This is a genomic window from Streptomyces collinus Tu 365 (assembly GCF_000444875.1).
In the GTDB taxonomy this organism is placed as follows: Bacteria; Actinomycetota; Actinomycetes; order Streptomycetales; family Streptomycetaceae; genus Streptomyces; species Streptomyces collinus_A.
The window spans coordinates 287060-1209805 of sequence record NC_021985.1; the positions used below are offsets into that span (position 1 = coordinate 287060).

Annotated in this window: 732 protein-coding genes, 1 tRNA gene, 21 pseudogenes and 1 riboswitch (2 of these 755 only partly in view); of the genes and pseudogenes, 363 read left to right on the forward strand and 391 right to left on the reverse strand. The window is 73.0% G+C overall.

Annotated features, from left to right (window positions below; genetic code table 11):
- Positions 1–174, forward strand: the 3' end of a protein-coding gene (locus tag B446_RS01145) for a TetR/AcrR family transcriptional regulator (protein ID WP_043474470.1). The gene continues 468 nt to the left of window position 1, outside the view; the window shows 174 of its 642 coding nt (coding positions 469–642); its start codon lies off the left edge, out of view; it ends in the stop codon at positions 172–174.
- A gap of 118 nt (positions 175–292) precedes the next feature.
- Here B446_RS01145 and B446_RS01150 read toward each other — a convergent pair.
- Both B446_RS01150 and B446_RS01155 read right to left on the reverse strand, forming a co-directional pair.
- Positions 293–1278: pseudogene (locus B446_RS01150) on the reverse strand (IS701 family transposase); the annotation flags it as partial.
- Between the two features lie 376 nt (positions 1279–1654).
- Positions 1655–2542, reverse strand: coding sequence for a LysR family transcriptional regulator (locus B446_RS01155; RefSeq protein ID WP_020937558.1), 888 nt, complete (start codon positions 2540–2542; stop codon positions 1655–1657).
- A 120-nt stretch (positions 2543–2662) separates the two neighbouring features.
- Here B446_RS01155 and B446_RS01160 point away from each other — a divergent pair, with 120 nt between their 5' ends.
- Positions 2663–2992 (forward strand): carboxymuconolactone decarboxylase family protein, encoded by a 330-nt coding sequence (locus tag B446_RS01160; protein WP_020937559.1) that lies wholly within the window; start codon positions 2663–2665, stop codon positions 2990–2992.
- Here B446_RS01160 and B446_RS01165 read toward each other — a convergent pair.
- Both B446_RS01165 and casB read right to left on the reverse strand, forming a co-directional pair.
- Positions 2989–3219 (reverse strand): hypothetical protein, encoded by a 231-nt coding sequence (locus B446_RS01165; protein ID WP_020937560.1) that lies wholly within the window; start codon positions 3217–3219, stop codon positions 2989–2991. The genes B446_RS01160 and B446_RS01165 overlap by 4 nt on opposite strands.
- Positions 3216–3686: a type I-E CRISPR-associated protein Cse2/CasB gene (gene casB / locus B446_RS01170; protein ID WP_078614595.1), complete on the reverse strand. Its 471-nt coding sequence runs from the start codon at positions 3684–3686 to the stop codon at positions 3216–3218. Before casB ends, B446_RS01165 begins: the two co-directional genes overlap by 4 nt.
- Positions 3687–3963: 277 nt before the next feature.
- Here casB and B446_RS01175 point away from each other — a divergent pair, with 277 nt between their 5' ends.
- Complete coding sequence (locus B446_RS01175) at positions 3964–4824, forward strand: alpha/beta fold hydrolase (protein ID WP_020937562.1); 861 nt, start codon at positions 3964–3966, stop codon at positions 4822–4824.
- Positions 4825–5201: 377 nt separating this feature from the next.
- On the opposite strand, the gene B446_RS01180 is transcribed toward B446_RS01175, so the two are convergent.
- The 6 genes and pseudogenes from B446_RS01180 to B446_RS01195 all read right to left on the reverse strand — a co-directional run bounded on the left by B446_RS01180 (position 5202) and on the right by B446_RS01195 (position 13156).
- Positions 5202–5618 (reverse strand): hypothetical protein, encoded by a 417-nt coding sequence (locus B446_RS01180; protein ID WP_020937563.1) that lies wholly within the window; start codon positions 5616–5618, stop codon positions 5202–5204.
- Between the two features lie 45 nt (positions 5619–5663).
- On the reverse strand, positions 5664–7115 hold the full coding sequence (locus B446_RS01185) for a transcriptional regulator (RefSeq protein WP_052352098.1): 1452 nt from the start codon (positions 7113–7115) through the stop codon (positions 5664–5666).
- A 353-nt stretch (positions 7116–7468) separates the two neighbouring features.
- The gene (locus B446_RS38905) at positions 7469–7660 is read right to left on the reverse strand and encodes a hypothetical protein (RefSeq protein WP_148305711.1); all 192 of its coding nucleotides are present in this window, start codon (positions 7658–7660) and stop codon (positions 7469–7471) included.
- A 218-nt stretch (positions 7661–7878) separates the two neighbouring features.
- Entirely contained in the window at positions 7879–11232 is a 3354-nt protein-coding gene (locus tag B446_RS01190; protein ID WP_237751132.1) for an RHS repeat-associated core domain-containing protein, read from the reverse strand.
- A gap of 537 nt (positions 11233–11769) precedes the next feature.
- Positions 11770–11966, reverse strand: a pseudogene (locus B446_RS39855) (transposase); the annotation flags it as partial.
- 32 nt (positions 11967–11998) lie between these two features.
- Positions 11999–13156, reverse strand: coding sequence for an FAD-dependent monooxygenase (locus B446_RS01195; RefSeq protein ID WP_043474473.1), 1158 nt, complete (start codon positions 13154–13156; stop codon positions 11999–12001).
- A 72-nt stretch (positions 13157–13228) separates the two neighbouring features.
- Between B446_RS01195 and B446_RS01200 the strand changes: the two genes are divergently transcribed.
- The gene (locus B446_RS01200) at positions 13229–13786 is read left to right on the forward strand and encodes a TetR/AcrR family transcriptional regulator (protein ID WP_020937567.1); all 558 of its coding nucleotides are present in this window, start codon (positions 13229–13231) and stop codon (positions 13784–13786) included.
- Positions 13787–13827: 41 nt separating this feature from the next.
- On the opposite strand, the gene B446_RS39475 is transcribed toward B446_RS01200, so the two are convergent.
- From B446_RS39475 to B446_RS01225, 5 genes are all read right to left on the reverse strand, one after another.
- The gene (locus B446_RS39475; RefSeq protein ID WP_162473329.1) at positions 13828–13986 is read right to left on the reverse strand and encodes a hypothetical protein; all 159 of its coding nucleotides are present in this window, start codon (positions 13984–13986) and stop codon (positions 13828–13830) included.
- Between the two features lie 293 nt (positions 13987–14279).
- Entirely contained in the window at positions 14280–14942 is a 663-nt protein-coding gene (locus tag B446_RS01210) for an NADPH-dependent F420 reductase (protein WP_020937569.1), read from the reverse strand.
- Between the two features lie 319 nt (positions 14943–15261).
- Positions 15262–15777, reverse strand: a complete 516-nt coding sequence (locus B446_RS01215) for a hypothetical protein (RefSeq protein WP_020937570.1) — start codon at positions 15775–15777, stop codon at positions 15262–15264.
- A 58-nt stretch (positions 15778–15835) separates the two neighbouring features.
- On the reverse strand, positions 15836–16624 hold the full coding sequence (locus B446_RS01220) for an ArsR/SmtB family transcription factor (protein ID WP_020937571.1): 789 nt from the start codon (positions 16622–16624) through the stop codon (positions 15836–15838).
- A 359-nt stretch (positions 16625–16983) separates the two neighbouring features.
- Positions 16984–19056: a glycosyltransferase family 4 protein gene (locus B446_RS01225; RefSeq protein ID WP_148305712.1), complete on the reverse strand. Its 2073-nt coding sequence runs from the start codon at positions 19054–19056 to the stop codon at positions 16984–16986.
- A gap of 211 nt (positions 19057–19267) precedes the next feature.
- Between B446_RS01225 and B446_RS01230 the strand changes: the two genes are divergently transcribed.
- Entirely contained in the window at positions 19268–20572 is a 1305-nt protein-coding gene (locus B446_RS01230; protein ID WP_237751105.1) for a glycosyltransferase, read from the forward strand.
- Between the two features lie 26 nt (positions 20573–20598).
- On the opposite strand, the gene B446_RS01235 is transcribed toward B446_RS01230, so the two are convergent.
- From B446_RS01235 to B446_RS01245, 3 genes are all read right to left on the reverse strand, one after another.
- Positions 20599–21393, reverse strand: a complete 795-nt coding sequence (locus B446_RS01235) for a YqjF family protein (RefSeq protein ID WP_078614597.1) — start codon at positions 21391–21393, stop codon at positions 20599–20601.
- Positions 21394–21400: 7 nt separating this feature from the next.
- The gene (locus B446_RS01240; RefSeq protein ID WP_020937575.1) at positions 21401–22102 is read right to left on the reverse strand and encodes an SDR family NAD(P)-dependent oxidoreductase; all 702 of its coding nucleotides are present in this window, start codon (positions 22100–22102) and stop codon (positions 21401–21403) included.
- A 211-nt stretch (positions 22103–22313) separates the two neighbouring features.
- Positions 22314–22790 carry a hypothetical protein gene (locus B446_RS01245; RefSeq protein ID WP_020937576.1) on the reverse strand — a complete coding sequence of 159 codons (477 nt, stop codon included), beginning with the start codon at positions 22788–22790 and terminating at the stop codon, positions 22314–22316.
- A 442-nt stretch (positions 22791–23232) separates the two neighbouring features.
- Between B446_RS01245 and B446_RS01250 the strand changes: the two genes are divergently transcribed.
- From B446_RS01250 to B446_RS01260, 3 genes are all read left to right on the forward strand, one after another.
- A complete protein-coding gene (locus tag B446_RS01250; RefSeq protein ID WP_020937577.1) occupies positions 23233–24108 on the forward strand; it encodes a polysaccharide deacetylase family protein in 876 nt (291 codons plus the stop codon).
- Positions 24109–24221: 113 nt separating this feature from the next.
- Positions 24222–25346, forward strand: coding sequence for an alpha/beta hydrolase (locus B446_RS01255; RefSeq protein WP_020937578.1), 1125 nt, complete (start codon positions 24222–24224; stop codon positions 25344–25346).
- 561 nt (positions 25347–25907) lie between these two features.
- A complete protein-coding gene (locus B446_RS01260; protein ID WP_020937579.1) occupies positions 25908–26711 on the forward strand; it encodes a trypsin-like serine peptidase in 804 nt (267 codons plus the stop codon).
- Positions 26712–26832: 121 nt separating this feature from the next.
- On the opposite strand, the gene B446_RS01265 is transcribed toward B446_RS01260, so the two are convergent.
- Together B446_RS01265 and B446_RS01270 are read right to left on the reverse strand one after the other, a co-directional pair.
- Positions 26833–28842 (reverse strand): glycosyltransferase family 39 protein, encoded by a 2010-nt coding sequence (locus B446_RS01265; RefSeq protein WP_020937580.1) that lies wholly within the window; start codon positions 28840–28842, stop codon positions 26833–26835.
- Positions 28843–29292: 450 nt separating this feature from the next.
- On the reverse strand, positions 29293–29871 hold the full coding sequence (locus B446_RS01270; RefSeq protein WP_020937581.1) for a hypothetical protein: 579 nt from the start codon (positions 29869–29871) through the stop codon (positions 29293–29295).
- A gap of 1007 nt (positions 29872–30878) precedes the next feature.
- Between B446_RS01270 and B446_RS35990 the strand changes: the two genes are divergently transcribed.
- Both B446_RS35990 and B446_RS36680 read left to right on the forward strand, forming a co-directional pair.
- Positions 30879–32618 carry a serine/threonine-protein kinase gene (locus B446_RS35990; RefSeq protein ID WP_078614599.1) on the forward strand — a complete coding sequence of 580 codons (1740 nt, stop codon included), beginning with the start codon at positions 30879–30881 and terminating at the stop codon, positions 32616–32618.
- Positions 32619–32719: 101 nt separating this feature from the next.
- Positions 32720–33072: pseudogene (locus B446_RS36680) on the forward strand (DUF3103 family protein).
- A 15-nt stretch (positions 33073–33087) separates the two neighbouring features.
- Here the strand turns inward: B446_RS36680 and B446_RS01280 are convergent.
- The gene (locus B446_RS01280; RefSeq protein WP_043477172.1) at positions 33088–34008 is read right to left on the reverse strand and encodes an MBL fold metallo-hydrolase; all 921 of its coding nucleotides are present in this window, start codon (positions 34006–34008) and stop codon (positions 33088–33090) included.
- 241 nt (positions 34009–34249) lie between these two features.
- Between B446_RS01280 and B446_RS01285 the strand changes: the two genes are divergently transcribed.
- The 3 genes from B446_RS01285 (at position 34250) to B446_RS01295 (ending at position 37724) form a co-directional block, all read left to right on the forward strand.
- A complete protein-coding gene (locus B446_RS01285) occupies positions 34250–34873 on the forward strand; it encodes a histidine phosphatase family protein (protein ID WP_043474483.1) in 624 nt (207 codons plus the stop codon).
- Positions 34874–35096: 223 nt separating this feature from the next.
- Entirely contained in the window at positions 35097–36245 is a 1149-nt protein-coding gene (locus tag B446_RS01290) for a serine hydrolase domain-containing protein (protein WP_020937586.1), read from the forward strand.
- 408 nt (positions 36246–36653) lie between these two features.
- Entirely contained in the window at positions 36654–37724 is a 1071-nt protein-coding gene (locus tag B446_RS01295) for an NADH:flavin oxidoreductase/NADH oxidase (protein WP_020937587.1), read from the forward strand.
- Between the two features lie 54 nt (positions 37725–37778).
- Here the strand turns inward: B446_RS01295 and B446_RS01300 are convergent, their stop codons facing one another.
- Positions 37779–39107: a HAMP domain-containing sensor histidine kinase gene (locus tag B446_RS01300; RefSeq protein WP_020937588.1), complete on the reverse strand. Its 1329-nt coding sequence runs from the start codon at positions 39105–39107 to the stop codon at positions 37779–37781.
- 432 nt (positions 39108–39539) lie between these two features.
- On the opposite strand from B446_RS01300, the gene B446_RS40045 reads away from it, so the two are divergent.
- The 8 genes from B446_RS40045 to B446_RS01340 all read left to right on the forward strand — a co-directional run bounded on the left by B446_RS40045 (position 39540) and on the right by B446_RS01340 (position 51264).
- Complete coding sequence (locus B446_RS40045) at positions 39540–39932, forward strand: hypothetical protein (RefSeq protein ID WP_237751107.1); 393 nt, start codon at positions 39540–39542, stop codon at positions 39930–39932.
- 5 nt (positions 39933–39937) lie between these two features.
- A complete protein-coding gene (locus tag B446_RS01310) occupies positions 39938–40693 on the forward strand; it encodes an ABC transporter ATP-binding protein (RefSeq protein WP_020937590.1) in 756 nt (251 codons plus the stop codon).
- Positions 40680–41342 (forward strand): ABC transporter ATP-binding protein, encoded by a 663-nt coding sequence (locus tag B446_RS01315; protein ID WP_020937591.1) that lies wholly within the window; start codon positions 40680–40682, stop codon positions 41340–41342. The genes B446_RS01310 and B446_RS01315 overlap by 14 nt, the downstream gene beginning before the upstream one ends.
- Complete coding sequence (locus B446_RS01320) at positions 41339–43987, forward strand: FtsX-like permease family protein (protein ID WP_020937592.1); 2649 nt, start codon at positions 41339–41341, stop codon at positions 43985–43987. Before B446_RS01315 ends, B446_RS01320 begins: the two co-directional genes overlap by 4 nt.
- Positions 43988–44043: 56 nt before the next feature.
- Complete coding sequence (locus B446_RS01325; RefSeq protein WP_043474489.1) at positions 44044–44769, forward strand: response regulator transcription factor; 726 nt, start codon at positions 44044–44046, stop codon at positions 44767–44769.
- Between the two features lie 332 nt (positions 44770–45101).
- A complete protein-coding gene (locus B446_RS01330; protein WP_020937594.1) occupies positions 45102–48002 on the forward strand; it encodes a LuxR family transcriptional regulator in 2901 nt (966 codons plus the stop codon).
- A 121-nt stretch (positions 48003–48123) separates the two neighbouring features.
- Positions 48124–49752 (forward strand): S53 family peptidase, encoded by a 1629-nt coding sequence (locus B446_RS01335; RefSeq protein WP_020937595.1) that lies wholly within the window; start codon positions 48124–48126, stop codon positions 49750–49752.
- A 426-nt stretch (positions 49753–50178) separates the two neighbouring features.
- Positions 50179–51264 carry a zinc-dependent alcohol dehydrogenase family protein gene (locus B446_RS01340; RefSeq protein WP_237751108.1) on the forward strand — a complete coding sequence of 362 codons (1086 nt, stop codon included), beginning with the start codon at positions 50179–50181 and terminating at the stop codon, positions 51262–51264.
- 203 nt (positions 51265–51467) lie between these two features.
- On the opposite strand, the gene B446_RS01345 is transcribed toward B446_RS01340, so the two are convergent.
- On the reverse strand, positions 51468–52178 hold the full coding sequence (locus B446_RS01345) for a TetR/AcrR family transcriptional regulator (RefSeq protein WP_020937597.1): 711 nt from the start codon (positions 52176–52178) through the stop codon (positions 51468–51470).
- 115 nt (positions 52179–52293) lie between these two features.
- Between B446_RS01345 and B446_RS01350 the strand changes: the two genes are divergently transcribed.
- The 5 genes from B446_RS01350 (at position 52294) to B446_RS01370 (ending at position 54999) form a co-directional block, all read left to right on the forward strand.
- Positions 52294–52692, forward strand: coding sequence for a VOC family protein (locus B446_RS01350; protein WP_043477183.1), 399 nt, complete (start codon positions 52294–52296; stop codon positions 52690–52692).
- Between the two features lie 96 nt (positions 52693–52788).
- Entirely contained in the window at positions 52789–53268 is a 480-nt protein-coding gene (locus tag B446_RS01355; protein ID WP_020937599.1) for a hypothetical protein, read from the forward strand.
- A gap of 227 nt (positions 53269–53495) precedes the next feature.
- A complete protein-coding gene (locus tag B446_RS01360) occupies positions 53496–53927 on the forward strand; it encodes an Hsp20/alpha crystallin family protein (protein WP_020937600.1) in 432 nt (143 codons plus the stop codon).
- A gap of 106 nt (positions 53928–54033) precedes the next feature.
- The gene (locus B446_RS01365; RefSeq protein ID WP_043477186.1) at positions 54034–54429 is read left to right on the forward strand and encodes a DUF2267 domain-containing protein; all 396 of its coding nucleotides are present in this window, start codon (positions 54034–54036) and stop codon (positions 54427–54429) included.
- Between the two features lie 72 nt (positions 54430–54501).
- A complete protein-coding gene (locus tag B446_RS01370) occupies positions 54502–54999 on the forward strand; it encodes a DUF2267 domain-containing protein (RefSeq protein WP_020937602.1) in 498 nt (165 codons plus the stop codon).
- 73 nt (positions 55000–55072) lie between these two features.
- Here the strand turns inward: B446_RS01370 and B446_RS01375 are convergent, their stop codons facing one another.
- From B446_RS01375 to B446_RS01390, 4 genes are all read right to left on the reverse strand, one after another.
- Entirely contained in the window at positions 55073–56248 is a 1176-nt protein-coding gene (locus tag B446_RS01375) for a zinc-dependent alcohol dehydrogenase (RefSeq protein ID WP_020937603.1), read from the reverse strand.
- Complete coding sequence (locus B446_RS01380; RefSeq protein ID WP_043474493.1) at positions 56245–57183, reverse strand: SRPBCC family protein; 939 nt, start codon at positions 57181–57183, stop codon at positions 56245–56247. Before B446_RS01380 ends, B446_RS01375 begins: the two co-directional genes overlap by 4 nt.
- A gap of 289 nt (positions 57184–57472) precedes the next feature.
- On the reverse strand, positions 57473–58648 hold the full coding sequence (locus tag B446_RS01385) for a glutathione-independent formaldehyde dehydrogenase (RefSeq protein WP_052352100.1): 1176 nt from the start codon (positions 58646–58648) through the stop codon (positions 57473–57475).
- A gap of 286 nt (positions 58649–58934) precedes the next feature.
- A complete protein-coding gene (locus tag B446_RS01390; protein ID WP_020937606.1) occupies positions 58935–60062 on the reverse strand; it encodes a hypothetical protein in 1128 nt (375 codons plus the stop codon).
- Between the two features lie 221 nt (positions 60063–60283).
- Between B446_RS01390 and B446_RS01395 the strand changes: the two are divergent.
- Positions 60284–61483: pseudogene (locus B446_RS01395) on the forward strand (PP2C family protein-serine/threonine phosphatase); the annotation flags it as partial.
- A gap of 210 nt (positions 61484–61693) precedes the next feature.
- On the opposite strand, the gene B446_RS01400 reads toward B446_RS01395, so the two are convergent.
- On the reverse strand, positions 61694–62122 hold the full coding sequence (locus tag B446_RS01400; protein WP_078614601.1) for an STAS domain-containing protein: 429 nt from the start codon (positions 62120–62122) through the stop codon (positions 61694–61696).
- A gap of 128 nt (positions 62123–62250) precedes the next feature.
- Here B446_RS01400 and B446_RS01405 point away from each other — a divergent pair, with 128 nt between their 5' ends.
- Positions 62251–62601 (forward strand): helix-turn-helix transcriptional regulator, encoded by a 351-nt coding sequence (locus B446_RS01405; protein ID WP_020937608.1) that lies wholly within the window; start codon positions 62251–62253, stop codon positions 62599–62601.
- Between the two features lie 139 nt (positions 62602–62740).
- Positions 62741–62968 (forward strand): annotated as a pseudogene (locus tag B446_RS41060) (AraC family transcriptional regulator ligand-binding domain-containing protein); the annotation flags it as partial.
- 302 nt (positions 62969–63270) lie between these two features.
- Here the strand turns inward: B446_RS41060 and B446_RS01410 are convergent.
- The 3 genes from B446_RS01410 to B446_RS01420 form a co-directional block, all read right to left on the reverse strand.
- Positions 63271–63441, reverse strand: coding sequence for a DUF5670 family protein (locus B446_RS01410; RefSeq protein WP_011113206.1), 171 nt, complete (start codon positions 63439–63441; stop codon positions 63271–63273).
- Positions 63442–63701: 260 nt separating this feature from the next.
- Complete coding sequence (locus tag B446_RS01415; protein ID WP_020937609.1) at positions 63702–65306, reverse strand: phospholipase D family protein; 1605 nt, start codon at positions 65304–65306, stop codon at positions 63702–63704.
- A gap of 167 nt (positions 65307–65473) precedes the next feature.
- Positions 65474–69238: a hypothetical protein gene (locus B446_RS01420; RefSeq protein WP_020937610.1), complete on the reverse strand. Its 3765-nt coding sequence runs from the start codon at positions 69236–69238 to the stop codon at positions 65474–65476.
- Between the two features lie 316 nt (positions 69239–69554).
- On the opposite strand from B446_RS01420, the gene B446_RS01425 reads away from it, so the two are divergent.
- On the forward strand, positions 69555–70901 hold the full coding sequence (locus B446_RS01425) for a glycosyltransferase 87 family protein (protein ID WP_020937611.1): 1347 nt from the start codon (positions 69555–69557) through the stop codon (positions 70899–70901).
- Between the two features lie 160 nt (positions 70902–71061).
- Here B446_RS01425 and B446_RS01430 read toward each other — a convergent pair whose 3' ends face one another.
- Positions 71062–71436, reverse strand: coding sequence for a type II toxin-antitoxin system PemK/MazF family toxin (locus tag B446_RS01430; RefSeq protein WP_020937612.1), 375 nt, complete (start codon positions 71434–71436; stop codon positions 71062–71064).
- A gap of 288 nt (positions 71437–71724) precedes the next feature.
- Between B446_RS01430 and B446_RS01435 the strand changes: the two genes are divergently transcribed.
- Both B446_RS01435 and B446_RS01440 read left to right on the forward strand, forming a co-directional pair.
- Positions 71725–71976, forward strand: a complete 252-nt coding sequence (locus tag B446_RS01435) for a hypothetical protein (protein WP_043476952.1) — start codon at positions 71725–71727, stop codon at positions 71974–71976.
- A gap of 10 nt (positions 71977–71986) precedes the next feature.
- Positions 71987–73171: a flotillin family protein gene (locus B446_RS01440; protein WP_020937614.1), complete on the forward strand. Its 1185-nt coding sequence runs from the start codon at positions 71987–71989 to the stop codon at positions 73169–73171.
- Here B446_RS01440 and B446_RS01445 read toward each other — a convergent pair.
- Entirely contained in the window at positions 73168–73389 is a 222-nt protein-coding gene (locus B446_RS01445) for a hypothetical protein (protein ID WP_020937615.1), read from the reverse strand. The genes B446_RS01440 and B446_RS01445 overlap by 4 nt on opposite strands.
- Positions 73390–73958: 569 nt before the next feature.
- Here B446_RS01445 and B446_RS01450 point away from each other — a divergent pair.
- From B446_RS01450 to B446_RS37990, 5 genes are all read left to right on the forward strand, one after another.
- Positions 73959–81893 (forward strand): non-ribosomal peptide synthetase, encoded by a 7935-nt coding sequence (locus B446_RS01450; protein WP_020937616.1) that lies wholly within the window; start codon positions 73959–73961, stop codon positions 81891–81893.
- On the forward strand, positions 81890–92446 hold the full coding sequence (locus tag B446_RS01455; protein WP_020937617.1) for a non-ribosomal peptide synthetase: 10557 nt from the start codon (positions 81890–81892) through the stop codon (positions 92444–92446). The genes B446_RS01450 and B446_RS01455 overlap by 4 nt, the downstream gene beginning before the upstream one ends.
- Before the next feature lie 48 nt (positions 92447–92494).
- A complete protein-coding gene (locus tag B446_RS01460; RefSeq protein ID WP_020937618.1) occupies positions 92495–92695 on the forward strand; it encodes an MbtH family protein in 201 nt (66 codons plus the stop codon).
- Between the two features lie 155 nt (positions 92696–92850).
- Entirely contained in the window at positions 92851–94092 is a 1242-nt protein-coding gene (locus B446_RS01465; RefSeq protein WP_420010335.1) for an MFS transporter, read from the forward strand.
- Positions 94093–94227: 135 nt separating this feature from the next.
- Positions 94228–94440, forward strand: coding sequence for a hypothetical protein (locus B446_RS37990; protein ID WP_020943806.1), 213 nt, complete (start codon positions 94228–94230; stop codon positions 94438–94440).
- 137 nt (positions 94441–94577) lie between these two features.
- Here the strand turns inward: B446_RS37990 and B446_RS01475 are convergent, their stop codons facing one another.
- Both B446_RS01475 and B446_RS01480 read right to left on the reverse strand, forming a co-directional pair.
- Positions 94578–95105 (reverse strand): hypothetical protein, encoded by a 528-nt coding sequence (locus tag B446_RS01475; RefSeq protein ID WP_043474499.1) that lies wholly within the window; start codon positions 95103–95105, stop codon positions 94578–94580.
- Between the two features lie 401 nt (positions 95106–95506).
- Entirely contained in the window at positions 95507–96520 is a 1014-nt protein-coding gene (locus B446_RS01480; protein ID WP_020943805.1) for a helix-turn-helix transcriptional regulator, read from the reverse strand.
- Positions 96521–96795: 275 nt separating this feature from the next.
- Here B446_RS01480 and B446_RS01485 point away from each other — a divergent pair, with 275 nt between their 5' ends.
- On the forward strand, positions 96796–97020 hold the full coding sequence (locus B446_RS01485) for a response regulator transcription factor (RefSeq protein ID WP_020937623.1): 225 nt from the start codon (positions 96796–96798) through the stop codon (positions 97018–97020).
- On the opposite strand, the gene B446_RS01490 is transcribed toward B446_RS01485, so the two are convergent.
- From B446_RS01490 to B446_RS01535, 10 genes are all read right to left on the reverse strand, one after another.
- Positions 97014–98321 (reverse strand): MFS transporter, encoded by a 1308-nt coding sequence (locus B446_RS01490; protein WP_020937624.1) that lies wholly within the window; start codon positions 98319–98321, stop codon positions 97014–97016. The two genes, B446_RS01485 and B446_RS01490, sit on opposite strands and share 7 nt — an antisense overlap.
- Positions 98322–98383: 62 nt before the next feature.
- The gene (locus tag B446_RS01495; protein WP_020937625.1) at positions 98384–99952 is read right to left on the reverse strand and encodes an amino acid adenylation domain-containing protein; all 1569 of its coding nucleotides are present in this window, start codon (positions 99950–99952) and stop codon (positions 98384–98386) included.
- 37 nt (positions 99953–99989) lie between these two features.
- A complete protein-coding gene (locus tag B446_RS01500) occupies positions 99990–103286 on the reverse strand; it encodes a non-ribosomal peptide synthetase (RefSeq protein WP_020937626.1) in 3297 nt (1098 codons plus the stop codon).
- A gap of 302 nt (positions 103287–103588) precedes the next feature.
- The gene (locus tag B446_RS01505) at positions 103589–106810 is read right to left on the reverse strand and encodes a non-ribosomal peptide synthetase (RefSeq protein ID WP_020937627.1); all 3222 of its coding nucleotides are present in this window, start codon (positions 106808–106810) and stop codon (positions 103589–103591) included.
- Positions 106807–108864, reverse strand: a complete 2058-nt coding sequence (locus B446_RS01510) for a condensation domain-containing protein (protein WP_020937628.1) — start codon at positions 108862–108864, stop codon at positions 106807–106809. The genes B446_RS01505 and B446_RS01510 overlap by 4 nt, the downstream gene beginning before the upstream one ends.
- Complete coding sequence (locus tag B446_RS01515) at positions 108857–109081, reverse strand: MbtH family protein (RefSeq protein ID WP_020937629.1); 225 nt, start codon at positions 109079–109081, stop codon at positions 108857–108859. Before B446_RS01515 ends, B446_RS01510 begins: the two co-directional genes overlap by 8 nt.
- Before the next feature lie 92 nt (positions 109082–109173).
- Complete coding sequence (locus B446_RS01520) at positions 109174–111447, reverse strand: pyridoxal-phosphate dependent enzyme (RefSeq protein WP_020937630.1); 2274 nt, start codon at positions 111445–111447, stop codon at positions 109174–109176.
- Positions 111448–111449: 2 nt separating this feature from the next.
- Positions 111450–112433 carry a GHMP kinase gene (locus B446_RS40705; protein WP_020937631.1) on the reverse strand — a complete coding sequence of 328 codons (984 nt, stop codon included), beginning with the start codon at positions 112431–112433 and terminating at the stop codon, positions 111450–111452.
- Entirely contained in the window at positions 112433–113977 is a 1545-nt protein-coding gene (locus B446_RS01530) for an argininosuccinate lyase (protein ID WP_052352101.1), read from the reverse strand. The genes B446_RS40705 and B446_RS01530 overlap by 1 nt, the downstream gene beginning before the upstream one ends.
- Before the next feature lie 71 nt (positions 113978–114048).
- Positions 114049–121518: an amino acid adenylation domain-containing protein gene (locus B446_RS01535; protein WP_148305713.1), complete on the reverse strand. Its 7470-nt coding sequence runs from the start codon at positions 121516–121518 to the stop codon at positions 114049–114051.
- 528 nt (positions 121519–122046) lie between these two features.
- Here B446_RS01535 and B446_RS01540 point away from each other — a divergent pair.
- Together B446_RS01540 and B446_RS01550 are read left to right on the forward strand one after the other, a co-directional pair.
- Positions 122047–122481, forward strand: coding sequence for a hypothetical protein (locus B446_RS01540; protein WP_020937634.1), 435 nt, complete (start codon positions 122047–122049; stop codon positions 122479–122481).
- A gap of 812 nt (positions 122482–123293) precedes the next feature.
- Entirely contained in the window at positions 123294–123803 is a 510-nt protein-coding gene (locus B446_RS01550; RefSeq protein WP_020937636.1) for a GNAT family N-acetyltransferase, read from the forward strand.
- 50 nt (positions 123804–123853) lie between these two features.
- On the opposite strand, the gene B446_RS01555 is transcribed toward B446_RS01550, so the two are convergent.
- From B446_RS01555 to B446_RS01575, 5 genes are read right to left on the reverse strand one after another with little or no spacing between them, the layout of a single operon-like run.
- Positions 123854–124699, reverse strand: a complete 846-nt coding sequence (locus B446_RS01555; RefSeq protein WP_020937637.1) for a phytanoyl-CoA dioxygenase family protein — start codon at positions 124697–124699, stop codon at positions 123854–123856.
- The gene (gene ccrA / locus B446_RS01560) at positions 124696–126063 is read right to left on the reverse strand and encodes a crotonyl-CoA carboxylase/reductase (RefSeq protein WP_020937638.1); all 1368 of its coding nucleotides are present in this window, start codon (positions 126061–126063) and stop codon (positions 124696–124698) included. Before ccrA ends, B446_RS01555 begins: the two co-directional genes overlap by 4 nt.
- A 58-nt stretch (positions 126064–126121) precedes the next feature.
- On the reverse strand, positions 126122–126517 hold the full coding sequence (locus tag B446_RS01565; protein ID WP_020937639.1) for a DUF3037 domain-containing protein: 396 nt from the start codon (positions 126515–126517) through the stop codon (positions 126122–126124).
- Positions 126514–127293 (reverse strand): HipA family kinase, encoded by a 780-nt coding sequence (locus B446_RS01570; protein WP_237751110.1) that lies wholly within the window; start codon positions 127291–127293, stop codon positions 126514–126516. Before B446_RS01570 ends, B446_RS01565 begins: the two co-directional genes overlap by 4 nt.
- Positions 127294–127336: 43 nt before the next feature.
- Entirely contained in the window at positions 127337–128554 is a 1218-nt protein-coding gene (locus B446_RS01575) for a cytochrome P450 family protein (protein ID WP_020937641.1), read from the reverse strand.
- A gap of 119 nt (positions 128555–128673) precedes the next feature.
- Between B446_RS01575 and B446_RS40055 the strand changes: the two genes are divergently transcribed.
- From B446_RS40055 to B446_RS01595, 5 genes are read left to right on the forward strand one after another with little or no spacing between them, the layout of a single operon-like run.
- On the forward strand, positions 128674–129033 hold the full coding sequence (locus B446_RS40055) for a TetR/AcrR family transcriptional regulator (RefSeq protein WP_237751111.1): 360 nt from the start codon (positions 128674–128676) through the stop codon (positions 129031–129033).
- Positions 129034–129051: 18 nt separating this feature from the next.
- A complete protein-coding gene (locus B446_RS40060; RefSeq protein WP_337587803.1) occupies positions 129052–129381 on the forward strand; it encodes a TetR family transcriptional regulator C-terminal domain-containing protein in 330 nt (109 codons plus the stop codon).
- A gap of 57 nt (positions 129382–129438) precedes the next feature.
- Positions 129439–131103 (forward strand): MFS transporter, encoded by a 1665-nt coding sequence (locus B446_RS01585; RefSeq protein ID WP_020937642.1) that lies wholly within the window; start codon positions 129439–129441, stop codon positions 131101–131103.
- Positions 131104–131154: 51 nt separating this feature from the next.
- Positions 131155–131487: a DUF6204 family protein gene (locus B446_RS01590; protein ID WP_020937643.1), complete on the forward strand. Its 333-nt coding sequence runs from the start codon at positions 131155–131157 to the stop codon at positions 131485–131487.
- Positions 131484–132041, forward strand: a complete 558-nt coding sequence (locus B446_RS01595) for a DUF2087 domain-containing protein (protein WP_043474507.1) — start codon at positions 131484–131486, stop codon at positions 132039–132041. The genes B446_RS01590 and B446_RS01595 overlap by 4 nt, the downstream gene beginning before the upstream one ends.
- On the opposite strand, the gene B446_RS01600 is transcribed toward B446_RS01595, so the two are convergent.
- The 13 genes and pseudogenes from B446_RS01600 to B446_RS01660 all read right to left on the reverse strand — a co-directional run bounded on the left by B446_RS01600 (position 132033) and on the right by B446_RS01660 (position 202059).
- Complete coding sequence (locus B446_RS01600; protein ID WP_020937645.1) at positions 132033–133370, reverse strand: acyltransferase domain-containing protein; 1338 nt, start codon at positions 133368–133370, stop codon at positions 132033–132035. The genes B446_RS01595 and B446_RS01600 overlap by 9 nt on opposite strands.
- Before the next feature lie 9 nt (positions 133371–133379).
- Entirely contained in the window at positions 133380–134336 is a 957-nt protein-coding gene (locus B446_RS01605) for a class I SAM-dependent methyltransferase (protein WP_043474510.1), read from the reverse strand.
- Between the two features lie 31 nt (positions 134337–134367).
- Complete coding sequence (panD, locus tag B446_RS01610) at positions 134368–134787, reverse strand: aspartate 1-decarboxylase (protein WP_052352224.1); 420 nt, start codon at positions 134785–134787, stop codon at positions 134368–134370.
- 14 nt (positions 134788–134801) lie between these two features.
- Positions 134802–136001: a cytochrome P450 gene (locus tag B446_RS01615; protein ID WP_020937648.1), complete on the reverse strand. Its 1200-nt coding sequence runs from the start codon at positions 135999–136001 to the stop codon at positions 134802–134804.
- Between the two features lie 14 nt (positions 136002–136015).
- Positions 136016–139252, reverse strand: a complete 3237-nt coding sequence (fabD, locus tag B446_RS01620; protein WP_020937649.1) for an ACP S-malonyltransferase — start codon at positions 139250–139252, stop codon at positions 136016–136018.
- Positions 139253–139275: 23 nt separating this feature from the next.
- The gene (locus B446_RS01625; protein WP_020937650.1) at positions 139276–142377 is read right to left on the reverse strand and encodes a non-ribosomal peptide synthetase; all 3102 of its coding nucleotides are present in this window, start codon (positions 142375–142377) and stop codon (positions 139276–139278) included.
- Positions 142374–143222, reverse strand: a complete 849-nt coding sequence (locus tag B446_RS01630; protein WP_020937651.1) for a hypothetical protein — start codon at positions 143220–143222, stop codon at positions 142374–142376. The genes B446_RS01625 and B446_RS01630 overlap by 4 nt, the downstream gene beginning before the upstream one ends.
- 239 nt (positions 143223–143461) lie before the next feature.
- Positions 143462–152152, reverse strand: a pseudogene (locus B446_RS01635) (SDR family NAD(P)-dependent oxidoreductase); the annotation flags it as partial.
- Positions 152153–152154: 2 nt separating this feature from the next.
- A complete protein-coding gene (locus B446_RS01640; protein ID WP_020937653.1) occupies positions 152155–159015 on the reverse strand; it encodes an SDR family NAD(P)-dependent oxidoreductase in 6861 nt (2286 codons plus the stop codon).
- Positions 159016–159035: 20 nt separating this feature from the next.
- Positions 159036–178232 (reverse strand): SDR family NAD(P)-dependent oxidoreductase, encoded by a 19197-nt coding sequence (locus tag B446_RS01645; protein ID WP_020937654.1) that lies wholly within the window; start codon positions 178230–178232, stop codon positions 159036–159038.
- Positions 178232–182884: a non-ribosomal peptide synthetase gene (locus B446_RS01650; RefSeq protein ID WP_020937655.1), complete on the reverse strand. Its 4653-nt coding sequence runs from the start codon at positions 182882–182884 to the stop codon at positions 178232–178234. The genes B446_RS01645 and B446_RS01650 overlap by 1 nt, the downstream gene beginning before the upstream one ends.
- Positions 182881–196035, reverse strand: a complete 13155-nt coding sequence (locus B446_RS39150) for an SDR family NAD(P)-dependent oxidoreductase (protein WP_020937656.1) — start codon at positions 196033–196035, stop codon at positions 182881–182883. Before B446_RS39150 ends, B446_RS01650 begins: the two co-directional genes overlap by 4 nt.
- A 24-nt stretch (positions 196036–196059) precedes the next feature.
- The gene (locus tag B446_RS01660) at positions 196060–202059 is read right to left on the reverse strand and encodes a beta-ketoacyl synthase N-terminal-like domain-containing protein (RefSeq protein WP_020937657.1); all 6000 of its coding nucleotides are present in this window, start codon (positions 202057–202059) and stop codon (positions 196060–196062) included.
- A gap of 393 nt (positions 202060–202452) precedes the next feature.
- Between B446_RS01660 and B446_RS01665 the strand changes: the two genes are divergently transcribed.
- Positions 202453–203181 (forward strand): 4'-phosphopantetheinyl transferase family protein, encoded by a 729-nt coding sequence (locus B446_RS01665; RefSeq protein ID WP_052352226.1) that lies wholly within the window; start codon positions 202453–202455, stop codon positions 203179–203181.
- Positions 203182–203338: 157 nt separating this feature from the next.
- Positions 203339–203434 (forward strand): annotated as a pseudogene (locus B446_RS38910).
- A 223-nt stretch (positions 203435–203657) separates the two neighbouring features.
- Here the strand turns inward: B446_RS38910 and B446_RS01670 are convergent.
- Complete coding sequence (locus B446_RS01670) at positions 203658–204164, reverse strand: DinB family protein (protein ID WP_020937659.1); 507 nt, start codon at positions 204162–204164, stop codon at positions 203658–203660.
- A 300-nt stretch (positions 204165–204464) separates the two neighbouring features.
- Here B446_RS01670 and B446_RS01675 point away from each other — a divergent pair, with 300 nt between their 5' ends.
- Positions 204465–205007: a DUF4232 domain-containing protein gene (locus B446_RS01675; RefSeq protein ID WP_020937660.1), complete on the forward strand. Its 543-nt coding sequence runs from the start codon at positions 204465–204467 to the stop codon at positions 205005–205007.
- 18 nt (positions 205008–205025) lie between these two features.
- Here B446_RS01675 and B446_RS01680 read toward each other — a convergent pair whose 3' ends face one another.
- A complete protein-coding gene (locus B446_RS01680) occupies positions 205026–205241 on the reverse strand; it encodes an alcohol dehydrogenase (protein WP_020937661.1) in 216 nt (71 codons plus the stop codon).
- 37 nt (positions 205242–205278) lie between these two features.
- A riboswitch (guanidine-III (ykkC-III) riboswitch) is annotated at positions 205279–205346 on the forward strand.
- A gap of 11 nt (positions 205347–205357) precedes the next feature.
- Between B446_RS01680 and B446_RS01685 the strand changes: the two genes are divergently transcribed.
- Entirely contained in the window at positions 205358–206125 is a 768-nt protein-coding gene (locus B446_RS01685; protein ID WP_020937662.1) for an MBL fold metallo-hydrolase, read from the forward strand.
- A 93-nt stretch (positions 206126–206218) separates the two neighbouring features.
- Here B446_RS01685 and B446_RS01690 read toward each other — a convergent pair whose 3' ends face one another.
- The 5 genes from B446_RS01690 to B446_RS01710 all read right to left on the reverse strand — a co-directional run bounded on the left by B446_RS01690 (position 206219) and on the right by B446_RS01710 (position 212426).
- On the reverse strand, positions 206219–207421 hold the full coding sequence (locus tag B446_RS01690; protein ID WP_020937663.1) for a glycosyltransferase family 2 protein: 1203 nt from the start codon (positions 207419–207421) through the stop codon (positions 206219–206221).
- Positions 207418–208551 carry a polysaccharide biosynthesis protein gene (locus B446_RS01695; RefSeq protein ID WP_078614612.1) on the reverse strand — a complete coding sequence of 378 codons (1134 nt, stop codon included), beginning with the start codon at positions 208549–208551 and terminating at the stop codon, positions 207418–207420. The genes B446_RS01690 and B446_RS01695 overlap by 4 nt, the downstream gene beginning before the upstream one ends.
- A 911-nt stretch (positions 208552–209462) precedes the next feature.
- The gene (locus B446_RS01700; RefSeq protein WP_020937665.1) at positions 209463–209669 is read right to left on the reverse strand and encodes a hypothetical protein; all 207 of its coding nucleotides are present in this window, start codon (positions 209667–209669) and stop codon (positions 209463–209465) included.
- Positions 209670–209912: 243 nt separating this feature from the next.
- Positions 209913–210536, reverse strand: a complete 624-nt coding sequence (locus tag B446_RS01705; RefSeq protein ID WP_020937666.1) for a DUF4097 family beta strand repeat-containing protein — start codon at positions 210534–210536, stop codon at positions 209913–209915.
- 255 nt (positions 210537–210791) lie between these two features.
- Positions 210792–212426 (reverse strand): MFS transporter, encoded by a 1635-nt coding sequence (locus tag B446_RS01710; RefSeq protein ID WP_043474523.1) that lies wholly within the window; start codon positions 212424–212426, stop codon positions 210792–210794.
- 319 nt (positions 212427–212745) lie between these two features.
- Here B446_RS01710 and B446_RS01715 point away from each other — a divergent pair, with 319 nt between their 5' ends.
- Positions 212746–213894, forward strand: a complete 1149-nt coding sequence (locus B446_RS01715; protein WP_052352104.1) for a hypothetical protein — start codon at positions 212746–212748, stop codon at positions 213892–213894.
- A 168-nt stretch (positions 213895–214062) separates the two neighbouring features.
- Here the strand turns inward: B446_RS01715 and B446_RS01720 are convergent, their stop codons facing one another.
- Positions 214063–214914, reverse strand: coding sequence for an alpha/beta fold hydrolase (locus tag B446_RS01720; protein ID WP_020937669.1), 852 nt, complete (start codon positions 214912–214914; stop codon positions 214063–214065).
- A 103-nt stretch (positions 214915–215017) separates the two neighbouring features.
- Between B446_RS01720 and B446_RS01725 the strand changes: the two genes are divergently transcribed.
- Positions 215018–215437, forward strand: a complete 420-nt coding sequence (locus B446_RS01725; protein WP_043474526.1) for a winged helix-turn-helix transcriptional regulator — start codon at positions 215018–215020, stop codon at positions 215435–215437.
- Between the two features lie 77 nt (positions 215438–215514).
- On the opposite strand, the gene B446_RS01730 is transcribed toward B446_RS01725, so the two are convergent.
- The 6 genes from B446_RS01730 to B446_RS01755 all read right to left on the reverse strand — a co-directional run bounded on the left by B446_RS01730 (position 215515) and on the right by B446_RS01755 (position 221569).
- Entirely contained in the window at positions 215515–215712 is a 198-nt protein-coding gene (locus B446_RS01730; RefSeq protein WP_020937671.1) for a hypothetical protein, read from the reverse strand.
- Entirely contained in the window at positions 215709–217127 is a 1419-nt protein-coding gene (locus B446_RS01735; RefSeq protein WP_043474529.1) for an MFS transporter, read from the reverse strand. The genes B446_RS01730 and B446_RS01735 overlap by 4 nt, the downstream gene beginning before the upstream one ends.
- A 42-nt stretch (positions 217128–217169) precedes the next feature.
- Positions 217170–218093, reverse strand: a complete 924-nt coding sequence (locus B446_RS01740; protein ID WP_020937673.1) for a TauD/TfdA dioxygenase family protein — start codon at positions 218091–218093, stop codon at positions 217170–217172.
- Positions 218094–218148: 55 nt separating this feature from the next.
- Positions 218149–219123, reverse strand: coding sequence for a quinone oxidoreductase family protein (locus tag B446_RS01745; RefSeq protein WP_020937674.1), 975 nt, complete (start codon positions 219121–219123; stop codon positions 218149–218151).
- A gap of 88 nt (positions 219124–219211) precedes the next feature.
- Complete coding sequence (locus tag B446_RS01750; protein ID WP_020937675.1) at positions 219212–220264, reverse strand: 3-keto-5-aminohexanoate cleavage protein; 1053 nt, start codon at positions 220262–220264, stop codon at positions 219212–219214.
- A 279-nt stretch (positions 220265–220543) separates the two neighbouring features.
- Entirely contained in the window at positions 220544–221569 is a 1026-nt protein-coding gene (locus B446_RS01755) for an AraC family transcriptional regulator (protein ID WP_020937676.1), read from the reverse strand.
- A gap of 159 nt (positions 221570–221728) precedes the next feature.
- Here B446_RS01755 and B446_RS01760 point away from each other — a divergent pair.
- Positions 221729–221875 (forward strand): annotated as a pseudogene (locus B446_RS01760) (IS5/IS1182 family transposase); the annotation flags it as partial.
- Positions 221876–221933: 58 nt separating this feature from the next.
- On the opposite strand, the gene B446_RS01765 reads toward B446_RS01760, so the two are convergent.
- Entirely contained in the window at positions 221934–223535 is a 1602-nt protein-coding gene (locus tag B446_RS01765; protein WP_020937678.1) for a hypothetical protein, read from the reverse strand.
- Positions 223536–224169: 634 nt separating this feature from the next.
- Here B446_RS01765 and B446_RS01775 point away from each other — a divergent pair.
- The 7 genes from B446_RS01775 to B446_RS01805 all read left to right on the forward strand — a co-directional run bounded on the left by B446_RS01775 (position 224170) and on the right by B446_RS01805 (position 232195).
- Positions 224170–224811: a uridine kinase family protein gene (locus B446_RS01775; protein WP_020937680.1), complete on the forward strand. Its 642-nt coding sequence runs from the start codon at positions 224170–224172 to the stop codon at positions 224809–224811.
- Between the two features lie 215 nt (positions 224812–225026).
- Positions 225027–225869, forward strand: coding sequence for a hypothetical protein (locus tag B446_RS35995; RefSeq protein WP_052352106.1), 843 nt, complete (start codon positions 225027–225029; stop codon positions 225867–225869).
- A 15-nt stretch (positions 225870–225884) separates the two neighbouring features.
- Positions 225885–228089, forward strand: coding sequence for a bifunctional polysaccharide deacetylase/glycosyltransferase family 2 protein (locus tag B446_RS01785; RefSeq protein WP_020937682.1), 2205 nt, complete (start codon positions 225885–225887; stop codon positions 228087–228089).
- Between the two features lie 372 nt (positions 228090–228461).
- Positions 228462–228860, forward strand: coding sequence for a PepSY domain-containing protein (locus B446_RS01790; RefSeq protein WP_020937683.1), 399 nt, complete (start codon positions 228462–228464; stop codon positions 228858–228860).
- A 310-nt stretch (positions 228861–229170) separates the two neighbouring features.
- Positions 229171–229905 (forward strand): response regulator transcription factor, encoded by a 735-nt coding sequence (locus B446_RS01795; RefSeq protein WP_020937684.1) that lies wholly within the window; start codon positions 229171–229173, stop codon positions 229903–229905.
- Positions 229902–231356 (forward strand): ATP-binding protein, encoded by a 1455-nt coding sequence (locus B446_RS01800; protein ID WP_020937685.1) that lies wholly within the window; start codon positions 229902–229904, stop codon positions 231354–231356. Before B446_RS01795 ends, B446_RS01800 begins: the two co-directional genes overlap by 4 nt.
- Positions 231357–231394: 38 nt before the next feature.
- The gene (locus tag B446_RS01805; protein WP_043477266.1) at positions 231395–232195 is read left to right on the forward strand and encodes a phosphotransferase; all 801 of its coding nucleotides are present in this window, start codon (positions 231395–231397) and stop codon (positions 232193–232195) included.
- A 114-nt stretch (positions 232196–232309) separates the two neighbouring features.
- Here the strand turns inward: B446_RS01805 and B446_RS01810 are convergent, their stop codons facing one another.
- The 7 genes and pseudogenes from B446_RS01810 to B446_RS01835 form a co-directional block, all read right to left on the reverse strand.
- Complete coding sequence (locus tag B446_RS01810) at positions 232310–233383, reverse strand: HesA/MoeB/ThiF family protein (RefSeq protein WP_078614869.1); 1074 nt, start codon at positions 233381–233383, stop codon at positions 232310–232312.
- Between the two features lie 62 nt (positions 233384–233445).
- A complete protein-coding gene (locus tag B446_RS39155; protein ID WP_158506733.1) occupies positions 233446–233586 on the reverse strand; it encodes a hypothetical protein in 141 nt (46 codons plus the stop codon).
- A gap of 473 nt (positions 233587–234059) precedes the next feature.
- Complete coding sequence (locus B446_RS01815) at positions 234060–236453, reverse strand: glycoside hydrolase family 65 protein (protein WP_020937688.1); 2394 nt, start codon at positions 236451–236453, stop codon at positions 234060–234062.
- A complete protein-coding gene (locus B446_RS01820; protein ID WP_043474535.1) occupies positions 236450–236980 on the reverse strand; it encodes a hypothetical protein in 531 nt (176 codons plus the stop codon). The genes B446_RS01815 and B446_RS01820 overlap by 4 nt, the downstream gene beginning before the upstream one ends.
- 420 nt (positions 236981–237400) lie before the next feature.
- Positions 237401–237451 (reverse strand): annotated as a pseudogene (locus B446_RS41065) (hypothetical protein); the annotation flags it as partial.
- Between the two features lie 178 nt (positions 237452–237629).
- Positions 237630–238346 carry a TetR-like C-terminal domain-containing protein gene (locus tag B446_RS01825; RefSeq protein ID WP_020937690.1) on the reverse strand — a complete coding sequence of 239 codons (717 nt, stop codon included), beginning with the start codon at positions 238344–238346 and terminating at the stop codon, positions 237630–237632.
- 646 nt (positions 238347–238992) lie between these two features.
- Entirely contained in the window at positions 238993–239481 is a 489-nt protein-coding gene (locus tag B446_RS01835; RefSeq protein WP_020937692.1) for a MarR family winged helix-turn-helix transcriptional regulator, read from the reverse strand.
- A 75-nt stretch (positions 239482–239556) separates the two neighbouring features.
- Between B446_RS01835 and B446_RS01840 the strand changes: the two genes are divergently transcribed.
- Entirely contained in the window at positions 239557–240402 is an 846-nt protein-coding gene (locus B446_RS01840) for an alpha/beta fold hydrolase (protein WP_020937693.1), read from the forward strand.
- Positions 240403–240800: 398 nt separating this feature from the next.
- Here the strand turns inward: B446_RS01840 and B446_RS01845 are convergent, their stop codons facing one another.
- The 3 genes from B446_RS01845 to pepN all read right to left on the reverse strand — a co-directional run bounded on the left by B446_RS01845 (position 240801) and on the right by pepN (position 244912).
- Positions 240801–241688 (reverse strand): neutral zinc metallopeptidase, encoded by an 888-nt coding sequence (locus tag B446_RS01845; protein ID WP_020937694.1) that lies wholly within the window; start codon positions 241686–241688, stop codon positions 240801–240803.
- A 172-nt stretch (positions 241689–241860) separates the two neighbouring features.
- The gene (locus B446_RS01850; protein ID WP_020937695.1) at positions 241861–242382 is read right to left on the reverse strand and encodes a GNAT family N-acetyltransferase; all 522 of its coding nucleotides are present in this window, start codon (positions 242380–242382) and stop codon (positions 241861–241863) included.
- Between the two features lie 97 nt (positions 242383–242479).
- A complete protein-coding gene (pepN, locus tag B446_RS01855; RefSeq protein ID WP_043477272.1) occupies positions 242480–244912 on the reverse strand; it encodes an aminopeptidase N in 2433 nt (810 codons plus the stop codon).
- A 152-nt stretch (positions 244913–245064) separates the two neighbouring features.
- Here pepN and B446_RS01860 point away from each other — a divergent pair, with 152 nt between their 5' ends.
- On the forward strand, positions 245065–245790 hold the full coding sequence (locus B446_RS01860; RefSeq protein WP_043474541.1) for a dienelactone hydrolase family protein: 726 nt from the start codon (positions 245065–245067) through the stop codon (positions 245788–245790).
- 64 nt (positions 245791–245854) lie between these two features.
- Here B446_RS01860 and mscL read toward each other — a convergent pair whose 3' ends face one another.
- Positions 245855–246298: a large conductance mechanosensitive channel protein MscL gene (gene mscL / locus B446_RS01865; RefSeq protein ID WP_020937698.1), complete on the reverse strand. Its 444-nt coding sequence runs from the start codon at positions 246296–246298 to the stop codon at positions 245855–245857.
- A 415-nt stretch (positions 246299–246713) separates the two neighbouring features.
- Between mscL and B446_RS39160 the strand changes: the two genes are divergently transcribed.
- Together B446_RS39160 and B446_RS01875 are read left to right on the forward strand one after the other, a co-directional pair.
- Positions 246714–246932 carry a hypothetical protein gene (locus B446_RS39160; protein ID WP_158506735.1) on the forward strand — a complete coding sequence of 73 codons (219 nt, stop codon included), beginning with the start codon at positions 246714–246716 and terminating at the stop codon, positions 246930–246932.
- Positions 246933–247323: 391 nt separating this feature from the next.
- Positions 247324–247710, forward strand: coding sequence for an SRPBCC family protein (locus tag B446_RS01875; protein ID WP_237751113.1), 387 nt, complete (start codon positions 247324–247326; stop codon positions 247708–247710).
- A 268-nt stretch (positions 247711–247978) separates the two neighbouring features.
- Here the strand turns inward: B446_RS01875 and B446_RS01880 are convergent, their stop codons facing one another.
- Positions 247979–248149 carry a DUF5670 family protein gene (locus tag B446_RS01880; protein ID WP_011113206.1) on the reverse strand — a complete coding sequence of 57 codons (171 nt, stop codon included), beginning with the start codon at positions 248147–248149 and terminating at the stop codon, positions 247979–247981.
- A gap of 403 nt (positions 248150–248552) precedes the next feature.
- On the opposite strand from B446_RS01880, the gene B446_RS01885 reads away from it, so the two are divergent.
- From B446_RS01885 to B446_RS01930, 10 genes are all read left to right on the forward strand, one after another.
- Complete coding sequence (locus B446_RS01885) at positions 248553–248789, forward strand: hypothetical protein (protein ID WP_020937701.1); 237 nt, start codon at positions 248553–248555, stop codon at positions 248787–248789.
- A 749-nt stretch (positions 248790–249538) separates the two neighbouring features.
- Positions 249539–251221 carry a hypothetical protein gene (locus tag B446_RS01890; RefSeq protein WP_020937702.1) on the forward strand — a complete coding sequence of 561 codons (1683 nt, stop codon included), beginning with the start codon at positions 249539–249541 and terminating at the stop codon, positions 251219–251221.
- Positions 251214–252320: a hypothetical protein gene (locus tag B446_RS01895; protein WP_020937703.1), complete on the forward strand. Its 1107-nt coding sequence runs from the start codon at positions 251214–251216 to the stop codon at positions 252318–252320. Before B446_RS01890 ends, B446_RS01895 begins: the two co-directional genes overlap by 8 nt.
- A complete protein-coding gene (locus tag B446_RS01900) occupies positions 252317–253444 on the forward strand; it encodes a Gfo/Idh/MocA family protein (RefSeq protein WP_020937704.1) in 1128 nt (375 codons plus the stop codon). The genes B446_RS01895 and B446_RS01900 overlap by 4 nt, the downstream gene beginning before the upstream one ends.
- Entirely contained in the window at positions 253441–254706 is a 1266-nt protein-coding gene (locus tag B446_RS01905) for a B12-binding domain-containing radical SAM protein (protein WP_020937705.1), read from the forward strand. The genes B446_RS01900 and B446_RS01905 overlap by 4 nt, the downstream gene beginning before the upstream one ends.
- 79 nt (positions 254707–254785) lie before the next feature.
- Positions 254786–256000, forward strand: coding sequence for an MDR family MFS transporter (locus tag B446_RS01910; RefSeq protein ID WP_020943802.1), 1215 nt, complete (start codon positions 254786–254788; stop codon positions 255998–256000).
- Between the two features lie 53 nt (positions 256001–256053).
- Positions 256054–257346 (forward strand): hypothetical protein, encoded by a 1293-nt coding sequence (locus B446_RS01915; RefSeq protein WP_020937707.1) that lies wholly within the window; start codon positions 256054–256056, stop codon positions 257344–257346.
- 363 nt (positions 257347–257709) lie between these two features.
- On the forward strand, positions 257710–259116 hold the full coding sequence (locus tag B446_RS01920; protein ID WP_020937708.1) for an FG-GAP-like repeat-containing protein: 1407 nt from the start codon (positions 257710–257712) through the stop codon (positions 259114–259116).
- 195 nt (positions 259117–259311) lie between these two features.
- A complete protein-coding gene (locus tag B446_RS01925) occupies positions 259312–259728 on the forward strand; it encodes a polyketide cyclase/dehydrase (RefSeq protein WP_020937709.1) in 417 nt (138 codons plus the stop codon).
- On the forward strand, positions 259728–260156 hold the full coding sequence (locus B446_RS01930; protein ID WP_020937710.1) for a MarR family winged helix-turn-helix transcriptional regulator: 429 nt from the start codon (positions 259728–259730) through the stop codon (positions 260154–260156). The genes B446_RS01925 and B446_RS01930 overlap by 1 nt, the downstream gene beginning before the upstream one ends.
- Positions 260157–260264: 108 nt before the next feature.
- Here B446_RS01930 and B446_RS01935 read toward each other — a convergent pair whose 3' ends face one another.
- From B446_RS01935 to B446_RS40070, 3 genes and pseudogenes are all read right to left on the reverse strand, one after another.
- Positions 260265–261473, reverse strand: coding sequence for a cytochrome P450 (locus tag B446_RS01935; RefSeq protein ID WP_043474545.1), 1209 nt, complete (start codon positions 261471–261473; stop codon positions 260265–260267).
- 316 nt (positions 261474–261789) lie between these two features.
- A complete protein-coding gene (locus B446_RS01940) occupies positions 261790–262911 on the reverse strand; it encodes a lipid II:glycine glycyltransferase FemX (protein WP_020937712.1) in 1122 nt (373 codons plus the stop codon).
- A 129-nt stretch (positions 262912–263040) separates the two neighbouring features.
- Positions 263041–263394, reverse strand: a pseudogene (locus B446_RS40070) (DUF5959 family protein); the annotation flags it as partial.
- Positions 263395–263610: 216 nt separating this feature from the next.
- Here B446_RS40070 and B446_RS01950 point away from each other — a divergent pair.
- The 4 genes from B446_RS01950 to B446_RS01965 all read left to right on the forward strand — a co-directional run bounded on the left by B446_RS01950 (position 263611) and on the right by B446_RS01965 (position 267967).
- Positions 263611–264801 (forward strand): cysteine desulfurase family protein, encoded by a 1191-nt coding sequence (locus B446_RS01950; RefSeq protein WP_020937714.1) that lies wholly within the window; start codon positions 263611–263613, stop codon positions 264799–264801.
- A 467-nt stretch (positions 264802–265268) separates the two neighbouring features.
- The gene (locus B446_RS40900) at positions 265269–266021 is read left to right on the forward strand and encodes an ASCH domain-containing protein (RefSeq protein WP_020937715.1); all 753 of its coding nucleotides are present in this window, start codon (positions 265269–265271) and stop codon (positions 266019–266021) included.
- A 119-nt stretch (positions 266022–266140) separates the two neighbouring features.
- Positions 266141–267115 carry a GlxA family transcriptional regulator gene (locus B446_RS01960; protein ID WP_020937716.1) on the forward strand — a complete coding sequence of 325 codons (975 nt, stop codon included), beginning with the start codon at positions 266141–266143 and terminating at the stop codon, positions 267113–267115.
- Between the two features lie 105 nt (positions 267116–267220).
- The gene (locus B446_RS01965) at positions 267221–267967 is read left to right on the forward strand and encodes an MBL fold metallo-hydrolase (protein WP_020937717.1); all 747 of its coding nucleotides are present in this window, start codon (positions 267221–267223) and stop codon (positions 267965–267967) included.
- A 337-nt stretch (positions 267968–268304) separates the two neighbouring features.
- Here B446_RS01965 and B446_RS01970 read toward each other — a convergent pair whose 3' ends face one another.
- Positions 268305–268874 carry a GNAT family N-acetyltransferase gene (locus B446_RS01970; RefSeq protein ID WP_237751115.1) on the reverse strand — a complete coding sequence of 190 codons (570 nt, stop codon included), beginning with the start codon at positions 268872–268874 and terminating at the stop codon, positions 268305–268307.
- Positions 268875–268979: 105 nt separating this feature from the next.
- Here B446_RS01970 and B446_RS01975 point away from each other — a divergent pair, with 105 nt between their 5' ends.
- The 3 genes from B446_RS01975 (at position 268980) to B446_RS01980 (ending at position 271173) form a co-directional block, all read left to right on the forward strand.
- Entirely contained in the window at positions 268980–269849 is an 870-nt protein-coding gene (locus tag B446_RS01975; protein ID WP_020937719.1) for a DUF6461 domain-containing protein, read from the forward strand.
- Between the two features lie 13 nt (positions 269850–269862).
- A complete protein-coding gene (locus B446_RS38915; RefSeq protein WP_020937720.1) occupies positions 269863–270075 on the forward strand; it encodes a hypothetical protein in 213 nt (70 codons plus the stop codon).
- Between the two features lie 252 nt (positions 270076–270327).
- Positions 270328–271173: a DUF1206 domain-containing protein gene (locus tag B446_RS01980; RefSeq protein ID WP_193384422.1), complete on the forward strand. Its 846-nt coding sequence runs from the start codon at positions 270328–270330 to the stop codon at positions 271171–271173.
- A 186-nt stretch (positions 271174–271359) separates the two neighbouring features.
- On the opposite strand, the gene B446_RS01985 is transcribed toward B446_RS01980, so the two are convergent.
- Together B446_RS01985 and B446_RS01990 are read right to left on the reverse strand one after the other, a co-directional pair.
- Positions 271360–272121 carry a maleylpyruvate isomerase family mycothiol-dependent enzyme gene (locus B446_RS01985; protein ID WP_020937722.1) on the reverse strand — a complete coding sequence of 254 codons (762 nt, stop codon included), beginning with the start codon at positions 272119–272121 and terminating at the stop codon, positions 271360–271362.
- A gap of 72 nt (positions 272122–272193) precedes the next feature.
- The gene (locus B446_RS01990; RefSeq protein WP_043474548.1) at positions 272194–273636 is read right to left on the reverse strand and encodes a PLP-dependent aminotransferase family protein; all 1443 of its coding nucleotides are present in this window, start codon (positions 273634–273636) and stop codon (positions 272194–272196) included.
- Between the two features lie 47 nt (positions 273637–273683).
- Here B446_RS01990 and B446_RS01995 point away from each other — a divergent pair, with 47 nt between their 5' ends.
- From B446_RS01995 to B446_RS02005, 3 genes are all read left to right on the forward strand, one after another.
- Positions 273684–274892: an MFS transporter gene (locus B446_RS01995; RefSeq protein ID WP_043474551.1), complete on the forward strand. Its 1209-nt coding sequence runs from the start codon at positions 273684–273686 to the stop codon at positions 274890–274892.
- Positions 274889–275677, forward strand: coding sequence for a maleylpyruvate isomerase family mycothiol-dependent enzyme (locus tag B446_RS02000; RefSeq protein ID WP_020937725.1), 789 nt, complete (start codon positions 274889–274891; stop codon positions 275675–275677). Before B446_RS01995 ends, B446_RS02000 begins: the two co-directional genes overlap by 4 nt.
- A gap of 152 nt (positions 275678–275829) precedes the next feature.
- Positions 275830–276303 (forward strand): HIT family protein, encoded by a 474-nt coding sequence (locus B446_RS02005; RefSeq protein WP_020937726.1) that lies wholly within the window; start codon positions 275830–275832, stop codon positions 276301–276303.
- Between the two features lie 107 nt (positions 276304–276410).
- Here the strand turns inward: B446_RS02005 and B446_RS02010 are convergent, their stop codons facing one another.
- From B446_RS02010 to B446_RS02025, 4 genes are all read right to left on the reverse strand, one after another.
- Entirely contained in the window at positions 276411–276896 is a 486-nt protein-coding gene (locus tag B446_RS02010) for a DUF427 domain-containing protein (protein ID WP_020937727.1), read from the reverse strand.
- Positions 276897–277230: 334 nt separating this feature from the next.
- Positions 277231–277638, reverse strand: coding sequence for an STAS domain-containing protein (locus tag B446_RS02015; protein ID WP_020937728.1), 408 nt, complete (start codon positions 277636–277638; stop codon positions 277231–277233).
- Between the two features lie 358 nt (positions 277639–277996).
- On the reverse strand, positions 277997–279226 hold the full coding sequence (locus tag B446_RS02020) for a hypothetical protein (protein ID WP_020937729.1): 1230 nt from the start codon (positions 279224–279226) through the stop codon (positions 277997–277999).
- Between the two features lie 141 nt (positions 279227–279367).
- On the reverse strand, positions 279368–279847 hold the full coding sequence (locus B446_RS02025) for an ATP-binding protein (protein WP_020937730.1): 480 nt from the start codon (positions 279845–279847) through the stop codon (positions 279368–279370).
- A gap of 159 nt (positions 279848–280006) precedes the next feature.
- Here B446_RS02025 and B446_RS02030 point away from each other — a divergent pair, with 159 nt between their 5' ends.
- The 3 genes from B446_RS02030 (at position 280007) to B446_RS02040 (ending at position 282587) form a co-directional block, all read left to right on the forward strand.
- The gene (locus B446_RS02030; protein ID WP_078614615.1) at positions 280007–280384 is read left to right on the forward strand and encodes an STAS domain-containing protein; all 378 of its coding nucleotides are present in this window, start codon (positions 280007–280009) and stop codon (positions 280382–280384) included.
- Positions 280385–280635: 251 nt separating this feature from the next.
- A complete protein-coding gene (gvpJ, locus tag B446_RS02035) occupies positions 280636–281040 on the forward strand; it encodes a gas vesicle protein GvpJ (protein ID WP_020937732.1) in 405 nt (134 codons plus the stop codon).
- Positions 281041–281171: 131 nt separating this feature from the next.
- Positions 281172–282587, forward strand: coding sequence for a hypothetical protein (locus B446_RS02040; RefSeq protein ID WP_020937733.1), 1416 nt, complete (start codon positions 281172–281174; stop codon positions 282585–282587).
- Between the two features lie 255 nt (positions 282588–282842).
- Here the strand turns inward: B446_RS02040 and B446_RS02045 are convergent, their stop codons facing one another.
- Together B446_RS02045 and B446_RS02050 are read right to left on the reverse strand one after the other, a co-directional pair.
- Positions 282843–283280 carry a DUF2267 domain-containing protein gene (locus tag B446_RS02045; RefSeq protein ID WP_020937734.1) on the reverse strand — a complete coding sequence of 146 codons (438 nt, stop codon included), beginning with the start codon at positions 283278–283280 and terminating at the stop codon, positions 282843–282845.
- Positions 283281–283474: 194 nt separating this feature from the next.
- Entirely contained in the window at positions 283475–283906 is a 432-nt protein-coding gene (locus B446_RS02050; RefSeq protein ID WP_020937735.1) for an Hsp20/alpha crystallin family protein, read from the reverse strand.
- 487 nt (positions 283907–284393) lie between these two features.
- Here B446_RS02050 and B446_RS02055 point away from each other — a divergent pair, with 487 nt between their 5' ends.
- The gene (locus B446_RS02055; protein ID WP_020937737.1) at positions 284394–284690 is read left to right on the forward strand and encodes a hypothetical protein; all 297 of its coding nucleotides are present in this window, start codon (positions 284394–284396) and stop codon (positions 284688–284690) included.
- A 117-nt stretch (positions 284691–284807) separates the two neighbouring features.
- Here B446_RS02055 and B446_RS02060 read toward each other — a convergent pair whose 3' ends face one another.
- Complete coding sequence (locus B446_RS02060; protein WP_020937738.1) at positions 284808–285020, reverse strand: DUF4287 domain-containing protein; 213 nt, start codon at positions 285018–285020, stop codon at positions 284808–284810.
- A gap of 33 nt (positions 285021–285053) precedes the next feature.
- On the opposite strand from B446_RS02060, the gene B446_RS38005 reads away from it, so the two are divergent.
- From B446_RS38005 to B446_RS02075, 4 genes are all read left to right on the forward strand, one after another.
- Entirely contained in the window at positions 285054–285260 is a 207-nt protein-coding gene (locus tag B446_RS38005; protein ID WP_106960526.1) for a tryptophan-rich sensory protein, read from the forward strand.
- A 244-nt stretch (positions 285261–285504) separates the two neighbouring features.
- Positions 285505–286098, forward strand: coding sequence for a VOC family protein (locus tag B446_RS02065; RefSeq protein WP_020937739.1), 594 nt, complete (start codon positions 285505–285507; stop codon positions 286096–286098).
- A gap of 174 nt (positions 286099–286272) precedes the next feature.
- Positions 286273–286872 carry an isochorismatase family protein gene (locus tag B446_RS02070; RefSeq protein WP_020937740.1) on the forward strand — a complete coding sequence of 200 codons (600 nt, stop codon included), beginning with the start codon at positions 286273–286275 and terminating at the stop codon, positions 286870–286872.
- A gap of 10 nt (positions 286873–286882) precedes the next feature.
- On the forward strand, positions 286883–287794 hold the full coding sequence (locus B446_RS02075) for a GlxA family transcriptional regulator (RefSeq protein ID WP_020937741.1): 912 nt from the start codon (positions 286883–286885) through the stop codon (positions 287792–287794).
- Between the two features lie 103 nt (positions 287795–287897).
- On the opposite strand, the gene B446_RS02080 is transcribed toward B446_RS02075, so the two are convergent.
- Both B446_RS02080 and B446_RS02085 read right to left on the reverse strand, forming a co-directional pair.
- On the reverse strand, positions 287898–289655 hold the full coding sequence (locus tag B446_RS02080) for a thiamine pyrophosphate-dependent enzyme (RefSeq protein ID WP_020937742.1): 1758 nt from the start codon (positions 289653–289655) through the stop codon (positions 287898–287900).
- A 29-nt stretch (positions 289656–289684) separates the two neighbouring features.
- On the reverse strand, positions 289685–291268 hold the full coding sequence (locus B446_RS02085) for an FMN-binding glutamate synthase family protein (protein WP_020937743.1): 1584 nt from the start codon (positions 291266–291268) through the stop codon (positions 289685–289687).
- A 143-nt stretch (positions 291269–291411) separates the two neighbouring features.
- On the opposite strand from B446_RS02085, the gene B446_RS02090 reads away from it, so the two are divergent.
- Complete coding sequence (locus B446_RS02090; protein ID WP_020937744.1) at positions 291412–292047, forward strand: hypothetical protein; 636 nt, start codon at positions 291412–291414, stop codon at positions 292045–292047.
- A gap of 156 nt (positions 292048–292203) precedes the next feature.
- Here B446_RS02090 and B446_RS02095 read toward each other — a convergent pair whose 3' ends face one another.
- Positions 292204–292413, reverse strand: coding sequence for a hypothetical protein (locus tag B446_RS02095; RefSeq protein WP_020937745.1), 210 nt, complete (start codon positions 292411–292413; stop codon positions 292204–292206).
- Between the two features lie 336 nt (positions 292414–292749).
- Here B446_RS02095 and B446_RS02100 point away from each other — a divergent pair, with 336 nt between their 5' ends.
- Entirely contained in the window at positions 292750–293100 is a 351-nt protein-coding gene (locus B446_RS02100) for a hypothetical protein (RefSeq protein ID WP_020937746.1), read from the forward strand.
- Between the two features lie 17 nt (positions 293101–293117).
- Here B446_RS02100 and B446_RS02105 read toward each other — a convergent pair whose 3' ends face one another.
- The 14 genes from B446_RS02105 to B446_RS02170 form a co-directional block, all read right to left on the reverse strand.
- Positions 293118–295040 (reverse strand): ArnT family glycosyltransferase, encoded by a 1923-nt coding sequence (locus tag B446_RS02105; protein ID WP_020937747.1) that lies wholly within the window; start codon positions 295038–295040, stop codon positions 293118–293120.
- A gap of 99 nt (positions 295041–295139) precedes the next feature.
- Positions 295140–296153 carry an NlpC/P60 family protein gene (locus B446_RS02110; RefSeq protein ID WP_237751116.1) on the reverse strand — a complete coding sequence of 338 codons (1014 nt, stop codon included), beginning with the start codon at positions 296151–296153 and terminating at the stop codon, positions 295140–295142.
- A 123-nt stretch (positions 296154–296276) separates the two neighbouring features.
- A complete protein-coding gene (locus B446_RS02115; protein ID WP_020937749.1) occupies positions 296277–296759 on the reverse strand; it encodes a poly-gamma-glutamate biosynthesis protein PgsC/CapC in 483 nt (160 codons plus the stop codon).
- Positions 296756–298213 carry a poly-gamma-glutamate synthase PgsB gene (gene pgsB, locus B446_RS02120; RefSeq protein WP_020937750.1) on the reverse strand — a complete coding sequence of 486 codons (1458 nt, stop codon included), beginning with the start codon at positions 298211–298213 and terminating at the stop codon, positions 296756–296758. The genes B446_RS02115 and pgsB overlap by 4 nt, the downstream gene beginning before the upstream one ends.
- A 16-nt stretch (positions 298214–298229) precedes the next feature.
- Positions 298230–300494, reverse strand: a complete 2265-nt coding sequence (locus tag B446_RS02125) for a HAMP domain-containing protein (protein ID WP_020937751.1) — start codon at positions 300492–300494, stop codon at positions 298230–298232.
- Between the two features lie 270 nt (positions 300495–300764).
- A complete protein-coding gene (locus B446_RS02130) occupies positions 300765–302105 on the reverse strand; it encodes an alpha/beta hydrolase family protein (protein WP_020937752.1) in 1341 nt (446 codons plus the stop codon).
- 297 nt (positions 302106–302402) lie between these two features.
- A complete protein-coding gene (locus B446_RS02135) occupies positions 302403–304133 on the reverse strand; it encodes a carboxylesterase/lipase family protein (RefSeq protein ID WP_020937753.1) in 1731 nt (576 codons plus the stop codon).
- 31 nt (positions 304134–304164) lie between these two features.
- Positions 304165–304779: a GOLPH3/VPS74 family protein gene (locus B446_RS02140; RefSeq protein WP_420010348.1), complete on the reverse strand. Its 615-nt coding sequence runs from the start codon at positions 304777–304779 to the stop codon at positions 304165–304167.
- A 208-nt stretch (positions 304780–304987) separates the two neighbouring features.
- Positions 304988–305647 (reverse strand): response regulator, encoded by a 660-nt coding sequence (locus B446_RS02145; protein ID WP_020937755.1) that lies wholly within the window; start codon positions 305645–305647, stop codon positions 304988–304990.
- On the reverse strand, positions 305644–307047 hold the full coding sequence (locus B446_RS02150) for a sensor histidine kinase (RefSeq protein WP_020937756.1): 1404 nt from the start codon (positions 307045–307047) through the stop codon (positions 305644–305646). The genes B446_RS02145 and B446_RS02150 overlap by 4 nt, the downstream gene beginning before the upstream one ends.
- 179 nt (positions 307048–307226) lie before the next feature.
- Positions 307227–308648 (reverse strand): MFS transporter, encoded by a 1422-nt coding sequence (locus B446_RS02155; protein ID WP_193384423.1) that lies wholly within the window; start codon positions 308646–308648, stop codon positions 307227–307229.
- Between the two features lie 39 nt (positions 308649–308687).
- Positions 308688–309641, reverse strand: coding sequence for a GNAT family N-acetyltransferase (locus B446_RS02160; RefSeq protein ID WP_052352107.1), 954 nt, complete (start codon positions 309639–309641; stop codon positions 308688–308690).
- Between the two features lie 25 nt (positions 309642–309666).
- Positions 309667–310737 (reverse strand): MBL fold metallo-hydrolase, encoded by a 1071-nt coding sequence (locus tag B446_RS02165; RefSeq protein WP_043474560.1) that lies wholly within the window; start codon positions 310735–310737, stop codon positions 309667–309669.
- A gap of 215 nt (positions 310738–310952) precedes the next feature.
- Positions 310953–312074: a PP2C family protein-serine/threonine phosphatase gene (locus B446_RS02170; RefSeq protein ID WP_020937760.1), complete on the reverse strand. Its 1122-nt coding sequence runs from the start codon at positions 312072–312074 to the stop codon at positions 310953–310955.
- Positions 312075–312304: 230 nt separating this feature from the next.
- On the opposite strand from B446_RS02170, the gene B446_RS02175 reads away from it, so the two are divergent.
- Positions 312305–312817, forward strand: a complete 513-nt coding sequence (locus tag B446_RS02175; protein ID WP_043474564.1) for a GNAT family N-acetyltransferase — start codon at positions 312305–312307, stop codon at positions 312815–312817.
- Positions 312818–312911: 94 nt separating this feature from the next.
- On the opposite strand, the gene B446_RS02180 is transcribed toward B446_RS02175, so the two are convergent.
- Positions 312912–313649 (reverse strand): flavodoxin family protein, encoded by a 738-nt coding sequence (locus tag B446_RS02180; protein ID WP_043477320.1) that lies wholly within the window; start codon positions 313647–313649, stop codon positions 312912–312914.
- 341 nt (positions 313650–313990) lie between these two features.
- Between B446_RS02180 and B446_RS02185 the strand changes: the two genes are divergently transcribed.
- The 7 genes from B446_RS02185 (at position 313991) to B446_RS02215 (ending at position 324113) form a co-directional block, all read left to right on the forward strand.
- A complete protein-coding gene (locus B446_RS02185) occupies positions 313991–315508 on the forward strand; it encodes an MFS transporter (protein WP_020937763.1) in 1518 nt (505 codons plus the stop codon).
- A gap of 399 nt (positions 315509–315907) precedes the next feature.
- Entirely contained in the window at positions 315908–317170 is a 1263-nt protein-coding gene (locus B446_RS02190) for a phenylacetate--CoA ligase family protein (protein WP_020937764.1), read from the forward strand.
- Positions 317167–318459: an MFS transporter gene (locus B446_RS02195; RefSeq protein ID WP_020937765.1), complete on the forward strand. Its 1293-nt coding sequence runs from the start codon at positions 317167–317169 to the stop codon at positions 318457–318459. Before B446_RS02190 ends, B446_RS02195 begins: the two co-directional genes overlap by 4 nt.
- Positions 318456–319655: a GNAT family N-acetyltransferase gene (locus B446_RS02200; RefSeq protein WP_020937766.1), complete on the forward strand. Its 1200-nt coding sequence runs from the start codon at positions 318456–318458 to the stop codon at positions 319653–319655. Before B446_RS02195 ends, B446_RS02200 begins: the two co-directional genes overlap by 4 nt.
- The gene (locus B446_RS02205) at positions 319652–320818 is read left to right on the forward strand and encodes an acyl-protein synthetase LuxE (RefSeq protein ID WP_020937767.1); all 1167 of its coding nucleotides are present in this window, start codon (positions 319652–319654) and stop codon (positions 320816–320818) included. Before B446_RS02200 ends, B446_RS02205 begins: the two co-directional genes overlap by 4 nt.
- Positions 320815–323322: an acyl-CoA reductase gene (locus B446_RS02210; protein ID WP_020937768.1), complete on the forward strand. Its 2508-nt coding sequence runs from the start codon at positions 320815–320817 to the stop codon at positions 323320–323322. The genes B446_RS02205 and B446_RS02210 overlap by 4 nt, the downstream gene beginning before the upstream one ends.
- Positions 323323–323522: 200 nt before the next feature.
- A complete protein-coding gene (locus tag B446_RS02215) occupies positions 323523–324113 on the forward strand; it encodes a DUF4232 domain-containing protein (protein ID WP_020937769.1) in 591 nt (196 codons plus the stop codon).
- A 32-nt stretch (positions 324114–324145) separates the two neighbouring features.
- On the opposite strand, the gene B446_RS40905 is transcribed toward B446_RS02215, so the two are convergent.
- The 3 genes from B446_RS40905 to B446_RS02230 all read right to left on the reverse strand — a co-directional run bounded on the left by B446_RS40905 (position 324146) and on the right by B446_RS02230 (position 326631).
- Positions 324146–324541 carry a restriction endonuclease gene (locus tag B446_RS40905; RefSeq protein ID WP_420010336.1) on the reverse strand — a complete coding sequence of 132 codons (396 nt, stop codon included), beginning with the start codon at positions 324539–324541 and terminating at the stop codon, positions 324146–324148.
- An 808-nt stretch (positions 324542–325349) separates the two neighbouring features.
- The gene (locus B446_RS02225) at positions 325350–325823 is read right to left on the reverse strand and encodes a hypothetical protein (RefSeq protein ID WP_020937771.1); all 474 of its coding nucleotides are present in this window, start codon (positions 325821–325823) and stop codon (positions 325350–325352) included.
- A 184-nt stretch (positions 325824–326007) separates the two neighbouring features.
- Positions 326008–326631, reverse strand: coding sequence for a TetR/AcrR family transcriptional regulator (locus B446_RS02230; RefSeq protein WP_020937772.1), 624 nt, complete (start codon positions 326629–326631; stop codon positions 326008–326010).
- A gap of 148 nt (positions 326632–326779) precedes the next feature.
- Between B446_RS02230 and B446_RS02235 the strand changes: the two genes are divergently transcribed.
- From B446_RS02235 to B446_RS02260, 6 genes are all read left to right on the forward strand, one after another.
- A complete protein-coding gene (locus B446_RS02235) occupies positions 326780–327358 on the forward strand; it encodes a hypothetical protein (protein WP_020937773.1) in 579 nt (192 codons plus the stop codon).
- Positions 327359–327593: 235 nt separating this feature from the next.
- Positions 327594–327740, forward strand: coding sequence for a hypothetical protein (locus B446_RS39165; RefSeq protein ID WP_158506737.1), 147 nt, complete (start codon positions 327594–327596; stop codon positions 327738–327740).
- A gap of 71 nt (positions 327741–327811) precedes the next feature.
- Complete coding sequence (locus B446_RS02245) at positions 327812–328741, forward strand: serine hydrolase (protein ID WP_020937774.1); 930 nt, start codon at positions 327812–327814, stop codon at positions 328739–328741.
- Positions 328742–329026: 285 nt separating this feature from the next.
- Positions 329027–329398: a phage holin family protein gene (locus B446_RS02250; RefSeq protein ID WP_020937775.1), complete on the forward strand. Its 372-nt coding sequence runs from the start codon at positions 329027–329029 to the stop codon at positions 329396–329398.
- Positions 329395–329817 carry a DUF3618 domain-containing protein gene (locus B446_RS02255; RefSeq protein WP_020937776.1) on the forward strand — a complete coding sequence of 141 codons (423 nt, stop codon included), beginning with the start codon at positions 329395–329397 and terminating at the stop codon, positions 329815–329817. Before B446_RS02250 ends, B446_RS02255 begins: the two co-directional genes overlap by 4 nt.
- 568 nt (positions 329818–330385) lie before the next feature.
- Positions 330386–330565: a hypothetical protein gene (locus B446_RS02260; protein WP_020937777.1), complete on the forward strand. Its 180-nt coding sequence runs from the start codon at positions 330386–330388 to the stop codon at positions 330563–330565.
- Positions 330566–330713: 148 nt separating this feature from the next.
- Here B446_RS02260 and B446_RS02265 read toward each other — a convergent pair whose 3' ends face one another.
- Positions 330714–331085 (reverse strand): STAS domain-containing protein, encoded by a 372-nt coding sequence (locus B446_RS02265; protein WP_078614618.1) that lies wholly within the window; start codon positions 331083–331085, stop codon positions 330714–330716.
- A 608-nt stretch (positions 331086–331693) separates the two neighbouring features.
- Between B446_RS02265 and B446_RS02270 the strand changes: the two genes are divergently transcribed.
- The 6 genes from B446_RS02270 (at position 331694) to B446_RS02295 (ending at position 338768) form a co-directional block, all read left to right on the forward strand.
- The gene (locus B446_RS02270; RefSeq protein ID WP_043477329.1) at positions 331694–332581 is read left to right on the forward strand and encodes a Rieske 2Fe-2S domain-containing protein; all 888 of its coding nucleotides are present in this window, start codon (positions 331694–331696) and stop codon (positions 332579–332581) included.
- Between the two features lie 288 nt (positions 332582–332869).
- Positions 332870–333433 carry a hypothetical protein gene (locus B446_RS02275; RefSeq protein ID WP_020937780.1) on the forward strand — a complete coding sequence of 188 codons (564 nt, stop codon included), beginning with the start codon at positions 332870–332872 and terminating at the stop codon, positions 333431–333433.
- Between the two features lie 334 nt (positions 333434–333767).
- Positions 333768–335630: a SpoIIE family protein phosphatase gene (locus B446_RS02280; RefSeq protein ID WP_020937781.1), complete on the forward strand. Its 1863-nt coding sequence runs from the start codon at positions 333768–333770 to the stop codon at positions 335628–335630.
- Positions 335631–335777: 147 nt separating this feature from the next.
- Positions 335778–336467 carry a hypothetical protein gene (locus B446_RS02285; RefSeq protein WP_020937782.1) on the forward strand — a complete coding sequence of 230 codons (690 nt, stop codon included), beginning with the start codon at positions 335778–335780 and terminating at the stop codon, positions 336465–336467.
- A 120-nt stretch (positions 336468–336587) separates the two neighbouring features.
- A complete protein-coding gene (htpG, locus tag B446_RS02290) occupies positions 336588–338540 on the forward strand; it encodes a molecular chaperone HtpG (RefSeq protein WP_020937783.1) in 1953 nt (650 codons plus the stop codon).
- Positions 338541–338582: 42 nt separating this feature from the next.
- Positions 338583–338768 carry a hypothetical protein gene (locus tag B446_RS02295; protein ID WP_020937784.1) on the forward strand — a complete coding sequence of 62 codons (186 nt, stop codon included), beginning with the start codon at positions 338583–338585 and terminating at the stop codon, positions 338766–338768.
- Here the strand turns inward: B446_RS02295 and B446_RS02300 are convergent.
- Together B446_RS02300 and B446_RS02305 are read right to left on the reverse strand one after the other, a co-directional pair.
- Positions 338765–339133, reverse strand: a complete 369-nt coding sequence (locus B446_RS02300; protein WP_020937785.1) for a DoxX family protein — start codon at positions 339131–339133, stop codon at positions 338765–338767. The two genes, B446_RS02295 and B446_RS02300, sit on opposite strands and share 4 nt — an antisense overlap.
- Positions 339134–339153: 20 nt before the next feature.
- On the reverse strand, positions 339154–339714 hold the full coding sequence (locus tag B446_RS02305; RefSeq protein ID WP_420010337.1) for a cupin domain-containing protein: 561 nt from the start codon (positions 339712–339714) through the stop codon (positions 339154–339156).
- 75 nt (positions 339715–339789) lie between these two features.
- Between B446_RS02305 and B446_RS02310 the strand changes: the two genes are divergently transcribed.
- Both B446_RS02310 and B446_RS02315 read left to right on the forward strand, forming a co-directional pair.
- Positions 339790–340641: a LysR family transcriptional regulator gene (locus tag B446_RS02310; protein WP_237751117.1), complete on the forward strand. Its 852-nt coding sequence runs from the start codon at positions 339790–339792 to the stop codon at positions 340639–340641.
- A gap of 66 nt (positions 340642–340707) precedes the next feature.
- Positions 340708–340992: pseudogene (locus B446_RS02315) on the forward strand (alpha/beta fold hydrolase); the annotation flags it as partial.
- Positions 340993–341053: 61 nt separating this feature from the next.
- Here B446_RS02315 and B446_RS02320 read toward each other — a convergent pair.
- From B446_RS02320 to B446_RS02330, 3 genes are all read right to left on the reverse strand, one after another.
- Positions 341054–341431 carry a hypothetical protein gene (locus B446_RS02320; RefSeq protein ID WP_020937789.1) on the reverse strand — a complete coding sequence of 126 codons (378 nt, stop codon included), beginning with the start codon at positions 341429–341431 and terminating at the stop codon, positions 341054–341056.
- Positions 341431–341670, reverse strand: coding sequence for a hypothetical protein (locus B446_RS02325; protein ID WP_043474571.1), 240 nt, complete (start codon positions 341668–341670; stop codon positions 341431–341433). The genes B446_RS02320 and B446_RS02325 overlap by 1 nt, the downstream gene beginning before the upstream one ends.
- A 72-nt stretch (positions 341671–341742) precedes the next feature.
- Positions 341743–342390, reverse strand: coding sequence for a hypothetical protein (locus B446_RS02330; protein WP_020937791.1), 648 nt, complete (start codon positions 342388–342390; stop codon positions 341743–341745).
- Between the two features lie 260 nt (positions 342391–342650).
- Between B446_RS02330 and ctaD the strand changes: the two genes are divergently transcribed.
- Together ctaD and B446_RS02340 are read left to right on the forward strand one after the other, a co-directional pair.
- Positions 342651–344375 (forward strand): cytochrome c oxidase subunit I, encoded by a 1725-nt coding sequence (ctaD, locus tag B446_RS02335; protein WP_020937792.1) that lies wholly within the window; start codon positions 342651–342653, stop codon positions 344373–344375.
- Positions 344372–344779, forward strand: coding sequence for a hypothetical protein (locus B446_RS02340; RefSeq protein WP_020937793.1), 408 nt, complete (start codon positions 344372–344374; stop codon positions 344777–344779). Before ctaD ends, B446_RS02340 begins: the two co-directional genes overlap by 4 nt.
- Positions 344780–344820: 41 nt before the next feature.
- Here the strand turns inward: B446_RS02340 and B446_RS02345 are convergent, their stop codons facing one another.
- Positions 344821–345384: a dihydrofolate reductase family protein gene (locus B446_RS02345; RefSeq protein WP_020937794.1), complete on the reverse strand. Its 564-nt coding sequence runs from the start codon at positions 345382–345384 to the stop codon at positions 344821–344823.
- A gap of 153 nt (positions 345385–345537) precedes the next feature.
- Here B446_RS02345 and B446_RS02350 point away from each other — a divergent pair, with 153 nt between their 5' ends.
- Together B446_RS02350 and B446_RS02355 are read left to right on the forward strand one after the other, a co-directional pair.
- Positions 345538–345741 carry a DUF6207 family protein gene (locus B446_RS02350; protein ID WP_043477338.1) on the forward strand — a complete coding sequence of 68 codons (204 nt, stop codon included), beginning with the start codon at positions 345538–345540 and terminating at the stop codon, positions 345739–345741.
- Positions 345742–346304: 563 nt separating this feature from the next.
- Positions 346305–347285 carry a hypothetical protein gene (locus B446_RS02355; RefSeq protein WP_020937796.1) on the forward strand — a complete coding sequence of 327 codons (981 nt, stop codon included), beginning with the start codon at positions 346305–346307 and terminating at the stop codon, positions 347283–347285.
- Positions 347286–347342: 57 nt separating this feature from the next.
- On the opposite strand, the gene B446_RS02360 is transcribed toward B446_RS02355, so the two are convergent.
- Positions 347343–348821, reverse strand: coding sequence for an aminotransferase class I/II-fold pyridoxal phosphate-dependent enzyme (locus B446_RS02360; RefSeq protein ID WP_020937797.1), 1479 nt, complete (start codon positions 348819–348821; stop codon positions 347343–347345).
- 212 nt (positions 348822–349033) lie between these two features.
- On the opposite strand from B446_RS02360, the gene B446_RS02365 reads away from it, so the two are divergent.
- The 3 genes from B446_RS02365 (at position 349034) to B446_RS02375 (ending at position 350776) form a co-directional block, all read left to right on the forward strand.
- Positions 349034–349237, forward strand: coding sequence for a cold-shock protein (locus B446_RS02365; protein WP_020937798.1), 204 nt, complete (start codon positions 349034–349036; stop codon positions 349235–349237).
- Positions 349238–349460: 223 nt separating this feature from the next.
- Positions 349461–350054 (forward strand): hypothetical protein, encoded by a 594-nt coding sequence (locus B446_RS38925; protein WP_148305714.1) that lies wholly within the window; start codon positions 349461–349463, stop codon positions 350052–350054.
- Between the two features lie 176 nt (positions 350055–350230).
- Entirely contained in the window at positions 350231–350776 is a 546-nt protein-coding gene (locus B446_RS02375; RefSeq protein ID WP_020937800.1) for a GNAT family N-acetyltransferase, read from the forward strand.
- Positions 350777–350839: 63 nt separating this feature from the next.
- Here the strand turns inward: B446_RS02375 and B446_RS02380 are convergent, their stop codons facing one another.
- Entirely contained in the window at positions 350840–351505 is a 666-nt protein-coding gene (locus B446_RS02380) for a hypothetical protein (RefSeq protein ID WP_020937801.1), read from the reverse strand.
- A 305-nt stretch (positions 351506–351810) separates the two neighbouring features.
- Here B446_RS02380 and B446_RS02385 point away from each other — a divergent pair, with 305 nt between their 5' ends.
- Positions 351811–352830: a sodium-dependent transporter gene (locus B446_RS02385; RefSeq protein ID WP_052352232.1), complete on the forward strand. Its 1020-nt coding sequence runs from the start codon at positions 351811–351813 to the stop codon at positions 352828–352830.
- Between the two features lie 389 nt (positions 352831–353219).
- Here the strand turns inward: B446_RS02385 and B446_RS02390 are convergent, their stop codons facing one another.
- Positions 353220–354869 carry a SpoIIE family protein phosphatase gene (locus B446_RS02390; RefSeq protein ID WP_020937803.1) on the reverse strand — a complete coding sequence of 550 codons (1650 nt, stop codon included), beginning with the start codon at positions 354867–354869 and terminating at the stop codon, positions 353220–353222.
- An 89-nt stretch (positions 354870–354958) separates the two neighbouring features.
- Here B446_RS02390 and B446_RS02395 point away from each other — a divergent pair, with 89 nt between their 5' ends.
- Entirely contained in the window at positions 354959–355858 is a 900-nt protein-coding gene (locus B446_RS02395; protein WP_337587804.1) for a DeoR/GlpR family DNA-binding transcription regulator, read from the forward strand.
- 65 nt (positions 355859–355923) lie between these two features.
- Here B446_RS02395 and B446_RS02400 read toward each other — a convergent pair whose 3' ends face one another.
- Positions 355924–356418 (reverse strand): hypothetical protein, encoded by a 495-nt coding sequence (locus B446_RS02400; RefSeq protein WP_020937805.1) that lies wholly within the window; start codon positions 356416–356418, stop codon positions 355924–355926.
- A gap of 147 nt (positions 356419–356565) precedes the next feature.
- Complete coding sequence (locus B446_RS02405) at positions 356566–357576, reverse strand: NAD(P)/FAD-dependent oxidoreductase (protein ID WP_020937806.1); 1011 nt, start codon at positions 357574–357576, stop codon at positions 356566–356568.
- A 97-nt stretch (positions 357577–357673) separates the two neighbouring features.
- Here B446_RS02405 and B446_RS02410 point away from each other — a divergent pair, with 97 nt between their 5' ends.
- From B446_RS02410 to B446_RS02420, 3 genes are all read left to right on the forward strand, one after another.
- Positions 357674–358267 (forward strand): helix-turn-helix domain-containing protein, encoded by a 594-nt coding sequence (locus B446_RS02410; protein ID WP_020937807.1) that lies wholly within the window; start codon positions 357674–357676, stop codon positions 358265–358267.
- Between the two features lie 200 nt (positions 358268–358467).
- The gene (locus B446_RS02415; protein WP_020937808.1) at positions 358468–359403 is read left to right on the forward strand and encodes a class I SAM-dependent methyltransferase; all 936 of its coding nucleotides are present in this window, start codon (positions 358468–358470) and stop codon (positions 359401–359403) included.
- A 360-nt stretch (positions 359404–359763) separates the two neighbouring features.
- Positions 359764–362793, forward strand: coding sequence for a SpoIIE family protein phosphatase (locus B446_RS02420; RefSeq protein ID WP_237751119.1), 3030 nt, complete (start codon positions 359764–359766; stop codon positions 362791–362793).
- Between the two features lie 28 nt (positions 362794–362821).
- On the opposite strand, the gene B446_RS02425 is transcribed toward B446_RS02420, so the two are convergent.
- Positions 362822–363190: a gas vesicle structural protein GvpA gene (locus B446_RS02425; RefSeq protein WP_043477350.1), complete on the reverse strand. Its 369-nt coding sequence runs from the start codon at positions 363188–363190 to the stop codon at positions 362822–362824.
- 215 nt (positions 363191–363405) lie between these two features.
- On the opposite strand from B446_RS02425, the gene B446_RS02430 reads away from it, so the two are divergent.
- Both B446_RS02430 and B446_RS02435 read left to right on the forward strand, forming a co-directional pair.
- Positions 363406–363942 carry a cysteine hydrolase family protein gene (locus B446_RS02430; RefSeq protein ID WP_043474577.1) on the forward strand — a complete coding sequence of 179 codons (537 nt, stop codon included), beginning with the start codon at positions 363406–363408 and terminating at the stop codon, positions 363940–363942.
- A gap of 98 nt (positions 363943–364040) precedes the next feature.
- Positions 364041–364736 (forward strand): DUF899 domain-containing protein, encoded by a 696-nt coding sequence (locus tag B446_RS02435; protein WP_020937812.1) that lies wholly within the window; start codon positions 364041–364043, stop codon positions 364734–364736.
- A 189-nt stretch (positions 364737–364925) separates the two neighbouring features.
- On the opposite strand, the gene B446_RS02440 is transcribed toward B446_RS02435, so the two are convergent.
- A complete protein-coding gene (locus B446_RS02440; RefSeq protein WP_020937813.1) occupies positions 364926–365876 on the reverse strand; it encodes a helix-turn-helix transcriptional regulator in 951 nt (316 codons plus the stop codon).
- Positions 365877–365946: 70 nt separating this feature from the next.
- On the opposite strand from B446_RS02440, the gene B446_RS02445 reads away from it, so the two are divergent.
- The gene (locus B446_RS02445; protein WP_020937814.1) at positions 365947–366333 is read left to right on the forward strand and encodes a VOC family protein; all 387 of its coding nucleotides are present in this window, start codon (positions 365947–365949) and stop codon (positions 366331–366333) included.
- Positions 366334–366458: 125 nt separating this feature from the next.
- On the opposite strand, the gene B446_RS02450 is transcribed toward B446_RS02445, so the two are convergent.
- The gene (locus B446_RS02450) at positions 366459–366830 is read right to left on the reverse strand and encodes a hypothetical protein (RefSeq protein ID WP_020937815.1); all 372 of its coding nucleotides are present in this window, start codon (positions 366828–366830) and stop codon (positions 366459–366461) included.
- A gap of 101 nt (positions 366831–366931) precedes the next feature.
- On the opposite strand from B446_RS02450, the gene sigJ reads away from it, so the two are divergent.
- Entirely contained in the window at positions 366932–367852 is a 921-nt protein-coding gene (gene sigJ / locus B446_RS02455) for an RNA polymerase sigma factor SigJ (RefSeq protein WP_043474580.1), read from the forward strand.
- A 15-nt stretch (positions 367853–367867) separates the two neighbouring features.
- Here sigJ and B446_RS02460 read toward each other — a convergent pair whose 3' ends face one another.
- Positions 367868–368248 (reverse strand): VOC family protein, encoded by a 381-nt coding sequence (locus tag B446_RS02460; RefSeq protein ID WP_020937817.1) that lies wholly within the window; start codon positions 368246–368248, stop codon positions 367868–367870.
- A 451-nt stretch (positions 368249–368699) separates the two neighbouring features.
- On the opposite strand from B446_RS02460, the gene B446_RS02465 reads away from it, so the two are divergent.
- Together B446_RS02465 and B446_RS02470 are read left to right on the forward strand one after the other, a co-directional pair.
- Positions 368700–369158: a hypothetical protein gene (locus B446_RS02465; RefSeq protein ID WP_148305715.1), complete on the forward strand. Its 459-nt coding sequence runs from the start codon at positions 368700–368702 to the stop codon at positions 369156–369158.
- Between the two features lie 37 nt (positions 369159–369195).
- A complete protein-coding gene (locus tag B446_RS02470) occupies positions 369196–369891 on the forward strand; it encodes a hypothetical protein (protein WP_020937819.1) in 696 nt (231 codons plus the stop codon).
- Between the two features lie 43 nt (positions 369892–369934).
- On the opposite strand, the gene B446_RS38020 is transcribed toward B446_RS02470, so the two are convergent.
- The 3 genes from B446_RS38020 to rpmB form a co-directional block, all read right to left on the reverse strand.
- Positions 369935–370150, reverse strand: coding sequence for a hypothetical protein (locus B446_RS38020; RefSeq protein ID WP_237751135.1), 216 nt, complete (start codon positions 370148–370150; stop codon positions 369935–369937).
- Between the two features lie 842 nt (positions 370151–370992).
- Entirely contained in the window at positions 370993–371298 is a 306-nt protein-coding gene (gene rpsN, locus B446_RS02475) for a 30S ribosomal protein S14 (protein ID WP_020937820.1), read from the reverse strand.
- Positions 371298–371534 carry a 50S ribosomal protein L28 gene (gene rpmB / locus B446_RS02480; protein WP_020937821.1) on the reverse strand — a complete coding sequence of 79 codons (237 nt, stop codon included), beginning with the start codon at positions 371532–371534 and terminating at the stop codon, positions 371298–371300. The genes rpsN and rpmB overlap by 1 nt, the downstream gene beginning before the upstream one ends.
- 81 nt (positions 371535–371615) lie before the next feature.
- Here rpmB and rpmG (B446_RS02485) point away from each other — a divergent pair, with 81 nt between their 5' ends.
- The 6 genes and pseudogenes from rpmG (B446_RS02485) to B446_RS02510 form a co-directional block, all read left to right on the forward strand.
- Positions 371616–371780 (forward strand): 50S ribosomal protein L33, encoded by a 165-nt coding sequence (rpmG, locus tag B446_RS02485; protein WP_014150502.1) that lies wholly within the window; start codon positions 371616–371618, stop codon positions 371778–371780.
- Positions 371781–371785: 5 nt separating this feature from the next.
- Complete coding sequence (locus B446_RS02490; protein ID WP_020937822.1) at positions 371786–372043, forward strand: type B 50S ribosomal protein L31; 258 nt, start codon at positions 371786–371788, stop codon at positions 372041–372043.
- Positions 372040–373209 carry a GTP-binding protein gene (locus B446_RS02495; RefSeq protein ID WP_020937823.1) on the forward strand — a complete coding sequence of 390 codons (1170 nt, stop codon included), beginning with the start codon at positions 372040–372042 and terminating at the stop codon, positions 373207–373209. Before B446_RS02490 ends, B446_RS02495 begins: the two co-directional genes overlap by 4 nt.
- A 21-nt stretch (positions 373210–373230) precedes the next feature.
- On the forward strand, positions 373231–373473 hold the full coding sequence (gene rpsR, locus B446_RS02500) for a 30S ribosomal protein S18 (protein WP_020937824.1): 243 nt from the start codon (positions 373231–373233) through the stop codon (positions 373471–373473).
- A gap of 444 nt (positions 373474–373917) precedes the next feature.
- On the forward strand, positions 373918–374862 hold the full coding sequence (locus B446_RS02505) for a permease (protein ID WP_337587799.1): 945 nt from the start codon (positions 373918–373920) through the stop codon (positions 374860–374862).
- A pseudogene (locus B446_RS02510) lies at positions 374859–375575 on the forward strand (TIGR03943 family putative permease subunit); the annotation flags it as partial. The gene B446_RS02505 and the pseudogene B446_RS02510, both read left to right, overlap by 4 nt.
- A 199-nt stretch (positions 375576–375774) precedes the next feature.
- Here B446_RS02510 and B446_RS02515 read toward each other — a convergent pair.
- Together B446_RS02515 and B446_RS02520 are read right to left on the reverse strand one after the other, a co-directional pair.
- Positions 375775–376068 carry a hypothetical protein gene (locus tag B446_RS02515; RefSeq protein ID WP_020937827.1) on the reverse strand — a complete coding sequence of 98 codons (294 nt, stop codon included), beginning with the start codon at positions 376066–376068 and terminating at the stop codon, positions 375775–375777.
- Positions 376069–376413: 345 nt separating this feature from the next.
- Positions 376414–377376 (reverse strand): alpha/beta hydrolase family protein, encoded by a 963-nt coding sequence (locus B446_RS02520; RefSeq protein ID WP_043474583.1) that lies wholly within the window; start codon positions 377374–377376, stop codon positions 376414–376416.
- A gap of 168 nt (positions 377377–377544) precedes the next feature.
- On the opposite strand from B446_RS02520, the gene B446_RS02525 reads away from it, so the two are divergent.
- A complete protein-coding gene (locus B446_RS02525; RefSeq protein WP_020937829.1) occupies positions 377545–378141 on the forward strand; it encodes a TetR/AcrR family transcriptional regulator in 597 nt (198 codons plus the stop codon).
- 373 nt (positions 378142–378514) lie between these two features.
- Here the strand turns inward: B446_RS02525 and B446_RS02530 are convergent, their stop codons facing one another.
- Positions 378515–379657 carry an ROK family transcriptional regulator gene (locus B446_RS02530; protein WP_020937830.1) on the reverse strand — a complete coding sequence of 381 codons (1143 nt, stop codon included), beginning with the start codon at positions 379655–379657 and terminating at the stop codon, positions 378515–378517.
- 88 nt (positions 379658–379745) lie between these two features.
- On the opposite strand from B446_RS02530, the gene B446_RS02535 reads away from it, so the two are divergent.
- Entirely contained in the window at positions 379746–381044 is a 1299-nt protein-coding gene (locus tag B446_RS02535; protein ID WP_020937831.1) for a DUF1479 domain-containing protein, read from the forward strand.
- 130 nt (positions 381045–381174) lie between these two features.
- Here the strand turns inward: B446_RS02535 and B446_RS02540 are convergent, their stop codons facing one another.
- Complete coding sequence (locus B446_RS02540; RefSeq protein WP_020937832.1) at positions 381175–382077, reverse strand: helix-turn-helix transcriptional regulator; 903 nt, start codon at positions 382075–382077, stop codon at positions 381175–381177.
- A 153-nt stretch (positions 382078–382230) separates the two neighbouring features.
- On the opposite strand from B446_RS02540, the gene B446_RS02545 reads away from it, so the two are divergent.
- From B446_RS02545 to B446_RS02555, 3 genes are all read left to right on the forward strand, one after another.
- Positions 382231–383625 carry an MFS transporter gene (locus B446_RS02545; protein ID WP_020937833.1) on the forward strand — a complete coding sequence of 465 codons (1395 nt, stop codon included), beginning with the start codon at positions 382231–382233 and terminating at the stop codon, positions 383623–383625.
- Positions 383626–383713: 88 nt separating this feature from the next.
- The gene (locus B446_RS02550; RefSeq protein WP_020937834.1) at positions 383714–384040 is read left to right on the forward strand and encodes a carboxymuconolactone decarboxylase family protein; all 327 of its coding nucleotides are present in this window, start codon (positions 383714–383716) and stop codon (positions 384038–384040) included.
- A gap of 32 nt (positions 384041–384072) precedes the next feature.
- Positions 384073–384471 carry a cupin domain-containing protein gene (locus B446_RS02555; RefSeq protein WP_020937835.1) on the forward strand — a complete coding sequence of 133 codons (399 nt, stop codon included), beginning with the start codon at positions 384073–384075 and terminating at the stop codon, positions 384469–384471.
- A gap of 435 nt (positions 384472–384906) precedes the next feature.
- Here B446_RS02555 and B446_RS02560 read toward each other — a convergent pair whose 3' ends face one another.
- On the reverse strand, positions 384907–385995 hold the full coding sequence (locus tag B446_RS02560) for an ANTAR domain-containing protein (protein WP_020937836.1): 1089 nt from the start codon (positions 385993–385995) through the stop codon (positions 384907–384909).
- A gap of 284 nt (positions 385996–386279) precedes the next feature.
- Here B446_RS02560 and B446_RS02565 point away from each other — a divergent pair, with 284 nt between their 5' ends.
- On the forward strand, positions 386280–386603 hold the full coding sequence (locus tag B446_RS02565; RefSeq protein WP_020937837.1) for an STAS domain-containing protein: 324 nt from the start codon (positions 386280–386282) through the stop codon (positions 386601–386603).
- Between the two features lie 252 nt (positions 386604–386855).
- Here the strand turns inward: B446_RS02565 and B446_RS02570 are convergent, their stop codons facing one another.
- Positions 386856–387383, reverse strand: a complete 528-nt coding sequence (locus B446_RS02570) for a winged helix-turn-helix transcriptional regulator (protein ID WP_020937838.1) — start codon at positions 387381–387383, stop codon at positions 386856–386858.
- A gap of 102 nt (positions 387384–387485) precedes the next feature.
- Between B446_RS02570 and B446_RS02575 the strand changes: the two genes are divergently transcribed.
- The 6 genes and pseudogenes from B446_RS02575 to B446_RS02600 all read left to right on the forward strand — a co-directional run bounded on the left by B446_RS02575 (position 387486) and on the right by B446_RS02600 (position 392567).
- On the forward strand, positions 387486–388286 hold the full coding sequence (locus B446_RS02575; protein ID WP_043474587.1) for a crotonase/enoyl-CoA hydratase family protein: 801 nt from the start codon (positions 387486–387488) through the stop codon (positions 388284–388286).
- A 33-nt stretch (positions 388287–388319) separates the two neighbouring features.
- Positions 388320–389549 (forward strand): acyl-CoA dehydrogenase family protein, encoded by a 1230-nt coding sequence (locus B446_RS02580; protein WP_020937840.1) that lies wholly within the window; start codon positions 388320–388322, stop codon positions 389547–389549.
- 117 nt (positions 389550–389666) lie between these two features.
- Positions 389667–390443 carry an SDR family oxidoreductase gene (locus tag B446_RS02585; protein ID WP_020937841.1) on the forward strand — a complete coding sequence of 259 codons (777 nt, stop codon included), beginning with the start codon at positions 389667–389669 and terminating at the stop codon, positions 390441–390443.
- A gap of 36 nt (positions 390444–390479) precedes the next feature.
- Positions 390480–390722: pseudogene (locus B446_RS02590) on the forward strand (Tn3 family transposase); the annotation flags it as partial.
- Positions 390723–391119: 397 nt separating this feature from the next.
- The gene (locus tag B446_RS02595) at positions 391120–391692 is read left to right on the forward strand and encodes a hypothetical protein (protein WP_020937843.1); all 573 of its coding nucleotides are present in this window, start codon (positions 391120–391122) and stop codon (positions 391690–391692) included.
- Positions 391693–392003: 311 nt separating this feature from the next.
- Positions 392004–392567 (forward strand): CGNR zinc finger domain-containing protein, encoded by a 564-nt coding sequence (locus tag B446_RS02600; protein WP_043477375.1) that lies wholly within the window; start codon positions 392004–392006, stop codon positions 392565–392567.
- Positions 392568–392652: 85 nt separating this feature from the next.
- Here the strand turns inward: B446_RS02600 and B446_RS02605 are convergent, their stop codons facing one another.
- Positions 392653–392946, reverse strand: coding sequence for a muconolactone Delta-isomerase family protein (locus tag B446_RS02605; RefSeq protein ID WP_020937845.1), 294 nt, complete (start codon positions 392944–392946; stop codon positions 392653–392655).
- 65 nt (positions 392947–393011) lie between these two features.
- On the reverse strand, positions 393012–393224 hold the full coding sequence (locus B446_RS02610; RefSeq protein WP_020937846.1) for a hypothetical protein: 213 nt from the start codon (positions 393222–393224) through the stop codon (positions 393012–393014).
- A 245-nt stretch (positions 393225–393469) separates the two neighbouring features.
- Here B446_RS02610 and B446_RS02615 point away from each other — a divergent pair, with 245 nt between their 5' ends.
- Positions 393470–395155 carry a SpoIIE family protein phosphatase gene (locus tag B446_RS02615; protein ID WP_020937847.1) on the forward strand — a complete coding sequence of 562 codons (1686 nt, stop codon included), beginning with the start codon at positions 393470–393472 and terminating at the stop codon, positions 395153–395155.
- Between the two features lie 112 nt (positions 395156–395267).
- Here the strand turns inward: B446_RS02615 and B446_RS02620 are convergent, their stop codons facing one another.
- From B446_RS02620 to B446_RS02640, 5 genes are all read right to left on the reverse strand, one after another.
- Positions 395268–398015, reverse strand: coding sequence for a bifunctional YncE family protein/alkaline phosphatase family protein (locus B446_RS02620; protein ID WP_020937848.1), 2748 nt, complete (start codon positions 398013–398015; stop codon positions 395268–395270).
- 4 nt (positions 398016–398019) lie between these two features.
- Positions 398020–399375, reverse strand: a complete 1356-nt coding sequence (locus tag B446_RS02625) for an ABC transporter permease (protein WP_020937849.1) — start codon at positions 399373–399375, stop codon at positions 398020–398022.
- Entirely contained in the window at positions 399372–400313 is a 942-nt protein-coding gene (locus B446_RS02630) for an ABC transporter ATP-binding protein (protein ID WP_020937850.1), read from the reverse strand. The genes B446_RS02625 and B446_RS02630 overlap by 4 nt, the downstream gene beginning before the upstream one ends.
- A gap of 209 nt (positions 400314–400522) precedes the next feature.
- Positions 400523–401422 (reverse strand): amidohydrolase family protein, encoded by a 900-nt coding sequence (locus tag B446_RS02635; protein ID WP_020937851.1) that lies wholly within the window; start codon positions 401420–401422, stop codon positions 400523–400525.
- 16 nt (positions 401423–401438) lie between these two features.
- Positions 401439–402569: an ABC transporter substrate-binding protein gene (locus tag B446_RS02640; RefSeq protein ID WP_020937852.1), complete on the reverse strand. Its 1131-nt coding sequence runs from the start codon at positions 402567–402569 to the stop codon at positions 401439–401441.
- A 145-nt stretch (positions 402570–402714) separates the two neighbouring features.
- Here B446_RS02640 and B446_RS02645 point away from each other — a divergent pair, with 145 nt between their 5' ends.
- A complete protein-coding gene (locus B446_RS02645) occupies positions 402715–403266 on the forward strand; it encodes a hypothetical protein (protein WP_020937853.1) in 552 nt (183 codons plus the stop codon).
- A gap of 95 nt (positions 403267–403361) precedes the next feature.
- On the opposite strand, the gene B446_RS02650 is transcribed toward B446_RS02645, so the two are convergent.
- The 3 genes from B446_RS02650 to B446_RS02660 all read right to left on the reverse strand — a co-directional run bounded on the left by B446_RS02650 (position 403362) and on the right by B446_RS02660 (position 406438).
- Positions 403362–403640: a GlsB/YeaQ/YmgE family stress response membrane protein gene (locus tag B446_RS02650; RefSeq protein ID WP_020937854.1), complete on the reverse strand. Its 279-nt coding sequence runs from the start codon at positions 403638–403640 to the stop codon at positions 403362–403364.
- 171 nt (positions 403641–403811) lie between these two features.
- Entirely contained in the window at positions 403812–405983 is a 2172-nt protein-coding gene (locus tag B446_RS02655; RefSeq protein ID WP_020937855.1) for an FUSC family protein, read from the reverse strand.
- Entirely contained in the window at positions 405980–406438 is a 459-nt protein-coding gene (locus tag B446_RS02660; RefSeq protein WP_020937856.1) for a YbhB/YbcL family Raf kinase inhibitor-like protein, read from the reverse strand. The genes B446_RS02655 and B446_RS02660 overlap by 4 nt, the downstream gene beginning before the upstream one ends.
- Before the next feature lie 300 nt (positions 406439–406738).
- On the opposite strand from B446_RS02660, the gene B446_RS02665 reads away from it, so the two are divergent.
- Positions 406739–406936, forward strand: coding sequence for a hypothetical protein (locus B446_RS02665; RefSeq protein WP_020937857.1), 198 nt, complete (start codon positions 406739–406741; stop codon positions 406934–406936).
- A 162-nt stretch (positions 406937–407098) separates the two neighbouring features.
- Here the strand turns inward: B446_RS02665 and B446_RS02670 are convergent, their stop codons facing one another.
- On the reverse strand, positions 407099–408217 hold the full coding sequence (locus B446_RS02670; RefSeq protein WP_020937858.1) for a PP2C family protein-serine/threonine phosphatase: 1119 nt from the start codon (positions 408215–408217) through the stop codon (positions 407099–407101).
- A gap of 300 nt (positions 408218–408517) precedes the next feature.
- Between B446_RS02670 and B446_RS02675 the strand changes: the two genes are divergently transcribed.
- Entirely contained in the window at positions 408518–410002 is a 1485-nt protein-coding gene (locus B446_RS02675; protein WP_020937859.1) for an SLC13 family permease, read from the forward strand.
- 7 nt (positions 410003–410009) lie between these two features.
- Here the strand turns inward: B446_RS02675 and B446_RS02680 are convergent, their stop codons facing one another.
- From B446_RS02680 to B446_RS02695, 4 genes are read right to left on the reverse strand one after another with little or no spacing between them, the layout of a single operon-like run.
- Positions 410010–411029 carry a DUF5914 domain-containing protein gene (locus B446_RS02680; protein ID WP_020937860.1) on the reverse strand — a complete coding sequence of 340 codons (1020 nt, stop codon included), beginning with the start codon at positions 411027–411029 and terminating at the stop codon, positions 410010–410012.
- Complete coding sequence (locus tag B446_RS02685) at positions 411026–412042, reverse strand: phytoene/squalene synthase family protein (protein WP_020937861.1); 1017 nt, start codon at positions 412040–412042, stop codon at positions 411026–411028. The genes B446_RS02680 and B446_RS02685 overlap by 4 nt, the downstream gene beginning before the upstream one ends.
- On the reverse strand, positions 412039–413577 hold the full coding sequence (gene crtI, locus B446_RS02690; protein ID WP_043474595.1) for a phytoene desaturase family protein: 1539 nt from the start codon (positions 413575–413577) through the stop codon (positions 412039–412041). Before crtI ends, B446_RS02685 begins: the two co-directional genes overlap by 4 nt.
- A complete protein-coding gene (locus B446_RS02695; protein ID WP_020937863.1) occupies positions 413574–414845 on the reverse strand; it encodes a polyprenyl synthetase family protein in 1272 nt (423 codons plus the stop codon). Before B446_RS02695 ends, crtI begins: the two co-directional genes overlap by 4 nt.
- A 246-nt stretch (positions 414846–415091) precedes the next feature.
- Here B446_RS02695 and B446_RS02700 point away from each other — a divergent pair, with 246 nt between their 5' ends.
- The 6 genes from B446_RS02700 to B446_RS02725 all read left to right on the forward strand — a co-directional run bounded on the left by B446_RS02700 (position 415092) and on the right by B446_RS02725 (position 421179).
- Entirely contained in the window at positions 415092–416288 is a 1197-nt protein-coding gene (locus tag B446_RS02700; protein WP_020937864.1) for a lycopene cyclase family protein, read from the forward strand.
- 211 nt (positions 416289–416499) lie between these two features.
- On the forward strand, positions 416500–417234 hold the full coding sequence (locus B446_RS02705; protein ID WP_020937865.1) for a methyltransferase domain-containing protein: 735 nt from the start codon (positions 416500–416502) through the stop codon (positions 417232–417234).
- The gene (locus B446_RS02710; RefSeq protein ID WP_020937866.1) at positions 417231–418865 is read left to right on the forward strand and encodes an FAD-dependent oxidoreductase; all 1635 of its coding nucleotides are present in this window, start codon (positions 417231–417233) and stop codon (positions 418863–418865) included. The genes B446_RS02705 and B446_RS02710 overlap by 4 nt, the downstream gene beginning before the upstream one ends.
- A gap of 40 nt (positions 418866–418905) precedes the next feature.
- Positions 418906–419745, forward strand: coding sequence for an MBL fold metallo-hydrolase (locus tag B446_RS02715; protein ID WP_020937867.1), 840 nt, complete (start codon positions 418906–418908; stop codon positions 419743–419745).
- A gap of 106 nt (positions 419746–419851) precedes the next feature.
- Positions 419852–420568 carry a helix-turn-helix transcriptional regulator gene (locus B446_RS02720; protein ID WP_020937868.1) on the forward strand — a complete coding sequence of 239 codons (717 nt, stop codon included), beginning with the start codon at positions 419852–419854 and terminating at the stop codon, positions 420566–420568.
- Between the two features lie 32 nt (positions 420569–420600).
- Positions 420601–421179 (forward strand): DUF3291 domain-containing protein, encoded by a 579-nt coding sequence (locus tag B446_RS02725; RefSeq protein WP_078614621.1) that lies wholly within the window; start codon positions 420601–420603, stop codon positions 421177–421179.
- Here the strand turns inward: B446_RS02725 and B446_RS02730 are convergent.
- From B446_RS02730 to B446_RS02745, 4 genes are all read right to left on the reverse strand, one after another.
- On the reverse strand, positions 421083–422180 hold the full coding sequence (locus B446_RS02730) for a WD40 repeat domain-containing protein (protein ID WP_043474597.1): 1098 nt from the start codon (positions 422178–422180) through the stop codon (positions 421083–421085). The two genes, B446_RS02725 and B446_RS02730, sit on opposite strands and share 97 nt — an antisense overlap.
- A gap of 190 nt (positions 422181–422370) precedes the next feature.
- On the reverse strand, positions 422371–423057 hold the full coding sequence (locus tag B446_RS02735) for a hypothetical protein (protein WP_020937871.1): 687 nt from the start codon (positions 423055–423057) through the stop codon (positions 422371–422373).
- A gap of 235 nt (positions 423058–423292) precedes the next feature.
- Positions 423293–423649 carry a DUF6233 domain-containing protein gene (locus B446_RS02740; RefSeq protein ID WP_043477388.1) on the reverse strand — a complete coding sequence of 119 codons (357 nt, stop codon included), beginning with the start codon at positions 423647–423649 and terminating at the stop codon, positions 423293–423295.
- 115 nt (positions 423650–423764) lie between these two features.
- Complete coding sequence (locus tag B446_RS02745) at positions 423765–425909, reverse strand: MMPL family transporter (protein ID WP_020937873.1); 2145 nt, start codon at positions 425907–425909, stop codon at positions 423765–423767.
- A 98-nt stretch (positions 425910–426007) separates the two neighbouring features.
- Here B446_RS02745 and B446_RS02750 point away from each other — a divergent pair, with 98 nt between their 5' ends.
- The 3 genes from B446_RS02750 to B446_RS02760 all read left to right on the forward strand — a co-directional run bounded on the left by B446_RS02750 (position 426008) and on the right by B446_RS02760 (position 428695).
- Positions 426008–426487, forward strand: coding sequence for a MarR family winged helix-turn-helix transcriptional regulator (locus B446_RS02750; protein ID WP_020937874.1), 480 nt, complete (start codon positions 426008–426010; stop codon positions 426485–426487).
- 110 nt (positions 426488–426597) lie between these two features.
- Positions 426598–427284 (forward strand): GAF and ANTAR domain-containing protein, encoded by a 687-nt coding sequence (locus B446_RS02755; RefSeq protein ID WP_020937875.1) that lies wholly within the window; start codon positions 426598–426600, stop codon positions 427282–427284.
- Positions 427285–427381: 97 nt separating this feature from the next.
- Positions 427382–428695, forward strand: coding sequence for a PP2C family protein-serine/threonine phosphatase (locus B446_RS02760; protein ID WP_052352110.1), 1314 nt, complete (start codon positions 427382–427384; stop codon positions 428693–428695).
- 32 nt (positions 428696–428727) lie between these two features.
- Here the strand turns inward: B446_RS02760 and B446_RS39555 are convergent, their stop codons facing one another.
- Together B446_RS39555 and B446_RS02765 are read right to left on the reverse strand one after the other, a co-directional pair.
- Positions 428728–428901 (reverse strand): hypothetical protein, encoded by a 174-nt coding sequence (locus B446_RS39555; RefSeq protein ID WP_020937877.1) that lies wholly within the window; start codon positions 428899–428901, stop codon positions 428728–428730.
- Positions 428902–429017: 116 nt separating this feature from the next.
- On the reverse strand, positions 429018–429809 hold the full coding sequence (locus tag B446_RS02765; RefSeq protein WP_043474600.1) for a TetR/AcrR family transcriptional regulator: 792 nt from the start codon (positions 429807–429809) through the stop codon (positions 429018–429020).
- 249 nt (positions 429810–430058) lie between these two features.
- Between B446_RS02765 and B446_RS02770 the strand changes: the two genes are divergently transcribed.
- The 3 genes from B446_RS02770 (at position 430059) to B446_RS02780 (ending at position 434757) form a co-directional block, all read left to right on the forward strand.
- Complete coding sequence (locus B446_RS02770; RefSeq protein ID WP_020937879.1) at positions 430059–431771, forward strand: MFS transporter; 1713 nt, start codon at positions 430059–430061, stop codon at positions 431769–431771.
- A 297-nt stretch (positions 431772–432068) separates the two neighbouring features.
- A complete protein-coding gene (locus tag B446_RS02775) occupies positions 432069–433181 on the forward strand; it encodes an aminotransferase class V-fold PLP-dependent enzyme (RefSeq protein WP_020937880.1) in 1113 nt (370 codons plus the stop codon).
- Between the two features lie 241 nt (positions 433182–433422).
- Positions 433423–434757, forward strand: coding sequence for a cytochrome P450 (locus tag B446_RS02780; protein ID WP_020937881.1), 1335 nt, complete (start codon positions 433423–433425; stop codon positions 434755–434757).
- 71 nt (positions 434758–434828) lie between these two features.
- Here the strand turns inward: B446_RS02780 and B446_RS02785 are convergent, their stop codons facing one another.
- Both B446_RS02785 and B446_RS02790 read right to left on the reverse strand, forming a co-directional pair.
- Complete coding sequence (locus B446_RS02785; protein ID WP_020937882.1) at positions 434829–435272, reverse strand: hypothetical protein; 444 nt, start codon at positions 435270–435272, stop codon at positions 434829–434831.
- Complete coding sequence (locus tag B446_RS02790; RefSeq protein WP_043474603.1) at positions 435269–435772, reverse strand: MarR family winged helix-turn-helix transcriptional regulator; 504 nt, start codon at positions 435770–435772, stop codon at positions 435269–435271. The genes B446_RS02785 and B446_RS02790 overlap by 4 nt, the downstream gene beginning before the upstream one ends.
- Before the next feature lie 142 nt (positions 435773–435914).
- Here B446_RS02790 and B446_RS02795 point away from each other — a divergent pair, with 142 nt between their 5' ends.
- Entirely contained in the window at positions 435915–436877 is a 963-nt protein-coding gene (locus tag B446_RS02795; RefSeq protein ID WP_078614874.1) for an alpha/beta fold hydrolase, read from the forward strand.
- 18 nt (positions 436878–436895) lie between these two features.
- Here B446_RS02795 and B446_RS02800 read toward each other — a convergent pair whose 3' ends face one another.
- From B446_RS02800 to B446_RS02810, 3 genes are all read right to left on the reverse strand, one after another.
- The gene (locus B446_RS02800) at positions 436896–437318 is read right to left on the reverse strand and encodes a hypothetical protein (protein WP_020937885.1); all 423 of its coding nucleotides are present in this window, start codon (positions 437316–437318) and stop codon (positions 436896–436898) included.
- 198 nt (positions 437319–437516) lie between these two features.
- Positions 437517–439106: an alpha/beta fold hydrolase gene (locus B446_RS02805; protein ID WP_052352111.1), complete on the reverse strand. Its 1590-nt coding sequence runs from the start codon at positions 439104–439106 to the stop codon at positions 437517–437519.
- Between the two features lie 221 nt (positions 439107–439327).
- Entirely contained in the window at positions 439328–439789 is a 462-nt protein-coding gene (locus B446_RS02810) for a MarR family winged helix-turn-helix transcriptional regulator (protein WP_020937887.1), read from the reverse strand.
- Positions 439790–439875: 86 nt separating this feature from the next.
- Between B446_RS02810 and B446_RS02815 the strand changes: the two genes are divergently transcribed.
- On the forward strand, positions 439876–440724 hold the full coding sequence (locus B446_RS02815) for an SDR family oxidoreductase (protein ID WP_020937888.1): 849 nt from the start codon (positions 439876–439878) through the stop codon (positions 440722–440724).
- A gap of 81 nt (positions 440725–440805) precedes the next feature.
- Here B446_RS02815 and B446_RS02820 read toward each other — a convergent pair whose 3' ends face one another.
- Positions 440806–441453, reverse strand: a complete 648-nt coding sequence (locus B446_RS02820) for a dihydrofolate reductase family protein (RefSeq protein WP_020937889.1) — start codon at positions 441451–441453, stop codon at positions 440806–440808.
- A 346-nt stretch (positions 441454–441799) separates the two neighbouring features.
- Between B446_RS02820 and B446_RS02825 the strand changes: the two genes are divergently transcribed.
- Positions 441800–445588: a family 78 glycoside hydrolase catalytic domain gene (locus tag B446_RS02825; RefSeq protein ID WP_043474609.1), complete on the forward strand. Its 3789-nt coding sequence runs from the start codon at positions 441800–441802 to the stop codon at positions 445586–445588.
- A 70-nt stretch (positions 445589–445658) separates the two neighbouring features.
- Here the strand turns inward: B446_RS02825 and B446_RS02830 are convergent, their stop codons facing one another.
- Positions 445659–446207, reverse strand: a complete 549-nt coding sequence (locus B446_RS02830) for a PaaI family thioesterase (RefSeq protein ID WP_020937891.1) — start codon at positions 446205–446207, stop codon at positions 445659–445661.
- 58 nt (positions 446208–446265) lie between these two features.
- The gene (locus tag B446_RS02835) at positions 446266–446565 is read right to left on the reverse strand and encodes a putative quinol monooxygenase (protein WP_020937892.1); all 300 of its coding nucleotides are present in this window, start codon (positions 446563–446565) and stop codon (positions 446266–446268) included.
- 118 nt (positions 446566–446683) lie between these two features.
- Here B446_RS02835 and B446_RS02840 point away from each other — a divergent pair, with 118 nt between their 5' ends.
- Entirely contained in the window at positions 446684–447643 is a 960-nt protein-coding gene (locus B446_RS02840) for a GlxA family transcriptional regulator (protein ID WP_043474611.1), read from the forward strand.
- A gap of 18 nt (positions 447644–447661) precedes the next feature.
- Here B446_RS02840 and B446_RS02845 read toward each other — a convergent pair whose 3' ends face one another.
- From B446_RS02845 to B446_RS02855, 3 genes are all read right to left on the reverse strand, one after another.
- Complete coding sequence (locus B446_RS02845) at positions 447662–448024, reverse strand: response regulator (RefSeq protein WP_020937894.1); 363 nt, start codon at positions 448022–448024, stop codon at positions 447662–447664.
- Positions 448025–448169: 145 nt separating this feature from the next.
- Positions 448170–449015 carry a maleylpyruvate isomerase family mycothiol-dependent enzyme gene (locus B446_RS02850; protein ID WP_052352112.1) on the reverse strand — a complete coding sequence of 282 codons (846 nt, stop codon included), beginning with the start codon at positions 449013–449015 and terminating at the stop codon, positions 448170–448172.
- A gap of 150 nt (positions 449016–449165) precedes the next feature.
- Entirely contained in the window at positions 449166–449795 is a 630-nt protein-coding gene (locus B446_RS02855; RefSeq protein ID WP_043474614.1) for a hypothetical protein, read from the reverse strand.
- Positions 449796–450075: 280 nt separating this feature from the next.
- Here B446_RS02855 and B446_RS36795 point away from each other — a divergent pair.
- Positions 450076–451170, forward strand: a pseudogene (locus tag B446_RS36795) (low temperature requirement protein A); the annotation flags it as partial.
- 57 nt (positions 451171–451227) lie between these two features.
- Here B446_RS36795 and B446_RS02865 read toward each other — a convergent pair.
- The 5 genes from B446_RS02865 to rpmG (B446_RS02885) all read right to left on the reverse strand — a co-directional run bounded on the left by B446_RS02865 (position 451228) and on the right by rpmG (B446_RS02885) (position 456728).
- Positions 451228–453048, reverse strand: coding sequence for an MOSC and FAD-binding oxidoreductase domain-containing protein (locus tag B446_RS02865; protein WP_020937898.1), 1821 nt, complete (start codon positions 453046–453048; stop codon positions 451228–451230).
- Positions 453049–453137: 89 nt separating this feature from the next.
- Positions 453138–455924: a SpoIIE family protein phosphatase/ATP-binding protein gene (locus B446_RS02870; protein ID WP_167543338.1), complete on the reverse strand. Its 2787-nt coding sequence runs from the start codon at positions 455922–455924 to the stop codon at positions 453138–453140.
- Positions 455925–456096: 172 nt separating this feature from the next.
- On the reverse strand, positions 456097–456219 hold the full coding sequence (gene ykgO / locus B446_RS02875) for a type B 50S ribosomal protein L36 (RefSeq protein ID WP_020937900.1): 123 nt from the start codon (positions 456217–456219) through the stop codon (positions 456097–456099).
- Positions 456220–456253: 34 nt separating this feature from the next.
- The gene (locus tag B446_RS02880) at positions 456254–456514 is read right to left on the reverse strand and encodes a type B 50S ribosomal protein L31 (RefSeq protein ID WP_020937901.1); all 261 of its coding nucleotides are present in this window, start codon (positions 456512–456514) and stop codon (positions 456254–456256) included.
- 49 nt (positions 456515–456563) lie between these two features.
- Positions 456564–456728 (reverse strand): 50S ribosomal protein L33, encoded by a 165-nt coding sequence (rpmG, locus tag B446_RS02885; protein ID WP_020937902.1) that lies wholly within the window; start codon positions 456726–456728, stop codon positions 456564–456566.
- 437 nt (positions 456729–457165) lie between these two features.
- Here rpmG (B446_RS02885) and B446_RS02890 point away from each other — a divergent pair, with 437 nt between their 5' ends.
- Positions 457166–458137 carry an asparaginase gene (locus B446_RS02890; RefSeq protein WP_020937903.1) on the forward strand — a complete coding sequence of 324 codons (972 nt, stop codon included), beginning with the start codon at positions 457166–457168 and terminating at the stop codon, positions 458135–458137.
- Positions 458138–458379: 242 nt separating this feature from the next.
- Here B446_RS02890 and B446_RS02895 read toward each other — a convergent pair whose 3' ends face one another.
- Positions 458380–459297 carry a DUF6891 domain-containing protein gene (locus B446_RS02895; protein ID WP_020937904.1) on the reverse strand — a complete coding sequence of 306 codons (918 nt, stop codon included), beginning with the start codon at positions 459295–459297 and terminating at the stop codon, positions 458380–458382.
- 137 nt (positions 459298–459434) lie between these two features.
- A complete protein-coding gene (locus B446_RS02900; protein ID WP_020937905.1) occupies positions 459435–459605 on the reverse strand; it encodes a hypothetical protein in 171 nt (56 codons plus the stop codon).
- Between the two features lie 181 nt (positions 459606–459786).
- Here B446_RS02900 and B446_RS41070 point away from each other — a divergent pair, with 181 nt between their 5' ends.
- Positions 459787–459957 (forward strand): hypothetical protein, encoded by a 171-nt coding sequence (locus B446_RS41070; RefSeq protein WP_020937906.1) that lies wholly within the window; start codon positions 459787–459789, stop codon positions 459955–459957.
- Between the two features lie 60 nt (positions 459958–460017).
- Here the strand turns inward: B446_RS41070 and msrA are convergent, their stop codons facing one another.
- From msrA to B446_RS02915, 3 genes are all read right to left on the reverse strand, one after another.
- Positions 460018–460539, reverse strand: a complete 522-nt coding sequence (msrA, locus tag B446_RS02905) for a peptide-methionine (S)-S-oxide reductase MsrA (protein ID WP_043474617.1) — start codon at positions 460537–460539, stop codon at positions 460018–460020.
- A gap of 186 nt (positions 460540–460725) precedes the next feature.
- Entirely contained in the window at positions 460726–461445 is a 720-nt protein-coding gene (locus B446_RS02910; RefSeq protein WP_020937908.1) for an LmeA family phospholipid-binding protein, read from the reverse strand.
- 29 nt (positions 461446–461474) lie between these two features.
- Positions 461475–463679, reverse strand: a complete 2205-nt coding sequence (locus B446_RS02915; RefSeq protein WP_020937909.1) for an MMPL family transporter — start codon at positions 463677–463679, stop codon at positions 461475–461477.
- A 144-nt stretch (positions 463680–463823) separates the two neighbouring features.
- Between B446_RS02915 and B446_RS36000 the strand changes: the two genes are divergently transcribed.
- Both B446_RS36000 and B446_RS02925 read left to right on the forward strand, forming a co-directional pair.
- Positions 463824–464447 (forward strand): TetR/AcrR family transcriptional regulator, encoded by a 624-nt coding sequence (locus tag B446_RS36000; protein ID WP_020937910.1) that lies wholly within the window; start codon positions 463824–463826, stop codon positions 464445–464447.
- 85 nt (positions 464448–464532) lie between these two features.
- Entirely contained in the window at positions 464533–465372 is an 840-nt protein-coding gene (locus B446_RS02925; RefSeq protein ID WP_020937911.1) for a class I SAM-dependent methyltransferase, read from the forward strand.
- Between the two features lie 33 nt (positions 465373–465405).
- Here the strand turns inward: B446_RS02925 and B446_RS39560 are convergent, their stop codons facing one another.
- Both B446_RS39560 and B446_RS02930 read right to left on the reverse strand, forming a co-directional pair.
- The gene (locus B446_RS39560; protein ID WP_020937912.1) at positions 465406–465573 is read right to left on the reverse strand and encodes a hypothetical protein; all 168 of its coding nucleotides are present in this window, start codon (positions 465571–465573) and stop codon (positions 465406–465408) included.
- A gap of 121 nt (positions 465574–465694) precedes the next feature.
- Positions 465695–468298: a glycoside hydrolase family 2 gene (locus tag B446_RS02930; protein WP_020937913.1), complete on the reverse strand. Its 2604-nt coding sequence runs from the start codon at positions 468296–468298 to the stop codon at positions 465695–465697.
- Between the two features lie 159 nt (positions 468299–468457).
- On the opposite strand from B446_RS02930, the gene B446_RS02935 reads away from it, so the two are divergent.
- From B446_RS02935 to B446_RS02955, 5 genes are all read left to right on the forward strand, one after another.
- Positions 468458–469471 carry a LacI family DNA-binding transcriptional regulator gene (locus B446_RS02935; RefSeq protein WP_020937914.1) on the forward strand — a complete coding sequence of 338 codons (1014 nt, stop codon included), beginning with the start codon at positions 468458–468460 and terminating at the stop codon, positions 469469–469471.
- A gap of 169 nt (positions 469472–469640) precedes the next feature.
- Entirely contained in the window at positions 469641–470738 is a 1098-nt protein-coding gene (locus B446_RS02940; protein ID WP_020937915.1) for an ABC transporter substrate-binding protein, read from the forward strand.
- A 1-nt stretch (position 470739) separates the two neighbouring features.
- Positions 470740–472350, forward strand: coding sequence for a sugar ABC transporter ATP-binding protein (locus B446_RS02945; RefSeq protein WP_020937916.1), 1611 nt, complete (start codon positions 470740–470742; stop codon positions 472348–472350).
- Positions 472343–473305 (forward strand): ABC transporter permease, encoded by a 963-nt coding sequence (locus tag B446_RS02950; RefSeq protein ID WP_043477409.1) that lies wholly within the window; start codon positions 472343–472345, stop codon positions 473303–473305. Before B446_RS02945 ends, B446_RS02950 begins: the two co-directional genes overlap by 8 nt.
- Before the next feature lie 23 nt (positions 473306–473328).
- The gene (locus B446_RS02955; protein WP_043477412.1) at positions 473329–474354 is read left to right on the forward strand and encodes an ABC transporter permease; all 1026 of its coding nucleotides are present in this window, start codon (positions 473329–473331) and stop codon (positions 474352–474354) included.
- Positions 474355–474576: 222 nt separating this feature from the next.
- Here B446_RS02955 and B446_RS02960 read toward each other — a convergent pair whose 3' ends face one another.
- The gene (locus B446_RS02960; RefSeq protein ID WP_020937919.1) at positions 474577–475599 is read right to left on the reverse strand and encodes a LacI family DNA-binding transcriptional regulator; all 1023 of its coding nucleotides are present in this window, start codon (positions 475597–475599) and stop codon (positions 474577–474579) included.
- A 265-nt stretch (positions 475600–475864) separates the two neighbouring features.
- Between B446_RS02960 and B446_RS02965 the strand changes: the two genes are divergently transcribed.
- From B446_RS02965 to B446_RS02980, 4 genes and pseudogenes are all read left to right on the forward strand, one after another.
- Positions 475865–477691, forward strand: a complete 1827-nt coding sequence (locus B446_RS02965) for a glycoside hydrolase family 2 protein (RefSeq protein ID WP_020937920.1) — start codon at positions 475865–475867, stop codon at positions 477689–477691.
- Positions 477692–477850: 159 nt separating this feature from the next.
- On the forward strand, positions 477851–479194 hold the full coding sequence (locus B446_RS02970) for an extracellular solute-binding protein (RefSeq protein ID WP_020937921.1): 1344 nt from the start codon (positions 477851–477853) through the stop codon (positions 479192–479194).
- Positions 479195–479228: 34 nt separating this feature from the next.
- The gene (locus B446_RS02975; RefSeq protein WP_020937922.1) at positions 479229–480134 is read left to right on the forward strand and encodes a carbohydrate ABC transporter permease; all 906 of its coding nucleotides are present in this window, start codon (positions 479229–479231) and stop codon (positions 480132–480134) included.
- A 1-nt stretch (position 480135) separates the two neighbouring features.
- A pseudogene (locus tag B446_RS02980) lies at positions 480136–481076 on the forward strand (carbohydrate ABC transporter permease).
- A gap of 78 nt (positions 481077–481154) precedes the next feature.
- Here B446_RS02980 and B446_RS02985 read toward each other — a convergent pair.
- Positions 481155–481664 carry a GNAT family N-acetyltransferase gene (locus B446_RS02985; protein ID WP_020937925.1) on the reverse strand — a complete coding sequence of 170 codons (510 nt, stop codon included), beginning with the start codon at positions 481662–481664 and terminating at the stop codon, positions 481155–481157.
- Positions 481665–482174: 510 nt separating this feature from the next.
- Between B446_RS02985 and B446_RS02990 the strand changes: the two genes are divergently transcribed.
- Positions 482175–486041: a Pls/PosA family non-ribosomal peptide synthetase gene (locus tag B446_RS02990; protein ID WP_020937926.1), complete on the forward strand. Its 3867-nt coding sequence runs from the start codon at positions 482175–482177 to the stop codon at positions 486039–486041.
- A 95-nt stretch (positions 486042–486136) separates the two neighbouring features.
- Complete coding sequence (locus tag B446_RS02995) at positions 486137–487480, forward strand: M1 family metallopeptidase (protein ID WP_020937927.1); 1344 nt, start codon at positions 486137–486139, stop codon at positions 487478–487480.
- 229 nt (positions 487481–487709) lie between these two features.
- Here the strand turns inward: B446_RS02995 and B446_RS03000 are convergent, their stop codons facing one another.
- Together B446_RS03000 and B446_RS03005 are read right to left on the reverse strand one after the other, a co-directional pair.
- Entirely contained in the window at positions 487710–488339 is a 630-nt protein-coding gene (locus B446_RS03000) for a lamin tail domain-containing protein (RefSeq protein WP_237751121.1), read from the reverse strand.
- 536 nt (positions 488340–488875) lie between these two features.
- Entirely contained in the window at positions 488876–491713 is a 2838-nt protein-coding gene (locus tag B446_RS03005) for a lectin (RefSeq protein ID WP_020937929.1), read from the reverse strand.
- Between the two features lie 262 nt (positions 491714–491975).
- Here B446_RS03005 and uppS point away from each other — a divergent pair, with 262 nt between their 5' ends.
- Positions 491976–492770, forward strand: coding sequence for a polyprenyl diphosphate synthase (gene uppS, locus B446_RS03010; protein WP_193384425.1), 795 nt, complete (start codon positions 491976–491978; stop codon positions 492768–492770).
- A 2-nt stretch (positions 492771–492772) separates the two neighbouring features.
- Complete coding sequence (locus B446_RS03015) at positions 492773–494275, forward strand: oxygenase MpaB family protein (protein ID WP_052352113.1); 1503 nt, start codon at positions 492773–492775, stop codon at positions 494273–494275.
- A 72-nt stretch (positions 494276–494347) separates the two neighbouring features.
- Here the strand turns inward: B446_RS03015 and B446_RS03020 are convergent, their stop codons facing one another.
- Positions 494348–495475 (reverse strand): LacI family DNA-binding transcriptional regulator, encoded by a 1128-nt coding sequence (locus tag B446_RS03020; protein WP_043474625.1) that lies wholly within the window; start codon positions 495473–495475, stop codon positions 494348–494350.
- 232 nt (positions 495476–495707) lie between these two features.
- Here B446_RS03020 and B446_RS03025 point away from each other — a divergent pair, with 232 nt between their 5' ends.
- The 7 genes from B446_RS03025 (at position 495708) to B446_RS03055 (ending at position 502466) form a co-directional block, all read left to right on the forward strand.
- Positions 495708–496904 (forward strand): ABC transporter ATP-binding protein, encoded by a 1197-nt coding sequence (locus B446_RS03025; RefSeq protein WP_020937933.1) that lies wholly within the window; start codon positions 495708–495710, stop codon positions 496902–496904.
- Positions 496905–496920: 16 nt separating this feature from the next.
- Positions 496921–498192 (forward strand): polyamine ABC transporter substrate-binding protein, encoded by a 1272-nt coding sequence (locus B446_RS03030; RefSeq protein WP_020937934.1) that lies wholly within the window; start codon positions 496921–496923, stop codon positions 498190–498192.
- On the forward strand, positions 498156–499064 hold the full coding sequence (locus tag B446_RS03035) for an ABC transporter permease (protein WP_237751122.1): 909 nt from the start codon (positions 498156–498158) through the stop codon (positions 499062–499064). Before B446_RS03030 ends, B446_RS03035 begins: the two co-directional genes overlap by 37 nt.
- Complete coding sequence (locus B446_RS03040; protein ID WP_020937936.1) at positions 499061–499906, forward strand: ABC transporter permease; 846 nt, start codon at positions 499061–499063, stop codon at positions 499904–499906. Before B446_RS03035 ends, B446_RS03040 begins: the two co-directional genes overlap by 4 nt.
- Positions 499907–499974: 68 nt before the next feature.
- Complete coding sequence (locus tag B446_RS03045) at positions 499975–500976, forward strand: SIS domain-containing protein (RefSeq protein WP_020937937.1); 1002 nt, start codon at positions 499975–499977, stop codon at positions 500974–500976.
- Between the two features lie 115 nt (positions 500977–501091).
- A complete protein-coding gene (locus B446_RS03050; RefSeq protein WP_020937938.1) occupies positions 501092–501976 on the forward strand; it encodes a PfkB family carbohydrate kinase in 885 nt (294 codons plus the stop codon).
- A gap of 136 nt (positions 501977–502112) precedes the next feature.
- Positions 502113–502466, forward strand: a complete 354-nt coding sequence (locus B446_RS03055) for a hypothetical protein (protein ID WP_020937939.1) — start codon at positions 502113–502115, stop codon at positions 502464–502466.
- A gap of 121 nt (positions 502467–502587) precedes the next feature.
- Here the strand turns inward: B446_RS03055 and B446_RS03060 are convergent, their stop codons facing one another.
- On the reverse strand, positions 502588–503763 hold the full coding sequence (locus tag B446_RS03060; RefSeq protein ID WP_043474629.1) for a S1 family peptidase: 1176 nt from the start codon (positions 503761–503763) through the stop codon (positions 502588–502590).
- Positions 503764–504093: 330 nt separating this feature from the next.
- Here B446_RS03060 and B446_RS03065 point away from each other — a divergent pair, with 330 nt between their 5' ends.
- Positions 504094–504906, forward strand: a complete 813-nt coding sequence (locus B446_RS03065; protein ID WP_020937941.1) for an SGNH/GDSL hydrolase family protein — start codon at positions 504094–504096, stop codon at positions 504904–504906.
- Between the two features lie 199 nt (positions 504907–505105).
- On the opposite strand, the gene B446_RS03070 is transcribed toward B446_RS03065, so the two are convergent.
- Together B446_RS03070 and B446_RS03075 are read right to left on the reverse strand one after the other, a co-directional pair.
- Positions 505106–506098 carry an RNA polymerase sigma-70 factor gene (locus tag B446_RS03070; RefSeq protein WP_020937942.1) on the reverse strand — a complete coding sequence of 331 codons (993 nt, stop codon included), beginning with the start codon at positions 506096–506098 and terminating at the stop codon, positions 505106–505108.
- On the reverse strand, positions 506095–507027 hold the full coding sequence (locus tag B446_RS03075; protein ID WP_020937943.1) for an NAD-dependent epimerase/dehydratase family protein: 933 nt from the start codon (positions 507025–507027) through the stop codon (positions 506095–506097). The genes B446_RS03070 and B446_RS03075 overlap by 4 nt, the downstream gene beginning before the upstream one ends.
- Positions 507028–507326: 299 nt before the next feature.
- Here B446_RS03075 and B446_RS03080 point away from each other — a divergent pair, with 299 nt between their 5' ends.
- Positions 507327–508079 carry a CDP-alcohol phosphatidyltransferase family protein gene (locus B446_RS03080; RefSeq protein ID WP_052352114.1) on the forward strand — a complete coding sequence of 251 codons (753 nt, stop codon included), beginning with the start codon at positions 507327–507329 and terminating at the stop codon, positions 508077–508079.
- A gap of 537 nt (positions 508080–508616) precedes the next feature.
- Here B446_RS03080 and B446_RS03085 read toward each other — a convergent pair.
- From B446_RS03085 to B446_RS38930, 9 genes are all read right to left on the reverse strand, one after another.
- Positions 508617–509573 carry a hypothetical protein gene (locus tag B446_RS03085; RefSeq protein WP_043474632.1) on the reverse strand — a complete coding sequence of 319 codons (957 nt, stop codon included), beginning with the start codon at positions 509571–509573 and terminating at the stop codon, positions 508617–508619.
- A 111-nt stretch (positions 509574–509684) separates the two neighbouring features.
- Positions 509685–510296 carry a TetR/AcrR family transcriptional regulator gene (locus tag B446_RS03090; protein WP_043474635.1) on the reverse strand — a complete coding sequence of 204 codons (612 nt, stop codon included), beginning with the start codon at positions 510294–510296 and terminating at the stop codon, positions 509685–509687.
- A 47-nt stretch (positions 510297–510343) separates the two neighbouring features.
- Positions 510344–511246, reverse strand: a complete 903-nt coding sequence (locus tag B446_RS03095; protein ID WP_020937947.1) for a 3-hydroxybutyryl-CoA dehydrogenase — start codon at positions 511244–511246, stop codon at positions 510344–510346.
- A gap of 145 nt (positions 511247–511391) precedes the next feature.
- A complete protein-coding gene (locus B446_RS03100) occupies positions 511392–512564 on the reverse strand; it encodes an acyl-CoA dehydrogenase family protein (RefSeq protein WP_020937948.1) in 1173 nt (390 codons plus the stop codon).
- Positions 512565–512649: 85 nt separating this feature from the next.
- A complete protein-coding gene (locus B446_RS03105) occupies positions 512650–513822 on the reverse strand; it encodes an acyl-CoA dehydrogenase family protein (protein ID WP_020937949.1) in 1173 nt (390 codons plus the stop codon).
- A gap of 31 nt (positions 513823–513853) precedes the next feature.
- The gene (locus tag B446_RS03110) at positions 513854–515908 is read right to left on the reverse strand and encodes an acetate--CoA ligase family protein (protein ID WP_020937950.1); all 2055 of its coding nucleotides are present in this window, start codon (positions 515906–515908) and stop codon (positions 513854–513856) included.
- A 1-nt stretch (position 515909) separates the two neighbouring features.
- Entirely contained in the window at positions 515910–516101 is a 192-nt protein-coding gene (locus tag B446_RS03115) for a ferredoxin (protein WP_020937951.1), read from the reverse strand.
- A gap of 241 nt (positions 516102–516342) precedes the next feature.
- The gene (locus tag B446_RS03120) at positions 516343–517644 is read right to left on the reverse strand and encodes an NADH-ubiquinone oxidoreductase-F iron-sulfur binding region domain-containing protein (protein WP_020937952.1); all 1302 of its coding nucleotides are present in this window, start codon (positions 517642–517644) and stop codon (positions 516343–516345) included.
- Positions 517641–518168, reverse strand: coding sequence for a collagen-like protein (locus B446_RS38930; RefSeq protein ID WP_148305718.1), 528 nt, complete (start codon positions 518166–518168; stop codon positions 517641–517643). Before B446_RS38930 ends, B446_RS03120 begins: the two co-directional genes overlap by 4 nt.
- A gap of 645 nt (positions 518169–518813) precedes the next feature.
- On the opposite strand from B446_RS38930, the gene B446_RS03130 reads away from it, so the two are divergent.
- From B446_RS03130 to B446_RS03160, 7 genes are all read left to right on the forward strand, one after another.
- Positions 518814–520037 (forward strand): aromatic ring-hydroxylating oxygenase subunit alpha, encoded by a 1224-nt coding sequence (locus tag B446_RS03130; protein WP_020937954.1) that lies wholly within the window; start codon positions 518814–518816, stop codon positions 520035–520037.
- A gap of 173 nt (positions 520038–520210) precedes the next feature.
- Positions 520211–521338, forward strand: coding sequence for a polyamine ABC transporter substrate-binding protein (locus B446_RS03135; RefSeq protein WP_020937955.1), 1128 nt, complete (start codon positions 520211–520213; stop codon positions 521336–521338).
- Positions 521339–521341: 3 nt separating this feature from the next.
- Entirely contained in the window at positions 521342–522238 is an 897-nt protein-coding gene (locus B446_RS03140; RefSeq protein WP_020937956.1) for an ABC transporter permease, read from the forward strand.
- Positions 522235–523116: an ABC transporter permease gene (locus B446_RS03145; RefSeq protein ID WP_020937957.1), complete on the forward strand. Its 882-nt coding sequence runs from the start codon at positions 522235–522237 to the stop codon at positions 523114–523116. Before B446_RS03140 ends, B446_RS03145 begins: the two co-directional genes overlap by 4 nt.
- Before the next feature lie 3 nt (positions 523117–523119).
- Positions 523120–524199, forward strand: a complete 1080-nt coding sequence (locus B446_RS03150) for an ABC transporter ATP-binding protein (protein ID WP_020937958.1) — start codon at positions 523120–523122, stop codon at positions 524197–524199.
- A 34-nt stretch (positions 524200–524233) separates the two neighbouring features.
- The gene (locus B446_RS03155; RefSeq protein ID WP_043474640.1) at positions 524234–525553 is read left to right on the forward strand and encodes a flavin monoamine oxidase family protein; all 1320 of its coding nucleotides are present in this window, start codon (positions 524234–524236) and stop codon (positions 525551–525553) included.
- A complete protein-coding gene (locus B446_RS03160; RefSeq protein WP_020937960.1) occupies positions 525546–526979 on the forward strand; it encodes an aminobutyraldehyde dehydrogenase in 1434 nt (477 codons plus the stop codon). The genes B446_RS03155 and B446_RS03160 overlap by 8 nt, the downstream gene beginning before the upstream one ends.
- Before the next feature lie 54 nt (positions 526980–527033).
- On the opposite strand, the gene B446_RS03165 is transcribed toward B446_RS03160, so the two are convergent.
- Entirely contained in the window at positions 527034–528836 is a 1803-nt protein-coding gene (locus tag B446_RS03165; RefSeq protein WP_043474643.1) for a serine/threonine-protein kinase, read from the reverse strand.
- Between B446_RS03165 and B446_RS36010 the strand changes: the two genes are divergently transcribed.
- Positions 528835–529116, forward strand: a complete 282-nt coding sequence (locus tag B446_RS36010; protein WP_052352116.1) for a hypothetical protein — start codon at positions 528835–528837, stop codon at positions 529114–529116. The two genes, B446_RS03165 and B446_RS36010, sit on opposite strands and share 2 nt — an antisense overlap.
- Before the next feature lie 6 nt (positions 529117–529122).
- Here B446_RS36010 and B446_RS03175 read toward each other — a convergent pair whose 3' ends face one another.
- Complete coding sequence (locus B446_RS03175) at positions 529123–530259, reverse strand: PP2C family protein-serine/threonine phosphatase (protein WP_043474649.1); 1137 nt, start codon at positions 530257–530259, stop codon at positions 529123–529125.
- A 189-nt stretch (positions 530260–530448) separates the two neighbouring features.
- On the opposite strand from B446_RS03175, the gene B446_RS03180 reads away from it, so the two are divergent.
- Positions 530449–531168, forward strand: coding sequence for an FAD binding domain-containing protein (locus B446_RS03180; RefSeq protein ID WP_020937964.1), 720 nt, complete (start codon positions 530449–530451; stop codon positions 531166–531168).
- Positions 531169–531216: 48 nt separating this feature from the next.
- Here B446_RS03180 and B446_RS03185 read toward each other — a convergent pair whose 3' ends face one another.
- Complete coding sequence (locus B446_RS03185; RefSeq protein ID WP_020937965.1) at positions 531217–531816, reverse strand: TetR/AcrR family transcriptional regulator; 600 nt, start codon at positions 531814–531816, stop codon at positions 531217–531219.
- 125 nt (positions 531817–531941) lie between these two features.
- On the opposite strand from B446_RS03185, the gene B446_RS03190 reads away from it, so the two are divergent.
- Positions 531942–532733, forward strand: coding sequence for an SDR family NAD(P)-dependent oxidoreductase (locus B446_RS03190; RefSeq protein ID WP_043474652.1), 792 nt, complete (start codon positions 531942–531944; stop codon positions 532731–532733).
- A gap of 39 nt (positions 532734–532772) precedes the next feature.
- On the opposite strand, the gene B446_RS03195 is transcribed toward B446_RS03190, so the two are convergent.
- Positions 532773–532979 (reverse strand): hypothetical protein, encoded by a 207-nt coding sequence (locus tag B446_RS03195; RefSeq protein ID WP_020937967.1) that lies wholly within the window; start codon positions 532977–532979, stop codon positions 532773–532775.
- 111 nt (positions 532980–533090) lie between these two features.
- Between B446_RS03195 and B446_RS03200 the strand changes: the two genes are divergently transcribed.
- Both B446_RS03200 and B446_RS39565 read left to right on the forward strand, forming a co-directional pair.
- Complete coding sequence (locus B446_RS03200; protein ID WP_043474655.1) at positions 533091–533447, forward strand: PRC-barrel domain-containing protein; 357 nt, start codon at positions 533091–533093, stop codon at positions 533445–533447.
- A 26-nt stretch (positions 533448–533473) separates the two neighbouring features.
- A complete protein-coding gene (locus B446_RS39565; RefSeq protein ID WP_020937969.1) occupies positions 533474–533650 on the forward strand; it encodes a hypothetical protein in 177 nt (58 codons plus the stop codon).
- A 70-nt stretch (positions 533651–533720) separates the two neighbouring features.
- Here the strand turns inward: B446_RS39565 and B446_RS03205 are convergent, their stop codons facing one another.
- Positions 533721–534602: an SGNH/GDSL hydrolase family protein gene (locus tag B446_RS03205; RefSeq protein WP_020937970.1), complete on the reverse strand. Its 882-nt coding sequence runs from the start codon at positions 534600–534602 to the stop codon at positions 533721–533723.
- Between the two features lie 293 nt (positions 534603–534895).
- Between B446_RS03205 and B446_RS03210 the strand changes: the two genes are divergently transcribed.
- Together B446_RS03210 and B446_RS40095 are read left to right on the forward strand one after the other, a co-directional pair.
- Positions 534896–535450, forward strand: a complete 555-nt coding sequence (locus B446_RS03210) for a TetR family transcriptional regulator (protein WP_043477459.1) — start codon at positions 534896–534898, stop codon at positions 535448–535450.
- Between the two features lie 115 nt (positions 535451–535565).
- Positions 535566–536006, forward strand: a pseudogene (locus B446_RS40095) (aquaporin); the annotation flags it as partial.
- Between the two features lie 362 nt (positions 536007–536368).
- On the opposite strand, the gene B446_RS03215 reads toward B446_RS40095, so the two are convergent.
- Entirely contained in the window at positions 536369–538192 is a 1824-nt protein-coding gene (locus B446_RS03215) for an arabinofuranosidase catalytic domain-containing protein (protein ID WP_020937973.1), read from the reverse strand.
- A gap of 192 nt (positions 538193–538384) precedes the next feature.
- Entirely contained in the window at positions 538385–539878 is a 1494-nt protein-coding gene (locus B446_RS03220; protein ID WP_020937974.1) for a long-chain-fatty-acid--CoA ligase, read from the reverse strand.
- A 159-nt stretch (positions 539879–540037) separates the two neighbouring features.
- On the opposite strand from B446_RS03220, the gene B446_RS03225 reads away from it, so the two are divergent.
- The 3 genes from B446_RS03225 (at position 540038) to B446_RS03235 (ending at position 542131) form a co-directional block, all read left to right on the forward strand.
- Entirely contained in the window at positions 540038–541237 is a 1200-nt protein-coding gene (locus B446_RS03225; RefSeq protein WP_020937975.1) for a PucR family transcriptional regulator, read from the forward strand.
- 120 nt (positions 541238–541357) lie between these two features.
- Complete coding sequence (locus B446_RS03230) at positions 541358–541513, forward strand: DUF6131 family protein (protein WP_020937976.1); 156 nt, start codon at positions 541358–541360, stop codon at positions 541511–541513.
- A gap of 243 nt (positions 541514–541756) precedes the next feature.
- Positions 541757–542131, forward strand: coding sequence for a VOC family protein (locus B446_RS03235; RefSeq protein ID WP_020937977.1), 375 nt, complete (start codon positions 541757–541759; stop codon positions 542129–542131).
- Between the two features lie 11 nt (positions 542132–542142).
- Here B446_RS03235 and B446_RS03240 read toward each other — a convergent pair whose 3' ends face one another.
- Both B446_RS03240 and B446_RS03245 read right to left on the reverse strand, forming a co-directional pair.
- Positions 542143–543795: a sigma-70 family RNA polymerase sigma factor gene (locus B446_RS03240; protein WP_020937978.1), complete on the reverse strand. Its 1653-nt coding sequence runs from the start codon at positions 543793–543795 to the stop codon at positions 542143–542145.
- 584 nt (positions 543796–544379) lie between these two features.
- A complete protein-coding gene (locus B446_RS03245; protein WP_020937979.1) occupies positions 544380–545312 on the reverse strand; it encodes a LysR family transcriptional regulator in 933 nt (310 codons plus the stop codon).
- A gap of 71 nt (positions 545313–545383) precedes the next feature.
- Between B446_RS03245 and B446_RS03250 the strand changes: the two genes are divergently transcribed.
- On the forward strand, positions 545384–546271 hold the full coding sequence (locus B446_RS03250) for an SDR family NAD(P)-dependent oxidoreductase (protein ID WP_043474661.1): 888 nt from the start codon (positions 545384–545386) through the stop codon (positions 546269–546271).
- A 23-nt stretch (positions 546272–546294) separates the two neighbouring features.
- On the opposite strand, the gene B446_RS03255 is transcribed toward B446_RS03250, so the two are convergent.
- Entirely contained in the window at positions 546295–547746 is a 1452-nt protein-coding gene (locus tag B446_RS03255; protein WP_020937981.1) for a purine-cytosine permease family protein, read from the reverse strand.
- A gap of 174 nt (positions 547747–547920) precedes the next feature.
- Here B446_RS03255 and B446_RS03260 point away from each other — a divergent pair, with 174 nt between their 5' ends.
- Positions 547921–548838, forward strand: a complete 918-nt coding sequence (locus B446_RS03260) for a serine hydrolase (protein WP_020937982.1) — start codon at positions 547921–547923, stop codon at positions 548836–548838.
- Between the two features lie 88 nt (positions 548839–548926).
- On the opposite strand, the gene B446_RS03265 is transcribed toward B446_RS03260, so the two are convergent.
- Complete coding sequence (locus tag B446_RS03265) at positions 548927–549646, reverse strand: DUF4232 domain-containing protein (RefSeq protein ID WP_020937983.1); 720 nt, start codon at positions 549644–549646, stop codon at positions 548927–548929.
- Positions 549647–549922: 276 nt separating this feature from the next.
- On the opposite strand from B446_RS03265, the gene B446_RS03270 reads away from it, so the two are divergent.
- Together B446_RS03270 and B446_RS03275 are read left to right on the forward strand one after the other, a co-directional pair.
- Complete coding sequence (locus B446_RS03270; RefSeq protein WP_020937984.1) at positions 549923–550996, forward strand: NAD(+)/NADH kinase; 1074 nt, start codon at positions 549923–549925, stop codon at positions 550994–550996.
- A 431-nt stretch (positions 550997–551427) separates the two neighbouring features.
- Positions 551428–552270, forward strand: a complete 843-nt coding sequence (locus B446_RS03275) for a CAP domain-containing protein (protein WP_020937985.1) — start codon at positions 551428–551430, stop codon at positions 552268–552270.
- A 241-nt stretch (positions 552271–552511) separates the two neighbouring features.
- Here B446_RS03275 and B446_RS03280 read toward each other — a convergent pair whose 3' ends face one another.
- Complete coding sequence (locus B446_RS03280; RefSeq protein WP_234967607.1) at positions 552512–554221, reverse strand: LCP family protein; 1710 nt, start codon at positions 554219–554221, stop codon at positions 552512–552514.
- Positions 554222–554545: 324 nt separating this feature from the next.
- On the opposite strand from B446_RS03280, the gene B446_RS03285 reads away from it, so the two are divergent.
- Positions 554546–554959 (forward strand): SRPBCC family protein, encoded by a 414-nt coding sequence (locus tag B446_RS03285; RefSeq protein WP_020937987.1) that lies wholly within the window; start codon positions 554546–554548, stop codon positions 554957–554959.
- 40 nt (positions 554960–554999) lie between these two features.
- Here the strand turns inward: B446_RS03285 and B446_RS03290 are convergent, their stop codons facing one another.
- The 6 genes from B446_RS03290 to B446_RS03315 all read right to left on the reverse strand — a co-directional run bounded on the left by B446_RS03290 (position 555000) and on the right by B446_RS03315 (position 559981).
- Positions 555000–555851 (reverse strand): oxygenase MpaB family protein, encoded by an 852-nt coding sequence (locus B446_RS03290; protein ID WP_419184168.1) that lies wholly within the window; start codon positions 555849–555851, stop codon positions 555000–555002.
- 60 nt (positions 555852–555911) lie between these two features.
- Complete coding sequence (locus tag B446_RS03295) at positions 555912–556406, reverse strand: MSMEG_6728 family protein (protein WP_020937989.1); 495 nt, start codon at positions 556404–556406, stop codon at positions 555912–555914.
- Positions 556407–556433: 27 nt separating this feature from the next.
- Positions 556434–557315 carry an SDR family oxidoreductase gene (locus B446_RS03300; protein WP_020937990.1) on the reverse strand — a complete coding sequence of 294 codons (882 nt, stop codon included), beginning with the start codon at positions 557313–557315 and terminating at the stop codon, positions 556434–556436.
- A gap of 27 nt (positions 557316–557342) precedes the next feature.
- A complete protein-coding gene (locus tag B446_RS03305) occupies positions 557343–557780 on the reverse strand; it encodes a hypothetical protein (RefSeq protein ID WP_020937991.1) in 438 nt (145 codons plus the stop codon).
- Between the two features lie 145 nt (positions 557781–557925).
- Positions 557926–559545, reverse strand: a complete 1620-nt coding sequence (locus tag B446_RS03310) for a phytoene desaturase family protein (protein WP_020937992.1) — start codon at positions 559543–559545, stop codon at positions 557926–557928.
- A complete protein-coding gene (locus B446_RS03315) occupies positions 559538–559981 on the reverse strand; it encodes an SRPBCC family protein (protein ID WP_020937993.1) in 444 nt (147 codons plus the stop codon). Before B446_RS03315 ends, B446_RS03310 begins: the two co-directional genes overlap by 8 nt.
- 161 nt (positions 559982–560142) lie before the next feature.
- Here B446_RS03315 and B446_RS03320 point away from each other — a divergent pair, with 161 nt between their 5' ends.
- The gene (locus B446_RS03320; RefSeq protein WP_020937994.1) at positions 560143–560367 is read left to right on the forward strand and encodes a hypothetical protein; all 225 of its coding nucleotides are present in this window, start codon (positions 560143–560145) and stop codon (positions 560365–560367) included.
- A gap of 21 nt (positions 560368–560388) precedes the next feature.
- Here B446_RS03320 and B446_RS03325 read toward each other — a convergent pair whose 3' ends face one another.
- Positions 560389–561318, reverse strand: coding sequence for a YegS/Rv2252/BmrU family lipid kinase (locus B446_RS03325; protein ID WP_020937995.1), 930 nt, complete (start codon positions 561316–561318; stop codon positions 560389–560391).
- A 51-nt stretch (positions 561319–561369) separates the two neighbouring features.
- On the reverse strand, positions 561370–562959 hold the full coding sequence (locus B446_RS03330; protein WP_020937996.1) for an FAD-binding oxidoreductase: 1590 nt from the start codon (positions 562957–562959) through the stop codon (positions 561370–561372).
- Positions 562960–563042: 83 nt separating this feature from the next.
- Here B446_RS03330 and B446_RS03335 point away from each other — a divergent pair, with 83 nt between their 5' ends.
- The gene (locus B446_RS03335; RefSeq protein ID WP_043474666.1) at positions 563043–563651 is read left to right on the forward strand and encodes a TetR/AcrR family transcriptional regulator; all 609 of its coding nucleotides are present in this window, start codon (positions 563043–563045) and stop codon (positions 563649–563651) included.
- Positions 563648–565225, forward strand: coding sequence for a glycerol-3-phosphate dehydrogenase/oxidase (locus B446_RS03340; RefSeq protein WP_020937998.1), 1578 nt, complete (start codon positions 563648–563650; stop codon positions 565223–565225). Before B446_RS03335 ends, B446_RS03340 begins: the two co-directional genes overlap by 4 nt.
- 632 nt (positions 565226–565857) lie before the next feature.
- Here the strand turns inward: B446_RS03340 and B446_RS03345 are convergent.
- A complete protein-coding gene (locus tag B446_RS03345) occupies positions 565858–567219 on the reverse strand; it encodes a tannase/feruloyl esterase family alpha/beta hydrolase (RefSeq protein WP_193384426.1) in 1362 nt (453 codons plus the stop codon).
- A gap of 443 nt (positions 567220–567662) precedes the next feature.
- Here B446_RS03345 and B446_RS03350 point away from each other — a divergent pair, with 443 nt between their 5' ends.
- Positions 567663–568901, forward strand: coding sequence for a cytochrome P450 (locus B446_RS03350; protein WP_020938000.1), 1239 nt, complete (start codon positions 567663–567665; stop codon positions 568899–568901).
- A gap of 33 nt (positions 568902–568934) precedes the next feature.
- Here the strand turns inward: B446_RS03350 and B446_RS03355 are convergent, their stop codons facing one another.
- Positions 568935–569729 (reverse strand): SDR family NAD(P)-dependent oxidoreductase, encoded by a 795-nt coding sequence (locus B446_RS03355; protein WP_020938001.1) that lies wholly within the window; start codon positions 569727–569729, stop codon positions 568935–568937.
- A gap of 137 nt (positions 569730–569866) precedes the next feature.
- Here B446_RS03355 and B446_RS03360 point away from each other — a divergent pair, with 137 nt between their 5' ends.
- The gene (locus B446_RS03360) at positions 569867–572164 is read left to right on the forward strand and encodes an FUSC family protein (RefSeq protein ID WP_020938002.1); all 2298 of its coding nucleotides are present in this window, start codon (positions 569867–569869) and stop codon (positions 572162–572164) included.
- A 46-nt stretch (positions 572165–572210) separates the two neighbouring features.
- Here the strand turns inward: B446_RS03360 and B446_RS03365 are convergent, their stop codons facing one another.
- The 6 genes from B446_RS03365 to B446_RS03390 form a co-directional block, all read right to left on the reverse strand.
- Positions 572211–573281 (reverse strand): YihY/virulence factor BrkB family protein, encoded by a 1071-nt coding sequence (locus B446_RS03365; protein WP_020938003.1) that lies wholly within the window; start codon positions 573279–573281, stop codon positions 572211–572213.
- Positions 573282–573405: 124 nt separating this feature from the next.
- A complete protein-coding gene (locus tag B446_RS03370) occupies positions 573406–574029 on the reverse strand; it encodes a sigma-70 family RNA polymerase sigma factor (RefSeq protein WP_020938004.1) in 624 nt (207 codons plus the stop codon).
- A gap of 371 nt (positions 574030–574400) precedes the next feature.
- Complete coding sequence (locus B446_RS03375) at positions 574401–575087, reverse strand: hypothetical protein (protein ID WP_078614625.1); 687 nt, start codon at positions 575085–575087, stop codon at positions 574401–574403.
- 175 nt (positions 575088–575262) lie between these two features.
- A complete protein-coding gene (locus B446_RS03380; protein WP_020938006.1) occupies positions 575263–575919 on the reverse strand; it encodes a ScbR family autoregulator-binding transcription factor in 657 nt (218 codons plus the stop codon).
- Positions 575920–576193: 274 nt separating this feature from the next.
- Positions 576194–577432 carry a cytochrome P450 family protein gene (locus B446_RS03385; RefSeq protein WP_020938007.1) on the reverse strand — a complete coding sequence of 413 codons (1239 nt, stop codon included), beginning with the start codon at positions 577430–577432 and terminating at the stop codon, positions 576194–576196.
- A 121-nt stretch (positions 577433–577553) separates the two neighbouring features.
- Positions 577554–578237, reverse strand: coding sequence for a ScbR family autoregulator-binding transcription factor (locus tag B446_RS03390; protein ID WP_020938008.1), 684 nt, complete (start codon positions 578235–578237; stop codon positions 577554–577556).
- A gap of 407 nt (positions 578238–578644) precedes the next feature.
- Here B446_RS03390 and B446_RS03395 point away from each other — a divergent pair, with 407 nt between their 5' ends.
- Positions 578645–580642 (forward strand): acyl-CoA dehydrogenase, encoded by a 1998-nt coding sequence (locus tag B446_RS03395; RefSeq protein WP_078614626.1) that lies wholly within the window; start codon positions 578645–578647, stop codon positions 580640–580642.
- 366 nt (positions 580643–581008) lie between these two features.
- Here B446_RS03395 and B446_RS03400 read toward each other — a convergent pair whose 3' ends face one another.
- The gene (locus B446_RS03400; protein WP_234967446.1) at positions 581009–581620 is read right to left on the reverse strand and encodes a TetR/AcrR family transcriptional regulator; all 612 of its coding nucleotides are present in this window, start codon (positions 581618–581620) and stop codon (positions 581009–581011) included.
- Between the two features lie 79 nt (positions 581621–581699).
- Between B446_RS03400 and B446_RS03405 the strand changes: the two genes are divergently transcribed.
- Complete coding sequence (locus tag B446_RS03405; RefSeq protein ID WP_020938011.1) at positions 581700–582521, forward strand: NAD(P)H-binding protein; 822 nt, start codon at positions 581700–581702, stop codon at positions 582519–582521.
- A gap of 45 nt (positions 582522–582566) precedes the next feature.
- Here B446_RS03405 and B446_RS03410 read toward each other — a convergent pair whose 3' ends face one another.
- The gene (locus tag B446_RS03410) at positions 582567–585029 is read right to left on the reverse strand and encodes a SpoIIE family protein phosphatase (protein WP_020938012.1); all 2463 of its coding nucleotides are present in this window, start codon (positions 585027–585029) and stop codon (positions 582567–582569) included.
- Between the two features lie 194 nt (positions 585030–585223).
- Here B446_RS03410 and B446_RS03415 point away from each other — a divergent pair, with 194 nt between their 5' ends.
- Complete coding sequence (locus tag B446_RS03415) at positions 585224–587290, forward strand: SpoIIE family protein phosphatase (protein ID WP_020938013.1); 2067 nt, start codon at positions 585224–585226, stop codon at positions 587288–587290.
- A gap of 91 nt (positions 587291–587381) precedes the next feature.
- Positions 587382–588860 carry a glutamate--cysteine ligase gene (locus B446_RS03420; protein ID WP_020938014.1) on the forward strand — a complete coding sequence of 493 codons (1479 nt, stop codon included), beginning with the start codon at positions 587382–587384 and terminating at the stop codon, positions 588858–588860.
- An 18-nt stretch (positions 588861–588878) separates the two neighbouring features.
- Here the strand turns inward: B446_RS03420 and B446_RS03425 are convergent, their stop codons facing one another.
- From B446_RS03425 to B446_RS03435, 3 genes are all read right to left on the reverse strand, one after another.
- Entirely contained in the window at positions 588879–589700 is an 822-nt protein-coding gene (locus B446_RS03425; protein ID WP_020938015.1) for a family 16 glycosylhydrolase, read from the reverse strand.
- A 99-nt stretch (positions 589701–589799) separates the two neighbouring features.
- Positions 589800–590567, reverse strand: a complete 768-nt coding sequence (locus B446_RS03430; protein ID WP_020938016.1) for a cache domain-containing protein — start codon at positions 590565–590567, stop codon at positions 589800–589802.
- A gap of 40 nt (positions 590568–590607) precedes the next feature.
- On the reverse strand, positions 590608–591333 hold the full coding sequence (locus tag B446_RS03435) for a FadR/GntR family transcriptional regulator (protein WP_193384521.1): 726 nt from the start codon (positions 591331–591333) through the stop codon (positions 590608–590610).
- A gap of 125 nt (positions 591334–591458) precedes the next feature.
- On the opposite strand from B446_RS03435, the gene B446_RS03440 reads away from it, so the two are divergent.
- The 13 genes from B446_RS03440 to B446_RS03500 all read left to right on the forward strand — a co-directional run bounded on the left by B446_RS03440 (position 591459) and on the right by B446_RS03500 (position 604913).
- Entirely contained in the window at positions 591459–592490 is a 1032-nt protein-coding gene (locus tag B446_RS03440; RefSeq protein ID WP_020938018.1) for an ABC transporter ATP-binding protein, read from the forward strand.
- Positions 592491–592557: 67 nt separating this feature from the next.
- Positions 592558–593751, forward strand: coding sequence for an ABC transporter substrate-binding protein (locus B446_RS03445; protein WP_043477476.1), 1194 nt, complete (start codon positions 592558–592560; stop codon positions 593749–593751).
- Between the two features lie 3 nt (positions 593752–593754).
- Positions 593755–594648 carry an ABC transporter permease gene (locus tag B446_RS03450; protein ID WP_020938020.1) on the forward strand — a complete coding sequence of 298 codons (894 nt, stop codon included), beginning with the start codon at positions 593755–593757 and terminating at the stop codon, positions 594646–594648.
- Positions 594649–594660: 12 nt separating this feature from the next.
- Positions 594661–595476: an ABC transporter permease gene (locus B446_RS03455; RefSeq protein ID WP_020938021.1), complete on the forward strand. Its 816-nt coding sequence runs from the start codon at positions 594661–594663 to the stop codon at positions 595474–595476.
- 1042 nt (positions 595477–596518) lie between these two features.
- On the forward strand, positions 596519–597391 hold the full coding sequence (locus B446_RS03460) for a DMT family transporter (RefSeq protein WP_043477478.1): 873 nt from the start codon (positions 596519–596521) through the stop codon (positions 597389–597391).
- A 508-nt stretch (positions 597392–597899) separates the two neighbouring features.
- Entirely contained in the window at positions 597900–599081 is a 1182-nt protein-coding gene (locus B446_RS03465; protein ID WP_020938023.1) for an ATP-binding protein, read from the forward strand.
- Positions 599078–599923: a roadblock/LC7 domain-containing protein gene (locus B446_RS03470; RefSeq protein ID WP_020938024.1), complete on the forward strand. Its 846-nt coding sequence runs from the start codon at positions 599078–599080 to the stop codon at positions 599921–599923. Before B446_RS03465 ends, B446_RS03470 begins: the two co-directional genes overlap by 4 nt.
- Positions 599920–600303 (forward strand): DUF742 domain-containing protein, encoded by a 384-nt coding sequence (locus tag B446_RS03475; protein ID WP_020938025.1) that lies wholly within the window; start codon positions 599920–599922, stop codon positions 600301–600303. The genes B446_RS03470 and B446_RS03475 overlap by 4 nt, the downstream gene beginning before the upstream one ends.
- 3 nt (positions 600304–600306) lie before the next feature.
- Positions 600307–600867: a GTP-binding protein gene (locus B446_RS03480; RefSeq protein WP_043474670.1), complete on the forward strand. Its 561-nt coding sequence runs from the start codon at positions 600307–600309 to the stop codon at positions 600865–600867.
- 12 nt (positions 600868–600879) lie between these two features.
- Positions 600880–602244 carry a cytochrome P450 gene (locus B446_RS03485; RefSeq protein ID WP_020938027.1) on the forward strand — a complete coding sequence of 455 codons (1365 nt, stop codon included), beginning with the start codon at positions 600880–600882 and terminating at the stop codon, positions 602242–602244.
- A gap of 95 nt (positions 602245–602339) precedes the next feature.
- Positions 602340–603587, forward strand: a complete 1248-nt coding sequence (locus B446_RS03490) for a cytochrome P450 (RefSeq protein ID WP_043474673.1) — start codon at positions 602340–602342, stop codon at positions 603585–603587.
- Positions 603584–604360, forward strand: coding sequence for an enoyl-CoA hydratase/isomerase family protein (locus B446_RS03495; RefSeq protein ID WP_020938029.1), 777 nt, complete (start codon positions 603584–603586; stop codon positions 604358–604360). The genes B446_RS03490 and B446_RS03495 overlap by 4 nt, the downstream gene beginning before the upstream one ends.
- Positions 604361–604514: 154 nt before the next feature.
- Positions 604515–604913: a nuclear transport factor 2 family protein gene (locus tag B446_RS03500; RefSeq protein ID WP_020938030.1), complete on the forward strand. Its 399-nt coding sequence runs from the start codon at positions 604515–604517 to the stop codon at positions 604911–604913.
- A gap of 102 nt (positions 604914–605015) precedes the next feature.
- Here the strand turns inward: B446_RS03500 and snpA are convergent, their stop codons facing one another.
- Positions 605016–605699: a snapalysin gene (snpA, locus tag B446_RS03505; RefSeq protein ID WP_020938031.1), complete on the reverse strand. Its 684-nt coding sequence runs from the start codon at positions 605697–605699 to the stop codon at positions 605016–605018.
- A 185-nt stretch (positions 605700–605884) separates the two neighbouring features.
- On the opposite strand from snpA, the gene B446_RS03510 reads away from it, so the two are divergent.
- The 3 genes from B446_RS03510 (at position 605885) to B446_RS03520 (ending at position 609327) form a co-directional block, all read left to right on the forward strand.
- Positions 605885–606883, forward strand: a complete 999-nt coding sequence (locus tag B446_RS03510; protein WP_052352119.1) for a LysR family transcriptional regulator — start codon at positions 605885–605887, stop codon at positions 606881–606883.
- Between the two features lie 118 nt (positions 606884–607001).
- Positions 607002–607877, forward strand: coding sequence for an alpha/beta fold hydrolase (locus B446_RS03515; protein ID WP_202807762.1), 876 nt, complete (start codon positions 607002–607004; stop codon positions 607875–607877).
- A gap of 220 nt (positions 607878–608097) precedes the next feature.
- Positions 608098–609327: a lipoprotein gene (locus B446_RS03520; RefSeq protein WP_043474676.1), complete on the forward strand. Its 1230-nt coding sequence runs from the start codon at positions 608098–608100 to the stop codon at positions 609325–609327.
- Positions 609328–609343: 16 nt separating this feature from the next.
- Here the strand turns inward: B446_RS03520 and B446_RS03525 are convergent, their stop codons facing one another.
- Together B446_RS03525 and B446_RS03530 are read right to left on the reverse strand one after the other, a co-directional pair.
- Positions 609344–610906 (reverse strand): hypothetical protein, encoded by a 1563-nt coding sequence (locus B446_RS03525; RefSeq protein WP_052352120.1) that lies wholly within the window; start codon positions 610904–610906, stop codon positions 609344–609346.
- Positions 610907–611052: 146 nt separating this feature from the next.
- Positions 611053–611580 (reverse strand): annotated as a pseudogene (locus B446_RS03530) (hydrolase TatD); the annotation flags it as partial.
- Between the two features lie 74 nt (positions 611581–611654).
- Here B446_RS03530 and B446_RS03535 point away from each other — a divergent pair.
- A complete protein-coding gene (locus B446_RS03535) occupies positions 611655–612446 on the forward strand; it encodes a DedA family protein (protein ID WP_020938037.1) in 792 nt (263 codons plus the stop codon).
- 18 nt (positions 612447–612464) lie between these two features.
- On the opposite strand, the gene B446_RS03540 is transcribed toward B446_RS03535, so the two are convergent.
- A complete protein-coding gene (locus B446_RS03540; RefSeq protein ID WP_020938038.1) occupies positions 612465–613475 on the reverse strand; it encodes a PHB depolymerase family esterase in 1011 nt (336 codons plus the stop codon).
- A gap of 344 nt (positions 613476–613819) precedes the next feature.
- Here B446_RS03540 and B446_RS03545 point away from each other — a divergent pair, with 344 nt between their 5' ends.
- The 8 genes from B446_RS03545 to B446_RS03580 all read left to right on the forward strand — a co-directional run bounded on the left by B446_RS03545 (position 613820) and on the right by B446_RS03580 (position 620441).
- The gene (locus tag B446_RS03545) at positions 613820–615451 is read left to right on the forward strand and encodes a hypothetical protein (protein ID WP_020938039.1); all 1632 of its coding nucleotides are present in this window, start codon (positions 613820–613822) and stop codon (positions 615449–615451) included.
- Positions 615452–615508: 57 nt separating this feature from the next.
- Positions 615509–616597 carry an NADH ubiquinone oxidoreductase gene (locus B446_RS03550; protein WP_020938040.1) on the forward strand — a complete coding sequence of 363 codons (1089 nt, stop codon included), beginning with the start codon at positions 615509–615511 and terminating at the stop codon, positions 616595–616597.
- A gap of 67 nt (positions 616598–616664) precedes the next feature.
- Entirely contained in the window at positions 616665–618458 is a 1794-nt protein-coding gene (locus tag B446_RS03555; RefSeq protein ID WP_020938041.1) for a nickel-dependent hydrogenase large subunit, read from the forward strand.
- Positions 618451–619029 carry a NifU family protein gene (locus B446_RS03560; protein WP_020938042.1) on the forward strand — a complete coding sequence of 193 codons (579 nt, stop codon included), beginning with the start codon at positions 618451–618453 and terminating at the stop codon, positions 619027–619029. Before B446_RS03555 ends, B446_RS03560 begins: the two co-directional genes overlap by 8 nt.
- A complete protein-coding gene (locus B446_RS03565; RefSeq protein ID WP_020938043.1) occupies positions 619026–619622 on the forward strand; it encodes a DUF5947 family protein in 597 nt (198 codons plus the stop codon). Before B446_RS03560 ends, B446_RS03565 begins: the two co-directional genes overlap by 4 nt.
- Positions 619623–619643: 21 nt before the next feature.
- Complete coding sequence (locus B446_RS03570; RefSeq protein WP_020938044.1) at positions 619644–619850, forward strand: hypothetical protein; 207 nt, start codon at positions 619644–619646, stop codon at positions 619848–619850.
- Positions 619851–619923: 73 nt separating this feature from the next.
- Positions 619924–620076 (forward strand): hypothetical protein, encoded by a 153-nt coding sequence (locus B446_RS39570; protein WP_167543339.1) that lies wholly within the window; start codon positions 619924–619926, stop codon positions 620074–620076.
- 8 nt (positions 620077–620084) lie between these two features.
- Positions 620085–620441, forward strand: coding sequence for a hydrogenase maturation nickel metallochaperone HypA (locus tag B446_RS03580; protein ID WP_020938045.1), 357 nt, complete (start codon positions 620085–620087; stop codon positions 620439–620441).
- Between the two features lie 26 nt (positions 620442–620467).
- Here B446_RS03580 and hypE read toward each other — a convergent pair whose 3' ends face one another.
- The 8 genes from hypE to B446_RS03620 all read right to left on the reverse strand — a co-directional run bounded on the left by hypE (position 620468) and on the right by B446_RS03620 (position 629386).
- Positions 620468–621556, reverse strand: a complete 1089-nt coding sequence (gene hypE / locus B446_RS03585; protein WP_020938046.1) for a hydrogenase expression/formation protein HypE — start codon at positions 621554–621556, stop codon at positions 620468–620470.
- Positions 621549–622694: a hydrogenase formation protein HypD gene (gene hypD, locus B446_RS03590; protein ID WP_020938047.1), complete on the reverse strand. Its 1146-nt coding sequence runs from the start codon at positions 622692–622694 to the stop codon at positions 621549–621551. The genes hypE and hypD overlap by 8 nt, the downstream gene beginning before the upstream one ends.
- Entirely contained in the window at positions 622691–622981 is a 291-nt protein-coding gene (locus B446_RS03595; RefSeq protein ID WP_043474684.1) for a HypC/HybG/HupF family hydrogenase formation chaperone, read from the reverse strand. Before B446_RS03595 ends, hypD begins: the two co-directional genes overlap by 4 nt.
- Before the next feature lie 3 nt (positions 622982–622984).
- Positions 622985–625333 carry a carbamoyltransferase HypF gene (gene hypF, locus B446_RS03600; RefSeq protein ID WP_020938049.1) on the reverse strand — a complete coding sequence of 783 codons (2349 nt, stop codon included), beginning with the start codon at positions 625331–625333 and terminating at the stop codon, positions 622985–622987.
- Positions 625330–626058, reverse strand: a complete 729-nt coding sequence (gene hypB / locus B446_RS03605; protein WP_020938050.1) for a hydrogenase nickel incorporation protein HypB — start codon at positions 626056–626058, stop codon at positions 625330–625332. Before hypB ends, hypF begins: the two co-directional genes overlap by 4 nt.
- 60 nt (positions 626059–626118) lie before the next feature.
- Entirely contained in the window at positions 626119–626709 is a 591-nt protein-coding gene (locus tag B446_RS03610; protein ID WP_020938051.1) for a hydrogenase maturation protease, read from the reverse strand.
- Complete coding sequence (locus B446_RS03615; RefSeq protein ID WP_043474689.1) at positions 626706–628418, reverse strand: hydrogenase maturation protein; 1713 nt, start codon at positions 628416–628418, stop codon at positions 626706–626708. The genes B446_RS03610 and B446_RS03615 overlap by 4 nt, the downstream gene beginning before the upstream one ends.
- A gap of 440 nt (positions 628419–628858) precedes the next feature.
- A complete protein-coding gene (locus B446_RS03620; RefSeq protein WP_020938053.1) occupies positions 628859–629386 on the reverse strand; it encodes a hypothetical protein in 528 nt (175 codons plus the stop codon).
- A gap of 200 nt (positions 629387–629586) precedes the next feature.
- Here B446_RS03620 and B446_RS03625 point away from each other — a divergent pair, with 200 nt between their 5' ends.
- Positions 629587–630078, forward strand: a complete 492-nt coding sequence (locus B446_RS03625; RefSeq protein ID WP_020938054.1) for a DUF1360 domain-containing protein — start codon at positions 629587–629589, stop codon at positions 630076–630078.
- A gap of 115 nt (positions 630079–630193) precedes the next feature.
- Complete coding sequence (locus B446_RS03630) at positions 630194–630628, forward strand: DUF2267 domain-containing protein (protein ID WP_020938055.1); 435 nt, start codon at positions 630194–630196, stop codon at positions 630626–630628.
- 19 nt (positions 630629–630647) lie between these two features.
- On the opposite strand, the gene B446_RS39170 is transcribed toward B446_RS03630, so the two are convergent.
- Positions 630648–630809: a hypothetical protein gene (locus B446_RS39170; protein ID WP_158506741.1), complete on the reverse strand. Its 162-nt coding sequence runs from the start codon at positions 630807–630809 to the stop codon at positions 630648–630650.
- 159 nt (positions 630810–630968) lie between these two features.
- On the opposite strand from B446_RS39170, the gene B446_RS03635 reads away from it, so the two are divergent.
- Together B446_RS03635 and B446_RS03640 are read left to right on the forward strand one after the other, a co-directional pair.
- Entirely contained in the window at positions 630969–632156 is a 1188-nt protein-coding gene (locus B446_RS03635; RefSeq protein ID WP_043474691.1) for an AI-2E family transporter, read from the forward strand.
- A 127-nt stretch (positions 632157–632283) separates the two neighbouring features.
- Positions 632284–633417 carry an FUSC family protein gene (locus B446_RS03640; protein WP_052352121.1) on the forward strand — a complete coding sequence of 378 codons (1134 nt, stop codon included), beginning with the start codon at positions 632284–632286 and terminating at the stop codon, positions 633415–633417.
- Between the two features lie 46 nt (positions 633418–633463).
- Here B446_RS03640 and B446_RS03645 read toward each other — a convergent pair whose 3' ends face one another.
- Positions 633464–633952, reverse strand: coding sequence for a hypothetical protein (locus B446_RS03645; RefSeq protein WP_020938058.1), 489 nt, complete (start codon positions 633950–633952; stop codon positions 633464–633466).
- A gap of 327 nt (positions 633953–634279) precedes the next feature.
- Here B446_RS03645 and B446_RS03650 point away from each other — a divergent pair, with 327 nt between their 5' ends.
- On the forward strand, positions 634280–634999 hold the full coding sequence (locus B446_RS03650) for a hypothetical protein (protein WP_043477499.1): 720 nt from the start codon (positions 634280–634282) through the stop codon (positions 634997–634999).
- A 21-nt stretch (positions 635000–635020) separates the two neighbouring features.
- Here the strand turns inward: B446_RS03650 and B446_RS03655 are convergent, their stop codons facing one another.
- The 3 genes from B446_RS03655 to B446_RS03665 all read right to left on the reverse strand — a co-directional run bounded on the left by B446_RS03655 (position 635021) and on the right by B446_RS03665 (position 639217).
- The gene (locus B446_RS03655; RefSeq protein WP_020938060.1) at positions 635021–636196 is read right to left on the reverse strand and encodes a PP2C family protein-serine/threonine phosphatase; all 1176 of its coding nucleotides are present in this window, start codon (positions 636194–636196) and stop codon (positions 635021–635023) included.
- A 150-nt stretch (positions 636197–636346) separates the two neighbouring features.
- Complete coding sequence (locus B446_RS03660) at positions 636347–637201, reverse strand: lysozyme (RefSeq protein WP_043474694.1); 855 nt, start codon at positions 637199–637201, stop codon at positions 636347–636349.
- 153 nt (positions 637202–637354) lie between these two features.
- Complete coding sequence (locus B446_RS03665; RefSeq protein WP_020938062.1) at positions 637355–639217, reverse strand: M1 family aminopeptidase; 1863 nt, start codon at positions 639215–639217, stop codon at positions 637355–637357.
- A gap of 547 nt (positions 639218–639764) precedes the next feature.
- Here B446_RS03665 and B446_RS03670 point away from each other — a divergent pair.
- Positions 639765–640679, forward strand: coding sequence for an SGNH/GDSL hydrolase family protein (locus tag B446_RS03670; protein WP_193384427.1), 915 nt, complete (start codon positions 639765–639767; stop codon positions 640677–640679).
- Positions 640680–640757: 78 nt separating this feature from the next.
- On the opposite strand, the gene pgm is transcribed toward B446_RS03670, so the two are convergent.
- From pgm to B446_RS03685, 3 genes are all read right to left on the reverse strand, one after another.
- Positions 640758–642398, reverse strand: a complete 1641-nt coding sequence (pgm, locus tag B446_RS03675; RefSeq protein ID WP_020938064.1) for a phosphoglucomutase (alpha-D-glucose-1,6-bisphosphate-dependent) — start codon at positions 642396–642398, stop codon at positions 640758–640760.
- 145 nt (positions 642399–642543) lie between these two features.
- Positions 642544–643392, reverse strand: a complete 849-nt coding sequence (locus tag B446_RS03680; protein WP_020938065.1) for a chitosanase — start codon at positions 643390–643392, stop codon at positions 642544–642546.
- 215 nt (positions 643393–643607) lie between these two features.
- Positions 643608–645176, reverse strand: a complete 1569-nt coding sequence (locus B446_RS03685; RefSeq protein WP_234967448.1) for an MFS transporter — start codon at positions 645174–645176, stop codon at positions 643608–643610.
- A 271-nt stretch (positions 645177–645447) separates the two neighbouring features.
- On the opposite strand from B446_RS03685, the gene mgrA (B446_RS03690) reads away from it, so the two are divergent.
- The 5 genes from mgrA (B446_RS03690) to B446_RS03705 all read left to right on the forward strand — a co-directional run bounded on the left by mgrA (B446_RS03690) (position 645448) and on the right by B446_RS03705 (position 648490).
- Complete coding sequence (gene mgrA, locus B446_RS03690) at positions 645448–646491, forward strand: L-glyceraldehyde 3-phosphate reductase (RefSeq protein WP_020938067.1); 1044 nt, start codon at positions 645448–645450, stop codon at positions 646489–646491.
- Positions 646492–646593: 102 nt separating this feature from the next.
- Complete coding sequence (locus tag B446_RS03695) at positions 646594–646782, forward strand: hypothetical protein (RefSeq protein ID WP_020938068.1); 189 nt, start codon at positions 646594–646596, stop codon at positions 646780–646782.
- Positions 646783–646830: 48 nt separating this feature from the next.
- On the forward strand, positions 646831–647451 hold the full coding sequence (locus tag B446_RS03700) for a DedA family protein (RefSeq protein WP_020938069.1): 621 nt from the start codon (positions 646831–646833) through the stop codon (positions 647449–647451).
- Between the two features lie 290 nt (positions 647452–647741).
- Positions 647742–647915, forward strand: a complete 174-nt coding sequence (locus B446_RS36815) for a CsbD family protein (protein WP_020938070.1) — start codon at positions 647742–647744, stop codon at positions 647913–647915.
- 134 nt (positions 647916–648049) lie between these two features.
- Positions 648050–648490, forward strand: a complete 441-nt coding sequence (locus tag B446_RS03705) for an ATP-binding protein (protein ID WP_020938071.1) — start codon at positions 648050–648052, stop codon at positions 648488–648490.
- Positions 648491–648580: 90 nt separating this feature from the next.
- Here B446_RS03705 and B446_RS03710 read toward each other — a convergent pair whose 3' ends face one another.
- Positions 648581–651151, reverse strand: coding sequence for a SpoIIE family protein phosphatase (locus B446_RS03710; RefSeq protein WP_020938072.1), 2571 nt, complete (start codon positions 651149–651151; stop codon positions 648581–648583).
- A 49-nt stretch (positions 651152–651200) separates the two neighbouring features.
- A complete protein-coding gene (locus tag B446_RS03715) occupies positions 651201–655457 on the reverse strand; it encodes a HAMP domain-containing protein (protein WP_020938073.1) in 4257 nt (1418 codons plus the stop codon).
- A 615-nt stretch (positions 655458–656072) separates the two neighbouring features.
- Between B446_RS03715 and B446_RS03720 the strand changes: the two genes are divergently transcribed.
- Together B446_RS03720 and nrfD are read left to right on the forward strand one after the other, a co-directional pair.
- Complete coding sequence (locus B446_RS03720) at positions 656073–657095, forward strand: 4Fe-4S dicluster domain-containing protein (RefSeq protein ID WP_020938074.1); 1023 nt, start codon at positions 656073–656075, stop codon at positions 657093–657095.
- Positions 657092–658138 (forward strand): NrfD/PsrC family molybdoenzyme membrane anchor subunit, encoded by a 1047-nt coding sequence (nrfD, locus tag B446_RS03725; protein ID WP_020938075.1) that lies wholly within the window; start codon positions 657092–657094, stop codon positions 658136–658138. Before B446_RS03720 ends, nrfD begins: the two co-directional genes overlap by 4 nt.
- Before the next feature lie 86 nt (positions 658139–658224).
- On the opposite strand, the gene B446_RS03730 is transcribed toward nrfD, so the two are convergent.
- Positions 658225–658785, reverse strand: coding sequence for a haloacid dehalogenase type II (locus tag B446_RS03730; RefSeq protein WP_020938076.1), 561 nt, complete (start codon positions 658783–658785; stop codon positions 658225–658227).
- Between the two features lie 139 nt (positions 658786–658924).
- On the reverse strand, positions 658925–659230 hold the full coding sequence (locus B446_RS03735; protein ID WP_020938077.1) for a hypothetical protein: 306 nt from the start codon (positions 659228–659230) through the stop codon (positions 658925–658927).
- A 335-nt stretch (positions 659231–659565) separates the two neighbouring features.
- Between B446_RS03735 and fdh the strand changes: the two genes are divergently transcribed.
- Entirely contained in the window at positions 659566–662835 is a 3270-nt protein-coding gene (fdh, locus tag B446_RS03745; protein WP_234967449.1) for a formate dehydrogenase, read from the forward strand.
- 74 nt (positions 662836–662909) lie between these two features.
- Here the strand turns inward: fdh and selD are convergent, their stop codons facing one another.
- Positions 662910–663947 carry a selenide, water dikinase SelD gene (gene selD, locus B446_RS03750; protein WP_020938080.1) on the reverse strand — a complete coding sequence of 346 codons (1038 nt, stop codon included), beginning with the start codon at positions 663945–663947 and terminating at the stop codon, positions 662910–662912.
- A gap of 35 nt (positions 663948–663982) precedes the next feature.
- Here selD and B446_RS38935 point away from each other — a divergent pair.
- Positions 663983–664075, forward strand: a tRNA-Sec gene (locus B446_RS38935).
- A 35-nt stretch (positions 664076–664110) separates the two neighbouring features.
- On the opposite strand, the pseudogene B446_RS03755 reads toward B446_RS38935, so the two are convergent.
- From B446_RS03755 to B446_RS03785, 7 genes and pseudogenes are all read right to left on the reverse strand, one after another.
- A pseudogene (locus B446_RS03755) lies at positions 664111–665853 on the reverse strand (SelB C-terminal domain-containing protein); the annotation flags it as partial.
- A gap of 5 nt (positions 665854–665858) precedes the next feature.
- Complete coding sequence (selA, locus tag B446_RS03760; RefSeq protein ID WP_268825435.1) at positions 665859–667142, reverse strand: L-seryl-tRNA(Sec) selenium transferase; 1284 nt, start codon at positions 667140–667142, stop codon at positions 665859–665861.
- A 605-nt stretch (positions 667143–667747) separates the two neighbouring features.
- Positions 667748–668779 (reverse strand): MASE1 domain-containing protein, encoded by a 1032-nt coding sequence (locus B446_RS03765; protein WP_193384428.1) that lies wholly within the window; start codon positions 668777–668779, stop codon positions 667748–667750.
- A gap of 50 nt (positions 668780–668829) precedes the next feature.
- Positions 668830–669684, reverse strand: a complete 855-nt coding sequence (locus tag B446_RS03770; RefSeq protein ID WP_020938084.1) for a PP2C family protein-serine/threonine phosphatase — start codon at positions 669682–669684, stop codon at positions 668830–668832.
- A 116-nt stretch (positions 669685–669800) separates the two neighbouring features.
- On the reverse strand, positions 669801–670124 hold the full coding sequence (locus tag B446_RS03775; RefSeq protein ID WP_020938085.1) for a hypothetical protein: 324 nt from the start codon (positions 670122–670124) through the stop codon (positions 669801–669803).
- Positions 670125–670191: 67 nt separating this feature from the next.
- Positions 670192–670884, reverse strand: a complete 693-nt coding sequence (locus tag B446_RS03780) for an alpha/beta fold hydrolase (protein WP_020938086.1) — start codon at positions 670882–670884, stop codon at positions 670192–670194.
- 127 nt (positions 670885–671011) lie between these two features.
- Positions 671012–672220 (reverse strand): hypothetical protein, encoded by a 1209-nt coding sequence (locus B446_RS03785; protein ID WP_020938087.1) that lies wholly within the window; start codon positions 672218–672220, stop codon positions 671012–671014.
- A gap of 218 nt (positions 672221–672438) precedes the next feature.
- Here B446_RS03785 and B446_RS03790 point away from each other — a divergent pair, with 218 nt between their 5' ends.
- Positions 672439–673902, forward strand: a complete 1464-nt coding sequence (locus tag B446_RS03790) for a glyceraldehyde-3-phosphate dehydrogenase (protein WP_043474700.1) — start codon at positions 672439–672441, stop codon at positions 673900–673902.
- 84 nt (positions 673903–673986) lie between these two features.
- Here the strand turns inward: B446_RS03790 and B446_RS03795 are convergent, their stop codons facing one another.
- The 4 genes from B446_RS03795 to B446_RS03810 all read right to left on the reverse strand — a co-directional run bounded on the left by B446_RS03795 (position 673987) and on the right by B446_RS03810 (position 678770).
- Complete coding sequence (locus B446_RS03795) at positions 673987–675924, reverse strand: collagenase (protein WP_020938089.1); 1938 nt, start codon at positions 675922–675924, stop codon at positions 673987–673989.
- A gap of 153 nt (positions 675925–676077) precedes the next feature.
- A complete protein-coding gene (locus B446_RS03800; RefSeq protein WP_020938090.1) occupies positions 676078–677031 on the reverse strand; it encodes a LysR family transcriptional regulator in 954 nt (317 codons plus the stop codon).
- 226 nt (positions 677032–677257) lie between these two features.
- Positions 677258–677935 carry a class F sortase gene (locus B446_RS03805; protein WP_020938091.1) on the reverse strand — a complete coding sequence of 226 codons (678 nt, stop codon included), beginning with the start codon at positions 677933–677935 and terminating at the stop codon, positions 677258–677260.
- Positions 677936–678047: 112 nt separating this feature from the next.
- Entirely contained in the window at positions 678048–678770 is a 723-nt protein-coding gene (locus tag B446_RS03810; RefSeq protein WP_020938092.1) for a hypothetical protein, read from the reverse strand.
- Between the two features lie 527 nt (positions 678771–679297).
- Between B446_RS03810 and B446_RS03815 the strand changes: the two genes are divergently transcribed.
- From B446_RS03815 to B446_RS03845, 7 genes and pseudogenes are all read left to right on the forward strand, one after another.
- Positions 679298–680299: a hypothetical protein gene (locus B446_RS03815; RefSeq protein WP_020938093.1), complete on the forward strand. Its 1002-nt coding sequence runs from the start codon at positions 679298–679300 to the stop codon at positions 680297–680299.
- A 195-nt stretch (positions 680300–680494) separates the two neighbouring features.
- A complete protein-coding gene (locus tag B446_RS03820) occupies positions 680495–681388 on the forward strand; it encodes an SCO6745 family protein (protein ID WP_052352242.1) in 894 nt (297 codons plus the stop codon).
- Between the two features lie 299 nt (positions 681389–681687).
- A pseudogene (locus tag B446_RS03825) lies at positions 681688–682555 on the forward strand (fructosamine kinase family protein).
- A gap of 154 nt (positions 682556–682709) precedes the next feature.
- The gene (tgmA, locus tag B446_RS03830; protein ID WP_020938095.1) at positions 682710–682901 is read left to right on the forward strand and encodes a putative ATP-grasp-modified RiPP; all 192 of its coding nucleotides are present in this window, start codon (positions 682710–682712) and stop codon (positions 682899–682901) included.
- Positions 682902–682917: 16 nt separating this feature from the next.
- Positions 682918–683901, forward strand: coding sequence for an ATP-grasp ribosomal peptide maturase (tgmB, locus tag B446_RS03835; RefSeq protein ID WP_020938096.1), 984 nt, complete (start codon positions 682918–682920; stop codon positions 683899–683901).
- Positions 683902–683936: 35 nt separating this feature from the next.
- The gene (locus B446_RS03840; RefSeq protein WP_020938097.1) at positions 683937–684833 is read left to right on the forward strand and encodes a Gfo/Idh/MocA family protein; all 897 of its coding nucleotides are present in this window, start codon (positions 683937–683939) and stop codon (positions 684831–684833) included.
- Positions 684834–684917: 84 nt separating this feature from the next.
- On the forward strand, positions 684918–686024 hold the full coding sequence (locus tag B446_RS03845) for a PP2C family protein-serine/threonine phosphatase (RefSeq protein WP_043474705.1): 1107 nt from the start codon (positions 684918–684920) through the stop codon (positions 686022–686024).
- A 56-nt stretch (positions 686025–686080) separates the two neighbouring features.
- Here B446_RS03845 and B446_RS03850 read toward each other — a convergent pair whose 3' ends face one another.
- Together B446_RS03850 and B446_RS03855 are read right to left on the reverse strand one after the other, a co-directional pair.
- Entirely contained in the window at positions 686081–686521 is a 441-nt protein-coding gene (locus tag B446_RS03850; RefSeq protein ID WP_020938099.1) for an Lrp/AsnC family transcriptional regulator, read from the reverse strand.
- Positions 686522–686536: 15 nt separating this feature from the next.
- Positions 686537–687886 carry a transaminase gene (locus B446_RS03855; protein WP_020938100.1) on the reverse strand — a complete coding sequence of 450 codons (1350 nt, stop codon included), beginning with the start codon at positions 687884–687886 and terminating at the stop codon, positions 686537–686539.
- A 341-nt stretch (positions 687887–688227) separates the two neighbouring features.
- On the opposite strand from B446_RS03855, the gene B446_RS03860 reads away from it, so the two are divergent.
- Together B446_RS03860 and B446_RS03865 are read left to right on the forward strand one after the other, a co-directional pair.
- Positions 688228–688695: a hypothetical protein gene (locus B446_RS03860; RefSeq protein ID WP_020938101.1), complete on the forward strand. Its 468-nt coding sequence runs from the start codon at positions 688228–688230 to the stop codon at positions 688693–688695.
- Positions 688696–689268: 573 nt separating this feature from the next.
- The gene (locus tag B446_RS03865; RefSeq protein WP_020938102.1) at positions 689269–690519 is read left to right on the forward strand and encodes a serine hydrolase domain-containing protein; all 1251 of its coding nucleotides are present in this window, start codon (positions 689269–689271) and stop codon (positions 690517–690519) included.
- Between the two features lie 229 nt (positions 690520–690748).
- Here B446_RS03865 and B446_RS03870 read toward each other — a convergent pair whose 3' ends face one another.
- Positions 690749–692257, reverse strand: coding sequence for a helix-turn-helix domain-containing protein (locus tag B446_RS03870; RefSeq protein WP_020938103.1), 1509 nt, complete (start codon positions 692255–692257; stop codon positions 690749–690751).
- A 94-nt stretch (positions 692258–692351) separates the two neighbouring features.
- Here B446_RS03870 and B446_RS39575 point away from each other — a divergent pair.
- A pseudogene (locus tag B446_RS39575) lies at positions 692352–692465 on the forward strand (IS5/IS1182 family transposase); the annotation flags it as partial.
- A 4-nt stretch (positions 692466–692469) separates the two neighbouring features.
- On the opposite strand, the gene B446_RS03875 reads toward B446_RS39575, so the two are convergent.
- On the reverse strand, positions 692470–693315 hold the full coding sequence (locus tag B446_RS03875) for a helix-turn-helix domain-containing protein (RefSeq protein WP_043474709.1): 846 nt from the start codon (positions 693313–693315) through the stop codon (positions 692470–692472).
- 221 nt (positions 693316–693536) lie between these two features.
- Between B446_RS03875 and B446_RS03880 the strand changes: the two genes are divergently transcribed.
- Positions 693537–693800, forward strand: coding sequence for a hypothetical protein (locus B446_RS03880; protein WP_148305719.1), 264 nt, complete (start codon positions 693537–693539; stop codon positions 693798–693800).
- Positions 693801–694177: 377 nt separating this feature from the next.
- Here B446_RS03880 and B446_RS03885 read toward each other — a convergent pair whose 3' ends face one another.
- The 4 genes from B446_RS03885 to B446_RS39175 form a co-directional block, all read right to left on the reverse strand.
- Positions 694178–694651: a hypothetical protein gene (locus B446_RS03885; protein ID WP_148305720.1), complete on the reverse strand. Its 474-nt coding sequence runs from the start codon at positions 694649–694651 to the stop codon at positions 694178–694180.
- 39 nt (positions 694652–694690) lie between these two features.
- Positions 694691–695401 carry a transposase gene (locus B446_RS40910; RefSeq protein WP_420010338.1) on the reverse strand — a complete coding sequence of 237 codons (711 nt, stop codon included), beginning with the start codon at positions 695399–695401 and terminating at the stop codon, positions 694691–694693.
- The gene (locus B446_RS41075; RefSeq protein WP_420010339.1) at positions 695344–696291 is read right to left on the reverse strand and encodes a transposase family protein; all 948 of its coding nucleotides are present in this window, start codon (positions 696289–696291) and stop codon (positions 695344–695346) included. Before B446_RS41075 ends, B446_RS40910 begins: the two co-directional genes overlap by 58 nt.
- A 206-nt stretch (positions 696292–696497) precedes the next feature.
- Positions 696498–696644, reverse strand: coding sequence for a hypothetical protein (locus B446_RS39175; RefSeq protein ID WP_158506743.1), 147 nt, complete (start codon positions 696642–696644; stop codon positions 696498–696500).
- 178 nt (positions 696645–696822) lie between these two features.
- On the opposite strand from B446_RS39175, the gene B446_RS03900 reads away from it, so the two are divergent.
- The 3 genes from B446_RS03900 to B446_RS03910 are packed head-to-tail and all read left to right on the forward strand — an operon-like array spanning position 696823 to position 699583.
- The gene (locus tag B446_RS03900) at positions 696823–697209 is read left to right on the forward strand and encodes a hypothetical protein (protein ID WP_020938107.1); all 387 of its coding nucleotides are present in this window, start codon (positions 696823–696825) and stop codon (positions 697207–697209) included.
- A 2-nt stretch (positions 697210–697211) separates the two neighbouring features.
- Positions 697212–699002 (forward strand): alpha/beta hydrolase, encoded by a 1791-nt coding sequence (locus B446_RS03905; RefSeq protein ID WP_020938108.1) that lies wholly within the window; start codon positions 697212–697214, stop codon positions 699000–699002.
- A complete protein-coding gene (locus tag B446_RS03910) occupies positions 698999–699583 on the forward strand; it encodes a hypothetical protein (RefSeq protein ID WP_020938109.1) in 585 nt (194 codons plus the stop codon). Before B446_RS03905 ends, B446_RS03910 begins: the two co-directional genes overlap by 4 nt.
- A 79-nt stretch (positions 699584–699662) precedes the next feature.
- On the opposite strand, the gene B446_RS38940 is transcribed toward B446_RS03910, so the two are convergent.
- Positions 699663–699923 (reverse strand): hypothetical protein, encoded by a 261-nt coding sequence (locus B446_RS38940; protein ID WP_148305721.1) that lies wholly within the window; start codon positions 699921–699923, stop codon positions 699663–699665.
- 413 nt (positions 699924–700336) lie between these two features.
- Between B446_RS38940 and B446_RS03920 the strand changes: the two genes are divergently transcribed.
- The 3 genes from B446_RS03920 to B446_RS03930 all read left to right on the forward strand — a co-directional run bounded on the left by B446_RS03920 (position 700337) and on the right by B446_RS03930 (position 703240).
- Positions 700337–700957, forward strand: coding sequence for an L-threonylcarbamoyladenylate synthase (locus tag B446_RS03920; protein ID WP_020938111.1), 621 nt, complete (start codon positions 700337–700339; stop codon positions 700955–700957).
- 130 nt (positions 700958–701087) lie between these two features.
- Complete coding sequence (locus B446_RS03925; protein WP_020938112.1) at positions 701088–701843, forward strand: dienelactone hydrolase family protein; 756 nt, start codon at positions 701088–701090, stop codon at positions 701841–701843.
- Between the two features lie 197 nt (positions 701844–702040).
- On the forward strand, positions 702041–703240 hold the full coding sequence (locus tag B446_RS03930) for a glycoside hydrolase family 64 protein (protein WP_020938113.1): 1200 nt from the start codon (positions 702041–702043) through the stop codon (positions 703238–703240).
- 74 nt (positions 703241–703314) lie between these two features.
- Here B446_RS03930 and B446_RS03935 read toward each other — a convergent pair whose 3' ends face one another.
- Entirely contained in the window at positions 703315–705681 is a 2367-nt protein-coding gene (locus B446_RS03935; protein WP_020938114.1) for a M4 family metallopeptidase, read from the reverse strand.
- Positions 705682–706092: 411 nt separating this feature from the next.
- On the opposite strand from B446_RS03935, the gene B446_RS03940 reads away from it, so the two are divergent.
- Together B446_RS03940 and B446_RS03945 are read left to right on the forward strand one after the other, a co-directional pair.
- Positions 706093–707595, forward strand: coding sequence for a metallophosphoesterase family protein (locus B446_RS03940; protein WP_052352243.1), 1503 nt, complete (start codon positions 706093–706095; stop codon positions 707593–707595).
- An 86-nt stretch (positions 707596–707681) separates the two neighbouring features.
- Positions 707682–708719 carry an LLM class flavin-dependent oxidoreductase gene (locus tag B446_RS03945; RefSeq protein ID WP_020938116.1) on the forward strand — a complete coding sequence of 346 codons (1038 nt, stop codon included), beginning with the start codon at positions 707682–707684 and terminating at the stop codon, positions 708717–708719.
- A 282-nt stretch (positions 708720–709001) separates the two neighbouring features.
- On the opposite strand, the gene B446_RS03950 is transcribed toward B446_RS03945, so the two are convergent.
- The gene (locus B446_RS03950) at positions 709002–709880 is read right to left on the reverse strand and encodes a helix-turn-helix domain-containing protein (RefSeq protein ID WP_020938117.1); all 879 of its coding nucleotides are present in this window, start codon (positions 709878–709880) and stop codon (positions 709002–709004) included.
- 162 nt (positions 709881–710042) lie between these two features.
- Here B446_RS03950 and B446_RS03955 point away from each other — a divergent pair, with 162 nt between their 5' ends.
- The 3 genes from B446_RS03955 (at position 710043) to B446_RS03965 (ending at position 712204) form a co-directional block, all read left to right on the forward strand.
- A complete protein-coding gene (locus tag B446_RS03955; RefSeq protein ID WP_020938118.1) occupies positions 710043–710906 on the forward strand; it encodes an oxidoreductase in 864 nt (287 codons plus the stop codon).
- Positions 710907–710993: 87 nt separating this feature from the next.
- Positions 710994–711605, forward strand: coding sequence for a DNA polymerase ligase N-terminal domain-containing protein (locus B446_RS03960; RefSeq protein ID WP_020938119.1), 612 nt, complete (start codon positions 710994–710996; stop codon positions 711603–711605).
- A 164-nt stretch (positions 711606–711769) separates the two neighbouring features.
- Positions 711770–712204, forward strand: coding sequence for a hypothetical protein (locus tag B446_RS03965; protein WP_020938120.1), 435 nt, complete (start codon positions 711770–711772; stop codon positions 712202–712204).
- Between the two features lie 6 nt (positions 712205–712210).
- Here the strand turns inward: B446_RS03965 and B446_RS03970 are convergent, their stop codons facing one another.
- Genes B446_RS03970 through B446_RS03980 form a run of 3 tightly spaced genes read right to left on the reverse strand, consistent with a single transcriptional unit; the run spans position 712211 to position 715429 of the window.
- Complete coding sequence (locus B446_RS03970; protein WP_020938121.1) at positions 712211–714532, reverse strand: SpoIIE family protein phosphatase; 2322 nt, start codon at positions 714530–714532, stop codon at positions 712211–712213.
- 52 nt (positions 714533–714584) lie between these two features.
- Positions 714585–715052: a peroxiredoxin gene (locus B446_RS03975; RefSeq protein WP_020938122.1), complete on the reverse strand. Its 468-nt coding sequence runs from the start codon at positions 715050–715052 to the stop codon at positions 714585–714587.
- Positions 715049–715429 carry a hypothetical protein gene (locus tag B446_RS03980; protein WP_020938123.1) on the reverse strand — a complete coding sequence of 127 codons (381 nt, stop codon included), beginning with the start codon at positions 715427–715429 and terminating at the stop codon, positions 715049–715051. The genes B446_RS03975 and B446_RS03980 overlap by 4 nt, the downstream gene beginning before the upstream one ends.
- 255 nt (positions 715430–715684) lie before the next feature.
- Here B446_RS03980 and B446_RS03985 point away from each other — a divergent pair, with 255 nt between their 5' ends.
- Positions 715685–716098, forward strand: a complete 414-nt coding sequence (locus tag B446_RS03985) for an SH3 domain-containing protein (protein ID WP_020938124.1) — start codon at positions 715685–715687, stop codon at positions 716096–716098.
- A 189-nt stretch (positions 716099–716287) separates the two neighbouring features.
- On the forward strand, positions 716288–717049 hold the full coding sequence (locus B446_RS03990) for a helix-turn-helix domain-containing protein (RefSeq protein WP_020938125.1): 762 nt from the start codon (positions 716288–716290) through the stop codon (positions 717047–717049).
- A 115-nt stretch (positions 717050–717164) separates the two neighbouring features.
- Here B446_RS03990 and B446_RS03995 read toward each other — a convergent pair whose 3' ends face one another.
- Complete coding sequence (locus tag B446_RS03995) at positions 717165–718025, reverse strand: LysR family transcriptional regulator (RefSeq protein WP_020938126.1); 861 nt, start codon at positions 718023–718025, stop codon at positions 717165–717167.
- A gap of 167 nt (positions 718026–718192) precedes the next feature.
- Here B446_RS03995 and B446_RS04000 point away from each other — a divergent pair, with 167 nt between their 5' ends.
- From B446_RS04000 to hemC, 3 genes are all read left to right on the forward strand, one after another.
- Positions 718193–719005 (forward strand): EamA family transporter, encoded by an 813-nt coding sequence (locus B446_RS04000; RefSeq protein ID WP_043477535.1) that lies wholly within the window; start codon positions 718193–718195, stop codon positions 719003–719005.
- Positions 719006–719723: 718 nt separating this feature from the next.
- Complete coding sequence (locus tag B446_RS04005; protein ID WP_043474725.1) at positions 719724–720698, forward strand: ATP-dependent DNA ligase; 975 nt, start codon at positions 719724–719726, stop codon at positions 720696–720698.
- Between the two features lie 65 nt (positions 720699–720763).
- Positions 720764–721699, forward strand: coding sequence for a hydroxymethylbilane synthase (gene hemC, locus B446_RS04010; RefSeq protein WP_020938129.1), 936 nt, complete (start codon positions 720764–720766; stop codon positions 721697–721699).
- A gap of 89 nt (positions 721700–721788) precedes the next feature.
- On the opposite strand, the gene B446_RS04015 is transcribed toward hemC, so the two are convergent.
- The 4 genes from B446_RS04015 to B446_RS04030 form a co-directional block, all read right to left on the reverse strand.
- Positions 721789–722313, reverse strand: a complete 525-nt coding sequence (locus B446_RS04015) for a hypothetical protein (RefSeq protein ID WP_020938130.1) — start codon at positions 722311–722313, stop codon at positions 721789–721791.
- A gap of 190 nt (positions 722314–722503) precedes the next feature.
- Positions 722504–723361, reverse strand: coding sequence for an ABC transporter permease (locus B446_RS04020; RefSeq protein ID WP_020938131.1), 858 nt, complete (start codon positions 723359–723361; stop codon positions 722504–722506).
- Positions 723321–724169, reverse strand: a complete 849-nt coding sequence (locus B446_RS04025) for an ABC transporter ATP-binding protein (RefSeq protein ID WP_020938132.1) — start codon at positions 724167–724169, stop codon at positions 723321–723323. Before B446_RS04025 ends, B446_RS04020 begins: the two co-directional genes overlap by 41 nt.
- Positions 724166–724627 (reverse strand): MarR family winged helix-turn-helix transcriptional regulator, encoded by a 462-nt coding sequence (locus tag B446_RS04030; protein ID WP_020938133.1) that lies wholly within the window; start codon positions 724625–724627, stop codon positions 724166–724168. The genes B446_RS04025 and B446_RS04030 overlap by 4 nt, the downstream gene beginning before the upstream one ends.
- A 243-nt stretch (positions 724628–724870) precedes the next feature.
- Between B446_RS04030 and B446_RS04035 the strand changes: the two genes are divergently transcribed.
- Entirely contained in the window at positions 724871–725662 is a 792-nt protein-coding gene (locus B446_RS04035; RefSeq protein WP_020938134.1) for an RNA polymerase sigma factor SigF, read from the forward strand.
- Positions 725663–725831: 169 nt separating this feature from the next.
- Here B446_RS04035 and B446_RS04040 read toward each other — a convergent pair.
- A pseudogene (locus tag B446_RS04040) lies at positions 725832–726140 on the reverse strand (ANTAR domain-containing protein); the annotation flags it as partial.
- 127 nt (positions 726141–726267) lie between these two features.
- Between B446_RS04040 and B446_RS04045 the strand changes: the two are divergent.
- Positions 726268–727077 carry a VOC family protein gene (locus tag B446_RS04045; RefSeq protein ID WP_020938136.1) on the forward strand — a complete coding sequence of 270 codons (810 nt, stop codon included), beginning with the start codon at positions 726268–726270 and terminating at the stop codon, positions 727075–727077.
- 139 nt (positions 727078–727216) lie between these two features.
- Here B446_RS04045 and glgX read toward each other — a convergent pair whose 3' ends face one another.
- Positions 727217–729361: a glycogen debranching protein GlgX gene (gene glgX / locus B446_RS04050; protein WP_106960534.1), complete on the reverse strand. Its 2145-nt coding sequence runs from the start codon at positions 729359–729361 to the stop codon at positions 727217–727219.
- A complete protein-coding gene (locus B446_RS04055; RefSeq protein ID WP_020938138.1) occupies positions 729358–729867 on the reverse strand; it encodes a hypothetical protein in 510 nt (169 codons plus the stop codon). The genes glgX and B446_RS04055 overlap by 4 nt, the downstream gene beginning before the upstream one ends.
- A 302-nt stretch (positions 729868–730169) precedes the next feature.
- On the opposite strand from B446_RS04055, the gene B446_RS04060 reads away from it, so the two are divergent.
- From B446_RS04060 to B446_RS04085, 6 genes are all read left to right on the forward strand, one after another.
- Positions 730170–730469: a DUF5133 domain-containing protein gene (locus B446_RS04060; protein ID WP_020938139.1), complete on the forward strand. Its 300-nt coding sequence runs from the start codon at positions 730170–730172 to the stop codon at positions 730467–730469.
- Between the two features lie 109 nt (positions 730470–730578).
- Entirely contained in the window at positions 730579–732570 is a 1992-nt protein-coding gene (locus tag B446_RS04065) for an alpha-1,4-glucan--maltose-1-phosphate maltosyltransferase (protein WP_020938140.1), read from the forward strand.
- Positions 732567–734285 (forward strand): maltose alpha-D-glucosyltransferase, encoded by a 1719-nt coding sequence (gene treS / locus B446_RS04070; protein WP_020938141.1) that lies wholly within the window; start codon positions 732567–732569, stop codon positions 734283–734285. The genes B446_RS04065 and treS overlap by 4 nt, the downstream gene beginning before the upstream one ends.
- Before the next feature lie 31 nt (positions 734286–734316).
- Positions 734317–735681: a maltokinase N-terminal cap-like domain-containing protein gene (locus B446_RS04075; RefSeq protein WP_020938142.1), complete on the forward strand. Its 1365-nt coding sequence runs from the start codon at positions 734317–734319 to the stop codon at positions 735679–735681.
- A 4-nt stretch (positions 735682–735685) separates the two neighbouring features.
- Complete coding sequence (gene glgB / locus B446_RS04080; protein ID WP_020938143.1) at positions 735686–737890, forward strand: 1,4-alpha-glucan branching enzyme; 2205 nt, start codon at positions 735686–735688, stop codon at positions 737888–737890.
- 92 nt (positions 737891–737982) lie between these two features.
- The gene (locus tag B446_RS04085; protein WP_020938144.1) at positions 737983–739071 is read left to right on the forward strand and encodes a glutamate--cysteine ligase; all 1089 of its coding nucleotides are present in this window, start codon (positions 737983–737985) and stop codon (positions 739069–739071) included.
- Between the two features lie 13 nt (positions 739072–739084).
- Here the strand turns inward: B446_RS04085 and B446_RS04090 are convergent, their stop codons facing one another.
- Positions 739085–739318, reverse strand: a complete 234-nt coding sequence (locus B446_RS04090) for a DUF6480 family protein (protein ID WP_043477541.1) — start codon at positions 739316–739318, stop codon at positions 739085–739087.
- Between the two features lie 151 nt (positions 739319–739469).
- Here B446_RS04090 and B446_RS04095 point away from each other — a divergent pair, with 151 nt between their 5' ends.
- The 4 genes from B446_RS04095 to B446_RS04110 all read left to right on the forward strand — a co-directional run bounded on the left by B446_RS04095 (position 739470) and on the right by B446_RS04110 (position 745886).
- The gene (locus tag B446_RS04095; protein WP_020938146.1) at positions 739470–741374 is read left to right on the forward strand and encodes an AMP-dependent synthetase/ligase; all 1905 of its coding nucleotides are present in this window, start codon (positions 739470–739472) and stop codon (positions 741372–741374) included.
- A 132-nt stretch (positions 741375–741506) separates the two neighbouring features.
- Positions 741507–741941, forward strand: coding sequence for an ATP-binding protein (locus B446_RS04100; RefSeq protein WP_020938147.1), 435 nt, complete (start codon positions 741507–741509; stop codon positions 741939–741941).
- A gap of 249 nt (positions 741942–742190) precedes the next feature.
- Positions 742191–743570: an NAD(P)/FAD-dependent oxidoreductase gene (locus B446_RS04105; RefSeq protein ID WP_020938148.1), complete on the forward strand. Its 1380-nt coding sequence runs from the start codon at positions 742191–742193 to the stop codon at positions 743568–743570.
- Between the two features lie 60 nt (positions 743571–743630).
- A complete protein-coding gene (locus tag B446_RS04110) occupies positions 743631–745886 on the forward strand; it encodes an FUSC family protein (protein WP_020938149.1) in 2256 nt (751 codons plus the stop codon).
- Positions 745887–745931: 45 nt separating this feature from the next.
- Here the strand turns inward: B446_RS04110 and B446_RS04115 are convergent, their stop codons facing one another.
- The 3 genes from B446_RS04115 to B446_RS04125 all read right to left on the reverse strand — a co-directional run bounded on the left by B446_RS04115 (position 745932) and on the right by B446_RS04125 (position 748368).
- A complete protein-coding gene (locus B446_RS04115) occupies positions 745932–746768 on the reverse strand; it encodes a DUF1206 domain-containing protein (RefSeq protein WP_020938150.1) in 837 nt (278 codons plus the stop codon).
- A gap of 78 nt (positions 746769–746846) precedes the next feature.
- Positions 746847–747695: a SigB/SigF/SigG family RNA polymerase sigma factor gene (locus tag B446_RS04120; protein WP_020938151.1), complete on the reverse strand. Its 849-nt coding sequence runs from the start codon at positions 747693–747695 to the stop codon at positions 746847–746849.
- A gap of 238 nt (positions 747696–747933) precedes the next feature.
- On the reverse strand, positions 747934–748368 hold the full coding sequence (locus B446_RS04125; protein ID WP_020938152.1) for an ATP-binding protein: 435 nt from the start codon (positions 748366–748368) through the stop codon (positions 747934–747936).
- Between the two features lie 124 nt (positions 748369–748492).
- Here B446_RS04125 and B446_RS04130 point away from each other — a divergent pair, with 124 nt between their 5' ends.
- Positions 748493–748750: a hypothetical protein gene (locus B446_RS04130; RefSeq protein ID WP_020938153.1), complete on the forward strand. Its 258-nt coding sequence runs from the start codon at positions 748493–748495 to the stop codon at positions 748748–748750.
- 256 nt (positions 748751–749006) lie between these two features.
- The gene (locus tag B446_RS04135; protein ID WP_020938154.1) at positions 749007–749465 is read left to right on the forward strand and encodes a cyclic nucleotide-binding domain-containing protein; all 459 of its coding nucleotides are present in this window, start codon (positions 749007–749009) and stop codon (positions 749463–749465) included.
- A 61-nt stretch (positions 749466–749526) separates the two neighbouring features.
- Here B446_RS04135 and B446_RS04140 read toward each other — a convergent pair whose 3' ends face one another.
- Both B446_RS04140 and B446_RS04145 read right to left on the reverse strand, forming a co-directional pair.
- The gene (locus tag B446_RS04140) at positions 749527–750828 is read right to left on the reverse strand and encodes an MFS transporter (RefSeq protein ID WP_020938155.1); all 1302 of its coding nucleotides are present in this window, start codon (positions 750826–750828) and stop codon (positions 749527–749529) included.
- A gap of 138 nt (positions 750829–750966) precedes the next feature.
- Complete coding sequence (locus B446_RS04145) at positions 750967–751587, reverse strand: LysE/ArgO family amino acid transporter (RefSeq protein ID WP_020938156.1); 621 nt, start codon at positions 751585–751587, stop codon at positions 750967–750969.
- 66 nt (positions 751588–751653) lie between these two features.
- On the opposite strand from B446_RS04145, the gene B446_RS04150 reads away from it, so the two are divergent.
- A complete protein-coding gene (locus B446_RS04150) occupies positions 751654–752538 on the forward strand; it encodes a LysR family transcriptional regulator ArgP (protein WP_020938157.1) in 885 nt (294 codons plus the stop codon).
- A 350-nt stretch (positions 752539–752888) separates the two neighbouring features.
- Positions 752889–753452, forward strand: a complete 564-nt coding sequence (locus B446_RS04155) for a fasciclin domain-containing protein (RefSeq protein WP_234967452.1) — start codon at positions 752889–752891, stop codon at positions 753450–753452.
- A 129-nt stretch (positions 753453–753581) separates the two neighbouring features.
- Here the strand turns inward: B446_RS04155 and B446_RS04160 are convergent, their stop codons facing one another.
- Entirely contained in the window at positions 753582–754856 is a 1275-nt protein-coding gene (locus B446_RS04160; RefSeq protein ID WP_020938159.1) for an esterase/lipase family protein, read from the reverse strand.
- A 361-nt stretch (positions 754857–755217) separates the two neighbouring features.
- Entirely contained in the window at positions 755218–755931 is a 714-nt protein-coding gene (locus B446_RS04165) for a TetR/AcrR family transcriptional regulator (RefSeq protein WP_020938160.1), read from the reverse strand.
- Between the two features lie 147 nt (positions 755932–756078).
- On the opposite strand from B446_RS04165, the gene B446_RS04170 reads away from it, so the two are divergent.
- Positions 756079–757299: a saccharopine dehydrogenase family protein gene (locus tag B446_RS04170; RefSeq protein ID WP_020938161.1), complete on the forward strand. Its 1221-nt coding sequence runs from the start codon at positions 756079–756081 to the stop codon at positions 757297–757299.
- Positions 757300–757420: 121 nt separating this feature from the next.
- Positions 757421–757672 (forward strand): WhiB family transcriptional regulator, encoded by a 252-nt coding sequence (locus B446_RS04175; protein WP_020938162.1) that lies wholly within the window; start codon positions 757421–757423, stop codon positions 757670–757672.
- 148 nt (positions 757673–757820) lie between these two features.
- On the opposite strand, the gene B446_RS04180 is transcribed toward B446_RS04175, so the two are convergent.
- From B446_RS04180 to B446_RS04195, 4 genes are read right to left on the reverse strand one after another with little or no spacing between them, the layout of a single operon-like run.
- Positions 757821–759665 carry a sensor histidine kinase gene (locus tag B446_RS04180; protein ID WP_020938163.1) on the reverse strand — a complete coding sequence of 615 codons (1845 nt, stop codon included), beginning with the start codon at positions 759663–759665 and terminating at the stop codon, positions 757821–757823.
- Complete coding sequence (locus B446_RS04185; protein ID WP_020938164.1) at positions 759662–760369, reverse strand: response regulator transcription factor; 708 nt, start codon at positions 760367–760369, stop codon at positions 759662–759664. Before B446_RS04185 ends, B446_RS04180 begins: the two co-directional genes overlap by 4 nt.
- A 20-nt stretch (positions 760370–760389) precedes the next feature.
- Complete coding sequence (locus B446_RS04190) at positions 760390–761154, reverse strand: lipoprotein (RefSeq protein WP_020938165.1); 765 nt, start codon at positions 761152–761154, stop codon at positions 760390–760392.
- A 40-nt stretch (positions 761155–761194) separates the two neighbouring features.
- Entirely contained in the window at positions 761195–762622 is a 1428-nt protein-coding gene (locus tag B446_RS04195; protein ID WP_052352124.1) for a M1 family metallopeptidase, read from the reverse strand.
- 168 nt (positions 762623–762790) lie between these two features.
- On the opposite strand from B446_RS04195, the gene B446_RS04200 reads away from it, so the two are divergent.
- Complete coding sequence (locus B446_RS04200) at positions 762791–763141, forward strand: DUF488 domain-containing protein (protein WP_043474730.1); 351 nt, start codon at positions 762791–762793, stop codon at positions 763139–763141.
- 60 nt (positions 763142–763201) lie between these two features.
- Here B446_RS04200 and B446_RS04205 read toward each other — a convergent pair whose 3' ends face one another.
- A complete protein-coding gene (locus tag B446_RS04205) occupies positions 763202–764875 on the reverse strand; it encodes an FAD-binding dehydrogenase (protein WP_020938168.1) in 1674 nt (557 codons plus the stop codon).
- A gap of 35 nt (positions 764876–764910) precedes the next feature.
- Positions 764911–765537 (reverse strand): TetR/AcrR family transcriptional regulator, encoded by a 627-nt coding sequence (locus B446_RS04210; protein WP_020938169.1) that lies wholly within the window; start codon positions 765535–765537, stop codon positions 764911–764913.
- A gap of 114 nt (positions 765538–765651) precedes the next feature.
- On the opposite strand from B446_RS04210, the gene B446_RS04215 reads away from it, so the two are divergent.
- Positions 765652–766281 carry an alpha-ketoglutarate-dependent dioxygenase AlkB gene (locus tag B446_RS04215; protein WP_020938170.1) on the forward strand — a complete coding sequence of 210 codons (630 nt, stop codon included), beginning with the start codon at positions 765652–765654 and terminating at the stop codon, positions 766279–766281.
- Between the two features lie 26 nt (positions 766282–766307).
- Positions 766308–767543, forward strand: coding sequence for a DUF4032 domain-containing protein (locus tag B446_RS04220; protein WP_020938171.1), 1236 nt, complete (start codon positions 766308–766310; stop codon positions 767541–767543).
- 22 nt (positions 767544–767565) lie between these two features.
- Here B446_RS04220 and B446_RS04225 read toward each other — a convergent pair whose 3' ends face one another.
- Complete coding sequence (locus B446_RS04225) at positions 767566–768432, reverse strand: universal stress protein (protein ID WP_020938172.1); 867 nt, start codon at positions 768430–768432, stop codon at positions 767566–767568.
- 189 nt (positions 768433–768621) lie between these two features.
- On the opposite strand from B446_RS04225, the gene B446_RS04230 reads away from it, so the two are divergent.
- From B446_RS04230 to B446_RS04240, 3 genes are read left to right on the forward strand one after another with little or no spacing between them, the layout of a single operon-like run.
- Positions 768622–770301 (forward strand): FAD-dependent oxidoreductase, encoded by a 1680-nt coding sequence (locus B446_RS04230; RefSeq protein WP_020938173.1) that lies wholly within the window; start codon positions 768622–768624, stop codon positions 770299–770301.
- Positions 770298–771782, forward strand: a complete 1485-nt coding sequence (locus B446_RS04235) for an ATP-binding protein (RefSeq protein WP_020938174.1) — start codon at positions 770298–770300, stop codon at positions 771780–771782. Before B446_RS04230 ends, B446_RS04235 begins: the two co-directional genes overlap by 4 nt.
- Positions 771779–772129, forward strand: coding sequence for a UBP-type zinc finger domain-containing protein (locus B446_RS04240; RefSeq protein WP_020938175.1), 351 nt, complete (start codon positions 771779–771781; stop codon positions 772127–772129). Before B446_RS04235 ends, B446_RS04240 begins: the two co-directional genes overlap by 4 nt.
- A gap of 158 nt (positions 772130–772287) precedes the next feature.
- Here B446_RS04240 and B446_RS04245 read toward each other — a convergent pair whose 3' ends face one another.
- Positions 772288–773538, reverse strand: coding sequence for an SGNH/GDSL hydrolase family protein (locus B446_RS04245; RefSeq protein WP_020938176.1), 1251 nt, complete (start codon positions 773536–773538; stop codon positions 772288–772290).
- Between the two features lie 200 nt (positions 773539–773738).
- A complete protein-coding gene (locus B446_RS04250) occupies positions 773739–775502 on the reverse strand; it encodes a M4 family metallopeptidase (protein ID WP_020938177.1) in 1764 nt (587 codons plus the stop codon).
- A gap of 336 nt (positions 775503–775838) precedes the next feature.
- Between B446_RS04250 and B446_RS04255 the strand changes: the two genes are divergently transcribed.
- From B446_RS04255 to B446_RS04300, 9 genes are all read left to right on the forward strand, one after another.
- Positions 775839–777038 carry a serine hydrolase domain-containing protein gene (locus tag B446_RS04255; protein WP_052352125.1) on the forward strand — a complete coding sequence of 400 codons (1200 nt, stop codon included), beginning with the start codon at positions 775839–775841 and terminating at the stop codon, positions 777036–777038.
- Positions 777039–777136: 98 nt separating this feature from the next.
- Positions 777137–777814, forward strand: coding sequence for an AIM24 family protein (locus B446_RS04260; RefSeq protein WP_020938179.1), 678 nt, complete (start codon positions 777137–777139; stop codon positions 777812–777814).
- A 169-nt stretch (positions 777815–777983) separates the two neighbouring features.
- Positions 777984–779024 carry a tetratricopeptide repeat protein gene (locus B446_RS04265; RefSeq protein WP_020938180.1) on the forward strand — a complete coding sequence of 347 codons (1041 nt, stop codon included), beginning with the start codon at positions 777984–777986 and terminating at the stop codon, positions 779022–779024.
- A complete protein-coding gene (locus B446_RS04270; protein WP_020938181.1) occupies positions 779021–780052 on the forward strand; it encodes a polyprenyl synthetase family protein in 1032 nt (343 codons plus the stop codon). Before B446_RS04265 ends, B446_RS04270 begins: the two co-directional genes overlap by 4 nt.
- Positions 780053–780134: 82 nt before the next feature.
- A complete protein-coding gene (locus B446_RS04275) occupies positions 780135–781103 on the forward strand; it encodes a threonine/serine dehydratase (RefSeq protein WP_020938182.1) in 969 nt (322 codons plus the stop codon).
- A gap of 203 nt (positions 781104–781306) precedes the next feature.
- Positions 781307–783238, forward strand: a complete 1932-nt coding sequence (locus B446_RS40115) for a serine/threonine protein kinase (protein ID WP_419184146.1) — start codon at positions 781307–781309, stop codon at positions 783236–783238.
- A gap of 69 nt (positions 783239–783307) precedes the next feature.
- Positions 783308–784279 carry an LLM class F420-dependent oxidoreductase gene (locus B446_RS04290; protein WP_020938184.1) on the forward strand — a complete coding sequence of 324 codons (972 nt, stop codon included), beginning with the start codon at positions 783308–783310 and terminating at the stop codon, positions 784277–784279.
- Positions 784280–784392: 113 nt separating this feature from the next.
- Positions 784393–784830 carry an SsgA family sporulation/cell division regulator gene (locus B446_RS04295; protein WP_020938185.1) on the forward strand — a complete coding sequence of 146 codons (438 nt, stop codon included), beginning with the start codon at positions 784393–784395 and terminating at the stop codon, positions 784828–784830.
- Positions 784831–784904: 74 nt separating this feature from the next.
- Positions 784905–785558: a DUF2238 domain-containing protein gene (locus B446_RS04300; protein ID WP_020938186.1), complete on the forward strand. Its 654-nt coding sequence runs from the start codon at positions 784905–784907 to the stop codon at positions 785556–785558.
- A gap of 16 nt (positions 785559–785574) precedes the next feature.
- Here B446_RS04300 and B446_RS04305 read toward each other — a convergent pair whose 3' ends face one another.
- From B446_RS04305 to B446_RS04325, 5 genes are all read right to left on the reverse strand, one after another.
- The gene (locus B446_RS04305; protein ID WP_052352244.1) at positions 785575–786108 is read right to left on the reverse strand and encodes a DUF6328 family protein; all 534 of its coding nucleotides are present in this window, start codon (positions 786106–786108) and stop codon (positions 785575–785577) included.
- Positions 786109–786160: 52 nt separating this feature from the next.
- The gene (locus B446_RS04310; protein WP_020938188.1) at positions 786161–787144 is read right to left on the reverse strand and encodes an aldo/keto reductase; all 984 of its coding nucleotides are present in this window, start codon (positions 787142–787144) and stop codon (positions 786161–786163) included.
- A gap of 129 nt (positions 787145–787273) precedes the next feature.
- Positions 787274–787906, reverse strand: coding sequence for a TetR family transcriptional regulator (locus B446_RS04315; RefSeq protein ID WP_020938189.1), 633 nt, complete (start codon positions 787904–787906; stop codon positions 787274–787276).
- Positions 787903–789399: an MFS transporter gene (locus B446_RS04320; protein ID WP_020938190.1), complete on the reverse strand. Its 1497-nt coding sequence runs from the start codon at positions 789397–789399 to the stop codon at positions 787903–787905. Before B446_RS04320 ends, B446_RS04315 begins: the two co-directional genes overlap by 4 nt.
- 103 nt (positions 789400–789502) lie before the next feature.
- On the reverse strand, positions 789503–790714 hold the full coding sequence (locus B446_RS04325) for an FAD-dependent monooxygenase (protein WP_020938191.1): 1212 nt from the start codon (positions 790712–790714) through the stop codon (positions 789503–789505).
- Between the two features lie 351 nt (positions 790715–791065).
- Here B446_RS04325 and melC1 point away from each other — a divergent pair, with 351 nt between their 5' ends.
- Together melC1 and melC2 are read left to right on the forward strand one after the other, a co-directional pair.
- A complete protein-coding gene (melC1, locus tag B446_RS04330) occupies positions 791066–791449 on the forward strand; it encodes an apotyrosinase chaperone MelC1 (protein WP_020938192.1) in 384 nt (127 codons plus the stop codon).
- Between the two features lie 35 nt (positions 791450–791484).
- Positions 791485–792306, forward strand: a complete 822-nt coding sequence (gene melC2 / locus B446_RS04335) for a tyrosinase MelC2 (RefSeq protein ID WP_020938193.1) — start codon at positions 791485–791487, stop codon at positions 792304–792306.
- Between the two features lie 22 nt (positions 792307–792328).
- On the opposite strand, the gene B446_RS04340 is transcribed toward melC2, so the two are convergent.
- A complete protein-coding gene (locus tag B446_RS04340) occupies positions 792329–793021 on the reverse strand; it encodes a ribonuclease H family protein (protein WP_078614634.1) in 693 nt (230 codons plus the stop codon).
- Positions 793022–793102: 81 nt separating this feature from the next.
- On the reverse strand, positions 793103–793897 hold the full coding sequence (locus tag B446_RS04345) for a VOC family protein (protein WP_043477565.1): 795 nt from the start codon (positions 793895–793897) through the stop codon (positions 793103–793105).
- Positions 793898–794212: 315 nt separating this feature from the next.
- Here B446_RS04345 and B446_RS04350 point away from each other — a divergent pair, with 315 nt between their 5' ends.
- The 3 genes from B446_RS04350 to B446_RS04360 all read left to right on the forward strand — a co-directional run bounded on the left by B446_RS04350 (position 794213) and on the right by B446_RS04360 (position 797668).
- A complete protein-coding gene (locus B446_RS04350; protein WP_020938196.1) occupies positions 794213–795655 on the forward strand; it encodes a family 2B encapsulin nanocompartment shell protein in 1443 nt (480 codons plus the stop codon).
- Positions 795656–795671: 16 nt separating this feature from the next.
- Complete coding sequence (locus tag B446_RS04355; protein WP_020938197.1) at positions 795672–796724, forward strand: family 2 encapsulin nanocompartment cargo protein terpene cyclase; 1053 nt, start codon at positions 795672–795674, stop codon at positions 796722–796724.
- 65 nt (positions 796725–796789) lie between these two features.
- Positions 796790–797668, forward strand: coding sequence for a geranyl diphosphate 2-C-methyltransferase (locus tag B446_RS04360; protein ID WP_020938198.1), 879 nt, complete (start codon positions 796790–796792; stop codon positions 797666–797668).
- Between the two features lie 111 nt (positions 797669–797779).
- Here the strand turns inward: B446_RS04360 and B446_RS04365 are convergent, their stop codons facing one another.
- Positions 797780–798262, reverse strand: a complete 483-nt coding sequence (locus B446_RS04365) for a VOC family protein (RefSeq protein WP_020938199.1) — start codon at positions 798260–798262, stop codon at positions 797780–797782.
- 122 nt (positions 798263–798384) lie between these two features.
- On the opposite strand from B446_RS04365, the gene B446_RS04370 reads away from it, so the two are divergent.
- Positions 798385–799602 carry an epoxide hydrolase family protein gene (locus tag B446_RS04370; RefSeq protein WP_020938200.1) on the forward strand — a complete coding sequence of 406 codons (1218 nt, stop codon included), beginning with the start codon at positions 798385–798387 and terminating at the stop codon, positions 799600–799602.
- A gap of 67 nt (positions 799603–799669) precedes the next feature.
- Here B446_RS04370 and B446_RS04375 read toward each other — a convergent pair whose 3' ends face one another.
- The gene (locus B446_RS04375; protein WP_020938201.1) at positions 799670–800065 is read right to left on the reverse strand and encodes a helix-turn-helix domain-containing protein; all 396 of its coding nucleotides are present in this window, start codon (positions 800063–800065) and stop codon (positions 799670–799672) included.
- 237 nt (positions 800066–800302) lie between these two features.
- On the opposite strand from B446_RS04375, the gene B446_RS04380 reads away from it, so the two are divergent.
- The gene (locus B446_RS04380; RefSeq protein ID WP_043474740.1) at positions 800303–801190 is read left to right on the forward strand and encodes an RNA polymerase sigma factor SigF; all 888 of its coding nucleotides are present in this window, start codon (positions 800303–800305) and stop codon (positions 801188–801190) included.
- Positions 801191–801256: 66 nt separating this feature from the next.
- On the opposite strand, the gene B446_RS04385 is transcribed toward B446_RS04380, so the two are convergent.
- Positions 801257–801706 carry an ATP-binding protein gene (locus B446_RS04385; protein WP_043474743.1) on the reverse strand — a complete coding sequence of 150 codons (450 nt, stop codon included), beginning with the start codon at positions 801704–801706 and terminating at the stop codon, positions 801257–801259.
- A 125-nt stretch (positions 801707–801831) separates the two neighbouring features.
- The gene (locus tag B446_RS04390) at positions 801832–803115 is read right to left on the reverse strand and encodes a DUF6777 domain-containing protein (RefSeq protein WP_020938204.1); all 1284 of its coding nucleotides are present in this window, start codon (positions 803113–803115) and stop codon (positions 801832–801834) included.
- 408 nt (positions 803116–803523) lie between these two features.
- Here B446_RS04390 and B446_RS04395 point away from each other — a divergent pair, with 408 nt between their 5' ends.
- Positions 803524–804804: a streptophobe family protein gene (locus tag B446_RS04395; RefSeq protein ID WP_020938205.1), complete on the forward strand. Its 1281-nt coding sequence runs from the start codon at positions 803524–803526 to the stop codon at positions 804802–804804.
- A gap of 71 nt (positions 804805–804875) precedes the next feature.
- On the opposite strand, the gene B446_RS04400 is transcribed toward B446_RS04395, so the two are convergent.
- The 4 genes from B446_RS04400 to B446_RS04415 all read right to left on the reverse strand — a co-directional run bounded on the left by B446_RS04400 (position 804876) and on the right by B446_RS04415 (position 809359).
- Positions 804876–805910, reverse strand: a complete 1035-nt coding sequence (locus B446_RS04400) for a serine/threonine-protein kinase (RefSeq protein WP_020938206.1) — start codon at positions 805908–805910, stop codon at positions 804876–804878.
- On the reverse strand, positions 805907–806524 hold the full coding sequence (locus B446_RS04405) for a hypothetical protein (RefSeq protein WP_020938207.1): 618 nt from the start codon (positions 806522–806524) through the stop codon (positions 805907–805909). The genes B446_RS04400 and B446_RS04405 overlap by 4 nt, the downstream gene beginning before the upstream one ends.
- An 8-nt stretch (positions 806525–806532) precedes the next feature.
- A complete protein-coding gene (locus B446_RS04410) occupies positions 806533–808869 on the reverse strand; it encodes an FHA domain-containing protein (RefSeq protein ID WP_020938208.1) in 2337 nt (778 codons plus the stop codon).
- Positions 808870–808948: 79 nt separating this feature from the next.
- On the reverse strand, positions 808949–809359 hold the full coding sequence (locus tag B446_RS04415) for a hypothetical protein (protein ID WP_043477575.1): 411 nt from the start codon (positions 809357–809359) through the stop codon (positions 808949–808951).
- Between the two features lie 313 nt (positions 809360–809672).
- On the opposite strand from B446_RS04415, the gene B446_RS04420 reads away from it, so the two are divergent.
- Positions 809673–810056 carry a nuclear transport factor 2 family protein gene (locus tag B446_RS04420; RefSeq protein ID WP_020938210.1) on the forward strand — a complete coding sequence of 128 codons (384 nt, stop codon included), beginning with the start codon at positions 809673–809675 and terminating at the stop codon, positions 810054–810056.
- A gap of 228 nt (positions 810057–810284) precedes the next feature.
- On the opposite strand, the gene mgrA (B446_RS04425) is transcribed toward B446_RS04420, so the two are convergent.
- Entirely contained in the window at positions 810285–811277 is a 993-nt protein-coding gene (gene mgrA / locus B446_RS04425; protein WP_020938211.1) for an L-glyceraldehyde 3-phosphate reductase, read from the reverse strand.
- A gap of 111 nt (positions 811278–811388) precedes the next feature.
- Between mgrA (B446_RS04425) and B446_RS04430 the strand changes: the two genes are divergently transcribed.
- Positions 811389–812288, forward strand: a complete 900-nt coding sequence (locus B446_RS04430; protein WP_020938212.1) for a LysR family transcriptional regulator — start codon at positions 811389–811391, stop codon at positions 812286–812288.
- A gap of 56 nt (positions 812289–812344) precedes the next feature.
- On the forward strand, positions 812345–812860 hold the full coding sequence (locus tag B446_RS04435; RefSeq protein WP_020938213.1) for a mycothiol transferase: 516 nt from the start codon (positions 812345–812347) through the stop codon (positions 812858–812860).
- Here B446_RS04435 and B446_RS04440 read toward each other — a convergent pair.
- The 7 genes from B446_RS04440 to B446_RS04470 form a co-directional block, all read right to left on the reverse strand.
- Positions 812842–813921 (reverse strand): adenosine deaminase, encoded by a 1080-nt coding sequence (locus tag B446_RS04440; RefSeq protein WP_020938214.1) that lies wholly within the window; start codon positions 813919–813921, stop codon positions 812842–812844. The two genes, B446_RS04435 and B446_RS04440, sit on opposite strands and share 19 nt — an antisense overlap.
- A gap of 150 nt (positions 813922–814071) precedes the next feature.
- Entirely contained in the window at positions 814072–814464 is a 393-nt protein-coding gene (locus B446_RS04445; protein ID WP_020938215.1) for a VOC family protein, read from the reverse strand.
- A 97-nt stretch (positions 814465–814561) separates the two neighbouring features.
- Entirely contained in the window at positions 814562–815488 is a 927-nt protein-coding gene (locus B446_RS04450) for a M56 family metallopeptidase (protein WP_020938216.1), read from the reverse strand.
- The gene (locus tag B446_RS04455) at positions 815485–815859 is read right to left on the reverse strand and encodes a BlaI/MecI/CopY family transcriptional regulator (RefSeq protein WP_020938217.1); all 375 of its coding nucleotides are present in this window, start codon (positions 815857–815859) and stop codon (positions 815485–815487) included. The genes B446_RS04450 and B446_RS04455 overlap by 4 nt, the downstream gene beginning before the upstream one ends.
- A 220-nt stretch (positions 815860–816079) precedes the next feature.
- A complete protein-coding gene (locus B446_RS04460; protein ID WP_020938218.1) occupies positions 816080–816985 on the reverse strand; it encodes an aldo/keto reductase in 906 nt (301 codons plus the stop codon).
- Between the two features lie 85 nt (positions 816986–817070).
- Positions 817071–818426 carry an RNA polymerase sigma factor gene (locus tag B446_RS04465; RefSeq protein WP_020938219.1) on the reverse strand — a complete coding sequence of 452 codons (1356 nt, stop codon included), beginning with the start codon at positions 818424–818426 and terminating at the stop codon, positions 817071–817073.
- A complete protein-coding gene (locus tag B446_RS04470) occupies positions 818426–818776 on the reverse strand; it encodes a YciI family protein (RefSeq protein WP_020938220.1) in 351 nt (116 codons plus the stop codon). The genes B446_RS04465 and B446_RS04470 overlap by 1 nt, the downstream gene beginning before the upstream one ends.
- Before the next feature lie 163 nt (positions 818777–818939).
- Between B446_RS04470 and B446_RS04475 the strand changes: the two genes are divergently transcribed.
- Positions 818940–820040, forward strand: coding sequence for an acyl-CoA dehydrogenase family protein (locus B446_RS04475; RefSeq protein WP_020938221.1), 1101 nt, complete (start codon positions 818940–818942; stop codon positions 820038–820040).
- 760 nt (positions 820041–820800) lie between these two features.
- On the opposite strand, the gene B446_RS04480 is transcribed toward B446_RS04475, so the two are convergent.
- Complete coding sequence (locus B446_RS04480; protein ID WP_078614635.1) at positions 820801–821400, reverse strand: HXXEE domain-containing protein; 600 nt, start codon at positions 821398–821400, stop codon at positions 820801–820803.
- 43 nt (positions 821401–821443) lie between these two features.
- Positions 821444–821620: a hypothetical protein gene (locus B446_RS39580; protein WP_020938223.1), complete on the reverse strand. Its 177-nt coding sequence runs from the start codon at positions 821618–821620 to the stop codon at positions 821444–821446.
- 195 nt (positions 821621–821815) lie between these two features.
- Here B446_RS39580 and B446_RS04485 point away from each other — a divergent pair, with 195 nt between their 5' ends.
- Both B446_RS04485 and B446_RS04490 read left to right on the forward strand, forming a co-directional pair.
- Complete coding sequence (locus B446_RS04485) at positions 821816–823339, forward strand: SDR family oxidoreductase (protein WP_020938224.1); 1524 nt, start codon at positions 821816–821818, stop codon at positions 823337–823339.
- Between the two features lie 104 nt (positions 823340–823443).
- The gene (locus B446_RS04490; protein WP_020938225.1) at positions 823444–824820 is read left to right on the forward strand and encodes a cryptochrome/photolyase family protein; all 1377 of its coding nucleotides are present in this window, start codon (positions 823444–823446) and stop codon (positions 824818–824820) included.
- A gap of 40 nt (positions 824821–824860) precedes the next feature.
- Here the strand turns inward: B446_RS04490 and B446_RS36835 are convergent, their stop codons facing one another.
- The gene (locus B446_RS36835) at positions 824861–826024 is read right to left on the reverse strand and encodes a MerR family transcriptional regulator (RefSeq protein ID WP_052352126.1); all 1164 of its coding nucleotides are present in this window, start codon (positions 826022–826024) and stop codon (positions 824861–824863) included.
- A 93-nt stretch (positions 826025–826117) separates the two neighbouring features.
- Here B446_RS36835 and B446_RS04500 point away from each other — a divergent pair, with 93 nt between their 5' ends.
- Positions 826118–826807 (forward strand): sigma-70 family RNA polymerase sigma factor, encoded by a 690-nt coding sequence (locus B446_RS04500; protein WP_020938228.1) that lies wholly within the window; start codon positions 826118–826120, stop codon positions 826805–826807.
- A gap of 309 nt (positions 826808–827116) precedes the next feature.
- Here the strand turns inward: B446_RS04500 and B446_RS04505 are convergent, their stop codons facing one another.
- The gene (locus B446_RS04505) at positions 827117–828574 is read right to left on the reverse strand and encodes an APC family permease (protein ID WP_020938229.1); all 1458 of its coding nucleotides are present in this window, start codon (positions 828572–828574) and stop codon (positions 827117–827119) included.
- Positions 828575–828711: 137 nt separating this feature from the next.
- Here B446_RS04505 and B446_RS04510 point away from each other — a divergent pair, with 137 nt between their 5' ends.
- Entirely contained in the window at positions 828712–829896 is a 1185-nt protein-coding gene (locus B446_RS04510) for an ROK family transcriptional regulator (RefSeq protein ID WP_020938230.1), read from the forward strand.
- 148 nt (positions 829897–830044) lie between these two features.
- Positions 830045–832780: a glycoside hydrolase family 2 protein gene (locus B446_RS04515; RefSeq protein WP_043474749.1), complete on the forward strand. Its 2736-nt coding sequence runs from the start codon at positions 830045–830047 to the stop codon at positions 832778–832780.
- Between the two features lie 38 nt (positions 832781–832818).
- Here B446_RS04515 and B446_RS04520 read toward each other — a convergent pair whose 3' ends face one another.
- From B446_RS04520 to B446_RS04535, 4 genes are all read right to left on the reverse strand, one after another.
- Positions 832819–834273, reverse strand: coding sequence for a hypothetical protein (locus B446_RS04520; protein WP_020938232.1), 1455 nt, complete (start codon positions 834271–834273; stop codon positions 832819–832821).
- 186 nt (positions 834274–834459) lie between these two features.
- Positions 834460–835245, reverse strand: coding sequence for a GNAT family N-acetyltransferase (locus tag B446_RS04525; protein ID WP_020938233.1), 786 nt, complete (start codon positions 835243–835245; stop codon positions 834460–834462).
- A gap of 290 nt (positions 835246–835535) precedes the next feature.
- Positions 835536–836390 carry a GNAT family N-acetyltransferase gene (locus B446_RS04530; RefSeq protein ID WP_020938234.1) on the reverse strand — a complete coding sequence of 285 codons (855 nt, stop codon included), beginning with the start codon at positions 836388–836390 and terminating at the stop codon, positions 835536–835538.
- Between the two features lie 294 nt (positions 836391–836684).
- Positions 836685–837374 carry a chaplin gene (locus B446_RS04535; RefSeq protein ID WP_020938235.1) on the reverse strand — a complete coding sequence of 230 codons (690 nt, stop codon included), beginning with the start codon at positions 837372–837374 and terminating at the stop codon, positions 836685–836687.
- A 307-nt stretch (positions 837375–837681) separates the two neighbouring features.
- On the opposite strand from B446_RS04535, the gene B446_RS04540 reads away from it, so the two are divergent.
- Positions 837682–839328, forward strand: a complete 1647-nt coding sequence (locus tag B446_RS04540; protein WP_020938236.1) for an alpha/beta hydrolase — start codon at positions 837682–837684, stop codon at positions 839326–839328.
- Positions 839329–839457: 129 nt separating this feature from the next.
- Positions 839458–839985 (forward strand): DUF4232 domain-containing protein, encoded by a 528-nt coding sequence (locus tag B446_RS04545; RefSeq protein ID WP_020938237.1) that lies wholly within the window; start codon positions 839458–839460, stop codon positions 839983–839985.
- Here B446_RS04545 and asnB read toward each other — a convergent pair.
- The 6 genes from asnB to B446_RS04575 all read right to left on the reverse strand — a co-directional run bounded on the left by asnB (position 839978) and on the right by B446_RS04575 (position 862433).
- Positions 839978–841819 (reverse strand): asparagine synthase (glutamine-hydrolyzing), encoded by a 1842-nt coding sequence (asnB, locus tag B446_RS04550; protein ID WP_020938238.1) that lies wholly within the window; start codon positions 841817–841819, stop codon positions 839978–839980. The two genes, B446_RS04545 and asnB, sit on opposite strands and share 8 nt — an antisense overlap.
- Positions 841820–842095: 276 nt before the next feature.
- Positions 842096–842875 carry an alpha/beta fold hydrolase gene (locus B446_RS04555; RefSeq protein ID WP_020938239.1) on the reverse strand — a complete coding sequence of 260 codons (780 nt, stop codon included), beginning with the start codon at positions 842873–842875 and terminating at the stop codon, positions 842096–842098.
- Positions 842876–842937: 62 nt separating this feature from the next.
- Entirely contained in the window at positions 842938–844077 is a 1140-nt protein-coding gene (locus B446_RS04560) for an alpha/beta hydrolase (protein ID WP_020938240.1), read from the reverse strand.
- Positions 844074–846686: a thioester reductase domain-containing protein gene (locus B446_RS04565; protein ID WP_020938241.1), complete on the reverse strand. Its 2613-nt coding sequence runs from the start codon at positions 846684–846686 to the stop codon at positions 844074–844076. The genes B446_RS04560 and B446_RS04565 overlap by 4 nt, the downstream gene beginning before the upstream one ends.
- Positions 846687–846719: 33 nt before the next feature.
- On the reverse strand, positions 846720–860522 hold the full coding sequence (locus B446_RS04570; RefSeq protein WP_020938242.1) for a type I polyketide synthase: 13803 nt from the start codon (positions 860520–860522) through the stop codon (positions 846720–846722).
- Between the two features lie 177 nt (positions 860523–860699).
- Positions 860700–862433 carry a fatty acyl-AMP ligase gene (locus B446_RS04575; protein WP_020938243.1) on the reverse strand — a complete coding sequence of 578 codons (1734 nt, stop codon included), beginning with the start codon at positions 862431–862433 and terminating at the stop codon, positions 860700–860702.
- A 356-nt stretch (positions 862434–862789) separates the two neighbouring features.
- On the opposite strand from B446_RS04575, the gene B446_RS04580 reads away from it, so the two are divergent.
- Together B446_RS04580 and B446_RS04585 are read left to right on the forward strand one after the other, a co-directional pair.
- Positions 862790–863884: a hypothetical protein gene (locus tag B446_RS04580; RefSeq protein WP_020938244.1), complete on the forward strand. Its 1095-nt coding sequence runs from the start codon at positions 862790–862792 to the stop codon at positions 863882–863884.
- Between the two features lie 115 nt (positions 863885–863999).
- On the forward strand, positions 864000–865013 hold the full coding sequence (locus tag B446_RS04585) for a Gfo/Idh/MocA family protein (protein WP_020938245.1): 1014 nt from the start codon (positions 864000–864002) through the stop codon (positions 865011–865013).
- Between the two features lie 70 nt (positions 865014–865083).
- Here the strand turns inward: B446_RS04585 and B446_RS04590 are convergent, their stop codons facing one another.
- Entirely contained in the window at positions 865084–865497 is a 414-nt protein-coding gene (locus B446_RS04590; protein WP_020938246.1) for an SsgA family sporulation/cell division regulator, read from the reverse strand.
- A 345-nt stretch (positions 865498–865842) separates the two neighbouring features.
- On the opposite strand from B446_RS04590, the gene B446_RS04595 reads away from it, so the two are divergent.
- Complete coding sequence (locus B446_RS04595; RefSeq protein WP_020938247.1) at positions 865843–867273, forward strand: PP2C family protein-serine/threonine phosphatase; 1431 nt, start codon at positions 865843–865845, stop codon at positions 867271–867273.
- 27 nt (positions 867274–867300) lie between these two features.
- On the opposite strand, the gene B446_RS04600 is transcribed toward B446_RS04595, so the two are convergent.
- On the reverse strand, positions 867301–868794 hold the full coding sequence (locus B446_RS04600; protein WP_020938248.1) for a hypothetical protein: 1494 nt from the start codon (positions 868792–868794) through the stop codon (positions 867301–867303).
- Positions 868795–869087: 293 nt separating this feature from the next.
- On the opposite strand from B446_RS04600, the gene B446_RS04605 reads away from it, so the two are divergent.
- On the forward strand, positions 869088–870233 hold the full coding sequence (locus B446_RS04605) for an aminoglycoside phosphotransferase family protein (protein WP_020938249.1): 1146 nt from the start codon (positions 869088–869090) through the stop codon (positions 870231–870233).
- Positions 870234–870503: 270 nt separating this feature from the next.
- Complete coding sequence (locus B446_RS04610; RefSeq protein ID WP_020938250.1) at positions 870504–872474, forward strand: N-acetylmuramoyl-L-alanine amidase; 1971 nt, start codon at positions 870504–870506, stop codon at positions 872472–872474.
- Positions 872475–872488: 14 nt separating this feature from the next.
- On the opposite strand, the gene B446_RS04615 is transcribed toward B446_RS04610, so the two are convergent.
- The 6 genes from B446_RS04615 to B446_RS04640 all read right to left on the reverse strand — a co-directional run bounded on the left by B446_RS04615 (position 872489) and on the right by B446_RS04640 (position 877517).
- The gene (locus B446_RS04615; protein WP_020938251.1) at positions 872489–872986 is read right to left on the reverse strand and encodes a hypothetical protein; all 498 of its coding nucleotides are present in this window, start codon (positions 872984–872986) and stop codon (positions 872489–872491) included.
- A 223-nt stretch (positions 872987–873209) separates the two neighbouring features.
- Positions 873210–873452 (reverse strand): DUF397 domain-containing protein, encoded by a 243-nt coding sequence (locus B446_RS04620; protein WP_020938252.1) that lies wholly within the window; start codon positions 873450–873452, stop codon positions 873210–873212.
- A 93-nt stretch (positions 873453–873545) separates the two neighbouring features.
- On the reverse strand, positions 873546–874712 hold the full coding sequence (locus B446_RS04625; protein WP_020938253.1) for a thiolase domain-containing protein: 1167 nt from the start codon (positions 874710–874712) through the stop codon (positions 873546–873548).
- Positions 874709–875758 (reverse strand): thiolase domain-containing protein, encoded by a 1050-nt coding sequence (locus B446_RS04630; protein ID WP_020938254.1) that lies wholly within the window; start codon positions 875756–875758, stop codon positions 874709–874711. Before B446_RS04630 ends, B446_RS04625 begins: the two co-directional genes overlap by 4 nt.
- Positions 875755–876696 (reverse strand): Zn-ribbon domain-containing OB-fold protein, encoded by a 942-nt coding sequence (locus tag B446_RS04635; RefSeq protein ID WP_020938255.1) that lies wholly within the window; start codon positions 876694–876696, stop codon positions 875755–875757. Before B446_RS04635 ends, B446_RS04630 begins: the two co-directional genes overlap by 4 nt.
- A 20-nt stretch (positions 876697–876716) precedes the next feature.
- A complete protein-coding gene (locus B446_RS04640) occupies positions 876717–877517 on the reverse strand; it encodes a crotonase/enoyl-CoA hydratase family protein (protein WP_020938256.1) in 801 nt (266 codons plus the stop codon).
- Positions 877518–877705: 188 nt separating this feature from the next.
- On the opposite strand from B446_RS04640, the gene B446_RS04645 reads away from it, so the two are divergent.
- Together B446_RS04645 and B446_RS04650 are read left to right on the forward strand one after the other, a co-directional pair.
- Entirely contained in the window at positions 877706–879325 is a 1620-nt protein-coding gene (locus tag B446_RS04645) for an acyl-CoA synthetase (protein ID WP_020938257.1), read from the forward strand.
- Between the two features lie 154 nt (positions 879326–879479).
- The gene (locus tag B446_RS04650) at positions 879480–881312 is read left to right on the forward strand and encodes a hypothetical protein (protein ID WP_020938258.1); all 1833 of its coding nucleotides are present in this window, start codon (positions 879480–879482) and stop codon (positions 881310–881312) included.
- Here B446_RS04650 and B446_RS04655 read toward each other — a convergent pair.
- The gene (locus B446_RS04655) at positions 881284–882192 is read right to left on the reverse strand and encodes an alpha/beta fold hydrolase (protein WP_063632825.1); all 909 of its coding nucleotides are present in this window, start codon (positions 882190–882192) and stop codon (positions 881284–881286) included. The two genes, B446_RS04650 and B446_RS04655, sit on opposite strands and share 29 nt — an antisense overlap.
- 187 nt (positions 882193–882379) lie before the next feature.
- On the opposite strand from B446_RS04655, the gene paaK reads away from it, so the two are divergent.
- Complete coding sequence (gene paaK / locus B446_RS04660) at positions 882380–883675, forward strand: phenylacetate--CoA ligase PaaK (RefSeq protein ID WP_020938260.1); 1296 nt, start codon at positions 882380–882382, stop codon at positions 883673–883675.
- A 19-nt stretch (positions 883676–883694) separates the two neighbouring features.
- On the opposite strand, the gene B446_RS04665 is transcribed toward paaK, so the two are convergent.
- From B446_RS04665 to B446_RS04715, 11 genes are all read right to left on the reverse strand, one after another.
- Positions 883695–885191 carry an acyl-CoA synthetase gene (locus B446_RS04665; protein ID WP_020938261.1) on the reverse strand — a complete coding sequence of 499 codons (1497 nt, stop codon included), beginning with the start codon at positions 885189–885191 and terminating at the stop codon, positions 883695–883697.
- Positions 885192–885235: 44 nt separating this feature from the next.
- The gene (locus B446_RS04670) at positions 885236–886786 is read right to left on the reverse strand and encodes an acyl-CoA synthetase (protein WP_020938262.1); all 1551 of its coding nucleotides are present in this window, start codon (positions 886784–886786) and stop codon (positions 885236–885238) included.
- The gene (locus B446_RS04675) at positions 886783–887895 is read right to left on the reverse strand and encodes a nitronate monooxygenase (protein ID WP_020938263.1); all 1113 of its coding nucleotides are present in this window, start codon (positions 887893–887895) and stop codon (positions 886783–886785) included. The genes B446_RS04670 and B446_RS04675 overlap by 4 nt, the downstream gene beginning before the upstream one ends.
- A 58-nt stretch (positions 887896–887953) precedes the next feature.
- A complete protein-coding gene (locus tag B446_RS04680; protein ID WP_020938264.1) occupies positions 887954–889534 on the reverse strand; it encodes a phytoene desaturase family protein in 1581 nt (526 codons plus the stop codon).
- Positions 889535–889834: 300 nt separating this feature from the next.
- Entirely contained in the window at positions 889835–892054 is a 2220-nt protein-coding gene (locus tag B446_RS04685; RefSeq protein ID WP_020938265.1) for a serine/threonine-protein kinase, read from the reverse strand.
- Between the two features lie 121 nt (positions 892055–892175).
- Positions 892176–893024 carry an oxygenase MpaB family protein gene (locus B446_RS04690; protein WP_020938266.1) on the reverse strand — a complete coding sequence of 283 codons (849 nt, stop codon included), beginning with the start codon at positions 893022–893024 and terminating at the stop codon, positions 892176–892178.
- Positions 893025–893105: 81 nt separating this feature from the next.
- Entirely contained in the window at positions 893106–894272 is a 1167-nt protein-coding gene (locus tag B446_RS04695) for a cytochrome P450 (protein ID WP_020938267.1), read from the reverse strand.
- On the reverse strand, positions 894265–894768 hold the full coding sequence (locus tag B446_RS04700; RefSeq protein ID WP_148305722.1) for a DUF5825 family protein: 504 nt from the start codon (positions 894766–894768) through the stop codon (positions 894265–894267). Before B446_RS04700 ends, B446_RS04695 begins: the two co-directional genes overlap by 8 nt.
- A 65-nt stretch (positions 894769–894833) precedes the next feature.
- The gene (locus tag B446_RS04705; protein WP_234967611.1) at positions 894834–896747 is read right to left on the reverse strand and encodes a RiPP maturation radical SAM C-methyltransferase; all 1914 of its coding nucleotides are present in this window, start codon (positions 896745–896747) and stop codon (positions 894834–894836) included.
- Between the two features lie 34 nt (positions 896748–896781).
- Positions 896782–898050, reverse strand: coding sequence for an MFS transporter (locus B446_RS04710; RefSeq protein ID WP_020938270.1), 1269 nt, complete (start codon positions 898048–898050; stop codon positions 896782–896784).
- 162 nt (positions 898051–898212) lie between these two features.
- A complete protein-coding gene (locus tag B446_RS04715) occupies positions 898213–899280 on the reverse strand; it encodes a cytochrome P450 (RefSeq protein WP_020938271.1) in 1068 nt (355 codons plus the stop codon).
- 576 nt (positions 899281–899856) lie between these two features.
- Here B446_RS04715 and B446_RS39180 point away from each other — a divergent pair.
- The 4 genes from B446_RS39180 (at position 899857) to B446_RS36020 (ending at position 904303) form a co-directional block, all read left to right on the forward strand.
- Positions 899857–900018, forward strand: coding sequence for a hypothetical protein (locus B446_RS39180; protein WP_158506745.1), 162 nt, complete (start codon positions 899857–899859; stop codon positions 900016–900018).
- Between the two features lie 108 nt (positions 900019–900126).
- Positions 900127–902070: a B12-binding domain-containing radical SAM protein gene (locus B446_RS04720; RefSeq protein WP_020938272.1), complete on the forward strand. Its 1944-nt coding sequence runs from the start codon at positions 900127–900129 to the stop codon at positions 902068–902070.
- Positions 902067–903311 (forward strand): hypothetical protein, encoded by a 1245-nt coding sequence (locus B446_RS04725; protein WP_148305723.1) that lies wholly within the window; start codon positions 902067–902069, stop codon positions 903309–903311. Before B446_RS04720 ends, B446_RS04725 begins: the two co-directional genes overlap by 4 nt.
- 41 nt (positions 903312–903352) lie before the next feature.
- Entirely contained in the window at positions 903353–904303 is a 951-nt protein-coding gene (locus tag B446_RS36020; protein ID WP_020938274.1) for a ThiF family adenylyltransferase, read from the forward strand.
- A gap of 78 nt (positions 904304–904381) precedes the next feature.
- Here B446_RS36020 and B446_RS04735 read toward each other — a convergent pair whose 3' ends face one another.
- Together B446_RS04735 and B446_RS04740 are read right to left on the reverse strand one after the other, a co-directional pair.
- Positions 904382–905560, reverse strand: a complete 1179-nt coding sequence (locus B446_RS04735) for an acyl-CoA dehydrogenase family protein (RefSeq protein WP_020938275.1) — start codon at positions 905558–905560, stop codon at positions 904382–904384.
- 159 nt (positions 905561–905719) lie between these two features.
- Positions 905720–906094 carry a ferredoxin gene (locus tag B446_RS04740; RefSeq protein ID WP_043477618.1) on the reverse strand — a complete coding sequence of 125 codons (375 nt, stop codon included), beginning with the start codon at positions 906092–906094 and terminating at the stop codon, positions 905720–905722.
- A gap of 144 nt (positions 906095–906238) precedes the next feature.
- On the opposite strand from B446_RS04740, the gene B446_RS04745 reads away from it, so the two are divergent.
- Complete coding sequence (locus B446_RS04745; RefSeq protein WP_020938277.1) at positions 906239–906604, forward strand: DUF6479 family protein; 366 nt, start codon at positions 906239–906241, stop codon at positions 906602–906604.
- 92 nt (positions 906605–906696) lie between these two features.
- Here B446_RS04745 and B446_RS04750 read toward each other — a convergent pair whose 3' ends face one another.
- From B446_RS04750 to B446_RS04815, 14 genes are all read right to left on the reverse strand, one after another.
- Positions 906697–907176, reverse strand: a complete 480-nt coding sequence (locus B446_RS04750; RefSeq protein ID WP_020938278.1) for an RpiB/LacA/LacB family sugar-phosphate isomerase — start codon at positions 907174–907176, stop codon at positions 906697–906699.
- Between the two features lie 95 nt (positions 907177–907271).
- Positions 907272–907475: a hypothetical protein gene (locus B446_RS04755; protein WP_020938279.1), complete on the reverse strand. Its 204-nt coding sequence runs from the start codon at positions 907473–907475 to the stop codon at positions 907272–907274.
- A 342-nt stretch (positions 907476–907817) separates the two neighbouring features.
- Positions 907818–909074 (reverse strand): GAF and ANTAR domain-containing protein, encoded by a 1257-nt coding sequence (locus B446_RS04760; RefSeq protein WP_020938280.1) that lies wholly within the window; start codon positions 909072–909074, stop codon positions 907818–907820.
- A 752-nt stretch (positions 909075–909826) separates the two neighbouring features.
- Positions 909827–910756, reverse strand: a complete 930-nt coding sequence (locus B446_RS04765; RefSeq protein ID WP_020938282.1) for a glycosyltransferase family 2 protein — start codon at positions 910754–910756, stop codon at positions 909827–909829.
- Positions 910746–911735: a glycosyltransferase family 9 protein gene (locus B446_RS04770; RefSeq protein ID WP_020938283.1), complete on the reverse strand. Its 990-nt coding sequence runs from the start codon at positions 911733–911735 to the stop codon at positions 910746–910748. The genes B446_RS04765 and B446_RS04770 overlap by 11 nt, the downstream gene beginning before the upstream one ends.
- Entirely contained in the window at positions 911732–913171 is a 1440-nt protein-coding gene (locus tag B446_RS04775; protein ID WP_020938284.1) for a PfkB family carbohydrate kinase, read from the reverse strand. The genes B446_RS04770 and B446_RS04775 overlap by 4 nt, the downstream gene beginning before the upstream one ends.
- Positions 913168–913887 (reverse strand): D-sedoheptulose-7-phosphate isomerase, encoded by a 720-nt coding sequence (locus B446_RS04780; RefSeq protein WP_020938285.1) that lies wholly within the window; start codon positions 913885–913887, stop codon positions 913168–913170. Before B446_RS04780 ends, B446_RS04775 begins: the two co-directional genes overlap by 4 nt.
- Positions 913884–915122, reverse strand: coding sequence for a glycosyltransferase (locus B446_RS04785; RefSeq protein ID WP_020938286.1), 1239 nt, complete (start codon positions 915120–915122; stop codon positions 913884–913886). The genes B446_RS04780 and B446_RS04785 overlap by 4 nt, the downstream gene beginning before the upstream one ends.
- A complete protein-coding gene (locus B446_RS04790; RefSeq protein WP_020938287.1) occupies positions 915119–916081 on the reverse strand; it encodes a glycosyltransferase family 4 protein in 963 nt (320 codons plus the stop codon). The genes B446_RS04785 and B446_RS04790 overlap by 4 nt, the downstream gene beginning before the upstream one ends.
- The gene (locus B446_RS04795) at positions 916078–917088 is read right to left on the reverse strand and encodes a glycosyltransferase family 9 protein (protein ID WP_043477627.1); all 1011 of its coding nucleotides are present in this window, start codon (positions 917086–917088) and stop codon (positions 916078–916080) included. Before B446_RS04795 ends, B446_RS04790 begins: the two co-directional genes overlap by 4 nt.
- On the reverse strand, positions 917085–917699 hold the full coding sequence (locus B446_RS04800) for a D-glycero-alpha-D-manno-heptose-1,7-bisphosphate 7-phosphatase (RefSeq protein ID WP_020938289.1): 615 nt from the start codon (positions 917697–917699) through the stop codon (positions 917085–917087). The genes B446_RS04795 and B446_RS04800 overlap by 4 nt, the downstream gene beginning before the upstream one ends.
- Positions 917696–918691, reverse strand: coding sequence for a glycosyltransferase family 2 protein (locus B446_RS04805; RefSeq protein ID WP_020938290.1), 996 nt, complete (start codon positions 918689–918691; stop codon positions 917696–917698). Before B446_RS04805 ends, B446_RS04800 begins: the two co-directional genes overlap by 4 nt.
- Positions 918688–920340 carry a carbamoyltransferase gene (locus tag B446_RS04810; protein ID WP_020938291.1) on the reverse strand — a complete coding sequence of 551 codons (1653 nt, stop codon included), beginning with the start codon at positions 920338–920340 and terminating at the stop codon, positions 918688–918690. The genes B446_RS04805 and B446_RS04810 overlap by 4 nt, the downstream gene beginning before the upstream one ends.
- Before the next feature lie 32 nt (positions 920341–920372).
- Positions 920373–921368, reverse strand: coding sequence for an NAD-dependent epimerase/dehydratase family protein (locus B446_RS04815; protein ID WP_020938292.1), 996 nt, complete (start codon positions 921366–921368; stop codon positions 920373–920375).
- 1144 nt (positions 921369–922512) lie between these two features.
- Between B446_RS04815 and B446_RS04820 the strand changes: the two genes are divergently transcribed.
- A protein-coding gene (locus B446_RS04820) for a hemerythrin domain-containing protein (protein ID WP_020938293.1) crosses the window boundary here: on the forward strand, positions 922513–922746 show its 5' end (the start). It continues 330 nt past the right edge of the window; only the first 234 of its 564 coding nucleotides appear in the window; it begins with the start codon at positions 922513–922515; its stop codon lies off the right edge, out of view.

The window sequence follows — 922746 nt, forward strand, 5'->3', positions numbered from 1 at the left end:
GAGCGGCTGGCGGCACTGCTGCTGACGGTGGTCCGCGGTATCGAGGCGGTAGGCAAGGCCGGCCTGGATCCGGAGACGCTGCGGAACGTTGCAGACACCGCACTCGCGGTCCTGCCCGTGCCCGAGGGGCAGAAACGCCTCGCAACCGGGCGCAGTGCGGCCCGTGAGAACTAACTTGGTGCCATCACGGCCACATGATCCGCCGCACACGGTCTAGTAGTGCTTCGTTAGGTTCTTCGTCTGCTGGTCGGTAGGGGGCGGCCGCAGGTGGTGCAGGTGCCGGTCCAGCACCTCAGCAGGTCCTGAATGACGTCGAGGACCTGGTAGAGGGTGAGGCCGGCGTCTGGGCTTTTGGGTCGAGTCGCCGGAGGGTGAGGAAGGCCTGGGCGGCGGTGACGAGGGGTGACGTGGTGGTGCCAGCCGCGCCAGGTGCGTCCTTCGAAGTGGTCCAGGCCCAGGCCGTGCTTGAGTTCGCGGTAGTCGTGCTCGATCCGCCAGCGCATCTTCGCCCACCGCACCAGATCGGTGATGGCCGTGGTGGCGGGGAAGTTGGTCATCCAGTAGCCGGTCGGCTCTTCGGCTTCTTCAGGCTGTTCGACCAGCAGGGTCCGCAGCGGCAGCACACCGTCCCACCGGCTGCGGCCACCGGCCTGTTCCTGGGCGGTGCGGCAGGCCTCCTTGCCCGACGGCCTGACCTGCAGAACGGCGAAGTGCGAAGTCATCGTGCCCTTTACTGCCCTGCCGCCACGTGACTTCCTCGAACACCGCGGCCTCTGCAACGAGGCCCGGCAGCGGCCGGGGCACCTCGCGGTATCGGGGCAGAGTCGGTGGGCCCAGCCCGCCATAGGCGGGTTGATACGGCTCCGCGTCGGCAGGCCGAGCGATCTCTTTCGGGTCGACGGCCACGACGTAGGACCAGCCGCGTTCCTCCAGCGCGAGCCGGAAGGAGACGCTGCGGCCATAGCCGGCATCGGCCACGATCACCGGCACGCTCAGGCCCTGTCCGGCCAGGCGGTCCAGCAGTCCCAGCGCAAGACGGGTCTTGGACACATGCCCGACCTCCTCGGGAATGCCGGCCCGCCGGCGCCGACCGTTGTCATGTGTCCATTCCTCGGGCAGGAACAACTCCCACTCCAACGGGCACGATGCCGTGTCGGTGGCCGCGTGGACGCTGACCGCGACCTGGCAGTTCGCCCGTTCCGGTCCTTGCGCTGGTGAACGACGTGGCCGGCCTCCCGAGAGGCCGCATGGTGCCACCCCGCTGATGCCCCTGGTGCAGCACAGTGAGCTGGTGCGACGGCCCGGCAGGACGGGGCCCGACGCGCCGGAACGGCCCGGCGAACCCGCGCCCACGGCCCGACGACAGACGGGCAGAACGGCGGCCGCGGACGGCGGCGACAAGCCTGCCGGCAGCCGCTCACCCGCGCCCCGCCCGGCCGCTGCTCTACCCCGCGGGATCGTGACGGCCGCCCGGCGGCGGCCAGGACGCGACGCGGCAGCGCGACAGTCGGGCGCACGGCCGGCCCGGCGACCGGGCAGGGCGGGCCTGGCGACCAAGGCCGTGGCGCCGTCAGCAGGACGGGCTAGGTCGTCTCTTCCCCGACCCATCGGACGGGCTCTGGTGGGATGCCGCCGGGCCGCTGCAGGAAGCCGCCTACTGCGCGAGGTCGGCGGGCGGGCGGCGGGCGAAGGCTGCGGTGAGGGCCTGCGCGAGAGCCTCGGCCCGGGGGTCGGGCGTGGTGGCGCGGCGGGCGGTGACGATGCGGCTCGGTGCGTGGCCGTCGACCGGGACGAAGGCGATGCCGGGGCGGGCGTGCCGCAGTGCCGCGCCGGCCGGGAGCAGGCCGACCGTGCCCTCCCAGAGGACGGCGTGCAGGCATTCCTCAAGGGAGGACACCACCGGACCCGGCACGTCGTCCGGGGCGCCGAGCCAGTACGCACGCCACCGTGCGTCCGTACCCGGCGGCAGCCGGAAGCGCGGCCGACCGGCGAGTTCGGCGACGTGCAGCCGCGGGCGGCCCGCCAGAGTGTCGTCCGCCGGCAGAGCGGCCACGAGCGGCTCCTCGCCGAGCAGGCGGACCGTCAGGCCAGAGGTGTCGAAGGGCAGGCGGGTCAGCGCCAGGTCCACCCGGGCCTCGCGCAGGCCCGCGCTCGGATCGGTGATCGGCGCCTCGCGCAGCCTCACCCGCAACCCCGGCCGCTCCCGCCGCAGCGCGGACAGCGCCGCCGCGCCGACGTCCAACCCGGCGCCCGCGACCGTACCGAGGACCAGAACCCGCTCGGACTCGGCGCCCCGGACCCGTTCACGGGCGCGCTCGGCGCGCTCCAGCAGGTCCCGCGCCTCCGCGAGTAGCACCTCGCCGGCCGGGGTGAGTCGGGCGCCGGTCGGGATCCGCTCGAACAGCCGGCACCCGAGGTCTGCCTCAAGCTCCCGGATCCGGCGGCTCAGCGGCGGCTGTGCCAGATGCAGGCGCGCCGCGGCCCGGCCGAAGTGGCCCTCCTCGGCCACGGCGACGAAGCAGCGTAGTGCCCGCAGGTCCATGACCGGCCACGATACCGAGTTCGAACCCGTCCCTGCGAAATCGGTCTTGGACGCGGCCGCCCCCGTCGCGGTGGGGTGGATCCACCAACGGATCCACCCCAACCACTCAAGGAGCCCGCCGTGTACACGGACCCCGACGATCTCAAGCGCGCTCGTTCGGTCGGCGCCAATGCCCCGGTGGAGTTCGCGGCCTGGCGCGCCTTCCAGGACGCCGTCGACCGGGAGGACGGTGCGGTCCCGCGGCGCTACCGCGAGCTGATCTCCGTGGCGGTGGCGTTGGTGACCCAGTGCGCGTACTGCCTCGACGTGCACACCGCCGCCGCCCGCCGACACGGGGTGACCGCCGAGGAACTGGCCGAGACCGCCTTCGTCACCGCCGCGGTCCGCGCGGGCGGAACCCTGGCCCATGCACTCATGGCCGACCGCCTCTACGAGGAGCATGGCCACTAGTCGGCGAGCCCCCGGAGACTGCACGGCCCCCGGGGGCTCACGCACACCAGGTTCTTGGCCTGGGGCGCCGGCTCCGGCTCACCGTCCTTGGCGGCGCTCGCCTTGCGCTTGGGCACCTCGGTCTTCAAGCCGGCTGCCTTCACCGTCTCGTCCGCGAGCCGCAGGGCGGTCTCACCCGTGAGCGAGGCGGTCTGCAGGGCGTACACGTCGAGGAAGATGCGGTTCACGAGGCGTCCTTGTCGGTGTACGTGGTGGCGGTGGTGTCCGTGGTGGCGCGGTCGGCGGCAGCGGCAGGGCGGCCGGTGGGCTTGTCGTGCCAGGTGTGGAAGGAGCGGCCCCGTTCCCTGCGGACGGTGTCCGCGCCGCCGGGCCGCTGCCCGGTGTAGAGCTGTCCGGCGGGCAACGCGTGGTCGAGTTCGATGTCTTCGAGGCGCAGCAGGACGACGATGTCGCGCAGCCGCTGGGCGCAGGTGGTCAGGTCGGCGGCGGTGCCGGCGCGGCCCAGGCGTTTGTGGATGGGGGGTGCGATCTCGCCGGGTTTCATCATCCGGCGCACCGCGGCGCCCAGGCCGCGGCGGCGGTCCGGCCGGTCGGCCTGGTACATGCCGGTGCGGCGGGACTGCTGGTGCAGTGCGTAGAGGGTGAGGGCGACATGCAGGGCGTCCTCGGCCCTGGCCAGTTCCTGCTCGATCAGCGGCCGGGCGCCGCACGGGCAACGGCCTCGCCGGCCGGCTTCTTCAACTCCGCCTGGTCATGTTTCCGCTCGCCGTCATCACGGTCACCGCCGCGCTTTCAAGCCCCTGCCGACAACGCCGCCTGTGCCGCCTTTGCCGACCCTCTGGACGCGATACTTGGCGTTTGAGCAAGCTCGTTGGCGACTGAGCGACCCGTAGCGGAGTGTCGGGGCTCATCTTGGGAAGGTGGATCGGTGGGGTAGCGCGGGCCGGGTCTCGGAGCAGGAGGGGCGTTGCGTGTTCGAGGAGTTTTCCACCAGGACGGTGCGCACCAGTGAGGCATCCATTTTCGTTCGATACGGGGGCGAGGGCCCGCCTCTTCTGTTGTTGCATGGCCACCCGCGTACGTCGGCGACATGGCACCGGGTCGCGCCCGTCCTGGTGCGGCGCGGTTTCAGCGTCGTCTGCCCCGACCTGCGTGGGTACGGACGCTCCCGCGGTCCGGCGCCCACTCTGGATCACGTTCCGCACGCCAAGCGCGCCGTTGCCAAGGACATGGTCGAGGTCATGCAAACGCTCGGGCATCAGCGCTTCGGTCTCGTCGGTCACGACCGAGGGGCTGCCGTGGCGCTCCGCCTGGTGCTGGACCACCCGTCCGCGGTGACCCGGGTGGCGTTCCTGGACGGCCTGCCCCTGAGCGAGCACCTGACCCGTGCGGATGCCCGGTTCGCCACCGCATGGTGGCACTGGTTCTTCTTCGCACAGCCAGAGATCCCCGAACGCGTCATCAACGCTGATCCCGACGCCTGGTACCGCGGAGACCCCGAAGCCATGGGGCAGGAGAATCACGACGAGTGGCGAACCGCCACCCGCAATCCAGACGTCGTCCGCGCCATGCTGGAGGACTACCGCGCCGGGCTCACCGTGGACCGCCAACACGAGGAGGCGGACCGCGCCCGAGGGACGCGGATAGACTGCCCCGTCCTGGTCCTGTGGTCCTTGCGAGACGATCTCGAGGACCTGTACGGCGACCCGCGTACCATCTGGCGCGACTGGGCCGACGACGTCCGAGGCCACGGCATCGACGCCGGCCATCATGTGGCCGAGGAAGCCCCCGGCCCCCTCTCCGCCGCCCTGGGCGGCTTCTTCAACGGCTGAGGCTGCTCGCTCCGCCGTCGGAGAGGCGGGCGTCTCCCACGACCGAGCGTGTACGGGAAAAGGTGAACCCACTCGCTCGTGCTTGGGTGCGAGTGGTTCCTGAAGGCAGCCGGCCAAGAGGCGATCTACGCATCAACTAAGCAGAAGCGCAGGGTGCCATCACGCGCTGCAGCCCCCTTCCTGCCGTTATGACATCCATAGCGACTGCTATTTGGAAGTCACGACGCTGCTGTCTGACGTCCTGCCGAGACCGGGGAGCGAAGCCAGCCACGAGAAGAGGGATCAGCCATGTCGGAGATGGCTCCGAGCGTCGACCTGAAGCGTCACCTGCGTGTTGTACGTCCTCCGTGTGGCCATCATGACTTGGCTTCCCCGTCTCACTTCGCAGCTATCCGCTCAAGGCCGTCCTGGAGTAGGCGGACGGCCTCCTCCGCCTCCGTGTACTCCTCTGCACTCGCCAGAACAGTGCCGAACGTGCCACCACTCTCGGCAGTCATGGCCCGCCAGCGCAGGACCGGTTCGAGCGCGTTGAGGGCACCGGAGAGGAACCAGGCCATGCGGCCGTGGGTGCGAGCGAGAGAGATCGCCAGGACGGCGAGCGTTTCCCGCAGGTGTTCCAGCCGGTCGATCTGCGGCAATGCCTCCTGGACGTCCGACGGCCCGACAACCTTCCGCAGCCCGGCCTCGGTCTCAAGCGCAAGAGCCCGGTCGCTCGGAGCCAGCTCCCACACCCGGTCACGGATCTGCTGCTCGGCTTCCTCGGCCAGCATCGCGACGATTCTCCGCATGTCCATGCAGCCCACTCTAGGCTGGTTGGCCCGAGCAGCTCCCAGGTTCCCTCAAGCGTCGGTGGGTACCCACTGACGCACACCGTGGTCGTTCGTGCCGTACCAGTAGTGGGGCAGGCCCTTGATGCTGCTGGTGCGGAAGGGGTGGCCGTGGTCGTCGATGCGGACCGTGCCGGTGCGGCCCTGCGAGGACCAGTCCAGTTCCAGGTACCAGGCGCAGTCGTATGCCTCGGTCGTCGCGGTGACCTGCAGCACCTCCGGGTCCTCGGCGGAGACGCGGTAGGGGAACTGAACCGCGGGGACGGAGTTTCCGCTGTCGTTGCCGGGGCGCGCATGGGCGATCGGGCGGTCGACGTCCAGGTTCACGGAGAAGTTCCGGGGCGGCAGATCACTGCCGCAGCCCTGGCCCATGGCGTACGCGTTGCCCGTGACCGGGGTGCCGCGGCTGACGATACGTACCCGGAGGGCAGCGAGGACCACGGTCGTGGACGACTTCCCCTGTACCGAGATCTGCACCATCGTCTGCCGCCCAGGTACCGCCTGCTGCGTCGCTGCCCACACTCCGGCGTCCTGTTCTACCGGCGGCGGGGGCACCTGGGCCGGCTCCTTGCCGATGACGTAGTCGTGCCCGCAACCGCCGTCCCAGATCTGCGAGTCGGCGGTCCACGCGAGCGGTACACCGGTTGGCACGGGGGCGTCGCTCTTCGTCCCAGCCGACGATCGGTCCTTCGACTCGGGGCTCCCTGAAGCCCGTACTCCTGCGGAGGGCGACTCCGGAGAACGGCTGCGGGAGGGGCTGACCGCAGTGGCCTGCGGGTGGTGTGACGTGCCGGTTCCTGTCGTGCGGGACTGACCGGGGGCCTTGGCGGAGTTGTCGTGAGACCGGTCGGCCGACAGCGCCGACATACTGCCCAGCGTCACCAGCAGTACGGTGGCCGTGGCTGTGCCGGCGACGGTACGACGACGGCGGTACCAGGGCCGTCCAGTTGAGCGGACCGCATCGCACTGGGCCGTCGACTCGCAACTGCCCGGTCCGGAAGCCTCGGGAGCGGCGATGCCGTCGGCGCCGCCACCCAGACTGCGCGTGCTGCCACCCGCACGCGCCGCTGTCCGGCTGTCCGGACCCGAAGCCCGCCCGTCCCCTGTCGGCCCCGGTGCCCCCTCGGTCTTTGTCTGCTCCGCTGCCTCCTCCCCCGCCCTCGGCCTCTGTCGTGCCATCACCGCGAGCAGCCACAGGCGGTGCAGATCGAGGCGTTCCTCCGGTGTTGCTCCGCAGAAGGCAGCCAACCGCTCCACCGGGACGTAGTCCTGCGGGACCGCCTGTCCCGCGCAGTAGCGGTGCAGCGTGGAGGTGTTCATGCCGAGACGGCGGGCCAGTGAGCCGTAGCTCCGGTCCGTGCGGTCCTTCAGCCGGCGCAGCAGCGCCGCGAACTGCTCGACGTCGTCCTCGGTCGACACCGCTCCCCCAACCTCCCACGCGTTCCCGTATCTCAGGCGATCCATATACCTGCACGTCAGATGGGACGGGACGGTTCCACCCTCGCCGAGCAGGCGTCCGGCGTCGCGCGGAGCCATCAGGTCAAGCGACGCATCTGACCGCTGCCTGACACGTACTGAGCCGTCGCCGGCCTCGTCTCCGACCGCACCGTCACCGTCTGAAACAGGCCGCGAGCAGGCCAAACACGACCCGCCCGCTATCGCGCACCAACTCGTAAGTAGGCGTAGGACAGGGAATCAACGAGGCTCCCGCACTGCTGAGTTGAGACGGCGAACACCTCTCTCACCGGCACAGGAGCCTCGTGCGTTGCGGGACACCGGCCGGCCACCCGATCAGTGGTCACACTGAAAGAGCTCAGTCAGCCGACGACTCCGATGACATAGAGCAGCCCCACGAGCGCGAGCATGACACCGATCGCACGAAAGGCCACAGCATTGCTTTGATCGAAACGCCCACTGGCTCTGCTTCCGACAGCTTTGGAGAAGGTGGGTCCGAACACTGCGATAGCCACCCCGAACGCGGTAACCAGCACACCCACAAGAACATGCATGACTGTCCTTACTGGTCAAGACTGTGGGCGCCCACAGAGAGCGCCCACAGAAGAACTCCTCTACTTGCTGCGTCGCCGACTTCTGGCATAGAGACCGATCATCACTATCGCAGCGATGACGAAGAGGCCAACCATCAGGTACGGGGACCAGGAAGGTCCAGCGGGCCTACCATTGGCCAGTTGAAGAAGGCTCTGCATGGGCGTATGCCTCGTTTTCCTTAGAAGGTGTACTTGACCGTTCCTGAACACTTGCCGGTACTTCCACCCGTGCCGACACCTTCCGACCCATCCGTAGCGACAGACAGGTCCGCAGGACCTAGCCCGCACGCCACTTCGCCGGTCCATCCCGGCCCCGCTGAGCCTGAGGCCAGACCCAGGTCACCACTTACTCCGGGGGTGCCAAGTCCTACGGACAGGTACGGGTGGACGCCGCCGTCCTCGTTGATGCTTGCGCCAGCGCCTATGCACACCCAGTAGCAAGCCTCGCCCCCCACGTCGAGCGACAGCAACCCGTTGGGGTCGATGCGGTTGACGGGGTCGCCCTCGGCGTAGAGGTAGGGGTTCTGTTCCTGGCCGGAGGGGTCGGACTGGGTGAAGCGGCTGACGTTGGCGTCGTAGTAGCGGGCCTTGAGGTGGTACAGGCCGGTGGGGTCCTGGTAGTTGCCGGCGAAGCGGTAGGGCTGGGCCACCGGTTCCGTCGACTGGGCGAGCAGACGAACACCGCGGGGGCTGTACGTGTAGGTGTCGACCTTGTTGCCGTCCACGTCCACCAGACCGATCACCGAGCCGATCGCGTCGGTGAGGTAGTAGTACGCCTTGCCCCCGGTCGTCATGGAGTTCAAGGTGCCCCCGGGCTCGCGGTTGAAGCCCATGTCCACGCCGGCGGTCGTCTTGGCGGACAGGCCGAGGGGGCCGTTGTGGAAGTAGGTGTCACCGAGGCGGATACGCTCGCTCTGGTCGGTGGAGCCGTACTGGCCGTCGTAGGTCTTGTTGTTGACCGTGATCGACGACATCTGGGAGTGGTCGGTCCAGGTCTCGCCGGTGCGGGTGTAGTCGTCGGTGGAGGCGCCTGCGGTCTCGTTGCCGATGGCGTCGTAGGACCAGCTTCCGCTGGTGCTGGACTTGGCGGTGAGTTCCTGGGCGTCGTTGTAGGTGTAGGTGGTGCCGCGCGGGCAGCCCTGGTCGGCGCCCTGGGAGGTGAGGTTGCCGGCCAGGTCGTAGCAGTACTGCCAGGAGTCGGCGATCGTGCCGTTCTTCTCCTCCTTGGCGTAGGAGAAGCGGCCCGCGCCGTCGTAGGAGTAGGTGCGCTTCAGCCCGGTGACGTTGTCCGTGCTGGTGCGGATCTTGTTGCCGTCGGTGGCGGCGTTCGTGCCGTAGCCGTAGGTGTAGCCGAGGTCGACCAGGGTGCCCTGGTCGGAGGTCACCTTGATGTTCTTGGGGCGGCTGGAGGCGTCGACGTCGACCTTCTGCACCGTGCCGCCGGGGTAGGTGGTCGTGGTGCGGACGTCGTCGTTGTTGTAATCGTACGTCGTCACCGCACCCTGCGGGTCCTTCAGCTCCTTGAGCTTGTTGACCTCGTTCCAGGTGTAGTCGACCTTCCCCGCGGGGTCCTGGTAGTAGTCCACGTTGCCCGCCGGGGTGTAGGCCAGCAGCGTCTGGGAGCCGTCCTGGAGGTGACGGACCGTCTCGCGCTGCAGCGGGTCGAACTCGTACTTCACCGTCCCCGTGCCGTCCGAGCGCTGGACCAGGTTGCCGTCGCCGTCGTACCAGTACTCGACCTTCACCGAGTTCGGTGCGGAGACGGTGCGGATGCGGTCCATGTTGTCGTACGTGTACGTGAAGGTCACCCCGCGCGCGTCCGTGGCCGACGCCGTGCGGCCCAGGTCGTCGTAGGTGTACGTCGTCTTGTCCAGCGGTGCCGGCGGCTTGGCCCACTCCAGGTTGCCCTTGGCGTCGTAATGGAAGTCGGTCTGCACCGTCTTCGTCGACGTCATCTTCGTCTTCTGCGCGCAGCGCTGGCCCTCGAAGCCGCCGCAGGTCGGGGTGGCGGGGTTGTAGTCGTAGGAGACGCTGCCGCCGCCGGTGCCGGTCTGGGCGACCGAGGTGGTGTTGCCGACCGTGTCGTAGGTGAAGCTCGTCTTCTCGCCGTCGGCGTTGGTGGAGTCCTTCGGTACGTCGCCGCCGGCGATGGTCTGCCAGGAGTTGACCGTCTTGCCGCCGGTGGGCATCGAGACGGTCTCTAGGTTGTTGCGGGAGTTGAATCCGTAGTCGGTGACGTTGCCCGGGGTGGTGCCCGCGCCCATCGCGTCGGTGGCCGTGTCGATGTTGTGGTTGGCGTCGAACTTCGTCGAGCGGTGATGCTGCAGCGCGTCCGTCACGTCGGTGACCTGGCCGTCGCCGTCGTGGTCGTACTTCGTGGCGTGCAGCTCCGGGTCCTTGGCCGTGGTCGTGCCGGCCGCGGTCGCCGACGTGGAGCTGTAGGTGTACGTCCAGGTCGGGCCCGTGCTCCCGGAGGCGTTGAAGCCGGTGGCGCGCAGCATCGAGGTGACGCGGTTGACGTCGTCGTAGGTGAAGACGGTGACCCGGCCTTCGGCGGTGGTGATCTTGGCGACGCGGCCGGAGCCGTCGTAGCCGAAGGTGACGGTCTTGCCCTCGGTGTCGGTGGTGGTGGCCAGGTTGCCGCTCGGGTCGAGGCTGTAGACGGCGGTGCGGCCGGTGTTGTCCTTGGCCTGCCACTGCGAGGGGTAGGTCTTGACGAGGTCAATCCAGCGGCCCGAGCGGGTCTCGGTGAGTTTGAAGCCCTTGTTCTCGCCGGTTTCGTCGTGCTGGGCGACGGTGATGCTGCCGTGGTTGCGGTCGGTGACCTTGCTCAGGCAGCCGTTGGCGTTGTAGGTCTCCTTCGAGCCCGACTTCCACTTCGTCAGCGTGTAGGTGCCGTCCGCGTTCTTCTTCAGGTCCTCCGAGTACCCCTTGGGGGTGGTGAAGGAGCCGTCGCTGTTCTTGGTGAAGCGGACGGTGGCGCCGGAGGCGTCGTAGAGGATCACCTCGCTGCTGGAGATGGACAGGTAGCGCTCGTACTGCTGCCACCAGCGCTGCGAGACGCGCCCGTAGGGGGCATCGAGCGAGTTGTACGTCCGCGCCAGCATCAGGCGCTGCCCCACGCCGGCGATGTCGAAGTCCGTCGCCGTCAGCATCAGGTTGCCGGTCGAGTAGTCGACCTTCGCCTTCAGAGTGTCCGTGATCGCGAAGCTGGTGTAGCGGTGCCAGGGCACGTTGCCCTGGCCCTCCGGGACGAGGCTCATCAGCGACGCCTTCGCCGCGACACCCGAGGACGCGGCCTCCTTCCCGGAGGCTGCGGCCTTGGCGTGCGCCCGCTGCTCACGCCTCCACGGCGCGTACGCGGTCGGGTTCTTCGACGGCTTCGACTTCACCGGCCGGTTCGCACCGACCTTCACCGCCGGCATCCTGAAGTCGGGGCTGCCCTTGCCCCACGCCGATACGGGTTTGCCGTCGGCCGCTGTCGCCGTCGTGGCGGGCAGGACCGCCGCCGCGAGCGCCGCCGCCGTCACCACCGCCACGGCGGCAGCCGCTCCTGATCTCCTCCGCGCATGCCGAAGAGACGTGCCCAAGGCACGTGTGCGCATGACTTTCCCCCATGGAGAGACAGACCCCGACAGCTCCAACAGCCACCGGGCCCACACAAGTTGTCACAGGAATCGCACAAAGATTCTTTCCATTCCCACGGAACCACCCCACATACGGGCCAGAATCAGCCACTCCCTTGCCATAGGGCAAGCAACGTAAAGGGCAATGAAAGGGTCCGTGTTGGGTGCAGTCACGCAGGCAGCACCGCGCGCAGGGCCCGGGCCGAACGGCCTAATAGCGTGGGCGCTTTCCTAGGCCCAGACGAAGGCAAGAAGCATGATCTGCGCGTGCCGACCGAGACCCGCGGATCGGCCCGAGCATGCCTCTGAAGAACATCGCGTCGGGGCTCGCCTCCAAGCAGGGGGCACCTAACGCAGCGCGGCGGCGACGAAGCCGTCGAGAGCCTCGCGCGGTACTCACCGCCGTTCACCAGTCGGTCGAAAAACCAGTCCGTCGATGCAGGTCAGCAACGGGGCGTGCAGGCGCGGCCAGACGCCGGCCTCGGTCCAGTCCCGCAGCGGCGCCAGGCCGTCACACCGGAGCAACCCACGGACTCCGTCGGAACATCGCGCCGGACGACACCGGTTCGCAGCGCGTACATCACGCCGGCGAGTGCCACTCGACCGGGAACTCGCAGGCCCCCAGGGTGGCGACGGCGCCGTTCGGGTCGTGAGGTGGCGGGCACGAACCGGATCAGCTCAGCGACGGCGGAACCCAGGCGTGATGACGCAGGATCATACGTGTGGCGACCCGGGATGGAGTCAGTCGCATCGCCGTGTTCCGCAGGGGGACGGCCAGTGGGTGGGAGAGCTGTTGGCCCATTCTGCCGGCTTGCCGGGCAGCCCGTGCGACGGCCTGGCTGCGGGGCCGACGCTCGGCGTCGTAGCGAGCGAGCGCGGCGTCGACGGTGGACTCGGTGGCGAGGGCGGCGGCGAGGGTTACCGCGTCCTCCAGTGCCTGACAGGCCCCCTGTCCGAGGTTGGGGGTCATCGCATGGGCCGCGTCACCGAGCAGCGCGATCCGACCGACCGCGTATGAGGTGAGCGGCGTACGCAGTTCGTTCACGTCGTGATACAGCACGGCCTCGGGCCGGGTCGCGTCGAGCATGGCGGGGATCGGGTCGTGCCAGGTGTGGAACCGTCGGCGCAGTTCGGCCAGCGGGTCGGCGAACCGCGTGCCGGCGGGGTGGCTGAGGACGGCGTGCCACTCGGCCCGCCTGTCCCGGAAGGCGATGTGCCCGAATTCCGCGCCGCGGCCCCAGGTCAGCTCGAAGTCGGTCCGCAGATCGACCGCGCGCTCGGTGATGGCACGCAGTACCGTCGAGCCGCTGTAGACCGGGCCGGGATGGTGTGGGAAAAGACGGCTGCGAGTTTTGCTGCCGATGCCGTCGGCCGCGACCACCAGACCGGCGTTCAGGACCGTGGTGCGGCAGTCGACTTGAACCGTCTCAGGGCCGGTCTGCTCGACCCCGGCCGCCTCCGAGCCGGTCACCAGTGATTCGGCGGGCAGGCAGTCGCGGAGCAGTCGGTGCAGGTCGGAGCGGGGGATGCCCATGATCGGTGCGCCCACCGCCTTCTCCAGCGTCGAGCCGTCCATCCGGGCCAGCCAGCCGCCCCGGGGCGTCCGGGTGCCGCCGCTGTACTGGCCTCGCGATGCCTCCCGAACCGCGTCGCCGACCCCCAGTTCGTCCAGTGCCCGCAGGCCGTTGGCGGCCAGTGAAATGCCTGCCCCCGCGTCATCGAGCATGGACGCACGCTCGATGACCGTCACGTCCCATCCGATGCGAAACAGACCGATCGCGGCGGCCAGCCCGCCGACGCCCCCTCCGAGCACCACTGCCGTGTTCCCCATGCCGGAGCCCCCATCTTCTACATCTGTAGAAGCGCACCCTATCCCGAGTCTCTACGGGTGTAGAAAGGGGCCATGGCTTCGGATCGGCGCACTCTTCTGGCGGACGCGGCTCTCGACGTGCTCGTCGACGAAGGGATACGCGGCCTGACCCACCGCGCGGTCGATCGGAAGTCCGCCATGCCGCCCGGCACCACCTCGGCCTACTTCCGCACCCGTGCCGCGCTGCTGACCGGACTCGTAACCCGCCTGGTCCATCTCGACCAGGCAGAACTTCAAACGATGGCCGAAGAGCTTCCACCCCTGCGCACCGTCGAGGAACTGGTGGACGGCATGGTGCTGCTCACCCGGCAGCGACTCACCGGCGAGGGCCGCCGCCGCTCGCTCGCCCGCCATGCCTGCGCCGTCGAGAGCGTGCGCGACCCTGAGCTGCGAGCGATACTCGTGCCCCGCGAGAACGCCGGCCGCGAGGCCGTCCGGATGTTCCTCACCACGCACGGCGTCACAGACGTCGAGAACCGCACTCACACTCTGCTGACCTGCATCGACGGACTGGTTTTCGACCGACTGGTGAACGGCGGCGAAGTACCGCGCGAGGCTCTCGACGGCCTGGTCGCCGCCGCGCTGCGTTAGGACCCGGGCGTCCACGGTCCCACTCGAACCGGCCGACGGCCTCAGCTGCCGCCACCGCCTGCGGACCCGCCGAGCTGGGCCGGGCCGCCCTGGCCGCCTACCTCGCCAGCCGGGACAGCCGCGGCGAAGCGTTCCGCGCCGTCGTCCGCACCGACCACGGCAACCACATCGTCATGCCCGCCGACCAACTCATCGACCATGACCGGAAAGCAGACCCAGCCGTCTGCCCGCCACTGCCCGCCTACCTGCGCAACGCCTTCGCTTGACGCCAGGGGCGTAGGGCAGCCGCACCGCACCGACCGCGGCATGGTCCGGCTCGCCATCGGCCTGGCCGACAAGCGTCGGGCGGGGCGCGGAACAGTGCGGTTTGGCACCGGGCGGGGCTCGCTGGATGTCCTCCTGCGCGGAGGCGGGGTGCGGCCCGGGGGTCCGGTCGGGATCAAGTTGCCGGAGAGGCCGCACCGGCCGCTGGAGATCGCCCGAGCCGATCGCGTCAGGCCCGCCACTCCGCCGTACGCTCGGGGCTCGCCGCGGCCAGCGCCTTCGTCACTCCGTCGACGCCCTCGCGCAGGCCGTACACAGGGGTGCCCGGCTGCTGGCGCCAGGAGTCGTCGAGCCCGCCGGCGTCCACGGTGTCGAAGCCGAGCTCGTCGATCAGCGCCCTGACCTTCCGCTTGGCCGCCTCGTCGTCGCCGGCCACCGGCAGGGCCTGCCGGTCGGGGGCGCCCGCCGGGCGCGCACGTTCCAGGATGTCGATGGCGAAGGTGCCGTTGAAGGCCTTGATGACGGGGTGCCCGATCTGCCGCTCGGTCCAGCGGCTCTCGGTCAGGCCCTCGTCCTCGATCCCGGCGATCTTCCCGTCGCGCTGCTGTGGGTAGTAGTTGCCGGTGTCGATCACCACGACGCCTTCGGCGGCCCCGTCGAGCAGGCCGGAGGGCAGGTTCGGGACGGCCTTCAGGGGGACGGTGACGACGACGATCTCCGCGTCACGCGCCGCCTCCTCCACCGGTACCGGCGTCGCTCCGGTCTCCTCGGCCAGTTCGGTGAGGGTCTGCGGGCCACGGGAGTTCGCCACGGAGACGTCGTGACCGAGGGCGGTCAGCCGCCGGGTGAGGTTGCCGCCGATGTTGCCCGCGCCGATGATGCCAATCTTCACGACAGGCCCTGCCTTTCGAGTCGATGCACACGCATACGTCTGGTCGGCGTCAACCCAGGGCCTGTCCGGGCTATTCCGCGAGCCGTCCGGATGGGTGAGCTGGGGGGCGGGTACCCGTCCCGGGCCAACCGTCGAACGGATCCTTCAGCTCCCTCAGAGGTGCTCATCGGCAGAGGTGCTCACCGGCGACCGGGTCGGCAGGCGCTTCGACCTGCCGCCGAGACCGGAGCGGCACGAAGGTCGCCGGAGCATGCGGTGCGCCGGCTGGACGTGGGTCCGCGGCCACGTCCGTCTCCACCGGTGTGGTCATGTGCCGTGGTCAGCGCGTGGCCTCGTTCATGGCTCGCTCGGGGAGGAGGGCGAGGAGCTGTTTCGTGTGGCCGGGCAGTTCTGCCTTCGCCAGGCCAGTGACGATGTCGCGCAGTGGCATGGGCTGATCGACCAGGAGGGTGTCGTTGGACAGGAGCCGGGCAGGCACCAGGGTGCCGAGCTCGGCGTCGCTGAGCGCCGCGCTTCGGGCGAGTGCGCACAGCGCAGCTGCCTGTCCACGGATGCGCTCCCGGAGACCGGCGTTGCCGCCTGCGTGCGCGATGGTGCGCCGGATGGTCCAGACGTCGAGTGCGATCCGGTTGTCGTACGTCGTGTTGGCCCCCGCTTCGATGCCTGCGATGGCGGCGATGGTGGCGGCACTGACGAGAGAGACGTGCGCGAGGATCTCGTCGGCGTTCCACTCGCCGTCCGGTGGGGCGGGGTTGGGGTCGTCGGCGCTGGCCACGGTGGCGGCGGCGTCAAGCAGCGTTCGGTAGGCGTCCTGGAGTGAGCCGGTGTCCAGCATGTATGGCACCTGTCTGTGCGGGCGTAGACGGAATGAACCGCGGGCGAAGCGGCGCGGCTCAGGTGTGGGCGCGGGACATCTCCCAGGGCGCCTGCGGCAGGACCTCGCCCGTCTCCAGCATCGACTTGAGGTTGGCCAGCACGGCCGGCCAGCCGGCGGAGATGCCGCCCAGCATCTCCTGGTTGGGGAGCCTCTCGTGGGTCACGGTGAGGCGGACGATGTCCTCATGCGGCTCGACGAGGAAGGTGACGACCGACGGCTCTCTCGGCGATTCGGCATCGGGGGCGTCGTCGAAGGTGACGACCAGCCGGGTCGGGGGCTCGGTTTCCAGGACGCGGCCCACCACGTCGACCTTGCCCGAGCCGTCGGCTCGCCGGTGCTCCCAGGCCGAGCCCGGCTGCCAGTCGGAGACATTCGCGTGACCCCAGTAGCGCGCCGTCAGGTCGGCATCGGTCAGGGCTTGCCACACCTGCTCCGCACGGGCGCGGATATAGGTGACATATACATAGTCCGGCACTGGTGCAGGTGCTTCGGTCATGGCGTACTCCTCTGCCTGGCGCTTGATGGCGCTGATCGCTTGCAGGCGGGGCTTGTCGAAGCCGGAGATCCAGCGCTCCTCGATCTCGTGGATCGGGGTCGGGTTCAGGTAGTGCAGCCGCTCCCGGCCGCGCCGTACGACGGTGACGAGGTCGGTACGCACGAGGACGTCCAGATGCTGTGTCACCGACTGGCGTGACATGTCGAGGCGTTCACACAGTTCGCGCAGCGTCTGCCCGTTGTGCTCGCGCAACCGGTCGAGCAGGAGTCGCCGAGTGGGATCGGCCAGCGCCTTGAACACCGAGTCCATCGCTATTGCTTCGAGGCTCACGCTCGACATTATGCAGGTATTTACCTGCCTATTGTCAAGCGCGACGACCGGCCCTACCAGCCGGGCGCGGCTGACGTGCGCAAACCTCTGGGGGGGAAGTCTCACTGCCCCGACCGCGATCACAGACCACGAGGCCGCTGCGATCAGTGGGGCGGCCCGTACGCTCAGGAACCGACATGCCCGACACCCCGCCGCTCGCCGATGCTGTCCCTGCAGGCACTGTCCCGCTGTTGCGCCTCGCCGAGCCCGCACACCACGGGGTCGGCGTCGGTGGGTCCCACGGCGGTACCGCAGATCGTGAGGCTGCCGAACAGGTACTCGTCCGGCCCGCCCACTGGTCAGTCGGTGTGCAGGGCGGTGTACTCGGCGGCCAGTTCGTCGGCCATGCGTGTCACGGAGAACCGCTCGGCGACCAGCTTCCTGCCCGCAGCCGCGTAACGGCGCCGGTCGTCGACGGAGGTGGCGGCGACCCGCCGTAGGCCCCGCATCAGGCCCGCCTGGCCGGATGTGTCCATCAGGAGCCCGTTGACCTGGTCGCGGAGGTAGTGCGCGACTCCCCCGCGGCGCGGACCGGCGACGGGAAGGCCGGCGTCCATCGCCTCCAGGACCGCTATCCCGAACTCCTCCTTCGCGCTCGGGCAGACGTACCAGCAGCGGGCGTCGGCCGTGCGCTGTGCCAGGGCACGCTGCAGTCGGCGTACCTCGTTGTTCGGCAGGGCCGGCAGCAGCGCCAGGCGGCGCGCGGCCTGCGGGTACGGGGCGAGGAGGGTGTCGATGCGGCGGCGGACGTCGTCCTCCGCGGCGGTGCCGGCGCCGGGGCTGCCGCCGATGAGGACGAGGGTCGTGGTGTGGTGGGCGCCCGTCGCCAGCCAGGACCGGACCAGGAGGTCCTGCTGCTTGACCGGGTGCAGCCGGCCCACGCACAGCAGCGCGGGCAGTTCGCGGTCGCGGGGGTCGAGGGCGTCGGGGCGCGTCCCGTCCCGGTAGAGCCGCTTCAGCGCCTCGCGCCGCCGGTCGTCCTCGTCGGGTGCGGGCTGGTAGGGGGCGATGCCTTCGGGCGGGGCGCTGGGTCCGCGTCCTGCGTTGAGCTGGGCGAGGCCGGGGAAGTGGCGGACGAGTTCACGGGTGCCGCCGCGTCCGGGGATACCGACGACCGTGTCCGCGCGCTCGACGAGCCGGTCGGCCAGGAAGACCCGGTGCAGATCGTGCCGGAGGCCGTCCGCCGCCGTGGGGTCGGCGGGATCGCTCTCGGCATGGCGTTCGGCGAGTCCGCGGTGCGGGTCGGGCGTGGCCGTGAAGACCAGCGCGGCGCCCAGGCGCTCGGCGGCGTCGGCGAGGGCCAGGCTGCCGTCGTCGGCGTATCTGACGTGCAGGACGTCCAGGGGCCGTGGCATGGCGCCGAGCAGGCGGACCGCCCACCAGGTGAGTGCGGGGCGGTGGCGGTGCATCTCGACCTGGGCCGGGGCCGAGGGGGCGTCCACGGGGAGCCGCAGGACCCAGTGCCCGGGGGCGCGTTCGTAGGCCAGCCGGTCGTCGGCGGCGAGGTCCTCGTGCCCGGCGGTCACGACGGTGATGACGCCGGATATCCCGTCGGTCGTGGCCAGCCGGTCGCCGAGCCCGCCCAGCAGCACCGCCAGTCCACCGCTCATCCCCTGCCCCGGGGTGTCCAGGCCGCCCAGCAGCATGCTCTGGGCGACCAGCCGGCCCGCGGGCCCCCGCCTCTCCGGGCCGAAGGCGGGTACCGGGGGCGCCAGCAGGAGCCGTTCGTAGGCGTCCCCGGCCCGGGAAGGATGGGGCAGATGGGCGGGGCCGCCGGGGAGTTGACGCAGGTACCGCCAGGCGGAGTGGCGTACGGCCCGGTGCGTGGTGGTGCGCGCGAGCGACGCGCTCTCGACCGGGGTGAGGGGATGCAGGCCGGCGCCCACCGCGAGGTCGAGCAGGTGGCCTGCGACCGGTCCGTCGCAGGGCTCGCCGAGCATGGCGCGCAGTACCTCCTCGGCGTGCCGGGGGCCGTGCCGGCGCACGGTCTCCGGCCACAGCTCGGTCAGCACGGCCATGAGGCGGGGGTCGCCCTCCCGGTGGGCGAGCAGGGCCTCCGGCGTCAGCGGTACGCCCAGCCGGGCGGCGCGACGCAGTCCCGCCACGGCCTTGTCCCGGCGGTCCACTCCGGCTCCCTCGCCGGGCGGGACGGCCCGCAGCTCGTACTCGGCTTCCAGTAGTTTCGCCAGTTCGCCCTGGGCGTCCGGAAGACGTCTGTCGTGCCTCGGCCCGTGGAGGTGCGCGGTCCAGCCGGAGCCGTTGAAGAACGCGGTGCGGGCGGCCACCAAGGGGTCGCGGGTCTCGTGGCCCGTTCTTCCCGGCCGTGCGGGGTCGTGAGCCGCCGAGGGGGCTGCGAAAGCGGTGCCGGCCACGGGTTCTCCTGTCTCAGGGACGGCGCTGACCTCTGTGGTTCGCGGGGTGTCGGCCTTCCGGATGCACCTGCCTCCGGTGCTCATTGCCACACCGTCCGACCTGCCCGAACGTGGCTACGATGCGCTGGCCCGGGCCTGCTGGACAGCGGGCGGAAGATGCCTTGGCCGAGGGGTTCGCATGCCGCGTGTCGTTGTCGTAAGTCCCCCGTTCATGTCCCACGCGCGACCGTTGTCGGTCCTGGCCGGGGCTCTGCGCCGGCGCGGTGCGGACGTGTACTTCGCCTGCGCTCCGACCTTCGAGCATCTGGCGCGGGAGGCCGGGGTGGGCTTCGAGCCGCTCTCCGTGACGCGGAATGCCAACACCGGGGTGGCCGAGGCGACCGAACAGGACGCCCGGGAGGCGGCCCGGCTGGCGGAGTTCCTGGACGCCACCAGGAAGGGTGCCGTGTCGACGCTGCTGGTCCAGACCCGCCATCGGCGGGCTGACATGCTGGCCGACCCGGACGGGGTGCTCGACGCGCTGCGCTCGGCCGACCGACGGCTGCGCCCCGACTGGTACGTCGTGGACCAGCTCAGCTACCCGGTCACCCTGGCCCTGCACTGCCTGGGCGTGCCCTACGCGACCTTCTGCCCCGGACATCCCAGCTATGTGCTCTCCGGCCCCGACGCCTACTTCGGCGTCCCCTACGCCTGGCCCGACGCACTGCGGCCCGAACCGGAGCGGCTGCGGGAGCTGAGGGCCGCGGCGCGGCAGAGCGACGAGGCCTTCACCGCCCTGTTCGCGGCCTTCGCCCGGCGGCACGCGCCTTCCCGGCCGGCTCCGGGCCGCGCCTTCGCCCACAGCTCGCCGCACGCAGTCGTCTACGCCTACCCGGCGTTCCGCTGGCTGCCGACGCCTCCGCCGGGACCGGTGCGCCTGTTCGCCGGGCACATGGCCGCACTCCCGGACCCCCTCGACGCGAAGTGGGAGGCGCGCCTGAAACTGCTGCGTTCGAGCGGCGAGAGGCTCGTCCTCGTCGCGCTCGGTACGTTCCTGTCCGCGCGCGACGACGTCCTGCGCACCGTCGTCACCGGGTTGCTCGACGGCATGCCGGACGTGTCGGTCGTCGTCGCGGCCGGAGAACGGGCCGCCGCGCTGGCCGATCTCGCGGGCGAACGGACCGTGGTGGTGCCGTCGGTGCCCCAGCGCGCGCTCCTGGAGCGGGTGGACGCGATGGTGCACCACGGTGGCAGCAACTCCTTCACCGAATGCCTGCGGGCGGGCGTGCCCGCGGTGGTGCTGCCGTTCTCCAGCGACCAGTTCTCCGTGGCCCGGGACGCGGAGCGCGCCGGTGCCGGTGTGGTGCTCGACCCGAACACGCTGTCGCCGGCCGATGTCCCTGCGGCGCTCGGGACGCTGTGGCGGACCGCGAGCCCGCGTATGCCCGGTCTGGCCGCGGCGGTACGGCGGCGGGGGCCCGGGTGGGCGGCTGGAGAGCTGCTGGCCGCCATGGGCCGGCGGACGTCGGCGGACTGATCCCGGCGCCGTCGTGCCGGGGTGGGTCAGCCGGGCCGCGTGGCGTGTGCGGGCAGGGGCACCGGCGGGCCGAAGACCACCGGGAGACCGGGAGCGTACAGAACGCTCACGGGCTCGCCCTGCGGCCTCGACAGCCCGGCCGCCGCGACCAGTTCGTCCTGCCAGCCCAGCAGGGTGCACCTGCGGAAGGACCAGGCGGGGTGTGCGTTGGGGAGGTAGTAGGTGCGCCCGAGGAACCGCTCGTGCAGCCCCCAGCGCTGAGTGAGGAACTCCTCCAGCGGCGTGGCCGCCACCGGCTCGTCCGCCACGTCCAGCCACACCCGTGCGGCGGCTCGCGCACCCTGGCGCCCACCCGTGCGGTACAGCAGCCGGCTGTCGAACCACTGGCTGTGGATGCGGGACCACCGGTAGGGCAGGCCGAACGCGCCGCGGGCCGCCAGTACGGGCAGCAGTCGGTCGCAGTCGAGCGAACGGAACACCACCCCGCGGCGTCCCGTGGCGTCGCGGCTGTACAGGCGGACGTTGACCTCGCCGAAGCTCCCCAGGTAGGGCAGGGCCGGCGCCCGGCCGAAGGCGAGGTCGTCCATGCGGAAGAAGACCAGGCCGACGTACGCCCGGCCCTGGTGGAGGTCGGGCACGGTGCCGGCCGGCAGCAGCCGGGCCACCTCGAACGGGTCGGCGGGCCAGTGCAGGAACACCAGGTCCCGCCAGCGCTGCCGGAACAGCACGCGCCGCACCGTACGCGGAGCCAGCGGGGTCAACGCCTCCGCGGGCCGGGTGCGGTGGTACGAAGGGCCGTACGCGAGACGTCTCCTCGGCATGTCCGCCCTACCGCACCACTTCGAGTGCCGCACCGCTGCCGGGACGCACAAGTCTCGCCCCCTCGGAGAGCGCCCGCACGATCACGTCCACTGCCTCCGGAACGGGCAATCCCCGCGGCAGCGGCGGCGCTTGGCCCGCGACGGCGCGCCCGGCGAAGCCCGTGTCCATGTGGGGCAGGTTGATCTCCAGCACGGTCACGCCCTGGCGTCGCCGCTCCCGGCGGACCGCCGTGAGCCAGGTGGCCAGCGCGGCCTTGGCGGCGGCGTAGTCCGCCATCCGAGCCGGTGCCGCCTCGGCGACGATCCCGGTGACGGCCGCGAGGACGCCGCCCTCGGGCAACCGGTCCCCGGCGGCCCGCAGGAACGCCATGGGGGCCAGCGCGTTCACCGCCATCAGGTGTTCGGACACCGCGTCCTCCACCTCCCCGGCCGACCCGAAGGCCGCGACTCCGACGCATACGACGACGCCGTCCAAGCCGCCCAGTTCCGCCGCCGCCCAGTCGACGGTCTTCGCACAGGAGTCGGCGTCCCAGGCGTCGAAGGTGCGGGCGGGAGCGTGCTCGCACGCCGCCGAGACACGGGTGAGGGCCTCGCGGTCACGTCCGGCCAGTGCCGTGCGCGTACCGAGGGCGCACAGTCGTACGGCGAGCGCCGCCCCGATCTCCCCGGTGGCACCCGGCACCAGAATCCGTGCATCTCTCAGGTCCATGCCCCGCCTCGCCTTCCTTGCCGACGACCTGGCACTACGTGTCTGGTTCGTTGGTCGGCCGTCGGCCGGATGCAGACGCGGGCACACCAGGAACGGCACGTCGGCCCGCCGGCGGCTTACCGGGGTCGACGGCGTTCCCGGTCCGGGTCGGTCTCGCCGCCGCCAGCGACCGTCTCGCGGCCTCGGATGTCGTCCTCTGATCAGGTACGGGTCAGTCCCACATGTTGAAGATCACGTCCCCGACAGATCCAGGACGCCAGTACGTCAGATCCTTCCCCTGGGCCAGCGCCGCCGGCGGCTGGGTGGCCGCCCGCGACCAGTCCATGTCCAGCTCGGCCGCCGTCAGCAGACGAATCCGCGACACGGCCGCGATGGCCGATCCGATGGCGGGGTCGTCGACGAAAGAAAGCGGCCAGAAGGACGACTCGCCGGGAGGAGCTGCCAGGGCGAGCAGCGGCAGGGTCTGATGGCACAGGACCGCCACCCGGCGATCACGGAAAGCGATCACTACGTGGTGAAAGCTGGGCGGGAAGCGACCGTCGGACACCGACTCGACGTGCCCACCTGTTCGGCGAGCGATCTCGTAGCAGACGGCCTTGAAGTCGGCCAGTGCCGGAGCCTCTTCGTCTCCGGGCGGCCACTGCCAATGTGGGTCCGTGGCCTGACTTCGCTGTTCGCCCCGCCCCATGGCGCGATCCTAGCGCCGACGTCAGGCGGGCCGTCCGGAGAAGTCCCCCACGATCACCATCTGCCACGCCCCTCCACGGTTGCCGACGCCGACGTCACCCCGCTGTGCGGGGATCCCCACTACCGGCGACATGTCCGCTATCAACCATTCTGCAACACTCTTCGGTCGGGCGGCTCTGCCGTGCAGGTGCCGGAGGGCGAGAGCGGCGTGCGTTCCGCTGCGGTGGGCCGACGTCGCCTTAGTCGCGCGCGGTGACGAAGACGGGGTTCTCGTCGACGAGGACGACAGCCTGCGCGACGGTGCCGACGGCGGCGTCGTGGGCTCTGGTCATATTCTCACCCTCCGCCGAACTTCACCTTTCACACCGCTGAACTTCGCTTTTCATGCCGCGGTTACCTTCCAGCAGAGTCAAGGTCAGCTTTGCAGGCAGGAGAGCGGTGCGGTGAAGCGACGCAACACAGGCAGCAGGTTCTGCGCCCCGCTGGTCAGCGTGCTCCTGGCTGTGTCCGTAGGCGGCTGCGGCATGAGCGGTGGCAACGCGACCGGCCCGGCGGCCACCTCGTCGACGTCCGCCGGCGTCCGCGGCACCCCCGGGGCCACGTCGCACGTCACGGCTGAGCCCGCCACCTGGCACAAGTGGGGCCTGACACCGCTGCCCGCGACTCCCGAGCCCCCCGCGGACAAACCCCTCAAGCTGTCGGCGACCGGCCCGATCCCGGTCTTCAGCCATGTACCGACATCCCAGAAGGTCGTCTTCATCACCGTCGACGACGGACTGGAAAAGGACCCCAAGTTCATCGAGATGATGCGGGACCTGAAGATCCCGATCACGATGTTCCTGATGAACGACGCCATCAAGTCGGACTATGGGTACTTCAAGCCACTGCAGGCGATGGGCAACCACATCCAGAACCACACCCTGCACCATCCCGCGATGAACACCATCCCTCTGAGCCGCCAGAAGCAAGAGGTGTGCGGCGATCAGAAGATCCTCACTCAGCAGTTCGGCACCGCCCCGTTCCTCTTCCGGCCGCCCTACGGGGCGTACAACAACAACACCAAGACCGCGGTGGGAGATTGCGGGCCGCGAGCGATCGTCTGGTGGCGCGAATCCATGCAGGTACGCAATCTGCAGTACCAAGAGCCACGCAAGAAGTTGCGCCCCGGCGACATCATCCTCGCCCACTTCCGCGGTCCTGCGGAGCTCAAGGGCACCACCATGACGGAGATGTTCGCGAATCTGCTCAAGTGCATCCGGGCACAGGGCTTCGCGGTAGCCCGCCTGGAGGACTACATCCAGCCGCCGACCGGACATTGAACCAACCAGAGATCCCGTGCCCGATCGGACATCCGGCGACAAAGGACCAGAGCAAGCCCTCGCGACGAAGTGCGGGCGGCTGCCGGGCAGAAAGCGCAGACAGGTAACATCCCATGGGTCTCACAAGCGACAAGGTGCTGATGCTGGCGACCGTCCTCGCCGCCGTACTGTTCCTCGGCACGGTATGGCTGTGGCCGCGCCTGGCCCGGCGTAACTGGCGGGCCGTCAGCGGACGGTTCGGGTTGCTGCTCGCCACCCAGGTGGCGGCCCTCGCCACGGTGGGACTCGCCACCAACCAGGCGTTCGGCTTCTACGCCAGTTGGTCCGACCTGTTCGGCCAGGAGACCGACCAGGGAGTGGTCGTCGACCACATGGCGGAAAGCGGCGGCAGCCCCGTCCAAGTGCTCTCCGCCTCCCCTGTCATCGGTGCGAGCAGCGCGCTGCCGCAGATGGCCGGGCAGGTCCAGAAGGTCGACATCATCGGCCGTACGACCCATCTCGCCACGCCGGCGTTCGTGTACCTACCCCCGGAGTACTTCCAGCCGCAGAACCACGCGCGCAGGTTCCCGGTGACCGTCGTTCTCACGGGATACCCGGGCACGGCCCAGGCGCTGGTGGACAAGCTGGACTACCCGAGCACGATCCAGCAGCTGGCCAAAAAGGGGAAGGTGCAGCCGATGATCCTGGTGATGCTACGTCCGACCGTGGCGCCGCCACGGGACACCGAGTGCGTCGACGTTCCCGGGGGCCCGCGGACCGAGACGTTCTTCGCCAAGGATCTGCGCGATTCGGTGATGGCCCACTACCGGGTCGACAAGACGCCCGCCAGCTGGGGCATCGCCGGCGACTCGACCGGCGGCTACTGCGCACTCAAGATCGCCATGCACCACCCGCGCTCGTACGCGGCCGCAGCGGGCCTGTCGCCGTACTACAGGGCGCCGATCGACCCCACCACCGGGGACCTCTTCCATGGCGACAGGAAGCTGCAGCACAGCGCCGACCTCTTCTGGGCGCTCAAGCACCTGGCCGCCCCCGAGACGTCGCTGCTCGTCACCAGCAGCAGGGTCGGTGAGCACAACTTCAAGGACACGCTCAAGTTCATCAAGAGTGTGCAGGGCACGAGCGTGACCAGGATTTCGTCGATCATCCTTCCGAGCGGCGGGCACAACTTCAACACCTGGAAGCGGGAGATCCCGCCGATGCTGCAGTGGATGAGCGGGCGGCTGGTCGCACACTGAGCCGCTTCGGAGTAGCCACTGATCGGGTGACGCCGGGTGTGCGCACCGCACGAGGTTTCCGTGCCCTTGAGGGAAGTGTTCGACGTCTCAACTCATGGGCGCAGCAGCCTCGTTGGTTTCCTGTCCTGCCTGGTGTACCTGCGCCGGCACGACCCTCGCCCACCGGATCATCCGGATCTGTAAGCGCCCGGGCATGCCGGTCATCGCCGACCACGCCTGCACGGGAGCCGGACCATGGGTGACGACAGCCCGTCGAGGACCACCTTGCGGATACCTTCCTGGACCCGTTTCTGAGGAACCGGATCACTCCTCTGGCCCCCTATCGGTCTCTCCTGGAGCGACCGAGACCTGCTTCTGAACCGATCGACCGCTTCCGTCGGTGACCCGGCAACGGGAGCGACCAGGGTGCCGAAGACAGATCCGAACGGCGGATTGTGACGGGAGCCTCTCGGTCAGGCACGTCCCGAACTCCCGGCCCGCGTAGATAATGACCTTGTGCGCTCGCTAGTCAGACATTCCGTCCTGCCTCTGACGCTGGTCATCGTCGGGGCAGCCGCAGTGGTGGGCGACGCCGCGAGGGAAACCCATGCGGCCGGCAGCAGCGGGCGCGGCGGTTTCGGCAAGTCCGGCGAGCCGGGCCAGTCCCAGCTGGGCCAGGACCAGGACCTCCCCGCTACGGGCCCGGCCGAGGACGGCAACGCGTACACGCCCCGCAGGTCCGAGGAGGACGCCCGAATCGGCGCGGTCTTCGAGAAGGACGACCACGGTGCCCACTTCTGCACGGCGAGCGTGGTGCGGAGTCCGGGCCGGAACATGCTGATCACCGCGGCGCACTGCGCCTTCGACGCCGACTCCGGACAGCCGCTGAACGACCTGGTCTTCGCCCCCGGCTACCGCAACGGCGACGAACCCACCGGCCTGTGGAAGGTCAGCAAGGTGGTCGTCGACGACCGCTGGACCAGGTCGCAGGACGAGGACCTCGACGTCGCCTTCCTCGTCCTGGACCAGAAGGACGGCAGGAACATTCAGGATCTCCTGGGCGGCAACACTCTCGGCACAGACCGCGGCTTCGACAACAAGGTAGAGGTCACCGGCTACCCCACCAGCCGCGACACCCCCATCTCATGCCAGAACCGCACCACAAAGTTCAGCGACACCCAGCTGCGCATCCAGTGCACCCACCTCGAGGACGGGACCAGCGGCAGCCCCTGGCTCACCGACTACGACCCCAAGAGCCACACCGGCACCGTCATCGGCGTCCTGGGCGGCCACCAGGGCGGCGGCGACAAGGACGACGTGTCCTACGCCGCATACTTCGACGACGACATCGCCAAGCTCTACCGGCGCGCGCAGGACGAGGACTGAGCCCAGCTCATACTCGGCTGTCCGACCGCTCGGAACGATGAAGGGCAGTCGCGGTCCGGTGACGCTGACTACGAGTAGGACGTCCACCCGCGCACCTGCGGCTCCCAGTGGAACAAAGGTGTCACGGCGATGACAGACCCTCATGTGCTGCTGCCCGGCCCCTCTCCCGATCCGGGCCGCAGTCGTACAGCGTCTCCGCTTGGTCGCCGGAGCCGTAGGCCGCCGAAGGCACGACCGTACAGTGGTCGACGGTCCAGCGCACGATCATGGCAGCGGACGTGACCGCGTGGCGCGGACTCAGGTTCGCCTCGGCACGTGTCAGGACGACATAGCGCAGACGTCCGGTGCCTATGAGCTCGCGGAAGCCACCGGACGTCGGATGCGGGGCCCGGCCGGTGAAGCCGCCGACGGGCAGAACGTGCGCGTTGGCGGAGATGATGTAGGGCGCGGCCTCGTCCCAGCCGGGCACTGCGGCCAGGTACTCGGCGCCGCCTCGGTGCGCGGTCAGGTAGGCCAGCAGGCGTTCCCGGGTCGGGCCGAGCTTCGCCAGCGGGTTGCCCGCCCGATGGCTGGTGGGGCCCACGCGGCCCAGCGAGCCGGGCTGGTTGTAGCGCAGGGACAGCGCCGACGCCGACCAGGCGGCCGGGATGAGCAGGACCGCGGCGAGCCCGGCGGCCAGGCCGGCCGTGACGAGGCGCGGCCGTCGGCGGACGCACGACAGCACCAGGGCGACCAGGCCGAGGGCTGCGGCGGTGGGGACGGACCAGGGGATGAAGTGCGGATACCACCACGTCAGGGTCACGCACCAGGCGAGGTTCAGGGCGATCACGCCGGGCAGCACCCAGGCCCGTCGACCGCCCCTGCGGCACGCCCGCCAGGCCGGCACCGTCCCGGCGCCGCCCATCGCGGCCAGCGCCACGGCGACGACACCCATGTAATAGGTGTGTCCGGTCACGCTGCCGAAGCTGAACAACAGGAAGAACGTGACCAGCCACGACCCCCACAGCACATAGCCTGCCAGCACCCGGTCCGTGCGGGCCGCACGCCGCCGCCACAGCGCCCATGCGCCGCCCGCGACCCCGAGCGCGGCCAGCGGGTACAGCCATCCGGTTTGTGTGGCGATCCCGGGGCTGAACATCTTCCAGACGCTGTCGCCCATGCCGGGCCCGGTGCCGGCCGTCCGCAAACTCTCGTTGGGGGCGACGCTACCGGCGGCGGCCGCGTCGAGCCCGTGGAAGCGGGTCAGGAAGTTGTAGCCGACGACCAGACCATACGCCGAGTTGTCCGTGGTGCCGTCGAGGTAGGGGCGCTCGGACGCCGGGGTCAGCGTGGCCACCACCATCCACGACAGCGACACGCCGCACGCCACCGCGCCGGCCAGCGCGACGTCCAGGAGCCGACGGCGTAGGGCCGTGGGCGCGGCGACGAGGTAGGTCACGGCGAGCGCGGGCAACACCGCCCAGGCCTCCAGCATCTTGCACTGGAAGGCCGCGCCCACCCACACCCCGGCGAGCAGCAGCCGGCGACGCCGGCCTCCCTCGGTCGCCCGCTGGGTGGCCGCGGCGGCGAGAAGCAGCAGAAGGGTGAACGGCGAGTCCTCCGTGACGGACCGCCCAAGGCCGACGAACACGGGAGTGAGCGTCAGAAAGCCCGCCGCCAGCAGACCGGCCGGCACGCCCGCCCAGCGGCGTACCAGGCCATGGAGCAGGACCACGCAGGCCATGCCTTCGATCGCCTGCGGCAGTACCAGCGCCCATGGATGAAAGCCGAAGACCAGCGCCGACAGGGCCTGCGGCCACAGGTAGCCGGGCAGTTTGTCGATCGTGATCGTGTTGCCCGGATCGAAGGATCCGTAGAAGAAAGCGACCGGATTGTCGGTCATGCTGCGCACGCCGGCCGCGTAGAACGCATGGAACGAGCTGTCGTCCAGGCCCCACAGGGCGAGCAGGGCGGCGACCATCACGATGCCCAGCAACACCGGGAGCTCGTAGGCCGGCCGCGCGGTACCCGTGCGGGGCGCGGGTAGCGCCGACCCGTCGTCGCCGGGCCAGCTCAGCACGGCGGAGTTGGCACGCACCGTCGCCGGCTCGGCGCCCCGCTCTTGGGTCGGCTCGCTGTGGGACGTGAACATGAGCGGCCTTTCCAGACTTCCGAAAACTGGATCCGGACTCTGTGGGCAATCCAGATCTTGGGGAGTATCCGTCGGTCGACATGCACGGAATCTGAACGGAGACTTAACTGCGTACCGGTCTCACCGCCCTCTCACTCAAATGGGAAGTAGCGGGCCATCGGATCGCGGCGCGCGGCCGGCCTGAGCGACGCGACAGGTGCAGTAGAAACGGGTAGCGCCTTTGCCCCCGTCAACGGCACCTGGACTGAGCGGTTGGCTTGCCCGCCGACACCCGAGTACTCGACCGTGCGGCCCGCCGTGCCACGCCCGGCACATCCATCGCTCGTCACCTTGCCGGACGGTACCCGGCTCACTCCGCCACCCCGATGATCTCGGTGGACGGCGCCGCAGTGGTGTTCCGGGCAGGAGACGGACGTACGGTCTCTCCGGCCGGTCGGCCGCCGCCGTGGCTCAGGAGTAGGTCATCGGGCAGCCGTGCCGCAGGGAGTGCTGCGCGGCGCGTAGGTAGAGCGCGACGTAGAAGGCTGCGTCCCGGTCCTCGGCCCACGGGCCGGGCCGCACCCGGGCGGTCCGCTCCGCCCCGCCCTCCAGGAACCACAGACTCAATGTGAGGTTCGCGCCCGCCGGCATCGCGTCCTCGGGCAGTTCGACGGCGCCGGCCAGCCGCTCGGCCAGGGCGAGCACCCGCGGGGCCCCGGCGACCGTTGTCTCCTCGCCGGAGTACGCGGTGCCGACGGGGAGCACGATCTCCTCCTCCAGCGCGAACGGCACCAGCACACTCCAGTCGAGGAGAGTCGACAGCTCCGCGTCGGTCAGCAGCGTCCTGCACAGCGCCACGAAGCCGTCCATGGACGGGCTGACCTTCTCCTCGAACCAGCCCGGCGCCTCTCGTACGGCCTGCCGCGGCTCGTAAGGGGGCAGCCCGCGCCGCTCCAGCTCGGTGTTCAGCGCGGCGGCGACGTCCCCGTACCCGTCCTCCCCCGGCCGCGACCACGCCCGCGCGGCGACACTCACCAGATAGACACCCATGATCGCAACGTACTGGCCGCCACCGACAACGTCCCGGCCCCTCCTGACAAACCCCGAACTGACGGCTTGTCGGCGTCGGGCAGCCGCTCCGAGACCACACCTCCCTCCCGGCCGACTCCCTTGACAGCCGCTCGCGCACGTTGGCCGGGTCGGTGGTCGACGGGCACCCATGGGGTGAAAGGCCGCCGGCGCGGGCCGCCGCCGCTGGTATGGCCACCCGGCCGGGTCCGTCCTGGACAACCTCAGCAGATCCACCGCCACGCAGTGAGCTGGCCACTCCTCGGCTGTTCGCGACGCTCCAACGGCTCGGAGAGGGCTGCTGCTTGGCTAGGGGCGGCCGCGTCCTTGGACGCCGTGGACCGTTGGCCGCGCGAAACGGGTGGTCTGCCTGAAGGGCTGCTCGGTACGGTGGCCCGGTGTGCTTCTACGCCATGACCTACTACAAGCTGCACTACGCGTGCGTCTCGTGCCGTGTCAGCTTCAAGCAGCATGCCCATCCGCAACGGGAGCACCTGTGCCCGAACTGTGCTCGGCCCCTCATGTGCGCTGGTCATGACTTCGCCCCTCCGCCCAGGCGTGATGTCCGCGGGTGGTCTGTGGTGGCTGCGGTACTGAAGGAAGGGCTGCGCTACGAGGGGCGATCAGCCTGCGGGTGCGGCAAGGAGCCCAAGTACCGCCCGCGGACGAGAGCCGAACTGCGGGTGCGTCGGTCCGTTGCCACAAGGGACCGGCTTCCGTTGTCCGAGACCATTTCCCGACCGGACCCTCTGACTCCGTCGGCCGGCTGACCCCGCACCTCAACATGTCGGTCGAGGACCTCTCCACGACCTGGGCCGGCACGGCTGCCGATCCGTCCGATCCGGCCCAACTCATCGCGACTGCGTTCGAACACCGCCGAGTCCGGGTGATTCCACCCGGGTCTATGGAAAGCGGAAACCTCGCAAGCGCTTGCTGACGTCATGATGTGATCGCCGCGTGGGGAGACGCGGCAGGCCTTGGGGGGTCACATGGAATCTTTGCGCGCGTTGGGGGCGGGGGATCCGGATCGGGTCGGTCCGTACCGCGTGGTGGGCCGGCTGGGTGCCGGCGGCATGGGACGGGTCTACCTGGCCCGCTCCAAGGGCGGCCGAGCCGTCGCCGTGAAGGTCGTGCGACCGGAACTCGCCGAGGACCGCGAGTTCCGGCAGCGGTTCGCCCGCGAGGTCGCCGCGGCCCGGAGGGTCAACGGCGTCTTCACGGCGGGCGTGGTGGACGCCGACCCGGACGCGGACCCGCCGTGGCTGGCCACCGCCTATGTGCCCGGCATCTCGCTGGACACCGCCGTCGCCCGGCACGGCGCCTGGCAGGCCGACCCGGTGACCACGCTGGCCGCCGGGCTCGCCGAGGCGCTGGAGGCGATCCACGCCGCGGGGCTCGTGCACCGCGACCTCAAGCCCTCCAACGTACTGCTCGCCGCCGACGGTCCGCGCGTCATCGACTTCGGCATTTCGACGGCGACCGAGGCGAGCGCGATCACCCGCACCGGGGTGGTGATCGGGACGCCCGGCTTCATGTCTCCGGAACAGCTCACGGGGGAGCCGGTCGGCCCGGCGAGCGACGTGTTCGCGCTGGGCGCGGTCCTTGCGTTCACCGCGTCGGGCTCCGGCCCCTTCGGCACGGGCTCGGCCCAGGGCCTGATGTACCGCATCGTCCACGGCGACCCCGATCTCGACGCGGTGCCCGGGCCGATCCGCGGTCTGGTCGGACGCTGTCTGGCCAAGCGGCCCGGCGACCGGCCGACCGTGGACGCGCTGCTGTCGGAACTGATCGACGCGGCGGGCACGCCACGCACGGCGCTCCTGTTCACGAACGCGACGTGGCTCCCCCCGACGGTGGCCGCGGAGGTGCGCGGCGCCCGGGACGGCGACCCCGAGTCGACGGTGCCCGAGACGCCGCCCGGGGGCGGCCGTCCGCAGGGGGGCACGCCGCCGGCCCCGGACCCCGCCGGAAGGAACGACCAGGCGCCCACCGTGACCGGGCCGGTGCCGCCGACCCCACCGCCCGCCTACACGCCGACCGCGGTGCTGCCGACCCCCGTTCCCCGGCCGCCCGGGAAACCCTCCCGGGCGTCCACCGGCAGACGGCGAGCGGCCGTGATCGGCTCCGTTATCGCCGGGGTGGTCGCGATCGGGCTCGTGGCGTGGCAGGCCGACGCCGTGCTCGGCGCGGGGGCCGGCTCCGGATCGGGCGCCTCCTCGCCGGGCTCCTCGCCCTACGGCAGCCCGACGCCGCTGGACGGTCCCTCCTCGCCCGCCGCCACACCGACGCCGCTGGACAGCCCGTACACTCCGGCCGGCACGCCCGATGACTCCCCGACCCCGCCCGCGAGCACCCCGCCCGAGGACAGCCCGTCCGCACCCGCCTCCGACGTGACCGACCTTTCCGGTCAGTGGGACGGGAGTTACGTCTGCAACCAGGGCATCACCGGGCTGGTGCTCACTATCGAGGACCACGGCGACGGCACCGTGGACGCCGTGTTCGCGTTCTACCCCGCGCCGTCCAACCCGCAGGTGCCGCGCGGTTCCTTCGCCATGGCGGGCACCCTCCAGAGCGGCGTGCTGACGCTGCGGGCCACACGGTGGATCGAGCAGCCGCCGAACTTCCTGGCCGTCAACCTCCAGGGCACGTACGACACCCGGACACCGGATCACCTGGACGGCCGGGTCTACGGCCCCAACTGCACGACGTTCTCGGCGGACCGTTCCTGACCCGCCGGGCCGGTCCACCGGGGCGAGTCCGCGAGGGACCCCGGTGGCCGGCAACACCCGTGGGCCGCCCGTGTCTCCGCGCACGACTTCCGTCGGTCGACATGCCCTACCTCGACTACGACGGGACGGTGTACTACCCCAACCAGATCCTGGTCAACTGGTCCCACTACAAGTACAACCTGGCCGACGTCGTCATGATGAGGACGACGACGGCACCAACTACAAGTCGCTCGCCCAGGCCCTCACCACGGCCCTGCTGACCGTCACCGGCCAGGGCACCTACATCCCGCTGGTGAACGCGGTGCTGTCGGCGATGCCCGACTCCTGGTTCACCGACGACCCCGACTACGTGGAGTCCTGGTACACCCTGGCCAGGAACTCCACGGGCCGTCTCGACGGAGCCGCCGACAACGGCTGGATGACCGTCGAACCGTACTTCGTCGAGCAGTTCTGACCCTCGGGCCAGGGTTCACCCGAGTCCGGCGAGCGGGGCGGACGACTGCCAGGCGACGGGCATGACGACGTCGACGGCGTCACGACGGGCCAGCGGCAGCAGCCGGCTCATCGTGACGCCGAGGTCGTCCATGGCGTAGGGCATGGGCCGCAGGGGCCGGTGGAGACCGAGGAAGAAGTCGTCCCAGTGCACGAGGACGACACGGCGGGCCCCGGTCGTGACCACGACCTCGTCCCAGTAGACACGCACGAACCCGGCCGGTCGCCTGCCCAGGTTTCCGACACCCAGATAGACGACGTCGGCGTCCACACCACGCAACGCGCCGGGCCGGAAGTTGGCACTGGCGTGCAGCAGCACACGTCCCCGGGGATGGGAGAGGACCACGCTGTAGGCGGTGCCGGTCCGCCAGGCGCCTGCGCGGGCCGGCGGGACGAGGGGCTCGTCGACGGTGCCGGGGAAGCGGTCGCCGGGGCTGTGCACGGAATCCAGGAAGGTCAGCCCGAAGCTCCCGTACGACACCGTGTCCCCGTCCGCGACCACGCGCAGGGACGACTCCGGCACGCCCGAGCCCCGGCCGATGTTCGCGGTGGACGGTGAGCCGATCAGGTCCGCGCCGGTCTCCAGCGCCCACACCGGGGCGTCCAGGGCGTGGTCGTAGTGGGAGTGAGCGCAGAACACCGCCGCGAGGTCCCGCGCCTGGAGCCGGTCGATCGCGGCGCGCACGAGCGCGCGGTCGGGCGAGATCCTGCCCGCCGCCACCCGCAACAGCCCCGGCCGGCTGACGAATCCGTCGCTGAGCACCGAGGTCTCCCCGTCGGAGAACAGCACGGAACTGGTGCCCAGGAAGTGCGCGACCACCCCGTCGTGGCCGGGCGCGGCGGCCTGCTTGTACGGAAGGCACGGGCGCAGACTCGGACGGCCGAAGGGCATTCTCATACGGGCATCCTGGCCCATCACGACCCAGCCGGGCGAGGACGGCGTGCCGGGAGGACCGGACGTCCCGTGCAGGCTGAGGTACATGCCCTTCTCCCTGTACCCATGGTGCGCAGCGGGTGCGGGCGCGGACTTCCCGTCGAGATCGTCGACGGAGGCCCCACTCCAGCCTTCGCGGAACCGGTCGGCACGGGTCGGCGTCCTCCCATGCGCCCGCAAGATCGACTTCAGTGAAGGACGCATCATGACCGGTAGGGCCGCCCGCTACCTCTATCTCGCTCGTCACGGCGAGGCATCGCCGGATGAGAGCGGCTTGACGGATGCCGGCCGCCGCCAGGCTGCCCTGCTGGGGAACCGGCTCCAGGGGGTCCCCTTGGCGGCGATCCACCACGGCCCGCTCACCCGTGCCGAACAGACCGCTCGGCTGGTCGGTGAGCAACTCGACGGAGTCCCCTGCCGTCGCTCCGAAGCGGCTGGCGACTACCTCCCCTACCTGCCGACGCGCGAGGAACTGCCACCGGAGGCAGCCGACGCCTGGACCGAGTTCCTGGCCCGGTTCACGGCCGAGGAACGCGAGCAGGGCCCCGAGCTCGCGGCGGCGGCTCTCGCGGAGTTCACCGGAACCGTTGACGGAGACGAACCGCGGCACGAACTCGTCGTCACCCACAACTTCCTTGTCGGCTGGCTCATCCGCGCCGCCCTTGATGCACCGAAGTGGCGCTGGCTGGGCATCAACCATGCCAACGCGGCTCTGACCGTCATCCGCTACACACCCGACCGCCCCCCGGCGGTCCTCCTCTTCAACGACACCGGACATCTCCCGGCCGAGCTCCGCTGGACCGGCTTCCCACCAGAGCTCCATGTCTGAGCCGGTGATCGAGATCGATGTTGACCCGTCGCGGCCGACGCTCCCCCGGGGACTCCAGGTGTATTGACCCGGAGCGGGTCCTCGTGGGGCCGTAGCCGGTGTCGCACAGAACCGGTTCCAGGTGGCCCGATGTGTCGTCCTCCTCGACGGTCAGGGAACGCCGATGATTCCCGGCCCGTGAGGGAGTCTGTCCTGCGACTGCAATCTTCTCGAAGGCGGCCTCATGACGACCCTGCACGACTTGCTCGAAGCCCACGTCGGTGCCGGTACGCTGCCGGGAGCGGTTGGCCTCGTGGCCCGGGGTGACCAGGTCGAGGTGGTGGCCGTCGGCGCGCAGGACGCCGGTGGCGGCGCCCCGATGGCGAGGGACTCCATCTTCCGGGTCGCCTCGATCACCAAGTCCGTCACCGCCGCCGCACTGCTGATCCTCGTGGAGGAGGGCAGGTTGGCACTGGACGACCCGATCGGGATGTGGCTGCCGGAGCTGGGAAAGCCGGTGGTCGTACGCACGCCGGCCAGCCCGGTGGACGACGTGGTGCCGGCCGACCGGCCCATCACTGTGTTCGACGTGCTGGCCTCCCAGGCCGGGTACGGGTTCCCCTCCGACTTCACACTGCCGGCGGTGCAGGAGTTGTTCACGGTGCAAAAGGACGGCCGGGTGCCGAGCAACTTCCCGCCGGCCGACGAGTGGATGGCGGCGCTCGGCCGCATCCCGCTGCTGTACCAACCGGGCGCTGCCTGGCTGTACGACACCTGCTCCGTCCTGCAGGGGGTGTTGATTTCGCGGGTCACCGGACAGCCGTTGCCGGAGTTCCTCACGGAGCGGATCTTCGGGCCGCTGGGCATGGTGGACACCGGTTTCGAGGTGCCGGCCGCCAAGCGGGGCCGGTTCACCAGCTTCTACAGGCCAGGCGACGACGGCAGTCTGGAGCTCGCCGACGGCCCGGACGGCGAGTGGAGGCGCCTGCCCGCGCTACCGCTCGGCAATGGCGGGCTGGCCTCGACCGCCGACGACTGGCTGGCCTTCTCCCGGATGCTGCTGGCTGGCGGGGTGGCGGCCGACGGCCGCCGGGTGCTGTCGGCCGACTCCGTGCGCATGATGACCACCGACCATACGACTCCGGCGCAGCGCGACATCGGCCGGCTGTTCCTGGACGGCCAGGGCTGGGGCTTCGGCGGCTCGGTCGACATCGACCGCACCAACCCGTGGAATGTGCCCAGCCGTAACGGCCGGGTCGGCGGCACGGGCACAGCGGCGCACGTCATCCCGACCACGGGCGCGGTCACCATCCTGCTGACTCAGGTGGCAGCGATGGGTCCCGCGCCGGCACCGGTGATCAGGGAGTTCTGGCGGTACGCGGCGAATGCCTGACACACGCGTCTCGCGCCCGTAGCCTCAGCGTGGGACCAGCCGTCGACCACGGCCCACTGCCGCGGCCGAGCCGCGAGAGTAGATCAGCGCGGCGCGCGGGCTGCTGTGGTCCATCCGAGTCATCGGCTCCCGCGTGCCGGCCCCGGCCGGGGAGGCCGGCGTGTTGCCCGTGTGCCGCAGATCATGCAAATGATCAGGACGACGCCCCAGGTGCGCACGCGACCATGGCCGGGGACCGCCACGTGCCCGGACATCCGCGGAGGTGAGCACGCCTGGCCGGTGGTGTGTGCCACGGGCGGCCCGGGTACTCGGGGGCACCCACCGTGCGGGGCGTCCCGCAGGAACCCAGGCCGCGGCTCAACGACTGCGGGGCACTCGGCGTCCCACATCCCTCCTGCGAGGCCTACGATGAGCCGTCTCTTCTCGCCGCTCACTCTCCGCGGCACGACGTTCCCGAACCGGGCCTGGGTGGCCCCCATGTGCCAGTACAGCTCGGTCGACGGATATCCGCAGGACTGGCATCTGGTCCATCTCGGCTCCCTGGCACGCGGCGGGGCCGGCCTGGTCATGCAGGAGGCCACGGCAGTGGAACCCGAGGGCCGGATCACCCCTTCCGACGCAGGCATCTGGGATGACGGGCAGGCCGCCGCGTACAAGCGGATCACCGACTTCGTCCACGGGCAGGGAGCCGTTGCCGGCATCCAGATCTCCCATGCCGGCCGCAAGGCGTCGACGGCACCGCCGTGGGAGGGTGACGTGTACGTCGAGCCGGAGGCCGGAGGATGGCAGACGGTCGCACCGTCACCGCTGCCGTTCGGCGACTGGCCGGCCCCGAGGCAGCTCGGCGCGGACGACATCCGCGCTCTGGTACGGGCCTTCGGCGAGGCCGCCGCGCGGGCGCTGTCCGCCGGCTTCGAGGTCCTGGAGATCCACGCCGCGCACGGCTATCTCCTGCACCAGTTCCTGTCACCGCTGTCCAACCACCGCGGCGACGAGTACGGAGGCGATCTCGACGGGCGCAGCCGTTTCCTGGTCCAGGTCACCGATGCCGTGCGGGCCCAGTGGCCGGAGGACCGCCCACTGTTCGTACGCTTCTCGGCCACGGACTGGGCCGACGGCGGCTGGACCCCGGAGGAGACGGTCGAGCTGTCGCGGCACCTGGTGACCCACGGCGTCGATCTGGTGGACATCACCAGCGGCGGGCTCGTCCACAACGCTCGTATCGAAGTGGAGCCCGGCTACCAGGTGCCCTTCGCCCGAACCGTCCGCGAGGGCGCGGCCCTGCCCGTCTCCGCGGTCGGTTTGATCACCGCACCGGAGCAGGCCGACCAGATCCTGGTGGACCGCTCGGCCGACGCGATCATGCTCGCGCGCGAACTGCTGCGCAACCCGACCTGGCCGCTCCGCGCGGCCTACGTGCTCGGTGACGACGTCCCCTGGCCGAAGCAGTACCAGCGTGGCCGCCTACGTCATCGCTGAGGCCGTCGTCATCCGGGCACCCGGGGAATCGACACATTCAGCCAAAGGGATCACCTACTCGTCCGTGCCGGCTTCAGCCTCCTCCTGGGACACCGGCACGAGCAAAGTGAAGGTGGTCGGGTTCCGGCTGGCCAGGGAGAGCCGACCGCTGAGCGAGAGGGCCAGGTCACGGGCGAGGGCGAGGCCGATGCCCGTACCCGCCGCGCTGCCGGTGTGCCCCCGGTCGAAAAGTCGCGCGGTGTCCCCGCACACCTCGCCTTCATCGGTGACGTCGAAGGCCAGCGCGTCGTCGAGGTCGCGCACCCTGACACGGACCGCGCCGCGTCCATGGGCGAGGGCGTTGTCCAGCAGGACGTCGAGGATCTCGGTCAGCGGGCCGCCGGGCACTGCCACGTCCCTCGGCGCGTCGCCGCCGACGTACTGCAGGCGTCTGCCGGCGTCGGCGAAAGCACCGTGCCATCGCTGCTCCGACGCCGTCAGCAGGTCTTCCAGGGGACGGTCCGCGGGATGCGGCCGGGGCAGCCCGCGGGAGCCGGACAGGCGCAGTACCTCTTCCAGGGTGTCGTGGAGGCGACGGGTGGTCGTCAGTGCCTCCTCGACAGCGGGCCGCAGGCGGGCGTCCTCGCGCTGTGCCAGGCCCGTCTCCAGGGTGAGCTGCAGGCCGGTCAGCGGTGTGCGCAGCTGATGGGATGCGTTGGAGGCGAAGTCCTTTTCGTGGCGAAGGAGTTCGGAAAGACTGTGCAGCATCTCGTTGTGGGTGCGGGCGACCTGGTCGATCTCGGCGATGCTGCTCGGGACGGCGCGGGCGGTCAGGTCGCCGGCGGTGACGGCGCGACAGTGACGGGAGAGGTCCTCCAGCGGTGCGGCCAGTGCCCGTGCCTGGCGGCGGGCGACACCGACGGCGACAGCCACCGCGAACGCCGCCACACCCAGCAGGACGCCCCACACGACCAGGACCCGCTCGCGTACCGTGCTGACGGAGGAGGACGCGCGTACCACCCCGATCACCTGCTCGCCCTGCGAGACGGGCACGGCGACAACCAGGTCGCCGCCTGACGGCCTTCTGACGGCCTCCCCCTTCAGGGCCTCGCGGACCGGTGCGTCACCCGGCTGCGAGCCGTCACCGGCCCGCAGCCTGAGCTGCGGGTCGTACAGTCCGAGGCGCGCGCCGGCCGGTGGGGTGGGCAGTTCCACCGAGTCGCCGGTCCGGTAGTCGGGGCTGACACGGACGGCGCCGGCGAGGGCCGCCCGTTCCAGGGTGTCGCGCTGGTCGGTGTAGAGCGCCGACCTGATGGCCCAGGCCAGGGGGACGGCGAGGAGGACGACGGCGACCAGGGCGGCGGTCAGGGCGACTTTCACCACGCGCTGCCTCATGTCCTTCATGATGCGGGCCTCCTTCCTGGGCCGACGGGATGTGGCACCCGCTTTTGCCGTCGTCTAACCGTCACCGTGCCGGGCGCTAACCGGCCGGTTCCTAGTGTGGGTGCCATGGCCGTGCGGTCTCCGGCCGTCCGGCCGAGGGGCTCGTCGCACGCTCTCGGGAGGGCAGTGGCCATGGCAGTACACATACGGGCGACCGCCGTCGTCGCACTGGCGCTGGTCGCGGCGGTGAGCGCCGGCTGTTCCGGTTCAGGGTCGCACGCGGGCCCCGCCCCGACGTCACCCGCTGCGGGTTCCCGTGCCCCTGCAGGTGGCGGGCGGAACAACCCGGCGCCCGCGCCCACCGAGTCCAATCCGCCCGGAGACATCCCCGACAACCAGGCATACGTCCCCTATCACCCAGCCGGTGGCACCTTCACGGGCTACACCGTGAAAGTGCCTGAGGGCTGGGCCCGTACCGTCCAGAAGGACACCACGGTGTTCACGGACAAGCTGAACACCGTCCGGATCACGGCCGCCGCCGCGTCCGCCGCTCCCACGGTCGGCTCGGTCACCCACACGGTGGTCCCGCGGCTGCGCAGCCAGACGGCGAAGTTCGCCTCCCCCAAGGTGTCCGAGGTCAGGCGGCACGCCGGCCGCGTCGTCCTGCTGACCTACCAGGCCGACTCGGCGAAGGACCCGGTCACCGGGAAGGTCGTGCGGGACGCCTTCGAGCGGTACGCCTACTACCGGTCCGGTCATGAGGTGGACGTGACCCTGTCCGGGCCGGTCAACGCCGACAACGTCGACCCGTGGCGGATCATCAGCGACTCCTTCACCTGGCGGTGAGCGGTATGTCCGCCGACTCCCACGACGGCATCGGCGCACGCCGTCCGGCCGAGGACGTTCTGAGCGCGCGCGAGCTGTACCGCTTCTACCGGGCCGGGGAGGAGGAGACGCTTGCCCTGCGGGGGGTGTCCCTGAACGTCCGGCGCGGGGAGACCGTCGCGGTCGTCGGGCCGTCCGGGTCGGGCAAGTCGACCCTGCTGTCCTGCCTGGCCGGGCTGGACGAGCCCTCGGGCGGCGAGGTCCGCGTGAACGGCGTCCGGATCAGTCACCGGCCGGAGACCGAGCGAGCCCGGTTGCGGGCCCGGCACATCGGCGTGCTGCTGCAGACCCGCAACCTGTTGCCGCATCTGAGCGTGCGCGACAACATCCTCCTGGCCCAGCGCGCGGCAGGGCGCCGCTCCGCCGTCTCCTGGCGGGAGCTTGTGGGGCAGGTCGGGCTCGCCGAGCGGGCGCACGCCCTGCCCCGGCAGCTGTCCGGGGGCGAGGTGGCGCGGGCCGGGCTCGCCGTCGCGCTGGCCAACGCGCCCGAGGTGCTGCTCGCGGACGAGCCGACCGGTGAGCTGGACGGCGGCACCGAGCAGTTGGTTCTCACGATGCTGCGGGATCGGGCGGCTGACGGCTGCGCGGTGCTGATCGTCACGCACAGCGCCGAAGCGGTGCGGATCGCCGACCGGGTGATCACGCTGACGGACGGAAGAGCCGGCAGCACCTCCACGGCGGATCACCGTTCGCGACAGGAGGAGCGGCATGCCCGCGGATGAGACGCTCGTGGCCTGCCAGGACGCGGCCCTCACCTTCGGTCGGGGCGCGCAGGCCGTGGTGGCCGTGCACGGGGCGAACCTGGTGATCACGACCGGCGAGAGGCTCGCCGTCGTCGGCCCCTCGGGGTCGGGCAAGAGTTCGCTGCTGCATCTGCTGGCCGGGCTCGAACAGCCCACCAGCGGGAAGGTGATCCGGTCCGCGTCGCTGGGGACGTTCGGCATCGGCCTGGTCTTCCAGGGCGACAGCCTCATCCCCGCCCTGAACGTGCTGGAGAACGCCGCCCTGCCCCTCGTCCTGGCCGGCCGGACCGAGACCGCGGCCCAGGAGGCCGCCCGCGCGGCACTGGATCTGGTGGGGGCCGCCGACCTCGCCGAGCGGCTGCCCGAGGAGATCTCCGGCGGACAGGCCCAGCGTGCGGCTGCCGCCCGCGTCCTGGCCCAGGCTCCGCGACTGATTCTCGCCGACGAGCCCACCGGACGCCTCGACCACGCCACCGGCACACGCGTCCTGGACGCCCTGCTGACGGCGGCCGACCGTACGGGCGCTGCGCTCGTGGTCACCACCCATGACCCGGCCGTCGCCGCCCGGCTCACCGTCCGGCGCAGCATGCGCGACGGCCGTCTGCTCGCACCCGAGGAGATCTCATGATCACCGCATGGGCGCGCGGACTGACCCGGCACCGGGCAGGACGGCTGCTGGCCGCACTGGCCGGGATCGCCCTCGCGGTCGCGCTCATCGCCGCCCTCGGCTCCTTCCTCACCGCGTCGAAAGCGACCATGACCCAGCGCGCGGTGCGCTCCGTCGCCGTCGACTGGCAGGTCCAGGTCCAGCCGGGCGCCGATACGAACCCCGTGCTGTCACTCATCCGCAAGAGCCCCGGGACCCGCGCCGCCCTGCCGGTCGGCTTCGCCCACACCTCCGGCTTCACCGCCCAGGTCCAGGGCAGCACCCAGACCACCGGCCCCGGGATGGCGCTCGGTCTGCCCGACGGCTACCGCGGCCGGTTCCCCGGCGAGATCCGTCCCCTCTCCGGCTCCTCCGACGGTGTGCTGCTGGCCCAGCAGACCGCGTCCAACCTGCACGCCGCCCCCGGCGACACGATCGGCGTCCGCCTGCCCGGCGTCGGCGTGCGCCAGGTGAAGGTCGACGGCGTGATCGACCTGCCCCAGGCCGACTCGCTCTTCCAGACCGTCGGCGCCCCCAGCCAGTCCCAGCCGACCGCACCCCCCGACAACGTCGTCCTGCTGCCCGCGGCACAGTTCGCCTCGCTGACCCGGGGCGCCACCGGCGTCACCACCCAGATCCACGTCGCCCGCGACGACAGCGGGCTGCCCTCCGATCCGGCCGCCGCGTTCACCACGGTCACGGGTGCCGCGCACAACCTCGAAGCCCGCTCATCCGGGGCCGCGCTCGTCGGCAACAACGTCGGCGCCGCCCTGGACTCCGCCCGCCAGGACGCCCTCTACGCGCAGATCCTCTTCCTCTTCCTCGGCGTCCCCGGCGCCGTCCTGGCCGCCGCGCTGACTGCTGCGGTCGCCGCCGCTGGGGGCGAGCGGCGCCGCCAGGAGCAGGGACTGCTGCGGCTGCGCGGCCTTCGCCCCCGCCAGATCACCGCCCTCGCCGTCCTGGAGGCGGCACTGATAGCCGTGGTCGGCGGCCTGGCGGGCGTCGCTCTCGCCGCGCTGACCGGCCGCCTCGCCTTCGGTACCGTGTCGTTCGGGAGCGGGGGCACCTGGGCCCTGTGGTACGCCATCGCTTTCGTTCTCGGTGCCGCCGTCGCCGCCGGCGCCGTCCTCGTGCCCGCCCTGCGCGACCTGCGCACGCTCACCGTGTCCGACACCCGCAAGGAGGGGGGCGCCCGCAGCACCCGCAACCCGTGGTGGATGCGGTACGGCCTGGACTTCCTGCTGCTGATCGGCTCCTGGCTCGTCTTCCGAGCCTCGTCCGGAAACCAGTACGCCCTCGTCCTGGCCCCCGAAGGCGTCCCCAGCATCTCGGTGTCGTACTGGGCCTTCCTCGGCCCGGCCCTGCTGTGGATCGGCTCCGCCCTGCTGTTGTGGCGCCTGACCCTTCTGGCCCTCACCCACGGTCGGCCCCTCCTGGCCCGGCTGGCGCGCCCTCTGACCGCCTCACTCGCCGGGACCACGGCCGCCGTGCTCTCCCGGCGTCGGCGTCCCCTCGCCCGCTCGGTGGTCCTCCTCGCCCTTGCCGTGTCCTTCGCCGTGTCGACCGCCGTCTTCAACTCCACCTACAAGCAGCAGGCCGAGGTCGACGCCCGGCTGACCAACGGCGCCGACGTCACCGTCGTCCAACCCCCCGGCGCACACACCCCGCCCAGCGCCGCAAGCACCCTGAAAATCGCCGGCGTGCGGCACGTCGAGCCGCTCCAGCACCGCTTCGCCTATGTCGGCTCCGACCTGCAGGACCTCTACGGTGTCCGCCCGGACACCATCGCCCGGGCCACCTCCCTGCAGAACGCCTACTTCTCCGGCGGCACCGCGGCCCAGCTGATGCACCAGCTCGCCCAGCGGCCCGACAACCTGCTGGTCAGCGCGGAGACGGTCAACGACTTCCAGCTCCTCCCGGGCGACACGGTCAACCTGCGCATCCAGGACGCCCGCACCCACGCCCTGCGCCCCGTCCCGTTCCACTACGCCGGCATCGTCAAGGAGTTTCCCACCGCCCCCAAGGACAGCTTCTTCGTCGCCAACGCCACCTACATCGCCAAGACCACCGGCAGCGACGCCGTCGGCGCCTTCCTCCTCGACACCGGCGCGACCCACCAACGGCAGATCGCCGCCCGACTGCGCCACCAGCTCGGCACCGCCGCCACCGTCACGGACCTCACCCAGACCCGCGGCACCGTCGGAACCAGCCTCACCTCCGTCGACCTGGCCGGCCTGACCCGCATCGAACTCGCCTTCGCCGTCCTGCTGGCCGCCGGAGCCGGAGGACTCGTCCTCGCCCTCGGCCTCGCCGAACGCCGCCGCACCTTCGCCATCGCCTCCGTTCTCGGTGCGAAGAAGCATCAGCTGCGCGGCATGGTCCTCACCGAAGCCCTCCTGCTGATCATCGGCGGGCTGGCCGGGGGCGCCCTCATCGGCTGGGCCCTGTCCGACATGCTGGTCAAGGTACTGACCGGCGTCTTCGACCCACCCCCCTCGGCTCTTGCGGTCCCCGGCTCCTACCTGGCGCTCACCGCGCTCGCCGCGCTGCTGGCCGTGCTGGCCGCAGCCCTGAACGGCATCCGGCGGGCCAAGCGCCCCGCGGTCGAGGAGCTGCGAGACCTGTGACCGCACCACGGCCGCCGGCCAAGCGGGCCACGACGCACGCTCCTACGCTGTCGGGCATGCGCCCACCCGCCCTGCCGGACCACGACCGCCCCCGCGTCCTCGTCGTCGAGGACGACGACACCATCGGCCGCCACCTGGAAACCGGCCTGCGCAGCAACGGCTACGCATCCCACTGGAGTCGCACCGGCGAGGGTGCCCTCGCCGAAACCGCCCGCACGCCCTACGACGCCCTGCTCCTGGACCTCGGCCTGCCCGACGCGGACGGCATCGACATCGCCCGCACGCTGCGCGCCCGCCTCCCCGACCTGTTGATCATCATCCTCACCGCACGCACCGACGACATCGACGTGATCGCCGGCCTGGACGCCGGAGCCGACGACTACCTCGTCAAACCGTTCAGCCTGACCGTCCTGCTCGCCCGCCTCCGCGCCCACCTGCGCCGCCGCACCCCGACCACGACCGCGATCCCGCTCCGGCTCGGCGACCTCGTCGTCGACACCGTGGCCCGCCGCTGCACCCTGCACGGCGCGGACGTCCCCCTGCGCCCGAAGGAGTTCGAACTGCTCGCCCTTCTCGGGCGCCACGCGGGACAAGCCGTCTCCCGTGAGACGCTGATGGCCGAGGTCTGGGACGAGAACTGGTTCGGCTCCACCAAAACCCTCGACGTCACCATGGCCGGCCTGCGCCGTCGCCTCGCCGAAGCCACCCAAACGGCTTCCCGCCCGGCCCGGTTGCCCCGCATCACCACGCTCAGGGGACACGGCTACCGCCTGGAGTGCTGACACACCCAGCCCACGGCGCCGCGCCGGCCTGTCGAGCGGCCCGGCCGATTTGCGAAGTCGGCGACTCGTTGGCGGTCCTCGCCCAGCACCATGTTGGCGAGCTCGATGTCCCGGTGGATCACTCCGCGTTGATGCGGTGCGGCCAGATTGGCTGTTCACGCTGCTGCCGGTCCTCAAGAGGGCTCCGGGCAGGGTGGCTTCGTCCGCTGCGAGATCGCGAAGGTTCACGACTCGATGCGCGTGAGCCACGGGCGACCGGCCGCGTGACGGCCGTCATTGACAGACGGAATCCGTACAGGTTGTCATGAACACATGATCCAACCTCCACTGCCGTGGGAGCACGGTCGCTGACCGGGCGCCACGAGCTGCTCGACACCGCCCGGGCCGAACTGACGGCCCGTCCCGGAGTGCTCTTCCACGGCCCCCCGGGGATCGGCAAGTCCACGCTCGTGGCGGCCCTCATGGCGTCCCTGACCACGGATGCCCCGTCGGCGGTCACCGTGCTGCACTGCTCCCCGGCCGAGGAGGACGCCCGGCTCCCGTTCGTCGGCCTCGTCGACCTGTTCGCGCCGGTACCGGAGAGCTGCCTCGAACCCCTCGCGCCCGAGCCCCGGGCAGCACTGAGGGCGGCCCTGCTGCACGGCCCGGAACCCGCGGACGGACGCGGCCGTCTCGCGGTACGCCTCGCTGTCCTGGAGGTGCTGCGCGCGCTGGCCGCCACCGGCCCCGTCGTGCTGGTCGTCGACGGTCTGCAGTGGCTCGACGCACCCACCGCCGAGGTACTCGCCTTCGCCGTACGCCGCTTGGGCGGCCTCGACATACGCGTGGTGGCCGCCGAGCGCGTGGCGGACGGTGAACAGCCCGACCGGCTGCGCTGCTGCCCGCCGGGCACCACCGAACTTCCGGTGCATGCGCTGACGGACGACGAGGTCGCCCATCTGGTGCGCACCGGCGTCGGCACCGACCTGCCCCCGGGAGTGCTGCGGTCCGTCCAGGACACGGCCGCCGGAAACCCCCTGTACGCCCTGGAGCTGGGGCGGGCCGCGGCTCTGCGCGGCCCGGCACCCCTGCCCTCGGGCCCGACACCGCCCGTGCCCCGAAGACTGCGCACCCTGGTCCTGGACCAGGTGCGCACACTGCCCGCGCCGGCCCGGCGCACCCTCCTGGTCACGAGCGCCGCCGCCCGCCCCGACCTCGCCCTGCTGCACGCCGCCGGACTCCCCGATCCCGCCACGGATCTGGCCGATGCCGAACGCCTCGGCATCACAACGACCGACGCCCGCGGAACCATACGCTTCCGGCATCCGCTGCTCCGTGCCGCCGTCTATGCCGACGCCCCGGAACCCGGCCGCCGGCAGGCGCACGCGCTGCTGGCCCACGCGCTCACCGAGCCCGTCGAGCAGGCCCGCCATCTCGCCCACGCCCGTCCGCACCAGGACGAGGACACCGCCCGCACCCTGATGTCCGCGGCGGAGTACGCCCGCCGCGACGGCGCGCTCGGTGCCGCCCGCGAGCTGGCCTTGCTCGCCGCCCGCCGCACCCCCGGCGACCGGCCCGCGGACCGGGCCGACCGGCTGCTGGCCGCGGCGGAGTACGCGTGCGACGCCGGGCAGCTGGAGGAGGCGGGTGAGGCCGCCGAGACGGTACTCGCCGAGTCGCGCTCGGCTCGCCGGCGGGTACGGGCCCGGCTGATCCTGCTGCGCAACGCCGGGCAGGCACTGGAGGGTGCCCAAGCCCTGATCGAGGAGGGCCTCCGGGACGCCCACGGCGATCCGGAGGCCGAAGCATGGCTCCACCACTGGGCGGCCGTACGCGGGCTGCTCTGCGGGGAGTTGGCGGAGGCCGGCGGCCACGCACGGCACGCCGCCCGGCAGGCGGCCGTGGCGGGCGACACGGAGACCCGGATCGGGGCGCTCGCCACCCTCGCCCGGGTGCGGTCCCTGGCCGGCGAAGCGGTCGCGGCGGACGCCACGCTGGAGGAGGCGCTCGCCCTGGCCGGTGGCGTCGACGGCGGTCCGCAGAGCTGGCGGCTGGTCCGGATGCGGGCGATTTTGGCCCTCGACTCCGACAGGGTGCCCGAGGCACACGAGCAGGTGACCGAACTCCTGCCCACGGTCGAGGAGTTCGCCGGCGTCGAGGAGGTCATGGCGACCCTGGTGTCGCTGACCCGGATCCAGGTGCGGGCCGGACAGTGCCCCGAGGCGCTGCGGACCGCGGCACGCTGCGCACAGACCATGGCCCGAACGGCCCCGGCCCTGTACGCGTCCGCACTGGCGGCCGTCGCGGGCGGCACCGCGGAGGACGCCCGGCGGCTGGCCGAACAGGCGGTACGGGCCTCGGAGGCCGACGGCGACCGGCTGTTCCTGCTGCGCTCGCTGGCCGTGCTCGGACAGGCCGAACTGCTCACCGGCGACCCCCAGGGAGCGGCGTCCGCGGTCGAGGCGTTGCAGCGCGTCAGGGAACTCGGGGCGGCCATGTGCGCCGCCGACCCGCCCCTGCTGCACTGGTACGGCGACCTGGCCGAAGCCCTCGTCCTCCTGGGCGAGACGGAACAGGGCGGGGCCGTCGTCCGCGAGGCCCGCGCCCGTGTGTCCGGCGATACGCCCGGCAGCGTGCTGGCGGCTCTGGAGCGGGCGGAGGGACTCCGCGAGGCGGGGATCGGCCGGGCGAGAGAGGGGGCGGCGCGGCTGTGTGCCGCCCTTGACCGGCTGCGCCCGCTCCCCCTGCCCCTGGAGGTGGTACGCACCCTGATCGCGCTCGGTGCGGTCGAGCGCCGTGCGCGCCGCAGGAGCGCGGCGCGCACGGCCCTCACCGAGGCGCTGGAGACCGCCACACGGATCGGCGCCGCTCCGCTGGCGGCCCGGGCCAGGGAGGAGCTGGCCCGGCTGGACGCCGGGGACCGCGGCGGTGAGGCGGGCGGGGGCACGCCCGAACTCACGCCCACGGAGGCCAGGATCGCCGAGCTGGTCGGGGGCGGGGCCACCAACCGGGAAGTCGCGGCGGAGCTGTTCATCAGCGTCAAGACGGTGGAGGGGACCCTGTCGCGGGTCTACCGCAAGATCGGAGTGCGTTCGCGTACCGCGCTCGCCCATGCGATGGCGGTCGCCGTCATCGCCTCCGGGGCGGCCGTCGACTCCGTTGACGATGGTCAAGCGGGCTCCTTGGACGCGGCTGTGACGATCAGTCAACCCAGCCGTTCCCAGGCTCGTCGCGCTCTCGACACACGGCGTTGACGTGTCATCGGCCGTTAACACGTAACGCAAGGGTTCCCCCGCTTATGGGGGTGGGGGCGGTCTTCCTACGGTGAAGTCGTTCCGCTTCCGGAACAACTCCCCCACTCCCCGGAGGACTTCGATGAAGTCACGTCTGAAACTGCTCGGTCTGGTGGCCGCGCCGGCCCTGGTCACCGCCGTCGTCCCCGCCGCCCATGCCGCGACCGCCCCGCAGCCGAACTCGACGCGTACCGCCATCGCCGGAGACGTCCTGCCGGGCCTGAAGCAGAACGCGGCCCGCACCGGGAAGGTCGCGGCCGACAAGCGCATATCGGTGGCGATCAGCCTGACGCCCAGAGGCGGCAAGGCACTCGACACCTTCGTCGCCAAGGTCAGTGACCCGCGATCCGGTTCCTACGGCCACTACCTGACGAAGCACCAGTTCGCGGCCCGCTTCGGCCGCACCGACGCCGAGATCGGACAGCTCAAGGACTACCTGCGCGCCCAGGGCCTGACCGTGGGCACCGTCCACTCGGGCAACCTGCTGGTCGACGCCAGTGGCACCGCCGCCCAGCTGGAGAAGGCCTTCGGCACCAAGCTGTCGACCTGGAAGGACGCCAGCACGGGGCGTGCCTTCTACGCCAACGACAGCGCGCCGACGCTGCCGGGCGCCCTCGCCTCCCTCGTCAGCGACGTGGCGGGTCTCAACAACCGCGTCCACCTGCACCACCAGGCGCCCTCCACGGTCACCCCGCACAACGGCCCGGGCGGCGGCTACACCCCGGCCCAGCTCAAGGGCGGCTACAACGTCTCCGGTACCAGCACCGGCAGCGGCCAGAAGGTCGCGCTGATCGAGTTCGACGGCTTCAAGCAGTCCAACATCACCTCCTACGACAACTACTACGGCCTGGGCTCGCCCGCCCCAACCGTGAAGGCCGTGGACGGCGGCTCCGGCGCCCTCGGCGACGGCCAGGTCGAGGTCGAGCTCGACATCGAGGTCCTGCACGCGATCGCCCCGAAGGCGAACGTCACCGTCTTCGAGGGCCCCAACTCCGACGCGGGCGAGGTCGACACCTACCAGGCCATCGTCGACAGTGGCATCCCGACCACCTCGATCAGCTGGGGCGCCGCCGAGAGCGCCCGCACCACCTCCAACCTCAACGCGGTGGACGCCGTCTTCAAGGCGGGCGCGGCCCAGGGCCTCGGCTTCTACGCGGCCTCCGGAGACGACGGCTCCGACGACGCGGGCGACGGCGGCACCTCCGTCGACTTCCCGGCCAGCGACCCGTACGTCACCGGCGTCGGCGGCACCAAGCTGACCGTCACCTCGGCCAACGCCTGGAGCAAGGAGGTGGCCTGGTCCGGCGGCGGTGGCGGCAAGTCCTCCGTGTTCAAGATCCCCAGCTGGCAGACGGCGGTGCAGAAGAGCGCCGGCGGCGGCTACCGCCAGGTGCCGGACGTCTCCGCCCACGCCAACCCCAGCCCCGGCGTCTCCATCTACTCGCAGGGCTCCTGGAGCTCGGTCGGCGGCACCAGCGCCGCCGCGCCCGAGTGGGCGGCGTTCGCCGCCCTGTACAACCAGCAGGCCGCGGCGGCCGGCAAGGCGAACCTCGGATTCGCAAACCCCGCCCTCTACAAGGCGAACGGCACCGGCTTCCACGACGTGACCAGCGGCAGCAACGGCGCCTACTCCGCCGGCACCGGCTGGGACTTCACCACCGGCTGGGGCTCGTACAACGCCGCGACGCTGGCGAGCAAGCTGCTCGGCTGACGACGGGCGGCCGAGGACCGGAGGACCGACCGGCAGGGCGCGGGCCGGGGAGTGATCCCCGGCCCGCGCCGCGGCATGCGGTGCGGGTTCGCCCGGGCCGGTGGCGGGGATCCGGTGCACCCGCAAGCCCTTCGCGGCACGGTCGGTACATCGCATGCCACCAGGAATCATCGCGGCGCGGGGCGTAGCGTGAAATGGCAGATTGCATCCTGAGCTCAGCGTGGTGCGCCGCGGTGAGCGGCCCCGGTACGGATCCTGACAGGACGCACGACAGGGCGCTCACGGGACCGTCCTGAGCGAGTCGGCGAGGGCCGGTGGGGGGCCGAGCCGGACGACGGCTGGTCCACCGACGGCGATGTCGGTGCCGACATCGCCCGGGCCGGAGCGCCCGCTGAGTCTTCCGGACGCCCGGAAAGGAAGGTGCTCATGTCCTCTTCCATGCGTGCGCTCGTGGCCGTGAAGGCCGGTGAGCCCACCGACGTCCTGCGGCTGGAATCCCTGCCCGTTCCCGCCCCGGAAGCCGGGCAGGCACTGATCCGGGTGACCGCGGCCCCGATCCACGCCAGTGATCTGCACGTGCTGCGCGGCCGCTACGGCTTTTCCCTCGACTTCCCCGCTGTCGGCGGTCACATGGAATGCGTGGGCCGGGTCGCGACCCTGGGCCCGGACACCGAGGGGCCAAACGCCGGCGAGCGGGTGGTGGTCGCCGCGATCCCGGCGGTGCCCGGACCCCCCGTCGCAGGCACCTGGCAGGAGTACCTCGTCATCGACGCCCGAAGGCTCCTGCCGGTACCCGACCAGCTGAGCGACTCCACCGCCTGCCAACTCGCCGTCAACCCCTTGACCGCGCTGCTCCTCGTGACGCGGGAACTCGATGCGCAGCCGGGCGAATGGCTGCTGCAGACGGCCGCCGGCTCCACCGTGGGCCGCCTGGTCATTCAGCTGTGCCGGCATCTGGGGATCCGCACGATCAACGTCGTGCGGCGACGCGGCGCCGTCGAGGAGATCACAGCGCTCGGCGGGGACGAGGTCATCTGTACCGAGGACGAAGACCTGGTGCAGCGTGTGGCCGAGATCGCCGGACCGGCCGGCGTGCGCAAGGCCGTCGACTGTGTCGCGGGCCCCGTCGGCGCCCAGGTCTCCCAGGCACTGGCCCCGGGAGGGGAGCTGGTGGTCTACGGCGCGCTCTCCACCCACCGGCAGACCGACCCCGCGGCACTGACCATCCCGCTGCAGGCACGCTCGGTCATCTACGAGACCAAAACAGTCCGCGGCTTCTGGCTGAACCGCTGGTTCGGCACCACCTCACCCGAAATCGCGCTGCGCGCGCTGGCCCGAGTCCGCGACCTCGTCGCCGACGAGGTGCTCAGCATCCCCCAAGGGCGCCCCTTCCCGCTCCAACGATTCGCCGAAGCCGTCACGCTCGCCGAAGCACCCGCACACGGCACCAAGCCCCTGTTCGTCCTCGAAGACGACCGGGCCGAGAACGGAAATCAGAGAGCGGCCGGGTAGTACTGGCCGAGGCCGCCAGGGCGACGTTCGCGTCATCGACGCCGACACCCGTCCAGTCGTCGTGGTCGGCCGGCCCGTGGGCGCCGCTAGTCCGCTGCTGTCGGTTCGAGGTGGCAGCGGCTGACGGTGGTCTCCCGGATGTCGATCCGATCCGTCCCGAGACCCAGAAAGGGCGAAGGCTCCGATCGGCGGCACCTGGCCGGTTATGGCTTCTTCGGTTCCCTGTCGGGCCGCGTGACGGCCCGCGGTGGGCTGCCGGCCGTACCGACCGAGGCGTAGTCGGCGAGCGAGGACTCCAGCAGGCCGAAGGCGCGGTCCGCCTCCGCGATGACGGTGGCGGAGATTCCGGCGTTGTCCTGGCCGGCGAGGGTGAGTTCCTGGATGCGCTGGAACAGGGTGCGGTGTACGGCGCCGAGCAGGGCGGCGGCGGTGCGGGGGGTGATGTCGCCGCGGGGTGTGCCGGTGGTGTCCGCCAAGGCGGCGGCCAAGGCGGCCTCTCGCAGGTCGTGCAGCTCACGCAGGCGGGCCGAGAGGGTGGGGCTGTCGGCGATCATGTGGGCGAAACCGGGGCCGGAGAATCCGGCGACCGGGTCGGCTGCGGCGGCCGCGTCGGCGAAGGCACGGCGCAGGGCGGTCAGGACGGACTCGCCTGCCTGACGGCCGCTCACCGTAGCGGCCAGGGACGCGACGAAGGTGTCCTGGTGGTCCAGGGCCAGGTCCTCTTTGCGCGGGAAGTAGTTGGTCACCGTCTTCTTCGCCACCCGCGCGGCGGCGGCGATCTCGGCGATGGTGGTCTGCTCGAAGCCCTGACTGAGGAACAGGTCGGTGGCGACATCGGAGATGAGCTGCCGGGTCTCTTGCTTCTTCGCTTCTCGCAGCCCTGGGGGCGCGGGCGGGGTGGCGTCGCGCGACATGGAAGGGATCTTACCCTCGTAGCATTTTTATGTTGACACGACCCAGGGCTGGCGGCATAAATTTACGTCGGTACTAACTTTGCCATGAACCGACGAACAGATGTGGGGAAACACCTTGCGGATCACCGCGTCCACCGTCTCGCTCACCGTCGACGACGTCGCCGCCTCGAAGCGGTTCTTCACCACCCACCTCGGCTACGTGGAGCAGGCCGCCGCCGAGGGGTTCGCCTCCCTTTCACGCGACGACGACGCTGTGGACGTCGTCCTCCTCGCCCGCGGCACCGAGGTGCTGCCGGCCGACCAACGCGACCGGCACGCCGGCGGCCTGATCCTCGCCTTCACCACCTCCGGCATCGAGCACGAGGAGAAACGGCTGCGGGCCGAGGGCGTTGAGATCACCATGCCACTGCGGGAGGAGCCCTGGGGTGAACGCCTCTTCCAGATCGCCGACCCCAACGGCGTGATCGTTCAGTTCGTCGAGTGGGCCACCCCGTCCGGCCCCGAGCACGCTTGACAGTGCAAGCTGACGGTCCCCGGCTCGGTAAGCGAGCGAGTGCCAGGCCGTAAAGCCACTGGCGCCGGCCGCACCTGCTTCGACAAGCTGCGGCACATGGATTGGACGCCCCTGCTCTCCACGCTGACCGGTGCCGTCATCGGCATCGCGGCCACTTTGATCGCCGACCGCAACCGGTGGCGGCGGGAGGAAACCAGGCACGCCCTCGAAGTACGGCGCGAGGTCTACACGGAGTACGTGTCCGCCCTCAAAGCCGCGGGTGAGGAGATACGGGCCGTCGCCCTGGGCGACCACATGTCCGAAGCCGCGCGCGACGCGGCGGTGCGGGAAGCCGTGCGCGGCACCGGCATCTACACGGCGAGCGAACGCCTCTGGCTCATGGGCACCCCGCAGGTCGTGGAGGCGGGGAACGAGGCGTTCCACTGCCTGCGCTCGATCCGCGACGCCTACACCCGTGGCGTGGCTGTCGGCTCCGCCGACGACGCGCCCTTGATAGAGCGGCGGCGCAAGGCCATGGCACGGATGCGTCGCGTCATGCGTGAGGACTTGGGTATCGGCCCCCTCGGGATCGAGTGATGCAGCTCGGGCAGCTCGTTCCGGAAGGGGGGTCCAGGTACCGACCGACCACCCCGACCTCGCCACCCAGCCGGCGGGTGGCCTGGACGCGTGTTCGCGGGGTCATGGACACCAGGTGGTCATCCTTTGGACGACCACCTGTTTGTCATCCATTGGATGACATGCTACAACGGTGTCAGTGAGGCGCATTGGCAGCAACTGCCCGAACCCGCTGGAGGTGTTTTCCGATGTTGATGCGCACTGACCCCTTCCGTGAGCTGGACCGGCTGGCCCAGCAGCTGATGAGTCCGGGCACCTGGTCGCGGCCGTCCCCCATGCCGATGGACGCCTACCGCGAGGGTGACCAGTACGTGGTGGCCCTGGACATCCCCGGCGTCAGCGCGGACGCGATCGACATCGACGTCGAACGCAACATGCTGACCGTCAAGGCGGAGCGCCGGCCCGTGACGAAGGCCGACGACGTGCAGATGGAGCTGTCGGAACGGCCGCTGGGTGTCTTCTCCCGCCAGCTCGTGCTCGCCGACACGCTGGACACCGAGCACATCCAGGCCGACTACGACGCAGGTGTGCTCACCCTGCGCATCCCGATCGCCGAGCGCGCCAAGCCCCGCAAGATCGCCATCGGCGTCGGATCCGGCCGCAAGGAGATCTCCGGCTGAGCCGGACTCGAGGAGGGGCGAACAGCGGCGGAGGACGGGCATCCATCTGATCTCCCCCCGCCTGTCCTCCGCGCCCCGTGGGCCTGAGGAAGGGGTGGCAGCCGACGTGACGGTGCGACGGGAAGCGTTCCTCCAGCATGTGAAGGAACGCGGTGAATACGGAACCTTGCAGGAAGCCGAACGCGCGGCCCGCGTGGTGCTCGCCCTGCTGGGCGCTCACTTGGTCGGCGAGGTACGTGCCCAGCTGGCGGCGCGCCTGCCCGAAGGCTTCGCCTTGATCCTTCTCAACCCGCTGCAGAGCGCCGAGCCGCTACCTCCGGAGCGGTTCGTGCGGGCGACCGCGGCCTGGATCGAGGGTGCCACCGAACAGACCGCTGCCTGGGACGTCAGCGCCGTCCTGTCCACGGTTGCCGACGCCACCGGCGACGACCTCCTCGAACAGATCCTGCTCCAGCTCCCCGCAGGCTACGACCTGCTCTTCGGCCGCCCCCAGCCCACCTGACCACCCACCCCGGTGACCCTGTGACCGCACCGGCCACCACGACCTGGTGACAGAAAGGCAACCACCGCAGTGATGTCCGACCCCAGCGCACCGCTCCCGCAGCCCTACGGCAGGGCGTACGAGCAGATGCTGGAAAAGGTCCGCCATGACGGCGCCTACCCCTCCCGGGAGAAGGCCGAGGAAGCCGTCCGTCTCGTACTGTCGGGACTGGGACGACAGCTGGCCGGCGACGAACGCGTCGAACTGGCCGCCCGTCTCCCCGTCGAAGCCGCGCGCATCCTCACCGCCCAGATTCCCGGCACCCAGCCGCTGGGCGGCTGGGCATTCGTCAGGGACCTCGCCGCCCGCACCGGCGCCTCCCTGGCCACCACCCGCTGGGACACGGGATCCGTCCTCTCCGCCGTCGCGGCCCACGCCGGCCCCGACCTGCTGACCCGCATCCTGCACCAACTCCCCTCCGGCTACGCGCTGCTGTTCGGCCGCGCCGAACTCACCCAAGCCGCCGCACACACGGGCGCGTCTTTCCGGCGTCACAGTGTGTCGGCGAGGAGCCTGCTGCGGCACCCGTAACCACCACGACGCCTTCTGCCTCTCACCCAGCGGGCCGCTCAGCGAGACACGGTGCCGCGATCCCTCGCGTTCCTCACGGCTTGAGGACGACCTTCTCGCAGTGGTCCTTCTTGTTCTTGAACAGGTCGTAGCCGGTCGGTGCCTCGGTCAGGGGCAGCCGGTGGGTGATGATCCGGGTGGGGTCGAGCTTGCCCCGTTCGATCAGCCCCAGCAGCGGCTTCATGTACTTGTGCACGTGGCACTGTCCGGTGCGCAAGGTCAGGGACCTGTTCATCCAGGCACCCGCCGGGAACTTGTCGATCACCCCGCCGTAGACGCCGATGACCGACACCACGCCTCCGCTGCGGCAGGACAGGATGGCCTGGCGCAGGGCGTGCGGCCGGTCGGTCTCGGAGCGGACCGCCTGCTTGGCGCGGTCGTAGAGGTGGACGTGGGAGGCGCCGTGTGTGGCCTCCATGCCGACAGCGTCGATGCACTTGTCGGGGCCCCGGCCGCCGGTGAGTTCGAGCAGTGCCGACCGTACGTCGGTGTCCTCGAAGTTGATGGTGGTGTAGCCCTGGGCGGCGGCCATGTCGAGCCGGTAGGGCTCCTTGTCGATCGCGATGACCTTCTCCGCGCCCAGGACCCGGGCGCTGTCCATGGCGAACTGGCCGACCGGGCCGGCGCCCCAGACGGCGACGACGTCACCTTCCTGGATGTCGCACATGTCGGCGCCCATGTACCCGGTCGGCAGGATGTCGGACAGGAACAGCACCTGCTCGTCGGTGAGGTCCGACTCGATCTTCAGCGCGTTGGCGTCGGCGAGCACCACGCGGGCGTACTCGGCCTGGCCGCCGGCGAAGCCGCCGGTGAGGTGGGAGTAGCCGTAGATGCCGGCGGTGGGGTGGCCGAAGAACTTCTCCGAGATGCCGGCGTTGGGGTTGGTGTTCTCGCAACACGAGTACAGCTCCGCGCGGCAGGACGCGCAGGCGCCGCAGGCGATGGGGAAGGGCACGACGACCCGGTCCCCGACGCGCAGTTTGCCGTCGCTGATGCCGGGGCCGACCTCCACGACCTCTCCCATGAACTCGTGGCCCATGATGTCGCCCTTTTCCATGGTGGGGACGTAGCCGTCGAGCAGGTGCAGGTCGGAGCCGCAGATCGCCGTGGACGTGATCTTCACGATGGCGTCACGGTTGTTGAGGATCGACGGGTCGGGGACGTCTTGCACCTCGACCGAGTTGCGTCCCGTCCAGCAGTTCGCCTTCATGCCAGGGCCTCCTTCAGTTCGTCCTCGGTCAGCGGTCGGGCCGGGTGCTGCGGGAACTCGCCTCGGGCCCGCTTGCCGCCGGGTGCGCCCTCGGAGCGGACGACCTCGCCGGTCTCCGCGATCTGCTTGAAGCGGCGCAGGTCGTCGTCCAGTTGCTGGTGCGGTTCCTCGCCGAAGTAGCGTGCCGCTGCCTTTCCCAGCGCCCCGCCGGGCAGGTCGTAGCGCAGGGTCACCCGGATCTCCGTGCCCCGGTTGCCGGGAGCGTGTACGAAGCGGACCTCGCCGGCGTTGTCGATGTCGGCTCCGTCCACCGACTGCCAGGCGATCAGCCGGCCGGGAATGTCCTGCGTGGTCTCGGCGTCCCATTCGACCGTCTTGCCGAACGGCGCGCTCGCCCGCCAGTGGCTGGTGCGCGGGCCGGTGACGCGCACCTCGTCCAAGTGCGCCATGAAGTCGGGCAGTCGCTGCAGATCGCTCCACAGGGCGTAGACGTCGTCCGGGGGTTGGGCGACGGTGGCGGTCGCGGTCAGTTCCATGGGGGTGCTCCTACGGGTGCGGGTCACGGCCGCGTAGACGTCCGTGGCCGTGATGGCGGTGACCGCGGCGGTCGCGGCGGCGGTGCGGCCCAGGCCGCGGCCGTTGTGGTTCTTCAGGGCCCGGGTCAGCATCGTCAGATCCATGAGGTCGCCGCCCACGCGGCCCCAGAGCCAGGCGGGGTGCGGCCGTGCCAGCAGTCCGGTCGCCGCCGCCAGCTCGCGCACACCGACGGCGGTCGTGGCGGAGCGGTGCCGGAAAGCGTCACCCACGCCCAGAGCCCGGGCGAAGCCCGCGGGGGCGAGGACCTGCGGCACGCCAAGGAGCGCGCTGGCCCAGCCCAGGCCCCGGACGAGCGGATCCTGTCGCAGATGTGAGGTGGAGCGGGTAGCTGTCTTCATAGGTGCTCCCAACATGCGGTCAGCCCACTGGAGTGAGAACGAGTGAGAACGTGAACGGCGCACAGCGGACCACGGCGGAGTTTCCGTGTGGCTCGCATCTACTCCTCGGCGTGGCACTCCCGTCACCGACCGCCGCCGCGGCAGTCCGCGCGCGGCGTGGACGCCGCCTCGGACACGGCAGGAACAGGGCGCCGACCGAGCGTCCGGCCCCGGTAGGAGCCGGGGCCGGACGGCGCTCGTCGGTCGGCCCTGTCGTGCGGGGAGCAGGCGGGCGGGAGCCCTGCGCTTGCTACCGCTTGTGGCCGTTGCCGTGTCCGTCGGGGTGCAGGACCACCTTGGTCCAGCCGTCGTCACGGGCGTCGAAGTGCTCGTAGGCGGTGGGGGCCTCGTCCAGGCCGAGTTCGTGGGAGACGACGAAGCTCGGCTTCGCCTTCCCGCCGGCGATCAGGTCCCGCAGGGCCCGGTTGTACCTCTTCACCGGCGCCTGCCCGGTCCCCATGTGCTGGCCCTTGAACCACATCATGCCGAAGTCGATGGGGACCTTGCCCTGCGCCTCCAGCTCGCCCTGGGCCTCCGCGCCGCCGGGGTCCTGGGGCAGGAACACGCCCACCACGCCGATGTGGCCGGTGAACCTGACCGAGTCGATCAGGCCGTTGAGCGTGAGACTGGCGTCCTCGTGGCCCTGGGGGTCGTGGGCCTGGTAACCGACGCATTCGCAGCCGTTGTCGGCGCCCAGACCGAGGGTGGCCTCCTTGACGACCTGCGCCGGGTCCTGCTCGGCGGTGTTGATGGGGATGGCCCCGATCTCCTCCGCCTTGCGCAGCCGGTCGGGCTGGTGATCGGCCGTCCAGACGCGGCCGGCGCCCCGGAGGAGGGCGGAGTACGTCGCCATCAGCCCGACCGGACCGGCCCCGAAGACGATGGTCTGGTCACCCGGCTTGACGTGGGCCATCTCGGTGGCGTGATAGCCGGTGGGGAAGATGTCGGCGAGCATCACGTAGTCGGTCTGCCGCTCGGCGGCGTCCTCACCCAGACGCAGCGCGTTGAAGTCGCCGTAGGGCACGCGCAGCAGCTCCGCCTGGCCGCCCTGGTAGGGGCCCATGTCGGCGAAACCGTAGGCCGCTCCGGCGAGGGCGGGTTCCGGCTGCATGGTCAGGCAGTAGTTGGTCAGGCCCTGCTCGCACTGCTTGCAGAAGCCGCAGGCGATGTTGAAGGGCAGGACCACGTACTCGCCGACCTGCACCTTGCGCACCGCCGAGCCGACCTCCACCACCTGGCCCAGGTTCTCGTGCCCCAGGGTGCGGCCGGACTCGAACGAGGTGCGGCCCTCGTACATGTGCAGGTCCGAACCGCAGATGTTGGTCGTGGTGATCTTGACGATGATGTCGCAGGGATGCTCGATCTTCGCGTCCGGTACGTCCTTCACAGCGACCGTCCGCGGTCCTTCGTATACCGCAGCCTTCATGATGACTTCCCTCGATGTCGCGGCATGGCGGGATGGGGAAGGCGTGAAGGAGCCCGACTCCCGCACAAGCTGCGACGCGGTCCGCGGCCCGGCACGCCTCTGATGGCGTTCACCTCGGTCAGGGGGAACGATGATCCGCCGCCGGCCCGCTCGCCGGAGCGGAGCTTCAGCACTCGACGGCGTGCCGTGCGGGTCCCCGCCCCCCACGACGCGAAACAGCCCCCCACCGATCGATCGGCGGATTCCCCGTATCGGGACGGCCACCGGACCGACGGCGCATTTCCACTCAGGTCCCCCGCTGGTCACCGTCGTCCTCGACCAAGCGGCGGCGTTCCTGTTCCCGCTTGGAGTAGGCGGCTGCCCGGATCGCCTCATCGCTCTCCAGGCCCGATCCCAGCGCGCCGCCCACCGTGGCGGTGGAAGCGACGAACCAGGACAGGGTCCAGTACTCCGTGGCGGTCAGCGGGGTTCGTGTCGTGGAGGCGAAGACCTTGCCGTTGAGGATGAACAGCGCCCACACCAGATTGACGGCCAGAAGACCCGCGTAGCAGACGACCACCCCGATGCCGACGGTCATGATCGTGGACGCGTTGTAGAGAGTCGTCCTCTTCCTCTCCTCCGGGGAGCCGACTGCTGATCGATGCCACAACTCGGCGTCCACGATCAGCCAGCCGATCATGAGCGCAACGGATCCGACCGTGGCAATCACCAGGCGTGGCGTGCTCAGGGAGGTGGCCAGGGTCCAGATGGTGGAGTTCACGGTGGCGACCGCTCCCGTGGCGAGGGCGGCCGCCAGGGCTTTCGACAGGCCCGGTACCAGGCGCCACGGCCGGTTGGCGCGGACCATACCGCCGAGCACCCTCAGGTAACCGCGCGGCCCGCTGACGACGTACCGCAGATCGGCGCTCTCCTCCTCACCGACCTGGCCGGGGCGAATAGGCGCAAGACGACTGGCGAAACGTCCCAGCGGCTGCTGCTGGGGAGGTTCCCCGGCCCCGGTGGCCCGGGGAGTCGCCAGGCTCAACACGACCTTTTCCACCGCCAGCAGGGCCCTTCTCTGAAGACGCAGACCCCCCAGCGACGGAAGGGACAGCAGGGCAACGCCGTCTCCATGACACAGATCCACCACGAGCTTGCGTCCGTGTGAGTGCAGCGGAAGATCGGTGAGGGCCACGACGATGTCCCAGTGCTCCGCACGCCTGCGGTCCATGATCCGGCGCGTCAACGTGGACAGGTCCTCGGTACCCGCGGTGAAGGGCTCACTGACCACCTCGACGTCGAACCGCCGCCCCTGGCCCGACTCGCCGGCGAGCCGATCAGGAAGCACTCGGGCCAGCCGCTGCGCGATCTCCGTCGGCGCGTCCGGATCCGCCAGAAGAGCCACGACCGTCACGTCCTGCGATGACTCCCCCATGACCGGCCCCTTCCCATCGGTTGACCCGGCGCACACCAGTGCCCAGAATGTCCCCGATATAACGCCGACGCCGCGTGACACGCTGGCCCCCGGCGATACCGTCGGGCCTTACCCGGGAGCGCGGCCGAGCAACAGCGCCTCTCGTGCGGTTCCCTGTCGCGCCTCGGGAGGTACGAGAGGACGGTCGATGTGAGACTGAACGGGTAAGGAGTGATCTCCCCGTGCCGGATCTCACGCATGCGAGCGCCGACTCGGACCCCGCCGTCGATGAGAATCGGCTGGAACAGCTGATCACCGAGGCGCGGACGGCCCTGCCGGTGGAACTGCCCGCCCTGGCCGACCGGAGCGCAGCGGCCCTCGGCCTGGACAGCGCGCGGATCTACCTCGCCGACCTGCAACAACGGCTGCTCGTCCCCATCGACGACGCCTTGGATCCGTTGCCGGTGGAGGGCTCATCGGCCGGCTGGGCGTACCGCACGGTTTCCCCACGGGTAGCTGATGCCGGCGACGGCTTGATCGTATGGATGCCGCTGGTCGACGGTGCGGAGCGGTTGGGCGTGCTGGCGGTGCAGACGGCCGTGCTCGACGGCGTGCTGATGCGCCGCAGTCGGATGCTGGCCTCATTCTTCGCGATGGTGATCTCCTCCAAGCGTGCCTACAGCGACTGGCTCGCCACCCGCACCCGCACCGCGGCCATGACATTGCCCGCCGAGATGCTGCGGGCCTTCCTGCCACCGCGCACCATCGGCAGCAGCAGGTGCTTGTCGACTGCTGTCCTGGAACCGGCGTACGGCATCGCCGGCGACGCCTTCGACCACTCGGTGGTCAAGGACGAGCTGCACACCATGATCCTCGACGGCATGGGACATGATCTGCTCGCCGGTGTGACCACAGCGGTCGCCATGGCCGCGGCACGCAACACCCGACGTAGCGGCGGCCACCTGGCCGAGGTCGTCGACTCCATCGACCAGGCGCTCGCGTAGTGGCTGCCAGACCATTTCTGCACCGGTGTGCTGTGCCGGCTCTACGCGGACACCGGGGTGCTGCGCTGGGTCAACTGCGGCCACCCCACACCCCTGCTGATCCGTGACGAGCGGGTGCTCGCCGGGGCGCTGGACAGCCCCCCGCAGCCGCCGCTCGGCCTGGCCGGCCCATTCATCGCAGCACCACGGCAGGTCCACGAGATGAAACTCGAACCGGGTGACTGCGTCCTGCTGTACACCGACGGTGTCGTAGAAGCCCGCGACGCGGACGGCGAGGAGTTCGGCCTCAACCGGTTCAGCGACTTCATCATCCGCTCCGAGGCCGCCGGCGAGCGGCCGCCCGAGGTGCTGCGGCTACTCATCCACGCCATCCTCGACTACCAGCGCAACGAACTGCGTGACGACACAACCATCCTGCTCTTCGAGTGGCGCCCGCAGCACTCCCCCGCGAGCAGTCAGGCCGACAGCACAACAAGACGTGCCGGACACAGCGGCAGCTCGATCGACGGCGTCCGGCCGCGCTGATCAGCAGGAGCCGAGCCGACTGGTGAGGCAACTTCGTCGGGTGACACTGCGCCGACATGCCTGGGCGAGCGCAGGTCCGCGGAACCGCGGCACCTCGGGCTGCCGCCGGCCACGGCACTCGCCTCAGACGGCAGCGTGCATCTGCGAGGGCCGCGAGCAGGAAGGTGAGAAGAGATCTTGCGCTCCGATGAGATGGAGCAGCCTGTCGATCGCGGGGCTGGGGTCCTGGATGACGACGGTCTTGCTCGCGCTCAGGGCCCGCCGGCGCAGTTCCATCAGAACGCTCAGGCCGGCGCAGTCGCAGAAGCTGAGCCCGCTCAGATGCAGGTCGAGACCGCTCGCCGAGGCGGCGAGTGCTTCGCTCAGCCGACCGCGGAGCCGGTTGCCCGAGACGAGGTCGAGTTCGCCGCGCAGGGTGACACGGACCCGGTCGTCGCCCGGCGCGCACGACACCGCCAGCCGGCCCGGTGCAGGTGCCGCAGGTGCACTTCCACGCGGGCAGGGGACGCCCGGCACGGCGGGGAACTGTGCCCGGCGAGAAGGGTGCTGCATGGCTCACTCCCGGTGCGCTCGTCGCGGTCCGATCCAAGGTTCCCCCGAGCGGGAACACGCGTCAATATATACACGAACTTCAGTACGTGCTTTTGAATGCGTGTACAGGTCTTCGCTAGAGTGGAGGCATGGATGAGGTGCCCGAGCCCCACAACGGCTGGACGTTCCTGACGAACCACGCCCGCGTCCTCGCTGCCATCGCGGACAACCACAGCGCCCGCGTCCGCGACATCGCCGCCCGCTGCCGCATCACCGAACGCGCCGTGCAGAAGATCATCGCCGACCTGGAGCAGGCCGGCTACCTCTCGCACACCCGCCAAGGGCGCGGCAACACCTACCAGATCGACCCCGCCAAGATCCTGCGCCACCCGACCGAAGCAGACCAGGGCCTGACGGTGGCCACGCTCCTCGCCCTGCTCGCCCAGGACGAAGCCCACCGCATGACGCCAGACAGCGAACGCACTCACGCGCCTGCCTGACGGGCGGCAGGCCCTCGCACGAGGGCTCACCATCGCCCTGGTCACCGGCCACGGACCACCAGCCGTGCCGCAGGGCACGGGCCTCGCCGGTGAGAAGCAGGTGGTAGCGGCCGGCGCCGCTCACGCGAGCAGGCACTCGATGCGCTGTGGCGGCAGCTGGCGCCGTGCCTGGCGTTCGGTCTTCTGTGCCACATGGGACACGTGCTGTGCCCTCCGGGGCAGTCGCGGCCTCGGACAGCCGGATCGGAGCGGCGTGCACTTCACGCACACCGCGCCTGCAGAACCGAGCGCCCACCACGCCGTGTTCGGCTCAGTCGTGGAGTTCACCAGCAGCTTCAACGGCCTCACCCTGTACGCCGAAGACCTCGAGACGCCGAACACAGCCGCCGACCCCCAGCTTCTCGCTTACGCCACCCGTTCCGGGCCTGAGGGGCACCGTCGAAGCACTCGGCGGCATCCGTGCCGCCTTGGCGTGCGCAGCGGCCCCGCAGGCAGGAGGAGCAGGGTTCCACTGCTGGGCCTGCGGGGCCGGTGCATCACTCACGTACCCCGCGATGCGCCCGATACGCCCGATCCCTCCCAACCGCCCGCACAGCAGGGCTTGTCATGCGAGTGGGGCCCGGCCGTATCAGGCCGGGCCCCACTCACCTCGCACGTGGCGTCTGTCGTCTACCAGCGGTACCAACGGCCCTTGCGGCCGCCACTGTCCGCGGTGCGGACGACGAAGCCCAGCAGCCACACGACCAGCACGATCACCGCGATCCACCACAGCGCCTTCAACGCGAAACCCGCACCGAAGAGGATCAGAGCCAGCAGAAGAACCAGAAGCAGGGGAACCATAGCTATCAACCTCCTGGCCACCGAATGCCCTCACCTGTCGCCCACAAGCCCACAAAGTGGGAGTTAATTCCGCGATACACGGGGCACATTCACAGGCTGCGCGCCATGCAGCGTTCCCCCGGCCCCGCCCCTCACGCACCTTCGCCCTCTTCCGGCCGCCCCAGCACGGCAGCAAGCCACGACTCTGACTACTTGCGCCGCCAGGGGTTCTGGGCTGGGGTATGCCCGGCTGTTCTGCCTGGTCAACCTCCGGGACACGGTCAGTAGGCATCCTGCCGACGCAGGGAGCGCGGGCGGCCGTCGGGGTCGGCGACGACCCGGTAGAGCGGTTCGGTCAGGGCCCGTGTGACGCGGGACAGACGCGGCGGGTGATAGGTGCGCAGCCTTCCCGGCGGTCGTGGACCGTGACGGCCGCCGTCGTGCCACGCGTCCAGAGCGGCGGCCGAGTCGGCGTAGGCCGCAAAGGCGCGGCCCGGGTCGCAGAGAGCAGCCGCTTCCCCGTCCCCGTCGCGGTCGAGGTGTTCGAGATTCAACGACAACCGCAGCTCGCGCGCGAAGACACGGGCGCCGTCACCCAGGCCGCCGGGGTCCATCGGTTCACGGGGATCACGGGTCTCGTCGAGGACAGCGCAGCTGAGTTCCGAATCGTGGGTCCAGGAGCGCCGGTTGACGTTGTCGGAACCGACCGAGGCCCAGACATCGTCGATGACACAGACCTTCGCATGGACGTACACGGGCGTCCCGGCGTGGTTCTCCAGGCTGTAGACGGCCACTCGGTCACCGCCGCCCCGGCGCAGGACTTCCAGGGCGCGGATCCGGCCCAGCAGATTCATCGGTGTGCTGATCCGCCCTTCTTGGTCCGGAAGTGGCGGCAGGACGGCGATCATCCGCAGGCCCGGATGATCTGCGAGAGCCTGAGCGAACGGCCGGCAGGCACTCTCTGACCACAAGTACTGGTCCTCCAGGTAGATCAGCCGGCGTGCCCGCCGCAGAGCCTTCATGTAGGCGCGGGCGATGCTGCGTTCACCGTCGGGAGCGAACGGATAGCCCCTGAGGCGGTTCGGGTAGGTGCGCAGGACCTGGACCGTGTGGGAACCGCGGGGGCCCGGATCGGGTTGCTGTTCGGGGAGCGGATCCGCCTGAGTGTCCTCGCCCCGGAGTGCCGCCCGCAGCCGGCTGCGCGGGCTGCGACTGAGCGGAGCCGGGTCCGTCCACCGCTCACGGAACGTGGCCTCGACATCGCCCACGGCGGGCCCCCGCACCGCCAGCTGGACGTCATGCCAGGGCGGACGGGAACCGTAGGCGTTGGCGATGCGTTGTGCCTGCGGGTCACCTTGATGGGCGGCGTCGTCCCGACGGCTGTGGCACAGATCGATCCCGCCGACGAAGGCGACGTCCCGCTCGGGCCGACCCGGGTGGCGCAGCACCACGAACTTCTGATGGTGCGAGCCGCCCGGCCGCACGCGCATGTCGAGCAGGCACTCCCCTCCCGCCTCCTCGATCTCCTCCCCCAGGTGATAGTTCTCCTGTTCGCTGAACTGGAAACGATCCAGGTGCGAGCGCCACACCAGCCCCTTCACGACGACACCCCTGCGTGCGGCGTCGCGCAACACGTCGCCGATAGCGCTGTTTGGACCGTCCAGCAGCTCGTCGGGGTCACCCCGCCAGTCCGTGAACATCAAGATGTCACCGGCCCGCTGCGCCCGCACGGCCGCGAGCAGCTCGGCGAAGTACACCGCCCCGTGTACCAGGGGGCGGACGTCGTTGCCCGTGGACCACGCCGCACCGTCGGCATGACGGCGGTCCACCCGCGACGCGGGATTCCCGCGCTGAGCGGGGGTGAGCAGCCAGTCGGCGCGTTCCACGTGACAGCCCTTCCAGCCGACGGCCCTTCCGGGATCTCCTGGTAGATCCTTTACCCCCGGAGCGCCTGACCACGCGATTCCCACTCCGACAGTCCCGCGGCTTCGGTGCGTGGTCCAGCGTCTGCGTTCCTGCCCCGAGGCCACGCTCCTGACCCAAGGCCAACCCCTCAGCAGGTGCGCCGGTAGGGGAGATCCGGGAGATACGTCTTCCAGGCGGACTCGGACAGCCCCGAACCGGCGCGCTCGCAGACCTCGGTGAGCAGATGGTGCGGGTTCAGGTCGTACAGCTGTTCGGGGACGTGGGTGCCGGAGGCGTGGAGCGACCCGTCGGCGCCGAACGCGAGGGCGTGTATCTCGTCGCCCGGGGTGGGCAGGGTGGTCCCCAGGAGCCGTTGGGACGCCAGGTCCCACAACTGGAGACCGCCCGCCGAACCGGCGACGGCGAGCGTACGCCCGTCGTGGGAGAAGGCGAGCGCGGTCACCCCGCCGGTGGTGTCCGTGGTCGGGTCGGACGTGGTGCCGTCCAGCACACCGAGGCGCACCCGCGCGGTACCGTCCCAGAGGGTGACCCGGCCCAGGACGTCTCCCACGGCCAGCCGTGAGCCGTCGGGGCCGAAGGCTGCGGTGGTGATCAGGTCCTCGCCGAGCACGCGCGGCTCCATGCGCCTGGCGCGCAGGTCGGCGACCAGGCCCTCCTGGGTGACCAGGGCGGCCCCGTCGTACCGCAGGGCGAGGCCCACGCCCTGCGAGGCGGAGGTGACGACGTCACTGGGACGGACACTGCGCACGGTCTTCACCCGCTTGTCCCGACGCACGTCCCACACCTCCACGGAGGGCCGTTCCAGGGACCGGTAGACCAGCAGGGTGCGGCCATGGGTGTCGAGGGCGAGACCGTCCGCCGCGAGGTGCCTGTCTTCGGCGGCGCCGATGACCACGGCGGCGCGTGCGCGACGGGTCTTGAGGTCCCAGACCGTGATCCGGGCCCGGTCCGGCCGCGTCCTGTCCTCGGAGTGGTAAGGGTTCGGGCCGGTCGCCAGATATCTGCCGTCGCCGCTGAGCGCCATGAGGTCGGCGCAGGAGTCCGTGCCGGGACACGGCCGCGCCGGCGGTTCGAAGACCACCCCTCCCCCTCGGGTGTCGAGCACCTGCACCCGCCGCTTGCCGCCCGTCTCCACAGTGCGGGCCAGGACGCGGCCGTCGTCGGAGAGTTCCGCGCGGTACGCCGCGGGCTGCCGCCGGCGAGCCGTCGCGGCGGCGCCGAGGGCCAGTGAGCGGACGACGGTCGCCGAGCCGCCGAGATAGCGCACCACCCCCGCGGCACGGTCGTAGGCGACGTCGGCCCACTCGTCCGCGATCCGCCGGCTCAGCACGGGCACCTGCGGGCGGTCCGCCCGCGCCACCACGAGCCGGTGGGGTCCGGTGCCCACGAGGAAGGTGCCGCCCGGCCACACCTGGGTCAGTCCCTCACCCTTGTAGGACGGGGTTGCGCGGCCGGTGCGCAGATCCCATCCGTGGATCCCGTCGTCGCCGGCGACGGTGAGCGTGCGGCTGTCGGGGGTGAACGCCAGGGCGTGGTCGCGGCATTGGGCGGCCCGCGCCTTCGCCGTCCACGGCGCCGAGACCTTCCGCAGGTGCGCGAGATCCCAGAGCTTCACCGCGTGAGCGCCCGTGCACAGGGCGAGCCACCGCCCGTCGGGGCTGGCGGCGAGGCCGTCGACGCCCCCGTCCGGTGCGGGAATCCGCAGCGTCGGGCGGCCGCTGCGCGGGTCGTAGGCGTGCACACCGCCGTCGTCCCAGTCGACGGCGACCAGAGCGCGCCCGCTGAAGTCGAACGGGGTCTCCATCGCATCCACTCCGGGGAGCGTCCTGGTGACCCGCCCGGACCGTACGTCCCACAGCTCGATGCGGTCTCCCGCCAGCAGCGCGAGGGTGCGGCCGTCCGGGCCCACGGCGGCCGGGACGCCGTCCATCAGCTTGCCGGGGCCCCGCGCGGACAGCGTGAGCCGACGCGTGCGCAGGTCCCAGATCCGGACCCGGTCCGCCGTCACGGACACCACGGACCTGCCGTCCGCCGTCAGCCGGTGCACGTTGTTGCCCGAGCCGTCGAAACCGGCGTCCGCGCCCGGCACCGGGAACACGTCCTCGTCCCGCTGGGCCATCGCCCCGATCAGCGTCGACCGGGTCTCCGTCGTGTCGGCCAGCCGCGCGGCGGCGACGCTGAGCCGCATCGCGGTGCGCGGATCGGAGAACCGCATGCCGTCCGCGACGGCGGCGACCCGACGGGCTTCGGCCTCCACTCGGCGGCGGTCGCTGGTGCGGTTCTGCTGCCAGGCGGCGGCTCCGGCGACGAGTGCGAGCACGAGAAGCGTGGCGAGGGCGCCGACGAGTCCGCGGCGCCTGCGGCGCTCGCTGAGGCGCGCGGCACCACTGGCCGTCAGGAACACCCGCTCCTGCTGGGTGAGCGCCGCTCCGGCCAGTTGTTCCTGCGCCGTGGCCAGCCGTGTGCCGCGGTACAGGGCACCCGGATCACGGCCGAGCTCCTCCCAGGTGCGGGCCGCCTCGGTCAGCCGTCGGTGCACCCGCAGATGGTCGCGTTCCTCGTCGATCCAGCCGGACAGCCGGGGCCAGCCGGTGATCAGCGCCTCGTGGGCGAGGTCCACGGTGCCGTGGTCGAGCGTCACGAGCCGGGCCCGCGCCAGACGATCGAGGACGAGGGAGACGTCGGCGGGGGCCGGCGGTCCTGCTGACGGGGCGGTGGCGGCGGGGCTCGGCGGGCCGGTGAAGTCGAGTTCGGCGCGGTCGACCGGGCGGCGGGTGTCCTGGGATCCCTCACCCGGGGTGATGAGTCGCAGCAGGACGAGGCGGGCGAGTTCCGCGTGTTCGGGGGACAGGTCCGCCCAGACCTCCTCGGCGCTCTGGGCGATGGCCCCGTGGACACCGCCCGCGGCCTCGTACGCCTCCTCGGTGAGTGCGCGGCCGCGGCGGCGGCGCCAGGTCTCGCGCAGGACGTGCGACAGCAGCGGGAGTCCGCCGGGCTCGTCGGCCATCTCGTCGACCAGGCGGGCGGTCAGGGTCCGTTCGACGATGTGTCCGGCGCTCTGGGCGGGCTTGACGATCACCTCACGCAGCTCGGCCGGGTCCATCGGGCCGACCAGCAGGCCCGTCTCCCCCAACGCCTCGGCCAGACCCCGGTGTTCGGCGCAGCGGCCGTAGAAGTCCGCCCGTACGGCGATGACGACCCGCAGCCTGCTCTCCGGCCGCCGGGCGGCGAGCAGCAGGTCGAGGAACGCCCGGCGTTCGTCCGGATCCCGGCAGAGGGTGAAGACCTCCTCGAACTGGTCGACGACGACGAGGGTTTCGCCCGTCGCCGCCGGTCGAAGCGCGCCCGTGTGGGTGCGGGCCGGATGCGGGCCCGGAGTGAGAACGCGGATCGCGGCCAGTTCGCGCTCGGCACGCAGGGCCGGGATGAGTCCGGCCCGCAGGAGCGAGGACTTGCCGCTGCCGGAGGGGCCGAAGACCGCGGTGAAGCGCCGGTCGCGGACCTGCTGCCGCAGGGCCGTGACAAGACGGTCGCGGCCGAAGTACCGGTCGTGGTCGTCGGGTTCGAAGCGGGCGAGTCCCTGGTAGGGCGGCTCCGTGTCGTCGTCCCGGCCGGCGGCCGCCTCGCGGACCTCCCGGTCGGCCTCCTGCCAGCGGCGCTCCCACTCCCCCGGGTCGCCCCCGCAGGCCGTGGCGTAGGCCAGGGTGACCTGGAGCGAGGGCAGGTGCTCGCCGGCCGCGGCCTGGGAGAGCGCGGTCACGGAGAAGTGCGCCCGGCGGGCGAGTTCGCGGTAGGTGGGGCCGCCGGCCTCCTGGCGGAGCTTGCGCAGGGCGTACGCGAACTTCGGCACCGGCCCGGCGGCCGGATCGACCGGAGTCTCCCGGCGGCCCATGTGTGCTCCGTCTCCCCGTGTCCGCTCGCGCCTCCCTGTCGTGGACGCGTGTCCGCCGCCGACACCCTAAGGAACCCTCCGCTCCTCCCGCAAGGTTCCGCAGCGCCCGCCACCAGGCACTTTGTTTTGTTCACCGTGGCGTGCGGTGGCTGCTGAACAACGTGCCGAGCGCTGGAGTGGTGGTCACGGGCCTCGTTCCAGGGGCCGGTACCGCAGCGCGCGGTCCCTGCGCACAGACGCAACGAGAGACGACATGACCCTCACGAAGGGGGCGGCGACACCGCCCTCACGCACTGCCCGAGGTGTCCTCACGGGGGTGGGACACCTCGGGCAGGCCTCCCCGCCCGCACGGCCCGGGCGACGGCGCTTCTCCCTCGCGCGCCGGGCTCCGGCCCACTGGCTCGGATGCACGGTCTTCGCGGTGATCCTGGCGATGACGACGGGGCTCGGCCCGCACCGGGTCTGGGGTGCCTGCGCGGCGGCCGGATACGGCACGGCGGCGCTGCTCGCCCTGCGCGACTCGCGCACCGGGAAACGGGCCGCGGTGACGGCCGCGCTCCTCGGGGCGGTCGTGGTGCCGCTGGTGGTGCTGGTCGTCTCGGGTGCGGCCCAATCGGAGGTCGGGGTCGTCGAGCGCTCGGGGGCGCTGTTGCTGCACACCGGCAGCCCCTATCTGCCGCATCCGGCCCACACCGTGGACTACAACCCGTATCTCCCGGGGATGGCCCTCTTCGGCGTCCCCCGCGCTCTGTTCGGCGACGGTCCGCTCACCGACGCCCGCGTCTGGTTCTGCCTCACCTTCCTGGTCTGCATGTTCTTCGCCGCGCGGCGCCCCGCCGGGGGGCTCGGCCCGACGCCGGCGGGCGCGGTGTCGCTGCTCGCCGCCTTCCCCGCCGTGGCGCTGCCGCTGGCCGTCGGCGGGGTGGACCTGCCGGTGGTGGGGCTGATGTGCCTGAGTCTGGCGCTGGCCGGCCGTGGCGGCTCGGGCACGGCGGCCGGCGTGGCGATGGGCGTGGCGGCCGCGCTGAAGTGGACGGCGTGGCCGCTGCTGCCGGTGGCGCTGGTCCTGCTGGCGGTCACGGCGGGCCGCCGCACGGCGTTGCGGGCGGCTCTGGCCGCGCTGTCGGTGGCGGCCACGGCCGTCGTGCCCGTCGCTCTCGCCGACCCGCACGCCTTCGCCGAGCACGTGGTGCTCTTCCCGCTCGGTGCGGGCGGGGTCCGCTCGCCGGCGGCCAGCCCACTGCCGGGCCGTCTGCTGGCCGTGTACGTGCCGGGTGGCGCCGCTCTCGCGACGGCCGCGCTGGTGGCCGCCGCGCTGGGGGTGACGTTGTCGCTGCTGATACGGCCGCCCCGTACGGTCCGTGCGGCGGCGGACCGGCTGGCGGTCGGCCTGGGGCTCGCCATCTGCCTGATCCCGGCGACCCGCTTCGGCTATTTCGTCCTGCCGCTGGTCCTCGCGGGCTGGTTCCGGTACACGTCGAAAACCGGTGGCTCTTCCTCCGCGCGCCCGGCCAACCTGCCTCCGTATCCAGTCCCGGGGCGTCCGGACTCCGACCGGCTCTCCGGTGGCCTGGCCGCCTCCGGCGACATCACCCTTCAGGCGATCCGCGCGCAGCCTGCCGCAGGTGCACGAGACGTTCAGCGCGGGACGTTCAGCACGTGACGCGGAGCCTCATGCGTATACCGGCGCCCCTCGACCACAGCAGCGGCAGGGCGGCCCTGCCGGTGGCAGCCTGACGAGGTGCCAGGCGTGCGGCTGCGGAGATGCACACGGGGCAGTTCCAGCGGGCGCAGCCACCCCGGAACAACCACGCCTACGGCTGTCAGAGGGGTCCGCTCCTCCCCCGGCCTCCGGAAAGTGAGACCTGCTCGAGTCCACCGGCACGGAGGGCATCCTCGATCTCGCCGAGCTTCGCTGACGACAAGACTCCCACCTGCTCGGTCAGATCTTCCCGGGCCAGCGTGACCAGCCAAGTGCACGGGACGAGACCGGGACGTGGCAGCGCCACTCGGAGGACGCCCTCGAGAGGCAGCCCATCGGACGCCCCCACGGCCACCTCGACGGCCACACCGCTGATCTCCGTCCCCGCGGGAGCGACGACCTGCATCGCCAGGAACCCGGACGCTTCGTCTCCTGACAGCAGTACTACCGGCCGCCGCTCGTCAAAGTCCGCCAACCAGACCTCGCCGCGCTGCATGTGCCCTCCCGACGCAGGATCGCGGGGGAACCTTGCACGCCCCCGGACCGAACACCTCATTGTCGGCCGTAATCCAACCAGTCCAGCGGTCGCGGCGGCCGGTGAACCCGGTGAACCTTCGCGGTCACAGCACTGGACACGCGTCGGGCGACCTTTGCGTGCGTAGCGCCCGGCCTGACTTGCGCCTGGCGGGGACGGGAACGCCTCACGCCCGCCCACCCGTTGGGTCGCGGCTCCGCTGGGTCTATCGTCTGAATTCTGAGGTCTGGACGAGGAGGACGGCCGGTGATGCCGCAGGACGACGCCGTGATCGGCTGCACGGGAAAGGTGCTCATCGGGACGCGGGGATCCGCGGGCCCCGGAGAGGTACTGGTGCGGGTCCGAGGCGGCTCCGAGACCTTTCTGGCCTGGTCCGAGGACCCCCTGCCCGCGGGCGCGACGGTCCTCGTGATCGAATCGCGGGGATGCCGGAAGGTCGGCGTCATCGAGTGGGTGGATCCATTGGAAGCGCTGGGCGGAGAGGCCGCCGGCGCAAGCTGAGGAGTACAGCATGTTCGGATACCGCGTTCCCGCTCCCGACGAGGCGATGTTGATCTCGGGGGGCCGGCGGGGACTGGGGGGCGCGCCGTTCCGAGTGGTCACGGGGCACGGGAAGTTCGTGCTCCCGGTCTTTCGCAAGGTCCGCTTCCTCACCTTGTCGATGTGCGAGTCCGAGGTCACCGAGACCTGTGTGACCAAGCAGGGCATCTCCCTGCACGTCCGCGCGGTCATCGCCTTCAAGGTCGGCAACGACCCCGAGAGCATCATCAACGCCGGTCAGCGGTTCCTCTCCGACCAGGAGCAGATGTCGGTGCTCACCGGCCGGATCTTCGCCGGGCACCTGCGCGCCATCATCGGCTCCATGACGGTCGAGGAGATCGTCACCGAGCGCCAGAAGCTCGCCGCCGAGGTGCTGGACACCTCCAAGACGGAGATGGCGACGATCGGCCTGATCGTCGACTCCCTGCAGATCCAGTCGATCGACGACGGCGACACCGGTTACATCGACGCGATGTCGGCCCCGCACAAGGCGGCGATCCAGCGGCAGGCCCAGATCGCCCAGGCCCAGGCCACCCAGGCCGCAGTCGAAGCGGAGCAGGCGGCGGCCCGGAAGCAGGCCGAGTACGCCCGACAGACCGCGATCGTCAAGGCTGAGTACTCGGCCGAGGTGGACCGCGCCCAGGCGGAGGCCGCACAGGCGGGGCCGCTGGCCCAGGCCCACGCCCAGCAGGAGGTGCTGGCCGCCCAGACGGAACTGGCCGAGCGCCAGGCGGAGCTGCGTCAGCAGCAGCTGGTCGCCGAGGTCGTCAAGCCGGCCGAGGCCGAGGCCGAGCGGGTGCGGATCCTCGCGGCCGCCGAGGCTCAGCGCATGAAGATCCAGGCGGAGGCGGCGGCCTCGTACGACCGGGTGGCGCTGGACCGGATGCTGATCGACCAGCTGCCGCAGATCGTGAAGGAGGCGGCGGGCGGCCTCGCGGGCGCCCAGGTCAACGTCCTGAACGGCGCGGACGGCCTCGGCGAGATCGCCGCCGGCCTGGTGTCCCAGGGCCTGACGATCCTCGACTCGGTGCGGCAGAACATGAGCGGCCAGGACAAGAACACCAAGGCGGACAGCAACACCGGCTCCCAGGGGCTGCTGCAGCTGCGCTCGGGCAAGGAGCGGCCGTCGGACAACGGTCCGGTGAACGTCGACTAGCTCATCCGGTGGCATGGACGACGGTGAAGTGCCGGTCGGTGGCCGGTCCGCAACACGTCCAGCACCGCCACCGCCAGTTCCTCGGCGCTGATGCGGGACTCCCCGTCGGCGCCGAGGAACAGCGTGCCGGTACCGCGCCCGTAGCGACCGGTGCGCTCACCGGATTCCCGTACGGCCGGGGAGCTCAGGTACTCCCGGTCGCCGCCGGTGCGCAGCATGTTTTCAGTCGGCCGGTCCGCTGTCGGATTTCGCAGCGAGGCGCTGCCGCTCCACCGCCGCGGACCGGATGGCCGGCCCGCCGGCGCCGTCTCCCGGCAGCGGCGGGAACGCGGCGCGCAGCAGTTCCTCGGCCGCCTGCAGGTCTTCCGCGGTGCCGGTGACCGGCCCGCCTGTGGTGAACCGCGGCTGGTAGTGAGACGGCTGGCCGCCTGCTCCTTCTCCGGTTCGGCGACCAGGTGGGCACGGGCGGCGACCACGGCGCTGCGGGAAGGCCCGGCGCTGTCGCCGCCGTTCCAGGACACGTGGCGGTCGACCTCGCGGTGGCCGTGAGGGACGACCGATCGCAGGACCGCGAGGCCGCGGCCGCTTGCCGAACTCCCCGTGCCGCGCCCTCACATCACCTTCGCGGGCGCCGTTGACGCCGTGTCACGGATTCGCGTGACCGGGAACCGCCGTGACCTCCCGCGGGCCTGTCAAGAGGCTATTTCTTGGGACTTTCGGGGCAGTTGATCGTCACGGAAGGTGGTCCTCGCGTCGTCGTCGTACGAAACCGAGGAGAGCCTGCCGCATGTCCACTGATGACCACGGGTCGCTGCCCCTCACCTCGGCGCAGGCCGGTGTCTGGTTCGCGCAGCAACTGGATCCCCTGCGCCGTGACTTCGCCATCGGCGAATACCTCGAGATCCACGGGGCCGTCGACTCCGGGCTCTTCCAGGAGGCGCTGCGCCGGATGCTGGCGGAGACCGAGGCGCTCGGGATGCGCTTCGGGGAGGCGGACGGAAGGGCGCGCCAGTGGCCCGCCGCCCGGGCGCCGTTCGTGCTGGAGACCCTCGATGTCAGCGGTGCGCCCGACCCCCTCGCCGCCGCCGAGACGCGCATGCGGGCCGAGCTGGAACGGCCCATGGACCCGGCCACCGGTGACGTGCACCGGCAGCTGCTGGTGCGCACCGGGCCCGCGTCCTTCTGCTGGATGCAGGGCTATCACCACATCGTCGCCGACGGCGTGAGCGGACTGCTCCTCGCGCGCAGGGTCGCCGCGCACTACTCGGCGCTGGTCGCCGGGGAGTCCGCGCCGCCGTCGGACGCCGCGCCCTGGCGGGACATCGTGGCGGAGGAGGAGGCGTACCGCGCCTCCGATGCCTGGCAGGCCGACCGGGCCTTCTGGCAGGACGCGCTCGCGGACGCGCCCGAGCCGGCCGGTTTCGCGGGACGGCCCGCCGAGGGCGGCCCGGCCGCACCGACGAGCACGGTCGTACGGGTGCGGGGCGACCTGCCCGCCAGCGACGCGCGGCTGCTGCGCGAGGCCGCGCGGACGTACGGGACGCGCTGGTCGGCACTGGTCATGGCGGCGGCCGCCGCCTATCTGCACCGGGTGAACGGCACCGAGGACGTCGTGCTCGGCCTGCCGGTCACCGGGCGCGCGACGGCCGCGGCCCGCCGGACCCCCGGCATGTTCTCGCGGGTGCTGCCCTTGCGCCTGTCCGTGACCGGGACGATGACCCTGGACGACCTGGTGCGCCGTACCTCGGCCGGCATCAAGGAGGTGCTGCGGCACCAGCGGTACCGCTTCGAGGAGGTGCACGCCGGGGGGCGGCTGTGGGACGCCACGGTCAACCTGATGTCCTTCGACTACGGAGTGGACTTCGCCGGGGCCCCGGCCATCGCGCACAACCTCTCGGTCGGCCCTGTGGACCACCTCACCGTCAACGTCTACGACCGCGGCGGCGACAGCCCGCTCACCGTCCAGGTCGAGGGGGACGCCACCGAGGTGGACGAGGCGGAGGCCCACCGGCACCGGGCCCGGTTCACCCGGTTCCTCGCCGCCCTCGCCGCGGCGGGGCCGCAGGCCCGCGTCGACGCGCTGGAGCTGCTCACGCCCGACGACGAGCGGCGCCTCTCCGCGTTCGCGGACGGCGGGACGGCCGAGGTGCCCGCGCACCGCTGTCTGCACGAGCTGTTCGAGGAACAGGCCGCGCGCACCCCGGACGCCGTCGCCGTCGTCTGCGACGGCGAGGAGGTGACGTACGACGCTCTGGACGCGTGGGCCGAGGCCGTGGCGCGGCGGCTGCGGCCGGTGACGGAGCCGGGCCGCCCGGTCGGTGTACGGGTGGGCCGCTCGCCCGCGATGGTCGCGGCGCTGCTCGGCGTCCTCAAGGCGGGCGGCTGCTATGTGCCCCTGGACCCCGCGCTGCCCGCGGCCCGCGTGGCGTACGTGGTGGAGCGGGCCGGGATCCGCGCGGTCGTGGCCGGTGCGGACGCCACCGGGTCGCTACCGGAGCACACCGCGGTGGTGCCGGTGCCGGTGTACGGGCCAGCGGCGCCGTACGCCGACGCCTCTGAGGGGCCGGACAGGACCCCGCTGCCGGCGGCGGCCGCCGCGTATCTGCTGTTCACCTCGGGCAGCACCGGCGAGCCGAAGGGGGTCGTCGTGCCCCATGCGGCCGCGGTGGACTCCGTGCACGCCCATCTGGCCTTGGCCGGCGTGCGGCTCGGGCAGGGCGCGGGCGAGCGGTTCCTGGGGTTCGCGTCGTTGTCCTTCGACGTGTCCGTGCTGGACGTGTTCGGTGCGCTGCTGAGCGGCGGCGCCCTCGTGCTGGCCGCCGACGAGGAGCGCACGGACCTCGACCGGCTGCAGTCGCTGATGGTCCGCCAGGCGGTGACCGTCGCCGATCTGCCGCCCGCGCTGCTTCCGCTGCTGGATCCCGGCGCGGTGCCCGCGCTGCGTTTCCTGTCCACCGGCGGTGAGGCACCCTCGGCCGACGCGGTGGCGCGCTGGGCGGCCGGCGGCCGTGAGGTGTGGAACTGCTACGGCCCGACCGAGGCCACCGTCGAGGTGACGGTGCACCGGTGCGCATCCGCCCCGGACGGCCGGGTGCCGCCGATCGGACGGCCGATGCCCAACCACCGCGCCTACGTGGTGGACTCCCGGTTGCGGCTGCTGCCGCCCGGCGCGGCGGGCGAACTGTGCGTGGCGGGCACCGGGCTGGCGCACGGGTACGCCGGACGGCCGGGCCCGACCGCCGGGAGTTTCGTACCCGACCCGTTCTCGGGCGTTCCCGGGGCGAGGATGTACCGCACGGGCGACCTGGTGCGCTGGTCGCAGGACGGCGTCCTGGAGTACCTGGGCCGGATCGACCAGCAGGTCAAGGTGAACGGCTACCGCGTGGAGCTCGGCGAGATCGAGGCCGTGCTGGGCCGGCATCCCTCGGTGCGCCAGACGGTCGTCGACGTGCGGCCCGCACCGGGCGGCGGGCGCCGTCTGGTCGCCTTCGTCGCTCCGCAGCCCGGCGGTACGGTCGCCGCCGCGGACCTCACCGCCCACCTCGCGCGGTTGCTGCCGCCCTACATGGTGCCGCACACCTTCGTCACCCTGGACTCCCTGCCCCTGACCGCAGGCGGGAAGGTCGACCGCCGGGCGCTGCCCACGCCGGAACCCGCGCCGGAGGCGGGAACGGAGGGTCCGGTACGGGAGGCCGTCGGCCCCGTGGGGACGCTGTGCGGGCTGTTCGCCCAGGTGCTGGGCCGTCCGGTCGCGCCGGACGACAACTTCTTCTCCCTCGGCGGTGACAGCATCGCCGCCCTCACCCTGGTCAGCCGCGCCCGGGGGAAGGGGTTCGCCTTCACCCTGGGTGACGTCTTCACGCACAAGACCCCGGCGGCCCTCGCCACCGCCGGCGCACCGGCCGCGCTACCGGAGCCGGCCGGGCCGGCCGAGGCCTGCGGGGAGTCGGCGGCGACGCCCGTGATGCGGTGGCTGCTCGACGGGCCGGGGCCGGTCGGCCGGTTCAGCCAGTCGATGACCCTCACCCTGCCCGCCGGCGCGGACGACGCCCGGCTGGTCCGCACCCTCCAGACGGTCCTCGACCGCCACGCGGCGCTGCGGATACGGCTGGCCGAGGGCGCCGACGGCCGGCCCGCGCTGGTGATCGGCGCACCGGGTTCGGTCGACGCCGCCGGGGTGCTGCGCCGGGCCACCGGACCGTGTGACGCGCGGACCGCCGCCGACGAGGCGGCGGCGGAGCTGGACCCGTGGCGCGGAGTGCTGGTGCGGGCCGTGCGGTGGGAAGGGCCTGGCGGGCTGCCGGACCGGCTGCTGCTGTGCGTCCACCACCTGGCCGTGGACGGCGTGTCCTGGCGCATCCTGCTCGAGGACCTCGCCTCCGCCTGGGACATGGCGGACGGCGACACGGCCCCGGTGCGGTCCGCGGACGACCCGGGGACGCCGTTCCGTGCCTGGGCCGCCCATCTCCAGGAGCTGGCCGCGTCTCCGGAGGTGCTGGCCGAACTGCCCCACTGGCGCCGGACCCTGGCACCCGAGGACGACGTCACGGCGCGGGGCGGCGGCCGCGCCGCGAGCCGCGTCGGCCTCACGCCGTCCGAGGACGCCGCCCTGCCCGCGGACGAGGGGACACCCGCGCCCTGGGACCGTGTGCCGGACCCGGTGCGTGACACCGTCGGCACCACCCGCAGCCGCACGCTGACCCTTCCGGCGCAGTGCGCCGGACCGTTGCTGACATCGGTGCCGGCGGCCCTGGGCACCGGTCCCGCCGAGGTGCTGCTCACCGCGCTCGCGCTGGCCGCCCACCACCCGCGCGTCATCGCACCCCGCGGTCCCGGTTCCCTGCTGCTGGACCTGGAGGGCCACGGCCGGACCGACCGCACGGGACGGCACGACCTGTCGCGCACGGTGGGCTGGTTCACCACCCAGTACCCGGTGCGGCTGGACCTGCGCGGCCTCGACGTGGCCGCGGCATGGGAGGGCGACGGCGACGCGCTGGCGGCACTGGCGGAGCGGGTGCACGGCTGCCTCGCCGTGGTCCCCGGCCACGGCACCGGATACGGCCTGCTGAGCCGCCTGAACCCGGCGACCGCCGGCGAGCTGGCCGGACTCCCCCAGCCCCGCGTGCTGTTCAACTATCTGGGCCGGTTCGACGGCGCGGGCGACGCACCCTGGACCCCGGCGCCCGGCACCGGCGGACTGGGCGCCCACGCCGACCCGGCCATGCCCGTCGAGCACTGCCTCCAGATCGACGCGCTGGCCGTGGAGGAGCATGCCGGTCCGGTGCTCACCGCCGTGCTGACCTGGCCGGAGGGACTGCTGGCGCAGCGCGAGGCCGACGCGCTGGCCGACGCCTGGCTCGAGGCGTTGCGCCTGCTGGCCGGCTCCCGGGTGCGGGCGGCCGTTCCCGCCCGCACCGACCTCGCGCCGGCGGGCCTGTCCCGCGCGGACGTGGCCCGTCTCGCCGGACACCACCCGGGCCTGACCGACGTCCTGCCCCTGTCGCCCCTGCAGGAGGGCCTGTTCTTCCATGCGGCCTTCGACGCGACGGGCACGGACGCCTACACCGGGCAGATCGTCCTCACCCTGGACGGCCCGCTCGACGCGGACGCCCTGCGGCGGGCGTGCGACGCCCTGCTGGAGCGGCACGACGCGCTGCGGGCGGCCTTCACCGACCGGGGGCTCGACCGGCCCGTGCAGGTGGTGACCGGTGCCGCCAAGGCCCCGTGGACCGCGGTGGACCTCACCGGGCGCCCGGCGCGGGAACGTCACGCCGCCTTCGTGCGGCTGCTCGCCGACGACCGGGCCCGGCGCTTCGACCTGGAGCGACCGCCTCTGGTGCGCTTCACCCTGGTCCGCACCGACGCCGACCGGCACCGGCTGGTGATGACGAACCACCACATCCTGTGGGACGGCTGGTCCTCCGCCGTCCTGCTGCGCGAACTGCTCACGTCCTACGCCGAGTCGAGCGGGGCCGCACCGCGTGCTGTTCCCGCGCCGGCCGTGCCCTACCGCGACCACCTGGCGTGGCTGGCCGGCCAGGACCGGGACGCGGCGACGGCGGCCTGGCGCGAGGCACTGGCCGGCCTGGACGAGCCCGTGCTGCTGGGCTCGGCGGACCCGAACACCCTCGGCGCGTTGCCGGAGCGGACCACGGTGGAGCTGTCCGCGGAGACGACGGCCCGGCTCACCGCACGGGCCCGTTCCGCGGGCATCACCCTCAACACCGTCGTCCAGGGCCTGTGGGCGATTCTGCTGGGCCGTCTGACGGCCCGTACGGACGTGGTCTTCGGGGGCACGGTCTCGGGGCGCACCGCGCCGGTCGCGGGGATCGAGAGCATGGTGGGGCTGCTGATCAACACCCTGCCGGTGCGTTTCCGGGTACGGGACGAGGAGACCCTGCTCGACGCCCTGATCCGCTTCCAGGACGAGCAGGCGCCGCTGATGGACCACCAGCACCTGGGGCTGGCGGACATCCAGCACGCGGCAGGGCTCGGCACCCTGTTCGACACGGCGGTCGTCGTCGAGAACTACCCCCTGGACCTGGCGGGGATGCGCGACCTCGCGGGCCCGGTGCGGCTCGCCGCCGTGGACGGCACCGACGCGACGCACTACACCGTCAACCTCCTCGCCCTGCCCGGTGAGCGGCTGCGGCTGCACCTCGACCACCGGCCGGACGTCCTCGACGCCCGCGCCGCACGGAGCGTCGCGGAAGGACTGGAGCAGCTGCTGACGGCGCTGGCCGAGGAACCCGGCACGCCGGTCGGCGAGGTGGACGTCGTCTCCGGCGGGCAGCACCGGCTGCTCGCCGAGTGGAACGACACGGCCGTACCGGTGCCGCACACCACGCTCGTGGAGCTGTTCGCGCGGCAGGCCGCCCGCACCCCGGACGCCGTGGCGACCGTGTTCACGGGCGAACGCCTGACCTACGCCGAACTCGACGCACGGGCGGAGGAGCTGGCCGCCGTGCTGCGGGCGCGGGGTGCGCGCCCGGAGGAGATCGTCGCGGTCGCGCTGCACCGGTCCACCGAGCTGGTGGTGGCGCTGCTCGCCGTGCTGAAGTCGGGCGCGGCCTACCTGCCGGTCGACCCGTCCCTGCCGGCGGAGCGGATCGCCTTCATGCTGTCCGACGCGGCTCCGGTGCTGCTGCTGACCACCTCGGACGTCGACACGGTCCTCCCGGGCGGCGCACCGGTGCCCCGGCTGCTCCTGGACGCCGCACCCGGGGAGACCGCCGGCCGGGGGACGGGCCTGTCCGCCGGGCCGGCCGGCGTGCTGCCCTCTCACCCCGCCTACGTCATCTACACCTCCGGTTCCACCGGCCGTCCCAAGGCCGTCGTCGTCGAGCACCGGGCGATCGTCAACCGGCTGCTGTGGATGCAGGACCGGTACGGCCTCGGGCCCGACGACCGGGTGCTGCAGAAGACGCCGTTCGGCTTCGACGTGTCGGTGTGGGAGTTCTTCTGGCCGCTGCTGACCGGCGCCGCACTCGTCGTCGCCGAACCCGGCGGCCACAAGGACCCCGCGTACCTCGCGCGCCTGATCCAGGAGGAGTCGGTCACCACCGCACACTTCGTGCCGTCCATGCTCGCCGCCTTCGTGGCCGAACCCACCGCCGCCGGCTGCCGTTCGCTGCGCCGGGTCGTGTGCAGCGGCGAAGCACTGCCGGAGGAACTGAAGAACCGCTTCTGCGATGTGCTCCGCGTACCGCTGCACAACCTGTACGGGCCCACCGAGGCGGCCGTCGACGTCACCCACTGGGAGTGCCGCCGTGCGGACGAGGGACCGGTGCCCATCGGGCGGCCGATCTGGAACACCGCGTTGTACGTGCTCGATCCGCGGGGCCGGCCCGTACCGATCGGATTCCCGGGCGAGCTGTTCCTCGCCGGGTCGGGTCTGGCCCGCGGCTATCTGCGGCGGCCCGCGCTGACCGCGGAACGCTTCCCGCTCGATCCGTTCGGTCCGCCGGGTACGCGCATGTACCGCACCGGTGACATCGCACGGCTGCGGGCGGACGGCGCGGTGGAGTACCTCGGCCGCACCGACGACCAGGTGAAGATCCACGGTTTCCGCATCGAACTCGGCGAGATCGAGACCGCGCTGGCACGGCAGGACGGCGTGCGGCAGGCGGCGGTGGTCGTCCGCGAGGACACCCCGGGCGAGCGCAGGCTCGTCGGCTACGCCGTGCCGGCGCCGGGGGCCGCGCCCGACGCGTCGGCGCTGCGCGCCGGACTGGCGCGAACCCTGCCCGAGTACATGGTGCCGCTGGTGGTCGTCGTGGACGGCCTGCCCGTCACACCCAACGGCAAGCTCGACCGCCGCGCCCTGCCGGCACCCGCCGCCGGGCCCGCCGGACACGAACCGCCGGACGGCGATTTCGAGGAACTGGTCGCCGCCGTGTGGTGTGCGGTGCTCGGCGTCGAGGGCGTCGGACGCCACGACGACTTCTTCGCCCTCGGCGGCCACTCGCTGAGCGCCACCAGGGTCGCGGCGCGGCTGCGCCAGTCGCTGGCGCTGGACCTGCCGCTGCACACCCTGTTCGAACAGCGGACCGTCGCCGCGCTGGCCGCGGCGGTGGAGGCCGCCCTTCTCGCGGACATCGCCGCCTCCACGGCGGACGACGCGCTGCCCCCGGCGGACGGCGCACGTCCCTCCTCGTCCGCCACCGCATCCCCGTCCCCCACGTCCTTCGTGGTCCACGCATCGCAGGGAGAGACCTCGTGACCATCCAGGAGAGCACGCCGGGCGCCGTCGACAGCCGGCTGGCCGCCGCCCGTGAGCTGATGCGCCGCCGGGTGCAGTCGGCCCTGGCCCAGACGTCGGCAGACGTGGACGGGACCACCACGTCCGCCGCCCCCGCGCCGCGCACGGCCGGCACCGGAGCGGCCGCCGAGCCCGTCGCCTCGTTCGCGCAGGAACGCATGTGGCTGGTGGACCGGATGCGGAGCGGCGCCTCCGGCTACGCGATACCGGAGGTCGTGCGGCTGCGCGGGCCGGTGCGCCGTGATCTGCTGCGGCGCAGCCTGACCGGGGTCGTCGGGCGGCACGCGCCGCTGCGGACGGTGTTCGAGGAGCGGGACGGGCAGCCGGTGCCCGTCGTGCTCCCGGCCCCCGACGAGGTGCCGTTGGCCCTGCTCGACCTGGGCGCGGACGGTGACGGCTCCGCGGCACCGGACGCCGAACAGCGGGCCCTGGACCTGGCGCGGGAGGAGGCGCGCCGTCCGTTCGACCTGGCCACCGGGCCGCTGCTGCGCGCCCTGCTGATCCGCCTCGGGGCGCAGGACCACGTCCTGGTGCTGGTGGTCCACCACATCGCGACCGACGGCTGGTCCATGTCACTGCTGTGGAAGGAGCTGTCCGAGGGCTACACGGCGCTGCTGCGGGGCGTGCCGGCGCGTCACCCCGAACTGCCGGTCGCCTACCAGGACCACGCCCGCAGCCAGCGGGAGCGCCTGGCGAGCGGCGCCCTGGACACGGGGCTGCGGCACTGGGAGGAGCGGCTGGCCGGCCTGGAGCCGCTGGAGCTGCCCGCGGACAGGCCGCGGCCGACCCGGCGCAGCGGCGCCGGGCACAGCCTGGAGTTCACCCTCGACCGGGAGCTCACCGACCGGCTGCGGCGGCTGGCCGAGGCGCGTGGGGTGACCCTGTTCATGACGCTGCTCGCCGCCTTCCAGGCGGTCCTGGCCCGGGTGTCGGGCCGTACCGACATCGCGGTCGGCACGCCCGTCGCGGGCCGGGACCGGGTCGAACTGGAGCCGCTGATCGGCTTCTTCGTGAACACGCTGGTGCTGCGCACCGACCTGTCGGGCGACCCCGGTTTCCACGAGCTGCTGGGCCGGGTCCGTCAGGTGACGCTGGACGCCTACGACCACCAGGAGGTGCCGTTCGACCGGCTGGTGGAGCATCTGAACCCGGAACGGTCCGGCGACATGAACCCGCTGGTGCAGGTGATGTTCGCCGCCGCGGGTGAGGAGACGGCGGCGCTGCGGCTGCCGCAGGTGGACGTCGAGCGGATGCCGTGCGACTTCGGCGCGTCCCTGTTCGACGTGAGCGTGTTCGTCTCCGAGGGTGCCGACCGCTGCACCGGCTCGCTGGTGGTGGACACCGACCTGTTCGACCCGGCCGGCGCCGAACTGCTGGTCGGGCACTACCTGGAGCTTCTGGCCGCGGTGGCGGAGGAGCCCGGCCGACCGCTCGGACAGCTGCTGCCGGGCGCCGGGACCGCCGCCCGGATCGTCGCCGGCGGGCACGGCACCGTGCGCGCCGACCTGGCCCCGGCCACGCCCGCCGGGCTCTTCGCCGGCCAGGCGGGCCGCTCCCCCGGTGCCACGGCCGTGGTCTGCGGGACCGACCGGCTCACGTACGCCGAACTCGACGCCCGCACGGACGCGCTGGCGGCGCGGCTGCGGGCCGCCGGGGTGGGCCGGGAGACGCCGGTGGCGCTGCTCATGGAGCGCTCGGTGCACGTGCCCGTCGCGATGCTGGCGGTGCTGAAGGCGGGCGGGGCCTATGTGCCGCTCAACCCGGCCTTCCCGGTGCGGCGGCTGCACTGGATGCTGGAGCACACCGGCGCCCGTCTGCTGCTCACCGATCCGGCCCTGGCCGGGCACGAGGCCGCCACGGCATCGCCCGTACCGGTCCTCGACGCCACCGGGGGCCCGCGCCGGGAGCCTGGGGCACCGGACGAGCACGCGGGGCCGTGCGCGCCGGACGAGGATGCGGGGCCGTGCGCGCCGGACCAGCTCGCCTACATCATGTACACCTCCGGCTCGACGGGCGAACCCAAGGGCATCGGCGTCACTCAGGGCAACATCGCGGCCCTCGCCCGCGACTCCGCGTTCGGCACGGCGCACCGCCGGGTCCTCGCCCACGCCCCGCTGGCCTTCGACGCCTCGACCTACGAGGTGTGGACGCCGCTGCTGACCGGCGGCACGGTGGTGATGGCGCCGCCCGGACGGATCGGCACCGACACCCTCGCCCGGCTGGTGCGCGAGCACCGGATCACCGCGCTGTTCCTCACGGCGGCCCTCTTCGACCTCGTCGTCGAGGAACGGGTGGAGCTGCTCACCGAGGTCCGGGAGGTATGGACCGGCGGTGAGGCCGCGAGCGCCACGTCCTTCCGCCGGGCCCTCGCGGCGGCCCCGGACACCGTGCTGGTCAACGCCTACGGCCCCACGGAGACGACGACGTTCGCCACCGTCCACCGGGTGGACGCCCGCGCCGGCGGCACGGTGGCGGGCCGGGTGCCGATCGGTTCGGCGCTGGACGACACCCGGCTGTACGTGCTCGACGAGCGCGGGCGTCCGGTGCCCGAGGGTGCGGTCGGTGAACTGTGCGTCGGCGGCACCGGGGTCGCCCGCGGCTACCTGGGCCGGCCGGGACTGACCGCCGAGCGGTTCGCCGTCGACCCGTACGGGCCGCCCGGGGCGCGCATGTACCGCACCGGGGACCTGGCCAGGCGGCGCCCCGACGGCACCGTCGACTACCTGGGCCGCGCCGACCAGCAGGTGAAGATCCGCGGCTTCCGCATCGAGCCGGGTGAGGTCGAGGCGGAACTGACCCGGTGCCCGGGGGTGGGCCGTGCCGCCGTCGTCGTGCGTGAGGACACCCCCGGCGAGCCGTGCCTGGTCGCGTACGTCGTGGCCGCGCCCGGCGCCGACCCTGCCCCCGACGTGCTGCACCGGGCTCTGGCGGAGCGGCTGCCGGCCTACATGCTGCCCGCCGCGATCGTGCCGTTGCCCGGCCTGCCGACGACACCCAACGGCAAGCTGGACCGGCGTGCCCTGCCCGCGCCCGGCGAACGAGCGGTGAGCCGGGCCCGGTTCGAGGAGCCGGCCGGCGCCACGGAACGGCTGGTCGCCGAGGTGTGGGGCGAGGTGCTCGGGGCCGGCCGCGTCGGCCGCCACGACGACTTCTTCGCCCTCGGCGGCCACTCCCTGCGGGCCACCCGGGTGGTGTCCCGCCTCGGCGTACGCCTGGGCACCGAGGTGCCGCTGCGGCTGCTGTTCGAACACCCGGTGCTGGAGCGGTTCGCGACCGCGCTGGACGCGCTGCGTGCCGAAGCGCCGGACACCGTCGCGGACCGGGTCGTCCCGCGTCCCGCCGGCACCGCGGCACCGCTGTCCTTCGCGCAGCAGCGCCTGTGGTTCCTGGACCAGCTCCAGCCGGGCCGCCCCGACTACAACATCCCCGTCGCCGTCCGCCTCGAGGGCACGCTCGACGCCGACGCGTTGCTCGACGCCCTGCGCACCGTGGTCGCCCGGCACGAGGTGCTGCGCTCGCGGCTGGCGGAAGGACCGGACGGGCCGGTGCAGTCGGTGGAGCCGGCCGAGGTGTTCGTGCCGGTCGTCACCGACCTTTCCGGGGTGGTGCGCGAGGAGGCCCGCTCCCGGGCCCTCGGCCTGGCCCACGGCGACGCCGCCGCCCCGTTCGACCTGTCCCGGGCGCCCCTGCTGCGGGCCCGCCTGGTCCGCGTGGACGCGCGGGAACACCTGCTCGTCCTCGTCCTGCACCACACGGTGGGCGACGGCTGGTCGATGCCGGTGCTGTGGCGGGAGCTGTCGGACGCCTACGCCGCGCTGCGGCGCGGTGAGCGGCCCGCCCTGCCGGTGCTGCCCGTCCAGTACGGCGACTACGCCCACTGGCAGCAGCGCCGGCTGGCCGAGGGCGCCGTGGACCGCGGCATCGCCCACTGGCGGGAGCGGCTCGCGGCGCTGCCCGCACTGGAGCTGCCCACGGACCGGCCCCGGCCGCTCACCCGGACCGGTTCGGGCGGGTCGCTGACCTTCGAGCTGCCGGCGGAACTCGCCGGACGGCTGGGCGCGCTGGCCCGCGAGCGCGGAGCGACGCTGTTCATGGTGCTGCTCGCCGGCTTCCAGGCGCTGCTCGCCCGGTGGACGGGACAGCACGACCTCGCCGTCGGCTCGCCCGTCGCGGGCCGGGACCGCACCGAACTGGAGCCGCTCGTCGGCTTCTTCGTCAACACGCTGGTGCTGCGCACCGACCTGTCCGGCGACCCGGCGTTCGGCGAGGCGGTACGCCGGGTGCGGGAGACCGCGCTGGCCGCCTTCGAGCACCAGGACGTGCCCTTCGACCGGCTGGTGGAGGAGCTGCGTCCGGAACGCGACCTGAGCCGCAACCCGCTCTTCGACGTCCTCTTCCAGCTGCACCCGGACCAGTTGGACACGCTGCCGCTGGAAGGGATCCGCACGACCTCGCTGGACACGGCGAACGGAACGGCCAAGTTCGACCTGAGTCTGGCCCTCACCGAGCACCCGGACGGTCTCACCGGCACCCTCAGCTACGCCTCCGACCTGTTCGACGACACCACGATGGAGCGCTTCGCCGGTCACTACGCGCGCCTGCTGCGCTCCGCGGCGGCCGACCCGGACACCCCTCTGTCCCGGCTGGAGGTACTGGGGCAGGAGGAGCGCGCGGCGCTGCTCGGCACGGACGCGCCCGGCGAGCGCGAGCTCCCGGCCCGGGCGGCGACGCTGCACGCCCTGGTCGAGGAGCAGGCGCGGCGGCGGCCCGACGCCGTCGCCGTGACCTGCGCGGGGCGGACCACCACGTACGCGGAGCTGGACGCCGCCGCCAACCGGCTCGCCCGGCGGCTGCGGGAGCTGGGCGCCGTCCCGGGTGCGACGGTCGCCGTGGCGACGGGGCGGGGCACCCGCACCGTCGTCGCCGTCCTGGCCGTGCTGAAGGCGGGTGCGGCGTACGTGCCGGTGGACCCCGGCCAGCCGGCCGAGCGCGTCCGGACGGTGCTCGGCGACAGCGCGGCGCGGGTGGTGGTGACCGACGGTTCGCCCCAGCCGGCCCCGACCGGTTCGCCCGGCTCCGTCCCGGGCGGCGTGACGGTGCTGGACCTGGCGCGCGAGCGGCCGCTGATCGACGCGCTGCCGGCCGCACCGCTGGCCGACACGGCCGGACCCGGGGACCTCGCCTACCTGCTGTACACCTCGGGCTCCACCGGGCGCCCCAAGGGCGTCGCGGTGCCGCACGCCGCGATCACCGGGTATCTGGCCGCGCTGTGCGGCGTCTTCGGTCTCGGCGAGGAGGACACCGTCCTCGCGAGGACCGCGCTCACCTTCGACCCGTCGGTGCGCGACCTGTTCGCCCCGCTGTCGACGGGCGGCCGTGTCGTGCTGGCCACCGGCGACGAGGCGGACGACCCGGACGCGCTGGCCCGTCTGCTGCACACCGAACGGGTCACCGCGGTGCTGTCCGTCGTCCCGTCGATGCTCGCCCTGGTCGTGGCCGCCTCCCCCGGCCCGTCCGCCGACCTGCGGCTGGTGCTGACCACCGGCGAGGCCCTCACCGCACCCCTGGCCGGCGCGGCCCGGGCCCTGGGCACCCCGGGACGCCTGCGGCTGGTCAACCAGTACGGGCCGACCGAGTGCACCAACACCACGACGTACCACGTCGTCACGGACGAGGACGTGGCCCGCGGGCGCGTCCCCATCGGCACACCGCTGCCCGGCGCCCGGGTGCGCGTCCTCGGCCCGCGCCTGGAACTCCTTCCGGCGGGCGCGGTCGGTGAGCTGTTCATCGCCGGGCGCGGCGTGGCCCGCGGCTACCTCGGCGATCCCGGCCGCACCGCCGGCGCCTACGTGCCCGACCCGTACGGTCCGCCCGGCAGCCGCATGTACCGGACCGGTGATCTGGCCCGGCTGCGGGCCGACGGGGTGCTGGAGTTCCACGGCCGGCGCGACAACCAGGTGAAGGTGCGCGGGCACCGCGTGGAGCTCGGCGAGGTCGAGGCCGCGGTGCTGCGGCACCCCGCCGTGGCCCGCACGGCGGTGGCCGCGCACGGCGAGGGCGGCGACCGCTCCCTGGTGGCCTACGTGGAGTGGCACGCGGACGGCGCCCCGCAGGGCGGTGGGGCGGAGGTGCTGGACACGGTGCGCGCGGCGCTGCCAGCCGCGCTGGTGCCGTCGGCGGTCGTGGTGCTCGACGCGCTGCCGCTGACACCGAACGGCAAGACGGACCGCAGGGCGCTGCCCGCGCCCGGCCCGGGCGGCTCCGGCCGCGCGTTCGTCGCACCGCGCACGGCGCTGGAGCGGACGGTCGTCCAGGTCTGGGAGGAGGTCCTCGGGGACGGCCCGGTCGGTGTCCGGGACCACTTCTTCGAGCGGGGCGGCCACTCGCTGAAAGCCACCCGGGTGGTGTCCCGGCTGCGCAGGCTCCTCGGGCTGGACGTCCCGATGCAGTCGCTGTTCCGCCATCCGGTCGCCGAGGACCTCGCGCGGACCCTGGCCTCGCTCGGCGCGGACGAGCAGCCCGCCATCCCGGTGCTGCCCGCGGGGCCGTCGCCGCTCTCCTTCGGCCAGCAGCGGCTGTGGCTGCTGGACCGGCTGCAGCCGGGGCGCCCCGACTACAACATGCCCGGGGGCCTGCACCTGTCCGGGGCGCTCGACGCGCGGGCCGCGCTCGGTGCCCTGCGGGACGTCGTCACCCGGCACGGGGTGCTGCGTTCCCGCGTCGAGGAAGGCGGACCCGGTGGAGCCGCGCTGCTGGTGACCGAGCCGGCCGAGGTGTTCGAGCCTGTCTTCACGGACCTGTCCGGCGAGGACTCCGCGAGCGCCGGCCGGCGGGCCCGGGAGCTGGCCGCTGCGGACGCCGCCCGGCCCTTCGACCTGTCCCGCGCTCCCCTGGTGCGCGCCCGGCTGATCCGGACCGCGCCGCACGAGCACCTGCTCGTGGTGGTCGCCCATCACGCCGCGTTCGACGGGTGGTCGGCCGGGGTGTTCTGGCGGGACTTCTTCGCCGCCTACCGTGCGCGGACCGAGGAGGTTGCCGAACCGCTCGCCGAACTCGCCGTCTCCTACCGGGACTTCGCTGCCTGGCAGCGCGAACGGCTGACCGGTGAGGTGCTGGAGCGGCAGCTCGCCCACTGGCGCGAGCGTCTTTCGGGCCTCGTCCCGCTCGACCTGCCCACGGACCGCCCACGCCCCGCCACCGCGTCCGGGCGCGGCGACCGGTACTCCTTCACGGTGCCGGCGCCGCTCGTCGAGGGACTGCGCGCCCTCGGCCGGGACCGCGAGGCGACCCTGTTCATGGTGCTGCTGGCCGGCGTCCAGGCGCTGCTGGGCCGCTGGGCCGGTGCCCACGACGTGGCGGTCGGCTCGCCGGTGGCGGGCCGGGACCGCGGCGAACTGGAGCCGCTGGTCGGCTTCTTCGTCAACAACCTGGTGCTGCGCGCCGACCTGTCCGACGACCCGGCCTTCGGCGACCTCGTGTCCCGGGCCCGGGACACGGCGCTGGAGGCGTACGCCCATCAGGAGGTGCCGTTCGAGCGGCTGGTGGAGGAGCTGCGCCCGGAACGCGATCTGAGCCGTAACCCGCTGTTCCAGGTGATGCTCGTCCTCAACGAGGAGCCGCCCGCGCAGCCCCTGCCGGCGGGGCTGACGGCCGAGGCCCTCGAACTGGACAGCTCCGCGTCGAAGTTCGACCTGTCGTTGTACTTCACGGAGGAGGCGGGTGAGCTGCGCGGCGAGGCGGTGTTCGCGACCGACCTCTTCGGGCCGCCGAGCGTCGCCCGGATGGCGGCGGCCCTGCTGGAGCTGCTGTCCGCGGCCGTCGCCTCGCCCGGTACCCGCGTCGGGGCGCTGCCGCTGCTCCCGGCCGGGCAGGAGAAGGAGGACGCCGCCCGCTGGAACGACACCGCCGAGCCGGTCCCCGCGGCGCCGCTGCACGTACGGATCGGGGAGCAGGCCGCCCGCACCCCGTACGCGCCGGCCGTCGACGACGGCTGCCGCAGGCTCGACTACGCGGGGCTGTGGGAGACGTCGGGCCGGGTGGCCGCACGGCTGGCCGCGCTCGGCGCGGGCCCGGGCACGGCGGTCGCGGTGAGCGTGGACCGGTCGGTGCTGCTGCCGGTCGCCCTGCTGGGCGTCCTGCGCAGCGGCGCCCGGTACGTGCCCGTCGACCCCGCCTATCCGGCCGAGCGGATCGCGCACATGCTGTCGGACAGCGGTGCGCGGCTGCTCGTCACCTCGGACGGCCCGGACGGCCCGCCCGCGGTCGGCGATCAGGTCCAGGTCCTCGACATCGCCGCTCTGGCCGACGACCGTGCACCGGCCGGTACGCCGGCACCGGTCGCGGTCCACCCGCAGGACCTGGCGTACGTCCTGTACACGTCCGGCTCGACCGGGCGGCCCAAGGGCGTCATGGTGCCGCACCAGGCGCTGGCGAACTTCGCCCACGACATGGTGGCCAGGCTGGGGACGGGTCCCGGTGACGTCGTCGCCGCCGTCACCACCGCGTCGTTCGACATCGCCGTCCTGGAACTGCTCGTACCGCTGTCCTGCGGTGCCCGGGTGCGAGTCGTCGACCGTGAGACGGCCCGGGACGGCAGGCTGCTCGCCAAGGAGCTGGACTCGGCCGGGGCCACCGTCGTCCAGGCCACGCCCGCCACCTGGCACCTGCTCATGGAGGCCGGCTGGGAGAACCCCGGGGTGCGCGCCCTGTGCGGCGGCGAGGCCCTGCCGACGGCCCTGGCCGCCCGGATGCGGTCCGCCCTGGGGACCGTGTGGAACGTCTACGGTCCGACCGAGACGACCGTCTGGTCGACCGCGTACCGCCTGCGCCCCGCGGACGCCGGCGGACCGGTGCCGATCGGCCGGGCGCTCGCCAACACCCGGCTGCACGTGCTGGACGAGCGGCTGCGGCCGCTGCCGGTGGGCGTGTTCGGCGAGCTGTACATCGGCGGTGACGGGGTGGCCCGCGGCTACCACGGCCGGCCCGGCCTGACCGCCGAGCGGTTCGTCGCCGACCCGTTCGACGCGGGCGGCAGGCTGTATCGCACCGGTGACCTGGTGCGCAGGCTGCCCGACGGCGGCCTGGAGTACCGGGGCAGGGCGGACAGCCAGGTGAAGGTGCGCGGCCACCGCATCGAGCTGGGCGAGATCGAGGCGGCGCTCGTGCGCCGTCCCGAGGTCGCGGCGGCCGCCGCCGCCGTGCAGGGACAGGGGGTGGACGCGGTCCTCGTCGGCTATGTGGTCTGGCGCGACGGGGACGGCGATACGGCGGCGCTGCGCGACGTCCTGCGCGAGGAGCTCCCGGCCCCGATGGTGCCCGGTGTCCTGCTCCCGCTGGAACGGCTGCCGCTCACCCCGAACGGCAAACTCGACCGCCGGGCACTGCCCGCCGTGGCGCCGGGTGCCGCCCGTGCGGGTGACGTGCCGATGGTGGCCCCGCGCGATGCGTCCGAGCTGCGGATGGCACGGCTGTGGGAGGGCGTGCTCGGCGGCGGACCGGTCGGCGTCCGGGACGACTTCTTCGCCCTGGGCGGCCACTCGCTGAAGGCGCTCGAGCTCATGTCCGCGGTGCGCGCGGAGTTCGGCGTGGACCTCCCGCTGAGCCTGGTCTTCCGCAGGCCGACGGTGGAGCTGCTGTGCGAGGCGCTGCCGGAGGCGGCCGCCGCGTCCGGCCGGCTGCTGATGCCGCTCCGCGACGGAGACGACGGCCGTCCCCCGCTCATCCTGTTCCATCCGCGCGGCGGTGACGTCGTCTGCTACCTGAACCTGGTCCGCGACCTGGCGGCGACCTGCGACGGCTCCCGGCGGGTGCTCGGTGTGACGGCGGTGGGCTGCGACCGGGACGAGACACCGCTCGAAGAGGTCCCCGCCATGGCCGAGCGCTATCTCGCGGAGATCCGCGCGGAGGTGCCGTCCGGCCCCTATCTGCTGGCGGGCTGGTCGTTCGGCGGGACCGTGGCCTTCGAGGTCGCGGCCCGGCTGGAGGCGGCCGGTGAACAGGTCGCCTTCGTCGGCCTGATCGACTCCGCCGCGCCGGGCACGGGTGCCGGGGCGGCACCCGAAGCCGGGGACGACGACCTGCTGCGCCACGGGCTCGCCGCCGGGCTGGACGCCGACCAGGCCCGCGCGCTCGACGAGGACGCCCTGCTCGAGGTCCTGGCCCGCAAGGGCCGTGCCAACGGCATCCTCCCGAGGAACGGCGCCCCGCGGGCGCTGCGCCGGATGCTGCGGGTCGCCACGGCCAACGGCACGGCGGCCGCCCGGTACCGCACCGGGGCCGTCCTGGACACCCCGGTGCACCTGTTCACGGTGTCCGAGGTGCACACCGACCTCACCACCGCACTGGTGGACCCGGCTCCCTGGCGGGCGCACGCGAGCGCCGTGCACCGCGTTCCGATCCCCGGCAACCACCACACGCTGGTGGATCCGCCGCACAGCGCGGTGCTGGCGGACCGGCTCGCACAGGCGCTCGCCGACGCGACGCGACCGACCGATGAACCCGGCCGCGAGCGCTGAAGCCCGACACCGACCGATGAACCGAACCGACGGACGAGGAGAGACACCATGAGCGACGAGACGACCCGTCAGTACCTGGTCGTGGCCAACGACGAGGAGCAGTACTCCCTGTGGGAGGCGGACCGGCCCGTCCCGGCCGGCTGGCACCCGCAGGGCGTGCGCGGCTCCCGTGCGGAGTGCCTGGCCCACATCGAGCGGGTGTGGACCGACATGCGCCCGCTCAGCCTGCGGCTGAGCATGGCCGGCTGACCGACGACCGACGGCACCGTGCCGCCCGGCGCTCCCTCGGATCGGAGCGCCGGGCGGCGTGCGTCTGCCGCGAGGAATGGACCACGATGAACCGACGAATTTCACCGCCTTCCCGGCGCACAGCACCGCTGACGGCCCTCGTGAGCGTCGCCGCCGTGTCGGCGCTGGGAATGGCGGCAACCCTGGTGGCCGTCCCCTGGTTCGTGCTGCACGCCACCGGCAGCGGCACCTGGACCGGGCTGGTCGCGGCGGCCGAAACCGCGGGCCTGCTGTGCTCGGCGGTGCTGGCCGGCCCGGTGGCCGACCGGCTGCCGGCCCGGGCCGTGAGCGCGGGCGCCGACCTGCTCACCGCGTCGGCGCTCGCCCTGATCCCGCTGCTGCACTCCCTGGACGTGCTGGCCCTGCCGGTGCTCGCCGTGCTGGCCTTCGCCGTGGGGGCGGCCCGCGGCCCGGCGGAGACCGCACGACAACTGCTGCTGCCCGACGTCCTGGAGAGGGCCTCGGTCACGGTGGAGGCGGGCACCGGCGCGGTCGAGGCCGCCCGGCGGACCGGCCTGATGGCCGGCGCGCCGCTGGCCGGCCTGCTCATCTCCGCCGTGGGCCCGGTGCGCACGCTGTGCACCGACGTGGGCGCGGCCCTGCTGTGCGGTGCGCTGGTGGTGACGCTGGTGCCGTCCCGGCCGCGTCAGGCCGGCCGGACGGCCCCGGGAGGGGCTGCCGCGTCCTATCTCGCGGACCTGCGGGCGGGTTGGGCGTACCTGGGCGGCGATCGCCCGGTGCGGGCGGTGGCCGCCGTGCTGCTGGTGACGAACGCGCTGGACGGCGCCCTCAACGGGGTGCTCTACCCGGCGTACGGCTCCCGGGTGCTGCACAGCAGCGCGTTGTTCGGGGCCATGGTCACCGCGATCGGGGCGGGTGCCCTGCTGGGAGCGGCCCTGTACGGCCGGCTCGGACGCCGCCTGCCGCGCCGGTCCCTGTTCGTCGGCGCGTTCCTCCTGGTCGGCGCGGTGCGCTGCGGGACGCTCGCCGCCGGACCGCCGCCCTGGGCGCTGCTCTCGCTGCTCGCGCTGACGGGGCTGGGGTCAGGGGTGCTCGGTCCGCTCATGATGTCCGTCGCCTACGAGCGGGTGCCGGAGCAGGTGCGCGGGCGTGTCTTCGGCATGCTCACGGCCTGCGCCCTGGCGGCCACCCCGCTCGGCATGCTGGGGGCCGGCCCGGTGCTGGACGCCTGGGGAGTGACGGCCGCCCTGGTGACGGTCGGTGTGGTGTACCTCGGGGTGACGGTGACGCCTCTGGTGTTTCCCGTGTGGCGGGAGTTGGACATGGTGTCCTCCCCCGAGACGCCGAGCGACGACCGCAATGCCCGGAACAGGGAGGTTTGCCACCCCTCACTTTAGGGCCAGGCAGCTTGATGAGCGGCGGACCGGACCGCTGCGGGGCGGTCGGGGCGGCAGGGTTGGTCCTGCACGACAACGACTGCACGGCCCGGGCAGACCAACCGGGCCGGCCCACCGACCTGCTGGGGGAACAGCATGACGAAGCGACTCGCACCGGCCGTGACCATCGTGGCCGCCGCCTTCACCACCGCCCTGCTGGGGAGCGCGGTGACCGCCTTGTCCGACGGGCCCGCGACCCACGTCACCGCGGGCGACCACCAGGTGGCCATCGTCAAGGTGACGACCGGTGCGGCGATGGGCCTCGGGGAGCGCCCGAAGCCCCCGACGGACACCTCCTGGGGCGGCTGAGAAGACCGGCGTGCGTGCCGACCGGCCGGGTGTCTCACCGGCCGGGCGGCACGCACGCCGGGGCGAACGCACGGAACGAGGCGCCCTCGGGGACGCCTCGTTCCGTGCGTGACGGGCAGGGCCCGGGGCCCTGCCCGTCAGCCTGTTCCGGGTCGCACTGGCTGCTCCGGCCCGTCGGGACACAGGACGACGACCGTCCAGCGGGCCGCGGGGGTGGGCTCGGCGGTGCGGGACCAGCCGTCGGGGACGTAGAGCACCTCACCCGCGCGCAGGCGGTAGCGGAGCGAGGTGTCCCGCCCGTCCTCACCGGTCCCGGCGACGGTCCAGGTGGTCGCGCCCGCGACCTGATGGACCAGCAGGTGCCCGTGCGGGGCGCCGGTGGCCGCCGGGCGGGCCGCGAGACCCGTCGCGGCGGCGACCTGGGCGGCGAGCAGGCCCACGTCCGGGGGTACGGCACGGCCCTCCGCGCCGTCCCCTCCGTCACCGAGGAGCGGATGATCGTGTTCCGGCCACAGAACGCCGGGGGCACGGCTGAAGTGGAGCGCGACGAAGAGGGCCGTCTCCCGCAGGTGGTTCCCGGCCGGGCCGTCGGGCAGACCGGGTGACCGGTCCCCGGAACCACCCTGCGGAAGCCCCGCCACTGGCCCGTCGACCGGCATGTTCATCCTGCGCCCCTCAATCCGTGCACGGCTCAACGGCTGCACCGCGTCCGCCGTGCGCGCCGGGTCGCGCCCGGCGCGACCCCGTCGGGGAAGCATCGTCCATTGCACGCCGTGGATACCAGCCACGGAAACACGTTCCCTGAAACCCGTGACACACGCGGCGTCGCCGCCCGGCACGGGCGCCGGGCCCACGGCACAGGCGCACCGCCCCGGCGGCGGTCTCGGGGGACGTCGGGTCCCGACGGACGCCGGAGCGCGCCCCGTTGCCCGGCCGGCCGGGCAACGGGGCGCGGACGGATGCCGGTCATCCACGGTCCGCGCCCCGCGCGGCGTCCGGCCTCGCCGGCTCCGGGCCGCCGGACCGCCCCGGGCGACCGGCTCGACCGGGGTTCCGTGCGGCGGGTTCAGTCCGTGGTGGCCTGCGCCGCAGGGTCCGCGGGCCGGGAGTCGTCCAGCAGGCCTCGTGCCGCCGCGGCGGCGCCCGCCTGGAAGCGGCTTCCGGCGCCGAGTTCCTCCATGATGTCGGCGATGTGCCGGCGCGCGGTGCGCAGGGACATGCCGAGCCGCCGCGCGATGGCCTCGTCCTTCAGTCCGGCCGCGAGGAGCCGGATGATCGTCTCGTGGATCTCGCGGGCGACCTCCTCCAGCCCCTGCCCGACGGCGTTGGAGAAGGGCGTGGCGCGGTCCCACGTCTGCTCGAAGATGTCGCAGAGATAGGCGACGGTGGCGGGCTCCCGGATCACCACGGCACCCCAACTGCCGTCCGGCACCGGGATGAAGGCGAGTTCGCGGTCGAACGCGATGAGCCGGCCGAAGAGTTCGTGCGCGGTGCGGTACTGCGCGCCGAGCGCGGAGGCGGCGGCGACATAGGCCTGACTGGGGCCGTTGAAGCGGGCGGTGTGGTGGTACAGGCTGCGTATGGAGATGCCCCGACGCAGCATGGCCTCGTCCCGCCGCAGCGCCTCCTGCATCGCCTCGGGCACGCGGCTGCCGCCGCCGGGCTGGCTGGTGAGGACCTCGCGGCGGCAGCGGTCCGAGGCATGGTTCAGCGCACCGCGCACGTCCTCGACGTTCTCCAGGACCTCCAGCGCGTCCCCGACGGAACGGCGCTGGAGGTAGCGGGGCATGAAGCGCCCGAGTTCCTCGCGGATGCCGCTGATCTCCCGCTGGCGTGTGCGGATCTCCTCCTCCAGCGGCGCGGCGAGCCGGGACGCGGCGGTGTCCGGCGCCACCGCGAAGGCCACGGAGTCGTCCTCCGGGCTGCGGTGCAGCAACTGGGCGCCGAGCAGGCGCTCCACGCTGAGCCGGACCTCCTGCGCGGCGCGCCCGGTCCCCCCGGCGACGGCGTCCACCTCGATCGTGCGGTGCTGGAGCACCCAGCTGTAGACGTCGAAATCTACGTCACTGAGATCCGACAACACCTTTGCCCCATTTTGCATACCTTCACCCCGGGTCGCTTTCCTGCCAGGCACCTTGGTGAGGCGCCCTCCCCCTGGCGTCAGCATAAGCAAGCGGAAAGGCTGCTCATGAACAGCTTCGGCGGCGAGTCGGCTCACATGACGCCGCCGTGTACACGTGAAGGAGCAGAGTGAACACCGGACTTTCCTCGAAGGAAACCCTGTCGAGAGCGTTTTCAGCCGTAACAGTTCCCGTCACCCCCCGGAAGCCCTCCCCCACCTCGCCGGAGTCCGCGATGTCCGCGACCGACCCCTCCGCCCTCACGCTCTCGCCCCGCGAGCAGGAGGTCCTGGCCCACCTCGCGCAGGGCTGCACGTACCGCATCATCGCCCGGCGCATGGGACTCAGCCCGCACACGGTCGACACCTATGTGCGCCGGCTGCGCGGCAAGACCGGCTTGGTCAACCGCATCCAGCTGGCGCACCTGGCCTTCCAGTTGGGGTACGGCCCCGGCTACTGAGCCGGGGCAGCGTCGAAGTCCCGCATCCGCCGCAGGGGTGAACACAGCAGGACGAGCGGGGTGGCCGCCAGTCCGGCCGTCAGGATCCACAACGCCGTGCGCACTCCCGCCAGTTCGCCGAGGGCACCGGCCAGCAGGCCGCTCAAGGGCAGCACTCCCCACACCAGGAACCTCATGGTGGCGGTCATCCGGCCGAGCAGGTGCGGCGGGCAGACGGTCTGCCGGTAGGCGACCTGGCAGATGTTGTACGTGGTCACCCCCGCCGACTGCACCAGGACGCCCATGACGAACAGGCCCACCCGCCAGCCCGGTCCGGCCAGCGGCAGCAGCAGACCGAAGGGCATGGTGACCAGCAGGGACAGCCAGGTCAGCCGGGCCGCGCCCACCCTCATGGAGAGCCGGCGCGTGACGAGCGCGGCGAGGACCGAGCCGAGCGAGGCCGTGGTGAGGATCCAGCCGACCGCCGCGGGCGGCAGGCCCACGGTGCGGGTCAGGAAGAGCGTCTCCAGGGCGAAGACGCCGCTGAGGCAGAGGTTGACCGAGGCCGTACCGAGCGCGATGACCCGCAGCACGCGGTGGTGCAGGACGTGCTGCAGCCCCTCCTTGATCTCCTGCCACAGGCCGCCGTGCCCGGACGGCCGCGGGGCGGGCCGTTCCTCCCGTGCCTCGATCCGGCCCAGCAGGGCCACGGAGGTGAGGGAGGTGACGGCCTGCCCGACCAGGGTGCCGGCCGGGCCGAGGAGCTGCACGAAGAAGCCCGCCACCCCGGGGCCCGCCACCTCCGCACCCGACCGGACGCTCTCCAGACGGGAGTTGCCCTGGATCAGCCGGGACTGGCCGACCAGCGTGGGCAGATAACTCTGGTCGGCCACGTCGCCGAACAGCCGCGCGCAGCCGAGCAGCAGGGCGACGGTGTACAGCAGCGGCATGGAGTCGGCGTCCAGCAGCCAGGCCACCGGCACGACCGTGAGCAGCACGGCCCGCGCCAGATCGGCGGCGATCATGACATCGCGGCGGCGCATCCGGTCGACCCAGGCGCCGGCGGGCAGCCCGAGCAGCAGGAACGCCGCGTTCTCGGCGGCGGCGAGCACACCGGCCTCCCAGGCGGAAGCGTGCAGGGTGAGCACGGCCGTCAGGGGCAGCGCCACGTACGTGATGCTGCTGCCGAGTTCGTTGCACACGTGCGAGGCCATGAAGCGGCGGAAGTCGCGCCGCTGCCGCGCGGAGGGTTCGGCACCCTCCGGCGGGGCGGCGATGTCCGCGCCGGCGGCGGGATCGGGGGCGGTGGTGGGCTGGGACACGGGATTCCTTGTCTGGTGGGTGGGCGCGGGCCCGGCGGGACGGACCCGCCCGGGTCGGTGGTTCAGGCGGGTTCGGCGAGCGGCGGTCGTGCGGCGGCCGCCCGCGGCGCGAACGGGTCCGGCAGGCCGCGCACGTCGAGCTTGCCACCCGGGGTGCGCGGCAGACGGGGCAGGACGCACGCCCGGGCCGGGACGAGGTGGCCCGGCACCCGCGCGGCCAGGTCCCGGCGCAACACACCACCGTCCAGGGCCCGTCCGGGGACGGCGGCGACGTAGACCACCACCTGCGGTTCGCCCTGGTGCGGCACGGCGCGGGCGACGACGTCCACCACGTCCGGGTGGGCGGCGACGGCCGCCTCGACCTCCTTGAGCTCCACCCGGTGCCCGCGGATCTTGACCTGGTCGTCGGTGCGGCCCAGGAAGCGCAGGGTGCCGTCGGGCGCCCGCCGTACCCGGTCCCCCGTGCGGTACATGCGCTCCCCCGGTGCGGCGAACGGGTCGGCGACGAACCGCTCGGCGGTCAGGGCGGCCCGGTCGTGGTAGCCGCGTGCCAGGCAGTGCCCGGCGAGGTACAGCTCGCCCGCCGCGTCGTCCGCGGTGGGCTCCAGCGCCTCGTCCAGGACGTAGGCCCGTACGCCGTCGAGCGGCACCCCGAGCGGGATGACCTCGTCGGGGGTGCCGGCCGACGGACCCGGGTGCGTGGCATGGCAGGTGGCCGTGATCGTCGACTCGGTGAGGCCGTAGGCGCTGGTCACGTCCGGCCCGCCGGCCGCGTACCAGCGGACGAGGTCCGCGGTGCGGCCCGCGTCGCTGCCGATCACGACGTGGCGCAGGGCGGGCGGCAGCGGCCGGGGGCGGCGTTCGACGTCCTTGGCCCACTGGGCCCAGTAGGGGGTGGGCAGGTTGACGACGGTGACCTGGCGCCGGGCCAGGAAGGGTTCCAGTTCGGCGGGCGAGGCCAGGTTGTCGTCGACGAACACGGCCGTTCCGCCCGTGCACCAGGTCGGCAGTGCCTCCTCCAGCGACACGTCGAAGGCGGGTGCGGCGAACTGGAGCACGCGGTCCGCCGCGGTCAGGCCGTAGCGCTCGGCGAGTACGGCGGTCTGCCGGGCCAGGCCGGCGTGGCCGACGGCGACCGGTTTGGGCCTGCCGGTCGAGCCGGAGGTGAACAGGACGTAGGCCAGCGAGCCCGGTGCGACGGCGGCCGGGTCCGCGGCGGCGTACGGGGCCTCGCCCCGGGTACCGGCCCAGAACAGCTCCTCGCCGCACCGGCGGCGCAGCGCGGCCGCGGCCACGTGCCCGGTGACGACCGCGTACCGGGTGCGGGCGGCGGCCAGCAGTGCGCGCAGCCGCTCGTCCGGGGCCGCCGGATCGACGAGCAGCGGCGCGGCACCGGCGTACCAGATGCCCAGGACGGCCACCGCCCAGTCGGCGCCCCGGCCCACTGCGACGAGCACGGTGTCCTCCGGGCCCGCGCCGGCCGCGCGCAGTTCCCCGGCCACGGCACGGGCCCTGCGGTCGAACGTGCGGTAGGTCAGCTCGCCCTCGGGGGCGCTCACGGCCGTGGCGTCGGGTGTCCGGGCCGCCTGCCGTGCGATGCGCAGGGGAACCGGGATGTCGTCGGGGTGCACAGGGGTCTGCCTCCAGGTGGGTGGGGCCGGGCGGGGATCAGCCACGGGCACGCGGGCGCAGGGCCGGGCGGGCCGGGGCGGGTGCTGTCGCCAGCCGGGCCGCGATGCCGGCCGGGGTGGGGGTCTCGAAGAGGTCGCGGATGGTGAGCCGGGCGCCCAGTTCGCTGCGCAGCCGCCCGGCCAGCCGGGTGGCGAGGAGGGAGTGCCCGCCGTGCGCGAAGAAGTCGTCGTCGGGTCCGGCTCCGGCGAGGCCGAGGACCGCGGCGAAGAGGGCGCAGACCGCTTCCTCGGTGGCGTTCGCCGGCGGACGCCCCGCCGTGCGGGTGAGGTCCGCGGGGTCGGGCAGGGCCCTGCGGTCGATCTTACCGTTGGTGGTCAGCGGCAGGGCGGGCAGCGCGAACAGCAGCGAGGGCACCATGTAGGCCGGCAGGCTCCGGGTGAGCGCGGCGCGGATGTCGTCGGTGTCCGCCTCGCCGGTGAACCAGCCGACGAGCCGCTGCTGCCCGGCGCCGTCGCGGTCCACGGTCACCACCGCGTCCCCGACGTCCGGCACGGCCCGCAGCGCGGTCTCCACCTCGCCGAGTTCGATGCGGTTGCCGCGGATCTTGACCTGGTGGTCCTGGCGTCCGAGGAAGTCCAGCTGGCCGTCGGCGCGCAGCCGGGCCAGATCGCCGGTGCGGTACATCCGGGCGCCGGGTTCGCCGGCGAACGGGTCGGGGACGTAGCGCTCGCTGCTGCGACGGGGCTCGTTGAGGTAGCCCGGCCCCACACCGGTGCCGGCGATGAAGAGTTCGCCGGGCACGCCGGGCGGCACGGGTGCCAGCGACGGGTCGAGGATGTAGAGCCGGTTGTTGCGCAGCGGCCGGCCGACCGGCAGGCGGCCCTGCTCCAGCAGCCCGTCCACCTCCCGGCCGATGAACGCGTGCGTGTTGTCGTCCGAGCACTCGGTCAGCCCGTAGGCGTTGACGATCGCCGCGCCGGGGTGGCGGTCGTACCAGCGGGTGCACAGGTCCGGCGGCAGCACCTCGCCGTTGACGACGAACCAGCGCAGCGCGGGGAGCGCGGGCTGCGGCACGCCGGAGTCCCACAGGTCGAGGGCGGCGCGCACGAAGGAGGGGACGGTCTCCATGACGGTGATGCCGTGCCGGGCGACGGTCGCGAACAGTGCGTCGGGGTCGCGGGCGGTGTCGCGGGAGACCAGGTGGACGCGGCCGCCGGTGATCAGCGGGGCGAGCATCTGCCACACGGAGATGTCGAAGGTGAGCGGCGCGTTCATCACCACGCCGTCCTCGGCGGTGAGCCGCAGGTCGTCGAGCTTGGCGAGCAGGTGGTTGTTCATGCCGCGCCGGTGCACCATGGCGCCCTTGGGGCGGCCGGTGGATCCGGAGGTGAAGCACACGTAGGCCAGGGCGTCGCGTCCGCCGCCGTCCCGGGACGGCTGCCCGGACGGACGGCCCGCGCCGTCGTCCAGGTCCAGCACGCGCACGGGGTGTGCGGCGGCCGCGGCGATCTCCTCGGCGCGCGCCCGCTGTTCGGGTGCCGTCAGGAGCCACGGCACCGCCCCGGCGGTGAGCAGCCCGGCGGTGCGTACGACCGGGCCGTCCGGGTCGAGCGGCACGTAGGCAGCCCCGGCGCCCAGGACGGCGAGGAGCGCGACCGGTGTGCGGGCCGTCGGTTCGCCGAGGACGGCGACGAGGGCGCCGTCCTCCACTCCTTCCGCCCGCAGCCGCCCGGCCAGGGCGTCGGCCCGGACGACGAGTTCGGCGTACGACAGTTCACGGCCCGACTCGTCGGTGACCGCGACGGCGTTCGGCCGCAGGTGCGCCTGGCGCCGCACGCGGTCCGTCACTTCGGCGTAGTCCTCGTCGCGGCCGGTGTCGTTGAACTCCACCAGCACGCGCTGCCGTTCGGCTGGCGAGAGCAGGTCCACGGCTCCCGCCGGGCGGGCCGGGTCGTCGGCCACGGCCTGAAGGAGGCGGACGAGACGGTCGAGCAGGGCCTGTGCGTCGGCGGCCGTGAAGGCGTCCGGGCGGTAGTCGATCTGCAGGCGCAGCCGGTCGCCGGGGATCGCGGTCAGGGTGAGCGGGTAGTGGGCCGCGTCGTGCGGGTCCACGGCGACGACCCGCAGGTCGCCCGTGGACAGCGCGGCGAGACCGGCGGCGTCCACGGGGTAGTTCTGGAAGGCCACGCAGGAGTCGAACAGTTCACCGGTCCCGGCGGTGCGCTGGATCTCGGTGAGCCCGAGGTGGTGGTGCTCGATCAGCCGGGCCTGCTCGTCCTGGAGCCGGGTGAACAGACCGGCCAGGGGCTCGGTGCGGTCGACGCGGACCCGCACCGGCACGGTGTTGATGCACAGGCCCACGATGTCGGCGACGCCCGCCAGTTCGGCCGGGCGCCCGCTGACGACGGCGCCGAAGACGACGTCGTCGGAGCGCAGCCGGTTGGCGAGCAGCAGCGCCCACGAGCCCTGCAGCAGGGTGCTCGGGGTGATGCGGTGGGCGCGGGCGAAGGCGGTCAGCCGGTCGGTGAGGACGGTGGTGAGGACGGTCTCGACGCGGTGAGGCAGCAGCGCGGAGGGGCCGGAGACCGGCGCTGTGCGGCTGCCGCCGGCCAGCCCCTCCAGGGCCCGGCCCCAGGCGTCGCGGGCCGCGTCCGTGTCACGGTCGCCGAGCCAGCCCAGGAACGACGCGTACGGGGTGACCGGGGGCAGTTCGGCGCCGTCGGGTCCGGCGTCGTGCAGGGCGAGCAGCTCGCGCACGAGCACGGGCCAGGACCAGCCGTCCAGCACGATGTGGTGGTACGTCAACAGCAGCCGGTGGCTGAGCGGTCCGGTGCGCAGCAGGGTGAGGCGGAGCAGCGGCGGCCGCGTCAGGTCGAAACGCCGGGACCGGTCCTCGGCGAGCAGCGTCGCCACGGCGTCGGCCTGACCCTGCGCGTCGAGCGAGGACAGGTCTCGCTCCTCCCACGGCACCGGCGCCTCGCGCCGCACGACCTGTGCGGGCTCGCCGGAGGCGCGGCGCAGGAACCCGGCGCGCAGGGCGGCGTGGCGGGCCAGCACGGCGTCGGCGGCCGCGCGCAGCCGCCCGGCGTCCAGCGGGCCGGACAGGTCGAGCAGGAGCTGCGCCACGTAGACGTCCCGCTCGCGCTCGTCGAAGAGCGCGTGGAAGAGGATGCCCTCCTGCAGGGGCGAGAGCGGCAGCACGTCCTCGACCTTGGGCGCGGCCCCCGCCCCGGTGACCGCCGGCGAGGCTTGCGCGGGGGCCGTGGAGGGGACGGAACGGACGGGCTGCGCGGCGGCGGGCTCGGGCGACGCGGCGGACGGGGTACGGCTCACGGTGGTTCCCTGGGGTCGGTGGGTGCGGGACGGTAGGGGGAGGCAGGGGACGGGGGCGTGCCCGGCGCGTGCCGGGGCTCGGCTCGGCGGGGCTCTCGCGGGCCCGTTCCGGCGCGGTGCGGTGCGGTGCGGATGCTCGGGTGGTGAGCGAGTGCCGGTCGGGCGGCGGGTGGTGGGCCGTCCCGTGTGGGCCGGCGGGTGACGGCCGCCTCGGCCGGTGACCGGACTGTCCTGGGCCGGTGGCCGGACCGCGGCTGCACGGTGGTTCGGTGGTTCGGTGGTTCGGTGGTTCGGTGGTTCGGTCAGACGCGGCCTGCGTGGCCTGCGCGGCGGGCGCGGCGCACGACCGGGGGCTCGTCGTCGGGGGTGGCCACGGCGGCGGTCCTCGCGGCCTCCGCGAGCCGGGCGACCGTGGGCCCCGCGAAGAAGGCCCGGACGGTGACGGCGGCACCGAGGAGGGACCGCACCTGCGCGAGGAGGCGGGTCGCGAGCAGGGAGTGCCCGCCGAGGGCGAAGAAGTCGTCGTGGACGCCGACGTGTTCCACACCGAGCAGCCGCTCCCACAACCCGGCGAGCGCGCGTTCGGTGTCGTCGCGCGGCGCCTGGTAGGGCCGTTCCCCGGCGGCGGGGCCGGGCGCGGGCAGCGCGGCCAGGTCGGTCTTGCCGTTGGGGGTCACCGGGAACCGGTCGAGCACCGTGATCGTCAAGGGGACCATCCAGTCCGGCAGTTCGCCCCGCAGGTGGGCGCGCAGCGCGACCGGGTCGGGACACCTGCCCTCGGCGGCCACCACGTACCCGGCGAGCGACGGACCGGCGGCGCCCGGCACGACGGTGACCGCGGCCCGGCCCACGTCCGGGTGGCCCGCCAGGGCGTTCTCGATCTCGCCCGGCTCGATGCGCAGCCCGCGGATCTTGATCTGGCGGTCGGCGCGCCCCAGGTACTCGACCTGGCCGTCCCGCGTCCAGCGGGCCAGGTCGCCGGTGCGGTACATCCGTGTGCCCGGCGGTCCCGACGGGCAGGCCGTGAAGCGTTCCGCGGTGAGTCCGGGGCGTCCCAGGTAGCCGCGGGCCAGTCCGGCACCCGCGATGTACAGCTCGCCGGTGACACCGGGCGGGACGGGAGCGAGACGGTCGTCGAGGACGTGCAGCCGGGTGCCGTCCAGGGGGCGTCCGATCGGCACCTGGCCGGCCGGGATGTCGTCCCCGGGGCCCAGCGGGAACAGCGCGGCGAACGTGGTGGTCTCCGTCGGCCCGTAGGCGTTGGTCACGATGGTGTCCGGGCAGTGCGCGCGGACCCGGCGTACGGCGGCCGGGGAGGCGGCCTCACCACCGGTCATCACCTCGCGCAGGGTGCCCAGCAGCTGCGGGCAGCGGTCGGCCAGTTCGTTGAAGAGGGTGGCCGTCAGGAAGGTCCCGGTGACCCGCTGGTCGCCGATGAGCCGGGCGATGCCGTCGACGTCCAGGTCGCCGGGCGGAGCCACCACCACGAGGCCGCCGGTGAGCAGTGGCACCCACAGCTCGTAGGTGGAGGCGTCGAAGGCGTGCGGGGAGCGGAACAGGACCCGGTCGTGGGCGCCGCCGCGCCAGCGCCGGTCCAGGGCCAGGGCGACGATGTCGCGGTGGGCCACGGCGACGCCCTTGGGCGTGCCGGTGGAGCCCGAGGTGTACATCACGTAGGCGAGGTCGTCGGGGCGCCCGGTGACCGGGACCGCCCCGGCCGTGTCGTCGTCGCGGCCGTCCGGGGAGGGACGGCCGGCGGCCTCGTCCTCGCCGGGTCGCAGGACGTGCCCGACGCCGAGGCCGTCGGTGTCGGTGCCCGGGTCGGTGAGGAGGACCGACGCCCCCGCCGCGGACACGACCGCCGCGGAACGGGCGCGCGGTGCGCGGGCGTCGAGCGGCAGGTACGCCGCCCCGGCCTTCAGCACGCCGAGACAGCCGGCGATCAGGTCGGTCGACCGCTCCATGAGGAGGGCGACGGTGTCGCCGGGTCGCACCCCCGCGTCCGCGAGGGCCGCCGCCACCCGCTCGGCGAGGGCGTCGAGTTCGCCGTAGCCCGTCTCCCGGTCGCCGCAGACGACGGCGGTGCGCTCGGGGTGGGCCGCGGCCCGCCGCGCGAACAGGGCGTGCACGGTGGTGTCGTGGGCCACGGCCGGCGCGCCCTGCCAGCCCTCGGTGACGGCGGCGCGCTCACCGGGGGTCAGCAGGTCGTGCTCGGCGACCGGAGCGGTGGGGTCGCCGGCGACGGCGTCGAGGAGGCGGACCAGCCGGTCCAGGAGCAGTCGGGCGGTGCCGGCGTCGAACAGGTCGGTGGCGTATTCGAGGATGAGCCCGATGCCCGCGGGCCGGTCGTCCGCGTCGAGGCGCTCGTCGACCTCGAGGGTCAGGTCGAACTTGGCCGTGGCGGTGCGCACGGCCTCCGTCCGTGTCCGCAGGCCCGGCAGGACGGGCGCGCCGCCGGTGTCCCGACGGCCGGCGACCGCGATCTGGAACAGGGGGTGGCGGCCGGGTGTCCGGGGCGGGTTGAGCCGGTCCACGAGGGCGTCGAACGGCACGTCCCGGTGGGCGTGGGCGTCCAGGGCGGCGTCGCGGACCCGGTCGAGCAGCTCGGTGAACGCGGGGCCGCCCGAGGTGTCGGCCCGGACCACGACGGTGTCGACGAAGAGGCCCACGAGGTGTTCAAGCGCCTCGTCGTCGCGGCCGTCGACCGGGCAGCCGAGGGCGAGGTCCGTGCCCGCGCCGAGGCGGGTGAGCAGGGCGGCGAACGCGGCCTGGACGGTCATGAAGACGGTGGCACGGCGGTCGCGGGCGAGGCCGGCGAGGCGGGCGTGGGTGCGGGCGCCGGTCGCGGCGGTGACGACGGCGCCACGGTGGGAGGCCACGGCGGGACGGGGCCGGTCGGTGGGGAGGGTGTGCTCCTCGGGCAGCCCGGCCAGGGCACGGGCACGGTGGTCGAGCTGCCGGGTGTGCTCGGAGTCCGGGTCGGCGGGGTCGCCGAGGACCTCGTGCCGCCACAGGGCGTAGTCCGGGTACTGGACGGGCAGGTCGGGCCAGTCCGGTTCCCGGCCGAGGAGCCGGGCGGTGTAGGCGGCGGACAGGTCGTGCAGGAGGACGTCGAGGGAGGCGCCGTCGCCCGCGATGTGGTGCAGGACCAGCAGCAGGTAGTGGTCTTCGTCGCCGTCGGTGAACAGGTGGGCGCGCAGCGGGAGTCGGGTCGCCAGGTCGAAGGAGGGCACGGCGGCCTCCCGCGCGCGGCGGGGGTGCTCGTCGGCGGGGGCGGCGGTGACCGTCAGGTCCGGGGCGGTGCCGGGGTCGAGGACGTGCTGCCGGGGGACGCCGTCGTCGTGCGGGAAGACGGTGCGCAGCGCTTCGTGCCGGGCGGTCACGTCCGTGAGGGCGATGGTGAGGGCGGCGCGGTCGAGGGCGCCGTGCAGACGCAGCCCGACCGGGATGTTGTACTGGCCGCCGGGGTCGCCGTCGCGGCTGAGGAACCACAGGCGGCGCTGGGCGTGGGACAGCGGGATCACAGCAGTTCTCCGAACTGGGCTTCGAAGGCGTCGAGGTCGGCCTGGCCGAGGCCGGGCAGGGACACGTCGGACGGGGTGAGCCCGACGGCGCCGGGCAGCTCCGCGTACGCCACGAGGGCGCGCAGCACGGCGAACCACTCGTGGGCCAGGGCGTGGGCGCGGTCGTCGGGGCAGGCGTTGCCCGCCCAGGTCCAGGTGGCGCTGAGGGCGGTGCCGCCGGGGCCGTCGTGGGCGGCGGCGTTCACCTCCACCGCGTGGGCCATCGCCAGGCCGTCGTCGGACTCGTCGAGGGCGACGTCGTGTCCGGGCGCGGCGGACCAGTCGGCGCTGTCGCCCATCGGGAAGCGGCCGAGGTAGTTGAACCCGATCTCGGGGACGCCGAGGGCCGCGAGGGCGGGGCGGGTACGGCTGTTGCCGTGGCGCAGCAGGCCGTGGCCGATGCCGTGGTCGGGGACGGCCCGCAAGGTTTCCTTGACCATGCGCAGCACCGCCCCGGCGGCGGGCCCGTCCGTGCGGACGTCGTCCAGGTCGGGCCGGCCGAGGTCGAAGCGGACAGGGTGGACGGTGGTGAACCAGCCGACGGTGCGCGACAGGTCGGGGGCGCCGGCGATGTCCTGGCGGCCGTGGCCCTCGACATCGACCAGCACGGTGCCGCCGTCCGCCGGGCCCGTGACCGGGCGCCGCCAGGCGAGGACCGCGAGGGCCAGCCCGGTGAGCAGGACGTCGTTGACGGTGCCGTTGACGATGCCGGGCACCGCGGTGAGCAGGGGCTCGGCCACCTCCGGGGGCAGGGTGAGGGTGAGCCGGCGGTCCGCGCTCTCCGGGTCGAGGCGGTCCAGCGGGCAGATGCCGCCGAGGGGTTCGGGGGCGGGGCGCAGGGTCTCGGCCCACCGTGTCGCCTCCGCCATCCGGCGGCCGGAGGTGGCGTCGGCGGCGATCAGGTCGGCCCAGTGGGCGAACGGCGTGGGCGCGGGTTCGAGGACGGGGTCCTGCCCCGCGGCGAGCCGTTCCCAGCAGGTACGCAGGTCGTCCTGGAGGATGCGCCAGGACACGCCGTCGACCACGAGGTGGTGGACGACCAGCGCCAGCCGGCCCTGCCGGAGCGGGCCCCGGTCGACGAGGACGGCGCGCACCATGACGCCGTCCGCCGGGGACAGCGAGTGCCGGGCGGCCGCGATCCGTCCGGCGGTGAGGGCCGGCAGCTCGGTGTCGGTGGCGTCGGGCGCGTGGACGTGCTCGACGAGGGTGTGCGCGTCGATCCCGCCCGGCGGCGGCACGAAGCACTCCGCGGCAGCGGCGCCCGCCCCGCCGGGCACGGTGAGCCGCAGCATGTCGTGCGTGTCGAGGAGGCTCTGCACGACGCGGACGGCGTGCTCGGCGCGGAATGCCGCGGGTGTGCGGACGACGAGCGACTGGTGGTAGGTGTCGACGGGGCCGTCGAGTTCGCCGAGCCAGGCCATGATCGGGGTCGCGGCCACGGGCCCGGTGCGCCGCGGTGGTTCCGCCGGGCCCTCGCCCGCGCCGGGGCCGTCCGTCGAGCGGGCGGTGGTGGCGAGCGCGGCGAGGCTGTCGCTGCGCAGGACGTCTCGGGTGGTGAGCAGCAGCCCGGCGGCCCGGGCGCGGCTGACGACCTGGATGGCCTGGATGCTGTCGCCACCGAGTTCGGTGAACCCCTGCCCGGCCCCGACGGCGTCGGCGGCCAGCCCCAGCACCTGGGCGACCAGCCGCCGCAGGGCGTCCACGGAGCCGCACGCGGCCCCGGACGAGCCGCCGTCGTGCGGTGCGGACGCCTCGGGCGCGGCTGCCCCTTGGCGCTCCGGCCCGGACGCCTCGTCGTGCTCCGGCGCGGACGCCGCCCCGGACATCCAGTCGCCGCCCGGCATGCTCGCCCCGTCGCCGCCGTTCCGGGCGGCACGTGTGTCCTGCCCGGCAGGTGGCGCGGTGTCGTCCGGGAGGGCCTCGGCCCCGGCCGAGGCCCGGCCCGCCAGGGCCGTCCCGGCCGCCGGTACGTCAGGTGCGCCGGGGCCGGGCAGCGGACGTACGGGCTCAGCCACGGGCCGTGTCCCCGGCGAGGGCCGCGACCAGGGAAGCGGGCCGCATGTCGGTCCAGTTCCGCTCGACGAAGTCGAGGCAGTCCTGGCGGCCGTCCGGGCCGTGGACCGTGGTCCAGCCGGCGGGCACGGGCAGGTCGGCGGGCCACAGCGAGTGCTGGAGCTCGTCGTTGCGGACGACCAGGTAGACGGCGTCGTCGTTCTCGAAGGGGTTGCTCATGAGGGTTCTCCTGGATGGGTGGGAGGGGAGCGCCGGACGGGTCCGCACGGCGCACGAGAGGGGTCGGGGCGGGCGGGGAGGGCCGGCCGCCGTCAGCGCGCGCCGGCGGGCTCGCCGACCGTGAGCCGGAGCAGGTCCCGCGCCTCGTCCAGCGCCGCCGTCACCTGCTCGGGGCCCGGACGGCAGGCGATGACGTGCCCCACGCGGTCGCCCGCGCTGCGTGCGCGGCGGACCACGGCGCCGGGTGCGACGGTGACGGTCACCGCTTCGACGCCGTCCACGGCCCGCGCCCGTGCCACGCCGTCGACGGCGTCGAGGACCCCGTCGGCGTCGGCGAGCAGGAACTGGATGCCGGCGTGGGCGCCGTGGCCGGGCTTGAGGTCGGGTGCCTGTCCGGTCGCGGCCTTCAGCTGCTGTTCCAGCAGGTCGACGCCGCTGGCCAGCCGGACGAGCTCGGGGATCATGCCGCCCGCGGGGCGCGGGTTGATCTCGATCACGGCCGGTCCGCTCCCGGTCAGCTTCACCTCGGTGTGGGTGGCGCCGAGGCGGATGCCGGCCGCGTCCAGGGCGGCCATCACGGTCTCGGTGATCCGCTCGGCGGTGGCGGCCGGCAGCGGGGCGGGGAAGAGGTGGCGGTGCTCCACGAAGTGGGGGTCGCCCGTGACGGACTTGGCGGTGATGCCGACGCAGACCGCCTCGCCGTCCTGGCTGAACATCTCCACGCTGTACTCGGGGCCGTCCAGGTACTCCTCGACGAGGACGGTCCGCGCGGTCGGCATCCCGCGGACGTTGGTGGTGACGGCGAGGATCCGCTCGGCCTGGGCGCGGGCCTGGGCCTCGTCGGTGCACAGCAGCACGTTGACCGAGCCGGAGTCGTCGGCGGGCTTGACCACGCACGGCAGCCCGGTCCGCGCGACGGCCGCGGCCACCTCTCCGGGCTCGCGCACCACCGCGTACCGGGGCTGGTGCACCCCGGCCCGCCGCAGCAGGGCCCGCAGGGCCGACTTGTCGCGGCAGGCGGTCACCGCCTCGGGCGGGTTGCCCGGCAGGCCGAGCCAGCGGGCCAGGCGCGCGGCGGCGGGGACGTAGAAGTCGCTGGTGGTGGTGACACCGGCGATCTCCTCGCGGCGGAAGCGGTCCTGGAGCGCGGCCCGCAGCGCCGCGTCGGAGTTGGTGTCGCACCGGATCACCTCGGCGCCGGTGGCCTCCAGCCCCCGGTAGCGGCCGGGGTCGCCGGTCAGCAGCACGGGCTCGGTCCCGAGCGTGTCCCGGGCGAGGTCGAGGGCGAGCATGCCGGTGCCGGTGGTGTTGGACTCGACGAACACGAGGTGGCGGCGCAGATCGTCGGGTGCGCGGTAGGTCTGCCGGGACCAGGTGGTGACGGCGGTCCCGGCGGTGACGACGGCGGGACGGTCCGCTGCCGGCAGGGTGTGCAGGGCGTGCTCCTCCCAGTGGTCGTCGCTGTAGACGGTGTCGGCGTAGCGGTCGCCGCGGTCGGGCAGGATGCCGACGATGCGGGAGCCGGGTTCGGCGCGCCGGGCGAGGTCGCCGAGGACGCGGTAGACGGAGCCGGAGGTGTTGCCGCCGAAGATCTGCTGTTCGCGGGCGAGGTCGCGGGTGGCGGCGAACGCCTCGTGGTCGTTGAGCCAGTGGACCTCGTCGACGAGCAGGCGGTCGAGGTTCTTCGGCAGGAGGCTGTTGCCGAGGCCGCTCTGCAGCCGCTGCGGCACGTCCGGCTGCCCGAAGAGGGCGCTGCCGACGCAGTCGACGCCGACGACGCGGACGTCGGGCAGCGTCTCGCGCAGCACGCGGCCCGTCCCGCACAGCGAGCCGCCGCTGCCCACCGCGCCGACCAGGGTGTCGATGTGGCCGAGGCTGTCGAGCAGTTCACGGGCCAGGCCGCGGTAGGCGCCGGGGTTGTCGGGGTTGGTGTACTGCTGGGGCCAGAAGGCGCCGGGCAGTTCCGCCATCAGTTCCGCGAGCCGCTCCAGGCGTGCGGACTGCCAGCCGTGGCTGGTCATCGCCTCGACGACGTGCACGCGGCAGCCCAGGGCGCGCAGCTTCGCCAGGGTGACGGGGTCGATGCGGGGGTCGGTGACGATGTGCACCTCGTGGCCGAGGGAGCGGCCGACGAGGGCGACACCGAGCGCCATGGTGCCGGAGGAGCTCTCCACCACGGGGGCGCCGGGGCGCAGGGTGCCGAGCGCTCTGGCCTCCAGGAGGATGTTGCGCGCGACCCGGTCCTTCATCGCGAACAGGTTCTGGAGTTCCAGCTTGGCGTAGACCTCCACCCCGCGTTCCGCGCCGAGGCGCAGCCGGACGAGCGGCGTGCGGCCGATCGCGTCCGTCAGCGTGTCGAACAGCATGATCAGGTCTCCCGTCGGTGGGTGGTGGAGCCGGCCGGGACGGCCGGGTACGGGCCGGGGCTCCAGGCGTCCCCGGCGCCCAGCGCGCGGTGCACGGTGACCTCGCCGCCGAGCGGTGCGCAGCCGGCACGGATGTGCCGTGCCTTGGCGTCGAGTTCGGGATCGTGGGTGTCGAGGAGGACGCCGAGCAGGGTGCCGCTGTGGGCCAGGACCAGGCCGTGGCCGCCGACGTCGTGGCACAGCGCGCGCAGGACGCCGAATCCGGCGCGGGCGCGTCGGCGGTCGTTGAGTTCGGCGCTGCGGGTGGCGACCTCGCCGACGGCGGGTACGTCACCCGTGGCGACGGCGTCGCCGAGCCGGTCCAGCAGCCGGGCGTACTCGTGGCGTTCGGCAGGCCCGATGGGCGGGGCGGCCCGGTTGTGGGCGACGGTGTCGACCTGTCCGCCCTCGTCGTGGGCGACGACCGTGAGCGGGGGCAGCGTGCCGAGTCTGCGGCCGAGCCGGACGGCCCGGTGGTGGAAGCAGACGATCTCGTCGTACATGACGCCGTCGGCGGGTTCGACGCCGCGCAGGAAGGCCTCGGTCTGCGCGGGGCTGAACGTGCGCCGGTACGCGGCGCCGACGGCCCGCACGGTGGCGACCAGGTCGGCCGAGGAACTGGCCATGCCCTTGCCCTCGGGCAGGTCGCCGCCGAGTTCCAGCAGTCCGCCGTCGTTCTCGCCGAGCGCTGCCAGGACGGCTTCCGCCACCCGCCGGGACTTGCCCTTGTGCGCGGGCGTGACGTGTACGGTCCGTGCGGCCCGGGCCGGGTGGAAGACGGCGGTGGCCCAGCGGGCCAGCGGGAAGGTGACGAGGAAGTCGCCGTCGGGGGCGGGCAGGGCGCCTTGGAGGAGTTCGCCGAAGGTGCCGAAGGCGTACCCGGTGCCGGTGACCGGTGCCGGAGCGGCGGGGGCGGCGGCCGGGCCGCTCAGCGGAGCGGGCGGCATCAGCGCTCCCCCGTTTCCGGCCGGTGGGCGTCCTGCGGTCCGGCCGGGCCGAGTGCGCGGGCCGTCTCGGCGGCTCCCGCGACGACGGCGTCGGACCTCTCCTGCCAGGCGGCGCGCAGTCCCTCGAGGGTGTCCTGCTGGGCGCGCAGTGCCTGCGCCACGGCGTCGGGGTGGGCGGAGCCCTCACAGGCGAGGCGGGCGAGGCCCCGATCGACGTCGAAGGCGTCGGCGAGCAGCCGCGCCGGGTCGGCGAGAGTGAGCGCGTGCTCGGCGGCGGCCCGGGTCAGCAGTGCGGGCGCGCCCGGATGGGGCGGTACGCCGGCCTCGGCGGCGCTCACGATGTACTTGCCGGCGACGACCTGCGCGGTCCGCCACGGCACCCCTTCGGTGAGGGTGAGGGCGTTGGCGAGGCTGAAGCCGCCCAGGTACTCGCGTGTGCACACCGCGCGCATGCGATCGGCCCGGAACGCGACGCGGCGGACCACCTCGGTGAGCAGCCGGACGGTGCCGTGCGCGGAGTCGAACGCGGTCAGGACGTGGGTGCCGGCTTCCTTGGAGACCTCCACCAGGTTGCAGAAGGGGGTGTTGCGCTGCCCGAGGAGGACGTCGGTGTGGAAGGCGCCGAGGTGGGCGGTGCGGCCGCGGATGCGTTCCAGGACGGGGTAGTTCTTCTTCTGCGGCATCGCCGAGGAGATGCCGGACAGGTCGTCGGGCAGTTCGATGAAGCCGTACTCGCTGCCGCCCCAGGTGAGCAGGTCGGTGACGAAGCGGCTCAGGGCGGCGCCGAGCAGGCCGAGTTCGGCGGTGGCCTCGGCACTCCAGCGGCGCGAGGCGACCGCGGTGAGCGCGTTGGGCTGCGGGCGGTCGAAGCCCAGCATGCGGGCCATCCGCGTGCGGTCCCAGGGCAGTTCCTGTCCGGCCATCGCGCCGGCGCCCAGCGGGCAGGTGTTCATCCCGTCGTAGGTGTGCAGCAGCCGCCGCTGGGTGTGCAGCAGCTGCTCCGCGAGAGCGGACAGGTGGAAGCCGGGGGTGATGATCTGCGCGGCCTGGAAGTGCGTGTAGCCGGGCATGGGCAGGCCGCGGGTCTCCTCGGCGCGGGCGAGGACGACGGAGCACAGGTCGAGCAGGGCGGTGGCGAGGCGGACCACCTGCTCGCGGCCGAACATCGTCTGCGCGCAGGCCTGGAGGTCGTTGCGGCTGCGGTCGACGTGCCAGTGGGGCACGGGGGCCGGCAGCCGGGCCGTGACGTGGCGTTCGAGGGCGAAGGCGATGTCCGACATGTTGGCGTCGGGCCGTGCGGTGAGGGCCCCGGGCCCCACCTCGTCCAGCAGGGCGGTGACGGTGCGGGCCTCTGCCTCGGTGAGCAGCGCCATCCGGGCGTACTCGGCCGCCAGGGTCTTCTCGATGGCGATGTAGTGGCCCAGCAGGTGGCGGACCTCGAACCGGAACTGGGGTGCGAGTACCTCGTCGTGCAGCAGGTCGCTCGGCCCGCCGCGGATGCGGCCGCTGAGTTCGGCGGCGGGCGCCGGGGGCTGACTCGTCACGGTGACGGTGTCCGTTCTGTGCGGTGGGGTGGTGGGGCCCGGTGAAGGGGTGACCGGTGCGGCGTCGGGGATCACCGGACGCGGTGCCCGTCCGGCCGGGCGGCCGGGCCGAGAGCGGCGTCGAGGGCGGCGTCGAGGGCGGCGGCGACGGCCCGCACGTGGGGGGCCCTGACCAGTGCGTAGTGGTCGGCGTCGCTGTCGTGGCGCACGAGACCGTCCGGCACTCGTGTCGCCCACCGGTCGGCGGAGTGCAGCGCGGCACCGGTGGTGCTCTGGTGGAAGTGGACGGTGCCCGACGCCACGGGCGGCCGGTAGCGGGAGGCGGCCAGCAGTCCGGTGCGGAACACGGCGTGGTGCCGGGCCAGTGCGGCCGTGTCGAGGGCCGGCACGCGGCCGTCCACGGCGAGGGCTGCGGCGACGGCCCGCAGCTGGGCCGGGGTGCCGTCCGCCGCCTCCAGCGCGGCGCGCAGGGCGTCCCGTGCGGCGGCGCCTGGGTCGGCGCCCGCGGAGCGGGCGAGGTCGTCGTGGAACCACTCCAGAAGTGCGATGCCGTCGGCGGGCACGTCCGTGGTCCCGGGGTAGGCGGTGTCGAGCAGGGTGAGCGTGGCCACTTCCTCGCCGTCGGCGCGGAGCTGGTGGGCCATCTCGTAGGCGAGCAACCCGCCGAGGGACCAGCCGGCCAGGTGGTACGGCCCGTGGGGGCGGACGGTGCGCAGGGCCGCGACGTGGACGGCCGCGAGCTCCTGCACGCCCGCGTCCCCGGCGCCGTCCGGGGCGGCGGTCGTCAGCCCGGGCGCCGACAGGCCGTACACCGGCCGGCCCGGTCGCAGCGCCGTCGCGAGGGAGCGGTAGCACAGGACGTTGCCGCCGACGGGGTGGACGAGGACGAGCGGATCCAGGTCGCCGTCCGGCCGGATGCGGACGACGGTGTCCGCCGTGCCGGATCGCCGGCGGGCGCGCAGGGCCTGCGCCTGCCGGGCGACGGTGGGGTGTTCCATCACGGTGGCCACCGACAGGCGCTCACCGAACGCCTCGTTGATCCGGCCGATGAGGCGCAGGGCGTCGATCGAGTGGCCGCCGGCGGCGAAGAAGTCGTCGTCGGCGCCGACGGGTCCGGTGCGGAGGATCTGTTCCCACAGACCGGCGAGACGGGTCTCGGTGGCGCCGCGTGGCGGGCGGGACGGGGTCCGGCGGACCGCGTGCGCCGGGTCCGGGGCGGGCAGGGCCGCCCGGTCGAGCTTGCCGTTGCGGGTCAGGGGCAGCGCGTCGAGCAGCACCCACGCCGACGGCACCATGTGCCGCGGGAGCCGGGTGCGGGCGTAGGTATCGAGAGCCGCCCCGGCCGCGGCCTCGTCCGCCGCGGTGCCGCCGGTGCCGCCGATGTCAGCGGTGTCACCGGTGTCACCGGTGGGCACGACGTAGCCGGTCAGACGTTCGCCGTGGAGCAGTACGGCGCAGGCGCGGACCTCGGGGTGCTCGGCGAGGGCGGCCTCGATCTCGCCGGGCTCGACGCGGAAGCCGCGGATCTTCATCTGGTGGTCGGTGCGCCCGGCGTACTCCAGGGCGCCGTCCGTCCGGTGCCGGGCGAGGTCGCCGGTGCGGTACAGGCGCCGGGTGACGCCGTCGGCGCCGGTGAGCTGCACGAACCGTTCGGCGGTCAGGTCCGGGCGCCCGTGGTAGCCGAGGGCCAGTCCGACCCCTTCGAGGAACAGCTCGCCCGTGACGCCCGTCGGAACCTCGCGCAGGCGTGCGTCCAGCACATGGGTGCGCATGTTCGCGATGGGCCGGCCGATCGGCACGGTGTCCCCGGCGCCGGGCAGGCAGTGCCACGCGGTGACGTCGACGGCGGCCTCCGTCGGCCCGTACAGATTGTGCAGCTCGACGTGCGGGAGCAGGTCGAGGAAGCGGGTCTGCACCTCGTGGGGCAGGGCCTCGCCGCTGCACAGCACGCGGGTGAGACCGGCGGCGCGCCGGACCGCGAGCGGGTCGTCGAGGAAGACGTCGAGCATGGACGGCACGAAGTGCACGGTGCTGACGCCCTCCTCGGCGACGAGACCGGCCAGGTAGGCGGGGTCGCGTTGGCCGCCGGGGCGGGCAAGGACGAGTACGCCGCCGGTGAGCAGGGGCCAGAAGAACTCCCACACCGACACGTCGAACGTGTACGGCGTCTTCTGCAGGACGCGTTCGCCGGGGTTCAGCCCGTAGGCCTCCTGCATCCACAGCAGGCGGTTGGCGATGGCGCGGTGGGCGACCACCACGCCCTTCGGAGTGCCCGTCGAGCCCGAGGTGAAGATCATGTAGGCGGGGTCGTCCGGACCCGCGGCGGTCACGGGGACGGCGGCGGAGTCCGCTGCGGGGCCCGGTTCGTCGGGGACGACGACGGTCACCGTGGGGGCGTCGGCAGGGCCGGCCGCCCGCAGCGCCCCCGCCCGGCGGCCGTCCGCGACGACCAGGCCGATGCCGGCCTGGCTGAGCAGCGCCCGGGTGCGCGCCTCGGGGTGGTCGGGGTCCAGCGGCACGTACGCGGCACCGGACTTGAGCACCGCGAGCAGCGCGACCGGCAGCAGGAGGGAGCGGTCCATGAGCAGGCCCACGAAGGCACCGGGCCGGGCGCCGAGGGCCCGCAGTCGCGCGGCGAGGCGTTCGGCGGCCTCGTCGAGCTGCCGGTAGCCGAGTGCGGTGCCCTCGAAGCGGACAGCCGGCGCGTCGGGCGTTCGCCGGACCTGCCGTTCGATCAGCCCGGTCAGCGTGTGCGGGGCGTCGTAGTGCCGCGCGGTGTCGTTCCACACGGCGTGCCGGCGGTGGTCCTGCGGCGGCACCAGGTCGGCCTCGGTGCAGTCCAGGTCGGGTGTGTCGGCCAGCGCCCGCAGCGCCGCCGTGTAGGAGTCGTGCAGCGCGGCCATCCGCTCGGCGGTGAACCGTGCCGCGTCGTACCGCAGGCCCAGTTCCAGGGCGCGCCCGTCGGGGGTGCGGGAGAACTCCGCGCCGAACGCCATGTCCGTGGCGGCTTCGCCGGTCTCCTCCAGGACGGTGAACGTCCCGGCGGACGGCCCGTCGTGTTCGACGTGGAAGTGGGTGTAGTTGAAGAAGGTCTCGAACGGTGCCGTCCCGCCGTTGCGGCGGACGATCTCGGCGAGCGGGTAGCGCCGGTGCTCGTGCGCCCGCAGCTCCAGTTCGGCGACGCGGCGCACGAGGTCCCGCCAGCTCTCCCGGGTGACGGTGAGGCGGCAGGGCAGCGTGTTGAGGAAGGCTCCGACGACCTTGTCGCCGTCGGCCTCCTCCGTGCGCCCGTTGACCACGACGCCGGTGGTGATCTCGTCCGCGCCGCCCATCAGGGCCATGACCCGCGTGTGGGCGGCGAGCAGCACGGTGCGCAGCGGCACGCCGAGCGCGGCGGCGAGCGCGGACAGCCGCTCGTGGAGTCCGCCGGGCAGCGGGGCGTGGTGCCAGGTCATACGTGGCGCTCCCCCGGTGGTGGCGCTGCGCGGCAGGCGGGTCACGGGGGCGTCCTGCGTCACCTCGTCCCAGAAGGCGCGCGCAGCGGGGTCGGCGAGCGCGTCCCGCTCCAGTGCGACGAACGAGGCGAAGCGGGAGCGGGGTGCGGGGGCCGACGGTGCCGCGCCGTCCCCGGGGGCGCACAACTCGACGTAGCGGGAGAGGAGTTCGGTGAGCAGGGAGCGCTCGCTCCAGCCGTCCATGACGGCGTGGTGCTCGGCGATGAACAGCTGGAAGGCCGTGTCGGTGCGGCGCTGCACATGGAAGCGGATCAGCGGCGCCTCGTCCCAGGCGAACGGATTGGCGCGTTCGGCTTCGTACCGCGCGGCGACGGCCGCCTGCCGCCCGGCGGCGTCCCGTTCGCGCAGGTCCTCGAAGGTGATGCGGGGGCGGGCGTCGCGGTGGACGAGTTGGAGGGGTTCGCCGAAGCCGTGGGGGTCGAAGGAGGTGCGCAGCATCTCGTGCCGGGCGCCGGCCTCGGCGACCGTGCGCCGCCAGGCGTCCTCGGACCAGGGCGCCTGGATGTGGTACGAGCCGACGTTGTGGTAGACGCGGCCGGTACCGGCGGGCAGATCGCTGTGGAAGAGCATCCCGGCCTGGAGCCGGGTCATCGGGTAGGCGTCTTCCAGTCCCTGCGGCAGGGCGGCCCGGTCGGCGTCGCCCAGCAGGGAGAAGGGCCGGTACGACGGCGGGTCGGCCGGTGCGTCCGGCTCCGCGTCGACAGCCCCGGCGAGCCCGCGCACCGTCTGGTGCCGCATCAGGTCGGCCACGGTGAAGCGCAGTCCGCGGTCGCGGGCGCGGGCGAGCACCTGCAGCGACCGGATGGAGTCGCCGCCGAGGGCGAAGTAGTTGTCGAGCGCGCCGATCCGCGGGTGTCCGAGGACCTCCTGCCAGATCTCGGCGAGGGCCGTCTCGACCGGGCCGCTCACCGGTTCGTGCGCCGCCGCCGACCCCAGCGCGACCGCTCCCTCGGTACCCGGTGCCGGCAGGGCGCGCCGGTCGACCTTGCCGTTGCCGGTGAGCGGCAAGGCGGGGACGGTGAGGAAGGCGCCGGGGATCATGTAGTCGGGCAGCCGCGCGGCGAGGTGCGCGCGCAGGTCGTCGACGCTGAGCGGGCCGGTGCCGTCCGCCCCGGTGTGCGGGGCCGGTACGACGTACCCGGTCAGGACCGGGCTCCCGGTGGCGTCGCGGACGACACGGGCCACGGCGGCGCGGACCCCGGCGTGGGCGGTGAGGGCCGCCTCGATCTCGCCCAGCTCGATGCGGAAACCGCGCAGCTTGACCTGGTCGTCGATGCGGCCCAGGTACTCCAGTTCACCGTCCGCGCGCAGCCGGGCGAGGTCCCCGGTCCGGTAGCGCCGCTCCCCCGAGGCCGTCGTGGGGAAGCGTTCGGCGGTCAGCCGGGCGCGGTTGAGGTAGCCACGGGCGAGGCCCGCCCCGGCGACGTACAGCTCGCCCACGGCTCCGTGAGGCACCGCTCTGCCGCGGTCGTCCAGCAGGTGCAGCCGCAGGTCGGGAATGGGCACGCCGATGACGCTGCCGCGGCCCTCCTCGGCGTCGCGCGCGGTCAGGGGGCGGTAGGTGACGTGCACGGTGGTCTCGGTGATGCCGTACATGTTCACCAGGCGGGGCGCGGTGTCGCCGTGCCGCCGGAACCAGCCGCGCAGGGCGGCGACGTCCAGGGCCTCGCCGCCGAACACCACCTGCCGCAGCGCGAGCCGGTCCTGCCGCGGGCTCAGCTCGTCGGCGCGGTCGAACTGGTGGAAGGCGGACGGCGTCTGGTTGAGGACGGTGACCCGCTCCTCGCACAGCAGCCGGTGGAACTCCTGCGGGGAACGGCTCGTGACGTACGGCACGACGACGAGCCGGCCGCCGTGGGCCAGGGCGCCCCACAGTTCCCACACGGAGAAGTCGAAGGCGATGGAGTGGAAGAGGGTCCACACGTCGTCGGCGCCGAACCCGAACCAGTGGTCCGTGGCGGAGAACAGACGGGTGATGTTGCGGTGCGGCACCAGGGTGCCCTTGGGGCGTCCCGTGGAGCCGGAGGTGTAGATGACGTAGGCGAGGTCGTCGGGGGTGACCCCGCTGCGGGGGGCCGTCGCGGGCAGCCGGTCCAGCCCGTCCGCGTCGGCCTCCAGATCGACGGCGCGCAGGCCGGAAACGTCCCACAGCGGGCGGGTGCCGGTGGTGCCGACGACGTGCGCGAGGCCGGCGTCGCCGACTATGTGGTGCAGCCGCTCCGGCGGGCTGTCCGGGTCGAGCGGCAGGTACGCGCCCCCTGCTTTGAGGATGCCCAGCAGGCCGACGACGAGTTCGGCGGACCGGGGTACGCACAGGCCGACGAGGGTGCCGGGGCCGACGCCGAGGGCGCGCAGGCGGTGGGCCACCTGGTTGGCTCGGCGGTCGAGGTCGCCGTAGCACAGCTGACGGGTGCCGTCGGTGACGGCCACCGCGTCGGGTGTCCGGCCGGCGTGCTCGGCGAAGATCTCGTGGGCGCAGCGCTCGGGAGCCTGCGCGGCGGTGGCGGGCCGCGGGGAGGTCAGGGGCAGTTGTTCGGCGTCCGAGAGCATCGGGAGCGCGGACAGGGGCAGCTGCGGGGCGCTGACGGCGGCGTCCAGCAGCCGCAGATAGTGCCCGGTGAACCGCTCGATGGTCGCGGCTTCGTAGAGGTCGGCCCGGTACTCCAGACGCAGGTGCAGGCCGCCGCGCGACCGCACGACATCGAAGGTCAGGTCGAACTTCGCGGCGGCGGTGGGGCCTTCCAGCAGGCGGACGCGGGGGCCTGGCAGCCCGGCCGTGGTGTCGTCCTCGTCGTGGAAGCCGAAGAGCACGTCGAAGAACGGGGCCCGGTCCGTGGTGCGTCCGGGGTTGAGGTGTTCGACGATCCGCTCGAAGGGCAGGTCCTGGTGGTCCTGAGCGTCCGCGACGGTGTCCCGCACGGCGGCCACGTGATCGCGGAAGCCGGGGTCCGCGGTCAGGTCCGAGCGAATCACGAGGGTGTTGACGAACAGACCGACCGTGTCGGCGAACTGTGTGCGGTTGCGACCTGCGACGGGGGTGCCGACGAGGACGTCCTCACTGCCGGACCAGCGGCCGAGCACCACCTGGAAGGCGGCGAGCAGCGCCATGAAGCGGGTGCTGCCGGTGTCCCGGCAGACCTGGTCGAGCCGTTGCAGCACGGCGTCGGGCAACGGGACTTCGTGCGTGGCGGCGGTGCGGGGGGCGAGGGCGTGGGAGGCGGACCCGACGGCCGGGCGGTGGTCGGCGGGGATCCCGCAGGTCGGCAGTTCGCCGCCCAGCTGTTCCGCCCAGTAGGCGAGCTGTCGCTCGGCGGCGGGACCGCGCAGCCATTCCTCCTGCCATTCGGAGAAATCGGCGTACTGGAATTCCGGCTCTCCGACCCGAACCGGCGCCCCGGATTCGTCCGTGGCGGCGGCGTAGTCCTCCAGCATTTCCCGCAGCAGAATTCCCGCGGACCATCCGTCACCGACGATGTGGTGCATTCCGAGCGCCAGCACGGCGCCTTCGGGGCGGCGCAGCAGGGCGGCCCGGAACAGCGGGCCGGCGGCGAGGTCGAAGGGCCGCCGGTACTGGGCCTCCATCCAGCGCCGCACGGCGCCGTCGCCGGCGCCGTCCGCCGTCTCCACCGACCAGTCGAGCCGCGCGGAGGCGTCGACGCACTGCGTCAGCTCGCCGTCCGCCAGCACGAACCGGGTGCGCAGCGCCTCGTGCCGGTCGACCAGCCGCTGGGCGCAGGCCCGCAGCAGCTCCACCTCGACGTCGACGTCCGCGTCGAACGCGCAGAAGACCGGCATGTGATAAGTGGGCATGCCGCCCTGCAACTCCTGGAGGAAATACATCCGCTGCTGCGCCCGGGAGGCCCGGAAGACATCGACGGGTGGCTCTGCGGATGACGTGGTGAACGGTTCTCCCGGAACCACCGGGGCGACCGAAACGTGAGTGGCCAAGACAACTCCCTCGACCGTCACGCCTTTTCTGACGCACGGCACCTGTTCCCTCTGGGGCGAATGCCACGCTAAATGCATGCCGTGCACCGGAAACAGTCCCGACCTACTGGTCCCCGCAACCCGTGACACGAACGACAGCGCACGCGGTCTCCCGGTGACCAGGTCACCCAAGGCGGCGACGCCCGCCTCTGTGCGTCATCCCCCGCCGTCGCTCGCGGCGTAGTGGAGGATTCGTGATGTCGACCGAAGCAGCAGCACTCGCCCTGCAGGACCGTGCCCTCCTTTGGAGCACGGGCGAGATCCGGGCAACCGATGTCGTCACCGGCGCCTGTGATGCACTCGTTGCCGGACTCGACAGCCCTGCCCTGCGAACCCAGGCCGCGTGCACAGTCGTTCAGGATCAGGCTGGTGGATCAAGGCCGACGGCTGGCAGGGCCAGCTTCCGCTGGTGCTGCACTCGCCGGTGAGTTCCTGTGCGTCGTTGTAGGTGTAGCTGGTGCACGAGAACCGACTCCGGCTTGATTTTCGCGACCTGCGCACGCTGAGACACGGTTCATGGTCGTGTTGGGCTCCTGACGACGATCACCCCCATCGCAGGAGCCGCGCATGTCCAGAAGTGCCGACATCGATCTCGCGTTCGCACGCGCCGTCACGGTAGACGCCGTGGTGCGAGCTCTGGCCGGTGAGGGGTGGTCGCTGCAGGAACCGCTCGGGATCTCCTACGTGGTCGAAGACGACGACCTCTTCGACTGGCAGTCGACTTCCACCGAGCAGGCAGCTGAGGTGCTGGCCTTGGTGGATTCACCGGCCCACGTCGACCACCACGTCGGTGTCTGCATCTATCACTCAACTGCGGAAACCGGTGGCCAACTGCTCTTTTACGCAGGCCGATCGCACTGCTCCTTCATCCCGACGATCGACCGGCGGAGCCTCCCCGCAGCACCAGCCTTCACGGACCTGGCCTGGTATCTGAACGCACTGGTGCCGCCCCTGCTTACCCTGGGGCTGGCCAACTACACAGCGAGAGACCTTGTTGACTGAGACGCGGCAGTGCTTGTGACAGCGGCGCTGCCTCGCATCAGTATCGTCGGTCCAAAGCCTCGACAAGGCTGCGGAGTTCGCGCGACCGGCGGCGGGACATCGCCAGTATCACCGCTTCGAGGAACTCGCGGGCCTGCCGCGGATCACCGCAACAGGCCCACTCCGTACAGCCATCACTCTGGTACTCCAACAACCGTCGGTTCGGCTGGTGGACGAAACTCCGCCAGCGCACCATCGCCGACTCGATCGAGCCTGGCCACAAGTACTTCTTCTGACGTTGGATCCGTCGAACCTCGGCGAGCGCGGCCGAGGAGAGGCCACGGATGGCCGTGGTGTCGTCATGCTTCCGGCGTCGGCGCGGCAACTCGGCCCGGACGCGACCAGGCCGCCTACGCGGCATGGGCCTTTCTGTTGATCGTCATGCCGGCCATCTTTCCATCTGTGGTCGCTACGCGACCAGCCCGGACTGACCGGCTGTCCGCCATCGGGCGCCAGGTTGCCGATGTCCCAGAGCGGCCCCAGCTGCCCCTGCCCGGAGAAGGCGGTCCGACGTCCGCCCTCCTCCGTGCTGAGCAGGCTCAGCCTGGGCCGTCCGCGTGAAGGCATCGTCCACGAAGAGCATCTTCCGATCGAGCGACGGACGGATGGCCCCAGGCGGTCACCGTGCTGCGCTCACCTGCTAAGCTCACCGTCACTAATGAGCCTTCCTGGCCCGGATACGACATCCGTCCAGGAAGGCTTTTTTCATGCCCTGGCGCCGCTCGTCCGGGGACCAGCGCTCATCGAACAGGCCACCTCTGCAAAGGAGTCACGTGCCAGACGTATCCGTTCGTCTCGCGAACACCGCCGACCGCCCCGTGGTGGAGCGGCTCTGGCTGATGTTCCGCCATGACATGTCGGAGTTGGGCAATCTGCTGCCGAACGCTGACGGAACCTTCCGCAGCGACCGGCTCCACATGGCCTTCTCCGAGCCCGACTGGGCGCCGTACCTCCTCACAAGCGGTGACCGACCGGCCGGCTTCGCGTTCGTCCGCGGTCTGACCGCCCCGACACGGGTGCTGAACAGCTTCTTCGTGGTGCGTGGTGCACGGCGGACAGGGATCGGGCTGCACGCTGTTCAGGAGATCGCGGCCAGACACCCAGGCTCGTGGGAAGTCGCGTTCCAGGATGCCAACATCGCCGCTGTGCACTTCTGGCGTCGCGTCGCCACGGAGATCTCCGACGACGCGTGGACCGAGGAACGCCGACCGATCCCAGGGCGGCCCGAACTGCCTCCTGATGTCTGGATCTCGTTCAACGCCCCTGGGGAGACGGACGGCTGAGCATCAGGGCGGTCGATCCGGGCTGTCCCTGACGGCCGACGGGCGGCTCGTCAACCGGCGCGCTCGGCGAGCAGGGTGTGCGGGTTGCTGGATTCGTACCAGCCGAGGAAGGGAGGACAGACGTCGTAGCCCAGCAGCCGCTGCAACTCCTCGGGGTACTCGCGGACCACATCCATCGGCACGGCGAGATACTGATTCTCCTCCTGTCGCATATTGCCGGCGATGTAGGAGAGGGTCAGCCCGGTACGCGGCTCGGTGGACGCGTTACGGCCGCCGCCGTGATACAGACCGCCGAGCCAGATCAGCGCTGATCCGGCCGGCATCTCGGCCGGCACCGCCTCGTCGCGCTGCGGTGCCCGCTCGTCGTCCCAGCGGTGACTTCCCGGGATCGTCATGGTCGCGCCGTTCTCCGCGGTGAAATCGGTCATCGCGACCATGACCTGGACCCGGGTGGTGGGTGCGGGGTAGGGCCGCAGATGCGAGGTGTCGTCGCGGTGCAGCCACTGCGCGCCCTCGCCGGGCCAGATCTGGATCACCTGGGTCGCGCTGACCTGGATGTTGGGTGAGATGTTCACCTGCTGACCGCTGAACCACACCGGCACGGGCTGCTGTATCAGCCGGCGGGCAGCCCCGAGGAACAACGGGTGCAGCGCGACGGCGGCCATGTGCCGGCTACGGGCGAACAGCGAGGACATCCGTTTGGTCTTGTGGCCGGAGAAGTCGTTGTCGCCGTAGCCGAACTTCTCCAGCGCGGGACCCAGGTCGGTCCACAGCGCCTGTCGAGTGTCGGGGTCCAGGAACTCCTCCACGACGACTGCACCATGTTGGTCGAGGAGACTGCAGACCCGGTCGAGATCGGCATCGGAGTGGACCGTGACGAGGTCTTCGTCGGTCATTTGTTTCCCTTCCCTGTAGGCGTGCGGTTCGTCTGCCGGAAGCGGTTGATCGCGTCGAGATGCCGCTCGCGCATCGCGGTGTCACGGACGCCCAGCCCCTCGTGCGGTGCCAGGGCCAGCACGCCGACCTTGCCGAGGTGCCGGTTGCGGTACACGTCGTCGACTGCCTGACCGGCGTGTTCCAGGGTGTACGTGCGGGAGAGGGTGGGGTGGATCCTGCCCTTGGCTATGAGCCGGTTGGACTCCCATGCCTCCCGGTAGTTGGCGAAATGCGATCCGACGATCCGCTTCAGCGACATCCACAGGTAGCGGTTGTCGTACTCGTGGCGGTAGCCGGAGGTGGAGGCACAGGTGACGATGGTGCCGCCCTTGCGGGTGACGTACACCGAGGCGCCGAAGGTGTCCCGGCCGGGATGCTCGAAGACGATGTCGGGATCCTCCCCACCCGTGAGCTCCCGGATCCGGCGGCCGAACCGTTTCCATTCCGCCGGGTCCTGGGTGTACTCGTCCTTCCAGAAGGTGTAGCCCTCGTCGGCACGGTCGATGATCGCGTCGGCGCCCATCGCCCGGCAGATGGCGGCCTTGGCCGGGCTGGACACCACACAGATCGGGTTGGCGCCGCCGGCCAGCGCGAACTGCGTCGCGAACGCCCCCACGCCGCCGGACGCGCCCCAGATGAGCACGTTGTCGCCCTGCTTCAGCCGGGCACCGTTGCGGGAGACCAGTTGCCGGTACGCGGTGGAGGCGACCAGACCGGGTGTGCCGGCCTCCTCCCAGGTCAGGTGCGCCGGTTTGGGCATCAGCTGGTTCGCCTTGACCAGCGCCAGTTGTGCCAGGCCGCCGAAGTTGGTCTCGTACCCCCAGATGCGCTGGTCCGGATCGAGCATCGTGTCGCTGTGCCCGTCGGGCGCCTCCAACTCGGCCGACAGGCAGTGCGCGACGACCTCGTCGCCGGGGTTCCACGCGAACACGCCGGGCCCGGTACGCAGCACGACTCCGGAGAGGTCGGAGCCGATGACGTGGTAGGGGAGGTCGTGCCGCCGGGCCAGGGGCGAGCGGCGGCCGTACCGGGCCAGGAACGTGAACGTCGGCAGCGGTTCGAAGAGCGCGGACCACACGGTGTTGTAGTTGATCGAGCCGGCCATCACCGCCACCAGCGCCTCGCCGGGCCCGACCTGGGGCACGGCGACTTCGTCGAGGTGCATCGACCGGCGCGGATCGCGGTCCTCGGCCGCGACCCGGACGAACATCTCGACCTCGTCCGCGTGCAGGGTCACGGCGCGGTAGCTCTCCGGGACGGGCAGCGCGGCGAAGTCCTCCGGCCGGGTGTCCGGGTCGAGAACGGCGTCGATGATGTCTTGCATCTGTGCTCCTCCGTGTACGCGACTGCGGAAGCGGGGGGACCGGCGGGCCGCCGCCCGGTCAGTGCACGAGCCGTCCCATCAGGCGCTTGAGTTCGGCGGCCGGATCGGTGGTGAGTCCGCCGTGCACGGGACTGGTCTGGATCACGGTGCTGCGGGGTGCGGTGAGCCAGCCGAAGCGCGCCCCGCGCGTGCCGGACCCGGCGGGACCGCCCTCGGGGCCGCCCGCGCACACCGCGCGGATGGTGTCCAGGGCCGCCGTGACCATCTCGATGTCGATGTCGGGGTCCAGCGCGCGAAGCCGGTCGGCGTCGACGTGGATCGCGGCGCCGAGGAAGTCGGCGCCGGGGCAGTAGAGCAGCGCCCCGACGTTGATCCGCTCGCTGCGGTCGACTCGCGGGACGGCGCGCAGCAGGGCGTAGTCGAAGCCGAGGAGGGACGGCGTGGCGGTGGTCATGCGTCCTCCTCCGGCCACCACGCGCGGGGTCCGGCGCATCGGGTGAGCAGATAGTCCACGTAGCGCCGCCGCAGGTCGGCGGGGTCCGCGTCCTGGGGCACGGAGTTCATGCCCAGCAGGAAGCTGTCCGGGACCAGGGCGGTGATCTCGGTCAGCGTCTCGGCGGTCACCGCCTCGGCGAGTTCGGCGTCCAGTTTGGCGAGAACGGCCGGGGCGAGGGTAGCGACCAAGTCGGCGAGCACGTGCTGGGACAGGTCGTAGCGGCGCTCGGCCCAGGCGGCGACGGCCGGCCAGGAGTGCTGGAACAGCAGTGCGGCACCGTGGTCGATGGCCCAGAGCCGGCGGTGCCAGATGATCAGGTTGGGGTTGGACCAGCTGCGGTCGACGTTGGCGGTCAGCGCGTCCAGCCAGTAGATCCTGGCGGCCTCCTCGGCGGGCGGCTCCCATCCGACCCCGTCGTAACCGACCGACCCGGGCAGGAAGTCCATGCCCAGGTTCTCGCCGGCGCTGGCCCGCAGTAGCTCCTGGATCTCCTGGTCGGGGTCGCGGCGCGCCATTTCCGGGTCGATGTCTATGGTGACGAGCTCGGGGACACGGATCCCCAGTCGCCGGCCGAGTTCGCCGACGACGATCTCCGCGACCAGGGCCGCGGTGCCCTGGCCCGCGCCGCGGAACTTCACGACGTAGATGCCGTCGTTGTCGGCCTCCACCAGGCCGGGCAGCGATCCGCCCTCACGCAGGGGCGTCAGGTACTGCGTTCCTAATACTCTTTGCAACAAAACTCATCCTGCTGTTCGTTGTCGGGCATGGAAACGGTGGTCACACGAGCTGGACGGGCAGTCGTGTGACGGCTTTCAGGAAGCGCGGGCCGACCTCGTCGGGGTCGGCGGCCAGGCGCACGTCGGGGTAGCGCGCGAACAGCTTGTTGAGCGCGATCTCGGTCTCCGCCGTGGCCAGCGACGCCCCCGGGCAGAAGTGGTCGCCGGCGGCGAAGCTGAGCTGGGGGTTGTCGGCGCGGGTGACGTCGAGGACGCGCGGGTCGGTGAACCGCTCAGGGTCGTTGTTGGCGGCGCCGACCACGAGCTGGATCTGGCCGTCCTTGGGGATGGTCACCCCGTCGATCTCGATCGGCTCCGCGGCGAAGCGCGGCAGGGCCATCTTGATCGGACCGGAGTAGCGCATCAGCTCGCGGACCGCCTGGACGGTGTTCTCCGGGTGCGACTTGACCAGCTCCAGCTGGTCGGGGTGGACCAGGAGGTTGAAGAAGCTGAGCGAGATCGAGTGCCGGACGGTGTCGAGGCCGGCCTGCACCAGGACCAGGACCAGGGCGACGAGTTCGACCTCGTCGAGCTTCTCGGTCTCGTCGCTGATCTGGACCAGGTCGGAGATCAGGTCGTCGCCGGGCTGGGCGCGGCGCGCGCCTATCAGCCGGATGACCGTGTCGACCATGCCGTGGAGCGCGGGCGGCAGGATCTCCGGGTCGGGGCGGACGAAGGTGGTGAACGCCTCGGACCACTTCAGCCACTGGTCGCGGTACTCGTCGTCGACGCCGAGGAGTTCGCAGATGACCGTGGTGGAGATCGGGTGGGCGTACCCGGCGACGAGGTCCGTCTCGCCTTCGGGGTCCATTTGGTCGAGCAACTGGTCCGCGAGCCGCTCGATCCGGGGGCGCAGGGACTTGACCCGGCGCACCGAGAACGCCCGGTCGATCAGGGAGCGCACGCGCCGGTGGTCCTCCGGCACCATCGTCATGATCGTCGAGTCGAAGTACTTGAGCAGTTCCTCGGGCACGCCGCGACGGCGCATGCTGTCGAGGTGGACGCCCTCCGGCGGGTGGTTGCTGACCCGGCGATCGGCGAAGAGGCTGCGGACCGCCTCGTAACGGGTGACGACGTAGACGTCGGCGCCGTCGGAGAAGCGGCCCGGGCACACCGGCCGGGGCGCGCCTGTCCAGCGCTCCCCCGCCTCGCGGTCGGTCACGAAGTTGACGTCGGACAGGTCGAACTCGACGTCCGTCCAATCGAATGTTCCGGTCACCAAGATCCCCAATCGCTGGCTTCACCACGCTGATCCGAGTGCTCACGGGGGCCGTCGGCGAGCGGTGCGGCACACCCCGGGTTGAACTGTGCGGTTTTCAGATACAGGACTGTATCAGAATGCGGTACTGTATCTGTGTTCTCGGAAGGAGGCCCATCATCGGCAAACGACTCACCCGGCAGGAGAGCCGGGAAATCACGCGCCAGGACCTGCTGCAGGCAGCTGCCGACCTGTTCGCCGAATGCGGTGTCAACGGCACCTCGGTCGAACAGATCGTGGAACGCGCCGGGTACTCCCGGGGCGCCTTCTACGGCAACTTCGACGGCAAGCAACAGCTGATCCTGGCTCTCCTGGAGCAGCGCACCGAGCGTGAACTGGCCGAGGTGCAGGCACTCAGCGCCGACGCCGGCTCGTTCGAGGAGACGATCGAGCACCTGCGCAACTGGCATCGCGGGCGGGACAAGAACTTCGCGAGCTGACTGGCCCTGCGCACCGAACTGTGGCTCTACGGCATGCGCGATCCGGCGGTGTTGTCGGTGCTGGCCGACCGTGAGCGCCGTTCCCGCGAGGCGATGGCCCAGGCCCTCGCGCAGGGTTTCGCCGCACGGTCGGTCACCCCGCCCGCGCCGGTGGAGCTGCTCGCCCTGATCGTGCACGCCCTGGACGACGGGCTCTCCATCCAGCGCGTGCTCTCGGCCGGCGAGAGCCCGGCCGGGGGCGTCATGGACGTGGTGGATCTGCTGATGCGGTCGTGGACCGCGCTGGCCCGCGCCGGAACCCCCGAAGCCACCGATCCGCCCGCCTCTGAGGGCGGCGCCACTCCCTGAGCCGTCGGCCGGTCCCCTCTTCCGGCCGCGCCATACCGAAGAACTGGAGTACCACCCATGAGCGAGGAAGCGAAGTCGACGACGGCGGAAGCGGCTCTCGGACCGCCCGTCGCCGCCGACGGCCCGGACCCCAAGCGCTGGTTGGCGCTGATCGTCCTGCTTGCCGCGACCTTCATGGACCTGCTCGACGTCAACATCGTCACCGTGGCGATCCCGAGCGTTCAGAAGGACCTCGGCGCCTCCTCGGCCGCCGTCCAGGCGCTGAACGTCGGTTACACCCTGTCCTTCGCGGTCACACTGATCACCGGCGGCCGGCTCGGCGACATCTTCGGCCGCAAACGGGCCTTCCTGATCGGCGTCGCCGGCTTCGTCGTGGCGTCGGCCCTGTGTGCCTTCGCCCCCAGCGCCGAAGTCCTGGTGACGTCCCGGGTGCTGCAGGGCATGGCCGCCGCCATCATGGTGCCGCAGGTCCTGGCGGTCATCTACGTGACCTTTCCGGCGGAGGAGATCGGCCGGGTCGTGAGTCTGTACGCCAGCATGATCGGCCTGGCCATCGTCGCCGGACCGCTGCTGGGCGGCGTGCTGATCTCCTGGGACCCGGGCGGCCTGGGCTGGCGGACCGTCTTCTTGGTCAACCTGCCGTTCGGCGTGGCCGCCCTGATCGCCGGCGCGCTGTGGATGCGCGAGTCGAAGTCGCCCCGCGCCACCCGGCTGGACCTGGTCGGCATGGTGCTGGTGACCACCGGCCTGCTGTTGCTGCTGCTGCCCCTGCTGCGCGGCCGCGAACTCGGCTGGCCCGCCTCAAGCATCGGCTCGCTCGTGGCCTCCGTACCGGTCCTCGTGGCGTTCGTGTACTACGAGCGGTACAAGACCGCCAAGGACGGGTCGCCCCTGGTCGTCCTCTCCCTCTTCAGGATCCGGACCTTCGGGGCCGGGGTCGGCGCACAACTGCTCTTCAGCTGCATCCCGGCCGGCTTCTTCCTCAGCTGGACGCTCTACCTGCAGGGCGGTCTGGGCTGGTCGGCGCTGCACACCGGTCTCACCGCGATCCCGTTCTCGTTGGGCGTCCCGATCGCCGGCAACCTCGCCGTCCGCAAACTCTTCCCCCTCTACGGACGCAAGTGCCTGTTCGGCGGGGCGCTGCTGATGATGGCCGGGCTCCTGCTGTACGCGTGGATCGCCGACCGGGCGGGCGACGGGATCACCTCCTGGCACGCCGTCGTCCCGATGCTGCTGCTCGGCTCCGGCATGGGCATGCTGCTGGCCCCGCTGACCGGCATGACCCTGAACGACGTCGAGCCGCGGGAGGCCGGCGCGGCGTCCGGCCTGATCAACGCGGCCGGTCAGCTCGGCGCCGCCCTCGGCGTGGCCATCATCGGCGCGATCTTCTTCTCCGGCCTCGCCGCCAACGCGGGCACGCAGGCCGACCGGGTGCTGCCGAGCGTCCCGGCCGTCGCCTCGCAGCAGGCCGGGATCCGCGCCTGCGCCGTCGACTCCCACGACCAGGCCGACCTCACCGCCGTGCCCGACTCCTGCCGCGCCCTCGGAACCGAGGACCCCGCCCGGCAGAAGGCGATCGGGAACGCCCTGACCGACATCAACTCCAGGACGTTCACGGCCACCTTCAGCGAAGCCCTCTACTGGGCGTCCGCGGGCCTGGCCGCGGTGATCTGCCTGCTGTTCCTGCTGCCGCGGCAACCGCGGCGGCTGGGAGTGTCCTGACCGTCCCCGTCCCCGTCCCCGTCCCCCCGGCACCTGAGAGGCACCTCCACCATGCCCCGCAAGAGTTATCAGGTCATCGTCTACGGCAAGTTCGCGCCGCTCGACGACGACCAGCGCGCCAAGCTGCTGGCCGTGGCCGACCAGCACGACCTGTTCCACTCGAAGTTCACCGAGGAGGGCACGGTCACCTACGAGCGGACCCTGCTCACCTTCACCTTCCGCTGTGCCGTGAAGGCCGACGCCGAGGACAAGACCGAGAAGGTCGTCGCCGGGGTCGAGGAACTGGCCACGGCCGCCGTCCGCGGCCTCGGCGCCGATGTGCGCGATCTGCGGTCCGTCTGCACCGACCTGGAGACCATCAAGATCAAGCGGCGGGGACGATGACGCCCGAGACATTCACCGTTCTCCTTTCCGACTCCGCTGTTCGGCGGGTTTTCTCGGCCGTGGCCCTGGGCTCGTCGACCTCCGCGGAGATCCTCGCCGCGACCGGGCTCGCGGCCCCGGAGGCCGCCCCGGCCATCGGCCGGCTGCTGCGCGAGGGCCTGGTCGTCCCCCGGGGCCGGGGCCGGCTGGCGGTCGACGAGGCCGCCCTGGGTGCCGCGGCCGAGATCGCCGGACGCCGTCTGCGGGAGCAGGCGGAGGCCGAACAGCCCGATCCCGGGCTGCGCGGCTACGTCCGTGGCACGGTGCTGGTCCGGTTGCCGGAGGACGACGACGAGACCCGGCGGGCGGTGCTGGACCATGTGGCGGCGACGACCTTCGAGGCCGGTCGGGAGTACGACGAACGCACCGTGACCGATCTGCTGCGGCCGTGGTGCGAGGGCGCCGCCGTGGACCCGGTCTCGCTGCGGCGGTCCCTGGTCGACGACGGGTTCCTGCACCGCGAGTCCGGGTCCTACCGGCTCGTCTCCCTCGTGGGGCCCGGCTCGTCATCCTGACCCCGCCGCGGCCGGCGAGGGCCGCGGGCGCCGGACGGCCGCCAGGACGGCGGCCTGGTAGGGAGTGAGCGCCGGCGCCGGCGGGGCGGACGTCGGCCAGTGCGGGTCGCGGCCGTAGGTGAACAGCGTGCCGAGCGACGACAGCATGGCCCGGCGTTCGGTCCGCCGGCGGCCGGAGGGCAGCACCTCCCCCGGCCGTCCGGCGCTCTCCAGCGTCTGCCGCAGGCTGGAGAGCAGCACCGGATGGGTGCTCACCTCGACGAAGATCTCATGACCGTCCTCGGCCAGCCGGCCGGTGGCGGCGGCCAGCCGGACCGGCTCCCGGAGGTTGCGCATCCAGTACGCGGGCCCCAGGTCGGTGCCGGGGACCGGCGCCGCGGTCACGGTCGAGTAGAACGGCACCCGTGACGGCACCGGGCTCAGCGGGCGCAGCGCCCCAGCCAGGTCGTCGCGCAGTTCGTCGACGTAGTGGCTGTGCGAGGCGACCGTACCCCGCACCATCCGGCAGTAGACGCCGCGCCGATCGAGGTCCTCGACCAGCGCCGTCAGCGTGGCGGTGTCCCCGGCCAGCACGGTCGAGCGGGGACTGTTCTCCCCGGCGACGCAGATACGGCCTCCGCTGGAGGCGGCCAGGGCGTGCGCGGCCTCGGGCGACAGCTCGGTGGTGGCCAGCGCGCCCCGGCCGGCGATCCGCCGCAGCAGGGCGCTGCGACGGCAGGCGATCAGCAGGGCGTCGTCGAGGGTGAGCGCTCCGGCCGCGTACCCGGCGGAGATCTCGCCCATGCTGTGCCCGGTCACCGCGTCCGGCTCCACCCGCCAACTGCGCCACAGGGCCACCAGGGCGATCTGCAACGACACCATCGTCGGCTGCAGCACGTCGATCTCACCGAGCCGCGACATCGCCGGGCCGGCCCGCAACTGCTGGATCACCGAGAAGCCGGCCAGCTCGCGTACCCGTTCGTCGCAGCGCCGCAGCGCCGCGCCGAACACCGGCTCGGTGTCGAGCAGTTCCAGGCCCATGCCGTCCCACTGGGCGCCCTGGCCGGCGAAGACGAACACCAGTCCCGGCCGCCGGGACGGCGACGGAGGCGGTATCCGGTCGGCCCACTCCCGTACCAGCTTGTCCAGGCCCTCGGCGAGGTCGTCGTAGGAATCGGCGGTGAGAGCGGCCCGGTGGGCCAGACCGGGTGTCCTGGCTGCCGCGTCGTGGCAGTACCGGGCCAGCGTGGGCAGGTCCCGGCCGGCGCGGATCCGGTCCGCGTGCCCGCGGAGGGCGGCGAGCAGGCCCTCCTCGGTCCCGGCGGCGACGGCGAACAGCCGTACGGTCACTTCTCCCCCTCAGACTCGGACGGCGACCTGGTGCCGGTAGCTCTCCATCGGCAGGCCGCTCATCCACGGCACGAGGCCGAGCCGGCTGAGTACCTTGACCGAGGAGGGCGGCCGGTAGCCGGCGAACATGCCGCCGAACATCAGGATCTGACTGTGCGTGGCGATCGTGCGCACCAGCGGGTTCATCCGCTGCCGGTCGAGCGTGCGGCGGAAGCGGCTGCCCGGGGCCATCCGGCGGCGCACCGCGGCGCGGACCTCGGCGGAGACGTCGTGATCGGTGATCCACTTCAGCTGGGGCATCTCCTCGGTGATCCCCCGCATCGTCCGCAGCCGCTGGCGGGTGAACACGTCGATGTGCGACAGCGTCCCGCCCGGCCGCAGCACCCGCGCGGCCTCGTGCAGAAAGCGGCCCAGATCGGGATACGTGTGCGAGCTCTCGATGTTGATCAGCACATCCACCGAGGAGTCCTCGAACGGCAGCTTCTCGGCGTCGCCCTGGACGAAGCGCAGGGTCTCACCCCGCGCCAGCGTGGCCTCGGCCCGGGCGACCGCCTTCGGCGACAGGTCGAGGCCGGTCATCCGGGCGCCGGGGACGAGGCGGGACAGGAAGTTGAGCCCTTCGCCCGTCCCGCAGCCCACCTCCAGAACCGTCCGGTCGGCGCACCCGTCCAGACCGTCGGGCAGGTCGCGCAGGGCCAGGTAGTAGAGCTGCTCGCTGAACCCGTCGGTGCCGAAGTCGGTGAACCCGGGCAGCCGGGCCTCGATCTCGGCCGCCAGACCGGGGTCGTACATCCCCCAGTTCCACAGCTCACCGCGACCGGACAGGGTGGCCGCCATGTCGTAGATGGAGGAACTGGCGGATTTCATCCCGGCGGCCTCGGCCCCCGAGCGGGGTGCTCTGGACTCGTCGAGGTTGATGTCCGCGAGACCGGCGGTGAAGGCGGTCATCACATCGGGTTGGCTCATTGGGGTCTCCGAGTTCGCCGGATCGGTGCGGTCACGCGTCGACGGTGTCGCCGCGTATCAGGTCGTCGGCGCCGTCCGGCGCCTCGGCGGGGTCGGAACCGACGTGCTGCGGTCGGTTGCCGTCGTCGACGAAGACCACGCTCGGCCGGTACGCGCGAGCCTGTTCCTCGGTCATCGCCGCGTAGGAGATGACGATCACCAGGTCGCCGGGACTGATCAGCCGGGCCGCCGCGCCGTTGATGCCCACCACTCCGCTGCCGGCCGGCCCCTCGATGACGTACGTGCTGAGCCGGGCGCCGTTGTCGATGTCGACGACGTCGACCTTCTCCCCGGGCAGCAGGTTCGCGGCGGCCATCAGCGTCGAGTCGAGCGTCAGCGAGCCGACGTAGTGCAGGTCCGCCTGCGTCACGGTGGCGCGGTGGATCTTCGACTTGAGCATCTCTCGGTACACCGGGTGGTCTCCGTTCACCATGTCACCGGCAGCTCGTGGACGCCGTAGATGATCGATTCGGGGTTGGTGCGGACCTGGTCCTCGGGGATCGCCAGCCGCAGCCCGGGCAGCCGCCGGGCCAGCCCCTCGAACGCGATCCGCAGCTCAAGGCGGGCCAGTTGCTGGCCGACGCACTGGTGGATGCCGTAACCGAACGACAGGTGCGCCACCGGCGGCCGGGTGATGTCCAGGCGGTCCGGGTCCTCGCAGAGCGACGGGTCCCGGTTGGCCGCGGCCAGCGACAGGGACACGGCGTCTCCCTCGGTGAAGTGGTGCCCGTCGAAGTCCATGTCGGCGCCGGCCGCGCGGATCGAGCCGGCGTGCATGACCGTCACGTAACGCAGCAGTTCCTCCACCGCGCCCGCGCCCAGGCCCGGGTCCGCGGCCAGCGCCGCGTACTGGTCGGGGTGTGCCAGCAGGGCGAAGGTGCCCAGCGCGATCATGTTCTTGCTGGTGTCGTAGCCGCCCACGAGCAGCACGCTGCCGATGGTCGCCAGCTCCTCGTCGCTGAAAGCGCCGTCGGAGACCAGCGTGCCGAGCAGGTCGTCGGTGGGCTCCTCGCGTTTGGCGCGGATCAGCTCCATCAGCTGCCCGCCCACGTTCTGCCAGCCGGCGATCGCCTCCTCCGCGCTGGAGTGGACGGTCAGCAGCGCCTTGATGCCCTTGACGAACACGTCCCGCCGGTCGGCGGGAACACCGAGCAGCTCGCAGATCACCAGCCCGGCGACCGGCTCGGCGAACGCGGCGACCAGGTCGGTGGGTCCGCCTTCCTCGATCATCCTGCCGAGATACAGGTCGACGTGCTCGGTCAGCCTCGGCTCCATCGTCCGGGTGCGGCGGGCCGAGAACCAGGCGGTCAGCCGGCGCCGGTAGTGGGTGTGCTCCGGCGGGTCCATCGCCGTGAACATCCCCGGCGCCAGTTCGGTCCGGTTCCCGGCCATCGGCAGCGGGATCGGCGTGCGCAGCAGGTCGCCGCGCGAGCTCATGCCCCGGGCGGCGAGGAGCCGGCGGACCTCGTCGTAGCCGGTGATCAGCCAGCCGAGGTGGCCGTCCGGGAAGACCATGCGGGCCACCGGCTGCTCCTCGCGCAGCTCGGCGAGCTCGGGTGCGGGGTCGAACGGGCACGTGCCACGGGTCATGGGCAGGCCGTCGACGGGACGAACGGTCTCGGACACAACGCTCTCCTTTGCTATACGCCGGCGGACCCGACGATCTCGGCGGCTTCGGTGATGAGTCGGTCGGCCAGTTCGTCGGCGTGCCGGTCACGCCAGGCCTCGTACGTGGTGCCGCGCAGCCAGTGGTTGCAGGCGCCCAGCGCCGGCCCGCAGGCCACCTGGTAGTCCGCGACCCGCTCCGGGGTGCCCTCGATCGCCCAGCGCTGTGCCTGGGCGCAGTACCAGCGGAAGACCAGGGCCATCCGGCGCTTGGGGTCGGCCGGCTCGCCGGCGGGGACGACCCGCGACGCCAGCTCCTCGAAGCCGGCGCCGAAGTAGTCGCGTTCCACCCGGGACCGGATCCAGCCGGGCACGGCGTCCCAGGAGTCGTAGGTGCGCCACAGGTCGTAGAGCTTTCCGGCGCGCACATGGAAGAGCACGCCCTTGCGCAGCACCCGGGCCCGGCCGCCGAGTTCGAACAGGGCACCGTGCGGGGCGTACGCGGTGTCGTGCACGTCGAGGTTCGGCAGCAGGTCCTTGGCGGCTTCGCTGAGCCCGCTCTCGGCGGTGCAGAGGTTGATCGACCCGGTGAGGATGAAGTCGGCGCCCAGGACGAACGCGGCGGCGGCCGACTCCGGGGAGCCGATGCCTCCACCGCCCCCGACGCGTACGCCGGAGGCGACCCCGCCGAGCTGTGTGCGCAGCCGTCGCACCGAGGGCAGCAGCGCGGGCAGGGAGCCCTGGTCGGTGTAGTCGGCTCCGTCGCCGATCGCGCAGATGTCGTCGGCCAGGGCGATCCGCTCGCCGGCCGCGGCCTCCTCGGCATTGAGCAGTCCGTCGTCCACCAGCCGTGTCACGAGGGGGCGCGGCGGTGGTGCGAAGAACAGGCGGGCGGTGTCCAGGCGGGTCACCTTGGCGAGCAGCTTGCGCGGGGCGTGCACCGTTCCGTCCGCCAGGATGCGGGCACCGGTCAGACGGTGCCTCACCAGTGCGGGGGTCACCTCGACGTACGTGGCCGCCTCGACGAGACGGACGTTCTCACGGACCAGCAGGTCGACCATGTCGGCCTCGGCGCGCGGGTCGAAGGGGTCGTAGGTGATGTTGACCCCGAACGGCGCGTCGGCCCCGGCGGCCGCCCGGATGCCGCGGATCGCGTCGGCGACGTCCGCGAGCGGGAGCCCGGCCGCCCCGAAGTGGCCGAGCAGGCCGGAGCGGGCCAGCCGGGCGACCAGGGCGACGGAGCTGACGCCGTGGTGCATGCCGCCGGCGACGTAGGCGTGCCGGACCCCGTGGTCGCGCCGGAACGCCGCCGAGCCCAGCTCCGCGCGCCGCGGTGCCGGAGCGTTGACCGGCCCGGTCGGCACCGTGGTCCGTGCCGGTTCGGGCCGCAGTGGGGTGGCCTCGTCCCGGATCCGGGCGATCAGCTTGGTCAGCACCTGTCCCGGGCCCAGTTCGCGGACCCGGAAGTCGCCCCGGCCCATGAGCAGCCGGATGCTGTCGGTCCACCGCACCGGGGAGACGATCTGGCGGCGCAGGGTGGCGGCCACGGCGTCCGGCTCGTACGGCCGGGCGTCGACGTTGCTGATCACCGGGATCTTCGGGGCGGCGAAGGCGGTGGCGTCCAGCAGGCGCCCGAACTCCTCCGCGGCCTGCGCCATGTAGCGGCTGTGGAAGGGGGCGCTGACGTTGAGCGGGGCACAGCGGGCGCCCTTGTCCTTGAACACCGCAAGCGCGCGGTTGACCGCGTCGGCCGGGCCGGCGACGACCGTCTGGGTCGGCGCGTTGTAGTTGGCGATGTCCAGTCCGGACAGCTCGTCGTCGCGCAGCACCTCCCGGACCAGGGACGAGTCGACGGCCGAGACCGCGGCCATGGTGCCGCCGGTGACCTGTCCCATCAGCCGGCCGCGTTCGGCGACCAGGCGCAGGCCGGTTTCGAAGTCGTACACGCCCGCGGCGAACAGGGCGGCGAACTCACCGAGGCTGTGCCCGAGCAGGTAGTCGGGCAGACGGCCGCCCTCCTGTACGGTGGCCAGCCAGGAGAGCGCGCCGACCACGTACAGGGCCGGCTGGGTGTACCGGGTGTCGCGCAGGTTGCGGCCGGGGTCCTCAAGGCACAGTTCACGGATCGAGTACCCGAGGACGGCGTCGGCCCGTTCGACCAGTTCGGGGAACCGGTCGAACAGGTCTCGGCCCATGCCCTTGACCTGAGCGCCCTGACCCGGGAAGACGTAGACGTCGAAGCCGTCGCCCGGGGTGGCGGGGTCGGCCACGGGCGTCGGAGCGGTCATGGTGGTCACCTCGGTTCGTCGAGCCGGGGCGGCGATGACCGAGCGGGTGTCGAGCACCGCCTGGTACAGCACCTCGTCCCGGGCGTACGGGGAGAGCAGCGGCAGCACCCGGGACCGGCTGCCCTCGGGAAGCCGCGCCCGTACCAGGTTGGCCATCGACCCGGACGGTCCGAGGTCCAGGAAGAGCAGGTCGTCGCGGGCCAGCAGCGGTTCGAGGGCGCGTGACAGGTCGAACGGCTCACGGAGGACCTGCCAGAAGTGGTCCGGGCCGGGGTGGCGCACCTCGGCACCGGTGGTTCCGGAGATCAGCGGGATCGACGCGGCTCGGGGCGTGAGACCGCCCACGAGCTTCGTGAAGGCGTCGCGCACGCCGTCGATCAGCGGCGAGTGGAACGGGAACAACACCGGGAGCCGTTGGCAGAGCACACCCGAGGCGGCCAAGTGGCGCTCGATGGCGTCGAGCCGGCCGGCCGTGCCCGCGAGCACGAAGTTGTCCGGCCCGTTGATCGCGGCCAGATGCGCCCCGGCCAGCGCGGGTTCGCGGTCGACGAGGCCGGCGTCGGCGAGGACCGCCAGCATCCCGCCGCGCGGGCACTCAGCCTCGAAGAGCGCCACCTGCTCCAGCAGCGAGCGCAGACATTCCTCGGGGTCGAAGATGCCGGCCACCGCGGCGGCGACGACCTCGCCCAGGCTGGCGCCGAGCACCAGCTCCGGCTCGAAGCCGTGGGCGCGCAGCATGCGGGCCAGAGCGTACTCGACCATGAAGATGGCCGGCTGGGTGAGCGACAGGCGGGTCATCGCCAGCTCGGCGCCGCGGCCGTCGCCGTGGATCGCGTCGATGACCGAGTCGCCGTTGATCTCGCGCACCACCGCGTCCAGAGAATCCAGAGCGTCGCGGAAGAACGGGTCGGCACCGTAGAGCCACCGGCCCATGCCGTGGTACTGGGAGCCCTGCCCGGCGAAGAGGAAGACCGGTTTCAGCATGGTGAGTGGTCCCCTTCGGCCGCTCACCCGAGCCCGCGCAGGCGGCCGGCCAGCGCGGCGGGGGTCGGGTTCTCGAACACGTCGGTGAGTGGCAGCCGGACACCTGTCTCGTCCTTGATGCGCTGGGCGAGGGCGGCGGCGAGCAGCGAGTGGCCACCGCTGGTGAAGAAGTGGGAGTCGGCGTCCAGGTCCGGCTGGTCGAGCAGCTCGGCGAAGAGCTTGGTCAGGGTGGCGGTGAGCGCGTCGCCGCCGACCGGGCCCGCGGCGTCACCGCCGGTCGCGGCCGGCCTGCGCGCGGCGAGGTCCGCCAGCGCCAGGTAGTCGACCTTGTCGCTTCCGGTACGCGGAAACGCCTCCACCGCGAGGAAGCGGTGCGGCACCACCGAGCGCGGCAGCCGCTGCCGGGCGTACTCCCAGAGCTCGCCCATCGCCTCGGGCCGGTGCGGCACCTGGACGAAAGCGGCCAGGCTGCCGTCCGTGCCGGGGTCGCCGACCACCAGCACGGCGGCCGCCTCGACGTCCGGGTGATCGGACAACACCGCCTCGATCTCGCCCAGTTCGATCCGGTTGCCGCGCAGCTTCACCTGCCGGTCCATGCGGCCCAGCAGGTTGATGCGGCCGTCCGGCAGCCAGCGCGCCACGTCTCCGGAGCGGTAGAAGCGTCCCCACCGGGGGTTCGATCCGAACCGCTCGGCGGTGAGGTCGGGCCGCCCGTGGTAGCCGGCGGCGACACCGACCCCGGCGACGCACAATTCGCCGCGCAGGCCGATCGGCAGCGGCTCCCCGTCCGGGCCGGCGATGAAGACCCGGGTGTTGGCGATCGGCGTCCCCACGTCGACCCGGTCGCCGGGGTCCGTCGGCACCCGTCCTGCGGTCGCCCAGATCGTGCTCTCCGTGGGGCCGTAGACGTTCCACAGTTCGGCGCCCGCCCCGGTCAGGGTCGCGGCCAGGCCGCCGGGCAGTGGCTCACCTCCGCTGAGCAGCGTGCGGCCTGCGACCAGAGCGGTGATCCGGTCGGCGACGAGTCGCCAGGTGGTCGGCGTCGCCTGCAGGAATCCGATGTCGTGGACGCGTATCGCCTCGGCCAGCAGGGCTCCGTCGGTGCGCGCCTCGTCGGGCAGCACGACCGTGTGGCCGCCGTGCAGCAGCGGCATCATCAGTTCCAGCGACGAGGTGTCGAAACTGTACGTGCTGAGCCAGCCGGTGGGCCGCGCCGTCGCGGCGACGCCGAAGCGCACCGCGTAGTCGGTGATGTGGTTGGCCAGGCTCCGGTGGGTGATGGGGATGCCCTTGGGCCGTCCCGTCGATCCGGAGGTGTAGATCACGTACGCGAGGGCGTCCGGCCCTGCCGCGCCGGTCCTGTCGCGGTCGACGGGGAGGGTGGGCGCGGCGTCGACGTCGGGGGCGGGGACCGTCCGGCGGTCGCCGGGCGCGGTGAGGCCGTCGCCGGTCACCACCACCCGTGCGCCCGCGTCGTCCAGCTGGTAGGCGATGCGCTCCGCCGGGTGGTGCGGGTCCAGCGGCAGGTACGCCGCACCGGCGAGCCAGGTCCCGAACACCGCGGCGGCCAGTGCCGCACCCCGCGGCACGAGCAGCGCGACGATGTCGCCGGGGCGGACGCCGGCCGCCGTCAGCCGCTCGGCGGTGTGCGCCGCGGCGGACCACAGGCGACCGTAGCTCACTCCACGGTCTCCGTCGCGGACCGCGAGGGCGTCCGGCTCGGCGGCGGCGCGCTCGGCGAATCCGGCGAGCACCGACGTCAGCTCGATCGGGCGGTCGGTGGCGTTGGCGGCGTCGATGACCGCGTGGTCCCGGGGTGACCAGATCGACAGCGAGCCGACCGGCGTGTCCAGGGCGGCGCCGACGGCGACCAGCAGCGCGTCGTAGCGGCGGACCATGAGGTCGACGTCCGCGCGGTCCAGGACCCCGGTGTAGAACGCCGCGCGCACGGTTGCGCTGTCACGGTCGGAGGTCACGAAGAATTCCAGGTCGAACTGGCTGAACCCGTTCTCGACCACGACCAGTTCCGCCGCGGCGCCCGCCACCGTGAAGGTGCGCTGGCCGGCGGTGAACGGCACGTAGTTGAACACGTGCCGGAACAGCACGTTGCGCCAGCCGGAACCGTCGCGCTCGACCACGTCGAGCAGTTCGTCGGCGGGGGTGTCCGCGTGGGTCATCGCCTCCATGAAGACCCGGCGCGCCCGGCCGACCAGCTCGCGGAAACCTGCCGTGCGCTCGGTCAGCAGGCGCAGCGTGACCAGGTTGCTGTGGTAGCCGACCGCCCCGGCCGCTTCCCGGCCGCGCGTGTTGACCGGCGAGCCGATGGTCAGGTCGGGTCCGGCGCCGTGTCCGGCCAGCAGCACCGCGTACGCGGTGAGCAGGACGACCGACTCGGGCGCGCGCAGCTCGCGTTGCAGCCGCCGGACGACCTCGTGCGCCTCGGGCGACAGGACGTGGGTGACCTCGTCACCCTCCAGCGTGGTGGTCGCCGGGGCCGGCTTCTCGCACCACAGCTCCGAGCCGGACGAGCGGAACCCGGCCATGGTGTCGCGCCAGAACGTGAGGCTCCGTTCGGAGGGCGCGGGCTCGTGCCAGGCGGGCACCGGGTCCGGCTCGGGGGTCCGGCCGGCCAGCACCGCCTCGTAGAACTCGACGAGCTGGGCGCGCAGGACGGCGGTGGACTGCACGTCGGCGATGGCGTGGTGCAGCGCGAGACAGAGGATGTCGTCGTCGGGGCCGTGCAGCAGCAGGGCGCGAAGCAGCGGGCTCCCGTCGGCCCGGAAGGGGCGGGCCACGAAAGCGGTCAGGGCGTCGCGCTCGTCACCGTGCCCGGCGCCGTGGTCGTCACCGTGCGCGTCCGCCTGCTCCGGCTCGATGCGGAGGCTGGGCAGGACGGTCCTGGTCAGGGCGTCGTCGCTGCGGTGGAAGACCGTGCGCAGCACCTCGTACCGGCGGGGCAGCAGGTCGAGTGCCGTGGCCAGGGCGGCCGGGTCGAGGCGGCCGGCGACGCGGAAGGCCAGCGACAGGTTGTTGGCGCCGCTGCCGGGCACGAGGTCGTCGAGCAGCCACAGAGCGGTCTCCTTGCGCGAGGCGCGCCCGCGGGCGTCCGCCGCGCCGGCCGTCATCGGCGGGCCTGCGAGCCGGTGCCGAGCAGGCCGGCCACGGTCGTGGCGACCTCCGGGGTGCGCAGCAGATCGCGGTGCTCCACCTCGAACCGGACCTCGTCCGCCACGGCGATCGGTGCCAGGCCGGGGGTGGCGCGCATCCGGTTGAGTCCGCTGGCCGGGCTCGCCGAGGTGACGACGGTGGCCCGGGACCAGCCGGGACGCGGATCGAGTCCGGCGGCGACGCCGAGATAGGTCATGAACGAGCCGACCAGGGCCACCAGTTCACCGGCGTAGCCCTCGTCGAGGCCGGCGCGGCGCAGCGCGGCCGAGCCGATCGGCTCGAAGATCGCATAGAGCTCGGTGGCGAACGCGGCCGGGGTGATCCCGGGCCGGGCGGCCAGGCGCTCCGCGGCGCCGGCCAGCTCGTCGACCTCGGCCGGGGTCAGTACGGCGGTCATGTTGCCGATGACCCGGCCGAACTGCAGGTGCACGGTGGGCACGTCGACGAGTTCGGGGTCGAAGACCACCACCTGCGGGGCGACCGGCTGGCGGTCGGCGATCCTCTCGGCCAGGGCGCCGGCGAAGACCGATCCGGCGCAGTAGCCGAGGACCGCCCGGACCCTGCGTCCGCTCGCGGCGACCTCGGCCAGCCAGGGCGCGAGGTACTCGTCCGGGTCGATGCCGGGGCCGGGGGCCCGGGCCGGTGCGACGGTCTGCCACAGCGCGCAGTCCAGTCCCAGGCTGGGCGTCAGGTCGGCGAAACCGCCCTCGTTGCGGCCCGTCACCGGGAAGTCGGTGGCGAGCACGACGTCGGCGTCCGATGCTGCGTCGAGCACCACATTCCACACGGAAGGGCTTGGCATCTGGCAATTCTCCTGAATATCGAGAGGTCAATCAGGGAGGTCACTACAGGGCAATTTCGCACGCATCGCCGGAGCCGTTCCTCGCCGATGCTATTCACCATCCGAGGCGTTGTCCACCTCGATTTTCCGGGACAATTCCCGGAGCTATTTCGATTTTTTTGACACACCTGATCAGGCAAGGTCCTCTGAGGGCCACGCCGAAATGGATGACTAATTCGCCGGTCGGCTGAGTCGGCTGCCTATTCCCCCTCGCTCATTCGCGTAACCACGAGATCGGCGAGAGCCTGCGGAGTGGGGCATTCATAGAGCACGTCCGCCGGCCATTCCAGACCGGTCAGTGTGCCCAGATGATCACGCAGCTCCAGTGCGGTGACCGAGGAAAGTCCCAGATCGAAGAAGTCGTCGGCGGGGTCGATCCCGGCGCCCGAGTCGTGCCCCAGCACGGCCGCTGCCAGCCCCCGCACTCCGGTCAGGACCTCGGCGTCCCACCGGTCGCGGGGCAGCTCCGCCAGCGCCGCCCGCAGTCCACCGGCCGGAGCGGAACCGGTGGCGTGGCCCGGGGGTTCGACGCGCCGGGCCGGCCCGGGCACCGCCTCGTCCTCGTACTCGGCGACGAAGACCTCGTCCCCGTACTCGGCCACGAACACCCCCTCCGGCCGGATGCGGGCCGCGCTGTACCCCTGTCCGATCACGGCGCACAGCCGGGCCCGGGCCACGGCGTCCGTCTCCGGCGGAAGGTCGACGACATGATCCGCGACCGGCGGCGGCGAGCCGTCCCGGGTGAGAACCCACAACGGCACCCCGGGTGGCACGGCCGGCTCCGCGCCGGGCAGGGCGATCACCAGATCGGGGTGCTGTGCGCCATCGCCCGTCACCCGGGCACCGTGTCTGGCCAGCGCCCCGGCGAGGGCATCGGTCAGATCCGGGTCGCCGTCGGGGGGCGGCACCAGCGCCACGGCCAGGTCCAGGACCGGGGGCGCGGCGTCCGGGACCGGTCGCCACCGCACCGGTCGCCGTGCCGCACCGGCACCGGACCGCAACCGTGCGACGGCGGCGAGAACCTGGAGCGGCGTCTCGTCACCCCGCAGACCGAGCATGCTCAGCGCCGCCTCCGGGTCACTGGAGCCCAGGACCGACCAGAGAGCGTCGCGGGTGGGCTGGGGCGGTGCGGCGGGGGTCGGTGGGAGCGGGGCCGGAGCGGAGGGCTGCGGTACCGGGCCCGAGGGCTGCTGTCGCGGGGTGGGCCAGTAGCGCCGCGGCTGGAACGCGTAGTGCGGCAAGGGGTGGCGTCGTGGTGGGTGGTCCGTGTGTACGGCCTGCCAGTCGACGTGTACGCCGTGCGTGTGCAGGGTGCCGAGCGCGTCGAGGGCGGCCCGGGTGTCGTCGCGGTCCCGCCTGGCCAGGGCCACCGCGGGACCCGGTGCCGCGGGCAGGCAGGGGCGTACGGCCGGGGCGAGCACCGCGTCCGGGCCCAGTTCGAGGAACGTGGTGCCCCCCGTCCGGTCCGCCTCCTGCACCGCGTCGAGGAAGCGGACGGAGCCGCGGAGCTGGTCCACCCAGTACGCCGACGAGATCATCTTCTCCTCGGTCCGCACCGTGGAGACGATCGGGATCCGGGGCTGCTGGAACGTGACCGTCTCGGCGACCGACCGGAACTCGGCGAGCGCCGGTTCCACCCGGGCCGAGTGGAACGCCGTCCCGACCCGCAGCCGGCGGGTGCGATGCCCGCGATCGGACAGCACGCCGGCGACCTCCAGGACGGCGTCCTCGTCCCCGGAGAGCACGACCGCGTCCGGGCCGTTCACCGCGGCGATCGACACCCGGTCGGCGTACCCGGCCAGCAGCGGCAGGACCACCGCCTCGGCGGCCCGTACGGACACCATCGCGCCGCCGGCCGGCAGACCCGCCATGGCCCGGCCACGGGCGGCCACGAGCGTGGCGGCGTCGTCGAGCGTGAGCATGCCTGCCAGGTACGCCGCGGACAGCTCGCCGATCGAGTGGCCGATCAGCATCTCCGGCCGCAGCCCCCAGGCGGTGATCAGCCGGAACTGGGCCACCTGGAGGGCGAAGAGGGCGGGCTGCGTGTACTCCGTGCGGTCGAGCAGGCCGCCGTCGCCCCACACCACGTCGCGCAGCGGGGTGTCCGACGTGAAGTGCGCGCTCACCTCGTCGAAGGCCCGCGCGTACTCGGGGAACGTCTCGTACAGCCCGCGCCCCATCCCGGGCAGCTGGCTGCCCTGACCGGTGAAGAGCAGGACCAGCCGGTGCCGCGCGGCGGTGGCGCGGAGCACGCCCGGCCCGGGGTTCCCCTCGGCGAGGGCGGTGAGCGCTGACCGCAGCGCGGTCTCGTCCCGGCCGGTGACCATGGCCCGGTGCTTGTGGACGGCACGGGCGGTGGCGAGTGCGTACGCCACCGCCGGCGGATCCGCGGCGGCGGTGGCCGTCAAGCGGGCGGCCTGCTCGCGCAACGCCGCCTCGGACCGTGCCGACAGCAGCCACGGCACCCCGTCGAGGACCGGCCGTTCCCCCTCCCGCACGTCCGGCTCCGGGGGCGCCTCCTCGATCACCACGTGCGCGTTGGTGCCGCTGATCCCGAACGAGGACACCCCCATGCGCCGCGGCTCCTCGCGTCGCGGCCAGGGCTGCGCCGAGGCCAGCAGCGCCACGTCGCCCGCGGTCCAGTCCACGTGCGGGGACGGCTCGTCGATGTGCAGACTGCGCGGCAGCACACCGTGCCGCAGCGCCAGCACCGCCTTGATCACCCCGGCCACACCGGCCGCGGCCTGGGTGTGCCCGACGTTGGACTTGACCGAGCCGAGCCACAGCGGGCGCGGGCGGTCGCGGCCGTACACCGCGAGCACCGCCTGCGCCTCGATGGGATCGCCGAGAACGGTGCCCGTGCCGTGCGCCTCCACCGCGTCCACGTCGGCCGGACCCAGCCCGGCGGCGGTCAGCGCCGCCCGGATCACCCGCTCCTGGGCCGGACCGTTCGGGGCGGTGAGTCCGTTGCTGGCCCCGTCGGAGTTGACCGCGCTGCCGCGCAGCACGGCCAGCACCTGGTGACCGTGCTCGCGGGCCCGCGACAGCCGCTCGACCAGGACCACGCCGACGCCCTCGCCCATGCCGGTGCCGTCGGCGGCCGCGGCGAACGGTTTGCACCGGCCGTCCGCGGCGAGCCCGCGCTGGCGGCTGAACTCCACGAACACCGCGGGCGTGGCCAGTACGGTGACCCCGCCGGCGAACGCCAGGTCGCACTCTCCGGCCCGGATCGCCTGTGCGGCCAGGTGCAGGGCGACGAGCGACGACGAGCAGGCGGTGTCCACGGTGACGGCCGGCCCTTGCAGCCCGAAGGTGTACGCCACCCTCCCGGACAGCACACCGCCGCCGACGCCCGGCGCGAGGAACCCCTCGGCAGCGGCTCCCTCCAGCAGCCGGCCGTAGTCCTGGTACATGGCGCCCATGAACACGCCGGTACCGGTGCCGCGCAGCGTGTCCGGGTCGACGCCGGCGTCCTCGCACGTCTCCCAGACGGTCTCCAGCAGCAGCCGCTGCTGCGGGTCCATCGCCACGGCCTCCCGCGGCGACACCCCGAAGAAGGCGGCGTCGAACTCGGCCACGCCGGAGACGAACCCGCCGGACCGGGCGTACGAGGTGCCGGGCGCGTCCGGGTCCGGGTCGTGCAGTTCCGCGAGGGGCCAGCCGCGGTCGTCCGGGAACGGCACGATCGCGTCCCGTTCGCAGACCAGCAGGTCCCACAGGTCGTCCGGGCCGCGGACGCCGCCGGGCAGCCGGCAGCCGATGCCGACCACCACCACCGGGTCGTCCGCGGTGCCGACGGCCACCGGGGCGGCGCTCGGCCGCTCCGCGCCGGCCAGGCGCTCGCCGAGGTGCCGGGCCAGCGCGGCCGGGTTGGGGTGGTCGAACACGAGCGTGGCCGGCAGCCGCATCCCGGCGGCCCCGGCGAGCCGGTTGCGCAGCTGCACCGCGCTGAGCGAGCCGAACCCGGCGTCCTTGAACGCCCGATCCGGGTCGATCATGTCGGGTGAGGCGTACCCCAGCACGGCGGCGGCGTGCCCCAGCACCAAGTCGAGCAGTACCCGGTGCCGGTCGGCCGGGCTCCTGCCGGCGAGCCGGGCCGCCAGCTCGGAGTCAGCGGCGGCGCCACGGGTGGCCGTACGCCGGGCCGGCGCCCCGGCGAGGGCCCGCACGGCCTGCGGCACGGCGTCGCCACCGGCCCGCAGTGCGGCCAGGTCGAGCCGGATCGGCACGAGCACCGGCTCGGCCACGGTCAGGGCGGCGTCCAGCGCGGCGAGAGCGGCGTCGCGTGGCAGCGGCGGGAACCCGGAGCGGCGGAACCGGGCCAGGTCGGCGCCGCCGGTCATGGTGCTCTCGTCGGCCCACAGGCCCCAGGCCAGCGAGACACCGGGCAGCCCGGCGGTCCGGCGTATCCGGGCCAGCGCGTCCAGGGCGGCGTTGGCCGCGGCGTAGTTCGCCTGGCCGAGACCGCCGAGCACGCCCACCGCGGAGGAGAACAGGACGAGCCGGGCCCGGGGCAGCAGTTCGTGCAGGAGCCAGGCCGCGTCGACCTTGGGACGCAGCACCCGGGCCAGCCGCTCCGGTGTGAGGTCGGCGACCAGTCCGTCGTCGAGCACCCCCGCGGCGTGCACCACGGTGTGGATGTCGGTCGTGGCGGATAGCGCGGTCAGCTCCGCCCGGTCCGCGACGTCGCACGCCACCAGGGAGACGTGCGCACCGGCGGCGGTCAGCTCCGCGGCCAGGGCGGCGGCCTGGGGTGCCCGCGGCCCCCGCCGGCTCGCCAGCACCACATCACGGACGCCCAGGTCGTGCACGAGATGCCGGGCGACGATCCCGCCGAGCGTGCCGGAGGCACCGGTCACCAGGACGGTGCCGAGGTCGCCGACCGGCTCACCCGCCGGGGGCACCCGGACCAGCCGGAGCTCCCGCGCGGTGCCGGCGGCGAGGCCCGTCTGCGGCCCGCCCGCGGCCAGCGCGGCCGGCACCGCCGCGACCGTGGCGTCGTCGGCGTCGGCGAGGTCGAGCACCGCGAAGCGGTCCGGGTGTTCCGACTCGGCACAGCGCACCAGCGCCGCGGTCGCGGCCTCACCGGGATCGTCGAGGATCCGCCGGGTCACCACGACCAGGGTGGAGGTGGCCCGGCGTTCGTCGGCCAGCCACTCCTGCACCAGGGCGAGCGCGCGCTCGGCGGCCGCGGCGGGTGGACCGGACGGGGCCGGGACCAGAACGTAGGGCGCGGCGTCGGCACTCGGCGGCACCCGCAGCAAGCGGGCGAGGGCGGGATCGGGGACCGCGTACCCGGCGGCGGGACCGTCCGGCAGCGTCCGCGGCGTCCACTGCGGAAGCAGCAGGTCGCCGCGGTCCGGCAGGCCGAGCGCGCCGTCCGGGAGCGGGCTGAGCACCAGGGACCGCACCGACGCGACCGGCGTCCCCGCCGGGTCGGTCAGCTCGATGCGGACCACGCCGTCCCGGACGCCGGTGAGCGTGGCCCGGACGGTGTCCGCGCCCACGGCGTGCACCTGGACCCCGGTCCACTCGAACGGCAGCGCGGGCCGGTCCCGCGCCCCGGTGGGGAGGTCTCCGAGCGCCAGCGGGTGCAGACAGGCGTCCAGCAGGGCGGGGTGGATGCCGAACCCGCCCGGCTCGGCGCCGGGCAGGGCGACCTCGGCGTACAGGTCCCCGGCCCGGTCGCGCCACAGTCCGCGGACGCCACGGAAGATCGGCCCGTACCGGAGTCCGGCGCCGTCCAGCCGGGCGTACAGCTCGTCCACGTCGAGCGGCTCGGCGCCCGCCGGTGGCCATGCGGTCGCCGCGCGCGGCGGTGGGTCGCCGACGGGTGCGAGGGCGGCGGTGGCGTGCGGCGTCCACGCGCCGGCGCCGACCCGGCCCTGCACGGTCACGTCCCGTGACCCGTCCGTACCGGGCTCGCCGGCCTCGATCCGCAGCCGGACCTCGGCGTCCTCGGGCACCACGACCGGGGCGAGAAGGGTCAGCTGCTCGATCACCGGGCAACCGGCCTCGTCACCGGCCCGGGACACCAGGTCCACCATGGCGGCGCCGGGGAGCACGACATGCTCCTCGACGGTGTGTTCGGACAGCCACGGGTGGGTGGCGGCCGACAGCCGGCCGGTCAGCACGAGCCGGTCGGCCCCGGGCACGGCGGCTCGCAGGACCGGGTGCTCGACGGCGTCCAGGCCCAGGGCGGACGGGTCGCCGCCGCCGGCCGGCAGCCAGTACCGCTCGGTCACGAACGCGGTGGTGGGCAGTTCGACCGGCCGGGCCCCGGGCCACACGGCGGACCAGTCCGGGCGGACGCCCTGCACGTGCAGCTGCGCCAGCGCCCGGACCAGCTGATCGGGTCCGCCCTCGTCACGGCGCAGCGTGTGCAGGACGGCGACCTCGGCGCCGATCTCGTCCAGGGTCTCCTGGGCACCGGTGGTCACCACCGGGTGCGGGCTGACCTCCAGCAGCGTGGTGCAGCCGTGCCCGGCGAGTGCGGTGACCGCCTCGTCGAAACGGACCGGCTCGCGGAGGTTGCGGTACCAGTAGTCGGCGTCGAAGGCGTCGTCGCCGTCGATCCACCGGCCCTCGACCGAGGAGAAGAAAGGGACGGCCGGCGGGCGCGGGGTCACCGGGGCGAGCGCGGTGCGGACCCTGTCCCGTACGCGCTCCACGTGCGCGCTGTGCGACGCGTAGTCCACGTCGACCCGGCGGGCCCGTACGCCCTCGGTCTCCAGCTCGGCGAGCAGCTCGTCCAAGGCGTCGGCGTCACCGGAGACCACGGCCGAGGAGGTGCCGTTGACGGCGGCCAGGGACAGCCGCCCGGTCCAGGCGTGCAGACGTTCGCGGACCTGCTCGGCGGGCAGCGCCACCGACATCATGCCGCCGAGGCCGGACAGCTCCACCAGCGCCTGGCTGCGCAGCGCCACCACCCGGGCGGCGTCCGGCAGGGTCAGCGCACCGGCGACGTGCGCGGCGGCGATCTCCCCCTGGCTGTGGCCGGCGACCGCGGCCGGGGTGACGCCCACCGAACGCCACACCTCGGCCAGAGCCACCATCATCGAGAACAGCACCGGCTGCACGACGTCGACCCGGTCGTGGTCCTGCTCGCCGCGCAGCACGGCGGTCAGCTCGAAGTCGACGTACGGCGCGAGGGCGGCCTCGCACTCGGCGATCCGGTCCCGGAAGACCGGGCTGCTCTGCAGCATCCGTACCGCCATGTTCCGCCACTGCGATCCTTGGCCGGGGAAGAGGAAGGCCACCGGGCCGGGCGCCCCGGTGACGCCCTCCACCACCGCCGGTGACGGCCGTCCGGCGGCGATGTCGGCGAGACCGGCCAGCAGTTCGGCACGGTCGTCGGCGCAGACCACGGCCCGGTACTCGTGCCCGGTCCGCGTCGTGACCAAGGACGACGCGATGTCCCGCCGGTCCTGGTCGGGCCGGGCGCCGAGATCGGCGGCGAGCGCGGCGGCCTGGGCGCGCAGCCCGGCGGGCGACCGGCCGGACACGGCCCAGGCAGCCGGCCACGACGCCGCGGGCTCGCTGCCGGGTGCCGGGGTGGCCGCCGCGGGCTCCTCGAGGATGACGTGCGCGTTGGTGCCGCTGACACCGAAGGACGAGACGGCCGCTCGGCGCGGTTCGTCGCCGGCCGGCCACGGCACCGGCTCGGCGAGCAGCTCGACCGATCCGGCCGACCAGTCCACGTAGGGCGTGGGCCGGTCCATGTGCAGCGTGCGGGGCAGCTCCCCGTGCCGCATGGCCATCACGACCTTGATGATCCCGGCGACGCCGGCCGCGGCCTGGGTGTGCCCGAGGTTGGACTTGATCGAGCCCAGCCGCAGCGGTCGCGGGCGGTCGCCGCCGTACACCGCGAGCACCGCCTGCGCCTCCACCGGGTCACCCAGCGGGGTGCCGGTGCCGTGCGCCTCCACCACGGCGACCTGGGCCGGGGTGAGGCCGGCGTCGACCAGGGCGTCCTGGATCACGCGGCACTGCGCGGGGCCGTTCGGGGCGGTCAGGCCGTTGCTGGCCCCGTCGGAGTTGACGGCGACGCCGCGGACGATCGCCTGGACCCGGCGGCCGGCCGCCTCCGCGGCGGAGCGCCGTTCCAGCACCAGCACGCCGACGCCCTCGGACCAGGCGGTGCCGTCGGCGGCCGCCGCGAACGGCTTGCACCGCCCGTCCGGTGCGAGCCCGCGCTGCCGGCTGAACTCGACGAACGCGCTCGGCGTGGCCATCACGGTGACCCCGCCGACCAGCGCCATGTCGCATTCGCCGCGTTGCAGGGCACGGACCGCCTGGTGCAGCGCGACCAGCGACGACGAGCACGCGGTGTCCACGGTGACGGCCGGGCCGCGCAGCCCGAGCTGGTAGGCGACCCGCCCGGACACGACGCTGCCACCGCCCTGGGCGCCCTGGTAGTCGTGGTGCATCACCCCGGTGAAGACCCCGGTACGGGTGTCCCGCAGCGCCGCCGGGTCGAGACCGGCCCGCTCCACCGCCTCCCACGAGGTCTGCAGGATCAGCCGCTGCTGCGGGTCGGTGTACAGCGCCTCCTTCGGTGAGATACCGAAGAAGCCGGCGTCGAAGGCCGCGGCGTCGTGCAGGAAGCCGCCCTCCCGGACCGTGGATGTTCCGGGGTGGTCGGGGTCGGGGTGGTACAGCCCGTCCACGTCCCAGCCGCGGTCGCGGGGGAACCCGGTGATGCCGTCGCGGCCCTCGGCCACCAGCGACCAGAGGTCCTCGGGCGACTCCACGCCGCCCGGGTAGTGGCAGGCCATGCCGACCACGGCGATCGGCTCACCGGACCGGCTCTCCACCTCGCGCAGCCGCCGACGGGTGACCTGCAGCTCCGCGGTGACACGGCGCAGGTAGTCACGGAGTTTGTCCTCACTGCTCATCGGTCCTCCTGACCCCGTACGGGGCTGCCCAGCTCGGCGTCGATCAGGGCGAACACCTCGTCGTCGGTTGCGGCGGCGAACAGGTCCGGCGGTGCCTCGGGCGTCGCCGGGCTCAGGGCGGTGAGCAGCCCACGCACCCGTTCGACCACCCGGTCGCGGAACACCTCGTCGGTGGCCGCCTCGGTCAGACCGGCGGCCAGGCGGTCGAAGTCGGCGAACAGCGCCGGCAGGTCGTCGGCACCGCCGGTGCCGCCGTCGAACCGCCCGGCGAGGTGCTCCACCAGATCAGCGGGGGTGGGATGGTCGAAGACGAGGGTCGCCTCCAGCGTCAGGCCGAGCGCCGCGCCGAGGCGGTTGCGGAACTCCACCGAGCTCAGCGAGTCGAACCCCAGCTCCTGGAAGGAGCGCCCCGGATCGATCGCGGCGGCACCGGCGTAGCCGAGCACGGCCGCGGCCTCGCCGCGGACCAGGCCCGACAGCCTGGCGCGCAGCTCCGCGGATCCCAGCCCGGCCAGGCCCGCGTCGGATACGACGGCCGGTGCGGCACTCAGCAGGCCGCGCAGTACGGGGGGTACGGCCGCGGGGGTGCCCGGGGCCAACCGCAGCGCGACCACCTCGGGCTCCGTACCGGCCAGCGCGGCGTCCAGCAGGCGCAGTCCCGCCTCGACCGTCAGCCCGGCGAGGCCGGCGCGGGCCAGCCGTTCGCGGTCGGCGGTCATGCCGTCGTCGAGGTCCCATGGCCCCCAGGCCACCGAGACCGCTCGGCCGCCCGCCGCGACCCGGTGCCGGGCCAGCGCGTCGAGATAGGCGTTGGCCGCGGCGTAGTTGCCCTGGCCGGGCCCGCCGAGCACACCGGCCGCCGAGGAGAAGAGCACCAGCTCGGCCTCGGGCAACAGCTCGTGCAGGTGGTGGGCGCCGGCGGCCTTGGCCCGCCACACGGTCTCCAGCCGGTCGGCGTCCAGCGCGGTCACCACACCGTCGTCGAGCACCCCGGCGGCGTGCACCACCATGCTGATCGTCCGGTCGGCGAGCAGCGCGGCCAGCGCATCCCGGTCACCGACGTCGCAGGCGACCGGCTCGATCCGCGCGCTCAGATCGCGGAGCCCGGTGGGGACGCGGCCACTGCGGCTGACCAGGAGCACGTCGGTGAATCCGTGCCGGGCGACCAGGTGACGCACCACCGGGCCGGCGAGGCCACCGCTGCCCCCGGTGACGAGCAGCGTGCCCGGCCGGCGCGGGGGCGGCGCGTCGGTGGCCGGGGCGCGTACGAGGCGGGCCGCCAGCACCCGCCCGTCGCGGACGGTCAGCTGCGGCTCGCCGGTGGCCAGGGCATGCGGCAGGACCTCCACCGCGTCCGCCCCGGACAGCTCGACGAGTGAGAAGCGGCCGGGGTGCTCGGACTGCGCCGAGCGCAGCAGTCCCCATGCGGCGGCCGTGGCCGGGCCCGGGTCCATGGTGACGAAGACCAGGTGGGCGTCGCCGAAGCGGCTCTCGCCGAGCCAGTGCCGCGCCTGTTCAAGGACGTCACGGGTCAGCTCGAACGCGGCGGACGCCGACGTCCCCGTCGCGGCGACCGGCACGATCACCACCTCGGCGGGTCCGGTCAGCGCCGCCGCGGTGTCCGCGCGGGTCACGGTCACGCCCGCGGCGGTGAGCGCGGCGCCGACGCCGTCCCGGTCGGGGCCCACGACGGCGTACCGGCCGGGTGAGCCGGGACGGACGTCGTCGAGGGGCACCCAGTCGACGCGGTACAGGGGGTCTGCCGAGGCTCCGGCGGGGCGCAGGGTCACCGCGTCCACCGAGGCCACCGGCCCGCCGGCGGCATCGGTGAGCCGCACGGACACGACACCGGGGCGGACCGGGGCGACGCAGGCCCGCGCGGCGACCGCGCCGCTCGCCGCGGCCCGGATCCCGGACCAGGCGAACGGCAGGTGAACCCGGCCGTCCGGGACGAATCCGCCGAGCGCCACCGTGTGCAGCGCCGCGTCCAGGAGAACGGGGTGCACGGCGTACGGGCCGGCGTCACCGCCGGGCACGGTGACGTCGGCGTACACGGTGTCGCCGGCCCGCCAGGCGCGGCGCAGCCCCTGGAACGCGGGACCGTAGCCGGGCAACCGGTCGTAGAGGCCGGTGAGGTCGAGCTCCTCGGCGTCGCCGGGCAGCGGGGGCGGTCCGGTCACGGCGCCACCGGCGGGGGCGAGTGCTCCGGTCGCGTGCCGGGTCCAGCCCGGTTCTCCGGCAGCGCGGGCGTGCACCTCGAAGGCGCATCGCCCGTCGTCACCGGGCAGGGCCGCGGTGAGCCGCAGGTCGGTGTCGCCGAACGGCAGCGGCGCCTCGATCACCAGCTCGGCCACGACCGGCCGGCCGAGCCGGGCGCCGGCCCGCAGGGCCAGGTCGGCGAAGAACGTCCCGGGCACCAGCGTGGTCCCGTCGACGGCGTGGTCGGCCAGCCAGCCGTGGCCGTCCCGCGAGATCCTGGCCGGCAGCACATGCCCGCCGGGCAGTTCCATCAGGTCGGCCCGCACCCGGCCCGGGTCCGTGCCGGTGGTCACCCAGTGCCGGTCCCGGGCGAACGGGTATCCGGGCAGCGACAGTCGGCGTGCTCGCGCCGGCATCGGCGGGGTGATCTCGGCCCCGGTGACCCAGGCGGCGGCGAGCGCGTCGAGGTCGTCACCGGTCACCGCCGCGGCCGGTTTCCGCCGGCGGCCGCGATGGCAGCCGACCCCGGTGCGCAACGCCGTCAGCAGTTCGGCGGTGGTCGTGGCCACGACGGCGAGCCGCTCGTCCAGGTGCTCACGCCCGGACCACAACGTGTACGCCAGCGCCGCCGGGTCCACCGCGACGGCCGCCGTGCGCAGGGCGGCGGCCAGGGCATCGGCGGTGGTCTCTCCGTCGATCACGGGGCGGGTCCCGAACACCTCCTGGACGCGGTGGGCGAGGTCGGCCAGTTGCGGGAAGTCCAGGCCCAGTTCGGCGAACGGCTCGTCGGGCCGTGCCGCGGTCGCACCGACCTCGGTCACCAGCGCGGTCACGGTCGCGGCCACGTCCTCGCCGGTGCCCTCCAGGTGGGTCACCAGCCGGGCCACGCTCTCGTCGAGGCGGGCGGTGTCCCGGGCGGACACCACGAACAGCCGCGGCTCGGCCGGTTCCGGCACGGCCGGCGGCGCCGGCCACTCGGCGAGGACGACGTGCGCGTTGGCCCCGCCCGCACCGAAGGAGCTGATCGCCGCGGTCCGCGGCACGTCCGCGCGTCCCGGCCACGGCGCCCGTTCGCGCTGTACCCGGAACCGTGCGGTCTCCCACCGCACCGCGCTGGTCAGCGGGTCGGCGTGCAACGACGGCACGAGTTCCCGATGGCGCAGTTGAAGTACGACCTTGGTGAGCGCCGCGACGCCGGCCGCGGACTCCAGGTGCCCGATGTTCGACTTGACCGATCCGATCGGCCAGGGACCCGGGCCGGCGCCGATCCGGTCGAAGGCCTCCTCCAGCGCGGCGACCTCGATCGGGTCGCCGAGGCTGGTGCCGGTGCCGTGCGCCTCCAGGTAGCCGAGGTGGGCGGGGTCGACCGCGGCCCGGCGCAGCGACCCTGCGATCAGGGCGGCCTGCGATGCCGGGTTCGGCACGGAGAACCCGGCGGTGCGGCCGCCGTGGTTGACCGCGGTACCGCGGATGACGGCGTGGACGTGGTCGCCGTCGCGCAGCGCGTCGCGCAGCGGGCGCAGCAGCACCACGCCGACTCCCTCGCCGGGCACGTAGCCGTCCCCGCCCTCACCGAAGGCGCGGCAACGCCCGTCGGTGGACAGGAAGGAGGACTGGCTCAGCAGCAGGTACTTGTTCGGGTGCACGGCCAGGTTGACGCCACCGGCCAGGGCCGCCTCGCACTCCCCCCGGCGGATGGCCTCGACGGCCAGGTGCAGCGCGGTCAGCGAGGACGAGCACATGCTGTCCAGGGCGATGCTCGGTCCGCGCAGGTCCAGGAAGTACGACACCCGGTTGGCGATGGACGCGCTGAACGACGAGGGCACCGGGCCCGGCTCCGGGCCGACGCCGTAGAGCTGGTACTGGTTGTACATCACCCCGGCGAACACCCCGACGGGCCGGCCGCGCCAGGCCGACGGCGCGTGCCCGGCCTCCTCGAACGCGTGCCACGCCTCCTGCAGGAACAGCCGCTCCTGCGGGTCCAGCACGGCCGCCTCGTTCGGCGAGATGTGGAAGAACTCCGCGTCGAACTCGTCCACCCCCGAGAGGAAGCCACCCCATTTGCCGTAGGAGCGTCCGGGCGTCCGGCGGTCTTCGGAGTAGATCGCCGCGTGATCCCATCGATCGGCGGGCACCGTGCTGACGCAGTCACGGCCGTCGCGCAGGTTCGCCCAGAACTCGTCGAGGTCGCGGGCCATCGGGTAGCGGCCGCTGATGCCCACCACGGCGATCGCGTCGTCGTCGGGTCCGACCGGCTCGGGGTCCGCCTCCGGCGGGGTGAACTCGGCCGTGATCCGGGCCGCGTGGTCCGCCTCCGGCGGGGTGAACTCGGCCGTGATCCGGGCCGCGTCCCCGTTCAGGACCACGACGTGGGAACGGCCGCTGCCCACGGCCGCCAGCAGCACGTCGACGGCGGCCGGGGTCTGCAGGCTTCGCAGGCCCATCCGGCGCAGCGCGGCGTCATCGACCTGCATGCCGCCTTCCGCCCAGGCCGGCCAGCCCACCGACACGATGTCGCGGCGGGTGCCGGCGAACAGGTCCAGGAACGCGTTCGCGCACGCGTAGTCGGCCTGCCCCGGATTGCCCCAGGTGCCGGCGGTCGACGAGCAGAGCACCAGGAAGTCCAGACTCAGGCGCCGGGTGGCCGCTTCGAGGTGCCGGGCACCGTCGACCTTGGGGGCGAGCACGGCCCGAACGTCATCGGCGCGCTTCCCCGCCAGCAATCCGTCACGCAGCACGCCGGCGGCGTGCACCACCCCGTGCAGCACGCCGAAGCGGTCCACCGCGGTGCGCACCGCCCGGTCGACGTCGTCCGCACGGGTCACGTCCGTCACCAGGGTGACCACCTCGGCGCCGAGGGCTGTCAGCTCGGCGGTGACGGACGGATCGGCCGGGGTGCGGCCGACCAGGACGAGCCGGGCGTGTACCGACCGGGCCAGGTGCCGGGCCAGGGCCAGCCCGACCCCGCCGAGCCCTCCGGTGATCAGGTAGACCCCGCGCTCTCGCAGCGACGCCCTGTCCGCCGGTGCCGGCATGGGCCGGGCGAGCCGGATCCGGCGGGTGCCGTGCGCGTAGCACACCTCCACGTCGGGGGCCCCGGCGGCCAGCTCGGCCAGCGCGTCGGCCCGGCGTGGCGAACGGACCACCGCGGCCCGAACGCCCGGGTGCTCCCGCACCGCGGTGCGGAGCAGACCGGCGAGAGCGATCACCGGCGCGTCGTCGTCCTCGACGTGGCAGACCAGCCGCAGGGTGCTGCGTCCCGCGCGGATCGCGGCCGCCAGGAACTCGCTCAGCGCGACCGCTTCACCGGTGAGGTCGGCAGGATCGGCGGGCTGCCACAGCACAGCGGCCGCGGCGGTGTCCGCGAGCGCGGACGGCCAGTCCGCCCGGGTGTGCGCACCGGCCGTGACCCAGTGCGCCGAGGGGGCTCCGGGCGGCAGCGTGGCCGGCTGCCAGGACGTCTCGAACCACACCGTCTCGGCGGGTACCTCGGTCTCGGCGGTCGACGGGGTCCCGGCGGTCGTCTCCGTCACGGCGGTCGCCGCGGTCACCGGTTCCGCCGGCGGGGCCGCCACGACCTCGTACCGTCGCAGGTGTGCGGCCAGCAGGGTGAACGTGTTGTGCTCGAACAGCAGGGTCGGGGAGAAGTCGACGCCGAAGACCCGTTCCAGGTCGGCAGCGATCCCCAGCAGCGCCGTCGAGTCGAGGCCGAGCTCGTAGAACCCGGCCGTCTCGTCGAAGTCGGCGCGGCCGGTCCTCGCCTCGATCAGGTCCCGGACGATCCGGTCGGCGTCCTGCGCCGCCGGGGTGCGTACCTCGAGGCGGGTGATCGCCGCGGCGTCCCGGATCCGTTTGGAGGTCAGGCCGTGCAGCCAGGCGATGACGGTTCCGTCCGGGGCGTGGAACTCCAGGTCACACGTGGTCAGATCGCCGTCGGGCCCGGCCTGGCGCGGCGGGGCGGCGTGCACCAGGGTCCGCGAGCCCAGCGGTCCCGCGGCCCGCACCGATTCGATCAGCATCGGGATGTACGGGCGTGCCCCGTCGCCCGGCACGGCCTCGGCGAACTGGGTGGGCAGCAGCGTCGAGGAGTCCAGCGCCGCCGGATGGAGGTGGAAGTACTCGGCGTACTCGGCGGCCTGGGCGCTCAGCGAGAGGTCCGCGAGCAGTTCGTCCGGTCCGGCGTGCAGGGTGCCGAGGGCCCGCATGAACTCGCCGTGCTCGATACCGGTGGCGCGGACGGTCGTGTACAGGTCGGCCATGTCGACGCTCCGCCGTGCGGTGGCGCGCAGGGCCTCCAGGTCCCGCCGGCGGTGCGGGAACGGCAGGCCCGGGTACAGCCGGCAGTCCAGGACCGGTTCGCTCTGCCCCGAGGGGCGGCGGGTGCCGCTGACCGACACCCGGAAGTGCCCGTCGTCGCGGGCGAAGCGCAGCGTCAGCTCGGTGTCGAAGTCCGGCCCGGCGGCGACGGGGTTGCGGAACAGCACACGGCGCAGCTCGACACCGCCGGGATCCGCCCCCCGGGCTCGCACCACCCGCAGGATGATGTCGAGCAGCGACACCCCGGGCAGGATCCGGGTGCCGTGGACACGGTGGTCGCGCAGCACCGGGTCGCTGCCCCGGATCACGACGGTGCAGGTCAGCCCGTCCAAGGAGTCCATCAGGTTCTCTTCCCCGCGCATCAGAACTGGATCTGGAAGAACGGCGCCGGCGGCGTCGGGCCGTCGTGGCGCCCGTTGGCTCCTGCGGAGGCCGGTACCGGGACGTCGAACCAGAACCGGCGCCGTCGGTAGCGCGGCGGATCCAGCGGTTCACGCAGCGGGACATGGCCGTCCGGGGCCTGGCGCACCACCATGTGGGCGTTGGTGCCGCCGAAGCCGAACGAGCTGACTCCGGCCCGGCGTACGCCGTCCCGCCCGGTCCAGTCCCGCAGCTCACGGACCGGGAACAGCGGCGACCGGTCGAACTCGAAGCGCCGGTTGAGCGTCGCGCAGTGCAAGGTGGGCGGCAGTTGCCCGTGGTGCACCGACAGCACCACCTTGATCAGGCCGGCGATCCCGGCCGCGCTGAGCGTGTGCCCGATGTTGGTCTTCACACTGCCCACACCGCAGAAGCCGACCTCGTCGGTGGCGCCGCGCAGGACCTCGGTGAGCGCCTTCAGCTCCATCGGGTCACCGATCATGGTGCCGGTACCGTGCGCCTCGACGTAGCCGAGCTGCACCGGTGACACCTCGGCCGCGGCGAGTGCGGACTCGACGACCTCGCGCTGCGCCCTCGGGTTCGGCGTGGTGATGCCCATGGTGCGGCCGTCGTTGTTGACGGCGCTGCCCTCGATCACCGCGTACACCCGGTCGCCGTCGCGGATCGCGTCCTCGGCCCGCTTGAGCAGCAGGGCGCCGACGCCCTCGCCGAGGACGATGCCGTCGGCGCGCTCGTCGAAGGTGTGGCACCGGCCGCTCGGTGACAGCGCCCCCGCGCCGCTCATGCCGACGAACGGCACCTCGTCGAGCAGGATCTCGACGCCGCCGGCGATCACCAGGTCGGACTCGCCGGTGCGCAGGCTCTGCGCGGCCAGGTGCACCGCGACCAGCGCCGAGGAGCAGGCGCTGTCGACGACGACGGCGGGGCCGCGCACGTCGAGGTAGTGCGAGAGGTGGGCGGCGATGAAGTTCTGCGCCATGCCGCTGATCGAGTGGGTCGTCGCGGCGGCATGGTGCGCGCCGAAGTTCGCCGCCCGGGCGCCGGCGAAGACCCCGACCCGGCGACCGGCCACTTCGGCGGGCGTCAGGCCCGCGTCGGCCAGGCACTCCGCCCCGGCCTCCAGGAACTGCCGCACCAGCGGGTCGACGTGGGCGGCCCCGGCCGGGTCGAGCCGGAAGTAGTCCGGGTCGAAGTCCTCGATGCCGTCCAGGAATCCGCCCCACTTGCTGACGGTTCTGCCGGGCTGCGGGGCGGGGTGCCAGAAGCGATCGGCATCCCAGCGCGACGGCGGCACCTCGGTCACCGAGTCCACGCCGCCGACGAGGTTGCGCCAGAACGTGGCGTGGTCGGGCGCTCCGGGGAAGTGGGCGGCAATGCCCACCACCGCGATTCCCCGCTCCGGCCCTCTCACCTGGGCGGGTCGCGGCTGCGGCGCGCGCACCGGCTCCGGCTTCCCGGGCGCAGGCTGCTCCGGCAGCCGGTCGTCGAGGGCGGCGGCCAGCCGGGCGATGGTCGGGTTCTCCAGCAGCGCCGAGGGTTCGGCGACCACCCCGAGGTCACGTTCCAGCGCGGCGAGCAGTTGGACGATCATGATGGAGTCCACACCGAGGTCGGCGAAGTCGGCGTCGGGCCGGATCTGGGCGGCGTCCAGCCGCAGCGTCGTCGCGAAGACCTCGGTGAGCCTCCGCACGCCGTCACCGGTCCGCCTCCCGTGAGCCGTGGGCGGGTCCGCGGCGGCGACCGGCGCCAAGGCCCCTGGCGCGGGGTGCCCGGGCACCGAAGTCCCGGGATCGGTGGTTTCGAGCGCGGAAGTCCCGGGCCCGGACGCCCTGGGCGCGGGAGTCCCCGGCGCGGAAGTCCCGGGCCCGGACGCCCCGGGCACGGGAGTCCCCGGCGCGGAAGTCCCGGGCACAGAACTCCCGGGCACGGCAACCTCCAACAAGGCCCGGGCGTCGAACCGGGTGGTGTCCACCAGGCACGGCAGCACGACCGGGTCGGGTCCCGCCAGCGCCGCGTCCAGCAGCGCCACGCCGTCCTGCGGGCGCAGCGTCCGCAGCCCCAGTTCCCGGTAGACAGGGGTGTCCACCTCCGGCATGCCGGCCGCCTGCCAGCTCGGCCACTGCACCGACCGGAAGACCGGCGTGTCGGCGCCGGTGGCGTTCCGGTACTCGGCCACCCGGTCCAGCACCGAGTTGGCCAGCGCGTAGTCGCTCATCCCTGCCGCCAGCGCGGGCACCTGACCGGCGATCGACGAGTACAGCACCACGAAGCGCAGCGGGTCGTCGCCGCACGCGTCCAGGAGCGCCTGCAGGCCCGTGGTCTTCGGTTCCACCACCCGCCGCATGTCGGCGGTGCGTTTGCCGATGAAAGCCGGGTCGGTCATCACGCCGAGACCGGCGCAGTGCACGATCCCGGCGATCGGTCCCCACTCCCGCCGGATCCGGTCCAGTACCTCCCGGGCGCGCTCGAGGGGGATGCTCTCGATCACCAGGCGCACCCCGGCGCGTTCCAGCGCGCTGAGGTCGCGCAGTCGGGCCGCCAGCGCCGGATCGGTGTCGGGTGCGGCCATCAGCTCCGCCCAGTTGTCGCGGGCGGGCAGCGGGGACTGGCCGAGCAGTACCAGCCGGTTTGCTCCCCGCTCGACGAGTTCCGCGGCCAGCAGACGGCCGAGCGCGCCGGTGCCGCCGGTGATCACCACCGGCCGCCCGGCCAGATCGTCCGACCACCGGGCGGGTGCCGTGGCGCAGCCGGTGGGACGCAGCGTCGGCGTGTACCGGACGCCGTCACGCACGCACACCTCGGTGACCGGGTCGGTCGCCGCCAGCTCCGCGCCGGCCACGTCGCGCAGCGCGTCCGGGTCCGTGAAGTCGACGTCGACGGTGCGGGCGAACACCCCGCGGTACTCGGCGGAGAGCATCCGGACCAGTCCCGCGAACGCCGCTCCTCGCAGCGTCGGGCTGTGCGCGCGGAAGGACACCAGTCCTCGGGTCAGGTGCAGATAGGCGAAGCCGGCGGTTCGGTTCGTCGCGATCAGCTCACGGGCCAGCACGATGCGGGCCCAGTCGACGCGTACGTCGGGCACCGGCACCGCGGACAGGTCGACGAGGTCGATCACGACCGGCGCCCGGCCGATCGACGCGGCCGCCCGCAGCCCCGTCTCCTCGTCCGTGTCGTCCAGGCGGACCACTCGGGCCGTGTCACCGAACGCCGCCGTCGCCAGCGCCTCGGTCTCGGCCCGGACCAGGACCACCGGCGCGGTCGGCGCCGGCCCCGACGCCGCCGGCGCCGGTTCCCACTCCTTGGCCAGCAGGCGTCGCGCCTCGTGCTCCGGCGGCGCGGCGGACGGGCTCGCCAGCCAGTGCCGTTCCCGGGCGAACGGGTACGTCGGCATGGACGTCAGGGCGGGCCGATCGGTGCGCAGCGCGGCCCAGTCCACGGCCGCGCCGGCCTGCCAGAGGCGGGCGATCCGATCGAGCCGCCCTTCCCGGGCCAGCCGGCGCAGGTAGCTGACGCCCTCCGGCTCGGTGAGCCAGTCGTGGTCGCCGGTCGCGGTGGTCGCCTCGATGTCACCGGCCAGGAAGGCGGCCAGCCGGTCCCGCAGTTCGGCCACGGACCTGACGACCAGGGCCAGGCGCACCGGCATCGGAACCCGGCCCACCTGCGAGGTGTGGGCGAGAGAGGAGAGCGCGGGCTGCCGGTCGCCGAGGAATGCCAGGTGTGCCCGGGCGTACCGGTGCAGGGCGGCCTCGTCCCGCGCCGACAGCACGAAGATCTCCGGCCCCGTGGAGTCCACGGGCACGGACGTCACGGGCGGCTCTTCCAGGACGACATGGGCGTTGACCCCGCCGAAGCCGAAGGAACTGACCCCGGCGCGCAGTGGCACGGTCGTGCCGTCGGCGTCGCTCGGTGTCCACGGCCGGGTCTCGCGGACCGGCTCGAAGGGAGTGCCGTCCAGGTCGATCAGCGGGTTGAGCCGCGACAGGTGCAGGGTCGGCGGCAGCTGCCGGTGCCGCATCGCCAGCACCACCTTGATCACGCCGGCGATGCCCGCCGCGGGCTCCAGGTGCCCGATGTTGCTCTTGACCGTGCCGATGCCGCAGGTGACCGGCGGCCCGGCGGCCAGCGCGCGATGGGCGCGGACCAGGCCGTCGATCTCGACCGGGTCGCCCAGGGCGGTGCCGGTGCCGTGCAGCTCGACGTAGGACACCGTCTCGATCGGCACGTCCGCGTCCCCGTACGCCTCGACCAGCAGATCCGCCTGCGCGAGCGGGTTCGGCGAGGTGAGCGACGACGCGCGGCCGCCGTGGTTGACGGCGCTGCCGCGGATCACCGCGTGCACCCGGTCGCCGTCGGCGAGGGCCCGCGACAGCGTCTTGAGCACGACGACGCCGACCCCCTCGCCCTTGACGTACCCGTCGGCGCTCTCGTCGAGCGCCTTGCACCGGCCGTCGGGCGCGAGCACGCCGAGCTGGTTGCCGGCGACCACGGTCTGCGGGGACAGCACGAGGCTCACCCCACCGGCGATGGCGAGGTCGCTCTCCCCCGCGCGCAGCGACCGCACGGCACGGTGCAGGGCGACCAGCGAGCTGGAGCAGGCCGTGTCGACGCTCTCGCTCGGGCCCCGCAGGTCGAGCAGGTACGAGATGCGGTTGGCCAGCATGGTGCGGGCCAGACCGGTGCCGGCGTGAGCGTTGACGTGCTCGCCGCGCAGCACCATCGACTCGTAGTCGGCGAACTGCACCCCGGCGAAGACGCACACCCGGCCGCCCGCGAGCCGGTCCGGGCGGCACCCGGCGTCCTCCAGCGCGCCCCAGGTGTGCTCCAGGAAGAGGCGGTGCTGCGGGTCCATGGCCTGCGCCTCGGCCGGTGAGATACGGAAGAACAGCGGGTCGAAGAGGTCCACGCCTGTCAGGAAGCCACCCCAGCGGGCGGTGCCGCCGAAGCGGCGGGCGACCTCCCGCCAGTCCCATCGGTCGGCGGGCGTCTCGGTGATCAGGTCCCGGCCGTCGGCGAGGTGCTGCCAGAACTGTTCGAGGTCGTCCGCGCCGGGCAGCCGCCCGGCCAGGCCGATGATGGCGATCGGCTCATGACCGGCCGGAGCGGCGGACGACGAGCCGCTCGCGGGCGCGGGCACGCCGTGCGGCACGGACACCGGTGCGGGCGCGGGCACGCCGTGCGGCACGGACACCGGTGCGGGCGCGGACTCGGACGACGCGGGGCCGGGCTCGGACGACGCGGGGCCGGGCTCGGTCCGCTTGGCCACCGGGGCCGGAGGCAGCTCGGCCGCCAGGTGCGCGGCGAGCTTGGTGACCGTGTTGGCGCCGAACAGCGTCGTCGTCGGCACGGTCACGTCGTAACGGGCGGCCAGTGCCGCGGCCAGGTTCTGCAGGCCGAAGGAGTCCAGGCCGTACTCGCCGAAGCCGGCGTCGGGGTCGAGAGCGGACGGGGCGATCCCGAGGATCCCGCCGATCAGCTCCCGCAGCTGGGTGGGGAGTTCCGGGGAGACGGCGACGGCCGGCGCGGGGGTCGGCGGCGGCGCCGGGAGGGCCGGTACGCCGTCGTCGCGCAGACGCATCCCGGCGACCAGGTCGCGCATCCGGGCCGGGTCACCGGGCAGGACGGCCACCTGCGGGCGGTCCAGGCGCAGCACCAGGTCGAGCACCTGCTCGCCCTCGGCCGTCTCCAGGTAGCGGAAGCCGGTACCGGCCAGGTAGCGGCGCTCGTCGTCGGTGTCCACGTGCATGCCGCCGGCACGCCACATCGGCCAGTCCACCGACACGGTACGGCCGTGGCGGCGGCCGGCGAGACGCTCCCGCTCCCGGAAGTCCGCGAACCCGTCGAGGTAGCGAGCGCCGACCGCGTAGTCCACCAGGCCGTAGTCACCGAGCTGCCCGGCCAGCGAGGAGTAGAGCACGAACAGGTCCAGCGGCAGGTCGCGGGTGACCTCGTCGAGAACCCTGGTTCCGGTGATCCGGGCGCGCAGGTGCGCCCGCAGCTCGTCGACGTCCTTGCCGGGAAGCGGGTTGCGCGACGCGGTGCCGGCCAGGTGGAACAGCCCGTCGAGGCCGCCCAGGTCGGCGATCACCTCGGCCACCACGCGGGTCATCGCGTCGCGGTCCTCCACGGCCGCCCGGTAGTACGCGACGGTGCCGTGCGCGCGCAGCTCCGCCAGCTGCTCGGCCCGTTCGGCGGCCGGCGAGCGACCGGTCAGCGCCACCCGGGCGCCACGTGACAGCAGCGTTCGGGCCAGCAGCACACCCAGCCCGCCGAGGCCACCGGTGATCAGATAGACGCCGCCGTCACGCAGCGGTGAGGGCAGCACCGGACGGGCGGGTATCTCGCTGAGCACCCGCACCGACCGGCCCGACGGCGACAGCCGCACGGCCGGGCCCGACAGCCGGTGCGCGGCGATCTCGGCGAGCAGCTCGCCGGTGTCGCCCGCACCGTCGACCCGGACGACGCCGAACGTCGTTCCCGGCAGCGCGGCCCGCAACGACGCGTCGAACCCGCCCCACGCCTCGGCGAGCGCGTCCTCCGGCACCAGCGCCTGGATCCGGACCGGGGTGCGGGCGGCGCCGGCCGTCAGCTCCTTCGCGATCCGGAACATCGCCTCGAGTCCCAGGTCGTCGCGGCCGGGCGCGAGCAGCGGCCACTGGTGGACGATCCGGGCGGGCGTCTCGGCGAGCAGCCGCGCGTAGTCGTCCTGCTCGCCGGGCCGGATGGTGATCACCGGGCCCTCGTCGCGGTACTCCGTGCCGGCGCGCACGTGCACGGCGCCGGGCACCGGCAGATCGCCCAGGACCAGTACCCGGCCCGGGTGCTCGCCGGCCGCCGGGACCGGCTCGTCCTGCCAGGTCGCCGTGAAGCAGCTGACCGGACGGGCAGTCGTGCCATCGGTGAACCAGTGCCGTTCCTGCGCGAACGGGTAGGTCGGCAGCGACCGCCGGCGGGGCGGGGCGGCCCAGCGGCGATGCCAGTCCACCTGTGCGCCCCGGGTCCAGGCGGCCGCCGTCTCGTCGTCACCGCGGCCGTCGCAGGGCGTGCGGTCCGCGTCCCGCTCGACCCGACCGGTGTGGATGCCCGCGGTGTCACCGGCGAGGAAACGCCGTAGCGTCGCGACGGCGTGCTCGGCGGAGTCGGTGACGAACGCCAGCCGCTCGGGGTACGCCCCGCGCCCGACCTGCAACGTGTACGCGGTGCTCGCCAGGTCGTGCGCCCAGCGGTCCGGCCGGTCGGCGAAGGACCGCGCGTACGCCCGCAGCCGTTCGGGGTCCCGGGCGGACAGGACGAACACGACCGGTCCCGGCGCCGGAACCGGCTCCTCGGCCGGGTACTCCTCGAGTACGACGTGCGCGTTGGCTCCGCCGTACCCGAAGGCGCTCACCCCGGCCCTGCGTGGCACCCCGGGCGCGGGCGGCGCCCACTCCCGCGGCCCGGTCGCGAGTTCGAACGGGGTGCCCTCCAGGCCCAGATGCGGGTTCGGCCGCGGCCCGTGCGGGTCGCCGGTGATCCGGCCGTGCCGCATCGACAGCAGCACGCGCAGCACCGCGGCGATGCCGGCGGCTGGTTCGAGATGGCCGATGGTGTTCTTCAGCGCGCCGAGCGCGCAGTGCGGCCGGGCCGGCGCGTCGTGTCCCCAGTCCTGGTAGAGGTCGGCGAACGCCTCGCGCAGCCCGTTGGTCTCGGCGGGGTCACCGATGACCGTGCCGGTGCCGTGCGTCTCCAGGTAGCCGATCGTCGCCGGGTCGACCGCCGCCTCCCGGTGCGCCCGCCGGATCACGTCTGCCTGTGCGCGCGGGCTCGGCGCGGTCAGCGAATTGGCTCGGCCGCCGTGGTTGACCGCGGTGCCGCGCAGTACGGCCAGGATCGGGTTGCCGTCGGCGCGCGCCCGGCTGAGCCGCTTGAGGACGACGGCGCCGACCCCCTCGCCGCGTACGTAACCGGACGCGTCGGCGTCGAAGGCCCGGCCCACGCCGTCCTCGCTGAGCATCCCCGCCCGTTCCAGTGAGGCGAAGGTGACCGGGGACAGCATCAGGCTGACGCCGCCGACGATGACCGTGCCGCACCGTCCGAGGCGCAGCGCCTCCGCCGCCCGGTGCAGCGCGACGAGCGAGCTGGAGCAGGCGGTGTCCACGGGTTCGCTGGGACCGTGCAGGTCGAGCTGGTACGAGATGCGGTTGGCCAGCATCGACGGGGCCAGGCCGGTCGACGAGTAGGCGTCGGTGGCGGCGCCGGAGCGCTGGACGAGTTCGGCGTACTCGCCGGAGCCGACGCCGACGAAGAGCCCGGTGTCGCTGCCGGCCAGAGCACCCGGGTCCATACCCGCGTCCTCCAGCGCGGCCCACACCGTACGCATCAGCAGCCGCTGGCGCGGGTCCATCCAGCGGGCTTCGCGCGGGGAGATACCGAAGAACAGCGGGTCGAACCGGTCGATGCCGCCGATGAAGCCGGCCCGGGTCACCCGGGTGCGTTCCGGGTGCGCGGCCGGGTCGCCGTGATGCTCCCGTGCGTCCCACCGGTCGGCCGGTACCTCGGTGAACAGGTCGCCACCGCGTTCCAGGGCGGCCCAGAACTCGTCCAGGTCGGCGGAGCCGGGCAGCGTCCCGGCCATGCCGACGATCACCACCGGGTCGTCCGGTTCCGGCTCCGCGGGTCGCGCGGGCGCGCCCTGCGGGTGTTCGCGGGCGAGCCAGTCGGCCAGGGCCGCGGCCGTCGGCGTGGCCAGCAGCTGGTCCGGGCCGACCGGTAGGTCGAACGCCGCGGAGACGTCACCGGCCAGCCTCAGCAGCGCCAGCGAGTCCAGGCCGTGGTCGTGGAACGAGGCGGCCGGGTCCAGCTCCGTCATCGGGTAGCCGGTGACCCCGCTGACCAGCCGCAGCACGGTGGTCAGCGCGGGGCCGGAGGAGCCGGCCGGCCGGGTGGGCGTCGGCGTGGCGGCCCGCGGGGCCGCGGAACGGATCCAGCAGCGGACCGGCTCGAACGGGTAGCCGGGCAGTGGCAGCGGTTCCGGCGCGCTGCCGGCCGTGCCCGCCCAGTCGATCACCTCGCCCTGCACCCAGCGGCGGGCGTTGTCGCGCGGATCCGCGCTCGGCGCGACCGGGTCGCCCGGCTCCGTGGTCACCACGCCGGTCCAGCCCGCGGGCCGCCCGGCGAGGAAGGCGTCGAGCTGCTCGATCAGCTCGTCCGTCCGGTGGGCGACCACGGCGAGCCGGTGTGCCATCGCCTCCCGCCCGATCTGCAGCGTGTAGGACAGGCGGCCGAGGTCGATGTCCGCCGCGTCCGGCGGGGCCGCGGCGAGCTGTCGCAGCGTCGATCCGCTGTGCACGGCGCCTTGGTGCAGGGCGGTCTCCCGCCCTGCCAGCCGCATGATCGTGGCCGGGTCCAGGCCGAGCTCGTCGAGCGGCTCGTCGACGGCGCCGACCGGCAGCCCGGCGGCCGCGGCGATCTCCGCCAGGCCGGTCGCGCCCGGCTCACCGCGCAGGCCGGTCGCGCCCAGCTCCCGCAGGCGGCTGAGCATCCGCTCGACGATGCGGCGCAGCGCCTGCGCGTCGCGCCCCGAGAACGGGAACACGGCCGGCATCGGCACGACGCCGGGCCGTGGCTCGGCCCGGTACTGCTCGACGACCAGATGGGCGTTGGAGCCACCGGCGCCGAAGGCGCTGACGCCGGCGCGCAACGGTCGCGGGCCCGTCCACGGCGCCGCCTCCCGCTGGACGCGGAACGGGACGTTCGCCCAGTCGACGGCCGGGTTCAGCTGCTCGGCGTGCAGTGACGGCGTCAGCTCCCCGGCGCGCATCTGCAACAGCACCTTGGTCAGGGCGGCGATGCCCGCCGCCGACTCCAGGTGCCCGATGGACGACTTGACGGAGCCGATGGCGATCGAGCCGGCCGGGCGGTCGCCGAACGCCCGGGCCAGTCCGGCGACCTCGGCCGGGTCGCCCAGCGCCGTACCGGTGCCGTGCGCCTCCACGTACGACACGTCGGCCGGTTCGACGCCGGCGGCCCGCAGCGCGCTCGTGACGACCTCGCTCTGGGCGCCGGGACTGGGCACCGCGTACCCGCCGGTCTTGCCGCCGTGGTTGACCGCGCTGCCGAGGATCACGCCGAGGATGCGGTCGCCGTCGCGCTCGGCCGCGGCCAGCGGCTTGAGCAGGACCGCGCCGACCCCCTCGCCGGGGACCATGCCGTCGCCGCCGGCCGCGAAGCTGCGGCACCGGCCGCTCTCGCCGGTGAACCCGCCGGCCGCGAGCTGCCGGTACTTGCGTGGGTGCGGGGTGAGGTTGACGCCGCCTGCGAGCGCGTAGTCCACGCCTCCGGCGGCCAGCGCCTCGCAGGCCAGGTGGATGGCGGTCAGCGACGACGAGCACATGGTGTCGACCGCCAGGCTCGGGCCGTGCAGGTCGAGCGCGTACGAGACCCGGTTGGCGATCGACGCGTAGCCCATCCCGCCGGCCAGGCCGCGCTCGTCCTCGAAGAGCTGGTAGTGGCCGTACATGACGCCGACGTAGACGCCGACGCGGCTGCCCCGGAGCCGGGTCCGGGGGTAGCCGGCGTCCTCGAGGGTGTGCCAGGCGGTCTGCAGGAACAGCCGCTCCTGCGGGTCCGTCAGCTCGGCTTCGTGCATCGACATCTGGAAGAACCGCGGGTCGAACTCGTCGATGCGGTCGAGGAAGCCGCCCCACCGGCTGACCGGTGTGCCGTTCGCCCCGGGCTCCGTCCGCGGATCCCAGCGCTCGGCCGGCACCTCGCGGATGCAGTCCAGCCCGGTTCGCAGATTGGTCCAGAACGCGTCGACGTCGTCGGCGAGCGGGTAGCGGCCGGCCACGCCGATGACGGCGATCCGGGTGTCCGCGGCCGGTGCCGTCTTTGCCGGCCGTCCGGCGGGCTCGGTGACCTGGGCCGGCGCGGGCTCGGTGACCTGGGCCGGCGCGGGCTCGGTGGCCTGGGCCGGCGCGGGCTCGGTGGCCTGGGCCGGCGCGGGCCGGGGCTGGTCGGGCAGCAGGGCCCGCACCCGGTCCGGATACCGCTCGACCAGGTGGTCGGCGACCTCGCGGATGGTGGGGTGTTCGAACAGCAGAGTGGGCGGCAGGTCGCCCATGCGCTCGGCGAGCAGGTCGGCGATGCGGGGCACGGTGAGCGAGTCGACCCCGAAGTTCTCGTACGTCTCGTCCAGCCACAGCCGGTCCCGGGGCACCTCGAGTACCTGCACGAACGCGTCCTTGACGTAGTCGCGGGCGGCTTCGACGAGCCGGCCCCCGCCGCCGGTACGCGGCTCGGGCGCCGGTTCGGCCGCTGGTGGCGGCGCCGGCTGCGCCGTGGGTGCGGTGACGGCAGCCGGCCCGGCCGGCCCGCTCTCCGCGACGACGACGTGCTGCGTGAGCCCCTCGTCGGCGGGCAGAGCCCGGCTGCGGGTGAATCCGGCCAGGTCGAGCGCGGCGCGCCAGCCGCGTCCGGACAGCAGCGGCGAACCGGGCAGACGCAGGCCGGTGTCGCGGTGCAGCCACCAGCCGTCGAGCAGACCGAAGGTGAGCGTGGCGGTGACGACGTTGCTGGTGGCCTCGTTGAGCACCAGGTGCCCACCGGATTTGAGCAGCAGCGCGACCGCGCGCAGGGTGTGCGGCAGGTCCGGGGTGGCGTGCAGGACGTTCGCCGCGACCACGACGTCCGCGCCGCCGGGCGGGAAGCCCTGCGCGAGGGGGTCGCCGGAGATGTCGAGCTGCTGGAAGCGCACCATCGGGTAGCGCTCGGCGAACCGCTGTCGGCCGTGCTGCAGGAAGGCGGGCGAGATGTCGGTGTAGACGTACGTCAGTTCCACGCCGGTGGCGGCCAGCGCGGGCAGCAGGCTCGCGGTGGTGCCGCCGGTTCCGGCGCCGACCTCGACGACCGTCACCGGTCCGCCGAGCCGGCCCACCCGGTCCAGCACGGCGGCGACCACGAGTTCGTTGGCGCGGTCGACCACCGGGCTGCCCCGGTAGGCGCCCTCCACCAGCTCCGTGGATCCGCCGGGGAACATCACCTCGGTCGCGCGGACGGTGCCGCGGAGCACCCCGAACAGCTGGTGCATGCAGGGCCTCAGCAGCCGGTCGATGCGGTTCAGCGCGGGTTGCCCCTCGCAGAGCACGACCAGTTCGTTCTCCGGGTCGGTGGGAGCCCGGCGGTCCGTGGCGATCAGCGCGCTGCCGTCGTCGCGCAGGAAACCGGCGACGGTGAGCACGCGCAGCAGTTCGGCGAAGAGGCGGGACTGCCCGTCGGCGATCCGCAGCCGCCGCCGCAGCTCGTCGGCGCTCCACCGTTCGCCGACCGTCCGGAACACCCCTTCGCCCCGGAACAGTTCCCACAGCCAGCCGAGCACGACCTCGTCCAGACGCGCCTGGTCGGTCTCGGTCAACAGCCGGGCGACCGGCGGCAGCGCCGCCGCCGAGGGGGCCAGCTCGTCGTCGGACCGTTCACCGGCGGGCCGTTCGACTCCGGCGGCGGCGAGCACCTCGGCGGTCGCCTTGATCACGACGACCTGCCGATCGGTGCGGCCCAGCACGTCGTGCACGGCTGCCATGCCCTCGGCCGGGGTGATCGAGTGGATCCCGGTCCGGGCCAGGCGCTCGCGGTGCCGGTCGTCGGCGACGATGCCGACGGTGCCCCAGTAGCCCCAGTTGACGACGGCCGAGCGGGCGGCCAGCACGTCGTCGAGATGGTGTGCGAACGCGTCCTCGAACGTCGATCCGGCGGCGTAGTTGGCCTGCCCGGCGCTGCCCGACAGGGCCACCGCCGAGGAGAAGAACAGGACGAAGTCGAGCCCGTCGGCGGCGACCAGGGCGCGGTGCAGTGCCACCGACGTGCGGGTCTTGGCGTCGAGCACGGCCCGGAAGGTGTCCTCGGTCATCGTGGCGACGGTCTGGTCGCGCAGCACGATGGTGGCGTGCACGACCCCGTGCAGCGTCCCGTGCTCGGCACGGACCGCCGTGACCACCTCGGCCAGCGCCGCGGGGTCGGTGGCGTCGGCCCGCCGGTACGAGACGAGGGCGCCGGCCGGGTCGAGGCGGCGCAGCCGGTCGCGCCGGCCGGCGTCGAGTTCACTGCGCCCCACCAGCACGACCTTGGCCCGGTAGCCGCGCACCAGCCATTCGGTGAGCTCCAGGCCGAGTCCTCCGGCACCGCCGAGAATCAGGTAGACACCGCCGTGGCGTATCGCCTCGCGCGTCGTCGTGGGGGCGGCGGGGACCAGGCTCCGCCGGTGCAGGACGCCGGCGCGCAGGGCGTACGGGCCACCGGCCGGCACGTCGAGGACGTCCGGGGAGATCGGGTCGGCCGAGGAGCGGTCGACCACGGCCACCCGCCAGCGCGGCTGCTCCTGGGCCAGGGACAGAGCCAGTCCGTGCAGGCTCGCCGCGTACGGGTTGCGGACCGGTTCGGTGCCGGTACTCAGCGCGTCCTCGGTGACCACCGTCAGCCGTACGGGTGCGCCGGACCGTTGCAGCGCCTTCGCTGCGCGGAAGAGGGCCAGGACGCCGCGCTCCTGCGCGAGGTCGAGGGCGGCGGGGTCGTCGGTGCGCCCCTGCGCCGGGCCGGACAGCACGATCACGTGGCCGGGACGCCCGGCCGGTGCGACGAAGTGCTCGGGCTCGATCTCGGTGACGGAACCGCCGAGCCGGGTGGCGAGGGCGGCGGCGAGGGGCGCGGCGCAGGACGGACGGATCAGCCAGGTGTCCGAGCCGGGCGCGGTCGACGGCACGGTGAACGGCTCGGCCGCGACCGGGGACCAGCGGGGCAGGTACATCAGGTCATCCACCGGCCGCTCGGTCACGGCGGGCCCGGCGGTCACGGCGGTCACGGCGGGCCCGGCGTCGGACGTCCCCGCTGCGGGAGCCGGGCGCAGGCACAGGTCGCGCAGCAGGACGAGAACGCCGCCGTCCGGGTCGGTCAGGGTCAGGTCGTACCGGTCCGGGCCGACGGTGCGCACATGGGCGTACACATGCTCGGGCAGCGGTCCGACCACCTCGGCGGCGGCGAGCGCGAAGGGCACCATCGGGCCGCCGGCGCGATCGCGCAGCACCGCGAACGTGTGCAGGGCACCGTCGATGAGCGCGGGTGGCAGTGCGCAGTCGGCGAACCGGGCGGCTTCGGCGGGCACGCGCAGACTCGCCAGCGCCTCGTCGGTGCCGGAGGCGATCCACTCGACGGCACGCAGCGCCGGGCCGTAGACCAGGCCGGCTCCGGCCAGGTCGGTGTAGAGGTCCGCGCCGTCGTGCCGGTGCGGCAGGGCGGCCCGGATCCGCTCGACGGGTACCGGCTCCGGCACGTCGTCGGCCCGTGCCTCGACCAGGCCCTGGGCCAGTTGGTCGCCGGTGTCGCCGAGCAGTGTGAAGGCCAGGCCGGCGCCGTCGCGGCGCAGCCGGGTGCGGGCGGAGGCCACGGTCCCGGTGACCACGAGCGGCCGTAGCCACCGAACGTCGCGCAGCCTGACCGGCACGGGGTATCCGGCGTGCGCGGCGGCGGCCCGGGCCATCTCCAGCACCGCGGCGGCGGGGAGCAGGCGCAGGTCGCCGACGCGGTGCCCGTCTATCAGCGGATGCGCGGGGGCGAAGGCGGTGCGGAAGGTCAGGCCGTCCACGCTGTCGGCCGGCACGATCTCGTCCAGCAGCGGATGCGTGGCCGGGCCGGCCGGCGACGGCGCCCACATCCGCTCGGTGAGCCAGCAGCGCAGCTCCTCGAACGGGTAGCCGGGCAACGGCAGCCGTCGCCCGGTGCCGGGCCAGGCGACGGTCGCGCCGGAGGTCCAGGCGGCAGCCAGGCCGGCCGGGTCCGCGGCGGCCGGCGCGGCGGCGCGGGAGGCGGCACGGCCGCGGACGCTGCCCGTCCACACGCCGGTTCCGGTGCCCGCGCGCAGCCGACCGGCCAGCTCGTCCGCCGTGGAGGCGAGCACCACCATGCGGTCGGCCCAGGCCTCGCGGCCGTGCTGCAGCGTGTACGCCACGTCGGCGAGCCGGTCGGCGAGGCCGTTGTCCACCGCGTCGGCCAGCCGCTCGGCCAGCGCGCGCAGGCCCTCCGGGGTGCGGGCGGAGAGCGGGAAGAGCCAGGGGCCCGGTGCGGCAGCCGGCGCCGGCCCGGGAACGTACTCCTCGACGACCAGATGGGCGTTGGCTCCGCCCGCGCCGAACGAACTGATCCCCGCGCGGCGCGGCAGGCCGTCCCGGCGCGGCCACGGGGCCGTCTCGGTCTGCACCCGCAGTGGCGTGGAGGCGAAGTCGATGTTCGGATTGACCGGGTCGGCATGCAGCGACGGCACCAGTTCCCCGTGCCGCATCTGCAGGAGCACCTTGCAGAGCCCGGCCATGCCGGAGGCCGATTCGAGGTGGCCTATGTTGGATTTCACCGAGCCGATCGGCAGGCTGCCCCGGGGCAGGCCGGAGGCGCCCAGCGCGCGGGCCAGGGCCCGGACCTCCACCGGGTCGCCCAGTGCGGTGCCGGTGCCGTGTGCCTCCAGGTAGCCGAGTGCGGCGGCGGAGCACCCGGCCTCGGCCAGGGCACGCTCGACGAGGTCGCTCTGGGCGACCGGGTTGGGCACGGTGAAGCCGTTGGTCCTGCCGCCGTGGTTGACGGAGCTGCCCAGGATGACGCCGTGGATGTGGTCGCCGTCGCGGACGGCGGCCGACAGGGGCTTGAGCAGCACCGCGCCGACGCCCTCGCCGGGCACGTAGCCGTCGCCGTCCGCGCCGAAGCTGCGGCAACGGCCGTCGCTGGAGGTGAAGGTGCCCTGGCCGAGGAACTGGTACTTGTACGGGTGGACGTGCAGGTTGACACCCCCGGCGAGGGCCATTTCGGCCTCGCCGGACCGCAGGTCGCGCACGGCGAGGTGGATGGCCGTCAGCGACGAGGAGCACATGGTGTCCACACCCAGGCTGGGGCCGGTCACGCCCAGGGTGTACGAGACCCGGTTGGCGATGGACGCGTGCGACGACGCGCCGATTCGGCCGTCGGCGGCCTCGTGGAGCTGGTACAGGCCGTACATGGCGCCGGCGTACACACCGACGCGGCGGGCGCGCAGGTCGGCCCGGGTGAGGCCGGCGTCCTCCATGGCGTGCCAGGCGGTCTGCAGGAACAGCCGCTCCTGAGGGTCGATGATCTCCGCCTCTCGGGGGGAGATGCCGAAGAAGAGCGGGTCGAACCGGTCGATACCGCGCAGAAAGCTGCCCCACCGGCTGTACTCGGCGGCGCGGTCCGCCGGGGTGGCCTCGTCGTAGTCGCGCCAGTCCCAGCGGTCCGCCGGAATCTCGGTGATCAGGTCACGGCCGGCTCGCAGGTTCGCCCAGAACTCGTCGAGGGTGTCGGATTCGGCGAACCGGGCCGCGACGCCGATGATCGCGACGGGTTCCGGGGCGTCCGCGGAGGGCGGCGCGGGACGCTCGCCGCTCGGGGCGGCATCCGGTGTGGCCACCACGACCGGCGCCTGCACCGGCACCGGCACCGGAGCCGGTGCCGGTGTGAGTTCGGCGAGGCGGCCGCCGTGGTGCTCGGCGAACCAGCCGGCGAGCCCGCGCAGTTCCTGGTATTCGAAGAAGAGGGTCTTCGGCAGTGATCCGAAGTGGTCCTCGAGCCGCCGGGTCAGATCCATGATCAACAGCGAGTCGATGCCGTACTGCTCGAACGCGGTGTCCGCCTCGATCTCCTCCTGCGGGTACTGGAGGACCTCGGCCAGCACGCCGCGCAGGAACTCCTCGGCGGCCGCGGTGGCCGACCCGGTGGCGGCCCTCGGCGCCGGTTCCGGTGCGGGGGCCGGTTCCGGCGCCGGCGCGTCGAGCAGGGCGCGGATGCGATCCAGCTCACCGTGCGCCACGAGCACGTGATCGCCGTCGTGGCCCAGCGCCCGGTCCCAGGCGCGCAGGGCGTCCGCGGTCGGCAGCGGCCGGAGTCCGGCGCGGCGGGCGATGCGGGCCTGTGTGGTGTCGTCGGCGTCCATCCGGATGCCGCCGTCGGCCCACAGCGACCACAGCACGCTGAGGCTGCGGCCGGGGCGGTCGCTGCCGCGCCGCCAGGCCGCGAACGCGTCGAGGAAACGGTTCGCGTACGCGTAGTCGGCCTGGCCCGGGCTGCCCGCGCCGGACATCGAGGAGAAGCAGACGAAGAAGTCGAGCGGGTCCGCGGCCGTGGCCCGGTCCAGTGCGAGCGTGCCGTCGACCTTCGGCCCCAGCACCGCGGCGATGTCCTCGTCGGTCTTGCGCAGCAGGAACGAGTCACGGGTGACCCCGGCCAGGTGCAGCACCCCGCGCAACGGGCCGAACCTCTGGTGGACGCGCTCGACCAGCCGCTCGGCCGCGCCGGGTGCACCCAGGTCGCAGGGCAGGTAGTGGACGTCGAGCCCGGTGGCGCGCAGGTCGGTCAGGTCGGCGTCGGCGGAACGGCCGGTGAGCACGTACCGGGCCGACGGGCCCAGGTGGCTGACGAGGTGTCGGCCGAGCGCGCCGGCGCCGCCGGTGACCAGCACCGTCCCCTCCGGCGTCAACGGCGCCGGCGCGGGGGCGATCGGCTCCCATCGGGCCACCTGCCGGCCGGCGGCGGTGTATCGGACCCGGAACTCGTGGTCCGCCGCGGCCTCGGCGTCCGCGACCGCTCGCGGGTCGGCGCCGTCGGTCGTGATCACTGCGGCACGGAAGTCCGGGTGCTCGTTGGCGATGCTGCGCGCCATGCCGTCCAGAGCCAGCAGGCGGGCGTCGGTGACGGCGCCGGACGGGCGGAAGACGTGCAGCACGCGGAGGGGCTGCCGGTTCGGCTGCGCGGCCCAGGTCCGGAAGAGCCGGACCAGGCTGGGCAGCGGGTCGTCGTCACCGAGGCGGACCACCACGAGTGGGCCGGAGTCCGGTAAGCACCCGTCCTCACCGGCTTCCAGGATCACCTTGCGGCCGGTGGCGGGGGCGCCGCGGCGGACGGGGGCGTCCTGCCAGCGCTGCGCCAGCAGGTGGGTGTCCACCGGGTCGGCCGGATCCTTGACGGAGCGGGTGACCACGCCGCGCAGACGGACGGCGATGCGGCCGTCGGCGTCGGCGAGTGCGATGTCGTGGCCGGTCCCGGTGGCGACGGCATGGGCGTACCCGTGTTCCGGCAGCGGGCCGAGGATCTCCACCCGGTCGATGGAGAAGGGCAGTTCGCGGGGCCTGGGCGCGGACGGGTCGGCGGCGGTCCAGAGCGCCGCCTGCAGCATGGCGTCCAGCAGGGACGGGTGCAGGGTGAAGTCGTCGAACGGCAGGTCCGCGGCGTCGGGGACGGCGACCTCGGCCAGCGCCTCGCCGGGGACGGAACGCATGGACCGCAGTCCGCGCAGGCTGGGCCCGTACCCGCCGCCGAGCGCGGCGAAGACCGCGTAGCAGTCGTCCGCCGAGGTCGTCCGTGGCAGACGGGCGCGTATCGCGGCCAGGTCGAGGGACGGGGCCGGCTCGGTGGGGCCGAACCGCAGGGTTCCGGTCGAGCACAGCTCACCGTCCGGGGTGTCGTCGAGGCGCCGCAGCTCGTAGGCGACACCGTCGGCGGCCGGCGCGAACCGCAGCCGTACCCGGACCGGTTCGCCGGTGAACAGGACCGGCCGGGCCCAGAGGACGTGGTCGACGCCGGTGGCGCGCCCGTGCCCGGCGCGGGCGGCGGTGTCGACGGCGAACTCCAGGGCCGCGACGGCGGGCAGGACGCGCACCTGCCCCAGCGCGTGGTCACGCAGGAAGAACTCGTCGCCGGTGAGCAGCCGCTCGGCCGGATCGGCGGTGAGGGCGGCGGGCGGTTCGATCCAGTACCGGCGGGTCACCGGCTGCGGCTGCGGCAGTGACAGCCGGGCCGAGCGCCCGCTCGCCTGCTCCGGCCAGCGGACCGGGGTGCCCGTGACCCAGAGTCGGGCGGCCTCGTGGAGATCCGCGGCCTGGACGGGCTCGCCGGTGGCCGGCCCGGCGGTGCCGGTGACCACCCCGGTGCCGTCGCGCAGCCGCTCGGTCAGCTCGGCGACGCCGGTCACGACCACGGCGAGTCGTTCGGCCAGTTCCTCGCGACCGGTGCGCAGGGTGCTCTCGATGCGGTCGAGTGCCGCCTCCGGGTGCGCCTGCAGCCAGCCGACCAGCTCGGCACGGTACCGGTCGAGCTGGTCGCGGCCGCCCGCCGACAGGACGACCAGCCGGGCGGCACGGTCCTCGGTGCTGTTACCCATCAGTGCTTCTCCGCTTCCGCCACGACGACGTGTACGTTGCTGCCACCCATGCCGAAGGAGCTGACGCCGGCGCGTGCCGGCACGCCGTCCGGCGGCTCCCAGGGCTGTGCCTCGGCCTGGAGCCGGAACGGGCTGCCGGCCAGGTCGATCATCGGGTTGGGGGTGCCGAGACCGGCGAGGCCGGGCATCAGGCGGTGCCGCATGCTCAGCAGCACCTTGACCACCCCGGCGACACCGGCGGCGGCCTCGAGATGGCCGATGTTGGACTTGACCGAGCCGAGCCCGGTGCGTCCCTCCACGACCGGCCGCCCCCAGTCGCGGTAGAGCTGCCCGAACGCCTCCCGCAGCGCGTCCACCTCGATCGGGTCGCCGAGCGGCGTCCCGGTGCCGTGCGCCTCGATGTAGCCGATGGTGTCGGGCGGCACCGCCGCCGCCCGATGCGCCGCGAGCAGCACGTCGCGCTGTGCCTGCGGGTTGGGCACGGTGAGCGAGTGGGTGTGGCCGCCGTGGTTCTCGGCCGAACCGATCAGGACGCCGTGCACCGGGTCGCCGTCGGCGACCGCGCGCTCCAGCAGTTTGAGCGCCAGCAGGACCACGCCCTCGCCGCGGCCGTAGCCGTCGGCGCGCTCGTCGAAGGTCTTGCACCGCCCGTCGGCACTGAGCATTCCGGCGCGGCGCAGACCGGTGAAGCCGTGCGGGGACAGGAGCAGGTTCGCGCCGCCGGCCAGGGCGAGATCGCAGTCGCCGAGGTGCAGGGCGCGGGCCGCGCGGTGGATCGCCACCAGGGAGCTGGAGCAGGCGGTGTCGTAGACCGCGCTGGGGCCGTGCAGGTCGTACACGTAGGAGATGCGGTTGGCCGCGATCGAGGCGACGTTGCCGATCAGGAAGTGATCGTCCATCTCCGGCGAGCCCGGGCCCAGCAGGCTCAGATAGTCGGCGCCGCTGAGACCGACGAACACCCCGGTGTGGCTGCCGACCAGCGTCGCGGGCACGAGTCCGGCGTCGAGCAGGGCCTCGTCCGCGGCGTGCAGGAGGAGCCGGTGCTGCGGATCCATCTGGGCCGCCTCGCGCGGCGAGATCCGGAACCGCCCCGCGTCGAAGGCGTCGACGTCGCGCACGAACGAGCCCCGAAAGCGCTCCGGGAACACCCGGGCGGAGAAGCCTCGCTCCAGCGGGTACGGCGCGGTGAGGTCGCGGCCCTCGGCGAGGTGGATCCAGAACTCCTGCAGTGACCCGGAGGCCGGCAGGCGGGCGCCGACGCCGATGATCGCCACGGGCGGGTAGCCGAGGGTCTCGGGAGGTTCCCCGGGCGCGCCGGCCCGGACGGTGGCCGCCGCGCGGGCCGGCTCGGGCTCGGCTTCGGTCTCGGCGAAGGTGTCCGGGACGGCTTCGGTCTCGGTGAAGGCGTCCGGGACGGCTTCGGCCTCGGTGAAGGCGTCCGGGCGGTTCGCGCCCAGGTGCGCCGCGAGCGAGGCGAGCGCGGGGTGCGCGTAGAAGAGCGTGGGGCTGACGGGCACGCCGAAGCGGGTGCGGACCGCCATCGCGAGCCGGGTGAAACCGACCGAGTCGAAGCCCGCCTCGCCGAGCGGCCGGTCCACCGGGATGTCCTCCGGCGCCACCCCGGCGACACCCGCGGTCAGCTCCCGCAGGGTCGCCAGCAACCGGCCGCCGTCGTGCGGCCGGGGCTCCGGCGCTGCCTCGGGGTGACCGAACTCGCGGATCAGTTCGTCCAGGGAGCCGGTGGCGAGCCGGACCGCGTCGATCTTGGCGTTCGGGGTCATCGGCAGGCCGGTCATCGGCACGGTCCGGGACGGGATCATGTACGCCGGAAGCCACTCCTCGATCCGCCTGGCAGCCGCCGCGGCCTCCGCGGGCTCGGCGACGACGAAGGCGACCAGGCGCTGGTGCCCGGGCCGCTCCTCGCGCAGGACCACCCGCGCCTCGCCGCTCACGCCGGTACGCCGGATCGCCGCCTCGATCTCGCCGGGCTCGATCCGGTGCCCGCGCAGCTTGATCTGCCGGTCGGCGCGGCCGAGCAGCAGCATCTCGCCGGTCTCGGTCCACCGGGCCAGGTCTCCGGTGCGGTAGCGCCGCTGCCCGTCCTGCCCGACGAAGCGCTCGGCGCTCAGTTCGGGGCGGCCGCGGTAGCCGCGGGCGACGCCGTCACCGCCGATCAGCAGTTCCCCGGTGGCGCCGAACGGGACCGGGCCACCGTCCGGCCCGGCGAGGTGGAAGGTCGTGTTCGCGATCGGCGTGCCGACCGTGATCGGCCGGTCGCGGCGTACCCGCAGTACCGAGGACCAGATCGTGGTCTCGGTCGGGCCGTACATGTTCCACAACTCACCGGAGCGGTCGATCAGTTCGGCCGCCAGCTCGGCGCTCAGCGCCTCCCCGCCGCACAGCAGCCGGGGTACCCGTCCGCTCCAGCCGGCGGCGAGCAGCATCTGCCAGGTGGCCGGGGTGGCCTGCACGACGGTCGCGCCGCTGCTGTCGAGCAGGCCGGCCAGCGCGAAGCCGTCCCGGGTGGTCTCGGCCGGCGCGATGTGGACGGTCGCGCCCTGGGTGAGCGGGAGCAGCAGTTCGAGCCCTGCGATGTCGAACCCGGCCGTGGTGACGGCGAGCAGCACGTCGTCCTCGGCGCACCCGGGCCGCTCCGCCATCGCGGTGAGGAAGTTGACCAGGTTGCCATGGGTGACCTCGACACCCTTGGGCCGGCCGGTCGATCCGGAGGTGTAGAGCACGTACGCGAGATCGTCGTCGTGGCAGGCGACCGGCGGGCCCGGGGCGGCGTCGCCCGGGTCACCTAGCGGAATCCGGGCGCCCGGTGTCTCGGCCGGCAGGCGGTCGCAGTACGCCGGGTCGACCAGGACCGCGGCGAGGCCGGCGTCGGTGCAGATGTGCGCGAGGCGGGCGGCCGGGAAGTCCGGGTCGAGCGGCACGTAGGCCGCGCCGGCGGTGTGCGCCGCCAGCATCGCCACGATCAGGGCGGCTCGCCGGCCGGACAGCACCCCGACCAGGTCGCCACGGCCCACGCCGGATGCGCGGAGGGTCCGCGCCAGTGCGTGCACCCGCCGGGCCAGCTCGCCGTAACTGGTGGCACCGTCGGCGTCCACCACGGCGACGCGCTCCGGGGCCGACGCCGCGCGGGCCAGCACCAAACCGGCCGCGGTCACGTCGCGGGGCCGGGCGGCACGGGTGTCGTTGGCCCGGTCGACGAGGGCGCGTTCCGCCGCGGTGGTGAGGGGCAGATCGCCGATCGGCCGCCGGGGATCGGCGGCCACGGTCTCCAGCAGCATCCGGTAGTGCTCGGCCAGGCGCTCGGCCGTGGCCGGGTCGAACAGCTCGCGGTCGTACTTGAAATGGACCAACGCCTGGGACCCGCGCACCACCACCTCGACGACCAGCGGGTTCTCACCCTCCTGGGTCAGCTCCAGGGCGTCGTCGAAGACGGTCTGCCCGGCGGCCATGTCCTGATCGCCGCCCACGCCCTGTTGCAGGTAGAAGCCGATGTCGAAGGAGACCGCGGTGCCGCCGGCGCGGCGCAGGTCACCGACCACGGCGGCGAACGGGTAGGAGCTGTGTTCCTCGGCCTGCGCCATGTGGTCGTGCACGGCGTTCATCAGCTCGGCGAGGCTGCGCTGCGGGTCGCAGTCGACCCGCACGACCACCGGGTTGATCAGGTAGCCCACGGTGCGGTCGAAACGCTCGGAGATCCGGCCGTCGGTCGGCACCATGACGTTGATGTCGCGGTGGCCGGAGTGCCGGTGCAGCAGAGCGGCGAAGGCACCCAGCAGCACGCTGAACGGGGTCAGACCGGCCGCGCCGGCGACGTGACGGACAGCCGTCCAGGTCTCCTCCGGCAGCCGGAACTGCACCATCGCGCCGGTGTCGGCGGTGGGCGGGGCGACCCGGTGCCGATCGGTGATCGCGTCGAGGACGGGACCGCTGGAGGCTCCGGCCAGCCGGTCGAGCCACCAGCGGCGGTGCGTCTCGGCCTCCGGCCCGTCGAGCAGTTCCCGCTGTCGACGGACGAACTCGCGGTACGGGGTGGCCTGCTCGACCGGCGGCAGAACACCTCGACGGGCCAGTGCGTCGTGGCAGGCCACGATGTCGCGCAGCAGCAGGTGGCTGGAGATCCCGTCGGTGATCATGTGGTGGAACACCAGGAGCAGCAGGGTCCGGCCACCGGGTGCCGCGATCAGCCACATCCGGTGCAGGGGGTCCTGCTCCAGGTCGAACGGAGTGTGCACCAGCCGCCGGATGCGCGCGGCGAACTCCCCGTCGGTGACGTGCCGGAGGTCCAGCCGGACCACCTCGGCGGGGCGTTCGGTGATCTCCTGCACCGGAGTGGTCCCGTCCAGTCGGACGGCGATCCGCAGACCCGGCTGCCGCTCCACGACGGCGATCAGGGCCCGGGTGAGCACGTCCGGATCGACCGCCTGGTTCAGCCACAGCCCGAGCGGCAGGTTGTAGGAGGTGGTGCCGGGTCGGCTCGCGTGGATCGCCCAGAGCGCCGCCTGGCCGCGACTGAGCGGATACGGCCCCGGCTCCGGCACCGGATCGGACAGGCCCCGCAGCAGCGACTCGGCGATCTCGTCGGGCAGCTCACCGGCGGCGACCGCGGCGAGGACGTCGCGCAGTGCCCGGCTCATCGGACGTTCCCCTGTCGCAGCTCGGCCAGCGCGTCGTCGACCGTGACCGATCCGTCGCGCAGCCCGGCCAGCAGGGCACCGACCGCGTCGGCGGCGACCGGCGCGGGGGGCGGCTCGGGCGCGGCGGCCGAGGAGGCGACCGGCGCGGGCGCGGCGGCCGAAGGGGCGACCGGCGCGGGGATCGGCGCGGGCGCGGCGGCAGAGGAGGCGACCGGCACAGAGGTTGGCTCGGGTGCGGTGGCCGAGGAGGTGACCGGCGCGGGGGGCGGCTCGGGTGTGGCGGTTGCGGGCAGCGGTCCGTACTTGTCGTGCACGGCCCGGGCCAGAGCGCGCACGGTCTGCCCGACGCCGAACATGCGGGCGGGTATGTCGACGCCGTAGGTGGCGCCGAGACGGCGGCTGAGGCGGCGCAGCCCCAGCGAGTCCACACCGACGTCGGACAGCACCCGGTCGGGCGGCAGACGGTCCGGTGCCATGCCCAGGTGCGCGGCGAGCAGGGTGCGGACGTGGTCGCGCACAGCTGACTCCGGGTCGCCTCCGGCGGCCGTCGCGGCCGGTGCCGGCGCCGACTCGGCCGGGGGTGCCGGTACGGCCGCTGCGGGCTCGGGCCACGTCTCGGTGACCTCGTCCTGAGCGGTCCCGGCGAGCCCGGCCGCCTCGGCCTGCGCCTGGTCGAACCGTGGCCCGGGGGTGATCCAGTAGCTCTGCCGGGCGAAGGCGGAGGTCGGCGCCGGTACCCGGCGCATCGGCTCCCCCGGCCACAGCTCGGCCCAGTCGATGTCGACGCCGTCCACCCACAGCCGGGCGATCTTGTCGAGCTTCCCGGCCGCCACCACCGTGCGCAGGTACTGGCGTCCCTCGGGGCCGTCCAGCAGCAGCGCCGTGCCGGTCCCTCGCCCGTCGCCCGCACTGACGCCGTCGGCGGTCGCGCCGGCCAGCCACTCCTCCAGGCGTTTCACCAGGCCGGCGAGGTCGTCCGCGACCACGGCGAGCCGCTCGGCGAAGACCTCCCGGCCGGTCTGCAGCGTGTAGGCGAGGGCGGCCGGGTCCACCTCGTCGGCGTCCCGTGCCCAGCGGACCAGGTGCTCGGCGTTGCCACGCAGCCGCTCGGCGTCGCGGGCGGACAGCACGAACAGGTACGGCCCGCTACGACCGGCGCTCGGCCGGGTGCGGAACTCCTCCAGCACGAGGTGCGCGTTGACACCGCCGAGACCGAACGAGCTCAGTCCGGCACGCAGCGGCGCCTCGGTGCCGTCCGGGCCGGTGACGCGCCGCCACGGCTCACGGTCGCGCAGCACATGCAGCGGGCTGCCGTCGAGACGCAGGTGCGGGTTGAGCTTCTCCAGGTGAGGGTTGCCGGGCAGCTCACGGTGGCGCATGGCGAGCAGCACCTTGATCAGCCCCGTCACACCGGCGGCCGCCTCCAGGTGACCGGTGTTGCTCTTCACCGCGCCGAGCGCGACACGGTGATCGGTGCCGTCGGTGCCGTGATCGGCGTACAGCCGCCGGAAGGCGGTCTTGAGGCCTTCGATCTCGACCGGATCGCCCAGCTCGGTGCCGGTGCCGTGGGTCTCCACGTAGGTCACCGTGCGCGGTTCGGTCCCGGCGCGGCGGTGCGCTGCCACGATGCAGTCGGCCTGCGCGGCCGGGTTCGGCGCGGTGAGCGAGTTGCCGCGCCCACCGTGGTTGACGGCGCTGCCGCGCAGCACGCCGTGGATGACGTCTCCGTCCACGAGGGCCGCGCTGAGCCGCTTGAGCACCACGACACCCGCCCCCTCGGCCCGGGCGATGCCGTTGGCGCGGGCGTCGAAGGCGCGGCAGCGGCCGTCCGGGCTGAGCATGTCGGCCTGGCTCATGTCGACGAACAGCGTCGGCGACGCGATCACGTTGACGCCGCCGGCCAGCGCCACCGTGCACTCCCCGCGCCGGATCGCCTCCGCCGCGTGGTGCACGGCGACCAGCGACGACGAGCAGGCGGTGTCGAGCGTCTCGGACGGGCCGTGCAGGTCCAGCAGGTAGGACACGCGGTTGGACAGGATGGCGTGCGCCCGGCCGACGGTGTTGTAGCCGTCGAGCGGCACCCCCAGCGCGTGTTGCAGTTCGAAGTAGTCGTAGGTGCTGCTGCCGACGAAGACGCCGGTGTCGGTGCCGGCCAGGTCGGAGGGCCGGATGCCGGCGTCCTCGATCGCCGTCCAGGTCGTTTCGAGCACCAGCCGGTGCTGCGGGTCCATCGCGACCGCCTCGGTGGGCGAGATGCCGAAGAAGTCCGCGTCGAACAGGTCCACTCGGCGCAGGAACCCGCCCCAGCGGGCGGTGGTGCGGAATTCCCCCGGCTCGGGGTCGCCGTGGATGCGTCGCCAGTCCCACCGGTCCGCCGGGATCTCGGTGACCAGGTCGTCGCCGGCGGCCAGGTGGGCCCAGAACTCGTCCAGGTCGTCCGAGCCGGGCAGCAGACCGGCCATGCCGACGATGGCGACGTCGTCCGTACCGGCGGGCTGCGCCACCCCGGCGGCTCCGGTGCCCGCGATCGGCCCGGGGGAAGCGACGGGCCCGGGCGGAACGGCCGTGGCCGGAGGGACGGCCGGAGCGGTGGATGCCGCGGGACGATAGTGACGGGCCAGCTCTTCCCCGTACTCCGCGGTGATCTTCGCGACCAGTTCGCCGGCGGTTGCCACGCCGAAGAACGCCGCCGGAGTCGCGTCCAGGTCCCAGCGCACGTTCACCTGGTGGCTGAGCCTGGTGTACATGATGGAGTCGAAGCCGAACCGGCTGAGCTGGTCGTTCTCGGTCAGCTCGGCGGCGCCCAGCCCGGCCACGCCGCGCACCAGAGCCAGCAGGTCGGCGGCCACCGCCGCACGCCACGGTTCGGCACTCGGCGGGACGGGCTGCGCGACAGGCTGCACAACGGCCGACGTGACTGCCGGCGGGGCCGGTTCCGGGTCGGGCGTCGGCACGCCGATTCCGGCCAGGGCCTGCTCGGTACCCGACACGACCGCCACCTGAACCTCCTGTCGGCCGAGCACGCCGGCCAGTGCCTCGATGCCCGTGCGGGGCGGGAGCGGATGAAGACCGGCCGCGGCCAGACGGTCCCGGTGGCGCTCGGTGAGCGCCGAGCCCGACCACGGCCCCCAGTTCAGTACGCGGACGGGGAACGGCGACCGGGCGGCGAGTGCCTGCCCGATCGCGTCCTGGGCGGTGCAGGCGGCGGCGTAGGCGGCCTGGCCCGGATTGCCCAGGAACGACTGCAGCGAGGAGAAGACCGCGAAGAAGTCCAGGTCGCGGCCGCCGATCGCCTCGGCGACCGCGAGCGTGGTCCGGGTCTTCGCGTTCAGCCCCTCGGCGAACCAGTCCTCGTCCAGCGCCGCCAGCGACCGGTCTCGCGCCACCGTCGCCGCGTTGACCACGCCGTGGATCACGCCGACCCGGTCGAACACCGCCCGCAGCCGTTCCGCGTCGCGCGCGTCCGCCTGGTGGAACTCCACGGACGTGCCGGCGGGGTCGAAAGAGGCGATCCGGTCGGCCCGGGCGCCGTCCGGGCGGGTCCGGCCGATCAGCACCACCTTCGCGCGGTGTTCCCGGACCAGGTGCTCGGCCAGGTCGAGGCCGACATCCCCGGCGCCGCCGACCAGCACGTACGTCCCGCCGTCGCGGAACACCGGCCGGGCGCCGGTGTCGTCGAGCGGCCGGAGCACCCGCTGGTGCCAGCGACCCGAGCGCAGCGCGTAGTCGCCGGGCGTGGCGGCGGCGACCGTGGTGTCGTCGCCGGGGCCGACGTCGATCGCGCTGATCCGCCACCTCTCGCACTCCCGGCGGGCCGACTTCACCAGTCCGTGGGCGGCCGCCGCGACGGGGTCCGTGATCGGCCCGTCCACCGCCGCGGCGGCGCGGGTGACCACGGTCAGCGTGAGCTCGCCCGCACCGGCCGGCCGGGTCTGCAGGTGCCGGATCACCCGGAACAGCTCCCGGACCGCGGGCTCGCCGCCGGTGACGACCGCGTGCACGACGGTGGGCGTGGGCAACGCGTCCAGCGACGTGGAGGTGACCCGGTGCACGTCGCTCGCCGGGTAGTCGTCGCCGCCGAGCAGCCAGACCGGTCCGTCGGCCGACGGGCGGGTGCCGGCGTCCGCGATGCGCTGCCAGCGCGGAGCGTAGACGCCCACGGGCGCGCCGGGTGCGTCGGGCTCCTGCGGCCGCGCGCCGATCCAGCACCGGCGTCGCTCGAACGGGTAGGTGGGCAGCGGGATCAGCGTGCCACCGGTGTCCGGCCAGGCAGCCTCTGCTCCGGCCACCCACCGGTCGGCCGGTGTGACGCCCCCGGGGTGGGCCAGTGCGGGGTGTCCGGTGCCGTCGATCGCCGCGCCGAGGGCCGCGAGGAGCGTCGGCCGGTCGACGGCGGTCACCGCCAGCCGCTCGGACATCGCGTCCCGGCCGTGCTGCAGCGTGTGGGCCACGTCCACCAGTTCGACGTCCGAGTCCAGGGCGGCACGCAGCGCGGTCGCGTAGCGGCGCAAGGCCTCGGGGGTCCGGGCCGAGAGCGGGAACACCAGCGGACCGGCCGGCGCCGCCGGGACCGCCGGCTCGGCCGGCTCCTCCACCACGACATGGGCGTTCACTCCTCCGTAGCCGAAGGAGCTGATCCCGGCGCGGCGCCTGCCGCCGCCCGGCGGGCGGTGCCAGGGGGTCGCCCGCCGGATCAGCTGGAACGGGCTGCCCTCGAGCCGCAGGTGCGGGTTGGGCTCGCCCAGCCCGGCCACCGGCGGCAGGATGCCGTGGCGCATCGCCAGCAGGACCTTGAGCAACCCGGCGATGCCCGCGGCGGACTCCAGGTGCCCGATGTTCGCCTTGACCGCGCCCAGGCCGCAGAACGGCGCGCCGGGCAGCCCGGCGTGGCGGCCCGCCAGCTCCTCGAAGGCCAGCCGCAACCCGTTGATCTCGACCGGGTCGCCCAGCTCGGTGCCCGTGCCGTGGGTCTCCAGGTATCCCACGGTCGCCGGGTCGACGCCGGCCTCCGTGTGGGCGCGTACGATCATCGCGGCCTGTCCGGCGGGGTTGGGCGCGGTCAGCGAACGGGCCCGGCCGCCGTGGTTGACCGCGGAGCCGCGCAGCAGCCCCCGTACCCGGTGCCGACCCGCCGCGCCGAACCGGGTCAGCACGACCAGGCCCAGCCCTTCTCCCCGGACGAACCCGTCCGCGCGGGCGTCGAACGCCCGGCACCGCCCGGACGGGCTGAGCATGCCGGTGCGGCTGAGCAGCAGGTGGTTGTGCGGGGACAGGATCAGGTTGATGCCTCCGGCGACCGCGATGTCGCACTCCCCGGAGCGGATCGCGGCGGCGGCGCGGTGGATCGCGACCAGGGAGCTGGAGCAGCCGGTGTTGACCGGCTCGCTCGGCCCGCGCAGGTCCAGCAGGTAGGACACCCGGTTGACCAGGATGGAGTGCGCGGTCGCGGTGGCCGCGTGCGCGTCGACGGGCACGTCCGAGCGGCGCCGGATCTCGTCGTAGTCGCTGGACCCCGCGCCGACGAACAGCCCGACCGGCCAGCCGGCGAGTGTGCCGGGCGGCAGGCCGGCGTCCTCCAGCGCGGTCCACACGCCCTCCAGCAGCAGCCGCTGCTGAGGGTCCATACCGGCGGCTTCCTGCGGCGAGATCCCGAAGAACAGCGGATCGAACATGTCGACGTCGCTGATGAAGCCGCCGCGCCGGGCCAGGACGTCGGGGGGCAGGGACCGCCAGTCCCACCGGTCCGCGGGCACGTCGGTGACCAGGTCGTCCCCGGCGACCAGGTGGTTCCAGAAGTCGTCCAGGTCTCGGCTGCCGGGCAGCCGCGCAGCCATCCCGATCACCGCGATCGGGTCGTCGGGTCCGGTCTGCGGCGCGGAGCGCGGCGGCGCCTCGGCTTCCGTCGCCTCCGGTACGGTCCGTGCATACCGTTCCCGCAGGGTGGCGCCGTAGTCGCGGTCGAGCCGCGCGACCAGTGCGCGCAGGGTGGCGGTCTCGTAGAACAGGGCAGGCGTCACGTCGAGACCGAAGGTGTCGTTGAGCCGCCCGGCGAGCAGACCGTAGCTGACCGAGTCGAAGCCGTAGTCACCGATCTCGGTGTCCAGGTCAAGATCCTCGACGGGGATGCCTGATGCCTCCGAGGTCAGTGCCAGCAGCTCGGCGGTGAACGAGGCGCCGTCGTCCTCCGGGGCCCGCTGTGCCGCGACCCGCCCGGACGCCGTCCCCGGCGCCGGTTCGGTGGCTCGTGCCGCGGCGGTGGCCACGACGACGTGCTGGAAGTTGCGGCTGGTCTCACCGTCCGTGGGCAGGGCCCGGAACCCGTCGTAGCCGGCGCCGGTCAGCACCGCGCTCCAGCCGGCCACGTCCAGCAGCGGCGATCCGGGCAGCCGCAGGTGTGCGTCGGTGTGTGCCCACCAGCCGTCGAACAGTCCGTACGTGACGGTGGCGGCCAGGGTGACCGTGGTCAGCTCGTTGAGCAACAGTCGCCCGCCGGTGCGCAGCACGGTGCGCAGGTGCCGCACGGCGCGGCTCACGTCCGAGGTGGCGTGCAGCACGTTCGCGCCGACAGCGATGTCGAAGGCGTCCGCGGGGAAGCCCTGGGTGACCGGGTCGGTGTCGAGGTCCAGGCGCTTGAACCGCACGAAGGGGTAGCGCGCGCCGAATTCCCGGCGGCCGTGGGCCAGGAACGCCGCCGACAGGTCGGTGTACCAGTACTCCAGGTGCTCGCCGTGGGGAGCCAGGGCACGCAGCAGACCAGCGGTGGTGCCGCCGGTGCCCGAGCCGACCTCGACGATCCGGATCCGCTCGCCGGGGCGCAGCCGGTCCCGGCGCCGGCCGACGTGCTCCAGCAGCCTCGCGGTGAGCACGTCGTTGTAGAGGTCGCTGATCGGGTTGTCCCGGTAGATCCGCTCCATCGCGGAGGTGCCCGAGGCGGGGAACAGCAGGTCGGTGGCGAGCAACTCGCCGCGGAGCAGCATCGGGTAGCGGTCGAGGCAGCGGCGTAGCAGCTCGACGAAGACCGCGGACGCCGGATGGGCCGCGGCCAGTTCGCCGAGGCGCTCGGCGTGCCCGCCGGCGAGGGCCTCGGCGAGCGCGGCCCGATCCGGCCGGAACCTGTTCTGGTGGACGGTGAGCACCCCGTCGTCGGCGAGCATGGTCAGCAGGGTGTGCAGCAGGCGGTCGTAGCGGGGGGTGACCCCCACCCTGCGGGCGACCTCGGCCGCGTCCGGGTCGGGTCCCTGCCAGGCGCCCATCTCGTGCAGCACGGCCAGCAGGGCGCCGCGGGCGATGGCGGACATCTTCTCGTCGACGGCGTGGAAGTCGTCGACGACGCGCAGGTCGGCGCTGGTCAACAGCCCCTCGGCAGGTGTCACGGCCGGTGTCGTCCCTTCGCTGGGGGTCATCCGCTCCCGCAGGGCGGCCGTGCCGGGCACCACCAGGAGCTGCGGAGCCGGCCGGCGCAGCGCCTCGGTCAGCGCGGTGAGGCCGGTGTCGGGGGTGATGGAGTGGAATCCGGCGGCGGTCAGTTCGGCGCGGTGCTTCTCGGTGGCGACCGAGCCGACCGTGCCCCAGAAACCCCAGTCGACGGCCCGGACCGGGTACGGCAGGCGTTCGTCGAGGGTGTGCGCATAGGCGTCGAGGAAGGTCGATCCGGCCGCGTAGCCGGCCAGGCCGGGCTCGCCGAGGAAGGACTGGGCGGAGGAGAAGAAGAGGAGGAAGTCGAGATCCGTCGCGTCGATGGTGTCCACCAGGGCGGCGGCGACACCGGACTTGGCCGTCAGGCTCTCGGCGAGGTCGTCGTCGGAGAGGTCGCGCACCAGGCGGGAGCGTTGCGCCATCGCCGCGTGCATGATCCCGTGCACCGGGCCGGCCTGTTCGAGTACCGCGGTGAGCTGCCCCGCGTCGGAGGCGTCGGCGCGCAGGTAGCGGATCCGGTGCTCGGCCGCGAGGTCGGGACGCTCCCGGCGGCCGACCAGCACGACCTCCGCGTCCCACTCCACCACCAGCTTGCGCGCCAGGGCCAGGCCGATACCGCCGCCGCCACCGACGATCAGGTAGCGGCCGCCCCGGCGCAGCAGCTCGGGGCCGTGCGGCGCGGGCGCCTCGCCCAGCACCTGCCGGTGCGCGGTCGTCCCGGTGCAGGCGATCCGCGTTCCGCGCCGCGCCGGTACCAGCACGTCAGCGGTCAGGTGGGCCGGGTCGAGGTCGACGACGGCGACCGACCACCCGCGGTGCTCGTTCTCCAGCACCCGGGCGAAGCCGTGTACCCCGGCCGCGTACGGGTCGGTGAGCCGCCGTCCGGGCGCGGCGGCCGCCCCTGCGGTGACCACGATCCAGTCGATCTCGGGCAGCCGTGCCCAGCGGCGGGCGTACCCGGCCAGCGCCCGGACTCCGGCCGCTTCCCCGCCGGCGACCCGCGAGGCTTCGCAACCGTCCGTGGGCGCCGGGCCGGTGAGCAGGTAGACCACCCGCGGGTCCACGGTCACCGGGCCACCGATCTCGACGCGCTGCGCGCCGGGATGCCGGGCGGCCAGTTCGGCGGCCAGTCCCGTGCGTTCCGGTGCGTAGAGCACCACGACCGGGCCGTCCGGCGTCACCGGCTCGGGGGCGGGACAGGGCTCCCACCGCGGAACGTCGGCGCCCAGCGACACCTGCGCCGGGCGTGGCGCCGCCGCGGCGGGCGCATCAGCGGTGCCGCGGCCGGTGGCGCCGGTTGCGTCGGTGCCCGTCCCGACCCAGCAGCGCACCCGCTCGAACGGGTAGCCGGGCAGGGAGGTCTTGCGGGGCCGCCGCTCGCGGTGCAGCACGCCCCAGTCCGGGGCGGCGCCCTTCACCCAGGCCGCGGCCAGTGTGTCCGGGTCGGCCGACGCGGGCGTGTCGACCGGCTCCGTGGCGCGTCCGCGGTGGACGCGCGACTCGTCACCGTTCAGGAAGCCCCGCAGAGCCGTGCGGAGTTCCTCGACGTCGGTGGCCACCACGGCCAGCCGCTCGGCCATCGCATCGCGCCCGGCCTGCGTGGTGTGGGCGATGTCCGCCAGCGGGACTGCGCCGTCCAGTGCCGCGGCCAGGGCGGACAGACTCGACTGGGCATCCACCCGGGGCGGCTGTCCTTGGCTTCGGGCGGCCACGGCCCGCATCAGCCGGCGCAGATCGTCCGCGTCCAGACCCAACTCCTCGAAGGGCGCGTCCCGGTCGGCGTCGGGGAACCCGGCCGCGTCGGCCAGGTCCGCCACCTGGTCCCCGGCGGGCAGTTCGGCGTAACGCTCGGCGAGCAGGCGCAGGGCCCGCGGGGTGCGGGCGGACAGCAGCACCACCTGCGGGCCGTCCGTGGTGCCGGGTGCCGGTGTCGAGTACTCCTCGACGACGACGTGGGCGTTGCTGCCCCCGGCGCCGAACGCGCTGATGCCGGCCCGCCGGGGCACGTCGCCGGTGGTGTGCCACGGACCGGCGTCCTGCTGGACGCTGAGCGGGGATCGCTCCCAGTCGATCGCCTCGTTCGCCGGCCGCGCGTGCAGCGAGGGCACCAGAGTGCGATGCCTCAGCTGCAGCAGCACCTTGGTCAGCCCGGCGATGCCGGCCGCGGACTCCAGGTGTCCGATGCCGGACTTCACCGAGCCGAGCCGGGTGTCGCCGGCTGCGAAGACCTGGCTCAGCGCGGAGATCTCCACCGGGTCACCGAGGGCGGTGCCGGTGCCGTGCGCCTCCAGGTAGCTCACCGTGGCCGGGTCCACGCCGGCGCGGTCCAGCGCCTGCCGGATCACGTCCGCCTGCGCCGTCGGGTTCGGGACGTAGAAGCCGCCGGCGCGCCCGCCGTGGTTGACCGCGCTGCCTTTGATCACCCCGAGCACGCGGTCGCCGTCCGCCACGGCGGCTGCCAGGGGTTTGAGGACGACGACACCGACGCCCTCACCTGGAACGTACCCGTCGCCGCCGGCGCCGAAGGCCCGGCACCGCCCGTCCGACGAGACGAACCCGACCTGGCTCAGGTGCAGATATTTGTACGGGTGGACGATCAGGTTCACGCCGCCGGCCAGCGCCAGTTCGCTCTCTCCGGAGCGCAGGCTCTCGCAGGCCAGGTGCAGCGCTGTCAGCGACGACGAGCACATGGTGTCCAGCGCGAGGCTGGGACCGCGCGCGTCGAGGAAGTAGGAGACCCGGTTCGCGACCGCCGAGGTGAAGGACGTCGGCAGCACCGGCAGCCGTTCCTCGGCGCCGAGGCCGAGCATCTGGTATTGGGTGAACATGACGCCGGCGAACACGCCCACGGGCCGGCCGGCGACCGCGGCGCGGGGGATGCCCGCGTCCTCCAACGCGTGCCACGCGGTCTGGAGGAACAGCCGTTCCTGCGGGTCCATGCCCTCGGCCTCGCGTGGGGTGATCCGGAAGAACGCGGGGTCGAACTCGTCGATCCCGTCCAGGAAGGCGCCCCATTTGCTGTACGAGCGCCCGGCGGCCCGCTCCGGCTCGAAGAAGCCGGCCGGCCGCCAGCGCTGTTCCGGGATCTCGGTGACGCAGTCGCGTCCGTCGAGCAGGTTCGCCCAGAACCGGTCCAGGTCGGGAGCCATCGGATACCGGCCCGCCACACCGATCACGGCGATGTCCCGGCCGGAGGGCCGCGGATCGCCCGCGGTCGCCGCGAGAGGTTCCCGAACGGTCGTCGCGGCGGCGTCGCGGACTGCGGTCAGGGACGGTTCCGGTTCCGTTGCCACGGATGGTTCCGGTTCCGTGGCAACGGAACCGGTCTCCGGCTCGCGCAGCTCCAGAGCCCGGCGGGCACGGTCGGGGCGTCCGTGCAGCACGACGACCTCACCGCCCCGCTGGTCCCGGATCGCGTCGAACACCGCGAGGCCCGCGCCGGTCGGAAGCGGAACCTGTCCCTGCCGCCGGAACACCGCCTCGGTCGCCGCGTCGGTGCGCATGCCCCCGTCCGCCCAGAGCGGCCAGGCGACGGAGGTGAACCCGTACTCACGTGCGCACGCGTCGACGAAGGCGTTCGCCGCGGCGTAGTCCGCCTGCCCGACGTTGCCCGCGACACCGGTCACCGACGAGAAGGCGACGAAGAAGTCCAGGCCGAGATGGCGGGTCGCGTCGTGCAGCAGCAAGGTGCCGCGCACCTTGGGCGCCAGCACCGCCGACAGGTCCTCCGGTGACTTTCCGGCCAGCAGGCCGTCCCTGAGGACCCCGGCGGCGTGCACCACCCCGTCGAGGCGGCCGTGCCGGGCGACGACCCCGTCGACCAGGGCCCGCACGTCGGCGGCCATGGTCACGTCGGCGCGTACGAACTCGGCGTTCGGCACCTGCTTGGACGGGGTGCGCCCGGCGAGTACCACCGTGGCGCCCTGTGCGGTGAAGGACGCGGCGAGCGCCCGACCCAGGCCGCCCGCGCCACCGGTGATCAGATAGACACCGCCGGACCGGAGCGGCCGTGCTCCGCCGGGCGCCGCGTCGCGGTAGCGACGCACGAGCCGGCCGCCGTCGTGCCGGACCCAGGTCTCGCCGTGGCCGGACAGTTCGGCGAGAACGGCCCGGGGATCGGGGTCGCCCACGCATTCCACCGCGGTCACGGCCAGCCGCGGCTGCTCCAGACGGATGGTGCGGGCCATTCCGGCCACCGCGGCGGCGACCAGCGGCTGAGCGACGTGCACCACCGGCACCGGGGCGTCCAGCAGTACCCGGGCGAGCGCCAGCATCTCCCGGCACGCGGTCTCCACGCCCTCCGCTGGGTCGGCGTCGGCGCGCGGGGCGAGGTGCACGACCGAGTCGGGGGCGCCGGGCAGGTCGGCCAGCAGGGCTCGCAGGTCGTCCGGTGCGCTGGGACGCAGCTCGTACTCCCGCTCCCCCAGCCGCCGGAAGGCGGGGCCGCGCCGTGCGGTGATCTGATCCGGCCGCAACCGGGCGTCGCCGATGACCAGCAGGGACCCGATCGACGGCGGGTCCGGCCGGGCCGCCGGCTGCCATGTGCCGGTGAGGCAGGCGGTGGTGGCCGGGGTGTCGTCGGGCGGCGGCGCCTCGGCGCGCGGCCGGTCCGGGATCAGGCCGGCCAGGTGCTCCGTGACCGCGTCGACGGTGGGGTACTCGAACAGCAGCGTCGGGTACAGCGTGATGTTCCACCGCTCCTCGAAGGAGCGCACCAGGGCGAGCAGGTCCGTCGACTCCAGACCGAGGTCGTAGAAGCCGCGGTCACCCTCCACCTCCAGCAGGTCCGGGTCGGCCGCGACCTGCCGGACCAGCTCGACGATCTCGGCGCGCAGCGAGGCGCCGGGCGTCGGCGTGGGAGCGGCCACGGGCGCGGGTGCCGCGGCCCTGGAAGCGGTGAGCCGGGTGATCGCCTCGGTGGAGCGGACCCGTTTGAGGACCAGGCCGGTGAATCGGGCGGCCGGCGCGCCCGAGGCGTCGTACAGGTCGATGTCGGCCTTGACGATGTCGGCGGCCGGGCCCGCCGAGGTGAGCCGCATCTCCACCGTGCAGGTGTCGCCGAGCGGCCGCACCGCGCGGAACTCTCCGATGTGCAGGGGGATCAGGGGCCGCTCGTCGGCTCCGTCCCCGGCGAAGGCCAGCGCGTACGCCTGCATGGTCGACCCGTCGAGCAGGGCCGGGTGCAGCATGAAGTCGGTCGACGTGGCCCGCGCCTCGGCACCGAGAGCGAGCCGCGCCCGCACCGTGTCGGCCTCGACCCGCATCGTGCCGTGACAGCGCATGAAGTCGCGGTGTTCGATCCCGGCCGACCTGCCGATCGTGTAGACCTCGCCGATGTCGCGCGGTGGCGCGGCTCCCGCCGGGAGCGGTGATCCGGTCAGGGCCGGCAGGCCGACGCGGAGGACGGCCCGTACATGCGTGGTCCGCCCGTCGTCGGCCGGGGCGCCGTCGCGCACACGCCGGCTGGTCGCGGTGACATGTGTGATGTCGCCGTCGGGCTCCAGCAGGACCGTGACTTCCCGGTCGAAGTCCTCGGTGGTGGTGAGGGGTTCGACGAAGAGGATGTCACTGAGCCCGGCGTCGCCCGGCTCGACACCGCGCTCGCGGAGCAGGCGGTACACGATGTCGAGGAAGGTCACGCCGGGCAGTGTGCGCACCCCGTGCACGCGGTGGTCGTCGACGATCGGGTTGTCCCCGGTCAGCCGGAGAAGGCAGCGAGCAGCCAGACGGTTCACGTGTTGTCTCCCGGTGGTCGCGGCTCAGCGGTGGGAACGGTCGAGCGCGGGGGCCGCGACCGGCGTGACGGTGAGATCGAGGCGCGCCGACCGGACCGGTCTCGCGGCGGGGCGGGCGGGAGTCGTGAGGATCCCGGCGCGGTGGTGCCAGAACCGGCGGCGCCGGTACTCCGGTGAGGGCAGCGGAGCCCGCCCGGTCCCCTCGGGGGCGCCGGGGCCGAGTACGACGTGGGCGTTGGTGCCGCCGAATCCGAAGGCGCTGACCGCGACGCGGCTGCCGGCGGGCAGTTCGGTCGTGGTCCGTGCGGGGAAGAACGGTGACTCGCCGAACGCGAACCGCGGATTGGGTCGCTCGCAGTGCAGGGTCGGGACGATCAGTCCGTGCCGGAGCGTCTGCACGGCCTTGATGAATCCGGCGATCCCGGCGGCGCTGAGCAGGTGGCCCATCGAGCTCTTGACGCTGCCGATCCCGCAGTACTCCCGGTCGCCGGTGTGCTGCCGGTAGACGGTGGTCAGCGCCTGCAGCTCGATCGGGTCGCCGATCATCGTGCCGGTGCCGTGCGCCTCGACGTATCCGATGGTGCGCGCGTCGATGCCGCCGCGGGCGAGCACCTCGCTGATCAGCGCCCGCTGGGCGGCCCCGTTCGGGGTGGTGTGGCCCATGGTGCGGCCGTCGTTGTTGACACCGGACGCTTCGATGACCGCGAGGATGCGGTCGCCGTCGCGTTCGGCGGCGTCGAGACGCTTCAGCAGCACCAGCCCGGCGCCCTCGCCCGGGACGAAGCCGTCGGCGGACTCGTCGAAGGTGCGGCAGCGTCCGGTCGGTGACAGCGCCTTGCCGGCGCTGAGCATCAGGTACGGCTCCTCGTCCAGCAGCAGGTCCACACCGCCGGCCAGTGCCATCTCGGACTCGCCCAGCATCAGGCTCTGCGCGGCCAGGTGCACACTGACCAGCGCCGACGAGCAGGCGCTGTCGATCACGAGGTTCGGCCCGGCGAGGTCGAGGAAGTGCGACACGTGCGCCGCGATGTAGTTCTGGTTGATCCCGACGATCGACTCGCGGGTCAGCGGCCGCAGGTGTGCGCGGTGATTGCCCGTCCGGCCGCCGACGAAGACTCCGACCCGGCGGCCACGTAACTCCTCAGCGGTGTACCCGGCGTCGTGCACGCACTCGACGGCGACCTCGAGCGTCTTGCGTATCAGGGGGTCGAGTTGACGTGCCGTCTCGTCGTCGAAGCCGAAGTAGCCCGGGTCGAACAGGGCGGCGTCGTCGAGGAAGCCGCCCCACCGGCTCTGGCTGAACCCGGGTCCGCCGTCCGGCCGGTAGAGGGCCGTGGTGTCCCAGCGGTCCGCCGGCACGTCGCCGACCAGGTCCCGCCCGGCGAGCAGTGCCTGCCAGAGCTGCTCCGGGTCGGCTGCGCCGGGCAGTCGGCAGCCCATCCCGATGACCGCGATCCGCGTCGCGGCACCGTCCGCGGCGGACGTCCGTGCCGGCGCCGCGGATGCCACCGGGGCGGTGGCCGGGGCACGCTCCGCCGCGGAGGCCACCGGGCCGGTCGCCGGAACACGCTCTGCCGCGGACGCCACCGGGCCGGTGGCCGGGGCACGCGCTCCCGCGGCGGTGAGCGCGGCGGCGAGCCGGGCCAGTGTGGGGTGATCCTGGAGCAGGCTGGGGTCCACGACGTCGCCGAGTGCTGCCTCGAGATCGCGGACCAGCTCGGCCATCAGCAACGAGTCCACACCGAGGTCGACGAGGTGGGTGTCGGGCCGCAGCAGGGACCGTTCGGTGCGGGTTGTCCGGGCCACGACGTCGGCCAGCCAGTCGATCTCGGCCGCGTCCGGCTCGTCCGCCGGGGCGGTGACCGGCTCGGGGGCGGGATCGGGGTCGCGCCGGGGCGCCCGGAACAGTTCGTCGGCCGGCACCGCGGTCCGGCGCGTCAGGCAGGGCAGCAGCACCGGTTCGCCCGGCACCCGCAGCGCCAGGTCGAGCAGTCGCAGCGCGTCGCCCTCCGCCAGGTCGGGGATGCCCAGTTCGGTCCCGGCGCTGGTACGCCGCTCGCCCATTCCGACGTCCCGCCACAGCGGCCACCGCAGCGACCGGACCACGCACCCGGGCTCGTCCGCGTGCGCCTCGGCGAAGTCGTCGAGGACGTTGTTGGCCGCGGCGTAGTCCAGATAGCCCCCGGCCAGCCGGGGCGACCCGGCCGCGATCGAGGAGAACAGGACCATGAGGCGCGGCAGCCGGCTGCCGAACGCAGCCCACAGTGTCTCCACGGCGAGCTTGGGCCGTAGCACGACGGCGATCTCGTCGGCCGTCTTGGCCAGGAACGACCGGGGCTGGTGCATGACCCCCGCGCAGTGGAAGGCCGCCGCGATCCCTCCGGCGCGGCCTCGATGCCGGTTGATCAGCCTGCGCAGCGTGACCGCGTCGTTCAGCGCATGGGTGTGGACCGAGAGCTTCACGCCCCGCTCGGCGAGGGCCAGCAGGGCGGTGAGGCGCGTGCGCAGCAACGGGTCGGTCGACGGCTCGGCGGCCAGGGACGCCCAGCGGTTGCGGGCGGGCAGCTCGGAGCGGCCGATCAGGACGAGGTGCCGCGCACCCCGGTCGGCCAGGTGCTCGGCGAGGCGCAGGCCGATGGCACCGGTGCCCCCGGTGATCAGCACGGCGCCCCGGTCGAGACCGGTCAGCGGATCGACGTCGCCGGGCCGGGCGAACCCGGCCACGCTGCGCCGTCGTCGGGAGCCGGCGTACCGGATCTCGGTCTCCTGGTCGTCGGCCGTGCTCTCGGCCGCGACCGCGGCGGCCAGGTCGGCGAGGTCACCGTCGACCCGGACGGTGCGGGAGACGACCATGGGCAGTTCTCCGGAGACGGCGCGGTAGAAGCCGGCCAGCGCCGAGCGGCGAGCGCCGCTGACGTGCAGGCAGCGCAGGCCGGTGCGCGGATGCCGGCCGAGCACCTCGCGCAGCACCTGGATCCGCTCGGTGACCAGAGCGCCCGGTTCTCCCCAGTCGACCAGATCGGCGACGCCGGCCAGGCCCCGCACGGTGGGCAGCGGATCGCCGGGGCGATGCGCGACGGCGTCGTCGCCGAACAGCGTCGTCGCGAGGCTCGGGTCCGTCGTGAGGACCAGGAAACGGCCGCGCTGCGCCGGCGCGGGTGGCGGCGCGTCCTGCCAGGCCGCGGTGAGGAACTGCGGGGCGGGGCTAGGCGATTGCGGCACGGCGGTGGGCGCCGCCCAGTGCTGGTCCCGCCGGAAGGGGTAGCTCGGCAGCGACACGACGGGGGCGGCAGGCACCGGGCCCTCGGTCCCGGCGTCGCCGGTGAGCGGCTCGGCGTCGACGGCGGCGGCCAGCGCGTCCGCGAGTTCGCCGAGGTCTGCCGCCGTGACGGCGACGCGGCAGGCCAGCCGGGCCCGGCCGGTGCTCATCGTCCGGGCGATCGAGGCGAGTGGGGGCGCTTGCGGTGACCTCACCACGTCCAGCAGCGCGACGAGCGCGTCCCGCAGTGCCTGCGGGGTGCGGGCCGACACGGGCACCGTCACCCGGCCGACCGGCGGTGCCCCGGCTGCCGGCGGTGCCTCCTCCAGGACCACGTGCGCGTTCGTGCCGCCCATGCCGAACGAGCTGACCCCGGCCCGGCGGGGGCCGCCGCCGGGCGGCGGCTCCCACGCGGCCTGTTCCAGCTGGAGCCGCAGCGGCGAACCGGACAGGTTGATCATGCGGTTCGTCCGGCGCACGTTGCGGGTGGCCGGCAGCGTCCGGTGGCGCAGGGCGAGAATGACTTTGATCATGCCGGCGACACCGGCGGCGGCCTCCAGATGACCGATGTTGGTCTTGAGGGATCCGATGCCACAGTGTGGTGCGTCCGGCATCGGATGCCGGCTGTGCGCGTACAGCCGGCGGAACGCCGCCACCATGGCCGACACCTCGATCGGGTCGCCCAGCCGGGTACCGGTGCCGTGCGCCTCGAGGTAGCCGACGGTGGCGGGGTCGACGGCCGCCGTGGTGTAGGCGCTGACCAGCAGGTCGGCCTGGGCCTCGGGGTTGGGCGCGGTGAACGACTGCGCCTGCCCACCGTGGTTGACCGCCACCTCGCGGATGACCGCGTGCACCCGGTCGCCGTCGGCGAGCGCCCGGTCGAGGGGTTTGAGCAGCAACGCGCATGCCCCCTCGCCGCGGACGTAGCCGTCGGCGTCGTCGTCGAAGGTGTGGCAGCGTCCGCGTGGGCTCAGTACGCCGGCGCGCTGGTACGCCGCGTGCCGTCCCGGGTCGCACAGCACGTTGACGCCGCCCGCGAAGGCCTGGTCGCATGCTCCGGCCCGCAGCGCCGCGATGGCCTGGGCCACCGCGACCAGCGACGACGAGCAGAGTGTGTCCACGGTGACGCTCGGGCCGCGCAGGCCCAGGGCGTACGAGACCCGGTTGGCCACCAGCGAAGGAGAGACCGCGACGCTCAGGTGCGGTTCGTCGCGACCGGCGTGCTCGGCCAGCACGGTGGCGTAGTCGGAGTGGCAGACCCCGGTGTACACACCGGTCCGGCTGCCCGACAGCTTGGTGGGGTCCTGTCCCGCGTCCTCGGCGGTCGCCCACGCCACCTCGAGCATGAGCCGCTGCTGGGGATCCATCAGCGCGGCCTCGCGGGGGCTGACGGCGAAGAATTCGTGGTCGAAGCGGCGGATGTCGTCGAGCAGGGCCGCCCGGCCCACCAGATCCGGGTGCGCGGCGGTGTCCCAGCGGTCGATCGGGATGTCGCGGATCGCGTCCTCGTCGCGGCCGAGCAGGTCCCACAGTTCACTCACGCTGGCCGCCCCGGGGAAGCGTCCGGCCATGCCGATCACCGCGATCGGTGCCGAGGCGCCCGGCTTCGGTGCGGCCGTGGCGGTGACCGGTCGGGGTTCGCGGTCCTCGCCGCGTATCACCTGCGCCATGGCCTCGACGGTGAAGGCCTGGAACATGGCGCTGGGATCGATCTGCAAGCCGTGTTCGTCATGGGCCAGCGCCACGATCTCGGCAAGCGCGACGCTGTCCAGGCCGTACCGCCGCAGGTCGTCGTCGGCGGTCAGGGAACCGGCCGGCCGTCCGAGCGCCCGTTCCAGCAGCTGCAGCAGCACCGTTTCCAGGGCGTCGTCGGTCGCGGGCGCGGGTTCCCTCGGGGCCGGCGCGGCGCGGGGCGCGACGGAGTCACCCCAGAGCCCGCCGAACACGCTGGACCCGCGCAGTGCCTTGACCGTCTCGATCCGGGCCAGCGGCCTGTTGTCGGCCTCGCGCAGCAACGTCGAGGTCAGCACCGCCCGGTGACCGTCCTCCAGACGCAGGTCGTCCAGCCGGTACCGCACGGTGTCCTCGGCGCCGCAGTTCGCCAGGTACACGATGTCGCGTCTGACGGTGGTGGCCGCGGTGGCCCACTCGCCGCCTGGTGCCAGCGAGTGCAGGTACCGGCGCTCGCCGTGGTCGTTGATGTGCGGGTAGGAGGCGAAGTAGAGCAGGCCGAGGGCGTTGACGTCGACGACCGGATTGAGCTCGTAACGCTCGGTGTGCAGTCCGGGACCATCCGTGTGGCGACCGCTCTGCTCCTGGAAGTCGTGCAGGAAGGCCAGCTGGTCGGCGTCCGGCTCCCGGGCCGGCAGGCAGCCGGGCAGCTGTGGCACGCCGGGAACCAGCCAGTTGCGGTCCGAGCGGCGGACGAAAACGGTGAGCAGCCGGACGTCGACGTGTGCCGTGCCGGTGGCGAAGCGGATGTCGGACAGGAACCGCCGGTCGTCCAGTCTGGTCAGTTCACCGCTCATCTCGCCTTCGTCGAGCTCGGCGAAGGCGGCGAGCGAGGCGCTCGCGGTGTGGCGGACCCGGACGAAGGCCGGAAGCAACCGGGTGCCGTCGGCGTCGGCGAGTTTGGTGACCGAGGTGCCGAAGTACTCACCGATCAGCGACCAGTGCAGGTCGCCGGACTCGCGTAACAGCCAGTTCTCGGAGAGGCCACCGGTGGCGAGCGTCGGCAGGCCCAGCACGACGTGCCGGGCGGTCACGAGACAGAACCGCAGGGGTGGTGAACGGGGAGCTGCGTGCAGCCGTGCCGCCACCTGTTTGAGCCACATATTCGGTGATATAACGGGCCAGAAATCACACTCGTCTGCACCAGCACACTCCCCCGTGTCATCCGTTGCATGTAGAACGTAACCCGGTGGATCACTCGCGTCTACAGCGTCCTGGGGTCACTTTTCGCCTTACTGAGCGTGACCTTCCTACCCGTCCGGGCAGCGGGCAAGACGGTCACTCGCGCAGCACACACCGGGGATTCCCGGACCCTCACCCCCACCTCGCGAGTCGAATCTGGAGGATGCAGTGGACAGGATTTGCGTCATTCGCCACACGGAGCGAGCGGGCGGTCACTCGTGATCACGGGATCCGTCGGCACCGGATTGCTGAGCGCCCTCCTCCCCTCCGGTGTCGCCGTTGCCGAACTGTTCGCCGATCCACCGCACATCGACCTGCATCCGCAGGAGGCGGCCGTCGTGGCCGGCGCGGTCGACAAGCGCCGCCGCGAGTTCGCCGCCGTCCGTCTGTGCGCCCGCGCGGCGCTGAGACGCATCGGAGCGACACCCGGACCGATCGTGCCGGGCCCCAAGGGTGCACCGCAGTGGCCGGACGGGGTGGTCGGCAGCATGACGCACTGTGACGGCTACCGAGCGGCGGCGGTAGCTCATCGCACTATGTTCGCCTCGATCGGTATCGACGCCGAGCCGCATGCCGCTCTGCCCGAGGGCGTGGAGAAGCTGACCGCGCTGCCCGAGGAGCGAACGGCACTGAGTCGGCTGGCGGTCACCCACCCTCGCGTCCACTGGGACCGGCTGCTGTTCAGCGCCAAGGAGAGCGTTTACAAGGCGTGGTTCCCCCTGACCGGCCGCTGGCTGGACTTCATGGAATGCGCCATCACGCCCGATCCGGAATGTCATACCTTCACGGCCGACTTCACCGTGCCCGGACCGGTCGTCGGCGAAGACCGGATCAACAGGTTCACCGGACGCTGGCACGCCGGGGGTGACGCTCGGCATGTCGTCACCGCTGTCACCGTGCCGTGGCCCGCCGGAAAGTGGGGCGGCGCAAACCGGTCGCCCGAGAGCCTCGGCGTCTACGCAGGAGGACGGTGACGCCTCGCACTGGCCGACCCAGTCACAACTGACGCCGGGCACGAGGCCGATGTCGCGCGGGTGTGCGGCGGACGAGCATGTCAGCGTGCTGTCAGCGCATCTTGCGAGAGTCGGTCTCGTGAACGGCGCAGGGGTAAGTCCCCGGAGCCGGACACGGGGAGAGGTGCCCGGAGTGGTTGATCGGGGACCAGCGAGCTCGCCTCACGGTCGGGCCCCCTCGGGGCCCACGCAGGTTCGAATCCTGCCCTCTCCGCCGTAAACCCCTTCAGGGGGCTGTGCCGGGCCGGCGCATCGGCCCCTGAGCCCGCGGTCACCGTTACTCGGGGACTGAGGTGCCTGGTGATAGTAGAGCCGCCGTCCAGTGTCACCCTCACAGACCGACTGCGCGGCCTGCTGACCCAGATCCACCCGTGGGATCTTTGACGCGTTGGACGAGCGGACCGTGACGGTCCCGGGCACCGTCGCTGCCGCCGGACCTAGATACCGGTCGTGCCGTCGAGCAACTCGCGCAGGATGTCGAGGTGACCGTTGTGGCGGGCTGTCTCCTCGGTGAGGTGCAGCAGGATCCAGCGCAGGTCGACGTGGAGGCCGTTGCGGATGGTTCCCTCAGCCCGCTTGTCCAGGTCGTTCCCGGCGACCAGTTCGCGGTAGCGGGCGCTCTGTTCGGCGTACTCCTCGAGCAACTGCGCCAGCGGGAATTCGACGGCGATACGCATCTCGCGGTCGGGGTCCTCATCCGTCCAGGGGCCCCGGTCCTCCTCCCCGAGGAAGACCACCTGGAACCAGTGGTACTCGACCCAGCGGAGATGGTTGATCACTCCGCTCATGGTCATCAGCGGTGAGCCGGGCAGGAGCGCCTTGCGGGCGTTCTCCGCGGAGACACCCTCGCACTTGGCGCGGGCGGTGTCCCGTGCGTAGTCGAGAAACGTGGTGAGCTGGGAGCGCTCGTCCCACGCGGGCGGTGTGTCGTCGATTCTCGTCATCGCGCGAAGCCTCCCCGATCACCGCGGCCGATGTCCAGGCATTTACCACCGAGTCTGTGCAGACGTAGTGGTCGGCGTCGGCGACATCACCGGCGACGGCGCGAGCGACCTGATCGCCCGCGACACTGCCGGCAACCGCCGCTCGCGCAAGGCAATCGGACGCCGCCCAGCCGGCCAGCACAGGTCCGTCCATGTAGAGGCCACTGGAGACGAACCACAGCCGGGCATCGAGCGTCTACAGGTGCGTGGGTGCGCACTGACCTCGCGCACCGAGTCGTATTCGAGGGGAACCGAACACGCATGAAGACCAAAACGACCACCGTGGCCCTTGCGGCGATCGTCGCTGCCGGCACCGCCGTCGCCGCCGTCCCGGCCTCGGCGGCCACCGCCAAGGCCGCGCCGTCGCGTTGCCACACCGCCGACCTGAAGGCCGGTTTCGCCACCGGGGACGACGCGAAGCCGGAGATGGGGCGGCCCGGGAAGCAGACGCAGGCGTTCGTCTGGTTCACCAACAAGAGCAACCGCACCTGCACCCTGTCCGGCTTCGCCGGTGTCGACATGGTCGGCGCCCAGAGGACCGACGGCACCTGGTCCCTGGTGCGCTCCTCCAAGAGGCCCACGAGGATCACCCTGGGGCGGGGGGACACGACGGACTTCAGCATCAACCTGCTCCCCGTTGCCAGGTCCACGCCGCAGAAGGAGAAGTTCGTCCCCGCGACGTTCCTGGTCACCCCGCCGAACGAGACGAAGCACTTCACCCTGAAGTGGCCCTTCGGCGGCCAGATCCTGAAGCAGGACGGTGCCACCCACCCGGGCACGTACCTCAACCCGGTCGGACAGTAATCCCCCGCGTCCGCGCGGTCAGGGCTCCAGGTGGGCCTTGACCGCGCGGCGCTCGTCCATCGCCCGGTAGCCCTCGGTGACCTGGGCCAGGGGCACGATGAGGTCGAAGACCCTGCCCGGCCGGATCAGGTCGGGCAGGAAGCGGTGGCCGGGTGCCGCGCCGCCGCGCGGGCCGACCTGGGAGAGGAACAGCTCGTGTCCGTCGACGGCCACGACGTGGCGGGGCGCCGACATCGCCGGAGGCGTCGACCGACCGCGTGGTAGCTTCGCGGCGGAGGCTCTCAAGTGCCGGCCCCGGACGAGATGTGCGCCGTACCCGGTCCGCTAAGACGACGCACTCAGGAGACGTCATGTCCGCAGGCACACCCTTCACGGATGTCGACCGCCCGCTTCGCCGGCCTCGCGAGTTGGACGTCCGTTGGATCCACGGCTCACCGTCGTCCAAGCACAACACCGACCCGGACATCCAGGTCTACGCGTACGACGAGCACACCGTCATCCTGCGGCAGAACATGGCGATCGACTACGAGGCACCGTTCCTGTTCCTGCTGTTCGGCGCCACGCAGGCGGTGCTGATCGACACCGGAGCCACCGCGTCCGCCGAGTTCTTCCCCCTGCGCCGGGTGGTTGACGAGCTCGTCGACGGCTGGCTCGCCCGCCACCCCCGACGGGACTACCACCTGCTGGTGCTGCACACCCACGCCCACGCCGATCACATCGCGGGCGACCGCCAGTTCGCCGACCGCCCTCGGACCACGGTGGTCGACGCGGAGCTCACGGCGGCCTGGAGGCACTTCGGATTCGATAAGGACCCCGACGCCGTGGCGCGAGTCGACCTGGGAGGCCGCGTGCTCGAGTGCCTGGCCACCCCCGGGCACCACGAGGCAGCGGTCACGTTCTACGACCCGTGGACCGGGTTCCTGCTCACCGGCGACACGGTCTACCCCGGCAGGCTCTACGTCCAGGACTGGTCCGCCCGCACCACCTACCAGCCCCACGAACCCCCGCTGCAGATGACCACCGGCCACCTGCAGGACATCCGCGCCGCGCTCAACGAGATCGGCGACCGACCCCGCCGACTCCCCTACCCCCTCTTCGTCATCTGCCCAGACGACTGAGCCACTGGCCCGGCCCGGGGCCGGTCATGGAGGCGGGGTCGGTGCCCGTCCTAACACGGGGATGACAAGGCGGGACGCGTCTTCGCGTGCTGCTTACAGGCGCTGGGTCCCGCTCTGGGCCGGCTCCTGTGCTCGGTGCGGGCGCCGTGGGCGGATGATTCCCGCGTTCCGGTCTGCACGAGCCATCTTGACGTACCAGAGGATTCCGAGCGGTGAGATCAGCAGGCTGGAGACCGCTCCGTAGAGCGGCATGAGCCAGATGACCGAATCCCTGGTGTTCCAGTGCACGTAGAAGGCAAGCAGAAGGTAGGCCAGCATCACGACACCGAGGACCGCGGTGGACATGGTGCATCCAAGGTCGTTGACCAGCTCGGCAGCGGTGATCCAGCGCAGGGGGGCCAGAAGGACCGTCGCGGCGCCGTAGGCCCAGACCAGCGGGTGTCTGCGGGCGAACCGGAAGTTCACGATGTAGAGCCGTACTTCACCGCCGGCCCAGGCCAGACGCTGGCGCCACCACGGCTTGAAGTTGTCCGGAACGATGGTGGGCACTTCGAACGGCACATGGCCGACCCGGTAACCCAAGGCGTTGGCCAGGATGCCGAGTTCGACGTCGTTGCCCTGGAAGAACAGGGAGTGGCGCCGCATGATCTGGCGGTGCGCCTCGGTGCGCGCAGCGTGGCAGGCGCCGGACACCAGCCATGGGACGACCCTTCGCAACTGCATGGCGAGGCGATACTCGTGTGCCTGGATGCGTCCGAGGAGCCGGCGGGTGTTCATCGGGACCAGGCGTATGGAGGCCAGGTCGAGTTTGCGGACGGCGAGTGCGCCCACCAGTTCGCTGAGGGGGCGGACGGTGGTGGTGTCGGCATCCAGGCACACCACCCACTCGGCCCGGACCCATTCGAGTGCGTCGCGGACGACGCGGTCCCGGATCGTGCCGCCGGTCTGCCTTTTGCCGGAACGGCCTTCGCTCGGGCGGGAGACCTCGCCTCTGAAGACGCGGAAGCCGTTGGCCTGGGCGATGGCGTCCAGTTCCCGGTTGAATTCGTCCGTCTCCGTCGTGGTGGTGCACAGCAGGACGCGGCTGCCGTATGTGCGCAGGAAGTCCACGTTCTCCAGGTAGCGCACGCTGCCGTAGATGGGGACCAGGACTTCGAAGTCCTCCACGGGTGTGGGCGGTGCGTAGTCGGCGCGGGCGTTTCTGGCCCGCACACTGCCGACCATGTCCACCAGGGTGAAGAGGAGCGGCAGGGTCAGGACCGAGATGGCCAGGCCTATCCAGGGGTTCAGGCTCACGGTCGCGTCTCCAGCGAGGACGCGTCCTCGGACTCGGCGTCGGGCAGGAGATTGCTCATGGCGGCCACGAGCAGTTCGCTCTCCACCGTGCCCACCAGACTGCCCAGTTCCTCGACCCGTCTCAGCAGATCGGGGCGCACCGCCGTGCGCGGGCGGACGCACCAGATACGGGGGTCGGCGGTCGATTCGCGCTGTTCGGTCTTCTCGTCCAGCAGTTCCTCGTGCAGCTTCTCGCCTTCCCGCAGACCGGTGTACGTGATCTCCACACCGGGGGCCTGCACGGCAGCGACGTAACGGTCGACGAGGTCGGCGATTCGCACCGGCTGCCCCATGTCGAGGATGTAGGTCTCGCCCGCGGTGGCCATGGTCGCGGCCTCGATGACGAGGCTGGAGGCCTGCGGAATGGTCATGAAGAAGCGCGTGACGTCGGGGCTGGTCAAAGTGACGGGTCTTCCGTTGCCGACCTGCCAGGCCAGGCTGTGCAGGAAAGACCCGCGACTGCCGATGACGTTACCAAATCGGACAGAGCCCACCCGCATGGATCCGCCTGCGTACGCCTGCACGATCACCTCACCCAGACGCTTGGTCAGGCCCAGGACGGAGGTGGGGCGGGCGGCCTTGTCGGTGGAGACGAAGATGAAGCGGTCGACCCCCGCTTCCGCCGCGGCTCTGACAACGTTGGCCGTGCCGATCACGTTGCTGAGGACACCCTGCGCGGGATAACGCTGCAGCAACGGGAGGTGCTTGTGGGCGGCGGCGTGGAAGACGATGTGGGGTCGCACCCGGGCCATGAGCTCCCGCATGGCATCCGCCTGGCGTATGTCACCCAGAACCACCGTGTCGTCGTCCAGCAGTCCATGACCGTGAAGGTCCAACTGGATTGCGTGCAGGGCCGACTCGTCATGGTCGACCAAGTGGATGCTTGCGGGGGACAGCTGCCACAGCTGGCGCACGAGCTCGCTTCCGATCGATCCGCCCGCGCCGGTCACCAGGATTCGTCGAGCACCGACGAGCAGCCTGGCCTCACGGCTGTGTACAACGTCCGGCCTTCCGCCGAGCAGGTCGCCGGCGTTCACCGACGAGAGCTGCTGAATCGTTCCTGCGGAATTCCGTGGCGCCACCGCGGTCATGGAAGCTCCCTTTCTGGACCGGCGCGCCAGGGCGGCGTCCGGTGACGATCGATGCTGCGAGCGTGCGAAGCCGACCGCGGGAGTGTCTTCGCGGGTGGGAGATGGCGCAGTCGGCGAGGAGCGTCAGCGGGCGACCCGACGAGGGTGCAGCGGCGGCCGTTGTCCCGACCGTGCAAGTGATGAGCACCTGACGCGATCAAGAGAAATACATGAGTCACGCACACATTGCAAGGCGGAAGTGAAGGAAGAGTGATGAAGACGTGAGGGTGGTGTGCACTCTTCGCCCGTATAACCATCGTTAAGCGGACATACGTTGTGGCCGATTGTGAAGAAAATGTGTGCAGCACGCCTCGCCTTGAGCAGTGCACGGGCGAACGACAAGGGGTCGTCGGCAGCAGCCGGCCAGGGCCGCCACACCGATGGTGACGCGCAAAGACATCACGACTGAACCGGTCGGGCCAACTTTGTTGCCTCTCGGGAAAGTTTAATCACGAACTAATCACTTTCGCTTCCCCCAGGGCAACTGCGTGGCTCCTTCACCGGTCACACACCTGCAAGCGCAGCAGAAGCGCACGGGGAGCACCATGAATCAGCAGCAGTACCCCCAGCCTCGGCGGTTCGGACTGGCGTCCAGGACACGGCGACCGTCAGGAACGCTCCGGGCCGTTCCGGCGGCTGGGCCCGGTGACTTCGCGCAGAAGGGAAGTGAGCGGCCGGTGTCCGTCGCGGAAGCAGGGCCTCGCCGAGGCCTTCGGCGGTGACGGCGGCCGGGGTCGGGCCCCGTCCGCGGCGTCCCGGTCGGCCGGGGGCCGAACGGGCAAGGGTCGGGTGCCGACGGGCCCGGGGGCCGCGGACCGGAGGGTGCCGCGGTGTCCGCCGGGCCGGGAGGGAGCCGGGCCGGCCCGGCTCGTCTACCGCCCCGGCTGTCCGGTCAGCGCGGCCAGTGCGGCGATCGCCCGCTCCAGGGGCCGGTCCCGGCCCTGGCCTTCGACGCCGAGGGCGGCTGCCAGAGCGCCGGCGTCACCGCTGCGGACGGCGCCCCACACCAGGTCGGCCGGAGCGGACGGCTCGTCGGCGACCCGGCCGATGCTGATCCACTCTCCCCTGCCATGACGCACACCTTCCTACCTGGCCGCATCGAGGAACGGCCGAACGAGGCCCGCCTGCACGAAGACCCTCGCGGTCCCGCCTGACGCCCGTCTGACCGATGACTGATGCAACGCACCGCGGCCAGGGCTGTCGGCCGACGGACAGCCGTTCCGCTCCGGACGGGGCGGCCGCCGATCCCTCCGGACGCCGCCACGGCCCGTGGCGGGCCCGGCGACCGACGCACCGGTCGACCGCCGCGCCGAACGAAGGTGCTAGCCCGCCGACTTCACGGTCAGGTCACCGTTCGTCGTGGACAGGTCCAAGCGGTACCTGCCCGACGGGTCGTTCTTGAACCCCACCTTCTTGTCGCCGTTGGTGTCGTGCGCCGAGATCGCGTAGTCGGCCGGCGGGGCCGTGACCGTGAGGCCGCCGCTGGTCGTGCGGGCCTTGATGTTCTGCGGAGTGTCCGCCTCGATCGTCACCTCGCCGTTCGACGTCTGCGTGTCCACGCCTCCGCCTTTGGCGTTCTTGACGTGGACGTCGCCGTTGGACGTGCGCAGCTTCACCGGTCCCCTGGCATCGTCCACCGCGATCTCGCCGTTGCTCGAGTGCACGTCGACCGCGCCGACACCCTTCAGCGTGACGCCACCGTTGGTCGTGCCCCCGGTCACCGGAAGTCCCGCGGGCACCTTGACGACGTAATCGACGCCGCAGTCGTCGCCGCAGCCGGCCAGCGTCAGAACGCCGTTCGCGACACTGAACGAGGTGCCGCTCCGCTTGTCACCGCGGTAGTCGACCTTGCGGTGGACGGTAACCGTCGAGACGTCCCCCGAGGCGTCCACCTCCACCCCGCCGTTCCTGCTGTCGATACGGATCGAGGTGATCTTCTGGGACACCTTCGCATCATCCTGGAAAGTCTTCTGATCGACGGCCGAGCACGCGGTGAGCACGCCGACGGTGAGGGCGGTCAGAGCCGCTGCCGCAAGAAGACGTGCCTGTGGGCGTCGCATGAAGTTCCCCCGGTGTAGCGAGTTGGATCGGCGTTCAGTCAACGCGACTCTACGCAGCCACCGTGGCGCCCACGATGGGGAAAACCCCCCAATGCCCGGACCGGGCCGGCATCCACGAGGACCCCGGCCGCGGTGCGGCGATCACCCGACCGACTGCAGGTCTCCACCGGAGCGGGGCTGGGCGGTTGGGAGCCTCGCGGTGAAGTACATCGCCAGGACGGAGGTGAAGGCCAGGATGGCGAGCGCGGCGCGCAGGCCGTCCAACCTGGCGTCGGCGTTGGCCTCCAGCGCTGCCTGGGCCACCTTCTGGCTCGTGCCCGCTTCATCGAGAGCGGTCTTGAGCTGGGCGTCCGACAGAAAGGTCGCCCCACTCTGGAGTTTGATCGCCGCTTCGTTCTTCACCCTGGCCGGGACGGCCGGATTGTCCGCGATGTGGGTCAGGAACGAGGAGGTGAGTACGGCGAGCAGGATCGACCCCGCCAGAGCCGTGCCGATGGAGGAGCCGAGGTTGGTGACGGCGTTCTGCACACCACCGACGTCTGCGCTCTGTTCGTCCGGCACCGCGGAGACGGTGACGGAGCCGAGCTGGGACGCCAGCGCACCCAAGCCGAGCCCGATGAGCAGGAGAGGAACTGTGACGATCTCCGCTCCCGCGCCCGTGTCGAGGGCGGCCATGAGGAGCACCGCGCCGGCGAGGATCGCGACGATCCCGAGCCGGACCACCCGCCTCGGTGAGATGTCGGGGAGGAGACGTGGGATGAGGGTTGCGGCTGCCACCAACGTCAGCGACAGCGGTAGAAGTCGTCCGCCGGTCGCGAGCGCGGACAGGCCCAGAGCGACCGACAGGTACAGCGGTACGACGAAGAACACGCCCATCATGACGAGGTACTGGAAGAAGAACATGGTCAAACCGCCGGTGAGCTGCTTGTTGTGCAGCAGGGCCGGGTCGAGGAGCGGTTCCCGGCGCTGTGCCACGAGGCGGCCCTCCCACGCGGTGAAGAACCAGATCAAGAGCACGCCCGTCAGCATCAGCCACACGACGAGCGAGACTCCCAGCCACGACGGGGCGTCGGCCTTCGGCCTGAACCAGCCCCATTCGTCGGAGCGGAGCACACCGAAGACAAAGGTGCCGAGCCCGAGCGCGGACAGCCCGGTGCCGACGAAGTCGATGTGCGGACGCTCGCCGCTCGGCACGTCGGTGAGACGGCGAGCGAGGAACAGGATGCCGACCACGACCAGGACCTCACCGGCGAACACCCATCGCCAGGAAAGGTAGGTGGTTGCGAAGCCTCCGATGAGCGGCCCGAGCGCGATCGCCACGGCACCCGCGGCCGCGACCAGTCCATAGGCGGCCGCCCGTCGTTCCACGGCGAAGTTGCCGGCTACCAGCGCTACGACCGCGGGCAGGATGAGCACAGCCCCGATTCCTTCGAGGAACGACCAGCCGACCAGCAGCACGCCCAGATTCGGCGCGAGAGCGGTGGTGAGGGAGCCGCATCCGTAGATACAGCAGCCGATCATGAAACCCCGCCTTCGGCCGAGCAACGCTCCGACCTTGCCGCCGGGAATCATGAACATCGCCATCACGAGTGTGTACGCCGTGATGGCGCCTTGAATCCCGGTCACGGTCGTGCCGACGTCTACGGCGACCGCAGCGATTGAAACGTTCATGACGGAACTGTCGAGCGCCATCAGGAACTGGCCGGCAGCAAGTGTCAGCAGAACGACCCGCGCTCCTGCTGCCGAGCTCTTGGTCGTGCCGGCTCCGGGAGTCATGCGCGCAGCATCTCAGCCACCCCGGCGGCACCTCCGGGACCACGCCACGCAGATCAACCGCTTGGCGGGTATGAAGACGATCAGCCCGGCGTATAGCGAGGCCCTATTAGGCGTACAGATCCTCCAGGTCGGCTCGAAGGGGCCAGAGGGCCAACGTCGACCACAGACTGAAACCGTGGCCTCTGCGGTGAAGGCCGCCGCCGACAACGCCGTTGGCGAGCCGCACGCGAGGAACTCGCGGTCCCCGAACCCGCTCTTACCGGGTGGTGCTGTGATGGGCGGGACACGGTGACCGACGTGACGGGAAGGTTGGAGGACGGTGCAATTCGGGCGTTATCCGGTGCGGTGGCACATCGTGCTGCTCACTCTGTGGACGGTCGTCTGGTTCGCGGTGGCCGAACGGCACGCGGCCGTGTCCTGGCACTATCTGCGCCAGGGGGAGCAACTGCTCTTCGGCCAGGCGAACGGCGGCGGACTCGCCCTGTATGCCAACCACCCCGAGCTGCAGATAGGCCCCGTCAGCTTCCTGACCGCCGGACTCTTCGCACCTTTCCCCGCCGATCTCGGTGAGAAACTCGCCGACGCCTTCATGTCCGGCCTCGGCCTCTACATGCTCGTCCTGGTCGGCCGTGCCGCCGCCGACCATTACCTCGGCACGGGCGTCAACCACAAGCGCCTACAACAACGCGTCCTCATCGCCGGCGCCGCATTCATCCCCATGTGGGTGGAGGTCGCGGTCCGTTTCGCCCATCTCGACGACGTCCTCGCCCTGTTCTTCACTACGCTCGCCGTCCGCGCACTGGTCCGGGGCAACGCGACGGCGGTGGGCGCCCTCCTGGCTCTCGCGGTCGACTCCAAGCCCTGGGCCGTCGGATTCCTGTCCCTGCTGCTCGCCCTGCCCCGCCCGGCCCGCCTGCGCGCCGCGGCCTGGACGTTCGGCCTGGTGGCGGTGGCCTGGCTGCCCTTCTACCTGACCCATCTGGAAACCCTGCACGCGGCCCGCTTCACGATCCCCAACCAGCTCGCTTCCTCACTGCGCTGGTTCGGCGTCGACGACCCCCGGACCCCCTGGTGGGACCGCCCCGCCCAGTTGGCCCTCGGCATGGGCCTGGGCGCACTGGCAGTACGACGCGGACGCTGGCCGGCGGTGGTGTTCCTGGCGGCCGACGCCCGCATCGTCCTCGACCCGAGCGTGTACACGTACTACAACGCGTCGGTCCTGCTCGGCACCCTGATCTGGGACTCGATCGGCCAGCGCCGCCTGGTCCCGTGGGTCAGCTGGATCGCCCTGATCTCCCTGTACGGCAGCGCCCTGCTGATCCCGTCGGACGCCGCCCGGGGCTTCATCCGCCTGGCGTTCTGCCTGGGCTCGGCGGCGTACGTCCTTCTGTGGCCCCAGCGCCCCCCGCGCGGCGACCGCCGCCGCCCCGCAGGCGAGCCGGTGCAAGGGGCGCTCGCCAGCAACTGAAACGGGTCGCACGGGCGTGAGGACGCGGTGGAGGACCAGGGACCGGCTCAGTCCGCCGGTCGGATCAGGCGGTGGCCGAAGCGAGGCGTACCGGCACCGCGGTCAGGGCCTCCCGGTGAACATCGGCCCACCGAACAGGACCGCCAGGGCATGTCAGCCCCGCCCCGGTCACGCTGCTTTCGCGTCCTCACCGGCCAGGAACGGATGCAGCAGCGCGAGCAGGGCGTGCGGCCGGTGCAGCGGGATGATGTGGCCGCAGTCATCGATGACGTGTCCGGTGAGATCGTCGGTGACCGGGCGGAGTTGGCGTTCCAGCGCGGCACCGACCGGCCGGGCGCCCAGCGCCATCGTGGGCACCGTCAGGCGGGCAGTGGCGACCGCCTGTTCAATCTGTACCGCGCTCTTGGGCAGGGCCCGGTAGTACGAGAACGCGCAGCTCAACGCCTGGCGGCCGGTGTATGCGCGGACGAACGCGTCCCGGAGGGCCGGGCGCACCCCGTCGCCGAGTGTGCCGGCGCTCAGAAACCAGTCGACGTAGGCGGCCTCGTGGCCCTCCAACACGGTCTCGGCGAGGCTGGGCGCGGCGGAGTGGAAGCCGAACCACCACGGGGGCCCCTCGGCGAGGAAGTCCTCGGCTCCAGGAAGCCTGCCCAGCAGGGACTCCATGACGACCAGGCGCCGGACGAGACCGGGGTGGCGCAGAGCGAGGAGGAAGGCCGGCGCGGTGCCCGCGTCGATGCCCACCACAGTGGCCGAGGACACGCCGAGCGCGGCGAGAAGCGCCGCGGCGTCCTCGGCCAGGGTGCCCGCGTCGTACCCGGAGGCGGCGCGGCCGCTCGCGCCGAACCCTCGCAGGTCCGGAGCGATGACGCGGTAGCGGCCGGACAGATCGGCCATGACGTCCGTCCACAGCTCCCAGGTATGCGGGAAGCCGTGCAGCAGCAGGACAGCCGGGCCCGATCCGCAGAGGGCGACATTCAGTTCGACACCGTTGGCGAGGACGCGTCGCAACTCGGGCATGGAGGGACTCCAGGTGCTCGGTGAGTGATAGTGACCAGGTCACGCTAGGGAACTAACCTGGTCTGCCCAAGACGGCACTTTCCCTTCAGGTGGTGAGTCCCAGGTGACCACGTCGAGGCCCGGCGGACGTGACCAGCGCCCCGGTGAGCGCGGGGACCTGCTGGATCCGCGCTGTCCGACCCGCCGGTTGCTCGACCGTATCGGCACCAAGTGGACGTCGATGGTGGTCAAGGTGCTGGCGGAGGAGGCTCCGGGCGAGCTGCGTTTCGCGGATCTGCGGCGCCGTGTCCCGGGCATCTCACAGAAGATGCTGTCCGTCACCCTGCGGAGTCTGGTCCGCGATGGTCTGGTCGCGCGCCGCGTGGAACCCACCGTGCCGCCCGCCGTCCACTACCGGCTCACCGAGCTCGGCCTGTCCCTCGAAGGACCGCTCTCCGCCCTGCGGGTCTGGGCTGAGACGCACATGCCCGAGATCGACCGCAGCAACCGGCTCGCCGACGAGGCACCCTCATCCCCCACTTAGACCCTGTCCTGTGTGGTGAGGCGGCCGAGTCGCTTGTAGCAGCACAGGGCAGCGGCCAGGCCGAGAAGACGCCAGCCTCAGGGGCGCCACTTCGGGCCGCCTGCGGGCCCCGTGCAACGCAGCGCGGTACCGGCGCGGCCGGCCCCGGCCGGCCGCTCGGCCAGCACGGTCGGCCAGTGCTCTGCAACGCGCTCGCGCAGCCCGCGGACGACGACCAGGTAGGGGCCGGGAGCCGTGACCGCGTCGCCGACGGTGGCTTCGGGAGTGGCGCTCATGAGGGCCTCTCCGCGGGGGGTTCGGACTCCGCCGCCGGTGCCGCGAGGCCGCCGACGCGGAGCAGGTCGCGCTCGTACCAGTGCCGTCCGACCAGGAAGGCCGCCGTCGCCGCGATCGCGACGAGGGGCACCACGCGCAGGGCGCCCAGCAGGCCGACGTGGTCCGCCAGCACGCCGGTCAGCGCCGGTCCGGGCGCCAGGCCGAGCAGGCTGTTGGCCAGGGTGAGGGTGCCGAAGGCGGTCGCGGCGACGGACGCGGGGGTCAGGTTCGCCACCATGGCCGCCGCGGGGCCCGCAGACCCGGCCGACAGCAGCGCGCCGAACGCCAGCGCGCCCAACTGAACCGGTCCGTCGGGGAGTTGAAAAGCCACCGTGAGCAGCACCAGCGAGCCGAGGCTGCACCCGACGGCGACGGCCCACTTGCGGATGGAGACGCCCGCGCTGATCCGGTCGGATACGACACCGCCGAGGATCATGCCTACGCCGATGATCAGCGCGTAGCCGCCGGCCGCGCTGCCCGACTGGGCGGTCGTGAGGTGGTAGTAGCGGTTGAAGTAGCTCGGCAGCCAGGACAGCAGCGTGGCGGCGACGAACAGCTGCAGTCCGCTGCCGACGTAGGCGCTGATGACGGAGACGGAGGAGAACAGCCGCGGCAGGTGCGCGCGCAGCGGCACGTTCGCCGGTGCCGGGGGCGCGTCCCGCGATCCGGCGGCGCTCGCCCCGGCGGCATCCGACGGATCCTCGGCGGAGTCCGCGACCCGCACGAGCCTGCGCTCCTTGACGACGACGCCGTAGACCGCGGCGAGCACCAGGCCGAAGATGCCCATGACGGCGAACGCCCAACGCCAGCCGGCCGCCTGGGCCACAGCGCCACCGATGGAGACGCCGAGCACGGCCCCGAACGCACCGCCCGCGATGAAGGTGCCGGAGAGGGTGGCCCGCAGGGCGACGGGGAAGATGCTCAGCACCACGGCGATCCCGACGCTGCCGTAGGCCGCCTCGCCGATGCCGACGAAGAGACGGGCCACGAACATCTGGCCGTAGTCCGCCGACATCGCGCATCCGACGGTGGCGATGGACCAGAGCGTGGCGGCGAACAGCAGACAGCGCACCCGCCCCCACCGGTCGGCCATGAGGGACATCGGGAAGGTCAGCACGCCGACCGCCAGCGCCACGATGCTGCTGAGCGACCCGAGGGCGGCGTCCGACAACAGCCACTCGGACTTGAGCATCGGGAAGACGGCGTTGAGAACCTGCCGGGACATGTAGTCCGACAGCAGCAGGCCGAAGCTGAGCGCGAAGACCGTCCAGGCGTAGCCCCGGGGAACGGGCCACACCGAGGGGAAGGCCCCTGGGGCCGGGAGGGTCGCCTCCACGGTGGGAGCCGAGGTCTGCGCAGGGGTGTGAAACTCCATTGTCATCACCTCTACTGCTCGAAAGTGCACAGGAGTTGCAGGTCAGAAGGGTTTGTCGCCCACGATCCCGGCGCGCTCCATCTTGCGGACGCCGGGCCAGTAGTCCTGTACGGCGTAGTGCTGGGTCGACCGGTTGTCCCAGATGGCTACGGAACCGGGGGTCCAGCGCCAGCGCACCTGGTACTCGGGGACGGCGGCCTGGCTGATCAGGTAGCTGAGCAAGTGGCTCGCGCCGGGCGCGTAGTCCTGGCCGAACCGGACGTTCGCCGGGGTGTGGAAGTTGGTGAAGTGCGTGGTGAAGGCGTTGACGAAGAGGATCTTCTCCCCGGTCTCGGGGTGCGTCCGCACCACCGGGTGCTCGGCGTCCGGGTACTGCTCGTGGAGCGCGATCCGCTTCTCCTCGGGCATGACCGCGCCGAAGCTGGCCTCGATGCTGTGCCGGGCCCGCAACCCCGCGATCTGCGCCTTCACGTGGGCGGGCAGCCTGTCGTACGCCGCCACCATGTCGACCCAGATGGTGTCGCCGCCTACCGGGGGCGACTCGACGCAGTGCAGCACGGCGCCCATCGACGGGTTCACCCGCCAGGTACCGTCCGTGTGGAGGGCGTTCTCGTAGTGCTCCGGCGCGCTGTCCAGCTCCTTGTAGATGCGGACCAGGCCGGGGTGGTCGGGGTCGCTGCCGGCGACGGGGTGGTCCTCCAGCGCGCCGAAGCGCGACGCGAAGGCGACATGCTCGGCGCGCGAGAGGTCCTGGTCCCGCAGGAACAGCACGCGGTGCTCCAGCAGCAGGCTCTTGATCTCGGCGAACAGGTCGTCGTCACGGACGGCGTCGGCGATGTTCACACCGCGCAGTTCGGCGCCGATGGCGCAGGTCAGCCGCTCGACCTCGATCGAGGTGCATCGGGCGCCCTGGCGCGCCCGCGCCCGCCCCGGGGCGTGGCCGGACGGCGAAAGGATGTCTGTCATGGGTGCTCGCTCCATGGGGTCACTAGGTGGGGGAAGGTCCGGGAAGAGGCGGGGCTCAGAGGACGAAGACGGACGACCCCGTGGTCCGCCCGGACTCCAGGTCGCGATGGGCCTGCTCCGCGTCCTTGAGGTCATAGCGCTGATTGATCTCGATCCTGATGCGGCCGGCGACGACGTGCTCGAACAGCTCGCCCGCGAGCGCGGCACGCTCGGCCGGGTCGGCGATGTAGTCGGCCAGCGCGGGCCTGGTGACGAACACCGACCCCGCCAGGGCGAGTCGCATCGCGTCGATCGGCGGCACCGGGCCCGACGCGGTGCCGAAGCAGACCAGCAGTCCGCGGCGGGCCAGGGAGGCCAGCGAGCCCGCGAAGGTGTCCTTGCCGATGCTGTCGAACACCACCGGGACCCCCGCCCCGCCTGTCAGCTCCCGCACCCGCTCGGCCACGTCCTCGTGCCGGTAGCGGATGACGTGCTCGCATCCGTGTGCCAGGGCGAGTTCGGCCTTCTCCTCGCTGGACACCGTCCCGATCACACGGATGCCGAGCAGTGCGGCCCACTGGCTCAGGATCAGGCCCACCCCGCCCGCCGCCGCGTGCAGCAGCACGGTGTCGCCTGACTTCAGCGTGTGGATCCTGCGCAGCAGATAGGCCGCCGTCAGGCCGCGCATGGTCATCGCGGCCGCCGTCTCGCAACTGATCTGCCGGGGCAGCACGATCAGGTGCGAGGCGGGCATGATCCGCTCCGTGCTGTAGGCACCGAGCGGACTTCCGGTGTACGTGACGCGATCGCCCGCGGCGACGCCGGTGACGCCCTCGCCGACCGCCTCCACCACGCCGGCGGCCTCGACGCCCATGCCCTCGGGCAGCCGGACCGGGTACAGGCCGGTGCGGAAGTAGGTGTCGGCGAAGTTGAGCCCGACGGCCTCGTGCCGCACGCGCACCTCACCGGGGCCGGGCTCGCCGACGGTCACCTCCTCCCAGCTGAGGACGTCGGGGCCACCGGTTTCGTGGAAGCGGACGGCATGTGCCACGGGGTGCTCCAGGGAGGGGTCGTAGGAGGGTCGCAGCCGCAGGTGGGGCCGCGGGCCGGCGAAGGTACGGGCGAGGGACGGGTGGGGATCAGGCGTCGCGCAGCATGAAGCCGCGCTGTCCCGGACGGCGGTTGGGCACCATGCCGAGGCGGGCCAGCGTCTCGTCGGTGTCGGCGTAGTACTCGCCGATCCGGTAGATCCGCTTCGCGTCCGTGCCGGTGGCGATGTCCCGGCCGAGCGCCTCGGAGATCTGCACCATCTGCTCGACCTGCGCCACGGAGGACATCGGCTCGCCCTTGGCACGCCACAGGTTGTCCTCGTTGCCGACGCGCACGTGCTGGCCGAGGGCGATGGCCACCGCGTTCATCGGGGCCACGGCGCGCATGGAACTCTCGACCGTGAGGACGGCGCCGTCCGGTACACGACGGATGAACTCGACCAGGTCCGCCGGGTGCCGACCGGCGAAACCGCCACCTATGGCGACGTAGTTGAGGACCAGCGGGCCGGTGTGGACGCCCGCGCGGATCAGCCGCTCGACGGTCTCCAGCTGCGCCAGGTGCGCGAGCTGGAAGTGCGGCTGGATGCCGCTCGCGCGCAGCCTCTTGAGGTGCTCCAGGTAGAAGTCCGGACCGGCCTCGACGACCATGTCGCGGTAGGCGCGGTAGTAGTCGGGCTTCGCCATCGAGGTGCCCGCCAGGTCGTCGTCGTTCATGATTTCGACGATGTTCATCTGGCTGGTGTTGATCGCGATGGTCACCTGGTCGGGCGCCGGAGTGAGTTCGGCGAGCAGGTGACGGGTGTCGTACGCGAGCCACTTGGCGTCGCCGCCCTCGCCCTCGGGGGCGAAGGAGATCGAACCGCCGATCTGCAGCACCATGTCCGGCACGGCCTCGCGCAGCCGGCCGAGCAGCTCGTTGAACATGGACATCCGCTTGGAGCCCTTGCCGTCGAGCTCACGGACGTGGATGTGCAGCACGGTCGCGCCGGCGTTGTGGCAGTCGACGGCCGCCTGGACGTGCTCGTCCATGGTCAGCGGCAGGTCCTCCGCGTCGCCGGGCAGCCACTCCGGCCCGTACGGCGCGGCCTGGATGACCAACTTCTCCTGGTTCTCCGGGAAGAGAGAGTCGTCGTGGAAGTGCACGGTGCGTCTCCTTGAAGCGGGGTTCGGGGGTACACCTCGGTCGCCGCGGGTACGGCGATGCGGCGTTGGGAAGAGGGGGTTGCGGCTCTGCGGCGGCGCGGGGACGGGCTCTACGGCTCTGGCACTCAGAAGCGGTGAACTCCTTCCGGAGGTCCGCCGACTGTGCGGTGGTGCAAACGTAGGGCGGGCGGCACCGGCTCGCTTCACCTGACGTGACAGGTCACTTGCCAATCGGGGACAGGTGCCCGGCCGAACGGACGCGCAGGACGGGGCGCCGCCTCAGCTCTCGCCGGGCGTCGCCGCTCCGCCGCCCCCGCTCCGGCGCCACTCCCGCGGTCCTACGCCGTAGTGCTCGTGGAACCAGCGGGAGAACGCGCTCAGCGACGAGAACCCAAGCAGCGTGGACACCTCGGTCAGCGACCTGCTCGGGTTGGGCACGAACTGCTCCGCGAGCGCCGAGCGGGTGGACTGCAGCAGCGAGGAGAACGTCTGCCCGGAGCGTGCGAGATGCCGGTGGACGGTGCGCCGGTCGACGCCGAGGCTGCGTGCGACCTGCTCGATGGAGCAGCGCCCGGTCGGCAGCAGCGCCTCGATGAGGTCGCGCACCCGGTCCGCCTCGGTCGCTTCCCGCAGCGCCGCGACGGGCTCGAAGTACTGCCGGGTGTAGCTGCGCAGCTGCGCGTCGGCCATCGCGTTGGCCGCGTCCAGGTCGTCGGCGTAGAACTCGATGCCGTTGAAGCCGCGGTCGAACTCGACCACGGGCCCGAACGCGCGGCGGTGGCTCGCGGTGTCGCGCGGCGCCGGGTGTGCGAAGCGGACCGCCGACGGCCGCCAGTGCGGCCCGAGGAAGCCGCACAGCACCCGGTGGAACGCGGCCACCGCGAGCTCCGTGCCCTGCCGGGCCGGCTGCGGCTCGCCGAGCCGCACGTCGACCTTGAGCGTCGCGACGCCGTTGCCCTCGGAGAGCCGGGCGTGCAGGACCTCGTTGTAGGTGTGCTGGTGGCGGATGAGCAGGGCCAGGGCGCTGCGCACGTCGGGCTCCTCGCGCACCAGGAGGCTGATCGGGCCGAGATTGGAGAAGCGCCGCAGCTCCGCCAGGAGCAGCCCGAAGTCCTCGCGCGCGGAGGCGGCCGCGGACAGCTCCAGCAGCCGGACCACGGCCGTACCCGAGATCCACCGGTCCTGGACGGCGAGGTCGGCGGTGTCGAGCCCGACGCTCTTCATCAGCGCGCGCGGGTCGAGACCCAGGGAACGGCTCAGTTCGACGTAACCGTTCAGCGCGGCGGTACGGACAAGGGGTCTCATGGGCAGGCTCCGGGGGCTGCGGGTCCCCAGAAGCTAGGTTTTCCGTCCCCGTGGGTCAAGCATGCGGACCGGATGATCACTGACATCCCCGTCGACGCGGGACGGCACCCGTGCCGCACGTCCATCGGTGATCTGATCGCGGACGGCGCCTACGCCGAACACCCGCGCGTCCCGGCCCGCGTCGAGCACACCTTTGCGCGCATGAAGACCTGGAAGATCGTCCGTGACCGCCACCAAGGGGGCGACGGCCTCCACCACGCCGTCCAGGCCGTCGCCGCCATGCACAACCTCACCCTGGCAGGGTAGAAACAGCAGCTCAACTGCCACTCAACCCTGTTCACCGCCGACCTTCCGCAGCACCCCTTCAGCCGCGCGTCCGTCGGCGCGACAGCGTGACGCCCGCGACGCCGGCCGCCAGCGCTGCTGCCGCCGACGCCGCGATCCAGGGCAGTGCGCCCGCGCCGGTGGAGGCCATCACACCGCCCTCGGGGCTCGTCCCGCCGGACGTGGCGCCGCCGTTGGAGGCCGAGCCCCCGTTGGAGGCGCCGGCGCTCGGGGACGCCGATGCGGAAGGAGAGGGAGAGGGAGAAGGGGAAGCGGAGGGCGAGGCCGACGGGGTGCCGCCGGTGATCGTCAGGGTCACGGGTGCGGAGTCGTTCTCCGGGTGGTTGTCGCGGTTGGGGAAGTCGGTGCGGCCCGTGGCCTCGATGGAACCGGCCTTCGGATGGGCGACGGCCTCCTGGATCTTCACGTAGAAGGTGAGCTCGCTGGTGTCGCCGGCCGGGAAGATGTCCGGGATCTCGCACTCGTAGGTGCGGGTGCCCTTGATGGGTGCGCCGCAGGCGTGGTCGTCGTCCTCGCCGGGGAAGGGGATCTTCGTGATCACGGTGCCCTCGGGCGGGGTGACGCGATAGGTGCCGGAACCCTGGCCGGGGCGGCTGTAGAGGTTCATCGAACCCGGGCCCTCGTTCTTCACACCGAGGGTCACCGGTACCGTCTGGCCCAGCTTGCCGGTGACCTCGCCGCCGATCGCGCGGTAGTCCGCGTGCTGGGTGGTGGACACCTCGACGAAGCCGCCGAAGTCGGGGAACCCGGAAGCGGACACGGGCTTGAGGCCGAGCTCCGGTCCGCTGCCGGTGACGGTGTAGTCCGCCGGATCGTCGTACTCCCACGGATTGCCGCTGCCCAGGGGCCAGGTGGAGTAGTTGATGGTGGCGTACATCAGGTCGTTCGACGTGGTGAAGTGCCACGGCTTGTCGAAGGCGTAGGCCGTGCCGGGCTCGATCGGGGTGTCGAAGGTGCAGTACGCGGTGGGCTGCGGCATCGGCCGGTAGTGGCAGTTGCTGTACTGCTCGGCGACCTTCAGCCCCTCCTCGCCGAACAGCTTCACGCCGATGCCTCGGGGCGCGGCCAGTGGGCCGACGTTGGCGACGGCGGGCGTGAGGTCGAAGCCGGCGCCGGGTGTGACATCGGCAATCGCCTTTTCCCGCTGGGTGAGCAGCTTGGGGCCGCCGACGACCGCGTGCGTCGTGGCGGTGGCCGTCCCGGCGTCGCTGGACGTCGCGGTGTAGTGGATGTCGCCGGAGGCGCCGGGCTTCGTGCCCTTCGCCCCTTTGATGTAGAACGGCTGGACGCTGGTTTTGCCGTCGATCGAGGTGTAGGCGCAGGTGTAGACGTAGGCCTGGTGCGAGCAGGCACCCCCGGCACCGGTGATGACCGCCTTGCCCTCGAGTTCCGTGGCGTCGATGGTCAGTTTGACGTTCTTGGCCAGGGGCTTGGTGCCCTCCGGGGCGCTGAGGTTGAGTTCGAGGAGGAACAGGCCGCCGTCGCCGGGCGGCCCCTCACCGTACTGGTAGGCGTAGTAGGTGTCCTGCGCCTCGATCGACAGCTTCGTGCCGGCGGCGTTCGCCGTGCCGGGCAGCGCTGCCAGGCCGAGCCCGCTCACCGCCGCCAGCAGTGCCGTCACGCGGCTCCATCGCCTCGTCCCCGCCATGTCCCACTCCCATCTCACCCGCACCATCCGCAACGCCGTACGCACACGTCGTTCGGGATGGCTGACCGGTCACGGGCTCGGATGGTTGCGCTCTGCACGGTTGCGATTTCCGCGTCGGCCGCGCGACCGCGTGCGGGAGGGGGAAAGGCCGGGCAGTGGACCCGCCGGTCGCGGCCGCGGACTCGCGGTCACTGCGGGTGGCGGGCCAACTTCCCCCGCGTAAAACCCGGTTGAGACGGCAGGAAGCTCGAACGGCTGCGACGGGGTTCTTCTCGGTCCGCCCGGCGGTACGGCAGCAGACGGGGCGGTCATGAGGACGGCGACAACAGCGGCCGTCATGTCGAGCGGACGTCGAGTCGCATGCCTGACCACTCGTCCCCGGCCCTCGATGTCCCGCCCGCGTCCAGGAGCCGTCGTGTCACGCTGAAGGTCCGCGGCTTCGCCGAGACCGTGCGCGGGTCGACCACAGAGATCGCGGTCCCGGCCTCGCTGAACCGGGCCGCGCTTCCCTGCTTGCCATCGACGATCCCACCGCCGTACATTCCCTGGACCCGGCTTGTCCGGCCGCTTCGTCCACCCCCCTTTGAGCACATGAGGAGCGCCCGTTATGACGGGTGTACTGGCGGTTGCAGGCGGCACCGCATCCGGCAAGTCCACCCTTGCCGAGGCCCTGTCGCTGCGGTGGCCCGAGACCGTGGCGCTGGTCCACCTGGACGACTACTACGTGCCCGCCCACGACCCCCTGAGGGGTGTGTGGACGGTCAGCGCCGACGGGCACGCCGTCCTCGACTGGAACCATCCGGGATCGATCGACGAGACAGCGGCGGCACACGCCATCGACGCGGCGCTGCGGCGCCCCGGCGTGCTGCTGGTGGTGGTCGAGGGCCTGTTCGCGCTGTCACTGCCGTCCGTGGTGAGGCGGGCGGCGTGGCGGGTGTACGTCGAGACCCCCGACGACATACGACTGGCCCGCAAGATCCTCCGGAAGATCGAGGCGCAGCGCCAGGACCCCCGGCTGTCCCTGCGCAACTATCTGCAGACCGGCAGGGACCGCCACGCAGCCCATGTCGCGCCCTCCCGGGCAGCGGCCGATCTGGTCGTGGACGGGACCGCGAGCGAGGCGGAGATGCTGGCCGCGGTCATGCCGCTGATCGGGCCGGCCCTCACCCCACTGCCCGCGGCACCCTCGCAGGCGCGACAGGTATGCGGTGTGCCCGACACCCCCGGAGCCCCGGCGCTCGCGATGTGACGTGTCTTGGGGGGCGACTCGCCGCGCCGCCGAGCGGCACCGCCGAGAGCACCGGCCGCGGCCTCCTCCCTGAGCTCGCCCCGCGCGTCGTCGACCGATCCACCTCTTGTGCTGAATTGTCCTGCTCTGTGGGGCCGGGGTGTAACAATTCCGGCCGCGTCGGCTCTGTCCAAGCGGACGGCTGTGTCGGTCGGCCAGAAAGAGGAGCACGACTCGTGCAGTGGACGGACCAGAGCAGCGGAGGGTACGGCGCGGATCCGTACGACAGTGCCGGGGACGGGTACGACTACGCCTGCGAGCACGACGGCGGTACCACCACCGGCATGGCCGCCACGCCCCGGGCGTCGGGGCAACTCGCGCAGGGGACGTACCCCGCGGTCGACGCCTACGCACGGGGGACGGATCTCTACGGCGCCGAGGCGCACGTGCACGATGCCGGACCCGGGGCCGCCGCGACCGTGTCGGGCGTCCACGGTGACGTCCTCACCGTGGACGTCCTCACCGCGCCGGCCCCGGGACTCGGCACGCCCGGCGATCCCACGCCGGGAGCGGAGACTCCGTTCGGAAGCGATTCGGTGCGGCCGGTCTTCGTGGACTCCTCGGGCCGCCGCCAGCGCCGCGTGCGGCGCGCGGCCCGGCTGCTGGTGATCCCCGCGGGCGGCTACGTCGCCCTGCTGATCAGCGCCGTGCTCGGCGGCCCCAGACTCAGCGCCCCGTTCGTGCCCCAGCCGGACTCCCCGGACCGCTCCACGCCACGCGCGTCCGTGCCCGACACCTCCGCCGGTACCGGCGACTCCGCGGAGAGCACGCGGTCCGCTGCGGCGCGGAAGAACTCCCGCTCCACGGCGGCGCAGAAGAACGCCAGTCCGACCGAACGGCCGACAGCCCCCGCCACCACCGCGGCCACACCCGTGCCGACCACGGCGCCCACCAGCGCCGCGTCTCCGACCTCTTCCACCTCCGTCTCGGCCCCGGCCCCGGCCGCCACTCCTGCCGTGCCCACCCGTCCGACCCCCAGGGGCCGCGCGCTCGGCACGTCCCACAAGCCCGTGAGATGATCCAAGGCTCCTGACGTGACCCATCACCGCCGCCGCGCCGCCCGGCGCCGCGACCGCACTCGCCGGATCACACCCCGCACCCATTGGCTGCTGCTCAGCGTGTTCGCGGTCACCTTGTCCACGGCCCTGCTGCTCCAGGGCTACACCCACCACATGTTCGGCATCACCTCGGACGCCGTGACCGGCGTCCGGGGCAGGAGCGACATGGTGCCCGCCCGGGTGGCCCACGGCGGCCCCGTGATCGCGGGCGCCGCCACCTCTCCCCACACCGCCCGGGTGCGGCCCCGCACCATCGCGCTGACCTTCGACGACGGCCCGGACCCCACCTGGACGCCACGCATCCTGGAGGTGCTGCGCCGCAACCACGTGCACGCGACCTTCTTCGTCGTCGGGACCCAGGTCGTCGCCCACCCCGAGCTGGTCCGCCGTATCGTCGCCGACGGCCACCAGATCGGCATCCACACCTTCACCCATCCCGACCTGGCCCGTCTCGCCCCGTGGCAACGCTCGCTGGAGTTGCGTGAGACGCAGTTGGCGGTGGCCGGCGCCGCGGGGGTCACCACCGCACTGCTCAGGCCGCCGTACTCCTCGGAGAACGGCGCGCTGGACGACGCCGACTGGTCCGTCCTGAAGCAGGCCGACGCGGCGGGTTACGTCACGGTGCTGTCCACCCAGGACGCCGAGGACTGGCAGCGCCCCGGTGCGCGCCGCATCCTCGCGAACGCGACACCACACGGGCACGGCGGGCAGGTCCTGCTCATGCACGACGCCGGCGGCGACCGCTCCCAGACCGTCGCCGCGCTGGCTGCCCTGGTCCCACGCCTCAAGGCGCAGGGCTTCAGGTTCGCGACGGTCTCCGACGCGGTCGGCATGGCCGCACCCGTACAGCCCGCCGGCCTGGGCGATCACCTGCAAGGACTGGCCCTCGTCAGGGCCCTCCAGGGCGGTGACCGGGTCGTCCGGCTGCTGGGCTGGCTGATGTACGCGGCAGGCGCGATCAGCGTGCTGCGCGCGGCCGTCGTACTGACAGCCGCCCGGCGGCACCGCCGCCTGCGGGCGGGCGGACCCGACCGGTCCTGGGGACCACGGGTCACCGAGCCGGTCAGCGTCATCGTTCCCGCCTACAACGAGAGCGCCGGGATCGAGGCGGCCGTGCGTTCGCTGCTCGCATCCGACCATCCGGTCGAGATCATCGTGGTCGACGACGGGTCGACCGACGGCACCGCCGATCTGGTGGAGGCACTCGGTCTGCCGGTGCGGGTGATCCGCCGGCGGAACGCGGGCAAGCCCGCCGCCCTCAACAGCGGGCTCGCCGCCGCCACCTGCGACCTGGTGGTCATGGTCGACGGCGACACGGTCTTCGAACCCGACACCGTCCGCACCATCGTGCAGCCTTTCGCCGACCCCCGCGTGGGGGCCGTCTCGGGCAACGCCAAGGTCGTCAACCGTGGCGGCCTGCTGGGTCGCTGGCAGCACATCGAGTACGTGGTCGGGTTCAATCTCGACCGCCGCCTGTTCGACCTCGCCGAATGCATGCCGACCGTGCCCGGCGCGGTCGGCGCGTTCCGCCGCCGGGCGCTGCTTGACCTCGGCGGAGTCAGCGACGTCACCCTGGCCGAGGACACCGACCTCACCATGGCCCTGTGCCGGAACGGCTGGCGCGTGGTGTACGAGGAGGGCGCCAAGGCATGGACGGAGGCTCCGGCCTCTTTGAACGCCCTGTGGCGGCAGCGCTACCGCTGGTGCTACGGCACCCTCCAGGCGATGTGGAAGCACCGCGGCGCGCTCGTACAACGCGGCGCCGCCGGGAAACTGGGCCGCAGGGGCCTGATCTACCTGCTTCTCTTCCAGGTGCTGCTGCCCCTGCTCGCACCCGCGGTGGACATCTTCGCCCTCTACGGGCTCGTCTTCCTCGACCCGGTCCGGATCATCGGGCTGTGGCTGACCTTCCTGCTGCTGCAACTCCTGATGGGCCTCTACGCGTTCCGTCTGGACGGCGAACGCCCGGGCCCCCTGTGGAGCCTGCCGCTGCAGCAGTTCGTCTACCGACAGCTGATGTACCTGGTCGTGATCCAGTCCGTGTTCACCGCCGTCTCGGGCTCGCGCCTGCGGTGGCAACGCATGGAACGGTACGGAAGTCTGCAGCCCCCGGTCGGCGCTCAGCCACTCCCCTCCGACCTCACCCGGGAGGAGCCTCCCGCGGCATCCACCCCGCGATGACTCCCGTCAGCAGGGACGGGTCGTGATGGAGGGCCCGGGCGTCGGGACCGAGGCACCTTCCCGGCAGAGGTGCGGGCCGGGGACGATCTCACGGTGACCGGCGCCGATGACACGACCCGTCAGGTGCTCATCCGCTCTCTGAGGCGGCGACGGTTCAGGCTCCGCCCCCGACGGCCTTCCCCGGGGCTCGACAGGTGCTGCCTGTCGTGAACAGCGCCCGGGTGGCGAAAGATTGGCGGTCTGCTGGTCCGCCTCTGTCCATGTGCTGGGCCGTCTCTCAACAACGGGTTCCTAGGGTCGTGGTCATCCCCCGAAGGCCCGGTTCCACCGCCTTCGAAACCGCGAGACTTCCCAGCGTTTGGAGACTCCCTGATGCGTGTTCTGTCCCGCCGTGCCGTGCTCGCCGCTCCCGCTGCCGTGCTGATGTGGGCACTCGTCGCCTGCGGCGGATCCGACTCCGGCTCCGGTTCCAAGGCCGCTGACACCCAGCAGCAGGCGCAGAGCGCCGACGGCGCCGAGGCGGCCGGCGGTGACACCGACGACAGGACGGAGCCGCCGCTGACCGGTGAGGTCAAGCGGAAGGCCGAGGCCGCGGCGCTCGGCGCGTACCCGGGCACCGTCGTGAAGTCCGAGGAGGACGCGGAGAAGCCCGGCATGTACGCGGTGGAGGTGAAGCAGGCCGACGGCTCCTCGATCGAGGTCTACCTCGACAAGTCCTTCAAAGTCACCGACACCAAGAAGGAGGGCACCGAGGAGGCCGACGCCGGCTGACGGGGACGTCCGAGCCGTAGGGCGGGCGACCCGATGTCATTCGAGGTCGCCGACCGCTCAGCCGCTTCCGCCGGACGTCACGACCGGCCCCGCGTCGCCCGGTGGCAGCACGAGCACCGCCGCCGCACCCACGCAGACGAGTTCCCCGTCGGATACCGGCGTGAGCCCGAACACCGGGGAAGAAGACGGACATGAGGAGCAAGGACGCGAGGACGGCGACGATCGCATCGTCCCGTTCGCCTTCTCCGATCCCTGGTGGCTTCCCCTGAACCCCTCAACTCTCCTGACACAGCTGTGCGAGCCTGGCGCCATGCGGCTGCTGCTCATCGAAGACGACGACCGAATCGCAGGCCCTCTCACCGAGGGCCTGGGACGCTACGGGTTCGCTGTGGACCACGTCCGCACCGGCACCGCCGGGCTCGCCGCCACCGCGACCTCGCCGGACCTGGTCCTGCTGGATCTCGGTCTGCCCGACATGGACGGCCTGGACGTCTGCCGCACCCTCAGGGCCCGCTCCGCCGTCCCCATCATCATGATCACCGCGCGGGGCGAGGAGGCCGACCGTGTCGTCGGCCTGGAGCTCGGCGCCGACGACTACCTCGCCAAGCCCTTCGGCGTGCGGGAGCTGATCGCCCGCATCCGCGCCGTCACCCGCCGGGCCGGCGCCCCCGCCTTCACGCCGACCGGACCCGCGCGAACACCCGAATCGCATCGGCCGGCCTCCGGCGCGCAGGTGTTGGGGCCGCTGACCCTCAACCGCCGCACCCGCGAGGTCCATCTCAACAGCCGGCAGGTCGCCCTGACGCCCCGAGAGTTCGACCTGCTCGCCTTCCTCGCCGACGATCCGGGCACGGTGTGCACCCGGCAGCAGATCATGGACACGGTCTGGGACCCCCACTTCTTCGGCCCCACCAAAACCCTCGACGCGCACGTGGCCGCCCTGCGCCGCAAGCTCGGCGACCCCGGATGGGTCACCACCGCCCGCGGCGTCGGCTTCCGTCTCACCGTCCCCCGCGAACCCGGCGCCTCAGAGGCGGCCGAATGACCCGCCGCCTCCTCCTCAGCTACCTCGCCCTGGCCGCACTCGTACTGGCCGGGCTGGAGATCCCCCTCGGCTACATATACGCCCGCGGCGAGACCTCCCGTGCCTCACAGAGCGTGGAACGCGACGCCTCCACGCTCGCCGAGGTCGCTGAGGAGAACATCGAAAAGGGCCGGCTCGACGCGCTGCCGGACGTTGTCGGTGACTACGCCAACCGCACCGGCGCCCACGTCGTCGTCACCGACAGACAGGGCATCGTCCTGGCCGACTCCGATCCCGCCGGCCGCGCTGGGAGGAGCCTTGCCGATCAGCCGGACATCGCCCGCGCCCTGAACAACCAGCCCACCGTCACCACCACGACGGACGGCGCCGGCCGTGACGTGCTGTCCGCGACCATGCCCGGCTCCTCCGGCACCACGATCCGCGGCGCCCTGCGCCTGACGTGCCCCCTGGACCAGGTCAGCACCCGCGTACACCGCATCTGGGGCGCCTTGGCCCTCGCCGCAGCCTGCATCCTTGCCGCGGTCGCTCTGATCGCCTTCAGCCTGGCCCGCTGGATCACCCGCCCCCTGCGCACCCTGGAAGCCGCGACCACCCAACTCGCCCACGGGCACCTGGCCCACCCGCCCGACGCCACCACCGGACCGCCCGAACTGCGCCGACTGGCCACGTCGTTCAACCACACCGCGACCCGGCTCCAGCACCTCCTCGCGTCCCAGCAGGCGTTCGCCTCGGAAGCCTCCCACCAGCTGAAGACTCCGCTGACCGCACTGCGACTGCGGCTGGAGAACTTCGAGCCCCACCTGGACCCGCGCGCGCACGGCAGCCTGGAGGAAGCCGTCGGAGAGGTCGAACGCCTCGGCCGTATGGTGCAGGGACTCCTCGCGCTGGCCCGGCTGGAGAACACCGCGACCACCCCCGAACCCGTCGATCTGGACGCCGTCCTCACCGACCGTGTCGCCATGTGGGAGCCACTGGCGGCCGAACAGTACGTGACCCTCGACATCACCGGCCCGCCCACCGGCCATGTGTGGGCGATCCCCGGCGCCCTGGAACAGATCATCGACAACCTCCTCGCCAACGCTCTGCGTGTCTCCCCACCCGGCACCACCATCACCCTGCACCGCGTCCCCGGCAGCGAACTCCACGTCATCGACCAGGGGCCCGGCATGAACGACACGGACCGCGATCGCGCCTTCGACCGGTTCTGGCGCTCCTCCGACTCTCACCACGACGGCACCGGCCTCGGCCTGCCGATCGTCCGCCACCTCGTCGACGCCTCCGGCGGCACCATCACGCTCCACCCCGCCCCCGGCACCGGCCTCGACGCCCGCATACGGCTGCGCCCCGCCCCTGCCCGCCGGAACAAAGTGTCACCGCCGGGAGAGGACTTCGGCGCGCGCCGCGGCCGCAGCCGTCACACAGAGCCGGCCGGCCGCGGCTTCGATGCGTGAAGAGCACGGTCGGTCGATGTGGCGATAGCTTGCTCCTCATGACGGCTGAGGGCGAGGCGCTGGTCGGCGGGATGGCGAACGCGGGGGCGGTCTTCCGCCGGGGTGAGTCGGTGGAGCGACCGGCACCGCGCAACGCCCGTGCTCTGCATGCCTATCTCCGTGCGTTGAGGGTGCATGGCTTCGACGCGGCGCCGGCCCCTGTCGGTCTCACCGCGGATGGCCGTGAGCGGCTGACGTTCATCCCCGGTGACGTGGCCCTGCCGCCGTTCCAGGACTGGGCGATGGGGAGTTCCGCCCTCGAATCGGTGGGCAGCCTGCTGCGGCGTCTGCATGAGGCCGGCGCGGCCGTCGCGGTGGACAGCCGTGCCGAGTGGCCCTCGGACCTCGCCGACCCGGAGGGGGGAACGATGCTGTGCCACAACGACGTGTGCCCGGAGAACGTCGTCTTCCGCGACGGCCGTGCCGTGGCCCTGATCGATTTCGACTTGGCGGCCCCGGGCCGTGCGCTCTGGGACATCGCCATGACCGCCCGCTATTGGGTGCCCATGCTTGATCCCGAGTCCGCGGCCGCTCTTCATCCCCCCGGGCTTGATGCGGCCGCGCGGCTGCGGATTCTTGCCGACGGCTACGGCCTCCCGGCCGCGGGCCGCGCCGAGTTGTCTGGCGTCATCGAGCAGGCCACGGCGGTCTGCAGGGCCTTCGTCGCCCGCCGCGTCGCCGGCGGAGACTCCGTCTATCTCCAGGCGTTGGCCGAGCGTGGTGGATGGGAACGCTGGGACCGCGTGCAGACCTGGCTGGTGGACCACCGCAAGAGCTTCACGGCCGCCCTGCTGAGCTGACCGGCCCGGACGTCCGAGGACGAACCCCTCGGGTGTCCATCGGCCGGAGTTCGTCCTCGGCGGCGGCCCGGAACCGGGAGGCGGCCTTCGTCCCGTGGCCGTGCAGGGGCGGTCTCAGGAACCGCACAGCGGGCACTCCGGGCGCGCCGGATGTCGTACGTCGACCAGTTGGTCGGGAGCGATCAGGTTGAGGCCCCGCACATACCCCGGTGCGCGCCTGCCCGTTCCCGTGAGCAGCGAGACCACCTCATGGGCGATCAGCTGTCCGGATATTCCCGCGGACGGGGCGAGCACCCCGGTACCCCCCAGGTCCGGGTGCCAGCCGGGCTTGAGCTTCGCCTCCTCCCCCGCACCGACGCATTCGAAGCAGGGACCGGCGGGACCGTACACGCCGACGGTCACCAGCGGGCCGTTGTATCCGGCGGTCACCCAGGGGACGCCCTGTGCGGCACACACCCGGTTGGTCATCTTGGCGATGAGGTCGTTGCGCGGCTCGTCGGCGCACAGAGCGAAGACATCGCAGTCCGAGACGAGTTCTGCCAGCGCCTTCTCGGTGTCCACCATCCGGATGTCGCAGGTGAAGGAGCCCGCCGAGTTGACCGAGCGCAGACGCTCGACCGCGACCTGGGCCTTGGGCCTGCCGAGGTCGGCTTCGCCGTACAGTACCTGCCGGGTCAGATTGGACACCTCGACGCGGTCCGGATCGACGAGGTGCAGGCTGCCGACCCCTACGGCGGCCAGCGCCCATGCGGCGTGGCTGCCCGTGCCGCCGACACCCAGAATCCCCACGCGCGCGTTCTTGAGCCGCCGCTGCGCCGCCCACGGGTCGCTGCCCGGTCGCAGGTCGATACGCCGGAAATAGGCGTGGTTGCGGCTGTATCGCTCCGTCTCATCGCCGGTGAGGCCTTCGGGGTGTCCACCGGCCGCGTCTTCGAGGTAGCCGGTGTCCAGCAGCGCCTTGACCATTCCCCGTGCGCCGCTGTCGCCCAACGACGGGTGCCGTGCGGCCAGTTCCGCCTCGATACGCTCGACCGGGGTGGCTCCGTCCATCAGGCTCAGCGCTTCCCAGACCCAGCCGTGCGGGTCGGTGATCTCCGCTGCGATTCCGTACAGTTCGCCGCCGATCCGGATGGTTCCGTCGTCGAATCGATGGGCTGTGTGCTCGGGTTTCACCCGTGGATGTGTCACGACCACCACGCTCCTTGAGAGCCGTGCCGGTGATCCCGAGGAATCACCGGCACGAACCTTTCCTACCTGACGATCGACTTGTTCTGGATGGTCTCGATCTTGTCGAGCAGACGGATCTCGAGGAGCTCGGTCTGCGCCGTCGCCTCGGCCTCGCCGGGCGCGATCGCTTCCTCGTCCTGTGTGGCGTGGATGTTGTCCTGCACGATCTTTCTCCCTCTTTGTGTTGATCTCTCCCGCGGATGCGGAAGTCCATGGGCGATCGACGCCGTTCCTGCACGTGAGTCGTCACCCCACGGCGGCGAGGCGGGCGCCGGTCATCCCTGCCGCGACCTCGGCGTCGAAGGCGGAACCGGGTTCATTCAGGACAGGTTCAGCAGCAGGTCTGGTACCGGCCCCGGCGCCTCGCGCCGGCTACTGGAAACGATTCGTGACGCCCGCAGCCCGCAACTGCGGTTGTCGGAGGAACGTTCTCTGCATTCAGGGATTCACCTGCCGGACTTCCTACCGGCCCGGCCTGCTCCCACTCTTCACGGCCGTACTTTCCAGGTCCTTTCGGCGTTCTTTCCGCCGACGACGCCCGCGGCCACCCTGTTCAGGGCGGCAAGCAGCCGTCTGTGGAAGCCGGCCACCGAGTCGTCACCAGACACCCTTGCGGATGATGGGCTGAAGACGGGCCTCAGTCCTGTGGCTCCGTCCAGGCGGCCTCCGGGCTGGGCCGTCCTGCCGGGCGGCGGCCGCGCGGCTGCTGTGGTTCGGGCAGCACGGGGGCGGGCGGCAGCGGGCGGTCCACCGGTTCGTCGGCGGTCACGGTCATCGGTTCTCCGTGGTGCAGCACCTGAAGCGGGTCGCCGTCGACCAGTCGGTAGCGTGCTCTGGTCTGATCGATGTCCACGTTCAGCCTGCGTCCGTGCACCGCCACCGTGAACGCCACCCTGGACAACGCCTCGGGCAGGCGCGGAGCGAACCCCAGCAGGTCCGCCCTTCCGTCCTTGAGGTGCCTTTGCAGGCCCCCGAATCCGGCGACCAGCGCGATCCACGTCCCTGCGAGGGAGGCGATGTGCAGTCCGTCGCGGGTGTTGTGCTCCAGGTCGTCCAGGTCCATCAGCGCGGCCTCGCCGAGGTAGGCGTAGGCCAGCCGCAGATGACCCGTCTGCGCGGCGAGCACCGCCTGGCAGGCCGCCGAGAGGGAAGAGTCGCGGACGGTCAGCGCCTCGTAGTAGGCGAAGTTGCGTTCCTTCTCCTGGTCGGTGAACGCATAGGGGCACTCCAACATCGCCAGCACCACGTCGGCTTGCTTGATCACTTGTTTGCGGTACAGATCGAAGTAGGGGTAGTGCAGCATCAGCGGGTAGTTCTCCGGCGGGGTCGCGTCGAAGTCCCAGCGCTGGAAGTGTGTGAACCCGGCCGACTGTTCGTGCACGCCGAGGCTCTCGTTGTACGGCATCGCCATGCGGGCCGCGGCGTCCCGCCAACCGGCGGCCTCCTCGTCGTCGACCCCCAGTTCCTCGGCGCGCTCCCGGTGACGCGTGACCACGTCCGCGGCGGCACGCAGGTTCTGCCGGGCCATCAGATTGGTGTAGAGGTTGTCCCGGGCGATGGCGCTGTACTCGTCCGGTCCGGTGACCCCGTCGATGTGGAACACGCCCTGCGCGTCGTGGTGTCCAAGGGAGCGCCACAAGCGGGCGGTCTCCACGAGCAGGTCGAGTCCCTCGTGGCGCTCGAACTCCTCGTCGCCGGTCATCGCCACGTAGCGGACCGCGGCCATGGCGATGTCGGCGTTGATGTGGAAGGCGGCGGTGCCGGCCGGCCAGTAGGCGGAGCACTCGGCGCCGTCGACCGTCCGCCAGGGGAACACCGCCCCGGCCAGACCCAGTTGGCGGGCGCGTTCCCGGGCCGCCGGGAGCGTGCGGTGGCGCCATCGCAGCGGCGAGGGAACGGTGTCCGGCACGGTGAAGGTCAGCACCGGCAGGACGTAGGACTCGGTGTCCCAGAAGCAGTGTCCGTCGTACCCGGTTCCGGTGAGTCCCTTGGCGGGAATCGCCCGGTTCTCGCCGCGGGCCGCGGCCTGGAGGACGTGGAAGAGGGCGAAGCGTACCGCCTGCTGGATCTGCGCGTCGCCCTCGACCTCGACGTCCGCGCCGGCCCAGAACCGGTCCAGGTAGTCACGCTGGGCCGCGACCAGGCCGTCCCAGCCGGTGCTGATCGCGGCGGCCACCGCGCCGTCCACCTGGTCGTGCACGGCCGGCAGCGACCGCTCCCCCGACCAGCCGTAGGCCACGAACTTGACCAGGCGCAGCGGTCGTCCGGGCACCAGGTCCGCGGTCACCGTCAGACGGCTGACGTCGGGCTCGCACTGCGCGGTCCAACGGGTGCTCTCCGGACCCTCGACGAGGTGGTCGGCCGCAGCCGCGACCCGCAGCCCGCTGACGCCGGTACGGTGCACGAGCCGCAACCGGGTGTCCTGCGCGAAGGACTCCTCGGCCACCAGTGGGGACTCGGTCGCCGCGGCGACGCGCGGATCGCCCTCGACGCGGGGCAGCTGCTCGTTGGCGACCAGCTCGGACTGCACGGCGACCGTGGTCGGACCGTCGAGCGGCTCTACCTCGTACACGATCGCGGCGACCGCGCGCTGGGTGAAGGAGACGAGCCGCTGTGAGGAGATCCGCACCGTACGGCCGTCGGGCGAGACCCATCGCGCCGTCCGGCTGAGGATGCCCGAGCGGAAGTCCAGGGAACGCTCGTGCGCCAGCACTTGCCCGTAGCGCAGGTCGCACGGGTGGTCGTCGACCAGCAGTCGGATGATCTTGCCGTCGGTGACGTTGATCATCGTCTGGCCGGACTCGGGATACCCGAATCCGCCCTCGGCGTAGGGCAACGGGTGCCTCTCGTGGACACCGTTGAGGTACGCACCGGGCAGCCCGTGCGGTTCCCCCTCGTCCAGGTTCCCGCGCCACCCGATGTGCCCATTGGAGAGGGCGAACACCGATTCGCTCTGGGCGAGGACGTCCAGGTTCAGCTCGGTCTCGCGCAGGCTCCACGGCTCGACCGTGAAGCTGGGATGGGTGATCACCGTGCCTCCAGGAGTTCATCCAGGTCGCGGACGACCACATCCGCGCCGTGCGCCCGCAAGTGCTCCGCCTGGCCGACCCCGGCGACCCCCACGACCAGGCCGAACCGTCCCGTCCGCCCCGCTTCGGCACCGGCGAGCGCGTCCTCGAGCACAGCGGCCGCGTCCTCGTCCACCGCCGGCGCACGGCCCGCCGCAACGGTCGCCACCAGGAAGTTGTTCTTCCGGGTGCCGGGCCCGTTCACCGTCTGCGTCCGCGGCTGGCCGTCCGGTGCGCCTTCGGGCAGCCGCACCCCTCGCGCGGCGAGGAAGGTACGCACGCCGTCCTCGCGGGGCCTGCCGTTCACGGACTCGCCGTAGTCGTGAACGGCGTCGAAGGGCACGTACGCCGCCCCCTCGCGTGCCGGGCGCTCGCGGAGACAGTCGTCGAACATCTCCTTCCAGGCAGCCGCGTGCGCCTTCGCAGGCTGGGCGAGCACCCCGTCGGGGTCGAACGGGCAGACACGGACGCGAGCAGGTAGCCCCAGCATGCCGCCGAGGCTAGAAGCCGTCGTCGGACTACGGGACGAAGACACTCCCCCGCACGTGGCAAGGCACCCACTCGGTCCACGCGGCGGTAGTTCGGAGGTGGCGGTGACGGGGGTGCAGGGGGGCCACCGCGGTCCGCTACGGCGACGGCTGGCCCGACCGGGTACGGGCCGGCCGCCCGCCAGGGCGTCGACTTCGTCCTGACGCCTCCGGTGCGCGGTGCAGCTGGCCAGCACACGGGGCATCACCGTCATCGGAACGGCCGGTGAACGCGACATCCGCCGTTGGCGGCAGCTACGGCGAGTACGCCCTGCTCGACGGGCCGGTGGCCAAGCCCGGATCCCTGTCGTGGGAGACGATCCCAGGACCTCCTCCCCCACGACCACGCCGGCGCCCTCGCCGACCGCGTCCACGACACCGGCGGCATCGAGGCCGGGGGTCACGGGAAAGCGGGCCGGGGCGGTGCCGGCCATCAGACCGGCGCGGATCTTCAGGCCGAGTGGGTTGACGGAGGCGGCCCGCACGCCGCCTGGAGCAGGCCGGCTTCGTGCGCCGCCGCCCCTGCGCCACCGCCAAGCGCGCCTCCCTCATCGAACCCACCGCGGCCGGCCACGCCCTGGGCCGGGACAGCACGGCTCGGGGATCACAGGGTCAGCGGGGCAGGCCGATGTACTGGCCCATGGCGGTGGCCGCGTGGGTGAAGAAGGCGGCCGGGTCGGCGGCGACGCCCGCGATATGGCCGTTGACCTCGAAGCCGACCATGCCGTGCAGCTGGGTCCAGACGATCAGCATGCGGGTGATGACCGGGGTGGGCAGGCCGCTCAGCATGCCCTGGGCCAGCGGCTCGATCGTGCGGGCCATGCCCTCGGACAGCTCGGGCGCGGGCACGTGGTCCACGGCGAGTTCGCCTGCCGCCAACGCCTCGCGGACCAGGCCTAGCAGGACCAGGACCGTGCGGGCGCCCGCGGCCATCGTCTCCGGCGGGGCGTCGTAACCGGGCACCGGGCGGCCCCAGATCAGCACGTACTCCTCGGGGTGGGCGAGCGCCCACGCGCGGACGCCCTCGCAGCACGCGACCCAGCGGCCCAGTAAGTCGGCACCGGCCTTCTCCGCCTCGGCCGTGGCCCGCTCCGCGCTGTCGCCCATCGCGTTGTAGGCGGCCAGCACCAGGTCGGTCAACAGGGCGTCCCGATCCGGGAATCGCTCCTCGATCAGGTTCGGGTCGACGCCCGCCGCGCGGGCCAACTCGTCCGGATCCAGGTCGACGCGGTGCCGGGCCGCGAGGCGGCCGCCCGCCTCGGCCTTCAGCCGGGAGACGGCCGCCTCGGGGTTGTCCTTGCGGGGGTCATGGGCTTCGGAAGTCGTCATGATCCAGACCCTGTCAGAGGTTCCGCATCGCGTCGATTACATGGCGGGTAATGCGGCGTGCATGCGGCCAGTTCTGGCCAAGGGGTCACGACACAGGGCCCGTCCTGTCTGACGAGGAATCCTGGGCCGGTTCGCGGTGCCAGCGGCTCAATGCGACGAGGTGGGCTCCGGCCTTCCAGCGAGAGGCGAGTTCGTCGGCCCCGGACCGTTCACGGGACCGGCCGGAGCAGCTGCGCGTGTCACGGTGCCCTACAACCGGCCGGATACGGGATCCGCCGCTGGCGCTTCAGCGAGTGCAGGCACAGGCTCGTGACGCCGTCTTCGCTGTACTCCGGGTAGGCGACGTAGTCCCGCGACGCGCAGGGGCCGTCCGTCGGGTCGACGACGTGGTACTGCGCCTCGGGGTGCGGGGGCGGCGGCGTGCTCAACTGGAGCCTCTCCAGGGGGACAAGTCGGAACGGCACAGCACCCCACTCGGTGAGTTGTGCCGGCATCGGTCCGCACACGCGGCGACCGCATGACCGCCACACCGGCACACGATCACTGGCGTAATGCCGTTCAGGGCTGGAGGAAGGAACAGGTCGGCCGAGGCATCGCCGCGGGCGCCACGAAGACCCGGAAGGCGCAAAAGCCGCCGACGGGGCGATCACGTCCCGCTGGAAGCGGCGGCATTCGTGCGGGCGGTGTCGGTGGCGGTGGTCATCGCACCGAGGAAGCGTTCGACGGTGCCGAGTTCCTCCGGGGTGAAGGCGTCCATGGCGGTGAGCAGTGTGCCGATGGCGGGGCCGAAGAACGACCAGCCCAGGTCGACCGCCCGTGGTTCGACAGTGAGCAGGACCCGCCGGCGGTCGGTGGTGTCGCGTTCGCGGCGGACCAGGCCCAACCGCTCCAGGCGGTCGATGAGGGTGGTGGTACCGGCCGAGTTGAGATGGAGCCGTTCACCGAGCCGGCCGGGTGTCATGGGGCGTTCGGCCCGCGCGGCGTCGAGCAGGGCGATCAGGGCTCGCAGATCGGTGGGATGCAATCCGTGGCGGGCTGCGAACCCCGCGGCCAGCAGGTCGAACTCGACGGTGACCGCGCGCAGTTGATGGACCAGTCGCAGCCGGGGGTCCTGTGGAGTCTCCTCGGTGTTCATTGACGCACCATCCTCTCGCCGGCTTAGTATCTCGCTCAGCGAGAGAATACGTCATCGATCTGCCGAGGAGCCGGCGTGTCCGACACCTATTTCGCCGCCTACGACGCGCTGCTGGCCCGCTGGCCGTCCGGGACCGCAGAGCTGACCGTGCCGACGTCGTACGGCCCGACCCGGGTGCACGCCTACGGCCCGCCGGACGGCCCGCCCCTGGTGTTGCTGCACGGCGGCGGGGCCACCGGCACGGCGTGGTTCGCCAACGCCCCGGCGCTGGGTTCCCGGCACCGGGTCTACGCGGTCGACATCCTCGGTGACGTCGGCCGCAGTGAACGCGCCGGTCTGCCGCTGCGCACGCCCCGGGACCTCACGGCGTGGCTCGACGCCGTGCTCGACGGGCTGAGCCTGCCGGCGGCCGCCCTGTGCGGGCACTCGTACGGCGGCTGGGTGGCCGCCGCATACGCACTGCACGCTCCGCATCGGGTGCAGCGCCTCGCGCTGCTCGACCCGACCCAGGTGTTCGGCGGATACCGGCCGGGCTACCTGCTGCGCGCACTGCGGATGCTGCTGCGGCCCACCGAGCGGCGAGTCGGCGCGTACCTCGACTGGGAAACCGCGGGTACCCGTGTGGACGAGGACTTCAGACGCCTGTACGTACTGGGTGCCACCCTGCGAGGGCGAAGCCGCCCGGTGGTGGGGCGGACGCTGGACCCGGCGCCGCTCACCATGCCGGTGCTGGCGCTGTTCGCCGGGCACAGCCGGGTCCACGACGCCGAAGCGAGGGCCGACCGGGCCCGTCAGCTGCTGCCACAGGCCAAGGTCCACGTGCTGCCGGGGCTGGGGCACCACGCGCTGCCCGTCGCCGGCGCCGCGTCCGTGGACGCGATCGTGCTGGACTTTCTCGGGGCGCCGTCCGCGGAGGGATGAACCTTCCGCGCCGGGCCCGCGTCTTCCTGCGCGACCATCCCCCCACACGCAGGAGAAGAAGCACACCGTGGACGACAAGGCCGCTGAGCGGACCGACGAGCCGAACCACGTCGCGGAGCCCTGGTGGACGGACCTGGGAACATGGGGAGCCGTCGCATTGATCGCTCTCGGAGCCATCGCTACAGCATGGGTCTCTCTCCGGCTGCCCGGCACCCCACGGGAGCCGGCGCTCCGCTACTACGGGGCCGCCAAGCTCATCGCCATCGGGCTGGTAACCGTCGGATGCACCCTGATGAACCGACGCCGTGGCCGGCCCGCGACAAGCGACAGCTCGCACAGGTGCAGAGTGAACGGCACAGGGCGCGCGGAGGGCGGACGACGGCGGTGACGGCGCCGGGTCAGCTGAACGTGTCGCAGTTGGCGACGCGGCCGGAGCGGTAGCCGGTGGAGAACCATTGCCGGCGCTGGCTCGCGGAGCCGTGGGTCCAGGTGTCGGGTGTGACCTTGCCCTGGTAGCGCTGCTGGATACGGTCGTCTCCGACGGCGGCGGCCGCGTCCAGCCCGCGGTTGATGTCGTCCTTCGTCAAGTCGGTGATCAGTGGCTTACCGCTCGTGGGGTCGGGGGTGGTGGTGGCGTGGTGGGCCCACACTCCGGCGTAGCAGTCCGCCTGCAACTCGAGTTTCACCGAGCCGCTGTTCTGGCCCTTTCCGCTGCCGCGGGAGATCGTTCCGCTGAGGTCCTGGATGTGGTGGCCGTATTCGTGCGCGATGACGTAGGCCTCGGCGAACGGGCCGCCCTTGGCGCCGAACTTGCTGCTCAGGTCTTTGAAGAAGTCGAGGTCGAGATAGACCTTGTCGTCGGCTGAGCAGTAGAAGGGGCCGACGTCGGAAGTCGCGTTCCCGCAACCGGTGTTCACACTGCCGGTGAACAGGAACGTGGGGGCCTGCTGGTAGGGCTCGCCGGCGGCCGTCTCCGTCTGCTTCCAGAATGCCTGCACGCTGTCGACCACGGCGACGATCCGGCACTCCTCCTTGCGGTTGGCGTCGACACCGGTCCGGCACTCCGCCGCGAGGTCCGCGGCCGGCTTGCCGGACGAGGACGTGTCGCTGCTGCCCGAGCCGAACATGCCGGGGTCGACACCCAAGAGCACGGACACGACCAGCACCACGAGCCCGACCAGTCCCCCGCCGACGGTCTTCCCGCCGCCCGGGATCCCGCCCAGCGCGCCTCCCCGCCCGTCCGCGACCTCGGACGTGTCCAGAGCAGCATCGTCGTCGAATTGCATACGTTGACCCTCCCTCGAGCAGCGCGCCGGACCACCCCGCGTCGTCCCGCTCGCCTACCCCGTACGAGGGCATCCTCATCCCGTCTTGTTCCTGCTCCGCCTCTTGGAGGAACACGACGGGCGGCCTCCGCAGGTCGGCTGTCGTTCGCGCTCTCCTTCGACGACTTCATCATCACCATTTGCCGTGATGTGGAGATCGGACAGTGTCCAGGCGCTTCGCCATGACCCGCTCCCTGCCCACACCATCGAGCAGGAGGTCGCCGGGCTCACCCGTGTCCGTGAAACCGTGGCGCGCATAGAGCGCGGTCGCCGTGCGGTTGTCCGGCATGACGGACAACCGCAGCGTCTTGGCACCGCGCTCCGCCGCCCACCGCTCGACCGCCTGGATCAGGTGGTCGCCCACGCCCTTGCCGCGAGCCGCGGGATCGACCCACATCGAGATCAACTCCACGTACTCCGCTCCCTCGCCCGGCACTCCGCTGGCCATGCCCACTGGGAGGCCGTCGAGGAGCGCCATGAGATCGTGCGCGCCAGGAATCGACAGACGGGCACGCCAGCGTTCCTCCCGGTCGCCGGCGCCCTGCCACTGAGCCAGCGTCGATCCGAACGCGTAGGGCGCATCAGCGAGCGCGGCCAGTCGCAACTCCCGCCAAAGGGGCCAGTCGTCTGCTTCCAAGGTGCGTAGTTCAAGCATGATTGCGACCCTGCCCGCCCGACGGGGCGCGCGGCAAGGTGATGACGACCTCGCGTTCAGGGTGCGTGAGTGAGCTGTGGACCAGGCTGGAAGGACTTCAGCCGCGTGAGTGCAGTATGCGGCGCATCCGGTCGGCCCGGTCCAGGAGGTTGGTGCGGACGACCGGAACAGCCTGTGCCGCCAGGTCTTCCGCTCGTTCCACGAAGGTCAGGTCGATACCGAACAGCGGGAAGAGGCTTCTGGTGAACACCGTCGCCGGAATGCTCCCGCCGCGGTCGACGGTTGGCAAGAGGTCGAGGTAGGCCTCCCCGTAGGGCCTGAGCATGTCGTCCTGACCGGCGCTCCAGAACAACGTCGCAACTGAGTGGACAAAAGCGAGAGGCACCGCGCGGTCCGTCACCAGCGTCTGCCACACCGTCTCCTTCTCGGCCGCGTCCGGGGTCGCAGCGCTGACCTGAAGCCTGGTGACCCATGCTTCGGGATCCGGGTCGCGGTCGAGCAGAGCGTGTGCCTCGGCTGCGGTCGGACTCCCTAGCTGGGCCTTGCGAACCAGGGCACGCCACTGGAGGTCGATGTCCTCCCCTGCCTCGGTCTGGAGCCACGCGACCTCCTCCGGTTCGGCCGCGGTGCGGGCGAAGCCGCGCAACGCCGCTTTGCGGTAGGCGCCGACGCCGGAGAGGCTGCGGCACACCGCAGCCACTGTTCGCAGCAACTCGTCCCGCTCCGACTCCGGGCTCCACAGATCCGCGGCCTCGACAGCCAAGTTGAGATACGGCTCGACCACCGACGCGGACGTCTCGACAGCGAGTACTCCGGTGAGGCACTGCACGGCTTCGGCTGCTGTCGCTTCGCCGTTGATCAGCATGTCCCAGGCCGTGGTGACGGCGACACCCCGCGCGGTCGCCGTGGGCAGACGGGCGGCGTTGCGAAAGAACGTGTCTCTGGTGGCGGTGTCAGGTCTTGTCGAGGCGAAGGTCAGGTCTTCATCGTTGACCAGGTACAGATCGGCTCCTGCCGGCAGGTCGATCCGGGTTCGCTCCCCTGCTACCTCGACTTCGACGAGTGCCGTGCGCGCGAGACGGTCCCCGGAACGCTCGTAAGCGCCGACGGCAAGCACATGCCGGCGCAGCCGCCCACCCGCACCCTGGGCGATCAGGGCGAACCCGTCTCCGTCGTGGCTGAGAGTCAGCCGGTCGGTGCCCGCTGATTCCAACCATCCCGCGCGCCACTGGTTCAGGTCACGTCCGCTGGCGTCGGCGACCGCGTCGATCAGGTCCTGCAGCGTGGTGTTGCCCCAGGCATGCATGGCGAAGTAGTTGGTCAGCCCCTGGGAGAAGTTCGCCTCGCCGACGTACGTCATCAACTGGTGCAGGACGGACGCGCCCTTGGGGTAGGTGATGGCGTCGAACGTCGCTTCGGCCTCGGCGACGTCGCGGACCTGCTGGCGGATCGGGTGCGTCGCCGGTCCCTGGTCCATGAAATAGGCTTTGAGTTTCTCGCCGGCCAGATGTGCCGTCCAGGCGTCGGTGTACGTCGTCACGCTCACGGCGGCCCAGTTGCTCGCGAACTCCGCGAACGCTTCGTTCAGCCACAGGTCGTCCCACCAGCGCATCGTGACGATGTTGCCGAACCACATGTGCGCGAGTTCGTGCAGCAGGTACCGCGCGAAGATGTCCCACTCCGCTCTGGTCGGCGTGCTCCTGCGCAGGAACCAGTCCATCCAGGTGACGCAGCCGAAGTTCTCCATCGCGCCGGGGTACTCGGGCGTGAAGACCTGGTCGTACTTGTGCTGCGGAAACGGCATGCCGAACTTGTCGGCGAAGAACTCGAGCCCCTGAGTGGTCAGGGTGAACAGTTCCTCGGCGTCCCGGTCCAGGATCGGCGCCAGCGACCGCCGGGCGAAGAGCCCGAGATCATGGCCGGCTCCGCGACGCCGCAACTCGTAGTAAGGACCTGCGTTGATCACCGTGTTGTACGTCGCCAGCGGCGGCGTCGGCGGGAAGGTCCAGCGTCGCACAGAGCCGAGGTCTTCGATCTTCGGGTCACCGCTGTTGCTCAGCACCTGCCAGCCGGCTGGAGCGGTCACCGTGAACGCCCACGGCGCCTTGAGGTCCGGCTGATCGAAACAGGCCCATACGTAGCGGGCATAGTCGGGAGTGAAGTCGGTGTAGAAATACGTCTCGCCGTCGGCGGGATCGACCGCCTTGTGCACGCCCCGGGCATCGGCCGAGCACTCCGCCACGGAGGCCACCGTGAGGACGTTGAGCTCCGCAAGGTCAGTCAGCGTGATCCGGCCCTCGACAGGCGACGCCACCACGACTCCGTTGAGTGTGGCGCTCTCGACCGCCGCCGCACAATCGGCAAAGGTCCCCGCCCCGGGCCGGTGGCACGTGAAGGTGATCGTCGATTCGCACCGGACCCGCGAGCCGGTCATCAGACCCGTGAGGTCGACGGCGACGTCACATCGCTCGACCGTCAGCAGGCTCGCACGCCCCTCGGCCTCGGTCTGGGTCAGACTCCTGCCGCTCATCGCCGTCCCCCTCGAAGATTCGTTCATCGCTACGAACCACCCACCGAACACCAAGAGGCCACCGTGGACCAGGTTCCTTGTCGGTGCGCTTCAAGTCTGCCAGCGGCAGACCACGGCCGATCCGGGCGCGACGATCGCTACATTCCAGTCTCATGGCGACGATTACGACGCGTACGGTCGAGTACCCGGCCGACGGTTTGACGATGATCGGGCACCTCGCGCTCCCGGCCGGTATCGACCGCCGGCCCGCGGTGCTGCTCGGACCGGAGGGCATGGGGCTCAGCGACGTCGAGCGCCGCCGGGCCGATGCTCTCGCCGAGCTGGGATACGCAGTGCTGGCCTTCGACCTCCACGGCGGGCGCTATCTGGGTGACCCCGAGGAGATGCTGTCCCGTTGCATGCCGCTGCTCGCTGATCCCGACCGGATGCGGGGCATCGGCCATGCGGCGCTCGACGTGTTGCGCGCCGAACGGCGGACCGACCCCGACCGGATCGCCGCCGTCGGTTACGGCACCGGGGGCGCCATCGGGCTGGAGCTCGGGCGTGACGGCGTCAGCCTGCGCGCGATCGGGACCGTCAACGCCCTGACCACGGGCCGACCGGGTGAGGCGGCGCGCATCCTCTGCCCGGTGTGGGCCGGGGTCGGGTCGGAAGACCCCATCATGTCAGCCGCGCAACGGAACGCGTTCACCGCTGAGATGCAGGCGGCGGGCGTCGACTGGCGCCTCACGGTGTACGGCGGCGCCTTGCACGCCTTCCACCACCCGCCGGTCGACCACCCCACAGTCCCCGGCGTCGGCTACCACCCACGGCACGCGCGGCGGGCCTGGCGGGATGTCGTCGGCCTGCTCGCCGAGTGCCTGCCCTTGATCCAGTGATCTTGTCAGTCCGAGTTCGGGTGTCCGCCGACCGCCGCGACGCGGCCGGGCCATGGAGGTCGGGTCAGCCGGCGCGCTGCGTCGTCTCTCCGGCCTGAGCGGGTACGGCGGGCAGGGAGATGGTGCAGGAGGCGCAGCGTCGGGCCTGGGCGGGTACCGGGCTGAGGCACTCGGGGCAGTCCCGTTTGGGGGCCTGGACGTCCTGGTGCGGGGCGAGGCGTTCGTGGAGCTTGTTGATCGGGAGCACGACCAGGAAGTACAGGGCGCCGGCGAGGAGGAGGAAGCTGATCGCCGCGTTGACGAAGGCGCCGTAGGGGAACTTGATGGCACCCACGGTGAAGGTCTTGCGACTCATGTCGCCGGTGGCGCCGGTGGCCAGCCCGACGAGCGGTGTCAGGAAGGCGCGGACGAAGCCGTTCACCACGGCGGTGAACGCTGCACCGATGACGATGCCGACGGCCAGGTCGACCACGTTGCCGCGCAGGATGAAACTGCGGAAGCCCTTCACTTTCTGACTCCTAAGAGGCTCTTGACGTCGACGAGCGGCACCGAAAGTGCGGTAAGCCCACTCCTTTTCACCACCTCTGATGCCCTGCCACCCCTCCCCCATGCCGGATCCGCCGCACGGCGCGGTACGTACGGGTTCAGCAAGGGCGTGACGACGGCAGACCATCCTTGACCTGCTGCTCCGGCAGGTGCGCTGCGACCGCTGAGCGTCGAGGTCAGCCGCTGGCGACTGCCGGGCCGGCCGGACCGGGGAGCGTCTGCTGAGCGTGGGGGCAGGGCGTGGCGGAAGTGGTTGTGGGAATGCGCATCCGACGCAGGAGACCACGGGTGGTGCGCTTGTGCAGCGTGCTGCGCCAGGTCAGTCCCGGGTGGCGGGACCGCAGGTGTGACAGCGCGCGGGTGCCCAGACCGGTGCTGTGGAAGCGCTCGTCGATGACGACGGCGGTGATGACGCCCTGGGCGCAGTCGGTGCAGATCCGGTACCGGACGTCGCCGACGACCTGGCGGGTGTGCACGAGGAGCAGGCACTCGTCGCCCGGGCCGGGGTCGTCCGGGATGTGCGTGGACAGGAAATCGATTGCCCGGTACGCGAGGGCGCGGCGGCGCAGGCGGCCGGTGCGCCGACCTCGGTGTGAGTGTTTGGCGCCGCCGTGACCGGGCGGCGATGTCTCGGCTGTGGCGGCCTGGCCGAGGAGACTGCTGCTGGCGGGACGCGCATGTAGTCCGTGCATGACGTCTCGAGTGCCCGAACAGCCGACGGCTACCCCTCCAGCGCGTGGGCGCCCGGCCCGGGCCGTTCTGGCGTGCGAAAACCGCACATACGGCATACGACTGCCGTGAAGGCCCATCGGGCAGCCGCGGCCCGGGACGGCTCGGCGCTGGGCGCCAGCTCGGCTACCGGGACAGCGGTAGCCGCCGTGCCCGTGGGAATGCTGGGATACCACCACGGGCACAACCTTCCCCCCGTGTCAGGAGCAAGCCGATGACTCCTCCTGCTGCACGCCACCCGGCGCTGTCGGCTCGGTCATGGCACACATGACCCTGAGCGCCACAGGCGCGGCCCACCCCGACATGGTCTGGCAGCGCTACGCCGACGTCGACCGGTGGGCGACCTGGTCGCCCCAGATCAAGGCGGTCCACTCTGTGGGCCGCCGCCTCGGTCCCGGCCTGAGCGGTACGGTCCAAGGACTCGGCGGCGTCCGTGCCGCCTTCGTCGTGGAGGCGGTCGACCACGACCGCCGCACCTGGACCTGGCGGGTACGCCTGGGCCGCATCCGGATCCGGCTGCACCACGAGGTGAGGCCACAAGGCCGCGGCAGCACCACGAGCCTGAAGATGCACGGCCCGCGGCTCGTGCTGCTGGCCTACGCGCCCCTCGCCCGTCTCGCTCTCCACCGCCTCGTGCAGCCCTGACCTCACCGCCCGGCTACCGGGGTCCGTCCGGCTGGTACGTCGAGCAGGAGCCATGCGCAGCGGCCCCACAGGCAGGAGGAGCAGGGTTCCACTGCTGGGCCTGCGGGGCCGGTGCATCACTCACCTACCCCGCGGCGCGTCCGATACGCCCGATCTCTCCCCACCATGCGCGCAAGAAACCTTGTTACGCGAGTGGGGCCCGGCCGTATCCGGCCGAGCCCCATCACCTCACGCGCGCGGCGCGCTCTTCGCGCCTTGTGTCTGTCGTCTACCAGCGGTACCAGCGGCCCTTGCGGCCGCCGCTGTCCGCGGTGCGGACGACGAAGCCCAGCAGCCACACGACGAGCACGATCACCGCGATCCACCACAGCGCCTTCAGCGCGAAACCCGCACCGAAGAGGATCAGAGCCAGCAGAAGAACCAGAAGCAGGGGAACCATAGCTATCAACCTCCTGGCCACCGAATGCCCTCACCCGTTGCCCACAAGCCCACAAAGTAGGAGTTACTTCCGCGACACGCGGGGCATATTCACAGGCTGCGCTCCGTGCATCGTTCCCCCCGGCCGCGCACCCGGGGAGGGAAAACGATCATCAACCAGGTTCCGCGCGCTGGGAGGCGGGGCAGGTTCCTGGTACCCATGGCTGCCGGGTGCGACAGGCTGAGGGCAGCTCGTCTCGATCCGGCGGCGGGCCAAGACGACGATGTTCCGTGCCCGTAGTACGGCCGCCGGTCAGAGGCGGCTCATCGTGCGCCGCGAGCGCGGCGCGGCGCTGCCCCTGACACCCACGTGCAGCCGGGCGCGCCGCCCGCGCCCGGCCCCGAGCGCAGACAGGAGGCCGCAAGTGACCGCCCTGCCCCAGGGCCGCGACTGGACCCGGATGAAGCGCGCCGACTTCGACGACTCCGCTCCGCTCAACCTGGTCGACGCGGCCGTATGCCGGCCGGTGCCCGCCGAGCCCGACGAGTGCGGGACCCAACCGCTGTTCGGGAAGGACCCGAAGCCCCCGCGTCCCCGTCGCCCCCGCACGCCGGCCCCAGCACCCACCGAGGTCTCCGAGAACACCGACACCTTGTTCTGAACCGGCCCCCAGGAACCGACACCCTGAGCAGCTTCACGAACTGCCGTGCTTCGTGGCAGTCGCCGACGACGCCAAGTCGTTCGACCTTTAACACCCGACCGTTCGGCGGTTGTTGCCGACTGTTTTCTGAGTATTGGCTCTGCCGGGACCGCCGCATCCTCCACGCGAAGCGTCAGCGTATCCGAGAAACCGGCATTCCGGGCCTGCCGGGTGAGGTTTCCCAGTCAGTGAACTCGCCATGCGATGACACATGGAGGACCGGAACGAGCCAGGGGGAAATGAGAACCGGCCATTCCACGGAACGGAGTACTTCGCTCCCTCGGCGCGGTGAAATCCGGGGTGTGCCGACCCCTTACATCCGGACATACCTGAATTGCCTTCTCCAAACGAACACGAGATCGGTGCAGTCTCGTAGTTGACACGTGTGGCATCGGCTCGTGACCATGCAGTGCGGATCACGGCGCATGATCCACCCGGTCCTGAAACGAGGGGCGTACGAGCGAGTGTTCTCCTCGCCCGCTCCGTCATCCAGATCCGCCCCACCGGAGGAAATTCCAGGCTCAAGGAAGGAATCCGACAGCGCCCCTCGCCCAGCAGCGACTTTCCCGCCGCGGGCTCCTTCTCTGCCCGGCAGAGACGGTGTGCGGGCGACCTGGCCGGAGAGATTCATTTCGCCGTCATATCCGTCACCCAATCAGGACACCCGCGATTCCGTGTGCCCGGACGCGTGGTGACGAAGGAGTGAGTACATGACGTTCAATGCCCTGATGGGCACGTCCCCGAACGGCGACGAACTGCCACGGGCCGGCGCCACCGCACGGCTCCACACCGTGATCAGCGGCCACTGGTCCTCGGACGCCCTGCTGCGCCTGCGCCTGAGGCGATGGCCGGACCCGGCGGAACCGCATCCGGCGGGCCATGAGGTGGTCGCTCTCGACGACGGCGGCTACGCGCACACCGTGGACGCCGGCACCGGCTTCGTCACGGTGCAGTTCACGCCCGAGCCGGACTCCGCGCCGCACGCGCTGGAGCACAGCGATCCGCCGACCCCCCGCTGGCGCGCAGCCGTGCTGACGGAGAGCGTCCGCCCGGACGATCCGGGGCCGGCCGCGGTCGCCCGGGCGCTGGCCGAGGCCCTGCGGAGCGAAGGCGCCGCCTTCAGCGAGACCGAGGTGGCGACGCTGTGGGAGGCGATGCCGCTGCTGCGTCGGTACGCCACCGAGGACAGCGCCCTCGCCGACTGGGCGCTGATATTCCGCGACCACTACGTGGAGAACAGCGTCGGCTTCCTGCTGGCCGCCGAACGGGCGGGGTTCGCACCGCAGTGGATCTACGCGCTGGACAAGGGCGACAAGACGTTACGACGGGACCGCGTGCACGGGTGGTTCCTGTCCCGGGGCTACCGCAGCGCCACCCTCGACAACTCCGTCGTGAACGGCACCGCCACCGACGAGGAAGTGCGCCGGGCGCGCGAGGTGGGCTCCGACGTGGACGCCTTTATCCGCGCGGCGCACGCCGAAGGCCGTCGCGTTCTCATGGTCGACGACGGCGGCATCATCGCGCTCGGCTCCGCACACGAACGCCTGGTCACCGAACAGCCGGACGCGGCGCTGGAGTTGACCGTCAGCGGGCTCAAACGAATATCGGCGGCGACCGACATGCGCCTGCCCGTCCTCAACATGGCGCGCTCCGAGGTCAAGACGCACCTGGCGTACAACGAGATCGCCGACTCGTGCGTGCGGCGACTGCGCGCCATCGTGCCGGGGGCGAAGTTCGTGGGCCGGCGGGTGCTGTCCCTGGGCTTCGGCACCCTCGGCGCCCGGGTCGCGAGGGCCCTGCGCGCCATCGGGTGCCGGGTCACGGTCGTGGACACCGACACACTCGCCCTCGTACGCGCCGCCGAGGAGGGCTTCGACACCAGCCGCTCGGCCCACGAGGCGCTGCGGCACACCCGCCCCTTCCTGATCGTCGGGACCACCGGCGAGGACGCGCTGACCGAGGCCGACCTGGCGCTGCTGCCCGACGGCGTGCTTCTGGCCGGCTTCGCCACCCGGGACTTCAGCCTGCTCAGCGAGCGTCGCGTCGCCACGGCGGCGTCGGACGTCCCCGGCGTGGGGGTGCGCTACACGCTGCCCGGGCGCCGCTCCGCCGTCCTCCTCGGCGACGGCCGGTCCCTGAACCTCTACACCTACGAGGGCATACCCAACCGGGGCTATGACGCCTACCGCGCCGCCACCCTGGTCACCGCCAAACACCTGTGCCGGTCCGCCGCGGACCTCGCGCCCGGCATCCACCTCGGAGTCGTGGACGAAGTCGTGCGCGAAGCGGGGCTGTTCGACGCCTACTACGACACGTATCTCGCCGACACGGTCCAGCCGCCCGAGGGCGTCGTCGAGGGCGGCGTCGAGGACGGTGGGGGCGCACATGAGTGACCTGCCCCGCGTGTGCGTCGTCGGCTACGGAGTGGCCGGCAAACTGCACCACCGCCTGCTGGAGGCCGCCGGTCTGCGCGTGTGCACCGTGGACCCGGCCCTGACCGGCGTACCCGGAGGCTTTTACCGCCACCGACCCGTGGAGCACAGTGCGACGGTGCGGGACACGGCGGGCCCCGTGCACCTGTGGTCGCTCTGCACACCCACCCAGGTGCATGTCGACGTCCTGGCGGAGGTCCTGAAGCGCGACCCGCGGGCCCGCGTCATCATGGAGAAGCCGGCCTGCCGGGCGCAGGACGTGCCCCGTCTCCTGGATCTGCTGGAGCGGCATCCCGGAGCGCGCGTGGTCGTGATGAACCAGTACCGGCACGCCCACGCGCTGCGGCTGCTGGACGACCTGAGGCGGCACCACATGCCGGACCAGCCGGTGACGGCGGTGCGCGTCGCCTTCAGCAAGGACCGGCGAGCCGACATGGAGGCGGGCCGGTTCGTCGACCGTGACCACGGCGTCTTCGGCTACGAGTGGCCGCACATGCTGGCGGTGGCGAGCCGGCTGCTGCCGCCCGACACCTACCGTGACTACGTCGAGAGCCCTGTCGAGGACGTACGCGGCGTCGTTCACGAGGACTACTTCGTCACGGCCGCGCGGGAACGCGCCGTGGTGGCGGACGGCGTGGAGCTGGAACTGTACTCGTCGGTCGTCGGCGACGCGCCCGACGACACCGGTGTGCCCGACTGGGCCCGTCCCTTCGGCCACTCCACCGGCGGCCGACGACGACTCGCCCAACTCCAGGTCGGGCCCGCGCTGTTCACGGCGGAGATGGACCCCGTGGCACTGCCGGACGGTGGCCGGCTGCCCGGCAACACCCACCGGCTGACGGCCCAGCTTCCCGGCGGCTGCCAGGAGACGCTGGTGAACGACTCCCCCATGGACAACGCCCTGCGCACCGCGGTCGCCCGGCTGCTCGGCGACCTCCCCCTGCCTCCGGTCGACCTGCGGCCGGTGCACCGCATCAACGCCCTGGCGGACCAGTTCCGGCACGCCCGCGAGACCGCCACCGCGGCCGCGGCCGGACAGCTGAGCGGAGGCCCCGTATGAGCAGGCTCCGCTTCGGCGTCATCGGCTGCGGTGTGATCGGCGGTCTGCACGCCCGGGTGCTCAGCGGCTACGCGCCGCTCGCCGAACGGGCGCGACTCGTCGCCGTCGCGTCGCCGTCGCCCCAGCGCGCGCGACGGCTGGCCGAGGAGACCGGCAGCGAGGCGACGGACGTCGCCGCCCTGCTCGACCGCTCTGATATCGATGTCATCAGCGTCTGCACCCCCAGTGGCCTGCACGCCGAGCTGGGGCTGCGGGCACTGGCCGCGGGCAAGCACGTCGTCGTGGAGAAACCCGTCGAGGTGACCGCCGAGGCGGCGGACCGGCTGATCGCCGGCGCACGACAGGCCGGACGTGCCCTGGCCGTCATCAGCCAGCGCCGCTTCGACCCCGCCTCCCGCATGCTGCGTTCCGCCCTGGACGCCGGGGAGTTCGGGACGCTGACGTCCGGGCTCGTGGAAGTCCCCTTGTGGCGCGGCCAGTCCTACTACGACTCGGGCGACTGGCGCGGCAGCCGGGCCCTGGACGGAGGAGGTGCGCTACTCAACCAAGGGGTGCACGCCGTCGACCTCGTCCAGTGGCTGATGGGCCCGGTCGTCGAGGTCGCCGCGCACACCGCCCTCAAGGGGCACCATGGCATCGAGGTCGAGGACGTCGTCACCGCGAGCCTGCGGCATGCCGGCGGCGCCCTGACGTCCCTGCTGGCGACGACCGCGGCGTACCCCGGGCGCACCACGCGCCTGACGGTGCACGGCGACCGGGGAAGCGCCGTGATCGACAACGACGAACTCACCTGGTTCCACGCCGCCGGACCCGAGGACGACACCTCCGCCTACGGTGCCTACGGAGCGGGCAACCAGGCCGCCGAGCGCCGTCCGGCCCCTGTCGCCGAGCAGCGGGACGCCAGCGGTCTGCTCCCCTCACCGCACGGCGACCAACTCCTCGACTTCTGCGACGCGGTCACCGAGGGCCGGCCCCCCGCCGTCGACGGCGAGGAGGGCCGCAGGGCCCTGCGGACGGTGCTCGCCGTGTACGAGGCGGCGCGCACCGGCGCCGTCGTACAGGTCGCACCCGCCCCTGAGACGTCACCCGCCCCATCCGCCCCCATGACCCCGGAGCCGGCATGACCAGTGTGAGTTTCGTCGTCGCCGACGACGAGTTCGAGCGTGACTTCCTGCAACTTCCCCTGGACGTGGCCAACGCGGCCGCTCTGCTGGGGCGGGACGGGGTGGACGTCGTCGTCTGGGACCGTCGCCTGAGCGACGAGGCACCCCGCGTCGGCACGGTCGACGTGGCCGTCGTGGTGACGGCGATCGCGGACCGCGCCCAGTGCTACCCCCTCGATCTGGGCCCGGTGCGCACCGCCGTGGAGCAGGTGCGGCGGACCTGGCCGGAGGCCACCGTCCTCGCCGTCGGCCCGCACGCCACCCAACTGCCCACGGCCACGCTGCGCGAGCTGGGCGTGGACCACGTGGCGCGCGGCGAGGCGGACGCGGCGGCGGTGCACGGCGTACGGGACCTGCTGAGCGGCAGGCCGGTGCTGGGCGAGCTGCCGCTGAGCGGGACGTACCCACCGCTGGACTTCGACGGGGCGCCCCTGCCCGCCTACGACCTGCTGGACCTGACCGCCTACACGGCCGAGACGTTCACCGGCGGGCGGGTCAGGCGCGGGCCGTGCGGCATGGTGCTGGGCGTGCGGGGCTGCACCTACGGATGCACCTTCTGCCACCTGCCGTTCGGCACGCGGATGCGCCCCGAGCCCGTGGAGCGCACGCTCGCGGAGATCGAGGCGATGCGCGAACGCGGCGTGGACTCGCTGTTCTTCCTCGACTACGTCTTCGGTCTGCACCCGACTTTCTACAAGGAGCTGTGCACCGGACTCGTCGGAGGCGGCCTGGGCTGGAGCGGGCAGAGCCGGGCGGAGGTGGTTCTGCGCCAGGACGTGGACCTGTGGGCCGCCGCGGGATGCAACGGTATGTGGCTGGGCGCCGAGTCGCCGGCCGTGGCGGAGACCGGCGTCGGCAAACGTGTCCCGGCGGAGAAGATCGACGCGGCGATCCGCCGGCTCTCGACGGCCGGCATCACCCCGTTCGCGTTCATCCTGCTGGGCCTGCCCGGCGACCCGGCCTGCCTGAGCGGCGAAGTGGTCGACTGGGCCGCCTCACTGCCGGGATACTTCGGGCTCAACCAGCTCTTCCTGCGCCCCGGCACCCCGCTCTACGACGAACTGGCGGCCGACTACAACGACGGTACGAAGCCGACGACTTGGGCCGAGGTGGAGGCGGTGACGCGGCGCTATCGGGAGCGCTATCCGGTCAGCCTCGACGACCTGTGGCAGCGGCTCGTCAAGCTGCCGAACTACATCGGCAACGCGATGGCCGCCGTATGAGCACCGGTCGCCTCGTAGCCGGCGACGGCCCGGTGCACCGCGCCGGGCCCCGCGCCGGACGGCAGGAGCCCTTCGTACCGTGACCGCTGATGCCCAGAGTGCGGCGCGCGAGGCGACTGCCGTCGGGCCGGTGCTGCCACGCGCGTTCTGGTGGCTGTGGACCGCCACGCTCGTCAACCGGCTCGGCGGCTTCGTCGTCGTGTTCCTGTCGCTGTACGTCACGCTCGACCGGGGCGGCTCGGCGTCCTTCGCGGGGCTCGTCACCACCTTGTACGGCGTCGGCGGCGCCGTCGGCTCGGTCGTGGGCGGCCTGCTCGCCGACCGCCTCGGCAGGCGGGCGACACTGCTGGGCGCTCAGCTGCTGAGCGCCGTCGGCACGGGGGCGCTGGCGTTCGCCCAGGGGCGGACGGCACTCGCGGTCACCGCGTGCCTGGTCGGCCTGGCGGGCAACGCCTCCCGGCCGGTCGTCCAGGCCGTGGTGGCCGACATGGCCGGCGCGCAGGCACGTGTCAGGGCCTTCTCCCTCCTCTACTGGGCCGTCAACATCGGGGTGGCGGTCTCGGCCGCGCTCGCCGGAGTGCTCGCGCAGCGCGGATACACCCCGCTGTTCCTCGGTGAGGCGGCGGTGACCGTGGTGTGCGCGCTGACCGTCTTCCTGGCGGTGCCCGAGACGCGCCCCGAGCCGGTCCGGCGGGGAGACGCCGCCGCCCCGGACACTCAGGCCGGGGCGGAACCGTCGAACCGGCGCCGCTTCGTGGCCTTCGTGGCCGTGACCTTCCTGGTCGGGCTGCTGATGCAGGAGATCAGTACCGCACTGCCGCTCACCATGACGCGGGCGGGCTTCAGCGCACGCGACTACGGCCTGGTCATCAGTCTCAACGGCCTTCTCGTGGTGGCGCTGCAACTCCCCGCGGGCCGGATCCTCGCGCGCTTCGGTCCGGCGGGCCCCCTGGCCGTCGGGACGCTGCTGCTGGGCGCAGGGCTGGGGACGACGGCCGTGGCGGCCTCCCTCGGGGCGTACGCCCTGAGCGTCGTGGTGTGGACGGTCGGCGAGATCCTGCTCGCTCCGACCGCCATGGCCGCCGTGGCCGACCTCGTGCCGGGCCACGCGCACGGGCGCTACCAGGGGATGTACAGCTTCGCCTGGTCGGCGGCGGCGTGCGTCGCGCCGGTGGTCTCGGGATACGCACTGGACGGCGTGGGCCCGACCGCCCTGTGGGTCGCGAGCGCGGTGCTGGGCGCGCTGGCGGCCGTGGGGTACTTCCTCGTCCTGCGCGGACGGCGCGACGACTGAGGGCCAGGACGACCGAGGAGCAGGATGACCGACGAGCAGGAGGATCCACAGGAATGGCCGATGAGATCGCGTTCTGGGACTTTTCGAGGTCACAGGTGCTCAGCCGCTACAACGGTTCGAGGATCGACGTGCGGGAGATCGCGGAACTGTGCGCTGTCCGCGGGGAGATCGAAGCCGTCGACGCGCGATTCCCGTCCGCGGACGAGATGGCGGGAATCCATCCCCTGGCGCTCAAGCGGCCGCGCCGGTGGGAGGCGGCGATCGCCGCGATGATCTACGCCTCCAGCGGGCAGGTCGCCCTGCGGGAGGAGATCATCAAGGCACGTGAGCTGCTGGACCGGCTTCCCAAGGCCGACCGGAGCGCTCTCACCGTGGCGCGCATGCTCGCGCTGGTCCCCGCCATGATCGCCGGCTTCCGTTTCAGCCGGCAGGGCGAGGCGTTCAACCCGGAGGCGAACCGCTTTCTGGAGGGCGCGCGTTTCCTGTCGGTGCTGCTGGAGGAGCGACCGGCTCTCGACGTGGAGATAGGACTGTGCGCGCACCGGGCCGGCGTGAGCGATCCGGTCCTTCCTGAACACGTCAGCTCCACGGGCGCGAACCGCATGGTGGCGTTCGTGGCCGCACTGCTGGACAACTCGCGGGCGAGGCAGCGCACGGTCAGCGTCTCCCAGCAGACGGCGACCGACCGGGCCGCCGGCACGGTGAACTCCCTTGTCTTCCTGCACTACGCGCACGGCGGGAGGTTGGAAGACTTCCTCCGCGCCCTCGACCAGCACGCGGACGACATACGCGCGGTGCTGGCGCGGCACAACGCCGCCTCGGCGACGCGTTTCCGGTTCACCCCGCTCGATCCGTTCAGCGAGGTGGTGGAGCGGGACATGGAGGAGGTGTTCGGACCGGACTGGACCGGTGCGCCCACCGATCCGCGATGGAGGCCCGGGGGCACGCTGGACTCGGCCGTCGAGGAGGCGAAGGGGAAGATGGCACGGTTCATGCGGAACGAGCCGCTGGACATCGACCGGTTGCTCAGGCTGCACAAGGACTCCGGGGCTCCCAGTGAGCGAGGTGTGTCGGCACTCCACTGGTTCGACCGGCACCAACGGCAGCCGCTCGCTGTCCGGGCCCGTTACGACGTCGCCTTCCACCACCGCCTGGCCTTGACCACTATGGAGAAGGACGGCGTGGGGATCGGCATGGAACGGGGATGGGACGCGTACCAGTGGCTGGCCTGGCGAGCCGCGTACGGTTCCGCCGGAACGGCGATGCCGCTCCTGTACGCCCGGAGCTCGACGGAACCCGCGAGCCACGTCTCCCTGCGGAGCTTCAACCTGCGGCAGTTCTGGTGACGGGTGGGGCGCCGGAGGATGAGGGCGCGGCGGGCCCCTGCATCGCGGCCTGTCCGGATGCGGCACCGAGGCCGGCTCGCGATGCTCACGCAGCGACTCACCCGTAACTCACGAGCAGTGCAGAGGACTTCCGCCCCTCCTCGAAGAGGTCAGCGCACACCGTCAGCCTCTTCCACGAACCTGGGGCCGCGGTACAACCATCGGACGTGGTCGGGAGTCTGTTCTTCGCTGCGCATCGCGTGATCAAACGGGTGGCCCATTGGGGGACACGAAGGTGCGGGCTGTCGTTCTGGGTTCGCGGATGCCGTCCGGGCGTCTGTGGTTGTACAGGGGGTTTTCGTGCGTCATTCAGTGCGTCTCGCCGTGGCAGCGGCCGTAGCCGCTTCTCTGACCGGCAGTCTGACGGCCGTCTCGGCCGACCGTGCCGTAGCGGCTCCGGCCAAGCTGGCGGACGACTTCAACGGTGACGGATACCGGGACCTGGCCGTCGGCATGCCCGGCACGACCGTCAGTGGCAAGGAGGGCGCGGGTGCCGTTCTCCTCACCTTCGGTTCCGCCCGTGGCCTGACCGGCAAGCACGTCTACATCACGCAGAACTCCACAGGCGTGCCCGGCACGGCCGGGTACCAGGACTTCTTCGGCAGCAGCATCGCCAGCGGTGACCTGAACGGCGACGGTTACGCCGACCTGCTGGTCGGCAGCGAAGGGGACACCACCTCCGGCACGTCGGGCAACGGCTCGGTGACCGTGCTGTGGGGCGGCACGTCGCCGTTGCGCAGCGGCCTGGCTCTGCCCGCGGGGGATTCGTATTCCGGGCGGATGTTCGGCGCAGACATCGCCGTGGGTGACTTCACCGGCGACTCCGCCCCCGACATCGCCGTCAGCGGACAGACGTCCCTGTGGCTGTACTCGGGTACGTTCACCCGCACCAAGGCCCCGGCAGGACTCGACGTGGGCGACCCCGATTACACCGGCAGCTGGAACCTCGCGGCCGGCGACTTCAACGGCGACGGCAAGGACGAACTGGCCGTCGTCCAGCAGAAGGCCACCCTCGTCTACGGCCAGAACGACCAGACCACCGACGCCGACTCCTTCACCGTCCAGGCCCACCTCGCCGGCGGAGACCGCGTGGCGGCAGGAGACCTCAACGGCGACGGCCGCGACGACCTCGCCGTCGCCCTGGCCGACCCGCGGCTGAACCCCAACGGGCTGACAGACCCCAGCCACAAATCCGGCTACGTCACCGTCCGCTACGGCGACCGGGCCGTCACCGGCGGCCTCGCCCCCACGGGCCAGGTCTTCCACCAGGACACCGCAGGCATCCCGGGCACCGACGAGTCCGACGACCACTTCGGCGCGTCCCTGGCCATTGCCGACATCACCGGCGACCACCGCGCCGAGCTCGCCATCGGCGTTCCCTACGAGTCGTTCGGCAGGACCGTCAGGGCCGGCGACGTCCTGGTCCTGCGCGGAAGCGCCCACGGGCTGACCACCACGAGCGCGGCACGCTACTCACAGGACACGCCCGGCGTCCCCGGCAGCACCGAGAACAACGACGTGTTCGGCTCCCAGGTGCGCCTGGCCGACTTCAACCGAGACGGCAAGGCGGACCTCGCCGTCACCGCCCCCCACGAAGACCACGGCAACGGCGCCCTCTGGCAGCTACGGGGCACCAGCACCAAAGTGAGCACCAGCAACGTCAGTGTCTTCGGCCCCAAGGACTACAACGTCGCGTCCGGCTCAGGCATCGGCGACACCCTCCTGGGCTGAGGTCCGGTCACGACCGGGGCGGACGACCGCTCCCCGTACAAGGGGGCCGTGCCGGTGACAGTCGTCAACGAATGACTGTCACCAGCACGGTGGCCACGCTGTCAGACCCATGACCGTCACCCACCGTCCACCATTGGACAGATAGTCTTCGCACAGATAATCTATGCGTAGATGATCTAGCCGAGGAGACCACTCATGTGGGAGTACGAGCACAGCATCGAGACCAGCGCCACCCCCCAGGCGATCTGGCGGCTCTGGGCCGACGTCGAGAACTGGGGTACCTGGAACGCCGAGATCGAGAAGATCGAGATGGACGGCCCGTTCGTCGCGGGCACGCAGATCACGATGACGCCGCCCGGGGACGACCCGGTACTGCTGCGCATCGCCGAGGCGGTCGAAGACGAACTCTTCGTCGACGAAGCGCGCTTCGACGGCCTGCTGCTGCGCACCGTCCACCGCATCGACCGGATCGACCGGAACCGGATCCGTGTGACGTACCGGATGGAGATCACCGGCACCGGCGCCGACGAGGTCGGCCCGCAGATCGGCCCGGGCATCACCGCCGACTGGCCCGAGACCATGGCCTCGCTGGCCGAGCTGGCGCTTCGCTGATGCCCCTCAGCCCCGGCGACAGCCCCGGATTCCTGCTGTGGCACGCCACCCTGCGCTGGCAGCGCGACATCGCCGCAGCCCTGGCCCCGCTCGATCTCACCCACGTGCAGTTCGTGCTGCTCGCCTGCACCTGGTGGCTCAACACCCAGGGCGAGCACCCCAACCAGCTGGCCCTCGCCCGCCAAGCCGGCACCGACGTCAAGATGACCTCCCAGGTACTACGCAATCTGGAACACAAAGGACTCATCGAGCGTGAAGTCGACCCGGCCGACGCCCGCGCCAAACGACTGCGCGTCACCGACGCCGGCGCCGAGCTGGCCCCACGCGCGATTGCCGCCGTCGAGCGCGCCGACGCGCGGTTCTTCCAACCGGTGCCCCTCGACGACGCGGTAGCCCTGCTCGGCCCCCTGGCCCATCCCGAAACCTGAAACGCCCTCATGGGCAACTGCGGGCCACCGAGCGCGACTTGTCCGGTCGGTGGCATCTGCAACAGGCCGGCCCCACCGCCCCGCATGGGGCGCAGTGGCGCACGTCGCTCACCAGACGACGGGCAGTTCGGTGAGGGAGTGGAAGACGGGATGTTCGCGAACGCGGAGCTGACCGACCTCGCAGGCCAGACGCAGCGTCGGCAGGGTGGTGAAGAGCGAACCGAGGGCGAGCGTCACCTCCAGGCGCCCCAGTGACGCGCCGAGGCAGAAGTGGGCGCCGTGGCCCCACAGCAGATGATCGGAGGCGTCGCGGTGGATGTCGAGGCGCTCGGGGCGGGGGAAGACCGTGGCGTCATGGTTGGCGGCGAGCAGGCTGATCATCACCGACTCGCCCGCGCCGACCAGGGTCTCGCCGATCCGGACGTCCTCCGTGGCCTGGCGTACGACGTTGTCCTGGATGATCGACCAGAACCTCATCGACTCCTCCACGAACTGCGGCAGCAGGGCCCCGCCGTCGGCGAGGACCTCCGCGCGCAGTCCGTCGTCGGTCAGCAGGCTCAGCGCGCTGAAGGCGATCTGAGTGGCCGTCGACTCGTGGCCGGCGATGAGGAGCAGCTTCAGGATGCCGAGGAGGTCGGCGCGGTCGAGTTCGCCGGTGGCCACGTGGTTGGTGACCAGACGGCTGACCAGATCGTCGCCCGGTTGCTTCTCCTTGGCGCGCGCCGTCTCGTCCAGGAAGGCGATGATCCGGTGGTGGGCCGCCAGGGAGAGCGCCGGGTCGCCGTCCGTGAGCAGGATCCGGGTCTGCTCCAGGAAGAAGGCGGTGTGCTCGTCCGGAATCCCCAACAGCCGGGCGATGACCAGCGCCGACACATGGGCCGCGAAGTCCCGTACCAGGTCGGCGGGTTGCGGACCGGCCGCCAGGGCGTCGGCAGCCCGGTCGGTCAGTTCCTGGAGACCGGGTCTCAGCATGCGCACCCGGCGCGCCGTGAACTCCGGGGCGACCATTCTGCGCAGCCGACCGTGCTCCGGATCGTCCATGCGCAGGAACCCGCTCGGCCGGTCGTCGGTAGGCACGGGAATGCGCAGCGGAAAGCCGGGCCGGGTCTCGTCGGCGCTCAGCCGGGGGTCCTTGAGCGCGGCCTTCACGTCCTCGTGGCGGGTGATCAACCAGGCCAGCTGCTCCTCACCGGCGACCGCCGGCAGCCGGACCAGCGTCGGCGGCCCGTCACGGACGACACCCAGGGCCGGTGGCGGCGACAGCGGACAGACGCGGGCCAGCGGCCAGTCCAGCACACTGGGGTATGCAACGCGCACGGTCTCCCCTTCATGTGAACGAATGCCCGCGCCACACGTCGTCCTCGGCGGCGGTGCTCCGACCGAACTACACAACCACCCCCGGCTGACGTCCGGGTGACCAGCCACTGACCCGGGCCCCCCGTCACTGGCTCGACCGGACCTCGGGCGCGAAGACACCTGCTTGCGCCGGCTTCGGACCGACGCACAACCGGCCACGCGAACCCTGCACCAACGGCAAAGCAGAGCCGGTCCGTCCGACCGGATGGCGCTCGAGCGTCGTGATCCGGCTGACATGTCCTCAGACCACACCGGAGCGCCGGGGCAGGCCGTCGCCTCAGCGGCGGGACATGTAGAGGTCGAGAGCTTTGTGCAGGACCTTGTTCAGGGGATAGTCCCACTCGCCGAGGTACTCGACGGCCTGGCCGCCGGTGCCGGCCTTGAACCGGAGCAGTCCCAGAAGGTGGTTGTCCTCTTCCAGGGTGTCGGTGATGCCGCGGAAGTCGTAGACAGCCGCCCCGAGTTCGTGGGCGTCACACATCATGCGCCACTGGATGGCGTTGTTCGGCTGGACCTCGCGTTTGCGGCTGGTGGAGGCGCCGTAGGAGTACCAGACGTGCTCGCCGACGGTGAGCATCGTGGCGGCGGCGAGCACCTCGCCCTCGTGACAGGCGAGGTAGAGGCGCATCCGGTCGGCGTCCTCGGCCTGCAGCGTGGTCCACATCCGCTGGAAGTAGGCCAGTGGTCGCGGGATGAACCGGTCCCGTTCAGCGGTCTCGACGTAGAGGCCGTAGAACGTGGGAAGGTCCTCGTAGCCGCCCTGGACGACCTTGACGCCGGCCTTCTCCGCCTTCTTGATGTTGCGGCGCCACTGCTGGTTGAAGTCGCGCTGGATCTCTTCCAAGGACCGGCCGGCGAAGGGTACCTGGAACACGTAGCGGGGCTGGCCCGCGGCAAAGCCGTCCTCGCTGCCGGGCTCGGTCTGCTGCCAGCCCATCCGGCGCAGCCGGTCGGCGATGTCGAAGGCCAGCGGCTCCTGGACGGTGGCCTCCACATCCCGTAGTTTCCTGGCCTGCGGGTCGGCGATCGCGGCCTTGACCGCTTCGGCGCTCCAGCGGCGTGCGACGACGGGTGGTCCCATCTTCACCGAGAAGGCGCCCTGCCCCTTCAGATACGCGAGCATCGGCTCGAGCCACCGCTCCAGGTCTGCCGCTGCCCAGTCGATGACCGGGCCCTCCGGCAGATAGGCGAGGTACCTCTTCAGCTTCGGCAACGGTCGCAGCAGCACCAGACCTGCCCCGACGAGGCGGTCGCTGTCGTCGAACCAGCCCAGACACTGCGCCTGCCAGTCCGGCTTCACGTCCCCCCACGAGGGAACCTGCATGTGGCTCACCGAGGGCCGGGCCGTGACGAAGGCCAGATGCTCCTCGCGGGTGATCGCCTTCAAGCGATAGCTCATGCGCAGTGCTCCTTTGTCCGACGCCCAAATCTACCGAGGTAGGGAACGCCCAAGTGTTCCGTGCAGGACGGGTGCTCGGCGAGGACCGAAGCGGCGCAGTCGAGTGGGATGCCGCCGCGCTGGAGTGGGTCATCGCGGTCGAGTCAACGATCTTGCGGGTCCATCAGCACGCGACCGGGGCCAGGCCAGGTCCAAGCGGCTGTATGCCTCGTCAAACCAGGCATCTTTCAGCGGGACGCTCACTGTCACCGTCGTCAAAGACGATGAGGCGTCCCTGATCGTCACATGAGCCCGTCCCTCCTCCGGGTCACGCTCGATGAATACCTCAGGGCCGCGGGTGTCCTGGCGCCACGCGATGTCCTGGCCGGCGTCGAGCGCGTCCAGGGCCTCCTGCCAGTGCCGCAGGTCGTCCGGCAGCACCCAGGTCTTGAGGCTTCCGCGCACGAACGGCGTGTCGACCAGAAACTCTCCGGTCAGTACACCGCAGGCGTCCTGACCGTCCGGAAATCCCCGAGCACGTCCCCAGGATCCGTCATGGTGTCGGCGAGCCGTGGCCGCAGCGCGCCACTCTCACCTACGCTGCTCTATGGATCTACGGAGGATGACGGTGGAGGGCACCAGCACGCGTACGGTCCACCCCGACGACGGCACACCCGACCGGCGCCCGGCCGAGATGCCCGCCCACCCGGCGGAGCCGGCATGACCGGCCGGGGCGACACCGCCGACGTGCTGCCGCCGTTCCCCGGGCCGCCGGACGGACCCGTCTACCTGGACTACAACGCCACCACGCCCGTCGACCCACGGGTCGTCGAAGCGATGATGCCGTACCTGACCCGCTTCTTCGGCAACCCCTCCAGCAGCCACCCCTACGGCGCCGAGCCGCGGCGCGCGCTGGGTGCGGCCCGGGCCCAGGTCGCCGCCCTCATCGGGGCCCGCACCGGCGAGATGGTTTTCACCGGCTCCGGTTCGGAGGCCGACCTGCTCGCACTGCGCGGCGCGGTGCTGGCCTCCGGGCGCTCACGGCCGCATGTGATCACGCAGGCCACCGAACACCCGGCCGTGCTGGAGAGCTGCCGGTCCCTGGAGCGCCTGCACGGAGCACGCGTCACCGTGCTGCCGGTCGACGGCGACGGGCAGGTCGACCCGGACGCGCTGGACTCGGCGCTCACCGAGGCGACGGTACTGGTGTCGGTCATGGCCGCCAACAACGAGACGGGCGCCCTCCAGCCGGTCACCGAGCTCGCCGCCCTCGCGCGCAAACGCGGCGCTCTCTTCCACTGCGACGCGGCCCAGGCGGTGGGGAAGATCCCTCTCGACGTCGACGAGCTGGGCGTGGACCTGCTCACCGTCGTGGGTCACAAGATGTACGCGCCGAAGGGCGTCGCCGCGCTCTATGTGCGCGAGGGCGTGCGGCTGGAGCCGGTGGTCCACGGCGGCCCGCAGGAGCAGGGGTTGCGGGCCGGCACGGAAAACGTCGCCCTGGCGGTCGCCCTCGGCACCGCCGCCCGTATCGCGGCCCACGAGCTCGACCACGGCACACCGGACCGGATCGCGACCCTGCGCGACGACCTCCATCGGCGGCTGAGCACGGCCCTGTCCGGCCGCGTCCACCTCAACGGCCCCGAGAAGGCCCGCCTGCCGAACACCCTGAACGTTCGCATCGACGGCGTACTCGGACACGAACTCCTCGACGCCGCGCAGGGCATCGCGGCCTCGACGGGTTCCGCCTGCCACAGCGGCACCCACACCCCGTCGCCGGTGCTGACCGCCATGGGGCTCGAACCGGCCCGCGCACTGGAGGCGTTGAGGCTGACTCTGGGACGCTGGTCCACGCCCGCAGGCATCGAGACGGCGGCGAACGCGCTCATCGAGGCGGCTGCCTCGCACTGACCCGGCTCGGCTGGGCCATCGTCGATCCGCGCCCGATCCCCGCCCGCGCCTTTCGTGGCCGACCGCCAACGCCTACGCAGCCGGAGCCCGGCGCGCATCGGCACTTCGGCAGAGGGGTGAGGATGGTCAGGGGGTGATCTTCTTCCGAGCGGCGGCCATCGCGGGCGCGGGCGTCGACGAGGTCCTCGCGGCTCGACTTCGACCGGCCCTGCACCTCCCATGGGCCACCAAAGCCACGGCAGAGCCGCGGCCCCGGATCGCCGTCCCCGACCACGACCGGCCTCGGCCAGGGCGCCCCATCCCTGCCACGGAACCACCATCAGGACCCAGTCGAGGCAAACCCAAATCCCGTGGAGCCGACCTGCGCGGTCGTGGAATGATCTTCGCGACTGCTGACGGAAGGGAAGGCTGACAACGTGTACGTACCGCCATCTGCACGAGCTCTCGATGATGACGAGCGTGAGCTCGTGGAGCTGGCACGCCGCACCATTGACGCGCAAACCGACGCCGGGCCCGACGAAGACGGGATCCACACGATGGGCGCCGCGGTCATGGCCGCCGACTACCGGATGTTCGCCGGCGTGAACCTCTACCACTTCACCGGCGGACCCTGTGCCGAACTCGTGGCTCTGGGAGCCGCACGAGCCCAGGGCGCCCGCCAGATGCGCTGCATCGTTGCCGTGGGAAACCACGGGCGCGGGGTCGTCGGCCCGTGCGGACGCGATCGGCAGGTCTTCGTGGACTACTACCCCACCATGCGCGTCATCGTGCCCACGCCCGCCGGGCCCAGATCCGTTCTCGCCGCCGACCTGATGCCGCTGACTCAGCGATGGACCCCGGAAGGCATGAACGGTCTCGACCCGTCGCTCTATGAAGACCCGGAGACGGCCGGTCCCCCGATCATCCGGTTCAACCCCCGTTACCTCGATAACGTCCGCTCCGGCGCCAAGACCAAGACCACCCGCTTCCGGGACCCGGCCCGGCTCGGGCCGGCACGGCTGGTGTTCGAGAGCGACCCCGAAGTCGTCCTGCCGGCAGAGGTGACCGGCATCAGGCACTGCCTGGTCAGCGACCTCACCGACCAGGACGCCCGAGCCGAGGGGCTGACGACCGCAGCCGAACTCCGGGAAGGCCTCAAGAGCCACTACCCGGATCTCACGGAAACCGACGAGGTCGACGTAGTCACCTTTCAGATCAACGACAAGACAGGCGCCGCTTGAATCGCGGAGGCACCAGCGAACCTGTCCCGGGCCGGCTCACTTGTGCACTCTTCCCGATGGCCTGATGTGACAGATCCTGGTCATTGCAGCCATGCCGGATCGGGCGGAATGATCAGGGCATGCCCCAACCGCACCGCGTTGTGATCGTCGCCTTTCCCGGCATCGAGCTGCTGGACGCCACCGGACCGGCCGAGGTGTTTTCCGTCGCCTCCCGGGTCGGAGGAGCTGACCGGACCGGCTACCTCGTGCGGATCGCTACGGCGGACGGCGCCCCCGTGACCACCTCCAGCGGCGTGCGGCTGATGGCGGACCTGGACTTCGACGATGTGGCCGGCCCGATCGACACCCTGCTGGTGCCGGGGGCGATCGAGCTCGTCGACGGCGGCGTCGAGCCGGTGATCGACCACCAGGTCACCACCTGGCTGCAGCGTGCGGCACCCCGGGCCCGGCGGATCGGGTCGATCTGTGCGGGTGCGCACCTGCTGGCCGCCGCGGGGCTGCTGGAGGGCCGGCCGGCCACGACGCACTGGCTCACCGCGGACCGGCTGGCCGCCGAACACCCAGGAGTGCGGGTGGATCCAGATCCGATCTTCATTCGGGACGCGCGGGTGTGGACCTGCGCCGGCGTCACCTCGGGGATGGACATGGCGCTGGCCATGGTCGCCGAGGACCACGGCCAGGACCTTGCTCTCGCGACCGCCCGGATGATGGTGATGTACGTCAAACGCTCAGGTGGACAGAGCCAGTTCAGTGTGCCGCTGTCCGTCCAGGGCTCCTCGGACGACCGGATCGACGAGCTGCGCAGGTGGATCACCGAACACCTCGCCGAGGACCTGTCCCTCGAAGTCCTGGCGGCCCGTACGCACCTGAGCACGCGCCACTTCACCCGTCTGTTCCATCAGCGCACCTCCACGACACCGGCCGCCTACGTGGAAGCCGCCCGGCTGGAGGCCGCCCGGCGCCTGCTGGAGGACAGCGACCGCAGTCTGCCCGAGGTCGCCGCCGCCAGCGGCCTGGGCTCCGTGGAAACGCTGCACCGCGTCTTCCGTCGGCGGCTGGGCACCACCCCGGCCGAGTACCGCCGCCGGTTCTGACCCCTACCACCCGCACCACCTGCCGACCACCGGGCACGCTCGCTCACCGGCCGAGCTTCGCCATGCCCGCACGCGACATCGACCAGCACACTTCCAAGGAGAACCGTGGCCCGCACGAAGGTCGTCCCCATCCCGGTCATGGGCCGGCACAACATCAACGCCTACCTGCTGCTCGGCCGTCGGCCCGTCATCGTCGACGCCGGAACCCCCGGCAGCGGCCACAGGATCCACGACCGGATCACCGCCCTCGGCGTCGATCCCGCCGACGTCTCACTGATCGTCATCACCCACGGCCACATCGACCACTTCGGCTCCGCCGCCGAACTGCACCGGCTGACCGGCGCACCCCTCGCCGGCCACGTCGCCGACCTCGGACCGTACCGCTCGGGCCGGGTCCGCGAACCGTATCTGCCCACCGGCCCGATGGGCCGTCTCATGGCCCGCAACCGGAAACTTCACGTCCGGGCCGAGCCGTTCGAGCCCGCGGTGCTCGTCCGCGGCGAGACGAACCTCGAGGACTTCGGGCTCGCTGCGCGCATCATGCCCACCCCCGGCCACACCGCCGGATCTGTCTCCGTCCTCACCGACGACGGCGACCTCGTCGCCGGCGACCTGATCGCCGGCTCCTTCATGGGTCTCATCCCCGGCAGGCCGGCCAATCCGCCCTTCCACGACGACTCCCGGCAGAACCTCGCCAGCCTGCGCGAGATGCTCGCCCTGAACCCCACTCGCCTGCACGTCGGCCACGGCACCGCCCTGGATCCCGGCCGGGTGAGGCGGTGGGCCGAGAAGGAACACGACCGCCTGGCACGGCTCGGCGCGGCCGGACGCCTTGTCACGCGCGATGGATAAGTCGCCAGTTCGCGGCCCGGCACCCGGCACCCGGGTGCACCCCGGCAGGGGCTTCCGGCGCCAGCCGGCAACGGGTCCGTCGGTGCAGGCGTCTTGGTCGGACTGATGATCCGTGCAACGGCCTCCCCGCCGCCGTACGAAGTGACCGGGTCAGCCTCGACCGGGCAGGTTCTCCCAGTGGCGGCGGACCAGGGTCGGGTTCCGTACCGCGGACCCGTGCGGACGTGGTCGAACTGCGGTCGCTTTGCTGTGCGGTTCGCACCCCTCACCACCGCGTCGCATGATCTCGGGCGCCCTTCTCACACGTCCGCAGGCAGTCCCGGCGATCACTACGCCGTCACGCGGCGTTCGCCCACTCCTCGCGGAGCATCCCGAAGAGCACTCTGTCGTAGCGCTTCCCGTCCAGCAGTACGGCCGACCGGCGGCGCCCCTCCTCCCGGAAGCCGAGCCTGGTGAAGGCGCGCACGGCACGCTCGTTGCCGCTCCAGGTGTCCAGCTCCAACCGACTGAGGCAAAACGCGCCGAACAGATGGTCCACGAGCAGCCGCAGCGCGTCACTGCCGTGGCCGCGGCCCCAGAACTCCCGCTCGCCGATGGTCACTCCCAGCGTGGCCACGCCGGCGTACGGGTCCAGGTCCCGGTAATCCGCCATGCCGATCACGCTGCCGCTCGCCAGGTCCTCGACCGTGAACACGGCAGATTCCCTCGGGTTCAGGAGGAGCATCGTCTCGAAGCCGAGACCGATAGCCTCCGCTGTGACCGGGCCGAAAGTCGGGTCGCCGGCCGTGGCCCAGCGCACCACCTCCGCGTCGTTCCGCCACCGAAGATGATGCTTCGCATCCTCGGAGTGCAACGCACGCAGCCTTACCTGTTTTCCTTCGAACATCGCGCCACTGTAATCGATCACATCATCCCTGAGCCGAGCATTTCCGGAGGTGCAGCCGAGGTCCAGCCCCAGCCGTGAGAACCGGCTTGTCGGGCGTTGTCAGAGGCATCAGGCACACTGCGCTGTATGGACTTGGTGACCGCACACGACTACGCCTGGATCCGCACCTCGCCGCTCTTCCGCCACATGATGGAGAGCGGATACACCTTGACACTGATACGGGGGCGGAGCCCGCAGGAGGTGCTGCGTGCGATGGGGGCGGAACCGCGCGGCACTGAGGAGGGCACGGCCGGGCTGATCGAGGCCGATGACGCCCACCGTGCAGAGGTGGACTACGACTACTGGGACGAGTCCTACATCGCGGGCGCCTTCAGGGCCCCGGGCGAGCACGGCGACTGGACAGTCGTCCTCGGCTTTGACGGTGGCCTTGGGATACCGCGCGTGGAGACGCTGTCGGAGGGCGGCCGGGTCGTGGCGCACTCGAGCAACGGCGGCAAGCCCATCCACCTCTTTCACTGGTTCGAGGACGGTGAACTCCGCACGGCCTTCGAGGGCCCCTCGGCGCGCGACGGCGGCAGCCCCGATGAACTGGTTCCCTTGTTGCGGGAAGTCGGCTTCCCGCTGACTCCCGAGGGAGAGCACGACGAGAGCGCCCCGGTGGTCGACGGGAAGGCGGCGGTTCTTGCTCTGACCGAGAGACTCACCGGCGTACGCGTCACCGAATCCCTGCTCCGGGACGCCACATATGAACTGGGACTCGTCCCTGAACAGCCCGCCGAGGAGTGGACCGGCCTGGTCATCGACATCACCGACGCCCACGGAGAGCGTCTGTACAAGGAATGGACCTACGAGGAGATCGCAGCGGCTTCCGACCGCGCACGGGCGGAGGCGGACGCGCCCGTCGTGATCACCTACAACGAGTCCCTCACCAAGGATCGTTCGGAACACGGACGGGTGAGTAGCGAACAGGAGCGTGGGTGGCATGCACCGGAATAGAGAAATCCGGAACATGCAGAATCCGTTCAAGGACGGCGGTCCGCTCGACGGCGCCATGGGATGGCTCAGTCTGCTGATCTCGGTCGCTCTGCTGTGGAAGGGCCTCCATCTGGCCCGGAACGGGGCTTCGTGGTGGTGGCCGCTGACGGCAGGCGCAATGGTCGCTCTCGTACTGCATGGGCTGTATCGGCGCCGCCGCCGGACGAAACGGAAGAGCACTCTGTGACCCACGCTGTTGAGGCACGGAGGTGTCCGCTCGGCCAGGGTGCCGCACGTGGCGCGAGGCGGACGACACCTGTCCTTCTTCGGTGCCGGCCACGAGCCAGGCGGCAGCGGGGGTGCGACGCCCGCGACCGCATTCCGCTGCGGCCGGAAGGAGCGAGTCCGGACGCGGGGCGACGACGCGGCCCGCTGCGGCCGGGCGCCGGGCGCCTCGGGACCAGGTGTCGGACCGGGGTCCGGGGGCATCGGCTGAAGTATGAATGCACAGGCATGGGCAGTGGGTGGACGGGGTGGGGCGCGCCGGGCTGCGGACAGCCCGGCGATGGCTGCGGCGGGGCGTGCGGGTTTCGCCGCCCGCGGGCTGATCTATCTGCTGGTGGGGGTCATCTCCCTGCAGATCGCCTTCGGTGGTGACAGCGGCGGCAAGCAGGCCGACCGCGGTGGGGCGCTGAGCGAGCTGGCCCAGCGCCCGTTCGGGTCGGCGCTGCTGTGGATCGTCGGCATCGCGCTCGCCGGTATGGCGCTGTGGCGGCTGTCGCAGGCCGTGTTCGGCGGCGCGGGCACGGACGGGGGCAAGCCCTCGAAGCGTGTCATGGCGGCGGGCCGGTTCGTCTTCTACGCCGTCGTGTCGTGGTCGGTGCTCTCGTACGCGGCCGGCGACAAGGGCAGCGGGAGCGGCTCCTCCGACCGCCGCACCGACGACCTGACCGCCACGGTGCTGGGGTGGCCGGGCGGCCAGTGGATCGTCGGGATCGCCGGCGTGGCGGTGGTGGCCGCCGGGCTGTACATAGCGGCCCGGGCCGTGATGAAGAAGTTCCGCAAGCACCTGAACACGGCGGTCATGTCCGCGAAGGCCCGGAAGGTGACCGACTTCTTCGGTGTCGCGGGTGGCACGGCCCGCGGGATCGTGTTCGCCGTCGCGGGTGTGTTCGCCGTGGTGGCGGCGGTCCGGCACCAGCCCGGCAAGGCGAAGGGCATGGACGACACGCTGCGCGCGTTCCGGGATCTGCCGGCCGGCCCGTGGCTGCTCGCGGTGATCGCGCTCGGTCTTGCGGCGTTCGGCGTCTTCTCCTGGTGCGAGGCCCGCTGGCGCAAGCTCTGACCCTTGGCAGCTGGTGCGCGGAGCGGGGACATGGCTCAGCAGCGGACGGTCCGGGTCAGCAGGTGACCGGCCGGGCGCCCACCGTGACGTCCTCGACGAGTGGCAGGCGGGCCAGCCGCGACTGCGTCCGGGCTCCGCAGCCATGTTCCCTGCCTGGCCGAGTCGGCAGTGCCGCGGAGGCCCTGGCTACTCCTCGGGCTCCCAGGCGATCAGCCGCTCGAACACCTGCTGGTCGCCCTCGGTCTTCAGGTCGCTCATCGTGAGGCGGCCCCAGACGAAGAGGAGCAGCTGCTCGGCCGTGCCCGTCGCCGAAGCGGAGGGGGGTGCGGCGTCGTCCGTGAGGGGTGCGGGCCAGGCGCCGGTGCCGTCCAGCGTGAGGAGCCAGGAGCGGCCCTCGGTGGCGTGGTAGTGGATGGTGGCCGGTTCGTGCGGCCAGGCCGCCGGGGTGGAGTTGCAGGTGTCGAGGAACTCGGCCACACCGTCGATCGCGACGTCCGCCGGCATCGGCTGCACGGCGCCCGCGGCGAGCTGGGCGTCGTAGGTGTGCACCAGCACCTCGTGCACCCGGCGCCGGGCGACGCCCCAGGAGTTCGCCGGGGACACGCCGGCGCTCCACCACGTCCAGCACGCGCGCTCCGGGCCGGCCTCGCGCAGCGCGCTCAGCAGCAGCTCGTTCGACTCGGTGTACCAGGCCAGCAGCGCCTCGAGCTCGCGTGGCGCCTCCGTGGCGTCCTTGGCCGGCGGAGCCTCGGCCGGCCCCGCGGCGACGACGGCGGCCCACCAGCGCTGGCCCGTACCCAGGTGCTGCACCAGATCGAACAACGTCCACTCGGGGCAGGACGGCACCGGCGCGTCGAGGCCGGGCGCGGCGGCAACCGCACTCCGGAACGCGGCCGACCGCTCATCGAGCAGCTGCAGCAGGGCGGAGTACTCAAGACTGTCTGTCACATCGCTTACCTATCACCCCTGCTCAACCGACCGCATCCGAGTTTTCCAGGCCCTCGGCGAGACAGCGCTCCGTCAGCGGCTGACGTCCGGGTCCGGCACCCGCCGGCCGTGGGTGAGCAGGTCGCCGACCGCCGCGATCCCCGCCGCGATCGCCCGCTCGGGCACGTCACCGAAGCCCAGGACGAGTTGGGGCGGCCCGGCACCGCCCGAGGCACGGCACGCACTCATCCCGTATAGGCCGACCCGGCGGGCACGCGCCGCTGCGATCACCGTCGACTCATCGACTTCGTGGGGAAGATGGGCCACGGCGTGGAACCCCGCAGCGAGGCCGGTCAGGCGCACCTCAGGGGCGTGCTCGGCCAGGGCGGCGCGCAGCGTACGGCAGCGGGCCCCGTACAGGGTGCGCATACGGCGCAGATGGCGGTCGTAGCGGCCCGATTCGATCAGTCGGGCCAGGGCGAGTTGGTCGAGGGTGGGTGTGCCGCGGTCGGCGCTCCGCTTCGCCTCGGTGAGCGGCGCGGTGAGCGCGCGGGGGCTCAGCAGCCAGCCGATGCGCAGGGCGGGGGCCAGGGACTTGCTGACGGTGCCGATCGAGACGACCCGGTCCGCCGCGAGGCCCTGGAGGGCGCCGACCGGCTCGCGGTCGTAGCGGAACTCGGCGTCGTAGTCGTCCTCGACGACATACGCGTCGTGGCGCCGCGCCCACGCGAGCAGGGCGTGCCGGCGTTCCGGGGCGAGGAGGACACCGGTGGGCCACTGGTGGGCCGGGGTGACGATCGCCGCGCGAGCGCCGCTCGCCTCCAGGGCCGCAACGTCGACTCCGCGCGCGTCGACCGGGACGGGGACCGGTGTGAGGCCCGCCGCACGGATGGCCGCGCTCGTCGAAGCGGGACTGCCCGGGTCCTCGTGTGCGACGGCACCGACGCCGGCGCGGGCCAGCACCTGGAGGGTGAGGGCCAGTCCCTGGGCGTAGCCGGAGCAGATGAGGGTGTGGTCGGGTTCGGCGGCGGCCGCGCGGATCCGGCGCACGTACGCGGCGACGACCGTGCGCAGGTCCAGGCTGCCGCGCGGATCTCCGTAGCCGAGGTCTGCGGTCGGCATCCGGCGGGCCGCCTCCCTGACCGCCCACAGCCAGTCGGCACGCGGGAACGAGGCGAGGTCGGGCACGCCGTGCCGGAAGTCGGCCACTAGGGGCGGGAGTTGGTCCGTGCGCTCGGCCGGTGGCTCGGCGGGGGCGGCAGGGGCACAGGCGGCGACACGGGTGGCCGAACCGACCCTGGTGACCAGGTAGCCCTCGGCCTGCAGTTGGGCGTAGCAGTCCTGGACCAGACCGCGGGACAGGCCCAGTGAACGCGCCAGCTCACGTGAGGAGGGAAGACGTTCGCCGGCGGCGAGGCGGCCGCCACGGATCGCGTCCCGCAACTGGCGTTCCACCTGGGCACGCAGCTGCTCCCCACTGCTCCGGTCGACGGCCAGCAGCAGCTCGGGAGACAAACCGGCCCACTGCACAGTCATGGAATTGGAGCTTACCGGTGATCCGGTCACTCCCTAACGTCGACGGCATGACCTCTGCTGCGAACTCGGCCGCCGACCCCGCCACGACGGTTCCCGCGCCCTTGCCACCACCCTTGCTCAGCCGTGCCCTGCTGCTGCGGCTCGTGAGCGTGGTGGCCGTGACCGTGAGCTTCTTCCTGCTGCTGTCGGCGGTGCCCACGCACGCCGGCCGTGGCGCGGCGGGCCTGGCGACGGGCGCCCTGATGCTGTCCACGGTGCTGGGTGAGCTGGCCGGCCCCCGGATCCTCGGGCGGTACGGCCACCGGGGTCCCCTGGCGGCCGGGTTGTTCCTGCTAGGCGCCCCCGCCCTCGCACTGCCCCTCGACGACGGTGCGGCCTGGACCGCTTCGATGTGTCTCGTACGCGGTCTGGGGTTCGGCCTCACGATGGTCGCGGGCGGCGCCCTGACCGCTGCGCTGATCCCCGCCGAGCGCCGGGGCGAAGGGCTGGCCCTGGTCGGCGTGGTGGGCGGTGTGCCGGCGCTCGTCACCCTGCCCCTCGGGGTTTGGATGTGCGAACACCTCGGTTACGCCCCGCTCACCGTGACCGCAGGCCTGGCGGCCCTCGCGGCGATCCCGACCGTGGCGGCACTTCGAGAGCTACAGCCGCCGGACGGCTCCGGGGCACCGGCCGTGGGGGCGGATACGCGAGCGCTCGGCATGGTGGCCGCCGTACGCACCGCCGGGCTGCGGCGTCCCACCTCGGTGTTCTTCGCCACGGCCCTCGCCGCCGGGATCCTGGTGACGTTCCTGCCGTTGGCCGTCGCGCACGGGTCGGCGGGCATCGCAACGGCGGCCCTGCTGGTGCAGAGCTCCGCCTCCACCGCGGCCCGCTACGCGGCGGGCCGGTACGGCGACCGCCGGGGCGCCACGCGGCTCGTCGCCCCCGGTCTGCTCGCGTCGGCGGCAGGGCTGTCGGTGCTGGCGGCCACGGCCGGCCCGGTCGCCGTACTGACGGGCACGGCCCTCTTCGGCGCCGGCTTCGGTGTCGTCCAGAACGCCACCCTCACCGTGATGTACGGTCGTGTCTCCCGCTCGTCGTACGGCACCGTCTCCGCACTGTGGAACCTCGCCTACGACGGCGGCATGGGGATTGGCGCCGCAGGCTTCAGCCTGCTCACGGCGCACACGGGTTACGCCTGGGGGTTCGCGCTGACGGCGCTGCTGATGCTGACCGCACTGGGGCCGGCGACGCGTGACCGGCGGTCGGCGCCGTGACCGGCCCGGCAGGGGAAGGGCACCCCGTCTTCGGCACGACGGAGGATGAGGCCGTCGGACACGTCGTCGCGTCCGGCGCCCGCCTCGTACGGACCGCGGCGCGCCTCTCCGACACCGCGTTGCGGGCCCCGTCGGCGCTGCCGGGGTGGACGCGCGGCCACGTCCTGGCGCATGTCGCCCACAGCGTCGACGCGTACGTGTGGCTGCTCGGGCTCGCGCACACCGGCCGTGCACCGGGACCGCGCACGGGCGCAGCGGCGCTGGCGTCCGCGGTCGAGCGGGACGCGCTGCTGTCCGCCGACGCCATCGCGGCCCGTTTGCGGCAGAACCTGGACCGTTTCACCGCGCGAGCCCGCGCGATGCCCGCCCCCGCCTGGGAGCGCCTGGTGCCGGCGCTGGCCGGCTGGCGACACCCCGCCCGGTACGTCCTGCTGCGGTGCCTGCGCGAGTTGGAGACCCATCACCTCGATCTGGACACCGGCCACGGCACCGAGCAGTGGCCCGCCGCCTACGTCACGTGGGCACTGGACGACACCCTCGCCACCCTGCGCACCCAGGGTTTCCGGCTCGCCTCGGTGGAGGCCGTGGACCTCGGCCGGCGCTGGTCCCTGGCGGCGCAGGGAGCCTCGGTCGCCGGAGCCGGGCACCAGGTGCTCGGCTGGCTCACCGGGCGGACTCCGGCCGGCGCGCTGACGGCCGACCGTCCGGCGCGTCTCCTGCCACACCCGCCCGCGTGGCCCCAGCCGCCGCTGCCCGGGTGGGGGCACGCGGGCGACGAGGTGTGAGTCGGCGTGCGATCACTCGGTGCGCAGCAGTTCGGCTCCCGATCTCTCCGGCGATGTCGCGCGGGCCGTGTGGAACGCCTCGGCCGATTTGCCGCCCTTGAACCACTCATCACCGTTCATCACCGGGCGCCATGTGCGCATAGCCTCAGGCCATGATCAGTGACTGGCGGAAGGACCGGATCGGGGCTGCTCTGCGGGGCGAGAATCCGACCGTGTTGCGGCGACTCGATGCCGGCTTCGCAGTGATCGGCGACGTCCAGTTCCTGCCCGGCTACTCGCTTCTCCTCGCGGACGAGCCGGATGTTCAGCGGCTGTCCGACCTGCCCAGGGCCAGGCGGTTGTCGTTCCTGGCCGACATGGACCGTCTCGGAGAAGCGGTCGAGCGGGCCTGCCGACGGCTGGACCCCGGATTCCGCCGGGTCAACCTGGAGATCCTCGGCAACACGGATCCGTTCCTGCACGCCCACATCTGGCCGCGGTTCGAATGGGAGCCGGCCGAGGTGGTGCACAAGCCGGTGTGGCTGTATCCGGGTGACCGGTGGAGTGACGAGCGGTTCAGGCTCGGCCCGCAGCACGACGGGCTGCGTGATGCGATCGGTGGCGAACTGGACCGGCTGGCTGCCTGACGGTACGGGGGCCGACTACCGCCCATCGGCCTGTTGAGGCGGGCTCGGCGCGCTTCACTGCTGGGGCCGACCCGCCGCCTCCTCCCCCGGCGGCGGTGCTGGTCCGGTCACCAGCCGTGGGTTCGGGCTCCTCCCTTGAAGGGGCCCCGGACCTCGGGAGTGATCCAGCCTCCGTAGAAGTCGCCTTCCTGTGGCTGCACCGGGTAGCCGTCGACGGTGCAGCGGTCGACTCTCCCGGCGTAGAAGGCGAAGTGGTCCGCGAGTTCCTCGTAGGGCGGCCGCGGGTCGGGGTAGCTCCACGCGGCGAGGGCACGGATGTCGGGTCCCACCAGGACGTCCCAGTAGTCGGCCACGCCCTTCCACTCGCACCAGGTGCGGTGGGAGGCGGGCCGCAGGAGGTCACTTCGGATGTCCGCAGGGGGCACGTAGAACACCGGCGGGTGGCTGGTCTCCATGATCTTCCAGGCGCCGGTCGTGTCGGCGAGAACCTCGCCTGCGCACTCGACGACGATCCGCCGCGGGTCGCGGCGCAGAGCAGGCGGACGCGGGTAGTCCCACACCGACTCCGTCGGCATGGTCTCGTGTGACGGCATGGAGGCCTCTCTTCACAGAGCACAATGCGTACACTCGCCCTTCGCCGCGGGTTCCCGGCACGGATGCGTCTGAGGGGGCCCTCCGCCACCGCTGGGCCGAGCGCGACGAGGCCTACGGCGGCTTCGTCGCACATCGGTCCCAGGCACCGGCCATGCTTCCGGGCCGCCGAGGCTGACCCGCTTTCCGCCGATCGGCGGCCGCCACTGGTCCGGTACGCCGGTTGCGCGCCGACCGGTACGCCGAGCGGGTACAGCCCGTACGGCGAGCCCGTGCAGCCGGTGCGCCGGGGCGGTCGTGCAGCCGGTGCGCCGGGGCGGTCGTGCCGTGGATGCCCTATCGAGCCGCCGTGTCGCGCACGGACCGATCCGGCGCCTCGTCCTCCCGGCCCAGGAGGGATTCACACGCAGCGTCCACGGTGTCGAATATCCGGCAGCTCATACCGACCCCGGTCAGATCGAGCACACGTCGCACCACCTCGGTGGGCGCGGCCAGGGACACGGATCCGTCGACGTTACGCATCTCATTGATGGTCCGGATGATGACACGCAGCCCGGACGAGTCCATGAACGGCACACCCGCCAGGTCCAGCACCAGATGACGTCGTCCATGCACCACCTGGCCTGCCAACTGGTGCTGAAGGACGAGGCCGGTGTCGGCGTCGAGCTCTCCGCAGACGGTGATGATCGCGGCGTCGGAGCCGATCACGGCCACCTCGACACCCAGACCTGCTGGTTCGCTCACAAGTTCTCCTCGGACGGGCTTTACAGGACAGCAGCCCAGTTACCCCGTCCGGTGATGTTCATCCACGTGGGTTGCGGATTGCCGGCGGGCAACCGAGGGCCGCCGGCCCCAGGCCCTTCGCGAAAGCGGATCCTCACCGCGCCGTGCAGGTGTGGATCAGGGCGAGAAGACTTGCTTGCTGGCGGCCGCCGACGAGGACGCGGTGATGCGCCACCACGCTCGATGCGCTGACTCCGGTCCTCGTCTGGCAGCCGCCGGACAGCGGCGACCGCACGGCGAATTGACCCGGTGGGCTTTGCGTACCGGCGCGGAGCACAAGGTCGGTCACAGGTCGAGAGGGCGGCTGACCTCAGGTTCGTCAGCGCATGTCCGTGAGGAGAGTTTTGAGTGCGGTCTCCTGCTGGGCCGGTGACATCGGCGGGTTCGAGTGGTCAATGCCGAAGGTCTTCAGGACCTGGTCCATCTGCGCGTCGATGAACGTCCAGCCGGTGTTGTCCAGCGGCTGCAGCGAAGGCTGGTCGGCATCCCAGAGGTCCCGCAGCGACTGGGCAGCGGCGTGGGCGCCCTTCGCGTTCCCCGACTGGGCGTCCTTGAGCGAGGTCGACGCGAGTGCCTTCAGTGCGTCGACCTTCGTGGACGGGAACTTCTTCACGGCCTGGCCGGGGGCGAGGTGGACGGTGGAGGTGGCGTCCTCCTCCGGCGCCGGGCCGACGTGCGGCTGGCTGTGCGCCCAGACCAACAGACTTCCGGTGAAGACGGCGAGGAGGCCGAAGCCCGCAAGCGCGATGTGCTCCCTGCGCGGGTTCGCGGTGATTTGCGGAGTGTGCGCAGCGTCGTACGTCTCGGTCACGTCGGAGCGCGTCACCGTCAGGTAGATGACAGTCGCCAGGATCAGGCCGAGGAAGATCAGGCTGGTGGTGAAGGTACCCAGCGCGAGACCGGTCGGCTCGCCCGGCTGAGCGACCTTCGGGGAGGCGAGCCAGTCGCCGATGTTGGCACCCAGCGGGCGGGTCAGGATGTAGGCGAGCCAGAAGGAGAGCACCGGGTTGGCACCGAACTTCCACAGCAGCGTGATCGCCGCGATGAGGCCGAGCGGCAGCAGGACGGAGACTCCGGGGCTCCAGCCGGTGAGCTCGAGGGTCCAGTCGCCGGTCGCGGTGCCGAGCGCGAAGGTGACGAGTACGGCGAGCCAGTAGAACGACTCACGCGGCAGCGTCGTGACGGAGTGGATCGAGAGGGTGCGCTCGCGCAGCCACCACACGCCGAAGACGACGGCGAGCAGGACCGAGAACACGGCGGAGCTGATCCACAGCGGTACGTTGAGCTGGTCGGTGAGGATGTCGGTGTACAGCGTGCCCGTGACACTGACGACGACCACGGTCAGCCAGTACGGGAAGGGGACGTACCGCTTGAGCCGCAGCTGGACGCCCAGGACCACCACGAACACCGCGGTGAAGATCCAGGCGGTGTTCATGAGGCCGACGCCGAGCTTCATGTTGATCCAGTCGGCGAAGCTCTCGCCGACGGTCGTGCACAGGATCTTGATCACCCAGAACCAGATGGTGACCTCGGGAACCTTGTTCAGCATCAGCCGCCCGCTGCGGCTTGTCCGAGCTTCGCTTGTCGTTGTCATGCGACGAGGTTGGCTCGGACGGCCTGAATACAACCTGACTACACGGTTGCCTGAGGTGTGGAAAAGGTCACTTCGATGCGACCGTGACCCTCGTGGCTACTGGGGGGTGAGTCCGGTGACGGCGCCGCCGGGATCGTCGGCCAGGGCGATACGGGCCGTGATGCGCTTGCCCACCGGCTCGCGCTGCGCCTCGAAACCCTGCGCGACCGCCATCACGATCTCCAGACCGTGCTGCCCCACCCGGCCGGCGTCCGCGGCCCGGGCCACCGGCAGCACCGGATCGGAGTCCCACACCACGACCTCCACCGCGTCCCCGACGATCCTCAGATCCAGCAGAACCGGCCCCGGAGCATACTTACGCGCATTGGTGACCAGCTCACTGACCACCAACTGGGTCAGATCCATCGCCCGCTGCGAGACCGGCAACCCGTGCACCGACTGCACCCGCGCCAGGAAATCAGCCGCCCGATGACGCGCCTGGGCGATCACCGACCCGTCCCCGTCCAACGCCACCGTCGCCTGGATCACCCGCTCACCCGGCGTGGTGCCGTCCTCCCCCACGGGCACTGACTCCATCGCGGCCGCCTTCGCTACCCCAATCACCCGACGCGTATACCCGCACCAAGCAGGGTGACGCCTGACACCCCGCTGTCGCCTTCATCTCATCCACGCATCACCTGGCATATGCGGGGCAACGATTCCAGGCGACGAACACGCCGTGCCAGTATCACCCACATGACCGAGGAAGAAGTGGCGGACCCCCACACCAGCACACCGCCGGACCGGCTCACCGTCGCGGCCCACACCATCGACGGCACCCACGTCCTGACCCCCACCGGGGAAATCGACCACCACACCGGCGAGACCCTCCGCCACGCCCTGGACGCCATCACCACACCCGGCTCCCGCGTCGTGGTCGACCTCCACCAGGTCACCTTCATGGACTCCAGCGGCATCAACATCCTCATCGCCGCCCACCGCGCCCTCACCGACACCGGTGGCCGGCTCCGCCTCGCCCGCCCCACCCACACCGTCCAACGCACCCTGACCATCGTCGGCATCGACACCGTCATCGACTGTCACGCCACCCTCCCCCAAGCACTCGACGACTGACGAGACACGCCCAGGCCCAGGCACAGGCACATGCCCCTGCAGGGCAGGCAAAGCACCGGCAAAGGCCCGGAAGCCCGCCGACCCGCCGACCCTCCGACCCGCCTCAGGGGCGTTTCGCGGCAGGTCGTGGGGGCTACCCGCCCCGGGGAAGCCTCGCCGGGGGCGAGGGACTGCACGGCTGCGCGCTGGTGCCGGCCGGGCTCGACGGCCATGGCGGTGCGCAGGAGCGGACAAGCAAGGGGTTGGTCGCGATGTCCATAGCGACACAGCAGGGCGGCGGGAGCGGTTCCAGCGGCCTGTACGACGTGCTGGAACTCGTCGTCGACCGCGGACTGGTCATCGACGCCTTCGCACGCGTCTCCCTGGTCGGCATCGAAATCCTCAAGATCGACACGCGGGTCGTGATCGCCGGCGTCGACACCTACCTCCGGTTCGCCGAACACTGCAACCGCCTCGACCTCGAAGCCGGCCCCCGCGAACCGGCGGAACTCACCGAATCCCCCGACTCCAGTGCCCAGGACAGGTCCACGGCAGCCCTGCCCCGCGCCTCCCAGCCCTCTTCCGGCGCCGCGGACACCGTCTCCAGCGCCCTCGACCAGTCGCGCGGTGAGGAGCGGGAGCCTGAGGGCCGGAGGGTCGCGCGCGAAGAGGATTGAGCAGGGCACACCGGACGGCCACGAGACCTTCCGGCTCTCCCCTGCCCCCTTCGATCAAGGGCCATTTACGCGCGCCCCGCACGAACCCGGCACTCTACGATCGCCCAGTACGGCGGCCGGAAGGGGCGGGAATGCTGGGGAACGACGGGGCAGCGGCGGCGATACGGCTGGCGCGGGACGCGCCGCTGCACAGCACGCTTGATGTCGCCGACCCCGATGACTGGCTGGCGCTGGACGCGGGAGTGCGCAAGGTGGCCTGGTACCACCCGCAGTCGCTGCCGGACTGGGAGCACTCCGCTCCCCTGCCTGCCGATCTGAGCCGGCTCGGCGAGTCACGGCTCGCGCTCGCCCTCTGTCACCGCGACGGGCGTATCCGTAAGGAGGCGTTGCGGGAGTCCGCTCGCTGCCCCGGTCTGCTGCCGCTGGTCGTGATCCGTTGTGCCGACTGGGCCGAGCCCGTGCGCGAGCGGGCCCGGAAGTCGCTGGACGAGGCTCTGGGTGTCGACTCCGCCGTCGGCCTCGCTCCGTTCATCCTCCGTCTGGGCCGTCGCGACAGAGGTGCCTTCGGCGTCGGTGTGCTCGAGCGGGTCCTGCGTCAGGCGTCCCTCGAGCAGCTCGCTGTCCTCTTCGGTGATCCCGACCGGATCGTCCGGCGCTTCGCCTATCGGCTGGCCCTCGAAGGCGGGCTGCTGAGCCCCGTCGAACTCGCCCGTGCGGCTGCCCGGGACGCGGACAGCGTGGTCCAGGACCTTTGTGCCACAGCGGCGCTCGCGGCGCTCGGACATGAAGGTGCGTACGAGGACGTCCTGCCTGCGCTGCTGTCCGCACGCAACCCGCGTACCCGGTCGGCCGGCGTCACCGGACTGCGGCAGGCCGGGTGGCCGAAGCGGGCGGAGTCGTTCCTCGGTGACCGTTCCGCGCTCGTGCGCGCCTGTGCCCGATACGTCGTACGGCAGCACGGGGGTGGTCCGACGGCCTGGTACCGCGAACGGTGCTCGTCACCCGACGACCCGGCGTTGCCGCCCGGTGCGGTCATCGGGCTGGCCGAGTGCGGGAACCGCGCGGACGCCGAACTGCTGCGTCCCCTGCTCGCGCACCGGGCGGAGGGGGTGCGAGCACGGGCGGTGGCAGGGCTGCGGGTACTGGACTGCGTGGTCGTAGAGCAACTGCGGCCGCTCCTCGACGACCCGGCCGCCGCCGTGGTCCGGGAGACGGCCGTCGCACTGTTGCCCTCGGCGCGGGAGCTGCCCGCCGACTGGCTGTTGCAGCGCACCGGCTCCGAGCGGCCGCGGCACGTCCGCGTCGGCGCGTTCCGGCTGCTCGACGCGCGTGGCGGCATCGTGACGCTACGCGCGGCGGTCGGCCTGCTGGACGACCCGGACGCGAAGCTGCGCACCTGGGCCGGACAGTCCGTACAGCGCTGGCATCCGTCAGCGGACGTGCGCGGCTGCGAGGCGGAGGTGGGACAGCTCCTGGACCGCAGCCGGCACCTTTTCAGCGACTACGTGCTACGCAGGCGCAAATGGCAGGCCGGCGTCAGCAGTTGATTCCCCGGCAGGCGCATACCAGGACGCCTGCTTTAACGGCTCCGGGGGGTCGTGGCTGCCCGTTTGGGACGACCTAATGCCTGAGTACCAGCTTCGCAGACACCTTGAGCCTGCGCCCAGCCATCATCAACGGCAGCACGCCTCAGCGGTGTTGTCGTGTCGCCGAAGCCCCGCACCCCCTCACCGGGAGCGGGGCCTCACGGGCACCTCCATCTTCGGCGAGCAGGGGCGCTCACTCCTCCCCCGGCACCCGGGTCAGGCGGCCCGGGTGAGTTCGGCGCGACCGAACAGAAGCGCGTAGCCGCCGGGCAGCTTGTCCAGGATTCGGGTGAGCAGGTCGGGGCCGGCCAGCGAGGCGACGGTGGTGAGGACGGACCCGGTGTCCCAGCGGGTGGTGGCCAGAGGGGCGCCGGCCCGGCCGGCGAGGTCCTTGACGAAGGCCCAGCCGGTCAGCGGTCCGGTCTCGGGGATCTGCGCGGTGAAGATGCGTGCGGCCTCCAGGGGGAGGCGGGCGGCCAGGTCGACGCGTTCGTCGCCCGTCACCTGGCGTCCCAGTCCCGCCAGGACCAGGCGGACTGCTTCCTCGGCCCGCTCCCGAGTCGGGTAGGCACCTTCGTAGCGGACCTTCTCCAACATCTGCTCGTACGTCATCGCAGGCAGCTGCTGCAGGGGTGCACGCTGGTCGGAGATCACTGCTGGACGTCGCCTTTCTCGCCGAGGGCGGTATGCCCGGTGCCCGGCAGAGTGCGCGGGCACCGGGAACGGGTGATCAATGAGAGTGGTCCGGGCCCCGCAGGAGGGACAGGGAGCCGATGTAGCGCGGGCAAACCCTGCGGGGGGGGCGGGAGCAGGACGCACGGGCGCGGGGCAGACCGGGCCGCCCGGGTTCAGCCGGAGATCTCCTTGCGGTCGGACCCGGCGCCGATGGCGATCTTGCGGGGCTTGGCGCGTTCGGCGATCGGGATGCGCAAGGTGAGCACCCCTGCGTCGTAGTCGGCCTCGATGCGCTCGGTGTCCAGGGTGTCGGCCAGCACGAGCTGGCGGGAGAAGACACCCAGTGGCCGCTCGGAGAGTTCCATCTGGACGCTGTCGGACTTCGCCACGGGCCGACGCTCGGCCTTCACGGTCAGCATGTTCCGCTCGACGTCGATGTCGATCGCCTCGGGACTGACACCGGGCAGGTCGAAGGCCACCACGTACTCGTCCCCCTCGCGGTAGGCGTCCATCGGCATCGCGGACGGCCGGGACCAGGTACCTGGGCCCATCATCTGCTGGGCCAGTCGGTCGAGCTCACGGAAGGGGTCGGTGCGCATCAACATCGGACAACACCTCCAGAAGAGTCAGGCAGTAACTGCTGCCAATGCGCCTCACAGGCACTGTTGTAACACGTCATCCAATGGATGACAAACATCGTGTCGTCAAACGGATGACACGAGGGGCCGGTCGGCAATGGGCCGCTTCTGTCGGTGATGTTCCAGGACGATCAGCGAGCAGGCAGGCACGCGCAGGCCGTGGCTGCGCTACGGTGCCGCCACGGCGGCCGTCACCGCCACCGCCCTGGCGGGTACACGCGCCATCGGATCCACGGTGGACACGGTCCCCAGGGTGCCGTCGCACGTCAGGCTCACCAGGGAGGCCGAGGCCGTCCCGACCGCGCCCAGCAGCGAGGTAAAGAGCGTTCTCTCACCGGCACGGCGGTGCGCCGCCGGTGAGCCCCACGCCGTGCACGCTGGGGGCCTCACCACCCTCAACGGGACGCCCGCCCCATCACGGTGGATTGTCAGTGGGGCCTGGAACGCTGGTCGCATGAACTGGGATGAACAGGTGCTGCGTGGTCGGGTCTACGGCTGCGACCACGACGACCCCCACCCCGGCCCGCTGCCCACACGGACTTACGCGACGCTCGTCGGCGGGCCCCTGGACGGTCTGCTGCTGGACATCACCGGCTGGACGAGGGAAGAAGTCGACGGGGGTGTCGCCCTGGCCACCGAGCTGTCGCGGTGGCCCGGCGGCCGCGCCCTGTACGACCCCAGTGCCGACGAGCCACGCTCACCGGGCCCGGGGATCGTCTGCCGCTTGTACTACGCCGGCGACACGCCCTGACCAAAGGCCCCTCACAGCAGTCGAGGAGGCGGTGCCGCGGTGCGTGAGGGGCAAGGTTGGGGGAATCCGGTTGGCGCGTGTGGTGGCCTCGGGCCGGGGCCTGTGTGGTCGGACGGTCTACTTCCCGCTCTCCTCGGCGAGAGTGTGGGCGACGAGAGCGTTGGCGTGACCGTGGCCGAGTCCATGTTCGGCTTTGAGCCAGGAGACGAGTTCCATGTGCTTCGTCAAGGTCGATGAACGGATGAGCTCCTTCCACTCCGCTATGGGGCGGCCATACTTCTTCTCGATGGAAGGGAAGTAGCTGGCGGGGCCCTTCACGCTCTCAGTCATCTCGTCCGTATCCCATCGTCGTGTGCTGAGCGGATGTGCACTGAATATGACTGGAGAGAAGCGCGAAGTGATCGGTCCGACGCATGTGATCTGAGCCACTCAGAGGCGGTCGGTGTCGCGGAAAGCCGTGAGGCGCGCCACGACCGGACCGCGGCCCTGGCTCTCGTGCCCTACGGGGCGTGGTGTGCCTTCGCCACCGCCCCGAACGCGTCCATCGCACGGCGGAACTCCGGCACTTGAGCAGCATTGCGTTCCGCCTGAAGCAGGCCCGGCCGCCCGTCACGGGACGGTCGCCCGGCCGCCTGCTCGGCGGTGTCGTCGAATCCGGTCGGCATCTTTCAAGGCAAAGGGACGCCCCCCCGGGTCATCATGCGGGAGTGCGCGCCCGAAGGCCGCGCCGGACGTCCGGCGGTGTCCGCACCCGGCCGGCCGGCGGCGGCCACAATGGGCGGGAGTCGGGTGCGACGCCTTCGAAGGAACCAGGATGCTGACCGGGATAGTGATCGACGCGCTGGATGTCGCGCGCATGAACCGCTTCTGGCTTGCCGCGACGCACGGTCGGACGTGCGGTCTGCGGCTGAGTTTCGTGCCGACCTCGCAGCCGAAGACGGCGCGCAAGAACCGGCTCCACCTCGACCTGGCCGGCGGGCCGGGCTGGGAGGACGAGGTGGCGCGTCTGCTCGCACTCGGTGCGACACGTGCCGACATCGGCCAAGGGGACGTCCCGTGGGACGTGTTGGCCGATCCGGAGGGCAACGAGTTCTGTGTGCTGCGTCCCGGCCACCCGGGCGTGCTCGCCGAGTCCGGCCTCGTCGCGATCTGCCTCGACGTCACGGAGCGGGACCGCTCCGCGCAGTCGGCCTTCTGGCAGTCACGGGCCGACTGGCATGCCGTCGAGTCCCACGACTGGGGCGTCCGGTTGCGCCGGACGCCCACCAGTACCGTCTCGCTGGTGCTGGGGCCGCCCGCGGCGCCGAAGGAGGCGCGGAACAGGCTGCGGCTGGAGGTCACTCAACCCTCGGAAAAAACCGGGGAGTTCCTTGACGCCGGTGGCGACGAGTTCCACGTCGTGGGGTGACCCCCGGCCTCCGGGCACCGGTTGCGCGAACCGTTCAGCTGCGCGGAGGGCGCGCTGGCGGGACGTGGCCGCGAGTACGCGGCGAGTGGGCCCGGCGCCGGCGTGACCGGATCGTTCCGGACCTGGACGCGATGAGGCCTGCCGCCGCCCCGGCCCCTCGGTCAGGCTGGGGGCATGACCCGAGCACTGATCGTCATCGACGTCCAGGAATCCTTCCGCGCCCGCCCGCTGTGGGAGACCATCTCCGATCCCAAGATCGCCGACCAGGTCGACCGACTGGTCCGCCTCGCCCGCCGGGCCGGCGACCTGGTGGTGTGGGTGCTGCACTCCGAGCCCGGCAGCGGCGATGTCTTCGACCCCGCCCTCGGTCACGTCCGGCTGATGGACGAGCTGCGGCGCCATGACACGGAACCACTGATCCACAAGACCTCGCACAACGCGTTCACCACCACCAACCTGCAGCAGCTCCTCACGGAGCACGGCGTCCGAGAGCTCACGGTGTGCGGCATACGGACCGAGCAGTGCGTCGAGACCACCACGCGCGTGGCGAGCGACCTCGGCTACCGGGTCGCGTTCGTCGTCGACGCCACCGCGACCAACCCCATCCCGCACCGTGACGCCCCCGCCGACCAGAGCGTGGCCGAGCTGCTGGCGGACCCCCGTACGCTGAGCGCCGAGGAGATCATCAGGCGCACCGAGTACGCCCTCGCCGGACGCTTCGCCACCATCACCACCGTCGGGCAGCTGGAGGCGGCGGCCGAGCTTCAGGCATGATGACCGGATCGTGAACCACATCGTCTTTCTTCTGGTGCCCGGAGTGCATCTGCTGGACCTGGCAGGCCCCGCGCAGGTCTTCTCCACGGCCTCCGACTTCGGGCACCCCTACACGCTCAGCTACATCGCCGAGCGGCCTGTGGTCCCCACCGCCCAGGATCTGCCGTTGGTGGCCCGGCTCGACTGGCCCGAACTCCGGCCCGAGGACCTGATCGTGGTGCCCGGCTGGCGGTCCCTCGCTCTCGTCGACAGCCCTGACATCGGCGCGGCCGCTCTGCGGGCGCTCAGGGACCACCACGCCAGGGGTGGAACCGTCGCGAGCGTCTGCGCCGGCGCGGAGGCGCTCGGCCGGGCCGGGCTGCTCGACGGCCGCCGCTGCACCACCCACCACGATGTGCAGGACGAGCTCGCACGCCGCTACCCCCGGGCCACCGTCGTCCGCGACGTGCTCTACACCGCCGACGACCGGGTGGTCACCTCAGCCGGCATCGCCAGCGGGATCGACCTGGCCCTGCACCTGATCGCCAACCAGCACGGCCCCGCCGTCGCCGCCCAGGTGGCGCGGGACATGGTCGTCTACGCGCGGCGCAACGGCCACGAGCCGCAGGCCAGCGCGATGCTCCGGTACCGCTCCCACCTCGACGACACCGTGCACCACGCCCAGAACCTGATCGACGCCCGCTTCGACCGGGCGTTGCCCCTGTCGACGCTGGCCGCGACCGTGGGAGTGAGCGAGCGCACCCTCACCCGCCTCTTCACCCGGGCCACCGGCGGCCTCACCCCACTGCGCTATCAGCAGACTCTGCGGCTCGAGCGCGCCGAGCACCTCATCTGCCACGGCGCGACGGTCGACGCCGCCGCTCGCGCGGTCGGCTTCGAGGACGCGCGCATGCTGCGCCGCCTTCGCGCTCGCGGGCACTGACCCGTCCGTCGCGGGAGCGGCCACGCGGTGCACGCAGCACGGACGGCCTGGACCGGGACGGTACCCGCCGACGCCGGTGGGAACCGAGCCGGCGGCGTCGGTGTCAGTCCGCCTCTCCATGGCTGCGCACGACTTCCTTGACCTTGGCCAGTGCGAAGCCCCAGCCCTGCTCGACGGTCGGCTTGGCCGGGACGGCGATCTCGTCGGGGTTGGTGAGGACGTCGAGCAGCACCGGGCCCGGGCTGTCGAAGGCGCGTCGTACGGCGTTCTCCACGTCGGCCGGGTCGGTCACGCGGATGCCGGTGATGCCCATGGCCTCGGCCACGGCGGCGAAGTCGGGGTTGTCCAGCACCGTGCCGAACTCGGGCAGGCCGGCCTGCTCCTGTTCGAGCTTCACCATGCCCAGCCGGCGGTTGTCGAAGACGACGAGTTTGACGGGCAGCCGGTACGTCTTCAGGGTCATGAGGTCGCCGAGGAGCATGCTCAGTCCGCCGTCACCGCAGAAGGCCACGACCTGTCGCTCACGGTCCAGACTCTGGGCGCCCAGGGCCTGCGGCATGGCGTTGGCCATCGAACCCAGGTTGTAGGAGCCGATGAGGCGCCGGTGGCCGCGCATTTCGACGAAGCGTGAGAGCCACACCGTGGCCATGCCCGTGTCGGAGGTGAAGACGGCGTCCTCCGCCGCGACCCGGTCGACGGCCGCGGCCAGCGCCTCCGGACGGATGTCGTGGGAGCGGTTGTCCAGCGCGGACCGGATACGGCCCACGACACCCTTGTCGTGCGCGAGGTCGGCCAGCCGGGTCTGACCGGCGCGCCACTGGTCGAAGCGTTCACGCGCCTTCTCCAGGTGCGAGCGATCGCGTGCGTCGGCGGATCCGGCCGGCGGGGCGGTGAGGTGGCCGAGGAGGTCGCGTACGGTGGCGCCGGTGTCCCCCACCAGCCCGACCTCGACCGGCACCCGGCGTCCGATGTGGGTGGCCTCGGTGTCCACCTGGATCACGGTCCGGCCCTCGGGGTACCAGTCCCGGTACGGGAAGTCGGTGCCGAGCAGGAGCAGGGTGTCCGCGTCCTGGAGGGCCTTGGCCGCGGCGGGGTTGCCGATCAGGCCGGTCTGGCCGACCTGGAAGGGGTTGGTGTCGCCCTCGAAACCGGCCTTGGCCTTCAGGGTGAGCACCATGGGCGCGGCCAGCCGGTCGGCGAGGGCGAGGACGTCCTGGCGGGCGGCCCGGGCTCCTGCGCCGACGAGGAGGGTGACGCGCTCGGAGCGGTCGAGGAGTTCCGCCGCGCGGCGGACTGCGGACTCGTCCGGCCGGCTCACCGGAGCGTTCAGGGAGAACCGCGCCGGCCGGTCGCTGGTCAGTTCGCGCTCGCCCAGGTCACCCGGCACGGTGAGGACCGCGACGCCCTTGCGGCCCAGTGCGTGGCGCACGGCCGTCTCCAGCATCTGGGGCAGTTGGTCGGGCGAGGTGACGGTCGCGCGGAAGACGGCCACGTCGCTGAAGAGGGCGTCGTTGTCGACCTCCTGGAAGTAGTCGCTGCCGAGTTCGGCGAGCGGGACCTGGCCGGCGATGGCCAGCACCGGGGTGTGGCTCTTGGCCGCGTCGTAGAGCCCGTTGAGGAGGTGCACGGAACCCGGTCCGACGGTGCCCATGCACACGCCGAGCGTGTCGGTGAGCTGCGACTGGGCGCTCGCGGCGAAGGCCGCCGCCTCCTCGTGGCGGCAGCCCACCCACTCCAGGCCGTCGGTGGTGCGGATGGCGTCCGTGAGCGGGTTGAGCGCGTCTCCCACGACGCCGAACACCTGGCGTACGCCCAGTTCGCTCAGCGCGTCCACGATGACTTGGGCAACGGTACGGGGCACGTAGATCCTCCTGGGATGCGGTCGTGGGGTCACACGGCGAAACGGTCGGGGTCGGCGGCCTTCCAGTCGGCCGCCCAGGCGGCCGGCGGCCCGGCGAGCAACTGCCCGGGCTCGAGCCACTCGTACAGCTCCTCGTAGGAGCGTTCGGTGATGGGGTCGATGCGCCGGCGGAGCATGTGCGGGCGCAGCTCGGCGGGGTCGGTGACCCCCATGGACGCCATGATCTGCAGTGCGCTGGCCACGGTCGCCTCCTGGAAGCGCTGCACGCGCGGTGCCTTGTCCCGCACGTCCAGGGCGCGGGCCCGGCGCGGGTCCTGGGTCGTGACGCCGGTGGGGCAGGTGTTGGTGTGGCACCTCTGCGCCTGGATGCAGCCGACGGCGAACATCATCGCCCGCGCCGCGTTGCCGTAGTCGGCGCCCTGCACCAGGCGCTTGACGAGGTCGGTCCCGGTGGCGATCTTGCCGCTCGCCCCGACCTTGATCCGGTCGCGCAGGCCCGTGCCGACGAGGGCGTTGTGCACGGTGAGCAGGCCCTCCGTGAGCGGGGTGCCGACGTGGTCGGCGAACTCCAGCGGGGCCGCGCCGGTTCCGCCCTCGGCGCCGTCCACCACGATGAAGTCGGGCGTGGTGCCCTCCTCCAGCATCGCCTTGCACACGGCCAGGAACTGCCGGCGCGAACCCACGCACAGCTTGAACCCGGTCGGCTTGCCGCCGGACAGCTCCCGCATGCGGGCGATGAAGCGGACGAGTTCCCGCGGAGTGGAGAACACGCGGTGGTACGGCGGGGAGATGACGGTGCGTCCCTGGGGCACGTCTCGGACCCGGGCGATCTCGGCGTTCACCTTGGCGCCCGGCAGCACACCGCCGATGCCGGGCTTGGCGCCCTGCGAGAGTTTCAGGGACACGCACTTGACGTGGTCGTGCGCCGCCTTGTCGGCGAACTCGGCCGGGTCGAAGTCGCCGTCCCGGGTCCGGCAGCCGAAGTACCCGGTGCCGATCTCCCAGACGAGGTCGCCGCCCGGCCGCAGGTGGTACTCCGACAGCCCGCCCTCGCCGGTGTCCTGGGCGAAACCCCCTGCGGCCGCGCCGCTGTTGAGAGCCAGGACCGCGTTGGCCGACAGGGAGCCGAAGCTCATCGCCGACACGTTCAGCAGCGCCATGTCGTACGGCCGCGCGCAGTCCGGGCCGCCGATCCGTACGCGCGGGGGTGACTTCGGCACCGGGCGCGGTGCCATGGACGGTACGAGGAACTCGTAGCCGGGTTCGTAGACGTCCCGTTCGGTGCCGTACGGCTCCTCGGCGTCGGTGCCCTTGGCGCGCTCGTAGACGATGCTGCGCACGTCCCGGTCGAAGGGCCGGCCGTCGTAGTTCCGCTCGATGAAGTACTGCTGCAGCTCCGGGCGGATCGCTTCCATGAGGAAGCGGGCGTGGCCGAGGACGGGATAGTTGCGCAGTACCGAGTGCTTGCGTTGCAGCAGGTCCCAGGTGCCCAGCAGCCCCAGCAGCACCAGCGGCACGGCGGCGAAGAGCCACCAGGCGGAGAGCCGGGCCGAGGCCAGGGCGGCGAGCACTCCCGCGACGAGGGTCAGGGCGACGATTGCTATGCGTGTCACGACCTGCTCGTTGCCGTGTGTGCGCTGTTCAGTCCTACGGCTGTGTCAAGAACCTCTCAAGCGGGGCGAGGGCCGATGTCCGCGCGGCGCGGGTGCTCGACCGGGGATGCCGCCCAGGTCGGCGTGGATGGCACGATGCCCGGGTGAACCACTTCTCTCATGCGGGCATCGGTCCCGGCCGCGGCCGGCGGCGGCTCCCGGAGCCCAGGCCGGCCGAGCCCGGTCAGTGGCCGAAGCTGGAGGCCGCGCTCGCCGTGGTCAACCGCGATCTGACGGCCACCCTGCCGGGTCAGGACCCGCTGATCCTCATGGTCCAGCCGGCTTGCGAGGCTTCGGCGCCGGGCGCGTTCGACAGGGACCAGGTCTACGTCGCGATGTCCGACGGCCGTTGGCACGGCAATCCGGTCAACGCGTGCGACCTCGAGGAGGACGACCCGCCGGAGCCGGACGACGCGGCGACGGTCCTGCACGTGGTCGCGGATGCGGCGCAGTCGACCGTCGTGGAGTTGCGGTGGCAGGTGTGGCCGGTCTGCCCGGAGCACAGGATCGGCATGCACCGCCGCCCCGCGGGCACCGAGGGCGACTGGTACGAGGGCGCGACGGACGCGGGCGGCCCGCCGGTGTGGTGGTGCCGGGGTGACCGGAACGGCGACGGCCACGACGTCGCCCTCGTGGGCCAGTTGGCCGCGACTCTGCCGGGCAGGCAGCGGCGCGCGCTGCGGCGCGTCGAGCGCGAGCGGAACCGGCGCCGGACGGCCGGCGATCCGGGGCAGGGCTGAGCGGGCGGCGCCCCGCAGAGTCCACAACGGCCAGGTGACCGACTCCGACACGGTCGTCCCCCAGCGTGACCGTCACCGAGACCCACCGAGGCGCGTTCACGTCCGCTCGGGCGGCAGCGCCCCGCGGCGCGTGACCGCGGGGCGCCCTGGTGAGGGCTAGTCGACCCTCTGCCCGTCGTGCATGCCGCCCTTGCACATGTTGTCCGTCAGATCCGCTACTCCACCACCCTGCTTGCACTGGGAAGGGGTGACGTCGCTCGGGGCACCCTGTGCCGTGGCGGCGGTGGCCGTGGCGACGCCTGTGAGTCCGAGTCCGGCGAGGGCTGCCGTGGCGGCGACGGCGGCGAGGATTCGTCGAATGTGCATTCGATTTTCCTTTCACGGATTGCCTCGGTTGGGGCACTAGCCAGTTTGATCTTCACCCATCCGGGTGGCACGTCACGTTGCTCCATTCGGGTGACGGCGCCGATGGGTGCGGGGGCGGTGACCTAGGGGGACGCGCTGAAAAGGGCATAGGCGCTGGTGCCATGCCTTGACCGCCGCCTCGTCAGGCTGGACGGCGAGCTGTATGCGGTTGCCGAAGTACGTTGTACCCGGGGAGGCCTCCACATCGGGGAAGCACCGCCGCCAGAGCCGATACATTCGAGGCGGGCCGGGCCGGCCCGGCAGACGTGATGGCTGAGTGGCTGAGGAGCCGATCTGGTGTGGGACGGGGCGTTCTACCGCGTGCAGCGTGACGGCTACGAGATCTGCTTCGTCCCCGATCACGGAGTACCCCTCGACGAGATCGACGACGTCGACATGTGGGTGATCTTCGACAGCGGGGAGCGCTGGTCGGGGACGATCTACACCCTCGACGACGTCCGCCGCACCATGGACCGGAGAAGACGGACCGGTGAATGCCTGGACGGCCGGTACTTCTATGTCTGGGACGGTCTGATCGTCCGCGACCCGGGCATATCCGGGATGGTCGAGGTCGTCGACGAACTCGTCCGCAGCGGCGACTACAGAAGTGTGTTCCGCGATGTCGGTCCGGAGGACAGGGACGACTGACCCTGTCCTCCGGACGCTCACTTGTGGGCGGCGCAGTCGTAGAGGGTGAAGCTGCCGTCAGTGCGCAGGCCGTATGCGGTGGGGCGGATGCGGGCGCAGTGGGAGCGCACCCAGCGGGTGGTGGCAGTGGCGGGACGCCGGCTGGTCAGCAGCGCGTAGCGCACCTCGTGGGCGGTGACGAGCGCGCCGAGCTGCCGGACGGTCGGGAACGGAGTGCTGCCGGTGAACCCGCCCATGACGAGGATGGGCTCTGACTTGGCGCGCAGCAGGGGCTCGGCGGTGTAGGCGGCCTGGGTGGCCAGGAGGTACTTCTCGCCGTGGCGGTGCGTGGTGAGGTAGTCGAGCAGGGCGGTGTCGCGGGTGCTGGGCTGGCTCAGCCCTCTTCTGCGCGGAGCATGACGGTGGTGCGTGTAGTACGACTTGCCGACCGGACCGGCCATCGGCGAGGTGGCGGCGCCCGCGTAGAGCGGGTCGAGGCTGGAGACGGCCCAGCCGGCCGGTACGACCAGCATGGCCGCGATCCCGGCGGCGAGGGCGGCGTTCACCTTCCGCAGGGGCGTGCGCGGTCCGCGGCTCCACAGGCCCACCACGCCGCACAGGGCGAGCATCACGGCGACCGGCAGCAGCCAGGCGTCGAAGAGGGTCGGCCAGTCGATCACCAGCGCCCACACCGCTGTCAGCCCGATCGCCGCGAGCAGCGCCGTCCACCGCCGGCCGACGGCTTCGCTGCCGGGCTCGTGCCGTGCCTCGTACTCCGACCGGAAGAGTGCGAGCCCGCCACCGGCCAGGGCGGCGAGCGCCGGGGCGATGACGGCCGTGTAGTAGGCGTGGTTGCCGTTGGAGATGCCGAAGACCACGGCGTGTACGGCCAGCCAGCCGCCCCACAGCACGAATCCCGCGCGGGTGAGGTCGGTGCGCGGCCGGCCGGTGTGCCAGGCGACGCCGAGTACCGCGGCGAGCACGGCGAGCGGCAGCAGCCAGGCGACCTGCGGGCCGACCGTGGAGTTGATCAGCATGTCCCAGCCGGTGTTGCCGGTGGTGCGGCTGGCGGCGGTGCCCGGGACGGCGCCGAACGCGCTGGGATCGCTGCCGAACCGGCTCAGTCCGTTGTAGCCGAAGACCAGGGTGAACGGGTTGTTGTTGGACGTCCCGTCGAGGTAGGGGCGGTCGGCCTCCGGTGTCACCCAGACGATGAGTATCCAGGAGCAGGAGACCGCCAGCGCGACCGCCCCGCTCAGCAGGACGCGCACCGCGCGCTTCAACGCCGTTCCGGGCGCGACGAGTTGGTACACGGCGGCGAAGACCGGCAGCACCAGCCACGCCTGCAGCATCTTCGCCTGGAAGGCGAGCCCGACCCAGATCCCGCAGGTGATCAGTGGCAGCAGCCGCTCGGTGCGGACCGCCTTCTGCAGCGCTCCGGCGGCCGCCACGAGAAGCAGGGTGAGTGTGGTGTCCGGGATGGTGGCGCGGTTGAGGGCCACGGTGACCGGGGTGAGGGTGAGCACGAGCGCCGCGGTCAGCGCGGCGAACGGGCCGGCCCAGGCGCGCACGATACGGTGCAGCAGCCATACGGTGAGCACGCCCTCGACGACCTGGGGAAGGGCGGCCGCCCAGGTGTGCTCGCCGAACAGCCAGACGGAGACGGCGTCGGGCCAGAAGGCCCCGGGCAGTTTGTCGATGCTGATCGAGCCCGCGGCGTCGAGCCCGCCGAAGAAGAACGCGCGCCAGCTGCCCGCCATCGAGCGTATCGCCGCACCGTAGAACGGGTGGAGCGCGGCATGCCCGATGCCCCAGGAGTACAGCACCGTGGCGACGACGAGCACCGCGGCGAGCGCGGGGCGCTCCCAGCGCGGGGCGGCCTCCGGCTCGTCGGCACGCCGGTTCGCCGCCCGGCGGCCGCGCCGCGGCTCGGTGGACAGGGCGTCGGGGATGGCTGTCATGACAGTGGTCCTCGGTTCAGCGGTTCAGGTGGAGCGGCCGCGCGCACAGGCGACGGTGGCCGTGCGCACACGCGACGTGGCCGTGCACGCGGACGACGGTCACAGGCGGCGGGCCGCCCGGAAACCGCGGGCGTAGAAGTCGGTGCCGTCGAGCAGTGAGCGGCCCGAGAGGTCGCCCATGGTCGGGCCGTTGGCGGCGGAGCGGCTGGAGTAGAAGCGGTGCCGGCCCCTGTCGTCGAGGCCCATGTACATGCCGCAGTGGTCGATGAAGTCGGGCCGGTCCTTGATGATGGCGAAGAAGACCAGGTCGCCGGGTTGCAGGGCGTCCAGATCGGTGGGCTGCCTGCCGGTGTCGGGGATCACCGTGCGGCCGGGGCCGTAGGCGGCGATGGCGAAGGCCCTGCGCGGCAGTCCGGTGCCCCGGGTGTTGGTGTTGTGCAGGGGGATGCCCATGCGGTAGCCCCACACCAGACGCTGGAAGCCGGAGCAGTCGACGTCGCCGTAGCGGGCCTTCTCGGGCTGCACACGCGTGCCGTCGGGGAAGGTCCACTCGACGCCCAGGTAGTCGTAGAAGTCGGACTGCTCGTCGTGGTAGGCGAAGTCCAGCGGGTTGTTGACCGCGGCGTTGCGCGGTCCGAAGTGCGCGGTGCCCGCGTAACGGACACCGTCGCCGTTGCGCTTGTCGGGCGCGCCGGCGCTGCTGTACTGGAACGCCACGGCGAAGACGTCCGGGCTCCTGTCCCCGAGCGTCTTGCGGAACCAGGGGGTGAACCAGGCGGACTTCTCCATGCCCCGCTGCCACGCGTGCGGCAGCACCCGGACCCAGGCGTCGGTCGTCAGCTTGGCCTCGGTGGTCCGCGGCTCACCGAAGGTCCGGCTCGGACCGGTGAGCACGACCGTACGGGCACCGTCGGTGAACGTGGCGAGCGTGCCGCCGTCACCGGCGCGGACGACGGTGCGGTCGGGGCCGGACAGCCGCTCGAAGGTGTGGGGCCCGTTGATCCGGGCGCTCGCACCGGAGCCGGTGCCGTCGGCGCCCGTGTCCCCCCCGTCGCCGTCGCCGTGCCCGAAGCGTTCCCAGGCGAATCCGCCCACCACACCTGCGGCCGCCACACCGGCGACGGTCCGGAAAACGGCGCGGCGAGTCGGGCGGTTCCCCCTGCCGACGGGTTCGTGGCGCATGGCCGGTCCTCCTGGAAGTGTGAGACGAGCGGGTGGGTGGTGGACGGGTGCGGGTCAGCCGGTGGGCAGGACGCCGATCAGAAGACCGGAGACCAGCACCACGTACGTGGCGAGGGTCACCGCCGTGGTCGAGATGACCGTGGCCGCCAGCGGCTGGCGGGACATCTGGTAGGAGACCAGGCCCGGGACGATGAAGCCGAGCGTCTGGGACGTGTACAGCAGCGGGAACTCGTGGCTGAGGGCGAGCATCACGGTGGTCTGCAACAGGACCGCGCTCAGCACGACGGCGGCGAACAGCCTCTTGCCGTAGAGAATCACCGTGCGCTGGATCAGCTTCGTCAGGAAGTACGTCGCCGCCGCCACGACCACCATCAGCCCGGCCATGCGTACGTCGGTGACGAGCGTGAGGGCGATCCAGCCCGGGGTGATCATCCCTCCGGGAGAGAGGTTGGTGGTCAGGTAGCACACGAGGGAGAAGACCAGTCCGAGGGCGATCCCGAGTGCGGCGGTCTGTGCGTTGAGGTGGGCGGGGATCACTGGTTCCTCGAGAACTGGTGCGGGTCATGTGGGTGGTGCGGGTCTGTGCTCTGGTCGTCGGGCGGCCAGTCCTGGCCGCCGGGCCGGTGGTCCGGGTCTCGTTGCAACGGGATACGGAAGGAGTACGTGGGTGTCTCAAGCGGCGCCACCCAGCTGTACGGCTCCGGCTCGGGCGGCCGGGCCACGGAGACACGCGGCCGGGGGATGGCGAACTGCATGGTCTCCTGGTCCAGGCCGTCGCCGCCGGGCACGACGTCGAGCGGGTCGGCGGATTCGTCCAGCGGCAGCTCGGCCAGGCACTCCAGGAACAGTTCGCCCTGGCCGTGGATGTTGCCGATCGCCACCAGGGAGGCGCTGGGGCCGAGTTCGGCGAGGATCGCCTCGGTCAGTTCCGTGGGGTCCCGGCGGTCGCCGCCGAGATCCACCACCCTGCCGGGGAAGCTCTCCGGGATGGCGTCGCGGGCGCTCTTGGTCGGGTGGCCGATCAGGAACACCGTCTCGGCGGCGAGATCGGGGATGATCGTGCCCATCTGGCCGTTGCGCTCCACCCGGTCGGGGCGGCAGTTGATGACCACGCTGAGCGGTCGCCGGATCGCGCCCAGGTCCTCCAGCTGCTTGACGTTCATCAGCGTCGACTCGGGGTCGTTGGCCGCGAAGACGTTGGCGAACCGCAGCCGCTTGCCGTCGGGGGTGACGTAGCGCTCCACGGACAGCACGCCCGGGTCGGGCGGTGCGTCCCACATGCCCTGCATCGCGGTCTGCCGCTCTATGCCGAGGAGTTCGGCGACGGCGAGCGCGATCGCCACGTTCTCCTTGAACGTGAACCAGCTGAAGCCCCGCAGTTCGGCGTCGGTCACCGTCTCGGGATCGACCGCGATCAGCCGGCAGTTCCGCTTGTCGGCCTCCTCCTGGAGGATGTGCAGCCGGTCCTTCTCCGCCGTCACGCACACCCCGCCCACCGGCATCGACCGGGAGAGCGAGCGCGCGACGTCGTCGAGCGTGGGTCCCATCTCCTCCAGATGGTCCTCGCGGACGTTGCACAGCACGCCGATCGTGGAGCGGATCAGCTTCTCCTGGTTGATCTCCTGCAGCGCGGGCATGACCGCCATGCACTCGATCACCAGCGCGTCCGGCCGGTAGGTGGCCGCCCGCCGGACGATGCCGATCTGCTCGACGATGTTGGAGATGTTGAACTTCCGGTACACCGGCTCCTCGGTGGCATCCGGATGGATGAACCGGGCCGCGGTACCGGTGGTCTTGGAGACCGTGACCAGGCCGCCGCCGCGCAGCGCTCCCGCGCACAGCCGGGTGATCGAACTCTTGCCGCGGATGCCGTTGACCAGCACCCGCGTGGGTATCTGCTCCAGCGAGGCGAAGTGCCTGCGCTGCTCCAGGATTCCGGCGATCCACAGCGCGGAACAGCAGATCAGGACTATGACATAGAGGAAGAGCATGTCGATTTCCGTCCTTCTACCGCTGGGGGGTGTGCTCGCGCAGCGGCCGTGAGGGGCCGGCGGTGGGGGCCGACCGGGCCGCCCGGTCGCGGTCCGCCAGGGCCTGGCGCACCAGTTCCAGGCTGCGGGTGATCGAGCCGATCTCGTCGTGGTTGACCGGATGCAGCACGGTGCGGCGGTCTCCGCCGGCGAGCCGCTCGACGAGGGCGGCCACCGCGCGCAGCGGCCGGATCACCACGACGTGCAGCCAGCCCAGGCAGGCCGCACCGGCGGCCAGGGCCAGGATGCCGGCGAGCATGGTGCGCTGCTGGGCCTGCACGGCGGGGATCTGGAGCGCCGCGGCGGGCTCCGCGGTCACCAGGTGCCAGCCGAGGCGGGCCGTCGGGCCGCTCTTGGCCAACGGCGCGGCGGCGTCGACCGAGGGGCCGGACGACGTGAGGTGCACCGCCGAGGTCGCGGTTCCCGGGGTCCCCGGGGCGCCCTGGGTGGCGCGGGCCAGCCGCGTCAGGTCCGAGTTGGGCAGCGACTCGAAGGCCTCGTAGCCCTCACTCGCCGCCAGCACCCTCTCGTGGTCGTCCGTCAGCCATACGGTGCCCAGTTTCGGCCTGGGCAGAATGGAGTTGAGCGCCTTCACGTCGATCTCGCCGAACAGCACCACCCCTGCCGCCGGGGCCTTGCCCTTCACGACGGGGACCTGCGCGTAGGCCGCGATCGCCGGGATCCGGCCCGAGGTGTTGACGGTGGTGATCCCGCCGCCGTGGGGTACGTGCACGAGGGTCCGCAGCGGGGTGTCCCCCACTCTCAGGGTGATGCTCCCGGAGCGGTCCAGCAGGTACAGCGAGCGGTACTGCTTGTGCTCGTCCAGGGCCTGCCTCAGCACCTGGGTCTGGACGTCCCGGCTCGCGCCCGCCAGAGCCGCGGTCGCGTCGTTCAGTTCGGTGTACGACTGGTCGAGGGACTGCTGGATGCGGTGCGTGGCGAGCACGGTGCGCGCCTGCTGGTCGGCGAGGACGGGTGCGGGTACCGCGGTCGCGGTGTCCGCACGGTCCAGCAGGAAGATCATCGGCACGGCCCAGCACGCCACCATCACCACGCCGGCCACCGCCAGCGCCCGGTGGCCCGGTGCGCGCCGGGCCGGGATCTCCTGCGGGCCGCTCTCGCCCAGCAGTTGCCCGCGCAGTGATTCCAGGGCCCGTCCGATCCGGGCCAGTTCCCCGAAGCCGTGCACCGGTACCGGCCGGGACAGCTCCATCGAGGCCTCCGGGCCGCCGGTCGCGCCCCGGGCGAGCCGGCCGGCGGACAGGAACAGCCGCAGCAGGGGCTGCTGCACGAAGAAGTGCAGCATGAGCCAGAGCAGCAGGGCGACCCCGACGAGCGCCCCGGCGGCCTGGAACGCGAAGCCCGAGTAGTCGACGGCCGTGGAGGTGGCGGGCACCGTGCGGGAGGTGAGCACCACCAGACCGAGGTCGTCGGTATCGCCCGGACCGGTCGTCGAGGCCACCTGGGCCCAGCCGGCAACGACGCGCCGGCTGCCGGTGGCGGCGCCCAGCAGGCTCCCGGAGGCGTCGGTGTCCGAGCCCGACGCGTGCGCCGCGCGGGTCGCCTTCCCCGGCAGACCGCCCTCGGCCGTCCGCGAGGCCGCGCCGTGGACGGTGCCGGCGAGCACCGTGCCGTGGGTGTCCAGCATCTCCGCGGTGCGTCCGTCGCCGGACGTCACGAGGGCGGGCAGTGCTTCGGAGACCACCAGCAGCCACTGCCGCTCGGCGCCGCCCTGGGCCTGGTACTGGTCCTGGTCGGGGTCGTCCTGCTGCGCGGGCAGCGTGACCTTGGCGAAGTAGAGGAGTTCCCGGGCGCCGCTCGCCGTCACCAGCCGCGGCGGGATGTCGCCGTGCCCGGACGCCGTCCTGGCGACGTCGACGCCGGCCAGCGGCACCGTCCTGCCGCCGGACGCCAGCAGTTTGCCGGAGTGCGCGTCGAGGAGCACACGGCCGGCGGCGGCCTTGCCGACGGGGGTCAGCGCTTTGAGCGCGGCCGTGGGTGTCGTCGTGCTGGTCGCAGGGTAGGCGTGTGCCTTGAGCCGTACCGATTTCGCCTCGGCCTCGATCGCGGTACGCGTCGACAGCGCGGTGTCCGCGGCGATCTGCTGCTCGCCGTCCAGTACGGCCTGCGGGATACCCGTGGTGGGGACGCCGGCGAGGCAGATGACGGTCAGTGCGGCAACGACCAGAAGGAGCAGGACAAGTGAGGCTATCGGCGGGCGCACCCCACCGAGCAGTGGCATATCGGCGCGGCGACGGATGCGGTGTCGGCGCGGCGCCCGTGGTGCGGAGGGCAGAGCGGGGGGTCCTTCCTCAAATGAGGTGGCAACAGGCGTCGAACGCACAGGTGTTCCAGGGTGCGGACACCATAGCCTCTTAAGGTCACGCGACCGTCACATCCGCGTTCGATCTCGGCCAAGTGAGCGGGATCACGGACGGCGGTGTGCGCGGGAACGACGCGACGGACAGCCGAAAGGCGCACCCGTGAGGTGGTCGGCCTTTCGGCTGTCAGGTCAGCGGACGAAAGAGATCTCGGGGTAGCTGCTGTTCGGCCCGTCGAGCAGGGTGCTGTGCTTGTGGCGCAGGTGCTGGTCGAAGAAGGCGGCGAGGTAGACACGCTGGACCTGCACCGCACGGTCGGGGTCGATCGTGCCGTACTGCTGCTGGATCTGGCTCTCGGAGAGCCCCAGCCAGCGGGCCCACTGCGGCACCAGCCACTCGTTGTCGCTGAACGACAGGTGCGCCGCGCCGTGCAGCTTGATGTCGACCTTGTAGCCCTTCAGATGGGACCACAGCGTCCGCCACGAGCTGTCGTTGTTGCGGTTGTGATTTTGGGAGCTGAACAGCATGAAGGGGCGGTCGAGGTCCTTGCTCGGCGCCGTTCCGAAGAACTGGCCGTCGAGGTTGGCGCCCGCGGCGATGCGGTGGTCGAGCTGCATCGCGGTGTCCACCGCGGCGCCGCCCAACGACCAGCCGAACATCCCGATACGGGAGGTGTCCACCGACTGGGACAGCCCGGAGGGGAGCGTCGCGTGGCCCACGTCCGGGTTGCCGCCGCTGCTGATCTTGCCGAGGGCGTTGATCACGAACTTGATGTCGGCCGCTCGCACCTTGAGCGTGTCGGAGGAGTGGGAGCCCGCCGGCATCCTGTTGAGCTCGAGCCGGTTGCCCGGGAACTGCACCTCGTTGGCGTCGTGGGTGTGGTCGACCGTGACGACGAGGTAGCCACGGCTGGCGAGGTCCTGAGCGAGCGCCGTACCCATCGCCCGGTCCGAGTGCAACCCGGTCGAGTACAGCAGGACGGGAAGCTTGCCGATCTTGGTGTTCACCGGGGCGAGGACGTGGCCCGCGGTCTTCGGCAGGGTCACCTCCTGCGGCGACAGCCCGCGCGAGGCGAGGAAGTGGGCGCCGGAGATGGACGGCATCCAGGGCGCCTGGTAGTGCCCGGACGTGGAGGTGGCCGGGTACCAGAGCGACACCATCAGCTCACGCTTGCTGCCGGGCACGTACGGATCCGTACGGGACGTGTCGCGCAGATGCAGGCCGACCATGCCCACGCTGTACTTCCCGGTCGGCGCGGGCATCGTGAGCTGCTGGGCGGAGGGAGCCGTGCGGGCGGACGTGAGCGCCTCCGGGTGCACGAGCTTGTGGTGCAGGGGCAACTCGTCGTTCTCGGGTGCCCAGGGCGCGTCCGGGTCGGGATCACCGGCGGAGACCCCGGGTGCCGGAGCCTTGCCGGACGTCGTCCCGGCGGCCATGGCCGGTGAACTGCCCATCGCCAGCGCGACCGCCAGCGCACCCGCCGGGCCGGCCGCCTTGGATATCAGGCTGCGGCGCGGACGACGATGTTTCATGAACTCCCCCTTGCTGGTCGGCGATCACGGTACACGGGATCGACTGCCGCACACCGTACCGCCATGACGGAGTGCGTCATCACCCACCCGGGCACCGTCGCGGCGATCTTCGGACCGGATGCGTGGAAGTGCCCGAAAAGCTCCGCTCTCCGGTCGGCGACCGGACGAGGCAAGGGTCGGACGGGCCTCCTCTCGTGTGACCTGGAGAGGACGTGAGGGAGTTGTGAATATTCACTGATGCCCACTCTTGCCTTCCAGGCGGTCGGGGCGCCTCGCGAAGGACCGCCGGTGCCCTGGTCACCCGAGGGCCCGCCAGAACGCGCAGTGGTGGCGGGCGGAGAAGGCGCCGGGTCGGTCCGGAGTGACGTGGTCCGGGGACAGGGAGAGAACCGTGCGCCGGGACCAGGGTGGTGCGGCGGGGCCGGCGGGGTCGGCCGTGGTGGCGAAGCGGGTCCAGTAGTCGATCATGGTGTTGGCCAGGCGGTGCTGCGCCGGGGTCATCTCGCGTGCGCGGCCGCCGAGGTCGAACAGGTAGGGCAGCTCGGCGGCGTGGGGGGCGCCGAGCGGGAACGGCGGGGTGCCCGGGGTGAGCGGCGGAGCGTGCTCGTCGGCGAACTCGTATCGCCACAGCGGGACTTGCCCGGCGAGCAGGGTGCCCGTGCGGGCGGTCGGGCAGGCGAAGTCGGCGTCGCCGATGACCGCGCCGAACACCGGCCCGCCGTCGGAGTCGTGCACCGGGTAGGCGCGGACGATCGCCTCGGCCCGCCCCGGGGACGGGAAGAAGGCGGCCACGACGTCGGGCCAGGTGCCGGGGGTGACGGGGTTGCCGGCCTCGATGATGCCGGCGGCCCAGCCGTTGCCCTCGTCGTGGTTGCCGCCCAGCAGTACCGGGACGTGGTGGAAGCGGCCCGTGGCGAGCGCCGCCGCCGGATCACGGGGCAGCAACCCGGTCGCGTGGGCGGGCTGTTGGTCGGCCCCCTGGGTTCGGAGGATGCGGGAGACGGGGACGCGGCGCAGGCACGCCATCACCTCCCGGGCGCGGGCGCGCGTGCGACCGCAGCCGAGGCGGGTGGCCAGGTCCGCGCCCGCTGCACGGGCGTCGGACAGGGCGACGGAGGACGGGGCGAAAGGCCGGTCCGGGCGGCCGGTGCACGGGCCGCTCTGGATGACGGCCCGCTCGAAGAGGCCGGCGGACGCGGGAGAGACGAGCTGGGCGCAGACGCTGTAGCCGCCCGCGGACTCGCCGGCCAGGGTCACGTTGTGCGGGTCGCCGCCGAAGGCGCCGATCTCGTCGCGGACCCAGCGCAGCGCCGCCTGCTGGTCGGCCAGACCGAAGGTGCCGGAGCCCGGCAGACGGTCGTGGGCGAGGAACCCCAGGGCGCCCAGGCGGTAGTTGACGGTGACGACCACGACACTGCCCCGTGTGGCCATGCGGTGGGCGTCGTAGGAGCTGCCCGCTCCCGTGGTGAATCCACCACCGTGCAGCCACACGATCACCGGCCGCCGGGCGGGGGCGACGGCGACCGCACCGGGGACGAGGGTGCCGGTGGTGGCAGGGGCCGGAGCGGGTGTGGTGACGTTCACGTACAGGCAGTCCTCGTCGGTGCTGCCGCCGGGCACCTCGCCGGCCGGTTGCGGGCAGGCGCTCGCGGGCCTCGTCGCGTCCCGCACACCGGGCCAGGGGACGACGGGGCGCGGCGGAGCCCAGCGCAACCGGCCCGACGGGGGTGCGGCGTAGGGGATGCCTTCGAAGGTGCGGTAGCCGCCGTGGGCGGTGCCTCGCAGCAGACCGTCGCGGACGCGCACCGTCACCGCCGCCGCGGCTTTCGTCGCCGTCGGCGTCGTCCTAGTCATGACTGCGGCCGTCGCGGCGGATGGGGTGACAGCCGTCGCGGCGGATGGGGTGACGGCGGTCGCGGCGGATGCTGTGGCGGCGGTGGACGGCGTCGAGTACGCGGTGGTCCAAGCCGTCGCGAGGACGGTGGTCAGGGCGCAGCCCAGGGTGATCAGGGCGCGGTGCACGGTCATCGTCTCCCCGTTCCGGTCGGGTCGAGCCCGGTCAGCTGCCGCCCATGCCGCCCTGTGCGGCGATCATGGTCGTCGGAAGGTCCCGTACGGCGTGCTCCAGACCGGGCGCGAGGCAGGCGAGCGACTTGGTGCAGGCGTCGATGCGGGCCCGGTAGGTCTTGTCTTCGCGGCGGGAGACGACCGAGCGGATGCCACCGGCCGAGGCCAGGGCCAGCAGCGCGGCGTCGGTGGCGGGCAGCTCGCGTACGGGCGTGGCGTCGTGCAGGGCGGTGGCGAGTCGGGCGTGCAGGGCGGCGGGCTCGGCCGGGTCGGTCACGGCCGGCCGGCGGGCGCCGAAGGGAGTGCGGGGCTCCTTCACCCGTAGCAGGCCGGCCGCGGCGAGCTGGTCCTCCACCTGGGCCAGGGTCCGCTTGCGGTGGCGACGCACGAGGAACTTGAAGCCGTGGCCGTCCCCGGCTTCGCGCAACACGCCGTCCAGGACCACGTCACCGGTGGGAGGGGTTCCGGACGCGGTGACCGTGCCGCCGTCCTCCCTGAGCCGGCCGCGCAGCGCGAGGTCGGTCAGGGCGGCGGCGCGGACCAGCAGCGCGGTACGGGCACGGTCGTAGGGGGCTTCGGCCGCGGCGTCGTGGGCCAGCAGGTACATCAGACAGGGCAAGGACAGGTTGTCGGTCACACATCGACGCTAGGGCCGCACGCCCCTGCGGCGGATCGGCCCCGGGGGCGGTCCGTCGATAGGAATACAGGAGGATCGCGTCACCGTCTCCTCCTTGAGGAGGAGAGTGCGGCGGCCTGGGGAGGCGTGGCGGCCGCACGGAAGCAGGGGTCGTGGCCGACTGTCGGAGGGACGGTCGTCAGGGGCGGCGGGGCTGGACGAGGCCGTGGTCGTAGGCGGCGACGACGGCCTGGACACGGTCGCGCAGGCCGAGTTTGCGCAGAACCGCGGTGACGTGGTTCTTGACGGTGGCCTCCGACAGGCGCAGCCGCTGGGCGATCTCCGCGTTCGACAGGGCCTGCCCGATCAGGGTGAGGACCTCGCGTTCGCGCCCGGACAGGTCCTGCAGGGGCGGCGGGGGCGCCGGGTCGGGGGTGGCACGCAGGAACTGGTCGAGGACACGGCTGAGCACGGTGGGCGCCAGCAGGGCGTCGCCGCGCGCGGTGAGGCGGATGGCGTCGACGAGTTCGGCGGGGCGGATGTCCTTGAGCAGGAAGCCGCTGGCCCCGGCCCGCAGGGCGGCGACCACGTGGGCGTCCACGTCCCAGGTGGTCAGCACCAGGACCCGGGCGCGGCTGCCGGACTCGGCGATCTGCCGGGTCGCCTCGATGCCGTCCACCACGGGCATGCGTACGTCCATGAGGACGACGTCGGGGTCCAGTCGCCGAGTCAGCCGCACCGCCTCCCCGCCGTCGGACGCCTCGCCGACCACCTCCAGGTCGTCCCGGGCGTCGATAATCATGCGGAAGCCGGTGCGGACGAGTGTCTGGTCGTCGGCGACCACCACGCGCAGTGTCATGTCCGGCCCTCCGCCGGGTCCTGTGCTGCCGTTCCGCCCGCCGCTTCCCCCGGCAGGTCCTCTGCCGGGTCCGCCGGCATGTCCTCCGCCGTATCCGCCGGGATGTCCGCCGGCAGGCCCTTCGCCGTATGCGCCGGAACGTCCTCTGCGGTGCCGTCAGCCGTGCCCTTCGGCGTGCGCCGTGCCGGGGGTTCCACCGGCAGGTGGGCGGTCACCTCGAATCCGCCCGTGGGCAGGGGGCCGGCACGAAGGCTGCCACCCACGAGCCGTGCGCGTTCCCTCATCCCCACCAGACCCCGTCCCGCTCCGGCCGGTACCGGGCCGCCGCGTCGGCCTCCCTGCCTCGGGTGGCCGTTGTCCACCACGGCCACCCTCACGGCCTCCCTTCCGGCCGTCACGCGCACGCTGACCTCATCGGCGCCCGCCGCGTGGCGCAGGGTGTTGGTGAGGGCTTCCTGGACGATCCGGTACGCGGCCAGGTCCACGGCCGCGGGGAGGGCGTCGGTGGTGCCCTCGCGGTGCAGGTGGACGTTCATCCCGGTGGCGCGGACGCCGGCGATCAGTTCCTCCAGCCGGGCCAGGGTGGGCCCCGGCTGCCGCCCCTCCCCCGCGACACCCACCCCGGCCGCGCCGTCCGCCGCCGCACCCGTCCTGCTGTCACCGTCCTCCGGGCTGAACGCGCGCAGCAGCAGGCGCAGTTCACCGAGTGCCGAGCGGGCGCCTGCCTCGATGGCGTGCAAGGCCTGGCGGGCCTGGCCGGGGTTCCGGGTGAACACGTCGTCGGCGGCGGCCGCCTGGACGACCATCACCGACAGGGTGTGGGCGACGACGTCGTGGACCTCGCGTGCGATGCGCGCGCGTTCCTCGACCACGGCCCGGCGCGCCTCCGCTGCCGCCCGTTCCCGCTGGGCCCGGCGCCACTGACCCGCGGTCCACGCCAGGACCACGGTCAGCAGGTACACGGCGAGGCCGGCGGCGCCGCCCGCGCGGAAGGCCAGCGGGGCCGGCAGGCACATCGCCGCCAGCGCCCGCACCGAGATCCGCCGCGGCCTGGTGGCCGACAGCACGCACAGCGTGATCTGCGCCGCGAGCAGCGCGCCGGTCAGGGACACGGCGGGCAGCAGCGCCCACACCGTCAGCCCCGTCACCGCGTTCACCGCCAGTACGGCGGCAGGGGCGCGCGTCTGCCATCTGAGGGCGCAGGCCTGTGTGAGGACCAGGAGCACGGCGACGGGCAGCCGCGAACCGCGTTCCGCGCCGGCGACGACCACCGAGGTGCCCAGCACGGCGAGGACCACGGCGGCCGAGGCCCACCACAGCCTCCGTGCCGCCCGGGCCGGCGGTTCACCCGGCGCCTGCCCGGCGGACGCGCCGTCCGGGTGTGTCCTGCTGCCATCCACGCCCCGACCCTATCCAGGGGCGCGGGGCGGACCGTCGCGACAAGCCCGGGGCTGTTCGGGCACGGAGGCCGCCGACCGGATGACACGGCAGGGCGCGGAGCCGCGCTCGTCGGAGGGCCGGCCCAGCAGCTCGGGCGCGGCCATGCGCGGTCGTGGCCGCGCCGGACCTTCCGGAACGGTCAGCGCCCGCCGGGCTCGTGCGCCGTGCCCGTGGACGGAGTGCGCAGGCTCCGGTCGGCGACGGTGACGAGCAGGTACAGGACTCCGGCCCCGAGCATGATCCAGGCGAGGTGGTGCATGCCGTCCGTGCCGGCGTGCTGTCCGAAGGACGCGGCCGTGGCCGAGGAGGCGACCATCGAGCCGAGGTAGGCGAACGTCCGCAGCAGTCCGGCGGACGACCCGGTGCGCTGCGGATCGGCCTGGAAGTACACGGAGTTCTGGAGGGCCAGGCTGTTGGCGCCCTGTGGCACGCCGAAGACCACGGCGACGCACACGAGCATCCAGAGGGGGCTGGCCGCGCTCAGCGTCAGCATCAGCGCGCAGGCGGCGAGCTGGCCCACGCCGCCGAGCAGGAGCTTGCCCCGGACGCCCCTGTGCCGCCCCACGGTGACGGAGACGGCGATCCCCACCAGGAACATCGGGATCTGCACCAGTCCGGCGTGGAAGGGGGAGAGTCCGTACCCCTCCTCCGTCCACTGCGTGAAGCCGTAGAGGAACGCGTAGGAGACGACGTAGGCCACCAGCGCACGCCCATAGGTGGCCAGCAGCGGTGCGTTGCCCCCGAGCACCCGCAGGTCGATGAAGGGCGTCGTAGCGCGCAGTTCCCGCAGCGTGAACGCGGTGCCGGCGGCGATGGTGACCACCGGCAGGTACCAGGTCCGTGCGTGGAGGTTCATCAGGAACAGCAGCAGGGAGAACAGCGTCGCGGCGAACAGGGCCATGCCCGGCAGGTCGAGCAGCGTGGTCGGGCGGCCGCTCGGTGCGGCGCGCTTGTGCGGCTGTCCGGGCAGGCGCAGGGCACCCAGGGTGACCGCGACCGCGGCCAGGGGAATGTTGAGCGCGAAGGTGGAGCGCCATCCTCCCAGCCCGATCAGCAGGCCACCGAGCAGCGGGCCGATCACCGCGATGGTCTGGTTGGCCACGGCCAGGACGGTGAGGATGCGCGCGGGACTGTCCTTGCCGGTGCGCTCGGACTCGCTGCGTATCAGGGCCATGGCGGCGGGGTAGCCGGCGCAGGTGCCGAAACCGAGCAGGACGCGCGCCGCGACGAGAAGTCCGAGGCCGTGGGCCAGGGTGCCGACGAGCCCCGCGGCGCCGACGAGGCCGGTGCTGAGCAGGAACAGGCGCCGGGGCCCGAAGAGATCGATGAGACGGCCGACGATCGGCTGCCCCAGAGCGGTGGCCAGGTAGAGGGCCGACACCAACCAGGCCGTCTGCGACGGCGGCGCTCCGAACGCCTTGCCGATGGGGATCAGGGCGACCGCGATGATGGTGGAGTTGACCGGGTTGAGGATCGAGCCGAGCACCATCGGGGGCACCAGCCGGCGATCGAACTCGCTCGTTCTGGTGTCCTCTTGTGCGGCGGTGGTCCGGTCGGTCATGGAGTCCACCGTAGAATCATCAGTCTAGGCTGTCCAGTTTTACCTGCTCAGTTCATCCGCGTTCCTGGCGACGTCCTCGGCCGGTCGCAGGCCCTTGCGGAAGACCGTGGAGCTGTACCGCACCGTCATGCCCACCCGCAGGTACAGGGCGAGTGCCCCGGTGTCGGAGTGCGTAGCGAGGGTGCAGGTCCGCCGGCCCTGCCGGTGGAAGGCGCGGAAGACGTGGCGCAGCAGCAGGCGGGCGATGCCCTGATCGCGGTGGTCACGGTGTACGGCGACCTCCTCGACGTAGCCCTCGCCCGTCTCCGGTAGGTCCAGTGAGACGGCGGCGCCGACCAGTCGGTCGCCGTTGAACGCGAGTGCCGACATCGCGGGGGCGAAAGTCGGTCGTTCGACGGTGTGTCGGGCCCACTCGGGGTAGGACTTGCGCCGTTGCTGCCATTCGTCGAAGGCGTCCTCGACGAGTTGGTACGCGGCATGCTCATCGCCGGTGTGAAACGGCCTCACCGTGATGCCCGCGGGCGGCTCGGGTACCGTCGGCTCGTCGGGCATGGCGAACTGAAGCAGCCATTCGGTCACCATCGGCTCGTAGCCGCGCGAGCGCAGGAGCGTGACGGCGTCCCTGTGGTCGTCCGGGACGGTCTGGACGATCTGTTCGCTCCCCGCCCGACGGGCCCTCGCCTCGGCCCAGTCGAGGAGCGCGGCGCCGAGACCGCGGCCGCGGTGCTGCGGGTGCACGTCCACCTCGGAGCGCCGGTCCACCCAGGCTCGAGCGGCCAGCCGGCCCGCCTGGTCGTGGATCAACAGGGTGTCCAGCTCCAAGATCAGTCCCGGCCGGGCGAATACGGCGGCGACGCCCCCGGGGTCGGTGCGCGCCTGGCCGTGCATCTCGCACTCGCAGGCCGAGACCAGACGATGGATGCTGCCGATGTCCTGGATCGTCGCCGGGGCTGCCCGGTACCCGGGAGGAAGGGCAGGCGTGGGGTCTGGCATCGGTCGACCCTCCCGGGACGTCGGATCAGGCATCGCCCGGCTGCGCAGCGCCGAGGGTGTAGGTGGTTCCGACGCTGGTCTGCACCCATGCGTCGGGAAGGGCCGCGGCGAGGGCGTGCTGGGCGCGCCAGCCGGTGCAGTGGCCGGGGACGATCAGCTCGGGGGCGAGGGCGGTGAGGGCTGCCACCGTCGGGCCGATGACCGGCTCGAAGGCAGGGCCGCTCAGGTGGAAGCCGCCGATGAGGCCCAGCAGTCCGCTGACGCCGGTGAGCCTCATGGCGTGCCGGATGATGTTGACGACTCCGGCGTGCCCGCACCCGGTGACGACGACCAGTCCCCGGCCGCGCACGTTGACGACGAGTGCCTGGTCGTCGATGACGGTGGGGTCGTGCCGCCAGCCGCTGCCGTCCCAGGCCTGGTGCGCCGACGGCATGCCGTGTTCGAACTCGGTGACGCGGTCCACCTCGCCGGTGATCAGGATGCCGCCGGCCAGCAGCGACGGCTGCCGCCGCTCGATCACCTCGAACCCTTCGCGTTCCAGGGCACCTCGCGACAGCGTGGGCATCTTCAGCTCCTGGCCGGCCGGCAGCTCGAGGCGCCGGCGGGTCCAGACCGCGGGGTGGACGGTGAGCGGCAGGCCGGAGCGACCGCGCAGCCGGGCCAGGCCGTCGAAGCCGCCCGCGTGGTCGAAGTGCCCGTGGCTGAGCACCACGCCCTGCAGGCCGCCGACATCGACGCCCAGACGCTCGGCGTTCACCGACAGCCCGTCCGGCGACGCTCCGGTGTCGAACAGCAGCGTCGTGCTGGCGCCGCCGCTTCGGACGGTGACCAGGGCGGAGAACCCGTGCTCGGCACGGAGCCCGGCGGGGGTCTCACCGCCGGCGAACTGCCGAGCGGCGGTCCACCCGGCGCCCGCCGACGCCCGGGTGACGCCTTCGGCGGAGGCCAGCAGGGCGTCGTAGGTGTTGTCGACCATCGTCGTGACCCTGACCTCGTCGACCTCCGGCAGCGTCACCGGGTCGACGGCCGGCCCCTGCGCGGCACGAGGCGCCGACCAGGCCGCCTCGGCCCCCGCATACCCGTGATCGTCACACATGCCGGAAACCGCCTCCCCACCGAACCGGCCCACCGGGGAAGCGGATCCCTGGTGCGAGCCGCAGGCCCCGGCGGTCGCGCCGACCGGACCGGCCGCGAGCGCCGCACGCCGTCATGCTTCCACCCGCGCGGGCGGGACGCCAATGTCACACAGCGGTCGCCGTCACGCAGTGGTCGCCGCCCGGGCCGGCGCGGAGGTATCCCGGGTCCGGGGATTCAGAGGGCCAGGCGGCGGATCGCGACGGCGGCCGCGTCGTCGTTCAGGTGGCCGCGGACGTGGGCCAGCAGGTCGTCGTGGAGAACGCGCAGGAGTTCGTCGGGGTCGTCCTTGGTCCACGCGGCCGCTCGTTCGGTGAGCGGGTAGAAGAGGTGGTCGGTGTCACGTGCTTCGATGACGCCGTCCGTGTACAGGAGGAGCAGGTCGCCGACCTCGAACGGGAATGTCTGCACCTCGTAGGCGGTGATGCCGAAGGCGCCGCCGAGTCCGATCGGAAGGTGGCTAGCCTCCGGCGTGAGGGGGGTGAGGTGAGTGCCGCGCAGGAGCAGCGGCGGTGGGTGGCCGCAGTTGATGAGGTGGACGACCGGTTCGTGGTCGGGGATGTCGAGCAGGATCGCGGTGGCGAAGTCCTCGCCGGTGTCCTGCTCCGTCTGCGAGCACCACTGGCTGCTGTCCCAGCGGAAGGCGGCGTCCAGGTGGATGGCGAGGCGGGGCAGGGTGGCCTGCCGGTGGGCGGCCGCGCGGAAGGCGCCGAGGAGCAGGGCGGTGTTGTTGATCGAGGCCAGGCCGTTGCCGCGGACGTCGCCGATGAGCAGCCGGGTGCTGTGGTGGTCGGTCCGCGCGGCCGCGTACAGGTCCCCGCCCAGATCGGCTTCCTCCTCGGCGGGGATGTACAGGCCGGCGATCCGCAGCGGGCCCGCGCGGCCGGGCAGGGGCTGCAGCAGCACGCTCTGCGCCGCTTCGGCGACGGACCGCACCCGGTGCAGCTGGCGCTCACGCCGGTCCCGTAGGACGCAGATGCCGACGCAGACGGCCGAGACGACGACCAGAGCGCTGACCTGGGCCTGGATGTTGGCGGTGAACAGGCCCTCTCGCAGCACACCGATCAGCATCTGCGCCGCCACGGCGAGCGCTCCCATCAGCGCCGTCACGCGGGCGCCGGCGAACGCCACCGTGATCGCCGGTGCCGCCACCAGCAGGGGCCCGAGGTGAACGTGCGGCGGAGCCAGCACGTCCACCACGCAGACCACAACGATCAGCCCCAACGGGATCACCATCAGCGCGGGTGCGTGACCCGGCCGCCAGGACCACCGGAACTCCCGCCACGGTCGCAACGCCATGCCCCAAGCTTTCCACCCACCTTGTGTGCGGGCACGCCCCGCTCCGGGGGCTGGGGCCGCGCACCGTGCTGCCTTCCGGGTCCGGAGAAGCCGGAGCGGGGAGCACTCTTCCCCGGCTACGGCCCACCGGCCTGCATGGCCAAGACCCAGCCGCCCCGCGGGACGTCACCCAGCGGTCCCCGGAAAACCTCCGCGCGAGACGGACCTCCCCTCGCGTACCGTCCCGGGCCATGACTGTGTTGCACGGTGCTCTCGTCGTACTCCGCCCCACCGTCACCGAGGACGTCGCCGCCCTCGCGGCCATCCGGGCCACTCCTGAGGTACGTGCCCGGTGGAGGGGTGGAGACGACCTCGAAGCCGACGTCGCGGCCGATGTCGAAGACCCCGGGTCCCACTGCCTGACCGTCGAGCACCAGGGGCGGATCGTCGGCATGATCCAGTGGTACTCCGAGGAGGAGCCGGACTACCGGCACGCCGGAATCGATCTCTTCCTCGCGCCCACCGTGCACGGCAGCGGACTGGGCACCGACGCGGTACGCACGCTGGCCCGCCACCTCGTCGACGCGTGCGGCTACCACCGGCTGGTCATCGACCCGGCGGCCGACAACACCGCGGCGATCCGCTGCTACGAGAAGGTCGGGTTCCGGCCGGTGGGCATCATGCGGCAGTACGAGCGCGGTCCGGACGGCACCTGGCACGACGGCCTCCTGATGGACCTCCTGGCCGCCGAACTGACGCCTTGAGCTCCCGCTCACGGACCGGACGGCGAGGCGAGGCAAGGCGAGGCGAGGCGAGGGGCTGGGGCGTACCCGGAGGGTACGCACCCCGTGCTCCGGGTCAGCGGTGTTCGGGATTCTCGTAGTCGTGGCGGCAGCCTGCGTCCCAGGCGGTGCGCTGGTTGCCGAAGGCGGGGATGCCACCCGCGTCCTTGAGGAGGCGCGCGAGGTGGAGCAGGTTCCAGGTCATGAAGGTGGTGTTGCGGTTCGTGAAGTCGTTCTCCGGTCCGCCGGAACCGGCGTCGAGGTAGGAGGGACCGGGACCGGCCTCGCCGATCCAGCCGGCGTCGGCTTGGGGAGGGATGGAGTAGCCCAGGTGCTGCAGGCTGTAGAGGACGTTCATCGCGCAGTGCTTGACGCCGTCCTCGTTCCCGGTGATCAGACAGCCGCCGACGCGGCCGTAGTAGGCGTACTGCCCGGCATCGTTGAGCAGGCTGGAGCACGCGTACAAGCGCTCGATCACCCGCTTCATGACCGAGCTGTTGTCGCCGAGCCAGATCGGGCCGGCCAGGACGAGGATGTCCGCGGCCATGACCCTTTCGTAGAGCGCCGGCCAGGCGTCCGTCCGCCAGCCGTGCTCGGTCATGTCCGGCCAGACTCCGGTCGCGATGTCGTGATCGACCGCGCGCACGACGTCGGCCTGGACGCCCTGAGTCCGCATGATGCGCACGCTGCGGTCGATCAGCCCCTGGGTGTTGCTGCGCTCCGGTGACCGCTTCAGCGTGCAGTTGAAGACCACGGCGCGCAGGTCGTCGTAGGCGGCAGGTGGTGCGTCGATCGCCCCTGGATCACTGGTCACGAGTTCGGTGCCTCCGGGTGCCGTGCCGCCGTGCCCGTCACGGCGGTACCGGCTCCCCATCGTGCGGGCGCGGCGCACTCGACGGCGGTCACGGCACAACGGCGGGCCGGCAACCACCCTGACAGTCGAATCACGTCGCCGGCCGGCGGCCGTTCGGGGCGTCTGTGGTGGCTGCCGGAGCAGGGCAGCGGCCCTGAGCCGTCCGGGAGCACCACGGCGCAGGATGGTGTTCGGGCAGGGCCGCTTCCCGGAGGTGACCGGGTCGCGGGCCACCGTGTGTGCTCACGCCCAGGTCGGGGAACTTGGGTCGTCCGGGTGCGGCCCGGGTGAGAGGAGCCCAGGTGACGAAGTCGTCGGCGGCGGGGGACGGCCGTGAGCCGGACGTCCAGGAGACGGGGTACGAGCCGGATCCGCGCCGGTGGCGAGCCCTGTGGGTCACTTTGGTGGCCGGCTTCATGAGCCTGCTCGACGTGACGATCGTGGCGGTGGCACTGCCCACCATCCAGCGTGACCTGCACGCTTCTCCCGCGCAGGTGCAGTGGGTGGTGTCCGGGTACGCCCTCACGTTCGCCCTGGCCCTCGTCACCGCCGGCCGGCTCGGCGACGCCCTTGACCGGCGGCGCATCTTCCTGCTCGCCCTGAGCGGCTTCGTGATCTGCAGCGCGGCCTGCGGAGCGGCCCCCGACATCACGCTGCTGGTGGTGGCCCGCCTCGCCCAGGGCCTGGCGGCCGGCTTCATGGCGCCACAGAACTCCGCGCTCATCCAGCAGATGTTCCGGGGTGCCGAGCGCGGCCGGGCCTTCGGGTTCTTCGGCGGCACGGTGGGCATCTCCGCCGCCGCCGGCCCGATCACCGGCGGCGCCATCCTCGCCCTGGCCTCCGGCGGGCAGGGCTGGCGGTGGATCTTCTACGTCAACCTGCCCATCGGCATCCTCGCCGTCCTCCTGGGGCGACGTCTGCTGCCCCACACGCAGCGCTCCGGCCGGGGACACGTGGACGTGCCCGGGGTGCTGCTCCTCGGCGCCGGGGTCCTCGCGTTGATGTACCCGCTGGTCCAGGCGGACTCCGGCGGCCTCGGCCGCCTGTGGTGGCTCTTCCCGGTCGCCGCGGCGGTGCTCGCCGCCTTCGTGCAGTGGCAGCGCCGGCTCGTCGCCCGGGGCACCCAGCCGTTGCTGGACCCTCGGCTGTTCAGCACCGTGCGCGGGTACGCCGTCGGCGCGGGCGTCGGCACGCTGTACTTCATCGGTTTCAGCGGCGTGTGGCTCGTCTTCGCCCTCTTCTACCAGCACGGCCTCGGCTTCTCGCCGCTGAGGTCCGGCCTGGCGGTGACCCCGTTCGCCGTCGGCTCGGCCGGCGCGGCCGTCGTCGCGGGGCGGCTGGTCGAGCGGTTCGGCCGTCTGCTCACCGTGTGCGGCCTCACAGGCGTGATCCTCGGCCTGGGCGGCACCGCGCTGCTGCTCCGCTACGGCCCCATCGGCACCGCTCCCTGGCTGGCCGCCCCCGTCCTGCTGCTCGGAGGCATCGGCAGCGGGTTCGTCGTCTCCCCCAACATCACCATGACCCTGCGCGACGTTCCCGTGCACATGGCGGGCTCGGCGGGAGGCGCTCTGCAGACCGGCCAGCGACTCGGGGCCGCGGTCGGCACCGCCGCCCTGCCCGGCCTCTACTACCTGATGCTCGGCAGGAACGGCGACCATCGCGGCGCCCTCGCCGTCGCCCTGGCCGCCGCACTCGTCGGCATGGCGGCGGCCCTGGCCCTCGCCCTGTCCGACTGGAGCCGCGACCGGCGCGAACACGGGCCACGCCGCACATGTCCGGACGAAGTCGCCAACAATCCGATGCACACGCGCCAGACCTGACCGAAGAATCTCCTGACCGAATACGTCCGGCCGCATTCGGCCTCAGCGCTTTCCGGCCATGCCCTGGAATGCCATGATCGGACCTCGTTCCATAAGGAACGCTTGAGCCTTCCGCAACAGGCTTTTATATCAATGCCCTTGATGTGATCACCGTCTCCGGTTCCGGTGGAACCGATGGTCCGCCGAACGCATCCGCGGGCATTCAAGCCCCTTCCATGGATGGGCAGTTGGCGCAAGAGGCGTCCCGAATGGTGAGATACGCTGGTCCTGCGGACGCCCGCTCACCAGCGGTGCTCTGCTTCTTCACATCCCTCGCGACCCGGTCCCTGTCAGTGGACTCGATCCGTCGCGCCCGCCGGCCTTTTCCTGTCGGCGGACCACGCCTTCGAGCAGGAATCGATGCCCGTTCAACCACTCGCGGAGCTCGTACGTTTCGCCCGCCGAAACTCCCCCTTCTACCGTGAGCTCTACTCCCGGCTCCCCGACGAAGTGGCTCATGTCACGGACCTTCCGGTGGTGCCGCAGGCCGAATTCTGGCGGGCCAATTCCCCCCGGGACAACCGGCTGCTGACCGCTCCGCTGGCCGAAGCCGTCGTGTTCCGCAGCGGCGGAACCACGGGGTCGCCGAAGTTCTCCTACTACACCCGCACGGAGTGGCGGGAGTTCACCGCCACGTTCGGCCGCGGTCTGGCCGGTGCCGGTCTGCGCCCGGGTCACCGCGTGGCGGACCTCTTCTACGCGGGCGACCTGTACGCCAGCTTCAGCTTCGTCCTCGACTCACTGCACCGCTCCCCCGTGGCCAACGTCCGCCTGCCCATCGGTGGCGCGTCGCCCTGGGAGTCCACCGCGGCCACCCTGGAGGAGTTCCGGGCCCAGGTCGTCGCCGGCACACCGACCACCCTGTGCGCGCTCGCCGAGCGCCTCGCCCACGCCGGGCGGACACTGCCGGACGTGGAACTGCTGTTCTTCGGCGGCGAATGCCTCTTCAGCGACCAGCTTCCGCTGCTCAAGGCCGCGTTCCCGAACGCCGAGCCGCGCTCCCTCGGCTATGCGAGTGTCGACGCGGGACTCCTGGGAGCGGCCGTGCCCGGCGACGACCCGCGTGTGCACCGGGCGTTCGTCCCCGACACACTCGTCGAGATCCTCCACGACGAGACCGACCTGCCCGTCGACGCCGACGGTGTGCCCGGGCGGCTGGTCGTCACCAGTCTGTGCCGTCGGCTCATGCCGGTCCTGCGCTACCCGGCGGGCGACCGGGCCGAGTGGGTGGACCGGGCAGCCGGTGTCTTCCGTATCCTCGGGCGCGCCGAGGAGGGGGTGCGGGTCGGTCCCGTCTCCCTGTACACCGAGGACGTCCACGACGTCGTCGCGGCCGCCGACACCTCGGGTGAGGTGACCGGTGTCCAGCTCGTCGTGCGGCGCCGGGACGGCCGGGACGGTCTCGTGCTGCGGCTCGCGGTCGCCGAACCGGGCGCCGTACGCGCCGAGTTGGGCACCGCCGTCGTCGCGGCGGTCCTCGCCCAGCGTCCGTTCTACGCCGACGCCACCGCCGCCGGGCACGTCGACCCGCTGGCCGTCGAATGGGTGCGGCACCGCGACCTGGCGGTCAACTCCCGCTCCGGCAAGCTCGTCCGGGTGCTCGACGAACGGCCGCACTCGTGAGCGCGGCACCCGCGCCCGCGCGGCGCCTGCCGCTCGTCCTTCGCAACCCCTCCTTCGGCCGGGTCTGGGCCGGTCAGCTCCTCACCCAGGCCGCCGGGCGGATGTTCCAGGTCGGGGCGGTGTGGTGGCTCGTGGGATACGCGGGCGGCCGGCACCGCGGTCTCGACTCGGGCCTCTTCCTCATGGTGAGCACCCTGCCCGCGGTGCTGCTCGCCCCCGTCGTCGCGCGCGTCGTCGAGCGGCACGCGCACCGCACGGTGCTGGCCGCGGCGGCGGCCGTCGCCGGCGTGGTGGCCGCCGCTGCCGCCGTCGTGGCCCACACCGGCACGCTGCCCGTGGCCGCCGCCTACGCGGTCGGGCTGGCGCTGGCCGGCTGCCAGGCGGTGTTCGACCCGTGCCTGACCACGTCGGTGCCGGAACTCGTCGAGGACGCCGACATCGAGGCGGCCACCGGATTCGAGCTGTCCACGCAGTCCGTCGCCGGCCTGTGCGGAGGGCTGCTCGGCCCGCTCGTGGTGGACGCGGGCTCGCTGGACGCGGTCGTCGCCGCCTGCGCCGCCGCGTACCTGCTCGCCGCCCTGCTGGTCGTCTCCGCGCGCTTCCCGCGCCCCGCGTCCACGGCCACGCCCTCGGACGGCCCGGTATCCGAGCGGCGCACGCTGCGCCGGATACTGGCCGAGCTGCCGTTCATCCGCCGCGTACTGGTCTGCTTCGCCGCCGCCAACATCTTCACCACGGCCGTCTACGTCGTGATGCCGCTCTACACCCGGCAGGTGCTGCACGCGAGCGGCTCGACCGTCGCCTCCCTGGAGGCGGCCCTCGGTGCGGGCACCCTGGTCGGGTCGTTCACCGGCGGACGTCTGCCGGGCCGCCCGGTCGCCGTCGGCAGCGCGTGCCTGACGGTGATGGCGGCGGCCCTCGCGCTGCCGGGGCTGTTCGCCCAGCATGCGGCGGCTCTCGGCTCGATGGCCGTCGCCGGCTGGTGCGTCGGAGTGATCGGCGTGCGGTTCGTGGCGCTGTTCCAGCGGCTGGTCCCCGCCGACGACAAGCCGGGCTTCTTCGCCGTGATGCAGGCGCTCCTGGGAGCGACGTTCCCGGTGTCGTCGCTCGTGTTCGGCGCGCTGGGCGACCAGTTGACCGCCCGGACCCTGTGTCTGGCGCAGGGCGCCGGGCTCGTACCCGTGGCGCTGACGCTGTGGTGGCTCGGTGACCGTGATGACCGTGATGACGCCGCCGCACGGCGGACATCGACCTCACCGGCGGCGGCTCCGGCGGGAGACCGGTCATGACCGTCGTCCTCTCCCCCGCCCACGTGCAGGACATCGCGGAGCTGCGGCAGTTGTACTTCGAGGTGTACGGCCACGGCTACCCGGTGCCGCTCGGCAGCGACCCGGTCGTCATGCGCCGACTGCTCACGGACGGCACCGCGCACTGGCTCACCGCCCGTGCGTCCGGCGGCGCCCTCGTCGGCTCCGCAGTCGTCGTCACCGAGCCCGGCAGCCGCATCGGCAAGCTGGTCGGCCTCGCGGTCCACCCGGGCCACCGCGGCGGCGGACTCGCCTCCCGGCTGACCGGCGCGGTGTGCGGGGAGGCGTTCGGCACCGGCCGCCTGGACTCGGTGTACGCCACCGTCCGCGTGGTCACCGCGGGCCCTCAAGCCGTCGTCGTGCGCAACGGTTTCCGGCCGCTCGGCCTGCTGCCGAACGCCGTCGAGGTCGACGGGTGCGAGACGCTGGCGCTGTTCGCCCGCTATGCCGACGGCGTGCTGGACCGGCGCGCACCCGTGGCGGCCGTACCGGAAGGGCTGTCGGCGCTCCTGTCCGCCGCGTCGGCCGGCGTGGGCATCGACTACGCCGACACCCGGAGCGGCTCCAGCCGGGACGCGGCGGGCACGGCGGGCACGGCGGCCAGGGTGCGCGAGGCCACCAAGGCCACCAAGGCCATTAGAACTACGGGAACCACCGGAGCCGAGCCGATCGAGCTGATCGCGGCTCCCGGCTTCGTGCGGCGGCGCTTCCTGGAACTCTTCCCCCAGGCCGGCGACCGGTTCTTCCCGCTGCACACGCCCAACGCGGTGCTGGCCGCGGCCGACGGCAGCTTCGAGGCGTACGCCGATCTCGACCCGGTCGCGGGCAGCTGCGCCCTGGTCGCCGTCCACCCCCGCCCCGCCGCGGTGGCCGGGGCCCTCGAGGGGCTGATGACCACGGTCACCCGAGCGGGCGCGGACTACGCCGAGGCGCTGCTGCCACTGGCCGACACCGAGGCCCTGGAGGTCTTCCTCGCCTCGGGGTTCGTGCCCAGCGCGCTCTACCCGGCGATGCGGCGCATCCACGACCGCCTGCACGACTACGTGGTGCTGTCGCGCACCAGCCGTCAGATCGACTTCCGCACCACCGCCGTCAGCCCACTGCTGCGGCCGTACCTCGGCGCCTACCTGAGTGCCTGGACCTCCACCTACCTGCCCCTTCACGAGGTGTCCCGATGAAACCCCATCTCGCTCCCGTCGAGGTTCCCGACCTCGCGGCACTCGGCCATGTGCAGCAGTTGTGCGACCTGGCGGAGCCGTACGCGCATGGCAGGGCCGCCGACGAGCTGTTCGCCGCGGCGATGGCCGAGACCAACGCCTGGCACGCCGGCCGCTCGTCCTTCTTCGCCGCCCTGCTCGACGACCCGGCCGAGACCGCGGCACCCACCGTCGGCGACGAGGTGCGCACCCCGCTCGTGCCCGCCGCGTTCTTCAAACGCCATGAGGTGCTGTCGGTCCCCCGCGAGGACGTGTTCCTGCACCTGACCTCCTCGGGCACCACGGGCCAGAAGTCGCAGATGTTCTTCGACGAGTGGACCATCCGCTCCGCGCAGCGCATGGTGGCCCGGATCTTCGACCACTACGGCTGGATCACCCCCGACCAGCCGGTCAACTACCTGCTCTACAGCTACGAGCCGGCACCGGCGCTCAAGCTGGGCACCTCGTTCACCGACAACTACCTGTGCGACTTCGCCCCGGCCCGGCACACCACGCATGCCCTGCGGCACACCGGCACCGGCCACGAGTTCGACGTGAACGGCTGCATCGCGGCGCTCCACCGCTACGCCGAGGACGACGTACCGGTGCGCATCCTGGGCTTCCCCGCGTTCCTGTACTTCACCCTGGAGCGGATGCGGGCGATGGGCCTGCCGCCGCTGCGGCTGCCCGAGGGCTCCCTGGTGGTGCTCGGCGGCGGCTGGAAGGGCCACGCCGACCGGCAGATCGCCAAGGACGCGTTCTACGCCGAGGTGAGCGAACGGCTCGGCGTCCCGGGCGACCGGATCCGCGACACCTTCGGCTCGGTCGAGCACTGCGTGCCCTACGTCGAGTGCGCCGAGCACCGGCTGCACGTGCCCGTGTGGTCACGCGCGGCGGTGCGGGACACCGGGACGCTGCGCCCGCTGCCGTACGGCGAACGCGGGTTCCTGCACCTGGTCAGCCCGTACATCACCTCGGTGCCCGCGCACAGCGTGGTGATGGGCGACCTCGCGTCGCTGCATCCGGGCGAGGAGTGCCCGTGCCCGTCGTCCACCGACTGGTTCACCGTGCACGGCCGTGCCGGGGTGAGCCGCAACCGCAGCTGCGCCGTCGCCGCCGCCGAACTGATGAAGGGAATGGCGTGACCACCTCCGTACTCCACCTCTGGCAGGGCGAGTTCGTCGACGAGGCAGAGGCCGGCCGACGGCTCGACGCGCTGCCGGAGCTCGCCGGACGGGTCCTGAGCCGTCCCCTGCCCACCGACGTGGTGCTCGGCGCCTGCGCCGCGGTCGCCCGCGACCTGACCGACCCCGCCTCCGCGCTGTACGGGCGGCTGGCCGCCCACCTGCCCGCCGGGGAGGCCCCTGCCGTCCTGGGCGAGCTGGCGGCCGCCCTGACCCGGGAGGCGCTCGAGCGCAAGCTGAGGCGAGAGCTGGGGGGCCTGCGCCCGGAACGGCTCACCCGGCCGGACGCCCGGGAGACGGTGTACGAGGCATGGGCACCGGTCGGCCTGCTGGTGCACATCGCACCGGGCAACGCAGCGGCCGTGGCGCCGCTGAGCGTCGTCGAGGGACTGCTGGCGGGCAACCTCAACGTGCTCAAGACCAGCAGCTCCGACCCGGGTCTCGCCCTCGACCTGCTCGCCGCCCTCGGTGCCGCCGACCCGTCCGGGCTGATCGCCGAACGCGTCGTCGCCCTGCGCTTCCCGTCCTCGCGCCGCGCGTGGCTCGAGGCGCTGTGCGGGCACGCCGACACGATCGCGGTGTGGGGTGGCGAGGACGCGGTACGGGCGGCGGGCGAACTGGCCCCGTCCGGCTGCCAGGTGGTCGCGTGGGGCCATCGGATCTCCTTCGCCTACCTCACCGGACGGGCCGCGTCCGAGGTGGACGTGCTCGACGTACTCGCCGAGGATGTCTGCCGACTGGAACAACAGGCCTGCTCCAGCCCGCAGGTGATCTACCTCGACACCGAGGACACCGGGGAACTGTTCGCGTTCGCGGGCCGGTTCGCCGAGCGGCTGGCGAAGGTCTCCGGCGCTCGGCCGGCGCCGCTGCCAGGCCCGGCCGAACGTGCCGAGATCACCACCGTGCAGCAGCTCGCCCTGCTCGAACAACACCTGGGTCTCACTCGTGTGTTCGCGGCCGAGGACGGTTCCTGGCGGGTGCTGGCCGACACCCGGCCCGCACTCGACGCCTCTCCGCTCCACCGCAGCGTCCGGGTCAAGCCGCTGCCCCGGCACGCGGTCACCGCGACGCTGCGGCCCATGCGCCGCTACCTGCAGACGGCGGCGGTCGCGGGCGACCGCGCCGACGTGGCCGCGCTCTCCCGGGCGATGTTCGCCGCGGGTGTCACCCGCGTCACCCCGGTCGGCTCCATGCTGGAGAGCTACGACGGCGAACCACACGACGGCGTCTACGCGTTGCAGCGCTACAGCCGCAGGGTGAGCCTGCGCACGGCGGACCCGGACTTCACGACCGTCGCCTGCCCCGACGACCTGACAGCGCCCCCCGTTCTGCCTCCCGCGCCGGACGCACCGCTGCTGGGCAAGGAGGGTGTGCAAAGTGCCCTCGCCACCCTGGACCCGCGCCACGCACACCTGTACTTCCGCAGCGGCGGCTCCACGGGCGCTCCCGCGCTGTCGGTGTTCACCTGCGCCGACTACGACAACCAGATGCGCGCCGCGGCGGACGGACTGCTCGCCGCCGGCTTCGACCCGGCCCGCGACCGAGCGGCCAACCTCTTCTACTGCGGCGGGATGTACGGCAGCTTCATCAGCTTCTTCTCCATCCTGGAGCGGCTGAACGCCACCCAGATCCCGATGGCCGCGGGCCCCGACCACGCCGTGGTCGCCGACGCACTGATCACCCACGACGTGGACACCCTCTTCGGCATGCCCTCCTACCTGTGGCAGCTGCTGCACGCCGAGGGCGACCGGTTGCGGGCCCACGGCCGGATCCGGAAGGTGTTCTACGGCGGCGAGCACTTCACGGCCGAGCAACGCCGCGTGCTCATTGATGACTTCGGAGTCCAGGTCATCCGCTCCGCGGCCTACGGCAGCACCGATCTCGGCCCCCTGGGCTACCAGTGCGCCTCCTCCGAGGGCTCCGTCCACCATGTGCTGACCGACCTGCACACCCTGGAGATCCTTGACCCCCACGAGGACCGGCCGGTCGCGCCGGGCGAGCCGGGACGGCTCGTGTTCACCTCCCGGGCGCGGGCGGGCCAGCGGCTGGAACGCTACGAGATCGGTGACCTGGGCCGTGCCGTCGCGGGCCCGTGCGCGTGCGGCAGCCACGTGCCCCGGCTGGAACTCCTCGGACGCTACGGCGACGTCGTGCGGGTGGGCACGTACTTCGTCAACTACCGGCGCGTCGCCCAAGCGGCGCAGGAGCGGCTCGCCTACCACGGCGAGGTGCAGATGGTCGTCGAGTCGGGCGCGGACCGGGAACGGCTGACCGTCCGCCTCGACGAGCAGTACGCCACCGACCCCGAGGCCGCCCGCACGGCACTCGCGCACGAGGTGACGGAACTGGCCTCGGCCGAGGAAGAAGGACTGCTGACACTCACCGTGCGGACCGTCCCCCGGGACGCGTTCGAACGCACCCCGACCAGCGGAAAACTGCGCACGGTCATCGACCTGCGCAGCTGACGCCAGTCGGGGCCGAGGGGGACGGGGCCCCGGAGGGGGGAAGAAGGCCGGGCTGCGACGCGAAGCAACGCGTCGCAGCCCGACCCAGGCCATCGCAGCCCGGCGCGAATTCGCCCGAACATTCTCAGCGCGCGAAGCATCACACCTTGAGAAGACCGAATCGCAGGCCGACGACCAAGGTTCGAAGGAGAAGGTTCGTCATGACGAAGCAGTACCGCGCCCACCCGCACCGCACCGCTGAGGACACCCGCCCCGCGCTGTACGGCCACTCGCGCATCGCGCGCGCGGCGCTGGCCGCGATGACCGCCGCCGGGCTGTGCGCGACCGGCACCGCGGTCGCGCAGGCCGCCTCGGCCACCACGCCGACCTGCTCCGTGTCGGCCCTGACCGCCTCCTTCGGCCGGGGCCTGGCCGGCGGCATGAACCACCAGGGTGTGGTCCTCAAGCTGAAGAACACCAGCGCCCGTACCTGCCTGCTGCGTGGCTACCCCGGCCTTGGCCTGGAGAACGCCGCTCACCGGACGCTGCACTCCACCACCCACTGGGGCGACACCTGGTACGCCAGGAGCCCGGCCAAGTCCACTCTCACCCTCCGGCAGGGCCAGAGTGCCGAGGCGGTCATATCGTGGACCCACGCCGACTCCGGCACCCCGGACGCCGTCCACGCCGCCTACCTCCAGGTCACTCCTCCCGCTGCCACCAGCCACAAGACGCTGGAGTTCCCCCAGTGGGTGGACCATGGAGACCTCCGGGTCACCGCCCTCGCCCGCCGGATCCCCGTCAACGACTGAGCTCGACGAGACCATGTCGTCGAAGCAGGGGTTCACGCCTCGTAGGACGTCTCCCATGGGCTGGGCCCCGTGCCCAGATGCCACGCCGTGAGGGCCTCGGCGTCCATGCACACGATCCCGCACTGCTCGGCGTACTCCAGGGCCGGTGCCGTGAAGTCGGCGGTGGTCACGAGGACGGCGATGTCGGCTTCGTGGACGGTGAAGCAGGTACCGCCGAAACGCTGGAGGTCCTGCGAGCCGACCCTGTTGCCCTCGCCGTACCGTTTGCACTGCACCACCAGGCGGTGTCCGCTCGGGGCCACCGCGAGGACGTCCGCTCCCAAGTCGCCCGCTCCGCCGACCACTTCGACGTCCGTGCATCCGTCGCGGACACACAGCTCGGCTATCGCCCGCTCGAACTCATCGGGGTCCAGGACCGCGTAGTCCATCACCTGCGGAACGACAGCGGCATCCAGCAGCAGGGTCTCCTCCGCAGGCGCGACGCCCGCTGCCGGGGTCGTTGCCGCCGGCGTCGCCGGCTCCCACGCCGGTGCCGGCGCCGGCGCCACAGGCGGGGCGACCGCCTCAACGGGGGCAGCGGCCACGGCAGGCTCCTGCAGCGAGTGAGCCGCCGTTTCCGCCGCCGCCTCAAGAGCTTCGGTGGCACGGCGCAACGCTCTGCGGGCCGACCACCGGCGCCGGCCCCGGTGACCGGCGATCACAGCGGCCGAGGCCAGCAGCAGAAGAATCACCGCCCAGACGGGGCGGCGTTGTGCGGCCTGCGCGGCGGTGCGGGCGATCACCCCGCCAAGGCTCAGCAGCAGAGCGAGAAGAACGAAGAACCAGGCCGTCGTACGCAGATCGAAGCGCGGGCCACGACGCGCAGGACGCAACGGGCGAGTAGGCACAGTCACGATGGACGTTCCTCCCAAGCAGACTTCCGATGAAGATCACTTGGGCTAGTGCCCCAGGCGGAACGTTTCACCATGACGCCACCCCACGCGATCCGGAGGAATCCGACTCGGAACGCCCGGAGATGGGTCCGGGCGCGGATGGTCGCCGGACTCGAAGATGTGCGTCGGTAGCAGTGCCGGGGACGAGAAATGCTCGCGGCGGTGATCGCGGAGGCGGGCTCGGAACGCGACGCACGGAGCGTGGGGTGTGACGGTGCCGCGAGTCGGCGGAGAGGGGCGCACGTACGAGTGACGGGTGCGGAGCCGTGCGGTGGGCCCGTGGGCCCACCGCCCGAACGGGGCGTCAGATACGGCCGCCGGTCAGCCGGGTGATCGGGCCGTGGCTGTGACGGCTCGAACGGCGGCCCGCCGCGTAGGAGGCGGCCGTCAGCGCGGTCACACCCGCACCGACACCGGCGGCGATCAGCTTGCGGTGGGCGATCACCGCGAGAGCCGTCTTCGCCGTGGTGGCCACCTGCACGGTGGCCGCCTTGGCCGTGGCCGCGACCTGCCCGGTCGTCGCGACCAGCGTCTGACGACCGGACTCGACCGCTCGGGCCATCCCCTGTGCCGTCGAACCGACCGTCTCGGCCGAGCGCTCGGCCCCGGAGACGGCCGCCGACTTCGCGGCCGACGCGGTGTCAGTCGCCTTGTCCGCGGCGCCCTTCACGGCCCCGGCGGCGGGCGCGGTCGCCTTGTCGGCAGCGTGCCGCGCCTTGCCCGCGGTCGCACGTGAGGCGGCCGGCTTACTGTTGGTTCCGGATTTCGCTTCAGTCATGGACTGCGCGTTGCCCCTCGCCCGGCCCGCAAACGCCTCCGACGTAAACCGGAGGGCTTTGCGGCCCCGCGTTGTCAGACGGGCCACTTCTGTCACCGTCCTTCGGCCGCCAGGAGAGGGACTCGACACCGAGGGCGACGGCCGGGCAACCTGATCGCGGGTCGCCTGGTTCACAGTCGGATGGTCATGCGGACGGGGTGCCGGGGCCGTCCGAGTCAGACGCTGACGCCGTACCCGTCCGCAGGATGCCCTCGACGCCGTGCAGAAAGGTCTCACAGACCGGCTTCGGGTCGGACAGGCAGCCGGCCGCCATGGCGCCGTCCCGGAGCATGACGAAGTGCCGGCCCGCCACTTCGGCGGGAGCACAGCCGGCGTCTTCCAGGAGCTGTGTGGCGGTCTCCAGGAACCAGTGCCGATGGTCCAGCACGGCCCGGTGGACGGGGTGCCCGGGCTCGGGATACTCGGCCGCCGCGTTGAGGAAGGCACATCCGCGGAACCCGGCGGACTGGATGCCCTCGGCGATGGACCGGCTGACGGCGCGGACCGTGTCGGGCGCCGACAGGCCCTGTTCTCGGATGGCAGCCACCTGGCCCCTCATGCCGTGATCGGCCCGCTGGAGGTAGGAAAGGATCAACTCCTCCTTTCCCTTGAAGTGCCGGTACAGGGTCGCGCGAGTGACCTGAGCCTCCGCGATGATCCGGTCCACGCCGACGGAGTGGATCCCCTCGGCGTAGAAGATCCGGGTGGCCGTGTCGAGCAGCCGCGCCCGTGCCTCAGACATGCTCCCGCCCTCTGTGCCCGTACTCATGGCCTCACCGTACCAGCCGGGTGAGGGAGAACGTTCGGTCTTGACAGCGGGAGAAGAGGACCTCTTAAATGAAGGGAAGAACGAACGTTCTCCCTCACGCCTTCACCGCGCTGGGCTTGCGTTGCCGCCCTCGCCGAAAGGACCCCTCATGGACTCCTCCGTCGCCGCCCCGGCCCCCGCCCCCATCGCGGGCGGCACCGCAGCGCTACGCCGCCTCTACCTTCTGCGCTTCGCGTTCGCCACGGTGTGGGCCGCGCTGCTGCTTGCCTCCGCCCACACCTTGAACCCACTCAGCACGACACTGCTGGTGATCTACCCCGCGTTCGACGTGGCGTGCGCGGTCGTCGACGCCAGGTCCGCCAAGGCGAGGCGCGGGCCCGTGCGCGGTCTCCACGTGAACATCGCGTTCAGCTCCCTCACCACCGCGGGACTGGTCGCCGCCACCACCTCGGGCATCCCGGCCGTGCTGCGGGTCTGGGGAGCCTGGGCCATCACCGCGGGCCTGGTCCAGCTGGTCGTCGGCCTCCTGCGACGCGGGATGGCGGGTCAGTGGCCGATGATCGCCAGCGGAGGCATCTCCACTCTCGCCGGAGCCTCCTTCATCGCCCAGGCCGGCAAGAGCGACCCCTCCCTGAGCAGCCTCGCCGGCTACGCCTTCCTCGGCGGGGTCTTCTTCCTCGTCTCCGCACTCCGCCTGAGCCAAGCCGACAAGGCATCCCGCAGCTGAACAACCGCTGCCGTTCTGCCGGTAGTTGTGCGTGGCCCTCCCCCGTAGGCCCGTGATCGACTCGTCATGTGCACACGGGGTTCGGGCTCTCCGCCCTGCCCCGGCACAACCACCACACCTGAACGGGAACAAGGAGGAGTTCGTCGTCGGCACCGACCACGCGTTGTGGACGAACCGGACCTACCTCGACGGTTCCTGGAACGGGTGGGTTCCGCATCCGCCGGGAGAGCGGCGCTTGGACCCCCTGACAGGTGAGCTGCACCGTCCAGGAAGGCCCGAACTGCCCCTGACGGTCACGGGCGTCGGCCAGCTGATCGCCGTCGGCTGGGTTCTCGCCACGACCGTCGGCGCCGGGATCACACGCACCCTCAGCCTCCAATAGCGCCCACTGCGTTCGGTTCGCCGTAGGCGAACCACCCGTGATGCGCCCGAGGGGCGGGTCATCGTGGCCGGATGATCGAACGGAGACTGCGGCAGGTGTTCAGCGAGGCCGGGTGCGAAGGCAGTGTGGCCGCCCTGGACGTCGACAGTGAGAACCGGGTGATGTTCGGGGACGCCGAACCGATGGTCGCCGCGTCCACATTCAAGATCGTGGTGGCGCTGGAGCTGTTCTGCCAGGGCGCCGAGGGGATGCTCGATCCGACGGAACGTGTCCTCCTCTCGCCGGCGCGGGCCACGCCCGGCGGCCAGGGATTCTGCATCTTCGAGGACGTTGCCGAGGTGTCCCTGCGCGATGCCGCCCGGATGATGCTCACCATCAGCGACAACACCGCGACCGACCTGCTGATACGCCGGGTGTCACTGTCCCGCGTCCACGACCGGCTGGGTCGCCTGGGCCTCGACCGGATACGGCTGGCGGGGACGATCCAGCAGGAGTTCGACGCCATCGGCCGCGACACGGGCCACGCGGGCTGGGCCGACATGGCCCGCGCGATGAGCGAATCCGCCTCCCCCGCGGACGCCGACCGTATCTGGGAGCGCGCCCTGACCTCACCGTCCCTGCGGCCCGGCCGCATCACCAGCGCGACTGCCGGGCAGATGGCGGCCCTGCTGCAACTGATCTGGCTCGACCGGGCCGGCCCCGCAGCCGCCTGCCGGGCGGTGCGCACCCTGCTCGGCCAGCAGCGGCTGACCCGGAAGATCGCCACCGGGTTCGGCGGCGAGGTGCGGGTGGCAGCCAAATCGGGAACCCTGCCCGGCTGCGCCAGCAACGACGTGGGGGTCGTGGAGTACCCGGACGGTTCCCGGTTCGCCGTGGCGGTGTTCACCCGACCGGGCCGACCGGCCCGACCGGGCCGGAGAACCCTGCCGCCCGATTCAGTCCTCGGTGCGGCGGCCCGACTGGCGGTCGAACACCTTCACCGGCGGCGCCCGTCCCCTTGAAGGCCGGCCTGACGTCCAGCCCTGAAGGGCGGCCCGGTGGTGCCGCCGCGGCCCGCGCATGCCGGCCCAGGCGGCACCACAGGTGATCAGTTCGAACACTGCTGCCCTGAACCGGCCCGTCGGGGGTACTCACGCCGTCACAGGAAGACGTCGACGGCGTTTTCCGGCCCAACTGGAGCAGCAGAGTGACGGGAGGTGATCGCCATGTCGTCGGATACGCAGCCGCGCCACGATACGAGCCGGCCGGCGCCGCAGGCGTCGGCGCAGGCGTCGGCGCAAGAGCCGGTGGGTGAGCTGGTGCAGCGTGCCTCGCAGCAGCTCAGTGAGCTGGTGCGCGGGGAACTGCGCTTGGCGCAGGCGGAGATGAAGGAGAAGGGCAAGCGCTACGGCAAGGGCGGCGGGCTGTTCGGCGGTGCCGGACTGGTCGGGTTCCTGATGCTGGAGGCCCTGGTGGCCACCGTCATCGCCGCGCTCGCGGTGGCACTGCCGGTGTGGGCCGCGGGCCTCATCGTGACCGCGGTCCTCGGCCTGGTCGCCGCGGTGATGGCGCTGACCGGGAAGAAGGAGGTCTCCTCGGCCGCCCCGCCCGCGCCCGAGGAGACGATCGAGAACGTGAAGGCCGACGTGGCCGAGATCAAGGAGAGTGCCCACCGATGACGCAGCCGCCTCACGACGAGCCCACCGCGCAGAGCCCGGAGGAACTGCGCGAGCAGATCGAGCACACCCGACACGAGCTCGGCGACACCGTCCAGGCGCTCGCGGCCAAGACCGACGTCAAGGCCCGCGCGCAGGAGAAGGCCGCCGAGATGAAGGAACAGGCCGCCGTGAAGGCCGGGGAGCTGAAGGAACAAGCCGCACTCAAGGCCGAGCAGGTCAAGGCCAAGGCTGCCGAAGCCGCGTCCCGCGTCCAGGACAAGCTGCCCGACCCGGTCAGGGAGCGGGCCGTCCAGGCCGCCGGGCAGGCACGGGCCACCACGGCCCAGGGCCTGCACAAGGCACGCGGCAACCGCCAACTGCTCGTCGCGGCCGCCGCCGCGGGCACGCTCGTGTGGCTGATCCGCCGCAAGAAGAGGTGACGCGCGGCGGCGTCCCGCACCGGCCGTCAAGCGCCGGGTTCCGCCTTGGGCTCCCGCCGGTACGCGCCACCTGCCCGGTGACCGGCAGCCGGCCCGGCTGACCCGGACGGCCGGGGAACGGAGAGGGGGCCGGTGCGGACACGGTCACCGGCCCCCTCGGTCACGCCAGGCTCCCTCGCCGCCCCCCGGCTCCTCAGGCTCCCTACCCGGCCCCCCGGCCCCCGGCCGCCTCAGGCCCCCTCCCCCGTTGGCCGTACAGGTCGGCGGACAGCGCTCGGCCCCGGCCCCACGACGAGGGCCGGGGCCGAGGCCGCGCGAGGGGCGGCGGCGCGTCTGCGCCCGTCGGTACGGGGATGGCAGGGCTCTTGGGGGCTCCGGCCCTCGCGGCGATGAGTTCCCGGATCGCCGGGTGTCTGTCGTCAGGACGGGGCGGGGCACCGCGTCCCGCCGCGTCTGTCGGGAAGAGGTCCGCTGATGAGCGATCTGCACGAGACCCTGCGACGGTACGTCGACCGGGGGGCGGTCCCCGGGGCCGTGGCGCTGGTGGCCCGGGGGGGACGACGTCGAGGTGGTCGCCGTCGGGTCGCTGGACGTCGGCGGTTCGGCGCCGATGACACGGGAGTCCATCACGGCCCACCTGGTCCCGTCCACGGGGACGGTGACGATCCTGCTGACCCAGGTGGCGATGGTCGACCCGGCCCCTCCCCCGCTGATGCGGGACTTCTGGCGCTGCACGGCGGGAACGTGACTGTCCGGGCGGCCGTCGCTTCGTCGCCCCGACCGCTACGTGGGGACGTCCACGGGCCGGCTCGCACGGCACGACCTCGTGCGCCCCGGCGTCCGTCACGGGCGGGACGGCACCGGCGAGGCAGCGGGCTCCCCTGCCCGCCGACCGGTCAGGGAGCCGCGTGCTGTACGGGCAGGACGGCGGCCGGGCCGCGCGGGCCCGGTGGGCGGGGTGTCGTCATGTGGAACTGGGCGCGGGTGCCGGTGAGGTCCAGGACGTGCCGGGGCTGCGCCTGGAGACCGGACAGCTCCAGGTGTCCGCCGTGTATGCCGGCGTTCCGGTTCAGGGTCTGCAGCAGGCCGAGGCCGCTGGCGTCCATGAACGCCACGCCCGCGAGGTCGAGGCACAGAATGCGGTGTCGGACGTTCACCCGGTCCGTGACCTCACTGACCTGCGGACAGGCATCGAAGTCGAGGTCACCGACCACCGTGATCACGGTCCGGTCGGAGAGATCACTGACGTACACATCGACAGAAGGCATGGGACAGAACACCGCCGTTCGGGATCAAAGCCCATCACGGTCGGCTCCCACTGCCGGAAGTAGGCCGTCAAGCGCGCGACACACCAGTGCCGCTCACAGCCGAGCGAGACACCCTGCGCCGGCCACCGCCCTTTCCTCCGTCCACGGCGAAGAGGGGCGCGGGGTCGCCACCAGACCAGACTGGTTCCCTTCGAGCGTGTCACACAGCGGCTGCCGGCGCCAGACCTGCCCGGACCCCGTTCCCGGCGGCCCTCACCGCCCTCGGGGACCGGGCAGGGCGCCGTCGGGCCGGGCCGTGCCGGCACCCCGTCCCTGGCGTCGACGGCCAGGTCGGACCCGTGGGGGGGAGCGGTGCCGCACCGCGGCACGACGGTGTCGTCGCAGGCCGCGATCAGCGCGGTGATCCGTGGGTCCCAGCCGGGCAGCATGTCGACCCGGCCGCGCCCGGGCCGCGGCCGGGTCGTCGAACGGGATCCCGCTGACCGCGCGGTTGCGGCCGGCTGTCAGGGGCGTCGCCGCCACGGTCACACGGCCGGCCGAGATGACGGCACACCCGCCCGGTGGCCGGGGACCGTTTGCCGCTCATGCCGACGGGGACCCGGCTGCTCATGACTACAGCACCCCCTCGTCGCCGGACAGGTCAGAATCGGGTCTTGTGGCTCCTGGACCGCCTGGAGCGGGAGCCGCGCGCGGACGCGGTGATCGACAAGCTCAGCAGCGGCGTCAGGTCCCTGCCCCTGGGCCGTGGCCGGGACCTGCTGCACGGCAAGTGGCTGGGCCACCCGGTGCATCCGCTGATGGTCCAGGTGCCGATCGGCGCCTGGTTCTCGGCCGCGCTGCTCGACCTGTGTCCCGGCCGGTCACGCGAGGCCGGCCTGTTGATCGGAGTCGGGTTGGCCGCGACCGGCCCCGCCGCGGTGACGGGGGCGGTCGACTGGGCGGAACTGCATCCACAGCAGCAGCGTGTCGGCCTGGCGCACTCCCTGGCCAACACGGTCGCCGCCGGGCTCTACGCGACCTCCCTGGTCTACCGCGTCAAGGGACGCACCGCGCGGGGCCGTGCCCTCGGCTTCCTGGGGCTGACGGCCGTCGGGATCGGCGGCATGCTGGGCGGCCACCTGGCCTACCGGCAGGCGTCCGGCGCCAATCACGCGGAAGAGGTTCCCCACGTCGTCTCGGAGGGCTGGCACCGTGTCGGGGCCCTGGCCGAGTTCTCGGAAGGCCGGCCGGAACGGCGCAGCGTGGACGACGTGCCGGTGCTCGTGGTCCGCGAAGCCGACGGGGTCGTACACGCCCTGGCCGAACGGTGCAGTCATCTTGCGGGACCGCTGTCCGAGGGCGTCGTCGCCGACGGATGTGTCGAGTGCCCCTGGCACGGAAGCGTGTTCCGGCTGTCGGACGGCTGGAACGTACGCGGCCCGGCCACCGCACCGCAGCCCGCCTTCGACACCCGGATCGTCGACGGCGAGGTGGAGGTCCGGCTGCGCGGCCACTAGGCCGGGACTTCGCGGTCACGGCCTGGTGCGGGCAGCCGGGCCGTGATACCAGTCGCGGTCGGCGGCCGATCGCGGCGGAGCGCGCAAGTGGTGGCGACCGCCGCCCCGTTGCCGTGTTCGCGAGCCCTCCGGTGCGCTGTGCGTGCGCTCGCGGCTTCGTCCGTGGCGGCCCCATCACCCGAGTGGCGCAAGCGATCGAAGGGGGCCAGCCTGAGAAGAGCGGCGCGCGTCGATGATGTGCTGCCGTTGAAGCGGTTTCCCCGCCCCCTCGCTCCGGGGAGGAGCATCATGCCCGTACCGATACGACGCCTGGTCGTGGCGTCCATCATGTGCTGCGCCTTGCTGGCGGGTTCGACGGCCCATGCCGCCCCCCAGCACACCGTGCGGGGCGCGGCCACCGTCGCCGTCACCGATCCCACACCCAGTCCGAGTACGACGGCGGAGAAGCGCAGGTTCGCCAAGACGCGCTTCGTCGCGGACGCCGCGCTGGCTGCCGGCGCGACCTACCAGTGGATCGTCAAGCCGTACAGGGCAGGCAAGTTCAAGAAGGGCGCCCACGGCCGCAGGGTTGCTCTCGTGAAAGGCGCCCTCGCAGGCGCGTTCACGTACAACCGGCTCAAGGCAGCCGTCCGCAACGCCAAGGCCGACCCCGCCCTCTCCAAGGCCCTCGCGCCCCTGAACGCGGGCATCGAGTCCTTGAAGCAGCTGCCGTCGAAACTGCGCAAGGGCAACACCGATGACACCGTCAGCAGTTACAACGACGTCATCAACAAGGTGAAGGAGGCCGGCAAGAGCGCGGGCGCCGAGGTCAAGGACAAGGTACCCAGCGCATCGCAGCTGACCGGCTCCTGAGGTTCCGTCACCGGCTGCGGCGCCGATCGGGCTGCGCCCCGGACGAGGGGTGCCGCGGGGCCGAGGCACACGGGAGTCCGGACGTCGTGGCCACTGCACGGGGGCGGCCTCCGCGGCCGGCCGGCATACCGAGCGCGACCCCGATCCCGGCGCTCCCGAGGCCACGCTCGCGGGTGCCTGCTGGACCCGGACCCTCCTGCCGGCACGGACGGCCCGCGCGGTCGGCGACCGGGCCCGGGTCACGGCCACCGCCTGGCGCGGGTTCTACGGCCCCAAGGCCGGGGGCGTGCGTGGGGCTGTTTTCTGAGAGCCTGGTCACGAGGAGTGGTAGCTCATGACCGGTTCGGGCGGTGAGCGGGATCCCGGCTTCGCGGATGAGGTCCTGCGCGATCTGGGTGCCGGCGTCTTCACCCTGGACCCGGCCGGGCGGATCACCTATGTCAATCCGTGGGCAGAGCGCCTGTTGCGCCGGCCGGTGGCGCGGATGCTGGGGCACGACGCGCACGACCTGCTCCATCGCAGCCCCGACGGGAGTCCCGTACCGCGTGAGCGGTGCCTGCTGCGCACTCCCCTGGCCGGGAGCCGGGACGCCGTGGAGGGAAGCGAGGAGTACTTCCTGCGCGGTGACGGCGTCCTGCTGCCGATCATCTGGTCGGCGACACCCCTCAGGCCCGGGAAGACGTCCGGCGGGGTGGTGATCGTTTTCAGTGACTTCAGCCTGCACCGTGACGCCGAGGAGCGGGCGATCGCCCACACCGCCGCGCTGGAGGCGCTCACCAACCGGCTGAACCTGCTCGCCGAGGTCTCCTCGGTGCTGATGTCCACCATGGACGCCATCGCCGCGGCACGTGCGCTGCTCCCCCTGCTGGTGCCGGAACTCGGGCTCTGGGCCGCCGTCGACCTCGTCGACGCCCACTCCGGCATCCCGCGGCGCGTCGCGGTGCACAGCCCCGCTCAACCTGACCGTGCCAGGGAACTCACGGGACCGCTGGCCACGGCCCGGCAGCGGCCGGAGATCATTCACGGTGATCAGCCGGTCCTTTTGGAGGCCGGTCACCTGGTGGACGCGGGTGCGGCGCTCGCGGCCGGCCACCGGATCCTGTTCGACCGGCTCGGTGGCCGCTGGGCCACCGCGGTACCCATCCGTTCCCGCCGGCGGTACTACGGGGTGCTGACCGTGGCGCGGGCCGGGGACACCCGTCCGCCGCCCGAGGGCGAGACGCGGCTGCTCGCGGACATCGGGCGCCGGCTCGCGCTGGTGCTGGACAACAGCCAGCTGTACGAGGAGCAGCGCAACGTCGCGGAGACCATGCAACGCCAACTGCTGGCCCCGCTGCCACAGGTCGACCACCTGCGGATGGCCGCCCGCTACCTGCCGGCGCAGCGCGCCATGGAGATCGGCGGGGACTGGTACGACGCCTTCCTGCTCGCGGACGGCGTGATGGCCCTGGTGATCGGGGACGTGGTGGGACACGATCTCCAGGCCGCCGTCCACATGGCCGAGGTCCGCAACATGCTGCGCGCGCTCGCCTGGACCCATGGGGAACCGCCGAGCGTGATCATGCGGCGGCTGGACGAGGCGGTGACGCACACCAGCGACGCGCCGATGGCCACGCTGGTCTTCGCCCGCGTCGAAGGTCCCGAGGGAGGACCGTGGCAGCTGCACTGGGTCAACGCCGGCCATCCTCCTCCGCTGCTGATCACCCCTGAGGGCGACACCCGCTTCCTCACCCGCGGCCACGGGCCGCTGATCGGCATGAGCGCCACCATGCACCTGGGCCTGACCTGGCCGGACGCGCGCGAGGACCTGCCCGCGCGCTCCACCGTGCTCTTCTACACCGACGGCCTCGTCGAGAGCCGGGAGCGTCCCATCGACGCGGGGATGGCCAGGCTCAGCCACCATGCCGCCGTCCTCGCCCGGCGACTGCGCACCGGGACCGTCGACGACTTCTGCGACCAGCTTCTTCAACGCCTCGACCCGCGCGGTGACGACACCGCCCTGCTCGCCCTGCGGCTGCCTCCCGTCGGGGCCGGCACACCGCACGACCACCGCCCGCCGCCACCGCCCCAGAGCGCCCGGAGCCCCGCCGCTCCCGAGCGGGCCGCCCCCGGCTCACTGCAGGAACAGGCTCCCGTGCGGGACCCCACCCGCGACACCCGCGAGGCGCTGGACCCTCCCCGCACTCCCGACGTATGACGGGGAGGGGCGAGCGGGTCGGCGAGGCGGTCGCGGCCGAACGGTCCGGGGAAAATTGCCGACGCGTTCGCAGAATCGTCTACGCTGTCATCGAACGGATGACGAACCGCAGGGTCATCCAGGCGATGACGAAATCGAGGAGGTGCCATGCCGACAGCGGACCGACCGGACCGAACGGACACAGACGCCGCCGACCCCGCCGACCGCCTCGACACCCGGGGCCCGGCGTCGTTCCTCGCTGCCGCGGCGGCCCTGGAGGCCATAGACGACGCGCTGCGGACCGCCCAGCGGCAGGCGCCCGGTGCTTCCACCGTGTCCGGCGCCTCCGCCCCGTCCGGGAACGGCCCGGAACGGGCCCTGGCCTCCTTGCTGCTGCTGCGTCACGTCCGTGAGCAGCTCGCCGGCTGGGAGACCGGTCTGATCGAGACCGCCCGCGACGCGGGTGCCAGCTGGGCCGACCTCGCCCAGCCGCTCGGCGTCGCCAGCCGTCAGGCCGCCGAACGCCGCTACCTTCGCAACCGGCCCGGCCCCGCCGGAACCACCGGCGAACAGCGCGTACAGGCGACCCGCGAACACCGCGCCGCCCAGCGCAGTACCAGCGCCTGGGCCCGGAGCAACGCGGCCGACCTGCGCCGGATCGCCGGCCAGATCACCGCGCTCACCGATCTCCCGGCCGCCGCCCGCCGTCCGGTGCGCGCACTCGACGCGGCCCTCGGCCAGGACGATCCCGCCGCACTCGTCGCCCCCCTGAACGCCGCCCGGCCCCACTTGGGGGCTCACCCCGACCTCGCCGCCCGACTCGACGCCCTCTCGACGCCGGCGACCGACCCCGGTTAGCCGACGGCGGCGGGGGCGGGGCCGAGGCGACGCCCCCGCTCTTCACGTCCGACGTTGTTTTCACTGACTGAGCCAGTTGTCCGGTTGTCCGATGACAGGTCCTGAGAGGTATACGCGAACATGCCAGCCGAAACTTTCGAGTTCCAGGTCGAGGCCCGTCAGCTGCTGCAGCTGATGATCCACTCCGTCTACTCGAACAAGGACGTCTTCCTCCGCGAGCTCGTCTCCAACGCCTCCGACGCGCTGGACAAGCTGCGCCTCGAGAAGCTGCGGGACGACTCCCTCGACGCCGACGTGTCCGACCTGCACATCGAGCTCGATGCCGACAAGGACGCCCGTACCCTCACCGTGCGCGACAACGGCATCGGCATGTCCTACGACGAGGTCGGGCAGCTGATCGGCACGATCGCCCACTCGGGCACCGCCCAGTTCCTCCAGGAACTGCGGGAGGCCAAGGAGGAGGCGAAGGAAGGAGCCGAGGAGGGGCTCATCGGCCAGTTCGGCGTCGGCTTCTACTCCGGCTTCATGGTGGCGGACGCCGTGACCCTGGTGACGCGGCGCGCCGGGGAGAGCGAGGGCACCCGCTGGACGTCACGCGGTGAGGGCACGTACACGCTGGAGAAGGTCGCCGACGCACCGCAGGGCACCTCGGTCACCCTCCACCTCAAGCCGGCCGACCCGGACAACCAGCTGCACGACTACACGTCCCCGTACAAGATCCGGGAGATCGTCAAGCGGTACTCGGACTTCATCACCTGGCCCATCCGCATGACGCCCGAGGGCACGGGCCCGGACGGCGAAGGCTCGCAGGACCAGGACCAGGACCAGGGCCAGGAGCAGGCGGCGCCCGCGCCGGAGACGCTGAACTCCATGAAGGCCCTGTGGGCGCGCTCCCGGGACGAGGTGTCCGAGGAGGAGTACCACGAGCTGTACAAGCACGTCGGGCACGACTGGCGCGACCCGATGGAGACGATCCGGCTCCAGGCGGAAGGCACCTTCGAGTACCAGGCGCTGCTGTTCCTGCCCGCGCACGCCCCCTTCGACCTGTTCAACCGCGACTACCGGCGTGGGCTGCAGCTCTATGTCCGGCGGGTGCTCATCATGGAGGACTGCGAGGCGCTGCTGCCGCCGTACCTCCGCTTCGTCAAGGGCGTCGTCGACGCGGCGGACCTCTCGCTGAACGTCTCCCGCGAGATCCTTCAGCAGGACCGTCACATCGACATGATCCGCCGTCGCCTGACGAAGAAGGTCATCTCCACCGTCAAGGACATGATGGCCAAGAACCCGGACCGCTACGCCGCGTTCTGGCGGGAGTTCGGCACCGTCCTGAAGGAGGGGCTGGTCACCGACCCGGAGAACCGCGACGCCCTCCTCGCCGTGGCGTCCTTCGGGAGCACCCACCACGACAGCGAGCAGACGACGCTCAAGCAGTACCTGGAGCGGATGAAGGACGGGCAGGAGGACATCTACTACCTGACCGGCGAGTCCCGGCAGAGCATCGAGAACTCCCCGCACATGGAGGCGTTCCGGGACCGCGGCATCGAGGTGCTGCTGCTCACCGACCCCGTCGACGAGGTCTGGGCCGACGCCGTCGGCACGTTCGAGGGGAAGAACCTGCGGTCCGTCGCCAAGGGCCGCATCGACCTCGACGCCGAGGACACGGAAGCGTCCGAGGACGAGCAGAAGAAGCAGGGCGAGGAGTACGCCGGGCTTCTCGGCTGGATGACGGAGCAGTTGGGGGAGGACGTCAAGGAGGTCCGTCTGTCGTCAAGGCTGACCGTCTCCCCCGCCTGCGTGGTGTCCGACGCCGACGACCTGACCCCGGCGCTGGAGAACATGTACCGCGCGATGGGCCAGGAGGTGCCCCGCGCCAAGCGGATCCTGGAACTCAACGCCCAGCACCAGCTGGTGAAGGGCCTCAACCAGGCCTACGCGGAACGCGAGGACCACACGGCGCTCGCGGAGACCGCCGAGCTCCTGTACGGCCTGGCCGTACTCGCCGAGGGCGGCCAGCCGAAGGAGCCGGCGCGGTTCGTCAAGCTGATGGCGGACCGTCTGCAGCGCGCGCTGTAGCCGGGTAGGCCGACGTCGGCGCGGCAGTTGCCCAGGTCAGCGGTGTCAGCGCTGACCTGGGCGGGCCTGCTGGCCGCGGCCCAGCGGGTCCCGTCGCCGTTCCCGGCGCGGGCGGGCGCGGCGGTGATCGGAACTGTCAGCAGCGCCGCCACGCACTACACGGCGCCACAGGACAGCCGCGGGGAACTGCTCTGCCACGACGAGACGTTTTCCCTGAGGGGCGCCTAGTGGGTGAGGGGACCGGTCGCCAGCCAGGCGGTCACGGCCGCGGTGGCCGCGAGGGCGATGTTGAGTGCGATCCGGCGGTCCTCGCCCGTCAGGTGGACGGCCATGGCACCGGTCTGCAGGAGGACGAAGCCGAGGGCGGCGGCCGGCGCCGACGCGGGCGCGACGCCGGTCAAGGGCGGCAGGACCAGACCGGTCGCGCCGAGTATCTCGACCGCTCCCAGCGCCCTGACGGCGGGCAGCGGCACGCGGTCGACCCAGGCCATCATCGGCCGGAGCCGGTCACGGGTGCGGATGACCTTCAGCGTCCCGGCGTAGAGGTAGAACAGGGCGAGGAGTCCCGCGACGATCCAGTAGGCGATGTTCATCGTTCCGGTTCCCGTCGGCTTCAGGTGAGGCCGGGGGCGGGCTCGGTCGCGTAGCGGCTCATCGCGTCGGCGTTGGCCCGTGGCGTCAGCGGCCGGCCGTCGGCGAGCACTTCCTGGAGGTCGCGGAAGTACTGCACGTACAGGTCGGGGGTGAAGGTGCTGAGCATGACGGCGGGTTCGTCGGACGGGTTGGCGAAGGTGTGCGGGGTACCGGGCGGGACCATCACGAGCGTGCCCGCGGAGGCGTCGTACTCCTCGTTCCCGACGGTGAACCGTACGGTTCCGGAAAGGATGTAGAAGCCCTCGTCGTGCCGGGCGTGGCGGTGCTGCGGCGGCCCCTGGGTGTGCGGCGCGAGCACGGACTCGGCGATCGCGAGGCGGTGCCCGGTGTGACTGCCGTCCTCCAGGACGCGCATACGCGTGGGGCCCAGAACGATCGTCTCGCCGCCGCCGGGGCCCACCACCGACACGCCCGGGGAGGTCTGCGAATAGTGGGTCTGTGATCGGTCCTTCGGTGGTTCGTCGGTCTGCCGAGCGTCGGTCTGCGGCTGGGCGGCTTTCGCTTCTTCGGTCATGTGCACGAGTCCACCGCCACGGTCCCGCTCCTGTCCAAGACCCGTTCCGCGAGGCCGATACCCGCTGGGTATCGTCGCAGGGTGGAGCTGCGGACCTTGCGTTACTTCGTGGCCGTCGCCGAAGAACTCCACTTCGGCCGGGCCGCCACTCGGCTGCACATGAGTCAGCCGCCGCTGAGCCGGGCGATCAAGCGGCTGGAGGCCGACATCGGGGCGCCCCTCTTCGACCGCGCACCCACCGGCGTCACGCTTACGCCGGTAGGCGCGGTGCTCCTCGACGAGGCGCGGGCCCTGCTCGACCACGCCGAGCGGGTCCGGGTACGCGTCGGTGCGGCGGCCGGCGACACGCGCATCACGGTCGGCATCCTGGGCGACGGCACCGACCCGGGGGTGTCAAGGCTGGCCGCCGCCTACCGCCGTGACCACCCCGGTGTCGACATCCGCGTCCGCGACGCCGACCTGACCGACCCGACGTGCGGGCTGCGCGCCGGAACTGTCGACATCGCCCTGACCCGCGCGCCGTTCGACGAGACGGCGCTGACGGTGCGCACGCTGCGGGCCGATCCGGTCGGCGTGGTCCTGCGCGCCGACGATCCGCTCGCCGGCCGCGACCGGCTGCGGCTGGCCGAGCTGAGCGACCGCCGCTGGTTCCAGTTCCCTGAGGGCACCGATCCCGTGTGGCAGGCCTACTGGAACGGCGGCACCCGGCGCGAGGGTCCGGTGGTGCGCGCCGTCCAGGAGTGCCTGCAGGCCGTGCTGTGGAACGGCACCGTGGGCCTTGCTCCGCTCGGCCACGACCTGCCGGGCGAACTGGCCGTCGTGCCGCTGACCGACATGGCCCCGAGTCGAGTGGTCGCGGTGTGGAACGAGGGTGACACCAACCCGCTGATCCGGTCCCTCGTCGAGATCGCCACGGCGGCGTACCGGCGCTGAGCACGGCCGCCGCTGCGGCTCCGCCGGATCCTCCGAGACACCGACTGAACGCGGAATCGACTGGGCCGACGGGGCGACCTCGCCGCCGCGTACCGTCTGTTCCTTCCCGAACGGCGTGCCCATGGGCGCACCCCGGACGTCACCGGCCCGTTGTCGTACGAGGACATGGCCGCGACCGCGCTCTACCGGGCCGTCCCCGGCTCCCAACTGGCCGTCGTTCCCGGCGCCTCGCATCTCGTACCGCTGGAGAAGCCGGCTCTCGTGAACCGGCTGATCCTGGATCACCTCGGGCAGGAGGCGACGGAGACGATGATGCCCATCCGGCGGGTGGGACGACCGGCCGTCCCCTGAGGACGGAGGGCGGCGGCCCCGTTCGCGCGGTCGTGCGTCGGGACCGACCGCGGTCGGGGCGTCAGGTGGCGGTGGGCCAGGTCCGCAGGAGGGCGGCGATCCTGCCGACGGTGCAGGCGGGGTCCAGGAGGAGATCCTTGAGGGCGATCGCGTGCTCCCGGGCGGGCTTGACGGAGATACCGGCCGCTTCGAGGTACATCACGCCGGTGGCGGCGGCGACGGCGAGGTTGGAGCGTTCCAGCCAACGGCACCGGCCCATGGTGTGGACCAGGGCGGCGGCCTTGGCGTAGGGGCCGTCGTAGACGGGCTGCTCGAACAGCTCGGCCCGGTGGCGCGCGACCGCCGACACGGGGACGCCGTAGTCGTCGGGGGCCGGATCGTCCGCCCCGGCGGCCTCGGCGACCTGCAAAATCCAGGGAACGTCGATGTGCAGCTCCATCAGGCGGCGTTCGCTCCCCGCGGCGTCCGCTCTGCCTGTTCCGCCTCGTCGAAGACAGTCTGGTGCTCGGCCAGGAAGCGGGCAGCCGCGTCCACCGCACGGGCGCGCAGGCCGCTGGCGTCGTCCTGCACCAGTCTGGCCAGGTAGTCCCCGATGCTCAGCCCCAGGTCGGCGGCGCGCCTCTTCGCGAGTTCCGCCACGTCCTGATCCACCCGCGCACCCAGCTGTGTCTTCGCCATACGGGCATGGTAACAGCTGTTACCATGCCGCATGACGCCTCGGAGCGGCCGGGGCGGGGCGCCCGCCGGATCCTAGGAGCGGATGTGCGTGTGGGCCTGCTCGATCCACCCCAGCACGGCCTTGGCATCGCAGCTCTCGGCGACGGACCGGGCCTCGTCGAGGTGGTGGAACGCCGTTGAAGGATCCCCCGTTTCAGCCGCGAGGTAGGCCAGCGCCACCAGCCCGGCCGCTTCCCCGGGCTTGAAGCCGATCTCGCGGCGCAGGGTCACCGACTCGGTCAAGCGCTCGAGGGCCTGCTCGAAGTGGCCCGTGTTCTTGTCGGCGAAGCCCAGGTGGCGAATCGCGTAGGACATCGTCCTGCGGTCGTCGACGGATTTCGCCAGCGCGTACGACCGCTCGAAGAACGGCCTGCCGACGGCGTCGTCGCCCTTGACCACCTGGTGCCAGCAGCCGACCCAGAACAACGCGTCCGCCTCACCGGACACGTCCCCCAGCCGCTTGTACAACTCGGCCGCGCGCTCGAACAACACGAGTTCCTGGCTGTTCTCTTCGCGGTCGTCGAGGAAGCGGACGTGCAGCACCTTGGCGCGCGCCATGGAAAGCGGCGCCTCGACCGCGTCCAGAATGCCGTCGGACCTGTCCAGCGCGGACGCGTCCCCACCGAACATCGCCGCCTCGAACAGCTCGTCCGTGCGTTCGGTCCAGTCCTGCCCCTGCATACTCCAGCCCCTCCCCCGTCGGCCAACGGCATCGCCGAGGCTACCTCCGCAGCTCCGACGGAGGCGGTGGTTTTCGACCGGGGCTCGCTACCCGATCGTCGACGCACTCGCACTGCTCCGTCCGGGTGCATCCGTCATGCGATCGGCCGTGCCCGGACCGCTCACCGCCCCTCGTCCGGCCCTCACGCCACCAGGATGGTCGGTGACCGACGCGACGGCGCGAGCGGACCTACGCACACCCCTCGGGAGACGGATCACCTGTGAGCATCCTCAACGAACCTCCGGGCTCCGCGGCAGTCGAGGACGCGTATGCCGACGAGCTGCCCCTCAGGCGCAGGCAGCCCGGCAACGTCGTGGTGAAGTGGCTGACGACCACCGACCACAAGACGATCGGGACGCTGTATCTGACGACGTCGTTCCTCTTCTTCCTGTTCGGCGGCGTCATGGCGCTCGTGATCCGTGCCGAGCTGGCCCGCCCCGGCCTGCAGATCGTCTCCAAGGAGCAGTACAACCAGCTGTTCACGATGCACGGCACCGTGATGCTGCTGATGTTCGCCACCCCGCTGTTCGCCGGCTTCACCAACTGGATCATGCCGCTGCAGATCGGCGCCCCCGACGTCGCCTTCCCCCGGCTGAACATGTTCGCCTACTGGCTCTACCTGTTCGGCTCGACCATCGCGGTGGGCGGCTTCTTCACCCCGCAGGGCGCCGCCGACTTCGGCTGGTTCGCCTACTCGCCGCTCTCCGACGCCATCCGCTCCCCCGGTGTCGGCTCCGACCTGTGGATCATGGGTCTGGCGTTCTCCGGGTTCGGCACCATCCTCGGCGCGGTCAACTTCATCACCACGATCATCTGCATGCGCGCACCCGGCATGACCATGTTCCGCATGCCGATCTTCGTGTGGAACGTGCTGCTGACCGCGGTCCTGGTCCTGCTGGCCTTCCCCGTCCTGGCCGCCGCACTGTTCGCCCTGGAGGCGGACCGCAAGTTCGGCGCCCATGTCTTCGACGCGGCCAACGGCGGCGCCCTGCTGTGGCAACACCTCTTCTGGTTCTTCGGCCACCCAGAGGTCTACATCATCGCCCTGCCGTTCTTCGGCATCGTCTCCGAGATCATCCCGGTCTTCTCCCGCAAACCGATGTTCGGCTACATGGGCCTGATCGCCGCGACCATCTCCATCGCCGGCCTGTCCGCGACCGTATGGGCCCACCACATGTACGTCACCGGCGGTGTGCTGCTGCCGTTCTTCTCCTTCATGACGTTCCTCATCGCCGTACCCACCGGCGTGAAGTTCTTCAACTGGATCGGCACCATGTGGAAGGGCTCCCTGTCCTTCGAAACACCCATGCTCTGGGCCGCCGGCTTCCTGGTCACATTCCTGTTCGGCGGCCTCACCGGCGTCATCCTCGCCTCACCCCCCATGGACTTCCACGTCTCCGACTCGTACTTCGTCGTCGCCCACTTCCACTACGTCGTCTTCGGCACGGTCGTCTTCGCCATGTTCGCCGGATTCCACTTCTGGTGGCCCAAGATGACCGGCAAAATGCTCGACGAACGCCTCGGCAAGATGACCTTCTGGACCCTGTTCGTCGGCTTCCACGGCACCTTCCTCGTCCAGCACTGGCTCGGCGCCGAAGGCATGCCCCGCCGCTACGCCGACTACCTCGCCGCCGACGGCTTCACCACCCTCAACACCATCTCCAGCATCAGCTCCTTCCTCCTCGGCCTGTCGATGCTCCCCTTCCTCTACAACGTCTGGAAGACCGCCCGCTACGCCAAGCCGGTCGGCGTCGACGACCCATGGGGCTACGGCCGCTCGCTGGAATGGGCGACCTCCTGCCCACCACCCCGCCACAACTTCCTCACCCTGCCCCGGATCCGCAGCGAATCCCCCGCCTTCGACCTCCACCACCCCGAGATCGCCATGAACGAACACGAAGGCCACCTTGCGGCCGGCGCCCCGAATTCCCCGGGGCCCCGATGAACGGCCGAAATCCGTATCCCGGCCACCACCCGTCGGAGCCCGGCCCCGAGAAGGCCGGCCCACCTCATCCGAACGCGGGGAAGGTCCTCAGCAACCAGGTCGAGGGCTATCTCCTCTGGCAGGCCAGGATCACCGAATCCGAACGGCGGGCCCGCGAGTTCACGGCGCCCCTGGACTGGCTGACCACATCCCAACGGGTCGCCGTCGAAGAGGCCTACACCGCCGACAGCCTCCGACGCGCCCGCACCGACCTCGAACACATCGCCGGCCGCTGCACCCAGATCCGCGCCGAGTACGAACACCGCTACCGGCAGCTGCGCCGCCGTTGCCTGGCCTGGACCCTCGGCATCGGCACCGCCCTCACGACGGTCAGCACCGCCCTCGCTCTCCTCCGCGGCCACTGAGGTCCTGGCAACGGGGTGATCCGCGGCGTGCGCCGAGCCGGTCAGCGCGTCACGCGGTGACGGAGGTAGACGACTCCGGAGCCGAAGGAGCGCGTTTCGACGAGTTCGAGGTCCACCCGGCGCTCGTGCCGGGGGAACAACGGGATGCCGCCGCCGACGAGTACCGGGTAGACCCTGATCCGGTACTCGTCGATCAGCCCCGCCGCGGCCGCCTCGGCGGCGAGAGTCGCGCCGCCGATCGCGATGTCGCCATCCCCCGGCTCGGCCCGCAACCGCTCGATCTCCTCCACCAGCCCGCCGGAGGCCAGCCGTGCGTTGCCCTGGACCGCCTGCAGCGTGGTGGAGAACACCACCTTGGGGAGCGACTTCCAGATCGCGGCGAACTCGCGGGTCGAGAAGCCCATGGACGGGACTTGGTCGACGGTCTCCCAGTACAGCATCGTCTCGTACAGCCGTCGCCCCAACAGGTGGACGCCGAGCCGGCGCACCTCGTCCGTGGCGAGACGGAAGACCTCCTCGTCGGGCGCCGACCAGTTGAAGCCGCCGTCCGGCCCGACGATGTAGCCGTCGAGTGAGACGCTCATCGAACATTTCACGCTGCGCATCGCGAGTCCCCTTGGGTGACGGGTACGGGTTCGACAGTACGACCGCCGGACACCACAGGACTCATCGCGGCGCGCGGAATCTTCTGTGCGCCGCTCGGGTGAACTACGGAAGCGACGCGAACCCGCGCGACGCGTCCGGGCGTCGTGACGTGCATGGAAGTGATCAACGAGGTTCACGTGTCGGAGCCGGGTCGGATCGTCGTCGACATCACGGCCGCCGACGACCAGACCGCATTCGCCTTCATCGCCGCCCTCGCCGCGCTGTGGGCGACGACCGCCGTGGAACGCATGAACCGCGCTCCCGGACAGTTCGGCGTCCGGCTGCGCTGCAGTCTGGACATGCGACAGCGCCCATAGGCGCGAGCCGGGTACCTCGGCAGCCCGCCCACGAGCCCTGTCCCTGCGCGGCCGGTTGCCGACCGCCGCGGGAACAGGGCTCGCCCGGTGACGGGGCCGGTGACCTCGCTGAGGGGCTCCTCGCCCGTGTCGACAGCGGGGCGGCGAGCGCTCCGGGCGTTCGGGGCGGTCAGTGGTGCGGGGACGGCGAGCGGGCGTGCCCCGCCGGTCGTTCACGCAGAACGGCGCCGCTCCAGCGGCCGTAGGTGTTCCACCAGTTACGCAGCCGGTCGCGAATCATGGTCTTTCTCCTTCGCCTCAGGGCATTCGGGGAAATGCCTCGGTGTCGTCCAGACTCCGGAAAGCACCGGGCCTCACGCATCGCCCGATCGGCCCACGGGCCGGAGGACGCCGGTGGTCCGCTGCCGGCTCCGCGAATTCGGGATTCCCACGTGGGTGTCATCCCGAAGACCGTCGGTACGCTCAGCTACTTTGAGGCCATGGGAAAGTCCGCCCGTCCATGCTGTGGCCGCCGCTTTTCCCAGCGGATCCGCGGAATCCGCGAAGGCGCGTGGAGAAGCCGGGTGCGGGGGCGACTGGCCGTCCTTCTGCTGTCCACCGTCGCGCTGACGGCCCTTTCGGCGCTCTCGGTCTCCCCGGCCGCTGCCGCGCCCACGTGCCGTGTCGGCGCGTACGTCACCGATCTGTACGGTCTGGACGTCTCCCCGCGGACCGTCAACGCCGACTTCTGGCTGTGGAGCGTGTGCCCGAGTGCCACGCTCTACGCCACCCGCCGTCTGGAGTTCGTGAACGCCACGTCGGTCACCCAGAGCGACAGGTCCGTGGAGAAGGTGGGCAACGAGTACTGGTCCCAGGTGAAGGTGTCCGGCACGTTCCGCCAGCAGTTCGATCTCAGTGAATACCCGTTCGACCGCCAGGACGTCCGGATCCAGGTGGAGGACTCGGAATTCAATTCGTCCCAGTTCGCCTACACGGCCGACACCGCGAACTCAGGCTACGACCACGCCATCAGCCTCGGAGGCTTCAAGATCAAGGACTTCGGGGTCCGAGTGGTCACCCACACCTACCGGACCTCTTTCGGCGATCCCCGCATCACGCACGGGAAGAACAGCGAGTACAGCCAGTTCGTCATCGCGCTGAAGCTCGAGCGTGACGACCTGGCCGGTTTCATCCGGCAGGCCTGGCCCGCCTACGTCGGATTCCTGATCTCCTTCATCTCCTACTGGATCTGGGCCCCCGAGTTCCTCACCGTCCTCGGCGCGCGTTTCGGCATTCTCGGCGCCTCCCTCTTCAGCGTCGTCGTCAGCATGCGCGCCGTCAGCCTCACCGGCACCTCCTTCGGCGTCACCCTCGTGGACCAGATCCACCTGGCCACCCTCCTCTACACGCTGGTCGGCGTCGGCTGCACGACGTACATCCTGTGGAGCTGGTCCAGGACCGAGAGGAGAGCGTTGGTACGGCGCACCAACACGGTCGTGGCCGTCACCACCACCGTGATGTACCTCGTCGCCAACGCGGTCAGCATCGGGTTCGCGGTGACCTGAGCACCGGCGCGCCGGCTCGGCGGTGCGGAGGGCGGGCGCTTCGTCGGTCCGCCCGCGTCAGGCGTCCGGCGAGGCGGCCACCCTGATCGTGTCCAGGCCCCGATCGGTGGCGTCGGGCAGGTTCATGCCCGCTCGGCTGCCGGTGGTCAGGTAGCGCAGCACCGGTTCGGTGAGGCGTTCGCCGGGCAGCACGGCGGGGATGCCCGGCGGGTAAGGGGTGATCATTTCGGCCGCGACACGGCCCACCGCCTCGTCGAGCGGTACGTGCTCCGCCGGCCCGAAGAAGGCGTCCCGGGGCAGCCGGGCCTGCTCCATCCGCAGGTCGTCCGACGTGGGCAGGTCCACCCGCGGGCCGTGTGCCATGCCGGCGGCGGCCTGCGCCAGGGCCTTCAGGGCACCGACCAACTCGGCGACCGTGCCGGGGTCGTCCCCATGCGTGATCTGGGCGCTGACGCGGCGGTGGTCCACCAGGTGCGCGTCGAGTCCGCGATGGGCGCGCAGCCAGTCGGCGGCCTGGTACCCGGTGATGTCCAGGGCCGAGACGTCCATGATCACCGGTAGCGGGTCGAAGTCGTCCGCTCGCCCTGGTCCGCAGAAGTCGTCGCGGTCGTTGACGTGCAGGCCGTCGATCTCCTCGATGGCGGACCGGGCCTCGGCCGCGAGGTCGATCGCGGTGCCCATGAGCTCGGGGCCGCGCAGGGCCATCTGACGGCGCCAGCCGTCCAGTCCCGCGTAGATCAGGACGGAGGGGCTGGTGGTGCTCAGCAGATCGGACCGTGTCTTCAGCAGCTCCGGCGGTACGAGGTCGCCCTGGAGGTGGAAGACGGAACCCTGTTCCAGGCCGCTGCCCATCTTGTGGATGCTGGTGACGCAGATGTCGGCGCCCGCGTCCATCGCCCACGACGGCAGGGCCGGGTGGAAGGGCAGATGGGCGCCCCATGCCTCGTCGACGATCAGCGGCAGACCGCGCCGGTGGCAGACGTCGGCGACCGAGCGCAGGTCGGCGCAGGCGCCGTACGGCGTCGGGCTGGTGATCAGCGCCCCCTTGGCCTCCGGATGCGCCTGGAAGGCCGCCTCGAAGTCGGCCGCCGTCGGCGGGTGGGCGAGGGAGCGCTCCGCGTCCCAGCGGGGCTCGACCCAGACGGGCTCGATCCCGGCCAGTACCAGCCCCGACACGACCGACTTGTGGGCGTCCCTGCCGATCAGCAGCTTCTCGTGCGGTCCGGCGACCGCCAGCATCGCCGCCTTGACCGACAGCGAACTGCCGCATGTCGTGAAGAAGGTGTGCTCGGCGTGGACGGCGTCCGCCATCAACCGCTCGGCCCGTTCCAGCACCCGCCCACGGGTGAGCCGGTCGTCCAGGCCGCCCGAGGCCAGCACGTCGCCGAGGAAGACGGCGTCCCCTAGCACCTCCCGCACCGCGGGATCGGCGCCGCGGGCCTGCTTGTGCCCGGGCGGCGTGAAGGGCAGCTGCCCGCTGCGACGGTACTCGACGAGTGCTTCCAGAACGGGTGCTCGGGTGTGGTCGACAGCCATGGCGGCACTGGTTCCCGTCTGCGGTGTGTTCAAGCAGCGCCGCGGCGGCACACCTCACCGGAGTCCAACCCGGGCCCTTCGCCGCGCCACGCCGTCCGCTGAGGCGGACAGGCGGCGGCGCCTCGGGTAGAACGATGTCGGCTCCTGCTGCAAAGGGAGCCGGAGCGGGCCCGAGGCAAGGGGCGCTCCCGGCATGAACGAAGGATCGATCGATGGCCAGCGGCACCGTGAAGTGGTTCAACTCCGAGAAGGGATACGGCTTCATCGCCCAGGACGGAGGCGGCCCGGACGTCTTCGCGCACTACTCCGAGATCCAGGGCAACGGCTACCGGGAGCTCAACGAGGGCGAGCACGTCACCTTCGAGATCGGGCAGGGACAGAGGGGACCGCAGGCTCAGAACATCGTGCGCGGTTGAGCGTCTGTGAGCATCTCCGCGGGGGCGTCCGCAAGTGCGGCCGCCCCCGCGGACGCGTCGGGGCCGGGCCACGTCGGCGACCGCGACCGTGTGCGCGGATGTCACGGCCCGGCGCTCTGTACGGGTGACACCGTCCGTGTCGCAGTGGTTCTGGAGTGCGATGGTGCGACATTTTGGACGCAAGGAATTCGTATCTCCTATTCACCGCACGAAAGGACTGTCCGTGAAACGAGCCGGCGTCTACACCATGCTTTCCTTCGCCGCCGCCATGACGCTGACCGGCACCGCAGCAGGTCAGGCGTCCGCGCATTCCCCCCGCGACGCCGCGCTCCCCATCGCGGGCCCCGTTATTATTAATAACGGCTTTTACGGGGATATCACCAACACGGGGAAGGGCAACACCAATAATATTCATATTGGAGACGGCCCGAACGGAACACAGGGCGGGGCCGGGATCACCCAGGGCGGAACCGGCAACGTGAACAGCGCCCTGCTGGGCGGCACGAAGAACACCCAGGGCGGCGCCCAGGGCGGCACCGGCAACGTCCAGGGCGGAACCCAGGGCGGCGCCCACAACACCGACACCCAGGGCGGGACCCAGGGCGGCACCAACAACACCCAGGGCGGCACGCAGAGCGGGACCCGCAACACGCAGGGCGGCGCCCAGAGCGGCACGGGCAACACGCAGGGCGCCGTCACCGGCGCGACGCAGACCGGCGCCAAGGACACCGCGGAGGACATCGCCTACACGGCGGACCGCATCATCGCCGACACGTTCAGGACGGTCAACGAGCAGCTGACGACGCCGCTGCCGTAGCGCGCGCACTCCCCAGGGGCCGCCGGAGCGTGAGCTTCCGGCGGCCCCCTCGTGTTTCCCGGCCACGGGGCACCGGCCTGCTCGCGGCCGGCGGGCGGGAGCACCAGTCGCGCAGCCGCGTGGCGGGGCTCGGTGCGGCCGGGCAACTCTCCCAGCAGTCCGCTACGTTGGCCGCCATGACCGAACTGGAGCGCGTCGCCTGGCCACCTGCCCCCATCCGGACCGAACGGCTCGTGCTGCGTGAGTCCGAGGGACGGGACCGTGCGGGATTCGTCGAGTTGTTCGCGTCACCGGAGGTGGGTACCTACACCGGCGGCTCCCGACCGCGTGATGAACTCGAACGAGTGGTGCCCGAGGTGCCCGGACGGCGTCGCGGCCTCTTCGTGATCGAGCACGGCGGGACGATGATCGGCATCATCGAGCTCAACCGGCGTGACCCGGAGCGTCGGAGCAAGGTGCGTCCCGACACCGGGGAGGCCGAGCTCGGTTACCTGCTCCTGCCGGAGGCATGGGGGCACGGGTACGCCGCCGAGTCATGCAGGGCGGCGCTCGGCTGGTTCGCCGACCTCCTTCCCGGTGAGCCGGTCGTGCTCACCACCCGGACCGACAACGAACGTTCGCTGCGCCTCGCGGCGAAGCTGGGGTTCACCGAGGTGCGACGGTACGTGGAGTACGGCGCCGAGCAGTGGTTCGGCGTGTGGTCGTCGGCCCCTCCGCGCTGATCGAGGCCGGCGCGGGGGCGGGACCGGTCCGTGGGCACCTGCTGTGCTGCCGCCCGGGAGGGCTCAGCCGTCGCCGGGGCCGGGGTCGGCGGTCAGGCGGCGGGTGGTCGCCAGGACGGCCAGCCCGAGGACGAACCCGTAACAGGCCACGAGGCCGTGGCCGTTGTCCTGCGCGAGCCACATGGCGAGGCCGGCCGCGGGGACACTCGCCGCGAGCAGGCGGTCCTTGGTGGCGCTGCTGGTCAGGAGGACACCTGCCGCGAGGGTGGCGGCGAGGAAGTACGTCGCGCCGGAGCTGCCGGCGAAGTTGCGCGGGTCGGTGCTGCGGGCGGTCTCCCCGAAGAGGGCGTCGATGTGCTGGGGCAGCAGGACGCCGGCCGCGAACAGCGCGAGCATCAGAGGCCAGCGCCAGAACCACTGGGCCAGTGCCGCGATCGCGGCGAGGGTGAGGATGTTCCAGGCGCCGCCGAGGATCCCGCCGTTCTGCATGAACACCGACGTCACGACGCGCCACCAGCCGCTCCGGCGGGGATCGCTGTCCAGCGCGTCCATCGCGCCCGGCCACGTCACCTGGAGCAGCACCGCTGCGACCGCCACGGCGGTGAGAGCGGCGGCGGCCCAGGGAAAGGGCCGCCGACGGATCGGTTCCCCGTCCACGAGCAGCATGCCGGCCTTGAACATCAGCACCAGCAGTGCCGCTGTGGTGACGTTGAACAGGATCGCGCTCACGCCGCTCAACCCCCGTACGAAGATGGTTGATCAGGTCGATGAGCACCCTAGCTCTCCCGAGCGCCGCCTGTCGGGGTCGCCCCGGTCGGTCGAGTCGGGATCAGGCCGCGTGCCGGGCGGCCCGATCCGAGCGGTGACGTCACCACCGACACACCGGTCAGGCCGAGGTCGGCCTTCGAGTTCAGCAGGCCCGCCCGGTCTCACCGGCCATGGTCGGGCACCGTGCCACCGGACACCTGAACGCATTCTGACCGCCCGCGCGGCGCCGACCTCAGCTCGTGACCCCCACCAGCAGCATGGGCACCATGAACAAGCAGCCGTCTCCGCGCGGCCGCGCGATCGTCCTCGCGTACGCCGCCGCCCTGCTCCTGCCGGAGCCCGGGCTGTGGCTGCGCGGCGCCCACTCGCTGCCGCTCGGCGCGGCGGGCGCGTTACCACTGCCGACGGCGCAACTCCTGCTCGGTCTCGTGCTGTTGTCGGCCGGACTTCAGGTGCCGTCACGCGCGCTCGGATCACTGCTGCGACACCCGACGGCCGTGCTGGCCGGACTCGCCCTGCATCTTGCGATCCCGCTGCTGGCCGTTCCCGCCGTCGCGTTCCTGTTGCGCTGGACGCCCGACACCGACGGGGGCAGCGGCCTGGTCACCGCCATGATCCTCATCGTGGCGATGCCCGTCGCGGCCGGGGCCACCGTGTGGACCGGCGGCGGAGCGGGCGACCAGCCGACCATGGTCGGACTCGTCCTCGCCTCCACGCTCCTCAGCCCGGTCACCGTCCCGCTGATCATCGGCGCCCTGCTGCCGCTGCTCAGCGGCGGCTACGCGCGCACCTTGGCCGCGGCCGAGCACACCATCGAGGGCGGATTCGCCCTCGCGGGCGTCGTGTTGCCCTGTGCCGTCGGGGTGTTGTGCCGCCTCGCGCTGCCCGCGCCGTGGCTGAGCCGGGTACTCGGCGCCGTCGTACCCGCGGCCGTGATGGGCTCGCTCGTCCTGACCTACGTCAACGCATGCGGCGCCCTCGGTTCCTTCCTGACCCGTCCTCGACTCCTGTTGACGGCCGCCGCGCTGGGCGTGGCGACGAGCGTGTGCCTGCTGTCGTTCGCGGTCGGCCGCTGGGCCACGCGTCTGCTGCGGCTGGACTCCCCCACCGCCTCGTCGGTCACGCTCGCCTGCGGCATGAACAACAGCAGCGCGAGCGCGGTCCTGATCACCAGCGCACTGCCCGGCAAGCCCCACCTGCTCCTGCCGGTGCTCGCCTACGGTCTGGTGCAGAAGACCGCCGCCGGCCGGCTGGTGCGCCGGCGGGGGTCCGGCGCACGTCGGTGAGGGACGTCGGCTCACGCCGGTCGGCCGGTAGGCCGGCGCGACGGCGGCCGACGGCCGGCGTGCTCGTCGGGTCACGGTCGCCCCGTACCAGCGCCCGTACGATCCCTGCTCCGGTCAGTACGGCCGTGGCGTGCAGGGCCACGGCGACGGCGACGTAGGGTGATGCCCAGGGTTCCGCCGGCCGTCTCCGCCGGAGATTTCATCGTCCGGCGCCCGCGCCCCCGCGGCGTCAGCCCCCGCGCGCATCCCACTCCCCCGCTGGGCCGGTTCGTGCCTCCGCCCCGGGGAGGACGGTGATCGCTGCGCCCGCCCATCTGGCTGAGTCCTGCTCGGAGCCCCCCGGCACCGCCGGCCGTCCCAGGAGGGGGGTGCGCCGCTCGCGGCTCGGTTCACGACGGGATCTGGAGGGCGAGGAGGGCGACGTCGTCGTGGCCGGGCGGGTGGACGCGTTCGAGGAGTTGGTCGGTGAAGGACGACAGCGGGCGGTGGGCCAGGGCGGCGGCGTGCTGGCGCAGGCGGTTCAGGCCGTCGTCGAGCGTGCGGCCGGGGACCTCCACGAGGCCGTCCGTGTACAGCAGGACGGTGCTGCCCGGCGGCAGCGCCACCGTGGCGTCGCGACGGGTGGTGTGGACTCCGGTGCCCAGCAGCAGACCGTGGCCTTCGGTGAGGTAGTCGGTCAGACCGTCGCGGGTGACGAGCAGCGGCGGCGGGTGGCCCGCGTTGGTCCAGGTCAGTCGCCACTGCCCTGCGTCGCGGTTGACGCGGGCCAGGATGAGCGTGGCCATGGCGACGTCGGTGATGGGCATGATCGCCTCGTCGAGGCGCTCGACGATCCGGCTGGGCGGCTCGTGGTGTCCCCAGGCGTAGGCGCGCAGCATGTTCCGCAGCTGGGCCATGCCGGCGGCGGCCTCCAGGTCGTGGCCGACGACGTCCCCGACGGCCAGGGCGGTGGCACCGTCGGACAGCGTGAAGGCGTCGTACCAGTCACCGCCGACCTGTGAGGCGTCGGGGGCCGGCAGGTAGCGGACGGTCATGTGCAGTCCGGGCACCCGCGGCATCTGCGGCAGCAGGTGGTTCTGCATCGTCTCGGCGACCTTGCGCTGGCGCTGGTAGAGGCGGGCGTTGTCCAGGGCGAGGCCCGCCCGGCGCGCGATGTCCTCGAACAGCGGCAGGTCGGCGACGGTGAAGTTGCCCGGCTTCCGGGTGCGGCCCAGGGTCATCGCCCCCAGCACCTCCCGGGCGCCCCGGATGGGCGCGATGGCGGCGGAATGCATACCGGACGCGTCGAAGAGGTGGCGCTGCTCGACCGCGATGCCGGAATCCGGGGCGACCTGATAGGTCTCGGGTCCTGCCAGGGTGGAGGTGACGCCGCGCAAGGCCCGTGACAGGGGCCGCGGAGACGTCTCGGGCACCGGGGGCATCGGCCCCTGGAGCTCCTCGTGGTGCACGAAGCGGTCCCCGTCGGCCTCGACCACGGCGGCGCGCCACACCTCGTCGCGCTCGGTGATCAGGTCGATGACGACCCAGTCCGCCAGCCTGGGCAGGACGAGGGCGACCAGCCGGTGCAGCGCCTCGTCGACGTCCAGGGTCGAGGTCAGCTGTGTCGTGGTCTCCGCCAGCAGCGCAAGCCGCTCCAGCTCGCTCAGCTCGGCCGCGCCGCCCGGTCCCGGCCCGGCGGCCGGGCGCTCCGCGGGGTGGAAGACGATCAGCGTGTGGGACGGGCGGTCGCCGGGTCCGTACGGGGTGACGAGCCACGAGATCGGCAGCAGCGAGCCGTCGGCACGGACGAAGTAGTCCTCGTCGCCCTGCGCCGGACGTCCGGCGTGGAAAGCCTGCCGCATGTTGCACCGGGTCGCCGGCAGGGACTGGCCCAGCGGCCCCCGGTGCAGGAGGTCGTGGGCGTCCTTGCCGACGAGTTCGTCCGCCGTGCGGCCCAGCAGGCGCTCGGCCCGTGCGTTGACCACGACGATGCAGCCCTGCTCGTCGACGACGTACGCACCGGCCCCGATGGCCTCCAGTGCCGTCTGCGGACCTGTCATCCCTCGCCTCCTGCGGTCGACTGCTACGGCTCCGTCTGCCGCTTCGCTGTACCCGCGTACGGCCACCTCACCGGCACCTGTCCTCCTTGGTGCCCCCTCGGGCCCGACGATCTCGCACCATTGTCGGCCCCCCACGTCCGAGGGGCACGGCCTGGCCCGAGCACAGCCGGATACGTACGTACCGGCGGCCGGCAGGACCATGGCTGCCGGTGGTGTTCAATCACCGTATGAGCAACGCAGACCGTCACGCGCTGATCGCGCAGGCTGTCAGGGAGTCGGGCAGTGCCACGGTCCAGGAACTCGCCGAACTGACCGGCGCCTCCGAGATGACCATCCGGCGCGACCTGGACGCGCTGGCCGCGCAGGGCGTCCTGGAACGCGTCCGCGGTGGGGCCCGCACACTGCTGCTCAGGGGCGAGGAGCCGCCCTTCGCCTTCCGGTCCCGTGAGGCCGTCGACGCCAAGCGCAGGATCGCGGCCGAGGTGGCCTCGATCGTCGCCGACGGGGAGACCATCGTCCTGGACAGCGGTACCACGTGCGTGGAGGTGGCCCGGCTGCTGCGGCACCGGCCCGTCACCGTGATGCCCCTGTCCTTGCAGGCCATCCACGTCCTCAGCGACCCACCGGGCCCAGCCTCGCTGATGGTGCCCGGCGGCCGGCCACGCGCCGCCGAGGGGGCCCTGACCGGCCCGCTCACCCTCGCCTCGCTGGCCGCGCTGCGCTTCGACACCGCGATCGTCGGCTGCTGCGGTCTGAGCGCGGCCGAGGGGCTGACCGCGTACGACCTCGACGACGCGGCGGTGAAGAAGGCGGTCATCGCCTCCGCCCGCCGCATCGTCGTCGCCACGGACGGCAGCAAGCTCGGCCGCACCGCCCACGCCTACGTCGGCCCGTCCGCACTCCTGCACACCCTTGTCACCGACACCGCGGCACCGGCCGACGAGGTGGGCGCGCTCGAGGGCGCGGGCACGGTCGTCAAGAGCGTCTGACGCCGGCGGACAGGCCGGTGCCCCGCGGAGACTGTCTCCGCGGGGCACCGGCCTGCTGTCAGTGATCAGCCCTGGGTCCCACCCTGGGTGTTGCCGTTACCGGCACCCTGGGTTCCGCCCTGGGTGTTGCCGTTACCCGCACCCTGGGTTCCGCCCTGCGTGTTGCCGTTACCCGCACCCTGGGTTCCGCCCTGCGTGTTGCCGTTACCCGCACCCTGCGTCCCACCCTGGGTGTTGCCGTTACCGGCACCCTGGGTCCCACCCTGCGTGTTGCCGTTGCCCGCACCCTGCGTGCCGCCCTGCGTGTTGCCGCCCTTGGGCATCGCGGCGTTCTTCGCCGGGCTGTTCTTGCTGGCGTTGTTGCTGTTGCTGTTCTTGCTGTTCTTGCCGTGGTGCTGCTGCTGATGCTGCTGGTGGTGGCTGCCGGCGTGGGAGGCGCTGTGGTGGTTCATCATGGGCGCGGCCTCCGCGCCGGCGACACCGAGGGTTCCGGCGGCGAGAGCGGCGATGCAGGAGATGCCGGCGATACGGGCGGCCAGGTGACGACGGGCGTTCAGCATGAGAGATCCTCTGAATTCCTGATCCGGGGGGGACGAGGGCCGGTCGGCCTTTCGTGTATTCATTTCAGCCCGCCAGACCGCTCCCGTACGTCCCCCGACCGGCCCACCGACCGGCTGACCCGCACCTCCACCACCGGACGACACCTATCAGAGCACCGCCTGGCCTCCGGCCGCGGCGAGGGCCGCGTCGGTGTCCGCGGCGACCAGCAGGGCGTTGATGTGGGCGCCGGCCAGGGCGCCGGCGGCCGCTGAGGCGCCGACCTGGGCGACGAGGTCGGTGGCGTTGCCCGCCACCCACACACCGGGCACCTCGGTGTCACCGGCCGTGCCGGAGACGAAGCGGCGGCCCACGCCGTCGGGCAGGTCCTCCATGGGCAGCTTCAGACCCTCCAGCCCCTCGGTGCGGGCCCGCATCCGCGTGGCGACCGCGAGGACGCGCCGTGCCACGAGCCGGCCGTCGGCCAGCCGCACGCCCGCGAGCGCGCCGTCGTCGTCGGTGACGACCTCCCGCACCGGGGTGTCCACGGTGCGGATGCCGCGCGCCGCGAACCGGGCTCGGGAGTCCTCGTCGAGGGCGGTCCCGCCGGTGAAGTAGACCAGGTCCTCGGTCAGTTGGCGGAAGAGGAGGGCGTGGTGGACGGAGGCCGGGCCGGTGGCGAGGATGCCGATGGATTCGTCGCGCACCTCCCAGCCGTGGCAGTACGGGCAGTGCACCACACCGTGCCCCCAGTGCTCGGCGAGGCCGGGGACCTCGGGCAGCACGTCCCGCAGACCGGTGGCCACCAGCACACGGCGCGCGGTGACGCTCCGGCCGTCGGACAGGGTGACGGTGAAACGCAGGTCGCCGTCGGGCGACACCGGCGCGGGTTCGGCCGCGGCCACCTCGCCGAGGACGACGCGGCCGCCGTACTGGCGGACCTGCTCGCGCCCCCGGCCAAGGATCTCGGCCGGCGGGGTGCCGTCCAGGACGATGAATCCGTGCATCGCCTCGGCCGGGGCGTTGCGCGGGGTGCCGCTGTCGATCACGACGACCGAGCGGCGGGAACGGGCCAGCATCAGCGCGCCGTTCAGGCCCGCGGCCCCGCCGCCGATCACCACCACGTCGACGGTGTCGTCGGGAAGGGCGTCGCTCGTGTACGGGGTGGTCGAATCAGCCATGGTCTCCTGCCGTTTCCTCGTGCGTGGCCCCGGACGTTCCGGACCATCCGGATCCGACGCTAGTCCCGCTTTGCACATCAGGCATACAGTGTTGCCCATGACGCAAGAAGACGGTGAGCTGGACGGCCTCGTACGCAAGCGCATCCGGGCTCTGCGCCTCGCGCAGGGCTGGTCGCTGGACGAGCTGGCCACCCGCGCCAACCTCAGCCAGTCCTCGCTGAGCCGCATCGAGAACGGCCGGCGCCGCCTCGCGCTGGACCAACTGGTCATCCTGGCCCGCGCGCTGGGCACCACACTGGATCAGCTCGTGGAGACCGCCGCCGACGACGTGGTCACCGGCCCGACGATCGACGCCGCCCACGGCCTGATGCGCTGGGCCCTGAAAAGCGACCCCGGGGTGAGCGTGATGCGCCGGCGCATGACCGAACCGCCGCCAGAGAACCCGGCGCACATGCGCGCCCACCCCGGGCGTGAATGGCTCGTCGTGCTCTCCGGCACCGCGGTCCTCATGCTGGGTCACCGCCGTTTCCGCATCGAGACCAACCAGGCGGCCGAGTTCCCCACGATGATGCCGCACGCCATCGGCGCCGAGGGCGGCCCCTGCGACATCCTGGGCATCTTCGACCGCGACGCCCGCCGCGGCCACCAGCGCGAGACCGGCGAGGGCGACACCCAGGGCGCCTACGGCTGACCGTCAGGACGTCGGGGGGGCTCTCGGGACGACCGGGCGCCCCCGGGACGTCCGGAGCGAGCGCGCGAAGGCCACTCCTAGCGACCCACGCGGGCCGGTCGGCAGCGAAATCTTGCGCCTCGGGCAGCGCATCCCACGATCCTCTTGCGCACATCGGGAGAAGTCGTGCCACTGACGCATGGCGGTCCTACGGTGACGGCATGGACCACCCGCACACGCCTGCACACACCCCGCAGCACGACACACACCACGATACCCACGACAGCGCTCACCACGGCGCTCGGGATGCCGAGCCCGCCGCCCAGCACGGCCACCAACAGCGGCACGACGCCGACGACCAGGCGGAACTCCTCGACCTCGACGCCGAGGTGCTCGCTGAGCACACGGCCTCCATCACGGCGTGGCTGCCGCTGGAGACCGCCCCCCGGCGGATCGTGGACCTGGGCTGCGGCACGGGCACGGGCACCTTCGCCCTCCTCGACCGCTTCCCCGACGCGCACGTCATCGCCGTCGACTCCTCCGCCGTACACCTGCGGCACCTGCGCAAGAAGGCGTGCGCCCGGGGCCTGGAGCAGCGTGTGCGTACCGTGCAGGCCGACCTCGACGACACCGCATGGCCCGCTCTCGGCTCGCCCGACCTGGTGTGGGCTTCGGCCTCGATGCACCACATGGCCCACCCCGAGCGTGCCCTGCGCAACGTCCGCGAAGCCCTCGCGCCCGGCGGCCTGTTCGCCGTCGTCGAGCTGGCCGGATTCCCGCGTTTCCTGCCCGCGAACGCGCCCGGGGACCGGCCCGGCCTGGAAGAGCGCTGCCATGCCGTGACCGACCGCCTCGACGCCGAGCGCATGCCCCACCGCGGCGCCGACTGGGGTCCGATGCTGACCGCCGCCGGCTTCACGGTCGAGGGCCGACGCACCCTCGCCGTGGCCATCGAGGGCTCCCGCGGCGAGGCGATCGGCCGCTACGCCCTCGGCGGCCTGCGACGCATCCGCGACTTCGTCGCACCCGAGCTCTCCCCCGAGGACCGCACGGCACTCGACCGACTCCTCGACACGGACGGCCCGCACAGCATCCTGCGCCGCGACGACCTGGCGGTACGCACCGAACGCACCGTGTGGGCCGCACGCCGCGCCTGATCCCGGCACGACGTCACACCACCGTGGCCCTGGACACGACCCGACCGGGGCCCGAGCGTGAGGAGTTGACCAGGCATCAGGTGGCGGCCGGCGACCGGTGACCGCGCGCACGGTGCCGGGCCGCCGGCCGCCCGTCGCCCGCGCACCACACCGCCGCGACGACGTGCGGAGGGCGGTGACGGAGAGCGAGAGAACGCCACATACGGTGGTTCCGTTGCGAAAAACCGTAACTCCGTATTGAATCGCCTAAATTTGTTCGGATAGGGATGGAACCGGCGGAGCGGGATCGCCGGGATCCGCGTCGAGGACGTCCGTCCGGGCAAGGAGCCGAGCGGTGAGCGGAGGCGACAGTCGACCGTGATGAATACCAGAGGCAGCGATGCGAACGACATCGGCGCGTCCATACCCCACGCCTCCCGTCCACCGCACCAGCCCTGGGGACTGCGGTCGGTGCCCCCCGTGCGGCCCCTGGAGCGCCACCGCATGCGGATGCGGCTGCTCGACGCCGTGCACGAGGACCGGCGCGATGTCGAGGTCCTCCTGACCGCGCTCCAGCACGCAGTCGCCGAGGTCCGCGGCCTGGGCGGCATGGTGCACCTCCCCGGCGGCGGCATGAGCGGCATCCTCTACCTGGTCGCCGACAGCGGTCTGCCCGAGCCGATGGCACGGCCGTGGCTGATCATCCCGGTCCGGGGCACGGCCCCGCCCAGCATGGCCGCCCGGGACGACGCCCTCGCCTGGCAGCCCGAACTGACCCCGCCCGACCCGGTGCCCGGCCGGGACCCCGCCGCCCTGTGGCCCTCCGGCCTGCCCGCCGGCATCGGTCACCTCGCCGTCCCCCTCCCCGGTGACGGCCGGCGACGCGGCGCGCTGTCCGTCCTCTTCGCCCCGGGTGACCGGCCCAGCGCCGCGGAGTGCGCCTTCCTGGACGAGGTGGCCGCCTGGATGTCCGCCGGACTCAGGTCGTCCGGCACCCTCAATCCGTCCCCCACCCTGGTCCGCGCCCTGGAGGACGGTCCGGGAACACGGGAGGAGCCCCGGCCGGACGCGGCGGGCGGCGCGCCCGCCCTCACGTACACCTGGGACCTGTGCACCGGCGCGCTGACCGCCGACCGGCCCGTCGAGGACGTGCTCACCGGCATCGACCCGGGCGTGATGAGCGGCGGCATCGAGGCGTGGGCGGCCCTTATCCACCCCGACGACCTGCCGGGAGCCGTAGCCGGCTTCGACACGGGCATCCAGCTGCGCGGCGGCTTCCAGAACGAGTACCGCATCCGGCGCCAGGACGGCACGTACCTCTGGATCGAGGCCCGCGCCCGGACGCTCACGGACGACGAGGGCAACCCGGTCATGGTGGCCGGCACCCTCCGCGACAGCAGCGAGACGCACGCCGCCGCCGAATCCGTGGGACGGGCACTGCGGCACATGAGCGACGGCTTCGTCGCCCTGGACGCGGACTGGCGCATCGGGTTCCTCAACCCCGCCGCCGAGCGGCTCCTCGGCGCCGCCGGCGAGGTGGCCGGGGCCCTGCTCTGGAACATCCCCGCGGTACGCGCCGTACCGGAGCTGGAACACCTGTGCCGCGCCACGGCGGCCGAGGGCCGGCCGGCCGAGTTCGACGTGCCGGGCCCGGAGGGGACGTCCTGGTACCACCTGCGGCTGGTGCCGGTGCCCGAGGGCCTCACGCTCTACATCACGGACACCACCGAGCGGCACCTGCGGGAGGCCGAGCGGGTCGCCGCCGAGCGCGCGGCCGCCGAACGGGCGGCCCTGGTGCAGCGGGTCACGCGGGAGCTGGCCGAGGCCGTCACGGCGCAGGACGTGATGGCGGCGGTGGCCGACGGTGTGACGGCACCCCTCGGCGCGACCGGGCTCGTCATGCTCGGCGTGGCGGGCGACCGGCTCGCCGTCATCGGCTCCCAGGGCCATCCCGACCGCTTCTGCCGACTGCTGGACGGCATGTGGACGGTGGGGGACGCCACGAACCCGGTGGCGGACGCCCTGCGCACCCGCACCCCGCTCTGCGTCTCCTCCCCCGAGGAGATCGTCCAGCGCTATCCCGGCACCGGAACCCTGCTCCGCGAGGGCGGCGAACAGGCGTGGGCGATCCTGCCGCTGGCGGTGTCGGGGCGCGAGATCGGCGCGGCCGTGATCTCCTTCGACCGGCCCCGGACCCTGGACGACGACGAACGCACCCTGCTGACCGCGCTCAGCGGCCTGATCGCACAGGCCCTCGAACGGGCCGGGCTCTACGACGAGGCGACCACCCGCGCCCGTACCCTCCAGCGCAGTCTGCTGCCGCAGGCCCTGCCCGAACTGCCCGAGGTGACCACCGCGGCGCGCTACCAGCCGGCCACCCACGGAGCCGACGTCGGCGGCGACTGGTACGACGTCATCCCGCTCTCCGCCGCCCGCGTGGCGCTCGTGATCGGCGACGTCATGGGCCACGGCATGGCCGAGGCCGCCACCATGGGCGGCCTGCGCACGGCCGTCCGTACCCTCTCGGAATTGGAACTGCCCCCCGACGAGATTCTCGGCCACCTCAACGACATCGTCGGCGAACTGGGCACCGACGCCTTCGCGACCTGCCTGTACGGCGTCTGGGACCCGGTCACCCGCCGCCTGTCCTACGCCAGCGCCGGCCAGCCGCCCCCGGCGGTGGCCCACCCCGACGGAACCGTCGCGTTCCTGCCCATGGCCCCCGACCCGCCCCTGGGCGTGGCCGCTCCCCCCTTCGAGACCCTGGAGACCGTGCTGCCCGAAGGCAGCCTGCTCGCCCTGTACAGCGACGGACTGGTGGAGAGCAAGGACCGGGACGTCACCACCGGCATGAACCACCTCGCCGCGCTGCTGTCGCGGTCCGTACGCAGCATGCCCGCCTCACCGGCGGAGCCCTTCGACCTGGACGCGCTCTGCGCCTCCCTGACGTCCGCCCTCCTGCCCTCCCACGGCGCGATGGTCGACGACGCCGCCCTGCTGCTGGCCCGTCCGCACCCGCTGGACGCGCGGAACATCGCCGAATGGCCGCTGCCGGAGGACCCCATGGCGGCGGGCCAGGCCCGCGACCTGGTCCGCGCCCAGCTCACCGACTGGCACCTCTCCGACGAGGACCTGCTCATGACCACCGAACTCGTGGTCAGCGAGCTGGTAGGAAACGTCGTCCGGCACGCCTGCGGCCCCATCCGGCTGCGCATGCTCCGCGGCCGCGCACTGATCTGCGAGGTCTCCGACGCCAGCCTGACCACACCCCACATCCGCCACACCTCGGCCACCGACGAGGGCGGCCGCGGTCTGCAGCTCGTCTCCGCGCTCTGCCAGCGCTGGGGCACGCGCCACACGCTCACCGGCAAGTCCATCTGGACCGAACAGCCCCTGCCCGCGGACGGCTGACCGGGCACGGGGCGTCGGCAGGGCCGGCCTACTTCTGCTGACCCTCCTCGCGGGCCTGCCGGAAGGCGTCGGAGATCGTCTCGGCGGCACCGGACAGTGCGCCCTTGGTCTTGCCGCGGGCGCCGGACTCCATCATCTTGCCGGTGAGCTCGGTCAGTCCGGCCGGCTTGCGCGGGCCCGCCTCCAGGTCGAGGCGGTTGCACGCCTCGGCGAAACGCAGGTACGTGTCGACACTGGCCACGACGATCCGTATGTCGATCTTGAGGATCTCGATTCCGACCAGGGAGACGCGGATGAACGCGTCGATCACGAGTCCCCGGTCCAGAATGAGTTCCAGGACGTCGTAGAGGCCGCTGGAACCACCGCCGCCACCACTCTGCTGCGTCGCCACCGTCATCGCCATCAACCCCTTGCCCTCGTCGTACGGCCGCCCCTGCCAAGCCCCTCGCCCGGCATCCGGTCACACGGCCGACCGGCGACGGGCACGTCTGCTAGCGCGGGTAACCGCTCCCGGGGCCGAGCAAACAATCGTGCGAAGGAGGGGGAGCCGGTCACGCCGGGGACGGGACGGGCAGGAGTTGCCTCACGTCAGGCGCGTGAAACCCTGACAGGGTGAGCAAGACAGCTTTGATCGTCATCGACATGATCAACACGTACGACCACGAGGACGCCGAGCTGCTGATCCCCTCGGTGGAGCCGGTCGTGCCGGTGATCGCCGACCTGCTGGAGCGCGCACGGGGCCACGGCATGCCGGTCATCTACGTCAACGACAACTTCGGCGAGTGGCGCTCCCACCACGGCGAACTTCTGGATCACGCCCTGAGCGGGCCCCACGCCGATCTGGTCGACCCGCTGAAGCCGGACGCGGACTCGCTGTTCGTGCTCAAGGCCCGCCATTCGATCTTCTACGAGACGCCCCTGACCTATCTGCTGCATCAGCAGGGCATCCAGCGGCTCGTGCTGTGCGGCCAGGTCACCGAGCAGTGCGTGCTCTACTCCGCCCTGGACGCCCACATCCGGCACTTCGACGTCGTCGTCCTCGAGGACGCCGTGGCCCACATCCACGAGGATCTCGCGAAGGCGGCGCTCCGCATGATGGAGCGGAACATGGGGGCGCGGATCTGCGGGAGCCGGGATCTCTGGGCTTGAGTCCCGGGCGGCGACGCGTGCACCGATGAGTTCCGGGGCCCGCCGGAGTCCGCATCCGTGCAAGGGAACGGCTGTGGAACGAACTCTGTGAGGTACCCATGACCAACGACGCACTGCCGCCCGTCGTCGACACGGCGACCTGGGAGCACCGGCTCGCCGCGCTGCGGGCCCGGGAGAAGGCCGCGACGCGGGAGCTCGACGCCGTCGCCGCCGAGCGTCGTCGCCTGCCGATGGTCGAGATGCCCGACTACGTCCTCGAGGGCGAGGACGGCCCCGTACGGCTGGCGGACGTCTTCGAAGGCAAGCGGCAACTGATCGTCTACAACCACATGTGGTTCGCGGGCAAGGAGTGGCAGTGCCCCGGCTGTACGGGGTTCACCTCCCAGTACACCCGCCTGGACTTCCTGGACGACTACGACGCGCGGTTCGTCATCGTCACCCAGGGTCCGATCAAGGAGGCGCTGGCCTACAAGGAGCGGGTCGGCAACCGGATGACGTGGTACTCGACCGCCGACAGCCCGTTCGGGACCGACGTCGGCGCGCCGCCCGGCGGGGGCTTCGCCGTCAACGTCTTCCTGCGCGACGGCGACACCGTCTACCGCACGTGGCACACGGACGGCCGCGGCACGGAGCAGCTCAGTCACTCCTTCGCGCTGATCGACGTCCTGCCGTACGGACGTCAGGAGGAGTGGCAGGACTCCCCCGAGGGCTGGCCGCAGTCGCCGACGTACAGCCGGTGGGCTTCGTCGCAGGACATCGCGGCGCGGTACGGGCCGGGGGCCGAGGGGCGCTGAGGGAGCCCGGGTGGCGGGTGGGACCGGTCGGCTCGTGCGGGGCAAGGGCCGGGGCCGGCGGCCGGCGTAACCTTCCTGCGGCTGGGGCGTTGAGCAGGGCACGCGCGCGGACGTCACCCCCCTCCGTCGACGCGTGCGGAGACGAGGGGCCCGAACCCCGCCCGGCATCGGGCCCCTCCCACTCCCGGCTCACTCGTGGGCCTCGAGGAGTTCCCGGGTGCGGCGCAGCAGGGCCTGCCGTACGGAGTCCGGGGCGAGGACGCGCAGCGGGGTGCCCAGGCCGAGGAGGTAGCGGGCGAGGCCGTCCGGGTCGGGGCCGCCTATGTCGACGAGGGTGGCTTCCGGGCCGTCGGGGCGGTGGGTGCCGACCGTCGCGGGGACGACGCGTAGCGCCGCTTCCATGGGCAGGGGCAGGCGGACGGTCGCGGACAGCGGGTAGGGGCCGTTGGCCGTGTTCCGGGAGACCAGCCACGCGGCGTCGGGCGGGTCGGTGAGGTCGGCCGGTCGGCCGGTGGGCTGGAGGCGGTCGATGCGGTCGGCGCGGAAGGTTCGCCACTGGTCGCGTGCCACGTCGCGCGCGACGAAGTACCAGCGGCGGTTGGTGCGGACGAGGCGGTAGGGGTCGACGTCCCGGAGCGTGGCCCGTCCCTCGGCGTCGACGTACGACAGCCGGGCGCGCTCGCCGGCGCGGCAGGCGAGGGCGAGTTCGAGCAGGAGGCCGGTTCTGATCCGTGGCCCGTCGGCCGCGGGGAGGCTGACGAAGGCGTCGTCCAGTGCGCCCAGTCGCTCGGCGATCCGCCCGGGCAGTACCTGGCGCAGCTTGAGCAGGGCCGACAGCGCGGCCTGGTCACTCCCCAGGGCGTCGCCCTGCGCCGCCTCCCGCAGTCCGACCGCGACGGCGAGCGCCTCCTCGTCGTCGAGGATCAGCGGCGGCACCCGGGTGCCGGCACGGAGGCGGTAGCCGCCCCAGGGGCCGGGTTCGGAGTCGACGCTGTAGCCGAGTTCACGGAGCCGGGAGATGTCCCGGCGGACCGTGCGGTCCGTGACCTGGATGCGTTCGGCGAGTTCGGCGCAGGTCCACGACGGCCGGGAGGACAGCAGCGACAGCAGTCGCAGGAGGCGGGCGGAGGAGCCGATCACGGGGGAAGTTTTCCACACCGGGCCACGACCAGGACCGTAGCTGTCCGGGTCACGGCCTAGCGTTCCCCGCATGAGCACCCACACCGGTTCCGCACCCGAGTTCCGCTACGCCGCCGTCACCCTCGACTGCGCCGACACGGCCGTGATGGCCCGCTTCTACGGCGAACTGCTGGGCATGTCGGCGCTGTTCACCAGCGATGACTTCACCCTGATCGGCAAGGACGGAGCGACCCCTCTCGGCTTCAACCGCCTGCCCGACCACCGCCCGCCCACCTGGCCCGACCCGGCCCAGGAGAAGCAGGCGCACATCGAACTGGGCGTCGACGACCTGGACACCGCCGAGCAGCGCCTCTTCGAACTCGGCGCTTCCAAGCCGGAGTTCCAGCCGCAGCCCGAGCGCTGGCGGGTGTTCCTCGACCCCGCCGGCCATCCGTTCTGCATCACGACGTTGGTCTGACCGGGTGTACAGGTGCCCCTGGGCCACGGGGGCGACGACCGCTGACGGACGGGTCGGGACGCTGTGGCGCGGGGTGGCGGTTCACGCCCCCGTCACCGCCGTCAGCGCGGGTCACGGTGCGGACCTCAGCGTCGGGTCAGTGCCAGCACACTGAGGCCGAACATCAGGACGCCCAGCGGAAGATGGACGGACGGCACGTGGGCGATGCCGAGGACGACCTGGACCGAGGCGAGCACGAGGAAGCCCGCGGCCTGCCAGACGGGCCGGGGCGAGCCGCCGCCCGGCTTCCAGGCCAGCACGGCCGCGAGGACGTACAGCATCGAAGCCCCGTACATCACACGGGCTCCGACGCTGTGCAGCGTCTCCCCGTAGGACGCGGTCAGCAGGAGCCCCGCGGAGACCGCCTGGAGAAAGATGGTCAGGGTCTGCAGGGCGATCGCGATACGCAGGAACGAGGTGATGCGCCGGGTGGTCGCCGTCTTCGTCCGGGTGGCCATGTGACAGTCCCCTTTTCCGCCCTCGGGCAGTTGATCGATAAGGTCTCACCCGTCCGACGACGCGGGACCGCGAAAGGTAAGGCGAGGGGGCGGCCGGAAGCATGGGAGGTGTCGTGACCGGCACCGACGGGATCGCCGGTGAGCGCAGTCAACTGATCAACGTCGCTTACCGGTTGCTGGGTTCGGTGAGCGAGGCCGAGGACGCGGTGCAGGACGCCTACGCACGCTGGTACGGCCTGCCGCAGAGCCGGCGGAAGGACATCCTCTCCCCCGGTGCCTGGCTGACGACGGTGACCGGCCGTATCTGCCTGGACCTGCTCGGTTCGGCGCGGGCCCGTCGTGAACGCTACGTCGGCGCGTGGCTGCCCGAGCCGCTGCCCGACCGTGCCGAGTGGGGCCCCGCAGGCGGTGCCGGGGCCACGGGGCCCGGGGACCCCGCCGATCAGATCGTCCTGGACGAGTCGGTGTCCATGGCGTTCCTCGTGGTCCTGGAGTCGATGACGCCCGCCGAGCGGGTGGCCTTCGTGCTGCACGACGTCTTCCGGTACCCGTTCGCCGAGATCGCCGGCGTCGTCGGGCGGACCCCCGCCGCGTGCAAGCAGCTGGCGGCCTCCGCCCGGCGGCGGGTGGACGTCTCGCGGGATCCTGTCGCGGCGGACGGCCGGGCGGACGTGGTCAGGCGCGTCAAGGAGGCGTGGGAGACCAAGGACATCGCGGCCCTCGTCGGTGTCCTCGACCCCGCTGCCGTGATGACCGCCGACGGCGGCGGCATGGTCGGCGCGGTGCCGCGCCCGGTCGAGGGCGGTGCGCGCATCGCGCAGTACATGGTCGCCATCGCCGACAAGGCCCCGGGTCTCGTGCTCCTGGAGCGGTCGGTCACCGGGGTACCGGGTCTGGTGGCCGAACGGGACGGCGTCGTCATGACCGTGGCCTCGTTCGACGTCTCCGACGGTCGGGTCACCCGGATCTGGGCGGTCCGCAATCCGGAGAAGCTGCGGCCGTGGGCGGCGCGGCGGGACTGAGCACCTGCGGCACCGTCACACCGGGGCGATGCGGGCCTTGAGCAGGCAGAACACGTTGCCCTCGGGATCGGCGAGGACGTGCCAGGGCTCCTCGCCGGTCTGGCCGATGTCGGCCGGACGCGCCCCGAGCGTCAGGAGGCGTTCCAGCTCGGCGTCCTGATCGCGGTCCGTGGCGTTGACGTCGATGTGCAGCCGGGGCTTTCCCTCCTCCGGTTCCTCCGTGCGGCTGAGGAAGATCGTCGGCTGCGGGCCGCCGGCTCCCTCGGGCGGGCCGATCTCGACGCCGCCGTCCTCTTCGCGGCCGAGCACGGCGAAGTCCAGGACGTCACACCAGAACCGCGCCAGGGCCTCGGGGTCGCGGCAACCGAGCACGAGTTCACCGATTCGCGATGCCATGGACGAAACCTATCCCCGGCGTGGGTCTGTTCGAGCGGAGGACCGGCCGGCCGTGGCCCTTGCGGCGGTGGCTGATGGAGCACGGCCGGTCGGTCGGGGGCGGTCGGTCAATCGGTCAGCCGGTCGGCCGGTCAGCGCCTGATTCGGTCAGCCGGTCAGCGGACTCGGATGAACAGCACGTCGTATCCGCTGTTGGTGCTGCGGTTCTTGACGTAGACGCCGTCGGATCCGCCGTCGGGATTGCCGAACAGTCACACAACCTCAGTCGACTTCCAGAACGTCACCTGCTCCGGCGCAACAACGTCGCAGCTCACGACGGGAGACCCCAACCATCGGCGGAAACGACGGCGGCAGCTTCACCAACGCCGTCAAGAACTGCTACGTGGTCGTCGTATGCAAGAGGAACGACTACACGGGAAAGATCGACCAAGCGGTCGCCGATACCGGAACCGTGATCGACGAGATCGCCAACGCCGCACCGAACGCCCAGATCGTTCTCATGGGCTACCCCCACATCGTCGGCGACAGCCAGTGCTGGGCAGGCGACTTCGATACTCTGAACTACCTGGCCGACTACATGCGCGACAAGCAGAAAACCAAGATCGACGAGCTAAAAAGGAGCGGCACCAAGGTGGCGTTCGCCGATCCCGTCCCCGCGTTCAAGGGTCACGGGTTGTGTGACAGCGACGAATGGATCAACGGAGTAGTGGCAGGTCCCCATGGGGACGGCGACTTCCACGACGGAGACCCCGCCAACCAGGCTCCCTGCATCACCAAGCCGGGGCAGAACACCTGCCTCAGCCTTGAACCATTCCACCCGAGAAATGCGGGAACGACGGGTTACGCGCAGGTCATGGGCCAGGCTCTGACCGACATCGGATACAAGGGCGCTAATGCAGTCCCTTCATAGGCGCGGTCGGGTGGTCATGGCACGGCTGGAGCCTGCCATGACCACCGGCTGTCTGACCGTCCTGGTCGTGGTGATCGCCGTGCTCAGCACCGTACTCGGCGCGTTGTGGTACTGGACCCGCCACACCGACACGGTCAATGTCGAGCACCGGCAGCAGGCTTTGCAAGCGCTCGACGAACAACTCCGCCGAACGAAGAACGACACCATACATGCCCTCGACAATGAAAGCTCCGGTGATCCGGACGTACTCACAGCCGTGATCCACCAGCACACGGGCGCTCCCGTAATCTCGTACGACGCGTCCCGTCACGCGTTCAGGGCTCGCATGGTCAAACGGGTCGAGTACGAGTCCAGGACACTCTTCGGCACCAGCGAGGGCGTGATCGACAGATGCCTCGACTACACCTACGCCCCCGCTGAAAACCGCGGTTGGACGTCAACGATGTCCGTCTTGAAGGACGACACCTGCGCCCCCTCCGACTCGGTCGGCAGCGCCGCTCGGATCGCCGCCCAGCGTGTCGCTGCCTTGGATGCGTCGGAGCTGACTCGCATTGGATTGCGGAGGGCACTCACGCCCTACCGGCGGTTCCTCACGGTCAACGCCGTCACGAGAACCGGAGGCACGGTGAGGGTGTCGGTCATGGTGTCGGAAGAGTCCACCCGGCAGTGCTATCGGATCACGCGCAGCGGTTCACAGGTCCTGTCCGTGCCCGCACAAACCTGCCAGGGTTAAGGGAACGTCTTCGCCCGTGCCCGCGTAATCGACCCAGTGGGACCTAACGCCACCGCAGGGCCGCACTGGGAGCTCTCTTCAGCCGCCCGAGCACCCTTCGCGCACTCAAAGCCCTCGACGCAGCAGAGCGAGTTTTTCTCCATCTGATGCGCCGGACGGCTTCCCGCAGCCGGTCGTGCAGTTCGGTTGCCAGTCCCGTGTCCCGCCAGCGGGCGAAGGAGGCGTAGACGCGCGGCCAGGGCGGGAAGTCCGCGGGCATCGCCTGCCACTTGATGCCGTTGTCGACGAGATAGCGCACTGCGTCGATTCGGCATCGCTCATGTCCGAGCCGTATCGGGGCCGGCGCTGCGGCCGGTCGACCGCGTTCCCGAACCTGTGGGCGAGGCAGTCACACCCACGAGTGAACGAAGTGGACTCGACGACCACGACCACGCGACACTTTCGACAACAGGGCCTCTGCTTCTCGCTGGACTCGACATCCGCGAGCTACCAAGAGGCCCTTCCTTCATGCCCTCGCCCCGGACAACTCATCCGAACCAGGCTCCCGTTCGAACCTGTGCGACCGCGCGAGCGGATAGAGAACAGGCAGTAACGCCACCGGCCTGGAGCGGCTGCGCCACCTGCTGACCATCCCGATCAGCTGACCACTCACGTCCCACCCTCAGCGCCCCCGAGCCCCGGCCACATGCCCCACGCCGGGTCTTGCGTGGCTTGTCCCCATCCCAGGCAGTGTCGGCTTGCCGGAAGGACGCTCCCGCCCCCTCCCCCTGGGGGTGTGGTCGAGCCCCCGGCTGTCGGGCCGCCCTCACCCGTGCCCCCTGGGCGGCCCGGCACCCCAGCCACCCGCGACGCACGCGACGGGAGAAGGCTCAGTGCCGGAAGCCCTGTCGGCTGAGTTGGGACGGTCGGTACGGCCCCGGGTCCCGCACGCGGAAGCCCTCCGCGTGCGGGGTACGCCGTACCCACCCTGCTCGTTGCAGAACGCCACGAGCCGGTGCCGCCGCCCGCCCCCGTTCAAAGTGGCGGAAGGCGCGTTCGGAACCGGGCACAGATTCGGGCTGCGTCGCCGATGCGCCCGTTGTGAGCCCCTGGCGTGCCGGGTTACCAACTGCTTTTGGTCACGCCAGGGAGCTCGCCCGCGTGGGCCATCTCGCGTACGCGGATGCGGGATAGGCCGAAAGTGCGCAGGTAGCCGCGGGGGCGGCCGTCCACGGAGTCGCGATTGCGCAGGCGGGTGGCGCTGGCGTCGCGGGGCTGCCGGCGCAGTTCCCGCTGGGCGGCGGCGCGGTCCTCGTCGGAGCTTCCGGGGAACGCGATGATCGCCTTCAATGCGGCGCGGCGCGCGGCGTATCGGGCCACGATGAGGCGCCGCTGCTCGTTCTTCGCGATCTTGCTCTTCTTCGCCATCAGACCTTCCCTCCACGGGCGCGGATGCGGGCCACCGCGGCCTCGATACCGATGGTGTCGACCGTCTTGATGCCCTTGGCCGAGAGCGTGAGCCGGACGTGGCGGCCTTCGCTCGGCAGCCAGTAGCGCTTGCTCTGGATGTTCGGGTCGAAGCGGCGCTTGCTGCGCCTGTGCGAGTGGGAGATGTGGTGGCCGAAGCCGGGCTGTCGGCCGGTGAGTTGGCAGTGGGCGGACATGGCTGTTCCTCCTTTGGGTGGGTGCAGCAGCACACTAGCGCCAGATGAAAATGAAAATCAATCTCTTGTATGGTGCTGTCCATGGCCCGCAACGAACTACGCCCGATCATCAAGCTGAGGTCCACCGCCGGTACCGGCTACACCTACGTGACCCGCAAGAACCGTCGTAACAACCCCGACCGGCTCACCCTGCGCAAGTACGACCCGGTCGCCGGCCGCCATGTCGACTTTCGTGAGGAGCGCTGAAAGCCGTGAAGCCCGGAATCCACCCTGAGTACCGCCCGGTCGTCTTCCGTGACCGGGCCGCCGACTACGCCTTCCTCACCCGGTCCACGGCCACGAGCGACAAGACCATCGCTTGGGAGGACGGCAACACCTACCCGGTCATCGACGTCGAGGTCTCCTTGGCGAGCCACCCCTTCTACACCGGCGCCCAGCGGGTCCTGGACACCGCGGGGCGGGTCGAGCGCTTCGAGCGGCGGTACGGAAATGGACGGAGCGAGCAGTGAACCGGGACGAGGTACGGCTGCCGGTCGCGATCGTCGCCGGGTTGCACGCCGACGCCCGCCGGGCCGCCGTAGAACAGATCCTGCGTACGGTCCCCGGCTCTGTCGCGCTGCACCACGACCTGACATCCGCCGTCGACAGCGCGGTGCACCGGACGGTGCGCGATGCCCACGGCCTGCTGGGCAGTGGCGACGCACCCCTGGTGAACGACTGCGCGTGCTGCGCGCTGCGCGAGGATCTCGTCCCCGAACTGCTACGTCTCGCGCAGGAGGGCAGGCATCGTCTGGCCGTGGTGGAACTGTGGGATTCCGTCGAGCCGCAGGCCATGGCTGGAGTCATCGCCGCCGCGGGCGCACCGCTGGCGCTGACCGGGGTCGCCACCGCGGTCGACCCGGCACTCGTCCTGCCGTACCTGGCCAACGGCGACGACCTGGGCGACGTCGGCCTCGCGGCCGCTCCGACCGACCAGCGCACGGTCGCTGACACCTTCGCCCGGCAGCTGGAGTACCCCACGGTGATCGCCCTCGGCGACGGTACTTCTTGCGACGAGGCCGCCGACGACGCCGACCACGCGCTGCTCGCCCAGCTCACACCAGGCGCACGAAGCGTGCGGGTGGAAAGCGACGGTGCCCTGGGGGCAGCGCTGTTGGCGGGCTTCGACGTGGCGGCGGCCGCCGCCCGTGTGCATCCAGCATGCGCGCTGCTGCCGCAGTCGTGCGACGAGCACGGTGTGAGATCCTTCGTCTGGTGGCGCGAACGGCCCTTCCATCCGCAGCGCCTGTACGCGGCGCTTGAGGACCTCACCTGCGCCGCCGCGCGCAGCCGGGGGCGGTTCTGGCTGGCGGACCGCCCCGACACCCTGTTGTCCTGGGACGCCGCCGGCGGCGCGCTGTGCGTGGAGTCGGCCGGGCCCTGGCTGGCAGCTCTGCCCGACGCCGCCTGGGAGATGGTGCCCGCCGAGCGCCGTCTCGCCGCCTCCGTGGACTGGCACCCGGAACACGGCGACCGCTGCCAGTACCTCACCTTCACCTCGCCCGGCCTGGACTGCGACGGCCTGTCGGCCCTGCTCGATTCATGCCTGCTCACGGACGAGGAGTACGCGGCGGGCAGGGACCGCTGGAAGCAACTCCCGCACGCCTTTGACGACTTGCTCGACCGCGTGACCTGAAGAGAGAGGACCGACCTCACCATGTCCCGACGCACAAGCATCCGGCGTCAGACCGCCAGGCGTCAGCGCATCAACCCGCTGGACGCCGCCGGCATCACCTATGTCGACTACAAGGAAACCGAATTGCTGCGGAAGTTCGTCTCCGACCGCGGCAAGATCCGCAGCCGTCGGGTGACCCACGTGACGCGTCAGCAGCAGCGGCAGATAGCGCAGGCCATCAAGAACGCACGCGAGATGGCGCTACTGCCCTACGGCTCTCGATAGGGCGACGGCCACGTGCGGGAGGCATCAGAAGCACTGCGGCTTCTGATTTTCCTACGTGGTCTCGGAGGCGCCGGCTCCTTCCGTCACGCCCGGTACCGGTAGCGGATCCGGCCGCGGGTGAGGTCGTAGGGGCCGGCGTTCCAGGCTGCAGCGGGTGGCATCGCTGGACAGCACGCGCAGCAGCCGGCCGCGTTCCTGCCGAACGGGAGAACTCAGGGCTCCCGCATCCGGACGGAGGCCGGAGCTCTCGGGGGGATTGTTCGAAATCCCATGATTTGGTCATGACGGCGTGGGGGCGGGTCTCGGACGGCTCACTCGCCTATCTTCGTCGCGTATCCGATATTTGGAGTAGAAATGCCAAAAGCGGATGGAGTGATTGATGCGGTCGGAGGGGCGGCGGCAGTAGCCGTTCGTAGGCCTGAACGTCGCCGCATCTCATGGCCGATGGTGGCCGGAAGCCTGGCAGTCGTGAGTGTGGCTGTCCTGGGTCCGGCGGCTTGGGGCGCTCAGTGGCTCAGTCATCCCGCCGTCCAAGCCTGGCGCACGGTGTGCCTTGCCATCACTGTTCAGGCGCTTCCCTTTCTCCTCTTGGGCACGGTTCTGTCCGGCGCGATCAATGCGTTCGTACCCGCCGAGCTGTTCACGCGGGTCCTGCCGAAGCGACCCACGCTCGCGGTTCCGGTGGCCGGCGTGGCAGGCGCCGTGCTACCCGGCTGCGAGTGCGCCTCCGTGCCGGTCGCGAACAGCCTGATGTGCCGGGGTGTCGCCCCGGCCGCCGCCTTCGCTTTTCTGCTCTCCGCGCCCGCGATCAACCCGGTGGTACTGACCGCCACCGCTGTGGCCTTCCCCGGCAGTCCGGCGATGGTCGTGGCCCGGCTGCTTGCCTCGCTCGCGACCGCCGCCGCGATGGGCTGGTTGTGGCTCTGGCTGGGCCGGGAGGAATGGCTGCGGCCGACCGTCCGGCACACCGGTCACCGGCACGGTCACAGCCGGTGGACCGAGTTCCGTCTCGGCTTCCAGCACGACCTCCTGCACTCCGGAGGCTTCCTCGTCCTCGGCGCCATGGCGGCGGCCACCTTCAACGTGACCGTGCCGCGCTCCGTCCTCGACACCTTCTCCGGATCGCCCGGGTGGTCGGTCCTCTTCCTGGCCGGACTGGCTGTGGTGCTGGCGGTGTGCTCGGAGGCCGACGCTTTCGTCGCGGCATCGTTGACCGGGTTCTCGCCGACCGCGCGGCTCGCGTTCATGGTGGTCGGGCCGATGGTCGACCTGAAGCTGATCGCGCTTCAGGCAGGTACGTTCGGGCGGGAGTTCGCCTGGCGTTTTTCCACTGCGACCACCGTGGTGGCGGTCGCCGCCAGCGCACTGATCGGAGGCGCGCTGCTGTGAGACGCCCCGTACAGGCCTCGCTCCTGGTCCTGACCGGCGCCGGTCTGCTGCATTCCGCTCTCCTCACCGACCGCTACCTGCGGTACGTCAAGGAAGGGCTGCGCCCGCTGCTGATCATCTCCGGCTTCCTGCTGGTGCTACTCGGCCTGGCGGGGGCGGTGCTCGACCGGGGACGGGATGAGCATGCCGACGACGGGCACGGTCACTCCGGCGCACCGCGCATCGCCTGGCTGCTGTTCCTGCCCGCGCTGAGCCTGCTCCTCTACGCCCCGCCGGCCCTCGGCGCGTACACCGCGGCACGCTCGAACGACAAGGCGGTCAAGGAGCACAACCAGTTCGCTCCACTGCCCGCGACCTCACCGCTGCCCATGACCCTCACGGACTTCACCGCCCGCGTCCGCCAGGACCGCGCACGTGCCATCAAGGGCCGCACCATTCTGATGACCGGCTTCGTCACCCCGGCCGAGCGGGGGGACGGCTGGTATCTGACCCGGATCATCTTCACCTGCTGTGCGGCGGACTCGCAGTCCGTGAAGGTGCGGATGTACGGGACTCAAGCCCCACCCGCCAACACCTGGCTGGCGGTGACCGGCACCTGGCATCCGAAGGGCACGCTCGGCACGAGGACCGCCGAAGCCGCCCTCGACATCCACGGCACCAGACCGATGACCCCACCCGTCAATGCCTACACGGACGACCTACCGCTCACACCCGACTCAGCAGCCGGCAGTGAGCTTAGTCCTGCCCGCGTTCTTGCCGGTCTTGATGCTGAGCTTGCCCGCGATCGACCGGGTCGCACCCCAAGGTCGTCGTCTCGGTCGGCGGTCAGGGGCGTGGGGTGACAGCTGGTTGCTGCCACCCCGGCCGGTGCTTACAGGCCCCGTGAGCGGGCTCTGTCGGCCGCTGTGTCCGTCAGTTGTAGACGGCCCAGGCCAGTTGCTGGGAGTTGGTCTGGGCGGGGCAGGACGCCTTGCCCTGGTTGAGCTGGGCGGAGAAGACGTTGACGTCGACGCCGCAGAACGCGGCGGCCACCGGCACGGACACGTTCTGCAGCAGCACGACCTGGTTGCCGTTGAGCAGGTTGTTGGCCTCGACGTTGACCAGGCTGCCGTGGGCCGGCGTGGCCAGTGCTGGGGCCGCGGCCGAACCGATGATCGCGGCGCCGGCCAGCACCGCGGCGGCGATGGCCTTCTTCACCTTGAGCATGAGCGTTGTCCCTTCCGAACGGTCGAGCAGGAACTGCGGTGGCTGGCCAGCCGTCCGGAAACTTATCCCGTGGCCGGATTAGGCGACTATCACCCCTCCACGCCGATACGCCGGTATCCGCCACATGTCGTGGGCGCCTGACCGGCACTCACCAGGCCGGAGCTCCGCACATATCGGGCATTTTGGTGGTGGGGGAAACGTCAATGCGGTAGGCGGAAAGGCAATGGACTGGGCCAATGGTCCCCGGACACGTTGACCGACAACGTTCGCTTACATGGACAACCTTCAAAGCCCAGACCGAACGGACCGCTGTGAGAGCGGCCCGCACGCAATCACCACGGCTGCCTACTTGAATTCCACCCGTCCGGCCGGGGCGGCCCCGGTCGTCAGCGCCTCGCAGGCCGCCTGCCAGGCGTGGTCGTCGGGCTGGAACTGGGTGTGCAGGTAGGCCGAGGTGAGGCGCGCGAGGGCGGCGACCCGCTCGGGGCTCTCGTCGGTGGTCTCGGCGGCGTCGTATCCGGAGATGCCGCCGAGCAGGTGCCCGGCGCCGAAGAGGGTGAGCAGGGTCTTGGGTGCGGGGGCGAGGCGGTAGGGGTCGGTGTGCCAGTCGGGGCCGACGTCGGTGAAGTGCTTGGAGTCGTCCTGGTCGCCGGCGACGACCAGGGTGGGCGTGGCCATCGTGGAGAAGTCGGTGGTGTGGAAGAACGGCACCATCTCGGCCATCGGTCCGTTGAGGATGTCGCCGCCCCTGCCAGGTGCGGCCAGCAGCACACCCACCTTGATCCGGGGCTCGAGCAGGTTCACTTCCTCCCCGGTGTCGGGGTCGGCGCTGCGGGCGCCCAGCAGGAGGCTGGCGGTGTGGCCGCCGAGGGAGTGCCCTGCGACCGCGATCTTGTCGTGGTCGATGCGCCCTGCGAGCTGCGGCACGGTCTTCTCGATCTCGTCGAGCCGGTCGAGGATGTGGCTCATGTCCTCGGCACGGGAGCGCCAGAAGACGGGGGCTCCGGGGGTGTCGGCGAGCTGACGACTCAGTGTGCGGGAGCTGAGGTGGGTGGGCTGGATGACGACGAACCCGGCTGCCGCCCAGAGATTGGCGATGGGCGCGTACCCGTTGAGCGAGGACAGGTTGTTGGAGCCGCCGTGGCCGTGGGAGAGCAGGATGACGGGCAGGCCGGTCCCGGTGGCGGGCGCGGAGACACGGACCTGGAGGTCCACGGGCCGTCCAGGCACGGACAGGACCACCGGGCTGTACGACAGGACGGGAGCGGGCGAGCCGAAGGCGGCGGCGGATCCGGTTGATGCAGTCATGATGAGCGGTCTCCTTATGGAACCTGCACCGTTGCCGGCACCAAGCCCGGGCGGTGGCAGGCGAGTGGTCAGACGTGTCTGACCTCAGCTATCCTGAAACGGAACGTTGCTCCATTTATTATTCGGAGCGATGTTCCGCTTTGTCAACGGTGATGGAAAGGAAGCCTCGTGTCCGCCGAGAGCCCCACCGGGAAGCCGTCGGCCCGAACCAAGCGGGCCGACGCGGTACGCAACCAGCAGACGCTGCTCAGCGCCGCCGCCAAGGTCTTCGTCACCTCGGGTGTCGACGCGCCGATCCGCCAGATCGCGGCCGAAGCGGGCGTCGGGATGGGCACGATCTACCGCCACTTCCCGACCCGGGCGGATCTGGTCACCGCCGTCTACCGTCACCAGATCGAGGCATGCGCCGAGGCAGGCCCAAGCCTGCTGGCCGGCGCCGACTCTCCATTCGAGGCGCTGCGCCAGTGGATCGACCTCTTCGTCGACTTCCTGGTCACCAAGCACGGACTCGCCGACGCCCTGCAGTCGGACAGCAGCCGCTTCGCCGCGCTGCACACCTACTTCCTCGACCGCCTGGAACCCGTGTGCGCGCAGCTGCTCGACGCCGCGGTCGACGCCGGCGACATCCAGGCCGGCACGCAGCCCGTCGAGCTGATGCGCGGCATCGGCAACCTGTGCATCGGACGCGACAGCGACCCGCGCTACGACCCCCGCCGATTGATCGAACTGCTCCTCCAGGGACTCCGGCAACCCCGGCCTGCCTGACGGAACGAACCGGTGAACCCCGGGAGGGCAACGCTCTCACAAGCAGGCCGGTGGGCGCGCGAGGGCTGCGAGCCCCCGTTGGCACGCCGCCTGTGCCTTGCTTCCGACCCCCCCGGGCCCTTCGTCGCGCTCGTGACGGTGGAGGCCGGGGACGGCGCTTCCGCTGGTGTCACGCCCAGCCGGGTGGCTGGCTTGCGCTGCTGCCTGGCGCCGTTGGCCGGGCTGAACAGGGTCCCGCGCCGACGTAGCTGCGCGAGCAGCGTTCCGTCCATGTCGGTGACGATCAGCCGGATGTCGTCGGGCAGGCTGGGGCGGTCGGCGTGGAGGGTGTGGGTGCGCTTCCTCGAGTCGGTGGTCGGAGCGTCTCGGGCGGTCACTGCTGCAGGGCGGGATGGGCGGACCGGACGATGAGAGTGCGCAGTTCCTCCACCGCTTTAGTGCGGGCGCCGTCCAGATCAGGTGACGTGAGGATGGCGGCGGTGACAGGCACGGGTCGCGGACTCCGGCCGAAGTCCTCGGCCACGGCGGTGGTGATGCCCGCTCGGGTGCCCCATTCCCCACCGATGACGATCATGCTGGGGTCGGTCAGAGCGACCGCTGCGGTCAGGACGCCGCCGATCGCCCGGGCCAGCACGGCACGCAGACTCTTTGCCTGCTCGTCCGCTGCGGCCAGTCGGGAGACGAGAGCGTCGGTGTCGATGGCGGTCGAGTCCGGGTGACGCAGGTCAAGTGCCGCGAAGACCTCGGTGAACCGCATGGCGGCGCCGCCGGGGCCCACGGTGTACAGGTGAGCGATCTCGCCGGCCAGGCCGTGGTGGCCGCGGCGCACCTGGCCGTCGCTGACGACGGCGCAGCCCAGGCCACGGCCGAGATGGAGGTAGACGAAATCGTCGACACCGGCTGCGCACCCATGGTCGCGCTCGGCGCTTGCCGCCCAGTTGACGTCATTGTCGACCAGCACAGGTCCTCTGACATGGGCGGCCAGGACGGAAGGCGGATCGAGATCACCGACCAGGAAAGGTGCGTCGGGCAAGTGGACAAGCCGGCCGGTGGCACGGTCGACGGGATCGGCGGCACTCACCACCGCGGTACGCAAAGGCCCCGAAGCGCTGCCGCTGATGCCGGCGGCGGCTTCCGCGAGAGCTGAGGCGACACGGTCGGGTCCGTCTCGGCGTTCGAGCGCGCTGTGCACCTGCTGCAGAACCGTGCCGTGGACGTCGACGGCCTCGGCGGTCACGCCGTGCGGGGTGATGCCGGCCACCAGCGCGGCGCCGGTGTCCGGAGCGAGGGCGTAGTACGCGCCGACGCGGCCCCGCCCGGCAGTGCGGTCCCCGGTGTCAGCGACGAGCCCGGCGTCGACCAGACGCTGGACGCTGTCGGAGATCGTCGGTTTGGAAATCCCGGTGTGCGCGGCGATCTCCGCCCGTGTCAGCTGCGGGTGAGTCATCAGGATGCGCAGCACGTTCTCGTCGGTCAGACTGCGCAGCATTTCCAGCGAGGGCTTCGGCGGTGCCATGCGCACATTCTAGTAAGGACTCTTGCCTAAAGGTGGGTGGGGCTCTAGCGTAGTTCTAGTAAGGAGTCCTCACTAAAGGAGCCGAGTGATGACGCTCGCCACTGAACCGCAGCACACCCTTCCGCCTCTGCCGCACTGGGAGGAGACCCCGGAGGATCTCGGGGCCGCCATCCGCGCGATCAAGCCCGCTCTGCGGGCCCGGATCGAGGCCTCGGGCCGTACCGTCGCGGAGGTCTTCGCCGCCGCCGAGCGCCGCGTCGAAGAGCGCATCCAGGAAATCGAGGCGGACCGCACCCGCGGTGAGGAGGTCTGGCCTGTCATCGACTACGACGTGATCCGGGCCGGCGCGGTCAGGCCCGCGGAGCTCGCCAAGCTCGCTCGACGCGGCTGCCTGGTCGTACGCGGCCACTTCCCCCGAGAGCAGGCCCTGGCCTGGGACGCCGACATCGTCGACTACGTCGAGCGCAACGACTTCTTCGAGAAGTACACCGGCCCCGGGGACGACTTCTTCGGCAGCGTCGGATCAAAACCGGAGATCTACCCCGTCTACTGGTCCACGGCCCAGATGCAGGCCCGCCAATCAGAGCGGATGTCCACGGTCCAGACATTCCTGAACTCGCTGTGGCGCCACACCTCGAAGGATGGAACCCAGTGGTTCGACCCGGACCGTGACGCGCTCTACCCCGACCGGATCCGCCGCCGCCCCCCGGGCGCCGACTCCGCGGGCCTCGGGACCCACTGCGACCCCGGCACGCTCGACCTGTGGATGACCGAGGACTACCAGAAGGCCTTCCGGCACGTCTTCGACGGCACCGTGGAGTCCTACGACCCGTGGGACGCCGCCCACCGCACCACCGGCGCGCAGTACCCCGGCTCGACCATGTGCTCCGCCTTCCGCACCTTCCAGGGCTGGACCGCCCTGTCCGACATGAACGCAGACCAGGGCGTGCTCCACACCGTCCCGATCCCCGAAATCATGGCCTACCTCCTGCTACGCCCTCTGCTCCCCGACGTGCCCGAGGACTCGATGTGCGGCGTGCGCACCAACCAGGTCTTCCCCGTCACCAAGAGGTGGCACCCGGCGCTGTACCGGGCCCTCAGTCCCATCCCCGACGTCAAGGCCGGAGACTCGGTGTGGTGGCACTGCGACATGATCCACAGCGTGGCACCCGTGGAGAACCAGAAAGGCTGGGGCAACGTCATGTACATCCCCGCCGCTCCCTGGTGCGCCCGTAACGAGCGGTATGCCGCGCAGGTCCGCGAGGCGTTCATGAGCGGTTCCAGCCCCAGCGACTTTCCCGCCGAGGACTACGAGCGCACATGGCCCGACCGCTTCCCGCCCGACGCCCTCAACGACATCGGACGCCGCGGCCTGGATCTCAGCTGACTGCCTTTCGACGCCGGGTGGTGCCGTCTCTGCACGGCCCTACAAGCCTGCAGGCGGCCCCGGGCAGGGCCTGCGCCCCTTCCGTGACCCGGACGCGATCGAAGACGCTGACGCGGAGTGACGGGCGGCGTCATCGTGGTGGGCCGCTGTCGGCTGCCGGGTTCGGTGTCTCGGACCGGGCCTTGGGGTGTGGGTGGGAAAGCCGCAGGAATGCGGTGGCGTGGGGCGCGGTGGGGGCGAGGGTGTAGGTGACGATGGTGAGGCCGGGGTCTGCGGGGACTTCGAGGGCGTCGTAGTCGAGGTCGAGTTCGCCGGCGTCGGGATGGTGGAAGCGCTGCTGGCCGGAGCGGTAGTAGTCGACGTCGTGGTCGTCCCAGCGCTGGGCGAACTCGGCGCTGCAGGTGGTGAGTTCGTCGATGAGGTCGGCGAGGTCGGTGTCGTTGGGGGTGCGGGCGGCTTCGGTGCGCAGGCTGCCGACGGCGTCGTGGGCGATGCCCTCCCAGTCGCGGTAGAAGCGTCGGGCTCGGGGGTCGCGGAAGACGAAGCGGGCCAGGTTGGGGGGCTGCTCGTCACTGTCGAGGGCCTCTGTGTACAGGGCGCGGGCGAGAGTGTTGGTGGCGAGGATGTCCAGGTGGGCGTTGCGGACGAAGGCGGCTGCCCCGGTCATGGCGTCGAGGATCTGTTGGAGGCTGGGCCGTACGTGGCTGGAGCCGCCGTCGCGGTCCGGTAGGCGGTGGGGGTTGTTGGCGGCGCGGACGAGTGCGGCCAGGTGGGCGCGTTCGACGTCGTCCAGGCGCAGGGCGCGGGCGAGGGCGTCGAGGATGTCTTCGGAGACGCCTCCGACGTTGCCGCGTTCGATGCGGGTGTAGTACTCGACGCTGATGGCGGCGAGCTGGGCGACCTCTGAGCGCCGCAGACCCGATACTTGCCGCCGCCCGCCGAAGTCGCGCAGCCCGGCGTCCCTGGGGGTGATGCGGGCGCGGCGGCTGGTGAGGAAGGTGCGGATGTCCTCGCGGACGGTGTCGGCTGGCACGGCTCCAGCGTAGGCCGGTGCCGCGTGCGGGGGTCCCTGCCAGTACCCCTCCCAGCAAGGACTCCCAGGTCAGAGCCGGTGCGTGGTTCTGTGGATGTGTTGGCCGGACCGTCTGGCCCGGCGCGTTTCATTCACTGGAGAGGATCAGCCGACATGACCGTCACCGCTTCCTCGCGTCGCTCACGGGAGGTGGGTACGGCTGACGGCGGCCGGCACGCCACGGCGACGCTGGCCGCCGCCGTGCTGGGGTTTTTCGTGATCACTCTGGACGCGACGATCGTGAACGTGGCCTTGCCCTCGATCCGTGACGCGCTGGGCGGCGGGATCACCGGCCTGCAGTGGGTGGTCGACGGCTACACGCTGATGTTCGCCGCCCTGCTGCTGTCCGCGGGCGCCCTGTCGGACCGGATCGGTGCGCGCAAGGCGTTCGCCGGCGGACTGGCACTGTTCGTCCTCGCCTCGCTGGCGTGCGGGCTGGCCCCGTCGCTGCCGGTCCTCATCGCCGCCCGGGTGGTGCAGGGCATCGGCGCGGCTGTGACCATGCCGACCTCGATGGCGCTGGTCCGGCACGCCTTCCCCGACCCGGCCCGCCGGGCCCGCGCGGTGGGGGTGTGGGCGATGGGCGGCGCCGTGGCCGCCGCCGCGGGACCGGTGCTCGGCGGTGTGCTGAGCCTGGCCTCCTGGCGGATGATCTTCTTCATCAACTTGCCGGTCGGCCTGCTCACCCTGGCCCTGCTCGCCCGCAGCCCGCAGTCCCCGACGCGTCCGGCACCGTTCGACTGGGTCGGGCAGATCACCGGCATCCTCGCCATGGGCGGGCTCACCTTCGGCGCGATCGAGGCCGGCGAGGCCGGATTCACCGCCCCGAAGGTGCTGATCTCAGTCGGTATCGCAGTCGCGGCGTTGGCCGCGTTCGTACTGACGCAGGCCAAGGTGGCGCACCCGATGGTGCCGCTGTCGCTGTTCCGCTCCAGCATGGTGGTGATCGCCACCGGGATCGGCTTCGCGTTCATGGTCGGCTTCTACGGACTGCCGTTCGTCTTCAGCCTCGACTTCCAGCAGCAGCACCACCTGTCCGCCCTCGGTGCCGGCATCGCGTTCCTGCCGATGATGCTGCTCAGCGCCTGCCTGACCCCCTTCTCCGCACGGATCGCGGAGCGCACCGGCCCCCGCGTGCCGGTCATCGCCGGGCTGGTGCTGATCGCGGCCGGATCGATCGCCCTGGCCGTACTGCCGGCCTCGGCACCGGTGTGGACCAGCGCCCTGCTGCTGATCCCCGTCGGGCTGGCCGGGCCGCTGGTGATGCCCCCGACCACCGCGGTGCTGCTGGAGCACGTACCGGCCCAGCATACCGGCACCGCCAGCGGGGTGTTCAACACCAGCCGCCAGATCGGCGGCGCCCTTGCCGTGGCCGTCTTCGGCGCACTGATCTCCGGCACGGCCGGCTTCCAGCACGGCCTGCGCATCAGCCTCATCCTGGCCGCCGTCGTCGCGCTGGCCGCGGCGCTGGCCGCCACCCGCATGGCCGCCGCCCAAAATCGCGCCTGACCCAAGCCACGCCGACCGCGGGGCGATCCGGCACCACCCCTAGCTCACCGCCCCGCCGCCAAGGGGCCCGACGACAGGGATCTCACCCATGTCCGGCAACACCGAACGCGCCTCGGGCGCGGCGAAGATGTTCGGCGCCTTCGCCCCACGACTGGTGCACTTCACCGACGACGTCCTGTTCGGCGAGGTGTGGGAGCGCCCCGGCCTCGACCCGCGCGACCGCTCGCTGATCACCGTGGCGAGCCTGGTCACAGGCGGCAGCACCGAGCAGCTGCGCCATCACCTGGGGCGCGCCAAGGACAACGGCGTCACCGAGGCCCAGCTGATCGAGGCCATCACCCACCTCGCCTTCTACACCGGCTGGCCGCGCGCCATGTCCGCCATGGCCGTCGCCAAGGACCTCTTCACCAGCTGACCCACCCCCTGCCTCGCTCAAGGAGCCACCTGATGGAACTGCGTACGCGTCCCGCGACTGTGAAGCTGCCCGAGAAGATGTTCACCGGCGACGCCTGGGCCGACGTGATCCACCGCGGCGAGGAGCCGTCCCGGACGCGGGCGAACGCGGTGCACTTCGCTCCCGGTGCCCGCACCGCCTGGCACTCCTACGGCATCGGCCAGACCCTCTACATCGTCGAGGGCATCGCCCTGATCCAGTCCCGCGGCGGCAAGATCCTCGAAGCCCACCCGGGCCAGGTGATCTGGACCCCGCCGGGTGAGGAGCACTGGCACGGTGCCGCCCCCGACCACTTCATGACCCACATCGCCCTGTGGGAAGGCGACGACGTCGACTGGCTCGACCACGTCACCGACGCCGAATACGCCGGCCCCCGCACCCGCGAACTCTGATCCCCTCCCCAACGACAGCATGATCAGTTCCATCGGGGACCTCGGCACAGACACGGATCCTAAGCAGCGTGCCCGGCGCCTCGCCGATTTGGCCCGCCGGCCGACCGGGTGGGGAAGCCTCGGGGCGGGCTTCGTGAGGGACGCCAAGCGCTCTGGAGAGCACGGGCCGCTCGCTCTGCAGTGGCCGCCCGGTTCAACTGGCGCAAAGCGGAGCCGGCCGGAGGGCACACCGGTGACGGCGCGGCACAGGTGATTCGGGGACTATCGGCGGCGCCTCCCGGCGGTGAGTAGGTTCCGTCGCATCCTGCACGTCCCCGGGGCTCACATTCGAGGGCGTTGCACGCTGCGGGCCCGTCATCTCCTCCTCCGGGCCCGCAGGAGAGCGGGGATTCGCCTGCTTGGTCGGCGCGTGCCGCTACCACTTCCTGCTCGTCTTCAGCGGTCAGGTACCGCGCCCGGTATCAGCTGCTGGTGCGGGGCGTGGGTGTGGAGGTGTTCGAGGGCGTCGAGGATGACGGTGCGCCGGTACCAGGAGCGCCAGGTGGCGATGTCGGCGGCGAGGGTTTCCAGCGCTGTGTGCTGGGCGTTGGTCATCCACAGTCCGTGCTCGCGCCGGTGGAGGGTGATCACGGCGAGGGTGTCGCCGTGGACGGTGACGGCGGGTTGGGCGTGCAGGGCGCGAGTGCCGGCGGCGAGCGCGGCGCGTCCTGGCGGGCTGTCGGCGAAGGCGGGCTCGGTGGCGATGTCGGCGACGGTGACGGCTTGGGCGCGGTCACGGGCTCGAGCGCACAGGGCGGGTGGTGCGGTGACCAGGGCGATGGTGTCGAGGTAGGCGGGTGTGAGGGCGGCGTGGTCTTCGAGGACGAGGGCGTGGTCCTGGGCGGGGTCGGTCAGGTGGAGTTCGACGGCGTCGGCGTCGGCGTCGGTGAGGGTGAGGGCGTCGTTGACAGCGGTGTGCAGGACCTGACGCCGGTCGCGGGTGTCGAGCCCGCCTGTGCTCAGCAGGCCCAGGGTGGGTGGGGGCGTGTGGCGGCGGCCGGGGAACCAGTCACCGCCCGGCGTCGGTGGCGGTGGGGCGGTCAGGACGGCGGAGGCCAGGACCCGCAGGGGCACGTTGAGGTGCTGGGACGCTTCCCGCAGCAGGTCGAAGCCCTGGGTGGGGCTGTTCAGCCGGTAGCGCTCGTACAGCACCCCTTGGGCCGTGCCGATCTGGGCGTGGGTGCGTGCTTTGGCGCGCAGACCGAACACCTCGCTTCGCAGTTCTTCCGTGCTGGCGCCTACCGCCGGCGGCCCGGTTTGCGTTTCGGGCCGCAGGTCGGGCGGGCCGGCGGTGGTGGGGAGGCCGGCGAGGGCGGCGGCGAGGGTGGGGTACAGGCGCAGGCCGGGCGTGGTGGCGAGGGCCTGGCGTACGTGCGGGGCCGTGGTGACGACGGCGACGGGCTCGGCCAGGTGCCGGGTGTGGGCGTCGAGAAGACGCAGGGCTGCCGTACTGATCAGCTCCAGGCCGGCCATCTCGCCATGCATGCTGCAGGTACGCAAAGTGATCGTTTCGGCCCTCCCGGCGGAGAAAGGCCCGGGTGGCCCTGTGAACGTCCTTACACGCAGGGGCCTCGCGGTACGGCGAGCGGGTGTGCGACGGTGGGAGGACAACGAGACCGACCGGCCCCTCTCGGGGCGCTGGTCTTTCGGGGGAGTCGGGCGTTGCCCCCATCCCGGGCACCCGGCCCCCGCCATCGTCGTGCACCCCTTCTGTTCGCGGGGTGCTTCGTCTGTGGGCTCGACAACCCCGGAAGGGGGGCGCGCCCAGCATGAACACCATCACCACCCTCAACGGGACGACCGCGACCATCACGGTGCGCGGTGACATCGACTTCGACACCCTGCCCCCGCTCCGCGCCGCGACCGACGTGCTCCCTGCGCATGTGACCGGCCTGCTGTGGGACCTGAACCACACGCTCTTCATGGACATCGCCGGCCTGCACCTCCTCTTCGCCCCCACCCCTCCCGACCGCCCGGACCGCCGCGTCACCGTCACGGGCCTGCGCCCGCAGCCGCTGCGGCTGCTGCGCCTGGCCGCGGAGACGAACCCGGCCGCTTTCCCTCTCGACCGCCTGCTCTGCGGGTCCAGGTAAACCCAGCGGGCCCCGGGAGGACGTGCATGGTGCAAGCCTCCCTCGGAGCCCCCACGGCTCGGCGTCCCTTGGCTCTCGGTGGAGACCAGGGCCCGGTCACGTGCGGTGGAAGTGCTTGCACGCCCGCACCCCGCGTTCCTGCCCGTCGGGCCGCGCAGCCGGGCCTTCTGTCCGGGCCGCATCGCGGCAGCAAGAGCAGCGGCTGGCTCTTCCTGGCCGGCCGGGACTGTTCCTGCTTCGACTGAGCGCGGTTCAGGTGTTGGTGACGTGTTCGGGGTGCCTGTCCGTGGTGAAGCGCGTCTGTACGTCGGGCCTGTCGAGGAGCCGGGCCGGGTAGCCGGGTCCGGTCCGCACCGCTACGTCTTGGTGGTGAAGGGTTTCACCGCAGGAAGCGCAGACCACTTTGGCCTGGGTGTCGTGGCCGCAGGCGGTGTGCTGCATGACCACGGGGATGCCGTCGTCATCGGCCAGCCACCGGTCGCCCCATGCGTTGATCGCGGCGAGCACGCCGAAGAAGTCGCGGCCCTTGTCGGTGAGCAGGTACTCATGGCGGACCGGCTCGCTCTGGTAGGCCTGCCTCTGCAGCAGCCCCGCTTCCTCCAGGCGGCGGAGCCGGTCGGTGAGGGTGTTGCGCGCGATGCCGAGCGAGTCGATGAAGCCGTCGAAGCGCGACTCGCCGTAGAAGACCTCGCGCAGGATCAGCAGTGTCCAGCCGTCGCCCAGGACGTCGACGGCGCGGGCGATCGAGCAGGGCCAGCTGTCGAATGAGGTCCGTCTCATATCAGTGACCTTATCAGTTTCATCATGAGATTCACTTGCCCTCGGCAACCTGGTCCGGCTAGCGTCCCGTGAGTCTCATCATGCAACTTACGAGGAGGGCCTATGAGCTCCGCGCCTACGAGCACCCCTGCGGTCACCGTTGAACGGGACGGTCATGTGCTGCTGATGGGCTTGAACCGGCCCGCCAAACGCAACGCCTTCACCAAGCAGATGCTCAGCGAGCTGTCGGCCGCCTACGGCCTGCTGGAGTCCGATGACGACCTGTGGTGCGGGGTCCTGTTCGCTCACGGCGACCACTTCACCGGCGGTCTGGACATGCTCGACGTGGGCGCCGAGCTGGCGTTGGGCGAGTTCGACGCCCCCGAGGGCGGGCGCGACCCGTGGCGGCTGGACGGACCGTGGTCCAAGCCCGTCGTCGCGGCCGCACAGGGCTGGGTGATGACGCTCGGCATCGAGCTGCTCCTGGCCGCCGACATTCGTGTGGCCGCCCAGGACACCCGCTTCGCACAGTACGAGATCCGCCGCGGGATCTACCCCTTCGGCGGGGCCACCTTCCGCTTCCCCCAGCAGGCCGGATGGGGCAACGCCATGCGCTGGATCCTGACCGGCGAGGAGTTCGACGCCGCGGAGGCCCACCGCGTCGGGCTGGTGCAGGAACTGGCCGCCGACGGGCCGGCCGCCGTCGTGCGCGCCACCGAGATCGCCACGCTCATCGCTGAGAAGTCCGCTCCCCTGGGGGTGCGCACCGTCTTCGCCTCCGCCCACCAGGCCCGTGAGCACGGCGAGAGCGCCGCGATCGAGCGGCTGCGCCCGGACATCGCACGGCTGTTCTCGACCGCCGACGGCGCCGAGGGAATCCAGTCCTTCATCGAGCGCCGCGACGCCGTCTTCACCGGCCGCTGACCAGCCCGCCCCACCCCTTCCAGGAGACCCGCCGTGACCAGCACAAAGACGCCGCCGTCCCTGTTCGGCCTGCCGCCCGAGATCGACGAGGCCCGCCAGTGGGCCCACGGCTTCGCCGAGAAGTACGTGCGCCCCGTCGCCGCCGAGTACGACGAGCGCGAGGAGATGCCCTGGGCGGTCATCGAGGAAGCCGCCAAGGTCGGCCTGTACACCCCCGAGTTCGCACTGCAGATGATCGCCGACCCCACCGGGCTGTTGCAGCCCGTGGTCGCCGAGGAGATCTTCTGGGGCGACGGCGGCATGGGCCAGGCCCTGCTGGGCACCTTCCTGCCCGCCGCGGCCCTGTTCGGCGCCGCCACCAAAGAGCAGATCGACACCTGGCTGCCTGCGTTCTTCGGCACCCCCGGCGACCTGGCCGTCGCCGCCCTGTGCGCCAGCGAGCCCAACGCCGGCAGCGACGCCGCGGCCATCCGCACCCACGCCCGCTACGACCAAGCCACCAAGGAATGGGTGCTCAACGGCACCAAGACCTGGGCCACCAACGGCGGCATCGCGAGCATCCACGTCGTCAACGCCGTCACCGACCCCGCCCTCGGTGCCCGCGGCCACGCCCTGTTCCTCATCCCGCCCGGCACCCGTGGTCTCAGCCAGGGACAGAAGTTCTCCAAGCACGGCCTGCGGGCCTCCCACACCGCCGAGGTCGTCCTCGACGACGTGCGCATTCCCGCCGACCTGGTTCTTGGCGGCAAGGACGCGCTCGACCAGCGTCTGGCCATCGCCCGGGAAGGCACCCGTGTCCGGGTTCCCGCGGCCATGGCCACCTTCGAACTGACCCGGCCCGGCATCGGCGCCATGGCCGTCGGCGTTGCCCGCGCCGCCTACGAGTACGCCCTGGAGTACGCCGGCATCCGCGAGCAGTTCGGCCGGCCGATCATCGACAACCAGGCCATCGCCTTCACCCTGGCCGACATGGCGATGGAGATCGACGCCGCCCGCCTCCTGGTCTGGCGCGCCAGCCACATGATGATGCGCGGCAAGCCCTTCACGCGTGCCGAGGGCAGTATGGCCAAGCTCAAGGCCAGCGAGGTCGCCGTCCGCACCACCGAACGCGCGATCCAGATCCTCGGCGGCAACGGCTACACCCGTGACTACCCGGTCGAGCGCTGGGCCCGGGACGCGAAGATCTTCACCATCTACGAAGGCACCAGCGAGATCCAGCGCCTGGCCATCAGCCGCGCCCTGTCCGGCCGCCGCATCCGCTGACGGCCCGTTACACCCGCTGGGCGCGGCACATCACGCGCCCGACACCTCTTCCACCCGGGCAGTGAGGCCGATGTCCTCTGCCCGGCCCGTCCGACCCCTATCTGTGCGGAGCACCCCATGAGCACCCCCACCCCCTTGCCGGCCGGCAAGGTTGCCGTCGTCACCGGCGGCGGCCGCGGCATCGGCAAGATGATCACCCGAGGACTCCTCGAAGCAGGCGCCACGGTGTATGTCTCCAGCCGCAAGGAAGCAGACCTGAAGTCGACCGTGGAGGAGCTGAGCCCGCTCGGCGACATCCACGCGGTGCCGGCCGACCTCGCCACTGCCCACGGTGTGCAGACCCTGGCCTCCTACGTCGGCGAACGCGAGAGCCGGGTGCACGCCCTGTTCAACAACGCCGGCGCCACCTGGGGCGCGTCTTTGGAGGAGTTTCCCGAGTCGGCGTGGGACCGGGTGCTGTCGGTGAACGTCAAGGGTGTCTTCGCTCTCACCCAGGCCCTGCTGCCGCTGCTGAAAGCGGCCTCGACGCCCGACGATCCAGCCCGGGTCGTCAACACCGGCAGCATCGACGGCCTGCGCGCCCCCGCCCCGGGCTTCAACAACTTCTCCTACAGCGCCAGCAAGGCCGCCGTGCACATGCTCACTCAGCAGCTGGCCGGAGCCCTCGCCCCCGAGATCCTCGTCAACGCCGTCGCCCCCGGCCTGTTCGAATCGAAGATGACGGCCGGCATTCTCAGCATAGGCGCGGACACCATAGCCGGACAGATCCCCCTCAAGCGCATCGGACGTCCCGCCGACATGGCAGGCATCGCCGTCTTCCTCATGAGCCCCGCCAGCAGCTACATCACCGGAGCCGTGATCCCCGTCGACGGCGGAATCAACGCCACCCGCTGATGACCCTGGCGCCGCATGGCGTCGGGTGGCAGACCCGTGGTCGGGGCTGGCGTGTTGAACACCCGCTACCTGGACGCCGCCCTCGACCGGCTGTGCGCCGACCGCTTCGACGTGCGCGAGCAGGACGCCGCCCGGCTCTCCCCGTTCGTCCGGCACCACGTCAACATGCTCGGCCGGTACTCGTTCCTGCTGCCCGAGATGCCCGGCGGCCTGCGGCCGCTGCGCGGTTCTCGCTCATGCGGACGAACGCACGTCTCCCGCTCGCGTCAGCCCTGTTGAGGCTCCGGTGCCGGCAGGACCGTGTACGGACTCCGCCGTGTGACATCAGTGTCTTCAATCACAGCCTGGGTGACCGCCGGTCAGGTACAGGTGAAGCGCGTGCCCCCGGCAAGGCAGGGCACGGCTGGGCCGCCGGGTGGCAGGGGTGACAGCGCGACCACACGCGCGCCACCGCGTGTCGCTCGGCTCCGACTGGCGTAGCGCAGGGCGAGAGGGTATGCCTACCAGGAGAGTTGATCCGGTGAAAGGTGGGGAATTGGCCCCGGTCATGAGGCGGCGGCCTTACGTTTCGACGGGGTTGCGGCAGCCGCAGGGCCCGGACGCGCGTCGGTCACGGCGACAGCGGCCCCCGTCCGAGACGCGTGCCCAGGGGCGGTACGGGCCCGGACTGCGGGACGTGCTGCCCGCCTTCCTCGGTCTGAGCCTGTGCGTGGTCGGCGCCGCGCTGCTGCTCGCGTGGTTCCACCGCACCCTCGGCTTCGGCGGACTCGCGCTCGGCGTCCTCCTGCTCACGGTGGTCGGTGCCGTCGTCCGGGTGCTGCGGCGGCCCGTCGTCCGGCGGCGGAGCGGTCGCTACACCCCGGCCGAGATCGCGGTACTCGACGACCGGGCGCTGAAGCTGGCGACCGCGCGCATCCTGCGGCGTGACGGCTGGCACGTGACCGACGTCAGCATGCGCGACCGGCCGCGACTGTACGCCCGGGACGCTCAGGGGCGCCGTCTGGACGTCACCTTCCGGCCGGTGGAGACCCCGGCCGAGGAACGGAACGCCCCGGCACCCACCCTGCGGTGGGCGGCGGTCCGTGACGACACCGCGAGTGTCATCCGGGTCGTGGTCCACCCCGCCGGCATCCTCAGCCCCGCGGACCTTCGCCGGGCCTCGCACCCGGGCGGCGTCCAGCTCGTCGACGGCCGTCGGCTGCGCCGCTGGGCGAACGGCGCCACGCTGGAGCAGCTCGGTCTGCTGTAGGACCCGGCGTGGTGGCGCCATGCGACCGACCGGCAGGGGCGCGGTCACCCGCAGCGCGCCCTCACTTGAGCAGTCGCAGCGGCGGAGCCGGCTACCGGGACCGGTTCACCGGCGCGTACGCCCACCGCACCCTGGCCGGCATCGGGCACAACGTGCCGCAGGAGGCGCCTTCCGCCTGCGCACAGGCGGTCGTCGACGTGGACCACTTCGAGGCCGCTCCGGCACCGGGCACCACGGTCAGCCGCACCCGCCTGCCGCGTCCCTCCGTGCCGGCGCTGGCACCCGCGCGAGTAACCTGCCAGACTGGTGACGTGAACCACGAGCACGCCTTCGTCTGCGGGAACCCGGCCCTCGACTTCGCCGCGACCTTGCGCGCGCGGCGTACGGCGCGCTTCGAGATGTTCACGACGCCGGACCGGCTCGACGCCTGGTTCGTCGAATCCGGGCTCGTCGACAGCGTCGTACCCGGCGACGAGGCAGACGTGGAACGGGCGAAGGCGGTGCGGGAGGCGATCTACCGACTCGTCACGGCCCGCCGGGACGAGCGGGACTACGACGAGCCCGCGCTCGGCCTGGTGAACGACGCGGCACGCAGACCCCCGGCGACTCCGCAGCTGACCCGGGACGGACGCCGGACCGAGGCGACCGTGGAACAGGCGCTCTCCATGGTCGCCAGACTCGCCGTCGAGCTGCTCAGCGGTCCGGACGTGCCCTTGCTGAAGGAGTGCGGGAACCCCGAGTGCACCCGCGTCTACGTCGACCGCTCCCGGGGCACGCGCCGCCAGTGGTGCGGCATGGAGTCCTGCGGCAACAAGTTCAAGGCCGCCGCGTACCGCGCACGGAAGAAGGGCGCTTCGGCGGCGGCCCGCCACTGAGCGGCGGATCTCGCCTGCGCCGTGCGGCCGGACGGCGCAGCGGCCGTCGGCGCGTCACCGTACGGCGGCCGCGGCCGCCGGCGGGTCAGTCCGTGCGGCCGGGGTCGTTGGGGTGTGACTGCAGCGGCGTGACCACCGCGGTCATCCAGGGCCACAGGGGCAGGCTCGCGAGGACCTGCTCGCGCAACTGCGCCTCGTCGTCGGCACGCCACACCCCGATGCTGCGCAGCTCCCCCACCGGACGCCAGAGCCGGAACAGGTGCCCCTGGGCGGCGAGTTCGCGGGCTCTCGCCGACTCGTCCGCGCGGCGCCTGTCGACCTCCCCCGGGTCGGTGCCCGCGGGCACGGTGGTGGTCAGCTCGACCAGGTACTCCTTCATGTCTCCTCCTCGGACGACCTGAGAGGCCGGTGGTGGCCGACGGTGGCCGGCCCGCGCCGCGACCGCTAGAGGCCCAGGTCGAGGGCCAGGCAGGAGAAGTGGTTCCAGGAGGCTTCGGGGTCGTGGGAGCCGACCGCCGAGGCGCTCGGCGCGGCCTGCTTCTCCTCGGTCATCTCGTGGAAGCGGATGCGCTCCGGCAGCCTGCCGAACCGGGCGTGCCGCGTTGCCGCCTCCGCCGCTAGCGCCTCCGTCGTGCCGGACGCGGGCTCGTTCTCCATGGTGACTCTCCCTTCGCCCTCATCTCTCGGGGTGAGCCCGCCTACGGGGCTCGGCGGTCATCAGCCTGCGCCTCACGCGCGTCACCTGTCAAGGGGGTGACGCCAGAGGTGGACCGCCACGCACCCCGGGCTTCGCGGCCGTCGAGACGGGGAACCCGGGAAGGGGCGGCACAGGCGGGACCGAGGCAGCTCCGAGGTGCGCCGAAGCGGCCGGAGTCGTCTCCGGGATGGACGGGAGACAGCCGATGACGGGCTCGAACGATGCAGGGGAAGCACTCGCCAGAGTCATCGGCGCCCTCGGCGCCGGTGCGCTCCTGGCGGATGAGCGGGGTCTCATCGTCGCCGTCAACGCGCAGGGCGAGCGGCTCGTGGGCCGCCCCGCGTCGGACCTGGTCGGCCGGGACGCCCACGACCTGCTGCACCGCACCAGTGGCGGTCAGGCCGTGCCGAGGGACCAGTGCCGGATGCGGCGGAGCGTCCTCGGCGGGCGCACGGAGCAGGGCACGGAGGAGTGGCTGCGGCGCGCCGACGGCACGCTGCTGCCGGTGGCGTGGCTCGCCACCCCCTACGATCCGGGGGTCAGCGCACCGGCCACGCTCGTCCTCTTCCACCCCACGACCGGGCGGCCCGGCGAGCAGCGGCAGGGCGGCGGACGGCTCACGGAGCTGGAACGGCTCGCCCTGCTCGCCCAGACGACCACCCTGCTCACCTCCACCCTCGACATCGACGAGGCGCTGCGCCGGCTGATCACCCTCGTCGTGCCCCGCATCGCCGACTGGGCCGTCATCGACCTGCTCAGCGAACGGGACGAGGTGTCGCGCTTCGCCGTCGCTCATGCCGAAGGGGGCTCCGTGGCGTTCCGGGAGGATCTCCAGGGGCCCATGCCGCCCGTGCCGCAGGCGTCACCGATGCCCCTGTCCCGTGCGCTGCGCGGGGTCGCGTCCTCGCTCGCGGGCCCGGAGACCTATCAGGGCGCGCCGGACTCCGGCATCGCGGTGGAACAGCGGCGCCTGTTCGAGGCGACCGGCATGCACGCCGCCGTCGTGGTCCCCCTCCGCAGCCTGCACGACGTGCTGGGTGCCCTCACCCTCGGCCGTGCCGACCAGCCCGAGCGGTTCACCGCGGCCGACATCGCCCTGCTGGAGGACATCGCCCGACGGGCGAGCCTGGCGCTGGAGAACGCCCGCCTCTACCAGCGCCAGCGCAAGGTCGCCGAGACCATGCAGCGCCATCTGCTGCCGAAGCTCCCGCGCACCCCGGGCCGCAGCATGACCGCCCGGTACCTGCCGGCGCCGGACGCGTCGGAGGTCGGGGGCGACTGGTACGACGCGTTCACCCTGCTGGACGGCGCCACCGCGCTGGCCATCGGTGACGTCGTCGGCCATGACCTGGACGCGGCGGCCGGGATGGCCCAGCTGCGCAACATGCTGCGGGCGTACGCGCTGTCCCAGCAGAGACCGCCGAGCAAGATCGTGGAGTGGCTCGACCATGCGACGCTGGACGTCGCGGAGGTCTCCATGGCCACGCTGGTCTTCGCGCGCATGAGCGAGGACGGCGCCGGGCGGTGCGAGCTGTCCTGGACCAACGCGGGCCATCCCCCGCCGCTGCTGGTCACCAAGGACGGTGCGGCCCGCTATCTGACCGACGGGCACGGGATCCTGCTGGGTGTCACACCCGAGCAGGTCCGTCCCGACGCGACGGCGGAACTGCCGCCGGGGGCGACCCTGCTCCTCTACACCGACGGCCTGATCGAGTCCCCGGGCCGCGTCCTGGACGAGGGCCTGGAGCGGCTGCGACGTCATGCCGCGTCCCTGGCCCATCGCCCGCTGGAGTCCTTCACGGACGAGCTGCTGGCGCGGGCGCGGCCGCGGGACAACGACGACGACGTGGCGCTGCTGGCGGTCCGGTACGAGCCCGACGCCTTCGTCTGATGCACGGGCGGGCACCGCGCCCCGCGGCGGAATCCGCACGGAGGCCCCCTGGCCGGCGGTGCGGCCGGCCAGGGGACGTCGAGACCATCAGGCGCTCAAGCGGTCGGATGCGTCAGCCGTCGGACTCCGACGACGGGATGTAGGCGCCGGGCACGTCGTTCGGCGCGTAGATCCTGCTCTCGCCGGGGTACGGCTTGGCCCAGTTGTGCGTCTGGTACCACGTGAGGTGGTTCAGCTGCGCGGGGTTGGCGTAGTCGGGTACGGCATGCGGTCCGGTGAGCCGCTGCTTGGACTTCCAGGTGTCCCACGTCGCGGCGAGCCGCCGCTTGTCCGCGGGGACCTTGGACGACGGGACGGGCGCCGCCTTGGGGTCCTGCGCGGCGGGGGTGTCCACGCCGCAGGCGGGCGGGGTCTTCAGGCCGTCGGTCAGCGAGGTGCGGTTGGACAGCGCCGTGAACGGCGTGAGGTCGGGCTTGCGGGTGAAGGCGCCGGCCATCGGGCTGGCCGCGCTGTCCTTCTGGTTCATCGGGTGGATCCCGAGGATCTGCTCGATGGTGCGGATCACCGTGATCTGCGAGTAGTAGTGGCTGTCGACGGTGCCGTGCTGGGCCCAGGGGCTGATGATCTGGATCGGCGCGCGGTGGCCGTCGACGTGGTCGAGGCCGGCCTGGGAGTCGTCCTCGACGACGAAGATCGCCGAGTCCTTCCAGTACGTGCTGTGCGAGATCTCGTCGACCATCCGGCCGACCGCGAGGTCGTTGTCCGCCACCTGGGCCGCCGGGCTCGCCGGACCACCGGTGTGGTCGTTGGAGAGCCAGAACATGTTCAGGTTCGCCGGGCCGTTCTTCTCGAAGTCCTGCTTCCAGATCTCGTACTTGTAGACGTCCGGGACGCTCGTGTCGAACATCGGGAAGCCGGGCACGGACACGTCGTTGAGCGACGGGATCGCCGATCCCGTCTTGATCGGGTAGGCGGTGCTCTGCCCGGTGGCGGCCATGTTCCTGGCATCGCAGTACAGGTTCTGCCAGGACGCGTCGGCCGGCTTGCTCTCGATCGACTGGAACTCGCCGAAGTCCCGGACCGTCTTGTCCGCGGCCTGCGCGCCGGTCCACAGGAAGCCGGACCTCTGGTGGCCGAGCGCGTCGTCCTCGGTGTCGTAGCTGCGGGCGTACTCACCGGCCGAGGACTCGGTGTACTCCGGGTCGTCGGCCTGCATCAGCCAGTTGTGGCCCTCGGCCGAGTTCGTGCCGATGTCGTAGGTGTTGTCGTACAGCCCGAACTGCTCGGCCAGGGCGTGCTGGTTCGGCGTCACGTTCTCGCCGAACTGGGTCACCGAGGGGTCGCCGTTGCCCTTCGGGATGTCACCGAAGACCTGGTCGTAGGTGCGGTTCTCCTTGACGATCAGGAAGACGTGCTTGATCGTCGAGGGATCGCCGAGCCGCTGCGGGACGGGGACGGGCCTGGCATGGCCCTTGCCTTTGGCGGCCTTGACCGAGCCGGGGGCCCAGCCGTTCTGCCTGAAGACCTTGGCCGTCCGGGACCTGATGACGCTGTCGTCCGGCAGCGTGAAGCGCTGGAGGCTCGACGTGGTGTCGTGGGTGCCGTGTCCGGCACTGGTGGTGGGGCGGCGGGCGTCGATGCCGCGGGTGTTGGAGACCAGCACCTGGTCGCCGACGGTGGTGATCTCGGCGGGGAAGTAGTCCGTCGGAAGCAGTCCGACGTAACTGACCGGCTCCTGGGGGCCCTTGTAGCGGTAGACGGCGACGGCGTCGGCCCGGCCGAGCGTCACCAGCAGGCGGCCGTCGTCGGTGAGCGTCACGGCGTCGGGTTCGTAGCCGACCGACGCCTCCGGCCACGGCCGGGTGTCGATGGTCTGGACGACCTTGTCCTTGCCGGTGTCGATGACGGACACGTCGTTGGTGGCGGTGTTGGTGACGAACAGCGCCCTGCCCTTGGCGTACAGGGCCGTGGGGTGCAGGCCGACGTCGATGCTCGACGGGGTGGCCTCGGGGTTCGCCAGGTCGATGACGCTGACCGTGCCTGTGGTGGTGGCACCGGTCTTCGGGTTCGCGGGGACCTGGGTGCCGTACGAGTTCATGGTGGTGTCGCCCGGCCGCGCCGGACGGCCGCCCTCGTTGCTGACGTAGAGCTTGTCGCCGACCTGGACCATGTCGCGCGGGGCGTTGCCGACCGCCCAGCTCTGCTTGACGGTGCCGGTCGCCGCGTCGAGGGCGACCACGCGATTCTGGCCGTTGACGGCCGCGTACACGGTGGAGCCGTCGGCGGAGAAGACCGCCTCCCCGACCAGGGCGTGCTTCGTCCCGTCCGCCGGGATCCTGATCGTCTTCGGGTCGGTGACGGTGCCGTCCGGGTTCACCGTGAACCGGGTGTAGCCGTCGGTCTGGCCGAGCCAGAGCTGCGTGCCGTCGGGCGAGTACGTGGGGCCCTCCTGGCCCACGCTGTTGCTGCTCAGGCGCGGCACCGACGAGGCGGCGGTGCCGACGACCTGCTGCACCTTCCAGCCGTGCACGTCGACGATGGCCAGCGCGCTCCCGCCGTCGGTGAGGGCGGCCGCGAGGTGGGTGCCGTCCGGGCTGACGGAGGACGACATGATCTTGCCGTTGTCGATGACGAGGCGGTCGCCGTAGGGGGCGATGTACTGGTCGCTGGAGATGACCTGGCCCCGGTCGGTGGTCTGACCGACCTGGTCGGTGCCGAACTGGTGGGTCTGGGCGTAGCCGACGCCGGCGGTGACGGCGAGGACGACCGCGGTCGCGGCTGCCGTGAGGGTGCTCCGACGACCGGTTCGTCTGCCGAGAAGGCTCGTCTCGGCGGTCCGGCGGTTGCGGGTTACCTGCATGGAGTCATTCCTTCGAGGCGCGGAGAAGCTCGACGTTCCCGTCGAACTGCCAAAGGGGGTTCGGTGCGTCGCCGCTCGGGGTGCGCACCAGGAAGTAGCCGTTCACTTCCTTCGGTCCATCGCCGTCGGCCATGAACCGCCCGTCCGGGGTGACGTCGAGTTGGTAGACGGCCGTGCCCGCGGCCTCGACGCCGGGGAGGTGCCAGGAGACGACACAGCGCCAGTCGTTGCCCGCTCCTTCGGCGGCGACCCTGATGCTGCCCTTGTCGCAGGTGGCCGTGGCCCCGATCTGGGCTTCGGTGACGTGGGGGCGGTGGAGCTGCTCGGTCTGCATGCGGTAGAGGTGGGCGAAGGCCGTGGCGAGCGAGCGCTGCACTTTGGCCTGTTCGATCCCGGAGCCCGTGGCCCCCGTCGTCGCGGCGACGACGGCGACGGTCACGGCGACCAGACCGGCGAGCGGCAGGACGCCGGCGACGACGGCGCGCCGTCCCGAACCGTCGTAGCCGGCGCCGGTGAAGTCGCGCCGTACGAACAGCACATAGGCCGCCGCGGTCGCGACCACCGCCCACACCAGGCTCACCGCGACGCCGATGAGGAGCGGGCCGAGCTGGACCGGGCTGGTGAACAGGCCGTTCCAGGCGATGAAGGCGTAGCCGGGCAGGGCGAGTCGTACGCCGGCGGGCAGCGGCAGCATCTGGGCGAGCTGCATCGCGAGCGCGACGACCGCGGGTACCAGCAGTCCCATCGGGGAGCGCCCCAGGGTGACCGACCCGAGCAGTCCGATCGCGGCGAGCGCCAGGGTGGGAGCGAGTGCGCAGAGCCAGGCGAGCAGGACCTTGGCAGCGGCGTCCCCGGGGGCCAGCAGGTGGCCGTCGAGGCCGACCAGCGGCTGGTTGCCGACCGCCAGGAGCCCGCCGGCGGCACTGGAGCAGGCGAGCCCGGCGACGAGCAGGAGGAGAACGGTGAGGCTGGCCAGCGCCTTGGCCGCGAAGATCCGCGCGGGCGACCGGACCACCACGAGCAGGTGGCGCCAGGTGCCGAGCCGGTCCTCGGAGGCGAACACGTCGCCGGCGACCACCGAGGTGAGCAGCGGCAGTGCCCAGGTGCCGGCGAAGCCGAGGGTCACCAGCGGTCCGGCCCAGCCGGTGGCGTGCATCCAGCGGCCGAAGAGGGTGTCGACGGGCAGCGTGCTCTGTCCGCCGACCGCGGCGACGAAGAGTCCCGGCGTGAGCCAGCAGGCGAGGACGAGCAGGCGGATCCGCCACTGCGCGACCAGCTTGAACATCTCGAAGCGGTAGCCGCGGGCGACCGAGACGGGGCGGGCGGTGGCAACGTTGCCGTCGGCGACGGTCGCGGTCATCGGCCGGACTCCTGTGGCTCGGTGAGGGCGAGGAACGCGGCTTCCAGCGGCGAGACCACGGGGGCGAGTTCGCGCAGTGCGACGCCCGCGCCCACGAGCCGCGCCACGAACTCGTCCAGGGCGGGCACCAGGGCGCGCAGGATCAGCGCGTCGGCGTCGTGCCGTGCCCCGGCGTCGTCGACGATCCGGATCCCGGGGGCCTCGGCGGCCAGCCGACGGGCGGTGTGCGGGTCCGGGGTGAGCAGCCGGTAGTCGAGTTCGCGGTGCTCCGCGGCCAGTTTGCCGAGCGGGCCGGAGAAGACGACCCGTCCGGTGGCGAGGATGGTGACGTCGGAGCACAACGCCTGGAGGTCGTCCATGCGGTGGCTGGAGAGCACGACGCCGGTGCCGTCCGCGGCGAGCCGGGTGAGGACTCCGTGCACGTGTCGTTTTCCGGCCGGGTCGAGGCCGTTGGACGGCTCGTCCAGCACGAGCAGCCGGGGCCTGGTGAGCAGGGCCGCGGCGAGCCCGAGGCGCTGGCGCATGCCGAGGGAGAAGCCACGGGCCTGGTCGTCGGCGACGTCGGTGAGCCCGACCTGGTCGAGCACGTCGTCGACGCCGGCCGTCCTGGCGTCGCGGCCGCGCAGCGCGGCCAGGGCGGTGAGGTTCTGCCGGGCGGTGAGCGAGGGGTAGAGACCGGGACCGTCCACGAAGCCGGCGACGCCGTCGGGAGCGGTGAGCGCGCGCCGGACCGGCGTGCCCAGGATCTCGAGGCTGCCGCCGTCGGCGACGGACAGGCCGAGCAGGAGGCCGAGCAGGGTCGTCTTGCCGGCTCCGTTCGGTCCGACCAGGCCGTGGATCTGACCCCGCGCCACATCCAGGTCGACGCCGTCGAGTGCGACGACGTCGCCGAAACACTTGGTGATCCCACGAGCCCGGGCCGCAAGGAGTGAGTCCATGAGTCCCTTCTTCCGCAACCTTCAGGGACCTTAGGGAGGGCACACGACGCGCGCACAGACGGCCAATTGAACGCTCATGGAACGGATCGTCAAGGGGTTGTAAGTCCGGGCGGCGCAAAACAGTCGGCATCGAGCCAGACCCGGTCATCCCCCGGTCATCCCCCGGTCATCCCCCGGGCATCACCTGCGGGTGGGAAGGGTGCTGGAGGTCAGAGGGCGAACAGGCGGGCCGCGTTGTCGTGGCAGACGGCCCGCAGCCAGTCCCGGCCGAGTCCCAGCCGTTCCAGGGCCTGGAGCTGGTGCAGGTAGGGGTAGGGGATGTTGGGGAAGTCGGAGCCGAGCAGGATGCGGTCGCCCAGCGCGGCGAGCCGTGGCAGGGCCCGGCGCGGGAACGGCATGAAACCCTCGCTGAAGTCGGTGAACACCATCGTGGTGTCGAGGCGCACCTGCTCGTACCGTTCGGCGAGGTCGAGGAACTCCTCGTACTCGGGCATGCCCATGTGCGCGACGACGAGCCGCAGTCCGGGGTGGCGTGCCAGGACCCGTGCGATCGGCTCGGGTCCGGTGTGCTTGCCGGGTGCGGGACCCGAGCCGCAGTGCATCACCACGGGGATCCGGGCCTCGGCGAGCAGCCCCCAGGCCCGCTGGAGGCGTTCGTCGGCCGGGTCGTACGCCCCCACCTGGACGTGTGCCTTGAACACCCGCGCCCCGGCCTCGACGGCCTCCCGGACGTAGGACTCGACGTCCGGCTCCGGGTAGAGGGTGGCGGTGTGGAGGCAGTCGGGGGTGCGGCGGGCGAAGTCGACCGCCCAGCCGTTCAGCCACCGGGCCATGCCGGGCTTGTGGGGGTAGAGCATGGAGGTGAAGGCCCGCACCCCGAACCGCCGCAGGACGGACGTGCGTTCCTCCTCCTCGGCCCGGTACGTGATGGGCCACTCCAGGCCGCCGATCAGCGGCCCGTTGGTGTCGAAGTAGTCCCACACCTTGTGCAGGACCCGCTCGGGCATGAAGTGGGTGTGGACGTCGATGAGTCCGGGAAGGCCGAGGCCGTGCCAGAAGCGGCGGACCTCACCGGCCTCCTCCTCCGTCGCCGTGCGGGGGGAACTCACCAGGTACCGCCTTCTCTCAGCCGGTGTGCAGGATCCGGAACCGGGCGGGGTCCGCCGGGTCCCGGTCGACGACCTGGACGGGCGGCCATGCCCACTGCCACACGCCGATGCCCGGAGTGCGGGTGAAGCGGATCTTCCCACGGGTGCCGTCGACGGCGACATGCGGCCAGGACGCGGCGATGCGTGCCCGGTCGATGCCGTGGTCGCGCAGCGCTCCGGCCAGGACGGTCACCGTGTCGTGGCCCTCGAAGGCGACGAAGGAGGGTGGTCGGCCCAGCCGTTCGCGCAGTGCCGTCCCGACGCGTGCTCCGTGCGGGCCGAATCGCTCGGGCAGGTAGCGCAGGAACGGGATGCCGGCGCCGTCGGTGCCCAGTTCCGCGGCCCATTCGGCGAACTCCGGCTGTCCGGCCGGCGCACCGATCAGGACACCGTCGAGGCGCTGGTCGCGGCGGACCGACCGGACGATCGACACCGCCGGTTCGGGGTGGCCGACCAGCAGGAGCAGGGCCGTCGCACGCTGGTCGGCGAGTGCGTCGCACACCGCCGTGGCGGGCTGTGCGCTCGTGTCGAGTTCGACGAGGGTGGCGCCGCGGGCGGCGAGGTGGTCCCGCAGGATGCGGGTCCCGCAGGCCCAGTAGACGCTGGGCTGGGCCGCCACGGCGATCCGGTCGTGGCCCGCGCCGAGGAGGAAGTCGGCGTAGGCCGTCCAGCCGTGGGACTGCGCCGGGGCGAGCCGCGCGACCCACCGCGTGGGCTGCTCGGTGAGCGCGTCGATGACCGCCGACGAGCAGAGGAACGGAAGGCCGAGGGCGTCGGCGCGGGCGGCGGCGGTGCGGGCGACGACGCTGTGGTACTCCCCCACCAGGGCGGCCACGCCGAGACCGGCCAGTTCGTCGACGGCCGCCGCCGCCCGCCGCGGGTCGGCCGCCGTGTCGCGGACCACCAGTCGCAGTGGGCTCCCGCCGATCCCGCCCGTGTCGTTGACCTCGTCGACCGCCAGTTCGAGGCCGGCCAGCAGGTGCCGGCCCGCCTCGGCCCAGCCGGGCCGGGTCAGCGGCACGAGGGCGCCGATGCTGACGGGTGAGCCGTCGGTGCGCTCCGTACCGTCCCGCCGGGGCGGGTGTGCGCTGGTGACCATGCCGGACATTGCATCCACCGCCGTCGCGGGCCCGCAACCGAATAGGTGCGAGCCGGCCTGCCGGGCCCGGCAGGTCACGCGCGGGACCGCCGGCCGGCGGCACCTCGGCCCCTCCGGGCGGGCGGACGGGCCGTCACTGGGTGAAGCTGGAGGGGTGAGCATCATCAGTGAGCACCCGGTGACCGCCGACCAGATCCGCGCGGCGCTGGCCGCCCTGGCGGCGGAGCCGACGGCGGATGCGGAGCGGCGGGACGAGGAGACGCGGGACGAGGACCGGCTGCGCCTGCTCGGCAGTCTGCTGGCGAAGACGGAACTCGAGATCACCGCCGCGACCCGGCTGACCGAGGACGGCGAGCTGGAGGACGTCCTGGAGACGTTGCTCGGCTGGGGGGAGCAGCTGGAGGGGGATCCCGGCGTCACGGTGAACGTGGTGACGAACCGGCTGCAGCGCACCGCGCTGCAGGTCTCCGAACCGGAGGCGGAGGAGCTGCCGCCGGGCCGGGAGGCGGCGTTCGCCGCCGTCATGACGGCGGTGTACACGCTGAGCGCCCAGCTGCACGCCGATCGCGGCGACGCGGAGGGGACCCGGCACGCTCTGAGCGGTGCGGAGGAGGCCCTGATCGACATCCTGCAGGGGATGCACGACCTGCGGGTCGCCATCGGGGACGCGCCCGGCCCCGAGCCGGAGGACGAGGCCGGCGACTGACCCGTCCGGTCCCCTCGGGTGCCCGGCCCGCGAACGCCGACGGCTCCCGTCCCGCGAGCGGGAGGGAGCCGTCCGGCGTGAGCGACCGGTGCGGGTCACGCGTGGCGGTGCGAGTGCCGGTTGCCGGTGAAGACGCGGTACAGGGCGAGCAGGATGAGGGAGCCGACTATCGCGGCGATCCAGGTCGAGAGGTCGAAGAACCCGTCGATGGAGTCGACATGGAAGATGACCTTGCCCAGCCAGCCACCGAGGAGACCGCCCGCGATCCCGATGAGCATGGTGATGATGATGCCGCCCGGGTCCTTGCCCGGCATCAGGGCCTTGGCGATGGCGCCGGCCAGCAGCCCGATGATGATCCACGCGAGAATTCCCATGGTGCCCCTCCAGTTGCTCGGATAAGGATTTTGTTAGCTCCCTTGTGCACCGGATTCCTCCCGACAAACGTCTCCTGCGTCAGTTCCCTGTCCGCGAGCGGATTCACGGGCGGTCGCGTGCCCCGCGCCCGCATGGCCGAGGTCTGCTCGGAACGCGGGTCACTGCCCTGGTCAGGGCGCTGCCGACGGCGCGGAGCCGGGCTCGGGGAGGGTGTCGGCGATGGTGGCGAGGAGTTCGATGACGGGTGCCGTCTCGCGGATACGGACGCGGACCGCGGTGTCACCCGTGTGCTCGCCGGCCAGTTCCCGGCGCCGCCGGGTGTGGAGGTCTTCGAGGTAGAGGGACATCTCCTCGACCGCCTGGGCGAGGGCGTCGGCGTGCACGGCGGGGTCGTCGCCCCGCGGCGGGTCGAGGGCCGGCGCGGCGTGGCCGGTGTAGAGATCGAGCGCGGGTACGTGCGCCGCGCGGGCGGTGCGGTGCGTCAGCAGGGCGGCGGTCAGCGCGACGAGCCTGTCCAGGGCCGCGACGGTGGCGGACTCCCGGTCGAGGGCGGCCCGGTCGTGGCCGGGTTCGCGGTGGGCGTGGTGGGCCGTGCTCTGGGCTCGGGCCACGGCCTTCTCGGCCGCCGCCCGGGCGGAGGCCAGGTCGCCGTCCAGGTCCGGCCGGGCGAGGAAGCGCAGGGCGGCGTCGAGGTAGGCGGCGGTGGCCCGGCGGGCGTGGTCCGTGTCGGCGGCGAGCCGCGGGTGTTCCCAGCTGGGCCACAGCAGGCGGCTGCCGAGCAGCGCCGCGGCGGTGCCGAGGAAGGTCATGGCGATGCGGACGAGGGCGTCGTGCCAGTCGCCGGGGTGGGAGACGTCGCCGATCAGCAGGACGACGGGGGTGCCGAAGACGACCCAGAAGGCGTAGTTGACGGGCCGCAGGGTGAAGCCCGCCGTGATGATCACGAACAGGATGAGGCTGATCGCGGCCTGGGTGTGCACGGCCGCGATCAACAGGGCGGCGCACGAGCCGCCGACGAGGTTGCCGACCACGCGCTGCACGACGCGTTCGCGGGTGGCGGCGTACTGGGGGCGCAGCACGCGCAGGACGGCCAGGGTCGCCCATTCGCCGTGCGGCACCGCGACGGCCTGGGTGAGCGCGAAGACCGCGGTGCTGACAGTGGTGGCGCGCAGGGCGTGGCGGAAGGCGGCCGAGGTGAGGGTCATGCTGCCGCGCAGCCGGGCCGCCGGCGGGCGCGGCACCAGGGTGGGGGGCGGGGGCAGCGGGGTCCGGGCGAGCCGGGTGAGCCGGTGGGCGTCGGTCCGTGCGGCGGTGAGGACGGCGTCGATACGGCCCAGCAGGCGGCGCTGGCGGCCGGCGCGTGCCGTGTCGGGGTAGCTCTGGGTGCCCGCGGCGCTCTGGGCGCGCATCCGGTCGCAGGCCGCCTCCAGCGGGGCCATGGCGGTTCCCGGCGCGCCGGCGTGGGGGGTGGTTGGCCGGCGTCGGGTGAGGTCGTCGGCCAGCCGCGCGAGCCGCTGCGCCGCGTCGGTGGCCGCGGCGGTGTAGGGGGTGGCGACGGCGGCGGGCGGCGGCCCGGTGGCGGCGAGCGCGGCGGTGAGGTCGGCCAGGGTGGCGGCTCTGCGCACGAGGGGGTCGGTCAGCTCGGCGAGATGCTCGTCCCCTCGTGGACCGCGCAGGGTGCGGGTGGCCTCCTCGGCCCTGCGCAGCGCGTCCGCGGTGGGCGCCGGGGCGGCGCGCGGGGCCTGCGGGTCGGCGAGGCCGCTCAGGGTGCGGCCGACGGCGCGGTAGGGCTGGGCCAGGGTGTGGAGGACGTCGCGCAGTCGGGGTGCGGGCGTCAGGACGGCCGTGGCGACCGCGTACCACAGTCCCCCGGCGAGCACGAGCAGTGCCGCGGGCCGTAGCTGCGCCGGTGTCTGCGTGGTGCCGACGGCTCCCGCGGCGACGAGCAGCGCGGTGGCGGGCATCGTGCCGAGCCGTTCGAGCGTGGGGTGGACGGTCGTGCCCATGCCGGCGAGGAAGACCAGGGCGGCGAGGACGGCGAGCGTCAGCGGGAACAGGCCGGCCGCCCGCGCGCCGATCCAGAACACGGCGGCGTCCACCACGGCGGCCACCAGCAGGCCGCGCGTGCGCGGTCTGCGGGCGCCGCCCTTGTTGGTGAACGCCGCCAGGTAGGCGCCCAGGGTCGCCCAGGCCGCCGCCTGCGGGTCGCCCGCGGCGATGCCCACCGGCAGCGGCGCACTGATCACGATCCCGTTGCCGAGGCCGGCCAGGACGGCCGGGCGGCTGCCGGGTGCCGGGCTGAACAGCCCGGTGGTGCGCCTGCCGGCGAGGTGCCGGGTCACTCCCGCTGGAAGCGGCCCATCAGTACCGCCGTCTCCAGCACATGGCCCTGCATCGCGGCTTCCAGCTCCTCGCGGCCGGCCTCTCCGGGCAGGTCGAAGGCCGTGTCCAGGGCGTAGAGCGTGAAGAAGTAGCGGTGTGCCTTGTCCCCGGGCGGCGGCGCGGGGCCGATCCACGCGCGGATGTTGCTGCTGCCGGCGCCCACCACTCCGACCTGGATGTCGTCGGGGTACATCCGCCGCTGTTCGGCCGGGATGTTCCACACCACCCAGTGGTCGAAGTTCCCGTCCGGCCGCAGTTCCCGCGGTACGTCCGGGTCGTGCACCACCAGGGCCAGGCTCACCGCGTGGGCGGGCACCGCGTCGAACTCGAGCGGCACCGGTACCTCGTCGCCGTCGGCGGAGTGCTCGACGGGGATGAAGTCCCCGTCCTGGAAGGACGGACTCTCGATCTTCATGACTTCATCGTCCCCCAGACCGGGCCGCCCGGCCCGGTCAAACGGTGCGGGCGGGGTGGCGTGGCGCGACCGCGGTGACGGCCCCGGCGCTCCTCTCGCGGCGCCGATCCGGGCGTGCGGCACGCCGTACGCGGGGCGTTCCCCCCGTACGGCCCCCGCCCCGCGGCCACGGCGGGGCCCACCGCACGGTCCCCCGGTCGGCCGACATGGCGGGCGTGGCCGGCTGCCCAGACTGATGAGCAGTCCCACGGACGGGCTCCGCTGGATGGCCCCCGGCCTTGTCGAGAAAGGTGCAGGATCATGACCGCTCAGGACGCGCAGGATGCCGGGGCCGCCGGCCCGGACAGCTTCCGGATCCACCAGATAGCCGACCGGTTCGAGGTCTACGGTCGCGGCGGGCAGTTCGTCGGCGAGTACCTGGCGCGCGCCTCGGCGGAGCAGCAGGTCGCCGTCCTGATGCGGCGCACGCGGCGCGTCGTGCCGCGCGCGGTCAGCTGACGTCGGCCTCGGCCGGCAGCCGCCTGCCGTGAACGGTCAGCCGGGCATTTCGGTGGGACACGAAGACCTCCGAGCGGTGTGTTCCCAGACAGCTCCACCACATCGGAGGTCTTCGCATGTTCAAGACCCCGGCCCTGTCAACAACGCTCGTGACCGATACACCTAGCGGTCGCGGCGGTCCTCGTCGACGCGCTCGATCAGGACGAGGGCCGCGTCGTCCTGCTGCCGGCCGCGCCCGTGGCGGACGAGGTCGGCGCGCAGCGTGTCGAGCATGGCCGGGCCGGTCAGACCGGTCCAGTGCCGCAGCCGCTGCGCCAGCGGGTAGAACGTGCCGTCGCCCGCGCGGCATTCGGTGACGCCGTCGGTGTACAGGAGGATCCGGTCGCCCGGCCGGAAGCGCGCGGTCAGCACCTGGTGCCCCTTCGGCGCGAGGTCGCCGAGGCCCAGGGGCAGACTGCTCGTCGGCGGCGTGAGCGGGACGGTGCGGCCCGAGCCGCGCATCAGGAGCGGCCGGGGGTGGCCGAAGCGGACGACACGGACCACCTCCTCGTCGGGTATCTCCACCACGACGGCGGTGGCGAAGCACTCGGAGGAGGCGTTCGTCGCGCGCACATGGCGCTGGGTGCCGGCCTCCAGGCGCTGGGCCAGCCGGTGCAGCGACGTCTCGGTGTGCGCGGCCTCCCGGAAGCAGGTCAGCAGCGCGGCCGCGGCCTCGACGGCGGGCAGCCCCTTGCCCCGGATGTCGGCGACGAGCACCCGTACCCCGTGGGCCGTGTCCAGGCACTCGTAGGCGTCTCCCCCGATGCGGGCCTGGTGGTGCGCGGCGAGGTAGACGCCGTTCAGGCGTACCGGTCCGAGGCGCTCGGGCACGGGGCGCAGCACCACGCGCTGCGCCGTCTCGGCGATCAGCCGGACGTTGACCAGTTCGCGTTCGCGGCGCAGGCGTACGGCGCCCGCCTCCAGGGCGGCGACGGAGACCGCGGCCACGCAGAGGATCGTCACGCGGAACGGGGAGTCGATCAGCCAGCCGTTGGCCCAGGCGATGCCGGTGGCGACGAGAGCGGTGAGCAGGCCGGTGCAGACGATGCCGGTCAGGGTGCAGGTGGCCGCGGCCAGGGCGGGCACGGCCGAAAGCACCGGGCCGAACCGGGTGCGGAACGGCGCCCAGGCGTCCAGCACGGCGGCGGCGGTCAGGGCGAGCAGCGGCAACGGGGTGCCGCGCAGGGCCGGCCCGAACCGGCCGCCGAGGCGGGGTGTGCGTAGGGGGCGTGCTGCGGCCACGGGTCTCTCCTGTCGTGCTGCCCCCTGCCGGGGTGTTCCAGAGTCGTCCGCCGGTACCGGTACCGGGCATCCACCAGGTGGCTGACGCGCCGGTGGAACGCCGGGGCCCGAGCGCCGGTGCGCGGGGGCCCGCAGGCCCGTTCCGGTGATCACGTCCGCAGTGTCCTCGTTGCGTCGGCTCGGCGTGCCGCTGCGTGTGGTGTCGTTCTTCCGCTCGCCCCTCCGCGCCCGGGCGGTCCGCCGGCCCGCCCCCAGGCCCGTGCGACGGGCGGGCCGGGGAACGGAAACGGAGACCAGTGGATGGTGCGTGCAGCGGCCGGGCTGTCGGCGGCGGATCAGACCTGGACCGCCGAGGACACGTGGCTCCTGGTGGTGGTCGGCGTGTCCATCGCCGTCGTCGTCCTGCTCATCAGCTGGGCGAGGATCCACCCCTTCCTCGCCCTGACGGTGAGCGCGCTGACCGTCTCGCTGCTCGCCGGGGAGTCCGCCCAGAAGGCCATCGTGTCCTTCACGACCGGCCTGGGCCGCATCACCGGTTCGGTGGGCGTGCTGATCATCCTGGGCGCCGTGCTGGGGCGGATACTGGCCGACTCGGGCGGTATCGAGCAGGTCGTCGGCACCCTGACCCGTGTGGTCCGGCCGGAGCGGCTGCCGTGGGCGCTCACCCTGGTCGCGGCGCTCATCGGGCTGCCGATGTTCTTCGAGGTCGGCTTCGTGATGCTGATGCCCCTGGTGCTGCAACTGGCGCGGCAGACGAACTACCCGGTGCTGCGGGCGGGCATGCCGGTGGTGGCCGGGCTGGCCACGGTGCACGCGCTGGTCCCCCCGCACCCGGGGCCGCTGATCGCCATCCAGGCGGTGCACGCGCCGGTCGGGCTCACCATGCTGTACGGCCTGCTCGTGGCCGTGCCGTGCGCCATCGTCGCCGGTCCCCTGTTCACCGCGTACATCTGGCCCCGGGTGCCGGCGCACGTGCCCGAATCCGCCACCGCCGCCTTCACCACCGGACCGCACGGCGCCGGCGCGGCGGGCCACGGCTCGAGCTCGGGCCACGGCTCCGGCTCCGGCCCCGGCCCCGGCTCCGGTGCGGACGACGCCGGAGCGGCCGTTCCGCACAGGCCGCCGAGCCTCGCGGTCACCGTCGGCACCATCCTGCTGCCGATCGTGCTGATGACGCTCAAGGCCGTCTACGACAGCGTGCCGAAGTCCCGGGGCACGCTGTACGCGGTCGTCGAGTTCCTGGGCACGCCGATGATCGCCCTGCTGGTCACGGTGTTCGTCTCGCTGTTCACCTTCGGGTACTCGCTCGGCTTCAGCCGCCGCCACGTGCAGGCGTCCCTGGCGGGGAGTTTCGCGCCCGTGGCGGGGGTCATCGTGATCGTCGGTGCCGGCGGGGGCTACTCCCAGGCCCTCCAGGACACCGGGGTCGACCGGGCCGTCACGCTGGCCGCCGGCCACCTCCACATCTCCCTGCTGCTGCTCGCCTGGCTGATCGCGGCCCTGATGCGGACCATCGTGGGTTCCGGCACCATCGCCACCATCACCGCGGCCGGCATCGTCGGCCCGCTCTCGCACGGTCTGCCGCCCGCCGAGGCGTCCCTGCTCGCGCTGGCCCTGGGCTCGGGCGCCGCCTTCGCGGGGCACGTCAACGACGCGGCCTTCTGGATGGCCAAGGAGTACTTCGGCACCACGATCGGCGGCACGCTGCGCACCTGGACGGTGTCCCACACCCTGCTCTCGCTCACCTCCCTCGGATGCCTGCTGCTGCTGGACATCGTGGTGTGACGCCGGCTCAGCCAGGGAAGCGGCCGGTGGAGCGCAGGGACCAGCGGCGCTCGGCGTAGGCCAGGTCGTCGCGCCAGAGGCGCCCCGCGGCCTGCCGGACCAGCGGGGCCAGCAGCGGGCCGGCCCGGCGCGCGAGGGCGAACCCCGGGCGTCCGGAGGCGGCCACGACGGCTTCGACCACGGCGGTGCGCGGGGTGCCCGTCGCGTCGGTGCCCAGGGGTGTCGCGTGGGTCTCCACGACCGAGCCCTCGCCCTCGCCGTCGGTGATCCGCATGACGACCGTGCGCGGTCCGGGTGCGGTGAACTCCGTGCGTACGGGCACGACGAGCCGTCCGGCGACCTTGAAGGAGACGTCGACCGTGAAGGCGTCCGGCGCCGAACGCCCGTCCGTCGGGCGGGGGGTGTCGACGACGGTGAGGTCGACGAAGGAGTACGGGTGGAACCAGGCGCCGTGCCAGGGGTCGAGGCGGTTGGCCACCACGTCCTCCGGCTCGCACCGCCCGCTCCCGGTGTAGACGGCGACCAGCGCCCGGCCGGGGTCGGGCCGGACCGGCACCGGTGGCAGGGGGGTGGGTTCCTCCCCGCCCACGGCGTCCAGGCGTGCCCAGAGCAGCACTCCGTCGTCGTGCGCGGGCCACGGCTCCCAGCCGGCGAACGGGGCGCCGTCCAGGGCCAGTCCGTGCCAGTGGCACACCAGCGTGCCGCAGCGCACCGGGCTGTCGCGCAGCGGCGCGCCCAGGTGGGGGCAGACGCCGGGCCCGGCGACCAGGTCGCCGCTCCGGTCGCGCCAGAGCACCACCTCGTGTCCCTCCACGGTACGGGCCAGGGGCCGGTCGGCGCGCAGGTCGCGGGAGGCGCCGACGACATACCAGTTGCCGCTGGGCCGGGCCTGCGCCCGCTTGAGGGCGTCGGCGATCAGTGCGGGCCGCGCCTCGCGCCAGGTGGGGCGCTGGCGTTCCCAGGCGACGGGGGCGCGGCGCAGGCGCAGGGGCAGACGGCCGCGCCCGGGGGGACCGGCGGGTGTCACATGGCCTCCTTGGTGCGGGCGGACGACGGAGCGGTGGTGCCGGGGGTGTCCGGCGACCGGCGGCGGGTGGCGAGGCGGGCCGCCGCGACGCGGAGCAGGCCGTCGGCGGCGGTGAGGACGCGGCGGCGGCGCGGCACGACCGCGCGGCGGTGCAGCACCGCCCAGCCGTCGCCGGCGACGGCGTCCAGGATGCCGCGGTAGAGGACGAACGCCGTGCGGATGCACGGCCGGGTGACGGGGTCGAGCAGGGGCACGCCGGGGGCCGCGCGGTCGTAGGCGGCGCGGGTGAGGGCCTCGAAGGCGCGGAGCGCGGCGACGACGCGGGGGTCGGTGCGGCCGGTGTCCCGGCAGTGGCGCAGCAGGTCGCGGTCGACGCCGTGCGCGGCGAGCAGGTCCTGGGGGACGTAGATCCGGCCGCGGTCGAGGTCCTCGCCGACGTCCCGCAGGAAGTTGGTCAACTGGAAGGCGACGCCGAGTTCGGCGGCGTAGGGTGCGGCCTCCTCCCGGGGGACGACGGTGCCGAGGACGGGGACCATCTGGAGGCCGATGACGGCCGCCGAGCCGTGCATGTAGGCGCGCAGGGCGCCGTAGTCGGCGTACTCGGTGACGGTCAGGTCGCTGCGCATGGAGCCGAGGAAGTCGGTGAAGTGGCGGTGCTCGATGCCGTAGCGGCGGCTGGTGTCGGCGAGGGCGACGGTGACCGGCGCGGCGCCGGTGCCGCCGGCGAGGCCGTGGGCGAGGTCGTCGGCCAGCCGGTCGAGGGCGGCGGCCCGCCGCTGCGTCCCGTCGTCGGCGAGCCGGCGCAGGTCGCCGTCGCAGACGTCGACGATGTCGTCCGCGTGGCGGGCGAAGCCGTACAGGGCGTGCACGGCGGGGCGCCGTCCGGGCGGGAGCAGCCGGGTGGCGAGGAAGTAGGTGCGGCCGTGGCGGGCGTTGAGCCGGCGGCAGTGGGTGTAGGCGTCACGCAGCCGCGGGTCCGTGATGCCGGCGGCGTCCAGTTCGCGGGCCGTCATCGCCGGGCTCCTCGCGTCGTCGGGATGGTCCGGCCGGTGGCGGCGGCCCGCTTGCGCGGCCCGGTGATGCGGGCGGCCGCCAGCTTTCCCGAGAGCAGGACGGGGGGCACGCCGACGCCGGGGGTGGTGCCGCACCCGGCGAGGACGGCGTTGGCGGTGCCGCGCACCAGGTTGCGCGGGCGGAACGGGCCGGTCTGGCCGAAGGTGTGCGCGGCGGAGAACGGGGTCCCCGCCGCGTGTCCGAGTCCGCTCCAGTCGGCGGGGGTGACCAGGCATTCGGTCTCGATGGCCGAGGCGATGCCGGTCAGGCCCCTGCGGTCCAGTTCGCGCAGCAGGCTGTCGCGGTAACGGGGGGCCAGGCCGGACCAGTCGACGGCGCCGGGGCCGATGTCGGTGTTGGGGCAGGGGGCGAGGACGTAGTGCAGGTGGCGGCCGGGCGGGGCGAGGCCGGGGTCGGTGGCGGTGGGCCGGGTGATCAGGAGCGAGGGGTCGCTCATGAGCTCGCCGGTGCGGGTGAGCTGGCGGAAGGTGCCGCGCCAGGCGTGGCCGAAGGACAGGGTGTGGTGGGCCAGTTCGGGCCAGGTGCGGTCGCAGCCGGCGTGCAGGACGACGGCGGACGGGGCGTGCCGCAGGCGGGTGGGGCGGCGTGGGGCGCGGCCCAGCAGGCGGTACGTCACCGGCAGGTCGGGGGTGAGGACGACGGCGTCGCAGGGGATGCGCGCGTCGGCGGTGAGGACGGCCGAGACCCGGTCGCCGGTCCGTTCCAGGCCGGTCACCCGCTGCCCGTACCGGAACTCCGCCCCCGCCTCGGCGGCGGCCTCGGCCATCGCGCGGGGCAGCGCGTACATGCCACCGCGCGGGAAGTACACCCCGGCGATGGTGTCCATGAAGGCGATCACGGCGTAGGCGGCCAGGGCCCGTTCCGGCGGGACGCCGGCGTAGAGGGCCTGGAAGGAGAAGACGCGGCGCAGCCGCTCGTCGCGCAGGTGGCGGGCGATGCGCGCCTCCCAGCGGCCGAAGCCGCCGAGGGCGGCGAGCCGCAGCAGGTCGGGGGTGAGGAGCTGGAACGGGGAGTCGAAGTCGGCGTCGAGGAAGCGGCCGCGCTCGGTGCGGTACAGCTCGCCCAGCCAGTGCCGCAGCCGGTGGTAGCGGGCCGCTTCGGCGCCTCCGGCGAACCGTTCGATCTCCGCCTCCATGGCCGCCGCGTCGGTGTGCACGTCGAGGGTGCTGCCGTCGGCGAAGCGCGCCCGGTAGGCGGGGTGCAGCGGGATGAGGTCGACGCGGTCGCGCAGCGAGGTGCCGACGGCGGCGAACGCCTCGTCGGCGATGTCCGGCATGGTGAGCACGGTGGGGCCGGTGTCGATGAGGTAGCCGCCGAGTTCGAGGCGTCCGGCCCGGCCGCCCGGCCGCGGGTCGCGTTCGACGACGGTCACCCGGCGGCCCGCGCCGAGCAGGTGCAGGGTGGTGGAGAGGCCGGCCAGCCCGGCGCCGACGACCACGACGTGATCGGTGGGTCCCGTTACCGTCCTGGTCACCGGGCCGCCTCCGATCGCGCCGCGGCGGGTGCGGGGGTGAGCGGGGGGCCGTCGGGTCCTGGTTCCGGCCGGGGGGTGCCGGTGATCTCGGCCAGCAGGGCGCGCAGCCGGTCGGCGGGACCGGGTTCGAGGGTGGCCTCGGCGAGGTGGCGCAGGGACTGCCGGGCCAGCCGCCCGATCTTCGTCTCCACCAGGGCGCGGGCGCCGGTGCTTTCGAGCACGTCCCGGACGTCGGCCAGTTCACGGCCTGTCAGGTCCGCCCGGCCGACCGCGTGTTCGAGCACGCCGAGCGCCGCCTGGTCGCCGGCGGCGGTGGCCCGGGCCCGGGCCACCGCCAGCAGGTAGGTGGGCTTGCCCTCGCGCACGTCGCCGCCGCTCAGTTTGCCGGTGGTGGCGGGGTCGGCGAAGACGTCGTCGAGATCGTCCCTGAGCTGGAAGGCCAGTCCTGCCGAGCGTCCGGCGAGGCACAGCGTCCAGGTGGTGGCGGTGTCGGCGCCGGCGAGCACCGCGCCGAGTTCCAGGGGCCGTTCGACGGTGTAGAGGGCGCTCTTGAGGCAGGCGGCGCGCAGCGCGCGGCCCAGGGTGAGGGCGGAGGTGGCCTGGCCCTGGACGTCGAGGTACTGGCCGGCGACCATCTCGGTGCGCAGGGTGCGCCAGACCTCGTTCAGCCGGCGCGCGGTGTCCCGCGGGAGGCCGGGCTCCAGCAGCAGCCGGGCGAGTTCGTCGTCCGCCCAGGCGAGCGCGAGGTCTCCGGCGAGCAGCGCGCCGGACGCGCCGAGCCGGTGGGCCGCGGACCGTGACGCCGTGTCGGCGTACTGAGCCGTCACGTCGGCGTGCAGCGCCGGTGCGCCGCGGCGGGTGGGCGCCTGGTCCATCAGGTCGTCGTGGACCAGGGCGCAGGTCTGGATGAGTTCGAGCGCGGCGGCCGTACGCAGCGCCGCGCGGACCTGGACGGCGTCCCGGCCGCCGCAGGCGCGCAGCGACCACCACACGAGCCGGGAGCGGAACCGGCGGCCGCCGCGCCGGGTGAAGCCGGCGACCCGCTCGGCGATGTCGTCGGCGAACACCGGGTCGAGTGCGCGGCAGTCGGCGAGGCGGCCGGTGAGCAGGTCCCGCAGCTCCCTGCCGACGGCGCCGGGCACGTCGGCGTCGACGGTGCGCGCGTCGGCCACGCCGTCGGGCTTCCGGGGCGCGCCGGATCCGGCCGGCGCGGGCGGCGTACGGGGTGCCGCTGCCGTGAGGCGGCCGAGCACCTGGGTGGAACGCATCGTGGATCCTCTCGCCGTCCGGAGAGCCGGGCTGCGCGCCCCGGGCTCGCCTGTCCTGTCTCGTGTCACTCGTGTCTCGTCTCTTGTCGTCACACATTCCGCGCGGATCACCGCACCGGATGCGCCATTCGGTGGACATGCCGGCGCCGGGGGCGGGCGGCGGCACGACACGCCCACGGCTGCATCCGCCGGGGCGGTGCGGCGGGAAGACTGGTCGGATCAAACGGGCCGGGGAAGGGAGCCACCGTGGAGGTGGAGTCGGACGTCGCGGTGGTCGGCGCGGGGGCCGCCGGGCTGTCGCTCGCCCTGCGGCTGGCCCGGCCGCCCGCGGGAGCGCGCCCGGTGACGGCGGTGGTGCTGGCGGCACCGCCGGGCCCGTACCGCGCGCCGCGCCGTACCTGGTGCTACTGGGAGGCGGGCGAAGGGCCGTACGACGGGGCGCTCACGGCTTCCTGGCAGCGGCTGCGGGTGCACGCGGGCGACGGGCGGCCGGTGACCGCCGCGATCGGGCCCTGGCGGTACAAGATGCTGGGCTCGGACGCGTTCGAGGAACTGGCCGGCCGGGCGCTGCGGGTGAGCCCGTGGGTGACGACGGTCGAGGCGGTCGTCGAGAGCGTGGCGGCCGTGCCGGGCGGTGCCGTGGTGCGGGCCCGCCGGGCCGACGGCGGCGAGGTGACCGTGCGCGCCCGCTGGGTGTTCGACTCGCGTCCGCCGGCCCTGCTGCCGCCGGCCCGCACGACGCTGCTGCAGCACTTCCGCGGCTGGTTCGTGCGCACCCGGCGGCCGGTGTTCGACCCCGCGACCGTGGAGTTGATGGACTTCCGCACCCCGCAGCCGGGGCACGGGCTGTCGTTCGGCTACGTCCTGCCGACCGGCCCGCACGAAGCGCTGGTGGAGTACACGGAGTTCTCCCGGCGCGTGCTGGACACGGACGCGTACGACCGTGCGCTGCGGGACTACACCGGCCGGGTCCTGCGGATCGGGGAGCACGAGGTCACCGCGTGCGAGCAGGGCGTGATCCCGATGACGGACGCGCGTTTCCCCCGGCAGGCCGGGGCGTCCGTGTTCCGGATCGGGGCAGCGGCCGGTGCCACCCGGCCCGCGACGGGCTACACGTTCAGCGCGGTGCAGCGCCAGGCGGGCGCCGTCGCGGCCGCGCTGCACGCGGGCCGCCGTCCGCTTCCGCCGCGCCCGCACTCGGCGCGCTCCCGGCTGATGGACGCCGCGCTGCTGTACGCCCTGGACCACGGCCGGGTCGACGGCCCGGCCTTCTTCACCCGCCTGTTCACCCGAGTCTCCGCGCCTCGGCTGCTGCGTTTCCTGGACGGTCGCACCAGCCTGCCGGAGGACCTGTCCATCGGCCTGCACGTGCCCGTCACCGCGATGCTCGGCGCGGTCCTCGCCCTGCCTTTCGCCCCGCGCCGAAGTGCCCCGACCTCGTGAACTCCGCCCCGGAAAGCCCCGCCCGCGCGACCGCGCCCCGGAAAGCCCCGCCCGTACGACCCGCGCCCTGAAGAGCCCCGCCCGCACGGCCCACGGCCCGAAGAGCCCCCGACCGCACGACCCACGCTCCGAAGAGCTCCGACCGCACGCCCCACGACCGGACTGCCCCGATCGCACCACCCACGCCCCGACGACCTCTTACGGAGATGGCATGCCCGTGCTGCGTGACGCCGACCTGGCCAGCGCGTTCAACCACGCCGCCCGCAGTTACGACACGCTGGTGGCGGCCAATCCGGGCTACCACGCCCATCTGCGCCGCTCCGCCCGGCGGCTCGGCCTGGCCCGTGGCGGTCCGGCCCCGCGCGTGCTCGACCTCGGGTGCGGCACGGGTGCCTCGACGGCGGCGCTGGCCGCCGTGCTGCCGGGCGCGGACATCACCGCCGTCGACGCGTCGGCCGGCATGCTGCGGCGTGCGGCGGGGCGGCCGTGGCCACGGCCGGTGCGGTTCGTGCACGCGCCGGTGGAGGGACTGGCCGAGGCGGGGGTACGGGGCCCGTTCGACGCGGTCTTCGCCGCCTACCTGCTGCGCAACACCGCCGACCCGGACGCCGTCCTGGCCGGCGCGTACCGGATGCTCGCCCCGGGCGGCCGGCTGGCGCTGCACGAGTACACGCTGAGCGGGCGGCCGGCCCACCGCGCGGTGTGGAACGCGGTGTGCGGCGGACTGGTGCTGCCGGTCGCCACCCTGCTCGGCGACGGCCCGCTCTACCGGCACCTGTGGCGCAGCGTCGTCGACTTCGACACGGCGGGGCAGTTCGCCCACCGGGTGCGGCGGGCCGGCTTCGAGCGGGTGCGGGTGCTGCCGCTGCCGGGCTGGCAGACGGGGATCACCCACACCGTGGTCGCCCGCCGCCCGGCGGCCGGCCCGGACGGGGCGGGACGATGACCGGCCCGGGCCGCGGGTCCGGGAGCGGCACCCGGGCGCCGCTCCCCGGCCGGGACCGGCTGGCGAGGCTGCTGCCCGCACCGCCCGGCGTCGCATGGGCCGAGGGGTCGACCGCCCCGCGCGCGGCGGTCGTCGGCGGCGGAATCGCCGGCCTGACGGCGGCCACCGCCCTGGCCGAACGCGGCGTCCAGGTCACCTTGTACGAACGGGACGCCCAGCTGGGCGGGCGGCTGGCCGGGTGGCGGACGCGGCTGGCGGACGGATCCCCGGCCACGATGAGCCGCGGCTTCCACGCCTTCTTCCGGCAGTACTACAACCTGCGGTCCCTGCTGCGTCGTACCGACCCCGCCCTGACCGGGCTGACCCCGCTGCCCGACTACCCGCTGCGGCACGGCAGCGGCCGCCGGGACAGCTTCCGGCACGTACCGCGCACACCCCCGTGGAGCGCGCTCGGGTTCGTGGCGCTGAGCGAGTCGTTCTCCGTGCGCGACCTGCCCCGGATCCGGCCGCGTGCGGCCCTGCCGCTGCTCGACGTGCGGGTCCCGGACGTGTACGAGCGGCTCGACCACGTCAGCGCCTACGACCTGCTGGACGCGATCCGGTTCCCCACGGCCGCCCGGCACCTGGCGTTCGAGGTGTTCTCGCGCAGCTTCTTCGCCGATCCGCGCGGGCTGTCGGCCGCGGAGATGGCGCTGATGTTCCACGTCTACTTCCTCGGTTCGTCCGAGGGCCTGCTGTTCGATGTGCCCTCTGAGCCGTTCCCGCAGGCCCTGTGGGACCCGCTGGCCGCGCGGCTCGACCGGCTCGGCGCACAGGTGCGCACGGCCACGGCCGTGGACGAGGTCGCCGTGACGCCCACCGGGGGCTTCTCCGTGACCGCGGCGGGCGGGGCCGAGCCGTACGACGCCGTGGTCCTCGCCCTGGACCCGGCGGGACTGCGCTCGCTGGTGGCCCGTTCGGCCGGGCTGGGCGACGCGCAATGGCGCGAGCGGATGGCGCGGCTGCGCAACGCGCCGCCCTTCCTGGTCTCCCGTCTGTGGCTGGACCGGCCGGTACGCGCGGACCGGCCCGGGTTCCTCGGTACCAGCGGATACGGCGCGCTGGACAACGTGAGCGTGCTCAGCGCCTGGGAGGGCGAGGCCGCCCGCTGGGCGGCCGGCTCGGGCGGTTCGGTGCTCGAACTGCACGCGTACGCCCTGCCCCAGGACGCGGACCGGGAGACCGTGGGCAAGGAGCTGCTCGGCGAACTGCACCGGTTGTATCCGGAGACCCGGCAGGCCAGGGTGGTCGACGCCCGCCACGATTGGCGGGCCGACTGCCCGCTGTTCCCGGTAGGCGGCCACACGGACCGGCCGACGGTGGGCACGTCCGTGCCCGGCCTGGTCGTCGCGGGCGACACGGTCCGCACCGGTCTGCCGGTGGCCCTGATGGAACGGGCGGCCACCAGCGGTTTCCTCGCCGCCAACACCCTGCTCGGCCGGTGGGGGCTGCGCGGCCACGATCTGTGGACGGTGCCCGGCCGGGGCCGCTCCGCGGGCCTGCGGTGGGCGGCGCGGCGGTTCGGCGCGGCGTATGGGCACGGCGGCCGGGGGAACTCGGGCCGGGGAGGGGCTGAGGCGACAGGACCGTAGGACGGTACAGGCGGGCTCGTCCCGCCGGGCAAGGACTCTCATGGCAGCCTTCGAGGACGCGGTCGCGATCCACTTCGTCGGCAACGCGACGGTGCTGCTGCGCTACGGCGCGCTGACCCTGCTGACGGACCCCAACTTCCTCCACCGCGGCGAGCGGGCGCACCTGGGGTACGGGCTGGTCAGCCGCCGGGTCACCGAGCCGGCCCTGGACGTGGCGGACCTGCCGCGCCTGGACGGCGTCGTCCTGTCCCATCTGCACGGTGACCACTGGGACCGCCGGGCCAGGGCCGGCCTGCCCCGGTCGGTGCCCGTCGTCACGACACCGCACGCCGCGCGCCGCCTGCGCACCCTGCAGGGGTTCCGCCGGGCGGGCGGGCTGCGCACCTGGGAGAGCTGCACCCTGCGACGGGACGACGCGCAGGTACGGATCACCGCCCTGCCCGGCCGGCACTCCCTGCTGGCGCCGCTGCGCGCGCTGCTGCCGCCGGTCATGGGCAGCATGCTGGAGTTCGGCCCCGCGGGCGGGCCGGTGCGGGTCCGGCTGTACGTCTCGGGCGACACCCTCCTGTACGACGGCCTGGAGGAGATCGCGCGGCGCTTCCCGGACGCCGACCTGGCCGTGCTCCACCTGGGCGGCACGCGGCTGCCCGGGGGCTTCGTCGTCACCATGGACGGCCTCCAGGGAGCCGAGCTGGCCCGGCGCCTCGACTACCGCCGTGTCCTGCCGGTGCACTACGACGACTACACCGTCTTCCGCTCACCGCTCCAGGACTTCCTGACCGCGGCGGCCGGGCTCGGACTCGGGGAGCGGATCGTGCACTGCCCCCGTGGCGGTCACGCGGAGGTGGTGGCGGGCGGTGACCGGCCCACCGTGCGCTGAGCGCCCCCACGTGCACGGCTCAGCCACCTCCTCGCCCGCGGCATCGCTTCGCCCTCCGGCCTGCGCTGCTTCTATCTCCGACTCGCGTTGTTCCTAGAATGGGCGGGTGGAGGACATCGACGCGATCGCCGCCCTGCAGGACCCGGTGCGGCGCCGCTTGTACGAGTACGTGGTGGCGCGGGGCCGCGAGGTCGGCCGCAACGAGGCCGCCGAGGCGACTGGCGTGGCGCGCACACTCGCCGCGCACCATCTGGACCGGTTGACCGAGGCCGGGCTGCTGGAGAGCGGCAGCCGCCGCCTGACGGGCCGTTCGGGCCCCGGGGCCGGCCGGCCCGCCAAGGTGTACACCCGGGCGCGGGCCGAGCGGGCCGTGTCCTTGCCCGCACGCGACTACCGCACGGCCGCCGAACTCCTCGCCGAGGCCGCCGAGCAGGCCGGCCTCGACACCGAACTCACCACGGCCGCGCGCCGCCGGGGCGAGGCGCTGCGCGGCCCGGCGGCCCCCTGCGGAAGCCTCGAACAGGCCATGGAGGCACTGGCGGCCCGCGGCTACGAACCGCACCTGGAGACGGGCGGGGGCACCGCGGGCACGGACGACACGGAAGGCACCGGGGACGGGGCCGGATCGGGCACACCCGTGGTCCGGATGCGCAACTGCCCCTTCCACGCGGTCGCCGAGCGCTTCCCGCCGCTCGTCTGTGGCATGAACCTCGCACTGCTGGAGGGGCTGCTCGGCGCGGACGGCGCCGTCCGCGCCCGTATGGACGCCCGGCCGGGGGGATGCTGCGTGGTGGTCGAACCTTCTAAAAACAAATCTCGTTGACATAGAAATCCGCGCCGTGCTGGGATGTGGCCATGACCGCAGCCACGCACGCCCTCCACCTCGCCCAGCTCAACGTCGCCGCCCTCACCCACCCCCTGGACGACCCGCGCACCGCTCCGTTCGTCGAGCTGCTCGACCCGGTCAACGCCGCCGCGGACGCGGCGCCCGGCTTCGTGTGGCGGCTGGTGGAGGAGGGAGCGGCCGATGCCACCGCCCTGCGCCCGATGGGCGAGAACGTCATCGTCAACCTGTCGGTGTGGGAGACCCGGGAGGCCCTGTGGGAGTTCACCTACCGCAGCGGTCACCTGGAGGTGATGCGGCGCCGCCGCGAGTGGTTCGAGCGGCACGTCGAGGCGCACATGGTGCTCTGGTGGGTCCCCGCCGGCCATCTCCCCACCGTCGGCGAGGCGTTGGAGCGGCTCGCCGACCTCAGGGCGCACGGGCCGTCCCCGCGCGCGTTCACCTTCGCCTCCGCGTACACGGCGGCCGAGGCCGCCCGGCACGGCCACGCCCCTCACGAGGTCTCGTCGCCCGCACCACCGCCGGCGGACCACACCTGGACCGTGCCGTTGGCCACCCCGATCGCCAGCGTGGACCCGGTGGTGTCGTAGGACAGACTCGTGAAGGCCTGGGACCGGGACGACGGCCTGAGCAGGCTCGGACTGCGGTGGCTGCGCAGGTTCCAGACCTGGACGTAGCCCCCTGCCGTGCTGGCCGCGAGGCGGCTGCCGTCGGTGAAGGTCAGGCCGGTGATGGACCCGATGTCGCCGGGAGCGGCCCAGCTGCGCGCCTGCGTGTAGGGGCGCGGCGCCGCCGGGTCGTGCACGTCCCAGAACCTGGTGGTCCCGTCGCTCCGCCCGGCGGCGAGGACACTGCCGTCCGGGCTGTACCCGACACTGGTGACCGACTGGCCGGAGTGCAGGGTGTCGAGCACCTCCGGACGCCGTGGGTCGCGGACGTCCCAGAGCTGGATGGTGCCGTCGATGCTGCCCACGGCCAGCGACCGGTCGGCGCGGTCGAACGCCACGTCGGTCACCGAGTGCCGGCGCGCCGGGGTCGCCACGACGTGCGGGTGGCGCGGGTCGCGTACGTCCCACAGCCGCACGACGCCCTGGGAGTTCGCCACGGCGAGCGTGTGTGCGTCATGGCTGAACGCGGTGCCCGTCACGGCGCTCCCGCGCCCGGCGGGCGGCTCCAGGGCGGCCGATTCCGCCCTCGCACCGCTCACCGGCCAGAGCAGGACGTATCCGCTGCTCGTACTGACGGCGACCGTCCTGCCGTCCGTACTGAAAGTCAGCCCCGTGACGGCGCCGGTGTACTCCGGCGTGTACCGTCTGCTCTCCTCCCGGCCGTTCAGGGCGTCCCGTACGACGACTCCCCCGTCCGAGGTGGCGGCCGCCAGGCGGGACCCGTCGGGGCTGTACGCGATGCCGGCGACGGGCCCGGCTCCGACACCGAAGGTGCGTTTGATGTCGGCCCGCGCGGTGATCGGGTCCGGGGACGGCCGCCGGTCCTGACCGGGCCATGGAATGGGCAGCGACCAGCCCGCGGTGAATGCCGCGCCGGCGACGAGAATGATGACCACGGGAATCGCGAACGTGGGAATCGACATATAGGTGCCCAAGCGGTACGGCCTGTTCCGGCGTGGCCGTCGTCGGCGTTTGGGCCCTGGGGTGAGTGCCAGGAAATCCCAGAACGTCGCCTCGGGCGAGAATCGGGCCCCTGCGGGAGGAGGCCTGAGGGCTAACTCCTGGACGAAACGTGCGGACGTTTTGCTTCCCACAAGATCTCTCCTCTTTTCCTCACTGAAGGTCCGCTGACGGGTTGGCGCTGTTCTGGCCCCCGCACTCCGCGTCGTCCTGATCCGGCGAAGCGGGCACCGGTTCCCGGCCGGCAGCGGGCGGTCTCGGGTTCTGGCCGTTCCCGTGCGGCGTCACGATGCCGGGCTCGATCGGCAGGGCGTCCGTGAACGTGAGGTCGGTCGTGTGATCGTGGTGGTCCGGGTCCGGCAGGGGCGGCAGCACGCGCTCCGGACGCTCCGCCGCCACGCCCTGCCGGTGCGCGGGAACGTCCTTGACCCGCCTGCCGTTCGGGAGGGCGGTCCCCCTCGACGGGCCGGGAACGCGCCCGGCCGAAGGGCGTTCCTGCCACTCCTCGACTTCCGTCTCCTCCTGACCGTCCGACGAGGGTCCGCCTTGGGTCTGGGTCTGGGCCAGGCGCGAAATGAGCAGGGGGGCCGTCATTCCCGTCACCATGGCGTTCATCGGCGAGAAGACGTTCGAGGACGCCGTGATCGCGGCTGGCGGGAGAACTCCGATAAAGAGACGCAGTGCGACCGCGCCCCAGAAGTACTTGCGCTGTTTCCTGTTCGACCAGGGAGGCCGAAAGCCGCGCGCGTCTCCCGGCACCCGCATCACCAGGTAGATCTGCAGAGCCTCGGCCGCAGCGCTGCCACCGAGCCCCCACAGGGCGGCATATAAGGCGTTCATATCCCTGGAGCCTAGTGCAACGAGAGTTCCCTTTTCGCCGCTTGTACGCACTGACCCCGCTCCGCACCCGTCACGGAGTAGGGAAAAAGGATTCTGCGTCTCACTCGCCACGAACGGATTTGTTCCCTGAACTGCGGGGAACCCACCCTTCGTAAATTTGTGAAATTATTCCGGACTTTTTCGGTCGGATTCGGGCGGATTCTGGCAGGCGCGGGCTCCCTGGAGCCGGGCGCGTTCAGTCCAGGACGCCCAGCGCGGTGTCCGGGCGGCAGTGCGGACAGGCGGGCACCTGCTGCCGCAGCGCCTCGACCGCCTGCTCGCGGCTGACCGGCCGGCACCGTCCGCTCTTCTTCGCCACCCAGCAGTCACCGACGTGCACGGCGTCCACGTTGGTCCGGTTGAGGCCGTGCTGGATCAGCCAGTCCGCCGCCCGCTCCCGGCGCGCCTCGGCGGTCCGGCGTCCCGTCTCGCGTCGCTCCTCGTCCGAGATCCACCGGTCGATGAGGGCCAGCTGCCGGGCGGCCTGCTGCTCGACCACACGCCGGGCGAAGCGCAGCATGTCGAGACGGGACAGCGGACGAGATTCGTTCACATGTTCGATCATAGGAGATGTGGCGCCTCCGGACACCAGGAGGGGGCCCCGCCCGCCCCCGCGATCGCGGGAACCGCGGGGCCGCCCCCGGCCCGGAGGGCCGGGCCGCTCGGCGTCAGGCGCCCGGCGGGGCTCCCGCCGTGTCCTCGGCGGCAGCCCTGAGGGGCTCCTGGGTCCGTGCCTCGGTCCCGGGGCGGGCCAGACGGCTCGGCCACCAGACAGCCGGTCCGATGTCGCGGGCCAGCGCCGGCACCAGCAACGACCGCACGACGATGGTGTCGAGCAGCACGCCGAACGCGACGATGAAGGCGATCTGCGCCAGGAAGGCCAGCGGGATGACGATGAGGGCCGCGAAGGTGGCGGCCAGCACGACGCCGGCGGAGGTGATGACACCGCCGGTGGTGACCAGCCCCCGCAGGATGCCCTGTCGCGCGCCGACGCGGATCGTCTCCTCACGCACCCGGGACATGAGGAAGATGTTGTAGTCGACTCCCAGCGCGACCAGGAACACGAACCCGTACAGCGGGACCGAGGCGTCCGTCCCCGAGAAACCGAAGCCGTGCCGGAAGACGAGGCCCGCGATGCCCAGCGTCGCCAGGTAGTTCAGCGCCACGGTCGCCACCAGCAGCACGGGCAGCAGCAGGGAGCGCAGGAGCACGACCAGGATGACCAGGATGACGGCGAGGACGACGGGGATGATGACGGCCCGGTCGTGCTCGGCGGTGCGCTGGGTGTCGTACTGCTGGGCGGTGTAGCCGCCCACCAGCGCGTGCGGGTCGGCTCCGGGGAGCCGGTCGCGCAGCCGTTGCACCGTCCGCTTGGCCGCGTCGCTGTCCGGCGCGTCGGCCAGGGTGGCGTCGACACGTACCCGGCCGTCCACCACGAGCGGTTCGCCGCCCGGCCGCCCCGACTCGCTGACCGCCTGCGCGCCCGCCACTCCCGTGGTCGCGCCGGCCGTCCGGGTCACCCGGGCCAGCCGGTCCGCGTCCGCGATGATGACGACCGGCTGCCCGGAACCGCCCGGGAAGTGCTTGCCGAGCGTCTGCTGGGCCGCGACGGACGGCGCGTCGTTGATGAACAGCTCGTCCAGCGGTACGCCCTTCGACGGCAGCAGCGGGCTGAACGCGGCACCCGCCACCAGGAGGGCGAGCGTCGCCAGCCAGAGTGGCCGGGGGCGGGTGTCGACCAGGTGGGCGACGCGTCGCCAGATGCCGTGACCGCCGGTCTCGGCGTCGGTGGACCGGGGCCTGGCCGGCCAGAAGGCGGCCCTGCCCAGCAGTGCCAGCACGGCGGGCAGGAAGGTGAGCGTCGTGACCAGGGCGCAGACGATGCCGATGGCCCCGACGGGTCCCAGCGCGCGGTTGTTGGTGAGGTCGCTGACCAGCAGGGCGAGCAGGCCGAGCGCGACGGTCGCGGCGCTCGCGGTGATGGCCCCGAGGGAGCCGCACAGCGCCTTCCGGGCGGCCGCGGCCTTGTCCCCGCCATGGACGAGTTCCTCCCGGAAGCGCGCCGTCAGCAGCAGGGCGTAGTCGGTGGCCGCGCCGATCACCAGGATCGACAGGATGCCCTGGACCTGACCGTCCACCCGTACCACGTCGTGGTCCGCCAGCACGTAGACGAGGGCACTGGCCACGCCGAGCGCGAACACCGCGCTGATGATGATCGTGAAGGGAAGTACCACACTGCGGTAGACCGCCAGAAGGATCACCAGGACGGCGGCCAGCGCGACGCCGAGCAGGATGCCGTCGATGCCGGAGAACGCGTCGGCGAGGTCGCCCTGGGTGGCCGCGGGACCCGCGATCTGGACGCGTGTGCCGTCCACCTGCCGGGCGGCGTCCCGCACGTGGTCGAGTACGTCGGGAAGCCGCTTCCCGAGATCGACCCGGAGCGGCACCACGCCCTCCAGGGCGCGGCCGTCCCGGGAGCGGAGCGCGGGCGACGGCGCGCCCTGGACCCCGTCGCTCCCGGCGAGCGACCTCAGCGCCCGGGTCGCCGCTCCCTGCCGGGCAGCGGTGACGCCGCCTTTCCCGTCGGCGGTCCACACGACGACGGCCGGAAGGCTCTCCCGCTGGTCGAACGCCTTCTGCCGGTCGATGACCTCGGTGGACTCCGCGTTCCGCGGCAGGAAGGCGGCCTGGTCGTTCGTGGACACCTCGCCGAGCTTGCCCGCGTAGGAGCCGAACGCTCCCCCGAGGCCCAGCCAGACGATCACGAGGACGACGGGGACCAGCCATCGGACCGGTCGGCGCGCTGTGTGCATGTGGTCTCCAACGTGCGCGGGCGGACGAGCGAACGAGGGACGTCCGGGTAACTCAACCATAAAGTATCTCAACGATCGAGAAATCTTATCCTTGAGGCATGCAGTACGACAGCAAGGAGAGCCTCGAGGGCTCCGCAAGCGACCTTCAGGCCTACGCCGTTCTGCTGCGCGCGCTCAACGGCGAGTTCAACCGCATCGCGCATGCGTTTGCCCAGGCGCACGACCTGCATGCCACGGACGTGCACGCCCTCGCCGCCATCCTGGACGCCTCGGCCAACGACGGCGAGCCCATGACACCCTCCCGCCTGCGCGAGCGGCTCAACCTCACCTCCGGCGCGGTCACCGCGTGCCTGGACCGGCTGGAGCGCGCGGGGCACATCAGCCGCAGCCGGGACAGCGCGGACCGCAGGGTGGTGCACCTGCACTACAACCCCCCGGCCCGCACCCTCGCCCGGCGCTACTTCAGCCCTCTGGCCCGCAGCACCGAGGCGGCCATGGCGCACTTCGATCCGGAGCAGCTGACGACGATCGCGGAGTTCCTGCGGCTGCTGAACCGCGAACTGTCACAGGAACGCTGACGGGCGTCCGCGGACACGGGAAACGAGCGCGCTCGGCCCGGTCCTCGCGCTTGCGGTGGCAGGGTGGAAGCAACGGGCACACACTGTCAGGCGGCAGGACGGAGGACCGGATGGACTGGCGTACGTTCGCCCAGCAGATGGCGACCATGGCCCGGGACCTGCTCGCACAGGACTCGGTGCACGCCACGCTGGAACGGATCACCAGCAGCGCCACCGAGCTCGTCGAGGGCTGCGACGCGGCCGGCATCCTGATCCTGCGCGGCAAACGGGTGGAGTCCCTCGCCCCGACCCATCAGATCGTCGTCGACAGCGACAGCCTGCAGGAGCGGCTCCAGGAAGGCCCGTGCTTCGACGCGGCACGCACGCAGGAGGGTGAGCGGGTGTTCCGGATCGCCGACTTCGAGGCGCCCTCGCCGCGCTGGCCCGCCTACGTCCCCCAGGGCCGCAAGCTGGGGCTCGGCAGCATGATGGGCTTCCTGCTGTTCACCGAGGACGAGGACCTCGGCGCGCTGAACCTGTACTCCTACGACGCCGGTGCCTTCAGCGAGATCAGCGAGACGGCCGGCTGGCTGCTGGCCTCGCACGCCGCGGTCGCCTTCTCCAGCGCCCGCTCCCACGCCCAGCTGGAACAGGCCGTCTCCACCCGCCACATGATCGGGGAGGCCATGGGCATCCTCATGGGCAGTCGCCACCTCACCGAGGACCAGGCCTTCGACGTCCTGCGCCGCTACTCGCAGGAGCACAACGTCAAACTCCGCGAGGTCGCCCGACAGGTCTGTGAACAGGGCAGCCTGTAGCACCGACATGGGCGTTCCGGGGCGAAAAGCGACAGCCGGGATGTCCGGGCTACCACCCCTCTCGTGACCCGGCCCCGGCGACCGGAGGTGGACCGCGATGGAAAGGAACAGCGAGAACCGCTTGGCGATGCTCGCCGACCTGCTGCACGCCAGTCACCTCATGCCGGTCGAAGCCCTGCCCGCGCAGGCGTCCGCGTGCGCGGCGGCCGCCGGCTTCCATCAGGTGCTGATCTACCTGGCCGACCTGCAGCGCACCAAACTGTGTCTGCTGGCCGAGAGCGAGGAGGCGGCCCGGCGGCACGAGGCGGAGCTGCCCATCGAGGGCACCGTGGCCGGACGCGTCTACCAGTACGGCGGTCTGATGCCGGCCTCCCCCGCGGGTACGGGTGAGTTCGAGTGGTGGGTGCCGCTGCTCGACGGGACCGAGCGCCTGGGCTTGCTGCGCGTCAGCGCCCGGCACAACGACCCCGGCGTCCGGTCGGACATGGAGGCACTGGCCTCGCTCGTCGCGCTCATCATCGTCAGCAAGCGCGTGACCAGCGACGCACTGGCCATGCTGGTGCGTGCGCGGCCGATGAGCCTGGCCGCGGAGATGCAGTGGAACCTGCTGCCGCCACGCACCTACGCGGACGGGCGGGTGGCGATCTCCGCAGCCCTGGAACCGGCGTACGACATCAGCGGGGACGTCTTCGACTACGCCGTCGACGGACCCTCCGTGCACCTGGCGATCTTCGACGCGATGGGCCACGACACCGCCGCCGGGCTGTCCGGGGCGCTGGCGCTCGGCGCCTGCCGCAACGCCCGGCGCCAGGGTCTCGACCTCATCGGTGAGGGCGAGGCCGTGGAGAGCGCGCTGCTGGAGCAGTACGACCACCAGCGCTACGTCACCGGCATCCTGGCCAGGCTCGACACCCGCACCGGCATCCTGCGCTGGGTGAACCGGGGGCACCATCCGCCTATCGTCATCCGCGACAACCGCTGGGTCACCCATCTCGCCTGCACGCCCGGCCACCCCATGGGCACCGACCTGGGACTGCCCAGCACCGTGTGCCACGAGCACCTGCAGCCCCGTGACCGCATCGTCCTGTACACCGACGGGATCACCGAGGCCCGGCGCCGCGGCGGCCGGGAGTTCGGGGTGGCGCGCTTCACCGACTTCCTCATCCGGCACCACGCCGACGGCCTGCCCGTCCCGGAGACGCTGCGCCGCCTGGTCCACGCGGTGCTCGAGTACCACGAGGGCCGACTCCAGGACGACGCCACGGTCCTGATGAGCGAATGGATCGGCCCCGCGCTGGAGCCGGCCCGCGAGGCGGCCGATCTGACGGGCCTGGCGTCCGACGGCCCGGGCGAGGCGGAGCGGGGACACGGGTACGACCAGGTGCACGGGCACGAGCGGCCGGGGGCTTGAGCGTCCGCCCGGAAAGGGCGGACGTTCGAGCCTTACCAGAAGATCGCCCAGAGGAGCACGATGATCACTGCCAGGGCCAGACACCAGATCCAGAAATGCCGGTGGCCGGTTCGGGGCCTGTCCTCCGGCCCGCCGCCACGCGGGCGGTCCTCCTCCAGTCGCGGATTGTCCGGGCGGTCCCTGGAGTAGAAGTCGCCGCCTGCCATGCGCTCACCTCCTTCACTCAGCTGACGGCCGGGTACCCCCTCGACCTGCGGACGTCACTCCCTCCACGGCCTCCGATCGGCTGAGGGACATCGACACCACCCCGGCGTGGCGCCCGTCAGCCGTCCGATGTCGCGCGGTCCTCCCGGTCCGGCAGATAGCTCGCCAGGCCGCGCAGGATGATCTGCAGGCCGATGTCGAACCTCTCGTCGGAGGAGTCCGTCACCATGAGGCCGGACAGGGCGCGCAGATGGGGGAAGTCCGCCTCGGGCAGGGACGCGAAGTAGTTCTGCATGTCGTCGGCCATCTCCCGCCAGTCGGGGCGGGCCAGGGAGGACCCGTCACCGCCCTGCTGGGCGGCACGGTCCTGCCACATGCCCTCCTCCAGCACGAACCCGTCGATGTACGTGGAGATGAGGTCGCCCGCCTCCGCCGCGATGCGGTCGGGCAGGCCCGCGGTGCGGAATATGGCGAGCAACCCCTCGACGTGCGGCAGCAGTTCGGCCGTGAAGGGGACGTGGGCCATGGAGATCCTGGCCATGTCGCGGTGGGACAGCAGACGCTGCCTGCCGGCCCGCGCGAACTCCAACAGCTGCTCCTGCCACCGCTCCGGATCGGCTTCGGGCATCTCGAAGTCGTCGAACAGGCGGGTGTACATCAGCTCCAGGAGGTCGTCCTTGGAGCTGACGTGGGCGTAGAGGGCGGAGACGGTCACGCCCAGTTCCGCGGCCACCTGACGCATCGACATCCCGTCGAGGCCGTGCCGGTCCAGCACCATGAAGGCGGCCTCGACGACGCGCTCGCGGGACAGCGGTGTGCGCGCGGGGGCCGTGTTGGCGCGGGCGGGGCGCTCGCGCTCCCACGGAGACGGCGGTGGGGTTGCTGGGCTGTCGGCGGCCGCGTCTGTCATGCGACCAGTCTAGGCGCACGGGAGAACACTGTTCTGCGCCGGTGAGCGGCGTCCGAGGCGCAGTCGACCCCAACCCAGACGCGATATATCTTGTGCGTCGCGTCCGGGTTGCGCTATATCTTGATGAACAGCGTTCTCTGGATGAGCACTGTTCTGCTACGGTGAACACCGTTCACCAGATCCGTCATCCGTTCCTGCGCCCCTCGCGGACCGTCTTCCGAGGTGTGCACCGCTCTGCGAGGAGTTCCGATGTCCACCACCGGTGTCGCGTCCATGGAGACGCCCACCGACTCGCCCACGCCCTACCGGTGGCGCTGGGCTGCTCTCTTCGTGATCCTCGCGGCCGAGGTGATGGACCTCCTCGACGCCGTCGTCACGAACATCGCCGGTCCCTCCATGCGGGCCGACCTGGGCGGCGGGGCCTCCACCCTGCAGTGGCTCGCCGCCGCGTACACGCTGTCGATGGCCGTCGGGCTCGTCACCGGTGGCCGGCTCGGGGACATCCACGGACGTCGCAGGATGTTCCTGGTGGGCGCCGCCGGCTTCACCGTGGGCTCGCTGCTGTGCGCGGTGTCCGTGTCGCCCGAGATGCTGATAGGCGCCCGCGTCGTGCAGGGCCTGTTCGGCGCGGTGATGCTGCCCCAGGGCCTCGGCATGATCAAGGAGATGTTCCCGCCCAAGGAGTCGCAGAAGGCCTTCGGCATGTTCGGCCCGGTCATGGGGCTGTCCGCGGTGTGCGGGCCGATCCTGGCGGGCTGGCTCGTGGACGCCGACTACTTCGGCACCGGCTGGCGGATGATCTTCCTGATCAACCTGCCGCTGGGTGCCGCGGCCTTCCTCGGTGCGCTGCGTTACCTGCCCAGGGGCCGCTCCGAGAGCAAGCCGCGCCTCGACATCCCCGGCATGCTCCTGGTCTCGCTGGCCGCGCTGCTCCTCATCTTCCCGCTCGTCCAGGGCCGTGAGTACGACTGGCCCGTCTGGGCGTTCGCGATGATGGGCGCCTCCGCCGTCGTCTTCGCGGTCTTCGCCAGGTACGAGTCGCGCCGCAGCAGCGCCGGCCAGGACCCGCTGGTCGTCCCGAGCCTCTTCCGCAAGCGCGGGTTCAGCGGCGGCATGATCCTCGGACTGGTCTTCTTCTCGACCATGCAGGGCTTCATGCTGGTCTTCAACCTCTACACCCAGATAGGCCTCGGCTACTCGCCGCTCAAGGCGGGTCTGGTCATGGTGCCCTGGTCGGGCGGCATGATCGTCGGATTCGGGATCGCGCAGGGAGTCGCCCGGTTCGGGCGTGCCGTCCTCCAGGCGGGCACCGTCGTCATGGCGGCCGGCGTGTTCGGTGTGTGGCTGACCCTCGACATCGCCGGAAGCGGCGTAGGCCCCTGGCAGCTGCTGCCGTCCCTGCTCGTCACCGGCATCGGCATGGGCCTGCTCATGGCACCGTTCTTCGACATCGTGCTGGCCAGCGTCGAGCAGCACGAGACGGGTTCGGCGTCCGGCACCATGACCGCCATGCAGCAGCTCGGCGGTGCCTTCGGCGTGGCCATCCTCGGCACCGTGTTCTTCGGCCTGCTGGGCGGCGGTATCGCCACCGCCGTCGACCACCGCTCGGACGGTCTGCGCGGACAGCTCGCCGCCGCCCACGTGGCACCCGCCGCGCGGGATCGCGTCGTGGCGGACCTGCGCACGTGCGCGTCGGACCGCGCCGTGGCCAAGGACCCCGCCGCCACCCCGGCGTCCTGCGCGCGACTGGAGAAGGACACGCGGTCCGCGGTGACCTCGCCCGAGGCCGGCGCCCGGATCCCCGCGGCCCTGAAGGCCACCGCGACCTCGGCCTTCCAGGGCGGTTTCGGCTCGGTCATGAAGACGGTGCTGTGGATCGTCGACGGCATGCTCGCGCTGACCTTCCTGCTGTCCTTCCTCCTGCCGCGCCAGGCGCGCCCCGAGGAGGCCGGCGGACACTGACACCGGGACGGCCCACGGGCCGCACCGGCGAACGGGACGACCGGGCACCTCGCCTCGCGGGGAGGGGTGCCCGGTCGTCCCGTCACCGGCGCCCTGCGCGTACCGTGCGTGCGGGTGGAGACGCGCACGGGTCCGGTGGGCGCGCGAGAGGCGCCGGCACACCGAACACCCGGCACTCCCCCGCCCGGTGTGACCGGCACCCCCGCCGACCCGTCGGCCGACACGTACGAACACCGCCCACCGCCCACTGTCCGCCGTCCGCTGTCCGCCGTCCGCCGTCGCGAAAGGACGAGCCCCGTGCTCACGCCGTACGCAGCCCACTTCGACACGCCCGCCGGGTATCTCGACTTCGCACGGTTCGGTCCGCCGTCGCGTGACGTCGTGTCCGCCACCGCGCGGGCCATGCAGGAGTCCGCCCGCGCCGACCACACCACCGTGGACGGACTGATGCGCGCGGAAGGCGTCGCCCGGGACGCGGCCGCGCGGCTCGCGGGCACCGACGCCGGGCACACCGTGCTGCTGCCCAACGCGTCCACCGGCCTGTTCCACGCCGCGCTCGGCGTCCGGGAGGGCGTGGTCCTCGCGCCGCGCACCGACTTCCCGGCGAACCACTACCCGTGGCGCCGCGCCGCGGAGCTGGGCCGGGCCACGCCGCGCTGGATCGACCCGGCGCCGGGCGGCGGGGTGACCGCCGACCTGGTCCGCGCGGCGCTGACCGACGAGGTGGTCGCCGTGTCCGTCAGCGCGGTCGACTTCCGCACCGGCTTCCGCGTCGACCTGGCGGCGCTACGGGAGGCGATCGGCCCGGACCGGCTGCTGATCGTCGACGCCATCCAGGCGTTCGGGGTGGCCGAACTGGCGTGGGACGCGGCCGACGTCGTGGTCGCGGGCGGCCAGAAGTGGCTGCGCGCGGGCTGGGCCACCGGCTTCGCGACGCTCTCCGACCGTGCGCTGGACGCCCTCGATCCGGTCCTCACCGGCTGGACGGGTGTCGAGGACGTCGGTGTCTTCGACGGGGCGGAGCACCCGCCCGCCCCGGACGCGCGACGGTGGTCGATCACCAATCTCAGCCCGGTGGCAGCCGCCGCGTTCGCGGCGGCGCTGGGCCTCGTCGAGCGGTACACCGTCGTGGCGATCGAGGGTGCGATCGCCACGCGCGTCGCCGAACTCACCGATGTCGTCGAGCGCTTCGGCGGTCGGGTCCTCTCCCCCGCCGACCCGGCCCGGCGCGCGGGCGTGCTCTCCTTCACGCTGCCGGACCACGAACCCGCGGTGGTCGCGAAGGCGCTGCACGCCGAGGGCGTCACCCCGACCGTGCGCGCCGACTCGTTCAGACTCTCCCCGCACGCCTCGACCCCGCCGGAGGCGTCGGAGCGGGTCGCGGCCGCGTTGTCGTCCCTGACGGCGTGACCGCCGGGCCGCCCGACCGCTTGGTGGCCCGGCGGCCGGGCCGCCCGAAGGGGGCGGACCCTGACCCGGCGGTCTGTGGCTGACAGCGCCCGCTCCCGTACAGTCCGTGCTGCAACTGCTGTCAGCGCGGTCAGCGCTGTCCGGTGCGAGTCCGGGCGGCCACAGGCACGTACGTGGTGCCCGTGCCCCGCGGGGTGCACGGCCGGGCAGCCGGCACCGAAGGTCGACCAGGAGACGGATCATGGACACCGAAGCCGGTCTCGGCTCCCTTCCGCAGCTCCCCGGCGCGGAACGGCCGGTCCCGGTCCCCGAGGCCGGGCCGGAAGTCGTGGAGCGCTGGCGGGCGCGGGGGGGCGAGCTGGTCGATCTGCTGTCCGAGGTGCGCGCACGGGCCGGTGGCGTCGCCGCGTTCCGCCTCGGGCCGGCGCCCACCGTGCTCGTGACCGACCCGCAGGCGGTCCAGCACGTGCTCGCCCGCCGGCCGGAGCGGTACGTCAAGCGCTCCCACCGCGCCCGTCTGCTGGTCGGCGACGGTGTCCTGTCCGCCACGGGCAGGGCGTGGAAGACACAGCGGCGACTGCTGCAAGCCCAGTTCACCGGCACCGGGATGCGCCGCTACGAGCAGCGGATCGACGCTGCGGCGCGCACCACCGCCGACCGCTGGCGCGAGTTCGCCCGCACCGGGCGGACGCTGGATGTCGCGCGCGAGATGCGCCGTTTCGCCCTGGACGCCATCTGGCGCTCCCTCACCGGCCACGCCCTCGACGACGGCACGGAACGCGAACTCACCGCCGTGGAAGCCGTGGCGGCCGCCCTCCCGACGCTGCCCGCGGACGCCTCCGACGCCCGGGACGCCGTCGCCGCCGATCTGGCCCGGATCGACGCGGTCGCCCGGCACGCGATCGAGCGCGCCCGCGACGGGTCGGCGGGCCCGGACGGCCCGGGACTGCTGCACGTGCTGACCGACGCCGCCGGCGAGCGTCCCGAGTACACCGACCGCCTGATCCGCGACGAGCTGGTCACGCTGCTCGTGGCCGGGCACGAGACCACCGCCACCACCCTGACCTGGCTCCATCTGCTCCTCGACCGGCACCCGGGCGCCCGCGCCGACGCGCTCGCCGCCGGCAGCGAAGGCTCCGAGCGACGCCGTCAGGCCGTTCAGGCCCTGATCCACGAGACGCTGCGGCTCTACCCGTCCGCCTGGATCCTGCCTCGCCACGCCGCCGAGGACGACGTGCTGGAGGGCCACACCGTCGAGGCGGGCACCGACATCCTGGTCTGTCCGTACCTCACGCACCGCGATCCCGAACTCTGGCCCGATCCCGAGCACTTCGCCCCCCGGCGCTTCCTCGCCCCGGGCGGACGGCCCACGCACCCGGGCGCCTACTTCCCGTTCGGCCTCGGCCCGCGCGCCTGCCTCGGCATGCAGTTCGCGGTCCGCGAGACGACCGTGCTCCTCGAACACCTGCTTCCGTACACTCCGGCCTTCGCGTCCCTCCCCACGAAGACGGATTACGGCATCACCGTCCGACCCGCCGGCCCCACCCCCGCCACCCTGCGCCCACCCCGCACCTGAGGCACCCTGCCGGCCCGCGTCCACCGGCCGCCCTCACACGGCCCGGCTGCGCTCTGTGCGGGGGCGGGTTGTCAGGCGGTCAGCGCCGCAAGCTCCGCGTTGGCGCGTTCGGTGACCAGGGCGAGGACGCGGCCGGCGGCGGCCAGGTCCTCGGCAGGTATCCCGCCCCAGACGCGCTCGGAGATGGGGGCGGTCGCCGCGCCGACGGCCTCCACCAGCCGGCGCCCTGCGTCCGTGGCGCGAAGGTGCGCCCCGTCCGCGACGAGCAGCTGCCTGGTCAGTAGCTCGTCGACAGTGGCATGGATGTCGGCCAGGTTGGCCTTGAGGGAGCCCCGGACCTGGGTGACGAGATCGTCCCGCGTCTGCGGGGCGTCGGCGGTGACGGCTACGCGCAGGGCGATCTGCTGCTGGAACGTCATGCCGTGCCGGGCCAGGACGTGCTCCAGGACCCCGCGGGCGGCGTAGTGAGCCAGGCCGAGGGCGCGGGCGTTGGCGGCGGGTGCAGTGGCGGTCATGGTGTTGCCCCCTGAGTTGTCTGGTCGTTCGGTACGGATGGTGCGAGAGGTGCGAGAGGTGCGTCGAGCAGGGTCGTCAGCTCGTCGGTGAACGCGCGCGTCCGCGGGGCGTCGAGGCCACCGAGGGGTTCCAGCAACTGCTGATGCAATTCCTGGACCACCGCGATGGCCTGCCGCGTGACGGCTTGGCCCTGCTCGGTGAGGGCGAGCTGCATGGCGCGCGGGTCGCGGGGATCGCGGGTGCGCTCGATCAGGCCGGCCGACTCAAGGGTGCGCGCCAGCTTGGAGACGTACAGCGCCTCCAGCCCGGTGTGGTCGGCGAGTTGACGCTGACTGGGGCGCTCGCCGGCGCGCTGCATGCCGTGCAGCGACGCGACGAGGGAGTACTGGGCGTGGGTGAGGCCCAGCGGATTCACCGCGCGATCGACCGCGACGCGCCACTTGTTGGCGAGCCGCCATACCAGGAAGCCGGGCGTGGGACCCGATGAACCGTTGCTCATGACAAATAGAGTACATGGCTACTATGTCTATGGCTACTATCCTCTGGCGAAACGACGGCGCTCCCGAACAGGGCCACACCTTCCCCGTGTCCGCGTCCGCGTCGCGCACCGCCCCGAAGATCGCGCGCGTACGCTCGTGACCATGGTCGAGCATCGCATGGTCGAGGTGAACGGCGTCCGGCTGCACATCGCGGAGCAGGGCGAGGGCCCGCTGGTGGTGCTCCTGCACGGCTTCCCCGAGTCGTGGCACTCCTGGCACCGCCAGTTCGGCCCGCTGACCGAGGCCGGGTTCCGGGTGGTCGCGCCCGACCAGCGGGGCTACGGGCGCAGCGACCGCCCCGCGGACGTCGAGTCGTACACCATCCTCCACCTGGTCGGCGACGTGGTCGGCCTGATCCGGGCGCTGGGCGAGGAGAGGGCGTACGTGGTCGGGCACGACTGGGGGGCGCCGGTCGCCTGGCACACCGCGCTGCTGCGCCCGGACCTGGTGCTCGGGGTGGCGGGGCTGAGCGTACCGCCGCCGTTCCGGGGGACGCAGCCGCCGCTGGCCGCCATGGAGGAGAGGTTCGGCGGTCGCTTCTACTGGAACTACTTCGCCCGGCCCGGTGTCGCCGACGCGGAGTTCGGACGGGACCCGCGGACCGCGCTGCGGAAGTTCTTCCACTGGGCCTCCGGCGACGCTCCCGGCTCCGGCGAGGACAGGCAGCCGCTGGTCGACCCCGGGCGTGGCTGGCTGGCGGCCATGCCGGAACCGGAGGTCCAGCCGGAGTGGTTCACCGAGGAGGACCTCGACGTGTTGGCCGACAGCTTCTCCGAGGGCTTCACCGGTGCCCTGAACTGGTACCGCAACCTGGACCGCAACTGGGAGCTGACCGCTCCCTGGCACGGCGCGGTCGTCACCCCGCCCTCCCTGTACGTCTACGGCGACCGCGACCTCGTCCCCGCCTTCCCCGGCATGCCCGAACTCATCGCGAAGCTCCCCCGGTTGATGCCCGGCCTGCGGCGCGAGCCGGTGAAGCTGGCCGGCTGCGGGCACTGGACCCAGCAGGAACGTCCGCAGGAGGTGAACGAGGCCCTTGTCGCCTTCCTCCGGTCCTGCCCCTGACGAGGCCGGGGTGCCGGGTCAGGAACCGCCGGCCGGGGCCCAGGGCTTCTGTGGCGGCTGCGGAGCGTCCAGCGCGCCGCGGAACATCTCCTTGAGGCTCTTGGGCGGAGCCTCCCTCTCCTCCGTCGAATGCACGAGTCGCGCCGTCGTCACCCGTAGGTGGCACTCGCGGTGCCGTTGCCTGACGATGACCAGCCACTCGCCGTCCCGGGTGACCAGGGCGTGCCGTGCGGGCACGTCCCCGGGCTTGGCGTGCCGGGCGATCACCTGGGGCACGTAGTTCAGCGCCGCGTCCTCGGCCGCTGCGAGGGCCTGCGCCTCGTCCCCCTCGATGTGGTGGGTGCCCACCAGCATCCAGCGGTGCAACTTCAGTTCCACGCCGTCCGCGCGCTCGGTGAGCCGGGTGTCCTCCTCGATGAGGACGTACCACTCAGCAGTCATGGTCGGTGCCTGCTCTTCGTTCCAGGGCCTGGTGGGCCGACGAGCGGTCGTCCGGGCGTCGGCGGGGCCCCGCCTCCGCCGTCCCCGACCGCGCCGGACAGCGTGTTCCCTGTCCGGCCCGTGCATCCTGCCATGTGGATCATGGACGTCGGCCACCCGACCCCGGGCACCGGCCTGCCGCCGTGCGGGGGACGTGCGTCAGAAGCGGGGGGCCTGCGGGGTGCGCTCCGGCGCGGGCGTGACGCGCTGGTTCAGTCCCGGCCGCTGGTGATCCGGTGCCTCGCAGGTGACGTCCCTCGTCGGCAGCCGTCCGTCGCTGAGGTAGGCGTTGACGGCGCGGTCGGCGCAGGCCCGCGGGTCACCGGCGTACACGCCGTGGCCCTCGCCGCCCTTGACGTACACCATGCGCGAGCCCTTGAGGGCGTGGTGCATGCCGAGGCCGCTGACCAGCGGCGTCTGCGGGTCCCACTGGTTCTGGACGGTGAGCAGGCCGACGCCGGTGTCCACCTTGGTGACGGGCTCGGCCGGCCTGCCCCAGAACGCGCAGGGGGTGATGTTGGAGCCGAAGTCCCCGTAGAGGGGGTACCTGGCCCGGTCCCGGACGGCGTCGCGCCGGTACTGCTCCGGGTCACGGGGCCAGGCCGAGGTGTCCCCGCAGACCACGGTCCAGAAGACGGCGGTCCCGTTGTCCGCCGACGGGCTCGCAGCCGCGGCCGCGGACGGGTGCGCAGCCCGCTGGGAGTCGGGCGCGGCCCGCCGGTGGTGGGCCACGTGGCCGGCGGCCGTCCTCTTCAGGTCCGCGACGAGCTCGGCGGCGTACTCGGGGCTGAAGAACTGGGCGCGCAGGGAGGCCCGGATGTCGTCCCCGGTGAGTTTTCGCCCGTCGTGGTCGACGGGGGTGCGATCGGCCCGGGCGACGAGGTCCCAGAACGTATTGCGCACCGCGGCCGGGGTGTCGCCCAGCCCGTAGGTCCGGTGGTGCCGGGCGGTCCACTTCGTCCAGCGGGCGAAGGCCGGCTCGGCGCCCTCCGCCCACACCTGGATCATCCCGCGCCAGGCCCGCGCGGGGTCGACCGAGCTGTCCAGCACGAAGCGGTCGGTCCGCCGGGGGAACATCTGCGCGTAGACGGCGCCGAGGTACGTGCCGTACGAGTAGCCCAGATAGGAGAGCCTGCGCTCGCCCAGGACGGTGCGTATGACGTCCATGTCGCGGGCGGTGTTGCGCGTGGTGATGTACCGGAGCCTGTCGCCGTTCCGTGCCCGGCACTTGTCGGCGACGGTCCGGGCCCATTTGACGTCGTGGCTGAACGTCGCCTGCCGGTAGGGGTGTTCGATGTTCTCCTCGGCGGTGGTGAGGCCACAGGTCACCGGGCTGCTGCGGCCCACGCCTCGCGGGTCGAACCCGATGAGGTCGTACCGCTCGCGGACCTTCTCGGGCAGCGCGTCCTTCATCACGAGCGGCATGTCCAGGCCCGCTCCGCCCGGGCCGCCCGGGTTGAACAGGAGCACGCCGCGCCGCTTTCCGGCGACGGCGGTCCTGACGCGGGAGACGGCCAGCTTGATGGTCCTGCCGCCGGGCCGGGCGTAGTCGAGCGGGACCTCGACCGTGGCGCACTGGAGGGCGGCGGACTGCGACGCGTCGCATCTGTGCCACGCCGGCCGCTGGTGGGCGAATCTCTGCGACACCGTTGCCGCGGCTCCCTGTTGGCGTGGTGCCGCGGATGCCTGCGCCGGGGCGAGGGCGGGGAGCAGCGTCGCCGTGACGCCCACAGCGAGTAAGGGCGCCATGCGTCCTGTCCGCACGATGGCCGTTCCTTCCGTTCGACTTCCAGGTCTCCACGACCTTTTCGTGCGGCGGCGACGGGCGAATCCCTCTGCGGGGCGGTCCTGCTACGCCTCCGGAGGGACACGGAAAGAGACGTCCGGAGGAGAACCCGAACGGCCCGATCGTCGTCCGCCCTCAGGAGTCGGGCGGAGTCGGGCGGCGTCGGCTTGAGTCGGATGGGACGCTAAGCGTCCTTGTTGGCCTTCAGCTTCTGCCAGACCGTGCTGAGCGCGCGCAGGTCGTCCTCGTCGAGAAGGTCCGTGAAGACGGGGGCGAGGCACTCGCGGCGGGTGGCGTCGGCCGCCTCGAAGAGCCGGTGCCCCTCCGGGGTGAGCGCCACCTCGACGGAGCGGGCGTCGCGGGTCGAGGGGGTGCGGGTGACGAGACCGCGGCTCTGGAGGGCGTCGATGACGCGCGAGACCTGGCTGCGGCTGAGCATGGTGCTGTTGCCGAGCACCGACGCCGGGACGGGGTCGGGGCTGGACGCCAGCCAGAGCAGCACCTCGAACCAGGAGACAGGCAGGTCGTGCGCCTTGGACAGGGCGCGGTCCACGCGGTCCGTGAGGACGGTTCCGGCCCAGACCAGCCCGTAGAAGGCGTGGTCGGCCACGGGCATCTCGGCCGGCGGGAGCTTCTTCTTCGGCATGCTCCCCAGCCTAGCGGTTGCGTGTACACGCACGTAAGTGCACTATGGTGTGTGTACACGCACCTAAATGTGAAAGCAGGCTTCCCATGTCCTCCCAGTCCCCCAAGGTCGTCCTCATCACCGGCACCTCCTCCGGCATCGGCCTGGCCGCGGCCGTCGCCGCCGCCCGCGCCGGCTGGACGACCGTCGCCACGCTGCGCGACCCCAGCCGCTCCGACACACTGCGCAAGGCCGCCGCGGACGCGGGCGTGGAGCTCGACATCCGCCGGCTCGACGTCACCGACGAGACCTCGATCACGGAGGCGGTCGACGGTCTGCTGGCCGACTACGGCCGACTGGACGCCGTCGTCAACAACGCGGGCGCCGGACACCTCGGCACCCTGGAGAACGAGCCGGTGGCCGAGGTCCGCAAGGTCATGGAGGTCAACTTCTTCGGCGTGCTGAACGTCTCGAAGGCCGCGATGCCCCACCTGCGTGCCTCCGGCGGCCGCCTCATCACCGTGACCAGCGTCGGCGGCGTGGTCGGGCAGCCGTTCAACGAGGCTTACTGCGCCGCCAAGTTCGCCGTCGAGGGGTACATGGAGTCCCTCGCCCCGGTGGCGGCGGCGCACGGCGTCTCCGTCACCGTGATCGAACCCGGCGCCGTGGCCACCGAGTTCGTGGCCAACGCGGGTGTCGACCTGGAGGGTGCCGTGGCGGCGGCCGGGGTCTACGGGCCACAGCTCGACGCCTACCTGAACCGTACGGTGGGGCAGTTCCTCGACGGCGCGCAGACCGCCGAGGGAGCCGCCGAGTCGGTCCTCGAGGCACTGACCGCACAGCGGCCCGCCTTCCGCCTCCAGACCTCCGAATGGGCCCGCGGCTTCGTCGGCACCAAGCTCTCCGACGTGGACGGCTCGGCGGTCGTCGGCCTCACCAGCGGCTGGGTCGCCTGAGCCCGGGCCCAGCCCGCAGCACGAGCGACGCGACCCTCGGCCCCGACCGCCCCACACACGCCTCGGGGCCGCCCGCGCCGGTCACTTGTGCCAGAACAGATGGTGTGTGACCGCGCCGCTCGGGCTGGGTACGACATCGCGGTGGAAGCGGTCGAGCAGTTCCTCGGGCGACTCCCACAGCCGCGTGCCGGAGCCGAGTTTCATCGGCGAGACCGCCACGTGCAGGGTGTCGACGAGGTCGGCGTCGAGGAACTCCCGGATGGTGGTGGCCCCGCCGCCCAGCCGCACGTCCTTGCCCTGCGCCGCCTCCCGCGCCATGGCGAGGACCGTGGCCGGGTCGTCGTCGACGAAGTGGAACGTGGTGTCGGAGAGGGTGAACGAGGGGCGCTGGTGATGGGTCATGACGAACACCGGCGTGTGGAACGGGGGCTCGTCGCCCCACCAGCCGAGCCACTCGTGGTCCCGCCAAGGGCCGCGCTGCGGGCCGAACTTGTTGCGCCCCATGATCTCGGCGCCGATGTTGTGGGAGAAGTCCCGCGTCAGGTAATCGTCGAGACCGCGGCTGCCGCCGGGTTCGGTGCGATTGGGCCAGCTCGCCGTGGCGCCCGCCCAGGCGAACATCTCCCTGGGGTCGGCGTGCCCGAAGGGCCGCTCCAGGCTCTGGTTCTCGCCCGCGCCGTATCCGTCGCTGGAGACGTTGAAGTTCTGGACTTTCAGTAGCTGCTTCACCTGGCTCCTCCTGCGTGTTCCATGAAAGGCAGACCCCCGGAACCAGGAAAACTCATCGCCGGGCCCATGTCCCGTCACGGGAGCGATGTCGGCGCGCCGTTCCCCGCGCCGGCGCGCCGCCCGGTCGTCACCGGTACCCCCCGCGCGAAGGGCGCGAAGGTGTGGCTGAAGAGGGCACAACAGCCCCCTTGACCCCAACCCTCAACTCCCATACGTTGCCACCGCATTGAGATATTGAATCGTTTCATTGCCATGTCTCCAGTCATGCCCACGTCATGCCGTCTCCGCTCCGCCACGCCCAGCCGCCCCGTCCTGCTTCGCCCGCCCTGCGTGAAGGAGAACTCCGTTGGCCAGCTCGACCACTCCCCCCACTCCCCCCACTCCCCCCACGCCTCCCGCATCCGCTGCCGCTCCCGCCTCTCCCGGCGCCCAACCCCCCGTCACCCGCCGCCACTTCCTCGGCACGGCGTCGGCGCTGGCGGCGGGCGCCGCCCTCGCCGCGGGCAGCGTGACTGCGCTCGCCGGACGGGCCCAGGCGGCTGCCCGCGCGCCGCACGCGGAGCCCGTCGGCCTGTCGACGGCACACTGGATCTGGTATCCGGAAGGCGATCCGCGCACCCAAGCCCCCGCCGGGCACCGCTACTTCCGGACCCGGTTCACCGTCGCCGACGGCGCGGTGTCCGACGCCCAGCTCGTCGTCACCGGTGACGACACCATCGACGTGTGGCTCAACGGCACGCCCCTCGCCGGTTCCCCCAGAGTCGCCGACTCCTGGCGGAACGCCCTGTACGTGGACCTGCGGTGGGCTCTGACCCCGGGGACGAACACCCTCGCGCTGGCCTGCCGCAACCAGGGCGGCCCGGCCGGTGTCATCGGGCGCGTGCGCGTCGTGGCCGCCGGCGGCACCACGGACGTCGTCACCGGCGGCGGCTGGACGGCGGGCAGGGACGTGCCCGAGGGCTGGGAGCAGCCCGGCTTCGGCGACAGTGCCTGGCCCGCCGCCCGGGACCTCGGCGCCTACGGGACCGCCCCCTGGTACACCCAGGTCGCCGCGCCCGACCTGACGGCGCCGTCGCCGCTGAGTGTGGCCGCCGGCACCGTCGAGCACCGCACCAGCCCGCTCGGGATCGACTCGGCGCGGCCCCGGTTCGGCTGGCGGCTCAACTCCACGGCGCGACAGCAGCGCCAGGCCGCCTACCAGTTGCAGGTGTCGTCCACGGCCGACGGCACCGGCGACCTGTGGGACAGCGGCCAGGTGGCGTCCGGCCGGCAGATCGACGTCGCCTACGCGGGCAGGTGGCTGACGAGCCTGACCCGCTGTCACTGGCGGGTGCGGGTCTGGGACACCCAGGGCCGGGTGAGCCCGTGGAGCGAGCCGCAGTGGTTCGAGACCGGGCTGCTCGCGGCGGCCGACGAGTGGCGCGCCGCGTTCATCGGCCTGCCCGCGGGGCCCGATCTGTCGGGCGCCGGGTGGATCTGGTACCCCGAGGGCGATCCGGCGGCCGGCGTGCCCGCCGGTACCCGCTGCTTCCGCCGTTCCTTCTCCCTGACCGGCGCGCCCACGGGCGCGAGCCTGGTCGTCACCGGGGACGACACCGCGGACGTCTGGGTCAACGGCACGCTGGTGAACTCGTCGCCGCGGGTGACCGACTCGTGGAAGAGCGCCGCGCTGGTCGACGTCACCGCGCACCTCACGGCCGGGGCCAACACGATCGCCGTGGCCTGCCGGAACACCAGCCAGTCCCCGGCCGGGCTGCTGGCCGAGCTGACGGTGGCGGGCGGTCCGACCGTCGTCACCGACACGGCGTGGAAGGCGTCCCAGGACGCGCCGTCCGGCTGGCAGGCGCCCGGGTTCGACGACGGCCAGTGGCCCGCGGCGCGGGCGGTCGCCGCGTACGGCGGCGGGCCGTGGGGGTCGAACGTGCGGATCGTGCGCCCGGCGCCGCTCCTGCGCAGACGGTTCACCGTGGCGAAGCGGGTCGTCTCGGCGCGCTTGCTGACCACCGCTCTCGGACTCCACGAGACGCGGCTCAACGGTACGAAGGTGGGCGACGACGTCCTGGCACCCGGCTGGACCGACTACGCCCAGCGCGTGCAGTACCGGGTCCTCGACGTCACCGGGCAGATCCGGCAGGGCACGAACGCGCTCGCCGCCTGGCTGGGCAACGGCTGGTACTCCGGCGGTCTCGGCTTCGCCGGCAGTCAGCACTACGGCACCCGGCCCTGGTACGCGGCACAACTGCACCTCACCTTCACCGACGGCACCACGCAGGTGGTCGCCACGGACGGCGACTGGAAGGCCGGCACGGGCGCCGTCCGGGCGGACGACCTGTACGACGGCGAGACGTACGACGCCCGACTGCACGTCGACGGCTGGGACGAGGCCGAGTTCGACGACGGCGGCTGGGCGGCGGCCGCCGTCCGCGACGGAACCGCGCCGCACCTGGTCGCCCAGGTGGACAACGGCGTCACCGTCCGGCACGAGTTCCGTCCCGTGGCGATCACCCAGCCGCAGCCCGACGTGTGGATCTTCGACATGGGGCAGAACTTCACCGGCCGCAACCGCATCGCGCTCGGCGGCGCCGCGGGCACCACGGTGACGGTCCGCCACGGCGAGGTCCTGAACCCGGACGGCACGCTGTACACCACCAACCTGCGCGCGGCGCGGGCCACCGACCGATTCACCCTCGCGGGCACCGGGCGCACCGAGACGTACGAGCCTCGCTTCACCGTCCACGGCTACCGCTACGTCGAACTCACCGGTCTCCCGGCGGGGTTCCGGCCCGACGCCGACACCGTGACCGGGCGCGCGATGTGGACGGACGCCGCGCAACCGGGCACGTTCGACACCTCGGACGCGCTCGTCAACCAGCTCCAGCACAACATCGTGTGGGGCGAGCGCGGCAACATGCTGTCGATCCCGACCGACTGCCCCCAGCGCGACGAACGGCTCGGCTGGACGGGCGACATCGCCGCCTTCTGCGCGACGTCCACCTTCAATCTGGACACCCACGCCTTCCTCGCCAAGTTCGCCGACGACCTGACGGACGCCCAGCAGGCCGACGGCGCCTTCACCGATGTCGCACCCGCCGTGATCAGCGGCGCCGGAACGGCCGGCTGGGGGGACGCGGGAGTGATCGTCCCGTACACGGTGTGGCAGCGGTTCGGCGATCTCGGCGTCGTCGACCGGCACTTCACGGCCATGGCGCGCTGGGTCGACTACCTGCGCGGCACCGCGGGCAGCGACCTGATCCGCGACCGGCAGACCTTCGGCGACTGGCTCAACGTCAACGACGACACCGCCCAGAACCTCGTCTGCACCGCGTACTTCGCGTGGTCGGCGCGGCTCGTCGCGCGCATGGCGGCGGCCACCGGCCGTACGGCCGAGGCCACTTCGTACGGGCGGCTGGCCGACCAGGTGGCGGCGGCCTTCACCGCGCGGTTCGTGGCGGACGACGGCACCGTCCGCGGCAACACCCAGACCGGCTATGTGCTGGCCCTGGCCTTCGAGTTGCTGCCGGCGTCCCTGGTCCAGCCGGCCGCGGACAAGCTGGCCGCGAAGGTCGCCGCCACGAACGGGCACCTCAGCGTCGGCTTCCTCGGCGTCGAGAACCTGCTGCCCGTCCTGGCGGACCACGGGCACGTGGACACGGCGTACCGGATCCTGCTCCAGCGCGGCTTCCCGGGCTGGGGCTACATGATCGAGCACGGGGCGACCACGATCTGGGAGCGCTGGGACGGCATCCGTACCGACGGCTCGTTCAACGACCCGGGCATGAACTCGTTCAACCACTACGGTCTGGGGTCGGTGGGCGACTTCCTCTACCGCCGCGTCGGCGGGCTCGCTCCGGCCGGCCCCGGCTACGCCTCCCTCCGCGTCGCACCTCGCCCCGGGGGCGGCCTGACCTCCGCGCGCAGCACCTACGACACCGCCTACGGCACCGCGACCAGCAGTTGGTCGATCTCCGGCGGACAACTGCGGCTGGACGTGACGGTGCCGGTCAACACCTTCGCGACCGTCACCGTGCCCACCTCACGGCCGGGGTCCGTCACCGCCCCCGCCCAGGCCGTCCCGGCCGGCACCGCGAGCTACCACCTGCCCGCCGGGAGCTACACGTTCACGGCGGACAACTGACGGCAGCCCTCCGATGGCGGACGGCCGGCGGCCGGCATCCCACGCGGGCACCGGCCGACGGACGCCACCGCTACGGCAGCGGGAAGACGGCGCACGTGGTGGTCGCGTGGGCGTACAACTTCCCGTCCGCGGAGCCGGTGACCCTGGCCTCGGCCGTCGCCGTGGTCCGGCCCGCGTGGATCACGCTGCCCTCGCAGCGCAGGACCGGGGTGTCGGGGAAGACGGGGCGCACCATGTTCACGCCGAGCTGGATCGTGGTGTAGGCGCGCCCCGCGGGGAGTGTCGACATCACGGCGCTGCCGAGGGCCGAGTCGAGGAGCGTGGCGAGGAACCCGCCGTGCACCGTGCCCATGGGGTTGAGCAGGTGCTCGGCGGGTTCGCCCACGAAGACGGCCCGGCCGTGCTCCGCCGCCACGAGACGGAAGCCGAGCGTCCCGCAGATCGGTGCCTGCGGGAACCGGCCCTCGACGCACATCCGGAGCACCTCGAGACCCGAGCGGCCGGCGCCGTCGGCGTAGCTGGTGGGCGGCTCCCACGTGTGCGTCCGGGAGCGGACGCCGGGTTCCGCCTCGCGCGGGGCTCCGGTGTCGGAGGCCGCGACGGAGGGCGTTGATGTCATCGTCGGTGGATCTCCCTGTTCTTCTCGTCGTTCACGTGCTCGGGGCGTGCGGGGCCGCTCAGGGCAGCTTGACCGCGAGCAGGTCGACCGGCCGGATGTCGGGGGCCGAGGCGAGCATGGTGTCCGCGGCGTCCGTGAGCGCGGCGGCGATCCGCCCGCGCAGGTGTTCCGTGCGGTCCTCGTCGTTCTCGAAGGTGTCGAAGACACCGAAGGTGGTCGCGTCCTCGCGGAAGGCGAACCAGGTCACAGTCCCCTTCTCCTCCTCGGCGAGACGCAGGGCCTCGGTCAGCATCCGGGCGATGTCGTCGGCGTACTCGGGCTTGGCTTCGATGCGGGCCAGCAGACCGATGTTGTTCATGACGGGACTTCCTTCGGCTCGGTGCGGTGCCCTGCGGCACCGGCGACACCTCTCACGCTAGGCCGCCGAAGGGTTCGGTCCCAGTGTCGGAAACGGCAGCTCTGATAGCGTTTCCGACATGGATGTCTCCGTGCTCGTGTACGACGGCGTGTTCGACTCGGGGCTCTGCGCGGCCCTGGACGTGCTGGAGGCGGCCAACGCCATGCGCGGCGAACTGCCTCAGCCACCGCCCGCCTGGAACGTCCGGACGATCGCCTTCACCCCGCGGGTGCGCACCGGCGCCGGGCACGTCGTCACGGCGGAGCCCGCGGGGACCACGGACGGCACGGAACTGCTCCTCGTGCCCGCACTGGCCGAGCGCAGGCCGGAGCAGCTGCTGGAGCGGGTCGGCGGTGCCGGTCTTGCCGAGGTGCGCGATCTGGTCGCCGAGCACCGGGGCCGGGACGCGCCCGTGGCCTCGGCCTGCACGGGCACCTTCCTGCTCGCCGAGTCGGGCGTGCTCGACGGCCGCCGCGCGACGACGACCTGGTGGCTGGCGCCCGTCTTCCGCCGCCGTTACCCGAAGGTCGTGCTCGACGAGAGCAGCATGGTGACCGCCACGCAGGGGGTGACCACGGCGGGTGCCGCCTTCGGCCACGTCGACCTGGCGCTCGCCGTCGTGCGGATGACGAGTCCCGCCCTCGCCGACCTGGTCGCCCGCTACCTGGTCGTGGACGAGCGTCCCTCGCAGTCGGCGTACACCATTCCGAGCGCTCTCGCACAGAGCGACCCGCTGATCGCCGCGTTCGAACACTGGGCGCGCCGGCACCTGGACACGCCGAACAGCCTGGCCGAGGCCGCGCGTGCCCTCGGCGTCAGCGAGCGCACGCTCCAGCGCACGGTCCGCCGAGTGCTGAACACCACGCCCGTACGGTTCGTGCAGGACCTGCGGGTCGAGCAGGCCACGCATCTGCTGCGGACCACGGACCTGTCCCTGGAGACCATCGCGCGCAAGGTGGGGTACGAGCACGCCGCCACCCTGCGCGCGCTGCTGCGCGCCCGTACCGGCGCCACCACGGCGGGCCTGCGCACCCGGTGACCGCGGCGGCGCTCCCGGCTAGCGCAGCACCCGGCCCAGTTCGGCGAGCAGCTGGGCGTCGCCGAACGGCTTGGCCAGCAGTCCGGTGGCGCCGGCCGCCTCGCTCTCGTCCACCTGGGACGGCTCCGGCTTGTCGGTCAGCACGATGATCGGCGTGGAGGCGTAACGCTCGTCCTTGCGCGTCTTGCGGATCAGCGAGATGCCGTCCACCTCCGGAACCCCGATATCGGTGATGATCACGTCGTAGGTCCCCTGCGCGGCGACGAGGTCCAGCGCGGCCCCGCCGTCGGCCGCCTCGGTCACCTCGAAGCCGTTGCGTCGCAGGACGTCCCCGACGGCACGGCGCACTCCGTCGGCATCGTCGACCAGCAGGACCTTCATCGCCACGATGTCCTCCCCGTGTCTCTCCTCCTGAACCTGCCTCTGACCACTCACACATCACCGCAGGTCCGCGAACGAAACCTCGCGCCGGGGCGTATGTCGACCCGTCAGGTCCGACCGGTGCGCGGCCGGGCGCGGCGGCGAATCAGAAGGCGGTGTGGGCGAACCAGCGGTCAAGCGTGGCGGGCGGACCGGTCACCTCGAAGGCGCTGTCCTGGTAGGAACGGCGCCCGTAGAGCAGGAGCAGGAGATCGGCGGCCTCGCCTCGCACGGTCGTCCGCGCGTCGGGCGACGCGGTGTCGGCGGCGGCCGCCGCCCGGTCCAGCAGCCGGAATCCGTCCGCGTCCAGCCGGACCCACCACTCCCCGCCGGCGTCAGGACCGGTCTCGTCGGCGCCACCGCCGGTGGCGGCCCCGGCGCACTGGAACACGAGGGTCTCGCCGTCGCCCTTGAGTTCGGCCACGGCCGGGGCGAAGAGATGGGCCTGGGGCAGGTTGACGAGGAACTCGTCGACTCCGTCGGCCGCCAGCTCCGGATCGAGGGATGACGCGTGGCCGGTGGACAGCTCGGCGTCGACCCGGTGCACCAGCGTCTCGAACAGCATCCTGCGGGCCCAGAACCGGGCGTGCTGGTCGGCGCCCCAGGCCCACATGGGGGCCAGCGGGTCCGTGGCCTCCAGCACGGCGGCCACCCGAGGGATGCCCGCCTCGACCCAGCGCGGGTACTCCTGCGCGCTGTCCGGCAGTCCGAGCTCCACCTCGCGGCTGCGCGGCGGCTCCTGCACCAGGCGGGACAGCAGGGCGCTGAACCAGCGCTGCAGGCTCCCCACGTGACGGGTGAGGTCGGCGACGGTCCAGCCCGGGCAGGAGGGCACCGGCGTGGCCGGGTCCACGCCCCGCACCACCTCAACCAGCCGCGCCGTCTCCCGCTCGATCGCCTGCCGGTACGTCGTGTACGGCAACGGATGCGCCGCCGATCGGTCGCTTGCCACTTCGCGTCCGCCCTCTCGCTCGCGGGACCCGCCCCGCCCTCGTGGACCGCACCACCTCGGTGCCGTCGCGTCGCGCCGGACCTCGGCCCGGTCACGGCCTCATGATCCACCATGGCCGGGGGCCGGGCGAGACGGGGTGGGGCGCGGGGCTCAGTAGCGCTGGGCCTTGGCCAGGCGGGGGGTCAGCGGGGGCTCGCCCGACTTCTGGCTGAACACGATGGGCTGGTTCTTCTGCCCGGGTTCGAGGTTCTCCGCCCCCGTGTACCTGGTCTCCACGACGTGGTGGTTGCTGTCCTCGAAGTCGATCTGGACGGCGTAGGACGCCTTGTGGCTGGTCTTGTTGGTGATGGTGACCAGGACGGCGAGGACTCCCCCGGTCTGCGCCTTGGGCATGCCGGTCATGCCGACGTCGGACAGCGCGTTGCCCTGGCCGCTCACGCCCTGGAGTGCCTTCTGGGCGGCCTGCGTCCGCCGTGCGCTCTCCGCCGACACCGACGCCTCGAACTCCGAGGCCCGCGCGGCCGCGGAGGAGGCGGCCGCGGAGACCGAGGCACGTGCGGAGGAGATGGCCGCGGAGGCCGAGGAGGCCAGGGCCGGGGGCATCGTGCCGGAGAACGACGCCGTGTGCGGCGTGCTCGGCGTCCTGCTCGCCGCCGAGCCGGAACCACCGCCGCCACCGCATCCGGCCAGCGCCGCGGAGGCCAGGAAGCACACCAGGAGGACGAAGGGCACGCCGTATCGGCTCAGCCTGCGGGTCCGGACACGGGAAGGGGCATGCATGCGTTCCTCCAGAACGGGGGGCTTGCAGCCATCGTCCGTGCGTGCCCGGCCACGTGCGAGCCGACCCGGGCCTGACGGGTGACACGACGGGGCGCTCCCGGGCAAGCCCTCGTGCGCTCGCGGGCGGCTCCCGGGGGCTCGGGCGGCCTAGCCTCTCGCGGGCGGTGGGCGTGGGTCAGCGGGGAGGAGTGGCATGGCGGGGAGAGACGGGTCCGGGTCCGTGGGGTTTCCTTCGGCGGGTGCCCGGTGCGTGGGGCGCCTGGGGCTACTGGGCCGGGCCATGCCGGGGCGGGATCCCGGGGAGCCGCACCGGACCGCCACGCCGCTGGAACTGCTCTTCGACCTCTGCTTCGTCATCGCGGTGGCGGAGGCGTCGGCGAGTCTGAGCACGGCGGTGGTGGCCGGGCACTACGCCACCGGCTCGCTCCGCTTCGCCCTGGTGTTCTTCACCATCTGGTGGGCGTGGATGAACTTCACCTGGTTCGCGTCGGCGTACGACCCGGACGACGTGCCCTACCGGCTCACGGTGCTGGTGCAGATCACGGGGTCGCTCGTGCTCGCCGCCGGTGTCCCGCGGGCGTTCGAGGACGGGGACCTGCGGGTCGTCACCCTCGGGTACGTCGTGCTCCGGACGTCGCTGGCCGCGCTGTGGCTGCGTGCCGCTCGCTCGGATTCCCGTCGGCGACGCACGGCTCTTCGTTTCGCCGCAGGGGTGACGGCATGTCAGGTGGGCTGGACCGGGGTGGCGTTCGTACCGGGCTCGGTCCGACTGCCGCTGATTCTGGTCATGGTGGTCGCCGAGATCTCCGTGCCGGTCTGGGCGCAGTCCGCCGGGATGACCCCGTGGCATCCGCACCACATCGGTGAGCGGTACGAGTTGTTCACCCTCATCGTGCTCGGTGAGTCCGTCGCGGCCGCGACCAAGGCGGTGCGCGGCGCCTTCGACGTGCGGCAGGGCGCCGCCGGCCTGTACGCGCTCGCGGCGGGCGGCCTGATCGTGGTCTTCTCCATGTGGTGGCTGTACTTCTCCCGGCCGGCCCACACCCTGCTCGCCACCGAGTACCGCGCGCACCGCAAGCGGTTCGTCTGGGCGTACGGGCACTTCCTGGTCTTCGCCTCGGCCGCTGCCGAGGGGGCCGGTCTGGCCGCGTACGCGCAGGTCGTCGCCGGGGGCACCGGGGTCCCGCCGGTGGCGGCCGGGGCGGCGGTCACCGTGCCGCTCGCGGTCTTCCTGGTCACCGTGTGGGTCCTCCAGGTACGGCCGCACCGGCGGCGCGGGCCGGCCGAGGCCGCTTTCCCGGTGGTCGCGGTCGGGGTCCTGGCTGCCGCCCGGGCTCCCGTGCCGGCCGTGGTCGCCGGGCTGCTCGTGGCGGCGCTCGTCGCACTGTCCACCGCGTCGGACGCGGGTCGTGAGGAGGTCTCGGCGATGGTCTCAGAGGTCGAGGACCACTTCGGTGGCCGGGCGGCCGCAGCAGACCAGGGTGGTGCCCGGCTCCGGGGGGTCCAGCGGCTCGGTGGCGTAGGTGATCTCCCCCGCAACCAGTGGCGTGACGCAGGTGTGGCAGACGCCGGTCCTGCAGGACCAGCGGGTGGGGATGTCGCAGGCTTCCGCGAGGTCGAGGAGTGAGGGGTAGGCGGGCGACCAGGCGGTGGTGATGCCGCTGCGGGCGAAGGTGACGCGGGGGCCGGGGCCCGGTGGCCCGGGTGGCTGGTGCGGCCGGACCACGGCGGCGGGGCCGATGCCGGGGGTGAGGGCGGGCAGGGAGCCGAACTGTTCGGTGTGGATCCGCTCGGGGCGCAGGCCCTGGTCGCGCAGGCAGTCGCCGAGGGTGTCCATGAAGGCGGTCGGGCCGCAGAGGTAGGCGTCGGCGTCGGCCGGAATGCCCAGTGCCGCGAGCGTCCGCGCGGTGGGACGTCCCTCGGTGACGTGGGGTGGCGGGTCGGGCCGGGGGCCAGTTCCGGCGGTGTAGAAGAGGTGCTCGTGGGCGTCGGGGAGGCGGGCCAGCAGGTCGTGGCTCTCGGCCGCGAAGGCGTGGTGGGCGCGGTCGTGGGCGGTGTGGATCCACCACAGGGGGCGGGGGTCCCGGTCGGCGGCGAGCCGGTGGAGCATGGCGAGCACCGGCGTGACACCGATCCCCGCGGAGGCGAGGACGACCGGGCCGCTTCCGTCCCGCAGGACGAAGGTGCCGTGGGGGCCGGCGATGTCGACCAGGTCGCCCTGTCGCAGCGTGGCATGGAGGTAGCCGCTGACCTGTCCGTGCGGCTCGTGTTTGACGCTGACCCGGTAGGTGTCGGCCGTGGGCGTGGCGGACAGGGAGTAGCTGCGCACGGCCGGGGCGCCGTCGCCGGTGGTGAGCCGGAGCGAGAGGTACTGGCCCGGGCGGCCCTCGGGCACGGGCACGGGGCTGCCGTGGGTGGCGGTGAGGTGGATGGACGACACCGTGGCCGTCTCGTGCGTGATGCGCGCGACGCGCATGGGCCGGAAACCCGTGCGTGCGGGCTCGTCGCGGGAGGGCGGGGTGTTCGGTGCGGCGGACGGTCGGACGCCGGGCCTTGCGTCCTGCCGGCCGGGGCGCGGTGCGGTCGGGGCGGCCGCCGCGAGCTCGCGGAAGGACTGCTGCCAGCCGGGGCTGAGGGCGGGGATGTTCAGGGCCCTGCGCAGGTGCTCGGGATCACGGTCGGGGAGGTAGAGCAGGGCGTCGGTGTCGGCGACGCTCAGCTCCTGCGGGCCCCTGCGGGTGAGGACGATGTCGTCACCGGCCCGCACACTGCCCTCGGTGATCACGCGCAGGTAGAAGCCGGGACGGTGGTGGGCGACCAGGAGGGCGGCCATGGCGGGTTCGCCCAGGCGCATGCCCACCCGGTAGCAGGTGACCCGGGGCTGGCTGACCTCGAACTCGGCGTCGCCGATGCGGTAGCGGTCACCGATGCACACCTCGTCGTCCGGCAGCCCGTCGACGGTGAAGTTCTCGCCGAAGATCCCGAAGGTCAGGTCGTCGCGGCCGAGTTGTTCGCGCCAGTAGGCGTAGGACTGCGACTGGTAGACGAGGACGGCGCGCATCTCGCCCCCGTGGCCGGCCAGGTCGCCCTGCCCGTCTCCCTCGACGTTCAGCCGTCGTACCCTGCGCGGGCCCCGCACGGGGGTCTTCCAGGCGGCGGTGTGGACCATGCGTCCGTGCCAGGGCACGTCCTTGGGCTTTCCCACGTTGACGGACAGCAGCGTCGCCCGCGCGGGCCTCCTTCCGGTCGCCATCGCGCATCTCCTCCCGATCGTCCTGCGGACCTTCTCCCGGTCCCCGTCGCGGGTCTCGTCCGGTTCGTGTGCCGGTGCGGCCCCCGCGCTCACCAGGCCATGGCGTCGAAGAGCGCGGTGGGGTCCGGATCCGGGCTCTGGTCGAGCGTCTGCTCGGCCCAGATGACCTTGCCCTGCGGGGCGTAGCGGGTGCCCCAGCGGTGGGCGAACTGGGAGACCAGGAACAGGCCGCGGCCTCCCTCGTCGGTGGTGGCCGCGCGCCGCAGCCGGGGTGAGGTGTTGCTGCCGTCCGACACCTCGCAGACCAGGGTGGGGCCCAGCAGCATCCTGACCCGCACCGGTGGGGCGCCGTAGCGGATGGCGTTGGTGAGGAGTTCGCTGAGGATCAGTTCGGTGCTGAACACCGTGTCCTGGAGTCCCCATTCGTCCAGGCGGCGGCTGACGTCCGCCCGCACCTCCGAGACCGCGCGCACCTCGGAGGGCACATCCCAGGTCGCGACCCGAGAGGGGTCGAGGAGCCGGGTCCGGGCGACCAGCAGCGCCACGTCGTCGTTGGGGTGCTCGGGCAGCAGCGCCTCCATGAGGGCGCGGCAGGTCTCCTCCGGTGTCTGGCCCGCGTGGCCGATGGTCGAACGGAGGACGGCCAGACCCTCGTCCACGTCCCGCCCCTGATTCTCGATCAGGCCGTCGGTGAACAGGACGAGGCGGCTGCCCTCCGCCAGGCGCAGTTCACCGGCCTCGAAGGGGTGGTCGCCCACGCCCAGGGGCGGCGAGAGGGGGACGTCGGGGAAGGTCACCGTGCCCTGGGCGTCCACCACGGCGGGCGCGACGTGCCCGGCCCGGGACAGGGCGCAGGTGCCGGCGACCGGGTCGTAGACGGCGTAGAGGCAGGTGGCGCCGGTGAGGGGCGCGTGGTCGTCACCGGCGGTGGCCGTCTGGCTGTCGAGTCGGGTCACCATCTCGTCGAGGTGTCCGAGGAGTTCGTCCGGGGCCAGGTCGAGCGAGGAGAAGTTCAGTACGGCGGTGCGCAGCCGCCCCATGGTCACCGCTGCGTGCAGCCCGTGGCCCACGATGTCGCCGACGACCAGGGCCACCCGGAAGCCGGGCAGCGGGATGACGTCGAACCAGTCCCCGCCCACGCCGGACCGTGCCGGCAGGTAGCGGGAGGCGATCTCCAGGACGTCCTGGTCGGGCAGGTCCAGGGGCAGCAGGCTGCGCTGGAGGGTGACGGCGAGGGCGTGCTCACGGGAGAAGCGGCGCGCGTTGTCGATCGCGACGGCCGCCCGGGCGACCAGTTCCTCGGCCACCGCGACGTCCTCGTCCTCGAACCGCGGGCTGCCCGTGCCCCGCCAGAAGTTCACGATGCCGAGGACGACGCCGCGCGCCCGCAGGGGGACCGTGATCAGCGAGTGGATGCCGTACTCCAGCGCCTGCCGCGCCCCCTCCGGGTCCTGCGCCCGCCAGTCCTGCGCGGTGTGCAGGTCCGGCACCAGGACGGCCTTGCCGCGTTGCAGCGCGGCCACCATGGGGGTGTCGGCCACCACGAACCGGATCAGGTCGCCCACGGGCTGCAGCGGGTGCCCGGTCCGCGACTCGCGCAGCGCGGTGCGCCGCATCCGGTGGACGGCGCCGGTGGGCTCCTCGCCGTGCAGCACGGAGTCGAGGAGTTCCACGGTGACGACGTCCGCCAGGCGCGGGACGGCCACCTCGGCGAGCTCCTCGGCGGTGCGTTCCACGTCGAGGGTGGTGCCGATCCGGGTGCCTGCCTCGTAGAGGAACGCCAGCCGCCCCCGCGCCACCTCGGCCTGTCCGGACAGCGCGGCCAGATCGGTGGTGTCCCGGAAGGTGGCCACCAGGCCCGGTGCGCCGCCGTAGGGGGCGGTGGGCCGGATGTTCACGGCGAGCAGCCGGTCCCCGACCCGGATCACCTCGTCGGAGGCGGCCGCACCCGCCATCAGCATCCGGGTCAGGCCGGGCCCGAGGCCGAGGTCGGCCACGTGCCGCTGGTCGGTGGTCGCGGGGAGGCCGAGCAGCCGGCGGGCCTCGTCGTTGGCGAGCAGCAGCCGTCCGTCGTCGCCGATGATCAGGACCCCTTCGCGCACCGCGTGCAGCACGGCGTCGTGGTGGTCGTACATCCGGGTCATCTCGGCCGGGCCGAGTCCGTGGGTCTGACGCAGCAGCCGACGGCTGACCAGGGCCGTGCCCGCGGTGGCCAGGACGACGGCCAGGGCGGCGGCGCCGAGCAGCATCGGCAGCTGCTGGTCCAGCACATGACCGAGGGTCTCGTACTGGATCCCGGCGGCGATCATGCCGATCACGCGTCTGCCGGCGTCCAGCACGGGGACGACCGCGCGTACGGCGTCGTGCGGCCGTCCGTGGAAGGGCTGCGTGACGGCCTCCCCCGCGGTGGCACGGCCGAGGCCCGAGGCCTTGCTGCCGACGAGCGTGGGGTCGGTGTCGGCGATGCGGACGCCGTCCCTGTCCAGGACGCTCAGGAAGTCGACGCCGGATCCCTTTTGCGCCTGCTCGGTCGCCGCCTGGAGCTGTGCCGTGGCGTTCGTCCGCAGGGCGAGTACCGTTCCGGGCGCGTGGGCGAAGGATTCCGCCGCGGCCAGTGACCGGTCGGCGGCGTTGCGCTGGGCGTCGTACCGCCCCTGGAGGACGAGGGCCGCCGCCGAGACCGCGACCACCAACAGCACGATGACGGCCTGGAGCAGGAAGACCTGGGCGGCGAGCGTGCGGACGCTGAGGGACGACACGATGCGGCGGCGGCCCGCCGCCGGCCACGGGCCCGGGCGACGGGACGGCTCGGACGATCTCCGCGTGCCGGGCTGCGCCGCCGCTCGCCTCCGGGGCCGGCGGGAGCGTCCGCTCATGCCCCTGTTGTAACACTGGCGCTCGGCGTCCTGCGACCGGTGCGCCCGCCGCCGGGTGGGCGGGGCGGCCCGAGAGGCGTCCGCGGTGGCTTCGCCCGGTTCCGTGGACGCGGGACCGGCCCGGCCCCCAGGGCAGGGGGGACCGGGCCGGTCGCCTTCTCGGCACGCGGTGTCAGGCCTGGCGCGCCTTGAAGCGGGGGTTCTTCCTGTTGATGACGAAGACCGTGCCGCGGCGGCGCACCACCTGGGCGCCGGGCTTCGACTTCAGTGAGCGCAGTGACCTGCGTACCTTCATGGCGGGGTGCTCCTCGTGCTCGGGTGTGCCGGGGTCAGCGGCGCGGCGTGGCCCGGCGGCCGTAGCGGCGCTCGAAGCGTTCGACGCGGCCGGCGCTGTCCATGACGCGCGCGGTGCCGGTGTAGAAGGGGTGGCTGGCCGACGAGACCTCCACGTCGATCAGCGGGTAGGTGACGCCGTCCTCCCACACGATCGTCCTGGACGCCGTGGCGGTCGAGCGGGTCAGGAAGAGCGCGTCGGCGGCGCGGTCGCGGAAGACGACGGGCCGGGTCTCGGGGTGGATGCCAGACCTCATGGTGCTTCTCTCCTCGGTGCCGTCCGCCGGGTGGGGCGGACGGCGTGGTTCAGCGTTCCTCGCGGAAGGTGACGTGCCGGCCGGCGACCGGGTCGTACTTGCGCAGGACGAGCCGGTCGGGGTCGCTGAGGCGGTTCTTTCGCGTCACGTAGGTGACGCCGGTCCCGGCCGTGGACTTCAGCTTGACGACGGGACGCGCGGTGCTGCGTGCCATGAGGTACTCCCTTCGCATGCCCTGATTGACCTGGGCATGTCATCTACTGCTCTCAACCGGTCGGTGCGCTCCGGTATTCCCGCTTCCCCCGCCTGCGGTCCCGCCCGGACACCCGGCCGGCCCGCACGGCGGACGACGTGGTCGTGAAGGGCGGTCGCCTTCGCGGCGGGACGCTCCATGAGGCTTCAGCCGAACGATCGTCCTCATGGGCGGAGGATGAGGCCCGGGGACACTGTCCCCTTCACCACCACGGCCCTTCCAACCACAACGGCCCCGCGGTCATTCCCGGCCGGGGCGGTCGCGGCGCGTGAATCCGCCGCGCGTACCGTGGCGCCGAAGTCCAGGTGGCCGACCTGTCCACCTGACCGGCGGCCTCGGCGATCCCGGGCGGCCGGCCGGACAGGCCGGCCCGACCCGCGCACGGGAGGTCACCGCCGATGCCCCAGCCCGCCATGGCCGACGCCACCGACACCAACCCGGTCCTCGCCGAGGTCGTCCGCTCCGGATTCGTCGAGGGGCGGCACCGGGGCGGCCTCGTGCTGCTCGCCGCCGACGGCTCGGTGGAACTGGCCCTCGGCGATGTGACCTCCCCCGTCTTCCCGCGCTCGGCCAACAAGCCGATGCAGGCCGCGGGCATGCTGCGGGCCGGCCTGGACCTCGCCGGCGAACGGCTGGCCATGGCGGCCGCGAGCCACTCCGGTGAGGCCTTCCACCGCGACCTGGTGCGCACGATGCTCGACGAGCACGGACTGAGTCCCGACCAGCTCCAGTGCCCGCCGTCCCTGCCCCTGGACCAGGAGGAACTGGAGTCCCGCCTCGCGGCGGGCCAGGGACCCGACCGCGTGACCATGAACTGCTCGGGCAAGCACACGGCGATGCTCGCCACCGCCGCCCTGCGGGGCTGGCCGCTGGACTCCTACCTCGATCCCGCCCACCCGCTCCAGCAGCTCATCCGGACGGTGGTCGAGGAAGCGGCCGGCGAACCGGTGGCGGCCGTCGGCACCGACGGCTGCGGGGCGCCGCTGCTGTCACTCAGCCTGACCGGCCTCGCCCGCGCCTTCCGCTCCTTCGTCCTCGCCGCGCCGGGCACCCCGGAGCGGCGGGTCGCCGACGCCATGCGCGCCCATCCCGAGTACGTCGCGGGCACCCGGCGCCACGACACCTGGCTGATGCGGGAGATACCCGGCGTCCTGTCCAAGGTGGGCGCGGAGGCGGTCCAGGGCCTCGCGCTCCCCGACGGCCGCGCGCTGGCCCTGAAGATCGACGACGGCGCCGTCCGCGCGCTGCGCCCGGCACTCGCCCGCGCGCTGCACCTGGCCGGTGTGACGGCACCGGTGACGGAGCGCGTCGGCCATGTGCCGCTGCTGGGTGGCGGTCGGGAGGTGGGAGAGGTACGGGCGGTGTTCTGAGCGACGGGCACCGCGCTGAGCCGACATGCCGTGTCATGACCCTCGTCACCGGGGCGGTGACCCCGGCCGGCGGTCGAGCGGTTCGGGACGCCCGCTGCTCGCCCGGAGCACCCGGCCCAAGACACGGCTTGCCGGATCGGGACACGGCCGACCGGCTCAGGACACAGCCGACGGGCTCGAGCCACGGCCGACCGGCTCAGGCCACGGGCCGCCGGCTGAGCGTACGGCCCGTCGGTCCGGCCCTAACCGACCAGGCGGCGGCGCCAGTCCAGCGGTGTGACGGTGATGGCCCGGGACGGGTCGTGGTCCCACTCGGTGTGCAGGCCGGCGGCCTCCAGCGCGGCCACCACCTCGTGGCCGATGGCCGCGGTGGTCTCGGCGGAGCTGTCGAAGCCGCCGTACAGCAGCGTCAGCCCGTGGCCCGCCGCCGCGGATTCCGTGCACTGGGAGTGAAAGTAGACGAAGCCTCGGGCGCCGGGTTCGGCCTCGCCGCCGATCTCCGACCGGCCGCAGTTGCGGCAGCAGGTGAAGTTCTCGCGGGCCGTGACCCCGGCCTCGTCGAGGGCGGTGAAGGCGCGAGTGAGGCGCTCGGGGTCCGTCTCGCCCTGCCATGCGGCCTGCTCCGCGACACGCTCGAGCCACAGCCGGTCGGTCAGCACCCTCGCCTGGTCACGCGAGACGGGCCGGCGGTCCGCCGTCACGAGGTACTCCTCCGCGAGCTCGGCCAGTTGGTCGCGGGTGGCGTAGCCGCCCGCCAGCTCCAGGCGCACCCGCTCCTCCAGTTCCGCGCGCTCGGCGTCGTCGAGGTCGAGCGGCGGCACCTCGGGGACGGGGCCCATGTCCAGCGGTGCCCACTTCGGCCCGGTCTCCCAGCCCTGCTCCTGCCGGGCCCAGCCGGTGAGTACGGCGATCACGTCCTCGGTCGCGCCGACCATCGCCTGGAAGTGCCGGTCGGCGGCACCGTCGCGGTACTCCACCTGGTAGTCGCCGCCGGTCTCGTGCCAGACCTGGGCGAAGACGTCGGGCAGGTCGGGTATGCGCTGGAGCACCAGGAAGTGGTCACCTTCAGCGCCTACGCGCCGGACTAGTCCGGCCAGTTCCTCGGCGGTCACGCGTACGCGCCGCTCCCCGGTCTCCGTCAGCACCGCGATATCGAGCATGCGCAGACTCTGGCACACCCCTCCGACAACGAACCGGACAGGGGAACGCGGACGAGGGCGTACACGGAGGTGCGCCGTGGCCCGGGTCGATCCCCGGGCCACGGCGCACCTCTTGCCGCCGGCTAACGCCGCCGACGTCACCAGCGGTACCAACGGCCCCGGCGGCCACCGCTGTCCGCGGACCGGATCACGAATCCGAGCACCCAGACGATCAGTACGATCACGGCGATCCACCACAGCGCCTTGAGCGCGAAGCCCGCGCCGAAGAGGATCAGGGCCAGAAGAAGAACGAGAAGCAGGGGAACCATAGTTATCAACCTCCGCTGCTCCTGGTGCCCGGCGATCAGGCGAACACGCACACGATTTGATCTGTTTCTTCACCGAAAACGCGGGCACACGTTCCCGTTTCTCCGCCCTTCCCCGCGTTCAACGGACCGGGGCGGCGGACGCGTTCGAGCGGCCCGAACCCGGGGGGACAGCCTGCAGATCATGGTGGAGTGGGGGATCCGGCCGGCGTCGGAGGCGGACGTCGAGGCCGTGGCCGAACCGCGGGCCGTCGTGCTACGGGCGGCTCTGCGGCGGCTCGGGCGGTACGACGTGTTGATGGTGCGCGAGCCGGCCGCCGCCGCGGCCGTCCCGGAGTCCCGCCCCACCCGGTGAGGGGCGAGGCGGGCGCAGGGTCGGCCGGCGCTCAGCGGCGCCGGTGGACGTTCACCGCTGTCAGACCGTCCCGGAGGAGGCCCGTCGGGGCAGCTTCCAGTTCGGGCGGGGGAAGTGGCAGGTGTAGCCGTTCGGGTAGCGCTCCAGGTAGTCCTGGTGCTCGGGCTCGGCCTCCCAGAAGTCACCCACGGGCTCGACCTCCGTGACCACCTTGCCCGGCCACAGCCCGCTCGCCTCGACGTCCGCGATGGTGTCGACGGCGACGCGGTGCTGCTCCTCGTCCGCGTAGTAGATGGCGGACCGGTAGCTGCGCCCGATGTCGTTGCCCTGCCGGTCCCGGGTGGTCGGGTCGTGGATCTGGAAGAAGAACTCCAGGACGTCGCGGTAGCTCGTCACCGTGGGGTCGAAGAGGATCTCGATGGCCTCGGCGTGATCGCCGTGGTTGCGGTAGGTGGCGTTCGGCGTGTCGCCGCCGCTGTAGCCCACCCGCGTCGCCACCACGCCCGGCTGCTTGCGGACCAGGTCCTGCATGCCCCAGAAACAACCGCCCGCGAGTACGGCTCGCTCGGTTCCCACTGTCATCGGTCGCTCCCTCGTGCTGGACCCTCGGACCGGCGTGCTCGTCGACGCGCCGGCCGTTCGGTCGTTCGGCCTCTTGTCTGTAGGTGAGCGGCCGGTCGACCGGCCGCTCACGCCGTACTGTCCAACCGGTGACCCGCCCAGATGATTCCCGGCGGCCGCCCTTCCCTCCGCCCCTCTTTCCGGAGGTCAGGCGGCCTTCCCCGCACCGTCCGGCGCCGGGCCGGCGGCGATCGAGAAGTCGAGCGCGAGGCCGTCCGCGGTGGCGTGCGCCGCGGTCAGCGCCACCCCGTGCGGGAGGCCGGTGACGGCCACGGTCCGGGGCTTCAGCCGGTCCCGCAGCCCCGAGGCGGCGGGAAGGGCGTCGAGGTCCGCCACCGCGACGCTGCGGCCGAGGACGTTCACCGTCGTGGGCGTGACGGTGAACGCGCCGGGCGTGGTGGACAGTCCGGCCCGCACGGTGACGGGCAGACCGAGGCGGCCGACGGTTCCGCCGAGAACCAGGTCCCCGTCCTGGCCACCGGCTGTCGGACCGTCACCCAGCGCGCCCAGGCGCCGGGTCACCTGGTCGTATCCGACGGTCGCGGTGGCGCTGCCACCGGCGGTGTCCCCGTCCGTCGTGACGTCCCTCAGGCGCACGGTCACGTCCATCACGGTGTGCTGACGGTGCACGTCGGCGGCGCTCACCTCGACGTCGCCCACCTCGCCGCCGAGGGTGCGCAGCCCCGCGAGCGGCGTGCTGAGGGAGGCGTGCACGGGTCCGTGCGGCTTGAGCCGGCTCGCGGCCCGGGCGGCGATCCGCTCCTCGGTCCTGTGCTCGACGAGGAGATCGGTCGCACAGGTCAGGGCGGCCAGGACGCAGGCCGCGGCGGCCAGGAGGCGGATCGTCCGCCCGCGGTTCGATGTCACGTGGTCACTCACTCCGGATCGGTCGGCGGTCAGGCGTGCAGGTCCGGCAGGATCCGGTCGAGACGGCGGGGCAGCCACCAGTTGGCCCTGCCCATGAGGAACATGGCGGACGGCACGAGGACGAGGCGCACCACGGTGGCGTCGACGATGACGCTGATCGCCAGTCCCAGGGCGAGCATCTTGACGACCACGGTCGGCGAGGCGGTGAAGGAGAGGAACACCGCGGTCATGATGAAGGCGGCGGCGGAGATGACGCGCGCGGTCGCGGACAGCCCCTCCCCCACGGCGAGCCGGTTGTCGCCCGTGCGGTGCCACGCCTCGGCGATCCGGGACAGCAGGAAGATCTCGTAGTCCATGGAGAGCCCGAAGACGATGGCGAACATCATCATCGGCACGTACGACTCGATGGGCACCGGCTCCGACAGGCCGAGCAGCGTGTCGCCCCAGCCCCACTGGAAGACCGCGACGAGCACACCGTAGGACGCGGCGGTGGTGAACAGGTTGAGGACGACGGCCTTGAGGGGGATCACCACGCTGCGGAAGACGGCCATGAGCAGCAGGAAGGCCAGCACCAGGACGATGCCGACGACGATCGGCAGCCGGTCACCGACCGTGGCCCGGAAGTCGGCCTGTCCGGCCACGCTGCCGGTGAGGTAGGCGTCGGCGCCCGTGCCGTTGAGCGCCTTGGGCAGCGTGTGCCCGGAGAGGGTGTGCAGCAGGTCGGCGGCGGCGGCGTCCTGGGGCCCCGTGGCCGGGGTGAGGGTGGTGACGAGGATCCGGCCGTCGTCGCTCGGCCGGACGGGGGCGACGGACGCCACGCCGTGGGTGTCCTTCAGCGCTGTGGTCACGGCGGCGGCGATCCGGTCGGCCGGGGTGTGCGCGCGGCTCACGTCGACCACGGCGACGACCCGGCCGTTCGCGCCCTCGCCGAAGCCCGGGCCGTCGGCGTCCGCGATCCAGTCATAGGCGGTACGGGTGCTGCTGCCGGACCGGTCGGCGCCCGCGTCGACGTGACCGAGCCGCATGGACAGCACCGGTGCGGCGCACAGGCCGAGGACGGCGACTCCGACTGCGAGGAACGTCCATGGGCGGCGGGCGACGAGAGCGGCGTAGCGGTGCCAGCCGTCCCGCTCCCCCCTGCTCTCGGCGACGGGCCGGCGCAGCCGGAGCGTGTCGACGCGCCTGCCGACCAGGCCGAGGGCGGCCGGCACCAGGGTGAGGGCGGCCGCGGCGGTGACGGCGACGGCGAGGGTGGCCGCGAGTCCGATCTTGCCGATGAAGCTGAGTCCGCACGCGTACAGGCTGAGCATGGCGACGGCGACGGTCAGGGCGGCGACGAGGACGGCGCGTCCGCTGGTGCGGGCGGTGCGGGCGGCGGCCTCGACCGGTTCGCGCCCGTCGATGAGGTCCTGGCGGAAGCGGGTGGTCAGGAAGAGGGCGTAGTCGATGCCGACGCCGAGGCCGATCATGCCGGCGAGGGTCGTGGCCGAGGTCGCGAAGGAGATCGTGCCGGCGACGATCCCGACGATACCCAGGCCGGCTCCGACGCTGATCAGCGCGGTGCCCAGGGGCAGCAGGGCGGCGAGGACGCTGCCGAAGGCCACGAGCAGGATGGCGAAGGCGGTGACGACGCCGACGCCCTCGCTCAGCCGGTCGTCGGCCGGTTCCCTGACCACCTGTTCCAGGTCGCCGCCGTAGGCGACGCCGAGACCCGCGGCCCGGGCGGGCCCGGTCGCCGTGTCGAGGCGCGCGGTGTAGTCGTGGCCGAGGTCCTTCAGTGGTGCGTCGAAGGAGACGGTGGTGTACGCGGTGCGGCCGTCGGCGCTGGTCACGAGCGCGGAGGCGGCGGTGGCGTGCGGCAGGCCGCGCAGGTCGGCGAGGGTGCGGCCGACCGCGGACCCGTGGTCGGCGACGGTGCCGGTGCCGGTGTGGAGGACGACGAGGCCGCTGGGCCGGCCGGCGTCGGGCATGGAGCGGGCGAGGAGGTCGGCGCCGGTGTGGGAGGCGGTGCCGGGCAGGCTGACCTGGTCGCTGAAGGTGGGTGCGGCGAGGTGCCGTCCTGCCAGGGCGGCGCCGAGGACCAGGAGCCAGGCGGCCACGACCGCGGCCGGATGCCGGGCGCAGAAGCCGCCGAGACGGCCGAGCGCGCCCCGCCCCTCGGCGGGCCGGGTGCGTGGGCGCGTCTCGGCGCGTCCGTCCGGCGGCGCGGGGAGTAGCCGGGTGGGTCGGGGCACGTGCGCCTCCAGAGAAAGTGTCACGGGTGACACGCATGCTAGGGCGAAGTGTCATGCATGACAATTGGCATCGGTGACATTTTCTCGCCCGGGTGGCACGCGGGTCGATTGACAGTCGCGACACCGGGGCGGGAGGCTCGCCCCATGCCGAGTGAGATCACCCCCGCTGGACTGCGCGAACGCAAGAAGGAGGAGACCCGGCGCCTGCTGCTGGAAGGGGCGGCGCGGCTGTTCCGGGAACGGGGGTTCGAGGGCACCACGGTCGCGGACATCGCCGCGCAGGCGAACGTCTCGGTGCGGACGTTCTTCCGCTACTTCGACGGCAAGGAGGCGCTGCTGCTGCCGGACGGCGTGCAGATCTTCGCCTACGTCGAGAACGCCCTGTCCGAGCGGCCCGCGGACGAGGACCCCCTGGACGCGGTGTGCAACGCGCTGCTCGCGGCGGCCGAGCCCTTCTCCGCCTCCACCCTGACCGCCCTCGGCCACCCGGTGGAGGACCTGGAGAACGTCGTCACGACCCGCCTGGTGCAGGCGTTCTCCGACTTCGAGGAGCGGCTCACCGTCCTGGTGCGGCGCAGACTGCCCCCCGGCACACCCGACGCCGACCTCCAGGCCGCCGTGATCGCGTGCGCCGCCCTGTCCGCGGTGCGCGCGGTGCTGCGGACCCGCCGGGCACGCCGGGCGGCCGGCATCGAGGACACCGGACCGGCGCCGCTGCGGCGGGCGTTCGCCCTGCTGCGCGGGATGGGATCCGTCGAACGGCCGTGACGGCGCGTGCGACGGGCGCGCACCGTGCAGTCTGGAGTGGGCCGCCGGGAGTGCGCGGCCGGGCTTCGACGAGCAGGGAGCGCTCATGGCGTCGAGCGGTGCCGAGCAGGGCGGAGCCGCCCGCGAGGGCCACTACGGTGAGGACCTCTTCGAACCGGACGACCCCGCCGAGGCGGGGCGGATCGACGCCGCCGCGCTGGTCTTCGATCCGTTCACGACGAGTCGGCTGCGCGCGCTCGGCGTGGGTCCGGGCAGCCGCTGCCTCGAGGTGGGGGCCGGGACCGGGACCGTGGCCCGCTGGCTGCTCCGGGAGGCGGACGTCGCGCAGGTGGTGGCCCTGGACCGGGACACGAGCGGCCTGGAGACCCTGACGGACCCGCGGCTGCGCGTGGTCACCGCCGACCTCACGGACGAGGACCTGGAGCTGGGCGGCTTCGACCTGATCCACGCCCGGTTCGTCCTCATGCACCTGCCCGAGCGGCGCCGGCTCGTCGCACGGCTCGCGGGATGGCTGGACCCGGGCGGCCTGCTGGTGCTCGGGGACGCGGTGGAGGTGCCGGACACCTCGGAGCCCGCGTCCGCCTACCGGCGGACCATGGACGCGATGTGGCGGGCGCTGCGGTCGACGATCGGCACCGACACGTCGTCCGTCCCCGCCTACCCGCGCTTCCTGCGGGAGGAGGGCCTGCGTGACGTCGCCGCCGAACTGTGCTGTCCGCCGCTGGTCGCGGGCGGCCCCCTCGCACGGTTCTGGGCGCAGACCTGGCGCCGGATGCGGCCCGAACTGGAGGCGACCGGGCTGGTGGACGCCTCCGTCGTCGACGAGGCCCTGGCCTACCTCTCCTCGCCGGACCTCGCCGAACTCGGCCCCGGCATGGCGATGGCCTGGGGGCGGGCCCCGGACACACCGCGCCCCGGCCGGTGACGGGGCGTCACCGGCCGGGGCGGGCGGACGGGTTCACCGTCTGCGGGACCAGGTGGAGCCGATTCCCGCGACGTGCAGGGCCAGTGCGGTCAGGCCTAGCAGCATGACGTTGACCGAGGAGAACGTCTGGTTGGTGCTGATGTCCGCTGCGTTGATGAGGAACGCGATGAAGAACAGTACGGCCGCGCCTATGCCGAGCATGGGTGGATTCCTCTCGTGAGAACTTCCTTCCCTGCCCCGTCTGCCCCGGCGCGCGGGGTGCAGACGGGGCAGGGGCACGGGACTTCGCGGGGAGGCGGGATCCCGTACCCCTGCCCGGGCGTCAGGAGCAGCCCGCCGGCTGCGGCCGCGACGCGTCGGCGATCAGCGCGTCCTGGGCCGCCTTCAGTCGGCGCACGTCGGGCTTGACCACCTTGCGGTCGTACGTCATCAGGCCGTTCAGCTCGCCCTCGACGTCCGTGATCTGCGTGTACACCGCGCCGTTGCCGCCACGGCAGGCCAGCGCGTGCACCTCGCCGAGCTTCTCCAGGTAGTCGTCGGTGTAGGTGCTCGGGTCGACGTCGACGTACGACTGCTGCACCGACCAGGCGTGACCGGGCACGGCGAGGCCGAGACCGCCGTACTCGCCCGCCACCAGTGCGCGTCGGCCGTCCGGGTGCGGCGGCAGGGCCGGGCTCGGATAGCCGTGCTCGTCCATGATGTCGCCGGCTCCGCCGTCCGCGCCCAGGTTCAGGCCGGACATGTTGTCGACCAGGCGGGTCGGGTCCCAGGACTTGGCCTGGGTGGCGACGCGGCCGACGTCGTACTGGCCCCAGCCCTCGTTGAAGACCACCCACATGACGACCGCCGGGCTGCTGATGTGCTCGTCGATCATCTGCTTCATCTCGCGTTCGTACTCGGCGCGAGCGGCGGTCGAGGGGTTCACGCCCGCCGTCATGGCCGGCATGTCCTGCCACACCATCAGGCCGAGCCGGTCGGCCCAGTAGAACCAGCGGTCGGGTTCGACCTTGATGTGCTTGCGGACGGCGTTGAAGCCCATCCTCTTGTGCATCTTCAGGTCATGGGCCAGTGCCGCGTCGCTCGGCGCGGTGTGCAGGCCGTCCGGCCAGAAGCCCTGGTCCAGGGTGGCCATCATGAAGACCGGCTTGCCGTTGAGGACCGTGCGCGGGACGCCGCCGATCTTCTGGACGGCGATGGACCGCATGCCGAAGTAGCTGCCGACCCGGTCGTCGCCGACGCTCACCTTCAGGTCGTACAGGAAGGGGTCGTCCGGCGACCACAGGCGTGCGTGCGGGATGCGCAGGGTGAGGGGTTCACCGGTACGGCCGGTCGCCGTGGCCACCTTGCGCTTGCCGGCGTACGCGGTCGCCGTGACCCGCACCCCGTCGCGTACGCCCTGCGGCTCGACGGTGAGCGTGCCGGCGTCGACGTCCGGGGTCAGCTTGAGCTGGTCGACGTGGTCGGAGGCGACGGGTTCCAGCCACACCGTCTGCCAGATGCCGGAGGACGGGGTGTACCAGATGCCGCTGGGGTCGAGGCGCTGCTTGCCGAGCGGCGGGTTCTCCCCGTTCGCGGCGTCGGTCGGGTCGTAGACGCCGACGATCAGTTCCTGCGTGCGGCCGGGCTTGAGGGCGCCGGTGATGTCGGCGCTGAACTTGTCGTAGCCACCCTTGTGTTCGGCGACCTTGGTGCCGTTGACGTAGACCTCGGCCTGCCAGTCGACGGCGCCGAAGTTCAGCTGGAGGCGCCGGTGGCCGCCGATCTTCCAGCCGGCGGGGACGGTGAAGGTGCGGCGGTACCACATGCGGTCCTCGTGCCGCTCGATGCCGGAGAGCTGGGACTCGACGGGGTACGGCACGAGGATCCGCTCGCCGAGGGTGCGGCCCACCGGCGGCTGCTCGCCCGCCTTGGCCGCGGCGAACTGCCAGCTGCCGTTGAGGTTCTGCCAGGAGTCTCGGGTGAGTTGCGGCCTCGGGTACTCGCGGTGGGCGTTGGCCGGGGTGACGTCGTCGGCCCACTTGGTGCGCAGCTCGTAGGTGGAGTGGTTGGCGCCGCTGCTCCAGAAGGGGCTGACAACGTTGCCGTCCGTGCCGGACAGGCCGCCGTCGCCGTCGTAGCGGACGTCGGCGAGGCCGGGCGCGGTGCCGGACTTGTTGCCGACGACGGGCTGCTTCAGGGAGACGAGGACGGATCTGGGGTCGGCCGGGTCGAGGCGGGCGGTGCCCAGGGGCCAGGTCGCGCCGCCGATGACGGCGTGCAGGTGGTCGGTGAGCCCGGCGGCCGGGGTGGCCAGGGACTGGGCGAAGTCCAGTCGCAGGGTGCGGCCGTCCTTGAGGACGGTGGTGGCGATGGCGCCGTCGTAGGCGTACCCCTCGGGCAGCAGGAACGCCGACTGCGGGACGGCGGTCTTGGTGCCGCCGGGCGGCGTCCAGCGCAGGTGGAGGTTGGAGCCCCCGTAGTGCTCGAAGTACTCGACCTTGATGTCGTAGGCCTTGCCCGCGGTCAACTCGACGGGCTCGCCGGTCTGTTCGCGGTCCCAGTCGTCGACCCAGTGGTCGATGACCAGCTTGCCGTCGACCCAGAGGCGGAATCCGTTGTCGCCGATGACGGAGAAGGTGGTGGCGCCGGTCTTCTCCGGCACGACACGGCCGGTCCAGCGGACGCTGACGTCGTCGGACTGCCCGGTGGCCGAGTTCAGCCGGGACTCCAGGGAGTCGAAGTCCAGCTGGGGGTCGAATCCGGTGGCCTTGAGGTGGGCGAAGTCGAAGGCGCCGGGGGCGGACTGGGTGTAGTACTCGCCCTTCAGGCCGTGGACCGCGACGGGGTCCTCGGCGGCGGTGGCGGTCGGGGCCGCGGTCAGGCCGGCCAGGCCCAGCGCGGCCGCGAGCAGCAGGGACAGGCGGTTTCTGAGGTGCTTGGTGCGCACGGATCTCCCTTGGCTGAGGAAGGGTGGCGGCTCACTGCTTCAGTCTGTACAACGTTGGAAGCAACGGCAGTTGGCATGAGAGCACGGCTCCCGGCCGCTGTCCAGGGTCATGACATGGCTCCGGTACCCGGAGCTCCCATCGATGCCGAGGAGATCCCCTTGCGGGTCAGCCTGAAGGACGTGGCCGAACGGGCCGGCGTCTCGATCAAGACGGTGTCCAACGTCGTGAACAACTATCCGCACGTCACACCGGGTATGCGGGCCCGGGTGCAGGCGGCCATCGACGAGCTGGGCTACCGGCCGAACCTGACCGCCCGGCACCTGCGCAAGGGCCGGACCGGCATCATCGCGCTGGCCGTCCCCGAGTTGGGAAACCCGTACTTCGCCGAACTGGCGAGCGCGGTGATCGACGCGGCGGCGGAGCACGAGTTCACGGTGCTGCTGGACCACACCCGGGGCAGGCGCGAACAGGAGGTGCTGGTCAGCCAGGGGTTCCGGGCCCGGGTGATCGACGGGCTCATCCTGAGCCCGCTGGAGCTGGAGGCGGCCGACCTGCAGGGCCGGTCCGACGACGTGCCGCTGGTGCTGCTCGGCGAGCGGGAGTACGAGGCACCGCACGACCACATCGCCATCGACAACGTGGCCGCCGCGCGGGCCGCGGTACGCCATCTGCTCGGCCGCGGCCGTACCCGCATCGCCTACCTGGGGGCCCGCACCGACGCCGCCAACCAGCCCGCCCACCTGCGACTCGTCGGCTGGCGCGCGGAGTTGGCCGCCGCGGGAGTCCCGGCGCCGGACGACCTGGTGGTGCCGGTCGGCGGCTGGGACCGGGACGACGGCGCGCGGGCGATGGCCCAGTTGCTCGACTCCGGGGTGCGGCCCGACGCGGTGTTCGCGCTGAACGACCTGATCGCGATCGGTGCGATGCGGGTGCTGCACGAGCGGGGGCTGCGGGTGCCGTGGGACGTCGCCGTGGTCGGGTTCGACGACATCGCCGAGGGCCGCTTCGGCGCCGTCACGCTGACCACGATCTCGCCGGACAAGCAGGCCATCGCACGGATGGCGGTGGCCTCGCTGCTGCGCAGTCTGTCGGGCCGCGGTGAGCCCGGCGGACGTGAACTCACCGCGGAATTCGTGCTGGTGGAGCGCGAGAGCACGCTCGGGCGGCGGTGACCGTGGCGGGCGTCGGCCGGCCGGGATTCCGGACGGGAGGGGTTTACAGCACTCTTCCAACGATGTAAAAACCTCCCCTGAACGACGTGCACGCCGAGTTGACCGCAAGAGCCGTCCCACCCCGAGAGCGCTCCCATCGCCCCGGGGCCACGCCGTTTGGGGATCTCCCATGAAGACCGTCGCCACACCGCACCGCACCCTGGTGCGCACCCTCCTCGCCACCGGCCTCGTCACGAGCCTGGCGCTCATGACCGGATGCACGAAGTCCGAGGACGACTCCGGCAACGACAAGTCCGCCTCGCAGGGGAAGGACTCCGGCCAGGTCGTCGCCTCACCGAGCGGCGGGTCAGGACCGACCTGCGCCATCGGCACCTACGGCGGCAAGAAGCTGGACCTGAAGTCCGCCACCGTCGGGTTCTCCCAGTCCGAGAAGGAGGCCAACCCCTTCCGGATCGCGGAGACCGCCTCCATCAAGGCGGAGGCGCGGAAGCGGGGCGTCAAACTGCTCACCGCCAACGCCCAGTCGCAGTTCTCCAAGCAGATCAGCGACGTCCAGGACCTCATCGCCAAGGGCGCCGACCTGCTGGTCGTCGCGCCGCTGAACTCCGACGGCTGGGAACCGGTGCTGCGCACCGCGGCGGCCAGGCACATCCCGATCGTCACCGTCGACCGCAAGATCAACGCGGCGCCCTGCAAGGACTACGTGAGCTTCATCGGCTCCGACTTCGTCGAGCAGGGCAAGCGGGCCGCGGACCGGATGATCGCCGCCACCGGCGGCAAGGGCGAGATCGCCATCCTGCTCGGCGCGGCCGGCAACAACGTCACCACCGAGCGCACCAAGGGATTCGAGGACCGCGTCAAGGAGAAGGCACCCGGCCTGAAGATCGTCTTCCGGCAGACCGGTGACTTCGCCCGCGAGAAGGGCCAGTCGGTCACCGAGAACCTGATCCAGTCCAAGCCGGGGATCAAGGGCATCTACGCCGAGAACGACGAGATGGGCCTCGGTGCCGTCAACGCCCTCAAGGGCGCGGGCAAGAAACCCGGGGACGTGAAGATCGTGACGATCGACGGCACGCGCAACGCCGTGCAGGGCATCGTGGACGGCTGGATCGACGGCGTCATCGAGTCGAACCCGCGCTTCGGGCCGCTGGCCTTCCAGACCCTGGACACGTTCACCCGGGGCCAGGCGGTGTCGCAGGACATCGTCATCCAGGACAGCTCCTACACCAAGGACAACGCCAAGTCCGACCTGGACAAGGCCTTCTGAGATGCTCACGGTCACCGGACTGTGCAAGACCTTCCCCGGCGTGCGGGCGCTGTCCGACGTGGACTTCACCGCGCGCGCCGGGGAGGTGCACGCCCTGGTGGGCGAGAACGGCGCGGGCAAGTCGACGCTGATCAAGGTGCTGACCGGGGTGTACCGGCCGGACGCGGGCGAGATGACCCACGACGGCGCCCCCGTCCGCTTCGCCACCCCGCTCCAGGCCCAGCAGGCGGGCATCTCCACCATCTACCAGGAGGTCAACCTCGTCCCGCTGATGAGCGTGGCCCGCAACCTCTTCCTCGGCCGCGAGCCACGCGGCCGGCTCGGGCTCATCGACTTCCGCCGGATGCACCGGGAGGCCGGCGAGACCCTGCGGAGCCTCGGCATCCAGGTCGACGTCCGCCGCCCGCTGCGCGAACTGGGCGTGGGCGCCCAGCAGATGGTGGCGCTGGCGCGGGCCGTGGCGATCGACGCCCGGGTCGTGGTCATGGACGAACCCACCTCCTCGCTGGAGCCCCGTGAGGTGCGGACGCTCTTCGGGGTGATCCGCACACTGCGCGACCGGGGCATCGCGGTGATCTACGTCAGCCACCGCATGGACGAGCTGTACGAGATCTGCGACGCGGTCACGGTGCTGCGCGACGGCCGGGTCGTGCACACCGGACGGCTCGCCGACCTCGACCGGCTGCGGCTGGTGGCGCTGATGCTCGGCCGGGAGATCGGCGAGGTGCGCCGGGAGGGCCTGACGAAGTTCAGCGGCTCCCACGACGCGGCCGCCGAACCGGTCCTGGAAGCCGAGGAGCTGAGTGTCCGTCACCGACTGGACGGTGTGTCGCTCACCCTGCGGCCGGGTGAGGTGGTCGGTCTCGGCGGCCTGCTCGGGTCCGGGCGCAGCGAGACGGCCAAGGCCATCGCGGGAGCCCTGCCGCTCGACGGCGGCCGGGTGGTGATGGCCGGGCGGCCGGTACGCGGCGGCTCCACGGCGGCGGCGATCCGGGCCGGCATCAGCCTGCTGCCGGAGGACCGCAAGACCGAGGGGATCGTGCCCGGTCTGTCGGTGCGGGAGAACATCGCGCTCGCCGCGCTGCCCGGGCTGTCCCGCTTCGGTCTGGTCGACGACGCCCGGATCGACCGGATCGTGGACACCTTCGTCAAGCGGCTGCGGATCAAGGCCGCCGGACCGCACCAGAAGGTCGGGGAGCTGTCCGGCGGCAACCAGCAGAAGGTGCTGCTGGCCAGGTGGCTCGCCCTGCACCCGAAGGTGCTGCTGCTGGACGAGCCGACGCGCGGCATCGACGTGGGCGCCAAGGCCGAGGTGCAGGCGCTGGTGGACGAACTGGCCGAGGACGGGCTCGCCGTCCTGCTGATCTCCTCCGACACCGAGGAACTGATCGAGGGCAGCGACCGCGTGGTGGTCCTCAAGGACGGCGCGATGGTTCGGGAGTTGACCGGTGACGCCGTCACCGAGGACGAGTTGCTGCGGGCGATCGCCGCCGTGCCCGCCGGACCGCCCGAGCCCGGTGACGCCGACCGGCGGCCCGGTGACGCGGACCGGCCGCCCGGTGGGGACCAGGTGCCCGCGGCGCACGAACCGCCCGGAGGGCACGATGACTGAACTCTCGCTGGCCCGCGGCACGGTGGACCGCGACCGGGTGCTGCGCCTGCTGCAGGGGTACGGCGTCTACGCGGGCGTCGTGGTCCTGCTGCTGTTCAACCTCGCCTTCACCCCGCACTTCGCCTCCGCCGAGAACTTCCGCACGCAGGCCGTCCAGGTCGCGCCCGTGCTCATCGTGGCCCTCGGCATGGCCCTCGCCATTGGCACCGAGGGCGTCGACCTGTCGGTCGGCTCGGTGATGGCGCTGTCCACCTCGCTGCTGTCCCTGTATCTCGGGTACGGCCCCTGGATCGCCGTCCTGAGCGCGGTCGTCGGCGGGATCGTGGTGGGCCTCGCCAACGGGGCGCTGATCGCGTTCGTCGGCGTGCAGCCGATCGTCGCCACGCTCGCCCTGATGGTGGCCGCCCGGGGCCTCGCGCTGGTGCTGCTGCCCCAGTTGAAGGACGTCCACGACCCCGGCATGGCGGCCCTGGGCTCCGGTGCCGTGCTCGGCATCCCGTACCTGGTGCTCATCGCGGTCGCGCTCGCCCTGCTGGTGGCGTTCGCCGTACGGCGCTCCACGTTCGGCCGGCAGCTGCTGGCCATCGGCGACAGCCGTCCGGCGGCGCGCCTGGCCGGGCTGCCCGTGCGCCGGGTGCTGATCCTGGTGTACGTCTGCTCCGGCGTGCTCGCCGCGATCGCGGGCGTCCTGGCGACCGCCCGGCTGACGGCGAGCGACCCCACCTCCCTGGGCACGCTCATGGAGCTGTCGGCCATCACGGCGGTGGTCGTCGGCGGCACCCCGCTCAGCGGCGGACGGGTCCGGATCGGCGGGACGGTCGCGGGCGCCGTACTGATCCAACTGCTCACCACCACGCTCATCAAGCACGACCTGCCCCCGTCGTGGACGCAGATCGCGCAGGCCGTGGTGATCGTCGGTGCCGTCTACGCGGCACGCGAACGGGGGAAGCGATGACCACGGACACCGGGGAGGCCGTCATGCCGGCCGAATCCACCGCCGCCGCCCGGCCCTCGGCCGCCGTCACCGACGGGGAGCCACCGGGTGCCGGCCGCCAGGAGCGGCTCAGCGCGCTCGCCCAGCAGCACGGCGCGCTGGTCACGCTCGTCATCGCCATGGTCGCGGCGTCGCTGAGCTTCGACACCTTCCTGACCGGCGACAACCTGGAGAACATGGCGCTGTCGTCGGCGTTCCTCGCCGTCGTCGCCCTCGGGATGACGTTCGTGATCGTCACCGGCGGCATCGACCTCTCGGTCGGCTCGCTGTTCGCCCTGGGCGGGGTGCTCGCGGCCTGGGGGTCGCAGTACGGCACGGCCGTGGCGCTGCTGCTGCCGCTCGTGGTGTGCGGCCTGGTCGGTCTGGTCAACGGGCTGCTGATCGCCCGCTCGGGTCTCGCCCCGTTCATCGTCACACTGGCCGCCATGCTCGGGGCGCGCGGTGTCCTGCTCACGCTCACCGACGAGGGGTCGCGGACGTACCTGGTGGACAAGGGGTCGTTCTTCGCGAAGCTCGGCCAGGGCTCGCTGTTCGACATCGGCGTGCCGGTGTGGATCACGCTGGCGCTGTTCGTACTGGGCGCGGTGGTGCTGCGGCGCACCCGGTTCGGGCAGTACGTGTACGCGGTGGGCGGCAACGAGGACGCGGCGGCGCTGATGGGCGCGCCCGTGGCCCGCACCAAGATCGCCGTGTACACCCTGTCCGGGCTGTGCGCGGGGCTCGCCGGAGCGCTGAACGCGGCGTGGCTGCTGTCCGGTGTGACGATCCTCGGCTCCGGCATGGAGCTCGAGGCGATCTCGGCGGTGGTCATCGGCGGCAGCCTGCTCACCGGCGGCTTCGGCTTCATCAGCGGAACGCTGGTCGGGGTGGCGCTGCTGAAGGTGATCCAGAACGTCATCAACCAGATCGGCTCGCTGGACTCGGCCTACCAGCAGGTGGTCAGCGGCGCGTTCCTGGCGGCCGTGGTCGTGGCCCAGACCTGGCTGGGGCGCAGGCAGCGGGTGCTCTGAGCGGACCGGGAGCGGGAGCGGCGACGCCCCGGCGCTCCCCCACGGACACCACCCGCACCGAACGTGCCGCAAGGGGAAGGCCGTCCGGTGCGGGTGGGCTGTGTCCGGGTGACGGCGGCCTCTGCGCGCCTGTCCGGGCACCTGGCGACAGCGCGTGGCCGGGCGCCCCTCTGCGCCCCCCGCCGGCTGCCCCGTGCGTACCCCGCCCGGCTCCTGTGCGCCTCACCCCCCGGTGCTCTCCCGCACGATCACGTGGTGCCCCGCGACGTGGTCCTGGCACGGTACGGACTCCGTGTCGTCGATGCGGTCCAGGAGCAGGGTCACGGCGGTGCGGGCGATCTCCCGCTTGTCGGGGGCGACCGTGGTGAGGGTCGGGACGCTGAAGCGGGAGGCCTCGATGTCGTCGAAGCCGACGACGTCGAGGTCCTTCGGCACCGAACGGCCCGCCTCGTGCAGGGCGCGCAACGCGCCCAGGGCCAAGTGGTCGTTGAGGCAGAGCAGGGCGTCCGGGGGCGCGGGCCGGTTCATCACCGCGGTGGCCGCCCGGGCGCCGTCCCGCCAGTGGAACGCCTCGACCGGCACCACGAGGTCCTCGTCGAAGGGCAGCCCGGCGGCGGCGAGCGCCTGGCGGTAGCCGTCGGTGCGCAGCCGGTCGGTGCCCTGGCGGCCGCGGACCGCGCCGCCGACGACCGCGATACGGCGGCGGCCCCGGGCGATCAGGTGCTCGGTGGCCTCGCGGGCGGCGCCCACATTGTCGATGCCGACGTGGTCCGTGGTGCCGGCGGCGGGGCGCTCGCCGAGCAGGACGACGGGCAGCCGGCGGTCGCGGGTGGCGAGGTCGCGCGGCAGCAGGGCCAGCGGGCTGAGGATGACGCCGTCGCAGAACTGCGTGTCGAAGCCGTGCAGCGCGGCGAGTTCGCTCTCCCGCACTCCCCCGGTCTGGTGGATCAGGACGGTGCGGCCGCGCCGGTCCGCCTCGGCCATCACATGCTTGGCCAGCTCGGCGAAGTAGGCCACGTCGAGTTCCGGGACGGCCAGCGTGATCATTCCGGTGCGGCCCTGCCGGAGCTGCCGGCCCGCGATGTTGACCCGGTACCCCAGGGCGTCGATGGCCTCCTGGACGGCGGCCCGGGTCCGTTCCGAGACGTGCTCGAAGTTGTTGATCACGTTGGACACGGTCTTGGGCGAGACGCCCGCGTACTCCGCCACGTCCTTCATGCTCGGTCTGGCCGCCACGCTGATCATCCTCCCGCCTGCCGTGATCATACCGATCGGCACGAACCTGCTTCGAGTGGTCACGCGCGGACTTTTCGCGCGCCCCCACACGGACCCTCGGCGATCGTCAAGCACGGACTTCCGGCCAGTGCGCGGCACCGGCCCCGCCCGCCGAACCCGTCCCGGCAGCCGAGTCGGACCGTCTTGCGTCCGCACTATTTACATCGATGTAATCGTCATGATGCCATGTCCTCGCACCGTTCAGCAGCCCGGCACACCGGACGCAAGGAGCGCCATGCCCGTCCCGAACCGCACGGACCCGCCCCGACCCGAGTACCCCAGGCCGCAGTTCGTCCGTGAGGCATGGCTGAATCTCAACGGCGAATGGCAGTTCGAGATCGACCGGTCCGACACCGGCCTGGAGCGCGGTCTGCGGGACCGCGAGCTGGCCGACCGGATCGTCGTCCCGTTCTGCCCCGAGTCGGAGCTGTCGGGCGTCGGCGAGACCGACTTCCTCGAGGCGGTCTGGTACCGGCGCACGGTCACGGTCCCCGACTCCTGGACCGACGCGCGGGTGCTGCTGCACTTCGGCGCGGTCGACCACGACACCACGGTGTGGGTGGACGGCGTCGAGGTCGCCCGGCACCGGGGCGGCTTCACCCCCTTCTCCGCCGACCTCGGTGAACTGGCCGCCCCGGGCCGCGAACTGACCCTCGTGGTGCGCGCCCGCGACAGCCGCCACGGCGTCCAGGCGCGCGGCAAGCAGGCCACCTGGTACGCCAACTCGCACTGCCACTACACCCGGACGACCGGGATCTGGCAGACCGTGTGGCTGGAGCCGGTGCCCCGCCCGGTCGCCCTCGGCCGGCCGAGGATCACGCCGGACCTGGCGTCCGGCTCCTTCCACCTGGAGCTGCCGCTCACGGCCAACGCCCCGGGCCACCGGGTCCGGGCCGTTCTGAGCGACGCCGCGGGACCGGTGGTGAGCGCCGAGTCCCGCGCCGACCTCGGCCTCGCGCCCCGGCTGGTGCTGACCGTGCCCGAGGACCGGCGCCGGCCGTGGTCGCCCGCCGACCCGCACCTGTACGACCTGCTCCTCGAAGTGCTGGACGCCGGCGGCACGGTGGTGGACCACGTCCGGTCCTACGCCGGTCTGCGCTCGGTCGCCATCCACGGCAAGCGGCTGCTGCTCAACGGCGAGCCGGTCTTCCAGCGCCTGGTCCTGGACCAGGGTTACTACCCCGACGGGCTGATGACCGCCCCCAGCGACGCCGCCCTGGTGCGTGACATCGAACTCGGCCTGGCGGCGGGCTTCAACGGCGCCCGTCTCCACCAGAAGGTGTTCGAGGAGCGCTACCTGTACCACGCCGACCGCCTGGGCTACCTGGTGTGGGGCGAGTTCGGCGACTGGGGATGCGAGACGGGTGTGCGCGACGACAACCAGCGCCCCGACGCCTCCTACGTGGCCCAGTGGATGGAGGCCCTGGAGCGGGACCACTCCCACCCCTCGATCGTCGGCTGGTGCCCGCTGAACGAGACGTACCAGCACCTGCACGACCGGATCACCCGACTCGACGACGTCACACGGGCGATGTTCCTGGCCACCAAGCAGGCGGACCCCTCCCGTCCCGTCATCGACGCCTCCGGCTACGCGCACCGGGTGGCCGGGACGGACGTCTACGACTCGCACTGCTACGAGCAGGACCCCGCCGTCTTCGCCAAGACCATGGCGGGTCTCGCCGAGGACCGGCCGTACGTCAACACCGGTCCCGACGGCCGCCCGTGGTCCCTGCCCTACGGCGGACAGCCCTACTTCTGCAGCGAGTTCGGCGGCGTGTGGTGGGACGCCGAGGCCGTGTCGGGCGGCGCGGGCAACGACACGGAGTCCTCCTGGGGCTACGGCGAACGCCCGCGCACCGCCGAAGAGTTCGTCGCCCGCTTCACCGGCCTGACCGCGGTGCTCCTCGACGACCCGGACATGTTCGGCTACTGCTACACGCAGCTCACCGACGTCTTCCAGGAGCGCAACGGCGTCTACCGCTTCGACCGCGGCGAGAAGGTCGACACCGCCTTGCTGCGCGCCGCGCAGAGCCGCCCGGCGGCGTACGAGGGCACCGCGTAACGCAGGCGGCCTCCGCGCCCGGCCGCCGTGCCGGATCGCATGGGGGACGACGACGCACCGCTCTGGCGATTTACATCGATGGAAGTCAGTGATCCGTGGGAGTGGGCCCTCGGGGGCGCATCCGCGCTCCCGAGGGGCCGCCCGGAGAGAAGGAGCTGTATGACCGGCACACCCGTACCCGTCGGTCCGCCCGTGCCCTCGCGGCGCCGGGTGCTGACGGCCGCGCTCGCCGCGGGCGCCGCCGTCCTGGGCGCCGGCGCGCTCAGCGGCTGCGGTTCCGCCCAGGCGGCGGACTCCTCGACGGTCCGGCTGTGGGACCTGTTCAGCGGGGCCGACGGAGGACTGCTCAACGACATGGTGCGCGCCGCGCGTCCCGACATGCCGGGGACCGGCATCGAACGCACCGTGCTGGAGTGGGGCACCCCCTACTACACCAAGCTCGCCATGGCCTCGGCCGGCGGGCGCGGCCCCGACGTGGCGGTCTCCCACATGTCCCGGCTGGCCGGCTACGCCCCCACCGGGCTGCTCGACCCGTGGGACCTGGACCTCCTCGCGGAGTACGGCGTCACCGAGGACGCCTTCGCCAAGGCCGTGTGGTCCCGGACGCAGTTCCAGGGCCACACCTACGCCGTCCCGCTGGACACCCACCCCTTCATCGTCTTCTACCACCCGGGACCGGCCCGTGCGGCGGGCCTGCTCACCCGGGACGGCGCCCTGGACACGGAGGCGTTCTCCTCGCCCGACCGGTTCCTCGCGGCGGGCCGCGAGCTGGCCCGGGCTTCGGGGAAACAGGGCATCGCCTTCGGGTACGTCACCGACACCGCCCAGGGCTGGCGGCTGTTCTACGGGCTCTACCGGCAGACCGGCGGGGCGTTCGAACTGCCGCCCGGCGGCCCCGCGGAGGTCGACGTCGACCGGATGGCCGAGGTGATCGCCTTCATGGCGAAGATCGTCGACGGCCGCGTCAATCCCCGGCGGCTGGACTACGCCTCGGCGATCGCCGCGTTCACCAACCGGCAGACGGCGATGATCCTGTCGGGCGAGTGGGAGCTCGGCACCTTCCGCGCCGCGGACGAGAACGTGGGCGCCGCCCCCTTCCCCACGGTCTTCGGCACCCCGGCCGTCTACGCCGACTCCCACTCCTTCGTGCTGCCCCACCACCCGCACCCGGACCGCGCCCGGCGCCGCCGTACGCACCAGGCGGTGGCGGCGCTGCTGAAGGCCGGTCAGATCTGGGCGACGGCCGGGCACATCCCGGCGTACGGCCCGGTCACCCGCACCCGGGCGTACGCGGCACTGCGGCCGCAGTCGCACTACGCGCGCGCCCAGGACCACGTCGTGCTCGACCCGGCCGTGTGGTTCGCCGGCGCCGGCTCGGACTTCCAGAACGCCATGTCCCAGGTCCTCCAGCAGGCCCTGCTCGACGGTCTCGCCCCCGACCGCGCGGCGCGCGCGATGGTGCGGCGCCTGAACACCTTCCTCTCCAAGCCCAGCCCGGCCTGACCCGGCCGCGATCCATCGCGCAGGAGGCACGACGATGTCCTCTCCCCACGCCTCGCCCCGCCCCGGGGCCCCGTCGGTGCGCCGGCTGCTGCCCCCGGGCCTGCTGTTCGCGCTGCCGTTCCTCGTCCTGTTCGCCCTCTTCATGCTGTGGCCGCTGGTCCAGGGCCTGTGGATGAGCCTCACCGACGCCTCGCTGTCGGCCCACGCCCCGTCCTTCGTCGGCCTGGACAACTTCGCCGAGGCGCTCGGGGACGCCGAGATGTGGCGCTCCCTCGGCCACACGGTCTGGTTCACCCTCCTGTCGACCGTCCCGCTCGTCGCGGTGGCCCTCGGCATGGCCCTGCTGGTGCACACCGGCCTGCCCGGCCAATGGGTGTGGCGGCTCGCGTTCTTCGCGCCCTACCTGCTGCCGGTCGGCGTGGTGAGCCTGCTGTGGATCTGGCTCTACCAGCCGGATCTCGGCCTGCTCAACCACCTGCTGGACCTGGTGGGGATCGGCCCGGTGTCCTGGCTGAGCGACGAGTCCGTGACGATGTGGGCGATCGTGCTGACCACGCTGTGGTGGACGGTCGGCTTCAACTTCCTGCTGTTCCTGGCTGCGTTGCAGGCGGTCCCCGACCACCTGTACGAGGCCGCGGCCATCGACGGCGCGGGCGCCTGGCGCCGGCTGTGGTCGATCACCCTGCCCCAGCTGCGCCGTATCACGGCCGTCGTCACCGTGTTGCAGGTGCTGGCCTCACTCAAGGTGTTCGACCAGGTCTACCTGCTGACCAAGGGCGGCCCGAACAACTCCACGCGTCCGGTCGTCGAGTACCTGTACGACGTCGGCTTCACCGGATACCGGCTCGGCTACGCCTCGGCGATCAGCTACGTCTTCTTCGCCCTCGTCCTGCTCGCCTCCGCGGCCCAGTACGCCGCCCTCCGCCGCCGGGAGAAATGAGATGACCTCCACCGAACTGCCCGTCCGCCCCGCCGCTCCCGCCCGCGCGGCGCGCCCGCCGAGAGCGCCACGCTCCACACGCCCCGACACCGGGCGGCGCACCGGCCTCACGCTCGGCGAGAGCCGGCTCGCCCGGGCCCTGGCGCTCGCCGCGCTCGCCGTGCTGGCCCTGGTGTGGCTGCTGCCGATGGCGTGGGCCCTGCTCACCGCGTTCAAGTCCGAGCAGGACGCGAGCGACCCGGGACACTGGTTCCTGCCCCGGCACGGCTTCACGCTGCACGGGTTCTCGACGGTGTGGGAGCGCGGCGACCTTCCGCTGTGGATGCTGAACAGCTTCCTCGTCTCCGCGGCGGTCACCGTCATCACGGTGCTGGTCTCCGCCATGGCCGGGTACGCCTTCTCCCGCACGGTCTTCGCCGGGCGCCGCCGGCTGTTCGCGCTGACCGTGGCGGCCGTGCTGGTGCCGCCGCAACTGCTCGTGGTGCCGTGGTTCCGGCAGATGCTCACGCTGCACCTGGTCGACACCTACGCGGCGGTGATCCTGCCCCAGACGGTGGCACCGGTGATGGTGTTCATCCTGAAGAAGCACTTCGACTCGCTGCCGCGCGAGCTGGAGGAGGCCGCGCGTATCGACGGGCGGGTCACTGGCGCATCTTCTGGTCCGTGCTGCTGCCGCTCTCGCGGCCGATGCTGGCGGCCGTGTCGGTCTTCGTGTTCATAGGGGCCTGGAACAACTTCCTGTGGCCGTTCGTGTCGACGTCGGACCCCGCACTGATGACCCTGCCGGTCGGCATCACCTCGGTGAAGGACGCGTACGGCGTCCAGTACGCGCAGACCATGGCGTCCGCCGTCCTCGCGGCGCTCCCCCTCGTGGTGGTCTTCCTGTTCTTCCAGCGGCAGATCGTCAAGTCGGTCGCCACGACGGGACTCGGCGGTCAGTGAGCCGCCGGCCCGGTGGCGCCGAAGACCTCCGTCTCCGGCGCCACCGGGCCGGACGCCGACCGGTCAGATACCGAACGGTCAGATACCGAACGGCGCGGCGTACCGGACGGTTCCGGCCGGCAGCGGGTGGGCCGGGTCGAGGGCCAGGGCCATCAGGGCCTCGTCAGGGACGTCGACGGTCAGCCGGATCCCGTGGGCCGAGGCACGGGTGAAGCCGAAGCGCGGGTAGTACCCGGGGTGTCCGAGCACCACGACATGGTGCTCGCCGCGCGCCCCGGCCGCCCGGAGCGCGGCCCGGACGGCTGCGGAGCCGGCGCCGGTGCGCTGATGGCCGGGCAGTACGGCAACAGGGCCCAGGCACAGGGCCGGGACCTCGCCGATGTGGGCCCGGGTCAGCAGGGCGTGTCCGACCGGGGTGCCGTGGGCGTCGGTGGCGAGCAGGGACAGGCCGTCGAGCCAGGCCGGGTCGTCGCGCAGCGCGTCGACGAGATCGGCCTCCGCCGGGCGGCCGAAGGCGGCGCGCACGAGCTCGTGGACGGCGTGGCGGTCGGCGCCGGTCTCGGCGCGGGTGATCCAGGTGGTGTTCATCGCGGACGCGTATCCGTTTCGGATCGGTGTTCGTGTGGACGAGCCCCGCGAGCTCACGCTCTCGGCGAGGGCGGAGAAGGGGCGGAGAACGGGTCAGGCCACGGCCCGGGACGTGAGGGAGACCCAAGCGGCACGGACGGTGGCCTCGCGCGCGGTCATCAACCTCACCTCCCCTCGTTCCCGTTCTCTGCTCCGACGTTCTGACACCGACCGCGGCCAGCCTACAGCTCCCCGCGACCCCGCACATCTCCGAACGGGCCGCGAAACACCCTGGCTTGAGCGCATGTGTGGGGGATGTCTCGCCCCGCGCGCGTTCCGGCAGGCCGGCGCGGTCCGGACGGTGACCCGGCGGTCCCCGAACGGCCGTACCGAGTGGTCCGGGCCGGGGGCCGCGGCTAGCGTCGTACTAATATTCCCGGCTTGTCACGAAGCCGGAGCCGGACGACCCCAGGCAGACCTGCGGGCCCGCCGGCGCCCCGGGGACTTCCGGGAACGAGACGCGAGGACCGGATGGCAGCCATACACGAGGGCAGCGCTCTCGGCCTGCTCGACGAGGAGTTCCGCGAGCGGTTCGGCGACACGGCACGTTTCACCGCGGGTCCCGCCGCCCCGCCGCGCACGCTGATCGACGTCCTCGACGCCTCCGTGCGTTCGTACCCGGACGAGCCGGCCCTGGACGACGGCGGTACGCGCCTCACCTACCGGGAGCTCGCGGCCGAGGTGGAAGAGCTGCGCCGCCGCCTCGCCGCGGCCGGGGTCGGACTCGGCGACCGGGTCGGGGTGCGGGTCCCGTCGGGGACCAACGACCTGTACGTCGCCGTGCTGGCCGTGCTCGCGGCCGGTGCCGCCTACGTGCCCGTCGACGCCGAGGACCCGGACGAGCGGGCCGAGCTGGTGTTCGGCGAGGCGGGGGTGCGGGCGGTCGTCCGGGCCGGTCACCGGATCGACGTGACGGGCTCCCCCGGCGGCCCCGCGGGGCGGCCCGCTCCCGGGAACGACGCCTGGATCATCTTCACCTCCGGCTCCACCGGACGGCCCAAGGGCGTCGCGGTCACCCACCGCAGCGCCGCCGCCTTCGTCGACGCCGAGGCGGCCCTCTTCCTCAGGGACGAGCCGATCGGGCCCGGGGACCGGGTGATGGCCGGGCTCTCCGTCGCCTTCGACGCGTCCTGCGAGGAGATGTGGCTGGCCTGGCGGTACGGGGCGTGCCTGGTGCCCGTGCCCCGGTCGCAGGTCAGGAGCGGCGCCGACCTCGGTCCCTGGCTGGTCGAGCAGGAGATCACGGTGGTGTCGACGGTGCCGACGCTGGCCGCGCTGTGGGAGCCCGAGACCCTCGACGACGTACGCCTGCTGATCTTCGGCGGGGAGGCCTGCCCGCCCGAACTGGCCCAGCGGCTGGTGACGGAGGGGCGCGAGGTGTGGAACACCTACGGGCCCACCGAGACGACCGTCGTGGCCTGTGCCGCGCTGATGACCGGCGACGGACCCGTGCGCATCGGACTGCCGCTCGACGGCTGGGAGCTCGCCGTCGTGGACGAGACCGGCGAGCCGGTGGCCCTGGGCGGCAGCGGACAGCTAGTGATCGGCGGGGTCGGGCTCGCCCGGTACCTCGACGCGGACAAGGACGCGGAGAAGTACGCGCCGCTCGACTCCCTCGGCTGGCCGCGCGCCTACCGCAGCGGCGACCTGGTCCGGGCCGAGCCGGAGGGCCTGGTGTTCCTCGGACGGGCCGACGAGCAGATCAAGCTCGGCGGGCGGCGGATCGAACTGGGCGAGGTGGACGCCGCGTTGTGCGCGCTGCCGGGGGTCGCGGGCGCGGCCGCCGCGGTGCGCACCGCCCGTGGTGGCAACCAGCTCCTCGTCGGGTACGTGGTCACGCAGGACGGCTGGGACCGGACGGCGGCGGTGGCGAGGCTGCGCGCCGAACTGCCCGCCGCCCTCGTGCCGTTGCTCGCTCCGGTCGGTGAACTACCCACCCGCACCTCGGGAAAGGTCGACCGGGCCGCACTGCCGTGGCCGCTGGAGGGGCTGGCGGACGACGGTCCGGGCGAACAGCTCTACGGCACCGAGGCGTGGCTGGCCGAGCAGTGGACCGAGGTCCTCGGCGTCCCGGTGCGGGACGCCGGTGACGACTTCTTCGCGATCGGCGGCAGCAGCCTCGCCGCCGCCCGGCTGACCACCCGGCTGCGCACCCGTTACCCGAGCGCGGCCGTCCTCGACGTCTACCAGCGGCCGGTGCTGCGCAAGCTGGCCCGGCACCTGCAGGCGTCGGCGCAGGACGACGGCGGAGCCCGGACGGTCGTGCCCGTCCCGATGCGCGCCCGGGTCGTCCAGACCCTGCTCCTGGTACCGCTGTTCACCCTGCTCGGACTGCGCTGGACCGTCGCCCTGGCCGCGCTGGGCGTTCTGCTGCCGGGCTACTCCGTGCTGCCCACCGCCCCCTGGTGGCTGGTCGCCGCGGGCGCGGCGGCGCTGTTCAGCCCGCCCGGGCGGATCGCGACGGCGGCGGGCGGTGCGCGGCTGCTGCTGCGGGGGGTCGCGCCCGGACGGTACCCGCGTGGCGGGAGCGTCCATCTGCGCCTGTGGACCGCGGAGCGGCTCGCCGAGTTCAGTGGCGCGACCTCGCTGACCGGGGCGTGGCTGGAGCGCTACGCGCGGGCGCTGGGCGCCCGGGTGGCCGCCGACGTGGACCTGCACTCGCTGCCGCCGGTGACCGGCATGCTGAGGCTGGGGCGCGGGGCCGCCGTGGAGTCGGAGGTCGACCTCTCGGGTCACTGGCTGGACGGCGACCGGCTGGAGATCGGTCCGGTCCGGGTGGGCGCCCACGCGGTGGTGGGGACGCGCAGCATGCTCTTCCCGGGTGCCCGCGTGGGCAAGCGGGCCGAGGTGGCGCCGGGGTCGGCGGTCACCGGCCGGGTCCCGACCGGACAGCGCTGGGCCGGGGCGCCCGCGGCCAAGCTGGGCAAGGCCAAGCACAACTGGCCCAAGGAGCGTCCGCCGCGGGGCAGGCGCTGGCGGGTCCTGTACGGCGTGAGCGGTCTCGCGCTGAGCGCCCTGCCGCTGCTCGCGGGTGTGCCCGCCCTGCTGGTCGTGGGGCTGTTCGTGGCGCCCGGCGACGGGCTCCCCGAGGCGCTGGGCCACGCGGCGCTCGCGCTGGTGCCGGCCACCCTCGCCTTCGGACTGGCGTACGCGCTGCTGATCCTCCTCGCCGTACGGCTGCTCTCCATGGGCCTGCGCGCGGGCACCCATCCGACGCACGGCCGGACCGGCTGGCAGGCGTGGACCGTCACCCAGCTGATGGACCGTTCCCGGGAGACGCTGTTCCCGCTGTACGCCGGTCTGGTGACACCGGTGTGGCTGCGGCTGCTGGGCATGCGCGTGGGGCGGGGCGCCGAGGTGTCCACCGTCCTCGCCCTGCCCAGCCTGACCACGGTCGGGGACGGCGCGTTCCTGGCGGACGACACGCTGACCGCGCCGTACGAACTCGGCGGTGGCTGGATGCGGATCGGGCGCGCCGAGATCGGGCGGCGGGCCTTCCTCGGCAACTCCGGCATGACCGCACCGGGCCGGAGCGTGCCGGACGGCGGTCTGGTCGGGGTGCTGTCCGCGACGCCGAAGAAGGCGAAGAAGGGCACCTCGTATCTGGGGCTGCCGCCGGTGAAGCTGCCGCGCAGCGCGAGCGACGGGGACCACAGCCGTACCTACGCTCCGGCCGCCCGGCTGTGCTGGGCGCGCGGGCTGGTGGAGGCGTGCCGGATCGTGCCGGTGCTGTGCTCGGCCGCGCTGGCCGGCCTGACGGTGGCCGCGCTGTGCGCGCTGGGGGTGTGGGCGCCGCTGCTGTCGGGCCCTGTGCTGCTCACGGCGGGTGGGGTGGCGGCGGCGGTGTCGGTCGCCGCCAAGTGGCTGCTGGTGGGACGGCACCGCGCGGGCGAGCACCCGCTGTGGAGTGCGTTCGTGTGGCGCAACGAGCTGGCGGACACCTTCGTCGAGGTGCTGGCGGTGCCGTGGCTGGCCGGTGTGGTGCCGGGCACGCCGGTGCTGACGGCTTGGCTGCGGGGCCTGGGCGCGCGGATCGGCCGGGGAGTGTGGGTGGAGAGCTACTGGCTGCCGGAGACGGATCTGGTGACCCTGGCGGACGCGTCGACCGTGAACCGGGGCTGTGTGCTCCAGACGCACCTCTTCCACGACCGGATCTTGCGGACGGATACTGTGGTCCTCCGTGAGGGCGCCACGCTCGGCCCTGGCGGGATCGTACTGCCCGGCAGCACGATCGGGGCCCGTACGACGCTGGGTCCCGCGTCGCTCGTCATGGCCGCGGAGTCCGTCCCGGACGACACCCGCTGGCTCGGCAACCCGATCGAGGCATGGCGTCCCTGAAAGCGGGCCGTCCGGCACCGGCGGGCGGCGCACCGGTGGCACGCAGGACCGGCACAGCGCAGGGAGCAGACGCGGCAGTGGCAGTTGAGCAGTCCATGCAGTCCACCCGGTCCATGGGACCGGACCCGTACTTCCCGGCCAACGGCGATCCCCGGTACCGGGTGCACCGCTACGAGCTCACGCTGGACTACCGGCCGGGCCCGAACCGGCTGTCCGGCACGGCCCGGATCAACGCCATCGCGGGCCGGACGCAGTTGACCGAGTTCCAGCTCAACCTGGCCGACTTCAGGATCGGCCGGGTCCGCGTGGACGGCAAGCAGCCGCACTACACGCACCGGGGCGGCCGGCTGCGGATCCGCCCGGCGAAGCCGCCGCGGCCCGGGGCCGCCTTCACGATCGAGGTGCACTGGTCGGGCAACCCCCGCCCGGTGGCCAGTCCGTGGGGCGGGCTCGGCTGGGAGGAGACGGAGGACGGGGCGCTCGTGGCCAGCCAGCCGGTCGGGGCGCCGTCCTGGTACCCGTGCAACGACCGGCCGGCCGACAAGGCGTCGTACCTGCTGTCGGTCACCACGCCGTCCGCGTACGCGGTGGTCGCGGGCGGACGGCTGCTGACCCGTACGACGAAGGCCTCGACGACCACCTGGGTCTACGAGCAGGCGGCGCCCACCTCCAGCTATCTGGTGGGTCTCGCGATCGGCACGTACCAGACCGTGCTGCTGGGCGACCCGGGGCCGGGCGGTGTGCCGCAGCACGGGCACATCCCGGCGCACCTGCTGCCGCGGTTCTCCCGGGACTTCGCCCGGCAGCCCGCGATGATGGAGCTGTTCCAGGAGCTGTTCGGGCCCTACCCGTTCGACGAGTACGCCGTGGTGGTCACGGAGGACGAGCTCGACGTCCCGGTGGAGGCACAGGGGTTGTCGCTGTTCGGCGCCAACCACGTGGACGGCGTGCGGGGTTCGGAGCGGCTGGTGGCGCACGAGCTGGCGCACCAGTGGTTCGGCAACAGCGTGTCGCTCGCCGACTGGCGGCACATCTGGCTGAACGAGGGCCTCGCCAAGTACGCGGAGTGGCTGTGGTCGGAGCGTTCGGGCGGTCGCGACGCCGGGCGGCTGGCCGCCGCCGCGCACCGGTCGCTGGCCGCGCTGCCGCAGGACCTCAGGCTGTCCGACCCGGGCCGCAAGCTGATGTTCGACGACCGGCTCTACCAGCGGGGCGGACTCGCGGTGCACGCGGTGCGGATCGCCCTGGGCGACCCGGCGTTCTTCCGCATGCTGCGCGGCTGGGCCGAGCAGCACCGGGGGGCGGCCGTGACGACGGCGACGTTCACCTCGCACGTGGCGCGGTACGCGCAGGAGCCGCTGGACGGCCTGTTCACGGCCTGGCTGCACGAGACACCCCTTCCGCCGCTGCCGACGGCCGGTACACGGCCGGCCGTTTAGGGCCTGTTGCGCAAGTGGCCTCGTCGCCCGAAGGGCGGCCGGGCGTCGCCCCGCAGAAGGCCACTTTCGCAACAGGCCCTGGCGGCCACACCGCACGCAACGCGACGGCCCGGGGCAGGTGCGGCGCGGGGCGGGTGCGGCGGGTGCGGCGCGCCGCACCCCCGGAAGCGGCGCGCCGCGGTCGCGGCCGGCGGGGTGCCGTGGCCGGGCCGCCGGCACCCCCGACAGGTCAGTGGCGGTGGTCGCCGCGGCGGTCGTGGTCCTGACCGTGGCCGTCGTCCTGCCGGCCGCGCGGGTCGTCGTCCCGGCCGGGGAAGTGGCGCTCGTCCTGGCGGCCGCGGGCGTCGCCGCGGAAGTCGCTGTCGTCGTCGCCGAAGTGACGGTGGTCGCGCCGGTCGCCGCCCCAGGAGGTGGCGTCCACGAGGCGGCCGCGCTCGTCGCGCAGGCTGGCGGTGTCGGCGTCGCGGTCCCACACGGAGCGTCGGCGGTCCTGGTAGACGTCGGCTCCGCCGTCACGGCCGTAGCCGGTGTGGACGCGGACGCTCGACCGGCCCTCCAGCCGGTAGAAGCGGAAGGTGTAGGTGTTGCCGTCCCCGTCGGACAGCGTCCAGCCCCGCAGGTTCACGTCGCGACGGCCGTTGTTGGTGATCTCCACCCATTCCCGGTTGAGGGAGTGGTTGGACCGCTCGAAGCGGCTCGGGCCGTACTGGACGTCGCCGATGACCACCTGGCTGCGGTCCCAGTGCGGGCCGGGACGGTCCGCCGCTGCGGCGGGCAGCGCGACCGCGCCCACGGCGAGGGCGGCCACGGCGGCCGCCGCGGTCAGGCGGAGCGGGGTCACACGAACGGAAGCGGACACGAGGTCCCCCTTGCGGATACGGGCACCCCGGGGACCACGGCGACGTGCCGCGGGCCGGAGTGCGGTGGTGGTGAGCGGCCCGGCGGCCGCACACGCACACCTTCCACCCGGAACACGAGCAAACGGGGCATACACGTCGCGTGTTACACGTTGCGCATATTTCGGTGACACTCGCCTGCACGCTCCATCCATCCGCCGAAACGTTCACTCGGCGCCCCGTCACGCCGCGCGGCGCACGGTCACGGGCGGCCCGCCACCCGAAAGTGAGCAACAGCGGACGGCCTTCCCCCCGGGCCACCGGGGCCGCCGGCCTCGCACCCGCCCCGGGACGCCGCCTCCGGTCGGGTGTGGTGGCGGAATGCTCGATTGCTCCGCCGGCTCCAGGAAGCCAGGGCCGTACAGGGGTGCCGGAGTGCCCGGCGCAGGCCGGCCGACAGGGTGCCGGCGCCTCGGCGGGCGCTCCACGTGCTCGTGGCCCCGCCGGCGGGGCGGGGCCACGAGAGCCCAGGCGTGACGGGTGCCTGGGGTGTGGAGCGTCAGGCGGGCGGCAGCGTCCACTTCTGCGCGGACGTCCCGTTGCAGGTGTAGATCTGGAGCCGGGTGCCCTGCGTCGTGGACGAGTCGGGATCGTCCAGGCACTTGCCGGAGTTGGGGTTCTTCAGGGAGCCGTCGGAACCCGCCGTCCACTTCTGGGCGCCGGTGCCGTTGCAGGTGTAGAGCTGGACGAGGGTGCCGTCGGCCGTGCCGCTGCTGGACACGTCGAGACACTTGCCGAGGGTGCGCAGCGTGCCGTCGGCGGCGACCGTCCAGTCCTGGGCGTAGGTGCCGTTGCAGCCCCACAGCCTGATCGCGGTGTGGTCGGCGGTGCCGGAGCCGGCGTCGTCGACGCACAGGGCGGAGCTCACCCCCGCCGTGACGGGACCCACCCGGGGTTTGGCCGGGGCGGACGTGTCGCCGGGGTAGGAGGGCGGGGCGGCGGAGGCGGCCGAGGCCCAGCCGGTGTTCGCGCTCGTGCCCAGCGTGAAGCTCAGCGTGCCGCCGGAGGTGATCGCGGTCGTGGGCGCGTAGGCGTTGTTCCACGCGGACCCGTCGAAGGTCGCGGACTGGACGTAGGGCGCGTTGTCCGCGGCTCCGACGCCGTCGACCGTCAGCGTCCTGCCGGACGGCAGCGTGATCACGGCCTGGGAGAACAGCGGTGAGCCGAGCGCGAGGTCCGAGGTGCCCGGCGCCATGGGGTACATGCCGAGCGCCGACCACACGTACCAGGCGCTCATCTCGCCCAGGTCGTCGTTGCCGTCGGCGAGTCCGGCCGGGGTGTTCGACCAGATCTGGTCCTGGACCGAGCGCACGGTCGCCTGGGTCTTGTACGGCTCGCCGATGTAGTCGTACTCCCAGGGCAGTTCGACGCTCGGCTCGTTGCCGACCCAGGCGTAGCCGTTGGCTCCGGTGTAGCTGCGCAGCACGGTGTCGAGGTAGTCGTTCATCGCCTTGTTCCCGCCCTTGGCGGTGGCGAGCCCGGCCACGTCGAACGGCACCATGCCCGTGTAGATCCAGGAGTCCGCCTCCACCATGTCCGTGCCCGAGGTGGGGTCGAACCCGCCGGTCCAGGAGCCGTCGGCGTTGCGCGGCTGGACGAAGCCGGAGGCCGGGTTGAGCACGTTGCGCCAGTCCTGCGCGCGGTGGGCGTAGGTCTGCCGGCTGCGGGTGTCGCCGAGGGCGCCGGCGAAGGCGGAGAGGGCGAAGTCCGCGGTGTCGTACTCCAGGGTCGTGGCGACGGGGCCGTAGAAGTTGCAGCAGCCGTAGCTGCCGTCGTGCGGCTCGTAACCCGGGCTGTCCAGGTAGGTGAGCCCCGGCCGGTCGTTGTTGGCGGTGCTCGCCTGTTTCAGCAGTCCGGCGAGAGCCGTGGAGGTGTCGAAGTTCCGTGCGCCGAAGGCGTAGTAGTCGGCGAGGATGACCGCCGCCGGGTCGCCGACCATGACGTAGGACTCGCCGTTGTACTCGGACCACTTGGGGAAGATGCCGGTCTGGACGTAGTCGTCGGTCATCGACTGTGCGGTGTCGGACGCGACCTGGGGGCTGACCAGCGCCTCGAGCTGGGCCTGGGAGCGGTAGATGTCCCACCCCGAGTAGTTCGCGTAGGCGGCGCTGTGTCCGGCGGCGACCGTGTGCGTCTTCCCGTCGAAGCCGTAGTACCGGCCGTTGGTGTCGCTGATGACGTTCGGGTGCAGCAGCGAGTGGTAGAGCGCCGTGTAGAAGACGGTCTGCTGGTCCGCCGTGCCGCCGGCGATCCGCACCCTGCCGAGCGTGTTGTCCCAGGCCGTGTGGGCCGCGGTGCGGACGTCGGTGAAGTTCCATCCGGGGTTCTCGGCGGTGCGGTTGGCCACCGCGTCGGCCGCGGAGACGTAGGAGATGCCGACCTTGGCCTGCACGACCGGGTTGCTGCGGGTGTCGAAGGTGACGTGCGCGTTCGACGCGGCGGCCTGCGGGGCGGCGGCCGCCCCGCGCGCCGCCGGACGCGAGGCGCGCTTGGGTGGCGCGCCGTGCAGCCGGGGCTTGTTGGGCTTGTCGGCGTCGTGCCTGCCGGCCCGGTCGGTCGTCGGTGGGCGCAGGGGCGTCGCGCCCGCGAGCGTGCTCCCGCTGGCGGCGAAGGGCCGGTCGAAGACCATGTCGAAGTAGACGGTGTAGGTGTTCCCGGCCCCGCAGAACCGCCCGCTGGTGACCTGGCCGCTCACTTCGGTGTCGGAGACGACCTCGAACTGTGTGGCGGAGGCGCCGTTCTGACTGCGCGACAGCTTGAAGAGCAGGTTGGCCTGGGACGTCGAGGGGAAGGTGAAGCGGGCCATGCCGCTGCGGGTGGTCGCGGTGAGCTCGGTGGTCACCTTGTTGTCCAGGGCGACCTTGTAGGACCCGGCCGTCGCGGACTCACCGGCGTGCGAGAAGGAGGCCGTGGCCGCGTTGTCGACGGCACCCACCGTGGGCAGCACGGGTATGTCACCGGCCGCGCCGCAGCCGGGCCCCGCGAGGTGGGTGAGGCTGAACCCCGTGATCGAGGAGTCCTTGTACTCGTAGCCGCCGCCGGGCGGCCGGGACGAGGTGTCGGGGCTCCACTGCACCATGCCGAAGGGCACGTCCGCGCCCGGGAAGTCGTTCGCGTCGTTGGAGGTGCCGATGAAGGGGTTGACCAAGTCGGCCGGTGACGTGACGAGTCGGGGCGCCCTCGGGGGTGCCGCGGCCCAGGCTGCGGGGGCGGGCAGGGCGTAGGCACCCAGCAGGAGAGCGCCGACGGCGCTCCCCAGGGCCATGCGGACGTGGCGCGTGCGGGACCAACGTCTGCGCGCACCGGGCGGGTGCTCGGCGGTCGAGATCGGGAACATGGCGGTCTGGCCTCCTGAGTTTCGGTCACGGGGGGTTGACAACGTTGTCTCAGGATTTACGTTCTCCATGAGGGCGTTGGGATCCGCACCAGGTTGGAGTACTGCCGCAACGTAGTCTCACGCCATGTACATGTCAACGTCGTGGACGCGCCGGATCGGACGCGCGTACCAAAGGTGAAACCGCGCCGCCGGCCCGGCGTGCGCGACGACGGGCTGGCACCCTGCGAGTGGGGAGTCGTCTCGCGTGGGGGTGGGTGAGGGCATGACGTGGACGTCGGCCGTCGACGGTCCGGCCGCCTCGGGTACGGGTTCCGTGCCCGGACGGAGCCCAGGTTCCGGGAAGCGTCCGACGCCCCGGCACGTGGCGTGCGTGATGGACGGGAACGGCCGGTGGGCGGCGGCCCGTTCGCTGCCGCGCACCGAGGGCCACCGTGCCGCGGAGCGCACGGTCATCGACGTGATCGAGGCGGCGCGGTCGGCCGGCGTGGAGTGGCTGAGTCTCTACGCGTTCTCGACGGAGAACTGGCGCAGGCCCGACGGAGAGGTCGACTATCTGATGCGGCTGGTGCGCCGGGTGGTGCGCAAGCACGCCCCGCTGCTGCACGCGCGGGGCATCCGCTGCCGCTTCCTCGGTGTGTCGGACCCGCGGATCCCTCCGGCCCTGACCCGGGACTTCACCGATCTGTCGACCCTGACCGGCAGGAACCGGGGCATGACGCTGACCGTCGCGTTCGACCACGGCGGCCGCGGGGACATCGTCGCCGCGGCGCGGTCGCTGATCCGCAGCGGAGTACCGGCCGACGCCGTGACCGAGCGGAGCTTCGCCGCCCACCTGCCCTTCCCCGACACACCGGACGTCGACCTGGTCATCCGCACCTCGGGCGAACAGCGCATCTCCAACTTCATGCTCTGGCAGGTCGCCTACGCCGAGTGGGTCTTCCCGCCCGTGCTGTGGCCCGACTTCCGCGCGCCGCACTTCCTCGAGTGCCTGCACACGTACCGGCAACGCCAGCGCCGCTTCGGCGGCGTGCTCCCGAAGCAGAACGGAGATTCGTGACCTTGAGCAACGCAGACGGCCGCCGCCCCAGCGGCCACGACGCCCGTGACGAACGCACCTCGGAGACGGGGAGCGGCGCGGAGCAGCACCCCTCGTTCGGCCCGGGCTCGCAGTTCGACCAGTTGTTCAACGACCCGCGCTGGGCGCTCGCCATGGTACGGGCGACCGTGCTGGAGGCGGCGCACCCGCAGATCGGCGGGGCGCTGATCGACAACTCCACCTTCGTCGCCCACCCTTGGCGGCGGCTGCGCAACACGTTCCTGAGCCTGCAGCGCATGTTCGGCGCGGACGACCACGTGCGCGCACGGGAGGCGGCGCGGCTCAACCGCCTGCACGCCCGGCTGAACGGAGTCGACGCGCAGAACCGGCCGTACGACGCGATGGACCCGGGTGTGCGGGCCTGGGTGGTCGCGACGCTGTTCGAGAGCGCCGTCACCATGTGCCGGCTGAGCGGTCAGCCCATGCAGCCCGACGCGGTGGAGAGGTTGTACGGCGAGTTCCGGGCCTACCTCGCCGCGCTGGGGGACGAGGCCGGTCAGCTGCCGCCCACGCTGGGCGAGTTCTGGTCCTACTACGACCGCATGGTCGAGGAGGAACTGGAGAACACCGAGGCGATGCGCGTCATCCTGTACAAGCTCTTCGACCACCTCCCCGCTCCCCCGCTGCTGCACGGCCTGCCCACGCTGTGGGCGGCGGGACGGGCCGTCGCGGGCCCGGCCATCGGAGCGATCACCGTGGCGTCCCTGCCCGAATCCTTCCGCCGCCGGGCCGGCCTGCCGGAACTGCCCGGCGCGCAGACCCTGATGCAGGGCGCCTACCTGGCCGTCGGCCTGGCACGTTTCCTGCCCGACGGCTGGGTCAAGGCCCAGAACATCGCCGATCTGCTGGCCCTCTCCCCCGGCAGTGACGACCCGCGGGCCAGGACGGTCGAGGCCCTGCGCGAGCAGATGCAGCGCGCCGGGGCCCTGCTCCGGCTCATCACTCCGTCGGTGCCCGAACCGGAGCCCGCGGCGCCGCCGTCGGCGGGACGGCGCGGCACGGAGGAGTTCTTCCGCGACGTGCTCGACCAGACCGGCGACGGACACCTCACCTGGCCGGACCTCGCCGCGATGGCCCGGGAACTGTCCAGCCGCCTCGACCTGGACGAACCCGAGGAGACCCGGCTGTACGACGCCTTCGCCGCCTGGTGGCGCGAGCTGCAGACGGCCCTCGACACCGACGGCGACGGCCGCGTCAGCGCCGAGGAGTTCGCGGCGGCCGCTCCGACGCTGGCCGGTCCGGCGCTGATCAGAGCCGCCGAGGTGCTCTTCGACGTCACCGACAAGGACGGTGACCAGCGTATCGACGCGGCCGAGTATCGCGCCCTGTTCCGCACCGGCTTCCACCGCGACACCACCGCCGACACCGCCGCGTACACACGGGGCGCCTTCGTGCAGGACTTCCTGACCTTCATGGCGGGCCGGCAGCGGTCCACGCCCTACGACCCGCTGTTCGCCGACGCCTGAGGCGGCGGTCGGCGGTCGGCGGTCGGCGGTCGGCAGCAGGGCGTTCCCGGGGCGGCCGGGCCCGCCCCGCGGTCACCGCGAAGCGGCGTCCGCCCCCGGCGAGGAGTCCGACGGTGCCCGCAGGCGCCGTACCCGCGCCGGTGCCGGGCCGGTCGACTCACGGTCGATGTAGGTGGTGTGCAGGGTGTGCCGACGCGGCCGGGCGGCGGTGCCGTTGATCCGGCGGATCAGGATGTCGGCGGCGAGTCCGCCGAGTTCCTGCACGGGCTGGCTGACCACGCTCAGCCGGGGCCGGATGAGCGTGGTCCACTCCGCGTCGTCGAAGCCGATGACCGAGACGTCGCCGGGGATGCGGGCGTCGAGGTCGAGGAGGGCGTCCAGGGTGCCGAGGGTGGCCACGTTGTCGGTCGTGAACAGTGCGGTGGGCCGGTCCGCCGAGGTCATCAGCTCCAGGACGGCGGACCGCGCCCACGCCCGGTCGTACCCGGTGTGCCGGATCAGCTCGGCGGAGCGCGGGATGCCGGCCGCGCGCAGGGCCTGGCGGTAGCCGGTGACGCGTTCCGTGGTGGTCCAGATGTCCGCGCCCGGCGCGAGGCGGGTGCCGTCGTCGCCCGGCATGGCCGAGGTGATCACGGCGATGCGGGTGTGCCCGGCGTCGGTGAACCGGGTCACGGCCGACTTCACCGCCCCGCGGTTGTCCACGACGACCGTGTCCAGGGCGGCGCCGGTCACCACACGGTCGAGCAGCACCACCGGGATGCCGGCCGAGACGGCCCGGGCGAGGTGTTCGTCGTCGGTGGCGGCCGGGGCCACCACGAGTCCGTCCACGCGCCGCTCGATGAAGAGCTGGACCGCGGCCTTCTCCTTCGCGCTGTCCTCGTCGCTGTTGGCCAGGACGGCCTGCAGCCCCGCCTTGCCGGCGACGTCGGCGACACCGCGCACCGCACGGGCGAAGTAGGCGTTCTCCACGTCGGCGACGACCACGCCGAGGGTGTCGGTCCGGCCGCTGATCATGCTGCGGGCCACCGCGTTGGTGCTGTAGCCCAGCTCGGCGGCGGAGGCCAGCACCCGTTCCCGGGTCGCCGCGCTGGCCGACCCGTACCCGCCGAGGACACGTGCGGCCGTCGCCTGCCCCACCCCGGCGTGCCGGGCGACGTCCGGGATGGTCACACGGCGTCGCGGCTGTGATGCAGGGGGCATGTCCGGTTCTTCCTTGTCGGCCCGGTGAACGCCGGGCAACGGGAGGGCGGGATTCAGCGCCATTCAACCATTGACGCGGGGCCGAGGGCCGTGGGTAAGGTACGACCGCGTTGGTAACGTTATCAATCCAGCCACCAGCACACCCCCGCCTGCCGTCCCCCGGACGGCCGTCCCCGCGTCCCCGCCCGGCGGCCGCCCGCTCTCCCCTACCCGAACTCCGGAGGTCTCCGCGATGGCAACCGACACCCTCCCGCCGCCACCGGCCGCCGCAGGCCCGGCCATCACCCTCGTCGACGTGGTCAAGGACTTCGGCGGCGTCCGCCACGGAGCCGCGGTGCGAGGTGTCGACCTCACCATCGCCGAGGGCGAGTTCTTCTCCCTGCTGGGCCCGTCCGGCTGCGGCAAGACCACCACGCTGCGGATGATCGCCGGCTTCGAGGAGCCGAGCGGCGGGCAGATCCTGCTGCACGGCCGGGACATGGTCGGCGTCCCGGCCAACAAGCGGGACATCAACATGGTGTTCCAGTCCTACGCGCTCTTCCCGCACCTGAGCGTCGCGGACAACGTGGCGTTCGGACTGCGTCGCAAGCGGGTCGCCAAGGACGAGATCCACGACCGCGTCGACCACATCCTGCACACCGTCGAGCTCACCGAGAAGGCCGACCACCGGCCCCGGCAGCTCTCCGGCGGCCAGCAGCAGCGGGTGGCCCTGGCACGGGCTCTGGTCAACCGCCCGCGCGCGCTGCTCCTGGACGAACCGCTGGGCGCGCTCGACCTGAAGCTGCGGCAGTCGATGCAACTGGAGCTCAAGCGCATCCAGCGCGAGGTGGGCATCACCTTCGTCTACGTCACCCACGACCAGGCCGAGGCGCTGACCATGTCGGACCGGATCGCGGTGATGAACGCCGGTCTGATCGAGCAGGTCGCGCCCCCGCAGGAGGTGTACGAGCGCCCCGCCACCGCGTTCGTCGCAGGGTTCATCGGCACCTCGAACCTGATCAGCGGCCGGCTGACCACCGCGGGTCCGCAGGGCGGGGTGATCGACCTCGGCGACGGACAGCGCGTCACCGTGCCGCCGTCGGCCTCGCTCGCCACCGGTGCGGAGGTCCAGCTCACCGTACGGCCCGAGAAGATCACCCTGACCACGGGGCCGTCCGGGGACGCCAGCCGCGTCCGGGGCACCGTCGGCGAGGTGGTCTACCTGGGCACCTCCACCAATTACACGGTGGCCACCGGCACCGGCGCGGAGATGACCGTCTTCCAGCCCAACGACGGCACCGCGGCCGCCGCGCCGTCGCGCGGCGACACCGTCTGGCTGTCCTGGGCCACCGCCCACTCCTTCCCGCTGGGCACCGCGGCCGCCGCACCGGCCGCGCCCGCCACCGCCGGCCGGGCCGTCCCCGAGTCCGGTTCCCTCACCCCGAGCTGACGACAGGTCGACCACCATGCCCCACCAGCCCACACCGTCCGCGCCCTGGCTGCGCGGACTGACCGAGCCACGCTGTTCCCGGCGCGGTCTGCTGCGCGCCGCGCTCGGCGCCGCCGCGCTGGCTCCGCTCGCGGCGTGCAGTGTCCCCGGCGCCCGCAAGCCCGTGCCGCACACCTCCGCCCAGATCGCCGCCGCCGTCGACGGCTTCTGGACCGGACGCGAGAAGCGGGGCCGTCTCAGCTTCGCCAACTACACCCAGTACATCGACACCGATCCGGGCGACCAGAGCCGGCACCCCACCATGGACGCCTTCACCCGCGAGACCGGCATCCGGATCTCCTACGACGAGGTGATCGACGACAGCGCCTCCTGGTTCGGCAAGATCCAGCCGGAGTTCGCCTCCGGGCAGGGCATCGGCTACGACCTGATGGTGGTGGGCGGCGACAGCTACCTGTCGAAGTACATCGAACTGGGCTACCTCGCCCCGCTCGACCACAGCAGACTGCCCCACTTCGCCGAGCGCGGCGGTGCCGCGTTCAAGAACACCTCCTTCGACCCCGGCAACGTCTACACCGTGCCCTGGCAGTCCGGCATGACCGGCATCGGCTACGATCCGGCCAAGGTCGGCCGGAAGATCACCAGTTGGCAGGACCTGCTCGACCCGAAGCTGCACGGCAAGGTCGGCATGTGGAACGACGCGGTACAGATGGGCAACATCGCCCTGCTGGCCGTCGGTGTCGACCCGGAGACCTCCACCCACGCCGACTGGCGCAAGGCCGCCGCCTGGCTGCGCGGGCAGCGCGACGCCGGCCTGGTCCGCTCCTACAGCACCTCCACCTACCAGTCCTCGCTCCAGCGCGGCGACCTCTACGCCTCGCTGGTGTACTCCGGCGACGTCTTCCAGGCCAACCAGAGCGGTTCGCACCTGGAGTTCGTCATCCCCGACGAGGGCGGACTGCTGTGGACCGACAACCTCTGCATCCCCTCGACGGCCGCGCACCCCGTCGACGCCCTCACCTACATGGACTACGTCTACCGCCCCGAGGTCGCCGCGCGGATCAGCGAGACGGTGCAGTTCGTCTGTCCCGTCCCGGACGCCCAGCCGGTGATCGCACGGGACGCGGCCGCCGCCACCGGCAAGCGCCGGCACCTGCTCGGCTCCCTGAGCACCAGCCCCCTGGTCTTCCCGACCAAGGCCGACCAGTCCAAGCTGCGCCACCTGCGGGTGCTCGACGAAACGGAGGAGAAGCAGTGGAACGCGCTGTTCGAACCGATCTACCAGTCCTGACCCGCCGCAGGCGGCGCCCGGGCCCGGTCCTGGCCCCCTATCTGCTGGTGCTGCCGGGCTGGCTGTGGCTGGCCGCCTTCTTCGTGACCCCCGTGATCGTCATGGTCTCGCTGTCCCTGCAGACCGGTGACTTCATCGACGGCTTCCGCCAGACCTTCCACTTCCGCACCTACGCCGACGTGGTGGAGACCTACCACGTGCAACTGGTCCGGTCGCTGGTCTACGGCGCCGCCGCGACCACCGCCTGCGCCCTGGTGGGCTACCCCGTGGCCTACTGGATCGCCTTCCGGGCCGGCCGGCACAAGTCGGTGTTCCTCTTCCTGCTCCTGCTGCCGTTCTTCGTCTCGTTCGTCATCCGCACCCAGTCCTGGAACGTGGTGCTCGCCGACAACGGCGTGGTGCTCGGCCCGCTGAAGCATCTCGGGGTGCTGCCCGCCGACTTCCACGTGCTGGCCACCCCGTACGCGGTGATCGGCGGACTGACCTACAACTTCCTGCCGTTCATGGTGCTGCCCGTGTACGTGGCGCTGGAGCGGGTGGACGCCAAGGTCATCGAGGCCGCCACCGACCTGTACGCCTCCCGGGCGGGCACCTTCTGGCGCGTGGTGCTGCCGCTGTCCCTGCCCGGGGTCTTCGCGGGCGTGCTGCTGACCTTCGTGCCCGCCTCCGCCGACTACGTCAACGCCGGCATCCTCGGCGGCCCCTCGACCACCATGGTCGGCAACATCATCCAGACCGAGTACTTCACCAACCTGAACTACCCGGCCGCCGCCGCCCTGTCCTTCGTGCTCATGGGCGCCCTGCTGCTCGCCGTGTTCACCTACGCCCGCGCCCTGGGCACCGACGACGTGCTGGAGGCGGCCGCGCGATGACCACCCACACCGTCGCCCCCGCGCAGGACACCCCGACAACCGGGCCGGCACGTGGCGTTCGCCGTACGCGCCGCCGCCCGACCCTGACGGTCTACACCTGGCTGGTGCTGGCCTGGTTGCTGCTGCCGATCGCCGTCATGATCCTGTTCGGCTTCAACGACACCCACAGCAAGGTGAACTTCACCTGGCAGGGCTTCACCCTCACCTGGTACCGGCACCTGTTCGCCATCCCCAACCTGACCTCGGCGCTGGTCAACAGCCTCACCGTCGCCCTGGTCGTCACCGTGGTCGCCACGCTCCTGGGCACCCCGATCGGCCTGGCGTTGGGCCGGCACCGCTTCCGCGGCCGCGGCTCCGTGGACCTGCTGCTGTTCGCCGCCATCGCCGCCCCCGAGATCGCCCTGGGCGCCGCCCTGCTGTCGCTGTTCATCGTCCTCGGCGTGCCCCGCGGCTACTGGACCGTCGTCATCGCCCACGTGGCGTTCTGCATCCCCTACGTCGCCATCACCGTGCGGGCCCGCATGGCGGGACACGACCCGACGCTGGAGGAGGCGGCCCGGGACCTCGGAGCGGGGCCCTGGACGGCCTTCCGGCTGGTGACCCTGCCGATGCTGCTCCCGGGTGTGGCGTCGGGCGCGCTGCTCTGCTTCGCCCTGTCCATCGACGACTACGTCATCACCAGCTTCAACGCCGGCCGGACGGTCACCTTCCCGCTGTGGGTGTACAGCGCCAGCCGTACCGGCGTGCCCCCGCAGGTCAATGTCATGGGAACGCTGATCTTCGTCGGCGGCCTGGTCATCGCCGGTGCGAACGTCCTGTTCTCCCGGCGCCGCGCGGCCTGAACGCCCGCGCTCGCACACACCGGCCCGGTCACGGCCGGTGCGGAACAACCCTCGAAGGAAACCTCACCGTGCTCAAGTTCAACGAAGCCGAGTTCGTCGCTCAGACGGAGAGCCTCGTCGCCCTGCGCCCCCGGATCGAGGAGGTCGTCGACCGCCTCCACGGCGAGGGCTACGACAACGTCCTGCTCGTCGGCGCGGGCGGCACCTACGCCCAGATGTGGCCTTACGAGCACCTGGCGCGGCGCGCCTCGACACTGCCCGTGCGGGCCGCCGTCGCCGCCGAGCTGGTCGTCTCCGGTGACGCCCGTCTCGGCGAGCGCACCGTCGCGGTGTTCACCTCCGTCTCCGGCACCACCGAGGACAGCCTCAGGGCCATCGAGTACTGCAAGGGCAGGGGCGCGCACACCATCGGCTTCACCGGCTACCCGGACTCCCCGGTCGCCCGAAGCGTCGACACCGCGCTGGTGTCCGAGCCCAAGGCATGGCCGTTCGACGTGCAGATGCTGCTGTTCACGCTCCGACTGCTCTGCCTGCGCGGTGAGTTCGAGGGGTACGAGCGTCTCGCCGACGAACTCGCCGCCCTGCCGCGGATCCTGGTGGACGTCGCCCGTCGGGCGGAGCCGGTGGCGTCCGACTTCGCCGAGGCCCACAAGGAGACCGACTACCACTTCCTCATCGGCGGCGGCAACCTGTGGGGATTCACCTACCTGTACTCCATGTGCATCCTGGAGGAGATGCAGTGGCTGCGCACCACCCGGGTGCACAGCGCCGAGTTCTTCCACGGCTCGCTGGAGCTGCTGGAGGAGGACACCAGCGTGCTCCTCTTCCAGGGCGAGGACGAGACGCGGGCGCTGACCGACCGGGCCGAGGCGTTCGCGCGGCGCGTCTCCAAGGACGTCACCGTCTTCGACACCCGCGACTACCCGCTGGACGGCATCAGCCCCGAGTTCCGCGGGCTGCTGTCCCCGCTGGTCATGGACACCGTGATGGACCGGGTCAGCAAGCACCTGGAGCGGGTGCGCGACCACTCGCTGGACCTGCGCCGCTACTACCGCGTCATGGACTACTGACCGCGGCCCGTCCCACCCCACGTCCATCCGCCTCGCGTGCCGGTGCCCGGGCACCGGCACGCCCCGAGCGGGCGCCGCGCACACCCGCGCGGCGCCCGCGCCCCAGGAGACACTGATGAACATCCTCGGTTTCGGCGACAACGTCGTGGACCGTTTCGTGGACCGCGGCATCGACTACCCGGGCGGCAACTGCGTCAACGTCGCCGTGTACGCGCGCCGGCTCGGGGCCGACACCGCCTACCTGGGGGTGTTCGGCGACGACGACCTCGGCGCCTTCCTCCGTACGGCCGTGGCGGCCGAGGGCGTCGCCGTGGAGCGCAGCGTGGTGCGGCACGGCGAGTCCGGCGTCTCCACCCTGCACGTCCGGGGCGGCGACCGGGTGTTCCTCGACTACAACGGCGGCGGGGTCACCGTACGCGAACCCCTGGTCCTGGACGGCGACCTGCTCGCCTACGCGGCGTCGTTCTCGCTCGTGCACTCCAGCGTCTACTCGCGCACCGAGAGCGAACTGCCCAAGCTCGCCGCGGCGGGCCCGCTGGTCAGCTTCGACCTCTCCGACGACGAGGAGTTCCGCACTCCCGCCTACCTGGACCGTGTCTGCCCCCACCTCGACCTGGCCCTGCTGTCCTGCTCGGACCTGGACGAGGCGGCCACCCGGAGGCTGCTGGAAGCGGTGGCGGCACGCGGGGCGGGCATGGTGCTGGCGACCCGCGGTCTGGCCGGGGCCGCCGTGTACGACGGCCGGACGCTGGTCACGGCGCCGGCCCACACGGCGGACGCCGGCTCCATGGCCGACACCATGGGCTGCGGTGACGCGTTCCTCGCCGGTTTCACCGTGTCGCTGCTCCAGGACGGCTGGTCCCGGGGCAACCCGCCGGCGGCGGCCGCGCTGGAGCGCGCCCTGCGGCACGGCGCCCGGTCGGCGCACGACCAGTGCTTCGTGGAGGCGGCTTTCGGCCGCGGCCGGCCCACCACCACCGCCGGTCCCACCGCCGCCTGACCCACCGCCGCGGTGGGACCCCGCCGTGCGCCGATCGGCCGACCGGGGGCGCACGCCGCGGAGTGACAGTTGTCATGCGGGACACCGGACGGTGGACACTGCGGACCCGACTGCTGCCGCCCCTAACGTAGTTCGCATGACGAAGAGCGACGGGGACACCCCGCGGAAGACCGATGTCAAGGTGAGCCTGATGGGCGGTCACCGCCTGGACGGAGCCACGCTCCACGAGCGCACCGTCACCGCGTCCCTCATCGGCGGTGCCGATGTCGACCTGACCGACGTCGACATCCCCGACGGCGCGGAGCTGCGCATCACCAAGCTGAGTCTGATCGGCGGTGTCAAGCTGCGGGTCCGGCCCGACGTCCGGGTGGAGGTCCACGGGCTGCGCCTGGGCGGGGTGACCGACGACGGCCCGAGCGAGCCGGGCGGTCCGACGGTCCGGATCGACGCCTGGGGCCTGCTCGGCGGTGTCACCGTCCACCGCGCGTAGGGCGGCGCGGCGCGGTCGGACACGGCGACGGACGGCGGCCCGGCGGGGGCCCTGCGGGGGCCCGCGACGGCCCGAGGGCCCTGCGCGCGAGGCGGAGGGCCCTCGGGTGACCGCGGGGCGGTCAGTAGGTGTGCAGGGTCAGGCCGTAGCGGTTGAGGATCTCGTTGACGGGCTGGAACCAGGTCTCGCCGCCGCTGCTGCAGTTGCCCCAGCCGCCGGAGGTGACGCCCTGGGCCTGGTCGCCGGTGATGAAGGAGCCGCCGGAGTCGCCCGGTTCGGCGCAGGCGTTCGTCCTGGTCAGCTGGTGCACCGCACCCTGGCTGTAGTTGACGGTCTCGTTCAGCGCCAGGACCGTGCCGCAGTGCCAGTGCGAGGTCGATCCGGACCGGCAGACCGAGGAGCCGACGGGGGCCACGGCCGAGCCGCGCACGAGCTGGTCGGGCACCGTGCCCCAGCCGAGCACGACCGGGACCGTCCACCAGCCGCTGCCGACGCTCACCCAGGCGTAGTCGTTGTCCGGGAACGAGGAGCCCTGGAAGGTGCCGATGTAGGAGCCGTCCCAGCCGTTGACACCCGCTCCGGGCTGGGCGCAGTGCCCGGCGGTGACGAAGCCGCCGTACACCGAGAAGCCTATGGAGCAGCGGACGTTGCCCGTGTAGTAGGGGTCTCCGCCGACCGTGCCGGCGGCCAGGGTGCGCGGGGCGGAACGGATGGTGCGGACGGTGACGGGGCCCGTCGCGCGGGCCCGGGACAGGAACCCCTGGACATCGTTGTCGGAGCGGGCGGAGCGGGCGATGTCGACGACGACCTTGTTGACCCTGGGGTCGACGTGCCAGCCGCTCACGCCGGCCGGGGCGGACATCCGGTCGATGCGGGCCTTGACGCCGTCCAGCAGCCGGGCGCTGTGCGCGACCGTACGGACGTCGGCGCCGGCCGTCTCGATCGCGCGACGGGCGGCCGGTGTGGCCCGCGGCGTGAGCGCCACCGTCAGGCGCCCGCGCGCGGGGTCGAACCAGGAGCCCGCGTAGGCGCCGCCGGCCGTGCGCCGCGCCACTGGGTCGAGCGCCGAGGCGGCCCGTTCGGCCCGGAGCCGGGTCTCGGCCTGTGCGCGGGTGAGGCCGAGGTCCCGCCGCATGGCGGTCAGGATCCCGTCGCCGGCGGGCGCGGCCGAGGCGGCAGGGGGCGCGGTCCGGCCGGTGGAGCCGGTGGCCGAGGCGGGGAAGGCGCCCGCGGCGCTCAGAGCGCCGACGATGAGGCACGCGGCCAGGAGTGGGTGCACAAGTCTTCCGCGGTGCATGGGAGTTGCCCTTCGTCGTTCCAGTGGTGGGGTGGAACAGCCGATTTCTGAGAGCGCTCTCATGTGGCGAGGCAGAGCCTAGCCATCCCTGAGCGTCAGGTCCATGCCAATGCAGGAGTTCCGTGTCCGGCTCTGCCGGACGGGTGACGGCCCATCGGGTGAAGCCGGACCGGGGAACGGCGGGCCGGGGCGGGCCCGGACCGGGCCCGCGCCCCTGGTAGGGGCCGGTCCGTCCGCCCGGCCGCACCGCGGGGAACATCTGTCAAGGCGGGCGGGCCGAAGGTACGGGCGCGCCGGGCGGAGCGCGCCGGGCGACGGTACACGGGAGGTATGCGACACTCCCGGACCGCGTCCTACGCGGCCTCCCTGCTCCTCGCCGCCGCCGGCGCGCTCGCGGGCCCGGCGACCGCGGAACCGGCGCCCCGCACGACGGCCACCGGCTATGTGGCCCTGGGTGACTCCTACTCGGCCGGCGTCGGAGCGGGCGACTACCTCGGCTCCGACGCCGGCTGTCTGCGCAGCGGCCGGGCGTTCCCCGCCCTGTGGACCGCGGCGCACCGGCCGTCCTCCTTCGCCTTCACCGCGTGCAACGGTGCCCGGACCAAGGACGTGCTGGCCGGGCAGCTCGGTCCGCTCGGTCCCCGTACCGGTCTGGTCAGCATCACGGTGGGCGGCAGTGACGCGGGTTTCGGCCGGGTCATGGCGACCTGCGTGATCCCGGGCCGCACCGCCTGCCTGTCCGCGATCACGGGCGCGCTGTCGTACGTGGACGGGACGCTCGCGGGCGACCTCGACCGGCTCTACGCGGCCATCCGGGTCAAGGCGCCCGCCGCCCGTGTGGTGGTGCTCGGCTACCCGCACTTCTACCGGCTGCGCGGCACCTGTGCGGGCGGCCTCCAGGACGTCGAGCGGTCGGCGCTCAACGCCGCGGTGGACCACCTCGACAACGTGATCGCGAGGCACGCCCTCGACCACGGCTTCGTCTACGCCGATCCGCGGACCACCTTCGCCGGGCACGAGATCTGCTCCGCCGGCCCGTGGCTGCGCAGCGTGACCTGGACGGATCTCACCGAGTCGTACCACCCCACAGCACCCGGCCAGGCGCTCGGCTACCTGCCGCTGTTCGCCGGCGCGGCGTTGTGAGGGACGCCCGTCGGCCCCGGCGGCGGCCGCCGGCCCATCGGTGCGTTCCGCACGGCTGGAGGAGCGACCGCGCGCACCACCTGGGGGCGCGGTGGCCAGGGCAGGAGCCGGGCCGCGGCCTCCGGGACGGCCCGGCGGTTGACCAGGAGCCGTCGTCCGACGCTGCCGGACAGGTGCGGCTGTCTCACGGCTTCCCCGGTCATGTCGGCCGAGGAGCTGACAAAGGGGTGGCCGGGGCCGGCTCGGGTTCGCCGGGGCGACGGGCCCGGCGTACCTCCTCGACGATCGCCCAGGCGTGCGCCACCGGGCCCACGTGTCCGAGTTTGTCGGGGTTGAGGACGGTGCGGATCGCCTGGATGCGGCCGTCGAGGATCTCCAGCGACCAGGTGTTGACGACCTTGCCGTCCCGGTCGCGGAAGACGGCACCCGGCTGGCCGTTCACCTGGCAGGGATCGACGACGCCGCCCACGCGCGTGAAGGGTGGGAGGAGGACGGAGAGCGCCCAGGCCACCTTGTCGGCGCCGAACACGCCCTTGCCCCAGCGCGGTGCCTTGCCCCCGCTGTCGCCGATGAGGTGGACGTCGACGGCGAGGAGTTCGCGCAGCCCGTCGACGTCGCCCTCCCTGAAGGCCTCGAAGAACCGTTCGGCGAGTTCCTCGCGTTCCTTGCGGTCGGCCGCGAAGCGCGGCCGGCCGGCGTCCATGTGCCGGCGGGCCCGCACCGCGAGCTGACGGCACGCCGGCTCGCCGCGTCCCACCGCCGACGCGATCTCGGCGAAGCCGAAGCCGAACACCTCCCGCAGCACGAAGACGGCCCGTTCCAGCGGAGTGAGCCGTTCGAGCAGGAGCAGGGCCGCCATCGACACAGAGTCGGCCAGTTCGGCGGAGCGGGCCGGGTCCTGGTAGGGGTCGGCGAGCAGCGGCTCGGGGAACCAGGGCCCCACGTACTCCTCCCGGCGGACCCGCGCGGAGCGCAGCACGTCGATGGAGAGACGGGTCACCACGGAGGACAGGAACGCCTTGACCGAAGCGGGGCGCGTGGTGGAGGTCTCGTAGCGGAGCCAGGTCTCCTGGACGGCGTCCTCGGCCTCGCTCACGCTGCCGAGGATCCGGTAGGCGATCGAGAACAGCAGTGGCCGCAGTTCCTCGAACTCCTCCGCGCGCGTGGTGCGGCTCTCCTCCGGCGCGCTCATGCCAGCTCCTCCTCGAAACCCTGGCGCCACGACGGGTGGCGCGGTTCCCAGCCGAGTTCGCGCTTGGCCTTCGCGTTGGAGAAGCCGCGCCCCTCGGTCATCATCACGACGGCCTGGTCACCGGCGAGCAGCCGGGCCAGCCACACCGGGACCCGTCGCGGCCGTTTCGCTCCCGCGCAGGCGGCCAGCCAGGGCAGCCACTCGCTCGCCGGTGCGGGTTCGTCGTCGACGACGTTGAACACGCCCCGGGCCTTCCGCTCGACGGCCAGGACGGTGGCGCCCGCCGCGTCGTCCAGGTGCACCCAGGAGCTGTAGCCGGTCCCCCGCCCGACGAGCGGGTACTGCCGCTTGCGGACCAGCTCGACCTGGTCGTCGATGGCGCCGGGGCCGTAGAAGGCGCCGTAGCGCAGGACGGCGCCGCCGGCCCGCAGGACGGCGTCCTCGGCGTAGCGCAGCGTCTCCAGGCCGGCCTGCGCCGCCGTGCCCTCCAGCAGGTCGAGCGGGTCCTCCTCGGTCTTCACCGGGCCGCCCTCACGGATCCCGTTCCAGCTGGCGTACCCCTGCGCGACGACATGGGGCACGCCGGTGGCCGCGGCCGCCGCCAGCAGGTGGTCCGTGCCCTCCCTGCGCAGCCGGTTGGTCTTGGCGAACCAGCGGTCCGGATGCTTGATGTCGGGTTTGCCGGCGTGTGCCGTGGAGATCGCGGTCATCTGGTGCACGACCGCGTCCGGCCGGGCCGCGGCCACGGCCTCGGCCACCGACTCCGCGTCCAGCCCGTCCATCACGACCCCGGTCGCGCCCAGCCGCCGCACCAGGTCCAGCCTGGCCGCGCGCGTCGTCGTGGCGGTCACCTGGTGCCCCCGTGCCACCAGTTGCGGCACCAGCCGCCGCCCCAGTACCCCGCTGCCGCCTGCCACGAACACCCGCATGATCGTCGTCCTCCAGGTTCCGGGACTCGTCTCTCCCGGACACGGGACGGCACAGCCCCGCCGTTTGTGACATCGGTGCGGCGGGCGGGGTGGCAGGGCGGCGGGGCGCCGCCCACGGCCGAACGGATGGATCTTGTGACCAGTCCGCTCGTCCCATCGGGTGGACGGCGCCCCGAAACCTACTTTGGGGCCATGAGTTCCCTGGTGACACCCTCAGCCGTGCCGGACACCGCCGCGCGGGCGCCTCTGAGAACTCCCGGGCGGTGATCGACCCACTGGCTCCTGTGCGAGGTTGAAGAATGGACTTCTCCAGTGCGCTGAGGCATCTCTCCGCGGCGCAGAAACCCGGTAGAGGAGTGTCCCTCTACACCCGGTTCGTCAACCGGCCCGCCGGCCGGCTGCTCGCGGCGGCCGCCCACCGCGCCGGGCTGACGCCCAACCAGGTGACCGCAGCCAGCGCCGCCGTCACCTCCACTGCCCTGGTCGCGATCGGCTGCTGCCGGCCCGCGCCGGCGCTCGGGCCCTGGGTCGCCCTCGCGCTGGTGCTCGGCTTCGCCCTCGACTCCGCGGACGGGCAGCTCGCCCGGTTGCACCGCACCGCGAGCCCGACGGGCGAGTGGACGGACCACGTGGTGGACTGCGGCAAACTGCTCGGCGTCCACGCGGCCGTCCTGATCTCCTTCTACCGCTTCTTCGACCTGCCGCATCCGGCCCTGCTGCTCGCCCCGCTGGTCTTCCAGTTCTCGGCCGTGCTGCTGTTCTTCGGCGGGATCCTGACGGAGCAGCTGCGCGGACGGCAGACCGGGCCGGACCCCGGGCCCCGCCCCCTCTCCGCCGTCCGCGGCGTGGCGCTGCTCCCGCTCGACTACGGCCTGCTGTGCCTGACGTTCGCGTTCCTGGGCCAACGGCAGGTCTTCTGCCTGCTGTACGCGACCCTGCTGGCCGCCCACGCGGCGCTGGTGCCCGCCTTCCTCGTCAAGTGGTACCGCGAGCTCGCCGGCCGGGCCCCGGCGGAACGGACGCATGCCCTCGCGTGGGGCCGAAGCGCCTGAGGAAGCCGGCGGGCGCGGGGCGCCCACCCCACGGGGGCCGGCGGGCCCGCACCACGGGGACCGGCGCGCCCTCCCCACCGACGGGCTGGGGCGCCCACGCCACCGGCGGGCCCGGAGCACCCGCGCCACGGGGGCCATCAGCCCCGACACCGCTGGCGGGCCTGGAACACCCACACCGATGGCGAGCCCGGGGCGCCCACACCGCCCGCAGGCCCGGGACGCCCATACCGCCCGCGGACCCGGAACGTCCACGCCACCGGCGGGCCCGAAGCACCCGCGCCACGGGGGCCATCAGCCCCCACACCGCCGGCGGGCCTGGAGCAGCCGCGCCACCGAGGGCCCGAAGCACCCGCGCCACCGGGACGCCCCCGGCCCCCACGCCACCGCGAACCCGGAACGCCCACACCGCTGGCGGGCCTGGGACGCCCACGCCACCGGCGGCCCCGGAGCACCCGCGCCACGGGGGCCATCAGCCCTCACGCCATGGGTGGACCCGGGTGCCCGCGTCACCCGGGCGGGCGCCCTTCGCTGTCGCGGTCACATGCCCGCGGACGCCCGCCGGTGTGCCTGGTCGAACTCGGTCAGCGCGTCGCCGCCGGTGTGCCACGGCCAGGCGCTGACGACGCCGCCGAGGGCTTCGAAGACCGGGTGGGCCTCGCGGCGCCGGTCGGCGGCCATCAGCGCGTAGGCGAGCAGGTTGAGGTCGGCGAGCGCCCTGGCGTGGCGCAGGAAGCCCGGCTGCGCCCAGGTGTGGGCCACCCGGTCGAGGGCCTGGGCCGCCATCGCCTGGGACCAGTGGTTGCGCGCGACCAGTGCCTCGAAGCCGCCCCGGTCGAGGACGGTGTGGTACTGGAACACCTGGGCGGTCAACTCCACCGCCGCGCAGGGCGCGTTGGCCGGCATCCGGGCGCTGAGGCCGTCGACGAACTCCAGGACCTGCATGCGCGAGCCGCACTCCTCCGGGGTGAGGTAGTTGAGCATGCTCAGGTAGGCCTCCCGGTTCCAGCGGTCGCGGCCGAGCACCTCGTTCCACACCCCGAACACCTGCGGCTGCTGCCAGCGTTCCAGCCGTGCCACGCCGAGCAGGGCGATCCAGGGCGTGGGGTCCTCGGGGGCGAGTTCCGCGGCCCGCAAGCAGCTCTCGATGACGTCGGTCCGGTCCTCCAGGTGTCCTCGCGAGCGGGCGCTCACCACCTGGGTCCAGGCGTGCAGCACGAGCGCGCTCGGGTTACGCGGCTCGCGCCCGGCCCAGGAGCCGGGCAGATGCGAGTCGGCGAGGAAGTCGGCGAGCACACCGATGCGGTGCGTCCGCCGGTCCCAGTCCCCCGGTTCCTGGTCGAGAACCCGGGAGATCTGCGCCACGCACAGGTCGGTCGTCGCGATCGTTCCGGTCCTCGTGGTCGCCAGGAGACTCTTCAGCAGTTTGCCCAGGTCCTGGTCGTCGAGTTCCGGGGCGAGACGCGCCCGTCTGCGGCGACTTGAAAGAAATGCCATGCCGGGAGGCTAGAGGGGCTCAGGATTCGCACAAGGCTTCCACCGAGATCGTTATCGATTACACGTCTCACCTGCGGGTTACCCGTCCGTACCGCGATACGGGCGGTCCGCTCACGTCTCGGGCAGCGCGTCCGGCAGGCCGAGCGCGGCGGACACCTGACGCCAGATGGCGGTGAGCGCCGTGTCGAGGGTGACGGCCGGGTCGCGCAGCATGAGGCGGATGCCGTAACCGTCGCTGAGGGACAGCACCAGGGTGCTGAGGCCGTCCACGTCGGCCGGCGCGAACTCGCCGGAGGCGATGCCGCGCCGGACCGCGCCGGCCACCCAGGCGTGCAGCTGCGCGTACAGGTCCACGGCGAAGGCCCGGGTGGTCTCGTCGCGCAGGGACCTGGCCCACAGCTCCTGCCACAGCCGCCAGTCCTGGCGCAGTTCGGGATCGGTGGGCAGCAGGCTGCGCAGGATGCGGGCCAGCACGACCGCCGCCGGTGCCGTCTCCGCGTCGCGTTCGGCGTCGAGGGCGGTGTTGGCGAAGGAGTGGGTCATCGCCTCGGTGAACAGCTTCTCGCGCGTGTCGAAGTGGTAGTGCAGCAGGGCCGTGGACACGCCGGCCCGCTCGGCGACCATGCGCATGCGGATCTTCTCGAAGCCGATCTCCGCGATGACCTCGCACGCCGCCGTCAGGATGCGCTCACGCGTGTCCGCCGTGCGCACTTTGGTCGACACCCTGCCGCTCCCCTCGTCCGGTGGTCGTAGGCCGTGACCATTTTTACTCACCTCGGGCCCGCCGGTGCGGCCGCCTCGGGTCGCGGGGCGGCGTCGTAGGTGTGGAAGCCCCGCCCGGACTTCCGCCCGAGCAGGCCGGCCTCGACCATCCGGGACAGCAGGGGCGGCGGTGAGTACTGCGGTTCGCGGAACTCGGCGTACAGCGATTCGGCGATGGCGCGGGTGGTGTCGAGGCCGATCAGGTCGGCCAGGGCGAGCGGCCCGAGCGGGTGCGCGCAGCCGAGGGCCATGGCGCGGTCGATGTCCTCGGCCGTGGCGCTGCCCGTCTCCACCATGCGGACGGCGGCCAGCAGGTAGGGCACGAGGAGCGCGTTGACGACGAACCCGGCCTTGTCCCGGGTCCGTACGACCTCCTTGCCGAGCGCGCCCGTCAAGAAGCTCTCCGCCCGGGCCGCGGTGGCGGGCGAGGTGAGCAGGGACGGGACGAGCTCGACGAGCCGCAGGACCGGTACGGGGTTGAAGAAGTGCACGCCGACGACGCGTTCCGGGCAGCCGGTCGCGGTGGCGAGCCGGATGACCGGGATGGAGGAGGTGTTGCTCGCCAGGACGGCGCGGTCGCCGGTGACCACCGCGTCGAGGCGGCGGAAGACGTCGAGCTTCAGGCGCTCGTCCTCGGCCACCGCCTCGATCACCAGATCGCGGTCGTGCAGGGCTTCGAGCTGGTCCACGACGGTGATCAGGGCCGCGGCCGCCTCGCGCCGTCCGGCGTCCAGCCTGCCGTGCGCGACGGCACGGTCGAGCGACCGGTCGATCCGCAGCCGTCCCGCACGGGCCGCCTCCGCGTCGCGTTCCACGACCGTCACGGGTACGCCGGCGCGCGCGCAGACCTCGGCGATGCCGGCGCCCATGAGGCCGCAGCCGACCACCCCCACGCGCTCGATGTCGGTCATCCGTCTTCCTCTCCGATGGGGGGTCCGTGTCGATGGGGGGCCGGTGGGGGCCGAGGGACCGCCGGGGCCGGGACGTTCGGCCCCGGCCCCGGCCCTGGACCTGGGCCTGGGCCTGGGCCTGGGCCTGGGCCTGGCTCCGGGACGGTCAGGCGACGGGCAGCTCCAGCACGCCCGTGCCGCGCTTGACCAGCTCGTTGGCGATGATCAGCCGCTGGATCTCGGAGGTGCCCTCCCAGATCCGGTCGACGCGCAGCTCGCGGTAGAGGCGCTCGACGGCGAAAGCGCGGTCGTAGCCGCGGCCGCCGTGGATCTGCAGGCACCGGTCGACCACCCGGCCCGAGGCCTCGCTGGCCGCGAGCTTGGCGATGGCGGCCTTGGCGTGCAGCGTCTTGCGGTCCTCGGCGGAGGCCCGGTCGACCTCCCAGGCGACCTGATGGGTGTAGGCGCGGTTGACGGCGATGTCCACGGCACAGTCCGCGAGCATCCCCTGGACGAGCTGGTACGAGGCGATCGGGGCCCCGAACTGCTCGCGCTCCACCGCCCAGTCACGGGCCAGCTCCAGGGCCCGTTCGGCGGCGCCGGTGGTACGGGCCGCGATCATCAGGCGCTCCTCGGTGAACCAGGAGCGGGTGATGTCGTAGCCCTCGCCGATGCCGCCGAGGACGGCGTCCGGGCCGACCTGGACGTCGGTGAAGGTGAACTCGGGGTGCTCGTAGACGAAGGTGTGCATGAAGCGCGGGACGCGCGTCATCTCTATGCCGGGGGTGTCCTTGTCGACGAGGAACAGCGTGGGCGCGCGCCCGGGGCCCGCGGCGGCGAGCACGATCATGAAGTCGGCGTGGTCGCCGACGGTCACGAACCACTTCTCGCCGTTCAGCACCCACCCCTGGTCGGTCTTCGTCGCCGTGGTGGCGATGTTCTGCGGGTCCGAGCCCGCGCCCCGCTCGGTCACGGCGTAGCAGTCGCGCCGCTCGCCCCTGATCACCGGGACGAGGAAGCGCTCGCGCTGCTCGGGGGTGCAGAACCTGAGCGCGTTGGCGGGCCGCCACACCATGTCCCACAGGGCGCCGGTGAGCCGGCCCAGCTCCTCCTGCACGGTGACCTGTTCGGCGACGGTGAGACCGGCGCCGCCCCACTCGGCCGGCATGTTGACGGCCTGGAGCCCGGCGTCGAGCACCGCGTCGCGGATCTCGGCGTGGGCGCCGGCGGGCAGGCCGTTGTCCTCCTCGCACCGCTCCTCGTAGGCGGCGATGAAGTCGGTGAGGGCGCGCGCGTCGGCCTTGAGCCGGGCCTGGCGCGGGGTGAGACGGAAGTCCATGGGTGTCCTCGCAGTGCTGGGGTGTGTGGGGCGGGGCGGGGTCAGAGCGTGGGCAGAGCGGGGTCAGTACGCGGGCGGGCGGGGTTCAGTGCGTGGGCAGGGCCAGGACGCGGGTACCGCGCTTGATCAGCTCGTTGGCGATGATCAGCCGCTGGATCTCGGAGGTGCCCTCCCAGATCCGGTCGACGCGCAACTCGCGGTACATGCGCTCGACGGGGTAGGTGCGGTCGTAGCCGCGCCCGCCGAAGATCTGCAGGCAGCGGTCGGCGACGCGGCCGGCGGCCTCGCTGGCGGCGAGCTTGGCGGTGGAGGCCTTGGCGTGCAGGGTCTTGCGGTCGGTGCCCGGCTGGTCGGCCTCCCAGGCGACCTGGTGGGTGTAGGCGCGGTTGACGGCGATGTCCACGGCGCAGTCCGCGAGCATCCCCTGGACGAGCTGGTACGAGGCGATCGGGGCCCCGAACTGCTCGCGCTCCACCGCCCAGTCACGGGCCAGCTCCAGGGCCCGTTCGGCGGCGCCGGTGGTGCGGGCCGCGATCATCAGGCGCTCGTCGGTGAACCACTCCTTGGTCAGCTCGTAGCCGTTGCCGACACCGCCGAGCACGTCCTCGTCGGCCACGAAGACGTCGGTGAAGGTGAACTCGGGGTGCCCGTTGACCGCGGAGTGCATGAAGTGCGGGACGCGGGTCATCTCGACGCCGGGCGCCGCCTTGTCGACGAAGAAGAGGGTGGGCAGCCGGTCCGGGCCGGCGTCCGCCTGCACCAGCAGGAAGTCGGCGATGTCGCCGCAGGTGACGAACCACTTCTCCCCGTTGAGCAGCCAGCCGCCGTCGGCGCGGGAGGCGGTGGAGGTGCCGGAGGAGGGGTCGGAGCCGGCGCCCGGCTCGGTGACCGCGAAGGCGTCGAACTTCTCGGCCCGGATGACCGGCAGCAGGTACTTCTCGCGCTGCCGTTCGTCGCCGTACGCGAGGACGTTGGCGGGCCGCCAGGGGATGTCCCAGAGGCAGTTGGTGACCTTCCCGAACTCCTCCTCCACGATGACCTGGTCGAGGAGGCTGAGGCCGGCTCCGCCCCACTCGGCGGGCATGTTGATGGCGTAGACGCCTGCGTCCATCGCGGCCCGGGTCAGTTCGGTGACGAGCTGCTGGGGCAGGGGGCCGCCGGCCTGCTCGGACTGGTCCTCGTGGCGCATCAGCAGTCGGGCGTAGTCGGCGGCGCGGCGCTTGAGGTCGGCCTGCTCGGGGGTGTAGCGCATGTCCATGGGGGCCTCTTCGGTCGGTCACACGGTCGGGTCAGGCGAGTACGGCTCGGGAGTCCAGGGCGAGGACCCCGTCGGGGCGCACGAGCAGGGGGTTGACCTCCAGCTCGGCGATCTCGGGGTGCGCGGCGGCGAACGCGGTGATGGTCGCGACGGCGGCCGCCGCCGCGGCGACGTCGACGGGCGGGCGGCCGCGGACGCCGTCGAGCAGGGCCGCGGTGCGCAGGCCGCGCAGCAGGCGGTCGGCGCGGTCGGCGGGCGCGGGGGCCAGGGTGAAGGCGACGTCGCGCAGCGTCTCGGCCAGGACGCCGCCGAGGCCCACCATGGCGACCGGGCCGAAGCGCGGGTCCCGGTTGACGCCGACGATCAGTTCGACGCCGTCGGTCAGGTCGGCCATGGCCTCCACGGAGTAGGCGGGGGCGCCGAGGCGGGCGTGCATCTCGCGGAAGGCGGCGAGCAGTTCGTGGGGTCCGGCCAGGCGCAGGGCGACACCGCCCGCGTCGGACTTGTGCAGCAGGTGCAGCGCTTTGAGTACGTAGGGACCGGCGAACTCCTCGGTCGCGGCGATCAGTTCGGACTCGTCATGGATCTCCCGGGCGACGGGGAAGGGGAGTCCGGCCGCTTCGAGCGCCCCGCGGGTCTCCAGATATCCGCTCTTTCGCAGGGGCGGCGCGGGACGGGGTAGGGGTACGACGCCGGTGTGCGGTGGTCGGGGCGCGGTGACGGCGAGGGCCCGGGCGGCGTCCTCGGTGGCGGCGAAGACCGGGACGCCGGCCGCCGCGAGGGTGCGGCAGCTGGGCGACGCGGGGTACATCGACTGCACCACGAGGGGCTTGGCGGTGGCGGAGTGGCGGGCGGCGATCAGGCGGGCGGCCTCCTGTTCGCCGTCAGCGAGGACCGTGCCACCGCCCCCGAGTCCGCCCTCGGCGGCCGCGTATCCGCCGAAGTAGCCGGTCATCAGGACGGCGTCGACCTCCTCGGCGGTGAGCAGCGCGGCGACGGTGGCCGCGTACGAGCCGGGGTCCTGCTCGCCCATCCCGGCGAGGTCCACGGGGTTGGCGACGGCCGACTGCTCCCACAGGGCCGCCCGCAGCCGGTCCCGGGTCGGCTCGTGGAGTTCGGGCACGGTCAGGCCGGACGTCTCGACGGCGTCGGCGGCGACGACCCCGTGGCCGCCGCCGTCGGTGAGCACGGCGATCCGGCGACCGGCCGCCCGTCGCCCGCTGTACAACGCGGCCAGGGCGACGGTGAGTTCGCGCGGGGTGGCGACCAGTTCCACGCCGGCGTCGCGGCAGGCGGCGGTGACCACGTCGGCCGAGGTGGTCAGCGCCCCGGTGTGCGACTGGGCGCTGCGGGCGGAGGCGTCGCCGCGCCCCGCGGTGAGCAGCACCACGGGCTTGCCGGCGTCGGCGGCGGCCTCGGCGAAGGCGCGTCCGTCGGCGAAGTCCTCCGCGTAGACGGCGATGGCCCGGGTCCCCTCGTGCCGGGCGCAGTCGGCGAGCAGGTCGACGAGGGTGACGTCGGCCTGGTTGCCGAGCGACACGAAACGGGAGAAGCCGAGTCCGTGCGGGCCGAACCGGAGCTGGAGTTCGAGGGCGAGGTTGCCGCTCTGGCTGAGCAGTGCGACGCCGCCGGGGGTGAAGGTGCCGGAGGCGAGGAAGAGGTCGGTCGTGTTGTCGGCGATGCCGAGGCAGTTGGGGCCGACCATCACCGCGCCCGCCGCCCGTACCCGTTCGGCCACGGCCTGCTGGCGGGCCCGCCCGGCGGCGCCGGTCTCGGCGAAGCCGGCGGTGATGGCGACGATCGCCCGTGCCCCGCACCGCAGGGCCTCGTCGACCGCGTCCTCGAAGCCGGCGGCGGGCACCGAGATCACGGCCAGGTCGACGGGCTCGCCGAGCGCGCTCAGGCTGGGGGCGGCGGTACGGCCGAGAACCGTGCCGCCACGACGGTTGACCAGGTGGACGGGGCGGCGGCCCTCGGCGCGTACGGCCTGGGCGGCGATGGCGTGGCCGTACTTGGCCGGGTCGTCGCTGGCTCCGACGACGGCGACGGAGACCGGGTCGAAGAGGGCCGACAGGTCACGTCCCATGTCACTTCACCAGCCGCAACGCGGAGTTGGGGCAGGCGGCGACGGCGGCAGCGGCGGCTTCCTCGTCACCCGGCGGGACCTCGGCGGTGCGCGTGCCGGCGTAGCCCCACTCGTCGAGGTCGATCAGCTCGGGCGCGGGTTCCTGGCACAGGCCGTAGCCCTGGCAGCGGGTGGAGTCGAGCAGGAGTTTCATGGGGCTGTCCTTTCGGTGCGGCGGGTACGGCCGGTGAGTGGGTACGGCCGGCATGGTGGGGCGGGCACGGCGGGGGCGGCCGCCGGCGGGCGTCTCGGTGGGGCGGGGCGGGGTGGGCATCCGTGAGCGGGATGGGAGAGCTTCGAGCGGGAGCGGGAGCGGGATGGGGCGGGCGTCCTGGCGGGGCGGGATACGCAGCTCCGGAGGGACGAGTGGAGGCGGACCGGGCCGGGCGGCGAGGTCAGGGCACCGGCACCCTGAACCGGCGGCCGTCCTCGGGGGCCGGGCGCGCGCACGCCGGGCAGGCGCCGTCGCGGTGGGCGTCGACGGGGTCGGGGAACCGGTCGAGCAGGGTGGTGACGACCCGGGCAGCGGCGTCGGGCAGCCCACAGGCCCCGCGGCCCGGCAACTGCCCTGACCAGCGGCGTAGTTTGCCGACCGGATCGTCGTCGGTCGCGCCGCGGGCGACGGCCGCGAGGGTGGTGGCCAGGGCTCCGGTGCCGGAGACGCAGACACCGCACTGCCGGGCGCTCTGCGCCGCGAGGTAGGCGGCGGCCTCCGTGGCCACGGCGACCGGGCAGTCCCCGGGGTGCAGGAAGTGCAGGGCGCCGCAGCCGAGGGCGGCGCCGGCCGCGCGCAGGCCGTCGTGGTCGAGCGGCAGGTCCGGCCAGCCGTCACCGTGGAGGCCGCCGAACATCCCGCCCAGCAGGACGGCCTCGGCCGCGCCGTGCCCGGCCAGGTCGGCGAGGACCTTCAGGCGGGTGCCGGCGGGCACCTCGAGCAGTGCCGTCGCCCCGTCGGCGCCGCCGCGCCCGGACAGGGTCACCAGATGACCGGCGGCGACGGCGGCCGCCGCGTCGGGCCGGGAGTGGATCAGGGCGATCCTGGCCAGTGTCTCCACGTTGGCGACCAGGGTGGGCGCGCCGCCGACGCCGCTCTCGAACGGGCGTGGCGGTTTCGCGGTGGGCAGGGCCCGCCCGCCATCGACGCGCCGGACGACCGCGGACTCCTCCCCCGCGACGTAGGTGTGCTCCGTGCGCACGACGTCGAGGGCAGGCTCGGCGGTCGGCTCGGCGGCCGGCTCGGCGGGACGTTCGGCAAGCGCCCGCCGGACGGCCCGTTCGGCGTGGTCGTCGGAGAGGTACACCCAGCCGCGCGCCGCGCCGGTCATGGCCGCGGCCAGCCGGAGGCCGTCGAGGACCAGGTGCGGTCGGTACCGCAGCAGCCAGCGGTCCTTCACCGAACCCGGCTCACCCTCCTCGCCGTTGGCGACGACGACGCAGCGGCCCGGCGCGTCGCGGACGGCCCGGAGCTTGACGGCGGCCGGGAACCCGGCTCCGCCCCGGCCGCGCAGCCCGGCCACGGCGACACGGTCGAGCAGGGCGTCGGGGTCGGGCAGCGGCGCGTAGCCGCCCCGGGCGAGGTACCGGCCGAGGTCCTCGCCCGGGCCCGCGCCGGAGGGGCCGGTGCCGGGCCCGGCCTCGCCGTGCGGGAGGAGGAGGCCGGGCCGTCCTTCGGGGAGGAGGGAGAAGACGCCGGTCATGGGGTGCTCCCGGGTTCGGAGGGGCCGGACGTGCCGGGCGGATCGGAAAGGCCGGACGGGCCAGGAGGGCCGGACGGACCACGGAGACCGGCCGCGTCGGGAAGCCCGAGCGGATCGGCCCGGCCAGACGGACCGGAACGGCCGGACGGACCGGAACGGCCGGACGGACCGGAACGGCCGGACGGACCGGAACGGCCGGACGGACCGGAACGGCCGGACGGACCGGCCAGACCAGACGGACCGGCCAGAGCAGACGGACCAGGAAGGCCGGACGGGCCGCCGTCCCGACAGCCCCGCAGGCGGGCCACCGCGTGTTCGAGGTCCCGTCGCTGGGCGGCGGTGCGGGCGTATCCCGCTCCCGGCAGGCCGATCAGCATGCGGTGGTGGTCGAGGACCACCTCGCCGGCCACCAGGGCCGGGCGCGGGTCCGGGTGCTCGGCACCGGCGGCCGCGGCGGCCGCGACGACCAGCTCGGTGACCTCGCCCAGGTAGCGCAGCCAACCGCGCTGGGTGCCACGCAGCACCAGCCGCTCGACGCGCCGGCGCTCGGCGGCGACCAGGGCCGGGGAGGGGCGGCCGGCCGCCGGTGCGCGCAGGCGGCCACCGCTGCGGGCAGCTCCTGTTCGGGCTCGGGTGTGAGGCCGAGCCAGACGAGACTTCGGCGAGCGCTCATACGTGCCTCCGGGGTGGCCCCGCGTCCGGGTGCTCCGGGGGCGGGGTGGCGCGAGGGCGGGGACGGGGTGCTCCGGCACCGCGAGAAGTGGCGGGGGAGCCGGGTCTCGTGCCCGGCGCGGAGCCGGGGCGTCAGGTGAGGGAGGGCGGGGCACCGGCCGGGGCCGTGCGTGTCCCGGGGACCGTGGGGTCCGGTTGCCGGACGGCGGGTCGTGGCGCGGACGGGGCCGGACGAGGGCCGAGCGGCGTCCGCGGGCTCGCGTGGCCGGTGCCGGGCCGCTGTCCACGGGCCCGGCCGGCCACCTGCCGACGACACTAACTAACTAATCAGTCAGCCCACAAGTCTTGACTTGCTCCCGCCCCCGCTCCACTCTGACTAACCAATCAGTCAGCCGGACTTCCCGAGGTCCGGACGGCCTCCGGAACGCCGCGCCCGCCGCCCGTTCCGGGCCCAGCCTCACCGCCCATCGCCGCCGCAGCGGCGCGGAGGAGGACCCATGCACCCCTCGACTTCCCGGGCAGCCGACACCGTCTCCCCAGCCAGGCCCGCCCCGCCCGAGCAGGCCCCCGGACAGGAACATCCCGGACAGGAACCCCCCGGACAGGAGCATCCCGGGGAGGCGCTGCCCGCCCGCTACTACACCGACCCCGCGGTCGCCGAGGTGGAGACCGAGCGCATCTTCGCGCGGTCCTGGCAGCTCGCCTGCCACGAGTCCGACCTGCCGGAACCCGGCGCGCGCCTGACCGCCAGGGTCGCCGGCCGTGAGGTCCTGGTCGTACGGACCGAGGACGGCGGACTCGCCGCCCACCTCAACGTCTGCCGGCACCGCGGCACCCGCCTGGTCGCCGGGCCCGAACCGGCGGGCAAGGCGATCCGGTGCCCGTACCACGGCTGGACGTACAAGCTCGACGGACGGCTCGTGGGCGCCCCGGAGGCGCGCCGGATCCCCTGCCTCGACAAGCCGAAGCTGGGGCTGCACCCGGTCAACGTCGAGTCCTTCCTCGGCTTCGTCTTCGTCAACCTCGACCTCGAGGCGGCCCCGCTGGCCAGGACGTGCGCCGGGCTCGCCGAGGCCGTCGGCCACTACGCCGGGGCCGGCCTGGTCCCGGTCGGCAAGCACCGCATCCACGACCTGGCGGGCGGCGAGGAGCAGAACGCCAACTGGAAGGTGATCGTCGACAACTACCTGGAGGGCTACCACGTCCCCGTGGCCCACCCCGCGCTGATGCGGCTGCTCGACTACCAGGCGTACACGGTGGACGTGCGGGAGCACTACGTCCTGTTCGAGTCCCCGCTGCGCGACAAGCCCTCCTCGAACTGGACCGAGCGGCTCTACCAGCGCCTCGCCACGCCGATGCCGGGTCTGACCGAGGCCGACCGGCGGGTCTGGCGGTACGCCGTGATCTACCCGAACACGCTCATCGACTTCTACCCTGACCACGTGCTCGCGTGGACCGCCCTGCCCACCGCCCAGGACCGGGCGGCGATCCCCGGCGCCTTCTACACCCGGCACGGCGAGAGCGTCCGCACCCGGATGGCCCGCCGGCTCAACATCCACATCGGCTGGGTGACCAACGACGAGGACGCCGAGCTGGTGGAGCGCGTCCAGGCCGGGCTGGCCACGCCCGGTTTCGAGCCGGGGCCGCTCTCGCGGCGCGAGGCCGCCGTGGGCTGGTTCGCCCGCCGGGTCCGGGACGACCTGGAGGGGGCCACTCCGTGACACCCGCCGCGCCGCGCCCCCGCCCCGTGCCGCTCCCGCCGGGCTTATCCCTCCCCCGCTGACACGCGCCGCACCACCCCAGACCGGTCTTCACCGCGGAGTCAGGGCCCGCGGCGAGCCGACCAGCCGGTCCGCCCTGGACTTGTGCCGTTCCTCGACGGAGAGGACGCTTCATGTCCCCTGTTCCACCCACCCCACCGACCCGCCGCGCCCTCCTGCGCGCGGGTACCGGCGGACTGCTGGGCGCCGCGGCCGCAGGCTGCGGGTTCATGCCCGCCGCGCGACCCGACGCCAAGGCCCTCGCCCCCGTCCGGGCCCGCGTCGACGGCGACCTCGTCTACTTCAACTGGGCCGACTACGTCGACCCGTCCGTCTTCAAGGGCTTCGAGAAGGAGTACGGCGTCAAGGTCGTCCAGTCGAACTTCGACTCGATGGAGGGCATGGTCGCCAAGCTCAACGCGGGCAACCGCTACGACATCGTCTTCCCCACCGCCAAATGGGCCCAGCGCCTGGTCCGCGGCGGCCGGCTGCGCCGTATCGACCACAGCCGGCTCAGCAACGCGCACGCCGTCTTCGGCACGTACACGTACTACGCGGACCCGTGGTACGACCCCGGCTCCGCGCACACCGTCCCCTTCACCGCGTACAAGACCGGCATCGGCTGGCGCCGCGACCGGATCGGCGAACTGACCGGCTCCTGGAAGGACCTCTGGAGCGACCGGGCAAGGGGCAAGGTGTTCCTGCTGGACGACCGGGACGAGGTGCTCGGCATGGGGGCCCTCGAACTCGGCCTCGGCGTCAGCACCGGCGACACCGGGGACCTCGACCGCATCACCGCCCTGCTGGGCACCCTGCGGCCGCGGCTGCGCGGCTTCTCCAGCGACAGCTACAACAACCTCCTCAACGGCAACGCGGTCATGACGCAGGCATGGAGCGGCGACATGGCGGCCATGCTCAACCAGGCCGAGGACCCCTCCGTGTTCGGCTTCCAGGCCCCGAAGGAGGGCACGCCGATCAACTCCGACTGCTACGCCATCCCCTGGAACGCGCAGCATCCGGGCACGGCCATGCTGTTCATCGACTACATGCTGCGGCCGGAGAACGTGAAGAAGAACATCGAGTACATCGGCTACCCGATGCCGGTGGCCGGCTCCGAGAAGACCTACGCCGACCTCGTCAAACCCTTCCCCGAGTGCCTGGTCACCGAGGCCGACCTGAAGGCCGGCCTGTTCTTCCGCAACGGCAGCCGCGCGGCGGAGGACGCCCGCGACACCGCCTGGACCCATGTGAAGGCGGGCTGACCCATGGCACCGCTCCGCCCCTCCTCGCGCACCCGCCGGCCCGGTGACGCCTCCGGCAGCCGCATGTGGACCTGGCTCATGCTGCCGGGCACCCTGTGGATGACCGGCTTCCTGATCGCCTCGCTCGTCCTCGTCGCGATCCTCGCGGTCGGCACCACCGACGAACTCGGCAACCCCCGCTTCGGCTTCGACCTGTCCGGCGTCCGGGCCCTCGCCGACCCCGCCTACACCGAGGTCATGGCCCGCTCCCTCGGCTACGCCCTGCTCACCTGCCTGATCTGCCTGCTGGTCGCCTACCCGGTGGCGTACACCGTCGCCCTGCACGGCGGCCGTTACAAGCACGCGCTGATCGCCGCGATCGTGGTGCCGTTCTTCGCCAACTACCTGGTCCGCATGTACGGCTGGTCGGTGGTGCTGTCCGACGACGGTCCCGTGCTGCGTGCGCTGCGCGCCGTCGGACTGGCCGACGGGAACACGAGGATCCTCAACACCGGTGTCGGCGTGGTCGCGGGACTCGTCTACGGCTTCGTGGTCTTCATGATCATCCCGCTGTACGCGGCCCTGGAGCGGCTGGACGTCTCCCTCATCGAGGCCGGCCGCGACCTCTACGGCGGCCCGGTCCGCACCTTCCTCTTCGTCACCCTGCCCGCCACCCGGCAGGGCGCGGCGGCCGGGCTCGTCCTGGTCTTCCTGCCCGCCATGGGCGACTTCGTCAGCGCCCAGCTCATGGGAGGACCGGACCAGATCATGATCGGCAATCTCATCCAGGACAAGTTCTTCCAGGGCCAGAACTGGCCGCTGGGCTCCGCGCTGACGATGCTGCTGATGCTCGTCCTGCTGATCGGGATGTTCGGCTACCTGCGGCGTACCCGCAAGGACGAGGCGGAGGCCGCCCGATGACCCTGCTGCGCCTGCCCACCGCCACCGCGCCCGCCCGCCCGGCCCCCCGGGCCCGTGCCCGCCGCGGCCGCGCCGACCGCAGGCCCCGGCTGCTCGTCGCCGTCACCGCGGTCTTCTTCGTCCTCCTCTACCTGCCCATCGGCGTCGTGACGCTGTTCTCCTTCAACTCCAAGAAGTCCCTGACCGTCTTCGGCGGGTTCAGCCTGCGCTGGTACCGCGCCTTCGTCCACGACGACGTGCTGCTGGCCTCCCTGGGCACCAGCCTGCGCATCTCCCTGGTGGCGATGGCCGGTTCGGTCGTCCTCGGCGTGGCGCTCGCGCTCGGCCTGGTGCGCTGCCGCACCCGGCTGGGCTCGCTGGCCGGCCTCGTCATGCTGGTGCCGCTGATCACCCCGGAGATCGTCACCGGGGTGGCGTCCATGCTGCTGTTCAAGGGCCTCGGCGTGGCCCTGTCGACCGGCACGGTGATGCTCGCCGAGATCACCTTCTCCATCTCCTACGTGACCGTGATCCTCCGCTCCCGGGTGGCCGCACTCCATCCCGAGGTGGAGGAGGCCGCGATGGACCTCGGCGCCACCCGCTGGCAGGCGCTCCGGCTGGTGACCCTGCCGGCCCTGCTGCCCGCCGTGCTCGCCTCCGCCGTCCTGATCTTCGCGCTCGTCTTCGACGACTTCGTCCTCGCCTACTTCACCACCGGCGTCGATCCCCAGCCGCTGTCGGTGCGGATCTACTCGGCGATCCGCTTCGGCGTACAGCCCACCATCAACGCCGTCGGCACGCTGATGCTCGCCGGATCCGTGGCGCTGATCGCCCTGGCCCTGTTCATCCCGCGCCTCTTCGGCCGCCGCGGCGGCCTCGACATCCTCTCCGGAGAGTGACCCATGGACGCGACCGCAGCGACCCCGGCCGTCCGGCTCGACGGCGTCTCCAAGCAGTTCGGCGACTCCTACGCCGTCCACCGGCTCGACCTCGACATCGACGCCGGCCACTTCTTCTCGCTGCTCGGCCCCTCCGGCTGCGGCAAGACCAGCACGCTGCGCATGATCGGCGGGTTCAGCGACCCCACCGAGGGCTCGGTGCTGCTCGCCGGTGAGGACGTGACCGCGCTGCCGCCCAACCGGCGCAACGTCAACACGGTCTTCCAGAGCTACGCGCTCTTCGACCACCTCGGCGTCGCCGACAACGTCGCCTTCGGACTGAAACGCAAGGGCGTCCCCAAGGCCGAACTGCGCCGCCGCGTGGGCGAGATGCTCGACCTGGTACAACTCGGCGGCCTCGCCGACCGCAAGCCGCGCACCCTCTCGGGCGGTCAGCGGCAGCGGGTCGCCCTGGCCCGCGCACTGGTCAACCGTCCGGCCGTGCTGCTCCTCGACGAGCCGCTGGCCGCCCTGGACCTGAAGCTGCGCCGGCAGATGCAGGTGGAGCTGAAGCAGATCCAGCGGGAGGTCGGCATCACCTTCGTCTTCGTCACCCACGACCAGGACGAGGCGCTGACCATGTCGGACCGGATCGCCGTGATGAACGAGGGCCGCATCGAGCAGTGCGGCACCCCCGAGGACGTCTACGAGCATCCCGCCAGCCGGTTCGTGGCCTCCTTCCTCGGCACCTCCAACCTGATGACCGGCACCTACCGGGGTGGCGAGGTCGCCCTGGAGCAGGGTCCCGCCCTCCCCGTCGGCGCCCGGAAGGACATCGCCGACGGCTCCGCAGTCAGCGTGTCGGTGCGGCCCGAGAAGATCTGGCTGTCGGACTTCGAGCCGGGCATGTCGATGCTGCGCGGGGTGATCCGCGAGACCGTCTACAGCGGCCCGACCACCACCTATCTGATCGAGCTCGCCCCGGGCGTGACGCTGTCGGTGCTGGAGCAGAACACCGCCCGGGCCCGTATGGAGGACCGCTGGAGCGGGGGCGAGACGGTGGAGTTCGGCTGGCGGCCCGAGCACTGCCTGGTGCTGGCCTGACCGCCCCGACCGCCCCTTACCCGAAAGCGGAACCATGCATCATGACGTGATCGTGCTCGGTGCCGGTCTCGCCGGGCTCGCCGCCGCCCGGGACCTGGCCGCCGCCGGCACCGACGTGCTCGTCCTGGAGGCCCGGGACCGGGTCGGCGGCCGGGTCGAGCAGACCCGCACACCCGACGGCCGCACCGTCCAGCTCGGCGGTGAGGTGGTCGGCCGCGGCCACACCGCCTATCTCGGGCTGGCGAAGGAACTCGGCCTGGAACTGGTCCCCAGCTATGTCGCCGAACCCGGCCGCATCACCCGCGCCACCCCTGAGGGCCGTTCGGCCGGAGATCCGCCGCACTGGTTCGGGCCCGGGGACGCGTTCCTGCACGAGCGGCTCGGCGCCGAGTTCGGCGCGCTGGCCGCCGGCGTCGACCCCGAGGACCCCTGGTCGCACCCGGAGGCCGACGCCCTGGACCGGCTGTCCGTGGCCGGCTGGCTGCGCTCCCGGCACGCCACGCCCGCCGTGGTGCGCCTGTGGGAGATCGGCCAGCTCGCCCTGGCCGGCGGCTCCTACGAGCGGATCTCGCTGCTGGCCGCGCTGCGCAAGAGCGCGGCGGTGCCCGGTCCCGGCACCGGCGACTACGACTACGCCGACTGGGAGGGGCTGCGCCTGGCCGAGGGGTCGGCGACGCTCGCCGAGGTCCTGGGCCGCGAACTGGGCCCGCGCGTCCGGCTCGGCTCACCCGTGGCCGCCGTGGCGGTACGCCCCGGCCGCTGCGCCGTGCGGCTGGTCACCGGCGAACTGCTCACCGCCTCGGCCGTGGTGAGCGCGCTGCCGGTGGGCCCCCTCAGGTCCGTCGCCGTCAGCGGGGTGAGCGAGGCGCGGCTCGCCTCGCTGCACCGCCAGCGCCAGGCGGTCGCCGCCAAGTTCGCCGCCGTCTACGACCGGCCGTTCTGGCGCGAGGCCGGTCTGAACGCCCTGTCCGAGACCGAGGGCGTCCTCGGCAGCACCTGGCCGCAGGGCGAGGGCGTCCTGTCCGCGCTGATACCGCCCGAGCGCTACGGGGTCCTGCTGGGCACCCCGCCCGAGCTGCGCACCCCCGAACTGCTGGCCGAGGCCGCCGCCCTGTTCGGCGAAGAGGCGCTCCGCCCCGCCTCCTGCCACCTGCGGCTGTGGGGCACCGACCCGTGGACCCAGGGCTACGTCACCCAGTGGCCGCCGGGCGAGGTCACGGCGGTGGGTCCGCTGCACGGCACGCACGAACCGCCGTTCTACGTCTGCGGCTCCGACCAGTGGGTCGCCGGATACATGGAGGGCGCGGTCCGTACCGGCCGCGCCGCCGCCGAGGAGGCGCTGCGCCGTGGCTGACCCCGCCCGTGGGACCACCGTCCTGAACCACATCGGCGGCAAGGAGCTGCCGGCCGCCTCGGGGGCCACCGTGCGGCTGATCGGCCCGGCGACCGGGCGGCAGCACGGCACGGCTCCCCGCTCGGGCCCCGAGGACGTCGAGGCGGCCTGCCGGGCGGCCGAGGACGCCTTCGACGGCTGGGCCACCACGACGCCGGCACAGCGGCAGACCGGACTGCTGCGCATCGCGGACGCCGTGGAGGCGGCGGCGGACGAGCTGGCGGACGCCGAGGTGGCCGACACCGGCAAGCCGCGCGCGCTGTTCCTGGCCGACGAGATGCCCGCGATCGTCGACGTGCTGCGGTACTTCGCCGGGGCCGCCCGCAACCTGCCGGGCGCCGCGGCGGCCGAGTACACCCCGGGTCGCACCTCCCTGCTGCGCCGCGAGCCGGTCGGCGTCTGCGCCCAGATCACCCCGTGGAACTACCCGCTGATGATGGCGGTGTGGAAGATCGCCCCCGCGCTGGCCGCCGGGAACACGGTCGTCCTCAAACCCTCCGACGGCACGCCGTCCACGGCCGTGCTGCTGGCCCGGCTGGCCGCCGGGCACCTGCCGCCCGGTGTCCTCAACGTGGTGTGCGGCGACCGCGGCACCGGCCGGCTGCTCGTCGCCCACCCGAGGGTCCGGCTCGTGGCCGTCACCGGAAGCGTCCGCGCCGGACAGCAGATCGCCGCCGCGGCGGCCGCCGACCTCAAGCGCCTGCACCTGGAACTCGGCGGCAACGCGCCGGTGCTGGTCCACGAGGACGCCGATCTCGACGACGCGGTCGAGCAGTTGTCGTCGCTGGCCTTCTACAACGCGGGCCAGGACTGCACGGCGGCCACCCGGATCCTCGTGCACCACCGGATCCACGACGTGTTCCTCGACGCCTTCGCCGACCGGGCCGCGCGGCGGACGCCGGGCGGCCCGGACGACGCGCACGCCGACTTCGGCCCGCTCGCCGGCGCCGCCCAGCTCGCGGGCGTGCGGGGCCTGCTGGACCGGCTCCCGGACCATGCCGAAGTGGTCGCCGGAGGCCTGGCGCTGCCCGTCCCCGGCTACTTCCACCAGGCCACGGTGGTGGCCGGGGTCCGGCAGGAGGACGAGATCGTCCGCAGCGAGGTGTTCGGTCCCGTCGTCACGATCCAGCCGTTCACGGAGGAGGCCGAGGCGTTCCGGATGGCGAACGCCGTTCCGCAGGGGCTGGCGGCGAGCGTCTGGACCCGCGACCACGACCGGGCCATGCGCGCGAGCCGGGCGTTGCGGACGGGCATCGTCTGGGTGAACACCCACGGCACGACCGTCTCGGAGATGCCCCACGGCGGAGTGCGCCACTCCGGCTACGGCAGCGACCTCTCCCTCACCGGCCTGCTCGACTACACGCAGGTCAAGCACGTGATGCTGTGAGGAAGGGCGGGCCCGCCACACCGCCCCGGTTTCCTGTAGGGGGCATCACGCCGATCAGCCGTCGTAGGGCATGACCCTGAGGACCTTGCCCTTCGGGGTGGCCGCGATGTACCCGCTCTGGCTGTAGGCGTTGCTGAGATAGACGGACATGCCGGCGGGGTCGCCGAAGGTGTCGTCCGGGAGGTTGACCACCAGGTAGCGGGTGTTCACGTGGTCGACCTTCAGCTTGCGCTTCGCCTCGGCCAGCAGGCCCGGGACCTTGTCCCAGTCGAAGCCGTCCAGTCTGACGGGCTTCTCCCCGCCCGACAGCGAGTTGCTGATGATGCCCTTCTGGACGCCCCGGCCCACGTAGTACGTGTACGAGTCGTAGGCGGTGTCGCTGCCCTTCACCATCAGGTCGGCGGAGACGTACCCGGGGTACACCGTGAAGGATCCGTACCGGTCCCGGCCGGTCTCCTTCCTGAACGCGCGGATCACGCCGCGGATGCCGTCCGGTGTCAGCAGGTCCTTCGTCGTGTCGGTCGGGTCCTCCGCGGAGGGCGTGGTGGCCGGGTCGCCGGCCGGCGACCGGGTGGTGGCCGGGCCGCCGGCGGCGGAGGACCCGCGGGCGGTGGACCCCGAACCGTGGGTGCCGCTGTCCGGGAGCTGCGTCCAGACGAGCACCCCGGCGAGCGCCACGCCCGCGGCCGGCAGGCCGACCAGCGCCCAGCGGCGCGGGCGGTCCGGACGCACGGCGACGGTGGGGGAGCCGGGACGCGCGTCGTGCGGGCCCGGGTACGCCGTCGGGGTGCCGGGTGCGGCGTACGGGCCGGAGGTCATGGCGGGCGCGGGTCCGAAGCCGGTGGGCACCGTGTCCGCCGGGCCGGGGACCGGCGGGGCGGAGGGGGCGTGCGGCTGGACCGACGGGGCGGAGGGGACGTGCGGCTGGACCGGCGGGGCGGAGGGGGCGTGCGGCTGGACCGGCGGGGCGGAGGGGGCGTGCAGCTGGAAGGAAGTGGGCGCCTCGGCCTCGCGGGCCGCGGTCTCCAGCATGCGTTCCAGTTCCGCGGCGCCGGGCCGGGCCGCGGGGTCCCGGACGAGGACGCGGGTCAGGACGTCCCGCAGCGGCCCGGCCTTGACCGGCGGCGGGATGTCGTCGGAGAGGACGGCGGCGAGCGTCGCCAGGGTCGTGCCGCGGCGCAGCGGGTGGTGGCCCTCGACGGCCGCGTACAGCATCATCGCCAGCGACCACAGGTCCGAGGCGGGGCCGCCGTCGTGGCCCGAGACGCGTTCGGGGGCCATGTAGTCGGGGGTGCCGATGACCGACCCGGTGGCCGTGAGGGAGCTCGCCTCCCGGACGGCGGCGATGCCGAAGTCCGTGAGCACCGGGCGGCCGTCGGGCCGCAGCAGCACGTTGGCCGGCTTCACGTCGCGGTGCTGGATCCCGGCCTCGTGGGCGGCGCGCAGCGCGGCCAGCACCTCGCGCCCGGTCCGGGCCGCCTCCCGGGGGCTCATCGGTCCGCGCTCCAGGCGGTCGGCGAGGGAGCCGCCGGTGACGAGTTCCATGACGATCCAGGGGTAGGTTCCCGGGCCGCCGTCGACGATGTGGTGGATGGTCACGACGTTGGGGTGGTCGACCCGGGCCAGGGCGCGCGCCTCGCGCAGGACGCGCTCACGGAGCATCCGGGCGGCCTCCGGGTCGTACTCGGCGAGGTCCGGGTCGGGCGGCCGGACCTCCTTCACGGCCACGCTCCGCTGGAGCGCCAGGTCCGTCGCACGCCAGACCATGCCCATTCCGCCACCGCCGAGCCGTGCTTCCAGCTCGAACCGCCCGTCGACAACGCGTCTGCCGCTGTTGTCGCTGCCCTCACCGTTCATGCGCCGGAGCTTAGTTGCCGCCGCCTGGTGCCGGGGCGCCGCCCCCGCCCCGCTGTGGGACGGCTCCGCGTCGGGGGGCGGGGTCGAGCGGGGTGTCGAGGAGGCCGGCGAGAGGGCCGGTGGCGTGCGGCGGGTCGAGGGTGGGATCGAGGTCGCCGGTGGTGACGTGCCCCTCGGCTGTCCGCTCCGGCCCTACGTCGGCCACCGCTCGCGGCGCCGGGCCGTCGCCGGGCGGCAGCGGCCCGCGGGGGCGCGTCGGCGGGAGGCGTCGGCGCGGTGAGGGTGCTCACGGCGGCCGCCGGTGCCGGTGGCCGCGCTGGGCCTCGGGCACCCGGCAGAGCGCGATGAGCGCCGCGTCGTCGTCGAGTCGCCCTCCGACGTGGGCGAGGAGGTCGCGGCGGATGTGGTGGAGCAACTGCTCCGGGCTGTCCCCGGCCCATTGGGCGGCCCGCGCGGCGAGCGGGTAGAAGGCGCCGCCGGCGTCGCGGGCCTCGATCACACCGTCGGTGTAGAGAAGGAGGGTGTCGCCGGGCTCGAAGGAGAACGCGTCGAGGGTGTACTCCGCCTCGCCGAGCTCGTGCACCCCGAGCGGGGGCGCCGGGTGCACCGGGACCAGGGCGACGCTGGCCGCGCTGAGCAGCAGGGGCGGCGGGTGCCCGCAGCTCAGGACGCGGGTGATGGGGTCGGTGTCCGGGATCTCCACCAGCATCACGGTCGCGAACCGCTCCCCCGTCTCCCCCTCGGTCTCCAGCTCCGGCAGGTTGCGGGCCACGCTCTGCTCCAGCGCCTTGGCCAGGGCGGGCAGCGTGGTGTGGTGGTGGGCGGCCTCCCGGAACGCGCCGATGAGGAGCGCCGCCTCGCCGATGGCGGACAGGCCCTTGCCCCGCACGTCGCCGATCATCACCCGCACGCCGCTGTCGGTGGGGGTGGCCGCGTACAGGTCACCGCCGATCTGCGCCTCGGCCTCGGCGGCCAGGTACAGGCAGGCGATCCGCATGGAGCCGATCTGCTCCGGCAGCGGCCACAGCAGGACGTGCTGCGCGGCCTCGGCGACCATGCGCACCTGGGCGAGCTGGTGGCGGCGCCGGTCGCGCAGGACGCAGTAGAAGACGGTCAGCGCCGACAGGACCGTCAGGGCGAGGATCTGCACCAGCACGTTGCGGGTGAACAGCACGCCGAAGTGCCAGCCGATGTACGCCTGCGCGCCCACGGTCAGGAAGCCGACCAGGCCGGTGATCCACGGCCCGGCGAACGACGCGGTGATCGCGGGGGCGATCACCAGCAGCGGACCGAGGTGGATGTCGGCCGGGACGAGCTGGTCCACGACCGTGATCACCACGATGAGCAGGACCGGGATCACCAGCAACGCGTGACTCGACTGCCACGGCTGCCGTACGACGCCGAGGCCTCGCCGAACATCCACGTCTCCACAGTGCACCACCGCGCGGTGGCCGACGAGCGGGGGGACGGCCGGCGGGGGACGCGGGGCGCGCCGCCCGCCGGCGGCGGGGTCGGGGCCCCCGGCATGCCCGTGTGAGCCCTGCACGCGCCCCTGGGGGTGCGGCGAGACTGGCGCGGTACCGGCGATTCTCCGGAAGGCAGGTCGGTTGCCATGCTGTTGCGACTGCCCACCACCGTGTCCGAGGCACGGGAGTGTCTGGCCGAGGGCGCGGTGCCGATCGGCGGGGCCACGCTGCTGTGGGCCGAGTGGCAGCGGGACGGGTTTCCGACCCTGGCGATGTCGCTGCGCGGCGTCCCGGAGGCCAACGCGCTCGGGCGGGGGACGCTGGGCGCGGCGGTGGTGCTGCACCGGATCGACGACCGGGTGCCGGACGTGCTGCGGCTGGCCGCCGCAAGCGTGGGGACAGGCGCCGTGCGCCGGACGGCGACGGTCGGCGGCAATCTCGTGGGCAGCACGTTGCGCTGCCTGCTGCCCGCCGCGCTCGTCCTGGAGGCGCGGGCGTCGGTGCTGGGGCCGGACGGCGTCCGGGAGACCGAGCTGTCCGAGGTCACGGCCAAGCGCCCGTTGTTGCTCGGCCTGCGCTGGCGGGAGCCGGTCGCCAGCGCCTACCGCAAGCTGCCGGCCGACCCGGGCGGCCGCCCACCGCGCACCGTCTCCGTCGCCCTGCACGCCGACACCTCCGGCCGCCGCCTCCGTGTCGCCGTACGCGACGGCTACGAGGTGATCGACGGCGACGCCCCGTACGGCGACGCCCCCGGCACCGCGCCGCGCACGCTCCGCGGAACAGGGCTGCGCGCCCTGCCGGAGGCCGCGTGGGACGCCGTGGACGAGCAGGTGGAAGCGGTGCTGCGGGCCGCCGACGACGGGTGAGCGGGAGCGACGGGGCGCGCGGCGTCCTGGAGACGGCGGACGCGTCGCTCAGACCGGGTCCGCCGTGGTGGCAGGGCTGCCGACGGCGCCGGGGGCGAGCAGGAGGAGGGCGTCGACCAGGTCCTCCGCGGGACCGCCGGTGGCCAGCCGGCGCAGTTGCAGGCCCATCACGAGGGCGACCGTCGTGGCCGCCAGGCGTTCCGCGTCCGGCACGCCCAGTGCGGTGAGGACGCGCGCGGCGAGCCGGTCGTAGGCCCTGAACGCCTCGGCCGCCGCCTCGCGCAGCCGCTCGTCGCGACCGGCGTGCAGGTACAGCTCGAACGGCGCGAGATGGGCGCTGTCGAGCGCCGAGCCGCAGGCGACCTGGCCGGCCAGCGAGGCGGCGTCCTCGATACCGAGGTCCTCGGTCCGGCACTGGTCGGCGAGCTCGGTGAAGTGCCGGGCCTCCTCGCGCACGAAGTGCAGCAGGCTCTCGCGCAGCAGGTCGTGCTGGGTCTCGAAGTGGTAGGTGACCGAGCCGAGGGACACCCCGGCCTCCCTGGCGATCCGCCGGTTGGTCACCGCCGCTACCCCGTCCTCACCGATGATCCGCAGGACGGCGGTGATGATGCGCTGGCGCGTCGGGGCGGAGGGGGCGGTGTTCGGCATGCCACGCATTGTTCCACCAGCCGTCGCCGGCTCCCGACTGCGTCGGCGTCCGCCCGGCCGGGCGGTGGACAGCGTGCTCGTCCCTCCCTATTGTTCGTTCGAACGAACAGAACCGGAGGGTAACCGTGCGGATCGCTGGGGCAACTGTGCTGCTGACCGGAGTCACGGGTGGGATCGGCGGCGCGCTCGCCGCCGAACTGTCGGCCCGCGGCGCCCGGCTGATACTCACCGGGCGGCGGCGCGAGGCGCTGGAGCCGCTCGCCGAGCGCTACGGCGCGCGGACGGTGGTGGCCGATCTGGCCGACGCCGGCGACGTCGAGCGGCTGGCGGAGGAGGCCGCGGATACGGACATCCTGGTCGCCAATGCGGCGCTGCCCTCCAGCGGTGAGGTGCTCGACTACACGCCGGCGCAGATCGACCGTGCGCTGGCGGTCAACCTGCGCGCCCCCGCGATGCTGGCCCGGCTGCTCGCCCCCGCCATGGTGACCGCCGGGCGCGGGCACCTCTGCTTCGTGGGGTCGCTCTCGGGCGTCGCGGCCACCCGGTCGTCGTCCCTCTACAACGCGACGAAGTTCGGGCTGCGCGGCTTCTCCCTGGCCTTCCGGCAGGACCTGCACGGCACGGGCGTCGGGGTCTCGATCGTGCAGCCGGGTTTCGTCCGGGACCTGGGCATGTTCGCGAACACCGGGTCGGCGGCGCCAGGGGGCGTGCGCACGGTCGCGCCGGAGCGGGTCGTCAAGGGGGTGACCCGGGCGATCGAGCGGGACGTGGCCGAGATCAACGTGGCCCCGCTGGAACTGCGGTTCCTCACCAAGGTCGCGTCACAGTTCCCGGGCTTCTCCGAGCGGGTGCAGCGGCTGGCGGGCGCGGAGCGGAGCATGGACGCGATCGTGGCGGCCCAGCGCTCCAGCCGCTGAACCCGGGGCGCCGCCGGTGCGCTCCCGCGCTCAGCGCGCTCAGTGCACCCAGTCGCCCGGGCCGCCGCCCCGCCACTCGATCCACTCGGCGCCCACCACGTCCTCCGGTTCCACGTCCTCCAGGCCGGCGCCGCGCAGGAACTCGACGACGTCGATCACCGTGTACGCCATCCCCACGAAGGAGCCGGCGACGCGGACACGGCGGCCGCCGTCGGGTGCGGGGGGGTACACGACGACCTGGGGCATGCCGTCACCCTCGCCCGGGCCGGGCGGTGCCGCACCCGGTGGACCGCCGTTCGGGCCGGTGGTGACATCACGGGCGGGAACGGGGGTACCCGCGACTGGCGGAGGTCCCTTATGTTCGAGGCAGGAGATATCCGTGAGTGGCGGGGTCACGAGGTGGTGGACCCGCAAGGCCACAAGATCGGCGTACTGGAGTCGGTCTACGTGGACACGGCGACCGACAGACCCTTCTTCGCGACCGTGACGGTGGGGCTGCCCACCCGTCGCCGGCTGGCGTTCGTACCACTGGTCGGGGCGACGGTCGGTCCGGGCTATCTGAAGGTGGCCCACAGCAAGGACGTGGTGAAGAAGGCACCCGCGATCGACACCGACGGCGAGCTGCGTGCCACGGAGGAACCGGGTGTCTTCGCGCACTACGAACTCGACTACGCGCCGGGCGGCGGCGGCGAGCGGCGTCTCGCCCGCCGCTGACGGCACCCTGGACGTCGGGAGGTCCGATGAGTCTGTTCCTGCTGCTGATCCTCGTCGCCGTGGTGCTGGGAATCATCGGATTCGCCACGCACGGCCTGTTCTGGCTGCTGATCATCGGCGCCGCCGTGCTGGTCGTCGACCTCGTCTACGCCGGTACGCGGCTGCGCCGGGGCGGCGGAAGGAAGCACCGCCTGGCCCGCTGAGCCGACGGGCGCTCCGGTCGCCGGTCCCGCTCGGGGCCGGCGACCGGGCGTCCGGAGGCGGCGCCGCCGGTCAGCCCAGCCCGAGGACGGACAGGGTGCGCTCCGCCATCCGCCGCTCCCCCAGGGCGTTGGGGTGCACCGGGACGATGTTCTGGCCGAACAGCAGCGGTTCGATCCACCGTGTGCCGGGGGCCTCGCACGCGTCGTGGCCTTCGGACGCCTGGGCGAAGTCGACGTAGGTCGAGCCGGTCTCCGCGGCCGCCCGTGCGACGACGGCGTTGAGGTGGGTCTGCAGGGCACGCAGGTACGGCACGTCGCCCGAGGCGATCGGAAGCTGGGCGAAGCAGGCCGGGTCGGCCGTCGCCGGCGTGATCCACGGGTAGCCGAGCACCGCCACCCGGGCGCCGGGCGCCTTGGCGCGGACACTGTTCAGGGCGGTCTTGAGCGCGGGGTAGGTGTGGGCGTCGATCGCGTCGTCGAACGAGGTGCCGTACTTGTCCTTGCAGGGGCTGCCCTTGCCGCCGCTGAGGACGCCCGCGGTGCCGCAGGCGAGCATGGCGTTGATGAAGGTGCCGTTGTCGTTGCCGCCGATCGTCAGCGTCACCAGGTCGGTGTCCGCGGCGACCGCGTCCACCTGGGGTGCGACCCCCGGGTACTGCGCCTGGGTGAAGTCCTTGGTCTGGGCGGCGCCGCAGGTGACGTCCGTCAGCCGGGCTCCGGTGCGCGCGGCGATGACGTGCGGGTAGTTGGCCGTGGAGCGCAGACACAGCAGGTTGCCGAGGTCCACGGGCAGGACGCCCGAGGCGGCGCTGTAACTGTCGCCGAGGGCGGCGTACTTCAGGGGGGTGGCGGCGTGGGCGGGGCTGCCGGTGACGCCGGTGACGCTGAGGGCCAGCGTTCCGGCGGCCGCAATTGACGCGGCCATGACACGGCGCAGGATGGGCAGGGGCATGGTGCTCCCTCTTCTCGGGACGGGGACGCGGAGGCGTACGGGCGGGGGCGCCCGGGGCGTGCTGGTTCGCGAGAATGCGGCGGCTCGAGCAATGGGAAGTACCGGCCGACGGGACGCGGGCCGGGCGAAAGAGCGCACGTCGACGGCCGTGGAGACCGGTGGCGGGATTACCGCTCGGTTCTACTGATAGGTAATGTGCGGGCGCCGGACGGGCACGTCAACAATGTTGACCGAACTTCTTGAAATCCTGACCGCCCCCGGGGGACGGCGGCGTGCCGCCTATGCTGAGCCGCATGCCGCAGACCGGTTCCGGTTCCACCACCCGCGATGCCATCCACACCGCCGCCGCCCGGCTCTTTCGCGACCAGGGGTTCGCCCGGACCACCGTCCGCAGGATCGCGGCGGACGCCGGGACCGACCCGGCGCTGGTGATCCGTCACTTCAAGAGCAAGGAGCTGCTCTTCCTGGAGACGATGCACCTGACCATCGACGACGAACCGCTGCTCGACGTGCCACTGGAGGAGTTGGGCGAGCGCCTCGCCCAACTCCTCCTGGAGCTCGACGGATCGGCGCGGGGCATCTTCCTGGCCCTCGTGCGGGGCAGCAACGAGGCCCAGATCCTCGACCGGCTCCGGGAGACCCACGAGAAGGTGTTCGTCGAGCCGCTGCGCGGGCGGCTGTCCGGACCCGACGCCGACCTGCGGGCCCGGCTGGCGGCGTCGCTGGCGGGAGGGCTGCTGTACGCGCTGTGGGTGGCCAGGGACGAGAGCCTGCTCCGGACCGACGGCAAGGAACTCATCGCCCACTACGGGGCGCTGTTCCAGGAGATCCTGACGCCCTGTCCCTGAGGTGCCGAGCCCTCCCGCTCGAGGCCCGTCGTCGTGCGCCCGACGGGAGGACCCCCTCCAGGATCAGGTGTTCGTCCAGTGTTCCCGGCCCTGGGACGACCCGAGACTGCCTCTCATGACGAACGAAGCGCCACCCCGGAGACCGGGCGCCACCACGGCCGGAGCCCTCGCCCGCCGTGCCGCCGCCGAGGCGGTCGGCACCGGGCTGCTGGTCGCGGTGGCCGCCGGCTCGGCGATCCAGGCCACCCGGCTGTCGCAGGACGCCGGTGTGCGGCTGCTCGCCTGCTCGCTGGCCGGCGCCCTCGGCCTGGGGGTGCTGGTCACCCTGTTCGGGCCGGTGTCCGGTGGTCACCTCAATCCGGCCGTGACCCTGTCCGCCTGGTACGCCGGCCGCCGCCGCGGCGCGGGGCCGACGCCGCGGGAGGTCGCCGCCTACCTACCGGCGCAGACGGCCGGTGCGCTCGGGGGTGCCGTGCTGGCGGACGCCATGTTCGCGCGGCCGCTGCTGCGGCTCTCCACGCACGAGCGGTCCGGCGGCCACCTGTGGCTGGGCGAGGCCGTCGCCACGGCCGGTCTCGTCCTGCTCGTCGTCGGCCTGGAGCGCGCCGGCCGGGCCCGGGCCCTGCCGGCCGCCGCGGCCGCGTACACGGCGGCCGCCTGCTGGTTCACCTCCTCCACGGCGTTCGCGAACCCGGCGGCGACCATCGGCCGGGCGCTGACCGACACCGCCGCCGGCATCGCGCCCGGCTCCGTGCTCCCGTTCGTCGCCGCCCAACTGCTCGGGACGGCGGTCGGCTTGGGGACCGCGACCGTGCTGTTCGGGCGCCGGGCCCCGGAGGGGGACGGCGGCGCCGGCCCCGCCCGGGGCCCGTGCGGGCCCGGCGCCGTCCCTCCCCGCCCGGTCCGGCGGGACCCCGCTCAGCCCAGCCTGAACTTCTGCGCCGCCGATCCGTTGCAGTCCCAGATCTGCAGCCGGGTGCCGTTGGCCGTGGCCCCGCCGGGCGAGTCCAGACACCGCCCGGACTGCGGGTTCAGCAGCGAACCGTCCGCCTGCTGCACCCACTTCTGACCACCGACCCCGTTGCAGTCCCACAGCTCGACCTGCGTACCGTTCGCCGTCCCGTTGCCGACGACGTCGAGGCAGCGGCCCAGCGTGCCGAGCGAGGTGTCGGAGCGGTGGAACCAGTGCTGGTCGACCGCCCAGGACTGACAGTCCCACAGCTGCACGGCGGTGCCGTCGACCCCGGTGTCGTCGGCCGCCACGTCGACGCACTTGCCGCCCGGACCGGTGACCGGGGCGCCGCCGCCCACCGAGAACTTCTGCGCCGCCGCGCCGTTGCAGTCCCAGATCTGCAGCCGGGTGCCGTTGGCCGTGGCCCCGCCGGGCGAGTCCAGACACCGCCCGGACTGCGGGTTCAGCAGCGAACCGTCCGCCTGCTGCACCCACTTCTGACCACCGACCCCGTTGCAGTCCCACAGCTCGACCTGCGTACCGTTCGCCGTCCCGTTGCCGTCGACATCGAGGCAGCGGCCCAGCGTGCCCAGGGAGCCGTCGGCGTTGTGGGTCCAGTGCTGGTCCTCGGCATAGGTCTGGCAGTCCCACAGCTGCACGGCGGTGCCGTCGACCCCGGTGTCGTCGGCCGCCACGTCGACGCACTTGCCGCCCGGACCGGTGACCGTCCCCTGCGGCCCGTTGGGCACGTCGGTCTGCCCGGTGTAGCCGACCGAGACGATGTTCGCCTGCACCGCGTTCTCGGCGGCGTCCGTCGGATAGCCGGAGACCATCACGCCCTCGAAGAACGTGCCCCTGTTCCAGTTGCTGTTGTCGCCGCCGATGCCGAGGATGATGCCGCCCTCCTGGTGCATCGGCTGGTAACCGCCGCGCGTCGGCAGGGCGCCGTCCCACCACGTGGTCAGTCCCCCGGACCGCGCGTCGCCGCCCTTGAGGGCGTACCGCGTCTGCCCGTTGTTCTTGAGCACGGCGGTGACGTACGTGCTGCCGTTGCCGCGGTTGGCGGTGTTAGAGCCGTTGTCCCCCTGGAACATGCCGTTCTCCAGGTCCGCCTCGACCCAGGGTCCGGAGCCGGTGCAGGGCGCGAAGTAGCAGGTGGTCGCGATGCTCACGGCGTCCATGTGACCGTTGCCGGTGTCGGCCGGCGCGCTCTCGGCGTTGCCGTAGTCGAAGCAGCAGGCGGAGCCCACGTGGGTGCCGCTGGCCACCATGTAGGCGCCTTCGGGCTGCCCGTTGACGGCCACACCCGAGGCGACGCCCGTGTAGCGGTAGCCGACGCCGGGCGAGATCCACACGCCGTAGACCTTGTGGCCGCCGGCGGTGACCGCGATCTCACCGGCGTCCGCGCCACGGTCCGCGCCCATGCCGGCGGTGCCGGCCGGCCCCGGGGTCAGGTCGTTGTGCCGTGCGGTCTGGTCGTAGATCCGGGTGATCCGGCAGGTCGTGCCGCCGCAGAAGGTGTCCTGGCGTCCGGCGTCCGCGTAGCCGCCGGCCGCCAGCAGGCCGATGTCGGCCTTGGCGCCGTCCGAGGCCCGGGTGACCTGGTACAGGGGACCGGCGTAGCCGGCGAACAGCGCGCGTACCGTGCTGTGCGCGGCGACGCACGGGGTGCCGGCGCCCCCGTAGATGTCGCAGGGCAGGGAGCCGGCGGCATGCGCCGGCCCGGCCACGCCGACCAGGGCACCCAGCAGGAGTGCCAGGACGGCAAGGATCGATCTCTTTCCGCGCATCGTCTGCTCCTCGAAGGACGGGACGTGCTTGAACGGGCGGACGTGATAGTCGAGTCCGGGACATCACATCGACCGCTGCGGAAGGTACGGACCATGGTGGGTCACGTCAAGATTTGTTGCTTCCCCCTTATTTAAAGTCGTGTACGTGTCCTGAATTGTTGCTTCCCGGTGGTTCCCGAGGCGGCCGGCCGCTCAGTGCACCGGGGCGGAGATCTCGCGCTTGAGGATCTTCCCGCTCGGGCCCATGGGCAGCGCGTCCACCAGCCAGAGCCTGCGCGGGTACTTGTACGCCGCCACCCGGTCCCGCACGTACGCCTGGAGTTCCTCCGCGCTCGCCCCGGCCCCCGGGCGCAGGACGACCGCCGCCGCCACCTCCTCGCCCAGCCGCTCGTCGGGCACACCGACGACCGCCGCCAGGGCGACCGCGGGGTGCTCGTGCAGGACCTCCTCGATCTCCCGCGGGTAGACGTTGTAGCCGCCGCGGATGATCATGTCCTTCTTGCGGTCGACGATGTACAGGTAGCCGTCCTCGTCCCGCCGGGCCAGGTCGCCCGTGCGCAGCCAGCCGTCGGGCACGGTGACCGCGGTCTCCTCCGGGCGGTTCCAGTAGCCCTTCATCAGATTGGGCCCGCGCACCACGAGTTCGCCGACCTCGCCCGGGGCCACGTCGCGGCCGTCGTCGCCCAGCAGGCGCACCTCGACATCGCGGATGGGCGTCCCGATGGACCCGGGCTTGCGGGGGCGGTCGGGATGGTTGAAGGAGACGACCGGGCTGGTCTCGGACATGCCGAAGCCCTCCAGCACCATGCAGCCGAACCGCCGCTCGAATCCGTGCAGGATCTCCACCGGCAGGGACGCGCCGCCCGAGACGCACATGCGCAGGGTGGACACGTCGGCGTCGGCGGCACCCGGGTGCTGCAGCAGGGCCGCGTACATCGTGGGCACGCCCTCGAAGACGGTCGCACGGTCGCGGGCGACGGCGTCCAGCACGGCCTGCGGGTCGAACCTGGGTATGAGGGTGAGCGCGGCGCCGCTGTACACGGCGACGTTCATGGTGCAGGTCTGCCCGAAGATGTGGAACAGCGGCAGACAGCCCACGATGACGTCGTCGGAGGTCAGCCGCTGCACGTGGACGACGTTGACCTCGGTGTTGTGGCGCAGTCCCGCGTGGGTGAGCGCGGCACCCTTGGGCCGGCCGGTCGTCCCCGAGGTGTACAGCAGGACGGCGACGTCGTCACCGGCGACCGTGGCCACCTCGGGCCGGGGCTCCAGACGCGTCAGTTCGGCGGCGAAGGCGTCGGGTTCGACGGCGATGCGCCGCACACCGGCCGCCGCCGCGCCCTGGGCACCCTCGCCGGGCGCCTGGTGCCACTCGAAGAGCAGCACGGCGCCGGAGTCGCGCAGGTGGTACTCGGTCTCCCGCTCCTTGAGCAGCGGGTTCATCGGTACGACGATGCCGCCGGCGCGCAGCACGGCGTAGTACAGGACGACGAACTCGGGCACGTTCGGCAGCATCAGGGCGACCCGGTCGCCGGTCCGCAGGCCCTCGGTGCGCAGCAGGGCGGCGGCCTGCGCGCTGAGCCGGTCCAGTTCGGCGTAGGTGGTGGTCCGCGTCCCCAGCCGCAACGCCGTGGCGTCGGGCCGCTCGCCCGCGGTCTCGGAAAGGAACTCCGCCAGATTCGCCATGATGCCTCCTCGCATGCATGTCCGCTGCGCGCGCCGGGCTCCCCCGCCGACGCTCACGGCATGGTGTCCTCGGGCCGGACGAAGATCCATGGCCGGGCGGACAGCGTGGGGCGGCCGGGATTGTCCCGGGCGACAACAAGCACCTCGTACGCTGCGGCTATGAGTCTGTCGGAGGTGAGCGCCGCCCTGCGGGCACGGCTGCCGGAACTGGGCGAGCGGATGGCCGTGCGCATCCGCGCGGAGGTCGAGGCGTACGCGGACGAGTCGCTGATCCCGTTCGTGTCGCTGCGGGAGTCGTGCACGGCCAACGCCGACCAGCTGCTGGGGCGGTTCGCGCTCGACGCGGAGCCCGACGTGGGGCCCGCGGAGCGGACCGGCCGGCTGCGGGCCGAGCAGGGGGTGCCGCTCGCGGACACGCTGCACGCGTACCGGATCGGGTTCGGCTACCTGTGGGAGCGGATGGTCGACGAGGCCCGGCGGCACCCGGAGGTCACGGATGCCCATCTGGTGGCCGGATCCTCCGAGATCTGGGCGCAGTTCGGGCGCTACGCGGAGGCGGTCGCCGCGGCCTACCGCGAGGCCAGCGCCGAGCTGGCCCTGCAACGCGAGGCGCGCCGCTCGGCGCTGGTCGAGGCGCTGTTCACGGGCGCGCTCGCGGACCGCACGACGCTGTGGGAGACGGCGCGGCAGCTCGGCCTGCCGGAGCGTGGCCCGTACGCGGTGGTGGCCGCCGCGGTGCCCGATCCGGGCGGGGAGCCGCTGCCCGGGATCGAGGGCGCCCTGCGCCAGGCGGGTGTGCCCTCGGCCTGGCGGCTGCTGCCGGACGCGCAGCTCGGGCTGCTCTCCCTCACCCACCCCGACTCCGAGTCGCTGATCGGGCGGGCGCTGCGGCGGGGTTCGGCGCGGGTGGGGGTCAGTCCCCGGTTCGACTCGCTGCGTGACACCCCGCAGGCCCTGCGGTTCGCGCGGCTGGCACTGGCCGGGCTCCCGGGCGAGGGGCCGGGGGTGGCCCGCTTCGACGACAGTCCGCTCGCCATGCTGGTCGCCGCCGCCCCCGCCGAGGCCGCCCGCCTCGTCGAGACCGTGCTCGGCCCGGTCCTCGAGCTGCCGGCTCCCGAGCGGGCGCGGCTGCTGCACACGCTCGGACACTGGTTCACGCACGGGGGCGTCGCCACCGAGACGGCGAGCGGGCTGTTCATCCACCCGAACACGGTGCGCTACCGGCTCCGCAGGGTGGAGAAACTGACGGGACGTTCGCTCTCCGATCCCGCCGACCTGGCCGATCTCGGCGCCGCCCTGCACACGCTCCGGCTCGTCCCGCGGCCGGCGGGGCGACGTGAGCAGCGTTCGCCTCGGTAGCAGGACGCCCCGGACGGTGACGGAAAGTGGTCGTGAAGGTTTCCGGTCGGCCGGTGAGATTATTCGTGACTTCGGGGCACTAGAACGGGAGGAATGCTGCTACCCGGCAGGAGGCACACCATGATCGCCCTCGGCATCATTCTGCTCATAGTCGGCTTCATCACCGGCATTTCCATCCTGTGGACCATCGGCATCATCCTCGTGGTGGTGGGCGCGGTCCTGTGGATCCTGGGCGCCATGGGGCACGCGGTCGGGGGCCGCCGGCACTACTGGTAGGCACCGGGCGCGCCGCGGCACCACGGCCTGCGCTCCCCCGGCGACCGCCACGGCGGCGTGCGGTATCGTCGCTTGACGTGAACACCGGATCGGCGCCACGCCACGCACGGATCGGCAACCCGGTGGGCGGCTGATCACCCGGCGGGTGCGCAGGACGCACCCCCTCGGTCCGGCACGCGGACCTCCCGGCACTCGCGCACCGCGAGTCCGTCTCCCGTGTCGAACACCAACGAGGTCAGCCGAGTGACAGTCACGTTCAACCACACCATCGTCGCCGCCAAGGACCGCAACGAGTCCGCCCGGTTCTTCCGGGAGTTGCTGGAACTCCCGGAAGCGCCGTCCTGGGGCCCCTTCACCAACGTCCAGCTCACCGACGGCGTACTGCTGCAGTTCGCCGAGCCGCCGGTGGAGATCCAGATGCAGCATTACGCGTTCCTGGTCGACGACGAGCTGTTCGACCGCGCTTACCGGCGGCTGTGCGACCGCGGGATCGAGCACTGGGCGGATCCGCAGATGCGCCGCCCGGGCGAGACCAACGACGAGCACGGCGGCCGGGGCGTGTACTTCAAGGATCCGGCCGGCCACGCGATCGAGCTGATCACCCGGCCGTATCTGTGACCGGCCGCTGGTCAGAGCCTGGCGCCGAAGTCCTGGGTCCACCAGGGGCCGCCCGAGCCCCGGTGGACGCCGACGCCGATGTCCTTGAACGAGCAGTTGAGGATGTTGGCACGGTGGCCGGGGCTGTTCATCCATGAGTCCATCACGGACTGCGGGGTCTGCTGGCCCTTGGCGATGTTCTCCCCGTACGTGGACCAGCGGTAGCCCGCCGCGGTGATCCGCTGGCCGGGGTCGGCGCCGTCGGGGTTGGTGTGCTCGAAGAAGTTCCGCGCGGCCATGTCGTCGGAGTGGCCCTGCGCGGCCTTCTCCAGTTGCGGGTCCTCGGTGACGGGCCCGCAACCGGCGGTTGCCCGCTGCTGGTTCACGAGCGCGACCACCTGGTCGACGGTGTCCGAGGACGTCGGTGTCGCGTCAGGGGTGGCGGCGGCGGTCGGCGTCGGGCGGACCGGGTGAGCGGGTGCCGAGGCGCTCTTCCTCACGGGCGCGGGGGCCTTGGGCGAGGCGTGCTTCTTCTTGTGGGCGGACGGCGAAGCGGACGCGGTCGCGGAGGCCGAGGGCGACGGCGTGGGCTCCTCGGCGCGGGGCGCGGAGAGGTCCACCACCGCATCGCCCGCCTCGCGCGCCGCGGTCGGCTCGTCGTTCGCGGCGCCCGCGCCGGTGCCGAAGTACCACAGCCCGCCGCCCGCGACACAGGCCGCCACGACGGCCCCGCCCACGGCCCGGCGCCGCAGGCGCCGACGGCGGCGGGCCTCGCCCCGGGAGGCCGTTTGGCCGCGGGCGGCGCCGCGGCGCCCGCCGCCGGAGGCGGCGTCGGCGGCGGGCCGGCCCTCGGCGGCCTCGGCCGGGGACGCCGTCCCGGCCAGGGCGAACCCGTCGGCCGGACGCGTCCGCGCGAGCAGCGCGGTCGAGACGGCCACCAGGGCGAGGCCGGCCAGCAGGCCCTCCGCGGGCAGCAGACCGCTCCACAGCCCCGAGCAGCGCACGCATCCGCGGGCGTGCCGGGCTATGCGCTTGCGCCACAACGCCGAGGGGACGCCGTCCCAGGCGGCCAGCACACCGCGGAGCTCCTCGCACGGCGGCTGCGCGTCGAGGGCGCGCACCACCACACGGGCCGCCTCCAGTTGCGCCTTCATCCGCTGCACCCGGACCGCCGTGTGCGGGGGCGACAGCTCCAGGGCCGCCGCGACCTCGGCACGGGTCAGCTCTCCGGCGCACTCCAGCCACCACAGCGACAGCAGTCCCCGGTCGTCCGGCTCCAGCCAGCGGGTGGCGCGCGCGGTCTCCTGGCGCTGGCCGGACAGTTGCAGCTGCACGATGGTCAGGTCGACGAAGTCGGCGCCCGGATCGGCGAGGTCAGCCGCCTCCTCGACGGTGCCCGGGGCGAACTGCCGGTGCTGCCAGTGGGTGCGGACCTGGTTCATGGCGATGGCCACCAGCCAGGAGCGGAAGCTCTCGGGAGTACGCAGGCCGCCCAGCGCGTCCAGGGCGCGGAGCATGGTCTCCTGCACCACGTCGTCGACATCGACCGAGCCGTTCAAAGCACGTCCCACGATGTTGTAGACCAGCGGGAGGTACGCACTGACCAGGGCGTCCTGGGCGTGCGGGTCGCCCGCCCCGGCAGCGGTCACCAGTGCCGCCGACTCCGTCGCGTGCTGAGTACTCATCTGAAGCTTCCCTGTCCTCGATGCCGAACGCTGCTGTCCGATATCTGGGAGACCGCTCGGCGAGGCCCGGATAACAACTTCTTCGGAGACTCGTTCGAGTTCGTTCGACGAGAGGGTCGTCGCACCGGCTCACGACCGCAAGGAGACAGATCACAACGGCCCGGCCGTGAACCGGCGTCAGACCGGCGTCGTCCTCTGGTATCCGGCCGGCGGGGCCGTGCCGGTCAGGCCGGACGGCGGAGCGCGTCGCCCGGGGCCGAGGAGGCGTGCCGGTGCCCGGTCGGTGAGCGGCGGCGTCGCCTCGGACCGGGTGCGTCGGGCCGCCGGCTCGCCGCGGAAACGCCGGGAGACCGGAGCGTGGCCCGGGCCGCCTGCCGACCGGCACACAACGGGCCTGTGGGCCGTGGTCGTTCGAGGCGACACCGACTGCTTCGCCCGGGCGCATCTACGTCGAGGGGCGCGGGGCCGCCCTGGACCGGCACGACCCGTGCGCCGCGAGACACAGTCGGCCGGACGACGGCGGGTCCGTCCGCCGGCGGACACACGACCGGTCCACCGGCCCCGGTTGTCGGCAGCGGAGCCGGCTAGGCCGGCCCCGGTGTGTCGAGGTCGAGGGCGGCCGTGTGCAGGGCCGCCGACACGCGGGCGACCGCTTCGGCCGGTGGGTGCGGAAGGCGGGCCAGGAGCAGGCGGCGCTGTTCCTGCGGGCCCCCGCGGACCGGCAGGACCCGTACGCCGGGCGGGACGGCGGGAGCCAGGGCGGCCGGCACGGTCGTCAGACCGCAACCGGCCGCCACGAGATGCAGCTTGGCCAGCCAGTCCCGTGCCGTGAGGACGATCTCCGGCCGCTCGTCCAGACCCGGCCAGACGCCCAGCAGCCGGTCCTCGCCCGAGGAGGAGCCGGCGATCCAGCGCTGCCCGCGCAGGTCGGCGACGTCGGCGAAGTCGCCTCGGGCCAGCGGATGGGTGGCGGGCACCGCCAGGCGCAGGGGGCGCTCGCTGAGGGTGCGCAGCACCAGCGGGGGCGACTCGGCGTCCGGCGGACGGAACGGCGGCGCCGACGCCAGCACGGCGAGGTCCAGGCTGTCGGCGCGCAGGGCCCGGACCAGCGCCGGCGTGCTGCCGCCCTCTCGGCCCGAGACGTGCAGGTCCGGGTCGGTGCGGCGCAGTGCCGTCAGGGCCCTCGGCACCAGCACGGCGCCGGCGCTCGGGAACCAGCCGAGCCGGACCGTGCCCGCCTGGCCGGGCAGACCGGACAGTTCGCGCGCGGTCGCGTCGATCTCGCCGAGCACGACCGTGGCTCGGCGCAGGACGATCCGGCCGGCCGCGGTCGGCCGTACGCCGTCGCGCCTGCGCTCCAGCAGCTCGGCGCCGGCGGCCCGTTCGAGGGCCGCGATCTGCCGGGACACCGCCGACTGGGTGTAGCCCAGGGTGCCCGCGGCCGCGGTGAAGGTGCCCTGTTCGGCCACCGCGCGCAGGACGCGCAGTGCCGTGAGCGAGACATCCGTGAAGTCCATGACGACTGCGCATACTAGCGGTGCCGAACTCTCGTTGGACGCATGGCATCCGGGTTCCTAGCGTGGTCCGCATGAACGCATCGCGCATCGCCCTCGTCACGGGCGCCAACCAGGGACTGGGCCGCGCTCTGGTGGAGGGTCTCGCGGCCCGCCTCGACCCCGCCGACCTGGTGCTGCTGACCGGCCGCGACCCCCGGCGCGTCGCCGAGGCCGCCGACGAGGTGTCCCGCCTGCCGGGTACCCGCGGCCGGGTCCTGGGCCGGGTCCTGGACGTCACCGACACCGACGCCGTCGGCCACCTGGCCGGTGAACTCCGGGACGAGTACGGCGGGGTGGACGTCGTCATCTCCAACGCGGTCGCCCGGGTACTGCCCGACGAGTCGCAGGCCGCGCGCGCCGACGAGTTCATCGACGTCTCCAACGCGGCCACGCACGCGGTGCTGCGCTCCTTCGGGCCGGTGCTGCGCCCGGGCGGCCGGCTGCTGGTCGTGGCCAGCAGCCTGGGCACGCTCGGTCACCTGGACCCGCGGCTGCACCCCTTGTTCGACGGCGCGAGCCTGGAGCAGGTCGAGCACGCCGTCGAGTCCTGGCGCCGCGCCGTCCGCGACGGGACCGCGGCCGAGGCGGGGTGGCCGCGCTGGCTGAACGTGCCGTCCAAGGTGGCCCAGGTCGCCGCCGTCCGCGCGGTCGCCGCCGGACGGCGGGCGCACGACCTCGCGGCCGGCACCCTGATCGCGTCCGTCTGCCCCGGCATGGTGGACACGGCGACCTCCCGCCCCTGGTTCAGCGACTACAGCCAGGCCCAGTCGCCCGCCGAGGCGGCCCGGACCGTGCTCGGTCTGGTGTTCGCCGACGGCGCCGATCCCGCCTTGTACGGCGAACTCGTCCGCTTCGGCGAGCCGCTGCCCTGGCCCCAAGGCGCGCCCCTGGTGGAGCAGGACCGGATGCTCAGGCCGTGACGGCGGCCGGCCGGGCCGGACGCTCAGGGCTCCCGGTGCTCGTGCGCCGCACGCTCCAGTGCCTCGGCCTCTGCCTCGGCCAGCCGGGTCTCCGCCGCCACGTCGATCGAGCGGGTCAGGAGCCAGTACAGCAGCGCGGCGATCGGCAGCCCGACGAACAGGGAGATGTCGGCCCCGCCGAGCGCCCGGGCGGCCGGGCCCACGTACAGGGTGCCGACGGAGAAGAACGGGATCATGCAGACGAAGCCCACCAGGTAGGCGATGATGCCGTGCCACCCCCAGCGGCCGTAGATGCCGTTCGGGTTGAAGATCTCGGCGATGGCGTAGTGCCCGCGGCGCACCACGTAGTAGTCCATGAGGTTCACCGAGGTCCACGGGATGAACAGGTAGAGGACCAGCAGCAGGAAGTTCTCGAAGTTGTCCAGGAAGTTGGAGGTGGCGGCCAGCGCGCCGATCAGGGACAGTGCGGCGGTGAGGCCGAGGGTCAGCAGGCGCACGGCGAGCGTCGGCCGCACCCGCTTGAACGAGTCGATGGCGCTGATGAGGGTGAGGGAGCCGCCGTACATGTTCAGCGCCGTGACGGACACCAGCCCCAGCGCCGAGAAGAGCAGCACGACCGCGCCGAACCCGTCGAACACCTTGTCGCCGGCGGCGTTGATGGACGTGATCGTCTCGAAGCCCTTGCCGGACCACGCCGCCAGCAGCGCGCCGAGGACCATCAGCCAGATGCCGCCCAGCGCGGAGCCGAAGTAGGTCCAGTAGAAGGTCTTGCGGACGGTCACGTCCGGCGGGAGGTAGCGCGAGTAGTCCGAGACGTAGATCGCCCAGCTGATCTGGTAGCCGGCCACCACGCCGAACTGGGCCAGGAACGGCGTCCACTTGAAGGCGCCGAGGTCGAAGGAGCCGGGCGGGTAGTGCAGGGTGACCAGGACGCCGACGGTGAAGACGCCGAAGATGACGAGGAAGGTGTAGGTCAGGATGCGCTCGGCCCGGTGGATGATGTCGTAGCCCACGAGCGCGATGACCAGGGCGATCACCGTGACCACGATCACCCAGAGGCTGACTGAGCCGTGCAGGGTGGTGTGCAGGGCGTCGGCGGCGAGGCTGCTGTTGAAGACGTTGAACCCCGCGTACTGCACATAGGCGAACAGCCACACCAGGAGGGCGCCCACGTAGCCGAACTGCGGCCGGGACTGGATCATCTGCGGCAGGCCGAGCTGGGGCCCCTGGGCGGAGTGGAAGGCCATGAAGAAGGTGCCGATGACGGTGCCGGCCACGATGGCCAGGAGCGACCAGATGAGGTTGCCGCCCTGGGTGATGCTGACCAGCCCCACCGCGAGGGTGGCGATCTGCGCGTTCGACATGAACCACAGCGGGCCGAGGTGCCAGAGCTTGCCGTGCCGTTCGTTCAGGGGGACGTAGTCGATCGACCGGACCTCGAGACCGGAGACCCTCGGCTCCGCTGATGTGCTCATGACGCCTCCCGGACCCCGGTGTGCCTGCCTCGTCACATTGTCCGGCCCTGTTGCCCTGCTCACAATTCCCACGGAAACGGTCTCTTCGTGGCAGCGGTCACTTCGCGCGGCGGGCGATTTGTTTACGTTCGCAGTCCTGTGTCCCCGCACCCCGAACTGCCGAGGCCCCTGACGATGGCGTACCTGACCCGCTTCCTGCCGCAGCCGCGCACCCCGCGAGGCGACCGCCCCCGGGCCCGGGGCGCGGCGGCCACCGGTCTGCTCGCGGCCACCGCCTCGGCACTGCTCGCGGCCGGCACGCTCGGCCTGGCCCAGCCGGCCGCCGCGGCGCCGGCCGGCTCCACCGCGAGCGGGTCCACGGCGGCCTCCTTCCCCGCCTCCGTGGGGGCGAAGGGCGAGGCGCGGGTGACGGCCGCGGTCTTCGACCTGGACGCGCCGGGCCGCGGCCCGGCGGTGTACGGCACCGACATGCCCTACGACACGGCGAGCATCATCAAGGTCGACATCCTCGCCTCGGTCCTGCTCAAGGCGCAGGACTCCCGGCACGCCCTGACCGCGAAGGAACGCGCCCAGGCCGAGGCCATGATCGAGCACAGCGACAACGCCGCGGCCAACGCCCTGTGGCGGCGCGTCGGGCTCGCCCCGGGCCTCAAGGCGGCCAACAAGCGGCTGGGGCTGACCGCCACCCAGGGCGGCCCCGGCCCCAAGTGGGGCCTGACCAGGACCACGGCGAGCGACCAGATACGGCTGCTGCGCGCGGTGTTCGACACCGGTCCGGCGCCGAAGAAGGGCGCGGCGCCGGCGCTCAGCGACGCGTCCCGGGCCTACATCCGCACGCTGATGAGCCGGGTCGCCACCGAGCAGTCCTGGGGTGTCTCGGCGGCCGCCGGCCCCGGGGCGGCGCTGAAGAACGGCTGGCTGCAGCGGGACACCACCGGGCTGTGGGACGTCAACAGCGTCGGCCGGATCACCACCGGCGGCCACCACTACCTCGTCGCGGTCCTGTCCGACGGCAGCACGTCGATGAAGGACGGTGTCGCGCTGGTGGAACGCGCGGCGCGGGCCGCCGTCTCCGCGACGACGGCCCACTGACGCGACGACGGCCCGCTGACGGTGCCCTGACGGCGTGCTCACGGCCCGCTGACGGCAGGGCCGCGCGACCCGCCGACGGCGGCCGGGGTCAGGAGGGCCTCACCGCCGTGACCGCGGTCGCGGTGACCTTGTTGTCGCACTCCGCGAACAGACCGTCCGACAGGGCGACCTGGTGGGCCCCGGCCCCGGGCAGGCCGACCACCAGCGTCGGGTAGGCGACGGGCTTCGCGCCGGACACGCAGTAGCCGTCGCCCTCGCCCTGCACCTGGACGAAGGTCAGCTTCACCCACGCCTTGCCGCCCGGCGCCACCCGCACGCTCGCCGCGGTCCCGGTGGGCGTCACCGTCAGCGGGCGGTTGTGCTGCGGGGAGCCGTTCCCGGCACCGGCCACGGTCGGGTGTCCCTCGAGGGTGCACGCCTTGCCCGAGGTGTTGGCGAACTGGATCACCGCCGACCCGACGCCGGTGCCGGACGGACGGTCGGCGGCCTGGTAGGCCGACGCCTCGAGGGCCGTGGCCGCACAGGCGGGCACCGTGCCGCCCGGGGCGCCGGATCCGGCGGACGCGGGGGCGGAGGTCGCGGGGGCGCCGGTGTGCGCGGAGCCGCCGCCCGTGGCGGGCCGTGAGGTCTCGGCGGCCGGGGTCGCCGGGTGGCTCGCGGTGGCCCGGGCGGTGGCCGTCGTCGGGGTCTTGGCCGGCGCGCCGCTCGCCCCGCCGCCGTCGCCCGGCCGGCAGGCGGTGAGCGACAGCGCGGCGGCGACGGCGGCCGCGGCGGACGCGGTGACACGGACGGTGGTGCGGTGCTGCATGGGGTCCCCCGATGATCGTTACTGCGGTCGGTACCGCGGTCGGTACCGCGTGGTCGGCCGGCTGTGAGCCGGTTCTCGCAGGCTCAGACAGACACCACCTGAACAGGGGTTCCGCCGGGCGTTCGCTGTGACGCGGCCGTGACAGGACCCGGTCCTGACCGGCACGCGGGAAGCGTGTGAGGGGCCGGCGCGAGCGCCGTGGCGGCGTGGCGTCCCGGGCCCCGGCCGGGTTCCTGGTGAGGATGGCCCCCTGGGCGATCCGATCGGGAGGCGGGTATGACGGTGAACCGAGTCGGCCTGGTCGTGCACGGCGGACGGGCACAGGCCGTGGCCGCCGGGCGCACCGTGCGCGAGTGGTGCGCCGAGCACGAGGTGGGCTGCACCGACATCGACGTGTGGCAGGAGGGCGAGCGGCACAGCTCCCGTGAGGAGATGGACGCCGCCGGCGACCCCGACCTCGTCGTCACCCTGGGCGGCGACGGCACCTTCCTGCGCGGTGCCCGGCTGGCGGCGCAGAGCGACGCCCTCGTCCTCGGGGTCGACCTCGGACGGGTCGGCTTCCTGACCGAGGTGCCCGCCTCGGCGGTGCGGGCCGCGCTGGACGCCGTACGGGAGGAGCGCATCGAGGTCGAGCACCGGATGCTGCTCACCATGCGGGCGTCGTGCCGGCTCGAGGTGCCCGAGCACATGGAGTCCATGGTGCGCTACGGGCGCGGACCGCTCCTGCCGGCGCCCCGGGTGCGGGCGGAGTGCGAGAGCGGGAACGACTGGGGTGTCGCCCTGAACGTGACCGCGCTCAACGACGTCGTCGTGGAGAAGGTGACCCGGGACCGGCAGGTCTCCGTCGGCGTCTACCTGGCCGGACGGCTGCTGGCGTCGTACTCCGCCGACGCGCTGCTGGTGGCAACGCCCACGGGCTCGACCGCGTACAGCTTCGCGGCCGGCGGCCCGGTCGTCTCGCCGCGCGCGGAGGGCCTGGTCTTCACACCGGTCGCCCCGCACATGGTGTTCAACCGGTCGGTGGTGGCCGCCCCCGACGAGCCCATCGCGTTCCGGGTGCTCGAGCGTTCGGGGCAGGCGCTGGTCAGCATCGACGGCCAGGTGCGCGGTGTGCTCAACCCCGGGGACTGGATCGGTGTGTACGCCGCGCCGCGCCGGCTCAGGGCGGTCCGGCTGGGCCCCATGGACTTCTACGGCCGGCTGCGCGAGCGCATGAACCTCACCGACGCCCCGGCCGCCCTCGCCGACGGGGACGCCGCTCCGCTGTGGCCGGTGACCTCTCCCCCGCCCGGCGACCTCGCGCACCTCGCGCTGCCGGCCGCTCCCGGCGACACCACGCGTCGGCCCTGAGACCGCCGACGCGAAGCGGAAGCTTTGGTTCCGTGACATCCCTCACGCACTCCCCGGGATCTCGGGAAGCCGCTTAGTAGACGCCGCTCTGGTGACATATGGGATTTGTCCGGCTTGGCGCACGGGCTCCCCGTGTCCGGTCCGGGGATCCGCCGCCGCCCCGGCCCGCTCCACCGGTCCACCCCGCACAGCGGGTTTCTGACGGGGCGACAGCGGGTGCGCGGGGCCCTGGGCGGCCGGTCAGCACGTCGCCCCTCCCTTGGCAAGGGCCGCGCGGATCTACTAGGTGAAGTAGTACGAAGGCCCGTTGCACATGCTGTGCGGCCCTTCTAACAATGACGACCCACAGGAAGTCTCCGCAGGTCAGGAGCGGAGTCCCCGCCGAGCCCGCCACGACGGCCGGTGCCCGGCGACTACCGGTGAGGTCACGCATGGCGAAGCATCGCAAGAAGCAGCACTACCGGCGGATGGTCATAGCCGCTGTCGTCGTGGGCGCCGTGGGCGTCCCCACGGCGGCCATGGCGTGCGGCGAGTGGCCGGGCGGGGGCGAGACCCCTGCCGTCGGCGCCGGGAACCCGGCGACCCCCGAGGCCGGCGCCTACACCGGGAGCCTCGCGACCATCGGCCAGATGCTCGAGTCCCCGGCCCAGACCCCGACGGCCGCCCCGACCCCGACCCAGGCCCGGCCCGACGGTGTCCACCACCCGGCCGAGCACCGCAGGCACCACCGGACGCACCACAGGAAGCACGTGCGGCCCGGCGGGCCCTTCTCGGCGCCGCCGAAGGCGCCGACCGCGTCGACCACCGCGCAGCGGACCAGTGCGCCGGCGCCGAAGGCCACGCCGTCCCCGAGCACCCCGAAGGCGTCCGCCCCCGCGTCCACGACTCCCGCCGCGACCGGGGTCGCCGCCCGCATCGTGACGCTCGTCAACGCCGAGCGTGCCAAGGTCGGTTGCTCGGCCCTCACGCTCAACCCGACCCTGACCAAGGTGGCGCAGGCACACAGCCAGGACATGGCGGCGCACCAGAACATGTCGCACACGGGGTCCGACGGATCCTCGCCGGGCGACCGGATCACCGCGGGCGGCTACGACTGGAGCAGCTACGGCGAGAACGTCGCCTACGGCTACGGCACGCCCGAGGAGGTCATGGCGGGCTGGATGTCCAGCCCCGGCCACCGGGCCAACATCCTGAACTGCGCGTTCAAGGAGATCGGCGTCGGTCTGGCGCAGCCGAACAGCTACTGGACCCAGGACTTCGGAACCGCCCGCTAGGCCGGGCACGACGAGCCCCGGCCCCCGTACTCATCCGTACGGGGGCCGGGGCTCGTCGTCGTGCGCGGGAGAGCGGAGGACACGCGCCGGGGCCGGGACGCGCGCGCCCGGCCCGGCGTGCGCCCTCGGGCCGGCATGCGCGCGCCCGGGCCGGCTGCGCGCGCCCGGCCCGGCATGCGCGACCGGCGGGGCACCCCCCGGGGGTGCCCCGCCGGTCGGGGCGGGCTGTCGCGGGTCGGGTTCAGCCGTCGGAGTCGGGCTTGCCGCGTGCCGCCGCGTACGCCTGCTCCGGGGTCATGGGAACCCCGCGGTAGCTGACCGTCCGGTACGGGCTGACCTTGGCGCAGGTTCTGGCCTGGTCGGCGGTCTGGGCGTGGGCGTTGGACACCGCGGCGGCAGTGTCGGCGGGCGCGGGTGAGGACGCCCCGGCGGGATACCCGGTGCCGCTCGGCCAGTCGCTGCCGATGACGAGGGTGAGGCCGCTGCCGGAGCCCTGCTTCAGCCGCCCGGCGGGCAGGCCCAGCGCCTTGGCGACGGTCGTGGCCTCGGCCTTCGCGCCGGTGCCGTAGGTCAGCGTGGTGGTGGCCGTGGGGCTCGCGGCGTTGGCGGTGGTCGTGGCGGGGCTGAAGCCCTGGTCGGTGAGCGCGGTGGCGACGGCGAGGGCGCGGCCGTTGACGGCGGTGCCGTTCTCCACCGTCACGGCGATGCGCGACGCGGGCACCGGCGAGGCGGTGGGCGTGGCCTTGGCCGTCGCCGCGGCCGCCGCGGACTTCCTGCCCGAGCCGGTCGTCAGCGACTGGTCGTGGGCGATGGTGGAGAACAGGGTCCGGGCTCCGGAGCCGACCACCACGCGGTCGCTGTTGCTCGGGTCCGGGGCCGTCTGCATCGTGGTGAAGGTCATCCGCTGCGTGGGCACCTTGTTCAGGTCGGCCGCGAGCGCGATCAGCTTCTTCACGCTGCCGAGGCCGTCGTCGACGGTCAGCGCCTTGGTCGCGGCGTCGGCGAGGCCGTAGACGGCGCCGGGGTCGGTGAGCGTGCCCGCGCTCTTGAACTTGCGGATCATCGCGCTGAGGAAGATGTGCTGGGAGACGGTGCGGCCGAGGTCGCTGCCGTCGCCGAAGCCGTGCCGGGAGCGGACGAACTCCAGGGCCGAGACCCCCTTCAGGGTGTGGGTGCCCTTGGACAGCTTCAGGTGCGAGTAGGTGTCGTAGACGTTGCGGTCGACGCAGACGGAGACGCCGCCGACGGCGTCGGACATCTTGACCACGCCGGAGAAGTCGAGCTTGACGAAGTGGTCGATGGGGATGCCGGTGAGCCGGTGGACGGTGGCCACCTGGCAGGCGGGCCCGTACTGCAGGGCGCTGTTGATCTGGCCGTAGTAACCCGCGGTGGAGCGGCCGTCGGCGCTGTCCTTGCAGGCGGGTACGCGGGTCATGGTGTCGCGGGGGATGCTCATCACGGTCGCGTTGGACCGGTCGGCCGATATGTGCACGACCATCTGCACGTCCGCGTTGCTGCCGGACTGCACGCCGGTGGTGGAGCAGCCACCGCCGAGCCTGCAGTCCGCCTTGCTGGTGCGCCCGTCCGATCCCATGACCAGGAGGTTGATCGGGGTCCGGCCGAAGGCGTCGGCCTTCTCGGTGCCGCCCTTGCCGTCGAGCGAGACGCTCCGGATGTTGCCGTTCAGATGCTGGTAGAACCACCAGCCGACGCCCGCGGTGACCATGACCACCAGGGACAGGGAGATCGCGAAAATCTTCAGCACCCGCCTGCCGCGACCGACCGTCCTGGCCCGGCGCCTCGGCCGGCCCGCGCGGGCCGCTGCCCGGCCGCCCGCGGGCCGCTCTCCGTCGGGCAGCTTTCCGTCGGGCCCTGCCGTGCGCTGCCTGGGCACGCGTGCCTCACGGCTGCGCGTGGCCTGGCCGGCCGGACCGTCCCACGGGTCGTTCATCTCCCACTCCCATGACCGGTCGGGCGCGGCAGGCCCGGCCATCGGGGTGTACGGCCGGGCGTGCACGACGGAACAGGGGTGCCGCGCGAAGGCGGGCTCCGCCTGGGTTGCGTAGTTGCGCAATCTAACAAATCCGCGCGTCGAAGAGCACGGATCCTGTGGCGATTCACAGGTGAGCGATCTCATCACGGGCGGCCCGGGAGCGCCCGAGGCAACCGGAGACGTGCCGCCGGCCGCAGAACATGTCGGCTTTCGGGCTTTTCGGCCGGGACGAAAGGGGCACGCGGCCTGGGTACGCATTCCGACCGGAGGGGCGGTGTCGCGATGGCTGAGTACGAACGTTCCCGCACGATGCCCGGACAGCCCGAACACGTCTTCGACCAGGCGTCCAACGTCAACCAGCTCGACGCGTGGCTGCCGGACGCGCTGCACGTCCGGGCCGACGACCCGCCGGCCGTCACGGTCCACGAGGACGACGCGGGCCGGGACACGGCGGCGACGATGCGCGCCGAGAACGAGCAGATGCGCATCGAGTGGGGCACCCGGGACCGGGGCGGCTACGCCGGCTGGCTCCAGGTCGCGGGGATCGGCAGCGGCGCCAGCGAGGTGACCGTGCACCTGTCTTTCTTCGACGAGAGCCACGACCCGGGCGAGGGGAAGGTGTGCGACGCCCTCGACGACAGCCTGCGGCGCCTGGAGGAGCAGGTGCGGATGCGCGTCGACAACACGGCGGGCTGATCCGCCGTGGAGCCCCCCGGCCCGGGCCGCGGCCCGGGCCTCACTCCGTGTGCGCCGGTGGTCTCATCGCCCAGCGGATGGTGCCCACGAGCAGGTGGCCCGCCGGCCGCACGGTGAGGTCCTCGACGAGCGGCACGCGGGGCAGTCGCAGCAGGTTCCGGGCCCAGGACGGCAGGAGCGTCACGGCGCTCGCGGCCAGCGCGCCGTACAGCGGACGCACCGGGAGCGGCAGCGGCGGTTCGAGGAGCAGGAAGCGGGCCGCGGACCGGGCCTCGGGCGTGGCCTCGAGTTCGCCCCGGTAGGCGGCCAGACGCTCGGCGAGGGCCCGGCGGTCGCGCGGCGGGTCGGGCACGCCGAGGGCCTCGGCGACGCGCGCGGTGTCGGCGACGTAGCCGTCGTAGCCGTCCGGGTCCAGCGGGTGGGCGCCGTAGCGCTCGTGGGCGGCGAGGAAGCAGGCGGTCTCGGCCGTGTGCACCCAGCCGAGCAGATGGGGGTCGGCCGCGTGGTACGGCCGCCCGTCCGGTGTGGCGCCGCGCACCTTCTCGTGGATGCCGCGGACGTGGTCGACGGCGTCCTGTGCGTCGGCCGCCGTGCCGTAGGTCGTCACGGCCAGGAAGGTGCTGGTGCGCTGCAGCCGTCCCCAGGGGTCGCCGCGGTATCCGGAGTGCGCGGCCACCGCGGCCATCGCGAGCGGGTGCAGGGACTGGAGCAGCAGGGCGCTCACGCCGCCGACGAACATGGCGGCGTCGCCGTGGACGACCCGGATGGGGCGCTCGGGCCCGAACCACCGGGTGCCGGGGGTGCCGTGGATGCGCGCGCGGACGGCCGGGCCGTCGGGGCCCGCGACCCGGCGGAAGAGCAGCGCCCCCAGCTGGGCGCGGAGGTCGGGCAGCACGCGTCCCCTCCTGTTCGTCACGCCTTCGTTCCTGCGAGCCCGCCGCCCGGCTCCGGCTCACCGGGGGGCGGGCACGTCGTCCCGTTCCCGGTCGGACCGCGGCCACACGTAGGGCAGGTCGTCGGGGGTGGCCGGGAAGGCGTCGGCGTAGGTGTCGTGGTCCTTGCGGACGAGGGCGGAGCGATGGCTGAGGTGGAAGGCCTCGTCGCCGAGCCAGGGCGGGAGCTCCCCGGCGTCCGCCAGGGCCGGCTGGTCGCGTACGTGGGCGCCCGGGCCCGGGTGGGCGGCGGCGAAGTCCGCGACGAGCGAGGCGGCGCAGCTGTCCTGGTGCCCCTGCTCCCGCCAGACCCGGCAGATCTCCAGGCCGTAGCGGACGAGCGCCTCCTCGTACCCGGTCCACATGCGCACGGCGGGGTGCCGGCGCCAGCCGTAGCCGGGCACGGTCAGACCGCGCAGGACCTGGAGCGCCTCGACGCGCTGCTTGCCCAGGCGCCGGCGGTCCAGGAGCAGGGCGGAGCGGCGGAAGTCGGGGTCCGGCAGGAACGTCTGCATGACGGCCGTCCTGGGGTAGAGGTGGGGTCAGGGCCGGTACCCGGTCGCCGAGCGGTCGGCCGCTCCCCCGGCGCCCAGCAGTCCGGTGGCCACGAAGGGCTCCTCGGCCTGGAGCCGGGGCAGCTCGTAGCGGGCCACCCGCAGCACCACCGGGGGGAGGGCGGCGCGGACCGGCTGGACCAGCCGCAGCCAGGCGGGGGCGTACACGGCGGTGCGCCGCCGTTCCAGGCCGCGCACGATCCGGGCGGCCACCGCGTCGACGGGGTGGACACGGCGGGCGGGCGGGGGCATGTGCCCGCGCAGCTCCCGCAGCACGTTGTACCGGTCGGCGTCGCGGATCATGTCGGTGTCGGTCCAGTTGAGGTAGGCGATGCCGACGCCGACGCCCTGGTGGGCGACCTCGGCCCGCAGCGCGTGCGCGAAGGCTTCGACGCCCGCCTTGGAGGCGCAGTAGGCGCTCATCAGGGGGGCGGCGCCGAGGGACGCCAGTGAGGCGATCTGGAGGTGGTAGCCGGCGGTGGCGATCAGGTCGGGCAGGAAGACCCGGGCCGTCTGGGCGCTGCCGGTGAGGTTGACGTCGATCACCCGGCGCCACTCCACCGGGTCCGAGGAGGCGAACGGGCCGCCCTGGGCGATGCCGGCGTTGGCGACGACGACGGACGGGCGCCCGAGGCGCCGGCGGACCTCGCCCGCGGCGGTGCGCAGCGCCTCCAGGTCGGTGACGTCGACCCCGATCGCCAGGGCCGGCGACGGCAGGCGGGCGGCGATCTCCGCCAGCCGGGACCGTTCGTGGCCCAGCAGCGCGAGCCGTCCGCCGCACCGGGCGATCTCCCGGGCGAGCGCGGCCCCCACCCCGCGCGCCGCGCCGGTCACCACGACCGTACGGCCGTGCAGTGGGCTGTCAGGCATCGGTTCACCTGCCTCCCGCGGCGGCGGTCACGGACGGGCCGTGTGGTCGGGGTGCCCGACGGTGCGGCGGGCCTCCTTCATCTCGGCCTCGTACAGGTGGTCGCGGCCCTGGGCCAGTTCGTCCACCGCCGCCCGCTCCAGCTCCTGGAACGGCCGGTAGTACGTGTGGTCGTAGGCCTCGACGATCTGGAACGTCCAGTGCCCGGGGATGATGTTGCGGCCCAGGATCTCGGTCTCGACCTTGTCGGCCCACTCCGGGTGGCCGGCCTCCCGCAGCAGCCGTACCGCGCGGTCGAGTTCGAGGTCGGCCCCGCCGGTCAGCTGGTGGAAGGCGTACAGGCTGCCGCGCGCCCGCTCGGTCGTCTCCAGTGCCTTGGACAGTGATCCGAGGGCCTCGACCGTCTTGTCGTCGACGCCCTCGGGGCGCCGGTGGCGTTCGTCGGGGCCGTCCTGGTGCTCACTCATGCCGTTCCCTGGCTTTCCGTGTTCCGGTCGTGCGGTGTGCGGTAGGTGCCGTCGGTCCGCTGTCGGTACGCCGTCTGCTGTGTTCTCCCTTCGCGGGGCGGTCGGATGCGCGGCCGTCGGACGCGCCCGCCGGCCGGGCGGCCGGTCAGCGTCTGCGGCCGGCACGGTCGCGGCGGGCGAGGACGCGCTGGGCGCGGTTGAGGACCGGCACCCGGTGTCCGCGCAGCGCGGCGCGGGCCGCGTTCGCACCGGGCGCGCCGTGCACGCCGCCGCCGGGGTGGGCGCCGGCGGAGGCCAGGAAGAGGCCGGGCACGGGGGTCTCGGGCCGTCCGGTCCCGGGCACCGGGCGGAAGACGAGCTGCTGGTGCATCGCGGTCGTGCCGCCGTTGATGGCGCCGTCGACGAGGTTGTCGTCGAGTGCCTGCAGGGTGGGCGGGGCGAGGACGCGCCGGGCGCGGATCCGGGCCCGGAAGCCGGGCGCGAAGTGCTCCACCTGGCGCTCGACGCGGTCGGCCATGCGTTCCCGGTCGGTGGCGTCCCAGGCTCCGGTGATGCCCTCGTCGCCCGCGTCCCCGCGGATGTCGTGCGGGACGTGCGTGTAGGCCCAGGCGGACTCGGTGCCCTCCGGGGAGCGTGTCGTGTCGGACAGGGTCATCTGGCCGAACAGGGCGAAGGGGCGGTCGGGCACCTGCCCCATGGCGATCTGCGCGGCGAAGCGGGTGAGTTCGTCCAGGCCGTCGGCCAGGTGAACGGTGCCGGCCCGGTGGGCCTGTTCGGCGCGCCAGGGCACCGGGCCGTCGAGCGCCCAGTCGACCTTGAAGGTGGCGAAGTCCCACTGGAAGCGCCTCAGGTCGGACAGCGTCTGGGCGGGCACGTGCCGGGCGTCGAGCAGGTCGCGGTAGAGCACGGGCACCGCCACGTCGGCGAGTACGGCCTGCCGTGCGGCCACCGCTTCCCCGTCCTGCGTGCGCACGCCCACGGCCCGCCCGCCGCGTACGACGACCTCGACGACGCGCTGTCCGCAGGTCAGCTCTCCCCCGCGGCCGCGCAGCCGCCGTACCAGTGCCTCGGTCAGGGCTCCCGAGCCGCCGACCGGCACCGGGAAGCCGTAGGTCTGCCCCAGCATGGTCATCAGCCAGCCGAACCCGCCGCTGCCGGCCGACTCGGGCGCCAGGTCGGCGTGCAGCGCGTTGCCGGCCAGCAGCAGCGGGCCGCCCTCGCCGCTGAACTCCTCCTCGCCCAGGCGGCGCACCGGGAGGATGAGCGAGCGCGCCATGCGCAGGCCGCCTGCGGCGCGCAGCCGGAGGGCCAGCCGTGCCGTGGCCCTGACCGGCGGGAACGGGGTGAACAGGGCGTCCAGGAGGTCGGGGCGCAGGTGCTGCCAGGTGTCCACCAGGCGATGCCAGGCGGCGCCGTCGCCCGGGGCGAAGGCATCGACGGAGTCGGCGGTGGTCGCGACGCTGCGGTCCAGTACGGCGCACCGGCCGTCGCCGAGCGGATGGGCGAGGACGTGGGGCGCGTGGCTCCAGCGCAGTCCGTGGTCCTCCAGATGGAGTCCGGAGAGGATCGGGGAGGCGGCCGCGAGCGGGTAGAAGGAGCTGAACAGGTCGTTGACGTAGTCGGGATGCACGCCCCGGTCGTGCCGCACCGCGCCGCCCGGCTCCGGCTGCGCCTCGACCACGCGGACGCTCCATCCCGCGTCCGCCAGGAGGTTGGCGGCCACCAGGCCGTTGGGGCCGGCGCCGATCACCACCGCGTCAGGCATGGCCGTCCCCGCCCTCGCAGATCTTGGCGAGCCGGGCGAGCATGGCCCGGTGCCGGAGCTGGATCAGCATCTCGAAGCCGACGTTGTGCAGGGCGCCGCCGGCTCCCTGCAGCGGGTGCTCGTCGACGACGACCAGGCAGTCCTCGCCCCAGGGGCGCAGTTCGATGGCGATGCGGGCGGTGCCGAGCGGTCCCGCGTGCGCCTCCAGCTCCAGGACGGAGCCTTCCTCGCAGTGCCGAACGACCGTCTCGTTGCCGATCCTGAGGGGCCCCAGCTTGACCTGGTAGCCGATGGACGCCGCTTCCTGGGGCCACTGGCCCTTGCGCGGTTCGGACGATTCCGTTCCCACCACCCAGTCGGCGTAGCGCCTGCCGTCGGCGAGCACCTCCCAGACGGTCGCCGGACTGGCCTTGATCAGACGATGCCGCACCGCCACGCGTGCCTCCTGGGGCTGGGTCCGCTTCACAGCCACCGCCGAGTGCCCCGGGGCGGGCCCGTCCAACCGCGCTCCCCCCCGTTCCCGATCACCGGGGAAGCCGAGCGGGAGGATCCGGGCTCTCGGGTGCGCCACGGGCGGATCCGGCCGACCCTGGAGACATGACCGGCAAGCGTCCCGTGATCGTCCAGCTGCCGTCCCCGACCGGCGGCCGGCGGGTGCGGGTGGACGGCGAGATCCTCGGCCTGGCCCACAACGTGCGTGACCTGGTCGAGTTCCTGCGGCGCGCCGGGCTGGAGATCGAGCCGGAGGAGGTCGGCTCGTCCCCGCTCATCGACTGGCGCGGGATGGGACCCGACCGGTGGGAGGCGGAGACGCGGACCTGACCGCCCCGGCGCCGGGAGGTCTCAGTCGCCGTCGGGTCCGGCCGGTCCGCCGGGGCCGGGCGCGGCCGGCGGGCAGAGCACCGGCAGGTCGGCGGGCCGGACCCGGACGGTCACCGGCAGTGTGGCCTCCACCTCGCCGTCGGCGCCGTAGGGGACGGGGCGGCACGCCTCGATGCGCAGTTCCTTGCCGCGCAGGACCCGCACCTCGGGGCGGCGGACGTGGGCGCCCGTCTTCAGCTCGTTCATCAGGGTGAAGAAGAGCCGGCGCGGTGCCTCGCGGATCATGACGACGTCGAGGAGCCCGTCGTCGACGCGGGCGCCGGGCGCGATGAGCCGGCCGGAGCCGTAGTACGGGGAGTTGGCGGCGACGACGGTGTAGCCGCGGTGGGTGTGCTCCTCGCCGTCGACGGTGACGCGGTAGTCGGCCGGCCGCCAGGTGGTGACGGCGCGCAGGCCGCCCGCGTAGTAGGAGGCGGCGCCGCGCAGCAGCCGGGCGTCGTTGGCGTGCCGGTTGGCGAGCGCGTCCACGCCGGCGTACACGCTGCCCAGGACGACGGTGCGGGGGTGGACGGCCGATTCGACCTCGATGGTGTCGACGTGCCGGGGTTCGGCGTGCAGCAGGATGCCGGCGAGCCCGGCCGGGTCGCGGGGCAGGTCCAGGGCCCGGGCGAAGTCGTTGCCGCGTCCGGCGGGCACCAGGCCGAGGACGGTGCCGGTGCCGCTGAGCGCCCCGCCGACGCCGCCGGCCATGCCGTCGCCGCCGACCGCCAGCACCACCCGGCCGCGTTCCCCGGCCTGCCGGGCGATCTCCTGGGCGTGCGCGAGGCTGTCGCTGTACTCCGTCTCCAGACCCGCGCCGGCCTCGCGGAGCAGGCGGGCCACGTGGAGCAGCGTGGCCGCCCCGGTCGAGTCGCCCGCGGTCGGGTTGACGACGGCGGTGAACTGTCGCATGGGTGTGCCTCCGGGCGGTGACGGTAGGGGCGGTACGGCGGGGCGGGCGGGTCAGTCGGTGGGCAGCAGGACGCCGGGGTTGAGGAGTCCGTCGGGGTCCAGGCGGCGTTTGACGGCCAGCAGCGCCTCGATGCCCAGCGGTCCGGCCTCCCTGACGTACCAGTCGCGGTGGTCGGTGCCCACCCCGTGGTGGTGGGTGATGGTGCCGCCCGCGGCGAGCACGGCGTCGTTGGCGGCGTGCTTGGCCGGTGCCCAGTGGGCCACGGGGTCCGCGCCCTGGGCGCTGACGACGGTGAAGTAGAGCGAGGCGCCGTTCTCGTACACGTGGGAGATGTGGCACATCACCAGCGGCGGGGTGCCGGCGCCGGTGAGGGTGTCGGTCAGGGCGGTGCGGACCGCGTCGTACAGCTCGGGAACGCGGGACCAGAAGGCGGCGGTCTCCAGCGTCTCGGCGAACGCCCCGACGTCGAGCAGGGCGTCGCGCAGGTAGGGCGCGGAGTAGCGGCCGTGGGCCCAGCGTTCGCCCGGTCCGGTGCCGGCCAGGGTGCCGCCGCACTCGGTGAGGACGGCCGCGGCCTGCTCCCGGCGCAGTGCGGTCTCCTCGGCGGTGCCCTCGTAGCCGGTGATCGCCATGCAGCCGGCCCCGTTCTCCGGGCCGGCGCCGATGGCGTCCGGCTGGGCGAGGCCGATGAGCGTCTCGGTCTCGTCGGACAGGCGGAGCACGGTCGGCCGGGGCCCGTCCTGGGCGAGTCTGCGCAGGGCTTCGGTGCCTTCCGCGAAGGAGGCGAACCGCCAGCCCTCGTAGACGCGGGTCGCGGGCAGCGGACGGACGCGCACGAGGACGGAGGTGATGACGCCGAAGGCGCCCTCGGAGCCGAGGATCAGCTGGCGCAGGTCGGGTCCGGCGGCGGAGCGGGGGGCGCGGCCGGTCTCGACGGTGCCCTCGGGTGTGGCGAGGGTGAGGCCGAGCACCATGTCGTCGAAGCGGCCGTAGCCGGCGGATGCCTGGCCGCTGGAGCGGGCCGCGGCGAAGCCGCCGATGGTGGCCCACTCGAAGGACTGCGGGAAGTGGCCGAGGGTGAAGCCGTGTTCGGCGAGCAGGGCCTCGGCCTCGGGGGCGCGCAGGCCGGGCTGGAGCACGGCGGTGCGGGAGATCGGGTCCACCGCCTGGAGGCGGTTCATGCGGCGCAGGTCCAGGGCGACGAACGCGCTCCGCTCGGGGGCGAGTCCGCCGACGACGGAGGTGCCGCCGCCGAACGGGACGGCGGCCAGGCCGTGTGCGGCGCAGGCGCGCAGGACGGCGAGGACCTCGTCGTGGGTGGCGGGCAGGACGACCGCCTGCGGGACGTCGGCGACGTCGCCGGCGCGCAGCCGCAGCAGGTCGGGGGTGGACTTGCCGCGGGTGTGCCGGATGCGGCTCTCGGTGTCCGTGCGGACGTGCTCCGCGCCGCCTGCGGCCCGGGCGAGCGCCTCCAGCGCCCCGGGTCCGGCCGTTGGCGCGGGCAGGTCGATGTCCTCCAGGGCGAGGGCCGGGGCGGTGCACGGTGTGACGCCGAGCAGGTCGCGCAGCAGTCCGGTGACCGACTCGGGCAGCGGTGCCGCCTTGGCGGGGTCGCCCCAGCCGTTCCACAGCATGTCCATCGAAGGGTCGTCCTCACAGGTCGGTGTGCTCGGTTCGGGCGGCGGCGTCTCCGCCCGGCCCCCGGGGCGTTACACTGTGACACATGACGCCTATTCGTCACAACGGTGGAGACGGTTCCGGCAACGACCACGTGCTCGACGCGGTGCGCGACTGCGTGCTGGCCGTCGGGGTCCGCCGCACCACCCTCGCCGACGTGGCCCGCCGCGCCGGTGTCTCCCGGATGACCCTGTACCGGCGCTGGCCCGACCTGCGCACCCTGGTGGGCGACCTGATGACCCGCGAGTGGATCGACGTGGCGAGCCGGGCGATCCCCGCCCCCTCGCCCGGCACGGACTCCCGCGCCCGGATCGTGGCGGGCCTGGTGGCGGGGGTGGCGGCGTTCCGCGAGCACCCCCTGTTCCGCAAGATCGTCGACGTCGACCCCGAACTGCTCCTGCCCTACGTGCTGGACCGGCGCGGGGCGAGCCAGGAGGCGCTGCTGGCGCTGCTGGCCGACGCGCTGCGCGAGGGCCACGCGGACGGCTCGGTGCGCGCCGCCCACACCGAACGGCAGGCGCGCGCGCTGCTGCTGATCGTGCAGTCCTTCACCCTGTCCCTGCGCACCATGACCGACGAGGACGACACCGAGCTGGACTCCCCGGCCTTCCTCGGCGAGCTGCGCACCCTTCTGGAGAGGACCCTGACGCCATGAGCCACACCGAGGCACCGACCGGCTCGTCCCTCGGCGCGGACCGCCGTACCCGGGAACTGGCGGAGGCCGCGGACGGCAGAGTGGCCGACGTGCTGGTCGTCGGGCTCGGCGCCACGGGGGCCGGAGCCGCCCTCGACGCGGCCGCCCGGGGCCTCGACGTGGTCGCGGTCGACGCCCACGACCTGGCCTTCGGCACCTCGCGCTGGAGTTCCAAGCTGATCCACGGCGGGCTGCGCTACCTGGCCTCCGCGCAGTTCGACGTCGCCCACGAGAGCGCCGTCGAACGCGGGGTGCTGATGACCCGTACGGCGCCGCACCTGGTGGCGGCGCAGCCGTTCGTGCTGCCGCTGACGCCGCTGGTGTCCCGGGCGCAGGCGTCGCTGGCCTGGGCCGGGTTCCGGGCCGGTGACATGCTGCGCCTGGCCGCCCGTACGCCCCGGCAGGTGCTGCCCGCCCCGCGCCGGCTGTCGGCGACGGAGGCCGGGCACCTGGCGCCCGCGGTGCGCGCGGGGGGCCTGCGCGGCGGGCTGCTGTCCTGGGACGGCCGGGTCACCGACGACGCCCGCCTGGTGACCGCCCTGGCCCGGACCGCCGCCGCGCACGGCGCGCGGGTGCTGACCCGGACCAGGGTGCTGTCGCTGTCCGGGACCGGGGCCCGGGTCCGTGACGAACTCACCGGCGAGGAGGGCGAGATCCGGGCCCGCGCGGTGATCAACGCCGCCGGCGTGTGGGCGGCCGACCTCGTGGACGGCATACGGATCCGCCCCTCGCGCGGCACCCATCTGGTGCTGCGCTCGGAGCGGCTGGGCACCCTGCCGGCCGGGCTGCACATCCCGGTCCCCGGCGAGACCAACCGCTTCGTCCTGGTCCTGCCGCAGGGGGACGGCCGGGTGTACGTCGGGCTCACCGACGAACCGGTCGACGGGCCGCTCCCCGACGTGCCGGAGGTCCCCGAGACCGACATCGGCTTCCTGCTGGACGTGCTGGGGTCCGTGCTGCACGCCCCGGTACGGCGGGACGAGGTCGTCGGCGCCTTCGCGGGGCTGCGGCCCCTGCTGGACAACGGCGGGCACGACGGCGGCGACGGGCGGGCCCGCACCTCCGACATCTCCCGCCGGCACGCGGTGCTGACCTCCTCCGACGGTGTCACCACCATCGTCGGAGGCAAGCTCACCACCTACCGGCGGATGGCACAGGACGCCGTGGACGCGGCCGCGGAGGCCCGCGGCCTGCCCGCGCCCCCCTCCCTCACCGCCGACCTGCCCCTGGTGGGCGCCGCCGCACCCGGCCGGCTGCGCGCCCTGCCCGCGCCGCGCCGCCTGGTCCGCCGCTACGGCACCGAGGCCCCGGCCGTCCTGGCCCTCGCCGAGCGCGAGCCGCAGCTGGCCGAGCGGGTCCTGCCGGGCCATCCGGTCACCCGGGCCGAGCTGGCCTGGGCCGTCCGCCACGAGGGCGCCCTCGACGCGGCGGACCTCCTGGACCGGCGCACCCGCATCGGCCTGGTCCCGGCCGACCGCGCCGAGGCACTGGCGGTCGCCGGCGAGATCCTTTCGGAGGCCCGCGCGCTGAGCTGACCTGAGCGGAGGCGGCGGGGGGCCCGGTCCGGCGGGAATCCTGACGGACGCCGGACGGACGGGGCCCGGGAGCGAACGGCCGCCGGTCCCGCTCCGGGCAGGCGGGGGCTCATCCGGCACGCCCGAAGCGCCACGGAGAGCTCCCGCCTGATCGTGGCCGGTGACTGCCGGCCACACGACCTACCCGAGCGCTCCACGCGTGGGCACGCTCGTCGCCGCGCCGAGCTGCGGCACGGGCGAGCGGGCCCGGCAGCCGCGTAGCCGGATCGAACGCGTCCCGGTCCCCGGCGGGAGCGGGGCGTGCGAGGTGATACGGGCCCGCACGGAGGTGGCCCGGCAGGGAAGTGGTGCCGGCCGGCCCCCGGCCCCGGCCCAGTCCGCGCTCGCCTCCGACCGGCGCGGACGGGCCGGGCCGCCGGGGCCGCTTGCACGCGGACGTGGAGGCCGGGCCGGCCGACGACCGCCCCGCTCCGTTCCGGATGGGCGTCCCCGCCCGGCGGTCCCCTCCGCGGCCGCGGACGGACAGACCGGACGGACAGACCCGCCGACGGGCCGGCCTGCCCGCGCCTGGCAGGCCACGCCGGACGCGGGCCCGACCCGCACCGGCCGACGACCGCCCGCTCGGAGCCGGCTCAGGTGAGCGAGCCCGTCACCGCCAGGTCCCCGGTGCGGGGACGGGGGACCGTGCCGCTCGCCGGGGGCTCCTCGTGGCGCTCCACCCAGGCCGTCAGGGCGGTGAAGGCGGAGCGGTAGCAGGGCAGCATGGGGCGCAGCCGGTCGAGATGGGCGTCGTACAGGCTGTCGACGTGGTTGCCGCCCTCGATCCGGTAGTAGCGGTGCAGCCGGGAACGGCCCCGGTCGGCGATCATGCGGGCGTACACGTCGGACTGGACGGTGATGGGCAGCAGCGCGTCCAGGGTGCCGTGCAGGGTGATCATCGGTTTGCCGATGCGGCCGGTGAGCGCGATCCGGGCGACCGCGTCGTGCACCCGGCGGGGCCGCGCCGCGTAGTCGTAACCGGCGTCGGACGGGCACGGCGCGAAGATCTGCTCGGCGGTCGTTCCGGCCGAGGCGCCGGGGCAGGCGGGGTCGTAGCCGGGGTCGAGCTCCGCACGGTAGATCTTCTGGGTCAGGCCCCAGTACACCTTCTCGTGGTAGGGCCACAGGAACTCCGAGCCCCGGGCGAAACCGGCCGTGTACATGTCCTCGTCACCGGCGCGGCCGAGCCGGCGGGCGACGGCGGTGGGCAGGAAGGTGAGCAGGTTCGGGCCGTCGGCCCGCCACAGCGGGCCCTCCCAGTCGACGCCGCCGTCGTACAGCTCGGGGTGGTTCTCCAGCTGCCAGCGGGTGAGGTAGCCGCTGTTGGAGATCCCCGTCATGTAGGTGCGGCGCGGGGCGTGGCCGTAGTACTGGGCCAGCACCGCCTTGGCCGCCCGGGTGAGCTGGGTGGTGCGCCGGTTCCACTCGACGATCGCGTCGCCCGGACGCTCGCCGTCGGTGTAGAAGTCCGGGCCGCAGTTGCCCTTGTCGGTGGCGGCGAACGCGTAGCCCTGGGCCAGCACCCAGTCGGAGACGATGACGTCCATCGAGTACTGCTTGCGGACCCCCGGCGCCCCGGTGACGACCAGCTTGCCGTTCCAGTCGTCGGGCAGCCGGAGGACGAACTGGGCGTCGTGGTTCCAGCCGTGGTTCGTGTTGAGGCGCGAGGTGCCGGGGAAGTAGCCGTCGATCTGCAGACCGGGCACACCGGAGGGGTTGCGGGTGCCCTGGGCCGTGAGTCCGGCCCAGTCGGCGGGGTCGGTGTACGGCGTGCCGGTGAGGGCGCCGGTGGTCAGGTCGTCGTGGCGGGAGAGCTGCTGCCGTTCTGCACCGGGGACCGTGAGCCGGCGCCGGGCCGCGGAGCCGCCGTCGGCCCGGGCCGCGGCGGCGGGGGTGACCGCGGACGCCGCCAGCAGCGCGGCGGACAGGAGCGTGGTTCGTCGACTGGGGAGCATGACGCACATCGTTGGCCTCCCCGGCCGCCGCGACCATGGGCCCGACACCCACTCCAGCGGCGCCTTCAGTAGAGACGGCCCACATGCTTTTCCGGGTCGAGCGCCCCGGTGACGGCGAGCGGTCCCCGGCGTGCGGGGCGCCGACGGCTGCGGCACCCTACGGAGAGGGACAGCGAAGGGACATACCGTGGCCGAGGGTGGAAGGCCGCTCCGGCCGTCCGGACCGGGCCGGGAGGACGACGGCGCACCGGCGCACGAACCCCGGGCACGCCGGGACCGCGGGCGCTTTGCGCCCCGACTCGAACGGGTGATCGTACGGCGGACTCCCCCGCTCGGGAACGGCTCTCCCCCCGGGTTCACCGGAGTGGAGCACGGAACCTGCTGACCCGGCCGCTCGTCCCGGGCACGTACCCGGGAGACGGGATCCTGAGGAGTGATGCGACATGAGCCTCGACCCCGCGTCCAACCCGCCCGCACCCGCGGTGCGGCCCTGGACCGTCGACGACCTGCCCGCGCTCGAACCCGACCCGTTCCTGGACGAGGTGCTCCGTGAGGAGCCGATCACCCGGATCGCGCTGCCCCACGGCTCCGGGCACGCGTGGCTGGTCACCCGCTACGAGGACGTCCGCTTCGTCACCTCCGACCCGCGCTTCTCGCGCGAAGAGGTCGTGGGCCGCGACGTGACCAGCATGGCGCCGCAGGCCGTGGCGTCGCAGACCGCCGGCCTGCAGTACATCGACCCGCCCCGGCACACCCGGCTGCGCCGGGTGGTGGCCCGGGCGTTCACCGCCCGCGGCATGGAGCGGCTGCGGCCCATGGCGGAACGCACCGCCCACCGGATGCTGGACGCCATGGAGAAGGCCGGTCCTCCCGCCGACCTCATGGAGCACCTGCACACCCCCTTCCCCATCGCCGTCGTCTGCTTCTTCCTGGGCGCCGACGAGGACGACTGGCACCAGTGGGCGGGCAACTCCGAAGCCCTGCTCTCCCAGTCCACGGACGCCGAACGCAACCGGGCGGCCCGTATGGCGACCCGCGGCCGGGTCGTCGACCTGCTGCGCCGGCGTCGCGACGAGCCCCGGGACGATCTCGCGGGCGTACTGGCCCAGGCCGCCGAGGCCGGCGAGATCACGGACGACGAGGCCGTCTCCCTGGCCATGGCCGTCTACGTGAGCGGCGGCCACGCGGTGCGCAACAATAGCGGCTCCATGATGTACGCGCTGCTCACCCATCCGGAGCAGCTCGAACAGCTCCACGCCGATCCCGCCCTGCTGCCCAGGGCCGTCGAGGAGCTGTTCCGGTTCGTCCCCCACCGCAACGGCGTCGGCATCCCCCGCATCGCCCTGGAGGACGTGGAGCTGGGCGGTCACCTGATCCGCGCGGGCGAGGTCGTGTACAACGCCTACGTCGCCGCCAACCGCGATCCCGGGGTGTTCCCCGACCCCGACGCGCTGGACTTCGGCCGGGAGGGCCCCGGCCACCTCGCCTTCGGGCACGGCCCGCACTTCTGCCTGGCCGCCCTGATGGCCCGCATGGAGGCCGAGGTCATGATCAGGGCCGTGCTCGACCGGTTCCCCGGTCTCCGGCTCGCGGTCCCGGCCGACGAGGTCGAGTTCCAGCGCGAGGGCCTCATCCGCGGGCCGCGCACCCTCCCGGTGACCTGGTGGGACGACAGGGCCTGAGGGAGGACCGAGTTGCCCTGCGTCGTACCCGGCCTAGGGCAGGATCGAGTCGACGTAGCCGCCGTCCACGCGCAGGGCTCCCCCGGTGGTGGCGGACGCCTGCTCGGAGCTGAGGTAGACGACCATGTGGGCGATCTCCTCGGGCTCGATCAGCCGCTGGAGCAGGGACTGCGGGCGGTACTGCCGCATGAAGGCGCGCTGGGCCTCGTCCCAGGGCAGGTCGCGGTCGACGAGTTCGTACACGAAGTCCTCGACGCCGCCTGTGTGGGTGGGCCCGGCGATGACGGAGTTCACCGTCACGCCGGTGCCCGCCGCCTTCTTGGCGAAGCCCCGGCTCACCGCCAGCAGCGCGGTCTTCGACATCCCGTAGTGGATCATCTCCGCCGGGATGACGACCGCCGAGTCGCTGGCGACGTACTGGACGCGTCCCCAGCCGCGTTCGGTCATGCCCGGCAGGTAGAGCCGGGTGAGCCGCACGGCCGCGAGAACATTGACCTCGAAGTAGCGGCGCCACTCCTCGTCGGTGATCTCCAGCGGGTCGGCCGTGCCGAAGATGCCGAGGTTGTTGACGAGGATGTCCACCCGCGGCAGCGTCCGCGCCACCTGCTCCGCGCCGTCCTCGCCGGACAGGTCGGCGGCCACCGGCACGAGATCGGCTCCGGGCACCTCCTGCGCCAGCGCGGCGACGCTGTCGGCCGTGCGCCGCTCGTCACGTCCGTTGACCGCGACCCGTGCCCCGGCCCGGGCGAGACCGGCCGCGATCGCCGCGCCGATGCCCTGCGTCGAGCCGGTGACCAGAGCGGTGCGTCCTGAGAGATCGATGTGCATGAGTGAGCGGTTTCCCCTTTCCCCGTCCCGGGATGCGTGCCGTGGTCCGTCCGTGCGATCGCCCCGGTGGCCCGAGGCGGCGGATACTCGGTACGTCGGTGGACGCGCGGGCACTCCCGGGAGGAAGGGCGCGGCGGATGCGGTCGGCAGCTTGCTTCACCCCGCTGGGCGGGGCCCCCGCATGGCTGCGGGCCCACGACCCCGGCCTCGCCGCCACCCGACGCGCCGCGCGCACCGCGCTGGTGATGCCGGCCCTGTTCGCCCTGTGCGGTCAGGTGTTCCACTCCCCGGCGATGGCGACATACGCGGCGTTCGGGTCCTTCTCGATGCTCCTGCTGGTCGAGTTCACCGGGCCCGTGGTGCAGCGGCTGCGCGCCCACGCGGGCCTCGCGGTGGCCTGGGCGGTGCTCATCTGCCTGGGCACCCTCGCCGCCCGGCAGGGCGTGGTCGCGGTCGCCGCCACGGTCGCGGTCGCCTTCGTGGTGCTGTTCTCCGGGGTCGTCAGCTCCGTGCTCGCCGGGGCGTCTACGGCGCTGCTGCTCGCCTTCGTGCTGCCGGTGACCACGCCCGCGCCGCTGTCACAGCTGCCCGAGCGGCTCGCCGGCGCGGGACTCGCCTCGGCCGCCGCCCTGCTCGCCGTGCCGCTGCTGTGGCCGCGGCCGGCCGACGACCCGCTGAGCGCGCCGGCGGCACGGGTCTGCCGGGCGGCGGCGACACAGCTGCGCCTGGACACCTCGCACCTGACGGGCGGCGCCCACGCCCCGGGCCTGCCCGCGTGCCGGCGGGCCGCCGGCACGACCACCGCCGCCACGGCCGCGCTGCGCGACGCCTTCCAGGACACCCCGTACCGGCCCACCGGTCTGTCCGCCGGCTCGCGCGCCCTGGTGCGCCTGGTCGACGAGCTGACCTGGCTCAGCGCCATCGTGCAGGACAACGCTCCCCCGCCCGGGGGCCACGCGCGCTGCGACCCCCTCGCCCGCGCGGTGCGGCTGACCGCCGCGTCCGTGCTGGAGCTGACGGCCGCACTGCTGGAGGAGCCGCACGGCTCCCCGGTGGCGCTGCGCGCCCGGACGGCCGAACTGCGCGAGGCCATGAGCCGCATGGAGCGCGGCGCCACCGCCCGGCTCCCGGTCCACCTGCCCGGCCCGGACACCGAGCCGGAGGTGCTCGCCTTCCTCTCGACCCTCGACCTGTCGTTCCGCGCCCAGGAACTGGGCTTCGCCACCCTTCAGATCGCGGACAACGTGGACCTGGTGGCGGCGGCGGAACGACGCAGCTGGGCCGAGCGCCTGCTCGGCCTCGAACCGGGCGGCCCGGCCCAGCCGCTGGCCGCGGCGCGCGAGCGGGCCGTCGCGCACCTGAGGCCCAACTCGGTGTGGCTGCACAACAGCCTGCGCGGCGCGGCCGGTCTGGGCATCGCGGTCGCCCTGGTGCAGCTCACGGGCGTCCAGCACTCGTTCTGGGTGCTGCTGGGAACCCTGTCGGTGCTGCGCTCGAACGCGCTCAGCACCGGGCAGAACGCGGTCCGCGCGCTCGGTGGCACCCTGGTCGGCTCGGTCGTCGGAGCCGCGCTGCTCCAGCTCATCGGTCATCACGGCACCGCGCTGTGGTTCCTGCTGCCCGTGGCGGTGCTGGTCGCCGGCATCGCGCCGGCAGCCGTGTCCTTCGCCGCGGGCCAGGCGGCCTTCACCATCACCCTGGCGATCCTGTTCAACATCGGGCAGAACCCCGACTGGCACATCGTGCTGCTGCGTCTTCAGGACATCGGTCTCGGCTGCGCCGTCAGCGTGCTCGTGGGCCTGTTCTTCTGGCCGCGCGGCGCGGCGGCGGCCGTGGACCGGGCGCTCGCGGAGGCGTACGCGGGCAGTGCCCGCTATCTCGCGCGGGCCGTCGCGTACGGTGTGCGCCGCTGCGGGAACCGGCCCTCGGCGGCGGACGCCCCACTGGCCGAGGGGCTGGAGGCGGCGGCCGCCGCACGCCGGCTGGACGACGCCTTCCGCAGCTTCCTGGCGGAGCGCGGCGCCAAACCGGTCCCGCTGGCGGACCTGACCACCCTGGTCACCGGCATCGTCGGACTGCGGCTGGCCGCGGACGCGGTGCTCGGCCTGTGGCAGCGCGCGGACGAGCTGCACGCGGGCACGGACCGGGCTCAGGCACGGCTCGTACTGCTGAGCGCGGCGGGCCGGGTGTCCGGCTGGTACCGGGACCTCGCCCTGAGCCTGACCGGTCACACCGCCGTCCGCGACCCCCTGCCGCGCAACCCCGCGGCCGAGGCCGACCTGGTCGAGTCGGTCCGCGAGGACCTGCGCGACGACGAGGGCCGGGCCTCCGACACGGCCGTACGCATCATCTGGACCGTCGACCACCTCAACGCGGCCCGCAGGCTCCAGCCCGGCCTGGCCGCCGCGGCCGCGCCGGGCGACGGCGCCGCGTGAGCCGTACGCGGGTCACGCGGCGCTCGCTCGTCGCCGGGTACGCGGGTCACGCGTCATCGAGCCGGCGCACGTCCTCCTCGTCCCAGGTACGGGTGTCGCGCGGCTCGACGTACGGCTCCGCGTCCGGCGGGTACCCGCCCGCGATGGCGCGCTGGCGCACGGTCTCGGCGTCGAACTCCAGGCCGAGCAGGACCGCCAGGTTGCTGATCCACAGCCAGATGAGGAAGACGATGACACCGGCCATGGCCCCGTAGGTCTTGTTGTAGGACGCGAACCCGGCGACGTACAGCGCGAACCCGGCGGACGCCGCCATCCAGAGGAACAGGGCGAGGAAGCTGCCCGGGGTGATCCAGCGGAACCCCTTCACCTTGGCGTTCGGGGCGGCCCAGTACAGGATCCCGATCATCAGGGTGACGAGCAGGACGAGGACCGGCCACTTGGCGATCGACCATGCGGTCAGCGCGGTGTCGCCCATGCCGATCGCCTGCCCGGCGCGGCGGGCGATGCCCCCGGTGAACACCACGATCAGCGCGCTGGCCACGGCGAGCAGCATCAGGACGACCGTGACGCCGACGCGCACCGGCAGGATCTTCCACACCGGACGGCCCTCGGGCACGTCGTAGACGGCGTTGGAGGCGCGGATGAACGCGGCGACGTAGCCGGAGGCCGACCAGACCGCCAGCACGACGCCGACGAGGGCGAGGACGGATCCGGTGCCGGCGCTGCCCTGCAACTGCTCCACGGAGCGGGTCAGGATGTCGCGGGCCGGTCCCGGCGCGAGGTGCTTGAGGTTGCTCAGCACCTTGTCCGTGGTGGACCTGCCGGTGACGCCGAGCAGGGAGACCAGTACCAGCAGCGCCGGGAAGAGGGACAGCACCGCGTAGTAGGTCAGTGCGGCGGCCCGGTCGGTCAGCTCGTCGTCCTTGAACTCGCGCAGCGCGCCCTTGAGGACCTTGCCCCAGGCCTGCTTGGGGAGTTCGGTCGGCGCGTCGGGAGCCCGCCGCTCGACCTCGGGGCCGGGGCCGGCCTCCTCCGGCGCCGGCACCGCGGGTTCCCGCGCCTTCTCGGCCGCGTCGTGGTCGTGATCCTTGTGCCCTGGAAGATGCAGCTTCGCCATGTTCCCCGGGTACCCCGGTCTGCCGGGCTACGCCGCCCGAAGCGTGGCCGGCCCGCCCGGACGCCCGGTCACGGCCCCGCCGGGGGTGCCGGGGCCGGGCGGCCACCGGCACCCCCGGCGGTGATCAGGCCGCCGCGGCGGCCGGCCGGTCCGCTTCGCGCAGCAGATCGACCAGGGTGGCGCGGGCCCGGGCCACCCGTGAGCGGACCGTGCCCACCGGGCAGCCGCTCGCCGCGGCCGCCGCCGCGTACGGCAGCCCGGCGAGCTGCGTCAGCACGAACGCCTCGCGGCGCTCCCCGGGCAGCGCGGCCAGCAGGTCGAGCAGGACGACGCCCTCGTCGAAGCCGGGCAGGCCCCGGGTCTGGGCCCGCTCCACGGCCGCCTGCCAGTCGGGCGCATCACTGAGCCGGGGCCGGGCGGCCGCGTGCCGGTAGCTGTCGAGGACGGCGCGGCGCGCGATGGACAGCAGCCAGACGCGTGCCGAGGAGCGGCCCTCGAAGCGGTGCAGGCTGCCGAGCGCCCGCAGGAACGTGTCCTGCGCGAGGTCGTCGACGGCCTGGGGGTCGGCGCACAGGTGGGCGACGTAGCGCCGGACGTCGCGGTGCAGCGCGCGCACGAAGCGCTCCACCGCGTCGGGGTCGCCGCCGCGGGCGGCCAGGGCCCACGCGGTGACCGACTCGTCGGTCGGCGCCGGCCGGGCGGCGGGGGCGCGGTCCTCGCGCGGGGCGGGCAGGGCAGGAGTGATCACCTGGTGTCCTTCTCGGTCTCCGGGATCCGGGCCGCGCGGGCGCTGTGTCGGGCGCCGGCGGTCCGGTGCGAAAAGGGGGCCGGCCGCCAGGCCGGGTCCGCGAAGCCCCCTCGTCCGCCCGGCGGGCGGGCCCCGCGGCGTCCGGTGCGTGCTCTGGGGCACTCCCTGCTCGCAGAGCTCGGGGGTGCCGGGCGAAGACCCTCGTACCGGATGTACTCGGGGCTTCGCCCGGTGCGGCGGGAGTGCGTGCCGGGTGTCGTGGGGCAGGCGGGACTTCGCGGACACGGCCCGGGCGCTCACGCGGGTCGGCGTGTGCGGGCGTACGGCCGCGGCCCGGGCCGCGCACGGGCGGCCCGGGGTACCGGCTGTCGTCAGGCGACAGCGACCCCCGCCGGAGGGCCCCGGGAGATGATCGAGTGGACGAGACGCACCAGGCGCGGCGCGCGTCCCGAGCGCCTGCGGCGGGTGCGCGGGCGCGGGCGGTCCGCCGGGACGGGCAGGGCGAGCAGCAGGCGCAGCGGTGCCGCCAGCCGGCCGGCCACGGCGCGCAGGATGCGGAAGGCGGCGCGCTCGCCGTACGCCAGCCACAGCCCGCACAGCAGCGCGGCGAGCAGGTGGGCCGCGAGCATGCCGAGCGACGACGCACCGCCGTGCATGGCGTGGCCCGTGGGGTCCCCGGACGCCGGGGACCCCATGTCCGTCGGGCTCATGCCGTTCATGGGGCCCATGGCGCTCATGTCCATGGAGCCCGTCGCTCCCGAGTGCGTACGCCCCGTCCCCGCCGTGCCGGCCGGGTACGCGACCGCGGGCTGGGCGAGGGAGAACGCCTCGTGCAGCACGGTCTGCGCGGCGAGCACGGCGGTCACGACGAGCGGGAGCCCGCGCTCACGTCCGGCGAGCGACCAGCCGGCGGCGCCGGTCACGGCCAGGCCCGCGGCCAGGGTCCAGCCGGGCACGTGCCGGCCGGACATCAGCACGTGCGCCAGGGCGGCGAGCAGCACGCACACGACCGCGAACACCGCGGCCCGTACCGTGCGAGAACACCACCCTGCGGCCATGACCTCCCATCCTCGCATCCGGCCAGCGGTCGTCAGGTCCCCCTGCCGTCATGTCCCGTCGCCTCGCTCCCCGTTGCCTCGTGTCCCGGCGTCGTCCGCCTCGTGTCCCGGTGTCGTCATGGCCTGGCGTCGTAGGGCTCCCGGTGTCGTCGTGGCCCGGCCGGCGGGGCCGGTGCTACCGGCCGGCCAGGCTGGACTCGGGGCCGCGGTCACCCGTCGGCCCGGCGTCCCGCACCGGGTCGGGCGCGCCGCAGGGTACGGTCGCGAGCCGGGGCAGCAGGCAGGTCCAGAACTCCACCATGCGTTCCTTCGGCAGCCAGTCGCGCTCGCGGCTGCCGAGCACCTCGAAGCCGACCGTCGCGGCCACGACGGCGCCGGCCACGCAGTCGGCCGACAGGCCGTCCGCCAACTCACCGTCCTCCTGCGCCCGGAAGACGACCTCGCGGACCCAGCCGTGCCACGAGTCCAGCACCGTGGCGCCGCCGTCCCGGGCCGGGTCGCCGCCCAGGGTGAACCCGGCCCGCATGACGGGGTCGGCCGCCAGCGCGACGACCAGCCGGCGGATGGCGGCCACGAGTTCGCCGAGGGCGCTGCCGTCCAGGGCACGGCAACTCCCGGTCATCTCCTCCACCGTGCGCGCGGCCGTGCTCTCGATCTCCCCCGCGAGTGCGTCCTTGCTGGGGAAGTGGAAGTGCAGCGCACCGGCGCTCACCCCGGCCCGCCTGCTGATCGCGGGCAGGGAGGCGCGAGCGTATCCGTCGTGGGCGAAGGCCTCCGCAGCCGCGCGGATGAGGGCCTGCCGGGTGCGAGCCGCCCGTACCTGCTTGACCATGACGCTCTCCTTCTCGGCCACCGACGGGCCTCTAACCGCACGTTCAGTATGTTTACGGGGGTCCGGTGCGGCAAGGGCCGACGCGGCGACGGGCGGAATTCACCGGTGTGTACGCGAAGAAGTCCGCCGGGCGCGGCGGTTGAGACCCGCGCGGCCCCGGGCAAACCGCGTGCCTGGTTTGCCGGTCGGGCGCGCGGACGCCCCGTGAACGCGCGGAGGTCCGTCGCCCGGGCGGGCGGCGGACCTGCCGGCGGGTGCCCCGGCCCGCGCGACCTCAGGACGCGGCGGGACGCAGCACGACGGGCAGCGAGCGGAATCCGTTCAGCATGAAGGTCGGCAGGGGCGCCAGTTCCTCGGGCGCGCAGGCGAGTTGCGCCTCGGGGAACATGTCGAAGAGCCGGGAGAGGGCGGAGGCGGCCTCGATCTCGCCGAGCGGCGCGCCGAGGCAGCGGTGCGGTCCGTGGCCGAAGCCGAGGATGTCGCGGTCGGTGCCGCGCAGCAGGTCGAAGCGGTGTGCGTCGGAACCGTGCCGGTCGGTCTCGTGGCCGCCCGCGGCGAAGTTGACGAGGATGCAGTCACCCTTGCTGATACGCACCCCGTCCAGGTCGATGTCCTCGACGGCGAACCGCATGGGCGCGTACGCGCCCGGCGTGTGCACCCGCATGGTCTCGGCGACGACGTCCGCCCAGCCGGCCCGGCCCGCGCGCAGGTGCGCGAGCTGCTCGGGGTGGGTGAGCAGCGCGCCGGCCGCGTTGGTGATGAGGGTGGCGGTGGTGTCCTGCCCCGCGGCGATGAACATGAAGAGCGAGCCGAGCAGTTCGTCCTCGGTCAGGCGGTCGCCCTCGTCACGGGCCGCGATGAGCGAGCTGGTGAGGTCGTCGCCCGGCCGCTCCCGCTTGGCCTTCACCAGCGCGGCGAGCCGCCCGAACGCCTCGAGGCGCGCGCTCTCCATCTCCGCACCGCTGACGGTGGAGCTGAACACGGTGCTCAGCGCCGCGGACAGCGCGTCCGTCTCGGCGCCCCTCGGGACGCCGAACAGCTCGCAGATGACGCGCAGCGGCAGCACCTCCGCGTACGCGGTGCGCAGGTCGACGGGTGTACCGGGCGGCAGGGCGGCCAGTTCGCCCAGCAGTTCGGCCGACAGCTCCTGCACGCGGGGGCGCAGCGCCTCGGAACGCCGTGCGGTGAAGGCCCCGGCGATCAGCCGGCGCAGCCGGGTGTGGTGCTCCCCGTAGGCGAAGAGCATGTTCTCGTTCGCCACCCACGGGTAGAGGGGCCACTCCTCGGTTATCTTCCCTTCGATGAACGGCGGCCAGTGCAGGCGGGCGCTGCGCGAGACCCGCGGGTCGGTCAGCAGCCGTTCCACGTAGCGCTGCTGCACGACGGCCCAGGCGAGCACCCCTCCGGGCAGCTCCACCTGGACCGCGGGGCCTTTGGCGCGCAGGTGCGCGGCCTCCGCCATGTGGTCCTGGCCCGTGAGGTCCAAGGCGTACGGGCAGGCGGTGTTCTCCATCGGTGTGCTCCCTGGGTCGGTCCTGCATCACGGTGTGGCGTGGCGACGTGCCCATGGCAGCGGTGACCGGGCCGCGGCGCCCGGCGGGTGCCGGCGGCCGTGGCCCGCGGTCGGGACAGGTTCAGCCGGCGGCCGGAGCCGCTTGCGGGTCCAGGCGCAGCTCCATGGCTTCCTCGTAGACGCGCCTGCCCCGGTCGACCGACATGTCCAGACGGACGAGCACCGCGGGGACGGCGATGCTGGTCATCAGGTGCCGGTAGAGGTCGACCACCCGTTCCATCAGGTCCGTGTGGTCGTCCATGATCTTGGACAGCACCTGCGCCCCGGTGAAGGCCGCGACGAACGCCTTCGCCGCGGTCGCGACGTCGACCTGGGGCAGCACTTCCCCGTTCGCCTTGGCACGTTCGAGCAGCGCCGCGTTGTGCTCGACCCAGGAGGCCATCGGCACCCGCCGGTCCAGCCCGTCGTGCGGTGAGCCCTGGTCCACGGTGAGGCGGATGCTGCCGCGCACCATGGCGTCGCCGGAGCCCAGCAGGTGTGCGAGGAGGAAGCCCGAGTCGAGTCCCTCCTGGAGCACCAGTTCCCGCGGCGGCAGTTCCGGCACGGACTTGAGCTGGTCGGTCAGCACCGCCTGGGCGAGCTGCTCCTTGGAGGCGAAGTGGAAGTAGAGGGCGCCCTTGGTGACATTGGCCCGCTGGAGGATCTCCGAGATGGTCGCGGCCTCGTAGCCGACGTCGGCGAACACGTCGGCGGCTGCGATCAGGATGTTGCGCCTCGTCCTGATCGCTCGCTCCTGCAGGGCCAAGGCACTTCCTCCGCACTGGCTTCACGAACCCACCGGCCCCGAAAAGAAACCGACAGGTACGTATCCTGCCACCCGGGTAGATGCCCTTTCAAGCATGCGAGAGCCCCCTCCCTCCCCCAGCGCACGCGGACGGCCGGGCCGTCGCCGAGGGCCACAATAAAACCTGTCGCCCGGTATCTCAACGCCCATGAGGCACTTCCCCACCGCCGCCGAGGCGCCCGCCGGGGACCGGAGTTGAGCAAGTCGCGTCTTTCCGAGGCCGTTGGGGCATCGACAAGGCACCATTGTTCGGCCACCGTTGGCAGAATTTTGGCTTGATTAGCAAACCGGGAGGTCCGTATCTTCTCGTTCCACGCATTACCGCACGCATCCCCATCCTTCCGGATCCGCGACTACGGGAGAGGGTCATGACCCTTCTGACACCCTTGGTAAATCTCCCCTCCGTGCCGGAGTCCGGCCACTACGGCGGATATGGAACACTTCGTCCGGACGGGGGTCCGGCGGACGGCCCGTCCCCGGCGGACGGCCCCGCCGACGCGCTCGCCGCCGCCGGCGGCGACCCCGCCTTGGGTACGGTCGCCGAGTTGACCCGGCTCCTGTTCGACGGCGAGGACCGGGAGCGCGGCCACGGCATGTGGCGCGACCTCATCTCCAAGGACGTCTTCCGCCACCGCCCGGGGCTCGCCGCCGAGGAACGGGTCGCGCTCTCCTACGAGTTGCTGCGCCTGGTGAACGACACGGCCGGCGACGCCGAGCGACTGGCCGACGACCCGCGGCTCCTGGCGGCGCTGCACGAGTGGGCGGCGATCGTGGACGGCGGCGGAGGGCTGTGCACGGTGGCGAGCATCCACTACAACCTGTTCCTCGGCAGCCTGCTCGACCACGGGGGCGCGACGGGCCGGGACCTCTCCGACTTCACGAGCCTGCGCCGCACCGGCACGTTCCTGTGCACGGAGCTCGACCACGGCAACGACGCCTCGGCCCTGGAGACCACCGCCGAACCGGACCCGGTCACCGGAGGCTTCGTGCTGCACACCCCGCACGAGGGCGCGCAGAAGTTCATGCCCAACACCAGCCTCACCGGCGGCCCGAAGTCCGCGGTGGTGGCCGCCCGGCTGATCGTCGAGGGGCAGGACGAGGGCGTCTTCCTGTTCCTGACGCCGCTCAGCGACGAAAACGGCCTGCTGCCCGGGGTACGGGTGCGGCGGCTGCCGTTGCGCACCGGCGCCCCCGTGGACCACTGCCTGACCGCGTTCGACCGGGTTCCGCTGCCGCGTAGCGCCCTGCTGGAGTCCGAGCACGGCCGCCTGGACGCCGACGGCCGCCTGCACAGCAGCCTCGGCAACCGGCGCAAGCGGTTCCTGCGGTCCATCGGCCGGGTCACGATGGGCAAGCTGTGCATGAGCGGCGCCGCCGTCGGCGCGACCCGCGCGGCGCTCGCCCTGGCGGTCAGGCACGGCGACCTCCGGCAGGTCAGCGGGCCGCGCGCGGGCGAGCGCATCCCGGTCAACGCCCACCGCCCGCACCACGGGCGGCTGCTGAAGGGCGTCGCGACGGGCTACGCCATGACCTTCCTGCACCGCTCCGCGCTCGCCCGCTGGGCGGCGGAGCACGCCGGTCCCGACACCGGGCGGCGGGCGGAGGCGGAGCGGCTCGTCGCGATCGCCAAGGGCTGGATCACCTGGCAGGCCCGGGACATCGCCGTCGAGTGCCGGGAACGCTGCGGCGCGCAGGGCCTGTTCGCGGCCAACGGCCTGTCCGAGTTCCCGCACTACATCGAGGGCACCATCACGGCCGAGGGCGACAACCTGGTGATCTGGGTGAAGGCCGCCGCCGAGATGCTCTTCGAGCACCAGCCGGACCGGCGGGACCCCGAACCGCCCGGTGAGGTGGAGCGGCTGGCGGACCCCCGGCATCTGCTCGGACTGCTGGCCCGGGCCGAGGCCGTGTGGCAGGACCGGGCCCGCACGGCACTGCGCCGGGGCCCCTCCGGGGATCCGGTGGAGCGGTGGAACGGTGCGTCCTCCGCCGCCCTGGAGATGGTCTCGGTGCACGCCCGGCTGCGGGCGGCCGAGGCGTTCCTGGACGCGGCCGCCGCGGCCCGGCGCCCCGAGGCCCGCGCCCTGCTGGAGCGACTGTGCCTGCTGTTCCTGCTGGAGCAGGTCGGCGGGCACACGGGCGACCTGCTGGCCGACGGCCACCTGTCCGCCGACCAGGTACGCGCCCTGCCCGGGTTCCTGGACGACGTGGTGCGCGACCTCGCCCCCCGGATGACGGATCTGGTCGACGCGTTCGACCTGCCGGCCGCCTACCTGGACGCGATCCCCCTGACCGCCTCCGGCCAGACCCGCCTCACCGACCACCTCACCAGCGAGGAAGCGGCCGACTGGGCGTCCGAGCGGTAGCGAGAAGCGGCGACGGCCTGCCCGCGGCTGCCGGGCCCGGCAGCCGTTCCGCGCGGCAGCCGGACCGGCAACGGTTTCGCGCGACCGCTGGGAGCGATGACGGCTTCTCCGCGCAGCCGGGGCCGACCGGAGCTCCGCGCGGCAGCCGGGAGCGGAGAACCGTCTGCCAGCGGCAGCCGGTCCGGCTGCCGTTCCCCGCGGCAGCCCGACCGGCCGCGGTCGCCCGCAACTGCCAACCACCGCAACGCCCTTCCCGGTAGCCGTGGCCGGCGACACGCCCCGGGCCCCGCGAGTCGACGGCAGCCTCCCCGCGTACCCCCGGTAGGCGGCGGCGTTCCACCGCCGTCGGGGTCGGCGCCCCCGCCGTCAGGGCCGGGTGAGGCTGTCGATCCAGGACGTGAGGCGTTCGCCCTGGGTGCTCATGATCGTCGGGTCGCGCAGGGTGTGGGTGAGGACCGACATGCCCTGGTAGGCGGCGACCAGTTCGAGGGCGAGGGCGTGGGCGTCAGGGCGCCCCAGCTCGGTGAACTGGCCCGCCGTCCAGTCGATCAGGGCCCGCATGACCTCGGAGACCGCCAGGTCCGGGCCGTCGTCGCGTTTGTCCAGCTCGGTGGCGAGGGTGCCGAAGGGGCAGCCGAAGCGCGCCGCGGTCTCGCGCTCCTCGACCCAGCCGGCGACCAGGGCCTTCAGCCGGTCGGCCGGGCCGGGCAGCGCCTCAAGGCGGCCGGTGAGCGCGGCGAGCCGGTCGCGGTGCGCCCCAACGGCCGCCTCGACCAGCTGGTCCTTGGTCTTGAAGTAGTAGTACACGTTCCCGACGGGCACGTCCGCGGCGCGGGCGATGTCCGCGAGGGTGGTCTTCTCCACGCCCTGCTCGTGGAAGACCCGCACCGCCGCCTCGACCAGGCGTTCCCGCTTGCCGCCCCGCCGGGCCCGGCCGGGGGCGGCCGCCCGCACCGCACCCGCTTCTGAGTCAGTCACCTGACTGAGCATAGACATCGCCGCCCGGAGCGCCTACCGTGGGCACTTAGTCAGTCAACTAACTAACTCAGGAGAACTCATGATCGTGGTGACGGGCGGCACGGGGAACGTGGGACGGACGCTGGTGGCCCGGCTCGCCGCCGCGGGCGAGGCGGTCACCGCCGTCGCCCGGCACATCACCCCTGAGGACGTCCCGCCGGGCGTACGGACGGTCGCCGCCGACCTCGGCCGGCCGGCCGACCTCGCCCCCGCGCTGGAGGGGGCCACGGCGCTGTTCCTGCTGGTGGCGGGCGACGATCCGGACGGCATCCTGGAGCAGGCCGCCGCGGCGGGAGTCCGCAGGGTGGTGCTGCTGTCCTCGCAGGCGGTGGGCACCCGCCCGCACGGCTACGCGCACGCCGCCGGGTTCGAGGCCGCCGTGGCCCGGTCGGGCCTGCGCTTCACCGTGCTGCGCTCCGGCGGGATGGCGTCGAACGCGTTCGCCTGGGCCGAACCCGTCCGGCGGCACCGCACCGCCGCCGCGCCCTTCCCCGACGTGGCGCTGCCCTTCGTCGACCCGGACGACGTCGCAGAGGTCGCCGCCGCGGTACTGCGCCAGGACGGGCACGACGGCGTGACGTACACGCTGACCGGGCCCGGGGCCACCACGCCCCGGCAGCGGGCCGCCGCCCTCGCGGACGCCCTCGGCGAGCCGGTGGACTTCGTCGAGCAGACCCGCGAGGAGGCCCGCGCGCAGCTCGCGCGGTTCATGCCGGACGCCGTGGTGGAGGGGACGCTCGCCGTCCTGGGCGAGCCGACCGCCGAGGAGCGGACGGTCACCGACGACGTCCGGCGCGTCCTCGGCCGGCCCGCGGCCCCGTTCGCGGCCTGGGCGGCGCGCAACGCCGCGGCCTTCCGCTGACCGGGAGTCGGCGGCCGCCGTGGGCGAGGGTGCCCGGCACACCGCTCAAGGGAGGTCCTGCTCGGCCCAGATGACCTTGCCCTCCGCCGTGTAGCGGACGCCCCAGCGGTGGGTGAGCCGGGCCACCAGGAAGAGTCCGCGGCCGCCCTCGTCCGTGCTCCGGGCGTGCCGCAACCGGGGAGCCGTACTGCTGCCGTCGGCGACCTCGCAGGTCAGGCGCGCGTCCCGGAGCAGCCGGAGGTGAATGGGCGAAGCGGCGTAGCGGACCGCGTTGGTGACGAGCTCGCTGACGATGAGCTCCGTCGTCATGGCCAGTTCCGCCAGCCCCCAGGCCGCCACCTGGCGTGTCGCCTCCGCCCTGACCCGGCCGACGGCGGCGGGGTCGGCGGGCACCTCCCACGAGGCGACCCGGTCCGCGTCCAGGGTGTGGGTGCGGGCCAGCAGCAGGGCGATGTCGTCGGGCTGCGGCGCGGGCACCAGCCGCCGCACCGCCGAGGCGCACAGCGCGTCGAGGCCGGTCCCGCTCCCGGTCAGTGCCTCGCCGAGGCGTGCCATACCGGACTCGACGTCGTGGTCGGCGCCCTCGATGAGCCCGTTGGTGTAGAGCCCGAGCACGCTGTTCTCGGGCAGTTCGATCTCGCCGGTCTCGAAGGCCATGCCGCCGAGGCCGAGCGGCGGCCCGGCCGGGATCTCCGGGTACCAGGGGGCTCCGCCGGGTGCGACGACGACGGGGGGCGGGTGCCCGGCCCGCGCCATGGCGCACCGCCGGGTGGCCGGGTCGTAGACGGCGTAGAGGCAGGTCGCGCCGATGAAGGTCGCCGTGCTCCGGGTGGCCGCGTCGCGGCCGGCCTCCTCGTCGCTCAGCCGCAGCACCAGGTCGTCGAGGTGGGCGAGCAGTTCGTCGGGAGGCAGCTCCATGGCGGCGAGGGTCTGCACCGCCGTCCGCAGCCGCCCCATGCTCGCGGCCGCGGTGATGCCGTGCCCCACCACGTCGCCGACGACGAGTCCCACCCGCGCCCCGGACAGCGGGATGACGTCGAACCAGTCGCCGCCGACCCCGTCGGTCGGGTCCGCCGGGAGGTAGGCCGAGGCGACCTCGACGGCGGTCCCGCCGGTGATGGCGTGCGGCAGCAGACTGCGCTGCAGGGTGACCGCCGCGGTGTGCTCCCGGGTGTAGCGGCGGGCGTTGTCGACACACACCGCCGCGCGTGCCACCAGTTCACGGGCGAGCAGCACGTCGTCGGAGCCGAAGGGGACGGGGTTGAGCGAGCGGGCGAAGGTGGTGACCCCGAGCGTGGTGTTGCGGGCCCGCATCGGGACGGACATCAGCGAGTGCAGTCCGAAGTCGCGGACGCGGGCGGCCCGTTCCGGCTGTTCGGCCAGCCACCGGGAGTCGGCGGGGTCGAGCACGGGCACGAGGACGGGCTCGCCGCCGAGCAGCCGGTCCACGTCCCTGGGCGGCGGCAGGAAGTCCACCTCGTCGCCGACCCGTGCCACCGCCTCGGGGCAGCCCTCCCGCACCGACCGCAGTCCGGCGCGGCGCATCGCCGGCCAGGGCGGCGCCGGTCCGGCGTCGGTCAGCCAGGTTCCGTGGCCCTCGCTGCTGAACACCGGTTCCAGCAGGTCGACGATGACGAAGTCGGCGAGGCGGGGCACCGAGAAGTCGGCGAGTTCCTGTGCGGTGCGCAGCACGTCGAGGCTTCTGCCGATGGCGGTGCCCGCCTCGTTGACGAGCGACAGCAGCCGGCGGGCGGTCCAGCGCTCGGTGATGTCCATGACCATGTAGCAGATGCCGGTGACGGCGTCGTCGCCGTCCACGAGGGGGAAGAAGGACGTGGAGTAGGCGTGCCTGCGGTGCGGGTCGGCCCAGCTCCAGCCGATGTACTCGTAGTCGGTGACCGGGGTCCGCGTCGTCAGCACCTTGCGCATCAGCCCCTCGAGGGTCTCCGGCTCCAGTCCGGGGAGCAGGTCGCCGAGCCGGTGCCCGAGCCGCTCCTCCCGGGGCACACCGCCGAAGCGTTCCAGCGTGTCGTTCAGCCAGACGTAGCGCAGGTCGAGGTCCACGACCGCCATGCCCACCGGTGACCTGGTGAGGAAGCCGTCGAGGACCCACTCGCCCATCGCCCACTGCGGGCGCTGCTCGCGCGCCGAGACGAGGAAGCACTCCTGGCCGCCGACGGCGAAGACCGGCGAGACCCGCAGGTCGACCTCGAGGCGGCGGCCGTCCCGGTGCCGGACGTCGATGCGGCCGCTCCATCCCGTTCCGGTCCGGCACCGCCGTGCGACGGCGGCGGCACGGGCCGGGTCGTGGGGGACGCCCTGGATGCGGGCGGCCGGGCGGCCGACGACCTCCTCGGCGGGGCGGCCGAGCAGCGCCTCGGCACCCGGGGTCCAGCCGATCACGACGCCGTCCGCCGAGATGACCGCGGCCGCGTCGGTGGCGGCGTCGAGGAGCGCACGCGTCTGCCCCGGGGTGGACGTGTGCAGGCCCTTGCGCACAGGTTCCATCGGGTTCCGTCCTCCCTCTCCCCCATGGTCCCGCCAGTCCGGCCGGCGCGCACGGTCCGTCCCTGCGGTTGGGGCGCGGGCGGCGCCGGATGCAGCATGGAGGTATGAGAAGACGGTGGACCAGCGGTCACCGGGGCTCCGGCACGCGGCCGTACGCACCGACGGCCAGGGCGGCCGGTGGAGGTGGAACTGGCATGACAGTGGACTCCCTGCCCGCGGACGACGACGAGCACAGCCCGGAGCCGCCCCGGCCGACCGGCCTGCTGGACGTGCTGAGCGTGGCCGCCGTGGCGCTGGACACGACCGGGCGCATCGTCTTCTGGACCCCGCAGGCCGAGGAACTCTTCGGGTACACCGCCGAGGACGTGCTCGGGAAGTACGCGGCGCAGATGCTGATCCGCCCCGAGCACGTCCAGGCCGTGGTCGGCCTGTTCACGGAGGTGCTGGAGACCGGGCGCGGCTGGGCGGGCGCCTTCCCGATCCTGCACAAGGACGGCAGCAGCCGGCTGACGGAGTTCCGCACCATGCGGCTGCTGGACGACGTGGGAGACGTCTACGCCCTGGGCATCGCAGCCGACCACTCCCGGCTCCAGCGCGTCGAGACCGACCTGGCCCTGTGCGAGCGGCTGATCAACCAGTCCCCGATCGGGCTGGCCCTGCTGGACCCGGAACTGCGCTATCTGCTGGTCAACCCTGCCCTGGAGCGGATCGACGGCATGCCCGCCGAGGAGCACATCGGCAAGTCGCTCGCGGAGGCCGTGCCGTTCCTGGACGTCAACACCGTGGAGTCCGCGCTGCGTCAGGTGCTCACCACGGGCATCCCGCTGCTGGACCAGTACCACGTGGGCCGTCCCCCGGTCGACCCGGACCACGAGCACGCCTGGTCGCTGTCCCTGTACCGGCTCGAGGACCATGGCGGCCGGGTGCTCGGGGCGGCCGCGTCGGTGGTGGACGTCACCGAGCGGCACCACGCGGCGGCCGAGGCGGACCGGGCACGGCGCCGGCTCGCGCTGATCGCCGACGCCTCCACCCGGGTCGGCACCACGCTGGAGGTGGAGCAGACGGCGCGCGAACTCGCCGACATCTGCGCGCCGGTGCTGGCGGACGTGGTCGCCGTCGACGTCCTCGACTACGCGCTGGCCTTCCGCCGCGTCCGCCGCCCGGAGAACGGGCCCGAACTGTTCCGCGCCCTCGCCCTCAAGGCCGCCCACCCCACGGTGGCGCTGCGCGCCGCCGATCCGCCCGGTGACCTCGCGGCCTACGACGGCGACCGGCTGGTCACCCTGTGCGTGCACACCGGCCGCCCGGTCCTGGTGCGGCACGTCGGCGCGCGGGACCTGCCGCGCATCGCGCGGGACGCCGAGGCGGGTGCGCTGCTGGCCAGGGCCGGTGTGCACTCGTACCTGGCGGTGCCGCTGATCGCGCACGGCGAGGTGCTGGGCGCCCTGGACCTCAAACGCACCCGCAATCCGCTGCCCTTCGACGATGACGACGTCGTGCTCGCCGGCGAACTGGCCGGCCGGGCCGCCGTGGCCATCGACAACGCGCGCTGGTTCCAGAGCGTGCGCAACACCGCGCTCACCCTGCAACGCAGCCTGCTGCCCGACCACTCACCGCACCACACCGGCCTGGAGCTGGCCTCGCGCTACCAGCCCGCCCAGGCCACCAGCGAGGTCGGGGGCGACTGGTACGACGTGATCCCGCTGGCGGGCGACAAGACCGCCCTGGTGGTGGGCGACGTCATGGGCAACGGCATCGACGCCGCGGCCACCATGGGCCGGCTGCGCACGGCGACGTGCGCGTACGCGGACCTGGACCTGGAACCCGCCGCGGTGCTCCAGCACCTGGACAAGATCACCTGCGACCTGGAGCACTACATCGTCACCTGCCTCTACGCGGTCTTCGACCCGCACACCGGTCGGTGCACCCTCGCCAACGCCGGGCACATGCCGCCCGCGCTCGCGCGGCCCGGCCGGCCGGCCGTGCTCCTGGACCTGCCCCCCGGGGCACCGCTCGGGGTCGGTGGCATCGCGTTCGAGGCCACCACGACCGAACTGGTCCCGGACGACCTGCTGGTGCTGTACACCGACGGGCTGGTGGAGACGCGACAGCACCCGATCGACGACCGGCTCGCCGTGCTGCTCGGATTCCTGGACGAGCCGGCCCGGCCGCTGGAGCAGACCTGCGACCTGCTGCTGTACGGGCTGCGCCATCCCGACGACCACGACGACGTGGCGCTGCTCGTCGCCCGGGCCCTGTGACACGGGGCCGTGCCCGGCCGCGTGGTGGGGGCCGCCCGTCGGTGCGACGCTGGGGGGAGAGTGTCCCAGGGAGCGGAACCCAGGAGGCCCGATGGGACGGGACGTCCCGGCGCTCGTCTTCACCCGCGAGGACCGCCGCCGGTACCGGATCAAGATGCAGGAGTGCCTCGACGCCTTCGCGCAGATGCTGCGCGAGTCGCGGTTCGAGGCCGAGCGACCCCAGGTCGGTCTGGAGATCGAGCTGAACCTGGTCGACGACGACGCCGAGCCGGAGATGCGCAACACCGACGTGCTGGAGGCGATCGCCGACCCCGCCTGGTCCACCGAACTGGGCCGGTTCAACCTGGAGATCAACGTGCCGCCCCGCGCGCTGACGGAGGGCGGTCCCGACGCCTGGGAGTCAGAGATCCGCGCGGCCCTGAACCACGCGGAGGAGCGGGCCAGGTCGGTGGACGCGCGGCTGGTCATGGTGGGCATCCTGCCCACCCTGCGCCAGGCGGACATCGGAGAGGGGACGTTGTCCGAGAACCCCCGTTACCGGCTGCTCAACGACCAGGTCTTCGCGGCGCGCGGCGAGGACCTGCGGATCGAGGTGGACGGCACCGACCGGCTGCGGACGTACGCGGACACGATCACCCCGGAAGCCGCGTGCACCAGTACGCAGTTCCATCTCCAGGTGTCGCCGGACAACTTCGCCGCCTACTGGAACGCGGCGCAGGCCGTCGCGGGGGTGCAGGTCGGGCTGTCGGCCAACTCGCCGTTCCTGTTCGGCAAGGAGCTCTGGCACGAGACCCGGATCCCGCTGTTCGAGCAGGCGACCGACACCCGCTCGGAGGAGATCAAGGTGCAGGGGGTGCGGCCCCGGGTGTGGTTCGGGGAGCGCTGGATCAACAGCGTCTTCGACCTGTTCGAGGAGAACCTGCGCTACTTCCCGGCCCTGCTGCCCCTGTGCGACGAGCAGGACCCCGGGGAGACCCTGGACCGCGGGGACGTGCCCGAGCTGTCCGAACTGACCCTGCACAACGGGACGATCTACCGCTGGAACAGGCCGGTCTACGCCATCTCCCACGACAAGCCGCACGTCCGGGTGGAGAACCGGGTGCTGCCCGCCGGGCCGACCGTCGCGGACACCCTCGCCAACGGCGCGTTCTACTACGGGCTCACCCGCGCCCTGGTGGAGGAGGACCGCCCGGTGTGGTCGCGGATGTCGTTCGCGGCGGCCGAGGAGAACCTGCACACGGCGGCCCGGCACGGTATCGAGGCGCGCCTGTACTGGCCCGGGATGGGCGAGGTGCCGGTGCCCGAACTGGTGCTGCGGAGGCTGCTGCCGCTCGCGCACCGGGGTCTCGAGCACTCCGGCATGGACGCGGCGTGGCGGGAGCCGCTGCTCGGCATCATCGAGCAGCGCTGTGTCGTCGCCCGCAACGGGGCGGTGTGGCAGAAGGAGATGTTCCACCGCATCGAGGCCACCAGTCACGCCGGCCGCCACGAGTCGCTGCGGCGGATGACGCAGCTCTACATCGACTACATGCATCTCAACGCCCCCGTGCACACCTGGCCGGTGGACTGACCGGGACGGCCCGGTCGGTCAGACGGGCCGCTGCTCGTCCCGCCGCCGGCCGTCCTCCCGCGCGCCCGGCCCGCCCGACCCGTCGCCCGTGCCGGTGGCCGTCCCGGTGGCCGTCTCCGTGGCGGGCCGCGCGGCGCCGGAGGGACGCCGTACGACGAGGTCACGCACCTCGTAGGACATCTCGGTCGTCTGCGCGGCGGGGCGGGGATGGTAACGCCCGGCGCTCACCGAGAGGTTGACGATGAGGTGAGCCCGCCAGTCGCGGCCGACGCCCCGGGTGTCGGCGAAGGCGCGCACGCCGTTCACCCACCACACCACGGAGCGGACGCCGAACTCGGTGCGCAGGTCGACCCACGCCCCCGGGCGCACGGCGGGGTCCTGGTAGTAGTCGCCGGCGCCGCGTACGTGGTTGGTGAACTCCAGCAGGTCGGGGTTGTCGGGGTGGTACTCGAAGACGTCGATCTCCTGGCCGCCGTCCCGCCAGGTCCAGATGGCCGGCCAGGCGCCGACCTGCCGGGGCAGCCTGACCCGGGCCTGGAGGACGTCCCCGGAGCGGACCATGAAGCCCTGCCGGCTCCCCTCCGTGGTCAGCAGGCCCGTGTTCCACCTCCCGTCGGGCCGCCGCCTGGCCCGGAAGACGCCGGAGCGGCTGTAGTCGGCGTCGGACACGAGGTGGTCCAGTTTGTCGTCGTCCGGGTTCTCCGGGCCGCCGTCGGGGTACGCCCACGAACGGCCGGCGACCCACTGGGCCGCCGACGCGAAGTCCGCGGTGAACACCACGTCGGAGCCGGAGGGCGAGCGCGGAGCCGGGAGCGGGTCGCCCGGCGCAGGAATGTGCATGACCGATGTCTCACCGGCAGGGCCGCGGCCATGCGCGGGCGGCCCAACATGACCGCGGGAACGACCCGTGTGGGTGAACCGGCCCCCGGGCGCGGCCGGTCAGCCTTCGGCGAGCACCAGGACGAGCGGGATGCCGTGGCACGGCACGAGGCGCACGCCGTCGTGGACGGCGGGCCTCCCCTCGGCGAGCACCTCGCCGAAGTCCGGGCCGCGGGTGAGGGAGCCGGCCAGGTGTGCGGGGTCGGCGGAGGCGGCGACCCGGCCGCGGGCGTTCACCAGCCGGGCGGGCCGGCTGAGGCTCCGCAGCAGCGGCAGGACGGCCGCCTCGAAGTGCCGCAGGTACACGTCGGCGGCGGCCACACCGGCGAACCGCCCCTGGATCCAGACGGGTTCGGACAGCGTGAGGCTGTACTCGTCGGAGCAGAGGTAGTCGACGTACGGTCCGGCCACGGCCCGGTGCCCGGTGTCCCGGGGCAGCGCGAACCAGTCCCAGTGCGTGTAGTCGGAGTAGGCGGACTGGCCGGGGTCGAGGTCGAGGAGGAGCGGGCGCACGTCGCCGTCGGCGCCGGACTGCCACCACTCCAGCCAGGCGGGCACGTCGGTGAGCAGCCCGGGAGCGGCCACGAAGCCGGCGCCGGAGACCAGTTCCTCGCGGGTGAGGCGCAGGTGCAGGCCGGGGCGCAGGGCGGCGAGGTCGGCGCTTGCGGGCCGGCGGCCGGCGGCGGTCACCCGGTCGAGCAGGGCGGTCGTGTCGGCGCGGGTGGCGGCGACCGCGTGGAAGACCGCTTCCAGCGCGCCGCCCACCTGGGCGGCCACCCATGGCTCCGCCTCCGTGTCGGGGGTGGCGAGCCCGGAGCTGACGCCCATGGTGTCCTCCAGCGGGACGGGAACCTGGACGCGGCGCGGATCAGAGGGTCAGGCGTACGGCGACGAGCCGCGCCGCCGACTCCCTGACGCACCGCTCGGCCAGCGTGCCGGCCGTTTCGTGGGCCCCATCTTGCACGGCCGAGATCACGGCGCGGTGACGTTCCGCAACTTCTTCACGACACGCGTCGTCGGCGAGGACGAGGCACAGCAGCGGGCCCACCTCGCTCTGCAGCGCGACCTGTTCGCGGGTGAGCCGGGCGGACTGGGCGGCGGCGGCGAGTTCGACGTGGAACCGGCCGTACAGCCGGCTGCGGCCCGGCGCGTCCTCGGCCCCCGCCAGTTCCTCGGCGGTGCGGCGGAGTGGGCGCAGGTCCCCGGGTTCGGTGCGCTGGGCGGCGAGGCGTGCGGCGGCCCCGGAGAGGGCGGCCCAGTGATCGCCGAGGTCGCGCAGCTCCTCGGTGCTCCAGCCGCGCAGCCGGGCCCTGAGCCGGTCGTCGGCGGGGGCCTCGGGCAGGGAGACGAAACTGCCTCCGCCGCGGCCCCTGCGGGTGGTGACCAGGCCCTGCTGCCGCAGCGCCATGAGCGCCTCGCGCAGGGTGACCGTGGAGACCCCGAGCTGCCCGGCCAGCTCGCTCTCGCCGGGGAGTTGCTCCCCCTCGGCCAGGAGGCCCAGTTCGATGGCGTCGCCTATCCGGCGGGCGACCGCGTCCACGCGGGCCCGGTTGTCCACCGGGCTGAAGACGGCCCTGCGTGCGCCGCCTTCCATCTCGTTCTGCCTCACGGCCACCACCTCGTGCGTTGACTCAAGCTTTACCCTAAGGGACCCTTGAGCTTTGAAGTATGACTTCATATGTTTAAGTTCAACGTTCAGCGCGCCAGAAAGGTTCCCGCATGGAGGGACTTGCGATCCGGCTGCAGGATCTGCGGAAGTCGTTCGGAGAGACGGACGCCGTGGCCGGAGTCGACCTCGAGATCCGGGACGGCGAGTTCTTCTCGATGCTCGGCCCGTCCGGCTCCGGGAAGACCACGGTCCTGCGGCTCATAGCCGGTTTCGAGACGCCCACCGCGGGCCGGATCGAACTCGCCGGACAGGAGGTCACCGGACTGGCCCCGTTCGAACGCGACGTGCACACGGTCTTCCAGGACTACGCCCTGTTCCCGCACATGACGCTGGAGCAGAACGTCGCCTACGGACTCAAGGTGCGCAAGGTGCCCAAGGCCGAGCGGCTGGTGCGGGCCCGCAAGGCACTCGCCGAGGTACGGCTGGAGGGGTACGGCCAGCGCCGCCCGGCCCAGCTCTCCGGCGGGCAGCGCCAGCGCGTGGCCCTCGCCCGCGCCCTGGTCGGCCGCCCCCGCGTCCTGCTGCTCGACGAGCCCCTCGGCGCCCTCGACCTGAAGCTGCGCGAACAGATGCAGGTCGAACTCAAGGCCCTCCAGCGGGAGGTGGGCATCACCTTCGTTTTCGTCACCCACGACCAGGAGGAGGCCCTGACGATGAGCGACCGGATCGCGGTCTTCGACCAGGGCCGCATCGCCCAGGTCGGCACGCCCGCCGAGATCTACGAACGCCCGGCCACGTCCTTCGTCGCCTCCTTCGTCGGCACCTCCAACCTGCTCGACGGCGAGACGGCCCACCGTCTCGTCGGCACGCCGGGCACGTACAACATCCGCCCCGAGAAGATCCGGGTGCTCAAGGAGTCCGCCGAGGCGGACGAGCCGGAGCACGCGACCGCCACCGGCACCGTGGCCGAGGCCGTCTACCTCGGCGACGCCACCCGCTTCCTCGTGGACCTCGACGGCGGCGGCCGGCTCACCGCACTCCAGCAGAACCTGGAGACCTCCTCCGAGGACGTCGCCGCCTACCGCGGCGCCCGTGTCCGCCTCCAGTGGCACCGCGGCCACGCGGTGCGCGTCCCCGCCTGACCGGCCCCCGACGCCCCCGCAGTTACCCCTCACTCCCCCGACATCCCCGTCCCCCATGGAGTACGTCGTGCGTCTCACCCGAACCCTGCCGGCCGCGGCCGGCGTCGCCGCGCTGCTGCTCACCGCCGCGTGCGGCTCCGGCTCCGGCGGCTCCTCGGCCACCGGCCTCAACCCGCCCGACCTCAAGGCACCCGCCAAGCTCGGCAAGACCGAGGGCCAGGTCAACCTGGTCGCCTGGGCCGGCTACGTCGAGGACGGCTCCAACGACCCCAAGGTGAACTGGGTCGGCGACTTCGAGAAGCAGACCGGCTGCCAGGTCCACTCCAAGGTCGCCGCCAGCTCCGACGAGATGGTCAAGCTGATGAAGACCGGGGAGTACGACGCCGTCTCCGCGTCCGGGGACGCCTCCCTGCGTCTGATCGCCTCCGGCGACGCCGCCCCCGTCAACACCGCCCTCGTCCCCAACTACAAGGACGTCTTCAGCGGCCTGAAGAAGGGAGCCTGGAACTCCGTCAAGGGCCAGATGTACGGCATCCCGCACGGCCGGGGCGCCAACCTGCTGATGTACAACACCGAGAAGGTGAAGCCGGCGCCCACCTCCTGGTCCGCGGTCTTCGACGACGCGGCGAAGTACAAGGGACACGTCACCGCGTACGACTCGCCGATCTACATCGCGGACGCCGCCCTCTACCTCAGGGCGACCCGGCCCGAACTGAAGATCAAGAACCCGTACGCGCTCGACCAGAAGCAGTTCGACGCGTCCGTCGCCCTGCTGAAGAAGCAGAACGCGGACATCGGCGAGTACTGGAGCGACTACCTCAAGGAGATCTCCGCCTTCAAGAGCGGCGACTCGGTGGTCGGCACCAGCTGGCAGGTCATCGCCAGCCTCACCGCCGGCGAGGGCGCCAAGATCAAGGCGTTCGTGCCCAAGGAGGGCTCCACCGGCTGGTCCGACACCTGGATGGTCTCGGCCAAGGCGAAGCACCCCAACTGCGCCTACAAGTGGCTCGACTGGATCGTCTCCCCCAAGGTCAACGCCCAGGTCGCCGAGTACTTCGGCGAGGCCCCGGCCAACTCCAGGGCGTGCGCCCTGACCAGTGACAAGAACTTCTGCGACACCTACCACGCGGCCGACGAGGGCTACTGGAAGAACATCGCCTTCTGGAACACGCCCATCGAGCAGTGCCTCGACGGACGCACGGACGTCCGCTGCGTGCCGTACGCGAAGTGGGTGCAGGCCTGGACCGAGATCAAGGGCTGAGCCGTGACGACCGACACGCCGCCCGCCGCCGGACGGGGCACCGTCCGGCGGCTCGCCGGAGCCCTGCACACCAGGCCACGGCTCCGCCTGACCCTGCTGCTCACCGCCCCGCTGCTCTGGCTGGCGGTCCTCTACCTCGGATCGCTGACGGTCCTGTTCGTCTCGGCGTTCTGGACGACGAACTCCTTCACCTCCGAGGTGGTGAAGGTCTGGTCGACCGACAACTTCCACACGCTGTTCACCACACCGGTCTTCCGCCAGGTGATCCTGCGCAGCGTCGGGGTGGCCCTCGCGGTGACCGTCCTGTGCGCCGTGATCGCCTTCCCGGTCGCCTTCTACACCGCCCGGGTGGCCGGGCCCAGGTGGCGCCCGCTGCTCGTGGTGGCCATCCTCACCCCGCTGTGGGCGAGCTACCTGGTGAAGGTGTACGCCTGGCGGCTCATCCTCTCCGAGGGCGGTCTCGCCGACTGGATGCTCGCGCCCTTCGGGCTGAGCGGCCCCGGCTTCGGGCTCCCCGCCACCGTGCTGACCCTGACCTACCTGTGGCTGCCGTACATGATCCTGCCGATCCACACGGCGCTCGAACAGCTCCCGGCGAACCTGCTGGACGCCTCCGCCGACCTCGGCGCGCGGGCCGGCCGCACCTTCCGCTCGGTGGTGCTCCCCATGGTGCTGCCCTCGGTCGCCGCCGGTTCCGTGTTCACCTTCTCGCTCAGCCTGGGCGACTACATCACCGTGCAGATCGTCGGCGGCAAGACCCAGCTCATCGGGAACCTCGTGTACTCCAACATCGAACTCAACCTGCCCATGGCGGCCGCGCTCGGCACCGTCCCCGTCGTCGTGATCGTGCTGTACCTGCTGGCGATCCGCCGCACGGGCGCCCTGAACAGCCTGTAGGAGAGGAGCGACATGCATCTCGGCCGCACCGCGCGCACCGCTCTGCGCATCGGCGCCGCACTCGGCTTCGCGGTGATCTACGTCCCGCTCCTGCTGGTGCTCGTCAACTCCCTCAACCCGGACCGCAGCGCGAGCTGGCCGCCGCCCGGACTCACCCTGCACTGGTGGTCGGTGGCCGCGGACAACTCCGGCGCGCGCGACGCCGTATGGGTGTCCGTGAAGGCGGGCCTGGGCGCCACCGCCATCGCCCTGGTGCTCGGCACGCTCATCGCGTTCGCCGTGGCCCGGTACCGGTTCCTGGGCCGCGGCACCGTGTCCTTCGTCGTGGTGCTGCCGATCGCGCTGCCCGGCATCGTCACCGGCATCGCCCTCAACTCGGCCTTCGGCACCGTGCTGCGGCCGCTCGGGGTGGGGCTCGGCCTGTTCACCGTGATCGTCGGCCACGCCACCTTCTGCATCGTGGTGGTCTTCAACAACGTGGTGGCCCGGCTGCGCCGTACGTCCGGCTCGTACGAGGAGGCGGCGATGGACCTCGGCGCGACCACGTTCCGCGCCTTCGTGGACGTCACCTTCCCGCTGCTGCGCTCCGCGCTGCTCGCCGGCGGTCTGCTCGCCTTCGCCCTGTCCTTCGACGAGATCGTGGTCACGACCTTCACCGCGGGCCCCGGGATCCAGACCCTGCCCATCTGGATCTTCGACAACATGACCCGTCCGCAGCAGGCACCGGTGGTGAACGTGGTGGCCGCGGTCCTCGTCCTGCTGTCGGTGATCCCGATCTACCTGGCCCAACGCCTTTCCGCCGACACGGCAACGTCCAGCCGGGTCTGAGGGTGCCTCCGGCTGGGCGGGGGTGGAGTAAGCCCCGGTCGGCTGTGGGCGAGGTGCGCTCCGGTCGGCTGTGGGCGGGATGCGCCCCGGCGGAGTGTGAGCGGAGTGCGCCCCGGCCGGGTGTGAGCGGAGTGCGCCCCCGATGGGGTGCGAGCGGGGTGCGCCCCGGCCGGGTGTGAGCGAGATGTCCCCCGATGGGGTGCGAGCCGGGGGTGGGCCGGCCGGGTCCCTGCGGGCCGGTGCGAGCCCGAGCGGTGCCTGCCGGCCGGTGCGAGCCCGGTGCGGCGCCTGTCAGCCGGTGGGAGACCGGTGCGGCGCCTGTCGGCCGGTGCGAGCCCTCCGGGCGCGTGCCGGCTCGGTGCGCACCCCGCCTGTGCGCGTCGGCAGGGAGTGCGTTGCGGCGTGCGCGTCGGCCGGAGTGCGCTGCGGCGTGCTCTCGGTGCGAGCCGTGGGGGACGCGTGCCGGCCGATGTGCGCCCCCGGTGGGCGCGTGCCGACCGGAGTGCGCTCTGTCGGTGGGCGTCGGCCTCGTGCGCCGCGGCAGGGCGTGAGCTCCGACGGCTGCGTACCGCCGGTCTCCACTCCGGCGGGCGCACGCCAGCAGGTGTGCTCCCCGACTGGAGCATGCCGGCCGGTGTGAGCCGCGCGCGGGGTGCGCGCCGGCCGGTGAGAGCCCGGTTTGCGCACCGGTCGGGCGGTGAGCCGCACGGTGAGAGCCCGACGCCAGGCGCGCGGCCGGTGTGCGCCAGGGCGGGGCCGACGGGCCCAGGCGTAGAGCCGGTGTGCGCCCCGGCGGGGCCGACGGGCCCGGGTGTGCGGCCGGGGTGCGCCCCGGCGGGGCCGACGGGCCCGGGCGTGCGGCCGGGGTGCGCCCCGGCGGGGGCCTTTGCGTCGGCTGCTGTGGGCCCCGGCGGGTGTGCGCCGATCCGGGGCCGGGGGGCGCGGCGCGGTGGTGCCGTGGGGCAGGGGGACGCGGCCTTTCGTAGGCTGGGGGAACCCGAAGCTCCTCCGGGAGATGGGCCCGCAGGCGGGAGAGCGTCTCGTGATCGAACTGGCCGCGGCATTCGCCGTCGCGGGAGCGGCGAGCAACGCCGTCGGCACCGCGTTCCAGCGCAAGGCGGCGTCCACCACCCGTGGCGCGGGGGTGCGGATCCTCGCGGAACTCGCACGCCGGCCCGTCTGGATGGTGGGCATGGCCGGGGTGGTCGGCGCCGCGGTGTTCCAGAGCCTCGCGCTCGTCAACGGGCCGCTCGCGCTGGTCCAGCCCCTGTTCATCCTCGAACTACCGTTCGCCCTGCTGGTGGCCGGCCCCCTGATGCACCGCCGGATGCCCAGCTGGGGCTGGTGGGGAGTCGGCGGGGTGGTGGTGGGGCTGGCCGCACTGCTGGCGTCGGCGGCGCCGCGCGGCTCCACCGACCAGGCCCCGCTCGTGCGGTGGATCCCGGTCCTGGTCGCGTGCGTGGGCGCGATGGCCGCGCTGATCCTGTCGGCCGGCCGCGGCCGGCCGCCCGCGCGCCGCGCCGCGCTGCTCGCCGCGGCCGCGGCCACCGGCAACGCCCTGACCGCGGCGCTGCTGAAGTCGGCCACGGGGACCTTCGCGGACGACGGCTTCACGGCGTTCCTGCTGTCCTGGCAGACGTACGGCTTCGCGCTGGCCGGCGCGGGTGCCGTGATCCTGCTGGAGAACTCGCTGCAGGCCGGTCCGCTGGTGGCGTCGCAGCCCGCGCTGACGATCGGCGACGCGATGGTCAGCCTGGCCCTCGGGATGGTCCTGTTCGGCGAAAGCATCCGCACCGGCTGGTGGCTGGTGCCCGAGGCGCTGGGGGCCGGCCTGATCGTCGTCGGCGTGTTCGTGCTGAGCCGGGCCGTCCAGCGCATCAGGGAACCGTCGCGGACCGAGACCGACCGCCACTGAGACACGGGGCCGGTATCGGCCCGGGCCGGCCACCGCCGAACGTAGGCCGTCGCCGTCCGCGGCCGGCCGAGACATATACGACCGGGCGCATGCAGAACGGCACACATCGCCGCCGGACAGAAATCCGACAAAAAACTATGAGTCCGGTATGGCGCGGAATGAATGCCAAGAGCCCGGCGAGGGCCGGACGGCCGGCGCGCCATCAATGGTTTCCACGGCGCACACACCACGGTTACCGGCCGGCCCGTTGAATCCTGTACGGCCATCACGCGAGCAGCACAACCACCGCCCGGAACAAGGCTGTTGAAGGCACTCCGCGTGGCGGACGTTCCCCCATGTCAGTGATAGCATCCCGGCGTCTGCGACCTTGGACCACTCGGCTCAGACCCCGTATTGAGATCGGGCCGGTTCTCAACACGACGGCGACCGAGTCGTACCGAGCGGTTGTGCCACGGATTCCCCCGATCCGTCCGCCGACGACCGCAGGCCACACAGAGGAAAGGTTTCCATGACTCGAGACGCACTCGTCTGGTGCCTGGTTGCGGCGACGGTGATCGCCGTGGCCGCGGCCCTGGTGCTCAGTCGCCGCAACAAGGCCATGGCGGCGAAGAAGCAGCAGGCCGAGGCCGCCCTCACCCACAGATTGAGTGAGGCCGACGGGCAACTGGCCACCTTAAGAGCCGAGTTGCACCGGCACCAGACCGAGCACGACAAGACCATCCGGGAAGCCGAAGAGGCGGCCGAGGAAAGCACCAAGGCCGTTCTCAAGGGTTCCGCGCGCTTTCTCCAGAGCCTGGCCGCGGAGCAGTTGACGCTTCTCGAGGAAATCCAGCGCAAGTACGGCGGCCACTCCGTACTCGGCGACCTGCTGGAAGTCAGCCACGCCAATGCGCAGATGGCCCGCAAGGCACAGGGCATCGCGGTGATGTGCGGCGCTCCGCTGGGCCGCCGGAACAGGGCGGCGAGCGTTTATGACGTGGTGCGCAGCGCGCAGGGCCAGATTCGCAACTTCCGCCGCGTGGAAATCATGCAGCAGACCGGTTTCGCGTTGAAGGCGTCCGCGGTTTCCCCGGTCGCCCTCGCCGTCGCGGAACTCCTCGACAACGCTGCCAGCTTCTCCCAGCAGGGCTCGCCCATCGAGGTCAATTTCCAGCGGGTCCAGAAGAACCTGTGCATCGTCATCGACGACGCGGGCGTCGGAATGAACGACGAGGAGCGGCAGAAGGCCTCCGCCCTGCTCTCCGGTGACTTCCGCCCCCGGCTCTCCCATCTGGGCAACCAGCCGAAGTTCGGCTTCCCCGTGATCGGCCTGCTCGCCCGGCAGTACGGGTTCCGCGTCGACGTGACCGGCGTGTCCCGGTACGGCGGTGTGCGGGCGGTCGTGCTGCTGCCGGAGGAGCTGTGGACCGAGGAGGAGACGGCACCGGCCGAGGACCTCCAGGTCAGCGGTATCCGCGGCACCGTCGGGCGGCCGGAGCCGGTGTCCCGCACGGCGCACGGCCTGCCCCGCCGGGGAGCGCGCCAGGTGCCCATCGCCAGTGTTCCCGACCAGGAGTCCGCGGCCGCGCCCGCGGCGCCGGCGGAGGACGCGGGCCGGGCGGCGGGCCGGAGCCTGGGAGCCTTCCAGCGCGGCACGCTGTCGGGCCGCAACCTCACCTCGGCACCGTCCGAAGGGTCCGATGACGCATGACCACCGACCTGTCGTGGATGCTCGAGGACATCGTGCACAACGTGCCGAAGGCGCGGCACGCCGTCCTGCTGTCCGCGGACGGCCTGCCGCGCGGCTCGACCGACGGCATGGACCGCAAGGACGTGGGGACGATCTCCGCCGCCATGGCGGGCATGCAGTCGCTCAGCCGGGCGACCTCCCACTTCGCCGGGCCGGGAGAGGACAGGCAGTGGAACCAGACGATCATCGAGTTCTCGCACGGCTGGATCTTCCTGATCGGAGCCGGGCAGGGCGCGTATCTCGCGGCGGCCGCCGCGCCCGACGTCGACATGCAGCAGATCTCCTTCCGCATGCACCGGCTGGTCGCGCGGCTCGGCAACAACCTCACCTCGCCTCCCCGGGTGACCGCCGAGGACGGTGACGGGCAGGAGGGCCGCGGCTCGGCGCGGACCGGGGCCGGAGCCGGCACGGGCATCCCGATCGCCGACCTCGACGACGTGGTCGGCGACGTCCAGGGTGCCCGTCACGCGGTTCTGCTGGGCGCCGACGGGCTGCCGCGCGGCGCGACGACGGGCATGAGCCAGGACCTGGCGGACACCATCTCGGCCGCCATGACGGGCATCCACGCCTACAGCCGGGCCACCTCGCAGTTCGCCGGGGTGTCGCAGAACGCGCAGTGGCGGCAGACGGTGATCGAGTTCCAGCACGGCTGGATCTTCCTGATCTCGGCGGGGCACGGCGCGTTCCTCGCCGCGGCCGCCGAACACGACGCGGACATCGAGGAGTTCACCACCCGTCTGCATCAGGCGGTGCCGCGGCTGAACGCACACATGGCACCACACGGGGAGGCGAGCCGCACGTGAACGACGAGCCGGATCAGGAACTGGAGCTGACGTCGGCGTTAGTCCCGCTCTTCGTCATCACGAACGGGCGTGGTCTTCCCCCGGACCACGCCTACGAGCGGACGGCCCTGGTGTCCGCGCACCAGGACGCCACCGTCTCGGCCCCCACGCTCTCCCCGGAGGCGCGTCAGGTCCTGGAGCTGGTCAGGGACGGCTTCCTGTCCGTCGCGGAGGTGGCCGCCCACACGCATCTGCCGCTGGGAGTCGTACGGATCCTCCTGGCGCAGCTGGAGGAGAGCGGTCTCATCATCGCGCGGAAGCCGGTTCCGCGTGCCGAACGTGTCGACCGAGAAGTGCTCAACGCCGTACTCGACGGCCTCAAAGCCCGATTCGGAGCGTGATTCGTGTACCTGGATTCAGGTGTCCTCACCGCGGTGAAGATCCTCGTGGTGGGTCACTTCGGGGTCGGGAAGACCACGTGCATCGGAAGCATCTCCGAGATCGAGCCGCTCAGGACCGAAGAGGAGATCACCGAGGCCAGTGTGGGGTTCGACGACCTCTCGGGGACCCCGGACAAGACCACCACCACGGTCGCCATGGACTTCGGCCGCCTGACCATCAGCGACGAGGTGGTCCTGTACCTCTTCGGCACGCCCGGTCAGGAGCGTTTCAAGGAGATGTGGGAGGAGCTGTCCCGGGGGGCGCTGGGCGCGCTGGTCCTGGTGGATCCGGAGCGGCTGTCCGAGTCGTTCCCGGTGCTGGACCTGGTCGAGCGGTTCGGCCTGACGTACGCCATCGGCGTCAACCATTTCGAGGGCACGACCGACTATCCGCTCACGGAGATCCGTGAGGCGCTGAACCTGTCCGACCGGACACCGGTCGTCGCCTGCGACGTCCGGGACGAGCGGTCGGCAGCGCAGGCGCTCATCACCCTCGTCCGTCACCTACTTTCCCTTCTCGGCTAGGAGTCTCCCCCCATGCACCAGCGTCCCGGCGGGCCACCGCCCGGCTGCCCCGCGCACGGCAACACGCAGCTCTACGGACCCGAGTTCGGCTCCGATCCCGACGCACGCTACGCGTACCTGCGCGGCCTCGGCCCGAGCGCGCCGGTCGACATAGCCCCCGGGGTGGAGGTCGAGCTGGTCACCAGTTACGACGCCGCCCTGTACATCCTGCAGAACCCCGCCTCGTTCGTCCGGGACTCCCGGCGCTGGCGGGCCCTGAACGAGGGCCGGGTGCCCGAGGACAGCCCGGCGCTGCCCATGATGGGGTACCGGCCCAACGCGCTGTTCAGCGACGGCGCCGCGCACGCCCGGCTGCGGCAGGCCGTCACCGACAGCCTCGCCACCGTCAACGAGCTCCAACTGGTGCGCCAGACGCAGCAGTCGGCCGAGTACCTGATCAGCCGGTTCAGCTCCGACCGGCTCGGGCAGGCGGAGCTGATGGCCGAGTACGCGCAGCCGCTGCCGCTGCTCGTCTTCAGCGAGCTGTTCGGCTGCCCGCCGGAGATCGGTGACCGGGTCATCGTCGGCATCAGCGGCATCTTCGACGGCACGGCCGGCGCCGACCTGGTGCTGGGCGAGGCGCTGGGCGAGCTGATCGCGCTCAAGCGCCGCCGCCCCGGGACCGACCTGACGACCCGTCTGATGGAGCACCCCTCCCAGCTGACCGACGAGGAGGTGCTGCACCAGCTGGTGACGCTGCTGTCGGGCGGCACCGCGCCCCTGTCGGCGACGATCGGCAGCAGCAGCGCGCTGATCCTCGGCGAGGAGTGGCAGACCGGGCTGCCGGTCGAGGACGCCGTCACCCAGGTGCTGTGGAACTACGCCCCGATCGCCAACTACGCGGCCCACTACCCCACTCACGACGTGGAGCTGGGCGACCGGGTGCTGCGGGCGAACGACCCGGTGGTGATCTCCTTCGCGGCCGCCAACACCGATCCGCGGCTGGCGGAGCACCGTGAGCAGCTCAGCGCCAAGGCCCATCTGGCCTTCGGGGCCGGACCGCACGCCTGCCCGGCGAAGGACCCGGCGTTCGTGATCGCCGTCACGGCCGTGGAGACCCTGCTGAACCGGCTCCCCGACGTGGAGGTCCGGGTTCCGTTCAAGGACCTGAACTGGGTTCCCGCTCCCTGGAGCCGTTCCCTGGTGGCCCTGCCGGTGCGGTTCACGCCCCGCGCGGTGGCACCGTCGGCCGCGCAGGCGCCGGTCTCCGAGCCGCAGCCGGCCGTCCCCTCCGCGTACCACGTCGCACCCCAGGCGTCGCGGCCGGCGGCGGCAAACGCTTCCCGTCCCAAGCCCGGTCTGTTCAGCCGGTTCCTCGCCTGGACCAGAGGAGAGTGACCTAGGCAACTCTCCACGTGAATAGTCATCTTGTATGTGTCGGTTGGCCGAGGGGTATGCATGGCGGCTGATGCTGAGATCAAGAAGGAGCCATCGTGGAGACAGCGATAACTCCGCCTGTCGACAGACGCTTCGCCGTACCGTTGTTCTCACGGCTGCGGACGGCGAAGGGCCAGGCCAACCCCTTTCCCCTCTATGCCGAACTCCGGTCGGGGGGCGGAGTCGTCGCAGCCCCCTGGGGCGGGCACCTCGTCACCGGTTTCGACCTGTGCGACCAGGTCCTGCGCAGCAGGGAGTGGCTGGAACCCGACACGCGGTGGCGGGAGGAACAGGGGGACGGCACCCGCTGGACCGCCCCGTCCTCACGCGAGATGAGCCGGACCCTGCCCGCCCTCAACCCGCCGGACCACACCTGGGTGCGGCGCTCGGCGGGCATGTTCGACCGCGCCTCGCTCGAGGACCTGCGCGGCACGGTGGGCCGGATCACCGGCCGGCTGCTGGACACCCTGGCCGCGCGCCTAGACGAGGGTGAGGCGGACTTCAACGCCCTGGTGAGCGAGGAGCTGCCGGTCGCCACCATAGGACACTGGCTCGGGCTGCCCACCGCCGACTTCGCCCGGCTGCGGGACCTCACCCACGACCAGGTCTTCACCCAGGAACTGCTGCCGTCCGCGAGTCAGCTGGCGAAGTCGGACGCGGCCACCGCGCAGCTGCGCGCCTACTTCACGGAGCTGGTCCGCGAGCGCCGCGCCCGCCCCGGTGACGACCCCGTCTCCCGGTGGATCGCGGTCTGGGACACCCTGGAGAGCGACCAGGACAAGGCCGACGAAGGGGTCTACTTCCTGGCCCTGTTCGTCCTGCTGGCGGCGCTGGAGACCACGTCCACGCTGCTGTCCACGGCGACGCTCCTGCTGCTGGAGCACCCCAGGCAGTGGGACTGGCTCACGGTCCACCCCGACCTGGTGCCCGCCGCCGTTGAAGAATCGTTGCGCTACGACCCGCCCACCCACGTGATCAGCCGCGTCTGCGCACAGGACCGGCTCCTCGGGGGCGTGGAGGTGCGCAAGGACGAGATGGTCCACCTCATGGTGGCGGCGGCCCACCGCGACCCGGCCAAGCACGCCGACCCCGAACTGTTCAACCTCCACCGCAAGCCCGCGCACCTCGCCTTCAGCGGAGGCATCCACTACTGCCTGGGCGCGCCGCTGGCCCGCCTCGAGGCACAGACCCTGCTCCACCAACTGGTCAGGCGCTTCCCCCGTCTCACCCTCGTCCGCAGACCCTCCTGGGCCCCCCGTGTGGCCTTCCGGCGCCTGCTGAACCTGGACGTCGCCCTCTCATGACCCACTCCCCCCTCCCCTCCCCCCACTTCCCCTACAAGGCCCTGCACGTCGAGTACGACGGGCCGGTCCTGCGGGTCCGTCTGCTGCCCACGTCCGAGGGCAGCACGCTGACCGTCGCCGCCCTCGACGACCTCACCGCCCTGCTCCACAGCCTGCACGACCGCCCCGACGTCCGGGTGCTGCTCCTGTCGTCGGACGGCGAGGACTTCTGTCTGGGCGCGGACCGCGGCGAGTACCGCGCGGCGCTGGCCGAGGACCCCGGCGGGTCCGTCATGCGCCGGATCGCCGACAAGGCGTACCGCGTGTGCGACGCCCTGGAGAACACGCACGCCGTCACCATCGCCCGGCTGCACGGCAAGGTGGTCGGCGCGGGCCTCGCGCTCGCCTCCTTCTGCGATCTGCGCGCCGGTGCCGACGACTGCCGGTTCCGCATGCCCGAGATCGGCATCGGCCTGCCGCCCGCCTGGGGCGGCGCCATGGGCCGGCTGATCGTCGAAGGCGGTGCGGCCAGGATCCGTGAACTCATGCTCACCTGCGAGACGTTCGACGCGGAGACCGCCCAGCGACTCGGTCTGCTGCACAAGGTCGCCCCGCTCGACGGACTCGACGCGGCCGTCTCGGCGTGGGTCAGGCCCCTCGTCCGGCGCTCGCCCGAGGCCCTCACCCTCACCAAGCGCATGTTCGCGGGCCACTCCCGGGCCGCCCGCACCGCCGACGTGGCACTGCTCGACGCCCACCTGCTCACCGCGCAGCTCACCGCGCCCCGCCCGTAGCCGGGCACGCCCTGCCCCGTCCGCGAAGTCCCGTCCGTCCCGCGCCCTGCGGGCGGACGACCGGACTTCGGGGACACGACCTGGAAGCGGCCGCCGTTCCCCGTCCCGTCCTCGCCCCCTGGGCGGGGAACGGACCGCGTGGTAGCGTCGCGCGGTGTCCAAGATCGAGATCGACGCGGTGACGGCCGAGTTCTTCGGGGCCTTCGACAACCGCGGCGGCAGGGCCGCCGACGTGGCGCGCATCCGCCGGCTCGTCCTGCCCGGCGGGATCATCGTCATGACCGGCCCGGACTTCACGGTCTACACGGTCGAGGAGTTCATCGCGCCCCGTCTGCGGCTGCTCCGCGACGGCCGGCTCACCGAGTTCTCCGAGTGGGAGACCTCCGAACACACCGAGATCGTGGGCGACATCGCCTCCCGCGTCGGTACGTACCGCAAGTCGGGCGTCCGTGACGGCGAGCGGTTCGAGGGCGGCGGCACGAAGACGATGCAGTTCGTCCGCACCCCGGACGGCTGGCGGATCGCCGCGCTCTCCTGGTACGACCATCCCTGATCAGCGCCGCGAAGACGCCGAGGGGCGGGCCGTGTGCCGGCGGCACGGCCCGCCCCTCGGTCGTGGACGGGCGGATCCGGGGTGGGGGCTCCGCCGCTTCGGTCAGCGTGCCTTGTTCAGCTTCTCCAGGGCCTTGGCGAACCCGTTGGCCCACAGCTGGTTGACGCGGGCGCGCTCGGTGGCGTTCGGGTAGCGGTTGGTGCAGGACGTGCCGGGGCCGCCGCCCGACATCAGCTCGCTGCACGGCCCGCTGTAGTGGTCCGGCAGGCCGAGCACGTGGCCGGTCTCGTGCGCCGCGACGCGGATCGAGTCGTACTGCCGGTTCTGCGCGTAGTCGAGGAAGATGTAGCCGCTGCCGTGGCCGTCCGTGGAGGCGTATGACCCCCGGCTGTCGTTGCCCTCGTAGTAGGCGAAGTCGGCGCCGCCCGAGGTCGCCTGCAGCTTGACGTTGGACACGGAGCTGTTCCATATCGAGGCGGCGCTCGATATCTGCGAGCGGAAGCTCGGCGCCCGGGAGGCGTCGTAGTAGACGGTCACCGACTGCAGGCCCGGGTGCGCCGCCTGCTTCTTGGCGACCGAGGCGAGGACGGCCTCGAAGAACGCCTTGTTGTTCCCCGCCTCGGCGGCCGAACCCGTGTACCGGGACGGCGCCGGGGTGGGTGCCGCCTCGGTGTGGGCGCTCGCCGGGATCGCGGTGCCCAGCGTCGCGAACGCCAGGCCGACGGCGAGCGCCACGGCTCTGCGGGTGGCCTTCACCGAGGTGACGGACGTACGGATCGAAGTCATGTGGGGGGCTCCTTCTCGTTCGTGTGGGGTGGTGAACGATCGGTTGCCCATGAGTTTCGGGCAGCCCACCGGCCGGCGGATGATGGCAACCGGGGATAGCGCGCGGCTATCACCGCGAACACCGGTACGGCAGTTGGCCTTTGAACATCTGGCGCCCCATCAGTCACCGCCCTTACGCTCCCGGTATGGAGCTGGAGGTGAGGCACCTGCGCGTGCTCTGCGCCATCGCCGACGCCGGGAGCCTGCACCGGGCCGCCCGGGAACTCGGCATGGCACAGCCCTCGTTGAGCACCCAGCTGCGCCGGATCGAGCAGACGCTCGGCGGCCGGCTGTTCACCCGCGGCCGTACCGGCAGCCGCCCCACCCCGCTCGGGCACATCGTGGTGAGCCGGGCCCGGCCGCTCGTCGCCGAGCTCGCCGCGATCGTGGCCGAGACCCGGGCGGCGGCCGCGCGGGCCGCCGACGGCCCCCGGCTGCGCATCGGCGCCACGGCCAGCCGGGCCCTGCCGGGCTGGCTGCGCCTGCTGCGCGCCCGGGTCCCGGCCGTCGAGCCGAGCCTGCAGATGGACGTGTCGGCGAACGCGCTGCTGCGCATGGTCGCCGAGGGCAGGCTCGACCTGGCGTTCGTGCACGAGGTCGAGGGCAGCCCGCTGCGGGTCCCGGCCGGTCTGTGCCTGCGGGTCCTGGTGGAACGCGAGCCGCAGTTCGTCACCCTGGCCGCCGACCACCCGGCGGCCGCGCGCCGCGAGGTGCGGCTGGCCGACCTCGCCGGCGACCGCTGGATGGTCGACTCGACGGTGGACGGCGAGTGGGACGCGCTGTGCCGGATGCTGCGCCGGGCCGGGATCGAGCCCGACCTGCTGCACGGCGACTACCTCACCGCCTACTCCCTGGCCGCCATCGGCGAGGTGGTCACGGTCAGCCAGCCGACCGCGCGCCCCCGCCCCGATCTCGCCATCCGGCCGCTCGAAGGCGATCCGATAGGGGTACGGCTGCTGCTCGCGGCCCGGACCGTGGCCGAACTCGACGAGTCCTGCCCCGAACTGGAGGAGGCGTACTGGGAGGCGGCGCGCCAGTCGCCGGCCTACCAGGAGTGGCTGCGGCGCGGCACGACCAGCACCGGGTGGTCACCGGCGCACCGCGGACCGGGCGACGACCAGCGGGTACTGGCCTCCGGGCGGTGAGCCGGCGGCGGCCGGGCGCCGGGCGAGCGATGAGTTCCGGCCGCCCGCGGAGTCGGTGGTGCGGCCGCACCACCCCGACGACCCGACCCGACCCGGAGGGACCCGCACCGTGACCGACATCCACGTGTCCGAATCGGCCCTGGACCTGCCCGACGGCCGTACGCTGCGCGTCCACGACACCGGCGCGGTCGGAGCGGGGACCCCTCCCGCTCCCCCGGCGCCCGCGCGCCTCACCGTGTTCTGGCAGCACGGCACGCCCAACGTGGGCACGCCGCCGCGGCCGCTGTTCCGGCACTCCGCCCGGCTCGGCATCCGCTGGGTGTCGTACGACCGCCCCGGCTACGGCGGTTCGACGCCGCATCCCGGGCGCTCCGTCGGTTCCGCCGCCACCGATGTCCGCCATGTAGCCGACGCGCTGGGCATCGACCGGTTCGCCCTGATGGGGCACTCGGGCGGCGCCTCGCACGCCCTGGCGAGCGCCGCGGTGCTGCGTGAGCGGGTGCTGGGCGTGGTCGCCGTGTCGGGCCCGGCGCCGTTCGGCGCGCAGGGTCTGGACTGGTTCGCCGGCATGGCCCCGTCCTGCCGGGCGTCGCTGACCGCGGCCGCGGCGGGCCGTGCGGCCAAGGAGCGGTTCGAGGCGGCGGCGGAGTACGACCCGGAGATGTTCACGGAGGCCGACCACGCGGCGCTGGCCGGCGACTGGTCGTGGTTCCACGAGGTGGTCGCGCCGGCCGTGGCCGACGGTCCCGGCGGGCTGATCGACGACGACCTGGCATACGTCGCCGCCTGGGGCTGCGACCCGGCGGCGGTCACCGCCCCGGTCCTCGTGCTGCACGGGGCCTCGGACCGGGTCGTGCCCGGCGCTCACGGCGAGTGGCTGGCGAAGCGCTGCCCCCGGGCCGAGCTGTGGCTGCGGCCGTCCGGCGGCCACCTCTCCGTCCTCTCGGAGGCGCCCGCCGCTCTGGACTGGCTGGTGGCGCACGCGCACGGCTGAGCGCGGGCGACCGGGCGGGGCGACCGGCGGGGCGCTCGCGCGGCTGTCCGGCACGCGTCCGCGCCCGTCGCCCGGCCCCGTCGCCCTCCCTTTCTCCGCCACGCCGTTCCCAATGACCGATTTATATGTTTATCGGATTTATGGTGCCTGGTGTCCTGCGTACCGCAGGGGGCGCACAGCGCGCCTGGGCACGGCGTGGGTTGGGATGCCGATGAGGCCGATGAACGGTTTGACCCGTAGGGACGTGGCGCGCCTCGGTCTGGGCGCGGGTCTCGGCGCCGCGGTCGCCGCCCTGGGCGGCTGCGGAGCACGCGACGGGCTGGGAGGGCCGCCCGGGAGCCCGGGAGCGCCGCGGCTCATCGGGGACGGGTCGACGTCGTACACGGGCCCGCAGCCGCGTCAGCCGGACTCCCCCACCCGCCTGGAGCCGGGGCAGACCCCGCCGCAGTTCGTGGTGTTCTCCTGGGACGGCGCGGGCGAGACCGGCAAGGGGCTGTTCCCCCGGTTCCTGGAGCTGGCGCGGGCGCACGACGCGCGCATGACGTTCTTCCTGTCCGGCCTCTACCTGCTGCCGGAGTCGAAGAGGCGGCTGTACCGGCCGCCGCAGAACCCCGTCGGCGCCTCCGACATCGGCTACCTCACCGACGCGCACATCAAGGAGACCCTGAAGTGCCTGCGCGAGGCGTGGCTGGACGGGCACGAGATCGGCACCCACTTCAACGGGCACTTCTGCGCCGGCCCCGGGTCCGTGGCCGACTGGACGCCGGAGGACTGGCACGCGGAGGTCGAGCAGGCCAGGACCTTCGTCAAGTCCTGGCGCACGCACTCCGGATGGCGCGACCTGGAGCCCCTGCCGTTCGACTACGACCGGGAGCTGACCGGCGGCCGCACCCCGTGCCTGCTCGGACAGGAGAACCTGCTGCCCGTCGCCCGCGCGCTCGGGTGGCGCTACGACGCCTCGTCACCGGGCGGTGAGCAGCGCTGGCCGCGCAGGCGCGGCGGGATCTGGGACCTGCCGCTGCAGTCCATCCCCTTCCCGGGGCACCGGTTCGAGGTGCTGTCGATGGACTACAACATGCTGGCCAACCAGTCGGGCAACAGCACCCGCGCCCCCTCCTACAACTACCCCGCCTGGCGGGTGCTGGCCACCGAGTCGTACCTGGCCGGCTTCCGGCGCGCCTACGAGACCAACCGGGCGCCCCTGTTCATCGGCAACCACTTCGAGGAGTGGAACGGCGGCATCTACATGGACGCCGTGGAGGAGGCCCTGCGGCGGATCGCCGACACGCCGGACGTACGCCTGGTGTCCTTCCGGCAGTTCGTCGACTGGCTCGACGCCCAGGATCCCGCCGTCCTCGCGCGGCTGCGCACCCTGGAGGTGGGCGAGCGGCCCGCGGACGGCTGGTCCGGTTTCCTGCGCGCGGGCGGGCGGTCACGCTCCGAGGCGTGACCGCCGACCCGCCGGGTCAGGAGGTGGAGCCGAGGCTCTGCCTCGTGTAGGCGCACTCGGTGTAGATGTACCCGGGCCGCAGTTTCGCCGTGTCCGAGGCCGGGGTGGCGGTGTTCGCGCCGTGCGGCCGGTGCACGAAGTACGTCGTGCCGACCGGCAGGGTGAGCGTGTGCTGCGGGTAGTTCTTGCCGCTGCTGCAGGGCTTGAAGCCGATCCGGATGGTGTCGGCGAAGGAGTACGCCTTGCAGCTCCCGCAGCCCTTGAGGGTGAAGCTGCCGGTGACCGGGCCGGTGTAGAGCACGGTCACGTCGTCGGGGCTGTCGTTCTTGACGGTGACGGAGATGCTGCCGCCGGAGGCGGTGGTGGGCAGCTTCTTGCCGGCGGCGGGCAGGGTCTGCGCCACCTCGGCGCCGATGGCGATCTTCTTGGCGCGTTCCCGGTTCCCGCCGTGCTTGTTGTCGGAGACGTACTGGTCCATCGTCTTGCGGGCGGCGTCGAAGTCGCCGTCCTTGTACTGGGCGACACCGCAGGCGTACTCGCCCGCGGCGCCGCTGCGGCCGGCCCGGTCGGCGGAGCCGGAGAGGCCGTCCGCGGATCCGGGCGCCGTCCCGGACAGGTCGCCGATCTGCGAGTGCAGGCCCTGCAACTGCGTGACGGCGGCGCAGGGATCGTGGCCGTGCACGGCCTTCTCCGCCGCCTTCACCTGCGCCGCGACGGCCGGCGCGACCCTGGCCGCCGGTGCCGAGCGCGGGAAGGTGTTCAGCAGGTCGCCGAAGCGCGGCACCCAGTCGTCCTGGCCCGCGGTCAGGCCCGCCCGGCCGCACTCGTACAGCGAGGTCGCGAGCCGGTCGTCGGGCCACCGGGTCAGCGACCCCAGTTGCGCCTTCGGCATGGAGCGGGGCACCGTGCGCAGGTACTTCAGCGCTTCGATCGCCTCGCAGTACCGCTGGTGGCCGTAGGCGGCGCCGACGGTGCTGTAGTAGGTCCGCATGCGGTCGGGCACCTGGTCGGCGGCCCGGGAGCCGGGGTGGTGGACCGCGAGGTCGCGGTAGACGTCCAGGGCCGTCCCGTAGTCGGAGTGGGCGGTGGCGAACTCGTGCCGCCCGGCCGCCGTGACCAGGTCGTCGGCTTTCTGGAGCCGGTCGAGGAGGGCCTGCTGCACGGCTTCCTCGTGCGCGTCGTCGTACCACAGGGCACCGCCCGCGGGTACGGCGAGCAGCACCACGCCGAGCAGCAGGGCGAGGGGCGCGGGACCCGGCAGGGTGAGCCGGGTGCGCAGCCCCACGACCGCGCCGTGCACGGCCGCCAGGAGCAGGAGGACCGCGTACACGGCGAGCGCGACACCGGGGACGCCGTCGGCGTCGGCGGGCAGGGCGACGAACAGCAGGACGGCGGTGGCCGCCCAGCAGGCCGCCGCCAGGACCCATCTTCGGGTGAGCGCGTAACCGAGGCCCAGACCGCTGAGGTTGAGCACCGCGACGGCGGCGGCCCGCAGGGGGTCCGGTGGCGCGGGCGGCGGCGCGGTGGGCATCGGTGGTACCGCGAATCCCTGGTACGGGCCGTACGGATTTCCGGACATGGTGGGCTCCCCCCGTCGACAACTTCCCCCGTGACATGGCGAATCGGCAGTCTACGGCCGGGGGTCGGGGGCTCGACAGAGGGTTTGCGGGGAGGTGGCGCCCGGACGGTGGTGCCGTCGGGGTGGCTGAAGCGCACGGGCTCACTCCCCGCCGCACAGGCGGAAGTTGCCTCGTGGGTCGCCTCCGGCGGTGTGACGTCGAGGTCCAGGCGGCCGTAGAAGGCGACGGGGTTGCGCCACAGGACGCGGTCGACGTCGTCCCCGGTGAAGCCCTCGGCCGGCATCAGGTCGGCCACCCGGCGGGTCTTGGGCGGGTCGCTGCGGCCCCAGTCGGCGGCGGAGTCGACCAGGACCTCGCCTCCGCGACGGTCGTCTCGTTGAGGTGGTCGACCAGGACCCGCTCCGCCGACTGCGCGGACTCGCGGACGGCGTCGAGGGTGCGGCGCAGGCCGGCGAGCTTGTCGCGGTGCGGGGTGTGCACGAGCGCGGGCAGGCCGTGGTCGGCGGCGAGCTGGAGCGGTGCGGCCAGGACTGTGTCCTCGGCGGGGATCATGGAGTCGTAGCCGATCTCGCCCACGGCCAACCACCTGGTGCTTGACGAGGTAGCGGGGCGGTTCGTCGAGGACGGGGAGGCAGCGGGGGTCGTCGGCCTCCTTGGGGTTCAGGGCGATCGTGGACAAAGGGCGGCTCGGGCACGCCGACGCGACACTGGAGGGATGCGACGGACGTGCGGGACGCGGAGGCGGGAATGACGACCGCCTTCGACCCGACCGACAGCGCCTCGCTGCTCGCCGCCTTCGGGGCGCTCGGCGTGCTGACGGTGATCTTCGCCGAGTCGGGACTGCTGGTCGTCGGCTTCTTCCTGCCGGGCGACACCCTGCTGTTCCCGGCCGGTGTGCTGTGCGCGGCGAACACCCAGCACGCGCCGCGGCTGGAGCTGTGGCAGGTGCTCGTCTGCGCCGCCGTGGGCGCCGTGGTGGGCGCGCAGGTGGGCTACCTGCTCGGGCGGCACGGCGGCCGGCCGCTGCTGGCGCGCAGCTCCAGCCGCCGTGTGCAGGAGGGCACGCGGCGGGCGGAGCGGCTGCTGGCCCGCTACGGCTACGGCAAGGCGCTCGTGATCGGCAGGTTCGTCCCGATGCTGCGGACCGTGCTGCACCCGGTGGCCGGCGCGCTCGGGGTGCCGGTGCGGCCGTTCACCCGGTGGCAGATCGTCGGCGGCCTGCTCTGGTCCCAGACCCTGGTGCTCGCCGGGTACCTGCTCGGCTCGTCGGTGGCGCACGTCGACGACTACCTGCTGCCGATGGTCGCGGTGATCGTCGCGCTGTCCCTGCTGCCGCTGCTGGCGGAGGTCCGCCGGACGCGGCGCGCCCGGCGGAGCCCGTCAGGGCCGGAAGGGGCCCTGGCCGACGAGGCGGTCGGGGCCGACGAGGCCGAGGGTGCCGGCGTGGACGAGGGAGGCGCGGTCGGCGACGTCGACGTGGACGCCGTGGACGACGGGGGCCGCCCGTGCCGGGGGGACCACCGGCCGGATCGACCGTGACCGTGCCGGTCGGCGCCGTCAGCCGGGGCCGAGGCCCCAGGTGTCGCTCAGCCGCCCGGCCGCGCACAGGTGGACGTCCAGGATGTACGGCGCGGCGCTCCCGCACCCGGCCGCCGGGTCGACGGGCTGGCCGTGGCCCATGCCCGTGACACTGTAGGTCTCCGCCACGGCCCGCCCGGACGGGTCCCGGTAGATCCGGTGCGGGTAGCCCGCCACGGTGTCGGAGACGTCGGCGCTCTGGTCGGCCCCCTGGACGTCGGTCCACTGCCCGACCAGGTCCGTCATGTTCGACGGCTTCACCGTGCCGTCCGCCGAGCCCTGGAACACGGTGAGCGCGGGCCAGGGGCCCGGGTAGCCGGGGCGGGCGCGGCGGACCCGGTCGCCCCACTGGGCCGGAGTCTGGTTCGCCCACCCGTACATGCACGGATAGGGGCCGCCGGCCGCGTCGGAGCAGCCGTACGGGAGGCCCGCGACGATGCCGCCGGCGGCGAACTTCTCCGGGTAGGCGGCCATCATGACCGCGGTCATGCCTCCCCCGGCGGACAGACCGGTGACGTACACGCGCGACGCGTCGCCCCGTACGTCGGCGAGCTGGCGGTCCACCATCTGGGCGATCGAGGCGGCCTCGCCGGCCCCGCGCGCGACGTCCCCGGCCTGGAACCAGTCGAAGCACTTGCTCAGGTTGTTGGCGGTGGACTGCTGCGGGACCACGACGGAGAAGCGCAGGCGGTCCGCGAGAGCGGTCCAGCCGCTGTCGACGGCGTACCCGGCGTCCTGGCCGCAGCCGTGCAGGGCGACGACCACGGGGGCGTTCGCGGGCAGGTCCGGCGGGTCGTGACGGAACATGCGCAGCGCACCGGGGTTGGACCCGAATCCGGTGACTTCGGTGAGGGAGGCGGCGGTGACCGCCGGGCGGAAGGTGCGGGAGGAGGATGCGGCGACCGCCGGGGCCGGGGTGAGGAGGGCGGCGGCCAGGGCGGCCAGGAGGGCCGTCAGGGCGGCTGTCGGACGTGCGGCTCTGGTCTGCATGTCCGGGGATGGTAGGAGCCTGACACGGCGACGACATGGGGCAGAACCACATAGCGCGCAGGCTCGAAGTGGGGCCTCCCGTTCCGCCGGCCGCACCCCGCCCTGCGCGCGGCGCGGCACGCCCTCGCGCGGCTCGGCGGACCCGGCGCCCGGCCGCCCGCAGGCCGTCCGCCGAGGTCCGCGTCCTGCGCCGTACGCCGTGGTCAACGCCCTCCTTGTCCCCTGCTTGGCCCAATGCCGGTCCGCCTAAAGGGCGAGGAGCGGTGAGCGGTGTGACCGTGGTGGAAGAGATCCCCGGGTGCACCCGTGGGCAGAAACGGGTGCACCCGTGGCAAGGAGGCGGCATGGCCCGGACCGGTGGCGTGAGTGGCGTGACGTGTACGGCCGTGGCGGGCGGCGACCCGTCCGAGGAGCGGCCCTGCGACGCCTTCGCGCAGGTGAGCGGCGTCGCCGACGCCGTCCTCTACGAGGGCTACCTCCTCTACCCGTACCGCCGCTCCTCCGCCAAGAACCGCGTCCGCTGGCAGTTCGGTGTGCTGCTCCCGCGGGACTGGGTGGAGTCGGACGGCCCCCTCTCCCCCGGCCTCTCCGGCTCGGCGGACTCCTGGTACCAGCAGACCGAGTGCCTGCTGCGCGTACGGCGGCCCGACGCGCTCGTGCGGGTGCGGGTGCGGTACCTGCAGATGCAGCACAAGCAGGTGCGGGCGGCCGGCACGGACGGCGCGGACCTGCCGGTCGAGTCCCTGCGCACGGACGACGGCACGACCCACCTCACCTTCGACGAGGCGGTGCCGCACGAGATCGCGTTCGAGCGGCCCCTCGACGAGCTGCTGCGCGCCGGGTGCGCGGTGGCGGCCGGGGCGCCCGCGGCCGAGGAGACCGAACCGCTGCCCGGGGGCGCGGGCCGGGTGGTGCGACGCCGCGAGGAGGTACGGGCGCTGACCACGGTCGCGGCCGAGCGGCTGTCGCAGGACGTGGTCCGGCTGCGCGTGCGCACCGAGCACACGGGGCACGCCCCGGACGCCCGCGCCCCGCGCGGGGAGGCGCTGCGCCGGGCCCTGCTCGCCGCGCACACGCTCCTCGGCGGCGACGGCGTCGAGTTCGTCTCGCAGACCGACCCGCCCGCCGAGCTGCGCGCGTGGGCGCGCGCGTGCCGCAACGAGTTCACCTTTCCCGTGCTGGGCGGCGGGCCCGAGGAGACGGAGCCGACCGGACGGGTCGTGCTCTCCTCCCCGATCATCCTCCCGGACCGCCCCCAGGTGGCACCGGAGAGCCCGGGCGACCTGCACGACGCCGCCGAGATCGACGAGATCCTGACGCTGCGCACGATGCTGCTGACGGACGAGGAGAAGGCCGAGGCCCGGGCCACCGACGCACGGGCCGCGCGGATCCTCGACCGCGTCGACAGCATGCCCCCCGAGGTCTTCGCCCGGCTGCACGGCGCCATCCGCTCACTGACCCCGGTGGGGGCCTCGTCACCGCACCCGGCCCCGGCCACGTCCCCGGACGGGCTGCCGGACGCCTTTTCCGAGGTCTGCCCGGACGCCTTCCCCGCCGCCGGGCGCCCCGCCTGGTGGCAGGAAGGCGCCGACGACGGGCTGTCCCCGGCGACCGACACGGTGGTGGTGGACGGCGTGCCCGTGGCCGGCGGGAGCCGGGTGCGGCTGCGGCCGCGCGGCCGGGGCGCGGACGCCCAGGACATGTTCCTGGAGGGGCGGACCGCGCGGGTCGCGGCCGTCTTCCACGACGTGGACGGCAGCGTGCACCTCGCGGTGACCGTCGACGACGACCCCGCGGCCGAGCTGCACGGCTGGTACGGCCGCTTCCACTACTTCCGTCCCGACGAGGTCGAACCCCTGGCCCCGCCGGACGCGCCGGGTCCCGCGGACCCGGACCCCCCATCCCGGCCGCGGTCCCCGCGGCCCACGAGCCCGGCCGAGCGGCCGGAGGAGGGACGGCTCGATGGACGCCCCTGAGACACCGGCACGCGCCGGCGACCGACTCCGTCACCGACTCCAGCAAAGGCCGACGACATGACCACTCAGAGCGGTACCACCGAAGTGAGCGGTGAGCCCAGCAGGGGCGAGGCGCGCGAGGGGATCGACGAGATCCACATCCTCTGGATCTCCGAGGGCATGAGCTGCGACGGCGACACCGTGTCCCTGACGGCCGCCGACCAGCCGTCCATCGAGGACGTCGTGCTGGGCCTCATCCCGGGCCTGCCGAAGGTCAACCTGGTCAACAAGGTGCTCTCGCCGAGCCTGGGCGGCGAGGACTTCCTCGCCCCGTACCGGGCGGCGGCCCGCGGTGAGCTGGGCCCGTTCATCCTCGTGATCGAGGGCTCGATCCCGAACCAGAACATCATCGACGGCGACGGCTACTGGACGTCCTTCGGCAACGACCCGGAGACCGGCGAGCCGCAGACCCTCAACCACTGGATCGACGAGCTCGCCCCGCGGGCCTGGGCGGTGGTGGCGGCCGGCACCTGCGCGACCTACGGCGGCATCCACGCCATGGCCGGCAACCCCACCGGCTGCATGGGCCTCGCGGACTACCTGGGCTGGGAGTTCACGTCGCAGGCCGGTCTCCCGGTGGTCAACGTGCCGGGCTGTCCGATCCAGCCGGAGAACTTCATGGAGACCCTGATCTGGGTGCTCCAGCACGCGGCCGGCACCGCTCCCCCGCCCCCGCTGGACCACATGCTGCGCCCGCAGTGGCTGTTCGGGAAGACCGTGCACGAGGGCTGCGACCGCGGCTCGTACTACGAGCAGGCGGACTTCGGCCTCGACTACAACTCGCCCAAGTGCCTGGTGAAGACCGGCTGCTGGGGCCCGGTGGTCAACTGCAACGTGCCCAAGCGCGGCTGGATGGCCGGCATCGGCGGCTGCCCGAACGTCGGCGGCATCTGCATCGGCTGCACGATGCCGGGCTTCCCCGACGCGTTCATGCCGTTCATGGACGAGCCCCCGGGCGGCACGCTCTCCTCCATGGTCATCAAGCCGTACGGCGCCGTGATCCGGCGGCTGCGCGGCCTGACCAACGACATGGTGAACCACGAGCCCAAGTGGCGCCACAACAAGCGCAAGCTGACCAGCGGTTTCGACCCGCGCTGGCGCTCGTGACGCCGCCGCCCGTGCCGCATCCACCCACCGAACCGCCGACACCGAGCAGCAAGGGGCAGTACCGCAGATGACGACCACCGACGCCCGGTCCACCGGACGCAAACCCGCGCAGATCGTGGACATGTCCTGGGACCCGATCACCCGGATCATCGGCAACCTGGGCATCTACACGAAGATCGACTTCGCCAACCGGGAAGTCGTGGAGTGCCACAGCACCTCGTCGCTGTTCCGCGGCTACTCGGTGTTCATGAAGGGCAAGGACCCGCGCGACGCGGGCTTCATCACCTCGCGCATCTGCGGTATCTGCGGGGACAACCACACCACGTGCTCGAACTACGCCCAGCAGATGGCCTACGGCGTGAAGCCGCCGAAGCTGGCCGAGCACATCACCAACCTCGGCGAAGCGGCCGAGTACATGTTCGACCACACGATCTTCCAGGACAACCTGGTCTTCGTGGACTTCTGCGAGGCGATGGTCAAGGCCACCAACCCGGGTGTCCTGGCCCGGGCCGAGCGCACGGACGCGCCCCGCGGGGACATCCACGGCTACCGGACCATCGCCGACATCATGAAGGCCTTCAACCCCTTCGAGGGCGAGGTCTACAAGGAGGCGCTGAAGGTCAGCCGGGTCACCCGGGAGATGTTCTGCCTGATGGAGGGGCGGCACGTCCACCCCTCCACGCTGTACCCCGGCGGTGTCGGCACGATGCCGCAGCCGAACACCTTCACCGACTACCTCAGCCGGCTCATGCGCGTCATCGACTTCGTGAAGAAGGCGGTGGCGATGAACGACGACGTCTTCGACTTCTTCTACGAGGCGCTGCCCGGCTACGAGGAGGTCGGCAAACGCCGCATCCTGCTCGGCTGCTGGGGCGCCTGGCAGAACCCGGACGTCGTCGACTACCGGTACGAGAACATGAACCGGTGGGGCAAGGCGATGTACGTCACGCCGGGCATCGTCGTGGACGGCAAGCTGGTCACCAACAACCTCATCGACATCAACCTCGGCCTGCGCGTCATGCTGGGCAGCTCCTTCTACGAGGACTGGGTCAACGAGGACCCCTTCGTCACCCACGACCCGCTCGGCAACCCCGTCGACATGCGCCACCCGTGGAACCAGACCACCGTTCCGGTGCCGCAGAAGCGCGACTTCGACGGCAACTACAGCTGGGTGATGAGCCCGCGCTGGTACCACCCGGAGTCCGGCCAGCACCTCGCCCTCGACACCGGCGGCGGCCCGCTGGCCCGGCTGTGGTCGACGGCGCTGAGCGGCCTGGTCGACACGCCGTACGTCAAGGCCACCGGCAACAGCGTGCGCATCTCGCTGCCCAAGGGCGAGTCGCTGCCGGAGACCACGCTGGAGTGGCACATCCCGAAGTGGAGCAACACGATTGAGAGGGACCGTGCCCGGCCCTACTTCGTCGCCTACGCGGCCGCCATGGCCCTGCAGTTCCTGGAGGAGGCGATGGGCATGCTCCGCGACGGCGACACCAAGGTCTTCGAGAACTTCGAGGTGCCGGACGACGCCATCGGCTGCGGGTTCCACGAGGCGGTCCGCGGTGTGCTCTCCCACCACCTGGTGATCCGCGACAAGAAGATCGCCAACTACCACCCGTACCCGCCGACCCCGTGGAACGCCAGCCCCCGCGACATCTACGGCACCCCCGGGCCCTACGAGGACGCCGTCCAGGGCCAGCCGATCTTCGAGGAGAACGGGCCCGACGACTTCAAGGGCGTCGACATCATGCGCACCGTGCGCAGCTTCGACCCCTGTCTGCCGTGCGGGGTGCACATGTACATGGGCAAGGGCAAGACGCTGTCGACCGTGCACTCGCCCACGTACGGGGCCAACCATGGCTGACACGGCCGGACGGCTCCCGGACCCGGCCGTGGAGGCGCGGCTGGCCCGGCTCGACGAGCTGCTGGCCGGCCTGGAGTCCGCGCCCGGCCCGGCCGCGCGCGAGGCACTGGAGTCGGTGGCCCTGCTGACCGAGGTCTACGGCGAGGCCCTGGCCCGGGTGCTCGACCTGGCGGACGACGGCCTGCGCGCGCGTCTCGCGGACGACGAGCTGCTGGGGCACCTGCTGGTGCTGCACGGCACCCACCCCGAGTCCGCCGAGGACCGGGCCGCCCGCGCGGTCGAGCGGCTGCGGCCCGCGGTCCGCGAGCGCGGCGGGGACCTGGAGTGGGCCGGTGTCGAGGGACAGGTGGCCCGGGTGCGGGTGAGCACCGGGGGCGGCGGGTGCGGGTCCGGCTGCGGTGGCGGCGGGTCGGCCGACGTCACCGAGGCCGTCCGGGCGGCGGTGCTGGCCGCCGCCCCGGAGCTGGAGTCGGTGGAGGCGGTCGCCGCCGAGCGGCGCGCGGCTCCCGCCTTCGTCCCCCTGACCACGCTGGGCCACCGGACCGGGGCCCGGCCGCGGGAGGCGCGGTGACCGTGGACGGAGCACTGGCCCGCGTCATCCGCTCGGCGGCCGGCCGGGGCGCGGCGGCGCGGGCCGAGGCGTGCGAGCTGTGCGCCGCCCCGGTGCCCGGCGAGCACCCCCATCTGTACGACACCGCGGACGCCGAGGTGCGCTGCGTGTGCGGTCCCTGCTCGGTCCTCTTCGCCGACGACGCGGCCGGGGAGGGGCGCTACCGGCTGGTGCCGCGGCGCCGGCTCAGGCTCCCGCCGGTCGACACGGCGGTGCTGGGCGTGCCGGTGGGCCTGGTGTTCTTCGTGCCGCGCTCCGACGGCACGGTCACCGCCCAGGGGCCGAGTCCGGCCGGGGCCATGCGCTGGGAGGTGGACGCGGCGGCCTGGCAGCGGCTGAGCGCCGTGTTTCCGCAGCTCGCGTCCATGGCACCCGATGTGGAGGCGCTGCTGGTGAACACCGTGCGCGGCCTCCAGGAGCACTGGATCGTGCCGGTCGACGACTGCTTCCGGATGGTGGCCGTGATCCGCCGCGAATGGCGGGGCCTGTCCGGCGGCGAGCGGGTCTGGCCGGCCGTGGAACGGTTCTTCGCGGAGCTCACCGAGCGGTCGTGAGGACCGGGAAGGAGAACGGACATGGGCAGCATCCGAGTGGGCCGCCCCCAGGCGCGGCCCGACCAGCTCACACACGTACGGGGTCTGCACCAGGGCAACATGGGCCCGCGCAGCCATCAGACCGGATTCCACGAGGACGGCACCTCCGACGCCCGCCGCTCCACCGGGATCCACTGGAAGCGGCACGACGCACTGCTGGACGTCATGCCGAACATCTCACCCGGATGAGAGGGCCAAAGTGACCGTGATGAAGCGCTGCCGGACCACGAGACCGGCGAAGCAGAAGAGAGCCGCGAGGTCGGTGACGACGGGTCGCCAGGTGCTGATCGCCCAGGCCTGCCTGGTCGGCGGCCTGGCACTGGCCCTGCTCGTCAAGGAACTGCCCGGCATGATGCGGGAGGTGCGGATCTACCGGATGACCGGTGGCCTCCGCGCGAACCGCCGCTACCCCTGATCCCGGCCGTGCACGAACTGTCGATCGCGACCGCGATCGTGGAGCAGGCCGGGGAGATCGCCCGGGCGGACGGCGCCGGCGACGTGTCGCTGGTGACCGTCCGGGTCGGGGAGCTGGCGGGTGTGGTGCCGGACGCCCTGCACTTCGCCTTCGAGGTGGCCCGTGACGGCACGCCGCTGGCCGCCGCCGAACTGGTCGTGGAGCAGGTGACGGCGCGGGCCTGGTGCGGGGCTTGCGCCCGGGAGTTCGCGGTGGGCATGCCGCCGTTCTTCTGGTGCCCCGACTGCGACCGGCCCTCCCGGGACCTGCGCAGCGGGCGGGAGCTGGAGATCACGGGTGTGGAGGCGGTGCCGGCCCCGCGCTGACGGGGCCGGCACCGGCCGGCACGCGCTCAGCAGATGCGCGGCAGCTGCTCGCCCAGCGGCAGGTCGACCACGCGGGTGCCGCCGAGCCCGGTGGCGACGACGACCATGCCCGGGTGCTCGTCGACGCACTCGCCGACGACGGTCGCGCCCGTGCCCTGCGGGTGCGCCCGCATCGCCGCGAGCACCGCCTCCGCCTCGTGCGGGGGCACGAACGCGACGAGCCGGCCCTCGTTGGCGACGTAGAGCGGGTCGAGACCGAGGAAACCGCAGGCGTTGACGACCTCGTCCGGGACCGGGACGGCGCGCTCCCGCAGCCGTACGCCGGTGCCGGAGGCGCGGGCGATCTCGTTCAGGGACGCGCCCAGGCCGCCCCGGGTGGGGTCGCGCAGGACGTGGACGTCCTGGGTGACCGCCAGCATGGCCGCCACCAGGCCGGCCAGCGGCGCGGTGTCGGAGGCGATCTCGACCCCGAACTCCAGGCCCTCGCGCACGCTCATGATCGCCACGCCGTGCAGGCCGATGGGTCCGCTGACGATAACGGCGTCACCGGGCCGGGCGCGCTGCGGGCGGATGTCGACGCCGTCGGGGACGAGGCCGACGCCGGCGGTGGTGACGTAGACGCCGTCGCCGTGGCCGGACTCGACCACCTTGGTGTCGCCGGTGGCGACGACGACGCCGGCCGCCCGGGCCGCCGCGCCGATGTCACGGGCGATGCGGCCGACGACCGCGAGCTCCACGCCCTCCTCCAGCACGAAGGCCGTGGACAGGTGGGTGGGCACGGCGCCGCTCATCGCCAGGTCGTTGACGGTGCCGTTGACCGCGAGGTCGCCGAGGCTGCCGCCGGGGAAGAACAGCGGCCGTACGACGTGGGAGTCGGTGGAGAAGGCCAGCCGGGCGCCGCCCAGGTCGAGGACGGCGGAGTCGGTGAGGGCGGCCAGGGTGGGGTTGCCGTACGCGGGCGCGAAGACCTGCTCGATCAGTTCGGCGGACAGGGCGCCGCCGCCGCCGTGGCCCATGACCACGACCGGCTGGTCGCGCAGCGGGGCCGGGCAGGTCCAGTCGGCGGGGTCGACCGCGTCGGCGGCTCCGGCGGTTTCGGTGGCGAGGTCAGCCAACGGGGTTCATCTCCTCCTGCGGGACGCGGGATTCCCGCGGTGCGGGGCCGTCGGTCATCCGGCGGTACAGGTAGTAGGCCGCGCAGGCGCCCTCGCTGGAGACCATGGTGGCGCCGAGCGGGGTGCGCGGGGTGCAGGCCGTGCCGAACGCCTCGCACTCGGTCGGTTTGATCAGGCCCTGCAGCACCTCGCCGGCGCGGCACACGGCGGGTTCCTCGGTGCGGATGCCGGTGACGTCGAAACGGTGCTCGGCGTCGTGGTCGCGGAAGGCCTCGGTCAGGCGCCAGCCGCTGGCGGGGATGGGACCGATGCCGCGCCAGTTGCGGTCGGTGACCTCGAACACCTCCTCGATCATGCGCTGCGCCGCCGGGTTGCCCTGGTCGCGGACGGCGCGGGCGTAGGCGTTCTCCACCCGGTGCTCGCCGCGCTCCAGCTGGTGCACGGCGCGGCGGATGCCCTCCAGGATGTCCAGCGGCTCGAAGCCGGTCACCACGATCGGCACCCGGTACCTGTCGGCGAGGTCCGGGTACTCGTCGGTGCCCATCACGCTGCACACGTGCCCGGCGGCGAGGAAGCCCTGCACCCGGCAGGCGGGGGCGGTCATGATGGCCTCGATCGCCGGGGGGACCCGGACGTGGGACACCAGCAGGCTGAAGTTGCGCACGCCGAGGCGGCGCGCCTGGTGGACGGCCATGGCGTTGGCGGGCGCGGTCGTCTCGAAGCCGATCGCGAAGAACACGACCTCCCGGTCCGGGTTCTTGCGGGCCAGGTCGAGGGCGTCCAGCGGCGAGTAGACCACCCGTACGTCCCCGCCCTCGCCCTTGACCCGGAACAGGTCGCGGTCGGTGCCGGGGACCCGGAGCATGTCACCGAAGGAGCAGAAGATCACGCCGGGCCGGGCGGCGATCTCCAGCGCCTTGTCGATGACGTCGAGCGGGGTGACGCACACCGGGCAGCCCGGGCCGTGGATCAGCTCCACCTCGTCCGGCAGGAGCTGGTCGATGCCGTGCCGGATGATGGAGTGGGTCTGGCCGCCGCACACCTCCATCAGGGCCCAGGGCCGGGTGACCGTGGCCCTGATCTCGTCCAGCAACCGGCGTGCCAGCGCGGGGTCGTTGAACTCGTCGATGTACTTCACTGGACCTCACTTCCGCTCTCCTGCCGCGCCGCCTGCTCCCAGGCGTCGCCGAACTCCTCGTCCAGGAGCCCGAGTTGCTCGAAGAGCTCCAGGGACGCCCGGGCCGACTCCTCGTCCAGGCGCTGCAGGGCGAAGCCGACGTGGACGATGACGTACTCCCCCACCCGGACATCGGGCAGGTACTCCAGGCACGCGTGTTTGCGCACTCCGCCGAAGTCGATCAGCCCGGTGCGCGGGTCGGCGCCCTCGTCGATGGCCACCACCTTGCCGGGCACTGCCAGACACATGGGTCACTCCGTCTCGTGGTTGGTTGCTGTTCCCGCGACCATGAGCTGGCCCAGCGCCAGCCCGCCGTCGTTCGGGGGGACTTCGCGGTGGCGCAGGACGGTGAAGCCGTCCGCGGCCAGCAGGGCGGCGCACTCGTGCTCCAGCAGGCCGTTGGCGAAGACACCTCCGGTGAGGGCCACGGTGGTCAGCCCCGCGGCCGCGCGGGCCCGGCCGCAGATCCCGGTGACGGCGCGTGCGACACCGCGGTGGAAGCGGGCCGCGAGCACCGGGGCGGGGGTGCCGCGCCGCTGGTCGGCGAGGAGCGCCCGGAGCATCGGCGCCGGGTCGATCAGGTGGCCGGCCGGGAGCCCGAAGGGGTACGCCACCGCGTCGGCGCCCCACGCCCGCGCGGCCGCCGCCTCCAGTTCGAGCGCCGCCTGCGCCTCGTAGCCGGCCCGGTGGCAGACGCCCACCAGGGAGGAGACCGCGTCGAAGAGGCGGCCCATGCTGGAGGTGGCGACGCAGGCCACCCACCGCTCCAGCTGCCTGCGCAGCACGGTGAGTTCGGCCTCGGTGCAGGCGGTGACGGACGGCAGGCCCGGCTCCCAGGGCAGTCCGGCGTCCCACAGCCGGGCCAGCGCCAGCCGGCAGGGGTTGGCGACGCCCGCGTCCCCGCCGGGGAGCGGGGCGGGGACGAGGTGCGCCAGCCGGCGGTAACCGGTGTAGTCGGCGAGCAGGACCTCGCCGCCCCAGACGGTGCCGTCGTCGCCGTAGCCGGTGCCGTCGAAGGCGACGCCGATCACCGGCGTGCTGCCGTCGAGGCCGTGCTCGGCCATCGCGGAGGCGATGTGGGCGTGGTGGTGCTGGACCTGCCGGGGTGGTCCGGCGCCGAGCCGGGCGGACCGCCGGCGGGCCCATCCCGTCGAGTGGTAGCCGGGGTGGCGGTCGGCGGCGACCAGGCACGGGGTGACGCCGGTGAGCCGGGTGAGGTGCCGTTCGGCGCGTTCGGCGGCCTCCAGGGTGGCCAGGTCGCCCATGTCGCCGATGTGCGGCCCGAACCAGGCCTGGTCGCCCTCGCCCAGGCACAGGGCGTTCTTCAGGTCGCCGCCGACCGCGAGCACCGCGGGGACCGGGAGCGGGAGGCGCACCGGGCGCGGGACGTAGCCGCGGGAGCGGCGCAGCACCTGCTCGGTGCCGTCCTGGCGCACCCGCAGCAGGGAGTCGTCGCAGGGTGAGGCGATGGGCCGGTCGTGGCCGAGCCAGGCGTCGGCGAGTCCGGCGAGCCGGGTCAGCGCCTCGGCGTCGTCGGTGACGATGGGCTCGCCCGAGCGGTTGCCGCTGGTCATGACCAGCACCTGCGGGCCCGGGGGGTCGCCGGCCAGCCCGAACAGGAGGGTGTGCACGGGGGTGTACGGCAGCATGACGCCGATGTGCGGGCTGCCGGGGCACACCTCGCCGGCGAGGTGGAGGCCGTCCGGGGGCGTGCGGCGGCGGAGCAGGACGATGGGGCGGCGGGCTCCGGTGAGCGCCGCGCGTTCGGCGTCGGAGAGGTGCGCGACGCGCTCGGCGGTGCGCGGGTCGGCGCACATCACGGCGAAGGCCTTGCCGCCGCGTTCCTTGCGCTCGCGCAGGGTGGCGACGGCCCGTGCGTCGGTGGCGTCGCAGGCCAGGTGGTAGCCGCCGACGCCCTTGACGGCGACGATCCGGCCGGCGGCGAGCAGGGCCCGCGCCGTGGCCAGGGCGTCGGCGTCCCGGGCGGGGCGGACACCGGTGCCCTCGGCGGGGACGAGCCGCAGCCGGGGTCCGCAGTCGGGGCAGGCGACGGGCTGGGCGTGGAAGCGCCGGTCGGCCGGATCGCCGTACTCGCGGGCGCAGGCGGGGCACATCGGGAAGCCGGCCATGGTGGTGGCGGCGCGGTCGTAGGGCATCGCGGTGGCGATGGTGAAGCGGGGGCCGCAGTGGGTGCAGGTGAGGAACGGGTGGCGGTGCCGGCGGTCGGCGGGCGCGGCCAGTTCGCGCAGGCAGTCGGCGCAGGTCGCGGTGTCGGGCGGGAGCTGGGTGCGGCCCTCGGCCCGGTCGGTGGCGCGGATGCTGAACGGGCCGGTGGCGCCGGTGGCGGGCAGGTTCTCGCGGCCGACGCCGGTCACGGCCGCCAGCGGGGGTGGCTGCTCGGCCAACTGGTCGCAGAACCGGTCCACTTCACCGGCCGGGCCCTCGACCTCGATGAGGACGCCGTTCGCGGTGTTGCTCACGAAGCCGGTCAGCGCGAGGTCGGCGGCCAGGCGGTGCACGTACGGCCGGAAGCCCACGCCCTGCACGGTGCCGCGCACGGTGATCCGGCGGCGGACCGCGCCGGTGGCGGGCGCGGTCACGGGGCGGTGGTGGCGGCGGTGTGGTGGTGGTGCCCGTGCGGGTGGGGGGCGAGCGGCGGCCGGTGCGACGGGGCGGCGTGCCGGGCGGCGAGGGTGTGGGCCAGCAGGGTGTCGACGCCGTCGCCGGTGCGGGCGCACGACCGTACGGTCTCGACCCCGGGGTTGACCCGCTGGAGGTTGGCCAGGAAGGCGGCCTCGTCGAAGCCGGCCGCCTCCGCGAGGTCGGTCTTGGTGATGACGACCAGGTGGGCGGAGCCGAAGGCGGTGGGGTACTTCAGCGGCTTGTCCTCGCCCTCGGTGACCGCCATCAGGACGATCCGCAGGCTCTCGCCGAGGTCGTAGGAGGCCGGGCAGACCAGGTTGCCGACGTTCTCCACGAAGAGCACCGCGGTGTCCGCCGGCAGCCAGCCCTCCAGGTGCCCGCGCACCTGCCGGGCCTCCAGGTGGCACAGTCCGTCGGTGAGCACCTGCTGGACCGGCGCGCCCGAACGGGCCAGCCGGACGGCGTCGTTCTCGGTCGCCAGGTCCGCGGTGAGCGCGGCGACCGGGACGTCCCGCTCGACCGCCCGGGCCAGCACCCGGCCGAGAAGCTCGGTCTTCCCGCTGCCGGGGCTGGAGAGCAGGTTGACCACGGTCACGCCCTGCCGCGTCAGCTCCTCGCGCAGGCTCGCGGCCAGGTCGTCGTTCTTCGCCAGGACGGCTTGCTTGACGTCGGACCGGCACATGGGCGCAGCTCCTCGGAGTCGTTCGGCGGAGCCCCGGCCGTGTCCGGTACGGCCCGGGTCTCACCGATCTTCGGCTCCGGCGGGCACATGGCCGGGCAGCGCAGCCGGGTGCGGGGTCCCGGATTCCACCGGGCGGCCCAACGCCGGGGCGGGCGCGGCCGGGTCGGCCAGCAGTACGGGGACCAGCGTGTGCAGCGCGTCCACGGCCCGGTCGACCGCTTCGCGCACGGGTACGCTCAGCCCCGGCGCGATGTCCTCGTCGCCGCGGGGCAGGACGCCGGGCTCGCAGGCCAGCACCAGGACCCGGGGCAGCGGTTCGTCGCCGAGCTGCGCGGCCAGGGCCAGCACCTTCGCCGGGTCCATGCCGTGGGCCTCGGGGACGGCCGTGCCGTCGGGCGGGTCGGCCTCGACGAGGGTGAGGGTGCCGGGGCGGTGCCCGCGCGGGGCGGCGTCGACCAGGACGGCGGTGGCGCAGCCGTCCAGCAGGGTGTAGGCGAGGTCCATGCCGCGGATGCCGAAGTCCCGCACCGTCGCCTCCGGGGGCAGCGGGCGCCGGTCGAGGGCGCGGATGACCTCGGGCCCGAACGCGTCGTCGCCGAGGAAGATGTTGCCGACGCCCGCCACCAGCACCCGGCCGGCCGCGGGGCTCACCGGGCGGCTCCGTCGAACGGGGCCAGCGGGCGGGTGGAGGCGGCCGGCTGCTTGCGGACGAACGCCGACCGCAGGGCGTGGTAGGGGGCTTCGGGGTCGAAAAAGATGGCGTGCATCCGGGCCAGTTCCTCGCGCCGGTACTCCGCGAGCGGGCGCACCTCCTCGTCGGCGCGACGGGCCGCGGCCTTGGCGGCGATCCGCTGGGCGAGGTCGGGGGCGGCGGCCAGCTCGGCGGCCAGCCGCTCGGTCTCGGCGGCGAACTCGCCGGGACCGGTGCGCACGATCCGGTCGGCCAGCCCGGTCCGGGCGGCCGAGGCGGCGCTCAGCGGCAGCGCCTCGGTGGTCAGCCGGTGCGCGGTGGCGGCGCCGACGCGGCGCGGCAGCGTGTACGTCCAGAACTCGGAGCCGTACAGGCCCATCCGCCGGTAGTGCGGGTTGAGTACGGCCCCGGCACGGCACCAGACCTGGTCGGCGGCGAGGGCGAGCATGACGCCGCCCGCGGCCGCGTTGCCGCCGAGCGCGGCCACCACCAGCCGGTCGGTGGTGCGCAGCACGGCCTCGGCCAGGTCGTCCATGGCGTTGATGTTGGCCCAGGACTCCGCGGCCGGGTCGGCGGCCGCCTCGATGACGTTCAGGTGGATGCCGTTGGAGAAGAAGTCGCGTTCCGGGCCGAGCACGAGGACCCAGGTGGGGTCGGCGAGCGCGTGCTCGTAGGCGGCGAGGAGCCGGCGGCACTGGTCGGTGCTCATGGCGCCGCCGGGGAAGGAGAAGGTCAGGAAGCCGACGTCGCCGCGTCTGCGGTAGCGGACGTCGGACCAGGTGCGCCGGTCGGCGGGCAGTTCGAAGGGGACGGGGGCCTCGGGCGGCCGGACGCCGAGGGCGGCGAGCACGGAGGCGGCGGGGCGGCGGAAGGGCGCGGGGTCGCCGGAGTTCCTGCGCGGGCGCAGCTCGGGGATCCACACGGCGCCGTCGCGGGTGGCCCGGCAGACGGCGCCCGCCCGGGTGGCGAGCAGCTCGCCGGGGCGGCCGCGCAGTTCGTCCTCCGGGTGGCCGCCGTGCAGGAAGACCTCGTGGCCGAGGATCTCGTCGAGGACGCCGGGCTGCGAGTCGGCGCCGCGGAGCTTGCGCAGCACGGTCGCGGTGCTGTCGTGGTCCCAGTCGACGCGGCGCCGGTCCTGCCGGAAGAAGTCGCGCCACACGACGTCCGGGCCGTCGCCCGCGTCACTGGTCTGCGGGCGGGGCTTGTACGAGGCATCGGCGTACCGGCGTACAGCCAGCAGGACGGCGGACATCGCGGCGTCCGAGGCCTCGTTGCGGTAGAGGTCGCTCTTGCCGACGGCGGGCACCGGGAACGGCTCCGCGGCCCAGATGTCGCCGGCGTCCATGGCGGCCTCCGCCTGGAGCACGGTCACGCCCCAGTACCCGGCCTGCCCCGCGATCGCCCAGTCCAGCGACGACGGGCCGCGGTCGCCGGGTGGTCCGGGATGCACGATGAGGCAGGTGTGCTCCCGCCAGACGTCCTCGGGCAGGGCCGTCTTCAGCATGGGCGCGACGATCAGGTCCGGGCCCGTTTCCCGGACGGCCGCACGGACGGGTTCGGGGCCGTGCGTGGCGAGGACGACGTCCACCCGGTGGCCCTCGTCCGAGAGTTCGACGTACACGCGTTGGGTGAGACTGTTGAACGCGCTGGCGACGAGCAAAATGTTCATGCCATGGCATGTTGGCCCCTTCCCGGCATACCGGGAAGAACCCGTGCGGTGTTTCCTGGTCCGCCGTCAGGTCCCCTCCTCCATCCGGATCGCGTTCCGCAGGTCCTCGAAGGCCCGCCCCCGCTCGTCCCTGTGGGCCTCCAGCGGGCACCGGCGATCGCGTCGAGCTCGCGCCGGATGGCGTGCCCGGCGAGCTGCTCGAACCGGCCGCGGCGGCGGCCGCCGCGGTGGGCGGGGTTCTTGAAGGTCATGCGGCGAGGCTCACCCCGGCGGGGGGCGGCCATCGCCGGGGCGCTGCTGCCCGGGAGCGTGCACGGGCGCTCGGGGGAGGCGCGTCGAAGCGCGAGGGGGCGCCACGAGGCGCGTGTGAGCGGATGTGACCGGGTGCGACCGGATGCGGCCGGGCGCGACCGGCTCCGGAGCCGTCGGGTGACGCGCCGTCAGGCGGCCAGGGCCGGGCCCGTACGGAGACGCTCCAGGAGCTGGTCGCGGTGGAGGTCGGCCACGGGTGCGAGGAGGTCCGGGTGCCTGAGCAGCGCCGCGGCGCTGCGGTCGCCGTCGTCGGGGTCGAGCAGGCGGCGGAACTCGGCCGCCGGGCCCGCGGTGTGCTCTCCCCCGGCCAGCGCGCCGACGGCGGTGCCCGCCAGCTCCGGGTCGGTGAGCAGGCCGGCGGCCCAGCTCGCGACGACCTCGTCCACCCAGGTGCGCCACGCCCAGTCCTGCGGCGTGTCCTCGCCGGCCGCGTCGGCGCCGGTGATCCAGTCCAGGCGGGCCGCGCCACCGGGCCCGGCCAGGGTGACGAGCCCGGCGTCGAGCTCGGTCGGGTAGCGCAGCCACGCGGCGACCGTCACGGCCTGCCGCGCCTGCGCCTCGCACAGGGCGGAGGACAGCGCGCCGCCGCAGGGCGGGTAGGCGCCGGTCAGCCAGCGGGCCGTCGCGGCGATCAGGGGGGACAGGTCTGTGAGCACTACCGGGCCGTCCGAACTGCGTGAGGGGAACAGGGGCTCGACGTCACGGTAGCCCGCGGCCGGGCGCGTTTGGAGGGGCTGGGAACTTCGTCATATGTGGCTTGGCCCACGTCACGGGCGCCGGCCGACGTGTGGCCGGTGACCGCGGGGGAACTCGGGGCGCGCCCGCCGGAGGGCGGGCCGCACACCAGGGAGGTTCGATGACGACGGACGCCGGCCGGTACGACGACCAGGACGAGGTGCCCCTCACGGGGTACGCGGCCCTCGCCTCCGTCCTGGCGGCAGGCGTCGGCGCCTACACGCTGGTGGCCAGGTCCCGGGGAGTCCGGCTGCCGGAGCGGCTGCCGCCCTGGGACGTGGCCCTTCTCGGGGTGGCGACGTACAAGACGTCCAGGCTGCTGACCAGGGACAAGGTGACAAGTTTCGTGCGCGCCCCGTTCACCCGCCGGACCGGCCAGGGCGAGGGGAGCGAGGTCCTCGACGAACCGCGCGGCACGGGCCTGCGGCGGGCGGTGGGCGACCTGCTGTCCTGCCCCTTCTGCACCTCGGCGTGGGCGGCGACGGCACTGGTCTGCTCGTACACCGCGTCCGAGCGCCTGACCCGCGTGGTGTGCGGGGGTCTCGGAGCGGTGACGGTGGCGGACTGGCTCCAGTACGCGTGGACCTGGACCCAGCAGTCGGCCGAGGAGTGAGGTGCCGGGCGCCCGCGGCCCCGGGGCGGCCGGGGCCCCGCGGCCCGTGTGACGCCGACGATCCGCCGGTCCCCCGGCGGCCGGGGCGCGGCATCGTGAGGAAGGAAGCCCCCTCATGCATCACGACGAGATGATCGGAAAGGTCCAGGCGCTCGCCGCGCTGCCGGACCGCGGGGCGGCCGAGCGGGCCGCGCGCGCGGTGGTGAGCACGCTGTCGGAGCGGCTGCCGTCCGGGCTCGCCCGCCATGTGGCCGCTCAGCTGCCGCCCGATCTGGCGGCCCCGATGCGCGAGGCGGCGGACGCCTCGGCCGCCCCCGACTCGGGCACCGCGGGTGAGGCGTTCGGGCTCGCGGTGTTCGCGGGGCGGATCGCCGACCGGGCCGGGACCGACGAGGACACCGCGCTGCGGGAGGCCGCCGCGGTACTGGAGGTGCTGGACGCGGCCCTGGCCCCGGAGCTGACCGAGCGGATGGCCGGGGCGCTGCCCGCCGACATCCGGGACCTGTTGCCGGTGGGGCGCGCCGAGGACGACGGCGGCGGCACGGGCTAGCGCGGGGCGGCGCACGCTCCTATCGCCGGTGCGGTCGTGTCCGGGGCCGCCTGAAGAGGGACCTGCGCCGGGCGTGGCGGGCGGACGGGGCCGCCCGGGTGACCCAGCGGTCCTCGACCCGGTCCAGGCCGTAGAGCAGCACGCTGAGCACGGGGAGCAGCAGAAGGGCGACGGTGACCACGGGGGGCCTCCTCCCGGCCGGCGAGCCGCCCGGGTGCCCCTGCTCGGGCTCCTCCCACGCCCGCGGGTGGTGAAGGTCCTGTGACCGCGCGTTGTACGGCGCCCTCCGCCGGGATACCCGTACCGTTCTCCGCAGGCGTGACGGTCCGTGAGGACCCGGATGCGGAACGCAGTAGGAGGCGCGGTGGGCGGTGCGGGACGGCGGACGGGTGCGGGGCGCCGGGCGGGCGGCACGGTGCCGGTCCGCCGGCCGGCACACACCGTACGGCTTCCGGCCGGCGCGCGCTCCGAGCCGGACGGCCCGGCCGGCGCGCGGGTGGTGCCGTGGCTGCGGCTGGCCGCCGCCTACGCCTGGCGGCTCGTCCTCGTCGGCCTCGTCGTCTACGGCGTCTTCACCATCCTCGGCCGCTTCCAGCTCGTCGCCGTCGCCGTGTTCCTGGCCCTCGTCGTCACCTCGGTCCTGCGCCCGCTCGCCGACCTCCTGAACCGGGTGCTGCCCCGGCCGCTGTGCGTGGCCGTCGCGCTGGTGGGCAGCCTGCTCCTGCTGATGGGCCTGCTCGCGCTGGTGGGCGACGCGGTGGCGGGCCAGTCGGGCACGCTCGCGAACGAGTTCCGGGGCGGGTTCCACCGGATCGAGCTGTGGCTGCAGCGGCCGCCCTTCCGGCTCAGCGCGGGCCGACTCAACGCGCTGGAACGCCAGGTCACCGACTACTTCTCGGCCCACCGCGCCGACCTGCTCAGCAGCGCGGTCTCGCAGGTCGGCCGGGTCGTCGAGGTGGTCACGGGTGCCGCGCTCGCGCTGTTCACGTCCGTCTTCTTCATCCACTCCGGCGAGCGCATGTGGGGCTGGACGCGCGACCAGCTCGTACCGAGCCGGGCACGGCCGGCCTGGGACACCGCCGGGCGGGCGGCGTGGATCACGTTCGCCGGGTACACGCGCGGCATCATCATCGTGGCCGCCACCAACGCCGTCCTGGTCGGCATCGCGCTGCTCGTGCTGCGGGTGCCGCTCGCGCTGCCACTGGCGCTGCTGGAGTTCTTCGCCGCGTTCGTGCCCCTGGTGGGCTCGCCGGTGGCGCTCGGAGTGGCCACGATCGTCGCCCTGGCCGGGCGCGGGCCGCTCACGGCCCTGGCCGTACTGGTGCTCATCGTGGTCATCGGCCAGATCGAGGGGCATGTGCTGCACCCCCTGGTGATGAGCTGGGCGGTCCGGCTGCACCCGCTCGTCGTCGCGGTGTCCGTCATCGCGGGCAGCATCGTCGCGGGGGTGATCGGGGCGGTCGTGGCGGTGCCGATCGTCTCGGTCCTCTGGGCCGTCCTGCGCGCGCTGCGCGCGGTGCCTCCGTGAGCCCGGCGCGACGAGGCCGGGCGCCGGGGGTGACCGCGCAGGTGGGGGGCGGAGCCCGGCGCCGCCGGCGAGGCGGCGGGGGTGCATGGACGGGGGCAGAGGTGGCACCCGGAGCCTCGTGCGTGGGATGAGAGTGAACCGGCGGACGCTGCGGCGTGACGGGACGGCCGCGGTGACGGCCCTGCGACGGGCCTGGGCGGAACCGGGCCGTGAGCGCGATCTGGCCGTACAGGCCCTCAAGGCGGCGCTGGCCGCGTGGGTGGCCTGGGCCGTCTCGGGCTGGTGGCTGCACGCACCTGTGGCGTTCGTCGCGCCGTGGGTGGCGGTGGTCCTGGTGGAGTCGACGGTGTACCGGTCGATAGCGCGCGGTCTGCAGCAGCTGGCGGCGATCGCCGTCGGGACGGTCGTCGCCACCGCGATGGGGCTGCTGCTGCGCGACACGATGACCGCCATGGCCCTGGTCATGCCCGTCGTGATGCTGCTGGGCCACTGGCGGCGCCTGGGCAGTCAGGGCATCTACGCGGCCACGGGCGCGCTGTTCGTCCTGACCAGCGGTCCGGTGGCGCTGTCCACGTCGGCGGCCCGGCTCGGCGAGGGCCTGTTCGGCGCCGTGGTGGGCATCGCCGTGAACGCGCTGATCCGGCCGCCGGTCTACCTGCGCGACACCCGCGCCGTGCTCCGGGACGCGACGGACGAGGCCCACGACATCCTGCGGGCCGTCGCCGACGGGCTGGCCGAGGGCCGGTGGGACGCCGAGGAGGCGGGCGCCTGGCACGAGCGCGCGCTGCGCCTGCGCCGCCTAGTCGAGCAGGCGCACTCGTCGCTGGAGCGGAGCCGGGAGAGCCTCCGGGTCAACCTGCGGCACCGCGGGCGTGCCGCGTCGGCCGGCAAGGGGTACGACGACGCGGTCCTGGTCCTCGACTACGCCTCCGTCCACACGACGGGCGTGACCCGTACGGTGCTCGAGGCGACCGCCGAAGAGCGGGCCGAACACCGCCCGCACCCGGAACTCTCCCGCCGCTACGCCCGGTTCCTGAACCAGACCGCCCGGGCGCTGCACCTGTACAGCAACAGCCGGTTCGACCACGCCCGGGACGACGAACTGCGCGAGGCGGTCTCGGAGTTGCGCGACACGCTCCAGGAGCTGCGCCGGGACCTCGCCCGCTCGACGACGGACGACCCCGACGAGGTGGCCACCTACGGCACCCTGCTCGCCCAGGCCCACCGCCTGGCCGACCGCCTGGTGGCCTCGGCCACCTGAGGGGCGCCGGGCGGGGGGACGGCCGGCGCGTGCGGCAGGGCCGGGGTCAGACCACCCCGAACTCCGCGGGGCCCACGGCGAGGGTTCCGTCGGTCAGGGGGCGGCAGCGGACTCCCCCGCCGCCGCGCAGCGCCCGCTGCGCGCCTGGGCCCAGCGTCGCGTCCATCCACGCGCACGGCCTGGCCGCGGTGCGCACCTCCAGGGTCACGGGTCCCGTGCCGCAGTCGAGGAAGACCGTGGAGCCGACGAAGGCGTCGATGTCCACACCGCGCAGCAGCACGTTGCGCCGTGTGCGCAGCAGGTCGGCCTCGCCGGCCGGGGGCCGCGGCAGGCGCTCGGCGGCCATGAGGGTGATCGAGGCGTTGCGGTGCGCGGGACGGTTGAAGTACCGGTCCCCGACGATGCCGAGGCCCGCGCGGACCTCCGCCGACGGCACCAGTTCGGCGCGCGGCAGCTCGGGTACGCCGTCGCCGGGCCGACCCGCGAGCCGGTGCACCGGCGAGACCAGCAACTGGACGATCTCCACGTGCGCCACGCCCCGAGCCTAGTTCCCCGCCCGCCGCACCGGCCCACGACGCCCAGCCGATGCTCCGCGCCGCACCACCGGCGCCGGCACCGGTCCCGGCACCACTGCCGGCACCGGCACCCGCGACACCGGCGGCCGGCAGGGCGGTCCCCGCAGACGGCGGCCCGCCTGGCGCGGACGCGGGCGCGATGGTGGCGCTGCGGGACGTGTCGGCGCGAGGCGTGCCGGTCGGCTCTGCCGTGAGAGGGTTCCGTGCGGGTGGCCGAGGACGGGACGGGTGGCCGGGGAGGGCACCCCGCCGGCCGGCCGACGTGCCCGCGCGGCATGATGATCGCCATGACTCCGATCACCGGCCTGGACCTGTCCGGCTTCACCGAGCGCGAGCCCGGCGTGTGGACGGACGAGGCGGGACTCGTGCTCTCGGTCCACTTCTTCCCCCTCGTCCCCGATCTGCCCGCCCCGCTCCACGAGTTCGAGCGTCTGCGGAGCATGCTCGCGGCCGGGGTGGGCAGCCGTGGCGGCAACCTCATCGAGGCGGTGCCCGGCACGCTGCACGGCGTCCCGGGCCTGCGTCAGCTGCTCAAGGTGCCGCTGCCCGGCCGGCCGCACGGCCAGGCGTTCATCGGCTCGTGGACGGTACCCAGGGCGGCGTGCAGCACGGTGCTGAAGGTGCAGGCGGCGGAGGGGCAGATGACGGGGCTGCGCGAGGCCCTGGTGGCGGACCGGGTGGGCCCGGAGAACTACTTCCGGCCGCACCCGTACGCCGCCGGCGGCCAGTTCGGCGGTCTGCCGACGCACGTGGCCGACGACGAGGAGTGGGACGCGCAGTTCCCCGACCACCCGCTCACCCGGGTGCGCGCCGCGCTGCACCGCATCACCCCGACGGTCACGTTCGACGAACGCTTCCGCCAACTGCCCCCGTTCGGCGGCCCCGCGCAGCCGCCGCACCCCGGTCCCCCGCCCGCCGCACCGTTCACTCCCCCGTTCCCTCCCCAGGCCGCGCCGCCCCCCACGCCGCCGCGGCGCGGCTGGTTCCGCCGCGGCCCGGGACGCTGACGACGCACGGGACCGGCCGGCTCAGCGCGCCGGCTGCCACTCGAACAGCAGGATCGTGGCGTCGTCCCGGAGCCTGCTGTCCCGCGAGTCCAGCAGGGAGTGGATCAGGCGTCTGAGCGTCTCGGGCGCGAGTTCCCCGCTGGCGCTCGCCCGGATGACGTAGTCGGCGAACCGGCCGAGCCCGAAGAGCTGTCCGTCCGCCGTACGCGCCTCGGTGACGCCGTCGGTGTACAGCAGCACCCGGTCGCCGGGCCGCAACCGGGCCTCGTGCACCCGGCGGCCGCGGGCGGAGAGCAGGGTGCGCAGTCCCATGGGCGGGTCGGCCTCCCGCTGCAACGCGTCCGCCACCAGCCGCTGGTCGCGGATGAGCAGCGGCGCCGGGTGGCCGCAGTTGGTCCAGCGCAGCACGCCCGAGGTGTGGTCGAGCTCGGCGAGGACCCCCGTGCAGAACTGGTCCGGAAGCCATTCGCCGAGCGCCTGGTCGACGTTGTCGACGAGCGACCCGAGGTCGGCACCCGAGCGCCGGGCGTTGCGGCAGGCCGCGAGCGCCACGGCGCTGGTGAGGCCCGAGGCGAGATTGTGCCCCATGGCGTCGAGGACGACGGCGTGCAGCGAGGTGGCGGTCAGCGAGTGGTCGAAGGCGTCGCCGCCGATGTCGTAGGCCGGTTCGAGCACCGCGGTGGACACGACCTGGGCGTTGCCGATGGTGCGCGGTGGCAGGAAGGCGCGCAGCATCTCGGCGGGCAGCTGCATGGCCTCGGTGCGGGTGCGGCGCACGAAGGAGTCCGTGTACATGCGCTTCGAGGAGATCATCGTCGCGAGGAGCGCGGCGAGCGCCCGGCTCTGCCGCAGCGTCTCGGCGGTCAGCGCGTGCGTGTGCACGCCGAGGACGCCGAGCCGTTCGGCGCCGTCCAGCAGCGGGAACCACGCGGTCACTCCGTCCCGGTCCGACTCCTCCACGCGCAGGGCCTGGGTGCGGTAGGTCCAGCCGGCGACCGAGCCGTCGACGGGCAGCGTGGCGGTGACGTCGGTCAGCGGGACGAGATGGCGCTGCTGCAGGTCGGCCAGGTAGACCACGGCGTGCCGCAGGCCGAGCACCTTGGCGCAACGGGCCACGACCGTGGACAGGTCCAGGGTGCAGCTCGCGGGATCGGCGAGGAACTCCTCCAGCGGCGCACCGGTCGCCTCCGCCGTCACGTCGTCACCGCCCCACGTCCACTGGTCCGTTCGGGGTACGCATCCTGTCCTCTCCGCCGGACGCCGGACGCCGGGCATCGGTCGTCACTGCGCCGGGCGGCGCCGCCGGGCCCGCGGGACCGGCGGCGCACGGGCGCTCTCGACGGGGTGTCAGCCGGTGCCGGTGGCGAGGCTCTTGACGCGGTCCGCGGCGCCGTTGAACCTGTCGTGGTCGCCGACGGTGGGTCCGGAGGAGGTGTACTGCCACATGGTGTACACCGACCAGCCCGCGGGGAGCGTGCCCGCCGTGGAGGCGTACCGGGCGATCCAGAGCGGGTTGGTCGCGCCGAAGCCCGCGTAATTGCCCGTGCACTGGCTCCACCAGCTCGTGGCGGTGTAGATGACGGCGTCCCGGCCGGTGCGGGACTTGTAGCGGTCGAGGAAGTCGCGGACCCAGGTGACCATTCCGCTCGCGGACTTGCCGTAGCAGTCGTCGCCGTAGGGGTTCCACTCCATGTCGAGCGCGCCGGGCAGGGTCTTGCCGTCCTTGGACCAGCCGCCGCCGTGGTCGACGAAGTAGTCGGCCTGGGCGGCGCCGCCCGAGGTGTCGGGGGTCGCGAAGTGGTACGCGCCGCGGATCATGCCGGCGTCGTACGAACCGGAGTACTGCGAACCGAAGTAGGGGTTCGTGTAGTACGTCCCCTCGCTCGCCTTCGTGTACGCCCACTGGACGCCGCTCCCCCACAGCGTCTGCCAGGCGACGTCCCCCTGGTAGCTGGAGACGTCCACGCCTTCGGTCTGCGTGGTCCGGGAGCCGGTCGGGGTCTCGTCGTCGGTGGCGTCGGAGCCGTCGTGGGCCGGCACTCCCATACCCATGTAGGCGCTGCCCCGTTCGGGCAGGGAGCCGGCCGCCGAGGGCGGGGCCGAGAGGATCGGCAGGAGGATCAGGAGGCCGGTCAGCGCGCCGGTGAGAGCCCGGCGGGAGCGGCTGCGGTGAAAGGCTATAGGGCTTCGCACAGGTTCCATCTGACCCGCGGTCGGGGCGTGCCGCACTCCGGATACCGCCCAACGAAGCCATGCCGACCCGCGATTACGCCATGTGAGTGGTACGGGGGGCCGGGCGCGCGTGGCCGTGGGCGGTGCCGGGAAGGGCACCGCCCACGACCGCCCGTCCGACGGTCAGCCGTCGATGCGGTGCTGGGTCCAGAAGGAGGTCAGGTCGGTGCTCGTGGCGGCCTGGGCGGCCGCCTTGAACTCGGCCGTGGTCGACACGCCGTACCAGTGCGCGGTCGCGTAGTCCTTGAGCAGCTTGGCCATGGCGGTGTCGCCGAGGACCCTGCGCAGGTCGTGCAGGGCGCACTTGCCGTAGCCGTAGACGACGGTGGAGTACCGGGAGGAGTGCGCGTCCCAGTAGGCCATGGAGTTGGTGATCTTCTCGGCGCTGGAGTCCCAGGAGACGCTGTTCCAGCAGCCGGTGCCGGTCTTGCCGAGGGCGAGGTCGGTGGAGTAGTCGGTGAACGCCTCGTCCAGCCAGGGGCTGTTGTACTCGTCGTCACCGACGATGCCGTACCACCACTGGTGGCCGATCTCGTGGGTGAGTGCCGTGGTGCTGACCAGGTCGAGGACGAACCCGGGGTACTCCATCCCGCCGAACCAGTAGTTGTTGTCGATCACGGCGTCCAGTTCGCCGTACGGGTAGGCGCCGAAGCGGGCCGCGTGGGCGTCGACGGCGGACTTGGCGGTGCTGAGCATGGACTGGGCGCTGGAGGAGCTGATGCCCGAGACGGAGTAGATGTTCACCGGCACGCCGGCGGACGAGGTCCCGGAGATCTTGCTGAAGGGCCCGGCGGCCCAGGCGAAGTCACGGACCTTGGCGGCGGTCGCGGTGGTGACGGTGCGGCCGCTGGAGCCGGGGGTGTCGGTGGAGGTGCCGGTGGCGGGGACCAGCAGACCACTGGGGTGGTCGAGGGTCACCTTGAAGTCGGCGGCCAGGGAGTAGAAGGACTCGCCGTTGTCGGTGTACGGGTCCAGGTGCCAGCCCGAACCGTCGCGCACCGCGAGGACGGGCAGGGCGTTGCCGATGAAGCTGAAGGCTCCGTCGTGGCCGAACCGGTCGGCGCCGCTGGGCACGGTGATGCCGAGGTCGAAGCCGATGGTGGCACTCTGGCCCTGGTTCAGCGGCGAGGGCAGGGTGATCTTCAGCGCGGTGCAGTTCACCGAGAGGGCGCCCGCCGTGCCGCCGGTGACGTTGGTGACCGTGATGGGCATCGCCGAGCAGGTGCCGTGGTAGTTGTCCCACAGCCGCAGGTAGACCTCGCTGAGGGCGGTGGCGGAGGCGTTGGTGAACGTGGCGCTCTCGTGCCCGTTCCAGACGGTGCCGCCGGTGTCGCTGCTGAGGCTGACGGTGTAGGAGGGCGCGGCCGGGGTGCGGACCGTGTCCGCCGGGGGCGGGGTGGTGCCGCCCGAGGTGTCGAGGGCGATGTCGTCGAGGACGAAGCTGGTCTGGAGGCTGGAGTCCTCGGTGCCGGTGAAGCCGATGTTCACGGTCTGCCCGGCGAAGGACGACACGTCGAACGACTTGCGTACGTAGCCGGTGGCGCGGTCCAGGTTCGAGTAGGTCGCCAGCGTGGTGCTGCCGATCTTCGCCGTCAGCTTGTCGTACGCGGTGGACGAGGTCGTCTCGTCGGTGTCGATGTGGAGCCAGAAGCTGAGGGTGGCGGTGGCGCAGCCGCTGGGGATGGTGACGCTCTGGGAGAGGGTGTCGGTCCGGGTGCTGCCGACGCCGTCCAGCCAGGCGTACGACGAGCCGCCGTGGGCGGTCTGGCCGCTGCGGCTGGTGATCAGGCCGGACGAGGACTGCGTCCACGGCGAGGTGCCGCTTTCGAAACCGCCGTTGGTGACCGACTGCGCGGGGGTGCAGTCGGCGGCCACCGGGGTTTTGGCCGGCCGGGCGGCGGCGGGGGTGACGGGGAGGCAGAGGGCGACGAGCGCGGCGGCGGTGAGCACGCCTGCGCCGAGGGCCTTGTGGGGGGTCGGTCTCACACACTGCTCCTTTGCGACGGCCGGGGTTCCGGCCTGCTCGGATGGCCGCAGGGCCGGCCGGGGTGCGCCGGGGCGGCCGCTGGTGGGGTTGCGCGATCGCTGTGCGGAGAGGTGCGCCGCACCCCTGGGGTCGGGGCACGGACTGCCGAAAGCGTGACAGATTTGACCGGGCCATGCCAGAAGGGGTGCGGAAGTGGGTGGCCGGACTCCTGATCCTTGCTGAGCCCCACACTCAGGCTCGGGCAGGGGACGTGGCGATCAGCCGGCGGCCGGCAGGTGGGCGAAGACCGCGCGCGGGCGGCTGCCGTCCGGGGCCGACCAGCCGCCGGTCACCTGGCCGACGGTGTCCCGCCCGGGTGACCTCGCCCTTGGGGTCGTCCAGCCGGAAGCCACCGGACTTTGCGGCTCCCCCTTCCCGGCCGGACGTCAATGTTCGTTCCCGCTTCTGGCCCGGGCGACCTACCGGACGGTATACAGGCCCGGTTGACAGCGCGGTCCGCCTCGGCGCGGGCCGCGCGCGACGTCCCGGCCTCAGGGGGAGGAACCCATGGCGAACGACAGCGTTGCGGCGGAACCGGCGAGATCCCGGCGGCGGAGTGCCGTGCTGGGGGCGGCGATCGGGGGCTGCGCCCTCGTCGCCGCGTCGACGGCACCCGCCGCCGCGCACCCCGCCCATCCGCGCGACCTCACCTACGTCTCCCTCGGGGACTCCTACACCTCGGGGCCCGCGATCCCGGGCCAGGTGGACGCCGGCTGCGCCCGCTCCGACCACAACTACCCCTCGCTGCTGGCGGCCCGGCGGGGCGTGACCGCGTTCAAGGACGTGAGCTGCGCGGGGGCCACGACCGAGGAGATGTGGAAGGCGCAGGGCACCAACGCCCCCCAACTCGACGCCCTGGGGCGGAACACGGACCTGGTGACGGTGCAGATCGGCGGCAACGACGTCGGCTTCGGCCCGATCATCAGCACCTGCGCCCGGCTCGGCGTCCAGGACCCGGCCGGCAACCCCTGCGAGCGCTCCTACCGGGCCGCGGGCTACGACCGGCTGGCGCTCACCGTGCTGCAGACCGCGCCGAAGATCGACCGGGTGCTGCGGGCCGTGCACGCCCGCGCCCCGCACGCGCGGGTGCTCCTCGTCGGCTACCCGGACCTGCTGCCGGACGACGGCAGCGGCTGCTTCCCCTCGGTGCCGTTCGCCGAGGGCGACTTCCCCTATCTGCGCGACACCGAGAAGCGGCTGAACCTGATGCTGCGTCTGGTGGCGTCGTGGAACCGGGCCGAGTACGTCGACACCTACGGTCCCACGGTGGGCCACGACATGTGCAAGGCGCCCGCGGACCGCTGGATCGAGCCGTTGCAGCCGGCTTCGCCCGCGGCCCCCGCCCACCCCAACGCCAAGGGCGAGGCGGCCATGGCCGAGGCCGTGCTGGACCGGCTCGGCCCCGCTCGCGGACGCGGCTGAGGTCCTCGGTCCGCCGCGCGACGGCCTCCGCCCGGGCGGGCGGAGGCCGTCGCGGTCGTGAGGAACGGGACCGTGGCATCAGCCGCCGAGCGCGGCCTGGACCACCGCCTTGGCCTCCTCCTGCACCCGCGCGAGGTGGTCGGGGCCGTGGAACGACTCGGCGTAGATCTTGTAGACGTCCTCCGTGCCCGAAGGGCGGGCCGCGAACCAGGCGTTGGCGGTGGTGACCTTGATCCCGCCGATGGCGGCGCCGTTGCCCGGCGCCTCGCTGAGCACACCGGTGACCGGCTCGTCCGCGAGGGTGTCGGCGGTGACCTGGGCCGGTGACAGCTTGGCCAGCAGCGCCTTCTGCTCGCGGGAGGCGGGCGCGTCGATCCGGGCGTAGGCGGGTTCGCCGAAGCGGGCGGTGAGGTCGGCGTAGTGCTCCGAGGGGGTCCGGTCGGTGACGGCCGTGATCTCGGAGGCGAGCAGGGCCAGCAGGATGCCGTCCTTGTCGGTGGTCCACACCGAGCCGTCGCGGCGCAGGAAGGAGGCCCCGGCGGACTCCTCGCCGCCGAATCCGAGGGTGCCGCCGGCCAGTCCGTCCACGAACCACTTGAACCCGACCGGGACCTCGACGAGCCGGCGGTCCAGGTCCTCGGCGACGCGGTCGATCATCGTGGAGGACACCAGCGTCTTGCCGATGCCGGTCCCGGCCGGCCAGCGCTCGCGGTGGCGGTAGAGGTAGGAGATGGCGACGGCCAGGTAGTGGTTGGGGTTCATCAGCCCGGCGTCCGGGGTCACGATGCCGTGGCGGTCGGCGTCGGCGTCGTTGCCGGTGGCGATGCGGAAGCGGTCGCGCTGCTCGATGAGCGAGGCCATGGCGTACGGCGAGGAGCAGTCCATGCGGATCTTGCCGTCCCAGTCCAGCGTCATGAACCGCCAGGTGGGGTCGGTGTGCGGGTTGACCACGGTCAGGTCGAGCCCGTGCTCCTCGGCGATCCGGCCCCAGTAGGCGACGGAGGCGCCGCCGAGCGGGTCGGCGCCGATGCGCACCCCGGCGGCGCGGACCGCGTCGAGGTCCAGGACGCTGGGCAGGTCGCCGACGTAGGCACCGAGGAAGTCGTACCGCCCGGTGGTCCCGGCGGCGAGCGCACGGGCGTACGTCAGCCGCCGTACGTCTTTGAGGCCGCCCGCGATGATCTGGTTGGCGCGGTCCTGGATCCAGGAGGTGGCGTCGGACGCCGCGGGTCCGCCGCTGGGCGGGTTGTACTTGAAGCCGCCGTCGGCGGGCGGGTTGTGCGACGGGGTGACGACCACGCCGTCGGCGAGGCCCGAGGAGCGGCCCCGGTTGTGGGTGAGGATGGCGTGCGAGAGCGCCGGGGTCGGCGTGTAGCCGTCCGCGCTGTCGACGAGCACCGTCACGTCGTTGGCGGCGAACACCTCGAGGGCGGTGGCCCTGGCGGGCTCGGACAGGGCGTGGGTGTCGGCGCCGAGGAACAGCGGGCCGTCGATCCCGTTGGCCGTCCGGTACTCGACGATGGCCTGGCTGGTGGCGGCGATGTGGTCCTCGTTGAAGGCGGTCGCCAGGGACGAACCGCGGTGCCCCGACGTGCCGAACGCCACCCGCTGCCCCGGGTCGGCCGGGTCGGGGTGCAGCGTGTAGTACGCCGTGACCAGCCGGGCCACGTCGACAAGGTCCTCGGGACCGGCCGGCCGGCCGGCTCGCTCGTGCGGCATGAGTCCGCTCCTCCGCATCGGTGTGGTCGATCACTCGGAACCCATCTTTCCTCGTCGGGGCTCCGGCATGCGAGTGCGCCACCGGCGGCGGGCGAACGGCCCCGGTACGGCTCAGGACGCACCGGGGCCGGGACCGCCCGGCGGCTCAGCCGATGTGGTAGCCGTCCCCGTACACCTTCCAGTCCAGCGGCGTGTTCAGGTCGAGGTTGCCCTTGCGCAGGAAGACCCGCTGCTCGGTGTCGACCCTGCTGGTGTCGCTGTGCGCCTCCTCCTGCTTCATGGCCCACACCCGGGCGTCGAGGAAGGCGTTGAGGTACGTCGTCTCGTTGCCGCCCTGCGCCGGCGGCTTGGCGGTGCGCAGGGCCCGCTTGCGGATGTTGCGGAAGCTGGTGGGGTCGTCGCCGTCGCCGTGCATGACGATGGCGTCGTAGTAGGCGAACTGCCCTAGGGCACGCAGCCCGTCCGCCTTGCCCTGGGCGACCGCGGGGTCGAAGTAGACACGGTCCCGCTCGTCGTTCTGGGCCTGCTGGAACGCGCCGTCCTGGGCCGCCCTGCGCCAGTCCCTGGGGTAGGCGGGGTCGAGACCGCTGTGCGAGTCCGTGCCGTTCACCCGGCGCAGGGCGGGCAGGTACTTGGCGAGCACGTTGCCCGGCTTGCGGTCGGTGTAGAGCTGGACGAGGTCGAGCATGTCGCCGGTGCCGGAGCAGAAGCCGATGATCCCGGCGGTGTAGCCGCGGCCGTCGCCGATGTCCTCGATGTACTTGTACTGGGCCTTCCAGTCGAGCGAGGAGTTCTCGGCGCTCGACACCAGCTGCATGGCGATCTCCTTCTTCGCCGGGTCGTCCAGGCCCGGTGCGGCCGACGGTGCCGCCGCCACGCGCGGGGCGCCGAGCAGGGCGCCGGAGGCGACGGCGCCGAACGCGGCGACGAAGGTCCGGCGGGAGAGGCGGGCGGGGACTGCGGGGGCTGCCGTTTCACGGTCTGCGTGCACCACAGGGACTCCAAGAGCGGGTGGGGGGTGGGCAGTCGGTCCGTACCGCACGTACCGGCGGCACTGATAGGAAAGTTTCCTACCAAACACAGACCCAGTGAGGTACCCGTTCCGCGAGAAGTTCGTAGGATCGAACAGTGCGGCCCCTGTCTCGGCCTGGTGCGCCGCGGCAGGGGCCGCACCCCCGTCTCACCCCGCCCGTGGGGGCGCCGGGAGCGTCACTCGCCGGGCGTCCCCGCCCGCTCCCGCGCGTACGCGTACAGCTCCTTCGACGTGGTGATCAGCTCCCGCCGCTCCTGGCTCGAACCGACCATCGGCTGGGAGCCGTTGAGCGGCACCTGGGCGCTCTCCGGCAGGAACCGCACGGTCAGCAGGCCGATGGCGCCGGCCAGCATCAGGTAGTAGGCGGGCATCAGGTCGTCACCGGTGGCGTTGACCAGCGCGGCGGTGACGAGCGGAGTGGTGCCGCCGAACGCGGCCACGGCGATGTTGAAGCCGATGCCCATGGCCGCGTAGCGCACCGCCGTCGGGAACAGGGCCGGCAGGGTGGCCGCGCTCGGCGCGGCGAAGCAGGCCAGCAGGGTGGACAGCACCAGTACCCCGAGGATCGGCGGCCAGGTTCCGTCCGCCTTGATCAGCAGGAAGGAGGGGACGGCCAGGACGATCATCGCTGCCGCGGCGACCGCGTAGACGGGCCGTCGGCCGACCCGGTCGCTGAGCCGGCCCAGGAAGGTGATCAGCACGACGATCCACACCATGCCGGTCAGCACCAGGACGTCCGCCGAGCCGCTGGAGCGGTGCAGCGTCTCGGTCTGATAGGTCGGCAGATACCCGGTGACCATGTAGTTGGTGACGTTGTAGAGCAGCACCAGGCCCATGCAGACCAGCAGCGCGGGCCAGTGGTTGCGGATGATGTCCTTGAACTCGCTGCCGGCCGACTCCTGTGCCAGCCCCTTCTCGTGCTCGTCCAGTTGCTGCTGGAAGGCGGGCGACTCCTCCAGCTTGAGCCGCATGTACAGGCCGATCACACCGAGCGGCCCGGCGATCAGGAACGGGACGCGCCAGCCCCAGGAGAGCATCTGCCCGTCCGTCAGCAGCAGGTTCAGCGCGGTGACCAGCGCCGAACCGAGGGCGTAGCCGACGAACGTGCCGAAGTCGAGCCAGCTGGAGAGGAACCCGCGCCTGCGGTCCGGGGAGTACTCGGCCACGAAGGTGGTGGCGCCGCCGTACTCGCCGCCGGTGGAGAAGCCCTGGACCATGCGGGCCAGCAGGAGCAGGACGGGCGCGGCGATGCCGATCGTGGCGTAGCCCGGGATGATCCCGATCGCGAACGTCCCCACGGCCATCATGATCATGGTGGTCGCGAGCACCTTCTGCCGGCCGATCCGGTCGCCGAGCGGGCCGAAGACCAGTCCGCCGAGCGGCCGTACGACGAAGGCGGCGGCGAACGTGGCGAAGGAGGAGATCACCTGGGCGGCCGGGGAGGCGCCGGGGAAGAACACCTTGCCGATGGTGGCGGCGAGATAGCTGTAGACGCCGAAGTCGAACCACTCCATGCAGTTGCCGAGCGCGGAGGCGCCCACCGCCCGCCTGAGCAGCGGAGGCTCCACGACCTGGACGTCCTCCCTGCGAAAGGCCCGCCGGTTGCGGCGCAGCCTGCGGCTCAGCTCCTCGCGGACCTGGCGCGGCAGTCCGGCCACGGCCTCGGGCACCCCCGGCCGCTCACCGTCGCGGGCTTCTCGTCCGGGCGTCGCCGTACCCACGGGCTCTCCTCTCGTCGAGGCCATCGCCGCGCGATCCCCGCGCGGCCGCCCCGTCACCGCCCGCCCGACGGGCGCTGCGCGGCGTGCACCCTGCGCCTGCCCGGATTCACACTCGTCACACCAGCAACGCCTCGCACGGGCCCACCGAGTGCCCCGGCCGCCCGATTCAGAAACCGCGCCGATCAATGCCATGAGGACCATCGGTTGGACTTACGAATCACGCGGGCGCAGGGTGGACGGGGCCCCTCACCCCCGGCGGGCCTCCTCCCTGCAGCACCACCCCGGAGACGACCCGATGAACCACGTCGCGGACCCCGCTCGCTACGACGGCGCCATGCGCTACCGGCGCACCGGCCGCTCGGGACTTGACCTCCCGCTCCTGTCCCTGGGCTACTGGCACAACTTCGGCGACGACCGCCCCTTCGAGACCCAGCGCGAGATCGCCCTGCGCGCCTTCGACCTCGGGATCACCCACCACGACCTGGCCAACAACTACGGGCCGCCCTACGGCTCCGCCGAAATCAACTTCGGCCGGCTGCTCAAGCAGGACCTCGCTCCCTACCGGGACGAGCTGGTGATCTCCACCAAGGCCGGCTGGGACATGTGGCCCGGGCCCTACGGCCAGGGCGGCGGCTCGCGCAAGTACGTCCTGGCCTCGCTGGACCAGTCGCTGAGCCGCATGGGCCTCGACTACGTGGACATCTTCTACTCCCACCGGCTGGACGCGAGCACGCCCCTGGAGGAGACGATGGGCGCGCTCGACACCGCCGTCCGCCAGGGCAAGGCCCTCTACGTCGGGATCTCGTCGTACGACGCGGAGCGCAGCCGGCAGGCGGCCGCGATCCTGCGGGACCTGGGCACCCCGCTGCTCATCCACCAGCCGTCGTACAGCATGCTCAACCGCTGGGTCGAGACCGACGGCCTGCTGGACGCGGCCCAGGAGGAGGGCTTCGGCGTCATCGGGTTCACCGCGCTCGCGCAGGGCCTGCTGACCGGCCGCTACCTGGAGGGGCTGCCCCAGGACTCACGGGCCGCGCAGGGCAAGTCGTTCGACCCGGCCTGGCTGACCGAGGACATGCGGCGGCGGCTGCGCGCACTGAACGACGTCGCCGCCCGGCGCGGGCAGACGCTGGCCCAGATGGCACTGGCCTGGGCGCTGCGGGACGAGCGGGTCACCTCGCTGGTCATCGGCGCCTCCCGCACGGAGCAGCTGGAGCAGAACGTGGCCGCGCTGGAGAACCTCGACTTCAGCGCCGAGGAACTGGCCGAGATCGACAAGTACGCCACCGACGGCGGCGTGGACCTGTGGCGGGACGCGCGCCTGGGCAACCTCGGCTGATCACTGGCACGGAGTGACATCGGCTATGGACATAAGGAAAAAGTCAGACATAATGGAGTCATTCGGACCGCGACCCCGTGCCCTCAAGGAGCCGCTCACCGCATGGCCCACGGAGCCCACGACAGCCCCTGTCTGCCACCTCACCCCGATCTGACCCTCGCCCGCGACTGTGAGCACTGCCTGGGCTGGGGCACCGTCGTCACCCGCGACGGGGCACACGAGCTCTGCCGCACCTGTCAGCCCGACACCTGGGGCGACGACGGGTTCGGCACCGGCCCGGCGCGTCAGTGACCACCCCGCGCGCCGGGTCGGCCGCGGCCGCGTCGTACGGTGGGGGTCATGGCCCCTCCCCTGCCGGGCCCCCTGGCCCACCTGGCGCCACTGCTCGACCACTACGGCTACTGGGCCGTGGGCGCCGTCATCCTCGTGGAGGACTTCGGCGTGCCGGCGCCCGGCGAGACCATCCTGCTCGCCGCGGGTGTCTTCGCCGGGGCGGGCCGGCTGAACATCTACGCCGTGGCGGCCGTCGCCTTCGTCGCCGCCGTCCTCGGGGACAACATCGGCTACCTCATCGGCCGCACCGGCGGCCGCGCCTTCGTGCACCGCTGGGGGCGCTACGTCTTCCTGACCCCGAAGCGCTTCCAGGCGGCCGAGGAGTTCTTCGGCCGGCACGGCGGCAAGATCGTCACGGTGGCCCGGTTCATCGAGGGGCTGCGGCAGGCCAACGGCATCATCGCGGGCACGTCGGGCATGCCCTGGCGCCGCTTCCTCGGGTTCAACGCCCTCGGCGCGGCCCTGTGGGTCGGCCTCTGGGCCACCCTGTCCTATCTCGTGGGCAGCCACATCACGGCCGTCTACGACGAGATCAGCCGCTACCAGGTCTACGTCCTCGTCGCGCTCGGCGTCCTGTTCGCGGCCTTCGTGACCCGCCACGTCGTCCGCCGCCGCCGCGAGCGCTGACGGCCGAGACCAGGGCCGTGCCGGCGGCGACGCCGAAGACGATGGTCGGCCCGTGGTGGAACGGACCGGACACGAGCCGGGCGAGCCGGGTCCGGCGGCGGCCGGCCGGGCCGGCACAGAGACCCCGGACAGGGTCAGGTCACCCACCGCGTGGGCCTGGCGCAGCCTGCGCACTCCGGTCCAGGGCGAGCGTTCGACCAAGCGTAAGTAAGTCGAGGCTGTTTGGACCGGCGCTGAGCGGCAAGCCGAATGTGGACCGCACACCGACCGACGTGGGGATGTGAGACCCGATGGCTGGAAGCAAGAAGGCCAAGGCCAAGACGGAGCAGGCCCGGGGCAAGGTCAAGGAGGCCACCGGACGCGCCGTCGGCAACGAGCGCCTGGAGGCCGAGGGCCGCATGGAAGCCGCCCGTGGAGACGCCCGCCAGGCCAAGGAGAAGGCCAAGGACGTCTTCAAGCACTGATCTCCCAGGCACTGAATCGGCAACGGACCGGGGCAGGCCCGGGGACTCCCTGGAACGGGCTCCCGGGTCTGCCCCGCCGTGGCACGAGCCGTGTCACGAGGGGCCCCGGCCCCGGAGGAAAAGGGCAGCGAAGCATGGACATCCCCGTGAGCACCCGCGCGACGACGCGGACCCGCCCCGAGTCCCTGCGGCACAGCCGCACCTGGGACGCCGGGGTGCCCTGCATCGCCGAGGCGAGAGACGCCGTCGACGCCCTGTTGTCACGCGCGCACCTCGCGCCGGAGCGGCGCGCCGTCCAGGATGCCCAGCTCGTCGTCAGCGAACTCGTCACCAACGCCGTCAAGCACGCCCCCGGCCCCTGCGCGCTGGGGCTCGAGCTGTCCGCCGACCTCGACGAGCTGCGTATCACCGTCACCGACACCTCGGTGGAGCCGCCCCGGGCGCGGCCCCACGATCCGGGCCGCGTCGGCGGCCACGGACTGAACCTGGTGAACCTGCTCAGCGACGGGCTCCAGGTCACTCCCCTGCCGCACGGCAAGCGTGTCGCGGCCACCGTCCCGCTCACCGGCGCCTGAGCCCGCCGGACGCGGCCGCGACACCGCCCGCGCCGGTCCGCCCGGTCCGCCCGGCGCGGGCGGCGGCAGTCCCCCGGGGCCACCGGCCCCTCAGGCGACGCGGATTCCCACGATGCACGTGTCGTCGTCGGTGTCCGACCGGCTGTAGGTGAGCAGCCGGTCCAGATGCTGGTCCAGGCTGACGGGCGCGGAGCTGGCCGTCACCAGCAGGTGCGACAGGGACTCCTCGACGGAACGGTCCCGGCGCTCGATGAGGCCGTCCGTGTACATCAGCAGGGTGTCGCCGGCCGCGAGCTGCACCTCCGTCTCCTCGTACCCGGCCTCCGGCACCGCGCCCAGCAGCAGACCCTTGATCGGGGGCAGCGCGACCGCCTCCCCGTCGCGCACCAGGACCGGCGGGAGATGCCCCGCCCGCGCCCAGCGCAGGGTGCGCCGCTCACCGTCGTACAGACCGCAGACGGCGGTCGCCGTGACCGCGCCGGTCAGATGGTGGGCGACGATGTTCAGCCAGGACAGCAGCTGCGCGGGCCCGGCGCCCGTCACGGCCAGGCCGCGCAGGGCGTTGCGCAGCACGACCATGCTGGTCGCCGCCTCGATGCCGTGCCCGGCGACGTCCCCCACGCACAGCAGCACGAGACCGGAGGGCAGCACGACGGCGTCGTACCAGTCGCCGCCGACCAGTTGCTCGGTCTCGGCGGGCCGGTAGCGCACCGCGACCTTGAGTTCCGGCACCTGGAGCGGGGTCTGCGTGGGCGGCATGATGGCGTGCTGGAGCTGGAGTGCGAGGCGGTTGCGCTCGTCGGCCTGCTGCTCGGTGTGGGCGAGCTGGTCGCGGGTGGCGGCGAGCGCCACCTCCGTCCAGTGCTGGGCGGAGATGTCCTGGTAGGCGCCGCGTACGCCGAAGAGCTGGCCGTCGGTGTCCAGGACCGGCTCGGCCACCACCCGCATGTGCCGGGTGACCCCGTCGGGCCGCAGCAGCCGGAACGCGGCGGACGCGGGGCGACGGTGGTGCAGCAGGGTGCGCAGGAAGCGGCCGATGGTGACGGCCTCGTCGGGGTGGGCGTGGGCGGCCAGGTCCTCCAGCGGGACCGGAGGGCTGGTGGGCGGACGGCCGTAGAGGTCGAACAGCTGCCCGTTCCAGGTGATCTCGCCGGTGAGCACGTTCTCCTCGAAGCCGCCGATGCGGCCGAGCCGCTGGGCGTGCTGGAGCAGGCTGGCCAGGCGCGCGGTCTCGTCCTCGATGCGCCAGATGAGCAGGACGGCGGCGCCGTGCCGGCTGATGCTGATGTCGGCGACGGCGGCCAGCGGCACCTGGTCGACCAGCGCGGTCAGCCGCATCCGGTGGGCGCGGAACGGCTCGCCGGTGGCGTGCACCCGCTCCACCCGCTGGAACAGCTCGCTGGCCGCGGCGGCCATCGGGTAGGCCTCCAGCAGCAGCGCGCCGTTGATCATGGCACGCGGCCGGCCCGCGGGGTCGAGGAAGTGCGTGTTGACGTGCTGGATGCGGAAGTCGACGAGCCGCCCGGTGTCGTCGAGGTGGGGCACCAGCACGAGGGCGGGGTCGTGCAGTCCGTCCGCCAGGTCCATCAGCTCCGCCGCGTCGGGCAGCAGCCGGGGTTCCTGCCCGCCCCCGGGCGGCACCGCGTGCGACTCCAGGGTGTGCCCGCACAGTTCGGCGAGCGCCTCGATCTGGCGGATCACCTGCGGTGGCTGGGGGCCTTCGGGCCGGGCCCAGGCGATCTCCAGGACGCCGTGGATCCGGCCGCCCGTCCCGGCGGGTACGGCGGCCCGCGCGCCGTCGGCGAGGTCCCGCCGTCCGAGGGTGGGCAGCCCGGAACCGGCGAGCGATCCCAGCCAGAGCCCGTCGGGCTCGGTCAGACCACGCCGGGCGACGGTGGCGACGTCCGGCGGGACGTAGCGCCAGCGGGCCGCCTCGGCGGGCGGGAAACCGGCGCTGCCCGCCAGGGTGAGGGAGCCGTCGGAGCCGGCGGCCCAGACGGCGACGGCCACCGCGCCGAGCGGCCGCAGCGCGTGCTGGAGCAGCGAGTCGGCCACCGCCTGGGTGTCGTCGGCGGCGAGCACCCCGCTCTCGGCGGCCCGCAGCCGTACGGCGGCCGAGTCCTCGGCCGGCGCCGTCGGGTCCGCGGTCGCGGCCAGGAAGGCCCCGGCGACCTCCGAGACCCGGTCCCGCGCCGCCTGGTTGATGACCTCGACGGCGAACTCCAGCGGGGACACCCGCGCCTGCTCGGTGAGTTCGGCGAGCTGCCGCGCGGCCTGCGCGGGACCGCAGCCGAGGCGCTCGACCAGGATGCCCTTGGCCAGTTCGATCAGGGCCCGGCCCTCGGCCTCGGCCTGCGCCGTGCGCACCTCCGTGCGCAGCCGTTCGACCGTCGCGGCCAGCCGGCCGGCCGGTGAACTGGCGGGCACCGGGGGCAGGTGCAGGTCGGCGAGGTCGGCCGGTTCGGCGAGGTCCGCCGGATCGAGGCCGGCCTCGAGCGCCCCGGACCCGCCGGGGACGGCCGGTGCGTCGGCCGGTCCGGGCGTGCCGGGGAGCGCGACCGCCTTCGGCGCGGCGGCCGCGTCGGGGGCCTCCGGTGCGTCGGTGCCGGCGGGACCCCGGGCGGGTGCCCCGGATCCGGCCGACGGGTCGTGGGCGTTCACCGTGTGCGTGCTCCTAGGCCGGCGGGCGGTGGGGCGGTCGGGGGTGTTCTCACGCGGGGAGCCAGCGCCGGACACAGGAGATGAGGTCATGCGTGTCCACCGGTTTGGTCACGTAGTCGCTGGCGCCGGAGGCGAGACTCTTCTCCCGGTCGCCCTGCATGGCCTTGGCGGTCACGGCGATGACCGGCAGGTCGGCGTACTGCGGCATCCGGCGGATCTCGGCCGTCGCGGTGTAGCCGTCCATCTCGGGCATCATCACGTCCATCAGAACGAGTTCGACGTCCGGGTTGTTCACCAGCGTCTCGATGCCCTTGCGGCCGTTCTCCGCGTGCAGCACCCGGAAGCCGTGCAGTTCGAGGATGCCGCTGAGCGCGAACAGGTTGCGCGCGTCGTCGTCCACGACGAGGACGCTGCGGCCCCGGTCGCGCTCGTCCACCTGGTGGGGCTCGGCCGGCTGCGGCTCGTCGCCGCGGACCAGGGTGAGCACCTCGCCGGGCTCCTCGGCCGACAGGTGCAGGGCGATCCGCTCGCGCAGCTCGTCCAGGCTGTACAGGTACTCCAGCGAGCCGCCCTCGGTGTCCTGGTCCTGCTGGTCGGTGCGGTGGGAGCTGTGCACCAGGACGGGGACGCTGGCCAGGGCCGAGTCGCCGCGCAGGGCCCGCAGGAAGCGGGCGGACTCGCCGTCGGACGCGCCGAGCTGGACGACGACGCAGTGGCAGGGCTCAGCGGCCAGCGCGCCGGCCGCCTCCTGCGCACCGACGGCGGTGATGATGTCGACGGGGGTGCCGCCCGGGCCGTGCGCGAGGTCCCCGACGACGCTCTCGGCGACCAGCGTGAGCAGGCCGCGCGGCCGCTCCTCCACGACGAGCAGACGGCGGGCGCGCTGCCCGCGGGCGGTGCCCGGCCGGGCCTCGGCCACCGGCTCCCGTTCGGCGGGTTCGTCGACCGGGGACGCCGTGAGCATCTGGGGCGTCGCGCGGCCGCCGCGCAGGAGTTCCTCGAAGTCCGCGCGGGCCACGGGCAGGAAGAGGGTGAAGGTGCTGCCCTTGCCGGGCGTGCTCTCCACGGTGACGGCGCCGCCGAGCAGGTGCGCGATCTCCCGGGTGATGGACAGGCCGAGGCCGGTGCCGCCGTACTTGCGGCTGGTGGTGCCGTCGGCCTGCTGGAAGGCGCCGAAGATGGTCTCCCGCTGCTGTTCCGCGATGCCGATGCCGGTGTCCTTCACCCGGAAGGCCACGATGGTGCCGCCGCGCACCACGCCCCCGGGCACCTCGTCGTCCGGCGCCGGTTCGACGCGCAGTTCGACGCAGCCCTGCTCGGTGAACTTCACCGCGTTGGACAGCAGGTTGCGCAGGATCTGCCGCAGCCGGGAGTCGTCGGTGAGCAGGTCGGCGGGCGCGCCCGGGGCGGTGGTGATGGTGAAGTCGAGGCTCTTCTGCGAGGTCATCGGCTGGAAGGTGGCCTCGACGTACTCGATGAGCTGCTTGAGGGGGACCCGCTCGGGGGTGATGTCCATCTTGCCCGCCTCGACCTTGGACAGGTCGAGGATGTCGTTGATGAGCTGGAGCAGGTCCGAGCCGGCGGAGTGGATGATGCCCGCGTACTCCACCTGCTTCGGGGTGAGGTTGCGGGAGGGGTTCTGGGCCAGCAGCTGGGCGAGGATGAGCAGGCTGTTGAGCGGCGTGCGCAGCTCGTGGCTCATGTTGGCCAGGAACTCGGACTTGTAGCGCGAGGCCAGCGACAACTGCTGGGCGCGCGCCTCCAGTTCCTGCCGGGCCTGCTCGATCTGGAGGTTCTTCGCCTCGATGTCCCGGTTCTGGTCGGCCAGCAGCGAGGCCTTGTCCTCCAGTTCGGCGTTGGACTGCTGGAGTTCCTCCTGGCGCGCCTGCAACTCGGCCGAGCGCGACTGCAGTTCGCTGGTCAGGCGCTGCGACTCCTGGAGCAGTTCGTCGGTGCGGGCGTTGGCGACGATCGTGTTGACGTTGACGCCGATGGTCTCCACGAGCTGCTGCAGGAAGTCCCGCTGGACCGGGGTGAAGGCGGTGACCGAGGCGAGTTCGATGACGCCGAGGACCTGCTCCTCGAAGACGATGGGGAGCAGCAGCAGGTCGGTGGGCTCGATCTGCCCGAGTCCGGAGGAGATGGTGACGTACCCGGGCGGGAGCTGGTCCACGCCGATGATGCGGCGGCTGCGCGCGGCCTGGCCGACCAGGGAGCGGCCGAAGGCGATCCGCGTGGGTCTGGTGTCGTCCTCCGGGCGGCCGTAGGAGCCGACGAGCCGCAGTTCGGGTCCGGACGCCCCGTCCTCGGCGAGGTAGAAGGCGCCGTACTGGGCGGAGACCAGGGGCACCAGCTCGTCCATGATCAGCTCGGCGACGACGGACAGGTCCCGGTGGCCCTGCATGAGGGCGGAGATGCGGGCGAGGTTGGTCTTGAGCCAGTCCTGTTCCTGGTTGGCCCGGGTGGTCTCGCGCAGGGACTCCACCATCGAGTTGATGTTGTCCTTGAGTTCGGCGACCTCGCCGGCGGCGTCGACGGTGATGGACCGGGTGAGGTCGCCCTCGGCCACGGCGCTGGCCACCTCGCCGATGGCGCGCACCTGCCGGGTCAGGTTGCCGGCCAGCTCGTTGACGTTCTCCGTCAGGCGCTTCCAGGTGCCGGAGACGCCCTCGACCTCGGCCTGGCCGCCGAGGCGGCCCTCGGTGCCGACCTCGCGGGCCACGCGGGTCACCTCGTCGGCGAACGCGGAGAGCTGGTCGACCATCGTGTTGATCGTGGTCTTCAGTTCGAGGATCTCGCCGCGGGCGTCGACGTCGATCTTCTTGGACAGGTCGCCCTTGGCCACGGCGGTGGTCACCAGCGCGATGTTGCGCACCTGGCCGGTGAGGTTGTTGGCCATGGAGTTGACGTTGTCGGTGAGGTCCTTCCAGGTGCCGGCCACGTTGGGCACGTGGGCTTGGCCGCCCAGGCGTCCCTCGGTGCCGACCTCGCGGGCCACCCGGGTCACCTCGTCGGCGAACGCGGAGAGCGTGTCGACCATGGTGTTGATGACGTCGGCCAGTGCGGCGACCTCGCCCTTGGCCTCGACGGTGATCTTCTGGGAGAGGTCGCCGCGGGCGACGGCGGTGGCGACCTGCGCGATGGAGCGGACCTGACCGGTCAGGTTGGAGGCCATCACGTTGACGTTGTCGGTGAGGTCCTTCCAGGTGCCCGAGACCCCGCGCACGGTGGCCTGGCCGCCGAGGTTGCCCGCGGTGCCGACCTCGCGGGCCACCCGGGTGACCTCGTCGGCGAACGCGGAGAGCTGGTCCACCATCGTGTTGATGGTGTTCTTGAGCTCCAGGATCTCGCCGCGCGCGTCCACGGTGATCTTCTGCGACAGGTCGCCCTGCGCCACCGCCGTGGCCACCTGGGCCACGTTGCGGACCTGGGCGGTGAGGTTGCCCGCCATGAAGTTCACGGAGTCCGTCAGGTCGCGCCAGGTGCCCTTGACGCCCTTGACGTCCGCCTGTCCCCCTAGGCGGCCCTCGGTGCCGACCTCGCGGGCCACCCGGGTCACCTCGTCGGCGAACGCGGAGAGCTGGTCCACCATCGTGTTGATGGTGCTCTTGAGCTCCAGGATCTCGCCGCGTGCGTCCACGGTGATCTTCTGCGACAGGTCGCCCTGCGCCACGGCGGTCGTCACCTGGGCGACGTTGCGCACCTGGGCGGTGAGGTTTCCGGCCATGAAATTGACCGAATCCGTGAGGTCGCGCCAGACGCCGGCGACGCCGGGCACCTGCGCCTGTCCGCCGAGGCGGCCCTCGGTGCCGACCTCCTTGGCGACCCGGGTCACCTCGTCGGCGAACGCGGAGAGCTGATCGACCATCGTGTTGACGGTCTCCTTCAGCTGCAGGATCTCGCCGCGCGCGGGCACGTCGATCTTCTGCGACAGGTCGCCCTTGGCCACGGCCGTGGCGACCTGGGCGATGTCACGGACCTGCGTGGTGAGGTTGCCCGCCATGGCGTTGACGGAGTCGGTGAGGTCCGCCCAGGTGCCGGAGACGCCCGGGACCTCCGCCTGTCCCCCGAGGGTGCCCTCGGTGCCCACCTCGCGGGCCACCCGGGTCACCTCGGAGGTGAAGACCGAGAGCTGGTCGACCATGCCGTTGAAGACGGTGGCGATGTCTCCCATGAGACCGCTGGCGTCGTCGGGCAGACGTGTGCCGAAGTCTCCGTCGCGTACGGCGGTCAGACCCGCCAGGAGTCTCCGCAGCTCTTGCTCCGCCGGGACCGCCTCGGTCGTCCCGGTCGCCTTGCCGGCCATGCGCACCCTCGTTCCGCTCCCCAGGAGCCCTCGTCGCCAAGGGCTCGGAACCACTACCGGGCACACGGCCCGACCCGGTTTCGGTGATTGCATTTCCGCAGTTCACGGAATTGCTCGATGAGAAATACGTGGCAGGCTAACCCACCTTCACGACTGTGGACAAAGCCGCGGGTCGCGCTCCCGGCGTGAGGAAACCGACGGGTGTGGAACCCGTGCGGCGGGGTAACCGGGGCAGTTTACGCGCTGCGCTGCCGTTGTCATGGGGCCATCATCGCGGGTCCTTCACCGTCTCGTCGCCCCCGCTCCCCGGCCACCCCGCCGACGGGCCGTGCCGGCCGTTTCGGACGGGCGGCCCCGGGGCACCCGTGCCACGCTCGGAGGAGAGCACCGAGCGTGAGGGACTCGGGACCGGGCGGAAGGCGAGCACGCGGTGGAGGCGTCCGACGGAGATCCGTCGCCCCGGCCGGAGGGCCGTGGCGCTCGGTCGGCCCCTGCCCCTCCCCCCGTCGCGTCCAGGGGCGAGAGGTCGCCGCACAAAGCGTTCCCCGGTCGGGCGAGCGGGAGTCCTGAAGCCCGGACCGCGGAGGAACCGGTCGTGAGCGAGGTGGACAGGGCATGAGCGGCGATCAGGTCAGGGCGGACCGGGCCGGTCTGTGGTTCGGACCGCAGCCGGACGTGGCGGGCGCATCCGGTTACCCGGACGCCCCGCCCAGGATGGGCTTCTTCACCGACACCTCCGTGTGCATCGGCTGCAAGGCCTGCGAAGTGGCCTGCAAGGAGTGGAACGCCGTTCCGGAGGACGGCCTCGAACTGACCGGCATGTCCTACGACAACACGCAGGGCCTCGGCGCCGACACCTGGCGGCACGTGGCCTTCATCGAGCAGCGCAAGCCGTTCGGCGGGCAGCAGCCCGGGGTCTCGCACGACGACGTGGACGTCTTCGCCGCGGCCTCGGCGCTCGGCACCGACGCGGCCTCCCCGGGCCCGGGTGCCACCACTCCCCCGGCGGGCGCGGCCCCGGCGGGCGCCCCGGCCGGCGAGATCTCGCCGGTGTCGCCCGACGGCCGCACGGAGCTGCGCTGGCTGATGGCGTCGGACGTGTGCAAGCACTGCACGCACGCGGCCTGCCTGGACGTGTGTCCGACGGGCGCGCTGTTCCGCACCGAGTTCGGCACGGTCGTCGTCCAGGAGGACGTCTGCAACGGCTGCGGCTACTGCGTGCCGGCCTGCCCGTACGGCGTCATCGACCAGCGCAAGGACGACGGCCGGGTGTGGAAGTGCACCCTGTGCTACGACCGGCTCGGCGTCGGCATGGAGCCGGCCTGCGCCAAGTCCTGCCCGACGGAGTCCATCCAGTTCGGGCCGCTGGAGGAGCTGCGGGAGCGGGCGGCGGGCCGGGTGGCGCAGCTGCACGCCTCCGGGGTGACCGATGCCCGGCTGTACGGCGAGAGCCCCGACGACGGGGTGGGCGGGGACGGCGCGTTCTTCCTGCTGCTGGACGAGCCCGAGGTCTACGGGCTGCCGCCGGACCCCGTCGTCACCACCCGGGACCTGCCCGACATGTGGCGGCACGCGGCGATGGCCGCCGTCTCGCTCGGCGCGCTGGCCGTCGCCAGTTTCGCGAGGAGGCCGCGATGAGCGATTCCGATGTCACCCGGGAGGGGCTGCGGGGCGAGCGGACGCAACGTGAGGCGCTGACGGGGGCGAAGGCGGGGCGCCGCCGGCACCGGCGCGGCCGGGGCGGCCGCGGCGGCCGCGGCGGCCGCGGCGAGCAGCCGATGGTCCCGGAGGCGGAGTTCTCGTCGTACTACGGCAAGCCGGTCCTGAACAAGCCGACGTGGAAGCCCCTGGACATCGCGGGCTACCTGTACCTGGGCGGTCTGGCCGGGGCGTCGTCGCTGCTGGCGGCCGGTGCGGGCGTGACCGGGCGGCCGGCGCTGGCCCGCCCGGCGAAACTGGGCGCCGCCGGGGCGATCAGCCTGTCGCTGGTCGCGCTCGTGCACGACCTGGGCCGTCCGGCGCGCTTCCTGAACATGCTGCGGGTCTTCAAGCCCACCTCGCCGATGAACGTGGGCTCGTGGGTGCTGTCGGGCTACGCCCCGCTGGCGCTGGGTGCCGCGGCCGTCGACCTCACGGGCCGCGCCCGGCGGGTGGGCTCGCTGGCCACGGCGGGCGCCGCCGTCCTCGGCCCGGCGGTGGCGACCTACACGGCGGTGCTGCTCGCCGACACCGCGGTGCCCTCGTGGCACGAGGGCTACCGGGAGCTGCCGTACGTCTTCGCGGGGTCCGGTGCCACCGCGGCGGCCGGTCTCGCGCTGGCCGCGACCCCTGCGGCGCAGGCGGGCCCGGCGCGCCGCATGGCCGCGCTGGGGGCCGCGCTGGAGCTGGGCACCTTCCAGGCGATGAAGCACCGCATGGGCCTGTCCGCGGAGACGTTCGAGCAGGGGAAGGCGCACCGGCTGCTGCGGGCGGCGGAGACCCTGACGGCGGGCGGTGCCGCGCTGGCGGTCCTGTCGGGACGCCTGCGCGACCGGCGGCTCGCCCTGGCGGCCGGAGCGGCCCTGCTCTCCGGCTCGGCCGCCCTCCGCTTCGGAGTCTTCCACGCGGGAGTCGCCTCCGCGAAGGACCCGAAGTACACGGTCGTCCCCCAACGCGAACGCCTGACGGCCCGCGAGGGCTGAGCCGGCCCGCGGCGAGGCGCCACCTCGGCCGGGCCGCGGGTGCCTGGCTGCGCCGGGCCGCCGTCCGTACGGCATCCATCCGGCCGTTAGGCCGCGGGCGCGGCCTTGAGTCGTGCCGCCAGGTCCGCGACACCGGTGGCCGACCAGTCCGGTGGGTGCGCGGTGCGCGGGTAGGGCTCGGGGGTGCGGTGCAGCCAGGCCGTGGCGAGGCCGGCCCGGGCGGCGCCGTCGGTGTCCCAGGGGTGCACCGACACCAGCAGGGCTTCCCCGGGCGGCACCCCGGCGGTCTCCAGGGCGTGGGCGTAGGCCTCGCGGGCGGGCTTCCAGCGGCCGGCGCCCGTCACGTCCAGGTGGGCCTCGAAGTGGCCGGTGAGACCGGCGTGGTCCAGTACGGCGCGGGTGGTGGTGGCCGAGCCGTTGGTGAGGGTCAGCAGGCGGTACCCGGCCGCGCGCAGGGCCCGTACGCCGTCGGGGACGTCGGGGTGCACCGGCAGCCTGGGCAGGCCGGCGAGGACGTGCCGGACGGCCTCCGCCGGGTCGCCGGGGAGTCGGGCGCGGGCCGCGAGGGTACGCAGTCCGTCGGCCGCGACGTCGGCGAAGGAGGCGCCGCCGCCCGCCAGGGTCAGGGCGACGCCGTCGCGCAGCACACCCGCGAACCAGACCGGCAGGAGGTCGCCCGGCAGGCCGGCGTGTGGGCCAGCCGGGGCGCGAGCGCGGACAGGTCGGTGAGCGTCTCGTTGACGTCGAACACGAGGAGCCGCGGTCGGGGTTCACGGGGCAAGCGCCTCACCCCTCCCGGCGGCGAGCACAGCAGCCGCGGAGGCGAGCGGGGACGGACCTGTGCCGTGGTCCGTCCGCCCTCACCGCTCCCGCGCCGTCGTGCCGTGCTCCGCCGCTCGCGGCGGCCCCGCCGAGCAGGGGCACGGCGATGAGTTCGAGGACCAGGACGGCGCCGCCCCACAGCCGATGGAACAGGGCACTCTCGCCGCGGACCGCCAGTACGACGAGGAACGGACCGTTGATCAGGCCCCAGCAGGCGACGACGAGGGCGGGCAGACGGCGCTTCACCCTCGCGTGGCCGAGCGCGAACATGGGCGGGACCCCCGTCCTCCGGTCCGAGACCGCTGCCCGCAGGACATTACGGGCACCTGGGCCGGTGCGTCGTCCGACACACCGCAGCGCCCAAGTCCCCCGGGCAGGCCACGCCCACACCTCGCGCGGACGGACGGCCGCGTTTGCCGTACGGGGGCGGGGGTACTCCGCCGCTCGTCAGGAGCGGGACGAAGGGGGCGAGGCCCGGTGCCCAGCCGAAGCGAGCGGCCGCGTACGCACACGGCGTCCGGGGATGCCGCGCTCCCTCGGCCGCGGGAGAATCCACCCCAGGAGCGGCGGGCACGGCCCGGCACGGAACGGGAGGAGTGAGCGCCATGGGCGTACGCACCTGGATCGACTCCTGGCCGGTCTTCCGGCAGCTCACGGGCACCGACCCGCTGGGCCGGGGCGCGGCCGCCAAGAGCGGCGCCACCGGACGCCTGCGGCCCCGGGTGGCCTCCGCCGACCGGGTGGTGAAGTCCGTCTGTCCGTACTGCGCGGTGGGCTGCGGCCAGAACGTGTACGTGCAGGACGAGAAGGTCACCCAGATCGAGGGCGACCCGGACTCCCCCATCTCCCGCGGCCGGCTGTGCCCGAAGGGCTCGGCGAGCCTGCAGCTGACGACGGGCGAGGCCCGCCGGCACGAGGTCCTGTACCGGCGCCCGCACAGCACCGACTGGGAACGTCTCGACCTGGACACGGCGATGGACATGATCGCCGACCGGGTGATCGCGGCGCGCCGCGAGGGCTGGCAGTGGGAGGTCGACGAGACCCGCACCCGGCGCACGCTCGGCTTCGCGAGCCTGGGCGGGGCGACGCTGGACAACGAAGAGAACTACCTGATCAAGAAGTTGTTCACCGCGCTCGGAGCCATCCAGATCGAGAACCAGGCGCGTATTTGACACTCCTCCACCGTTCCCAGTCTGGGGACTTCGTTCGGACGCGGCGGCGCGACCACCTTCCAGCAGGACCTGCAGAACGCGGACTGCATTCTCATCGAGGGCTCGAACATGGCCGAGTGCCATCCGGTCGGGTTCCAGTGGGTGATGGAGGCCAAGGCGCGCGGCGCGAAGGTGATCCACGTCGACCCGCGGTTCACCCGCACCAGCGCTCTCGCGGACCTGCACGTGCCGCTGCGCGCGGGCACCGACATCGCCTTCCTGGGCGGGATCATCAACTACGTCCTGGAGCAGGAGAAGTACTTCCGCGACTACATCGTGGCGTACAGCAACGCGCCGGTGATCGTGCGCGAGGACTTCCAGGACACCGAGGACCTGGCCGGCGTCTTCTCCGGCCTGGACACCGACAGCCGCTCGTACGACAACACGAGCTGGCAGTACGAGGGCACCGAGGTGCAGGCGCCCTCCGGCGAGCTTGACGAGGAGGACGACAAGGGTGTCAAGGGCGGCGACGACAGCCGTTCGGTGACCGAGGCGGCCCGCGGCGAGGCGCACGGCGCGGGTGGCGCGGTGATCGGCGAGGGCGAGCCGGAACGGGACGAGACGCTGACCCATCCGCGCTGCGTCTTCCAGGTGCTCAAGCGGCACTACGCCCGCTACACGCCGGAGATGGTCGAGCAGATCTGCGGAGTGCCGCAGGACCTGTTCCGCCAGGTGTGCGAACTGCTCACCGAGAACTCCGGCCGGGACCGCACCACGGCCTTCGCCTACGCGGTGGGCTGGACGCAGCACACGGTCGGCGTGCAGTACATCCGCGCGGCCGCCGTACTCCAGACCCTGCTCGGCAACATCGGCCGTCCGGGCGGCGGCATCCTCGCGCTGCGCGGGCACGCCTCCATCCAGGGCTCGACCGACATCCCGACACTGTTCAACCTGCTGCCGGGCTACATCCCGATGCCGCACGCCCACAAGAACGAGGACCTGGACGCCTTCGTGGAGGCGGAGGCGACGCACAAGGGCTACTGGGGCAACATGCGCGCGTACCTGGTGAGCCTGCTCAAGGCCTACTGGGGCGACGCGGCGACCGAGGAGAACGACTACTGCTTCGACTACCTGCCGCGGCTGACCGGCTCCCACTCGGCGTACGAGACGACGATGGCCCAGCTGGAGGGCGTCTGCAAGGGCTACTTCCTGGTGGGCGAGAACCCGGCGGTGGGCAACGCCAACGCCAAGCTGATGCGGCTCGGGATGGCGAACCTCGACTGGCTGGTGGTGCGCGACTTCTCGCTGATCGAGTCGGCGACCTGGTGGAAGGACGGCCCGGAGATCGAGACCGGTGAGCTGCGTACGGAGGACATCGGCACCGAGGTGTTCTTCCTGCCGGCCGCCGCGCACACCGAGAAGGACGGCAGTTTCACCAACACCCAGCGGCTGCTGCAGTGGCACCACCAGGCGGTCGAGCCGCCCGGCGAGTCGCGCAGCGACCTGTGGTTCGCCTACCACCTGGGGCGGCTGATCCGGGAGAAGCTCGCCGGGTCGACCGACGACATGGACCGGCCGCTGCTGGACCTGACCTGGGATTACCCGACGAAGGGCCCGATCGCCGAGCCGGACGCGGAAGCGGTGCTCGCCGAGATCAACGGCCATGACGCCGAGGGGAGGCCGCTGTCCTCCTACGAGCAGCTGAAGCCCGACGGCTCGACGGCCTGCGGCTGCTGGATCTACTGCGGTGTCTACGCGGACGGGGTGAACCAGGCTGCCCGCCGCAAGCCCGGCCGGGAGCAGGACTGGGTGGCGGCCGAGTGGGCGTGGGCGTGGCCCGCCAACCGCCGGATCCTCTACAACCGGGCCTCGGCCGACCCCGAGGGCAGGCCGTGGAGCGAGCGGAAGGCGCTCGTGTGGTGGGACCCGGACAAGGGCGAGTGGTCCGGGCACGACGTGCCCGACTTCAAGAAGGACAAGTCGCCCGGCAGCGAGCCGTCCGAGGGCGCCACCGGCCCCGAGGCGCTGTCCGGCAAGGACCCGTTCATCATGCAGGCCGACGGCAAGGCCTGGCTGTACGTGCCGTCCGGGATCACCGACGGCCCGCTGCCGGTGCACTACGAGCCGCAGGACTCGCCGTTCCAGAACCTGCTGTACGAGCAGCAGCGCAATCCGGTCCGGCAGGTGATGCCCGCGAAGCCGGACAACCGCTACCAGCCGAGCGGTGACGAACCCGGGTCCCAGGTGTACCCGTACGTGGCCACCACCTACCGGCTCACCGAGCACCACACGGCGGGCGGCATGTCGCGCTGGCAGCCGTATCTGGCCGAGCTGCAGCCGGAGTTCTTCTGCGAGGTGTCCCCGGAGCTGGCCACCGAGCGCGGTCTGGAGCACACGGGCTGGGCGACGATCGTCAGCGCCCGCGGGGTGGTCGAGGCACGGGTGCTGGTGACCGACCGGATGGCGCCGCTGACCGTGCAGGGGCGCAGGCTGCACCAGGTGGGCCTGCCCTACCACTGGGGTCCCAACGGCTACACCACCGGGGACGCGGCCAACGAGTTGCTGCACCTGTCGCTGGACCCGAACACCCACATCCAGGAGGCGAAGGCGTTCGCCGTGGACATCCGCCCCGGCCGCCGGCCGCGCGGACCGGCCTCGCTGGAACTGGTGCGGGCCTACCGGGCCCGGGCGGGCATCGACGAGCACACCGGCACCGAGCCCTGAGGGCCGCCGGAACGGGCGTTGCCAGGGCGTCGGCCCCGGTCACGCCCGTCTCGCGGGTCCCGTCGTCCCGTCCCTCAGCGCAGGACGAGGGAGTGGGTGCCGTCGTACGGCACCAGTTCCCCGACGACCGGTGCTCCGGGCACCTCCCCGGCGACGAGGAGCCCGCCCGAGGTCTGGGCGTCGGCGAGCAGCAGCCGGGTGTCCTCGTCCGTGGTCCCGAAGTCGCTGTGCGGCGCGACCCACGCGAGGTTGCGCCGGGTGCCGCCGCTGACGTAGCCGCCCCGCACGGCTTCCCGGGCGCCGTCCAGGTAGGGCACGGCCGCGGTGTCGACCACGGCGGTCACGCCGGAGGCCCGGGCGAGCTTGTGCAGATGGCCGAGGAGGCCGAAGCCGGTGATGTCGGTGGCGCAGGTGGCACCGGCGGCCAGCGCGGCCAGCGAGGCGTCGCGGTTGAGGGCGGTCATGGTGGCGACGGCCTGCTCGAACCGCTCCCCCGTGGCCTTGTGACGGTTGTTCAGCACGCCGAGGCCGAGCGGCTTGGTCAGCGACAGCGGCACACCGGGCCGGCCCGTGTCGTTGCGCAGCAGCCGCTCCGGGTCGGCGACACCGGTGACGGCCATGCCGTACTTCGGCTCCGGGTCGTCGACGCTGTGGCCGCCGCCGATGTGGCAGCCCGCCTCGGTGGCGATGTCGAGGCCGCCGCGCAGCACCTCACGGGCCAGTTCGAACGGGAGCCGGTCGCGGGGCCAGCCGAGCAGGTTGACCGCGATCAGGGGCCGGCCGCCCATCGCGTAGACGTCCGACAGGGCGTTGGCGGCGGCGATGCGTCCCCAGTCGTAGGGGTCGTCGACGACGGGGGTGAAGAAGTCGGCGGTGCTCACGACGGCGGTGCCCGGCTGACCGGGCAGCGCGACGACGGCGGCGTCGTCACCGGTGGCGAGGCCCACGAGCAGCGGCGCGGCGCCGGCGGGCAGCGGCGCGGCGCCGGCGGGCAGCGGCGCGCCCAGACTCGCGACGACCTCCTCCAGCTCGCCGGGCGGGATCTTGCAGGCACAACCGCCGCCGTGCGCGAACTGCGTGAGGCGGACGGCGTCCTGGCGGGTCGGTGTCATACCTGTCTCCTGGGGCACTAGCCTGGTCGAGCGGTGGAGGCGTGTGGGTGCCTGGTGGCCCTCCCGGTCTTCAAAACCGAGGTGTCCGAGGATCTCGGGCAGGCGGGTTCGATTCCCGTCCGCCTCCGCTCCCCCCACCGGGCCGGCAGCGGCGGCGCTGGTCGTCGACCCGTTCGGTGTACCCCTGGGCGTCGAGGTGTTCCAACAGCGGTACGGCCACCCGGCGGGTGGTGTCCAGGGCCCGCCGGGCCTCGCTCAGCGTGAACGGCTGCGGCAGGGCGCGCAGTACGGCGGCGGCCGCGGTGTCCGCGCCGGGCAGCAACACGACGCCGTCGGCGATCCGCAGCAGCGCTCCGGCCGACACGGCGGCGGCCAGCGCCCTGCGGGTGAGCCCCAGCCGGGTCAGCCGGTCGGCCTCGGGCGCGCGGAACGGTGTGCCGGTCAGGTCCTCGCGTACGGCGTCGACGGCGGCCCGGACCGGCGGGGGCAGGTCGGGTCCTGGGGTGCCGGCGGGGTGGACGCGGCCCTGACGGACGCTCAGGCGTGGCTCGCCGCGCACGAGCGCGTCGACGAGCGCGCGGTCGGGGAGGCCGAGCAGACGGCGGGCGGCCTCGGTGGGCAGGCCGGGGTCCAACGGGTGCTCCCGGGCGTGCCGTTCGCTCTCGTGGACCAGCCGGTCCCGCAGGTCCGTCCAGTGGCCGGGGTCGGCCAGCCAGTCGCCGGCGACGGGCTCGGCGGGCGGTGCGGCGCCCATGGCGAGCAGGTCGGCGCGGCGCACGGGGCCCCTGCGGCGCAGTTCGGCTGCTCCGTCGGGGCGGCCCGTCATGCCCGCCAGCTCGGCCGCGCGGGCCCGGCCCGCGCCGCGCCGGGCGAGTGCGGGCGGCCGTACGTCGAGGACGGTGACCCCGCGAGGGGTGCGGCCGCCGCCGGGCTCGCGCAGCACGGCGCGGTCGCCGATGCGCAGGGGCAGGGGCCGGGTCAGGGTGAGCCGGGCGGTGTCCTCGCCGAGCGGGCGGACGGTGACCGGGACGGCCGCGGCGCCGATGTGCAGGGTGACCGCGCGGGGCAGGTCGGCGGCCGGCTCGCCGGTGACCCGGACGTCGGTCACGTCGGTGAGCAGCCAGCGGTCCGGAGTGAGCAGCACCTGCCCGCGGCGCAGGTCGCCGTCCCCCGGCCCGTGCACGTTGACGGCGACCCGGGCCACCCCGCTCACCTCCGTCCGCTCCTCCTGGAGGCTCTGCAGCCCGCGCACCCGCAGGACCGCCCCGCCGTCGCCGGTGACCAGCCGGTCGCCGACGCGGAGGGTGCCCGCGCCGAGCGTGCCGGTCACCACGGTGCCGTGGCCGCGCACGGTGAACGACCGGTCGAGCCAGAGCCGTACGTCGGCTTCGGGGTCGGGTACCGGCAACCGGGCGGTGAGCAGTGCCAGTTCGTGGCGGAGTTCGTCCAGTCCGCGGCCGGTGACGGCGCTGACGGCGACGGCGGGGACCTTGCCGAGCGAGGTGGCGGCCAGCCGTTCGACGGCGTCCGCGCGCACCAGGCCGGGGTCGGCCAGGTCGCTGCGGGTCACCGCGAGGACGCCGTGCCGGACGCCGAGCGCGTGGAGCACGGCGAGGTGCTCCTGCGACTGGGGCTGCCAGCCCTGGTCGGCGGCGACCACGAACAGCACGGCGGGCACCGGCCCGGCCCCGGCCAGCATGGTCGCGACGAACCGCTCGTGCCCGGGCACGTCCACGAAGGCGACGTCCTCGCCGCCCGGGCCGAGTCCGGTCCACACGAAGCCGAGGTCGAGGGTCAGGCCGCGGCGGCGCTCCTCCTCGTAGCGGTCGGGCTCCATGCCGGTGAGCGCCCGGACGAGAGCGGACTTGCCGTGGTCGACGTGGCCCGCGGTGGCGAGGACGTGCATGCCGCCTACCTCCCCGCTGCCGGGCGGGCCGCCCGGACGGCCCCGGCCAGCCGCTCGTCGTCCTCGGGCGGGACCGTGCGCAGGTCGAGCAGGCAGCGCCCGGCCTCCAGCCGGCCGACCACCGGGTCCGGGCCGGCGCGCAGCGCGGCGGCGTACGGCTCGGGCAGGGAGAGCGCGGCGCTGGGCAGGGTGACGCCGGGAGCCCCGCCCCCGCCGACGGTGGCGGTGCTGCCGACGGCCCGGACGTCGGTGCCGTCGGACCGCAGGGCGGCGGCGAGCCGTTCGGCGCGTGCGGTGAGCCCGGCCGGATCGGCGGTGAGGGCGGTCTCGGTCGGGGTGGGCGGTCCGGTCAGCGTGGCCTCCAAGGCGGCCAGGGTGAGCTTGTCGACGCGCAGGGCGCGGGCCAGCGGATGCCGGGCGAGGGTGGTGACCAGGTCCTCGCGGCCGAGCAGGAGACCGCACTGGGGGCCGCCGAGCAGCTTGTCGCCGCTGGCGGTGACCAGGGCGGCACCGGCCCGGAGCTGGGTGTCGGCGTCCGGCTCGGAGGGCAGCGCCGGGTGTGGGGCGAGCAGTCCGGAGCCGATGTCGACGACGACCGGGACGCCGAGCCCGGCCAGTTCGCCGGTCTCGGCGGCCCGGGTGAAGCCGGTGACGAGGAAGTTGGAGGGGTGCACCTTGAGCACGAAGCCGGTGTCGGGGCCGATCGCGGCGGCGTAGTCGGCGGCGGTGGTCCGGTTGGTCGTGCCGACCTCGCGGAGCCGGGCGCCGGTGGAGACCAGCAGGTCGGGCAGGCGGAAGCCGTCCCCGATCTCCACCATCTCGCCGCGGCTGATGACGATCTCCCGGCCGGCCGCGAGGGCCGTGGCGGCCAGCACCAGGGCGGCGGCGCCGTTGTTGACGACGTGCGCGGCACCGGCCGCGGGCACGCGGCCGCTGAGGGCGGCGAGGACGGAGCGGCCGCGGCGGGCCCGTACGCCGAGGGCCAGGTCGAGTTCGACGTCGGTGGGTCCGGCGGCCTCCGCCACGGCCTGCCGGGCCGCCGCCGACAGTGGTGCCCGGCCCAGGTTGGTGTGCAGCAGCACGCCGGTGGCGTTGACGACCGGGCGCAGTCCGCCGCAGCCGGCGGGCAGCAGCGCGGCCGCCCTGTCCGCCACCCGCTCGGGCGGGACGGCCCCCTCCCGTGCCTCACGCTGCGCCCGCCGGATCGCGTCCTTGACCAGACGCTCCCCCAGCCGGTCCGCCGCCGCGGCCAGCCGGGAGTCGCGCAGGAGCACGTCGGTCCGCGGGATCCGCCGGCGCGCGTCGGCGCCCGGCTGCGGCTGCGGCTGCGGCTGCGGCTGCGGCTGCGGGGCAGGGTCTTGGCGCCGGGCCAAGTCCGGGGGCGGAGCCGGATCCGGGTCCTGGCTCCGGGCCGGGTTCGGGTCGGGGGCCGAGTCCTGGCGCCGGGCCGGAGCCGAGAGCGAGTCCTGGGACGGCGGTGGATCCGTGCGCCGGACCGGGCGCGGGTCCCGGCCCGAGGGCGGGTCCTGGCGCCGGGCCGGGTTCGGGTCCGGGGCCGATTCCTGGCGCCGGGCCGGAGCCGAGGGCGAGGCCGGGTACGGGCGCCGGGCCGGAGCCGCATCCTGGCGCGGAGCCGGGTCCTGGCGTCGGGCCGGTGCCGGGTCCTGGCGCCTGGGTGGAGCTTCGGGGCCGGGGGGCGGCGTGCGCCGGTCTTCTCCGCCCGCTGTCACGCGCTGTTCCATGCCGCCCCTGCCGTCCTCGTCCCGCTGCCCCGGTCCTGTGGCCCGTACGGCACCGCCCATCGTCTCCCAGTGCCCCGGCCCGGCCGATCGACACGCCGTGAACGGCCTGTTCAGGGGGCCGGTTCGACGGCGTGCGCACGGCGGGCCGGGTGTCAGCCGGGGCCGGGGCCCGGGGTGTGGCCCGGCCGGGGCCGGTCCTCGGGGTCGGAGGCGGACCGCGGGGTGGGCGGCACCTCGCCCGCGGTCAGGTGTTCGAGCACTTCGACCAGTTCCTGGCAGGCCCGTTCCACGGACCGCCGGGTGTGGCGCTGTTCGGTGATCACCGCGGACAGCAGCAGCGCGGTCAGGGCCATCGCCCCGTTGAACGCCTGGAGTTTCGCCATGACCTCGATCCGGCTCAGCCCGGCGAAGGCCCCGTCCCCGTCCGTGGCGGCGACGGTGGCCAGCACGGAGGTGAGCAGCGCGCAGAGCATGCTGCCCGCGAGCTGGAAGCGCAGGGCGGCCCAGATGAGGAGCGGGTAGACGAGGAAGAGCAGGCTGATGGAGCTGTAGGCGGCGAGCGGCACCACGGCGCAGGCGACCGCGGCCAGCGCGGTGGCCTCCTTCCAGCGGCCGAGCGGCAGCGGCCGGCGGGACTTGTACAGCAGCAGCGCGATCGGGGTGACGATCAGCACGCCCATCGCGTCGCCCACCCACCAGGCCAGCCAGACGGGCCAGAAGTTGTGCACGGGGAGCTTGTCCGTGGCCAGCAGCAGGCCGACGCCGACGCTCGCGCTGATCATCATGGCGGACAGCGCGCCCAGGAACACCAGCGCGAGCCCGTCGCGCAGTCGGCTCAGTTCCGGGCGGAAGCCGGACCGGCGCAGCAGCAGCACCGCGCACAGGGGCGCGACGGTGTTGCCGAACAGGAAGCCCATCATGCCCACGTCGGGCGGGGACAGGGTGAGGACGGTGAAGAAAGCGCCGATGGTGATGCCGGGCCAGGCGGCGAGGCCGAAGACCAGCAGGGCGGCGACGGCCACGCCGGTCGGCGGCCATAGGGGGGTGACGACTGCGCCCTCGACGACGAGCCGGCGCAGGAGTCCGAGCCTGCCCGCCCCGTAGTAGCAGGCGGCGACGGCCAGTACCTGGACGGCGTAGCCGCCCGGTCCCCGCACCTCCATGAAACCGGCCACAGCAGCCATCTCACACCGATGGCCGCCGATCGGCCACGCGAGCGGTGCGGCGTCCGGCCCTATGGCTGAACGGCGGCTCCGTCGGGACCGGTGACGCGGGGCCCGTCGAGGCCCACGACGAGGACGGCGGCGTCGTCCTCGTGTCCCACGCTCTCCGCACCCTTGATCACGGCCCCGGCGAGCGCGTGCGCCTCGAGGCCGGCCACTGCGGCGATGCCCGCGAGCCGCACCACGTGCTCGAGCCCGTCCTCGATGTTCAGCGAGGGCCCCTCGACCACGCCGTCGGTGAGCAGGACGAACACGCCACCGGTGGTCAGGTGGTGCCGGGTCACCGGGTACTCCATGCCCCGCTGGATGCCGAGCGGCGGCCCGCCCTCGTCGTCGACCACCCCGGACTGGCCCTCGGCCGTGGCCCACACGAAGGGTATGTGCCCGGCCCGGGCGCTCTCCAGCACGCCCGTGACCGGGTCGAGCCGCATGAAGGTGCAGGTGGCGAAGAGGTCGCTGCCCAGCGAGAGCAGCAGGTCGTTGGTCCGGGCGAGCAGGTCCCCGGGCTCGCTGGTGACGGAGGCGAGGGCGCGCAGCCCCGCCCGGACCTGCCCCATGAAGGCGGCGGCCTCGATGTTGTGCCCCTGGACGTCGCCGATGGAGAGCCCGATCCGGCCGTCGGGCATGGTGAAGGCGTCGTACCAGTCGCCGCCCACGTTCAGGCCGTAGGTGGCGGGCGCGTACCGCACCGCCAGGTGCAGGCCGGAGGCGGTGGGCAGGTCCCGGGGCAGCATGCCGCGCTGCAGCGCGATGGCCAGTTCGACCTGGGTGCGCTGCTGCTCCGCCCGCTCGCGCGCCTGGGCGGTCAGCGACCCGAGCCTGGCCAGCAGCTCGTCGCCGTCGTCCGTGGTGCGCTTGCGGGGCATGGATCACTTCCGGACGGGCCGGGTGGCCCTTCGGGGTAAACGCCTAGATTTTACCCATGTCGGATGATCCTGCCCCAGGGAGCGCGCAGGGGCCGGCCCTGCCGGGTCCCCGCCGGTCAGCCGCCGACCTCCGAGTCGATACCGGTGATCACAGCCGGTCCCAGCGGGGCCGTGTTCTCGTCGAGTCCCGCGCTGCGCAGCGCGGAGTCCGCGAGCCGGCGGGCCTCCTGCTCGGCGTGCGGCCCGGTGTCCGCGTCGACGGTGAGGCGCAGCGTGAAGGTGTTGTCCTCGTTGACGCTGAGGACGTCCAGGTCCTCCGTGCTGCCCATCCGCGTGCTGTGCGGGTCGGCGGGCCTGAGCGCCCGGCCCAGTACCTCGCGGGTGTCGGCCCCGACTCCCGCGGTGAAGGTACCGGGCACGGTGATGACGTAGGTCGTCATGACGATCCTTTCCTCGGGCGTCACCACGCCTACCCAGCCGTCCGGCGCTGACTCCTGCACGGGCCGGTCAGACCCAGCCGTCCAGGGCCGCCATGAAGCCGTCGAAGTCGTCCCGGTAGAGGGTGTGGCCGGCGGTCGTGACGGTGCGGACCTCGAAGCCTGCCCGGGTCAGCCGCTCCGCGAGGGCGGGGGGCACCAGGGCGCTGGATCCGGCCCGCACGACCAGCGAGGGCACCACGGGGCGGGCCGGGGTCCTGCTGACGGCGTAGACGTCCGCGAGGGCGTGGGCGGTCGCGGGGTCCCAGAGCGCGAGGGTGGCCAGTTCCACGTCGACGTCGGCCTCCTCCCAGCGCGGGTTGAAGTGCGTGATCATCGCGCGGCTCGCGGTCTTGAAGTCCGCGAACAGGGCACCTGCCGAGGCGAGGCCCGCGGCCGGCTCCCAGGCCGGGTCGCAGTAGACGGCCCGGGCGGGTGACAGCCGCTCGGCGGCGAGGACCAGCGCCATCGCGCCGAGCGAGTGCCCGATCGCCAGCTCCGGTTTGCCGGGCAGGGTCTCCACCAGGTCACCGGCCCAGATCTCGGCGCCGTACGGGCCGCGTCCGCTGGCGCCGTGCCCGCGCAGGTCCACGCCGACGACCCGGTAGCCCTTGTCGGCGAGGACCGGCGCGACCCGGCGCCAGGTCCTGTGGTCGGACATGATCCCGTGCACCAGGACGGCGACCCGGTCCCCGGTCCCCCACTCGTGGGTGTGCAGCCTCATCGCCCCGCCTCTCTCGTCCGGACTCCCGGAAGATCCTTCCAGCGCGCCGGCCGCGGATCCAGCCGCCACGGCAGCCGGGGCGGCTCCCGCGGCGGGCCGCCTCGCCGGCGCCTGCCCGTCCGGCGCCTCACAGCGGGGAGTGGGCCACCACGACGACGTAGGCGCCGTACAGGACGGACATGACGGCGAGGGCGCCGACGACGAGCAGCGCGCGGGCCGGCCGCACCCGCCAGGTGCGGGCGAGGGCCCGCGCCGGCGGGATCAGCAGCGGGAACACCGGGAGCAGGAAGCGCGGCTTGGAGGAGAACGAGCCGGAGCCGCAGGCCACGAGCAGCACCAGCACCCCCGCGAAGACCAGCAGGACCAGCGGGGCGCGGTCCAGGCAGAGCAGCCCGAAGAGCACGACGCAGGTCAGGACGATCATCAGGGCGGCCGGGTAGACGACACCGCCGCCGTGCAGGAGCAGGGCCTTGAGGAAGCGCAGGGTGCCGGCGCCGAAGTCGAAGCGCGAGTCCCAGGCGCTCTGCACCTTGAAGTAGCCTCCGAGCAGGTCGCCCGTGCGCTCCCCCACCCAGAGCACGTAGCCGAACCAGCCGAGCGGCGCGATCAGGGCGCCCGCCCACAGGGTCGCCGGCACCCGGCCGCGCCGCCGCAGGACCTCACGCGCGGCGGCGATGCAGACGGCCGCGGCCACCGCGAACCCGGTCGGCCGGGACAGGCCCGCCAGCGCGGCCAGCGAACCGGCCCACAGCCAGCGGTCCTTGAGCACGCAGTACAGGGAGCAGACGGCGAGCGCGGCGAACAGGGACTCGGTGTAGGCGATGGTCAGCTCGACTGCGTGCGGCAGCACGGCCCACAGGCCGACCAGGGCGGTGGCGACGGCGTGCCCGTACAGGTGGTGGCCGAGGAGGTAGAGGCCGTACGCGGCCACCAGCGCGGCGGCCCAGGCGACGAGCAGCGCGGCCTGGCCCGGGGTGAGCGGGAGGACGGTGGTCAGGGCGCGGACGAGGCCGGGGTAGAACGGGAAGAACGCCCAGTCCGCCTGCACCCCGCCGGTCGGGGTGATCCAGATGAGCCGGCCGTAGCCGTGCGTGGCGATGTGCAGGTACCAGCGGGAGTCCCAGGAGTGGGCCAGGCTCCTGGCCGCGGAGTGACCGGTGAGGTGCCCGGCGGCGAGCACGGCGGCGACACCGGCGAGCCGGACCGCCGCGAACAGCGCGAGGGCCGCCGGGGCGCCCTCGGGGACCCGGTGCCGGCGCAGGTGCGTGAGGGAGGGGCGGCGCAGCGGACGGAAGGCCGCGTCGGACTCGGGCCGGGGTACGGAGGACGTGCTCACGCCCCGACCTTGGTCACGCCGCCCGGGGCACGCAATTTGCGACCCGGGTTTCTCACGGTGTTCCACCCTGATTCAGGAATCGGAGCGCGCCCACGCGCCGCTCGCGCCCCACCCGCGCTCCGCGCGCGCCCCTCTCACACCCCGCGGCAGCCCCCCGCCGGGGCCCACACGGAGGTGTGGTTACCATATGAGCGCTGCCTAGCTCGAAAGATGGATCCGTGACTGTCAACGCTGTCAACGACGACTCGTTCACCAACTGGAAGATCCGCGAGGAGATCGCGGAGTCGATGATCCCGCTCATCGGGAAGCTGCACCGCGAGCGGGACGTGACGGTCCTGCTGCACAGCCGCTCCCTGGTGAACAAGTCGGTGGTCAGCATCCTCAAGACGCACCGCTTCGCCCGGCAGATCGCCGGCGCCGAGCTGTCGGTCACCGAGACCATGCCGTTCCTCCAGGCCCTGACCGCACTGGACCTCGGGCCCTCCCAGATCGACCTGGGCATGCTGGCCACCCTGTACCAGGCCGACGACCGCGGGCTGAGCGTGGCGGAGTTCACCGCCGAGGCCGTAGCGGGTGCCACGGGCGCCGGCAAGATCGAGCGCCGCGAGTCGCGCGACGTCGTGCTGTACGGCTTCGGCCGGATCGGCCGGCTCGTCGCCCGGCTGCTGATCGAGAAGTCCGGCTCCGGCAACGGCCTGCGGCTGCGGGCCATCGTGGTGCGCGGCGGCGGCGCCCGGGCCGCCGGGGACCTCGTCAAGCGTGCCTCGCTGCTGCGCCGCGACTCCATCCACGGCCAGTTCCAGGGCACCATCACGGTGGACGAGGACGCCAGCACGATCGTCGCCAACGGCAACGAGATCAAGGTGATCTACGCCGACGACCCGTCGCACGTGGACTACACCGAGTACGGCATCCGCGACGCCATCCTCATCGACAACACGGGCAAGTGGCGCGACCGCGAGGGCCTGTCCAAGCACCTGCGCCCCGGCATCGAGAAGGTCGTGCTGACCGCGCCGGGCAAGGGCGACGTCCCGAACATCGTGCACGGCGTCAACCACGACACCGTCAAGCCGGACGAGCAGATCCTGTCCTGCGCCTCCTGCACCACGAACGCGATCGTCCCGCCGCTGAAGGCCATGGACGACGAGTACGGCGTGCTGCGCGGCCACGTGGAGACCGTCCACTCGTTCACCAACGACCAGAACCTGCTGGACAACTACCACAAGTCCGAGCGCCGCGGCCGGTCCGCGCCGCTCAACATGGTGATCACCGAGACCGGTGCCGCCTCCGCCGTCGCGAAGGCGCTGCCCGACCTGAAGGCGAAGATCAGCGGCAGTTCGATCCGCGTCCCGGTGCCGGACGTCTCGATCGCGATCCTCAACCTCCAGCTGGCCCGCGAGACCACCCGCGAGCAGGTGCACGACTACCTGCGCGAGGTCTCCCTGACCTCGCCGCTCAAGCGCCAGATCGACTTCACCACGGCGCCCGACGCGGTCAGCAGCGACTTCATCGGCTCCCGGCACGCCTCGATCGTGGACGCCGGGGCGCTCAAGGTCGACGGGGACAACGCGATCCTCTACCTCTGGTACGACAACGAGTTCGGCTACTCCTGCCAGGTCGTCCGGGTCGTCCAGCACGTCTCGGGCGTCGAGTACCCGACGTACCCGGCCACGGCGGTCTGACCCGCCGGCCACGACGGCGCAGGGCGTGCGGCGGCCGCCGACCGGGGTTCCGGTCGGCGGCCGCCGGCTTTCCGGGGTGCCCGGTCAGGCCTTCGCGGGCCTGGCACAGGCGCCCGAGGCGCACGCCGTGAGCCACTGGTCGAAGTCGGCGTCGTAGCGGGTGCCGATGCCGTCGTGGTAGACGGCGTAGCCGCCGGTGTAGTCACCGGCCCGGAAGCGGGCGAGCATGCGCTGGACGTCGTCGGGGTGCCGCTCGGCCATGTAGCGCACGGCGAGGTAGCCCCACGGGTAGGTCCGGGTCACGTCGCTGTTGTCGTAGGTGTTCTCGAACAGGGTGCTCAGCCGGTACGTGTGCTTGCCGGCCTCCTGGACCGCCTGGTCGTCGGCGAGGCCCCGGTAGCCGTAGGAGACGTACTCGGCGACGCCCTCGATCCACCACACGTCCGGCACCGAGATCTGCCGGCCGAAGTCACCCCGCATGTCGTCACGGCCGTCCAGGAAGTGCGTGTACTCGTGGTTGAGGTTCCAGATCCGGGCCGTGAAGCCGTCGTCGTAGTCCTTCTGGTACATGATCGAGGTGGCCTGGTTGGCCGGGTCCGAGGGGTCGCCCTCCAGGGTCATGCCGCCGTTGTCGGTGCTGATGCCGAAGATCGCGCCCGCGTAGGTCTGGTAGTCGGCCCGGCTCGCGAAGACGACCAGCCGGAGGGTGGAGACGTACTGACCGGGCACCGGTCCCGCGGCCTTCACCAGGGAGCGGAAGTAGGCGTCCTGGCCCAGGACGCCGGCGCAGGCGGCGTCGAGGTCGGCGGCGGTCAGGGCCTGGGCGCGGACGGTGATGTTCGCGTCGCAGCGGTGGACGGTGGGCAGCACGGCCTCGGTCAGCTTGCCCGGCAGGTCGCAGACGCCGTAGGAGGAGCAGTTCGCCGCGTCGTAGTAGTTCGCCTGGGTCGCCACGGCCACCCAGAGCCCGGCCGTCGGGCCCGTCATGGCGGTCGCGTCCAGCAGCCCCTTGGTCAACGGCTGTGCGGTGTCCCGGAGTTCGGGGTGCTCGAGATAACGGGCCACGTTCATGCCCGCGTTGGAGTCGAGGAAGGCCAAACCCGTGCCGAGCAGGTCGGTGTTGGCCAGCGCGAAGTCGTACAGGGTGTCGATGACGCGCGGGTCGGCCGCCACCGCCCGGACGTACTCGGGGTTCCAGTTGCCGCGCCACAGCGGCGTGTAGACGTCGTTGACGGCCCTGATCATGCTGTCGACCGCGTCGTAGGAGCTGTCGTAGCCGTCGAGCAGCCGCCGGTAGACGTACAGGTAGCGGCCCTGCTGGTCGGCGCTGTCGGTGAGGACGACCGCCTCGCCGAGGATGTCGCCGTTGGCGGCGCTGACGTCGCGCGTGTGGGACCGGGCGAAGAAGGTGTCGAGACCGGCCGTGACGGCGGAGGTCAGCCTGGACGTGTACGCGCCCACGTCGGCGGCGTGGTTGAACTGGACGTAGTAGCCGGCGCGCAGGAACAGGACCAGTTGTTCCAGGCTCCCGGAGTTGTCCCCGCGGTACTTCCGGGCCGTGCTGGTGAAGGCGTTCGCCACGGTGACCATCTGGGCCTGCCGGAAGACGTCGTGGGCGTCCCGGCCGGTGACCGTGAACAGGGTGTTCACGCAGTCCGGCGTGGACGCCCTCACGAACGCGACGAGGGCGCTGCCGGTCCGGCCGCCGAAGTCCGCCGGGGTGCAGGACGCCGCCTTCGCCGCGCCGCGCGGTGCGCTCTCCGAGCTTCGCGTGGACGCCGGTGCGCGGGGAGGCAGTTGGGCCGGGCTGAGTCTCCTCGCCGGGGCCGCGGGACGCTCGGAGGCCCCCGTGGCCGGGCCGGCGGGCGGCGGGGCGGGGGCGTGCCTTCCGGCCGTGCGGACGGTGGTGCCGAGGTGCTGCTGGGGCGAGGCCAGGGCCGGGGTCGAGAGCAGGCCCGCCACGGTGACGCAGACGGCGGCGGCGCCGGCCATGCGTCCGGGCAGCCCGAAGCGATAGCGCATCTGGGGTTCCTCCACGAAATGACGCGCCTCTGTGGGGTGTTGAGGCGTGAGTGGCACTGTCCCAGCGGCCCGCCCGCGGCAACAATGGCGTGTGACATAGCACATGGCACCGCTCGCTCATAACATCGCGGCCCGCCGGGGGCCGGGCGGTGCTCAGGCCCCGGCGATGCTCCAGGTGCGCGACGCCCAGTCCCGCAGGTGCGGTGCCTGGGCGACGAGATCGCGATAGGCGGCCAGCGCCGACTGCACGAGCGTGTCGGCCACGTCCTCGGAGACGGTGCCGGGCCGCCAGGCCAGCACGTAGCGGCACCACAGCGGCGAGCCGGCCAGCGGCTTGACCGCGACGTGCGGGATGGGGCGCAGCGTCGGCTGCACCAGGGAGACGCCGAGGCCGTCGGCGATCATGCTCTGCAGCTGGCTCTGGTCCCCGAGGAACTCGTGGACGGCGGCCGGTGTGAACCCGGCGGCGGCGCAGGCGTCGTAGAACACCCCGGGCCAACCGGCGCCGTCGTCCGGCGTCACGAACCAGTCGTCCTCGGCCAGGTCCGCGAGCTGAACCTGGGCGCACTGACGCAGCCGGTGGCGGGCGGGCAGGGCCACGAAGGTCGGCTCGGTGACGATCCCCCGGTGCCGCACGGCGGCGGAGTGCCGCAGCTCCATACCCGGGTAGTCGGCGGCTATGGCGACGTCCACCGTGCCCTCCTCCAGCAGCTCGACGATCCGTGAGGAGGCGTAGACGCTGGTCAGGGTGAGGGACAGGTCGGGCAGCCGGGTGCGGACGCGGGACACCGTGCCCGAGAGCATGGGCGAGTTGGTCGAGGCCACCCGCAGGGTCCGGCGGGGCGCGGTGGAGGGTCTGCGGTGGCCGATGGCGTCGGCGCGGGCCAGCACGTCCCGGGCCTGGGCGACGACCTCGGCGCCATACGGGGTGGGCCGCACCCCGCTCGCACCGCGCTCGAAGAGCGGCTCCCCCAGGTGCCGCTCGATGCGCCCGAGCTGGGTGCTGACCGCGGGCTGCGAGTACCCGAGGTGGGTGGCGGCGCGTCCGACACTGCCCGCGTCGGCGATCGCGCACAGGACCCGCAGGTGCCGTAGTTCCAGCTCCATCGCTCCACTCCCCGTTCCGTCCCACGACCGGCACCCGGAGATTGTCCGTCACCCGTGAATCCGGTGCTCACGCCCCCGCCGGTCGGGGTCGGGACCGGCGGACGGAAGCGTTCCACCGGGCCGTCACGGGCGCAAGGCGCACGGGCGCGCCGTGCGCCGCCCATCGGGGCGGTGGCGCACGGCGCGAGGGCCGGGACGAACCGGCGGCGCCGGCGACTCGCGCGCCTCACACGAGGTGCGCGAAGACCACCAGGTTGTCGGTGTAGTCCTTCACCGAGTGGTCGTAGTCGCCCGCGCAGGTGATCAGCCGGGCCTCGGGGCGGTCGGCGTCGGCGTACACGCGCTCGCTCGGGAAGGCGTCCTTGGCGAACGTCTCCGTGTCGTCCACCTCGAAGTTCGCGGTCCGCCCGTCGGCCCGGTCGACGGAGAACCGGTCGCCGGGTTCGAGCTGGTCCAGGTTGGCGAAGACGGCGGCCGAGGTCACCGTGTCGACGTGCCCGGCGATGATCGAGGTGCCCGTCTCGCCGGGCGAGGCACCCTTGGCGTACCAGCCGACCAGGTTGGTGTTGTCGGCGGGCGGCGGTTCGAGCTGGCCCGTCGGACCGAGCGTCAGGGCGGCGAACGGCGCGTCCACCGAGATCTTCGGGATGAGGAGCCTGGTCGGGACGGAGTGCGGCAGCCCGTCTCCGGCCTCGGTGGACCGGGTGTCGGAGCGCACCGAGCTGGTCGGGCCGGAGGCGCGGGGGGCGGCCGGGGTCTCGCGCGAGCCGTGGTGGCCGCCGAAAAGGCTGACACCGAGGAAGACGATCGCCACGCCCCACAGGGTCAGCCGCCCGCCGCGGCCGGACTGCCGCTCGTCCCGCGCCGGTTCGGCGGGGGGCGGGGAGGGGGGAGCTGCTGCCATCGGACACCACCTCATTCGGCACGGCAGCACGGGGTTCGGGCTCGCGGGGCGCGGGCCGCCGGCACGGTGCGCGCCGGCGGCGTCCGCGGTCCCCGCGAAGGCGGGTGAGCGGTCAGGACGCCGGCGCGACGGCCTTCTTGCGGCGCAGCGCGTACAGACCCGTGGCGCCTACGGCGAGCACGGCCAGGCCGCCCGCGGTGACACCGGGCTGGGCGAGGCCGCCGCCGCCGGTGTGCATGCCGCCGTGCGGCTTCTCCTGGTCGTCACCGCCGCCCCAGTCGTCCTTGCCGCCACCGCTGTCCCGGCCGCCGCCGCTGTCGCGACCGCCACCGCTCTCCTTGCCCCCACCGCCGCTGTTCCGGCCGCCACCGCTCTCCTTGCCGCCACCGCCGCTGTCGCGACCCCCGCCGCTCTCCTTGCCGCCTCCGCTCTCCTTGCCACCGCCCTGGTCCTTGTCGCGGTAGGTGTCGGGGTCGAACCGGCTGTCGTCGCCGCCCGACCCCCAGTCGTCGCCACGGACGGCCGCGAGGGCGCCGCCGCCCGTGTGCATTCCGCCGCGCGGCTCGTCGCGTCCGCCGCCCTTGCCGCGCTCCGTGCTGTAGTCGTTGTCGTGGTCCTTGCCGGAGCCCTTGCCCCGTTCGTTGCCGGAGCCCTGGCCCCGTTCGTTGCCGGAGCCCTTGCCCCGGCCGGAATCGCTGTCGTGGTCGCTGCTGTACGAGGAGTCGTCGCGGCCCCAGTCGTCCCCGGCCGGTACGGCGAACGCGGCCCCGGGCGCTGAGAAGGAGAGGGCGGCGGTTGCGGCCGCCGTGGCGAGGATGATGCGGGCAGAACGCATGTCGAGGTCCTTCCGCCGTGGCCGGGCAGCGGATTCGGCATCAGCTGAATGGACCCGGCCTCGACATGAACCACCGTCAGTCAGGCCGTGGCGGCGCACCATCCGGGCCGCCCAGCCGGGTCATCACGCCACCCGTCTGTCCCAGCGACACGCCGGTGCACCCCCCATCCGGGCCAGTGCGCTTCACCCCGGCGGCACCCCGACGGCAGCCGGAGGGCATCGCCTCTCCCCCGGGCCGTCCGCCGCCCGCGCCCCGGACGGACCGCACTCCGCGCCTCCGTCCGGGTGGACACGGGAACGGCCACGGCGGTCGGGGCAGCGGTCCGGTGACGGGTGAACGGCTGCCAACTCCGCACCGTTGCAGCCAAGTTGGCCCATCCCGGCAGGGTCCTCCGTCGGGCCCCGCCGGTGTCCCCCGTCCGGGCGGATTGGGCCGTACGGCGGCGCGGGCATCCATGGCCTGGATCCGACGAACCATCACCGCACGGCGGCGTCGCGCGTCCCCGTCGCCGGGAAGGGGCCGTCCCGTGCCCGCCGCAGCACCGCCCGACGGCGGGCCCCGCCGTCCGCTCACCGCCCTCCTGGCCGCCCTGCTCGGGATCGCCGCCGTCGCCGCACCGGCGCGGGCCGACGCCGGGCCGGTGACGGTGTTCCCGATCACCACCACGCCCGGCACCCTCCCCGCCGGCATCACCGCCGGGCCGGACGGCGCGCTGTGGTTCACGGGGTCGGGGGTCGGCCGGATCGGGCGGATCACCACGGGCGGCGCGGTCACCGACTTCCCCACCTCTCGCCCGGACAGCTTCCCCTTCGGCATCACCGCGGGCCCGGACCGGGCGCTGTGGTTCACCGAGGGCAGGGGGAACCGGATCGGCCGGATCACCACGGCCGGCCGGGTCACGGAGTTCCCGGTGCCGACGGCGGGCGCCTTCCCCGCCGGGATCGCGGCCGGCCCCGACGGCGCCCTGTGGTTCACCGAGCAGGACGGCGACAGGATCGGCCGGATCACCACGGCCGGCCGGGTCACCGAGTTCGCGCTGCCCACGGCGGACGCCTCCCCGTCCGCGATCGCCGCGGGTGCGGACGGCGCCCTGTGGTTCACCGAGCCGGCCGGCCGAAGGATCGGGCGCATCTCCGTCACCGGCCGGATCACCGAGTTCCCGCTGCCCGGGGGCGCGGACCTCCCCGGTGACATCGTCTCCGGACCCGGCGGCATGTGGTTCACCGTGTCGGGACCGGACGCGGTCGGCCGGATCGACTCCGCGGGGCGGGTCACCCGGTTCGCGCTGCCCGGCGCCGACAGCGGGGCGAGCGGGATCACGCTCGGCCCCGACGGACACGTCTGGTACGCCGACCCGGCCGGGCGGATCGGGCGGGTCGGCCCGGACGGCACGGTCACCGCCTTCGTGGTGCCGGGCGGCGAAGAGGGGGTGCCGCCCTTCCGGCTCACGGCCGGCCCCGGGCGGACGGTGTGGTTCACCCAGCTCTTCGGCAACGCCGTGGGGCGCGTGAGCTCCCCCGCCGCCTGAGGGCGCACGAGCCGCACGGACGGACCACACGGACGCACCACACCGACGGGCCGCACGGACGGCCCGGGCCGCGTTCCTCCCACCCCCCTCACGTACCCTCGCGCACCCCTTGTTATGACGACTGTCATAGAGCAGTCTGGTGGCCACTGGCGGACAGGGTGGGAGGAACGAGTGGTGGGCGTGGTCGCGCGGGAGATGTGGGAACGGTTCGAGCCGGTGCACGATCTGGTGTACTTCGCGCCCGAGGCCCGGCGGGCCGCGGACGGGCTGGGCATGCGCGGGTTCTGGATGGGCTACTTCGCGCTGCGGGCGGCCCCGCTCGGCGCCGTGTCCCCGTCCGTGGTGACGAGCGGTTTCTACGTCTTCCACCCCGCGCGGGTGGCCAGGGCGCTGCCGGACGCCTGGTCGTACGCGGCTCCCGGGCAGGTGCTGGCCGCCCGCTCGGAGGCGATGGAGGCGGCGATGACCCGCCTGTTCGGGGCGGAGTCGGTGGAGTCCGCCGCGCTGGCCGAGGCGGCCGACCTCGCATGGGAGGCGGCGGCCGGCGCGGACACGGCGGGTCGGGTGCTGGCCGGCGCCAACCAGGCGCTGGAGCGGCCGGAACGACCGGCGGCACGACTGTGGCAGGCCCTGACGACCCTGCGCGAACACCGGGGCGACGGACATGTCGCGGTCCTGGTGGGCCAGGGGCTCGGGCCGGTGGAGGCCATGGTGCTCAAGGCGGCCGCCGGGGAGTCCGACGGACCGTTCCTGCGCGAGACCCGCAAGTGGCCCCAGGAGGACTGGACGGCCGCCGGGACCGCCCTGCGGGAACGGGGCCTCCTCACCGCGGACGGCGCGCTGACGCCGGCGGGCGAGGCGGAGCGCGCGCTGGTCGAGAGGCGTACCGACGAGGCGGCCGGGCGGCCTTGGGCGGCGCTCGGCGCGGAGCGCACCGAGCGGCTCGCCGGGCTGCTGGAGCCGCTGGCCCGCACCGTCCTGGGCTCGGGGCTGCTGCCGCCCGGCAACCCGGTGGGGTTGACCGGACGGCTGCTCGCCGGCAGCCGCTCGGGTATCCGCTTCATGAAGCCGGTGCGCCAGACCGGTTGACCGGGGGGGCACGGCGAGCGCGAGGTCCGGCAGGCGGTCGAGCAGCACCTCCAGGGCGATCCGGGCGTGCGCGTCCGCGGGTGGTGGCCGGGCAGTAGTGGGCGCCGCCGCCGGAGGAGAGGTGGCGCGAACCTCGGCCGGCGAAGTTCCCCGACCCGGACCGCTTCGACGTGCGGGCCGGCCCCTGAGCCGTACCGGGACGACACGGGTAGTTACCGTCTGGATTTGGCCGGAATCAGTCGTAGTAATGGTCGAAGTGCCTTCAGGGAAGCCTCATTTGCGGGTCGTACGCTGAGCCCGTGGTCAACCGAGACGAGGATCCAGGGCAGGCGGCGTCCCGGCTCACCGGACGCCCGGTCGCGGGCGGGCCGCGGGCGTCCGGCACACCGGCCGAGGTGACGCTCGACGGCGGCACGGTGGTGATGGTCAAGCGCGGTGACGGCCCCGGCGCCACCCGGGCGGAGGCGGCCGGGCTGCGGTGGCTCGGCGAGGCGGCGGCGGTCCGGGTGCCCGCGGTGCTCGGGCAGGACGAGCGGTGGCTGGTCACCGAGCGGATTCCGACCGGGCCCCCCGACGCCGACGCGGCGTCGCGTTTCGGCCAGGATCTGGCGGCTCTGCACGCCGCCGGCGCACCGGCGTTCGGTGCGCCCCCGCCCGGCGGGCCCGAGGAGGCGTACATCGGCCGCGCGCCGATGCGCAACGCGCCGGCGCCCGACTGGCCGTCCTGGTACGCCGACCACCGGGTGCTGCCGGTACCTGCGCGCGGCGGTCGACGCGGGAACCGTGCGGCCCGGTGAGGCCGCCGTGGTGGAGCGGGTCTGCGAACTGCTGCCGGAACTCGCCGGGCCCGCCGAGCCGCCCGCACGGCTGCACGGCGACCTGTGGAACGGCAATGTCCTGTGGGGCACCGATGGTGATGTACGTCTCATCGATCCGGCCGCGCACGGGGGCCACCGGGAGACCGATCTCGCCATGCTCGGACTGTTCGGCTGTCCGTATCTGGAACGGGTGGTGACGGGGTATCAGGAAGTGTCACCCCTGGCCGACGGATGGCGGGAACGCGTGGGTATGCACCAGCTCTTCCCGCTCCTCGTGCACGCCGTGCTGTTCGGCCGTGACTACGCGGAACAGGCTCTCGGCGTCGCCCGGAAGGCCCTCGCACGATGAATCACGGGGCGGAGGCGCACCTTCCCCCGGCCCTCCTGCGTCCTACCACCGGACGCCGAACGGCCCCGCTCCGGACCATGGTCACGGAGTGTGAGGAAACCAACCACCCGTTCGATTCGTATAAGGACGTGAAAGCCGAATCAGGGAGAGAACAATGCAACCGTTCACGCTCAACTACGCGCGCCCCGCTGTGCAGTTGGACGTCACCACTCCGTACGCGTACGACTCCGGACTGCAGTTGAACGTCCTCCCCGACGGGCGGATCGCCGCCACGGACCACGCGACCCTGAGGGCTTTGGGGACAACGACCTCGACGGCCGGGTCCAAGACGCACTTCGACGACTGATGCGGGCCGGCGGATCATGACCGTGCTCATCCTGACCAGCGAAGAGGACGTGACGGCGGACATGGTGGTCCTCCGGCTGGGCGAGGCGGGCGTGCCCGTGGTCCGGCTCGACCCCGCGGACCTCACCAGCGGGGTGGCTCTGTCGGGTGAGTACGTGCAGGGCTCCTACGGCGGGCACCTGTCCGTCGGCGGGCGTCTGGTCGGCATGAGCGGCCTGCGCTCCGTCTGGGTGCGCAGGCCCGGGGCGGCGGCCGCGCGCGCCGCCCAGCCGTCCGCCTGGCTGACCGAGGAGGCGTCCCAGGCGCTGTACGGCATGCTGCGCTGTACCGACGCCCGCTGGATGAACGATCCGGACGCCGCACGGCGGGCCCGCCACAAGCCGTGGCAGCTGCGGCTCGCCCAGCACAGCGGGCTCGCGGTGCCGGCCACGCTGATCACCACGTTCCCGCAGGCGGCCAGGGAGTTCGCCGAGCGGTTCCCGGACCTGGTGGTCAAGCCGGTGTCCGGTGCGCACCCCCAGGAGCCGCCGCGCGCGGTGCCCACCAGCCGGGTCGCTCCGGACGCCGACTTCTCGGCCGTCGCCTACGGCCCGACGCTGCTGCAGCGGCGGGTGCCCAAGCGTGCCGACATCCGGCTCACCGCCGTCGGCGACCGGCTGCTGGCCGCACGCAAGCCGGCCGACCCGGACGCCCACCCCGACGACGTGGACGTACGCTTCGCGCCGTCGGTCTCCCCCTGGCTTCCGGCGGAGGTGCCCCCGCGGGTCGCCGAGGCGGTCCTGCGCTATCTGCGGGAGGCCGGGCTGGCGTACGGTGCCTTCGACTTCGCGGAGGACGCGGACGGGATCTGGTGGTTCCTGGAGTGCAACCAGTCCGGCCAGTTCGGCTTCGTCGAGATGGACACCGGTCTGCCGATCGCCGAGGCCATCGCACGGTGGCTGGCCGGGTACGGGGAACGGGTGACGCCCTGTGCCGACGGCGACCGGGACAGGGCGTCGTGAGGGTGCCGGGACCCGTACGGAGAGAGGAACGCGAGATGCGCATCGGACTGCTGGGTACGGGCCCCTGGGCCCGGGCGGCCTACGCCCCCGCCCTGGCCGGGCACCCCGGCCTGCACTTCGCCGGGGTGTGGGGCCGCCGCCCGGAGGCGGCCGGCTCGCTGGCCGAGGAGTACGGGGTCCGGGCGTACGAGGACGTGGACGCGCTGCTGGCGGACGTGGACGCGGTGGCCGTGGCGCTGCCGCCGGCCGTGCAGGCGCAGATGGCGGGGCGGGCCGCCCGGGCCGGCCGCCATCTGCTGCTGGACAAGCCCCTGGCGCTGGGGGTCGCCGAGGCCCGGGGGGTCGCCGAGGCGGCCGAGCGGGCCGGGGTGGCGTCGGTGGTGTTCTTCACCACCCGCTTCCAGAAGGAACCGGAGGCGTGGATCGACGAGCAGGCCGCGGTGGCGGGCTGGTTCACGGCGCGGGCCCAGTGGCTGGGCGCGGTGTTCACCGCGGACAACCCGTTCGCGGCCTCGCCGTGGCGGCGGGAGAAGGGCGCGTTGTGGGACGTGGGGCCGCACGCGCTGTCGGTGCTGCTGCCGGTCCTCGGTGACGTACGGCAGGTCCTCGCGGCGGCGCACGGCCCCGCGGACACCGTGCACCTGGTCCTGGACCACGCCACGGGCGCGTCGAGCACCCTCACCCTGAGCCTGACCGCGCCGCCGGCGGCGGCCGGAGCCGACCTGGAGCTGCGGGGCGATTCCGGGGTGGCGTTGCTGCCGAGGAGTTCCGAGGGCGCGGTTCCGGCCCTGGCCCGCGCCGCGGACGCGCTGCTGACGGCCGCGCGCACGGGACGCCCGCACGTCTGTGACGCCGGGTTCGGCCTGCGGGTCACCGAGATCCTCGCGGCGGCCGAGGACCGGTTGGCGGGGGCACCGGCCGACCAGGGATAGGGCGGGACGGAGCCGGGCGGCACGGCCCCGGGGCCGTGCCGCGCACCGGGAGCCCCGGGGCCGGTGGCGGCGTAGCTTGGGGATGTGACATCGGTGCACGGCAGGTCGTCGCCTCGGAACCAAGGGGAGCGCGGCTGGCTGCGGGGTGCGCCGCCGCCGCGCTGGGTGCGGGTGCTGCCGGTCCTGCTGCTCGTCGGGGTGACGCTCGGCTCCCTCGTGACTCCCCACGCCTCCGACCTCGGCTTCCTGCTGGGCGCGATCCCGCCGCTCGCCGTCCTTTCCTACGGGCCGCTCGCGACCGCCGTCCTCGGCGTGCTGGTCGTCGTGGCGCTGCACCTGCCGAACACCCATCTGAACCGTCCCGGCAACACCGATCTGCTCACCATCGTGTTCGTGGCCCTGCTGAGCGTGTTCGTCTCCTACGTCCGCAGCCGCCGTGACGCCCAGCTGGACACCGAGCGCGCGATCGGGGAGGCGGTGCAGCGGGCGGTGGTGCCGCCGCTGCCGGAACGCGTCGGCCGGGTGGGGTGCGCGGGCTTCTACCGCGCCGCCCAGGACGGGACGCTGGTGGGCGGCGACTTCTTCGACGTGCGGGAGGGGCCGCACGGCGTCCGCGCGGTGATGGGCGACGTGCGCGGGCACGGGCTGACGGCGGTGGCGACCGTGGTGTCGCTGCTGGGGGCGTTCCGGGAGGCGGTGCTCGACCAGCCCGACCTGGAGGCGGTCGCGGCCCGGATGGACCGCAGGCTGGCGGTGGACTCGGCCGGGGTCCGGCACGGGGAGCTGTTCGCGACCGCGCTGCTGCTGGAGTTCACGGCCGACACCCGGGCGGTCCGGGTGGTCGGCTGCGGGCATCCGGCACCGGTGCTGCTGCGCGCGGGCCGGGCCCGGGAGGTGACGGTGTCGGTGGCCCCGCCGCTGGGCCTCGGCCTGGTCGGTATGGACCCGCCGAAGGAGGTCACGGTGCCGCTCGGGCCGGGGGACCGGCTGGTGCTCGCCTCCGACGGCGTCTGGGAGGCCCGCAACGCCGCCGGCTCCTTCTATCCCCTGGCCGAGCGTCTCGACCGCTTGTCCGACACGCCGTCCGGCGAACTCGCCGACGCCGTGTGGGAGGACATCGCCCAGCTGGGCCACGACGTCCGTGACGACGCGACCCTGCTGGTCCTGACGCCCGAGCCCCCGCCCGCCTGAGCGGACCGCGGCCCGGTGGGGCGGGGCCCGGTGGAGGCGGGTGCGGGGGTGGGGGGTCAGCCCACGTCCCACAGGAAGCGGTGGGTGTGGATCCCGAAGTACGGGAAGGTCTGGATCTCGCGCACGCCGTCGAGGGGCCGCACCGCGTCGTTGACGAAGTCCAGCAGGTCCTTGGGGCCCGGCGCGACGACCTCGGCGAACAGGTCGAACCCGCCGGAGGTGAGCACCGAGTAGACCACCTCGGGGCGTGCGGCGAGGGCGTCGGCCACGGCACGCGGGTCGCCGTCGACGCCGATGCCGAGCAGTGCCATGGCCTGCCCGCCCATCGCCATCGGGTCGGTGACGCCGACGACCTGCACGGCCCGGGAGTCCAGCAGGCGCTGCAGCCGCTGGCGGGCCGCCGACGCGGACAGCCCGACCCTGGGCCCGAGGTCGGCGTAGGCGATGCGGCCGTCGGTCTGCAGCTCGCGCAGGATGGCCTTGTCGGTCTCGTCCATGGGTGCCACCGGCCCTCACCCCGCCAGTTCGGAGAGGGCGGCGGCGAAGACCTCGGTGTGGGTGTCGACGTCCTGCTCGGTGGTGTCGGGGCACATGAGGGCCATGTTGTGGAACGGGGTCAGCAGGATGCCCCGGTTGGCGAGGTAGAGGTGCAGGAAGTCCTCCAGCTCCGGGTCGGCCGCCGCCGCGGACTCGGTGCCCGTGCGCGGCGCCGGTGAGGTGAAGCGGTATTCGGTGCGGGCGCCGAGGCGGCTGACCGACCAGGGCAGCCGGTGCGCCTCGACCCCGGCCACGACGCCCGCCTCGAAGCGCTCGGAGAGTTTCGTCATGTGGGCGAACGCCTCGTCGGTGAGCACCTGCTCCAGCGTGGCCCGCATCGCGGCGACCGACAGCGCGTTGCCCGCGAGGGTGCCGCCGACGCCGCCCATGTCGACGAGGTCCAGGTCGGCGCGGCCCAGCAGCCGCTCGGCGAGGTCGGCGGAGAGCCCGTAGGCGCCGGCCGGGATGCCGCCGCCGATCGCCTTGCCGATGGTGAGCAGGTCGGGCTCCAGGTCCCAGGCGGCGGTGCAGCCGCCGGGGCCCGCGGAGAAGGTGTGGGTCTCGTCGTTGATGAGCAGGGTGCCGTGCCGCCGGGTCAGCTCCCTGACGCCGGCGAGGTAGCCGGGTTCGGGCAGGACGATGCCGATGTTGGTGAGGGCGGGCTCCATGAGGACGGCGGCGACGTCCCCGTGCGCCAGCTCCCGCTCCAGCCCTTCCAGGTCGTTGAACTCGGCCACCCTGCTGGTCAGGGTGACGTCGCAGGGGGCGCCGACGTTGCCCGGGCGGGCGGTGCCCCGGCCGTCCGGGCCGACGACGATCAGCGACTCGTCGACACTGCCGTGGTAGCTGTAGCTGTTCACGAGGATCTTGGGGCGCCCGGTGACCGCCCGGGCGAGGCGGATCGCCCACCGGTTGGCGTCCGTCGCGGTCAGCGCAAAGCTCCAGCGGGCCAGGCCGAAGCGGCGGGTCAGCTCGGCGCCTACCCACTCGGCGTCCTCGGTGGGCAGCATGGCGGTGGCCCCGCCCAGGCCGGCGAAGCGCCGGTCGGCCGCCTCGGTGACCGGGGCCGGCGAGTGACCCGCCATCGCTCCGGTGTCGCCGAGGCAGAAGTCGATGTACTCGTGCCCGTCCACGTCGGTGATCCGGGCGCCCCGGGCACCGGCCAGGTATCGGGGGAAGGCTCCGGCCGTCTTGTTCATCCAGGTCATCGGCACTCGGCCGAAGAGGTGGTCGGCCCGGGCATATGCCTCCCGGGAGCGCGGGTTGCGGCGTTCGGCCTCGGCGCTCTCGCGGGCGAGGAGGGAGTGCAGACGCGTGCGGTCCATGGAGCTACCTCGGTGGATGCGGTGACGGAACGGCACGAGAGTACGACCGAAAACGACGCAGACACAAGCATCGGCGCTCGAATCAGTTGACGGAACACTCGAATCGTGCGCCGGGCACGCGGGGCGGGAAGCCGAGGGTGACGCGTCCCCCTGCGGGAGCTGACGGAACCGCGCTCGGTGTTCGAACACACCGTCACAAACGCCATGCTGCGCCACCCCTTCCGCCAGGTAGAAATATCTACGAGCATGCATATGCCGGGTTGGCGTGCGGGCGCGCCGAGTGTCCGGCCACGGCCGTTTCCCACGCCCTGACGGACGAGCGAGGACACCCGGAGCAGCGCATGACGAACACGATGTGGATGCGGGGTGTGGAGTGGCTGGCCGCGTCGGCGGCCGATCCGCGCGCCTGCAAGTGGGAGTGGGACCACGGCGAGGGCATCGCGCTGCTGGAGGCGGGCCGGTTCTGGGACGTCCTGAGCGTGCCCGAGCGGCTCGGACTGCTCACCCTCGACCTCCTGTGGCGTCCCGGGCTCCCGGTACCGGGGCCGACGCTGGTGGACACCAAGGCGGGCCGGGTCGGGTTCCTGCTGCCGCCGGACCCGTCCGCGGCCTGGGTCGGCGCCGGGCTGCGGTACGCGACCAAGGGCTCCTGGGTGTCCGTCCCTCCCCCCTACCGGCCCGCCCGCTCGCTGGAGTGGCTGATCCCGCCCGACGGCACCGGCGCCCTGCACGCGCCCGGCACCCTGGAGGAGGCGCTGCGGGAGGCCAACGGCACGCTGGCGGTCCTCGCCCCGCTGTGCGGCCGGTGACGGCCGGGGCCCTCCGGTCGACCCCTCCCCCACCGGCGCGCCGTGAACGCGGCCCGGCGACGGCCGCTCCCGTCCCACCGGCACGGGCGATCCCCGAGCCGCCGTGAACAGGGCCCCCGGCCCCCTCCATCGGACACGGGCCCCCGAGCGGCCATGAACACGGCCTGGCCACCACCTCTCCCCTCCGACGGACACGGGCCACCCCCGAGCCGCCGTGAACAGGGCCCGACCACCACCTCTCCCCTCCGACGCACACGGGCCACCCCCGAGCCGCCGTGAACGCGGCCCCGCCACCACACCCCTCCGCCCCCCAACACGCACGCACCACCCCCCGAGCCGCCGCGAACACGGCCCCGCCACCCCCCCTCCCGACCCACCGACACGGACCGCCCCTGCACCCGCCGCCACGCGGCGAGTTGGGCGTGCACCGGCCGGGCGGGACGGTCACCGGGGCCCGGCGGCTCGCGCTCGCGCGGCCGACAGGCGGGGTGCGTGGGGCGCTCCTATGCTGAGAGACCGGGCTCCGACGTCTCGCCCACCGTGTGTCACCCCGCACGTGCCTGGAGGCAGCCCATGTCGCTCTCGTCCGCACGTCGCCGCAGGGGGGCCGCGCTCGCCGTGGTGGTGGGGACCCTGGCGGTACCGCTCACCGGCGCTCCCGCGGGGGCGGTGCCGCCGACGGTGCCCGCCGTCCTCGCCGCCGGCTCCCCCAGCCCCACGCCCACCGGCCCTGACGTCCGCGCGATCACCCCGGACGTGGCACGCCAACTGGACGCCGCCGTACAGAAGGTGATGCGGGAGGCGAAGGTGCCCGGCGTCACGGTCGGCCTCTGGACACCGGACCGGGGCAGCTACGTCGGCTCGTTCGGCGTCGCCGACAAGAGCGACGGCCGGGCCATGACGCCGGACCTCTACATGCGCATCGGCAGCGAGACCAAGACGTTCACCGTGACGGCGCTCCTGCAACTGGTGGACCAGGGCAAGGTCGGCCTGGACGACCCGATCGGCAAGTACGTGGACGGGGTGCCGAACGGGGACACGATCACGCTGCGGGAGCTGGCCGGCATGCGCAGCGGGCTGTTCAACTACTCGGAGGACGAGGGCTTCTTCAAGGCGCTCACCTCCGATCCGACCCGCACGTTCACCCCACAGCAGTTGCTCGCCTACTCCTTCAAGCACCCGGTGATGTTCCGGCCCGGCGAGAAGTTCTTCTACTCCAACACCAACCTCATCCTGCTCGGCCTGGTCGTCGAGAAGGAGACGGGGCAGCCGCTCGGCCACTACATCCAGCGGAACATCCTCGACCCGGCCGGCATGACGCACACGCTGTTCCCGGCCGGCGCGGAGTTCCCCGCCCCGCACGCGCAGGGCTACACGAACCAGACGGCCGACGGCCGGATCGCGGACACGGCGGGCTGGAACCCCTCCTGGGGGTGGGCGGCCGGCGCGATGATCTCCCGCCAGGACGATCTGCGGGTGTGGGCCCGCACGGTGGCCACCGGCCGGTTCCCGGACGGGAGCTGGATGGTCAGCCCGGCCACCCAGCGGCAGCGGCTCATCACGCCGCCGACACCGATCCCGGGCGTGGGCTACGGCCTGGGCATCTTCGACGTGCAGGGCTGGATCGGCCACAACGGCTCGCTGCCGGGGTACGAGTCCCTGACCGTCTACCTCCCGTCGGCCCGGGCCACGCTCGTGGTGCTGCTCAACACCGACATCGACCACGGCGGACAGGAGCCGAGCACACTGTTCGGCGAGGCGGTGACCAGGATCGTGACCCCGGCCCATGTCTTCGACCTGCCGGCCGAGCCCGCCGCCAGGTGAGCCGCGGCCCGGCCGGCGGCGGGTGCCGCGGCCGGCCGGGTGGCCCGATGCGCGGGACTCCGGCGGCATCAGGCCGAGGCGCGCGGGGCTCCGACCGGTCCCCCGTTCCGGTCGTGCCCCGCGGCCCGATGAATCTACGCGGGGTGACCGGGCGGCGGGTATCGCGCCGGTGCCCTCCTGGGAGTGGCGAGGACTCACTCGTGCACAGGTGAGTCCGGTTCGCCCCGGTTCACCTGCCGAGCGCGGGTACGGCGAGGGCGCCGGTGGACAGATGGGCCAGGACGACCTCGTACAGGTCGCTGCCCATGGCCAGCAGCTGGCGTTCCAGGACCGGTTCGGCGGCCCGGACGTGCTCGCGCACGGTCTGCGCGTGGACGCCCAGGTCACGGGCCGTGCGCTCGGCGTTGGAGTCCGCGGCGAGCCAGGCGCACAGGGTGCCGCGCAGGTCGCGGCCGTCGGCGTCGAGGCGGCCGAGGAGATCGTCCGCCCAGGTGCGCAGCGCGGCCGAGGTGAGCAGGTCGCCGAGGCGGGCGGGGGCCGGCGGGGGCGGCTCGTCGGAGTCGTGCGGCTCCCGCGCCGCCTCGGTGTTGAGCGCGAGGTGGGCGGCGGCGCGGGTGGAGAGGTCGGAGAAGTCGGTGCCGAGCAGGGTCTCGACCCGGTCCATGCGGGCACGGACGGTGTTGCGGCTGACGCCGAGCACCTTGGCCGCGTTGACCGCGGTGAACTCCAGGCCCAGCCGGGTGGTGGCGAGGAGTTCGGCGCGGATGTGGTGGGGCAGCCGGTCCAGGGGCCGCAGCACGCCGGCGGACCAGGCGCGCAGCGCGGCCGGCTCCATGAGGCGGGCGGGGCGGGTGCGTTCGGCGAAGACGGCCGTCTGGTCGGGGCGGAAGCGGGCGACGGCGAGGGCGCTGATGGCCTGCGCGTAGGCGGTGGCGGTCCGGGCGAGGCGCTGGCGCAGGCTGCCGCCGAGGAAGACGCCCGGCCGGCCGTCGACGAGGGAGCGCAGCCGCTCCCCCGCCGCCGGGCGGGGGGTCACGACGATGACGTGGCCGTCCATCGCCGGGCAGCGCACGACGAGGGCCTCGCCGCCGGTGACGTCGGCGCAGTCCTCGGCGAGGCGGTCCCGGTCCGCGGGGGAACCCTCCAGGACGTAGACCCGGGCCGCGTCGGCCTCGAGCAGCCCGGGCCACAGGCCCGCGGCGACCCGGCGGGCGGAGACGGTGTCCTCCACCATCAGCAGTTGCAGGATGGCGAGGCGCAGATCGGCCGTGGCGCGCCGCAGCCGTCGCCCGGCCTCCGTCAGCTCCCGCTCACGCAGCAGCAGTTCGAGGACGCTCGCGGTGCGGTTGACGATCTCGGCGGCGCGCCGGTCGAAGGGTTCGGGGCGGGAGACCGCGAGCACCGCGCCGGCCGCCGGGCCCTGCTGCGGGTGCGGTATGCCGACCATGCGGACATGGCGTCCGCCGTCCTCCAGGGCTGCCGCGGAGATCCGGCCGGTGACCAGGTCGGCGAGCACGGTCTCGTCGAGGGCCAGGGGTTCGCCGGCGAGGAGGCCGCCCCGCGCGTCCCGGAGGCAGACCACGGCCCCCACGGCGGGTCCGAGCCAGCCGACGACCCGGCGCGGTTCACGGCCCGCGGGGCGCAGGTGGTCCAGCAGCTGTGCCGCCCACGCGCCGTCGGTGTCCTGCGGCCGCCGGGTGTCGGGGGCCTCGTCGGCTCGGCCGGCCACGTCACCCATCTCCTCGTCCTCGGAAGTCCTGGGGTCGCCCCCGGCTTTCGTCTCTGGACGTTACCCCAGGGCCCGAAAGCGCCCGCCACCTGCCCGCCTACTCCACACGGGCCCGTCGTCCGTCGACAGGGGCCGGTCCGGCTCCCAGCATCACCTGATCACCGACGGTCACGGCACCACGCTCGCGGCCCTCCTCGCCGGCGGCAACCGCAACGAGCACGTCATCGCGGTACGGGAAACTGGCCGCAGTGGCGCGCCACATACGTGTCCAGCGGTTCCAGCGCACCCCACGCCTGGTCGAAGCTGTCGGCGAAGTACGCCAGGAAGTCGGCCCCCTCGACGCTGAACCCCGTCAGCTGCTGACGGCCGACTCCGGAGAAGGCGAGAAAGGTGACGGAGTCGTCCATGAGGCCGGTGTTGTGCCAGGTGCAGGAACTGGTCCACGGCATGACGCGGGCCTCGTAGGCGTAGATGTCCCTGACCTCCGCATGGTGTTCGTGCAGCCACCGCAGGTAGTCCGGCCGCGGCGTGCCGTCCCGCTCCGGGACGCCGATGATGCGCCGGACGCTGGCGCCCTCGCCGGAGTGGTCCCTGGCCCACTGCAGCACCGTGCTGTAGTACTCCGTCACCTCCGCCGCCCCCCAGTGGTTCGGCGGGTGAAGCCGGACGTAGGTGAGCCGGATCTCGCGGCGGGCCCTGCGGATCCGGTCGGCGGCGGCCCCGTAGAAGGAGGGCGGGTCCGGGTATCGCACCATCTCGGGCCGCAGCGCGTCCACGGGCGCCTCGGCGCTCCTGCGTTTGAGCGTGTCCAGTTCGATCCTGGCCGCACGCCACAGCTCCAGCCACTTCGGGCCCCATTCACCGCCCAGCGCCTCGACCACGCGGCGGCAGATCGCCTCGCCGGGCAGCCGCCGCCCGTTGAGGGCATCGCAGACCGTCGACTGACTGCACTGGGCCCTCGCGGCGATCGTGTTGATCCGAGGTCGGCCCGCGGTGGTGCGGAGCCGGCCCAGCTCCGATGTGAAGCGCTGTGCGGCCGACAGCGCGTCGCGCGGACGGTCGTCCATGGTTCTCCCCCCAAGAGCCTCGCCCTGGCCTGACTCCCGCGATCGTTCCACCCGCTCCGCCCAAGCCGCCGAACTTCATCGAATTCCATCGGAGAAGTCCGAATTCCACCGGCGTTTCCGAGAAGACCGGAGTCCCCCGGAATCCCTGGACCTCAGGGAAAGACACCTGGTCGAATGGCCGACATCACCATCCGGCTACTGGACGAAGAGGATGAGGAAGCGTGCCAATCGATCTCAGGACTTCACTTCGCCATCACTACATGACATTTCTCGCCGTGCTCGTGACCGGGATCGTTCTGATCACGGCGGTGAACGGCATCACGCCCTCCACACAGCTCTACCTGGACTGCCTTCTGGGAGTGGGGGGCCTGCTCGCCGGCTACGTGCTCGCACCGCCCGATCCCTCCCGGCCCGGCGATCCGGCACAGCCGAGCGACGCGGCGCGCCGTCCTGGCCGGACCGGGGACGCCAGCCCGCAATGCTGACGCGGACCTCCTGCTCGTGCCGACCCACTCGCGCTTCCCCGAGCTGCAGCTGCCCGTCCCCGCATCGGGACCACAACCTGACGGCCTCCTTCGCGACGACCCGCCCACGCCGGGTGTCCATGACGTGTTCCGGATCGACTGGGAGGCATTCCGACGAACTCTGGCCCGGCTGCCGGCCGCCCGCGCCCCGTGGCTAGGCGAATTCACGAGAACCTCACGCAGCACATGCGCACCGGCCTCCTCCAGCGGACTGACAGGGTGCCAGCACCGATCGAACAGCGGTGTCTCCCAAAGTCGTGAACATCTGCTGTCTGTGATCGGGTTCTGGCACGAGTTGTGTGATGGTCTCACGCAGAGTGACTGCGGCTGTGAGGGGGTCAGATCTGGTTTCCCGGGTGCCGGGCGTTCCAGGAGCTGATTAGTGCTGCTCGCTGGTCGTCGAGATTCACGACGTCTCCGGGGGGTGCCGGGGCGAAGATGTCGACTATCTCAGGGCCCTCGCCCTGCCGTTCGGAGTGGCGGACGTATGCCTGCCGGCCGTTGGTGAACTGTCGCAGCTGTCCGGAAGGGTGGACGTTGGGGCGGGCTCCCTGGCAGCACAGGAGGCGGCCGTCACGTTCGAGCTGTCGCCGGGCCTGGGAAAGGCAGTCGAGATAGTCGGTCCCGCTGAACTCTATGCGTGAGTGAGCATCGAGGAGCGCGATGAGAGCGGTGGAGGGATCACTGAGGCAGATGGTGACGTGACGCACCAGGCCAGCAGCGTCAACGGTCTGAAGGTCTATCTCCTCGGTCCACTTCGGCCGAGGAACGTCGCTGTCGTCAGTTGTGTCCTGCTCGGACCGGCTATTCATACCGACCATGATCTCTGCCGTTGGCAGGCCGGGGAAGCTTTACTCCGCCAGCAGGACGCGCTTGCGGAGGAGGGCGAAGCCGGCGCGGCCGAACATTTGGCGCTTGAGCATCTTGATCCGGTTGACGTGTCCTTCGACGACGCCGGAGCTCCAGGGCAGGGGAAGGCCCGCGATGACCGCGTCGCGGTCTCGGTCGATGCCGGCCGCGAGAGTGTGGAGGCTGGGAAGGTCGTCCTGGCGGACGGCGTCGAGCCACTGCGGGAGTCGTTCGCCCTGGCGCTCGGTGAGCATCTGGGCGAAGGATCGAACGTGACCGGTCAGGGCGTCGAGTTCGGGGCAGTTGGCCAGGACGGTCTTGAGCCGGAGTTGTTCGATCTCGGTCAGGGTCTCGGGTCGGCTGAGGATCCATTTCGTCACCACGCGGGGTGCCGGCGGTTGCGCGGTGACCGGCCGTGGCGAGGTGCGCTTCTCTCGCAGGTAGGCGCTGACCCGGCCGTAGCTGCCGCGATAGCCCAAGGGAACGATCTCTTCCCAGAGCTTCCAGGCGTTGGTGCAGCCCTCGTCCCATCGTTCGTCCAGATAGGGCTTGTACTCGTCGAGGACGGAGGTCCTGTTGTGCTGCCACTGGCCGCGGAAGAGGTCTTCCGGCTTCCCAGCGTCGGCGAGGGTCTTGACGGTGCGGTGGGTCATGTTCAGCTGGCGCCCGATGGAACGGCGGCTGTGGCCGGCTTCCAGCAGCGCGTGGACCATGGCGTGCCTGGCTCGGACGCGGTTGGCGAATCGCTCGCTCCGCCATGGAGAGTCCGTCTTCTCTTCGGGCGGCGCAGGTTCGTCGGCCTTCCGCTCAGGATCGGGGACCAGGACGCGAAGGCACTGGCGGTGGCGGGCGACAGCCCGCTCGGCGGCCTCCCCGAGGTTGTGCCACAAATGCCAGCGGTCGGCGACCTGCGTCGCCTGTGGTGCCCCGGCTGTGGCGCCTTCTGCGAAGAACGGCGCGCGGTCCCGGCAGACGATCTCGATCCCGGTCGCTTCGCCAGCCATGCGGCCAGGCTGGACGCCTCTCGGTCAGGCAGCAGATCCACCGGCCGACGGGTCTCGACGTCGACGAGCACCGTGCCGTAGACCCGTCCCTTGCGAGTGGCGTACTCATCGACGCCGACTACCCGCGGGGCCGGGACTTCGGGTTCGGGCAAGGCACCGAGCAGCCGTAAGAGTGCGCTGCGGCTGATGGACACCCCGAAGGCCCGTGCCATCCGGGCGCCGGCCCGGCCGGCGAGGGCGAGCCCCACCGCGGCGAGAGTCGACCGCAACCGTTCCGTCCACCTGCTGTACCGCCGGGTCAGCCCGGGCAACTGCTCAGCGAACGTCTGCCGAGCGCACGAAGACTGCGGACAGAAGAACCGCCGAACTCGCAGTTGCAGGACCACCAGGCGTCCCCCGCTCGGCACGTCCGCGGGAAACCGCAGGTAAGAGCTGTGCACCCGGGTCGACTCGCTTCCACAGTCCGGGCATGCCGCCCCGGCCGACGTACTGCTGACGTTGACGCGTATCGCCTCGTGGCTCACATCCAGCGACTGCACCGACACGTCCGCGATGGACGGTAACAGCAGGCCCTCCACGGGAGGCGATGTCTCTTCCACGACGCCGCACTGTCGACCACACCAAGATGGGCCCCGGTCGTTTTCAGGCAATTTCCCGAAGCCTTTTCGGAGCGGCGGCCGTCACTCAGCGTGCGCGCTTCACGGAAGTCGTGCCAGAACCTGTGATCGTGAACAAAGCCAGTTCGCCTTGGTGCGGGTGAGCGGGAGTGAGAGCGACGGTGGCCGAATGGCAGGTCGACGGCCGGTCAGGCGTCCCGGGCTGTGCGGTTGACCTCGTCCAGGGTCTCCCAGGAGCGGCGCAGATCAGCGATTATGCCGTCGATCCGGTCCCGCGCGACGACATGGTCACGCACCAGGCGTCCCATGGCGATCGCGGAGGGGCCGCCGCGCACCCCTGTGTCCTGAGTACGCGTACCTAGGACGGCTGGGATAGGTCGCGGATGGGCCTGTGCAACGGGTGTCTACCATGATCGGGGGCACAACGACCGGACAGTAAAAGGGGGGCCACGCGTGGCGTGGGAGGAGTGGGAGCAGCTCAAGTCTGCGGCTGCCGACCGGCATGGACCACACATGCAGCTCAATCAGGTTCCGGCCGACATCGGTGGTTCGAGCAGCGGAATTGGCGGGGGAAGCGGCACTGGGCGGCTTGTGCACACGCATGGCCCCTGGACGCGGGCTGCGACCGTGGCCACCGATCTGCACACCAGCACGGTCAAGTCCAAGGCTGACCTGAGCCTCGCCCACGACGACATGGCCGGCTCCCTGGGAGGCCTGGCAAGTCTGGCCACGCTCAAGGCCGTCCTCGCTTCGTGGGAGGAGCGGCTGGGCTCGGTCCGCGACGAGTGCAGCACGCTTGGGCCCAAACTGCACCAGGTGGCCGTGGACATGGGTGAAGCGGACCACTCGGTGAGCGCCAAGGCCGCCGCCGTTCACGTGTCCGGTTCTGGGAGAGGCTGACCGTGGCGTCCACGCTGACCTGGCAGCAGCTCAAGGATCTCAAGCCGGAAACCCTCAGCCATGCGGCCGACGCGTGGGGTGCCGTCTCTCGACACGCGGACTCCGCTCGCGAACGGATCGAGGGCCGGATGAGCGGCCCCCTCGACAAGACACAAGAGAGCGAAGCCGCGCAGGCAGCGATCAAGCGCCTCAAGCGGCTGGAGGACAACTACCACTACATCCACGCCGAAAGCGGTCTCATCCGAGGAACGCTCGACGGTCTGGCGGCGGAGCTGACCGCCCAGCGCAAGGTTCTGACCCAAGCGCTGGACGACGCCGCTGCACTCGGCTACACGGTCGACGACAACGGCGGTGTGAGCTACCCGGCCGACGGCAAGAACGAGCAGACCGGGGAGGGGTATCCGGGCGGCACGGTCTACGGCGAGGACGGACACTTCGCGCCGGGTAGCGCGGCTCCGTCCTCGGGAAAGCACCCGCTGTACCAGCCCGGTCTGGGCGGCGCCGACGGGAAGGTCAAAGTCCCGAATCCGCACTACGCCAAAGCACGGGAGATAGCCAACCGCATATCGTTCGCCGTGCTGCGCGCCCGGGGTGCCGATGACCGATACTCCGGAGCTCTGGCGGAACTGAAGGCTGCTCCCGGCCTGACCGTGGGCACCAAGACATGGGCGGACATCGCGTCCGACGTCGACTCAGTCGGCGCCTCCGCACTCCCCTACATCAAGGAAAAACTTCCGCTGGACAAGACACCGGCGGAACGCAAGGACTGGTGGGACCACCTGACAGCAGACGAGCGCGAAGAATACGTGACGGCTTTCCCCGGGCTGATCGGCAGCCTCGACGGCATACCGGCAACGGCCCGGGACGACGCCAACCGGGAGAACCTGAAGTTCCTCATAGCCAAGCTCGAAGGACGGCACGACGATCTGTCCAAGGCCCAGCTCGACGGCATGGAGGGAATCCAAGCCAAGCTCGACGCCGGCAGCAATCCGCCCATGTTTCTTCTGGGCATTGGGGACGAGGGGAACGGTCGGGCAATCGTCAGCTACGGGAACCCCGACACAGCCAAGAACGTCTCCGCATACGTCCCCGGCCTCGGCACCGCGCTGGACGGGGATTTCGCGGACGACACGGTCCGCAGGGCGTTCCAGACCGCCAAGGACGCGCGCAAGTACGACCACTCAACGGCCTCCATCGTTTGGCTCGGCTACGACGCGCCAGGGTTCACCGAGGTGGCGTCCACCTCGAACGCGGACGCAGGTGCCCCGGAGTACCGCAGTTTCATGGAGGGCATACAGGCCACCAATATGCACAAGGATCCCCATGTCACCGCAATCGGGCACTCCTACGGTTCCCTCGTGGTCGGCACAGCGGCGCGTCAGCACGGCGGCATTCCTGGCGCTGACGACATCGTCCTGCTGGGCAGCCCGGGAACCGGGGCCCAGCGGGCCGATGAACTGAATGTCGGCAAGGGTCACGTTTTTTCCGCTTCGGCCGGGAACGATCCGGTTTCCTGGTTGCCCGGGAAGGAAAGTTTCTTGGGTCCGGTGCAGGCGGTGGACAGCTATATGGACGAGCAGCGCTGGTTCGGCCGGGACCCGGTCAGCAGGGAGTTCGGTGCCGTCCGTATAGAGTCCGGGGACGGACCGTTGCCGCTCTATCTTTCGAACGAGGGGCCGACGCCTGCCCACTCAGGATATTTCGATCCCGACAGGAATCCCTCCGCGGCGAACAACATCGCCAAGATCGTCGCCGGCAGGTCAGACATCGTCACGACGGAAGACCCCCGATGAAAAAGATCATCGCTCACCTGGCTGGAATCGCACTGGGCATCGCGGCCACGACCGGCTGCAGCGGAAGCGATGGGAGCGTGAAAGGGAACTCGAAGGTGGACATGCAGGAGGCGGCGGAGAAAGCCGACGCGCTGGTTTACCGGACCTTCCGCGCGGTTAGGCCCCCGCTCGACTGGACACATGACGCCTCGGACCACGGCAGCTGCGGCGGCTCGGACGAATACGGGGACGTCACCCGCCGCGCCATCGTCATGACCAAGGTGTCCGACGAGAGGCGCGGGGCTCTCCTCGGCGTCATCGAGCGGTACTGGAAGAAGTCTGGGCTGAAGATCACCAAGGTCATTCCGGACAAGGAATTCCCCGAGATGTACGCCGAGACCGGCGACGGCCTGCTGCGCACCGGGCTCGTTGTCGGCGGGGAAGGGCAGTTCTTCCTCGACGTGCAGACCGCCTGCGTCCGCACGTCCGAGGTCAAGGCGCCGGCGACTCAGACGCGCGGACGGAGCTACTACGGAAAGGACGTGCCGCGCCCCAACGTGACCGACCCCTTCTGGTCCTCCCGTAAACCGATCAGCCACTGAGCCTGGTCGGATGATGCCCTTCTCAGCCGCCTTGCAGGAGGCAGCCTGTGTCGGGCTCAGCTAGTGCTAGATGCGATCGTCAGGCGGGAGCCAGGCCGAAATCGAAGATCTTCGGTGCCGACATCGAGCCGATCCCACCTAGAAGCTTCGGCGGCTCGGCTTCGGCCCCCTCCTGCGGCCGCCTGCGCCACTCCCTGACAGCCAGGAAGAAGAGCAGCCCGAGATGCACTTGCACAATGCCGGTGACGAGCGCGATGAGTACGGGCCGGGTGAGGGAGAGTGTTGTGGGGCCGGGCTCGGGAGCGGCGGCGACTCGCTGGTCGAGGGCGCCGTTGCGCACCTGCAGGACATGGGTGGTGCCTGCGTCGGTGACGACCCAGGAGTCGCGTGGCTCATCGACGCGGAGCCGATGCCGGCGAAGACCTGCTCGACGGTCGGCGCCGCCCCAGGACTCTGGCTGCCCTGACCCCGCGGACACGACCTGGCCCCGCCCGCCTTGTGAGACGCCAGGGGGAAGACACGGCTCCGCCGACGGTCCTGGGGGGGGTGGACCGCCGGCGGAGACACCGCGACCCCGGGGCGGGGGGACGGCCCCGGGTGCCTCACCGGTCGATTGCCCCTGATTCAACGACGTACACCTGACGAGTTTCGACGGGTGCCGGACCGGGTTCCCGCCCCACCGCAGGCGCCCCCGGACGCCGGGACGTGCGGGGGCCGCGCGCGTGCCCCCGGCGACGGGACTAAGCTCGGCGGATGGCGAAGTACTTCGACGTGCACCCCGAGAACCCCCAGCCGCGCAGCATCGGACAGGTCGCCGACGCGGTACGGGAGGGTGCGCTCATCGCATACCCGACCGACTCCTGCTACGCGCTGGGCTGCCGGCTGGGCAGCCGGGACGGCATGGACCGGATCCGCTCGATCCGCCGGCTCGACGACCGGCACCACTTCACGCTGATGTGCCGGGACTTCGCGCAGCTCGGGCAGTTCGTGCACGTCGACAACGACGTGTTCCGGGCCGTGAAGGCGTCGACCCCCGGCAGTTACACCTTCATCCTCCCCGCCACCCGCGAGGTGCCGCGCAAGCTGCTGCACCCCAAGAAGAAGACCGTGGGGGTGCGCATCCCGGACCACGTGGTCACCCAGGCCCTGCTGGCCGAGCTGGGCGAGCCGCTGCTGTCCAGCACGCTGCTGCTGCCGGACGAGGAGGAGCCGTTGACCCAGGGCTGGGAGATCAAGGACCGGCTCGACCACGTGGTGGACGCGGTGGTCGACTCCGGCGACTGCGGCACCGAGCCGACCACGGTGGTCGACTTCTCCGGCGGTGAGGTCGAGATCGTGCGGCGCGGCGCCGGGGACACCAGCCGCTTCGAGTGAGGGTGGGCGCAGGGGGCCGGAGCGGGCCGCCGCCGCGCGGTGGATCTTGCGTGGCAGCATGGGCGGTCCCCCCGGTGCCGGGCGGCCCGCTCCGCACGGCCCGCATTCCTCCGAGGAGGGCCTTCTCCCCATGACCGACGTACAGGGAACGGCAGTCGACGTCCCGGCGGCCGACGGCGTCGCCGACGCCTATCTCGCCCACCCGGCCGACGGGAGCCCCCGTCCGGCCGTGCTCTTCTACCAGGACGCCTACGGCCTGCGCCCGTATCTGCGGTCGATGGCCGACCGGCTGGCCGGCGCCGGCTACACCGTCCTGGTGCCGAACGTGTTCTACCGGCTCGGCCGGGCCCCGGTGACCGAGCTGCCCGAGTTCATCGACCCGGGCGCCGACCCGACCATCTGGGAGCGGCTCGGCCCGATCGTGGCGTCCCTCACGCCTGACCTGATCGAGCGGGACGCGGACTTCTATCTGCGCTGGCTGGCGGACAGTCCGCTGACCGTGGACGGGCCGGTGGCGATCACCGGCTACTGCATGGGCGCCCGGCTCGCGGTGTGGACGGCGGCCGCGCATCCCGGCCGGGTCGCCGCGGCGGCCGGGTTCCACGGCGGGCGGCTGGCCACCGACGACCCGAAGAGCCCGCACCGGGTGGTCGGCTCCATCACCGCCGAGCTGTACTTCGGGCACGCCGGCGACGACGCCTCGCTGCCCGAGGAGCAGGTCCGGCGCCTGGAGGAGGCCCTCACCGAGGCCGGCGTCCGGCACCGGTGCGAGGTCTACGAGCACGCGAAGCACGGCTACACCCAGGCGGACACCCCCGCCTACGACCGCGCGGCCGACGAGCGGCACTGGGCGGCCCTGCTCGACCTGCTCGCGCGCACCTTCTGACACACCGCCCGGCGCCCCCGTCGACGGGCCGTCCGACAGGCGTTCCGACACGTGTCCGGGCGCCCTCCGCACGGCGGGCGCCCGGTGGATCGTGTCCAACGTATTGACATGCACGCGGCCCGATATGACTCTGAGAGCGCTCTCAAACAGGTACGGACCAATTTCCGTACAACCCCGACCCCACACGGAGGTGGAGAGTGCTCCCCAGCATCACCCGCCCGGCGCTGCCCCTCACGGCCGCGGCGGTCCTGGCCGGCGGCCTCGTCGCGCTGGCCACGCCCGACCGCGCCGGAGCCGCCGTACCGGACACCATCCCTCTGAAGATCACCAACAACTCGGGCCGCTCCGAACCGGTGTACGTCTACGACCTCGGCACCCAGCTGTCCTCGGGACGGCAGGGCTGGGCCGACGCGAACGGCACCTTCCACGTCTGGCCGGCGGGCGGCAACCCGCCGACCCCGGCACCCGACGCGGCGATCGCCGGCCCCGCCGCGGGACAGTCGAAGACGATCCGGATACCGAAGTTCTCCGGCCGGATCTACTTCTCCTACGGCCAGAAGCTCGACTTCCGGCTGACCACGGGCGGGCTGGTGCAGCCGGCCGTGCAGAACCCGTCCGACCCCAACCGCGACATCCTGTTCAACTGGTCGGAGTACACGCTGGGCGACGCCGGGCTGTGGCTCAACAGCACCCAGGTGGACATGTTCTCGGCGCCCTACGCGGTCGGCGTGCAGCGGTCCGACGGCAGCGTGAGCACCACCGGGCACCTGAAGGCGGGTGGCTACACCGGGTTCTTCAACGCGCTGCGCGGGCAGCCGGGCGGCTGGGCCAACCTGATCCAGACCCGTTCCGACGGCACCGTGCTGCGGGCCCTCTCCCCGCTCTACGGCGTGGAGACCGGGGCGCTGCCGGCGAACGTCATGGACGACTACGTCAACCGGGTCTGGCAGAAGTACGCGACGTCCACCCTGACGGTCACGCCGTTCACCGACCAGCCGAACACCAAGTACTTCGGACGGGTCTCGGGCAACGTCATGAACTTCACCAACTCCTCCGGCGCGGTGGTCACGAGCTTCCAGAAGCCGGACGCGGACAGCGTGTTCGGCTGCCACAAGCTGCTGGACGCGCCCAACGACAACGTCCGCGGGCCCATCTCCCGCACGCTGTGCGCCGGTTTCAACCGCTCGACGCTGCTGACCAACCCCAACCAGCCGGACACCTCGGCGGCGAACTTCTACCAGGACGCCGTGACCAACCAGTACGCGCGGAAGATCCACGCGCAGATGGCCGACGGCAAGGCGTACGCGTTCGCCTTCGACGACGTCGGCAACCAGGAGTCGCTGGTGAACGACGGGAGTCCGCAGCAGGCCTACCTGACGCTGGATCCGCTGAACTGAGCGGAGCCGGAGCGAGCGGACATGGCGACGGTCCCGCACCCCGGACTCGGGGTGCGGGACCGCGGTGTGTCACATCAGCCGGTCGTCAGGGCGGTGTCGTCCACGACGAAGCTGGTCTGGAGCGAGGAGTCCTCGACGCCGTTGAACTTCAGCGTGACGGTCGAGCCCGCCAGGGAGGACAGGTCGAAGGACTTCTGGCTGTAGCCCGAGGCCTTGTTCAGGTTCGAGTAGGTGGCCAGCGTCTTCGAACCGGCGGTCACCGTCAGCGTGTCGTACGCGGTGCCGGCGGTGGTCTCCGCGGTGTCGATGTGCAGGTAGAAGGTCAGGGTCGCCTTGCAGCCCGCGGGGATCGTCACCGACTGGGACAGGGTGTCGGTGTGCGAGGAGCCGTAGCCGTCCATCCATGCCTTGTAGGACCCGCCGTGGGCGGCCTCACCGGTGTCGTTGGTGATGACACCGCTGGTCGCGCTCCAGCCGGTGCTGCCCGACTCGAAGCCCGGGTTGCTGAGCAGCTGGGTCGACGTGCACCCGCCGCCGGTGGTGCTGACCGTCCAGCTGAAGGTCGCGGTGCCGGTGGCGCCGGTGGAGTCGGTGACGGTCACCGTGGTGCTGGAGGTGCCGGCCGTGGTGGGCGTGCCGGAGATCAGGCCGGTCGAGCTGTTGATCGACAGGCCGGCCGGCAGACCGGTGGCGCTGTAGGTGAGCGCGCCGCTGTTGGTGCTGCTCGCCTGGACCTGGAGGCTGACCGAGGTCCCCACGGTGGAGGACTGGTTGCCCGGGTTGGTGACCGTCACGCCGTTGCCCGGCGGGGTGACGTGGCTGCCGACGTTGATGCCGGCGAACGCGTTGGCCACTCCGGCGTACTGGGTGGAGTTGGCTCCGTAGAGCGCGGTGGCCGCGTTCAGGGCCGCGGTGCGGGCGGCGGCGTAGTTGGTGCTGGACGTCATGTACGTCGTCAGCGCCTTGTACCAGATCTGCAGCGCGGCGGCCCGGCCGATGCCGGTGACGGCGACGCCGTCCGAGGTCGGGCTGTTGTAGGTCACCCCGTTGATGACCTTGGTGCCGCTGCCCTCGGAGAGCAGGTAGAACATGTGGTTGGCGGGACCCGAGGAGTAGTGGACGTCCAGGTTGCCGACGCCGGAGTACCAGCTGTCGGCGGAGCCGCCGTCCTTGCTGGGCTTGTCCATGTAGCGCAGCGGGGTGCCGTTGCCGTTGATGTCGATCTTCTCGCCGATGAGGTAGTCACCGGGGTCCGAGCTGTTGTTGGCGTAGAACTCCACGCCGGTGCCGAAGATGTCCGAGGTGGCCTCGTTCAGGCCGCCGGACTCGCCGCTGTAGTCGAGGCCCGCGGTGTTGGCGGTGACACCGTGGCTCATCTCGTGGCCGGCCACGTCGAGCGACGTGAGCGGGTCGGCGTTGGCGGAGCCGTCGCCGTAGGTCATGCAGAAGCAGCTGTCGTCCCAGAACGCGTTCACGTAGGCGTTGCCGTAGTGGACGCGGGAGTAGGCGCCGACACCGTCGTTCTTGATGCCGCTGCGGCCGAAGGTGTTCTTGTAGAAGTCCCAGGTCTCCTGGGCGCCGTAGGCGGCGTCCGCACCCGCGGTGGCCGCGTTGGACGTGGTCCCGTTGCCCCAGGTGTCGCTGGTCTGCGAGAACAGCGTGCCGGTGCCCGAGGTGGCGCGGTTCAGGTTGTACGTCTTGTGACCGCCGCGCGTGCCGTCGGTCAGCGTGTACGTCGAGCCCGACTGGGTCGTGGTCAGCGTGACCTGGCCGCTGTACTGGGTGTTGCCGACACCGGTCTCGATCGCCTGGTAGCGGTACAGCTCCTTGCCGGTGGTGGCGTCCGTGACGACGTGCAGGCGGCTGGGCGTGCCGTCGTCCTGGAAGCCGCCGATCACCGTCTCCCACGCGAGCTTCGGGGTCCCGCTGCCGGCCCAGATCACCTTGCGGGCGCTGTCGGTGGTGGCCTTGCTCCCGGCGAGCGCCTTGGCGGACTTGAGCGCCTTGGTCTCGGCGGCGGCCTTGGTGTACGTCGCGGTGGTGGAGCGGACCTTGATCGTGTGCTTGTTGTTGAAGGTCGTGCTCACGGTGCCGGCGGCCAGGGAGGCCGGCGGGGTGTGCACGACCAGGTCGCCACCGAGGACGGGCAGCCCCGCGTAGGTGCGCTCGTAACGGGTGTGCAGGGTGCCGTCGTTGTCCTTGACGACGTCCCTGACGACCAGCTTCTCCTTGGCGCCGAGCCCGAGGGTGCGGGCGGTCGCCGCGGTGCGCGACTGGGCGCTCTTGACCAGCGCCGCGCGCTGGGCGGGCGTGAGCTTGGCCTCGAGGCCGCCACTGCGGACCGGGCTGGGGTGGGGGCCTGCGGGCTTGGCCGTCGCCGGGGCCGCCTGAACGCCGACGGCGAGGAAGGCCGCGGTGGAGACCAGTGCGGCTCCGACCATGGCGCGTCTGTGGGGAAGACGTCTCACTCGTACTCCTCCTGCTGCGGCCGCCGGGTCGCGGCCGATGACAGACCCGGGCAGACGGGTGTGCTGTCCGGGACGAGCTGAGCTGTGCGCGGGGACCGTGATCCGTGTGCACATGGGGAGGTGCTGTGTAGCGGGGGGAGGATTTCAGCTTTGTCCCGCACATGTCAGCGAGTGGACGGGCATTCGAGGGTTTTCCCTATGCCCCCTCGCAAACCGTGCCACCGCACCGCCCACGGCCGCCCCCGGTTCCGCACGGCCCAGAGGAGAACGGCCGGGAACCGCTCAACTCCGTGACTGTGCCGACGTGTTCCGAGACCGATCCGCAACATGGCTTGTCGTGCCGCCCATTGGGCCCCGGACCGGGCGGTTGTTACCGTGCACCGCGTGTCTGAATCGTCACGCGATACCGCCCGGGGTGCCGGCTGGGGCAGCTCCCGGCGCGGCGTCTACCGGCAGTTGATGCCCGACCACGTCGAGAAGCTGTCGTGGCTCAACCCCAGGATCCTGTGGGCCGCCCGCAACGGTGTGCTGGCGTCGTGGTTCGGCGACCCGACCGGCCGTACCCGAAGCCGCTGGGTGGCGCGCCGGGCCGAGGCGGGGGCGCCCGCCGACAAGGTGATCCGGCGGGAGGTGCCCGACCGGTTCTCCTTCATGCTCCTCGGGGACACGGGCGAGGGCGGCGAGTCCCAGTACGCCGTCGTGCCGGGCTTCCTGAAAGTCGGTCAGGGCACGGAGTTCGCGGTGATCGCGAGCGACGTCATCTATCCGGTGGGCCACGCGGACGACTACGGCGACAAGTTCTTCCGGCCGTACCGGGACTACCCGGCACCGGTCTACGCGATACCCGGCAACCACGACTGGTACGAGGACCTCGGCGCGTTCATGCGCATCTTCTGCGCCGACCCCGCGCCGCTCGGCTCGGAGCCCGCGCCCCGCCCACTCACCCGGGCCTGGTGGCGCACCCTGCTCTGGCACCGGCCGCGCCCTCAGGACGAGGAACGGCTGGAGCAGGCACGGCGGTTGCGGTCCGCGCCGGGGCAGCGGGCCGTGCAGCCGGGCCCCTACTGGGCCATCGACGCCGGACCGGTGCGGATCGTCGGCATCGACACCGGGCTGCTCGGCACGATCGACGCCGAACAGGGCGCGTGGCTGCGCGAGGTCTCCCGGGGCCCCCGGCCGAAGATCCTGGTCACCGGCTCCCCGTTGTACGTGGACGGCGAGCACCACCCCTGCCCCGTCGAGGGGGGCGGCACGGTCGACGACATCGTGCGCGATCCGGACCACCACTACGTGGCCGCGATCGGCGGGGACATCCACAACTACCAGCGCTACCCGGTCGACGTGGACGGGCGCACCGTCCAGTACGTGGTGGCGGGCGGCGGCGGCGCGTTCATGCACGCCACGCACACCATCCCGCGGGTCTCGGTCGCAGGCGTCACCGAACGGGAGTTCCGCTGCTATCCGCTGCGCGGCGACTCGCTGGCCTTCTACAGCCGCCTGTACGGCCGCCGCTCCCGGCTGCGCCGCTTCTTCACCCTCACCGAGTCCGAGGCGACGGCCGTCGTCGCCGAACGGCTCGGCACCGAGCCCGGCAGGGCGCCCGGCCCGGACGCGCGGGTCACCCGGCGCACCCGTCTCGTCGCGAGCCTGCTGGGGGCCGGCGGCCGGCCGGACCGCACCTCCCGGTTCCGGCTGCCGGTGCGCAAGATCTACACCCAGCTGTTCTCTCCCGGCTCGGCCACCTACAGCCCGCCGTTCTTCAAGTCCTTCCTGCGCCTCGACATCACCCCGGAGGCGGTGGGGCTGCGGTGCTTCGCGGCCACCGGCAACCGGGAGCAGGAGATCGACCCGCCGGTGGAGGACGAGGTCACCATCCCGCTGAACTGATCACACGGTTGTCACATCCGGCTGCGAGAATCGGGGACGGAGCCGCCGGAACGTGCGGAGCCGCCGTACGACCGCCGGAGGAGCCCGTGCCGTCCATTCCCCGCCCGCTGCGCAGGCTGGGCTTCCTCACCATCGGCCTGTTCGACGGTGCCGACCCGGGCCCGGGTCACGCGTCCACGCTGGAGATCATCGAGCTGGGCGAGCGGCTGGGGTTCGACAGCGCGTGGGTGCGCGACCGGCACCTCCAGTACGGCATCTCGTCCCCGGTCGCCGTGCTGGCGGCCGCCTCCCAGCGCACCCGGCGGATCGAGCTGGGCACAGCGGTGATCCCGCTGGGCTGGGAGAACCCGCTGCGGCTCGCCGAGGACCTGGCGACCGTGGACATCCTGTCCGGTGGCCGGCTGAACCCGGGCGTCAGCGTGGGCCCGCCGATGCACTTCGAGGACGTGCGTCAGGCCCTCTACCCGGACACGGCGGACCGCGAGGACTTCGGCCCCGAACGGCTGCGGCGGCTGCTGGACCTGGTGCGCGGCAGGCCGGCCACCGCCTTCAGCGGGACGGAGGGCTTCGAGGTGTTCTCTGACGTGGTCCAGCCGCACTCCCCCGGTCTCGGCGGCCGGCTGTGGTACGGCGGCGGCAGCCTGGGGTCGGCGCGCCGGGCCGGCGAGTACGGCATGAACCTGCTGACCAGCAGCGTGGTGAAGGCCGAGGGCCCGCAGGACGCCGCGGGGCCGCCGGACTTCGCGGAGATCCAGCTCGCCCACATCCGCGCCTTCCGCGCCCACCACCCCGACCGCGAGGCGGCCCGCGTCTCCCAGGGCCTGGTGGTGATACCCACCGACTCCGCGAGCCCGGCGCAGCGGGCCAGGTACGAGCGGTACGCGGCCGAGCGCCTGCCCCGCACCGCCTCCCCGCAGGGCCCGGGGCGGCTGCTGTTCGCCCCCGACCTGGTCGGCACCTCCGACGAGCTCGCCGAGCGGCTGCACGCGCACGCCGCGTTCCGCGAGGTCGACGAGGTCGCGTTCGCCCTGCCGTTCTCGTTCGCGCACGAGGACTACGTGCAGATCCTGACGGACATGGCGACGAAGCTGGGCCCGGCGCTGGGGTGGCGCCCGGCCGGCTGACACACCGGCGGGCCGCCTCGGTACCGGCGACCGGCTCGGGCGGCCTGCCGTCCACTGGAGCCCGGCGGCGTCCGCCTCTGTGACAGCCGGCCACCATCCACCTGGACCCCGGCGACGGCGCCCGCCTCCGCGGATCGCGCACCGGGTGATGCGCCCGGTGTGCCCGGCCACACGAAGCAGCTTCCGGCCCCGCTGCCCGACGGCGCCTGAGCACGTCGGCGGCTGGATCCGCCGGCGCCCGAGCCAGGCGACTCATGAGCCCGGCGGACGCCCGGCGGTGCGCTACCCCTCCTCGACGTGCTCCTGCCGCCTGCCGCCCGGCCGGGAGGCACTGAGGCTGCCGAGGATGTCCAGGAGTTCGGCGTCGCGGCTGCCGGGCCGGGCGTGGAACACGACCAGCGTCAGGCCCTCGGCACCCTCGACGGCGAGCTTGTTGGACTCCAGGTCCAGGTCCCCGACCTGCGGATGGCTGAGGTGGCTGGTACGCGCCCGCCGGGGGCGCACGTCGTGCCGGGCCCACAGGGTCCGGAAGCGGTCGCTGCGCAGGGACAGGTCGCCGACCAGGTCCCGCAGCCGCGCGTCGTCCGGGTCGGGCCCGGCGTGGGCGCGGAGGGCGGCCACGCCCTCCTCGGTGAGGTCGTCCCAGTCCCGGCGCAGGGCCCGCTCGGCCGGGTCGAGGAAGACGGCGCGCAGCAGGTTGACGCCGGGCCGGTAGTTCGGGGTGAGGGCGCCGGCGAGGGAGTTGGCGGCCAGGCAGTCGGTGTAGCGGTTCTGGATGTAGGCGGGGTTGCGCGGCCAGCCGTCGATCAGCCCCAGCAGGCTCTCCGGCACCCGCTCCGGCCGCCCGCCGGACCGCGCGCGGGACCCGGCCGGTGCCGTCGCGGGCCGGTCCTGGGCCAGTCCGAGGAGGTAGGAGGTGGCCTCGGGGTCGAGCCGGAGCACCCGGGCGAGGGACCGCAGGACCTGCGCGGACGGGTTGCGGTCGCGGCCCTGCTCCAGGCGCAGGTAGTAGTCGGAGCTGATGCCGGAGAGCATCGCGACCTCCTCGCGGCGCAGCCCCGGCACCCGGCGCAGTCCGGAGCCGGGCAGTCCCACGTCCTCGGGCCTGACCCGCGCCCGGCGGGCGCGCAGGAACTCGCCGAGCGCGTTCGTACCGTCCATGACACCACCGTACGGCCGTCGCGGTGGCCGTGACTGGCCCTGCCGGTCCCAGGAACGCGGGGGCACTGCCGCCGGGCGGCCGTCCGGCGCACGGTGGAGGGCGAGGACGGGTCACCGGGGAACGGGTGGCCCGGCACACGCGAGAGGTACGTGAGGTACGGCATGACTGCACAGCTCGGCGGCACCTTCACCCCGGCCGGCGGACCGGCCCTGACGCGGATGGGCTACGGCGCCATGCAACTGGCCGGTCCGCACGTGTTCGGGCCGCCCGCGGACCGGGCGCGCGCCGTGGCGGTGCTCCGCGCGGCGGTGGAGGCGGGCGTCGACCACGTCGACACCGCCGACTTCTACGGGCCGGTGGTGGTCAACGAGATCATCAGGGAGGCCCTGCACCCCTACCCGGACGGGCTGCACATCGTGACCAAGGTCGGGGCGCGGCGGGGCGCCGACGGCGGCTGGATCGTGTCCCGGCACCCGCACGACCTGCGGGCACAGGTCCACGACAACCTGCGGAGCCTGGGCGTGGAGGCGCTGGACGTGGTCAATCTGCGGCTCGGCGACATGGACACCCCGAACGAGGACTCCGTGGCCGAGCAGTTCGGGGCGCTGGCGGACCTGCGGCGCCAGGGCCTGATCCGGCATCTGGGGCTCAGCGCCGCGTCCGCGGCACAGTTGGACGAGGCACGGGCGATCGCTCCGGTGGTCACCGTGCAGAACCTGTACAACCTGGCCCACCGGGAGGACGACGACCTGGTCGCGCGCACGGCCGCCGAGGGCATCGCCTTCGTGCCGTACTTCCCGCTCGGCGGCTTCAGCCCGCTGCAGTCGCGGACGCTGTCCGAGGTCGCCGCCCGGCTGGGCGCGTCGCCGCAGCAGGTGGCCCTGGCCTGGCTGCTGCGCCGGTCGCCGAACATCGTGCTGATCCCGGGCACCTCGTCGCCCGCCCACCTGCGGGAGAACATCGCCGCCGCGGCGCTGGACCTGCCGGCGGACGCGGTCGCGGCACTCGACGCGATCGGCGGCTGAGGGGCGGCCGGACGGGTACCCGGGGCCCCGGACGGACACAGGTGCGGGGACGGTCGGCCCTGCGCGGACGGACGGAAGGAGCCGCACGTGGCTACGGAGGACCCGCTGCGGACCTACCGCGGCAAACGCGACTTCGAGCGGACCCGCGAACCGTCGGGGAACGCGGCAGCGGCCTCCGCCGAGCGGCCCCGGTTCGTGGTGCAGATCCACGACGCGCGCCGGATGCACTTCGACTTCCGGCTCCAGGTCGGCGACGTGCTCAGGTCCTGGGCCGTGCCCAAGGGACCCTCGGCGGACCCCGGGGACAAGCGGATGGCGGTGCCCACCGAGGACCATCCGCTGGAGTACGAGGACTTCGAGGGCGTGATCCCGAAGGGCGAGTACGGCGGGGGCACCGTGATCGTCTGGGACCGCGGCACGTACGAGCCGCTCAGTCACGACCGCCGGGGCCGCCCGGTGGACTTCGCGGAGTCGCTGGAGCGGGGGCACGCCTCCTTCCGGCTGCACGGCTCCAAGCTGCACGGCGAGTACGCGCTCACCCGGTTCCGCGGCGGCGCGGACGAGGAGGAGGCCTGGCTGCTGGTGCACAAGGGCGCCGCCCGGGCGGACGGCCACGGCACCCCGGACCCGCGCCGGGCCCGCTCGGTGCGCACCGGCCGCACCCTCGCCCAGGTCCTCGCCGACGACCGGCGGAGGTGACGGGCGGCGGGAGTGACGGGCGGCGGGCGACACGCCCCCGAACGCATCCGAACGCATCGCGGCCGCATCCCCGCCGCATCCGGATCATGACGTTCCGGCCCCAACGTGGCTGAAATGCCTCTATGTTCGCGGCGACACCGGCCCGCGCTCCTGGAGGCTTCCGTATGCGCATCGCACTCCGCACCGCCATAACCGGCGCCGTGACCGCCACCACCGTCCTGACCTGCGGCACCGCGGGGGCGACCCCGGCGGGGCCCGGCGTGACCGCACGGATCCTCAGCCAGGCCACCGTCGGCGGCACCGACTACACCCTGCGGGAGATCACCATCCCGCCCGGCCAGAGCACCGGATGGCACTACCACGACGGTCCGCTGTACGGAGTCGTGAAGCAGGGCACCCTCAGCCACTTCGACTCCGGCTGCGCCTCGGACGGCGTCTACCGGCAGGGCGCGCCGATCAAGGAGCCGGCCGGACCCGGCAACGTCCACATCGGGCGCAACCTGGGCGACACCCCGGTCGTCCTGGACGTCCTCTACGTGCTGCCGCACGGCGCACCGTTCTCCGAGGACGCGCCGAACCCGGGCTGCCCGTTCCAGTGATCAGCCTCAGGGCAGAGGCTGTTCCGCCCAGATCGTCTTGCCGCCACCGGTCTGCCGGCTGCCCCAGCGCTGGGTGAGCTGGGCGACGAGCAGCAGACCGCGCCCGCCCTCGTCGTAGGCCTGCGCCCGCCGCATGTGCGGTGAGGTGGAACTGGCGTCGGAGACCTCGCAGATGAGCGCGCGGTCGCGGATCAGCCTTAGCTGGACGGGCGGTTCGCCGTAGCGGATCGCGTTGGTGACGAGTTCACTGACGACGAGCTCGGTGACGAACGCCATCTCCTCGAGGCCCCAGGCGGCCAGCCGCTCGGTGGCCGCCTGCCGGAAGGCGGCCACCTGGGCGGGGTCGGGCGGGACCTCCCAGGTGGCGACCCGGTCGCCGCCGAGGGCGCGGGTGCGCACCAGGAGGAGGGCGACGTCGTCCGTGGGCTGCTCCGGCAGGACCGCCTTGAGGACGTTGTCGCTGAGCGCCTCCAGGGAGTCGGCTGGTGCGCCGAGGGCGCGGCGCAGTTCGTCGGTGGCCCGGTCCGCGTCGCGGTCCCGGCCCTGGACGAGACCGTCGGTGTAGAGGGCGACGACCGACCCCTCGGGCAGCTGGATCTCCGTGGCCTCGAACGGCAGTCCGCCGACGCCGAGGGGCGGGCCGGCGGTCATGGGCACGAACTCGGGTGCGTCACCGGGCAGTACGAGGGCCGGGGCCGGGTGTCCGGCGGCCGCCATGCAGAGCCGGCGGGAGACGGGGTCGTAGACCGCGTAGAGACAGGTCGCGCCGAGTTCGGCGACCTCCCCGCCGCTGTCGTCGGAGGCCAGGTGGGTGACCAGGTCGTCGAGGTGGGTGAGGAGTTCGTCCGGGGGCAGGTCGACGTCGGCGAGGGTGCGTACGGCGGTGCGCAGCCGGCCCATGGTGGCCGAGGAGCGGATGCCGTGCCCGACCACGTCGCCGACGACGAGAGCGACCCGGCTGCCGGAGAGCGGGATGACGTCGAACCAGTCGCCGCCGATCCCGGCCAGCGAGCCGCACGGCAGGTACCGGTGGGCCACGTCGACCGCGGCCTGCCGGGGCAGTCCCCGGGGCAGCAGACTGTGCTGGAGGGCGTGGGCGGTGCTGCGTTCGCGGGCGAAGCGGCGGGCGTTGTCGACGCAGACGGCGGCGCGGCTGGCGAGTTCCTCGGCGAGGACGGCGTCGTCGGGGGCGTAGCTGTCCGGGTGGGCCGCGCGGACGCACACCGCGACGCCGAGGGTGGTGCCGCGGGCCCGCAGCGGCACCGCGATCATGGAGTGGACGTGCTCGCGGAACTGGCGTCCCTCGGGTGAGCGCGCGTTGCGCTCGGCGAGCCAGTCGTCGAACGTCGGCTCGCCGGCCTGGCCCAGTACGGCACGGCCCTCGCGCAGGGCCCGGGCCGGGGGCGAGAGCGGCAGGTAGACCTCGGTCTCGCCCAGGTTCACGGCCGCGCCCGGGTTGCCCGCCCGGGTGGAGCCGTGGGCGACGCGGCGCAGCACGACACCGCCGTCGGAGATCATCGGCGGTTCGTCGTCGCCGAGGACCCAGTCGAGCAGGTCGACGCTGGCGAAGTCGGCGTACTGCGGCACCAGCAGCTCGACGAGTTCCTCGGCGGTGCGCACGACGTCCAGGGTGGTGCCGATGCCGGTGGCGGCCTCGTTCAGCAGGGCGAGGCGGCGCCGGGCCCAGTACTGCTCGCTGCTGTCGAAGGCGGCGAGGGCGACGGCGGTGAGCTCGCCGGAGCCGTCGTGCAGCGGCCACATCTCGATGCTCCAGGCGTGCGCCCCGTTCGGGGCGGGGGCCTCGGTGCTCTCGTAGCGGACGGGGCGGCCGGTCTCGGCCACCTGGCGGAGGTGGCTGACGAAACCCTGGCTGTCCCCGGCGTCCCCCATGGTCTCCAGGACGAACCGGCCGAGCAGCGACTCCTCGGGCACGCCCATCGTCCGGCACGCGGCGCTGTTGGAGCGTAGGTAGTGCTGTCGGAGATCGAAGACCGACATGGACATGGACGCCTGTTCGAACGCCTGGGCGGCCACCCTGGTGCCGGGTGGTTCGGCGGTGACGACGTGCCCGGCCGGGGCGCCGTCGGCGCCCAGGACCGGGCAGGCGGTCAGGGTCAGCTCGACCGGGTGGCCGTCGCGGTGCCGCAGGACGACGGTCCCGGTCCGGGCGGCGAGGGCGCCGGCGGGCACGTACCCGGCGAGCAGGTCGCCCGCCGGGCGGCCGACGACCTCGTGTGCCGCGTGGCCGGTCAGCAGCCGCGCGCCCTCGCTCCACCCGGTCACCCTGCCCTGGGCATCGATGATCGCCGCGGCCGCGAGACGCTCCATAGCCACCAGGATGATCCGATCGGCCCGGGGCCTCAACCGCGGCGGCGCCGCCTCAGGGCTTTCGCGCCCGCAGGACGGACAGCGCGCGGTCGGCGTGGGTGTTCATCCGCAGCTCGCTGCGGACGACCTCCAGGACGGTGCGGTCCTCGGCGATCACGAAGGTGACCCGCTTGGTCGGGGCGAGCGTGAAGCCCCGCTTGACCCCGAACCGCTCGCGCACCGCGCCGTCCGCGTCGGACAGCAGCGGCATGCCGAGGGTGTGCCGGCCGGCGAACTCCTGCTGCTTGTCCACGCTGTCCCCGCTGATCCCGACCGGGCGGGCGCCGACGGCGGCGAACTCCGCCGCGAGGTCGCGGAAGTGGCAGGCCTCGGCGGTGCATCCCGGTGTCAGTGCGGCGGGGTAGAAGAACAGCACCACCGGGCCCTCGGCCAGCAGCTCGGTGAGCCGCCGGGTGGTGCCGGTCTCGTCCGGCAGGGCGAAGTCCTCGACCTGGTGGCCGACCTCGACGCGTTCGCTCATGACCGTCCCTCCCCGCCGCGGGCGACACCGCGCGCCCACAGCACCAGGGGCACCTGGAGGGGCAGCCGGGCCAGGGCCGCGTTGCGCTGCGGGGCGGGCCGGTGCCGCCAGTCGACGGCCATCTTCACGTTGGCCGGGAAGACGCCGACGAAGAAGGCCGCGGCGGCCTTCGCGGCCACGGGCCGCGTCCTGCGGGCGGCGATGCCGGCCGCCAGCGCCAGTTCCACGGCACCGCTGCCGTACGTCCACGCGCGCGGCGAGCCCGGCAGGGCCTCGGGGATCGTGTGGTCGAACTGGCGGGGAGCGGCGAAGTGGGCGACGCCCGCGGCGGCCAGCAGGCCGGCGAGCAGCAGGGGTGAGCGTTCGGACCGGGGCACGGTTCCTCCTCTGGTGACCTGCCGCCGGATATTACTCGACGGTAAGCCGCCAGGGGCACGTGCCGGGCCGTTCACGGAGACGGCCGGGCTCGGGCACGCCCGGCCATGGAGGGCCAGGTGGGCCGGGTGATGCGTGCCCGGGGACGTCCCCGGTGTCCCGCGGGACGCGGGGACGGCATCCGGGCGGGCCGGCGCGGCAACGCTGGCTGTCGTGATCACCGTTCGTGGTCACGAGAACGACAGCCGGAGGTTTCCATGATCCGACGGACTCTCAAGAGCGGCCTGCTGGCCACGGTGGCGGTGCTCGCGTTCCTGCCCACGGCCGGGGCGGCGCCGGCGAGCGCCGCGACGGCCCCGCGCCCCGCACCCACCACCGCCGCCCAGTACCCCGGGCACCACGTGAAGCAGCGCGCCCGCCTGGCGCACCGCCGCACCTTCCCCGTCCTCGGCCGGGTCGCCACCCGCCGTGCCCGGCTGAACGTCCGCTCCGGACCGGGCACGGTGTACCGGATCGTCGGGCACCGGCACAAGAACCGGCTGGTGACGGTCGCCTGCGAGACGTACGGCACCGGGGTGCGGGGCAACCACCTGTGGTACCGGCTGCCCCACCACGGGGGCTACGTCGCGGCCCGTTACGTCGTCACCCGTCGCGCCGTGCCCTGGTGCTGACGGCGCCGCGACGCCGTAACCCCTGACTGCCGAAGGCCTGTTCGATGACCCCCGAACAGGCCTTCGGCGTACGCACGCGCCTCACCTTCCTCATACCCGCAGGGGGTTGCGGAGCGCGATCTTCCGGGAAGCCATTCCGGCATCAGGGGCGAAAGCGCCCATAGCGGAATGGGAGTAGAGGGACGCGCGATGCGGCATCCCGAAGGATCGGCCACGCCGGACGAGTCGCTCACGGCGAGACTGCGCGAGCTGAAGGACGGCACGGGGCTGAGTCTCGCGGCGCTGGCCGCGCGCACCCCGTACAGCAAGTCGGCCTGGCACCGCTATCTGACGGGCGCCAAGCGGCCGCCGCGGCCCGCGGTGGAGGCGCTCAGCCGGCTGGCCGGCGTCGATCCCGCCCCCGTACTGACACTCTGGGAGACGGCCGAGCCGCCGCCCGCGCCGAGCCCGCCGGACGGGCCGGAACGGCGCCGCCGCCCGCGGTGGCTTCCCCTGTCGGTGCTCGCGCTGCTCGCCTCGGCCGCCGCGGTGGCCGCAGCCGTCACGGTCACGGGCCGCTCCGCCCCCGCCCCGGCCGCGCAGACCCTGGTGACCATGCCCCGCTGCCACGCGCGCTCCTGCCAGGGCCGACTGCCCGACGCCTCGGTGTGCGCCCGGGACGCGCAGACGAGGAGCAGGGTGGCCGACCCCGACTACGACGTCCTGCTCCGCTACTCCCCCGCCTGCGGCACCGCCTGGTCCCAGGTGCGGACGCGCTCGGCGCCGGCCCGGGAGGTCTCGGTACGGGCCGGCCAGGACGTCCTGTCGGCGAGCTACCCGGCGGGCGACACCACCGGCGACACCAGCCCGATGCTCGCCGTCCGCTCTCCCCGGGGTGTCACGGCCTGTGCCGAGGTCGACGGCCAACTGGCCTGCACGGGCCTGGACGCGGACTTCCCGGACGAGGGCTGACCACGGGCGGGGCGCCGACGCGGGCGCTCCGGGAACACGCGTCGCCGGTGGCCGGATGACGGGAGGTGCGCAGAGCCGCGACGCCGATGAGGAACCCGGGACGGCCCGGTACCGGTCAGGCCGCCCGGTACAGCTCCGTGAGGAGTTCGAGCACCGTCCGCCGGACCGGGTGCGGATCGTCCCGCCACCAGGCCAGGCGCACGGCGACGGGTTCGGCGTCGCGCACCGGCCGGTAGACGATGCCGGGCCTCGGGTACTGGTTGGCGGTCGACTCGGCCGTCACGCCGATCCCGCCGCCGGCGGCGATGACGGTGAGCCAGTCGTCCACGTCGTACGTCTCCTCGACGGCCGGCCGCGCCTCGGCGGGCCACAGCTCCGGGGTGGCCGTGCCGGTACGGCGGTCCACCAGCAGGGTGCGGCCGGTGAGGTCGGCGAGCCGGACCGAGCGGCGCCGGGCCAGGGGGTCGTCGGCGGCGAGCGCGCACAGGCGGCGTTCAAGGCCGACGAGGGCGGTGGCGAACCGCCGGTCGTCCAGTGGCCTGCGGACCACAGCGAGGTCGCAGGCGCCCTCGGAGAGGCCGGCGGACGGGGAGTTGACCCGCACCAGGTGCAGGTCGGTGTCCGGGTGCGCGGCCCGCCAGCGGCGCTGGAAGGCCACGGTGTGGCGGCCGAGCGCGGACCAGGCGTAGCCGATCCGCACCCGTTCGTGCCCCGAGCCGGCCTCACGGACCAGCTCGCCGACGTCCGCGAGCACCCGGCGGGCCTGCGCCAGCACCCGCACGCCGGTCGCGGTCGGGGTCACCGAGCGCGAGGTGCGCCGCAGCAGCCGTACCCCCAGGGCATGCTCCAGCGAGGCGAGGGCACGGGAGACGGCGGCCTGGGACACGCCGAGGGCGCCGGCCGCGTCGGTGAAGGTGCCCTCGTCGGCGATGGCCACGAGACAGCGGAGCTGGCGCAGTTCGATCCCGTCGTGCATGCGTCCAGCGTATAGATGACGTCTCGCATGCATTTTGCGCAAGCGTGCCGGGGGCGCACTCTTCGGGTATGCGCGAAGCCCCCGAACGCCCCGCAGCCGCCGTGCCGGTGCCCACGGCCCCCGCTGCTACCGCCACCGCCGCCCTGCGGGCGCGGCGGATGCTCGCGGTGGCCGCGATGCTCGGCAGCGGCCTGTGCAACCAGACCGGCGCGGCCGTCGGGGCGCTGGCCTTCCCGGTGCTCGGGCCGGTGGGCGTGGTGGCGACGCGTCAGTACGTCGCCGCGCTCGCCCTGCTGGCCGTGGGCCGGCCGCGGCTGCGGTCCTTCACCTGGCACCAGTGGTGGCCGGTGCTGCTGCTGGCGGCGGACTTCGGCACGATGAACCTCTCGCTGTACACCGCCGTGGACCGGATCGGCCTCGGGCTCGCGGTGACGCTGGAGTTCCTCGGCCCCCTCGCCGTCGCGCTCGCCGGGTCCCGGCGCCGGCTGGACGCGGGGTGCGCGGTGCTGGCGGCGGCCGGGGTCGTCGTCCTGATGCGCCCGAGACCGTCGGCCGACTACACGGGCATGGCGCTCGGGCTGGTGGCCGCGTGCTGCTGGGCGGCGTACATCCTGCTCAACCGGGTCGTCGGACGGCGCGTGCCCGGGGTGCAGGGCTCCGCCGCGGCCGCGACGCTGTCGGCGCTCGCCTTCCTGCCGGTGGGGGCCGTGGTGGCCGTACGGCATCCCCCGACCGCGGGCGCGGTGCTGTGCGCCGCCGCGGCAGGGGTGCTCTCCTCCGCGGTGCCCTACCTCGCCGACCTGCTCACCCTGCGCCGCGTCCCGGCGCAGACGTTCGGCCTGTTCATGAGCGTCAATCCGGTACTCGCCGCCGTCGTCGGCTGGATCGTGCTGGGCCAGGGCCTGGGCGGACCGGAGTGGACGGTCATCGCAGCGGTCGTGGCCGCGAACGCGCTGAGCATCGCGACGACGCGCGGCTGACGATTCCCTGGCCGGGACGTCACGGACACACCCGGCACCGGAACGCGCCGCACGGCTCGAAGCGCGGCCGGGCTGACGCGGGACGCGTCCGCGCGGGGTGGGCCGAATCGGTGCCATCGGCCGCCGGAGCGCAGACGACGACGGTCCGCGACCGCGGCTCGGCCGCCGGCCGCGGGCACGCGCGACACCCGGATCGGAACCCCGCCGGCGGCCCGGGCGCAGACCCGGCCAAAGCGCGGGCCTCGAACGCGGGCTCCAGAGGCCGGTTCGGGGGGCGGGCCGACGGGACTTGGAATCGGCTTCGACGGCCGGCCCGTCGCCATGCAGGCCCCAGGGCGGCTTCGCAGGCCCGGGCACGGCAGCGGCGACCGGGCGGCCCGGTCGGCCGCCGGAACGCAGACGCCGACGATCCACGACCGCGCATCGGCCGCCCAGCCGCAGGCGCGCGACGAGGACCGGAACGCGACCGGCGGCCCGGGCGCAGACCCGGCCGAGTCGCGGGCCTCGATGCGCCGGGCCGGCGGCCGGGTTCGATACGCGGACCTCGGGATCCGGAATCGGCCTCGACGGCCGGAAGGCGGTCGCGGGCGGCGGTCCGGGCGGAAGGCGGTCGCGGGGCGGCGGTCCGGCCGCCGGACCGCCGCCCCGTTCAGGGGAACCGCCGCCGAAAGGCGCGTGCGGGGGCGGGCGGCGGTCGACACCTTCTGCCGTGACCCCCGTGACGCTGCCGTTCATCCCGCCGATGCTCGCCACCCCCGGCTCGCTGCCGACCGCCGCGCAGGACGAGCGGTGGGCGTACGAGACCAAGCAGGACGGCCAGCGGGTGATGGTGTACCTGCCCGGCGACGGCACCGTGCTGCTGCGCGCCCGCTCCGGGGAGGACATCACCGCCGCCTATCCCGAACTCCGGCCGCTCGGCGGCGCGCTGGGCGGCACCGCCGCAGTGCTGGACGGCGAGGTGCTGGCCCTGGACGCGCGGGGCCGGGCGGACTTCCAGTTGCTGCAGAGCCGGATGGGTCTCGCGCACGCCCCGGCCCGCGCGGCGCGCCGGGCCGCCCAGGTGCCGGTCCACTTGGTGCTGTTCGACGCGCCCTACGTCGCGGAGCCGCTGCTCCGGCTCCCCTACACCCGGCGGCGGGCCCGGCTGGAGGAACTGGGGCTCGCGGGCCCGCACTGGTCCACGCCGGCCGCGGTGACCGGGCACGGCGCCGAGGCGCTGCGCGCCACCCGGGAGCACGGGCTGGAAGGGGTGGTGTGCAAGCGGCTGGACTCGGTGTACGAGCCCGGCGTGCGCTCCCGCGCCTGGATCAAGATCCGCAACATGCGCAGCGAGGACGTGATCGTCGGCGGCTGGCTGCCGGGCAAGGGACGGCTGGCCGGTCTGCCCGGCGCGGTGCTGGTCGGCCAGCGCGCGGGCGGCCGGCTGCGCTACGTCGGCGGCGTGGGCACCGGCTGGAGCACCGCGGAACGGGCCGATCTGGCCGCCCTGCTGGCCGCCGCGGCCACCGGTACCTGCCCCTTCGATCCCGTGCCCAGGATCCCGGAGGCGCGCTGGGTGCTGCCCCGGCTGGTCGGCGAGGTCAGCTACTCCACCCGGACCAGAGACGGGATGCTGCGCCAGCCGTCCTGGCAGCGGCTGCGTCCGGACCTCACCCCGCGGGAGTCGGCGGCGGACCTGCCCGAGGACCCCTGAGGGACGGCCGGTGCGCATGGCCGAACGGGACGGAACGGCCCGTGCGAGGGTCTATCGTGTCCCCCATGTCCGTGCCGGAACTCATTCGCATCGTCTCCCGTGACTCGCCGATGGCCCTCGCACAGGTCGAGCGCGTACGCGCCGAGTTGGCCGTACTGCACCCCGAAGTCCGCACCGAGGTCGTGCCCGTGAAGACGACGGGCGACAAGTGGCTCGGTGATCTCGCCGCGGTGGAGGGCAAGGGGGCGTTCACCAAGGAGGTGGACGCGGCCCTGCTGGCCGGGGAGGCGGACCTCGCGGTGCACTGCGTCAAGGACGTGCCCGCCGACCGGCCGCTGCCCGCGGGGACGGTGTTCGCCGCGTTCCTGGAGCGGGACGACATCCGGGACGCGCTGGTGCACCCGGACGGGCTCACCCTGGACGAACTCCCGGCCGGTACCCGGATCGGCACCTCCGCGGTCCGCCGCATCGCCCAACTGGCCGCCACCCACCCGCACCTGGAGTGCGTGCCGTTCCGCGGCAACGCCAACCGCAGGCTGGCCAAGCTGGCCGCCGGCGAGGCGGACGCGCTGCTGCTCGCGGTGTCGGGACTGGAGCGGATCGGCCGCCGGGACGTGATCAGCGAGGTGCTGTCCCCGGAGACCATGATGCCGCCGATCGGCGCGGGCATCCTCGCCCTGCAGTGCCGGGAGGGCGACAGCGAGCTGATCGACGCGGTGAGCGGCCTCGGCCACCCCGCGACGCACCGGGAGGCCACGGCCGAGCGGATGTTCCTGCACGTGCTCCAGGGGCACTGCAACAGCCCCATCGCCGGGTACGCGCGCGTGGACCGCAGTGGCGAACTGTCCCTGCGGGCCTGTGTGTTCACGCCGGACGGCAAGACCCGGCTGAACGCCCACGAGTGGGCGGGCCGGCTCGACGCGGCGACGCTGGGCACCTCGGTCGCCGTGTCGCTGCTGCGGCAGGGGGCTCGGGAGATCATCGACGGCATCCCGCACTGACCGGGCGCCCGGCCGCCCGGGTCCCGCGCTGACGGGCCCCGGGCGGCCGGAACCCCGGCGGGCGGCCCCACAGCGGCCGGGGCCGGGGCTCAGGCCCCGCCCGGCTCCGTCTGGTCCTTGAGGAAGGCGCTCACCTGGTGGGCCAGACCGCATTGCGCGGTGCTCGCCGGGGCGGCCGTCGCGGTCGTCTCCAGGACGCCGATGGCGCCCGCCCAGAGCCGCCGCTCGGCCCATTCCTCGTCCACCCGCAGCTGCACCTGCACGTCCACGTGGGTCAGGGCGGCCTCCGGGGCCGCCGCGTACACGACGGCGGTGGCCCGGCGCAGCGGATAGACGTCGAAGCCCTCGACGAACTGGGAGTTGCGCCAGTCAATGAAGGCGCCCTCGCCGTCCGGTCCGACCCGGACGTCGATCTGGCCGTCCTCCAGGTGGATGCCGTAGTGCCGCGGACCGCGGTTCTCGACCGTCACCCGGACGCTGAAGTACGTCAGCCCCGCCGCGGCGTCGTCGCGCCCGCGCGGCGGCTCGGCCGCCTCCAGGCGGTGGACGCGGACGCGCAGACCGGCATGCTCGTCGTACTCCTGCCAGTCCCCGACCACGTTCGGCTCGTACACAGTGCCCCTCTCGCCCTTCGAGAGCTGCTGTCTATCTGTGTGCTCAGCGCACTGTCAAATGGGTGGAATGCGCTGTGGCCAGAGGGTTCGCCCGCTTTGATCGTCGATCAAGCGCTGCCCAGGAAGAATCCCGTTCGCGGGCTCCGGGAGCCGGCGCGGGTGCGTGCCGCACATCACGTCCGGCACAAGATCACCGGGCCAGCCGGCCGAGCAGCGAGGAGGCCGCGGTGACGCCGAGGGCGGCGGCCACCGCGAGCACCCCGAAGTCGGCTCCGAGGTGGGCCGGCGTGCCGAGCAGCAGCCCTCGCAGGGCGTCGACCTGGTAGCTGAGCGGGTTGACCCTGCTCACGGCCTGGAGCCAGCCCGGCATGATCGAGACGGGGTAGAGGGCGTTGGAGCCGAAGAACAGCGGCATGGTGATCGCCTGCCCGATGCCCATGAGCCGGTCGCGGCTGAGCACGATGCCCGCGATGGTCATCGACAGGCAGGAGAAGAACGCGGAGGCGAGGACCACCGCGAGGGCGACGCCGAGCAGCCGCAGCGGGTTCCAGGTGAGGGCGACCCCGAGCACGGCGGCGACGAGGACGACGACGACGGCCTGGATCAGCGACTTCACCCCGGCGGCGAACGCCTTGCCGGTGATCAGCGCCGAGCGCGGGGTCGGTGTGACGAGCAGCTTGTTGAGGACGCCGGCGTCCCGCTCCCAGATGATCTGGATGCCGTAGAAGATCGCGATGAACATCGCCGACTGGGCGATGATGCCGGGCGCCAGGTAGTCGATGTAGGGGATGCCGCCGGTGGGGATGGCGCGGATCCGGGTGAAGGTCTCGCCGAAGACCAGCAGCCAGAGCGCGGGCTGGACGGCCCGGGTGTACAGCTCGGTGCGGTCGTGGCGCAGCTTCTGCAGCTCGACGGCGCACATCGCGGCGACCCGGGCGGGCAGCACGCGCCAGCCGGGGCGCGGGGAGGGCGGTCCGAGCAGCGCGGCGGTAGTGCCGGACGGGGTCTCAGCCGACGCGGTGCGCGGTGCGGCGGGTGCTTCGGACATCGCGGAAACCTCCTCCTGACGGGTCCTGCAGACCGCTGCCCGCGACGTCCCGGAAGACGTCCTCCAGGGTGGGCAGGGTGTCGGTGCCGCGGCGTTCGGCGAGTCCGCGCCGTAGTTCGGCCGGGGTGCCCAGGGCGCGGACGCGCCCGCGGTGCATCAGGCCGACCCGGTCGCAGTACTGGTCGGCCTCCTCCATGTAGTGGGTGGTGACCAGGACGCTCATGCCGGTGGCGGCGCGGACGGCGTTGATGTGGTCCCAGACGTCGGTGCGGGCGATCGGGTCGAGGCCGATGGTGGGTTCGTCCAGGATCAGCAGGCGGGGCGCGCTGACCAGGGCCTGGGCGAGTTCGAGGCGGCGGACCATGCCGCCGGAGTAGGTCTTGGCGAGCCGGTCGGCCGCGTCGGTGAGCCCGACGGCGGCGAGGGCCTGGGTGACGCGCTCGGCGCGCTCGCGGCGCCGTACGTCGAAGACCCGGGCGAAGAGGGCGACGTTCTCCCGTCCGGTGAGCCCGCTGTCGGCGGAGAGCTGCTGCGGGACGTAGCCGAGCAGCCGGCGCACCGCCATGCGCTCCCCGGCCGCGTCGCGTCCGAAGACCCGGACCGTGCCGGCCGGGACCGGCAGCAGCGTGGTGACGCAGCGGAGGGCGGTGGTCTTGCCCGCGCCGTTGGGGCCCAGCAGCCCGAACACCTCGCCCTCGCGGACGGTGAGGTCGAGTCCGTCGACCGCGCGGGTGCGGCCGAACGCGTAGGTGAGGCCGGTGCAGGTGACGGCGTCGGCGGCGGGCGGGGCGGGGATGTCGCTCGTCATGTCTCGTCGGCCTCCTCGTGCAGGGTGACGGCCAGTTCGCGCAGGGCGGGGAGGGCGGCGCGCAGTGCCTCCCGGTCGGCCGGGCCGAGCCGGGCCACGTGCCGGCCGACCAGTTCGGCCCGGCGCCTGCGCCAGTCCCCGAGCCGCTTCTCCGCGGCCTCGGTGAGCAGCAGGCGGGCGGCCCGCCGGTCGGCGGGGTCGGTCTCCCGGATCAGGTACCCCTCCCGTACGAGCCGGTTGACCAGGGTCGAGACGGAGTTGCCCGCCAGGTGCAGGGCGCGCGCGGCGTCCGAGACGCGGACACCGGGCCGGCCCTCCACCAGCCGGAGCAGTTCGACCTCGGCGCCGCGCAGCCGCGGCCCGGCCAGACCGCCGCGCAGCCGGCGCCGGACGAGCCGCTGGATCCGGACCAGGGCGTCGGCCAGCTCCTCGGGGAATTCGGCGGGTTCGGTCTCCACTCCTGAAGATTACCTCTGCTTAAGAGCTAACTCCCTTCAAAGGGAGGTCAAGACTCGACTCCGTCTCGTTCTTCGGCGACCGAATTGTTTTGTTATGTCCCAGAACGGGAAACCGCAGGTATGTGCTTCGGACAGGAGGCACATCCGTGGGAGCCGGCTCCGTCCGGGCGCCGCGGTTCTGTTTCCGTCCCGGCGCGTCTCCCGCGGTGTCTGTGATCCAGCACCTGCTGAGAGAGGTGCGCGATGCCTGTCGCTGGCAGCACGAGAACCCACCCCCACGACGACGCCCCCGACACCGGCGAGACCTTCGAGCGGCTCGCCCTGTTGTCCGACGGCCCCGAGCGGCAACTGCTCCGGGACGAACTGGTCCGGCTCTGGCTGCCCATGGCCGAGCGGATCGCCGTACGGTTCCGCGGCCGCGGGGAGTCCCTGGAGGATCTGTACCAGGTGGCCGCGCTCGGCCTGGTGAAGGCCGTCGACCACTACGATCCGGGGCGTGGCCGCGCCTTCGAGGCGTACGCGGTGCCCACCATCACCGGCGAGATCAAACGCCACTTCCGCGACCACATGTGGACCCTCCACGTGCCGCGCCGGGTGCAGGACCTGCGCAACCGGGTCCGCAGCGCGGCCAAGGACCTGGCACAGACGACACCGGGCCGGGGGCCGACGGTCACCGAGATCGCGGCGCACACGCGACTCAGCGAGGACGAGGTGCGCACGGGCATGGAGGCCCTGGAGTGCTTCTCCGCGCTGTCCCTGGACGCCGAGGTCGCCGGGACGGAGGGCTATGTGCTCGGCGACTCGCTCGGGGAGCCGGACCCCGGCTTCGACCTGGTGGTCGACCGCGCGGCGGTCAAGCCGTTCCTCGAGGCGCTGCCGGAACGCGAGCGCACCATCCTCTACCTGCGCTTCTTCGGGGGGATGACCCAGAGCCGGATAGCCGAGCAGCTCGGCATCTCGCAGATGCACGTCTCCCGGCTGCTCAGCGGCTGCTTCGACCGGCTGCGCGAGGAGCTGCTGGCGGAAAGCGGCTGAACCCGCCCCGCCATCCTGTGCCTCCCCTCCTGTGCCTTCCCCCTGCGTCTCATCCCCCCGGCGATTCACTCCCCGTGAGTCGCCGGGGGTGCGTTCGCGCGGGGTGCGCCGAGGCGGGCGGGCCGCAGCCCTCGGCGGCCGCTCCGGCGCCCCGGGCCGGCGGTTGGCCGGGGTCGGAGCCGGGGACCTGCGTGGGCCCGTAGCGGTCCAGGGCGTCCTCGAGGCGGCTGCGGACGTCGGCCGGTATCTCGCCCCTGCGCCCCCAGATGAGGATCAGCTCGGCGATGTTGCGCAGCTTGATGTTCGAGTGCTGGGAGACGTCCCTGAGCACCTCCCAGCCCTCCTGCGGGGTCACCCGGCCGAGGGCGACCATCATCCCGATGGCCTGGTCGACGACGGCGTGGGAGGCCACGGCCTCCCGCAGCTGCGCGACCTCCGCCTGCAGCTCCCCGATCCGGTCAGCGTCGCTCTTCGGCATGCCTCCATCCTGCTCACCCGCCTGGCCGCGCGCCAGTGGGGTACTCGACGAGCACCCGACCCCGTTCCGGTCGGACACTGAAGAGGAACCGGTGGCCGCCCGGCCCCGAGACCAGGACGCGACTGCCATGAACCATGACACCCCTGCCGGCCCCGGACCGAAAACGAAGGACGTCGTCTCGACGCACTCCGTCTTCGGCGCCCCCTGCTGGGTGAGCCTGACCAGCCGTGATCTGGAGGCCACCCAGGACTTCTACTCGGCCCTGCTCGGCTGGCGCTGGCGCGGCGCGAAGCTCGGCGAGCACTTCCGGATAGCGCTGGCCGGCGGGGTACCGGTGGCCGGGATCGCCGCGGTCGCCTCGATGTGGCAGATGGCGGTGGCCTGGACGCCGTACTTCGCGGTGCCCGACGCCGACGTCGCCGTGGCGCGGGCCCGGGAACGCGGGGGCACGGCGGCGGTGGGGCCGCTGTCCTTCCCGCCGGGGCGGGCCGCGCTGCTCGCCGACCGCGACGGGGCCACCTTCGGGATCTGGCAGGGCGAACTCGTCTCCAACTGGGACACGTGGCGCCGGGCCGCCCCGACCTTCATCCGGCTGCACACCCGCAACGCCTTCGACTCCGCGATCTTCTACGGTGAGATCCTCGGCTGGGCCTCCGGCAAGCCGGGCTGCTGCGAGGTCGAGTACGTGGGCGGCGAGGTGGTGCTGCGCAGCGGGGGCGACGTCGTCGCGCGCATCGACTCCGGAGCGGTGGAGGCCGCACCCGACCCCTCCGTACGGCCGCACTGGCAGATCCACTTCAGGGTGGAGGACGTGCCGGGCTGCGCCCGGTCGGCCGAGAAGCACGGCGGCAGCGTCCTGAGCGAGGACGAGACGGAGGCCATCCTGCGGGACCCGGACGGCGCGCAGTTCACGGTCACGTCCCGCACCCTGCGCTGACCCGCCGGGCGGCCCCGGGTCCACCGGGCCGCCTCTCGGACGCCCCGGCACGCCGTCGCCGGACACCCGCGGCGAACGCGGGTGCCCGGCGGCGTCGTGCGGGCCGTGCGGAGGGGCCGCCGGGCGGCGGCCCCTCCGCCTACCGGCCGCCCCGTGACGGCCGGGACAGCACGACCGTGCTGCGGCTCTCCACGCGCAGCCGGGTGCCGGCCTTGCGCTCGCGCTCGTCGGGGACGCCGTCCGGGTCGGCGGTGTCGATCAGGGTCGTCCAGCGCTCGCCGAAGGAGTCGTCGGGCAGCCGGAAGTCGACCGGTTCCCAGTAGCCGTTGAGCAGCAGCAGGAAGGAGTCGTCGATCACCCGCCCGCCGTGGGCGTCCCGTTCGGCGATGGCGTCTCCGTTGAGGAACACCCCGACCGAGTGGGCGTCGCCGCGCTGCCAGTCCCGGTCGGTCATCTCCCGGGCGTCGGGCCGCAGCCACATCAGGTCGGGCAGCGGCTGCTTGGCGTTGGTCACCGTCTCGCCGCGGAAGAAACGGCGCCGGCGCAGCACGGGGTGCCCGGCCCGCAGCCCGATCAGACGGCGGGTGAAGTCGGCGAGGGCGCGCTGCTCGTCCGTCAGTTCCCAGTCGACCCAGGAGATCTCGTTGTCCTGGCAGTAGGCGTTGTTGTTACCGCGCTGGGTGCGCCCGAGTTCGTCGCCGTGACAGAGCATCGGGATGCCCTGGGACAGCAGCAGGGTGGCGAGCAGGTTGCGCTGCTGGCGGGCGCGCAGTTCGAGGACGGCCGGGTCGTCGGTGTCGCCCTCGGCGCCGCAGTTCCAGGACCGGTTGTTGCTCTCGCCGTCCCGGTTGTCCTCGCCGTTGTCCTCGTTGTGCTTGTCGTTGTAGGACACGAGGTCGCGCAGTGTGAACCCGTCGTGAGCGGTCACGAAGTTCACGCTGGCACGCGGCCTCCGCCGGCTGTGCTGGTACAGGTCGGAGGACCCGGTCAGCCGGGAGGCGAACTCGCCGAGGGAGCCCGGTTCGCCCCGCCAGAAGTCCCGTACGGCGTCCCGGTAGCGGCCGTTCCACTCCGACCACAGCGGCGGGAAGTTGCCCACCTGGTAGCCGCCCTCCCCCACGTCCCACGGCTCGGCGATCAGCTTGACGCGGCTGATGACCGGGTCCTGCTGGATGAGGTCGAAGAACGCGGACAGCCGGTCCACCTCGTGGAACTGCCGGGCCAGGGTCGCCGCGAGGTCGAAGCGGAAGCCGTCGACGTGCATCTCGGTGACCCAGTAACGCAGCGAGTCCATGATCAGCTGGAGCACGTACGGGTGCCGCATCAGCAGGCTGTTCCCGGTGCCCGTGGTGTCGTAGTAGTGCCCCCAGTCGCCGTCGACCAGGCGGTAGTAGGAGGCGTTGTCGATGCCGCGGAAGGACAGCGTGGGCCCCCGCTCGTTGCCCTCGGCGGTGTGGTTGTAGACCACGTCGAGGATCACCTCGAGACCCGCCTCGTGCAGCGCCTTCACCATGGCCTTGAACTCGTTGACCTGCTCGCCCCGGCTGCCGCGGGCGGCGTAGCCGTTGTGCGGGGCGAAGAAGCCGATCGTGTTGTAGCCCCAGTAGTTGGCCAGGCCCCGGTCCTGCAGGACGCCGTCCTGGACGAACTGGTGGACCGGCATCAGCTCCACCGCGGTGACCCCGAGCGAGGTCAGGTGCTCGAGGACGGCGGGGTGGGCGAGCCCGGCGTAGGTGCCGCGCAGCCGTTCGGGTACCTCCGGATGGGTGCGGGTCAGACCGCGCACGTGGGCCTCGTAGATGACGGAGTCCGCGTACGCCCGGTCCGGCGGGCGGTCGTCGCCCCAGTCGAAGGACGGGTCGGTGACGACGCCCAGCATCGAGTGCCCGGCGCTGTTGCCCGGTGACGGGCCGTCGGCCGCGCGTTCGTAGAGGGAGGCGTGGTTGTCGATCTGGCCGTCCACGGCCCGCGCGTACGGGTCGAGCAGCAGCTTCGCCGGGTTGCACCGGTGGCCGAGGGACGGCTGCCAGGGGCCGTGCACGCGGTAGCCGTAGCGCTGCCCCGGACCGACCCCGGGCAGGTAGGCGTGCCAGACGAACCCGTCGACCTCGTGCAGCGGGACCTTGGTCTGGGCGCCCCTGTCGTCGACGAGAATCAGCTCGACGCGCTCGGCGACCTCGCTGAACAGGGCGAAGTTGGTGCCCCGCCCGTCGAAGACGGCACCCAGCGGGTAGGGGTGCCCGCTCCACACGGGCACCCCTGTTCGGCGCTTGCGTGCCGTCACCGGGCGCCCTCCAGAGCGTGGGCGGCGTTCGCCGGGGCGGCCAGCGCGACCAGCGGCAGTGCGCGGGGCACCTGCAGCCGCTCGCTCACGTCGGGCGCCGGGGCGGTCGGGACCAGCGGCACACGCTCGCCGGAGCGGGCTCGCTGCGAGAACCAGATGATCTTGCCGCCGGTCGCCGCCGCACAGCAGCCCCAGCCGTCGCTCATGGCGGCGATGTCGGCGAGGCACGCCCGCAGGTCCTGATCGGGGCGCAGATCTCGGTCGTCGCCGCACACGGCGGTGATGAGGTGTTGGCCGTTCCACCACATCTCGATCGACGTGTCCTTGTCCGTGGCGTGTTCGTCGATCGCCCGCAGCAGCAGCTCGGCGCCGCGGCAGACGGGGTCCACGAGGTTGTCCAGGTCCCAGTAGTGGAGGTGGGCGGCCAGGATGCGGCTGACCTGTCCCACCCGTTCCGGGCTGACTTCCACGTCCAGGTGGTAGTAGCGGGGCACTCCGGTCTTCATCGTCGCTTGCTCCTCACCCGCGAAGCTCGCGCTCCCCCGCCCGTCCGGGAGGGATCCCGGACACCGAGCGTGAGCGGTGATCGCTTCTGAGTCACCTCCACACTGAGCCCGCTACGCCATTCGTGCAACACGAGGCTCTCTAACGGCGGGATGGTTGAAGGTCCAACAGGACGTTGCGTGTCCGTACGTGCACCATGAGTGAAAGCCTCGATCGCCGTAACGGTGCCGCGCCCACCCCTGCGCGGCCACCACCCGACCGTCGGGAACGCGCCCAGTCGAGAGCGTGGAAGGTGAAGAGGGTCATGCTGCTACCCGCCAAGGCCGAAGTGGCCAGGCAGTTGCGGCGTTACCGGGCGTGGGAGCGCGTGATGCTCGCCTCGCCCCACGACCGCACGGTCCGGGCCACGTTCGAGGACTCGGGCTACACCTTGTGCGTGCTGATGGGAAAGCGCTGCGCCCGGGAGGCAGCGGACGCGGCTGAGCGATATCTGCGCTCCAGCCTGGCCGGCTACCTGCGCGAGCAGGACGGGCGGCCGCAACCGGGCCGGGCGGCCCGGCGGGCACCACCCCCGGAACGTCGTTCCGCGGCGCCGAGCACCTGACCCGGCACCGCACACGGCGTTCCCCGCGGGACGGCAGCAGCCGAACCGTTTTCTCGGATCGTGAAGCCGGGCCCGGTGCCCGGCTTCGCGCACGGCGGAGGTGAGAACCATGCGCAGGACCCCGGCCATCGGCCGTGTACCGGTACGTGATGTCCGGCCGGCCGTGGAGTGCGGCAGGCGCCCGGCGAAGGCGGTGGCCGGGGAGACGTTCCAGGTCACGGCCACCGTGTTCCGTGAGGGACACGACGTCGTCGGCGCCAACGTGGTCCTGCGGGATCCGGCGGGCCGCCGCGGCCCCTGGACCCCCATGCGCGAGCTGTCGCCCGGCAGCGACCTGTGGGGCGCGGACGTCACCCCGGACGTCACCGGACGCTGGTCCTTCCGCGTCGAGGCATGGAGCCATCCGCTGGCGACCTGGCGGCACACCGCGTCCGTGAAGGTGCCGGCCGGCATCGACACCGGCCTGGTCCTGGAGGAGGGCGCCGAGCTCTACGAGCGCGCCGCCGCCGGTGTGCCCAAGGGCCCGGAGCGGCAGCTCGTCCTGGACGCCGCGCGCGCCCTCGGCGACGACACGCTGACGGTGCACCACCGGCTGAAGGGGGCGTTGTCGCCCGAGGTGGAGGCGGTGCTGGCGCGGTATCCGCTGCGGGAGTTGGTGACCGCCTCGGACGCGATGCCGTTGCTGGTGGAGCGTGAGCGTGCGCTGTTCGGTTCCTGGTACGAGTTCTTCCCGCGTTCGGAGGGTACGGCCGAGGAGCCGCACGGTACGTTCCGCACGGCGGCGAAGCGGCTTCGGGCCATCGCGGAGATGGGTTTCGACGTCGTCTACCTGCCGCCGATCCATCCGATCGGCACCACGTTCCGCAAGGGCCCGAACAACTCGCTGACCGCGGGCCCGGGCGATGTGGGGGTGCCGTGGGCGATCGGTTCGCCCGAGGGCGGCCACGACAGCGTGCACCCGGCGCTGGGCACGCTGGAGGACTTCGACCACTTCGTGGGCGAGGCCGCCCGGCTCGGACTGGAGGTGGCGCTGGACTTCGCGCTGCAGTGCTCGCCGGACCATCCCTGGGTGCACAAGTACCCGGAGTGGTTCCACCACCGGCCCGACGGCACGATCGCCTACGCGGAGAACCCGCCGAAGAAGTACCAGGACATCTACCCCATCGCCTTCGACGCGGACATGGACGGCCTGGTCGCGGAGACGGTGCGGGTGCTGCGACACTGGATGGACCACGGGGTGCGGATCTTCCGGGTCGACAACCCGCACACCAAGCCGGTGGTGTTCTGGGAGCGGGTGATCGGCGAGGTCAACCGCAGGGACCCGGACGTGATCTTCCTGGCGGAGGCGTTCACCCGGCCGGCGATGATGCGCGCGCTGGCCGAGGTCGGCTTCCAGCAGTCGTACACGTACTTCACCTGGCGCAACGACAAGCGGGAGCTGACGGAGTACCTGACCGAGCTGTCGGGTGAGGCGGCGGCCTGGATGCGGCCGAACTTCTTCGTCAACACCCCCGACATCCTGCACGCCTACCTCCAGCACGGCGGCCGGCCCGCCTTCGAGGTCCGCGCCGTCCTCGCCGCCACCCTCTCCCCCACCTGGGGCATCTACAGCGGCTACGAACTCTGTGAGAACACCCCGCTGCGCGAGGGCAGCGAGGAGTACCTCGACTCGGAGAAGTACCAGCTCAAACACCGCGACTGGGAAGCCGCAGCCCGCGAGGGCCGCACCCTCGCCCCCCTCATCACCCGGCTCAACACCGTCCGCCGGGAGCACCCCGCGCTACAGCGCCTGCGGAACCTCCGCTTCCACCGGACCGACAACGAGCAGGTGCTCGCCTACAGCAAGAGCACGGGCCCGGACACGGTCATCGTGGTCGTCAACCTCGACCCGCACCACACCCAGGAGGCCACGGTCTCGTTGGACATGCCGCAACTCGGCCTGGAATGGGACGACACCCTGTCCGCGCACGACGAACTGACAGGGGAGACCTACCACTGGGGCAGGACGAACTACGTGCGCCTCACGCCCGGCCGGACGCCGGCGCACGTGCTCCATGTCGGGCGATCGACGCCACAGATCGGAGGGCCCTCAGCGCCATGACTGTCAACGACCCCGTGCCGGACACCTTCGAGGACACCCCCGTCAAGGACCGGGATCCGGAGTGGTTCAAACGCGCCGTCTTCTACGAGGTCCTGGTCCGCTCCTTCCAGGACAGCGACGGCGACGGCATCGGCGACCTCAAGGGCCTGACCGCCAAACTCGACTACCTGCAGTGGCTCGGCGTCGACTGCCTCTGGCTGCCGCCGTTCTTCAAGTCCCCCCTGCGTGACGGCGGTTACGACGTCTCCGACTACACCGCGGTACTGCCCGAGTTCGGCGACCTCGCCGACTTCGTGGAGTTCGCCGACGCCGCGCACCAGCGCGGCATGCGCGTGATCATCGACTTCGTCATGAACCACACCAGCGACCAGCACCCGTGGTTCCAGGAGTCCCGCACGAACCCCGACGGCCCCTACGGCGATTACTACATGTGGGCCGACGACGACAAGCAGTACGAGGACGCGCGGATCATCTTCGTCGACACGGAGGTCTCCAACTGGACCTTCGACCCGGTCCGCGGCCAGTACTACTTCCACCGCTTCTTCTCGCACCAGCCGGACCTCAACTACGAGAACCCCGCGGTTCAGGAGGAGATCCTCGCCGCGCTGAAGTTCTGGCTGGACCTGGGCATCGACGGGTTCCGCCTCGACGCGGTGCCCTACCTCTACGCGGAGGAGGGCACCAACTGCGAGAACCTGCCCGCGACGCACCAGTTCCTCAAGCGGGTGCGCAAGGAGATCGACGCCCAGTACCCGGACACCGTGCTGCTGGCCGAGGCCAACCAGTGGCCCGAGGACGTCGTCGACTACTTCGGCGACTACTCCTCCGGCGGGGACGAATGCCACATGGCGTTCCACTTCCCGGTCATGCCGCGCATCTTCATGGCCGTGCGCCGCGAGTCCCGCTACCCCGTCTCGGAGATCCTCGCCAAGACCCCGGCGATCCCCTCCAACTGCCAGTGGGGCATCTTCCTGCGCAACCACGACGAGCTGACCCTCGAAATGGTCACCGACGAGGAACGCGACTACATGTGGGCCGAGTACGCGAAGGACCCGCGTATGCGCGCCAACATCGGCATCCGCCGCCGCCTCGCCCCGCTGCTCGACAACGACCGCAACCAGATCGAGCTGTTCACCGCCCTGCTGCTGTCCCTGCCCGGCTCGCCGATCCTCTACTACGGCGACGAGATCGGCATGGGCGACAACATCTGGCTCGGCGACCGCGACGCGGTCCGCACCCCGATGCAGTGGACCCCCGACCGCAACGCCGGCTTCTCCTCCAGCGACCCCGGACGGCTCTTCCTGCCCACGATCATGGACCCCGTCTACGGCTACCAGGTCACGAACGTCGAGGCGTCCATGTCCTCGCCCTCGTCCCTGCTGCACTGGACCCGGCGCATGATCGAGATCCGCAAGCAGAACCCGGCCTTCGGACTGGGCTCGTTCACCGAGCTCCAGTCGTCCAACCCGGCGGTGCTGGCCTTCCTGCGCGAGTACGGCGACGACCTCGTGCTGTGCGTGCACAACTTCTCCCGGTTCGCGCAGCCCACCGAGCTCGATCTGCGGACCTACGACGGACGGCACCCCGTCGAGCTGATCGGCGGGGTCCGCTTCCCCGCCATCGGCGAACTGCCCTACCTGCTGACCCTCGCGGGCCACGGCTTCTACTGGTTCCGGCTCACCCGAGTCGCATCCCGCATCGGCCGCCGCCGCTGACCGCACGGCGCCGAGGAAAGGACGCGTCACCATGCCGAAGACCATCACCGCCCGGCCGGGAACCGCGGCCGGCGTCGACCGGCCGCTGGCCTCGCTGGGCGGGCTGCTGCGCGACTGGCTGCCCGAGCAACGCTGGTTCGCGGGCAAGGACCGGCCCGTCACCGACCTGTCGGTGCTGTCCGTGACCGAGCTGTTCCCGGGGTGTCTGCACCTGCTGGTGCACGCCTCGCACGCGCCGGTGCCCACGCCCGGCGGCACACCGCCGCCCGGCGACTGCTACCAGTTGCTGCTCGGGGTGCGCGAGCGGCTGGCCCCGAGGCTGGAGCGGGCGTACATCGGCCGGGCCGAGGAGGGCCCGCTGGCCGGTCTCGCCGTGTACGACGCCCTGCAGGACCCGCGCTCGGCGCACCTGCTGCTGGAGCGGCTGCGCCGGCCCGGCAGCACCGGTCCGCTGCGCTTCGAGGCGGCCCCGGGCGCCGAGCTGCCCGGCGGGCTGCCGCCGCGGCTGCTGGACGCCGAGCAGTCCAACACGTCGATCGTGTACGGCGACGCCTGCATCCTGAAGGTGTTCCGCCGCATCCAGCCGGGTGTCAACCCCGATCTGGAGGTGCCGGGCGCGCTGGCCGCCCAGGGCTGCGCGCGGGTGCCCGCGCCGGTCGCCTGGTTCAGCACGACCGCTCCGCGGCCGGCCACCCTGGGCGTGCTGCAGCCGTTCCTGCCCGACGCCACCGACGGCTGGACGCTCGCCCTGCGGGCGCTCGGCACCGGTGACGACTTCACCGCCGAGGCCCGGGAGCTGGGCCGGGCCATGGCCGAGGTGCATCTGGCGCTGGCGGAGGCGTTCCCGCCGGCCGGGCCCGGCGAGAACGGGCGTACGGCGGAGGCGATGTGCGCGCGGCTGGACGCGGCCGCGCACGCCGTGCCCGCGCTGCGGCCCTTCGTCCCGGGGCTGCGGGCCGCGTTCGGCGCGCTGGCCACCTGCGACACCGGTCCGCCGGCCCAGCGCATCCACGGCGACCTGCACCTCGGGCAGGTGCTGCGGGCCGGGCGCGACTGGTTCGTGATCGACTTCGAGGGGGAGCCGTCCCGGCCGCTCGCCGAGCGGCGGGCGCCGCAGTCACCGGTGCGTGACGTGGCCGGGATGCTGCGCTCCTTCGACTACGCGGCCCGGCAGCGCCGCCCCTGGCGACCCGAGTGGGCGCGCCGCTGCCGGGAGGCGTTCTGCGCGGGCTACGCGGCCCGCGCGGGGTGGGATCCACGCAAGAAGCACGCGCTGCTGCGCGCGCACGAGACGGACAGGGCGGTGTACGAGGTGCTGTACGAAGCGAGACACCGGCCCGACTGGCTGCCGGTTCCGATGGCCGCGATCGAGCGGCTCGCCGTGTGGGGAGGCTGACGTCATGGCACTGCGCGACACTTCACGTCCCGAGGCCGCCGGACCGGTTGCGCCGGTGGCGGCGCTCGACGACGCCGACCGCGACCGCCTGCTCGGCGGCGCGCACCACGATCCGCACGCCCTGCTGGGCGCCCATCCCGTCCCGGGCGGCACGCTGTTCCGCGCGCTGCGCCCCAACGCCCGCGCGGTGGCCGTCGTGGTCGACGGGGTGTCCGGCGAGCTGGTGTCGGAGGGCGGCGGGATCTTCTCCGCCGTGCTGCCGTACGAGACGATCCCCGCGTACACGCTGCGGGTCACCTACGACGGCGGCACGCAGGAGGTCGAGGACCCCTACCGGTTCCTGCCCGCGCTCGGCGATCTCGACCTGCACCTGATCCGCGAGGGCCGGCACGAGGAGCTGTGGCGGGCACTCGGCGCCGAGCCGATGACCCACCAGGGCGTGGCCGGGACCCGCTTCACCGTGTGGGCGCCGAACGCCCGGGGCGTACGGGTGGCCGGCGACTTCACGTACTGGGACGGCACCCAGTACCCGATGCGCTCGCTCGGCGCGTCCGGTGTGTGGGAGCTGTTCCTGCCGGGCATCGGCGAGGACGCCCGCTACAAGTTCGAGATCACCTCCCGGCACGGCGGCCGGTTCCTGAAGGCTGACCCGATGGCCCGCCGCACGGAGCTGCCGCCGGCGACCGCCTCCGTCGTCACGGCCTCGCGGTACGAGTGGAACGACGCGGAGTGGATGGCGCACCGCGGCGACAGGCCCGTGCACCGGGCGCCGCTGTCCGTGTACGAGGTCCACCTGCCCTCCTGGCGGGGCGGCCTGACCTACCGCGAGCTGGCGGAGGAACTGCCGGCCTACGTCACGGAGATGGGCTTCACCCACGTGGAGCTGATGCCGGTCGCCGAGCATCCCTTCGGCGGTTCCTGGGGCTACCAGGTCACCTCCTACTACGCGCCGACGTCCCGGCTCGGCAGCCCCGACGACTTCCGGTACTTCGTCGACGCCTGCCACCGGGCCGGGATCGGCGTGATCATGGACTGGGTGCCGGCCCACTTCCCCAAGGACGACTGGGCGCTGGGCCGCTTCGACGGGGAGCCGCTGTACGAGCCCGGTGACTCCCGGCGGGCCGAGCACCCGGACTGGGGGACGTACGAGTTCGACTACGGGCGGATCGAGGTGCGCAACTTCCTCGTCGCCAACGCCGTGTACTGGTGCGAGGAGTTCCACATCGACGGCCTGCGGGTGGACGCCGTCGCCTCCATGCTCTACCTCGACTACTCGCGGGACTCCGGGCAGTGGGTGCCGAACGTCTTCGGCGGGCGCGAGGACCTGGACGCCGTCGCCTTCCTGCAGGAGATGAACGCCACCGTCTACCGGCGCTGCCCCGGGGTGGTGACGATCGCGGAGGAGTCCACCGCCTGGGACGGGGTGACCCGGCCGACGGACGGCGGCGGGCTCGGGTTCGGGCTGAAGTGGAACATGGGCTGGATGCACGACTCGCTGGAGTACGTCCAGAAGGAGCCGGTCCACCGCAAGTACCACCACCACGAGATGACCTTCTCGATGGTGTACGCGTACAGCGAGAACTACGTGCTGCCGATCTCCCACGACGAGGTCGTGCACGGCAAGCAGGCGCTGGTGTCGAAGATGCCGGGCGACTGGTGGCAGCGGCGCGCCAACCACCGGGCCTACCTCGGCTTCATGTGGGCCCACCCCGGCAAGCAACTGCTGTTCATGGGCCAGGAGTTCGCGCAGGGCGCCGAGTGGAACGCGGACCACGGGCCCGAATGGTGGCTGCTGGGCGACGACTACGCCTCCGCGGGTGACCACCGGGGCGTGCAGCACCTGGTGCGGGACCTGAACCGCCTGTACCGGGCGACGCCCGCGCTCTGGGAGCGGGACACCGACCCGGGCGGCTTCCGGTGGGTGCTGTGCGACGCGGCGGACGACAACGTCTTCGCGTTCCTGCGCTTCGCCGCCGACGGGTCCCCGCTGCTCGCGGTGTCGAACTTCTCCCCCGTGGTCCGGGAGGACTACCGGCTGTGGGTGCCCGAGGAGGTGCCCGCCTGGCAGGAGGAGCTGAACACGGACGACCTCCGCTACGGCGGCGGCGGTGTCGCCCTCGGCGCGCCGGGTGCGCTCAAACCGGAGGACGGGGCCCTGCGGGTCACGCTGCCCCCGCTGGCGACGGTGTTCCTGACGCCCCTGCGCTGAGGTCCGCAGGTGTCGAAGGCCGCCCCAGGGGCAGTCAGGGTCGTGAAGAGACCCGGACTGCCCCTTGTGGCATGGAAGAAGGGCGGCACCGCGTGCGCACCGTCGGAGTGGAAGAGGAACTCCTTCTCGTCGATCCGGAGAGCGGCGACCCGAAGGCGCTCGCCGCGCCCGTGCTGGCCCGCGCGGCCAAGGACGATCCGGCGCAGGACGTGTTCGAGAAGGAGCTGTTCGGGCAGATGCTGGAGTTCGCCACGCATCCGCAGTCGGACATGGAGGCCCTCGGCGAGGAGATCGTCCGCTGCCGCAAGGAGGCCGCCCGGCATGCGGGCGAGATCGGCTGCGCGGTGGTCGCCCTGGCCACCTCGCCCCTCGCGGTCAGTCCCTCGCTGAGCATGAACGAGCGCTACCGGTGGCTGGCCGAGCGGTACGGCGTGCCCACGTGGGAGCAGCTGGTGTGCGGCTGCCACGTCCATGTGTCGGTGGACTCGGACGAGGAGGGCATCGAGGTCCTGGACCGGATCCGGCCGTGGCTCGGGGTGCTCCGCGCGGTCAGCGCGAACTCCCCTTTCTGGCAGGGAAGGGACAGCGGGTACGCGAGCTACCGCAGCCGGGTGTGGAACCGCTGGCCGTCGGCCGGGCCGACCGAGCTGTTCGGGTCGGCCGAGCGCTACCACCGGCAGGTGGCGGACATGGTGGCCACCGGGGCCGTCCTGGACGAGGGGATGGTCTACTTCGACGCCCGGCTGTCCGCCCGCTACCCGACGGTGGAGATCCGGGTGGCGGACGTCTGCCTGAACGCGGAGACCGCCGTGCTGGTCGCGACGCTGTGCCGGGCGCTGGTGGAGACGGCGGCGCGGGACTGGCGGGCGGGGCGGCCCGCGCCGGACCCCGGTGTGAGCCTGCTGCGGCTCGCCGACTGGCAGGCGGCCCGGTTCGGCATCGAGGAGAACCTGCTCGACCCGGCGACGATGCGGCCGGTGGCCGCCGAGCGGGTGCTGCGCGCGCTGCTGGAGCACACCGCGGACGCGCTCACCGCGAACGGCGACGCGGAGCGGGCCGAGCAGGGCGTGCGGGCGCTGCTCAGGGACGGCAACGGCTCCCGGGCGCAGCGCCGGTTGATGGAGGAGACCGGCAGCCTGCGCGACGTCGTCCGGGCCTGCGTGCGGCACACGCAGGGCTGAGGGCGCGCCCCGGTCAGAGGATCAGCGCCAGGGCGTAGGCGAGGAAGCCGACGGCGAGCAGGAGCACGAGGAGGAGGATCAGGGTCAGCGGCGTCCAGGCCCAGCCGCGGCTGCGCATGTCGGGCTCGTGCGGCCCGGCCTCGGGCATGCTGCTCTCGGCGGGCGGGGTCTCACCGGGCGGGACACCGCCTCCGGGCTCGAGACCTGTGGTCCGTTCGGGATCGGGATCGGGATTGACGTAGCTCATGCGCTCCGAGTCCCCCGGACACGCCCAGATCATCAGCCGATCACGACTTGCCTGATCCTGGCCCCGAAACCGCTTCCCTGGGCTACATTCGAGCACCGCCGGCACCGAGCCGACCGGCGGAGTCACCCTCCGTAGACCACGGGAGCAGCGCATGCGCGACGTCGCCCTCGCTCCGGCAGCCGTACCCCCGCTGACCGGCGGACTCGCCGACACCGTCTTCTGGACCGCGGAGCGCAGCCCCACCCTCCCCCTGCTCGCCCACCGCGCCGACCCGGCGGCGAGCACCTGGCAGGAGGTGACGGCCGTGGAGCTGCGGGACGAGGTCGTCGACCTGGCCAAGGGGCTGATCGCCGCGGGAATCTCGCCCGGCCACCGGGTCGCCCTGATGGCCAGGACCCGTTACGAGTGGACGGTGTTCGCGCACGCGCTGTGGACCGTCGGCGCCGAGGTCGTGCCGATCCACCCGACGTCCTCGCGGGACCAGGTCGAGTGGATCCTGCGGGACGCGGGGTGCGTGGCCGTCGTGGTGGAGGACGAGCAGGGCGTCATGACCGTCGGCACGGTGTGCGCCGCGCTGCCCCGGCTCAAGCACGTCTGGCAGCTCGACTCGGACGCGCTGGCCCGGCTGGCCGAGCGGGGCGCGGTCGTCCCGCAGACCACGGTGGACTCGCTGCGCCGGATCGTGCTGCCGGACTCCACGGCCGTGATCGCCTACACCTCGGGCACCTCGGGGCGTCCGCTGGGCTGCGCGCTGAGCCACCGGGGCCTGGCCCACCCGTGTGACGTGCTGCTCGCCGGCTGGCGGCACACCGCGGCCCCGCCCGGCGAACAGCCGTCCGTCCTGGCCTTCCTGCCCTTCTCGCACGTGTACGGGCTCATGATCCAGCAGATCTGCCTGCGCGGCGGGATCCTGATGGGGCATGAGCCGGAGATGAGCGAGACGGCCCTCGCCTCCGCCCTGGCCACCTTCCGGCCGACCTATCTGTACGGCGTGCCGTCGGTGTTCGAGAAGCTGTACAAGACGTTCCTGCGGACCGCGCAGCAGTCCGGCCGGGGCGCCCTGTTCGAGCGGGCGGCGCAGACCGCGCGGGACTTCGCCGAGGCGGAGGAGCGCCGCAGGCTCGGCCTCGGTCCGGGCCCCGGGTTCGAACTGCGGGTGCAGCACGCCCTGTACGAGCGGACGGTGTACCGCAGGCTGCGGGGCGCGCTCGGCGGCCGCGCCGTGCGGGGCACCTCGGGCGGTTCCTCCCTCAACCGGGAACTGTCCCTGTTCTACGAGGGCATCGGGCTGTACATCCACGACGGCTACGGGCTGACCGAGACCTCGGGCGGGATCACCATGCAGCCGCTCGGGCGGGAGAAGTCCGGGACGGTGGGCCTGCCGCTGCCGGGCACCGAGGTCCAGGTCGCCGACGACGGGGAGATCCTGGTGCGCGGCCCGTCGGTGTTCCAGGGCTACATCAGCGACGAGCAGCGCACGCGGGCCACGCTGCGCGGCGGCTGGCTGGCCACCGGGGACATCGGGCGGCTGGACGCCGAGGGCTATCTGACGATCACCGGGCGCAAGAAGGACGTCATCGTCACCAGCGGCGGCAAGAGCGTGGCCCCGGCCGCGCTGGAGCAGCGGCTGCGCATGCATCCGCTGGTGCACCAGGCGGTGGTCGTCGGCGACGACCGGCCTTGTGTGGGCGCCCTGATCACCCTGGACCCGGACTTCCTCGCCCACTGGCGGACGGCCCTGGCGCTGCAGGGCGAGTCGGCGGGCCGGGAGGCGCGGGAGGAGAACGCGCTCAGGGAGGAGCTGGCGCGCGCCGTCGCCTCGGCGAACAGCGCGGTGTCCCGGGCCGAGTCCATCCGGGTCTACCGGGTCCTGCAGGAGCCGTTCGCCCCGGACAACGGGTTGCTGACCCCGTCCATGAAGCTGCGCCGGGACGCCATAGCGCGCCACTACGCCGCCGAGATCGACGCGATGTACGAGACGCGGCCGCGGACGGTGCGCCGCCCGGGGCCGGAGGACCCGGCCGACTGGGACGAGGCGGACAACGTCTTCCGCTGAGCGACACGGGTTCGGTGAGGGACGGATAACCGTGCCCCGGCAGGGGAACCCGCAGCTGTGCACTGATCGAGTAACGACGACCACCCTGGCCGGACGAGCCGCGAGCCGTCCGGCGGGGCCGGGGAATGTGAGATGGCGACGGAGCCGCGTTGGGACGAGACACCCCCGTCGGAGGAGAGGCACGAGCGGTCGTTCTCCTTCCCCGGCGAGCTGCGCAACGTCACGGGCGCGCGGCTCGCCGCCGAGCAGTTCCTGAGCGCTCTCGCCCGAGACGCGCCGCCCGGCACACCCGAGTACTGGGACGACATCCTGCTGGTGGTCACCGAGCTGGCCGCCAACGCGATCCAGTACGCGCCGGGGCCCTTCGACCTGCGTATGCGCCGCACCTTCGACGGGGTGCACGTGACGATGCGGGACACCAGCACGACGGAGCCCGCGCCGCGGCCGTTCCACCCGAGCGCGGGTGGCGGCGGCATCGGCTGGCACCTGGTGCACACGCTCTGCACGCAGGTGAGCGTCGTGGTGGACGACCGCGGCAAGGACATCCACGTGTTCCTGCCCTGGTGACCGGTGGTGACCGGCGACGGCTGCCCGGCGACCGGCACCCGCGCAGCCGTCGTCCGTGTGTGCGACGTGTAGGTGTGCGAGATCCGGTTACTCCGGGCTCTGCAAGGGGCATGCTCGGACCCACGCGTTCGTCTGCCTGTCGTACTCGGCTGGCGGGACGGCCCGGGGCACGGTGTTATCGATGTTGGTCGCAGCGATCCGGGGCATACGAACGGCGTCCTGTCGGACCGCCTGGAGCCGCAGAAAGGGATGGACACCGTGACACGACCCAGGATCCTGGTGGTGGGCGCCGGCTTCGCCGGAGTGGAGTGCGTCCGCCGTCTGGAGCGGAAACTCTCGCCCCTCGACGCGGACGTCACCCTGGTGACGCCGTTCGCCTACCAGCTCTACCTCCCCCTGCTCCCCCAGGTCGCCTCCGGCGTGCTCACGCCGCAGTCGATCGCCCTCTCGCTGCGCCGCAGCCGGAAGTACCGCACCCGGATCATCCCGGGCGGCGCGATCGGCGTGGACCTGAAGTCCAAGGTCTGCGTGGTCCGCACGATCACCGACAAGATCGTGAACGAGCGGTACGACTACATCGTGCTCGCGCCGGGCAGCGTGACCCGCACCTTCGACATCCCGGGGCTGACCGAGCACGCCTTCGGGATGAAGACCCTCGCGGAGGCCGCCTACGTCCGCGACCACGTCATCTCGCAGCTGGACCTCGCGGACGCGAGTGACGACCCGGCCGAACGGGCCGCGCGGCTGCAGTTCGTGGTGGTCGGCGGCGGCTACGCGGGCACCGAGACCGCGGCCTGTCTGCAGCGGCTCACGCACGCGGCCGTCAAGCGCTACCCGCGGCTCGACCCGAAGCTGATCCGCTGGCACCTCATCGACATCGCGCCCAAGCTCATGCCGGAGCTGGGCGACAAGCTCGGCCGCAGCGCGCAGGAGATCCTGGCACGGCGCGGCATCGAGGTGTCGCTGGGTGTGTCGATCGACAAGGCGGGCCCGGAGGAGGTCACCTTCACCGACGGCCGGGTGGTGCCGACCCACACCCTGATCTGGACGGCAGGTGTCGTCGCCAGCCCGCTGATCGCCACGCTCGGCGCCGAGACCGTCCGCGGCAGGCTCGCGGTCGACGCGGAGATGACCCTGCCCGGTCAGGACGGCGTCTTCGCGCTCGGCGACTCCGCTGCCGTGCCCGACCTGGCCAAGGGCCAGGAGGGGGCGATCTGCCCGCCCACCGCCCAGCACGCCATGCGCCAGGGCAGGGTGGTGGCCGACAACGTCATCGCGGCCCTGCGCAACCAGCCGCTGAGTCCCTACAAGCACAAGGACCTGGGGCTCGTCGTCGACCTCGGCGGCAAGGACGCCGTGTCCAAGCCGCTGGGCATCGAGCTGCGGGGCCTGCCGGCCCAGGCGGTGGCCCGCGGCTACCACTGGTCGGCGCTGCGCACCAACGTCGCCAAGGTGCGGGTCGCGACCAACTGGCTGCTGAACGCGGTGGCCGGCGACGACTTCGTGCGCACCGGCTTCCAGGCGCGCAAGCCCGCCCGGCTGAAGGACTTCGAGTACACCGACTCGTACCTGACCCAGGAACAGGTCAGGGCGCGGGTGGAGGGCCAGCCGGCCCTGGAGAGTCCCTGAGGTGAGCGGGGCGGCCTCGGAGCCGCCCACCGGTACAGGCACGGGAGAGAGCGCGGCGGTGTGAGGGAAGCGGTTCGGTCGGCGTGGTCGCGGACGTGGGACCGGCTCGCCGCGTTCGATCCCGGCCTGCTCAGGCTCACGGCGGGGCTGCGCACGGTGGTCGCCATCGCGCTCTCGCTCGCCGTGCTCGGCCTGCTGCGGGTCCCGGTGCCGCAGCTCGTCGCCGGCGCCATCGCGGCGATGGCCGCGACCTTCGCCGTCCGGGAGAAGCAGCCCGCCCAGCAGGCCGTCACCCTGGCGCTCGGCCTGCCCGTGGCGTTCGCCTCCGTGACACTGGCCGCGCTGCTGAGCCGGCACGTGGTGGCGGGCGACCTGTTCTTCGTCGCCCTGATCTTCTGCGCCGTCTACAGCCGCAGGTTCGGCGACCGCGGCACGGCCCTCGGCCTGATCGGTTTCCAGGTCTACTTCCTCTCCCTGTTCGTGCAGGCGGCCCCGCCGGTGCTGCCCGCCCTGTACGGCGTGCTGACGGTGGCTTTCCTGTCCAGCGCCACCGCACGGTTCGTGCTGCTGCCGCAGACCCCGGCGGGCATCCTGGACCGGCTGCGCCGCGCCTTCCGCGCTCGCCTCGGGCAGCTGGTCGCCACCCAGATCGAGCTGCTGGACGCCGGCCCCGACGACGTCGAGAAGGTGCTGGATGACCTGCGCACCGACACCGCCCGGCTGCACGAGACGGCGCTGCTGATCCAGGGCCGGCTGGCGGACGGCACCTCCGACGAGGCGACGGCCCGGCTGCTGCAGCGCCGTATCGCGGACGCCGAGATCACCGCCGAGCGGCTGGGACTGCTGCTGCTCACCGCCCGCAGCGCCGAACGCACCGACACCCTCACCCTGCACCTGCCGGGCGCCGGGCTCCCCTCGGGCCTCGAACTGCCGGTGCGGGAGGAGGCCACGACCGTACTGCGACGCGATCTGGAAGCGCTGCGCCTGCTGGTGCTGCGCCCGGCCGGGGAAGCCTCGGGCACGGCGCTCGCGCACCTGCGCAACCGGCTGCTCGGCTACCGCGACGAGGAGAACCTTCCTCTGGCCTCCCCGGCCGTGCAGGACGTCTTCCGGGGCCTGGGCGAGACGGCGCGCGCCGTGCTCGGGCTGCGGCTGGCGCTGGACGGCCCCCAGGACGAGTCCGACGACACCCCGGCCACGGCGCGCTCCCGCGAGGAGCTGGACGCCGAGGACGCGGCCATCGAGAGCGGCGAGGCCGAGGGCGACGAGCCCGGTGAGCCGGCGGCCCGCGGGCTGGAACGGCCCACCACGCGGGCCGCCGTCCAGGTGGCCGTGGGGTCGGCGCTCGCCATCGCGGGCGGTGAGCTGCTGTCCGCCCAGCGGTGGTACTGGGCGGTGCTGACCTGTTGGATCGTGTTCATCAACACCACGTCCACCGGGGAGATCCTGGTCAAGGGCTACCGGCGGCTGCTCGGTACGGTCCTCGGCGTGGTCGCGGGCATCCTGCTGGCCGGGCTGGTCGGGCACCACACCTGGACGGCGTTCGCGCTGGTGCTGCTGTTCGTCTTCGCGATGTTCTACACGGCGCCGCTGTCGTACACGCTGATGTCGTTCTTCGTCACCGCGATGCTCGGGCTGCTGTACACGCTGCTGAACACCTACAGCATGTCGGTGCTGGTGCTGCGGGTGGAGGAGACCGCCCTGGGCGCGGCCTGCGGGGTGATCGCGGCGGCGGTGGTGCTGCCGATCCGCACCGGCCGGCGCACCGACGAGCTTTTGGTGGCCGTCCTCGACAAGCTGGCGGACGTCACCCGGACCGCCGTGAACCAGCTCAGCGGCGGTGTGTCCGCGGATCTGGTCGACCGGGCGCGGGATCTGGACCAGGCGCTGGCCGACCTGCGGGCCGCGACCCAGCCGCTGACCCACCCGATCACGCCGCTGCGCTCGCGCCGCGACACCGTCCGGTACGTGGTGGCGCTGCTGGAGACCTGCGCGTACCACGGGCGTTCGCTGGCGGCGACGGCCGAACTGCTGCCCACGCATCCGTCGATCGCGGCGGACCCCCGGCTGCGGACCGCCTGCGGGCGGATCGTGCACAACATCGAGACGATCGCCGCGCACGTGCGCGATCCCCGGTCCACCGGGACCGTGGAGTCGGGTCCGAGCATCGCGTCGCTGCTGGAGCCGGGCTCCCTGCGCACTCCGCGCTACGGCCGGGTGACCGACCGGGTGCTGCGGCACCTGCAGCGTCTGGACGAGGCGGTCTCGGGACTGGCCCGGCCGCTCGGGGTGACCCCGGAGCGGCCGGATTCGTGACGTCTCCGCGGGTGGTGACGGGGCACCAGGCGGGGTGGAGGTGTCTCACACCCGGCGCCAGCGGGCGAGGGCGAAGGCGAACAGGCCGTAGAGCACGAGTCCGGCCGCGACGGCGCCCAGCAGCCCGGGTCCGGCCGGGGTGGCGGCGAACGCCCTGAGGGTGTCGTCCATCCCCTTGGCCCGCTCGGGGCTGAAGTCGACGGCCGCGCGGAACGCGAAGACGCCCGCGCCGACGAACACCAGAGCGCGGGCGACCCCGCCGCCGACGCCGGCCACGTCGACCACCCGGCGCACCCGCCGGGACATCTCACCGGTCTTCAGCTCCGCGTGGTAGGTGCGCCGCACCGCCTGCACGCCGAGCCAGACGCCGATGACGACGATGGTGGCGGCGGCCGCCGCCACGAGCCATTGTCCGGCGGGCAGCCGCATGAGCCGCGCGGTGACGTCCCGGGACTGGGTGTCGCTGGAGCGGCCGCGGCCGCCGGCGCCGGCCGCGAAGGCGAGCACCGACCAGGCGAAGAACGCGTAGAAGACGCAGCGCCCGGCGGAGAGCAGGCGCTTGCGCACGGTGTGGCCGTCCCGTTCGGCCGCGCCGAAGCAGGCCTCGGACAGCCGCCACAGAGCCATGCCCACGAGACCGATGCCCAGAGCCCACAGCAGGACCGACCCGTAGGGGTGGTCCGCGAGCTCGGCCAGGGCACCGCTGCGGTCGGCCTGCTGCTTGCGGTCGCCGAAGGCGACGCGCAGCGCGAGCAGACCGACGAGCACGTAGGTGAAGCCCCAGGCGAGCAGTCCGGCCCGGGCGGCCCAGCGGGTCGCGGTGGCGGTGCCCTCGGGCCGGCCGGCGAGGGCCGGCCGCCCCGTCGGGGCACTCGTGCCCACGCTCGTCACTCCCCCCGTTCGCGAGGGTTTCCGGGACTCGTCCTCATCCGGTGCTCCGCCTGGTCCGCCCGGGCTCGGTCACCGGGTGGTTCGGCCGCCTGGACGCTGCCCCAGCACCTCGTCCCGCACGCGGGCGCAGCTGCGGCTGATGAGCCGGGAGACGTGCATCTGGGAGATGCCCAGCTGGTCCGCGATGCGGCTCTGGGTCATGTCCTCGAAGTAGCGCATGTAGAGGATGGCCCGCTCGCGCTCGGGCAGCCGGCGCAGGCCCTCCTTGGCCGCCTCGCGGTCGACTACGACGTCGTAGGAGCCGTCCGCGGCGCCGAGTGTGTCGGCCAGGCTGTAGCCGTCCTCGCCGGAGGACAGCTCGGCGTCCAGCGAGAGGGTGCTGAAGCTCTCCAGTGCCTCCATGCCCGCGGCCACCTCCTCCTCGGTGAGGCCGGTGTGCTCGGCGATGGCGGCGGTGGTGGGTTCGGGAGTGCCCGGGTTCTGGGTGAGTTCCCGGCGGGCGACCCTCACCCGGTTGCGCAGTTCCTGCACCCGGCGGGGCACCCGCAGGGCCCACATGCGGTCCCGGAAGTGCCGCTTGACCTCGCCGGTGATGGTCGGCACCGCGTAACTCTCGAACGCGCCACGGGAGGGGTCGAACCGGTCGACGGCCTTCACCAGCCCCAGCGCGGCGACCTGGCGCAGGTCCTCGACGGATTCGCCGCGGTCACGGAAGCGGCCCGCGATCCGGTGGGCCATGGGCAGCCACGCGGTCACCAGTTCGTCCCGCAGCTCGTCCCGTTCGGGACCCTCCTCCAGCTCCGCCATGCGGGCGAAGAGGGCCATGGTGTCGGGGGCGTCGTCATGGGTGCGCCGCGCGGAGGCGGCGGAAGCGGTGTCGGGCGTGCCGGGACGGCTTGTCGACGTGTCGGTCAGCATGCGGAATCGCTCCTGAACGGTTGTCTCAGGGCGGAGACGGAACCAGGGGGTTCCGGGTCCTGGCCCGAACGGTGCTGTCAGGGTTCGCCGCGGGAATGTCACCGGGCCCGCCGGAAGAGGCGGCCTCGGCGGACTCGACTGTCCCGCTGGGCGCGCGCCTCCGGTCCGAAGCACGAGAGTCCGTCTGCCCACCCGCCGTGGCGGCAAACGCCGCGATACGGAACTTCGGGTACCGGTCTCAGCCCAGTGGTATCACGGCCGTGATCCGCTTGCCGCCGCGCGGCAGGCCGGCCACGCTGACGTCCCGGGCCAGCCGGCACACGATGGGCCAGCCCCGGCCGCCGAGCCGGGAGCGTCCGCTTTCGTCCACGGGGTCGTGGACCACCGGGACGTCGTCGCTGCGGTCGCAGACCGTGACGCTCACGGTGCCGGGGTCGACGTCGACGTCGAAGCCGGTGATCCCGCCGCCGTGCAGGATGGCGTTGGTGGTGAGTTCCGAGGTGACCAGCAGGGCGTCCTCGAGGGCGGTGTCGTCGCACGGGACGACGCGTGCGTCACGGCGTTCGGCGACCGCCTGCCGTACGGCTCTGCGGGCGTCGGCCGGCCGGCACGGCGGTGTCCGGCGGGCCTCCTTCAGACCGGCCGGGGCACGGTTCCCGTACGTCTCACGCATCCTTCCCTCCCTGGACGGCGCCGGTGGTTCCGGTGTCTCTGCCTTTCGGCTGACCCTTTCGGGCGCCTTCAAACACCGTCGGTGTCGCTGCCATCACCGGACGCGGGGCGGGTACCCGGACCCTATGACCGAAGTGGTGGACGCGGACGAGTTGTTGCGGCGCATCCGGCGGGGCCGGGACCGGGCGGCCGAGGAGGAGCGGGCCTGGCAGGAGCGGGCCCGGAGCCTGACGGCGACCGATCCGGACGGGGCACGGGAGGCGGCGGTGCGGGCGCTGGCCTTCGAGGCGGTGCAGCGCGCGCTGGAGGAGATCGTCGATCCGGGCGGAGCCGATCCGGGCGGGACGTCGCCTACGGGGCCCGGGGTGAAACAGGTCACCTGACCGGCACTCGATGGGGTGAATCCCGCCGAGATGGTTTATCGTTCATACATACGTGGTGACGGAGTCGACCGCAGTGGTCCTCCCTCTCCACCCTGTACGGCCCTGGCTGGTCTCCCCCGTCCAGCCAGGGCTTTTTCACGTCCTCGGCCGCTTCTCCGGCGCGCACCCGATCCTCACGAGGTGCCCGGGACGGCGGCAGCGGCTGAAATGGGCTTGGGGAAACACCCGAACCGCTGCCGGCGAGGAGTCCCGCGCCATGACCAAAGCGATAAAACTGCTGACCGCCCTGCCGCAGACCCAGCGCGAGCGGTTGATGGAGCTCGCCAAGGAGGTGTCCTTCCCGGAGGACACCCGGATCTTCGAGCCGGGCGGCACGGCCGACCGCTTCTGGGTGATCCGGTCGGGGGCGGTCCACCTGGACCAGCAGGTCACCTCACGGCAGCGGGTCACCGTGGCCACCCTGGGCGCCGGCGACATGCTCGGCTGGTCCTGGCTGTTCCCGCCCTACCAGTGGGACTTCGGCGCCGTGGCCTTCAGCAACGTACGGGCCTACGAGTTCGACGGGCCCTCGGTGCTCGCGCTGAGCGTGGAGGACCCGCTGCTCGGGCTGTCGCTGGTGCGCACGGTGGCCGAGATCCTCGCCCACCGGCTGGAGACGACCCGCGGCAAGCTGATGGACCAGTACGCGCTCCGCAGGCGCAGCGGCCCGCTCTAGGGCCGCCCTCCGGCCCGCGGGCCGGACGCGGGAGGCACGGCGGCGTGCGTCCTGGCGGCGGTCAGATCCGGTAGCGGCGCAGGGCCGGGATCGCGGCGGCCAGGGCCAGCATCAGCACCACGACCAGCACACCGCCGCCCGCCACCGCGGCCCGGGGGCCGAACACCGCCCCGGCCGTGCCGTGCAGCACGTCGGCCAGGCGCGGGCCGCCCGCGACGACCACCGTGAACACGCCCTGCATCCGGCCGCGCATCTCGTCGGTCGCCGCGGAGAGCAGGATCGCGCCGCGGAACACCATGGAGATCATGTCGGCGACTCCGGCGGCGGCGAGGAAGGCCACGGCCGGCCACAGGTTGCCGCTCAGCCCGAACCCGGCGATGGCCGCGCCCCAGCCGACGACCGCCCAGATGACCATCCAGCCGTGCCGCCGCGCCCGGGAGAAGACACCGGAGAACAGCCCGCCGAGCACCGCGCCGACCGGGATACCGGCGAAGAGCACACCGAGCGCGAGCCCCTCGCCCCAGGGGGCGTACGTCTGGGCCGCGAGCTGCGGGAACAGGGCACGCGGCATACCGAAGACCATGGCGACGATGTCGGCGAGGAAGGACAGCAGCAGCACCTTGTGCCCGGCGATGTACCGGAACCCGGCGGTTATCTCCCGCACGCCCGCCCGGCGGGCCGGCCCCTCGCCCAGCGGCGGCAGGGCGGGCAGCCGGAACACCGCCCACACCGTGACGCACAGGGCCAGCGCGTCGATCAGGTACAGCTCCGGCAGCCCGATGACGGGGATCAGCACACCGGCCAGCAGCGGCCCCGCGACCAGCCCGGTCTGCATCACGGTCGAGCCCAGCGCGTTGGCCGCGGGCAGCTCCTCGGCCGGCACGAGCCGCGCGATGGAGGCGCTGCGGGCCGGGGAGTTCAGGCCGAAGAACGCCTGCTGGAGCGCGAGCAGCACCATCAGTACGACGACGGAGTCCAGGCCGGTGGCGGCCTGCGCCCAGAACAGCACCGAGGTCACGGCGATACCGGTGTTGGTGACCAGCAGCAGCTTGCGCCGGTCCACCGTGTCGGCGACGGCCCCGCCCCACAGCGCGAACACCACCATGGGCACCAGACCGGCGAGGCTGGCGTAGCCCACCCAGGCCGAGGAGTGGGTGATGTCGTAGATCTGCTTGGGCACGGCGACGGCGGTCAGCTGGCTGCCCACGGAGGTGACGACGGTCGACGACCACAGGCGCCGGTAGGCCGGGATGCGCAGGGGCCGGGTGTCCATGGCCCAGCGGCGCCAGCCGGGCCGGGGCGTGGCCGGCTCGGCCGTGAGGCCGGTCGCGGGTTCGGTGCTGCTGCTCTCGCTCGTGTCCACTGGGTTCCTGGTCGCTCGACAGAGGTTGCTCGATACATCTTTCGATTGCGGGCCCCACTATCCCAGCAACGCGCCCGCCCGGCCGCACCGGTTGCCGGACGCGGGTGCGGCGGTGGCCGCAGCGACCGCGCGGGGGTCTCAGGCCCCGGTGACCAGCACGAGTCCGAGCCCCAGCATGGTCAGTGCGACCAGGCCGTCCAGGACGCGCCAGGCGGTGGGGCCGGCGAGCACGCGGCCGAGGAGGCGGGCGCCGAAGCCGAGCGCGGCGAACCAGCACAGGCTGGCGAGCGCGGCGCCGAGTCCGAAGGTCCAGCGCAGCGGGCCGCGGTCGGCGGCGAGCGCACCCAGCAGGAACACGGTGTCCAGGTAGACGTGGGGGTTCAGCCAGGTCATGGCCAGGCAGGTGAGCACCGCCCGTCGGCGCGAGCCCGGCGCCGTCCCCCCGGCGTCCGCGCGCAGGCCGGTGCCGGGGCGGGCGGCCCGGCGGGCGGCGAGCACGCCGTAGCAGAGCAGGAACGCACCGCCCACCAGTCCCACCGCCCGTACCGCGCCCGGCCACGCCACCACCACGGCGCCGACCCCGCCGACCCCGAGCGAGATGAGCAGCGCGTCGGACAGGGCGCAGATGCCGACCACGGCGAGGACGGCGTCGCGGCGCACCCCCTGACGCAGGACGAAGGCGTTCTGGGCGCCGATGGCGACGATGAGGGAGAGGCCGGCGCCGAATCCGGCGGCCGCCGCGGTCAGGGCGTGGTTCATGTCCCCGACGGTAGGGAGACCGCCGCCGTGGGTACAGCTAAAGATTCTTACGTATCCTTAGCTCTCGTGATGGCCGAGCTTCCCCTTGACCAGGTGCGCACTCTGCTGGCCGTGGTCGACGAGGGCACCTTCGACGCGGCGGCCGCGGCGCTCCACGTGACGCCGTCGGCGGTCAGCCAGCGGGTCAAGGCGCTGGAGCAGCGCACCGGCCGGGTGCTGCTGCGGCGCACCAAGCCGGTGCGGCCCACCGAGTCCGGCGCGGTCCTGGTGCGGTTCGCCCGGCAGCTGGCCCGTCTCGAGCGGGACGCGCGCGGCGAGCTGGGGCTGAGCGGCGCCGGGGAGCCGACCCGGGTGTCGGTGGCGGTGAACGCGGACTCGCTGGCGACCTGGTTCCTGGGGGCGCTGACCCGCGTGCGCGGGATCTGCTTCGAGCTGCACCGGGAGGACGAGGACCACACGGTGGAGCTGCTGCGCGAGGGCCGGGTGATGGCGGCGGTGATGTCCTCGCCCGACCCGGTGCCGGGCTGCTCGGTCCGCGCCCTGGGCCGGATGCGCTATCTGCCGGTGGCCTCGCCGGAGTTCGCCGGGCGCCACCTCGACGGCCCCCTGCCGGACGTGCTGCGGACGGCTCCCGTGATCGTCTACGACCGCAAGGACGACTTCCAGGACGGCTTCGTCCGCCGGCTGGGCGGCCCCGGCGCCGGACCGCTGCGCCACTCCGTACCGACCTCGGAGGGCTTCGTCGCCGCGGTCGCCGCGGGGCTCGGCTGGGCCATGGTCCCCGAGGCCCAGTCCGGCCCCCTGCTGCGCGACGGACGCCTCGTCCTGCTGGCGCCCGGCGAGTGGATGGACGTCACGCTGTACTGGCAGCAGTGGAAGCTCGACTCCCCCGCCCTCGCGGCACTGGCCGACGCGGTGGCGGCGACGGCGGCGGAGACCCTGCGCGCCTGAACGGGCGCGGCCCCGGACCGCCCGGAGACGGCGCGAGTCGAGGGTGAGCCCGGTGGTCCAGGAACCGGCCGCCGTGCCGAAGTTGACCGCCGGCACGGTCAGGGCCGAGTCCGGGGTGGGGCCTTGCCCGCGAAGCGGACGCCGGGGGCGGGGAGCGGGCCGCCCGGGCTTCGGGATGCAGGCGCTGGAGTGTGCTGGTTACGCTCGTTCGAGTGGCCGGGAGGGTCGGCAACCTCCAGGCCGTGGCGCAGCGGCCGCCCGCCCCGCTCGGCGGAAGCGAGGACTTCCGCAGTCAAGCCTTCGCAGGTTTCACGCGTCCATGGGAGGAAGTTGCGATGAGGTTCACCGGCATGCGTACAGCGAGGGCCGCCGGGGCGGCTCTGGTCACCGTCCCGCTTGCACTGGGCGGTCTGGCGTCGCAGAGCCACGCACAGGGTGCGTCTCCCAGCCCGTCCGGCACGTTCGGTTCCGGTTGCTCGGCGATCGCCCAGAAGGCCGACACCGCCAAGGACAAGCTCGTGGAGGCCGCGTCCGCCTACCCCCAGCTCAGCCAACTGGTCGCGGCAACGGTCAGGGCGAAGCTGACCAGCACCCTCGACGAGAAGCCCGACGTCACCGTCTTCGCACCCAACGACAAGGCGTTCCAGGGCATCACGGTGTCCCAGCTCTCCTCGCTGCTCAGCAATGAGGGGCAGCTGAAGAAGACCCTGACCTATCACGTCGTGGACAAGCAGATCACCCCCGACGAGCTCTCCCACGGCTCCTTCACGACGGTCGAGGGCAGCAAACTGACGACGTCGGGCTCGGGCACCGATTTCAAGGTCAACGACAAGGCGAACATCGTCTGCGGCAACATCAAAGCCGCGAACGCCACCATCTACATCATCGATCAGGTCCTCCAACCCCCCTCCTGACCGCAACCCGCCCCACCAGGTCCGAGGGCGGGCCCGGGCACCGCTACGGCACCTCGGGCCCGCCCTGCATCCGGTTCGAGTCCGACCGCGGCCGGGGTCACACCCGAGGTCGGATACGGCCGGGCCCCGTCACTCCGGCAGGTGCTCGATGAGCCACTCGCAGAGTTCGCGGACGATGCTGGTGTGGAGGGTGTTGCTGCTGCCGCAGAGGAACTCGAGCTCGCTCTCCGCCGGGTCGAGGTCTTCGACCGGGGTGTACAGGTCGGCCTGGTCGGTGATGTCGCGGATGGCGACCGCGCTGACGGTGGGGACGAAGCACACCGCAGGGTGGTTGAGCTCGACGGTGCCGCCCGCGTCGACGATCGTCTTGGCCACCAACCCGTAGGAGGCAAGGGTGCCACCGGGTGCACCGTCGAGTTCCGGCAGGCCCGAGGTGGTGATCGACTTCTCCAGGATGCCGCCCACCTTGTAGCGGCGCAGCAGCGCCACCTGTTCGTTGTCGCCCTGGCGCTGGGTGTGGAAGGTGGTGCCGGGGAAGGGCCGTGCGCCGGTGCTCCTGACGGCGATCCTGCCGGGCTGGACGCTGGTGGCCTGGCCGTCACCGGCGCCGTTGGCGACCGCGATGCGCCGGGGGATGGTGGGCCACCCGCCGACTTCCTCCAGCTTGTCGAGGAAGTCCTGGCGCAGCGGGTCGACGCCGACGCTGTCCTTCTCGTGGTCGTAGTAGTACGCCAGCATCTGCCGGGCGGCGGGGCTGCTGATGTACCGGTAGAAGTCGTTGTTCGGGTCCGGTGCCTGGCCGGCGAGGTTGGGGATGAACGCGGCGAACGCCTGCAGGCCTACAGGGATGACGGCTCCCCGGTGCGGGCTGTCGTAGGAGAAGTACACGGCCGTGCCGTGACGCTCGCCGTCGGCTTCCATCTTGGCCAGCGCGTAGCGGGCGAGGATGCCGCCCATACTGAAGCCGCCGACCATCAGTTCGGTGCTGCCCTGCTTCTGGTTGTTGGCCTCGATGACGGCTTCTCGAATGGTCCGGGCGTTCTCCAGGAGGGAGGCGCTGCGCTCGTCGAAGCCGATCAGCACCACGGTCCGGCCGAGGCTTCGCAGCTGGTCGAGGAAGTGGTAGCGGGGCCTGTTCGGGTTCTGCTCGTCGGGGAGGTTGTCGTTCAGGCCGTTGTAGAGGACCGCGGGGTCGGTCGCACCGAGCTCGAACCCGTCGGCGATCAGTACAGGGCGCGTGAACTGTTCGTCCGCACCGAGGTGGACCCACGCCTTTCCGAACGGCAGATCCCAGGTGGCATGCGGACGCGGTGCCGAGACCGGTGTCTTCGGGGTGGCCGTGAGCGGGGAGCCGAACGTCAGGCTGCCAAGTGACGCCTCGGACCTGACCTCTTCTGCGGGCATGAGCACTCCTTGCGTGCTTCGGTACCGGACCGCCGGCAGGGGCGACGGCGGAGAGACGAAATCAGCATGACCCGGGCATATGACCGAGACGGAGGGTGTCGCTTCCCTCTCACTCGCACAGCGGCACAACAACACACAAAGGGCTGCGGGACTGCGGATCGGAACGCTCGGCCCGGTTCAGCCGCTACGGCTTCACCGCCACGAGGACGACGACAGCGGGGAGGGCCGACCGGGCCGGCCGCACAAGGTGGAGGCATGGATCGGCGCTCGCAAGCCGGGCGCGGCCACGGCCGACCACGGGCCGAGCCCGGCCGCAGGCCGCCTCCGGGCCAGGTGCGGTCACGGCCGGTCCAGGACGGGCTCAGTCGTGGTCGCCGGCCTCCGCGAGGCGGCGTTCCGCGCTTTCCAGGAGCATGTCAAGGGCCGTCGGATAGGCGCTGGTCACCATGCGTCCGGCGAGCAGGGGGGCCGCCTCGGCGATGCGGGGGTGGGTGGTGCGGGGCAGGCGGGCGTAGGTCGAGTGCCACTTGTCCTCGTCGGCCCGCTGGGAGGCGCTCGGCAGGGCCAGTGAGGCGGCGTCGAGGGCGGCGAAGGCCAGCGTCTGGTCGATGAAGGCGTGGTAGACGGCGACGGTCTCCGGCAGGGAGAACCCGCCCGTGCGCAGCACGTCCAGGACCGCCTCGTCCGCCGCCAGCTCGTGGGCCCGCCCGGTGACCCGGTTCGCGGTCAGCAGCGCCGCCTGCGGGTGGGCGACGTACGCGGCGTGGATGCGCAGCCCGATCGCGCGGAGGTCGGGCCGCCACCGCCCGGTGGGCCGCCAGCCGTCCAGCGCCTGTCCGATCAGCGCGTCGCCGATGGCCAGGGTGAGGTCGTCCATGCCCCGGAAGTACCGGTACAGGGTGCTCGGATCGCAGTCCAGCGCGAGGCCCAGACGGCGAGCGGTCAGACCCGCGCTGCCGTGCTCGCGCAGCAGACGCAGCGCGGTCTCGACGATCAGCGGCTCCGACAGCACGGTGCCGCCGCGTGTCGGACGGCGCCGGCGGCGGTTCTCCTCGGGCACCACGGGCTTGGGCACGGCGGGTCCTCCCGGTCCTCCTGCGTCCTCGTGCCCCCGCACCTTATGCCAACGCCATTGACCTTACGACCGGCCGGGGCGTTGCATACGGGCCAGGACGCGCCCGACCCGTTTCGTTCGTACCGTGACATACAGGGAGATTCCGTCATGCGTGTACTGCTCGTGGGAGCCGGCGGTGTGGGTACCGCCATCACCCGGATCGCGGCCCGCCGCCCGTTCCTCGACCTGATGGTGGTCGCCGACTACGACCCGGCCCGCGCCGAGGCGGCGGTCGCGGCGCTCGGGGACGCCTCGGACCGGTTCCTCGCCGAGCGCGTGGACGCGGGCGACGAGGCCGGTGTGGCCCGGCTGCTCGCCCGGCACGGCTGCGACGTGCTGCTGAACGCCACCGACCCGCGGTTCGTGATGCCGCTGTTCCGTGCGGCCCGGGCGGCCGGCGTCGGCTATGTCGACATGGCGATGTCCCTGTCCCGGCCGCATCCCGAGCAGCCGTACGAGAAGTGCGGGGTCATGCTCGGCGACGAGCAGTTCGCGCTGTCCGCCGAGTGGGAGAAGGAGGGGGCGCTCGCCCTGGTCGGCATGGGCGTGGAGCCCGGCCTCTCGGACGTCTTCGCCCGCCACGCGGCCGACGAACTCTTCGACACCATCGACGAGATCGGCGTCCGCGACGGTGCGAACCTCACCGTCGACGGCTACGACTTCGCGCCGTCCTTCAGCATCTGGACCACCATCGAGGAGTGCCTGAACCCGCCGGTCGTCTACGAGGAGGAGCGCGGCTGGTTCACCACCGAGCCGTTCAGCGAGCCCGAGGTGTTCGACTTCCCGGCGGGCATCGGACCGGTGGAGTGCGTGAACGTGGAGCACGAGGAGGTGCTGCTCGTACCGCGCTGGGTCGGTGCGCGGCGCGTCACGTTCAAGTACGGCCTCGGCGCGGAGTTCATCGAGACCCTGAAGACCCTGCACCGGCTGGGACTTGACCGTACGTCACCGGTGACGGTGCCGGGCCCGGACGGACCGGTGGCGGTCTCGCCGCGGGACGTGGTCGCGGCGTGCCTGCCCGACCCGGCGACGCTGGGCGACCGGATGCGCGGCAAGACGTGCGCGGGCACCTGGGTGCGCGGCACCAAGGACGGTGCGCCGCGCGAGGTCTACCTGTACCACGTGGTCGACAACGAGTGGTCCATGGCGGAGTACGGTTGTCAGGCGGTGGTGTGGCAGACGGCGGTCAATCCGGTCGTCGCCCTCGAACTCCTCGCCACCGGTGCCTGGTCGGGCACGGGCGTCCTCGGCCCCGAGGCCTTCCCCGCGCGTCCGTTCCTCGACCTGCTGACCGCGTACGAATCCCCCTGGGGCCTGCGCGAGCAGTGACCGGGGCGAGGTCTCTCTCGTCCGATCCCTGCCGGTTCCTTGTTTCACGCGGCGTTGAGCGGTCACCCGAACCCGAAGCACGCAAACGACAGGGCGCACGACACGACAGCAGGAGACTTCGATGCAGAACTGGCGCGACCATGCCGCGTGCCGTCAGGAGGACCCCGACCTGTTCTTCCCGATCGGCACCACCGGCCCCGCTCAGGTGCAGGCCCAGCAGGCGAAGAGGGTCTGCGGGCACTGCCCGGTCCGTGAGCAGTGTCTCGACTGGGCGCTGGAGACGGGACAGAGCATCGGCATCTGGGGCGGTACGACGGAGACGGAGCGGCGCTCCCTGCGGCGCCGCGCCCGCTCCCGGCCACGCTCGGGCTGACCCCGGGCGGGCGGCTCGCCGTCGGGGCCCCGGCCCGTCCCCCTGGTCCTGGAGGATCCGGTGAGACGGGCCGGGGCCTTGCCGTGCGGCGGGTGGGCCCAGGCGTACGGCGGACCCTCGAAGCAGGCGCGGACGGGCGGTCGCGCTCTCAGGAGGCGTCGCCGGGCGGTGCGGCCGCGGGCAGCCGCAGGGTGAAGACGGTGCCGGTGCCGGGTTCGCTCGTGGCCCGGGCGGTGCCGCCGTGGGCGGCGACCAGGTGCCGGACGATCGGCAGTCCGAGTCCGCTGCCGCCGGTGCGGCGGCTGCGGGACTTCTCGGCCCGCCAGAACCGGTCGAACACGTGCGGCAGATCCTCGGGGGCGATGCCGCTGCCGGTGTCGGCGACGGTGAGGACGACCTGCTCGCCGTCCCGGCGGGCGGTCAGCGTGACCGTGCCCTCGGCGGGGGTGTGCCGCAGCGCGTTGGAGACCAGGTTCCCGAGGGCCTGGCGCATCCGGACCGGGTCGGCGTCGAGCCAGGCGGTGCCGTCGGCGTCGGCGCGCAGGGTGACCCCGGCGGTGCGGGCGGCCACCCGGTGGGCGGCCGCCACCTGGTCGAGCAGGTCGGCGGCGCGCAGCGGCTCGCGGTGCACGCGCAGGGTGCCCGCGTCGGCGGCGGCGAGGTCCTGGAGGTCGTCGATGATCCGCTGGAGCACGAGTGCCTCCTCGTGCAGGGAGGCGAGCAGTTCCGGGTCCGGGTCGACGACGCCGTCGCGGACCACCTCCAGCCAGCCGCGGATGTTGGTGAGCGGGCTGCGCAGTTCGTGGGCGATGTCGCTGACCATGGCCTTGCGCTGGGCCTCCAGGCGCTCCCGGCGCTCGGTCAGGTCGTTGAACGCCTCCGCGAGGATGCCGATCTCGTCCCGGGTGGCCACGGGGACGCGGACGTGCAGTTCGGGCGGCTGCTGCGCGGCCTCGGTCAGGGCGCGCAGCGGCCGGGAGAGCCGCAGGGCGACCAGGGCGGTGACGGCGACGGTGACGGCGAGCACCAGGCCGGCCGCGCCGACCACCTTGGCCTTGTTGGCCGGTGACATGTCGAACCGGGAGGGGTTCTGGTCGCCGATGCCGAGGAACAGCTCGGCCACCGGGGCGACGTAGGGCTCCAGCTGGGTGCGGCGGGCGGTCTGCACACAGCCCTGGGCGGCCTGCCCGAGCCGGGTGCCGGAGCGGGCGTACTTGTACAGCGGGTAGCCGCCCACGAGGTCGCGGCCGCCGGGGTCGACGGTGAGGAACACGGGCCCCTCGATGTCCAGGCCCGCGCGCCGCAGGCAGGGCCGGGTGAGCTCGGAGAGTTCGTCCAGGGCCCTGCGTTCCGTCGGAGTGGGGGTGTTCAGCCGGCCGTCCGCGCACTGTTCGGCGGCGTAGGAGGTGTCGGTGCCGTCGGGGCTGCTGAGCACGGGACGCCCGCCGGGGGTCCGCTCCACGGTGGAGTCGACCCCGAAACGCTCGTAGCAGCGTTTGCGTTCGGCGGCCAGCGTGTCCAGTTCCGCCCGCTCGGCGGCCGTGACCCGGTACGGCCCGACCGCGCGCGGGTCGATGCCGCTGAGCTGGGCGCCGGTCTCGGTCCAGGTGTCGGTGCGCAGCGGGTCGACGGTGGCGGCCGGGCGCGGCGGCAGCGGGGTGCCGCGGGGCGCGGAGTCGGCGAGGACGGTGCGGTCCGCTGTGGTCAGGGCGATCCGGCGGCCGGTGCTCGCGGCGAGGTCGCGGACGGTGCGGCGCACGCCGGTCCAGTCGGTGTGGGTGGCGGCGTAGCCGCTGAGCCGGGCCAGGATGCTGTTGTCGGCCGCGAGGTCCTGGCCCTGTTCCTCCTTCAGGGCGCTGGTGGTGGTCGTGACGGCGAGCCAGGCGGTGGCCGCGACCGAGCAGACGGCGATGAGGGCGGAGACGGACAGCAGCCGGACGAGCAGCCGTTTGCGCAGCGGTGTCCGGCGCGCGGCCGCCGTCCCGCGTCTCACGGCCGGCCGCCGCTGAGCTTGTAGCCGACGCCGAACACGGTCACCAGGCGGACCGGCCGCCGCGGGTCGGCCTCGATCTTCCGGCGCAGGTTCATGATGTGCACGTCGACGGCCCGTTCGGTGGAGGACCGGTCGAAACCGCGGGTGCACTGCAGCAGTTGCCGCCGGGAGAACACCCGGTCCGGTTCGGCCGCCATGGCCAGCAGGATCTGGAACTCGGCCGGGGTGCACTCCACCGGGACGCCGTCGCAGCGCACCTCGTGCCGCACCGGGTGGACGCTGAGCCCGCCGGCGCGGACGACCGGGTCGTCCTCGCGGGCGCTCGCGCCCCGCCCACCGCGTCTGAGGACGGTGCGGATCCGGGCCATCAGCTCGCGCGGGCTGTACGGCTTGGTCATGTAGTCGTCGGCGCCCAGTTCCAGGCCGAGCAGCACGTCGTCCTCGGCCGACCGGGCGGTGAGCATGACGACGGGCAGGTCCGGGTCCTCGGCGTCGGCGCGCAGCACCCGGCACACGCCGAAGCCGTCGATCACCGGGAGCATCAGGTCCAGCACCAGCAGGTCGGGCCTGAGCCGGCGGACCGCGTCGAGCGCGGCGGCCCCGTCGTGCACCACCGTGGCGGTGTGTCCCTCGGCCAGCAGGGAGCGGCGGATCAGTTCGGCCTGCTTCTCGTCGTCCTCGGCGACCAGTACATGTGCGCACACGAGTTCGGATCCTAGGCGGCTCAGCGGGCGAGCCAGTCGGCGTACCCCATGACGACGACCGGGTGCCGGTGGGGGTCGAGGGTGCGCAGCAGTCCCCGCATGTGCGGCCGGGCGACGCCGACGCAGCCGTGGGTGGGGCCTCCGTGGCCGACGTGCAGCCGGACTCCGCCGCCCCGGCCGGGTCCGAGCGGGCGGGTCCAGTCCAGCGGCGAGGTGCCCCGGGCGCGGTTGTAGTCGATGGCGACGACGTAGTCGAAGGCGCCGGCCAGCGGCTCGCCCTGGAAGCCGGTGCCGCGCGTGGTGAACCCGGTGGAGCGGTGGTACGGGAGCCTGCTCCCGGGGTCGGACAGCAGTCCGCCGGCGTCGCTGAGGGTGTAGACGCCGAGCGGGGAGCGCAGGTCACCGGCCATGTGGTGGGCGCTCCAGCCGCGCAGCGCGTTGTGGGCGGGCCACGCGGGACCGGCCTGCCAGCCGGTGGCGGTGCGCTCGTGCACGACGACGGTGCAGCGCGGGGAGTTCCTGCCGCGTCCGGTGACGACGACGGCCTGCCGGCAGTGTTCCGGTATCGCGGCGGTCGTCCGGGGGCCGAGGCCGGTGATGGCGCGCGGTGCCGCTTCCGCCTGGATCCGCGGGGCGCGGGCGCCGGGGGCGGTGGCCGTCGGTGCCGGGCGGGGGGCGCCGGCCCGGCGCCCGGTCGCCCCGGCCCCGCCGCCGCAGCCGGTGAACAGCAGCGGGGACCCGAGGAGACCGAGGCCGAGGCCGACGGCGGTTCTGCGTGGGACCATGCGTCGACGATGGCCGACACATGTGTGGAACGTGTCAGGTTCAGGCCGTGGACGGCTTGCCCTGCGCGTAGAGCCAGGTGTGGAAGAGGCCGCTGAGGTCCTCGCCGGAGATCCGCTCGGACAGCTTCACGAACTGGGCCGTGGTGCCGTGTCCGCCCCGGTGCTCGGTGGCCCAGGCGCGCAGGATGCGGAAGAAGTCGTGGTCGCCGACCGCCTTGCGCAGCTCGTGCAGGGTCATCGCGCCCCGGGCGTAGACCGGCGTGTCGAAGATGTTCCTGCCGCTGCCGGGGTCGCCCGGCGGGAAGGCCCACAGCTCGTTGCCCGCCGGGCGGGCGTACAGGGCGTCGAAGGACTTCTGGGCGCTGTCCCCGCCGTGCTGCTCGCTGTAGAGCCACTCGGCGTAGGTGGCGAAGCCCTCGTTGAGCCAGATGTCCTTCCAGGCGGTCAGCGAGACGGAGTCGCCGAACCACTGGTGGGCGCTCTCGTGGACGAGGGTGCTCACGTCGGGCGCCGAGTCGTACAGGGGCCGGCTCTGGGTCTCCAGGGCGTAGCCGACGTCCGGCGCGTGGTCGACGATCGAGCCGGCGGCACGGAACGGATACGGGCCGAAGAGCCTGCTCTCCCACTTCAGCACGGAGGGCAGCTTCTTGAGCACGGGGGCCGCCGCCTGCGCCTCGCGGGAGTCGACGGCGTTGAACACCTGGATCCCGTCACCGGTGGTGTACTGCTCGGTCTTGAACTTGCCGACCGTGGCGGTGGCCAGGTAGGCCGCCATGGGCTCGGCCTGGTGCCAGCGGAAGGTGGTGTGCCCGTTCACGGTGCGCACGCCGCGCAGCACACCGTTGGCGACGGCGGTGCGCCCCTTGGGGACCGTGATCGTGAAGTCGTACGACGACTTGTCCTTGGGGTGGTTGTTCGCCGGGAACCAGGTCATCGCGCCCTGCGGCTCGCCGGCGACGAACGCGCCGTCGTCGGTGGGGATCCACCCGTCCGCGGAACCGTCCGGGTCGCTGACCGGCTTGGGCGTGCCGGAGTAGCTGACGGTGACGTGGAACTCCCGGTCCGCGCGCAGCGCGTGGCGCGGGGTGACGACGAGTTCCTGGCCGCTGCGGCGGAATCCGGCGGCGGTGCCGTCGACGGTGACGCGGGTGACCTTCAGACCGTTGAGGTCGAGGTCGAAGCGGGTGAGCTTCTGTGTGGCGCGCGCGGTGAGGACGGCCTCGCCGTCGAGGTGCCGGCCGGTGGTGTCGTAACGGAGCGTCAGGTCGTAGTGCTTGACGTGGTAGCCGCCGTTGCCGCTGAACGGGAAGTAGGGGTCGCCCGCTCCGGACGCGCCGATGGTGCCGGCCGCGGCCGGACCGGCGGCGGCGAGCAGCGCGGCCACGGCGAAGGGGACGGTGGCGAGCACCGCCTCACGGCGCAGCACCGCGGTCCGTCGTCCTGGGGCCTGTCTGTGCGGTGGCGTCACGGGCGCTCCTCCTGGGGGGTGAATGATCGTTTCACCTCCCAGACTAGGCGCGGGTGCCGTCCCGTTTCCCCCTCGATCCGGTCAAGACACACCGCGTCGCCGCCCGGGCCGGGCCGCCGTCCGGCGTACGCTCGCGACGCCGACCGCGACCCGAAGGTGAGGCCGATCGTGAGTGTCCGCGTGCGCCGTGTCTATGATCCGCCGGAGTCCGGTGACGGTCTGCGCGTCCTGGTGGACCGGCTGTGGCCACGCGGTCTCGCCAAGGAGGCGGCACGGATCGACGAGTGGCCGAAGGACATCACCCCCTCGACGGAGCTGCGCCGCTGGTTCCACTCCGGCGAGGGCTCGTTCGAGGACTTCCGCGGCCGCTACGAGGCGGAGCTCGACGCCCCGGAGGCCGCCGAACTCCTCGACGGCCTCAGGGAGTCGGCCCGCAAGGGGCCGGTGACCCTGCTGACGGCGTCCAAGGCGCCGGAGCGCAGTCACGCCTCGGTGCTGGCGGAGCTGCTGGGGCACTGAGACCGCCCCTCCCCCGGTACCGGCGCGTCCCGCCGGCGAGCCGACGGGACGCGCCCGGGCTCAGCCCGTCTGCCGCGCCGCCGCCCGGCCCGCCGCGCGGCCGGAGAAGAGGCAGCCGCCGAGGAAGGTGCCCTCCAGGGCGTTGTAGCCGTGCACGCCTCCCCCGCCGAAGCCGGCCACCTCGCCGGCCGCGTACAGGCCGGTGAGGGGCTTGCCGTCGGCGCCCAGGGCGCGCGAGTCCAGGTCGGTCTGGATGCCGCCGAGGGTCTTGCGGGTCAGCACGTGCATCCGCACACCGATCAGCGGGCCCGCCTCGGGGTCGAGGATGCGGTGCGGCGCGGCCACCCGGCCGAGCCGGTCGCCGATGTAGCGGCGGGCGTTGCGGATGCCCTGGACCTGGGAGTCCTTGCTGTACGGGTTGGCCATCTGCAGGTCGCGGGCCTCGATCTGGCGGCGCACCTCGGCCGCGTCGAGCAGGGGCTTGTCCGTGAGGCCGTTCATCTTCTCGACGAGCTGTTCGAGGGTGCCCGCGGTGACGAAGTCCGCGCCCTTGTCGAGGAACGCCCGCACCGGCGCGGGGGCGCCCTTGCCGAGCAGCCGGTCGCGCAGCACGGCCCCCCGGTCCTTGGCGGTGATGTCGGGGTTCTGCTCGGAGCCGGAGAGCGCGAACTCCTTCTCGATGATCTTCCGGGTGAGGATGAACCAGGAGTGGTCGTGACCGGCGATGTCCTCGGTGGTGCGCAGGTACCTCAGCGTGCCGAGGGTGTCGTAGCCGGGCAGGCAGGGGTCGGGCAGCCGGCGGCCGAGGGCGTCGAGCCAGATGGAGGACGGGCCGGGCAGGATGCGGATGCCGTGACCGGGCCAGACGGGGTCCCAGTTCTGCAGGCCCTCCGTGTAGTGCCACATGCGGTCGCGGTTGACCAGGCGCACGCCCGCCTCGGCGCTGATGTCGAGCATGCGGCCGTCGACGTAGGCCGGGACGCCGGTGACCATCTCGGCGGGGGGCGTGCCGAGCCGTTCGGGCCAGTGGCGGCGGACGATGTCGTGGTCGGCGCCGATGCCGCCGGTGGTGACGACCACCGCCTGGGCGGTGAGTTCGAACTCGCCGACGCGGTCGCGGCTTGAGGCCACGCCGCGCGGCGCGTGGTCCTCGGCGAGGACGGTGCCGCGCACGCCGCGGGCCGCGCCGTCCTCGACGACCAGTTCGTCCACCCGGTGCCGGTGGTGGAAGGTCAGCAGTCCGTCGCGGGCGGCCTGGCGGGCGTGGCGGACGAAGGGCTCGACCACGCCGGTTCCGGTGCCCCAGGCGATGTGGAAGCGGGGCACGGAGTTGCCGTGCCCGTCCGCCCGCAGGTCGCCGCGCTCGGCCCAGCCGACGGTGGGCAGCAGCTCGATGCCGTGCCCCCGCAGCCAGGAGCGCTTCTCGCCGGCCGCGAACTCGACGTAGGCGCGGGCCCAGCGCACCGCCCAGGAGTCCTCGTCGTCCAGGCGGTCGAACTGCGCGCTGCCGCGCCAGTCGTTCCAGGCGAGGTCGAAGGAGTCCTTGATGCCGAGGCGCCGCTGCTCGGGCGAGTCGACGAGGAAGAGCCCGCCGAAGGACCAGAACGCCTGGCCGCCGAGGTTGGCCGCGTTCTCCTGGTCGACCAGGGCGACGCGCCTGCCCCGGCTGGTGAGTTCGTGCGCCGCGACCAGGCCCGCGAGGCCGGCTCCGACGACGATGACGTCCGCGTCCATGGCGGCCATGGTGTCCGTTTCCTTCCGTGTGCGACTCATTCGGGGGTGCCGCTGCCGTCGGTCAGCAGGGCGGTGAGCAGGTGGCCCAGCCAGGTGCGGGCGGCGTCGACGTCCTTGTCCAGCAGCAGCTGGGTCGTGACGCCGTCGTACGCCGCGACCACCGCGTGGGCGGCGCCGTCGGCGTCGCCGAGCACGGCGGGGAGCGCGGTGCGGCCGCGGGCCCGGGAGAGCCGGTCCGCGACGGCCGCCCGGAGGCGGGCGCGGTGGTCCAGGAGGGTCTGGGCCACGGCCGGGTCGCGGGCGGCGTGCACCAGGAAGTCGGTCTTCACCAGCAGCCAGTCCACGTCGAGCAGGAGCACCTCGGTGACCCGCTCCACGGCGGCCGGTACGTCGAGTCCGGGGCCGTCCTGGGCGAGGGCGTCGGTCACCTGGGCGGCGATGAGGTCGGCGCGGTCCCGGTAGAGCGCGAAGAACAGCTCGTCCAGGGTGGCGAAGTTGGAGTAGAAGGCGCCCCGGCTGTAGCCGGCGGCCTCGCAGACCTCTTCGATGGAGACGTGCCCGAAGCCCTTGGCGGCGAACACCGCGAAGGCGGCGTCCAGCAGGTTGGCGCGGGTCCGGGCCCGGCGCCGGGTGACGCGTGGTGCCGTGTCCTGCGGTGTCATGTGGCGACCCCCGTTCGATACGGCAATGTATCCGATACACCGGTGTATCGAAAGGGAAGGGGAACCGGAACCCGAGAATGGAACGTACTTTCGATTAAGGAGTACGCTGGTCGCATGTCCACGCACCTCCAGGGCTCCCTGTTCGACCAGACCGACGAGCTGCGGCTCGGTCCGCTCGGCGGACTGCGCCGGACCGAGCTGGGCGCGGGCGCCTGGATCGACGTGCTGCCGGGCTGGCTCAGCGGGGCCGACGCCCTGTTCGAACAGCTGGCGGCCGAGGTCCCGTGGCGGGCGGAACGCCGCAAGATGTACGACAACGTGGTGGCCGTGCCACGGCTGCTCGCCTTCTACAAGGCGGGCGCCCCGCTGCCGCACACCGTCCTCGACGAGGCCCGCGCCGCCCTCTCCGCGCACTACGCGGGTGAACTCGGCGAACCCTTCACCACCGCCGGACTGTGCTTCTACCGCGACGGCCGGGACAGCGTCGCCTGGCACGGCGACCGGATCGGACGCGGCGCCCGGGAGAACACGATGGTCGCCATCCTGTCCGTCGGCGCGCCCCGGGACCTGCTGCTGAGACCGGCCGGAGGCGGCGGCGCGACGGTCCGGCGGCCGCTCGGGCACGGCGACCTCATCGTGATGGGCGGCTCCTGCCAGCGGACCTGGGAACACTGCGTCCCCAAGACCACCCGTGCCGCGGGACCCCGCATCAGCGTCCAGTTCCGGCCGCACGGAGTGCAGTGAGACCAGCCGGGCTTAGGGTGCCTCCCATGGCCTTGCAGATCAGCGCCACGAACCCGGAGCACCCCGCGCTCCTGCTCGAACTGCCCTGGGACACGCCCTTGGAGGAGTGGCCCGAGAAGTACCTGGTGCCGCTCCCGCGCGGCATCTCCCGGCACGTGGTGCGCTACGCGCAGGCCGGCGACGAGGTGATCGCGGTCAAGGAGCTGGCCGAGCGGCCCGCGCTGCGCGAGTACGGGCTGCTGCGCGACCTGGACCGGCTGGGCATCCCCGCGGTCGACCCCCTCGCCGTGGTCACCGGCCGCACCGGCCGCACCGGCACGCCGCTGGAACCGGTCCTGGTCACCCGGCACCTGCGCGGCTCACTGCCGTACCGCTCGATGTTCGAGACGACCATGCGGCCGGCCACCATGCACCGGCTGATGGACGCCCTGGCCGTCCTGCTGGTCCGGCTGCACCTGGCCGGGTTCGCCTGGGGCGACTGCTCGCTGTCGAACACCCTGTTCCGGCGGGACGCGGGCGCCTACGCCGCCTACCTGGTCGACGCCGAGACCGGCGACCTGCACCCGCGGCTCAGCACCGGACAGCGGGAGTACGACCTGGAGCTGGCCCGGGTGAACATCAGCGGCGAGCTGCTGGACCTGGAGGCCTCCGGCGCGCTGCACCCGTCGGTGGACCCGGTGGAGTTCGGGCACGAGATCTGCACCCGCTACGGCGACCTGTGGCAGGAGCTGACCCGCACCTCGGTGTACCCCGCGGGCAAGTCCCACTACATGGAACGCCGGATACGCCGGCTCAACGACCTCGGCTTCGACGTGGCCGAGATGCAGATCGAGCACTCCGCCCAGGGGGACACGGTCACCTTCGTGCCCAAGGTCGTCGACGCCGGCCACCACCAGCGCCAGCTGCTGCGGCTGACCGGCCTGGACGCCGAGGAGAACCAGGCGCGGCGCCTCCTGAACGACCTGGAGAGCTGGATGGCCACCCAGGACGACTACGCGCCCGGCGACCCCCTCGCCGCGCGGCCCGAGGTGCTCGCCCACCGCTGGGTGCGGGACGTGTTCCGGCCCACGGTGCGCGCGGTCCCGCCGGAGCTGCGCGGCACCATGGACCCGGCCGAGATCTACCACGAACTGCTCGAACACCGCTGGTACCTGTCCGAGCGCGCCCAGCACGACATCGGCCTCGACACCGCTGTCGCGGACTACATCCGCAACGTCCTGCCCAGGGCCCGCGCGACCCTGGAGCCGACCGGCCCGGAGTAGCGGGCGGCGGGCCCCGGCCGGGTCACCGGTGCGGGACCACCGCCACCGGGCACGCCGCGTGGTGCAGCACGCCGTACGCCACCGAGCCGATCCGGGCGCCCACGGCCGTGCGGTGCGCCCGCCGTCCGACGACCGTCAACTGCGCGTCCGCGGCCGCGGCGAGCAGCACCTGCGCCGCGCTGCCCATCTCGACGTGCTCGGCCACGGGCACCTCCGGGAAGCGCTCCCGCCACGGCCGCACCGCCTCGGCCAGGCTCCGCCGCTCGTAGGGCTCCAGGCCGCCCTCGTCGTCCAGCAGCTTCAGCGAGCCGGGGCTGTAGGCGAACACCGGCGGCAGCGTCCAGGCCCGCACGGCCCGCACGGCGGCGCCCCGGGCGGCCGCCGTCTCGAACGCGAACCTCAGGGCGTCCGCGCTGTCCTCGGGGCCGCCGTGCTGGCCCACGACCACGTCCCGGCCGGCCGCCTCGGCGGCCGGCCGGTCCTCGGCGCGCACCAGCACCACGGGCCGGGCGGTCTCGGCGATGACGTGCTGTCCGACGGAGCCCACCAGGAACCCGACCACGCGGCCGTGCCCCCGCGAGCCGAGCACCAGCATCTCGGCCCCGGCCGCCGCGCCGGCCAGCGCCCGGGCGGCCCCGTCCTCCACCACGTCCACGGCCACCTCCAGCCCCGGGTGCCGCCCGGAGACGGTGCGCACGGCCTCCCGGACCCCTTCCGAGACCCAGCGGAGCTGGGTGTCCCGGTCGGCCGCGGCCAGCGACTCCTCGTAGCGCCAGACGTGCACCACGCGCAGGGGCAGCCCCCGGCGTACGGCCTCCCTGGCGGCCCAGTCCAGCGCCGCCAGGCTCTCCTCGGTACCGTCCACCCCTGCCGTGATCGGGCGTGTCATGCGTCGGGCCTCCTCGTGATCCGCTTCCCCGGTGCCAGTCTTCACCACTTCGCAACCGGGTCGTTCGGACCGGGTGCCCGCCATATACCCGGAGCGGACCCCGGCCATCGAACATACGATGGGCGGGAACCGGTGCGGTGGGCCCAGCGACACCGTGCCGCGCAACCGATCGCTCGGGGTGGGAGAGGCATGGCACAGGCCGCCGCCGACACAGCGCGGACCGTCATCCTGACCGTGGACGACGACCCGGGGGTCTCCCGCGCCGTCGCCCGCGACCTCAGACGGCGCTACGGCGAGTCGTACCGGATCGTGCGCGCCGAGTCCGGCGAGTCGGCGCTGGAGGCGCTGCGCGAGCTGAAGCTCCGCGGCGACCTGGTCGCGGTGATCCTCGCCGACTACCGGATGCCGCAGATGAACGGCATCGAGTTCCTGGAAGAGGCCCTTGACGTGTACCCGGGGGCGCGCCGGGTGCTGCTGACCGCGTACGCGGACACCAACGCGGCGATCGACGCGATCAACGTCGTCGACCTGGACCACTACCTGCTCAAGCCGTGGGACCCGCCGGAGGAGAAGCTCTACCCGGTGCTGGACGACCTGCTGGATGCCTGGCGCACCAGCGCCTACCGGCCCGTGCCCAGCACCAAGGTCGTGGGGCACCGGTGGTCGGCACGCTCCTCGGACGTGCGCGAGTTCCTGGCCCGCAACCAGGTGCCCTACCGCTGGTACTCGGTCGAGGAACCGGAGGGGCAGCGGCTGCTGGCCGCCGCCGGGCAGGACGGGCAGCGGCTGCCGCTGGTGATCACCCCGGACGGCACGGTGCTGGTCGAGCCCGAGGCGCCCGAACTGGCCGCGCGGGTGGGCCTGGCGACCATGCCGACGGCCGACTTCTACGACCTCGTCGTGATCGGCGGCGGGCCCGCCGGGCTCGGGGCCGCCGTCTACGGGGCCTCGGAGGGGCTGCGGACGGTGCTCGTGGAGCGCTCGGCGACCGGCGGCCAGGCCGGGCAGAGCTCCCGGATCGAGAACTACCTGGGCTTCCCGGACGGCGTCTCCGGTGCCCAGCTCACCGACCGGGCGCGGCGGCAGGCCGCCAAGTTCGGCGCCGAGATCCTCACGACGCGCGAGGTGACGGCCCTGGAGGTGAACGGGGCGGCGCGGATCGTGCGGTTCGCGGACGGCTCGGCGATCGCGGCGCACAGCATCATCCTGGCGACGGGTGTGCAGTACCGGCAGCTGGAGGCCGAGGGCTGCACCGATCTGACGGGCTGCGGGGTGTTCTACGGCTCGGCGCTGACCGAGGCGTCCTCCTGCCAGGGGCACGACGTGTACATCGTCGGTGGCGCCAACTCGGCCGGGCAGGCGGCGATGTACCTGTCCAGGTTCGCCAAGTCGGTGACGCTGCTGGTGCGCGGCGCCGACCTGTCGGCGTCGATGTCGCACTACCTGATCCAGCAGATCGAGGAGGCGCCGAACATCGCGGTGCGCAGCCACACGGTGGTCCACGCGGCGCACGGGACCGACCGCCTGGAGCGCCTGACGCTGCGCCACGTGGCCGGCGGGGAGACCGAACAGGTCGAGGCGCAGTGGATGTTCGTGTTCATCGGCGCGGCCCCGCTGACCGACTGGCTGGGCGACACGGTGGCGCGCGACGGGCGCGGGTTCATCCTGGCCGGCCCCGACCTGACCGCCGACGGACGGCCGCCGGCGGGCTGGGAACTGGACCGGCCGCCTTACCACCTGGAGACCAGCATTCCCGGCGTGTTCGTCGCGGGCGACGCGCGCGCCGAGTCCGCCAAGCGCGTCGCGTCCGCCGTCGGAGAGGGAGCCATGGCCGTCATGCTCGTCCACCGGTATCTGGAGCAGTCATGAGCGGGCAGGTCCTGCCGTGCAACCCCAAGGAGATCGGCTCCCTGTTCCTCTTCGAGAAGCTGGCGCCCGAGCAGCTCGGGCGGCTGTGCAGCGAGGGCCGGGTGGAGCTGTTCCAGCCCGGTCAGGTGTACACCGAGGGTGACCCCGCCACCTGCTTCTTCGTGATGGTCGAGGGCACGGTCGTGCTGTCGCGGCGGGTGGGCCACGACGACGTGGAGGTGAGCCGGACCTCGCAGCGCGGGGTGTACGCGGGTGCCATGCAGGCGTACCTCGGGGACCGGGTGCGCCAGGTGTACAACAACTCGATGCGGGTGACGGAGCCGACCCGGTTCTTCGTGCTGCCGTCGGACACCTTCGCCGAGGTCATGAGCGAGTGGTTCCCGATGGCCGTGCACCTGCTGGAGGGGCTGTTCTTCGGTGCGAAGAGCGCCCAGGCGGCGATCGGGCAGCGGGAACGGCTGCTGGCGCTCGGCTCGTTGTCCGCCGGGCTCACCCACGAGCTGAACAACCCGGCGGCGGCCGCCGTCCGGGCCACCGCCACCCTGCGGGAGCGGGTGGCGAAGATGCGGCACAAGCTCGCCGTCATCGCCGAGGGCCCGTTCTCCCGGGACGCGCTGGCGAGTCTGATCGAGATCCAGGAGCGCACCGCCGAGCGGGTCGCCAAGGCCCCGGCGCTCAGTCCGCTGGAGGCGTCCGACCGGGAGGACACGCTCACGGACTGGCTGGAGGACCACGGCATCGACCACGGCTGGCAGCTCGCGCCCACGTTCGTGCAGGCCGGGCTCGACGTCGACTGGCTGGAGCAGGTCGCCGCCGCGGTGGACGCGGAGATCCTGCCGGGCGCGGTCGGCTGGCTCAACTACACCGTCGAGACCGAGCTGTTGATGAACGAGATCGACGACTCCACCACCCGGATCTCGCACCTCGTCGACGCGGCCAAGCAGTACTCGCAGCTCGACCGGGCGCCCTACCGCGTGGTGGACGTCCACGAACTGCTCGACAGCACGCTGCTGATGCTGTCCGGCAAGATCGGCTCGCGCATCCAGGTGGTCAAGGAGTACGACCGCACGCTCCCGCAGGTGCCCGGCTACCCGGCGGAGCTGAACCAGGTGTGGACCAACCTCATCGACAACGCGGTGTGCGCCATGAACGGCGCGGGCGGCGAGGGCACGCTGACCGTACGGACGGCGCTGGACCACGAGCGGGTGCTGGTCGAGTTCCGGGACACCGGCCCCGGGGTGCCGCCGGAGATCAGGAGCCGTATCTTCGACCCGTTCTTCACCACCAAGCCGGTCGGCCAGGGCACCGGGCTCGGCCTGGACATCTCCTGGCGGATCGTCGTCAACAAGCACCACGGCACGCTGCAGGTCGAGTCGGTGCCCGGCGACACCCGGTTCCAGGTGCTGCTGCCGCTGACCGCCGAGGTGCCGGACGAGGTGCCGGCCGAGATGTCCGCCCCGACCCCCGAGGAGGCAGCATGAGCGACGAGTCCGCGATCGACCCCGGGGTGCCGCCGAGCGGCACCGGGTGCGTGGAGTGCGAGGAGGCCGGCGGCTGGTGGTTCCACCTGCGACGGTGCGCCAGTTGCGGCCACATCGGCTGCTGCGACGACTCCCCCGCCAAGCACGCCACCGCGCACTACCGGGAGACCGGGCACCCGGTGATCCGCAGCTTCGAACCCGGCGAGGCATGGTTCTGGAACTTCGCCACGGACGAGCTGTACGCCTCGGGCCCCGAACTCGCCCCGCCGGAGAGCCACCCCGCCGACCAGCCCGCCCCCGGACCGGCGGGCCGGGTACCGGCGAACTGGGCGGAGACGCTGCGCTGAGGAACCGCCGGTAGGGCGCGAGAGCCCGCAGCACTCCGGCGCGGTTCAGTTCCGAAACCTCCGAGGGCACGCAGGGTCTCGTCGTTCGTCCTGCGGAGCTGTTCGTCGAGCGCCCGCAGGGCCCACCGTCCAGGGGGCGGCGTATCGAAGACGCCCGGTCAGCGGTGGCAGTCGAGGCTGTGCGGGGGGACGGCGTCGGCCAGGGTGCGCATGCCCTGGTCGTCGAGGTGCAGGTGGTCGCCGTTGTCGAGGTGGGGCCTGAGCCGTTCGGGGTCGTGGGGGCTGCGCAGGGCGCGGTCGAAGTCGGCGACCGCGTCGAACTCCCGGTCGGTGCGCAGGAAACGGTTGACCTCCTGGCGGACGGCCTCGGCGGCCGGGTCCCATTCGGGCCAGCTCTTGAACGGGGTCACGGTCGCGACCACCAGGCACTTGCCGGCCGCGTGCACCCGCCGGGCGAGGCCGCGGTAGCCGGCGATCAGGTCCGCCGCGGTGACGCCGGTGTGGGCCTTGAGGTCGTTCACGCCCTCGAAGAGCAGCACGGTGCGCACGCCGGGCAGGGAGAGGACGTCCCGGTCGAGGCGGTGCAGGGCGCTCGGCCCGGAGCCGTCGGCGAGCACCTTGTTGCCGGAGATCCCCGCGTCGGCGACGCCCCTGACCGTCGTGCCGGCTGCCGCTCCGGTCAGCCGTCTGGCGAGGTAGTCGGGCCAGCGCCGGTCCAGGCCGGCGCTGGACTGCCAGCCGTCGGTGAGGGAGTCGCCGAGCGCCGCCACGGCACCGGTGGCGGGGTCCGCGGGGCGCACGGAGACGGCGTCGAGGTACCACCAGGAGCCGGTCGTGTGCCGCCAGCCGGCCGCGCCTTGCGCTGCGCCGTGGTCGCCGTGGTCGCCGTGGGCGAGGTACGACGTCTGCAGGGCCATCCCGTGACCGGTGGCCGGTCCCGCCGCGTCCGGGGTGTGCAGGCTGACGGCCACGTCCGCGCCGGCGGGCACGTTCCCCGGCACCGGGTCGCTCCACACGAGCGCGCCGGCCGGGACGGTGACCGTACGGGACCCGGCGAAGGTCAGCGGGCGGTTGCTGCCCGGACGCAGTGCGGCGCCACGGGCGCGCAGCCCGGCGTGGACGCCGTCGAAGGTGAGCGGGCGGTCGCCGAAGGCGTTGGACAGGCGCACGCGCAGGTCGGTGCCGCCGACGCTGGTGCGCACGACGAGCCGGTAGCCGCGGCCGGCGCCGCCGTCGTCCAGGCGGTCGGCGCTCGCCGCCCAGGTGACCACCCCGGAGCCGGCGGGCGCGGGGACGCCCGGGACCGGCCGGGCGGGCGGTGCGGTGGCCCGGGCGGGTGCCGACTCGCAGGCGAGGAAGAGCAGCAGGACGGCGGCGACGCGGCACACGCACCGCGACCGGCCGTTCACCGGTGGTGGTCCCTGAGGATGACGGACCCGCCGGGCTCCGGGCGGGCCGTTGGGGACGTGCCTGCGTGTTCCACGAAGGCCATCGTCCCGCCGATGCCGTGCGGGCGCACCTCCGCCCGTGTCCGGCCGGGTCGGTCCGGACGCGCGGATGCCCCGCACGAGGCGGGGCATCCGGTCGAGCGGTGTGGTGCTGCCGTCCGTCAGTGGCGGGCGGCCGGCGTGTTGGCGGCGGTCACGTTGACCGCGGCCCACGCCTTGTCCACCGTCTTGTACTCGGTGCTGGTGGCCCCGTACAGGTCCTTGGCCGCCTTCAGCGTCGCGACACGCGCGTCGTGGAAGTCGGTGGTGGAGACCATGTAGCGGGTCAGCGCACGGTAGAAGATGGCGGTGGCCTTGGTACGGCCGATGCCCTTGACCGTGGAGCCGTTGAACGTCGGCGAGTTGTAGTTCACGGTGCCGATCGTCTTCTTGCCACTGCCCTCGGCGAGGAGGTAGTAGGCGTGCGAGGAGACGCCGGAACCGGCGTGCACCTCGGTGTAGTACGTGTCCGTCGACCAGTAGTCGACCGTGCCCTCGAGCTTGTCGAGCGAGGGGTGGTCGAGGCGGCGCAGGAACTTCTGGGCCAGGCCCAGCTTCTCGCCGATCAGGTAGTCCGGCGTGTCCTTGGCGTTCTTCGCGTAGAACTCAACGTTGGAGCCGAAGATGTCCGCGAGGGACTCGTTGAGCGCGCCGGGCTCGCCGTACTGGTTGCCGCGGTCGTCGACGAAGGTCGGCTCCAGCTTCGCGGTCGCCTCCACCACGCCGTGGGTCAGCTCGTGGCCGGTGACGTCGAGGACGACGAGCGGCTTCTTGAAGACGCTGCCGTCGCCGTCGCCGTACAGCATGCAGTTGCAGGTCGGGTCCCAGAACGCGTTGCCGACCTTGTTGCCCCAGTGGACCATGCCGCGGGCAGCCTTGGAGTTGTTGGCTATGCCCTTGCGGTTGAAGGTGCTCTTGTAGAAGTCCAGCGTCTTGGTGATGCCGAACTGGGCGTCGGCGGCGGCGCTGGCCCGGCTCGTGGTCGTGCCGTTGCCCCACACGTCGGTGGTGTTGGTGAACTTCGTGCCGGAGCCGAAGCTCTCCGTCTTCCGGTTCTTGGCGTCCCGGACCTCGGTGCCGTAGCGGGTCGGGTCCTTGAGCTGGTAGTGGCCGCGCGACGTCGCCGTGGTGGTGAGACCGACGTTGCCCACGAAGAGGGTCTTGCCGGTGCCGTGGGCGGTGGCCGGGTAGCTCGTCGCGCCGGAGACGCCCGAGCCGGCCAGGCCGGCGGAGCCGGAGCCGGAGGCGGTGCCGGTGGCCGGGTCGACCGTCTCGCCGCGCTTGCGCAGCGTGTCGATCAGCTTCGGCGACAGGAACTCGTCGGCGACGGGGGTGTTGCTGCGCACCTTGCCGGTGACGGCGTCGACGACGACGGTGCTCGCGCTGCCCTTGTCGGTCACCGTCACCTGGTAGGCCAGGGTGGCGGCGCCGTCACGGGCGTCCAGGACGAGCTGGGCGCTGCCGGCGTCGCCCTTGGCGGCCTGGGCGGCCTTCGCCGCGGCCTGACCGGCGGTCAGCTTGGCGCTGGTCGTGGCCGGCTTGACGGCGTGGTCGGCGGCGCGGGTGACACCCGCGTAGGCGAGCTGCCGGTTCAGGTGGACGACGAGGTCGCCGCCGAGCACCGGGAGTCCGTTGTGCGTACGGACGAAGCGGACGTGACGCGCGCCCTCGGGGTCGAGGAGCACGTCCTGGGCGTGGAGTTCGTCACCGTGCGAGACACCCGTCGCCGAAGCGTGGGCGAAGGCCGCGGTGCGCGCCGCCTCCACCACCAGCGTGGCGGTCGAGGTGGCGGACGCGGCGGACCGCTCCACCCCCGTGGAGGGACCCGCGAAGGCCGTACCGGCCAGGCCCGTGGCAGCCGTCGCCACCGCGACGGCGACCGCCACGGTACGTATGTGCGGTCTACGCAATCTGATCAGGGTTCCTTCGTTCGAAGGCAGCCGGAAGCACCAACCGCCTTGAGAAATGGCCCTGTTGAGGGCCATCGGGAGCTGGTCTGGCCCCCGGGGGCAACCCTTGCGGATCAGTCATGCACACGTAAAGCCGGAATGATCCATTTCGCGGGTTTCTATGGCAATCCTTTACAAATGCCATCCGCTGGGTGATCACTTGCCGACCCACTGTGTGTCGGCTGTGGAGACGCCCCCCTCTTCCCCTAGGTTCCCAGGCCGGAATGTGACCGATGTCGCATCAAGGGCCGCCGGAACGGACGGGAAAAGCAGATGATCTCATCAATCGTGGGCAAGGGTGCGGTACTCGGGACGATCGCACTGTCCCTGCTCGCGGTCCCGGCCCGGGCGGCCGGACCGCACACGGACCCGGAGGCGTCGGCGACGCTCCCGGCGCCCGACGCCACCGGCCTGATCGAGGTGCTGCGCACGGCGGTGACCGAGGGCGCGCCCGGGGCGCTGGCCGAGGTCGACGACAACGGCAGCAGCTACCGGCTGGCCCGCGGTGTGGCCGACCGCGGCACCCGGCAACTCATCAGCACCGACGACCGCTTCCGCATCGGCAGCGTGACCAAGACGTTCTCGACCGTGGTCCTGCTGCAGCTGGCGGACGAGCACCGGCTGGACCTCGACGCCCCGGTCGACCGCTACCTGCCCGGGCTGCTGCCGGACGACCGGATCACGGTCCGGCACCTGCTGAGCCACCGCAGCGGACTGTACGACTACACCAACGACATGTTCGCCCGGAGCGTCCCCGGCTTCGAGGCGGTGCGCGACAAGGTCTTCACCTACGGGCAGCTGGTCCGGCTCTCGCTCACCAAGCCCCGCACCAACGAGCCGGGCGCCGCCTACGCCTACTCGAACACCAACTTCGTCGTGGCGGGCATGCTCATCGAGAAGCTCACCGGACACCCGGTCAAGACCGAGTACGACAACCGCATCCTGAAGCCGCTGAAGCTGACCGACACCTTCTACGTCCACCCCGACACCCGGATCCCCGGCCGGTACGCCCGCGGCTACCTCACCCCCGACACCGCCGGCGCCCCGCTGGTCGACGCCACGGCCCAGACCGCGTCCTGGGCGCAGAGCGCGGGTGCCCTCATCTCCAGCGCCCGGGACCTGAACACCTTCTTCTCCGCGCTGCTCGGCGGGAAGCTGGTGTCCCCGGCACGGCTCGCCGAGATGGAGCGCTTCACCCGGGTCGATGCGAAGACGTCGTACGGTCTCGGGCTGCGCCGCCGCGATCTGTCCTGCGGTGTCTCGGTGTACGGCCACACGGGCGCGGTGCAGGGCTACTACACGTACGCGTTCGCCACGAAGGACGGCAGGCGCAGTGTCACCGCCGCGGCCACCACCTCGAACAACGGCAAGGTGCTCACCACCCTGGGCGGCGTGCTGGAGTCGGCGTTCTGCGGCAAGCAGGCCAAGGCCCGGAGCCTCCCCGCGGCCGGGGCGCCGGACCTGACACAGTAGCGGCGCGCGGGGAACGGCGGCGCCCCGGACGGGCGTGACGGAACCGCGACCTGGCGTGATCTTGGCGGAACGGCACCGTCCGGGACACGATGCCCCCCATGAAGGGTGATCTCTTTTCCAGTCAGCACATGGTCGCGCCGGCCGTCGAGCCGGGGATGTCCGTCGAGAACGCCAAGTGCATCAAGTACGCGGTCAGCGGCGAGATGTACGCCCGCCAGGGGGCGATGATCGCGCACCGCGGCAACCTGCAGTTCGAACGCAAGGGCCAGGGCGTGGGCGGCATGCTCAAGCGCGCGGTCACCGGCGAGGGCCTGCCCCTGATGGCGGTCCGCGGCCAGGGCGAGGTCTGGTTCGCGCACGAGGCGCAGAACTGCTTCGTCGTCGAGGTGGAGCAGGGCGACCAGTTCACCGTCAACGGCCGCAACGTCCTGTGCTTCGACCCGTCGTTGTCGTACGAGATCAGGACCGTCAAGGGCTCCGGCATCGCCGGCGGCGGCCTGTTCAACAGCGTGTTCAGCGGACAGGGCAGGCTCGGACTGGTCTGCGAGGGCAACCCGCTGGTCATACCGGTGTCGGCGCAGCAGCCGGTCTACGTCGACACCGACGCGGTGGTCGGCTGGACCGCGCACCTGCAGACCTCCCTGCACCGCTCGCAGTCGATCGGCTCGATGCTGCGCGGCGGTTCCGGTGAGGCGGTGCAACTGATGCTCCAGGGCGAGGGGTTCGTCGTGGTGCGGCCGAGCGAGGCGACACCCCAGAAGGCGCAGCAGCACTGACCCGCCCCGCGGGGCGGACCCCGCCGCGCGGTGATCGGGGCGCGAGGCAACCCCGGTGACCGTTCCCGCGTCTTGTCCGACAGCAGACCGAGCCCTGGCCCCCGGGTCAGGGCATGCTTTCGGCGTGCTATACACCCTATGTATACACGTCGTGTATAGAAAGGTACGCATGTACGGCAAGGCTTTCGCCCCCGAGTACCAGGGCGCCCTGACCACCCTGTCCGTGAACTCCTCGCTGACCGACGTGCTGGCCGAGGGCACCGAACGCCTGCGCGAGGCCGAGCGTTCGGGCAGCCCCGGCGAGGCGGCCCGCTGCGGGCTGGCCGTCGCCGAGGCGCACCGGCGGCTCGGCCAGGTGCGGGACGCCGACCGGGCCTGGAAGGCGAGCTACCGGGCGGCCCGCGAGGCCGGGGACACGGCCGCGATGGCCTGGGCGCTGTGGAGCGGCGGCACCCTCGCCCGCCAGCGCGGGGCGTTCCCGCTGGCCTGGCGGCTGCTCGGGCTCGCCGCCGAACTCGGCGAGCGGGGCGGGGACGTGGTGGTGCGCGGCTACTCGCTCGCCGGACTCGCCGAGACCGGCCGCATCCAGGGAGACTACGCCGCCGTGGCCCGCCTGCACGAGCAGTTGCTGGCCGAGGCCCGCCGGCGGGGGGAGGCCCGGCACACGGTGTGGGCGCTGGAGGGCATCGCCCAGATCCACCGCAACACCGGCGACCACGACCGGGCGTACGCGCTCTTCGCGGAGGCGGCCGAGATAGCCGAGCGGGCGGAGGACCGGCGTGGGCACGCCTGGGCGCTGCGCGGGCTCGCCGACGTCCTCTCGGTCCGCGACGGGGACACCGAGCGGGCGCTGGAACTGCTGGCCCGGGCCGAGGAGTCGTGCCGGGCGATGAACCTGTCCAGCGCGCTCGCCTACAACCACAAGATGCGCGGAAACGTGCTGTACCGCGCGGGCCGTTACCCCGAGGCGCGGGACCTGTACCGGCTGGCCCTGGAGGAGTTCCGCGCGATGAGCGAGCCGCGCGGTGAGGCGCTGTCCCGCCTCGGACTCGCCAAGTCGCTGGCCCGCCTCGGCCGCGACCGCGCCGAGACCGCGGCCGAACTCGCCGATCTGGCGGGCATCCTGGAGCGCTGCGGGCTGCGGCACGCACGGGAGATGGTGGCCCGCGCCCAGGAGGAGTTCGGCCTGGTGGCGGAGGCCGTACGGTGACCGCCCTCCCCTCGGCGGCGCAGGCACCGCCCCTCGCCTCCGGACTCCTCGACGACTGCCGGGAACTGGTGCGGCCCGCCCTCGCCGAGGCGGTGGGCCGGCTGCACCCGTGGACGGCCGAGATGGCCGGGTACGCCTTCGGCTGGTGCGAGGTCGGCGGCGCGCCGGCCGACGCGTCCGGCGGCAAGGGCGTACGGCAGGCGCTGGCACTGCTGGGCGCACGGGCGGCCGGGGCCGACGCGCGGGCCGGGGTCCCAGCGGCGGTCGCGGTGGAGCTGGTGCACGCCTTCTCCCTGCTGCACGACGACATCATGGACGGCGACGCGACCAGGCGGGGCCGCCCGGCCCTCTGGCATGCGTACGGCACCGGTCCCGCGGTGCTCGCCGGGGACGCGCTGTTCGCCCTGGCCGTGGAGACCCTCGCGACGGCGCCCGGCGGACCCGGTGCGGTGCGGCTGCTGTCCGCCGCGCTGGCCGACCTGGTCCGCGGGCAGGCCGACGACCTGCTGTTCGCCGCGCGGCCCTGGACCGGGCCGCGGCGGGTGACGCCCGAGGAGTACCGGGTGATGGCCGAGCACAAGACGGGCGCGCTGCTCGGCTGCGCGGTGGCGCTGGGCGCGGCGCTCGGCGGGGCGTGCGGGCCGGACGTGGCCGCGCTGGACCGGGCCGGGCGCCATCTGGGCGTCGCCTTCCAGCTGGTGGACGACGTGCTCGGCCTCTGGGGCGACCCGGCCGTCACCGGCAAGCCGGTGGGCGGCGATCTGCGCGAGGGCAAGAAGACCTTCCCGGTCCTGGCCGCCCTTGACTCCCCCGCCGCCCGTCACCTGCCCGCACTCCTGGCCGGACCGGGCCGCGCCGAGGAGGCGGCGGCGCTGGTCGAACAGGCCGGCGGCCGTGCCGCCGCGCTGGCCGAGGCCCACGCGCACACCGCCGCCGCACGGGCCCTGCTCGCCCGGCCGGCGCTGGCCGCCGGTCCCGTCGCCGAGCTGCTGGGACTGCTCGACCGGCTGGCGGACCGCCCCTGGTGAAACGGTGTTGACCCGGTCCCCTCCGGCGGGTCAGGGTGCCAACGGCGCGGTCCCCAGTCCCGCGCCGGGAAGGTGAACCACCTTGATCGGCATCTCGGACATCGAAGCCGCCGCCCGGCGGATCGCCGGACACGTCGTACGGACGCCGACGGTACCGAGCCCGGGGCTCACGGCGCTGCTCGGCGTCCCGGTCACCGCCAAGCTGGAACTGCTCCAGCGCACCGGCTCGTTCAAGGCGCGCGGGGCGACGGCCAAGCTGCTGTCGCTGAGCGAGGCCGAGCGGGCGGCCGGGGTGGTGGCGGTCAGCGGCGGCAACCACGGCATCGCCCTCGCGGTGATGGCGGCGGCCCTCGACGTGAAGGCGACCGTGGTCATGCCGCGCACCGCTCCGGCCCGCTCCATCGAGCTGGTCGAGCAGGCCGGGGCGTCGCTGCGGCTGACCGACGGCATGGACAGCGCCTTCGCATTGGTGCTCCGGCTGCGGGACGAGGGCCTCACCCTGGTCCACCCGTTCGACGACCCGGTCGTGATCGCCGCCCAGGGCACCGTGGGTCTGGAGCTCGCCGAGGACGTGCCGGACGGCGAGGAGCCCACGGACGTGCTGGTCAGCGTCGGCGGCGGGGGCCTGATCGCCGGAGTGGCGGCCGCGCTGCGCGCCCGCTTCCCGGACGTGCGGGTGTGGGGTGTGGAGACGGAGGGCGCCGAGGCCATGGCCGCCGCGCTGCGGGCGGGCGGCCCGGTGCAGGTGCCGGTGTCCTCGCTCGTCACCACGCTGAGCGCGCCCTCGGTGTCCCGGCTGACCCACGACCATGTGTCGGCGCTGGTCGAGGAGGTCCTGGTGGTGCCGGACCGGGAGGCCGTGCGGGGCTGCCTCGACCTCGCGGACCGGGCCAAGCTGTGGGCGGAGCCGGCCGCCGGCTGCCTGGTGCCGGCGGCCCGGCAGGTCGTGGAACGGGTCGGCGGCGGCGCCCGGCTGGGTCTCGTGGTGTGCGGCGGGAACACCACCCCCGCCGAGATGTACGGCTGGGCGGACAGCTTCGGGCTGCTCTGAACGCGTCCCCAACCGGACGTTTACCGTCGGTTACCCGCAGGTGGATCCCGTCCCGCACATCCGTTCCCCAAACTCCCCGGCCACCGCAGGTTTTGAATAAAAGGCAAGAAGGGGGCCCGAGTTGAAGATTCTTTGAACACACCCCCACGGGCCGCGCGTACCTCTGGGAAAGGACGAGTCGGGGGTTTCAGCGAGGTATGACCATGGTCGAGCCGCACGTCCACACATCCGGGCCGGTGGCCGGCCGGTACCGGCTGGTCGAGGTCGTCGCGCGGGAGACGAACCGTCTGTGGTGGCACGCCGAGGACGTGACGGCGCACCGGTCCCTGCTGGCGTCGCAGGTCGCCCTCCCGGCGGACTGCGACGCCGACACCCTGCGCCGCGCCACCGCCCGGGTCGTGCGCACCTCGGAGATCATGCGGCTGCTGTGCCCCGGCCGGGTCGCCGCCGTCGTGGACGCCGTCGTGGAGGGGGGCGACCTGTGGACGGTCGCGGAGCGGATCGACGGCACCCCGCTGAGCGAACTCCTCGACCGTACGGGCCCGTTCGGGCCGGCGCGGGCGGCCCGCATCGGCCTCGACGTGCTCGACGTGCTCCAGGCCGCGCACGACGAGGGCATCACCCACGGCGAGCTGAGCCCCGGGCAGATCTTCGTCCCGGACTCGGGCCCGGCCGTCGTCGCCGGGTTCGGCCTGGCGGGCACGACCCTGGTGCCCAGGCTCACCGCGCCGTCGTACGCCTCACCGGAGCAGGCCCGCGACGAGCGCATCGGGCCGGCCGCCGACCTGTGGGCGCTCGGCGCCGTCCTCTACACCTCGGTCGAGGGACGCCCGCCGTTCCGCGACCGCGGCCGGCCCGACGCCACCCTGCGGGCCGTGGACCGGCTGCCCCTGCGCGCCCCGCTGCGCACCGGCGAACTCACCCAGGCCGTGCAGGGGCTGCTGCGCAAGAACTCCCGCGAGCGACTGACCCGGCCGGTGGTCCGCGCGGCCCTGACCCGTGCCCTCGACGACGACACCGCCCCGGACCCCGCCCCCTGTCCCTCCCCCGCGCCCGCACCGCCACCGGCGCCCCGGCCCGGCGACGAGACGGCATCGGGGAGCGGGGCCGCGGCCGAACCCTGGTCCGACGACGCGCCCGCGCCAGGGCCCGATACCGCGGGCACGCCCGGGCCCGGCGACGCATCCGCGGCCTGGCCCGGCGACGCACACGCGCCCCGGACCGATGGAGCCCGGCCCGGTTCCGCGTCCGCGCCCTGGTCCGACGACGCACCGGCGCCCTGGCCCGGCGACGCATCCGCGGCCTGGCCCGGCGACGCACGCGCGCCCCGGACCGAGGCCGCGCCCGGCGACGGCACCTCCGGGTCGGACGGCGGGCACACCGCACCGCGGTGGCGCGGGGCGGCCCGCGGACGCCTGCTGACGGCGGTCGGCACCACGCTCGCGGTCGTCACCGTCGCCGCCGCCGTGCTGGCCGCCACCCACCACCTGCCCGGCCTCTCCGGCGCAGGGGCGGCCGGCCGGCCCGGCGCGGCCTCCGCCCCGCCGGCCGAGGGCACCGCGGGGCGCACGCCCGGCCGGAGCACCGGCCCGGCCCCGACCACCGCCGGCCCGGCCCCGACCACCGCCGGCCCGGGCCCGAGCGCCACCCCCGGCGGCTCCGCCGCCGTCCCGGACGGCTACCGCCGCTACACCGCCCCCGAGGGCTTCTCCGTGGCGCTGCCGGACGGCTGGAAGCGGCTGAGCACCGTGCGCGCCTCCCGACTGGTCTATCGCGTCACCTTCGGAACCGGCGACGGCTCCCCGGCCCTCGCCGTCACCCACAGCGACCGGGTCGGCCCGGACCCGGCCGCCGTGTGGCGCGACGACGTCGAGCCGCAGCTCAGGCAGCTCCCCGGCTACCAGCGGGTGGCCGGCGCGGTGCCCACCACCTACCAGGGGCACCGCGCCGCCGACCTGGAGTGGCTGTCCGGGACCGGGGACGCGCGGGCGCACACCTTCGGCCGCGGTTTCCTGCTCGGCGGCGGGCAGGGCTTCTCCCTGCGCTTCACCACGCCTGCGGCCGCCTGGAACACCGCCGCGAACCGCCTGGCGCTGCGGACCTTCCTGGGCACCTTCCGCCCGTCCGGCGGCTGACCCGCCCGTGCGGGGGCCGACCCGCGCGGTCGGCCGTTTTCGGTCCCTCAGCCCGGGGACTCGCCTTCCATGGTGCAAATCGGATACACGATGATGACCGAACAGGCCGGTCCCCGTGACCTGGTGGACCACGTGGTGCGCGCCGAGGAGGCGGGCTTCGACTTCTCGGTGACCTCCGACCACTACTTCCCCTGGCTGCGGGCGCAGGGCCACGCCCCCTACGCGTGGAGCGTGCTCGGCGCCGCCGCGCAGGCCACCTCGCGGATCGGGCTGATGACGTACGTGACCTGCCCGCTGATCCGCTACCACCCGGCGGTCGTGGCGCAGAAGGCGGCGACCATGCAGCTGCTCGCGGAGGGCAGGTTCCGGCTCGGGCTGGGCGCCGGCGAGAACCTCAACGAGCACGTGGTCGGTGGCGGCTGGCCCCCGGTGGACGTCCGCCACGAGATGCTCGAGGAGGCCGTGGGGATCATCCGCTCCCTCTTCGAGGGCGGCCACGTCACGCACCACGGCACGCACTACGACGTGGAGTCGGCACGGCTGTGGGACCTGCCCGACGAGCCGACGCCGATCGGCCTCGCGGTCTCCGGCGAGCGGTCCTGCAAGCTCGCCGGCGAGCTGGCCGACCTGGTCATCGCCACCGAGCCGAAGAAGGGCCTGCTGGACGCCTTCGACCGGCACGGCGGGACCGGCAAGGGACGGGTGGGGCAACTCCCGGTGTGCTACGACCCGGACCGGGAGGCGGCGGTCAAGCGGGCGCACGCCCAGTTCCGCTGGTTCGGCCTCGGCTGGAAAGTCAACGCCGAGCTGCCGCACCCCGACTCCTTCGAGTCCGCCACCCAGTTCGTGACCACCGACGACGTCGCCTCGTCGATCCCCTGCGGCGACGACCCGGACGCCTTCGTGGAGGCCGTGCGCCCCTACGCCGAGGCCGGCTTCGAGGAGATCGCCCTGGTGCAGATCGGCGGCGACTCGCAGCCGGAGTTCCTCGACTGGTCGGCGAAGACCCTGCTGCCCGCCCTGCGGGAGGCGCTCGGCTGACCCGCGAGGCCCTACCGCTACCCGAACCCGCGAAATTCAGTCGGCCGGGTGAGCATTGCTGGCGGGAAAGGGGTACTAGAGGGCTCTATGCCGATCGTCTCGGAGGCCCTCGCGTGAACCCGTTCGTGCACAGAACACTGGTGGTACAGCTCCAGGCGGGCGGTACCGGCCGGTGTCCGGTGCTCGCCCACCTGAGTTACGACGCCGACGACCCGTTCGCCGTCACCGTCGTGTTCGGTCACGACGGCCATGTGCTGGCCCGCTGGCGGCTGGACCGGGAGATGCTCGCCGACGGCCTGGTCAAGAGCGTCGGCGTCGGGGACGTGCGGCTCCGCCCGGTCGACACCGGCATGTCGCGCGATTCGCGCGAGCTGCGGATGGAGTTCCTCGGGGACGCCCGGCCCGACGGCGGGCGGCACCACGCGGTGGTGTTCGCCTGGGCGCCCACCGTCGCCGCGTTCCTGCGCGAGACGCACCGGGTGGTGGCGCCCGGGCAGGAGGAGGTCCCGGTCGACGAACTGCTCGCGGACATCCTCAGCGGGGCTGAGTAGCGGTACTCATGCCCGGGCCCGCCGGCCGGCACCACGATGGGGTTCCTTCGACGCCGAGGCCAAGGAGCCCCGCCATGACCGCAGTGCACTCCCTCGCACCCTCCGTGCCGCGCCGCGTGCCGCCCGCCGTGTTCGCGGGCGTGGCCGCCGTGGGCCTCGCCGTGTCGGCGTGGGACGTGCGCGACCGCACCACCTGGTTCCTGGAGACGTTCTGGGCCCTGGCCGGGCTGCCCCTGGTGGTGCTGCTCTGGCGGCGCTTCCCGCTCACCGGGCTGCTGTGCGGCCTGCTGGCCGCCCACACCCTGGTGCTCGCGGTCGGCGGTCACTACACGTACGCGCAGGTGCCGGCGGGCGACTGGGTGCGGGACGCCTTCGGGCTGTCGCGCAACCCTTACGACCGGTTCGGGCACCTGATGCAGGGCTTCGTCCCGGCCGTCCTGGTGCGCGAACTGCTCACCCGTACCTCGCCGCTGCGCGGCAGCCGCTGGCTGGCGCCTCTCACCGTGTGCGCCTGCCTCGCCTTCAGCGCCTTCTTCGAGCTGCTGGAATGGGCGGCCGCCGAGATCGGCGGGCACGGCGCGGACGCCTTCCTCGCCACCCAGGGGGACGTGTGGGACACGCAGTGGGACATGTTCTGCGCCCTGATCGGCGCGGTGCTGTCGCTGCTGGTGCTCAGCAGGGTGCACGACCGTCAGCTCGCGGCCCTGGAGGCCCGCGCCGCCGCCTAGGGCGTCGTGTCCGCCGCTACTTGTGCGGCTCGGCCGGCCGGTCCGGCCGGCCGGACGTCTCGTGCGGCCCGCTGGTGTGCTGCCGGCGTGCCCACAGGGGAAGGGCGTACCAGCACAGCAGGTACCAGGTGACCACCCCCGCGACCAGCCAGGGCACGTAGGGGTCGTGCGTGGCCACCCGCAGGACGAGCAGCAGGGACGAGGTCATGGTGGCGAGCAGCAGGAGCAGCCCGACGAACGTCATACGGGAGGCCAGCCGCACCGCCTGCGGCTTGACCCGGCGGCCCGCGACCAGACGATGCAGGGAGACCGGGCCGATGAGGGCGCCGGTCGCGCAGGCGCCCAGCACGACGGTCACGATGTAGATGACCTGGTCGAGGTGGGCGAGGGTGGCGTACTTCGCCTGGAAGACGACGGTGAGCAGGAACCCGAAGAGGATCTGGACGCCGGTCTGGGCCACCCGGACCTCCTGGATCAGCTCGGCCCACATCCGGTCGGCCCGCTCCTCCTCCGTCTCGTCGCGCCCCGTGCGCCGTCCCTCCTGCGTCATGCGGTGCGTGTAACCGTCGGGGCGTTCGTTCAAACGGTTGGTGCTCCGGGCGTCACCAGCGGTGCTCGACCTGCTCCTTGATCCGCCGCTCGTACAGGTCGCGGATCGCGGTGAAGGTCTCCTCGGGCAGCGGCGGCAGCTTGGCGGCGGCCGCGTTGGCGCGGGCCTGGTCCTGGTTGCGGGCGCCGGGGATCACCGTGGTGACTCCGGGCTGCTCGATGATCCAGCGCAGCGCGAGCTGGGCCGGGGTGAACCCCTCGGGGGTGAGCGCGGCGAACTCGGCCGCGGCCTCGACGCCGGTCGCGTAGTCGACCCCGGAGAAGGTCTCGCCCTGGTCGAACGCCTCGCCGTGCCGGTTGTAGGTGCGGTGGTCGTCAGCGGCGAAGACGGTGTCCTTGGTGTACTTGCCCGACAGCAGGCCGGACGCGAGCGGCACGCGCGCGATGACGCCGACGCCCGCCTCACGGGCCGCCGGGAGCACCTCGTACAGGGGCTTCATGCGGAACGGGTTGAGGATGATCTGCACGCTCGCCACGTTCGGGCGGGCGATCGCGCTGAGCGCCTCGGCGCAGGTCTCCACGCTCACGCCGTACGCGGCGACGCGCTGCTCCTCGACCAGGGTGTCGAGGGCGTCGAACACCTCGTCGGAGGAGTACACGGGGGTCGGCGGGCAGTGCAGTTGCACCAGGTCGATGCGGTCGACGCCGAGGTTGCGGCGGGACCGGTCGTTCCAGGCACGGAAGTTGTCCAGGACGTAGTTGGCGGGGATCTGCTCCACCCGGCGGCCCATCTTGGTGGCCACCAGGACGTGCAGGTCGGGCCTGCTGCTCAGGAACGTGGAGATGGTCGACTCGCTGCGCCCGTCGCCGTACACGTCGGCCGTGTCGAAGAAGGTCACGCCCGCCTCGGCCGCCGCCTCCAGGACCTTCTCGGCCTCCTTGTCGTCCACGTCGCCCCAGTCGGCGCCCAGCTGCCATGTGCCGAGGCCGACGACCGATGCCCACTGACCCGACCTGCCGATTACGCGTTCGTCCATGGCGCCAGTGTGTCATCAGGGCGCGTGTGCCGCGGAACGGGGCGCTCCGCCGGGCCGCCGGTGCGTCGCCCGGTCGGCCGGGTGCCCGGCGCCGGGTCCGGGTCCGGCGGCACGGGTGGGCGCGGTGGGTCAGGCGGGGCGGGACGGACCGGAGGCCCGGTGTGCGTCCGGTCCGGGCGTCAAGTGCGCCTGTACGAGGGGGCCGTAGCGGTCCGCGATGGCGTCGGTGCCGGTCTCGCGCAGGTGCGGCCCGCGCGCGATGCCGTACATGACACCGAGGCCGAGGAGCGCGGCGACGGCGAGTTCGGCGCGCAGGCCCGCGTCGGGGCCGGGGAGCCGGCCGGCGAGGCGTTCGGTCACCTGGGCGCGGAAGTTGGCCCGCAGGACGTCGCCGTGGTCGCCGTGCAGGGGGGCGAAGGCGATGCGCAGCAGCGGGTCGGCTCCGCGCTCGCGCTGGCTGGCCAGCACATGGCGGACCATGTGCCGGCCCAGCTCCTCCAGGGGTGCGTCGAGCAGGTCGTCGGCGTCGGTGTCGAAGGACATCACGCGGGCGAAGAGGGTGTCCTTGTTTCCGAAGTACTTCAGGATCAACGGCGGGCTGACACCGGCCCGTTCGGCGACGGCGCGCAGCGTGATGTCGGCGTGGGCGTGCCGGGCCAGCAGGTACCGGGCCGCCTTCAGGATGGCGGCCTTGGTGGCCTCCGCGTCGCGGCGGCCCGTGGCGGCCGGCGCGGGACCGGACGGAGTGCTCACGGCACTCACGCTCCCTCCATCGCCCCGTCGCGCGCGCCCCGGGTGGCGCCCCGGGCCGGCCGGGTGTCGTCGGAGGGACGGTCGCCGGGGATCGACAGGGCCGCGGCGCAGGCGGCCAGGGCGACCGCGCCGGCCATCGCGAACGCCAGCAGGTAGCCGTGCAGCGTGGGCACGGCGAGGCCGCCGAGCGGGCTGCTGTGGTGCACGAGGACGGCGGCGACGGCGGCGCTGGAGGTCGCCTGGCCGATGGTGCGCATCAGGACGTTGACCCCGTTGGCGGAGGCCGTCTGGCCGGCCGGGACGGCGCGAAGGATCAGAGTGGGCAGCGCCGAGTAGGCGAGGGTGGTGCCGGTGGCGACCACGGTGGCACCCAGGATGATCATCCACAGGTCGCGGCTGTCGGCGATGCGCAGCGCGTAGCCGCAGGCGATGACGGCGGCCCCGAGCGCGAGGGTGATACGGGGACCGCGGGCCGCCGAGATGCGGGCGGACAGCGGCGAGAAGAGCAGCATGGTGACGCCGCCGGGCAGCAGGCACAGGCCGGTGGCGACGATCGAGAGCCCGAGGCCGTAGCCGGTCGCCTTGGGCGCCTGGACGAGCTGGGCGGTCACGAGCGAGTTGGCGTAGAAGGCGAACCCGGTGAGCAGGGCGGCCACATGGGACAGGCCGACCCGGGGCCGGCTGACCAGGCGCAGGTCGACGAGCGGGCGCGGGGTGCGCAGTTGCTGCCACCACCACAGGGCGAGGACGGTGACGGCCGTGGCGAACAGGCCGAGGACCCGCGGGCTGCCCCAGCCCCAGGTGCCGCCCTGCGAGACGGCGAGCAGCAGGCAGGTGAGACCGGCGGCGATGCCGAGGGCGCCGAGCACGTCGAAGCGGCCCGGTTCACGTACGGGCGACTCCTTGACCGCCCACCAGGTGGCCGTCACGCCGGCCGCTCCGAGGGCGCTGGTCAGCCAGAACATGGTGTGCCAGTCGGCGTACTGGATGACGAGCGCGGCGAGCGGCAGGCCGAGGGCGGCGCCGATGCCGACCGTGGAGCTCATCAGGGCCACCGCCGAACCCCGTCGCTCCGGGGGGAGTTCGTCGCGCAGGATGCTGATCGACAGCGGGACGACGGAGGCGGCGGCCCCCTGCAGCGCGCGGGCGGCGATCAGTACGGCGATGTCGGAGGAGAGCGCGCACATGACCGAGCCCGCGGTCATCAGCACGAGGGCGGCCGTGAGGACCCGGCGCTTGCCGTACATGTCGCCGGCCCGGCCGAGCACCGGGGTGAGCACCGCGCCGGAGAGCAGGGTCGCCGTGACCATCCAGGAGACCGTCGCCGCGGAGGCCCCGGTGAGCCGGGGCAGGTCGGGCAGGAGCGGGACGACCACGGTCTGCATGACCGCCATGAGGATGCCGCCCGACGCCAGCACCGGAATGGTGAGGCGGTCCCGCAGCGGGGGCGCCCCGGGGGTGGTGCCGGACGGCGGTGGTATCGGGGCGGGATCCTGGTCCATCGACGCTCCTGCGGGCAGCACGGAATACAGGTGAATGACCATTCACCTTATCCAGTGAATGACCATTCACCAAGGCGGCCGGGGGCGGACGGGGGATCCGGTGCTAGTCCCGGTCGCCCGCCGACCGGGACTGCAGGGCGCGGGCCACCCGGGGACCGAGCCGGCGCTTGAGGGTGCGCAGGGCGTCGACCCGGCCGGCGGCCTTGTCGAGGCCGTAGTAGAGCTGGGGCGGGACGTACGGCAGCAGGGGCGAGTGGCGCTGGCCGAGCAGCGCGAACATACGGTGCGGCGGCAGGCCGATGTAGCGGGGCAGGTCCTCGTACCAGCGGGCGCTGTGGCGGGCCGCGCTCTGCGCGCCGAGCAGTTCGGACCGGCGGCGGCGCTCGTAGCCGGCCAGCGCGTCGGGCAGGGCGGTGTGCTCGCGCAGGGCGGCGGCCAGACCCATGGCGTCCTCCAGGGCGAGGGTGGTGCCGGCGCCGATGGAGTAGTGGGTCGTGTGGGCCGCGTCGCCGAGCAGGACGAGGTTGCCGCGGTGCCAGGTGCGGTTGGTGAGGGTGCGGAACCGCGGCCAGGGCAGGGGGCCGCCGGCCGGGGAGCGGCCGGTGAGCGGGTGGCCGTCGAGGATCCCGGCGAAGAGTCTCGCCAGCAGGGCGAGCGCCTCGCCCTCGTGCGCGCGGTCCAGGCCGAGGCCGGTGAGGGTTCGCGGGGAGCACTCCACCACGCAGGTGCTCCGCCCGTCGCCGCAGGCGTAGCCGTAGGCCCAGATCCATCCGTGACCGGTCTCGGTGAAGGCGAAGGTGAAGGCGTCGAAGACCTTGTCGGTGCCGAGCCAGGCGTAGTGGTTGCGGCCCTCCTGGAACCGGGCGCCGAAGTGGTCGGCGTACCGGGTGCGCAGAGCGCTGTGGACGCCGTCGGCCGCCACGACGAGGTCGGCCTCCGGCAGGTCGTCGGGCGTGACCTCGGACCCGAACTCGAGGCGCACGCCGAGCGAGCGGGCGCGGTCGGCGAGGATCGCGAGGAGGCGGTGGCGGCTGATGCCGTGGCCCTCGTCGCCGGGCTGCCGGGTGATCTGGCCGCGCACATGGGCCACGCCCTGGTCCCAGTGCACCGAGTGCTCCGCGACGGCGCGGGCGGAGTCGGGGTCGTGGCGGTGCAGCCGGTCGAGCAGGGTGCGCCAGTAGGTCACGCCCCAGCCGTGGGCCGAGCCCTCGGGGTCGCGTTCGTGGACGGTGACGTCGTGGGCGGGGTTCTGCCGCTTGAGCAGGATGGCGAGGTACAGGCCCGCCGGGCCTCCCCCGACACAGACGACCTTCACTTCGCACCCCTTCTGGTCACCGAACGTGCCCGGACGGGACCGCACCGTAGCAGGGGACGCGGGGGCGGCGCGGGACTCCGGGAACGCGTCAGTCTTCCGTGGTGACCGGTGCCACTCGGGCGGGCCTCCCAGGAGAAGGATCACCGGAACGGGGCGCGCGCCGGCAAGGAATTCCCTGTTCCGCGGCGGACGGCACCCCCGCGCGAGCAAGATCATCTTGGTTCAACCTTGCACGGCATGTGGGTAATTGTCCGGATCGCAGCCAACCGGTTAGGGGTGATTTCCCCCCGTCCCGGGCGGCCCGGTAGGCATGCGGGGTCACCACTCGAACACCTTTCCCGGAGGACCCGCATGCCCGAACTCACCCGCCGCCGCGCGCTGACCACGGCGGCCGCGCTCGCCGCCACGGCGGGCGCCGCCGGCCTCGTCGCGCCCGCCGCGTCGGCCGCCCCGGCCACCGGACACCAGCACGGCTCACCGGAGTCCTTCGACGAGGTCTACAAGGGCCGCCGGATACAGGGCCGCCCCTCGGGCATGGGGAGTCACCACCACGAACACGGGGGCGGCTGGTCCGTGTTCGTGGACGGGGTGGAACTGCACGTGATGCGCAACGCCGACGGCAGCTGGATCAGCGTCGTCAGCCACTACGACCCGGTGCCCACCCCGCGGGCCGCCGCCCGGGCCGCGGTGGACGAGCTGCAGGGCGCCCCGCTGCTGCCCTTCCCCGCCAACTGACCGCCCCAGACCAGGACTTCCGGAGCACCACGCACATGACCGTACGCAAGAACCAGGCCGCCCTGACCGCCGACGAGAAGCGCCGGTTCGTGAACGCCGTCCTCGAACTCAAGCGCAACGGACGCTACGACGAGTTCGTCCGCACGCACAACGCCTTCATCATGGCCGACACCGACACCGGCGAGCGGACCGGCCACCGCTCCCCGTCCTTCCTGCCCTGGCACCGCAGGTTCCTGCTCGACTTCGAGGGGGCGCTGCAGTCGGTGGACTCCTCGGTGGCGCTGCCCTACTGGGACTGGAGCACCGACCGCACGGTGCGCGCCGCGCTGTGGGCGCCGGACTTCCTCGGCGGCACCGGACGCGCCACCGACGGCCGGGTGATGGACGGCCCGTTCGCCGCCTCCGCGGGCAACTGGCCGATGAACATACGCGTCGACGGACGTACGTTCCTGCGCCGTGCCCTGGGCGTGGGGGTGCGCGAGCTGCCCACGCGCGCCGAGGTGGAGTCGGTGCTGGCGATCTCCGCGTACGACGCGGCGCCGTACAACAGCTCCTCCGACGGGTTCCGCAACAACCTGGAGGGCTGGCGCGGGGTCAACCTGCACAACCGCGTCCACGTGTGGGTCGGCGGGCAGATGGGCACCGGGGTCTCCCCCAACGACCCGGTGTTCTGGCTGCACCACGCCTACGTCGACAAGCTGTGGGCCGAGTGGCAGCGCCGGCACCCGGACTCCGGCTACGTGCCGGGCGGCGGGACGCCGGACGTCGTCGACCTCGACGAGACGATGAAGCCGTGGAACGACGTGCGGCCGGCGGACCTGCTGGACCACACCAAGTTCTACACGTTCGACGCCTGACGGGACATCGGCCGGTCCCCGGTCAGGCGTCCGCCGTACGGCACTCCGGGTGGCCCCAGCCCTCGGCGTTCTTGGCGATGGACTCACCGGCGGCGTAGGAGCGGCCGCACAGGCAGCGGCCCGGGAACTTCGCCTTGATGGTGCGCGAGGACGCTCCGCCGCCGGTGCGGCGGGGCGCCTTCTTCCGCGCGGGCGCCGCCTTGGGGGTGCCGGGCGAGGCCGGCGGCTCCGGCGAGCCGAGCGCGCTGCCCGCCGCCTCCTGCGCCGAGGCCGCCTGGCTGGCCGCGCGGTCGGCGAAGTCGTTCAGCGGATCGCCGTCGACCTGGTGGGCGGGGACGTAGCGGAAGTCGACGGAGCGGCCCTCCAGCAGCGCGTCGATGCGGACCACCAGGTCCTGGTTGGCGACCGGCTTGCCGGCGGACGTCTTCCAGCCGTTGCGCTTCCAGCCCGGCAGCCAGGTGGTGACGGCCTTCATCGCGTACTGGGAGTCCATCCGGACCTCCAGCGGCACGTCCGGCTCGACGGCGGTCAGCAGCCGCTCCAGCGCGGTGAGTTCGGCGACGTTGTTCGTGGCCCGGCCGAGCGGGCCCGACTCCCAGCGGGCGGGGGCCCGCTCGTCGTCCGAGACCACCCACGCCCATCCGGCCGGTCCGGGGTTTCCCTTCGAAGCCCCGTCGCACGCGGCCACCACACGTTCACGCATGCGCCCGATCATGCCATGACCGCACCGGTGACCGGTGCCGCCGGGGGTCGGCCGGCCGGCGCCCGCGCCGCCGCTGCGGGACCGCGGGGCGGCTCAGGCGTCCGCGGTCCTCGGCATCTCCCCCTCGGTGGTGGTGACGTCGATCACCGAGAGGTTCGCCCCCTGCGGGTCGGTCAGTGCCGCGAACCGGCCGAAGGGGCTGGTCATGGGCCCGAAGCGGAGCACGGCGCCGAGCTTGACCGCCCGCGCCACGGCCTCGTCGCAGTCCTCGACGGTGAAGTAGACGTTGACGTACGACGGCACCTCGGGCGGGAACTCGTCGGTCATCCGCATCCGGCCGAGGACGGTCTCCTCGCCCACGTCGAACATACGGAAGTCGACCGCGTCGTCCTCGATCCGCTTCGCCCGGTAGGGGAAGACCGCGGTCAGGAAGGCGTCGGTCCGCTCGGGTTCCCGGGTGAAGACCTCGGCCCAGCAGTAGGCGCCCGGCACGCCCTTGGCCTCGAAGCCCTCGTGGACCCCGCCCTGCCAGACGCCGAACACGGCTCCGCCGGGCTCCCGGGCCAGGCACATGGTGCCGAAGTCGCCGACCCGCATCGGCTCCATCAGCACCTCGCCGCCGTTCTCCCGGATCCTCGTCGCCGTCGCGGCGGCGTCCGGCGAGGCGAAGTACAGGCACCACTGCGAGTGCCCCTCCTGCCCCGACATGGGCGGCACGACCGCCGCCACCGCCTTGCCGTCCGCGTAGGCCTGCGTGTAGTTGCCGTACTCCGGCGTCGACTCGCCGAAGGTCCACCCGAGGACGTCGCCGTAGAACGCCTTGGCGCCGTCGAGGTCGCCGAACATCGCGTCGGCCCAGCAGGGCGTTCCCTCAGGTTGCACGGCCATGGTCGGGCCCTCCCGGTCGAATGGTGCGTCCCGGTACATCACGCTAACCACCCCGCGCCCCGCCCGCGCGCCGAGCCGTCCGGTGCCGAAACCCCGGATCACCGGGGGCGCGGTGGTGATCCACCGGCGCGCGATCTTCCCCACCACCGCGGCGCGCTCTCGCTGCCGGGTTTGCACCCCGCAATGATCAAAACCGCCCCTTTCACGCGGTACCGGCAGATCACGCGTCCTGTTTGGCTGGTCCGAGCGCACCAGCACCCCGCGCACCACCGAACGATCCGCATCACCCGTGTTCGCCTCTCCGCAGGAGGGAATGTGTCCACTCCGGACATCGCCACCGGCACCGCAGTCGACGAGCCCGCCCCCGGGCCCGCGGCCGACGGGCAGCTCACCAGTCTGAGCACCCACGCGGCCCGCAGGCTCACCACGACCACCAAGACCGAACCGCAGATGCAGGCCATCACCTCGCGATGGCTGCTGAAGTCACTGCCGTGGGTGGACGTCAAGGGCGGCGCCTACCGGGTCAACCGGCGTCTGCAACTGCGCACCGGCCGCGGCCGCGTCCACTTCGAGCAGAACGGCGCGGACGACATCCGGGTGATCCCGCAGACGCTCACCGAACTGCCGGTCCTGCGCGGCTATCCCGACGCCGACGTGCTGCGGGAGCTCGCCGGCCGGTTCCGGCCCCGCGAGGTGCGCGCCGGTCAGGTGCTGTTCGAGGCCGGGCAGCCGGTCACCGAGACCTACCTCGTCGTGCACGGCCGGTTCACCCGCTACACCCGCGGCAAGTACGGCGACGAGGAGGTCGTCGGCGTCGTCACCGACGGCGACCAGATGGGCGACGAGGCGGCCGGCCAGTCGGACCCGCTCTGGCTGACCTCGGTGCGGGCCGAGACCGCCGGAGTGGTGCTGGCACTCCCCTGGGCCGTCGTGCGCGAGGTCACCGAACGGGCGCCGTCACTCGCCGCCCACCTCCAGGCCTATGTGGAACGGCAGCGCAGGCCGATGAACCGCAAGGGCGAGGCGGAGGTCCCGGTCCAGGCGGGTCACGTGGGCGAGCCGACGCTGCGGGGCGGCTTCGTCGACTACGAACTCAGCCCGCGCGAATACGAGTTGTCGCTGACCCAGACCGTGCTGCGGGTGCACACCCGGGTCGCCGACCTCTACAACGACCCGATGGACCAGACCGCCCAGCAACTCCGGCTCACCGTCGAGGAGATCCGCGAGCGGCAGGAGTGGGAGCTGGTCAACAACCGGGAGTTCGGGCTGCTGCACAACGTGGACTACGGCCAGCGGATCAGCACCTGGACGGGGCCGCCGACCCCGGACGACATGGACGAACTGCTGTCCATGCGGCGCAAGACGAAGGTGTTCCTCGCCCACCCGAAGGCCATCGCGGCTTTCTTCCGCCAGTGCAACAAGCGCGGCCTGGTGCCCGGCACGGCGAGCGTCGACGGTCACGAGGTGCCCGCCTGGCGGGGGGTGCCCATCTTCCCGTGCAGCAAGATCCCGGTCGGCGAGGACCACACCAGCAGCATCATCGCGCTGCGCACCGGCGAGGCCGACCAGGGAGTCGTCGGCCTCTACCAGACCGGCATCCCCGAGGAGTACCAGCCGGGCCTGAACGTCCGCTTCATGGGCATCGACACCGCCGCGATCGTCAACTACCTCGTCACCGCCTACTACTCGCTGGCCATCCTGGTCCCCGACGCGGCGGGAATCCTGGAGAACGTCCAGATCGGCCGGACGGCCGAGTGAGGGCCGGGAGCACGCCATGAGCACACCCCCCGCGTCCTACACCCTGCCCGGACCGCCGGACATCGCCGGGAGCATGCGCCGCGAGCGGCGCACCGGGGCGATCCCCGGACTGCGCCACCGGCCGGCCGCGCCCGCCGACCCGCAGAAGGCCGCCGAGATCGATCGCCGCCTGGAGACCTGGGCCCGGGGTCTCGACCTGTTCCCCGAGGCCTGGAAGGGAGACTTCTCCGGCTTCCAGTTCGGCCGGGCGGTCGCCCTGCAGCACCCGGGCGCGCTCGACCTGGACCGCCTGACGGTCGCCGGCCAGCTGCTGCTCGCCGAGAACGTGGTCGACTCCTGCTACTGCGAGGAGGACGAGGGCCGCGGCGGCGCGCGCCGGGGCCTCGGCGGCCGGCTGGTCATGGCCCAGTCGGCGCTCGACCCGTACCACGGCATCCCGGAGCTGGAGGAGGAGTGGCGCCAGGGCATGCGGGCCGACGGTCCGCTGCGCTCGTACCACTTCGCCCTCACCGACTACGCGGCGTTCGCCACGCCCAGCCAGACCACCCGGTTCGTGCACGACATCGCCCGGCTCCACCTGGGCTACCTGGCCGAGGCCGCCTGGGCCGAGACCCGGTACGTGCCCCGGGTGTGGGAGTACCTGGTCATGCGGCAGTTCAACAACTTCCGCCCCTGCCTGTCGATCGTCGACGCGGTGGACGGCTACGAACTGCCCGAGCAGCTCTACGCCCGCCCCGAGGTCCAGCGGATCACCGCTCTGGCCTGCAACGCGACCACGATCGTCAACGACCTGTACTCCTTCACCAAGGAGCTGGCGAGCGATCCCGACCATCTCAACCTGCCGCAGGTCGTCGCCGCCAACGAGCGGTGCGGGCTGAAGGCCGCCTATCTGCGGTCCGTCGAGATCCACAACCGGATCATGGACGCCTTCGAGGAGGAGTCGGCCCTCCTCTCCGCCGGCTCGCCCCTCGTGGAGCGCTACGCCCAGGGGCTCGCCGCCTGGGTGTCCGGCAACCACGAGTGGCACGCCACCAACACCCACCGCTACCACCTGCCCGACTACTGGTGAGCAGCCCGCTTCACCACCGTGCTCCACCGAACGAGAACCGTCACATGAGCCACGAGGAGTCACCGTTGACGACCGTCCCCGTCGCCCGGACCGCGCCCGCCCCGGTGCCGGCCCAGTCCACGTACCAGAGCCGTGTCGCGGACTACTGGAACGCCGAGGAGAACCCGGTCAACCTCGACCTCGGGAAGATCGACGACCTGTACCACCACCACTACGGCATCGGCGCCGCCGACCGTTCCGTGCTCGACGAGCCCGACGCCGCCCTGCGCAGGGAGCTGCTCACCACCGAGCTGCACCGCCTGGAGCACGCCCAGGCCGAACTGCTCGCCCGGCACCTCGGGCCGCTCACCCCCGCCGACCGGGTCTTCGACGCCGGCTGCGGCCGCGGCGGCGGCAGCGTCGTGGCCCATCTGCGGTACGGCTGTCACGCGGACGGCGTGACCCTGTCCACCAAGCAGGCCGACTTCGCCAACGAGCAGGCGCGCGAGCGGGGCATCGGCGACAAGGTCCGCTACCACCACCGCAACATGCTCGACACCGGCTTCACGTCGGGGGCGTACGCGGCGTCCTGGAACAACGAGTCCACGATGTACGTCGAGCTGGACCTGCTGTTCGCCGAGCACGCCCGGCTGCTGCGCCGGGGCGGGCGGTACGTGACCATCACCGGCTGCTACAACGACACCTACGGGCGGGCGTCGCGCGAGGTCTCGCTGATCAACGCGCACTACATCTGCGACATCCACCCGCGCTCGGCGTACTTCCGGGCCATGGCCGACAACCGGCTGGTGCCGGTGCACGTCGAGGACCTGACGGAGGCGACGATCCCGTACTGGGAGCTGCGCCGGGAGGCAGACCACCTGGTCACGGGCATCGAGGACACGTTCCTGTCCGCGTACCGCAACGGCAGCTTCCAGTACCTGCTCATCGTGGCCGACCGGGTCTAGCCCGCGGGCCCGGCCGAGCGGGGAGCCGCGGCCACCGGCCCGGCCCCGGCGGACGGCTCCCGGCGCGTGAGCGCCGGGGTCCCGCCGGGGCCGGGCGACGGCCGTGGTCCGCTACTCCCCCGCGTACGCCTTGTCGAGCGCGGCCACGTCGAGCTTGCCCATCGCCATCATGGCCTTGGTGACACGCTCGACCTTCGCCGGGTCGGGGTCGTGGATCATGTCGCCCAGCCGGTCGTAGACGACCTGCCAGGAGACGCCGTAGCGGTCCTTGAGCCAGCCGCAGGGGCCGTGCTCGCCGCCGTTCTCGACGAGCACGGCCCAGTAGTGGTCGATCTCCTCCTGGTCGGAACACGGGATCTGGAAGGAGACGGCTTCGGAGAACGTGAACTGGGGGCCGCCGTTCAGCGCGATGAACCGCTGGCCGCCGGCGGTGAACTCGACGGTGAGCACGGCACCGGTCTCGCCGTACCCGGACTCGGTGTACCGGCTGACCCGGCCGAGACCGGCGTTCTTGAAGACGGACACATAGAACTCGGCGGCCTCCTCGGCCTGGCCGTCGAACCAGAGACACGTGGTGAACGCGTCGGCGGTCATGAGCACCTCCTGGGCTGGGGAACACGGTCATCGGTATCGACCCGGCGGCGAGGCCAAACTCATCGGCCGGCCCCCGACCGGCCTCCCGGGCGGCGGGCGCCGTGCCCACTAGCATCCGCGCCATGACGTCTGCGTCCACCGAGACCATCCGGCCGTTCCGCCTCGCGATCCCGCAGAGCGACCTGGACGACCTGCACGACCGCCTCGACCGCACCCGCTGGCCGGCCGAGCTGCCCGGGGCGGGCTGGGAGTACGGGGTCCCCGGCGGCTACCTGCGGGAACTGGCCCGGTACTGGCGGCACGGCTACGACTGGCGGGCGGCCGAGGCGCGGCTCAACGAGTGGCCGCAGTTCACCACCACGATCGACGGGGCGCGCGTCCACTTCGCGCATGTGCGTTCCCCCGAGCCGGACGCGACCCCGCTGGTCCTCACCCACGGCTGGCCCGGCTCGATCGTCGAGTTCCTGGACGTGGTCGGGCCGCTCACCGACCCGGTGGCGCACGGCGGTGAGGCGGCGGACGCCTTCCACGTGGTCGTCCCCGGCATCCCCGGCTTCGGGCTGTCCGGGCCGACGGAGGAGTCCGGCTGGGAGGCGGGCCGGGTCGCCGACGCGTGGGCCGAGCTGATGCGCCGGCTCGGCTACGAGCGGTTCGGTGCGCACGGCGGCGACTGGGGCGCGGCCGTCTCGCGGGAGCTGGGCCGCGCCCACCCCGGCCGGGTGACCGGCGTGCACCTCACCCTGCTGCCCGGCGCGCAGGCGGCGGCCGAGCCCGGCGCCGGTGAGCTGGACCGGCTGGCGCCGCGGGAGCGGGAGAACACGCTCGCTTCGTGGCGGCGGTGGGACGAGTGGTCGCGCGAGGGCACCGGGTACGCGGTGCTGCAGTCGACCAGGCCGCACACCCTGGCGTACGCGCTGACGGACTCCCCCGTCGGTCAGCTCGCGTGGATCGTCGAGAAGTTCCGGGAGTGGAGCGACTGCGCCGAGGTGCCGGAGGAGGCCGTCGACCGGGACCGGCTGCTGACGAACGTCATACTGTACTGGCTGACCGGCACGGCCGGTTCGTCCGCGCGCCTCTACTACGAGCGGGCGCACGCCCGGGGCCGGTCCGCCCGGCCCGCCGAGCCGTCCACGGTGCCGACCGCCCTGGCCCTGTTCCCCGCCGAGCTCCTGATCCCGTTGCGGCACCGGGCGGAGCGGACGGAGAACATCGTGCGCTGGACCGAGTTCGACCGGGGCGGCCACTTCGCCGCCCTGGAGCAGCCGGACCTGCTGGTCGCCGACGTCCGGGCCTTCTTCCGGCAGCTACGGGGCAAGGGCGTGGACCAGGACGCGGACTGAGACGCGGACACGGCCCGGGTCCGAGGCCCGGCCCGAGGTGCGGACCGGGCCGTCCGGCGGGCGGCCCTCAGGCCGCCAGGCACAGCCCGTCGTAGCGCCGGACCTGGTGACCGGGCGCCCCGGCCGGCCGGCGTCGCACCTCCGCGTGCCGGGTCAGCTCGCCGTGCGTGCGGGACAGCAGGTCGCCGAGGCCCAGGCCGAGCGCGTGGGCCGCGGCGGCGAGCACCTCGGAGGACGCCTCCTTGCGGCCGCGTTCGATCTCGGAGAGATAGGGCAGGGAGATCCGGGCCTCCTCGGCCACGTCCCGCAGGGTGCGCTCCTGCGCCAGCCGCTCGCGGCGCAGCACCTCACCGACCAGATCACGCCACAACGGCTCCCGGGGCGCCGCTTGCGGGGCCTGCGGACGGGCGGGCCCGGGGCGCAGCGGGATCACCTGGGCTTCGTCGCTCACCTGGTCGGTCATACCCTCACCCTAGGACCCGGCCGTGTCGTCCCACCCGGGGAACGACGGTTTCCGGCCAGTGCCGGACGCGGAGAGCATACGGGGCGTCACGGCGGGTACGCGTGACGTGAACGAAGCAGCGGGGTAGGCATGACAGCCCGGATTCCGGGTACCCGGGGAGCAGTCATCTGGGTTTGGAGTCGGGCACAGGAGGGCCGCGGAGGCGGCCGTCGCACCGTGACTTTCGTGGGAGAGGCAATGAAAACCGCCGTGATCCGGTCGGAAGCAGGGTTCGTCGAAGAGACCGGGCACGCCAGGACGGGTGAGGCGGCGCTGCCCGGTATCGAGGACCCGGCCTCCGTCGCGCCGCGTGACGCGCGGGAGCTGTCCCGCCAGTTCTTCCGCCGACTGACCGAGCTGGAAGAGGGCACGCTCGAGTACCAGTACGCGCGCAACACCCTCATCGAGATGAACATGTCGCTCGTCCGCTTCGCGGCCGGCCGGTTCCGGGGCCGCGGCGACGACATGGAGGACGTCGTCCAGACCGGCATGATCGGCCTGATCAAGGCGATCGACCGGTTCGAGCTGGCGCGCGAGGTCGAGTTCACCTCCTTCGCGCTGCCGTACATCGTGGGCGAGATCAAGCGGTTCTTCCGTGACACCACCTGGGCCGTGCACGTGCCGCGCCGGCTGCAGGAGCTGCGCGTGGAGCTGGCCAAGGCCCGCGAGGAGCTGTCCAGCCGGCTCGACCGGGACCCGACCGTCGCCGAGCTGGCCACGCTCATGAACCTCTCCGAGGAGGAGGTGGTCGAGGGCCAGCTCGCCTCGAACGGGTACAACTCCTCCTCCCTGGACGCCGCGCTCACCGGTGACGGCCCCGAGGACGGCGAGGCCGTGCTCGCGGACTTCATCGGGGTGGAGGAGGAGGGCCTCAGGCTCGTCGAGGACTTCCACGCACTGGCCCCCCTGATGGCCGAGCTCAGCGACCGTGACCGGCAGATCATCCACATGCGGTTCGTGGAGGAGGCGACCCAGGCGGAGATCGGGGAACGCCTCGGCTGCTCCCAGATGCACGTGTCCCGCCTGATCAAGCGCATCATCGCGCGGCTGCGCCAGGGGATGCTGGGCGAACTCGGCTGCGCCTGACCGAACGGAACGGCGGGCCCCGGCGCGCGGTGCGCCGGGGCCCGCCGGGGCCACTGCCCTCCGGGTCTACTTGAGATCCACCCGCGCGCACACGCGTTTGCCGACGGGGACGCGCTGCACGGTCACCTGCGAGGCGACCGCGTGCACGATCTCCAGGCCGTGGCGGCCCACACGCTCGGGATTCCTGGGGAACCGGCGGGGCAGGGCCGCGTTGCTGTCGTACACGGCCACCTCGACGGCGGTGTCGGTTCCCTCGAGCTCCAGGATGTAGGGGCCGTTGCTGTGCTGGTCGGCGTTGGTGACGAGTTCGCTCACGACGAGGAGCAGTTCGCCGTCGGTCCGGCTGTCGATGTCCGCGCACCACTCGGTCCTCAGCTGCTCGAGGAACTGGGCGGCGAAACCACGTGCCTCGGCGATGCATCCGGGTTCGCCGGTGTAGTGCGCCGCGCGTCGGAGCGGCTCCACGGGTACGTCGAAACCAGTCGGTATCACTGCCCCGCCCAGGTGTTCGGTCATGCCTGTCTCTCTCGGGAATCCCGGTTCGGCCGATCGCTGTCGCACCCATCCTCGTACCCACAGGCGGCCACGGCAGTCCCCCCAGTGTGTTCGCCCACCGCGCACGGGACCCGCCGGGCCGTTTCTCAGGTCGCGGGAGTGCCGGCCGGAGGCTGTCCGGGCGCGCTCCCGGTGTCCGACCAGCCGCCCTGCGCGGAGGTTCCCGGGCCGGCCGGGCTCTGCGGTGACGAGGAGGTCACGGCCGAGGAGCCGGAGGTGCTGCCCTGCGAGAACGGGGCCGGGGAGGTGGGGGCCTGGGACGGGGACGACGGCGCCTCGGAGGAGCCGGATCCGGTCGTCGACGGCGACTCCGAGGACGGCGACTTCGAGGGGGACCCGGACGACGACTTGGAGGACGACCCGGACGGCGATGCGGACGACGATCCGGACGGCGGCTTCCCGCTCGAACCGGGCGGGGCCGAGCCGGAGGAGGCCGGCGGCGACGGCGAGGACGACGGGTTCGGCGACGTGGACGCCTTCGAGGGGCCGGTCGTCGCCGTGGGGGTCGGCGGGCAGGGCCCCACGGAGGCGCCCGGTGCGCCCGTCGTGCCGGGGCTGGACAGGCAGGAGACGGGCCGGTTCCAGGGGCGGGTGTCCCTCGGCGGCTCGGTGTGCCGGTCGTAGCGGGCGGTGTCGTCGCCGCGGCGGCGGTGGAACCAGTCGTCGCGGTGGGGGTCGTAGATCACGAAGACGTTGACGACCTTGGGCGCCGGGGTCACCACGATGACGTTCGAGGGCCGGTAGGACGCCCAGCGGTCACCCGTCGGCCGCGGCGCGCGCTGGGCGACCGGCGGCGTCAGCGGGTTCCCGCAGACGCAGCGCGAGCGGGGCACGCCGTGCGCGTCGACCAGTACGGCGGTGCCGGCCTGGAGAACGGCCTGGTAGCTGGTGGCGCCGCCGCCCCGGTAGCCGTGGTTGGTCACCCGGGTGTCGGCGCGGAGCGTCACGGGGGTCAGCGAGCGCAGGTAGGCGGGGACGGCGCCGGGCCGGACGCCGACCTGTGAGGCGTACGCGCGGTTCTTCGCCGGGTCGGCCTGCAGTGCCCTGATCTGCTTCTCGACGTCGCAGCTCGGACGGTTCCGGGTACCGCTGTAGAGGCCGGGGGCGCCGCCCTGGACGGCGCGCACCTCGTTGGCCGGTGCGGACGCCGTGCCCGAGGCGGTGGCGGCGCCCCGGGAGGTGGAGGTGCCCGGGACGGTGGGCGCACCGGAGGGGGTCCTCGGCGGGGCGGTGCCGCCGGTGGCGGTCGAGTCCGTGAAGGGGTCGGGACCGGTCTGGTTCGCGGACTGCAGGAAGACCTCGCCGCCCTTGGCCGAGGAGCCGCCGCCGGGACGGGTGAGGACCACCGCGACGACGGCCGCGGCGACCACGACGGCGGTGACGGCAGCGATCCGCGGGGTGTTCCGCCACCACGGCGGGTGCGGCTCCCCCGGGCCTGAACCGGCTCCGGACCCGCTTCCGGACCCACGTCCGCGCCCACCCCGGGAACCGGATCCGGAGCCGCCGCCCGGCGGTGGCGCGGGAGGTCCGGCGGGCGGCTGGGAGGGTCCCGACAGAGGGCCCGAGGGAGGCCCGGTCGGACGGCCGGAGGACGGAGGGTCGACGCTCACGAGGCCTTCTTCCCGTCGCGATGCGCGGCTTACTTCAAGAAAAGTCCCGTTTATTCTGTTCGCGGCGCTTCGAGCCCATTGTGTGCTCGGGTCCCAGGGGCCCCGCAAGCCGACGCGGACGGGCCACCCGGCGGGCGGGGCGGCCGGGTCCTGCTTAGCGTGGCAAAGGTGAGCGCTCCCCCCGTCCCCGCGCGGCCCGCCGCCCGTCACGGCTGGGTGCGGGCCCTCGCCACGGTGCTGGCCGGACTGGTCGTGATGCTGGTGACCGCCGCGCTGGGGCTGTGGGCGGCGGGGGCCGCGGACCTGCCGGACGGGGCGTTCGCCCGGGTGGTGACGGCCACGGTGGTCACCGCCGTGGGCGGCACACTCAAGCTCTCCGGCGACGCGGGCGCGCTGGCGCGGACCCGGGCCGGTCTGACGGTCATGCCCCTGTCGGTGACGCTGGCCGGTGCCCTGGTGATCGGCGCGGGCTTCCTGCGGCCGCTGCGGCACCGCGCCGTCGCGTCGGCCGGCGAACTGGCGGGCTGGGCGGCCCGGCTCGCGGTGCTGTGGCTGCTCGCGCTGATCGGTCTCGCGTTCGCCGCCCGGCAGACCTTCGCCGTGGACCTGGGCAACGGGACGCTCAACGACCTCACCGGCCTGTTCGACGCGGCTCCTACGGTCGGCTTCACCACGAACGTGCCGCTGACCGTCCTGTTCGGACTGCTGTGGCTCGCCGGGGTGCTGGTCCTGGCCCTGCTGGTCGCGTCCGGCGCGCCACTCCCGGGGCGGCTGCTGCGCTGCCACGCGTCGGTACGGCCGCCCGCGCACGCCATGGTCGTCCTGCTGCTCGCGTACGTCGCCCTCGCCCTGGTCGTCGCGCTGGTGTCGGCGGCGGTCCGCGGGCACGCCGCAGACACCTTCGCGGTCATCCTGCTCGGCCTGCCCAACCTGGCCTGGCTCGCCCTCACCCTGGGCCTGGGCGCCACCTGGCACGGCCGGGTGGACGGACCGTTCGGCCTCCCGGTGCCGCACGTGCTGGACGAGATCCTGCGCACCCCCGGCACCGGGACGCTGAACCTGCGCACGCTCACCGCGTACGACGGCCGGATGTGGTGGCTGCTGGTCGCCGACGTGGTGCTGCTCCTGGCGGTCGCCTTCCTGATGGCGGTGCGGTCGCCGGTCCGCCTTTCCCCCTGGCGGCACGCCGTGCGGCTGGCCGTCGCGCTGGCCCTCACCGTGCTCATGGTCTGCCTGCTGTGCCGCATGTCGGCGCACTACGGCCTGTCCCTGCTCGGCATCGGCGACCTGGGCGGCGGGCTGTCCGGGGAGGTGTTCCTCAAGCCCCGGCTGTGGCAGGCGGTGGGGCTCGGCGCGCTGTGGGGGCTGGCGGCCGGCTTCCTGGGCGCGCTGCCGGCCCGGCCGCTGCACCGGCGGGGCCGGATCGGGGCACCGGAACCGGGGCCCTGACCCGGGAGCCGGGGACGGGCCGGTGCGGAACCCGCGGCATGACCCCGGCCGGCGCGGCCTGGCGGGAGCGCCTACCGGGAGCCCTGGCGGAAGACGGGCCGGGCCCAGAGGGGCGGCTGCCGGGGCCGGAGCGGCGCCGTGCGGCCGGCCTCCGTGACCGGGTGACCGCCGCCCGGTTCACCGGCCGTCACGTCAGCCGGTTCACCGGCCGTCACGTCAGCCGGTTCGGCGGCCGGGGCGGCGCGCAGGGCGGCGATGAAGTCCAGGCAGGTGTCGTGGCGCGTGTCCGGGCTCTTCGCCAGGGCCTTCGCGAACACGGCGTCGACGGTCCGGGCGACGTCGGGGCGAGCGCCGGTGAGCGGGGGCGGTTCGTCGTACTGGTGGGCCCACAGCAGGGCCATGTCGTCCTCGCGCCGGAAGGGCGGGCGGCCGGCCAGGGTCTCGTAGACGACGCAGGCGAGGCCGTAGACGTCGCAGCGGCCGTCGACGGGGCGCCCGGAGATCTGTTCCGGTGCCACGTAGTCGAGGGTGCCGACGAACTGGCCCACGCTGGTGAAGCCGGTCAGGGACAGGGACTTCTTGGTCAGCCCGAAGTCGGTGAGGTAGACGTGCTCGGGATGGTCGCTGTCGGTGCCCCGGGCGACCAGCACGTTGCCGGGCTTGACGTCCCGGTGGACCAGGCCGTGCTCGTGGGCCGCGTCGAGCGCGGAGGCCACCTGGGCGGCGATGCGCACCGCCGCGTCGAACGTCAGCGGCCCGCGCTCGTCCAGGAGGTGGCGCAGGTCCCGGCCGGGCACGTACCGCATGGCGATGTAGAGCACGCCGTCCGTCTCGCCGGCCTCGAAGACGGGCACGATGTGCGGGTGGTCGATGGCCGCGGCCACCCGGGACTCGTGGGTGAAGCGCTGCCGGAAGGTGTCGTTGCGGGCGAGTTCGGGAGCCAGCAGCTTGAGCGCGACCGTGCGGTCGAGGCGCAGGTCGCGGGCGCGGTAGACGACGGCCATGCCGCCGCGCCCGATCTCGCTCTCGACCAGGTAGCTCGCCACCTGGCAGCCGATCAGCTCCGAGGGCCGGCCGAAGGAGAGGCCCGCCTGGCGCGCCGTCACAGCTCACCCTTCGGGCCCGCCATCCGGGTGGCCGCGTGCCCGCCGTCCTCGCGCCCGCCGCGCTCGTGCCCGGCGCCCTCCGCTCCGGTGTCCGCGTGCCCCGGGCCCCGGTGCGCGGGCGGGCGGTCGGTGGCGTAGGGGGCCAGCCGCCGCCCCTCGCCGTACATCCAGCGCCCCTCCTCGTGGTCGTACACCCACACGGACTCCCCGTCGACCACGATCCCGATCCGCAGTCCTTCCGTCCGGTCCTCGAAGGACCGGCCGTCCAGAGCGCCGTCGGCCAGTTCCTCCAGGGCGGACCGGTAGCCGGCCAGGGCCTGTTCGGCGCGGGCCAGCAGCGGGCGCGGGTCGTCCGTGCCGGCCGGCGGGCCGTCGCCCGCGGGCGGGTCCCGGGGCACGGCGACCAGCAGGCGGCCGTCGACCCAGGCGGCCCAGCCGTTGGCGCAGCGGATGTGGCCCCAGTCCCCGAGCCGTTCCACGAGCTCGACCGGCAGCAGCGCGTCGAGGGGCACCGTGGGCCGGCCGGGGTCCGGGGTCTCCCAGGCGGGCATGCCGTCCGGCGGGACCACGTGGGTGGGCCGGAATCCGGTGCCCGGCTGCCTCTGTCGCGACATGGCCTCGCCTACTTCCGCATCACGGCGGGTTCGTGCCGGCGCAGCAGCCGGGCGACCAGCACGCCGTAGACCACGCTGAGCACCGGGAGCATGGCGAGGTCGAGCAGCCAGACCCCCGTCGAGTGCCGGAACAGGGGGTCGGCGGTGAGTTCGCCGGGCACGAGGCGGGCGAGTCCCACCGTGCTCGCCATGGCACCGAACGCCCACCGCGAGGGCACGAGCCAGGACAGCTGCTGGAGCACGGGTACGCCGTGCAGCGGGAGCAGGGCGCCGCAGAAGACGACCTGGACGATGGCGAGCAGCACCAGCAGCGGCATCGTCACCTCCTCCTTGCGCACCAGCGCGGAGACCAGCAGGCCGAGCATCATGGCGGTGAAGGACAGCAGGGCGACGGCCAGGGTGATCTCGGCCAGCGGCGGCAGCAGCACGCCGTGGCCGCCGGGGGCGTCGAGGTCCACGCCGAGCAGGGCGACCTGGGTGAGGACGACGGCCTGGACCACGGTGACCGTGCCGAGCACCACGATCTTGGACATCAGGTACGCGCCCCTGGGCAGGCCGACGGCGCGTTCGCGCCGGTAGACGGCGCGTTCCTTGACGAGTTCGCGCACCGCGTTGGCCGCGCCCGTGAGCACGCCGCCGACGCACAGGATGAGGAGCGCGTTCATCGCGGTGTCCTGGGTGAGCCTGCCGCCGGCGAGCGCCCGGTCCATGGCGCCCATCAGGAAGGGCAGGGCGATCATGACGGCGAGGAAGGTGCGGTCGGCGGCGAGGACGGCGGTGTAGCGGCGCACGAGGGTGGCCAGCTGTGCGTGCCGGCTGCGGGGGCGGGGCGGTGGCGCGGGGGCGATCGGCGCCGAGTCCGGGTGGCGGGGCTGGGTGGTGGCCTCGGTGACGTAGTGCCGGTGGAACGGCGAGTCGAGGTACTCCCCCGCCCAGTCCCGGTCCTGGTCGCGGTCGAACGCCTCGAAGGCCTCGGGCCACTGCTCGAAGCCGAAGAAGGCGAGGGCGTCGTCCGGGTGGCCGTAGTAGGCGATCCGGCCGCCGGGCGCGAGGACCAGGAGGCGGTCGCAGACGCCGAGGCTGAGCACGCTGTGCGTGACGACGACGACGGTACGGCCGTCGTCGGCCAGGCCCCGCAGCATGTGCATCACCGAGCGGTCCATGCCGGGGTCGAGGCCGGAGGTCGGCTCGTCCAGGAACAGCAGCGACGGCTTGGTGAGCAGTTCCAGGGCGACGCTGACCCGCTTGCGCTGTCCGCCGGAGAGGCTGTGCACGGGTTGTCCGGCGCGCTGCTCCAGGCCGAGTTCCCGGATCACCTCGTCCACCCGGTCGCGGCGTTCGGCCTTCGCCGTGTCCTCGGGGAAGCGCAGTTCGGCCGCGTAGGTCAGGGCGGCACGGACGGTGAGCTGGGGGTGCAGGAGGTCGTCCTGCGGCACGAGGCCGATGCGCCCGCGCAGCTCGGCGTAGTCGTGGTACAGGTCGCGGCCGTCGTACAGGACGGTGCCGTGGTCGGCCGGCCGCTGCCCGGTCAGGGCGTTCAGCAGGGTGGACTTGCCGGAACCGCTGGGGCCGACCACCGCGAGCAGGCACTTCTCCCCCACCGGGAAGGAGACGTGGTCGAGCAGGGTCCTGCTGCCGCGGTCGGCGGTGACCGTGAGGTCCTGGACGTCCAGGGAGACCTCGCCGGTGTCGAGGTACGCGCGCAGTTCGTCGCCGACCAGGCAGTACGTGATGTGCCCGATGCCGATGATGTCGCCGGGGCGGACCGGGGCGCGGTCGACCGGACGGCCGTTGAGGTAGGTGCCGTTGTGGCTGCCGAGGTCGACGATCTCGCGGCCGCCGTCGGCGTCGGCGCGCAGTTCGGCGTGGTGGCGGGAGACGGTCAGGTCGTCCACGACGAGGTCGTTGGTGTCGGCGCGGCCGATGCGGACGGTGTGCCGGGGCAGCGGCCGTACGCTGCTCGGGCTGCGGAAGGTCCCGGTCAGTTCGGGGTGGGAGACCGCCGAGGGCCGCTCCGCGCTCTCCTGCGGAGCGACCGGGACGAGCCGGGGGCCGTCGTCGGGGTTGCCGAAGCGGATGACGCTGCCGGGGCGGACCTCCCACGCGGTGACGCGCAGGCCGTCGGCGTAGGTGCCGTTGGTGCTCCGGGCGTCCTCGAGCGTCCAGCGGTCGTGGTCGCAGTGCAGGACCGCGTGGTGCCACGAGACGCGGGCATCGTCGAACACGATGTCGCTCAACGGGTCGCGCCCCACCTGGTAGTCGTGACCGGGGCTCAGCACCGTGGAACCCGTGTCGGTCTCCAGGACGAGGGCGAGCGCCGTCGGGGCGACCGGTCGCTCCGCCATGGCCCGAATTCTACCGATTCAGCCTGTTGTTCGCCCGCGCGCTCCGGAGGACGGCCGTCCGGGGTCTTCATGGCACGTGTCAGGCGACGGGAACCACCAGGGCGGGGAGGGTGCGCTGCATGCGCAGGGCGTCGACGGACTCGGCGAGCAGCTCGTACTCGGTGGTGTCGTCGCTGGCGGCGACCCGTACCAGACGTCCGCCCGCCAGTTCCTCCGCCACCCGTTCCTGTCCGGCGTCGTCGGCACACCAGGCGCGCAGCAGCGCGGGGACGTCGGCCACCGTGTCCGCGACCGGGACGAGCGCGCCCGCCGGGAAGGCGGGGTCCTGCGGGCTCGGATCGAGCCGCTCGGCGATCCAGGACGCGCGGTCCCGTAACCACCACAGGGCCAGTGCCAGCGTCGGCGCGCGGTAGGTGCCGAGCGGTACGCCGACGCGCCGTCCGCCGCATGTGCCGTACGCCGTGACATGGCACAGGAATTCGTCGTGCACGATCACTCCCCCGCAGCCTCGCTGGTGTGCCGGCCCGGCCTCGCTTTCCGTGCGTTTGTTGCGCGGTAAAGTGCCTCTGACGTTCGAGTATCGTCTCTCCCGAAACACTGTCACCATGACTTTCCGGCCAGTCTCCTGGCATATTCACCGCTCGTTCTGGCCGAAATGCACAGGGCATACGGCGGCCCCGTCATTACCCGGGAGGTAATCGACCCGCGGCGCGCCGCTCGGGCATGGTGGTCACACCGGATCGGCGGGACCCCGGATCCGGCTCCTGACCAGCAGTGACGACCTCGATGGAGGCTGATTCGCCATGACCGGGAACATCTACGACTACGACAGCGCCGTCGCCCGTTACCTGGAGGCCTGGAACGCCGGCGAGCCGCAGGCCCTGGCGAAGGCGGTGGCCGCGGCCTGGACCGCGGACGGCAGCTACACCGACCCGCTCGCCGACGTCCGCGGACACGAGCAGATCGCGGCCGTGATCGCGGGGGCCCACCAGCAGTTCCCGGGATTCTCGTTCCGCCTGTGCGGCGCGGTGGACGGGCATCACGACACCGCGCGGTTCGGCTGGGAGCTGGTGAACGATGTGGACGGCTCGGCGCCGGTGGCCGGGTTCGACGTGATCACCCTGGACGGCGAGGGCCGCATCCGGCAGGTTCTCGGTTTCCTCGACCGGGTGCCCGCGCAGGCCTGAGCGCAGGGGCCGCGGCGGATCTTCGCCACTCGCGGTGATCCGGAACGGGAAAGGCCTCCCGGTCCCCCGCCGGGAACGGGACGAAGGATCACCGCGAGGGAGCGGGAGGCCCGGCGGGAAAACGGGCCGTGAATTCCCGGTGCGCCGCCGGAAACCCCCAGAAAAGCGGTTGCACCCTGTGTTTCCGGCCGCGGTCACCGAATTGCCCGGTGACCGCGGCCGAGGGTTTCAGATCTTGACGATCTCGTCGATCCGCGCGAGTTCCTCCGCGTCGAAGTCCAGGTTGCGGATCGCACCGACGCTGTCCTCCAGCTGCCGCGGGCTGCTCGCGCCCACCAGGGCGGAGGTCACCCGGCCGCCGCGCAGCACCCAGGCCAGGGCGAGCTGGGCGAGCGTCTGGCCGCGGGACGCGGCGATCTCGTTCAGGGCGCGCAGCCGGCCGACCAGGTCCTCGGTCACCGCGTCCGAGTTCAGGAAGGGGCTGTCGCTCGCGGCGCGGGAGTCCTCGGGGATGCCGTCGAGGTAGCGGCCGGTGAGCAGGCCCTGCTCCAGCGGGGAGTAGGCGATGGAGCCGACCCGGAGCTCGTCCAGGGCGTCGAGCAGCCCCTCGTCCTCGGGGCGCCGGTCGAGCATCGAGTAGCGCGGCTGGTGGATGAGGAGCGGGGTGCCGAGCTCGCCGAGGATGCGGGCGGCCTCCCGGGTCTGCTCCGCCGAGTAGTTGGAGACGCCCACGTAGAGCGCCTTGCCCTGCTGCACCGCCGAGTGCAGCGCGCCCATCGTCTCCTCCAGCGGAGTGTCCGGGTCGGGGCGGTGCGAGTAGAAGACGTCGACGTACTCCAGGCCCAGCCGGGCGAGGCTCTGGTCGAGCGAGGACAGCAGGTACTTGCGCGAGCCCCACTCGCCGTACGGGCCGGGCCACATGAGGTAGCCGGCCTTGGTGGAGACGACCAGCTCGTCTCGGTGGGCCGTGAAGTCCGCCTTCAGGGCCTCACCCAGCGCCGCCTCGGCGGCGCCGGGCGGCGGGCCGTAGTTGTTGGCGAGGTCGAAGTGGGTGACGCCGAGGTCGAAGGCACGGCGCAGGATGGCGCGCTGGGTCTCCACGGGCCGGTCGGGCCCGAAGTTGTGCCACAGGCCGAGCGACAGCGCGGGGAGCTTCAGGCCGCTGCGTCCGGTGCGCCGGTAGGGCATGTCGGCGTAGCGGTCGGGGTGTGCGGTGTACAACGCGACTCCAGAGGGGTTGGCACACGATCTACCGGATCCACTGTTCCCCGGGTCACGTACAGCGGTCCAACAGAAGAATCCGATGGAATTGTGCGGATAGGCTGCTCAATCATGGAACTGCGCCATCTCCAGCACTTCGTCGCGGTCGCCGAGGACCAGCACTTCACCCGGGCCGCCGAGCGCCTCATGGTGTCCCAGTCCGGGCTGTCCGCCTCCATCCGGGCCCTGGAGCGGGAGCTGCGGGCTCCGCTGTTCGTACGGACCACCCGGCGGGTGACGCTGACCGAGGCGGGCCGCGCGCTGCTGGTGGAGGCCGAACGGATCCTGGCGCAGGTGCGTTCGGCGCACGAGGCGGTGGCGGCGGTGCAGGGCGTGCTGCGCGGCACGCTGGCGCTGGGGACCGAGCAGTGCATCGCCGGGGTGCACGTGGCGCGGCTGCTGGCGGGTTTCCGGCGGCGGCATCCGGACGTGGAGATCCGGCTGCGACAGGCGGGCTCGGGAGCGCTGGCCGAGGAGGTGGCGGCCGGGCGGCTCGACCTGGCCTTCGCCTACCGCACCCAGGCGGACAGCGACCAGCTGCGCTCGGTGTCGCTGGCCAGTGAGCCGCCGACCGTCCTGTGCCATCCCAGCCACCGGCTCGCCGCGTCGGGCGCGGTGCTCACGCCGGACGGCCTCGCCGGTGAGGTCTTCGTGGACTTCCACCCGGACTGGGGACCGCGCCGCGCCACCGACGCCGCCTTCGCCGCGGCGGGCGTCCGGCGCACGGTCGCGCTGGAGGTCAACGACGTGCACAGCCTGCTGGACCTGGTCGACGAGAACCTCGGCATCGCCGTCGTGCCCCGGCACTTCCGGCACAAGCGGCCCTCGCTCACCGCGCTCCCGCTGAAGGACGCGGGCGAGCCGGAGTACGAGACGGTGGCGCTGCTGCCGCCGGACGGCGCCACCAGCCCCGCGGCCCGCGCACTGGTCACCCTCCTGGAGACGGGGGACCCGGAAGCCCCCTGCGCGTGATCCCGGGCCCGCCGGTTCCGGACGCACGGGCGCGCGCGATGCGCGATGGTGGACGCATGCATGCGAAGGACATCCTCATCGACGGCTTCGGCCGCATCCGGGAAGAAGTCCATGCCGCCCTCGACGGCCTCGGACCGGACGAGCTGCACTCCCGCCCGGTGCCCGAGGCCAACTCCGTCGCCTGGCTCGTCTGGCACCTCACCCGGGTGCAGGACGACCACGTCGCCGGTGCCTTCGGCCTCGACCAGGTGTGGCACTCACAGGGCTGGGACGAACGTCTCGGCCTCGACCTGCCACGCGACGACACCGGGTACGGGCACAGCCCCGCCGAGGTCGCGAAGGTGCGGGTCGACTCCGCCGACCTGCTGACCGGCTACTACGACGCGGTGCACGAGCAGACCCTGGGCGCCCTGCGGGCCCTCGCCGCCAAGGACCTCGAACGGGTCGTCGACGAACGCTGGGACCCGCCGGTCACCCTGGGGGTGCGCCTGGTGAGCGTCCTGTCCGACGACCTTCAGCACGTCGGACAGGCCGCCTACCTGCGGGGGCTGCTTCAGAGCGCGGCCGCGTAGGCCGGCAGGACCACGTCCTCGATGAGGGCGTTGCGCTCGTCGAACGGGATGAAGGCGCTCTTGAGCGCGTTCACCGTGACCGTGCGCAGGTCCTCGATCCCCCAGCCCGCCTCCTCGACCAGCAGGGACATCTCCCGGGTCATCGTCGTGCCGGAGACCAGACGGTTGTCGGTGTTGAGGGTGACCCGGAAGCCCAGGTCCTTCAGCGCCGTGATGGGGTGCTCGGCGATCGAGGTGGCGCACCCCGTCTGCAGGTTGGACGTCGGGCACATCTCCAGGGCGATGCGGCGGTCGCGCACCCACCCGGCCAGCCGGCCGAGCTTGCCGGCCGCGAGGTCCGGGATGTCCTCGGTGATGCGCACGCCGTGGCCGATGCGCTGGGCCCCGCACACCTGGAGGGCCTGGTGGATGCTGGGCAGCCCGTGCGCCTCGCCGGCGTGGATGGTGAAGGGCACGTTCTCGCGGCGCAGGTGCTCGAAGGCGGCCAGGTGGTCGGCGGGCGGGAAGCCGTCCTCGGCTCCGGCGATGTCGAAGCCGACGACACCGGCGTCACGGTAGGCGACGGCCAGGTCGGCGGCCTCGCGGACCCGGTCGAACATCCGCATGCCGCAGAGCAGGGTGCCGACGCGGACGGGCGTCCCGGCGGCGGCCGCCTTGGCCATGCCGGCGGCGAGGCCCTCCTGGACGGTCTCCACGACCTCGCTCGGCGACAGCCCGCCCCGGGTGTTCAGCTCGGGGGCGTAACGCACCTCGGCGTAGACGACACCGTCCGCGGCCAGGTCGAGGACGTACTCCTCGGCGACCCGCAGCAGGCCCTCGCGGTTCTGCATCACGGCGAGGGTGTGCTCGAAGGTGGCTATGTAGCGGACCAGGTCGCCGGAGTTGGCGGCCTCGTAGTACCAGGCGGCCAGCTCGTCGGGGTCCGTGGTCGGCAGCGTGTGGCCGACCGCGGCGGCGAGCTCGACCACCGTGGCGGGGCGCAGGCCACCGTCGAGGTGGTCGTGCAGGACGGCCTTGGGCAGGCGGCGGATGAGGTCGGCGTCTACGCGCGTAGCGTTCATGGTGCGTCTTTCCTTGGGCGGGCGGTTCCGAGGGGCAGGGGGTGCGCGGGTCCCGGGGGCGGAGTGCGGCGCGGGAGCGGCGTGCGGTGGTGCGGGAGTGCTGCGGTGCCGGAGTGGTGTGGTGCTGGAGTGGTGCTGCGGTGCGGGGTGTCAGTCGGCGGGCTGGAGCAGGTCCCAGCGGTTGCCGTGGAGATCCTGGAAGACGGCGACGCTGCCGTACGGCTCGTGGCGCGGCTCCTCCAGGAAGGTCACGCCGGCGGCGGTCATCCGGGCGTGGTCGCGGGCGAAGTCGTCGGTGTGCAGGAAGAAGCCGACCCGGCCGCCGGTCTGGTCGCCGACCCGGGCGCGCTGCTCGTCGTTCCTGGCCCGGGCGAGCAGGAGGCCGGTGCCGTTCCCCTCGGTACCGGGCTCCACGACGACCCAGCGGGAGCCGTCAGGGCGGGGCGCGTCCTCGGCCAGCCGGAATCCGAGCGCGTCGGTGTAGAAGCGGATGGCCTCGTCGTAGTCGTCCACGACGAGGGTGACCAGGGCAACGCGTCGCATCGGGGCCTTCCGGTGGGGGTGGTTAGCCGGAGAGGTTATACGTAAAACCCCGAGGACGCCAGTCGCTGCGGCGATCAAGCGCGCACGGTGGGGAAGGTCAGGGCCGCTCGCCCTGGGCGACCTCGACCTGGTGGTGGAAGTCGGCCATCCCGGTCACCGAGGCGACGCAGGAGACGGCGGCGCAGGCGAGCAGGAGGGCGGCGGCCCGGCGGCCGGTGCGGCCCCGCGGCCGGGGAGCGGACAGCAGGGCCTGGACCCGGCGCGGGACCGGGCCCGTGGTCGCGGCGGCGGCGAAGCCGGGCCGCTCCGAGTGGACGGCCTGGGCGGCCAGGGCGGCCCGGGCGATGGCGCGGGCGGTCAACCGCCGGTCGCCGACCGATCGGGCCGCGGACTCGTCGGCGGCCCGCTCTGCAGCCAGCCGGACGGTGTCGCGAACCTGTCGCAGGGCGGGGTGGCAGTGCGCCGCGACCTCGGCGGCGGCCAGGAAGTAGTGGTGGCCGCCCGCGTTGTGCGCCCGCTCGTGCGCGAACAGGGCCTCGCGCTCGGCGCCGTCGAGGCTGCGCAGCATCGCGGTGGTGACGACGATGCGGTGCGGACGGCCGGGCAGCGCGTAGGCGTCCGGGCGGGACGACTCGACGACGCACAGGTCGCCGGCGCGCGGACCGCGCCCGGCCTCCGAGCGGGCGGCCCGGAAGGCGCGGGTCTGGCGCAGCACCGAACGGACCAGCGTCCAGCCGCACACGGCCAGCGCGCCCACGGAAGTGGCGGCGGCGGGAAGGACGACGAGGTCCGAGGCGGTGTGCAGCGGGTGGACGAGTTCGCCGAGGGCGGCGAACACCGGCAGCTTGAACAGGCCGGTCAGCACGAAGGCGCCGAGCGCGGCCAGCGAGCAGCCGGCGAGGACGACCGCGCACCCGGTGACCGCCCACAGTGCGGCCACGGGCGCGAGCCGGTCCATGGCCCGCCTGGCGAGCGCCGGGAGGGCGAACGGCAGCAGCAGCGGCAGCAGGAGCAGCGCGGTCATCGGTAGTCGTCGGATTCGAGCAGGTCGCGCAGGGTGCGCTCGTCGTCCGCGCTGAGCTGGGCGACGAAGCGGGCGAGGACCCTCTCACGGTCGGTGTCGCGGTTCAGCTCGCTGTGCATGCGGCGGGCGGTGAGGCCGTGGGCGTCCTGAAGCGGGATGTAGGCGTAGCCGCGGCCCTGACGGCGCCGCTCGACCATGCCCTTGTCGTGCAGCCGGGTGAGGATCGTGGTCACCGTCGTCCGGGCGAGGTCCGCGCCCAGGGTGAGCTGCACCTGGCCCGGCGTCTGGGGAGCTCCGGCGGCCCAGAGCGCGGCCATGACACTCGCTTCGAGCTCGCCGGCCGGCCGGCGTTCGTCCTTGGCGTCGGTCATGGGAACGTTCCTCACCCGTCCTCGTGCGCGGCCCGGAGGGCCTTCCGTGTGCTCACAGTCGGCCGTCTACGTGAGTGTAGTCAACCGTGCGCCCGTCGTACCGGCGTGCGCCCTGCCCATTATGGGAGGAGCGCATCACCGGAACCCGGGCGGGCGGTGACCGGACCAAGGGCGGGCGGTGACCGGGACAAGGGCGGGCTCCGGCGGTCGAGTGCGGCCGTCAGCCGCCCGTGGTGTGCAGCGCGTCGAGCCGGTCGAGTTCTTCCCTGCTGAGCCGCAGGGCGCCGGCGGCGACGTTCTCGGCGAGGTGGTCGGGGTTGCCGGTGCCGGGGATGGCGAGCACGTGCGGGCCCTGGTGCAGGGTCCAGGCGACGCGGATCTGGGTGGGGCTCACGCCGTGCGCGCGGGCGACGGCCAGCACCTCGTCGTCGTGGGCGGTGCCCGCCCGGCGCGGTCCGGCCTCGCCGGCGACGGCGTAGAAGGGCACGAACGCGATGCCCCGCTCCCCGCAGACGCGCAGCACCTCGTCGTCGACGGGGTCGGGACGATCGACGGCGTACCGGTTCTGCACGCACACCACCGGGGCTATCTCCAGCGCCTCGGCGAGGTGGCGGGGCTGCACGCCGGACACGCCGAGGTGCCGGATCAGTCCGGCCTCGCGCAGCTCGGCGAGGGCGCCGAAGTGCTCGGCGATGGAGTCCTGCTGCTGGCGTCGGAAGTTGACCACGTCGAGGTGGTCCCGGCCGAGCTGGCGCAGGTTCTCCTCGACGTGCCCGCGCAGCTGGTCGGGGCGGGCCGAGGAGCCCCACTCGCCGTGGTAGTCCCGGAAGGGGCCCACCTTGGTGGTGATGACCAGGTCGTCGGGGTACGGGGTGAGCGCTGTGTTGATCAGTTCGTTGGCGGAGCGCAGCGAGGAGAAGTAGAAGGCGGCGGTGTCGATGTGGTTCACGCCGAGTTCCACGGCCCTGCGCAGGACGGCGATCGAGCGCTCACGGTCGCTGGGGGTGCCCAGGTGGAAGGCTGCGTCGCCGGTCAGCCGCATGGCACCGAAGCCGATGCGGTGGACGGGCAGGTCGCCGAGTACGAAGGTGCCGGAGGCGGCCGCGTTGATCGTCTCAGTGGTCATCGGCGGAGTCTGACATATTCCTTGCGCGGCAAGGCGGTTGCGCCCTGCGGCGCCCTCGGGACCGGCGTGGGGCGAGCCGGTGGGGTCACGACTCCGCCGGGCCGAGCTGCCCGAGGCGCCGGCGCAGGTATGCCCGCTCCGCCTCGCCGGCGGCCAGTTCGATCGCCGCCTCGTACTCTCGTGCCGCCTCGGCGGTCCGGCCGAGGCGGCGCAGCAGGTCGGCCCGGACGGCGTGCAGGACGTGGTAGCGGTCGAGGGCGCCGGGCGCGCGGCGGGTTCCGGGGGCGGCGGGCGTACCGCGGGTGTCGGGCGCGCGGCGGGTTCCGGGGGTGGCGGGCGCACCGCGGGTGGCGGGCGCGCGGCGGGTGGCGGAGGTGGCGGACGTGCCGCGGGTGCCGGGCCCGCCCGGGGTGAGGGAGTCGACCAGTTCCAGTGCCTCGGCCGGGCCCTCGACCTCGGCGACCGCGACCGCCCGGTTGAGCGCGACGACCGGCGTGGGCGCCACGGCCATGAGCTGGTCGTAGAGGCGCAGGATCTGGCCCCAGTCGGTGGCGTCGGCGGTCGCCGCGTCGCTGTGCACCGCGTTGACGGCGGCCTGGATCTGGTACGGCCCCGGGCGGTCCCGGCGCAGACAGCGGCGGACCAGGTCCTGGCCCTCTGCGATCAGCTCGCGGTCCCACCGGGCGCGGTCCTGCTCGGGCAGCGGCACGAGAGCGCCGTCCGTGTCCCGCCGGGCCGGGCGGCGCGCGTCGATCAGCAGCATCAGCGCGAGCAGGCCGGTGACCTCGGGTTCGTCCGGCATCAGCGCGGCAAGCAGCCGGCCGAGCCGCAACGCCTCCGCGCACAGGGCGGGATCGCCGGTGTAGCCCTCGTTGAAGACGAGGTGGACGACGGCGAGGACGCCGCCGAGCCGCTCCGGCAGGTCGGCGTCGCGCGGCACGCGGTACGGGATGCCCGCGTCGCGGATCTTCGCCTTGGCCCGCACCAGCCGCTGGGCCAGGGTCGCCTCCGGGACCAGGAAGGCGCGGGCGATCCGGGCGGTGCTCAGACCGCCGACCAGGCGCAGGGTGAGCGCGACCCGGGCCGCCGGCGCGAGGGCGGGGTGGCAGCAGGTGAAGATCAGACGGAGCCGTTCGTCGCGCACGGGGCCCTCCTCGGGCGGTGCGTCGGTCGCGTACAGCAGGGCGGCCTCGGCGTGCCGGGCCTGCCGGGAGGACTCGCGGCGCAGCCGGTCGACCGCCCGGTTGCGGGCGGTGGTGATGATCCAGCCTGCCGGGCTCGGCGGCACGCCCGCCTCCGGCCAGGTGCGCACGGCGACGGCGAAGGCGTCCTGCACCGCCTCCTCGGCGAGGTCGATGTCGCCGAGGAAGCGGACGAGGACGGACACGGCGCGCCCGTACTCGGCCCGGAAGACGGCCTCGACGCCGGGCGCCCCGGGCATCAGGGCTGGTCCACGAACGGCCGCACCTCGATGGGCAGGGTCGTCGCGAGGGCCGCCTTGCGCCCCCACTCCAGGGCCTCGTCCAGGTCGGCGGCCCGGATCAGGCAGAGCCCGCCCAGGTACTCCTTGCCCTCGGCGTAGGGGCCGTCGGTGATCAGGACGTCACCGCCCTCGGGCCGGAGCATGGTGGCCGTGTCCGGGGCGTGGAGTCCCCCGGCGAAGACCCACGCCCCGGCCGCGCGCAGCTCGTCGTCGAAAGCCTCGACGTCCCGCATGATCCCGGCGAGCACGTCGGGGGCCGGCGGCTGTGCGTCGGCGGGCTGGACCACACTGAGCAGGTAGTGCTTCATGACGTTCTCCTCGGCGTCCGGCCGGGTGCACCCCCGGCGCTGTCTGTCACCTCCTACACGAACGGCGGGGGCCCGGATCGACACCGGGCCGGGGCGACTCGCCAGGAATCTTCTCCGGCGGCAGCGGGAGGGGGTGGCGGGGATCTTCGGAAGAATCCCGTTCATGACCGACACCGCGCACCCGCTCGTCCGCACCGCCCGCCGGCTCGCCGCCGATCTGCTTCTTCCCGAGGCCGAGCGGGTGGACCGGGAGGGCGTGCCCGTGAGCCACATCGAGGCGGTGAAGCGGTCGGGGCTGCTCGGGGTGGCCGCGCCGGTCGCATACGGCGGCTCGGGCGCGCAGCCGGCGGTACTGCGGGAGACCGCGGAGGTCCTGGCCGGGGCCTGCTGCTCGACCTGGTTCGTGCAGACGCAGCACCACACGCCCGTGCAGACCCTGGCGCGGAGCGAAGGGCCCGTGCGTGAACGCCTGCTGGGGCCGTTGTCGCGGGGCGAGCTGCTGTCCGGGGTGGCCTACGCGCACCTGCGGGCGTATCCGCGCGTCCCGGTGCGGGTGCGGCGCGAGGGCGACGGCCTGCGGTTCGACGGGACCGTCCCCTGGTACACCGGCTGGGGGCTGAACGACGTGATGCTGCTCGCGGGGGTCGGCGAGGCGGGAGAGGCGGTGTTCGCCTTCGTCGAGGCACGCGACCAGCCGGGACTGCGGGCGTCGCCGCCCATGCGGCTCGCGGCGCTCACCGCCGCTTCGACGGTGTCGCTCGAACTGGACGGCCTGCGGGTGCCGGAGGAGGCGGTGGCCCTGCGGACGCCGTACGAGCGGTGGGCGCCCGGGGACCGGGCCCGCACGCTCAACGCCAACCCGGCGGTCTTCGGTGTCGCGCGAGCGGCGCTCTCCCTGCTGGACGAGGAGTTCGCCGGGTCGCTGGCCGCCCGCCTCGCCGACGTCCGGCGCCGGGCCTACGCCCTGGCCGACCACCCGGCGCCGCTGGAGCGGGTCGCGGAGCGGCTGGCGGTACGGGCGGAGGCGTACGAGGTGCTGGGCGCCGCCACCACGGCGGCGGTGACGGCAGGTGGCGGGCGGGCGATGTCCCTGACCAGCCGCCCCCAGCGCCTGGCCCGAGAGGCCCTGTTCCTCCTGGTACAGGGCCAGACGACGGAAACCCGCCGGGCCCACCTGCAGGCCCTGACCGCCGAGCGGGGCCGCTCCGCGGACAGGGCGGGGACGACGGACCACCCCGGAACCACGGACCCGGCGGAGGCGTAGAACCGCCGCGGGGGCAGCGAGGGCGCAAGCGCCGGCGGGGTTGCCGGTGACGGCCGGCCCGGAAGCAGCGAGGGGGGCGTCGAGAAGCGGGCCCCGCGGCGGCCAGGCCGACAGCGAGGGAGAGCTGCCGGAGACGGCTGGGGAGCGCCGACGCGGCAGCGCCGGGAAATGGGCGCCGGGGCGGCGAGGCGGCGAGGCCAGCAGGGCTGGCGACGACGGCCGCCCCAGGAGAACAGCCCGCAGCACCGGGAAACGGGCACCGAGGCGGCGAGGCCCGAGGCAGCAGACCGGGCCGACGACGGCCGCCCCAGGAGAACAGCCCGCAGCACCGGGAAACGGGCACCGAGGCGGCGAGGCCCGAGGCAGCAGAGCCGGCGACGACGGCCGCCCCAGGAGAACAGCCCGCAGCGCCGGGAAACGGGCGCCGAGGCGCCGAGGCGGCGAGGCCAGCAGGGCCGGCGACGACGGCCGCCCCAGGAGAACAGCCCGCAGCGCCGGGAAACGGGCGCCGAGGCGCGAGGCCCGAGGCAGCAGAGCCGGCGACGACGGCCGACCCGGGAGAACAGCCCCGCAGCGCCGGGAAGCGGCATCCGGAGCGGCGAGGGCGGGAGCGTCGGCAGGGCTGCCGGAGACGGCCGGCAGGGGCCGTGTGAGGCCACCCCGGAGCAGCGCGGCCGGCAGCGTCGGCAAGGCTGCCCGGGACGGCCCGCGAGCGCCTACCCGGCGGCGCCGTCGAGCGGCTGCCCGGTCCGTGCGGACGTCAAAGGCGACCGCACGGGCCCTGCCCAGTCGTGAAGGCGGACCCCGGCAGGGGATCCGGCCGGGGTCGGCGCGGCCCTTGGAGGCGGCGGGCCAGGGCGTGGGTGCCGGTCGTCGCCGCTGTCGCGAAGACCAGGCCCAGCGCCAGGTCGCGGGGGCGGGTGGGGCGCAGGACGCCGGCGCGGCGCAGACGGGCGCGGGCCCACAGGGTGAAGGGGATGACCACCAGCGGGCTGGTCACCGAGCCAGGCGTGTAGCCGCGGAGCACGGCCGCCTGCGCCAGATGGACCACTCCGTGCAGGCCGAAGGCGTCGAGCGCGGTCCGGTAGACGGCGGAGCGGCCGCCGGTGCGGTGCCCGTCGGCCGCGGCCGCCGCGACCACGGCGGCCATCGCGGCGACGGCCGTCGTGAACTCACGGGCGTCCACCGACCCCACCTGCCGCCACACGGCCTCCGGCACCCGCGGGAACCTCTCGCGCAGCTCCGGGAGCCGCGCGCGCACCCAGCGGGGCACCGTGGCCAGTTCCTCGGTGTCGTGCACGGCCCAGGCGGCCAGCAACCCGAAGGTGACCGACGCGTCCACCGCTGCTTCTCGCTCCATGAACCCGCAGTCTGGCAGCCGCAGGTGTGCGACGCGCGCCGGGTCAGGCGCGGCTGTCGTCCTCCGGACCCTCGACCACCACGAGGAACGCGTCGGACTGCAGATCCATCACCACGGTCGCCGCCTCCCCCTCGGCGCGGCGCGCTGCCGCGAACTCCTCCGCGGGCCACGAACCTCGCGGGGCCCCGGCGGGGAACCGTTCCAACACCTTCGCACTCATGACGGCCGGTCACCTCCAACGCGGACGGTCGCACGGAATGTACGTCCTGTACCGGAGCGGCTGCCCCGGATCGCTGCGGACATGTCACCCGACCGGGTACGGACGGCGCCGGCCGCATCCGCCGGACGCCCGGTGAGGGAAGTGAGCGGAAGGGGGACCGGAAGGCAGGGACCGGCGACGCGGAGGACATCGGTGATGGACGACGACGAGCGGGCGGCGGGTCCGCGCTGTCTGGTGACGGGCGCCACGGGCTACATCGGCGGACGGCTCGTGCCCGAACTGCTCGCCGCCGGGTACCGCGTGCGCTGCCTGGCCCGCTCCCCGGGCAAACTGCGCGACGTCCCCTGGGCGGGCGACGTCGAGGTGGCGCGCGGCGACGTCACCGACGCCGCGGCGGTCGGCGCGGCGATGCGGGACGTCGACGTGGCGTACTACCTGGTGCACGCGCTCGGCAGCGGCGACGGCTTCGAGGAGACCGACCGCCGCGCGGCCCGGATCTTCGGGGAGCGGGCGAAGGCGGCCGGGGTGCGCCGCATCGTCTACCTGGGCGGCCTCACCCCCGCCGGCGTGCCCGACCAGGCCCTGTCCCCGCATCTGCGGTCGCGCTCCGAGGTGGGCCGGATCCTGCTGGCGTCCGGGGTGCCCACCGCGGTGCTGCGGGCCGCCGTCATCATCGGCTCGGGCTCGGCCTCCTTCGAGATGCTGCGCTACCTCACCGAGCGGCTGCCGGTGATGATCACCCCGAGCTGGGTGCGGACCCGGATCCAGCCCATCGCCGTCCGGGACGTCCTGCGCCTGCTGACCGGGTGTGCCCGCCTGCCGGACGACGTCAACCGGGCCTTCGACATCGGCGGTCCCGACGTGCTGACGTACCGGGACATGATGATGCGGTACGCGCGCGTGGCGGAACTGCCGCGGCGGGTGATCGTGCCCGTGCCGGTCCTCACCCCACGGCTCTCCAGTCTCTGGGTCGGCCTGGTCACACCCGTCCCCGCGTCCATCGCCCGGCCGCTGACCGAGTCGTTGCGGCACGAGGTGGTCTGCCAGGAGCACGACATCGCCCGGTACGTCCCCGACCCGCCGGGCCACCCGCTGGGCTTCGACCTGGCGGTCCGGATGGCCCTGCGCCGGGTGCGGGACGCGAAGGTGGACACGCGCTGGTCGTCGGCCTCGGTGCCGGGAGCCCCGAGCGATCCGCTGCCCACCGACCCCGACTGGGCGGGCGGCAGCCTGTGCACCGACCACCGCGAGGCCATGGTGGACGCGTCGGCGCGGGAGCTGTGGCGGGTGATCGAGGGCGTGGGCGGCGAGAACGGCTGGTACTCCTTCCCGCTCGCCTGGAGCCTGCGCGGTGTGCTGGACCGGCTGGCCGGCGGGGTCGGGCTGCGCCGGGGCCGCCGGGACGCGCAGCGGCTGCGGGTGGGCGACTCGCTGGACTTCTGGCGGGTGGAGGAGATCGAGCCCGGGCACCTGCTGCGGCTGCGCGCCGAGATGCGGCTGCCGGGCCTCGCCTGGCTGGAGATGTCCGCCGAGCCGGCCGGGCCGGGCCGCAGCCGCTACCGCCAGCGCGCGCTGTTCCATCCGCACGGGCTGCTCGGCCAGGCCTACTGGTGGGGCATCTCCCCCTTCCACGCCGTCGTGTTCGGCGGCATGGCCCGCAACATCGCGCGGGCGGCGGCCCGGCCGGCCCCGGTTGGGCCGCGGTCGCCCGCCCGGTGACACGTCCGGGCGAACGCCGCGGGCCGGGCGGTTCCGCGCGCATCCGCCCGGCCCCGCGGGCCGGAAGAGGTCTGCGTCCGCACCCCTGCCCCCGGAGCCGCACCATGTACGTCTCGGTCGTCCTGTTCACCGCCGATCTGCGCCTGCACGACCATCCGCCGCTGCGGGCCGCGCTGCAGGGCGGCCGGCAGGTGGTCCCGCTCTTCGTGCACGACCGAGGTGTGGCGGACGCGGGGTTCGCGGTGCCGAACCGGATGGCGTTCCTCGCCGACTGCCTGCGTGACCTCGACGACGAGCTGCGCGGGCGGGGCGGGCGGCTCGTGGTGCGCTCCGGCGACGTGGTCGAGGAGGTGTGCAAGGTGGCCGCGGAGGCCGACGCCGACGAGGTGCATCTCGCGGCCGACGTCAGCGCCTACGCCCAGCGGCGCGAACGGCGGCTGCGCCGGGCCCTGGAGGCGGAGGGCCGGCGGGTGCACTTCCACGACACGGTGACCACGGCGGTGGCGCCCGGTACGGTGACCCCGGCCTCCTCGGACCACTTCGCCGTGTTCACGCCGTACTTCCGGCACTGGTCCACACAGCGGTTGCGGGACGCCCTCGGCGTGCCCCGGACGATCCGGGTGCCCGAGGGCGTCGGCTCCGAGGAACTGCCGTCCCGTGCCGCCGTGCAGGGGGTGTCCCCCGGGCTGGCGACCGGCGGCGAGCGGGAGGCGCGGCGGCGGCTGGCCGCCTGGCTGCGCTCGGGCGCGGACGCCTACGAGGAGGGGCGGGACGACCTGGGCGACGACGCGACCTCCCGGCTCTCCCCGCATCTGCACTTCGGCACGCTGTCCCCCGTCGAGGTGGTCCAGCGGGCCGGCGTGGCCGACAACCCGGGCGCGCGGGCGTTCGTACGGCAGCTGGCCTGGCGGGACTTCCACCGCCAGCTGCTGGCGGCGCGGCCCGGGGCGTCCACCGCCGACTACCGCACCAAACGCGACCGCTGGCGCTCGGAACGGACGGCCCGCGCGGACATCGAGGCGTGGCGGGAGGGCCGTACCGGCTATCCGGTGGTCGACGCGGCGATGCGCCAGCTGCGGCACGAGGGGTGGATGCACAACCGCGGCCGCCTGCTGACGGCGAGCTTCCTGACCAAGACGCTGTACGTGGACTGGCGGGTGGGCGCCCGGCACTTCCTGGACCTGCTGGTCGACGGGGACGTGGCCAACAACCAGCTCAACTGGCAGTGGGTGGCGGGCACGGGCACGGACACCCGCCCCAACCGCGTCCTCAATCCGGTCACCCAGGCCAAGCGGTACGACCCCGACGGCGCCTACGTACGGCGCTGGGTGCCCGAACTGCGGGACGTCCGGGCCGGCGCGATCCACGAGCCGTGGAAGCTCGAGGGACTGGAACGCGCGACCGCCGGCGACTATCCCGACCCGCTCATCACCCTCGCCGACGGCCTGGCCCGCTTCCGCCAGGCGCGCGGCAGGGAGTGAGTCCCGCCGCGGGCGGACGACGGGACTTCGCGGACACGGCCTAGGACCGGTGCCGGTGGGCCGCCGACAGCGCGTCGAGGGCTTCGGCGAGGCCGGCCGGGCGCAGCATGCCGTGGCCCGGGCGGCCCGCCCAGCCGGGGCCGCCGAGCACGACCAGCGGCTGCGACCGTGCCCCCTTCACACCCCACACCGTGGCGGCCACGTGCTGGGCCAGCGCCAGGCTCGCGGTGGAGCGGGCCTGGGCCCACAGCACCACGGCGGCCGGGCCGAGGCGCCGTACCGCGACCGACAGCGCCTCGGCGGGAACGGCGCCGGCGAACATTCGTGTGGGGATGCCGAGTTGGCTCAGACCCGCGTTGAGCGCCTCCAGTGGCAGGGTGTGCTGTTCGCCGGGCACGCAGGCCAGCAGTACCGGTCCCGGGGCGGCGGGGTCCGGTGGCGCCACGGGGGGCAGGGTGTGCCGGCGCAGGACGGTGGACACGTGCCAGGACAGCAGGTGCTCCACCTCCACGTAACGGTCGCCGGCCGACGCCCACTTGCGGCCCACGGCGTGCAGGGAGGGCACCATCACCTCCTGCCAGGCGCGGGCGAGGCCGTGGCGGGCCACCGCCGCGGCCAGCCGTTCCTCGACGGCCGGCGCGTCCAGGCGCACGGCCGCGCGGGCCAGGCCGCGCAGTTCCTGGCCGATGTCGTCCTCCGGCGGCGGCCAGGCCACCGCCACCGCTGACGCCGACGGCGGTGTCGGTGTCGACGCCGACATCGACACCGACCCAGGCCCGGCTTCGGGTCCGGATCCAGACGTCGTCGCCGACGCCGCCGCCGGCACGTTCCCGGCCGTGGTCGCCCCGTCCCGCGCTTCGTCCCGCGCCCCGACGGCACTCGCCCCCGCGACCGCCGTACCCGCCCCGGAGGAATCCGCAGCGGCGGGCGGTGGTGTGGCCGCGGCGAGTTCGTTCCGCGCGGCCCGTGCCGCCTCCGCCGGGGCGACGCCGGCCGAGGTCAGCCGGCACATCGTCTCCAGCATGGCCACGTCACGGGGCGTCCAGCGGCGGTGCCGGCCGGCCGCGCGCTCGGCGGGGCCGATGCCGTAGCGGCGCTCCCAGGAGCGCAGGGTGGTGGGCGAGACCCCGAGCCGACGAGCGAGGGCACCCGTGGTCAGCCCCGCCTCGGCCGACAGACCCGGCTCAGTACGCGTGACGTCCATGGCACGACTATACGATGCAGAACCGATGCATGTTGAGCGGGTGGGTACCGGGCTCCGACCATGAGGGACCGTACCTACCCGAGGAGCCGCGGCATGTGCTCGAATCCGGCCTCAAGCAGTGTCGTCGCAGAGCGCCCCGCACCGGCGACGGCCGCCGCCGCGACGACGCGCCCCGTCGGGGGCGGCGAGGCGCACGGCGGCCCGTACGGCGGCCCGTACGCCGACGAGGAACTGGCGCGTGGCCTGGTGGCGGGCGACGAGGCGTGCCTGATCGCGGTGCACCGGCGCTGGTCGGGGCTGGTGTACGGCCTGGCCCGGCGGTCGCTGGGCGACGCCCGGGAGGCGGAGGACGTGACGCAGCAGGTGTTCCTCGGCGTGTGGCGCGGCCGGCAGGGGTACCGGCCCGACCGCGGCCCGCTGGCCGGGTGGATCGTCGGCATCGCCCGGCGCCGGATCGTCGACGCCCTGTCCGCGCGGACCCGGCGCGCCGACCTGGTCGCGGCGGCCGGCTCGGCGCTGCTGCTCACCGGTGGCACCGTGGCCCCGGGGCCCGAGGCGGTGCTCGACCGGGTGGTGGTCCGGCAGGCGCTGGCCCGGCTGCCCGACCCCCAGCGGGAGGTGCTGCGGCTGGCCTTCTTCGAGGACCTCACCCAGACGCAGATCGCGGCCCGCACCGGGTGGCCGCTCGGCACCGTGAAGAGTCACGCGCGGCGCGGTCTGCACCGGTTGCGGGACTCGCTGGGGCAGCAGGCGGGAGTAATCGATGCGGAAACGGTGCACTGACGGGCGGGGGGCAGGCGCAGCCCCGGAAGCATGGGACGGCGGCCGGAAGGATTCATCCCACCCCTACACATAAGCCGCCAATAAGGGCAGACTGGGTGAGCGGCGTTTCTCGCGCACCGCTCCCGACGCGGTCGGGGCCGTACGACGGGACGAGAGGGGAAAAGAGCATCCCCGGACCCCGAGCGGCAGCGCCCGAAGACCCTGATGGAGAAGTCCGGCGAAGGGAGGACCCAGCGAAGAAAGTGAAGGCCACGAAGAACGCGAGGACGGTCCGCCCGGGCGGACCGTCCTCCCCGTGTGCCGCCGTGATCAGCCCGCCACCGGCTCGGTGTCCGGATCCCGGCCCGTCGTCGTGTACTCCTCGCTGATCTCCTTCGGCCCGAACGGCCACACCCGCTCCAGCCGCGCCCAGACGAAGAAGGCCGCGCAGCCGAGAGCCACCCAGGCGAGGGACCACTCGATGGGATGGCGGCCGGGTGAGTTCTTGTCGGCGTACCCGTAGATCACGCACCAGCCGACGAAGGCGACGAGGGCGGGGAGCGGGTAGAGCCACATCCGGTACGGGCGGTGCAGGGTGGGCCGGCGCCTGCGCAGCACCGTGAGCGCCACGATCTGGGCGAGCGCCTGGACGAGCACCATGACCGTGGTGAGCAGCTGGATCAGGGTGGCGAGGTCGGTGTGGCGGCCGATCAGGAAGCCGATCGCGGTGATCACGCCCATGGTCGCCAGGCCCAGCATCGGGAAGCGGTGCCGGGGGTGCAGCTTTCCGTACGGGCGGAAGAACACGCCGTCGCGGGCGGCGTCGTAGGGCACCCGGGAGCCGCCGAGGAGGCCGGTGAACACCGAGGCGAACGCGGTGATCAGGATGAGCACGGTGACGGTGTCGGCGGCGCCGGTGCCCCAGGTCTTCTCCAGCACCGCCGAGGCCACGGAGGTGGAGGCGATGTCCTCGGGGTCGGTCATCCGGTGCCAGTCGACGACGCCGAGCGTGCCGATCTGGAGCAGCAGGTAGATCGCCATGATGCCGAGGATCGAGAAGATGACGGACCGCGGCAGGGTGCGGCCCGGGTCCTTGATCTCGGCGCCCATGTAGGCGGTGGTGTTGTAGCCCAGGTAGTCGTAGACGCCGATGGTCAGGCCCGCGGCGAAGCCGAGCCAGAAGCGGTCGCTCGTCAGGTCGAAGGCGTGGGCGGGGTAGCCGAAGGCCAGGTGGGGGCTGAAGTCGGTGGCCGCGGCCGCGATCACGAGCACGACGGAGGCGATCATCACCGTCCACATCACGGCGGTGAGGCGGGCGATGTGCTCGATGCCGCGCCACAGCAGCAGCACCACCAGGGCGATGACACCGAGGCCGATCAGGTCGCCCTGGGTACGGCCGAGGCCGGGGGCGAGGTAGCCCAGGTACTGGACGAAGCCGACCACGCCCGTGGACATGATCAGGGGGATGAAGAGCATCGCCGTCCACACGAACAGGAACGGCATCAGCCGCCCGGTGCGGTACTGGAACGCCTGGCGGAGGTAGACGTAGCTGCCGCCGGAGCCGGGCATGGCGGCGCCCAGTTCGGCCCACACCAGGCCGTCGCACAGGGCCAGCACCGCACCGGCCACGAATCCGATGACCGCCTGGGGGCCGCCGAACGCGGCGACCATCAGCGGGATGGTCACGAACGGCCCGATGCCGCACATCTGGCTCATGTTGATGGCCGTGGCCTGGAACGGGCCGACACGGCGGGCGAAGCCACCCGTGGGTGGCGGGCTACCGGACATGGGGACTCCTGACGCGACGGGCCGGACGGACCGCATGCCCGGCGGGGAACCCGCCCGGCCGGGCTGACTGGCCGATAAAGTTAAGGAGCCTTACTAGAGGCGTCAAGTAGGCGCCGGGAATGCGTGAGAATGGTGCGATGCCCGCCCGAGACGCCGCAGCCCCGCCGGACCAGCCCTGGAGCCGCCGCCGACTGCGCAGCGCCAACGAGCGGCTGCTGCTGGACCGGCTGCGCGACCTGGGCGCCGCCTCACGCGCCCAGCTCGCCCGTGAGACCGGCCTGTCCAAGCCGACGGTGTCCAGCGCGCTGGCCGCGCTGGAGACGGCGGGGCTGGTCCGCGAGGTCGGCACCCGGGCACCCGAACGGGGCCGCACCGCGGTGCTGTACGCCCCCGACCCGGCCGCCGGGTACGCGCTCGGGGTGGACATCGGCCGCGGCTGGCTGCGGGTGGCGGTGGTCGACCTGGACGGCACGGTGGTCGCGCGCGCCGACGTGCGCAACCGGGCGCGCGCCTCCGCGGCGATGGCCGAGCTGGTGGTGGCGACCGCCCGCCAGGTGATCGGCAACTCGGGCGTGGACCCGGCGGAGGTGGTGCACGGGGTGGTGGGCACGCCCGGCGTGTACGACGAGGAGCGGCGCCGGGTGCGGTTCGCGATGCATCTGCCGGGCTGGGGCCGCGCGGGCCTGTTCGACCGGATGCGCGAGGAACTGGGCGTCCCGCTGGAGGTGCACAACGACGCCAACCTGGCGGCGCTCGGCGAGTACACGTACGGCGTCGGCGCCGGCAGCCGGCTCTTCGCGTACATCCTCATCGGCACCGGCCTCGGCATGGGGGTGGTCGGCGAGGGCCGGCTGTTCACGGGGGCGCACGGACTGGCCGGGGAGATAGGTTTCCTGCCCTGGCCGGGCCGGAGCAAGCCGGAGCGGCTGGAGGACGCGGTGTCCGGGGAGGCCGTGGTGGAGGCCGCCCGGCGGTTCGGGATGGACGGGCAGCTCACGGCGAAGGCCGTGTTCGACGCGGCCCGGCGCGGCGACCGGGCCGCGGTGCGGGCGGTGGAACTGGAGGGCGAGCGGATCGCGCACACCGTGGCGGCCGCGGCCGCGGTGCTCGACCCGGACCTCGTGGTGCTGGGCGGCGGGGTGGGGCACAGCGTGGACCTGCTGCTCGGACCGGTCCGCGAGCACCTGCGCGCCCTGACCCCGCTGCGGCCGCGGCTCGCGCCCAGCCGGCTCGGCGAGGACGCGGTGCTGCTGGGCGCGGTGGCGACGGCGCTGGGCACGGCGCGTGACCTGGTGTTCGAGCGCCGGGCGGGCGAGGGCTGACCCGGCCGGCACCGGCCCGGCCGAGCCTGACCCGATCGCACCAGCCGTCAAGGCCCGTGACGGCGACGGTCGTTGACATGCCCCTCCGCGTTCCCTACCTTGAGCCGAGTTAGTAAAGTTTCCTAACTTTACGAGGCTGGAGACCAGCGTGTTCCCTCGCCCCGCCCCCGGACGCCGGCTCGCCATGGGCGCCGTGCTCCTGAGCCTGCTCGGCACGCTCGCCACCGGCGCCTGGGCCGGACCCCGGGACCAGCGGCCGGCGCCGCACGAACACCGGCACGCGCCCAGTGTCACCCATGTCCCGGCCACCGCCGGGTCCGCCACTCCGCTGTCCGGATACGCGATCCGGTCCACCGCGGACGTGACCGACTCCGCGGCGGCCGTCTCCTCCCCCGGCTACCGGGCGGACGGCTGGTACCCGGCGGGCTCCCGCTCCACCGTGCTGGCCGCGCTGCTCGCCGACGGCGTCTATCCCGACCCGTTCCACTCCACCGACCAGCAGAAGATCCCCCGGGACGACTTCCAGGTGCCGTGGTGGTACCGCTCCGACTTCACCGTCGAGGACACCGGGCCGCGCACCCGTCTCGACTTCAGCGGTGTCGTCTCGGCCGCCGACGTCTACGTCAACGGCCACCAGGTGGCCGGGGCCGCGGACGTGACCGGCGCCTACACCCGCCACGAGCTGGACATCACCTCCCTGGTGCGGTCGGGCACCAACACGGTGGCCTTCCGGGTCCGGCCCAACGACCCGAACAAGCACCTCACGATGGGCTGGCTCGACTGGCTCCAGCCGCCGCCCGACCGGAACATGGGCCTCGTACGCGACGTCCTGGTCCGCCGGGACGGCCCGGTCGTGCTGCGCGACGCGCACGTGGTCGGCGAACTGGCCGTGCCCGCGCTGGACACCGCCGACCTGACCGTCAGGGCGCGGGCCCGCAACGACTCCGGCACCCCGGTCACCGCCGAGGTCACCGGCAGCGTCGCCGGGACGCGCCTGACCAGGAGCGTGCCGCTCGCCGCGCACGAGACGAAGACCGTCACCTTCTCCCCCGCCGACGTCCCCGGGCTGCACCTCACCGCCCCGAAGGTGTGGTGGCCGGCGGGCATGGGCGGGCAGCCGCTGTACGACCTCGACCTCGCCGTCTCGGTGTCCGGCGCCGTCTCCGACACGGCCCACGAGCGCTTCGGCATCCGCGACGTGCGGGCGCCCCTGAACGCCGACGGCGCCCGCCAGTACCGGATCAACGGCCGCAGGCTGCTGATCAAGGGCGGCGGCTGGTCGCCCGACGAGTTCCTGCGCTGGGACGCCGGCTACGTGGAGGACCGGCTGCGCTACGCCCTCGACCTCGGCCTGAACACCATCCGCCTGGAGGGGCACATCGAGCCGGACGAGTTCTTCGACCTCGCCGACCGTCTCGGTGTGCTCACGCTGCCGGGCTGGGAGTGCTGCGACAAGTGGGAGGGCCAGGTCAACGGGGGCAGCGAGTCCGGCGAGAAGTGGACCGAGAGCGACTACCCGGTCGCCAAGGCGTCCATGGCCGCCGAGGCCGCCCGGCTGCGCCGCCACCCCAGCGTGATCTCCTTCCTGATCGGCAGTGACGCCGCGCCCGACGCGAGGATCGAGAAGGACTACCTGGACGCCCTCGGGGCCGCCGACTGGCCCGTCCCGGTGGTGCCCGCCGCCTCCGACAGATCCTCGCCCCAGCTGGGCCGTTCGGGCATGAAGATGACCGGGCCCTACGAGTGGGTCCCGCCGGACTACTGGTACGCCAAGCGCGAGGGCGGCGCCACCGGCTTCAACTCCGAGACCAGCGCGGGCCCCGACATCCCGACCCTGGACACCCTGCGCCGGATGATGACGCCCGCCGAACTCGACACGCTGTGGAAGGACCCCGCCGCCCGGCAGTACCACCGCTCGCCCTCCACCGTCTTCGGCACCCTCAAGATCTACGACGCCGCGCTCACAGGCCGCTACGGCGCACCGGCCGGGCTCACCGACTACGTGCGCAAGGCACAGCTCGCCCAGTACGAGAACGTACGGGCCCAGTACGAGGCGTACGGGCGCAACGCGACGGACGCGAGCAAGCCGGCCACCGGAGTGATCTACTGGATGTTCAACAGCGGCTGGACGTCGCTGCACTGGCAGCTAGTGGACCGGTACCTGGACCAGGGCGGCGCCTACTTCGGCGCGAAGAAGGCGAACGAGCCGCTGCACATCCAGTACTCCTACGACGACCGCTCGGTCGTCGTCGTGAACAACCGGCACGGCTCCACCGGTCCGCTCACCGCGCGGGCGACGCTGTTCGACCCCGACGGCACCCAGCGGTACGACCGGACGGTCACCGGGATGACGGTGGACGGCGACGGCGCGCACGGCACCGCGCTCACGCTGCCCTCGTCGGTGAGCGGGCTGCCGCCGACGTATCTGCTGCGCCTCACGCTGACCGACGCGGACGGCCGGGAGGTGAGCCGCAACGTGTACTGGCTCTCCACCCGGGCGGACAAGCTCGACTGGGCGCACACCGACTGGTACTACACGCCGGTGACCGGCTACGCCGATCTGCGGGGACTGACCTCGATGGCCCGGGTGCCGGTGTCGGCGGCCGCGTCGACCGTGACCTCCGGGGACACCTCGACGACCACGGTGACCGTGCGCACCACCGGTGACGGGCGGACGCCCTCGCTGCTGACGGACGTCCATCTGGTCGACGCGCAGGGCAGGCCGGTGCTACCGGTGCGCTGGTCGGACAACGAGGTCAGCCTGTGGCCGGGTGAGACGGCCACGCTGACGGCCACCTACCGGACCGCCGATCTGCACGGCTCGGCGCCACGGGTGCGGGTCTCCGGCTGGAACACGCCGGAGCGGACGGTCCCGGCGGCCTGACCCGGCGGGGGTGGGCCCGGAGCCCACCCCCTTCGGCGTCAGCCGACGTCGAGCGCGGTGTCGTCGAGGACGAACGACGTCTGGAGGGTCGAGCCCTCGGTGCCGGTGAACTTGACCGTGACCGTCTGGCCCGCGTAGCTCGCGAGGCTGAAGCTGCGCCGGGTGTAGCCGCTCGCCGCGTTCAGGTTGGAGTAGGTCGCGAGCGTCGACAGCACGGTGCCGCCGCTGTTGACCACCTGGGCCTTCAGGGTGTCGTACGCCGTCGAGGTGGAGGTCTCGGCGGTGTCGACGTGGAGGTAGAAGCTCAGGTTGGCGGTGGTGCAGCCGGCCGGAATGGTCACCGACTGGGACAGGGTGTCGGTGTGGGCCGAACCGTAGCCGTTGAGCCATGCCTTGTAGGAGCCGGTGCGGGCCGCCTCGCCGGAGTCGTTGGTGATGACCCCGCTGGAGCTGGTCCAGGAGCCGGAGCCGGACTCGAAGCCGGGGTTGGCGAGCAGCTGGGCGGCGGTGCAGGTGCCGCCACCGCCTCCGCCGCCCCCGCCGCTGGTGCCGGAACCGGCGAGCCAGGCGGTGGCGTTGAGGGCGAGCGCCGCGTTGGTGGCGCCGGAGTCGTTCCAGCCGTCGTACAGGGTGTTGCCGGACTGGCCGGTGCCGTCGTCGACCGGCGAGCTGTCGCCCCAGAAGGCGACGCGGCCGCTGCCGAAGGTGCTGGTGAGGAAGAAGGCGCCGGTGTTGCCGGAGTAGCCGGTGCGGTAGACCAGCCCCTTGACGGCCGAGTTGTCGGCGGGCTTGAGCGTGGCCGTGGTGCCGTTGGCGATCAGGCTCTTGGTGACGGTGCCGAAGGAGCCGTGCAGCACCGGGTCGGACCCGTCGCTGACGGCGGACGGGTAGTCGGAGCCGATGTTGAGCGAGTCGATCGAGAAGCCGAACGGGTCGGTGGAGTCGACGCTGTTGTTCGTCATCAGGTCGTTGAGGATCTTGACCGCGTCGGCACCGTCGTTGTTGCGGTCGGAACCGGTGTGGTCGGAGATCATGAACAGGCCGCCGCCGTTCTTCACGAAGGTCATGATGGCGGTCTTCTCCGCCGTCGTGAACAGCGTGTTGGGCTCGGGCAGCACGAGGGTGTCGAAGTTCGACAGGTCGGTGGCGGACGAGCCGCCGTAGCTGAGACTGGAGCCCGAGGGCAGCGTCTTCAGGCTGTAGCCGCCGGTCTTCTGCAGGGCCACGCCCCAGGAGGACAGGGCGCCCGTCCAGTCGGTCTCGGCGGACGGGGAGGAGTTCTGGCCGAGCGGGTCGGGCTGGCTGGTGGAGATGATCCAGTCCGCGTTGCCCGCCGTCTCGGCGTGGGCGTTGTCGAACAGGACGCGGTGCGTGGTGGCGGCGTGCGCGGGGGTGGCGTCCGTGCCGACCTGCAGGGCTGCCGAGGTGACGAACAGCCCTAGTCCGGCCAGGACGGTGGTGAGTCTGCGGCGGGATCTCCAGGATCCAAGCATCCGGCGAACCTCCATGTGGGGTGGGGAGAGGCAGTGGGGCGCCCAAATCTGCGCGCGTAGAACGAGGTTGAGGGTTCTACACGCGTCGACTGGTTGAAAGGTACATGGCATGTCAGGCCGGTGAACATCAAGTCTCGGCAATCTCGTCCCCGGGCGGGCCCCACGCCCCTCGGCCCGGGGCGCCCGTCAACTCCCGTACAGGTACGGGGTCGTGGTGCTGAGCGCCTGGAATCCGAGCCGTTCCAGGATCGGCCGGCTCATGGGCGAGGCGTCGACCTGGAGGAAGCGATGGCCGTGGGCGGCGGCGACCCGGGCGCGGTGGGCGACCAGGGCGCGGTAGACGCCCCGGCCGCGCCAGGACTCGACGGTGCCGCCGCCCCACAGACCGGCGAAGCGGGTGCCGGGCACCAGTTCCATGCGGGCGGCGCCGACCGGCTCGTCACCGGCGAGCGCGACGACGGCGACGACCGTGCCCGGGGCGGCGGCCAGCCGGGCGAGGAGCCGGTGACGCAGCCGGGTACCGTCGGTGCCGAACGCCTGCTCGTGCACGCGCACGACGAGGTCGGCACCGGCGGGATCGGTGGCCCTGACGACACGGATGCCGTCGGGCGGCCGGGTGTCCGGGGAGAGCCGGATGACCTCGGCGGTCTCGCCGACCAGCAAAGTCTCCTCGGGCTCGGCCCGGAAGCCGGCGGCGGTCAGCCGGGCGCCCAGGTCCACCGGCCGGTCGTGGCCGTGGAGCTTCCACTCGAAGTCGTGGCCCAGACCGCCGAAGTACGCGATCTGCTCCGCGATCACCCGGTCCGCCGACCGCTCGTCCAGCGCGGACCACAGGATGCCGTTCCAGCCCAGCGCGCCGGCGGTCTGCCGGACCACCGCGCCGGCGCGTTCGACACGGGCTCCCGGCCCGTCGGGAGCGGCGCCCTCCCGCATGTCCCGGTCGTAGAGGGCGAGTACCGCGGCGTGATCCATGCCCTCACTCCAGCATCCGCCCCCGGGCCGGGCAACGGAATTACCCGCGGACCGGTGCGGCACCCGCCCCGGTCCCGGTGGCTGTGCCACCCTCGGCGCCCGTGCCCCGGGCCGCCGGGGACCGTCCCGCGAGGAGGCCGGTGAACCACGGTCAAGGACAGCGAACTGGGCTCTCCGCGCCGGTGCGTGGAGCTGGCGCGGGAGGCGCTCGACGCGGGTTCTGCAGCGCCGGTTCCACACGGGCGGTGCAGGACCCGAGTCGAGCGGGGCGGGTCCGGTCCCCGTCCGGCTCAGCCGAGTTCGAGCGTGGTGACCCCGAAGACCCGTTCCCGGGCGTGGTCGCGGACGGGTCCGGTGTACATCCGGGCGGTCTCGAACGAGGCGGACAGTCCCGCCTCCAGGGCCAGCGCCACGCCGTCGGCGTTGGGTTCGGGCACGTCGACGGCGATCTCGCGGCCGGCGGCGTCGGCGGTGAGCGCGGCGAACAGGGCCCGGGCGTCGTCCGCGGTGTCGGCGAAGAGCGGGCCGACGCGCAGGCAGTCGTGGCCGGGCCGGATCACGCCGTAGCCGGTCAGCCGGCCGCCGTCGTGGCGGACGTGGGCGCGGTGGCCGTCGCGGGTCAGCCACTCGGCGAGGAAGCGCGGGCGGTCGGCGGGCATGCAGGCGCCGTCGTAGGCGGTGACGGCGGCGAGGTCACCCGGCCCGGCCGGACGCACGCCGGTGGGGGCGGCGCCCCCGGTGGCGACGCCGGTGAACCTGATGGTGCGGTACGCGAGTTCGAACCCGGACTGCCGGTAGTTGTCCTGCTGGGCGACGACGCCGTCCAGGCCGACGGTGCGCTCACCGGCGTGGGCCAGGGCGGTCTTCCACGTGGTGAGGCCGTGACCGCGGCCACGCAGGTCCGGGCGGACGAGGTAGCAGCCGAGGAAGGCGTAGTCGGAGCCGTAGGTGACGACGGAGACCGCCGAGACCGGTTCGCCGTCGATCCGGCCCAGGAAGAACCCGTCGGGGTCCTGGGCGAAGAAGGCGGGGCCGTCGCCGAGTCCCGGATTCCAGCCCTCCGCCGCCGCCCACCCGCTGATCACCGGCCAGTCGGCGAGGGTGGCCTGGGTGACGACGAGGTCCTGCGGGGCCGGGTGGGTCATCGGTGCGCTCCATGAGGGGACTTCGGGCCGGTAGGGGTCCGGCCCGTCGGCTGCGGGCGTGCCGCGCGGCGCCCGCACGGGGGCCGCACCGCAGCATCCTCGCCGATCACCAGGGCCCGCACCATGGGCGCGTCGGCCGTTGTGCGCCTCAAATCGTTCAGTGGAGCGAGGTGTTGGTCCCCGGGCGCGGGCACGCCCGGGCCGTCGTCCGGCCCGGGCGTCCACCGCGTCCGCGGATGCCGACGGCCCCATCGGTTCGGAGTCCGGTGGGGCCGTCGTGTCACGAGGGAGCGATCAGCGGGTCCGGCGGGGGCCGAAGCGCCGGTAGAGGGCCGCACCCGTGAGCACGAGCGCGGCGCTGCCGGCGACCGCGGGCGCCGTCAGGTCCGCCCCGGTGTGGGCGAGGGTCTCCACCGACGGCCGCGGGGCCGGGGGCGTGACGTGCTCGGGCGTGTGCGGAACGGGGTGGGACCGGGTCGGGACCGGCGGCTTCCGGGTCGGCGGAGGCGTCGGCGTCGCGGTCGTCGGCGGGGTGGGCTCGTCGACCGGGTTGTTGACGGAGTGGTTGCCGAAGACCGGGTTGAGCACCCCCACCACGTCGACGCTGTTGCCGCTGACGTTCACCGGCAGGTGGACCGGGAGCTGCACGCCGTTGCCGGAGACCACGCCGGCCGAGCCCGTGGAGGCCCCGTGTGCCGACGAGCCGCCCTTGGTGACGGAGCCGGACGTGGCCGAACCGGCCGTCCCGGACCCGCCGCCGTTGGCGCAGCCGTTGCCGAACGAGGGGTTGAGCAGCCCCACCACGTTCACGGTGTCGCCGCACACGTTCACCGGGACGTGCACCGGGAGCTGGACGGTGTTCCCGGAGACCGCTCCGGGCGAGCCGGCCGCCGCACCGTCGGCGGAGGCTCCGTCGGCCGCGAAAGCGGCGGTCACCGGCATGGCCACCGCCATCGCACCGGAGGCCGCGACGACGGCGAACACACCGTTTCGGGTAGCCCGTCTCATAGGTTTCCTGCCTTCCAGACAACGTCGCGGGCACTCGCCCGCATCCGCTACAACGCAGGCGAACCGCCCAAGTTATGGCCAATCAATCTTTCACCCCATCAGGCGACATGTTTCTTCGAAACACCTGTAAAGGCGTCGAATAATCATTGATCACACCGGAAGGTGCGAAGTGTAGATCGTCGGGCGCGGTCCCGCTCCTGCGGAGGCGACCCCCGTCGGGCCCGCTTATGGTGAGCGAGGGCGCCGCCCCGGTCCGCGACGGGTGGGCCCCGGGAGGCGATCGATGCTGGCCAAGCTCTCCACACGGCCCGCCGTGCGGCGGTGCGCGGGAGCCGGGGTCCTCACTCTGGCCCTGCTCGGGGCCGGGCTGCCCACGGCAGCCGCCACGCCGGCCGCCGACGCGCCCCGGCCCGACCTGGCGCGCTTCTACGGGCAGAAGCCGGTCTGGACGGCCTGCGAGGGCCCGGACATGCCGCGCGACCTGCGGTGCGCGAAGGTGACCGTCCCGGTCGACTACGCGCACCCCGCCGCCGGCACCCTCGACCTCGCCGTGGCCCGCTACCGCGCCACCGGCCCGTCGCGGGGCTCGGTGCTGCTGAACTTCGGCGGTCCCGGCGGCCAGGGGGTCGACGCGCTCGCCGCCGGGGGCAAGGACTTCATGGACCTGACCAACGGCTACGACGTGGTCGGCTTCGACCCCCGCGGCGTCGGGCGCTCCTCCCCCGTCAGCTGCGGCGCCGGCGGTGACCGGGGCCTGCCGCTGGCGGGCGAGAGCGTCGACCTCGACCGCCCCCAGGGAGTGCTCAGACGGCTGCGGCAGGCCGCCACCGAGTGCGCCCGGAACTCCGGGCCGGTGCTGCGCCACATAGGCACCGTGGACGCCGCCCGGGACATGGACGTCATCCGCGCGGCCCTCGGCGACAGGAAGCTCAACTACCTGGGCTTCTCCTACGGCACCCGGCTCGGCGCGGTGTACGCCGCGCAGTTCCCGCACCGGGTGGGGCGGATGGTCCTGGACGGGGTGGACACCCTGACCGAGCCGCTGTCCGAGCAGGGAGTGGCGGGCGCCCAGGGCCAGCAGACGGCACTGGACGACTTCCTTGACTGGTGCGCGACCGACATCGGCTGCCCGTTCGGGCAGGACCGGCGCGCGGCCGGCAACCAGGTCGTACGGCTGGTGCGCTCGCTGGACGAGAACCCGGTGCCCTCGGACTTCGGCGGCGCCTTCTCCGGACAGGATCTGGTGGCCGCCATCGGGCAGGCCCTGTACAGCAAGGAGCTGTGGCCCACGCTGGAGCGGGCGCTGGCCTCGCTGGTCAACGACGGCGACACCCGGGGCGTGCTCGGCCTCACGACCGGCATCGGATCGGCCCCGCCCGTGCGGCGGCCGGTGACCGGCACGGGCGGCGAGCGGCGGCGCGCGGACGGCGGTCTGGTGGACGCCGAGGACGTCCCGGCGGACAACCTGGCGGCCGCGCTGATGGCGATCAACTGCGCGGACGACCCGGACCGGCCGGGCGAGGCGCGGATCGCCGAGGACCTCAAGGACCTGCGGGCCGCCTACGAACAGGCGTCACCGGTCTTCGGCCGCTTCCGGCTGTCCCAGCTGCTGATGTGCTACGGCCGCCCCAAGGGCACGAAGTACATCCGGGACGAGGTCAGGAACGTGAAGTCGGCCAGGATGCTGCTGGTGGGCACGCGCGGCGACCCGGCCACTCCGTACCGCTGGACGGTGGAGACGGCCGCACGCCTCGGCCCGTCGGCCGTGGTGCTCGACAACAGGGGCGACGGGCACACCGGCTACTCGTCGTCGGTCTGCGTGCACCGCAAGGTCGACGACTTCCTGCTCTACGGCTCCCTGCCGGCGAGCGGCAGCTCCTGCCCGGCGGAGCGCGACGGCTGGGAGTCCACCACGAACGCGTCCGGCTGACCGCACATGTGCGGCGAACGGGTGACAGGCGCGCGTTCCGGAAACCTCCCGGCGGGCCGGGACGTCACACAGGGCAGGCGCGCCCCGGCCCGCCGTACCCGTACGCGACCGCGACAGGGGGAACCCGTCATGCGTATCCGCTCCACCATCGCCGCACCCGTCGTGTGCGCCGCCGCAGCGCTGCTGCTGGCCGCGCCGCAGAGCCAGGCGGTCCCGGCCCGAGCCACGCCCCCGCGCTGCGCGGAGAAGGCGCTGACGATCCGGGCGAAGGCGGTACCCGGCGATCCCTCGGTGGTGCGCGTCGGCGTGACGAACCGGGGCTCGCGCGCCTGTGTCGTGGACCGCGTGCCCACGGTGACCTTCGGCGGCCTGGACGGGGCCGCGCTGCCGGTGCCGCTGCCGCGGACGCGCGGCGGGACGTACCCGCTGCGTCCGGGCGGCACCGCCCACGCGGCGGTGCGCACCATCGCCGACCCGGCGGACCCGCAGGCCCGCCGGGCGGACTCGGTCACGGTGGCCGCGTCCTCGTCGCAGTGGGGTGCCACCTTCACCGCCGCGCGGCTCGGCACCGGGAGCCGGGTGCGGGTGTGGGAGCCGGTGACGACCTGGTGGCAGCCGACGGCGGCGGCGGCCGACCGGGCTCTGCAGGTCAGCTGAGGACCAGCTCCGGCGTGTAGAGGTCGAGCCACTGGGCGAGGTCGAGGGTGCGTTCCAGGCCGCGCCGGCCGACCTGGGTGCTGACGGGGGTCTCGCGTTCGGCGGCCGCGCGGACCCGCTCGCGGTCGACGAGGTCGAAGACGCGGTGGGAGGGCCGGGCCAGAAGTTCCCTGGCCTGGTCCTGGAGGGCGCGGGCGTAGCGGGGGTCCTGGGTGGACGGGTAGGGGCTCTTGACCCGCTCGTACACCGAGCGCGGCAGGACGTCGGCGGTGGCCTCCCGGAGCAGGCTCTTCTCCCGGCCGTCGAAGGACTTCAGGGACCAGGGCGTGTTGTAGACGTACTCCACGAGCCGGTGGTCGCAGAACGGCACCCGGACCTCCAGGCCGACGGCCATGCTCATCCGGTCCTTGCGGTCGAGCAGGACGCGGACGAAGCGGGTCAGGTGCAGATGGCAGATCTGGCGCATCCGGTACTCGAAGTCGCTCTCGCCCTCCAGGCGCTGGATGCCGGCGACGGCGGTGCGGTAGCCGTCGGCGACGTAGCCCTCCAGGTCGAGGGACTTGGCGAGGTCGGGGCGGAGCACGTCGGTGTCGTCGCCGAAGTGGCGGCCGAAGCGCACCAGCCACGGGAAGGTGTCGGCGCGGCGGGCGTCCTCGTCGAAGAACTGCAGGTAGCCGCCGAAGACCTCGTCGGCGGACTCGCCGGACAGCGCGACCGTCGACTGGTCGCGGATGGCGCGGAATAGCAGCAGCAGCGAGGTGTCCATGTCGCCGAACCCGGCCGGCAGGTCGCGGGCGCGGATCACCCGCTCGCGCACGGCGGGGTCGGCGAGGGCCTGGGCGTCGAGGACGATGTCCTGGTGGTCGGTGCGGGCGAGTTCCGCCACGTCGTGCACGAAGGGCGTGTCGGGGGTGCCGCGCAGTTCGTCGGCGACGAAGTTGTCGGTCTGGCCGACGAAGTCGACGGCGAAGCTGCGGACCTTCTCGCCGCGCTCGGCGAGCTGCCGGGCGGCGAGCGCGGTCATGGCGGAGGAGTCGAGGCCGCCGGAGAGCAGGGTGCAGCGCGGGACGTCGGCGACGAGCTGGCGGCGCACGATGTCGTCGAGGAGCGTGCGCACGGTGGCGACGGTGGTGTCGCGGTCGTCGGTGTGCGGCCGGGTGCGCAGCCGCCAGTAGGCGCGGGTGGTCAGGCCCGCGCGGCCGACGGTGACGACGGTTCCGGGTTCGACCTCGCGCATGCCGTCCCAGACGGCGTGCCCGGGTGTCTTGATCATGGTGAACAGCTCGCGCAGGCCGTCCGGGCCGACGCGGCGCCGGGCCAGCGGGTTGGCGAGGATCGCCTTGGGCTCGGAGCCGAACAGCACGCCGTCGGCGGTGGGGTGGTAGTAGAAGGGCTTGATGCCCATGCGGTCGCGGATCATCACGAGCCGGTCGTGGCGTGCGTCCCAGACGGCGAAGGCGTACATGCCGTTCAGCCGCTCGGCCACGGCGTCGCCCCATTCCAGGTAGCCGTGGAGCACGACCTCGGTGTCGGAGTCGGTGGTGAAGCGGTGCCCCCGGCCGGTGAGCTCGCGCCGCAGTTCGGTGAAGTTGTACGTCTCCCCGGAGTAGACCAGGGCGACGGCCCCTTCGGGGGTGCGGACGGACATCGGCTGGCGGCCGCCGGGGAGGTCGATGATGGCGAGCCGGCGGTGGCCGAGCGCGGCGGGGCCCTCGGTCCAGGTGCCCCGGTCGTCGGGTCCGCGGCAGGCCATGGTCTCGGTCATGCCGTGCAGCGCTCCGGCCTCGGCGGTCAGATCGCGGTCGAAGGAGACCCATCCGGTGATGCCGCACATGCCCTGCCTCCTGCCTCCGGCCGGCGGCGGGCCCTCGCTCACATGGGTGAGCCGGGGTGAGGGGAGGACGGCCGCCGAACCAGTTGTATCGAGCACCTATATGACGAGCGTCCGTCGGGCCCGGGCGGCGGTCAACGCGGGCGCGTCCGGCGGGGCCCCGGCTCCCCCTTGGTTTCGGCCGCGTTTTGCCCGGACGAGGGCGAGGGAGCGCCCCGGCACCGGTCTCCGGCGCCGGGAACAGGCCACGGGCAAAAACTTCGCCAAACGGCGCCGGGGTCAGCCCTTCACGGCGAGGAAGCGGTCCAGCGCGGCGGTGAGCTCGGCGGGCTTCTCCACCGGCAGCTCGTGGCCCGCGTCGATGATCCGGACCTCGGCGTCCGGGTAGGCCTTGGCCAGGCGCAGCATCTGCCGCACCGGGAGCTGGACGTCGTGGTAGCCGTGGACCATCAGGGTGGGCGTGCGGATCTCCCCGGCCCGCTCCAGGACGTCGAAGGCCCGCATCGCGCCGTACAGGGTCATGACGACCTCGCGCGGGGTCGCTGCGGAGGAGCGGATGTACTCCCGGATCTCCTCGCGCGGGTGGCCGGGGGCGAAGGCCCGCTGGATGTTGGTCGCCACGAACAGCTTGTACGGCACCAGGGTCGAGGCGGCCATGAGCAGGCCCCGGCCGCGGCTGTAGGTCATCCGGCCGATGGAGTTGACCAGCACCATGCGCTCCACCCGCTCGGGGTGGGCGAGGGCGATGGTCTGGGAGATCATCCCGCCCATGGAGTGGCCGACCAGCACGAACCGCTCGACGCCGAGGTGGTCGAGGAGGGCGAGGACGTCCGCCGCCAGCTCCGCGATGGTGCGGACCCCGGCCCCCGTGCTCTCCCCGTGCCCGCGCAGGTCGAGCCGGATCACCCGCCGGCCGGCCCGGAAGTGCTCCAGCTGGTGGTCCCAGCGGTGCCGGTTCGCGGTCCAGCCGTGGACGAACACCAGCGGCACGTCCACGGCGTCGCGGGGGCCCTCGTCGTCGTACGTCAGTACGGCGCCGTCGACGTCGAGCTGCGGCATGGGGGCCTCCTGGGTGCGTTCGGGTTACTGACCGGTACGGTAACGGGCCGCGGGACCCGCCGTCACCGGCGTTCGCCGAGGAATTCCAGGATGTGCCCGAAGACGTCGAGCGCCGCGCCGCGCCCCAGGAACGTGTCCAGGTGGCCGTAGCCCGGGATCTCGGTGTACGCGACGTCGAGGTGCGGCTGCCGGCGGGCCAGGACCTCGTGGCAGAGCCGCTGCGAGTCCAGCCACAGCCCGTTCTCGCTGCCCGAGAGCAGCAGGACCGGGGTGTCGACGCGGTCGGCGGCGTCCAGCGCGTTCGGCGGCAGTGCCCGGTAGCGCAGGTCGGTGTCGTTCCACCGCACCACGCTGCGGGCCAGCTCGATCCGGCGCAGATGGGGCAGGATCCACAGCGGGGCCGGGCCGAGCAGTTCGGCGAGCCGGTCGTGGGTGGTCCGGTGCAGGTTCTCGTGGACGAACAGCGAGGCGCCGCTGCCCCAGGCCGAGTTGTGCAGGATCTGGCAGGTCGGGTCCGGGCAGTCCGCCCCGCGGGAGGCCAGCGCGAACAGCGGGGTGTACTTCGACCACAGGCCGACTCCGCGGAAGTCGACCGGGATGTGGTCGATCCGGGACTTCATCAGCTCCCCCGCCACCGACATCCGCAGCGAGGTGCGGCCCGCCAGCTTCGGGGTCAGGAAGACCCCCTGGGAGACCACGCCCGCGAGCCCCGGCACCAGCCCGGCCGTCAGGCTCAGCGCGAGGGTGAGGGAGCCGATGCAGTGGGCCACCACGAACAGCGGCCGGTCGCCGATGCGCTGCCGGATGTGGGCGACGGCCTCGGGGATGTCGTACAGCGCCACGTCGTCGTAGGTGTAGCGCCGGCCCGTCTCGTTGTACGGCAGCCTGCTGCTGCCCCGCCAGTCCAGCAGCCAGGGCTCGTAGCCGTCGTCGAGCAGGACGTCGACCAGGTTGCGGGTCTCGGGCAGCAGGAACATGTCGGCGGACGCCGTGTGCCCGTGCAGCAGCAGGACGGCGGGCCGGCCCGGGTCGCCGCTGTCGACCCGGGTCAGGCCGAGCCGGACGCCGTCACCGGCACGGAACGGGATCTCCTCGACGCGGGCGGGATCGAGGCGGTGGCGCAGCGGGCGCGGGGCCACGGTGGTGCGTACCCTGCGGAGCGCCGGCCGGGCCGTCCTGGAGGGCTTGGTCCTGAAGATCATCGATTCGGCTCCGTGAGGGTCGTGGTGCGGCGCAGGTCCAGCAGGTCCGCCGCGGCCCGGGCGAAGGGGGCGAGCAGTCCGCGGCCCATCTCCACGCCGAACCAGGCGAGCCAGGTCAGCTTGGCGGCCCGTTTCTCCTGGGCGGTCAGGCGCGGGTCGACCCGGATGCCGTCGATCTGGTCGCGGACGTAGGAGTCGGCGGGCACGACGACCTCACCGAGCAGGCTCGCGGCCTCCCCCTCGCGGCCGATCTCCACGGTGAGCGCGCGGGTCTGCCGCCACAGGTCCCGGCGGGCCCGTGCGTACTTGCGGCCCTCCAGCCACCACACGCCGCCGTCGGCGTCGCGCAGCGTGAGCCGGTAGCGCAGCAGCTGGTGGCGCAGTCCGTGCCGCTGCGGGATGCCCTCCTCGGGACGGACCCAGACGTCGCCGCGCTCCACGGTCAGCGGCTCGGCGTGCACCGCCGGGCAGGTCACCTCGCCGCGGACGTCGACCCGGCGCTCCTTGACGAGCTGGTACATGCCGGCGATCGACAGGGTCAGCGCCATCGAGCAGGGGGTGGCCGCGGTCGCGCCGACCGGTCCCACGGTGCCCTCGGTCGTCTCGGCGAACCACAGGTAGGGCTGGTCGTCCCGGTGCGGCAGCCGGGCCAGGCCGTCACCGGCGAGCTTCTCGAAGGTCTTCAGCTGGGCCTGTGCGTCGTAGCGCGCCGCGGGCGGCAGGTCCAGGGCGGCGACCAGGGCGTCGGTGCGCCGCGCCTCGGCGGCCGGGCCCTGCAGGGTGGCCTCGCACAGCTTCAGCGCGGTGGGGCTCTGCAGCACCCGGGAGAGGAAGGCGAGTTCGGGCACCGGCTCCGCCTTCAGCCGGCCGAGCGCGTCGGCGCGCCACTCGTCCCAGTCCTGGACGCGTACGTGCATGCCGCCCAGGGCCATGTCCCGCACCACGTCGTCGAGGGTGTTGGGCACGCCGGTGAGGTGGTAGTCGAAGCCCCAGGCGTCGGGTTCGCAGACCGTGGCGACGGCGACCCGGCTGACCCAGTCCACGGGGGCCGCGTTGAGGTAGCGGAACGCCGGTACGGTGCGGAAGCGGCCGAAGGCGGAGATCAGGCCGCTGCTGAGGTCCTGCGGGTTGTAGGCGCCGGTCTTCGTGTGCCCGCCGATGCCGCCGGGGCGCAGGGCGGTGACCACAAGTCCGTGGTCGCGGGCGCGGCGCAGCGCGACCTCGGCGGCCCACTTGGACTGGTCGTAACCGGAGACCAGCCGGTCGACGTGGGCGAGCGGGTCGTCCTCGCCCATGGAGGTGATGCCCACCTCGTTGAACACGGCCACCGACGAGATGTGGTGCAGCGGCTTGGGGCGGCCGGCGGCGGCCAGTTCGGCGAGGGTGAGGGTGCCGAGGACGTTGCTGGAGCGCAGCGACTGGTAGCCGCGCAGGAAGTCCACGGCGGCCGCCACACCCACGACGCTGTCCAGTTCGTGAGCGAGGGTGAGCCACTGCTCCTCGGTGAGGCCGAGGCGGGGGCGGCGGATGTCGCCGGGCAGCACGGTGATGCGCCTTCGCACCTCCGACGACCACGGCAGCCGGTAGCTGCGCAGCTGGGCGCCGAGCCGTTCGGTCGCCGCCTCCTGGTCGGCCGCGCGGACCAGGCAGTACACGTGCGCGTCGCTGTGCCGCAGCAGGTCGAGCAGCATGTGACCGCCGAGGAACCCGGTGGCTCCGGTCAGCAGGACGCGGCGGGGCGGCAGCGGTTCGGGTACGTCGGTGAAGGGCAGCCGGTCGGCCAAGGCGAGGTCGGCGAGGATCTGGTCGAGGTCCTCCTGCCGGGCGCGGGTGTGCGGATCGCCGGGGCGGTGGAGGGCGGCTGCGACGGCGGTGGGCGGGGTGCGGGGGGACGGGACCGGGAGGGTGCCGGGGGCGGAAGCCAGGGCTGGGGTTGTCCCAGCGGGCCGGGTGGCGTCGGGGGCCGGGTGCGTGGCCGGGGCCGAGGCTGTCCCAGCGGACCAGGCCGCGTCGGAGACCGGGTGCGTACCGGAGGCCGAGTGCGTACCGGAGGCCGAGTGCGTACCGGAGGCCGGGCCGGGGGCCGGAGCCGCGCCAGAGGCCGGGGCCGTCTCAGCGGGCCACGTCGCATCGGAGGTCGGGTGCGAGCCGAGGACCGGGGCCGTGCCGGCCGGGACTGCGCCGTCGGTGGAGGACGTGCCGTCGGCCGGACGGCCGGGCGGCCGGTCGGGCAGCAGGGGCAGCCAGCGGCGGGCCAGGCTGACGGGGCGGGCGTCGGCGAACACCTCGTCGAGGTCGATCTCGATGCCCAGGTCGGCTTCCAGTTCGGCGGCCAGTTCCACCGCGTCGACGGAGGTGCCGCCCGCGTCGAAGAAGTCGGCGTCCGGCGACAGCCGGCCGGTGGGCAGGTGGCGGCCGGCCGCGGCGGCGATGGTCGCCGCCAGGCCGTCCAGGTCGGGTGCCGGAGCCGGGGCGGCCCCGGGCACGGCCGTCGCCGTCCGCACCCGGGCCAGCAGGTCGGCCACGCCGAGTCCGCCGCCGCCCTGTTCGATCGACTCGGCGAGCGCCCGCCGGCCGCCGGCCGCCGGTTCCTCGTTCACGTCACGCATGAGAGCCCTTCAGGTTGTGCTCGGTCTTGTTGCTCACGGCTGCTCCCAGGAGCGGAACGCCCGCAGTCGCTCGGGGCCGGCCACGACCTCCAGCCGCTCGCCGTCCGGGTCGCCGCCGCCGAGCGCGGCCAGCAGGCGGCGCGCGGGCGCGTTGCGCGGGGTGCGCTCGGCGACGATCCGGACCTCGGTGCGGCCCAGCCGCTCGGCCCGGTCGGCGAGCCAGGCCAGCAGGCGTTCCTCGACGCCCCGGCCGAGGGCCCGGCAGCTCATCAGCCAGGCGTGGACGTCGAGCCGGTCGCCGTCGGCACCGAAGGCGAGCAGCGCGATCTGGCCGTAGTCGCCGAACCGGTCCCGGGCCGACGCCGTCCACACCTCGCCCCGCTCGCGCCACCGGGCGAGGTCGCCGCCGTCCGCGGACCGCGCGCGCAGGGTGAACTGGTTCGTGCGGCGCACCAGTTGCTCACCACGCTCGGCGTCCGCGTCCGACAGCTCGCGGATGTCGACCACCAGGTCGAGGTCGGCGAGGAACTCCTCGAACCCGGCGGACTCCCGGACGGCGTCCCGCTCGCGCTCCTGGGCGTAGAACCGGGCCCGCAGGGCGTCCTCGGCGGTCGCCGCGGCCGGGACGAGCGGCCACAGCCGGTCCAGGAACGCGTCGAGTCCGCCGGCCGGCGGGCAGGTCACGGACAGCACCTGCGGGAGCGCCGCGCGCATCCTGGCGATCTCGGCCGGGTTGTCGTCGAGGAACAGGAAGCTGTCCAGGCCCAGGTCGAGCGTCCGTGCCGCGTCGGCGAGCCGGCCCGGCTTGGGGCCCCAGGCGGCGGAGATCACGCTGAAGTGCTCGGCCTTCAGCAGGCTGTCGGGGCGGTCGAGGACGGCCCGCACCGTGGCCTCGTCGTTGTTGCTGACCAGCGCGAGCAGCACGCCCGCGGTGCGCCACCGCAGCAGCCTGCGGGCCAGCGAGGCGCGGGGCCCGGTGAGGTCCACGGCGTCCGGGCCGATCTCGCCGGCCACTCCGCCCCACAGGGTCTCGTCGCCGTCGACGGCGATCACCTTGGGCACGGGACGCCGTACCGCCCGTACCGTCTCGGCCAGACGCAGCGCGACGGCCGCCTGGAACTCGGGGGTGAAGGGCAGGTGGGCCAGCCGCTCGGTGCGTTCGTCGAAGCGGTTGTCGACGCTGTGGTACCGGGTCCACTCGTCGGGGCCGAGCACGGCGATGCCGGGCAGTCCGGTCAGGTCGGCGGCGACGGCGCGTTCCCACGCGTGGCAGCGGTCGGTGCCCCGGGCGGTCGGCAGGACACCGACCACGAGCGGCCCGCGGGTGCGCTCGGCGAGGGCCTTCAGAGCGGCCGGGTAGGCGGCGCGCAGTTCGGCGAGGACCGTGTCGTCCACGGGTCCGAACCGTTCCAGGTCGGCGGCGCGCAGCAGGACGACGCGGACGTCGGTGGCCGGGTCGGCGAGGACGCCGGACGGGTCCCGGAGGGCGGCCAGCACCTGGTGGTAGGGGGCCTCGGTCACGGTGGCCCGCTCGTCCTCCAGCGCCGCCCCGCACATCAGCGGCAGGTTGCCGAGGGCGAAGGTGGCGGCGAGGGCGACCCGGGGTCCCTCGACGGGGGCCGGCGGGGCGGCGCTCGCGGACCGCGCGGGTTCCTCGACGGGAACCGTCAGGGCCGTGCTCACGGACTCCGCCGGTTCCTCGGCGGAAACCGGCGGCGCGGTGCGCACCGGTGCCGTCGCGTCCTCGGCCGTCCGCGCCAGCAGGCGCAGGAACTCCTCGCCGAGCGCGGTGGCGGTGTCCGCGTCCAGGATGTCGGTGTTGTGGTCGAGGCGGACGGTCCCGGCGTCCGGGGTCATGGTGACCATCAGGTCGAGGTCGGTGTGCCCGACCCCGGCGGGCAGCACCTCCAGGTGCTTCAACTCGCCGGAGAAGCGGACGTAGTTGAAGTACACCTCGACGAGCGGCGCAGCGGGGCGGTGCAGGCCCTGGCGGGCGAGCGTGGCGAGGACGTCGGAGAACATGGCGCCCTTGGCCAGGATCTGGCGCAGCCGCTGGTCGGTGCGGGTGAGCACGTCCGCGACCCGTTCGTGGGCGGCCGCCTGGGCGGGGAAGGGCACGGGGACGCCGAAGAAGCCCACCGCGCCGTACGCGTCGGCGTGGATGCGGGTGTCGACGGGCACCGCGAGCACGAACCGCTCCCGCTCCCGCTCCCGGGCCAGCAGCACGGTGAGGGTGCCGAGGCAGAACGCGGCGGGGGTGACGCCGAGGGCGCCCGCTGCGGCCGTCACCCGTTCGGTCAGCCCCTCGGGGAGGGTGACGGTGACGCTTCCGGACCGGTAGGAGCGGACGGGCGGCCGCGGGTGGGCGAGGGTCAGGTCGAGGCGCTCGCTGCCCTCGAAGGCCGCGCGCCAGTCGTCGCCGGGACCGGTGCCGCCGCCCCGCTGTGCCTCGATGAGCAGGTCGATGTCCCGGTTGGTGACAGTGGCGTCGAGCGGGGTGCCCGACAGTTCGGCGTCGATCTCCGCGGCCACGAGGAGCAGGGACTGCAGATCGCTGACGGCGTGGTGGGCGCCGAAGACGAGGATCTGGCCGCGCGGGTCGCCGTCGACGAGTTCGAACCGCCACAGCGGCGCGACGGCGAGGTCGAACGGGGGTTCCAGCAGCAGCCGCAGCCGTTCGGCGGCGTCCGCCTCGGCGGCCTCGGTCCAGCGCAGCAGCGGGGCGGGCGGCCGCCGGTCGACCCGGAGCTGCCGGCCGCCCTCGTCGCCGGTGACGACGGCCGTGCGCAGGGCCGCGTGCCGGGCGGCGAGCCGGTCGAGGATGCCGGTGAGACCGTCGCGGGTGGCCGGCGTGGTGAGCCGGACGGCCAGGCCGACGCCGTGGGCGGCGTCGGGCATGTCCGGCTGGGCGCTGCGCAGCAGCCGTACGACGTCCCGGGTGGCCGGGCGCAGTTCGGTCTCCGGGACGTCCTGCCCGGCTCCGGCGCCGCCGGTCCGCCCGGCCGGTGCGGTCCCCCCGGCCGGTGCGGCGCGCTCGGGGAGAGCGGCGGCCAGGGTGCCCGCGAGGCCGCGGATGTCGGTGGCGGAGAACATGTCGGCGGCGGGCAGTTCGACGCCCAGTTCGCGCGCGAAGGCGTTGCGCAGCCGGACCAGCATGAGCGAGTCCAGGCCCAGTTCCTTCAGGGCGGTGGTGGCGAACACGTCCACGGCGCCGCCGGACACCTCGCCGACGCGGTCGCGTACGTAGGTCTCCAGCCACTCGGCGCGCTCCTGCGCGGTGGTGGCGCCGAACACCCGTCGTACGAGGTCGTCGGTGTCCGCGCCGCCGGCCGGGACGGTGATCAGGTCGGCGAGCAGGGGGCGGCCGCGTGCCGCGTCCGGGTCGAGGGCGAGCAGGTCCCAGTCGAGGGCGATCGGGGCGAGCTGGCGGCGGCCCGAGGCCAGCACCCGTTCGAACAGCTCGCCGCCGTCCTGCGGCGGGAACGCGACGAGTCCGGAGCGGCCGGTCTCGGCGGCGCGGGTGCCGGAACCGGCGACCATGCCGACGCCCGACCAGGCGCCCCAGTCCAGGCTGAGTGCCCGGCGGCCGGTCAGGGAGAGGTGGTGGGCCCACGCGTCGAGGAAGGCGTTGGCGGCGGAGTAGGGGCCCTGGCCCGGCGAGCCCAGCAGACCGGCGGCCGAGGCGAACAGGACCAGGTTCCGGGCCTCCGGGACCAGTTCGGTGAGCAGGGCGGTGCCGAGGACCTTGGGCGCGAGGACGCGCCGGACGCGTTCCTCGGTGAGGTTGGCCAGGACGGCGTCGTCCAGCACACCCGCAGCGTGGACCACGGTGACGACGGGTCCGGCGGCGGCGCGCACGGCGTCCAGGGCGGCGGCGAGCGCGGCGCGGTCGGCGACGTCGGCGCGGGCGAGGTGCACGTCGACCCCGCGCTCCTCCAGGTCACGGACGAAGGCGGTGGCCGCCGCGTCGGGCGTCCCGCGGCTCAGCAGGGCGAGGCGGCGTGCGCCCTGGCGTACCAGCCGTTCGGCGACGACCCGGCCGAGGCCGCCCAGACCGCCGGTGATCAGGTGCACGCCGTCCGGCTGCCCGGGGTCGGCGCCGTCGTGGTCGGGCCGGGTGCGGGCCAGCCGCGGGACGAGGCGGCCGCTGCCGCGCAGGGCGACGAGGCGTTCGTCGTCGGCGTGCCTGAGCTGTGTCCACAGCCGGTCGTCGCCGCCTTCGGCGGGCAGGTCGATCACCGTGGTGGCGAGTTCCGGGTGCTCCTGGGCGACGGTGAGTCCGAAACCCCACGCGAGTGCCTGCTCGGGGCGGGTCACCTCGGTGCTGTCGCCCGCGGGCTGGCTACCGCGTACGACGACGAACAGGCGCGGTGCCGGGGCGTTCGGCCGCCGGTGCCCGGTGAGGGCGCGGACCAGGTGCAGGGTGGTGAGGCAGCAGTGCCGGGCTGCTTCCTCGGCGGCGCGGGCGTCGGTGACGGGCGGGGCGTCGAGCGCGGTGAGCTGGACCACGCGCGCGGGCGGCGCGTCCGCGAACGCCTCGTCCAGCAGGCGTGCCCACTGGGCCGGGTCGGCCGGGTCGAGGACGTGGCGGCCGGGGCCGTCGGTGCCGTACGCGGTGCCCTGGCGGACGACGGCGTGCGGGACCGAGTCGCCGAGCCGCCGGGCGAGTTCGTCGGCCACGCCCGTGCCGTCGGCGAGGATCAGCCAGCCGCCGTCGGCGGGCGGCGCCTGCGCCTCGGGGCGGGGCTGCCACCGTGTCTCGAAGAGGGCGCCGTCCAGCGGGGAGAGCGCGGTGAGCCGGAAGTCGTCGGCCGCCAGCACGAGCCGGCCGTCCTCGTCCCACAGGCGCAGGTCGAGGACGGCGGTGTCGCCGTCCACGGCACGCAGGTCGCAGGCGGCCCAGGCGGGTGTGCTGCGCGTTCCGGTGAACCGCAGGTGTCCGGCGCCGGCCGGTACGAACGCCCGGCCCTGCGGCGCGGTGGCGGGCAGCGCGGCGGTGTGGAAGGCGGCGTCCAGCGTGGCGGGGTGCAGCAGATGACCGGCGGCCGGCCGGGCCGCGAGACGGGCCAGGGCCGCGCCGCCTCCGTCGCGGTGACCGTCGGTCAGGCCCCGGAAGGCGGGGCCGTACTCGATGCCGAGGGCGGCGAGGCCGGCGTAGACGGCGGGCAGGTCGACCGGCTCGGTGCACCGGGCACGCAGGGCGGCCAGGTCCGGGTCCGGGCCGGGGGCGGGTTCGGCGGGGCCGGTCAGCAGACGTCCGGTCACGTGGCGTTCCCACCGGCGCTCACCGGCGGCCGAGGCGACGGAGAAGTCGCGGGAGCCGTCCTCGGCGGGCCGCAGCACCAGTTGCAGCCGTACGGGGCCGCCCGCGTCCAGGCGCAGTGGCTGGAGGAACCGGACGTCGGCCAGCCGTGTCTCCGCGCCGCCGGAGAGCGAGGCGGCGGCCTCCAGCACCATGTCGAGGAAGGCGGCGCCCGGCAGCCACACCTCGCCGGTGACCCGGTGGTCGCTCAGGTAGGCGAAGCGGCTGTCGGCCAGGTCGATCTCGCTCTGGAAGAGGTCGCGGCCGGGTTCGTCGCTGGCCTGGACGTGGGTGCCGAGCAGCGGCGGGATGCCGGTGGCGCCGGTCCGCACGGGGGCGAGCCAGTGGCGTTCGCGGGCGAAGGCGTAGGTGGGCAGGTCGGCGCGGCGCCCGTGCGGGAAGAGCGCGGTCCAGTCGGGGGTGTGCCCGGCCGTGTACAGCTCCCCCAGCCTGCCCAGCAGGACGTCGTGCCCGTCCCGGCCGCGGCGCAGCGAGCCGATGCCGACCGCGTCGGTCCCGCTCTCGGCGGCGACCGCCTCGATCGCCGAGGTGAGCGAGGGGTGCGGGCTGAGTTCCACGAAGTAGCGGTAGCCGTCGTCCAGCATCCGGGCGACGGTCTCCGCGAAACGCACCGGGCGGCGCAGGTTCGCGAACCAGTAGTCGGCGTCCAGGTCGGCGCCGTCGACCGGTTCGGCCCGCACCGACGAGTAGAGCGTGGTGGCCGTACGGGTGCCGCCGATGCCGGAGAACCGGTCGAGGAGTTCGTCGCGCAGCGGCTCCATGAGCGGTGTGTGCGAGGCGAACGGCGTCGACAGGACGCGGGCGGGGACGCCGCGTTCGTCCAGTTCGCGGCGGAGCGCGGCGAGCGCCTCGGCCTCGCCGGAGACGGCGGTGGCGCCGGGGCTGTTGACGGCCGCGGTGAACAGGCGGCCGGTGTAGGGCTCCAGCAGCTTCTCGACCTCGGCGGCCGGCAGTTCCACGGCCAGCATCCCGCCGTGCCCGACCAGCGGGACTACGGCCGCGGCCCGGGCGGTGACGGCGGTCACGGCCTCGTCCAGGGTGAGGGCGCCCGCGCAGTACGCGGCGGCGATCTCGCCGAGGCTGTGCCCGACGACGGCGTCCGGGGTGACGCCGAGCTCCCGCCAGGCGGCGGCCAGTGCCGCGTTGACGGCGAACAGCACGGGCTGGAGGTACTCGGTGCGGTCGAGCGGGGAGAACTCCTCGGGCGCGCGCAGCACGTTGAGCACCGACCAGCCGGCGTGCCGTTCGACTGCGGCGTCTATCCGGGTCAGTTCCGCGCGGAACGCCTCCGACTGGGCGAGCAGTTCCAGTCCCATGCCGGTCCACTGGCCGCCGTGCCCGGCGAAGACGAAGGCGACCTTGCCGGTCTGGTCCTCGCGGGGAGCGGTCAGGGGTTTGCGCCCGCCGGTCGAGGGGTCGAGCGGCTTCAGCGCGGTGAGCAGTTCCTCCCGGTCGCCGGCGACGACCGCCGTGCGCCACTCGAAGTGGCTGCGGTGCGTGGCCAGGGTGCGGGCGACGTCCGGCAGGCCGGTGCGGGCGACGTCCGACGGCCCGGTGCCCGTGGTGAGGTGCCGGGCGAGCCGGGACGCCTGTCCGCGCAGCCCTGCCTCGCTGCGCGCCGACAGCACGAACAGCTGTTTGCCGTCGGGGAGTTCGCGCACCTGGGCCCTCTCCCCGGGCCTGGCCGGGGCCTCCTCCACGACGACGTGGGCGTTGGTCCCGCTGATGCCGAACGCGCTGATCCCGGCCCGGCGCACCCGCTCCCCCGTCGCCGGCCAGGCGACCGGCTCCTGGAGCAGCGCGAGGCCGCTGCCGTCCCACTCGACGTGCCGGCTCGGGGTGCCGGCGTGCAGGGTGGGCGGCAGGGTCCCGTGCCGCAGCGACTGCACGACCTTGATCAGTCCCGCGACGCCCGAAGCCGCCTGCACATGGCCGATGTTGGACTTGAGGGAGCCCAGGTACAGCGGGCGGTCCTGGGGGCGGGTGCCGGCGAAGACCTCGGCCAGGGCGTTGGCCTCGATCGGGTCGCCCAGGGTGGTGCCGGTGCCGTGGGCCTCGACGTAGTCGATGTCGGCCGGGTCGAGCCCGGACTGCCGGAGCGCGCGGCGGATCACCTGTTCCTGCGCCGGGCCGTTGGGCGCGGACAGGCCCTGGCTGCGGCCGTCCTGGTTGACGGCCGTACCGCGCAGCACGGCCAGCACCTCGTCGCCGTCGCGTCGCGCGTCGGAGAGCCGCTTGAGCACGAGCATGCCCGCGCCCTCGGCCCAGATCGCGCCGTCGGCGTCGTCGGAGAAGGAGCGGCAGCGGCCGGTCGGGGACAGGCCGCGCAGCCGGCTGAACTCCACGAAGGTCTGCGGGGTCACCATCAGCGTCACCCCGCCGGCCAGGGCCAGGTCGCACTCCCCGGCGCGCAGCGCCTGGGCCGCCAGATGGGTCGCCACCAGGGAGGAGGAGCAGGCCGTGTCCACGGTCAGCGCGGGGCCGTGCAGGCCCAGCGCGTAGGCCAGCCGGCCGGAGGCGACACTGAGCGCCGAACCGGTGCCGACGTAGCCGTCGAGCTGGTCGAGCCGGGAACCGGCGAGGTAGTCGCTGCCGAACATGCCGACGTAGACGCCGGTCGTGCTGCCCGCGAGCGCGGCCGGCACGATGCCGGCGCGCTCCAGGGCCTCCCACGAGGTCTCCAGCAGCAGTCGCTGCTGGGGGTCCATGGCGGCGGCCTCCCTCGGCGTGATGCCGAAGAAGCCGGCGTCGAAGGACTCGATGTCGTCGAGGAAGCCGCCCTCGCGGGCGTAGGACTTGCCGAGCGCGTCCGGGTCGGGGTCGTACAGGGACTCGACGTCCCAGCGTCCGGCCGGGAACGGGCCGACCGCGTCCCGTCCCTCGGCGACCAGGCGCCACAGGCCGTCCGGGTCGGTGATCCCGCCGGGCAGCCGGCAGGCCATCGCCACGACGGCGATGGGCTCGTCGGCGGCGGGGCCGGAAGCGGAGACAGGGGCGGCGGGGGCCTGCCGGGTGGTGCCGGCCGTACCGCCCGGCACCTGCTTCAGCAGATACACGGCCAGCCGGTCGGCGGTGGGGTGGTCGAAGAGGAGGGTGGCGGGCAGCCGGGTGCCGAGGCGGGCACCGATGCGGTTGCGCAGTTCGACGGCGGTGACGGAGTCCATGCCGAGGTCGCGCAGCGGCTGGTCGGGGCGCACGGACTCGGCCGAGCGCAGCCCGAGGGCGCGTGAGGCCTCGTCGCGGACCAGGGCGAGGACACGTGCGGCCCGCTCGGCCTCGGGCAGCCGGGCCAGGCGGTCGGCGAGGGCGTCAGCGGCGTCCGCGGTGCGCGGCGCCGGCAGCAGCGACCGCCACAGGGCGGTCGAGGCGGCGCCGGAGGCGCGCAGGCGGGGCAGGTCGAGGGCCCAGGCGACCAAGTGCGGGGCGGTGCGCCGCAGGGCCAGCGCCACCAGGTCGCGGCCCTGGTCCGGAGTGAGCGCGCGGTGCCCGAGCCGGGCCATGCGGTCCAGGTCCGCGTGGGCGGCGGCCAGGCCCTCACCGGCCCAGGCGCCGAAGGACACGGAGACCGCGGGCAGGCCCTGGGCCCGCCGGTGGTGGGCGAGCTGGTCGAGCAGCACGTTGGCGGCCGCGTAGTTGCCCTGTCCGGCGTTGCCGACGACACCCGCCGCGGAGGAGACGAGCAGGAAGAGGCCGAGCGGGAGGTCCGCGGTGAGCCGGTGCAGATGGAGGGCGCCGTCGGCCTTGGGCCGCAGGACCCGCGCGAGACGCTCGGGCGTCAGCGCGGTGATCGCGCCGTCGTCCAGGGCCCCTGCGCAGTGCACGACACCGCGCAGGGGAAGCCGTTGCCCGGCGTGCTCGACGGCCTCGGCCACGGCGGCCGGATCGGTGACGTCGCAGGCGACGACCTCCGCCTCGGCGCCGAGCCCGGCCAGTTCCTCGACGGTCCCGGCGGCTCGGGGGTCCTGGGCGCCCTGGCGTGCGGTCAGCACCAGCCGCGGGACCCCTCGTCCGGCGAGCAGCCGGGCGATGTGCCGGCCGACGGCTCCCAGCCCGCCGGTGATCAGGACGGTGCCGTCCGTGGGCAGGACCGGGGCCGCGGGGCCCGCGCGCTCCGCCGTGTCCGTGACGTTCGCCGGACGGGCACGCACCAGCCGGGGAGCCAGCAAGTTGCCTCCTCGGAGCGCGAGTTCGGGCTCGTCGGCGAGGGCGGCGGCGGTCGCGAGCACCGACGCGGGGACACCACCCGGCAGATCGGCGTCGACGTCGACGTCGAGCAGGGTCAGCCCGAGGTCCGGGTGTTCGGCCCGGGCGCTGCGGGCCAGGCCCCACAGGACCGACCGCGCGTAGCCGGTCACCGCGTCGCCCTCGGCGGCGGCGACCGCGGCACGGGTCACCCACACGGTCCGCCGGGGCGCCCGGTCCTCGGGCAGAGCGATGAGCTCCTGGAGTTCGGCGAGCGCGGTGGCCGCCGACTCGTGGGCCGCACGGGCGGGTTCCTCGTCCGCCGCCACGTCCGGCCAGACCCGTACGACGAGGTCGGCGTCCGGTTCGGCCCGGTGCGCCGGGGGCTCCTCGGCGACCGTCGTCCAGGCGATCTCGTACAGGTGCCGGGCGTTCTCCGAGCCCGCGTCGAGGTCGGCCGGGTCCGCCGCGCGCAGCCGTACGTTCTCCAGGCGGCCGGCGGGCAGGCCGTCGGCGTCCCACAGGGTGACGTCCAGGGTGAGGTCGGTGCCGGAGCCGCCGGTGCGCCGTACCCGTGCGGTCAGCTCGTGCGCGCCGCCGGGCGGCAGGACCGCGCGGCCCACGGCGACGGGGAGCAGGGCGCGCCCGTCGGCCGGTGCCAGGGCGGCGGTCACGTGGAGGGCGGCGTCCAGCAGGGCCGGGTGCACCGGGTACGGGTCGGCCACGTCGCGGGCGGTGGCGGGCAGCGCGATGCGGGCGAGGAGTTCTCCGTCGCCGGTGGTGACCGCCGACCGTACGGCCTGGAAGGCGGGTCCGTAGCCGAGGCCGAGGGCGGCCAGCCGTGCGTAGGTCGGCTCGGTCCACGCCTCCTCGGCGGTGCCCGGCCACACCGGAGGGCCGCCCGCCGGGTCCGGCTCGGACTCCCCGGCCGAGGCGGTGGCGGTGGCGTGCAGGGTCCAGCCGGAGGCGTCCTGGCCGCGCGGGCGGCTGTGCACGGTCACCTCGGCGCCGGGCTGGGCGGTGACGACCTCGACGGAGACCTCGACGGTGCCCGTGGCGGGGAGCACCAGGGGTGCGAGCAGCAGCAGGCCGGCGACGTCGGCGGGCTCGTCCGGGCGGGCCACGGCGAGGGCGGCGCGGCACAGTTCCAGCAGGGTGGTGCCGGAGACGACGGTGCGGCCGAAGACGGTGTGGTCGGCCAGCCAGCCGGCGGTGGCCGGCGACCACTCGTCGCGGAAGGTCCAGCGGGTCTCGTCGGCGGACTGGAGCTGGATGCCGAGCAGCGGGTGCGCGGCCCGGTCGAACAGGGCGGGCCCGGCGGTCGCGGCCCCGGGTTCGATCCAGTGGCGCGGCGTGTCCCAGGCGTAGGTCGGCAGGTCGGCGCCGGCTCCGGGCCGGACCAGCCGCCGCCAGTCGACGTGCCGCCCGTGGACGTGGAGTTCGGCGGTTGCCCGGTCGAGGCAGGCGGGACCGCTCTCGTCGCGGCGCAGCGAGCCGGTCGCGGTCAGGTCCCGGCCGGTGTCCTCGCCCACCGTGCGCAGGGCGGTGAGCAGGGAGGGGTGCGGGCTCAGCTCGACGAAGTGGCGGTACCCGTCGGCGAGCATGCGCTCGACGGTCGGCGCGAAGCGGACGGTCTCGCGCAGGTTGGTGTACCAGTAGCCCGCGTCCAGCTCCTCGGTGACCGGTTCGCCGGTGACGGTGGAGTACCAGGCGATGCCGGTGGGGAGGGCGACCACGCCGTCGAGTTCGTCGACGATCCGGTCCCTGACCGGTTCCACCCGGGCGCTGTGGGAGGCGTAGTCGACGTCGAGGCGGCGGACGAAGACCTGGCGCGCCTCGAGGGCGGTGAGCAGGTCCTCCAGCGGTTCGACGGCGCCGGCGACGACGGTCGCACGGCCGCTGTTGACGGCGGCGACCGAGACGTCGTCGCCGAGCAGGTCCGCCACCTCGGAGTGGGGCAGCGCGACGACGGCCATGGTGCCGCTGCCGGACAGCCCGGTCAGGGCCTGGCTGCGCAGGGCGACCACGGCGGCCGCGTCGTTGAGGCTGAGCGCGCCGGCCACGCAGGCGGCGGCGACCTCGCCCTGGCTGTGCCCGATCACGGCGTCCGGTCGGACGCCGCGGGCCCGCCACACGGCGGCCAGGGACACCATCACGGCGAACAGGGCGGGCTGTACGACGTCCACCCGGTCCAGGGGCGGGGCGCCGGCCTCGCCGCGCAGCACGGCCGTCACGGACCACTCGGTGAACGGGCGCAGGGCGGCGTCGCAGCGGTCCAGCTCGTCGGCGAAGACGGGGTCCCGCTCCAGCAGGTCACGGGCCATGCCGGCCCACTGGCTGCCCTGCCCGGGGAAGACGAAGGCCAGCTTTCCGGTGGGGCCGGCCTGCTCGGGGCCCGCGGTGAGGTCGGGATCGGGGCGCCCGTCGGCGAGGGCGCGCAGGCCGTCGAGGAGCCCGTCGCGGTCGGCCGCCTGGACGACGGCCCGGTGGTCGAAGTGGGTGCGGTGATGGGCGAGGGTCGCGGCGACCGCGGTCAGGGGCGCCGCCGGGTCCGCCTCCAGCGCGCCGAGCAGCCGGGCGGCCTGGCCGTGCAGGGAGGTGAGGCTGCGGGCGGACAGCGGGAAGAGGGTGGGGGCGGGCAGATCCACGGGGCCCTGCCCGGCGGGGCCGGGCGCCTCGGCCCCCTCGTCCTCTTCGGCTCCCTCGGGCTCCTCCAGGATCACGTGCGCGTTGGTGCCGCTGATCCCGAACGCGCTGACGCCGGCCCGGCGCACCCGGTCGGCGGTGCGCGGCCAGGCACCGCCGGTGCTCTGCACGCGCAGGCCGCTGCCGGTCCAGTCGAGGTGGTCGGTGAGCTGATCGGCGTGCAGCGACGCCGGAAGCTCCTCGTGGCCGAGGGCAAGGACGGTCTTGATGACACCGCCGATGCCGGCGGCGGCCTGGGCGTGGCCGATGTTCGACTTGAGGGAGCCGATGGCGAGGGGGCGTTCGGCCGGGCGGTCCGGGCCGAACACGTTGGCGAGCGCCCGTAGTTCGATGGGATCGCCGAGCGGGGTGCCGGTGCCGTGGGCCTCCACGTGGTCCAGGTCGTGCGGGGCGAGCCCGGCCGCGTCCAGGGCGGCGCGCAGCACCCGTTCCTGCGCCGGGCCGTTGGGGGCGCTGAGGCCCTGGCTGCGGCCGTCCTGGTTGATCGCCGAACCCTTGACGACGGCCAGGACCCGGTCGCCGTCGCGGCGCGCGTCCGCGAGCCGCTTCAGCAGCACGAGGCCGCAGCCCTCGGCCCACACGACCCCGTCCGCGTCGGCGGAGAAGGGGCTGCACCGGCCCGACGGGGACAGCCCGCGCAGCCGGCTGAACTCGACGTGTCCGCGCGGGGTGACGAGCAGCGTGGCCCCGCCCGCCAGCGCGAGGTCGCACTCGCCGCTCGCCAGGGCGCGCGCGGCGAGGTGCAGGGCGACCAGCGAGGACGAGCAGGCGGTGTCGACGGTCACCGCGGGCCCCCGCAGGCCGAGGGTGTAGGCGATGCGCCCGGAGGCGACGCTGGCCGCGGAGCCGGTGCCGACGTGGCCGTCGAGCTGCCCGAGCGGGGCGGCGGCCAGGTAGCCGCTCTCGTAGAGGCCGAGATAGACGCCGGTGGAGCTGCCGTTGAGGGACTGCGGGAGGATCCCGGCGCGTTCGACGGTCTCCCAGGCGGTCTGCAGGAGCAGCCGCTGCTGCGGGTCCATGGCGGCGGCCTCGCGTGGGGAGATGCCGAAGAAGGCCGCGTCGAAGCGGTCGATGCCGCCGTCGAGGAAGCCGCCGCGCAGGGTGTACGCCTTGCCGGTGGCCTCGGGGTCGGGGTCGTACAGGCCGTGGGTGTCCCAGCGCCCGGCCGGCACCTCGCGGACGGCGTCCTCGCCCGCGGCCAGCAGCCGCCACAGCGCCTCGGGGTCGTCGGCGCCGCCGGGGAAACGGCAGGCCATGGAGATGATCGCCACCTCGTCGCCCCAGCCGCCGCGGGCCGCGGCCGGCTCCGGTGACGTCGTGGGGGCCGATGCGGGGCCCGGGGTCGGTGCCGGGGCGAGGACGGCCTCGGCCACGGCGGCGATCGTGGGGTGGTTGAAGACGAGGGACGGTTCGACGGGGCGGCCGGTCAGCGTGCCGAGTTCGGCGGCGAGGGCGACCAGGTGGCGGGAGCCCAGGCCGAATTCGGTGAGCGGCCGGTCCGGGTCGATCCGGGCCGGGTCGGTGCCGGCCGCCTCGGCGACGGCCGATGCCAGCCAGGCCCGGACCCCCTCGGAGGTCGTCAGGGACGGCTCGGGGGTCTGCTTCGGGGACTCGTTCGCAGGCATCGGTGCAGGTGTCCTCGTGAACTCGGTCTCGGTTGCCCGCCGGGCGACGGGCGCGCGGTACGGCGGGGCGGGCGGTGGTGCGGCAGGGCGCGGCGGGGCCGCGCGGCCGGTGTGCCGGGGCGGCCCGCGTGAAGGTGGGGCCTCCGGCGCGGTCGGGCGCGCCGGAGGCGGGCGGTGTCAGGGCGCGGCGGGACCGGTGGCCACCGCGAGGGTGCCGTCGAGGTACGCCGCCCGGGTGGCGCGGCGCTGAATCTTCCCGCTGGAGGTCTTCGGGATGGTGCCGGGCCGCACCAGGACGACCTCGCGCACGGACAGTCCGTGGGCCTCCCCCACCGCGCTGCGGACCAGGTCGGTGATCTTCCCGGACTCGCCGGCGTCGTCCGGGGCGACCTCCGCGACCAGGACGGGCTGTTCGCCGTCGGCTCCGTCGGCCCCGGCGTCCACGGAGAACGCCGCGGTGCAGCCGGGGCGCAGCGCGGGGTGGGCCAGTTCGGCGGTCAGCTCCAGGTCCTGCGGGTAGTGGTTGCGGCCGTCGACGACGAGGAGGTCCTTGAGCCGGCCGGTGACGAAGAGTTCGCCGTCGCGCAGGAAGCCGAGGTCGCCGGTGCGCAGGAACCGCCCCTCGCGGCCCGGGAGCTGGGCGCGGAAGGCCTCGCGGGTGGCGAGGGCGTTGCGCCAGTAGCCCTTGGCGACGCTCGCGCCGCCCACCCAGATCTCGCCCACCTCGCCGTCGGAGAGCTCCTTGTGCCACTCGGGGTGGACGATCGCGACGGTGACGCCGGGCCCGGGCCGGCCGCAGCCGACGGCGGCCGCGTCGGCCTCGCCTGCGTTCGGGGAGCCCTCGGCCGCGGCGAGCAGCGTGGGCCCGGTGGCCACGTCGCCGCCGGTGACCATCAGGGTGGCCTCGGCGAGGCCGTAGCAGGGGTAGAGGGCCTCGCGGCGGAAGCCGGCCGGGGCGAAGGTGTCGGCGAAGCGGCGCAGCGTGGCCGCGCGGACCGGCTCGGCGCCGTTGAAGGCGACCTTCCACGAGCTGAGGTCGAGGCGGTCGAGCAGGTCGGGGCCCGCGTGCTTCAGGCACAGCTCGTAGGCGAAGTTGGGGCCGCCGCTGGTGTGCGGGCGGTAGCGGCTCACGGCGGTGAGCCAGCGGTCCGGCCGCTGCAGGAAGTGCAGGGGGGAGAAGAGGGTGGCGGTGGCGCCGAGGTACACCGTGTTCAGGACGGGGCCGATGAGCCCCATGTCGTGGTAGACCGGCAGCCAGCTGACGAACAGCTCGTTCGCGTGCTCGGCGAGCACCTCGGGGGTGTGGCCCATGCGCTCGGTGATGACCCGCTCGTTGTCGAGCAGGTTGCCGTGGGTGACCGCGACGCCGCGCGGTGCCGAGGTGGAGCCGGAGGTGTACTGGAGGAAGGCGACGGAGTCCGCGGTGAGTTCGGGTTCCCGCCAGCTCGCGGCCGCGTGGTCGGGGATGTCCTCGGTCGCGACGCGTGCGATCCCGTCGAGTTCGGGCAGGTGCTCGGCCATGCCGTCGAGCGCGGTGATCACCTCCCGGCCGCCCAAGATGACCTTGGCGTCGGCGTCGGCGACCAGGCGCTTCATCCGGGTCAGCGCGCGGTGGTTCTGCGCGCGGCCCTGCGGGGGCACCCCCGGTACGGCGATCACACCGGCCGCGAGGCAGCCGAGGTAGGCGCAGACGAACTCCAGGCCGGGCGGGTGCAGCAGCATGGCTCGGGATCCGGCCAGTCCGCGCTCCTGCAGCCAGGCGGCGACCGCGCGGGCCCGGGTGGCGAGCCGGCCGTAGGTGAGTTCCTGGATCTCTCCGTCGCAGTCACCGGTGACGAGGTGGCGGTACGCGACGCGCTCGGGACGGTTCGAGGCATGGGCGGTCAGTAGATCGACCAGGGAACGTGCCATGGGACGAGTCACACCTGTCTGAAGAGGCGGGCGCGGAAAGTGAGTTCGAGAACCCGGACCGCACGGGCGGGTCGCCGGCCGTGGCCAACCCGGCCCCCTTGCCGGGTTGTTGTGTTCGGCTCCCGCCCGGGGAGCCGCTCGCCGGAAGCTGCGCGTGATCCCCCCGCGGCGCTCCGCTACCAACGGGTAGCACCATAGCAAGTCCGTTCGGCCGAAATGCCGGACGTAGGTGAACGTCGTGTTTCCAAGGGAGTTGGACCAGCGTGCACACAGTGCATGCGATCTACGACACAGTGCGTTCGGCCGTCCGTTCCGCCCCGAATGCCGGAGAGGTGATTCCGCCCTATCGTGCTGTCATGGAGCACGCACTCAGTCCCGCAACCCTCGCCGAACTGCGGCGCCCGCGTCCCTACCCGGCGGTGTCCGTGCTGACGCCGACGCACCGCCGCGAACCCGAGAACGGCCAGGATCCGGTCCGCCTGCGCAACGTGGTGGCGGAGGCCAGGAAGCGGCTGGAATCCGATCCCGCGGTCAGCCGGGAGCGGCGCGCCGACGTCGTGGCACAGCTGGACCGCGCGCTGTCGGAGGTGGACCTCGCGCACGCCGAGGACGGCCTGGTGATCTTCGCCGCCCCGGGTGAGCACCAGGTCTGGTCGCTGTCCCGCAGCGTTCCCGAACGGGTCGTCCTGTCCGACACCTTCCTCACCCGCAACCTGGTCTCCGCGCAGGCCGCCGAACACCCGTTCTGGGTGCTGACGCTCTCCGCCGACCGCGTCACCCTGTGGAGCGGCGGTCCCGAGGGGGTGGTCGAGGCGCGCATCGGCGGCTTCCCGCTGATCCGCGTCCGGGAGAACTTCGACGCCGAGCGCCAGCAGCGCATCGGCGACCTGCCGAGCACCTTCCGCGACGAGGGCACCCGCCAGTTCCTGCGGGAGGCGGACAACGCCCTCGGCACGGTCCTGCGCGACCAGCCCCGCCGGATCTACGTCACCGGCGAGGAGGCGGCGCTGGCCCTGCTCGACGAGGTCGGCGGCGCCGCCGGGGACGCCGTCCACGTGCGGCACGGCGGCCTCGCGAACGCCGGCCCGGAGGCCGTGTGGCAGGCCATCGCGCCGGTGCGGGAGGCCGAGACGCGCAGAAGCACCGCCTCGGTGCTCCGGGAGCTGACGGCCGCGCGCGGCCGCCGGACGTACGCGGCCGGGCTGGACGAGCTGTGGCAGAGCGCCCGGGAAGGCCGCATCCGGCTGCTCGCGGTGGAGGAGAACTTCCGCGCCACGGTCCGCGACCTCGGTGAGCACCTCATACCCGCCGAACCCGGCGATCTGGACGCCCGCGACGACATCGTGGACGAGATCGTCGAGCAGTGCCTGGAGACGGGCGCCGAGGTCCGTTTCGTCCCCGACGGCGCCCTGGGCGACGCCGACGGGCTCGCGGGGGTGCTGCGCTACTGAGGCACCCTCAGGTCACCGGGTCGGACACCGCCGGGGGCGTCCCGAACGCGCCCCCGGCGTGCTCCCTCGAGCGGCGTACGCTACGGCGAGATCGTCGGCGAGAGGGAGCACGCGCGTGGGTGACCTGCTGGGTGTGGCCGTCCTGGGTGCCGGGCACATGGGGGCGGACCATGTACGGCGCCTCGACCAGGTGGTGAGCGGCGCCAGGGTGGCCGCCGTCGCCGACCCCGACGCCGACCGCGCCCGGGAGGCGGTGGCCGGGGTGGAGGGTGCCGTCGTGCACACGGACCCGGTGGCCGCACTCGACGCACCCGGCGTGTCCGCCGTGCTGATCGCCTCTCCGGGACCCGCGCACGAGGAGGCGCTGCTCGCCGCCTTCGCGCGCGGGCTGCCCGTGCTGTGCGAGAAGCCCATGGTGCCGGACTCCGCGGGCGCCCTGCGGGTGCTGGAGGCCGAGGCCCGGCTCGGCCGCCGGCTGGCGCAGATCGGCTTCATGCGCCGCTACGACGCCGAGTACCTGCGGCTGAAGGCGCTGCTGGACGGGGGCCGCCTGGGCCGTCCGCTCATGCTGCACTGCACCCATCGCAACGTGTCCTCCCCCGACCACTTCACCAGCGCGATGCTGGTCAACAGCTCCGTGTCGCACGAGATCGACGCGGCCCGCTGGCTGCTCGGGCAGGAGCTGACGGCGGTCACCGTGCTGCGTCCCGCGCCCTCGGCGGGGGCGCCGCCGGGCCTGGCCGATCCGCAGTTCGTGCTCTTCGAGACCGAAGGGGGCGCCCTGGTGGACGTGGAGGTGTTCGTCAACTGCGGCTTCGGCTACCAGGTGCGCTGCGAGGCCGTGTGCGAGGCGGGCAGCGCCCGGATCGGCGACGGGCACACCATGGTGGTCACCGCGGGGGGCGGCGCCACCGAGGAGGTGGCGCAGGACTACCTGGTCCGGTTCGCGGACGCCTACGACCGCGAGGTGCAGAGCTGGGTCGACGCCACCCGGCGCGGCCTGGTCACCGGGCCGGGCGTCTGGGACGGCTACGCGGCCTCCGTCGTCGCCGAGGCGGGGGTCCGGTCGCTGGAGAACGGCGGCCGGGTGGCCGTCGACCTGGCCCCGCGCCCGGCGTTGTACCGCTGAGCGCGCCGGCCGCCACGGTCCCGGCCGCGAACCGCGGCACGCGATGCCGGTCGAGGTCCGTGCCCATGGCTCACACCCCGCCGAACAGCGCGCTCAGTCCGCGTTCCACGACCGCTCCGACGTCCTCGAGGCCGGCCGGCACGGCGGCGTAGGTGCGCAGCAGGAAGCGGCGCAGCGCCGAGGTCGGGAACTGGAGCAGGGCGAGGCCGCACGGCGAGTGGAGTTCCAGGACCGTGCGGGTCCGGCCGTGGGGCCAGATCTGCACGTCCCCGCGTCCGGCCGGGCTCCGCAGTCCCTGGTCGAGCAGGGCGCGGGCGAAGGTCCAGGTGACCTCGTCGCCCGCCAGGGTGGCCTCGGGCGGGAAGACGACGAACACGGCCAGCGGATCGTGCGCCGTGTAGCGCAGGACGGCCGACACCGGGAGCTCCACGTCGTCGGGTGTGATGAGCCGGGCATGGGCGGGCTGCTCGATGATGAGGTCCATGCTTGTAAGGAGTCTCGGAGGACCGTTCCCAGGACGCCAATTCCGGACAGAGTTGGTGCGCGTCATGTGTTCGACGCACCATGGAACACGTGAGCGTCGAACAGGCGACTGAGCGCTACTCCGGAGCCTTCGCTCGTCGGCCAAATCCCGTACGCCGACTACGACTTGAGGCCCGGAACGCGTACACATGACAGGTGCGCGAAGCACGCCGGGAAGACTCTGGCATATGCCTGAAGCACCACCGTATCGTGTGTCGTCGAATCCCTTACAGGGCGTCGCGGGCTGTGCGACAGTCGTAGCGGTCCCCCCGTCCTCCCTGGCCGTCCCATCCCACCGGAGTGCGTCATGCCGTCCCCAGTCTCCGCGGACCGCTCAGCCGCCCAGCCGCCCGGGCGCGGCTCGGTCGAGGCGTTGATCACGCAGACCCGGCGGCTCAAGGGCGAGGTCGACGCGGTGCGGCGGGACACCCGGAGCGAAGGCTCGGACCCCGAGGAGCGCTGGCAGCGGGCCCTGTACGAGCTCGCCCTGCATCAACTCGACGACCTGGACGTCCACTTGGCGCAGTTGCGGGACGGCCCGGAGCCCGTCCGGTCCGCCGCGGCCGCCGGCCCTCCCCCCGCTCCCCCGGTGCCCGGCGCCCCGCGCGGCTCGCTGCTCAGCCGGGTCGGCAGCGCGGAGTGGAACCTGCTCACGGACGAGGCGAACTGGTCCGGCGAGCTGTACCAGATCCTGGGCCTCGATCCGGCGGGTCCGGCGCTCACCCTGGACGAACTGCCCTCCGTGGTCCTCGCCGAGGACCGGCCGAGGCTGACTGCGATGGTGACGGACTGCCTGGTCGACGGCAGACCGATCGACGGCGAGTTCCGCGTCGTACGGCCCGACGGCTCGGCGCGGACCGTGCACATGATGGGCGAGCCCGTGCTCGGCGCCGACGGCGGCACCGCCTCGATGTGGGCCGTGCTCCGCGACGTCAGCGAACTGCGCCGCCACCGGCGGGAGGTGAGCGAGACCCGTGACTCGCTCCGGCTCCACCGGCAGCAGGCACAGACCGAGCACCGGCTGGCGGTCGAGCTGCAGGAAGCCGTGCTTCCGCCATGGCGCGGCTCCCTGCGGCTCCCCCACCGGGGCACCCCGGCCCTCGACCTCGCCGCCCACTACCTGCCGGCCGCGACGAACGCCCTCGTGGGCGGCGACTGGTACGACGCGTTGGAGCTGGCGGACGGTGCGACACTGCTCAGCGTCGGCGGCCTGACGGGCCACGGGGTGGCCGTCACCTCCGGGATGGCGATGCTGCTCGGCGCCGTGCGCGGCATGGCGATGGCCGGTACGCAGCCCGGTCAACTGCTCTCCATGCTGAACCAGTTACTCGACGCCACCGTGCAACCCGCCCTCGGCAGCGCCGTCTGCTGCCGGTACCGGCCCGAGACCCGCGCCCTGACATGGGCGCGCGCGGGACACCCCGCCCCGCTGCTGTACCGCGACGGGACGGGGCGCACGCTGGACGCACCGGAGGGGGTGCTGCTCGGCGCCACCACGGGCGCCGCCTACGGGCAGGCCGAGGTGGCCCTGGAACCCGGCGACCTGCTCCTGCTGCACACCGACGGGCTGGTGTCCGGGCACGCCGGTACGACCGCTGTCGACCGCCTGCTCGACCTCGCCCCCCGCTTCGGTGCGGCGCGCGCCGCACAGGACTGCGTGCGGACGGTCGTGGAGGAGTTCGGCGGAGCCGAGCGTGAGGACGACGCCTGCGTGCTCGTCGCCAGGGTCACGGCCTGAACCGGAACCAGAACAGCGCGCCGGCCCTCAGGCCGGTGCGCCGCTGTCGCGGCCGCTCCTCGGGTTCGGCAGGGCGAGCCTGATCTCCTCCCGCAGTTCGTGGATCTTCGGATAGCCGGCGTACTCCGCGGTCAGGCGGTACATCTCCCGCAGCCGGTCCCAGGTGCGCCGGGAGGAGTTGGACCCCATCGACATCAGGGCCAGTCTCGCGTACCGGTCGGCCTGTTCCGGATCGTCGGCGATGAAGCAGGCCGAGGCCATGGACAGATGGTCGAAGATCTTCGACCGCTCCCGTCCGTCGACCCGGAGCGCCAGCGCCTTCTCCGCGTAGTACTGGGCGTGCGCGGCCGCCGCGGGGTCGAACTCCGCGAGCGTGCGGTAGGCGAGGGCCGTCATGCCGTACAGATCCTCGTCCTTGAAGGTCTGCATCCAGTCCGGCGCCTGCGCGTCCTGCCGGTCGGAGACGAAGAGGTCCTCCGCCTGGCCGAGGGTGCGGCGCATCGCCTGCCCCTTGCCCATCGACGCCTGCGCCCAGGCCTCGATGGTGTGGAACATCGCCTTCGTGCGCGGTTGCAGCTGCTCCCCCGCACCGGACTGGGCGAGCTTCATCAGGTCCAGCGCGTCGTCGGGCCGGCCCAGGTGCACCATCTGCCGGGCCGCCCGGGACAGGGCCTCACCGGCACGCGGCCGGTCACCGCCCTCGCGCGCGGCGTGGGCGGCGATGACGAAGTACTTCTGCGCCGTGGGTTCCAGGCCGACGTCGTGAGACATCCAGCCCGCGAGGACGGCCAGGTTGGCGGCGACGCCCCACAGGCGCCGCTGGAGATGGGGTGGGTGGTGGTAGGCGAGCATGCCGCCCACCTCGTTGAGCTGGCCCACGACCGCCTTGCGCTGGAGCCCGCCGCCGCGGGCCGCGTCCCAGGCGCGGAACACCTCGACCGAGCGCTCCAGTTCCTCGATCTCCTGCGACCCGATGGGGGCGGCCTCGTAGCGGTCGTACCCAGCGGGGTCGGCGTGCAGGGGGTCGTGGACGACGGGGGCGTCGGCCTTCAGTGTCGGGTCGGTGTGCAACCAGTCGTGCATGGCGCTGCTGAGTGTGGATCCCGCGGCGAGCGCGGCACCCGCGCCCACCAAGCCGCGTCGGTTGAGCATGAGGTCCATTCCCGTGAATTCGGTGAGGACCGCGGCGGTCCGTTCGGGCGCCCACGGCACGCCGTCGGGATGTTCCTCCACCCCGTCGCCCTGCCGTTTCCCCGCACGCCCGTGCCGCACCAGACCTAGGTCCTCGATGGTCACGACACGGCCGAGACGCTCGGTGAACAGAGCCGCCAGCACCCGCGGTACCGGATCGCGCGGGATCTCCCCCGTGTCGATCCAACGCCGCACCCGGGAGGTGTCGGTCGACAGCTGGGGGTGGCCCATGGCCGCCGCCTGCTTGTTGACCAGCCTCGCGAGTTCCCCTTTGGACCAGCCGGCCAGGCCGAACAGGTCCGTCAGGCGGGTGTTGGGTTGTCCGCTCACGTCAAGCCCCCAGGTTCTCGGCTGAGTTGACAGTAGACCCGTGGAGGTTGCCGGGCGACTATTCGCCAGGGTTCGCCAGGGTGCGCCAGATGGTGTGCCACGGGACATCGGGTGTCGAGTAGGAACGCGCCACCCCGACCCGGCCGCCGGCCTATGCGACGGGCACATTCCCCAGGATGTGCCCGGGCGGCCGGGGCGGGTGGGCGCACGCGAGGAGCACGCGGCTGGACATGTGTTCCGCGCACGGACTTACAGGCAGGCACCGCAGGCACACGAAGGGATCTGTATCTCCCATGTACGCAGCATCGTCCTCCGTGTCCGCTCCGCCCCGGCCCCTGCGTTCCCGCCCGGCGGGCGGCGGGCCGTACCTCGACCCGACGGCGCGGCCGGCGGCCCCCGTGCTGGGCGCGGGCCGGCTGCGGCGCGTTCCGGGCCAGGTGGGCCCCCAACCGGTCAGCGGCAGACTCGACTTGTCCGGACCCCAGGGTGCGCAGCTGCGCGCCGCGATCGCCTCGGTGCACCGGATCTGTCCGGAGTTCGCTCCGGTGCAGGTGCTGCGCCGCAGCGGGCGCTCCGTGCTGCTGGTCGGGACGACGGGACGCAGTACGGCCGTGGCGAAGTGTCTCCTGGACCCGTCGCCCGCCTGGGCGGACCGGATCCGCCACGAAATAGCGGCATACCGCTCGTTCGTCCGGCACCGGCCGCCTGTGCGGGTGCCGAGGCTGATCGCGGCGGACCCGGACAACTGCACCCTGGTGATCGAGCGCATGGCGGGCCGCGCGGCTGCGCTGCAGCGGCATCCGCTGGAGGCACCGCCCCGGCCGGACATCCGGGCCGCGCTCGGTGCGATCTGCCGGCTGAACGCGTGGCGGCCCCCGGCGGGCACCTTCGACGCACCCCTGGACTACGCGGCCCGGATCGCGCGCTACCACGAGCTGGGGCTGCTGACCGACCGGGACCTGGGCGACCTGCAGAAGCTGCTGCACGGGATCGCGCACGCGGCGGGCCGCCAGGGGATGGGCCAGTTCTGCCACGGCGACGCGCTGCTCTCGAACATCCTGCTCTCACCGGCCGGTCCAGTGCTGGTGGACTGGGAGCACGCGGGCTGGTACCTGCCGGGGTACGACCTGGCGACGCTGTGGCTGGTGCTCGGGGACGCACCGGTCGCCCGCCGCCAGATCAGCCAGATCGCCCAGTCGGCGGGCCCGGCATCGAGGGACGCCTTCCTGGTGAACCTGATGCTGCTGCTGACCCGGGAGATCCGCACCTACGAGACGGCCGTGCAGCGTTCGATGCACGATACGGCCCCGGCGGCACCGGGTACGGCCCACCCGGGTGCTGCGCCGTCCGGCGAGGAACAGCGGCTGCTGCTCAGGCGGCTGCACGACGACTGCCAGCTGGCCCGCCGGGCCGTGCGAGCGGCGGTCGGCACTCGCTGACGGGGACGACGGCTCCGCGGTGCGCCCGAGCGGCGGCGCACCGCGGACCTTCGTATGTGCGGGCACCCGCCGTTCCCGGTGTCCAGTGGTGTACTCCACTGACGCCCCGCAGGCCCGCGCGCCGCCGTGGCGAAACTCGCCGAACCCCTTTGTGACGTGGGAAATCTCCGCCCCCGGGGCATCATTGACGGATCGTCGGCAAGCCGGTACCACTGGTCCAGCTCGGCGCCGCCCCGTCCCGCCACGCCCCGCCCGTCACAGGAGGCCGCATTGCGAGGATCCGCCACCGACCCCACGACCACCCCCGGCCACAGACACCGGAGGCGGACGGCCGGCACGCTCGCCTCGGCGGCCCTGCTGCTGCCGCTGCTCGGCGCGGCCCCGGCCCAGAGCGCCCCCGAGTCCTCCGCCGGCCGGCTCCAGCAGGCCTTCGCCACGGCGTCGGCCGAGTACCACGTGCCGCAGAGTGTCCTGCTGGCCGTCTCCTACCTCCAGTCCCGCTGGGACTCGCACGCCGGCGCGCCCAGCGTGACCGGGGGCTACGGCCCGATGCACCTCACCGACGCCCGCAGCGCGCTGGCCGCGACCGAGCACTTCACCGAGGGCACGGAGGACGCCCGCGGCGACGGCGCCCGCGCGGCCCTGCGTCCCCGCGCCGACGTGCCCGCGGACCGGACGCTGCCGGCCCGGCTGCGGACGCTGGCCCGGGCGGCGCGGCTGACGGGGCGTCCGGCGGCGGAGCTGCGCACCGATCCGGCAGCGAACGTCGCCGGCGGCGCGGCCCTGCTGGCCGCCGCGCAGAAGGAGCTGGGCGAGCCGGCGAGCGCGGATCCGGCGGCCTGGTACGGCGCGGTGGCCCGCTTCTCCGGCGCGGACGACATCGCGACCGCGGCGGCGTACGCGAACGACGTGTACGACGTACTGCGCACCGGTGAGGAGCGCGTCACGGACGACGGCCAGCGGGTCGCCCTGGCCGCCCGGCCGCACCTGAGCGCCGACACCTCCCAGCTGCGGCGCGCGGGCCTGCGCACGGTCCCGGCGGACGGCACCGAGTGCCCCCGGTCGGTGTCCTGCGAGTGGATCCCGGCGCCGTACGCCCAGTTCGGGAACGACGACTACGGCAACCACGACCTCGGCGACCGCCCGGCGTCGCAGCGGATCAAGTACATCGTCATCCACGACACCGAGGGCGCCTGGGACGGCGTGCTGAACCTGATCCAGGACCCGACCTACGTGTCCTGGAACTACACGATCCGGTCGACCGACGGTCTGATCGCCCAGCACGTCAAGGCCAAGGACGTGGCCTGGCACGCGGGCAACTGGGACGTCAACGCCCGGTCCGTCGGCATCGAGCACGAGGGCTTCCTCGCCGCGCCGGACGCCTGGTACACGGAGGCGATGTACCGCTCCTCGGCCCGGCTGGTGCGCTACCTGGCCCGCACCTACGACATCCCGCTGGACCGGCAGCACATCCTGGGCCACGACAACGTGCCGGGGCCGACCGCCTCCACCATCCCCGGGATGCACACCGACCCGGGCCCATACTGGGACTGGGCGCACTACTTCCAGCTGCTGGGGCACCCCTTCCACCGCACGGGCGGCAAGGGCTCACCGCTGGTGACGATCCTGCCGGACTACGCCTCGAACCAGCCGGTGTACACCGGCTGCACCACCAAGGGCGAGCCCTGCACGGCGCACGGCTCCGGTGAGGTGCGGCTGTACACCGACCACGACGTGAACGCGCCGCTGGTCAAGGACATCGGCCTGAAGACCGACCCGACCGACGGGGTGAACGACCTCTCCTCCCGGGTCTCCACCGGCCAGCAGTACGCGGTCGCCGACCGCTGGGGCGACTGGACGGCGATCTGGTACCTCGGGCAGAAGGCCTGGTTCGAGAACCCGCGCAAGGACCCCACGGCGGTCAGGGCGTCCGGCCTGGTCGTCACCCCGAAGGACGGCGCGGCGAGCGTGCCGGTGTACGGCAGGGCGTACCCGGAGAAGGAGGCGTACCCGGCGGAGGTGCCCGCGCAGTCGGTGGTCCCGCTGCCGTACACGATCCCCGCGGGGCAGTCGTACGTCGTCGGTGACGAGATGCCGGGCGAGTACTACTACGCGGTCACCTTCACCACCGACTCGCACCGCGTGGTGGTCGGCAAGGACCTGTACTACGAGATCCAGTACGGCCACCGGGTGGCGTTCGTGCGCGCCGCGGACGTCCGCCTGGCGGGTTCCGGCCGCTGAGGGCCGGTCGTCCGTCAGCCCTGCTGGAACAGCTCCGCCGGGAGCGGCTTCAGCAGGGCGTACAGGTCGTCGGTGATGGGGCGGTCCCAGGCCGCGATGGTCACCAGGACGCCGTCGCTGCGGTCGAACTGGACGCAGGAGATCCGGCTCTCGGAGAGCTTGAGCCGGCGCACGATCAGGAGGTTGTCGCCCTGGAGCACCGGCGTGTCCTCGGTGCCCACGACGGTGACCTCCTCCTCGTTCTCCAGTGCCAGCAGCAGCTGGGCCACCTCGAAGGGGATCTCGCCCTCGGTGACGTCCCGGGCCGGTGAGCCCTCCGGGAGGTTCCCGATGATCATGGCGGGGCCGCGGCCGCCGAAGAGGTCGTACCGCAGGAAGACACCTTGGCAGGTGCCGTCGGGGGCGGGCAGCAGGCCCGCGCCGAGGTTGCCGGGCCAGTCACCCGGGTCCATGGCCAGCACGTCGAAGTCGGGTCCGGCGGGGGTGGCGCTGCGGCGGCGGAGGAACGACATGCGGCCATGGTACGTGCCCGGCGCCCGACAGGTGACGCGCGGGCGAGCCGCCCGGCGGCCCCGGTTCGCCGCCTGAGCCACGGTGGGTGAGCGCGGTACGGCGGGCCGCCGGGCGCCGTGCGGGCGAGGCCGCCGGCGGGTGCCCCGGTGCGCGGCGGGGCGCGGCAGGGCCGCCCGGGTGGCCCGGGCCGCCATGCGGGCGACCGGCGGCGGGGCGCCCCGCTCAGGTGAGGTCGAACTCCCCCTCGCGTGCGCCGGAGACGAAGGCGCCCCATTCCGCCGGGGTGAAGATCAGGGAGGGGCTTTCCGGCCGGTCGCTGTTGCGCATCGCGATGAACCCCTCGACGAAGGCGATCTGCACATCGCCCAGTCCTCGGCTGCTGGACTGCCACTCGGCACTGCTGAGGTCCAGCTGCGGCTTGTCCCAGCCCGCGAGCGGCTGCTGCTGGATGGTGCTCTCGGCCACGTCCGTGCTCCTCCCGGTTCGTCGTCCGCGGGCCAGCCTAGCGACCGCTTCCTACCGCCGACAGGCCACATGAGGAGGACTTTCGCGCGCCGCTCAGGAGTTGGGCGGCTCGGACCCCACGAGCCACATGGAGAAGAACTGCGAGCCGCCGCCGTAGGCGTGCCCGAGCACCTTCCGGGCGCCGTCCACCTGGTGTTCCCCGGCCAGTCCGCGCACCTGGAGGGCGGCCTCGGCGAAGCGGATCATGCCGGAGGCGCCGATGGGGTTGGTGGAGAGCACCCCGCCCGACATGTTGACGGGCAGGTCCCCGTCCAGCTCGGTCACCCCGGACTCGGTGAGCTTCCAGCCCTCGCCCTCCTCGGCGAAGCCCAGGTTCTCCAGCCACATGGGCTCGTACCAGGAGAACGGCACGTACATCTCGACGGCGTCGATGTCCCGGCGGGGGTCGGCGATCCCGGCCTGCCGGTAGACGTCGGCGGCGCAGTCCTTGCCTGCCTGCGGCGAGACGAAGTCCTTGCCGGCGAAGAGGGTGGGCTCGCTGCGCATGGCGCCGCCGAGCATCCAGGCCGGCGGCCGCGGGGCGCGGGCCGCCCCCGCCCGGTCGGTCAGCACCATGGCGCAGGCGCCGTCGGAGGAGGGGCAGGTCTCGGAGTAGCGGATGGGGTCCCACAGCATGGGCGACGCCTGGACCTTCTCCAGGGTGATGTCGTGCTCGTGGAGGTGCGCCCAGGGGTTCTTCAGGGCGTTGCGGCGGTCCTTGTAGGCGACGAGGGAGCCGACGGTGTCGGGGGCGCCGCTGCGCCGCATGTAGGCGCGCACGTGCGGGGCGAAGAACCCGCCGGCCCCGGCGAGCAGCGGCTGCTGGAAGGGGATGGGCAGGGACAGTCCCCACATGGCGTTGGACTCGGACTGCTTCTCGAAGGCGAGGGTCAGGACGGTGCCGTGGACACCGGCCGTGACGAGGCCCGCGGCGACGAGGGCGGTGGATCCGCCGACCGATCCGGCGGTGTGCACCCGGAGCATGGGTTTGCCGACGGCACCGAGGGCGTCGGCGAGGTACAGCTCGGGCATCATCACGCCCTCGAAGAAGTCGGGCGCCTTGCCGATGACGACGGCGTCGACGTCCGCCCAGGTCAGCTCGGCGTCGTCGAGGGCCGCGCGGGCGGCCTCGCGGACGAGTCCCGCGATCGAGACGTCCCGGCGGGCGGCCACGTGCTTGGTCTGGCCGACTCCTACGACGGCCACGGGCTCCTTGCTCATCGTGGATCCCCTTCGAGTACGGCGACCAGGTTCTGCTGCAGGCAGGGTCCGGAGGTGGCGTGGGCGAGGGCGCGGTCGGACTCGCCGCGGTGGATGCGGGCGGCGGCCTCGCCGACGCGGATGAGCCCGGCGGCCATGACCGGGTTGGCGGCGAGGGCGCCGCCGGAGGGGTTGACGCGGACGTCGTCGCCGAGCCGCAGGGCCTTGCGCAGCACGATCTCCTGTGAGCTGAAGGGGGCGTGCAACTCGGCTGTGTCGACTGGCCGTTCGAAGGCGCCTGCCTTCTCGGCCGCCAGGCGGGCGGAGGGCGAGTCGGTCAGGTCGCGCACGCCCAGGGAGTGGGCCTCGATGCGGTGGTCGACGCCCCGGATCCAGGCGGGCCGCTCGCACAGCTCCCGGGCCCGGTCCCCGGCGGCCAGGATCACGGCGGCGGCGCCGTCGCCGACGGGCGGGCAGTCGCCGGTCCGCAGCGGGCGTACGACGTGGTCGTCGTGCGGCAGCGGGCCGGTGCGCTGCGCGTGCGGGTTGGCGGCCGCGTCGGCCCGGCTGCGGGCGCCGACGGCGGCGAGGGCGGCCTCGTCGGTGTCCCCGGCGTCGATGAGCGCCTGTGCCTGGAGGGCGGCCAGCGCCACGGCGTCGGGCCAGAGCGGGGCGACGTAGTAGGGGTCGAGCTGCCGGGTGAGGACGTCGCGCACCGAGCCGGGCGAGCACTTGCCGTAGGAGTAGACGAGGGCCGTGTCGGCGTCCCCGGTGAGCAGCTTGGTCCATGCCTCGTACAGGGCCCAGGCGCCGTCCATCTCGACGTGGGACTCGGAGACGGGCGGCCAGGCGCCGACGCCGTCGAGGGCGAGGGTGAAGGAGAAGGCGCGTCCGGCGAGGTAGTCGCTGGAGCCGGAGCAGATGAAGCCGATGTCGGCGGTGCGCAGCCCGGTCCGCCCCAGCACCTCGTGCAGCACCGGCATGAGCAGTTCGACCTCGGAGGACTCCTCGGTGGAGCGCCTGTGGTCGCTCTGGGCGAAGGCGACGACCGCGATCTGCCTGGTCACAGCAGCTCCTTGTAGGTGTCGTAGGCGGCGTCGGGTTCGCCGGTGGGCCGGTAGTGGTCGGGGTGGCGCACTCCCGGCGTCCACACCGGCTCGACACGCAGCCCCATGCGCACCTGGTCGTAGGGGATGCCGCCGATGCGGGCGTGCAGGGCGAGGTCGGCGCCGTCGAGGGCGATGTGGGCGTAGACGTAGGGCACCTCGATGTCGAGGTTCTTCGCCTTGATGTTGACGATGCAGAACGTGGTGACGGTGCCGCGGGGGCCCGCCTCGACCTGTTCGGAGGTGGCGACGCCGCAGGTGGGGCACGCGCCCCGGGGCGGGACGTAGACCTTGCGGCAGGCGGGGCAGCGCTCGCCGACGGTCCGCCGTTCGCCGAGGGCGGCGAGGTAGGCGGACTGGGCGCGGCCGGGCGAGTAGGTGTAGTCGAGGCGGGCGGGGGCGACGATGCCGGTGAGCGGGTCGGCGAACTCGCCGGTGTGGCCGCCGGGTTCCACGGGTGGGCCGTCGTACGGCTCGAAGCAGGCGATGTCGGTGATGGCTCCGGTGCGTTCGGCGGCCCAGCGGACGCGTACCCGCATGCCGGTGCGCACGGCTTCGGGGCCGGGGGCGTCGAGGGCGTGCAGGAGGGCGGTGTCGGCGCCGTCGAGCCGGACCAGGACCCAGGCGAAGGGGGTGGTGAGGGGCTGGGCGCGGCGGGGTTCGTGGTTCCAGGCCCAGGTGGTGACCGTGCCGGTGGGCGCGACCTCGACCAGGTCGCGGAGCTCGTCGGCGGTGACGGGGTCGTACTCGACGGGCGGGACGAGGGTGCGGCCGTCGGTGGTCCGTACGCCGAGGACGACGCGCTCGCGCAGTCCGGTGAGGAAGGCGCTCTGGACGGGGCCGAGGGAGCGGGTGAAGGGGAACTCGACGACGAGCGGGGCTTTGAGGACTTCGGGCATGCCTGGGCTCCTTCGGTGGGTCAGGCGCGCTTGTAGACGGGGGGCCGCTTCTCGGCGAAGGCGCGGGCGCCCTCCTTGGCGTCGGCGGTGCCGAACACGGGCCATCCGCGGTCGAGTTCGGCGGCGAGTCCGTCGGTCTCGGTCATCTCGGCGGTCTCGTAGACCGATGCCTTGACGGCCTCCACGGCGAGCGGCCCGCAGGCGTTGATCCGCTCGGCGGTCTCCAGCGCGGCGGCGAGGGCCGTCCCGTCCGGGACCACGCGTCCGATCAGCCCGATCGCCGCTGCCTCCGGGGCGCTGTAGGGCCGTCCGGTGAGCAGCATCTCCAGGGCGTGGGTGCGCGGGATCTGGCGCGGGAGCCGGACGGTCGAACCGCCGATGGGGAACAGGCCGCGGCGGACCTCGAAGAGGCCGAAGGTGGCGGACTCGCCCGCGACCCGGATGTCGGTGCCCTGGAGGATCTCCGTGCCGCCCGCCACGCAGGGGCCCTCGACGGCGGCGATGACCGGCTTGCGGGGGCGGTGGTGGCGCAGCATGGCCTTCCAGTGCAGGTCGGGGTCGGCCTTGAGGCGGTCGCGGTACTCCTCGCCGGCCATTCCCCCGCCCGCGAGGGCCTTGAGGTCCATGCCCGCGCAGAACGCGCCGCCGGCGCCGGTCAGCACGATCGAGCGGACGCCGTCGTCGGCGTCGGCGTCGAGCCAGCCGTCGTGGAGGCCGACGAGCATCGGGAGCGAAAGCGCGTTCCTGGCTTCGGGCCGGTTGAGCGTGAGCACCAGTGTGGCGCCCTCACGCCGCACGGTGAGGTGTTCGGTCCCACCCATCTGCCCATCTCCCCTCGGTAAGAACGAGAACAGGTTGCAGTAGGCGGGGAGGCACTTCAAGGGAACTCCGACCATTTTCTGACAGGCAGTCAGATTTTCCGGTGCGGGCCCTTCCCACTTGTGGCGCCCTTTGCTCTGATGACCGGCGAACCGGTGGATCGCCAGGCCCGCACAGGTCAGGAGGAGCGGTGGAGTACAACCTTGCCGATCTGTTCGAGTCGGTCGTCGACGTGGTGCCGGACCGTGAGGCGCTCGTCTACCTGGACCACCCCGGGACCGGCGCGGAGCGCCGCCTGACGTACGCGGAGCTGGACGCGGCCGCCAACCGCGTCGCCCACCACCTGATCGACAGCGGGATCCGGCCCGGCGAGCACCTGGGCCTGCACCTGTACAACGGCGTCGAGTACCTCCAGACGGTCCTGGGCTGCCTGAAGGCACGGGTCGTCCCGGTCAACGTCAACTACCGCTACGTCGAAGAGGAGCTGGTGTACCTCTACCGGGACGCGGACCTGGTGGCGCTGGTCTTCGACGGGGAGTTCGGCGACCGGGTGGCGGCGGCGCTGCCGCGTGCGCCGAAGCTGCGGCTGCTGCTGCGGGTGGGCACGGCGGCGGAGGAGGTGCCCGGCGCGACGCCGTTCACCGGGGCCGAGGCGGCCGCGTCCCCGGAGCGGGGCTTCCCGGCGCGCTCGGGCGACGACCAGTTCATCATCTACACCGGCGGGACGACCGGCATGCCCAAGGGCGTCATGTGGCGCCAGGAGGACCTGTTCTTCGCGGGCCTCGGCGGTGGCGCGCCGACGGGCGAGCCGGTGAAGACGCCCGGGGAACTGGCCGAACGGGTCGCGGCCGGCGGGTCGGGGATCACCTTCTTCCCCACTCCCCCGCTGATGCACGGCACCTCCACCCTCACGGCGTTCATCGGCTTCGGCTTCGGCCAGCGCGTCGTGCTGCACCGCAAGTTCGTGCCCGAGGAGGTCCTGCGCACCATCGAGCGGGAGAGGGTGACCAGCGTCTCGCTGGTCGGCGACGCCATGCTGCGGCCGCTGGTCGACGCGCTCGCCGGGCCGCTGAAGGGCACGGACTGCTCGGCGCTGTTCAGCGTCTCCTCGTCGGGCGCCGTCCTGTCGGAGACGGTGCGCCGGCAGTTCCGCGCACTGGTGCCGAACGCCCTGCTGCTGAACAACTTCGGCTCCTCCGAGTCCGGCTTCAACGGCACCGCGACCGAGGACGCGGGACCCGAGCGGGGCTTCCGCGTCCGGGTCAACTCCCGGACCCGCGTGGTGGACCCGGTGACGCACGAACCCGTGGCCGCGGGGGCGATCGGCCGGGTGGCGCAGTGCGGCCACGTACCGCTCGGCTACTACAACGACCCCCGCAAGACCGCCGAGACGTTCTTCGAGCGGGACGGGCGGCGCTGGGTGCTGCTCGGCGACATGGCCACGGTGGACGAGGAGGGCGTGGTCACCGTCCTCGGCCGGGGCTCGCAGTGCATCAACACCGGCGGCGAGAAGGTGTACCCGGAGGAGGTCGAGCAGGCGCTCAAGGCACATCCGGACGTGTACGACGCCCTGGTCGCCGGGGTGCCCGACGCCACCTGGGGCAGTCATGTGGCGGCCGTGGTGCAACTGCGCGCGGGGGCCCGGCGGTTGTCCCTGGGTGACCTCCAGGACCACTGCCGCGCCCATCTCGCCGGGTACAAGATCCCGCGCCGGCTCGTGCTCACGGAGGACATCCGGCGCTCGCCGAGCGGAAAGGCGGACTACCGGTGGGCCCGTGAGGTGGCGGCGGCTGACGCCTCCCGCCGGTAGCCGCGAGGCGGGGGTGACCGGCACAGTCTTTGCGCACGGTTGACCCGGGACGTTGAACGGAGGGCGAAGCGGGGCCGTACGGAGGTCGGCGGCCCGGCGCCCGCGGGCCCGGTCCGCCGTGCCATCACCGGGTTTCGCACGGAAGGACCTACGGGTGCCGCACCTCACGCCCCCTCGTCAGCTGCCGGACGCCGCGGCGGGGGCCGATCCCGACGCCGTGGCGGACCCCGACACCACCGCGGCACCGGACGGCACGGCCGTGACCGGACCGGCGGAGCCGGACGGGCCGGACACCAGCGCGACACCGGACGGCCCCGGGGCCGCGCCGTCGGGCCGTCCCGGCTGGTTCGGATGGCGGCGGCGCAGCCCTCGGGCCGCGCGGGCCGTGCGGGTCGGCACGAGTCTGCTGGCCGCCGCGCTGGTGCTCGTCGTGCTGCTCGTGCCCAACCGCCTGGACTGGATCACGGTCCAGTCGTTCCTGCGCCTCCCGGTGGAGGCGATCCTGCTCGCGGCGCTCCTGCTCGCACTGCCGCCGCGGCCGCGGCGCACCACGGCGGCGGCCCTGGGGGTGTTCCTCGGCCTGTCGGCCGTCCTGAAGTGCCTCGACATGGGCTTCCGCCAGACGCTGGCCCGGCCGTTCGACCTGGTCTTCGACTGGGTGCTGCTGAGCGACGCGGCGGACTGGACGAAGGACTCCTTCGGCCGCTCGGGAGAGCTGTTCGCGGTGATCGGGGTCATCGTCCTGGTGGTCGTCGTGCTCGCGGTGAGCGCGCTCGCGACGGTCAGGCTGGCCGGCGAGCTGGCCCGGCACCGCCCGGTGGCCGTGCGCACCACCCTGGTCCTCGGCATCGTGTGGGTCATCTGCTTCACCCTGGGCGTGCAGTTCGGCGGCGTCACCTTCGCCACCAAGGGCTATGCCCAGTACCTCTCCAACCGGGTGCAGTACGTCCGCGACGGCCTCGGGGACGCCGACGTGTACAAGAAGGAGATGGCCGTCGACGCCTTCGCCAGGACGCCGCCCGACCGGCTGCTGACGGGGCTGCGCGGCAAGGACGTGATGCTCACCTTCATCGAGAGCTACGGCCGGGTGGCGATCGACGACCCGGCGATGGCACCGCAGATCGACGCGACGCTCCGGGCGGGCGACGCCCGGCTCAGGTCGGCCGGCTTCTCCTCGCGCAGCGGCTGGCTCAGGTCGCCCGTGACGGGCGCGGGCAGCTGGCTCGCCCACTCCACGTTCCTGTCCGGCACCTGGGTCAAGAACCAGCAGCGGTACCGGAGTCTGACCACCGGTGACCGCGCCACGCTCACCAGCTACTTCCGCAGGACCGGCGCCTGGCGCACCGTCGGCATCGTGCCCGGCGTGCGCAAGTCCTGGCCCGAGGGCAGGTACTTCGGCCTCGACCACATCTACGACTCCACGCACCTCGGTTACCGGGGCCCGTACTTCAGCTGGACGCCGGTGCCGGACCAGTTCAGCCTGGAGGCCTTCCAGAAGCTGGAGCACGGCAAGAAGAACCGGGACCCGGTCATGGCCGAGATCATCCTGGCTTCCAGCCACAACCCGTGGTCCCCCATCGCCCACATGATCGACTGGAAGGACCTCGGGGACGGCAAGGTCTTCTACCGGATCAAGAAGGAGGGCACGGACCCCACGGAGGTCTGGAAGAGCGCCGAGCGGGTGCGGACCGAGTACCGCAAGGCCATCCAGTACTCGCTGGACAGCCTGACCCAGTGGGTGCAGCGCTACGGCGACAAGAACACCGTGCTGGTCTTCCTCGGCGACCACCAGCCCGTCCCGACGGTCACCGGGGGGAGCACCAGCAGGGACGTGCCGGTGACCATCGTCGCCCGCGACCCGAAGGTGCTGGACCGGGTCGCCGGCTGGGGCTGGACCGAGGGGCTCAAGCCCGCGCACGACGCCCCGGAGTGGAGCATGGACAAGTTCCGCGACCGCTTCATGACGGCGTACGGCCCCGCCCGCTGACCGGCGCGGGCCGGGCGGCGGCGGGGTCCGCGCCGGTGGCCCGGTCCGCGTCCAGGAAGGCGACGATCTCGCGGACGAAGTGCTCCGGGTCGTCCAGCCACGGGAAGTGGGCGGCCCCGGGCTGCACGGTGAGCGTCGCGTCAGGGAAGGCCCCGGCGGTGCGGCGGGCCAGCTCGGGGCGGGGGCCGCCGTCCCACTCGCCCGCGTACACCAGGACCGGGGCGGCCAGGGCGGCGAGCGCGGCGCGGGTGGCGTCCGGGGTGAAGGCGCCCTCGCCGAAGTAGCGTTCGCCCGCCTCGTCGTTGGTCTGCCGCTCCTCGGGCTCCACGTGCGCCCGGGCGGCGTCGTCCCAGCGGCCGTAGAAGAACGGCAGGAACACCTCGTCGAAGTCGCCGTCGCCGGTCAGCCAGGACTCGAACGCGGGGAACGCCTGCGCGAACCAGGGCTCGCCCGACCGCAGCCGGGCCGCGGCCAGCCGGTCCTCGGCCGTCGCCCGCATGCCCAGGGCCGACGGGTTGGCGGTGACCAGCACGAGCCGCCGCACCCGCTCTGGGTGGCGGGCCGCGTAGAGCGTCGCCAGGCAGCCGCCGGCCGAGTGCGCGAGCAGGTCCATCCGCTCCAGGCCCAGGTGCACGCGCCACGCCTCGACGTCGTCCACCTGCCGGTCGCAGCGGTAGGTGGCCGGGTCGGCCGGGACCGCGGAGTCCCCGGTGCCGCGCAGGTCGAGCAGCGCCAGCCGGCGGTGGGCGGCGAGCCCGCCCAGCTCCCCGAGGTACTCGGAGGCGCGCATCGGACCGCCGGGCAGGACGGCGAGGGTCTCCCCCGTTCCGCGGAGGTGGTAGGCGAGCCGGGTTCCGTCCGGGGCGCTGAAGGTCGGCATGCGGACGATCATGCCGGTCCGCCCGGCCGCCCCGCAACGACGTCCTCGACCCGGCCGGGCCCGGGCCGGCGGGAAAATTCGGGCACACCCCTTGCCCTCGGAGCGGATGGCCTGAATTACTGACCCCGAGGGAATCGACCGAATGATCGGTCGTCCGTAATGCGAGGACGGCGAGGGAGTAGTCCCGATGGCGGATGCGAGGGAGCTGCTGGACGCGGGCGAGAGGCTCGGGGCCGAGGAGCTGCGGGCGCTCCAGCTCGAGCGGCTGCGGGCCTCGCTCCGGCACGCCTACGAGAACGTGCCCTTCTACCGCGAGTCCTTCGACAAGGCCGGCGTCCGCCCCGAGGACTGCCGCTCCCTCGACGACCTGGCGCACTTCCCCTTCGCCACCAAGGCCGACCTGCGGTCGCAGTACCCGTACGGCATGTTCGCCGTGCCCCGCGAGCGCATCCGCCGATTGCACGCCTCCAGCGGCACCACGGGCCTGCCCACGGTGGTCGGCTACACGGAGAACGACCTCTCCATGTGGGCCGACATGGTGGCCCGCTCCCTGCGGGCGGCGGGCGCCCGGCCCGGCGACATCGCGCACGTGGCCTACGGCTACGGCCTGTTCACGGGCGGTCTGGGCGCCCACTACGGCGCCGAGCGCCTGGGCTGCACGGTCGTCCCCGCGTCCGGCGGCATGACGGCCCGGCAGGTCCAGCTCATCCGGGACCTGGAGCCCGACGTCATCATGGTCACCCCGTCGTACATGCTGACCCTGCTGGACGAGTTCGAGCGCCAGGGCGTGGACCCGCGCGGCACCTCGCTGCGGGTGGGTGTGTTCGGGGCCGAGCCGTGGACCGAGCGGATGCGGCAGGAGATCGAGGAGCGGTTCGGGATCGACGCCGTCGACATCTACGGGCTGTCCGAGGTGATCGGTCCGGGCGTGGCGCAGGAGTGCGTGGAGACCAAGGACGGCCTGCACGTGTGGGAGGACCACTTCTACCCCGAGGTCGTCGACCCGATCACCGGCGAGCTGCTGCCGGAGGGCGAGCGGGGTGAGCTGGTGTTCACCTCGCTGACCAAGGAGGCCATGCCGATCGTCCGGTACCGGACGCGGGACCTGACCCGGCTGCTGCCGGGCACGGCCCGGGTGTTCCGGCGCATGGAGAAGATCACCGGGCGCAGCGACGACATGGTGATCCTGCGCGGGGTCAACCTGTTCCCGACCCAGATCGAGGAGATCGTGCTGCGCACCCCCGGTGTCGCGCCGCACTTCCAGCTCCGGCTGTCCCGCGAGGGCCGTATGGACGCGCTCACGGTACGGGCCGAGGCCCGCCCGGGTGCCACGCCCGGGATCCGGCAGGAGGCGGCCCGGTCCATCGCCGCGGCCGTGAAGGACGGCGTCGGGGTCTCCGTGGACGTGGAGATCGTGGAGCCGGAGTCGCTGGAACGCTCCGTCGGCAAGATCCGCCGGATCGTGGACCTGCGCCCCCGCTAGGGCGTGTCCGGTTCGGTGCCTAGTCCCCGAACCGGTCCCGCAGTTCGCGCTTGAGGATCTTGCCGCTGGCGTTGCGCGGCAGCGCGTCGACGAACAGGACCCGCTTGGGTGCCTTGAAGGCGGTGAGCTTCTCCCGTACGTGGGCGACCAGTTGCTCCTCCGTCACCTCGCCGCGGGGGACGACCACCGCCGTCACGGCCTCCACCCAGCGCTCGTCGGGCAGTCCGATCACGGCGGCCTCGGCCACGCACTCGTGGGTGTAGAGGACGTCCTCGACCTGGCGCGAAGCGACCAGCACGCCACCGGAGTTGATGACGTCCTTGACCCGGTCGACGATGGTGAACCAGCCGTCCTCGTCGCGCACCGCGAGGTCGCCGGAGTGGAACCAGCCGTCGCGGAACGCCTCGGCGGTCTCCTCGGGCTTGTTCCAGTAGCCCTCGCACAACTGCGGTGAGCGGTAGACGATTTCCCCGGGGGTGCCGGCCGGCACGTCCTCGCCCTTGTCGTCCACCACGCGGGCGTCCACGAACAGCACGGTCCGGCCGCAGGAGTCGAGGCGGCCCTCGTGCTCGTCGGGGCCGAGCACGGTGGCCAGCGGGCCGATCTCGCTCTGCCCGAAGCAGTTGTAGAAGGCGAGCCCCGGCAGCCGTTCGCGCAGCCGCCGCAGCACCGGCACGGGCATGACCGACGCCCCGTAGTAGGCCTTGCGCAGTCCGCCCAGGTCCCGGACGGCGAAGTCGGACCGGTTCGCCAGGGCGATCCACACCGTCGGCGGTGCGAACAGGCTGTCCACGCGGCCGGCCTCGACCAGGTCGAGGAGGCGGTCACCGTCGGGCGCGTCCAGGACGATGTTCGTCGCGCCGACCGCGAGGTACGGCAGCAGGAACACGTGCATCTGCGCGGAGTGGTAGAGCGGCAGCGCGTGCACCGGCCGGTCGCCCGCGCTCAGGTCGAGGGCGGTGATCGCGCTCAGGTACTCGTGGACCAGGGCCCGGTGGGTCATCATCGCGCCCTTGGGCAGGGCGGTGGTGCCCGAGGTGTACAGCAGTTGCACCAGGTCCTCGGTGCGCGGCCCGGGTCCGTCGTACGGCGGCGCGTCCGCCAGCCGGGTCAGGAAGGAGTCCGCGGTGTCGCGCAGGGGCAGCGCGCGGGCGCCGTCGGGCAGCCGCCCGGCGAGGTCGGGGTCGGTGAGCACCAGGGTGCTGCCGGACTGGCCGAGGAGGTACGCGAGGTCGTCACCGGTCAGGTTCTGGTTGACCGGCACGTGCACCAGACCGGCGCGGGCGCAGCCGAGGAAGGCGAGCACGTAGGCGTCCGAGTTGTGCCCGTAGGCGGCCACCCGGTCCCCGGGGGCGAGTCCCTCGGCTAGCAGGAGGCCCGCCGCCCGGGAGACGGCGTCGTCGAGTTCCCCGTACGTCCAGCTGCGTTCGCCGTACTCCAGCGCCACGCGGGCCGGAGTGCGGCGGGCGCTGCGCCGCAGCACCCCGTCCACGGTGCTGCTGTGTCGCTGCGTCATGACAGCCGATCCTCTGCCCTGCCGGACGCGCGGGTCAAGCACCCTCACACCGGACGTGCGCGGCCTGCCCAGTAGGGGTCGCGCAGCCGCCGCTTGTACAGCTTGCCGTTGGGGTCGCGGGGCATCTCGGCGATGAAGTCGACGCTCCTGGGGCGCTTGTAGCCGGCGAGGCGGTCCGCGCAGTGGTCGAGCAGCGCGGCGGCGAGGGCCGGCCCCGGCTCGTGCCCGGGTGCCGGTTCGACGACGGCCTTGACCTCCTCACCCCAGTCGTCGTGCGGGATGCCGAAGGCGGCGGCGTCGGCGACGGCGGGGTGGGCGAGCAGCGCGGACTCGATCTCGGCCGGGTAGATGTTGACCCCGCCGGAGATGATCATGTCGATCTTGCGGTCGCGCAGGAACAGGTAGCCGTCCTCGTCCAGGTAGCCGAGGTCGCCCACGGTGAAGAAGTCCCCGATGCGGTTCTTGCGTGTCTTGGTCTCGTCCTTGTGGTACGAGAAGCCGCCGGTGCTCATCTTCATGTAGACGGTGCCGAGCCGGCCGGGCGGCAGCCTGTTGCCGTCGTCGTCGAAGACCGCGAGTTCGCTGATGGGCCAGGCCCTGCCGACCGTGCCGGGCTTCTTCAGCCAGTCCTCGGCGGTGGCGAAGGCCCCGCCGCCCTCGCTGGCCGCGTAGTACTCCTCCACGCAGTGGCCCCACCAGTCGATCATGGCCCGCTTGACGTGGTCCGGGCAGGGGGCGGCACCGTGGATGGCGTGCCGCATGGACGACACGTCGTAGCGCGCCCGCACCTCCTCGGGGAGCGCCAGCAGGCGGTGGAACTGGGTGGGGACCATGTGGGTGTGGGTGCACCGGTGGGTGTCGACGAGGCGGAGCATGTCCTCGGGCGTCCATTTGTCCATGAGCACCAGGCGGTGGCCGATGTGCAGGGACGCGCCCGCGAACTGCAGGACGGCCGTGTGGTAGAGCGGCGAGCAGACCAGATGGACGTTGCCGTCGAAGGGCCGGATGCCGAAGATGCCGAGGAAGCCGCCGAGGTAGGCCTCCTCGGGGGCCTTGCCGGGCAGGGGGCGGCGGATGCCGCGCGGGCGTCCGGTCGTACCGGAGGTGTAGTTCATGACCCAGCCGAGCGTGCGGTCGCCGGGGGCCGACGCGGGCTGTCCGTCGAGGAGTTCGGCGTACGGCCGGAAACCCCCGACCGCGCCGACCGCGTACCGGTGGGAGGCGGGGAGCCCGGCCTCGTCGGCGGCCCGGCGTGCCGCTTCGCCGAACCTCTCGTGCGCGACGAGCACCTTGGCGCTGGAGTCGGAGACGATCCAGGCGATCTCCGGGCCCACCAGGTGGTGGTTGACCGGGACCAGGTAGAACCCGGCCTGGCTGGCGGCCAGGTAGGCGGTGAGGAACTCGACCCCGTTGGGCAGGACGACGGCGAAGGCGTCGCCCCGGGTCAGGCCCGCGGTACGCAGCCCGTGCACGAGCCGGTTGGCGTCGGCGTGCAGGCGGCCCGCGGTCCACGGCTCGCCGTCGGGTGCGATCAGGACGGTGCGTTCGGGGTCCTGGGCGGCCTGGGCCCAGAAGCCGGCGGGGGGTGTGGTCACGACGGGCCGCTCCTTCCGGCGATGCGGTTGACACGGTCGACGGCCCGCTCGAAGCCGCGGGTGAGGTCGTCGAAGACGGCCTGCACACCACGTTCGCTCGTCATCCGGCCGACGATCTGGCCGACGGGGGTGCCGAGCAGCGGGTCGATCTCGTACTTCTGGATCCGGGAGACGGCGTCGGCGACCAGCAGGCCCTGCAACGGCATGGGCAGGGTGCCGGGCCCGTCCGGGCCGTCCCAGGCGTCGGTCCACTCGGTGCGCAGCTGGCGGGCCGGTTTCCCGGTCAGGGCGCGGGAGCGGACGGTGTCGCCGGACCCGGCGGCGAGGAGCTTGCGGGTGAGGGCCGGCGAGTGGAGGTCGGCCTCGGTGGTGGTGAGCCACACGGAGCCCAGCCAGACGCCCTGGGCGCCGAGGGCGAGGGCGGCCGCCACCTGCTGTCCGCTGCCGATGCCGCCCGCGGCGAGGACGGGCAGCGGGTCGACGGCCTCCACGACCTCGGGGGTCAGCACCATGGTGGCGATCTCGCCGGTGTGGCCGCCGGCTTCGTAGCCCTGGGCCACGACGACGTCGATGCCCGCCGCCTGGTGCTTGCGGGCGTGCCGGACGCTGCCCGCGAGCGCGGCGACCAGGACGTCCCGGTCGTGGGCGCGGGCGACGACGTCGGCGGGCGGCGAGCCGAGGGCGTTGGCGAGCAGCCTGATCGGGTAGTCGAAGGCGACGTCGAGCTGGTTCCGGGCGACCTGCTCCATCCAGCCGGTGATGCGCCAGCCCGACGCCTCGCCCTCGGCCGGCTCCGGGACCCCGTACCGGGCGAGGGTGTCCCGCACGAACCGGCGGTGGCCCTCGGGGATCATCGCCTCGACGTCCGCCTCGGTGACACCCTCGACCTTCTTCGCCGGCATCACCACGTCGAGGCCGTAGGGCCGGCCCTCCGCGTGCGCCTCGATCCAGTCGAGGTCGCGCTTCAGCTCGTCGGGCGCGGTGTAGCGGACCGCGCCGAGCACTCCGAAGCCGCCGGCCCTGCTGATGGCGGCGGCCACGGCGGGGAACGGCGTGAAGCCGAAGACGGCGTGCTCGACGCCCAGTTTCCTGCTCAGCTCCGTCTGCATGCGCGCAGGATGCCGCAGTCCCCCGTACGACGGAAGACTTTTCCTGATGCTCCGTCAGTTAGCTTGCGGAGCAGGCGCCCTGGTCCGCCAGCACCGCCATCGCCGCGTTGTGGCCCGGCACTCCGCTCACCCCTCCCCCGCGCACCGCGCCCGCGCCGCAGAGGAGGACGTTGGCGTGGCCCGTCTCCACGCCCCAGCGTCCGGTGCCCTCCTGGGCGTACGGCCAGGACAGGGCGCGGTGGAAGATGTTGCCGCCGGGCAGGCGCAGGTCGCGCTCCAGGTCCAGCGGGGTCTTCGCCTCGATGCAGGGGCGTCCGTCGGCGTCCGTGGCCAGGCAGTCGGCGAGGGGTTCGGCGAGGTGGGCGTCGAGCTGGGCGAGGGTGGACTTGAGCAGTTCCTCGCGCACCGCGTCGTTGTCCTGGGCGAACAGCCGGGCGGGGGTGTGCAGTCCGAACAGGGTCAGCGTCTGGTAGCCGCGTCCGGCGAGGTCGGGGCCGAGGATGCTGGGGTCGGTCAGCGAGTGGCAGTAGATCTCCGAGGGCGGCGCGCCGGGCAGCTCGCCGGCGGCGGCCTGGGCGTGGGCGGTGGCGAGCTGCTGATAGCCCTCGGCGATGTGGAAGGTGCCCGCGAAGGCCTCGCGCGGATCGACGTCGGGGTCGCGGAGCCTGGGCAGCCGCGTGAGCAGCATGTTCACCTTGAGCTGGGCGCCCTCGGCGGGCTCGGGGGCCGTGTCCCCGGTCAGCGCGGCCAGTTCGCGCGGGGAGGCGTTCACCAGGACGTGCCGGGCGGCGGCGACGCCCTCGCCGTCGGCCGTGCGGTAGCGGACCTCGGCGGTGCGCCCGTCGGTGTCGATGCCCAGCGCCTCGTGCCCGGTGGCGATCACCGCGCCGGCCGAGCGCGCGGCGGCCGCCAGCGCGTCGGTCAGGGCGCCCATGCCGCCGACCGGCACGTCCCAGGCGCCGGTGCCGCCGCCGATGACGTGGTAGAGGAAGCAGCGGTTCTGGGCGAGGGAGGCGTCGTGGGCGTCGGCGAAGGTGCCGATCAGCGCGTCGGTGAGGACCACGCCCCGCACCAGGTCGTCGGTGAAGTTCTCCTCGACGGCGACACCGATGGGCTCCTCGAACAGCGCCCGCCAGGCGGCCTCGTCGTCGACGCGGCGGCGCAGCTCGTCCCGGGTGGGCAGCGGTTCGGTGAGGGTGGGGAAGACGCGCTGGGCGACCTCGTGGGTCATGCCGTAGAAGCGCTGCCAGGCCGCGTACTCGCGCTCGCCGCCGGTCAGCCGGGCGAAGGCCGCCCGGGTACGTGGCTCGCCGCCGCCGACGAGGAGCCCGGTGGGCCGTCCGCCGCGCTCGACGGGGGTGTACGAGGAGATGGTGCGGCCGCGGAGGCCGACCTCGATCCCGAGGTCGCGCAGGATCTTCCGGGGCAGCAGGCTGACCAGGTAGGAGTAGCGCGACAGCCGGGCGTCCACCCCGGCGAACGGCCGGGTGGACACGGCGGCGCCGCCGGTGTGGTCCAGCCGTTCCAGCACCAGCACACTGCGGCCGGCCCGGGCCAGGTAGGCGGCGGCGACCAGACCGTTGTGGCCGCCGCCGACGATGACGGCGTCGTAGCTGCGGGTTCCCTCGTCGGCAGGCATGCCTCTTCGTAGCACGAGACGATCAAGACGGGCCAGAGGTACGCGGCGGCGGAGTGGGGAGCGGCGCGATGTCGGGCGGTCAAACGGCGTGCGCGGGCGGGGACACCGTCGTGGCGGGCGGCTCAAGGCGGGTTCCGGGCGGCTTACGGCGCGCTTCCGGTCGGCTCACGGCGTGGTGGTGGACAGCGGGTGGTGGTAGGCGGCTGGGGGCGGCCGAGGCCCGTTCGCCCGGGGGCGGCTGCCGGCCGCACGCCGCGCACGCGGCTCCGGCGTCGGTGGCCGGGTGCGCGCTCGGCGCGCTCAGTGGTCGCCGGCGGCCTGCCGCTGCCGGAACACCGCGACCCTGCGGTACAGCGCCACCGCCTCCGCGCCCCGGCCCAGTTGCTCAAGGCAGTGGGCCTCGTCGTTGCGGCTGGCGAGGGTGTCGGGGTGGTCCGGGCCGAGGACGCGTTCGCGGGCGGCGGCGACCCTGCCGTACTCGGTGAGCGCGGCCGTCCAGCGGCCGAGCCAGCCCAGGGCGACGGCGATCTCGCGGCGGCTGACCAGGGTGTCGGGATGGTCGGGGCCGAGGACGCGCTCGCGCTGCGCGCACACGTCGCGGGCCTCCGCCAGAGCCTCCTCCCAGCGTCCCAGCCGGCCGAGGTTGACGCCGACGCCGTGCCGGGCGCGCAGGGTGTCGGGGTGGGCGGCGCCCTGGGCCCGGGTGCGGTCCTCGACGAGGTCGCGGTAGACCCGCAGGGCGTCCGCGCTGCGGCCGAGCCGGCCGAGGCTGATCCCGGCCTCGTAGCGGGCGGCGAGGGTGTCCGGGTGGTCGGGGCCGAGGGTACGGGCACGCGCCTCGGCCACCTCCCGGTAGGTGCGCAGCGCCTCCTCCCAGCGTCCCGACTGCCCCAGTGTGTAGGCGACTTCGAACCGGGTCACCAGGGTGTCGGGGTGGTCGGGGCCGAGCACCCGGGCCCGCGCGGCGGCCACGTCGAGCGCCATGCGGTGCGCGTCCTCCAGGCGGCCGAGCCGGCTGAGGTTGAGGGCCAGGTTGTGCCGGCAGCGCAGGGTGTCGGCGTGGTCGGGCCCCATGACCCGCAGCCGGGCGGCCAGCACCGCGGTGTAGGTCTGGTGGGCCTCGAAGTGGCGGCCCAGCCGCCCCAGGACGTAGGCGGTCTCCTGGCGGGCGGCCAGGGTGTCGGGGTGGTCGGGGCCGAGGACGCGTTCCCGGGCCTCGGCGACGCCGGAGTAGGCGCGCAGCGCGGCGGCGGCCCGGCCGGTGCGGCTGAGGGTGAAGGCGGCCTCGTAGCGGCTGGCGAGGGTGTCGGGGTGGTCGGGGCCGAGCAGGGCCGCCCGTTCGGCGGCGACGGCCAGGTGGATCTCGCGGGCCCGGGCCCACCGGCCGCGCCGGGCCAGGGCGAGCCCCTCGTGGTGCCGGGCGGTGAGGGCGGCGACGGCGTCCGGGGACGGCCGGGTCGGCAGCGCCGGCCCGGCACCGGTGGCGGCCGGGAGGGTCCAGGCGCCGGTGAGGACCGCGCCGGGGTCGGCCGGGGCGGGGTGCGGTCCGGCACCGACCGCCTTGTGGCCGGTGGTCATGCCCCGGGTCCAGGACGGCAGGCGGGTCTCGCGCACGGGCGCCCCGCCGGCCGGCGGCCAGGTCGTCACCACCGTCGGCACGTACCCGGCCGCCGCACGGGCCGCCGCCAGCCGGCGCCCCACCTCGTCGGCGTCGTAGGGCCGGTCCTCGGGGCGCTTGGCCAGCAGGTCGAGGACGATCCGTTCGAAGGGCGCGGGCAGTTCGGGGCGCCGGACGCGCGGCGGTCCGGGCGGGGTGTCGCGGTGGCCCACGAGGATGGCCCAGGCGTCGTCCAGGTCGAACGGGGGCGTCCCGGTGGCGATCTCGTAGAGCACGCAGCCCAGCGAGTACAGGTCGCTGCGCTGGTCGACCTCGGTGCCGGCGATCTGCTCCGGGGACATGTAGTGCGGGGTGCCCATCGCGACGCCGGTGCCGGTCAGCCGGGCGGTGAAGCCGATGTCGTGCCCGAGGCGGGCGATGCCGAAGTCGCAGATCTTCACCGTGCCGTCGGCCAGCCGGACGATGTTGGCGGGTTTCAGGTCGCGGTGCACGACGCCCTGCCGGTGGGTGTACGCGAGGGCGGCCGCCACCTGCTCCGCGATGTCGATCACCTCGTCCACCGGCAGCGGGTGCCCCTCGGCGTCCTCCAGGAGCCGGCTGAGGTCGCGGCCGTCCAGGAGTTCCATGACGAGGTGGAGGACGCCGTCGTCCTCGCCGAAGTCGTGGACGACGGTCACCCCGCGGTGGGACAGCGCCGCGGCCACCCGGGCCTCCCGGCGGAACCGCTCGCGCACCACCCGGGTGAGGGAGGGGTCGTGCTGCGGGCCGAGCGGCTTGAGGCACTTCACCGCGACCTGCCGCCCGAGGGACTCGTCCCGGGCCCGCCACACCTCGCCCATGCCGCCCCGCCCGATCAGGTCGAGCAGCCGGTAACGGCCCTGGATCAGCCTGTTCTCCCCCATCGCGCGCCGTCGCCCCCGTCGCCGTCCGCCCCACCCCTCAGGGACAGCGCCACGGCCCCCCGGGCCGCGCGCGACGCGACCCGTTCCGTGACACACCCCCCTGCCCGTCCAGTATGGCGGGCTATCGCCCCACTTTGTATGGTGCGGGCCGGGCTCCCGGGCCGAGTCTCGCCATGGCGCGCAGGACGTGTTTGGGCGGCAGCTGCCAGCGCAGACGTGCGGGAACGCACCGCAGCACGGTGCCCGTGGCCCGGAGGCGGCGGGTGACGGTGGCGGCCGCGGGGGCCGGCCTGCCGTACAGCTCGTGGGCGTACGGGGGCAGGGAGGCGTAGGCCAGCTGCGCCACGCGCCGCCACAGCACCTCGCGCGCGGGGAGCAGGAGGGGGTGCGTCGGCGGACGGAGGAGGAAGTCGTCCACTTCGCGTGCCTCGGGTCCCGCGGCCAGTGCGGGCCGCACCTTCTCGAAGTACCGGGCCAGCTCGCCCCGGTCCGCCGGGACGGCGTCCGGGTCGAGGCCCACCAGGCGGGCGCTGACGCGGTGTTCGGCGATGTAGCGGTCGGCGTCGGCGTCGCCGAGCGGGAAGCCGGAGCGGCGCAGGACGTGCAGGTAGGAGTCGATCTCCGCGCAGTGCACCCAGAGCAGCAGTTCCGGCTCGTCGACGCCGTAGCGCTCGCCGGTCGCGGGGTCGGTCGCGCCGAGCAGCCGGTGGATCCGGCGCACCCGGGCGCCCGCCCGCTCTGCGGCCGCCGTGGTGCCGTACGTCGTGGTGCCGACGAAGTCCGCGGTACGCATCAGCCGGCCCCAGGCGTCACGGCGGAAGTCGGAGTTCTGCAGCACGCCACGGACCGCCCGCGGGTGCAGGGCCTGCAGATACAGCGCGCGGATGCCGGCGACCCACATCATCGGATCGCCGTGCATCTGCCAGGTCACCGAGGTGGGTCCGAACAGCCCCGGATCACGACCGGTCATGCGCTCACCTCCACCCTGCGCCCACGATGCCACGGGGGCGGGCGGAGCGGTACGTGACCGTGCCCCCCACCGCACGGGAGGCTAGTCGGCGCACTCGACCCAGATCGGGAGCTCGACGAGACCGTTCATGACCATGGTCTCGTGGAAACGCAGCTCCGACGGCTCCACGGTCAGACCGAAACGCGTCGTTCCCGAGAGGAACATGCGCAGGGCCTGCATCGCGATCAGACGGGTGACCGGAATACCCAGGCACGAATGCCGCCCGCGACCGAACGTCAGATGCTCGAAATCCCGACCGCGCGTGGGGTCGAACCTGTGGGCGTCGGGGAATGCCGACGTGTCCCTGTTGCAGACGTCCACGCCGATGACGAGGAGAGTACCTGCGGGAACCGAGTACTTGCCGATCACGGACGACCGCTTCGTCATCCGGTAGATCCCCCGGGCGATCGGACTCGCGTACCGCTGCACTTCGTGGACGAGGCCGGGCAGCAGCGTCTCGTCCTCGCGTACGAGACTCTGGGTCCCCGGATCCTGCGCCAGGCAGAGGATCCCGTTCGTGATCAGTGCCGCCAGCACCTCGACACCCGACAGCGCGAGCAGCCGAGTGTTCGCCGCGACCTGTCGGTCGTCGAGAGAGGGCAGTTCCGCCATCAGGTCCGACACGAGGTCATCGGCGGGGTGGGCACGCCTGTCGCGCACCCAGTCGACGAGCGTGGCGTCGAGTTCGCGCACCGGGTATCCCTGGTAGACCGCGTTCCTCAGGGCCGAGACGAGGTTCGCGTCGAGCCCGAGCAGCCGCGACATGACACTGTCGGCGACCGGCACGCCGATCGACGCGACCGCGTCGAGCCTCCCCAGGGCGAGAGCGCTCTCGATCGACTGCTGGACATCCTGGATCAGCTGGTCCGAGACATCGCGGACGCGAGCGTCGATGACCCTCCGCAGTGCGCGCCGTACGCGGCGGTGCTCTTCCCCGTCGGTCTGGTTGACCGCGAAGACCGCCTCGGACGCCGCGTCCGGATGCGACTCGGCCGGCTCGTCGAAAACGCTGGCCATGAGTTCGCCCGCGCTGCCGTAGGTCTCGACGTCGGACAGGATGCGGGTGGCTTCGCCGTGATCGTTGACGAGCAGTCCCACCCCTGCCGTTCCCATGCGCATCGGAACGACGGTGGCGGCCGGCTCCGCCGAGCTTCGCGACACGGTCCGCTCATCGAGTGTCCCGCGGAAGAGGATCTTGCCGTCAGACACACCAGACTCCTTGCCTTACGGCAATACCCACACCGTGGTCGCCGGAACGAAAGACGAGGTCGTGCAGTGCGAGAGCCTGCAGACTGGCCGCCTCCGCGGGGGTGATCGTGTGCCCCCAGCGGCTCGCGTCCAGCACGGCTGCCGCCGGTTCCGAGCGGTCGACATCGACGCGGCGACGTTCCCCGTGGCGGGTGTCCTCCACGGCCAGGAACGTCGGACCGCGCCGAACGACAAGGGATTCCCCCTGCCGCGCCGACCACGCGAAGGTGCCGTCCGACTGCCGTGGCGGGTCGAGGTGGCGCAGGCACCCGACCTCCAGGGCGCCGCAGTCGCCGCTCCACGCGACCCGCAGACCGACGCCGCGCGCGTCACGCAGCAGCGCGATCAAGGAGACGAGTTCCCGATCGCCCATCTCCGGCATGGCGAAGTGACCGGCCAGTCGGACCCCGGCGTATCCCGACCGGGTCAGGGTGACGAGGTCCTCCCGGCCCCGCATCGCGTGGAGGTTCACTGACGCGAAGAGCCTCCGTCGGTTCGACCGCCGCCCTGCTGTCTGCTTCGTCACCAACGCAATCCCGTCGCCAGCGCCAGATAGGTGGCATCCTCGTGAAAGACGATTCCGAGCTCCGTCCAGCTCTCGACGAGTTCTTCGAGCCGGTCTTCCGGCACCGCGATCCCGAGCGAGGACATCGTGGAAGCGAGCGCGGGAAGCGTTTTGCCCTTGGCCAGTGCCCGGTAGGCCTCGGCCTCGAGACCCGGTGGAAGCACCACCTCACGGGAGGGCCAGGCGGACCGGTCGTCGACGACGACGAGCGAGTCGTCCGGCGCCGGCAGGGCGACCAGCCGGGACAGCGACGCGTTGGCCCTCCAGTCCGCCACCGCTTCGCGCAACTTCCCGTACGGCTCCGGTGATATGCCGGCGGGCGCAGACTCGAACACGTAGACGAAGTCGTCCAGTGCGTCCACCACCCCCTCGTAGGCGCTCACCAGGTTGCGCGAGGGACCGAGAGCTTTGAGACCGAGTTCCGGGTCGTCGAAGTAGGGGCTGAAGCGTTCCAGTTTGATCGGGAAGACCCCGGCGGGCGGCGTCAGATGATGCAGGGACGGGAGCGCGTCGATCAACGCCGTGTAGTCGCGGTCGTCCTCCCCGGGGAAGCCCACGAGGATGTTCCACGACGGGTAGATCCTGCAGGTGGCACAGTCCCGCAGGAACCTCACGTTCTGCCACCCGGTCACCCCCTTGCGCATGATGCGCAGGATCGGTGTACAGAGGCTCTCGACACCCGGTTGCAGTTGCGTGAAACCGGCGCGCGCGAGGGACTCGAGCTGACCGAAGTTGAGGTTCGACTTCACCTCGGCGAACAGCCGGACGTCCCATTCGGCGGGCAGCGCCAGGTCCGTGGTCAGACGGGCGACATGGTCGGGCGCCAGAATGTTGTCGGCGAACACCAGGTCGAGCACGTGGTGGCGACGGACAGCCCGGCTCGCCTCCGCCCGCACGCGCTCGGCGGGCTTCGCGCGATGAGCCATGGCCGACCCGTTCAGGCCGCAGAAGGTGCAGTGGTGCTTCGCGCCCCACCAGCACCCGCGGCTGGCCTCCAGGGGGATCTTGACATCGATGAGCCGGGCGACCGGAGACTTCCCCAAGTCGCGGAAGTAGTGGTCGTATACGGGCTCCGGCACCACGTTCATGGAGACGGGCGTCGGTCCGATGGGGTTGCTGACCGAGGCTCCGTCGCTGTCGCGCCAGCACAGGCCGGGCACGGCACGCAGCGGTTCGTCGCGCCTGGTCCCGTCACCGCTCCGACGTTCCGCGATGTGGGCGACGAGCGGCGCGATCGAGCGCTCCGCCTCGCCCCGGACCACGTAGTCGAACTCCGTGCGAGCGCGGTGGACCGCCGTACCCTGCACGCCGTCGCAGTTCGCCCCGCCGAGCATCGTGACGACGCCCGGGGCCAGCTCCTTGACGCGGTGCGCGAGCGCGAACGAGGCGATGTTCTGGTCGAACGTCGTCGTCAACCCCAGGACGTCGACGCCTGACGAAACGAGATCCCGGGCCAACTCGTCGATGAAGGCGGGCGCCGCGCGGAACATCGCACAGTAGGCGTCGACGTGCTCGCTGTCGCTCAGGAGGTCGTGGAAACTCGTGTCGCGTGGGTCGACGCCGGGGCGGAAACAGCTGGAGAAGACCCATTCGCCGACCCCGAACACCTCGGCGTCGACGATCAGTTCGTAGTGCTCACGTTCGAGGCCCACGTCCCGGAGCAGGAAGTCGAGCCACCTGATGTTGCCGTAGACGACATCGAGCTTCGCCACTTCTCCGCGCTTGCGGAACAGCGGAGCGATCGTGCTCAGCGCCAGTGAGGGCATGTCCACCACGGCCCAGGGCATGCAGACCAACGCGACCGAAAGGGCACCCTCGTGCACGACCGGCGGGTCCGGATCCAGCACCGGTCGTCGGTGCCCGATCTGCATCAGTTCCACTGCGGCTCCTCGTCGTTGGCCTGTTTCACGATGCCTTTTCGTCGGCGGGCTTCTCGGTCCCGGTGGTCACCCGCGCACCCCGGAGGAGCACGGGGAGCCACAGGAGGCACGCCAGCAGCGGGACCGCGGCGTACGTGGCCATGCCGGCACTGGAGCCCAACCCGTCCATGAGCACGCCGAGTACGAGATAGCCGGTGCCGATGAGCGCCGACTCCACGAACGAGATCATCGACAGCAGGCTCGCCCGGTGGCGTGACGGCACCGCCTCGTTGAGCACGTTGTCCACGAGCACCGCGGTGATCTCGGGAATTCCGACCAGGACCAGGAACGCGGCGATGGTGACCCACACGAGGCCGAGGCCGCTCAGACCGAGTGCCGCGGCGAGCGCCAGGAGGCCCACCGGCACGATGACCCGGTACCCGACGCGCCGGTTCGCTTGATCCGAGAGCAGGGGAACGAGTCCGCCGACGAAGAATCCCGCCGAGATGACCACGCTGACCAACGCGGTGCCCGCTCCCTGGTCGGAGAGGGTCTTCTGGGTGAAGATGATGAACGGCGTCAATGTCGCGTGCATCAGTCCCGACACCACGACAAGCGTCACGAGTGCCGGCGTGGCGACCCGGAGCATCGCCCGCCACGCTGTCGCGTCGCGGTGCGCCTCGGCTCCGTCCTGCTCGTCCACCGCGTCCGCGCCGCGGATCTCGGGCACCCGTACCATGAGCACCACCACGGCCAGGACGAGGCACGACGCCGAACCGACGTAGACGGCTCCCCAGGAGATCCGCTGGAGTTGGCCGCCGAGGATGATGGCGGCTCCCGAGGTGACCGTCCCGAGCATGGTGAACCGGGACTTGACCTTGACATAGCGGGCCGTCGCACCGCGACGCACGAGCAGGTCGTACAGCAGGGCGGTGTCCGAACCGGACACACATGCCATGCCCACGCCCTGGCCGACGAACAGCGCCAGAAACACCCAGTAGTCGGTGAACGTCCCCTGGCCGAGCAGACATCCAGCTATCAGGATCTGCCCGATCACGATGCTGGCTCGCCTGCCGATCCGGTCGGCGATGACTCCCGTCGGCAACTCGGCAAGCCCGCTGACCAGGTAGATCAGAGTCTGCAGGAGGGCCACCTGCCCGGCGGAGAAACCTCGATGCTGAAGGAAGAGAACGAACACGCCCCGCTGGAACAACGAGTTGGCGAGCACGGCGTACACGTAGAACGGGCGCGTGACGTCTCGTGCCGCGTCGTCGACTGCGGCCGACCCGCCGAGGGCCTCCGTGGTGCCGGTCATGCTGCGGGCTCCCCCTGCTGACTCCGGTGATCATTGATGTCGGGCCTGTGCCGCCCACCGGAACCTACAGTCCGTACGTCGCGCGGGACATCGGGCCGGCCCTGCGGGACCCGTCGCCGGCGCCGCGGCCCTCCTCGGTGAAGGTTGCTCAGCCTCATTCACTTACCAGCTCACGGGCATCTTCTTGACGCCGTACCCGAGCCCGTCGTCCATGAACGGGAGGTCCGCGAGGTCGGCGGCCAGAGTCAGTGTCGGAATGCGCCGGAACAAGGCGGCGAACACGACCTGGAGCTCCAGGCGGGCCAGCGGCTGGCCGGTGCACTTGTGCACACCGAACCCGAAGGCGAGCTGCTGACCGGCGTCGCGGCGCAGGTCCAGCTTCCCGGCGTCGGGGAACACGCTGTCGTCGCGGTTGCCGATCTCTTCCGGGAGGATCAGACCCTCGCCGGCGCGGATCACCTGCCCGGCGATCTCGATGTCCTCGACGGCCACGCGGCGACGGCCGGGCTGGACGGTGGTCAGGTAGCGCAGCAACTCGTCGACGGCCGCGGCGACCTGGGGGCCGTCGGAGTCCTTCAGGACGGCGATCTGGTCGGGATGCTGCAGCAGGGCCAGCGTGCCCAGCGCGATCATGCTGGCTGTGGTCTCGTGCCCCGAGATCAGCAGGAACAGGACCAGCATCACCAGCTGGTGCCGGTTCAGCTGGCCGGTGGCCAGCCGTTCGGTGGCCAACTGGGACAGCAGGTCGTCCTCGGGGGCGGCGAGCTTGCGGCCGATCAGCTTGGCCAGGTAGTGGTACAGCTCGCCCTGGGACTTGTTCACGGCGTCGTCCGGTACGTCGCTGCCGGTCATCGTCCTGATGGCGTGCTGGAAGAAGTCGTGGTCCTCGTAAGGGACGCCGAGCACGTGGCAGATGGTGATGGACGGAATCGGCAGGGCGAAGTCCGCCACGAAATCCGCCGGCTTCGGGCCGGCCAGCAGAGCGTCGATGTGGTCGTCGACGACCTGCCGGACCGTGGGCCGCAGTTGCTCGACCTTGCGCGGGGTGAACGGCCGGGCGATCATCCGGCGCAGCCGGAGGTGCTCGGGGCCTTCCATGGCGGTCAGGAACTGGCCTTCTTCATGGTGGTCCCGCAGGAACTGACTGTGGAACGGGTAGCCCGGCTGCATCCAGTCCGCGCTCACCCGGCGGTCCGACAGCAGCGCGCACTGCTCCGCATGCCTCGTCACCAGCCACGGAGTGCTGTCGTCCCAGAGCCGGACTCGGACCAGCGGCGCCCGTTCCTGCAGCTCGGCGAGCCCGGGCGCCGGATCCAGCGGACAGCCGGGCGCCCTGGGAATCGGAAAGAACGGGACTGCCGTGGATTCCAGATCAGGAACGTTGGCCTGCGAAGACGTCACAATCCTAGCTCCGTCCCGAATGTCACATAACGGAATACGCATGAAGAGTGGAGCCGACGGGAAATCATCCGTGTTCAGGCTTTGCGCGCTGAAGGTGAGGAGCGTCAGACGGCGACCTCTCCGCTTGACGCTGTTCCGGATCGGCACCCTACCCAGATTCGATCAAGCTCTACAAGGGGCGGGTCCGCCGGAACTGGTGGTCCTGCGTGGCGGAAGACCGAAGAACTCCCGTCGTCGCAGGCCACAGGGCACGTCCCTGTGGCCGGCGATGTCACTGCCGCACATCGCCCGATGGTTCCGGGACCAGGTGTGCCCACCTGCGATGTGTGCACCGCCCATTGACGTGACGCCAAGAAGCGTATGGGATAAGGATGTTGGAAGCAGTCAAGGCAAAGAGGAGTCAAAATGGCGCAGGCAGTGCAGGAACGCTCCGTGACCATGACGGACGAGGCGGAACCGGACATGGTTCTCTTCACCGACGAAGAAGGCCTTGACCTCGACGACGATGTCGAGTTGATCGCCCTGTCATCGGCTACTTTGGGTGCCATCGTCGCGCGGCGCTGCTGATCGCATCTGATGCCGACTCAGAAGCGGCTGGCCCTCTCGTTCGCTGGAGAGGGCCAGGTGTCGGTTCGATCGTCCACGCGGCATGCGCGCGTGACGCTCGGCCGGCCTTTGATCAATTCCGATGTCAATTCTCCGTTCTTCGTTCCTCTCGGACTGCTCTGCATTGCCTCACCGCTGACGGCACATGGTCATCCCACGGTCGTCGTCGACCTGGAGTACGAGCACCGGATCGGCGCCTTCGAACCCGGTGACGCCGACTGGCTCGAGCAGACCTGCGCTCGCTTCCTCGCCGCCGATCCCGAGATCCTCGGCCTCACCTGCCTCGCGGACACTCTCCCGTCATGTCTTCTCATCGGGCGTGAGGTCAAGCGGCTCCGGCCCGATGTCACGGTGGTTCTCGGTGGACCCGGGACGTTCGGTGTCTTCCCCGACGCCCTCCCGCGCTTCGCCGACTGCGTCGACTTCGTGTGCCGCGGCGAGGGAGAGCTCGCGATCACCGCCCTCGCGGACGCCGTCGCCGACGGGGCCGATCCCGCCGGGGTGCCCGGCTTCTGGTCGTGCAGGAACGGCCAGGCCGCGTCCAGCGGGCCCCAGCCGACCACGAACCTGAACCTCGTGCCGATGCCCGCGTACGACGCCGTCCCGATGGGCGACTACATCCGGCTGTCGACCCCGCACATCTTCGACGTGCACATCGGCTCCGGGTGCACCTACTCGTGCAAGTTCTGCATGACGTCGACGTTCTGGGACCGCGACTTCCGGATCAAGGATCCCGCGGTCATCCTCGACGAGCTTCGCTTCCTGCATCGCGCGTACGGGGTGACCCAGTTCAACTTCCTGCACGACAACTTCGCCAACAAGCGCACGTACCTCGACGAGTTCGTGTCCTACTTCGCCGAGCACAACGACATGTTCGAGTGGGGCTGCGCGGTCCGGCCGGACAACGTCAACCCGTCCCTTCTGCGGCGTATGGCCGACGCGGGATGCTTCAACATCTTCTGCGGCACGGACGCGGGATCGGAGAAGATCCTCAAAGCCATGCTGAAGATGCCCTCGACCAAGCGCACCTACGAGTTCTTCCGGTCCGCCCGGGAAGTCGGCATCCAGTTCGAGACGAACACCATCGTGGGATACCCGGACGAGAGCGCCGAGGACCTCGAGAAAGCACTGGAGGTCGTTTTCGACGCGATCGCCTACGGCGCCGTCAACAGTGACCTCAGTGTGCTTCAGCCGCTTCCCGGCGCTGAGATCACGGACGAGTACCGGGCCGAACTCGAACCGCTCGAAAGCGGACTCGACGTCATGGGCACCTTTCTCCCGTCGGACGTCCGCGCGCTCATCAAGGACAATCCGGCGACCTTCACCGGATTCAGCTTCATTCGCAGCGGAAATCGGGACTACGCCTACTACCAGGACGTGTTGCGCCTTTCCCGGTACTTCACGCGCCGCTATTACCACCTGCTGCGATTCCTCAAGCAGGGCGCGGGACACACGTACGTCGAACTCATCGACGCGCTGCTCGCACGGGCTGCCATGCCCATCGAGGAAGCGCTCGCCGAGATTCTGGCGCCCATGGAGGGCGTGCACGCGCAAGCCGCCAGGGCGCTGTTCGCCTACGACTCCATGCTCGCGGAGTTCCGTGGGGACGAGGTCGAGGAAGAGCTCGTCAACGTGTACAGACGGCCCGCCACCGTGGAGGAGAAGCCACACTTCCTGATCGCGGACTTCGAGGTCGACATCGTCACGATGATCTCCGATCCGCGCGACATCACCTGGCAGCCGGAGCTGAGCCGTCCGACGGTCGTGGTCGTGTACCGCGCGAGTGAGGCCGAGGTCTCGACTCTGCGCCTGACACCGGCGCAGGCCAAGATGTTCAAGGCCCTCATGCCGCGCGGGCGGGCAGAACGCGAAGCTCTCCTCGCGGACATCGCCCCCGGCCGGCTGCGCGAGGTCGCGACGGCGGTGGCAGGGTTGTGCGCGCGGATCGACGCCTCACCGGACGCCCCCGCAGGCACTCCCCCTGGGGTCGACGCCCCCCTCGTGACCACGTGAGCGCGACGCGCCCGGTCGTTGTCGAAGTGGACGACGACCCGATCCGATGGCACGGGCCCACGGGAGGCGACTACCTGAGCCGCTGGTTCGCGGCGGCCAGCCAGCACAGCCGGCTCGATCTCATGTGGGTCGAGGACGACGGGCTGAGCCAGCACTACCGCGTCCAGCGCGGCGCTGCCTTCTCCGACGGGAGCCCGGTGCGTGCGCGCGATCACGCCCGGGCGATCCGGGCCGCGCTCACGGTCCCGTCGCTCCAGCGGTTCCTGCGCGACATCCGCGCGGTCCGCACATCGAAGGACGCGCTCGTCGTCGAGCTGCGCCGCCCGGCGCCGCACCTTCCCAGCCTGCTCCGAAGCGTCGACCTCGCTCCGATCTCTTCGTGCGGGCAACTGTCCTCCGGTGCGTACCAGCGTGCCGTGCGCACCGCCGACGACGAGTACTGGCTCGAGCCCGTCAAGACCGGCACGCCACCTGTGCGGGTGCTCGTCCGCCGCGATCCGCACGACGCCCCCGAGAGGTTCCGGCGGGGCGAGGTCGATGTGACGTGCGCGACGGCGTTTCCGCTCGACCGTGTCCCGGACTTCGCGGGCAGCGGGGTGTTCCACACGGCGCCGACCGCGATCGAGATGCGTCTGGAGATCAACCCCGACAGCCCGTCGGCGGTGGGCGACGCCGAGTTCCGTCGCCGGCTCCTCGGCGCGCTTCGCTACGACCGCCTCGTCGCACGGTGCTGGAGCGGTGCGGAGCCGGCGGCGCCCGACCACCACGTCGAGGCACCGCCGAGCACCGTCGGTTCCGGTGTACGGCTGCGCCTGGGGTACTGGGACTACTACCCCAATCTGGACGTGGCCGAGGAGGTCGCGGCCCAGCTGACCGAGAACCTCGGAGTCGAGATCGAGCTGGCGCCCGCCGACTTCGTCTCGGGCTCGGCGCAGTCCTGCGACGTGCTCCTCGCGTTGCGGGGCCCGCTCTTCGAGGATCCGATCTGTGCTCTGGACCTGCTCGACCCGGCGCGCCGTGACCCCGTGCTCGCGCCGCTGCTGCACCGGCTGTCCGAAGTCCCGGACGACGGTGCGGCGTACGACGAACTGCGACGAGCGGTTCGCGAGCGGTGTCCGGTCCTGCCGCTCCTGCGTCTGCGGGGCCACTGGCTGCAACGCGAGGCACTGGGAGGTCTGCCCTGGCCACCGATGGACGCCGTGCGCTTCCCCCGGTTCAGCTGGAACGCCGATTCCTCATGACCTCGGCCCGACGGTGATCTCGCTACGAAGGAAGGCCAGGGATGGCTGACGGAATCGACCGCTACGTTCTCTCGCCCGCGGCGACCTGGTCCCGCGACGGCGACGAGCTGCGCGTTTTTTCCGACGAGGTACTGCTGGTCCGACGCTGCCCCGAATCGATGTTCGCATGGCTCGAAGCGGTCTCCGACGAGCCGGCCGGCCTCCCGGCGCCGAGCGGAGGCCACGTGGACGCGATCATGCGTACGCTGCTTCGGCTTCGCCTCGTGGTCGCACCGTTCGACCGTTCGTGGCACTCGTCCGCTTGGCGTAACCAGGTCGAGTACTTCGCGGCCCTGGGTCTGGATGCCGGCGCGGCGCAGGACCGGCTGCGCGCGGCACACGTGACCGTTCTCGGCGTCGGCGGCATCGGCGGCGCGGTGCTGGCCGAGATCGTGGGTGCGGGCGTGGGCGGGCTCACGCTCGTGGACGGCGACCGGGTCGCACTGGAGAACCTGAACCGCCAATATCTCTACCGGCGTTGTGACGTCGGACGGGCGAAGGTCGATGTGGCCCGCGAGTGGGTGCGCGAGCGCCTCCCCGAAGCGGAGCCGACCGCTGTCATGCAGACCGTCACGACCAGCGAGGCGTTGGTGCCGCACCTGCGCGAAGGCGGGTTCCTCGTTGTCGCGGCCGACCGTCCCGCGTCGCTGCCGGAACTGTGCGCTGAAGCCTGTCTTGAGCGCGGAGCGTCGATGATCACGGGAGGCTGCGGCCTGCGCGTAGGGTCGAGCGGACCGCTGATCCGGCCCGCCGACGTCCCGGCCTTCATCGCGTCACGCCAAGAGGCGAGGGCCACGGCCGGAGCCGCGGTCACACCGATGGCGGCCTCGTTCGGCCCGGTCAACACGCTGGTGGGCGCGACGATGGGCCGTGATCTCATCTTCGGCATACTCGGCGTGAGCGCCCGGACGACTGCGCATCGCGTCGAGCTGCTGGGGGCGGCTCTGACCTGAGAATGTGCGGGAGGTGAGCTCTTCGGAGGGCCCCGGCGGAGGCCCGACGCCGCAGCGGCCTGCCCGGTCACCCGAGGCTCACCGCCGTACCCGGGGCATGCCGAGGCCGATCCAGGAGATGATCTCGCGCTGGATCTCGTTGTTGCCGCCGCCGAAGGTGAAGATCACCGCTGAGCGGTAGCCGCGCTCCAGTTCGCCGTGCAGGACCGCGCCCGCCGAGCCCTCCTTCAGGGGGCCCGCGGCGGCGGTGATCTCCATGAGCCAGGCGTAGGCGTCCCGGCGGGCCTCGGAGCCGTAGACCTTGACGGCGGAGGCGTCCTGCGGGGTGAGCGTGCCCTCCTGGACCGCCGAGACCATCTGCCAGTTGAGCAGTCTCATGGCGTCGAGCCGGGTGTGGGTCCGGGCGAGCAGGCGGCGCACCCAGGGCAGGTCGGCCACCCGCCGGCCGTCGGCCAGCTTGGTGTCCATCGCCCAGCGCTGCACGTCGTGCAGGGCGCGGATGGCCATCGTGCCGTGCGCGGCGAGGGTGACGCGTTCGTGGTTGAGCTGGTTGGTGATCAGCCGCCAGCCCCGGTTCTCCTCCCCCACCCGCCGGGAGACGGGGACGCGGATGTCCTCGTAGTAGCTGGCGGTGGTGTCGTGCGAGGCGAGGGTGTTGATGACGGTGCAGGAGTAGCCCGGGTCGGAGGTCGGGACCAGGAGCATGGTGATGCCCTGGTGCGGCGGTGCCGCCGGGTCGGTGCGCACGGCGAGCCAGACCCAGTCCGCGGTGTCGCCGTTGGTGGTCCAGATCTTCTGCCCGTTGACGACGTACTCGTCGCCCTCCCGTACGGCGCGTGTCCTCAGGGACGCCAGGTCGGTGCCGGCCTCGGGCTCGCTGTAGCCGATCGCGAAGTCGATCTCGCCGGACAGGACGCGGGGCAGGAAGTACGCCTTCTGCTCCTCGGTGCCGTACCGCATGATCGTCGGGCCGACGGTGTTCAGAGCCATCAGCGGCAGCGGCACGCCGGCCTGGGCGGCCTCGTCGAAGAAGATGAACTGCTCCATCGCCGTCATGCCGCGCCCGCCGTACTCCGGTGGCCACCCGACGCCGAGCCAGCCGTCGGCGCCGAGGCGGCGGATGGTCTCGCGGTAGAACCGCTTCTGCGCGGCGCGGTCGGTGTAGCGCGCGTAGGCGTGTTCGGGTACCAGCTCGGCGAAGTAGGCGCGCAGGTCGCTGCGCAGCCGCTGCTGCTCGGGCGTGTGGTCGAGGTGCACGGCGCCTCCAGGGTCCCCAAGGGCGGTCCTGACGGCGCACACCGTAGAACGTGTTCCAGAAATAGGGAATGGCGAGCCGGGGTCGGATCGCTCGGATCAGCTCGGTCCGCACGGCGGAGGCGGTTCCCCCGCCGCCGCCGGGACGACCGGACCGGCCGGTCAGCCCAGGGTGACCATGAAGTCCGAGCAGGCGTCCGCGCAGACACGGCAGGCGTCGGCGGCCGACTCGGCGCCGGACTGCCCGTCGAAGGCGCGCGCGCAGTCCACCGAGACCGAGCGGCACCACTCCAGCTGGACTCTGATCCCCTCCTCGTCCTGACGGTTCTGCTCGGACAGCATCCGGCAGGTCGCGTCGCACACCTCGGCACACATGATGCCCATGCGGCGGACGCGCTCCTGCTGCTCGGTGCCGTCCGGATCGAGGAGGCTCGCGCGCACCGCGCAGGCCCTGGCGCACTCGGTGCAGGCCTGGGCACAGGTGAACCGGTCCTCCAGGAACCTGTAGAGCTGCTGCGGTGAAGTCGACGGGGTCACCCCGGGCGGGTAGCCGGACCGCGGCACCGCAAACGTGTTCGGGCGAGGTGCCGGGACGGAGTCCACGGGGGCCGGACCGGTGCGCGACCACCGATCACGGAAGGTGTCCGGTTCGTCCCGGTCTGGGCGGGGTATTCCTGAGTCATGAGTACCGCACAGACGCAGCTGGCCGCGGCGAGCGGTCTGATGAGCCTCGTGCTCTTCCTGATAGCGGTGTTGCTCCTGGCCATGCTCGCCGGTGGCTTCTGGATGAACTCCCGCATCAAGTACCGCGAGTCCCCCCGCCCGCGCCCCGATGAGCAGCCGCACCTGCCACCGGACGGTGCGGTGCACGAGCTGCAGGAGAACAGGGAACCCGACGAGATTCCGCAGGTGCCCAAGGGCGGCCGCGCCCTCACCCCGTACGAGCTGACCAACATGCACACCAGAACGAGCGAGAACCAGGAGCGCCCGCGCTGGAGCAAGGGGTCGAGCGGCTCGTTCGGCGGCGGCGGACTCGGCGCCCACTGACCGACACCACCGCACTGTCCACCGGCCCACCGACCCGACCATCCGCACCGAACACACCGAACGCACCGGCACCCGGCGAACGACCGGTGCGGCTACGGCCCGCGTCGGCCGCCCTCGCCCCGGGAGTCCCCGGCGGCGTCGAGGCGGCCGACGTGGGCCACGTTGCGCAGGTCCTCCGGGTCCCGGCTGGGCTCGGCCGCGAACCAGGCGTCGAGGATCTCCGTCAGCACCGGCGCCGAGGTGAGCCGCAGGCTGAGCGCCAGCACGTTGGCGTCGTTCCAGCGGCGGGCGCCCTCCGCCGTGGCGGCGTCGGTGCACAGGGCGGCCCGCACGCCCCGGACCTCGTTCGCCGCGATGGAGGCACCGGTTCCCGTCCAGCAGCACACGACGGCCTGCTCGGCCGCGCCCTCGGCGACCTCACGGGCGGCCGCCTCCGAGCAGACCGCCCACTGCGGGTCGGCACCCGGCCGCAAGGCGCCGTGCGCGCTCACCTCGTGGCCGCGCCGGCGCAGTTCCTCGACGAGGAGACGGGCGACGGGTTCGTCCATGTCGGAGGAGACGGAGATCCGCATGTCCCGAGCCTAGCCGCCCCGGGACGGCGCGAAGAGGCCCCGGTGGCGGCCGGCGCCGCCGCCCGGGGCCGTGCGGACTGTGGGAAGTGCGCGGGTCAGGGGTGGTCGGGCTGCTGCGCGGGCGGCACTCCGCCGCCTTCGCCGCCGCCCTTTCCGCCCTTGCCGCCCTTGTCCTGGCCCTGCCGACGGGCGGCCTCGTCCCGTCCGGCCGCGGCACGGGCCTTGAGCTCGCCGCTGTCCTGCGGGGTGGCGCCCCCCTTGTCACTGCGCCGCTGTTCGGGCTGCTGGGGATTGGACATGCGCCGGACTCCCTCCGGATGGTGCTCGTCATTGCGGGGTCCGGGTTCCCCGGCGGACGCGGGTGACGCCCCCGCCGCGCCCCCTCTCACATCCCGTCGCGCGCCCCCTGGCGGGTCGGCGCGGGCACGGGCGCGTCCCGCCCGGGCGGGACGGGCACGGACGCGAGGCCCCGCACGGCGGGGTGGGCACGGACGCGACCCCGCACGGCGGGGTGGGCACGGTCGCGAACGGCACGAGCGGGGCACGGGCGGGACACGGCGGGACGGGCACGGACGCGACGCGCACAGGCGGCACGGGCACGGACGTGCCCCTGCCCCGGCGGGGCGGGCACGGGCGTGGGTTCAGCGAGGTGCGCCGGTCAGCGTGGCGTGCAGGTCCTCCAGCGCGTCCAGGACCACCGAGCGGTGGTACCAGGCGAGCCAGGCCGCCGTCTCGGCGGCCAGTGCGTCCAGGGCGCGCGTCTGCGCGGCGGTCGGCCGGTGCCCGGCGTCCGGCCAGTGCACGGTGATCACGCCGGCGCAGGAGCCCGGCGCGGAGACCACGGGCAGGGTCACCAGGGCGCGGGCGCCGGCGGCCAGCAGGGCGCGCCGGCCGTCGTCGCCGAGCCGCGGGTCCCCCGCCACGTCGGGCACGACCACCCGGCGCCCGCTGCTCCGCGCGGCCCCGTCGGCCGTGTCGGAGGCCCGGCCGCGCAGCAGATGGTCCAGGAGTGCGTCGTCGCAGCCGTGGTGGCTCTCCGGCACCAGGGCGTTCACCGCGGGGTCGGCGAGCCGCACCCACCCGCCTGGCGCCCGTCCGGCGGCCAGTGCCGCGTGCAGCACGGCGTCGATCATCGGCCTGCGGCAGCGCGGGTCGCGGTCGCCGCGGCCGAGGACGCGCAACGCGGGCACCGGCAGCGCCCGGCGCCCGGGGAACCACTCCGCCCCGTCCGGCGGGCGGGCGGCGACCACGGCGGACACCAGGACCCGCAGCGGCACGTTGCACCGCTGGGAGACCGCACGCAGCTCGCGGAAGGCGGTGCCGGAGTCGGGCAGTCCGTAGCGGGCCATGAGCATGCCCTGGGCCATGCCGATCACCGGCGCGGTGCGCACCCGGGCGCGCAGGGCCCGTACCTCCCTGTGCAGGTCCTCGTACGTGGGCCGCAGCGGGTCCGCGATCTGGGAGCGCCAGACGGGCAGTTCCTCGGCCGGGGACTCGGTGGGGGCCAGGGCGCCGAGCGCCTCGTCGAGGGTGGCGAAGAGCCGTACGCCGTCGAGCCGGGCGAGGTGCACCGCCTCGCGGACACCGGGGCGGGCCCGGACGACGATCAGGTCCGGGCGTCCGGTGCGGGCCCGGGTGGTCTCCCTGAGCGTGCGCAGCACGGCGGCGCCGCCCAGTTGCACGTGGCCCATGTCGAGGACCGGGCGCAGACCGGCCAGGTCGGCCCGCTCCAGGTGACCGGCCAGTTCGTCCGACCACGCGTCGGCCCCCAGCGGGTCCAGGGTGCCGGACATGCGCAGCAGCAGGGCGCCTTCGGCGCAGAGGCCCTCGGCCTCGACGACGGACGACTCGATGACGAGGGGGGCCAGAGCGGCCTGGCGGCCGGAAGAGCATCTCATCGCACCACCACAGGAGGATGTCGCACGGAACCGGTTCGGCCTCTTCCCGACCGTCGCACCACCTTGCACGCTCCGTGGCCGACTCTCAACCGGACGTGACCGTGCCCGCGGTGGTCCGGGGACTCCGCCGACCAGCCGGTCGACGCGCGGCGGGAGGGGCGCTCGGCCGACCCGCCGGTGACCGTGCCGCGGTACGGGCGCTCGGCCCGCCTCGCGGTCACCGGCGGGCCGGCTGGAGTGATCGGGCGAGCTACGGAGCCGCAGTGGCGGAACCGGCGTTCAGCCGCCGTGGCGGCGCGTGGGCGAGGACCCGCGGGCCCGCTCCGGGGCGATCGGCCGGTGCTCCGGCTCCGGCGGCACCGGGTCGCGCCGGCGCGGCACGAGGGCGCTCCGCGCGGTGACGGCCGCGATCCGCGAGTCCCGGTCGGGTGTCGAGCAGGCAGGCGCCCCGGACGGGGCTGTCAGGCTCCCACCGGCTGTCGTCCCCGGCGGAAGGGCGACCTGGCGCGTGCGGACCTGACGCAGGGCGAGGTCGCGGCCGATGGTGCGGTCGCGGCCGGGGCACAGCAGGGTCGTCTCGGGGAGGTCCCGGGCGAACGCCTCGGCCGTGCCGTCCGTGGAGGCGTCGTCGGTGACGGGGACGCGCGGGCGTTCGGGCGGCCGCCGCGGCGGTGCGAGGGTGCGCGGGAGTTCGGCGCGGCGGTTGCGGGTGATGAGGACGACGGGGGTTCGGCCGTCCGGGTGACCTCGGCTCAGCGCGTTGCGCCCGGGGCCGCCCGGCGGTCCAGCAGCCGGGCGGCGTGTTCGACGTGCGGGGGCAGGGGACGGCGCCGGGCCAGGGCCGCGGGCAGGCGTTCGAGGGTCTCGCGCAGGGCGCGGCGGGCGCCGGGGCGGCCGGTGGCGGCGGCCAGGGCCAGGTCGGCGGCCGCGCGCAGGACGACGGGCCAGGGGCGGCGCAGGCAGGCCGTGAGCACGTGGTTGCGCCGGACCAGGCCGGAGCGGCCGGTGCGGCCCTGCGTCCCGGGCTGGTGGCGGGCGCTGAGGGCGGGTTCGTAGGCGAGGCCCCAGCCGCGTGCGGCGAGGTCGTAGGCGAGCAGGGTCTCCTCGCCGCCGAAGAAGAGCAGAGGGTGGTAGCCGCCGGCGCTCAGGAAGGCCTCGCGGCGCACCACGGAGGCGCAGGCGAGGAAGCCGAGCACCGGGCGGCCGGGCAGGTCGGGCTCGCGGGGCAGCGGGGAGGCGGCGAGCACGGCGTTCAGCGGGTCGTCGGCGGCCTCCTCGCCGACGAGGGTGCGGGCGGCGAGCAGGCCGAGCCGTGGGTGGCGGTCGAGGAGGTCGGCGGCCCGGCGCAGGGAGCCCGGGGTCCACCAGGAGTCGTCGTCGCTGAAGGCGACGTAGGGGGTGCGGGCGTGCCGGACGGCGAGGTTGCGGCCGACGGCGCCGGTGTTGGTGCCGGGGCACAGCAGCCGGGTGACGGCGGGGTGGTGCCGGACGGCCCTGCGGGTGGTGTCGGAGCTGGAGTTGTCGACGACGATGACGGGCGGCCGCTCGGGCAGCGCGGCCAGCGCGTCGAGGGTGCGCAGCAGGCTGGCACAGCGGTCGCGGGTGATGACGGCGACCGTGATCCGGGGGTCGGGCCCGGTGGTGGGCGCGCGGGCGGTGCGGGGCGCCCGGTCAGTGGACACGCGCCACCTCGGCGGTGCGCGGAAGCCGGGTGCGCGGCCTGCGCAGCTGGGTCAGGCAGGCGGCCGCGACCTCGCCGGTGCGCAGGCGCAGCAGCCGGGCGTCGGGGGTGCGGCCGTGCGGGTCGCCGGGCGGGCCGGGCTTCCACAGAGCCAGGTGTTCGGGGAAGGGCGGTGGTCCCCACAGCCGGGGCGAGACGGGTCCGAAGAGGGTGACCGAGGGGGTCCCGTGGGCCACCGCGAGGTGGGCGAGTCCGGTGTCCCCGCTGAGCACCAGGGACGCCCCGGCCACCAGGGCCGACAGCTCGGCGTACGGCAGGCCGCCGGTGAGCACGCCGGAGCCGGGCTGCCCGGCGCGTTCGGCGACCGAGCGCACCAGGGCGTCCTCGCCGGGGCCGCCGGTGAGGACCACGCGGTGCCCGGTCGCGCGCAGGCAGCGGACGACGGCGGCGAACCGCTCGCCCGGCCAGCGGCGGGCGCCCGAGGCGGCCCCCGGGTGCACCACCACGGCGCCCGGTGCCGGGGACGGCGTGGTGGGCCGCGGGATGCGCAGGTCGAGGGGGTCCGCCGGGATGCCGTAGGCGTGCAGGAACCGGCACCAGCGGTCCCGTTCGTGGGCGTGGGCAGGCCAGGGCGGGCCCTCCGCAAGGGCGTGGGCGAGCAGCCGGCGCGGGTGCAGGGCGGCCAGCGCGTCGCGGCTCTCGGGACCGTTGCCGTGCAGGTCGATCGCCACGTCGGGCGGCGGCCCCGGCCAGTGCGTGAGGGAGGGCACCGCCCGGCCGGGGGCCTCGGCCGGGAAGACGGCGTCGACCGCCCCGGTGGACCGGGCGGCCTCGGCGAGTGCCGGGGGCAGCGCGAGGTGGACCCGGTGTCCGGGGAAGGCGCGGCGGACGCCGCGCAGCGCGGGCACGCCGGCCAGCAGGTCGCCGAGGCCGAGCGCGCGCAGCACCAGCACGCGCGGGGGGTGCGGGGCGGCGGTCACCGGGCCGGTCCCCCGGCGGGCGCGGGTGCCTGGGCGGCGCGGCGGGCCAGGCCGGTGGTGGAGCGGCCGTCCAGGTAGGGCAGCAGCAGGACCTGTCCGCCCCAGCTCTCCACGAGCGGCTGTTCGGGCAGCCGGGTGCGGGCGTAGTCGCCGCCCTTGGCCCACAGGTGCGGGCGCAGTTCGGCGAGGACGCGTTCGGGGGTGTCCTCGTCGAAGACGGCGACGGCGTCGACGCACTCCAGCGCGCGCAGGACGCGTACCCGGTCGGCGACGGGGACGAGGGGACGGCCGTCGCCCTTGCGCCGGCGGACCGAGGCGTCGGAGTTGACGCAGACGACCAGGCAGTCACCGGCCCGGCGCGCGGCCTGCAGGAGGGCGACGTGGCCGGCGTGCAGGAGGTCGAAGCAGCCGCCCGCGGCGACGACGGTGCCGCCCGCCGCCCGTACCCGGGCGGCCGTGCGGCGGGCGTCGGCGGTCGGGTCCCGGTCCCCCGCCGGGTCCGGGCCCGCGGCCGGCTCGTGGTGGGGTTCCGGTGCGGTGGCCGCGCGGGCGCCGCCCTCGGCCACGTACCGGGTGGCGGCGTGCACGGCGCCCTGGACGGCGGCTTCCGTGAGGGCGCCGTCGGCGAGGAGCGCGGCGGCGGCAGCGGCGAACCGGTCGCCGGCGCCGCAGGGGTCGCCGGCCACGCCGGCCGGTGTCGGCACCAGCAGGGGTGTCTCGCCGTGCGAGAGCAGTGCGCCGCGCTCGCCGAGGGTGACCGCGACGGCGTGCGCCCGCCAGGCCCGCACGAGGGCCCGGGCGTCGCGGGCGGCCGTGCGCAGGCCGGCGTCGTCGCCGGACTCGGCGTCCTGCCCGGCCCGCTGGGCCAGGAGGCGGGCCTCCTGCGCGGAGGGCGTGCACAGCCGTACGCCGGGGACCGGGGGGCCGCCGCGCAGGTGCGGGTCCCACACCACGGGTGCGCGCGCGGCCGCCTGTGCCAGGGACTCGCCGAGGACGTCGGCGGTGCCGCGGCCGTAGTCGGCGACGAGCACCGCGTCCGCGCCGGCGACCGCCGTGCGCGCCCGCGCGGTGGCCTCGCGGGCGCGTCCCTCGCCGTCGTCGAGCCGCAGCAGCGGCCGGTCCCCCGCGAGCACGCGGGTCTTGCTGCTCAGCTCGCCGTCCAGGGGCAGTTCGACCAGCTCGACGCGGCCGGCCAGCAGGTCGCGCAGGGCGGCGCTGGACTCGTCGTCGCCGAGGGCGGTGACGAGGGTGACCGGGCGGCCGTCGGCGGCGGCCAGGCAGGCGGCGAGGGCCGCGCCGCCCGGGCGTGAGCTGCGCCGGGTGCCGTGCACCACCGGCACGGGCGCGTCGGGGGCCAGCCGGTCGGCGCGACCGCACAGGTCGTGGTCGAGCAGGGCGTCGCCGACGACGAGCAGGGGGGTGCGGGGGGCGGTCATGCGGCTCCTTCCCCGTGGGTGTCGGGGGCGCCGGCCGAGGTCCGGCCGTTCCGGCCCCGGCCGACGAGGCGTCCCATCACGCCGCCGCGGCCGTCCACCCGGCCGTTCGTCCCGGTCCGGCCGTCCTCGGCGCGCCCGTCGGCCTCGCCGCGCCCGACCGCCTCGTCGAAGGCCTCGCAGAGCATGTGCACGGCGACCAGGTGGAGTTCCTGGACGGTGGCCGCCACCGGGGCGTCCACGCACAGGGCCTCGTCGGCGGCGCGGTGCAGCGGGTTGGGGGCCCGGCCGGTCATCGCCCAGACCGTCATGCCGAGGCCGTGCGCGCGGTCGGCCGCGGCCAGCAGGTTGGCGCTGGCGCCGCTGGTGGACAGCAGTATGAGCACGTCGCCCGGTCGGCCGTGCGCGGCGGTCTGGCGGGCGAACACCTCCTGCACGCCGTAGTCGTTGGCGATGGCGGTGGTGGCGGAGGTGTCGGCGTGCAGGGCGAGCGCGGAGAACGGCGCCCGGTCGTCCCGGTAGCGGCCGACGAGTTCGGCGGTGAGGTGCTGCGCCTGCGCGGCGCTGCCGCCGTTGCCGGCGACGAGCAGCCGGGCGCCGGAGCCCAGCCGGCGGGCCAGCACGGTGCCCCAGCGCTCGATGAGCGCACCGCGGTCGCGGAACGTCTCCAGGGCCTTCATCAGGTCGTCGCAGTGCGCGGTGTCGGTGGCGGTCCTCATCGGACGACTCCCTGGAGCGAGGGGCTCGTGGACACGGCGCCGTACGCCCCTGCCACGCCTTCGGCCACGCGGTCCCAGGTGTAGTGGGCCAGCACGCGGTCTCTTCCGGCGGCCCCGTAGGCGGCGAGCCGGCCGGGGTCGTCGAGGAGCGCGCGGATGACGCCGCTGAGGTCGTGGTGGTCGTCGTCGGCCGGGACCCGTACGCCGGTGACGCCGTCCACGACGGTGTCGAGCTGGCCGCCGACGGCGGTGGCGACGACCGGCGTGGCGCAGGCCATGGCCTCCAGCGGGACGATCCCGAAGGGTTCGTAGCGGGGCAGGGACAGCACGAGGTCGGCGCTGGACATCAGGCGGGGCATCCGGTCCCGGCCGACCCCGCCGAGCAGCGTCACGCGGTCGCCGACGCCGTACTCCCCGGCGATGGCGAGGAGGCGCTCGGCCTCCGGATCGGTACCGAGCAGGTCGGCCTCCGGGCCGCCCGCGACGAGGAGTTCGGCGTCCGGCACCCCGGCGAGGGCGCGGATCGCGCGGTCGAAGCCCTTGCGGGGCACGAGCCGGCCGACGGCCAGCAGCCGCCGCCGGACGCCGGGGGCCGTACGCGGCCGGCCGACCGGGCTGAACTGGTCCGGGTCCACCCCGCAGGGGACGACCGTGACGCGGTCCTCGGACAGGCCCATGGCGCGCAGTTCGGCCACCTCGTCGGAGCAGGTGGCGATGATCCCGGCGCACTCGTGGCCGACGGCCTCCTCGATCGCGAGGCGCTCGGGCGGGCTGGTGTCGTCGGCGCCCTGGTAGCGCTTCTTGACGGTGCCGAGGGCGTGGTAGGTCTGCACGACGGGGATGCCGAGGCCACGGGTGCCGGTCAGGGCCGCGAGCCCGGACATCCAGAAGTGGGAGTGCACCACGTCGGGCGGGTCGGCGGACCACTGCCGGTTGAGGTAGGCCCCGAACTCGGCCATGTGCGGGAGGAGTTCGTCCTTGGGAACGGGGGCGGGCGGCCCGGCGGGCACATGCACCACCTGGACCCCGTCGATGAGGGTCACCCGGTCGGGCAGGCCCAGGGAGTCGCGCCGGGTGTAGACCGTGACCCGGTACCCCTTCCTGGCGAGCTGGCGGGCGATCTGTGCCACGTACACGTTCTGGCCGCCCGCGTCCGGTCCGCCGAGCGCGGCCAGGGGGCTGGCGTGCTCGGAGACCATGGCGACGCGCCCGGCCGTGGGCAGAATGCGGCTCATCGGGTGACCTCCTTGATCAGGCGCTCCCAGTCGTCCAGGAAGCGCCGCTCTCCGTAGCGGGCCCGGGCCGCGGCCCGGGCTGCGGCTCCGGTCCGGCGCGCGTGCTCCGCGTCGGCGAGGAACGTCCGTACGGCGTCCTCCAGGACGTCGAGGCGGTTGGAGACCACTCCGGCGTCCTCGGGCACCGCCTCGCGGACCTCGGTGGTGTCCAGGGCGACCACGGGCATGCCCAGGAACATGGCCTCCAGCAGGGAGAGGCCGAGGGAGGTCCAGCGGACGGGGTGCAGGTAGAGCCGGCAGCGGGCCATCGCGCGGTGGAGTTCGTGCTGGGGCAGGTCCCGGGCGCGGCAGCGCTCGGGGGGCAGGTCCAGGTGTCCGGCGAGTCCTTCGGTGCGCATGCCGAAGACGTCGAGGGGCGCGGAGCGGGCGAACCGGGGCAGCAGGTCGGTCCCGGTGGTACGGCCCCTGCGCACGGGTTCGTTGACGACGACGGCGGCCCGTCGCTCGGTGCCGGTCCACAGCGGGCCGGGGTCGACGATGCCGTGCTCGACGACCTCGGTCGGGGCGCTGCCGTTGTCCCACATCAGCCGGTTGAAGTGGGTGACGTGGACGACGGGGACGCGGGACTGCCCGCCGAGCGGGTGCCGTTGGCGTTCGGGTGACTCGTCGGGGCTGTTGTGCTCGACGTACACGGCGGGCACGTCCACGCCGGGCCGGCGGCCGGTCCAGCGCCGGGCGAGCTCGGGTTCGTGCGGGCGCTGGAGCACCATCAGGTCGACGTCGCAGGCGCGCAGTTGGCCGGGGGTCACCTCCCGGACCGTGGCCGGCCAGTCCCAGGTCCGCGCCCGGCCGAGGCCGTCGGGGCCGCGGTCCTCGGTGACCGGGACGAGATAGGTGTGCGGGCCCTGCACGAAGGCGGTGAGCCAGGATCCGTGCACGTGCCAGACGAGGATGTTCATGAGTGCCGCTCCTGCATGAGCTTGTGCACCGCGCGCACCACGTCCTGTCCGGTGACCTCGTCCAGGCAGGGGTGGCCGGGCACCGGGCAGACCAGGGCCCTGGTGTCCGCGCACGGCGCCGACCGGTCGCCGAGGATGATGGTGGGGACGCCGTACGGTGCCCAGCGGTCGGCCGGGACCACCGGCGCGAACAGCGACACGACGGGGGTGCCGACTGCGGCGGCCAGGTGGGCCGGTCCGGTGTTGGCGCTGACCACGACGTCGGCCATGCGCAGCACGCCGGCGAGGGTGCGGGGGCCGGTGCGGCCGCCGAGGTCCACGGCGACGTCCCCGCTCACCCGGCGGGTGAGCGCGGTCTCGTCCGGGCCGCCGGTGACGACGACGCGGTGCCCGGCGTCGGCGAGCAGCGCGACGGCCTCCTCGCACCGGTGGGCGCTCCAGGCGCGGGCCGGGGCGGTGGCGCCGGGGTGCAGCACGACGTAGGGGCCGTGGCCGGTCATGCCGCTGGTGTCCGGGGGCGGCAGGACGCGCAGCCGCCCGTCGTCGCCCTCGGGCGGCGTGAAGCCCATGGCGGCCGCGGTGTCGAGCGCGGCCTCGGCCTCGTGCCGGCCCTCGCGGCGCCGGTGGCGTACGTCCAGCAGCCGGCCGGGGTGGTCGACGCTCTCGGCGCCGATCCGCGTGACGCCGGCGAGCCGCAGCAGCAGTGCGGTGGGCAGCGGGCTCTGGTGGAAGGAGGTGAGGACCAGGGCGGTGTCGAAGGCGGCCGCGCGCAGGCGTACCAGCAGCCGGTCGACGTCGGCCACGTCGACCGCGGGCGGGTCGAAGCCCTCCCAGGGCGCCTCCCACTCCAGCACCTCGTCCACGCCGGGCAGCAGCCGGGCGGCCGCGGCTCCCCGCGGCCCGCACAGCATGGCCACGTGCGAGCAGTGAGCGGCGACGGCCCGCACGGCGGGCCCGGCGAGCAGCACATCACCGAAACTGTCGAGCCTGACGACCAGGGCTTTCACGACGACCACCTCCCGGACCGGGTCCCCTCGGGGGCGGGGCTCTCGTCCGCCGCTCGGGCCGCCTCCTTCGCGTCCGGCGCCTCCCGCAGGGCCCCGCGCACCGCTGTCAGCACGTCGGGGGCACGCGCGGAGGCGAGGAGCCGGGCCTCGGCGGGGGCCGTGGCCGCGTTCGGTACGAGTACGCCGCGGGCGCCGGCCGCGCGGGCGGCCAGGACGTCCGCCGCTATGTCGCCGATCACCAGGCACCGGGCGGGCGGGACGCCGAGCCGGGCGGCGGCCGCCAGGATCAGGCCCGGGCGTGGTTTGCGGCAGGCGCAGCCGGCGTCCGGGACGTGGGGGCAGAAGAGCCAGGCGCCGAGGCCGCCGAGCAGGTGGTCCGCCCGCTCGTTGACGGCGCGCACCTGCTCGGTCGTGAGCAGGCCGCGGCCGATGCCCGACTGGTTGCTCACCACGGCGGTGCCCAGGCCGGCCCGGCGGGCCAGCCGGACCGCGGCCGCGGCGCCGGGCAGCAGCCGTACGCGGTCGGGGTCCCCGTTGTAGGGCACGTCCGCGAGGAGGGTGCCGTCGCGGTCGAACAGCACGGCCGCGACGGGAGGCCGGTCGGTGTTCACCCGGCACCTCCGAGAGGTTCGGCGTTGCGGTGGCGCAGGACTCCGCGGGTCCAGTGCCGTACGGCGAGCGGCGGGATGAGCACGCTGGTGCCGAGCATCCCGGCGACCTCACGGGCGGTACGGGGACCCGGCAGGATCCGCGCCAGGGCGAACTCGGCGGTGCCCAGGGTCCACAGGGCGGCGCAGACGGCGGCGGCGCGGCGGCGGCCCGTCAGGGCGCACCCGGCCGCCGCGAGGGCGGCGCCGGTCACCACCAGGTGCCGGGGCAGCCGGCCGCGGGGCGCCTGGGCGCGGCGCCACCAGTCGCGTCCGTGCAGCCGGCTCATCAGGGCGTCGTCGGCGTTGCCTCGCTGGGCGGGCAGCGAGGCCCACCAGTGGGCCGCGCGCACGGGGTGCCGGGTGACCCGCGTGCCCCGGCACAGGGTCCAGCCGGCGCGCTCGACGCGCAGGGCGAGGTCGGCGTCCTCGCGGAAGGCGCGCGGGAAGCGTTCGTCGAAGCCGTCGACCAGGGTGAGCGCGGCGGTCCGGTACGCCATGTCGGCGGTGGCCCAGGCCGCGTTCTCCAGGCCCTTGGTGTTGCGTTCCCAGTCGGTGGGCCGGCGGTCCTCGGGCAGCGGGACACTGAGCCGCCCCTGGATGCCGCCGACCTCCCCGCCGGCCCCCCGCAGGTCGTCGGCGAGCCTGCGGGACCAGTCGGGGAGCACCTGGACGTCGTCGTCGAGGAAGACGGTCCAGGGGGTGCGGACGGTGCGCCACCCGGCGTTGCGGGCCGCGGCCGGCCCCTTGCCGCCGGTGCGCAGGGTCCGGACCCGGTCGAGCAGCGGCCCGGCGGCCTCCAGGGGCAGGTCGCCCTCGGTGCCGGGCCGGTCGTCGACCACGATCACCTCGTGCGGCGGGTGTTCCCGGGCCCCGGCCAGGGCGCGCAGGCACTCGGCGAGGCAGGGGCGGCCGATCGTCGGGACGACGACGGTGTAGGCGGGCGCGGGTGTCATGCGAAGGCCTTTCGTCGCCGGATCGCGAAGGGGCCGAGGACGAGCAGGTCGACGGGGGCGGAGCCGAAGCACTCCAGGGCGTCGCGGGGGTCGTCCACCATGGGCCGCCCGGCGGTGTTCAGGCTGGTGTTGACCACCACCGGCAGCCCGGTGCGCCGTTCGAACCCGTCGATCACCCGGGCCACCAGGGGCTCCTCGGCGCGGTCCACGGTCTGGATGCGGGCGGTGCCGTCGACGTGCACGACGGCCGGGATGCGGGCCCGCCAGTCGGCGGCCACGTCGTGCACGAAGAGCATGTGCGGGCTGGGCAGCGGGCCGTCGAACAGCTCGGCCGCGCGCTCGGCGAGGACCATGGGGGCCACGGGCCTGAACTCCTCGCGCCCCTTGACCGCGTTGAGGCGTTCGACGTTCGCCGCGTGGCCCGGGTGGGCCAGCAGCGAGCGGTGTCCGAGGGCGCGCGGCCCGTACTCGGCGCGGCCCTGGAACCAGGCCACGATGCCGTCGGCCGCCAGTGCCTCGGCGGCGGTCTCGGCGATGTCGGCGGGCTCCTCGTAGGGGACGGCCGCCCGTTCCAGCCACGCGCGCAGTTCGTCGTCGCTCCAGCCGCGGCCGAGGGCGGCGGTCGGCATCGGCTCCAGGGTGTCCTTCTGGCCTGCCACGTGGGCGGCCGCGCCGAGGGCGGTGCCGGCGTCTCCGGCGGCGGGCTGCACCCACACGTGCCGGAAGCCGCTCTCCCGCCACAGCCGGGTGTTGGCGACGCAGTTGAGCGCGACGCCGCCGGCCAGGGCCAGGGCGTCCTCGCCGGTGTGTTCGCGCAGCCGGCGGGCGAGCGCGAGCACGGTCTCCTCCAGGCAGAGCTGGGCGCTGGCGGCGAGGTCGGCGTGGTCCCGGCTCCAGTCGCCGCCCGGCGGGCGTGGCGGGACGAGCTCGGCCCAGGGCACCGGACGGGCCCGGAAACCGTGGGGTCCGCCGGCTCCGCCCGTGTCGTCGGCGTGCACGTACGCGCGCAGGCGGTCGGCGAAGCGCGGGGTGCCGTACGACGCGAGGGCCATCACCTTGAACTCGTCGCTGCTGCGCAGGAATCCGAGGTGCTGGGTGAGGTCCTCGTAGAACAGGCCCAGGGAGTCGGGCAGTTGCTGGGCGCCGAGGACGGTCAGCTCCCGGTTGGTGTAGCGGCCGGCGAGGTGCGAACCGCACTCGCCGCGCCCGTCGAGGACGAGGACGGCGCAGTCGGGGTACGGCGACATGGGCCCGGCGGAGGCCGCGTGGGCGACGTGGTGGGCGACGAAGCGGACCTTGGCCGGATCGAGGCCCGGCAGTGCCTCGGCGAGGAAGCCGGGGGCCCGGCGGGCGTACTCCTGGCGCAGGTGGTCCCAGGGGTCGTCGAGACCCATGCGTTCGGCGGGGCGGGCGAGCGCGGGGTCGTAGGAGTAGGCGACGGCGTCCAGGTCGGCGGGGGTGAGACCGGCGTGCTCCAGGCACCAGCGGGCCGACTGCTCGGGCAGTTCCCAGGCGGAGAAGGGGAGGGGCCGCTTGCCGTGCTTACGACGGGAGAAACGTTCTTCCTCCGCGGCCGCCACCACCTTGCCGTCCGAGACCAGGGCCGCGGCGGGGTCGTGGAAGAGGGCGTTGATACCGAGGACGTGCATGCGCTGTCTCCAGGGCTGCGGAGGGGCGGGGGTCAGGACCGGACGGCCGGCTCCCCGTCCGGCGGCTGACCGGCGAAGTAGGCGATGGTCTGCTTCAGGCCCTCCTCCCAGGGCACCTGCGGCGACCAGCCGAGCAGCTCGCGCGCCAGGCTGGTGTCGGGGCGGCGCCGGCCGGGGTCGTCGACGGGCCGGTCGATGAACACGATCGGGGAGGGCGAACCGGTCAGGGCCACCACGCGGCGGGCCAGGTCGGCCATGGTGATCTCGTCGGCGCCGCCGATGTTGACGGGCCGCACGGACCGGCTGGCGGCCACCCGCAGCACCCCGTCGACGGTGTCGTCCGCGTAGCACAGCGAACGGGTCTGGCTGCCGTCGCCGGTCACGGTGAGCGGCTCGCCGGCGAGCGCCTGGCTGATGAAGGTGGGCACGGCGCGCCCGTCGTGCGCGCGCATCCGCGGCCCGTAGGTGTTGAACAGGCGGACGATGCCCGCGTCGGTGCCGTGCGCCCCGGCGTGCGCGGTCACGAGCGCCTCGGCGAACCGCTTCGACTCGTCGTACACGCTGCGCGGTCCCACCGGGTTCACGTTGCCCCAGTAGCCCTCGTGCTGGGGGTGGACGAGGGGGTCGCCGTACACCTCGGACGTGGAGGCGAGCAGGAACCGGGCCCCGTCACGCTCCGCGACGGCCAGGGCGTTGCGGGTGCCGAGGCTGCCCGCGTCCAGGGTCTCCAGCGGCAGGCGCAGGTAGTCGGCGGGCGAGGCGGGGCAGGCGAAGTGCAGAACCAGGTCGTACGGTCCCGGCAGCCGCCGCGCGCAGTCCGGGGCGGAGACGTCGCAGTGGACGAAACGGAAGCCGGTCCTGCCGTCCAGATGCGCCACGTTCTCGCGCCGTCCGCACACCAGGTTGTCCGCGCAGTCGACTTCGGCACCCGAATCCAGGAGCCGCTCGCACAGATGGGAACCCAGGAAGCCGGCGCCGCCGGTCACGAGGGCACGCCGCCAGGGAACCGCAAGGGTCTCACCAGTCATGACTCTTCCTCCGTCCGCGCGCTCGCGGTGCTCGCGGTCTTCGCGCGCGGGCTTCTGCGCTCCGCGCGGACCTCACGGTGGTCGCGGTCGTCGCGGTGGTCGCGTGCCGCGCGTCCTCGTGGCGCTTCCGCGCGGGTGGCGCGGCGCGTACGGGACGGTCCGGCCGACGTCGTCGTCGGCTCCCCGGGGACGGACGCTGATGGGATGACGGCAGGGCCCGGGTCCCCGCTGATCGGGAGGACCGCCCTGGTCGGCCGCCACTGGCTGGACGGCACTGGCACTGTGTTCCCGTGCCGGTCGGCTTCACACGTTGATTCCGATTGTGTTCGCGGCCGGGCACTCTCGCGACTCAGACGGTCGCGCAGCTGGGTCGAAAGTCCGCTTGCCCAAGCCTCTGAACTGCACTTTCGCGAGATCCGGCCGGGTCGGCCGCCGCGCGCGCCCGACCGCCGGATCCGGCGTCCGCGACCGGGGCGGCGGCGAGGGCGGACGAGCGGACGCGTGCCAGGTTCGGAACCTGTCGGCAACTGGCCGCCACGCGCGCCGCACCGACCGTAGGGACGGGGCCGGGGGGACGGGGTACGGGCGCGGGCGGAGCGAGGAGTGGAACCCGGGGGCCTGGGGCGGGGTGCGGGCGCGGGGGGGCTCTCCGGCCCGAACACGGGCGCGGAGCGCAAGGAGAGGCCGGGGACGGGCCCCTGCGCGAGCGCGGGGGCGACCGGGCGCGGGCACCGGCACGGGGCGGCGCCCGGGCACAGGCGCGAGGCTCGGGGCGGCCCTCGCCCGCGGGCACAGGCCGAGGAGGGGCCTCGGGCGCGGACGCGGCGCTGGGGCGCCGGCACACGCCGGGGAGCAGCTTTCGGCGCGAGCGCGGGGGCGCCCGGGGCACGGGCACCGGCACGGGGCGGCCCTTGGGCGCAGGCGCCGGGCTGGGGGCGGGCCTCGGGTGTGGACGGGGCAAGGGGCGGCGGAGCCTCGGTCATCGGTGAGGCGCGGGCCGGCGGGGGGCGGGCCGAACGGCGGGGGGCTGTCACTCGAAGCGCTGACGGACGGAAGCGAGTCGTGTAGCGCTCCGGGGACGGGGCACTCGGCGCTGCGACCGGCAGGCCGGCGACGGCCGCCGCGCACACGAGGAGGTAACGACATGGGTCACGGCGGGAACGTCATCCACGAACTGACGACCGATCACCGTGAGGTCGAGGAGATCTTCGGCCGCTTCGAGGCGCTGCCGCCCGGTTCCAAGGAGCGCAAGCTGCTCGCCGACCAGGCCACCATCGAACTGGTCCGGCACTCGGTGGCCGAGGAGGCCTACCTGTACCCGGCGGTGCGCAAGCACGTGAAGGGCGGCGACGCGCTGGCCGACAAGGAGCTCGAGGAC

Bases quoted from the DNA above. Each gene is read 5' to 3' on its own strand.
- B446_RS01155 (WP_020937558.1), bottom strand. From the start codon at position 2,542: ATGGACCTGCGGGCACTACGCTGCTTCGTCGCCGTGGCCGAGGAGGGC.
- B446_RS01180 (WP_020937563.1), bottom strand. From the start codon at position 5,618: ATGGACATGCGGAGAATCGTCGCGATGCTGGCCGAGGAAGCCGAGCAG.
- B446_RS01185 (WP_052352098.1), bottom strand. From the start codon at position 7,115: ATGGATCGCCTGAGATACGGGAACGCGTGGGAGGTTGGGGGAGCGGTG.
- B446_RS38905 (WP_148305711.1), bottom strand. From the start codon at position 7,660: ATGCATGTTCTTGTGGGTGTGCTGGTTACCGCGTTCGGGGTGGCTATC.
- B446_RS01195 (WP_043474473.1), bottom strand. From the start codon at position 13,156: ATGGGGAACACGGCAGTGGTGCTCGGAGGGGGCGTCGGCGGGCTGGCC.
- B446_RS01200 (WP_020937567.1), top strand. From the start codon at position 13,229: ATGGCTTCGGATCGGCGCACTCTTCTGGCGGACGCGGCTCTCGACGTG.
- B446_RS39475 (WP_162473329.1), bottom strand. From the start codon at position 13,986: ATGGTCGATGAGTTGGTCGGCGGGCATGACGATGTGGTTGCCGTGGTC.
- B446_RS01215 (WP_020937570.1), bottom strand. From the start codon at position 15,777: ATGCTGGACACCGGCTCACTCCAGGACGCCTACCGAACGCTGCTTGAC.
- B446_RS01220 (WP_020937571.1), bottom strand. From the start codon at position 16,624: ATGGACTCGGTGTTCAAGGCGCTGGCCGATCCCACTCGGCGACTCCTG.
- B446_RS01230 (WP_237751105.1), top strand. From the start codon at position 19,268: ATGTCCCACGCGCGACCGTTGTCGGTCCTGGCCGGGGCTCTGCGCCGG.
- B446_RS01235 (WP_078614597.1), bottom strand. From the start codon at position 21,393: ATGCCGAGGAGACGTCTCGCGTACGGCCCTTCGTACCACCGCACCCGG.
- B446_RS01240 (WP_020937575.1), bottom strand. From the start codon at position 22,102: ATGGACCTGAGAGATGCACGGATTCTGGTGCCGGGTGCCACCGGGGAG.
- B446_RS01245 (WP_020937576.1), bottom strand. From the start codon at position 22,790: ATGGGGCGGGGCGAACAGCGAAGTCAGGCCACGGACCCACATTGGCAG.
- B446_RS01255 (WP_020937578.1), top strand. From the start codon at position 24,222: ATGGGTCTCACAAGCGACAAGGTGCTGATGCTGGCGACCGTCCTCGCC.
- B446_RS01265 (WP_020937580.1), bottom strand. From the start codon at position 28,842: ATGTTCACGTCCCACAGCGAGCCGACCCAAGAGCGGGGCGCCGAGCCG.
- B446_RS01270 (WP_020937581.1), bottom strand. From the start codon at position 29,871: ATGGGTGTCTATCTGGTGAGTGTCGCCGCGCGGGCGTGGTCGCGGCCG.
- B446_RS35990 (WP_078614599.1), top strand. From the start codon at position 30,879: ATGGAATCTTTGCGCGCGTTGGGGGCGGGGGATCCGGATCGGGTCGGT.
- B446_RS01280 (WP_043477172.1), bottom strand. From the start codon at position 34,008: ATGAGAATGCCCTTCGGCCGTCCGAGTCTGCGCCCGTGCCTTCCGTAC.
- B446_RS01285 (WP_043474483.1), top strand. From the start codon at position 34,250: ATGACCGGTAGGGCCGCCCGCTACCTCTATCTCGCTCGTCACGGCGAG.
- B446_RS01290 (WP_020937586.1), top strand. From the start codon at position 35,097: ATGACGACCCTGCACGACTTGCTCGAAGCCCACGTCGGTGCCGGTACG.
- B446_RS01295 (WP_020937587.1), top strand. From the start codon at position 36,654: ATGAGCCGTCTCTTCTCGCCGCTCACTCTCCGCGGCACGACGTTCCCG.
- B446_RS01300 (WP_020937588.1), bottom strand. From the start codon at position 39,107: ATGAAGGACATGAGGCAGCGCGTGGTGAAAGTCGCCCTGACCGCCGCC.
- B446_RS01310 (WP_020937590.1), top strand. From the start codon at position 39,938: ATGTCCGCCGACTCCCACGACGGCATCGGCGCACGCCGTCCGGCCGAG.
- B446_RS01315 (WP_020937591.1), top strand. From the start codon at position 40,680: ATGCCCGCGGATGAGACGCTCGTGGCCTGCCAGGACGCGGCCCTCACC.
- B446_RS01320 (WP_020937592.1), top strand. From the start codon at position 41,339: ATGATCACCGCATGGGCGCGCGGACTGACCCGGCACCGGGCAGGACGG.
- B446_RS01325 (WP_043474489.1), top strand. From the start codon at position 44,044: ATGCGCCCACCCGCCCTGCCGGACCACGACCGCCCCCGCGTCCTCGTC.
- B446_RS01335 (WP_020937595.1), top strand. From the start codon at position 48,124: ATGAAGTCACGTCTGAAACTGCTCGGTCTGGTGGCCGCGCCGGCCCTG.
- B446_RS01340 (WP_237751108.1), top strand. From the start codon at position 50,179: ATGTCCTCTTCCATGCGTGCGCTCGTGGCCGTGAAGGCCGGTGAGCCC.
- B446_RS01345 (WP_020937597.1), bottom strand. From the start codon at position 52,178: ATGTCGCGCGACGCCACCCCGCCCGCGCCCCCAGGGCTGCGAGAAGCG.
- B446_RS01355 (WP_020937599.1), top strand. From the start codon at position 52,789: ATGGATTGGACGCCCCTGCTCTCCACGCTGACCGGTGCCGTCATCGGC.
- B446_RS01360 (WP_020937600.1), top strand. From the start codon at position 53,496: ATGTTGATGCGCACTGACCCCTTCCGTGAGCTGGACCGGCTGGCCCAG.
- B446_RS01370 (WP_020937602.1), top strand. From the start codon at position 54,502: ATGTCCGACCCCAGCGCACCGCTCCCGCAGCCCTACGGCAGGGCGTAC.
- B446_RS01375 (WP_020937603.1), bottom strand. From the start codon at position 56,248: ATGAAGGCGAACTGCTGGACGGGACGCAACTCGGTCGAGGTGCAAGAC.
- B446_RS01380 (WP_043474493.1), bottom strand. From the start codon at position 57,183: ATGAAGACAGCTACCCGCTCCACCTCACATCTGCGACAGGATCCGCTC.
- B446_RS01385 (WP_052352100.1), bottom strand. From the start codon at position 58,648: ATGAAGGCTGCGGTATACGAAGGACCGCGGACGGTCGCTGTGAAGGAC.
- B446_RS01390 (WP_020937606.1), bottom strand. From the start codon at position 60,062: ATGGGGGAGTCATCGCAGGACGTGACGGTCGTGGCTCTTCTGGCGGAT.
- B446_RS01400 (WP_078614601.1), bottom strand. From the start codon at position 62,122: ATGCAGCACCCTTCTCGCCGGGCACAGTTCCCCGCCGTGCCGGGCGTC.
- B446_RS01405 (WP_020937608.1), top strand. From the start codon at position 62,251: ATGGATGAGGTGCCCGAGCCCCACAACGGCTGGACGTTCCTGACGAAC.
- B446_RS01410 (WP_011113206.1), bottom strand. From the start codon at position 63,441: ATGGTTCCCCTGCTTCTGGTTCTTCTGCTGGCTCTGATCCTCTTCGGT.
- B446_RS01420 (WP_020937610.1), bottom strand. From the start codon at position 69,238: ATGGGCCGCCGGGAGACTCCGGTCGATCCGGCCGCCGGGCCGGTGCCG.
- B446_RS01430 (WP_020937612.1), bottom strand. From the start codon at position 71,436: ATGCAGCGCGGCGAGGTCTGGTTGGCGGACTTTGACGAGCGGCGGCCG.
- B446_RS01435 (WP_043476952.1), top strand. From the start codon at position 71,725: ATGCCGCAGGACGACGCCGTGATCGGCTGCACGGGAAAGGTGCTCATC.
- B446_RS01440 (WP_020937614.1), top strand. From the start codon at position 71,987: ATGTTCGGATACCGCGTTCCCGCTCCCGACGAGGCGATGTTGATCTCG.
- B446_RS01445 (WP_020937615.1), bottom strand. From the start codon at position 73,389: ATGCTGCGCACCGGCGGCGACCGGGAGTACCTGAGCTCCCCGGCCGTA.
- B446_RS01450 (WP_020937616.1), top strand. From the start codon at position 73,959: ATGTCCACTGATGACCACGGGTCGCTGCCCCTCACCTCGGCGCAGGCC.
- B446_RS01460 (WP_020937618.1), top strand. From the start codon at position 92,495: ATGAGCGACGAGACGACCCGTCAGTACCTGGTCGTGGCCAACGACGAG.
- B446_RS37990 (WP_020943806.1), top strand. From the start codon at position 94,228: ATGACGAAGCGACTCGCACCGGCCGTGACCATCGTGGCCGCCGCCTTC.
- B446_RS01475 (WP_043474499.1), bottom strand. From the start codon at position 95,105: ATGAACATGCCGGTCGACGGGCCAGTGGCGGGGCTTCCGCAGGGTGGT.
- B446_RS01485 (WP_020937623.1), top strand. From the start codon at position 96,796: ATGTCCGCGACCGACCCCTCCGCCCTCACGCTCTCGCCCCGCGAGCAG.
- B446_RS01515 (WP_020937629.1), bottom strand. From the start codon at position 109,081: ATGAGCAACCCCTTCGAGAACGACGACGCCGTCTACCTGGTCGTCCGC.
- B446_RS01520 (WP_020937630.1), bottom strand. From the start codon at position 111,447: ATGCTGTTCGACACGCTGACGGACGCGATCGGCCGCACGCCGCTCGTC.
- B446_RS40705 (WP_020937631.1), bottom strand. From the start codon at position 112,433: ATGCCGCCCGCTCCGCTGAGCGGCCCGGCCGCCGCCCCCGCCGCTCCG.
- B446_RS01535 (WP_148305713.1), bottom strand. From the start codon at position 121,518: ATGCATTTAGCGTGGCATTCGCCCCAGAGGGAACAGGTGCCGTGCGTC.
- B446_RS01540 (WP_020937634.1), top strand. From the start codon at position 122,047: ATGTCCAGAAGTGCCGACATCGATCTCGCGTTCGCACGCGCCGTCACG.
- B446_RS01555 (WP_020937637.1), bottom strand. From the start codon at position 124,699: ATGACCGACGAAGACCTCGTCACGGTCCACTCCGATGCCGATCTCGAC.
- ccrA (WP_020937638.1), bottom strand. From the start codon at position 126,063: ATGCAAGACATCATCGACGCCGTTCTCGACCCGGACACCCGGCCGGAG.
- B446_RS01565 (WP_020937639.1), bottom strand. From the start codon at position 126,517: ATGACCACCGCCACGCCGTCCCTCCTCGGCTTCGACTACGCCCTGCTG.
- B446_RS40055 (WP_237751111.1), top strand. From the start codon at position 128,674: ATGCGGTACTGTATCTGTGTTCTCGGAAGGAGGCCCATCATCGGCAAA.
- B446_RS01585 (WP_020937642.1), top strand. From the start codon at position 129,439: ATGAGCGAGGAAGCGAAGTCGACGACGGCGGAAGCGGCTCTCGGACCG.
- B446_RS01590 (WP_020937643.1), top strand. From the start codon at position 131,155: ATGCCCCGCAAGAGTTATCAGGTCATCGTCTACGGCAAGTTCGCGCCG.
- B446_RS01595 (WP_043474507.1), top strand. From the start codon at position 131,484: ATGACGCCCGAGACATTCACCGTTCTCCTTTCCGACTCCGCTGTTCGG.
- B446_RS01605 (WP_043474510.1), bottom strand. From the start codon at position 134,336: ATGAGCCAACCCGATGTGATGACCGCCTTCACCGCCGGTCTCGCGGAC.
- fabD (WP_020937649.1), bottom strand. From the start codon at position 139,252: ATGCTGAAACCGGTCTTCCTCTTCGCCGGGCAGGGCTCCCAGTACCAC.
- B446_RS01625 (WP_020937650.1), bottom strand. From the start codon at position 142,377: ATGACGGCCGGCGCGGCGGACGCCCGCGGGCGCGCCTCGCGCAAGGAG.
- B446_RS01630 (WP_020937651.1), bottom strand. From the start codon at position 143,222: ATGCCAAGCCCTTCCGTGTGGAATGTGGTGCTCGACGCAGCATCGGAC.
- B446_RS01640 (WP_020937653.1), bottom strand. From the start codon at position 159,015: ATGGACTCCTTGGACGGGCTGACCTGCACCGTCGTGATCCGGGGCAGC.
- B446_RS01645 (WP_020937654.1), bottom strand. From the start codon at position 178,232: ATGGGTAACAGCACCGAGGACCGTGCCGCCCGGCTGGTCGTCCTGTCG.
- B446_RS01650 (WP_020937655.1), bottom strand. From the start codon at position 182,884: ATGAGCCGGGCACTGCGCGACGTCCTCGCCGCGGTCGCCGCCGGTGAG.
- B446_RS01670 (WP_020937659.1), bottom strand. From the start codon at position 204,164: ATGACGAGAATCGACGACACACCGCCCGCGTGGGACGAGCGCTCCCAG.
- B446_RS01675 (WP_020937660.1), top strand. From the start codon at position 204,465: ATGAAGACCAAAACGACCACCGTGGCCCTTGCGGCGATCGTCGCTGCC.
- B446_RS01680 (WP_020937661.1), bottom strand. From the start codon at position 205,241: ATGTCGGCGCCCCGCCACGTCGTGGCCGTCGACGGACACGAGCTGTTC.
- B446_RS01685 (WP_020937662.1), top strand. From the start codon at position 205,358: ATGTCCGCAGGCACACCCTTCACGGATGTCGACCGCCCGCTTCGCCGG.
- B446_RS01695 (WP_078614612.1), bottom strand. From the start codon at position 208,551: ATGACCGCGGTGGCGCCACGGAATTCCGCAGGAACGATTCAGCAGCTC.
- B446_RS01710 (WP_043474523.1), bottom strand. From the start codon at position 212,426: ATGACTCCCGGAGCCGGCACGACCAAGAGCTCGGCAGCAGGAGCGCGG.
- B446_RS01720 (WP_020937669.1), bottom strand. From the start codon at position 214,914: ATGCCCGAGTTGCGACGCGTCCTCGCCAACGGTGTCGAACTGAATGTC.
- B446_RS01730 (WP_020937671.1), bottom strand. From the start codon at position 215,712: ATGAGCGCCACTCCCGAAGCCACCGTCGGCGACGCGGTCACGGCTCCC.
- B446_RS01735 (WP_043474529.1), bottom strand. From the start codon at position 217,127: ATGGAGTTTCACACCCCTGCGCAGACCTCGGCTCCCACCGTGGAGGCG.
- B446_RS01740 (WP_020937673.1), bottom strand. From the start codon at position 218,093: ATGACAGACATCCTTTCGCCGTCCGGCCACGCCCCGGGGCGGGCGCGG.
- B446_RS01755 (WP_020937676.1), bottom strand. From the start codon at position 221,569: ATGAGACCCCTTGTCCGTACCGCCGCGCTGAACGGTTACGTCGAACTG.
- B446_RS01775 (WP_020937680.1), top strand. From the start codon at position 224,170: ATGACGGGTGTACTGGCGGTTGCAGGCGGCACCGCATCCGGCAAGTCC.
- B446_RS01790 (WP_020937683.1), top strand. From the start codon at position 228,462: ATGCGTGTTCTGTCCCGCCGTGCCGTGCTCGCCGCTCCCGCTGCCGTG.
- B446_RS01795 (WP_020937684.1), top strand. From the start codon at position 229,171: ATGCGGCTGCTGCTCATCGAAGACGACGACCGAATCGCAGGCCCTCTC.
- B446_RS01800 (WP_020937685.1), top strand. From the start codon at position 229,902: ATGACCCGCCGCCTCCTCCTCAGCTACCTCGCCCTGGCCGCACTCGTA.
- B446_RS01805 (WP_043477266.1), top strand. From the start codon at position 231,395: ATGACGGCTGAGGGCGAGGCGCTGGTCGGCGGGATGGCGAACGCGGGG.
- B446_RS01820 (WP_043474535.1), bottom strand. From the start codon at position 236,980: ATGCTGGGGCTACCTGCTCGCGTCCGTGTCTGCCCGTTCGACCCCGAC.
- B446_RS01825 (WP_020937690.1), bottom strand. From the start codon at position 238,346: ATGACGACTTCCGAAGCCCATGACCCCCGCAAGGACAACCCCGAGGCG.
- B446_RS01835 (WP_020937692.1), bottom strand. From the start codon at position 239,481: ATGAACACCGAGGAGACTCCACAGGACCCCCGGCTGCGACTGGTCCAT.
- B446_RS01845 (WP_020937694.1), bottom strand. From the start codon at position 241,688: ATGCAATTCGACGACGATGCTGCTCTGGACACGTCCGAGGTCGCGGAC.
- B446_RS01850 (WP_020937695.1), bottom strand. From the start codon at position 242,382: ATGCTTGAACTACGCACCTTGGAAGCAGACGACTGGCCCCTTTGGCGG.
- pepN (WP_043477272.1), bottom strand. From the start codon at position 244,912: ATGAGCGGCAGGAGTCTGACCCAGACCGAGGCCGAGGGGCGTGCGAGC.
- B446_RS01860 (WP_043474541.1), top strand. From the start codon at position 245,065: ATGGCGACGATTACGACGCGTACGGTCGAGTACCCGGCCGACGGTTTG.
- B446_RS01875 (WP_237751113.1), top strand. From the start codon at position 247,324: ATGGCACACATGACCCTGAGCGCCACAGGCGCGGCCCACCCCGACATG.
- B446_RS01880 (WP_011113206.1), bottom strand. From the start codon at position 248,149: ATGGTTCCCCTGCTTCTGGTTCTTCTGCTGGCTCTGATCCTCTTCGGT.
- B446_RS01890 (WP_020937702.1), top strand. From the start codon at position 249,539: ATGACGTTCAATGCCCTGATGGGCACGTCCCCGAACGGCGACGAACTG.
- B446_RS01895 (WP_020937703.1), top strand. From the start codon at position 251,214: ATGAGTGACCTGCCCCGCGTGTGCGTCGTCGGCTACGGAGTGGCCGGC.
- B446_RS01900 (WP_020937704.1), top strand. From the start codon at position 252,317: ATGAGCAGGCTCCGCTTCGGCGTCATCGGCTGCGGTGTGATCGGCGGT.
- B446_RS01905 (WP_020937705.1), top strand. From the start codon at position 253,441: ATGACCAGTGTGAGTTTCGTCGTCGCCGACGACGAGTTCGAGCGTGAC.
- B446_RS01915 (WP_020937707.1), top strand. From the start codon at position 256,054: ATGGCCGATGAGATCGCGTTCTGGGACTTTTCGAGGTCACAGGTGCTC.
- B446_RS01925 (WP_020937709.1), top strand. From the start codon at position 259,312: ATGTGGGAGTACGAGCACAGCATCGAGACCAGCGCCACCCCCCAGGCG.
- B446_RS01930 (WP_020937710.1), top strand. From the start codon at position 259,728: ATGCCCCTCAGCCCCGGCGACAGCCCCGGATTCCTGCTGTGGCACGCC.
- B446_RS01940 (WP_020937712.1), bottom strand. From the start codon at position 262,911: ATGAGCTATCGCTTGAAGGCGATCACCCGCGAGGAGCATCTGGCCTTC.
- B446_RS01950 (WP_020937714.1), top strand. From the start codon at position 263,611: ATGACCGGCCGGGGCGACACCGCCGACGTGCTGCCGCCGTTCCCCGGG.
- B446_RS01960 (WP_020937716.1), top strand. From the start codon at position 266,141: ATGCCCCAACCGCACCGCGTTGTGATCGTCGCCTTTCCCGGCATCGAG.
- B446_RS01975 (WP_020937719.1), top strand. From the start codon at position 268,980: ATGGACTTGGTGACCGCACACGACTACGCCTGGATCCGCACCTCGCCG.
- B446_RS38915 (WP_020937720.1), top strand. From the start codon at position 269,863: ATGCAGAATCCGTTCAAGGACGGCGGTCCGCTCGACGGCGCCATGGGA.
- B446_RS01980 (WP_193384422.1), top strand. From the start codon at position 270,328: ATGAATGCACAGGCATGGGCAGTGGGTGGACGGGGTGGGGCGCGCCGG.
- B446_RS01990 (WP_043474548.1), bottom strand. From the start codon at position 273,636: ATGACTGTGCAGTGGGCCGGTTTGTCTCCCGAGCTGCTGCTGGCCGTC.
- B446_RS01995 (WP_043474551.1), top strand. From the start codon at position 273,684: ATGACCTCTGCTGCGAACTCGGCCGCCGACCCCGCCACGACGGTTCCC.
- B446_RS02005 (WP_020937726.1), top strand. From the start codon at position 275,830: ATGATCAGTGACTGGCGGAAGGACCGGATCGGGGCTGCTCTGCGGGGC.
- B446_RS02010 (WP_020937727.1), bottom strand. From the start codon at position 276,896: ATGCCGTCACACGAGACCATGCCGACGGAGTCGGTGTGGGACTACCCG.
- B446_RS02020 (WP_020937729.1), bottom strand. From the start codon at position 279,226: ATGCTGAACAAGGTTCCCGAGGTCACCATCTGGTTCTGGGTGATCAAG.
- B446_RS02025 (WP_020937730.1), bottom strand. From the start codon at position 279,847: ATGGAGTCAGTGCCCGTGGGGGAGGACGGCACCACGCCGGGTGAGCGG.
- B446_RS02030 (WP_078614615.1), top strand. From the start codon at position 280,007: ATGACCGAGGAAGAAGTGGCGGACCCCCACACCAGCACACCGCCGGAC.
- gvpJ (WP_020937732.1), top strand. From the start codon at position 280,636: ATGTCCATAGCGACACAGCAGGGCGGCGGGAGCGGTTCCAGCGGCCTG.
- B446_RS02040 (WP_020937733.1), top strand. From the start codon at position 281,172: ATGCTGGGGAACGACGGGGCAGCGGCGGCGATACGGCTGGCGCGGGAC.
- B446_RS02050 (WP_020937735.1), bottom strand. From the start codon at position 283,906: ATGTTGATGCGCACCGACCCCTTCCGTGAGCTCGACCGACTGGCCCAG.
- B446_RS02055 (WP_020937737.1), top strand. From the start codon at position 284,394: ATGAACTGGGATGAACAGGTGCTGCGTGGTCGGGTCTACGGCTGCGAC.
- B446_RS02060 (WP_020937738.1), bottom strand. From the start codon at position 285,020: ATGACTGAGAGCGTGAAGGGCCCCGCCAGCTACTTCCCTTCCATCGAG.
- B446_RS38005 (WP_106960526.1), top strand. From the start codon at position 285,054: ATGTGCACTGAATATGACTGGAGAGAAGCGCGAAGTGATCGGTCCGAC.
- B446_RS02065 (WP_020937739.1), top strand. From the start codon at position 285,505: ATGCTGACCGGGATAGTGATCGACGCGCTGGATGTCGCGCGCATGAAC.
- B446_RS02070 (WP_020937740.1), top strand. From the start codon at position 286,273: ATGACCCGAGCACTGATCGTCATCGACGTCCAGGAATCCTTCCGCGCC.
- B446_RS02095 (WP_020937745.1), bottom strand. From the start codon at position 292,413: ATGCACATTCGACGAATCCTCGCCGCCGTCGCCGCCACGGCAGCCCTC.
- B446_RS02105 (WP_020937747.1), bottom strand. From the start codon at position 295,040: ATGACAGCCATCCCCGACGCCCTGTCCACCGAGCCGCGGCGCGGCCGC.
- pgsB (WP_020937750.1), bottom strand. From the start codon at position 298,213: ATGCTCTTCCTCTATGTCATAGTCCTGATCTGCTGTTCCGCGCTGTGG.
- B446_RS02125 (WP_020937751.1), bottom strand. From the start codon at position 300,494: ATGCCACTGCTCGGTGGGGTGCGCCCGCCGATAGCCTCACTTGTCCTG.
- B446_RS02130 (WP_020937752.1), bottom strand. From the start codon at position 302,105: ATGAAACATCGTCGTCCGCGCCGCAGCCTGATATCCAAGGCGGCCGGC.
- B446_RS02135 (WP_020937753.1), bottom strand. From the start codon at position 304,133: ATGACCGTGCACCGCGCCCTGATCACCCTGGGCTGCGCCCTGACCACC.
- B446_RS02140 (WP_420010348.1), bottom strand. From the start codon at position 304,779: ATGTACCTGCTGGCCCACGACGCCGCGGCCGAAGCCCCCTACGACCGT.
- B446_RS02145 (WP_020937755.1), bottom strand. From the start codon at position 305,647: ATGACACTGCGCGTGGTGGTCGCCGACGACCAGACACTCGTCCGCACC.
- B446_RS02155 (WP_193384423.1), bottom strand. From the start codon at position 308,648: ATGACCGACCGGACCACCGCCGCACAAGAGGACACCAGAACGAGCGAG.
- B446_RS02160 (WP_052352107.1), bottom strand. From the start codon at position 309,641: ATGCCAGACCCCACGCCTGCCCTTCCTCCCGGGTACCGGGCAGCCCCG.
- B446_RS02165 (WP_043474560.1), bottom strand. From the start codon at position 310,737: ATGTGTGACGATCACGGGTATGCGGGGGCCGAGGCGGCCTGGTCGGCG.
- B446_RS02170 (WP_020937760.1), bottom strand. From the start codon at position 312,074: ATGGCGTTGCGACCGTGGCGGGAGTTCCGGTGGTCCTGGCGGCCGGGT.
- B446_RS02175 (WP_043474564.1), top strand. From the start codon at position 312,305: ATGACTGTGTTGCACGGTGCTCTCGTCGTACTCCGCCCCACCGTCACC.
- B446_RS02190 (WP_020937764.1), top strand. From the start codon at position 315,908: ATGCCCGTTCAACCACTCGCGGAGCTCGTACGTTTCGCCCGCCGAAAC.
- B446_RS02200 (WP_020937766.1), top strand. From the start codon at position 318,456: ATGACCGTCGTCCTCTCCCCCGCCCACGTGCAGGACATCGCGGAGCTG.
- B446_RS02205 (WP_020937767.1), top strand. From the start codon at position 319,652: ATGAAACCCCATCTCGCTCCCGTCGAGGTTCCCGACCTCGCGGCACTC.
- B446_RS02215 (WP_020937769.1), top strand. From the start codon at position 323,523: ATGACGAAGCAGTACCGCGCCCACCCGCACCGCACCGCTGAGGACACC.
- B446_RS40905 (WP_420010336.1), bottom strand. From the start codon at position 324,541: ATGGACTACGCGGTCCTGGACCCCGATGAGTTCGAGCGGGCGATAGCC.
- B446_RS02225 (WP_020937771.1), bottom strand. From the start codon at position 325,823: ATGACTGAAGCGAAATCCGGAACCAACAGTAAGCCGGCCGCCTCACGT.
- B446_RS02230 (WP_020937772.1), bottom strand. From the start codon at position 326,631: ATGAGTACGGGCACAGAGGGCGGGAGCATGTCTGAGGCACGGGCGCGG.
- B446_RS02235 (WP_020937773.1), top strand. From the start codon at position 326,780: ATGGACTCCTCCGTCGCCGCCCCGGCCCCCGCCCCCATCGCGGGCGGC.
- B446_RS02245 (WP_020937774.1), top strand. From the start codon at position 327,812: ATGATCGAACGGAGACTGCGGCAGGTGTTCAGCGAGGCCGGGTGCGAA.
- B446_RS02255 (WP_020937776.1), top strand. From the start codon at position 329,395: ATGACGCAGCCGCCTCACGACGAGCCCACCGCGCAGAGCCCGGAGGAA.
- B446_RS02265 (WP_078614618.1), bottom strand. From the start codon at position 331,085: ATGCCTTCTGTCGATGTGTACGTCAGTGATCTCTCCGACCGGACCGTG.
- B446_RS02270 (WP_043477329.1), top strand. From the start codon at position 331,694: ATGACTACAGCACCCCCTCGTCGCCGGACAGGTCAGAATCGGGTCTTG.
- B446_RS02275 (WP_020937780.1), top strand. From the start codon at position 332,870: ATGCCCGTACCGATACGACGCCTGGTCGTGGCGTCCATCATGTGCTGC.
- B446_RS02280 (WP_020937781.1), top strand. From the start codon at position 333,768: ATGACCGGTTCGGGCGGTGAGCGGGATCCCGGCTTCGCGGATGAGGTC.
- B446_RS02285 (WP_020937782.1), top strand. From the start codon at position 335,778: ATGCCGACAGCGGACCGACCGGACCGAACGGACACAGACGCCGCCGAC.
- htpG (WP_020937783.1), top strand. From the start codon at position 336,588: ATGCCAGCCGAAACTTTCGAGTTCCAGGTCGAGGCCCGTCAGCTGCTG.
- B446_RS02300 (WP_020937785.1), bottom strand. From the start codon at position 339,133: ATGAACATCGCCTACTGGATCGTCGCGGGACTCCTCGCCCTGTTCTAC.
- B446_RS02320 (WP_020937789.1), bottom strand. From the start codon at position 341,431: ATGGAGCTGCACATCGACGTTCCCTGGATTTTGCAGGTCGCCGAGGCC.
- B446_RS02325 (WP_043474571.1), bottom strand. From the start codon at position 341,670: ATGGCGAAGACACAGCTGGGTGCGCGGGTGGATCAGGACGTGGCGGAA.
- B446_RS02330 (WP_020937791.1), bottom strand. From the start codon at position 342,390: ATGCAGGGGCAGGACTGGACCGAACGCACGGACGAGCTGTTCGAGGCG.
- B446_RS02340 (WP_020937793.1), top strand. From the start codon at position 344,372: ATGAACGGCCGAAATCCGTATCCCGGCCACCACCCGTCGGAGCCCGGC.
- B446_RS02345 (WP_020937794.1), bottom strand. From the start codon at position 345,384: ATGCGCAGCGTGAAATGTTCGATGAGCGTCTCACTCGACGGCTACATC.
- B446_RS02350 (WP_043477338.1), top strand. From the start codon at position 345,538: ATGGAAGTGATCAACGAGGTTCACGTGTCGGAGCCGGGTCGGATCGTC.
- B446_RS02360 (WP_020937797.1), bottom strand. From the start codon at position 348,821: ATGGCTGTCGACCACACCCGAGCACCCGTTCTGGAAGCACTCGTCGAG.
- B446_RS02365 (WP_020937798.1), top strand. From the start codon at position 349,034: ATGGCCAGCGGCACCGTGAAGTGGTTCAACTCCGAGAAGGGATACGGC.
- B446_RS02375 (WP_020937800.1), top strand. From the start codon at position 350,231: ATGACCGAACTGGAGCGCGTCGCCTGGCCACCTGCCCCCATCCGGACC.
- B446_RS02385 (WP_052352232.1), top strand. From the start codon at position 351,811: ATGAACAAGCAGCCGTCTCCGCGCGGCCGCGCGATCGTCCTCGCGTAC.
- B446_RS02390 (WP_020937803.1), bottom strand. From the start codon at position 354,869: ATGACAGGTCCGCAGACGGCACTGGAGGCCATCGGGGCCGGTGCGTAC.
- B446_RS02400 (WP_020937805.1), bottom strand. From the start codon at position 356,418: ATGCTGAACGCCCGTCGTCACCTGGCCGCCCGTATCGCCGGCATCTCC.
- B446_RS02405 (WP_020937806.1), bottom strand. From the start codon at position 357,576: ATGGCTGATTCGACCACCCCGTACACGAGCGACGCCCTTCCCGACGAC.
- B446_RS02410 (WP_020937807.1), top strand. From the start codon at position 357,674: ATGACGCAAGAAGACGGTGAGCTGGACGGCCTCGTACGCAAGCGCATC.
- B446_RS02415 (WP_020937808.1), top strand. From the start codon at position 358,468: ATGGACCACCCGCACACGCCTGCACACACCCCGCAGCACGACACACAC.
- B446_RS02420 (WP_237751119.1), top strand. From the start codon at position 359,764: ATGAATACCAGAGGCAGCGATGCGAACGACATCGGCGCGTCCATACCC.
- B446_RS02425 (WP_043477350.1), bottom strand. From the start codon at position 363,190: ATGACGGTGGCGACGCAGCAGAGTGGTGGCGGCGGTGGTTCCAGCGGC.
- B446_RS02435 (WP_020937812.1), top strand. From the start codon at position 364,041: ATGACCAACGACGCACTGCCGCCCGTCGTCGACACGGCGACCTGGGAG.
- B446_RS02445 (WP_020937814.1), top strand. From the start codon at position 365,947: ATGAGCACCCACACCGGTTCCGCACCCGAGTTCCGCTACGCCGCCGTC.
- B446_RS02450 (WP_020937815.1), bottom strand. From the start codon at position 366,830: ATGGCCACCCGGACGAAGACGGCGACCACCCGGCGCATCACCTCGTTC.
- sigJ (WP_043474580.1), top strand. From the start codon at position 366,932: ATGGGAGGTGTCGTGACCGGCACCGACGGGATCGCCGGTGAGCGCAGT.
- B446_RS02460 (WP_020937817.1), bottom strand. From the start codon at position 368,248: ATGGCATCGCGAATCGGTGAACTCGTGCTCGGTTGCCGCGACCCCGAG.
- B446_RS02470 (WP_020937819.1), top strand. From the start codon at position 369,196: ATGACCACCGGCTGTCTGACCGTCCTGGTCGTGGTGATCGCCGTGCTC.
- B446_RS38020 (WP_237751135.1), bottom strand. From the start codon at position 370,150: ATGCCCGCGGACTTCCCGCCCTGGCCGCGCGTCTACGCCTCCTTCGCC.
- rpsN (WP_020937820.1), bottom strand. From the start codon at position 371,298: ATGGCGAAGAAGAGCAAGATCGCGAAGAACGAGCAGCGGCGCCTCATC.
- rpmB (WP_020937821.1), bottom strand. From the start codon at position 371,534: ATGTCCGCCCACTGCCAACTCACCGGCCGACAGCCCGGCTTCGGCCAC.
- rpmG (WP_014150502.1), top strand. From the start codon at position 371,616: ATGGCCCGCAACGAACTACGCCCGATCATCAAGCTGAGGTCCACCGCC.
- rpsR (WP_020937824.1), top strand. From the start codon at position 373,231: ATGTCCCGACGCACAAGCATCCGGCGTCAGACCGCCAGGCGTCAGCGC.
- B446_RS02505 (WP_337587799.1), top strand. From the start codon at position 373,918: ATGGTGGCCGGAAGCCTGGCAGTCGTGAGTGTGGCTGTCCTGGGTCCG.
- B446_RS02515 (WP_020937827.1), bottom strand. From the start codon at position 376,068: ATGCTCAAGGTGAAGAAGGCCATCGCCGCCGCGGTGCTGGCCGGCGCC.
- B446_RS02520 (WP_043474583.1), bottom strand. From the start codon at position 377,376: ATGACTGCATCAACCGGATCCGCCGCCGCCTTCGGCTCGCCCGCTCCC.
- B446_RS02530 (WP_020937830.1), bottom strand. From the start codon at position 379,657: ATGGCACCGCCGAAGCCCTCGCTGGAAATGCTGCGCAGTCTGACCGAC.
- B446_RS02535 (WP_020937831.1), top strand. From the start codon at position 379,746: ATGACGCTCGCCACTGAACCGCAGCACACCCTTCCGCCTCTGCCGCAC.
- B446_RS02545 (WP_020937833.1), top strand. From the start codon at position 382,231: ATGACCGTCACCGCTTCCTCGCGTCGCTCACGGGAGGTGGGTACGGCT.
- B446_RS02550 (WP_020937834.1), top strand. From the start codon at position 383,714: ATGTCCGGCAACACCGAACGCGCCTCGGGCGCGGCGAAGATGTTCGGC.
- B446_RS02555 (WP_020937835.1), top strand. From the start codon at position 384,073: ATGGAACTGCGTACGCGTCCCGCGACTGTGAAGCTGCCCGAGAAGATG.
- B446_RS02560 (WP_020937836.1), bottom strand. From the start codon at position 385,995: ATGCATGGCGAGATGGCCGGCCTGGAGCTGATCAGTACGGCAGCCCTG.
- B446_RS02565 (WP_020937837.1), top strand. From the start codon at position 386,280: ATGAACACCATCACCACCCTCAACGGGACGACCGCGACCATCACGGTG.
- B446_RS02570 (WP_020937838.1), bottom strand. From the start codon at position 387,383: ATGAGACGGACCTCATTCGACAGCTGGCCCTGCTCGATCGCCCGCGCC.
- B446_RS02575 (WP_043474587.1), top strand. From the start codon at position 387,486: ATGAGCTCCGCGCCTACGAGCACCCCTGCGGTCACCGTTGAACGGGAC.
- B446_RS02585 (WP_020937841.1), top strand. From the start codon at position 389,667: ATGAGCACCCCCACCCCCTTGCCGGCCGGCAAGGTTGCCGTCGTCACC.
- B446_RS02605 (WP_020937845.1), bottom strand. From the start codon at position 392,946: ATGAAGGAGTACCTGGTCGAGCTGACCACCACCGTGCCCGCGGGCACC.
- B446_RS02610 (WP_020937846.1), bottom strand. From the start codon at position 393,224: ATGGAGAACGAGCCCGCGTCCGGCACGACGGAGGCGCTAGCGGCGGAG.
- B446_RS02615 (WP_020937847.1), top strand. From the start codon at position 393,470: ATGACGGGCTCGAACGATGCAGGGGAAGCACTCGCCAGAGTCATCGGC.
- B446_RS02620 (WP_020937848.1), bottom strand. From the start codon at position 398,015: ATGCAGGTAACCCGCAACCGCCGGACCGCCGAGACGAGCCTTCTCGGC.
- B446_RS02625 (WP_020937849.1), bottom strand. From the start codon at position 399,375: ATGACCGCGACCGTCGCCGACGGCAACGTTGCCACCGCCCGCCCCGTC.
- B446_RS02630 (WP_020937850.1), bottom strand. From the start codon at position 400,313: ATGGACTCACTCCTTGCGGCCCGGGCTCGTGGGATCACCAAGTGTTTC.
- B446_RS02640 (WP_020937852.1), bottom strand. From the start codon at position 402,569: ATGTCCGGCATGGTCACCAGCGCACACCCGCCCCGGCGGGACGGTACG.
- B446_RS02650 (WP_020937854.1), bottom strand. From the start codon at position 403,640: ATGGGAATTCTCGCGTGGATCATCATCGGGCTGCTGGCCGGCGCCATC.
- B446_RS02660 (WP_020937856.1), bottom strand. From the start codon at position 406,438: ATGAAGATCGAGAGTCCGTCCTTCCAGGACGGGGACTTCATCCCCGTC.
- B446_RS02665 (WP_020937857.1), top strand. From the start codon at position 406,739: ATGACCGCTCAGGACGCGCAGGATGCCGGGGCCGCCGGCCCGGACAGC.
- B446_RS02675 (WP_020937859.1), top strand. From the start codon at position 408,518: ATGGTGCGTGCAGCGGCCGGGCTGTCGGCGGCGGATCAGACCTGGACC.
- B446_RS02685 (WP_020937861.1), bottom strand. From the start codon at position 412,042: ATGACGGCCCGCGAACTGGACGCCGCCGGCATCACGGACCCGCGGCTG.
- B446_RS02695 (WP_020937863.1), bottom strand. From the start codon at position 414,845: ATGCGTTCCACCCAGGTGCTCGGCCGCCTCACGGCAGCGGCACCCCGT.
- B446_RS02705 (WP_020937865.1), top strand. From the start codon at position 416,500: ATGCCCGTGCTGCGTGACGCCGACCTGGCCAGCGCGTTCAACCACGCC.
- B446_RS02710 (WP_020937866.1), top strand. From the start codon at position 417,231: ATGACCGGCCCGGGCCGCGGGTCCGGGAGCGGCACCCGGGCGCCGCTC.
- B446_RS02715 (WP_020937867.1), top strand. From the start codon at position 418,906: ATGGCAGCCTTCGAGGACGCGGTCGCGATCCACTTCGTCGGCAACGCG.
- B446_RS02725 (WP_078614621.1), top strand. From the start codon at position 420,601: ATGACCGCAGCCACGCACGCCCTCCACCTCGCCCAGCTCAACGTCGCC.
- B446_RS02730 (WP_043474597.1), bottom strand. From the start codon at position 422,180: ATGTCGATTCCCACGTTCGCGATTCCCGTGGTCATCATTCTCGTCGCC.
- B446_RS02735 (WP_020937871.1), bottom strand. From the start codon at position 423,057: ATGAACGCCTTATATGCCGCCCTGTGGGGGCTCGGTGGCAGCGCTGCG.
- B446_RS02745 (WP_020937873.1), bottom strand. From the start codon at position 425,909: ATGCACACAGCGCGCCGACCGGTCCGATGGCTGGTCCCCGTCGTCCTC.
- B446_RS02750 (WP_020937874.1), top strand. From the start codon at position 426,008: ATGCAGTACGACAGCAAGGAGAGCCTCGAGGGCTCCGCAAGCGACCTT.
- B446_RS02755 (WP_020937875.1), top strand. From the start codon at position 426,598: ATGGACTGGCGTACGTTCGCCCAGCAGATGGCGACCATGGCCCGGGAC.
- B446_RS02760 (WP_052352110.1), top strand. From the start codon at position 427,382: ATGGAAAGGAACAGCGAGAACCGCTTGGCGATGCTCGCCGACCTGCTG.
- B446_RS39555 (WP_020937877.1), bottom strand. From the start codon at position 428,901: ATGGCAGGCGGCGACTTCTACTCCAGGGACCGCCCGGACAATCCGCGA.
- B446_RS02765 (WP_043474600.1), bottom strand. From the start codon at position 429,809: ATGACAGACGCGGCCGCCGACAGCCCAGCAACCCCACCGCCGTCTCCG.
- B446_RS02770 (WP_020937879.1), top strand. From the start codon at position 430,059: ATGTCCACCACCGGTGTCGCGTCCATGGAGACGCCCACCGACTCGCCC.
- B446_RS02780 (WP_020937881.1), top strand. From the start codon at position 433,423: ATGGACACCGAAGCCGGTCTCGGCTCCCTTCCGCAGCTCCCCGGCGCG.
- B446_RS02785 (WP_020937882.1), bottom strand. From the start codon at position 435,272: ATGACCGCCACTGCACCCGCCGCCAACGCCCGCGCCCTCGGCCTGGCT.
- B446_RS02790 (WP_043474603.1), bottom strand. From the start codon at position 435,772: ATGAGCAACGGTTCATCGGGTCCCACGCCCGGCTTCCTGGTATGGCGG.
- B446_RS02795 (WP_078614874.1), top strand. From the start codon at position 435,915: ATGGTCGAGCATCGCATGGTCGAGGTGAACGGCGTCCGGCTGCACATC.
- B446_RS02800 (WP_020937885.1), bottom strand. From the start codon at position 437,318: ATGACTGCTGAGTGGTACGTCCTCATCGAGGAGGACACCCGGCTCACC.
- B446_RS02805 (WP_052352111.1), bottom strand. From the start codon at position 439,106: ATGGCGCCCTTACTCGCTGTGGGCGTCACGGCGACGCTGCTCCCCGCC.
- B446_RS02810 (WP_020937887.1), bottom strand. From the start codon at position 439,789: ATGCCGAAGAAGAAGCTCCCGCCGGCCGAGATGCCCGTGGCCGACCAC.
- B446_RS02815 (WP_020937888.1), top strand. From the start codon at position 439,876: ATGTCCTCCCAGTCCCCCAAGGTCGTCCTCATCACCGGCACCTCCTCC.
- B446_RS02830 (WP_020937891.1), bottom strand. From the start codon at position 446,207: ATGACATCAACGCCCTCCGTCGCGGCCTCCGACACCGGAGCCCCGCGC.
- B446_RS02835 (WP_020937892.1), bottom strand. From the start codon at position 446,565: ATGAACAACATCGGTCTGCTGGCCCGCATCGAAGCCAAGCCCGAGTAC.
- B446_RS02840 (WP_043474611.1), top strand. From the start codon at position 446,684: ATGGATGTCTCCGTGCTCGTGTACGACGGCGTGTTCGACTCGGGGCTC.
- B446_RS02845 (WP_020937894.1), bottom strand. From the start codon at position 448,024: ATGAAGGTCCTGCTGGTCGACGATGCCGACGGAGTGCGCCGTGCCGTC.
- B446_RS02855 (WP_043474614.1), bottom strand. From the start codon at position 449,795: ATGCATGCCCCTTCCCGTGTCCGGACCCGCAGGCTGAGCCGATACGGC.
- B446_RS02865 (WP_020937898.1), bottom strand. From the start codon at position 453,048: ATGGCGACCGGAAGGAGGCCCGCGCGGGCGACGCTGCTGTCCGTCAAC.
- B446_RS02870 (WP_167543338.1), bottom strand. From the start codon at position 455,924: ATGAGCGGACGCTCCCGCCGGCCCCGGAGGCGAGCGGCGGCGCAGCCC.
- ykgO (WP_020937900.1), bottom strand. From the start codon at position 456,219: ATGAAGGTACGCAGGTCACTGCGCTCACTGAAGTCGAAGCCCGGCGCC.
- B446_RS02880 (WP_020937901.1), bottom strand. From the start codon at position 456,514: ATGAGGTCTGGCATCCACCCCGAGACCCGGCCCGTCGTCTTCCGCGAC.
- rpmG (WP_020937902.1), bottom strand. From the start codon at position 456,728: ATGGCACGCAGCACCGCGCGTCCCGTCGTCAAGCTGAAGTCCACGGCC.
- B446_RS02890 (WP_020937903.1), top strand. From the start codon at position 457,166: ATGCCCCAGCCCGCCATGGCCGACGCCACCGACACCAACCCGGTCCTC.
- B446_RS02895 (WP_020937904.1), bottom strand. From the start codon at position 459,297: ATGCTCGATATCGCGGTGCTGACGGAGACCGGGGAGCGGCGCGTACGC.
- B446_RS02900 (WP_020937905.1), bottom strand. From the start codon at position 459,605: ATGGTTCCCCTGCTTCTCGTTCTTCTTCTGGCCCTGATCCTCTTCGGC.
- B446_RS41070 (WP_020937906.1), top strand. From the start codon at position 459,787: ATGGTGGAGTGGGGGATCCGGCCGGCGTCGGAGGCGGACGTCGAGGCC.
- msrA (WP_043474617.1), bottom strand. From the start codon at position 460,539: ATGACAGTGGGAACCGAGCGAGCCGTACTCGCGGGCGGTTGTTTCTGG.
- B446_RS36000 (WP_020937910.1), top strand. From the start codon at position 463,824: ATGCCGAGTGAGATCACCCCCGCTGGACTGCGCGAACGCAAGAAGGAG.
- B446_RS02925 (WP_020937911.1), top strand. From the start codon at position 464,533: ATGGCGTCGAGCGGTGCCGAGCAGGGCGGAGCCGCCCGCGAGGGCCAC.
- B446_RS39560 (WP_020937912.1), bottom strand. From the start codon at position 465,573: ATGCTCGGCATAGGCGCGGCCGTACTGTTCTTCATCGCGTTCCTCATC.
- B446_RS02940 (WP_020937915.1), top strand. From the start codon at position 469,641: ATGAAGACCGTCGCCACACCGCACCGCACCCTGGTGCGCACCCTCCTC.
- B446_RS02945 (WP_020937916.1), top strand. From the start codon at position 470,740: ATGCTCACGGTCACCGGACTGTGCAAGACCTTCCCCGGCGTGCGGGCG.
- B446_RS02950 (WP_043477409.1), top strand. From the start codon at position 472,343: ATGACTGAACTCTCGCTGGCCCGCGGCACGGTGGACCGCGACCGGGTG.
- B446_RS02955 (WP_043477412.1), top strand. From the start codon at position 473,329: ATGCCGGCCGAATCCACCGCCGCCGCCCGGCCCTCGGCCGCCGTCACC.
- B446_RS02960 (WP_020937919.1), bottom strand. From the start codon at position 475,599: ATGATCAGCGTGGCGGCCAGACCGAGCATGAAGGACGTGGCGGAGTAC.
- B446_RS02965 (WP_020937920.1), top strand. From the start codon at position 475,865: ATGCCCGTCCCGAACCGCACGGACCCGCCCCGACCCGAGTACCCCAGG.
- B446_RS02970 (WP_020937921.1), top strand. From the start codon at position 477,851: ATGACCGGCACACCCGTACCCGTCGGTCCGCCCGTGCCCTCGCGGCGC.
- B446_RS02975 (WP_020937922.1), top strand. From the start codon at position 479,229: ATGTCCTCTCCCCACGCCTCGCCCCGCCCCGGGGCCCCGTCGGTGCGC.
- B446_RS02985 (WP_020937925.1), bottom strand. From the start codon at position 481,664: ATGAACACCACCTGGATCACCCGCGCCGAGACCGGCGCCGACCGCCAC.
- B446_RS02990 (WP_020937926.1), top strand. From the start codon at position 482,175: ATGGCAGCCATACACGAGGGCAGCGCTCTCGGCCTGCTCGACGAGGAG.
- B446_RS02995 (WP_020937927.1), top strand. From the start codon at position 486,137: ATGCAGTCCACCCGGTCCATGGGACCGGACCCGTACTTCCCGGCCAAC.
- B446_RS03005 (WP_020937929.1), bottom strand. From the start codon at position 491,713: ATGTTCCCGATCTCGACCGCCGAGCACCCGCCCGGTGCGCGCAGACGT.
- uppS (WP_193384425.1), top strand. From the start codon at position 491,976: ATGACGTGGACGTCGGCCGTCGACGGTCCGGCCGCCTCGGGTACGGGT.
- B446_RS03020 (WP_043474625.1), bottom strand. From the start codon at position 495,475: ATGCCCCCTGCATCACAGCCGCGACGCCGTGTGACCATCCCGGACGTC.
- B446_RS03025 (WP_020937933.1), top strand. From the start codon at position 495,708: ATGGCAACCGACACCCTCCCGCCGCCACCGGCCGCCGCAGGCCCGGCC.
- B446_RS03030 (WP_020937934.1), top strand. From the start codon at position 496,921: ATGCCCCACCAGCCCACACCGTCCGCGCCCTGGCTGCGCGGACTGACC.
- B446_RS03040 (WP_020937936.1), top strand. From the start codon at position 499,061: ATGACCACCCACACCGTCGCCCCCGCGCAGGACACCCCGACAACCGGG.
- B446_RS03050 (WP_020937938.1), top strand. From the start codon at position 501,092: ATGAACATCCTCGGTTTCGGCGACAACGTCGTGGACCGTTTCGTGGAC.
- B446_RS03055 (WP_020937939.1), top strand. From the start codon at position 502,113: ATGACGAAGAGCGACGGGGACACCCCGCGGAAGACCGATGTCAAGGTG.
- B446_RS03060 (WP_043474629.1), bottom strand. From the start codon at position 503,763: ATGCACCGCGGAAGACTTGTGCACCCACTCCTGGCCGCGTGCCTCATC.
- B446_RS03065 (WP_020937941.1), top strand. From the start codon at position 504,094: ATGCGACACTCCCGGACCGCGTCCTACGCGGCCTCCCTGCTCCTCGCC.
- B446_RS03070 (WP_020937942.1), bottom strand. From the start codon at position 506,098: ATGAGCGCGCCGGAGGAGAGCCGCACCACGCGCGCGGAGGAGTTCGAG.
- B446_RS03075 (WP_020937943.1), bottom strand. From the start codon at position 507,027: ATGCGGGTGTTCGTGGCAGGCGGCAGCGGGGTACTGGGGCGGCGGCTG.
- B446_RS03080 (WP_052352114.1), top strand. From the start codon at position 507,327: ATGGACTTCTCCAGTGCGCTGAGGCATCTCTCCGCGGCGCAGAAACCC.
- B446_RS03085 (WP_043474632.1), bottom strand. From the start codon at position 509,573: ATGGCATTTCTTTCAAGTCGCCGCAGACGGGCGCGTCTCGCCCCGGAA.
- B446_RS03095 (WP_020937947.1), bottom strand. From the start codon at position 511,246: ATGACCGACATCGAGCGCGTGGGGGTGGTCGGCTGCGGCCTCATGGGC.
- B446_RS03100 (WP_020937948.1), bottom strand. From the start codon at position 512,564: ATGGACTTCCGTCTCACCCCGCGCCAGGCCCGGCTCAAGGCCGACGCG.
- B446_RS03105 (WP_020937949.1), bottom strand. From the start codon at position 513,822: ATGGACATGCGCTACACCCCCGAGCAGGCCGACCTCAAGCGCCGCGCC.
- B446_RS03110 (WP_020937950.1), bottom strand. From the start codon at position 515,908: ATGGGACGTGACCTGTCGGCCCTCTTCGACCCGGTCTCCGTCGCCGTC.
- B446_RS03115 (WP_020937951.1), bottom strand. From the start codon at position 516,101: ATGAAACTCCTGCTCGACTCCACCCGCTGCCAGGGCTACGGCCTGTGC.
- B446_RS03120 (WP_020937952.1), bottom strand. From the start codon at position 517,644: ATGACCGGCGTCTTCTCCCTCCTCCCCGAAGGACGGCCCGGCCTCCTC.
- B446_RS03130 (WP_020937954.1), top strand. From the start codon at position 518,814: ATGCACCCCTCGACTTCCCGGGCAGCCGACACCGTCTCCCCAGCCAGG.
- B446_RS03135 (WP_020937955.1), top strand. From the start codon at position 520,211: ATGTCCCCTGTTCCACCCACCCCACCGACCCGCCGCGCCCTCCTGCGC.
- B446_RS03140 (WP_020937956.1), top strand. From the start codon at position 521,342: ATGGCACCGCTCCGCCCCTCCTCGCGCACCCGCCGGCCCGGTGACGCC.
- B446_RS03145 (WP_020937957.1), top strand. From the start codon at position 522,235: ATGACCCTGCTGCGCCTGCCCACCGCCACCGCGCCCGCCCGCCCGGCC.
- B446_RS03150 (WP_020937958.1), top strand. From the start codon at position 523,120: ATGGACGCGACCGCAGCGACCCCGGCCGTCCGGCTCGACGGCGTCTCC.
- B446_RS03155 (WP_043474640.1), top strand. From the start codon at position 524,234: ATGCATCATGACGTGATCGTGCTCGGTGCCGGTCTCGCCGGGCTCGCC.
- B446_RS36010 (WP_052352116.1), top strand. From the start codon at position 528,835: ATGCGCCGGAGCTTAGTTGCCGCCGCCTGGTGCCGGGGCGCCGCCCCC.
- B446_RS03165 (WP_043474643.1), bottom strand. From the start codon at position 528,836: ATGAACGGTGAGGGCAGCGACAACAGCGGCAGACGCGTTGTCGACGGG.
- B446_RS03180 (WP_020937964.1), top strand. From the start codon at position 530,449: ATGCTGTTGCGACTGCCCACCACCGTGTCCGAGGCACGGGAGTGTCTG.
- B446_RS03185 (WP_020937965.1), bottom strand. From the start codon at position 531,816: ATGCCGAACACCGCCCCCTCCGCCCCGACGCGCCAGCGCATCATCACC.
- B446_RS03195 (WP_020937967.1), bottom strand. From the start codon at position 532,979: ATGCCCCAGGTCGTCGTGTACCCCCCCGCACCCGACGGCGGCCGCCGT.
- B446_RS03200 (WP_043474655.1), top strand. From the start codon at position 533,091: ATGTTCGAGGCAGGAGATATCCGTGAGTGGCGGGGTCACGAGGTGGTG.
- B446_RS39565 (WP_020937969.1), top strand. From the start codon at position 533,474: ATGAGTCTGTTCCTGCTGCTGATCCTCGTCGCCGTGGTGCTGGGAATC.
- B446_RS03205 (WP_020937970.1), bottom strand. From the start codon at position 534,602: ATGCCCCTGCCCATCCTGCGCCGTGTCATGGCCGCGTCAATTGCGGCC.
- B446_RS03210 (WP_043477459.1), top strand. From the start codon at position 534,896: ATGCCGCAGACCGGTTCCGGTTCCACCACCCGCGATGCCATCCACACC.
- B446_RS03215 (WP_020937973.1), bottom strand. From the start codon at position 538,192: ATGCGCGGAAAGAGATCGATCCTTGCCGTCCTGGCACTCCTGCTGGGT.
- B446_RS03220 (WP_020937974.1), bottom strand. From the start codon at position 539,878: ATGGCGAATCTGGCGGAGTTCCTTTCCGAGACCGCGGGCGAGCGGCCC.
- B446_RS03225 (WP_020937975.1), top strand. From the start codon at position 540,038: ATGAGTCTGTCGGAGGTGAGCGCCGCCCTGCGGGCACGGCTGCCGGAA.
- B446_RS03230 (WP_020937976.1), top strand. From the start codon at position 541,358: ATGATCGCCCTCGGCATCATTCTGCTCATAGTCGGCTTCATCACCGGC.
- B446_RS03240 (WP_020937978.1), bottom strand. From the start codon at position 543,795: ATGAGTACTCAGCACGCGACGGAGTCGGCGGCACTGGTGACCGCTGCC.
- B446_RS03245 (WP_020937979.1), bottom strand. From the start codon at position 545,312: ATGGACTTCACGGATGTCTCGCTCACGGCACTGCGCGTCCTGCGCGCG.
- B446_RS03250 (WP_043474661.1), top strand. From the start codon at position 545,384: ATGAACGCATCGCGCATCGCCCTCGTCACGGGCGCCAACCAGGGACTG.
- B446_RS03255 (WP_020937981.1), bottom strand. From the start codon at position 547,746: ATGAGCACATCAGCGGAGCCGAGGGTCTCCGGTCTCGAGGTCCGGTCG.
- B446_RS03260 (WP_020937982.1), top strand. From the start codon at position 547,921: ATGGCGTACCTGACCCGCTTCCTGCCGCAGCCGCGCACCCCGCGAGGC.
- B446_RS03265 (WP_020937983.1), bottom strand. From the start codon at position 549,646: ATGCAGCACCGCACCACCGTCCGTGTCACCGCGTCCGCCGCGGCCGCC.
- B446_RS03270 (WP_020937984.1), top strand. From the start codon at position 549,923: ATGACGGTGAACCGAGTCGGCCTGGTCGTGCACGGCGGACGGGCACAG.
- B446_RS03275 (WP_020937985.1), top strand. From the start codon at position 551,428: ATGGCGAAGCATCGCAAGAAGCAGCACTACCGGCGGATGGTCATAGCC.
- B446_RS03280 (WP_234967607.1), bottom strand. From the start codon at position 554,221: ATGAACGACCCGTGGGACGGTCCGGCCGGCCAGGCCACGCGCAGCCGT.
- B446_RS03285 (WP_020937987.1), top strand. From the start codon at position 554,546: ATGGCTGAGTACGAACGTTCCCGCACGATGCCCGGACAGCCCGAACAC.
- B446_RS03295 (WP_020937989.1), bottom strand. From the start codon at position 556,406: ATGCAGACGTTCCTGCCGGACCCCGACTTCCGCCGCTCCGCCCTGCTC.
- B446_RS03300 (WP_020937990.1), bottom strand. From the start codon at position 557,315: ATGCCTGACAGCCCACTGCACGGCCGTACGGTCGTGGTGACCGGCGCG.
- B446_RS03305 (WP_020937991.1), bottom strand. From the start codon at position 557,780: ATGAGTGAGCACCAGGACGGCCCCGACGAACGCCACCGGCGCCCCGAG.
- B446_RS03310 (WP_020937992.1), bottom strand. From the start codon at position 559,545: ATGCCTGACGCGGTGGTGATCGGCGCCGGCCCCAACGGCCTGGTGGCC.
- B446_RS03320 (WP_020937994.1), top strand. From the start codon at position 560,143: ATGACCGGCAAGCGTCCCGTGATCGTCCAGCTGCCGTCCCCGACCGGC.
- B446_RS03325 (WP_020937995.1), bottom strand. From the start codon at position 561,318: ATGCGACAGTTCACCGCCGTCGTCAACCCGACCGCGGGCGACTCGACC.
- B446_RS03330 (WP_020937996.1), bottom strand. From the start codon at position 562,959: ATGGACATGCTGTGGAACGGCTGGGGCGACCCCGCCAAGGCGGCACCG.
- B446_RS03335 (WP_043474666.1), top strand. From the start codon at position 563,043: ATGACGCCTATTCGTCACAACGGTGGAGACGGTTCCGGCAACGACCAC.
- B446_RS03340 (WP_020937998.1), top strand. From the start codon at position 563,648: ATGAGCCACACCGAGGCACCGACCGGCTCGTCCCTCGGCGCGGACCGC.
- B446_RS03345 (WP_193384426.1), bottom strand. From the start codon at position 567,219: ATGCTCCCCAGTCGACGAACCACGCTCCTGTCCGCCGCGCTGCTGGCG.
- B446_RS03350 (WP_020938000.1), top strand. From the start codon at position 567,663: ATGAGCCTCGACCCCGCGTCCAACCCGCCCGCACCCGCGGTGCGGCCC.
- B446_RS03355 (WP_020938001.1), bottom strand. From the start codon at position 569,729: ATGCACATCGATCTCTCAGGACGCACCGCTCTGGTCACCGGCTCGACG.
- B446_RS03360 (WP_020938002.1), top strand. From the start codon at position 569,867: ATGCGGTCGGCAGCTTGCTTCACCCCGCTGGGCGGGGCCCCCGCATGG.
- B446_RS03365 (WP_020938003.1), bottom strand. From the start codon at position 573,281: ATGGCGAAGCTGCATCTTCCAGGGCACAAGGATCACGACCACGACGCG.
- B446_RS03375 (WP_078614625.1), bottom strand. From the start codon at position 575,087: ATGGCCGCAGGGTGGTGTTCTCGCACGGTACGGGCCGCGGTGTTCGCG.
- B446_RS03380 (WP_020938006.1), bottom strand. From the start codon at position 575,919: ATGGTCAAGCAGGTACGGGCGGCTCGCACCCGGCAGGCCCTCATCCGC.
- B446_RS03385 (WP_020938007.1), bottom strand. From the start codon at position 577,432: ATGGAGAACACCGCCTGCCCGTACGCCTTGGACCTCACGGGCCAGGAC.
- B446_RS03395 (WP_078614626.1), top strand. From the start codon at position 578,645: ATGACCCTTCTGACACCCTTGGTAAATCTCCCCTCCGTGCCGGAGTCC.
- B446_RS03405 (WP_020938011.1), top strand. From the start codon at position 581,700: ATGATCGTGGTGACGGGCGGCACGGGGAACGTGGGACGGACGCTGGTG.
- B446_RS03410 (WP_020938012.1), bottom strand. From the start codon at position 585,029: ATGGAACCTGTGCGCAAGGGCCTGCACACGTCCACCCCGGGGCAGACG.
- B446_RS03415 (WP_020938013.1), top strand. From the start codon at position 585,224: ATGACAGTGGACTCCCTGCCCGCGGACGACGACGAGCACAGCCCGGAG.
- B446_RS03420 (WP_020938014.1), top strand. From the start codon at position 587,382: ATGGGACGGGACGTCCCGGCGCTCGTCTTCACCCGCGAGGACCGCCGC.
- B446_RS03425 (WP_020938015.1), bottom strand. From the start codon at position 589,700: ATGCACATTCCTGCGCCGGGCGACCCGCTCCCGGCTCCGCGCTCGCCC.
- B446_RS03430 (WP_020938016.1), bottom strand. From the start codon at position 590,567: ATGGGCGTCAGCTCCGGGCTCGCCACCCCCGACACGGAGGCGGAGCCA.
- B446_RS03435 (WP_193384521.1), bottom strand. From the start codon at position 591,333: ATGGAAGGCGGCGCACGCAGGGCCGTCTTCAGCCCGGTGGACAACCGG.
- B446_RS03440 (WP_020938018.1), top strand. From the start codon at position 591,459: ATGGAGGGACTTGCGATCCGGCTGCAGGATCTGCGGAAGTCGTTCGGA.
- B446_RS03455 (WP_020938021.1), top strand. From the start codon at position 594,661: ATGCATCTCGGCCGCACCGCGCGCACCGCTCTGCGCATCGGCGCCGCA.
- B446_RS03465 (WP_020938023.1), top strand. From the start codon at position 597,900: ATGACTCGAGACGCACTCGTCTGGTGCCTGGTTGCGGCGACGGTGATC.
- B446_RS03470 (WP_020938024.1), top strand. From the start codon at position 599,078: ATGACCACCGACCTGTCGTGGATGCTCGAGGACATCGTGCACAACGTG.
- B446_RS03485 (WP_020938027.1), top strand. From the start codon at position 600,880: ATGCACCAGCGTCCCGGCGGGCCACCGCCCGGCTGCCCCGCGCACGGC.
- B446_RS03495 (WP_020938029.1), top strand. From the start codon at position 603,584: ATGACCCACTCCCCCCTCCCCTCCCCCCACTTCCCCTACAAGGCCCTG.
- snpA (WP_020938031.1), bottom strand. From the start codon at position 605,699: ATGACTTCGATCCGTACGTCCGTCACCTCGGTGAAGGCCACCCGCAGA.
- B446_RS03510 (WP_052352119.1), top strand. From the start codon at position 605,885: ATGGAGCTGGAGGTGAGGCACCTGCGCGTGCTCTGCGCCATCGCCGAC.
- B446_RS03520 (WP_043474676.1), top strand. From the start codon at position 608,098: ATGAACGGTTTGACCCGTAGGGACGTGGCGCGCCTCGGTCTGGGCGCG.
- B446_RS03525 (WP_052352120.1), bottom strand. From the start codon at position 610,906: ATGTCCGGAAATCCGTACGGCCCGTACCAGGGATTCGCGGTACCACCG.
- B446_RS03535 (WP_020938037.1), top strand. From the start codon at position 611,655: ATGACGACCGCCTTCGACCCGACCGACAGCGCCTCGCTGCTCGCCGCC.
- B446_RS03540 (WP_020938038.1), bottom strand. From the start codon at position 613,475: ATGCAGACCAGAGCCGCACGTCCGACAGCCGCCCTGACGGCCCTCCTG.
- B446_RS03545 (WP_020938039.1), top strand. From the start codon at position 613,820: ATGGCCCGGACCGGTGGCGTGAGTGGCGTGACGTGTACGGCCGTGGCG.
- B446_RS03550 (WP_020938040.1), top strand. From the start codon at position 615,509: ATGACCACTCAGAGCGGTACCACCGAAGTGAGCGGTGAGCCCAGCAGG.
- B446_RS03555 (WP_020938041.1), top strand. From the start codon at position 616,665: ATGACGACCACCGACGCCCGGTCCACCGGACGCAAACCCGCGCAGATC.
- B446_RS03560 (WP_020938042.1), top strand. From the start codon at position 618,451: ATGGCTGACACGGCCGGACGGCTCCCGGACCCGGCCGTGGAGGCGCGG.
- B446_RS03570 (WP_020938044.1), top strand. From the start codon at position 619,644: ATGGGCAGCATCCGAGTGGGCCGCCCCCAGGCGCGGCCCGACCAGCTC.
- B446_RS03595 (WP_043474684.1), bottom strand. From the start codon at position 622,981: ATGTGTCTGGCAGTGCCCGGCAAGGTGGTGGCCATCGACGAGGGCGCC.
- hypB (WP_020938050.1), bottom strand. From the start codon at position 626,058: ATGTGCCGGTCCGACGTCAAGCAAGCCGTCCTGGCGAAGAACGACGAC.
- B446_RS03615 (WP_043474689.1), bottom strand. From the start codon at position 628,418: ATGAACATTTTGCTCGTCGCCAGCGCGTTCAACAGTCTCACCCAACGC.
- B446_RS03625 (WP_020938054.1), top strand. From the start codon at position 629,587: ATGACGACGGACGCCGGCCGGTACGACGACCAGGACGAGGTGCCCCTC.
- B446_RS03630 (WP_020938055.1), top strand. From the start codon at position 630,194: ATGCATCACGACGAGATGATCGGAAAGGTCCAGGCGCTCGCCGCGCTG.
- B446_RS03635 (WP_043474691.1), top strand. From the start codon at position 630,969: ATGCGGAACGCAGTAGGAGGCGCGGTGGGCGGTGCGGGACGGCGGACG.
- B446_RS03640 (WP_052352121.1), top strand. From the start codon at position 632,284: ATGAGAGTGAACCGGCGGACGCTGCGGCGTGACGGGACGGCCGCGGTG.
- B446_RS03650 (WP_043477499.1), top strand. From the start codon at position 634,280: ATGACTCCGATCACCGGCCTGGACCTGTCCGGCTTCACCGAGCGCGAG.
- B446_RS03660 (WP_043474694.1), bottom strand. From the start codon at position 637,201: ATGGAACCTGTGCGAAGCCCTATAGCCTTTCACCGCAGCCGCTCCCGC.
- B446_RS03670 (WP_193384427.1), top strand. From the start codon at position 639,765: ATGGCGAACGACAGCGTTGCGGCGGAACCGGCGAGATCCCGGCGGCGG.
- pgm (WP_020938064.1), bottom strand. From the start codon at position 642,398: ATGCCGCACGAGCGAGCCGGCCGGCCGGCCGGTCCCGAGGACCTTGTC.
- B446_RS03685 (WP_234967448.1), bottom strand. From the start codon at position 645,176: ATGGCCTCGACGAGAGGAGAGCCCGTGGGTACGGCGACGCCCGGACGA.
- mgrA (WP_020938067.1), top strand. From the start codon at position 645,448: ATGAACCACGTCGCGGACCCCGCTCGCTACGACGGCGCCATGCGCTAC.
- B446_RS03695 (WP_020938068.1), top strand. From the start codon at position 646,594: ATGGCCCACGGAGCCCACGACAGCCCCTGTCTGCCACCTCACCCCGAT.
- B446_RS03700 (WP_020938069.1), top strand. From the start codon at position 646,831: ATGGCCCCTCCCCTGCCGGGCCCCCTGGCCCACCTGGCGCCACTGCTC.
- B446_RS36815 (WP_020938070.1), top strand. From the start codon at position 647,742: ATGGCTGGAAGCAAGAAGGCCAAGGCCAAGACGGAGCAGGCCCGGGGC.
- B446_RS03705 (WP_020938071.1), top strand. From the start codon at position 648,050: ATGGACATCCCCGTGAGCACCCGCGCGACGACGCGGACCCGCCCCGAG.
- B446_RS03715 (WP_020938073.1), bottom strand. From the start codon at position 655,457: ATGGCCGGCAAGGCGACCGGGACGACCGAGGCGGTCCCGGCGGAGCAA.
- B446_RS03720 (WP_020938074.1), top strand. From the start codon at position 656,073: ATGAGCGGCGATCAGGTCAGGGCGGACCGGGCCGGTCTGTGGTTCGGA.
- nrfD (WP_020938075.1), top strand. From the start codon at position 657,092: ATGAGCGATTCCGATGTCACCCGGGAGGGGCTGCGGGGCGAGCGGACG.
- B446_RS03735 (WP_020938077.1), bottom strand. From the start codon at position 659,230: ATGTTCGCGCTCGGCCACGCGAGGGTGAAGCGCCGTCTGCCCGCCCTC.
- selD (WP_020938080.1), bottom strand. From the start codon at position 663,947: ATGACACCGACCCGCCAGGACGCCGTCCGCCTCACGCAGTTCGCGCAC.
- B446_RS03765 (WP_193384428.1), bottom strand. From the start codon at position 668,779: ATGGCTGCTGTGGCCGGTTTCATGGAGGTGCGGGGACCGGGCGGCTAC.
- B446_RS03770 (WP_020938084.1), bottom strand. From the start codon at position 669,684: ATGCCCCGCAAGCGCACCACGGACGACGGCGACGAGCTGCTGGCCAGG.
- B446_RS03775 (WP_020938085.1), bottom strand. From the start codon at position 670,124: ATGACGACCTACGTCATCACCGTGCCCGGTACCTTCACCGCGGGAGTC.
- B446_RS03780 (WP_020938086.1), bottom strand. From the start codon at position 670,884: ATGAGGCTGCACACCCACGAGTGGGGGACCGGGGACCGGGTCGCCGTC.
- B446_RS03795 (WP_020938089.1), bottom strand. From the start codon at position 675,924: ATGCGCTATCGCTTCGGGCTGCCCGGACGCATGGCCGGCGCCGCCGCC.
- B446_RS03800 (WP_020938090.1), bottom strand. From the start codon at position 677,031: ATGGAGCTGGAACTACGGCACCTGCGGGTCCTGTGCGCGATCGCCGAC.
- B446_RS03805 (WP_020938091.1), bottom strand. From the start codon at position 677,935: ATGGCAGCAGCTCCCCCCTCCCCGCCCCCCGCCGAACCGGCGCGGGAC.
- B446_RS03810 (WP_020938092.1), bottom strand. From the start codon at position 678,770: ATGCGTTCTGCCCGCATCATCCTCGCCACGGCGGCCGCAACCGCCGCC.
- B446_RS03820 (WP_052352242.1), top strand. From the start codon at position 680,495: ATGTGGGAACGGTTCGAGCCGGTGCACGATCTGGTGTACTTCGCGCCC.
- tgmA (WP_020938095.1), top strand. From the start codon at position 682,710: ATGCAACCGTTCACGCTCAACTACGCGCGCCCCGCTGTGCAGTTGGAC.
- tgmB (WP_020938096.1), top strand. From the start codon at position 682,918: ATGACCGTGCTCATCCTGACCAGCGAAGAGGACGTGACGGCGGACATG.
- B446_RS03840 (WP_020938097.1), top strand. From the start codon at position 683,937: ATGCGCATCGGACTGCTGGGTACGGGCCCCTGGGCCCGGGCGGCCTAC.
- B446_RS03850 (WP_020938099.1), bottom strand. From the start codon at position 686,521: ATGGACGAGACCGACAAGGCCATCCTGCGCGAGCTGCAGACCGACGGC.
- B446_RS03855 (WP_020938100.1), bottom strand. From the start codon at position 687,886: ATGGACCGCACGCGTCTGCACTCCCTCCTCGCCCGCGAGAGCGCCGAG.
- B446_RS03860 (WP_020938101.1), top strand. From the start codon at position 688,228: ATGACGAACACGATGTGGATGCGGGGTGTGGAGTGGCTGGCCGCGTCG.
- B446_RS03865 (WP_020938102.1), top strand. From the start codon at position 689,269: ATGTCGCTCTCGTCCGCACGTCGCCGCAGGGGGGCCGCGCTCGCCGTG.
- B446_RS03870 (WP_020938103.1), bottom strand. From the start codon at position 692,257: ATGGGTGACGTGGCCGGCCGAGCCGACGAGGCCCCCGACACCCGGCGG.
- B446_RS03875 (WP_043474709.1), bottom strand. From the start codon at position 693,315: ATGGACGACCGTCCGCGCGACGCGCTGTCGGCCGCACAGCGCTTCACA.
- B446_RS03885 (WP_148305720.1), bottom strand. From the start codon at position 694,651: ATGAATAGCCGGTCCGAGCAGGACACAACTGACGACAGCGACGTTCCT.
- B446_RS40910 (WP_420010338.1), bottom strand. From the start codon at position 695,401: ATGGTCCACGCGCTGCTGGAAGCCGGCCACAGCCGCCGTTCCATCGGG.
- B446_RS03900 (WP_020938107.1), top strand. From the start codon at position 696,823: ATGCAGCTCAATCAGGTTCCGGCCGACATCGGTGGTTCGAGCAGCGGA.
- B446_RS03910 (WP_020938109.1), top strand. From the start codon at position 698,999: ATGAAAAAGATCATCGCTCACCTGGCTGGAATCGCACTGGGCATCGCG.
- B446_RS03920 (WP_020938111.1), top strand. From the start codon at position 700,337: ATGGCGAAGTACTTCGACGTGCACCCCGAGAACCCCCAGCCGCGCAGC.
- B446_RS03925 (WP_020938112.1), top strand. From the start codon at position 701,088: ATGACCGACGTACAGGGAACGGCAGTCGACGTCCCGGCGGCCGACGGC.
- B446_RS03935 (WP_020938114.1), bottom strand. From the start codon at position 705,681: ATGGTCGGAGCCGCACTGGTCTCCACCGCGGCCTTCCTCGCCGTCGGC.
- B446_RS03950 (WP_020938117.1), bottom strand. From the start codon at position 709,880: ATGGACGGTACGAACGCGCTCGGCGAGTTCCTGCGCGCCCGCCGGGCG.
- B446_RS03955 (WP_020938118.1), top strand. From the start codon at position 710,043: ATGACTGCACAGCTCGGCGGCACCTTCACCCCGGCCGGCGGACCGGCC.
- B446_RS03965 (WP_020938120.1), top strand. From the start codon at position 711,770: ATGCGCATCGCACTCCGCACCGCCATAACCGGCGCCGTGACCGCCACC.
- B446_RS03970 (WP_020938121.1), bottom strand. From the start codon at position 714,532: ATGGAGCGTCTCGCGGCCGCGGCGATCATCGATGCCCAGGGCAGGGTG.
- B446_RS03975 (WP_020938122.1), bottom strand. From the start codon at position 715,052: ATGAGCGAACGCGTCGAGGTCGGCCACCAGGTCGAGGACTTCGCCCTG.
- B446_RS03985 (WP_020938124.1), top strand. From the start codon at position 715,685: ATGATCCGACGGACTCTCAAGAGCGGCCTGCTGGCCACGGTGGCGGTG.
- B446_RS03990 (WP_020938125.1), top strand. From the start codon at position 716,288: ATGCGGCATCCCGAAGGATCGGCCACGCCGGACGAGTCGCTCACGGCG.
- B446_RS03995 (WP_020938126.1), bottom strand. From the start codon at position 718,025: ATGCACGACGGGATCGAACTGCGCCAGCTCCGCTGTCTCGTGGCCATC.
- hemC (WP_020938129.1), top strand. From the start codon at position 720,764: ATGTCCGTGCCGGAACTCATTCGCATCGTCTCCCGTGACTCGCCGATG.
- B446_RS04020 (WP_020938131.1), bottom strand. From the start codon at position 723,361: ATGTCCGAAGCACCCGCCGCACCGCGCACCGCGTCGGCTGAGACCCCG.
- B446_RS04025 (WP_020938132.1), bottom strand. From the start codon at position 724,169: ATGACGAGCGACATCCCCGCCCCGCCCGCCGCCGACGCCGTCACCTGC.
- B446_RS04035 (WP_020938134.1), top strand. From the start codon at position 724,871: ATGCCTGTCGCTGGCAGCACGAGAACCCACCCCCACGACGACGCCCCC.
- B446_RS04045 (WP_020938136.1), top strand. From the start codon at position 726,268: ATGAACCATGACACCCCTGCCGGCCCCGGACCGAAAACGAAGGACGTC.
- B446_RS04055 (WP_020938138.1), bottom strand. From the start codon at position 729,867: ATGAAGACCGGAGTGCCCCGCTACTACCACCTGGACGTGGAAGTCAGC.
- B446_RS04060 (WP_020938139.1), top strand. From the start codon at position 730,170: ATGCTGCTACCCGCCAAGGCCGAAGTGGCCAGGCAGTTGCGGCGTTAC.
- B446_RS04065 (WP_020938140.1), top strand. From the start codon at position 730,579: ATGCGCAGGACCCCGGCCATCGGCCGTGTACCGGTACGTGATGTCCGG.
- treS (WP_020938141.1), top strand. From the start codon at position 732,567: ATGACTGTCAACGACCCCGTGCCGGACACCTTCGAGGACACCCCCGTC.
- B446_RS04075 (WP_020938142.1), top strand. From the start codon at position 734,317: ATGCCGAAGACCATCACCGCCCGGCCGGGAACCGCGGCCGGCGTCGAC.
- glgB (WP_020938143.1), top strand. From the start codon at position 735,686: ATGGCACTGCGCGACACTTCACGTCCCGAGGCCGCCGGACCGGTTGCG.
- B446_RS04090 (WP_043477541.1), bottom strand. From the start codon at position 739,318: ATGAGCTACGTCAATCCCGATCCCGATCCCGAACGGACCACAGGTCTC.
- B446_RS04095 (WP_020938146.1), top strand. From the start codon at position 739,470: ATGCGCGACGTCGCCCTCGCTCCGGCAGCCGTACCCCCGCTGACCGGC.
- B446_RS04100 (WP_020938147.1), top strand. From the start codon at position 741,507: ATGGCGACGGAGCCGCGTTGGGACGAGACACCCCCGTCGGAGGAGAGG.
- B446_RS04105 (WP_020938148.1), top strand. From the start codon at position 742,191: ATGGACACCGTGACACGACCCAGGATCCTGGTGGTGGGCGCCGGCTTC.
- B446_RS04120 (WP_020938151.1), bottom strand. From the start codon at position 747,695: ATGCTGACCGACACGTCGACAAGCCGTCCCGGCACGCCCGACACCGCT.
- B446_RS04125 (WP_020938152.1), bottom strand. From the start codon at position 748,368: ATGCGTGAGACGTACGGGAACCGTGCCCCGGCCGGTCTGAAGGAGGCC.
- B446_RS04130 (WP_020938153.1), top strand. From the start codon at position 748,493: ATGACCGAAGTGGTGGACGCGGACGAGTTGTTGCGGCGCATCCGGCGG.
- B446_RS04135 (WP_020938154.1), top strand. From the start codon at position 749,007: ATGACCAAAGCGATAAAACTGCTGACCGCCCTGCCGCAGACCCAGCGC.
- B446_RS04145 (WP_020938156.1), bottom strand. From the start codon at position 751,587: ATGAACCACGCCCTGACCGCGGCGGCCGCCGGATTCGGCGCCGGCCTC.
- B446_RS04155 (WP_234967452.1), top strand. From the start codon at position 752,889: ATGCGTACAGCGAGGGCCGCCGGGGCGGCTCTGGTCACCGTCCCGCTT.
- B446_RS04160 (WP_020938159.1), bottom strand. From the start codon at position 754,856: ATGCCCGCAGAAGAGGTCAGGTCCGAGGCGTCACTTGGCAGCCTGACG.
- B446_RS04170 (WP_020938161.1), top strand. From the start codon at position 756,079: ATGCGTGTACTGCTCGTGGGAGCCGGCGGTGTGGGTACCGCCATCACC.
- B446_RS04175 (WP_020938162.1), top strand. From the start codon at position 757,421: ATGCAGAACTGGCGCGACCATGCCGCGTGCCGTCAGGAGGACCCCGAC.
- B446_RS04190 (WP_020938165.1), bottom strand. From the start codon at position 761,154: ATGGTCCCACGCAGAACCGCCGTCGGCCTCGGCCTCGGTCTCCTCGGG.
- B446_RS04205 (WP_020938168.1), bottom strand. From the start codon at position 764,875: ATGGACGCGGACGTCATCGTCGTCGGAGCCGGCCTCGCGGGCCTGGTC.
- B446_RS04210 (WP_020938169.1), bottom strand. From the start codon at position 765,537: ATGACACCGCAGGACACGGCACCACGCGTCACCCGGCGCCGGGCCCGG.
- B446_RS04215 (WP_020938170.1), top strand. From the start codon at position 765,652: ATGTCCACGCACCTCCAGGGCTCCCTGTTCGACCAGACCGACGAGCTG.
- B446_RS04220 (WP_020938171.1), top strand. From the start codon at position 766,308: ATGGCCTTGCAGATCAGCGCCACGAACCCGGAGCACCCCGCGCTCCTG.
- B446_RS04225 (WP_020938172.1), bottom strand. From the start codon at position 768,432: ATGACACGCCCGATCACGGCAGGGGTGGACGGTACCGAGGAGAGCCTG.
- B446_RS04230 (WP_020938173.1), top strand. From the start codon at position 768,622: ATGGCACAGGCCGCCGCCGACACAGCGCGGACCGTCATCCTGACCGTG.
- B446_RS04235 (WP_020938174.1), top strand. From the start codon at position 770,298: ATGAGCGGGCAGGTCCTGCCGTGCAACCCCAAGGAGATCGGCTCCCTG.
- B446_RS04240 (WP_020938175.1), top strand. From the start codon at position 771,779: ATGAGCGACGAGTCCGCGATCGACCCCGGGGTGCCGCCGAGCGGCACC.
- B446_RS04255 (WP_052352125.1), top strand. From the start codon at position 775,839: ATGATCTCATCAATCGTGGGCAAGGGTGCGGTACTCGGGACGATCGCA.
- B446_RS04260 (WP_020938179.1), top strand. From the start codon at position 777,137: ATGAAGGGTGATCTCTTTTCCAGTCAGCACATGGTCGCGCCGGCCGTC.
- B446_RS04265 (WP_020938180.1), top strand. From the start codon at position 777,984: ATGTACGGCAAGGCTTTCGCCCCCGAGTACCAGGGCGCCCTGACCACC.
- B446_RS40115 (WP_419184146.1), top strand. From the start codon at position 781,307: ATGGTCGAGCCGCACGTCCACACATCCGGGCCGGTGGCCGGCCGGTAC.
- B446_RS04290 (WP_020938184.1), top strand. From the start codon at position 783,308: ATGGTGCAAATCGGATACACGATGATGACCGAACAGGCCGGTCCCCGT.
- B446_RS04300 (WP_020938186.1), top strand. From the start codon at position 784,905: ATGACCGCAGTGCACTCCCTCGCACCCTCCGTGCCGCGCCGCGTGCCG.
- B446_RS04305 (WP_052352244.1), bottom strand. From the start codon at position 786,108: ATGACGCAGGAGGGACGGCGCACGGGGCGCGACGAGACGGAGGAGGAG.
- B446_RS04310 (WP_020938188.1), bottom strand. From the start codon at position 787,144: ATGGACGAACGCGTAATCGGCAGGTCGGGTCAGTGGGCATCGGTCGTC.
- B446_RS04320 (WP_020938190.1), bottom strand. From the start codon at position 789,399: ATGGACCAGGATCCCGCCCCGATACCACCGCCGTCCGGCACCACCCCC.
- melC1 (WP_020938192.1), top strand. From the start codon at position 791,066: ATGCCCGAACTCACCCGCCGCCGCGCGCTGACCACGGCGGCCGCGCTC.
- melC2 (WP_020938193.1), top strand. From the start codon at position 791,485: ATGACCGTACGCAAGAACCAGGCCGCCCTGACCGCCGACGAGAAGCGC.
- B446_RS04340 (WP_078614634.1), bottom strand. From the start codon at position 793,021: ATGATCGGGCGCATGCGTGAACGTGTGGTGGCCGCGTGCGACGGGGCT.
- B446_RS04345 (WP_043477565.1), bottom strand. From the start codon at position 793,897: ATGGCCGTGCAACCTGAGGGAACGCCCTGCTGGGCCGACGCGATGTTC.
- B446_RS04355 (WP_020938197.1), top strand. From the start codon at position 795,672: ATGAGCACACCCCCCGCGTCCTACACCCTGCCCGGACCGCCGGACATC.
- B446_RS04365 (WP_020938199.1), bottom strand. From the start codon at position 798,262: ATGACCGCCGACGCGTTCACCACGTGTCTCTGGTTCGACGGCCAGGCC.
- B446_RS04370 (WP_020938200.1), top strand. From the start codon at position 798,385: ATGACGTCTGCGTCCACCGAGACCATCCGGCCGTTCCGCCTCGCGATC.
- B446_RS04375 (WP_020938201.1), bottom strand. From the start codon at position 800,065: ATGACCGACCAGGTGAGCGACGAAGCCCAGGTGATCCCGCTGCGCCCC.
- B446_RS04380 (WP_043474740.1), top strand. From the start codon at position 800,303: ATGAAAACCGCCGTGATCCGGTCGGAAGCAGGGTTCGTCGAAGAGACC.
- B446_RS04385 (WP_043474743.1), bottom strand. From the start codon at position 801,706: ATGACCGAACACCTGGGCGGGGCAGTGATACCGACTGGTTTCGACGTA.
- B446_RS04405 (WP_020938207.1), bottom strand. From the start codon at position 806,524: ATGTCGCGACAGAGGCAGCCGGGCACCGGATTCCGGCCCACCCACGTG.
- B446_RS04410 (WP_020938208.1), bottom strand. From the start codon at position 808,869: ATGGCGGAGCGACCGGTCGCCCCGACGGCGCTCGCCCTCGTCCTGGAG.
- B446_RS04420 (WP_020938210.1), top strand. From the start codon at position 809,673: ATGACCGGGAACATCTACGACTACGACAGCGCCGTCGCCCGTTACCTG.
- B446_RS04430 (WP_020938212.1), top strand. From the start codon at position 811,389: ATGGAACTGCGCCATCTCCAGCACTTCGTCGCGGTCGCCGAGGACCAG.
- B446_RS04435 (WP_020938213.1), top strand. From the start codon at position 812,345: ATGCATGCGAAGGACATCCTCATCGACGGCTTCGGCCGCATCCGGGAA.
- B446_RS04440 (WP_020938214.1), bottom strand. From the start codon at position 813,921: ATGAACGCTACGCGCGTAGACGCCGACCTCATCCGCCGCCTGCCCAAG.
- B446_RS04445 (WP_020938215.1), bottom strand. From the start codon at position 814,464: ATGCGACGCGTTGCCCTGGTCACCCTCGTCGTGGACGACTACGACGAG.
- B446_RS04450 (WP_020938216.1), bottom strand. From the start codon at position 815,488: ATGACCGCGCTGCTCCTGCTGCCGCTGCTGCTGCCGTTCGCCCTCCCG.
- B446_RS04455 (WP_020938217.1), bottom strand. From the start codon at position 815,859: ATGACCGACGCCAAGGACGAACGCCGGCCGGCCGGCGAGCTCGAAGCG.
- B446_RS04460 (WP_020938218.1), bottom strand. From the start codon at position 816,985: ATGACCACTGAGACGATCAACGCGGCCGCCTCCGGCACCTTCGTACTC.
- B446_RS04465 (WP_020938219.1), bottom strand. From the start codon at position 818,426: ATGCCCGGGGCGCCCGGCGTCGAGGCCGTCTTCCGGGCCGAGTACGGG.
- B446_RS04470 (WP_020938220.1), bottom strand. From the start codon at position 818,776: ATGAAGCACTACCTGCTCAGTGTGGTCCAGCCCGCCGACGCACAGCCG.
- B446_RS04475 (WP_020938221.1), top strand. From the start codon at position 818,940: ATGACCGACACCGCGCACCCGCTCGTCCGCACCGCCCGCCGGCTCGCC.
- B446_RS04480 (WP_078614635.1), bottom strand. From the start codon at position 821,400: ATGGAGCGAGAAGCAGCGGTGGACGCGTCGGTCACCTTCGGGTTGCTG.
- B446_RS39580 (WP_020938223.1), bottom strand. From the start codon at position 821,620: ATGAGTGCGAAGGTGTTGGAACGGTTCCCCGCCGGGGCCCCGCGAGGT.
- B446_RS04485 (WP_020938224.1), top strand. From the start codon at position 821,816: ATGGACGACGACGAGCGGGCGGCGGGTCCGCGCTGTCTGGTGACGGGC.
- B446_RS04490 (WP_020938225.1), top strand. From the start codon at position 823,444: ATGTACGTCTCGGTCGTCCTGTTCACCGCCGATCTGCGCCTGCACGAC.
- B446_RS36835 (WP_052352126.1), bottom strand. From the start codon at position 826,024: ATGGACGTCACGCGTACTGAGCCGGGTCTGTCGGCCGAGGCGGGGCTG.
- B446_RS04500 (WP_020938228.1), top strand. From the start codon at position 826,118: ATGTGCTCGAATCCGGCCTCAAGCAGTGTCGTCGCAGAGCGCCCCGCA.
- B446_RS04505 (WP_020938229.1), bottom strand. From the start codon at position 828,574: ATGTCCGGTAGCCCGCCACCCACGGGTGGCTTCGCCCGCCGTGTCGGC.
- B446_RS04510 (WP_020938230.1), top strand. From the start codon at position 828,712: ATGCCCGCCCGAGACGCCGCAGCCCCGCCGGACCAGCCCTGGAGCCGC.
- B446_RS04520 (WP_020938232.1), bottom strand. From the start codon at position 834,273: ATGCTTGGATCCTGGAGATCCCGCCGCAGACTCACCACCGTCCTGGCC.
- B446_RS04525 (WP_020938233.1), bottom strand. From the start codon at position 835,245: ATGGATCACGCCGCGGTACTCGCCCTCTACGACCGGGACATGCGGGAG.
- B446_RS04530 (WP_020938234.1), bottom strand. From the start codon at position 836,390: ATGACCCACCCGGCCCCGCAGGACCTCGTCGTCACCCAGGCCACCCTC.
- B446_RS04540 (WP_020938236.1), top strand. From the start codon at position 837,682: ATGCTGGCCAAGCTCTCCACACGGCCCGCCGTGCGGCGGTGCGCGGGA.
- B446_RS04545 (WP_020938237.1), top strand. From the start codon at position 839,458: ATGCGTATCCGCTCCACCATCGCCGCACCCGTCGTGTGCGCCGCCGCA.
- asnB (WP_020938238.1), bottom strand. From the start codon at position 841,819: ATGTGCGGCATCACCGGATGGGTCTCCTTCGACCGCGATCTGACCGCC.
- B446_RS04555 (WP_020938239.1), bottom strand. From the start codon at position 842,875: ATGCCGCAGCTCGACGTCGACGGCGCCGTACTGACGTACGACGACGAG.
- B446_RS04560 (WP_020938240.1), bottom strand. From the start codon at position 844,077: ATGATCTTCAGGACCAAGCCCTCCAGGACGGCCCGGCCGGCGCTCCGC.
- B446_RS04565 (WP_020938241.1), bottom strand. From the start codon at position 846,686: ATGCGTGACGTGAACGAGGAACCGGCGGCCGGCGGCCGGCGGGCGCTC.
- B446_RS04570 (WP_020938242.1), bottom strand. From the start codon at position 860,522: ATGCCTGCGAACGAGTCCCCGAAGCAGACCCCCGAGCCGTCCCTGACG.
- B446_RS04575 (WP_020938243.1), bottom strand. From the start codon at position 862,433: ATGGCACGTTCCCTGGTCGATCTACTGACCGCCCATGCCTCGAACCGT.
- B446_RS04580 (WP_020938244.1), top strand. From the start codon at position 862,790: ATGGAGCACGCACTCAGTCCCGCAACCCTCGCCGAACTGCGGCGCCCG.
- B446_RS04590 (WP_020938246.1), bottom strand. From the start codon at position 865,497: ATGGACCTCATCATCGAGCAGCCCGCCCATGCCCGGCTCATCACACCC.
- B446_RS04595 (WP_020938247.1), top strand. From the start codon at position 865,843: ATGCCGTCCCCAGTCTCCGCGGACCGCTCAGCCGCCCAGCCGCCCGGG.
- B446_RS04605 (WP_020938249.1), top strand. From the start codon at position 869,088: ATGTACGCAGCATCGTCCTCCGTGTCCGCTCCGCCCCGGCCCCTGCGT.
- B446_RS04615 (WP_020938251.1), bottom strand. From the start codon at position 872,986: ATGTCGTTCCTCCGCCGCCGCAGCGCCACCCCCGCCGGACCCGACTTC.
- B446_RS04625 (WP_020938253.1), bottom strand. From the start codon at position 874,712: ATGAGCAAGGAGCCCGTGGCCGTCGTAGGAGTCGGCCAGACCAAGCAC.
- B446_RS04635 (WP_020938255.1), bottom strand. From the start codon at position 876,696: ATGCCCGAAGTCCTCAAAGCCCCGCTCGTCGTCGAGTTCCCCTTCACC.
- B446_RS04640 (WP_020938256.1), bottom strand. From the start codon at position 877,517: ATGGGTGGGACCGAACACCTCACCGTGCGGCGTGAGGGCGCCACACTG.
- B446_RS04655 (WP_063632825.1), bottom strand. From the start codon at position 882,192: ATGCCGACCTTCAGCGCCCCGGACGGAACCCGGCTCGCCTACCACCTC.
- paaK (WP_020938260.1), top strand. From the start codon at position 882,380: ATGGCGGATGCGAGGGAGCTGCTGGACGCGGGCGAGAGGCTCGGGGCC.
- B446_RS04665 (WP_020938261.1), bottom strand. From the start codon at position 885,191: ATGACGCAGCGACACAGCAGCACCGTGGACGGGGTGCTGCGGCGCAGC.
- B446_RS04675 (WP_020938263.1), bottom strand. From the start codon at position 887,895: ATGCAGACGGAGCTGAGCAGGAAACTGGGCGTCGAGCACGCCGTCTTC.
- B446_RS04680 (WP_020938264.1), bottom strand. From the start codon at position 889,534: ATGCCTGCCGACGAGGGAACCCGCAGCTACGACGCCGTCATCGTCGGC.
- B446_RS04685 (WP_020938265.1), bottom strand. From the start codon at position 892,054: ATGGGGGAGAACAGGCTGATCCAGGGCCGTTACCGGCTGCTCGACCTG.
- B446_RS04690 (WP_020938266.1), bottom strand. From the start codon at position 893,024: ATGACCGGTCGTGATCCGGGGCTGTTCGGACCCACCTCGGTGACCTGG.
- B446_RS04700 (WP_148305722.1), bottom strand. From the start codon at position 894,768: ATGCGGGGCCGGGAGGACCTCGTCACCCTGACCCGGTCGGGATACGCC.
- B446_RS04705 (WP_234967611.1), bottom strand. From the start codon at position 896,747: ATGCAGATCGGGCACCGACGACCGGTGCTGGATCCGGACCCGCCGGTC.
- B446_RS04710 (WP_020938270.1), bottom strand. From the start codon at position 898,050: ATGACCGGCACCACGGAGGCCCTCGGCGGGTCGGCCGCAGTCGACGAC.
- B446_RS39180 (WP_158506745.1), top strand. From the start codon at position 899,857: ATGGCGCAGGCAGTGCAGGAACGCTCCGTGACCATGACGGACGAGGCG.
- B446_RS36020 (WP_020938274.1), top strand. From the start codon at position 903,353: ATGGCTGACGGAATCGACCGCTACGTTCTCTCGCCCGCGGCGACCTGG.
- B446_RS04745 (WP_020938277.1), top strand. From the start codon at position 906,239: ATGAGTACCGCACAGACGCAGCTGGCCGCGGCGAGCGGTCTGATGAGC.
- B446_RS04750 (WP_020938278.1), bottom strand. From the start codon at position 907,176: ATGCGGATCTCCGTCTCCTCCGACATGGACGAACCCGTCGCCCGTCTC.
- B446_RS04755 (WP_020938279.1), bottom strand. From the start codon at position 907,475: ATGTCCAATCCCCAGCAGCCCGAACAGCGGCGCAGTGACAAGGGGGGC.
- B446_RS04760 (WP_020938280.1), bottom strand. From the start codon at position 909,074: ATGAGATGCTCTTCCGGCCGCCAGGCCGCTCTGGCCCCCCTCGTCATC.
- B446_RS04775 (WP_020938284.1), bottom strand. From the start codon at position 913,171: ATGACCGCCCCCCGCACCCCCCTGCTCGTCGTCGGCGACGCCCTGCTC.
- B446_RS04780 (WP_020938285.1), bottom strand. From the start codon at position 913,887: ATGAGGACCGCCACCGACACCGCGCACTGCGACGACCTGATGAAGGCC.
- B446_RS04785 (WP_020938286.1), bottom strand. From the start codon at position 915,122: ATGAGCCGCATTCTGCCCACGGCCGGGCGCGTCGCCATGGTCTCCGAG.
- B446_RS04790 (WP_020938287.1), bottom strand. From the start codon at position 916,081: ATGAACATCCTCGTCTGGCACGTGCACGGATCCTGGCTCACCGCCTTC.
- B446_RS04805 (WP_020938290.1), bottom strand. From the start codon at position 918,691: ATGACACCCGCGCCCGCCTACACCGTCGTCGTCCCGACGATCGGCCGC.
- B446_RS04810 (WP_020938291.1), bottom strand. From the start codon at position 920,340: ATGCACGTCCTCGGTATCAACGCCCTCTTCCACGACCCCGCCGCGGCC.
- B446_RS04815 (WP_020938292.1), bottom strand. From the start codon at position 921,368: ATGACTGGTGAGACCCTTGCGGTTCCCTGGCGGCGTGCCCTCGTGACC.